This is a genomic window from Pseudomonas sp. S3_G06, from assembly GCF_054667565.1.
Genome location: NZ_CP162738.1, coordinates 2,789,028 through 3,711,773 on the forward strand (window position 1 = coordinate 2,789,028; position 922,746 = coordinate 3,711,773).

At 60.4% G+C, this 922,746-nt stretch carries 820 protein-coding genes, 17 tRNA genes, 1 other RNA gene, 4 pseudogenes and 2 riboswitches (2 of these 844 running past the window's edge); of the genes and pseudogenes, 358 read left to right on the forward strand and 484 right to left on the reverse strand.

What is annotated here, in order from left to right; genetic code table 11:
- The 3 genes from AB4N47_RS12425 to AB4N47_RS12435 form a co-directional block, all read left to right on the forward strand.
- Positions 1-793: the 3' portion of a TAXI family TRAP transporter solute-binding subunit gene (locus tag AB4N47_RS12425; protein ID WP_341637786.1), read on the forward strand. 158 nt of this gene lie to the left of the window's left edge; the window shows 793 of its 951 coding nt (coding positions 159-951); its start codon lies off the left edge, out of view; it ends in the stop codon at positions 791-793.
- Positions 794-864: 71 nt separating this feature from the next.
- A complete protein-coding gene (locus AB4N47_RS12430) occupies positions 865-2,892 on the forward strand; it encodes a TRAP transporter permease (RefSeq protein ID WP_281894701.1) in 2,028 nt (675 codons plus the stop codon).
- On the forward strand, positions 2,889-3,314 hold the full coding sequence (locus AB4N47_RS12435) for a DUF1850 domain-containing protein (protein ID WP_341637787.1): 426 nt from the start codon (positions 2,889-2,891) through the stop codon (positions 3,312-3,314). Before AB4N47_RS12430 ends, AB4N47_RS12435 begins: the two co-directional genes overlap by 4 nt.
- On the opposite strand, the gene AB4N47_RS12440 is transcribed toward AB4N47_RS12435, so the two are convergent.
- The 4 genes from AB4N47_RS12440 to AB4N47_RS12455 all read right to left on the reverse strand — a co-directional run bounded on the left by AB4N47_RS12440 (position 3,315) and on the right by AB4N47_RS12455 (position 7,264).
- Positions 3,315-4,049, reverse strand: a complete 735-nt coding sequence (locus AB4N47_RS12440; RefSeq protein ID WP_024012583.1) for an NADPH-dependent F420 reductase — start codon at positions 4,047-4,049, stop codon at positions 3,315-3,317.
- A gap of 62 nt (positions 4,050-4,111) precedes the next feature.
- On the reverse strand, positions 4,112-4,543 hold the full coding sequence (locus AB4N47_RS12445; protein WP_016774314.1) for a MarR family winged helix-turn-helix transcriptional regulator: 432 nt from the start codon (positions 4,541-4,543) through the stop codon (positions 4,112-4,114).
- A gap of 141 nt (positions 4,544-4,684) precedes the next feature.
- Entirely contained in the window at positions 4,685-5,992 is a 1,308-nt protein-coding gene (dctA, locus tag AB4N47_RS12450) for a C4-dicarboxylate transporter DctA (protein WP_341637788.1), read from the reverse strand.
- Between the two features lie 102 nt (positions 5,993-6,094).
- Positions 6,095-7,264: a mandelate racemase/muconate lactonizing enzyme family protein gene (locus AB4N47_RS12455; RefSeq protein ID WP_024012582.1), complete on the reverse strand. Its 1,170-nt coding sequence runs from the start codon at positions 7,262-7,264 to the stop codon at positions 6,095-6,097.
- A 98-nt stretch (positions 7,265-7,362) separates the two neighbouring features.
- On the opposite strand from AB4N47_RS12455, the gene AB4N47_RS12460 reads away from it, so the two are divergent.
- Positions 7,363-8,238 carry a LysR family transcriptional regulator gene (locus AB4N47_RS12460; protein ID WP_024012581.1) on the forward strand — a complete coding sequence of 292 codons (876 nt, stop codon included), beginning with the start codon at positions 7,363-7,365 and terminating at the stop codon, positions 8,236-8,238.
- Between the two features lie 180 nt (positions 8,239-8,418).
- Here the strand turns inward: AB4N47_RS12460 and AB4N47_RS12465 are convergent, their stop codons facing one another.
- A complete protein-coding gene (locus AB4N47_RS12465; protein WP_341637790.1) occupies positions 8,419-9,387 on the reverse strand; it encodes an oxidoreductase in 969 nt (322 codons plus the stop codon).
- An 88-nt stretch (positions 9,388-9,475) separates the two neighbouring features.
- On the opposite strand from AB4N47_RS12465, the gene AB4N47_RS12470 reads away from it, so the two are divergent.
- Positions 9,476-10,396 (forward strand): AraC family transcriptional regulator, encoded by a 921-nt coding sequence (locus AB4N47_RS12470; RefSeq protein ID WP_460154559.1) that lies wholly within the window; start codon positions 9,476-9,478, stop codon positions 10,394-10,396.
- Positions 10,397-10,447: 51 nt separating this feature from the next.
- Complete coding sequence (locus AB4N47_RS12475) at positions 10,448-10,900, forward strand: thiol-disulfide oxidoreductase DCC family protein (RefSeq protein WP_341637792.1); 453 nt, start codon at positions 10,448-10,450, stop codon at positions 10,898-10,900.
- On the opposite strand, the gene AB4N47_RS12480 is transcribed toward AB4N47_RS12475, so the two are convergent.
- The 3 genes from AB4N47_RS12480 to AB4N47_RS12490 are packed head-to-tail and all read right to left on the reverse strand — an operon-like array spanning position 10,883 to position 16,420.
- Positions 10,883-11,380: a DUF2269 family protein gene (locus AB4N47_RS12480; protein ID WP_341637793.1), complete on the reverse strand. Its 498-nt coding sequence runs from the start codon at positions 11,378-11,380 to the stop codon at positions 10,883-10,885. The two genes, AB4N47_RS12475 and AB4N47_RS12480, sit on opposite strands and share 18 nt — an antisense overlap.
- A 1-nt stretch (position 11,381) precedes the next feature.
- Positions 11,382-12,509, reverse strand: a complete 1,128-nt coding sequence (locus tag AB4N47_RS12485; RefSeq protein ID WP_341637794.1) for a saccharopine dehydrogenase family protein — start codon at positions 12,507-12,509, stop codon at positions 11,382-11,384.
- A 59-nt stretch (positions 12,510-12,568) separates the two neighbouring features.
- Positions 12,569-16,420, reverse strand: a complete 3,852-nt coding sequence (locus AB4N47_RS12490; protein WP_341637795.1) for an autotransporter outer membrane beta-barrel domain-containing protein — start codon at positions 16,418-16,420, stop codon at positions 12,569-12,571.
- A gap of 166 nt (positions 16,421-16,586) precedes the next feature.
- Here AB4N47_RS12490 and AB4N47_RS12495 point away from each other — a divergent pair, with 166 nt between their 5' ends.
- Positions 16,587-16,802, forward strand: coding sequence for a PLD nuclease N-terminal domain-containing protein (locus AB4N47_RS12495; protein ID WP_016774306.1), 216 nt, complete (start codon positions 16,587-16,589; stop codon positions 16,800-16,802).
- 254 nt (positions 16,803-17,056) lie between these two features.
- On the forward strand, positions 17,057-17,533 hold the full coding sequence (locus AB4N47_RS12500) for a hemerythrin domain-containing protein (protein ID WP_024012575.1): 477 nt from the start codon (positions 17,057-17,059) through the stop codon (positions 17,531-17,533).
- A gap of 238 nt (positions 17,534-17,771) precedes the next feature.
- Here AB4N47_RS12500 and AB4N47_RS12505 read toward each other — a convergent pair whose 3' ends face one another.
- From AB4N47_RS12505 to AB4N47_RS12515, 3 genes are all read right to left on the reverse strand, one after another.
- Positions 17,772-18,698, reverse strand: coding sequence for a LysR family transcriptional regulator (locus tag AB4N47_RS12505; protein ID WP_341637796.1), 927 nt, complete (start codon positions 18,696-18,698; stop codon positions 17,772-17,774).
- Complete coding sequence (locus AB4N47_RS12510) at positions 18,695-19,669, reverse strand: quinone oxidoreductase family protein (protein WP_341637797.1); 975 nt, start codon at positions 19,667-19,669, stop codon at positions 18,695-18,697. Before AB4N47_RS12510 ends, AB4N47_RS12505 begins: the two co-directional genes overlap by 4 nt.
- Before the next feature lie 153 nt (positions 19,670-19,822).
- On the reverse strand, positions 19,823-20,320 hold the full coding sequence (locus tag AB4N47_RS12515; protein ID WP_341637798.1) for an anti-virulence regulator CigR family protein: 498 nt from the start codon (positions 20,318-20,320) through the stop codon (positions 19,823-19,825).
- A 127-nt stretch (positions 20,321-20,447) separates the two neighbouring features.
- On the opposite strand from AB4N47_RS12515, the gene AB4N47_RS12520 reads away from it, so the two are divergent.
- Positions 20,448-20,606 carry a DUF2986 domain-containing protein gene (locus AB4N47_RS12520; protein ID WP_080769419.1) on the forward strand — a complete coding sequence of 53 codons (159 nt, stop codon included), beginning with the start codon at positions 20,448-20,450 and terminating at the stop codon, positions 20,604-20,606.
- A gap of 1 nt (position 20,607) precedes the next feature.
- On the opposite strand, the gene AB4N47_RS12525 is transcribed toward AB4N47_RS12520, so the two are convergent.
- On the reverse strand, positions 20,608-21,819 hold the full coding sequence (locus AB4N47_RS12525) for an MFS transporter (RefSeq protein ID WP_445941199.1): 1,212 nt from the start codon (positions 21,817-21,819) through the stop codon (positions 20,608-20,610).
- A 131-nt stretch (positions 21,820-21,950) separates the two neighbouring features.
- Between AB4N47_RS12525 and AB4N47_RS12530 the strand changes: the two genes are divergently transcribed.
- Together AB4N47_RS12530 and AB4N47_RS12535 are read left to right on the forward strand one after the other, a co-directional pair.
- On the forward strand, positions 21,951-22,844 hold the full coding sequence (locus AB4N47_RS12530; protein ID WP_130930056.1) for a LysR family transcriptional regulator: 894 nt from the start codon (positions 21,951-21,953) through the stop codon (positions 22,842-22,844).
- Between the two features lie 633 nt (positions 22,845-23,477).
- Positions 23,478-24,584, forward strand: a complete 1,107-nt coding sequence (locus AB4N47_RS12535) for a M28 family peptidase (protein WP_341637799.1) — start codon at positions 23,478-23,480, stop codon at positions 24,582-24,584.
- 54 nt (positions 24,585-24,638) lie between these two features.
- Here AB4N47_RS12535 and AB4N47_RS12540 read toward each other — a convergent pair whose 3' ends face one another.
- The 3 genes from AB4N47_RS12540 to AB4N47_RS12550 are packed head-to-tail and all read right to left on the reverse strand — an operon-like array spanning position 24,639 to position 26,526.
- Positions 24,639-25,451, reverse strand: a complete 813-nt coding sequence (locus tag AB4N47_RS12540) for a DUF3618 domain-containing protein (RefSeq protein ID WP_341637800.1) — start codon at positions 25,449-25,451, stop codon at positions 24,639-24,641.
- The gene (locus AB4N47_RS12545) at positions 25,448-25,876 is read right to left on the reverse strand and encodes a phage holin family protein (protein WP_024012566.1); all 429 of its coding nucleotides are present in this window, start codon (positions 25,874-25,876) and stop codon (positions 25,448-25,450) included. The genes AB4N47_RS12540 and AB4N47_RS12545 overlap by 4 nt, the downstream gene beginning before the upstream one ends.
- A complete protein-coding gene (locus AB4N47_RS12550) occupies positions 25,876-26,526 on the reverse strand; it encodes a hypothetical protein (RefSeq protein WP_125915985.1) in 651 nt (216 codons plus the stop codon). Before AB4N47_RS12550 ends, AB4N47_RS12545 begins: the two co-directional genes overlap by 1 nt.
- 299 nt (positions 26,527-26,825) lie before the next feature.
- Between AB4N47_RS12550 and AB4N47_RS12555 the strand changes: the two genes are divergently transcribed.
- Positions 26,826-28,682 (forward strand): ABC transporter ATP-binding protein, encoded by a 1,857-nt coding sequence (locus AB4N47_RS12555; RefSeq protein ID WP_341637801.1) that lies wholly within the window; start codon positions 26,826-26,828, stop codon positions 28,680-28,682.
- Between the two features lie 39 nt (positions 28,683-28,721).
- On the opposite strand, the gene AB4N47_RS12560 is transcribed toward AB4N47_RS12555, so the two are convergent.
- From AB4N47_RS12560 to AB4N47_RS12610, 11 genes are all read right to left on the reverse strand, one after another.
- Positions 28,722-29,867, reverse strand: a complete 1,146-nt coding sequence (locus AB4N47_RS12560) for a sensor histidine kinase (protein WP_341637802.1) — start codon at positions 29,865-29,867, stop codon at positions 28,722-28,724.
- A 169-nt stretch (positions 29,868-30,036) separates the two neighbouring features.
- On the reverse strand, positions 30,037-30,471 hold the full coding sequence (locus AB4N47_RS12565; protein WP_460154560.1) for a bleomycin resistance protein: 435 nt from the start codon (positions 30,469-30,471) through the stop codon (positions 30,037-30,039).
- Between the two features lie 42 nt (positions 30,472-30,513).
- Positions 30,514-31,215 (reverse strand): DUF695 domain-containing protein, encoded by a 702-nt coding sequence (locus AB4N47_RS12570; RefSeq protein ID WP_341637803.1) that lies wholly within the window; start codon positions 31,213-31,215, stop codon positions 30,514-30,516.
- Between the two features lie 164 nt (positions 31,216-31,379).
- Positions 31,380-31,721, reverse strand: coding sequence for an antibiotic biosynthesis monooxygenase family protein (locus tag AB4N47_RS12575; RefSeq protein WP_341637804.1), 342 nt, complete (start codon positions 31,719-31,721; stop codon positions 31,380-31,382).
- Between the two features lie 28 nt (positions 31,722-31,749).
- Positions 31,750-32,724, reverse strand: a complete 975-nt coding sequence (locus AB4N47_RS12580; protein ID WP_341637805.1) for a zinc-dependent alcohol dehydrogenase family protein — start codon at positions 32,722-32,724, stop codon at positions 31,750-31,752.
- Positions 32,725-32,787: 63 nt separating this feature from the next.
- The gene (locus tag AB4N47_RS12585; RefSeq protein WP_071171906.1) at positions 32,788-33,090 is read right to left on the reverse strand and encodes an ArsR/SmtB family transcription factor; all 303 of its coding nucleotides are present in this window, start codon (positions 33,088-33,090) and stop codon (positions 32,788-32,790) included.
- 57 nt (positions 33,091-33,147) lie between these two features.
- On the reverse strand, positions 33,148-34,731 hold the full coding sequence (locus AB4N47_RS12590; RefSeq protein ID WP_341637806.1) for an EAL domain-containing protein: 1,584 nt from the start codon (positions 34,729-34,731) through the stop codon (positions 33,148-33,150).
- A 156-nt stretch (positions 34,732-34,887) separates the two neighbouring features.
- On the reverse strand, positions 34,888-36,528 hold the full coding sequence (locus tag AB4N47_RS12595) for a sensor domain-containing diguanylate cyclase (protein ID WP_122506957.1): 1,641 nt from the start codon (positions 36,526-36,528) through the stop codon (positions 34,888-34,890).
- Between the two features lie 123 nt (positions 36,529-36,651).
- Positions 36,652-37,044, reverse strand: coding sequence for a nuclear transport factor 2 family protein (locus AB4N47_RS12600; protein WP_110599097.1), 393 nt, complete (start codon positions 37,042-37,044; stop codon positions 36,652-36,654).
- A 49-nt stretch (positions 37,045-37,093) separates the two neighbouring features.
- Positions 37,094-37,690: an NADPH-dependent F420 reductase gene (locus AB4N47_RS12605; RefSeq protein ID WP_341638020.1), complete on the reverse strand. Its 597-nt coding sequence runs from the start codon at positions 37,688-37,690 to the stop codon at positions 37,094-37,096.
- Between the two features lie 7 nt (positions 37,691-37,697).
- A complete protein-coding gene (locus AB4N47_RS12610) occupies positions 37,698-38,450 on the reverse strand; it encodes a 3-oxoacyl-ACP reductase family protein (protein WP_130910843.1) in 753 nt (250 codons plus the stop codon).
- A gap of 112 nt (positions 38,451-38,562) precedes the next feature.
- On the opposite strand from AB4N47_RS12610, the gene AB4N47_RS12615 reads away from it, so the two are divergent.
- Positions 38,563-39,489 (forward strand): LysR family transcriptional regulator, encoded by a 927-nt coding sequence (locus AB4N47_RS12615; protein WP_258606037.1) that lies wholly within the window; start codon positions 38,563-38,565, stop codon positions 39,487-39,489.
- Between the two features lie 168 nt (positions 39,490-39,657).
- Positions 39,658-40,617: an EamA family transporter gene (locus tag AB4N47_RS12620; RefSeq protein ID WP_016774285.1), complete on the forward strand. Its 960-nt coding sequence runs from the start codon at positions 39,658-39,660 to the stop codon at positions 40,615-40,617.
- Between the two features lie 431 nt (positions 40,618-41,048).
- On the opposite strand, the gene AB4N47_RS12625 is transcribed toward AB4N47_RS12620, so the two are convergent.
- The 6 genes from AB4N47_RS12625 to AB4N47_RS12650 form a co-directional block, all read right to left on the reverse strand.
- Positions 41,049-41,705, reverse strand: a complete 657-nt coding sequence (locus tag AB4N47_RS12625) for a DUF2931 family protein (protein ID WP_041480571.1) — start codon at positions 41,703-41,705, stop codon at positions 41,049-41,051.
- Positions 41,705-43,246 carry a T6SS phospholipase effector Tle1-like catalytic domain-containing protein gene (locus AB4N47_RS12630; protein WP_341637807.1) on the reverse strand — a complete coding sequence of 514 codons (1,542 nt, stop codon included), beginning with the start codon at positions 43,244-43,246 and terminating at the stop codon, positions 41,705-41,707. The genes AB4N47_RS12625 and AB4N47_RS12630 overlap by 1 nt, the downstream gene beginning before the upstream one ends.
- Positions 43,247-43,383: 137 nt before the next feature.
- Positions 43,384-43,743: a DUF6124 family protein gene (locus tag AB4N47_RS12635; RefSeq protein WP_341637808.1), complete on the reverse strand. Its 360-nt coding sequence runs from the start codon at positions 43,741-43,743 to the stop codon at positions 43,384-43,386.
- 441 nt (positions 43,744-44,184) lie between these two features.
- Entirely contained in the window at positions 44,185-44,592 is a 408-nt protein-coding gene (locus AB4N47_RS12640; protein ID WP_341637809.1) for a hypothetical protein, read from the reverse strand.
- Positions 44,593-44,723: 131 nt separating this feature from the next.
- A complete protein-coding gene (locus AB4N47_RS12645) occupies positions 44,724-45,284 on the reverse strand; it encodes a nucleotidyltransferase family protein (protein ID WP_341637810.1) in 561 nt (186 codons plus the stop codon).
- Between the two features lie 124 nt (positions 45,285-45,408).
- Complete coding sequence (locus AB4N47_RS12650) at positions 45,409-46,275, reverse strand: LysR family transcriptional regulator (protein WP_341637811.1); 867 nt, start codon at positions 46,273-46,275, stop codon at positions 45,409-45,411.
- A gap of 143 nt (positions 46,276-46,418) precedes the next feature.
- Here AB4N47_RS12650 and AB4N47_RS12655 point away from each other — a divergent pair, with 143 nt between their 5' ends.
- Complete coding sequence (locus tag AB4N47_RS12655) at positions 46,419-47,393, forward strand: hypothetical protein (protein ID WP_341637812.1); 975 nt, start codon at positions 46,419-46,421, stop codon at positions 47,391-47,393.
- Positions 47,394-47,536: 143 nt separating this feature from the next.
- A complete protein-coding gene (locus AB4N47_RS12660) occupies positions 47,537-48,304 on the forward strand; it encodes a sulfite exporter TauE/SafE family protein (RefSeq protein ID WP_056784810.1) in 768 nt (255 codons plus the stop codon).
- A gap of 12 nt (positions 48,305-48,316) precedes the next feature.
- Here the strand turns inward: AB4N47_RS12660 and AB4N47_RS12665 are convergent, their stop codons facing one another.
- Positions 48,317-49,261 carry a GlxA family transcriptional regulator gene (locus AB4N47_RS12665; protein ID WP_341637813.1) on the reverse strand — a complete coding sequence of 315 codons (945 nt, stop codon included), beginning with the start codon at positions 49,259-49,261 and terminating at the stop codon, positions 48,317-48,319.
- Between the two features lie 116 nt (positions 49,262-49,377).
- On the opposite strand from AB4N47_RS12665, the gene AB4N47_RS12670 reads away from it, so the two are divergent.
- The 3 genes from AB4N47_RS12670 (at position 49,378) to AB4N47_RS12680 (ending at position 50,858) form a co-directional block, all read left to right on the forward strand.
- The gene (locus AB4N47_RS12670) at positions 49,378-50,142 is read left to right on the forward strand and encodes an SDR family oxidoreductase (RefSeq protein ID WP_460154561.1); all 765 of its coding nucleotides are present in this window, start codon (positions 49,378-49,380) and stop codon (positions 50,140-50,142) included.
- Positions 50,143-50,318: 176 nt separating this feature from the next.
- Positions 50,319-50,525: a hypothetical protein gene (locus AB4N47_RS12675; RefSeq protein ID WP_422394761.1), complete on the forward strand. Its 207-nt coding sequence runs from the start codon at positions 50,319-50,321 to the stop codon at positions 50,523-50,525.
- 84 nt (positions 50,526-50,609) lie between these two features.
- Positions 50,610-50,858, forward strand: a complete 249-nt coding sequence (locus tag AB4N47_RS12680; protein WP_016774267.1) for a DUF6555 family protein — start codon at positions 50,610-50,612, stop codon at positions 50,856-50,858.
- On the opposite strand, the gene AB4N47_RS12685 is transcribed toward AB4N47_RS12680, so the two are convergent.
- From AB4N47_RS12685 to AB4N47_RS12695, 3 genes are all read right to left on the reverse strand, one after another.
- Positions 50,855-51,589, reverse strand: a complete 735-nt coding sequence (locus tag AB4N47_RS12685; protein ID WP_341637815.1) for a class I SAM-dependent methyltransferase — start codon at positions 51,587-51,589, stop codon at positions 50,855-50,857. The genes AB4N47_RS12680 and AB4N47_RS12685 overlap by 4 nt on opposite strands.
- A 178-nt stretch (positions 51,590-51,767) precedes the next feature.
- Positions 51,768-52,277, reverse strand: a complete 510-nt coding sequence (locus AB4N47_RS12690; protein ID WP_341637816.1) for a nucleoside deaminase — start codon at positions 52,275-52,277, stop codon at positions 51,768-51,770.
- Between the two features lie 33 nt (positions 52,278-52,310).
- Positions 52,311-53,651, reverse strand: a complete 1,341-nt coding sequence (locus AB4N47_RS12695) for a nucleobase:cation symporter-2 family protein (protein WP_122610153.1) — start codon at positions 53,649-53,651, stop codon at positions 52,311-52,313.
- Positions 53,652-53,853: 202 nt separating this feature from the next.
- On the opposite strand from AB4N47_RS12695, the gene AB4N47_RS12700 reads away from it, so the two are divergent.
- Positions 53,854-54,768 (forward strand): LysR family transcriptional regulator, encoded by a 915-nt coding sequence (locus AB4N47_RS12700; RefSeq protein WP_341637817.1) that lies wholly within the window; start codon positions 53,854-53,856, stop codon positions 54,766-54,768.
- On the opposite strand, the gene AB4N47_RS12705 is transcribed toward AB4N47_RS12700, so the two are convergent.
- Together AB4N47_RS12705 and AB4N47_RS12710 are read right to left on the reverse strand one after the other, a co-directional pair.
- Complete coding sequence (locus AB4N47_RS12705) at positions 54,769-55,194, reverse strand: VOC family protein (protein ID WP_073475213.1); 426 nt, start codon at positions 55,192-55,194, stop codon at positions 54,769-54,771.
- 164 nt (positions 55,195-55,358) lie between these two features.
- A complete protein-coding gene (locus AB4N47_RS12710) occupies positions 55,359-55,814 on the reverse strand; it encodes a winged helix-turn-helix transcriptional regulator (RefSeq protein WP_341637818.1) in 456 nt (151 codons plus the stop codon).
- Between the two features lie 107 nt (positions 55,815-55,921).
- On the opposite strand from AB4N47_RS12710, the gene AB4N47_RS12715 reads away from it, so the two are divergent.
- On the forward strand, positions 55,922-57,145 hold the full coding sequence (locus AB4N47_RS12715) for an MFS transporter (protein ID WP_341637819.1): 1,224 nt from the start codon (positions 55,922-55,924) through the stop codon (positions 57,143-57,145).
- Between the two features lie 112 nt (positions 57,146-57,257).
- Here AB4N47_RS12715 and AB4N47_RS12720 read toward each other — a convergent pair whose 3' ends face one another.
- The 6 genes from AB4N47_RS12720 to AB4N47_RS12745 all read right to left on the reverse strand — a co-directional run bounded on the left by AB4N47_RS12720 (position 57,258) and on the right by AB4N47_RS12745 (position 60,413).
- Positions 57,258-57,404, reverse strand: coding sequence for a hypothetical protein (locus AB4N47_RS12720; RefSeq protein WP_341637820.1), 147 nt, complete (start codon positions 57,402-57,404; stop codon positions 57,258-57,260).
- On the reverse strand, positions 57,401-58,570 hold the full coding sequence (locus AB4N47_RS12725; protein WP_341637821.1) for a zinc-dependent alcohol dehydrogenase: 1,170 nt from the start codon (positions 58,568-58,570) through the stop codon (positions 57,401-57,403). Before AB4N47_RS12725 ends, AB4N47_RS12720 begins: the two co-directional genes overlap by 4 nt.
- A gap of 41 nt (positions 58,571-58,611) precedes the next feature.
- Entirely contained in the window at positions 58,612-58,839 is a 228-nt protein-coding gene (locus AB4N47_RS12730) for a PLD nuclease N-terminal domain-containing protein (protein WP_024012535.1), read from the reverse strand.
- A gap of 86 nt (positions 58,840-58,925) precedes the next feature.
- Positions 58,926-59,381: a DUF421 domain-containing protein gene (locus AB4N47_RS12735; RefSeq protein WP_024012534.1), complete on the reverse strand. Its 456-nt coding sequence runs from the start codon at positions 59,379-59,381 to the stop codon at positions 58,926-58,928.
- A 7-nt stretch (positions 59,382-59,388) separates the two neighbouring features.
- Entirely contained in the window at positions 59,389-59,907 is a 519-nt protein-coding gene (locus AB4N47_RS12740; RefSeq protein ID WP_341637822.1) for a hypothetical protein, read from the reverse strand.
- The gene (locus AB4N47_RS12745) at positions 59,904-60,413 is read right to left on the reverse strand and encodes a CinA family protein (RefSeq protein WP_341637823.1); all 510 of its coding nucleotides are present in this window, start codon (positions 60,411-60,413) and stop codon (positions 59,904-59,906) included. Before AB4N47_RS12745 ends, AB4N47_RS12740 begins: the two co-directional genes overlap by 4 nt.
- Before the next feature lie 165 nt (positions 60,414-60,578).
- On the opposite strand from AB4N47_RS12745, the gene AB4N47_RS12750 reads away from it, so the two are divergent.
- Positions 60,579-62,960 carry a DUF3772 domain-containing protein gene (locus AB4N47_RS12750; RefSeq protein ID WP_341637824.1) on the forward strand — a complete coding sequence of 794 codons (2,382 nt, stop codon included), beginning with the start codon at positions 60,579-60,581 and terminating at the stop codon, positions 62,958-62,960.
- A 5-nt stretch (positions 62,961-62,965) separates the two neighbouring features.
- On the opposite strand, the gene AB4N47_RS12755 is transcribed toward AB4N47_RS12750, so the two are convergent.
- Positions 62,966-63,979, reverse strand: coding sequence for a LacI family DNA-binding transcriptional regulator (locus AB4N47_RS12755; protein ID WP_341637825.1), 1,014 nt, complete (start codon positions 63,977-63,979; stop codon positions 62,966-62,968).
- A 203-nt stretch (positions 63,980-64,182) separates the two neighbouring features.
- Between AB4N47_RS12755 and AB4N47_RS12760 the strand changes: the two genes are divergently transcribed.
- The 3 genes from AB4N47_RS12760 to AB4N47_RS12770 are packed head-to-tail and all read left to right on the forward strand — an operon-like array spanning position 64,183 to position 67,699.
- A complete protein-coding gene (locus AB4N47_RS12760; protein ID WP_341637826.1) occupies positions 64,183-65,346 on the forward strand; it encodes a Gfo/Idh/MocA family protein in 1,164 nt (387 codons plus the stop codon).
- A complete protein-coding gene (locus tag AB4N47_RS12765; protein WP_341637827.1) occupies positions 65,336-66,418 on the forward strand; it encodes a sugar phosphate isomerase/epimerase family protein in 1,083 nt (360 codons plus the stop codon). Before AB4N47_RS12760 ends, AB4N47_RS12765 begins: the two co-directional genes overlap by 11 nt.
- A 42-nt stretch (positions 66,419-66,460) precedes the next feature.
- Positions 66,461-67,699 (forward strand): nucleoside permease, encoded by a 1,239-nt coding sequence (locus tag AB4N47_RS12770; protein WP_341637828.1) that lies wholly within the window; start codon positions 66,461-66,463, stop codon positions 67,697-67,699.
- A 79-nt stretch (positions 67,700-67,778) separates the two neighbouring features.
- On the opposite strand, the gene AB4N47_RS12775 is transcribed toward AB4N47_RS12770, so the two are convergent.
- The gene (locus AB4N47_RS12775; protein ID WP_341637829.1) at positions 67,779-68,078 is read right to left on the reverse strand and encodes a hypothetical protein; all 300 of its coding nucleotides are present in this window, start codon (positions 68,076-68,078) and stop codon (positions 67,779-67,781) included.
- Positions 68,079-69,106: 1,028 nt separating this feature from the next.
- Here AB4N47_RS12775 and AB4N47_RS12780 point away from each other — a divergent pair.
- Both AB4N47_RS12780 and AB4N47_RS12785 read left to right on the forward strand, forming a co-directional pair.
- A complete protein-coding gene (locus tag AB4N47_RS12780; RefSeq protein ID WP_341637830.1) occupies positions 69,107-69,943 on the forward strand; it encodes an AraC family transcriptional regulator in 837 nt (278 codons plus the stop codon).
- A 54-nt stretch (positions 69,944-69,997) separates the two neighbouring features.
- Entirely contained in the window at positions 69,998-70,594 is a 597-nt protein-coding gene (locus AB4N47_RS12785; RefSeq protein ID WP_341637831.1) for a LysE family translocator, read from the forward strand.
- On the opposite strand, the gene AB4N47_RS12790 is transcribed toward AB4N47_RS12785, so the two are convergent.
- Positions 70,591-71,361 (reverse strand): AraC family transcriptional regulator, encoded by a 771-nt coding sequence (locus AB4N47_RS12790; RefSeq protein ID WP_341637832.1) that lies wholly within the window; start codon positions 71,359-71,361, stop codon positions 70,591-70,593. The two genes, AB4N47_RS12785 and AB4N47_RS12790, sit on opposite strands and share 4 nt — an antisense overlap.
- A 221-nt stretch (positions 71,362-71,582) precedes the next feature.
- Here AB4N47_RS12790 and AB4N47_RS12795 point away from each other — a divergent pair, with 221 nt between their 5' ends.
- The 5 genes from AB4N47_RS12795 (at position 71,583) to AB4N47_RS12815 (ending at position 78,058) form a co-directional block, all read left to right on the forward strand.
- The gene (locus AB4N47_RS12795; protein WP_217850050.1) at positions 71,583-73,208 is read left to right on the forward strand and encodes an APC family permease; all 1,626 of its coding nucleotides are present in this window, start codon (positions 71,583-71,585) and stop codon (positions 73,206-73,208) included.
- Positions 73,209-73,230: 22 nt separating this feature from the next.
- Complete coding sequence (locus AB4N47_RS12800) at positions 73,231-74,157, forward strand: 4-hydroxyproline epimerase (RefSeq protein WP_341637833.1); 927 nt, start codon at positions 73,231-73,233, stop codon at positions 74,155-74,157.
- Between the two features lie 54 nt (positions 74,158-74,211).
- The gene (locus AB4N47_RS12805; protein WP_110599051.1) at positions 74,212-75,159 is read left to right on the forward strand and encodes a dihydrodipicolinate synthase family protein; all 948 of its coding nucleotides are present in this window, start codon (positions 74,212-74,214) and stop codon (positions 75,157-75,159) included.
- Positions 75,160-75,222: 63 nt separating this feature from the next.
- Positions 75,223-76,815: an aldehyde dehydrogenase (NADP(+)) gene (locus tag AB4N47_RS12810; RefSeq protein ID WP_341637834.1), complete on the forward strand. Its 1,593-nt coding sequence runs from the start codon at positions 75,223-75,225 to the stop codon at positions 76,813-76,815.
- Entirely contained in the window at positions 76,805-78,058 is a 1,254-nt protein-coding gene (locus AB4N47_RS12815) for an NAD(P)/FAD-dependent oxidoreductase (RefSeq protein ID WP_460154562.1), read from the forward strand. Before AB4N47_RS12810 ends, AB4N47_RS12815 begins: the two co-directional genes overlap by 11 nt.
- On the opposite strand, the gene AB4N47_RS12820 is transcribed toward AB4N47_RS12815, so the two are convergent.
- On the reverse strand, positions 78,055-78,264 hold the full coding sequence (locus AB4N47_RS12820; protein WP_051600414.1) for a hypervirulence associated TUDOR domain-containing protein: 210 nt from the start codon (positions 78,262-78,264) through the stop codon (positions 78,055-78,057). The two genes, AB4N47_RS12815 and AB4N47_RS12820, sit on opposite strands and share 4 nt — an antisense overlap.
- Positions 78,265-78,427: 163 nt before the next feature.
- Between AB4N47_RS12820 and AB4N47_RS12825 the strand changes: the two genes are divergently transcribed.
- From AB4N47_RS12825 to AB4N47_RS12835, 3 genes are all read left to right on the forward strand, one after another.
- A complete protein-coding gene (locus tag AB4N47_RS12825) occupies positions 78,428-78,655 on the forward strand; it encodes a hypothetical protein (protein ID WP_056784730.1) in 228 nt (75 codons plus the stop codon).
- Between the two features lie 142 nt (positions 78,656-78,797).
- Positions 78,798-79,847, forward strand: coding sequence for an NAD(P)-dependent alcohol dehydrogenase (locus tag AB4N47_RS12830; protein ID WP_341637836.1), 1,050 nt, complete (start codon positions 78,798-78,800; stop codon positions 79,845-79,847).
- A 127-nt stretch (positions 79,848-79,974) separates the two neighbouring features.
- Complete coding sequence (locus tag AB4N47_RS12835; protein ID WP_341637837.1) at positions 79,975-80,673, forward strand: tRNA (adenine(22)-N(1))-methyltransferase; 699 nt, start codon at positions 79,975-79,977, stop codon at positions 80,671-80,673.
- Positions 80,674-80,866: 193 nt separating this feature from the next.
- On the opposite strand, the gene ycaC (AB4N47_RS12840) is transcribed toward AB4N47_RS12835, so the two are convergent.
- The gene (gene ycaC / locus AB4N47_RS12840) at positions 80,867-81,496 is read right to left on the reverse strand and encodes an isochorismate family cysteine hydrolase YcaC (protein WP_016774235.1); all 630 of its coding nucleotides are present in this window, start codon (positions 81,494-81,496) and stop codon (positions 80,867-80,869) included.
- Between the two features lie 265 nt (positions 81,497-81,761).
- Between ycaC (AB4N47_RS12840) and AB4N47_RS12845 the strand changes: the two genes are divergently transcribed.
- Both AB4N47_RS12845 and AB4N47_RS12850 read left to right on the forward strand, forming a co-directional pair.
- Entirely contained in the window at positions 81,762-82,472 is a 711-nt protein-coding gene (locus tag AB4N47_RS12845) for an SDR family NAD(P)-dependent oxidoreductase (protein WP_016774234.1), read from the forward strand.
- 94 nt (positions 82,473-82,566) lie between these two features.
- Positions 82,567-83,496 (forward strand): LysR family transcriptional regulator, encoded by a 930-nt coding sequence (locus AB4N47_RS12850; protein ID WP_071171868.1) that lies wholly within the window; start codon positions 82,567-82,569, stop codon positions 83,494-83,496.
- Here AB4N47_RS12850 and AB4N47_RS12855 read toward each other — a convergent pair whose 3' ends face one another.
- Both AB4N47_RS12855 and AB4N47_RS12860 read right to left on the reverse strand, forming a co-directional pair.
- Positions 83,497-84,414 carry an AraC family transcriptional regulator gene (locus tag AB4N47_RS12855; protein ID WP_016774232.1) on the reverse strand — a complete coding sequence of 306 codons (918 nt, stop codon included), beginning with the start codon at positions 84,412-84,414 and terminating at the stop codon, positions 83,497-83,499.
- 174 nt (positions 84,415-84,588) lie between these two features.
- Entirely contained in the window at positions 84,589-85,353 is a 765-nt protein-coding gene (locus AB4N47_RS12860; RefSeq protein WP_341637838.1) for an SDR family NAD(P)-dependent oxidoreductase, read from the reverse strand.
- A 258-nt stretch (positions 85,354-85,611) separates the two neighbouring features.
- Between AB4N47_RS12860 and AB4N47_RS12865 the strand changes: the two genes are divergently transcribed.
- Both AB4N47_RS12865 and AB4N47_RS12870 read left to right on the forward strand, forming a co-directional pair.
- A complete protein-coding gene (locus AB4N47_RS12865) occupies positions 85,612-86,493 on the forward strand; it encodes an AraC family transcriptional regulator (protein WP_341638021.1) in 882 nt (293 codons plus the stop codon).
- A 126-nt stretch (positions 86,494-86,619) separates the two neighbouring features.
- The gene (locus AB4N47_RS12870; RefSeq protein WP_341637839.1) at positions 86,620-87,357 is read left to right on the forward strand and encodes an SDR family oxidoreductase; all 738 of its coding nucleotides are present in this window, start codon (positions 86,620-86,622) and stop codon (positions 87,355-87,357) included.
- A 541-nt stretch (positions 87,358-87,898) separates the two neighbouring features.
- Here AB4N47_RS12870 and AB4N47_RS12875 read toward each other — a convergent pair.
- Entirely contained in the window at positions 87,899-88,594 is a 696-nt protein-coding gene (locus AB4N47_RS12875; RefSeq protein WP_110599038.1) for a B3/B4 domain-containing protein, read from the reverse strand.
- A 46-nt stretch (positions 88,595-88,640) separates the two neighbouring features.
- Between AB4N47_RS12875 and AB4N47_RS12880 the strand changes: the two genes are divergently transcribed.
- Positions 88,641-89,267, forward strand: coding sequence for a helix-turn-helix domain-containing protein (locus AB4N47_RS12880; RefSeq protein ID WP_460154563.1), 627 nt, complete (start codon positions 88,641-88,643; stop codon positions 89,265-89,267).
- Between the two features lie 70 nt (positions 89,268-89,337).
- Here AB4N47_RS12880 and AB4N47_RS12885 read toward each other — a convergent pair whose 3' ends face one another.
- The 3 genes from AB4N47_RS12885 to AB4N47_RS12895 all read right to left on the reverse strand — a co-directional run bounded on the left by AB4N47_RS12885 (position 89,338) and on the right by AB4N47_RS12895 (position 91,368).
- Positions 89,338-89,538, reverse strand: a complete 201-nt coding sequence (locus AB4N47_RS12885) for a hypothetical protein (protein WP_016774226.1) — start codon at positions 89,536-89,538, stop codon at positions 89,338-89,340.
- A 144-nt stretch (positions 89,539-89,682) separates the two neighbouring features.
- A complete protein-coding gene (gene ycaC, locus AB4N47_RS12890; RefSeq protein WP_341637842.1) occupies positions 89,683-90,312 on the reverse strand; it encodes an isochorismate family cysteine hydrolase YcaC in 630 nt (209 codons plus the stop codon).
- 129 nt (positions 90,313-90,441) lie between these two features.
- The gene (locus tag AB4N47_RS12895; protein WP_460154564.1) at positions 90,442-91,368 is read right to left on the reverse strand and encodes a Gfo/Idh/MocA family protein; all 927 of its coding nucleotides are present in this window, start codon (positions 91,366-91,368) and stop codon (positions 90,442-90,444) included.
- A 274-nt stretch (positions 91,369-91,642) separates the two neighbouring features.
- Between AB4N47_RS12895 and AB4N47_RS12900 the strand changes: the two genes are divergently transcribed.
- The 4 genes from AB4N47_RS12900 (at position 91,643) to AB4N47_RS12915 (ending at position 93,479) form a co-directional block, all read left to right on the forward strand.
- Entirely contained in the window at positions 91,643-92,248 is a 606-nt protein-coding gene (locus AB4N47_RS12900; protein ID WP_016774221.1) for an SCO family protein, read from the forward strand.
- Positions 92,248-92,727 (forward strand): copper chaperone PCu(A)C, encoded by a 480-nt coding sequence (locus AB4N47_RS12905; protein WP_341637844.1) that lies wholly within the window; start codon positions 92,248-92,250, stop codon positions 92,725-92,727. The genes AB4N47_RS12900 and AB4N47_RS12905 overlap by 1 nt, the downstream gene beginning before the upstream one ends.
- A gap of 165 nt (positions 92,728-92,892) precedes the next feature.
- Positions 92,893-93,267 carry a hypothetical protein gene (locus AB4N47_RS12910; protein ID WP_073475277.1) on the forward strand — a complete coding sequence of 125 codons (375 nt, stop codon included), beginning with the start codon at positions 92,893-92,895 and terminating at the stop codon, positions 93,265-93,267.
- Positions 93,264-93,479, forward strand: coding sequence for a helix-turn-helix transcriptional regulator (locus AB4N47_RS12915; protein ID WP_073475280.1), 216 nt, complete (start codon positions 93,264-93,266; stop codon positions 93,477-93,479). Before AB4N47_RS12910 ends, AB4N47_RS12915 begins: the two co-directional genes overlap by 4 nt.
- A gap of 59 nt (positions 93,480-93,538) precedes the next feature.
- On the opposite strand, the gene AB4N47_RS12920 is transcribed toward AB4N47_RS12915, so the two are convergent.
- Positions 93,539-94,555, reverse strand: coding sequence for an ABC transporter substrate-binding protein (locus AB4N47_RS12920; RefSeq protein WP_341637845.1), 1,017 nt, complete (start codon positions 94,553-94,555; stop codon positions 93,539-93,541).
- A gap of 327 nt (positions 94,556-94,882) precedes the next feature.
- On the opposite strand from AB4N47_RS12920, the gene AB4N47_RS12925 reads away from it, so the two are divergent.
- Entirely contained in the window at positions 94,883-97,093 is a 2,211-nt protein-coding gene (locus tag AB4N47_RS12925; protein ID WP_341637846.1) for an LTA synthase family protein, read from the forward strand.
- A gap of 219 nt (positions 97,094-97,312) precedes the next feature.
- Positions 97,313-99,589: a catalase/peroxidase HPI gene (katG, locus tag AB4N47_RS12930; RefSeq protein WP_341637847.1), complete on the forward strand. Its 2,277-nt coding sequence runs from the start codon at positions 97,313-97,315 to the stop codon at positions 99,587-99,589.
- Between the two features lie 107 nt (positions 99,590-99,696).
- Here the strand turns inward: katG and pepN are convergent, their stop codons facing one another.
- From pepN to AB4N47_RS12960, 6 genes are read right to left on the reverse strand one after another with little or no spacing between them, the layout of a single operon-like run.
- On the reverse strand, positions 99,697-102,354 hold the full coding sequence (pepN, locus tag AB4N47_RS12935; protein ID WP_341637848.1) for an aminopeptidase N: 2,658 nt from the start codon (positions 102,352-102,354) through the stop codon (positions 99,697-99,699).
- Positions 102,355-102,364: 10 nt separating this feature from the next.
- Positions 102,365-103,195 carry a DUF2797 domain-containing protein gene (locus tag AB4N47_RS12940; RefSeq protein ID WP_016774216.1) on the reverse strand — a complete coding sequence of 277 codons (831 nt, stop codon included), beginning with the start codon at positions 103,193-103,195 and terminating at the stop codon, positions 102,365-102,367.
- The gene (locus AB4N47_RS12945) at positions 103,192-103,452 is read right to left on the reverse strand and encodes a YeaC family protein (protein ID WP_042609561.1); all 261 of its coding nucleotides are present in this window, start codon (positions 103,450-103,452) and stop codon (positions 103,192-103,194) included. The genes AB4N47_RS12940 and AB4N47_RS12945 overlap by 4 nt, the downstream gene beginning before the upstream one ends.
- A 35-nt stretch (positions 103,453-103,487) precedes the next feature.
- Positions 103,488-104,357 carry a rhomboid family intramembrane serine protease gene (locus AB4N47_RS12950; RefSeq protein WP_341637849.1) on the reverse strand — a complete coding sequence of 290 codons (870 nt, stop codon included), beginning with the start codon at positions 104,355-104,357 and terminating at the stop codon, positions 103,488-103,490.
- Positions 104,354-105,325, reverse strand: coding sequence for a metallophosphoesterase (locus AB4N47_RS12955; RefSeq protein WP_024012499.1), 972 nt, complete (start codon positions 105,323-105,325; stop codon positions 104,354-104,356). Before AB4N47_RS12955 ends, AB4N47_RS12950 begins: the two co-directional genes overlap by 4 nt.
- Complete coding sequence (locus tag AB4N47_RS12960) at positions 105,325-106,215, reverse strand: NAD(+) kinase (RefSeq protein WP_016774212.1); 891 nt, start codon at positions 106,213-106,215, stop codon at positions 105,325-105,327. The genes AB4N47_RS12955 and AB4N47_RS12960 overlap by 1 nt, the downstream gene beginning before the upstream one ends.
- A 114-nt stretch (positions 106,216-106,329) precedes the next feature.
- Between AB4N47_RS12960 and AB4N47_RS12965 the strand changes: the two genes are divergently transcribed.
- Positions 106,330-107,280 carry a DUF1853 family protein gene (locus AB4N47_RS12965; RefSeq protein ID WP_341637850.1) on the forward strand — a complete coding sequence of 317 codons (951 nt, stop codon included), beginning with the start codon at positions 106,330-106,332 and terminating at the stop codon, positions 107,278-107,280.
- Between the two features lie 116 nt (positions 107,281-107,396).
- Here AB4N47_RS12965 and AB4N47_RS12970 read toward each other — a convergent pair whose 3' ends face one another.
- On the reverse strand, positions 107,397-108,680 hold the full coding sequence (locus AB4N47_RS12970) for an arsenic transporter (protein ID WP_341637851.1): 1,284 nt from the start codon (positions 108,678-108,680) through the stop codon (positions 107,397-107,399).
- A gap of 149 nt (positions 108,681-108,829) precedes the next feature.
- Positions 108,830-109,387 carry an NADPH-dependent FMN reductase gene (locus AB4N47_RS12975; protein ID WP_024012496.1) on the reverse strand — a complete coding sequence of 186 codons (558 nt, stop codon included), beginning with the start codon at positions 109,385-109,387 and terminating at the stop codon, positions 108,830-108,832.
- 183 nt (positions 109,388-109,570) lie between these two features.
- Here AB4N47_RS12975 and AB4N47_RS12980 point away from each other — a divergent pair, with 183 nt between their 5' ends.
- Positions 109,571-109,801: a hypothetical protein gene (locus tag AB4N47_RS12980; protein WP_016774209.1), complete on the forward strand. Its 231-nt coding sequence runs from the start codon at positions 109,571-109,573 to the stop codon at positions 109,799-109,801.
- An 85-nt stretch (positions 109,802-109,886) separates the two neighbouring features.
- Positions 109,887-110,780: a LysR substrate-binding domain-containing protein gene (locus tag AB4N47_RS12985; RefSeq protein WP_341637852.1), complete on the forward strand. Its 894-nt coding sequence runs from the start codon at positions 109,887-109,889 to the stop codon at positions 110,778-110,780.
- Here AB4N47_RS12985 and AB4N47_RS12990 read toward each other — a convergent pair.
- The 4 genes from AB4N47_RS12990 to AB4N47_RS13005 all read right to left on the reverse strand — a co-directional run bounded on the left by AB4N47_RS12990 (position 110,746) and on the right by AB4N47_RS13005 (position 113,939).
- A complete protein-coding gene (locus AB4N47_RS12990) occupies positions 110,746-111,360 on the reverse strand; it encodes a GNAT family N-acetyltransferase (RefSeq protein WP_016774208.1) in 615 nt (204 codons plus the stop codon). The two genes, AB4N47_RS12985 and AB4N47_RS12990, sit on opposite strands and share 35 nt — an antisense overlap.
- A gap of 292 nt (positions 111,361-111,652) precedes the next feature.
- Entirely contained in the window at positions 111,653-112,411 is a 759-nt protein-coding gene (gene dnaQ / locus AB4N47_RS12995; protein ID WP_024012494.1) for a DNA polymerase III subunit epsilon, read from the reverse strand.
- A 208-nt stretch (positions 112,412-112,619) separates the two neighbouring features.
- Positions 112,620-113,090 carry a ribonuclease HI gene (rnhA, locus tag AB4N47_RS13000; RefSeq protein WP_007910572.1) on the reverse strand — a complete coding sequence of 157 codons (471 nt, stop codon included), beginning with the start codon at positions 113,088-113,090 and terminating at the stop codon, positions 112,620-112,622.
- Positions 113,091-113,180: 90 nt separating this feature from the next.
- Positions 113,181-113,939 (reverse strand): class I SAM-dependent methyltransferase, encoded by a 759-nt coding sequence (locus AB4N47_RS13005; RefSeq protein WP_041480625.1) that lies wholly within the window; start codon positions 113,937-113,939, stop codon positions 113,181-113,183.
- A 66-nt stretch (positions 113,940-114,005) separates the two neighbouring features.
- On the opposite strand from AB4N47_RS13005, the gene gloB reads away from it, so the two are divergent.
- The 9 genes from gloB to AB4N47_RS13050 all read left to right on the forward strand — a co-directional run bounded on the left by gloB (position 114,006) and on the right by AB4N47_RS13050 (position 128,123).
- Positions 114,006-114,773 (forward strand): hydroxyacylglutathione hydrolase, encoded by a 768-nt coding sequence (gene gloB, locus AB4N47_RS13010; RefSeq protein WP_038862030.1) that lies wholly within the window; start codon positions 114,006-114,008, stop codon positions 114,771-114,773.
- 99 nt (positions 114,774-114,872) lie between these two features.
- Positions 114,873-116,336, forward strand: a complete 1,464-nt coding sequence (locus tag AB4N47_RS13015; protein ID WP_041480626.1) for a transglycosylase SLT domain-containing protein — start codon at positions 114,873-114,875, stop codon at positions 116,334-116,336.
- A gap of 311 nt (positions 116,337-116,647) precedes the next feature.
- On the forward strand, positions 116,648-118,480 hold the full coding sequence (locus AB4N47_RS13020) for an extracellular solute-binding protein (protein WP_341637853.1): 1,833 nt from the start codon (positions 116,648-116,650) through the stop codon (positions 118,478-118,480).
- Entirely contained in the window at positions 118,477-120,318 is a 1,842-nt protein-coding gene (locus AB4N47_RS13025; RefSeq protein ID WP_341637854.1) for an extracellular solute-binding protein, read from the forward strand. The genes AB4N47_RS13020 and AB4N47_RS13025 overlap by 4 nt, the downstream gene beginning before the upstream one ends.
- A 4-nt stretch (positions 120,319-120,322) precedes the next feature.
- The gene (locus AB4N47_RS13030) at positions 120,323-121,396 is read left to right on the forward strand and encodes a microcin C ABC transporter permease YejB (protein WP_016774154.1); all 1,074 of its coding nucleotides are present in this window, start codon (positions 120,323-120,325) and stop codon (positions 121,394-121,396) included.
- A 1-nt stretch (position 121,397) separates the two neighbouring features.
- Positions 121,398-122,417 carry an ABC transporter permease gene (locus AB4N47_RS13035; RefSeq protein ID WP_341637855.1) on the forward strand — a complete coding sequence of 340 codons (1,020 nt, stop codon included), beginning with the start codon at positions 121,398-121,400 and terminating at the stop codon, positions 122,415-122,417.
- Position 122,418: 1 nt separating this feature from the next.
- Positions 122,419-124,029: an ABC transporter ATP-binding protein gene (locus AB4N47_RS13040; protein WP_341637856.1), complete on the forward strand. Its 1,611-nt coding sequence runs from the start codon at positions 122,419-122,421 to the stop codon at positions 124,027-124,029.
- 19 nt (positions 124,030-124,048) lie between these two features.
- The gene (gene fabI / locus AB4N47_RS13045) at positions 124,049-124,843 is read left to right on the forward strand and encodes an enoyl-ACP reductase FabI (RefSeq protein ID WP_003202751.1); all 795 of its coding nucleotides are present in this window, start codon (positions 124,049-124,051) and stop codon (positions 124,841-124,843) included.
- Between the two features lie 157 nt (positions 124,844-125,000).
- A complete protein-coding gene (locus AB4N47_RS13050) occupies positions 125,001-128,123 on the forward strand; it encodes a hypothetical protein (RefSeq protein WP_460154565.1) in 3,123 nt (1,040 codons plus the stop codon).
- 108 nt (positions 128,124-128,231) lie between these two features.
- Here AB4N47_RS13050 and AB4N47_RS13055 read toward each other — a convergent pair whose 3' ends face one another.
- The 4 genes from AB4N47_RS13055 to AB4N47_RS13070 are packed head-to-tail and all read right to left on the reverse strand — an operon-like array spanning position 128,232 to position 132,469.
- The gene (locus AB4N47_RS13055) at positions 128,232-129,194 is read right to left on the reverse strand and encodes a sensor domain-containing diguanylate cyclase (RefSeq protein ID WP_341637858.1); all 963 of its coding nucleotides are present in this window, start codon (positions 129,192-129,194) and stop codon (positions 128,232-128,234) included.
- 54 nt (positions 129,195-129,248) lie between these two features.
- On the reverse strand, positions 129,249-129,827 hold the full coding sequence (locus tag AB4N47_RS13060) for a hypothetical protein (RefSeq protein ID WP_122506902.1): 579 nt from the start codon (positions 129,825-129,827) through the stop codon (positions 129,249-129,251).
- A gap of 1 nt (position 129,828) precedes the next feature.
- On the reverse strand, positions 129,829-131,991 hold the full coding sequence (locus AB4N47_RS13065; RefSeq protein ID WP_341637859.1) for a xanthine dehydrogenase family protein molybdopterin-binding subunit: 2,163 nt from the start codon (positions 131,989-131,991) through the stop codon (positions 129,829-129,831).
- A gap of 22 nt (positions 131,992-132,013) precedes the next feature.
- Positions 132,014-132,469, reverse strand: a complete 456-nt coding sequence (locus AB4N47_RS13070) for a (2Fe-2S)-binding protein (RefSeq protein WP_007937751.1) — start codon at positions 132,467-132,469, stop codon at positions 132,014-132,016.
- A 248-nt stretch (positions 132,470-132,717) separates the two neighbouring features.
- On the opposite strand from AB4N47_RS13070, the gene AB4N47_RS13075 reads away from it, so the two are divergent.
- The gene (locus AB4N47_RS13075) at positions 132,718-133,548 is read left to right on the forward strand and encodes an alpha/beta fold hydrolase (RefSeq protein WP_460154566.1); all 831 of its coding nucleotides are present in this window, start codon (positions 132,718-132,720) and stop codon (positions 133,546-133,548) included.
- A gap of 170 nt (positions 133,549-133,718) precedes the next feature.
- Here the strand turns inward: AB4N47_RS13075 and AB4N47_RS13080 are convergent, their stop codons facing one another.
- Positions 133,719-134,111: a GFA family protein gene (locus tag AB4N47_RS13080; RefSeq protein WP_341637861.1), complete on the reverse strand. Its 393-nt coding sequence runs from the start codon at positions 134,109-134,111 to the stop codon at positions 133,719-133,721.
- A gap of 167 nt (positions 134,112-134,278) precedes the next feature.
- Here AB4N47_RS13080 and AB4N47_RS13085 point away from each other — a divergent pair, with 167 nt between their 5' ends.
- Complete coding sequence (locus tag AB4N47_RS13085; protein WP_341637862.1) at positions 134,279-135,112, forward strand: AraC family transcriptional regulator; 834 nt, start codon at positions 134,279-134,281, stop codon at positions 135,110-135,112.
- Positions 135,113-135,256: 144 nt separating this feature from the next.
- Here the strand turns inward: AB4N47_RS13085 and AB4N47_RS13090 are convergent, their stop codons facing one another.
- From AB4N47_RS13090 to AB4N47_RS13105, 4 genes are all read right to left on the reverse strand, one after another.
- A complete protein-coding gene (locus tag AB4N47_RS13090) occupies positions 135,257-135,844 on the reverse strand; it encodes a LysE family translocator (protein WP_122750638.1) in 588 nt (195 codons plus the stop codon).
- A 220-nt stretch (positions 135,845-136,064) separates the two neighbouring features.
- Complete coding sequence (locus AB4N47_RS13095) at positions 136,065-138,302, reverse strand: ATP-binding protein (protein WP_341637863.1); 2,238 nt, start codon at positions 138,300-138,302, stop codon at positions 136,065-136,067.
- Positions 138,299-138,904, reverse strand: coding sequence for a biliverdin-producing heme oxygenase (locus tag AB4N47_RS13100; RefSeq protein WP_016774141.1), 606 nt, complete (start codon positions 138,902-138,904; stop codon positions 138,299-138,301). Before AB4N47_RS13100 ends, AB4N47_RS13095 begins: the two co-directional genes overlap by 4 nt.
- 194 nt (positions 138,905-139,098) lie before the next feature.
- Positions 139,099-139,374: a hypothetical protein gene (locus tag AB4N47_RS13105; protein WP_071171834.1), complete on the reverse strand. Its 276-nt coding sequence runs from the start codon at positions 139,372-139,374 to the stop codon at positions 139,099-139,101.
- Between the two features lie 161 nt (positions 139,375-139,535).
- On the opposite strand from AB4N47_RS13105, the gene AB4N47_RS13110 reads away from it, so the two are divergent.
- Positions 139,536-140,654, forward strand: coding sequence for a carboxylate-amine ligase (locus AB4N47_RS13110; protein WP_341637864.1), 1,119 nt, complete (start codon positions 139,536-139,538; stop codon positions 140,652-140,654).
- On the opposite strand, the gene AB4N47_RS13115 is transcribed toward AB4N47_RS13110, so the two are convergent.
- A complete protein-coding gene (locus AB4N47_RS13115) occupies positions 140,636-141,067 on the reverse strand; it encodes a VOC family protein (protein ID WP_341637865.1) in 432 nt (143 codons plus the stop codon). The two genes, AB4N47_RS13110 and AB4N47_RS13115, sit on opposite strands and share 19 nt — an antisense overlap.
- A 109-nt stretch (positions 141,068-141,176) precedes the next feature.
- Here AB4N47_RS13115 and AB4N47_RS13120 point away from each other — a divergent pair, with 109 nt between their 5' ends.
- Both AB4N47_RS13120 and AB4N47_RS13125 read left to right on the forward strand, forming a co-directional pair.
- Positions 141,177-142,259 (forward strand): bifunctional transcriptional activator/DNA repair enzyme AdaA, encoded by a 1,083-nt coding sequence (locus tag AB4N47_RS13120; RefSeq protein ID WP_341637866.1) that lies wholly within the window; start codon positions 141,177-141,179, stop codon positions 142,257-142,259.
- Positions 142,260-142,317: 58 nt separating this feature from the next.
- The gene (locus AB4N47_RS13125; protein WP_341637867.1) at positions 142,318-142,935 is read left to right on the forward strand and encodes a DNA-3-methyladenine glycosylase family protein; all 618 of its coding nucleotides are present in this window, start codon (positions 142,318-142,320) and stop codon (positions 142,933-142,935) included.
- 44 nt (positions 142,936-142,979) lie between these two features.
- Here the strand turns inward: AB4N47_RS13125 and AB4N47_RS13130 are convergent, their stop codons facing one another.
- Positions 142,980-143,915: a LysR substrate-binding domain-containing protein gene (locus AB4N47_RS13130; protein ID WP_460154567.1), complete on the reverse strand. Its 936-nt coding sequence runs from the start codon at positions 143,913-143,915 to the stop codon at positions 142,980-142,982.
- Positions 143,916-144,211: 296 nt separating this feature from the next.
- Between AB4N47_RS13130 and AB4N47_RS13135 the strand changes: the two genes are divergently transcribed.
- The 3 genes from AB4N47_RS13135 to AB4N47_RS13145 are packed head-to-tail and all read left to right on the forward strand — an operon-like array spanning position 144,212 to position 146,793.
- Entirely contained in the window at positions 144,212-144,910 is a 699-nt protein-coding gene (locus AB4N47_RS13135; protein ID WP_016774135.1) for a CoA transferase subunit A, read from the forward strand.
- Positions 144,911-144,934: 24 nt separating this feature from the next.
- Entirely contained in the window at positions 144,935-145,600 is a 666-nt protein-coding gene (locus AB4N47_RS13140) for a CoA transferase subunit B (RefSeq protein ID WP_016774134.1), read from the forward strand.
- A gap of 11 nt (positions 145,601-145,611) precedes the next feature.
- The gene (locus tag AB4N47_RS13145) at positions 145,612-146,793 is read left to right on the forward strand and encodes an acetyl-CoA C-acetyltransferase (RefSeq protein ID WP_460154568.1); all 1,182 of its coding nucleotides are present in this window, start codon (positions 145,612-145,614) and stop codon (positions 146,791-146,793) included.
- A 219-nt stretch (positions 146,794-147,012) separates the two neighbouring features.
- Here AB4N47_RS13145 and cobF read toward each other — a convergent pair whose 3' ends face one another.
- Entirely contained in the window at positions 147,013-147,768 is a 756-nt protein-coding gene (cobF, locus tag AB4N47_RS13150; RefSeq protein WP_341637870.1) for a precorrin-6A synthase (deacetylating), read from the reverse strand.
- Positions 147,768-148,337 (reverse strand): histidine phosphatase family protein, encoded by a 570-nt coding sequence (locus tag AB4N47_RS13155; protein WP_341637871.1) that lies wholly within the window; start codon positions 148,335-148,337, stop codon positions 147,768-147,770. The genes cobF and AB4N47_RS13155 overlap by 1 nt, the downstream gene beginning before the upstream one ends.
- 318 nt (positions 148,338-148,655) lie before the next feature.
- Here AB4N47_RS13155 and AB4N47_RS13160 point away from each other — a divergent pair, with 318 nt between their 5' ends.
- From AB4N47_RS13160 to AB4N47_RS13195, 8 genes are all read left to right on the forward strand, one after another.
- On the forward strand, positions 148,656-149,510 hold the full coding sequence (locus tag AB4N47_RS13160; protein ID WP_341637872.1) for a MurR/RpiR family transcriptional regulator: 855 nt from the start codon (positions 148,656-148,658) through the stop codon (positions 149,508-149,510).
- Positions 149,511-149,512: 2 nt separating this feature from the next.
- Entirely contained in the window at positions 149,513-150,157 is a 645-nt protein-coding gene (locus AB4N47_RS13165; RefSeq protein ID WP_341637873.1) for a cysteine hydrolase family protein, read from the forward strand.
- Positions 150,154-151,485 (forward strand): type I glutamate--ammonia ligase, encoded by a 1,332-nt coding sequence (locus tag AB4N47_RS13170; RefSeq protein ID WP_341637874.1) that lies wholly within the window; start codon positions 150,154-150,156, stop codon positions 151,483-151,485. Before AB4N47_RS13165 ends, AB4N47_RS13170 begins: the two co-directional genes overlap by 4 nt.
- Positions 151,469-152,221, forward strand: coding sequence for an N-formylglutamate amidohydrolase (locus tag AB4N47_RS13175; protein WP_341637875.1), 753 nt, complete (start codon positions 151,469-151,471; stop codon positions 152,219-152,221). Before AB4N47_RS13170 ends, AB4N47_RS13175 begins: the two co-directional genes overlap by 17 nt.
- A gap of 54 nt (positions 152,222-152,275) precedes the next feature.
- The gene (locus AB4N47_RS13180; protein WP_341637876.1) at positions 152,276-153,625 is read left to right on the forward strand and encodes an APC family permease; all 1,350 of its coding nucleotides are present in this window, start codon (positions 152,276-152,278) and stop codon (positions 153,623-153,625) included.
- Between the two features lie 118 nt (positions 153,626-153,743).
- Entirely contained in the window at positions 153,744-154,760 is a 1,017-nt protein-coding gene (locus AB4N47_RS13185; RefSeq protein WP_341637877.1) for an arginine N-succinyltransferase, read from the forward strand.
- Between the two features lie 49 nt (positions 154,761-154,809).
- Positions 154,810-155,844 carry an arginine N-succinyltransferase gene (gene astA / locus AB4N47_RS13190; protein ID WP_016774124.1) on the forward strand — a complete coding sequence of 345 codons (1,035 nt, stop codon included), beginning with the start codon at positions 154,810-154,812 and terminating at the stop codon, positions 155,842-155,844.
- Between the two features lie 154 nt (positions 155,845-155,998).
- Entirely contained in the window at positions 155,999-156,868 is an 870-nt protein-coding gene (locus tag AB4N47_RS13195) for an isocitrate lyase/PEP mutase family protein (RefSeq protein WP_024012471.1), read from the forward strand.
- 134 nt (positions 156,869-157,002) lie between these two features.
- Here AB4N47_RS13195 and AB4N47_RS13200 read toward each other — a convergent pair whose 3' ends face one another.
- Entirely contained in the window at positions 157,003-158,241 is a 1,239-nt protein-coding gene (locus tag AB4N47_RS13200) for a M20/M25/M40 family metallo-hydrolase (RefSeq protein ID WP_460154569.1), read from the reverse strand.
- Positions 158,242-158,478: 237 nt separating this feature from the next.
- The gene (locus tag AB4N47_RS13205; RefSeq protein ID WP_341637878.1) at positions 158,479-159,552 is read right to left on the reverse strand and encodes a diguanylate cyclase; all 1,074 of its coding nucleotides are present in this window, start codon (positions 159,550-159,552) and stop codon (positions 158,479-158,481) included.
- Between the two features lie 188 nt (positions 159,553-159,740).
- Between AB4N47_RS13205 and AB4N47_RS13210 the strand changes: the two genes are divergently transcribed.
- From AB4N47_RS13210 to AB4N47_RS13240, 7 genes are all read left to right on the forward strand, one after another.
- Positions 159,741-161,195, forward strand: a complete 1,455-nt coding sequence (locus tag AB4N47_RS13210) for a flavin-containing monooxygenase (protein ID WP_460154243.1) — start codon at positions 159,741-159,743, stop codon at positions 161,193-161,195.
- A gap of 21 nt (positions 161,196-161,216) precedes the next feature.
- Positions 161,217-162,143 carry an alpha/beta fold hydrolase gene (locus AB4N47_RS13215; RefSeq protein ID WP_041478617.1) on the forward strand — a complete coding sequence of 309 codons (927 nt, stop codon included), beginning with the start codon at positions 161,217-161,219 and terminating at the stop codon, positions 162,141-162,143.
- Between the two features lie 163 nt (positions 162,144-162,306).
- Positions 162,307-163,806, forward strand: a complete 1,500-nt coding sequence (glcD, locus tag AB4N47_RS13220) for a glycolate oxidase subunit GlcD (RefSeq protein ID WP_341637880.1) — start codon at positions 162,307-162,309, stop codon at positions 163,804-163,806.
- Positions 163,806-164,855 (forward strand): glycolate oxidase subunit GlcE, encoded by a 1,050-nt coding sequence (gene glcE / locus AB4N47_RS13225; RefSeq protein WP_341637881.1) that lies wholly within the window; start codon positions 163,806-163,808, stop codon positions 164,853-164,855. The genes glcD and glcE overlap by 1 nt, the downstream gene beginning before the upstream one ends.
- 2 nt (positions 164,856-164,857) lie before the next feature.
- Complete coding sequence (gene glcF / locus AB4N47_RS13230) at positions 164,858-166,078, forward strand: glycolate oxidase subunit GlcF (protein ID WP_341637882.1); 1,221 nt, start codon at positions 164,858-164,860, stop codon at positions 166,076-166,078.
- An 88-nt stretch (positions 166,079-166,166) separates the two neighbouring features.
- The gene (gene hglS, locus AB4N47_RS13235) at positions 166,167-167,555 is read left to right on the forward strand and encodes a 2-oxoadipate dioxygenase/decarboxylase HglS (protein ID WP_341637883.1); all 1,389 of its coding nucleotides are present in this window, start codon (positions 166,167-166,169) and stop codon (positions 167,553-167,555) included.
- A gap of 307 nt (positions 167,556-167,862) precedes the next feature.
- Positions 167,863-168,690 carry a glycosyltransferase family 2 protein gene (locus AB4N47_RS13240; RefSeq protein ID WP_341638022.1) on the forward strand — a complete coding sequence of 276 codons (828 nt, stop codon included), beginning with the start codon at positions 167,863-167,865 and terminating at the stop codon, positions 168,688-168,690.
- A 323-nt stretch (positions 168,691-169,013) separates the two neighbouring features.
- Here the strand turns inward: AB4N47_RS13240 and AB4N47_RS13245 are convergent, their stop codons facing one another.
- The 6 genes from AB4N47_RS13245 to AB4N47_RS13270 form a co-directional block, all read right to left on the reverse strand.
- Positions 169,014-169,598: a hypothetical protein gene (locus AB4N47_RS13245; protein ID WP_460154244.1), complete on the reverse strand. Its 585-nt coding sequence runs from the start codon at positions 169,596-169,598 to the stop codon at positions 169,014-169,016.
- Between the two features lie 86 nt (positions 169,599-169,684).
- Positions 169,685-169,885 carry a hypothetical protein gene (locus AB4N47_RS13250; RefSeq protein WP_042609509.1) on the reverse strand — a complete coding sequence of 67 codons (201 nt, stop codon included), beginning with the start codon at positions 169,883-169,885 and terminating at the stop codon, positions 169,685-169,687.
- Positions 169,886-169,896: 11 nt separating this feature from the next.
- Positions 169,897-170,139, reverse strand: a complete 243-nt coding sequence (locus AB4N47_RS13255) for a hypothetical protein (protein ID WP_130909480.1) — start codon at positions 170,137-170,139, stop codon at positions 169,897-169,899.
- Positions 170,140-170,773: 634 nt separating this feature from the next.
- Positions 170,774-171,841 carry a lipocalin-like domain-containing protein gene (locus AB4N47_RS13260; RefSeq protein ID WP_341637885.1) on the reverse strand — a complete coding sequence of 356 codons (1,068 nt, stop codon included), beginning with the start codon at positions 171,839-171,841 and terminating at the stop codon, positions 170,774-170,776.
- Complete coding sequence (locus AB4N47_RS13265) at positions 171,831-174,299, reverse strand: ABC transporter permease (RefSeq protein WP_445941202.1); 2,469 nt, start codon at positions 174,297-174,299, stop codon at positions 171,831-171,833. The genes AB4N47_RS13260 and AB4N47_RS13265 overlap by 11 nt, the downstream gene beginning before the upstream one ends.
- Positions 174,299-174,952, reverse strand: coding sequence for an ABC transporter ATP-binding protein (locus AB4N47_RS13270; protein WP_016774109.1), 654 nt, complete (start codon positions 174,950-174,952; stop codon positions 174,299-174,301). Before AB4N47_RS13270 ends, AB4N47_RS13265 begins: the two co-directional genes overlap by 1 nt.
- A gap of 138 nt (positions 174,953-175,090) precedes the next feature.
- Here AB4N47_RS13270 and AB4N47_RS13275 point away from each other — a divergent pair, with 138 nt between their 5' ends.
- Positions 175,091-177,064 (forward strand): alkyl/aryl-sulfatase, encoded by a 1,974-nt coding sequence (locus AB4N47_RS13275; RefSeq protein ID WP_341637886.1) that lies wholly within the window; start codon positions 175,091-175,093, stop codon positions 177,062-177,064.
- A gap of 338 nt (positions 177,065-177,402) precedes the next feature.
- Here AB4N47_RS13275 and AB4N47_RS13280 read toward each other — a convergent pair whose 3' ends face one another.
- Entirely contained in the window at positions 177,403-178,254 is an 852-nt protein-coding gene (locus tag AB4N47_RS13280; protein WP_341637887.1) for a helix-turn-helix domain-containing protein, read from the reverse strand.
- A gap of 97 nt (positions 178,255-178,351) precedes the next feature.
- Here AB4N47_RS13280 and AB4N47_RS13285 point away from each other — a divergent pair, with 97 nt between their 5' ends.
- Together AB4N47_RS13285 and AB4N47_RS13290 are read left to right on the forward strand one after the other, a co-directional pair.
- Positions 178,352-179,296 carry a LysR family transcriptional regulator gene (locus tag AB4N47_RS13285; RefSeq protein ID WP_341637888.1) on the forward strand — a complete coding sequence of 315 codons (945 nt, stop codon included), beginning with the start codon at positions 178,352-178,354 and terminating at the stop codon, positions 179,294-179,296.
- Entirely contained in the window at positions 179,293-180,312 is a 1,020-nt protein-coding gene (locus tag AB4N47_RS13290) for a helix-turn-helix domain-containing protein (RefSeq protein WP_341637889.1), read from the forward strand. Before AB4N47_RS13285 ends, AB4N47_RS13290 begins: the two co-directional genes overlap by 4 nt.
- Before the next feature lie 113 nt (positions 180,313-180,425).
- Here the strand turns inward: AB4N47_RS13290 and AB4N47_RS13295 are convergent, their stop codons facing one another.
- Positions 180,426-182,123 carry a sulfatase-like hydrolase/transferase gene (locus tag AB4N47_RS13295; RefSeq protein ID WP_460154245.1) on the reverse strand — a complete coding sequence of 566 codons (1,698 nt, stop codon included), beginning with the start codon at positions 182,121-182,123 and terminating at the stop codon, positions 180,426-180,428.
- A 389-nt stretch (positions 182,124-182,512) separates the two neighbouring features.
- Between AB4N47_RS13295 and AB4N47_RS13300 the strand changes: the two genes are divergently transcribed.
- The 17 genes from AB4N47_RS13300 (at position 182,513) to AB4N47_RS13380 (ending at position 200,986) form a co-directional block, all read left to right on the forward strand.
- Positions 182,513-183,865: a UDP-glucose dehydrogenase family protein gene (locus AB4N47_RS13300; protein WP_137216092.1), complete on the forward strand. Its 1,353-nt coding sequence runs from the start codon at positions 182,513-182,515 to the stop codon at positions 183,863-183,865.
- Positions 183,862-184,896: an NAD-dependent epimerase gene (locus tag AB4N47_RS13305; protein WP_341637891.1), complete on the forward strand. Its 1,035-nt coding sequence runs from the start codon at positions 183,862-183,864 to the stop codon at positions 184,894-184,896. The genes AB4N47_RS13300 and AB4N47_RS13305 overlap by 4 nt, the downstream gene beginning before the upstream one ends.
- Before the next feature lie 14 nt (positions 184,897-184,910).
- Positions 184,911-185,657 carry a sugar transferase gene (locus tag AB4N47_RS13310; RefSeq protein WP_110646483.1) on the forward strand — a complete coding sequence of 249 codons (747 nt, stop codon included), beginning with the start codon at positions 184,911-184,913 and terminating at the stop codon, positions 185,655-185,657.
- Positions 185,657-186,304, forward strand: a complete 648-nt coding sequence (locus AB4N47_RS13315; RefSeq protein WP_253500771.1) for a CpsD/CapB family tyrosine-protein kinase — start codon at positions 185,657-185,659, stop codon at positions 186,302-186,304. Before AB4N47_RS13310 ends, AB4N47_RS13315 begins: the two co-directional genes overlap by 1 nt.
- Positions 186,305-186,325: 21 nt before the next feature.
- Positions 186,326-187,348 carry a polysaccharide biosynthesis/export family protein gene (locus AB4N47_RS13320; protein WP_016774099.1) on the forward strand — a complete coding sequence of 341 codons (1,023 nt, stop codon included), beginning with the start codon at positions 186,326-186,328 and terminating at the stop codon, positions 187,346-187,348.
- 16 nt (positions 187,349-187,364) lie between these two features.
- Positions 187,365-188,957: a GumC family protein gene (locus AB4N47_RS13325; RefSeq protein WP_341637892.1), complete on the forward strand. Its 1,593-nt coding sequence runs from the start codon at positions 187,365-187,367 to the stop codon at positions 188,955-188,957.
- Positions 188,954-190,045, forward strand: coding sequence for a glycosyltransferase family 4 protein (locus AB4N47_RS13330; RefSeq protein ID WP_341637893.1), 1,092 nt, complete (start codon positions 188,954-188,956; stop codon positions 190,043-190,045). Before AB4N47_RS13325 ends, AB4N47_RS13330 begins: the two co-directional genes overlap by 4 nt.
- Positions 190,042-191,409, forward strand: a complete 1,368-nt coding sequence (locus AB4N47_RS13335; protein ID WP_341637894.1) for an O-antigen ligase family protein — start codon at positions 190,042-190,044, stop codon at positions 191,407-191,409. Before AB4N47_RS13330 ends, AB4N47_RS13335 begins: the two co-directional genes overlap by 4 nt.
- Entirely contained in the window at positions 191,406-192,374 is a 969-nt protein-coding gene (locus AB4N47_RS13340) for a glycosyltransferase (RefSeq protein ID WP_341637895.1), read from the forward strand. The genes AB4N47_RS13335 and AB4N47_RS13340 overlap by 4 nt, the downstream gene beginning before the upstream one ends.
- A complete protein-coding gene (locus tag AB4N47_RS13345) occupies positions 192,367-193,503 on the forward strand; it encodes a glycosyltransferase (RefSeq protein ID WP_341637896.1) in 1,137 nt (378 codons plus the stop codon). The genes AB4N47_RS13340 and AB4N47_RS13345 overlap by 8 nt, the downstream gene beginning before the upstream one ends.
- Positions 193,504-193,516: 13 nt before the next feature.
- On the forward strand, positions 193,517-194,518 hold the full coding sequence (locus AB4N47_RS13350) for a polysaccharide deacetylase family protein (RefSeq protein ID WP_024012445.1): 1,002 nt from the start codon (positions 193,517-193,519) through the stop codon (positions 194,516-194,518).
- Entirely contained in the window at positions 194,515-195,822 is a 1,308-nt protein-coding gene (locus tag AB4N47_RS13355; protein WP_460154246.1) for an oligosaccharide flippase family protein, read from the forward strand. Before AB4N47_RS13350 ends, AB4N47_RS13355 begins: the two co-directional genes overlap by 4 nt.
- Positions 195,819-197,738 (forward strand): hypothetical protein, encoded by a 1,920-nt coding sequence (locus AB4N47_RS13360; protein WP_341637898.1) that lies wholly within the window; start codon positions 195,819-195,821, stop codon positions 197,736-197,738. Before AB4N47_RS13355 ends, AB4N47_RS13360 begins: the two co-directional genes overlap by 4 nt.
- A gap of 61 nt (positions 197,739-197,799) precedes the next feature.
- The gene (locus AB4N47_RS13365; protein WP_073474287.1) at positions 197,800-198,489 is read left to right on the forward strand and encodes a GNAT family N-acetyltransferase; all 690 of its coding nucleotides are present in this window, start codon (positions 197,800-197,802) and stop codon (positions 198,487-198,489) included.
- Between the two features lie 3 nt (positions 198,490-198,492).
- Positions 198,493-199,683, forward strand: a complete 1,191-nt coding sequence (locus AB4N47_RS13370) for a GNAT family N-acetyltransferase (RefSeq protein ID WP_341637899.1) — start codon at positions 198,493-198,495, stop codon at positions 199,681-199,683.
- A complete protein-coding gene (locus AB4N47_RS13375) occupies positions 199,680-200,372 on the forward strand; it encodes an N-acetyltransferase (protein WP_130909502.1) in 693 nt (230 codons plus the stop codon). Before AB4N47_RS13370 ends, AB4N47_RS13375 begins: the two co-directional genes overlap by 4 nt.
- A 305-nt stretch (positions 200,373-200,677) precedes the next feature.
- Entirely contained in the window at positions 200,678-200,986 is a 309-nt protein-coding gene (locus AB4N47_RS13380) for an addiction module antidote protein (RefSeq protein WP_071171759.1), read from the forward strand.
- 126 nt (positions 200,987-201,112) lie between these two features.
- Here AB4N47_RS13380 and AB4N47_RS13385 read toward each other — a convergent pair whose 3' ends face one another.
- The 4 genes from AB4N47_RS13385 to AB4N47_RS13400 form a co-directional block, all read right to left on the reverse strand.
- A complete protein-coding gene (locus AB4N47_RS13385; protein ID WP_341637900.1) occupies positions 201,113-201,910 on the reverse strand; it encodes a class I SAM-dependent methyltransferase in 798 nt (265 codons plus the stop codon).
- Between the two features lie 99 nt (positions 201,911-202,009).
- A complete protein-coding gene (locus AB4N47_RS13390; RefSeq protein WP_122506414.1) occupies positions 202,010-202,285 on the reverse strand; it encodes a type II toxin-antitoxin system RelE/ParE family toxin in 276 nt (91 codons plus the stop codon).
- A gap of 1 nt (position 202,286) precedes the next feature.
- Positions 202,287-202,559, reverse strand: coding sequence for a CopG family ribbon-helix-helix protein (locus AB4N47_RS13395; protein ID WP_041478584.1), 273 nt, complete (start codon positions 202,557-202,559; stop codon positions 202,287-202,289).
- Positions 202,560-202,727: 168 nt separating this feature from the next.
- Entirely contained in the window at positions 202,728-203,627 is a 900-nt protein-coding gene (locus AB4N47_RS13400) for a LysR family transcriptional regulator (protein ID WP_024012435.1), read from the reverse strand.
- A 191-nt stretch (positions 203,628-203,818) separates the two neighbouring features.
- On the opposite strand from AB4N47_RS13400, the gene AB4N47_RS13405 reads away from it, so the two are divergent.
- Both AB4N47_RS13405 and AB4N47_RS13410 read left to right on the forward strand, forming a co-directional pair.
- The gene (locus AB4N47_RS13405; RefSeq protein WP_341637901.1) at positions 203,819-204,838 is read left to right on the forward strand and encodes an alpha/beta hydrolase; all 1,020 of its coding nucleotides are present in this window, start codon (positions 203,819-203,821) and stop codon (positions 204,836-204,838) included.
- Positions 204,839-204,946: 108 nt separating this feature from the next.
- Positions 204,947-206,374, forward strand: coding sequence for a mechanosensitive ion channel domain-containing protein (locus tag AB4N47_RS13410; RefSeq protein WP_460154247.1), 1,428 nt, complete (start codon positions 204,947-204,949; stop codon positions 206,372-206,374).
- 209 nt (positions 206,375-206,583) lie between these two features.
- Here AB4N47_RS13410 and ycaC (AB4N47_RS13415) read toward each other — a convergent pair whose 3' ends face one another.
- From ycaC (AB4N47_RS13415) to AB4N47_RS13440, 6 genes are all read right to left on the reverse strand, one after another.
- On the reverse strand, positions 206,584-207,207 hold the full coding sequence (ycaC, locus tag AB4N47_RS13415; RefSeq protein WP_016774080.1) for an isochorismate family cysteine hydrolase YcaC: 624 nt from the start codon (positions 207,205-207,207) through the stop codon (positions 206,584-206,586).
- A 68-nt stretch (positions 207,208-207,275) separates the two neighbouring features.
- Positions 207,276-209,114 carry an amidohydrolase gene (locus AB4N47_RS13420; RefSeq protein WP_341637903.1) on the reverse strand — a complete coding sequence of 613 codons (1,839 nt, stop codon included), beginning with the start codon at positions 209,112-209,114 and terminating at the stop codon, positions 207,276-207,278.
- A gap of 40 nt (positions 209,115-209,154) precedes the next feature.
- The gene (locus tag AB4N47_RS13425) at positions 209,155-209,781 is read right to left on the reverse strand and encodes an antibiotic biosynthesis monooxygenase (protein ID WP_341637904.1); all 627 of its coding nucleotides are present in this window, start codon (positions 209,779-209,781) and stop codon (positions 209,155-209,157) included.
- Positions 209,774-210,187, reverse strand: a complete 414-nt coding sequence (locus tag AB4N47_RS13430) for a DoxX family protein (protein ID WP_341637905.1) — start codon at positions 210,185-210,187, stop codon at positions 209,774-209,776. The genes AB4N47_RS13425 and AB4N47_RS13430 overlap by 8 nt, the downstream gene beginning before the upstream one ends.
- A gap of 236 nt (positions 210,188-210,423) precedes the next feature.
- Positions 210,424-211,347, reverse strand: coding sequence for a LysR family transcriptional regulator (locus AB4N47_RS13435; protein WP_122506416.1), 924 nt, complete (start codon positions 211,345-211,347; stop codon positions 210,424-210,426).
- Positions 211,348-211,401: 54 nt separating this feature from the next.
- On the reverse strand, positions 211,402-212,385 hold the full coding sequence (locus AB4N47_RS13440; protein ID WP_341637906.1) for an MBL fold metallo-hydrolase: 984 nt from the start codon (positions 212,383-212,385) through the stop codon (positions 211,402-211,404).
- Positions 212,386-212,621: 236 nt separating this feature from the next.
- Here AB4N47_RS13440 and AB4N47_RS13445 point away from each other — a divergent pair, with 236 nt between their 5' ends.
- Both AB4N47_RS13445 and AB4N47_RS13450 read left to right on the forward strand, forming a co-directional pair.
- Positions 212,622-213,053, forward strand: a complete 432-nt coding sequence (locus AB4N47_RS13445; RefSeq protein ID WP_341637907.1) for an AraC family transcriptional regulator — start codon at positions 212,622-212,624, stop codon at positions 213,051-213,053.
- Positions 213,054-213,187: 134 nt separating this feature from the next.
- Positions 213,188-216,037, forward strand: a complete 2,850-nt coding sequence (locus AB4N47_RS13450; protein ID WP_341637908.1) for an ATP-binding protein — start codon at positions 213,188-213,190, stop codon at positions 216,035-216,037.
- Here AB4N47_RS13450 and AB4N47_RS13455 read toward each other — a convergent pair.
- Together AB4N47_RS13455 and AB4N47_RS13460 are read right to left on the reverse strand one after the other, a co-directional pair.
- Positions 216,002-217,474, reverse strand: coding sequence for an ATP-binding protein (locus tag AB4N47_RS13455; protein ID WP_460154248.1), 1,473 nt, complete (start codon positions 217,472-217,474; stop codon positions 216,002-216,004). The genes AB4N47_RS13450 and AB4N47_RS13455 overlap by 36 nt on opposite strands.
- Before the next feature lie 90 nt (positions 217,475-217,564).
- On the reverse strand, positions 217,565-218,515 hold the full coding sequence (locus tag AB4N47_RS13460; RefSeq protein ID WP_341638024.1) for a GlxA family transcriptional regulator: 951 nt from the start codon (positions 218,513-218,515) through the stop codon (positions 217,565-217,567).
- 220 nt (positions 218,516-218,735) lie between these two features.
- Here AB4N47_RS13460 and AB4N47_RS13465 point away from each other — a divergent pair, with 220 nt between their 5' ends.
- Entirely contained in the window at positions 218,736-219,458 is a 723-nt protein-coding gene (locus AB4N47_RS13465) for a pirin family protein (RefSeq protein WP_341637910.1), read from the forward strand.
- Positions 219,459-219,499: 41 nt separating this feature from the next.
- Here the strand turns inward: AB4N47_RS13465 and AB4N47_RS13470 are convergent, their stop codons facing one another.
- On the reverse strand, positions 219,500-219,937 hold the full coding sequence (locus tag AB4N47_RS13470) for a hypothetical protein (protein WP_460154249.1): 438 nt from the start codon (positions 219,935-219,937) through the stop codon (positions 219,500-219,502).
- 249 nt (positions 219,938-220,186) lie between these two features.
- The gene (locus AB4N47_RS13475; protein WP_341637912.1) at positions 220,187-221,062 is read right to left on the reverse strand and encodes a LysR family transcriptional regulator; all 876 of its coding nucleotides are present in this window, start codon (positions 221,060-221,062) and stop codon (positions 220,187-220,189) included.
- 111 nt (positions 221,063-221,173) lie between these two features.
- Between AB4N47_RS13475 and AB4N47_RS13480 the strand changes: the two genes are divergently transcribed.
- From AB4N47_RS13480 to AB4N47_RS13495, 4 genes are all read left to right on the forward strand, one after another.
- Positions 221,174-222,373 (forward strand): YbfB/YjiJ family MFS transporter, encoded by a 1,200-nt coding sequence (locus AB4N47_RS13480; RefSeq protein WP_341637913.1) that lies wholly within the window; start codon positions 221,174-221,176, stop codon positions 222,371-222,373.
- 61 nt (positions 222,374-222,434) lie between these two features.
- Positions 222,435-223,433, forward strand: coding sequence for an NAD(P)H-quinone oxidoreductase (locus AB4N47_RS13485; RefSeq protein WP_341637914.1), 999 nt, complete (start codon positions 222,435-222,437; stop codon positions 223,431-223,433).
- Positions 223,434-223,546: 113 nt separating this feature from the next.
- Positions 223,547-224,491, forward strand: a complete 945-nt coding sequence (locus tag AB4N47_RS13490) for an alpha/beta hydrolase (RefSeq protein WP_341637915.1) — start codon at positions 223,547-223,549, stop codon at positions 224,489-224,491.
- Positions 224,492-224,543: 52 nt separating this feature from the next.
- A complete protein-coding gene (locus tag AB4N47_RS13495; protein ID WP_341637916.1) occupies positions 224,544-225,140 on the forward strand; it encodes a hypothetical protein in 597 nt (198 codons plus the stop codon).
- A gap of 60 nt (positions 225,141-225,200) precedes the next feature.
- On the opposite strand, the gene AB4N47_RS13500 is transcribed toward AB4N47_RS13495, so the two are convergent.
- Entirely contained in the window at positions 225,201-225,530 is a 330-nt protein-coding gene (locus AB4N47_RS13500; RefSeq protein ID WP_341637917.1) for a hypothetical protein, read from the reverse strand.
- 186 nt (positions 225,531-225,716) lie between these two features.
- Between AB4N47_RS13500 and AB4N47_RS13505 the strand changes: the two genes are divergently transcribed.
- Together AB4N47_RS13505 and AB4N47_RS13510 are read left to right on the forward strand one after the other, a co-directional pair.
- Positions 225,717-225,992 (forward strand): hypothetical protein, encoded by a 276-nt coding sequence (locus tag AB4N47_RS13505; protein WP_341637918.1) that lies wholly within the window; start codon positions 225,717-225,719, stop codon positions 225,990-225,992.
- Between the two features lie 127 nt (positions 225,993-226,119).
- Positions 226,120-226,335 (forward strand): hypothetical protein, encoded by a 216-nt coding sequence (locus tag AB4N47_RS13510; RefSeq protein WP_016774063.1) that lies wholly within the window; start codon positions 226,120-226,122, stop codon positions 226,333-226,335.
- Between the two features lie 80 nt (positions 226,336-226,415).
- Here AB4N47_RS13510 and AB4N47_RS13515 read toward each other — a convergent pair whose 3' ends face one another.
- The 3 genes from AB4N47_RS13515 to AB4N47_RS13525 all read right to left on the reverse strand — a co-directional run bounded on the left by AB4N47_RS13515 (position 226,416) and on the right by AB4N47_RS13525 (position 229,290).
- Positions 226,416-226,703 carry a hypothetical protein gene (locus AB4N47_RS13515; protein WP_130902651.1) on the reverse strand — a complete coding sequence of 96 codons (288 nt, stop codon included), beginning with the start codon at positions 226,701-226,703 and terminating at the stop codon, positions 226,416-226,418.
- Between the two features lie 173 nt (positions 226,704-226,876).
- Positions 226,877-227,902: an RNA 3'-terminal phosphate cyclase gene (rtcA, locus tag AB4N47_RS13520; protein ID WP_341637919.1), complete on the reverse strand. Its 1,026-nt coding sequence runs from the start codon at positions 227,900-227,902 to the stop codon at positions 226,877-226,879.
- A 161-nt stretch (positions 227,903-228,063) separates the two neighbouring features.
- Positions 228,064-229,290: an RtcB family protein gene (locus tag AB4N47_RS13525; protein ID WP_341637920.1), complete on the reverse strand. Its 1,227-nt coding sequence runs from the start codon at positions 229,288-229,290 to the stop codon at positions 228,064-228,066.
- 194 nt (positions 229,291-229,484) lie between these two features.
- Between AB4N47_RS13525 and rtcR the strand changes: the two genes are divergently transcribed.
- Positions 229,485-231,089 (forward strand): RNA repair transcriptional activator RtcR, encoded by a 1,605-nt coding sequence (rtcR, locus tag AB4N47_RS13530; protein ID WP_460154250.1) that lies wholly within the window; start codon positions 229,485-229,487, stop codon positions 231,087-231,089.
- An 848-nt stretch (positions 231,090-231,937) separates the two neighbouring features.
- On the opposite strand, the gene AB4N47_RS13535 is transcribed toward rtcR, so the two are convergent.
- The 9 genes from AB4N47_RS13535 to thrS all read right to left on the reverse strand — a co-directional run bounded on the left by AB4N47_RS13535 (position 231,938) and on the right by thrS (position 239,390).
- Positions 231,938-232,014 (reverse strand) — tRNA-Pro (locus AB4N47_RS13535).
- A gap of 89 nt (positions 232,015-232,103) precedes the next feature.
- Positions 232,104-232,460 (reverse strand): MerR family transcriptional regulator, encoded by a 357-nt coding sequence (locus AB4N47_RS13540; protein WP_003179985.1) that lies wholly within the window; start codon positions 232,458-232,460, stop codon positions 232,104-232,106.
- Positions 232,441-232,743 carry an integration host factor subunit alpha gene (gene ihfA / locus AB4N47_RS13545; RefSeq protein ID WP_002553164.1) on the reverse strand — a complete coding sequence of 101 codons (303 nt, stop codon included), beginning with the start codon at positions 232,741-232,743 and terminating at the stop codon, positions 232,441-232,443. The genes AB4N47_RS13540 and ihfA overlap by 20 nt, the downstream gene beginning before the upstream one ends.
- 3 nt (positions 232,744-232,746) lie before the next feature.
- A complete protein-coding gene (gene pheT, locus AB4N47_RS13550) occupies positions 232,747-235,125 on the reverse strand; it encodes a phenylalanine--tRNA ligase subunit beta (protein ID WP_341637922.1) in 2,379 nt (792 codons plus the stop codon).
- Between the two features lie 26 nt (positions 235,126-235,151).
- Complete coding sequence (pheS, locus tag AB4N47_RS13555; protein WP_003226365.1) at positions 235,152-236,168, reverse strand: phenylalanine--tRNA ligase subunit alpha; 1,017 nt, start codon at positions 236,166-236,168, stop codon at positions 235,152-235,154.
- 109 nt (positions 236,169-236,277) lie between these two features.
- On the reverse strand, positions 236,278-236,634 hold the full coding sequence (gene rplT, locus AB4N47_RS13560) for a 50S ribosomal protein L20 (protein ID WP_002553161.1): 357 nt from the start codon (positions 236,632-236,634) through the stop codon (positions 236,278-236,280).
- A 27-nt stretch (positions 236,635-236,661) separates the two neighbouring features.
- A complete protein-coding gene (gene rpmI / locus AB4N47_RS13565) occupies positions 236,662-236,856 on the reverse strand; it encodes a 50S ribosomal protein L35 (protein WP_002553160.1) in 195 nt (64 codons plus the stop codon).
- A 60-nt stretch (positions 236,857-236,916) separates the two neighbouring features.
- Complete coding sequence (gene infC / locus AB4N47_RS13570; protein WP_169432615.1) at positions 236,917-237,468, reverse strand: translation initiation factor IF-3; 552 nt, start codon at positions 237,466-237,468, stop codon at positions 236,917-236,919.
- Positions 237,468-239,390: a threonine--tRNA ligase gene (gene thrS, locus AB4N47_RS13575; protein WP_460154251.1), complete on the reverse strand. Its 1,923-nt coding sequence runs from the start codon at positions 239,388-239,390 to the stop codon at positions 237,468-237,470. Before thrS ends, infC begins: the two co-directional genes overlap by 1 nt.
- A 370-nt stretch (positions 239,391-239,760) precedes the next feature.
- Between thrS and AB4N47_RS13580 the strand changes: the two genes are divergently transcribed.
- Both AB4N47_RS13580 and AB4N47_RS13585 read left to right on the forward strand, forming a co-directional pair.
- On the forward strand, positions 239,761-240,063 hold the full coding sequence (locus AB4N47_RS13580) for a hypothetical protein (protein ID WP_016774048.1): 303 nt from the start codon (positions 239,761-239,763) through the stop codon (positions 240,061-240,063).
- Positions 240,064-240,353: 290 nt separating this feature from the next.
- Positions 240,354-240,566 carry a cold-shock protein gene (locus AB4N47_RS13585; protein ID WP_003179963.1) on the forward strand — a complete coding sequence of 71 codons (213 nt, stop codon included), beginning with the start codon at positions 240,354-240,356 and terminating at the stop codon, positions 240,564-240,566.
- A 65-nt stretch (positions 240,567-240,631) separates the two neighbouring features.
- Here AB4N47_RS13585 and AB4N47_RS13590 read toward each other — a convergent pair whose 3' ends face one another.
- Positions 240,632-240,949, reverse strand: a complete 318-nt coding sequence (locus tag AB4N47_RS13590; protein ID WP_016774047.1) for an I78 family peptidase inhibitor — start codon at positions 240,947-240,949, stop codon at positions 240,632-240,634.
- Between the two features lie 166 nt (positions 240,950-241,115).
- A complete protein-coding gene (locus AB4N47_RS13595; protein WP_016774046.1) occupies positions 241,116-241,418 on the reverse strand; it encodes a hypothetical protein in 303 nt (100 codons plus the stop codon).
- Positions 241,419-241,548: 130 nt separating this feature from the next.
- Here AB4N47_RS13595 and AB4N47_RS13600 point away from each other — a divergent pair, with 130 nt between their 5' ends.
- Positions 241,549-241,749 carry a hypothetical protein gene (locus tag AB4N47_RS13600; protein ID WP_016774045.1) on the forward strand — a complete coding sequence of 67 codons (201 nt, stop codon included), beginning with the start codon at positions 241,549-241,551 and terminating at the stop codon, positions 241,747-241,749.
- A gap of 34 nt (positions 241,750-241,783) precedes the next feature.
- Here the strand turns inward: AB4N47_RS13600 and AB4N47_RS13605 are convergent, their stop codons facing one another.
- From AB4N47_RS13605 to AB4N47_RS13640, 8 genes are all read right to left on the reverse strand, one after another.
- The gene (locus AB4N47_RS13605; RefSeq protein ID WP_341637923.1) at positions 241,784-242,812 is read right to left on the reverse strand and encodes a nucleoside hydrolase; all 1,029 of its coding nucleotides are present in this window, start codon (positions 242,810-242,812) and stop codon (positions 241,784-241,786) included.
- Positions 242,813-242,843: 31 nt separating this feature from the next.
- Positions 242,844-243,248: a D-ribose pyranase gene (gene rbsD / locus AB4N47_RS13610; protein ID WP_341637924.1), complete on the reverse strand. Its 405-nt coding sequence runs from the start codon at positions 243,246-243,248 to the stop codon at positions 242,844-242,846.
- Positions 243,245-244,162, reverse strand: a complete 918-nt coding sequence (gene rbsK, locus AB4N47_RS13615; protein WP_341637925.1) for a ribokinase — start codon at positions 244,160-244,162, stop codon at positions 243,245-243,247. The genes rbsD and rbsK overlap by 4 nt, the downstream gene beginning before the upstream one ends.
- A gap of 24 nt (positions 244,163-244,186) precedes the next feature.
- Positions 244,187-245,206: a LacI family DNA-binding transcriptional regulator gene (locus AB4N47_RS13620; protein ID WP_016774041.1), complete on the reverse strand. Its 1,020-nt coding sequence runs from the start codon at positions 245,204-245,206 to the stop codon at positions 244,187-244,189.
- Between the two features lie 3 nt (positions 245,207-245,209).
- Complete coding sequence (locus AB4N47_RS13625; protein ID WP_016774040.1) at positions 245,210-246,187, reverse strand: ABC transporter permease; 978 nt, start codon at positions 246,185-246,187, stop codon at positions 245,210-245,212.
- Positions 246,184-247,737 (reverse strand): sugar ABC transporter ATP-binding protein, encoded by a 1,554-nt coding sequence (locus AB4N47_RS13630; RefSeq protein ID WP_122610295.1) that lies wholly within the window; start codon positions 247,735-247,737, stop codon positions 246,184-246,186. The genes AB4N47_RS13625 and AB4N47_RS13630 overlap by 4 nt, the downstream gene beginning before the upstream one ends.
- A gap of 55 nt (positions 247,738-247,792) precedes the next feature.
- On the reverse strand, positions 247,793-248,749 hold the full coding sequence (locus AB4N47_RS13635; RefSeq protein ID WP_341637927.1) for a sugar ABC transporter substrate-binding protein: 957 nt from the start codon (positions 248,747-248,749) through the stop codon (positions 247,793-247,795).
- Between the two features lie 198 nt (positions 248,750-248,947).
- Positions 248,948-249,397, reverse strand: a complete 450-nt coding sequence (locus AB4N47_RS13640) for a hypothetical protein (RefSeq protein ID WP_341638025.1) — start codon at positions 249,395-249,397, stop codon at positions 248,948-248,950.
- A 336-nt stretch (positions 249,398-249,733) separates the two neighbouring features.
- Here AB4N47_RS13640 and AB4N47_RS13645 point away from each other — a divergent pair, with 336 nt between their 5' ends.
- The 3 genes from AB4N47_RS13645 (at position 249,734) to AB4N47_RS13655 (ending at position 251,983) form a co-directional block, all read left to right on the forward strand.
- Positions 249,734-250,822, forward strand: a complete 1,089-nt coding sequence (locus tag AB4N47_RS13645) for an asparaginase (protein ID WP_341637928.1) — start codon at positions 249,734-249,736, stop codon at positions 250,820-250,822.
- Positions 250,823-251,019: 197 nt separating this feature from the next.
- Positions 251,020-251,289, forward strand: a complete 270-nt coding sequence (locus AB4N47_RS13650; protein WP_016774035.1) for a DUF1654 domain-containing protein — start codon at positions 251,020-251,022, stop codon at positions 251,287-251,289.
- Positions 251,290-251,293: 4 nt separating this feature from the next.
- Positions 251,294-251,983, forward strand: coding sequence for an endonuclease (locus tag AB4N47_RS13655; protein ID WP_016774034.1), 690 nt, complete (start codon positions 251,294-251,296; stop codon positions 251,981-251,983).
- 83 nt (positions 251,984-252,066) lie between these two features.
- Here the strand turns inward: AB4N47_RS13655 and AB4N47_RS13660 are convergent, their stop codons facing one another.
- Positions 252,067-252,432, reverse strand: a complete 366-nt coding sequence (locus AB4N47_RS13660; protein WP_024012401.1) for an SPOR domain-containing protein — start codon at positions 252,430-252,432, stop codon at positions 252,067-252,069.
- A gap of 250 nt (positions 252,433-252,682) precedes the next feature.
- On the opposite strand from AB4N47_RS13660, the gene csrA reads away from it, so the two are divergent.
- Entirely contained in the window at positions 252,683-252,877 is a 195-nt protein-coding gene (gene csrA / locus AB4N47_RS13665) for a carbon storage regulator CsrA (protein WP_003179932.1), read from the forward strand.
- Positions 252,878-253,097: 220 nt separating this feature from the next.
- Here csrA and AB4N47_RS13670 read toward each other — a convergent pair whose 3' ends face one another.
- The gene (locus AB4N47_RS13670; protein WP_341637929.1) at positions 253,098-253,553 is read right to left on the reverse strand and encodes a DUF2214 family protein; all 456 of its coding nucleotides are present in this window, start codon (positions 253,551-253,553) and stop codon (positions 253,098-253,100) included.
- A 465-nt stretch (positions 253,554-254,018) separates the two neighbouring features.
- Positions 254,019-254,095 (reverse strand) — tRNA-Val (locus tag AB4N47_RS13675).
- Positions 254,096-254,278: 183 nt separating this feature from the next.
- Between AB4N47_RS13675 and AB4N47_RS13680 the strand changes: the two genes are divergently transcribed.
- The gene (locus tag AB4N47_RS13680) at positions 254,279-255,562 is read left to right on the forward strand and encodes an NAD(P)/FAD-dependent oxidoreductase (protein ID WP_341637930.1); all 1,284 of its coding nucleotides are present in this window, start codon (positions 254,279-254,281) and stop codon (positions 255,560-255,562) included.
- 128 nt (positions 255,563-255,690) lie between these two features.
- Here the strand turns inward: AB4N47_RS13680 and AB4N47_RS13685 are convergent, their stop codons facing one another.
- The 23 genes from AB4N47_RS13685 to leuC form a co-directional block, all read right to left on the reverse strand.
- The gene (locus AB4N47_RS13685) at positions 255,691-256,662 is read right to left on the reverse strand and encodes an XdhC family protein (RefSeq protein ID WP_123443188.1); all 972 of its coding nucleotides are present in this window, start codon (positions 256,660-256,662) and stop codon (positions 255,691-255,693) included.
- Position 256,663: 1 nt separating this feature from the next.
- A complete protein-coding gene (locus AB4N47_RS13690) occupies positions 256,664-257,899 on the reverse strand; it encodes a c-type cytochrome (RefSeq protein WP_341637931.1) in 1,236 nt (411 codons plus the stop codon).
- Between the two features lie 2 nt (positions 257,900-257,901).
- On the reverse strand, positions 257,902-258,441 hold the full coding sequence (locus AB4N47_RS13695) for a (2Fe-2S)-binding protein (protein WP_123443186.1): 540 nt from the start codon (positions 258,439-258,441) through the stop codon (positions 257,902-257,904).
- Positions 258,434-261,265 carry a xanthine dehydrogenase family protein molybdopterin-binding subunit gene (locus AB4N47_RS13700; protein ID WP_341637932.1) on the reverse strand — a complete coding sequence of 944 codons (2,832 nt, stop codon included), beginning with the start codon at positions 261,263-261,265 and terminating at the stop codon, positions 258,434-258,436. The genes AB4N47_RS13695 and AB4N47_RS13700 overlap by 8 nt, the downstream gene beginning before the upstream one ends.
- A gap of 477 nt (positions 261,266-261,742) precedes the next feature.
- Positions 261,743-261,819 (reverse strand) — tRNA-Asp (locus AB4N47_RS13705).
- A gap of 93 nt (positions 261,820-261,912) precedes the next feature.
- Positions 261,913-261,989: transfer RNA gene (locus tag AB4N47_RS13710), tRNA-Asp, on the reverse strand.
- A 55-nt stretch (positions 261,990-262,044) separates the two neighbouring features.
- Positions 262,045-262,120: transfer RNA gene (locus AB4N47_RS13715), tRNA-Val, on the reverse strand.
- 210 nt (positions 262,121-262,330) lie between these two features.
- A complete protein-coding gene (locus AB4N47_RS13720; protein WP_071171659.1) occupies positions 262,331-263,107 on the reverse strand; it encodes an SDR family oxidoreductase in 777 nt (258 codons plus the stop codon).
- Positions 263,104-264,315 (reverse strand): O-succinylhomoserine sulfhydrylase, encoded by a 1,212-nt coding sequence (locus AB4N47_RS13725; protein ID WP_016773944.1) that lies wholly within the window; start codon positions 264,313-264,315, stop codon positions 263,104-263,106. The genes AB4N47_RS13720 and AB4N47_RS13725 overlap by 4 nt, the downstream gene beginning before the upstream one ends.
- Before the next feature lie 68 nt (positions 264,316-264,383).
- Positions 264,384-265,889, reverse strand: a complete 1,506-nt coding sequence (gene purF / locus AB4N47_RS13730) for an amidophosphoribosyltransferase (protein ID WP_016773943.1) — start codon at positions 265,887-265,889, stop codon at positions 264,384-264,386.
- Between the two features lie 41 nt (positions 265,890-265,930).
- Positions 265,931-266,491 carry a CvpA family protein gene (locus tag AB4N47_RS13735; RefSeq protein WP_016773942.1) on the reverse strand — a complete coding sequence of 187 codons (561 nt, stop codon included), beginning with the start codon at positions 266,489-266,491 and terminating at the stop codon, positions 265,931-265,933.
- Between the two features lie 98 nt (positions 266,492-266,589).
- The gene (locus AB4N47_RS13740; protein WP_024012393.1) at positions 266,590-267,252 is read right to left on the reverse strand and encodes an SPOR domain-containing protein; all 663 of its coding nucleotides are present in this window, start codon (positions 267,250-267,252) and stop codon (positions 266,590-266,592) included.
- Positions 267,236-268,543 carry a bifunctional tetrahydrofolate synthase/dihydrofolate synthase gene (gene folC / locus AB4N47_RS13745; RefSeq protein ID WP_341637933.1) on the reverse strand — a complete coding sequence of 436 codons (1,308 nt, stop codon included), beginning with the start codon at positions 268,541-268,543 and terminating at the stop codon, positions 267,236-267,238. The genes AB4N47_RS13740 and folC overlap by 17 nt, the downstream gene beginning before the upstream one ends.
- The gene (accD, locus tag AB4N47_RS13750; protein ID WP_016773939.1) at positions 268,540-269,460 is read right to left on the reverse strand and encodes an acetyl-CoA carboxylase, carboxyltransferase subunit beta; all 921 of its coding nucleotides are present in this window, start codon (positions 269,458-269,460) and stop codon (positions 268,540-268,542) included. The genes folC and accD overlap by 4 nt, the downstream gene beginning before the upstream one ends.
- A gap of 199 nt (positions 269,461-269,659) precedes the next feature.
- Complete coding sequence (locus tag AB4N47_RS13755) at positions 269,660-270,292, reverse strand: phosphoribosylanthranilate isomerase (RefSeq protein WP_341637934.1); 633 nt, start codon at positions 270,290-270,292, stop codon at positions 269,660-269,662.
- Positions 270,293-270,356: 64 nt separating this feature from the next.
- Positions 270,357-271,181, reverse strand: coding sequence for a tRNA pseudouridine(38-40) synthase TruA (truA, locus tag AB4N47_RS13760; protein ID WP_016773937.1), 825 nt, complete (start codon positions 271,179-271,181; stop codon positions 270,357-270,359).
- A 268-nt stretch (positions 271,182-271,449) separates the two neighbouring features.
- Positions 271,450-274,116 (reverse strand): FimV/HubP family polar landmark protein, encoded by a 2,667-nt coding sequence (locus AB4N47_RS13765; RefSeq protein WP_341637935.1) that lies wholly within the window; start codon positions 274,114-274,116, stop codon positions 271,450-271,452.
- Positions 274,117-274,325: 209 nt separating this feature from the next.
- Complete coding sequence (locus AB4N47_RS13770) at positions 274,326-275,336, reverse strand: aspartate-semialdehyde dehydrogenase (RefSeq protein ID WP_122506453.1); 1,011 nt, start codon at positions 275,334-275,336, stop codon at positions 274,326-274,328.
- 247 nt (positions 275,337-275,583) lie between these two features.
- Positions 275,584-276,696, reverse strand: a complete 1,113-nt coding sequence (gene asd, locus AB4N47_RS13775) for an aspartate-semialdehyde dehydrogenase (protein WP_186532610.1) — start codon at positions 276,694-276,696, stop codon at positions 275,584-275,586.
- A gap of 66 nt (positions 276,697-276,762) precedes the next feature.
- The gene (gene leuB, locus AB4N47_RS13780; RefSeq protein ID WP_016773933.1) at positions 276,763-277,845 is read right to left on the reverse strand and encodes a 3-isopropylmalate dehydrogenase; all 1,083 of its coding nucleotides are present in this window, start codon (positions 277,843-277,845) and stop codon (positions 276,763-276,765) included.
- Between the two features lie 54 nt (positions 277,846-277,899).
- Positions 277,900-278,667 (reverse strand): class I SAM-dependent methyltransferase, encoded by a 768-nt coding sequence (locus AB4N47_RS13785; RefSeq protein WP_341637936.1) that lies wholly within the window; start codon positions 278,665-278,667, stop codon positions 277,900-277,902.
- A gap of 95 nt (positions 278,668-278,762) precedes the next feature.
- Positions 278,763-279,407 (reverse strand): 3-isopropylmalate dehydratase small subunit, encoded by a 645-nt coding sequence (gene leuD / locus AB4N47_RS13790; RefSeq protein ID WP_024012386.1) that lies wholly within the window; start codon positions 279,405-279,407, stop codon positions 278,763-278,765.
- A gap of 11 nt (positions 279,408-279,418) precedes the next feature.
- Positions 279,419-280,837: a 3-isopropylmalate dehydratase large subunit gene (gene leuC, locus AB4N47_RS13795; protein WP_016773930.1), complete on the reverse strand. Its 1,419-nt coding sequence runs from the start codon at positions 280,835-280,837 to the stop codon at positions 279,419-279,421.
- A 139-nt stretch (positions 280,838-280,976) separates the two neighbouring features.
- Here leuC and AB4N47_RS13800 point away from each other — a divergent pair, with 139 nt between their 5' ends.
- Complete coding sequence (locus tag AB4N47_RS13800; RefSeq protein WP_024012384.1) at positions 280,977-281,867, forward strand: LysR family transcriptional regulator; 891 nt, start codon at positions 280,977-280,979, stop codon at positions 281,865-281,867.
- Positions 281,868-281,930: 63 nt separating this feature from the next.
- Positions 281,931-285,209 (forward strand): PAS domain S-box protein, encoded by a 3,279-nt coding sequence (locus AB4N47_RS13805; RefSeq protein WP_341637937.1) that lies wholly within the window; start codon positions 281,931-281,933, stop codon positions 285,207-285,209.
- A 52-nt stretch (positions 285,210-285,261) separates the two neighbouring features.
- On the opposite strand, the gene AB4N47_RS13810 is transcribed toward AB4N47_RS13805, so the two are convergent.
- From AB4N47_RS13810 to uvrB, 11 genes are all read right to left on the reverse strand, one after another.
- Positions 285,262-285,705 carry an Hsp20 family protein gene (locus AB4N47_RS13810; protein WP_039762036.1) on the reverse strand — a complete coding sequence of 148 codons (444 nt, stop codon included), beginning with the start codon at positions 285,703-285,705 and terminating at the stop codon, positions 285,262-285,264.
- Between the two features lie 118 nt (positions 285,706-285,823).
- A complete protein-coding gene (locus AB4N47_RS13815) occupies positions 285,824-286,783 on the reverse strand; it encodes a tRNA dihydrouridine synthase (RefSeq protein ID WP_341637938.1) in 960 nt (319 codons plus the stop codon).
- A 174-nt stretch (positions 286,784-286,957) separates the two neighbouring features.
- Positions 286,958-287,401 carry an acyl-CoA thioesterase gene (locus AB4N47_RS13820; protein WP_016773923.1) on the reverse strand — a complete coding sequence of 148 codons (444 nt, stop codon included), beginning with the start codon at positions 287,399-287,401 and terminating at the stop codon, positions 286,958-286,960.
- A gap of 46 nt (positions 287,402-287,447) precedes the next feature.
- A complete protein-coding gene (locus AB4N47_RS13825; RefSeq protein WP_016773922.1) occupies positions 287,448-288,281 on the reverse strand; it encodes an alpha/beta fold hydrolase in 834 nt (277 codons plus the stop codon).
- A 30-nt stretch (positions 288,282-288,311) separates the two neighbouring features.
- Complete coding sequence (locus tag AB4N47_RS13830) at positions 288,312-288,851, reverse strand: TetR/AcrR family transcriptional regulator (RefSeq protein ID WP_016773921.1); 540 nt, start codon at positions 288,849-288,851, stop codon at positions 288,312-288,314.
- Between the two features lie 181 nt (positions 288,852-289,032).
- Positions 289,033-289,108 (reverse strand) — tRNA-Glu (locus tag AB4N47_RS13835).
- An 80-nt stretch (positions 289,109-289,188) separates the two neighbouring features.
- Positions 289,189-289,264: transfer RNA gene (locus AB4N47_RS13840), tRNA-Ala, on the reverse strand.
- 53 nt (positions 289,265-289,317) lie between these two features.
- A tRNA-Glu gene (locus AB4N47_RS13845) sits at positions 289,318-289,393 on the reverse strand.
- 79 nt (positions 289,394-289,472) lie between these two features.
- Positions 289,473-289,548 (reverse strand) — tRNA-Ala (locus tag AB4N47_RS13850).
- Positions 289,549-289,793: 245 nt separating this feature from the next.
- Positions 289,794-291,275: a glutamate--tRNA ligase gene (gene gltX / locus AB4N47_RS13855; RefSeq protein WP_071171803.1), complete on the reverse strand. Its 1,482-nt coding sequence runs from the start codon at positions 291,273-291,275 to the stop codon at positions 289,794-289,796.
- A gap of 216 nt (positions 291,276-291,491) precedes the next feature.
- The gene (gene uvrB / locus AB4N47_RS13860; protein WP_024012378.1) at positions 291,492-293,507 is read right to left on the reverse strand and encodes an excinuclease ABC subunit UvrB; all 2,016 of its coding nucleotides are present in this window, start codon (positions 293,505-293,507) and stop codon (positions 291,492-291,494) included.
- A 337-nt stretch (positions 293,508-293,844) separates the two neighbouring features.
- Here uvrB and AB4N47_RS13865 point away from each other — a divergent pair, with 337 nt between their 5' ends.
- Both AB4N47_RS13865 and AB4N47_RS13870 read left to right on the forward strand, forming a co-directional pair.
- Positions 293,845-295,041, forward strand: a complete 1,197-nt coding sequence (locus AB4N47_RS13865) for an amino acid aminotransferase (RefSeq protein WP_341637939.1) — start codon at positions 293,845-293,847, stop codon at positions 295,039-295,041.
- 229 nt (positions 295,042-295,270) lie between these two features.
- On the forward strand, positions 295,271-295,471 hold the full coding sequence (locus tag AB4N47_RS13870; protein WP_016773917.1) for a hypothetical protein: 201 nt from the start codon (positions 295,271-295,273) through the stop codon (positions 295,469-295,471).
- Here AB4N47_RS13870 and AB4N47_RS13875 read toward each other — a convergent pair.
- Entirely contained in the window at positions 295,468-295,698 is a 231-nt protein-coding gene (locus AB4N47_RS13875; protein ID WP_122700510.1) for a hypothetical protein, read from the reverse strand. The genes AB4N47_RS13870 and AB4N47_RS13875 overlap by 4 nt on opposite strands.
- A gap of 219 nt (positions 295,699-295,917) precedes the next feature.
- Between AB4N47_RS13875 and AB4N47_RS13880 the strand changes: the two genes are divergently transcribed.
- Positions 295,918-295,993, forward strand: a tRNA-Asn gene (locus AB4N47_RS13880).
- A gap of 112 nt (positions 295,994-296,105) precedes the next feature.
- Here the strand turns inward: AB4N47_RS13880 and AB4N47_RS13885 are convergent.
- Positions 296,106-297,623: a nucleobase:cation symporter-2 family protein gene (locus AB4N47_RS13885; protein ID WP_460154252.1), complete on the reverse strand. Its 1,518-nt coding sequence runs from the start codon at positions 297,621-297,623 to the stop codon at positions 296,106-296,108.
- Between the two features lie 252 nt (positions 297,624-297,875).
- Between AB4N47_RS13885 and AB4N47_RS13890 the strand changes: the two genes are divergently transcribed.
- Together AB4N47_RS13890 and AB4N47_RS13895 are read left to right on the forward strand one after the other, a co-directional pair.
- Positions 297,876-298,160 carry a BrnT family toxin gene (locus tag AB4N47_RS13890; RefSeq protein ID WP_341637941.1) on the forward strand — a complete coding sequence of 95 codons (285 nt, stop codon included), beginning with the start codon at positions 297,876-297,878 and terminating at the stop codon, positions 298,158-298,160.
- Between the two features lie 3 nt (positions 298,161-298,163).
- Positions 298,164-298,499, forward strand: coding sequence for a BrnA antitoxin family protein (locus AB4N47_RS13895; protein ID WP_016773914.1), 336 nt, complete (start codon positions 298,164-298,166; stop codon positions 298,497-298,499).
- Here the strand turns inward: AB4N47_RS13895 and AB4N47_RS13900 are convergent.
- From AB4N47_RS13900 to mgtA, 8 genes are all read right to left on the reverse strand, one after another.
- Positions 298,496-299,329 (reverse strand): arylamine N-acetyltransferase family protein, encoded by an 834-nt coding sequence (locus tag AB4N47_RS13900; protein ID WP_341637942.1) that lies wholly within the window; start codon positions 299,327-299,329, stop codon positions 298,496-298,498. The two genes, AB4N47_RS13895 and AB4N47_RS13900, sit on opposite strands and share 4 nt — an antisense overlap.
- A 100-nt stretch (positions 299,330-299,429) precedes the next feature.
- A complete protein-coding gene (xth, locus tag AB4N47_RS13905; RefSeq protein ID WP_122700508.1) occupies positions 299,430-300,224 on the reverse strand; it encodes an exodeoxyribonuclease III in 795 nt (264 codons plus the stop codon).
- Between the two features lie 83 nt (positions 300,225-300,307).
- A complete protein-coding gene (locus tag AB4N47_RS13910) occupies positions 300,308-301,750 on the reverse strand; it encodes a mechanosensitive ion channel family protein (protein WP_125918422.1) in 1,443 nt (480 codons plus the stop codon).
- Between the two features lie 226 nt (positions 301,751-301,976).
- Positions 301,977-302,843, reverse strand: coding sequence for a pirin family protein (locus AB4N47_RS13915; RefSeq protein WP_341637943.1), 867 nt, complete (start codon positions 302,841-302,843; stop codon positions 301,977-301,979).
- Between the two features lie 158 nt (positions 302,844-303,001).
- Entirely contained in the window at positions 303,002-306,205 is a 3,204-nt protein-coding gene (locus tag AB4N47_RS13920) for a transporter substrate-binding domain-containing protein (RefSeq protein WP_445941206.1), read from the reverse strand.
- 13 nt (positions 306,206-306,218) lie between these two features.
- Positions 306,219-306,851, reverse strand: coding sequence for a response regulator transcription factor (locus tag AB4N47_RS13925; RefSeq protein ID WP_016773908.1), 633 nt, complete (start codon positions 306,849-306,851; stop codon positions 306,219-306,221).
- Between the two features lie 125 nt (positions 306,852-306,976).
- Positions 306,977-307,411, reverse strand: coding sequence for a chemotaxis protein CheY (locus AB4N47_RS13930; protein ID WP_341637945.1), 435 nt, complete (start codon positions 307,409-307,411; stop codon positions 306,977-306,979).
- Positions 307,412-307,641: 230 nt separating this feature from the next.
- Positions 307,642-310,341, reverse strand: coding sequence for a magnesium-translocating P-type ATPase (mgtA, locus tag AB4N47_RS13935; protein ID WP_341637946.1), 2,700 nt, complete (start codon positions 310,339-310,341; stop codon positions 307,642-307,644).
- On the opposite strand from mgtA, the gene AB4N47_RS13940 reads away from it, so the two are divergent.
- On the forward strand, positions 310,340-310,477 hold the full coding sequence (locus AB4N47_RS13940) for a hypothetical protein (RefSeq protein WP_341637947.1): 138 nt from the start codon (positions 310,340-310,342) through the stop codon (positions 310,475-310,477). The genes mgtA and AB4N47_RS13940 overlap by 2 nt on opposite strands.
- A gap of 422 nt (positions 310,478-310,899) precedes the next feature.
- Here the strand turns inward: AB4N47_RS13940 and AB4N47_RS13945 are convergent, their stop codons facing one another.
- Together AB4N47_RS13945 and AB4N47_RS13950 are read right to left on the reverse strand one after the other, a co-directional pair.
- Positions 310,900-312,237 carry a lysine N(6)-hydroxylase/L-ornithine N(5)-oxygenase family protein gene (locus AB4N47_RS13945; RefSeq protein ID WP_341637948.1) on the reverse strand — a complete coding sequence of 446 codons (1,338 nt, stop codon included), beginning with the start codon at positions 312,235-312,237 and terminating at the stop codon, positions 310,900-310,902.
- A gap of 133 nt (positions 312,238-312,370) precedes the next feature.
- On the reverse strand, positions 312,371-312,853 hold the full coding sequence (locus AB4N47_RS13950; RefSeq protein ID WP_016773904.1) for a sigma-70 family RNA polymerase sigma factor: 483 nt from the start codon (positions 312,851-312,853) through the stop codon (positions 312,371-312,373).
- Between the two features lie 279 nt (positions 312,854-313,132).
- Between AB4N47_RS13950 and AB4N47_RS13955 the strand changes: the two genes are divergently transcribed.
- From AB4N47_RS13955 to AB4N47_RS13965, 3 genes are read left to right on the forward strand one after another with little or no spacing between them, the layout of a single operon-like run.
- Positions 313,133-314,296: an efflux RND transporter periplasmic adaptor subunit gene (locus AB4N47_RS13955; protein ID WP_460154253.1), complete on the forward strand. Its 1,164-nt coding sequence runs from the start codon at positions 313,133-313,135 to the stop codon at positions 314,294-314,296.
- Positions 314,297-316,267, forward strand: coding sequence for a MacB family efflux pump subunit (locus tag AB4N47_RS13960; RefSeq protein WP_341637950.1), 1,971 nt, complete (start codon positions 314,297-314,299; stop codon positions 316,265-316,267).
- 7 nt (positions 316,268-316,274) lie between these two features.
- A complete protein-coding gene (locus AB4N47_RS13965) occupies positions 316,275-317,669 on the forward strand; it encodes an efflux transporter outer membrane subunit (RefSeq protein ID WP_341637951.1) in 1,395 nt (464 codons plus the stop codon).
- 231 nt (positions 317,670-317,900) lie between these two features.
- Here AB4N47_RS13965 and pvdP read toward each other — a convergent pair whose 3' ends face one another.
- Positions 317,901-319,526: a pyoverdine maturation tyrosinase PvdP gene (gene pvdP, locus AB4N47_RS13970; RefSeq protein WP_341637952.1), complete on the reverse strand. Its 1,626-nt coding sequence runs from the start codon at positions 319,524-319,526 to the stop codon at positions 317,901-317,903.
- A gap of 207 nt (positions 319,527-319,733) precedes the next feature.
- On the opposite strand from pvdP, the gene pvdM reads away from it, so the two are divergent.
- The 5 genes from pvdM to AB4N47_RS13995 all read left to right on the forward strand — a co-directional run bounded on the left by pvdM (position 319,734) and on the right by AB4N47_RS13995 (position 327,663).
- Positions 319,734-321,098, forward strand: coding sequence for a pyoverdine-tailoring dipeptidase-like protein PvdM (gene pvdM, locus AB4N47_RS13975; RefSeq protein ID WP_460154254.1), 1,365 nt, complete (start codon positions 319,734-319,736; stop codon positions 321,096-321,098).
- Positions 321,095-322,381: a pyoverdine-tailoring periplasmic protein PvdN gene (gene pvdN / locus AB4N47_RS13980; protein ID WP_460154255.1), complete on the forward strand. Its 1,287-nt coding sequence runs from the start codon at positions 321,095-321,097 to the stop codon at positions 322,379-322,381. The genes pvdM and pvdN overlap by 4 nt, the downstream gene beginning before the upstream one ends.
- A 36-nt stretch (positions 322,382-322,417) precedes the next feature.
- Positions 322,418-323,305, forward strand: a complete 888-nt coding sequence (pvdO, locus tag AB4N47_RS13985) for a dihydropyoverdine dehydrogenase (RefSeq protein WP_016773898.1) — start codon at positions 322,418-322,420, stop codon at positions 323,303-323,305.
- A 109-nt stretch (positions 323,306-323,414) separates the two neighbouring features.
- Positions 323,415-325,064: a cyclic peptide export ABC transporter gene (locus AB4N47_RS13990; RefSeq protein ID WP_024012358.1), complete on the forward strand. Its 1,650-nt coding sequence runs from the start codon at positions 323,415-323,417 to the stop codon at positions 325,062-325,064.
- A 115-nt stretch (positions 325,065-325,179) separates the two neighbouring features.
- Positions 325,180-327,663: a TonB-dependent siderophore receptor gene (locus AB4N47_RS13995; RefSeq protein WP_177421669.1), complete on the forward strand. Its 2,484-nt coding sequence runs from the start codon at positions 325,180-325,182 to the stop codon at positions 327,661-327,663.
- An 843-nt stretch (positions 327,664-328,506) separates the two neighbouring features.
- Here AB4N47_RS13995 and AB4N47_RS14000 read toward each other — a convergent pair.
- From AB4N47_RS14000 to AB4N47_RS14025, 6 genes are all read right to left on the reverse strand, one after another.
- Positions 328,507-329,469: an alpha/beta hydrolase gene (locus AB4N47_RS14000; protein WP_341637955.1), complete on the reverse strand. Its 963-nt coding sequence runs from the start codon at positions 329,467-329,469 to the stop codon at positions 328,507-328,509.
- 69 nt (positions 329,470-329,538) lie between these two features.
- Positions 329,539-341,853: a non-ribosomal peptide synthase/polyketide synthase gene (locus AB4N47_RS14005; protein WP_460154256.1), complete on the reverse strand. Its 12,315-nt coding sequence runs from the start codon at positions 341,851-341,853 to the stop codon at positions 329,539-329,541.
- Positions 341,854-341,866: 13 nt separating this feature from the next.
- Positions 341,867-349,690: an amino acid adenylation domain-containing protein gene (locus AB4N47_RS14010; RefSeq protein WP_341637957.1), complete on the reverse strand. Its 7,824-nt coding sequence runs from the start codon at positions 349,688-349,690 to the stop codon at positions 341,867-341,869.
- Positions 349,687-353,088, reverse strand: coding sequence for an amino acid adenylation domain-containing protein (locus AB4N47_RS14015; RefSeq protein ID WP_341637958.1), 3,402 nt, complete (start codon positions 353,086-353,088; stop codon positions 349,687-349,689). The genes AB4N47_RS14010 and AB4N47_RS14015 overlap by 4 nt, the downstream gene beginning before the upstream one ends.
- Positions 353,089-353,275: 187 nt before the next feature.
- Positions 353,276-354,259 (reverse strand): TauD/TfdA family dioxygenase, encoded by a 984-nt coding sequence (locus AB4N47_RS14020; RefSeq protein ID WP_341637959.1) that lies wholly within the window; start codon positions 354,257-354,259, stop codon positions 353,276-353,278.
- A gap of 35 nt (positions 354,260-354,294) precedes the next feature.
- Positions 354,295-355,035 carry a thioesterase II family protein gene (locus AB4N47_RS14025; protein WP_341637960.1) on the reverse strand — a complete coding sequence of 247 codons (741 nt, stop codon included), beginning with the start codon at positions 355,033-355,035 and terminating at the stop codon, positions 354,295-354,297.
- A gap of 136 nt (positions 355,036-355,171) precedes the next feature.
- Here AB4N47_RS14025 and AB4N47_RS14030 point away from each other — a divergent pair, with 136 nt between their 5' ends.
- A complete protein-coding gene (locus AB4N47_RS14030) occupies positions 355,172-356,305 on the forward strand; it encodes a cupin-like domain-containing protein (RefSeq protein WP_341637961.1) in 1,134 nt (377 codons plus the stop codon).
- Between the two features lie 133 nt (positions 356,306-356,438).
- Here the strand turns inward: AB4N47_RS14030 and AB4N47_RS14035 are convergent, their stop codons facing one another.
- On the reverse strand, positions 356,439-357,614 hold the full coding sequence (locus AB4N47_RS14035; protein WP_341637962.1) for an MFS transporter: 1,176 nt from the start codon (positions 357,612-357,614) through the stop codon (positions 356,439-356,441).
- Positions 357,615-357,805: 191 nt separating this feature from the next.
- Between AB4N47_RS14035 and AB4N47_RS14040 the strand changes: the two genes are divergently transcribed.
- From AB4N47_RS14040 to AB4N47_RS14055, 4 genes are all read left to right on the forward strand, one after another.
- Complete coding sequence (locus AB4N47_RS14040) at positions 357,806-359,473, forward strand: family 2 encapsulin nanocompartment cargo protein terpene cyclase (RefSeq protein ID WP_341637963.1); 1,668 nt, start codon at positions 357,806-357,808, stop codon at positions 359,471-359,473.
- A gap of 89 nt (positions 359,474-359,562) precedes the next feature.
- The gene (locus tag AB4N47_RS14045; protein WP_341637964.1) at positions 359,563-360,363 is read left to right on the forward strand and encodes a glucose 1-dehydrogenase; all 801 of its coding nucleotides are present in this window, start codon (positions 359,563-359,565) and stop codon (positions 360,361-360,363) included.
- Positions 360,356-362,182 (forward strand): glycoside hydrolase family 15 protein, encoded by a 1,827-nt coding sequence (locus AB4N47_RS14050; RefSeq protein WP_341637965.1) that lies wholly within the window; start codon positions 360,356-360,358, stop codon positions 362,180-362,182. Before AB4N47_RS14045 ends, AB4N47_RS14050 begins: the two co-directional genes overlap by 8 nt.
- Before the next feature lie 389 nt (positions 362,183-362,571).
- Positions 362,572-362,961 carry a hypothetical protein gene (locus AB4N47_RS14055; RefSeq protein WP_341637966.1) on the forward strand — a complete coding sequence of 130 codons (390 nt, stop codon included), beginning with the start codon at positions 362,572-362,574 and terminating at the stop codon, positions 362,959-362,961.
- Here the strand turns inward: AB4N47_RS14055 and AB4N47_RS14060 are convergent.
- Positions 362,933-363,565, reverse strand: a complete 633-nt coding sequence (locus AB4N47_RS14060) for a hypothetical protein (protein WP_341637967.1) — start codon at positions 363,563-363,565, stop codon at positions 362,933-362,935. The genes AB4N47_RS14055 and AB4N47_RS14060 overlap by 29 nt on opposite strands.
- Positions 363,566-363,655: 90 nt before the next feature.
- On the opposite strand from AB4N47_RS14060, the gene AB4N47_RS14065 reads away from it, so the two are divergent.
- Positions 363,656-364,543, forward strand: coding sequence for an alpha/beta fold hydrolase (locus tag AB4N47_RS14065; RefSeq protein ID WP_341637968.1), 888 nt, complete (start codon positions 363,656-363,658; stop codon positions 364,541-364,543).
- Here AB4N47_RS14065 and AB4N47_RS14070 read toward each other — a convergent pair.
- Entirely contained in the window at positions 364,512-365,495 is a 984-nt protein-coding gene (locus AB4N47_RS14070) for a GlxA family transcriptional regulator (protein WP_341637969.1), read from the reverse strand. The genes AB4N47_RS14065 and AB4N47_RS14070 overlap by 32 nt on opposite strands.
- Positions 365,496-365,584: 89 nt before the next feature.
- Here AB4N47_RS14070 and inhA point away from each other — a divergent pair, with 89 nt between their 5' ends.
- The 4 genes from inhA to AB4N47_RS14090 all read left to right on the forward strand — a co-directional run bounded on the left by inhA (position 365,585) and on the right by AB4N47_RS14090 (position 369,669).
- Positions 365,585-366,271, forward strand: coding sequence for an isonitrile hydratase (inhA, locus tag AB4N47_RS14075; RefSeq protein WP_341637970.1), 687 nt, complete (start codon positions 365,585-365,587; stop codon positions 366,269-366,271).
- A 209-nt stretch (positions 366,272-366,480) separates the two neighbouring features.
- Positions 366,481-367,272, forward strand: a complete 792-nt coding sequence (locus tag AB4N47_RS14080; RefSeq protein ID WP_341637971.1) for a CPBP family intramembrane glutamic endopeptidase — start codon at positions 366,481-366,483, stop codon at positions 367,270-367,272.
- Between the two features lie 102 nt (positions 367,273-367,374).
- The gene (locus tag AB4N47_RS14085) at positions 367,375-368,940 is read left to right on the forward strand and encodes a methyl-accepting chemotaxis protein (protein WP_341637972.1); all 1,566 of its coding nucleotides are present in this window, start codon (positions 367,375-367,377) and stop codon (positions 368,938-368,940) included.
- 204 nt (positions 368,941-369,144) lie between these two features.
- Complete coding sequence (locus tag AB4N47_RS14090) at positions 369,145-369,669, forward strand: hypothetical protein (RefSeq protein ID WP_341637973.1); 525 nt, start codon at positions 369,145-369,147, stop codon at positions 369,667-369,669.
- A gap of 247 nt (positions 369,670-369,916) precedes the next feature.
- On the opposite strand, the gene AB4N47_RS14095 is transcribed toward AB4N47_RS14090, so the two are convergent.
- Together AB4N47_RS14095 and AB4N47_RS14100 are read right to left on the reverse strand one after the other, a co-directional pair.
- Positions 369,917-370,270, reverse strand: a complete 354-nt coding sequence (locus tag AB4N47_RS14095) for a DUF6124 family protein (protein WP_016773880.1) — start codon at positions 370,268-370,270, stop codon at positions 369,917-369,919.
- A gap of 1,199 nt (positions 370,271-371,469) precedes the next feature.
- Positions 371,470-372,150, reverse strand: coding sequence for an alpha/beta family hydrolase (locus AB4N47_RS14100; RefSeq protein ID WP_341637974.1), 681 nt, complete (start codon positions 372,148-372,150; stop codon positions 371,470-371,472).
- A gap of 90 nt (positions 372,151-372,240) precedes the next feature.
- Here AB4N47_RS14100 and ccoN (AB4N47_RS14105) point away from each other — a divergent pair, with 90 nt between their 5' ends.
- From ccoN (AB4N47_RS14105) to AB4N47_RS14150, 10 genes are all read left to right on the forward strand, one after another.
- Positions 372,241-373,665, forward strand: a complete 1,425-nt coding sequence (ccoN, locus tag AB4N47_RS14105; protein ID WP_217879672.1) for a cytochrome-c oxidase, cbb3-type subunit I — start codon at positions 372,241-372,243, stop codon at positions 373,663-373,665.
- A 10-nt stretch (positions 373,666-373,675) separates the two neighbouring features.
- Positions 373,676-374,284, forward strand: coding sequence for a cytochrome-c oxidase, cbb3-type subunit II (gene ccoO, locus AB4N47_RS14110; protein WP_003223389.1), 609 nt, complete (start codon positions 373,676-373,678; stop codon positions 374,282-374,284).
- Between the two features lie 3 nt (positions 374,285-374,287).
- Entirely contained in the window at positions 374,288-374,485 is a 198-nt protein-coding gene (locus tag AB4N47_RS14115; RefSeq protein ID WP_041479081.1) for a cbb3-type cytochrome oxidase subunit 3, read from the forward strand.
- Positions 374,482-375,435, forward strand: coding sequence for a cytochrome-c oxidase, cbb3-type subunit III (gene ccoP / locus AB4N47_RS14120; RefSeq protein WP_341637975.1), 954 nt, complete (start codon positions 374,482-374,484; stop codon positions 375,433-375,435). The genes AB4N47_RS14115 and ccoP (AB4N47_RS14120) overlap by 4 nt, the downstream gene beginning before the upstream one ends.
- A 481-nt stretch (positions 375,436-375,916) precedes the next feature.
- Positions 375,917-377,359, forward strand: a complete 1,443-nt coding sequence (gene ccoN, locus AB4N47_RS14125; protein WP_024012334.1) for a cytochrome-c oxidase, cbb3-type subunit I — start codon at positions 375,917-375,919, stop codon at positions 377,357-377,359.
- The gene (gene ccoO, locus AB4N47_RS14130; protein WP_007917161.1) at positions 377,359-377,967 is read left to right on the forward strand and encodes a cytochrome-c oxidase, cbb3-type subunit II; all 609 of its coding nucleotides are present in this window, start codon (positions 377,359-377,361) and stop codon (positions 377,965-377,967) included. Before ccoN (AB4N47_RS14125) ends, ccoO (AB4N47_RS14130) begins: the two co-directional genes overlap by 1 nt.
- Before the next feature lie 5 nt (positions 377,968-377,972).
- Positions 377,973-378,158 (forward strand): cbb3-type cytochrome oxidase subunit 3, encoded by a 186-nt coding sequence (locus AB4N47_RS14135; RefSeq protein ID WP_122700475.1) that lies wholly within the window; start codon positions 377,973-377,975, stop codon positions 378,156-378,158.
- Positions 378,155-379,138 carry a cytochrome-c oxidase, cbb3-type subunit III gene (gene ccoP / locus AB4N47_RS14140; protein WP_024012333.1) on the forward strand — a complete coding sequence of 328 codons (984 nt, stop codon included), beginning with the start codon at positions 378,155-378,157 and terminating at the stop codon, positions 379,136-379,138. Before AB4N47_RS14135 ends, ccoP (AB4N47_RS14140) begins: the two co-directional genes overlap by 4 nt.
- 528 nt (positions 379,139-379,666) lie before the next feature.
- Positions 379,667-379,921, forward strand: coding sequence for a type II toxin-antitoxin system Phd/YefM family antitoxin (locus AB4N47_RS14145; RefSeq protein ID WP_038861980.1), 255 nt, complete (start codon positions 379,667-379,669; stop codon positions 379,919-379,921).
- Positions 379,921-380,340, forward strand: coding sequence for a type II toxin-antitoxin system VapC family toxin (locus AB4N47_RS14150; RefSeq protein ID WP_341637976.1), 420 nt, complete (start codon positions 379,921-379,923; stop codon positions 380,338-380,340). Before AB4N47_RS14145 ends, AB4N47_RS14150 begins: the two co-directional genes overlap by 1 nt.
- Positions 380,341-380,378: 38 nt before the next feature.
- Here the strand turns inward: AB4N47_RS14150 and AB4N47_RS14155 are convergent, their stop codons facing one another.
- Positions 380,379-381,383 (reverse strand): metallophosphoesterase family protein, encoded by a 1,005-nt coding sequence (locus tag AB4N47_RS14155; protein ID WP_445941203.1) that lies wholly within the window; start codon positions 381,381-381,383, stop codon positions 380,379-380,381.
- Between the two features lie 474 nt (positions 381,384-381,857).
- Between AB4N47_RS14155 and ccoG the strand changes: the two genes are divergently transcribed.
- The 6 genes from ccoG (at position 381,858) to hemN (ending at position 388,905) form a co-directional block, all read left to right on the forward strand.
- Entirely contained in the window at positions 381,858-383,273 is a 1,416-nt protein-coding gene (ccoG, locus tag AB4N47_RS14160; protein ID WP_041479087.1) for a cytochrome c oxidase accessory protein CcoG, read from the forward strand.
- Between the two features lie 13 nt (positions 383,274-383,286).
- Entirely contained in the window at positions 383,287-383,826 is a 540-nt protein-coding gene (locus AB4N47_RS14165) for a FixH family protein (protein WP_056784237.1), read from the forward strand.
- Between the two features lie 136 nt (positions 383,827-383,962).
- Positions 383,963-386,413, forward strand: coding sequence for a heavy metal translocating P-type ATPase (locus tag AB4N47_RS14170; protein ID WP_341637977.1), 2,451 nt, complete (start codon positions 383,963-383,965; stop codon positions 386,411-386,413).
- A 23-nt stretch (positions 386,414-386,436) separates the two neighbouring features.
- The gene (gene ccoS, locus AB4N47_RS14175) at positions 386,437-386,649 is read left to right on the forward strand and encodes a cbb3-type cytochrome oxidase assembly protein CcoS (protein ID WP_039763029.1); all 213 of its coding nucleotides are present in this window, start codon (positions 386,437-386,439) and stop codon (positions 386,647-386,649) included.
- A complete protein-coding gene (locus AB4N47_RS14180) occupies positions 386,642-387,325 on the forward strand; it encodes a sulfite exporter TauE/SafE family protein (protein ID WP_041479091.1) in 684 nt (227 codons plus the stop codon). Before ccoS ends, AB4N47_RS14180 begins: the two co-directional genes overlap by 8 nt.
- A 197-nt stretch (positions 387,326-387,522) precedes the next feature.
- Positions 387,523-388,905, forward strand: coding sequence for an oxygen-independent coproporphyrinogen III oxidase (hemN, locus tag AB4N47_RS14185; protein WP_341637978.1), 1,383 nt, complete (start codon positions 387,523-387,525; stop codon positions 388,903-388,905).
- Here the strand turns inward: hemN and AB4N47_RS14190 are convergent.
- Positions 388,902-389,384, reverse strand: a complete 483-nt coding sequence (locus tag AB4N47_RS14190) for a hypothetical protein (RefSeq protein ID WP_341637979.1) — start codon at positions 389,382-389,384, stop codon at positions 388,902-388,904. The genes hemN and AB4N47_RS14190 overlap by 4 nt on opposite strands.
- 154 nt (positions 389,385-389,538) lie before the next feature.
- On the opposite strand from AB4N47_RS14190, the gene fnr reads away from it, so the two are divergent.
- Both fnr and AB4N47_RS14200 read left to right on the forward strand, forming a co-directional pair.
- Positions 389,539-390,273, forward strand: a complete 735-nt coding sequence (gene fnr / locus AB4N47_RS14195; protein ID WP_016773865.1) for a fumarate/nitrate reduction transcriptional regulator Fnr — start codon at positions 389,539-389,541, stop codon at positions 390,271-390,273.
- A gap of 75 nt (positions 390,274-390,348) precedes the next feature.
- Positions 390,349-390,897, forward strand: coding sequence for an adenine phosphoribosyltransferase (locus tag AB4N47_RS14200; protein WP_341637980.1), 549 nt, complete (start codon positions 390,349-390,351; stop codon positions 390,895-390,897).
- A gap of 213 nt (positions 390,898-391,110) precedes the next feature.
- Here AB4N47_RS14200 and AB4N47_RS14205 read toward each other — a convergent pair whose 3' ends face one another.
- The 7 genes from AB4N47_RS14205 to dnaX form a co-directional block, all read right to left on the reverse strand.
- A complete protein-coding gene (locus AB4N47_RS14205; protein ID WP_460154257.1) occupies positions 391,111-395,664 on the reverse strand; it encodes an SET domain-containing protein-lysine N-methyltransferase in 4,554 nt (1,517 codons plus the stop codon).
- Positions 395,661-397,160 (reverse strand): hypothetical protein, encoded by a 1,500-nt coding sequence (locus tag AB4N47_RS14210; protein WP_460154258.1) that lies wholly within the window; start codon positions 397,158-397,160, stop codon positions 395,661-395,663. Before AB4N47_RS14210 ends, AB4N47_RS14205 begins: the two co-directional genes overlap by 4 nt.
- A gap of 20 nt (positions 397,161-397,180) precedes the next feature.
- Positions 397,181-398,329: an acyl-CoA dehydrogenase family protein gene (locus tag AB4N47_RS14215; protein ID WP_341637982.1), complete on the reverse strand. Its 1,149-nt coding sequence runs from the start codon at positions 398,327-398,329 to the stop codon at positions 397,181-397,183.
- A gap of 150 nt (positions 398,330-398,479) precedes the next feature.
- On the reverse strand, positions 398,480-399,082 hold the full coding sequence (recR, locus tag AB4N47_RS14220; RefSeq protein WP_016773861.1) for a recombination mediator RecR: 603 nt from the start codon (positions 399,080-399,082) through the stop codon (positions 398,480-398,482).
- A 66-nt stretch (positions 399,083-399,148) separates the two neighbouring features.
- Complete coding sequence (locus AB4N47_RS14225; RefSeq protein WP_016773860.1) at positions 399,149-400,183, reverse strand: NADP-dependent oxidoreductase; 1,035 nt, start codon at positions 400,181-400,183, stop codon at positions 399,149-399,151.
- Positions 400,184-400,445: 262 nt separating this feature from the next.
- Positions 400,446-400,784: a YbaB/EbfC family nucleoid-associated protein gene (locus AB4N47_RS14230; protein ID WP_003223337.1), complete on the reverse strand. Its 339-nt coding sequence runs from the start codon at positions 400,782-400,784 to the stop codon at positions 400,446-400,448.
- Positions 400,785-400,850: 66 nt separating this feature from the next.
- The gene (gene dnaX / locus AB4N47_RS14235) at positions 400,851-402,935 is read right to left on the reverse strand and encodes a DNA polymerase III subunit gamma/tau (RefSeq protein ID WP_341637983.1); all 2,085 of its coding nucleotides are present in this window, start codon (positions 402,933-402,935) and stop codon (positions 400,851-400,853) included.
- Between the two features lie 145 nt (positions 402,936-403,080).
- Here dnaX and AB4N47_RS14240 point away from each other — a divergent pair, with 145 nt between their 5' ends.
- Positions 403,081-403,830 carry a substrate-binding periplasmic protein gene (locus AB4N47_RS14240; RefSeq protein WP_341637984.1) on the forward strand — a complete coding sequence of 250 codons (750 nt, stop codon included), beginning with the start codon at positions 403,081-403,083 and terminating at the stop codon, positions 403,828-403,830.
- A 20-nt stretch (positions 403,831-403,850) separates the two neighbouring features.
- Here the strand turns inward: AB4N47_RS14240 and AB4N47_RS14245 are convergent, their stop codons facing one another.
- The 3 genes from AB4N47_RS14245 to ffs all read right to left on the reverse strand — a co-directional run bounded on the left by AB4N47_RS14245 (position 403,851) and on the right by ffs (position 406,645).
- The gene (locus AB4N47_RS14245; protein ID WP_341637985.1) at positions 403,851-405,818 is read right to left on the reverse strand and encodes a hypothetical protein; all 1,968 of its coding nucleotides are present in this window, start codon (positions 405,816-405,818) and stop codon (positions 403,851-403,853) included.
- A 36-nt stretch (positions 405,819-405,854) separates the two neighbouring features.
- Entirely contained in the window at positions 405,855-406,343 is a 489-nt protein-coding gene (locus tag AB4N47_RS14250) for a hypothetical protein (protein ID WP_460154259.1), read from the reverse strand.
- 205 nt (positions 406,344-406,548) lie between these two features.
- An RNA gene (gene ffs, locus AB4N47_RS14255) (signal recognition particle sRNA small type) lies at positions 406,549-406,645 on the reverse strand.
- 398 nt (positions 406,646-407,043) lie between these two features.
- On the opposite strand from ffs, the gene AB4N47_RS14260 reads away from it, so the two are divergent.
- Positions 407,044-407,877: a hypothetical protein gene (locus tag AB4N47_RS14260; RefSeq protein WP_341637987.1), complete on the forward strand. Its 834-nt coding sequence runs from the start codon at positions 407,044-407,046 to the stop codon at positions 407,875-407,877.
- A gap of 201 nt (positions 407,878-408,078) precedes the next feature.
- Here AB4N47_RS14260 and AB4N47_RS14265 read toward each other — a convergent pair whose 3' ends face one another.
- The 5 genes from AB4N47_RS14265 to AB4N47_RS14285 all read right to left on the reverse strand — a co-directional run bounded on the left by AB4N47_RS14265 (position 408,079) and on the right by AB4N47_RS14285 (position 417,385).
- The gene (locus AB4N47_RS14265) at positions 408,079-409,242 is read right to left on the reverse strand and encodes a zinc-binding metallopeptidase family protein (RefSeq protein ID WP_341637988.1); all 1,164 of its coding nucleotides are present in this window, start codon (positions 409,240-409,242) and stop codon (positions 408,079-408,081) included.
- 349 nt (positions 409,243-409,591) lie between these two features.
- Positions 409,592-411,949 (reverse strand): NAD-dependent DNA ligase LigA, encoded by a 2,358-nt coding sequence (gene ligA / locus AB4N47_RS14270; RefSeq protein WP_341637989.1) that lies wholly within the window; start codon positions 411,947-411,949, stop codon positions 409,592-409,594.
- A gap of 162 nt (positions 411,950-412,111) precedes the next feature.
- Entirely contained in the window at positions 412,112-412,975 is an 864-nt protein-coding gene (gene zipA, locus AB4N47_RS14275; protein WP_016773851.1) for a cell division protein ZipA, read from the reverse strand.
- A 259-nt stretch (positions 412,976-413,234) separates the two neighbouring features.
- Complete coding sequence (gene smc / locus AB4N47_RS14280; RefSeq protein ID WP_460154260.1) at positions 413,235-416,723, reverse strand: chromosome segregation protein SMC; 3,489 nt, start codon at positions 416,721-416,723, stop codon at positions 413,235-413,237.
- Positions 416,724-416,725: 2 nt separating this feature from the next.
- Positions 416,726-417,385: a GntR family transcriptional regulator gene (locus AB4N47_RS14285; RefSeq protein WP_341637991.1), complete on the reverse strand. Its 660-nt coding sequence runs from the start codon at positions 417,383-417,385 to the stop codon at positions 416,726-416,728.
- A 268-nt stretch (positions 417,386-417,653) separates the two neighbouring features.
- Here AB4N47_RS14285 and xdhA point away from each other — a divergent pair, with 268 nt between their 5' ends.
- The 4 genes from xdhA to guaD all read left to right on the forward strand — a co-directional run bounded on the left by xdhA (position 417,654) and on the right by guaD (position 423,794).
- Positions 417,654-419,108: a xanthine dehydrogenase small subunit gene (xdhA, locus tag AB4N47_RS14290; RefSeq protein WP_341637992.1), complete on the forward strand. Its 1,455-nt coding sequence runs from the start codon at positions 417,654-417,656 to the stop codon at positions 419,106-419,108.
- Entirely contained in the window at positions 419,101-421,500 is a 2,400-nt protein-coding gene (gene xdhB, locus AB4N47_RS14295; RefSeq protein WP_341637993.1) for a xanthine dehydrogenase molybdopterin binding subunit, read from the forward strand. The genes xdhA and xdhB overlap by 8 nt, the downstream gene beginning before the upstream one ends.
- Before the next feature lie 118 nt (positions 421,501-421,618).
- Positions 421,619-422,476: a xanthine dehydrogenase accessory protein XdhC gene (xdhC, locus tag AB4N47_RS14300; RefSeq protein ID WP_341637994.1), complete on the forward strand. Its 858-nt coding sequence runs from the start codon at positions 421,619-421,621 to the stop codon at positions 422,474-422,476.
- Positions 422,477-422,489: 13 nt separating this feature from the next.
- A complete protein-coding gene (guaD, locus tag AB4N47_RS14305; protein ID WP_129999188.1) occupies positions 422,490-423,794 on the forward strand; it encodes a guanine deaminase in 1,305 nt (434 codons plus the stop codon).
- Between the two features lie 250 nt (positions 423,795-424,044).
- Here guaD and AB4N47_RS14310 read toward each other — a convergent pair whose 3' ends face one another.
- Complete coding sequence (locus tag AB4N47_RS14310; RefSeq protein WP_007918375.1) at positions 424,045-424,809, reverse strand: GntR family transcriptional regulator; 765 nt, start codon at positions 424,807-424,809, stop codon at positions 424,045-424,047.
- 359 nt (positions 424,810-425,168) lie between these two features.
- Here AB4N47_RS14310 and AB4N47_RS14315 point away from each other — a divergent pair, with 359 nt between their 5' ends.
- A complete protein-coding gene (locus AB4N47_RS14315) occupies positions 425,169-426,359 on the forward strand; it encodes a benzoate/H(+) symporter BenE family transporter (protein ID WP_341637995.1) in 1,191 nt (396 codons plus the stop codon).
- A gap of 163 nt (positions 426,360-426,522) precedes the next feature.
- Here AB4N47_RS14315 and AB4N47_RS14320 read toward each other — a convergent pair whose 3' ends face one another.
- A complete protein-coding gene (locus AB4N47_RS14320) occupies positions 426,523-426,867 on the reverse strand; it encodes a YggL family protein (protein WP_016773843.1) in 345 nt (114 codons plus the stop codon).
- A gap of 234 nt (positions 426,868-427,101) precedes the next feature.
- Between AB4N47_RS14320 and dacB the strand changes: the two genes are divergently transcribed.
- Positions 427,102-428,562 (forward strand): D-alanyl-D-alanine carboxypeptidase/D-alanyl-D-alanine endopeptidase, encoded by a 1,461-nt coding sequence (dacB, locus tag AB4N47_RS14325; protein ID WP_341637996.1) that lies wholly within the window; start codon positions 427,102-427,104, stop codon positions 428,560-428,562.
- A 159-nt stretch (positions 428,563-428,721) separates the two neighbouring features.
- Here the strand turns inward: dacB and AB4N47_RS14330 are convergent, their stop codons facing one another.
- Entirely contained in the window at positions 428,722-431,106 is a 2,385-nt protein-coding gene (locus AB4N47_RS14330) for a sensor domain-containing diguanylate cyclase (RefSeq protein ID WP_341637997.1), read from the reverse strand.
- A 144-nt stretch (positions 431,107-431,250) separates the two neighbouring features.
- Complete coding sequence (gene rlmKL, locus AB4N47_RS14335) at positions 431,251-433,521, reverse strand: bifunctional 23S rRNA (guanine(2069)-N(7))-methyltransferase RlmK/23S rRNA (guanine(2445)-N(2))-methyltransferase RlmL (RefSeq protein ID WP_122750994.1); 2,271 nt, start codon at positions 433,519-433,521, stop codon at positions 431,251-431,253.
- Between the two features lie 530 nt (positions 433,522-434,051).
- On the opposite strand from rlmKL, the gene rmf reads away from it, so the two are divergent.
- Positions 434,052-434,267, forward strand: a complete 216-nt coding sequence (rmf, locus tag AB4N47_RS14340) for a ribosome modulation factor (RefSeq protein ID WP_003223300.1) — start codon at positions 434,052-434,054, stop codon at positions 434,265-434,267.
- Positions 434,268-434,566: 299 nt separating this feature from the next.
- Here the strand turns inward: rmf and AB4N47_RS14345 are convergent, their stop codons facing one another.
- Positions 434,567-435,586, reverse strand: coding sequence for a quinone-dependent dihydroorotate dehydrogenase (locus AB4N47_RS14345; RefSeq protein WP_341637998.1), 1,020 nt, complete (start codon positions 435,584-435,586; stop codon positions 434,567-434,569).
- Positions 435,587-435,804: 218 nt separating this feature from the next.
- Between AB4N47_RS14345 and AB4N47_RS14350 the strand changes: the two genes are divergently transcribed.
- The 8 genes from AB4N47_RS14350 (at position 435,805) to cobA (ending at position 447,499) form a co-directional block, all read left to right on the forward strand.
- Positions 435,805-437,016, forward strand: coding sequence for a CmpA/NrtA family ABC transporter substrate-binding protein (locus AB4N47_RS14350; RefSeq protein WP_341637999.1), 1,212 nt, complete (start codon positions 435,805-435,807; stop codon positions 437,014-437,016).
- Positions 437,017-437,031: 15 nt separating this feature from the next.
- Positions 437,032-437,607 carry an ANTAR domain-containing response regulator gene (locus tag AB4N47_RS14355; RefSeq protein ID WP_460154261.1) on the forward strand — a complete coding sequence of 192 codons (576 nt, stop codon included), beginning with the start codon at positions 437,032-437,034 and terminating at the stop codon, positions 437,605-437,607.
- Positions 437,608-437,936: 329 nt separating this feature from the next.
- Positions 437,937-439,148 (forward strand): nitrate/nitrite transporter, encoded by a 1,212-nt coding sequence (locus AB4N47_RS14360; protein WP_016773839.1) that lies wholly within the window; start codon positions 437,937-437,939, stop codon positions 439,146-439,148.
- Positions 439,149-439,155: 7 nt separating this feature from the next.
- Complete coding sequence (locus AB4N47_RS14365) at positions 439,156-440,826, forward strand: bifunctional protein-serine/threonine kinase/phosphatase (protein WP_341638001.1); 1,671 nt, start codon at positions 439,156-439,158, stop codon at positions 440,824-440,826.
- A 419-nt stretch (positions 440,827-441,245) separates the two neighbouring features.
- Positions 441,246-443,699: a nitrite reductase large subunit NirB gene (nirB, locus tag AB4N47_RS14370; protein WP_016773837.1), complete on the forward strand. Its 2,454-nt coding sequence runs from the start codon at positions 441,246-441,248 to the stop codon at positions 443,697-443,699.
- Positions 443,696-444,013, forward strand: a complete 318-nt coding sequence (gene nirD, locus AB4N47_RS14375) for a nitrite reductase small subunit NirD (RefSeq protein WP_016773836.1) — start codon at positions 443,696-443,698, stop codon at positions 444,011-444,013. Before nirB ends, nirD begins: the two co-directional genes overlap by 4 nt.
- Positions 444,013-446,724 (forward strand): nitrate reductase, encoded by a 2,712-nt coding sequence (locus AB4N47_RS14380; protein WP_341638002.1) that lies wholly within the window; start codon positions 444,013-444,015, stop codon positions 446,722-446,724. Before nirD ends, AB4N47_RS14380 begins: the two co-directional genes overlap by 1 nt.
- Before the next feature lie 13 nt (positions 446,725-446,737).
- Complete coding sequence (cobA, locus tag AB4N47_RS14385) at positions 446,738-447,499, forward strand: uroporphyrinogen-III C-methyltransferase (RefSeq protein ID WP_341638003.1); 762 nt, start codon at positions 446,738-446,740, stop codon at positions 447,497-447,499.
- A gap of 102 nt (positions 447,500-447,601) precedes the next feature.
- Here cobA and AB4N47_RS14390 read toward each other — a convergent pair whose 3' ends face one another.
- The 8 genes from AB4N47_RS14390 to ppsA form a co-directional block, all read right to left on the reverse strand.
- A complete protein-coding gene (locus AB4N47_RS14390; RefSeq protein WP_016773833.1) occupies positions 447,602-448,636 on the reverse strand; it encodes an OmpA family protein in 1,035 nt (344 codons plus the stop codon).
- 107 nt (positions 448,637-448,743) lie between these two features.
- Positions 448,744-449,334, reverse strand: a complete 591-nt coding sequence (gene sigX, locus AB4N47_RS14395) for an RNA polymerase sigma factor SigX (RefSeq protein ID WP_016773832.1) — start codon at positions 449,332-449,334, stop codon at positions 448,744-448,746.
- Positions 449,335-449,424: 90 nt separating this feature from the next.
- On the reverse strand, positions 449,425-450,249 hold the full coding sequence (locus tag AB4N47_RS14400) for a mechanosensitive ion channel family protein (protein WP_016773831.1): 825 nt from the start codon (positions 450,247-450,249) through the stop codon (positions 449,425-449,427).
- A 2-nt stretch (positions 450,250-450,251) separates the two neighbouring features.
- The gene (locus AB4N47_RS14405) at positions 450,252-450,500 is read right to left on the reverse strand and encodes a hypothetical protein (protein WP_003223293.1); all 249 of its coding nucleotides are present in this window, start codon (positions 450,498-450,500) and stop codon (positions 450,252-450,254) included.
- Positions 450,501-450,563: 63 nt separating this feature from the next.
- Positions 450,564-451,559 (reverse strand): zinc transporter ZntB, encoded by a 996-nt coding sequence (locus AB4N47_RS14410; protein ID WP_341638004.1) that lies wholly within the window; start codon positions 451,557-451,559, stop codon positions 450,564-450,566.
- Positions 451,560-451,580: 21 nt separating this feature from the next.
- Positions 451,581-452,072 (reverse strand): ribonuclease E activity regulator RraA, encoded by a 492-nt coding sequence (rraA, locus tag AB4N47_RS14415; protein ID WP_016773829.1) that lies wholly within the window; start codon positions 452,070-452,072, stop codon positions 451,581-451,583.
- A gap of 210 nt (positions 452,073-452,282) precedes the next feature.
- Positions 452,283-453,272 carry an alpha/beta fold hydrolase gene (locus tag AB4N47_RS14420; RefSeq protein ID WP_160769590.1) on the reverse strand — a complete coding sequence of 330 codons (990 nt, stop codon included), beginning with the start codon at positions 453,270-453,272 and terminating at the stop codon, positions 452,283-452,285.
- A 98-nt stretch (positions 453,273-453,370) separates the two neighbouring features.
- On the reverse strand, positions 453,371-455,740 hold the full coding sequence (gene ppsA / locus AB4N47_RS14425; RefSeq protein ID WP_122506517.1) for a phosphoenolpyruvate synthase: 2,370 nt from the start codon (positions 455,738-455,740) through the stop codon (positions 453,371-453,373).
- A 174-nt stretch (positions 455,741-455,914) separates the two neighbouring features.
- Between ppsA and ppsR the strand changes: the two genes are divergently transcribed.
- A complete protein-coding gene (ppsR, locus tag AB4N47_RS14430) occupies positions 455,915-456,733 on the forward strand; it encodes a posphoenolpyruvate synthetase regulatory kinase/phosphorylase PpsR (RefSeq protein WP_016773826.1) in 819 nt (272 codons plus the stop codon).
- Positions 456,734-456,844: 111 nt separating this feature from the next.
- On the opposite strand, the gene prpD is transcribed toward ppsR, so the two are convergent.
- The 6 genes from prpD to AB4N47_RS14460 all read right to left on the reverse strand — a co-directional run bounded on the left by prpD (position 456,845) and on the right by AB4N47_RS14460 (position 465,352).
- Positions 456,845-458,329: a 2-methylcitrate dehydratase gene (prpD, locus tag AB4N47_RS14435; protein ID WP_341638005.1), complete on the reverse strand. Its 1,485-nt coding sequence runs from the start codon at positions 458,327-458,329 to the stop codon at positions 456,845-456,847.
- A gap of 114 nt (positions 458,330-458,443) precedes the next feature.
- Entirely contained in the window at positions 458,444-459,634 is a 1,191-nt protein-coding gene (gene prpF, locus AB4N47_RS14440; protein ID WP_341638006.1) for a 2-methylaconitate cis-trans isomerase PrpF, read from the reverse strand.
- Positions 459,635-459,686: 52 nt separating this feature from the next.
- On the reverse strand, positions 459,687-462,281 hold the full coding sequence (gene acnD / locus AB4N47_RS14445; protein WP_076566884.1) for a Fe/S-dependent 2-methylisocitrate dehydratase AcnD: 2,595 nt from the start codon (positions 462,279-462,281) through the stop codon (positions 459,687-459,689).
- 193 nt (positions 462,282-462,474) lie between these two features.
- On the reverse strand, positions 462,475-463,602 hold the full coding sequence (prpC, locus tag AB4N47_RS14450) for a bifunctional 2-methylcitrate synthase/citrate synthase (RefSeq protein WP_217851015.1): 1,128 nt from the start codon (positions 463,600-463,602) through the stop codon (positions 462,475-462,477).
- 137 nt (positions 463,603-463,739) lie between these two features.
- Positions 463,740-464,633: a methylisocitrate lyase gene (gene prpB / locus AB4N47_RS14455; protein WP_341638007.1), complete on the reverse strand. Its 894-nt coding sequence runs from the start codon at positions 464,631-464,633 to the stop codon at positions 463,740-463,742.
- Complete coding sequence (locus AB4N47_RS14460; RefSeq protein WP_178084508.1) at positions 464,630-465,352, reverse strand: GntR family transcriptional regulator; 723 nt, start codon at positions 465,350-465,352, stop codon at positions 464,630-464,632. The genes prpB and AB4N47_RS14460 overlap by 4 nt, the downstream gene beginning before the upstream one ends.
- 413 nt (positions 465,353-465,765) lie before the next feature.
- On the opposite strand from AB4N47_RS14460, the gene rloA reads away from it, so the two are divergent.
- The 4 genes from rloA (at position 465,766) to pabB (ending at position 470,386) form a co-directional block, all read left to right on the forward strand.
- On the forward strand, positions 465,766-466,302 hold the full coding sequence (rloA, locus tag AB4N47_RS14465) for a retropepsin-like aspartic peptidase RloA (RefSeq protein ID WP_016773819.1): 537 nt from the start codon (positions 465,766-465,768) through the stop codon (positions 466,300-466,302).
- Between the two features lie 5 nt (positions 466,303-466,307).
- The gene (gene rloB, locus AB4N47_RS14470) at positions 466,308-467,843 is read left to right on the forward strand and encodes an osmotic stress tolerance membrane protein RloB (protein ID WP_016773818.1); all 1,536 of its coding nucleotides are present in this window, start codon (positions 466,308-466,310) and stop codon (positions 467,841-467,843) included.
- The gene (locus AB4N47_RS14475; RefSeq protein ID WP_016773817.1) at positions 467,843-468,829 is read left to right on the forward strand and encodes an alpha-L-glutamate ligase-like protein; all 987 of its coding nucleotides are present in this window, start codon (positions 467,843-467,845) and stop codon (positions 468,827-468,829) included. Before rloB ends, AB4N47_RS14475 begins: the two co-directional genes overlap by 1 nt.
- Positions 468,830-469,042: 213 nt before the next feature.
- The gene (gene pabB, locus AB4N47_RS14480) at positions 469,043-470,386 is read left to right on the forward strand and encodes an aminodeoxychorismate synthase component I (protein WP_341638008.1); all 1,344 of its coding nucleotides are present in this window, start codon (positions 469,043-469,045) and stop codon (positions 470,384-470,386) included.
- A gap of 182 nt (positions 470,387-470,568) precedes the next feature.
- On the opposite strand, the gene thrH is transcribed toward pabB, so the two are convergent.
- Positions 470,569-471,186, reverse strand: a complete 618-nt coding sequence (thrH, locus tag AB4N47_RS14485; RefSeq protein ID WP_341638009.1) for a bifunctional phosphoserine phosphatase/homoserine phosphotransferase ThrH — start codon at positions 471,184-471,186, stop codon at positions 470,569-470,571.
- Between the two features lie 164 nt (positions 471,187-471,350).
- Between thrH and AB4N47_RS14490 the strand changes: the two genes are divergently transcribed.
- The 3 genes from AB4N47_RS14490 to AB4N47_RS14500 all read left to right on the forward strand — a co-directional run bounded on the left by AB4N47_RS14490 (position 471,351) and on the right by AB4N47_RS14500 (position 474,989).
- Positions 471,351-472,091: a phosphoadenylyl-sulfate reductase gene (locus tag AB4N47_RS14490; RefSeq protein WP_041479156.1), complete on the forward strand. Its 741-nt coding sequence runs from the start codon at positions 471,351-471,353 to the stop codon at positions 472,089-472,091.
- A 576-nt stretch (positions 472,092-472,667) separates the two neighbouring features.
- Positions 472,668-474,206: an NCS1 family nucleobase:cation symporter-1 gene (locus AB4N47_RS14495; protein WP_341638010.1), complete on the forward strand. Its 1,539-nt coding sequence runs from the start codon at positions 472,668-472,670 to the stop codon at positions 474,204-474,206.
- 54 nt (positions 474,207-474,260) lie between these two features.
- Complete coding sequence (locus AB4N47_RS14500) at positions 474,261-474,989, forward strand: aspartate/glutamate racemase family protein (protein ID WP_285406628.1); 729 nt, start codon at positions 474,261-474,263, stop codon at positions 474,987-474,989.
- A 107-nt stretch (positions 474,990-475,096) separates the two neighbouring features.
- Here AB4N47_RS14500 and AB4N47_RS14505 read toward each other — a convergent pair whose 3' ends face one another.
- Positions 475,097-476,020 (reverse strand): LysR family transcriptional regulator, encoded by a 924-nt coding sequence (locus AB4N47_RS14505; RefSeq protein ID WP_341638011.1) that lies wholly within the window; start codon positions 476,018-476,020, stop codon positions 475,097-475,099.
- 125 nt (positions 476,021-476,145) lie between these two features.
- On the opposite strand from AB4N47_RS14505, the gene AB4N47_RS14510 reads away from it, so the two are divergent.
- Positions 476,146-476,892 (forward strand): 3-oxoacyl-ACP reductase family protein, encoded by a 747-nt coding sequence (locus tag AB4N47_RS14510; RefSeq protein WP_016773811.1) that lies wholly within the window; start codon positions 476,146-476,148, stop codon positions 476,890-476,892.
- A gap of 61 nt (positions 476,893-476,953) precedes the next feature.
- Here AB4N47_RS14510 and AB4N47_RS14515 read toward each other — a convergent pair whose 3' ends face one another.
- The gene (locus AB4N47_RS14515) at positions 476,954-477,649 is read right to left on the reverse strand and encodes an HAD-IA family hydrolase (protein ID WP_038861408.1); all 696 of its coding nucleotides are present in this window, start codon (positions 477,647-477,649) and stop codon (positions 476,954-476,956) included.
- Positions 477,650-477,888: 239 nt separating this feature from the next.
- Between AB4N47_RS14515 and AB4N47_RS14520 the strand changes: the two genes are divergently transcribed.
- Positions 477,889-482,676: an RHS repeat-associated core domain-containing protein gene (locus tag AB4N47_RS14520; RefSeq protein ID WP_460154262.1), complete on the forward strand. Its 4,788-nt coding sequence runs from the start codon at positions 477,889-477,891 to the stop codon at positions 482,674-482,676.
- Entirely contained in the window at positions 482,673-482,981 is a 309-nt protein-coding gene (locus AB4N47_RS14525; RefSeq protein ID WP_341639486.1) for a contact-dependent growth inhibition system immunity protein, read from the forward strand. Before AB4N47_RS14520 ends, AB4N47_RS14525 begins: the two co-directional genes overlap by 4 nt.
- A gap of 80 nt (positions 482,982-483,061) precedes the next feature.
- Here the strand turns inward: AB4N47_RS14525 and AB4N47_RS14530 are convergent, their stop codons facing one another.
- The 7 genes from AB4N47_RS14530 to AB4N47_RS14560 form a co-directional block, all read right to left on the reverse strand.
- Complete coding sequence (locus AB4N47_RS14530; protein WP_016773805.1) at positions 483,062-483,229, reverse strand: hypothetical protein; 168 nt, start codon at positions 483,227-483,229, stop codon at positions 483,062-483,064.
- A gap of 118 nt (positions 483,230-483,347) precedes the next feature.
- On the reverse strand, positions 483,348-483,767 hold the full coding sequence (locus AB4N47_RS14535; protein ID WP_024012287.1) for a YMGG-like glycine zipper-containing protein: 420 nt from the start codon (positions 483,765-483,767) through the stop codon (positions 483,348-483,350).
- 135 nt (positions 483,768-483,902) lie between these two features.
- Entirely contained in the window at positions 483,903-484,274 is a 372-nt protein-coding gene (locus AB4N47_RS14540) for a bacteriocin (RefSeq protein WP_341639485.1), read from the reverse strand.
- 300 nt (positions 484,275-484,574) lie between these two features.
- Positions 484,575-484,763: a hypothetical protein gene (locus AB4N47_RS14545; protein ID WP_341639484.1), complete on the reverse strand. Its 189-nt coding sequence runs from the start codon at positions 484,761-484,763 to the stop codon at positions 484,575-484,577.
- Between the two features lie 164 nt (positions 484,764-484,927).
- Positions 484,928-485,539, reverse strand: a complete 612-nt coding sequence (gene cysC, locus AB4N47_RS14550; RefSeq protein ID WP_341639483.1) for an adenylyl-sulfate kinase — start codon at positions 485,537-485,539, stop codon at positions 484,928-484,930.
- Between the two features lie 103 nt (positions 485,540-485,642).
- Positions 485,643-487,106, reverse strand: coding sequence for a hypothetical protein (locus AB4N47_RS14555; RefSeq protein ID WP_341639482.1), 1,464 nt, complete (start codon positions 487,104-487,106; stop codon positions 485,643-485,645).
- 234 nt (positions 487,107-487,340) lie between these two features.
- A tRNA-Ser gene (locus AB4N47_RS14560) sits at positions 487,341-487,430 on the reverse strand.
- A gap of 297 nt (positions 487,431-487,727) precedes the next feature.
- On the opposite strand from AB4N47_RS14560, the gene AB4N47_RS14565 reads away from it, so the two are divergent.
- From AB4N47_RS14565 to AB4N47_RS14575, 3 genes are all read left to right on the forward strand, one after another.
- Entirely contained in the window at positions 487,728-488,417 is a 690-nt protein-coding gene (locus tag AB4N47_RS14565) for a crotonase/enoyl-CoA hydratase family protein (RefSeq protein ID WP_076566844.1), read from the forward strand.
- 221 nt (positions 488,418-488,638) lie between these two features.
- Positions 488,639-489,361 carry a 1-acylglycerol-3-phosphate O-acyltransferase gene (locus tag AB4N47_RS14570; protein WP_341639481.1) on the forward strand — a complete coding sequence of 241 codons (723 nt, stop codon included), beginning with the start codon at positions 488,639-488,641 and terminating at the stop codon, positions 489,359-489,361.
- Between the two features lie 132 nt (positions 489,362-489,493).
- Positions 489,494-490,465 carry a magnesium and cobalt transport protein CorA gene (locus AB4N47_RS14575; protein ID WP_016773794.1) on the forward strand — a complete coding sequence of 324 codons (972 nt, stop codon included), beginning with the start codon at positions 489,494-489,496 and terminating at the stop codon, positions 490,463-490,465.
- A 69-nt stretch (positions 490,466-490,534) separates the two neighbouring features.
- Here AB4N47_RS14575 and AB4N47_RS14580 read toward each other — a convergent pair whose 3' ends face one another.
- From AB4N47_RS14580 to AB4N47_RS14590, 3 genes are all read right to left on the reverse strand, one after another.
- On the reverse strand, positions 490,535-491,263 hold the full coding sequence (locus tag AB4N47_RS14580; RefSeq protein WP_130887530.1) for an amidotransferase: 729 nt from the start codon (positions 491,261-491,263) through the stop codon (positions 490,535-490,537).
- A 92-nt stretch (positions 491,264-491,355) separates the two neighbouring features.
- The gene (locus tag AB4N47_RS14585) at positions 491,356-493,500 is read right to left on the reverse strand and encodes a 3-hydroxyacyl-CoA dehydrogenase NAD-binding domain-containing protein (RefSeq protein ID WP_341639480.1); all 2,145 of its coding nucleotides are present in this window, start codon (positions 493,498-493,500) and stop codon (positions 491,356-491,358) included.
- A gap of 24 nt (positions 493,501-493,524) precedes the next feature.
- Positions 493,525-494,730, reverse strand: coding sequence for an acetyl-CoA C-acetyltransferase (locus tag AB4N47_RS14590; RefSeq protein WP_341639479.1), 1,206 nt, complete (start codon positions 494,728-494,730; stop codon positions 493,525-493,527).
- A gap of 577 nt (positions 494,731-495,307) precedes the next feature.
- Between AB4N47_RS14590 and AB4N47_RS14595 the strand changes: the two genes are divergently transcribed.
- Entirely contained in the window at positions 495,308-496,129 is an 822-nt protein-coding gene (locus AB4N47_RS14595) for a c-type cytochrome (RefSeq protein WP_341639488.1), read from the forward strand.
- A gap of 121 nt (positions 496,130-496,250) precedes the next feature.
- Here the strand turns inward: AB4N47_RS14595 and AB4N47_RS14600 are convergent, their stop codons facing one another.
- The 10 genes from AB4N47_RS14600 to AB4N47_RS14645 form a co-directional block, all read right to left on the reverse strand.
- Positions 496,251-497,054, reverse strand: coding sequence for a transglutaminase family protein (locus tag AB4N47_RS14600; RefSeq protein ID WP_016773789.1), 804 nt, complete (start codon positions 497,052-497,054; stop codon positions 496,251-496,253).
- Positions 497,051-498,001 (reverse strand): alpha-E domain-containing protein, encoded by a 951-nt coding sequence (locus AB4N47_RS14605; protein WP_016773788.1) that lies wholly within the window; start codon positions 497,999-498,001, stop codon positions 497,051-497,053. The genes AB4N47_RS14600 and AB4N47_RS14605 overlap by 4 nt, the downstream gene beginning before the upstream one ends.
- 12 nt (positions 498,002-498,013) lie before the next feature.
- A complete protein-coding gene (locus tag AB4N47_RS14610; RefSeq protein WP_341639478.1) occupies positions 498,014-499,423 on the reverse strand; it encodes a circularly permuted type 2 ATP-grasp protein in 1,410 nt (469 codons plus the stop codon).
- A 477-nt stretch (positions 499,424-499,900) separates the two neighbouring features.
- Positions 499,901-500,248 (reverse strand): ribonuclease E inhibitor RraB, encoded by a 348-nt coding sequence (locus tag AB4N47_RS14615; RefSeq protein WP_003223226.1) that lies wholly within the window; start codon positions 500,246-500,248, stop codon positions 499,901-499,903.
- 209 nt (positions 500,249-500,457) lie between these two features.
- Positions 500,458-500,691: a hypothetical protein gene (locus tag AB4N47_RS14620; RefSeq protein ID WP_016773786.1), complete on the reverse strand. Its 234-nt coding sequence runs from the start codon at positions 500,689-500,691 to the stop codon at positions 500,458-500,460.
- A 289-nt stretch (positions 500,692-500,980) separates the two neighbouring features.
- Positions 500,981-501,856 (reverse strand): polyamine aminopropyltransferase, encoded by an 876-nt coding sequence (gene speE / locus AB4N47_RS14625; protein WP_016773785.1) that lies wholly within the window; start codon positions 501,854-501,856, stop codon positions 500,981-500,983.
- Positions 501,857-502,097: 241 nt separating this feature from the next.
- The gene (locus tag AB4N47_RS14630) at positions 502,098-502,289 is read right to left on the reverse strand and encodes a PLDc N-terminal domain-containing protein (protein ID WP_016773784.1); all 192 of its coding nucleotides are present in this window, start codon (positions 502,287-502,289) and stop codon (positions 502,098-502,100) included.
- Between the two features lie 71 nt (positions 502,290-502,360).
- Complete coding sequence (locus tag AB4N47_RS14635; RefSeq protein WP_341639477.1) at positions 502,361-502,891, reverse strand: hypothetical protein; 531 nt, start codon at positions 502,889-502,891, stop codon at positions 502,361-502,363.
- Positions 502,892-502,971: 80 nt separating this feature from the next.
- Positions 502,972-503,490: an ankyrin repeat domain-containing protein gene (locus tag AB4N47_RS14640; protein WP_039763836.1), complete on the reverse strand. Its 519-nt coding sequence runs from the start codon at positions 503,488-503,490 to the stop codon at positions 502,972-502,974.
- 95 nt (positions 503,491-503,585) lie between these two features.
- Entirely contained in the window at positions 503,586-505,424 is a 1,839-nt protein-coding gene (locus AB4N47_RS14645; protein WP_341639476.1) for a long-chain-acyl-CoA synthetase, read from the reverse strand.
- Between the two features lie 385 nt (positions 505,425-505,809).
- Here AB4N47_RS14645 and AB4N47_RS14650 point away from each other — a divergent pair, with 385 nt between their 5' ends.
- Positions 505,810-506,088: a DUF3509 domain-containing protein gene (locus AB4N47_RS14650; protein ID WP_016773780.1), complete on the forward strand. Its 279-nt coding sequence runs from the start codon at positions 505,810-505,812 to the stop codon at positions 506,086-506,088.
- 175 nt (positions 506,089-506,263) lie between these two features.
- Here the strand turns inward: AB4N47_RS14650 and mtnC are convergent, their stop codons facing one another.
- The 5 genes from mtnC to aroC form a co-directional block, all read right to left on the reverse strand.
- Positions 506,264-506,947, reverse strand: a complete 684-nt coding sequence (mtnC, locus tag AB4N47_RS14655; RefSeq protein WP_341639475.1) for an acireductone synthase — start codon at positions 506,945-506,947, stop codon at positions 506,264-506,266.
- A 4-nt stretch (positions 506,948-506,951) separates the two neighbouring features.
- A complete protein-coding gene (locus AB4N47_RS14660; RefSeq protein ID WP_038861971.1) occupies positions 506,952-507,497 on the reverse strand; it encodes a 1,2-dihydroxy-3-keto-5-methylthiopentene dioxygenase in 546 nt (181 codons plus the stop codon).
- A 92-nt stretch (positions 507,498-507,589) separates the two neighbouring features.
- Positions 507,590-508,216 (reverse strand): methylthioribulose 1-phosphate dehydratase, encoded by a 627-nt coding sequence (locus AB4N47_RS14665; RefSeq protein WP_341639474.1) that lies wholly within the window; start codon positions 508,214-508,216, stop codon positions 507,590-507,592.
- The gene (locus AB4N47_RS14670) at positions 508,213-509,358 is read right to left on the reverse strand and encodes an MFS transporter (RefSeq protein ID WP_024012224.1); all 1,146 of its coding nucleotides are present in this window, start codon (positions 509,356-509,358) and stop codon (positions 508,213-508,215) included. Before AB4N47_RS14670 ends, AB4N47_RS14665 begins: the two co-directional genes overlap by 4 nt.
- A 34-nt stretch (positions 509,359-509,392) precedes the next feature.
- A complete protein-coding gene (aroC, locus tag AB4N47_RS14675) occupies positions 509,393-510,484 on the reverse strand; it encodes a chorismate synthase (protein WP_341639473.1) in 1,092 nt (363 codons plus the stop codon).
- Between the two features lie 130 nt (positions 510,485-510,614).
- On the opposite strand from aroC, the gene AB4N47_RS14680 reads away from it, so the two are divergent.
- On the forward strand, positions 510,615-511,568 hold the full coding sequence (locus AB4N47_RS14680) for an alpha/beta hydrolase (RefSeq protein WP_341639472.1): 954 nt from the start codon (positions 510,615-510,617) through the stop codon (positions 511,566-511,568).
- A 99-nt stretch (positions 511,569-511,667) separates the two neighbouring features.
- Positions 511,668-512,459, forward strand: coding sequence for a hypothetical protein (locus tag AB4N47_RS14685; RefSeq protein WP_341639471.1), 792 nt, complete (start codon positions 511,668-511,670; stop codon positions 512,457-512,459).
- Positions 512,460-512,517: 58 nt separating this feature from the next.
- Here the strand turns inward: AB4N47_RS14685 and prmB are convergent, their stop codons facing one another.
- A complete protein-coding gene (gene prmB / locus AB4N47_RS14690; RefSeq protein ID WP_016773773.1) occupies positions 512,518-513,426 on the reverse strand; it encodes a 50S ribosomal protein L3 N(5)-glutamine methyltransferase in 909 nt (302 codons plus the stop codon).
- Positions 513,427-513,664: 238 nt separating this feature from the next.
- On the opposite strand from prmB, the gene AB4N47_RS14695 reads away from it, so the two are divergent.
- The 5 genes from AB4N47_RS14695 (at position 513,665) to AB4N47_RS14715 (ending at position 516,436) form a co-directional block, all read left to right on the forward strand.
- Entirely contained in the window at positions 513,665-514,255 is a 591-nt protein-coding gene (locus AB4N47_RS14695) for a cysteine hydrolase family protein (RefSeq protein ID WP_016773772.1), read from the forward strand.
- Between the two features lie 131 nt (positions 514,256-514,386).
- Positions 514,387-514,707 (forward strand): hypothetical protein, encoded by a 321-nt coding sequence (locus tag AB4N47_RS14700; RefSeq protein WP_016773771.1) that lies wholly within the window; start codon positions 514,387-514,389, stop codon positions 514,705-514,707.
- Positions 514,708-514,781: 74 nt separating this feature from the next.
- On the forward strand, positions 514,782-515,339 hold the full coding sequence (locus AB4N47_RS14705; protein ID WP_016773770.1) for a Smr/MutS family protein: 558 nt from the start codon (positions 514,782-514,784) through the stop codon (positions 515,337-515,339).
- Between the two features lie 77 nt (positions 515,340-515,416).
- Entirely contained in the window at positions 515,417-515,962 is a 546-nt protein-coding gene (gene folE / locus AB4N47_RS14710) for a GTP cyclohydrolase I FolE (protein WP_016773769.1), read from the forward strand.
- Between the two features lie 102 nt (positions 515,963-516,064).
- Complete coding sequence (locus tag AB4N47_RS14715; RefSeq protein ID WP_341639470.1) at positions 516,065-516,436, forward strand: glutathione S-transferase N-terminal domain-containing protein; 372 nt, start codon at positions 516,065-516,067, stop codon at positions 516,434-516,436.
- Between the two features lie 78 nt (positions 516,437-516,514).
- On the opposite strand, the gene AB4N47_RS14720 is transcribed toward AB4N47_RS14715, so the two are convergent.
- A complete protein-coding gene (locus tag AB4N47_RS14720) occupies positions 516,515-517,681 on the reverse strand; it encodes an aminotransferase-like domain-containing protein (protein ID WP_341639469.1) in 1,167 nt (388 codons plus the stop codon).
- Positions 517,682-517,762: 81 nt separating this feature from the next.
- Between AB4N47_RS14720 and AB4N47_RS14725 the strand changes: the two genes are divergently transcribed.
- The 5 genes from AB4N47_RS14725 (at position 517,763) to AB4N47_RS14745 (ending at position 526,228) form a co-directional block, all read left to right on the forward strand.
- Positions 517,763-518,209, forward strand: a complete 447-nt coding sequence (locus AB4N47_RS14725; RefSeq protein WP_341639468.1) for a MarR family winged helix-turn-helix transcriptional regulator — start codon at positions 517,763-517,765, stop codon at positions 518,207-518,209.
- 289 nt (positions 518,210-518,498) lie between these two features.
- Positions 518,499-519,848, forward strand: coding sequence for an NCS2 family permease (locus AB4N47_RS14730; RefSeq protein ID WP_024012217.1), 1,350 nt, complete (start codon positions 518,499-518,501; stop codon positions 519,846-519,848).
- A gap of 84 nt (positions 519,849-519,932) precedes the next feature.
- Positions 519,933-520,562, forward strand: coding sequence for a LysE family translocator (locus tag AB4N47_RS14735; RefSeq protein ID WP_122602859.1), 630 nt, complete (start codon positions 519,933-519,935; stop codon positions 520,560-520,562).
- Between the two features lie 192 nt (positions 520,563-520,754).
- Complete coding sequence (locus AB4N47_RS14740) at positions 520,755-524,279, forward strand: calcium-binding protein (protein WP_341639467.1); 3,525 nt, start codon at positions 520,755-520,757, stop codon at positions 524,277-524,279.
- A 95-nt stretch (positions 524,280-524,374) separates the two neighbouring features.
- The gene (locus AB4N47_RS14745; protein WP_341639466.1) at positions 524,375-526,228 is read left to right on the forward strand and encodes a hypothetical protein; all 1,854 of its coding nucleotides are present in this window, start codon (positions 524,375-524,377) and stop codon (positions 526,226-526,228) included.
- 127 nt (positions 526,229-526,355) lie between these two features.
- On the opposite strand, the gene uraH is transcribed toward AB4N47_RS14745, so the two are convergent.
- On the reverse strand, positions 526,356-526,709 hold the full coding sequence (gene uraH / locus AB4N47_RS14750) for a hydroxyisourate hydrolase (protein WP_024012214.1): 354 nt from the start codon (positions 526,707-526,709) through the stop codon (positions 526,356-526,358).
- A 420-nt stretch (positions 526,710-527,129) separates the two neighbouring features.
- Between uraH and puuE the strand changes: the two genes are divergently transcribed.
- The 8 genes from puuE to AB4N47_RS14790 all read left to right on the forward strand — a co-directional run bounded on the left by puuE (position 527,130) and on the right by AB4N47_RS14790 (position 535,259).
- Positions 527,130-528,056, forward strand: a complete 927-nt coding sequence (gene puuE / locus AB4N47_RS14755; RefSeq protein ID WP_024012213.1) for an allantoinase PuuE — start codon at positions 527,130-527,132, stop codon at positions 528,054-528,056.
- On the forward strand, positions 528,053-528,568 hold the full coding sequence (gene uraD / locus AB4N47_RS14760) for a 2-oxo-4-hydroxy-4-carboxy-5-ureidoimidazoline decarboxylase (RefSeq protein ID WP_016773760.1): 516 nt from the start codon (positions 528,053-528,055) through the stop codon (positions 528,566-528,568). The genes puuE and uraD overlap by 4 nt, the downstream gene beginning before the upstream one ends.
- 87 nt (positions 528,569-528,655) lie before the next feature.
- The gene (gene alc, locus AB4N47_RS14765; protein ID WP_016773759.1) at positions 528,656-529,651 is read left to right on the forward strand and encodes an allantoicase; all 996 of its coding nucleotides are present in this window, start codon (positions 528,656-528,658) and stop codon (positions 529,649-529,651) included.
- A 119-nt stretch (positions 529,652-529,770) separates the two neighbouring features.
- The gene (locus AB4N47_RS14770) at positions 529,771-530,274 is read left to right on the forward strand and encodes an ureidoglycolate lyase (protein ID WP_016773758.1); all 504 of its coding nucleotides are present in this window, start codon (positions 529,771-529,773) and stop codon (positions 530,272-530,274) included.
- A 51-nt stretch (positions 530,275-530,325) separates the two neighbouring features.
- On the forward strand, positions 530,326-531,639 hold the full coding sequence (locus AB4N47_RS14775; protein ID WP_341639465.1) for a urate hydroxylase PuuD: 1,314 nt from the start codon (positions 530,326-530,328) through the stop codon (positions 531,637-531,639).
- Positions 531,640-531,801: 162 nt separating this feature from the next.
- The gene (locus AB4N47_RS14780; RefSeq protein ID WP_341639464.1) at positions 531,802-533,154 is read left to right on the forward strand and encodes a nucleobase:cation symporter-2 family protein; all 1,353 of its coding nucleotides are present in this window, start codon (positions 531,802-531,804) and stop codon (positions 533,152-533,154) included.
- A gap of 162 nt (positions 533,155-533,316) precedes the next feature.
- Complete coding sequence (locus AB4N47_RS14785; protein ID WP_125918590.1) at positions 533,317-534,102, forward strand: outer membrane protein OmpK; 786 nt, start codon at positions 533,317-533,319, stop codon at positions 534,100-534,102.
- 371 nt (positions 534,103-534,473) lie between these two features.
- Positions 534,474-535,259, forward strand: a complete 786-nt coding sequence (locus AB4N47_RS14790) for an outer membrane protein OmpK (RefSeq protein WP_341639463.1) — start codon at positions 534,474-534,476, stop codon at positions 535,257-535,259.
- 91 nt (positions 535,260-535,350) lie between these two features.
- Here AB4N47_RS14790 and AB4N47_RS14795 read toward each other — a convergent pair whose 3' ends face one another.
- Positions 535,351-536,520 carry a patatin-like phospholipase family protein gene (locus tag AB4N47_RS14795; RefSeq protein ID WP_460154263.1) on the reverse strand — a complete coding sequence of 390 codons (1,170 nt, stop codon included), beginning with the start codon at positions 536,518-536,520 and terminating at the stop codon, positions 535,351-535,353.
- A gap of 34 nt (positions 536,521-536,554) precedes the next feature.
- Complete coding sequence (locus AB4N47_RS14800) at positions 536,555-537,487, reverse strand: lipid A biosynthesis lauroyl acyltransferase (protein ID WP_122505993.1); 933 nt, start codon at positions 537,485-537,487, stop codon at positions 536,555-536,557.
- Between the two features lie 117 nt (positions 537,488-537,604).
- Between AB4N47_RS14800 and minC the strand changes: the two genes are divergently transcribed.
- From minC to AB4N47_RS14840, 8 genes are all read left to right on the forward strand, one after another.
- Positions 537,605-538,342 carry a septum site-determining protein MinC gene (gene minC / locus AB4N47_RS14805; RefSeq protein WP_041479318.1) on the forward strand — a complete coding sequence of 246 codons (738 nt, stop codon included), beginning with the start codon at positions 537,605-537,607 and terminating at the stop codon, positions 538,340-538,342.
- Between the two features lie 169 nt (positions 538,343-538,511).
- Positions 538,512-539,324, forward strand: coding sequence for a septum site-determining protein MinD (minD, locus tag AB4N47_RS14810; protein WP_007913953.1), 813 nt, complete (start codon positions 538,512-538,514; stop codon positions 539,322-539,324).
- Complete coding sequence (gene minE / locus AB4N47_RS14815) at positions 539,324-539,578, forward strand: cell division topological specificity factor MinE (RefSeq protein WP_003223146.1); 255 nt, start codon at positions 539,324-539,326, stop codon at positions 539,576-539,578. Before minD ends, minE begins: the two co-directional genes overlap by 1 nt.
- A gap of 168 nt (positions 539,579-539,746) precedes the next feature.
- Positions 539,747-540,382 carry an RluA family pseudouridine synthase gene (locus AB4N47_RS14820; RefSeq protein ID WP_217863942.1) on the forward strand — a complete coding sequence of 212 codons (636 nt, stop codon included), beginning with the start codon at positions 539,747-539,749 and terminating at the stop codon, positions 540,380-540,382.
- Positions 540,383-540,497: 115 nt separating this feature from the next.
- Entirely contained in the window at positions 540,498-541,787 is a 1,290-nt protein-coding gene (locus tag AB4N47_RS14825; RefSeq protein ID WP_341639462.1) for a M18 family aminopeptidase, read from the forward strand.
- Positions 541,788-542,019: 232 nt separating this feature from the next.
- Positions 542,020-542,196 (forward strand): hypothetical protein, encoded by a 177-nt coding sequence (locus AB4N47_RS14830; protein ID WP_016773747.1) that lies wholly within the window; start codon positions 542,020-542,022, stop codon positions 542,194-542,196.
- Positions 542,197-542,270: 74 nt separating this feature from the next.
- The gene (locus AB4N47_RS14835) at positions 542,271-544,424 is read left to right on the forward strand and encodes a mechanosensitive ion channel family protein (RefSeq protein WP_110601228.1); all 2,154 of its coding nucleotides are present in this window, start codon (positions 542,271-542,273) and stop codon (positions 544,422-544,424) included.
- 63 nt (positions 544,425-544,487) lie between these two features.
- Positions 544,488-545,822, forward strand: coding sequence for an amidohydrolase (locus AB4N47_RS14840; RefSeq protein ID WP_341639461.1), 1,335 nt, complete (start codon positions 544,488-544,490; stop codon positions 545,820-545,822).
- Between the two features lie 36 nt (positions 545,823-545,858).
- Here the strand turns inward: AB4N47_RS14840 and phnR are convergent, their stop codons facing one another.
- Positions 545,859-546,572 (reverse strand): phosphonate utilization transcriptional regulator PhnR, encoded by a 714-nt coding sequence (gene phnR, locus AB4N47_RS14845; protein WP_016773745.1) that lies wholly within the window; start codon positions 546,570-546,572, stop codon positions 545,859-545,861.
- A 351-nt stretch (positions 546,573-546,923) separates the two neighbouring features.
- Here phnR and AB4N47_RS14850 point away from each other — a divergent pair, with 351 nt between their 5' ends.
- From AB4N47_RS14850 to AB4N47_RS14875, 6 genes are all read left to right on the forward strand, one after another.
- Positions 546,924-547,991 carry an ABC transporter substrate-binding protein gene (locus AB4N47_RS14850; protein WP_341639460.1) on the forward strand — a complete coding sequence of 356 codons (1,068 nt, stop codon included), beginning with the start codon at positions 546,924-546,926 and terminating at the stop codon, positions 547,989-547,991.
- Positions 547,992-548,124: 133 nt separating this feature from the next.
- Positions 548,125-548,931, forward strand: coding sequence for an alkaline phosphatase family protein (locus tag AB4N47_RS14855; RefSeq protein WP_341639459.1), 807 nt, complete (start codon positions 548,125-548,127; stop codon positions 548,929-548,931).
- Positions 548,932-548,936: 5 nt separating this feature from the next.
- On the forward strand, positions 548,937-549,773 hold the full coding sequence (locus tag AB4N47_RS14860; RefSeq protein ID WP_165368419.1) for an ABC transporter permease: 837 nt from the start codon (positions 548,937-548,939) through the stop codon (positions 549,771-549,773).
- The gene (locus AB4N47_RS14865) at positions 549,760-550,560 is read left to right on the forward strand and encodes an ABC transporter permease (protein ID WP_016773742.1); all 801 of its coding nucleotides are present in this window, start codon (positions 549,760-549,762) and stop codon (positions 550,558-550,560) included. Before AB4N47_RS14860 ends, AB4N47_RS14865 begins: the two co-directional genes overlap by 14 nt.
- Complete coding sequence (locus AB4N47_RS14870) at positions 550,557-551,546, forward strand: ABC transporter ATP-binding protein (protein WP_341639458.1); 990 nt, start codon at positions 550,557-550,559, stop codon at positions 551,544-551,546. The genes AB4N47_RS14865 and AB4N47_RS14870 overlap by 4 nt, the downstream gene beginning before the upstream one ends.
- Positions 551,547-551,658: 112 nt before the next feature.
- On the forward strand, positions 551,659-552,312 hold the full coding sequence (locus AB4N47_RS14875; RefSeq protein ID WP_460154264.1) for an HAD family hydrolase: 654 nt from the start codon (positions 551,659-551,661) through the stop codon (positions 552,310-552,312).
- Positions 552,313-552,403: 91 nt separating this feature from the next.
- On the opposite strand, the gene AB4N47_RS14880 is transcribed toward AB4N47_RS14875, so the two are convergent.
- Entirely contained in the window at positions 552,404-553,366 is a 963-nt protein-coding gene (locus AB4N47_RS14880) for a zinc-binding dehydrogenase (RefSeq protein WP_341639456.1), read from the reverse strand.
- Positions 553,367-553,504: 138 nt separating this feature from the next.
- Here AB4N47_RS14880 and AB4N47_RS14885 point away from each other — a divergent pair, with 138 nt between their 5' ends.
- Both AB4N47_RS14885 and AB4N47_RS14890 read left to right on the forward strand, forming a co-directional pair.
- Positions 553,505-555,589: a carboxy terminal-processing peptidase gene (locus AB4N47_RS14885; RefSeq protein ID WP_341639455.1), complete on the forward strand. Its 2,085-nt coding sequence runs from the start codon at positions 553,505-553,507 to the stop codon at positions 555,587-555,589.
- Positions 555,590-555,707: 118 nt separating this feature from the next.
- A complete protein-coding gene (locus tag AB4N47_RS14890) occupies positions 555,708-557,495 on the forward strand; it encodes a bifunctional diguanylate cyclase/phosphodiesterase (protein ID WP_122699033.1) in 1,788 nt (595 codons plus the stop codon).
- Between the two features lie 37 nt (positions 557,496-557,532).
- Here the strand turns inward: AB4N47_RS14890 and AB4N47_RS14895 are convergent, their stop codons facing one another.
- The 7 genes from AB4N47_RS14895 to AB4N47_RS14925 all read right to left on the reverse strand — a co-directional run bounded on the left by AB4N47_RS14895 (position 557,533) and on the right by AB4N47_RS14925 (position 565,656).
- On the reverse strand, positions 557,533-557,943 hold the full coding sequence (locus AB4N47_RS14895; protein WP_309475210.1) for a hypothetical protein: 411 nt from the start codon (positions 557,941-557,943) through the stop codon (positions 557,533-557,535).
- Between the two features lie 14 nt (positions 557,944-557,957).
- Positions 557,958-562,721 (reverse strand): RHS repeat-associated core domain-containing protein, encoded by a 4,764-nt coding sequence (locus tag AB4N47_RS14900; protein WP_460154265.1) that lies wholly within the window; start codon positions 562,719-562,721, stop codon positions 557,958-557,960.
- Between the two features lie 239 nt (positions 562,722-562,960).
- Entirely contained in the window at positions 562,961-563,368 is a 408-nt protein-coding gene (locus AB4N47_RS14905) for an SEL1-like repeat protein (protein ID WP_341638831.1), read from the reverse strand.
- Positions 563,369-563,740, reverse strand: coding sequence for a hypothetical protein (locus AB4N47_RS14910; protein WP_003223109.1), 372 nt, complete (start codon positions 563,738-563,740; stop codon positions 563,369-563,371).
- Entirely contained in the window at positions 563,737-564,078 is a 342-nt protein-coding gene (locus AB4N47_RS14915; RefSeq protein ID WP_016773735.1) for a helix-turn-helix domain-containing protein, read from the reverse strand. Before AB4N47_RS14915 ends, AB4N47_RS14910 begins: the two co-directional genes overlap by 4 nt.
- A 112-nt stretch (positions 564,079-564,190) precedes the next feature.
- The gene (locus AB4N47_RS14920; RefSeq protein WP_016773733.1) at positions 564,191-564,646 is read right to left on the reverse strand and encodes a YkvA family protein; all 456 of its coding nucleotides are present in this window, start codon (positions 564,644-564,646) and stop codon (positions 564,191-564,193) included.
- 293 nt (positions 564,647-564,939) lie between these two features.
- A complete protein-coding gene (locus AB4N47_RS14925) occupies positions 564,940-565,656 on the reverse strand; it encodes an FKBP-type peptidyl-prolyl cis-trans isomerase (protein ID WP_016773732.1) in 717 nt (238 codons plus the stop codon).
- A 269-nt stretch (positions 565,657-565,925) separates the two neighbouring features.
- Between AB4N47_RS14925 and AB4N47_RS14930 the strand changes: the two genes are divergently transcribed.
- A complete protein-coding gene (locus AB4N47_RS14930) occupies positions 565,926-567,737 on the forward strand; it encodes a di-heme-cytochrome C peroxidase (protein WP_341638830.1) in 1,812 nt (603 codons plus the stop codon).
- Positions 567,734-568,903, forward strand: coding sequence for a catalase family protein (locus AB4N47_RS14935; protein ID WP_400558053.1), 1,170 nt, complete (start codon positions 567,734-567,736; stop codon positions 568,901-568,903). Before AB4N47_RS14930 ends, AB4N47_RS14935 begins: the two co-directional genes overlap by 4 nt.
- An 89-nt stretch (positions 568,904-568,992) precedes the next feature.
- Here the strand turns inward: AB4N47_RS14935 and AB4N47_RS14940 are convergent.
- The 4 genes from AB4N47_RS14940 to AB4N47_RS14955 form a co-directional block, all read right to left on the reverse strand.
- Positions 568,993-569,069 (reverse strand) — tRNA-Asp (locus tag AB4N47_RS14940).
- Between the two features lie 19 nt (positions 569,070-569,088).
- Positions 569,089-569,164 (reverse strand) — tRNA-Val (locus AB4N47_RS14945).
- Positions 569,165-569,354: 190 nt separating this feature from the next.
- Positions 569,355-569,431, reverse strand: a tRNA-Asp gene (locus AB4N47_RS14950).
- Positions 569,432-569,450: 19 nt separating this feature from the next.
- Positions 569,451-569,526: transfer RNA gene (locus tag AB4N47_RS14955), tRNA-Val, on the reverse strand.
- Positions 569,527-569,685: 159 nt separating this feature from the next.
- Here AB4N47_RS14955 and rdgC point away from each other — a divergent pair.
- The 3 genes from rdgC (at position 569,686) to sugE (ending at position 572,157) form a co-directional block, all read left to right on the forward strand.
- On the forward strand, positions 569,686-570,606 hold the full coding sequence (gene rdgC, locus AB4N47_RS14960; protein ID WP_024012190.1) for a recombination-associated protein RdgC: 921 nt from the start codon (positions 569,686-569,688) through the stop codon (positions 570,604-570,606).
- Between the two features lie 150 nt (positions 570,607-570,756).
- The gene (locus tag AB4N47_RS14965) at positions 570,757-571,722 is read left to right on the forward strand and encodes a bile acid:sodium symporter family protein (RefSeq protein WP_273528731.1); all 966 of its coding nucleotides are present in this window, start codon (positions 570,757-570,759) and stop codon (positions 571,720-571,722) included.
- Positions 571,723-571,842: 120 nt separating this feature from the next.
- Positions 571,843-572,157: a quaternary ammonium compound efflux SMR transporter SugE gene (gene sugE, locus AB4N47_RS14970; protein ID WP_341638828.1), complete on the forward strand. Its 315-nt coding sequence runs from the start codon at positions 571,843-571,845 to the stop codon at positions 572,155-572,157.
- Positions 572,158-572,271: 114 nt separating this feature from the next.
- Here sugE and AB4N47_RS14975 read toward each other — a convergent pair whose 3' ends face one another.
- The 3 genes from AB4N47_RS14975 to AB4N47_RS14985 form a co-directional block, all read right to left on the reverse strand.
- On the reverse strand, positions 572,272-574,143 hold the full coding sequence (locus AB4N47_RS14975; protein WP_341638827.1) for an MFS transporter: 1,872 nt from the start codon (positions 574,141-574,143) through the stop codon (positions 572,272-572,274).
- A 96-nt stretch (positions 574,144-574,239) separates the two neighbouring features.
- Positions 574,240-575,391 (reverse strand): TDT family transporter, encoded by a 1,152-nt coding sequence (locus AB4N47_RS14980; RefSeq protein ID WP_341638826.1) that lies wholly within the window; start codon positions 575,389-575,391, stop codon positions 574,240-574,242.
- Between the two features lie 114 nt (positions 575,392-575,505).
- On the reverse strand, positions 575,506-576,693 hold the full coding sequence (locus AB4N47_RS14985; protein WP_341638836.1) for an MFS transporter: 1,188 nt from the start codon (positions 576,691-576,693) through the stop codon (positions 575,506-575,508).
- Between the two features lie 103 nt (positions 576,694-576,796).
- On the opposite strand from AB4N47_RS14985, the gene AB4N47_RS14990 reads away from it, so the two are divergent.
- The gene (locus AB4N47_RS14990; RefSeq protein WP_341638825.1) at positions 576,797-577,339 is read left to right on the forward strand and encodes a TetR/AcrR family transcriptional regulator; all 543 of its coding nucleotides are present in this window, start codon (positions 576,797-576,799) and stop codon (positions 577,337-577,339) included.
- Positions 577,340-577,548: 209 nt separating this feature from the next.
- Positions 577,549-581,019, forward strand: a complete 3,471-nt coding sequence (locus AB4N47_RS14995) for a hybrid sensor histidine kinase/response regulator (protein ID WP_341638824.1) — start codon at positions 577,549-577,551, stop codon at positions 581,017-581,019.
- A 438-nt stretch (positions 581,020-581,457) separates the two neighbouring features.
- On the opposite strand, the gene AB4N47_RS15000 is transcribed toward AB4N47_RS14995, so the two are convergent.
- Together AB4N47_RS15000 and AB4N47_RS15005 are read right to left on the reverse strand one after the other, a co-directional pair.
- Positions 581,458-582,822: a DNA recombination protein RmuC gene (locus tag AB4N47_RS15000; RefSeq protein WP_164558317.1), complete on the reverse strand. Its 1,365-nt coding sequence runs from the start codon at positions 582,820-582,822 to the stop codon at positions 581,458-581,460.
- Positions 582,823-582,997: 175 nt separating this feature from the next.
- On the reverse strand, positions 582,998-583,321 hold the full coding sequence (locus AB4N47_RS15005; RefSeq protein WP_024012181.1) for an SEL1-like repeat protein: 324 nt from the start codon (positions 583,319-583,321) through the stop codon (positions 582,998-583,000).
- A gap of 911 nt (positions 583,322-584,232) precedes the next feature.
- On the opposite strand from AB4N47_RS15005, the gene AB4N47_RS15010 reads away from it, so the two are divergent.
- The 3 genes from AB4N47_RS15010 to AB4N47_RS15020 all read left to right on the forward strand — a co-directional run bounded on the left by AB4N47_RS15010 (position 584,233) and on the right by AB4N47_RS15020 (position 586,629).
- The gene (locus tag AB4N47_RS15010; RefSeq protein ID WP_016773719.1) at positions 584,233-584,457 is read left to right on the forward strand and encodes a hypothetical protein; all 225 of its coding nucleotides are present in this window, start codon (positions 584,233-584,235) and stop codon (positions 584,455-584,457) included.
- 271 nt (positions 584,458-584,728) lie between these two features.
- A complete protein-coding gene (locus tag AB4N47_RS15015) occupies positions 584,729-585,211 on the forward strand; it encodes a hypothetical protein (protein ID WP_024012180.1) in 483 nt (160 codons plus the stop codon).
- A gap of 146 nt (positions 585,212-585,357) precedes the next feature.
- Positions 585,358-586,629, forward strand: a complete 1,272-nt coding sequence (locus AB4N47_RS15020; protein ID WP_016773717.1) for an OmpP1/FadL family transporter — start codon at positions 585,358-585,360, stop codon at positions 586,627-586,629.
- Positions 586,630-586,839: 210 nt separating this feature from the next.
- Here AB4N47_RS15020 and AB4N47_RS15025 read toward each other — a convergent pair whose 3' ends face one another.
- The 14 genes from AB4N47_RS15025 to cobO all read right to left on the reverse strand — a co-directional run bounded on the left by AB4N47_RS15025 (position 586,840) and on the right by cobO (position 598,380).
- Positions 586,840-587,400: a glutathione peroxidase gene (locus AB4N47_RS15025; protein ID WP_071171497.1), complete on the reverse strand. Its 561-nt coding sequence runs from the start codon at positions 587,398-587,400 to the stop codon at positions 586,840-586,842.
- A 54-nt stretch (positions 587,401-587,454) separates the two neighbouring features.
- On the reverse strand, positions 587,455-587,577 hold the full coding sequence (locus AB4N47_RS15030) for a hypothetical protein (protein WP_024012178.1): 123 nt from the start codon (positions 587,575-587,577) through the stop codon (positions 587,455-587,457).
- Entirely contained in the window at positions 587,574-588,782 is a 1,209-nt protein-coding gene (locus tag AB4N47_RS15035; protein ID WP_460154266.1) for an MFS transporter, read from the reverse strand. The genes AB4N47_RS15030 and AB4N47_RS15035 overlap by 4 nt, the downstream gene beginning before the upstream one ends.
- 52 nt (positions 588,783-588,834) lie before the next feature.
- Positions 588,835-589,239: a MarR family winged helix-turn-helix transcriptional regulator gene (locus AB4N47_RS15040; protein ID WP_016773714.1), complete on the reverse strand. Its 405-nt coding sequence runs from the start codon at positions 589,237-589,239 to the stop codon at positions 588,835-588,837.
- A gap of 175 nt (positions 589,240-589,414) precedes the next feature.
- A complete protein-coding gene (locus AB4N47_RS15045) occupies positions 589,415-590,137 on the reverse strand; it encodes an adenosylcobinamide-GDP ribazoletransferase (RefSeq protein ID WP_341638822.1) in 723 nt (240 codons plus the stop codon).
- A 1-nt stretch (position 590,138) separates the two neighbouring features.
- Positions 590,139-590,714, reverse strand: a complete 576-nt coding sequence (gene cobC, locus AB4N47_RS15050; RefSeq protein ID WP_110601185.1) for an alpha-ribazole phosphatase family protein — start codon at positions 590,712-590,714, stop codon at positions 590,139-590,141.
- Entirely contained in the window at positions 590,711-591,766 is a 1,056-nt protein-coding gene (gene cobT / locus AB4N47_RS15055) for a nicotinate-nucleotide--dimethylbenzimidazole phosphoribosyltransferase (protein ID WP_341638821.1), read from the reverse strand. The genes cobC and cobT overlap by 4 nt, the downstream gene beginning before the upstream one ends.
- Positions 591,763-592,284: a bifunctional adenosylcobinamide kinase/adenosylcobinamide-phosphate guanylyltransferase gene (cobU, locus tag AB4N47_RS15060; protein ID WP_341638820.1), complete on the reverse strand. Its 522-nt coding sequence runs from the start codon at positions 592,282-592,284 to the stop codon at positions 591,763-591,765. The genes cobT and cobU overlap by 4 nt, the downstream gene beginning before the upstream one ends.
- Positions 592,285-592,404: 120 nt before the next feature.
- On the reverse strand, positions 592,405-593,856 hold the full coding sequence (locus tag AB4N47_RS15065; protein WP_341638819.1) for a cobyric acid synthase: 1,452 nt from the start codon (positions 593,854-593,856) through the stop codon (positions 592,405-592,407).
- Positions 593,853-594,845: a threonine-phosphate decarboxylase CobD gene (gene cobD / locus AB4N47_RS15070; RefSeq protein WP_341638818.1), complete on the reverse strand. Its 993-nt coding sequence runs from the start codon at positions 594,843-594,845 to the stop codon at positions 593,853-593,855. Before cobD ends, AB4N47_RS15065 begins: the two co-directional genes overlap by 4 nt.
- Positions 594,838-595,746, reverse strand: coding sequence for an adenosylcobinamide-phosphate synthase CbiB (cbiB, locus tag AB4N47_RS15075; protein ID WP_341638817.1), 909 nt, complete (start codon positions 595,744-595,746; stop codon positions 594,838-594,840). Before cbiB ends, cobD begins: the two co-directional genes overlap by 8 nt.
- Positions 595,743-596,393, reverse strand: a complete 651-nt coding sequence (gene bluB / locus AB4N47_RS15080) for a 5,6-dimethylbenzimidazole synthase (protein ID WP_460154267.1) — start codon at positions 596,391-596,393, stop codon at positions 595,743-595,745. The genes cbiB and bluB overlap by 4 nt, the downstream gene beginning before the upstream one ends.
- Complete coding sequence (locus AB4N47_RS15085; protein ID WP_341638816.1) at positions 596,390-597,772, reverse strand: cobyrinate a,c-diamide synthase; 1,383 nt, start codon at positions 597,770-597,772, stop codon at positions 596,390-596,392. Before AB4N47_RS15085 ends, bluB begins: the two co-directional genes overlap by 4 nt.
- Positions 597,769-598,380, reverse strand: coding sequence for a cob(I)yrinic acid a,c-diamide adenosyltransferase (gene cobO, locus AB4N47_RS15090; protein WP_016773703.1), 612 nt, complete (start codon positions 598,378-598,380; stop codon positions 597,769-597,771). The genes AB4N47_RS15085 and cobO overlap by 4 nt, the downstream gene beginning before the upstream one ends.
- Positions 598,381-598,463: 83 nt before the next feature.
- Positions 598,464-598,693: riboswitch (cobalamin riboswitch) on the reverse strand.
- A gap of 163 nt (positions 598,694-598,856) precedes the next feature.
- Here cobO and AB4N47_RS15095 point away from each other — a divergent pair.
- Together AB4N47_RS15095 and AB4N47_RS15100 are read left to right on the forward strand one after the other, a co-directional pair.
- Positions 598,857-599,441: a hypothetical protein gene (locus AB4N47_RS15095; RefSeq protein ID WP_122505964.1), complete on the forward strand. Its 585-nt coding sequence runs from the start codon at positions 598,857-598,859 to the stop codon at positions 599,439-599,441.
- Positions 599,442-599,507: 66 nt separating this feature from the next.
- On the forward strand, positions 599,508-600,821 hold the full coding sequence (locus AB4N47_RS15100) for a PQQ-dependent sugar dehydrogenase (RefSeq protein ID WP_341638815.1): 1,314 nt from the start codon (positions 599,508-599,510) through the stop codon (positions 600,819-600,821).
- A gap of 127 nt (positions 600,822-600,948) precedes the next feature.
- On the opposite strand, the gene AB4N47_RS15105 is transcribed toward AB4N47_RS15100, so the two are convergent.
- From AB4N47_RS15105 to AB4N47_RS15125, 5 genes are all read right to left on the reverse strand, one after another.
- Entirely contained in the window at positions 600,949-601,485 is a 537-nt protein-coding gene (locus AB4N47_RS15105) for a C40 family peptidase (protein WP_041479547.1), read from the reverse strand.
- Between the two features lie 215 nt (positions 601,486-601,700).
- Positions 601,701-602,318: a C40 family peptidase gene (locus tag AB4N47_RS15110; RefSeq protein WP_016773699.1), complete on the reverse strand. Its 618-nt coding sequence runs from the start codon at positions 602,316-602,318 to the stop codon at positions 601,701-601,703.
- Positions 602,319-602,509: 191 nt separating this feature from the next.
- Positions 602,510-603,214: a DnaA regulatory inactivator Hda gene (gene hda, locus AB4N47_RS15115; protein ID WP_007919828.1), complete on the reverse strand. Its 705-nt coding sequence runs from the start codon at positions 603,212-603,214 to the stop codon at positions 602,510-602,512.
- A gap of 206 nt (positions 603,215-603,420) precedes the next feature.
- Entirely contained in the window at positions 603,421-604,494 is a 1,074-nt protein-coding gene (locus AB4N47_RS15120) for an AI-2E family transporter (RefSeq protein WP_016773697.1), read from the reverse strand.
- A 34-nt stretch (positions 604,495-604,528) separates the two neighbouring features.
- Positions 604,529-605,587, reverse strand: a complete 1,059-nt coding sequence (locus AB4N47_RS15125; protein WP_341638814.1) for a DUF2066 domain-containing protein — start codon at positions 605,585-605,587, stop codon at positions 604,529-604,531.
- Positions 605,588-605,960: 373 nt separating this feature from the next.
- On the opposite strand from AB4N47_RS15125, the gene purM reads away from it, so the two are divergent.
- The 3 genes from purM to AB4N47_RS15140 are packed head-to-tail and all read left to right on the forward strand — an operon-like array spanning position 605,961 to position 608,391.
- Entirely contained in the window at positions 605,961-607,019 is a 1,059-nt protein-coding gene (gene purM, locus AB4N47_RS15130; RefSeq protein WP_341638813.1) for a phosphoribosylformylglycinamidine cyclo-ligase, read from the forward strand.
- Positions 607,019-607,669, forward strand: a complete 651-nt coding sequence (gene purN / locus AB4N47_RS15135) for a phosphoribosylglycinamide formyltransferase (protein WP_341638812.1) — start codon at positions 607,019-607,021, stop codon at positions 607,667-607,669. Before purM ends, purN begins: the two co-directional genes overlap by 1 nt.
- Before the next feature lie 8 nt (positions 607,670-607,677).
- Positions 607,678-608,391 (forward strand): DUF3108 domain-containing protein, encoded by a 714-nt coding sequence (locus tag AB4N47_RS15140; RefSeq protein ID WP_016773693.1) that lies wholly within the window; start codon positions 607,678-607,680, stop codon positions 608,389-608,391.
- Positions 608,392-608,578: 187 nt separating this feature from the next.
- Here AB4N47_RS15140 and AB4N47_RS15145 read toward each other — a convergent pair whose 3' ends face one another.
- Together AB4N47_RS15145 and AB4N47_RS15150 are read right to left on the reverse strand one after the other, a co-directional pair.
- Positions 608,579-610,204, reverse strand: a complete 1,626-nt coding sequence (locus tag AB4N47_RS15145) for a methyl-accepting chemotaxis protein (protein WP_341638811.1) — start codon at positions 610,202-610,204, stop codon at positions 608,579-608,581.
- A gap of 138 nt (positions 610,205-610,342) precedes the next feature.
- Complete coding sequence (locus AB4N47_RS15150; protein WP_122747449.1) at positions 610,343-611,389, reverse strand: amidohydrolase family protein; 1,047 nt, start codon at positions 611,387-611,389, stop codon at positions 610,343-610,345.
- 129 nt (positions 611,390-611,518) lie between these two features.
- On the opposite strand from AB4N47_RS15150, the gene AB4N47_RS15155 reads away from it, so the two are divergent.
- Positions 611,519-611,935: an OsmC family protein gene (locus tag AB4N47_RS15155; protein WP_341638810.1), complete on the forward strand. Its 417-nt coding sequence runs from the start codon at positions 611,519-611,521 to the stop codon at positions 611,933-611,935.
- Between the two features lie 61 nt (positions 611,936-611,996).
- A complete protein-coding gene (locus AB4N47_RS15160) occupies positions 611,997-612,869 on the forward strand; it encodes a pirin family protein (RefSeq protein ID WP_341638809.1) in 873 nt (290 codons plus the stop codon).
- An 86-nt stretch (positions 612,870-612,955) separates the two neighbouring features.
- On the opposite strand, the gene AB4N47_RS15165 is transcribed toward AB4N47_RS15160, so the two are convergent.
- From AB4N47_RS15165 to AB4N47_RS15180, 4 genes are all read right to left on the reverse strand, one after another.
- Positions 612,956-613,684 (reverse strand): dienelactone hydrolase family protein, encoded by a 729-nt coding sequence (locus AB4N47_RS15165; RefSeq protein WP_341638808.1) that lies wholly within the window; start codon positions 613,682-613,684, stop codon positions 612,956-612,958.
- Positions 613,685-613,753: 69 nt separating this feature from the next.
- Positions 613,754-615,658 carry a molecular chaperone HtpG gene (gene htpG, locus AB4N47_RS15170; protein ID WP_038861952.1) on the reverse strand — a complete coding sequence of 635 codons (1,905 nt, stop codon included), beginning with the start codon at positions 615,656-615,658 and terminating at the stop codon, positions 613,754-613,756.
- Between the two features lie 82 nt (positions 615,659-615,740).
- On the reverse strand, positions 615,741-616,193 hold the full coding sequence (locus tag AB4N47_RS15175) for a PaaI family thioesterase (protein WP_016773686.1): 453 nt from the start codon (positions 616,191-616,193) through the stop codon (positions 615,741-615,743).
- Positions 616,190-616,666 carry a PaaI family thioesterase gene (locus AB4N47_RS15180; RefSeq protein ID WP_071171476.1) on the reverse strand — a complete coding sequence of 159 codons (477 nt, stop codon included), beginning with the start codon at positions 616,664-616,666 and terminating at the stop codon, positions 616,190-616,192. The genes AB4N47_RS15175 and AB4N47_RS15180 overlap by 4 nt, the downstream gene beginning before the upstream one ends.
- 158 nt (positions 616,667-616,824) lie before the next feature.
- On the opposite strand from AB4N47_RS15180, the gene AB4N47_RS15185 reads away from it, so the two are divergent.
- The gene (locus tag AB4N47_RS15185) at positions 616,825-617,061 is read left to right on the forward strand and encodes a hypothetical protein (RefSeq protein WP_007959016.1); all 237 of its coding nucleotides are present in this window, start codon (positions 616,825-616,827) and stop codon (positions 617,059-617,061) included.
- A gap of 61 nt (positions 617,062-617,122) precedes the next feature.
- On the opposite strand, the gene AB4N47_RS15190 is transcribed toward AB4N47_RS15185, so the two are convergent.
- Both AB4N47_RS15190 and AB4N47_RS15195 read right to left on the reverse strand, forming a co-directional pair.
- On the reverse strand, positions 617,123-617,524 hold the full coding sequence (locus AB4N47_RS15190) for an MAPEG family protein (RefSeq protein ID WP_016773683.1): 402 nt from the start codon (positions 617,522-617,524) through the stop codon (positions 617,123-617,125).
- Positions 617,524-618,261, reverse strand: a complete 738-nt coding sequence (locus tag AB4N47_RS15195) for a DUF599 domain-containing protein (RefSeq protein ID WP_341638806.1) — start codon at positions 618,259-618,261, stop codon at positions 617,524-617,526. The genes AB4N47_RS15190 and AB4N47_RS15195 overlap by 1 nt, the downstream gene beginning before the upstream one ends.
- A 232-nt stretch (positions 618,262-618,493) precedes the next feature.
- On the opposite strand from AB4N47_RS15195, the gene AB4N47_RS15200 reads away from it, so the two are divergent.
- A complete protein-coding gene (locus tag AB4N47_RS15200) occupies positions 618,494-619,747 on the forward strand; it encodes an NHL repeat-containing protein (protein ID WP_341638805.1) in 1,254 nt (417 codons plus the stop codon).
- Between the two features lie 96 nt (positions 619,748-619,843).
- Here the strand turns inward: AB4N47_RS15200 and brnQ are convergent, their stop codons facing one another.
- The 10 genes from brnQ to sdhC all read right to left on the reverse strand — a co-directional run bounded on the left by brnQ (position 619,844) and on the right by sdhC (position 633,000).
- Entirely contained in the window at positions 619,844-621,157 is a 1,314-nt protein-coding gene (gene brnQ, locus AB4N47_RS15205; RefSeq protein WP_016773681.1) for a branched-chain amino acid transport system II carrier protein, read from the reverse strand.
- A gap of 482 nt (positions 621,158-621,639) precedes the next feature.
- The gene (gene sucD / locus AB4N47_RS15210; RefSeq protein ID WP_016773680.1) at positions 621,640-622,524 is read right to left on the reverse strand and encodes a succinate--CoA ligase subunit alpha; all 885 of its coding nucleotides are present in this window, start codon (positions 622,522-622,524) and stop codon (positions 621,640-621,642) included.
- The gene (sucC, locus tag AB4N47_RS15215) at positions 622,524-623,690 is read right to left on the reverse strand and encodes an ADP-forming succinate--CoA ligase subunit beta (protein ID WP_016773679.1); all 1,167 of its coding nucleotides are present in this window, start codon (positions 623,688-623,690) and stop codon (positions 622,524-622,526) included. The genes sucD and sucC overlap by 1 nt, the downstream gene beginning before the upstream one ends.
- A gap of 182 nt (positions 623,691-623,872) precedes the next feature.
- Positions 623,873-625,309: a dihydrolipoyl dehydrogenase gene (lpdA, locus tag AB4N47_RS15220; RefSeq protein WP_016773678.1), complete on the reverse strand. Its 1,437-nt coding sequence runs from the start codon at positions 625,307-625,309 to the stop codon at positions 623,873-623,875.
- A 108-nt stretch (positions 625,310-625,417) separates the two neighbouring features.
- Positions 625,418-626,644, reverse strand: a complete 1,227-nt coding sequence (gene odhB / locus AB4N47_RS15225) for a 2-oxoglutarate dehydrogenase complex dihydrolipoyllysine-residue succinyltransferase (RefSeq protein ID WP_024012151.1) — start codon at positions 626,642-626,644, stop codon at positions 625,418-625,420.
- A gap of 44 nt (positions 626,645-626,688) precedes the next feature.
- On the reverse strand, positions 626,689-629,520 hold the full coding sequence (locus AB4N47_RS15230) for a 2-oxoglutarate dehydrogenase E1 component (protein WP_041479560.1): 2,832 nt from the start codon (positions 629,518-629,520) through the stop codon (positions 626,689-626,691).
- Positions 629,521-629,771: 251 nt separating this feature from the next.
- A complete protein-coding gene (locus AB4N47_RS15235) occupies positions 629,772-630,476 on the reverse strand; it encodes a succinate dehydrogenase iron-sulfur subunit (protein WP_016773675.1) in 705 nt (234 codons plus the stop codon).
- Positions 630,477-630,487: 11 nt separating this feature from the next.
- Positions 630,488-632,260 carry a succinate dehydrogenase flavoprotein subunit gene (gene sdhA / locus AB4N47_RS15240; protein WP_024012149.1) on the reverse strand — a complete coding sequence of 591 codons (1,773 nt, stop codon included), beginning with the start codon at positions 632,258-632,260 and terminating at the stop codon, positions 630,488-630,490.
- 3 nt (positions 632,261-632,263) lie between these two features.
- Complete coding sequence (gene sdhD / locus AB4N47_RS15245; RefSeq protein WP_008049683.1) at positions 632,264-632,632, reverse strand: succinate dehydrogenase, hydrophobic membrane anchor protein; 369 nt, start codon at positions 632,630-632,632, stop codon at positions 632,264-632,266.
- A complete protein-coding gene (gene sdhC, locus AB4N47_RS15250) occupies positions 632,626-633,000 on the reverse strand; it encodes a succinate dehydrogenase, cytochrome b556 subunit (RefSeq protein ID WP_016773673.1) in 375 nt (124 codons plus the stop codon). The genes sdhD and sdhC overlap by 7 nt, the downstream gene beginning before the upstream one ends.
- Before the next feature lie 363 nt (positions 633,001-633,363).
- Between sdhC and gltA the strand changes: the two genes are divergently transcribed.
- Complete coding sequence (gltA, locus tag AB4N47_RS15255) at positions 633,364-634,653, forward strand: citrate synthase (protein WP_003222994.1); 1,290 nt, start codon at positions 633,364-633,366, stop codon at positions 634,651-634,653.
- 967 nt (positions 634,654-635,620) lie between these two features.
- Here the strand turns inward: gltA and AB4N47_RS15260 are convergent.
- The 3 genes from AB4N47_RS15260 to AB4N47_RS15270 form a co-directional block, all read right to left on the reverse strand.
- On the reverse strand, positions 635,621-637,279 hold the full coding sequence (locus AB4N47_RS15260; RefSeq protein WP_016771015.1) for a cation acetate symporter: 1,659 nt from the start codon (positions 637,277-637,279) through the stop codon (positions 635,621-635,623).
- Entirely contained in the window at positions 637,276-637,587 is a 312-nt protein-coding gene (locus tag AB4N47_RS15265) for a DUF485 domain-containing protein (protein ID WP_016771016.1), read from the reverse strand. Before AB4N47_RS15265 ends, AB4N47_RS15260 begins: the two co-directional genes overlap by 4 nt.
- A gap of 250 nt (positions 637,588-637,837) precedes the next feature.
- Positions 637,838-638,689 (reverse strand): glycine betaine ABC transporter substrate-binding protein, encoded by an 852-nt coding sequence (locus AB4N47_RS15270; protein WP_460154268.1) that lies wholly within the window; start codon positions 638,687-638,689, stop codon positions 637,838-637,840.
- 297 nt (positions 638,690-638,986) lie between these two features.
- On the opposite strand from AB4N47_RS15270, the gene AB4N47_RS15275 reads away from it, so the two are divergent.
- Complete coding sequence (locus AB4N47_RS15275) at positions 638,987-640,582, forward strand: glycoside hydrolase family 17 protein (protein WP_341638804.1); 1,596 nt, start codon at positions 638,987-638,989, stop codon at positions 640,580-640,582.
- Positions 640,583-640,702: 120 nt separating this feature from the next.
- Here the strand turns inward: AB4N47_RS15275 and AB4N47_RS15280 are convergent, their stop codons facing one another.
- Positions 640,703-641,071 carry a hypothetical protein gene (locus AB4N47_RS15280; protein WP_341638803.1) on the reverse strand — a complete coding sequence of 123 codons (369 nt, stop codon included), beginning with the start codon at positions 641,069-641,071 and terminating at the stop codon, positions 640,703-640,705.
- Positions 641,072-641,295: 224 nt separating this feature from the next.
- Here AB4N47_RS15280 and AB4N47_RS15285 point away from each other — a divergent pair, with 224 nt between their 5' ends.
- On the forward strand, positions 641,296-642,594 hold the full coding sequence (locus AB4N47_RS15285; protein WP_016771020.1) for a serine protein kinase PrkA: 1,299 nt from the start codon (positions 641,296-641,298) through the stop codon (positions 642,592-642,594).
- On the forward strand, positions 642,587-643,375 hold the full coding sequence (locus AB4N47_RS15290; RefSeq protein ID WP_024012144.1) for an MlaA family lipoprotein: 789 nt from the start codon (positions 642,587-642,589) through the stop codon (positions 643,373-643,375). The genes AB4N47_RS15285 and AB4N47_RS15290 overlap by 8 nt, the downstream gene beginning before the upstream one ends.
- 127 nt (positions 643,376-643,502) lie before the next feature.
- Here the strand turns inward: AB4N47_RS15290 and AB4N47_RS15295 are convergent, their stop codons facing one another.
- The gene (locus AB4N47_RS15295; RefSeq protein ID WP_217863983.1) at positions 643,503-644,417 is read right to left on the reverse strand and encodes a DUF808 domain-containing protein; all 915 of its coding nucleotides are present in this window, start codon (positions 644,415-644,417) and stop codon (positions 643,503-643,505) included.
- A 135-nt stretch (positions 644,418-644,552) separates the two neighbouring features.
- On the opposite strand from AB4N47_RS15295, the gene AB4N47_RS15300 reads away from it, so the two are divergent.
- On the forward strand, positions 644,553-645,161 hold the full coding sequence (locus AB4N47_RS15300; RefSeq protein ID WP_051600396.1) for a TetR/AcrR family transcriptional regulator: 609 nt from the start codon (positions 644,553-644,555) through the stop codon (positions 645,159-645,161).
- A 102-nt stretch (positions 645,162-645,263) separates the two neighbouring features.
- Here AB4N47_RS15300 and AB4N47_RS15305 read toward each other — a convergent pair whose 3' ends face one another.
- Positions 645,264-645,722 (reverse strand): REP-associated tyrosine transposase, encoded by a 459-nt coding sequence (locus AB4N47_RS15305; protein ID WP_263469760.1) that lies wholly within the window; start codon positions 645,720-645,722, stop codon positions 645,264-645,266.
- Positions 645,723-645,934: 212 nt separating this feature from the next.
- Positions 645,935-646,375 carry a GlcG/HbpS family heme-binding protein gene (locus tag AB4N47_RS15310; RefSeq protein ID WP_130927505.1) on the reverse strand — a complete coding sequence of 147 codons (441 nt, stop codon included), beginning with the start codon at positions 646,373-646,375 and terminating at the stop codon, positions 645,935-645,937.
- A gap of 268 nt (positions 646,376-646,643) precedes the next feature.
- Between AB4N47_RS15310 and gcl the strand changes: the two genes are divergently transcribed.
- From gcl to AB4N47_RS15355, 9 genes are all read left to right on the forward strand, one after another.
- Positions 646,644-648,419, forward strand: coding sequence for a glyoxylate carboligase (gene gcl / locus AB4N47_RS15315; RefSeq protein WP_336355198.1), 1,776 nt, complete (start codon positions 646,644-646,646; stop codon positions 648,417-648,419).
- A 209-nt stretch (positions 648,420-648,628) separates the two neighbouring features.
- On the forward strand, positions 648,629-649,411 hold the full coding sequence (hyi, locus tag AB4N47_RS15320) for a hydroxypyruvate isomerase (RefSeq protein ID WP_056783872.1): 783 nt from the start codon (positions 648,629-648,631) through the stop codon (positions 649,409-649,411).
- Positions 649,412-649,530: 119 nt separating this feature from the next.
- Positions 649,531-650,424, forward strand: a complete 894-nt coding sequence (locus tag AB4N47_RS15325; protein WP_016771028.1) for a 2-hydroxy-3-oxopropionate reductase — start codon at positions 649,531-649,533, stop codon at positions 650,422-650,424.
- Between the two features lie 154 nt (positions 650,425-650,578).
- Complete coding sequence (locus tag AB4N47_RS15330; RefSeq protein WP_341638801.1) at positions 650,579-651,853, forward strand: glycerate kinase type-2 family protein; 1,275 nt, start codon at positions 650,579-650,581, stop codon at positions 651,851-651,853.
- A complete protein-coding gene (gene pyk, locus AB4N47_RS15335; protein WP_341638800.1) occupies positions 651,850-653,265 on the forward strand; it encodes a pyruvate kinase in 1,416 nt (471 codons plus the stop codon). Before AB4N47_RS15330 ends, pyk begins: the two co-directional genes overlap by 4 nt.
- A gap of 143 nt (positions 653,266-653,408) precedes the next feature.
- On the forward strand, positions 653,409-654,323 hold the full coding sequence (locus tag AB4N47_RS15340) for an urea transporter (RefSeq protein ID WP_341638799.1): 915 nt from the start codon (positions 653,409-653,411) through the stop codon (positions 654,321-654,323).
- A 21-nt stretch (positions 654,324-654,344) separates the two neighbouring features.
- The gene (locus AB4N47_RS15345) at positions 654,345-655,169 is read left to right on the forward strand and encodes an ion transporter (protein WP_341638798.1); all 825 of its coding nucleotides are present in this window, start codon (positions 654,345-654,347) and stop codon (positions 655,167-655,169) included.
- Positions 655,170-655,345: 176 nt separating this feature from the next.
- The gene (locus AB4N47_RS15350; protein ID WP_056783861.1) at positions 655,346-656,344 is read left to right on the forward strand and encodes a sulfate ABC transporter substrate-binding protein; all 999 of its coding nucleotides are present in this window, start codon (positions 655,346-655,348) and stop codon (positions 656,342-656,344) included.
- A 165-nt stretch (positions 656,345-656,509) separates the two neighbouring features.
- Positions 656,510-657,709, forward strand: a complete 1,200-nt coding sequence (locus AB4N47_RS15355) for an MFS transporter (protein WP_341638797.1) — start codon at positions 656,510-656,512, stop codon at positions 657,707-657,709.
- 112 nt (positions 657,710-657,821) lie between these two features.
- Here the strand turns inward: AB4N47_RS15355 and AB4N47_RS15360 are convergent, their stop codons facing one another.
- On the reverse strand, positions 657,822-658,226 hold the full coding sequence (locus AB4N47_RS15360; RefSeq protein ID WP_016771035.1) for a type II toxin-antitoxin system HicB family antitoxin: 405 nt from the start codon (positions 658,224-658,226) through the stop codon (positions 657,822-657,824).
- The gene (locus AB4N47_RS15365) at positions 658,226-658,438 is read right to left on the reverse strand and encodes a type II toxin-antitoxin system HicA family toxin (RefSeq protein WP_341638796.1); all 213 of its coding nucleotides are present in this window, start codon (positions 658,436-658,438) and stop codon (positions 658,226-658,228) included. Before AB4N47_RS15365 ends, AB4N47_RS15360 begins: the two co-directional genes overlap by 1 nt.
- A 183-nt stretch (positions 658,439-658,621) precedes the next feature.
- On the opposite strand from AB4N47_RS15365, the gene AB4N47_RS15370 reads away from it, so the two are divergent.
- Together AB4N47_RS15370 and AB4N47_RS15375 are read left to right on the forward strand one after the other, a co-directional pair.
- On the forward strand, positions 658,622-659,089 hold the full coding sequence (locus tag AB4N47_RS15370; RefSeq protein WP_252883388.1) for a helix-turn-helix domain-containing protein: 468 nt from the start codon (positions 658,622-658,624) through the stop codon (positions 659,087-659,089).
- Positions 659,086-659,289: pseudogene (locus tag AB4N47_RS15375) on the forward strand (PIN domain-containing protein); the annotation flags it as partial. The gene AB4N47_RS15370 and the pseudogene AB4N47_RS15375, both read left to right, overlap by 4 nt.
- A gap of 119 nt (positions 659,290-659,408) precedes the next feature.
- Here AB4N47_RS15375 and AB4N47_RS15380 read toward each other — a convergent pair.
- The 10 genes and pseudogenes from AB4N47_RS15380 to ccmA form a co-directional block, all read right to left on the reverse strand.
- Positions 659,409-659,813 (reverse strand): hypothetical protein, encoded by a 405-nt coding sequence (locus AB4N47_RS15380; RefSeq protein WP_016771039.1) that lies wholly within the window; start codon positions 659,811-659,813, stop codon positions 659,409-659,411.
- Positions 659,814-659,838: 25 nt separating this feature from the next.
- Positions 659,839-661,038 carry a c-type cytochrome biogenesis protein CcmI gene (gene ccmI, locus AB4N47_RS15385; RefSeq protein WP_341638795.1) on the reverse strand — a complete coding sequence of 400 codons (1,200 nt, stop codon included), beginning with the start codon at positions 661,036-661,038 and terminating at the stop codon, positions 659,839-659,841.
- Positions 661,035-661,505, reverse strand: coding sequence for a cytochrome c-type biogenesis protein (locus AB4N47_RS15390; RefSeq protein WP_016771041.1), 471 nt, complete (start codon positions 661,503-661,505; stop codon positions 661,035-661,037). Before AB4N47_RS15390 ends, ccmI begins: the two co-directional genes overlap by 4 nt.
- The gene (locus tag AB4N47_RS15395) at positions 661,502-662,038 is read right to left on the reverse strand and encodes a DsbE family thiol:disulfide interchange protein (RefSeq protein ID WP_341638794.1); all 537 of its coding nucleotides are present in this window, start codon (positions 662,036-662,038) and stop codon (positions 661,502-661,504) included. Before AB4N47_RS15395 ends, AB4N47_RS15390 begins: the two co-directional genes overlap by 4 nt.
- Complete coding sequence (locus AB4N47_RS15400) at positions 662,035-664,023, reverse strand: heme lyase CcmF/NrfE family subunit (RefSeq protein ID WP_016771043.1); 1,989 nt, start codon at positions 664,021-664,023, stop codon at positions 662,035-662,037. The genes AB4N47_RS15395 and AB4N47_RS15400 overlap by 4 nt, the downstream gene beginning before the upstream one ends.
- Positions 664,024-664,026: 3 nt before the next feature.
- The gene (gene ccmE / locus AB4N47_RS15405; RefSeq protein WP_016771044.1) at positions 664,027-664,482 is read right to left on the reverse strand and encodes a cytochrome c maturation protein CcmE; all 456 of its coding nucleotides are present in this window, start codon (positions 664,480-664,482) and stop codon (positions 664,027-664,029) included.
- A complete protein-coding gene (gene ccmD, locus AB4N47_RS15410) occupies positions 664,479-664,655 on the reverse strand; it encodes a heme exporter protein CcmD (RefSeq protein ID WP_016771045.1) in 177 nt (58 codons plus the stop codon). The genes ccmE and ccmD overlap by 4 nt, the downstream gene beginning before the upstream one ends.
- On the reverse strand, positions 664,652-665,407 hold the full coding sequence (locus AB4N47_RS15415) for a heme ABC transporter permease (RefSeq protein ID WP_341638793.1): 756 nt from the start codon (positions 665,405-665,407) through the stop codon (positions 664,652-664,654). Before AB4N47_RS15415 ends, ccmD begins: the two co-directional genes overlap by 4 nt.
- Positions 665,408-665,504: 97 nt before the next feature.
- Positions 665,505-666,173, reverse strand: coding sequence for a heme exporter protein CcmB (gene ccmB, locus AB4N47_RS15420; RefSeq protein ID WP_039763615.1), 669 nt, complete (start codon positions 666,171-666,173; stop codon positions 665,505-665,507).
- A pseudogene (ccmA, locus tag AB4N47_RS15425) lies at positions 666,168-666,806 on the reverse strand (cytochrome c biogenesis heme-transporting ATPase CcmA); the annotation flags it as partial. The pseudogene ccmA and the gene ccmB, both read right to left, overlap by 6 nt.
- A 197-nt stretch (positions 666,807-667,003) precedes the next feature.
- Between ccmA and fliK the strand changes: the two are divergent.
- Together fliK and AB4N47_RS15435 are read left to right on the forward strand one after the other, a co-directional pair.
- Positions 667,004-668,578 (forward strand): flagellar hook-length control protein FliK, encoded by a 1,575-nt coding sequence (gene fliK / locus AB4N47_RS15430; RefSeq protein WP_341638792.1) that lies wholly within the window; start codon positions 667,004-667,006, stop codon positions 668,576-668,578.
- Positions 668,575-668,904: an EscU/YscU/HrcU family type III secretion system export apparatus switch protein gene (locus tag AB4N47_RS15435; RefSeq protein ID WP_341638791.1), complete on the forward strand. Its 330-nt coding sequence runs from the start codon at positions 668,575-668,577 to the stop codon at positions 668,902-668,904. The genes fliK and AB4N47_RS15435 overlap by 4 nt, the downstream gene beginning before the upstream one ends.
- Before the next feature lie 342 nt (positions 668,905-669,246).
- On the opposite strand, the gene AB4N47_RS15440 is transcribed toward AB4N47_RS15435, so the two are convergent.
- The 14 genes from AB4N47_RS15440 to flhA all read right to left on the reverse strand — a co-directional run bounded on the left by AB4N47_RS15440 (position 669,247) and on the right by flhA (position 683,754).
- Positions 669,247-669,642, reverse strand: coding sequence for a DUF2802 domain-containing protein (locus AB4N47_RS15440; protein WP_016771049.1), 396 nt, complete (start codon positions 669,640-669,642; stop codon positions 669,247-669,249).
- 1 nt (position 669,643) lies between these two features.
- Positions 669,644-670,129 carry a chemotaxis protein CheW gene (locus AB4N47_RS15445; RefSeq protein WP_016771050.1) on the reverse strand — a complete coding sequence of 162 codons (486 nt, stop codon included), beginning with the start codon at positions 670,127-670,129 and terminating at the stop codon, positions 669,644-669,646.
- A 90-nt stretch (positions 670,130-670,219) separates the two neighbouring features.
- Entirely contained in the window at positions 670,220-671,158 is a 939-nt protein-coding gene (locus tag AB4N47_RS15450; protein WP_460154269.1) for a CheW domain-containing protein, read from the reverse strand.
- A 90-nt stretch (positions 671,159-671,248) separates the two neighbouring features.
- A complete protein-coding gene (locus AB4N47_RS15455; RefSeq protein ID WP_024012121.1) occupies positions 671,249-672,037 on the reverse strand; it encodes a ParA family protein in 789 nt (262 codons plus the stop codon).
- A gap of 43 nt (positions 672,038-672,080) precedes the next feature.
- A complete protein-coding gene (gene motD / locus AB4N47_RS15460; RefSeq protein ID WP_016771054.1) occupies positions 672,081-672,971 on the reverse strand; it encodes a flagellar motor protein MotD in 891 nt (296 codons plus the stop codon).
- 12 nt (positions 672,972-672,983) lie between these two features.
- Complete coding sequence (locus AB4N47_RS15465) at positions 672,984-673,724, reverse strand: flagellar motor protein (RefSeq protein ID WP_016771055.1); 741 nt, start codon at positions 673,722-673,724, stop codon at positions 672,984-672,986.
- Positions 673,724-674,869, reverse strand: a complete 1,146-nt coding sequence (locus tag AB4N47_RS15470) for a protein-glutamate methylesterase/protein-glutamine glutaminase (protein ID WP_056783833.1) — start codon at positions 674,867-674,869, stop codon at positions 673,724-673,726. Before AB4N47_RS15470 ends, AB4N47_RS15465 begins: the two co-directional genes overlap by 1 nt.
- 49 nt (positions 674,870-674,918) lie before the next feature.
- A complete protein-coding gene (locus AB4N47_RS15475) occupies positions 674,919-677,189 on the reverse strand; it encodes a chemotaxis protein CheA (RefSeq protein ID WP_341638789.1) in 2,271 nt (756 codons plus the stop codon).
- A 53-nt stretch (positions 677,190-677,242) separates the two neighbouring features.
- A complete protein-coding gene (locus AB4N47_RS15480) occupies positions 677,243-678,031 on the reverse strand; it encodes a protein phosphatase CheZ (protein ID WP_016771058.1) in 789 nt (262 codons plus the stop codon).
- 18 nt (positions 678,032-678,049) lie between these two features.
- Complete coding sequence (locus AB4N47_RS15485; RefSeq protein ID WP_024012118.1) at positions 678,050-678,421, reverse strand: chemotaxis response regulator CheY; 372 nt, start codon at positions 678,419-678,421, stop codon at positions 678,050-678,052.
- 167 nt (positions 678,422-678,588) lie between these two features.
- The gene (gene fliA, locus AB4N47_RS15490; RefSeq protein WP_016771059.1) at positions 678,589-679,329 is read right to left on the reverse strand and encodes an RNA polymerase sigma factor FliA; all 741 of its coding nucleotides are present in this window, start codon (positions 679,327-679,329) and stop codon (positions 678,589-678,591) included.
- Positions 679,326-680,156 (reverse strand): flagellar synthesis regulator FleN, encoded by an 831-nt coding sequence (gene fleN, locus AB4N47_RS15495; protein WP_016771060.1) that lies wholly within the window; start codon positions 680,154-680,156, stop codon positions 679,326-679,328. The genes fliA and fleN overlap by 4 nt, the downstream gene beginning before the upstream one ends.
- 116 nt (positions 680,157-680,272) lie before the next feature.
- A complete protein-coding gene (flhF, locus tag AB4N47_RS15500) occupies positions 680,273-681,613 on the reverse strand; it encodes a flagellar biosynthesis protein FlhF (protein WP_024012117.1) in 1,341 nt (446 codons plus the stop codon).
- A gap of 11 nt (positions 681,614-681,624) precedes the next feature.
- Positions 681,625-683,754 (reverse strand): flagellar biosynthesis protein FlhA, encoded by a 2,130-nt coding sequence (flhA, locus tag AB4N47_RS15505; RefSeq protein ID WP_016771062.1) that lies wholly within the window; start codon positions 683,752-683,754, stop codon positions 681,625-681,627.
- A 529-nt stretch (positions 683,755-684,283) separates the two neighbouring features.
- On the opposite strand from flhA, the gene AB4N47_RS15510 reads away from it, so the two are divergent.
- Positions 684,284-684,643 (forward strand): DUF6124 family protein, encoded by a 360-nt coding sequence (locus AB4N47_RS15510; protein WP_024012116.1) that lies wholly within the window; start codon positions 684,284-684,286, stop codon positions 684,641-684,643.
- Positions 684,644-684,809: 166 nt separating this feature from the next.
- Here the strand turns inward: AB4N47_RS15510 and AB4N47_RS15515 are convergent, their stop codons facing one another.
- The 53 genes from AB4N47_RS15515 to AB4N47_RS15775 all read right to left on the reverse strand — a co-directional run bounded on the left by AB4N47_RS15515 (position 684,810) and on the right by AB4N47_RS15775 (position 742,368).
- Positions 684,810-685,046 (reverse strand): hypothetical protein, encoded by a 237-nt coding sequence (locus AB4N47_RS15515; protein WP_095050185.1) that lies wholly within the window; start codon positions 685,044-685,046, stop codon positions 684,810-684,812.
- A gap of 139 nt (positions 685,047-685,185) precedes the next feature.
- Complete coding sequence (gene flhB, locus AB4N47_RS15520) at positions 685,186-686,325, reverse strand: flagellar biosynthesis protein FlhB (RefSeq protein ID WP_016771065.1); 1,140 nt, start codon at positions 686,323-686,325, stop codon at positions 685,186-685,188.
- Between the two features lie 3 nt (positions 686,326-686,328).
- Entirely contained in the window at positions 686,329-687,114 is a 786-nt protein-coding gene (gene fliR / locus AB4N47_RS15525; protein ID WP_039761194.1) for a flagellar biosynthetic protein FliR, read from the reverse strand.
- A gap of 3 nt (positions 687,115-687,117) precedes the next feature.
- Entirely contained in the window at positions 687,118-687,387 is a 270-nt protein-coding gene (fliQ, locus tag AB4N47_RS15530; protein WP_016771067.1) for a flagellar biosynthesis protein FliQ, read from the reverse strand.
- A complete protein-coding gene (gene fliP / locus AB4N47_RS15535; protein WP_071171446.1) occupies positions 687,384-688,142 on the reverse strand; it encodes a flagellar type III secretion system pore protein FliP in 759 nt (252 codons plus the stop codon). Before fliP ends, fliQ begins: the two co-directional genes overlap by 4 nt.
- Positions 688,142-688,594 carry a flagellar biosynthetic protein FliO gene (gene fliO, locus AB4N47_RS15540; RefSeq protein WP_341638788.1) on the reverse strand — a complete coding sequence of 151 codons (453 nt, stop codon included), beginning with the start codon at positions 688,592-688,594 and terminating at the stop codon, positions 688,142-688,144. Before fliO ends, fliP begins: the two co-directional genes overlap by 1 nt.
- Entirely contained in the window at positions 688,595-689,053 is a 459-nt protein-coding gene (gene fliN, locus AB4N47_RS15545) for a flagellar motor switch protein FliN (RefSeq protein ID WP_016771070.1), read from the reverse strand.
- 54 nt (positions 689,054-689,107) lie between these two features.
- Entirely contained in the window at positions 689,108-690,076 is a 969-nt protein-coding gene (fliM, locus tag AB4N47_RS15550) for a flagellar motor switch protein FliM (protein WP_003222890.1), read from the reverse strand.
- Positions 690,077-690,085: 9 nt separating this feature from the next.
- On the reverse strand, positions 690,086-690,589 hold the full coding sequence (fliL, locus tag AB4N47_RS15555; RefSeq protein WP_016771071.1) for a flagellar basal body-associated protein FliL: 504 nt from the start codon (positions 690,587-690,589) through the stop codon (positions 690,086-690,088).
- A 213-nt stretch (positions 690,590-690,802) separates the two neighbouring features.
- Positions 690,803-692,170 (reverse strand): flagellar hook-length control protein FliK, encoded by a 1,368-nt coding sequence (locus AB4N47_RS15560; RefSeq protein ID WP_341638786.1) that lies wholly within the window; start codon positions 692,168-692,170, stop codon positions 690,803-690,805.
- A gap of 105 nt (positions 692,171-692,275) precedes the next feature.
- On the reverse strand, positions 692,276-692,623 hold the full coding sequence (locus AB4N47_RS15565; RefSeq protein ID WP_341638785.1) for an Hpt domain-containing protein: 348 nt from the start codon (positions 692,621-692,623) through the stop codon (positions 692,276-692,278).
- Between the two features lie 30 nt (positions 692,624-692,653).
- Positions 692,654-694,357, reverse strand: coding sequence for an ATP-binding SpoIIE family protein phosphatase (locus AB4N47_RS15570; protein WP_341638784.1), 1,704 nt, complete (start codon positions 694,355-694,357; stop codon positions 692,654-692,656).
- 5 nt (positions 694,358-694,362) lie between these two features.
- A complete protein-coding gene (locus AB4N47_RS15575) occupies positions 694,363-694,668 on the reverse strand; it encodes an STAS domain-containing protein (protein ID WP_341638783.1) in 306 nt (101 codons plus the stop codon).
- A 164-nt stretch (positions 694,669-694,832) separates the two neighbouring features.
- On the reverse strand, positions 694,833-695,282 hold the full coding sequence (gene fliJ, locus AB4N47_RS15580) for a flagellar export protein FliJ (RefSeq protein WP_016771076.1): 450 nt from the start codon (positions 695,280-695,282) through the stop codon (positions 694,833-694,835).
- Between the two features lie 6 nt (positions 695,283-695,288).
- Complete coding sequence (gene fliI, locus AB4N47_RS15585) at positions 695,289-696,647, reverse strand: flagellar protein export ATPase FliI (protein WP_016771077.1); 1,359 nt, start codon at positions 696,645-696,647, stop codon at positions 695,289-695,291.
- Positions 696,637-697,443, reverse strand: a complete 807-nt coding sequence (fliH, locus tag AB4N47_RS15590; RefSeq protein ID WP_130901141.1) for a flagellar assembly protein FliH — start codon at positions 697,441-697,443, stop codon at positions 696,637-696,639. Before fliH ends, fliI begins: the two co-directional genes overlap by 11 nt.
- Before the next feature lie 4 nt (positions 697,444-697,447).
- Positions 697,448-698,467 (reverse strand): flagellar motor switch protein FliG, encoded by a 1,020-nt coding sequence (gene fliG, locus AB4N47_RS15595; protein WP_016771079.1) that lies wholly within the window; start codon positions 698,465-698,467, stop codon positions 697,448-697,450.
- The gene (gene fliF, locus AB4N47_RS15600; RefSeq protein ID WP_016771080.1) at positions 698,460-700,247 is read right to left on the reverse strand and encodes a flagellar basal-body MS-ring/collar protein FliF; all 1,788 of its coding nucleotides are present in this window, start codon (positions 700,245-700,247) and stop codon (positions 698,460-698,462) included. The genes fliG and fliF overlap by 8 nt, the downstream gene beginning before the upstream one ends.
- Before the next feature lie 14 nt (positions 700,248-700,261).
- A complete protein-coding gene (fliE, locus tag AB4N47_RS15605) occupies positions 700,262-700,591 on the reverse strand; it encodes a flagellar hook-basal body complex protein FliE (protein ID WP_016771081.1) in 330 nt (109 codons plus the stop codon).
- A gap of 128 nt (positions 700,592-700,719) precedes the next feature.
- Positions 700,720-702,102 (reverse strand): sigma-54-dependent transcriptional regulator, encoded by a 1,383-nt coding sequence (locus tag AB4N47_RS15610; RefSeq protein ID WP_341638782.1) that lies wholly within the window; start codon positions 702,100-702,102, stop codon positions 700,720-700,722.
- Between the two features lie 5 nt (positions 702,103-702,107).
- Complete coding sequence (locus AB4N47_RS15615; RefSeq protein ID WP_341638781.1) at positions 702,108-703,319, reverse strand: sensor histidine kinase; 1,212 nt, start codon at positions 703,317-703,319, stop codon at positions 702,108-702,110.
- A 110-nt stretch (positions 703,320-703,429) separates the two neighbouring features.
- Positions 703,430-704,905 carry a sigma-54 dependent transcriptional regulator gene (locus AB4N47_RS15620; protein WP_016771084.1) on the reverse strand — a complete coding sequence of 492 codons (1,476 nt, stop codon included), beginning with the start codon at positions 704,903-704,905 and terminating at the stop codon, positions 703,430-703,432.
- A gap of 172 nt (positions 704,906-705,077) precedes the next feature.
- Positions 705,078-705,374, reverse strand: coding sequence for a hypothetical protein (locus tag AB4N47_RS15625; protein WP_016771085.1), 297 nt, complete (start codon positions 705,372-705,374; stop codon positions 705,078-705,080).
- Positions 705,375-705,385: 11 nt separating this feature from the next.
- The gene (gene fliS / locus AB4N47_RS15630; protein WP_024012101.1) at positions 705,386-705,784 is read right to left on the reverse strand and encodes a flagellar export chaperone FliS; all 399 of its coding nucleotides are present in this window, start codon (positions 705,782-705,784) and stop codon (positions 705,386-705,388) included.
- Between the two features lie 129 nt (positions 705,785-705,913).
- The gene (gene fliD / locus AB4N47_RS15635) at positions 705,914-707,362 is read right to left on the reverse strand and encodes a flagellar filament capping protein FliD (RefSeq protein ID WP_122611581.1); all 1,449 of its coding nucleotides are present in this window, start codon (positions 707,360-707,362) and stop codon (positions 705,914-705,916) included.
- An 82-nt stretch (positions 707,363-707,444) separates the two neighbouring features.
- A complete protein-coding gene (locus AB4N47_RS15640) occupies positions 707,445-707,801 on the reverse strand; it encodes a flagellar protein FlaG (protein WP_024012099.1) in 357 nt (118 codons plus the stop codon).
- Between the two features lie 73 nt (positions 707,802-707,874).
- A complete protein-coding gene (locus AB4N47_RS15645; protein ID WP_073472782.1) occupies positions 707,875-708,726 on the reverse strand; it encodes a flagellin domain-containing protein in 852 nt (283 codons plus the stop codon).
- A 242-nt stretch (positions 708,727-708,968) separates the two neighbouring features.
- Entirely contained in the window at positions 708,969-709,235 is a 267-nt protein-coding gene (locus tag AB4N47_RS15650) for a hypothetical protein (protein ID WP_341638780.1), read from the reverse strand.
- Positions 709,232-710,521: a motility associated factor glycosyltransferase family protein gene (locus tag AB4N47_RS15655; RefSeq protein WP_341638779.1), complete on the reverse strand. Its 1,290-nt coding sequence runs from the start codon at positions 710,519-710,521 to the stop codon at positions 709,232-709,234. The genes AB4N47_RS15650 and AB4N47_RS15655 overlap by 4 nt, the downstream gene beginning before the upstream one ends.
- Positions 710,522-710,608: 87 nt before the next feature.
- Entirely contained in the window at positions 710,609-711,535 is a 927-nt protein-coding gene (locus AB4N47_RS15660; protein WP_016771093.1) for a ketoacyl-ACP synthase III, read from the reverse strand.
- A 227-nt stretch (positions 711,536-711,762) separates the two neighbouring features.
- Entirely contained in the window at positions 711,763-712,815 is a 1,053-nt protein-coding gene (gene pseI / locus AB4N47_RS15665) for a pseudaminic acid synthase (protein WP_341638778.1), read from the reverse strand.
- Positions 712,808-714,313, reverse strand: a complete 1,506-nt coding sequence (gene pseG / locus AB4N47_RS15670) for a UDP-2,4-diacetamido-2,4,6-trideoxy-beta-L-altropyranose hydrolase (RefSeq protein ID WP_341638777.1) — start codon at positions 714,311-714,313, stop codon at positions 712,808-712,810. Before pseG ends, pseI begins: the two co-directional genes overlap by 8 nt.
- Positions 714,310-715,005: a pseudaminic acid cytidylyltransferase gene (gene pseF, locus AB4N47_RS15675; protein WP_122611587.1), complete on the reverse strand. Its 696-nt coding sequence runs from the start codon at positions 715,003-715,005 to the stop codon at positions 714,310-714,312. The genes pseG and pseF overlap by 4 nt, the downstream gene beginning before the upstream one ends.
- A complete protein-coding gene (locus tag AB4N47_RS15680) occupies positions 715,002-715,622 on the reverse strand; it encodes a pseudaminic acid biosynthesis-associated methylase (protein WP_122611588.1) in 621 nt (206 codons plus the stop codon). Before AB4N47_RS15680 ends, pseF begins: the two co-directional genes overlap by 4 nt.
- A gap of 27 nt (positions 715,623-715,649) precedes the next feature.
- Complete coding sequence (pseC, locus tag AB4N47_RS15685; protein ID WP_341638776.1) at positions 715,650-716,810, reverse strand: UDP-4-amino-4,6-dideoxy-N-acetyl-beta-L-altrosamine transaminase; 1,161 nt, start codon at positions 716,808-716,810, stop codon at positions 715,650-715,652.
- The gene (gene pseB / locus AB4N47_RS15690) at positions 716,807-717,808 is read right to left on the reverse strand and encodes a UDP-N-acetylglucosamine 4,6-dehydratase (inverting) (RefSeq protein WP_341638775.1); all 1,002 of its coding nucleotides are present in this window, start codon (positions 717,806-717,808) and stop codon (positions 716,807-716,809) included. Before pseB ends, pseC begins: the two co-directional genes overlap by 4 nt.
- Before the next feature lie 23 nt (positions 717,809-717,831).
- A complete protein-coding gene (locus tag AB4N47_RS15695; RefSeq protein ID WP_341638774.1) occupies positions 717,832-720,747 on the reverse strand; it encodes a glycosyltransferase family 2 protein in 2,916 nt (971 codons plus the stop codon).
- A 54-nt stretch (positions 720,748-720,801) separates the two neighbouring features.
- A complete protein-coding gene (locus AB4N47_RS15700) occupies positions 720,802-721,539 on the reverse strand; it encodes a cephalosporin hydroxylase family protein (RefSeq protein ID WP_039761138.1) in 738 nt (245 codons plus the stop codon).
- A gap of 17 nt (positions 721,540-721,556) precedes the next feature.
- Positions 721,557-722,627, reverse strand: coding sequence for a class I SAM-dependent methyltransferase (locus AB4N47_RS15705; RefSeq protein WP_341638773.1), 1,071 nt, complete (start codon positions 722,625-722,627; stop codon positions 721,557-721,559).
- Positions 722,617-723,489 (reverse strand): NAD-dependent epimerase/dehydratase family protein, encoded by an 873-nt coding sequence (locus tag AB4N47_RS15710; protein WP_341638772.1) that lies wholly within the window; start codon positions 723,487-723,489, stop codon positions 722,617-722,619. The genes AB4N47_RS15705 and AB4N47_RS15710 overlap by 11 nt, the downstream gene beginning before the upstream one ends.
- On the reverse strand, positions 723,486-724,046 hold the full coding sequence (gene rfbC / locus AB4N47_RS15715) for a dTDP-4-dehydrorhamnose 3,5-epimerase (protein WP_125917829.1): 561 nt from the start codon (positions 724,044-724,046) through the stop codon (positions 723,486-723,488). The genes AB4N47_RS15710 and rfbC overlap by 4 nt, the downstream gene beginning before the upstream one ends.
- Entirely contained in the window at positions 724,043-725,125 is a 1,083-nt protein-coding gene (rfbG, locus tag AB4N47_RS15720) for a CDP-glucose 4,6-dehydratase (protein ID WP_341638771.1), read from the reverse strand. Before rfbG ends, rfbC begins: the two co-directional genes overlap by 4 nt.
- Entirely contained in the window at positions 725,107-725,880 is a 774-nt protein-coding gene (gene rfbF / locus AB4N47_RS15725) for a glucose-1-phosphate cytidylyltransferase (RefSeq protein ID WP_039761130.1), read from the reverse strand. The genes rfbG and rfbF overlap by 19 nt, the downstream gene beginning before the upstream one ends.
- A gap of 379 nt (positions 725,881-726,259) precedes the next feature.
- Positions 726,260-728,194 carry a calcium-binding protein gene (locus AB4N47_RS15730; protein WP_341638770.1) on the reverse strand — a complete coding sequence of 645 codons (1,935 nt, stop codon included), beginning with the start codon at positions 728,192-728,194 and terminating at the stop codon, positions 726,260-726,262.
- A 154-nt stretch (positions 728,195-728,348) separates the two neighbouring features.
- Positions 728,349-731,936: a glycosyltransferase gene (locus AB4N47_RS15735; protein WP_460154270.1), complete on the reverse strand. Its 3,588-nt coding sequence runs from the start codon at positions 731,934-731,936 to the stop codon at positions 728,349-728,351.
- A 109-nt stretch (positions 731,937-732,045) separates the two neighbouring features.
- The gene (locus AB4N47_RS15740; RefSeq protein ID WP_341638768.1) at positions 732,046-733,614 is read right to left on the reverse strand and encodes a flagellar hook-associated protein 3; all 1,569 of its coding nucleotides are present in this window, start codon (positions 733,612-733,614) and stop codon (positions 732,046-732,048) included.
- Positions 733,615-733,627: 13 nt separating this feature from the next.
- On the reverse strand, positions 733,628-735,673 hold the full coding sequence (flgK, locus tag AB4N47_RS15745; RefSeq protein WP_341638767.1) for a flagellar hook-associated protein FlgK: 2,046 nt from the start codon (positions 735,671-735,673) through the stop codon (positions 733,628-733,630).
- A 25-nt stretch (positions 735,674-735,698) separates the two neighbouring features.
- Positions 735,699-737,015 carry a flagellar assembly peptidoglycan hydrolase FlgJ gene (gene flgJ, locus AB4N47_RS15750; RefSeq protein WP_341638766.1) on the reverse strand — a complete coding sequence of 439 codons (1,317 nt, stop codon included), beginning with the start codon at positions 737,013-737,015 and terminating at the stop codon, positions 735,699-735,701.
- A gap of 11 nt (positions 737,016-737,026) precedes the next feature.
- Positions 737,027-738,115 (reverse strand): flagellar basal body P-ring protein FlgI, encoded by a 1,089-nt coding sequence (locus AB4N47_RS15755; protein ID WP_024012083.1) that lies wholly within the window; start codon positions 738,113-738,115, stop codon positions 737,027-737,029.
- A gap of 27 nt (positions 738,116-738,142) precedes the next feature.
- Positions 738,143-738,838, reverse strand: coding sequence for a flagellar basal body L-ring protein FlgH (gene flgH / locus AB4N47_RS15760; RefSeq protein ID WP_016771110.1), 696 nt, complete (start codon positions 738,836-738,838; stop codon positions 738,143-738,145).
- A 51-nt stretch (positions 738,839-738,889) separates the two neighbouring features.
- Positions 738,890-739,675: a flagellar basal-body rod protein FlgG gene (gene flgG, locus AB4N47_RS15765; protein ID WP_016771111.1), complete on the reverse strand. Its 786-nt coding sequence runs from the start codon at positions 739,673-739,675 to the stop codon at positions 738,890-738,892.
- Positions 739,676-739,720: 45 nt separating this feature from the next.
- A complete protein-coding gene (locus tag AB4N47_RS15770) occupies positions 739,721-740,461 on the reverse strand; it encodes a flagellar basal body rod protein FlgF (RefSeq protein WP_042607504.1) in 741 nt (246 codons plus the stop codon).
- Positions 740,462-740,805: 344 nt separating this feature from the next.
- Positions 740,806-742,368, reverse strand: a complete 1,563-nt coding sequence (locus AB4N47_RS15775) for a sigma-54-dependent phenylalanine hydroxylase transcriptional regulator PhhR (RefSeq protein ID WP_016771113.1) — start codon at positions 742,366-742,368, stop codon at positions 740,806-740,808.
- A 393-nt stretch (positions 742,369-742,761) separates the two neighbouring features.
- Here AB4N47_RS15775 and phhA point away from each other — a divergent pair, with 393 nt between their 5' ends.
- The 6 genes from phhA to AB4N47_RS15805 all read left to right on the forward strand — a co-directional run bounded on the left by phhA (position 742,762) and on the right by AB4N47_RS15805 (position 747,235).
- Positions 742,762-743,610, forward strand: a complete 849-nt coding sequence (gene phhA / locus AB4N47_RS15780; protein WP_460154271.1) for a phenylalanine 4-monooxygenase — start codon at positions 742,762-742,764, stop codon at positions 743,608-743,610.
- Positions 743,611-743,667: 57 nt separating this feature from the next.
- Positions 743,668-744,024 carry a 4a-hydroxytetrahydrobiopterin dehydratase gene (locus AB4N47_RS15785; RefSeq protein WP_016771115.1) on the forward strand — a complete coding sequence of 119 codons (357 nt, stop codon included), beginning with the start codon at positions 743,668-743,670 and terminating at the stop codon, positions 744,022-744,024.
- Positions 744,024-745,217 (forward strand): amino acid aminotransferase, encoded by a 1,194-nt coding sequence (locus AB4N47_RS15790; RefSeq protein ID WP_341638765.1) that lies wholly within the window; start codon positions 744,024-744,026, stop codon positions 745,215-745,217. Before AB4N47_RS15785 ends, AB4N47_RS15790 begins: the two co-directional genes overlap by 1 nt.
- 333 nt (positions 745,218-745,550) lie before the next feature.
- Positions 745,551-745,682, forward strand: a complete 132-nt coding sequence (locus tag AB4N47_RS15795) for a hypothetical protein (RefSeq protein ID WP_016771117.1) — start codon at positions 745,551-745,553, stop codon at positions 745,680-745,682.
- 70 nt (positions 745,683-745,752) lie between these two features.
- Positions 745,753-745,935: a hypothetical protein gene (locus AB4N47_RS15800; protein ID WP_039761215.1), complete on the forward strand. Its 183-nt coding sequence runs from the start codon at positions 745,753-745,755 to the stop codon at positions 745,933-745,935.
- Between the two features lie 112 nt (positions 745,936-746,047).
- Positions 746,048-747,235, forward strand: a complete 1,188-nt coding sequence (locus tag AB4N47_RS15805) for an MFS transporter (RefSeq protein ID WP_236168115.1) — start codon at positions 746,048-746,050, stop codon at positions 747,233-747,235.
- Here AB4N47_RS15805 and arfB read toward each other — a convergent pair.
- Positions 747,232-747,645 (reverse strand): alternative ribosome rescue aminoacyl-tRNA hydrolase ArfB, encoded by a 414-nt coding sequence (arfB, locus tag AB4N47_RS15810; protein ID WP_016771119.1) that lies wholly within the window; start codon positions 747,643-747,645, stop codon positions 747,232-747,234. The genes AB4N47_RS15805 and arfB overlap by 4 nt on opposite strands.
- Positions 747,646-747,919: 274 nt before the next feature.
- Here arfB and AB4N47_RS15815 point away from each other — a divergent pair.
- A pseudogene (locus AB4N47_RS15815) lies at positions 747,920-749,343 on the forward strand (IS1182 family transposase).
- A 130-nt stretch (positions 749,344-749,473) separates the two neighbouring features.
- Here the strand turns inward: AB4N47_RS15815 and AB4N47_RS15820 are convergent.
- A complete protein-coding gene (locus tag AB4N47_RS15820; RefSeq protein WP_252868992.1) occupies positions 749,474-750,886 on the reverse strand; it encodes an amino acid permease in 1,413 nt (470 codons plus the stop codon).
- Positions 750,887-751,778: 892 nt separating this feature from the next.
- Here AB4N47_RS15820 and AB4N47_RS15825 point away from each other — a divergent pair.
- A complete protein-coding gene (locus AB4N47_RS15825; protein WP_003222780.1) occupies positions 751,779-751,916 on the forward strand; it encodes a hypothetical protein in 138 nt (45 codons plus the stop codon).
- 71 nt (positions 751,917-751,987) lie between these two features.
- A complete protein-coding gene (locus AB4N47_RS15830) occupies positions 751,988-752,953 on the forward strand; it encodes a M29 family metallopeptidase (protein ID WP_024012077.1) in 966 nt (321 codons plus the stop codon).
- A 211-nt stretch (positions 752,954-753,164) separates the two neighbouring features.
- On the opposite strand, the gene rluB is transcribed toward AB4N47_RS15830, so the two are convergent.
- From rluB to AB4N47_RS15860, 6 genes are all read right to left on the reverse strand, one after another.
- Positions 753,165-754,385: a 23S rRNA pseudouridine(2605) synthase RluB gene (gene rluB, locus AB4N47_RS15835; protein ID WP_341638764.1), complete on the reverse strand. Its 1,221-nt coding sequence runs from the start codon at positions 754,383-754,385 to the stop codon at positions 753,165-753,167.
- Positions 754,386-754,527: 142 nt separating this feature from the next.
- Entirely contained in the window at positions 754,528-754,719 is a 192-nt protein-coding gene (locus AB4N47_RS15840) for a DUF1289 domain-containing protein (protein ID WP_016771121.1), read from the reverse strand.
- A gap of 144 nt (positions 754,720-754,863) precedes the next feature.
- On the reverse strand, positions 754,864-755,829 hold the full coding sequence (gene scpB / locus AB4N47_RS15845) for an SMC-Scp complex subunit ScpB (RefSeq protein WP_341638763.1): 966 nt from the start codon (positions 755,827-755,829) through the stop codon (positions 754,864-754,866).
- 11 nt (positions 755,830-755,840) lie between these two features.
- On the reverse strand, positions 755,841-756,539 hold the full coding sequence (locus tag AB4N47_RS15850) for a segregation and condensation protein A (RefSeq protein ID WP_172828192.1): 699 nt from the start codon (positions 756,537-756,539) through the stop codon (positions 755,841-755,843).
- Between the two features lie 123 nt (positions 756,540-756,662).
- On the reverse strand, positions 756,663-757,292 hold the full coding sequence (locus tag AB4N47_RS15855; protein ID WP_016771124.1) for an L-threonylcarbamoyladenylate synthase: 630 nt from the start codon (positions 757,290-757,292) through the stop codon (positions 756,663-756,665).
- Between the two features lie 13 nt (positions 757,293-757,305).
- A complete protein-coding gene (locus tag AB4N47_RS15860) occupies positions 757,306-758,169 on the reverse strand; it encodes a PHP domain-containing protein (protein ID WP_016771125.1) in 864 nt (287 codons plus the stop codon).
- Between the two features lie 87 nt (positions 758,170-758,256).
- On the opposite strand from AB4N47_RS15860, the gene AB4N47_RS15865 reads away from it, so the two are divergent.
- From AB4N47_RS15865 to AB4N47_RS15890, 6 genes are all read left to right on the forward strand, one after another.
- Positions 758,257-758,853 (forward strand): septation protein A, encoded by a 597-nt coding sequence (locus AB4N47_RS15865; protein WP_016771126.1) that lies wholly within the window; start codon positions 758,257-758,259, stop codon positions 758,851-758,853.
- Between the two features lies 1 nt (position 758,854).
- On the forward strand, positions 758,855-759,154 hold the full coding sequence (locus AB4N47_RS15870; RefSeq protein WP_341638762.1) for a YciI family protein: 300 nt from the start codon (positions 758,855-758,857) through the stop codon (positions 759,152-759,154).
- 278 nt (positions 759,155-759,432) lie between these two features.
- The gene (locus AB4N47_RS15875; protein ID WP_016771128.1) at positions 759,433-759,843 is read left to right on the forward strand and encodes a translation initiation factor 2; all 411 of its coding nucleotides are present in this window, start codon (positions 759,433-759,435) and stop codon (positions 759,841-759,843) included.
- 7 nt (positions 759,844-759,850) lie between these two features.
- Positions 759,851-760,528 (forward strand): response regulator transcription factor, encoded by a 678-nt coding sequence (locus AB4N47_RS15880; protein WP_016771129.1) that lies wholly within the window; start codon positions 759,851-759,853, stop codon positions 760,526-760,528.
- A gap of 259 nt (positions 760,529-760,787) precedes the next feature.
- Positions 760,788-761,240: a Spy/CpxP family protein refolding chaperone gene (locus AB4N47_RS15885; RefSeq protein ID WP_042607494.1), complete on the forward strand. Its 453-nt coding sequence runs from the start codon at positions 760,788-760,790 to the stop codon at positions 761,238-761,240.
- 176 nt (positions 761,241-761,416) lie between these two features.
- Entirely contained in the window at positions 761,417-762,757 is a 1,341-nt protein-coding gene (locus AB4N47_RS15890) for a sensor histidine kinase (protein WP_341638761.1), read from the forward strand.
- A 214-nt stretch (positions 762,758-762,971) separates the two neighbouring features.
- Here AB4N47_RS15890 and AB4N47_RS15895 read toward each other — a convergent pair whose 3' ends face one another.
- Complete coding sequence (locus tag AB4N47_RS15895; RefSeq protein ID WP_341638760.1) at positions 762,972-763,538, reverse strand: nitroreductase family protein; 567 nt, start codon at positions 763,536-763,538, stop codon at positions 762,972-762,974.
- Between the two features lie 121 nt (positions 763,539-763,659).
- Between AB4N47_RS15895 and AB4N47_RS15900 the strand changes: the two genes are divergently transcribed.
- On the forward strand, positions 763,660-765,114 hold the full coding sequence (locus tag AB4N47_RS15900) for a TrkH family potassium uptake protein (protein WP_038363735.1): 1,455 nt from the start codon (positions 763,660-763,662) through the stop codon (positions 765,112-765,114).
- Here AB4N47_RS15900 and AB4N47_RS15905 read toward each other — a convergent pair.
- The gene (locus AB4N47_RS15905) at positions 765,071-766,132 is read right to left on the reverse strand and encodes an AraC family transcriptional regulator (protein WP_202883387.1); all 1,062 of its coding nucleotides are present in this window, start codon (positions 766,130-766,132) and stop codon (positions 765,071-765,073) included. The two genes, AB4N47_RS15900 and AB4N47_RS15905, sit on opposite strands and share 44 nt — an antisense overlap.
- Before the next feature lie 165 nt (positions 766,133-766,297).
- On the opposite strand from AB4N47_RS15905, the gene AB4N47_RS15910 reads away from it, so the two are divergent.
- Positions 766,298-766,609 carry an Mpo1-like protein gene (locus AB4N47_RS15910; RefSeq protein ID WP_016771135.1) on the forward strand — a complete coding sequence of 104 codons (312 nt, stop codon included), beginning with the start codon at positions 766,298-766,300 and terminating at the stop codon, positions 766,607-766,609.
- 14 nt (positions 766,610-766,623) lie between these two features.
- Positions 766,624-767,214, forward strand: coding sequence for an HD domain-containing protein (locus AB4N47_RS15915; protein WP_341638759.1), 591 nt, complete (start codon positions 766,624-766,626; stop codon positions 767,212-767,214).
- Between the two features lie 115 nt (positions 767,215-767,329).
- Here the strand turns inward: AB4N47_RS15915 and AB4N47_RS15920 are convergent, their stop codons facing one another.
- Positions 767,330-768,145 carry a UDP-2,3-diacylglucosamine diphosphatase gene (locus AB4N47_RS15920; RefSeq protein ID WP_125917813.1) on the reverse strand — a complete coding sequence of 272 codons (816 nt, stop codon included), beginning with the start codon at positions 768,143-768,145 and terminating at the stop codon, positions 767,330-767,332.
- Between the two features lie 135 nt (positions 768,146-768,280).
- Between AB4N47_RS15920 and AB4N47_RS15925 the strand changes: the two genes are divergently transcribed.
- Together AB4N47_RS15925 and AB4N47_RS15930 are read left to right on the forward strand one after the other, a co-directional pair.
- Positions 768,281-769,045, forward strand: coding sequence for an AraC family transcriptional regulator (locus tag AB4N47_RS15925; RefSeq protein ID WP_460154272.1), 765 nt, complete (start codon positions 768,281-768,283; stop codon positions 769,043-769,045).
- Between the two features lie 72 nt (positions 769,046-769,117).
- Positions 769,118-770,011: a DMT family transporter gene (locus tag AB4N47_RS15930; RefSeq protein ID WP_125917812.1), complete on the forward strand. Its 894-nt coding sequence runs from the start codon at positions 769,118-769,120 to the stop codon at positions 770,009-770,011.
- Here the strand turns inward: AB4N47_RS15930 and AB4N47_RS15935 are convergent.
- On the reverse strand, positions 770,005-770,292 hold the full coding sequence (locus AB4N47_RS15935; RefSeq protein ID WP_016771139.1) for an Rdx family protein: 288 nt from the start codon (positions 770,290-770,292) through the stop codon (positions 770,005-770,007). The two genes, AB4N47_RS15930 and AB4N47_RS15935, sit on opposite strands and share 7 nt — an antisense overlap.
- A gap of 71 nt (positions 770,293-770,363) precedes the next feature.
- On the opposite strand from AB4N47_RS15935, the gene AB4N47_RS15940 reads away from it, so the two are divergent.
- Positions 770,364-772,553 (forward strand): patatin-like phospholipase family protein, encoded by a 2,190-nt coding sequence (locus AB4N47_RS15940; protein WP_460154273.1) that lies wholly within the window; start codon positions 770,364-770,366, stop codon positions 772,551-772,553.
- Between the two features lie 104 nt (positions 772,554-772,657).
- On the opposite strand, the gene AB4N47_RS15945 is transcribed toward AB4N47_RS15940, so the two are convergent.
- The 3 genes from AB4N47_RS15945 to recQ form a co-directional block, all read right to left on the reverse strand.
- Complete coding sequence (locus tag AB4N47_RS15945; RefSeq protein ID WP_460154274.1) at positions 772,658-774,466, reverse strand: FimV/HubP family polar landmark protein; 1,809 nt, start codon at positions 774,464-774,466, stop codon at positions 772,658-772,660.
- A 127-nt stretch (positions 774,467-774,593) separates the two neighbouring features.
- Complete coding sequence (locus AB4N47_RS15950; protein ID WP_016771142.1) at positions 774,594-775,028, reverse strand: MarR family transcriptional regulator; 435 nt, start codon at positions 775,026-775,028, stop codon at positions 774,594-774,596.
- Between the two features lie 132 nt (positions 775,029-775,160).
- Entirely contained in the window at positions 775,161-777,290 is a 2,130-nt protein-coding gene (gene recQ / locus AB4N47_RS15955) for a DNA helicase RecQ (RefSeq protein WP_024012058.1), read from the reverse strand.
- A 412-nt stretch (positions 777,291-777,702) separates the two neighbouring features.
- Here recQ and AB4N47_RS15960 point away from each other — a divergent pair, with 412 nt between their 5' ends.
- Both AB4N47_RS15960 and AB4N47_RS15965 read left to right on the forward strand, forming a co-directional pair.
- Complete coding sequence (locus tag AB4N47_RS15960; RefSeq protein ID WP_016771143.1) at positions 777,703-778,290, forward strand: UPF0149 family protein; 588 nt, start codon at positions 777,703-777,705, stop codon at positions 778,288-778,290.
- Between the two features lie 10 nt (positions 778,291-778,300).
- Positions 778,301-778,696, forward strand: coding sequence for a YbaN family protein (locus AB4N47_RS15965; protein ID WP_024012057.1), 396 nt, complete (start codon positions 778,301-778,303; stop codon positions 778,694-778,696).
- Positions 778,697-778,993: 297 nt separating this feature from the next.
- Here AB4N47_RS15965 and AB4N47_RS15970 read toward each other — a convergent pair whose 3' ends face one another.
- Positions 778,994-786,841, reverse strand: a complete 7,848-nt coding sequence (locus AB4N47_RS15970; protein ID WP_460154275.1) for a retention module-containing protein — start codon at positions 786,839-786,841, stop codon at positions 778,994-778,996.
- A gap of 532 nt (positions 786,842-787,373) precedes the next feature.
- Between AB4N47_RS15970 and AB4N47_RS15975 the strand changes: the two genes are divergently transcribed.
- The 3 genes from AB4N47_RS15975 to AB4N47_RS15985 all read left to right on the forward strand — a co-directional run bounded on the left by AB4N47_RS15975 (position 787,374) and on the right by AB4N47_RS15985 (position 792,408).
- Positions 787,374-788,732: a TolC family outer membrane protein gene (locus AB4N47_RS15975; protein ID WP_039761048.1), complete on the forward strand. Its 1,359-nt coding sequence runs from the start codon at positions 787,374-787,376 to the stop codon at positions 788,730-788,732.
- 144 nt (positions 788,733-788,876) lie between these two features.
- Positions 788,877-791,036, forward strand: a complete 2,160-nt coding sequence (locus tag AB4N47_RS15980; RefSeq protein WP_460154276.1) for a type I secretion system permease/ATPase — start codon at positions 788,877-788,879, stop codon at positions 791,034-791,036.
- A gap of 10 nt (positions 791,037-791,046) precedes the next feature.
- Positions 791,047-792,408, forward strand: coding sequence for an HlyD family type I secretion periplasmic adaptor subunit (locus AB4N47_RS15985; RefSeq protein WP_125925330.1), 1,362 nt, complete (start codon positions 791,047-791,049; stop codon positions 792,406-792,408).
- A gap of 114 nt (positions 792,409-792,522) precedes the next feature.
- Here AB4N47_RS15985 and AB4N47_RS15990 read toward each other — a convergent pair whose 3' ends face one another.
- Both AB4N47_RS15990 and AB4N47_RS15995 read right to left on the reverse strand, forming a co-directional pair.
- Entirely contained in the window at positions 792,523-793,119 is a 597-nt protein-coding gene (locus AB4N47_RS15990) for a tRNA-uridine aminocarboxypropyltransferase (protein WP_341638754.1), read from the reverse strand.
- Between the two features lie 6 nt (positions 793,120-793,125).
- Positions 793,126-794,019, reverse strand: a complete 894-nt coding sequence (locus AB4N47_RS15995; protein WP_007956593.1) for a LysR family transcriptional regulator — start codon at positions 794,017-794,019, stop codon at positions 793,126-793,128.
- A 356-nt stretch (positions 794,020-794,375) separates the two neighbouring features.
- Between AB4N47_RS15995 and speB the strand changes: the two genes are divergently transcribed.
- From speB to AB4N47_RS16015, 4 genes are all read left to right on the forward strand, one after another.
- Positions 794,376-795,326: an agmatinase gene (gene speB, locus AB4N47_RS16000; RefSeq protein WP_003222717.1), complete on the forward strand. Its 951-nt coding sequence runs from the start codon at positions 794,376-794,378 to the stop codon at positions 795,324-795,326.
- Positions 795,327-795,336: 10 nt separating this feature from the next.
- Positions 795,337-795,759: a YybH family protein gene (locus tag AB4N47_RS16005; protein WP_341638753.1), complete on the forward strand. Its 423-nt coding sequence runs from the start codon at positions 795,337-795,339 to the stop codon at positions 795,757-795,759.
- 51 nt (positions 795,760-795,810) lie between these two features.
- Positions 795,811-797,322 (forward strand): purine-cytosine permease family protein, encoded by a 1,512-nt coding sequence (locus AB4N47_RS16010; protein WP_122704764.1) that lies wholly within the window; start codon positions 795,811-795,813, stop codon positions 797,320-797,322.
- A 157-nt stretch (positions 797,323-797,479) separates the two neighbouring features.
- Positions 797,480-798,859: a sodium:solute symporter family protein gene (locus tag AB4N47_RS16015; protein ID WP_341638752.1), complete on the forward strand. Its 1,380-nt coding sequence runs from the start codon at positions 797,480-797,482 to the stop codon at positions 798,857-798,859.
- Between the two features lie 162 nt (positions 798,860-799,021).
- On the opposite strand, the gene AB4N47_RS16020 is transcribed toward AB4N47_RS16015, so the two are convergent.
- Together AB4N47_RS16020 and ptrR are read right to left on the reverse strand one after the other, a co-directional pair.
- A complete protein-coding gene (locus AB4N47_RS16020) occupies positions 799,022-799,150 on the reverse strand; it encodes a PA1414 family protein (protein WP_003184145.1) in 129 nt (42 codons plus the stop codon).
- Positions 799,151-799,292: 142 nt separating this feature from the next.
- Complete coding sequence (gene ptrR / locus AB4N47_RS16025; protein WP_076566500.1) at positions 799,293-800,186, reverse strand: putrescine utilization regulator PtrR; 894 nt, start codon at positions 800,184-800,186, stop codon at positions 799,293-799,295.
- A 103-nt stretch (positions 800,187-800,289) separates the two neighbouring features.
- On the opposite strand from ptrR, the pseudogene AB4N47_RS16030 reads away from it, so the two are divergent.
- Positions 800,290-801,454, forward strand: a pseudogene (locus tag AB4N47_RS16030) (MFS transporter).
- Here AB4N47_RS16030 and AB4N47_RS16035 read toward each other — a convergent pair.
- The 3 genes from AB4N47_RS16035 to AB4N47_RS16045 form a co-directional block, all read right to left on the reverse strand.
- Positions 801,402-802,331, reverse strand: a complete 930-nt coding sequence (locus AB4N47_RS16035; protein WP_341638751.1) for a DMT family transporter — start codon at positions 802,329-802,331, stop codon at positions 801,402-801,404. The pseudogene AB4N47_RS16030 and the gene AB4N47_RS16035 overlap by 53 nt on opposite strands.
- A gap of 253 nt (positions 802,332-802,584) precedes the next feature.
- Positions 802,585-802,977, reverse strand: coding sequence for a DUF2177 family protein (locus AB4N47_RS16040; protein WP_341638750.1), 393 nt, complete (start codon positions 802,975-802,977; stop codon positions 802,585-802,587).
- A gap of 44 nt (positions 802,978-803,021) precedes the next feature.
- Positions 803,022-803,858, reverse strand: a complete 837-nt coding sequence (locus tag AB4N47_RS16045; RefSeq protein WP_016771157.1) for a CvfB family protein — start codon at positions 803,856-803,858, stop codon at positions 803,022-803,024.
- 339 nt (positions 803,859-804,197) lie between these two features.
- Here AB4N47_RS16045 and AB4N47_RS16050 point away from each other — a divergent pair, with 339 nt between their 5' ends.
- From AB4N47_RS16050 to AB4N47_RS16060, 3 genes are all read left to right on the forward strand, one after another.
- Positions 804,198-804,386: a hypothetical protein gene (locus AB4N47_RS16050; RefSeq protein WP_016985943.1), complete on the forward strand. Its 189-nt coding sequence runs from the start codon at positions 804,198-804,200 to the stop codon at positions 804,384-804,386.
- Positions 804,387-804,589: 203 nt separating this feature from the next.
- Positions 804,590-805,306, forward strand: a complete 717-nt coding sequence (locus AB4N47_RS16055) for a TorF family putative porin (protein WP_460154277.1) — start codon at positions 804,590-804,592, stop codon at positions 805,304-805,306.
- 77 nt (positions 805,307-805,383) lie between these two features.
- Positions 805,384-806,253, forward strand: a complete 870-nt coding sequence (locus AB4N47_RS16060; RefSeq protein ID WP_341638748.1) for a DUF6279 family lipoprotein — start codon at positions 805,384-805,386, stop codon at positions 806,251-806,253.
- Positions 806,254-806,373: 120 nt separating this feature from the next.
- Here the strand turns inward: AB4N47_RS16060 and AB4N47_RS16065 are convergent, their stop codons facing one another.
- Complete coding sequence (locus AB4N47_RS16065) at positions 806,374-806,766, reverse strand: transcriptional regulator (protein ID WP_217879513.1); 393 nt, start codon at positions 806,764-806,766, stop codon at positions 806,374-806,376.
- A 172-nt stretch (positions 806,767-806,938) separates the two neighbouring features.
- Between AB4N47_RS16065 and AB4N47_RS16070 the strand changes: the two genes are divergently transcribed.
- Complete coding sequence (locus tag AB4N47_RS16070) at positions 806,939-807,673, forward strand: DUF899 domain-containing protein (RefSeq protein WP_341638747.1); 735 nt, start codon at positions 806,939-806,941, stop codon at positions 807,671-807,673.
- A gap of 88 nt (positions 807,674-807,761) precedes the next feature.
- Positions 807,762-808,037: a hypothetical protein gene (locus AB4N47_RS16075; RefSeq protein ID WP_341638746.1), complete on the forward strand. Its 276-nt coding sequence runs from the start codon at positions 807,762-807,764 to the stop codon at positions 808,035-808,037.
- A 51-nt stretch (positions 808,038-808,088) separates the two neighbouring features.
- On the opposite strand, the gene AB4N47_RS16080 is transcribed toward AB4N47_RS16075, so the two are convergent.
- Complete coding sequence (locus tag AB4N47_RS16080) at positions 808,089-809,429, reverse strand: DEAD/DEAH box helicase (RefSeq protein WP_024012040.1); 1,341 nt, start codon at positions 809,427-809,429, stop codon at positions 808,089-808,091.
- A gap of 191 nt (positions 809,430-809,620) precedes the next feature.
- Between AB4N47_RS16080 and AB4N47_RS16085 the strand changes: the two genes are divergently transcribed.
- A complete protein-coding gene (locus tag AB4N47_RS16085) occupies positions 809,621-810,919 on the forward strand; it encodes a mechanosensitive ion channel family protein (RefSeq protein ID WP_341638745.1) in 1,299 nt (432 codons plus the stop codon).
- Between the two features lie 106 nt (positions 810,920-811,025).
- Here the strand turns inward: AB4N47_RS16085 and AB4N47_RS16090 are convergent, their stop codons facing one another.
- From AB4N47_RS16090 to AB4N47_RS16100, 3 genes are all read right to left on the reverse strand, one after another.
- Positions 811,026-811,892: a carboxylate/amino acid/amine transporter gene (locus tag AB4N47_RS16090; protein ID WP_160768214.1), complete on the reverse strand. Its 867-nt coding sequence runs from the start codon at positions 811,890-811,892 to the stop codon at positions 811,026-811,028.
- Between the two features lie 344 nt (positions 811,893-812,236).
- Positions 812,237-812,836 carry an FMN-dependent NADH-azoreductase gene (locus AB4N47_RS16095; protein WP_130929391.1) on the reverse strand — a complete coding sequence of 200 codons (600 nt, stop codon included), beginning with the start codon at positions 812,834-812,836 and terminating at the stop codon, positions 812,237-812,239.
- A 233-nt stretch (positions 812,837-813,069) separates the two neighbouring features.
- Complete coding sequence (locus AB4N47_RS16100) at positions 813,070-813,384, reverse strand: hypothetical protein (RefSeq protein WP_016771198.1); 315 nt, start codon at positions 813,382-813,384, stop codon at positions 813,070-813,072.
- A 49-nt stretch (positions 813,385-813,433) separates the two neighbouring features.
- On the opposite strand from AB4N47_RS16100, the gene AB4N47_RS16105 reads away from it, so the two are divergent.
- From AB4N47_RS16105 to AB4N47_RS16120, 4 genes are all read left to right on the forward strand, one after another.
- Positions 813,434-814,357 carry a LysR family transcriptional regulator gene (locus tag AB4N47_RS16105; protein ID WP_016771199.1) on the forward strand — a complete coding sequence of 308 codons (924 nt, stop codon included), beginning with the start codon at positions 813,434-813,436 and terminating at the stop codon, positions 814,355-814,357.
- 14 nt (positions 814,358-814,371) lie between these two features.
- A complete protein-coding gene (locus tag AB4N47_RS16110) occupies positions 814,372-815,175 on the forward strand; it encodes an alpha/beta fold hydrolase (protein WP_125917798.1) in 804 nt (267 codons plus the stop codon).
- A gap of 3 nt (positions 815,176-815,178) precedes the next feature.
- On the forward strand, positions 815,179-815,736 hold the full coding sequence (locus tag AB4N47_RS16115) for a peptidylprolyl isomerase (RefSeq protein WP_341638744.1): 558 nt from the start codon (positions 815,179-815,181) through the stop codon (positions 815,734-815,736).
- Positions 815,737-815,824: 88 nt separating this feature from the next.
- Positions 815,825-817,657, forward strand: coding sequence for an ABC transporter ATP-binding protein (locus AB4N47_RS16120; RefSeq protein ID WP_341638743.1), 1,833 nt, complete (start codon positions 815,825-815,827; stop codon positions 817,655-817,657).
- Between the two features lie 125 nt (positions 817,658-817,782).
- On the opposite strand, the gene AB4N47_RS16125 is transcribed toward AB4N47_RS16120, so the two are convergent.
- Entirely contained in the window at positions 817,783-818,907 is a 1,125-nt protein-coding gene (locus AB4N47_RS16125) for a GNAT family N-acetyltransferase (RefSeq protein WP_130926732.1), read from the reverse strand.
- A 281-nt stretch (positions 818,908-819,188) separates the two neighbouring features.
- On the opposite strand from AB4N47_RS16125, the gene AB4N47_RS16130 reads away from it, so the two are divergent.
- Positions 819,189-820,511, forward strand: coding sequence for a putative porin (locus tag AB4N47_RS16130; protein WP_016771204.1), 1,323 nt, complete (start codon positions 819,189-819,191; stop codon positions 820,509-820,511).
- Between the two features lie 271 nt (positions 820,512-820,782).
- Here AB4N47_RS16130 and AB4N47_RS16135 read toward each other — a convergent pair whose 3' ends face one another.
- From AB4N47_RS16135 to aceK, 5 genes are all read right to left on the reverse strand, one after another.
- A complete protein-coding gene (locus tag AB4N47_RS16135) occupies positions 820,783-821,022 on the reverse strand; it encodes an anti-sigma factor family protein (protein WP_341638742.1) in 240 nt (79 codons plus the stop codon).
- Positions 821,016-821,627 (reverse strand): RNA polymerase sigma factor, encoded by a 612-nt coding sequence (locus tag AB4N47_RS16140; RefSeq protein ID WP_217864112.1) that lies wholly within the window; start codon positions 821,625-821,627, stop codon positions 821,016-821,018. Before AB4N47_RS16140 ends, AB4N47_RS16135 begins: the two co-directional genes overlap by 7 nt.
- Before the next feature lie 135 nt (positions 821,628-821,762).
- On the reverse strand, positions 821,763-822,884 hold the full coding sequence (locus AB4N47_RS16145) for a beta-ketoacyl-ACP synthase III (protein ID WP_016771207.1): 1,122 nt from the start codon (positions 822,882-822,884) through the stop codon (positions 821,763-821,765).
- Positions 822,885-823,286: 402 nt separating this feature from the next.
- Positions 823,287-827,198 carry an ATP-dependent RNA helicase HrpA gene (gene hrpA, locus AB4N47_RS16150; RefSeq protein WP_460154278.1) on the reverse strand — a complete coding sequence of 1,304 codons (3,912 nt, stop codon included), beginning with the start codon at positions 827,196-827,198 and terminating at the stop codon, positions 823,287-823,289.
- A 139-nt stretch (positions 827,199-827,337) separates the two neighbouring features.
- Positions 827,338-829,059, reverse strand: coding sequence for a bifunctional isocitrate dehydrogenase kinase/phosphatase (gene aceK / locus AB4N47_RS16155; RefSeq protein ID WP_110645018.1), 1,722 nt, complete (start codon positions 829,057-829,059; stop codon positions 827,338-827,340).
- A gap of 214 nt (positions 829,060-829,273) precedes the next feature.
- On the opposite strand from aceK, the gene AB4N47_RS16160 reads away from it, so the two are divergent.
- Positions 829,274-830,182, forward strand: a complete 909-nt coding sequence (locus AB4N47_RS16160) for a DMT family transporter (protein WP_122505875.1) — start codon at positions 829,274-829,276, stop codon at positions 830,180-830,182.
- Between the two features lie 113 nt (positions 830,183-830,295).
- On the opposite strand, the gene AB4N47_RS16165 is transcribed toward AB4N47_RS16160, so the two are convergent.
- The gene (locus tag AB4N47_RS16165) at positions 830,296-831,159 is read right to left on the reverse strand and encodes a DMT family transporter (protein ID WP_341638740.1); all 864 of its coding nucleotides are present in this window, start codon (positions 831,157-831,159) and stop codon (positions 830,296-830,298) included.
- Positions 831,160-831,606: 447 nt separating this feature from the next.
- On the opposite strand from AB4N47_RS16165, the gene AB4N47_RS16170 reads away from it, so the two are divergent.
- A complete protein-coding gene (locus tag AB4N47_RS16170) occupies positions 831,607-832,152 on the forward strand; it encodes a hypothetical protein (protein WP_341638739.1) in 546 nt (181 codons plus the stop codon).
- The gene (locus tag AB4N47_RS16175; RefSeq protein ID WP_076566462.1) at positions 832,149-832,349 is read left to right on the forward strand and encodes a hypothetical protein; all 201 of its coding nucleotides are present in this window, start codon (positions 832,149-832,151) and stop codon (positions 832,347-832,349) included. The genes AB4N47_RS16170 and AB4N47_RS16175 overlap by 4 nt, the downstream gene beginning before the upstream one ends.
- A gap of 43 nt (positions 832,350-832,392) precedes the next feature.
- Here AB4N47_RS16175 and AB4N47_RS16180 read toward each other — a convergent pair whose 3' ends face one another.
- Positions 832,393-833,331, reverse strand: coding sequence for an aspartyl/asparaginyl beta-hydroxylase domain-containing protein (locus tag AB4N47_RS16180; RefSeq protein WP_186568375.1), 939 nt, complete (start codon positions 833,329-833,331; stop codon positions 832,393-832,395).
- Positions 833,332-833,515: 184 nt separating this feature from the next.
- Positions 833,516-834,490 carry a cysteine synthase A gene (gene cysK / locus AB4N47_RS16185; protein WP_341638738.1) on the reverse strand — a complete coding sequence of 325 codons (975 nt, stop codon included), beginning with the start codon at positions 834,488-834,490 and terminating at the stop codon, positions 833,516-833,518.
- Positions 834,491-834,631: 141 nt separating this feature from the next.
- On the opposite strand from cysK, the gene AB4N47_RS16190 reads away from it, so the two are divergent.
- Positions 834,632-835,708 carry a DUF748 domain-containing protein gene (locus tag AB4N47_RS16190; protein ID WP_341638737.1) on the forward strand — a complete coding sequence of 359 codons (1,077 nt, stop codon included), beginning with the start codon at positions 834,632-834,634 and terminating at the stop codon, positions 835,706-835,708.
- Here the strand turns inward: AB4N47_RS16190 and AB4N47_RS16195 are convergent.
- Positions 835,705-836,202, reverse strand: a complete 498-nt coding sequence (locus AB4N47_RS16195) for a helix-turn-helix domain-containing protein (protein WP_460154279.1) — start codon at positions 836,200-836,202, stop codon at positions 835,705-835,707. The two genes, AB4N47_RS16190 and AB4N47_RS16195, sit on opposite strands and share 4 nt — an antisense overlap.
- Before the next feature lie 226 nt (positions 836,203-836,428).
- Here AB4N47_RS16195 and AB4N47_RS16200 point away from each other — a divergent pair, with 226 nt between their 5' ends.
- Positions 836,429-837,274, forward strand: a complete 846-nt coding sequence (locus AB4N47_RS16200) for an AAA family ATPase (RefSeq protein ID WP_007911294.1) — start codon at positions 836,429-836,431, stop codon at positions 837,272-837,274.
- A 12-nt stretch (positions 837,275-837,286) separates the two neighbouring features.
- Complete coding sequence (locus AB4N47_RS16205) at positions 837,287-838,465, forward strand: vWA domain-containing protein (RefSeq protein ID WP_016771218.1); 1,179 nt, start codon at positions 837,287-837,289, stop codon at positions 838,463-838,465.
- 130 nt (positions 838,466-838,595) lie between these two features.
- Here the strand turns inward: AB4N47_RS16205 and AB4N47_RS16210 are convergent, their stop codons facing one another.
- From AB4N47_RS16210 to AB4N47_RS16225, 4 genes are all read right to left on the reverse strand, one after another.
- Positions 838,596-839,519 carry a 5-oxoprolinase subunit C family protein gene (locus AB4N47_RS16210; RefSeq protein ID WP_341638735.1) on the reverse strand — a complete coding sequence of 308 codons (924 nt, stop codon included), beginning with the start codon at positions 839,517-839,519 and terminating at the stop codon, positions 838,596-838,598.
- Positions 839,516-840,220, reverse strand: a complete 705-nt coding sequence (pxpB, locus tag AB4N47_RS16215; RefSeq protein WP_341638734.1) for a 5-oxoprolinase subunit PxpB — start codon at positions 840,218-840,220, stop codon at positions 839,516-839,518. Before pxpB ends, AB4N47_RS16210 begins: the two co-directional genes overlap by 4 nt.
- Positions 840,217-840,969 carry a 5-oxoprolinase subunit PxpA gene (locus tag AB4N47_RS16220; protein WP_341638733.1) on the reverse strand — a complete coding sequence of 251 codons (753 nt, stop codon included), beginning with the start codon at positions 840,967-840,969 and terminating at the stop codon, positions 840,217-840,219. The genes pxpB and AB4N47_RS16220 overlap by 4 nt, the downstream gene beginning before the upstream one ends.
- A 62-nt stretch (positions 840,970-841,031) precedes the next feature.
- Positions 841,032-842,318 (reverse strand): MFS transporter, encoded by a 1,287-nt coding sequence (locus tag AB4N47_RS16225; protein WP_071174695.1) that lies wholly within the window; start codon positions 842,316-842,318, stop codon positions 841,032-841,034.
- 159 nt (positions 842,319-842,477) lie between these two features.
- Between AB4N47_RS16225 and AB4N47_RS16230 the strand changes: the two genes are divergently transcribed.
- Entirely contained in the window at positions 842,478-843,392 is a 915-nt protein-coding gene (locus AB4N47_RS16230; RefSeq protein WP_341638732.1) for a LysR family transcriptional regulator, read from the forward strand.
- A 236-nt stretch (positions 843,393-843,628) separates the two neighbouring features.
- Here the strand turns inward: AB4N47_RS16230 and AB4N47_RS16235 are convergent, their stop codons facing one another.
- From AB4N47_RS16235 to AB4N47_RS16245, 3 genes are read right to left on the reverse strand one after another with little or no spacing between them, the layout of a single operon-like run.
- Positions 843,629-844,171: a DUF2937 family protein gene (locus tag AB4N47_RS16235; protein WP_024012023.1), complete on the reverse strand. Its 543-nt coding sequence runs from the start codon at positions 844,169-844,171 to the stop codon at positions 843,629-843,631.
- A 12-nt stretch (positions 844,172-844,183) separates the two neighbouring features.
- Complete coding sequence (locus AB4N47_RS16240) at positions 844,184-844,960, reverse strand: class II glutamine amidotransferase (protein ID WP_041478844.1); 777 nt, start codon at positions 844,958-844,960, stop codon at positions 844,184-844,186.
- A 15-nt stretch (positions 844,961-844,975) separates the two neighbouring features.
- Entirely contained in the window at positions 844,976-845,473 is a 498-nt protein-coding gene (locus tag AB4N47_RS16245; RefSeq protein WP_016771225.1) for a hypothetical protein, read from the reverse strand.
- Positions 845,474-845,708: 235 nt separating this feature from the next.
- On the opposite strand from AB4N47_RS16245, the gene AB4N47_RS16250 reads away from it, so the two are divergent.
- Together AB4N47_RS16250 and AB4N47_RS16255 are read left to right on the forward strand one after the other, a co-directional pair.
- Positions 845,709-847,763: a S9 family peptidase gene (locus tag AB4N47_RS16250; RefSeq protein ID WP_341638731.1), complete on the forward strand. Its 2,055-nt coding sequence runs from the start codon at positions 845,709-845,711 to the stop codon at positions 847,761-847,763.
- Between the two features lie 195 nt (positions 847,764-847,958).
- Complete coding sequence (locus AB4N47_RS16255; protein WP_016771227.1) at positions 847,959-848,432, forward strand: cyclic nucleotide-binding domain-containing protein; 474 nt, start codon at positions 847,959-847,961, stop codon at positions 848,430-848,432.
- Here AB4N47_RS16255 and AB4N47_RS16260 read toward each other — a convergent pair.
- Entirely contained in the window at positions 848,429-848,713 is a 285-nt protein-coding gene (locus AB4N47_RS16260; protein ID WP_016771228.1) for a hypothetical protein, read from the reverse strand. The genes AB4N47_RS16255 and AB4N47_RS16260 overlap by 4 nt on opposite strands.
- 80 nt (positions 848,714-848,793) lie before the next feature.
- On the opposite strand from AB4N47_RS16260, the gene AB4N47_RS16265 reads away from it, so the two are divergent.
- From AB4N47_RS16265 to AB4N47_RS16280, 4 genes are all read left to right on the forward strand, one after another.
- Positions 848,794-849,480: a spermidine synthase gene (locus AB4N47_RS16265; protein ID WP_016771229.1), complete on the forward strand. Its 687-nt coding sequence runs from the start codon at positions 848,794-848,796 to the stop codon at positions 849,478-849,480.
- A 49-nt stretch (positions 849,481-849,529) separates the two neighbouring features.
- Positions 849,530-849,901, forward strand: coding sequence for a YajD family HNH nuclease (locus tag AB4N47_RS16270; RefSeq protein WP_122699709.1), 372 nt, complete (start codon positions 849,530-849,532; stop codon positions 849,899-849,901).
- A 130-nt stretch (positions 849,902-850,031) separates the two neighbouring features.
- Positions 850,032-850,502: an RNA methyltransferase gene (locus AB4N47_RS16275; RefSeq protein WP_007911337.1), complete on the forward strand. Its 471-nt coding sequence runs from the start codon at positions 850,032-850,034 to the stop codon at positions 850,500-850,502.
- Between the two features lie 81 nt (positions 850,503-850,583).
- Positions 850,584-850,961 carry a YgaP family membrane protein gene (locus AB4N47_RS16280; RefSeq protein WP_341638730.1) on the forward strand — a complete coding sequence of 126 codons (378 nt, stop codon included), beginning with the start codon at positions 850,584-850,586 and terminating at the stop codon, positions 850,959-850,961.
- Positions 850,962-851,082: 121 nt separating this feature from the next.
- Here the strand turns inward: AB4N47_RS16280 and AB4N47_RS16285 are convergent, their stop codons facing one another.
- The 5 genes from AB4N47_RS16285 to AB4N47_RS16305 all read right to left on the reverse strand — a co-directional run bounded on the left by AB4N47_RS16285 (position 851,083) and on the right by AB4N47_RS16305 (position 856,081).
- Positions 851,083-851,532, reverse strand: coding sequence for a YcgN family cysteine cluster protein (locus AB4N47_RS16285; protein WP_016771232.1), 450 nt, complete (start codon positions 851,530-851,532; stop codon positions 851,083-851,085).
- A 274-nt stretch (positions 851,533-851,806) separates the two neighbouring features.
- Positions 851,807-852,739, reverse strand: coding sequence for a D-2-hydroxyacid dehydrogenase (locus tag AB4N47_RS16290; RefSeq protein ID WP_341638729.1), 933 nt, complete (start codon positions 852,737-852,739; stop codon positions 851,807-851,809).
- 105 nt (positions 852,740-852,844) lie between these two features.
- Positions 852,845-853,138, reverse strand: a complete 294-nt coding sequence (locus AB4N47_RS16295; RefSeq protein ID WP_016771234.1) for a YcgL domain-containing protein — start codon at positions 853,136-853,138, stop codon at positions 852,845-852,847.
- Complete coding sequence (gene rnd / locus AB4N47_RS16300) at positions 853,135-854,268, reverse strand: ribonuclease D (RefSeq protein WP_024012017.1); 1,134 nt, start codon at positions 854,266-854,268, stop codon at positions 853,135-853,137. The genes AB4N47_RS16295 and rnd overlap by 4 nt, the downstream gene beginning before the upstream one ends.
- Positions 854,269-854,431: 163 nt before the next feature.
- Positions 854,432-856,081: a phosphoethanolamine transferase gene (locus AB4N47_RS16305; protein ID WP_341638728.1), complete on the reverse strand. Its 1,650-nt coding sequence runs from the start codon at positions 856,079-856,081 to the stop codon at positions 854,432-854,434.
- A gap of 402 nt (positions 856,082-856,483) precedes the next feature.
- Between AB4N47_RS16305 and AB4N47_RS16310 the strand changes: the two genes are divergently transcribed.
- Together AB4N47_RS16310 and AB4N47_RS16315 are read left to right on the forward strand one after the other, a co-directional pair.
- Positions 856,484-857,656 (forward strand): cyanate transporter, encoded by a 1,173-nt coding sequence (locus tag AB4N47_RS16310; protein WP_341638727.1) that lies wholly within the window; start codon positions 856,484-856,486, stop codon positions 857,654-857,656.
- Positions 857,657-857,833: 177 nt separating this feature from the next.
- Positions 857,834-858,769, forward strand: coding sequence for a LysR family transcriptional regulator (locus AB4N47_RS16315; RefSeq protein WP_024012014.1), 936 nt, complete (start codon positions 857,834-857,836; stop codon positions 858,767-858,769).
- A gap of 3 nt (positions 858,770-858,772) precedes the next feature.
- On the opposite strand, the gene AB4N47_RS16320 is transcribed toward AB4N47_RS16315, so the two are convergent.
- Together AB4N47_RS16320 and AB4N47_RS16325 are read right to left on the reverse strand one after the other, a co-directional pair.
- A complete protein-coding gene (locus tag AB4N47_RS16320) occupies positions 858,773-859,138 on the reverse strand; it encodes a 5-carboxymethyl-2-hydroxymuconate Delta-isomerase (RefSeq protein ID WP_016771238.1) in 366 nt (121 codons plus the stop codon).
- A gap of 154 nt (positions 859,139-859,292) precedes the next feature.
- Positions 859,293-860,222 (reverse strand): LysR substrate-binding domain-containing protein, encoded by a 930-nt coding sequence (locus tag AB4N47_RS16325; RefSeq protein WP_341638726.1) that lies wholly within the window; start codon positions 860,220-860,222, stop codon positions 859,293-859,295.
- A gap of 202 nt (positions 860,223-860,424) precedes the next feature.
- On the opposite strand from AB4N47_RS16325, the gene AB4N47_RS16330 reads away from it, so the two are divergent.
- A complete protein-coding gene (locus AB4N47_RS16330) occupies positions 860,425-860,616 on the forward strand; it encodes a YegP family protein (RefSeq protein WP_341638725.1) in 192 nt (63 codons plus the stop codon).
- A gap of 407 nt (positions 860,617-861,023) precedes the next feature.
- Positions 861,024-861,545 carry a DUF4142 domain-containing protein gene (locus tag AB4N47_RS16335; RefSeq protein WP_341638724.1) on the forward strand — a complete coding sequence of 174 codons (522 nt, stop codon included), beginning with the start codon at positions 861,024-861,026 and terminating at the stop codon, positions 861,543-861,545.
- A gap of 16 nt (positions 861,546-861,561) precedes the next feature.
- Here the strand turns inward: AB4N47_RS16335 and AB4N47_RS16340 are convergent, their stop codons facing one another.
- The 3 genes from AB4N47_RS16340 to AB4N47_RS16350 form a co-directional block, all read right to left on the reverse strand.
- Positions 861,562-862,539, reverse strand: coding sequence for an SDR family oxidoreductase (locus AB4N47_RS16340; protein ID WP_341638723.1), 978 nt, complete (start codon positions 862,537-862,539; stop codon positions 861,562-861,564).
- Between the two features lie 19 nt (positions 862,540-862,558).
- Positions 862,559-862,789 carry a hypothetical protein gene (locus tag AB4N47_RS16345; protein ID WP_071174678.1) on the reverse strand — a complete coding sequence of 77 codons (231 nt, stop codon included), beginning with the start codon at positions 862,787-862,789 and terminating at the stop codon, positions 862,559-862,561.
- Positions 862,790-862,879: 90 nt separating this feature from the next.
- Positions 862,880-864,457, reverse strand: coding sequence for a histidine kinase famiy protein (locus AB4N47_RS16350; protein ID WP_341638722.1), 1,578 nt, complete (start codon positions 864,455-864,457; stop codon positions 862,880-862,882).
- Between the two features lie 196 nt (positions 864,458-864,653).
- Here AB4N47_RS16350 and AB4N47_RS16355 point away from each other — a divergent pair, with 196 nt between their 5' ends.
- Positions 864,654-865,643 carry a ribonuclease Z gene (locus tag AB4N47_RS16355; protein ID WP_460154280.1) on the forward strand — a complete coding sequence of 330 codons (990 nt, stop codon included), beginning with the start codon at positions 864,654-864,656 and terminating at the stop codon, positions 865,641-865,643.
- A 48-nt stretch (positions 865,644-865,691) separates the two neighbouring features.
- Here the strand turns inward: AB4N47_RS16355 and AB4N47_RS16360 are convergent, their stop codons facing one another.
- The 8 genes from AB4N47_RS16360 to dapA form a co-directional block, all read right to left on the reverse strand.
- Positions 865,692-866,201: a ferritin-like domain-containing protein gene (locus AB4N47_RS16360; protein ID WP_024012005.1), complete on the reverse strand. Its 510-nt coding sequence runs from the start codon at positions 866,199-866,201 to the stop codon at positions 865,692-865,694.
- A 77-nt stretch (positions 866,202-866,278) separates the two neighbouring features.
- Positions 866,279-867,163 carry a manganese catalase family protein gene (locus AB4N47_RS16365; RefSeq protein ID WP_341638720.1) on the reverse strand — a complete coding sequence of 295 codons (885 nt, stop codon included), beginning with the start codon at positions 867,161-867,163 and terminating at the stop codon, positions 866,279-866,281.
- Positions 867,164-867,401: 238 nt separating this feature from the next.
- Entirely contained in the window at positions 867,402-868,757 is a 1,356-nt protein-coding gene (chrA, locus tag AB4N47_RS16370) for a chromate efflux transporter (RefSeq protein ID WP_341638719.1), read from the reverse strand.
- A gap of 120 nt (positions 868,758-868,877) precedes the next feature.
- Positions 868,878-868,967: transfer RNA gene (locus AB4N47_RS16375), tRNA-Ser, on the reverse strand.
- A gap of 84 nt (positions 868,968-869,051) precedes the next feature.
- Entirely contained in the window at positions 869,052-869,765 is a 714-nt protein-coding gene (gene purC, locus AB4N47_RS16380) for a phosphoribosylaminoimidazolesuccinocarboxamide synthase (protein WP_016771262.1), read from the reverse strand.
- A 28-nt stretch (positions 869,766-869,793) separates the two neighbouring features.
- Entirely contained in the window at positions 869,794-870,555 is a 762-nt protein-coding gene (locus AB4N47_RS16385) for an MBL fold metallo-hydrolase (RefSeq protein ID WP_024012002.1), read from the reverse strand.
- A gap of 6 nt (positions 870,556-870,561) precedes the next feature.
- Positions 870,562-871,677, reverse strand: coding sequence for an outer membrane protein assembly factor BamC (gene bamC, locus AB4N47_RS16390; RefSeq protein ID WP_016771264.1), 1,116 nt, complete (start codon positions 871,675-871,677; stop codon positions 870,562-870,564).
- A 17-nt stretch (positions 871,678-871,694) separates the two neighbouring features.
- Positions 871,695-872,573, reverse strand: coding sequence for a 4-hydroxy-tetrahydrodipicolinate synthase (dapA, locus tag AB4N47_RS16395; protein WP_016771265.1), 879 nt, complete (start codon positions 872,571-872,573; stop codon positions 871,695-871,697).
- A 328-nt stretch (positions 872,574-872,901) separates the two neighbouring features.
- Between dapA and AB4N47_RS16400 the strand changes: the two genes are divergently transcribed.
- Both AB4N47_RS16400 and AB4N47_RS16405 read left to right on the forward strand, forming a co-directional pair.
- Positions 872,902-873,462: a glycine cleavage system transcriptional repressor gene (locus AB4N47_RS16400; protein WP_024012001.1), complete on the forward strand. Its 561-nt coding sequence runs from the start codon at positions 872,902-872,904 to the stop codon at positions 873,460-873,462.
- Between the two features lie 11 nt (positions 873,463-873,473).
- On the forward strand, positions 873,474-873,947 hold the full coding sequence (locus AB4N47_RS16405) for a peroxiredoxin (protein ID WP_041478861.1): 474 nt from the start codon (positions 873,474-873,476) through the stop codon (positions 873,945-873,947).
- 120 nt (positions 873,948-874,067) lie between these two features.
- Here AB4N47_RS16405 and AB4N47_RS16410 read toward each other — a convergent pair whose 3' ends face one another.
- Both AB4N47_RS16410 and AB4N47_RS16415 read right to left on the reverse strand, forming a co-directional pair.
- Positions 874,068-875,138 (reverse strand): AI-2E family transporter, encoded by a 1,071-nt coding sequence (locus tag AB4N47_RS16410; protein ID WP_016771268.1) that lies wholly within the window; start codon positions 875,136-875,138, stop codon positions 874,068-874,070.
- 31 nt (positions 875,139-875,169) lie between these two features.
- Positions 875,170-875,409 carry a sulfurtransferase TusA family protein gene (locus AB4N47_RS16415; protein ID WP_016771269.1) on the reverse strand — a complete coding sequence of 80 codons (240 nt, stop codon included), beginning with the start codon at positions 875,407-875,409 and terminating at the stop codon, positions 875,170-875,172.
- A gap of 98 nt (positions 875,410-875,507) precedes the next feature.
- Between AB4N47_RS16415 and AB4N47_RS16420 the strand changes: the two genes are divergently transcribed.
- Positions 875,508-876,941, forward strand: coding sequence for a M48 family metalloprotease (locus tag AB4N47_RS16420; RefSeq protein ID WP_123442919.1), 1,434 nt, complete (start codon positions 875,508-875,510; stop codon positions 876,939-876,941).
- Between the two features lie 79 nt (positions 876,942-877,020).
- On the opposite strand, the gene AB4N47_RS16425 is transcribed toward AB4N47_RS16420, so the two are convergent.
- The 4 genes from AB4N47_RS16425 to rpoE all read right to left on the reverse strand — a co-directional run bounded on the left by AB4N47_RS16425 (position 877,021) and on the right by rpoE (position 880,836).
- Positions 877,021-878,454: a DegQ family serine endoprotease gene (locus tag AB4N47_RS16425; protein ID WP_122611719.1), complete on the reverse strand. Its 1,434-nt coding sequence runs from the start codon at positions 878,452-878,454 to the stop codon at positions 877,021-877,023.
- 208 nt (positions 878,455-878,662) lie between these two features.
- Entirely contained in the window at positions 878,663-879,628 is a 966-nt protein-coding gene (locus AB4N47_RS16430; protein ID WP_016771272.1) for a MucB/RseB C-terminal domain-containing protein, read from the reverse strand.
- An 8-nt stretch (positions 879,629-879,636) separates the two neighbouring features.
- Positions 879,637-880,224 (reverse strand): sigma-E factor negative regulatory protein, encoded by a 588-nt coding sequence (locus AB4N47_RS16435; protein ID WP_008077804.1) that lies wholly within the window; start codon positions 880,222-880,224, stop codon positions 879,637-879,639.
- 30 nt (positions 880,225-880,254) lie between these two features.
- On the reverse strand, positions 880,255-880,836 hold the full coding sequence (gene rpoE / locus AB4N47_RS16440) for an RNA polymerase sigma factor RpoE (RefSeq protein WP_003172477.1): 582 nt from the start codon (positions 880,834-880,836) through the stop codon (positions 880,255-880,257).
- Between the two features lie 557 nt (positions 880,837-881,393).
- Here rpoE and nadB point away from each other — a divergent pair.
- Complete coding sequence (gene nadB / locus AB4N47_RS16445) at positions 881,394-883,010, forward strand: L-aspartate oxidase (protein ID WP_341638684.1); 1,617 nt, start codon at positions 881,394-881,396, stop codon at positions 883,008-883,010.
- Here nadB and AB4N47_RS16450 read toward each other — a convergent pair.
- Positions 882,979-883,431 carry a protein YgfX gene (locus AB4N47_RS16450; RefSeq protein ID WP_341638683.1) on the reverse strand — a complete coding sequence of 151 codons (453 nt, stop codon included), beginning with the start codon at positions 883,429-883,431 and terminating at the stop codon, positions 882,979-882,981. The two genes, nadB and AB4N47_RS16450, sit on opposite strands and share 32 nt — an antisense overlap.
- Positions 883,415-883,669: an FAD assembly factor SdhE gene (locus AB4N47_RS16455; protein ID WP_007911418.1), complete on the reverse strand. Its 255-nt coding sequence runs from the start codon at positions 883,667-883,669 to the stop codon at positions 883,415-883,417. Before AB4N47_RS16455 ends, AB4N47_RS16450 begins: the two co-directional genes overlap by 17 nt.
- 150 nt (positions 883,670-883,819) lie before the next feature.
- Here AB4N47_RS16455 and ygfZ point away from each other — a divergent pair, with 150 nt between their 5' ends.
- Together ygfZ and AB4N47_RS16465 are read left to right on the forward strand one after the other, a co-directional pair.
- Positions 883,820-884,761: a CAF17-like 4Fe-4S cluster assembly/insertion protein YgfZ gene (gene ygfZ, locus AB4N47_RS16460; protein ID WP_341638682.1), complete on the forward strand. Its 942-nt coding sequence runs from the start codon at positions 883,820-883,822 to the stop codon at positions 884,759-884,761.
- Positions 884,762-884,795: 34 nt separating this feature from the next.
- Complete coding sequence (locus tag AB4N47_RS16465; protein ID WP_016770675.1) at positions 884,796-885,617, forward strand: HDOD domain-containing protein; 822 nt, start codon at positions 884,796-884,798, stop codon at positions 885,615-885,617.
- A 158-nt stretch (positions 885,618-885,775) separates the two neighbouring features.
- Here AB4N47_RS16465 and AB4N47_RS16470 read toward each other — a convergent pair whose 3' ends face one another.
- Together AB4N47_RS16470 and AB4N47_RS16475 are read right to left on the reverse strand one after the other, a co-directional pair.
- Positions 885,776-887,161, reverse strand: coding sequence for a sensor histidine kinase (locus AB4N47_RS16470; protein ID WP_024011993.1), 1,386 nt, complete (start codon positions 887,159-887,161; stop codon positions 885,776-885,778).
- Positions 887,154-887,825 carry a response regulator gene (locus AB4N47_RS16475; protein WP_024011992.1) on the reverse strand — a complete coding sequence of 224 codons (672 nt, stop codon included), beginning with the start codon at positions 887,823-887,825 and terminating at the stop codon, positions 887,154-887,156. The genes AB4N47_RS16470 and AB4N47_RS16475 overlap by 8 nt, the downstream gene beginning before the upstream one ends.
- A 445-nt stretch (positions 887,826-888,270) precedes the next feature.
- Between AB4N47_RS16475 and AB4N47_RS16480 the strand changes: the two genes are divergently transcribed.
- From AB4N47_RS16480 to AB4N47_RS16495, 4 genes are read left to right on the forward strand one after another with little or no spacing between them, the layout of a single operon-like run.
- Complete coding sequence (locus tag AB4N47_RS16480; RefSeq protein ID WP_016771275.1) at positions 888,271-889,248, forward strand: Bug family tripartite tricarboxylate transporter substrate binding protein; 978 nt, start codon at positions 888,271-888,273, stop codon at positions 889,246-889,248.
- A 55-nt stretch (positions 889,249-889,303) separates the two neighbouring features.
- Entirely contained in the window at positions 889,304-889,762 is a 459-nt protein-coding gene (locus AB4N47_RS16485; RefSeq protein WP_016771276.1) for a tripartite tricarboxylate transporter TctB family protein, read from the forward strand.
- A 1-nt stretch (position 889,763) separates the two neighbouring features.
- Positions 889,764-891,278: a tripartite tricarboxylate transporter permease gene (locus tag AB4N47_RS16490; RefSeq protein ID WP_016771277.1), complete on the forward strand. Its 1,515-nt coding sequence runs from the start codon at positions 889,764-889,766 to the stop codon at positions 891,276-891,278.
- Positions 891,271-892,305 carry an AbrB family transcriptional regulator gene (locus AB4N47_RS16495; RefSeq protein ID WP_122602179.1) on the forward strand — a complete coding sequence of 345 codons (1,035 nt, stop codon included), beginning with the start codon at positions 891,271-891,273 and terminating at the stop codon, positions 892,303-892,305. The genes AB4N47_RS16490 and AB4N47_RS16495 overlap by 8 nt, the downstream gene beginning before the upstream one ends.
- Before the next feature lie 119 nt (positions 892,306-892,424).
- On the opposite strand, the gene ung is transcribed toward AB4N47_RS16495, so the two are convergent.
- Positions 892,425-893,117, reverse strand: a complete 693-nt coding sequence (gene ung, locus AB4N47_RS16500) for a uracil-DNA glycosylase (RefSeq protein ID WP_024011989.1) — start codon at positions 893,115-893,117, stop codon at positions 892,425-892,427.
- Between the two features lie 132 nt (positions 893,118-893,249).
- Here ung and AB4N47_RS16505 point away from each other — a divergent pair, with 132 nt between their 5' ends.
- Positions 893,250-894,362, forward strand: coding sequence for an enoyl-CoA hydratase/isomerase family protein (locus AB4N47_RS16505; protein WP_341638681.1), 1,113 nt, complete (start codon positions 893,250-893,252; stop codon positions 894,360-894,362).
- Positions 894,363-894,426: 64 nt separating this feature from the next.
- Here the strand turns inward: AB4N47_RS16505 and AB4N47_RS16510 are convergent, their stop codons facing one another.
- From AB4N47_RS16510 to AB4N47_RS16525, 4 genes are all read right to left on the reverse strand, one after another.
- Positions 894,427-899,958, reverse strand: coding sequence for a calcium-binding protein (locus AB4N47_RS16510; protein WP_460154281.1), 5,532 nt, complete (start codon positions 899,956-899,958; stop codon positions 894,427-894,429).
- Positions 899,959-899,960: 2 nt separating this feature from the next.
- A complete protein-coding gene (locus AB4N47_RS16515; protein WP_341638679.1) occupies positions 899,961-900,815 on the reverse strand; it encodes a hypothetical protein in 855 nt (284 codons plus the stop codon).
- Entirely contained in the window at positions 900,816-902,120 is a 1,305-nt protein-coding gene (locus AB4N47_RS16520) for a glycosyltransferase family 4 protein (protein ID WP_460154282.1), read from the reverse strand.
- Between the two features lie 137 nt (positions 902,121-902,257).
- On the reverse strand, positions 902,258-902,662 hold the full coding sequence (locus AB4N47_RS16525) for a hypothetical protein (protein WP_016771286.1): 405 nt from the start codon (positions 902,660-902,662) through the stop codon (positions 902,258-902,260).
- A gap of 350 nt (positions 902,663-903,012) precedes the next feature.
- Positions 903,013-903,113: riboswitch (guanidine-I (ykkC/yxkD leader) on the forward strand.
- Positions 903,114-903,176: 63 nt separating this feature from the next.
- On the opposite strand from AB4N47_RS16525, the gene AB4N47_RS16530 reads away from it, so the two are divergent.
- The 12 genes from AB4N47_RS16530 (at position 903,177) to AB4N47_RS16585 (ending at position 917,065) form a co-directional block, all read left to right on the forward strand.
- Entirely contained in the window at positions 903,177-904,244 is a 1,068-nt protein-coding gene (locus tag AB4N47_RS16530; RefSeq protein WP_341638677.1) for a putative urea ABC transporter substrate-binding protein, read from the forward strand.
- A gap of 18 nt (positions 904,245-904,262) precedes the next feature.
- Positions 904,263-905,078, forward strand: coding sequence for an ABC transporter permease (locus AB4N47_RS16535; protein WP_336464329.1), 816 nt, complete (start codon positions 904,263-904,265; stop codon positions 905,076-905,078).
- Positions 905,075-905,863, forward strand: coding sequence for an ABC transporter ATP-binding protein (locus AB4N47_RS16540; RefSeq protein WP_341638676.1), 789 nt, complete (start codon positions 905,075-905,077; stop codon positions 905,861-905,863). The genes AB4N47_RS16535 and AB4N47_RS16540 overlap by 4 nt, the downstream gene beginning before the upstream one ends.
- Positions 905,864-905,876: 13 nt before the next feature.
- The gene (locus AB4N47_RS16545) at positions 905,877-906,602 is read left to right on the forward strand and encodes an urea amidolyase associated protein UAAP1 (protein WP_122505800.1); all 726 of its coding nucleotides are present in this window, start codon (positions 905,877-905,879) and stop codon (positions 906,600-906,602) included.
- An 11-nt stretch (positions 906,603-906,613) separates the two neighbouring features.
- The gene (locus AB4N47_RS16550; protein ID WP_341638675.1) at positions 906,614-907,255 is read left to right on the forward strand and encodes an urea amidolyase associated protein UAAP2; all 642 of its coding nucleotides are present in this window, start codon (positions 906,614-906,616) and stop codon (positions 907,253-907,255) included.
- Between the two features lie 283 nt (positions 907,256-907,538).
- Positions 907,539-911,186, forward strand: a complete 3,648-nt coding sequence (gene uca, locus AB4N47_RS16555; protein ID WP_341638674.1) for an urea carboxylase — start codon at positions 907,539-907,541, stop codon at positions 911,184-911,186.
- A 25-nt stretch (positions 911,187-911,211) separates the two neighbouring features.
- The gene (gene atzF / locus AB4N47_RS16560; RefSeq protein ID WP_460154283.1) at positions 911,212-912,984 is read left to right on the forward strand and encodes an allophanate hydrolase; all 1,773 of its coding nucleotides are present in this window, start codon (positions 911,212-911,214) and stop codon (positions 912,982-912,984) included.
- Positions 912,985-913,196: 212 nt separating this feature from the next.
- Positions 913,197-914,684 (forward strand): sensor domain-containing diguanylate cyclase, encoded by a 1,488-nt coding sequence (locus AB4N47_RS16565; RefSeq protein ID WP_460154284.1) that lies wholly within the window; start codon positions 913,197-913,199, stop codon positions 914,682-914,684.
- Entirely contained in the window at positions 914,677-914,907 is a 231-nt protein-coding gene (locus AB4N47_RS16570) for a cysteine-rich CWC family protein (RefSeq protein ID WP_341638671.1), read from the forward strand. The genes AB4N47_RS16565 and AB4N47_RS16570 overlap by 8 nt, the downstream gene beginning before the upstream one ends.
- A 33-nt stretch (positions 914,908-914,940) precedes the next feature.
- Positions 914,941-915,633: a pseudouridine synthase gene (locus AB4N47_RS16575; RefSeq protein WP_341638670.1), complete on the forward strand. Its 693-nt coding sequence runs from the start codon at positions 914,941-914,943 to the stop codon at positions 915,631-915,633.
- 316 nt (positions 915,634-915,949) lie between these two features.
- A complete protein-coding gene (locus AB4N47_RS16580; protein WP_076566363.1) occupies positions 915,950-916,834 on the forward strand; it encodes an alpha/beta fold hydrolase in 885 nt (294 codons plus the stop codon).
- A gap of 157 nt (positions 916,835-916,991) precedes the next feature.
- Positions 916,992-917,065 (forward strand) — tRNA-Gly (locus AB4N47_RS16585).
- Positions 917,066-917,210: 145 nt separating this feature from the next.
- Here the strand turns inward: AB4N47_RS16585 and AB4N47_RS16590 are convergent.
- Entirely contained in the window at positions 917,211-917,381 is a 171-nt protein-coding gene (locus AB4N47_RS16590; RefSeq protein WP_177345030.1) for a hypothetical protein, read from the reverse strand.
- Positions 917,382-917,513: 132 nt separating this feature from the next.
- A complete protein-coding gene (locus tag AB4N47_RS16595; RefSeq protein ID WP_041478886.1) occupies positions 917,514-917,810 on the reverse strand; it encodes a helix-turn-helix domain-containing protein in 297 nt (98 codons plus the stop codon).
- Between the two features lie 209 nt (positions 917,811-918,019).
- Here AB4N47_RS16595 and AB4N47_RS16600 point away from each other — a divergent pair, with 209 nt between their 5' ends.
- Positions 918,020-918,322 carry a type II toxin-antitoxin system HigB family toxin gene (locus AB4N47_RS16600; protein WP_252887441.1) on the forward strand — a complete coding sequence of 101 codons (303 nt, stop codon included), beginning with the start codon at positions 918,020-918,022 and terminating at the stop codon, positions 918,320-918,322.
- Complete coding sequence (locus tag AB4N47_RS16605; RefSeq protein WP_252887440.1) at positions 918,322-918,678, forward strand: helix-turn-helix domain-containing protein; 357 nt, start codon at positions 918,322-918,324, stop codon at positions 918,676-918,678. The genes AB4N47_RS16600 and AB4N47_RS16605 overlap by 1 nt, the downstream gene beginning before the upstream one ends.
- A 66-nt stretch (positions 918,679-918,744) precedes the next feature.
- On the opposite strand, the gene AB4N47_RS16610 is transcribed toward AB4N47_RS16605, so the two are convergent.
- Together AB4N47_RS16610 and tam are read right to left on the reverse strand one after the other, a co-directional pair.
- Positions 918,745-919,104 (reverse strand): DUF6124 family protein, encoded by a 360-nt coding sequence (locus AB4N47_RS16610; RefSeq protein WP_341638669.1) that lies wholly within the window; start codon positions 919,102-919,104, stop codon positions 918,745-918,747.
- A 586-nt stretch (positions 919,105-919,690) separates the two neighbouring features.
- Positions 919,691-920,461 carry a trans-aconitate 2-methyltransferase gene (gene tam, locus AB4N47_RS16615; protein ID WP_341638668.1) on the reverse strand — a complete coding sequence of 257 codons (771 nt, stop codon included), beginning with the start codon at positions 920,459-920,461 and terminating at the stop codon, positions 919,691-919,693.
- Positions 920,462-920,620: 159 nt separating this feature from the next.
- Here tam and AB4N47_RS16620 point away from each other — a divergent pair, with 159 nt between their 5' ends.
- Positions 920,621-921,031 carry a low affinity iron permease family protein gene (locus AB4N47_RS16620; protein WP_016771301.1) on the forward strand — a complete coding sequence of 137 codons (411 nt, stop codon included), beginning with the start codon at positions 920,621-920,623 and terminating at the stop codon, positions 921,029-921,031.
- 64 nt (positions 921,032-921,095) lie between these two features.
- Here the strand turns inward: AB4N47_RS16620 and AB4N47_RS16625 are convergent, their stop codons facing one another.
- Together AB4N47_RS16625 and AB4N47_RS16630 are read right to left on the reverse strand one after the other, a co-directional pair.
- Positions 921,096-921,599, reverse strand: coding sequence for a DUF4142 domain-containing protein (locus AB4N47_RS16625; RefSeq protein WP_341638667.1), 504 nt, complete (start codon positions 921,597-921,599; stop codon positions 921,096-921,098).
- A gap of 153 nt (positions 921,600-921,752) precedes the next feature.
- On the reverse strand, positions 921,753-922,746 hold the 3' portion of the coding sequence (locus AB4N47_RS16630; RefSeq protein WP_341638666.1) for a sensor domain-containing protein. Its footprint extends 356 nt past the window's final position; 994 of the gene's 1,350 nt are visible here — the last part of the coding sequence; the start codon falls outside the window, past its right edge — the gene reads right to left on this strand; its stop codon occupies positions 921,753-921,755.

The following is a 922,746-nucleotide window of genomic DNA, read 5'->3' on the forward strand; positions in this document are numbered from 1 at the left end:
TATTGCCGGCTCGAAGACATCGGTGCAGGCCACCAAAGCGTCGGTAGAAAACCTCAACTTGCTACAGGCCGGTCGCGGCGAGTTGGCCCTGGCTTTGGGCGACTCAGTGGCCGACGCCAAAAACGGCGTGGAAGACGCCGGTTTCAAAGCACCGCTGACCAAATTGCGCGCCTTGGGCGGCGCCTATCCCAATTACATTCAAATCGTCGCCAGCAAAGAGTCGGGGATCAAAAGCCTCGCCGATCTCAAGGGCAAGACCATCTCGGTAGGCGCCCCAAAATCCGGCACCGAATTGAATGCGCGGGCGATATTCAAAGCGGCCGGCCTGACCTACGAGGACATGGGCAAGGTGCAATATCTGCCGTTTGCCGAATCGGTGGAATTGATCAAGAACCGGCAACTGGACGCCACCCTGCAATCGTCGGGACTGGGCATGGCCGCCATTCGTGACCTGTCGTCGGTAATGCCGCTGAACTACGTCGCCATTCCGAGCGAGGTGGTGACAAAAATCGGCAATCCGGCCTACCAGAGCGCAATGATCCCGGCCAACACCTACGACGGCCAGGCCGAAGCCGTGCCCACTGTGGCAATCACCAATATTCTGGTGACCCGCGCCGACCTGCCGGATGACGTCGTCTATGACATGACCCGCCTGCTGTTCGACAACCTGGGGCGCTTGGGTAACTCCCATTCGGCGGCCAAGGACATCAAGCTGGAAGCGGCTGCGAAAAACCTGCCGATCGCGCTGCACCCCGGCGCCGAACGCTACTACAAGGAAAAAGGCGCTTTATAAGCGCTTGTGCGCAGTGGCGTGACGGCCACTGCAGCGTCGATTCCTTTGCGTGGTCATGAGGAAGGCAGCCAATGAGTGACGAGCATCACGGTATTTCCGCGAACCCACGGGACTGGCCGAAAACCCTGTTTTACGTAGCGTTGCTGTTCTCGATTTTCCAGATCGTCACCGCAGCCTTCTCTCCTCTCTCCAGCCAGGTGCTGCGTGCGGTGCACGTCGGTTTCCTGCTGTGGGTGGTGTTTCTCAGTTATCCCGCACACGGCACAGACCGTCCGTGGCAACCGCTGGCCTGGCTGCTGAGCCTGGCCGCCATCGCTACCGCGCTGTATCAATGGGTGTTCGAGGCCGATCTGATCCAGCGCTCCGGTGACCTCACCTCGGCCGATCTGGTTATAGGGATCGTGTTGATCGCTCTGGTTTTCGAAGCCGCACGACGAGTGATGGGCATCGCGCTGCCGGTGATTTGCGGGCTGTTCCTGGCGTACGGCCTGTTCGGGGAATATCTGCCCGGCGAACTGGCCCATCGCGGCTACGGTTTCGACCAGATCATCAATCAACTGTCGTTCGGCACCGAAGGGCTGTACGGCACGCCGACTTATGTGTCGGCGACCTACATTTTCCTGTTCATCCTGTTTGGCGCATTCCTCGAGCAGGCCGGCATGATCAAGCTGTTTACCGACTTCGCCATGGGCTTGTTCGGGCACAAGCTGGGAGGCCCGGCGAAAGTGGCCGTGGCCTCGTCGGCCTTGATGGGGACAATTACCGGCTCCGGGATTGCCAACGTCGTCACCACCGGCCAATTCACCATTCCGCTGATGAAGCGCTTTGGCTATCGCGCCGCGTTCGCCGGCGGCGTGGAAGCCACCTCCAGCATGGGCAGCCAGATCATGCCTCCGGTGATGGGCGCGGTCGCCTTCATCATGGCTGAAACCATCAATGTGCCCTTCGTCGAAATCGCCAAGGCGGCGCTTATTCCGGCCCTGCTGTATTTCGGCTCAGTGTTCTGGATGGTCCATCTGGAAGCCAAGCGCTCCAACCTCAAGGGTCTGCCCAAAGACCAATGCCCCAGCGCATGGGGCGCGGTGAAAGCCCGCTGGTATTTGCTGATTCCTCTGCTGGTCCTGGTTTACCTGCTGTTTTCCGGGCGCACACCGCTGTTCTCGGGCATGGTCGGCCTGGCATTGACTGCCATCGTGATTCTTGGCTCGGCGATCATTTTCCGGGTGCACAGCTTTGGCCTGCGCTGTGCGTTCTGGATTGCCCTGGGCGTGCTCTGCACAGGTTTTTTCCAGCTCGGCATCGCGGTGATTTTCGCGGTCATTGCCGTCCTGGTGCTGGTCTGCGCTTTCATCAAGGGCGGTCGCGACACGCTGCTGATCTGCCTGCACGCGCTGGTCGAGGGCGCCCGCCACGCGGTACCGGTGGGCATCGCGTGCGCACTGGTCGGCGTCATTATCGGTATCGTTTCGCTCACCGGCGTCGCTTCGACGTTTGCCGGCTACATCCTCGCCATCGGCCGCGACAACCTGCTGCTGTCGCTGATCCTGACGATGATCACCTGCCTGGTGCTGGGGATGGGCATTCCGACCATTCCCAACTACATCATCACCAGCTCGATCGCCGCGCCCGCGCTGCTGGAGCTGGGCGTGCCACTGATCGTGTCGCACATGTTCGTGTTCTACTTCGGCATCCTCGCCGACCTGACCCCGCCGGTCGCCCTCGCCTGTTTTGCCGCCGCGCCGATCGCCAAGGAAAGCGGCTTCAAGATCAGCCTGTGGGCCGTGCGCATTGCGCTGGCCGGTTTCGTCATCCCGTTCATGGCGGTCTACAACCCGGCACTGATGCTGCAAGGCGACAACTTGTGGGCGACTGCCTACATGCTGATCAAGACTCTTCTGGCGGTTGGTCTCTGGGGCATGGCGTCGACCGGTTTTCTGCAACAGAAAATGCTGATCTGGGAACGGGTGCTCAGTCTCGGCGCCGGCGCCCTGCTGATCGTGGCACTGCCAGTGACCGATGAAATCGGCTTCGCACTCGGGATTCTGGTAATCGTGCAACACGTCTGGCGCTCGCGGCGCGCCGCCGCGGCCAATGCATGATCGGTTTGTGCCTGGGTCTGGCCGGCAGCATTTGGGCACAGTTGCCGGTAGCGAACGTCACTCTGGCATGGAACCACAGCACCGAAAAGATCCGTTGGGAGGAAGACTACCGCGTCACGGCCCAAGGTCTGGTTCTTGAGCAGGCCAGGGTTCGCGGCAACGGCGCTGGCATGGAGATACCCGACGATGCCCGGCTGGAGAACGGCAGTTGGCATTTCCGACGCCACCTGCCGCCGCTGCAACCACTGCAATTGGGCCGAACCCCGCAGGCCGGCGATTACCAGTTATGCATGGATGGCAAGTGCGAACTGGTCAGCCGATGGGTTGGGCCGGCCACTGTCAGCGAGCCGTTTTTGCAGTTGTGGGGGTGTGAGATGACCACGCTATCGCCATCGCATGAAGGCCAAGCCGCTCATTTCTAATCAAGCGGTCATTTCCCGATTGATCGCAACCATCTGCTCGCGGGTGAACTCAGTGCCGGGCGCCATGAATCGGGCCATCAACCCATCGCGGTTCAGCGGCGCGCGGGCCTTGTCCGCAGCTTCGAGCGCCTGCTTCAGTTCCGGCAAGGTCAGTTCGGTGCAGTAAGCCGGGGTCCCGGGTTGTTGACGCCATGACTCCTGAAGGCTGCCCGCAGCGAGCGCGGTGAATCCGGTTTCTTCGACCAGATCCTGAGCGATCGCCTCGGCACGCACATCATCGCCGGCGACTGGCAAGGCGATGCGAGTTGCGGATTCGGCAGGTTGACCTTGATCGGCCAGCGTAGCGGCGAGTACGGCATTCCACGCTTTGATCAGCGGGCGGCCGATCTGCTCGCTGACCCAGACGCTTTCAGGCTTGCCCTCGTCCACTTCCTTGATCGCCCCATCACGCTGCGGGTAGTAATTGGAAGTATCGATGACCACGACTTGCTCGGGAACCTGGCTCAGCGTCTGCTTCAAATCAGGGTATCGGGCGAAGGGAATCGACAGGATGATCACATCGACATCGGACACAGCCTGCTCTTTGGTGACAGCCTTGGCACCGACTTCTTCAGCGAGTGCCTGAATGCTTTGCGGGTCTTTCGAGTTGGCCAGTTTGATCTTATGACCGCACGCAGCCAGCTTGCGCGCCAGTGTTGCGCCGATGTGGCCGGCGCCGATAATTCCGATGTTCATTTCAAAACCCTCTCTGTTACGTGTGTTATCGCCCGGTTGAGCGCGCTTTTGGACTGGTGGGCTCAGTCAGCCGCCGGATGGGCAAGCGCATCCAGCGTCAGACGAAGCGCCTCAATCCCCTGCTCATCAAGCTGGCAGGCCGTCTTGATCTTGCCGGTGATGGCTCTGATGTCGTCTTCCATGGCCCGGCTTTCGGGCGTCAGGTCGATCAGCACGCGGCGCTCGTCTGCCGGATCGCGCTTGCGCGTGACCAATCCGGCGCCTTCCAGACGTTTGAGTAGCGGCGTGATGGTTCCCGCGTCCATGGCCAAGTAAGTGCCGAGTTCGCCCACAGACAATGGCGCGCCATCCAGAAGCTGCAGGATCACCAGATACTGCGGAAAGGTTAAGCCCAGTGGTTCCAGATACGGCTTGTGCAAACGCACGACACGGTTGGCAGCGGCGTAGAGTGCAAATGACAGCTGCGTTCCCACGTGATTTCGGTTCGAGCTCATTTCATAGTTCGCTATTGTATAGTGCACTATATGTTTCATGAGTACGAAAGGAGTGTCAACCCAGGCAGCCCGTGCGGTGTCGATCAGCACCTCTGTCAGCGATCCGGATCGCCAACAGAGGTGCTAATCGCCACGCTTGGTTTACTTGTGCGCCAGCAGCGCGTTGCGTGCAGCCTTGGCGTGTTTCATGGCGGCGATTTCCCGCTCGCACGCTTCGACATCGAAGGAGTTGTCCCACTTGGCAATGGCAATGGTGCCGATGCCGTTGCCAATCAGGTTGGTCACCGCTCGCGCCTCGTTGAGGAAGCGGTCGATGCCCAACAGCAACACCAGGCCCACCAGAGGTATCGAGTGAATGGTGGTGAGCGTGGCCGCCAGGGTCACGAACCCTGCTCCCGCCACACCGGCCGAGCCCTTGGAGGTCAGCAGGAACACGCCGAGCAGGATCATCTGATCCATGAACGTCAGCGGCGTGTTGGTCGCCTGGGCGATGAAGATCGCCGCCATGGTCAGGTAAATGCAGGTGCCGTCCGCGTTGAAGGTGTAGCCCGTCGGCAGGACCATGCCGACGACGGATTTCTTGCAGCCGAGCTTTTCCAGTTTGACCATCATTCGCGGCAGCACCGCTTCGGTCGAACAGGTGCCCAGGGTGATCAGGATTTCATCCTTGAAATAACGCAGAAACTGCATCAGCGGCATGCCCGACCATCGCGCCACCGCGCCCAGTACCACGACGATGAAGATCAGCGTGGTGATGTACAGCGCGACCAGCAACTGCCCCAGCGACAGCAGCGTGCCGATGCCGTATTTACCGATAGTGAATGCCATGCCAGCCCCCGCGCCCAACGGCGCCAGGCGCATGACCATCGCGACGATTTTGAACAGGCCTTGCAGGAACAGATCGATGGTGTTGATCAGCGGTTTGCTGGTTTCGCCCATTTGCACCAAGGCGACGCCCATCAGCACCGACAACAGAATCACTTGCAGCATGACGCCATTGGAGAAGGCGCCGAGGAAGGTGTGCGGAATGATATTGAGGAAGAATTCGACGAGGCCGCCCTGCTCGCTCGCCGCCTGGCTGTATTTGTTGACAGCGCTGCCATCGAGGGTGCCGGCGTTGATGTTCATGCCGGCGCCGGGCTTGACCACGTTGACTACGATCAGGCCGACCACCAGTGCGATGGTGGAAAGAATCTCGAAGTAGATCAGCGCTTTCACACCGATCCGTCCGACCTCCTTGATGCTGCCCATCTTGGCGATACCGACCACCACCGTGCCGAAAATGATCGGCGCCAGAAGCATCTTGATCAGCTTGATGAAACCGTCGGCAAACGGCTGCAGCTTGGCGCCGATGTCGGGCACGAAGTAACCGATGGCAGCGCCGATGACGATGCCGATCAGCACTTGCACATAGAGCTGGCTGTACCAGCGTGATTTTGAAGTTTCCACGGAAGCACCTCATTTTATTGTTGTGGTGGGCATGTGGCTTTGGCGTCGAGGATGACGCCTGAAAATGCGGCCTCGGAAATCGAGGCCGCAGATGAAACCGAATCAGCCCTCGCCCAGTTCGCGCATGACGGCATACAGCGCAGATTTGGCTTCGAAGCCGACGCCCGGGATATCCGGCAGTCCGACGTAGCCGTTTTCCACGCGGATACCATCGGCAAACCCGCCGAATGGCTGGAACACGTCCGGGTACGATTCGTTGCCGCCCAGGTGCAGACCGGCGGCGATGTTCAGCGACATCTGGTGACCGCCATGTGGCACCACGCGGCGCGAAGACCAACCCAGCTCTTCCATCACTTTCAGGGTGCGCATGTACTCAACGAGCCCGTAGGACAACGCGCAGTCGAATTGCAGGTAGTCGCGGTCCGGGCGCATGCCGCCGTGGCGCAACAGGTTGCGGGCGTCCTGGTGAGAGAAGAGGTTTTCGCCGGTGGCCATCGGCAGTTCGTAGTGATTGGCCAGCTCAGCCTGGAGCGCATAATCCAGCGGGTCGCCGACTTCTTCGTACCAGAACAGGTTGTACTTTTTGATCGCTTCGGCGTAGGCAATACCGGTCTGCAGATCGAAGCGGCCGTTGGCGTCGACCGCCAGGCGCTGGCCGTCGCCCACCACTTCGAGCACCGCTTCGATGCGGCGGATATCTTCGTCCAGCGGCACCGCGCCAATCTTCATCTTGACTACGTCGTAGCCACGATCCAGGTAGCTCTGCATTTCGGCCTTGAGTTTGCTCTGGTCCTTGCCCGGGTAGTAATAACCGCCCGCCGCGTAAACCCAGACTTTGTCATCGGCGACGCCGTTGCGATAACGATCGGCAAGCAGGCGATACAGCGGCTTGCCTTCGATCTTCGCCACCGCATCCCACACCGCCATATCGATGGTGCCGACCGCTACTGAACGCTCGCCATGCCCGCCCGGTTTTTCGTTGGTCATCAGGGTTTTCCAGATGGCGAACGGATCGAGGTTATTGTTCTCGTGATCGATCAGGGTTTCCGGGTCGGCCTCGGTGATCCGCGCCAGAAAGCGATCGCGCATCAACGCGCCCTGGCCGTAGCGACCGTTGGAGTTGAAGCCGTAACCGATGACCGGTTTGCCGTCGCGAATCACGTCGGTAATGACCGCAACGACCGAGCAGGTCATCTTCGAAAAATCGATATAGGCATTGGCGATCGGGGAAGCAATGGAGACGGTTTTTTCACGGATATCGACGATACGCATGACGGGTTCCTCTTGTTGTGGTGACCCAACGTTATGCTTTGCGACGACACCCGCCCAATGCTATTAATGCCGCGCCCTATGCACAGAAGGCATTGCCCTTGGAACTGGTTTGGCTTGAGGATTTTTCAGCACTGGCCGAGTACGGCAGCTTTGTCCGGGCCGCCGAAGCGCGCCATGTGACGCAGCCGGCGTTCAGTCGCCGAGTGCGTTCACTGGAGAACTGGATGGGCGTGGAATTGTTCGTGCGCACTCCGCAGGGCGCGACGCTGACCGAGGCCGGCAGGCAGATTTTGCCCAGCGCTCAGGAAGCGGCCAGACGCCTTTACCGCATGCGTTCCGAGGCCCAGGAAGTGGCTGGCATGGCGGCGAAAACCTTGCAGTTTGCTGCCACTCACTCACTGTCATTCACCTTCTTCCCACGCTGGTTGCGCAGCGCCGAAAGTGGCGCGCCGATCGATGCGGTTCGCCTGCATTCCGACAGCATGGCCGTGTGCGAACAGATGCTGATTCATGGCCAGGTGCAGTTCCTGCTATGCCATCGCCACCCCGACGTTCCGCCATTACTGGCGCCTGATCAGTTCATTGGCAAGAAGGTCGGCGAGGACGTACTTGTGCCGCTGGCGAGCGCTTCAGCCCAGTTCGGCACGTCGCCTGAAACCCTGCCTTATCTGGCCTACACCCACGAATCCGGCCTGGGCCGAATCGTCGCCCACAGGTTGCATGGCAAGGCTGATTATCTGCACCTGAAACCGCTGTTCAGCAGCCACTTGGCCGCAGTGCTGATGTCGATGGCGCTGGAAAGCAAAGGCGTGGCCTGGCTGCCGAAAAGCCTGACCGAACAGGAAATGGCTGACGGGCGTCTAGTCAGGGCACTGGATGAAAGTTGGGATATTCCGCTGGAAATACACCTGACTCGCCCGACGGCACCGATCAGTCCGTCGGCCGAGGAATTCTGGGCGAAGCTGGGGGAGTAACTCTATCGAGCAGCCCCTCCCAGCCCTCTCCCGAGGGAGAGGGAGCCGCTTTGGGAGCTGTTCAAGAACTGAGTTCGCCCCGGTATTTCAGGTCGGCGAATTTCCACTAAACACCTCGGTCAGTCCCCTCTCCCCTCCGGGAGAGGGTTAGGGTGAGGGGCTTTTGGCCTTTGACTCGATTTATGCGACCGTCAGCCCCGTCCATAGCTCCGAAACCGCCCAAAGTCGCTCAGCCAGCTCAGCATCCGCCGCCCATTTCGCAACACCCTTGCGGCCTGCTTCCGGTTCATTGACCGGCGCAACATTGCAGTCTTCGCAATACACGCCGCCCAAATCCGCAAGCAATGCACTGGTCGCGCACCACAACCCCGTCGCCGCGCCCTGCTCCAGCGTTTTCAGCCCATTCTGCGCATCGAGCCGTGGCCGGCCCTGCTCATCCAGCGCATCGAATGCGGCAAGTTCCGCTGTGCTGAGGTGCCGTGCCAGATCCGTCAGAATCTGCCCCGGATGCAATGAAAATGCGCGAACACCTTGGCTACGCCCACGCTGATCGAGTGCGATGGCAAACAAGGCATTGGCCGTTTTCGACTGGCCATAGGCGACCCATTTGTCATACGGCCGTTGCAGGAAATCGATGTCGGCAAAGTCCACCCCGGCAATCTGATGCCCGCGCGATGACACCGACAGCACCCGGGCCCGACGAGCCTTGACCAGCGCCGGCCAGAGGCCGCAGGTCAGGCGGTAATGACCGAGATGGTTGGTCGCGAACTGGCTTTCATGGCCATCGGCATCGCGCAGCAACGGCGCGGCCATGATTCCGGCGCAGTTGATCAGCAATGACACTGGCTGACCCGCGCTGACCACGCTGTGGCTGAACGCCGCCACCGACTCGGCCTGCATGAGGTCCATGGGCATCACGCGGACACCGTCCACTCCAGCCAATGCAGCCTCAGCTCGCGCGGTATCTCTGGCCGGCACGATAATTTGCGCCCCTGCCGCCGCGAGGCTTTTTACCGTCAGCAGACCGAGGCCGGAATAGCCGCCGGTGACCACAGCGAGCTGCCCGCGCAGATCGATGCCGGCCATGACTTCAGCCGCTGTGCTGGCGGCGTTGAACGATGATTGCACAGGTTGTTGGAACGTAGCCATGAGCCTTAATCCTGAGTGAGCTATCGAAGGCCTTCATTCTTGGCTAAGCTCTCGGGACGAACCAGTCTGATAAATCCAGGTTTCTGTCGTGATCATCCAAAATCCTGCTGGCGACCCACTCTCTGCCGTATTGGCACTCTCGGAACTGCGCGCAGCCTGCTCGGTTCGCTTGCAAGCGGGCGGTGTCTGGGCGCTGCGTTTCCAACCCATCGAACTGAAATTCAACGTGGTGCGACGAGGCGAATGCTGGCTGCGCATGCAAGGCGTGCCGGCGCGCCTGTTGCAGGCCGGCGACTGTTTTGTGGTGTCACGCACGCCGTTTATTCTGGCCAGCGGCGCCGATGTCGAAGCGATTAACGCAGCGGATGTTTTCGCCCATGACGGCGCCTCGGCAACGTTCGGTGTCGGCGAGGAAGTCGAGTTGCTGGGCGGCAGCGTGTCGCTGTCGGGACCCGGCGCAACTGAACTGCTCGACGTGCTGCCGACCTCGCTTATCATTCGTGCCGAAACCGCAGGCGCCTCGTCGTTCGGTTGGCTGCTTGATGAACTGGGCCGCGAGTGGCCGTCACATCAGGCCGGCTCGCAGGCGATGTGCAACGACCTGCTGCGGCTGATCTTCATCCATGCGCTGCGCCATCACATCAACAGCGCGGATGCCGAACAACTGGCCTGGCTGGGCGGACTGCGGGAACCGGCGATTGCCGGCGTGTTGCGCGCCATTCACGCTGCTCCGGAAAAGGCCTGGCGACTGAAGCAAATGGCCGAGATGGCCTGCATGTCGCGATCGGGTTTCGCCGCGCTGTTCAAAACTTGCATGGGTGTAGCGCCGGTCGAGTACGCCACGCGCTGGCGGATGCGCGTGGCCGCGTTCCGCTTGCGCAATGGTCGGGACAATGTCGCCACTGTCGCCGCGTCACTGGGCTATCTGTCCGACGCGGCGTTTGGCGCTGCATTCCGCCGCGTGCACGGAATATCGCCGGGGCAATACCGGCGCGATCCACTCTTTTAGTCCGGTGATCAAGGTTATGATCGCGACAACCGCCATCAAGGACATCCGCCGATGCCTGCCATGAAAACCCGCCCCACCCCCGCGCCATTGCTCAAGCCCGGCGAAACCGTGGTGCTGTTCGACGGCGTGTGCAAACTGTGCAACGGCTGGGCGCGTTTTCTGATTCGCCATGACCGTCACCGCCATGTGCGCCTGGCGGCCGTGCAGTCGCCCGAGGGCCAGGCCTTGCTGGCGTGGGCCGGTTTGCCGCTGGACGAGTTCGACACCATGGCGGTGATCCGCGACCGCAATTATTGGGAACGCTCGGATGCATTCCTGGAAGTGGTCGGGCAACTGCCAATGCGCTGGCAGCCGTTGAAACTGCTGCGCATCTTCCCCCGTTCTCTGCGCGACTGGGCTTACGATCGCATCGCGCTGAATCGCTATCGCCTGTTCGGCAAGTACGACACTTGTCTGCTGCCGACTGCGGATCACGAAAGCCGTTTTCTAAAGGCCCACGGCTGACCCGATCAGTTGCAGCGGCGTCATCTTCGTCACCATCATCAGCACGATGACAAACATTCCTGCGAACCCGGCGACGCCCATCCAGAACCACCAGCGGTACGTGCTCGCGTAGCGATCATCCAGAGGCAGGCTACCTTCGCCCGCACTCAGCGCCATGCTCTGCAAACGCTTCTGCAATACCAGCACCGGCAGCCACAACGCGCCAATACAGAAGAAAATGATCAGCGAAGTCAGCAGCCATTCGGTGCTCATCGAAAGCCCCGAGAGCCGCATCAGCAGATAGCCGGTAACAACCTGCACAAACCCGGCCGGCGTGGTGATCCACGTATCAAAGCGCACCACCATTCGTGCGACATGGGCGATCACTTGCGGGTTGCCGCTGCGGCTGGCGGCGATCAGGTAGAGGTAGGAGCCCATGCCGAAACCAAAGAGGAAAATCGCCGCAATGACGTGCAGGTACTTCAGGCAGAGATAGAGCATCTCAACGCTGCCCCTCGGAGAATTGAACCGAAAGGCTCAGATTGGCCGGATCGTTGATCGCCGCCAGATATTCATCGACGCTGATTTCGCCAACACACGGCCGCGCGCCGGCCTGCGGCACATAACCCCGAGCCATTTTGGTTGCGAGAGCGACGGCGGCGCAGCTGGGGATTTCCGGGCCTTTGTCATTCAGCGCGGTGAGTTGCGCGGTCATGCTCAGCGGCTGGTCGTCAACTCCGATGCCTTGAACATCGATGTACATCGCGCTTTTGCCATCACCGAAACGTTCGAACCACGTGCCCAAGCGATGCAGACGCGCCGCCCAGCGCACATGATCGCGCACCAGACCGAAGCGCAAGGCTTGCGCCAGCAAGGCATTGGCGACGCCGCCGAGTTTCAGGCCAGCGCCAGCCTTGAAGCGCAGCGTCTGTGCGCCATAGCGACGCGCGAAAATATCCATGTCCGGCACATCGACATTGGCCAGCACTCGCGTGCCCAGTTGCGGCATGCTGCGCAGGGTCAGGTCGAGCCAGCCCAGTACTTCGTGAGCCTGGCCGTTCTTCAACTGTTTGATCGGTTTGCCTGCGTAGGCGAGCACGCCTTCGACCGTGGACAGCCCCGGCATTTTTGCCGAGGAAGAAATGCCATGCTCGATCGAGTCGATTCGCGCAAAACGCGAGCGCTGCTGGTCAATGATTGCCGAAGACAAGGTCGGCACCGAACTGCAACCGCTGAGCACGGCCACACCAGCCTCCCTGGCTCGGGCGTCGAGTACATCAATGCCGTTGACGAAGGTGCGGCAGTCAGCCAGATCGCAGTAATTGACCCCGGCGCTGATGCAGCTTTCAGCAACTGCGTAGGATTGCCCCTGAAACGGCCCGCCAGTGTGCACCACTAACTGGATATTCAGCTCGCGCAGCGCCGCTTGAAAATCCGCGCCTGTCGCATCACCGCACCACCCTTCGCAAGCTCGGCCCGACTGCGTTTGCAGCTCGTCAACCTTGCGCTGCAACTTGTGCGCATCGCGGCCCGACAGCAGCAGTTCAATCTCTGGCATCTGCGCCAGATGCCGACAAACGATACTGCCGAAATTGCCGTAACCACCGACGACCATCACCCTGAATGCCATTGCCCTGTCCCTGTTCCAGCCCAAACGTGTGGCGCAGAGGATATAGGGCGCAGCGGCACTCAGAAATTTATTTTGAAACCCAGCATTGCGTCATAGCCGTGGCTGTCGCCATCAAAGCCTTGTCGATAACCGGCCGAAGCGGTGAACGTGGTGCGTTGGTTGGCCTGATAATCGACGCCGACATTGACCTCGCCCCACGTGCCCTGAATGTCTGACTCGAACGGGATGTAACCCGACTCTGAGGAAAACTCGGTCTTCGGCTGGCCCTTGAATTCATGCCAGACGCTGGGGCGGATCCACGCGTTGGTGCGCCGGGCAGTCTTGTCGACGCCCTCGGTTTCCCAGTCTTTGGCAATGCGCACACCGGCGCGGCCGACCAGCGAATCGACGTCCTTGAAACGCACATTGGCGCCAGCGTCATCGCTGCTGTCCAGATCGACGTAGCTGTAGATCGCCTGCAACTGCGGCTCGATGTACCAGTCTTTGTCAAACTCGTAGGGATAGCCGTTTTCCAGCGAAGCGGTGTAGCCCCAGCCACGGGTTTTCAGTTTCGCCAGGTCGCTGGGTTTGGCTTCGATGTCGAAGCGGTTGACCTGCACGACCCCGTCCAGATACCAGCCGGACGGACCGAAATGGGTCCAGTAGGCGCCGACACCGTAGGCGCGCAGGGTGTCTTCGCCGGCAGCGCGGCGAGTGTAATGGCTGACGCCGGCATTGATGGTGCCCGCCGACAACGACAGGCCTGCCTGTTCGTGACTGCCATCGGGGCGGACCTTGCGATACAGGTCGGCGCCGACCTGAAATGCGGTCAGGTCGTAGTTGTATTCCGGGGTATTGCCCAAGGCATTCTTGCGATCGCCGTCCTGTTTGCCGCTGCGATAGATCACCCGGCCCCAGCCCATCGAGGGCGCCAGTGTCGATTCGTCTTCCTTGGGCAATGGCTCGCCACGATTCAGGCGTTCTTCGCCGACCCGTTCATGAAGCGTATCGACCATGGTCCGGCCGTAAACCAGCGCCAGCGCGGGCACGGCGCCGTAGAGCGACACCTCCGGGCGGTAATTGGGCACCGGCGCAGGTGCGGGTCCCGGATCCGGGTCTGGATCGGGACCAGGACCGGGCGGAACCGGCGGGCTCGGCGGTGTCAGCGCATCCGAACGCAAGAACCAGGTATCGCGAGCGCTGCCATCCTCGGCGCCTTGTTGCAGGCGATATTCATATGGCCCGGCGACCACGCGTCGAGCGAGGCGAAAGGCATTGGCGTCACTCGCGGCTTCGGTCTTGTTCAGCAACTCGACCACGGCAATGCCGTTGCCCTGAGTCAGGTCGCCCTGCCCGCCGACATTGCGCACGACGACACCGGTGGCGCCGCCGCTGGCGGTTGCCGTCGAGTCGACCACCAGCATGTCGGACAGGCTATTGGGCCCGCCGCTGTTGAGCGTGGTGTTGAGCAGCACCCTCCCGCCGTTCGACACAAACACCCCGCCGCCATCGGTGCCAGCGCTATTGGCGCCGCTGATCAGCAAGACGTTGCCGACCGTGTTGCTGCCCGCCGCCAGATCCAGCGTGCCGCTGTTGCTGAAACGGCTGACGCCGAGTATCTGCCCCTGCACGGCGCCCCCCGGTATCGGCGCGTTGGCGGTTTGTCCCAATGGCAGATAAGCGCCGCTGCTGCTGAAGTTGACGATGCCGCTGGCCGGTTGCGCCGCCAGTTGAATCAGGCCGCTGTTGTCGATGCTGCTGGAGCCCGCCGTGCCGAGGTTGCTCACCGCGACGTTCCAGCTGTCGCGAGTGCCGCTGCCGCTGCTGTCGAAGAAATCTCGCAGAATCCACGTGCCGCTGTTGGTGATGGTGCTGCTGGCGCTGATCGCGCTTACCGAACCGGTGATCAGCCCGGTGTTATTGAGCGCGAAGGTGCTGCCCGGCGTGGTCGCATCGGCGCGCACCGCCGAATCGCTGAGCGCACCAATGGCGCCGGCGTTGGTCAGGGTTTGCGTGGCGCCGCCGAGGGCAACCCCACTGCTGTCGGCCCAGCCACCTTGCAGGGTGGCACTGTTGCTGACGCTGGCGTTGCCGCCTTCGGTCAACGCATCGATGGCCGAGGAGCCAGCGCCGCGTGCGCTGATCGCACCGCTGTTGTTCACCGTCACGTCCGCCGCGCCGCTGGCCTGGGCGACGATGCCCTGACTGTTGCTGGCCCCGAGCGTCTGGATCGCCCCGGTGTTGACGATGTTCTGCGCACCAGTGACCGACAGCGTACGGATGCCGCGCTGCTGATCGCCACGCGCAACCAGCTCACCGCTGTTGCTGATGCTGATCGTGCCGAGGCCGCTGCCGCCATTGAAGGCGTTACCGGCCAACAGCGCTGCGCCCGCGCCGTTGACGTCGATCAGCGGGCCGGTGAAGCGGATGCCGACGTCGCCGCCGAGGGTCAGCGCCTGGATCCCGAAGGCGCCGATGCCGCTGCCATCGCCCGTTCCGGCATCCGAATGGGTGATGATCGTGCCGCCAGCGTCGACGTTCACTGTGCCGGTCGGCGACTGCGTCGAGGCGTAGATGCCGTTGGCATTGCTGTGCAGGGTTTCGATGCGATCGCCGCGATAGTTGACCTGAACGTTACCGCCGGTCGAATCAACACGGATGCCGCCGGCACCGAAGCCGCTGGCGAACAGATCGCCGGAATAATCGATCAGGGCATTGTTGTTCTCGGCACTGACGATGATTGCGTAGGCACGGGTAGTGTTTGGGCTGCCAAATACATTGATGTTGCCGCTGCCGGATACGCTGACGTCGCCAGTCCCCCGCTTGATGACGTAGATCGCCCGCGAACCGGCAGTATTGGCGGTGCTGCCAACGTTGAGTTCGGCGTTGTTTTCGATGCTGATCGAACCGGTTGCGCCAACGTTGTCATTGGCGTAGATGCCATGAGCGGCGCCACCGGTGGTGGTGATCGCGCCGTTATTGACGATGGCGATGTTGCCGACCGTGGAGAACGAGCGGATGCCGAAACCGTTCAAGCCGTTGGTGCTGATCGTCCCGCTGTTGGTCAGGCTGGTGTTGCCGCTGCCGCCCTCGGTAAAGATCCCGAAAGCGTTCATGCCGACGCTCTGCAGGCTGGCAGCGTTGACCACGGTGGTGTCGCCATTGATCGCGCGGGTGTGCACGCCGGCGTGGTTGCCGATGCCAGCGGTCGGCAAGGTTTCATCGCCGATCGGTGGGCCGGCGGACAGTGCGTCATCGTTGTTGACCAGGATGTTCACCCCGGCGCCGACATTGACGTTGGTCTCGCCAGTGCCGGTGGCCTTGGTCCAGATGCCGTTGCCACCAGACACGGTAATCTGGCCGCTGCCCTGATGGCTCAGGTTAATCGCCCCGCCACCGCTGCCATTGATATCGATGCCGTCGTGCTCGTTGCCGACCACGGTGTTGAGGATATTCAGCGTGGTGCCGGAGGTAACCGAGAATGTCGACGAACCTGTACCGGCGTTGGTGATTGCCAGAGCGTCCAGCCCGCTGCCAGCGACACTGACCGTGTTGCTGCCGCCATCGAGCGTCAGGCCGGCGTTGCCGCTGCCGCCGATCACGTTGGCGAACACGGCATTAGCCGCTGTCGGCGGTGTGCTGTTGATCGTGGTACCGCTGAGGCTCAGCGTCGAGTTGGCGTTATTGCCTCTGCTCAACAGTGAAGAGCCGGCGGTGGTGGTGATGGTCGTGCCGGGCTGGGTGGTGATGGACGCATCCACGCCGGCAGCGGGCAAACAGGTTTGCGAAACGCTGTAGGCCCCCGCTGCCAAAGGACCGCATGCAGCTTGTGCGTCATTCAAGATCAAGGCATTGGCGATGGCGATGGCGATGGCGATGAGTAAGGCGCTGCGCATGAAGTGCGGGGCGCCATGTCCCTGTATACCGTCCATTGAAACCTCCCCAACTGTGGGACCGAGCAGGCTCACTCCCACAGTGGTTTGCGTTGTCTGCGCTATCAACTCTAGTCGGTATTTTCAGGTAAGCGCAGCCGGGCAAAAAGAATGAACCCAACGCCCCTCTCGTCGCCTAACGCACAGACCATCAGGAGTTAAGCCTATGCAAATCGAAACCGTGTGGATCGTATTGGCGGTCATTCTCGTGCTGATCGAGCTTTGGGCCATCAACCGGGTGCGTAAAAGCGAGGGGAAATCGAGCAATAAAGGCGTGTGGATCGTGCTGATCGTGTTCGTGCCGCTGTTCGGCCTGATCGCCTGGGCGTTGGCGGGGCCCAAGCATATCGGTCGCGGCTCGCCTTCCCAGGCCAGCCGCTAAGCAAGGACGCGGCCCCGTCTCAAGCATCACTCACAGCCCGGCTTTTGCCGGGCTTGTTATATGCAATGTCTGCTGCGCGGATATCTTGCAGGCTGCACGAAAGCATTGTGCCTGCTTCGATGCCAGCCCTTGATTTAGAAGGGTTGCGCTTGATCGGGGAGTTGGCATGAGTCCTGCGATAGCCTCTTCCTGAATACACAGCAGCGCGAAAAAGAACGCTGTGTTCAATCCGTGAAAAGCAGAGGCCTCAAAAAATGAATGCCATCGACCTTCTCAAAGCCGACCATGAAAAAGTCAAAGCCATCCTCAGCCAACTGAGTGAGTCCACCGACCGCGCGCTGAAAAAACGCGTCGAGTTGCTGGGCAAACTGGAAATGGAAATCACCATCCACACCCGCCTCGAAGAAGAGATTCTCTACCCTGCGTTCAAGGAAGCCGGCAGCAAGGAAGAAGACATCATGTATTACGAAGCCAAGGAAGAGCACCGCACCGTGGACTCACTGGTACTGCCTGATCTGAAAGAAACCGATCCAGGCACCCCGGAATTTGCCGGTCGGGTCAAAGTGGTCAAGGAACTGCTGGAGCATCACATCGAAGAGGAAGAACAGGAAATGTTCCCGAAAGCGCAGAAGCTTCTGGGCAAGGCCAAGCTCGAGGAATTGGGCGCACAGATGGAAGCCATGAAAGCCAGTCACAAAAAGGAAATGGCGGCCAACAAGATCGCCGCGTAAAGCGTTGAAGACACCAAAGCCCGGCAGCAATGCCGGGCTTTTTTGTGCGCCCAAACTGGGCCTCGCTCTCACATTGGATATTTGGGCGTTCGGGAGTTTCTGAGCAAACCACGAAACCTGTGGGAGTGAGCTTGCTCACGAAGGCGTCAGGTCAGCCAGATCATCCATGACTGACACTCCGCTTACGCGAGCAGGCTCGCTCCCACGGGGTCAGTGTTGGTCTTGATGCAGACTTTGCTCAGACAGCCCAAGGTGGCCCGGTCTCGAATTTCGCTTCGATCCACTGCTTGAACGCCACCACCGCCGCCGCTGGAAACCGCGATGACGGCCTGACCAGATAGACGCCGCCCGCCGAATCCAGATGCCAGTCGGGCAGCACGTGAATCAGCTGCCCTGCCGTCAGATCGCGGCTCATCAGCCAGTCGCCGGCACCGAGTATGCCGGCATCGGCGCGGGCGGCGGCGAGCAGGGATTCACTGTCGCTGGCGGTCAGGTTGCCGTGTGGCGTAATGGTCTGCACTTCGTTGCCGCGATGCAGACGCCACAGCGGGAACGACGCCAGCCCGCTGAAGCGCAGGCAATTGTGTTGCAGCAGATCCTGCGGGGTTTGCGGCATGCCGTGGGCCTCGATGTAGGCCGGCGATGCGCAGAGAATCCGTCGATGGTCACTGAGCTTTTTTGCAATCAGGCGATTGTCATCAAGCTCGCCGATGCGAATGGCCGCGTCGAAGCCCTGCTCGATGATGTCGACCAGGCCTTCGCTGTAATCGGCCACCAGCGAAACCTGCGGATGGGCCTTGAGAAATTCCGGCAGCAGCGGCCCCAGCCATAACCGCCCCATCGCCGCCGGCAACGCCAGGCGCAAGGTGCCGCGCACTTCGCTGGCGCCCTGAACCGCTTGCTGCTGCGCTTCGTTCATCAACTCGACGGCTGCGCGCAGGCGCTGTTCGAGTTGCAGGCCGGCCTCGGTGATGCGCACATGTCGTGTCGAGCGCTCCACCAGCCGCACGCCGAGTCGCCTCTCCATCGCCGCGAGGCGCTTGGAAACGATGGTCGGATGACGCTGCAACAAACGCCCCGCCGCGACAAACGAGCCTTGCGCGGCGACGGCGAGGAAAGCAGCGATCTCATCGCTGTGCGGGTTGCTCAGAACATCCAGATTCATGGTTTTAAAATGATCGCCCCTGATGATCGGCCCGATTCAAGATCGGCGTGCGCTTGTGCCGCGTCAGCCAATGAATAACGCGCGCGGATTTGCGGCGTGATGATACCGGCGGCAACAGCGGCCAGCACATCTTGCGCGCGCTCCTGATATTCGGCTGTCGTGGTGGTGTGCGCGGCCAGCGACGAACGGGTCAGGAACAGCGAGCCCTTGGCGTTCAGCGTGGCCATTTCCACCGCCGCCGGCGCGCCGGTCTGCGCGCCGAACGAGACCATCAATCCGCGTGGGCGCAAGCTGTCCAGCGAGGCCTGAAAAGACACCCGACCAATCGGGTCATACACCACATCGACCTTGCGCCCCTCGGTGATACGCAACACGTCGGCGGCGAGAGTCTCGGCATCAAACACCAGCACTTCGTCACAACCGGACGCGCGAGCCTTGTCGACACTGGCCTGCTTCGACACCACACCGATCACCGTTGCGCCAAGGTGTTTGGCCCACGGCACCATGATTTCCCCCAGACCTCCCGCGACGCCGTAAACCAGCATTGTCGTGCCCGGCCCGACCGGATAAGTCGTCTTCAGCAGATACTGCGCGGTGATGCCTTTGAACAGCACCGCCGCCGCATCTTCGAACGATAACTCTTCGGGAATCTTCACCAGACGCTCTGCCGGAAACAGTCGCGCCGAGGCGTAACCGCCCAAGGGGCCAGTGGCGTAAGCGACCCGATCACCGACGCGCACATTGCTCACACCGGCACCGACCGCCGCCACCCGACCCGCGCCTTCCAGCCCCAGCCCCGAGGGCAACGCCACCGGCACCGCACCTTTGCGCTGGCTGACATCCAGGTAATTGACGCCCACCGCCGCTTGCTCCAGCCAGACCTCGCCGGACCCGGGGGCCTGTTCGCTGACAGCGTGCAATTGCAGGACGTCCGGTGCGCCCGTTTCGGTGAAGCGGATTGCGTTGGCCATGATCATCTCCATTCATTTGCTAAGCGTTGAGCTCAGTCTGAAAGCTCAGCACTCAACGAACAACCCAGCCTGAATGCAGTTCATTACTGCAAAGGCTGCAGCAATACACACATAAAAAAGGAGCGGCACATGCTGCCGCTCCTCTTTCAACAATCAATCGAACGCGCCGTTGAGCACCTCGTAGATCAGCCCGGTGGCCAGCGCAACAAGGATCAGGTCGGTGCCCACTTGTTGCCATTCGTAGCCGTCATAGTGAGGCAAATGGCCAAGCATGCGCCCGTCCAGCTTCTTGGCGATCCCCGGGGGCAATGGCTTGCCCCGCGCCAGATTCTTTTGAATGCCGGGCGGCAGCGGCGGTCCCGGATTCCAGTATGTGCCGCGATAACCATCGATAATGCCGAGAATATCGCCGCGATCAAAGCTCGGCCCGCCGCGATTGCCAGAGGATTGCTGGCCTTTCTTGCCATTGCCCTGACCGCCACCACCCTGATTACCGTGATCCTGCATATTCTGCGGTTTGCCCTTGCCGTTGCCCTGGCCGCCCTGACCACCCTGCCCCTTGCCATTGCCGGGGTCAGCCAGTGCCGTCGTGCTGCCGATTACCAGCGCGAGGCAAGACAACGCGGTAATCAATCTGCGAGCTTTTCTCATGTGCGATTCCTTCAGTTGGGGGATGCTCTTGAGTATGGGCGAATGTGCTCAGCTTAGTGGATTTCTTCTTGCTGACCACTCGGCCTTGCGTCAGGATTCCCACCCTCTCCACCCCGATCGAAAAATCATGAATCGCCAAAAGAAGCTGCAGCAGTTGTTCAAGGAAAAGGCCAAAAAGGCCAATGCCAAACTGGCGCCGAAAAAGCCCAAATACATCTGCAAGGCCGACCGCCTGAAGCTGGAAGCCGAAGCGGCGCAGGCCTCGGCCGAAAACACCGAGAGCTGATTCAGGCTGTCTGCCGCGACGTCAGCCAGGTCATCAGCGCCGCCAGCACCAGCAATGCCGCGCTGGCGAAGAAGGTCAGCCGATAGCCACTGCCGTCGAACAGCAGACCACCGATGGTGGAACCCGAGGCAATCGACAACTGCACCACCGCCACCATCAGCCCGCCGCCCGCTTCGGCATCGTCAGGCAGCGTGCGCGCCAGCCAAGACCACCAGCCTACCGGCGCCGCCGTGGCGATCAATCCCCACAAGCCCAGCAACACGAACGCCGCCACCACTGAACTGCCCAACCCAATGAGCGCCACTGCGATCATCGCCATCAATAGCGGTATCGTGATAACCACCCTGTACAGTCCTGACTTCAGCACCGAGCCGATGACCACGGTGCCGATGAACCCGGCTACACCAATGACCAGCAGGATAATGGACAGCATCGAAACATCGACCCGGGTCACGGTTTCCAGAAACGGTCGCAGATAAGTGAACAGCACAAACTGGCCCATGAAGAACAGGCCGGCGCCGAGCATGCCCAACGCCACCCGGCGGCTTTTGAACAACGCAAAAACATTGGCTGCGCTGGACTTGCGCGGCGCGGCCGGGAGCGCGGGCAAGCTGATCCATTGCCAGAGCAGCGCAATCAGCGCCACGGGCATCAGGCAGAAAAACGCCCCGCGCCAGCCAATCACGCTGCCCAGATAACTGCCCAACGGCGCCGCCACGACGGTCGCCAGGGCATTGCCACCGTTAAAAATGGCCAGTGCCTTGGGCACGCTGGCGGAGGGTACCAGACGCATGGCCAACGCCGCTGACATCGACCAGAAGCCGCCAATCACCACACCGATCAATGCGCGGCCAATCATGTACACCGTGTAATTGGGCGCTAGGCCGACCACCAGCCCGGACGCACACATCAGCGCGGTCAACAGCAGCAACAGGCGTTTGCGATCCATCGAGCCGGCGAGCCTGGTGATCGTCAGGCTGGTCAGCACCGCGAACGCGCCGGAGATGGCAATGCCATAGCCGGCCAGGCCTTCACTGATGTGCAAGTCCGTAGCCATTGGCGTGAGCAGACTGACCGGCATGAACTCGGAAGCGATCAGGGCGAAGACACACAAGGTCATCGCGAATACGCCGCTCCAGTACGCCCGTTGTTCGCCGTCAGTGGACGCTTCCATGGGCTGGGCTGTCGGGGTATCGATTACTTGAGCCGTCATGCGAAAACCTGTCTTGAAGAAGAAATCATCGAGGCACTTCTGCCCCGTTACTCAGGCTGCAAAGCTTGACGGATCGGGCTTAACTTGATTAGTAGCGGTAATCTTCATGTGCTTTTGAGAGAAATTCAGCAATGAGCAATGCCAAAGTCAACGACCTGCAGGCCTTTCTGGCGGTGGCCCAGGAGCAAAGCTTCACCAAGGCTGCCGCCCGCCTCGGCGTCACGCCGTCTGCGCTGAGTCATACGGTCCGCGCGCTGGAGCAGCGTCTGGGTATCCGCTTGCTCGCTCGTACGACGCGCAATGTCTCGCCGACCGAGGCTGGCGAACGCTTGATGCATTCGATTGCGCCGCTGTTCGAGCAGATCAGCGCCGAGCTCGAAGCCCTCGGCGAATTGCGCGACAAGCCCAGCGGCACGATCCGCATTTCCTGCACGGACGATCAGATTGAATTGTGCATCCGGCCGATGCTTGCGCAGTTTTTGCAGGACTACCCGGACATCACCCTGGAATTTTACGTCGATTACGGATTTACCAATGTGGTCAAGGAACGCTTCGATGCAGGCATCCGTCTCGGTGAATCGATCAGCAAAGACATGATCGCCGTGCGCATAGGCCCGGACTGGCGCCTGGCCGTGGTGGCCTCGCCCGAGTACTTCGCTCGTCACCCGGCACCCGCCACGCCGCATCAGTTGACGGAGCACACTTGCATCAACATCCGCCATCAACCGGCCGGCGCCATTTACGCCTGGGAGTTTGCGCACAAGGGTCAGGACTTCAGCGTGAAGGTCGACGGGCAACTGGTGTTCAACAGCATCATGCATGTGCTCAACGCCGCCGTGGATGGCATCGGCGTGGCGTACGTGCCCGAACAATTGGTCGCGCCGTATCTGGCCGACGGGCGACTGGTGGAAGTGCTGGAAGAATGGTGCCCGACGTTTCAGGGCTATCACCTGTATTACCCGAACAGACGCCAGAGCTCGGCAGCGTTTGCAGCGTTTGTCGAAGCGCTGAAATACAACCGCTGACAAACGCAACTCTTCAATCCAACTCAAATCCCTGTGGGAGCGAGCCTGCTCGCGAAGGCGTCGGCACGTTCAACCTCATCATCGCCTGACCCACCGCTTTCGCGAGCAGGCTCGCTCCCACAATGGTCCGGGGCAAGGCCACAATCTTCAGCGCAACCCAAATCCCTGTGGGAGCGAGCCTGCTCGCGAAGGTGTCGGCACGTTCAACCTCATCATCGCCTGACCCACCGCTTTCGCGAGCAGGCTCGCTCCCACAATGGTCCGGGGCAAGGCCACAATCTTCAGCGCAACCCAAATCCCTGTGGGAGCGGGCTTGCCCGCGAAGGCGCCAGATCAGATACATCCACGTTGAATGACACACCGCTTTCGCGAGCAGGCTCGCTCCCACAATGGTCCGGGGCAAGGCCACAATCTTCAGCGCAACCCAAATCCCTGTGGGAGCGGGCTTGCCCGCGAAGGCGCCAGATCAGATACATCCACGTTGAATGACACACCGATATCGCGAGCAGGCTCGCTCCCACAGGGAATGCAGGTGAACAGAAGGCTTCAACCCATCTGAATTTTCCCGCCAACCTGCCCCCTAAATCCTGAGCGGTCGATATACGTCCGCCGATGCAAGGAGGGTAAATACGCATGTCGGATAATCAGGCGCCTTCGCCGCGCAACTCAGAGGAATCTACCCAGGCGCTATTGAGCCGCTTGCTCATGGCGCGCGGCCCCGGCGGGCAGGAAGACGAGGTCCGGGCAATCTGCCTGGAAGAACTGCGGCGCCATTGCGACGAGGTCTGGACCGATCGGGCCGGCAATGTCATCGGCCTGCTCAAGGGCCGCGAACCCGATCCGGACGGCGAGCACGCTGTGCGCATCATGGGCCACATGGACGAGATCGCCATGCTGGTCAAACGCGTCGAGCCGGACGGTACGTTGCGGGTGGTTGCCCTCGGCGGTGCGAATCCGGTGAATTTCGGTGTGTGTCCGGTGGATATTCTCGGCGATGCGCAAACCCTGCCCGGCGTGCTCTCATTCGGCTCGATGCACGCCACCACAGGCTCGCCGCAGGGCCAGGATGTGATGAGCGGCGCGGTGGAGTGGAAAGACGTGCACATCATCACCCGCCACGACCCGCAAACCTTGCAAGACATGGGCGTGCGCCCCGGCACCCGTGTCGTGCTCAGCCAGCACTGGCGTACGCCGTTCAGAGTGGGCGATGCCACCGCTGCGCACTTTCTCGATGACCGCGCGCCTGTCGTCGCCATGCTCCAGGCCGCCGAGCAACTCAAGCGCAGCCCGACCGAATTGGCGCACGACACCTACTTTGTCTTCACCACCCTCGAGGAAGAAAGCAACGCCGGCGCAATGTACGCCGCTGCGCACCTGCCCGGCGACACCACAATCGCGGTGGAAGTCGGCCCGGTGATCAGCGAGTACGCAACGCGATTGAGCGTCGACCCGATCATCGATACCGGCGACCAGAAAGGCTATTACTCGCGCGGCGTGGTCATGGCCTTGGCCGACGCAGCCAAGCGTTGCGGCTTCGATCCACAGTTCGCCCTGCTGGTGGATTTCGCCTCCGACGCCAGCGCGGTGATGAGCTCAGGCATCAGCGCCCAGGCCGGATGCATCGCAATCCCGACCGAGAATACCCACGGGTTCGAACTGGTCGTGGATGGCGCGATTGAAGCGTGCGCGCAGACGTTGGTCGAATATTTGAAAGGCCTGCAGAATGAGGTATCGACCTGACCCGCAGTCCAATAAAAAGGGAGGCCCATTACAGGCCTCCCTCGTTTTTCACCCTCAAGAAGTTCCCAACCCCTGTGACAAATCCGAAGACGACGGCCGCGCCGGATCCGGCTTGGTTTCAACCTCGGTCTGTTCAGTGGTCCGAGTCACCGTGTCACGCACTGCTTCATACCCTTCCTGAGCTTTCTGCTTGGCCTTGTCGACCATGCCCGCGCTGGTACGGCCCATGTAGCGCTGTTCAGTGGAAGTAGTCGGCAACGCCGCGCCGAGCAATGCACCGAGCGCAACCCCAGCGGCAGCGACCATCAGCGGTTGCTCCTTGAGCATGTGACTGAACTGCTGGCCAAGCACTTGCGAATTACGCGACAGTCGATCACTGGCGTCATGCATCGCATGGGTCAGATTTTCCTTCGCCGCACCGACGTTTTCCCCGAGGTGGCTGGCCTTGCCTTTCAGCGCCTCATAGCCGCCCTTCAGCGAGTCTGTAGTCGAGTGCAAATGCGCGCGGGCGCTGTCGATGCCGTCGGCCAAACCGTCGGCCCACTCGCCGGCCTTGTCCTGATCCGGCCCGCTGCGATAGGTCGGTTGCGGCACTGGCGGGCGATTCTGGCTCATCATCAGCCAGAGCAGCCCCACCGAAGTCAGCACCGCCGGCACCGGGTTGTTGCGCACGCTGGTGCCGAGGTTGGTGAAGAACGTCGAGCCGTTGCTCTGCATCATTCCCCAGGCCTGATCGATCATCTGTCCGGGGGTGAATTTGCTCTCGAGTTGATCGACGATGTTGCCGATGCTCGCGCGTTGTGCATCGATTTCGCGCTCGATCTGCTCCGGGCTTTTTTCCGCTTCGATATCCAGTTCGCTTTTCATGAGACTTTCCTCCGCAGCGCTTCCTGATCCTTGTTCAAGGCGTCGAGAGTGCGATCAGGTTTGAAGTGAGATGGCTCGAATTGTTTCTTCCCGGATTGCAGCATGGCGAAGCCGATGATCATCACCACCACGCCGACGATCAGCGCGGCCAGCCATGGCGCCATGAACATGCTCAGGCCGTACACCGCTGACATCAGCAGAATGATGAAGCCGGCGAGAAACACGATCGCACCACCGGCAACCGCGCCGATGCCAGCCTTCAGCGTGCTGAGGCTGTTCTGCAGTTCGGCTTTGGCCAATGCCAGTTCCTTGGTGAACAACGCTGGCACCTCTCGGGACAGTTGTCGCAACAGACCGACCACCGAAGCGTCATCCGTTTGGCCGAGGGGCCTTGCCCCGCTCAGATCAGATTCATCTCTGTTCATCACAGTTCTCCTTTGGCGTCGGGTGCGTGCGGTACGGAAGCCGCGGCAAAATCAGCGGGGTGATCGCTGTCACTGGGCGAGGTCGGGGTGATGCCGGTGGCCAGTCCCGGATTGGCGTGGGCCGATGACGGTACTGACGATTCATAGGGTCGCTGCGCACCGTAATCGGCTGGCGGTGGCGTCGATGTCGTGCCCGCCGCCGGATCGTGCTCGGCGCTGACCGTCGCTGCTGCGGCCGTGCCGGCTTTGAGAAACCGCGACAGGCCGAAACCGATGGCGATGCTGCCGGCGATGAATAGCCCCGGATTGCTGCGCGCCAGATCCGCCGCATCGTGCAGCAACTGCTCGGCACTCTTGCCGCGCAGGTTGCCCGCCAGCCCGGTCATGGAATCCGCCATGTCCGTCAGGTAGTCGGACATGCCCAGCGTGTCCTTGTCCTGCAACTCCGAGACGAAGCTCTTTGCGCCTTGGGCCAGTGCTTCTATCTGTTCGGCCGCGGTGTCCCGGTACTGTCCGAATTGCGCGTCGGCCTGTTGCCGCGCGCCGCCAATTGCTTCGTTGACGTCGTCTTTCAAATGTTCAAAACCCTGTCCAGGCTTGCTGTTCGGATCACCTGATTCAAAGCCTGCCCTGCTGTCTTGAGTATTCATGTGGCCCCTCGCGTTCTGACTTGAAAACGGAAAAACGGAGCTACACGGCAACATTGCCAAGAGCCCCCACATAGAAGATGACGGAGCAGCTTGCGCGAGAGTTCAAAGAGGTTGATGAGCGTGCGACATCAGGTCTGGATCAGCGACGAAAGGTTGCGCTTGGCACGATTGCGTTGAGCTTCTGCGCCTGGCTGCGGTCAAGACAAGGCACAAGCATTTATCTGCAACACGACGCTGAAACCCGCAACAACGCCGATAGATGGCAGAATCCCCACACCCTGATCACTTCGGAGACCGCAATGCTTCGCCTGTTTGAAGAAAGGCTCGACCCCTTCCCGCCCGACGAGGCGCCGCCACCGCCAGTCGGTCTGATGCGCTTCTTGTGGGCCTGCACCCGGGGGGCGCGCGGTTACATCCTGGCCTTCGCCCTGCTCAGCGCCAGCGTGTCGATCTACGAGGCGTGGCTGTTTTCTTTCCTCGGGCAAGTGGTGGATCTGCTCTCGACCTGGCAATCCGGCGGCGCCGCGGGTGATGAGGAAAGCCGCGTGTTGTGGGGCATCGGCATTGTGCTAGTGGTCAGCATCGGGCTGGTGGCGCTACGCACGATGGTTCAGCACCAGATCCTTGCGATCAATCTGCCGCTGCGCCTGCGCTGGGACTTTCACCGGTTGATGCTGCGGCAAAGTCTGTCGTTCTTCTCCGACGAGTTCTCCGGCCGGGTCACGACCAAGGTCATGCAGACTGCGCTGTCGGTGCGCGAGGTGCTGTTCACCCTGATCGAAATCCTCCCCGGCATCGGCGTGTACTTCATTGCGATCATCGCGCTGGCCGGTGGCTTTGCGCTGAAGCTGATGCTGCCGTTTCTGGCGTGGATCGTTTTGTTCGGGCTGGCGATGGTGTATTTCGTCCCGCGTCTGGGCAAGGTCGGCCAGGAACAGGCCGATGCACGCTCGTCGATGACCGGGCGGATTGCCGACGCCTACACCAACATCACCACGGTCAAACTGTTCTCGCACTCCAAGCGTGAAGCGCACTTTGCCCGTGCAGCGATGGAAGATTTCAAGCTCACCGGATTTCGCCAGATGCGGCTGGTCAGTCAGTTCGAAATCGTCAATCAGGCGCTGGTGGTGGCGTTGATTCTCGGCGCCGGCGGTTACGCGCTGTGGCTGTGGCATCAGGGCGAAGTCGGCACCGGCGCCGTCGCGGCGATCACCGCCATGGCGCTGCGCATCAATGGCATGTCGCACTGGATCATGTGGCAGATGACTTCGCTGTTCGAAAACATCGGCACCGTCCAGGACGGGATGGCCACCCTGACCAGCGGCCCGAAAGTCCAGGACGCACCGGATGCCAAAGTGCTGGAGCCTGCCGGCGGCGAAGTGGTTTTCGACAATGTCAGCTTCAACTACAACGGCGAACGCCAGGTGCTCGACGGCTTGACCCTGCATATTCGCCCCGGCGAAAAAATCGGCCTGGTCGGCCGCTCCGGTGCGGGCAAGTCGACGCTGATCAACCTGCTGCTGCGCTTCTATGACGTTGATCGCGGCGAGATCCGCATCGATGGGCAGAACATCGCCGAGGTGACTCAGGACAGTCTGCGTAGCATGATCGGCATGGTCACCCAGGACACCTCGCTATTGCACCGTTCGATCCGCGACAACATTGCCTACGGTCGCCCGGACGCCACCGACGAAGACATCCATCGCGCGGCAGTGAACGCTCAGGCCGATGGTTTTATCAGCCAGTTGAGCGACAAGCAGGGCCACAGCGGTTACGACACGCTGGTCGGCGAACGCGGCATCAAGCTTTCGGGCGGCCAGCGCCAACGCATCGCCATCGCCCGGGTGATGCTGAAGAACGCACCGATCCTGTTGCTCGACGAAGCCACCAGCGCACTGGATTCCGAGGTTGAAGTCGCGATCCAGGAAAGCCTCGATGAAATGATGCAGGGCAAAACCGTGATCGCCATCGCCCACCGCTTGTCGACCATTGCGGCCATGGACCGGCTGATCGTCATGGACGAAGGCCGCATCATCGAACAAGGCACCCACGCGCAATTGCTGGAGAAGAACGGCACCTATGCGCGGCTGTGGCAGCACCAGAGTGGCGGGTTCCTGGGTGAGGATCGCGGTTTGGTTGAGGTGATGGAGGAGTGATCAGGCTGGAGGGCCGGGGCCGGCCCTCCAGCGATTGGCCTATATGGTGACGGGGCTTTCGGCATCAATCGGAAGCTTTACGCGAAACACGGTTCCGCCCTTCAGGTCAGAGCTGACTTCGATTGAGCCGGCATGCGAGGCGACGATTTCCGAGGCGATAAACAGGCCCAGCCCGAGGCCAGCGACGGGCCCGTGATCAACTACGGAGCGCTGCGAGAAGCGCCCCATCGGGTTGAAGATGAACGGCAACACGTCTTCCGGAATCGGCTCCCCGCCGTTGTGCACCGTGAACACCGCGCAATCCTCCCGAGCTTCCAGTGCAACCGTAACCGGAAACTGATTATCGCCGTGGGTCACCGCATTGCTGATGATGTTGGAAAAGACCTGTTCCATCCTGGCGCCATCGAACGCTCCCATCACCGCTTCCGTCGCATCGAAACGCACGTTGGCCTGCGGATGAAAGGCGCGGATTTCCTCGATCACCCGCTCGCACACAGGGCTGAGATCGATCAGGGATTTTTTCACCGGAATCCCCGGCCCCATCTGGCAGCGCGTCAGATCCAGCAGGTCGCCCACGATCTGGCTGGCGCGCTGCACGCTGGCGTAGATCTGCCTGGCCACTTTGCTGGTGCGCGGGTCGGTGGCTTCGGTACGACGCAACATATCCGCACCGAGCAGAATCGCCCCCAGCGGCGTGCGCAAGTCATGGCCGAGAATCCCCAGAAACACGTTTCGCGAAGCCTCAACGGCACGGGAGTAGCTGGCAATCGACTCGGCCAGCGCCTGGTCGATGGCTTCGTGAAAACGCGTCATGTCGTCAACATTCACTGATTTGCCATCCTTGACCTGACGCAGCCACTGGCTCAGCACACTGGTGCGCAGCGCGCGGTATTCCGACACCATCTGATCGATGGTGAAGCCGGCCATCAGCCGCGTCACCGCGTGGGTTTCCGCAGCTGTTTCTTCATCGTCGCGCGGCGCTTGGCCCTGGGCTTTGGCGATTTGTTCGCTCATGGTCTGCTTGGTCCGCAGATCGATGACGATGGCGCGCAACATCTGCTCGGCGTGATCGCGCAGCGCGACGTTATCGAGCTCCACCCCCGGCGTCTCGATGGTGCGGGCGAAATCTTCCCAGGCCTGCAGGATCGGCTCTAGGTTTTCGAGAATGAAATCTGGCAGGCGCATGGCTGTAGTCCGCAGGGAAATCCATCAACGCCAGCAGCTGAGCCGGCGCAGATTTCGGAAAGGGCAATTCAGGAGTACAGAAGGTACGGCTGACGTTATGCAGCCTACCACCAAAGCGCTGGGCTAACGTTGGAGGAAAATCGAGGGGCTGAAGTGTCGCGGGGCTTACCTACTCCGCGGCCCGGACCGGCCGCTCACCTAATCGCTCAACCAGCCTGACGAGATAACCGTCCGGGTCCTGCACAATGAATTCCCGCTGCCCTGTTTCGACAGTATCTGCCCGATACCAAGTATCGCGGCAGTTGCGAAAGAGAGGAAAACCGGCTTGTTCGAGTCTTTCGAGGACAGCCGCGACCGCGACTACATCTATTTGCAGGTTGATGCCTCGCCCAAAAGGTGTGCTCAGGGGCGCGGTGAGCCACTGGCCAGCCTGCGGGTCGAACTGCTCCAGCATCACCTGCGCGCCGTTCAGATCCAGGTAAGCGAAACCGTCTTCGAGGCGCTGATAGGCCACTTCAAAGCCCAGACTGTTCACCCAGAATGCCAAGCTCTTCGACAGCTCGGTGACCATCAGTTCAGGAACCAGTTTGTTTCGTTCAAGCATGGCGAGAAATCCGTTTCAGAAGCTTATGCAGCGAGGGTTGTTTCACTCCAGGCATCGCTTGGGTGTCAATCGAGTTTGCTCGGCATTCTGCACCTCAGCACTGACATCTGCCTGTTTACGGCTGCTGAATTCAATCGGATAAGGCCCGGTCTGCGCCAGAGCTGCCTGCACACGGCTGACAAAGGCCGCGTCGTCCAGGGTGTAGAAAACCCACACCTGACGCTTTCCGCCGGTGACCGTGCACCCCCACTTCGCGACCCCATCCGCCGTTACGGCCGCCTTTATCAGGCGGTCCACCTGCATCATCCGCGCGGATTCCTTTGAACTCGGCAGGAAGCGATCCGACACGTATTTCCAGCTGATGCGAGCCTTGTACGGAAACGCCTGGATATCCTTGAGATTGAGGTCGGAAGGCATGCGAAAACTCGCTGGCATCGGGTCGTCAGGAAAATCAGACGGTTGGAAATCGCTGTCGCCTGGCACGGCCACTTGCCGTTGCGGATTGTCAGCAGGATCATCACTGAGCAGTATTCTGAGCGCTTCAGCTTGGCGCTCTTCCCGCTCGCTCATGCATTTGTTGTAGGCCGTTGTATGCGCTGGACCGGCATCCAGACAAGGATCGCGCTCTACCGGTTTTGGAGTATGGGAGCGCGTGCAGCCGGTCGTGATCAGGCTTGCCAGCACCAATAAAACAACGGCTGGCCAGATATCAGGGCGCAGGGAAGCGTGGGGAGTGACTTTCAAGTGGCCTTCCTTGGATGAGCAGCAGTACGAGACATATGGAAAACGGCGCATTTTGCCTGCCACCCCTGCCCCATGAACAGGCCAAAGAGGAATTAAAGTGGCAATTCATCACAAGCAGTGCTAGACCAGTCACAGCCGCGTGTGACGAACAGCCACATACTCCCTCAGATGCCTACGCTGGCACCGTTGTCCGGTACGCCAAAATCGCCACCCGGATAAGCACCACCCTCAATGTGATACACGCTCGGCTCTGCGGAAAAATAATCCTCCAGCCCCAGCATGAACCGCTGGTGGTCTTCACTGTCCTCAAAGCCCGGCGAGTGATCCTCAAGCGATTGCCAGCGCACGATAAGATTGAACTGCTCGGGGGTTTCAATACCTTGCGCAAGCAAGTGGCCGCCGTAACCTTTGGCGCGGGTGAGCAACGGTTCGACTTCGGCAAATGCGCGTCGGAAGGCTTCAGTCTGTTGCGGATGAACGGGCAGCACAGCGATCTCGTAAACCATGATGTTTCTCCAAAATCAGTGAGCGGATTCAGACGATGAGTGAAGGCTCGACGGCGATGGCGATTTTTCCCAGCAGACCGTTGTTGGCGCTCTCCAGTCGGGCATGGGCGAGCGGGATGTCGGCAAGGGAATAGACCGCGCCAACGTGGGGCCGCAACTGGCCGCGCTCGACCAACGCGCTCAATTCATCGAGCTTGCCGCGATTCTGCCGGGTGAAAACGAAGTGGTAGCTGGCGTTCTTGCCCCAGGCCTGAACGAGGTTTTGTGGCTGCGCGATGTCGACGATCGAGACGACGCGGCCAAGCTGGGCGAGCGCGTCGGCACTGCGAGACAGGGTATCGCCGCCGATGGTGTCGAACACCACATCAACGCCATGCCCGGCGGTATCGCGCATGATCGCTTCGACGTAGTCCTCTTGGGTGTAATCGATCACCACATCAGCGCCCAGGCTGCGGACAAACTCGGCGTTGGCCTCGCGCACGGTGGTGAACACTCTGGCGCCCATGGCTTTGGCCACCTGAATCGCCACATGGCCGACCCCGCCCGCGCCGCCGTGGATCAGAATGCTTTCGCCAACGCGGAGCACGGCGCGCACGGTCAGCGCTTCCCAAACCGTACCGCCGACCAGACTCAGACTGGCCGCCTCAAGGTGGCTCAGCGCGGCAGGCTTTCTGGCGATGATGCTGTCGGCTGCGACGTGGTACTCGGCATAACTGCCCTGCCCGTCGAATATCTGCGGGGTGTACCAGACCTCGTCGCCCGGCGCGAAAGCGCTGACGCCCGGCCCGATGGCTTCAACCACGCCCGACACGTCGTGACCGGTAATGGCTGGCAGCGGCACCAGATCGGGATAGTCACCGCGCCGAACCTGATAATCCAGCGGATTGATGGAAGTAGCGTGCACTCGGACCAGCACTTGACCCGCTTGCGGAACCGGTTTTGGAACGTCGCTGAGTTCGAACGAATCAGGACCGCCGAAGGATTTCAAAATCATCGCTTTCATGGCAAAACCTCGTATCGATAAAGAGGGATATCGAGAATTCTCGATATCCTAAAGTAAAAAAATTTACAGTTCTTTCCCTATGACCTCTGCAAGCGCGCTGATAGCAGCCTCATTGCGTTTGTAGTAGGTCCATTGACCGATGCGTCGCACTTCCACCAGCCCCACCCGCTGCAACGTGGCCAGGTAACTCGACACCGTCGACTGCGACAAGCCGATACCTTCCTGGATGCTGCTGACGCAGACACCCTCGACGAGAACGTCACCCTCATCCTGCGGGGGGAAGTTCTTGACGGGATCCTTCAGGCCTTCAAGGATCTTGAGGCGCGTCGGGTTCGAGAGGGCTTTGAAGATTTCGATCAGTTCCATGCGCCGAGGATATCGAGATTTTTCGATATGTCAATGTGGTTTTTTGACTCGTTTCTTTCAGGAAACAATCGGGTCCTGAAGAATGCGCGCGTCGGTGCAAGGCCGACCGTCCAGATAGGGCTGTTGGAACTGTGCGCACTCCATGGCTTTCGCAAACAGCCATCCCTGTGCATAGCGCACCTGGTTGGCGCCCAGGAAGTCCAGCTGTGCCGGGGTCTCGACACCCTCAGCGACAAGTGTCAGCCGTAGCGCGTGGCCCATCTGGATTACGTGAGTGACCAGTAAGGTCTTCCCCTCTGCTTCGCTGATCTGCTCAACAAAGGATCGGTCGATCTTGAGCACGTCCAGCGGTAATTGCTGCAGGTATTGCAGACTCGAATAGCCGGTGCCGAAGTCATCCAGCGCGACAATAAACCCGGCGCTTCGCGCGCGCTCCAGCGTTATTTTCGCTGACGTTAGATCGACGAGGCTGCGCTCTGTCACCTCAAGCCATATCTGCGCGGGTTGCACGTCGAGGCGACGGCTTTCATTCAACAAAGCAGGGATCAGTCGCCCGGAGCTGACGTCGGCTGCGGCCAGATTTAACGCTACGTGCAGTGAACGATCACTGGCGAGCATGGCGCCAAGGTCTGCGAATACGCGGTGAACCACTTGGTCAGTGATCGCTTCGATCAAGCCACTGGATTCGGCCAGCGGGATGAACACGTCCGGGTAGACCAGCGTGCCGTTGGGTTTGCGCCAGCGGATCAAGGCTTCGGCGCCGATGCAGCGCCGGGTCTCAATTTCGATGATCGGCTGATAATGAACCACGAACTCCTGTCGCTGCACCGCGCGCTCCAGTGCCGCCAGCGGGGACAGCTTGCGACGCCACCAGCGCAGGCTCGCAATGACCAGGCCTACGCTGATGACAAGACCGATCGGCAGCAGATAAAGCACGTGCTGCCCGAGGCTGCGCAGCAGTTCCTGTCGCGGGATTGCGGCAATTACGGTGAAGTTGCCCTGGGCCACCAGTGTGTAGAGAAAGCCGTCCTTGAGGCCATGCGTAGGCCCCTCATGCACCAAGGCTAGGAAACTCGCCATGTTCGGGTCCGCCGGGCCGAGCAAGCGGCCCTGACGTGTGCCGACGGCCAGCCTCACGCCTTCATCCAGTACGACTTCGCGAAATTGTTCCGGGTCGACCAGCACGTTGAACGCAGCAAACTGCAACGCCAGCATCGGTTTGATCAGCTCGTTGTCATCCTGCGCATCGATGGACACCTTCACCCCGTCGTCGGTGACGAAATCCTCCGCCCATTGCTTCGACCGCGGCGGCGTGGCGCCCCATGACGTGCAGGCAAATACATCTTCTTCGTAGCCGACCGTCTCGACCGAAAACGTATTGATGGCAATCATGCGCATCTGCTCGATGCCCTGTGGCGAGCAGGGTTCGAGGTCAGTGACAGCAATGCTTTTCAGTGCCTGGGAGGCCTGCGCAAATGTCTGACTGGCGCGATCGTTGGCAATCGCGGCGAGCGTTTGCAGGCGGTCATGAGCCGCGTAGATCGACAGCATCCATCCAGCCGCTAGGGTCATGCCCAACGGGACGATCACCGCAAGGGCCGTCAGCAATATTCCCCGCCGCATGATCTTGGAACGCTTCATTTCACCGCCCGAATGATTTGGCCCGTGACGCGTCTTCGCGAGTGCTGGACGCGCCGTTTGCGCGGCACCTACCGCTGCTTTTAGCGTGGAATCGAGGCAGAATCAACAACTCTGCCGATTAGTTGAAAGCCCCGTGACATGCATCAATTTGTAGCCTCATTCGGAATCGCTCGAGGCCATCGACAAGTACGATTCCACTCGATTGCGTCCACCCTGTTTGGCGCGGTAGAGGCATTCATCGGCTTTCTTGAGGACGATTTCCGCAGTAGTCGGCAAGTGTTCACACGTTGCCACGCCGATCGAAGCGGTAATGCGCCCCACGGTCGGAATATCACTGGTCGCAATGGCCTGACGTATCCGCTCAGCGATGGCACTGGCTGACTCGACACCGGTTTGCGGCAAAATCAGCAAGAACTCCTCTCCCCCGGCTCGGCACGCCAGGTCGCCGACGCGGGAATAAGTTTGCAGCGTATGCGCGACCTGTTTGATAGCCAGGTCGCCCTTGTCGTGGCCAAAGGTGTCGTTAACCCTTTTGAAATGGTCGATGTCCAGCGATAACACCGAATATGTCTGCCCGGTGCGCTCAAGGCGGCGCAACTCCTGATCCATGGCTCTGCGATTGGCCAGTCCGGTCATGGGGTCGGTCAGCACCTGCTGGTTAAGGTGGCCCAGCTTCGCTTGCAACAACTGCACGCCGGCAAGCATCGCCTGGCGAATGGAAAACGCCTCGTGATACCAGGCCTTGACGTGGCGAAGTTGCTCGCTGGCCTGGGGCGCTGACAACTGCCGGGCAATACGCGACAGCTGGTTGAGCGGGCGACAGATCAGCAAGGTGCCGAACCAGATCAGTACGAAGCCGATCAGGGCGGCGGGCAGCATTCCCAGCAGCACATCGCGCATCAAGGTGTTCAGCGGCGCCAGACTCACTTCGCGCGGCTGCTGCGCGACCACCGCCCAGCCAGCGCCCGGCACCTGAGCGTACCCCGCGAGCATGGGTACGCCTTTGTAATTACGCACGCTCATCGAGCCGCTCTCGCCACGCAACGCCGCATCGACGGTTTTGCTCCAGCCCAGGGTGTCGCCAATGCGCGCCGCCTCAGGGTGAAAAAGCAGTTGGCGATCCTGATCCGCTACAAAAGCAAAGGTGCCTTCGTGGTGAAAATGGCGGCTGATCAGGGTGTGCAGCGCGTTGTCTTCGCGCAGATAAACCGAGCCGCCGATGATGCCCACGTAACGCTCAGCAGAGTCGTAAACGGGTTCGGAGATAAATACGACGAGATTGCCGGCGGCAGACGTATACGCGGAGCTGATGAAGGGCCGCTTCGCATCGATGGCTTTGAGAATGGCATCCGAACGCAGCGTTGAGCCGTTGATTTGAAGAGTATCCGGATACGCCTCCAGCACCTTGGCAGTGCTATCGATTATGGCAATCGAGTTGAAATCGGCATCCTGTTTTTGCAGGCGCAGCGCTTCGGCGCGCATGACGCTGGGGTCACCCCAGGCCTTGCCCAATTCACTGGCGCTGTAACGCAGATGGTTCTGTGCTGAATGAATGAATTCAGCGAGGCTCGAGGCGACCTTAGCTGCATAAGCACTGTTCGATTGCAGCGCATGATCAACCAAGGCATCGCGCTGCACGCGGTAGGCTGTGACAAGGCTGTTGCCCAACGTCGCCAGAACAGACAGCAGTACCAGGGAGAGAATCAGCCAACGCAAATTCAGCGCAGTTACGGGCTGCGTGGCACCCAGCGTCTCGTCGCTGGCCGATTCATTTGGGGGGTCCGTTCTGTCGATCATCGTCTGCCCTGACAGGTCTCTTTGGGAGTTCGCAGCGAAAGCGCCTCAGCGAGTATATGCGCTTGTGCGTGACACGCCTGAGGGACTTCCAATACGAGAGCGTCTGCCAGCTGCGTTTGAACTTCAAGCCGGGTCCAGCAATACCCACAACCGCACGATTTTCCCTTCGCTGATTTCCGCCACGTCGACACCGCTGACAACAGTTGACCCAGCGCTCGGGCCCGCATGCCAGCGCAGGTAACCCAGGCCATGATGCCCAACCGCCGGCCCCTCGGGAACAAAAGCGAAGTCCGCCCCGAACTGATCCAGCAACGCACCGGCCACCTCTGAAATCGCCGCCCGCCCGGTGACGATGCCAGTCGGTTCGTACATCGTCGGTGTGCCTGCAAAAAGCTCATGCACCGCCGCAATGCGCTTCTGTGCATCGCGCTCGTTGAACACGCGCTGCAGGTTGGCCCGCAGCAAGGCGTCGTAGTTTTCCACCTCATTGATATTTCGCGAATCTGAGCCAGACATTTTTGAATCCTCGATTGGTATGTGAAGCCCGGTTGCCCGGGCTCAGCGGTCAACCATGTTTGACCAGGTTCAAGGCTGGCAGCGGTCCGCCCGGAAACTGCGCAAGCATTCCCTGCTGCACACCGCCCAGGTCGATGCCGTAAAAACCCAGTTGAGTAATCAGCTCTGCAACTTTGGTTTTGCTCGCGGCATCTTCACCGGAATAAAACAGCACCCGCTTGCCGCCCTCGGCGGAGGGATCGCTCAGCAGAGCCGCGAGCAAATGGTTGAAGGCCTTGACCACGTGCGCACCGGGCAGCATCTGCGCCACCACTTGCGAAGACGGCTGGCCGCCCAGATCGAACGGTTTGAACAGTGGCGCCTCGATCGGGTTGTTGGCGTCGATCACGATACGTCCATCCCAAGGCCCGAGATCGCGTACCGCGTCGGGGATCTTCGACCAGTTCACCGCCAGAAAAACAATGTCCGCCTGACTGGCTTGCCGAGCGGTCACCGCTTGCGCGAGTGGACCCAATTCGTCGACCAAACCGGCAAGGCTCTGCGGCCCACGGCTGTTGGCCAGACTGACCGGCAGGCCTGCGTTGACGAGCAACCGAGCGATGGCGGTGCCGATGGAGCCTGTACCAATGATGCTGATAGTCATGATGCTCTCCTTACGCTGTGAAGCCGCCGTCGACGATTAATTCTGCGCCGGTGACAAACCCGGCGTCCGCACTGGCCAGGTACGCCACCGCGCTGGCAACATCCTTGCCCTCGCCGTACCGCCCCATGGCGATGTTCGGGCGTAGGAAGTCCGCAATAGGCCCGTCGGCCGGGTTCATGTCGCTGTCGGTCGGGCCAGGATGGACGGTGTTCACAGTGATGCCGCGCGGCCCAAGATCGCGCACCAGTCCACGACTGAAACCGGTCAGCGCACCTTTGCTCAGGGTGTAGACGGAGGCGGTAGCGAACGCAGCGTATTGCACCATCGAGCTGCCGATGTGAATGATGCGACCGCCCTGCCCCATGTGTTTGAGCGCTTGCTGAGTGGCGACGAAGACGCCGGTCACGTTCACCGCAAGGATGCGTTGAAAGTCCTCAAAGGCGATGTCCTCGGGGGCACCGAGCAGGCTGATACCAGCGTTGTTCACCAGAATGTCGATCTTGCCAAAACGCTGTGCAACCTCGGCAATCGCTGCACGTACAGCCTCGGGATTGCCCGCATCGGCCGCCAGCGCCACAGCCTGGCCGCCCGCCGCGACGATTTCCTGCACGACCGCTGCGGCGCGATCTGGCGATGCGTTGTAGGTGATAGCGACGTTGGCGCCATCTGCCGCGAGCCGCTTGGCGATTGCTGCGCCGATGCTGCGTGAGCCACCGGTAACGATGGCGATTTTGCCGGTCAGTGGAAGCGTGGAAGTGTTCATGGTCAAGCCTCTGGGTGGTTGGAGTTGATGAGGCTATGAGACGCCTTTTGATCTTCCACCAGTAGTGGAAGCCCACTAGAATCACTTTCAATCATTCGTTGAAGGTGCGCAGATGGAAACCTTAGGCAATTTGCTCTCATTCGTGCGCAGCGCCGAGGCGGGAAGCTTCTCTGCCGCCGCGCGGCGCCTGGGCCTGACTCCCGCGGCGGTCAGTCGCAATGTCGCGCAACTGGAGGCCAACCTCGGCGTACGCTTGTTTCAGCGCAGCACGCGCAAACTCACGCTGACCGAAGCGGGAGAACGCTTTCTGGCCAACGTCGGTTCGGGACTGGAAAGCGTTCAGGCGGCGATCGCCGACGTGGCCGGCAATGCCGGAGAGCCTTCAGGGCTTTTGCGTCTGAGCGCAGCACCCGGTTTCGCCAGGGATTTTCTGCTGCCGCTAATGCCCGAGTTTCTCAAGCAATACCCCGCCGTGACCCCTGAATGGCACGTCGACAATCGCCAGGTCGATCTCATCGCGGATGGATTTGATGCGGCTATCGGCGGCGGCATCGAACTCGCGCAAGGTGTGGTCGCCAGAGCCATCGCCCCGGCGCATCTGATTCTGGTGGCATCGAAGGAATACCTCTCGGCACACAAGCGCATCCGGCACATCGAAGAGCTGGCGACGCTGGATCATCTGGCCATGCGCTCGGTGCAGACCGGCAAGGTGCGCAGCTGGATGCTGCAAGGCCCCGACGGGCAACGGGCACCGCTGGAGTTGGCGCCGCGCCTGTTGGTCAACGATCCGCAAGCGCTGTGTCAGTGCGCCCGACTGGGGTTGGGGGTTGCGCTGTTGGCAGTTCCGGATGTTTTGCCTTATCTGCAGGACGGTACGCTGGAGCGGGTTTTGCCGGACTGGCATGTCGATGCGGGGCAGATTTATTTGTACTTTTCCAGCCAGAAACTGTTACCGGCCAAAACCCGGGCGTTTGTGGATTTTCTGGTCGGTCAGGCTCGGGAGGATGGTTGGGCCGCTCTTCTCGATGCTCGGGCTTAGAAGGCAAGTTATACGACCTCTAAAACTCAACCACCATCACGCCCAAGCGTTTATTCAAGCCTTTCGAGCTTGCCGCGCCTGCTCGATTACGGTACAAATCGGGAAGTTGTACGACAACATAATAAAAAACTGAGCCACCCCGAGTGGCTATCATTTTTGAGATCTGCCATGTCCCGTCCTGAGTTTGCGCCAACCGTCCCCCCGCCCTTCCCTCGTTATCTCGCCGTGATCATTCTGTTGTGCATGGGCTGTGCGTTCGCCGGCAACCACGTCGCGGCACGGGTCGCTTTTGATGATGGCGCGGGCGTGTTGCTGGCAATTCTGATGCGCTCGGGCGGGACCTTGCTGGTGCTGGCCATTCTCGTCCTGTGGCAGCGGCAAAGCCTGCGCCTGCCGACGGGCGCGTGGCGTTGGCAACTGTTGTTGGGCCTGCTGATTACTGCGCAGAGCCTGTGTCTGTACTCCGCTGTCGCGCGGGTCCCGGTCGCTTTGGCGCTGCTGGTGGCCAACGTGTTTCCGATCCTGCTGGCCTTGCTGACCTGGGCGCTGGGCGGCCCACGACCAAGCGCGCGCACCGCGATGTTGATGGGCTTGATCCTCGTGGGATTGGTGTTCGTACTGGACGTCCCCGGACGTCTGTCAGACAGCGCCAGCGTCGGTCCGGAATGGCTACTGGGCGTTGCACTCGCCTTCTGCGCCGCCAGCGTATTCGCCTGCGCGCTGTGGATCACTGATCACAAGCTGTCGCAAGTGCGCGGCTCGGTGCGCAGCCTGCTGACCATCTTCATCGTCTTCAGCAGCGTCAACCTGGCCGGCCTGACCGGCGCCCTCCCCGGCGGACTCAACCTCCCCGCCACCTCAACCGGCTGGCTGGCCCTTGCCACGCTTGTCGTGCTCTATGGGACCGGCTTCATTGTGTTGTTCATTTCCGTGCCCAGGCTGGACATGCCACGCAACGCCCCGGTGATGAACATTGAGCCATTGGCGACGTTGTTGATGGGCTGGATTGTGCTGGATCAGATGCTCAGCAGAGGACAGATCGTGGGCGGAGTGATTGTGGTGAGCGGGATTGTGTTGCTGACGTATCGCAAAGCGCCGGTGAAGGTTGGGGTGAAGGCTGAGGTTTGAGGGGGTGTGGTGGCGGGACTCTTGGTTGGCGAGTCCTGCTTATGGCCCCCGGCTCGATACCGAATCAGCGGAATTGCAGGCTCTGAGGTCTACCTGGGCATAGCTTCCTATTTCACCCTTGTAGAGATAAATCGCAGTTACCTCCAGCTCCGTTCGTAAGAATTCCGCCAGCGTTCTGAGTCTGGTGCTTTTGGCCATGGCAGGGCGTACAACTGTCGCGCTACCGGGTTGGTCATCGTAAGTTCTGACGAGAAACTGATCGACACCATCCAGAATCAGGTAATCGAACCCTCGATACTCATAGCCTGCGTCGTAGTCGACATCATCGAAACGGTCGGCCTTTCCTATTCTCAAGACGCCGCCCCTAATTCAACTCAAAGAAGTGAAACGGTCTAGCAGTTGAAAAGTGGACGGCGCTCCATCCACGTCATTTACCAACTACCGTACGGGATGCCGAACTTATCAATGTAACGCTTGGCTTTCTCACTCACGGGATAGGCATAGCGCCCGCCATGCTTGCCCTGCTCCGGGCCGAGAGGTTCGAGTTCGCCTTGAGCATGGGAGACTTTTATCGGGCGGTGGCAGGAGTCCCTGACCCACGCTTGAAGCACTCCCCCCGGGGCGAGCCCCACAAGCAGCGTTGCGGAGTAACGTGCGGTTCTTTCGGGAGTCTTCGGGCACCGCTGATGTGTGGACTGCACCATCAGTTGCCTCGCTTCTTCTGGAATCTCTATGAAGCCTTTATAGGTTTTCTGCTCCGATATCGACTGCCAACGGACAAAAATCATTCGAGGAAGGTCAGCACCGGTAACCAAAACTCCAGAACCACCGACTGTTCCCCAACCACGGGCAGACTCCGTCCCATCTTCTGGTTCGCCTCCGGGAGCGGATTTTCCACCGACTCTGAAAAACATTCTGTTATTGATATCCAGCACCGAGCTGTCCTCAACCCAGATCTTCATGTAATTCGGCTCAACGAATCCTATTTGCCACCAAGGAGACTTGGGGTCATTTTCTCCACTTTCGAAACCTCCTTTCTGGCAGCCCATTAACAATAAGGCGACAAGCAGAGCGATTACAGACTTCATTACCAGAGCTTCCAATCAGCTACGTGAGGATGTTGTACACGGATCGCGTCGTCCGTCGGGGCGTTGATGTAAACAGCATCAATACCGCTCCCGTCTCTTCTTCCAAGGGGATGATTCCAGTTTGCAGAGGTATGAATGTACTTCAGCTTGAGCAAAGCCTCTTCTTCTGCAGTTGTTCTGTAGTTTCCGGTGAGAAATCGGTCACAAAGAGGCTGCAGCTCTGCCGGCACGGAGTATTCGTCATCGTCCGGTATATCAATGAATTGAACACCCTTTTCTTTTGCCAGCTGATACATGACTCTTAAATAAACTCTCGAAAGTTTTCCACTCACCGGACGTTTCAATTGTAGAGCGGCATATACGCGCTTCTGCCCCGGTGAAAGCCTGTCTTGATGCTCCTGCGGAATTTTGAAGGAAGCCGGGGTGACAATATCCAGCAGATGCGCAGGCCATCCTTTAGCAAGCCACTCGCTTTTTACGCGCGCGGCGTCGTGATAAATCGACGTCGTTGAAACGTCTACGTACCGAGGTACATCGAGAGTTTGCATCGGACTGACAAGCACGCGTTCCTCTACTTCATCAAGATAGCTGCCGCCAATATCCGAATGAACCCCGGGAAGAGTGTACTCAGGGTGCGCGGGCTTCACTCGGCTGAGCGCAAAATTAGCGCGACACTCATCACGCGCTACGAGATGTACGACATCCGTGAAGTATTGACGGTCCAGGTAAAGCCTCACACCGGGAGCTATAGGACTTTTCACCCGGCCAAGATTGGTGAAGCCGGCAATTGAGGGCACCGTGTCAAAGAGCCCGATAAATCCCATTTTGATGCCGTTTCCGTATTTATTATCAAAGGTGCGACTGAAATCTGCGGCGTTCCGGTTTAGGAGATCTCCTAAAGCTCCTTGCTTACCCCGCACCACTTCATTTGCGAAGTGCCGTGCAGCAGCAGCCCCACGACTGAAGCCAAATGTATCGAACGTCAGGGACGCAATTTCACTGTCGGGGTTCTCTTGCAGTGCCTCTTCGATAGCTTGTTTTATCTGCGTGAAGGACGCTTGTACGCGACTCGTAACACCAGTCTCACCTCGCCCCGTTCCAGCACCTACAGCGCTATCCATCTGATTGCTTTCAGTGCCTATACCTTCGACATATATTGGGCTTGAGACGTACTTAAGAAAGCCATCACCTTCGGCTTTCTGGGTCTTTTTATACAGAGAAAACAATTTTTTTATATTCGTAGGCCCGGCGCCATAACTACTATCCGGATCACTCATATAAGGCATGCAGCTAGCTGGTATATCTTCCGGCGCAATCGGATGCTGAGCACCGCACAACAACCCCGCAGCAGAGTTGTTCGCATTGTTGCCAGTGCCATCAAAGAAAACCCCGATCCTCAACGCAATGCCTATTTTCTCAGGCTCGCGCGCGGGCTCTTTCCCGTATTTCTCATACTCGGCCCAATGCTGGGCGTGTATGTCGACGGGTTTGGCTTGTTCGTAGCGGTAGTTTTTCGGCGGGTTTGGAACGTAGCCACTCAATCCTTGATTCCTTGTTCTGATCCTTGAAGAACGGCCCGAAGGGTGACAGTGGACACCGGGTGGTGCAAGCCGTGGCCGCGTGCCAGCCATGGCGCGCCCGGGGATTGCGACGAGGTTTTGCGCTCGTCGCATTGCGGTCATTTGGCTATTTCGACTTTATCCAAAGCCTGATTTACCGCGATTTCGCCGAGCATGACGACCTGGGCGATGCCCAGCAGGGTTTTGCGGCGCGGGTTGTCGAGCAGCGCGGCGAAGTCGTAGAGCATGGTGGTGGCCGAGCCGAGGGATTCGCTGGCGTTGGCCAGCAGGGATTCGGTGTCGTATTTCGGGTTGGCGAGGAACATCTGTTCCGGAGTGTTGGTGCTGGCCAGGATTTCGGCGGAGCCGAGGTAGTGATCGAGGGCGCGTTCGGCGGCTTCGTGAAGCTTTTTCGAGGCGCTGGATTCGTAGGGCGATGCGGGGTCGGTGGTTGGGGGATTGGGTGTGACTTTGAACATGGTGGAACTCCTAGTTAGCTAAAAGGAGCCTTCACATTCGCTACCAAACGAAGGTGGCGGCCATACGCGGGTTGGTAGACCGGTAACTAGGAACCGGCACACCCGAAGGTGTCCTGCGCATGGCCACCATTGAGCAGCGACCTGAAGCAGGTCTGCGAACGGTGCGCGATGCGACTAGTTATGGCGGGCTACCAAACCCGATCACTGTTTTTCAGCGACCGACAGACGATAGGACCCGCGACCTAGACGCACAAGCCGGCGGATTCTGGCGTAGTCGTAGGGAATGACGCAAGGCGTTGTAGCCGTTTGCTTAAGGCTGGAGTTACTGTTTAAACGGGCTGAGGGTTTTCTGTTTATGTGGCTGTGAATGTGCTGCCGTCATCGCGAGCAGGCTCACTCCTACAAGGGGATTGTGCTGAGGTTACCGGCGATCCTTGCCTGTCATGATCCTGAAATTTCCCGTCTGACCTGAAGAGCAATTACAGCGAAACCTTTACCAGTGCCGCGCTGGGAAACTGCATGGTTCTGAATTGAAGTTACATCTTCCCATCGCTCGCCAGCTTTCACACATCGGTGACCACTGTCGGTGTCAATTTCGAAGGCTATGAACCGTTCTGCCTGATTCAGGATCAAGCCATACAGCCGTGGCATGCCGGGGAAATCGACTTCCAGTTCAAGTACCACGCTGCCCGCCCAGTCGATGCCCTGGCTTTCGCCATAACCAACCAAGGCGACGGGAAGACCGGCGTTGCGCCAGAATTTTGCAGCTGTCATCAGGCGATGGGCAGTCACAGCATTCTGTTCCTGCACATTCAACTGTCGCTTCTTAAGCAGCTGGTCAATCTCCATTTTGCTCCTCGGTCGTGTGCCGCTAGTTGTCCCTGGTACTTCAAAGCCTCAATCAAAAACCCGAGCGCTCGACGAAAGGTCGGGATGCATGAAGATTTCCTTATCGGTTTAAACAATCAATCGGGGTGGCATCAACCCAGGGTTACGAGCGTCAACTTCGGCCAGATCTCGAGCCATCTCTTCGACTGCACGCGCTCCAGAAACACCGCGCTTTTATCACTTTCAAATCGGGCGGTTGGCCGCACTTTCAGCGCAAACAAATCCTCCAGCCCCAACGGCGCCGAAACCTCTATCGCACCATGCCGATCAAGCCTGACACCTACTGCCGTAGCAGTTTCCGGCCAGAACGTCATTGCATCCGCAGCCGCCCCATAAGGCGCATCGGCGTTTCGCTGGTGCATGCGTGCCTGGTTTTTCACCGACCAGTTCAAGCCACTGCACAGTGCTGCAAGCTCGACCTCCAAGGCCAGGTCTGTTTGCGCACTGGCACATGCTGTGTCAAACCATACGACATCAATGTCCTCGGGCAACGGCGAAGGTTGGCGCTGATGCAGATGATCCCAAACCAGGCTGCGCACAAAACCTGCGGCAACCCAGCAGTCCGGCAAGTTGAGATCTCTGACTATTCGCAAGATGTGCATGCGGACGGGATCTTCAGCAATCAGATCCCGCAGTTGCGCTTCCAGATTCATTTATTTCAATCCAATGACCGTGGTTGCGAGAGCCTATCAGTGGTCTCTGTAAGCGCTCGGTCCCTTGAGCTGAATGACGAGTGCAGGCGAACTTTGCAGGATAGGGCCAACTGCCGCCCACTTCTCAAACCTTGAACTCTTCCTTGAGCAAATCGGCAAACTTGTCTTTTGCGCGATGAGATTCAACGTGTCTGTTCCAGATAAAATAATTCTGCACAGGCTTTAAGTCGTTGAAGAAGAATCCTTGAATACCGCCAAGCTGGCGAAACTGTTCAAACATGCCTCTCGGCACCAACGATATCCCGGCGCCTGAACTTACGCAGCCAAGGATGGTGCCATAACTGGCTATGCTTGTTATCGGGTTGAAAACTTTGTACCGCTCCAGCCAGGTTAACAAAGCCTTTCTATAGGGACATCCTTCAGGCCACATGAATAAATCCACACCGCGCAGGTCCTCTGGCTGGTTTATCACCCCCGCGGACGGTGAGGCAATCACTACTAGATCCTCTTCATAGATCTCCAGACTCTCGATGTCCGGATGTTCTGGCCTGACGGCAATTATTGCCCCGTCCAACGTGTAGTTGACCACTTCTGCGGATAATTGTGACCAATCGCCAGTGCTGAATTGCATTTGTACAGCCGGATAAAGTTGATGATACCTGGATAGCACCTTGGGTAACCGGCCGGTAGCGGATGACTCAATGGCACCAATCCTGAGTTCTCCCGAAGGAGCTGACAGCGGATCAAGCGCTCGTTGCGATTCTTCGCACAAAGACAGGATTTTGTTGGTGTAGCCGAGAAAAAGCCGACCTGAAGGACTGATGATCAATCCTCTGCCTTTCCTAATAAACAGGTCAACTCCAAGCTCACGTTCCAGAAGCTTGAGGCGGTTGGTGATGTTGGACGGCACGCAGTGCAATCGCTCCGAGGCACGGACGATACTGCCCAGATCGGCTACTGCCTTGAACATGACCAGTTGCGAAAACTCCATGTAAACGCTCATTAAAAATGAATGATTGGGTCAGTATAAGTCACTTGTCGCAGGTCAACAAATCGGGCTAATTTCGCCGCTGCAAGGCAAGAAAGTGCGTTAAAACCAAACATTTCATAGGTCTTTAGGGAGAAGGACACATCATGAGCTCAGCATCGCCACAGAGTCGTTTGGAACCGCTTGAACATAAATCCATGCAAGATTTTGGCGAGACATTTATCCAGGCCCTGCCCAAGCACATACGCAACTTGAAAATTCCCGGACGTACCTTAGAAGAAAACCAACGGCGTCAACCGTTGCTGGCCTGCGTCGGCAACGTTTCTGAGATAAAGGACGCCATGCTTGAGGTACTCAATCATTCCATCACGCAAGACGCGCAACTGGCGGCTGAAAGCGCATTCAGGGCGTTCCTCGAAAAGCCAGTAATAGATTCGTCGGTATTGAGCTTTTTCAATGGGTGGAATGAAACCCATAAAACCACCAGCCTTGTCTCGGCAAAAATCATCATGCGCCTGTCGGCGGATGCGATATCGGTATCTGCCGACAGACGTGAGGGTTACCACAATGTCATGGCGCATATGCATGAAGTGGCGAAAGATGATTTCGGTCTCGGACATCAGGGCCATGACGGAATGTACAACTACATGACTGCAGCTTTTGGTGCGTCAGCCTGGGTTGAAGAACAATTCAGAATTGCAGAATGCAATGACTTCGCGGACTTCCTATACAACACCGGGGTCGCCAAGCATAAAACGGCACTAAACTCGCAGGAACACAAATCTTCAATTATGGATGCGATGATGGTTTCAATCTCATCTGAACTGTGGAACGGTCGTGCATACAATTTCATCGCTCAATATATTGAAGCAAAGCTCCTCGCGGCCAATCCGTTCTTGAGGACAAACACGCAAAACCTGCGTAACGCCAAAGGCTACGTAATGGGGCACTCCGGAGAAGTTGAGAACAAACACGGATTGCATGCCTTGGCGGCCGCGCAAGCTTACGGTCAGACGGTAGGTCTGGAATTCAAGCCTGCGCGACTGAAGGGCATCATGCTCAATTACAATGAAAGAGTCGGCAATGCATTCTCCGCCATGCATCGGATTATGACCTGTTGATCTCTATGGATTAACGAAGCATGCCGATGAACTCTCATAATGTGAGCTTGGAGAATGATCGGCATGTTTTGACGATATTTAAACCAAACCACGAGCGACTCATGAACCTTCCGGCCAAATGACGTTCCGCAGGGATCTATCGCATGGATGTTGAACACGCTGTTCTTGCATTGGGTTTCTTCGCGTTTTGTGGTGGCCTGATAGACGCTGCGGTCGGTGGCGGAGGCCTGGTACAGGTGCCGGCACTTCTACATGCCCTACCCCAGTACAGCCTTGCCACCATTTTCGGCACCAACAAACTGGCCGTTCTGGCAGGCAATATTTCATCAATATCGGGTTACCTGAAGCGCATAAAAATCCGCTGGAATTTAATGCTTCCGACCATGCTCGCCGCTTTTTTATTTTCTTTTCTCGGAGCTCTCTCAGTATCCCTTGTCCCTAAAAGATTGATGGAGATCGTCGTCTTTTTCATATTGATAGTCATGGCTATCTACACGTTTATGGAAAAAAAACTTGGTTTGGCAGGCAAAGACCGCCACTTCGGAACGAAAGACATTTGCCTTGGAGTTTTCTTTGGCAGCCTGATCGGTTTCTACGATGGTGTCTTCGGCCCGGGCAGTGGCAGCCTGCTGCTGTTTATCTTCGTGAAAGTCTTTGGCTTTGATTTCCTCAATGCATCAGCCTCTGCAAAACTGGTCAATCTGGGGACGTTCAGCGCTGCGCTCATATTTTTTATCCCCTCGGGTAATGTCTTGTGGGCGATTGGCGGCATAGTTGCTTTATGCAATATGGCCGGCGCACTGACCGGTGTCTTCTTGGCATTACGGTATGGAAGCAGTTTCATCAGAGTTTTTTTCCTGATCCTGCTCGTATTCCTGATCGGCAGAATGGGGGTCAACATTTTTTCGTAGACCCTGGTCGCGTCATACCATCCGCCGCGAATCCCGCCGTACCGCCTGCGGCGGCACGCCAAAGCCGCGCATGAACACCTCGCGCATGTGCCGGCGGTCACGAAACCCGGTTTCCCTGGCGACTACATCCAGACTGTGACTGCTCTGCTCGATCAGCAACCGCGCCGCTTCCAGCCTTAGGCTCTCTATCGCCTTGGCTGGTGACTGGCCGGTTTCGGCGGTGAACACGCGGGTGAATTGCCGCGGACTCAGGTGCACCACTTCGGCCAGTTCTTCGACGCTCAGCGAACGATTCAGATGTTTGCGCGCGTAATCCAGTGCACTCTGAATGCGATCGGATTTTGGTGACAGCGACAGCAATTCCGAATGCTGCGACTGCCCGCCCGAGCGGCGCTGATGCATCACCAGCCGATGGGCCACCGAGCGCGCAATTTCGCTGCCCAGATCTTTTTCAACCATGCCCAACGCCATGTCAACACCAGCGGTCATGCCCGCCGACGTCCACACCGGGCCGTCGATAATAAAGATCCGGTCGTCCTCGACGTTCACCGAGGGATGCATCCTGCGCAGGGCCGGGGCGAACGCCCAGTGCGTGGTCACGCGGCGGTTGTCCAGCACGCCCGCCTGCGCCAGTACGAACGAGCCGGTGCAGATACCGGCCACTCGGCGCGCGCCGTCGGTGAACCCGCGCACGCTGTGCAGCACCTCAGCATCGGGCGGCGTCAACGGTGTCAGCGTTCCCGCGACCATCCAACTGTCGGCCAGCCCGGCCGTCGTCAATGGCAACGTATCAACGTGCAGGCCCAGCGACGAGCTGACGATGCCGCCGGTCTGGGAAAAGTTCTGCACTTTGTACACGGCTTTGCCCGTGACGATGTTGGCGAATTCGAACACCGACTGGGTCGCCAGCGCCATCACCTGAAAACCTTCCGTGAGCAGATAGCCGACTCGATGCATGGTCGCGCTCCGTTTGTTGAATGTCTTGAAACACTACCACATACGTCATTCAGGTCGGTTCAGGTTTTCTCCATCATGGCTTGCATACCAATCAATCCACTCGCGGGACGCAGCTCATGAAACTTGAAGCCAACACGATCTTCATCACCGGCGGCACTTCCGGCCTCGGCCGCGCCTTGGCCGAGGCCCTGCATCAGCGCGGCAACAAGGTCATCATCGCTGGTCGTCGCCAAGCCCTGCTGGCAGAGATTGCCCAGGCCAACCCGGGCATCGATACCGTACAGCTGGACATCAACGATGCGCAGCAGATCAAGGACGTCGCCGCCGAAGTCATCCGCCGCCATCCGTCGTTGAACGTAGTCATCAACAACGCCGGGATCATGCCCTTCGACAACGCGGGTTCCGGCGACTACGACGATGAGCAGGCAGTAGGTCTGTTGCAGACGAACCTGCTCGGCCCGGTGCGCGTCAGCGCGGCGTTCGTCGAACACCTCAAGCGCCAGCCCGAGGCCTACATCATCAACAACAGCTCGGTGCTGGCCTACCTGCCGCTGGCGACCACGGCGCTGTATTCGGCGACCAAAGCGGCTATCCATTCCTACTCGCTGTCGCAGCGTTTCATGCTGCGCGACACCAGCGTCAAGGTCCTGGAAATCGCGCCACCTTGGGTCGATACCGACCTGATTCACAAGAGCGGCGACGAGCGTGCCATGCCGCTGGACGAGTTCATCGAGGAAACCCTGATCAAGCTGGAAACCGCCACTACCGAAGTGCTGGTTGACCGAGTCTTGCCGCTGCGAGCCAACCAGGGCGCGAACGAGCACGGGTTGATCGAGCAGTTCAACCTGTCGCTGCTGGAAAATCCTATTCCGGTGGCTTGATTAAAGCGCCGAATACTTCCGACCACTTGGGTTTGTGATCCAAGTGGTTTTTGTTGGGACAAGGTTCAAGGCTCATCGGTGACCATCCTTCGGTTGCTGTGTACCCTTTCTGCATCAAGCAAATCTGTGCAGAGGAAAGGGTGTTGGCATATCTGGATTGGGTGCAATGGCCGGCGATGCTGGTCACCGTTCTGGCCGCGTGGCTGATCGGTTCGCAACGACCGCAACGGCGCATGAGCGGTTTCGTTTGTTTCAGCCTGAGCAATTTGCTGTGGGTGATCTGGGGCGTCCATGCCGGGGCTTACGCGCTGATCGTTCTGCAGCTTTGCCTGTTCCTGATGAACTTGCGCGGCTTCTTGAAGAACCGCGTTTTAGAGCGCTGAGTGACGCTGATCATCCGGCCAGAAAATCCTTTGAATTTTTCTTGTCGGACAAAATCATTTACGTATGAGCGTAAGGAGGAACTCATGCGTAGCACCGATATTTTCGTCATCGAATACAAACATCACGACCAGCCAAAATCATTCGTCATCCGCGCCAAGAGTATGCGCAACGCCGACGCTTGGCATTGGGCGAGCTGTGACGCCGGTATTGCGCCGATTCCGAAACCGGGTAAACCACCGTTGAAAGTGGTTTCCAAACCCCAGGCCGAGCGTTATGGGATCACCGACGTGAAATGGCGCGAGACGGCAGCTCTGGACTGGACGGAGGCTTAGGCAAGTCGGGTCGCCTGGCTGAGCTTGCACGTCAGCCAGGCGCTCCAGAACAAACTGCTGAAAAACCGTGTTGCATCGCCGAACCCGGCACCATGTAACAAGGCCTGCACCGCCGCCTCCGAGTGCGGCGGATCAGCGCCCTGCAAAATCTTCCCGAGTTTCGCCTGCACCTCGTCAGCGGTTGCGCCCTGCTGTCGCCAGCGCTGGCTCCAGGCTTGCAGCAGCAACGGCTGACTGGCGTAAGCGTAATGATTGCCGGCCACGATCAATGGCGCGCCGGGTTTGAGGCGGGCCTGAATGGAGCGCAGTATTTGTTGCTTGGCCTCGTCACCGCCCAGGTGGTGGAGTACACCGATCAGGGTGGCGGCGTCGAAAGATGCGTCGGCCGGCAAGTCTTCGACATGACCGAGATGTATCTGGACTTTGTGCAATAGATCATTGGCGCGCAGATGTTCGATCGCAGCATCGAGCATCGGCCCGGAAGGATCGACCGCAGTGAAGCGCCACTCCGGCTCCAGCGCGGCCATGGCGATGATTTCCTGCGCGGTGCCCCCCGCGCCCACCACCAGCACGTTTGCCGGACGCGACTGCCCGAGGCTGGCGGCGAGCATGCAGGCCGACAGGTCGTGACAGGCATCGTAGCCAGCCAGGGCAATGCGGCTTTGCCGGGCATATTCGTTGGCGCGGGAGGTGTCGAATTTGCCGGCGGCGTCAGTGGCGGGTTGGGTCATGGCGATTCTCCTTGTCTTTGCGACACGCTACGCGGTGAGCGTGGAGAAGAAAAATCCAATGATTTCATGGGGGGCATTCCGCTGGGGAATGTGTGGATGTCATCCCGGCGAAGTAAAAGTGATGCAGAGCGTCAGCGGATGCGTCCCCACGCAGGAGCGTGGGAACGATCCATAACAACTAAGACCAGAACCCTTTATGCGGCTCAGCTGCCTCTGCCTCCAGCATTGGCCCGAAAACGCTCACCGTGCGCTGCCCTCTGGCAAACACTTCGCGACACGGCAACGAGAATGTCGGGTTCTCCGGATGATCGCCGGTCAGCCCGAGCAAAGCATGTTCCGACAACGCATACACCACTCGTCCGACACCGGTCCAATACACCGCGCCCGCGCACATGCAGCAAGGTTCGGCGCTGGTGTACAGCGTGCACGCTTCCAGCTCCGTGGGTGACAACCGCTTCGCCGCCGCAGCGACCGCGACCAGTTCGGCATGCTGGGTGGGATCACCCTCCGGCGGCATCGAATTGTTGCACGCTTCGGCAATGACCTTGCCGTCGCGGTCCGCCACCAGCGCCGCAAACGGGTGCCGGCCACGTTGTTTCGACGCCTGCGACAGGGCGATGGTCTGGCGCAGCAATGCCAGGTCCAGAGCGCTGACGCCGGCCGGGACAAGCTGAGTGAATTGATTCATGGGTAACTCCTGGGCAGTGGGAAAAAACAAAAGTCAGTCGGCCAGTTCGGCCGTGGAAGCGCCGACGGCGTCGGTCGATGGTTTTTGTTTGTTGAGCAGCACATTGAGCAGAATGGCGGTGATCGCACCGAGAAAAATGCCGCTATCGAGCACCAGTTTCAGCGTCGGGCCGACATGTTCGAACAGGGCCGGAAACGACATTGGCAAGACGCCGACGCTGACCGACACCGCAACGATGATGGCGTTGCGTGTGCCTTCGAACTGCACCCGTGACAATTCCTGAATGCCCGCCACCGTGGTCATGCCGAACATGACGATCGCGCAGCCGCCCAGCACCGGCGTCGGCACCGCCGCAATCAGCGCGCCGAGCTTGGGGAACAAGCCCATCAACACCATGATTGCGCCAGCGGCCGCGACGACGAAGCGGCTCTTGATGCTCGAAAGCGCAATCAGGCCGGTATTTTGCGTGAAGGCGTTGTAGGGAAAACTGTTGAACAGACCACCGAGCATGGTCGACAAGCCGTCGGCGCGGAACGCGTTGCCGAGGGTCTGCTGGGTGGTGGGTTTGCCGACCAGTTTGCCGATGGCCAGGCAATTGCCAGTGGTCTCGGCCATGATCACCAGCATCGCCAGGGTCATGATCAGAATCGGTACCAGAGAAAATTCCGGCGGACCAAACGCCATTGGCGCGCTCAACTCGAACCACGCCGCCTCGCTGACCCGATTGAAGTGCGTCATGCCGCAGGCGGCAGCGATCAGGCTGCCGACAAACAAACCGATGAGCACGCTGAGGTTACCGATGAAGCCGCTGAATTTCGCATAAATCACCAGCGTCACACTGACCGTGGCCAGGCCCAGCAGCAGATTGGCCGGGCGACCGAAGTCAGGCGAATCGGGATTGCCGCCACCCAGCCAGATTGCCGCCGCCGGCATCAGTGAAATACCGATGATGGTGATCAGGCTGCCAATCACTACGGGCGGAAAGAATCGCAGCAAGCGGCTGAACACCGGCGCCAGTGCGATGGTCAGGAAGCCGGCGGCGATCACCGCCCCAAAGATCTGGCTGAGGCCGAACTCCTTGCCGATCATGATCATCGGCGCCAGCGCAATGAACGAGCAGCCCTGAATCAACGGTAAACGCGCGCCGAACTTCCAGAAACCGAGGGTCTGAATCAGCGTCGCCACACCGGACGTCAGCAGGTTGGCGTTGATCAGTAAAACCACCTGAGCCGACGTCAGCCCCATCGCACTGCCGAGAATCAGCGGCACCGCCACCGCTCCCGCATACATCACCAGAACATGCTGCAGACCGAAGGTGAAAAGCTGCCGCAGGGGCAACACCTCATCGACCGGGTGAACGCGTTGTGTAGTCATGGCACAAGCTCCTGAAGGGGCAGCGTTGGTTGTAATCGCGGGCGCTCAGGGACAGATGCACAGAGAGAATCGGCCCCGGCGTTCGAAGACGCGAGGTCATCCTTGAATGTTTTTAACGATGAAACAAATTGGCAACCATCGCTTTTTTCGATGGCAAAGACGCGGCACAATCGCCGTCTCGCTCAAACCCGGAGTACACCGCGTGCGCTTCTCACTCGATCAGTTGCTGATGTTCGTCCAGGTGGTGAAAAGCGGCTCGTTCTCCGCCGCCGGGCGCAAGCTGGGCAAGACGCAATCGACCATCAGCGCAGCGATCGCCAATCTGGAAACCGACCTTGGCGTCGAGCTGTTCGACCGCCGCAATCGCAGCCCTGCCCTCAGCGCCAGCGGGCATAAATTGCTGGTCCAGGCAGAGGCGGTACTGGAGCGCTGCATGACCTTCGAGGCCCACGCCGATTGCCTTTCCGATAGCGTCGAACCGAGCCTGACCCTGGCGATTGAAACGCCGTACGGCCCGATCATGCCGGTGCTGCAAGCGTTCGAGCGGGCCTTCCCGTTTGTCGATCTGATCATTCGCCACCCGGTCTACGGCGATGTCAGCGAACTGGTCAGCAGTGGCGAGGCGGTGCTGGGCGTGGCGTTTTCGCAGCCGGGCTATCCTCGGGAACTGGCGTTCCAGCAGCTGGGCAAACTGATCATGCTGCACGTCTGTCATCCCGATCATCCGCTGGCGCAACTGGACAACGTCACGTTCGACGATTTGCACGTGCATCGGCGCCTGGCGTTCAGTGCGCACGCCAGCAAACTGCCGAGCAGTGAATACCTGCGCTCGACGCAACTGTGGCAAGCGGAAAGCTATCTGGCCCTGCTGGAAATGGTCCGCGCCGGCCTCGGCTGGGCGACCCTGCCGCGCCAGCTGATCCAGCGTGAACTGGGCAATGGCGAACTGGTCGAGTTGCAGCTGTCGGCGTACCCGCATACCGACTGGCAAATCGGCGTCGACCTGTTATGGGCACGCCAACGGCCGCTGGGCACCGCCGAGCGCTGGCTGAAGGAAAAGCTGCAGGCCACCAAGGTTTATGAACGCGATCGCAACGGCCAGATCACTACGCTGTGATCATTTGGCAAACACCTGACTCATGTCCTTGAACGCCTTGAATTCCAGCGCATTGCCGCAGGGATCGAGCAGAAACATGGTCGCCTGTTCGCCGACCTGACCCTTGAATCGAATGTAGGGCTCGATCACAAATTGCGTGCCGAATGACTTCAGTCGCTCGGCCAGTGCCTCCCATTGCTCCCACTGCAAAATGATGCCGAAGTGCGGGACCGGTACGTCGTGACCGTCTACCGGGTTGCTATTAACGCTTTGCTGGGCAGCCGTTTTCGGCTGTTCGTGGATCACCAATTGGTGGCCGTAGAAGTTGAAATCGACCCATTGCGCGCTGGAGCGCCCCTCCTCCAGGCCGAACACTTCACCGTAAAAACGCCGGCAAGCGGCAAGATCGTAGACCGGGATGGCGAGGTGGAAAGGTGAAAGGCTCATCAGGCACTCCCGTAGTCGCGTTGCTGGAAATATGGCAACGGCGCACCGCTGCTGATCGAGGATCGAAAACAGCCTAGATCAAAAACCCGGCGGTTGCCGACTCGACTTTTCATGCCATGGAGATAGCGCGGCTGTGAATACACGCCACGGCTATCTGCCCGGCTTCATTGCCGGCTCGTCACCACTTTTCGGTGACAGTCCGCCGGGGCCAGCACCGCGCCCGCTCTGGAGCGCACGACGATTGTCTCAACGGGCTCGGCCCGTTCGTTGTCGAGCAGAATCGAGTGCTCCTCGCCTTCCGCAAACAGAAAGCGCTCGCCCCACTGCCGCAGGCTGACGACGATGGGGAATACCGCGCGGCCCATGTCGGTGAGCACGTATTCCTTGTAGGCACTGCCGTCTGACGCGGGCCGAAGCTCCAGCACGCCCAACTCGACGAGCATTTTCAGTTTGACCGTGAGGATGTTCTTGGCCAGGCCCAGACGCTTCTGGAATTCACTGAAACGGCGCACGTCATCGAACGCGTCGCGAATGATCATCAAGGCCCAGCGATCGCCAATGGCTTCGAGGGTTCGGGCCACCGGGCATTCGCTCTGCGCCAATGTTTGTTGTCGGGCCATGTGGTTCCTGATGGATCGGTTATTGAATGTGGTTGCATTTAACAACCCGAATGAATAAAGATCAACGTATCGGTTTCAATTCAAAACCACACTACGAGGAAGCAAGGATGCCCTGCCAGACGCAAACCCTGGTCAATGCGCAAGCCGCAGCTGACAGCGCAACGACCGGGCTGAGTCGTTTGCAGACTTTTCTCTTTGCGATCACCTGCGCCATGGCGGTGGCCAATGTTTACTTCGCGCAGCCATTGCTGGAATCGATGGCCGCCAGCCTCGGGGTTTCACCCGGTGCAATCGGCGTTGTGGTCACGGCCACGCAAGCCGGGTATGCGGTCGGGCTGCTGTTCATTGTGCCGCTGGGTGATCTGCTCGATCGAAAGAAACTCATCGTCAGTCAACTGCTGTTGTCTGCAACGGCGCTGTGTGCCGTGGGCCTGTCCGAGAGCTGGGGAGTGTTGCTCGGCGCCATGATGCTGGTGGGATTGCTGGCGGTGGTGGTGCAAGTGGTGGTCGCCTGCACCGCCAGCCTCGCAAACCCGGAGCAGCGCGGCGCCGCCGTAGGCACCGTCACCAGTGGCGTGGTACTGGGCATTTTGCTGGCGCGTTTCGTTTCCGGCGTAGTGGCTGATCTGGCCGGTTGGCGCGGCGTGTATTTTGTCTCGGCAGTCATGATGATCGGCTTGGCCCTGCTGTTATGGCGCACCCTGCCCGCCTCGGCAAAACCGCCCGCACAGGTCAGTTACTGGCGACTGCTGCGCTCGGTATTGGAATTGTTTTTGACTGAGCGGGTATTGCGCGTCCGCGGCATCTTCGCCCTGCTGATTTTCGCCGCCTTCAGTGTGTTGTGGACGTCAATGGTGTTGCCGCTCAGCGCGCCGCCATTGTCGCTGTCGCATACGCAGATCGGCCTGTTCGGACTGGCCGGAGTGGCGGGCGCGCTCGCCGCCACACGGGCTGGGCGCCTGGCCGATCGCGGCTTGGGCAATCGCACCACCGGCATCGCCCTGGCGCTGCTGACGCTGTCCTGGCTGCCCATCGCATTTGTCGACAGTTCGCTGCTGGCGATGGCCGTCGGGGTGATCTTGCTCGACTTCGCCGTGCAAGCAGTGCACGTGACCAATCAAAGCCTGATCTTCGCCGCACGGCCCGATGCGCAGAGTCGACTGGTCGGTGCGTATATGTGCTTTTACTCGGTGGGCAGTGGTTTGGGCGCTATCGCGGCGACGTATACCTATGCGCAATCTGGCTGGGTGGCGGTGTGTTTTCTCGGAGGCGGGATCAGTGCTGTGGCTTTACTGTATTGGGCATGGCTGGAATACCGCTACTCGAACTGAACCCGTGCGGGAGCGAGCCTGCTCGCGAAGACGGAGCATCAGTCAGCAGCGAATTGTCTGACCTGACGCCTTCGCGAGCAGGCTCGCTCCCACAGGGTTTACTTGCCAGCAGTTACTTGGCCTCCTCGGGCTTGTCGGTCTGCATCTGCACCGACGGCTTGCTTTTGTCGCCGTCCTTGTTGGGTGCATCGTTGGAATCAAAGCAGCCGCTCAACAGAAACATCGAGCAGAACCCCAGACATACGCAGATTTTTTTCATGACGATCTCCTGTCAGCAGTGGTATCGCTACCCGGTTCCAGCTTGACCTTGATCCAGCCGGATTGATGTTGATCAAACGCCTTGAACGCCGAAATCGCGTCAGTCAAAGGCTCGTCCTGCGTCAGCACTTTCGCTGGATCGACGCGCCCGGCGAGGGTCATTTCGATCAGCTTGGGAATGTATTTGCGGTGATGACAGTTGCCCATGTTGATGCGCACGTTCTTGTTCATTGCCTCACCGATCGGGAAGCTGTCGAACCCGGCGGGATAGACACCGATGATGGAAATCGTGCCGGCCTTGGCCACAGTCTTGACCGCCCACTCCAGCGCCTGCGCCGGCGCATCGCCCGGTTGCCACTGCGCAGGATGATGATGGCCGTGATGGGAATGGTTGGCGTCGATGCCCACGGCCTCGATCACCCGATCCACGCCAATTTCCGCAGTCAAGCGCGCAATGGTTTCAACTGGATCTTCTTTCTCGAAGTTGATGCACTCGGCACCCAAAGCCTGCGCGCGAGCGAGGCGATCTTCCAGGCCATCAATGGCGAACACCCGGCCGGCGCCCATCAGCTTCGCGCTGATAATCGCAAACAGTCCGACCGGCCCGCAGCCGAACACCGCCACCGTGTCGCCGTCCTTGATCCGCGCCATGTCGGCGCCGAACCAGGCAGTGGGAAAGATATCCGACATGGCAATCGCCTGATCGTCGGTGATGGCGTCCGGCAGTTTGATCAGACCAATGTTGGCGAAAGGGATGCGCGCTTTCTCGGCTTGCAGGCCATCGAACGGCCCGGTGGTTTTCGGCCCGCCAAAAAATGAAGTGCCAGCGGTTTTACCGTTGGGGTTGGCTACGTCGCACTGGGCGAAATAGCCGGCGCGGCAGTACGAGCAGTTGCCGCAGGCAATGGTCGAAGGAATCAGCACGCGATCGCCAACCTTGAAGTTGCGCACGTCTTCGCCAAGTGCTTCGACGATCCCCACACCTTCATGCCCGAGGATCGTGCCGGGCTGCATGTCCGGCGCACTGCCGCGAATGAAATGCAGATCGGTGCCGCAAATGGCCGACGCGGTCAGCCTGACGATGGCATCGGTCGGCGCTTGAATGGTTGGCTCGGGAACATCGTCCAGGCGGATATCGCCGACGCCATGAAATACAACAGCTTTCATCGTTCACCTCCAATTTTCCGGATGTGCGCAAATCAGGGTTCTTAACCCTTACTGTGCTCCGGCGACGAAGGACCTTCCTTGACGCCGCGCGGGCCGGCGATGCCCCACACGATCAGGCCGAGCACCGGGAATACGATCAGACCGATCGCCCAGGCGGCTTTGACGCCGACGCTTTTGTTGCTGCGAAACACACTGACAATCGCCCACAGATCGACCAGCAGAATGATCACCGCCACGGCGATGGAGAAGTAACTCGCTGCCTCGTTCATTTCGCAATCCTCCGATGACTTGTAAGCATTGGGCTGTGAGGCTTTTTCAGCGTTCAAAAAAATTGCGGCCGTGCGGCGTCAAAGGTTCAGCCGCCTTCCGGATCCTGGCGGATCACGGAAATCTTGCCGTTGCGCTCGATGATTGCGAATTTGATCTGGTCGATGGTTTCTATGCCCTGACTGGAGCGTGCCGCCTCCATGACATCCGCCTCGACCAGCCGCGCATGACGCAGGCGTCGGTGCAACAGCTTGCCATTCTCGACAATGATCGTCGGCTCGCCATCGATCAGCCGCGACACCCAACTGGAACGCTGTTTGAGCAGGGAAAAACCGACATCCACAGCGATCAGCGTAATGATCACCAGAAACGCATTGGTCAGAGAAAAATCATCACCGAGCAGCGCTTGCTGGGTGGCTTCACCGATGATCATCAGCAGGACGAAATCAAACGTCGTCAACTCGGCCAGCGAACGCCGGCCGGCAATTTTGAACAGCACCATCAGTGCCAGATACATCGCGAGTGCGCGCAACACCGAGTCCATGGGTCACCTATGGATAAATGAATTGAGTGAGCTTCACTTCGCTCGAGCCCGGCACGCGGATATGGCTGCGAAACAGGCCCAATCCGTCACCGCGCAGCGTCACATAGAGCGTCGCCTGGCCCTGGGCATCCGCCTGCAACCACAAGCGCATGCCCTGTTTTGAGCTGCGCATACGCACCGGGGCCGGTTGCATGGTTTCGACGCTGAAGCCATCGAGCATCTCGCCACCGATGTCGAGTTCGACAGTGGCTTCAGGCGCCGTGTGCACGCTGAGTTTCAGCGGGTTGGTCGAGCCGTTGCGATGGAACATCTCGTATTCGATCTGGACTTTACCGTCATCGCTGCGAGCGTCCTGCGAACTGAGCACGCCCCGGGAAAACAGCCCCAACAGACCGAGCAGCATGCACAGCACCAGCAGGTACCAACCAATGTGCTCGAAGCGCCAGACCTTCAACTGATAGGCCATGTCCTCCTGCACCGGAAACTGTCGGCTTTGCAGATCGGGATGGTCGGGGTCAGGCTTCATCGGCGCCACCCTCCTTCGCCGCGCAAGGCGCGACGGTGATAGTCCGGCAACTGCCGCAGGGCGAATTCAGAAGCGAGGGTCTGCACTTCACTGCGCGATCCGGCAAACCATTGTTGGGTGCTGAAAAGAAAATGTCGGTCATCGAACTGAAACGCCCAGGCGAAGCACACCGTACCGGCCTTGATGCCATCCATATCGTCGGGTCCGAGAATGCCGGTGGTGGCGACGGCGACGTTGGCGGTGCTGTCGCGCAATGCACCGATGGCCATTTCACTGGCCACTTCCACGCTGGTCAGATTGAAGGTGTCCATGGTCGCCGGGCTGACGTGCAACAGACGCTGCTTGGCTTGCGGCGAATAGACCACATAGCCGCACTCGATCAACTCGCCGCTGCCGGGCACCTCCGACAGCAACATGACGATCTCCCCGGCCGTGCAGGATTCGGCGGTGGTGATGATCAGTGAATGTTGGCGCAGGTATTCAATCGTTTCCTTGGCAATGGACATGGCATGCTCTCGAAGCTGTTATTGCCGGTTGACCGCTCGCTGCGCGGATCATTCCGCCGGATTGGATGAGCGTGTAAGCGCCTCTTGCAGAGAAAGTTTTCCGCCCCGTTCGGCGCGATCACCTACCCTCATAGACTGTGTAATCCACTCGAGCCCGCCGCCCCCATGCGTTGTTCATTCAAGTCGTTGTTTTTCATTCTGTTCCTACTGCTGATGCCGGGCAGCGCTGCACTGTGGGCGGCGGACCTTGGCGCGCCGGCAAACACAGGCGCAGCGCCGCTACCAGTGATTTCGCAAAGCGATCTGCAAGCCCTGCAACAACGCCTGGACGGGCTCAAGCAGCAGATTTCGGCGGCAAACAATTACAACCAGCTCGAAGGCCCGCAGGATCGGGTGCAGGCGTTCATTCTCGATGTCGATCGGTTGTCGGCTGCGCTGTTGCCGCAACAGGCGCAACTGGCGGTGCAACTGGGCGTGCTCGGCACGGCGCCCGACGCCGAGGTAGCCGCCGAGCAAGCCGATATCGTCGCGCAGCGGGCGACGCTGGCGGAGCAGAAAAGCAAGGTCGATGGCACCCTGAAAAGCCTCGCCGCACTGAAACAGAACGCCGCCGACCTGATCACGCAAATCGCCGGCATCCGCCGCACCCTGCTGGAAAGCGAACTGACCCTGAGCACGCGCAGCGTATTGAGCCCGTATTTCTGGACACCGCTGGTCAATCCAAGCGAAGACGACCGCCAGCGCCTGCGACTGTTCGTCGAGCAGGTGGCTGACGTATGGGCCACGGTCTGGGCGCCGGGCGAGCGGTTTTACACCTGCGTACTGGTGCTGTTGGCGCTGCTGATCTGGACCTTCGGCCGACGTCTGGCTGAGCGCGGGCTGACCTGGTTCTGCATTCATCGCGTGGCGGAGGGCCGACTGCGCCGCAGTGCCTTGGCCTTCGCCTCAGCTATCGCGACCTTCATCACCACCGCCATCGCCCTGAAGCTGCTGTTTTACGCCTGCACCCGCCACGACGCGCTGCCGCCGGTGCTGGAAACCTTCTCCGAAGAGTTCGAGAAAGTCGTCTATGCCTGCGTGCTGATCACCGGCCTCAGCCGCGCATTGCTCTCCACCGCGCACCCGTCCTGGCGCCTGCCGGCGATTGCCGATCCGGTGGCGCTGGCCCTCAAGCCTTACCCGCGAATCCTCGCCTGCTCGTTGCTGGTGTTGGTGACGCTGGTGCAAGTCGCCAATGCCACAGGCATGAGCAGCCACATCGTGATGGCCGGGCGCGGCGTGATTTCCATGGTGGTGCTGGCGATCATCGGCACGATGCTGTTGCGCGTCGGCAAAGTGCGCAAGGCCTTGGTCGCAGCCAATGACGCGTCGGCTACGAACAGCGTGTTCGCCGGGCTGATCTACAGCGTCGCCAGTCTCTCTATGTTGGTGACGGCCATCGCCCTGCTTGCCGGCTATGTTTCGCTGGCACGGTTCATCAGTTATGAGCTGGTGTGGGGCTATGTCGTGCTGTCGGGCTTCTACTTGCTGATTCAGCTGGTCAAGGACGCCTGTGAGCACCTGTTTTCGCCGAAACACGCGAGCGGCCAGGCGCTCAAGCAATTGCTCGGCGTCAGCGATCGGCGCCTTGAGCAGACATCGATCCTGTTGTCCGGGGTCAGCCGCGCCGGCCTGATGCTGATGGCGCTGATTTCGTTGTTTGTCGGCGGCATCGGCACCACGCTCGGCCAACTGGTCACCAACATCATGTCGATCCTTGGCGGCGCCGGTTTGCGCAAGCTGAATATCGTCCCGGCGCATCTGCTCAACGCGCTGCTGGCACTGCTGATTGGCATCTGGCTGATCCGTGCATTAAGCCGCTGGCTCGACAACGAATTCCTGCCCAAGACCGACATGGACCCGGGCATGTGTGCGTCACTGAGCACGCTGTTTTCCAATATCGGCTACGCCTTTGTGATTCTGCTGACGCTGTCGTCGCTGGGCGTGCAGTGGACCAACCTGGCGTGGATCGTCAGTGCGTTGTCGGTGGGCATCGGCTTTGGCTTGCAGGAGATCGTCAAGAATTTCGTCTCCGGCCTGATCCTGCTCACCGAGCGCCCGGTGAAAGTCGGCGACTTGATCAGCATCAGCGGCGTCGAGGGCGACATCCGCCGGATCAACGTGCGCGCCACGGAAATCCAGCTCAGCGACCGCTCGATTGTGATCGTGCCCAACTCGCAGCTGATCTCGCAGAACCTGCGCAACGTCACACTCGGCGGCAGTGCTCAGGGCGTGGCGTCGCTGGAGCTGATGTTTCCGCTGGATATCGATCCTGAGCAGGTCAAACAGCTGCTGCTCGACGCCTATCACGAGAACGAAACCATCCTCGATAAACCGGCACCATTCGTGCGCTTCAGCAAATTGTCGCCGGACGGCATAACCCTCACGGTCACCGGCTATGTCGGCAGCCCGAGGATTGTCGGGCTGACCAAGAGCGATTTGTTGTTTGAAGTGTTGAAGCGGTTGGGCGCGGCGGGGATTGCGCTGGCGAAACCGCCAGCGGCGTGATTCGGTTAGCGCTTGGCCGAGTTGTCGATGCGGGCCGTGCTGCTGCGTGGCGTCAGCTCGAACGGCAAGACGACATGCCGCTCTGTCAGCGGCTGTTTTTCGATCAGGGCAATCAACATCTCGACCGCCTTGGCCCCGAAGGCCTCGGCCGGTTGCGAGATGGTGGTCAGCGGCGGATCGCAGTACGCAGCCATGGGAATGTCGTCGAAACCCACCAGGGAAATGTCCTCGGGCACACGCAGCCCGGCCTGCCGGATGCGCTTGAGTGCGCCGATGGCCATCTCATCGTTTTCACAGAACAGTGCGCTCGGCCGCTCGGCCAATGCGAGCATCTTTTGCGCGCCGGCAAAACCTGCCTCAAGGCTGAAATTGCCATGGCAGATCAGTGCTTCATCGAAGGTAATCCCGGCCTCGCGCAACGCCATTTCGTAGCCCGCCAGACGATCCTGGGTCAGCGGGCTGTTTTTCGAGCCTTTGATCAGGCCGATGCGTCGGTGTCCCAAGGCGATCAGGTGTTCGGTCATGGCTTTGGCGGCGGCGACGTTGTCCAGGCTGATGGTGGGATAACGCCCGACCTTGATCACTTCGCAGGCGTTAACGATCGGCGGCACATCGGCGTCGGCCGGGGCGTTTTCAAAAGGATCGTAGGCGCGCAACTGGATCACCCCGTCGGCCTGATAAGCGTAAACCAGCTCGGCGAATTGTCGCTCCAGTTCTTCCCGGCCCTGGGTGTCGCACAGCAGCAGGCGATAACCGGCCGCCTGCGCCGCTTGCTGCGCGCCGCTGATGACCCGGGCGAAAAAGGTGTTGGCGATGGTCGGCACCAGAATCACCAGATTGCCGGTGCGCCGCGAACGAAACTGCACGGCCATCAGGTTCGGCCGATAGCCGGCCTGCTCCACGGCGGCCATGACGCGCTCACGGGTTGGCGCGAGGACACGCTCGGGCGATTTCAAAGTCCTCGAAACCGTCGCCACGGAAACCCCGGCCAGCCGAGCCACTTCGCGAATATTGGACAAAAACACCTCGTTGATTCATGCCGATCAAGCGCGGAGCTTACCGCAGGCAACGAGCGATCGAAACGCTGTCGATCATCCGCTGGCATTTGACACTCGGCTAATTCAAGCCTAGATTTCGCCCACGATGTAACCGGTTACATCGCTCATCAACATTGCATCCAGCTACCGAGACGACTGCCATGTACGCTGCCGCAAAAATAAGAATGGGTTTTGTTGGAGGCGGTGAAGGTTCATTCATTGCCCGTGCCCACCGGCAAGCCGCCGGCCTCGATGGACGCTTCGAACTGGTCTGCGGCGCATTCAGCCGCGACTCGGAGAATAATCAGCGCACCGCTGCGGCCTTGGGTGTCGCGGCCGAGCGTTGTTACGACGACTGGCAAACCCTGCTCGCCCGCGAGGCCGCCCTGCCCGCCGAGCAGCGCATGCAACTGCTGGTCATCGTCACCCCCAATCATCTGCACGCACCGATTGCCCGCGAGGCGTTGAGTGCCGGTTTTCATGTGTTCAGCGAGAAACCCGCGGCGCTGAACCTCGCCGAGGTGCAGGCGCTGCGCTCGGTGGTCATCAACAGCCAGCGAATTTACGGGCTGGCGCACACCTACCTCGGTTACGCGATGGTCTGGCAGGCCCACGAAATGGTCGCCAGCGGCGTGCTCGGGCGCGTGCGCAAAGTCCTCGTCGAGTACCCGCAAGGCTGGCTCAGCACCGATGTCGCCGGGCAAGGCAACAAGCAGGCCGGCTGGCGCGACGACCCGACGCAATCCGGGATCGGCGGCTGCGTCGGCGACATCGGCACCCATGCGTTTTCCCTCGCCGAGTTCGTCACCGGCCAGTCGATTAAGTTCATCAGCGCGATGCTCGGCTCGCATGTCGAGGGTCGGCAACTGGATGACGATGTGGCGATGCTGTTCAAAATGCGCGACGGCGCCAGTGGCGTATTGCTCGCCAGTCAGGTCTGCGCCGGTGAGGAAAACCCGCTGAAGATCCGCGTCTACGGTGACAAGGGTGGGCTGGAGTGGCGCCAAGAGGAACCGGCCAGCCTGATTCATCGACCGTTGAACGAGCCGATGCGCGTTCTGCGCTCCGGAGTCGGTCAGCCGTGGCTGTGTGCCGCCGCAACCCAACGCATGCGCCTGCCTGCGGGGCATCCCGAAGGTTATCTGGAAGCCATGGCCAACCTGTACGGCGATCTCGCCGAAGCGATTGTGCATGGCGCCGAGGGCCATCAGGCACCGGGCGTACCGGGCATCGATACCGGCCTGCGCGGCATGGCCTTCATTGAAACCGCGATCGCCAATCACCTTGGCAATGAAAAGTGGAGCGAGATACCCGGCCCGCTGACAGGAGCCCAGCACAATGAACAGTGATCAGCAAAATTTGACTGGTCTGAAAGGTCCGGGGATTTTCCTCGCGCAATTCATCGCCGACGAAGCGCCTTTCGACTCCCTCGCCAACATTGCCGAGTGGGCGGCCTCGCAAGGCTACAAAGCCATCCAGGTACCGACCCTCGGCACACGGTTCATCGATTTGCAGCGCGCCGCTGAGAGCCAGGATTACTGCGACGAACTCATCGCCGTCTGCGCCCGCGCCGGTGTGGTGATCAGTGAGCTGTCGACGCACCTGCAAGGGCAATTGGTCGCGGTGCATCCGGCGTTCGACAGTCTGTTCGACGACTTCGCCCCGCCCGCGCTGCGCGGCAAGCCGCAGGAGCGCACCAAGTGGGCCATTGAGCAGCTGAAACTGGCCGCTCGTGCCAGCAAGCGTTTGGGACTTACGGCCCATGCGACCTTCTCCGGCGCCCTCCTCTGGCCTTACGTCTATCCGTGGCCACAGCGTCCGGCCGGTTTGGTCGAGCAAGGTTTCGCCGAACTGGGCAAGCGCTGGCTGCCGATCCTCGACTGCTTCGAAGAGGCCGGCGTTGATCTGTGCTACGAAATCCATCCCGGCGAAGACTTGCATGACGGCGCGTCGTTCGAGCAGTTTCTCGAAGCGGTGAATCATCACCCCCGCGCCGCAATTCTTTATGACCCGAGCCACCTGCTGCTGCAGCAAATGGACTACCTCGGCTTCATCGACCGTTACCACCAACGCATCCGCATGTTCCACGTCAAGGATGCCGAGTTCCGCCCCGATGCGCGCTCCGGTGTCTATGGCGGCTATCAGGGCTGGGTCGAGCGTCCCGGGCGCTTTCGCTCGCTGGGCGATGGCCAGATCGATTTCAAATCGATCTTCAGCAAATTGTGCCAATACGACTTCAACGGCTGGGCCGTGCTGGAGTGGGAGTGCTGCCTGAAAGACTCCGCACAGGGCGCGGCGCAAGGCGCGGCGTTCATCGAGCGACACATGATCAGCAAGACCGCCAAGGCCTTCGACGATTTCGCCGGAGTCAGCGCTGACGCTGCTTCCAACCGACGCCTGCTCGGTCTGACTGACGATTGATTCATCCGCGTTACCGACATAAAAACAATACGGTGATCTGAAATGAACGTAATGAATGCGCGACTCAGCGTGATGATGTTTTTGCAGTTCTTTATCTGGGGCGGCTGGTTCGTCACCCTCGGCACTTTTCTGGCGACAACGCTGGCCGCCAGCGGTGGTCAGGTCGGCATGGCCTTCGCCACGCAATCCTGGGGCGCGATTCTGGCACCGTTTGTCATTGGCTTGATTGCCGACCGGTTCTTCAACGCCGAACGCATTCTGGCAGTGCTGCATCTGCTTGGCGCAGTGTTGCTTTATCAGCTCTATCGCGCGGCAGACTTCAGCGCGTTTTATCCCTATGTGCTCGCCTACATGATGGTCTACATGCCGACATTGGCACTGGTGAATGCCGTGGCGTTCCGCCAGATCAAAGACCCGGCGCTGGAATTCTCGCGCATTCGCGTGTGGGGCACGGTGGGCTGGATCGTCGCCGGCGTGGTGATCAGCTTCGTGTTCGCCTGGGACTCGCAGCAAAGCATCGCGGCTGGAGGCTTGCGCAATACGTTCCTGATGTCCGCCGGCGCGTCGCTGTTGCTGGGGCTTTACAGCTTCAGTCTGCCGAACACTGCGCCGCTGAAAAGCGCAGCGGGCTCATCAAGCCTCAAGCAGATGCTCGGCGTCGATGCGTTGGGTTTGCTCAAGGATCGCAGCTATCTGGTGTTCTTCCTCGCCTCGATCCTGATCTGCATTCCGCTGGCCTTCTATTACCAGAATGCCAACCCGTTTCTGGCCGAGATAGGCGTGACCAACCCGACAGCGAAGATGGCCATCGGTCAGGTGTCGGAAGTGCTGTTCATGTTGCTGTTGCCGCTGTTCATCCATCGCTTCGGCATCAAGATCGCTCTGCTGGTCGGCATGGCAGCGTGGGCATTGCGTTACGGGCTGTTCGCCTTCGGCAATAACGACGATCAGGCATTCATGCTGCTGATCGGCATCGCCCTGCACGGCGTGTGCTATGACTTCTTCTTCGTGTCCGGGCAGATCTACACCGATGCCAAGGCACCGGAACGCTTCCGCAGCTCGGCGCAAGGTTTGATCACCTTGGCTACGTACGGATTGGGCATGTTGATTGGTTTCTGGATCGCGGGACGGATTACCGACCACTTCACATCAAGCGCGGGGCATGACTGGAGAAGCATCTGGCTGTTCCCCGCCGGTTTTTCCGTGGCGGTGTTGCTGTGTTTCTGGGCGACATTCAAGAGCCGCGATCGCGACAAGGCCGTGCTGCCGAGTGCGGTTTAGAGCAGAGTTGTAAAGCGTGAATAGAACGAATGCCGCCTGTGGTTGAGGCGGCATTCGTTATCGATGCTCATCGTTGCGCTCAAGCGGTGCGACGTTCGAGCAGACGGTCAGCGCCACCTTCGGCGACCCGATTGCCTTGCAGATGATCGGAGCCATCAGAGGCTACTGCATCGCTGAACAGCGGATCGGTTTCGGTTGCGGCTACTGCATCGCTGAACAGCGGGTCAGTTTCGGTTGCGGCTACTGCATTGCTGAACAAGCGGTCTGTTTGAGTGGCGGCCGCGACCGCATCACTGAACAGCGGGTCGGTTTCGGTGGCGGCGAAGGCATTCAGTGCAAAAACCGAGAAAGCGATACCGAGGATGGTCTGGCGTTTCATGATGATGTGCTCCGAGTTGCAGTGGTTGGGTATGGAGCCGATCTTACGCCGCACCGTGGATATGAGAACTTCATTGACTTAATGGTTGTTATTGACGCAATCAATGATTGAAGAAACGAAGGCCGCTTTTTATCACACCGTTAAGCTGTTGCTTACACATCCAGGCGAAACGCCCTACAACATGGAAAGCACCAAACTGACAAGTCGTACTTCTGACAGTTTACCCAAATAAAAAAGACCCGAATCGATCGAAACCGAAACGGGTCTTCCCCACTCAGACGAGCCTTATTTCAGGTCGTCAAAGCGGTCTCGCAGGAACTCGTCAAAGCGCAAGGCTTTCAACAATCTCCATACAAGGCTCAGCGTACGCAGCAAAAGCTTCATACGTTTTGGCCTCCAGGGCTGGCGGCCAAACCTCCAGCAAACTTACCGGATCATGCGTGCCTTCAGCCGACTGGTTAGGGTGGCTGGTGAGGCGGCCGGTTGAAATCCCTTCGAGACATCATTCCGGCACGGGTGCGAATCCGCGTCGAAGGGCGTAAAACCTTTTTTGCGCCCCCAGCCAAACCTCTCCGCCGCTCTAACAGTTGAGCGCGGGCATATTAACCTGAAAACTCCAGGACAAAAGCGTCACTCACACCGTTATTCATCAAACACCGACACGCCTTTGTTAAATGTTATTTCTGCCAGACAACTTTCAACAAACATAAACATATAAACTCTTCGCAGGGCCGAAGACGCACTTGTTTCGAACGGCTGTTCAACCGTTGCAAGGAACGGTAAAACTCCATACCATGGCAATCCTGGTTAGGGTGGCTGGTGCAGCACCTGGCTTCGATCGCAAATCGAGGCCTACTAAAAAACCGCCCCGCGAAGGCGGTTTTTTTTCGTCTGCGTTTTCTGGTCCCATCCAAGGCACATTGCCTGACGCGATCCCCCTGCGCACCTGCACAAATCTTCTAAACACTCTCCTCCTCCACGCGGTATTTTAGAAACGCCCCTGCTCAACCGCCCTATGGAGTCCTCCCATGGACAAACGCAACTGGATCTCTCTCTCCCAGGATGTCGATACCGGGATCGAGTCGATTCGTGCACATTTCCGTGGGCATGCCTACGATCCGCACTGGCATGAAAGTTTTCTCGTCGGAGTGACCGAGCAAGGCGTGCAGCAGTTCAATTGTCGCCGGGTGCGTCATCGCAGTACGCCGGGGCATGTGTTTCTGCTTGAGCCGGGTGAAATCCACGATGGCCATGCGCCGACCGAGGATGGCTTCACCTATTCGATGCTGTATCTGGATCCGCACTGGCTGGAGCGCGAACTGCACGCGCTGTTCGAAGAGGCGCCCGCCGACAGTCAGCCAGGCTTTGCCGACACCCTGAGCCACGATCCGCGCCTGTCGACGGCGATCGTGCGAGCCTTCCACGTGTTACATGACGGCGATCTGCGCATCGTCCGGCAGACTGCGCTGGATGGCCTGCTGGCGTCCCTCACCCGCCACCTCGACTGGCGCAAGCGTCAGGACTTCGATCCGCGCCTGCCACTGGTTGCGCAGGTTGCGCGCGACTATCTGCATGCCCACACCTACGAAGACATCGGCCTCGACGACCTAGCGCAAGCCTGTGGTGTCGATCGTTTTCGCCTGACCCGCGCGTTCAAGGCCGCTTTCGGTCTGGCACCCCACGCCTACCTGATCCAACTGCGCCTGGCCAAGGCGCGGCAATTGCTCGCACGCGGCGAGACGCCAGCGCAGGTGGCCAGCGTGCTTGGTTTTGCCGATCAGAGTCATCTGGGGCGCTGGTTCCGCCGCGCCTATCAATTGACCCCGGCGGACTACCGCAGACGCTGCTCAAATCTTCCAGACTGAGGCCCGCCCGCTGACGATCATGGTGTCCTGTTTCGACTTTCAGGAATTTGCACCATGGCTTCTTTACTGCCCTTTCTGCTGTTTGCTTTCGTCGCCTCGATCACGCCGGGGCCGACCAATATTCTGGTGCTGAGCCACAGTTCGCGGCGCGGATTGATTGCCACGTTGCCGATCATTTTCGGCGCCTGTGCGGCGGCGGCGCTGATTGTGCTGGTGGTCGGGCTCGGCGCTGGCGAAACCCTGTTGCGCTTCCCGCGCGTGCAGCAAGCCATGGCTTGGGCTGGCGTGCTCTGGTTGAGCTGGCTGGCGTGGCAGATCTTTCGCAGCCCGCCGCCATCGCTGGACCCAAATGCTGCGCAGGAACAAGGCTTGAGCGTATTCGGCGCGGCGCTGCTGCAACTGGTCAATCCGAAGGTGTGGATGATGGCAGTGGCCGTGGTCAGCGTATTCGTTGGCGGCGGCGACAAGACCCTGCGCCTGCTGGTGTTGTCGCTGGCATTTCTGCTGGTGTCACTGCCGTGCATGACGCTCTGGGCGCTGCTCGGCGTCGGCAGCGCGCGGTTGCTCAGCTCACCGCAAGCGTTCAAGCGCATGAACGCGGCACTGGCCCTTCTTCTGCTGCTCTCGGCCTGGCTGGCCGTGTTGATCTAATGCCCGGTGGCTTGCCGGTATTCGCGTGGTGTAAACCCGGTCGAGGCCTTGAACTGACGGGTGAAAGCGCTGTGATCGGTGTAGCCGCATTGCAGCGCAACCTCGGTAATCGGCAAGTCGCTGTGCAGCAATCGATGCGCGTGTTCCAGGCGGACTTTCTGAATCATCTGCCGTGGTGTCAGGTGGAAAACGCGTTTGCAGTAGCGTTCCAGTTGCGCCACGGAAATCCCGGCGATCCGCGTCAGTTCACCCAGCGTCACCCGCCGGTTGAAGTTGCCGCGGATGTATTCATCGACCGCCGCCAGGCGCTCGAACGCCGGGTGGGTTTCGCTGGCTGACTGCAGATCCACCGAGATCCCCACCAGGCCGATGATCAGCCCTTCACGATCGTAGATGGGTCGTTTGTGGGTCAGGCACCAGCCCGGTTCGCGACTGCCATACAGATGCAGTTCGAGCTGATCCTCCAACACGAAACCTTCCTCCAGCACTTTGCGATCCTGCTCGGTGTAACCCGGGCCCAACTGCGCCGGGAACACTTGCGCGCTGGTCTTGCCCAGCAACGGGCGCAGGTCTTTCAAGCCACAACGCTGCACCAGCGTGCGGTTGGCCAGCACATAGCGCGCGTGCAGATCCTTGATGAAGATCGCCGCATTGGGGATCACATCGAGTATCGGCAACAGCTGCGCGGCACCGGCGACCATCGCTTCGAGGGTCTGCGCACGCAAGCCGTCAGTGCCCTGGCACAGGATCGAAAACGCTGACTGCATCAAACACTTCCCCTCGAATTGAACCACCGCAAATGTCACTCGCCAGCAGATTGCAGCAACGTCGCGGCCCTGTCGAGGCCGCGGATTCATCGGCGCCATTGTGCTGAATTCGTCATCGATCCCGGCATAAAACATCAATCGCCGCCACTGCCGAGCGGTGCAAAGTCTGCTCGTCCCCGTGACACAACTGCCTATCCAATAACTCACAAGAAGGCGATGCCATGTCAGGCCAAGGCAAGTTCAAAAAACAGCTTTCATTGATCGACCTCACCTTTATCGGACTCGGCGCGATCTTCGGCTCCGGCTGGTTGTTCGCCGCCAGCCATGTCTCGGCGATTGCCGGTCCGGCGGGGATTTTTTCCTGGTTGCTGGGCGGTTTCGCCGTGTTGCTGCTGGGCATCGTCTACTGCGAACTGGGCGCGGCATTGCCCCGTGCCGGCGGTGTGGTGCGCTACCCGGTTTATTCCCACGGCCCGCTGCTCGGCTACCTGATGGGCTTCATTACGCTGATTGCGTTTTCCAGTCTGGTGGCGATCGAAGTGGTCGCCTCGCGCCAATACGCGGCGGCGTGGTTTCCCGGCCTGACCAAGGCTGGCAGTGGCGATCCGACGATCCTCGGCTGGCTGGTGCAGTTCGGCCTGCTCTGCGTGTTTTTCCTGCTCAACTACCGCAGCGTGAAGACCTTCGCCAAGGCCAACAATCTGGTCAGCGTGTTCAAATTCATCGTGCCGCTGCTGGTGATCGGCGTGCTGTTCACCTTCTTCAAACCGGAAAACTTTCAGGTTCAGGGATTCGCTCCATTCGGCCTGTCCGGCGTGGAGATGGCGGTCTCTGCCGGGGGGATCATCTTTGCCTACCTGGGCCTGACGCCGATCATTTCCGTGGCCAGCGAAGTGAAAAATCCACAGCGCACCATTCCCATTGCGCTGATTCTTTCGGTGCTGCTGTCGACTCTGATCTACGTGCTGCTGCAAATGGCCTTTCTCGGCAGCATCCCGACTGAGATGCTCGCCAACGGCTGGGCCGGTATCAGCAAGGAATTCGCCCTGCCCTATCGCGACATCGCCCTGGCGCTCGGTGTCGGCTGGCTAGCCTATCTGGTGGTCGCCGATGCGGTGATCTCGCCGAGCGGCTGCGGCAACATTTACATGAACGCAACGCCGCGCGTGATCTACGGCTGGGCGCAGACCGGCACTTTCTTCAAGGTCTTCACCCACATCGATGAAAAGTCCGGCATCCCGCGTCCGGCGCTGTGGCTGACTTTCGCCCTGTCGGTGTTCTGGACCCTGCCATTCCCGTCGTGGGAAGCGCTGATCAACGTGGTCTCCGCCGCGCTGGTGTTGAGCTATGCGGTGGCGCCTGTATCGGTTGCGGCGCTGCGGCGCAATGCGCCGGACATGCCGCGCCCGTTCCGGGTCAAGAGCATGGGCCTGCTCGGGCCGGTGTCGTTCATCATCGCCGCGCTGATCGTTTACTGGTCGGGCTGGAACACCGTGTCGTGGCTGCTCGGCCTGCAAATCCTGATGTTTGTCATCTACCTGTTCTGCGGTCGCTTTGTGCCGACCGCACACCTGAGTCTGGCGCGTCAGGTGCGCTCATCGGCGTGGCTGATCGCGTTCTACGCGGTGACTATCGTGCTGTCGAAACTCGGCACCTTCGGTGGCCTGGGCATCCTCGCTCATCCGTTCGACACTCTTGTCGTCGCCGCTTGCGCCACCGGTATTTACTACTGGGGCGCAGCGACCGGCGTGCCTGCCCATCTGCTGCGCCTGGACGACGAGGACGAAGAAAGCGAAAGCCCTGCGCCCTCGCCCACCGTCAACGCCCGCCCTGCCGGCGCCTACTGAAATCATCCAACGGGATCTCTTCATGAAACGAGTACACGTCATTGATTCCCACACCGGCGGCGAGCCGACACGACTGGTGATGAGCGGCTTCCCCGAGTTGTCCGGCACCAACATGGCCGAGAAACGCGACGCCCTGCGCAGCCAGCACGATCAGTGGCGCCGCGCCTGTCTGCTCGAGCCGCACGGCAACGATGTGCTGGTCGGCGCGCTGTATTGCCCGCCGGTGTCGCCTGATGCCACCTGCGGGGTGATCTTCTTCAACAACACCGGCTACCTGGGCATGTGCGGCCACGGCACCATCGGCCTGATCAATTCGTTGCAGCATCTGGGGAAAATCCAGCCGGGCGTACACAAGATCGACACGCCGGTGGGGCAAGTCAGCGCGACGCTGCACGACGATGGCTCGGTCACCCTGGGCAACGTGCCCGCTTACCGTTATCGCAAACAGGTGCCGGTGGACGTACCCGGTTTCGGCCGCGTGGTCGGCGATATCGCCTATGGCGGCAACTGGTTTTACCTCGTCTCCGAGCATGGCCAGACACTGACCATGGACAACGTCGAACACCTGACCGCGTACACCTGGGCCATGCTCAAGGCGCTGGAAGACCAAGGCATTTGTGGCGAAGACGGCGCGGTCATCGACCACATTGAACTGTTCGCCGATGACGATCAGGCCGACAGCCGCAACTTCGTCATGTGCCCCGGCAAAGCCTACGACCGCTCGCCGTGCGGCACCGGCACCAGCGCCAAACTTGCCTGCCTGGCCGCCGACGACAAGTTGGAAGCGGGCGCGCCATGGATCCAGGCGAGCATTACCGGCAGCCAGTTCGAAGGCCGCTTCGAATGGGAAGGCGAACGCATTCGCCCGTTCATCACCGGCCGCGCCTACATGACCGCTGACAGCACCTTGCTGATCGACGAAACCGACCCGTTCGCGTGGGGCATCTGAGCCGCCACGCCGTTTTTTCACTACGAATCAAACGAAATGCCAAGGAGTTGAATCATGAGCGACAACATCTTCACTGGTTGCATGCCGGCCCTGATGACCCCGTGCACCGCCCAGCGCAAACCTGATTTCGATGCGCTGGTGGCCAAGGGACGCGAGCTGATCGATGTCGGCATGAGCGCCGTGGTCTACTGCGGCTCGATGGGCGACTGGCCGTTGCTCACCGAAGCCGAGCGCCAGGAAGGCGTGGCGCGCCTGGTCGCTGCCGGGGTGCCGACCATCGTCGGCACTGGTGCAGTGAATACCCGGGAAGCGGTTTCCCACGCAGCGCATGCGGCGAAAGTCGGCGCGCAAGGCTTGATGGTCATCCCGCGCGTGCTGTCCCGTGGCGCTTCGGCGACGGCGCAAAAGGCCCACTTCGCCGCCATCCTGCAAGCCGCGCCGAACTTGCCGGCGGTGATCTACAACAGCCCTTACTACGGCTTCGCCACCCGCGCCGATCTGTTTTTCGAACTGCGCCGTGAATACCCGAACCTGATCGGCTTCAAGGAATTCGGCGGCGGCGCGGACCTGCGCTACGCGGCCGAGAACATCACCTCCAAGGATGACGACGTGACGCTGATGGTCGGCGTCGACACGCAAGTGGTGCACGGCTTCGTCAACTGCAACGCCACCGGCGCCATTACCGGCATCGGCAACGCCCTGCCCCGCGAAGTGCTGCAACTGGTGGCGCTGAGCAAGCAGGCCGCGCAAGGCGATGCCAAGGCCCGGCGCCAGGCGCGGGAACTGGAGTCGGCGCTGGCGGTGCTGTCATCGTTCGACGAAGGTTGCGATCTGGTGCTGTATTACAAGCACCTGATGGTGCTCAACGGCGACAAGGAATACACCCTGCACTTCAACGAAAGCGACGTGCTGAGCGACTCGCAACGGCGCTATGCCGAGAAGCAGTATTCGCTGTTCCGTCACTGGTACGAAAACTGGTCCGCCGAGCAGAACTTCGCCTGACCGCCACCTGCCGCGAGTCATCACGATTCGCGGCAGGCCTCGCTCATTTCACAGGAAGACACCATGACTCTGACGGGCAACATGCTGATCGGCCAACAATCCGTGGCGGGCAATCGTCCGGCCTCTCGCGGGATTGATCCGGCGACCAACCAGGCACTTGAACCGCAGTACGCCGGGGCGTCAGCCGAACAGGTGGAACATGCCTGCGCCCTGGCCTGGGCGGCGCAAGACGCGTACCGCGAAACCAGCCTGAGCGCCCGTGCGGCATTTCTCGAAAGCATTGCCGAGCACATCGAAAACCTTGGCGATGAACTGATCGAACGCGCCCACGCCGAAACTGGTCTGCCGCCTGCACGCCTTCAGGGCGAACGTGGCCGCACCTGCTCGCAATTGCGCCTGTTCGCCCGTACCGTGCGCGCCGGTGAATGGCTGGACGTGCGCGTCGACAGTGCGCAACCGCAACGCCAACCACTGCCGCGCTCCGACTTGCGCCAGCGGCAGATTGCCCTGGGGCCGGTCGCGGTGTTCGGCGCTAGCAACTTTCCGCTGGCATTTTCCGTGGCCGGTGGCGACACCGCCGCAGCACTGGCGGCCGGTTGCCCGGTAATCGTCAAGGCGCACAGCGCCCATCCGGGCACCAGCGAACTGGTCGGCCGCGCAGTCGCGCAAGCGGTCAAAGCCTGCGCTCTGCCCGAGGGCGTGTTTTCCTTGTTGTTCGATTCTGGCTACGAAGTCGGCATCGCATTGGTCAGCGACTGGCGCATCAAAGCCGCTGGTTTCACCGGCTCGCGCACTGGCGGTCTGGCCTTGATGAAAGCTGCACAAGCGCGGCCCGAGCCGATCCCGGTGTATGCGGAAATGAGCTCGATCAACCCGGTTTTGCTGTTTCCCGCCGCGCTGGAAAATCGCGCGCAGGCGCTGGCCGAAGGGTTTGTCGCGTCGCTGACATTGGGCGCCGGGCAGTTCTGCACCAACCCGGGATTGCTGATTGCCCGCAAAGGCCCGGCGCTCGACGGGTTCCTCAGCGCGGTGGCTGAACTGATCCCGCGCAGCGCGGCGCAAACCATGCTCACGCCCGGCATCTTCGGTGCCTATCAAGCAGGCGTGACGGCACTGCAAGGCAATCCCCGTGCACGCGCGGTAGCGGTTGGCCAAGTCGGCAGAGGCCCGAATCAGTGCCAGGCGTATCTCTTCAGCACCGACGCGGCGGAGTTTCTCGCCGACCCGCGTTTGCAGGCTGAGGTGTTCGGCGCGACATCGCTTGTCGTGCAATGCAGCAGTGACGAAGAAATCCGTCAGGTCTGCGCCCATCTCGAAGGTCAACTGACCGCGACCCTGCACATGGACGACGCCGACCTTGCACTGGCGCGCGCGTTGCTGCCAACCCTCGAGCGCAAGGCCGGGCGCCTGTTGGTCAATGGCTGGCCGACCGGCGTGGAAGTCTGCGATGCAATGGTCCATGGCGGGCCTTACCCGGCAACCTCGGATGCGCGCAGCACCTCGGTCGGCACTGCGGCGATCCTGCGTTTCCTGCGGCCGGTGTGCTATCAGGATTTCCCCGACAGCTTGCTGCCGACGGCGCTGCAACAGACCAATCCGCTCAACCTTCGGCGCTTGCTTGATGGTCAACGGGAAGCGACACGCCATGGCGAATAACCCTTCGCACGACATCGCCGTGGTCGGCGCCGGAATCATCGGCGTGGCTTGCGCACTACGTCTGGCACGTCAGGGTCTGCGCGTGGTGGTCATCGATCAGCAGGAACCGGGGCACGGCGCTTCGTTCGGCAATGCCGGGCATCTGGCCACCGAGCAGGTGTTTCCGATCGCTGATGTTTCTATCCTCAAGCGCTTGCCAGCCATGCTGATGGACCCGATGGGGCCGCTGCGCCTGGACTGGAAATATCTGCCGCGCGCCCTGCCGTGGTTCACCCGCTTGCTGCTGAATCTGCGGCCCGAGCCTTTTCAGAAAACCGTCGCCGGCTTGCGCGCGCTCAATGAAAGCAGCCTGGATGCGTGGCAGCGCTTGCTCAGCGATATCCAGCGCACGGATCTGCTCAAGGTTGACGGCTCGTTACTGGTCTTCGAAAAACCTGAATCCCGTCAGGCCATCGAAGCTTTGCAGGCACGGCTGCATCAGCAGCAGGTGCCGGTGGATTACTGGCAGGCCGGGGCGATCCGCGAAACGGCGCCGCAACTCAGCGAACAGATTCAGGGCGGACTGTTTTTCCCGCGCACCGGGCATTTCCTTGATCCCTATCGGGTGGTCTGCGCACTGGTCGAAGCGGCTCGCAGCAGCGGTGTGAGTTTTCTCCAGCAGCAGGTTCAGGGCGGCTACGTGCAGGAAAAAGGCGTCTTATTGATAACGGGCAACGGCGGTGTGACGGCCAGCCGCGTGTTACTGGCCTGCGGTGCGCATTCGGCGAAACTGACTGCCGCGCTGACCGGCAAGCAAGTACCGTTGGACACCGAACGTGGCTATCACCTGATGCTGCCGCACGAGCATGATCGCCTGCCCTTCCCGGTCACCTCGCTGGAGCGCAAGTTCATCATGACGCCGATGCGCGAAGGCCTGCGCCTGGCCGGCACGGTCGAATTCGCCGGGCTGGAGCGGCCGGCGAACATGGCGCGCGCCTGGCAGTTGCAGCGCCTGAGCCAAGGCCTGTTTCGCAAAGATCTGAACGCTGATGGCGCGACACCGTGGATGGGCTTTCGTCCGTCGCTGCCGGATTCGCTGCCGGTGATCGACCAAGTTTGCGAGGGCAAGGTGTTGCTTGCCTTCGGTCATCAGCATCTGGGCCTGACTCAAGCGGCGGTCACAGCTGAGATGATCGGGAAAATGGTTTCAGGCGCCACCCTCGCATTGCCCAACGCTGAGCCCTACCGACTGGCACGTTTCTAAGCGTGCTTCAGCGCGTCGCCGTGATGCATGGCCAGGTGGCCGGTCTTGTCGCTCTTGACCTCGTACTGCGGCGCATCTTTCGAGGCCGGGCGGTGGCGGCCCATGAACTCGGTATCGCGAGTGTGCACCTTGACCACTTTGCCGTGGATCTCGCCGGCCTCGGAATTCCAGCGCACCGCGTCGCCGACTTTGAATGAACTGCTCATCATTGCGTCCTCGCCTCTGGCTGTTGGTTTATGGAGCCGCGCGCGTCGGAGAAATTCCGCATTTTGGCGAGGCGACCGAAGGCAGGCAAAAAAATCGAACGGCGAAAATCGCCCGCACCTCCAACCTGCACAAGCCGTAGAAACGGCGATGACGAGGTGTGAGATGAATAACGATCAAGGCAAGCAAGGTGACGATCCGCTCCCAACCACGCCCGACCCGCTGAGTCCGGGGCGTACCGAGGTCGATCCGATGAAGGAACGCGGCATCGACGAGCTACCCGACAACGAAGGCGAAATCCCGCTGGATGATGACAGTACCGGCCTGGATCCGGAGCGCGTACGTCAGGAAACCGATAACGCCGAGATGGACGACCAGCCCAATCCGCGTTGAGCCTGAAACGGCAGCCATACGGCTGCCTTTCGGTTGCGCAATCAACAGCAGAATCAGGCAAGCATTTCACAGAAATGCACTACCTCGCGCTCCGACCCAGGGGCAACAATGGGCGTCCGACAACCCCATGGAGGATGCTCACATGCTCGTACAAGCCTACGGCGCCCACGCTGGCGACAAACCTCTTGAACCGATGCAGATCAACCGCCGTGCCCCGGCGGCGCACGACGTGCAGATCGATATCGCCTTCTGCGGCATCTGCCATTCCGACTTGCATCAGGTGCGCGCGGAATGGGCTGGCACGCAATTCCCTTGCGTCCCCGGCCATGAAATCGTCGGCCGCGTCTCGGCGGTTGGCGATCACGTCAAAAACTACAAGGTCGGCGATCTGGTCGGTGTCGGCTGCATCGTCGACAGCTGCCAGCACTGCGATGACTGCGAATCCGGTCTGGAAAATTACTGCGACGGCATGATCGGCACCTACAATTTCCCGACCCCGGACGCACCGGGCTGGACCCTCGGCGGCTATTCGCAAAACATCGTCGTGCACGAGCGCTATGTGTTGCGCATCCGTCATCCCGAGGCGCAATTGGCCGCCGTCGCGCCGCTGCTCTGCGCCGGCATTACCACCTACTCGCCGCTGCGCCACTGGAACGCTGGCCCCGGCAAGAAAGTCGGCGTGGTCGGCATCGGTGGTTTGGGCCACATGGGCATCAAACTGGCCCACGCCATGGGCGCCCACGTGGTCGCGTTCACTACCTCCGAATCCAAGCGTGAAGCGGCCAAGGCGCTGGGTGCGGATGAGGTGGTGGTGTCGCGCAATGCCGAGGAATTGGCAGCACACACCAAGAGTTTCGACTTCATCCTCAATACCGTCGCAGCGCCGCACGATCTCGACGCGTTCCTCGTGCTGCTCAAGCGCGATGGCGCGTTGACCCTGGTCGGAGCGCCCGCATCGCCGCATCCGTCGCCGAACGTATTCAACCTGATCACCAAGCGCCGCACCATTGCCGGCTCAATGATCGGCGGCATTCTCGAGACTCAGGAAATGCTGGATTTCTGCGCCGAGCACGGCATCGTTTCCGACATCGAGTTGATCCGCGCCGACCAGATCAACGAGTCCTACGAGCGCATGCTCAAGGGCGACGTGAAATACCGCTTCGTCATCGACAACGCAACCCTCGCCGGCTAAGCGCAAGCGCCCATCGGCAGCGCAATGCTGCCGATGGTTCGGGGATTTCACCTGCACAATTGACAGCGTCAGCGTTGCTCGCCAGAGTCGCACCCCTTTTTCCACCGCTGGGTGAACGGGGTCGCCATTGAACCAACAGACATTGTCCATGCGCCTGGAGCGCGTCGCTGCCCACGTACCGGTCGGCGCGCGGCTGGCGGATATCGGTTCGGATCACGCCTATTTGCCGGTTGCCCTGATGCGCCGAGGCCTGATTACAGCGGCGGTGGCTGGCGAGGTCGCGTTGACGCCATTCCACGCGGCGCAACGCACCGTCAATGACAACGATCTGCACGGCCAGATCAGCGTGCGTCTGGCCGATGGCCTGGCGGCGATCAGGCCTGACGACGGCATCAGCGCCATCACCCTGTGCGGCATGGGCGGCGAAACAATTCGCGATATTTTCCAGAACGGCAAAGCTCACCTCAATGGCCACGAACGGCTGATCCTGCAACCCAACGGCGGCGAGCAAGCGCTGCGCCAGTGGTTGATGGATAACGGCTACCGCATCGTCTGTGAAGAGATGCTGCATGAGAACCGCTTCGACTATGAAATCATCGTTGCCGAGCGCGGCTCTGATCCGGTGACTTACGATGCCAGGGAACTGTTTTTCGGACCCCTGCATCTGCAGGCGCGCTGCCCGGCATTTCTGCACAAATGGCAACGCAGGCTGAAGCAGCGGCAGAAGACGTTGGGGCAGTTTACGCGAGCGCAACAGGCGTTGCCGGAGGACAAAATTCTTGCGCTGAAGCAAGAGATGCAGTGGATCAGCGAATTGCTCGGGTGACTGTGCCGCCGTCTTCGCGAGCAGGCTCGCTCCCACAGGAAATTGCATTTCTCCTGAGCAAACACAGTCAACTGTGGGAGCGAGCCTGCTCGCGAAAGCGGTGGGTCAAGCTACAGAGCAACCAAGTTGGCCGCAGCCGTCGGAAAAACAAAAAGCCTGCTGTTAAACGCAGGCTTTTTCGTGGGTCGTGAACTTACTTCTGCTGCGTCAGCGCCGAGTAGCTGTTCATCAGGTTGCGGTAGTTAGGAATGCGCTGCGACAACAGATTGCCCAGGCCTTCAATGTCGTTGCGCCAGTCGCGGTGCAGCTCACAGGCCACCGAGAACCAGTTCATCATCTGCGCGCCGGCCTGAGTCATGCGGCTCCATGCGGCTTGTTGCACGGTGGTGTTGAAGGTGCCGGACGCATCGGTGACCACGAACACATCAAACCCTTCCGCCAGCGCCGACAGGGTCGGGAACGCGACACACACATCCGTGACCACACCGGCAATGATGATCTGCTTGCGCCCGGTGGCCTTGATTGCCTTGACGAAATCTTCGTTGTCCCAAGCGTTGATCTGGCCTGGACGAGCGATGTACGGCGCGTCCGGGAACATTTCTTTCAGCTCCGGCACCAGCGGGCCGTTCGGGCCTTGTTCGAAGCTGGTGGTAAGGATGGTTGGCAGGTCGAAGAACTTGGCCAGATCCGCCAGCGCCAGCACGTTGTTCTTGAACTCGTTCGGCGAGAAGTCCTGCACCAGCGAGATCAGACCGGTCTGGTGATCCACCAGCAGTACGATAGCGTCGTCTTTGTTCAGGCGGTTGTAGGTTGGAGTGGTCATGGTGTGCGTCCCTTTTCAAGTTTTGAAGTTTGTTGTTGCGTTCAAGTTGGGTACAGATTACTGACGCACAGCAAAGGGATAAATCGCTTGAAAAGGGTTTCACCGTCCACTCAAACGGGACAATCATTCGAGGCCCGCTCTGATTAGATACACCACAGTACAAATGATGTACCTCAGCCCCCATTTATCAACTCGGCACAACTTCCTAAAGTCTCTTCCAACAGCCACCCGCCACCCTGACGGGCCAGCGACAGAGGAAATCATCATGAGCACATCGAAAAAAGTAGTTGTCATCACCGGCGCCTCGCAAGGCATTGGTGCAGGTCTGGTCGAAGGCTTTCGCGCCCTTGGCCATCAAGTGGTCGCTACCTCGCGCTCGATCAAAGAGTCGAGCGACCCGGATGTCCTGACCGTCGCCGGCGACATTGCCGATCCGCAAACCGCCGAGCGCGTGATTCGCGCCGCTGTTGCCCGCTTCGGTCGCGTCGATACGCTGGTCAACAATGCCGGGATCTTTCTGGCCAAGCCGTTCACCGCTTACAGCCAGGCGGACTACGCCCAGGTCGTGGCGACCAACATGAGCGGCTTCTTCTACATCTCGCAACTGGCCATCGCCGAGATGGAAAAACACGGCAGCGGCCACGTCGTCAGCGTCACCACCAGCCTGGTCGATCATGCAATCGATGGCGTGCCTTCGGTATTGGCGTCGCTGACCAAGGGCGGCATCAACGCCGCGACCAAATCCCTGGCCATCGAGTACGCCAAGCGCGGGATTCGGGTCAACGCCGTGTCGCCGGGCATCATCAAAACGCCGATGCACGCTGAGGAAACCCATCAGGCGCTGGGCAGCCTGCACCCGGTCGGCCACATGGGCGAAATCGACGACATCGTGCAAGCGATCCTCTACCTCGACGGGGCAAATTTCGTCACTGGCGAGATCCTGCATGTCGACGGTGGCCAGAGCGCCGGCCATTGATCGAAACCCTGCAACGCCGCCGGTGGATACCGGCGGCGTCGTTGGTTGTGGTACACAGAGGATGAACGTCCGTCGATCCTCGGTGCGAGCCACAATGAAACGCCATTTTGAAGATTTGCAGTTAGGCAGTATCGAACTGTTCTGCCTGGCCGCCGAAGCCGGCAGCTTCACCGCCGCCGCGCAACTGGCCGGGGTCACGCCGGCCGCAGTGAGCCGGTCGATTCTGCGTCTGGAGCAACGCCTGGGTTCGCGACTGTTCGCGCGCACCACGCGCAGCATTCGCCTCACCGACGCCGGCCGGAGCTTCTTCGAACAATGCAGCCAGGCGCTGACGCAACTGGTTGAAGCGCAGCAGGAAGTCATGGGTGCGCAGACTTCGCCGTCGGGGCGACTGCGCATCAGCCTGCCTACCACCTACGGGCATCACCGCATCCTGCCGCTGCTGCCGAAATTTCGCGCGTTGTACCCCGAGGTCACGGTCGACGTGCACTTGGGCAACCGCAATATCGACTTCGTTGAAGAGGGCTACGACCTGGCGATACGCGTGCGCGCACAACCGGACTCGACCCTGATCGCGCGCCTGCTGGAAGACGCCGCCCTGGTGGTGGTCGCCGCACCTGAATATCTGCATAGAGCCGGCACGCCGCAGACGCTGGACGATCTCATCGCGCATGAGTGCATCCAGTTCGAATTGCCCAGCAGCGGGCGGCGGATTTCCTGGCTGTTTCAGGAAAACGGCCGAGACCTGGAAGTGATCTCCGACGGTGGCTATTCCTGCTCCGATGACGTGCTCGGCGGTGTGACGCTGGCCAAGCACGGCGCCGGGCTGTTTCAGACTTACCGTTTCATCGTCGAGCAGGAACTCGCCGATGGCCGTCTGATGGAAGTGCTGCAACCGTACACCGGACGTTCGCGCCCCTACACCCTGCTCTACCCGCACGGCCGCTATGTGCCGCAACGGGTGCGGGCGTTTGTGGATTTTCTGCTGGGGTTTCGTGAGGAATGGGCAGGACCCGCCCGGTAATCAACCGGTCTGACGCAGGCGGCTAAGTTCCTTGGACGGCGGGCAGCCGAACTGGCGGTTGTATTCGCGGCTGAACTGCGAAGCGCTTTCGTAGCCGACGCGGTAACAGGCGCTGGACACGTCCAGCCCTTCATTGATGATCAGCCGCCGTGCCTCTTGCAGGCGCAGCTGTTTTTGATATTGCAGCGGGCTCATGGCGGTGACGGCTTTGAAGCGGTGATGCAGCGCCGAGTTGCTCAGGTTGGCCACCTGCGCCAGCGCGTCGATACGCAGCGGCTCGGTGAAATTCTTGTTCAGCCAGTCGATAGCGCGCGTGACCCGGTGGGTCTGCGAATCGTTGACGGCGATTTCATACAGCAGATGCCCGTGCTGGCCGCGCAGCAGGCGGTAATACAGCTCGCGCAACGCCATCGGCGCGAGCATGCCGATGTCGCGCGGATTATCCAGCAGGCGCACCAAACGCAGCATGGTGTCGAGCAGGGTCACGTCGATCTTGTCGAGAAACATCCCGCGCCCGGCGTCCTGCGGCATGCCGGTCAGCGGTGATTCGGCAATCAGTTGCGTCAGTTGTGCCGGATCGAAATCCAGCCGTACGCAAAAATACGGCGCCTCGGGCGAGGCTTCGATCACCCGTCCCGACACCGGCAACGTCACTGACACCACCAGATAATTCAGCGGGTCGTAGAGGAAGCGTTCGTCACCCAGCCCGACTTCCTTGCGCCCCTGCACGATCAGGCACAGCGCCGGCCGGTGCACAACGTGAATCAGCTCGGACGGGCCATCGAGACGGATCACGTGCAGCGGCGCAATCGCCGTTTCGTAAGTGCCCGGCGCGTCGAAGCGTTGAGTCAGCAAGCGCACCAGTTCGGCGCGATACACCGCCGTATCGTGGAGGATGGAAGCGTCGTGGTTATCCATGTAAAGGGCCTCGAAAGCAGACGAAGGTGGGTCAACTGCGGAGGAAGATTAGCCAGTTTTATCCAGCGGCGACTAGATCAAAGATGCTGCAGATTTGCCTGATTCTGCGTGCTCATGATCGTGGCAAAGCCATGGGCGCTTTGCCACACGCGCCCGTGGCTTCTCACGCCACTATCAACCCGCCGTTACCGTCATGCCGCCATCGGCCATGACCACCGAGCCGACCATGAAACTGGCGCGGTCGGAGGCGAGGAAGCTGACGATTTCGGCAATTTCCTCCGGCTGCGCCGCCCGACCGATTGGCGCCGCTTCGCCGTGCTGCGCGAGGAAGCCCGGGCCGTCCTCGACCACGTCATTGAGGATGTTAGTCACCACATCGCCGACGCCGATGGCATTGACGCGAATGCCGTGCTCGATGACTTCCAAGGCCAGCGTGCGGGTCAATTGTGCCAGCGCACCTTTGGAAGCGGTGTAGGCGGCAATGGTCGGAAAGGCAAAGTACGACGCATAGGAAGCGATATTGACGATCGCACCGGACTTGTTCGGGATCATCGCCTTGACCGCTTCGCGGCAGTGCAGGAAGGCGGCCGTGGCATTCACTGCCTGGATCTTTTCCCAGTCGTCGCGGCTCATGTCGATCACGGCTTTGTTGATGATGATCCCGGCGTTGTTGACCAGAATATCCAGGCGCCCGAACTGCTCGACGGCAAGGCCGACTGCGCGTTCGGCGGCGCCGTCTTCGGTGATGTCCGCCACCAGCGGCACCAGATCGGGACGAGCCAGTGCTTCGACAGCCGGGTTGAGGTCTTCGGCAATCACCTTGGCGCCGCGAGCGTGCAGCATCAGCGCAATCGCCTTGCCGATGCCACTGGCCGCGCCAGTGACCAGTGCAACTTTACCGGCGACTTCTTGTGGCAGGGTGTGGTTGAAATCAGTCATGGTTTTAACTCCTCGATAGCGAATCGGTGTTGCGCCTGATGGCGCGGTCGTAAACACGGCTTCACTGTCGCGCACTCTCCGCCGCCGGGCTTTCGGGCGATTGCCGGGACTGTCGGAGTTTTGCGCTGGAATTTCCTGCCCGCCCGCCCTAACCTGCAAAATCATTCACAGCCGAAGCTTTTGATGGAGCGTCCTGTGCCCCCTGCCAGCCCCGCTACACCGACAATCAGCCAGCCAGCGCGCATCGCCGCCGAAGCCATGCCGGAGCATCTGCCCGGTATTGCGGAAACGACCAAGCCGCGGCCGCAGATCAAGGATGCAGTGGTGCAACTGTTCCGCCATCAAACCCTGCTTGAGCCGATCCGCGTGCCGTGCGTGGCCGAACCGCTGCTGGTGCTGGTATTGGCCGGCACTGCCCGGGTCGAAGAACGTTCGTTAGGCGGAGAATGGCAGGCGAGCCAGGTCACGGCGGGCGACTTCTTCCTGACCAACACCCGCGAACCCTATGAAATGCGCTGGCAAACCGAAGGCTGTGAGGTCTTCGAAGTCATGCACCTCTACCTCGGTCTGGGCCTGATCGAACAAGCGGCGCGCGAAGCGTTCGGCGAACAGGCCGGTGCAGTGACGTTTGTCGATGTGTCCGGTGCGCGTGACGAGCAGGTCAGCTTCATCCTTGAGCAACTGCGCATCGAACTGACCGAACAGCGCCAACCCAGCGCACTGCTGGTGCACAGCCTGGCTCAGGCGTTGGCGATCCATCTGCTGCGTCATTACCTCGACCCCGGCAGCAACCCGCGCCGCGACAACGCCCTGCCCGCCTATAAACTGCGCCGGGTGCTTGAAGCGATGAATGCGAATCTGGCGGAGGATTTCAGCCTCAGTCATCTGGCCGCCATCGCCGGGCTGAGCGACTACCACTTCAGCCGCACCTTCAAGCGCGCCACCGGTTTATCGCCCTCGCAATACTTCATCCGCCTGCGCATGAGCCGCGCGCGTCATCTGTTGCTGGAGACCGCAGGCAGCGTGATCGACATCGGCCTGGAGGTTGGCTATTCCAGCCCCAGCCATTTTTCCCAGGTGTTCCGCCGTGAAGTCGGCGTCACCCCGAGCGCCTACCGCGATGCGCCACGCGGGGCCTGAAACCTGTCGAAAAGCGACGCAGCAGAATTGGGCAAATCCCGTGGAGGAATCGATTAATAGCCCATGCGCCCCCGCACTTAATCTTCTTCCAAGCCCACTCACGGGCACACAGAAGAGGACGACATCATGCTGAACATTCAAGACAAAGTGATCGTGATTACCGGCGCCAGCAGCGGCATCGGCGAAGCCACCGCACGCCTGCTCGCCGAACGTGGCGCCAAAGTGGTGTTGGGCGCACGGCGCACCGAGCGTCTGGCAGTGATTGCCGAAGAGATCAACGGCGCCGGTGGCCACGCGCAGTTACGCGCACTGGACGTCACCGATCAGCAGGATGTGCAGCGCTTCGTCGATTTTGCCGTGGAGCATTACGGCCGCGTCGATGTGCTGGTCAACAACGCTGGGGTCATGCCGTTGTCCCGACTGGACGCACTGAAGGTCGATGAGTGGAACCGCATGATCGACGTTAACATCCGTGGCGTACTCCACGGCATCGCCGCCAGCCTGCCGTTGATGCAGCGCCAGCGCGCCGGGCAGATCATCAACATCGCCTCGATCGGTGCTTACGCGGTGAGCCCTACTGCGGCGGTGTACTGCGCAACCAAATACGCAGTGCGGGCCATTTCCGAAGGCTTGCGCCAGGAAGTCGGTGGCGATATCCGCGTCACCGTCATCGCACCGGGCGTGACCGAATCGGAACTGGCCGAGAGCATTTCCGATGAAGGCGGCCGTGCCGAGATGAAGTCATTCCGCAAGATCGCCATCCCCGCCGAAGCCATCGCCCGCGCGATTGCGTATGCCGTCGAACAACCGGCGGACGTGGACGTCAGCGAACTAATCGTGCGTCCAACCGCGAGCCCCTACTGAGACCCGGAGTCAATCTGTGGCAGCGAGCCTGCTCGCGAAAGCGGTGGTTCAGCGGGCAAAGAGGTTGAATGTGCCGCCGTCTTCGCGGGCAAGCCCGCTCCCACAGGGTTTTTGTGGCACCACCAAATCATTGGTCAACACGGAATATTGTGGGAGCGAGCCTGCCCGCGAAAGCGCTGGGTCAGCCGGCAAAGATTTTGGATGTACCGCCGTCTTCGCGGGCAAGCCCGCTGCCACAGGGTTTGGTTGCACCACCAAATCAATGGTCAACACGGAACATTGTGGGAGCGAGCCTGCTCGCGAAAGCGCTGGATCAGCCGGCAAAGATGTTGAATGTGCCGCCGTCTTCGCGAGCAGGCCCGCTCCCACAGAGGTTGTAGCACCACCAAATCATTGGTCAACACGGAACACTGTGGGAGCGAGCTTGCTCGCGAAAGCGGTGGAACAGCCGGCAAAGATGTTGAATGTGCCGCCTTCTCGAGCAGGCTCCCACAGGGAATCGCGGTGCCGCTGACGAAACGGGCTGGCACTCATATCTAACCTAACGCGCTCCCGGCCCGATCAACATGCTTTCGATCTCGGCGCCGGGCATCATTTGCTGCAGGCCTTCGATGAGCTTGTCGCCGGCCTCGGTCAGCGCTTCCAGCGGCATCGCCGGCAGGCTTTCGAGGATGAACCACATGTGCTGCGCCTGCGCATCAAGGCGGGTTCGCACGCCTTGGCGCCAGTTCCAGCGCCGGCAGGTCACGCCTTGGTCATCGCGCCAGACCACTTCGCCGGCGTCCGGGAATTCATGCGCGGGCTGGCCTTCTTTCATCGTGTCGAACGGTTCGCTGCCATCGGCGACGACCAGACGCGGTGAGCCTACGTAGGCTTGCGCATTCTCGCCGCCGACCGGAATCGCGTACTCGAGGCTGATGGCGTTGTACAGATCAACCACCGGATCGATGCTCGGCAATTCGCCGTCGCGCAACACCCGTTTGCGCAGAGCCTCGGCCGAGCACGGCGTGCGCTGCGGCTTGGCACCGAACTGGCGAAACACGTCCGCCCAGGCCTGCAAGTGCGCGGGCGCCCATGCCGGGCCACCGTTGGCGACGATCTGACAGGCTTTGGCCAGTGCTTCACCGGCCACGTATGCCTGAGTAATCGGCGCCGCTTGCACGACAATACTCAGCGCTCTGAAGCCCGGCGCGAGTTGCGCAACAGCCGGATCGATTGACGGCACGACAGACAGCATCCCAGAATCCCCCTCATACCCGAATTTCAAACGATGCTAGCGATCAATGACCAAGAAAGTCAATATAACGACCGAGGCCGGCGCCGACGTCGAGACCGTCAGCGCGGCGGTGTCGCGCACGCTCAAACAGGCGCGCAAACAACAGGGCATCACCCTGGATGAACTGTCCAGGCGCTCCGGCGTGAGCAAAGGCATGGTGGTCGAGATCGAGAAGGGCTCGGCCAACCCAAGCATCGCGACATTGTGCAAAATCGCCGCAGCGCTGGGCTTGTCCGTGGCGGACTTCGTCAATGTCGCCGACACTCCGGCGGCGCATTTGATCGACAGTCAGGACATCCCCACGCTGTGGACCGGTGAACTGGGCGGATCGGCGCGCCTGCTGGCCGGCACCGGCGGCCCGAACATGCTCGAGTTGTGGCGCTGGGAATTGTTTCCCGGCGAGTCGTTTTCTTCAGCCGGTCACTCGAATGGCACCACCGAGTTGTTTCATGTCGAAAAAGGCACGTTGCATCTGCAAGTTGGCGATGCCGAGCTGATTGTCGGGCCTGGGTGTTCGGCGGTGGCGAGGACGGATGTGGCGCATGGGTATGCCAACCATGGGCGAGCGAAACTGGTTTTCACGATGTCGGTGACTGAACTGCATCAGGGTGCCAGGGAAAGCCCCTCACCCTAGCCCTCTCCCCGAGGAGAGGGAACTGTCCGGGTTGACCATCACAGCGAGCGTTCCCCTTCAAACTGCACGGTCAGCGTGACGGCGGATGCTCCGTCGAAACCGAATTGGCCGCATCCACATCCGACATGTCTTCTTCTACAGGCGCCTCATCGTCCGGCGGCAAAGGCACCTCGGGGTTCTCGCGCTTGGGATCGTGCCCGGTCTCGTTGTCGGTGGTGCGCGTCACGGCTTGTTGCGACTGGTTGCCCGGTGCGTTTTCATCAATGTCCATGTCGTTCTCCGAGGTGTTCAGCGATAGGTACCTGAACGTGTGAAATGCCCTTGCGTGACAAGTGCCCGGCAATGGACGAACGGCGTTCTGTAGAAAACGCAAAAAGCCTGCTTTCGAGGCAGGCTTTCGCTTTGGATATAACGCTTACTTCTGCTGCGTCAGCGCCGAGTAGCTGTTCATCAGGTTGCGATAGTTTGGGATACGCTGCGACAGCAGGTTACCCAGGCCTTCAATGTCGTTGCGCCAGTCGCGGTGCAGCTCACAGGCCACCGAGAACCAGTTCATCATCTGCGCGCCGGCCTGAGTCATGCGGCTCCATGCGGCTTGTTGCACGGTGGTGTTGAAGGTGCCGGACGCGTCAGTCACCACAAACACATCGAAACCTTCAGCCAATGCTGACAGGGTCGGAAACGCTACGCAGACATCCGTTACAACACCGGCAATGATGATCTGCTTGCGCCCGGTGGCCTTGATCGCCTTGACGAAGTCCTCGTTGTCCCAGGCATTGATCTGGCCTGGACGAGCGATGTATGGCGCGTCCGGGAACATCTCTTTCAGCTCTGGTACCAGCGGGCCGTTCGGGCCTTGTTCGAAGCTGGTGGTGAGGACCGTCGGAAGGTCGAAGAACTTGGCCAGATCCGCCAGCGCCAGCACGTTGTTCTTGAACTCGTTCGGCGAAAAGTCCTGCACCAGCGAGATCAGACCGGTCTGGTGGTCAACCAGCAGCACGATAGCGTCGTCTTTGTTCAGGCGATTGTAGGTTGGAGTGGTCATGGTGTGCGTCCCTTTTCAAGTTTGGAGTTTTGTTGTTGCGTTCAAGTTGGGTACAGATTACTGACGCACAGCAAAGGGATAAATCGCTTGAAAAGGGTTACACCGTCCACTCAAACCGGACAATCCACTTCAATCATAGAACGGCTCAACCAACGCCCGACTACCGACAAAGAAACTGTCCGCCACCAAGCGCAACGGTTGCAGATCCAGGTCGCTGTCCTTGTCGCTGATCAATTGCTGGAAGTGGCGGTAGACCGCTGCGTACTCGCCCTCCTCCGAGACGCTTTGGCGCACGCCGTCGATGCTCAGCACGGCGCCGCCATTGTCCAGGCGCAGGATGCCTTCGACGCAGCGGATTTCGATGCTCCACAGTTCGTCGTGGCCATGGTCGAAGTCGAACTCGGCGCGTACGTCGAGCTGATGTGCATCAGACATTTTGATCGAGGCAGCAATCGGCGACTGGCAGTTGCTCGGCACGCGCAATTCGGCGGCTTCGACAAACAGCGGCAGCGCCAGCAGGTGGGTGACGATCGACAAGGCGTTGATGCCCGGGTCGAACACACCGAGGCCGCCCGGTTGCCAAATCCATGCCTGACCCGGATGCCACTTGCGCACGTCTTCCTTCCAGTCAATCTGTACGCTTTGCAGGGTGCGGCTGGCCAGCCAGTCGCGGGCGGCGGCGATGCCCGGTGCGTAGCGTGAATGCCAGGCGAACAAAGCGCTGACGCCTTGTTCGGCGACTTGATCGACCAGGGCCATGGCCTCGCCCAATGTCGCACAGGGCGGTTTTTCCACGAGCACGTGCTTGCCGGCCGCCAACGCCTGTTGCACCAGCGCGAAGCGCCCTTGTGGCGGCGTGCAGAACGCAATTGCGTCGACAGTCGGGCCGTTTTCGAGCAGTTCGCCCAGCGATTGGAAGTTCTCCACCCCGGCGCAAGGTTTGCCCTGGGTTGCGACCGCCACCAACTGGAACGCCGGGTTGGCGAGGATGGCGGGAACGTGTTGATCCTGGGCGATCTTGCCGTAGCCCACCAGGCCGAGACGAATCGGTTGCATTACAGACTCCTGTTGTTGTTTTGGTCTTTGCAGCGCAGCGGCAAGAGTACGTGTTTCTGCGCTCGTCTCCAATCGTCATACTATTTAAATCAAAGTTTGGTCGCGGCGAACGCATGGCTTATTCGTCATTTCTTCTTACACCTTTTGTCGTCCGATCCCGCACCGCGCGGCGATCGGCAGCCGGCGATCAGCCTCAGTTTGCTATCATGCGGCGCTTTTACGGTTAACCCCTCGCCAGTCCTGCCGACTGGCGGGCTGCAAAAGGCGGTATTAGATGACGGCTTTGTTGACTCGCCGCAAGGTACTTGCGGGAATGGGCGTGCTCGGGCTCGGCCTGCTCGCCGGTTGCGATACCCGTGGCCAACTGTCGTACAAGTACGGCAAGGATCTGAGCGACAAGATCCTCGGACGCACCTTCAAGCTGAAGAATCCCGAAGGCGAAACCATGTCGCTGTCGAGCTTTCGCGGGATGATGCCGATGATCTTCTTCGGCTTCACCCAGTGCCCGGCCGTTTGCCCCACTACCCTGGCCCGCGCCGCACAGATCAAAAAACTGATGGGCCGCGACGGCGACCGTTTGCAAGTGGTGTTCATCACCCTCGACCCTGAGCGCGACACGCCGCAGATCCTCGACGCCTATGTCAAAGCCTTCGACCCGAGCTTCGTCGCGCTGTACGGGACGCTTGAGGAAACCAAGGCCACCGCCAAGGAATTCGACGTGTTCTACGAGAAAGTCCCGGCCGGCGACACCTACACCATCTCCCATACGTCCACCAGCTACGTCTACGACTCGCGTGGTGAGTTGCGCCTGGGCCTGTCCACTTCGCTGACAGCCCAAGAGTGCACGGAAGATTTGCTTACTGTTATGGAGGTCTGCTGATGCATCCCGTTCTGAATCACCTCAAACGCACCGTATGTGCACTGTCCCTGCTCGGCCTGGCCTTTCAGGCGTCGGCGCAGACCAAAGTCGACGACGCCTGGGTCCGTGCAACCGTGCCGACCCAGTCCGCCAGCGGCGCGTTCATGACCGTCACTGCCGACAGCGACAGCAAGCTGCTCAGCGTTGCCTCGCCAGTGGCCAAGGACGTTCAGATTCATGAAATGAGCATGAAGAACGATGTGATGACCATGGGTCCGGTGAAGTCGGTTGAGTTGCCTGCCGGCAAAGCCGTGAGCTTCGACCCGAACGGCTACCACGTCATGCTGATGGGCCTGAGCGGTCAGTTGAAGGAAGGCGACAGCGTGCCGCTGACCCTGACCGTGGAAAACGCCGCGGGCGAGAAAGAAACCATCGAAGTCAAAGCACCGGTTCGCGCGCTGACCAACATGGGCGGCCACGATCACAGCAAGATGCATTGATCGCTGACTGAAAGACTGTTCGCCTGACATAAACCGGGGCGGCCTGATCGATGATCGGGCCGCCCCGTTTTTTATGGAAGCGATGCTCTGACCGAATGGAAAGCTTGCTTTACATAAGCAAAGATTTCGACGAGGATGTAAAGGGTCTTTTACATGGAGTTAAACATGAATCGCTATTACCTCGAAATGGGCGCCGCATTGACGCTGTACACACTCGTGCTGATCGCCTCGGTGGTTGCCAGCCAACATTTGCTGGACGCCCATCTGCTGTTGCGTTCAGCCGTCGCGCTGGCGCCGATGATCCCCGCCGGATTGATGTGCTGGGCTATCGTGCGCAACCTGCGGCGCCTGGATGAGATGCACCTGCGCATCCAGTTTGAAGCGCTGGGCTTTGCGTTCGCCGCTTCCGCGTTGCTGACGTTCAGCTATGGCTTTCTCGAAAATATCGGCGCCCCGCACATCCCGTGGACCTGCGTATGGCCGGTGATGGGCGCAATGTGGATCCTCGGTCTGCAAATCGCCCGACGTCGCTATCAATGAAAAATCACCTCAAGGCGCTGCGCGCCGAGCGCAAGTGGTCACAGGTCGATCTGGCGCAGCGCTTGAAGGTCTCCCGTCAGACCATCAATGCCATCGAAAATGAACGCTATGACCCAAGCCTGCCGCTGGCCTTCCAGATCGCGCGAGCGTTCGGGTTGCCGATTGAAAGCATTTTCGAGGATGGGGAAACGTCCATTTCCGACTCGCTGTGAGCGCTGCCACTGACGAGTATTAGCGGCAGACCACAGGAGCCTGCCGCACTCCCCTCCCCTCAACTCCCCGCACCACCATGCGCTTCTTCAAAGAAGTAATCCTTCCAGCTCCCCGCCTTGTTTTTCAGCACGCCCAATTCCTGCAATTTCTCGGCGTAGATGAACGTGCGTTGCGGTACAACGGTGAAGTCGATTTCCGGGTCTTTGACGATTTGCTCGACCAGGGCCAGCGGCAGTTTCGATTGCTCTACACGAATGTAGGCCTGGGCGGCGGCGGGCTTGTCGGCCTTGATGATCTTCTCGGCTTCGGCCAGTGCGTCGTAGAACGCCTTGTAGGTTTTCGGGTTTTCGTCGTGGAATTTTTCCGTGGTGTAGAGAACGTTGAACGTCGCCGGGCCGCCGAGGATGTCGTAGGAGCTCAGCACTTTATGCACGTTGGGGTTTTGCAGCGCCTGGTACTGGAACGGTGGGCTGGAGAAATGCGAGTTGATTTCCGAGCCGCCAGCGATCAGCGCAGCGGTGGCGTCCGGGTGCGGCAGGCTGACCGAAATGTTGTCAAACTTCTTGAACTGGTCATCACCGAATTCCCTGGCGGTTTCTATCTGCAGGGTACGCGACTGGAAGCCTACGCCTGCGGCCGGCACGGCGATACGGTCCTTGTCGCTGAAGTCCTTGAGGGTTTTGATGTTCGGGTTGTTGGTCAGCAGGTAATTGGGCATCGACCCCAGCGCGGCGATGGCTTTGACGTTCTGCTTGCCCTTGGTGCGATCCCACACGGTGAGCATCGGCGGCACGCCGGCCGAGACGACGTCCAGCGCTCCGGTGAGCAGCGCCTCATTCATGGCCGTGGCGCCGGAAATGCTGTTCCAGTCGACCTTGATCTCCAGGCCCTGGGCTTTGCCGTGTTTCTCGATCAGTTGTTGATCGCGCACGACGTCGAGAATCAGGTAACCAATGCCGAATTGCTGGGCGATGCTGATTTTGCCCTCGGCCCGGGCGCCGCTGCTGAACAGCGCGCCCGCTGCCAGAGTTGCGGCCAACAGAGTCAGCGCAGAACGTTTGAACGGTGTGGCCATGACAACCTCGCAGCATGGGGGTGGGCTGAAAGGCCTGACTTTATAGCTATAAAAAACAGAACTTAAATATCTTTATCGCATATCGATAGCACTCCGCGATTTAGCGTCTGCTGCTGAAATTCAGGAGCAGTGGATGGACCTACAACAGTCTGAAACAAAAAACTGCCCCTCCGAAAAACGGCCATACGTCCCACAACCCACGCCCGCTATGGGCACGCGCCGTTTCAGCGATCGCCAGCCGCAGGTTTTAAAAGCCGATCAGCCTTTCTGCCCTTGGTATCATCACCCACACTTTTTTGACCCTTTGATGACAAGCAGGCCTTTTTTGTGAGTGCTCTTTTCAACTGGCTGCGGCGGCCGAATGCCCGCCTTCTTTCTCTCATCGTTCTGGTATTGGTCGTGCCGGTGTGCCTGCGGGCGGCGCTGGGCTGGTCAAACCCGCTGGGCTTTTTGTCGGATCTGGCCGTCGGCAGTTTGCTGGTGGTAACGCTGCATCGCCGCGCATGGTGGCTGGCCTTGCCGGTGCTAATGTTCTGGGCGCTGCTGGCGATCGCCACGGCAGAATTGGTCAGCGCCGTCGGCCGCCTGCCGACGCCTTCGGATATTCACTATCTGATCGACCCGCAATTCGTCGAAAACTCCACTGGCGGCGGACTTGCGCACCCTGCCCTGGCCATTGCTTTGCTGGGTGCTTTAGTTTTCTGGCTGCTGGCCCAATTTATGGGGCGCGGTCTGGCTCGTCCGGCGTTGCCGCGCGCTGCGTGGGCCGCGCCGATCGCTTTGTTCGCCGCTCACTGGGGCGCGCTAAACCTGTGGCCGAATGACGGCGACGCCTGGCGCCTGTACAACCTGCCGCATCAGTTGCTCGCCAGTGAAGTCGCCGACCTGCAGATCCAGGCCGAGGAATGGCTCGACGGCGACGTTGAAGAACCCACACCGGCGATGGCCGGGCTCACCGACGTCGATCTCAATGGCCAGAAGCTGCTCGCCGCGCCGGGCCAGGCGCGCAATGTATTGATCATCGCGCTCGAAGGCATCCCCGGCGCCTACATCCGTGCCAACCGTGAGGCGATCGGCAGTCATTATCAGGAAGACCTGATGCCCAACCTCAGCCGCTGGGCCGAGCGCGGCATGAACACCCCGGATTACGTGCTGCACACCCATCAGACCATTCGCGGTCTGTATGCCATGCTCTGCGGTGACTACGACAAGCTCAACAATGGCACGCCCAAAGGCGTGGAAATGCTCACCCTCAACGAACGCAATCAGGCCTGCCTGCCGGCACAATTGCGCGAGCACGGCTTCAGCACGCATTACTTGCAGGGCGCGGGCCTGCGCTTCATGGCCAAAGACAAGATCATGCCGCACATCGGTTTCGATGCGACCCACGGTCTGGAATGGTTCAGCAACAGCAACTACCTGGAATTCCCCTGGGGCAAAGATGACAAGGCGTTTTTCGAAGGTGCGCTGGATTACGTCGGCCAGTTGAAAAAGCAAAAGCAGCCCTGGATGTTGACCCTGCTGACGGTCGGCACTCACCAGCCCTACTCCGCACCGGACGATTATCTGCAGCGTTATGAAACGCCGAAGCAGGCCGCTGTGGGTTATCTCGACGATGCGCTGGATGAATTTCTTTCGGGGCTGGAGCGCCAGGGCGTTCTCAAGGACACGCTGGTGGTAATCACCTCGGATGAATCCCACGGCATCGACGGCGTGCGGCTGGCCTCCTCGTGGGGTTTCAACCTGACGCTGGCACCGGAGCAGGCGCAACTGCCGCGCTTGAATGCCGGGGTCTATGGTCACGTCGATCTGAGCACCTCGATCCTTGACTATTTCGACCTGCCGGTGCCGACTGCGCTGAGCGGCCGCTCGCTGTTTCGCGACTACGATTCGGGGCGCGAAATCATGTCGTTCACCAACGGCAAACTGCGCTACCACAACGGCCAGGGCATCTTCTCCGAGTGCGACCTGCCGCGCCGCTGCCGCTATTACCAAAGCGTCGGCTTCATCGCCGAAAGCGCCACTTACAAAGGCACCTACAGCGGTCACCCGGCCCGGCAGATCGCCGCGCGCGCCGATGCGCTGGACCTGTCCCTGCTGCGCACACCACTCAATCATCGCTACCAGTTCGGCAGCAACAACATCATCCCTCTGCAAGCGCAGATCAATGATGACTGGGCCGACAACCTGATCGGCGCGCAATACCTGGAAATGCCCAAAGGCTCGCACACCCGCGTGCGCCTGACCGTGCGCTCGGTCGATCCGCAGCAGGCGGCGTACATTCAGCTCAAGGCCAAGCAATTCGAACAGGACGTGCAACTGGGCCTGCCTACGGAAATGGTCGCCACGGCGGACCAGCCACTGGAGTTGGACTTCAGCTTTGAAAACCCCCAGCCGCGCAAGGCGTTCTCTTTTCATTTGCTGGGGTATGGCAATGGCGCGGTCGAGGTCTCGGACTTCAGCGTGATCACTGAACTGCCCGGCCAGGAAGACATCCTCGACGACGTGCCAGAGGACGACACCGCACAATCGAGCTAACCCCTGTAGGAGCTGCCGAAGGCTGCGATCTTTGCTTTTGATTTTTTGGTGAACAAAGATCAAAAGATCGCAGCCTTCGGCGGCTCCTACATGGGACGGTGAAAGAGTTTGCCTATCGGTATCCAATAGTCGGGCTATTAGCCGACTTGCCAACTCGGGTCTAGCCTTACCAGTCCGAAGTCGGCACGAGCCGGCCGCAGACCTGATAGGGATACGAACATGGCAAACGAATCGAAATGCCCGTTCAACCACGCCGCCGGCGGCGGTACGACGAACCGTGACTGGTGGCCGAATCAACTCAATCTGAAAATCCTCAGCCAGCATTCCCCCAAGTCCGATCCGCTGGGCCAGGACTTCGACTACGCCAAGGCCTTCAAAAGCCTCGACTTTCAGGCGCTGAAACAAGACATCAGAGCGCTGATGACTGATTCTCAGGACTGGTGGCCGGCCGACTTCGGCCATTACGGCCCGCTGTTCGTGCGCATGGCCTGGCACAGCGCCGGGACCTATCGCACCGCCGACGGCCGTGGGGGCGCCGGCTCCGGACAGCAACGCTTCGCCCCGCTCAACAGCTGGCCGGACAACGTCAGCCTCGACAAGGCCCGCCGTCTGCTGTGGCCGATCAAGCAAAAATACGGGCGCAATATTTCCTGGGCTGACTTGATCGTGCTTACCGGCAACGTCGCGCTGGAATCCATGGGCTTCAAGACCTTCGGTTTTTCCGGGGGCCGCGCCGATGTCTGGGAACCGGATGAAGACGTGTACTGGGGTTCGGAAACCGAGTGGCTCGGTGGCGATAACCGTTACGGCAAGAGCAATGGCCCGGTGCAAGAGCCCGGCGACGGCACGCTGGTGGCTGAGCCCGATTTGCATGGCCATGAAGAAAGCCGCACCGATCAGGGCGAACGCAATCTGGAAAATCCCCTCGCCGCCGTGCAGATGGGCCTGATCTACGTCAACCCTGAAGGCCCTGAAGGCAACCCGGACCCGGTGGCCTCGGCCAAGGATATTCGCGAAACCTTCGGCCGCATGGCCATGAACGACGAAGAAACCGTGGCGCTGATCGCCGGCGGCCACGCGTTCGGCAAGACCCATGGCGCCGGCCCGGCCGACAATGTTGGCCCAGAGCCGGAAGCGGCCGGTCTGGAGCAACAGGGTCTGGGCTGGAAAAACGCCTTCGGCACCGGTAAAGGCGCCGACACCATCACCAGTGGTCTGGAAGTGACCTGGACCACCACACCAACGCAGTGGAGCAACAACTATCTGGAAAACCTGTTCGGCTTCGAGTGGGAGCTGACCAAAAGCCCGGCGGGCGCCCATCAGTGGCAGCCGAAAAACGGCGCCGGGGCCGGCACCGTTCCCCACGCTCACGATCCGAACAAGAAGCTCTCGCCGACCATGCTCACCTCCGATCTGGCGTTGCGCTTCGATCCTGCCTACGAACAAATCTCGCGGCGCTTTCTGGCCAATCCCGATCAGCTCGCCGACGCGTTCGCCCGCGCCTGGTACAAGCTGATCCATCGCGACATGGGTCCGCTCTCCCGCTACCTCGGCCCGGAAATGCCACAAGAGGAATTGCTCTGGCAAGACCCGCTGCCCGACGTGACGCACCCGCTGATCGATGACAGCGACGCCACTGCGCTGAAAAACAAGGTGCTGGCTTCAGGGTTGTCAGTGTCGCAACTGGTTTCGACCGCGTGGGCTGCAGCATCGACCTTCCGCGGTTCGGACAAGCGCGGTGGCGCCAACGGCGGACGCTTGCGTCTGGCCCCGCAGAAGTTCTGGCAGGCCAACCAGCCCGAGCAATTGGACAAGGTGCTGAGCACACTGGAAGGCATTCAGAGCGAGTTCAACGGTTCTGCTGCCAATGGCAAGAAGATCTCGTTGGCGGACCTGATCGTCCTGGCCGGTAATGCCGGGGTGGAAAAAGCCGCGCAGAACGCCGGACATTCAGTGTCGGTGCCGTTCTCACCAGGCCGCGTCGATGCTTCGCAGGAGCAGACCGATGTCGAATCGTTCGGCTTCCTCGAACCGATTGCCGATGGCTTCCGCAATTACAGCAAAGGCAAATACACGGTTGCGGCGGAAACCCTGCTGATCGACAAGGCGCAGTTGCTGACGCTCACGGCACCGGAAATGACCGTGCTGCTGGGTGGTTTGCGGGTATTGAACACCAATGTCGGCCAGACGCGGCATGGCGTGTTCACCGACAAAACCGAAACGCTGAGCAATGACTTTTTCACCCACCTGCTGGACATGGGAGTTGAGTGGACCCCAACGTCACGGGATGCCGATGAGTTTGAAGGCCGTGACCGCAAGACCGGGGCGCCAAAGTGGACGGCGACTCGAGTGGATCTGGTGTTCGGCTCGAATGCGCAATTGCGCGCGTTGGCCGAGGTGTACGCCAGTTCCGACGCGAAGGCGCAGTTCGTCAACGATTTCGTCAAGGCATGGACGAAGGTGATGAATCTGGATCGGTTTGATCTGCGTAAATAGCTGTTTGTTGTACCAATAAAAATGCCGCTCGTTGAGCGGCATTTTTTGTTGATCGTCCCCACGCAGAGCATGGGAACGATCAACTCGACGGTTCCTACCGGATAGGGTTACGCCAGGCTCTTGCTCACCACTTCATACACATCGCTGGACAGCGCCCCGGACGCCAGAATGCGTTCCAGCTCGGCCTTCATCAGTGCCTGACGCGCGCTGTCGTATTTGCGCCAGCGAGTCAGCGGGGCCAGTTGGCGCGAGGCGATCTGCGGGTTGAAACCGTTCAGTTCGATCACCAGATCGGCAAGGAAGCGATAACCGGAACCGTCCGCCGCGTGGAAGTTGATCAGGTTCTGCCCGGCGAACGCGCCGATCAATGCCCGCACCTTGTTCGGGTTCTTGATGTTGAACGCCGGGTGCTGCATCAACGCCTTCACCCGCTCCAAACCGCCCGGCAAGGTGCTGCCGGCCTGCACGCTGAACCACTGATCCATGACCAGCGGATTGTCCTTGAAGTGCTCGGCGAAGCTGGCCAAAGCCAAAGCCTTCTGCTCTTCGAACGGCGAGTTGACCAGCACCGCCAGCGCGGTCAGGCGCTCGGTCATGTTGTCGGCGGTCTCGAACTGCTCCAGCGCCGCCGCCAGCACTTCCGGCTTGCCGCTGAGCATCAGGTACGACAGGGCAATGTTCTGCAAGGCGCGACGGGCGAAGTGCTCGGCCTCGGCCACGTACGGAGTCTTTTTCGACAGATCGCGATTGGCCTGATAACGCAGCCACAGCGCTTCGAACAAACCTTCGGCGAGTTGCTTGCGGGCGAACTCGCGAGCGACATGAATCGCCTCGACGTCAGCCACTTCGCTGATCTCGGTGAGATAGGCCTCACCCGGCAGCGAGAGCATTTCGGCAACCATCGCCTGATCCAGCGACTCGTCGGACAGCACCGTGCGCAGCGCCGATACCAAACGCGGATCTAGCTTCAGGCTCTCGCCTTTCTGATGCTGGCCGATCAACTCTTGAAGCACTTGCACCGACAATTGCTGACCGGCATCCCAGCGATTGAAACCGTCGCTGTCGTGCTGCATCAGGAACATCAGTTGATCGCGGTTGTACGGGAAGCTCAATTTCACTGGCGCCGAGAAGCCGCGCAGCAGCGACGGCAACGACTGTGCGTTGATGTCGACGAAAGTGAAGGTCTGCTCGGCTTCGGTCACCGAGATCACCCGAGTGGTGCCTTGTGCCGAGGCTTCGCCAGCCAGACGCAGAGCGATTTCATTGCCCTGGCTGTCGAGCAAGCCGAGCTCGACCGGAATCACGAACGGCAGTTTTTCTACCTTGTCCGGGGTCGGCGGGCAGCTCTGGCGGAAGGTCAGGCTGTAGGTTTTCGCCACAGCGTCGTAGGACTCGCTGACGGCCAGACGCGGTGTGCCGGCCTGGCTGTACCAGCGCTTGAACTGGCTGAGGTCAACGCCATTGGCATCTTCCATGGCCTTGACGAAGTCGTCGCAGGTCACGGCCTGGCCGTCGTGGCGTTGGAAGTACAGATCGCTGCCCTTGCGGAAGCCTTCGGCGCCCAGCAAGGTGTGGATCATGCCGACCACTTCCGAGCCCTTTTCGTACACGGTCAGGGTGTAGAAGTTGGAAATCTCGATGAAGCTGTCCGGGCGCACCGCGTGGGCCATCGGCCCGGCATCTTCGGCGAACTGGTGGGTACGCAGGTACGCCACGTCCTGAATGCGCTTGACTGTCGCCGAGTTCATGTCCGAGGAGAAACCGGCATCGCGGAACACCGTGAAACCTTCCTTGAGCGACAGCTGGAACCAGTCGCGGCAGGTGACGCGGTTGCCCGACCAGTTGTGGAAGTATTCGTGGGCGACAATCGCCTCGACCCGCTGGTGCGCGGCGTCGGTGGCGGTTTCAGCGCGGGCCAGCACGGCGCTGGAGTTGAAGATATTGAGGCCCTTGTTCTCCATCGCGCCCATGTTGAAATCGTTGACGGCGACGATCATGAAGATGTCCAGATCGTACTCGCGACCGTAGACCTCTTCGTCCCAGCGCATGGACTTCTTCAGGCTGTTCATCGCGTGCTGGCACTTGTCGATGTTTTCCGGCTCGACATAAATGCGCAGCGCGACGTTGCGCTGGCTCATGGTGGTGAAGGTGTCTTCGACGCACCACAGATCACCGGCGACCAGCGCAAACAGGTACGCCGGTTTCTTGAACGGATCTTCCCAGGTAGCCCAGTGCCGGCCGTCTTCGCCGGGGCCGGAAGCGATCGGGTTACCGTTGGAGAGCAACACCGGGTAGCTGTGCTGTTCGGCCACGACGGTGGTGGTGAACTTGCTCATCACGTCCGGGCGGTCGAGGTAATAGGTGATCTTGCGAAAGCCTTCGGCTTCGCACTGGGTGCAGAACATCGTGCCGGACTTGTACAGGCCTTCCAGCGCGGTATTGGTTTCCGGGTGGATGCGTACGCTGGTGTCGAGGGTGAACGTTTCACTGGTCGGCTGCAGGGTCAGGTGACTGTCCGAGACTTGATAGTCAGCAGCGCTCAGTTCCTGATCCGCCAGCGTCACCGAGAGCAGCTCAAGTTGCTGGCCGTCGAGCACCAGCGGCGGCAGTCCGGCGCCACGTTCAGGATTACGGCGCATCACCAGTTGCGCGTGAACCAGGCTGTGGTCCTCGAACAACTCGAAGGTCAGGTGCGTTTCGTCAATCAGGTACTCGGGCGCCTGATAGTCCTTGAGGTAAATCATCTTCGGTTGTTCGGTGCGCATGCTGGAATCCTTATTGATGCACGGCGAGCTGATAAGCCGTGTATTTACGAATGTTGATCACGCCGGTGTCGAAGATCAGGTACTGACCCTTGATCCCCAGCAGCGTGCCTTCGGCAATCGGGTTCTTGTCCAGGTTGAAGCTGACGATTTTCGCCGGGTATTGCTCGACGGGATAGCGGATTTCCAGCGGTTCGACATCGGCAATCGTCTGAATCGCCTGTAGGCCGAATCGCTCCTGCAACCCTTGCAGGCCTTCGGCGCAGCTTTCGAACAACTGATCGCGCACCTGCGCCAGATCCACCGCCGCCGCATCGCCCTTGAGCAGTGCGCGCCAGTTGGTCTTGTCCGCCACCTGGCTGCGGAACAGGTCCTCGACAAAGCCCGATTGCTGGCGCGTCGACACACGCATGATCGGCAGCGCCTGACTCGCGCCCTGATCCAGCCAGCGGGTCGGCAACTGCGTGGCACGGGTGATGCCGACCTTGATCCCCGACGAGTTGGCCAGATAAACCACATGATCGGTCATGCAGAACTGCTGGCCCCACACCGGATCACGGCAGGTGCCGGCGTCGAAGTGGCATCGCTCCGGACTCATGATGCACAGGTCGCACTGCGCCAGTTTGGTCATGCACGGGTAGCAATAACCCTGACTGAAACTGGTTTTGGTCTTGCGCCCGCAATGGGTGCAGTGGATCGCCCCTAAAAATTCCAGACGCAACGTGCTGCCGATCAACGGATTGACCGGCACCTCGACATCATCCAGACGAAACGCGTATTGCACGTTCGACCCGTCCAGGCGCGCCGACATTTTGCTGATTGCACCGCGGCCAATCTCGATCAATGGATGGCATCCGACTTGAACAGGATGTTCGGCACTTCGATCGACTTCGACGCACACTCTTGCGGGCCCATGTAACCGGTGCGCTGGTCTTCCGGCAGGTTCTGGATTTCCCAGGCAATCATCGCCTGCAACGACAGCTCGCGCTGTTCGGCAGTGAGTTTGTTGCCGTCGGACCATTTGCCGATTTCCACGGCCAGTTTCAGGCTTTCGTAGATGTCCGGGGTGATGTTGCTGATCATGTCGTTGAAAGAGGACATCAGGGTCTCCGTGCTCTTTGCTGAAACAAAAAATGTTAGACGGCCAGTTTACGGCGGTTATACAAACCGCCCAACAAACCGGTGAAGCATCCGATGAGTAACCCGCTCAGGTGCGCGGCGTTGGCGATCTGGCCGAAACCGATCAGCGAGATCAGCCCGGACATGCACACCACCAGCCACACCAGCATCATCACCAGCACGCCGCGCGGCAGGCGATAGGCCGGGTTCGGCGCCAGCAGCTGGAAAATCCAGCAATGCCCGAGCAAGCCGTAAAGCACGCCGGACAGCCCACCAAACAGGCTCGGGCCGCTCCAGACGAACTGCGCGTAGTTGGACACCAGACTGAACAGCAGCGTCAGACCGATCAGGTTGATGCTGCCCTGGCGCGACTCGATGCGCCGCCCCAGCTCCCAGTACCACATGCCGTTCATGGCCAGATGCAGAATACCGAAGTGGATCAGCATCGGCGTGACCAGCCGCCACCACTGCCCTGCCGCCAGACTGTCGGCCAGTGGCGTGAAGTGGATGTACTCGCCGATCACGCGAAAATCGAGGAAGGTCAGCCAGCGCAGGGTCTCAAGGTTTTCGCCGAGGAAAGTCAGACCGCCAACGATCAGGCTCAACAACAGAATCAACCCGGTCGCCCTGGCGTGTTTCAGCTGTTCGGCGAAACTCGGCCGTTTAAAGGTCTGGCCCACGGGAATGTCCAGTTGCTGACCCGGGTCGCCGGCCGGGAAGCGCTCGTACAACGAACGCACGTCCTCGCTGATTTCCTCCGGCGCCCACAGCACCTGCTCGCCCGCCTCTTCGCTGACCCGATGGGGCACTTGCATGCGTTGCAGCAGTTTGACAAAACCGCTCAAATCCACCGCCAACGGCAGGCGCAATACCGCTACCGCACTCATTGCAGCACCTCCGGCCGCTCGACATCGACCCAGACGAATTTTTGCGGATCCAGGCGCGTTTCCTGGTCCAGACGATAGGCCACCAGTTTGCCGTAGAGCACCGCGCTGTAATCCAGACACGCGAGGTTCGGGCGGATCGGCGCCGGTTTGCCGCTGCGCCAGTAGTGGCCGACGAACAGCAACGGCTCGTCGACGCCGTAGCGCAGCAAGGAATTCTTTTCAGTGGACGTCAGTGGCGTCTGCGCGACAGGTTCCGGCAGTGCATCGGGCTGGAAGACGATGTCGCCGTAGGTTTTCGGGTCGTCTTCCCAGAACTTGGTGCGGAAGAACGAACGCACCAGACCGTCGCCGCTGGTCATGGTCAGGCCACCGGGCAGACGCATGTCGGTGCCGCGCAGCAGGCGATCGAACACGGTGCAGGCGAAGCTGCCGGGCACCGCCGAGGCCTGGAGGAAATGCTCATCGACGCAGCCATTGGGGAACAACGCCCGCAACGGCTCGATCAGACCGGCATCCCAGCACGCATGCACCACGCGGAAGCGACCGGCATCGACGAACAGCGGCAGCTCGTAGAACCACTGCTGGAAGTCATGCCAGTCGCCGGGATGGTCTTCAAATTGAGTCAGGGTTTCCTGCAACAGCCGCGCATGGCGCTTGGTGTGTTCGCGCACGAACTGCTTACCGCTGCCCGGTGGCGCCGGGGTGACCCAGCCGAGCGCGTTGAATTCGTGGTTGCCCATGATGCACAGCGCCTGCCCCGCCTCGACCATGTCGTGGACGATGTGCAATGCCTCGCGAATGCGCGGGCCACGGTCGATGATGTCGCCGACGAACACCGCCATGCGTGACGGATGCCGCCAGACCCCGCCCTGCTTGTGATAACCGAGACGGTCCAGCAAGTGTTCGAGGGTCATGGCGCATCCGTGCACGTCACCGATCAGGTCGTAACTGCGCGCGGGATCGAGCATCAGTCGCCTCCGCCCCCCAGCTTGCTGCCCCAGCCAAGCTTGGTGCGGCACACCTCGTAGTAATTGTGATCGAGCGGATGAATCAGGCGCAGCTTCTGTGCCTTTTTGCTCACGGTGATGGTGTCGCCCGGTGCGCAGGTGAAGTGGTTCTGGCCGTCGCAGGACACCTGCGGGTAGATCTGCATATCTTTGGACACGACGATTTTCAGCTCACTGTTGCCATCGACCACGATCGGCCGTCCCGACAAGGTATGGGGGTACATCGGCACAATCACAATAGCGTCGAGCTTGGGATGCATGATCGGCCCGCCGGCGGACAACGCATAGGCAGTGGAGCCGGTGGGCGTGGCGACGATCAGGCCGTCGGCCTTCTGGCTGCAGACGAACTGGCCGTCGATGTACAGCTCGAATTCGATCATCCGCGTCGATTTGCCCGGGTGCAGCACCACGTCATTGAGCGCATCGCCCTGGCCGATGGCCTCGCCATGGCGACGCACTTCGGCTTGCAGCAGGAAGCGGTTTTCCACCAGATAGTGGCCGTCGAGCACTTCGGCGACCTTGATTTCCAGCTCGTCCGGGCGAATATCGGTGAGGAAGCCGAGGCTGCCACGGTTGATGCCCAGCACCGGAATATTGTGTTTGGCCAGCGCCCGCGCAGCGCCGAGCAGGCTGCCGTCACCGCCGACGACGATGACCATGTCGCAGACTTCGCCGAGCATCTTGCGCGACGAGGTTTGCAGGCCGTGGCCGGGCAGGACTTCAGCGATGGTGTCTTCGAGGATCACATGCAGGTGACGGTCGAGCAGAAAGCGTTTCAGTCGGCGGACGGTATCCAGCACCTGGGAACTGCCCAGGCGACCGATGATGCCGATATTACGAAATTGCTCCATGGGACCTCTGCGGACAATCGAAAACGCGAAAACCCGATTATGGGCGAAAGCGCCAGATAGACAAAATCCTTTCAGCCTCAAGGGTGCGCTCAGGTTTAAGGCTATGCTCGCAAGATGATCCTGTTTCCCGACTTGTTGCAGTTGCCCCATCGATTACGCCATCCCGAAGTGCGGGACCTGGCGTGGGTGATCCTCGCGCCGCCGATGCTCGCCGCCACGCCGTGGCCGCAGCGCCATCCGCTCGCCGGCAGCGACTGGGTGCACGACCCGCAGCGTCTCGAACACTGGCTGCGCCAGCTCGACCACGACAGTTACGGCCTGCTGCAATGGCTGGCGCAGGCGCGCACCCGGCGCCTGGGCCTGTATTACGAGCGTCTTTGGCAGTTCGCCGTCTCGCATGCGCCGGGCATCGAACTGATCGCCGCCAACCTGCCAATCCGCCGCGCCGGGCACACCCTCGGCGAGCTGGACATGCTGCTGCGTGACCGCGACGGCGTGCATCATCTGGAACTGGCGATCAAGCTCTACCTTGGCCCGCAGGATGGTGATGGCCGCGATCCCGCGCAGTGGCTGGGCCCGGGTTGTCATGATCGGCTGGATCGCAAACTGGCGCATCTGGCCGAGCATCAATTGCCGATCTCGGCGCGCCCGGAAAGCCGCGAAGTGCTCGCGGCGCTGGATATCGAAACCTTCAGCGCGCAGCTGTGGCTGGGCGGTTATCTGCTGTATCCGTGGCCCGGGCAGGCCGACTCACCGCACGGCGCGCATCCGCAACATCTGCGTGGCAGTTGGCTGCATCAGAAGGACTGGCCGGCGTTTGTCGCCCAACGCCCGTCGGGCCGCTGGCAACCCCTGCCCCGCCACGCCTGGCTGGCCCCGGCGCATTACCCGGCGGATCAGGTCTGGACAGATGAGCACCTGCGTTTGTGGCTCGAAGACCTGCCAGCACTGGCCCCGGCGCAGTTGCTGGTACGCCTGACCGAGTATGCCCAGGGCGAATGGGAAGAGGCCGAACGTTTGTTTCTGGTGGCGGATCTTTGGCCGAATGTGCCCGGCCAAACCTGAGATTTGTGGTGTCCGACCCAATTCGCGAGCAGGCTCGCTCCCACAGAGAATGCATTTCAAATGTGGAATGCGATCCCCTGTGGGAGCGAGCCTGCTCGCGAAAAGAGCAACTCGATCTATAGGGATAACCGCACCGCCAACGCCGCCAACGTCACCAGCAACACCGGCACCGTCAGCACAATCCCGACGCGGAAGTAATAGCCCCAGCCAATGTGAATGCCCTTGCGCTCCAGCACATGCAACCACAACAGGGTCGCCAGACTGCCGATCGGGGTGATTTTCGGCCCCAGATCGCTGCCGATGACGTTGGCGTAGATCATCGCTTCCTTGATCACGCCGCTGGCCTGACTGGCGTCAATCGACAGCAAGCCGATCAGTACGGTTGGCAAGTTGTTCATGATCGACGACAGCAGCGCCGTCAGCACCCCGGTGCCCATGGCCGCGCCCCACACGCCGTGGCCGGCGAACACATCCAGCCATCCGGCGAGGTAACCGGTGAGCCCGGCGTTGCGCAGGCCGTACACCACCAGGTACATGCCCAGCGAGAAAATCACGATCTGCCACGGCGCTTCTTTCATAACCTTGCGCGTGGAGATTTTGTGACCGCGCGCAGCGATGCCCAGCAGCAGCGCGGCACACACCGCCGAAATTGCGCTGATTGGAATGCCCAGCGGTTCGAGGCCGAAGCAGCCGACCAACAGGATCACCAGCACTGCCCAACCGGCATAGAACGTCGCCTTGTCGTGGATAGCGGTGTGCGGGTTTTCCAGTTGTGCAGGATCGTAAGCCGCCGGGATGTCGCGACGGAAAAACCACAGCAACATGCCCAGCGTCGCCGCCACGCTGACGAAGTTGACCGGCACCATCACCGCTGCATAGCGGTTGAAGCCGATGTGAAAAAAATCCGCCGAAACGATGTTGACCAGGTTCGATACCACCAGCGGCAGGCTCGCCGTGTCGGCAATGAACCCGGCGCCCATGACGAATGCCAGCGTCGCCGCCGGTGAAAAGCGCAACGCCAACAGCATCGAAATCACGATCGGCGTGAGAATCAGCGCCGCGCCGTCATTGGCGAACAACGCAGAGACCAGCGCACCAAGCAGCACCATGAAGGCAAACAGTTTGCGCCCACTGCCCCGCCCCCAACGCGCCACGTGCAGCGCTGCCCAATTGAAAAAGCCAGCCTCGTCGAGCAACAGGCTAATGATGATCAGCGCAACGAAGGTGCCTGTGGCATTCCAGATGATCTGCCAGACCAGCGGAATATCCGTGAGGTGAACGACGCCAAAAATCAACGCCAGCACGGCGCCCAGCGTTGCACTCCAGCCGACGCCGAGACCTTTGGGTTGCCAGATGACGAGGGTGATGGTCAGCAGGAAAATCAGTGACGCAGCGAGCATTCGCAGAAGCCTTCAAATAGCGAAACGGGTGGAAATCGAACAAATGTGGGAGCGAGCCTGCTCGCGAAAGCGGTGTGTCAGACGTGAAATTGTTATCTGACAGTCCGTCTTCGCGAGCAGGCTCGCTCCCACAGTGAGTTTCGGTGAGTTTATTTCTTGTGTTGCTCTACGAACTGGCCGTACGCATCGATGAATTTCTGCAGGAACGGCTTCACCGAGTCGCTCAGCTTGCCCGCTTCATCAAACGCGTTGCCCGCACCGCCCAGATACGCTTCCGGCTGTTGCAGGCAATGGATATCGAGGAAAACAAAAGTCTGACGCAGGTGCTGGTTAGCGCCGAAGCCACCGATGGCGCCTGGCGATACGCTGATCACCGCACCGGGTTTGCCGCTCCAAGCGCTCTGGCCATAAGGGCGCGAACCGACGTCGATGGCGTTCTTCAACGGTGCCGGGATCGAGCGGTTGTACTCAGGGGTGACAAACAGCACCGCGTCGGATGACGCCACTTTCTGACGGAAAGTGCTGTAGGCTGCCGGCGGAGAAGCGCCGTCGATGTCTTCGTTGTACAGCGGCAGCTCACCGATTTCGACAATCTCGAGCTTGAGATTGGCCGGCGCCAGTTCGGCGAGGGCCAGTGCGACTTTGCGATTGATCGATGCTTTGCGCAGGCTACCGACCACTACAGCGACGTTGTAGACATTGCTCATGGATGACTCTCGATGGTCCGTGGGAAGAGTCGCTAGTTATAGATGATCCAGTGACGCTTTCACCAGTGGTCATTGGTTTTTCCTGCGCGGCGAATATTTTTTTCCTGTAGGAAAACTTACCGAGCTTGGTGACGGTCTACAAAGCCGCAAATCAAGCGTTTTATCTCCAGAGGTTCTAAGCAGATGGCAGCAGTACTCGTCGGTCAGTTTCATGCAAGAGATGCGGAAGGCCGCGTTTATTCCGTGCATGAATTCCAGGAATCGAACCCTTCTGCAGACGGATCCACTGGCTCGGAGCCCATTTACAGACTGGCCATTGGCGATCGGGTCAATAAGGTCAGTGACAGCGAGTTTCTCCTGGTTCAATCAGGCATTACCCTGATTCGCGAACCTGAGCCAACCGTCGCTCAATAACCCAGCGTTATGAGCAGAAGTCATGCGAGCGGACTTGGGGTAGGATTCAGCGTCTGACCCCACCTGCTGAACATGGACTTCACGCATGCGTTTACGCCACATCGAAGTGATTCAGGCGCTCTTGCAGACCGGTCACCTGGGCACCGCCGCCGAATGGCTGCAATTGCCGGTGACCGAGGTCGAAGAGCGTTTGCGCGAAGCCGAGAGTCAGCTGGGGTTCATGCTGTTTGCCAGCGTTCGCGGTCGGCTGCAATCGACGCCCGAAGCGCGCGCCCTGCAGGTGGAAATCGCGCACATTTATGAGGCACTTGAGCCGGTGCAGCGTCTGGCCAGCAGCCTCAAGCAATACCTCGCCCCGCCCTTGCGCATCATCGGCACCCCGCCGCTGGCCCAACAATTACTGCCACAAAGCCTTGCGACCCTGCGTCGGCGCTTGCCCGACGCACCGTGCAGCCTGCTCAGCGCGCCGACTCGCGACATCGTCCGCAGCCTGTTACTGCGCGAAAGCGATCTGGGCCTGAGCCTGCACGACCCCGAACATCCCGATATCCACTGCCAATCGTTGGCCCAGGGCAAGCTGCAATTGCTCGCTCCGCACGGCTGGCTGCAACCCAAGCAGAAATACATATCCCTGGCAGATCTGGCCGGTCAGGCCATGGTCGGTCTCGAAGGTCAGGATCCGCTGAGCCCGGCACTGGAAAACAAACTCCAGGCCCTGCGCCCGGCGCCAAGCATTCAGACCCGCGTGCAGACCCATCAGATGATGCGCAGCATGGTCGAGGCCGGCGAAGGCCTGGCGATCGTCGACCCCTTCACCGCGTTGGGCGCCCGCGCCGATGGGCTTGACGTTTGCCCGCTCTCACCGGCTGTGCCGATCAACCTCTACGCCCTGACCTTCAAACATACCACGCCGTCGGCGGCGATTCAGACACTGCTGACCATCGTCACGGAACAAGCCGAGGCGATGTTGTCGAGCTGAGTGGTTTTTCCAGCGGATTATCGAACAGGCGATACCAGAACAATGCGACTTCGGCGGTGTGCGGATCGATGCCGCGATAGCGCAACTGGTCGATGCCGCCGATCACATAACCGCAGCGCTCATACAGCCGACAGGCGCCGAGGTTGTTGTTCTGGGTTTCGAGCATGATGCCCGGCAGCTTCTTCTTGCGACTCCAGAACTGCGCGACATCGAGCAACGCCTTGGCCACGCCGTGGCGACGGGCCGGGGCATGCACCGCCAGTTCATCGATGTGGGCAAAGCCGTTCCAGTTGGTGCTGATCACCAGGTGACCGACCGGCTCGTCGTCCAGGTACGCCATGAAAATCGCACTGTCGGGCGCGTTGTGAAAGGCGCTGAACTCTTCCGGATCGATGCCGTAGCACTTGCGGTACGGCACGATCGGCGTCACCGGCCACTGCTCGACCGGCTTGCCGATCACGGCAGCGCCATAGGCGGCCACCTCGAAACTGAAGTCGCTGCCCCAGATATACGGCGCAAAACCTTCGTCGGCGACCCGCACCGACAACCCTGGGTATTTCGGATTCATGACCGGTTGCATACTGGGAAAAGTCCTCATTCCTTGACGCAGCCGACAGTGTCGACCTTGCTGTCGCGATGGATGATTGCCAGCGCAAATTTCAACTCTTTGTACATGAGGCTCAGTGTCCTGAGGCGGCAGATTTGCACCTGACCAGTGCACTCAGGGTAGAGGGTTGCGACGAATGTGGCGAGAGTGGCAACTTGGCTCCATGTCGCCAAACGCAAAAAATCGCTGCCTTCCTGGTCCCTACTATGGAATGCAATCCCGGTAAGAGCTGCCGAAGGCTGCGATCTTTTGATCTTCGGGTTTTTCAGGCCTGCGCATCAGCCTCGGCAATCTGCGTCCACAACGCCGGCGCTCCCGCCGATTTGGCGATGATTTCCAGCCGCACCAGATGCGCCGCCAGTTCTTCTTCAGTCGCCCGGATGATGCGTGCTGGCTGACGATCGACCGGCAGGCGGCGGATTTCGGTAGCCGAGTTGTCGGCACCCTCGCCCGTGCCATTGCCATCGGAGGCGTTGCCGGCCAGCGACAGGCTGGTCTGGCCGCCGGTCATGGTCAGATAGACGTCGGCGAGAATCTCCGAGTCGAGCAAAGCGCCGTGCAGTTCACGGCCGGAGTTGTCGACGCCGTAACGTTTGCACAATGCATCGAGGCTGTTGCGCTGCCCCGGGTGACGTTCCCGAGCCATCATCAGGGTGTCGAGGATGGTGCAATGCTGGGTGATGTCAGCGCGATCGTGCTGGCCCATCAAGGCGAATTCGTTGTTGATGAAGCCAACGTCGAACGCCGCGTTGTGGATGATCAGCTGCGCGCCCTGGATGAACTCGAAGAACTCGTCGGCGACTTCGGCAAAGCGCGGCTTGCCGACGAGGAATTCGTTGGTGATGCCGTGCACACCAATCGCGCCTTCGTCGCTCTCGCGATCCGGTTGCAGATAAACGTGGAAATGCCGGCCCGTCAGGCGCCGACCGATCAGTTCGACGCAACCGATTTCAATGATCCGGTGACCATCGGTCACCGGCATGCCGGTGGTTTCGGTATCGAGTACAACGGATCTGGTGGCCATCAGTGCTCAGCTCTCAACGGGTCAATCATGCAAAGGCGCGGATGTTAACACGCTGGACTCGAACCCTGTAGGAGCTGCCGAAGGCTGCGATCTTTTGATTTTTCCTAAGATCAAAAGATCGCAGCCTTCGGCAGCTCCTACAGGGGAATGCATTCCAATGTGGGAGCGAGCCTGCTCGCGAATGTCTACGCCACAGTTAGAAGCGAAATCAGCTCTGCTTGTAACCGCGAACTTCATCCACCCCACGGTTAGCCAACTGGTCAGCCCGCTCGTTACCGTGATGGCCAATGTGCCCGCGCACCCATTTCCAGGTGACTTTGTGGCGATTGACCTGCTCGTCCAGCTCTTTCCACAGATCGGCGTTTTTCACCGGTTCTTTCGCAGCGGTTTTCCAGCCGCGCTTCTTCCAGTTGGCCATCCACTCGTTGATGCCTTTCATCACGTATTGCGAGTCGGTAACCAGCAGCACTTCGCAGGGGCGCTTGAGCGCTTCGAGGCCACGAATCGCGCCGAGCAGCTCCATGCGGTTGTTGGTGGTGTTGGCCTCGCCGCCCCACAGTTCCTTTTCGACGCCCTTGCACACCAGCAGCGCGCCCCAGCCGCCGGGGCCGGGGTTGCCCTTGCAGGCACCGTCGGTGAACAGTTCTACGGTGTCGACGCTTTCCACGCTTTCGCTCATGCCAGTCTTTCCAGAAAAATGCCTGTCCTGCCAATCACGGATCGACAATGACCGCGGCCGGGACAAGCCCGGCCACAAATAAAAGAGGGTTTACGGTTCGATGCGGCGGCGGTTGACCTTGGCCATCGGCAGCGGAATCAGCTTGCCCATCGGCTCGCGGCGTTCCTGGCGCAACGGCCGGAGCCCCACCACGATCTTGCGCGCCACCAGCAGATAGAAGCCACCGCCGGACAGCTGCCAGTCACCGGCCTTGCGTTCCCAGCCGGCCAGACGGTTCTGCCACTTGGGCGACGCGAGCGGCGGACGATAGCACCCGAAGCGGCGTTTCTCCAGCGCGAAGCCGAGCAGATTGAGCCAGTCGGCGACCCGCGACGGCGAGATGCAGCGCGCCTTGCGCAGGGCATCATTGGCGAAGAAATGCCGCAGCCCCCAGGTGCTCCAGGGGTTGATGCCGATGATCAGCAGATGCCCGCCGGGGCGCACGCTGCTCGCCGCTTCACGCAGCAAACCGTGGGGCGACAGGCAGAAATCCAGGCCATGCTGCATCACCACCACGTCGGCGGCGTGCTCGCTCAACGGCCAGGCCTGCTCTTCGCAGACGATCTCGACCCCGGGCAACGGCGCGCCAAGACGCACGTTGCGCTGCACTTGCGGCGCGGCCGGCGGGGTTTCGGCGGACGGGCCGTAATGCACCAGATAACCGCCGAAGAACCGGCCGAGCTCGTCGTCGAGCATGCGCCGCTCTTCATCCAGCAGAAATTGCCCGAGCGGCCCCGACAGCCATTCGCGGGCGGCGCTGATCAATGCCAGCCAGTCGGGATCGGCCTGAGCGAACGCTTTATCGGTCATGTCATTCTCCAACGCGCCAGGAACTACTAAGATGCGCCAATGTTTTCCGCTTGGCGAATTCCGACGATGATACAGATCAGTGCCCTGCCCGCGTTCACCGACAACTACATCTGGTTGTTACAGGATCATCAGACCCAGCGCTGTGCGGTGGTGGATCCGGGCGACGCCGCCCCGGTGCAGGCGTGGCTCGATGCGCATCCGGGCTGGGTGCTCAGCGATATTCTGATCACTCACCATCACCATGACCATGTCGGCGGTGTCGAGCGCCTGAAAGCGGCGACCGGCGCCAAGGTCTACGGCCCGGCCAGCGAAAGCATTCCGGCGCGTGACGTAGCGCTCAAGGACAACGACAGCGTCAGCGTGCTCGGCTGGGACTTCGACGTCTATGCGGTGCCCGGTCACACCCTGGGGCACATCGCCTATTACCACCATGGCCTGCTGTTCTGCGGCGACACACTGTTCGCCGCCGGTTGCGGCCGGTTGTTCGAAGGCACACCCGAGCAGATGTACCACTCGCTCAGCCGTCTTGCGGCCTTGCCGGAAGATACGCTGGTCTACTGCACCCATGAATACACCTTGAGCAATCTGAAATTTGCCGCCGCCGTCGAGCCGGGCAACCCGGAAGTCGCCGCCCGTCTGGAAAAGGTCACCCAGCAACGGCAGAACGGCGTGATGACATTGCCGTCGACTTTGGCTCTGGAAAAGCTTACCAATCCGTTTTTACGCACTTCTGAAACATTGGTTACACAAAAAGTGGACGAACGGGAAGGCGCTCAAAACCGGGAGCCGAGCGAGGTATTTGCGGCTCTGCGGGCATGGAAAGACAAGTTCTGACGACCGCGCCGGCCGGGGCAAAAATTCTCAATGGTTGACCGCAGGGGGTGCGCTTTCTAGAATCGCCCGACATTTTTGCCCGGAACTTACTTCCAGCCAATGTCGTCATCCATACGTAAGTCCGTCAATTCAGATGCTTTGACCCGCCTGGCGCAAGCCATCGCGGTGGCTGTGTCCGCCACGCTGGCGGGTTGCTCCAGCCACGCTCCGCAGACTGAAGCGACGCACACGCCGAACATTGCTGCGCGAGCCAAGCAGAAGCCGATCTGGCTGACCGAGAAGCCCACTCCAGTGGCGCCCCAGGACATCTGGGAACGCATGCGCCAGGGCTTCCAGTTGCAGGAAGGCCTTGGCGTCAATCCGCGCATCGAGCAACAGCGCCTGTGGTTCGCCAGTAATCCCTCTTTTCTCGAGAATGCCGGCGAACGCGGCAGTCTCTACATTCATTACATCGTCGAGCGCCTCGAAGAGCGCAACATGCCGCTGGAGCTGGCCCTGCTGCCAGTGATCGAGAGCGCGTACAACCCGATGGCCTACTCCCGCGCCGATGCGGTGGGCCTGTGGCAGTTCATTCCGTCCACCGGGCGTTACTTCAACCTGCGCCAGACGCGTTTCTACGACGGCCGTCGCGACATCACCGCTTCGACCACGGCAGCGATGGATTACCTGACCCGCCTGCACGACATGTTCAACGGCGACTGGCTGCTGGCGCTGGCGGCCTACAACGCCGGTGAAGGTACGGTCAGCCGGGCGATTGAGCGCAACGAAAAGCTCGGCCTGCCCACCGACTACTGGAACCTGCCGCTGCCGGCGGAAACCCAGGCCTATGTACCGAAGTTGCTGGCCCTGTCGCAAGTGGTACTGGCGCCGGAAGCCTACGGCGTCAACCTCAATCCGATCGCCAACGAGCCGTACTTCCAGGTCGTCGAAATCAACCAGCGCATGGACCTGTCCAAGGTCGCTGCGGTGGCGAACATCGATGAAGACGAACTGTTCCAGCTCAATCCGGCGTTCAAACAGCGCACCACCATCGACGGTCCGCAGCACTTGCTGGTGCCGACGTCCAAGGCGCAACTGCTGACCGCCAGTCTGCAGACCATGCGCCCGGACGAACTGATCAGCCCGCGTTCGCTGAAACCGGTGTTCGAAGGCGCCGATCCGTCGGAAGTGGCGCAGCTCAAACGTGCTTATCGGGTCAAGCGTGGCGACAACCTCGGCTCCATCGCCAAGGCCAACAAGGTCGAAGTCAAGGATCTGCAGCGCTGGAACAAGCTGACCGGCAAGAACCTCAAGGTCGGCCAGACCCTGGTCATGCAGGACAACACCAAGCGTGCCCCGGCGCGCAAGTCCGGCCGGGTCAACACCGTGGTCGCGGCGAATACCAAAACCAAAGGCAAGGACGAGAGCAAGCAGCAGACCCAGTACAAGGTCAAGCGTGGCGACACCCTGTATGTAGTGGCCAAGCGCTTCAACGTTGAGATGCAACATCTCAAGCGCTGGAATCCGGGTGCTGGCAAGGCGTTGAAGCCGGGGCAAATGCTCACGGTTTATCAGCCGCACTGATTGAAGAGCCCCTGAATTCAGGGGCTTTTTATTGCCGATTGCTTTGTGCCAGGCGGGAACACTGTGGCGAGGGGATTTATCCCCGCTGGGGCGCGCAGCGGCCGCGTTTTTTCTGCATCTTGAAGAAGGGGGACTGCTGCGCAGTCCAGCGGGGATAAATCCCCTCGCCACAGATAAATCCCCTCACCACAGGGACAAATTGGCGCAACATCGTGTAGCGATTAACTCGCCATTAACCCGCATCTTTTTCCTGTCCAGACAAGCTGTTACTGTACGGCCCACAAAGCCCAAGCCGCTGGATCGGATCTGACTTGAAGCGTGCCCTCTCCCTGCTCCTGATCAGCCTGGCCTTGAGCTCACCCGCAAGCGCGACGATTACCGAAAGTCACGGTTATGCGCAGTTCGGCACGCTCAAGTACCCGGCCAGATTTACCCACTTCGACTGGGTCAACCCGCAAGCGCCCAAGGGCGGTACGTTGCGGGTGATGGCGTTCGGCACCTTCGATACGGTCAATCCGTACACTTTCAAGGGCACCAGCCCGGTCACCACCGCCAATTTCCTTCAGTACGGCATCAACGAGCTCAACGAGCCGCTGATGGTTGGCACCGGGCAGTATTCGCCGTCCGGCGACGAACCCGCGTCGAGTTACGGGTTGATCGCGCAATCGGTGGAGTACAGCGAAGATCGCAGCTGGGTCGTCTTCAATTTGCGCCCCGAAGCGCGCTTTCACGACGGCGCGCCTGTCACCGCCTACGACGTGGCGTTCTCCTATCGAACGCTGCTCAAGGACGGTCATCCGCTGTATCGCACGGCCCTGCAGGAAGTGCTGCGAGTCGACATTCTCAACAAGCAGCGCATTCGTTTTGTGTTCAAGCGCTCGGGCAATCCGCTGCTTATCATGCGCCTGGGCGAATTGCCGGTACTGCCGCAGCATTACTGGAAAGACCGCGACTTCAAAGCCACCACCTTCGAACCGCCGCTGGGTAGCGGGCCGTACCGCATCACCTCGGTCACGCCGGGTCGGCAGCTGATTTTCGAGCGGGTCAAGGATTATTGGGGCAAGGACTTACCGGTCAATCGCGGCAAGTACAATTTCGATCGCATGGACGTCGAGTTCTACCGCGACAGCGATGTCGCCTTCGAAGCGTTCAAGGCCGGTGAGTTCGACATCTACATCGAGCATCAGGCGAAGAACTGGGTCAACGGTTACAACTTCCCTGCTGTACGTCGTGGCGAGGTGATCAAGGCGCAGATCCCGCATCAGATCCCGACCCAGACCCAGGGCCTGTTCATGAACAGCCGCCGCGCGACCTTCGCCGATGTCAGGACGCGCGAAGCGTTGGGTCTGATGTTCGACTTCGAATGGACCAACCGCGCGCTGTTCAGCGATGCCTATAAACGCACCACCAGCTACTATCCCAACAGCGAATTCACCGCGTCCGGCCTGCCGGTCGGCCATGAATGGCTGATGCTCAAGCCTTACAAGGAGCAGTTGCCAGCCCGGCTGTTCACCGAGCCGTTCACCCTGCCGAAAACCGACGGCCGTGGCATCCCGCGCGAGACCATGCGTAAAGCCCTCGCCCTGCTCGCTGAGGCCGGTTGGAAGCTCCACGGCCAGCGCCTGCAAGACAAAGACGGCCAGCCGCTGCGTTTCGAACTGCTGCTGGTCAATCCGAGCCTGGAGCGGCTCTATCAGCCGTACATCGAGAACCTCAACAGCATCGGCATCGACGCGCGCCTGCGTACCGTCGATCGCGCCCAGTACAAACAGCGCCTCGACCAATTCGATTTCGACATGATCTCGATGACCCTCGGCCAGACCCTGAGCCCGGGCCTTGAGCAGTGGCAGTACTTCCACTCTAGCCAGGTAAACGTCAAGGGCAGCAAGAATTACGCGGGCATCGCCAACCCGGTGGTCGATCACCTGCTCGAACAATTGCTCGCCGCGCGCACCCGCGACGAGCAGGTTGCCGCCGGCAAAGCGCTCGACCGCGTGCTGCTCTGGCAGCACTACAGCATTCCCAACTGGTACCTCAATTATCACCGTCTGGCCTACCGCAACCGGTTGGCCTTTGTCACCACGCCGCCCTACACCCTGGGCCTGAGCGCATGGTGGCTGAAGTCTTCGGAGAAAGATCGATGAACGCTGTTCGCACCCTGCTCGTGCAGGCCGGCGGCTTGCTGTTCGCCGGGCTGGCCTGGGCCGCCCCGCAACACGCCGTGACCCTGTACAACGAGCCGCCGAAATACCCGGCCGATTTCAAGCACTTCGACTACGTCAATCCCGATGCGCCAAAGGGCGGCGTGTTCCGCCAGGCCGGGTTCGGCGGCTTCGACAGCCTCAACCCGTTCATCAACAAAGGCGTGCCGGCCGATGACATCGGCCAGATCTACGACACCCTGACCAAACACAGCCTCGACGAGCCGTTCACCGAGTACGGCCTGATTGCCAGCAAGATCGAGAAAGCCGACGACAACAGTTGGGTGCGTTTCTACCTGCGCCCCGAGGCCCGTTTTCACGACGGCCACCCGGTGCGCGCCGAAGACGTGGTGTTCAGCTTCGAGACGCTGACCAAGGAAGGCTCGCCGATGTTTCGCGGCTATTACAACGACGTCGCCGAAGCCATCGTCGAAGACCCGTTGAAAGTCTTGTTCAAGTTCAAGCACAGCAACAACCGCGAACTGCCGCTGATCCTCGGCCAGTTGCCGGTCCTGCCGAAACACTGGTGGGCCAGTCGCGACTTCAACAAAGGCAATCTGGAAATCCCGCTGGGCAGCGGCCCGTACAAGGTCACCCAAGTGAAGGCCGGCCGTTCGGTACGTTACGAGCGGGTCAAGGATTACTGGGGCAAGGACTTGCCGGTCAACCGTGGCTTCTACAACTTCGACACGATGACCACCGACTATTACCGCGACAACACCGTCGCCCTCGAAGCGCTGAAGGCCGGGCAGTTCGATTATTGGCTGGAAATGACCGCGAAGAACTGGGCCAGTGCCTATAACGTTCCGGCGGTCACCGAGGGGCGCTTGATCAAGGAACTGATCCCCAACAGCAACCCGACCGGCATGCAGGGCTTCGTCTTCAACCTGCGCCGCCCGGTGTTCCAGGATGTGCGCGTGCGTCAGGCGCTGGGGCTGCTGTTCGATTTCGAATGGACCAACAAGCAATTATTCAACGGCGCCTACGTGCGCACCCGCAGTTACTTCGAGAACTCGGAAATGGCGGCCACCGGCCTGCCCGACGCCGAGCAACGGAAGATCCTCGAACCGTTCCGCAGCAAACTGCCGGCTCAGGTATTCAGCGAAGCCTTCGAAAATCCCAAGACCGACGCCAGCGGCATGATCCGCACCCAGCAGCGCGAGGCCTATCAACTGCTGCAAGAGGCCGGCTGGAAAATCGTCGATGACAAAATGGTCGACGCCACCGGCAAACCGGTTGTGATCGAATTTCTTCTGGCCCAGACCGAATTCGAACGGGTGCTGCTGCCGTTCAAGCGCAACCTCAGCGACCTCGGCATCGATCTGGTGATCCGCCGCGTCGACGTCTCGCAGTACATCAACCGGGTGCGCTCGCGGGATTTCGACATGATGGTCGGCAGCTTTCCCCAGTCCAACTCGCCGGGCAACGAGCAGCGCGAATACTGGATGAGCGCCGCCGCCGACAAACCGAGCAGCCGCAACAGCATGGGCCTGAAAGACCCGACCGTTGACCAACTGGTGGAAAGCCTGATCAACGCCGACTCGCGCAAAAGTCTGGTGGCCCACGCCCGCGCGCTGGATCGCGTACTGCAATGGGGCTACTACGTGGTGCCCAACTGGCACATCAAGAGCTGGCGCGTGGCTTACTGGAATCATATAGGCCACCCGAAAACCTCGCCCAAGTACGACATCGGCATCAATACCTGGTGGGTCAAGCCTGACGCCAAGCCTGCCGTAGAAGTCGAAACCCAACTGCAAGCCGACCCTGCGGGCACGGAGTAATCAGATGCTGGCGTATATCTTTCGGCGACTGCTGCTGATCATCCCGACCCTGTTCGGCATTCTGCTGATCAACTTCGTGATCATCCAGGCCGCGCCCGGCGGGCCGGTCGAGCAGATGATCGCCAAGCTCGAAGGCTTCGAAGGCGCCACCAGCCGGATTGCCGGCGGCGGTGCCGAAGTGGCGGTGGCCGGCTCGTCGTACCGTGGCGCGCAGGGGCTGGACCCGGCGCTGATCAAGGAAATCGAGCACATGTACGGGTTCGACAAATCGGCCCCGGAACGCCTGTGGATCATGGTCAAGAACTACGCGCAGCTGGATTTCGGCGACAGTTTCTTCCGCGACGCCAAGGTCATCGACCTGATCAAGGAAAAGATGCCGGTGTCGATCTCGCTGGGGCTGTGGAGCACGCTGATCATGTATCTGGTGTCGATCCCGCTGGGCATCGCCAAGGCCACGCGGCACGGCAGCCACTTCGATGTCTGGACCAGTTCGGCGATCATCGTCGGCTATGCGATCCCGGCGTTCCTGTTTGCGATCCTGCTGATCGTGGTGTTTGCCGGCGGCAGTTATCTGGACTGGTTCCCCCTGCGCGGGCTGACTTCGAACAACTTCGATGAGCTGAGCCTGGGCGGCAAGATCCTCGATTACTTCTGGCACTTGGCATTGCCAGTGACGGCGCTGGTGATCGGCAACTTCGCGACCATGACTCTGCTGACAAAAAACAGCTTTCTCGACGAGATCAACAAACAGTACGTGGTCACCGCCAAGGCCAAGGGTCTGACCCGCCATCGCGTGCTCTACGGCCACGTGTTCCGCAACGCCATGCTGCTGGTGATTGCCGGTTTTCCTTCGGCATTCATCGGCATTTTCTTCACCGGCTCGTTGCTGGTGGAAGTGATTTTCTCCCTCGATGGCCTCGGCCTGATGAGTTTCGAGGCGGCGATCAATCGCGATTACCCGGTGGTGTTCGGCACCCTGTTCATCTTCACCCTGCTCGGGCTGGTGGTGAAACTGATCGGCGACCTGACCTACACCTTTGTCGATCCGCGTATCGACTTCGCCAGCCGGGAGCATTGAGATGAACCTGTCCCCTCTCAACCGCCGGCGCTTCGAACTGTTCAAGGCCAACAAGCGTGGCTGGTGGTCGCTGTGGCTATTTCTGATTCTGTTCGGCCTGAGTCTGGGCGCCGAGCTGATTGCCAACGACAAACCGCTGGTCGTGCATTACGACAACAACTGGTATTTCCCGGCGATCAAGCGCTACCCGGAAACCGCGTTCGGCGGCGAATTCCCGCTGGAAGCCAACTACAAGAGTCCGTACATCCGTGAGCTGCTGAAGGCCAAGGACGCGTGGATTCTATGGGCGCCGATTCCCTACGGCTACCAGAGCATCAACTACGACCTGAAAGTCCCGGCCCCGGCGCCACCCTCGGCGGACAACCTGCTGGGCACCGACGATCAGGGCCGCGACGTGTTGGCGCGGGTGATCTACGGTTTCCGCATTTCCGTGTTGTTTGCGCTGACGCTGACCGTGCTGAGCTCGATCATCGGCGTGATTGCCGGGGCGCTACAGGGGTTCTACGGCGGCTGGGTCGATCTCGCCGGGCAACGTTTTCTCGAGATCTGGTCGGGGCTGCCGGTGCTGTATCTGTTGATCATCCTCGCCAGTTTCGTCCAGCCGAATTTCTGGTGGCTGCTGGGCATCATGCTGCTGTTCTCGTGGATGAGCCTGGTCGATGTGGTGCGCGCCGAGTTTCTGCGCGGGCGCAATCTGGAATACGTGCGCGCCGCCCGCGCGCTGGGCATGCAGAACGGCGCGATCATGTTCCGCCATATCCTGCCCAACGCCATGGTCTCGACCATGACCTTCATGCCGTTCATCCTCACCGGCGCCATCGGCACCCTGACCGCGCTGGACTTCCTCGGCTTCGGCTTGCCGGCCGGCAGTCCGTCGCTGGGCGAACTGGTCGCGCAAGGCAAATCCAATTTGCAGGCGCCGTGGCTGGGCATGAGCGCGTTTGCCGTGCTGGCGCTGATGTTGAGTCTGCTGGTGTTTATCGGCGAGTCCGCTCGCGATGCCTTCGACCCGAGGAAGTGAAATGAATCAGGACAATCTGATCGAAGTGCGCGACCTCGCCGTCGAATTCGGTTTCGGCGAGCGCGTCCACCGCGTGGTCGAGGGCGTGAGCTTCGACATCAAGCGCGGCGAAACCCTGGCGCTGGTCGGTGAATCGGGCTCGGGCAAATCGGTCACGGCGCATTCGATCCTGCGCCTGTTGCCCTACCCCATGGCGCGGCATCCGGCCGGCAGCATCAATTACGCCGGGCAGAACCTGCTGGATTTGAGCGAGAAGACCATCCGCCACATTCGTGGCAACCGCATCGCGATGATCTTTCAGGAGCCGATGACCTCGCTCAATCCGCTGCATTCGATCGAGAAGCAGATCAACGAAGTGCTCGGCATCCACAAGGGCCTGAGCGGCAAAGTCGCGACCAAGCGCACTTTGGAGCTGCTGGAGATGGTCGGCATCCCCGAGCCGCACAAGCGTCTCAAGGCCCTGCCCCATGAATTGTCCGGCGGCCAGCGCCAGCGGGTGATGATTGCCATGGCCCTGGCCAACGAACCGGAATTGCTGATTGCCGACGAACCGACCACCGCGTTGGACGTGACCGTTCAGCTGAAAATCCTCGATTTGCTCAAGGATCTTCAGGCTCGATTGGGCATGTCGCTGCTACTGATCAGTCACGATTTGAACCTGGTGCGAAGAATTGCGCATCGCGTATGTGTCATGCAGCGCGGTTGCATCGTCGAACAGGCATCGTGCGCAGAGCTGTTCCGTTCGCCGCAGCATCCGTACACTCGGGAATTGCTCGGCGCGGAGCCCAGCGGCGGCCCGGCGAGCAATGAAATCGGCGCGCCGCTGCTCGAAGTCGAGGACCTGAAAGTCTGGTTCCCGATCAAGAAAGGCCTGCTCAAACGCACGGTGGATTACGTCAAGGCAGTGGACGGCATCAATTTCAGCCTGCCGCAGGGTCAGACCCTGGGGATCGTCGGCGAAAGCGGTTCCGGCAAATCCACCCTCGGTCTGGCGATTTTGCGGCTGATCGGCAGCAAAGGCGCGATCCGCTTTGAAGGCAAGCAGCTAGACTGCCTGACGCAGAATGAGGTTCGCCCGTTGCGCCGGGAGATGCAGGTGGTGTTTCAGGACCCGTTTGGCAGCCTGAGCCCGCGCATGTGCGTCAATGACATCGTTGGCGAAGGCCTGCGGATACACAAGATGGGCACCGCGACCGAACAGGAAGCGGTGATCATTGCGGCGTTGAAGGAGGTAGGTCTGGATCCGGAAACCCGGCACCGCTACCCCCACGAATTTTCCGGAGGGCAACGGCAGCGAATCGCCATTGCCCGGGCCCTGGTGCTGAAACCGGCGCTGATCCTGCTGGACGAGCCGACTTCGGCGCTCGACCGCACGGTGCAGCGGCAAGTAGTGGAGCTGTTGCGTTCACTGCAAGCCAAGTACAACCTGACGTATTTGTTCATCAGCCATGACCTGGCTGTCGTCAAAGCGCTGAGCCACCAGCTGATGGTGGTCAAGCATGGCCAAGTGGTCGAACAGGGAGACGCGCAAGGTATTTTTGCCGCCCCCCAACATCCGTATACACAGCAGTTGCTGGAGGCCGCTTTTCTGGCACCAGCCACTGCGCAATAACCTGAAAGAGGAGCAACACATGGGTTTTCTCGCCGGTAAGCGCGTACTGATCGTCGGTGTCGCCAGCAAGCTGTCCATCGCATCCGGCATCGCTGCCGCCATGCATCGCGAGGGCGCTGAGCTTGCCTTCACTTATCAGAACGACAAACTCAAGGGTCGCGTCGAAGAGTTCGCACAAGGCTGGGGTTCGAGCCCTGAGCTGTGCTTCCCGTGCGACGTGGCCAGCGATGAAGAAATCGCCAAGGTCTTCGAAGAACTGAGCAAGAAGTGGGACGGTCTGGACTGCATCGTGCACTCCGTCGGCTTCGCTCCGGGCGACCAACTGGACGGCGACTTCACCGAAGCCACCACCCGTGAAGGTTTCCGCATCGCTCACGATATCAGCGCCTACAGTTTCGTGGCGCTGGCCAAGGCCGGTCGCGAAATGATGAAAGGCCGCAACGGCAGCCTGCTGACCCTGTCGTACCTGGGCGCCGAGCGCACCATGCCGAACTACAACGTGATGGGCATGGCCAAGGCTTCGCTGGAAGCCGGCGTCCGTTACCTGGCCGGTTCCCTCGGTCCGGACGGGACCCGCGTCAACTGCGTATCGGCTGGCCCGATCCGCACCCTGGCCGCTTCCGGCATCAAGAACTTCCGCAAGATGCTGGCTGCCAACGAAGCGCAGACTCCGCTGCGCCGCAACGTCACCATCGAAGAAGTCGGCAACGCCGGCGCCTTCCTCTGCTCCGACCTGGCGTCGGGCATCAGTGGTGAAATCATGTACGTCGACGGCGGCTTCAACACCACCGCGATGGGCAACATCGAAGAGTGATCTTCCTGTAGCCACTAAGAAACCCGCCGGATCCGGCGGGTTTTTTTATGCCTGCAAAAAAGCACTCCGCACTACATATGTACCGCCAGCCGCCCTGCCCCGGCGTCGATACTCGGTGCTCGATGCTCGATGCTTATCAGCCGCCAGGGAGGCGCAGATGAACGACACACCGGTACATGAACAGACGCTGATCCAGAACCTCATTACAGAACTGACCGCCGTACCGGTGGTCACCGCGGCCACGCCGGCGCGCACGCTGGAGGTTCCTCGTCCATGCCTGCTGCGCGAATGGATGGAGCTTTACTGGACCGCCCTCGAACGCCCTGAGTTTCTCGACTGGGCCAGTCGCTTTCACATCGACCTGGATACCTTGCAAATCAAAGGCGACATTCTGCAAGCGCGCGCACCAGCGAATGGCACCTCCGACGTACGCACCTTCAGCCTGGAGGACAACTCTGGCTGGTGGCAGGTGGCGCCGATGCTGCAATCGATTTCCCAACGCATCGACCCTGCCGGGTTGGGCCTGCCTTATATCGGCGGCAAGTCCGCCAACCCGCTGTATCGCTTTCCACGGCAAGTGGTGCTGGCGTTCTACGGTTACCCGGAACCGCAAAACCAGATTCAGGCCCGCGTCATCCTCACCGAACTGAAGAAAACCGGGCTGGCTGCCATCGATGAGAACGGCCACAGCAGGTCGGCTGTGGTGAAGGAACGCAACGCGCAACTGGAGGACTTTCGGGCGATCGCCGATCGGATCGATGCGGTGTTGCTGGCGAGCGATCCGTTCGAGCAACGAGGCTTTCTCGATACGCCGGTAACGCTTGCTTCGGCCTCTGTTTCCGCTCCTGTGAGAGGCCCGCGCCTGAAATTGGGCGAGCTGCTGCGTCGCTATGAATTTGCGCTGCCGGAAGATGCGGGACAAGCCAAAGCGCTTGCGCAACGCCTGCGACAGCACAGTTGGCCTGAGCTGCCCTACGTCAGTGACTACGTGCAGACCGGCACCCCCATCCGCAGCTATCGCGAAGACTTCGGCGACTTGGAGGACGCCCGGCATATTGTGCGACGCCTGGAAGTTTTGAGCTGGAACAAGGCGCCCAAAGCCCGAATCGATTACGAGGAATTCAGCGAGCCCCATCCGCATTCCACGCTCGCGGTGCAGATGGCGCTGGGCCAGGAGCGCTTGCAGATATTCAGCTCCAATGCGGATTTCCAAGCCATCTTGCAACAGCACGGGTTGCATGCCGACAGTCAATTGCTGGTGACCGAGTCCGGTCATGTCGGCACGGCCAGCGCCAAAGGCTGGGTCAACCTGACGACTGAGGTGGAAAAGCATTCCGATCTGAAACTTCATCGCGACCAGCTTAAAGCTCAGGCAGGCGAAGCAGGCGGCGCCCTGCGCTCGAGCGGTAAAGTCACCCTCGGGCAAATGTTGCGTTTCTACGAGCTACCGTTGCCAAAAACTGTCGAGCAAGCCCTCTCCCTGGCGAAATGGGACAAGATCAATCTGCACATGCGTCCCGGACACATGAATCAGTGGTATCTGCTGGGTCAACCCTGGACGAAGACCGAGCGGTTCACCGCGCAGCAACGTCAGAGCATCATCGACACCACTCAGGCTTTTTTGCCCGAAGACTCGCCGCCACTGATCGACTACCTCAGTGAAGGGGTCGACACCGATCTGCCGCTCAATACCCTCAAGGCAAAAGCCGACTACCTGATCAGTCGTATCCTGATCACGTCGCGCGCACGGACGCTGGGCAACCAGTTGGTGAAGAACCTCGGAGCGCCGTCTCACAAAAAACGCCTTCTGGCCACCAACCGCGAACGTCTGTTGCTCGCTGCATTGATTCTCAGCCTGGAACCGAGCGCCGGTGAGGATATAAACCGAATCGTCGCCCAGCGCCTGGAGGGCAGTGATTTCTGGGGCGACAGTTATGACGAAGTGCGCCGGTTCATCGACCGGCAACCCCAACTCGCACTGGTCAAGAACAAGACATTGGCGACCCACCTGTTATTGTCCGGCATCTCGCCGGAGTTTCTCATCCGGGGCATTCCTCGAACACTGCCTTATATGAGTTGCCTGCGCTGGGTGAGGCTCAAACAGGTCGTGCTGTATATCGAAAGACGCCTGCCGGGCGCGGCGCGCTTGATGACCTACGAGCAATTGCGCGAGCTGACGAAAGGCCCGGCGCCGGCTGATTTCTACAAGTTTCTGCGCGAAGAGCCGTGTGCCTCGGTCGTAGTGGACTGGGCGGTTGCACGAGGGTTGATCCAGCGCGATGCCGATTTTCAAGTCACGGTCTATGACGCCGCCACGCTCAAGCAAGCCGATCTGCTCTTTCGCAACCACAATCGTCTGATTTACGATTTTTACCGCCGGGCCTTCCAGTCGTCACCGCCCACCCCCGCCACTATTGCCCTCGCGGATCTGCGCAAGATCTTCGCTGATTCCCCACACCTGACAGAGAAGGCGCTGTTTGTTCCAGCCTCGGACGCTGATACAACCGGGCCACATTATTCCCTGAGCCAATTACACATCGCCGGCAAGCTAACGGGTGACATGCAGGGATGGCAATCGAGCAATGCACAATTGCAACTGGCATCGATGATTGCCTCGCTGCCCAGACTGAACAACGTGGCAAGCGCTTTTCATGCAGCACTCGCGGCGCGCCTCAAGCATATGAAGGACGCGCATGTCGCGATTCTCAAGGAAGCGTTCTGCCGGTTGCCGTTGGCGCAACGGCTCGACCTCGAAGACAACACGCTGGAATTGCTCGCGCTGCGGCCAGTATCGGCAGCCACGGACAAACTTGCCAAGGCCGGCACGGCGCCGTTTGGCATATTGGCACTGCTGCATGGGCGGCCAACCAGAGTCTTCGAGATTTTCACCAGCAGAGATGAAGTGGTGCTGCGTCGCGATATCGACATTGCATTACTCAAACCCTCGGTGGCGAAAGAAGCGGCGAAAACGCTGCCCCTCGACGCCGAAGCCTATAAAAACGGCTCCCAGCCTCGCTTGAACGCCACCTGCAAGGCGTTCATTACTCGCCTCGATATTGAGGGCGCACCACTGGCGCAACAGGCACGCACCGCCGTGCCCGATACCTTCGCCTCCAACAGAGTCAACGCCATCGCCAGCACCGCCGTCCGGCATCTGTTCGATGCTTATGAGGCCAAAGCCTTGCAAGACGCGTTGCGCATGCCCGAACTCGAGGATGCCGCGGCCAGTCATGAGAAATGGCTGGCGTTTTACCAGAAGCTGAGCCCGCCCAAGCGCTGAGCACTGGCGAATCCGGCGATAGATCGGCTGACGCCATCGCGGGCAAGCCCGCTCCCACGGGATTCAAGGGAGTCTGTGGGAGCTGGCTCGCCAGCGATGGTGCCGGTGCTAGCAGCCTTTCAGAGCTTGCTTGTGCGCATACATCGCGCCATCCGCATCGGCTAGCAGCCGATCAACGGTTTCGTGGCGCGTGGGGTCGTATTCGATCTGGCCGACGCTGAAGCGAATCGCGTAACCGCGGTGCAGCGTGGCGTTGCGCTCTTCGAGGATTTCCTTGAGCCGGGCCATGATCCGCGTGGTTTCAACGTGGCTGGAGCCAGTCAGCAATGCGACGAACTCATCGCCGCCCAAGCGCCCCACCACATCGCTTTCGCGAAAGGCAATGCGCAGCACATCGGCGAAGGTCTTCAGCGCACTGTCGCCTTCGGCATGGCCGTACAGATCGTTGATCTGCTTGAAGTCGTTGAGATCGAAAAACAGCAGCGTCGCCGGCCGGTTCAGGCGCGCGCAGGCATCCAGTGCATGCTGGGCCAGTTGCTTGAAACCACGGCGATTGGACAGCAGCGTCAACTCATCCATGCTCGCCATCTGCACCGCCATCAACTCCTGCTCGGCCATCTCCGCGAGGTCACGCAGCAGCGCGCGCTCTTCGTCATCGAGATGCCGAGGCTTGGTGTCGATCAGGCACAAGGTGCCCAACTTGTTGCCATCGGGGACCGTCAACGGATAACCGGCGTAAAAGCGAATATTCGGCGCGCCGGTAACCAGCGGATTGTCATGGAAGCGCAGATCTTCCAGCGCATCGGGGACCAGCATCAGCTCGTTCTGCAGAATCGCATGACCGCAGAACGAGACATCGCGGGACGTCTCGGTGACATCCAGCCCCACACAGGACTTGAACCATTGGCGATCCTTGTCGACCAGCGTGACCAGAGCGATCGGCACGTTGAACAAACGCTTGGCCAAGCGCGTAAGGCGATCGAAACGTTCCTCCGGCTCCGAATTGAGATTCAGGCCATGCAGCGCGTCGATACGTGCAGCTTCATTGGCAGGCTTTCCGGGCACCAGCATGCGCACACTCCGTAGACAGTCATGCGTTGAGCGTAGCGCTAAATCGCCGAGGCTTCACATTTGCGCCACCGGACACGGCCCGCCGGCATCGGCCCAGAGTTTGAATTGCGCGACGAAAATATCGTGCGGCACTGGCACCGGTGCGCGCCCTGCCCCGGGATTCCAGCCCCAGAGCACCAGTTTGTCTTCGCTGACGTGTTTTAACAGTGCGGCGAAATCACGATCACCATTGCTCGCACGGTCCTTGATCATCGCGCAAAGCTTGTCCGAGGGCAGGCCGATCCAGGCCATTTTGTGCGCCGCCGGCGGCAGGCTCCAGTGCGGCGCACCCGGCGGCGCGTGAGGACCGTAACTGGCCGGCGGGTTGCTTTCGGCGTGGCAGGTCGCGCAAGGCAAACCGGCGGCGCCCTTGCCATCCATGCCGCGCACCACATTCATCGCGTGGGGGATGCCGGCGTCGAACTGCAACGGCGAGTCGCCGGGAATGTGGCAGTTCTGGCAGCGCGGGCTCTGAAAGACTTTCTGCACCGTGGCGAAGGCTTTCAGAGCTTCCTGATCTTCGGCAAACAGGTCCGAGGCATAGCCACCGAGACCGAGCAAAACGACGGTGCCCAACACAAGATGTCGTTTCATCTCACACCCCCGACAGTTGCAGTGGCAGTTCGCGCAGGCGTTGCCCGGTGAGGGCAAACACTGCGTTGGCCACCGCCGGCGCGGTCGGTGGCACGCCGGGCTCACCGATGCCGCCGGGTTTTTCGCTGCTGGGGACGATATGCACTTCCACCACCGGCATTTCGTTGAGCCGCAACACCTGATAATCGTGATAGTTGGACTGCACGACGCCGCCGTCCTTGACGGTGAGTTTGCTGTGCAACGCCATGCCGAGACCGAAGGTGATGCACGATTCCATCTGCGCGGCGATGCTCTGCGGATTCACCGCAATGCCGCAGTCCACCGCGCAGACCACCCGATGCACGCGGATCGCCAGATTGTCCTGCGACACCTCGGCGACCTGCGCCACATAGCTGCCGAACGACTCGTGCACCGCCACGCCCAGAGCATGCCCGTCCGGCAACGGCGCGCCCCAGTTGGCCTTCTCCACCGCCAGATTGAGCACGCCAAGGTGGCGCGGGTGCGCCTTGAGCAACGTTCGCCGGTACTCCACCGGATCCTTGCCCGCCGCCGTCGCCAGTTCATCGATCAGCGATTCCATGACGAAACCCGTGTGGGTATGGCCCACCGAACGCAGCCACAACACATTGATGCCGGTCTGCGGCGAATGCAGGTCGACCTGATGATGAGGCAGATCCTTGATGTACGGACTGTCGGCCACGCCCTCGACCGAGGTGGCATCGATGCCGTTCTTGACCATCGTCGCCTCAAGCATCGTCCCGGCCATGATCGACTGGCCGACCAGCACATGCTGCCAGCTCATCGGCAAACCATCGGTGCCCAGCCCGACCTGCGCCTTGTGCAGGTACATCGAGCGGTAGTAGCCGCCGCGAATGTCATCTTCGCGCGTCCACACGGTTTTCACCGGCAGGCCCGCCGCTTTCGCCACTTGCACGGCTTCGGCGACGAAATCCGAGGTCGGATTGGCGCGGCGACCAAAACCACCGCCGAGAAATTCCGTGTGAATTTCGACCTGCTCGGGCTTGAGCCCGGTGATCTTGCTGGCGACCATTTGGTCCAGCGTCTGAAATTGCGTGCCAGTCCAGATCTCGCATTTGCCGGCGCTGATTTTCACCGTGCAATTGAGCGGTTCCATCGGCGCGTGGGCCAGATACGGCACGCTGTATTCGACCTCGATTTTCTTCGCGGCTTTGCCGAAATGGGACTTGGCGTCCCCCGCCTGAGTGGCGGAAGTGCCCGGCGTCGCTGCCAGTTTGCGGAAACTCTCCAGCAGCTTTTCACTGCTCATGTCGGCCAACGGCCCCAGGTCCCAATCGACCTTCAGCGCATCACGGCCCAGCTTCGCCGCCCAGAAATGCTCGGCCACCACCGCCACGCCGCTGGGCACCTGCACCACCTTGTGCACGCCGGGAATGGCCAGCGCTGCGGCGCCTTCGAAGGATTTCACCGTGGCACCGAACACCGGGGCGCGGGCGACCATCGCGGTCATCAGGCCTTCAAACTGCACGTCCATGCCGAACTTGGCGCGGCCGGTGATTTTTTCCGGGGTGTCGAGGCGCTTGGTCGGTTTGCCGATGACTTTCCAGTCCTTGGCTTCCTTGAAGGTAATGGTTTTCGGATCCGGCACCGGCAGTTGCCCGGCGGCATCGGCCAGTTCGCCGTAGGTCGCGCGTTGGTCCCCGGCGATGACCACGCCGGACTCCGTGCGAATCGTCGACGGGGCGACGTCGAAACGTTTCGCCGCCGCTTCCACCAGCATCTGACGCGCCGTCGCCCCGGCCAGTCGATAGCGGTCGAATTCCATCCAGGTCGAGGTCGAGCCACCGGTGATCTGCATGCCGCCAAACGCCGGCAAACCGTAATCCGCCGCCGAGGCTGGCGAGTGTTGCACGCTGATTTTCGACCAGTCGGCGTCCAGTTCTTCGGCGATCAGCATGGTCAGGCCGGTCCAGATGCCCTGGCCCATTTCCGAATGGCCGAGCAGCACGGTGACGCTGTTGTCCGCCGCGATGCGCAGGAACGCGTTGGGCGCGAAGGTTTTGTTCTGATTTTCTGCCGCCCGGGCAAAGCGATTGGCCCCGGGCACTACAAACGCCACCATCAGGCCGCCGCTTAACAGTGCGCTGCCCTTGAGAAACCCGCGACGCGATACGGGACTGTTCATCGTTCAGCTCCCACAGAATGAATCAGCCGATTTCGGCGGCGCGTTTGACCGCAGCGCGTATGCGCGGATAGGTGCCGCAGCGGCAGATATTGCCGGAGAGCGCCTGATCGATATCGCTGTCGGTGGGCTTGGGAATTTTCGCCAGCAACGCGGCGGCGGACATGATCTGCCCGGACTGGCAGTAACCGCACTGCACCACGTCCAGCTCGGCCCAGGCCTGCTGCACCGGGTGCGAGCCATCACTGGACAAGCCCTCGATGGTGAGGATTTTCTGCCCATGGGCAACGGCAGTCGCCGGGGTGATACAGGAGCGTAAAGGCGCGCCGTCGACGTGCACGGTGCAGGCACCGCACTGGGCCATGCCGCAACCGAACTTGGTCCCGGTCAGGTGCGCAACATCGCGCAGAACCCAAAGCAGCGGCATGTCGGCGGGGACATCGAGCTCCTGATCCTTGCCATTGATATTCAGGGTCAGCATCGGCGGATTTCCTCAGGCTCACGGTGGTGCGAAGGGGCGTCGCTGTGGTCGGAAAAACCTACGGACGCCCGCGCTTATCCCTTTCAGCAAAGCCTAATTTGCGCTTGAAGCCAGACGTTGTGACCAGCGGTCATGCAGACCCCGGCATTGCTCCTACAGTTGATAACGGCTCGCACCGAGTCGTCGTACCTCTGCGCAAACGGTCCGCGTACATCGCGGTTGTCCATCACAGGTCAGGAGTAACGAATATGGGCTTTGTCACCACTCAAGACGGCGTCGATATCTTCTACAAGGACTGGGGCCCGCGCGACGCGCCGGTGATCCACTTCCACCACGGCTGGCCGCTCAGTTCCGATGACTGGGATGCGCAGATGCTGTTCTTTCTCGCGCAGGGCTTTCGGGTGATTGCCCATGATCGACGTGGACACGGGCGCTCCAGCCAGGTCTGGGATGGCCACGACATGGACCATTACGCCGACGACGTGCTGGCGGTGGTCAATCATCTGGGTACGAGCAACGTGGTGCATGTCGGCCATTCCACCGGCGGCGGCGAAGTGATCCATTACATCGCCCGGCATGGCCAGGACAAGGTCAGCAAAGCGGTGTTGATCAGCGCCGTGCCACCGCTGATGGTGCAGACCGAAAGCAACCCGGGCGGTTTGCCGAAATCGGTGTTCGATGGTTTTCAAGCGCAGTTGGCGGCGAATCGCGCGCAGTTTTATCGCGATGTGCCGAGCGCACCTTTCTACGGCTACAACCGCCTGGGCGCCGAGCCGGCTGAAGGAATCATCGCCAACTGGTGGCGCCAGGGCATGATCGGCGGCGCCAAGGCGCATTACGACGGCATCGTCGCGTTCTCGCAGACCGACTTCACCGAAGACCTGAAAAAAGTCACCGTGCCGGTGCTGGTCATGCACGGCGAGGATGACCAGATCGTGCCTTACGCCAACTCCGCACCGTTATCGGCGAAACTGCTGCCCAACGGCACACTGAAGTCGTATCCCGGCTTCCCGCATGGCATGCCGACGACGCAGGCTGAAACCATCAATGCGGATTTGTTGGCGTTTGTTCGCGGGTAACAGAACTGAGGGTGTACCCATAGCAGCGGATACCACAAAAGAAATTGTGGGGAGCGAGCCTGCTCGCGAAAGCGTTCGTTCAGCCACTTGCATGTTGACTGACCCAACGCCTTCGCGAGCAGGCTCGCTCCCACAGAAATCACAGGCGTGCTGAAAGTTGAATCAATCCCCTACCCCTCTGCCCGCCCTTTGCCTTCACGATCACCACGGTAATGCCTGGCCAGCGGAAAATCCGGCAACCACGATTCACGCCGCACAATCCAGCTCTCATAGGTCGGCTTCAACTGATTCGGCGCATCCAGCGCGCCGAGGTTCACCTCGACCTCATCAGCACTGCGATTGAACACCGACGAACCACAGCGCGGGCAAAAGTGCCGCCCTTGATACTCATGGGTTTCACCGCTGATGGTCACCGCGTCCTCAGGAAATATCGCCGAAGCATGAAACAGCGCGCCGTGAACCTTGCGACAGTCCAGGCAATGGCACAATCCAACCCGGTAAGGCTCGCCAGAGGCTTGAAAACGCACATCGCCGCACAGGCATCCGCCGGTAAATGCAGTCATGGTTCAGCTCCATCGCGCTCGTGGTGTCACGCCCCCAGAGCCTATAACAGTCGGCGCTGCAATGCAGACGATGTTTCAGATGAAAGAACTCAATGTTGCCGCACTGCAACGGGCATTCGCCGGCCAGAGCTAATACACTCGGACGCTGACCTGCCGGGACGATCACGATGAAACACGCCGCTGCGAAAAATCCCGAGAAAGCCCCGCGCTTCTGGCGCGACGACGCCCTGCCCTTCATCGAAGCGCGGGCGATCGCGGATGGGCGTGAAGTCTGTTATGCGCGGCATTCCCATGCGCACTTTTCCATCGGCGCAATCACCGCCGGGCGCAGCACCTATGTGCATGAGCAGGCGCAGTATGAGGTGGCGGCCGGCACCGTGGTGCTGATGAATCCCGGCGATGTGCATGCCTGCAATCCGATCGATGATCAGCCGTGGTCGTATGTGATGTTATATGTCGAAACGCCGTGGCTGACGGATTTGCAGCATCAATTGGGGTTTGCCGGGGAGCTGGAATTTCGCCGATTTTCCGACACGCATCTGACTGATGCCGAGCTGTTCGGCAAATTGATTGGGTTGTATGAGGTGTTGGTTGACGATCAGTTGGAGGCGCTGGCGAAACAGAGCGCGGCGGTGGAGTTTTTCGGTGATTTGCAATTGCGTCTGAACCCGGCCGATCAGCCGCTACGTGAGCCGAATTTCAAGCTGGAACGCGCCGCTGATTTCATCCGTGAACATTGCACCGAATTGCTCAGCCTCGAGGCGATTTGCGCGGCGGCGCAGCTGTCGCCGTCGTACCTGATTCGCGCATTCAAGCAGCGTTACGGGATGACGCCCCATGCCTTTGTCGTCAACCAGCGCATCCAGTTCGCCCGCGAGCGTTTGCGTAGTGGCCAGTTGATTGCCGATGTGGCACTGGAAGCCGGGTTTGCCGATCAGGCGCATTTTCAACGGGCGTTCAAGCAACATCTGGCGGCGACGCCGGGGCAGTATCGGGGCTGACTTCATACTCAAAGTTGAACACTGCCCCCCTTTTGGGAGCGAGCCTGCTCGCGAACGCGGTGTGTCATTCAACACTTCACTGACTGATCCACCGCATTCGCGAGCAGGCTCGCTCCCACAGGGGTTTTGTAATTGACCTGTGAATCAAGTGAACAGCAAATAAAGCGCACTCACCGCCAGCAACAACGCCATCAACCGATTGAACCAGCGCATCCCCGCCGCATTGCTCAGATACCCGCGCAAGAACGTCCCGGCATACGCCCAGCAGCCCACCGACAGATAGCAGATCACCAGATACACCGCCGCAAACTGCCAGACCAGCCGCGCCTCGCCGTCGGCGACAAACGCGCCCATCCCGGCCACGCATGCCAGCCAGGCCTTGGGGTTGAGCCATTGCATCACCGCGCCATAGAGCATCGACGGCGCGCGGCCGGACTCGCTGGTGTTCAGTTGGCCGTCATCACTGGCCAGTTTCCAGGCCATGAACAACAGAAACGCCACCCCGGCCCATTGCACCACGCGGGTCATGAATGGCCACAGTTGCAACACCTCATGCAGGCCCAGCCCCATCAGCACCAGCAACAGCACAAACCCCAACGTCGCCCCGGCCACGTGCCGCTGGCTGGCACGAAAACCGTACTGCGCGCCTGAACTCAAGGCGACGATATTGACCGGCCCCGGCGTGATGGATGCGGCGAGGGCAAACGCCGCCATGGAAAGAATCAGACTCATTGCACACCTGCTTCAAACGAGGAACGAGGTGGCTACGGTAGCGAGCGGGGGATTTGCGGTATTGAAGAAAATGACCCTGAGGCTCCAAATCTGATCGTTCCCACGCTCTGCGTGGGAATGCAGCCCGGGACGCTCTGCGTTCCATTCAGAGCCGAACGCAGAGCGTCCGTAGAGGCATTCCCACGCAGAGCGTGGGAACGATCGAAACCTACAGGGCCACTCAGGCCAGGCGCGGCACGGTGAAGCGGAATTCGCTGCCCTGCCCCGGCTCGCTCTCGGCGACGATCTGGCCGCCATGGGCTTCGACGATGCCTTGAGTGATGTACAAACCCAGGCCAGTGCCGGTCGGGTTGCCTTCCTTTATCGTCCAGTAACGATCGAACACATGCGGCAAGTGCTCCTTGGGAATGCCTTCGCCACTGTCACGCACGATAAACACGATCTCGTCGCCCACCGATTTGGCGTGCACGCCCACGGTGCCCATGCGCGGGGTGAACTTGATGGCGTTGCCCACCAGGTTCGACAGCACCTGAAACAGCCGCTCGGGGTCAGCGTGGATGCGCAGGTCAGGATCGGCCTGGAAGGAAATGCTGATGTCCTTGTCATGGGCCAGAGGCGACAGCAACGCTTGGGCCTCTTCAAAGATGTGCCCGACCTCCAGCGCCTGCGGGGTGATCGAGTAACGCCCGGCATCGATTTTCGAGGTATCGAGCAGGTCTTCCAGCAGCGTGTTCATCCGCGCCGTGGCCTGCTGCATGGTGTCGATTGCCGTGGAGATACGCCGCGAAGTGTGCGCGCCTTCCGAGCTGAAGGCTTTCTGCATCATGCCGCAGAGCATGGAAATCACCGTCATCGGGTTGCGCAGGTCGTGGGAAACCACCGCCACCAGATCATCGCGCGCCTGCACAGCCGCCTGCTCGCGACGTACCTGACGGGCCAGATCGTTTTCCAGCGCCGAACGGCGCAGGTCATTGGCGGCGAACCGGTCACCGTGGCTCCACTTGGTGGAGATCCCGGCCATCTCGACCTTCCAGATCTCGAACGAGGTGCGCGGACGCAAGCGCATCCCGGCGTCGGAGTTTTCCAGATCCAGCGGCTTGCGCGGGTCGCCGCTCCAGTTGATGTTTTCCTTCACTTCCGGACGGAACCACAGCACGCCGTTGTCCACCGGTTTCGGCAGGCTCATGGCAAGCACACCACTGGCCACCGACTGATACTGCGCCGCCGGCGGGTAAACGCTGGACAGGTGATGGCTGGCGAACACCGGCTCGCCGCGCGCCTGCAACCACTTGTGCAGCGCGCGAATTTCTTCCGGTTCAGGGCAGTTGCCGTAACGGTGCAACTGCTTGTCTTCGATGATCGCGATGCCGCCGGCATTGACCAGAGCCATCAATGTTGCAGGCTGCTGGGCGAGGCCGTCGAAGACGTTTTGCGGCGAATCGACCATCGCCTGATTGAGCCGCGCCAGCGCTTCGACCTTCTCTTCACGCTGGCGGGTCAGTTCAAGGGTTTCCATGGCACTGATCTGCAACGACAGGACTTGGCCGATGGTCTGGCAAGCCATGCGCAATTCATGCGGCACGTGCAGCGGCTGGCGATTGCCGCAGCTGATCAGACCCCAGAGCTTGTCGCCCTTGAGCAGGGAAATGCTCATCGACGACAGCACGCCCATGTTCTTCATGTACTGACAGTGAATCGGCGAGACGCTGCGCAGCGTGGCGAAACTGAGGTCCAGCGGCGTCTGCGTGTCCGGGCGCAATTTCGGCACCAGTGGCACCGGCTGATAATCGGCGTTGGGGATGATCCGCAGCCAATTGGTGCGGTACAGCTCGCGCGCCTGCTCGGGAATGTCCGAAGCCGGGAAGAACAGGCCGTTGAACACTTCCATCGATGGGTCGGACGCTTCGGCGATGACCTGACCGTGGCCCTCCTCCTCGAAACGATAGATCAGCACCCGGTCGTAACCGGTCATCGCCTGGATTTCCTTGACGCTGATGTCGTACAGGGCCTGCAGCGTGGTCGCCGCTTGCAGGCGCTGGAGCATGCGGCCCAGGTGGGTATTGACCCCGGCGACGTTGCGCGGCTGGAAATTCTTCACGTGAATTTCCAGTTCGAGAATCAGCACGCCCTGATGGCGGTGCAGCAAACCTTCGAATTCAGTGTCGTTAAGCTCGAAACGCAGGGGCGCCGCCTCGGAGAACGTCGCCTGTTGCAAGGCTTGCAGCACTTGCGCGGTGTGTTCAGCGCCGATCAGGCTGTGCAGCGGCTGGCCGATCAAGGATTCGGGCGCGCGGGCCAACAGGGTTGCAACGTTGGCGCTGACCTGAATGATCTGCAGCGCAGGCTCGGTCAGGGTCAGCAGCAGACCATGGGGCTGGATCGCGCCGGGAAAGCGGATCGGCTCGTCGGCACAGTTGGCCAGCAGTTCTTCAAAGGCTTGTTGGTCTTGCGGGTTCATGCCAGTACCTCCTGGCGCTCGAGCCACTGCTCGAAACAGCTGAATGTGATTTGTGCTGCGCTGACCACGGCCGCGCGTTCGCTGGCCGCCATGGGCCGGTTGCTCAGGTATTCGATGAACTCGCGCCAGCGCCGCCCGGTGGCCGCGCCGTAGACATCGAGGAAAGCAGCGCCATTGTCGGCGTCCAGATTCAGCCGCGCGGCGATCTCGCGACGCAGGATCTGCCCGCCGAGGGTCGCGCCTTCGAGCACGTACAAAACACCGAGACTGGCGGCGCTGGAGTCAATGACTGGCAGATCTTCACACAGCGGCAAATCATCAGCGGTTGCCCCCAGTGCGCGCAGGTCGGCGCGCAGGGTGTCAGCCTTCAGACGAGGCAGCAGATTGAAATCGTCCGGGACCGCGCCACTGGCGAGCAAAGCCTGTTCGAGCGGCTGATAGAACCCGTAATAGGCCTGCATCAAGCGCTCGAAAGCGGGGGTATCGAGGGTGTCGGAGAAAAAAGGAAGGCGTTTTTCCAGTGCGATGTGCAGTTCGGCTGTGCCGGCCCGCAGATCTTGCAGCACCGGTGGCACATAAACCTCACGGGCCTTTGCTTGCATGTAGATCGCTCTTGGTGGGACCCGGCAGGGGCCATTCTGGGTGGGCTCGACGTGGGGGGAATTTATCACGCCACGCAACTTTTTCTGCCTGCCGAAGCGTTTTTTCTGTCGAACTGCGACCCTATGACAGGTTCAGAGTGGCGCCGGATCAGAAAAGTTCGACCGACGCCATTATCCTGCCACTGCTGACCACCTCAATCAGCGCCGTCGTTCTGCACCGATGGATCGCCGTTGGCCGGTACGCTGCTGTCGACAACGGGTTTCGAAGGATTGTTTTTTTCGGCCCCGGGATAACCGGGCAGACCGCGAGTATCGTCCGGCGTCATGACATCCTCGTTGTCACGGCTGACGTCCCAGTCGGTGGTGGCGTTGGGGTCTTCATCGCGCCCGGCCGTGCCGATGGCGAAGCCGTCGTCGTTGGGATTGACGGTTTGGTTAAGCGCTTTGTCGTTGCTGGATGGGTTGCTCATGTGTGCCTCCAGAACACGTTGATCGGACTTGTTTGGAAACGCCCTGGCCGCTCAAGTGCAATGGACAAGACCAACGGTGCATTCGCGGGGCACTGGTCGCCCGGCGTGAACCACCGCAACGGCGCACGGTTCTCAAGAGAAACACTTGCTCGAGCACTGTCATGAGCCACCCGCGATTCGGCATTGAGGAAGAGTACTTTCTCACTGACCTGCAGAGCCTGCGCATGATCGGCAGTCCGCCGCCACAGGCCATCGAGGCTTGCCGGGCGGCGCTGGGTGTGTGGTTTGCCACGGAGATGTTTCAAGGCCAGATCGAGGTGGCTTCGCCGGTATTCAGCGATTTCGAACACGCCAGTGATTTTCTGCGTGGCAGCCGTCAGGCCTTGCGCGCGGCCCTGGAGCCATTTGCTCTGGGCATGCTCAGCGCCGGCAGTCATCCGCTGGCCGACTGGCGCGAGCAGGTTCCGACCAACGAGGAACATTTCCAGTATCTGTTCGAACGCTACGGCCATGTCGCCCGCCGCAGCGTGCTGTCGGGCCTGCATGTGCACGTCGAGGTGGCAGAGCCGCTGGATCGCATTGCGGTGATGAACGAAGTGCTGCCCTGGACGCCGCTGCTGTTGGCGCTGAGTTGTTCGTCGCCGATCTGGGATGGCGCAGCCAGCGGTTTCATGAGCTATCGGCAGACCGCGTGTGACGAGTGGCCACGCATGGGCATCCCGCCGCTGTTTGCCGATCAGCGCCATTACGACGAGCACTTGGCGTTTCTCACGCGCATCGGCGCGATCAGCCAGCCCGGCGAGTGCTGGTGGGGCGTGCGCCCGGCGGCGCGTTTTCCGACCCTGGAACTGCGCATGACTGACGCTTGCCCTCGGGTCGACGATGCGCTGACCCTGGCGGCGTTTTTCCGCGTATTGGTGGCCCATGCCAGTGCGCAGCGGCGGCCCGGTTTGCTGTACGACCAGACCGCGCGTTCGATGCTGGAGGAAAATCGCTGGCGGGCCAAACATCAGGGGATTCATGCGCGCTTTTTGGTCGAAGGCATCGACGGCGACTGTTCGCTCGCGCAATGGCTGGAACTGGCCGAGCAGCGTTTTGCCGAAACGGCACAGGTATTGGGCGCGGCGCAGTTGTTCGAGCGTGCCCGGGCGATCATCGACAGCGGCACCAGCGCCGATCGGCAACTGGCGCTGTTCAATCTGGCGTCTGAACAAGCGCAAAACGGCCGTTCGGCCCTCGGGCAAGTGGCCGAGCAGCTGCTTCAGGAAACCGCTGGCTGATCGCTCTCGGACAGGCCTTTGAGTTCGACCTGATTGCCGTCCGGGTCGAAACAGTACAGCGACAAGCCGTAACCCTCGGCGCCGAAACGCCTGGCGGCTTTCTCCACGGTCAGACCGAGCGATTGCAGGTGAGCGATGAGCGCGGCTTCGTCGAACGGTTCGATGCGCAGGCAGAAGTGGTCGACATTGCGTCGCTGCGCCTGCGCCGCGCCACCGCCCTTGCGCCCGAGTTCGCCGTGCAAGTCGACCAGATCGATCATCGACGTGCCAGCGCGCAAATGCACCAGCCCCAGCGGCTGGTTGTGCCTGACCACTTCGGCGCCGAACACCCTGGCGTAGAAATCGATGCTGCGTTGCAGGTCGGCGACGCGCAGGACGATATGATCGATGTGCTGAATGGAAAACGGATGCATGGGTTGGCTTCCTTGAAAGCGGCGGCCCGCTCATTGTGCGGCACCGGCAAAAAAATTCACTGTCGATTTTTCGGTGGAGCCATCGACAAAGCGGATTTACTCTCAGGCCATGAACATACCAGCCGCTGTCCTGCCGCCCCACGCCGAAATGGTTCGCGCCATGCTCGAACGCGACACTGCCTATGAAGGCGTGTTCTTCACCGCCGTAAAAACCACCGGGATCTTTTGCCGTCCCAGTTGCACGGCGCGCAAGCCGAAACCGGAGAACGTCGAATTCTTCGCCCACGCCGACGAGTGCCTGTGCGCCGGTTACCGCGCCTGCCTGCGCTGCAAACCGCTGGACGCAGCGGCCATCGCCCCGGACTGGGTGCAGCGCCTGCTCAATGCGGTGGACGCCGATCCCGAACGGCGCTGGAGTGACGCGCAATTGCTCGCCGAGGGCATCGAACCGCTGAAACTGCGACGCTGGTTCAAGCAGCACTTCGGTATGACTTTCCACGCTTGGCTGCGCACACGGCGCCTCGGCATGGCCCTGGGCGGGATCAGGCAAGGCACTTCTATCGATCACGCCGCGTTCGACTCCGGCTACGAGTCGCTCAGCGGTTTTCGCGATGCGTTTCAGAAGTCCTTCCACATCACCCCGGGCCGCGCGGCCAATAGTGAGCCGTTGCTGTTCACCCGCCTGACCACGCCGCTGGGGCCGATGATCGCCATGGCTGAGCAGCGTGGGCTGGTGTTGTTGGAGTTTCTCGATCGACCGGCGCTGACCCGTGAAGTCGAAGCGCTGCAAAACCGTTACGGCTACGCGATTGCACCGGGGCATAACGCCCACTTGCAGCAGATCGAGGTGCAACTGGCGGATTACTTTGCTGGCAAACTGACTCAGTTCAGCGTGCCGCTGCACCTGCCCGGCAGCACTTTCGCCCGTGAGGTGTGGGCGGCGCTGCTGCAAATTCCCTATGGCCACACCAGCACGTACGGCGCCATCGCGGCAGGCCTGGGCAAACCCGGCGCCAGCCGTGCCGTCGGCCTGGCCAACGGGCACAATCGCCTGTCGATCGTGGTCCCGTGCCACCGAGTGATCGGCGCAGACGGCTCGCTGACCGGTTATGGTGGCGGACAACCGCGCAAGGCGTTCCTGCTCAGGCTGGAAAATGGCGCGCTGCAAATGACTCAACAATTGGCTTTTTGAGCCATGCGATCCAACGCGCAAACAGGGATTTCGATGAGTACGTCCGTATCACCGCAACATGGCTGACACGTATGAGATGGCCAGCGCTTTTCTGGCCGCGATAGACACTGACTGGCAGCGCCATGTCAGCGCCGTCGGCCCGTGCCTGCATCAGCCACATCCGGCGCGCGATCCCTATGAATCGCTGGTCCGGGCGATTGCCTATCAGCAACTGCACGCCAAGGCCGGCGATGCGATCCTTGGGCGTTTGGTGGAGTTGTTTCCGGGGCAGGCGTTTCCGCGTCCGCAGCAGATTCTGGCTACCGAGGTCGAGCAACTGCGCGCTTGCGGATTTTCCGCCAGCAAGATCGCGACGATCCAAGGGATTGCCCAGGCGACGCTGGACGGCGTGGTGCCGGATTACCCGACTGCACGGGCGATGGGCGATGAAACCCTGATCGAACGCCTGACCAGCCTGCGCGGTGTCGGCCGCTGGACCGTGGAGATGCTGCTGATCTACAGCCTCGAACGCATGGATATCCTGCCGGCGGATGATTTTGGCGTGCGCGAGGGTTATCGGCGCCTGAAGGGACTGGAGGTGCAGCCGACGCGCAAACAGATGATCGAGATTGGCCAGGCGTGGACGCCTTATCGGACGGTCGCGGCCTGGTATCTGTGGCGCGTGGCCAAGGTTTAGACCGCGTTAGCGTTCTTCGCGAGCAGGCTCGCTGCCACACTGAATCAGCGTTCGGCGCTCTGTTTCCGCGCTCCTGGGGTGAGGGGGAAATCGAACTTGCGCTGCAAATCTTCAGCCTTGAGAATCTCGAACAACGCCTGCGCCGCCGCCGACAGCTCATTGCCCGGCTCGGTCAACACGCCAATCGCCCGTTCGACAGAATCATTCAAGGTCAGGCAATGCGCACCGAGCTCGCGCATCTGCCCCGCGCACAATGCCGGCACCGCGCTGACCCCAAGCCCGCTGGCAACCATTCGCCCGACGGTCGCCAATTGATGACTTTCGAACTCCACCGGCAACTTCATCCCGCGCGCCTGCAAATGCTCTTCGAGCATGACCCGCACGGTCGATGGCCGCTGCAGGGTGATGAATGGTTGCTCCATCAAGGTCTGCCAATCGATATCGGCGCGACCGGCCAGCGCTGAATCCGCCGGTACTACGGCGACAAAGCGATCGACATACAAAGGTGTGAATGTCATCGACGTGCTCTGCATCGGCGCGAACGCCACACCGAGTTCGACCTGACGATCGCGGACCATTTCCAGCACTTGCTCGTTGATCACGTCGTTGACCGTCACGTTGACGTTCGGATAACGCGCGCGGAAGCTCTTGAGAATCGGCGGCAGCAGATTGCCGGCAAATGACGGCATCGCCGCCAGCGTCACGCGTCCGCGTTGCAGGCTGAAACGCTGGCGCATCTCGTCTTCGGCGTTGTCCCAATCGGCGATCAAGCGGCGCGCCAGCGGCAGCAGGGACTCGCCTTCCGGGGTCAGCGCGACATTACGCGTGTTGCGGCTGAACAGGCGCCCGCCCAGGCCCTCTTCCAGCGCTTTGATGGTCAGGCTGAGCGCCGATTGCGACAGGTGCAGACGCTCGCAGGCAACAGCAAAACTGAGGCTGTGAGCCACGGCGAGAAAGGCCCGGATCTGTTTGATGGTCATGGTCGCTTTGCTCCAGTTGCAAGCTGCAAGCGTCAAGCTGCAAGCCGTGATGCGATGGCCCTGATCGTTCCCACGCTCCTGCGTGGGAATGCAGCCCGAGACGCTCCGCGTCACTGGACGCGGAGCGTCCCTGGAGGCATTCCCACGCGGAGCGTGGGAACGATCATCGCCGAACGCGTATTAGTGAGCTTTATCAATCAATCAACCGTAAAAATCAACTTAACAAATATATTCCGCAGAGAGACACTCCAGTCATTCGGCTAGCCAGCCGCCCGCAAATAATAAAAGAGGTGCCTATGGCAGGTTTTGACAAGCGTGTGTATTCCTACGAGGAAGCGATGGCCGGGCTGGAAGACGGTATGACCGTTATCGCCGGCGGCTTTGGTCTGTGCGGCATTCCGGAAAACCTGATCGCCGAGATCAAGCGCAAGGGCACGCGTGACCTCACCGTCGTTTCCAACAACTGCGGCGTTGATGGTTTCGGCCTTGGCGTGCTGCTCACCGACCGCCAGATCAGCAAAGTCATCGCCTCGTACGTCGGCGAAAACAAGCTGTTCGAAGAACAACTGCTCAAGGGCGAGATCGAAGTCATCCTTACCCCGCAAGGCACCCTCGCCGAAAAAATGCGCGCGGGCGGCGCCGGCATTCCGGCGTTCTTCACCGCCACTGGCGTTGGCACCCCGGTTGCTGAAGGCAAGGAAGTCCGTGAGTTCAAGGGGCGCAAATACCTGATGGAAGAGTCCATCACCGGCGACTTCGCCATCGTCAAAGGCTGGAAGGCCGACCATTTCGGTAACGTCGTTTACCGTCACACCGCGCAGAATTTCAACCCGCTGGCCGCGACCGCCGGCAAGATCACGGTGGTCGAAGTCGAGGAAATCGTCGAGCCCGGCGAACTCGACCCGACGCAGATCCACACCCCGGGCATCTACGTCGACCGGGTCATTTGCGGCACGTTCGAAAAACGCATCGAACAGCGCACCATCCGCAAATAATTCAGGCCTACGGAGAACAACAACATGGCACTTACCCGCGAACAAATGGCTCAACGCGTCGCCCGCGAAATGCAGGACGGCTACTACGTCAACCTCGGCATCGGCATTCCGACCCTGGTCGCCAACTACATCCCCGAAGGCATGGAAGTCATGCTGCAATCGGAAAACGGCCTGCTCGGCATGGGCCCGTTCCCGACCGAAGAAACCATCGATGCCGACATGATCAACGCCGGTAAACAAACGGTGACGGCACGGATCGGCGCGTCGATCTTCAATTCCGCCGAGTCCTTCGCAATGATCCGTGGCGGCCACGTCGACCTGACCGTCCTTGGTGCATTTGAAGTCGACGTTGAAGGCAACATCGCTTCGTGGATGATCCCCGGCAAACTGGTCAAGGGCATGGGCGGCGCGATGGATCTGGTGGCCGGCGCCGACAACATCATTGTCATCATGACCCACGCGTCCAAGGACGGTGAGTCCAAGCTGCTGGCCAAGTGCAGCCTGCCGCTGACCGGTGCCGGCTGCATCAAGCGCGTGCTGACCGACCTCGCCTATCTGGAAATCGAAAATGGCGCTTTTGTCCTCAAGGAACGCGCACCTGGCGTCAGCGTCGAGGAAATCGTCGCCAAAACCGCTGGTAAACTGATCGTCCCGGATCACGTACCGGAAATGCAGTTCGCTGCCCAGTGAGGAATTCGCACATGCAAGACGTCGTCATTGTTGCCGCCACGCGTACCGCGATCGGCAGTTTTCAGGGCTCCCTGGCCAATGTATCCGCTGTAGACCTGGGCGCGGCGGTGATCCGCCAGTTGCTCGAGCAGACCGGTCTGGACGGGGCGCAGGTCGATGAAGTGATCATGGGCCAGGTGCTCACCGCTGGCGCCGGGCAGAACCCGGCACGTCAGGCCGCGATCAAGGCTGGCCTGCCCCATGCCGTACCGGCCATGACCCTGAACAAGGTTTGCGGTTCGGGCCTCAAGGCTCTGCACCTGGGCGCGCAAGCGATCCGTTGCGGCGACGCCGAGGTGATCATCGCTGGCGGTCAGGAGAACATGAGCCTGTCCAACTACATCATGCCGGGCGCGCGCACCGGTCTGCGCATGGGCCACACGCAAATCGTCGACACCATGATCAGCGATGGCCTGTGGGATGCGTTCAACGATTACCACATGGGCATCACTGCCGAGAATCTGGTCGACAAGTACGAGATCAGCCGCGAACAGCAGGACGCCTTTGCTGCCGCGTCTCAGCAGAAAGCCGCCGCCGCGATCGAGGCCGGGCGCTTAGTGGATGAAATCACGCCGATCCTGATCCCGCAGCGCAAAGGCGATCCGGTGGCGTTCAAGATCGACGAGCAGCCACGCGGCGATACCAGCGCAGAATCCCTGGCGAAACTGCGTCCGGCGTTCAAAAAGGACGGCAGCGTCACCGCTGGCAACGCCTCGTCGCTGAACGACGGTGCCGCCGCCGTGATTCTGATGAGTGCCGAGAAAGCCAAAGCGCTGGGCCTGCCGGTTCTGGCCAGGATTGCCGCCTACGCCAACGCTGGCGTCGACCCGGCGATCATGGGTATCGGCCCGGTATCGGCGACCCGCCGCTGCCTGGACAAGGCCGGCTGGAACATCGACCAGCTCGACCTGATTGAAGCCAACGAAGCGTTCGCTGCGCAATCGCTGGCCGTGGCCAAGGACCTGCAATGGGATCTGGACAAGGTCAACGTCAACGGCGGCGCCATTGCCCTCGGCCACCCGATCGGCGCATCAGGTTGCCGCGTGCTGGTGACATTGCTGCACGAAATGCTCAAGCGCGATGCCAAGAAAGGTCTGGCGACCTTGTGCATCGGCGGCGGTCAGGGCGTGGCTTTGGCGCTGGAACGCGGCTGATACGGAGTTCAAGGTTGACGGCGGATCCACGACATCCGCTGTTGGCTGGCAACAAAAAACCCGGTGCGATTTGCGTTGCATCGGGTTTCTTTTTGCCTGTCCCAAATCGGCGGTGAATGTTCTGGCCCCTTCGCGAGCAGGCTCGCTCCCACCGGGAAATGCATTCCAGAATGTGGGAGCGAGCCTGCTCGCGAAAGCGCTTGTTCAGGCGCCAACCACTCAAGGCTTGCGCAATAGATAGGTATCCATAATCCACCCATGCTCCGCCCGCGCCGCTTTGCGCACCCGTTCGATCTCATCGGCGATATCCGCCAGCCGACCGCTGAGCAGAATCTCATCCGACGTGCCCAGGTAAGCGCCCCAGAAAATCTCGGTCTGCCGATCCGCCACCCGCTGGTACGAATCCTCGGCATCGAGCATCACCACCAGACTGTCCGATTCACTCACCTGCCCCGCCGCCAATCGCCGGCCTGTGGTGATTTCTACTGAGCGACCAATCGTGTTCAAAGGTATTTTGTGCTGCGCGGCCAGGGCCTGAACGCTGGTGATCCCGGGGATGACCTCATATTCGAATTCACAGCGGCCTGATGCCTGAATCGCCTGAAGAATCCGCAATGTGCTGTCGTATAACGCCGGATCGCCCCAGATCAGGAATCCGCCGCATTGGCCGTCGGACAATTCTTCATTGATCAGCCGTTCGAAGGTCTGCTGCTTGGCGCGGTTCAGTGCATCGACGCTCGCCGTGTAGTCGACATCGCCGCGCTCGCGCTCCGGACTGCTGGCTTCGACAAAGCGATAAGCGTGGTCGGTGACGTAGCGCTCGCAGATCTCCCGGCGCAGGTCGATCAGTGTCTGCTTGCTCTGGCCTTTATCCAGCAGAAAGAACACATCGACCCGATTCAGCGCTTTCACCGCCTGCATGGTGATGTAGTCCGGATTGCCGGCGCCAATGCCGATGACCAGCAGCTGTTTCATCAGAATTCCTCTTCAAGGGCCATGCCCGGCAAGCGTAGCCGCCAGAGGCCATTGAAGCGCAAGTCGATCATCGCCAGCGGTTCGATGTCGATTGCGTGGAACGCCGCGCCCTGCAGCACCTGCATCAGCGCCGCGCGCATGACGAACGGATGAGTCACCGCCACGACATGCCCAGGCGTTGCAGCGATTGTGTCCAGCCACTTTGCCACCCGCTGCGTCAGTTGCCTGACTGATTCGCCGCCATGGGGTGCCGCTTCAGGATCGGCCAGCCAGGCTTGCAACGCCTGGTTTTCATTGGCTTGCAGATCCTTGATCGATTGGCCGCGCCAGCGTCCCCAATCGCAATCGCGCAGGGCTTGATCAATCTGCGCATCGACGCCAAACCATGCCGCCGTCTGCTGAGTTCTCAACTCCGGGGCACACACCAGCCGCCGTGTTACCGCCAATCGCGCCCTGAACGCGTCGGACGGAACAGCCAGATTTTCAACAGGCTCGTCCGTAGGAAAACGCGCCAGTTTCTGTGCGATGGTTCGCGCATGGCAAATCAGTGTCAAACGGCTACTTGGCACAAGCAGGTTCTCGGTCGAAAGATAAAACAAACGATGGCACACAGCTGATACGCGTCGCATTGTGCCGTAAAACCTCGGCGTTCAGGGTTGTCAGCGGCCAGTCGCTGAGCTTGGGATAGGCAATGTCTGACACAGCAATCGGCAAAGGACTACAACAGCGCGTTACTTCGACGTAGCCCTTATTACACGGGCACCTTGCACACTTTTGGTGCTCGGAAAACCTGTACAAAAATTCGCTAGACATGTAGCACACATTACATAAATACTCTTTTAACGGATTGTGAAACGAATTCGACACCCCATCCAGCAGGAGCCCGGATGCCCCCTCTCAGAGACCTGATCACCGATCCCGGCCTGGACCTGACGCCGTCGGAGCGCAAAGTCGTTCGCGCCCTGCTTGATCAGTATCCGCGCAACGGTCTCGGGCCTATGGCGCGACTGGCCGAACATGCCGGCGTCAGCGATCCGACCATCGTGCGCCTGGTGAAAAAGCTCGGTTTCGGCGGTTATGCCGAATTCCAGGAAGCCCTGCTCAGCGACATGGACCATCGCCTGCGTTCACCGCGCACCTTGTTGCAGCCGCGCTCGCAGCAGAACAAGGACGATGCCTGGGCGCATTACCTGGCGGACAGCCAGCGTTTGCTGATAGACACTCACGCCCTGACCCAGCCTGAGGACGTGCGCATCCTCGTGGAATGGCTGCTCGACAGCCGCCATCAGGTCTACTGTTTCGGTGGCCGCTTCAGCATTCTGCTGGCCAATTACCTGCTCAACCACTTGCGCCTGCTGCGTCCCGGCTGTTTCGCTCTGGAAGACAACGCCCTGCTGCCCGACCGTTTGTACGATCTGCAACGTCAGGACGTGGTGCTGGTGTTCGACTACCGGCGCTATCAGACCCAAGCTTTGCGCGTTGCGCAGGCGGCGAAGAACAACAACGCGCGGGTGGTGCTGTTCACCGATGTCTACGCCTCGCCGCTGCGCGAATTGGCCGACCTGATCATCAGCGCACCGGTGGAATCGGCATCGCCGTTCGACACCATGGTACCGGCGCTGGCGCAGGTCGAGGCGTTGATTGCCTGCCTGACCTTGCGCGTGCCGGACCCGGCCGATCGCCTGGAAGGCATCGATGCCCTGCGCAACGATTTTGCGACTCACCTGCTGGAGGACAAATAAGGATGTTCAGCCTTCCCCACCGCTCGCCTCGGGACCTGCCGTTTGCGACCGACCACACCGCTTTGTTGCTGGTGGACATGCAGCGCGCCTGGCTCGAACCGCAATTCGACCCACACCTGCGCGAGGCGGATGCCGAGTATTTTCTCCAGCGCACGCGCAGCCAAGTGGTGCCCAACCAACAGCGTCTGCTTGGCGCCTTTCGTCAGGCGCAGCAAAACGTGCTGCACACGATCATCGAAAGCCTGACCGCCGACGGTCGCGACCGCTCGCTGGATCACAAACTGTCTGACATGCACTTGCCCAAGGGCAGCGTGCAGGCTCAGGTCATCGCTGAGCTGACCCCGACCGAAAACGAAATCGTGCTGCCGAAGACCTCCTCCGGGGTGTTCAATTCAACCAATATTGATTACGTGTTGCGCAATCTGCAGATCCGCCATCTGATCATCGCCGGTATTGTCACCGACCAATGCGTCGACATGGCTGTGCGCGACGCCGCCGACCGTGGCTATCTGGTCACGCTGGTGGAGGATGCCTGCGCCACTTACACAGTTGAACGCCATCACGCCTGCCTCAACGCGATCAAGGGTTACTGCTGGATCACCGACACCGACACCGTGCTCGGGCGTTTGCAGGAGATGCAGCCATGAGCCCGCGCCTGACGCCTTTACCGATGACCACGCTGGTGACAACTGACCTGATCGGCATCACCCGGGGCCGCTCGTTTCCCAGCGATGAGCTGGAGCACTACCAGGCAGCGGGTTGCGGCTGGGTCCCGGCCAACAGCGCGTTGACGCCGCAAGACATCATCGCTTCGAGCAATCCCTGGGGCGCGTACGGCGACCTGCGGCTGATTCCCGATCTGAGCAGCCGCGTCACTGTCGGCAGCGGCCCGGACGCCAATGCGCCGGTGCTGGATTTCATCCACGCCGATATTCGCGAGACCGACGGCCAGGCATGGGGCGCCTGCCCGCGCACATTGCTGCGCGATGAAATCGAGCGCTATCACGATGAGCTGGGGTTGCAGGTCAACGCCGCCTTCGAACATGAATTCAACCTGCACGCAGGCATTTCCGAACACGCGGCGTTCTCTCTCGAGGCGCAGCGCCAAGGCGCCGAATTCGGCGGCTGGCTGCTCAGCGCCCTGCGCGCCGGCGGCATCGAGCCGGAAATGTTTCTGCCGGAATACGGCAAGCATCAATACGAAATCACCTGCCGCCCGACGCTTGGCGTGGCGGCGGCGGATCGCGCGGTCAACGTGCGCGAAATCACCCGGGAAATCGCCCGGCAAATGGGCCTGGATCTGAGTTTTGCGCCGAAGACCGCCGCCGAGGCGGTGTGCAACGGTGTCCATCTGCACGTCAGCCTGCTCGATCTGGCCGGCCAGCCGATGCTCTACGACGCCGGCACCAGCAACGGCCTGTCGAGCATCGGTCAGCACTGGGCTGCCGGAGTCCTGCATTTTCTGCCGGCGCTGTGCGCGTTCACCGCGCCGACGCCGCTGTCGTACCAGCGTTTGCAGCCGCACCACTGGAGCGCGTCCTATGCGTGTCTGGGGCAGCAGAACCGTGAAGCGGCGCTGCGCATCTGCCCGACCGTGACCTTGGGCGGCAAGTCCGCCGCGCAGCAGTTCAACCTGGAATTCCGCGCCATGGACGCTACCGCCTCGCCGCATCTGGCCATGGCTGCGCTGCTGATTGCCGGGCGGCTGGGCATCGAACAGCGTCTGGCGCTGAACGCGGTTACCGATGAAATTCCCGATTCACTCAACGACGAGCAACGCAAGGCCCGGGGCATCGTCGCCCTGCCCGCCTCGCTGGCCCAGGCGCTGGATTGCCTGCGTGACAGTGCAGCCTTCAACGAATGGCTGCCCAAGCCGTTGCTCGACACTTATTACGCCCTGAAAACCGAGGAACTGGCGCTGACGGAACAGCTCTCGCCCGCTGACTTGTGTGAGCACTATGCACGCCTGTACTGAATCCGCTGAGCTGGGGTTGTATACCCGCCCGGTCTACAACCTGAGCCGCGAGGACTCGACGAATCCGTTGATCCTCGTGTGCGAACACGCCAGTCGCTACATCCCCGACGCCCTGAACAATCTGGGCCTGGACGAGGCGGCCGCGCGCGAACATATCGCCTGGGACATCGGCGCGTTGCAACTGGCCGAACAGTTGTCGGAACAGCTCGGCGCTACGTTGCTCAGCGCCAATTACTCACGGCTGCTGATCGACCTCAACCGCCCGCGCCATGCCCCGGACAGCATCCCGCTGCAGAGTGAGATCTACCCGATACCTGGCAATCGCGAGCTGGATGAGGCGACCCGCGAGTACCGGCGCCAGACGTTGTTCAAACCGTTTCATGCGCGCTTGCAGACCTTGATCGACGAGCGTATTGCCAAAGGTCTGCCGGTGCGTGTGGTCGGTATTCACAGTTTCACCCCGGTGTATTACGGCCAGCCGCGACCACTGGAAGTCGGCGTGTTGTTCGGCCAGGCCCAAGACTATGCTCAGCGCCTGCTCGACGGGTTGCAAGCGCAGCCGCTGAAAGTCGCGGGCAACCAGCCGTACAAAATTGATCCCTTGGGCGACATGACCGTGCCGGTGCACGGTGATGCCAGGGGCCTTGAGGCGGTACTGATCGAGGTGCGCAATGATCTGCTGCGCAGTTCCGAAGCGGTTTCGCGCTGGGCAGGTTACCTCGCACCTTTGCTGTAAATGACGGACCGATAAAACATAATCCGACCGATGGCTGACAAGGAGTTGCGCTTCATGGAAATTGAAGAATTCGGCTACAAGCAAGAGTTGAAACGTAGCCTGACGCTGACCGATCTGGTGGTGTACGGGATGATCTTCATGATCCCCATCGCCCCGTTCGGTGTGTATGGCTACGTCAACGCCGAAGCACCGGGGATGGTGCCGCTGGCGTACATCATCGGCATGGTGGCAATGCTGTTCACCGCGCTGAGTTACGGCAGCATGGCCAAGGCCTTTCCGGTTGCCGGTTCCGTATATTCCTACGCCCAGCGCGGCCTCAATCAACATGTCGGTTTCATCGCTGGCTGGCTGATGCTGCTCGATTACCTGCTGATTCCACCGCTGCTGTACCTGTATTCGGCGATGGCGCTCAACCATTTGTACCCGGATATTCCCAAGGTCGGCTTCATTCTGGCGTTTCTGGTCAGCGCGACGTTCGTCAACCTGCGCGGCATCACCTTCACCGCGCGGATGAACATGCTGTTCCTGCTGGCACAACTGGTGGTGCTGGGCATCTTCCTGTTCTACGCCTGGAACGCGTTGCACAACGGCGGCGGTAATGGCGAGCTGACGCTGGCGCCGCTGTATCACCCGGAAACCTTCAACTTCGCCCTGCTGATGCAAGCGGTGTCGATCGCCGTGCTGTCGTTCCTCGGCTTCGACGCGATCTCCACCCTCGCCGAAGAAATCAAGGAAGATCCGGGCCGCAGTGTCGGCAAGGCAGCGCTGATCACTCTGGCAGTGATGGGCACGATTTTCGTCGTACAAACGTGGATCGCCACCGATCTGGCAGCGGGCATGGGTTTCAAATCCGCCGACACCGCGTTTTATGAAATTGCCGAAATCGCCGCCGGCAGCTGGCTGGCGACCCTGACCGCCGTCGCCACGGCGCTGGCCTGGGGCGTCGCCGTGGCAATCACCTCGCAGGCCGCCGTGTCGCGGCTGCTGTTCGGCATGGCCCGCGACGGCAAGCTGCCGAAGGTGCTGGCCAAGGTCCACCCGAAATACAACACGCCGTACCTGAGCATTTATCTGGTGGCGGTGTTGTCGCTGCTGATCTGCTACCTGTTCATCGACGCGGTCGACATCCTCACCTCGCTGATCAACTTCGGCGCCCTCAGCGGTTTCATGCTCCTGCACCTGACGGTGATCAACCACTACTGGCGTCGGCAGAAGTCGGGACAGGTTGTGCGCCATCTGCTCTGCCCGGTGATCGGCTTCATCATCGTCGCCGCCATCATGTACAACATGGGCGTCGATGCGCAGAAACTCGGCCTGATCTGGATTGCCCTGGGCCTGGTGTACCTGTTCTTCCTCAACAAGCTCGGCGCCAGCACAGCGCTGCCCGATCCGAGCAAAGGCTGACAAGAAAAAGAGCGGCGTCTGACAACAAATCAGGCGACCGCCGATTCAACGCGTGGAAACCGACAGTGATAGTCAGGTTCGGCGAATGGGCCGAACCTTTTGATACAGGAGTACATCCATGCTGGTCTTACGCCCAGTCGAGCAGAATGATCTGCCCCAGCTACAGCGCCTGGCCCGCGAGAGCCTGATCGGCGTGACCTCGCTGCCGGATGACAGCGAGCACCTGCGCGAAAAAATCGCCGCGTCGTGCGCGTCCTTCGATAGCGCCGCCCAGGCGCAGGGGCCGGAGAACTACTTCTTCGTGCTGGAAGATCTCGAACACCGGCAATTGGTCGGCTGCTCGGAAATCCTTGCCACCGCCGGCTTCAAGGAGCCGTTCTACAGCCTGCGCAACCGCCATTTCACCAGTGCTTCGCGGGAATTGAACATCGAGCATGGCGTACCGGCGTTGTCGCTGTGCCATGACCTCAGCGGGCATACCTTGCTGCGCGGTTTCCACATCGATGCAGCATTGGTGCGCACGCCGTTTTCCGAACTGCTGTCGCGGGCGCGTCTGCTGTTCATTGCCGCGCATGCGCAGCGGTTCTCCGAAGCGGTGATCACCGAAATCGTCGGCTATAGCGACGAGCAGGGTCACTCGCCGTTCTGGGATGCGCTGGGCAAGCACTTTTTCGATCTGCCCTACGCGGAAGCCGAGCGTCTCTGCGGTTTGCAGAGCCGCACGTTTCTCGCCGAACTGATGCCGCAATATCCGATCTACGTGCCGATGCTGCCGCCAGCGGCGCAGGACTGCATCGGCCGCGTGCACCCGGACGGCCAGGAAGCGTTCGACATCCTCGCGCGGGAAGGCTTCGAAACCAACAGCTACATCGACCTGTTCGACGCCGGCCCGACCCTGTATGCGCGCACCGCGAACATCCGCTCGATCGCCGACAGCCAGACCGCCATCGTCCGCCAACAGGCATCGACCGACGCCTGTGGCCGTTACCTGCTGAGCAACGACGCCCTGCATGACTACCGCGCGATGGTCACTGAACTGGACTATCACCCCGGTCAACCGCTGCCCCTGACACCCACCATCTGCGCGGCGCTGAAGGTCAGCGATGGCAGCTCGATACGGCTGGTCGCTCTGTGAGCCGCGTTAGCCATCCGCGCCTGAATCGGTACGCCAAAGGAGTTGGAGCATGATTGTCCGTCCGGTAAAAGTCAGTGATCTTCCTGCCTTGATGACCCTCGTTGAACAGGCAGGGCCGGGCTTCACCACGCTTCCGGCGAACGAAGACCGTCTCGCGCATCGAGTGCGTTGGGCGCAGCGTGCATTCGCCGAACAGGTGGAGCGCGCCGATGCCGATTACCTGTTTGTCCTCGAGGATGATGAGCAGCGCGTGGTCGGTGTCAGCGCGATGGCCGGTGCCGTTGGCCTGCGCGAGCCCTGGTACAACTACCGGCTCGGGGTAACCGTCAGTTCGGCACCGGACCTGGGCATTCAGCGGCAGATTCCGACGTTGTTCCTGAATAACGAGCTGACCGGCCAATCAGAGCTGTGCTCGCTGTTTCTGCGCCATGACCAGCGCAACGGCAGCAATGGCCGCCTGTTGTCGCTGGGTCGTCTGTTGTTCGTCGCCGAATTTCCGCACCTGTTTGGTGAGAAGATGATCGCCGAACTGCGCGGCAGTGCCGATGAAAACGGTTGCTCGCCGTTCTGGGACAGCCTGGGCCGACACTTTTTCCAGATGGATTTCACCCACGCCGATCACTTGTCCGGCCTGGGCAACAAAGCCTTTATCGCCGAACTGATGCCGCGCCAGCCGCTGTACACCTGCCTGCTCACCGAACAGGCGCAGGCGGCGATCGGCCAGACGCATCCGAACACCCAGCCGGCGTTGAAGATTCTTCAAGCCGAAGGCTTTGCGCACAAAGGCTACATCGACATTTTCGACGGTGGCCCGGTTATCGAAGCGCCGATCCGCAGCATCCGCACGGTACGCGACAGCCTCGAACTGACCCTGAGCCTCGGCACCCCCGACGAGCAGGCGCCGCTGTGGCTGATTCACAACCGCCGGCTGGAAAACTGCCGCATCACCGCGGCCCACGGTCGACTGGTGGGCAACAGCCTGGTGGTTGATCGTCTCACCGCCAAGCGCCTGCAACTTCAGCCGGGCAATTCGGTGCGCGCGGTGCTCCTGCCCCATCAACAGCAACATGCCGTGGCGGCCTGATATTTCCGGCACGGGAGATTAAACCTTTCAGCCGCCAGTCCTGCCGCGCAAATTCGTCATGATTCTTGACCCATTCGCGTGATAGCCTTTTCATTCTTCGGCGTTGACACCTTTGCTCAAGCCTTTCCATTCCTTATGTATTGGTGGAACTCGTATGACCAGGCTTTCCCATCAAGATTTGCGCCGCAATTTCCGTCAGCTGCTGGCCTCCGACACCTGCTACCACACCGCTTCGGTGTTCGACCCGATGTCGGCCCGCATCGCCGCTGACCTGGGTTTTGAAGTAGGTATCCTCGGCGGCTCCGTGGCCTCGCTGCAGGTGCTTGGCGCACCGGACTTCGCCCTGATCACCCTCAGCGAATTCGCCGAACAGGCCACGCGCATCGGTCGCGTCGCCCAATTGCCAGTGATCGCCGACGCCGATCACGGCTACGGTAACGCTCTTAACGTGATGCGCACCATCGTCGAACTGGAACGCGCCGGCGTCGCTGCACTGACCATCGAAGACACCCTGCTGCCCGCGCAATTCGGGCGCAAATCCACCGACCTGATCACCGTGGCCGAAGGCGTCGGCAAGATCCGCGCGGCGCTGGAAGCCCGGGTCGACACGGAAATGGCGATCATCGCCCGCACCAATGCCGGCATTCTGCCGAACCAGGAAATCATCAGCCGCACCCGCCAATATCAGGCGGCGGGCGCTGACGGCATCTGCATGGTCGGCGTGCAGGACTTTGATCAACTGGAACAAATCGCCGAACATCTGACGGTGCCGCTAATGCTGGTCACTTACGGCAACCCGGCCCTGCGCGACGACAAACGCCTGGCCGAACTGGGCGTGCGCGTGACCATCGACGGCCACGGCGCCTACTTCGCCGCGATCAAGGCCACCTATGACAGCCTGCGCGAACAGCGACAGATCTTCACCCAGGCCGCCGATTTGAGCGCGACCGAGTTGACCCACACTTATACCCAGCCGGAGGAATACATTCTCTGGGCCAAGGAATACATGAGCGTCAAGGAGTGACGCATACGCTGTACCGGCCCCTTCGCGAGCAAGCTCGCTCCCACAGTTGAAATGCGCTCCCCTGTGGGAGCGAGCCTGCTCGCGAAAGCGTCTGCGGCTGCGGCTGCGGGGCTGAACCGGGAATGATCATTGCTTCACCGCGGCTTCGCCAACTCCATGATCATCCGCGACAACAGATAAATTCGCGGCGCCACGCTCGCCACTTCGGCGTATTCCTCCGGCGTATGAATATTGCCGCCGACGATCCCGAAGCCATCCAGCGTCGCCGTCCCTACGCCTGCGGACAGACTGGCATCCGCCGCGCCACCACTGCCCTCCTCGGTCAGCTTGCGGCCAATCTCACCGTAGATCCCTTGAGCCATGGCCATCAGGCGATCCGACTCGGCCGTCTGCGGCATCGGCGGCAATCCGCGCTGCAAGGAGGTTTTCACTTCGGTCTCGGCAATCAACTTGTCCTGCGACACCCGCGCCAGATCCTTCTCGATACGATCGAACTCTTCCGGCACCGCCGCGCGCACGTCAGCCTTGGCCGTGGCCTGATCGGGAATCACGTTGGTCCGATCGCCGGCCTTGAGCACGGTGAAGTTGATGGTGGTTTTCTTCGCTTCATCGCCGAGCTTGCCCAGTTGCAGAATCTGGTGCGCCGCTTCCATCGCCGCGTTCCGTCCCAACTCTGGCGCGACGCCGGCGTGGGCGGCCTTGCCTTTGACTTCGACCAGCGCCGTCGCACTGCCCTTGCGCCACACCACCAGGCCATCGGCCGGGCGGCCCGGTTCGAGGTTGAGGGTGACGTCGTGCTGTTTGGCGGTTTTCTTGATCAGGTCGGTGGCGACATCCGAGCCGGTTTCTTCGCTGGCGTCGAGCAGGAAGGTGATCTGCGCGTAGTCCTTGAAGTAGAGGTTCTTCAGCACTTTCAGCGCGTAGATGCCGGCGACGATGCCGCCCTTGTCGTCCATCACCCCCGGCCCGTAGGCACGCCCGTCCTTGATGTGGAATGGCCGTTCGGCAGCCGAGCCTTCCTTGAACACCGTGTCCATGTGCGCCATCAGGAGGATTTTCGCCTTGCCGGTGCCTTTGAGCGTGGCCAGCACGTGGTTGGATTTTTCCGGGGTGTTCGGCACCAATTCAATGGTTGCGCCGAGTTTTTTCAGCTCATCGATCGCGATGTCGCTGACCTGTTTCAGGCCCGGCTCATAACCTGAACCGGAGTCGATATTGACCAGCCGTTCCAGTAACTTCAGGGCTTCGGGCTGGTACTGCTCGGCATCGGCGAGCACTTGTTTATGCGGTTCGGCGACAGCGGTGGCGGCCGTGAGCGCGAGGGACAGACCGAGACTGGCGGCCAGCAGAGAGCGGGGAAATGAGAACGTCATGAAGCAGTCCTTGTTTCGTGTCGGAGGGATTCAACCGTAACCGACATCGGCGCAAGGCTCTATAGCGGATGCGACACTTGCCCGACTGACACCGAACAAACTGTAGGAGCTGCCGAAGGCTGCGATCTTTTGATTTTGATCGTTTCCACGCGCAGCAAAGGAACGCAGGCCGGGACGCAGAGCGTCCCAAAAGATCGCAGCCTTCGGCAGCTCCTACATGGGATCTCCGATCACTCTTCAAACCGAATCCAGCAGCGCCTGCCTCGGTTTGTTGTCACTGTTGCAGATCACCCGATTACGCCCACTGGCCTTGGCTTCGTACAACGCCTGATCGGCCTCATCCAGCCAACGCGTGGCGTCGGCATGGCTTGGGTCGTAGGCGGCCAGACCAATGCTCAGACTGACCTTCAACGCCGGGTTCTGCTCGTAGCCCATCACCGCGAAACGCTCGCGCAAGGCTTCCATGGCCTGAGCCGCGTTGAAGAGTGGCAGTTCCGGCAGGATCACGCAGAACTCATCGCCGCCATAGCGACCGGCCACGTCCGTGGCGCGCAGATTCTGTTTGAGCAGTTTGCTCAACTGGCGCAGGACGATATCGCCGGCGACGTGGCCGTAGGTGTCATTGATCGCCTTGAAGTGGTCGATGTCGATCAGCGCAATCGCCGCGCCCTGCTGCTGGCGTTTGCAGCGCTGGAACTCGAGGTTCAGTTGATCCTTCCACGCGCCGTGATTGAGCAGGCCGGTCAGGCTGTCGGTGCGACTCAACGCCAGCAGCTCGCGCTTGTGCCGACCGAGGGTCGAGGCCTGGCGAAAGCAGATCCAGCCCAGCGCCAGCGGATACAGCAACAGCAACGGCAAACAGGCGTAAAGCTGCAGCGGCGTTGTTGGCGGGATGAACGCCGGCGCAAACACCACCAGCCCGACGCCGATGCCCAATAGCTGCGCCGCCGACCCGGCGAGCAAAAAACGCCCACCGCCAATGGCGACGTTGTTCATCGCCATCATCGAAATCGTGGTCGCGCTGGGCAAGGGATTGAACTGCATGGCGGCGACCCAGAAGCCGCCCATGAATGCGTCGATCAGCAAATTGCGGTGTTCGGCGCGAAACGGCACGCTCGAGCGGCGCGCCCATAGAAAGGCCAGATGCGGCCAGACCAGGCCGTTGAAGAGCATTAGGCCCCACACCCACAGCGGCGGATCGAGGGCATACATCGCCACGCTGACACACATCAGCCCGAGCAGCAGCCCGAACACCCGCGACCTGTAAAGCCTCCTGGCCAGTGAAAGTCCCTTTCCTCGCGTATTTCCCATAAGGGCCTCGACCGCGCGATGCATGGTTACATCCCGACAAGGATGTGTCCGGAGTCTATCAGGGCGCCGTTAAATAGCCATCACCGGCCAGCGGCCTGAATAGAGCGCTATCAGCGCCGCACGCGCGGCGCAGAGTTGGCTATAAATGAAAGAGGGGAAATGGAAAAACAACTACAAAAAGGGGGCACATGCATACCTACGCTGTGTTGATCATCGGCAGCGGTTTCGGCGGCCAGTGCGCGGCGGTCAACCTGCTCAAGGCCGGAATCGACGACTTTCGCATTCTCGAGCGAGGCGACTTCTTCGGCGGTACCTGGTGCCAGAACACCTACCCCGGCGCAGCGGTAGACGTGCCGTCGCCGCTGTATTCGTTGTCATTCGCACCCTACCGCTGGTCGCAGATGTTCGCCGAACAGGCGGAACTGCGTCACTACACCGAACAGCTGATCGAGCAGTTCGGTTTACGCGAGCGCGTGGAACTGGGGGCCGATGTCGAGCGCGTCGAGTGGGACGAAGCGGAAAAGCGTTGGTGGGTGCACACCCGCGCCAGAGGTACTTTCCGAACCCAATTCCTGATCAATGCTTCCGGCCCGTTGAGTCAGCCGGTCATCCCCAACTTTCCCGGGATGGATCGCTTTCAAGGCAAGACTTTTCACACAAATAATTGGGATCACAGCTACGACTATCGCGGTAAACGCGTGGCGATCGTCGGCAGCGGTGCCAGCGCAGCCCAAGTGATCCCGGCGGTTGCGCCACAAGTCGAACACCTGCATGTGTTCCAACGCACGCCGCATTGGGTGCTGCCGCGTGCCGATCGCAAATTCGGCCGTTTCCAGCGCTGGCTGCTTGGCCTGAAGCCGGCGTACAAGCTGCTGCGCTGGCTGATCTACTGGCAATTCGAAACCCGGGTGATCGCCTTCAAATACTCGAAACCGGCGATTCATCTGGTCCAGCGACATGCGCTGCGGTTCCTCAAACGCCAGGTTCCGGACCCGCTGCTGCGGCAGAAACTCACCCCGGACTTCATCATCGGCTGCAAACGCGTTTTGGTGTCCAGCACGTACTACCCGGCGCTGAGCCGCGCCAACGTCACGTTGCACAGTCGCGAGCACGGCATCGCTTCGATCGATGAAAGCGGGATCAACACCGTGGACGGCGAGCATCTCGATGTTGATCTGATCGTCTGGTCGACCGGTTACGACGCCACCGATGGGGTGATTTCCTACCCGGTCAGCGGCAAAAACGCGGTGCAACTCAGAGATGTCTGGGCCGAATACCCGCGCGCCTACCTCGGCACCAGCCTGCCGGATTTCCCCAATCTGTTTATTGTCACCGGGCCGAACACCGGCATTGGCCACACCTCGGCGCTGTTCATCATCGAATCGCAGATGAACTACATCCTCGACTGCATCTGCACCGTGCAGGCCAAAGGCCTGCGCAGCATCGAAGTACGTCATGACGCGGAACGTACCTACACTGCAATGATCCACCGGGAAATGCAGCGCACGGTGTGGAAGTCCGGCGGCTGTCACAGTTGGTACCAGAGCAAGAGCGGTCATGTGATCGCGATGTTTCCCGGCTTCAGTTTCAGCTATCACCTGCTGACCCGGGCGCTGAAACCGGCCGACCATATTTTGTCCTGAACACGTAAAAGGAAGACGTCGATGCTTTTGCTGTTTGTCGCACTTGCGGTTTTCGTGGCCTGGAGCTGGTTGAGTTACCCGGCGGTCGGCCATTGGCTGTACAACCTGGCCATGGCCAGCGAGGCCAAGTTGTACAAACTGCACAAGATCGAAGTGCCGATCGCCGAAATGACCGTGTCGACCTGGCAAGGCGGGCCATACGAGGCGTCCAGCGCGATCCTCATGCTGCACGGCTTCAGCGCCGACAAAAACCTCTGGCTGCGCTGCGCCCGGCATTTCGTCCGTCAGTATCGGGTGATCATTCCGGATCTGGCCGGCCACGGTGAGACGGGCTTCAAGGCTGGCGGCGGTTACGACATTGCGGTTCAGGCCAAACGCATGATTCAACTGCTCGACGTCTGCGGCGTGGAGAAAGTCCACGTCATCGGCAACTCCATGGGCGGCTACATTGCCGCGTGGCTGGCGGCGACCTATCCGGAGCGAATCGCCTCGCTGGCCTTGATCGACCCGGCCGGCGTCACCGCACCGGAGCCGAGCGACATGGAGCGCCATCTGGCGCGCGGGCACAATCCGTTCCTGATCAACTCCCGCGAAGAGTTTCAGCGCTTTTATGCGATGACCATGGAGTCGCCGCCGTGGGTACCGAAGCTGGTGCTGGACGCCGTCGCCCAGCGCTATGAGCAACAACGTGACGAGCTCGAAGAAATCTTCCGCGACTTCCGCGCCAGCCCGCCGATGGAGCCGAAACTGGCCGAGATCAAATGTCCGGCGCTGCTGCTATGGGGGCGCAAGGATCGCCTGATCGACGTCAGCAGCGTGCCGGTGTGGAGCAAAGGCATCGCCAATCTCGAAGTGGATGTGTGGGATCACGTCGGGCACATGCCGATGGTCGAACAGCCGGGAAATACCGCGCGGCTGTACGGGGAATTTCTGGAACGACAGCGATGAACCTGGATATTCGCAATGCCCAAGGTTGCGCAACTGATCGTTCCCATGCTCTGCGTGGGAATGCCTCAGGGGACGCTCTGCGTCCAGTGACGCAGAGCGTCCCGGGCTACATTCCCACGCAGAGCGTGGGAACGATCAGCGGAGACAGAAGGTTGGCGTTCCCATGAACATCCTTTACGACGAACGCCTCGACGGGCCGTTAGCCGAGGTGAACAAGGGCGAATTGCTCAAGGCGCTGCAACAAGCCCTGCCGGACCTGGACATCCTCTGGCGCGAAGATGAACTCAAACCCTACGAATGCGACGGCCTCTCCGCCTACCGCACCACGCCAATGCTGGTCGCCCTGCCCCGGCGTCTGGAGCAAGTGCAAACCCTGCTGAAACTCTGCCATCAGAACAACGTGCCCGTGGTTGCGCGGGGTGCCGGCACTGGATTGTCCGGCGGCGCCCTGCCACTGGAAAAAGGCCTGTTGCTGGTGATGGCGCGGTTCAACAACATCCTGCACATCGACCCCGCTGCACGTATCGCGCGGGTTCAGCCGGGGGTGCGCAATCTCGCCATCTCCCAAGCGGCGGCCCCGTTCGGCCTGTATTACGCACCGGATCCGTCGTCGCAGATTGCCTGTTCGATCGGCGGCAACGTCGCGGAAAACGCTGGTGGCGTGCATTGCCTCAAGTACGGCCTGACCGTGCACAACGTGCTGAAAATCGAAGTGCTGACCATTGAGGGCGAACGTCTGACGCTAGGCTCCGAGGCGCTCGATTCAGCCGGTTTCGACCTGCTCGCCTTGTTCACCGGCTCCGAAGGCCTGCTGGGAATCATCACCGAAGTCACGGTGAAGTTGTTGCCTAAACCGCAAGTCGCCAAGGTCCTGCTCGGCAGTTTCGACTCAGTGGAAAAGGCCGGCCGCGCGGTTGCCGAAATCATCGCTGCCGGGATCATTCCGGGTGGTCTGGAAATGATGGACAACCTCGCCATTCGCGCCGCCGAAGACTTTATCCACGCCGGTTACCCGGTCGACGCCGAGGCGATTCTGCTGTGCGAACTCGACGGCGTCGAAGCCGACGTGCACGACGATTGCCAGCGCGTACGGGAAGTGATGACAGCGGCCGGCGCCACTGAAGTGCGCCAGGCCCAGGACGAGGCTGAACGCGTGCGTTTCTGGGCCGGACGCAAAAACGCGTTCCCGGCGATTGGTCGATTGTCGCCCGATTATTACTGCATGGACGGCACCATCCCGCGCCGCGAATTGCCCGCTGTGCTGCAAGGCATCTCGCGTCTTGGCGAAGAATATGGCTTGCGCGTGGCCAACGTGTTCCATGCCGGCGACGGCAACATGCATCCGCTGATCCTGTTCGATGCCAACCAGCCGGGGGAGCTGCATCGGGCCGAGGCACTGGGCGGCAAGATCCTCGAATTGTGCGTGAAAGTCGGCGGCAGCATCACCGGCGAGCACGGCGTCGGTCGCGAGAAAATCAATCAGATGTGCGCGCAGTTCAACAGCGACGAGTTACTGCTGTTTCATGCGGTGAAAGCCGCGTTCGATCCGCAGGGCCTGCTCAATCCCGGCAAGAACATTCCGACCCTGCATCGCTGCGCCGAATTCGGCGCGATGCACATTCACGCCGGGCAACTGCCCTTCCCCGAGCTGGAGCGATTCTGATGGCTGATTTCGATGCCGCCAACGCCCTGCTCGATCAGGTCAACGCCGCGCGGGCCAATGCCACGCCGCTGAAGATTCAGGGCGGCAACAGCAAGGCCTTTCTCGGCCGCGAGGTGGCCGGCGAAGTGCTCGACACCCGTGCTCATCGGGGCATCGTCCAGTACGACCCGACCGAACTGGTGGTCACCGCACGTGCCGGCACGCCGTTGTCCGAGCTGCTCGCGGCGCTGGACGCCGCCGGGCAAATGTTGCCCTGCGAACCGCCATCCTTTGCCGACAGCGCCACGGTCGGCGGCATGGTCGCCACGGGACTGTCCGGACCTCGCCGGCCGTGGTCCGGCTCGGTGCGCGACTTCGTTCTTGGCACGCGGGTGATCACCGGCCTCGGTCAACATTTGCGCTTCGGTGGCGAAGTGATGAAAAACGTCGCCGGTTATGACCTTTCGCGACTGATGGCCGGCAGTTACGGTTGCCTCGGCGTGCTCACCGAAGTGTCGCTGAAAGTCCTGCCGAAACCGCGCCAGTGCCTGAGCATTCGCCTCGATATCGACTGCGCTCGGGCCTTGAGCAAACTTGCCGAATGGGGCCAGCAACCGCTGCCGATCAGCGCGGCATGTCACGATGGCCAGAGCCTGTATCTGCGTCTGGAAGGCGGCGAAGGTTCGGTAACGGCGGCGCATCAACGCCTCGGCGGCGAGCCGCTGGACTCGGTTTTCTGGCGCGACCTCAACGAACAGCGCCTGAGTTTTTTCGACGAAGGCTTGCCGCTGTGGCGCCTGTCATTGCCGAACAATCTCGGCCCGCTCGAACTGCCCGGCGAGCAACTGATCGACTGGGCCGGCGCGCAACGCTGGGTGAAATCCGAAAGCCCTGAGATTCACGCACTCGCCCATTCCCTGGGCGGCCATGCAACGTGCTTTACCCACGGCGCCACCGATTCGCCGTTTCAACCCTTGGCGCCGACCCTGCTGCGCTACCACCGGCAACTCAAGGCGCAACTCGACCCGCAAGGGCTGTTCAACCCCGGGCGAATGTACGCGGAGGTCTAGCCATGCAAACCACCCTCAGCGAGCAATCGCGGCAACTGCCCCGCGCCGCCGAAGCGGAAAAGATCCTGCGCACCTGCGTGCATTGCGGCTTTTGCAACGCGACGTGCCCGACCTATCAATTGCTCGGCGATGAACTCGATGGGCCGCGCGGGCGCATTTACCTGATCAAGCAAGTGCTGGAAGGCGCACCGGCCACCGAGCAGACGCAACTGCATCTGGATCGTTGCCTGTCGTGCCGCAACTGCGAAACCACCTGCCCGTCCGGCGTCGATTATCACAACCTGCTCGACATCGGCCGCGCGGTAGTCGACAGCGCGGTGCCGCGCCCGGCCGCTCAGCGCTTGCTGCGCGAAGGCTTGCGCGCGTTGGCGCCGAATCCGGCTGTGTTCAAAGGCTTGCTGCGCATGGGCGCGACCTTTCGGCCGCTGCTGCCGCGCCTGCTGGAAAGCAAACTGCCGCAGCGCTTGGGTGCCATGGGGTCGCGCCCTGCTCCTCGGCATGCGCGCCGGGTTTTATTACTCGAAGGCTGCGTACAACCGGGCCTGTCGCCGAACACCAATGACGCGACGGCACGGGTGCTTGATCGCCTGGGCATCAGCGTCACCCCGGTGAGCGAGGCCGGTTGCTGCGGCGCTCTCGACTATCACCTCGACGCGCAGGGCAAAGGTCTCGACCGCGCTCGGCAGAACATCGACGCCTGGTGGCCGCATCTGCAGAACGGCGCCGAAGCCATCGTGCAGACGGCCAGCGGTTGCGGCGCGTTCATCAAGGATTACGGGCATTTGCTTGCGGATGATCCGGTCTATGCCGAGAAGGCTCGGCAGATCAGCGAAATGACTCGGGACCTGGTGCAAATCCTCGCTGAGGAACCGCTGGAACAGGTCTGCGCCGCCAGCGAACGACGCATCGCCGTGCATTGCCCGTGCACGTTGCAGCACGCGTTGAAACTTGGCGGCGCGGTGGAAGCCGTGCTGACCCGACTCGGCTTCAACCTAACGCCAGTGCCGGATGGCCATTTGTGCTGCGGCTCGGCGGGCACCTACTCGCTGACGCAACCGGTGCTGGCGCGGCAACTGCGTGACCAACGCCTCAACGCGCTGGAAAGCGGCCGGCCTGAATTGATCGTCACCTCGAATGTTGGCTGTCAGAGTCATCTGGCCAGCGCGGGCCGTACGCCAGTCAAGCATTGGATCGAACTGGTGGATCAGTCGTTGGCAGAATGAAGTTCGTAGGATTCTTCGTTTGCCCACGTGGGCGAAGGCTGCGATCTTTTCCGGCATCCATTTCGTCACCGTGGCAGGAATTTTTTTCATGACCGTGCAGCCGTTCGTCAGCCCCGACCTGATCCGCCAACGCTTCTCCCGAGCGATGTCCGACATGTACCGCGAAGAGGTGCCGCTGTACGGCGCGCTGATAGAACTGGTGGAGAAAACCAACCGCGAAGTGCTGGCACGTCAGCCTGACATTGCCGGTCAACTCAAGCGCACCGGCGAAATCGAACGCCTGGACATGGAACGCCACGGCGCCATCCGCGTCGGCACCGCGAGCGAACTGGCCACCCTCGCCCGCTTGTTCGCGGTGATGGGCATGCAACCGGTGGGTTATTACGACCTGACCCCGGCCGGTGTGCCGGTGCATTCAACGGCGTTTCGCGCGGTGCATGAAGAGGCGCTGCAGGTCAGCCCGTTTCGCGTGTTTACCTCGCTGCTGCGCCTGGAGCTGATTGAAGATGCTGAACTTCGTTCGTTTGCCGAGTCAGTCTTGGCCCGTCGTTCGATCTTTACCGACTCCGCGTTGCGGCTGATTGAACAGGCGGAAACGGCAGGCGGACTGAATGACGCCGAAGCCGCAGAATTCGTCCGACAGGCCTTGGAGACTTTTCGCTGGCACCACAGCGCTACCGTCAGCGCTGCGCAATACCAGAAACTCAGCGCTCAGCACCGCTTGGTCGCCGACGTCGTCGCATTCAAAGGCCCGCACATCAACCACCTGACGCCACGTACGCTGGACATCGACACCGTGCAGCAACAGATGCCTGCCCATGGCATCACACCAAAAGCGGTAATCGAAGGCCCACCGCGCCGCAACTGCCCGATCCTGCTGCGCCAGACCAGTTTCAAGGCGCTGGACGAGCCGATCGCATTCACCGATCAACCCGAAACCCGTGGCAGCCACAGCGCGCGTTTCGGCGAAATCGAACAACGCGGCGCAGCTCTGACACCCAAGGGTCGCGCGCTGTATGACCGCTTGTTGAATGCCGCTCGCGATGAACTGGGCGACTTCCCCAATGAAGCCAATGCCGCACGCTACGACGCGCTGATGACTCAGCACTTTGCCGAATTTCCTGACAGCGTCGAGGGCATGCGCGAACAGGGGCTGGCGTACTTTAGTTATTTCGTCACGGAAAAGGGTTTGGTCGCTGGAGGACTTGGTGAGTCGTCCCTGGAGGATTTGCTGCGCGATGGCTACGTGAAAGCGGAGCCGCTGGTGTACGAAGATTTCCTGCCGGTGAGCGCAGCGGGGATTTTTCAGTCGAACCTGGGGGATGCCGCACAGGCGCATTACGCCGAACACTCCAATCGACAGGCTTTCGAACAGGCGCTGGGGCGTTCAACTATTGATGAGTTGGGGTTGTATGCCGAGACGCAACGGCGGTCGCTCGAAGAATGTGCCGAAACTTTGGGTATCAAGCTGACCTGAGCTTTGCGCCGCTCTACTGTAGGAGTGAGCCTGCTCGCGATAGCGGTGTGTCAGTCGCTAGTGTTTTGCCTGAACAGGCGCCTTCGCGAGCAGGCTCGCTCCCTCAGGTTTTGCGGATGACTGGAGTTCTGGGCGCACGACAAAAACAATTGATCGCAGCATGTATCGGAAAACAATGTCGGATCTGAATAATCCCGCTTGCTTTCACAAACCAATCAGATCCGCAAATTAAGCTTCACCTAAGCTTCCCCCGCTAGCATTCCGTCTCATCAACCTGTCGTCTTGAGCCGTGATGAGTCCCTCCGACATGAAAGCCTTCGATTTACCCACCCAGCCGCAAGCCAACTTCAGCCTCGTGCTGGTCAATTACAAAACCCCGGACATCACCCGCATGTGTCTGGAGCTGTTGCGCGAGCATGTTCAGGCGCAGGGCATTGCAGTGTGGGTGGTGGATAACGATTCGGCGGATGCCAGCCTTGATTACCTGCGTTCGCTGGACTGGATCAATCTGATCGAGCGGCCGTCGCCGGGCAAGGAAATGGGGCATATTGCTCATGGCAAGGCACTGGATCTGGCCTTGGCGAAAGTTGAGACCGATTACTTGTTTCTGCTGCACACCGACACCTTTGTCTACGACATGGAAGTGTTTGCGATGATGATGCGCGAATGCACGAAAAATGCGGACATGGCGGCGGTGGGTTGTGTTGAGCAACTTGATCGTGGGTTACTGCGTGATAGCTGGCGTTTAACTTCGCGGTTCTGCAAACATCATGTTCGTCGGCTCAAAGTTCATCTTGGCCTGCGTTCAAAACCGCCACGCCCGTATAAAGAAACCCATCTGAAAAGTTTCTGCACGCTGTGGAATGCGCGGGTGATGAAGTCGCTGGGTTTGCACTTCTGCATGGATGAGGAGGTACCTGGTTACACCCTGCAGGATCGAATGGTCGGGTTGGGCTATGGCGTCAGGTTTCTCTCGCCGCGGAAAATCTTCCGCTATCTGGATCACATCCAGGCCGGCACCGTAGCGGCGGCAGGCACGTACGGCAAGGATCACCGCCGTACGAAGATGTATCAGCAGACTCTGAAGCGCTTGCAAGGGCAGCAGGCCAAAGCCGGGATGCCAGCTGCGACATGATCGAAAACAATAAAAAAGGGCGACTTCAAAGTCGCCCTTTTTTGTATTTTGATTTTGCATACATCTGTCACGGTGGTGGAGTTCGCCCAGTGTTACGGCCTGGCAATCCTTGCACCGGTAAAGAGCCCTGACACTGGGCGAACGCGGAGGATTTTAATTCAATCCAATGCATATGTCGTCAGGTAGAAAGATGAAATTTTTGAACTGAAAAGTTAAAAACTGTGTTTATCGATTTTCCCCGAGAATTGTCCGACAAAAAACATTTATATGATTGTTCTCATACCTAAAGTTGTACAAGAACAATCAACTTGTAGAGCGATTACTCAACTATCGTGCTGACTAGTCACTTTCAGGATATCGGTGTAAGTGACAATAACGCTCTGCCCTACTTTCAGATCTTTCAATTTGGCTTGAATCTCCGGCTTCTTCACATCGAGCGTCTTCGATTGTCCGGACGGGTTTTCGAGGGTTACCTGATTGGTCTTCAAATCAATTTTGGTGATTTTCAGTTGCACCTGAACCTGCCGATAGGCCTCACCGCCCGGGTTGTCGCTACCCGGCGCCTTGCGCAGTTCGCCGGTGCGTTCGGTGGTGCCTGGCAGACCTTTATCCACATCGGTGTCGAGATAAGCGGCGACAGACCGCTGTACCTCAATCTTTACCAAATCGCCCACCTTGAGATTGGCGAGGTTTTTCGCTTTGTCGCTGAGCTGGACATGGACCTGACGCCCCTCAGCCCCTTCCAGTACCACTTGATGATTGGCCGGGTCGACGGCAAGCACTTTGGCGGTTACTAAATCGGCCTCAACGGCGGCGGATAACGGAATATCGGCAGCCAGAGCGCCGAAACTGGCGGCAGAAAGCAGCGTTGCGAGAGTGATGGCCTTGGCCAGAGCGTCGAGCTTCATATGCATTACTTTCCCTGTGATGAAATGGCGACGCCCGCCGCCGAAGCAACTACAGCAGCGGGCGTGCCAGTGAGCATAGACGCTGTTCAGGGCTTGACTTGGGTTTGTGGGCCGCGGGTATGTGGCTTGGCGGTTTCCTGGGCGGTGGATTCGCCGCTTGCGGTGCCTTTGCCGCTGTCCTGCCGCTGCTTGGGATCGGTCGGGCGCAGGGCGTCGTTGTCGCGCTCGGTTTCGCCGGCCGGGCGCGGTTCGTCGGGGTTGTCGTTCTGATTGACGGTTGTATTCACGGCGGTAGTCCTCAGGCTTCGGGATCGTCAAGTTCGCGGGCGACGTTGACCTCAGGCGTTTGCTTGTGCAAATCGTCGGCCTTGGCGCGTAGCAACTGCCATTGCTCAAGGTCAATCGCCCCTTGGCCGAGCAGGTCGTCGGCGATGCGCTGCAGATCGAAATAGTGAGCGTCGGGCGATTGCTGCCAAAGGGTCTGATCGTCGAACAGGCGTTGCCAGGTGTTGAGGTCTGGGAGTTGCACGTCGTCGCTCATGGGTGAGTCCGAAAATGGCGGGTTTCTGGGTAGAGCGTATTGGCGAAGGGAGAGTTCCGAGCGGTTTGATTAGTGGTGGCCTTGCTGACGCCATCGCTGGCAAGCCAGCTCCCACAGGGATCGGGTAAACCTGCTATTCATCGTTTTTTTTGAGATAGCCATCGCGAGCAGGCTCACTCCTACAAGATCAAGATCAAGATCAGAAGATCGCAGCCTTCGGCAGCTCCTACACGATGAGCATTCGCCCTTGGGTCGAGTGTCAGCTCGCCTGCTTTTGATCTTGATCCACTAGCGACGTCGGAAGGCTGAGTGGAGGGATTGAGCCGGGCGTGGGAGCGCAGCGACCGTCTGGCGCAGCCAGACACAGCGGAAGGAGGTGCAGCGAAGCAAACCGGAGCCGCTGCGCCAGGATCGATCCCGCAGCGAAGGAACCCGAGCTTGCGAGGGCCGAACGCAGGAGCAAGCCTTTTGGGTTACCTTTTTGGCGTTTGAAAAAGGTGACCCGCCGTAAGGACGGAACCCTAAGCAGCCGTTACCGCAGCAACGGATATGTACTCGGTCAAACATCCTCACAGCCTGACAAAAAGCCTTCGCGAGCAGGCTCGCTCCCACAGGGAAGAAAGCGGTGCCGCAGTTAATACCCGGTCATTTCCAGATAACCCTGGCCAGGATGGCTGCCATTGATTTTCACCGGCCCTTCCCAGTACGGAATACGCAAATCCATCCAGGCATTGCGGTTGATCGCATCGACGCTGATATCGAGCTTCTTGTCGGGAACGCGGATCGACCATTTCACCGGCATCGGTCGATCAGCCACCTTGATCGTATCCTGCGGCACGAGGCTGATCTGCTCGCTGCGCAACGTCTGAGTCTGCCCGTCAGCGGCGATCCAGGTGCCGGTCAGATAAGGCGCGCCGTCCTTCTGCCGCATGCGATAAAGCATCACGTGTTCGCCGCTGTCCAGATGCAGCGAGAACCAGTCCCAGCCCGTCTGATTGGCCGTGAGTGGCTGACTGCTCCACTCGCGATCGAGCCACGCCGGGCCGCTGACGCTGTAGGTCTGGCCATCGATCTGCAGCGTGCCGCTGGCCTGGAAAAATGGCTGGCTGTAGTAATACGAGGCCTGACCTTCTTCGGATTTCTGGCTGAAACCGTTGTCGCCTTGCAGCACCAGCGGGCGGCTGGAGGTGAGGCGCAGTTGATAAGCGAAATTCTTGTCACGAGCACTGAGTTGCATATCGCGCAACGGATCCTGCGCCTGACTGGCAAACATCCAGTCATCGATCCACGCTTCGAACGGCGCCAGGCGCACGCCGGCCTGGCCTACTCCGCCCCGGGCGTAGCGCTCGGCGGCGTGATGCACCGAGGGCGAAGTGACTGCCGCATGGCCCAGCCAGATCGTTTGGTTGCCCCAACCGGCCTGCTCAGCGACTGGTTTCACGGCGCTACGGAACAGCGTCCATTGCACGCCGAAATCATTGCCCTGTTGATCCTTGAGGTTGGCGGTGACGTACCACCACTCGATGCGAAAACCATCATGCGCGCCGTGATCGGCCGGGAAGCTGAACACCCGACCGGGCACAACCGGGGTGAACGATTGTGCCTGATCGCCCATGCCGGCAAAGCCCTTTTCCTCGGGTGCAGGCTGATCGCAGCCACCGAGCAGCAGCGCAATCATCAGCACGACCCATTTAGTCCTCATGGGCAAACGTCCTCAGCAAGTCCGCCGGTTGTGTGCGGTACAGCGAATACAGCGGCCATGCCGAAGCCAACAGAGTCGCCAGCAAAGCCAGGCCCATCAGCTGCAACAACTGCAACGGGAACACCCGCAACGGCAAGCGCCAACCGAATGCCTGCACATTGATCACCGCATCCAGGCACCACGCCAAAGCAATGCCCAGCGGCAGCGCCAACAGCAACGTCAATACGGCGAGCAGCCAGGTCTGGCCGAGGTTAAGCAGCATCAATTGTTTGCGCGTCACGCCCAGCGCCCACAGCGGTGCGAGTTGACTGAGGCGACTCTGGCTCTGGGTCAGCAGGCTGATGAACAGCGCCACGCCAGCCACGGCCAACGTCAGGCTGTTCAACGCCGCCGTCGCGGCAAAGGTGCGTTCGAACACTTGCACCGACCAGCCCTTGAGCCGCGCCTGATCGACGATGCGGCTGTCGTCCAGCTCAAAGCGCGCCTGCAAGGCGTTGAGCAGCGCCGGAATCTGTGGCGGATCGATGCGCAGATTGAAGCGGTTCGGCGTCAGTTGCGGCCAGCCGCGCAGCAGGTGCTCACTGCTGATCAGCACGTGCCCCTTCGGATTGCCGTAGTCGGCGTAGATGCCGACGATGCGCGGCGACCACGTACCGTTCGGCGTCGGAATGCGCAGATGATCACCCGCCTTCAATTTCAGGCGTCGTGCCAGTTGTTCGCTGAGCATCACCGCATCATCCGTGGCCAGTTTGCCCCACGGATCGCTGCCACTGCTGTCGAGCAATGGCCAGTGCTGGCGATAGTAGGAGTGGTCGATGATGCCGTAGACATCGGCCGGCCAGCCTTGCAGTGTCACCGAAACCTGCCAGTTGGGCAGCACAGCGGTCACGTTGGGCTGCTGCTTGAGCCAACTGTGCATCTCGCGGGCCTGCGCCGGATTGGCCGGGTTGATGTACAACTCGGCGCTCAGGCGTTGTTCGAGCCAGTCGTTGAAGGTCTGGCGAAAACCGGCGGTCATGCTGCCGGCGCCGATATTGGCGGCGAGCGCCAGCAGCAGCGCCATCAGCGCCAGACTCAGGGCTGGCAGTTGCTGGCGGCAGTCGGCGAGAAACCATTGGCCGAGCACCGACCGACTGCGCCCGAGCAACGGGTTCAACAACGCGCTGAGCAACACCGGCAAGGCCAGCGCGGCACCGAGCAACAGCCCGGCCATCAGCACGAAGCCGCTGCTCAGGCTGTCGCCCCAGATCAGCGCCGCCAGCGCAATTGTCAGCAGTGCCGTCGCCAGCCAACCCTGTCGGCGCAACCAGCGTGAATACTGTTGATGCCACGCCTGCGGATCGGCCACCGCCAGCAACGGCAGGCGCGCCGCCCGCAGCAGACTGTTGGCCCCGGCCAGCAACGCGCCGAGCAGACTCAGACCGATGCCGCTGAACCACCACCAGGGGCTCAAACGCAACTGCCCCGCCACTTCCGCGCCATACAGACCGCGCAGGCTGGCGGCGACGTCCGGCAGCAGCACGCTGGCCAGCCAATAGCCGCTGATCACACCGAACAATCCACCGATCAGCGCCAGCACACCCAGTTCAACCACCAGACACGCGATCAGCATTCGCGCACTGACGCCACAGGCACGCAACGTGCGCAGCAAGCCTCGACGCTGTTCCAGAGCGAGGCCGATGGCAGCGTGGACGATGAACAGACCGACCAGAAACGATAAAAATCCAAGGGCATCGAGATTGAGGTGAAAGCTCTCGGTCAGCCGCGCGAGATTGTTTTCTTCGCCGCTGCTCTTGAGCTGCAAGCGATCGGTGAAACTCGCTGGTAATTCTTGATGAAAGTCCTTGGGCAGCAGCAGTCGCGACAATTGCTCGGGTTGGTCGAGCAGTCTTTGCGCTGCGCCGATGTCGACCAGTAACAGGCCCGGCGCCATGTCCTTCTGCGCGAGCAGCGGCGGCAGGGTTTGGCCGTTCACGGTTTGCGGTGTATCGCCTTCGCGCAAGCCGAGCATTTGCATCGTGTCCGGGGAAATCCAGGTGCTGCCCGGCGGGCTGAAAAATTCGACGATGCGCTCGATCGGCATCGCCTGCCCGGCTACCGCGGAATCCGACGGCAGCGACACCGGCTCGATGCCCATCACCTGAATCCGCTGGTCTTCGTGGCCCTTGAGCGTCAGCCGGCCCTGCAACACCGGCGACACCGGCCAGCCCTGACGGCGCAATTCGATAAACCAGCGCTGGGGAAACAGTGCCCCATTTGGCGTGCTCAGGCTGGCCTGTGGTTCGCCGCCGATCATCTGGCTGGCCCGCGCGTAGCTGTCGCGCGCCTGACTGTTCAGCGCCTCGACGCCAGTGAGCAGACTGGTGGCCAGCCACAGCCCGGTCAGCACACTGAAAAACTGCACGGGATGGCGCCGCCAGTGGCTGAGCAGCGCGCGCAAGGTTTGCCGCCAGATCATCAGGCGACCCGTCCGTTCGACAACACCACGCGCTGAGCCAGACGCGCCGCAACGCGCTGACTGTGAGTGACCATCAACAAAGTCGTCGGCGTGTCATCGAGCAATTCCAGCAACAGCCGCAGCACTTCATCGCTGGTCGCTTCATCGAGGCTGCCGGTGGGTTCATCGGCCAAGAGCAATTTCGGCTGCGAGGCCAATGCGCGGCCCAATGCGACTCGTTGCTGCTGGCCGCCAGAGAGTTGCTCGGGATACCGCGACAACAGATCACCCAGACCCAGACGCTGCACCAGATGCGCTTGCCAGCGCGGTTCATGGCGCCCGGCGAGGCGCGCCTGAAAGGCAAGGTTGTCTTCCACGCGCAGGCTGCCGATCAGGTTGAACTGCTGAAACACCAGACCGATTTCCGTGCGCCGCCAGTTCGCCAGTTGCGCTTCGCTCATGGCTTCCAGGCGATGTTCGCCGCTGCGAATGCTGCCGCTGTCGACCTTGTCCAGCCCCGCCACCAGATGCAGCAGCGTGCTTTTGCCACTGCCCGATTCGCCCATCAGCGCGAGGCTGCCACCGGCCTCCAGCGTCAGGTCGACGCCTTGCAGCACCGGCAACAATCCCTGTGGCGTGGCATAGCTTTTGAAAACGTCGCGAACCTCAAGCATGGGCAAACCCGATCAGTGAACCTGGGCCTAGGATAGCGGCCCTGAATGGTTTTTGTCCGCTGATGATCATCGCCAACGCCGGGACGCGCCCTACGCTGCTGGCTGTTCGGCCATAACGATAAAAAACCGGAGACACCCATGCCCCGTTTCATCCTGAGCCCGCGCGGCCTGCTGACCTGCCTGATCACCGCTTGCCTGAGCCAACCTTTGCTCGCTGCTGACGGTGCGGTTGCGCCGAGCATGCAAACCGCCGCAAGCAACGCTGCCGTCCTGCAAACCCTGCCTTTCAGCGACCGCACCGATTTCGAATCCGTCAGCAAAGGCCTGATCGCACCCTTCAAGGGTCAGATCAAGGACGCTGCCGGCAAAGTCATCTGGAACGTCAATGCCTATGATTTCCTCGCCAAAGACAAGGCGCCGGAATCGGTCAATCCGAGCCTGTGGCGGCTGGCACAGCTCAATGCCCACGCCGGTCTGTTCGAGGTCAGCCCCAAGCTGTATCAGGTGCGCGGCCTCGATCTGGCCAACATGACCATCATCGAAGGTGACGACGGGCTGGTCATTATCGATCCGCTGACCATGGCCGAAACCGCCAGGGCTGCGCTGGATCTGTACTACGCCAATCGGCCGCGCAAACCGGTCGTCGCGGTGATCTACAGCCACACCCATGTCGATCATTTCGGCGGCGTGCGCGGGGTGATCGACGAGGCTGACGTCAAGGCTGGCAAGGTCAAGGTCTACGCGCCGGTCGGCTTCATGGAACACGTGATGAGCGAGAACGTCATGGCCGGCAACGCCATGAGCCGCCGCGCGCAGTACCAGTTCGGCAGCCTGTTGCCGCGCAGTGAAAAAGGTCAGGTCGATGCCGGCCTCGGCAAGAGTGCGCCCAGCGGTGGCACGGTCACACTGATCGCGCCTACCGATCTGATTGCCGAGCCGTTGGAAACCCGCACCATCGCTGGCCTGCAAGTCGAATTCCAGCTGACCCCGGGCACCGAAGCGCCAGCGGAAATGAACCTTTATCTACCGGAGCTGAAAGCCTTGTGCATGGCCGAAAACGCCACGCAGATGATGCACAACATCCTCACCCCGCGCGGTGCGCAAGTACGTGATGCCAAAGCCTGGTCGCAATACCTCGACGACAGCCTCATGCGCTACGGTGACAAGGCCGACGTGCTTTTCGCTCAGCACAACTGGCCGACCTGGGGTGGTGAGCGCATTCGTACTCTGCTCGCCGATCAGCGTGACATGTACGCCTTCATCAACGACCGCACCCTGCACTTGCTCAACCAGGGCCTGACGCCATTGGAAATCGCTGACGCGATCAAGAAGCTGCCCGGCTCGCTCGATCAGAAGTGGTACACCCGTGGCTATTACGGCTCGCTGAGTTTCAATACGCGCGCGGTGTATCAGCGCTACATGGGTTTCTACGACGGCAACCCGGCCAACCTCAATCCGCTGCCGCCGGTGGATGCGGCTAAACGCTCGGTCGAGGCCATGGGCGGTGCCGCGTCGGTGCTGGAGAAAATGCGCAGTGCGATGGCCAGCGCTGACTACCGCTGGGCCGCGCAGTTGGGCAACCAGTTGCTGTTCGCCGATCCGGACAACGCGGATGCACGCAAGGCTCAAGCCGAGACGCTGGAGCAGTTGGGTTATCAAAGCGAGAACGCCACCTGGCGCAACATGTACCTGACCGGTGCGATGGAACTGCGCAACGGCGTGCCGCCGCAGTCAGCCAATACCGTATCGGTGGATATGGTCCGGGCGATGAGTCCGGAAATGTTCTTCGATTACCTCGCGGTACGCCTGGACAGCGACAAAGCCGTGGCCCATGACCTGACGCTGAACTGGACGTTCGACGATGTGCAAAGGGATTTCACCCTGACCTTGCGCAATGGCGTACTGACTCACCGCGCCGGCTTGAATCCGGCGGCGGATGCCAGTGTCAGCCTGAGCCGCGATACGCTGGAGAAAATCAGCCTGAAGCAATTGGACTTCCCGACGGCGATGCAAAAAGGACTGGTGAAGTTGCAGGGCAATGGTCAGAAATTCGGATTATTGATGGGCAGCCTGGATACGTTCGGGCCGCAGTTCGATATCGTCACGCCGTAAGTCAAAAGCCCCTCACCCTAGCCCTCTCCCAAAGGGAGAGGGGACTGACCGTGTTGGATGTACGAGATACGCCGACGTGGGATACCGAGTTGAATGCAATTTTGAATAACACGCACATCAGCTCCCATGAGTCATAAGCCCCCTTCCCGGAGGGGAGAGGGGACTGACTGTGTTGGATGTACGAGATACGCCGAGGAGGGATACCGAGTAGAACTCAGATTCCGAACGCCACGAAGATCGGCTCCCTTTCCCCCTCGCCCCCTTGGGGGAGAGGGCTGGGGTGAGGGGGTAAATCTTGCTGGCACCCTCAATAACGATCAATCACCTCAATTCTGCTTTCAACAAACCTGCCCCGGATTCAACCGGAACTGCTTCGGCGTAATCCCGAACTGTTTGCGAAACGCGCGGATAAAGTTGCTCGGCTGGCGATACCCCAGCCGCTCAGCTATCCGTTCGATCGGTTGATCACCCGCCGTCAGCCAGTGCCGCGCCATCGTCAGATTGTCCTCACGCGCAGGCGCGCAAGTTTCAGCGTGCCAGTGGCGCAGCATGCTCCGGTGCAGAAACGGGTTGGCGCCCAGCAAGGTCTGATCGAGCCTCGAGCGCGGCAAGGTCAGGCACAGATGTTCGCCCTGCTCCACCGCGATACCCTTTCCACGCAGCCAGCCACCAGCCATTTGCGCCGGGCGCAGGCTGACACTCACAAACAAATCTCCAGGCGCCCCGCCCAATCGACGGGCAATGTTGCGCACCAGTGTTATCACTGCCGCATCCAGAGCGAAATGATGCAGCTGCCCCTGCGGCGAACGCAGGTGTATATGAGCCAATTCGCCCGCCTCGACCAACTCCACCGCGACGTAGTTGACCACCTGCGGCAAGCAGTCGATGAAGCACTGCAGGCTGGCGCGCAAGGTCGCCGCCGAGTCGAGCAGGATATTCAGCCCTTGCAGGCAATCGGTCGCCATCCCGTCGGCCAGTTCACAGCCAAACGTCGGCGCTACCCCTGACCATTCACACTCACGCCACAACTGTTCAACCGCTTGTGCGGCGATCAATTGATGCTGCCCGGCGAGCACTGACGGGCAGATCCCCACCCGCGCCATCAAGCGTTGCGGGCACAGCCCGGACTGGCGAGCATGCGCGAGAATCGTGCGGGTAAACGCGCTGGAGGCGAACAGAGGCTGAGACATGAAGGCGTGCCATCGAAGAACAGGCGTGTACTTATGCCAGCGGACGTGCTATCGATCCAATGCATTAAAAGTATCCGCAAAATGCAGGAGACGCATGATGGATCTTCGCCAGCTTCGCCATTTGGTCGCCCTCGCTGATTACCGCAACTTCGGTCGCGCCGCCGAGGCGATCAACCTCAGCCAACCGGCGTTCAGCCGCAGCATCCAGACTCTGGAGCGTGATCTTGACTGCGAGCTGGTCGAGCGCAGCAGCCGCGAATTTCGCCTGACCGGGCAAGGCGAGCTGGTGCTGCAACATGCGCGGCGCCTGCTCGCTGGCAGTCAGGCGCTGCACAACGAATTGACGCAATACAACGGCCTCACCGGCGGCGAACTGCAATTCGGTTGCGGTCCGTATCCGGCGCAGGTGCTGGTGCCGGAAGCGCTGGCCGACTTCATTGATGCGCATCCGGCGATCCGCACGCGGTTTCATCAGGGCGACTGGCAGCAATTGACGCTGTGGTTGCGCGAGCAGCAGATCGAGTTTTTCGTCGCGGACGCGCGGCACTTTGTCAGCGATCCGCAGTATCAGGTGCACCTGCTGCGCACGCGGCCGGGACGGTTTTTCTGTCGCGCCGGCCATCCGCTCCTCGCGCAACGAGACCTGCGATTGCGCGCCCTGCTCGATTACCCGATCGTCGGCACGCGCATTCCACCGATGATCCGCAAGGTGCTCGCCGATATCCTCGGTGAGGCGGACTTCACCCCGAGCGTCGAGTGCGCACAATTTGACGCGATCCAGCGCGTAGTGCTGCGCTCCGACGCGGTGGGTCTGGCCACGCTTGAGGCCTTGCGTGAACAACTTGATCGCGGCCTGATCGAGCTGCTCGACTTTGTCGACGTCCCCCATGACGAGCCGGCGCTGCAACTGGGTTATGGCATCGTCAGCCGCGCCGGTTTTACCCTGACGCCAGCAGCGCGGGCGATGATCGAGGCGATCCTCAGCGTCGATCAGCGTTTGCTGGCGGCTAACGGAGCGACGGGAGACGCGCGCACAACATGAGCAAAATCCATCCGCAACCCGCCAACGCTTTTTACGCGCCGACCTTGCTGCCGGCCATTGAAGAATTGCTCGCGCGCGGCATTAGCCAAGGCGCAATCGAAGCACAACTGCGCCGCAGCCTGTTCGATCTGCGCACGCCGTTCACGCGCATGCCGCTGCTGATGTCGCGGCGCTTCTGGGCGTTTGCCGTGGAACAGAGCGGCGATCCACTGATCGGTCTGGCTGCGGGTGAACGCTTCGTTTCGACGGCCACCAATGGACTGACCTATCTGTTCGATGTCGCCGTGTCGCTGGAACGTGCCTGTGAGTTTTTCGCCGAGTACTTTGCGTTTTTCAACGGACACTTCCGTGTGCAAATCCTGCGTGAAGATGGCGGCGTAACACTGAGCCTGGTCGAAGCCGGCAGTCTTCATGCTCCGGCGGCGCTGACCGATTACATCCTCGTCAGCCTGTGCAGTCTGGTGCGGCGCAAGTTGCTCGCCAGCGGTGTGAATCGTGATCCGGTGCTGGGTGTGGCGCTGGTGTCGGCCAGCCGCGAGGAACATGTATCGGCGTTGCGCACCCCGGTGAGCGCAGAGCAGTCATGGGCGGCGATTTATCTGGATCCTCAGCTGTTCGTGATGCCGTTGACACCGGGTAATCCGGGATTGGAAACAACGCTTGTCGATCTGCTGGAGCAGACCCGCCGCCTCAGTGAATCGACCTTGCTCGGACAGCTCAGCGATTATCTGATCGAAGATCTGGCGACAGCGGATTGGCAGCAGTTCTGTGCTACACAGCATGTGCTTGAGCGCACGGCGGCAAGGCGTTTGAAGGCGTTGGGCTGGACTTTCAGCGAACTGCTCGATGAGCATCGGCGCTATCGGGCCGAGGACCTGTTGCAGTCCGGGGCGCTGGAGCTGGTCGAAGTGGCGGATCGGTTGGGTTACAGCGATGTGCAGGGATTCAACCGGGCTTGCGTGCGCTGGCTGGGGTGCGCGCCTGGGGAGTATCGGGCGCGGTTCAACAAGGGTTGAGACTGTCGCAGCCTGTCCCGACTTGTTCGCGAGCAGGCTCGCTCCCACCTGGAATGCAATCCCCTGTGGGAGCGAGCCTGCTCGCGAAGAGGCCCGCCCGAGCAATCAAAAACTCACTGCCCCGAAGCCACACTCGCCGGCGCCCGCTCAGGCGTAACGATGCTGCCCAGATCAATATGCTTCCACTCAGGCTTGGCCCCCAAACGCGCATTGAAGCGGTAGTTGAAGGTGAACTCATCCGCCGTCGGCACGCTTAGCGGTTTGCCATACACCGCTTCGATTGCGCCCAAGTCGTAGCCCATCACCTGCAACAGCGTCGGGAAGATGTTGTAGTGGCTGGAGCGGTCCTTGTTTGCCGGCAGATTCGCTGCCCAGTCCGGCGCCTGCAATCCACGACCCTGGATCACCACCAGCGGCACCAGCCCCTCCTCTTCCACCGGGTCGCCGCCGCAATGAGTATTCAAGCCCGGGTTGCCGCGCTCGTGCAGATCCTGGCCATGATCGGAGGTGTAGATCAGCAGCGCGTTGTTCAGATTGGCCTGGGCAAACACCCGGGCGAAAAACTCGCCGACGTTCCACAACAGCGTGTTCTTGTAGGCGTTGCGATACAGCACCCAGTCATCCGGCTGGCCGTTGAAACCGGTGCGTTCGCCAGTGTCGGCGACTTCAGTGAACTGTCCGCGGGGCAGCGTCGGCCGGTAGGCCATGAACGCATCAGGGTATTTGTCATGCACCGGGAAATGCGCGCCGACCTTGTTGATCACGATCAGCTCGGGGAGATTGTCGTTGAGCAGTTCGATCAGCTTCGCCGCCGCCGCCATGTCGCGGTCGCGCACGCTGGTCTGGTCGAATTGCACGAAACTGTCGATGTCGTTTTTCTCAGCGGCGGTCATCAGGTTCTGCAGGTTGCCGGCGGTGCGCTGGGCGTCGATGTAGACCGTGCCGAGCCCGGCCTTTTTCGCGTACTGCCAGATCGACGGCAACGTGCTGTTGATGCGTCTGTAGTCGGCGCGGGTGCCGCCGTAGCGCAAGGTGACGTTGGTGTCGGCGCTGCAATTGGCAATGGACGCGGCGTAGCCAAAGTTGAAGACATCGACCCCGGCCGGCGCTTGCTTGAGGTTGCTGTGCACGCCGAACGGCGTGTTGATGTCGAGGTAATTGCCGGAAATGCTTTCGTCGATGATCAGCACGATGTCGTGGCCGACGGCAGACGTGGCGCGCGCAAGCGTCACCGATTCACGCGGGCCGACGGTGTCATGCAGCGCTTCGTAGGCAAACAGGTTGAGGTAGGCCAGCGGCGTGTACATGATCGGCAGTCCACGTGCGCCCTCGCCCGCCCGTAAAAACAGCAATCCGCTGAGCATCAATACGCCGACGAGGGGCGCCGCGACCCGCAACGTGTTGGGTATGAACAGCGCATGACGCGGCTTGAGTCCGATGCCGAACAACAGCAGCAAGCCACTGAGCACCGCGCGCAGGATCGCATCGCGATACTGATAGGCCGCTTCCTGAATGAAGCCGCCGGAGTACACCAGCGAAACGAAATCGCTGTACCTCAGGTAATCCGCGGTAACCCGTGTGTAAACATCAAAAAAAACCGCTGCGGCAAACATCGTTAATGCGAATGCATGTCGAACGAGAGCCTGACGTATATAGGCAGTTAGATATAACGCAAAAGTAAGCGCCAAAAACATCGCGCCAAAAACAAGTACATTCAAACCCCACCCGATAGCATTTAACCGATCCAGGTAGTAGTCGGAAAAGAGCAATAGATAGGCAACTAAAAGCAGTTCCTTGGCGTATTTAAACATGGCGATACCGGCCGTCCGAAATGGGAGGTTGTCAAAGCTTTGTCGGTCAGAACCTGACACTAGCACCCGGCAATTAAAGCGCAAGAAATGACTGATAGCCGGGTAAAGCGTCAAAAAAACGGTGACTCAAATCTGACACAGCTGTAGCGATTAAAGCCTTTAATTTCGGGGACTTAGACCGTCTGTCGGTTAAATAAAATCTGAACAAATCTGCAAAGAAACAACAAATTCAATCGCAGCAATGACTTGATGGCCAATCGCCAAAAACGCCTCAAGTGTTATACCCGCGCAACATGTCATTTTGCTGACACGCTTTTCCAACCCTGCGCTATACCCCTTTAACAATCTCATTCCGCAGTTAACTTTTCTGGTTTTATTGAGGTGCGTAGATGGACGTGAGCGTATTTGGCACTGGCTATGTCGGACTTATACAAGCCGCTGCACTTGCCGATGTCGGCCATCGGGTTTTATGCATTGATATTGATCCGAACAAGATCAAACAACTGCAACAAGCGGTGCCGCCAATCAGTGAGCCAGGCCTGTCCGCGACACTTGAAGAAAACATCAAGGCCGGGCGTCTGTCGTTCAGTACCCAGGCCAGTGATGCGGTGACTCACGCCGAGCTGATTTTCATCGCCGTCGGCACCCCGGCGGACGAAGACGGCTCTGCCGACCTCAGCCATGTGCTCAACGTCGCCCGGCAAATTGCCGGCCTGATGGAGGCCGATCGCACGCTGATCATCAAATCCACGGTGCCGGTCGGGACTGCCGATCAAGTCCTGGCCACGGCCACCAGTGAATTGCTGTTGCGCGGCAAAACCGAGCTGCAGGTGCGCGTGGTATCCAACCCGGAATTTCTCAAGGAAGGCAGCGCCCTCGCCGACTGCATGCGCCCGGACCGGATCATCATCGGCACCCGCGACGACGCTGCCCGCGAGCAGATGAGCGAGCTGTACGCGCCGTTCTGCCGCAACCACGAAAAACTGATGTTCATGGACAACCGCAGCGCCGAGCTGACCAAGTACGCGGCCAACGCGATGCTCGCCACCCGCATCAGTTTCATGAACGAACTGGCCAATCTCACCGAGCTGCTCGGCGCCGACATCGAAGCGGTGCGCAAAGGCATCGGCTCCGACCCGCGCATCGGCTACCACTTCATCTATCCGGGCTGCGGCTTCGGTGGCTCGTGCTTTCCCAAGGATCTGCGTGCCTTGCTGCACACCGCAGAACACAACGGCATGCCGTTGAAACTGCTGCGCAGCGTCACCGACGTCAATGACAGCCAACGGCACATCCTGTTCAGCAAATTGCGTGCGCAGTTTCCGCAAGGCCTGGCCGGCAAATCCATCGCCGTCTGGGGCCTGGCGTTCAAACCGAACACCGATGACATGCGCGAAGCCCCCAGCCGTTATCTGATGGATGCATTGTGGGCCGAAGGCGCCAGCGTGCAGGCCTACGATCCGGAAGCCATGTCCGAGTGCCGGCGCATCTACGGCTATCGCAACGACCTGCACCTGTGCGCGACCCGCGACGACACCCTTGAAGACGCCGACGCGCTGGTGATCTGCACCGAGTGGAAAAACTTCCGCGTGGTCGATTTCGAGCTGCTCGCCGAGAAGCTGCGGTCGAAGGTGATCATCGACGGGCGCAACCTGTACAACCCGGAACAGGTTGCCGCCGCCGGCCTGCATTACAGCGGCATCGGTCTGCGCCACATCGCCCCTGAAGGGCTGCGGCCATGAAGATTCTGGTGACCGGTGCCGCCGGTTTCATTGGTGCCCATTGCGTCCTGCGCTTGCTGCGCGACGGGCATTCGGTGGTCGGCATGGACAATTTCAACCACTACTACGACCCGCAGCTCAAGCACGACCGCGTGCAGTGGGTGCGCGAGCAGGTCGGCGATTTTCCGCTGGCCACGGTGGATCTGGCCCACGCTTCGGCGATCGATGCGCTGTTTGCCCGCGAGCAGCCACAAGTGGTGATCCACCTCGCCGCGCAGGCCGGGGTGCGTTATTCGCTGGACAATCCACGGGCGTATCTGGACAGCAACCTCAACGGTTTCCTGAACATCCTCGAGAGCTGCCGGCATCACCCGGTCGAGCACTTGATCTATGCCTCGTCGAGTTCGGTGTACGGCGCCAATCAGCACACGCCTTACTCGGTCAAGGATGGCGTCAACCATCCGCTGTCGCTGTACGCCGCGACCAAGAAAGCCAATGAACTGATGGCGCACAGCTACAGCCATCTGTTCGGCATTCCCTGCACCGGCCTGCGTTTTTTCACCGTGTACGGACCTTGGGGCCGGCCGGACATGTCGCCGATCCAGTTCGCCCGGGCGATCAGCGAAGGCGAGCCGCTGAAGCTGTTCAATTACGGCGAGCACCAGCGCGACTTCACCTACATCGACGACATCATCGAAAGCATCGCTCGCCTCATCGATCAGCCACCGCAAGCCAATCCGCAGTGGGATCGCGAGCAGCCCGACCCGGCCAGCAGCATGGCGCCGTGGCGCCTGTTCAACATCGGCGGGCAGCAGCCGGTCACGCTGAAAACCTACCTCGCGCTGATGGAAAAACATCTCGATCGGCAAGCCATTGTCGAGCTGCTGCCGCTGCAACCGGGCGACGTGCTCAACACCTGCGCCGAGGCCAGCGATCTGGCCCAGGCCACCGGATTCCAGCCCCGGATAGAACTGGATGAAGGACTGGGCCGTTTCATCGCCTGGTTCCGCAACTACTACCCCACTGCCCGTGCGCCGCTTGCGGCTGAATGAATGCGGAGGACGCCATGACTGGACATGAAAGAAGTGTGTCGATTGCACAGATGCGCCCTGACAAGCGCGTCGACCCGGAACATCGCATGCGCCTCGACGCGGCGATCCATCGTCAGGGTCGCGGCTGGCTGAGCGGCCGCGATGGCGGCCGCCCATGGCAGCTGTCGCGGACCAATCGGGTGGTCGCCTGCCTCGGTGCGCTGACGATTCTCGTGCTGATCTCGCCAGTGCTGCTGGGCCTGGCCCTGGCCATCAAGTTCACCAGCCCGGGGCCGGTGCTATTCGTGCAGAAACGCACCGGTTATCGCGGGCGCAAGTTCGGCATGTTCAAGTTCCGCACCATGGTCAGCAACGCCGAAGAACTCAAAGAGTCGCTGCGCCACCTGAACAAGCACGGCGCGGACGCCATCGATTTCAAGATCGACAAGGACCCGCGCGTCACCGGCATCGGCAGTTTTCTGCGGCGCACCAGCCTCGATGAGCTGCCGAATCTGATCAACGTAGTGACCGGCGACATGCGCCTGGTCGGCCCTCGTCCGACCTCGTTCAACGCCTACCGCTACAAGGACAATCACCTCGCGCGTCTGGCGATCTACCCCGGCATGACCGGTCTGTGGCAGATCTCCGGACGCAGCAACATCGACTTCGACCAGCGCGTTGAGTTGGACCTCAGCTACATCGCCGAGCAGAGCCTTCTGCTTGATCTGAAGATTCTGTTGAAAACCCCCTTCAAAGTATTCAGCGGCCACGGAGCAAGCTAATGGACGGTTCAACCAATAAAAGCCTGAGCATCGCCAGCCCCAGCGAATCGAATCTGACTTCGACCGTGCTGGATCTCGATCTGCGCATCCTGTTCCTGACCGCCGCCAACCCCGGCGCCGGCACCACCACCAGCGCGCTGGCACTGGCCAGTCAACTGGCGCAGATGAGCAGCGGCCAGGTACTGCTGGTCGACGCCAGCCAGTCGGCAAACAACCTCACCCAGCAGATGAACCTCGGCAAGGAGCGCGGCCTGCGCGACCTGCTGTTCAACCCGGACAACCCGCCGCTGTTGCAGGACTGCGTGGTGCAGGTCTCGAGCCTGCCCTTTCATGTGCTGCCCAACGGCCGGCCGATCCGCACGCTGGAACACCTGACCGCCGAGCGCCTGAGCCCGTTGCTCGACCAGTTGGGCAGCCAGTACCGCTTTGTGGTGATCGATGGCGACGCGGTGTATTCGGCCGCCGACACCCTGGTCATCAGCACTCAGGTCGACGGCGTGGTGTTTGTCGTGCGCGCCGAAGACACCCGCTGGGAAGTCGCCCAGGCCGCTGTGCAACGCCTGACTCAGGCCGGGGCGAAAGTGGTCGGCAGCGTGTTCAACCGGCGCAAGTACTACATGCCCAAATGGCTTTACAAAAACCTGTAAGCGAACGCAAAGGATGACGCCATGAACGCCAGAATGCTTGTCCTGCTGTTGCTGCCGCTTGCGGGCTGCACCAGCACTTCCGAGACCCGCAACATGCCGGTGAATATTCTCACCGCCACACCGGCCAACGCCCAGGCCACCGACATGCCGCGGGTCGAACAGACCCTGCGCCCGAAAGACGTGCTGGATGTGATCTTTCACATCAGCACCAGCGGTTCGGACGCTTACCGCGTGCAATCAGGTGACCAGATCGGCCTGAATTTCACCGCCGCCAGTCAGCTCAACGGCACGCAACTGGTGCTGCCCGACGGCACCATCGAACTGCCGGGCGCCAACACCTCGGTGAAAATCGCCGGGCTGACCAGCGAAGAAGCCCGTCAGGAAATCCAGCGTGCGTATCAGCGCAAGCAACTGTTCCAGCCCAACCGCAATCAGCTCTCGGTACAGATTCTCAGCCCGCTGAGCAACGAGCAGAACCTTAAAAGTGCGCTGAACCATCCGGCCACCGGCATGAGCCGCGAGATCACCGTCGGCACTGATGGCTACGCGAGTTTTCCGGAAATCGGCGCCGTGCCGCTGCAAGGCATGACCGTCAATCAGCTGGAAACCTTCCTCAATCAGAGATACGCGCAACTGCCGGGGCGAATGACCGTGGACGTGCTGCTCAAGTCCACCGCCGGCAACGAGATCTACGTGCTCGGCGAAGTCGCACAACCGGGCTCCTACCCGATCCGCCGGCCGGTGTCGGTGCTTGAGGCGCTGACTCTGGCGCGTGGCACCAACGTCAAGGCGCGGCTGGATTCGGTAGTGATCATGCGGCGCAACGGCAATCAGGTGCAGGCGATGAACTACGACGTCGAGAAAGCACTGTCCGGTGACGCGCCACAAATCGCCTATCTGCAGCCGGATGACATGCTCTACGTGCCAAAAACCAAACTGGCCAGCGCCGGCGAACTCGCCCGCCAACTGGCTGATGTGGTGCTGTTCCAGGGCGTCGGTTTCAGCTTCGGCTACCGCGTCGACAACAAAGGCAGTGACAACTGACTCTCAGGTGACCGACATGAACCCAAAAGAAAATTACCTGCACGAGTTCTTCAGGATTTTCTTCGCCAACAAGCAAACGGTGAAGCGCATCTTCCTGACCTTTGCAGTGATCGCCCTGCTCCTGCCGTTGCTGCTCAAACAGAGCTTCGATATCACCGCGCAGGTCATCGTGCAGTCGAAAAAGCTGTCTCAGGGCGATGCGACCACCTCGCTGACCCAGGACAGCGCCACCTTCATACCGCCATCGCTGGCGGACATGGAAACCGAAAGCAACATCCTCCGTTCGCCGGCGCTGATCCGTCAGACCATCAGCGAACTGCGCGACATGGGTCAGTACAACCCGCCGCTGGGGATGCTCAGCAAGCTGGCGGGCGAGCCGTTCAAGCGTTACGTCAGCACGCCGCTGCGCGAATACGTGATCAATCCGCTGCGTGATGCGCTGGGCATGCAAACCGATCCGGTGCGCGACACGGCACTGGACGGTTTGACCCAGGACGCCATCGACAACCTGAAGATCGAAACGCTGCCGGGTTCCAATGTGATCTCGATCGTCTACAGCTTCCCCGATCCGGCCCAGGGCACAACGTTTGTTGCCGCGTTGCTGCAGAACTATCTGGTCGATCGTCAGGCGTTGCAATCGATCGAGCTGCCGCATTCGTTCTACGAAACCAAGAAGCATCAGTATCAGGTGCGGCTCGATGGTCTTGAAGGCGCGCGGCTGAGCCTGCTGGAAAGCGTCGGTTCTTCCGACCCGAAAGAGGAAATCACCTTTCGCCTCAACGCGATCAACACCGAAGAGCAGGCACTCAACCTGTATCGCGATCGCTTGCTGCAAAGTCAGCGCTGGCTCGATTATCTGAAAACCAGCCTGGCCGCCGCCAACACCAACAAACTCAACGACTACACCTTCCCGTTCACCTTCACCACGACGGTGGACAACATTGCCTTCGAGGACCGTGAAATCAGGCAGATGGGCGAGGCGCTGACCACTCAGGTCAGCCGCTATATGAATGACCTGGCGGTATTCCAGCCTGGCAGCGAGCCGATGTTGCTGGCCCGCGAGCAAATTGCCCGCACCCGCCAACAGTTCCTCAAAGTCGTCAACAACCGCATCCAGGAACGCACGATCGACCTGTCGGTGGTGAGCCAGGTCATCGAGCAGAAAACCGCGCGCATTGCCGAGTTCAAGAATCGCATCCATCAGTTGCAGCAGACCCAAAGCAAGCTGCGCCAGATGGACACCGAGATCGGCGCCTTGCACGCAGCGTTTTCCACCTATGCGCAACGCTTTGCCGAAAGCAGCACGACACGCGCTTTGGACAACGACTTGTCCAACGCCCGGGTATTGAGTCCACCGTTCGAGCCGACCGAAGCGGCTTTTCCCAAGCCGATGCTGATCATTCCGTTCGGGCTGTTCACCGGGCTGCTGCTGGCAATCGCGTTCGTCTACGTGCGTGAGTTCTTCGACCATCGGTTCAAGCATCCGGCGCAAATCAGCCATGAACTGGGCGTGCCAGTGTTGTTGGTGCTCAACGAAGAAACGTCGCAGCCGGGCAATCCGCACAAGAACTGGACCATGCCGAGCCTGGTTCACTGGGTGCGCAATTGAACGCGGTGTCCACCCCAGTCGTCGCCCTGCCGATCATTCATTTGCTCAGCAGCGGCGGCTTCTACGGGGCCGAGCGGATGTTGCTGGATCATTGCCTGGCCACGCCGGGACAGCACCAGGTGCTGTTCCTCGACGCGCCGCCAGAACTGATCGCGCGCTTTCGTGAAGCCGGGGTGGACGCTCGCGCTTGTGCCGGGCTCGGCGAATTGCTGCGGCACTTGCGTCAGCGCCGTGGCGACCAACCGTTGCTCAACACCCACAACTTCAAAGGTCTGCTGTTCGGCTGGGTGGGCGCCACGCTGTTGCGCCTGCCGCTGGTGATCACCCAGCACGGCTTCACGCCGCGCAGTCGCAAGCAGAAGTTCTACACCTGGCTGAGCCTGCAACTGTGCCGCACGGCGTCGGTGAAACGGGTGGTTTGCGTGGCGCAGAGCATCGCCACGCTGCATCTGAAGGCCAGCGTGAGCGCGGAGAAGTTGCAGGTGATTCCCAACGGTTTGCCAGCGGCGCCAGCGATGCCGCCGCTGGCAGAGCGGCAACGCTGGCTGGCCGGTTACGTCGGGCGGTTGAGCAGTGAAAAAGGCCCGGATCTGTTTCTCGATGCGCTGATTGCGTTGTGTCACCAGCATCCGCAACTGGACGCGGTGATGCTCGGTGACGGACCGGAACGCGAGGCCTTGCAGGCGCGCATCGACGCTGCCGGCTTGCAGCAGCGGATTCGCCTGCCGGGCTACCAGACGGCGATGCAAGGCTGGTGGCAGCAACTCGATGCGCTGGTGATCAGCTCGCGCACCGAGGGCACGCCGATGATTCTGCTCGAAGCGATGCAGGCCGGCGTGCCGGTGGTGGCGTTCGCGGTCGGCGGCATTCCGGATGTCTTGCAGGATCGCCACAACGGCCTGCTCGCGGCGCCGACGGATACCGCCGCCCTCGCCCGCCAGCTCGACACACTGCTGGCCGAACCGAAGCTGGCCGCGCAGTTGCGCGACAACGCCAGACGCACCCAACAGGAACGCTACGACCTCAAGGCTTTGGCCGAACGCTGGTCGCAGCTGTACATCAACACGGCACGGGAGACACGCGCATGATTTTCCCGCTCTCGATCGTCAGTCTGTTCGCTCTGGTCAGCCTCGGTTTGCTGGCCAGCCCCTGGCCGTATCTGGCACCGGGGGCGGTTATTGGTCTGGTCGGTTTCACCGTTCTGTACCGCAAGCCGACCTGGGGCCTGCTCGGCATTGCCGCGCTGGTGCCGTTCGAAGGTTTCTTCAAGGACAGCTCGGTGTCAGGCAGCAAGTTGATCGGTGCCTCGCTGGCGGTGATCGTGATGCTGCAACTGGCGCTGCACCAGATCCCGTCGCAACGCCTGCGCAGCAACCTGTGGCGCTACCTGATCGGTTTCATGGCGCTGTACCTGCTGAGCCTGTTCGCCAGCGACAATCTGGGCATGTCGCAGACTCATCTGCGTGAACTGAGCGTGGGCCTGGTCCTGTTCGTGATCACCCTGTTGATCGGGCGTGAATTGAATCTGGATCTGTTTGCCCGACTGGTCACGCTCAGTGTCAGCGCGACCTGCGCGATGGCGATGTTTTCCAGCCGATTCCAGGACAAGGGCCGCGCCGCCGGCCTGCTCGAAGACCCGAATGCCTTTGCCCTGCTGATCGCTTTCGCCGTGCCGCTGGGCCTGCTGCTGGTGATTCGCAGCCCAAACCTGCTGCACCGTTTATTTTGGGCTGGTTGCTGTCTGTTGCTGCTCGGCGGCATGACCAAAACCGAGTCGCGCTCAGGGCTGGTGGTACTGGCGTTGAGTCTGGCAATCGGGGTCTGGCACTACCGCCAGCAGTTGACCCGCATTCGTCCACGGCATTTCGGCTTCGCCATGCTCGGTGCTGCGATCATCCTGCCCTTGGCGATCTATGCGATGCCGGCCGGTTATCTGGCACGCATTCAGTCGCTGAGCATCCTCAGCGCCGGGGCCAAGGCCCAGGACGAATCCCTCGGCCGTCGCGCCTCGTACATTGTCGTTGGCAGCCAGATCATCCGCGAGCATCCGTTGCTCGGCTCCGGCCCCGGCACCTTCCCGCTGCACTACGCGACCACCGGTTATGCCAAGGCGTTCTCGGCCAACCGCAAGATCGGCGACCTGTATCGTCGGGCGCATAACACTTATCTGGAGATCTTCAGCGAACTGGGGATTCCCGCCGGCCTGCTGTTTGTCGGCATGCTGGTACAGGGTTTCTACAACCTGATCCGCGCACGACGCACGTGGCTGCAACGGCGCGAGTGGCAGCACGCAGGCATGGTTACCCATCTGGGCATGAGCTTTCTGTCGTTAACGTTGTTCCTGATGTTCCTTAGTGCGCCGAACCTGAAATACCTGTGGATCATGCTGGCGCTGACCTGGGTGCTGCGCCTGAAAGCCGAGCAGGCAGCGCTGCCGGAGGCCAAAGCATGAGCCGGATCAGCATCGTCATTCCGATGTTCAACGAAGCCCGGCACATCGGCCGAACGCTGCTGGCCGCCAGCAAGGCCGCGCACGCAGCCGACATCGACTGTGAACTGATCGTCGTCGACAACGGCTCCACCGACGAAGGTCCGCAGATTGCCCGCGCATTCGGCGCGCAGGTTCTGCTACTGCCCGGCCTGCTGATCGGCGCCTTGCGCAATCGTGGCGCAACGGTTGCCCGTGGTGAATGGCTGGCGTTCATTGATGCCGATATCGAGATGCCGGAAGACTGGCTGAAGCAGATGTTGGCTTTGGCTGCGGGCGACCAGGGCGACGTCTTCGGCCTCGACCTGCACACCCCTGCTGCCGCGCCATGGTTCGCCGCCGCGTGGCAGCGCCGCTCTTTGCGCCCGTCGGGTGGCGCCACGCGCACTGTGCAATGGCTGCCCAGTGCCAACCTGCTGATGCGCAAGCAGTGGTTCGACAAGGTCGGCGGATTCAACGAAACCCTGCGCACCGGCGAGGACAAGGAATACACCCTGCGTCTGCACAGACACGGTGCTCGTCTGCTGTCGGTCAATACCAGCGTCGCTCTGCATTGGGGCTACGAAATGACCTGGCGCGAATGGATCGGCAAGGAACTGTGGCGTCAGGGCAGTCACCTGCAACTGCTCCGCGCCCACGGCATGAGCCTGCGTCTGCTGAGGTTTCCGCTGCTCTCGTTACTGGTGTGGCTGCTTGATGCTCTGGCGATTCTTGCGTTGCTGGGCGGCTACGCGCAGCAGGCGTTGCTGCTGCTGATGGCGGGCCTGCTGCCCAGTCTGCTGCTCAGCCTGCGGCAAAGCATTCGCCAGCATAACCTCAGCCTGACCTTGCAGCTCTGGGGCCTGCACTGGGTGCGCCTGCACTTGGCAAGCGCAGCATTGATTCTCGGTCTGTGTCATTGGAATGCAAGGAGGCCTGCCCGTGGCTGAACTCATTTTTTGCCTGTGCCTGTTGTTGCCAGCGTACGCCTACATCGGCTATCCGCTGCTGCTCACCTTGCTCGCGCCACTGTTCCCGGCCTGGCGACATGCCCCCGCACCGCCGCTGAACGTCAGCATCGTGATCGCCGCGCACAACGAGGCACGCCATATCGAGCACAAGCTGCGCACGCTGCTGGCTCAGGACTATCAGCCGGCCGCGTTGCAAATCATTCTGGCCAGCGACGGTTCGACCGATGACACCGTGGCTTGCGCGCACAAAGTGATTGATCCGCGCATCACCGTGCTCGACCTGCCGCGCCAGGGCAAAGCCGCCACCCTGAATGCCGGCGCCGCCCGGAGCAGCGGCGACATTCTGGTGTTCACCGATGCCGACAACCAGTGGTCGCGCGACACCCTCGGCCACTTGCTCGCGCCGCTGAGCGATCCGCAGGTCGGCGCCTGCGCGGGGCACATGGTGATCCCGGTTACCGGTGGCGGCCTGAGCATCGGCGACAGTCTGTATCGGCATTACGAAGGCTGGTTGCGCCGGGTCGAGAATCGCACCGGCTGCATGGTCTCCGCCGACGGCGCCCTGCTCGCCTTGCGTCGCGAGCTGTTCCAGACCGTGCCGGCCGAGGTCAACGATGATTTCTTCATCAGTACCTGCGCACCGGTGGCGCATAAACGCATCGTCTACGTGCCCGAAGCCCAAGTAATCGACCAGGGCGTCGACGAAGCGGACAAGCAATGGCGTCGCCGCCAGCGGGTCACCGTCGGTGGCCTGCAGAGCCTGGCGCAACGCCGTGAACTGCTCAATCCCTTCAAGCACGGCCTGTATTCGATCGCGTTGATCAGCCACAAACTGATTCGTCGACTGGCGCCGGTGCTGTTGCTGCCGCTGCTGCTGAGCAATTTCTGGCTGTGGAACCAGCACGGTTTCTATCGCCTGAGCCTGATCGCGCAATTGATCGGCTACTCGATTGCCATCGCCGGCCTGCTGGATTCGCAACACCGTTTACCGAAACCGTTCCGCCTCGCGGCCTTCCTGCTGGTGACGCTGGCAGGCATGAGCGTCGGCCTGTGGCAGTTCCTGCGCGGGCAACGGTACGCACAGTGGAATCCTGACCAGAATCGTTGAGAGGGCGCATCCCATGGCTATCAAACAACTGATAAAACGCACCAGCGGCTGGCTCTATCTCAACTCGTCCGTGGGGCGCAGCCAGTTGCACGGGGCCGGGGTCATCCTGATGCTCCACCGAGTGCTGGCCAACGACCGTGCCGCCAACCTGCCGCACCGCAATGAACTGTGTGTCGGCCCGCAGGCGTTCGAACACTTGCTGATATGGCTGCGCAAGCATTTCGATTGCGTGCCGCTGATGGAGCTGTTGCAGCCCAACGCCCTGCGCACCGAGCGCCCGCGCGTGGCGCTGACCTTCGATGACGGCTGGCGTGACAACGCGGTCAATGCCTATCCGCTGCTGCAAAAATATCAGGTGCCGGCGAGCATTTTTCTTTCCACCGATTTCATTGGCAGTCGGCAACGGTTCTGGTGGGAAAGCGTCGGTGAAACGCTGTGGGGCAGCCATGGCGAAAAGGCCCGTATGCACCTGATCGAGCACCTGCGCATCACCGGTCATCCGCTGCCGGTGCTGCTCGACGATATCGATGTCGACCGGCGCAGCCTGGCACTGCTGCATTACCTGCAAGGGCTGAAGAGCCTCGATCCGCAGGAACTCGAACGTCTGACCAATGAGTGTCCGCCGGATTCTCTGCCGCAAGCGCTGGACTGGCATCAGGTGCGCGCCATGGAAGCGTCCGGTCTGGTGCGCTTCGGCCCCCACGGCGCCAGTCATGCGATCCTCACTGGCCTGGATGACATGCGTCTGCACGAAGAAATCAGCCGCAGCCGCGATGCCTTGCACAACGGCTGCAATCGGCCTTTACCGGTGTATTGCTACCCCAACGGCGACAACGATGAGCGCGTGCGCGAGCAGGTCGCCAATCACGATTATCCGTTTGCTCTTGGCACGTCCACCGGACTCTATCGCGGCGCCGGCGACCCGCTGAACCTGCCGCGCTTCGGCGTCAGCCAACGTACCGCGCGCAATCCGGAGCTGCTGTCGCTACGGATCTTTCGCGGGGCAAGGCCATGAGTCGCGGCAGCTACATCAAGCACCTCGCCCTGAGCATGGGCACCAAACTGGCGATGATCGCCCTGCGCCTGCTGCGCAATGTGTTGCTGGCGCGGATTCTCGGGCCGAGCGAGCGCGGCTTGTTCGCCCTGCTCAGCACCCTGCCGGATCTGATCAGCGCGGCGACCAGCGGCGGCTTGAATTCGGCAGTCGGTTATCAAGCGGCTAACCAGCGGCCGATGGGGCTGTTGCTCGCCCAGGTGCTGGTGTTCGGTTGTCTGCTCGCCGGGCTGCTGACGTTGCTGGTGGTGGCGCTGGCGCGAGAATTTGGCAGCGAACTCGATGTCACGATGCAGCTCGGTCTGCTGGCCTGGCTGTTGCTGCTGGCGGTACCGCTGACCGTGCTCAAAAGCGGCCTGCTGACCTTGCACAACGCGTCGGGTGGCGTGGTCGCCTTCAATGTTCTGCGCCTGATCGAATCGCTGGCACCGCTGCTGCTTTTTGTTGCGCTGTTCTGGATGTGGAAAGAGGCGGCACTCGAAGCGGCGCTCATCAGTTGGCTGGCCGGTATCAGCCTGGTGGTACTGGTGGGCTGGATGTGGCTCAAACGCGCACAGCCGCTGAAACTGCAATGGGATCGTGCAAGCCAGAAGGAGCTGCTGAAATTCAGTGCACGCAGCCATCCGGACTTGCTGTTCCAACAGGTCATTCTGCGCTCCGATTACTTGTTCATCGGCGCCCTGCTCGGTAGCAGCGCGCTCGGCCATTACGCCATGGCCAGCGCCGCTGCTGAACTGTTGCTGATCGTTCCGGAAGCAGTCACCACACCGCTGATGAAGCGTCTGCTGCAACAGGACAAGGGCATGGACAAGGTCACGCCGCTGGCGCTGCGCCTGACCGCGACGGTAATGCTCTGCGCCTGCGTCACGATGGCGCTGATCGGCGAATGGCTGATCATCATCCTGTTCGGCGTCGCCTACCAACCCGCGTATCCGGCGCTGCTGGCTTTGCTGCCGGGGCTGTTGGGCCTGTGCTACGCAAGCATTCTGCGCCTGGACCTGATCGGCAAGAATCGCCCTGCCACGGTCTCGCTGATGATGGGGGTTGGGGCGTTGCTCAACCTGGGCCTGAACCTGCTGCTGATCCCCAGCTACGGCATCGTCGGCGCTGCGGCGGCGTCCTCGATTGCCTATCTGGCAGTGACCCTGGCGATGCTGGTGCTTTATTGCAGGCTGAGCGGCGTACCGTTCTGGCACACGCTGTTCATTCTGCCCGGCGATCTCAGCCCGATGTGGCTGATGCTGCACCGCAGGAAAGCCGCATGAAGCGCCTGGCCCTGCTGTTCGGACTCGGCATGACGCTGAATGCCTTCGCTGCGCCCATGCAGTGGGGCGACATCCGCGATGGCAGCCTGTATCTGCAAGCCGACCGCCCGGATACAGTCACCGTGCGCTGGGTTCCGGCGTGGCAGGCCGAGGCCAATGAAGAGCATATCTATCTGCTTGACGGCTACGGCCGCTTGCAAGGTGATCGCTTCATCAAGGCCAGTGAGGTTCGCGGTTCGCAAAGCTGGCCGCTGGTGCCGGGAGCTGCCGGTTATCGCCTGGAGATTCCCGGCTACAGCTTCCGTAGTTACCGCGTCGAGCATGACGCAACCACCGTGGCGCTGTTCAGTCCGGCCAAAGTGCATTTCAGCGTCGAAACCCGCAATGGTACTGAGCTGTTTTTCCAGGTCGCCCCTGGCGAACACGCGGTGCTGAACGGCAAATACCATGGCGGCGTCAACGCGCTGCAAGCACAGCGTGTAGACGATGGACAACAGCTGTCGCTGGCCCTCAAGCCCCACCGCGCCTATTGGCAATTCGATCAAGTGGCCTTGCCGGTCAGTGACCGGCCTCAGACCTGGCGCTTGCGCCTGCAGGGCAGCGGCAAAGCGGCGTTCTGGCTCGATGGCACGGCCAACCTGTTTGCGCAGAATCCGCAGCAGCTGCAGCCAGTGCATGAAGAATCGGGTGAGGTCCGCCTGACCCTGCACGCCAAGGTACTCGGGCGCACTCCGGACTTGGGCATCGCGCTGCCCAATCTGATGCCGCCCGCAAGTAGTCATGCCGTACTGGATGCGTTGAAACCGAGCGCGGCGAGCTACTACAGCTACGTTGACATAACGTCGAAAAGTGCCCGCTTCGAAGACCCGGTTCGCCAGCTTTATCAGACGCGCTTCGGCATCCGCCAGGACATCACCCTGCTCGCCGGCACCGGGCGTCAGGCCAATCTGCGCGCCGATGTGCAAAGCAGCAACGGCCTTGAGACGTGGCTCGCCGGCACTCGTGCCTTGGGTGGTCAAGGCACGCATTACATCGGCTTCGCCGACGAGCCGAACCTCAACTATTCGAGCTACGACGAATACCGCTCGATTTTTGTCAGCATGGCCCGCCAGGTGCGCAGCAATCCGGCCAACGCCAGGGCCGGCGTGCGCATCGCCATGCCGGCCAGTTCGCGCCTGGTCAACGGCCCGTTCGCCAATAACGCCGCAGACAAACGCGGGATCGATTGGGCACGGCGTCTGCTCAGTGAAGCGCCCGATCAGATTGACGCGTTGGCCTGGCACGAATGGATGATCCGCGACCTGCTCGCCACTCGCGTCTACCGCGACAGCGTGCGCCGCGCCGCGCAACTGGTCGGCCTCGACGCAAAGGGTCAGCCGCGCAAAGCCTTGCTGCTCGATCAGACCAATCTGTCCAGTGGCTCGAGCCTGAGCCCGTACGACCAGGAAACTCATTACGCCGCCCTGTGGTGGGCATCGGTGGTCATCAATGCTTCTCAGGACGGCTTGCTGAGCATGCTCAACTGGTTTCAGGCGGCCGACGAACCGCCCTACGCCAAGGGCATGGTGCGCGTGTTGGCCGGCGATCGCTTCGAGCTGAAACCGGTGGGCCTGGCCCAGCAATTCATCGCCCGGCATTGGCTGCCGCACGTGCTGCAACTGGATAACGACGCCTTCGAAGTGGACGTACTGGCGATGGCCGGCGACGAGCAGCGCACGTTGCTCGGGGTGAACAAAGGCACGCGCCTGCAACGCGTTGCTCTGAGCGGTGCCAAGTGCCCGCTCAACCAAGGCGCCCTGCATTTCTTCGGCGCTGACAATCGCGCCCGCGACGCACCATTTGCCTGCGAACACGGGCGCGTGCGTTTCGAATTACCCGGGCAAACCCTGTTTGCCCTGAACTGGAACGCTTCATGAACCGCCCTTCTGCCCTGCGAGCGTGATGCTACGCGCGGCACTTTCATCAGGAGAAGAGACCATGGATATCTTTAAAAAACTCAGCGGACATATCCGTCGCAAAGGTCTGCGGGCGACCTTGGCGAAGATCCGCAGAATGTACATTTTTTCCCATCGGCAACTGCTGTGGATGGAACGGGATCTGGTCAGCCCCGTGCCGCCGCACAACCTCAAACCATACCCGCCACTGCGATTAATGCGGATCACCGCAGACAACGCCAGCGCCTTCACCCGTTACTTCGGCGACCGTGTCGGCGTCATGGCCGAACTCGCCAATGAAGGTCACACCGGGCATATGCATGTCGACGAGCATGGCGATGCCGTGGCGTTTATCTGGGGCTCGCCGCGTGATTATTTTGATCGGCATTACTACGGTTGCCGGTTCCCGGTGAAACCTGGCGAGTTTTTCGAGTTCGGTGGCGAACTGACTCGCGCCTACTGGGGCACCGAATTGTCGGTAGATCTGCAACTACGCTTATGGAAAGCCATGGCCGTGAAAGGCTGCCGCAAAGTGGTCGATGTCTGTGAATCGACAAACATCCCGGCGCTCAAGCTGCACCTGCGCATGGGCTATACCGAACAACAGCGGATCATGAATATCTACACGCTGTTCGGTCGCTGGCGCTTTTATCGCGAAACCCGTTACAGCGGGTCGCGCCTGAACGCACTGCGCAAAACTTCCCGTCCACCTGTCCCAGCAACGGCGGCCTGAACCATGGCGATGCGATTCGAATGGCGCACATCGCTGTGCGCTGCCGACTTCCCGGCGACGGCCTACGAGGCATTGCGCCTGCGCGTGACCGACCACACGCCGTTCAACAATCTCGGCTGGTTGTGCGCGGCAGAACAGGCGTTGGAAGAGAATCAGTGCCTGCACGTTCTGCTCGGCTGGGAAGCAGAGGCTTTGCGCCTGTGCCTGCCCCTGGTGTCCAGCCGCGAACGCTTCGCGGGCGTGCCATTTCGCGTCTTGCGCCACTTGGGTTATCCGCTGGCCGATCGGTTGGCCCTGCTGTCGTTGCTCGATGCAGAGGATATGCGCGATGCGCTGGTGCTGATCCGTCAGCGCCTGCCCCATGCGCTGCTGCAACTCAACGAACTGTCGGAACCTGCCGGGGAAGAAAGTGCCCTCACCGATTGGATGGCGCGTAGCTCCACCGCTGAACGGCGCCTGAGTTGCCGGGTGCCGGTGCATCTGATCAGCGACGCCGACCAGCAGGAAGTTTCCGGCGACCCGCGCTACAAACTGCGTCGTGCGCGCAAACGGATTGCCGCGTGCGGCGCTCAAGTACGGCGAATCACCCCCGATGCGCTGTCGATGCCTGCGGTTTTACAGGCGTTGCAAGAAGTCGAGTCGGTCAGTTGGAAAGGTGACGAGGGCGTCGGCATTTTCGCAACTGACCACAGTCGCCAATGGATACAGAACGCCTTCACCGCCCTCGCCGCTCAAGGGCTGGTGCGAGTGGTGACACTGGAGCTGGACGGCCGCTGCATCAGTTATCGGCTGGGCCTGCTCGAGCAGGGCCGCCTCTACGACTACAACCTGGCGTTCCTGCCGCAACATGCCGATCTGGGCAGCGGTCGAGTGCTGCTGGAGGAATGGATTCGCTGGGGCCTGGACGAGCAATGGCACTGGATCGATGCCTCGCGGGTCAGCCTGGAAAACTCCAGTCATCAACTGCACGAGCGCATGACCGGACAACTGGAACACTGGCGCTGGAGCTTCTACTCATGGCGCCCCAGTGGCTTGCTGCTGGGCCTGGGCCTGCGTCTTTGGTACTGCGTCAAACCGGCCCTGCAAAAATGGCGCGCACAGCGTGCCGGCAAACCGAAAGCGGCAAATACCTGCGCAACTCAACTGGCAACATCATCCACCACACCAGGGCTAGCGCCTCGGAGAGCATCATGAACGTCATCGACAAACTGCTTCTGCGCATCAAACAAAAAGGCCTGCGCCGCACCCTTGGCGCTTTCGGCAAACGTTATGTCTTCGCTCACCGTGAATTGCTGTGGATGGAGCGCGATCTGGTCACGCCGATCGCGCCGAACAAACTGCGCCCCTGTGAAGGTTTACATAGAGTCGACATCACCGAGGACAACGCCAAGGCTTTCGGCAAGTACTTTGGTGACCGTGTGCAGACCATGGCCGAATTGGCCGCTGAAGGGCACACGGGGCACATGTACCTGGACCAGGAAGGCCACACCGTCGGGTTCGTCTGGGCCAGTACCCGCGACTATTACGATCGGCACTTCTACCGCTACACGTTCACGATCCAGCCCGGTGAGTACTTCCAGTTCGGTGCCGAAATTGCCCGGCCCTACTTCGGCAGCACCTTGACCGTCGACGCACAGACCGCACTTTGGCAAGTCATGGACGCCGGTGGGTACAAAAAAGTGGTGGATATCTGCGACAACGCCAATATCCAGGCCCTGAAGATGCATGTGCGTCTGGGCTACAAGGAACAAGGGCGTATCACCCATGTTTACGACCTGTTCGGCCACTGGCGCTTCTTCCGCGAAACGCGCTACAGCGAGTCAAGGCTGGAGGCGCTGCGCAAGCCGGAAAGACCGGTAGTCAGTGCGCCGGCGCAGGCTTGATTCAGGCTGAATATTTGCGGCGGTTTTGATACCGCCATCGCGAGCAGGCTCGCTCCCACACTGGAATGCGTTTCCCTGTGGGAGCGAGCCTGCTCGCGAAGAGGCCAGTAGCTGCACCCGCAGCTCTCACAAGCGATTGTCTGGTTGCCTACAAACTGTGACGACACTTCCAACATTCGGAAAAGACTTGGCCGACTGTTTATCTGTATCCACTTGGATAGAGTCAAGCACGACATCGGGCGCGACAAATCCTCACAAAGCGCAGACATCCGACGCGCACAAAAAATGGCAAAGGAGGTTTAACCATGAGCCAGACTTTGACGAATTTCGACATGGTCGCCCTGCTCGACAGTGATGAAGCCATCAGTGAGTACCTGTCACAGGTGCTTGCAGACGGAGACAGCGAAGAATTCCTTCGCGCAATCGGCTACGTGTTAAAGGCGCGAGGAATGACGCAGATCGCCAAGGATTCAGGCATGGGTCGTGAAAGTTTGTACAAAGCTTTTGCTCCCGGAGCGAAGCCGCGCTTTGACACAGTGTTGAAGGTGATTCATGCGTTGGGCATTGATCTTTATGCGCAGCCGGGGCACGTACTCAATCGCGCCGTTACCTGAATTTTGTAGCTGTCGCAAGGCCGCCATCGCGAGCAGGCTCGCTCCTACACTGGATAGTCGCCGTACGCGAAACCAATGTGGGAGCGAGCCTGCTCGCGAAGAGGCCAGCCGTCGCAAAAAAGGTTCTCAGGCCTTGCTCACCACCAGGCTAAAGCACATCGGCAACTGCGCCTGCTGGTTCAGGTAGCAGTCATACACCTCTTCCCGGTTCGAATGCGCATATTCCTGAAAATCCACAATGCGCAGCCCCGCTCCAATGGCGCCGCTGAAGATCGCGCCCAGCGTATGCACGTACCAGTACGACTTCGCCGCCGGCTGCTCGACCTTGCCGACATACACAATCGGTTCTTCCTGCACAAACGGCTCGACACGGAAATACGAGCTGGCGAGGCGGTAGGGATCTTCAGCCTGCGGATCAACCATTTCCAGAAACGGATGGGTTTCGTAGATCACCAGTTTGCCGCCCGGCTTCAGCACCTGCGCGACATGATGGAAGAATTCGTCGATGTCAGGCATCCAGTTGAGTACCCCGATGGTGATCAAGGCTACGTCGAAGCGGTTATGCAGCGATGCGGGCAGATGGTGGATGTCGCTCTCGACGAATTCGGCATTGTGCGGCGAGCGGCTGTTCAGCTCGCGGGCCTGCTCAAGAAACGCTGCGGATTGATCGACGCCGACGACACTGCGCGCACCCAGCGCAAACAGCGACAGGCTCTCCCGACCGTTATTGCAGCCCAGTTGAATCACGTCTTTGCCGTCGACGTCCAGCAAGCCCCGCAAGGTGTCATCAAGGCAGCAAAACTCTGCCTGCGCGACATCGTTGAGCAATGCCTGCCAGTCCGGCGAATCCTGATGATGGCGAGCGGAATCGTTCCACGCTTGGCGATTGCTTTCGATGGCGGTTTTGGGGTTGGGCACTTCCATGGCGCACTCCGGGTGAGGCTCGTGATTGAGCAGCGTGAGTCTAGAACAGACGCGGAGTTGGGGTTGTTGCGATGTTGTAAGCGAGAGCCAGGCGATGAATTATCGTTCTTCGCGAGTGTGCCAAAGGCGCAGCAGGTAGATAGTCGAATCGACAATTTCGTAGCGCATTTCGTAGTGCCCGACCAGAATCCTTCGAACATCTCGCGGTTCAAATTCTTCCAGACGTTCACCCAAACGCGGATTGGCCAACAGCGTTGTCGGAGCGGCGGTCAGCTGTTGCACAGTGCGCGCAGCGGCAGGTTGATTAACTGGTGCCAAAAACTCGTAAAGCCTGGTCAGGTCGGAAAGCCCTTTGCTGGTCCACTTCAACTCCATATCAAAGTGGAGCCTTGAGAGGCGTATCGGAACTCAAGCTGTCCGCCCATGCCTGCACTGATTGATGATCGATAACGCGCCCGGCGTCCACATCAGCCAAGGCTTCACGCGTCAGACGGCTGCGCTCTTCCTCTTGATCAATCCAGGCGCTCAGGGCCTGTTTCACAATCCAGTTACGCGAGCGTTCCAGTCGCTCAGCCATCAGATCGACCTTTTCGGCCAATTGCACGGGTACGTGGGCAGTCACAGATCGGGTTTTCATTGGCGCAGCCATGTCAGTTGACTCCTTGAGATTACGGGCAGCGGGCGTTCACCGTCGATCAGAGTAGTCCTGTCCCACTGTGTTCGCTCAGCTTTGATACAAATCGAATCAAAGTTAATCATAACTGCCCATACACCGCTATTTGGCCCGACAGAACGCGATACTCGACGGTAAATAAAATCAAAGATTCACATGACTCTGGTTAAGCCGCTCACGCAAAAACTCCACCAGCGCCTGCACCGGCCGCGAAGCCTGGCGGTGCTGCGGATAAACCGCCGACAGGGTCAGTGGCTCCGGGCGTAAATCATCCAGCACTGGCACCAGCCGCCCGTCCTTCAGCGCCGCGCCGACGATGAAGGTCGGCAGATAAGTAATTCCCATCCCCTGCACCGCGGCGTCCCGCAGCAGTTCGCCGTTGTTGACGCGCATGCGCCCGGTGACGTTGATCAGCAGCGGTTTGCCCGGCGCTTCGTTGAAGCGCCATTGCACCGAGCGACCGTGGCCGTAAGGCAGACAATCGTGACTGTGCAGGTCTTCGGGTTTGAGTGGTGTGCCGCGTTCGGCGAGGTAGGCCGGGCTGGCGCAATAGACCCGTTCGATGCTGGCGATGCGCCGGGCAATCAGTGTCGAGTCTTCCAGCACGCCGATGCGCAGGGCCAGATCGTAACCTTCGCCGAGCAGGTCGACCGGGCGATCGCTTAAATCGACCTCGACGGTGACTTCGCGATAACGCTGCAGGAACAACGGCAGCAGACAACCCAGATGCGCCACCGCGAACGACAGCGGCGCGCTCAGGCGAATCGTGCCGCGCGGCTCGGCGGTTTCGCCGGCGATGCCCTGCTCGACCTGCTCGACTTCTCCGAGCAAACGCAACGCCGATTCGTAATAGCTCTGCCCCAGGGGGGTGACGTCGAGGCGGCGGGTCGAGCGATTCAACAAGCGCACACCGAGGCGCTCTTCCAGTTGCATCAAACGGCGGCTGACGAACTGCTTCGACAGGCCCAACTGATCGGCCGCAGCGGTGAAGCTGCCGGAGTCCATGACCTGGCAAAAAATACGCATGTCTTCGAACGGGTTCATTGTCACTCTCTGGTGGACAGTTAAACGCTTTATAGCCGCTTTTTCGCTTTTCAGCAGCCCATTAATCTGTGCTCACGGTTTGAAAACAACCCTGAACACGTCCCCGGCTGCATTCCCACGCAGAGCGTGGGAACGATCAGATCGCAGCCTTCGGCAGCTCCTACATCACACATTCAAAAATGGAATTGAACATGAGCATCAAGAAAACCCTCGCCGCGTCCCTCCTCGCCCTCTCCGTCAGCAGCGCTTTCGCCGCTGGCAGCCCTGGCGTCGAACACAATACCCAAGCGTTCCTCGATGCCCTCGCCGCTGGCAGTGGTCGTCCGCTGGAGCAATTGAGCCCGAAAGACGCCCGTGCGGTGCTGACCGGTGCGCAGGCCTCGGTGAAGGTTGATCTGTCCGGTGTGGAAGTCAGCGACAAGGCGATCAAGGTTGATGGCCAGACCCTCAACCTGAAAGTGGTGCGCCCGGCCAAGGTCAAAGGCGAGTTGCCGGTGTTCATGTTCTTCCACGGTGGCGGCTGGGTGCTCGGTGACTTCCCGACGCATCAGCGCCTGATTCGTGATCTGGTGGTCGGCTCGGGCGCTGTTGCGGTGTATGTCGATTACACGCCGTCGCCGGAAGCGCAGTACCCGACCGCGATCAATCAGGCTTACGCTGCGACGAAATGGGTGGCCGAGCACGGCAAGGACATCGGTGTCGATGGCAAGCGTCTGGCGGTGGCCGGCAACAGCGTCGGCGGCAACATGGCAGCGGTCGTGGCGTTGATGGCCAAGGAGCAGAAAACCCCTGCCCTGCGCTTCCAGCTGTTGATGTGGCCGGTAACCAATGCGCAATTCGATGACGGTTCGTACCAGCAATTTGCCGAGGGCCATTTCCTCACCAAGGGCATGATGCAGTGGTTCTGGGACAACTACACCACCAACCCGGCCGAGCGTGCGCAGATCCATGCCTCGCCGCTCAACGCCAGCAGCGAACAGCTCAAGGGCCTGCCCGCTGCGCTGGTGCAGACCGCCGAGTTCGACGTGCTGCGTGATGAAGGTGAAGGTTATGCGCGGCATCTGGATGCGGCCGGCGTGCCGGTGACCTCGGTGCGTTACAACGGGATGATTCATGACTTTGGTCTGCTCAATCCGCTGAGCCAGATTCCGGAGGTGAAAGCGGCGGTGCGTCAGGCGGCGGCTGAACTGAAGACTCATCTGAATCCATAAAAGCAAAAGATCGCAACCTGCGGCAGCGCCTACCCTGGAATACGATTCCCTGTAGGAACTGCCGCAGGCTGCGATCTTTTTTCTCACCAGCGTCGCGGAGTACCGGTCATGACTCTTTTCTACGCCCACCTGCTGTCCTGGAGCGCCGTCCTGCTCCTGCTCGACGCCGCACTCTGGCACTTCTCGCCCTTCAGCCACCGCGCGCCGCGAGTCGGCGTGCGTCTGGCGCTGTTTCTGGCGTTCAGCGCGCTGGTGATCAATGCCGGTGTCAGCCCGTTGCAGGCTCCGCTGTTCGCTGATGATCGCGTGGCACAACTGGGGGCGACGGCGCTGGGGATTCTCTGGTGGTTGTACGCAGCACGGGTGCTGACCGAAGTGATCGGCCTGGCGCTGATGCGCCGCATCGGTCACAGCGGACGCTTGTTGCAGGATGTCATCGGCGCGCTGGTGTTTCTGGTCGCCATTGTTGCGGCAGCCGGTTACGTGCTGGAGTTGCCGGTCAAAGGTCTGCTGGCCACCTCCGGGGTGGTCGCCATCGTCGTCGGTCTGGCGCTGCAAAGCACCCTCGCCGACGTGTTTTCCGGCATCGTCCTTAACACCACCAAGCCGTATCAAGTGGACGATCTGGTGATGATCGACGGCGTAGAAGGCAAGGTCTTCGATATCGACTGGCGCGCCACGCACCTGCTGACCAGCGCCGGCACCATGGCGGTTGTACCGAACTCGGTGGCGGCCAAAGCGAAGATCGTCAACCTCAGCCGACCGAACAACATGCACGGCGTCTCGATCAGTATCAAAGTGCCGAACCACATCCGCCCGCGTCGGGTATTGGATGCCCTTGATCGCAGCTTGCAGGGCAGCAGTTCGCTGCTGCTCAGCCCGGCGCCGAAAGCCGTACTCAAAGAGGCCGGCGAAACCATGTCGGAATACGTTGCCAGCGGTTACATCGCTGAGCTGGGCAAGAAGAGCGAAGTGCGCAATCAACTGTTCGACCTCGCCCACCGCCATCTCGAAGCGGCGGGTATTTCCCGGCATCCCGACGGCGTGGTCGAACCGTCGAGCCGTGCTCGCGCATTGCTGGATGAGGTGAAGATTTTCCGCTCGCTGAGCAGTGAGGAACGTGATCGCCTCGCTGAGTCGATGGTCGCGCAGCAGTACACGGCGGGTCAGGTGGTGCTGGATCTGGACGAGGTGCCGGACAGTCTGTTCGTGATCGCCACGGGCGTGGTCAGCGCGACGGTGCCGGACGGCAATGGCCAGACCGAGGCCGGGCGCATGGGGCCGAGCGAAGTCATGGGTGAGCAGAGCATTCTTGCCGATACACCGTCGCAGGCGACGTTCACAGCACTGACGTCGAGCATCATTTATCGTCTCGACAAACAGTTGACCCGTGAGTGCATGGACAAGCGCAGCGAAGTCGGCCGGGCCTTGAACAAGTTGCAGGCGGTGCGTCAGCAGAACAGTCGCCTCGCGTTGATGGCCAAACCGGTGGCGGTGAAAAAAGGTGGTTTCTTGGGTTGGTTGCAAAAACGCTGATCTGAAACTTTGAAGATCAAAAGCTCACCCCCTCACCCCAGCCCTCTCCCCCTAAGGGGGCGAGGGTGAAAGGGAGCCGATCTCCATGCGTTTCAAGAGCGGAGCTCGGCTCGGTACTGCAGGTCGATGCAACTCTAGCAAACAACGCTGTCAGTCCCCTCTCCCTCCGGGAGAGGGCTAGGGTGAGGGGCTTTTGACTTTCGACCAGATTACTTGGCAGTGAACTTGGTGTAGCTGTTGATCAGGTTGCGATAGTTGGGCAGACGCTCGGACAGCAGATGCGCCAGACCTTCCATGTCGTTGCGCCAGTCGCCCTGCAGCTCGCAGGCCACAGCGAACCAGTTCATCAGATGTGCACCGGCGGCGGACATCCGCGCCCACGCTGCTTGTTGCACGGTGGTGTTGAAGGTACCCGACGAGTCGGTGACGACGAACACTTCGAAGCCTTCAGCGATCGCCGACAGGGTCGGGAAAGCTACGCAAACGTCGGTCACGACACCGGCGATGATCAGTTGCTTGCGGCCGGTGGCCTTGATCGCTTTGACGAAGTCTTCGTTGTCCCAGGCGTTGATCTGGCCTGGACGCTGAATGAACGGCGCGTCGGGGAATTGCTCGAGCAGCTCAGGCACGATCGGGCCGTTTGGACCTGCGTCGAAGCTGGTGGTCAGAATAGTCGGCAGCTTGAAGAACTTGGCGATGTCGCCCAGTGCCAGCACGTTGTTCTTGAACTCGTTCGGCGAGAAATCCTGCACCAGCGAGATCAGACCGGTCTGGTGATCGACCAGCAGGACGACGGCATCATCTTTGTTCAGACGCTTGTAAGGAACGCTCATGGCAAAACTCCTGGATGGATGGTTGTTGCGGTAAGCGCCGGCCCTGATGCCCGGCGCTTTTTTCAAACTCAGAACGCGAAGCAGGAACAGCCGAACGCGCCCCAGAAACCGGCGAAATCGCTGACCGGCGCATTCGACATCCGCGCTTTTTCATGGCTGTGGGTGTGCACGGCGCATGGCCCGCTGCACTGGTGAACCTGCGCTTGCAACGGCGAGTTCGGGCGCCAATGGCCCGGGACTTTGACTACCGGCGACCAGTCCGGCAGCACCGGAATCGAGCGCGGGCCGAGGTCTTCGAAGTCGCCGGCGGCGTAGACAATCTTGCCGCCGACCACCGTCATCACCGACTCGATCCACTTGATCGCTTCTTCTTCAACGCTGAAGAAGTCCGCGCTCAGTGCAGCGAGGTCTGCCAGTTGGCCGACACGGATCTGGCCTTTTTTGCCCTGCTCCGAGGAGAACCAGGCGCTGCCGTGGGTGAACAGTTCCAGCGCGGTGCTGCGTGGCAAGCCTTCTTCGTAGAGGGCCAGACCGCCAACGGTGCGGCCGCTGACCATCCAGTACAGCGAGGTCCACGGGTTGTAGCTGGACACGCGCGTGGCGTCGGTGCCAGCGCCAACCGGCACGCCTTCGGCGAGCATGCGCTTGATCGGTGGCGTGGCTTCGGCAGCTTGTTTGCCGTAGCGATCGACAAAGTATTCACCCTGGAACGCCATGCGATCCTGAATCGCGATACCGCCGCCCAGCGCTTTCACACGCTGGATGTTTTGCGGGGTGATGGTTTCAGCGTGGTCGAAGAACCACGGCAGACCGTTGAACGGAATGTCGCGGTTGACCTTCTCGAACACGTCGAGCATGCGGCTGATCGATTCGTTGTACGTGGCGTGCAGACGGAACGGCCAGCGCTGTTCGACCAAGTGGCGCACCACCGGCTCGAGTTCCTGTTCCATGGTTTGCGGCAGGTCCGGACGCGGTTCGAGGAAGTCTTCGAAGTCGGCGGCGGAGAACACCAGCATTTCGCCGGCGCCGTTGTGGCGCAGGTAATCGTCGCCCTGATGCAGCTTGACGCTGCCGGTCCAGTTCTGGAAATCGGTCAGCTCTTCTTTCGGCTTCTGGGTGAACAGGTTGTAGGCGATGCGCACGGTCAACTGGTCGTCTTTGGCCAGTTGCTCGATCACTTGGTAATCGTCCGGATAGTTCTGGAAACCACCGCCGGCGTCGATCGCACTGGTCAGGCCGAGACGATTGAGTTCGCGCATGAACTGGCGGGTCGAGTTGACCTGGTATTCCAGCGGCAGCTTCGGCCCCTTGGCCAGTGTGGAGTAGAGAATCATCGCGTTCGGCCGCGCGACCAGCATGCCGGTCGGGTTGCCGTTGCTGTCGCGCACGATCTCGCCGCCCGGCGGGTTCGGCGTGTCGCGGGTGTAACCGGCCACACGCAGGGCGGCGCGGTTGAGCAGCGCACGGTCGTAGAGGTGCAGGATGAACACCGGAGTATCCGGCGCGGCCTGGTTGATTTCTTCCAGGGTCGGCATGCGTTTTTCGGCGAACTGGAATTCGTTCCAGCCACCGACCACGCGCACCCATTGCGGGGTTGGCGTGCGGTCGGCCTGGTCCTTGAGCATGCGCAGCGCGTCGGCGAGCGATGGCACACCTTCCCAGCGCAGTTCGAGGTTGTAGTTCAAACCGCCACGAATCAGGTGCAAGTGCGAGTCGTTGAGGCCAGGGATGACGCAGCGGCCCTTCATGTCGACCACTTGTGTGGCGTTGCCTTTGAGGGCCATGGCCTCGGCATCGTTACCGACGGCAACGAAGCGGCCGTCCTTGATCGCCACCGCACTGGCCAGTGGTTTTTCCCGGTCTACGGTATGAAACTGGCCATTGAATAAAATCAGATCGGCGCTCATCGCAGTTCCTCAAGCGAAAGTGAAAAGAAGCAAACCCCGCTCAACGCGGCGAGGTTTCTTGGGAATCGAGGTGTTCATGGGCCTGGCTGGCTTCCAGCCACGGGGTGAACAAACGGGTAACCGGCGGCATCACCACGTAGACCACCGAGAGGACGATGGTCAGGGTGATCAGGAACGTGGCGACCACGTAGTTGGACAGAAACGGATGCAGCGCCAGCAGCGGCCCCCAGATCAGCGGCACCAGCAGGGTGTGCGGCAGAATCACCAGCAGCGTGACGACAGCCTGCTTCCAGCGCGGCGGCGGCGAAGCGGCATCGCCCAGGGGCGAGAACCAGAATTCATTGACCGGCGCGACTTCGGTCTGATCGCCGTCGGCCAGCATCGGTGCGGCTTCAGCCACCAGCGCCTGACGCTCGGAGGATTCCAGCCAGCCCTGCATCGCTTCGGTGGAGCTGAAGCGCAATACGCACGTGTAAAAATCCAGACGCCCGCGCTTGCCGCGCACCACGTCCACACCCAAATGCCCTTCGCGCTGGCCGGCGACGCGCACAATGTTGCGCAGCCATGCTTCATAGGCCGATTCGAAACCGGCCTTGACCGAGTGTTTGATGATCAACGTGACGGTCTCATCGGCCCCCGGTGCTTGTGAATTGAGGACTTCAGGCATAACGCAGCACTCCGGGCAAACGAACAGGAATCGCCAGCCGTCCGGGCCCGGCGATCAATACAGTGGTGAAAAGAATCAACAGCAACCAGCCGAACTGCCCTTCGGTCACACTCCATTGCGGGTGCACGACCAGCAACGCCACCAGCAGCACAAAGAGAATAGGCAGGCAGGCCAATCGCGCCAGCACACCGGCGACGATCAGCAATGGGCAGAGGACTTCGGCGAAGATCGCCAGGATCAGCGTGAGGCGGGCGCCGAGGTGGAACGGGTCTTCGATCAGCTGCAGTTGCGCGGTGAAGTCCAGCAACTTGGGCAAGCCGTGCACCCACAACAGAAACAACCCGCCGCTGACCCGCAGGTACAGCAACCCGATGTCGCGCGCCTGTTCATCCCTCGTAGCAATCATGACCCGACCCTTTGAATGTCATTGACGGGAATCATGCCAAGGCCGGGGCGGAAGAAATTGGATGGGTGTGCTTAGTTGCTTTTCAGGTCTTTGATGTTCTGCCGCCAGCCACAAAACAATGTGGGAGTGAGCCTGCTCGCGAAGGCGTCAGGCCAGTCACATCCACACTAACTGACACACCGTATTCGCGAGCAGGCTCGCTCCCACAGGAGAACTGCTTGTGTAATCGAGATCGGTTAAAGCGCCGGAATATCCAGCGGCGCCGCCATGAACTGGCTGATCCGCGAGCGCAGCCATTTCTCTGCCGGGTCGTTGTCGTGCACCCCGCTCCAGGCCATCGACAATTGCGCGGCATCGATCGGGAATGGCGGGTCTTCGGCACGCAGGGCGCAGCCTTCGACCAAGGCACAGGCGGCGTAATCCGGCACCGTGGCGATCATCTCGGTACCGGCGAGCAAGGCGCGCAAGCCGCTGAACTGCGGCACACCGAGGACGACTCGGCGGCAGCGGCCGATCTTGGCCAGATCCAGATCGATATTGCCGCTCAGGTCACCGGAGAACGACACCATCGCATGCGGACGCGCGCAATATTCGTCCAGCGTCAGTGGCCCCGGACGGTCGTCGCCGCGCAGGACTTTGCAGGGAATGTCGCGCAGTTTTTTACGCTTGGCATTGGCCGGCAGATCGGTGGTGTAGCTGACGCCCACGGAGATTTCCCCCGAAGCCAACAACGCCGGCATCAACAAGTAATTAGCCCGGCGCACCACCACGACTATCCCCGGCGCCTCCTGCTGAAGCTGGCGCAACAGCGGCGGAAACAGACCGAACTCGGCGTCGTCCGACAGTCCGATGCGAAACACATCGCAACTGCTCGCCGGTTCGAATTCCTTGGCGCGGCTGACTGCGCCGGAAATCACGTCCATCGCCGGTTGCAGCTCCTTGAGGATCGCCAGCGCCCGCGCCGTCGGCTCCATACCGCGACCGTTGCGCAGCAGCAACGGATCGTCGAACAGATCACGCAAGCGCCCCAGCGCAGCACTGACCGCTGGCTGGCCCATGAACAGTTTTTCGGCAACGCGGGTCAGGTTCTTTTCGAACATCAACGCTTCGAAAATCACCAGCAGGTTCATGTCGACGCGGCGCAGATCGTTACGGTTCATGGGCGTGGTTTCCTTATCGGTGTCAGACGCTTTTTGCCACTGGCGCTGGGCACTTTACTCGATCAACGGCACTTTCGCCGCGCGTTTGTAAGGGCCGTACTCCACCGGCACCCACTGGAAATGTTTGCCCTCGGCGGCGATGTGGCCGATGCCCGGGAACGGCAGATGCGCTGCCGTTACCCAGCTCTTGCTCGCTGCTGCAGCATTGAACACTGCCTGCCGACTGGCGATCGCTTGCTGACTGTTGACGTCGAAACCGATCGAGACTTCCGGGTGCAAGAACTGCACCGCGAGGTTGTGCACCAGATCGCCCATGAACACGATGCTCTGTTGCTGCGAGGTGAAGCGGTACGTGGTGCTGCCCGGCGTATGCCCGGCTTCGAGGGTTGCTTCGACCAGTCCCGGCAATGGCGACTGCCCGGCGGCGAACGTCTTGAAGCGGCCAGCGGCAACATAGGGCGTCGTAGAGTCCTGGGCTATCTTGAAAAACTCTTTGGCGCCGGCCGGAGCCTTGGCCAGTGCTGCCGGATCAAGCCAGTAATCGGCCTCGGCCTTGGCCGCATAGACGGTGGCATTGGTGAACAGCGGTTTCTTCTCTGCATCGACCAGACCACAGACGTGATCGAGATGCAGGTGCGTCAGCAGAATCGTGTCGACCTGTTCAGGCTTGTAACCGGCGGCCTGCATGTTGGCCGAGAGTTGGCCTGCGGTGGCGCCGATGCACTGTCCTGCGCCCGTGTCGACCAAAATCAGTTGTTTGCCAGTGTTGACCAGAAAGGCATTGAACGCCGTCTGCACGCCCGGGGTTTCAATCGAACGGCGTGCGAGCAGCGCGCGAATCTGACTCTGGCTCATGCCCTGCAACAACTTCGGCGACAAATCGTTGTAACCGTCGAACAACGCGGTGACTTCGTAATCGCCCACCGCCAAGCGGAAATAACCCGGCGCCTGAGTGCCCACCTGCGGTGCCTGCGCCATCGCGCCGGACATTGCCAGCATGACCGCCAGGGTCGTTGCTGCTTTCACCAAGCCTTTCATTGCATTCCCCTTTGAACCTGGCCAACGGCGGCCGTGCTTTGTCGACATCGTCGCGCAAAGCGCCGGGCGCTGACTTGCAAGGATGTGCTGAGTTCCAGCCTGAGCGAGGAAATTAACAACGATTAACTCGTCAGCCTCACGCCCTCGCCCAACAATGAAGCCCTCTGCGCAGCGTTGCTTTTTTGACCTGAGGGAATGCGCCGACCGTGTATTCCCCACCGACACGGACCTTGGCCATGGCTTATCTACAGCAAACCGTCGCCCTCGCCCCTGCCTGCGAACCGCGGAAGAACACGACTGGCGGACTCAGTCCGCAGCGCGAACGCCAGATCAAACAGTTGATCCTCGATCGCTTGGGCGAAAGTCTCGAAGTGGCTGAACTGGCCCGCGCCTGCTCACTGTCACGCAGTCATTTCTCCCGCGCATTCAAGTGCAGCACCGGCCTGTCGCCACAGGACTGGATCCGCGCCCAGCGCCTGGCCCGGGCCAAGTTGCTGATCCAGCACACCGACCTCAGCCTGACGCAAATCAGCCTGGAATGCGGCTTCTGCGATCAGGCGCACTTCTGCCACATGTTCACCCGCAGCGAGGGCATCAATCCCTTCGCCTGGCGCTGTCGAGCCATGGGCAAGCCGAAAAACAACGCAGCGCAGCCTGCGGTGTTTTGACTGCTGCCGTTACGCCACCCGTTGCACTGATGCTCAAACCTGAGGATTATGCCCGGACACCCCGGATCAGAAGGCCTGCGCATGCGCCAGGGACTGATTCGCCCTGTCCGCCGCATCACCGCAGGAGCGCGCTGTTGAGTTTCTCCCCGAATCAGGCCATTGCCTTTGGCCCCTATCGGATTCATCCCGGGCAACGATTGCTACTTGAAGGCCAACAGCCTTTGCGCCTGGGACGGCGGGCGATGGACATCCTCCTGATTTTGCTGGCCCACGCCGGTGAAGTGGTGAGCAAACAGCAATTGATGGCCGGGGTCTGGCCAGACAGCGTCGTCGAAGACATCAACCTGCGCGTGCACATGGCGGCGCTGCGTAAGGCGCTGGGCGACGGACAGAACGGTCAGCGCTACATCGTCACCGTGGCGCAGCGCGGCTACAGTTTTGTCGCACCGATCGTGCTCGACAGCATCGAACAAAAACCGGCGATGCCCGTCGCCAGACACAACCTGCCGCTGCGCCGTACGCGAATGATTGGGCGCCAGCCCGTGATCGATCACCTGATCGCGCAACTGCCGCGCCGACGCTGCATCACTCTGGTCGGTCCCGGCGGCATCGGCAAGACCACCGTCGCCCTGCGCGTCGCCGAACAATTGCTCGACCGGTATCGCGACGGCATTCGCCTGGTGGACTTGGCGCCCATCGCCGATCCCGCGCTGATCGGCTCGCACCTGGCGACATTGCTCGATCTGTCCGCACCGGAAGGTGATGCGCAGGCGTGTCTGGTCGATGGCCTGCGTGACCGGCAAATGTTGTTGGTGATCGACAACTGCGAGCACTTGATCGATGCGGTCGCGTCGCTCAGCGAGCAGATTCTGCGGGGGGCGCCAAAGGTGCATATCCTCGCCACCAGCCGCGAGAGCCTGCGCGCGGAGGGCGAATTCGTGCAGCGTCTGGAATCGCTCGAATGCCCGTCCATGTCGACGCCGATGGAGCCGGCTCAGGCGCTGGGCTTTGCTGCGCTGCAACTGTTTGTCGAGCGCGCGACCGCGGCGCGGGAAAGCTTTCAACTGAGTCGCGCCGAGCTACCGCAGGCGATCGAAATCTGCCAGCGCCTGGACGGCATTCCGCTGGCGCTGGAACTGGCCGCCGCGCAGGTCAGCGAATTGGGCATGGACGGATTGCTCAAGCAATTGCGCGAGGGGTTGCCGCCATTGTCGGCCGGACACCACAGCAGCGCCGAGCGCCACCTGACCCTGCGCGCAACGATGGACTGGAGCTTCAACCTGCTCAACGCCTGCGAACAAACCTGTCTGCGGCGACTGGGGATTTTCCGCGGCAGCTTCACGCTCGCCTCGGCGGCAGCGGTGGTCATCGGCCAACAGATCGATCCCGGCGCGGTGTTCACCGCTGTCACGCAACTGGTGGCCAAATCCCTGCTGAGCGTCGAAGTGGGTGACGAAGATGTTTTCTACCGGTTGCTCGACACCACGCGCCACTACGCACTGGAAAAACTCGAACAGGCCAACGAGCTCAGCGCAACCCGCCAACGCCACGCCGAGCGCTGCCTGACACTGATGCAGCAGGCGCAGGCGGATTGGGACAATACTCCGACTGTATTGTGGATGGAGCGCTATGCCAGGGGGCTGGAGGATTTGCGCGCGGCGCTGGACTGGAGCCTCGACGGGCCGGGACCAGATGAGCTGGGCGTGCAGCTGGCAGCCGCGTCGGCACCGTTGTGGCAGGAGCTGTCGTTGCTGCGCGATTACAGCCGCTACGTGCGCCGGGCACTGAGTCTGCTGGACGCTTCGCCAGCAGGCTCGCTCCTGCCGCCCTGCCCTAGCCTGCAAATCGCCTTGAAACTGGCGCTCGGCAGCGCCAGCTATCACACCTGGGGCGGCACGCCACAAACCATCCAGGCCTTCGTCGACGCCTGCCAATTGGCCGAAAAACATGGCGATCTGGCCGGGCAATTGCGTGCAATATCGGGGCATATGGCGGTCAATCTGAGTTGCGGGCATTACCGCATGGCGCTGGCCCAAAGTGAGCAATTCGATCGCATCGGCGTGCACGGCGAGCCATTGCTGTCTCTGAGCACGCATCGCTTGCGCGTGCTGGCCCTGCATTATGCCGGCGACCAACCGCAGGCCCGCGTACATGCCGAGCAGGTGCTGCAACGCATGGCCCACAGCGGCCATCTCAATCGTTTCACCCATGGTTTTGGCGTGCAGTACGACCAGAGCGTCGCTTCGCTGACGGTACTGGCCCGGGTGCTGTGGTTGCAGGGGCTGCCAGAACAGGCATGGCGCGCGGCACGGCAGGCGCTGGATATTGCCGTGCAGATCGACCATGGCACATCGATCTGCTACACGCTGGCGCTGGCCAGTTGTCTGATCGCCCATTACAACGGTGACGCCGCCAACGCCCGCGCGCTCCTGCAATTGTTGCTGGAGCAGTCGCAGAAGCATTCGGTTCTGCTGTTCAATAACTGGGGGCGGCAGTATGCGCAGGTGATCGATCCGGATAATGCCGTGCCCGTACCAGCACAGAGCAGCGGTCTGATTCGGGAAGTGATGGTTACGCTGGATGAGCGTTTTGTCGATGAGGCACTGGTGGAGCGCGCGCGCAATGGCGATGCGGGATGGAGTGCAGCGGAGATATTGCGGGCGCGGGCGGCGGCATTGTTGAAGGGTTCATCCTGTGGGAGCGAGCCTGCTCGCGAATCGGCCTGCTCAGACACCGCTGAAACTCGAGAAGCCGAACAAATCCTGCAACAAGCGCTGATCATCGCCAGAAGCCAAGGCGCGTTGGCCTGGGAACTGCGCAGCGCCACGGACCTTGCTCAGTTATGGCAACGCCAGTCCCGCCATCGCGAAGCATGGGATTTGCTCAGCCCCCTCTACCGGCGCTTCACCGAAGGCTACGCCACCCCGGACTTGCGCAAGGTCCGCCTGCTACTCGACAGCCTGCGCGAGCAGTGTCCGGCCTGACGCATTGCGCGTGCGGCTGAGATAGCGCGCATGACGCTGTTGCAGTTCGAGCCTGTCGTCGCTGCGCTCAAAGCGATCACGGGCATAGCGGCGCACGGTGTTGAGCATCCAATAGCGTGCCGTTGCCCGGTTGGGTTCTTGAATGAGCAGTGACTTGCGCGCCAACCCTTCGATAATTTCGGTCAGCCTGGATCCCGCCAGATCCACGCTGCTGATCACGCTCAGTGCCGCCTCCAGGGTAAAGCCCGTGCTGAACACCGACAGCCGCAGCAGCACACGCTGTTCCATTTCCGTCAGGTACTGGAAGCTCCAATCGATCGCAGCGGCCATCGACTGATGGCGCGGCTCCGCGGTGCGCCGTCCTTGGCCAAGCAACTGCAGACCGTTTTCAACCTGTGCCTGTAAACCGATCAAGCCCAGCGCGTCGATCTGCGCAGCGGCGAGCTCGATCGCCAGCGGCAGACCGTCCAGTTGGCGGCAGATTTCGCGCACACCCGGCAAATCCTGTTGGCGCAAACTGAAGCCCTGCTGCCGCGCTCGCGCGCGATTGACGAACAACTGCACCGCCGGATGACCCATGGCTTCTTCGACGGTGTTCAATGTCGAGCGCTTGGGAATCGCCAGCAGCGGCACGTAATGAACGGTTTCCTGTGGAATGTGCAAGGCTTCGCGGCCGGTGACCAGAATCGACAGGCGAGGCGCAGCATGCAACAGGGTCTCTACCAGAACCGCGCAACTGTCGCGCTGGTGATCGCAGTTATCCAGCACCAACAAGGCGTGCCGGCCCGTCAGTGTGAAAAAGTCTGTCTTCAGGGCGTGCAACAGGTGGTCGAGCAAGAGCTTGTCATCTTCGAGCCTGGCAAGGTCGACCCACCAGGCGCCATCGCGAAAGTATTGCAGCAGCAATTCCGCCACGCGCAGTGCCACAGTGGTTTTGCCAACACCCGGCGCACCGGTAATGGTCATCAAGCGACATACAGGCATTTGTCGAACCAGACTACCGATCAGGGCGTCGCGCCCACTGACTGGCGTCAGTCGTGCCGGAAGATTGTGCAATGGCATGAGCGCGGCAGCGGGCATGGTCAGCGCATCACTGGTGCCCTGCTCCACCGGGGCGACAAAGCTGTAGCCGCACTGCGCCACGTGAATGATGAAACGCTGACCGTTGGTGCCGTCACCCAGTGCGCGGCGCAACGCTGCGATGTGCACCCGCAGGTTGATCTCTTCGACGATCGATGTCGGCCACACACGAGCAATCAACTGCTCTTTGCTGACTACCTCGCCCGCGTGTTCGAGCAGCACCTGCAGAATGTCCATGGCGCGCCCGCCCATGCGTAGCGGCTGCTCCCCTGCAAGGACCAGACGTTGGCGCACATGAAAGGCGTAGGGGCCAAAACGCAGCACCGAACCTTGGCTTGTGTCGTTGTGATTATTCATGCCAAACATCTTGGCACTGTTGCGTGACGATACAACCGCCGGAGCTGACGCAGCACGGACATCCGGCTGCGTCTGACGGACAGAACCGCTCTAGCTGAACTGTTCGCGGTATTGTAACGGCGTAAGACCGAGCTTTTCGGCGAACAACGAGCGCATGTGCCGGACACTTCCGAAGCCGCTTTTGTAGGCGATGGTCTTGAGCGGCAGATCGCCGGTTTCCAACAGGTTTCGCGCGCAGTCAATGCGGGCATTCTGCAGAAACTCCATGGGAGTCATGTTGACGTCACGGGCGAACAGGCGAGCAAAGTGCCGTGCGCTCATATTGGCCAATCCGGCCATGCGCTCGACGGTGAACGCTTCATCCAGATGTTCAAGGACGTAATTCTGTACGCGGGTGATGGGCGTTTCTTGCGGTGAGACGGCCGCCATCAACGGGCTGAACTGCGCTTGCCCACCCTGACGCTTCATGACCACCAACAACACCTTGGCGACGTCCTGGGCGATTTTCTTGCCGTGATCCCTGGCCACCACCGCCAGCGCCAGATCGATGCCAGCGGTCACGCCCCCCGAAGTGATGAGATTGCGATCCTCAACGTAGATCTGGTCGGTGGTCACCGTGGTTTTCGGGAAAGCCTTGATCAGGCGCTCGGTGTAGTTCCAGTGCGTGGTGACGCGATAACCATCAAGGAGGCAGGCATGGCCGAGGATGAATGCGCCGGTACAAATCGAACCGTAACGCTCCGCGCGCGGCACGGCTTTCTTCAGCCAGCCAAACAGCTCGGGAAATCTCTGGTTATAGGCGCCGGGGCCGCCGGGCACCAATAACAGGTCATAGCGCTCGGCCGCCTCGTCGATGTGCAGATCAGCCTGAACCTGTACACCATTGGAAGCCTTGAGCAAGCCGCGCTCCGTCCCTAGTGTCGTCAGTTGATAGTGCAAATCAGGTTTCAGATAACGGTTGGCGACTGAAAACACTTCCAGCGGCCCGGCCATGTCGAGCATCAGAAAGTCGGGGAACAGCACCATTGCCACGGTTTTCATGGGAGGCATCACACATATTCAAGGGTCAATACGCACGCTACAGCCGGGGCATTATGGCCCACTGTGTCGTCATGAGCGTGTTCGAATGCGTGAACCATAACGCAAAACTGTCAACCTGAGCCGGACAGTCTTTCAATTTCCATCTACTTATTGCCTCCCAAGGTAACCAGTAACCTTCTCCTCACTCGGACGAATTCACGTCCAGCCAGGAGATTTCATCATGCTGACTCTTCGCAAAGCCTCCGATCGCGGCCTCGCCAATCACGGCTGGTTGAAGTCGTTTCACACTTTTTCTTTCGCCAGCTACCGCAACCCGCGTGAACAGGGTTTCTCCGATCTGCTGGTGATCAACGATGACCGGGTCGCCGCCGGCAAAGGCTTCGGCCAGCACCCGCACCGCGACATGGAGATCTTTTCCTATGTGCTCGAAGGCGCGCTGGAACACAAGGACACCCTCGGCACTGGCTCGGTGATCCGCCCCGGGGACGTGCAATTGATGAGTGCCGGCAGCGGCGTGGCGCACAGTGAGTTCAACCACTCGGCCACCAAGCCCGTGCACTTTCTGCAAATCTGGATCGTGCCGGATGTCAGTGGCGCCAAGCCGCGCTATCAACAGGAACACTTCAGCGCGCAGAAAAAACGTGGTCGCCTGCAACTGATCATCTCGCCGGACGGTAGCAACGGTTCTCTGAAAGTCCGTCAGGATGCGCGGGTCTATGCTGGATTATTCGACGGCGACGAGAGTGCCACGCTGAAATTGCCGGCCAATCGTTACGCCTACGTCCACGTTGCGCGTGGCAGCGTCGAACTCAATGGCCAAGCCTTGCAGGAAGGCGACGGCGTGCGGGTTCGTGAAGAACAGCTGCTCAATTTGAGCAACGGTGTCGATGCCGAGGTGCTGGTGTTCGACTTGCGGCCTCAAGAGTTGCCAGAAATGCCATGATCTGGCGCGATGCAGAACGGCCTTCCGATGAAGGCCGTTTTTTATTGCGGCGGCACTGTTGAGGGTTGTACGACCGGTTTGGGTGACGATACCTCTTTGCCAATCTGAATCGCTGCCAGCGTGGTTTGGATCGTGGTCAACACCGCCGCCTGATTGGCGAAATGTGCGCCAACCAGCAAGGAAGCCACGCCGAGAAAATGCACAGTGGTGGCCGCCCAGTAATTGGCCTTTACCGTCGATGCCTGCCTGATCGCTTCCCGCGATTCGTCGGCAATTTTCTGCACGCCCATCCACATAACGTCATAACGCTTGTCCCGCTCCTGCAGGGCCTTGTCCCGGTCAAGATAGACCTTGTCCCGTTCCGCCTGAGCAGCCAGGAACCCGCGAATGTCGGCGCGCATTTCTGCCACGCGGCCATCCATCCTCGTCTCGATGGTTTCTATCCTGGCATCGAATTCTTCGCGACTTATGCTGCTCATGATTTGCCTGTCCCGCCCCGCCTCCGATCTGTCCGTGACTGCATATTGATTCACTTCCCTGATTTTCAATTCGACACCTTTCTGCGGCTACGCGGCCTTCCCTGGCTCTTCGTTTCGATGCGTCACTGAGGTCTGCATCGAGCTGCAGTGACAATAGAACTCATCACGGACTACAACAAGCCGGCCCATTCTGTCTCGGACGTAGGCTGTTTCGTCAGCAGTTGTAGCCTCGGCAAAACCCTGAACCACTTATTCGTTTTCCAGCGCAAAAGCCTCAACGATCTGCTCGATGACCGCCCGTACCCGCGCGGTGTGACGCAGGTCGGCGTGGGTGACCAGCCACACTTCATACGGCAGCGGCCGGGTCCGCTCCGGCCAAAGTCTGACGAGGCCGTCGCGTTCGCCCATGTAAACAGGTATCTCGCCTACCCCGAGGCCAGCGGCAATCGAGCGGCGCACCAGAAGGCTGGAGCTGAGCGTGGTGACGATGCGTCCGCGGGTCAACGGTTCAGAGACCAGCGTGAGGTCTTTTTTGCTCTGTAAGTACGGCTGATAGACCACCAGATCATGGCCCTCGAAAGCGCTGCCGGGCTGTGGTTCTCCATGGCGATCGACATAGGCCTGTGCTGCGAAAAGTCCTACAGGCCAACGGGCGATCCGTCGAGCGATGAGATCGGGGTTATCCGGCCGGGTATTGCGCACCGCGATATCGGCCTCGCGCTTGGCCAGACTGAGGATTTGCGTCGACGCATCCAGCTGGATCTGCACGTCCGGATGCTGATCATGCAGGCGCGCCATCGCCGGAATGATGAAGTCAATGGCCATCGAGTCGGTGGTGCTGACCCGTACGTTACCGGTCAGACGGTCATCCAGCCCATGGATGTGCCGCTCCAGTTCCAGCGCCGAATGCTCCATTTTTTCCACACTTTTACGTGCCGCTTCACCAACGGCAGTCAGCGCATAACCGTCGGAGGTTCGCAGGAACAGCGTCGCGCTCAAGGACTTCTCCAGAGCGGTGATGCGCCGCCCTACGGTGGCCTGATCGACACCCAGCACCCGCGCCGCCCCACGCAGTGTCGACTCGCGACAGACCGCTAGAAACACTCGCGCATCATCCCAATTCATACTGATCCTCTTTGGAGCATTTTTGCATCACCGTGCCGCTTAATCGCTGCGTATGCGCAGCAACGATAGCCGATAAGCTGAGCGCCATACACATCTTGTGAGATCGCTATCATGCGTACTGCAAACTCTTCCGGCATCTGGCTGCCGATCTTCGCCGGACTTTGCGCCAGTCTGGTCAGCATTGGTCTGGCGCGTTTCGCTTACACGCCATTGATCCCTTCGCTGATTCAGGCGCAGTGGTTTTCGGCAAACGATGTCGTCTATCTCGGCGCGGCCAATCTGGTCGGCTATTTGATCGGCGCCCTTCTCGGTCGGCCCATGGCCCATCGACTAGGCAACCGCAACGCCTTGCGCCTGATGATGCTGGCAGTCACGGCGGCATTTTTTGCCTGCGCTTATCCGCTGTCGGTGAGCTGGTTCTTCGGCTGGCGTTTGCTGTCCGGGATTGCTGGTGGCGCGATCATGGTGTTGGTCGCGGCAACCGTGCTGCCTCATGTTCCGGCTTCACGCAGAGGCTTGGCCAGCGGCGCAATCTTCCTGGGCATCGGCCTGGGGATTGCCGGTTCCGGAACCATCGTGCCGCCGCTGCTGACTCTTGGCTTGCAGGCAACATGGCTCGGGCTGGGCGCGCTGGCGTTGTTGCTGACCGCGGTGAGCTGGTTCGGCTGGCCTGCGGATACCACGCATGCCGTGGCTGCGCACGCAACGTCGACTGATGAGCCAACACCGTCGGGCGTTTACCTGTTATTCGCTCAATACGCGTTCATGGCCGCCGGGCTGGTGCCTGCCATGGTGTTTCTGGTGGATTACGTAGCGCGTGGATTGGGTGCCGGGGCGCATATCGGCGCGATGGTCTGGGTCATGTATGGCTTGGGGGCGATTGTCGGGCCGGTGACGTACGGTTTTCTGGCCGACCAGCTTGGCGCCCGTACTGGTATTCGACTGGTGTTGGTAGTGCAAGCCATTGCCCTCGGTTTATTGGCCGTCACACATTCGTTTTTGGCGCTGGCTTTACTGGCGGTGATTCTCGGCTCGTTCCCGCCAGGCATCGTGCCGCTGGCCTTGGCCCGGGTGCATGAACTGGTGCCGTCGCATCACCGTCAGCAGATCGCCTGGAGCCGTGCCACTGTGTCATTCGCAACCTTTCAGGCGCTGGCCGGGTTTGCCTATTCGGCATTGTTCAATGCCTCGGGCGGCCAGCACACGCTGCTTTTTGTGATCGCCGCTGGCGCGATCGTCGTCGCTCTACTGCTGGAGCAAGCCATGCGCTGGCTGCCCTCTACAACTGAAACCCGTTGCGCGGCGAACTGAAGGGAATCATTGCGCGCCGCCAGCGCTCCCATCTACACGACCTTTTTCACAGGAATCGACAATGTCACTGCCCAACGAAATGACCCGTATTGAAATCACCGAACCCGGCGGCCCTGAAGTATTGCAAGCCAAGCGTGTGCCTCTGCCAACCGTTGGCGAAGGCCAAGTGCTTATCCGCGTTCACGCTGCCGGCATCAATCGCCCGGATGCCTTGCAGCGCGCCGGCAAGTACCCGATGAAACCCGGCATGGACCCGATCCCCGGTCTGGAAGTGGCTGGCGAAGTGGTCGCGGTTGGCGCCGGAGTAACGCGTTTCGCGGTCGGCGATCGGGTCTGTGCACTGACCAATGGCGGCGGCTACGCCGAGTATTGCGCGGTTCCGGCCGGCCAGACTTTGCCTGTGCCGGATGGAGTCGATTGGGTCCAGGCCGCCGCAGTTCCAGAAACCTTTTTCACCGTCTGGGCCAACCTGTTCGGCCTCGGCGGTGCCAAGGCCGGCCAGCGCGTGCTGATTCACGGCGGCACCAGCGGTATCGGCAGCACCGCGCTGATGCTCTGCCGTGAATTCGGTATCGAAGCGTTCGCCACCGCCGGCAGTCCTGAAAAATGCGCCGCAATCAGTAAACTTGGCGGGCAGCCGATCAACTATCGGGAAGAAGATTTTGCCAAGGTCATTGCCGAGAAGACCGCAAATCAAGGCGTGAACGTGATTCTCGACATCATGGGTGGCTCGTATCTGAACGGCAACATCAGCGCACTGGCAATGGATGGCCGACTGGTGATGCTCGGCTTTCTCGGTGGCGCCCGCGCTAACGGCGTAGATCTGCTGGCGATCCTCGGCAAACGCGCGGTGGTCACCGGTTCGCTGCTACGCGCGCGTACCGCTGCGGAGAAAGCCGCCATCGCCGATCAACTGCAAGAACACGTTTGGCCTGCCCTCAGCGCCGGGCGCTGCCTGCCGATCATCGACAAGGTTCACCCGCTGGCTGACGCGGCTCAGGCCCATGCCCGCATGGAGGGCGGCGATCATATCGGCAAGATCGTTCTACAAGTGGCGTGAGTGATTGCAGCATCTTGTAATCGTTGCACATGCACGGTGGTCGAAAATAATCACGCGCAGACCGAGGCATCTGGTAAAAAGCGTTCTTTGTCTGCGCCGTGGTGAAACGATTAATGTTCCTGTCCTTGCTGACTCGTCTGCGACGCCGCCGCCTGGCATTCGCCATGATGGCCGCGCTGATCATTGGCGTGCCGACGAGTTGTGCGGTGCTGGAACACACCGAGCGCAAACTGCTTTTTCGCATTGAGCCGGGCACTGCCGGCTGGTATCGCGGACTGCCCGGCAGCGTTCAGGAACTCGATCTGCAACCGAAGAGTTTCAAGGCGGGGCAGAACATCCATGCCTGGTGGTGGCCGGCGGAACGTGCCAATGCCCCGGCAATCCTTTACTTGCATGGCGTGCGCTGGAACCTCACCGGACAGTTGTTCCGCATAGAGCAACTACGCGCGGCGGGCTATTCGGTGCTGGCCATCGATTATCGAGGGTTCGGCCAAAGCAAGGGTGATCTACCATCCGAAAGCAGCGTTTATGAAGATGCCCGCGTGGCCTGGGAGCGCTTCCAACTGCTGCAACCGGACCCGAACAAGCGCCTGATCTATGGCCACTCTCTCGGTGGCGCGGTGGCGGTTGATCTGGCGGCCGAACTGGGACAGAACGCGGCGCGCAACCACACACCTCTGCCGGTACGTGGTCTGGTCATCGAATCAACCTTCACTTCCCTCGCCGACGTAGCTGCCGCCGTGGCCAACACCTCGCTTCCTGTGCGTTGGCTCCTGTCGCAGAAATTCGATTCCATCGACAAGATCGCCGACATTCACATGCCACTGCTGGTGGTGCATGGCCTGGCTGATGCCTTCGTGCCGCCGCGCTTCAGCGAGCAGCTATTCAATGCCGCAGAGCAGCCCAAGCGCCTGTTGCTGGTGCCCGGAGCAACGCACAACAACAGCATGGCGCTTGGCGGTCAGGGGTATCGCAAGGCACTGGATGCGTTGATGCAGAGCAAACCGTTGCCGAAGGTTGCCGGGCCGGCGGTGGTCAAAGGCTCTAGCGACTCCTGACCGACGTACTGGCATACTGGCGCCCCTTCCGACACCACAAAAAGGACTGAGTGTGTTAACCCGCCCCAATGCCCAATGGATTTACTACCCGATTTGCTGGCTTGCTGTTCTCTCACTGCTGCTGCACATCGCTTTCTATGACTGGAATCTCCTCACCCCGATCGACGTTGGCGGTACCTTCATAGGTGGAATGGGCGGCCAGCTGTTCGCCAGTGGCTGGGTCGCGGCCACTGTAGCTTTGTTGTTGGCCATGCTGGTGCGCATACCGGGAGCAATTCATGCCTGCATACTCGCGGGCCTTATGCCTTTGGCCATAGGCATGTGGTGGCAGATCAACTATCCCGACGATGCGGAACAGCGCATCTACAGCATCAGCCCTCACGAAATCGGCACCGCGATGCTGATCGGTGCGTTGTTATTGGGGCTCGGCCTGTTTTTGCGTTCCAGACTGAAGAAGCAACGCGCGCCCTCGCGTTGGGCGATGATCGGGAGATCGGCCACGGCGATTCTCATATCGACAGTATTTATTGGCGTGCCCATTTATGTCGCCAGGCAGATGTCACTGCCGCATTGTGCGTTCAACAAAGATGGCCAGCAGTTGACCATATGTTTGAGTGACGACGACAACGAACGCGTGATTGTCGACTGAATATTTCGCCACCGTTCAAAAAACACAAAAAGCCCAACCAGTCAGGTTGGGCTTCTTGGCTTATCGCCGTGCCAACTCGTGGCGTACGCACTGTTCGTAATAGGTCTGCTTGACCGCTGCCGGTTTGAGCTTCGAACTGCTGTTATAGGTCTGCTCGATAATTCCCATCGCGGTCATACGCATCCAGGGCTGCTGGAACCGGCGAACCTGCAATTGCTTGCGCGCGCCATACAGCGAGACTCCGGACAGCTTTGATTGCTGCGCACCGGCAGCAATGTCCGAGCCCCAGGTGCAGGCAAAGCGATGGCCCTTGCTTAACTCTTTTGCCTGCACTCCCGAGGCGATCAAAGCCAGGGAAAGCGTCGCAACGGTGATGACAATCGTCCGCATATAGCCAACCTAACCTTTTGAAAAAAGGCGATTTTGCCGGGGCGAAATGTCTCTAGGGGCCAGCAATTTGCCTGCTCTCAGGATTTTTCTCATCAGGGTGAAATTCGCCGCTCGTCCAGTACCGCGCACCTTTGCCAGACAGGCCTATCCAACGCTGTACATCCCACCGCGCAGAAGGCCCACGTGATGAACAAGAAAATTTTCGCCCTGTCGTTTTTCAGCTTGTGCCTGATCGGCCCGATTCACGTTTCGGCAGCCGAATCCACGGCGGGCGCCGCCACCCCTGCCACCGCCCTGCCCGGCGTCAATCATGCAGAAAGCTCTCGCGACCATGACGAGAAGGCGAACAAGAAAGGCGAAGAGTCCTCGGGCGCCAACGCGGGATCAGAGCCGCATGAGACAGAGAAGGATGCGGCGACGTCGAGCGATTCCAAAGACCTGAATAAAAAACCCGCTCAGTAAGAGTGGATTCGCTTTTAGTAACGAAAATCCGACGCCGAATCTAGCGCAACACTGGGTGATATCAATATGATGCGCGCACTGGCCGCCATAGAGGGCGGCCAGAGGAAAATACATCCAAGGAATGCAAATGAAAGATTTCGTCATCGGCGTCAACAACATCGTTCTCTACATCGCACTGGCGGTCATCCTGATCGTTTCCCTCTTCATGATGAGCCAGAGCTTTCTCTCGGGTCTCGGTATGTTCGTAGGCGGCACCCTGGGCTGGTGCATCGTCTCCGGCTTCTGGTTCGTGCAATCGGCAACCTATGAAGAACTGCGCAAGTTGAACTCGAAAACCAACTGATCTGCGCCGAGTATTCGTTAAAGAGAAAAGGCCAATGTCATCGACATTGGCCTTTTTTTAGCGGCGAAGAGACTAGTTCTTCATTGCTTGGTGCACTGAGCGCCCAGTCCCATGCCCATGGAACCCAGAGCTACCATCGGGCCGCTCGGCAGCTCGCACGTATACTCACCGCTTTCGGTTTGAGCGGTATAGAAAGTTGTATTGAAGTCACTGCGGATGTTGGAAACCTTGATCACGGGTTTGCCGATGGTGGTCTGTGCGCGATTCTTGAGATCACTCTCCCCCGGCTTTACGGTCTGGCATCCAGTGACCGCGAGGACCAGTGTTGCGATTAAAGCGAGAACCGGAATAGTCCTTGATGAGTTCATTGCAGATCGACCTTTTTGATTTTGTACCGGAAAAATTTGACAGTCAGCTGCCAAGCGACAGGACTTTAAGGTCGAGCCGGAACAGGGGCAATTAGGTCGGATGTGCTAATGGCTGAAGGCTAGTGGCGCTCTCAGTGAAGTTTTGCGACTGCCTTCGGGACCGCAGGTCGCTACTAATGAGTTTGTGAAACTGCTATCCGCAAGCGATCACTGCCCTCCTCCTGGCAATCGATACGGACGGGCAAAAACAGCTGGATGACTTCAATGTTGCTGCGCAAATGATCAGTCATGCGCGGCGTGGTGAACGATCCACCGCCGGCCAGCGCCATCGGCAACAGCAACTGATCGGCCAGATGCTCAGCCACCGCAGCACCACTACGCAGCCAGTCAGCAGCCTGATTGATCGCGACATCCGCTACTTTCTCAGCGCGTAACGACACTTGGCCAAATGCGCTGAACACTTCAGTGACGTGTTCGAAAACGTACTCCAGCAATAACACATTGCCCGGGCCGCGTGCCGGATCAAGCGTCACCGCTTGCAGCGCCTCCGCAAGCCAGTTCAACCGCTTGGCCACTTGGCTCAGTTCCCGCTGAGCGACGATAGGCGCAAGTCCGGCAGTCAGCGCCAGAGCCTGCCGTGAAATCGCCTCGCCGCGCTCACACACATCCAGTCGCGTCAGGCGCGACGGCTGCACCGTCACGGCAATCTCGCCACCGCCAGCCGGTACGAAACCATGACGCAGCAACTCCAGCTCGACATTACCGCCCATGCGTCGCAGCAGCGGTAGCCAACTGCGCGAGAGGAAATCCGTCGGCGGTGCCAGCGGATTGTGGGTGCCACCGGAGATCGTCACTCGGCTGGCCTGCGGCGCCCGCAACAAGGCTGGCAACAACGTCTGTAGCACCAGCGTGCAACTGCCCGCCGTGCCAATAGCGAACTGAAAGTTGCCTCCGCTAATCTCGCCCGGTTCGAAGCTCAGGGCTTGCGCCCCCAGATGCGCACCAGATATCTTTGCACCACAAACCTCGGCCGCCGCCATCACGGCTGTCAGATGCTGACGCAGCAATCCCGGACGGCTGCGTCTGGCGCGGATCTGTTTAATACGAAACGCCCGGCCTGTCACCATCGACAGGCTCAGAGCGCTGCGCAGCACTTGGCCGCCGCCGATGGCGCCGTCCAGCTCGATTATTTCTTTCATTGCAAATCCTTACGCGCATAGCCCGACGGTGTCTCTGAGGTACCGTTTAGCCGTCGTGGGTCTTCCTGAGTTCTGATTAATGTTGGTCATCCGCGCTTCAGCTCAGCCGCGATGAACCAGCGCAGTGACGGGTGAAGTGCTCTCTCCTGCGCCGCAGTTCCTTATCCTTTGACGCACACCACTTGACGCAGGGTATGCAGCACTTCCACCAGCTCACGCTGGGCGTGCATGACTTTGTCGATGTCCTTGTAGGCCATCGGAATTTCGTCAATCACCGCTTCGTCCTTGCGGCATTCCACGTGGGCGGTGGCGCGAATCTGATCGGCGACGGTGAAGGTATTCTTCGCCTTCGTGCGGCTCATGGTGCGCCCGGCGCCATGACTGCAGGAACTGAATGACTCTTCATTGCCCAGACCGCGAACGATGAAGCTCTTGGCGCCCATCGAGCCTGGAATAATCCCCAGCTCGCCTTTCTTCGCTGACACCGCGCCTTTGCGGGTAATCAGCACGTCTTCACCGTAATGCCGTTCCTTCTGCACGTAGTTGTGATGGCAGTTGACCGCTTCGAGCGCGACCTCGAAAGGCTTGTGGATGAACTGCCGCGTGGCCTGAATCACTGCGCGCATCATCAGTTCACGGTTCTGTCTGGCGAAGTCCTGCGCCCAGCCCACTGCTTCCACGTAATCATCAAAGTGCTGGCTGCCTTCTACGAAATAGGCCAGGTCACGGTCCGGCAGGTTGGCAATGTGCTGACGCATATCGGCTTGGGCCATCTGGATGAACAGGTTGCCGATAGCGTTGCCGACGCCGCGCGAACCACTATGCAACATGAACCAGACACGGTTGGCTTCATCCAGGCACACTTCGACGAAGTGGTTACCACTACCGAGCGTCCCCAAATGCGCCCGGTTGTTGGTATTGGCCAGTTTCGGATACTTGTCGGTGATCAGTTTGAAGCGCAGCTGCAACCCCGCCCAGGCCTGATCGGCTTGCTGCGGAACCTCGTCCCAGGCGCCTTTGTCTCGCCGCGAACGATTCGAACTGCGGCCGTGCGGCACCGCTTGTTCGATTGCAGTACGCAATCCATGCAGGTTGTCTGGCAGATCTGCGGCCGTCAGCGACGTACGCGCAGCGATCATGCCGCAACCGATGTCGACGCCCACCGCTGCGGGAATGATCGCGCCGACCGTTGGAATCACGCTGCCAATTGTCGAACCCTTGCCCAAGTGCACATCGGGCATGACCGCCAGATGCTTGAAGATGAACGGCATTTTTGCCGTGTTCATCAACTGTGCGCGGGCTTCGCTTTCAACCGGGACACCTTCGGTCCAGAGTTTGATGGGTTTGCCGTTGGCGACTTCGAGGAGCTGATAGGTTCGGTCTTTCATATCTTGGTGTCTATGTTCGTTTCCATCAGCATTGCAGCCGCTGTGCCAGCTTTGGATGCGGCTATGGTTTTCCCTCTATGTTTCTGATTTTAATAGCTTTTATCTCTGTTGCGTTGAGTCTCGATAATCTATAGAAGACAAATCCGACCAGCAAAATTATCATTGCATATCGTCATTTATCTTATGAGATAAGCATGCCCAACAAACGCACGGTCGCCATCGGATTTATCGGAGCCACCCTGGATCGTGTCGGCAAAGGTGCCAGCCGGTGGAATTATTGGCGACCAAGCGTAGGCCTGTGCCAACAAACAGACCTCCCTATCCATCGGCTTGAATTGATTCACGGCCTCGACGCGCGCGACGTCAGCCTCGCCGAGCGTGTCCGAGCGGACATTCAGCAGATTTCTCCAAGCACCGAAGTGCGCCTGCATCCAATGTCGCTGCGCAACCCTTGGGATTTCGAGGAGGTCTATGGCGCCCTGCACGACTTCACCACCGCTTACAACTTCGACACCGAGCACGAGGATTATCTCGTCCACATCACCACCGGCACCCACGTCGCGCAGATCTGCTGGTTCCTGCTCACCGAGGCGCGCTATCTGCCGGCCCGACTGATCCAGACCTCCCCCGCCAAGCGCAAGAGCGAGAACGAGCCCGCCTGCGGCACTCATGCACTGATCGATCTCGATCTGTCGCGCTATGATCGGATTGCCTCACGCTTCGCCAGCAAACGTCTTGAAGGCCTGGAATTCCTCAAGTCCGGCATCGCCACGCGCAACCCGGCCTTCAACCGCTCCATTGAACAGATCGAGCGCGTTGCGCTGCGCTCCAAAGCCCCCATGCTGCTGATCGGCCCGACCGGCGCCGGCAAATCCTTCCTGGCGCGGCGCATCTACGAACTCAAACGCAATCGCCATCAGATGCAGGGACGCTTTGTCGAAGTCAACTGCGCCACTTTGCGTGGCGACGGCGCGATGTCGGCCTTGTTCGGCCACGTCAAAGGCGCCTTCACCGGCGCGCAGAACTCTCGCGATGGCCTGCTGCGCGCCGCCGATGGTGGCATGTTGTTTCTCGATGAAATCGGTGAGCTCGGCACAGACGAACAAGCGATGCTGTTGAAAGCAATCGAAGAGAAACGCTTCTTCCCGCTGGGCTCGGACAAGGAAGTCGAGAGTGATTTTCTGATCATCGCTGGCACTCACCGCGACCTGCGCACCCGGGTCGCCGAAGGCCGTTTTCGCGAGGACCTGTATGCGCGGATCAACCTCTGGACATTCGATCTGCCCGGCCTCGCCGGCCGCCGCGAGGACATCGAGCCGAACATCGACTTCGAACTGGAACGCCATGCTCGAGAACAGGGTGAACGGGTGCGCTTCAATCTCGAAGCACGCCGACGCTACCTGGCCTTCGCCAGCTCACCTGCAGCAGCCTGGCTGGGCAACTTTCGCGAGCTGTCCGCGTCGATTACACGGATGGCAACTTTGGCCGACAGCGGGCGCATCGATGAAGCACAGGTTGATGATGAGATCGATCGATTGCGGTATGCATGGAGCTTGGCGCAACCCTCTGCGCTATCGACTGAGTTGCCAGGAGATGACGAGAGCATGGACTTGTTCGATCGCTTGCAGTTGAAGGCTGTCATTGAGGTGTGCCAGCAGGCGGACAGCCTGTCGGATGCCGGTCGACAGCTGTTCGCTGTTTCCAGGCAGACCAAGGCGCAACCCAATGATGCCGATCGCTTGAGGAAGTACTTGGCACGATTCGGACTTGAATGGGGCGGATTAGTGGGCATGAAGTGACACGGCATTCACGCTCACGGCGCCAATGACTGCTGTAGAAAAAATGAATTAGCCGCCTGATCCCTCGGTCAAGAATTATGAACGCAGTAAATCTGACGAGGTGACAGCAATGACTATCCAGGCAGAGACACTCGTACAACTGACCGAAGCGCTTCAAGAGCGAGGCATGAAGATGGTTTCAGATGTTCATTTCACTCGCGCGCCGTACCGATACAACCACCGCTGGATCTGCATAGTCGAGTAAACACGCTTGTTGCCGGCGTCTGGATCGATCATTCAGGCGCCGGCGCCGCTCGGCTTCGCCCCTGGAACCCAGATGACCGTCTCCATATACATCCCGGCTACGTTGATAGCGGATTCGGTGGCAATAAAAAACCCGGCGCGATGGCCGGGTCTCTCGTACACGATATGAATTCAATGCGCCTATTTCGCGCCGCCGTTGTCGCGACCGGTCTGGGCGTCTTGATCAGAGCCAGGGTTGCCGGGTGGCGGATTCCAGTCCTCTGGTCGTTTGTCGGTACCTTGCTTTGGCTCAGAGTCAGCTTGCTCCAGGCCGGAATCATGGCCCTCGCCAGTGTCAGGGTTTTGCTCACTTGGTCCCGGATATGGCGCTTCAGGGCCATTGTTGTCGTCGATCATCATTCTCTCCCATCAGTGGCGCAGGGGCTGCGCTTAATAAGTGAGAGGAGATCGGGGCACAGAGAGTGCTATTTGCTCGACGAGCGGACATTCTGACCAACCCAAACACTTGGTGATGCGAGTCGCAGGCGTGATCGAGTAGCCCCGAAAATCTCACACACATGAAAAAGGCCAATGCTGTGAACATTGGCCTAACTCATTGAAAAATATGGTCGGGACGGAGTGATTCGAACACTCGACCCCTAGCACCCCATGCTAGTGCGCTACCGGACTGCGCTACGCCCCGACTGATGTTGCTTTCCGTTCTTGACCTCGAAGAACGCTCAAGAATATATCGCAAGCTTTTGAAAACTGGAAGTATTCAAACGCTGCTTTTTATTTCTTGAGTACCACCAGAACGTCTTCCAATTCGGCAATCATCTGCCGAATCATCTGTTTGTACTGTGTGGTGTCATCTTTGGCTTCGTCGCCGGACAGACGCAGACGTGCGCCGCCGATGGTGAAACCCTGATCGTAAAGGAGCGCGCGGATCTGCCGGATCATCAGCACGTCCTGGCGCTGATAATACCGGCGGTTCCCGCGGCGTTTGACGGGGTTGAGCTGAGGAAACTCCTGCTCCCAATAGCGCAGCACGTGTGGCTTAACGGCACACAGCTCGCTGACTTCACCAATGGTGAAGTAGCGTTTGCCCGGGATGACGGGTAGTTCGTCGTTATGACTTGGTTCCAGCATAAGCCTCAACTCGGGCCTTCAACTTCTGCCCTGGACGAAAGGTGACCACACGGCGAGCCGTGATCGGGATTTCTTCCCCCGTTTTCGGGTTGCGGCCAGGCCGCTGGCGCTTGTCCCGAAGGTCGAAATTGCCGAAACCGGACAATTTGACCTGCTCGTTGTCTTCAAGAGCGTGCCTGATTTCCTCGAAAAACAGTTCTACCAATTCCTTGGCTTCCCGCTTGTTCAGGCCCAGCTCTTCATACAGACGTTCCGCCATCTCAGCTTTCGTCAAAGCCCCCATACGTCACTTCCTTAACGTGGCGTTCAACCTTTGTTCGAGCGAGGTGAGGATATTTTGCGTCGTCGAATTCACCTCATCGTCATTAAGAGTGCGCGATGGATGCTGCCAGGTCAAGCCAACTGCAAGGCTTTTTCTATCAGGATCAATACCTTTACCCTGATATACGTCAAACAGCCTGAGCTCTGTGAGCCATTCGCCTGCATTTTCACGGATTACGTCCAGCACAGCCGAGGCCGCGACGTCTTTGTGCGCGATCAGTGCAAGGTCACGACGCACTTCAGGAAAGCGCGACAACTCGTGGAATTTTGGCATTTTACCGAGCGCCACTTCCGCCAGAACCAGCTCGAAGACAAACACCGGACGATCCAGCCCCAGCGCCTTTGACAGCTCAGGGTGAATTGCACCGATATAGCCTACCTCGCGACCTTCACGCTCGATGCGCGCGGTCTGACCCGGATGCAGCGCCGGGTGCTTGCCCGGAGCAAAGGTGAACGAATCCAGGGCACCAGCAAAACCCAATACCGCTTCCACGTCAGCCTTGACGTCGAAGAAGTCAACGGTGTCGCGCCCCTGCGCCCAGCCTTCCGGCAAGCGGCTACCGCAAACAACCCCGGACAGCATCGGCTCTTGCTTCAAGCCTTCAAGCTGACCAACGAAGCGCAGGCCGCTCTCGAACAGACGCACGCGATCCTGCTGACGGTTGAGGTTGTGCTGCAACGCCTTGACCAGACCTGGCCACAACGACGAGCGCATGGCGGCCATATCGTTGGAGATCGGATTGGCCAGCAACAGCGGCTCGACACCTGGATTGAACAGTTCGAACTGACGCGGATCGATGAAGCTGTAAGTGATCGCTTCCTGATAACCACGAGCAACCAGCAGACGACGCAGCTCAGGCAGATCACTCCGCGCTTCGGCCTTGGCTTGTGGCGCCAGACGCGCTTGCGGGTAGCGAACCGGCAGACGGTTGTAACCGTACAGACGAGCCAGCTCTTCGATCAGGTCGACTTCCAGGCTGATATCGAAGCGGTGGCTTGGCACTTCAACGCGCCATTGACCTTCGCCGTCAGCGGTAATGCTCAGGCCCAAGGCACTGAGCAGACGCTCGACCTGTGCCGAATCCATTTCCATGCCGAGCATCTGCGTGATGCGCTGCGCACGCAGAGTGATCGGTGCAATGGATGGCAGATGTTGTTCGCTGACGGTCTCGATGATCGGGCCAGCTTCGCCACCAGTGATTTCCAGCAGCAGGCCAGTGGCGCGCTCCATGGCTTCACGAGCGAGTTGCCAGTCAACGCCACGCTCGTAGCGATGCGAAGCGTCGGTGTGCAAGCCGTAAGAACGTGCCTTGCCGGCAACCGCAATCTGGTCGAAGAACGCAGATTCGAGGAACACATCGCGGGTGGTCGCGGAAACGCCACTGTGCTCGCCACCCATGACACCGGCAATCGCCAGTGCACGAGTGTGGTCGGCGATGACCAGCGTATCGCTACGCAGGCTGACTTCCTGACCGTCGAGCAAAACCAGCTTCTCGCCCTCTTCAGCCATGCGCACACGAATGCCGCCATTGATTTCGGCGAGATCGAAAGCGTGCAGCGGTTGGCCGAGCTCGAGCATCACGTAGTTGGTGATGTCGACGGCGGCGTCGATGCTGCGCACGTCGGCGCGACGCAGACGCTCAACCATCCACAGCGGAGTTGGCTTGGACAGGTCGACGTTACGGATGACCCGACCCAGGTAACGTGGGCAGGCAGCTGAGGCCAGCACCTCGACCGAACGCACTTCGTCGTGTACCGCTGCAACCGCAGTCACCACAGGACGGGTTACCGGCACGGCGTACAGCGCGCCGACTTCACGGGCCAGGCCGGCCAGAGATAGGCAGTCGCCACGGTTCGGGGTCAGGTCGACCTCGATGCTGGCGTCTTCCAGATCCAGATACACGCGGAAATCTTCGCCCACCGGCGCATCAGCCGGCAGCTCCATCAGACCGTCATTGCCTTCACCGACCTGCAGCTCGGCCTGCGAGCACAGCATGCCGTTCGACTCGACGCCACGCAGCTTGGCCTTCTTGATCTTGAAGTCGCCCGGCAGTTCTGCGCCGATCATGGCGAACGGAATCTTCAGGCCCGGGCGCACGTTTGGCGCTCCGCACACGACCTGGAAGGTTTCCGCGCCATTGCTGACCTGGCACACGCGCAATTTGTCGGCATCCGGGTGTTGCTCGGTACTCAGCACCTCGCCCACAACCACGCCGCTGAATGCACCGGCGGCCGGAGTAACGCTATCGACCTCAAGACCGGCCATCGACAGACGAGCAACCAGCTCATCGCGATCTACCTGCGGGCTAACCCAGCCACGCAGCCATTGTTCACTGAATTTCATCCTGCTCTCCTAAGAATTCGTTACGACTAGCGAAATTGCGCGAGGAACCGCAAGTCGTTGTCGAAGAACAGACGCAAGTCGTTCACGCCGTAACGGAGCATGGCCAGACGCTCGACGCCCATGCCGAAGGCAAAGCCGGAGAACTCTTCCGGGTCGATGCCAGACATGCGCAGCACGTTCGGGTGAACCATGCCGCAGCCCATCACTTCCAGCCAGCCAGTCTGCTTGCAGACGCGGCAGCCTTTGCCACTGCACATCACGCATTCCATGTCGACTTCGGCGGATGGCTCGGTGAACGGGAAGTACGAAGGACGGAAACGCACGGCCAGTTCTTTTTCGAAGAACACCCGCAGGAATTCTTCGATGGTGCCTTTGAGATCGGCAAAATTGATATCGCGATCGACCAGCAGGCCTTCGACCTGGTGGAACATCGGCGAGTGGGTGATATCGGAGTCGCTGCGATACACGCGGCCCGGGCAGACGATGCGGATCGGCGGCTGCTTCGATTCCATGGTGCGGACCTGTACCGGCGAGGTATGGGTGCGCAGCAACATGTTGGCATTGAAATAGAAGGTGTCATGCATCGACCGGGCCGGGTGATGGCCTGGGATGTTGAGCGCTTCAAAGTTGTGGTAGTCGTCTTCGACCTCTGGGCCTTCGGCAATGCCGTAGCCAATGCGGGTGAAGAACTGCTCAACGCGCTCCAGAGTCCGGGTGACCGGATGCAGACCGCCAGAGGTCTGGCCACGGCCCGGCAATGTCACGTCGATGGATTCGGCAGACAGTTTGGCAGCCAGCTCGGCTTCTTCAAACAATGCCATGCGCGCATTGAGAACGCCTGTAACACGTTCCTTGGCAACGTTGATCAGCGCACCGACTTGCGGACGCTCTTCGGCCGGCAGATTACCCAGGGTCTTCATCACCTGAGTCAATTCGCCCTTCTTGCCAAGGTATTGAACCCGGATTTGCTCCAGGGCATTGATATCTTCAGCGCTTTGCACAGCCTCTAGTGCTTGAGAGACCAGCGCATCCAGGTTTTCCATGTACAGACTCCAGATACAAAATAGGGGAAGAGCTTGAAGGCTCTTCCCCTATTTATGACGTTTAACACCTGACCCCACAGAGGTGAGGCCGGGTGACTGTCGGGGGTACTTAAGCCAAGGTGGCTTTAGCTTTCTCGACAATCGCAGCAAACGCCGCTTTTTCGTTCACTGCCAGATCAGCCAGAACCTTGCGGTCGATCTCGATGGACGCTTTTTTCAGGCCAGCGATGAAACGGCTGTAGGACAGACCGTTAACACGAGCACCAGCGTTGATACGAGCGATCCACAGAGCGCGGAACTGACGTTTTTTCTGACGACGGTCACGGTAGGCGTACTGGCCTGCCTTGATTACCGCTTGCTTGGCAACACGGAATACGCGGGAGCGTGCGCCGTAGTAGCCTTTAGCAAGTTTCAGAATTTTTTTGTGACGCTTACGGGCAATGACGCCACGCTTTACACGAGCCATGAGTTACTTCCTCTATTCTTGACTAAATTAACGAAGGCGCAGCATGCGCTCGACTTTTGCCACGTCAGACGGATGCAGCAAGCTGCTACCGCGCAGTTGACGCTTACGCTTGGTCGACATTTTAGTCAGGATGTGGCTCTTGAAAGCGTGCTTGTGCTTGATGCCGTTAGCAGTTTTCAGAAACCGCTTGGCAGCACCACTTTTGGTTTTCATTTTTGGCATGTTCGGATACTCCGCATTCAGTTGATAAACATAATCAGAAGGCCTGCCGTGCCCTGTTGATTACTTCTTCTTTTTCGGGGCGATGACCATGATCAGCTGGCGTCCTTCCATCTTAGGATGCTGTTCGACCGAACCGTACTCGAGCAGGTCTTGTTCAACCCGCTTGAGGAGTTCCATCCCCAGCTCCTGGTGGGCCATCTCACGGCCGCGGAATCGCAAGGATACCTTGGCCCTGTCCCCGTCACTCAGGAAACGTACCAGGTTGCGCAGTTTTACCTGGTAATCCCCTTCCTCCGTCCCTGGACGAAACTTGATTTCTTTAACCTGAATCTGCTTCTGGTTTTTCTTCGCCGCGGCAATCTGCTTCTTCTTCTCGAAGATCGATTTGCCGTAGTCCATCACCCGGCAAACAGGCGGGACTGCATCTGCGGAAATTTCCACCAGATCAAGCTTTGCTTCTTCAGCGATACGAAGCGCTTCATCAATCGAGACGATGCCAATCTGCTCGCCATCAGCGCCAATTAACCGAACCTCGCGTGCCGAGATATTCTCGTTGATCGGGGCTTTCGGTGCAGCTCGTTTATCTTGTCTCATTTCACGCTTAATAATAATTACTCCGAATCTGGGCGACCACGCCGGGAAACCGCTTGCGCGAGAAACTCAGCGAACTGGGCGACGGGCATCGAGCCCAGGTCAGCACCTTCACGAGTACGCACAGCGACAGTCTGCATCTCGACTTCCTTATCTCCGATAACCAAAAGATAGGGAACCTTGAGCAAAGTATGCTCGCGGATTTTAAAGCCGATCTTTTCATTTCTCAAGTCGGACTTGGCACGAAATCCGCTTTCGTTGAGAGTTTTTTCAACCTCTGCAACAAAATCTGCCTGTTTATCAGTGATATTCATGATCACCGCCTGGGTTGGCGCGAGCCACGCAGGGAAAGCACCTTCGTAGTGCTCGATCAGAATCCCGACGAAACGCTCGAACGAACCGAGGATCGCGCGGTGCAACATCACCGGGTGTTTGCGGCTGTTGTCTTCGGAGACGTATTCAGCGCCCAAACGGACAGGCAGGTTAAAATCGAGCTGCAAGGTACCACACTGCCAGACGCGACCGAGACAATCTTTCAGCGAGAACTCGATCTTCGGCCCGTAGAAAGCACCCTCGCCCGGCTGCAGATCGTACGGCAGGCCAGCAGAATCAAGGGCTGCAGCCAATGCTGCTTCAGCGCGATCCCACAGCTCATCGGAGCCGACACGTTTTTCCGGACGAGTGGACAGCTTCATCTCGACTTCGGTAAAGCCGAAATCGCGATAGACGTCCATGGTCAGCTTGATGAACGCAGCGGACTCGGCCTGCATCTGCTCTTCGGTGCAGAAGATGTGCGCGTCGTCCTGAGTGAACGCTCGCACGCGCATGATGCCGTGCAACGCACCCGACGGCTCGTTACGGTGGCAGGCACCGAACTCGGCCAGACGCATCGGCAACTCACGGTAGCTTTTCAGGCCCTGATTGAACACCTGCACGTGGCACGGGCAGTTCATCGGCTTGATGGCGTAGTCGCGGTTTTCCGACTGAGTGGTGAACATGTTGTCGGCATAGTTGGCCCAGTGCCCGGATTTCTCCCACAGGCTGCGGTCGACGACTTGAGGAGTCTTGATCTCAAGGTAGCCGTTGTCGCGCTGGATCTTGCGCATGTACTGCTCGAGGACCTGGTACAGAGTCCAGCCGTTCGGGTGCCAGAACACCATGCCCGGCGACTCTTCCTGAGTGTGGAACAGGCCCAGGCGCTTGCCGATCTTGCGGTGATCGCGCTTTTCAGCTTCTTCGATGCGCTGGATGTACACCGCCAGCTGCTTCTTGTCAGCCCAGGCGGTGCCGTAAACGCGCTGCAACTGCTCGTTCTTGGCGTCGCCGCGCCAGTAGGCGCCCGAAAGCTTGGTCAGCTTGAAGGATTTCAGGAAACGCGTGTTCGGCACGTGCGGACCGCGGCACATGTCGACGTATTCTTCGTGATAATACAGACCCATCGCCTGTTCGTTCGGCATGTCTTCGACCAGACGCAGCTTGTAGTCTTCGCCACGGGCCTTGAACACTTCGATCACTTCGGCGCGCGGAGTGACTTTCTTGATGACGTCGTAATCCTTCTCGATCAGCTGCTGCATGCGCTGTTCGATGGCCGCCATGTCTTCCGGCGTAAAAGGACGCTCGTAGGCGATGTCATAATAGAAGCCTTCGTCGATGACCGGGCCGATTACCATCTTCGCGGTCGGGTACAGCTGTTTGACCGCGTGGCCAACCAGGTGCGCGCAAGAGTGGCGAATGATCTCCAGCCCCTCTTCATCCTTTGGCGTAATGATTTGCAGGGTCGCGTCGCTGCTGATGATGTCGCTGGCGTCGACCAGTTGTCCATTGACCTTGCCGGCGAGCGTGGCCTTGGCCAGACCCGCACCAATGGATGCGGCGACCTCTGCTACGGAAACCGGGTGATCGAATGAACGTTGACTGCCGTCGGGAAGAGTAATAGTTGGCATGGCGCCTCCTCTCCTAGTGGTGACCCCTACCAAAGGTCACGTGGGTTGGGATGAGCCAGTACAAGATCCGATCCAGGCCATTCAATGACGAACGCCTGCCTTACAGCGGCAGGAGCCTTGCGGCCAACCGGAAAACCGAACCAGAGTGACTGGGATTCAAATCGGAAAAATTCGCACGCCGACCGCTTCGGGACTGAAGGTCATCCGAAGCCTGAGAACGCTTGAGCCCGGCATGCTAGCACAGATGAGCGGTCGCTCACGCCCTGATTTGGCAGAAGGCGAAATGTCCGATTTTATGCCAGAGTGCTGAACTTGATCGGCCTTTGCGCCCTCAGATAACAAGACATTGACCCACAAGGAGCATCCTCGCATGCGTCTGAAAAGCTTATTCGCCGTCGTCGCCCCCGTCGTCCTGCTGCTGCCACTGAGCGCCCATGCCGACTGGCCGAAAGGCGAGCGCGAAAAGTACATGGCCCAGTGCACTCAGGCTGCGACCCAGCAAATCGGTGCTGCAGCGGCGAAATCACACTGCGCTTGCGGAGCTGACGCCATCAAGTCCTATCCGGCCAGCGACATTCAGGCGCTGATGGACAACAAGGCGACTCCTGAATTGCAACAGAAAGCCCTTGGCCAGATCGCCAAATGCAAGGCAAATACCGCCCCGAAAAAATAAGAAAACCGGGTATTAATATCGGCTGAAAGGCGGAAAAAAGTGCTGGAAATGAGCCTTTTCAGACGATTTATGCAGGTTTTACAGGTTTTTTTATCGTCTTTACGTTTCGCTGAAAGCCTTTCAAACCGGGGCTTTCAGCAGAAACGGGTGGTAAAGAAAACACGACTGATTGGCAAACAGCACGTCCGGGGGGCTCCCAAAGCGAACATTTCGACTATGATACCCGGGTGTGCCCAGTTGGCCTGAGCAGCACAGTACTACTGAAAATATATGTTTCTTGGAGATACACCATGTCTAATCGCCAAACCGGCACCGTTAAATGGTTCAACGATGAAAAAGGCTTCGGCTTCATCACTCCTCAAGGTGGCGGTGACGACCTGTTCGTACACTTCAAAGCTATCGAATCCGACGGTTTCAAAAGCCTGAAAGAAGGCCAGACCGTCTCTTTCGTGGCTGAGAAAGGCCAAAAGGGTATGCAAGCTGCACAGGTTCGCCCAGAGTAATTTCTCGGCGCACTAAAAAAACCCCGTCCTGGTGACGGGGTTTTTTATGCCTGACACAAAAGGACTCAGCCGCAGTTGACGCGAGTAACTACCAGGTTGTTGTCGGTGTTCAGGTTCAGGCGATCGGAGCGGTATTCCAGGGTGATCATGTCGTTTGGCTTGAGGAAGCGCGCATTTTGCGCCCCAGCCTTGGCACGTGCCTGATCCAGCAATTCAGGGGATGCCTTCTTGCCGATGGCGAATTGCGCTGCCGATGCTTCGCAGCGGCTGTTCCCCGATTCAGCAGCCACGGGTTCCTTTGCCGACTCGCTGGAGGTTGTGCTGCAACCAGCCAACAGCGCAGCGGCCATCAGTGCACCCAGTGTCGCGAACTTCAAAGGCATGAAGCCTCCTTGTTTTCAAATGTTTAAGCAGAGATCGTGCGACCGCCAATGCGGCGTTTGGTTTCAAGGCTCAAGCCATGCCCTGCCCCACGAGCGGAAAAATGCCGAGTTTGCCTGAGCTGCGCGCGGCGACTCAGCAAACAATCGTGACTGAATATTAACGACCTCAATAAACGTCGATGTAGTCATACGGCGGATTCGGCCAGTTGTCCTTGAGCGCGTTGAAAATCTGCATCACCCAGACTTCATCACTGGCTGCGACGTTCCCCACATAGCCGGAGCCCTTTGCCCAGGTTTCCAGGCGAAACAGCAGACCGTCGATATCCTGCCCACCGGTCACGGTGGACAGATAGGCGATGCCGTCTTTGGTCACGCGCAATTGGTTGTGTACGTCGTCACTGGCTGAGGCGAGCAATTGGCGCACTGCATCGAGTGTGAGGCCGTCAGGGCTATTCAGATCGATCTGCACAACAGGGTCCTTGGTAAGCCGGAAAAGACCAAGTGTCGCATAGCGCTCCGCTCATGCCTAAGTCGCAGTGCCAAACGCCGCGCAAAATGGTTAACTCGAAAAACAGACATCCTGACCTTTCGAGCCTCCCATGACCAGTGTAAGCATCGACGCCGCCATCAACGCCAAATGGGCCGAAGGACACAGCTCTTACAGCCCCGGCACGACGGAAGAACTGGCGCTGATCGGCATCGATCTACTGGTCAAGGAGTTGGGGATAGAAGCGGCGCAGCATTTTATCAACCAGGTATTCGAACGCTATCCGATCGGCCAGGCCGAACAGCCGCAGTGAAAACCCGCAGGCAAACTGCCTGCGGGTCGACGACTTATTTCAGGCGTTTCAGGCGCTCGGTCAGCAGATCAAAGAACCCCTGGGCGTCGCCATTTTCGACCCAGAACGCATTCTTCGGTGCTTTCAAACCGTCGTACCAGTCAACGATGGTCTGGCCGAATGTCGGTCCTTCACGGCTATCCACCACGACGTTGACCGCCCGACCGGTAAACAACTCGGGCTTGAGCAGGTATGCCACAACGGTGGCGTCATGCACCGGACCGCCGGGAATGCCGTAGTGCTCCATATCGCCCTTGATGTATTCATTGAGAATGTCACCGACAATCTTGCTCGCATTGTTTTTCAGCGCGGCGATCTGCTTCAGGCGCGCGTCACTGGTCAAGATCTTGTGGGTCACGTCCAGCGGCAGATAGGTGAGTTTCACCCCGCTCTTGAGCACCACCTCGGCAGCCTGCGGATCAGCGAACAGGTTGAATTCAGCCACAGGGGTGATGTTGCCACCGTTGAAATGCGCCCCGCCCATGATCACCACTTCCTTGATGCCCTGAACGATCTCCGGCTCCTGGATCAACGCCAGAGCCAAGTTGGTCTGCGGGCCGAGCATGGCGATGGTGATGCTGTGCGGTTTGGCCGATTTAAGAGTGTCGATCAGATAATTGACCGCATTTCCTTTCGCCAGGCCTTTCTTTGGCTCGTGAACCGTCACGCCCGACAAGCCTTCCTTGCCATGAATATTCTCAGCGTAGATCGGTGTGCGCATCAGTGGCTTCGGTGCGCCAGCGTAAACCGGCACGTCTTCGCGCCCTGCCCATTCGCGAGCGAGTCGCGCGTTACGCGAAGTCTTGTCCAGGCGCACGTTGCCGGCCACGGTAGTCAGAGCGCGAATATTCAATTCATCCGGCGACGCCAGAGCGAACAGTAAGGCGACCACATCGTCAGCGCCCGGATCGGTGTCGATGATCAGGTCGATCTTTTCCGCCGCCTGGGCGCCGGTCGCAGTAATCACGGACAAAAGCAGCAGACCCCGAAGCAGTTGATGGAGTTTTTCAGCATAGCGTTGCATAGCGCATTCCTTGTGCAGGTGAGATCGGAAATCAGAATGTAACCCCGGCGACCAGAACGATGTTGCAGTACGGCTGACATTCTCCTGTACGAATGATCGCCCTGGCTTGTCGGCTCAGTACCTTGAACTGCTCATGGGTGAGCAGATCCCTACGGCCCAGCGCGCCCTCTTCGTTCAACGCGTCCAGATCGGCCAGCGCCGAGGGCTGCTTATCGAAGATCTCTCTGGCCAGCACATGGCTTTCTACCTGCATCTCGCTGAGTACGACTTTCAGCGTGCTGACGAAATCAGGGATGCCATGGGTCAGCGCCAGATCAATCAGCTCGACACCCGGCGGCACGGGCAAACCGGCGTCGCCGATCACGACCATGTCACCGTGGCCAAGCGAAGCGATCAGTCGCGACAGCGCGACGTTGAGTAATGGAGTCTTTTTCATGCGGGTCTGAACGCCTGTACTTCGGACATGGTTGGAATTGACGGTTGTGCACCGGCACGGGTAACCGACAGTGCAGCGGCGATCTGACCGTAGCGGATCGCCTCGGCCTCGGATTTGCCATTGGCCAGCGCTGCGGCGAAACCGCCGACAAAGGTGTCGCCTGCGGCCGTGGTATCGACCGCCTTCACGGTCGGCGCGGGGAAGTGTTCGAAGCCCTGGCCATTGGCGAACAACGAACCCTGCGCGCCCAACGTGACAATGACTTTACCGGCGCCCATGGCAATCAATTGAGTGGCAGCCGTTTCTGCCGACTGCAGCGAGTCGACAGCGAGCCCGCTCAACGCGGCGGCTTCGCTCTCGTTGGGAATCAGATAGTCAATCGCCGCGAACCAGTCTGCCGGCAAAGGACGGCTGGCCGGCGCCGGGTTGAGGATGACGGTTTTGCCCAGTTCACGTGCACGCTTGAGCGCATGCCCGACCGTCGCATCGGGAATCTCGAGCTGACAGATCACCACGTCGGCGGCCTGTAAAACCGCGTCAAAACGGTCGATCACTGCTGGCGTCATCGCGCCATTGGCACCGGCGACAATCACGATGGCGTTCTGGCTGTTGTCATCCACCACAATCAGCGCCACGCCACTGGAATCCTCTACGACACTGACAGCCTCGCAGTCGATGTGCTCGGCGAGCAAGGCATCGCGCAATCGCACACCGTAGTCGTCATTTCCGACGCAACCGACCATCGCCACCTGCGCGCCCAGACGAGCAGCGGCAACTGCTTGATTGGCGCCCTTGCCGCCCGACACAGTGGCAAAGGAATGACCGATCAGCGTTTCACCGCCGCGCGGCAGCCGTGGCGCCCGGGTGACCAGGTCCATGTTCAGGCTGCCTATTACCACTACATTTGCTGGCATACATCACTACTCATCAATTCGGTTTCAGCGATATTCGGTGAACACGCCGGACAGCGGCGCGGTCGATTCGCGCAGGACAATACTCGGGGTCACGATGCGTTGATCGGTGCCCGATTCCGGCGCAGCAATTCTGCGCAACAGCACTTCGGCGGCCATCTCGCCCAGTTGCAGGATCGACTGGCCGACCGTGGTCAACGCCGGATAGACATAACGACTCATCTGAATGTCATCGAAGCCGATCACCGACAGCTCGGCCGGCACCCGAACATTCCGTTCAGCCGCCGCACGCAGCACACCGATGCCAATCATGTCGTTGCCGGCAAAAATCGCGCTGGGTGGATTGCTCTCGAGCAGTCGGGCAGCGGCGTTGTAACCGCCGGTGCTGGTGAAGTCGCTTTCGAGCATGCGCTCTTCGCGCACCTCGATTCCCGCCTCTTGCAGCGCTCGGCAATAACCGGCCTGACGCATTTGCGCCACGCTGGTACTGGCCGGACCGCCGATGGTGGCGATGTCGCGATGCCCCAACTCGAGCAGGTGACGGGTTGCCAGATAAGCGCCGTATTCGTGGTCGATGCGCACCAGATCGGCATTTACACCTTCCAGGCCCCGGTCGACGATGACCATCGGCGTCTTCACGCCCGCCAGCCCTTGCGCCAGACCACTGTCACCGCCGGCGGAGGCGACGATCAAACCGTCGATGCGCTTTTCCAGCAACACACGCAAATAGCTGCGCTGCTTGTCCGGGTTGTCGTCGGAGTTACAGAGGATCACGCAATAGCCGTTGCGCTCGCAGTAATCCTCGATTCCGCGCGCCAGTTCAGCGAAGTACGGGTTGAGGCTGTTAGGCACCAGCAGGCCGATGGTCGCCGTGGTTTTGGCTTTCAGCGAGCGCGCCACGGCACTGGGCACGTAGTCGAGGCTCTTGATCGCCGCCTCGACTTTGCGCCGCACTTCCTGACTGACCGGGCGGGTGTTGTTCACCACGTGCGACACGGTCGTGTAGGAAATGCCCGCGAGCGCCGCTACATCCTTGATCGTTGCCATGGTTCAGCCCCGGCGACTGGCGCGTTGACTGCGATAGGTGTCGAGCACCACAGCGATAACGATTACCGCGCCGGTGATGATGCGCTTGGTCGGCTCCGTCGCACCAATCTGCGCGAGACCGGCCGCGAGCACGGAAATGATCAACACACCAAAGAAAGTGCTGATCACCGAACCGCGCCCGCCCATCAGGCTGGTGCCGCCGATTACCACCGCTGCGATCACTTGCAGTTCCAGGCCCGAACCTGCGTTCGGGTCAGCCGCCTCCAGACGCGAAATCTGAAACAGAGCGGCAATGCCCGCCAGCAGGCCCATAAGGCTGAACACCAGAATTTTGTAGGGCTTGGGATTGATCCCGGCCAGCCGCACGGCTTCTTCGTTGGTGCCGATGCCGATCAGGTAGCGGCCGAAAACCGTGCGGGTCAAAACTGCCTGCGCGATGAAGATCACCAACAAAGCGATGATGAACGACGGGGAAATGCCGAACGCGATCGGATTCGACAGCCAGGCGAACGCATCGCCAATGTAGGCAGTGCGCGACCCGGTCATCTGATACGCCACACCGCGGGCCATTTCCAGCACGCCGAGGGAGACGATGAACGACGGAATCCGCCAGGCCACGGTGATCGAGCCAGTGATGGTCCCGGCCAGAGCCGCCACCGCCATGCCGAGCAGCGCCGCTGGCAAAACGCTCCAGCCCCAGCCGAGAATCGCAACGCTGACCGTCGATGCGGCCAACGCCAGCACCGAGCCGACGGACAAATCGATGCCGCCGATGATCAGCACAAAGGTCATGCCCACCGCCAGCACCATCAAGTCGGGAATCTGGTTGGCCAGGGTGCTGAAAGTGTTGTACGAGAGGAAATGGCTGCTCAGAACCGAGAACAGCGCAATCATCGCCAGCAAGGCACCGGCCAGGCCCAGATAAGTACCCAGGCCAAAGAAATTGCCACTACGTTTACTGGCAGAAGATGCAGTTTTCATGGGAGATCCCTAGGCGCCGCTTCATTGAGCAACGCATCACGTTTCTGGTAGCCGGCGAAAGCGGCGGCAAGCAAATCATCCTGGGTCCAGCTGTCGCGCTCGAAGGTGTCGATCAGACGTCCCGCCGAGAGCACGCCGATCCGGTCGCAGATCAGCATCAACTCACGCAAGTCACTGGACACCACGACCAATGCCTTGCCCTGGCGGGTCAACTCGCCGAGCAAACCGTAAATGTCGAACTTGGCACCGACATCGATTCCGCGAGTGGGCTCGTCGAACAGCAGCACCGAACAGTCGCGCTCCAGCCAGCGGCCGATCACGACCTTCTGCTGATTGCCGCCGGACAGTTCCGAGACCAACTGCGTCGGGCTAGAACTGCGGATACGCATGGCTTCGATCTGACGCTGCGCCAGGGAAATTTCGTCGCCGTTGTTGACGAAACCACCACTGGAGATTTCCGGCATGTTGCCCAAGGCGATGTTGGCGCTGATCGACTGACTGAGCAGCAGCCCTTCGCCCTTGCGATCCTCGGTGATCAACGCGATGCCATTGCGTACGGCATCGACTGGCGAGCGGACACTCACGACTTTGGCCGGCGAGCCGAGCGCGATGGTGCCGCTGTCGGCAGCATCGGCACCGAAGATCAGCCGCAGCAATTCCGTGCGCCCTGCCCCGATCAATCCGGAAATGCCGAAAATCTCCCCGGCACGCACTTCGAAGGAGACGTCGCGGACTTTGTCCGAACGCGTCAGGCCGTTGACCGTCAGCGCCGGAGCACCGATCTTGCGCGGCCCCATGTCGATGTGTTCGCCCAGTTCGCGACCGACCATCAAGGTGACCAGTTGCTCGCTGTTGTAGTTGGCCATCGGCTCGACGCAGACCAGATTGCCGTCACGCAGCACAGCAATACGCTGCGCCACCCGCGCCAGTTCTTCGAGACGATGAGAGATATAGATGATGGAAACGCCGCGAGCCTGCAATCGGGTGATCTGTTCGAAGAGCATTTCGACTTCGCGCGCCGTGAGCATCGCGGTCGGCTCATCGAGGATCAGCACGTGGCAATCGCCGATCAGGTTGCGCGCGATCTCGACCATCTGTTGATGACCGATACCCAACTCCCCAACCAGTGTGTCCGGGTCGATCGCATCGAGGCCGACTTGCGCCATGGCTTCGATCGCCGCCTTGCGCAACTGCTTGCGGCTGATCCAACCCGCGCTGCTCGGCAGATTATCCAGAAACAGGTTTTCCGCCACCGACAGCGTCGGCAACAGATTGAGTTCTTGCATGACCATGCGCACGCCAAGCTCTTCAGCCTGGGTACGGCTGCCCGGACGATAGTCCTTGCCGTGGAATTGCATCTGGCCGGTGGTCGGCGTGACCAGACCACCAATGATCTTCGACAGGGTACTTTTGCCGGCACCGTTTTCGCCGGTCAGCGCCAGTACTTCACCGCGCATCAGCGTCAGATCGATGCCGGTGAGCACCGGTTGCGCATAGGTCTTGCCGATACCGCTGACCGAGAGGACAGCGTTCGGGGCGGAAACTGACATAGAAATCTCCATGCGCTCGCCCGGACGGACGAGCGCCGTTGTGTCGCCAGATGACTTACTGGGTGACCAGTTCGACCGGTGTTTCGATCACGCCGTTGGCACCGCTGTCGACTTTCTCGCCTTTGATGATCTTCAGTGCGGTTTCGATGCCGAACACGGCCTGCTTGGCTGCAAACTGGTCAGCAGTGGCCAGCACGCGGCCGTCCTTGAGCATTGGCTTGATCGCATTGATGTTGTCGTAACCGACGACTTTTACCTGCCCTGCCTTGCCAGCGGCACGGACTGCGGAAACGGCGCCGACCGCCATGCTGTCGTTACCGGCCAGCAGTGCTTTGACATCGGGGTATTCACTGAGGATCGAAGCGGCAACCTTGTTGCCCTTGTCGATTTCCCAGTCACCGGACTGCAGCGAGACCACTTTGATCTGCGCGGCTTCCATCGCGTCCTTGAAACCGGCCGTGCGCGCCTGCGCGTTGGTGGTGGTGGACACGCCTTCGATGATGCCGACCTCGTCGCCCGCCTTCAGTTGCTTGGCCAGATATTCGCCAACCAGACGTGCACCTTTGCGGTTGTCCGGACCTACGAACGGCACGTCGATGTTCTTGCTTTTGACCACGGCGGGATCGAGCTGGTTGTCGATGTTGATCACCGTGATACCGGCGTCTACGGCCTTCTTGATCACCGGCACCATGGCCTTGGAGTCAGAAGGCGCGATCACCAGTGCATTCACCTTGGCCAGGATCATTTGTTCGACGATGCGAGTCTGGCCGGCGGTATCGGTTTCGTCTTTGATACCGTTGGAGATCAGATCGAAATCGGCGGAGTGCTCTTTCTGGTAGGCTTTGGCGCCGTCTTCCATGGTCAGGAAGAATTCGTTGGCCAAGGATTTCATGACCAGCGCGACTTTGGGTTTTTCTGCGGATTCGGCGAAAGCCGAGGAGACAGGTAGTGCGGCGGCTGTGGCAGCCAGCATAGCGACAGCAAGAAGACGTGCGGCGAATGGCAGCTTCATGGGTTCACTCCGATCTTATGATTATTGTGAGCAACGTTTGCGCTGACGTAAGCTACGTCACGGCTCCGGGAGGAAATGTCCTTCCAAGCCGCGCAAACGTTTGCGTAGACCGAACTATGAGAATCCCGCCGACATTTGTCAACAATCAGAAATCGTCTTTTGTTGTAGGCCGAATCGCTGAATTGGCAATTTGTCGCTTCAGGCAGTCGTATTGACCAAGCCGCCGCTGGTAGCGCTTTTCGACATCTCCTTGACCAACGCACCCGCCACTTCTGCCAGTGCGGCGCTGGTTTGCGCGATCTGGCCCTGAATCGACATCACAGCCTGGGATTTCGCTTCGGGAGTCGGATAGCTTGCAGCCTGAGCCGCAGCCAGTTGCTGTTGCTGCTCCTGAAGTTGCTTTTGCAATTCCTTCATCCGCTTGAGCAGTGTCTTGACGGTGATGCTGAGATTGCTGTCAGCCTCGGTTTCACTGTTTTCCTGCACAGGACCACCACCAGTTCTGACCTGATTCTTTTCAGTCTTCTCGGTACCCAGCGCCTGCGCCGAAGCCTCATTGGTCGCGTCGTTCAGGGTGTTGATCGTGGCTGCAGTTTTACCGCCGATGGTGACTGCAGCGGGATTGGCAAAACCGACCGTCAGTGACATGTGAACTCCTAAGATTTGGTTTCCTTGAGGACGCATCGGCCTGGGAGCACATTTCTTTAGCAGGGATTTGTCACCCGCCTGGCTTTTCAGAGATTGCCTATCGGCGAGCCGAACAAGAATCCCGCTGTCGTTCGGAATCCCGGATGGATGGGTCCTCAACGATGCTCCAGCCACCGACAAATGTTGATGTAAATCATTGGGTTAAACATTTTCCGCCAGCACATTACGCATGGTATGAATCCCGCTCCCGTCCTTGCACCTCAAGCATTCAGATCGGCTTGGGGCGCATCTAGATGAACCTGCATCAGCACCGTCTCACGACTAGAGAGAAAAATAATGAAATCTGCTTTCAATACCTTGATTCCGGGCGCATTGGCCCTCCTGCTGCTCCTGCCTACTGCCCTTCAGGCAAAAGAAGTCGAAACCCAGACCAAACTGGCCAACGTCGTTGTTCTCGCCACCGGCGGTACCATCGCCGGCGCTGGCGCCAGTGCCGCCAACAGTGCCACTTACCAAGCAGCGAAAGTCGGTATCGAGCAACTGATTGCCGGCATTCCCGAGCTGAGCAAACTGGCTAACGTGCGTGGCGAACAAGTCATGCAGATCGCTTCGGAAAGCATCACCAACGACAACCTGCTGCAATTGGGTCGTCGCGTTTCCGAACTGGCTGACAGCAAGGACGTCGACGGCATCGTTATCACCCACGGTACCGACACCCTCGAAGAAACCGCTTACTTCCTGAACTTGGTCGAGAAGACCGACAAGCCGATCATCGTCGTCGGTTCGATGCGTCCGGGCACTGCCATGTCGGCAGACGGCATGCTCAACCTGTATAACGCCGTCGCCGTGGCGAGCAGCAAAGAAGCGCGCGGCAAAGGCGTGCTGGTGACCATGAACGACGAGATCCAGTCCGGTCGCGACGTCAGCAAAATGATCAACATCAAGACCGAAGCATTCAAAAGCGCCTGGGGTCCGCTGGGCATGGTGGTCGAAGGCAAATCCTACTGGTTCCGCCTGCCGGCCAAGCGTCATACCATGGATTCGGAATTCGACATCAAAAACATCAAGAGCCTGCCTGACGTAGAAATTGCCTACTCCTACGGCGACGTCAGCGATACCGCCTACAAGGCACTGGCGCAAGCCGGCGCCAAAGCCATCATCCACGCCGGCACTGGCAACGGTTCGGTATCCTCTCGCGTGGTTCCATCCCTGCAAGCGCTGCGCAAGGATGGCGTGCAGATCATTCGTTCATCCCACGTCAACGCCGGCGGCTTTGTCCTGCGTAACGCCGAACAGCCTGACGACAAATACGACTGGGTTGTCGCTCACGACCTGAACCCGCAGAAAGCCCGCATTCTGGCGATGGTCGCACTGACCAAGACCAACGACAGCAAAGAGCTGCAACGGATGTTCTGGGAATACTGATTGTCCTTCGCCTGATCACTCCTCGATCAGGCAATTGCGCACCACCTGCCAGCTTGGCAGGTGGTGCCCCGCTTACACCCTTCGAGCTTTTTTCCCACAAAAAACTCGACAAGCCCTACACCAAAATCGGAAACCCGCTGTCAGAGGATTTTCTTGAATTTTAAGCAGTTGCGAAATCGCTTACAGTTAAATACTGTATGCACGTACAGCTTAATAAGGATAACCTCGTGGCCACCTCTCCTGCTGCTCCTGACGCTTACGAACGCATGGGTATGCGCGTTCAGAAAATCATCAATTCCCCCACCGCACAAAAAGCCAAAGCCGCACTGATTTTTCGTTTGCCGGATGAGCCGATGGACGACTGGGAGCGCTTGCTTGAGGAAATCGACGAGAACGATAACGTCACCCTCGCCTATCGCGATGACGGTGGCGTGCAGATTTTTTGGGTTGTGCCGAAGGAAGATTGATTCAATGAGTGTCCGCTGTGTTGCTTTGCTGTTGTTGTTTTTCGCCGTGGGCGCCCAGGCTGGCGCCCCACGTACATTTTCCGAAGCCAAGAAAGCCGCGTGGAAACTTTATGCACCGCAGTCCACGGAGTTTTACTGCGGCTGCAAGTACACCGGCAACAAGGTCGACCTGAAGGCTTGCGGCTATGTGCCGCGCAAGAACGCCAAGCGTGCATCGAGAATCGAATGGGAGCACATCGTGCCGGCCTGGCAGATCGGCCATCAGCGACAGTGCTGGCAGCAAGGCGGACGCAAGAATTGCACGCGTTACGATCCTGTTTATCAAAAGGCCGAAGCTGACTTGCACAATCTGGTGCCGAGCATTGGCGAGGTCAACGGTGACCGCAGCAACTTCAGCTACGGCTGGTTGCCGGTGCAGTCCGGCCAATATGGCTCCTGCCTGACGCAGGTCGACTTCAAGGCCAAGAAGGTCATGCCCCGCCCTTCGATTCGCGGCATGATCGCCCGCACGTATTTTTATATGAGCAAACAATACGGACTGCGCCTGTCGAAGCAGGATCGGCAGTTGTACGAAGCGTGGGACAAGACCTATCCAGTGCAGGATTGGGAACGTCAGCGCAACCAGAGCGTGGCGTGCGTGATGGGGCGCGGCAACGAGTTTGTCGGCTCGGTAAATCTGAAAGCCTGCGGCTGATTGCAGCGGAAATAAAAAAGGCCTCAAGCGTTATGCTCGAGGCCTTTTTAATGTCTGTTCAGCGTGTTTTGAAGGCGCTTCGCTTATGGCGTTAGCGGATGCTCGATCACCACCGACTCGATATTTTGTTTTTTGGCTTTTACCAACGCCGCATCCACCTGCACCTTGCGCGCCTCGGCGTCAGCCTGGGAATTGAACGGACCGATCAGAATTCGTGTTTTACCGCTGCCGTCCTTGACGACCGTCGGAACGAAAGCGTGCTCAATCAACCAGCCGCTCAGGTCACTGACGGCCTGAGGAGTCTCGCCACGCACTTCCAGATCCCACTGTGGCGCGGCGGCCGCCGGCGCTGCCGCGACCTTCGTCTCAGGCTTCGGCGCATCTACATTCTTGCCTTCACCGCAGCCTGCCAATGCCAGTGCCGCTACCAGCCAAACCAATTTGCGCACAACGCTTCCCTCGGAATTCGTAAAGCGGCGATCTTATCATTCAAAAATACTTCGCGAGCCCCGCAAAATGGGCACAAAACAACGAGAATGATGATTGCAGCCTCTGTATAGTTACGCCCTGGGAATTAATGCCGCTTCTGCGCGTCAGAAAGAGGCACCCAAACCGTGAGACTTCGCACTAATCTATAGATACCACCGACCTCTGCACTGTCTGAATCAGGTGCCCTACCAAGCAATCAAGGAGAAGACCATGCTGATACTCACCCGCAAAGTCGGTGAAAGCATAAACATTGGTGATGACATCACGATCACCATCCTCGGAGTCAGCGGCCAACAAGTCCGCATCGGCATCAACGCTCCGAAAAACGTGGCAGTGCACCGTGAAGAAATTTACCAACGCATCCAGGCCGGCCTGACCGCTCCGGACAAGCCGCAAACGCCCTGAGCCACTTTGCATTACGTAGCCAGTCCTATTGCCGTCGCGCAAGACTGGCTAAAGATTCACGCGCCGTTTAGCCATCCGCATTTCACCCCCGCTGGGCACGGCGCCTGAAGCATGCTGACTCCTTTCAATTGCCCCTCCCTCCTTTCTTGCGCCGATATTACCTTTCACTCCTGGAGCTGGCTGTCGGACGTTTCCGATAGAGCACGGCGAATTTCGCCTTCTAAGCGAATATCACGCCACGCGCCATGCCTGTCGCCGCGACCATCATCAGGATCAGCAGCAGCGCTTCAACATGACTGATTCGCGCGTACAACTTCGCACGTCCGCTATCAAGCGCCACACCGCGCGAGGATGCGACGCGCCATTTGATCAGCGTGATCATCGGTGCAAGCTCCATCAGTAGTATCAGCAAGAACAGCGTCATCTTCAGATGAAACAGCGGCTGATGCAGGTAATAGCCAGAGCCTTTCTCGTAACCACCAAACGCACGCATTGCTCCGGTGATAAGCAGCGTCAAAGCTGAAAGCCCCCAAAGGTTATCCGCGAGCAGAACGCGCTTGACCTCTCCCGTGCCCGCCGAGAGTTTTCGGAAAGCTGTGCCGCGCGTCAGCGCCGCCCAGAAAGCCAAGGCAAACGCGAATAGATGAATAGCGGCAAGGACCCACTGACTCAGCATCGACGCACTCCCATATAAAGAGTTGAAAATCGGCCAGTCAGTAGTAGACGAAAAAACCGCGCCTCGCTTGGAGGTGAGGGAGGGACAAGCGCCCAAACGCCAAATCGCAGGCAAAAAAAATCCCAAGCAGCTGATGGAAGCTTGGGATTTAAAAATGCATAAACCGTGGTGGTGAACGCGGAACGGATGTTACTTAAATTCCCAACATGCAACAAGGCTTTTTCGATAACCGGTTGGAGAAAAAGAGCTGTAAGCCTTTGGATATTCAGGTGTTTTCAACAACGAAATGGAAGAAGAATGCACCAAAATGGCGCTTGATCATTTTGCGCAAACAGTAATGAATGGAGAGCTGATCAGAGCGAAGCGGAAAGGACCGGGAACAAGCGTTGCGCAAATCGAAGACAACAAAAAAGGGCTCACCTTTCGGTGAGCCCTTCCAGACCGCCCAGCAGAGCGGATTTTGTTTGGTAGGCGCGATTGGACTCGAACCAACGACCCCCACCATGTCAAGGTGGTGCTCTAACCAACTGAGCTACGTGCCTGCTGTGAGGCGGCATTCTACGGAATTCCGGAGGGGTGTCAACACCTTTTTTTCACCTAACCCTATGAATATGCAAAATATTTAATTTCGCCTCAGCGACGAAGAGTTTCCGGTGGCTGGCGGAGGTTTTTCAACTCGGGTAGGATCGACGCACTCGTAAAATATATTAAACAGAGGCGGCAGGATGGCGAACACCCAATACCCAGAGTCTTATTACGCTGCGTCGGCCAATGCCGTACCACCACGCCCTGTGCTGCAGGATGATGTGGAGACGGACGTCTGTGTGATCGGCGCCGGGTATACCGGGCTGTCGTCCGCCCTGTTCCTGTTGGAGAACGGTTTTCGCGTAACCGTGCTGGAAGCGGCGAAAGTCGGTTTTGGCGCCTCGGGCCGAAACGGCGGGCAGATCGTCAACAGCTATAGCCGCGACATCGACGTCATTGAACGCACGGTCGGCCCCAAGCAGGCGCAACTGCTCGGCGAAATGGCCTTTGAAGGCGGCCGGATCATTCGCGAGCGCGTGGCCAGATACAACATCCAGTGCGACCTGAAGGACGGCGGTGTATTCGCCGCCCTTTCCGCCAAACAAATGGGGCACCTGGAATCGCAAAAGCGCCTGTGGGAACGCTTCGGCCACACCCAGCTGGAATTGATGGATCAACGCCGCATTCGTGAAGTGGTGGGTTGCGATCAGTACGTCGGTGGCATGCTCGATATGAGCGGCGGCCACATCCATCCGCTGAATCTGGCGCTCGGAGAAGCGGCGGCAGTCGAGTCTCTCGGCGGCACCATCTATGAGCAATCACCTGCCGTGCGCATCGAGCGCGGCGCCAATCCGGTTGTGCATACGCCGCAGGGCAAGGTCAGGGCCAGGTTCATCATCGTCGCCGGCAACGCCTACCTCGGTAATCTGGTACCGGAACTGGCGGCCAAATCGATGCCGTGCGGCACTCAAGTGATCACTACCGAGCCACTGGGCGATGAGCTGGCGAAGGCGCTATTGCCGCAGGATTACTGCGTAGAGGACTGCAACTATCTGCTCGACTACTATCGCCTGACCGCCGACAAGCGCTTGATCTTCGGTGGCGGCGTGGTTTACGGCGCTCGCGATCCGGCGAACATCGAAGCGATCATCCGCCCGAAGATGCTCAAGGCTTTCCCGCAACTCAAGGACGTGAAGATCGACTACGCCTGGACCGGCAACTTCCTGCTGACCCTTTCGCGCTTGCCGCAGGTCGGGCGCCTGGGCGACAACATCTATTACTCGCAGGGCTGCAGCGGTCACGGCGTCACCTACACGCACCTGGCGGGCAAGATCCTCGCCGAAGCGTTGCGTGGTCAGGCCGAGCGCTTCGATGCCTTTGCCGACCTGCCGCACTATCCCTTCCCCGGAGGGCAATTGCTGCGCACACCGTTTGCCGCGCTGGGCGCCTGGTATTACGGGCTGCGCGATAAGTACGGCCTATAAACACCATTGTGGCGAGGGGATTTATCCCCGTTGGGGGTGCGAAACGCCCCCTCTTGAGCAGGAGGGGACTGCTGCGCAGTCCAACGGGGATAAATCCCCTCGCCACAGTAGATCAGCAAGGCTTAGGATCAGAGCTGATCCCGAGCGATCCCGCTGCGAATGCGCAGGATATCCGCCAGCACCGCCAGCGCAATTTCCGCCGGTGTCTTGCTGCCGAGGTTGAGGCCGATCGGCGCATGAACCCGCGCCAGCTCTGCCTCACTCAAGCCACCAATGCGGCGTAAGCGCTCGAAGCGTTTCTGCGACGTCTGCTGCGATCCCATCACACCGATGTAAAACGCCTCGGTGCGCACCGCTTCCATCATCGCCAGATCGTCGATGCGCGGATCATGGGTCAACGCCACTACCGCCGTATCGCGATGACAACCACCGTCGGCAATGAACACCGAAGGCAACTGTCGACGGATTTCCACGCTATTGAGCACCACGCCTTCAAGCACTTCATCACGCGGATCGCAGAGAATCACTTCGAAGCCAAGCCCTACCGCGAACTCGGCACAGGCCTGCGCCACACTTGAGTAGCCAGCGAGCAACAAGCGCTGTGCTGCACCGACACGAATGCGCACCCGATCAATCTCACGCTCGATCCGTGCACCCTGCTCGCGATCAGCAAACAGAGTGCGCGCACCGCTGGCCAGATCAACTTCGCGAAGCAGACGACGCTGACCCAGCAGCGCCGATTCCAGTTCACGCAGGTGCGCCTGCACCGCGCAGTCGGCGTCAAGTTTCTCAACCAGCACATCAAGAATGCCGCCGCAAGGCAGACTGACCCGCGAGCGCGGATCATCGCCTTCGCCGTAACGCACGACGCTTACCGCTTCGAGAAACGCACCTTCGGCGACGCGCTCAAGGAAATCCTCCTCGACGCAACCGCCCGATAGCGAACCGATCCACTGCCCGCCTTCGTTCACCGCGAGCAGCGAACCCGGCGCGCGCGGTGCCGAGCCGTAAGTGGTCAGCACCGTGCACAGCCAGATTCGCTGCCCGGCCACCGACCATTCCAGCGCCCGACGCACCACTTGCAGATCGAGATGCTGCATATCAGTGCGCCTTGTGCTCGACGCTCGGTGCGTCGGATTGCAGCTTCTGCACTTCGCTCACCGCCAGTTCAGCGCCCTGCCCGCCCCAACCCTGACGCAGGTAGTTGAGCAGATCAGTCAATTGCTCAGGACTGAGCTTTTCAGCAAAACCCGGCATCGGCTGCATGTGCTCGAACCCGGAGAACTTCTGTTCGCCGATGCCGTCCTCGATCACTCGCAACAGATTGCGCGGATCTTCCAGACGCAACGTCGTGTTGCCACGCATGGCCACTGCAATGTGCGGTTTGCCTTCACCGCCAGCCCCGTGACAACCGGCGCAGACGTTCAGATATTCCTGACGGCCGCGCTGGGCACTCGCGCTGAGCTTGTCCAGCGGTACTTCGACGAGCTCTTGGGCTGGTGGCGGTTGCTCGCCAAGGAGGAACGTCGCCATTGCCGCCAGGTCAGCATCGCTCAGACCTTGAGTGCTGTTGTGAAACACCGGGAACATTTCGTTGAACATCGTTCCTTGCGCGCTCATGCCATGCTTGAGAAACGTGCTCAGATCCTGCTGATTCCAGCCGCGCGCGGCCAGGTCGGTGGCCAGCAGGCTCGGCGCCAGATAACCATTGAGAATGCCGCCGGTCATGCGCTTGTCCATTTGCATCGCGCCGGGCAGGCCGCGTGGCGTATGGCATTCGCCGCAGTGACCGAGAACGTCGACCATGTACTGGCCGCGCTTCCACGCCTCACTTTTGCCCTCGGCCGACTCCAGCTTGACGTCTTTGCCGTAGAGCATGTTCCAGCCGGTCAGGCCCAGACGCACATTGAACGGAAAGCTCAGGCTGGTCACTGGCGCGGCGCGTTCGATCGGCTCGATGGTTTTCAGATACGCGTGAATTGCATCGGAGTCGGCGCGCGGCATCAGGTGATACGAGGTGTACGGCATCGCTGGATACAGATTCGCACCGTCGCGCCGTTTGCCTTCGGTCAGCGCAGCGAAGAACTCGTCATCGTTGTACAGACCGATGCCGTGCTCTTTGCTCGGGGTGATGTTGGTGCCGTAGATCGTGCCGAATGGCGAGACGATCGGCAGGCCGCCGGCATAAGGCGCGCCACCCGGTGCGGTGTGGCAGGCCATGCAGTCGGCAGCGCGGGCGAGGTATTCGCCGCGCTTGATCTGATCGTCGGCGTGGGCCGCCAAAAGCGGCGCAGCCAGTCCGACCGCGAAAGCCAGGCGGGTCAGTAAACGCTTCATGCTCAACCCTCCTTGACCAGACCAAGATCGGTCAGCACGTTGCGCGTGGCGTTGTAATAACGCACGTACCCGGTGCAGCGGCAGACGTGATGGCCGAGGCTGTCCTCGATCACCTGCTCCAGCTTGCTGTGTACGGTTGGCTGACGCTGCAGCTTCTCCACCAGCACGGTGGCAGCGTTGACGAAGCCTGGCGCGCAGTAGCTGCACTGGAAGGCGAACTCGTCGACAAAGCGCTGCTGGATCGGATTGAGCTCGGTGACCTGGCCCTGCTCGTCGCGAGTGGCATGGCCTTCGATGGTGCGAACTTTCTTGCCCTCGAAGTAATGCGCACCGGTGATGCAGGTGCGCACTTCCTCGCTGGTGCCGTCGGGGTTATCGACGATCACCACACAGGCGTGGCAGATCCCCTGACCGCAGCCCAGCCGCGAGCCGGTGAGGTTTTTGTATTCGTGCAGGTAGTCGATCATCGGCAGGTCATCAGGGATGTCCACCGGGCCGACGGATTGACCATTGAGGGTCAGTTGAAGCGGACGGTTAGCCATTGAGGGCCTCCTTGATGCGCGCAGCGGTGATAGGCAAGTCACGAACACGTTTACCGATGGCGTGCGCCACGGCGTTACCGATGGCACCGACAATCGGGATCATCACCACTTCGGCGATGCCCTTGGACGGATCGCTCGGCGACAGCGGCGGCAGGATCTCCGCGGTCTGCTTCCACACCGCAACGTGACGCGCCATCGGCAGGCGGTAACGGTTGAAGTTCCAGTCACCCTCCCCCGGCCCGCCTTCGTACAACGGCATCTCTTCCATCAGCGCATGACCAATACCCATGGCGATACCGCCTTCGAGCTGGCCCTTGACCAACTCTTCAACCAGCACCCGACCACACTCGATCCACGAATGGTGGTTGAGCACCTCGACTTCCGCCGAGCCTTTATTGACCTTCAACTCGACCAGCGTCGCGACCGGGCTGTAATAGGTCACGGCAGCATTGTTCAACTGCACTACCGGGTAGTTGACGTTCTGCCGATCAAGCAAGTGGAAGCCGGCGCTGTTCATCTGCGCTTTCTTCGCTTGCGGCGCGCCATCGCCATATTTCACCGCCAGACCGTCGAGCGGCAGACGCTCGCGCACGCCGTCGATGCTGTATTCAGCCTCGGCCCAGCTCCAGCGGTTGAAACCGTGCACCGTGGCGCCTGTCACCAGACCGCGTTCATGGGCGCGCTTGGCCAGCTCTTCGAAGCTCAGCGGTTGCATGCCGTTGGCGGTCAGCTTGCCGTCGACCCAATGCGCATCTTCGCGGCGCACTACGTAAGGGTTGGCCTGGCCGCCGTACGGACCCTGGCGCCAGATCTCCAGCGCCGCCGGCCACAAACCGTGGTTGAACAGCACGCGCGCCGCTTCACGGGTTGCATGGCTGAAGTAATAAGCGGAATTGGTCGCCGAAGACGCCGAGGCCAGCTTGCCGACCCAGCGCGGGTTGCGCAGCAGATTGTCCTGCTCGGCCTGACTCATGATGTAAGGGTTGCCGCTGGTGATCAGCTGCATTTCCTGCCATTCGGTTTCGCCGGTCTTCACCTCGTGCGCCGGGCTGCCGAGGAAATCGGCAACGACCAAGGCTTGCGAAGTGGACATGCCGGTACCGATTTCGATACCGATGTGGCGCAGGGTAATGCGCCCGTCTGCGGTGAATTCGATGCTGGCCATCGGCGCTTCGGAGCCGGTGCCGAAGTCTTTCTGGCAGATGGCGAAACCGACGCCGTACCAGTTATCCGGGTCTGCCGCTTCACGTTGCTGCTTGATCGTGTCGCGATTTTTCCAGACTTCGTGCACCGAGGCCTTGTCGAGAATTTCGTGCAGGCGCAGTGCACCGGCCGGGATTGCGCCCTGGGTGTTTTTCATGCCGGAACGCAGGGCATTCCTGCGGCGCAAATCGATGGCGTCGACACCCAGGCGATTGGCGATCTCGTCGACCATCATTTCGGTCGCCGCCATGCTTTGCAGAGTGCCGTAACCGCGCATCGAACCCGCCTCGACCGCGCGCGAGTGATAGGCGGTGACCTGCAGATCGTTCTGCGGCATGTAGTAGATCGACTGCGCAGCCGTGGCGCCAACCGCCGCCACCGATGGGCTGTAGTTGACCCGACCGCCGCCGTCGACGCTCATTTCCGCGCGGAAAATCTTGAAGGTGTAGTCGTTCTTGTCCACGGCCAACTGGTAGCGGATGTCGAACGGGTGACGCTTGATGCCGCTCTGGAACTGCTCGTAGCGGTCGTTGGCCAGACGCACCGGCACACCGGCGCCGTACAGCGCGGCCAAGGCTGCGTAGTAGACGAAAATGTTGTGGTCTTTGGAGCCATAGCCGACGGTATAGCCCGGGTGCATGTTCAGATTGGACAAGCCGAAACGCGACGGCCCGATCATCTTCGCGGTCTCGGTCGCGACTTCCAGCGGGCACTGCGTCGCCACGACGAAATGCAGGGTTTTGGTTTTCGGGTCGTACCAGCCGTTGCCGTTGTCCGGCTCGAGGGCGGCCGGTTCGATCGACGGCGTCTTGTAGCGCTCATCGAACACCAGCCAGTTGTCTGGCGGCGTGTCGATTTCCTGCTTCATGCGGTCGGCGTAGAACAGGCCGCGCTCGGTGAGGTTGCCATGCAGGTTCGGCGATGCATTCCAGACTGGACGGCGGTTCTTCAGCATCGGGAACAGGATCGAATCCTTGAGGCTGGCGAACTCGTCTTCGTCCGCCGAAGTCGCGCCGCCGACGCGCACGTAGCGGAAGCTGCCGTAGGGGTCGCCTTCGTAGAACGGCACCTTGGCGCCGTAACGAATCGCTTTGTCATTGAATTTGAGTTGATTCTTGGCCTGACGGAAACGCTCGAAGTCGTTCCAGATCAGAATCGCTACCGGGTGACCGATGAACATCGGCACTTTGCCTTCCGGCAGCAATGGATCAGGCGCGTGCTCTTCGGGGAAGACGATACCGTCCTTGTCCAGATCGGCAGCGGTAACGATGCGGTCCGGCTGCAGATCAGCGCCGAGCCACGACAGGTCGTAGCCTGCGTAGATGCGGTCGGCCTTGATGGTTTTCAGCAGCATGGCGTGGCCTTGTTGCTCAGGCCAGCCAGGCATGTCCTTGGCGCGGATGTCGCGGGCAAACACCTTGCTGCCGCAGACCTTGGACAAGGCATCGTTACGTTGCCGCGCCTTGCCGTTATTGCCGAGCCATTTCTCGGACGGCACGGTGACGCTGTTTTCCATCAAGGCAGCCAGCGCCTGACTGCTGAGCGGCGTAAGCGTAACGCTCACACCCGCCACCAGCCCGCCCTGGAGGAACGAGCGCCGGGATATTTCACGGTTGGACATGGATCATCCTCTGGGCGGTTATAGGTCCGCCCTTGTGGTTATCTACTGGGGATCTCGAGTCGTGCAGAAGCTCTTTCTGGCGAAGCAAAGAGCTGTGTTGACAGTGCAAAGCTGACCGAAAGGTTAACTTTAAAGGTTTCTGCGCCCACAGCAAACAACCAGTTACAAAAACCTGACTAAATAATCAAAAAAATCAATGCGACGTGGCACCGCAGTAGGCTTGCAGAGATTCTTGCAGGAGCTGTCGAGTGAGACGAGGCTGCGATCTTTTGATCTGGATTTTTTAAGAGCAAGATCAAAAGATCGCAGCGTGCCGCAGCTCCTACAGGACGATTTGCGCAGGAGTTCGAGAGGGGAATAACCAAATTTCAGACACAAAAAACCCCGGTCTTTCGACCAGGGTCTTTGCTATCGATCCGATTCAGCCGATGGCTGGTTTCGGCGCTTCAAGGCGTTCAGTGGTCCTTGAAACAGATATGGCGCAGCGGACGGGACTCGAACCCGCGACCCCCGGCGTGACAGGCCGGTATTCTAACCGACTGAACTACCGCTGCGTATCGCTTTGAGCTTGCGCTCAAGTAACTCGTTTTGATTACCGGCTTCGGTGCCTGGTAATCGCGAACCAGATCAATCTGACTCGTAAAATATGGCGCAGCGGACGGGACTCGAACCCGCGACCCCCGGCGTGACAGGCCGGTATTCTAACCGACTGAACTACCGCTGCGCGTCGGTGCAGGCACTTTCAGCCTACTCTCTTGCTTGCGCAAGCTTCTCGGGAGTGGTGGGTGATGACGGGATCGAACCGCCGACATTCTGCTTGTAAGGCAGACGCTCTCCCAGCTGAGCTAATCACCCGTTTGCATCTCCGAGGCCGCGAAATTTACGCAGGTGGCGAAGCTAAGTCAATAGCAGGATTGGAGTTTTTTTCAAAAACGGCTTCAAGCTTCAAGCTTCAAGCTTCAAGCTTCAAGCTTCAAGCTTCAAGCTTCAAGAAAAGGATGATCACCTAAAGCAGGCACACCAGCGTCTTGCTTTAACTTGAAGCTTGAAGCTCGAAGCTGCCTTTCACTGCTCGTAGATCATCTTCTTGGTCATGCCGCCGTCGACGACGAATTCCTGGCCGGTGACAAACCCGGCATTCCTCGACAGCAACCACGCCACCATCGCCGCCACGTCCTCGACAGTCCCTACCCTGCCCGCCGGATGCTGAGCATGATCGGCATCGGCCAAAGGTTCGGCGCGACGCACCGAGGGATCACGGGCATCAATCCAGCCCGGACTGACTGCGTTCACGCGGATTTCCGGCCCGAGGCTGATCGCCAGTGCGTGAGTGAGCGCCAACAGCCCGCCCTTGCTCGCAGCGTAGGCCTCGGAGTCCGCCTCCGACTGTCGCGCGCGGGTCGAGGCCAGATTGACGATCGAACCGTTGTGCGCGCGCAGATACGGCGCACAGTGCTTGGCCAGCAACATCGGCCCGCTCAGATTCACCGCCAGCACCCGATTCCAATACGCCAGATCGAGGCTTTCCAAGGTGATGTTGTGCGGATCGGCGACCGCCGCGTTGCAGACCAATGCATCAAGGCGACCAAACTGCCCCAATACCTCGGCCACGCCCAGCGCGACCTGATTTTCGTCGGCGACGTCCATGGCGATGAACCAGGCGTTCTCGCCCAGCACCTTCGCCACTTTCGAACCACGCACCCGATCAAGATCGGTCAGCACCACCTGCCAGCCTTCGCTGATCAGCCAAGCGGCGATTCCGAGGCCAATACCGCGCGCAGCCCCGGTGACCAGCGCCACGCGGCCATGGGTGTTGGCCGCGGGTGTGGACAACTCGATCACAATGCCGCCAGACCGCGCGCCAGGTCAGCTTGCAGGTCAGCCACATCTTCCAGACCGACCGCAACGCGGATCAGACTGTCACGAATGCCTGCCGCTTCACGCTCCTGTGGCGCCAGACGGCCGTGGGAGGTGGTGCTTGGATGGGTGATCGTGGTTTTGCTGTCGCCAAGGTTGGCGGTGATCGAAATCAACCGCGTGGCATCGATAAAGCGCCAGGCGCCTTCTTTGCCGCCCTTGACCTCGAAGCTGACCACCGCACCAAAACCCTTCTGCTGGCGCTGGGCCAACTCGTGCTGCGGATGGCTCTTGAGGCCGGCGTAATGGACTTTCTCGATGCCGTCCTGCTGCTCCAGCCATTCGGCCAGCGCCTGAGCGTTGGCGCAATGCGCCTTCATGCGCAGGTTGAGGGTCTCGAGGCCTTTAAGGAAGATCCACGCGTTGAACGGGCTGAGGGTCGGCCCGGCGGTCCGCAGGAAACCCACCACTTCTTTCATCTGCTCACCGCGACCGGCGACAACGCCGCCCATGCAGCGGCCCTGACCGTCGATGAACTTGGTCGCCGAGTGCACGACAATATCCGCGCCAAGCTTCAGCGGCTGCTGCAACGCCGGGGTGCAGAAGCAGTTGTCGACCACCAGCTGCGCGCCCTTGGCATGAGCGATTTCAGCCAGCGCGGCGATATCCACCAGCTCGGCCAACGGGTTGGACGGCGACTCGACAAAGAGCAGTTTGGTGTTGGACTTGATCGCCGCATCCCAGGCCGACAGATCGGCCAGCGGTACGTAATCGACTTCGACACCGAAGCGCTTGAAATACTTCTCGAAGAGGCTGATGGTCGAGCCGAACACGCTGCGCGATACCAGCACATGATCGCCAGCACTGCACAGGCTCATCACCACCGCCATGATCGCGGCCATGCCGGTGGCCGTGGCGACGGCCTGCTCGGCGCCTTCCAGCGCGGCGATGCGCTCTTCAAACGCACGCACGGTCGGGTTGGTGTAACGCGAATAGACGTTGCCCGGCACTTCGCCGGCAAACCGCGCCGCCGCATCGGCAGCGGTGCGGAACACGTAGCTGGAGGTGAAGAACATCGGGTCACCGTGTTCGCCTTCCGGCGTGCGGTGCTGACCGGCACGGACGGCCAGGGTATCGAACGCTACGCCTTCGAGGTCGCTGTCCAGCCGACCGGCATCCCATTCCTGACTCATGCTGCTCTCCTTTGTTCACGAACAATAAATATCAGATACAAAACCGGCCCCTCAGGGCCGGTGGAAACTCAGTTGTTGTACAGATCGATGATCGCACTGACTGCCTGGGTCTTGACCTTCGAGGCATCGTTGCGCGCCTGTTCGATCTTGTTCAGGTAAGCCTCGTCGACGTCACCGGTCACGTACTTGCCGTCGAACACCGCACAATCGAAGTGCTCGATCTTGATCTTGCCGCCACCGACCGCTTCGATCAAGTCAGGCAAGTCCTGATAGATCAGCCAGTCAGCGCCGATCAGATCGGCCACGTCCTGAGTCGAACGGTTGTGCGCGATCAGTTCGTGAGCGCTCGGCATGTCGATACCGTAGACGTTCGGGAAGCGCACCGCAGGTGCCGCCGAGCAGAAGTAGACGTTTTTCGCGCCGGCTTCGCGGGCCATCTGGATGATCTGCTTGCAAGTGGTGCCGCGCACGATCGAGTCATCGACCAGCATCACGTTCTTGCCACGGAATTCCAGCTCGATGGCGTTGAGCTTCTGGCGTACCGACTTCTTGCGTGCAGCCTGGCCCGGCATGATGAAGGTGCGGCCGATGTAACGGTTCTTGACGAAGCCTTCGCGGAATTTCACGCCAAGGTGATTGGCCAGTTCCAGCGCTGCGGTACGGCTGGTGTCCGGAATCGGGATGACCACGTCGATGTCGTGCTCAGGGCGCTCGCGCAGGATCTTCTCGGCAAGCTTCTCGCCCATGCGCAGACGTGCTTTGTACACCGACACGCCGTCGATGATCGAGTCCGGACGCGCCAGGTAGACGTGTTCGAAAATGCACGGGGTCAGCGACGGGTTGGTTGCGCACTGACGGGTGTGCAGCTTGCCATCTTCGGTGATGTATACCGCTTCGCCCGGCGCGAGGTCGCGAATCAGGGTGAAACCGAGCACGTCCAGGGAAACGCTTTCCGAGGCGATCATGTACTCGACGCCTTCGTCAGTGTGACGCTGGCCGAACACGATCGGGCGAATGCCGTGCGGGTCGCGGAAACCAACGATGCCGTAACCGGTGACCATCGCCACAACGGCGTAACCACCCACGCAGCGGTTGTGCACGTCGGTCACGGCGGCGAACACGTCTTCTTCGGTCGGCTGCAGCTTGCCGCGCTGGGCCAGCTCGTGGGCGAACACGTTGAGCAGCACTTCCGAGTCGGAACTGGTGTTGACGTGACGCAGGTCGGATTCGTAGATCTCTTTGGCCAACTGTTCAACGTTGGTCAGGTTACCGTTGTGCGCCAGGGTGATGCCGTACGGCGAGTTGACGTAGAACGGCTGGGCTTCGGCCGACGTCGAGCTGCCGGCAGTCGGGTAACGGACGTGGCCGATACCCATGTGGCCGACCAGACGCTGCATGTGACGCTGCTGGAACACGTCACGCACCAGGCCATTATCCTTGCGCAGGAACAACCGGCCATCATGGCTGGTCACGATACCGGCAGCGTCCTGGCCGCGGTGCTGGAGCACGGTTAGCGCGTCATACAGCGCCTGATTGACGTTCGACTTACCGACGATACCGACGATGCCACACATGCGACGCAACCCCTACTTAATGGATCTGAACTGAACAGCACTCACTGAGGCGTTTTCGCCGTCGGCAAGAGCTGCTCCTTGAACGGAATCTCAGCGGGTACGCTGATTCCGCTGGCAAGCCACTGACTGCTCCACCCGAGTATCAGGTTTTTGGACCAGTCGGCGACCAATAGAAACTTGGGCACGAGCTGTGATTCTTTCCACCACCCGTCCTGCTGTACCGGCCCCAGGCTCAACAGCCCGACCGCCACGACCACCAGCAACACGCCACGCGCTGCGCCGAAGGCCATGCCGAGGAATCGATCGGTCCCGGACAACCCGGTGACGCGAACCAACTCGCCGATAAGATAATTGATCATTGCGCCCACGATCAGTGTGGCGACAAACATGATGGCACAGCCCGCAATCACGCGAGCCGATGGGGTTTCGATGTATCCGGCGAGGTACTCGGACAGTGAGCCACCAAACATCCAGGCAACCGCTCCTGCGATGATCCAGGTCAGCAGCGATAAAGCTTCCTTTACGAAGCCGCGGCTCAGACTGATCAAAGCGGAGATGGCGATGATTGCAACGATCGCCCAGTCAACCCAGGTAAATGGCACAGTGCAGCCTACAGACGGATAAGGCGGCGCATTTTAGCAGAGCGCATGGCTGTCGGTAAGCTGCGATTGTCAGTGCTTTTCAATCGAGGTGATAGATTTCAGCCACGTTCAGGCTGAAAACGGACAACGAAGCCCTTGAGGTTCTGCTGACGACTCAGCAGATCACGCAGACGGTCGGCTTCGGCACGCTCGATCAGCGGACCGACGAACACCCGATTCTTGCCATCGGCCGAACGAATGTAGGCGTTATAACCCTGGCTGCGCAGGTTCTTCTGCAGGCTCTCGGCGCTGGCACGGCTCGACAGGCTGGCAAGTTGCACTGACCAGCTCACCGACAGACCGTTGGCATCGACGCGGCTCTGCGTGGTGTCAGGCTTGCTGGTTGCGGAGGTGATTGGCTGAGCCGGCGCCGGAATCGGCTTGGCCACCGGTGGCGGCGTTGCCGGGCGGGCAATCTGCGCCGGGATGGTCGGTGCCGGGGCGGCCGGAGCAGCAGCCGGAGCAGCAGGCACCACTTCTTCAGCGACCTCTTCGTCCGTTGGCACCGGCTCTTGTGGCAAAGCCTGGGGCTCAGGCACGGCGACCGGGTCCATTTGCACCTGCGGCATGGCCGAAGGCTGAGGCGCAGCCGGGGCCTCGACGGTCACCTGACGCTGCTCATCCTGACGGGAAAACAGCATCGGCAGGAAGATCACCGCCAGCGCCACCAGCACCAGCGCGCCAACCATGCGCTGCTTGTACGCTTTATCCAGCAAAGCCATTTGCCGCTTCCTCCGTGGAGCGCCGGGCCAGCCATTCAAGGGCCTCGGCGACACAATAAAATGATCCGAACAACAGAATCTCGTCGTCGCTGGTTGCCTCAGCGCACTGCCCTTCCAGAGCGGCCGCAACGCTGGCATAGGACGTAACCGAAGCACCAAGGTTCTGCAGCGCTGCCTCAAGCTCAGCTACGGGACGCGCACGCCGCGAATCCAGCGGCGCGACAGCCCAATGCGCGACACTAGCATTCAATTCGCCAGCAACACCATCGAGATCCTTGTCCGCCAGCAACCCGAACACCGCCAGACGCTTGCCAACCGGCGGCCGCGCAGCCAGACGTCGCGCGAGATATTCAGCGGCATGCGGATTGTGACCGACATCCAGCAACAGGTTCAGGCGCTTGCCGTTCCATTCGAACGCACGACGATCGAGGCGCCCGACCACGCGCGTCGCCTGCAACGCCGCGACAATCTGTTCGGCATTCCACGGCAAACCTGTCAGCAGATAGGCTTGCAGCGCCAGCGCGGCGTTTTCCATTGGCAGATCGAGCAGCGGCAAGTCGCGCAACTCGACCACTTGGCGTAGGGCATCGGTGCCGCGCCACTGCCAATGCTGCTCGGTGATGCCAAGATCGAAATCGCGTCCACGCAGGAAGAACGGGCAAGCCAGTTCGTGCGCCTTGTCGAGCAGTGGTTGCGGAGGATTCAGGTCGCCACACAGAGCAGGCTTGCCCTGGCGGAAAATTCCAGCCTTCTCGTAGGCTACGGATTCGCGGGTATCGCCCAGATAATCGGCGTGATCGACACCGATGCTGGTGACCAGCGCGATGTCGGCATCCACCACATTGACGGTATCCAGACGCCCGCCCAATCCCACTTCTAGCACCACAGCATCAAGCGCGGACTGTTGGAACAGCCAGAACGCCGCCAGGGTGCCCATTTCGAAGTAAGTCAGGGAAGTCTCGCCGCGGCCCGCCTCAACCGCAGCAAAGGCTTCGCACAGCTGGGCGTCAGTGGCTTCGACGCCATTGAGTTGCACCCGCTCGTTATAACGCAGCAGGTGCGGAGAATTGTAGACGCCAACGTTCAGGCCCTGCGCACGCAGCAAAGAAGCCACGAACGCGCAGGTCGAACCCTTGCCGTTTGTGCCGGTGACCGTGATCACCCGAGGCGCCGGCTGGCCCAGCCCCATGCGGGACGCTACCTGTTGCGAACGCTCCAGGCCCATGTCGATGGCCGACGGATGCAACTGCTCGAGGTAGGCGAGCCATTCACCAAGGGTGCGCTGGGTCATACGTTGGCAGGCACCGGCGGCACCACGATCGGCTCGATCGGCGCGGCGACGAATTTCGGCGTCGGCTTGCCGGTCATCTGTGCCAGCAGGTTACCCAGACGCGGGCGCAGTTCCTGACGGTGAATGATCATGTCGATTGCACCGTGCTCCAGCAGGAATTCGCTGCGCTGGAAGCCTTCCGGCAGTTTTTCGCGCACGGTCTGCTCGATTACCCGCGGACCGGCGAAGCCGATCAGGGCTTTCGGTTCGCCAACGATGACGTCACCGAGCATCGCCAGACTGGCGGAAACGCCGCCGTAGACCGGGTCGGTCAGTACGGAGATGAACGGAATGCCTTCTTCACGCAGGCGCGCCAGCACGGCCGAGGTCTTGGCCATCTGCATCAGCGAGATCAGCGCTTCCTGCATGCGCGCGCCACCGGAAGCGGCGAAGCAGATCATCGGGCAGCGGTTTTCCAGTGCGTAGTTGGCAGCGCGAACGAAGCGCTCACCGACGATGGCGCCCATGGAACCGCCCATGAAGTTGAATTCGAATGCCGAAACCACTACCGGCATGCCCAGCAGGGTACCGCTGACCGAGATCAGCGCATCTTTCTCGCCGGTCTGCTTCTGCGCAGCGACCAGGCGGTCCTTGTACTTCTTGCCGTCGCGGAATTTCAGACGGTCAACCGGCTCCAGGTCAGCACCCAGTTCATTGCGGCCTTCCGGGTCGAGGAAGATGTCGATGCGCGCACGTGCGCCGATGCGCATGTGGTGGTTGCACTTGGGGCAAACGTCCAGGGTCTTTTCCAGCTCCGGACGGTACAACACCGCCTCGCAGGATGGGCATTTGTGCCACAGACCTTCAGGCACCGAGCTCTTCTTGACCTCCGAGCGCATGATCGAAGGGATCAGTTTGTCTACTAACCAGTTGCTCATGCTTTCTTTCTCCAGTACCGGCGGCCCGAACGCTCTGGTTCGCAGCCCCGCGTATGCCCTTGAGCTAAATTCATGTGTGTGGCGATGGTTGATGAACAGTCGCGGTCAGCGCGAAACATGACCTGCGTACGATTCAGCAACCCTCAGCCGCGCCTGCTTTGTGCAAGTGCATTGATGGACGGCGGCAGACTGCCAGCCGTCACATCGACGATGTATTGCCGCGCACCGCGTTGATGAATGCGCGAATCTTGTGGTGATCCTTGATGCCTTTGCTCGCTTCTACCCCGCCGCTGACATCCACCGCGTAGGGCTTGACCCGCGCTACCGCATCAGCAACGTTCTCCGGCGTCAGGCCACCGGCCAGAATCAGCGGCTTGCTCAGCTGTTGCGGAATCAGTGACCAGTCAAACGCCTCGCCGGTTCCACCAGGCACCCCTTCGACATAGGTGTCGAGCAGTACGCCACTGGCGCCGGGGAAGGCATCGCAGGCAGCGGCAATGTCATCGCCAGCCTTGACCCGCAGCGCTTTGATGTACGGACGATGCCAGCCTTCGCACTCCTGCGCGCTTTCGTCGCCATGAAATTGCAGCAGATCAAGCGGCACCGCATCGAGGATTTCTCCCAGCTCGCAACGACTGGCATTGACGAACAGCCCCACGGTGGTGACGAACGGCGGCAACGCCTTGATGATCGCCCTTGCCTGCTGCACATTCACTGCACGCGGGCTCTTGGCGTAAAACACCAGACCAATCGCATCGGCGCCGGCTTCGACGGCGGCCAGCGCATCTTCGATGCGGGTAATGCCGCAGATCTTGCTGCGAACAGCTGACATGTCAGGAAAACCTCAAGGCAAAATCCGAAAACGTCCCGGATGGTAACAAAAGCGTCCGAGGGCGTCAGCCGTCAAGTTCGGAGAAACCCGTAAGGAAATGTGGCCCGATAAAGCGCTCGGGCAACGGGAATTCGTCGTGGTACTCGACCTGCACCAGATACAGCCCGTACGGATGCGCCGTCACCCCGCCGGAGCGACGCTCGCGACTCTCCAGCACTTCTTTCATCCACTCCACCGGGCGCTCACCGGCACCGATGGTCATCAGCACACCGGCAATATTGCGCACCATGTGATGCAGGAAGGCATTGGCACGAATGTCGAGCACGATCATCTTGCCGTGTCGGGTCACGCGCAGGTGATGCATCTTCTTGATCGGCGACTTGGCCTGGCACTGACCGGCGCGGAACGCGCTGAAATCGTGGGTACCGATCAGGTACTGCGCGGCCTCGGCCATGCGCTCGGCGTCGAGCGGGCGGTGATTCCAGGTGATTTCTTCGTTGAGGTGCGCCGGGCGAATCTGATCGTTGTAGATCACATAGCGATAACGCCGGGCGATGGCCTTGAAGCGCGCATGAAAATGCGCCGGCATGACCCTGGCCCAACTGACGCTGATGTCGTGAGGCAGATTGATGTTGGCGCCCATGACCCAGGCTTTCAGCGAGCGATCAACCTGGGTGTCAAAGTGCACCACTTGGCCGCAGGCATGCACGCCGGCATCGGTACGCCCGGCGCATTGCAGGGAAACCGGCGAATTGGCGACTTTCGACAGAGCTTTTTCAAGCTCTTCCTGCACCGTCGCCACACCGGTCAACTGACGCTGCCAGCCGCTGTAGCGCGAGCCTTTGTACTCAACGCCCAGCGCGACGCGGTAAAAGCCGTCGGGCGCCATTTCGGCGACCGGGTTATCTATGTTTGCCAAGGTGGGACAGCCTGCTGATTTTGCAAAGGCGGGCATTATAAGGCGGTGGGCCGGGGATGCCAGAGTTCTCTATCGGCAATACCGCCCTCTTCGCGAGCAGGCTCGCTGCCACATTTGCAATGCGTCCCCCCTGTGGGAGCGAGCCTGCTCGCGAAAGCAATCGATCAGACACCGCCGAATCCGGCACAAACAAAAACGGCAGCCCCACCGGGCTGCCGCTTGTTGTTTACCGCTGAACTTACACCAGGTTGGAAAGCATTTCCTTGGCCTCGCCACGCTGCTTCTCGTCACCCTCGGTCAACACTTCGTTGAGGATGTCGCGCGCACCATCGGCGTCGCCCATGTCGATGTAGGCCTGGGCCAGATCGAGTTTGGTCGCCGCTTCGTCGGTGCCGGCGAGGAAGTCGAAATCGTCTTCGCCCAGATCGTCACCCATCGCCGCGTCCGCTTCGGTGAAGCTCGGCTCGGCCATGCTTTGCGACAGGCGATCCAGCTCGGCATTGACGTCGTCCAGCTCGGCCGCGAAGGCATCCGGCTCAGCAGCCGGGTTGCTGTCCATTTCGTCCGCCAGCGACAGGTCGAAATCGGCTGGCAGCTCCAGATCGTCCTGCGGCACGTCAGCGACAACCGGCGTCTCGACCGGCGGCAAGTCCTTCACGCCGTCGTCCAGATCCAGCAGGAAGTCATCTTCAGCCAACGTGGCCGGCGATGGTTCGGCGCCGAGATCCATATCCAGATCGAAGTCCGACAGATCGTCGAGATTGTCTTTCATCTCGGTCTGCTCTTGCAGCACCGAAGCGAAGCTCAGATCGTCTTCGGCCGGAAACGCGTCGAGCTCGACAGGCGCTTCTGGCTCGACCGCTGGCGCAGGATCGACCGGGGTGATGTTGTCGAGGTCGTCCAGACTCAAATCGAATGCGGTGTCGAGGTCGTCAGCGGCGGTCTCGGGCGCTTGCGGCTCGTCTTGCAGCAGTTCCTTGACGTACTGTGCGTCCAGCTCGGCAGCGACGGCGGCAGCCGCCAGCCCACCGGCAGCAACCACGGCCATGGCCGGGAAGCGGCTTTTCAGTGCTTCGACCTTGGCGAAGTTATCGCCATTAGCCACCAGTTGACGCTCTTGCGCAACGAACGCATCGCGATCGCCCTGCTGGCCGTAGACTTCCATCAGCTTCAGGCGCAGATCGCTGCGTTCCGGCTCAAGGCTGACGCCCTCTTCCAGCAGCGCGGCGGCTTGATTGAGGCGACCGGCATTGATGTGCGATTGCGCTTTGTCGAGCACATCATCCGATCGCTCGCCGGCCGGAGCCACCAGAGGTGCGGCAATCGGCGCAGCCATCACCACCGGAGTGACGACCGGTGCAGGGGCTGGCGCAGGTGCCGGAGCTGGCGTATTGAGTTTGACGCTGGCTGCCGGGGTTTCCAGGCCAGAGAAGCTGCTTTCCGGCAGTTCCTGCTCAGCGGAGAACTCTTGCTCTTCAGCCAGAGCGCGGGCCATGCGCAGGTGCTTTTCGGCCTCCTGCTGGGCTTTGCGACGGCGCGCCAGCAGCAACAATAGAAGCAGGAGAACCACCGCACCGCCGCCGATCAGGCCGAGCAGGATCGGATTGGTCAGCAGTTCATTGAAGGCTTTGTCGTCATCGGCGGCAGCAGGCGGCGTGGTTTCAACCACTGGCTCGACGACCGGCTCAACCGGGGATTCCGCTGGCGGCGCGATGGCCGACTCTGGAGTCGGTGAAGCCGCTGCGGCGTCGGCCGGGGTGGCTGGCGGGGTCGCCGCCAGTTCGGCAGTGATCGCCGGCACCGGCGGTACAGCAGCAGTGGCGCCAGGCGCAGCGCCGGCACCAGCGCCGTCGGCTTGCATCTTCGCCAGTTGATTGTTCTTCAGCTCGATCAGCTTTTGCAGCTTGTCCAACTGGCTCTGCAGATCCGCCATGCGGCTTTTCAGTTCCTCATTGTCACGACGGGTCGTGTCGAGGTTTTCCTGAGTGATTGCCAGTTTGTTGCTCAGCGCCTTGGCGTCGCCGGCCGGGCCTTTTGCGCCGGGCTTGGCGCTTTCCGCCGAGACGAGGCTCAGATTGTCCTGAGCGTTGGCCGCTGTACCGGTATTGCCACGACCGCGATTGGTTGCATCCAACTGCTGCTGACCGGTGCCAGGCTTGGCCACGTAACGACGGCCCTGACGCCACGCTTCGTTCTGCGCCGCCACTTCAGCGATGGCTGCCGACTGCGGCAGCGCCGTGCTTTGTACCGGATCGGGCAGACGCAGCACCTGGCCGGTTTTCAGACGGTTGATGTTGCCGTCGATAAAGGCATTCGGATTGAGCGCCTGAATCGCCAGCATGGTCTGCTGCACCGAGCCACCGTTGCGCGCCTTCGCGGCGATTTCCCACAGGGTGTCGCGCGGCGTGGTGGTGTATTGATTGCGATGGGTGGCGCCAGTGGTTGGCGCAGTGATGGTCTGCGACGGCGCCGGCTGCGCGGCGGCGTCTGCGGTCTGCGGCGAGAACTTCGACGGATCGAGCAGCACGCTGTAATCACGCAGCAGGCGGCCATTGGGCCACATCACCTGCACGAGGAACTTCACCATCGGTTCCGACAGCGGTTGGCTCGAGGTCACGCGCAACACGCTTTTGCCGCTGGCGTTGAGTACCGGGGTGAACGTCAGATCATTGAGAAAGGCCTGCCGATCGACGCCAGCCTTGGCGAAGTCTTCAGGGGAAGCCAGGCTCGGCACCACCTCGGCGGCGGTGAGATCCTTGACGTCGAGCAGCTCGATTTCAGCCACCAACGGCTGGTTCAGGGTCGACTTCAGGGTCAGCTCCCCGAGCCCGAGGGCATGCGCCATACCGGAGGACAGCGCCGAGGCGGCCGCTATTGCTAACACCAGTTTGCGAACTTGAACCATAGCCTCATCCTTTGTTTGAACGTTCCTCGGCCAGCGAGAAGCTTTTGAATACCGCTGCCGTAAGGCATTGCGCGCGACGACGGGGGTCGCCGCGCGCGATCATTTCTGTGCTGCCCCGGGAAGTCCCGGAGGGTGACTCGTCATCGACGCGCTTCGGGCAAGCATAGCGCTCACCTAGAATCAGTCGACAAATTGTTGCCAAGTATCTTTTACAGCAGGTCTTTTATCAACAACTCAGCCAGTTGCACGGCATTGAGCGCCGCGCCTTTGCGTACGTTATCTGACGTCAGCCAAAGATTTAGTTCCGCCGGGTCGTCGACACCACTGCGCACGCGGCCGACATAGACCACGTCCTGCCCCACCGCATCGCCGACCGCGGTCGGATAATCGCCGGCCTCGACCAGCTCGATGCCCGGTGCAGCCTCGAGCGCGGCGTTGACTTTTTCCAGGTCAACAGCGCTGCCTGACTGCAAGGTCACGCTAAAGCTATCGCCAAAAAACACCGGGGCTTGAACGCAAGTGGCAGAAATCTTCAATAAAGGTTTTGCCAGCACCTGCCGCAGCTCTCGAACCAATCGTTTTTCCAGCAGCGTGTGGCCCTGCGCATCAGGCGTACCGACTTGTGCCAGCAGGTTGAAGGCCATCTGCCGATCGAAGAACGTAGGCTCCAGCGGGCGCATGTTCAGCAGCTCGGCGGTCTGCCGCGCGAGCTCGGTGACCGCTTCGCGACCTTGCGCAGAAACGGCCAGGTTGGCGGTGACGTTGACGTATTGCAGATCGAGCAGATCGAGCAACGGCGCCAGCACCACGGCAAGCGTAGTGGCCGACGGGCTTGGGCTGCTGACCTGGAACGGGCTTTTCAGACTGGCGAGAATATCGGCATTGGCCTCGGGCACCACTTGTGGCGCCTGATCCGCAGGCAGCGCGCCGGACAGGTCGATCAACGAGCAACCGGCAGCATGGGCGCGAGCGGCGTAGCTCAGCGACACCGCAGCGCCAGCGGCGAAGAACACCAGTCTGACTTTGCTGAAATCGAACTCGTCGACCTCGCGCACACGGACGTTTTTGTTGCGGAACAGCACCGAGCTGCCGGCCGATTCACTGCTGGCCAGCAGGTGCAGGTTGCCGACCGGAAAGTCGCGCTCTTCGAGAATCTGTACGAGGGTTTCGCCGACAGTACCGGTGGCGCCGATAACGGCGATATCGAAAGTCTGGGTCATGGAGCTACCTCTGGCAAAACGGGGGGAGCGGCACTTTACCGGGTGGGTGGCGCACAGGCAATTTCTGCCCGTACCGATCGTTCCCACGCTCTGCGTGGGAATGTCTCAACGGACGCTCCGCGTTCTGCTTTGGAAGGGACGCAGAGCGTCCCGGGATGCATTCCCACGCGGAGCATGGGAACGATCATTGCGCATAAAAAAACCCGCACCTCTCACAAGGCACGGGCTTCTTCATTGCTTCAAGCGATCAACGCTCCAGCAGGATCCGCAGCATGCGGCGCAGCGGTTCGGCCGCACCCCACAGCAGCTGGTCGCCGACGGTGAAGGCGCCGACGAATTGCGAACCCATGTTCAGCTTGCGCAGACGACCGACCGGTACATTCAGGGTGCCGGTGACCTTGGTCGGGCTCAGCTCCTGCATGCTGATGTCGCGGTTGTTCGGCACCAGTTTGACCCAAGGGTTGTGCTGGCTGATCAGCCCTTCGATATCGGCGATCGGTACGTCTTTGTTCAGCTTGATGGTCAGCGCCTGGCTGTGGCAGCGCATGGCGCCGATGCGCACGCAGATGCCGTCGACCGGGATCGGGCTCTTGAAGCGACCGAGGATCTTGTTGGTCTCGGCCTGGGCCTTCCACTCTTCGCGGCTCTGGCCGTTCGGCAGTTCCTTGTCGATCCACGGGATCAGACTGCCGGCCAGTGGTACACCGAAGTTCTCGGTCGGGTACGCTTCGCTGCGCATGGCCTCGGCCACGCGACGGTCGATGTCGAGGATCGCGCTCGCCGGGTCGGCCAGTTGATCGGCGACAGCGGCGTGGGTCGCGCCCATCTGCTTGATCAGTTCACGCATGTTCTGCGCGCCGGCACCGGAAGCCGCCTGATAGGTCATGGCGCTCATCCACTCGACCAGACCGGCCTCGAACAGACCGCCCAGACCCATCAGCATCAGGCTGACGGTGCAGTTGCCGCCGATGTAATTCTTGGTGCCCGCGTCCAGTTGCTGGTCAATGACCTTGCGGTTGACCGGGTCAAGAATGATCACCGCGTCATCGTTCATGCGCAGGCTCGACGCCGCGTCGATCCAGTAACCCTGCCAGCCGGCTTCACGCAGCTTCGGGAATACTTCGCTGGTGTAGTCGCCGCCCTGGCAGGTCAGGATCACGTCGAGGGTCTTCAGCTCGTCAATGCTGTAAGCGTCCTTGAGCGGAGCAATGTCCTTGCCCACGGACGGGCCTTGGCCACCGACATTGGACGTGGTGAAAAACACCGGCTCGATAAGATCGAAATCCTGCTCTTCCAGCATCCGCTGCATGAGCACGGAACCGACCATCCCGCGCCAACCGATCAGACCTACACGTTTCATCGCAACTACACCTTCTTGAAAAGTGGGCCGCTGCTTTGTATTGAATTTCGCAGCGGGCCCGAGAGATTACAGATTCCGCAGCGCGGCGACTACTGCGTCGCCCATTTCCTGCGTACCGACTTTGGTACAACCGGCCGAGTGGATGTCGCCGGTGCGCAAGCCCTGATCGAGCACGACGCTGACGGCTTTTTCGATGGCATCAGCGGCGTCGTGCAGATTGAAGCTGTAACGCAGCATCATCGATACCGACAGGATCGTTGCCAACGGGTTGGCGATACCTTTACCGGCAATGTCCGGCGCCGAACCGTGGCAAGGCTCGTACATGCCCTTGTTGTTGGAGTCCAGCGAGGCCGACGGCAGCATGCCGATCGAGCCGGTGAGCATCGACGCTTCGTCGGAGAGGATGTCGCCGAACATGTTGTCGGTGACGATCACGTCGAACTGCTTGGGTGCGCGCACCAACTGCATGGCGGCGTTGTCGACGTACATGTGGCTCAGTTCGACTTCCGGGTAATCCTTGGCCACCTGCTCGACCACTTCACGCCACAACTGGCTGGATGCCAGGACGTTGGCCTTGTCCACCGAGCAGAGCTTCTTGCCACGAACCATGGCCATGTCGAAACCGACACGGGCGATGCGGCGGATTTCGCTTTCGCTGTACGGCAGGGTGTCGTAGGACTGACGCTCGCCATTGTCCAGCGTACGGGTACCACGCGGCGCGCCGAAGTAAATGCCGCCGGTCAGCTCACGGACGATGAGGATGTCCAGACCGGCAACGATTTCCGGTTTCAGGCTCGACGCGTCGGCCAGTTGCGGATAGAGGATCGCCGGGCGCAGGTTGCCGAACAGGCCCAGTTGCGCACGGATTTTCAGCAGACCGCGTTCAGGGCGGATATCACGCTCGATGGTGTCCCATTTCGGCCCACCGACAGCGCCCAGCAGCACGGCGTCGGCAGCGCGGGCGCGATCAAGGGTTTCGTCGGCCAGCGGCACGCCATGCTTGTCGATGGCCGCGCCACCGATCACGTCGTGGCTCAGCTCGAAGCCCAGGCTGTACTTGTCATTGGCCAATTCCAGCACCTTGACCGCTTCGGCCATGATTTCCGGACCAATACCGTCACCCGGGAGAATCAGAATCTGCTTGCTCATGCTTTCCTCGTGTCTTCAAGCGGTGCGCCAGTGAACGGCGCGCCGGGAAAATTCTTATCGCTCGGCCATCAGTACGATCACATCGGTACTGAACGAGCCGTCGGCATCAATTTCGAAATATTCACCCACTTCGTTGCCCATCGACTGCTGCAACTGGCGGATCGCCGCGCGCATCACTTCAGGTGTGCGCATGCGCTCGACCCAACTGCTGTACTCCAGACGCAGGCGCTGGCGGGTGGCACTGCGCACATGCAGTCCGGCCTCGCTGACCTGGCGCAGCCACTCGGCGGCGGAGTAGTCGCGCACGTGGCTGGTGTCGCGCAACACCTCAACGCTTTGCAGGTAAGTGTCGAACAACGGACTGCCCGGTGACAACACATCAACAAACGCTGCCACCCCGCCCGGCTTCAGCACCCGACGCACTTCGCGCAAGGCCAGACCGAGGTCGCTCCAGTGATGTGCCGAGTACCGGCTGAACACAAAATCGAACTCGCCATCGGCGAACGGCAAGCGCTCGGCAGCGCCGTTGACGGTAATGATGTTGCTCAAGCCGCGATCGACGGCAGCGCCGGCAACCACATCAAGCATTTGCTGCGACAGGTCGTAAGCCACCACCTCCCTGACCAGCGGCGCCACATGAAAGCTGACATGACCGGCGCCACACCCCAGATCCAGCACCCGCGCACCACCCTGCCCGGCCAGTTCAGCCTGTAGCAGCGCGAATTCGCTGCCTTGGGCGTGAACCGCGCTGCTCAGGTAAGCGGCGGCCTGTTCGCCGAATTGCTTCTGGACGACCTGGGTGTGCTGGGCGGTGCTGGTCATGGATCACATCCTGTAAGCAGTGTTATTTGAAATACATTCCCTGTGGGAGCGAGCCTGCTCGCGAAAAGGCCCGCCCTGACTACATCAATCCCGAATCAAGCGTCGCGAAACAACCACGGCTGGCTAACTCGATGCTTGGCCTCGAACGTCGCAATCGCATCGCCGTCCTGCAAGGTCAGACCGATATCGTCCAGACCATTGAGCAGGCAGTGCTTGCGAAACGCGTCGATCTCGAAGCTATACACCTTGCCATCCGGGCGGGTCACGGTCTGCGCTTGCAAGTCGATCTGCAATTGATAACCCGGCTCGGCTTCAACTTGCTTAAACAGTTCATCAACTTCTGCATCGCTGAGGATGATCGGCAGCAGGCCGTTCTTGAAACTGTTGTTGAAGAAGATGTCGGCGTAACTCGGCGCGATGATGCTGCGGAAACCGTACTCTTCCAGCGCCCACGGCGCGTGTTCACGGCTCGAGCCGCAGCCGAAGTTCTCGCGGGCGAGCAAAACGCTGGCGCCTTGATAACGCTCGGCGTTAAGCACGAAGTCCTTGTTCAGCGGGCGCTTGGAATTGTCCTGATACGGCTGGCCGACATCGAGGTAGCGCCACTCGTCGAACAGGTTCGGACCGAAACCGGTGCGCTTGATCGACTTCAAGAACTGCTTGGGAATGATCTGATCGGTGTCGACGTTGGCACGATCCAAAGGCGCGACAAGACCAGTGTGCTGGGTAAAAGCTTTCATGCTGCGCTCCTTTAAATCAATTCACGAACGTCGATGAAACGGCCGTTCACCGCTGCCGCCGCTGCCATGGCCGGGCTGACCAGGTGGGTACGGCCACCGGCACCCTGACGACCCTCGAAGTTACGGTTGGAAGTCGACGCACAATGCTCGCCGGACTCCAAACGGTCCGGGTTCATCGCCAGGCACATCGAGCAACCCGGCTCACGCCATTCGAAACCGGCTTCAAGGAAAATCTTGTCCAGGCCTTCGGCCTCAGCCTGAGCCTTCACCAGACCCGAGCCCGGCACGACGATCGCCTGCTTGATGGTCGAGGCGACCTTGCGGCCCTTGGCGATCACCGCAGCGGCGCGCAAGTCTTCGATGCGCGAGTTGGTGCAGGACCCGATGAACACGCGATCCAGCTGAATGTCAGTGATCGCCTGATTGGCGGTCAAACCCATGTATTTCAAGGCGCGGACGATCGAGTCGCGCTTGACCAGATCCATTTCCTTGGCCGGGTCCGGGACGTTCTGATCCACGGCCAAGACCATTTCAGGCGAAGTGCCCCAGCTGACTTGCGGCTTGATCTGCGCGGCGTCCAGCTCGACCACGGTATCGAATTTGGCATCGGCATCGGAAACCAGGTCTTTCCAGGCTTCGACGGCCATGTCCCACTGCTCGCCTTTCGGCGCGAATGGACGACCTTTGACGTAGTCGATGGTCTTCTGATCCGCCGCCACCAGGCCGACGCGGGCGCCGGCTTCGATGGACATGTTGCAGATGGTCATGCGGCCTTCAACGGACAGATCGCGGATCGCGCTGCCGGCAAATTCGATGGCGTGGCCGTTACCGCCGGCGGTGCCGATCTTGCCGATCACCGCAAGGACGATGTCCTTGGCGGTCACGCCGAACGGCAATTGGCCTTCGACGCGCACCAGCATGTTTTTCATTTTCTTGGCCACCAGGCACTGCGTGGCGAGGACGTGCTCGACCTCGGAGGTGCCGATGCCGTGGGCCAACGCACCGAATGCGCCGTGGGTCGAGGTGTGCGAGTCACCGCAGACCACGGTCATGCCCGGCAAGGTCGCGCCCTGCTCCGGACTGATCACGTGAACGATGCCCTGACGCACGTCGTTCATCTTGAATTCGACGATGCCGTATTCATCGCAGTTGTCGTCGAGGGTCTGCACCTGCAAACGCGAAACCTGATCGGCAATGGCTTCAATGCCGCCCTTGCGCTCCGGGGTGGTCGGTACGTTGTGGTCCGGGGTCGCAATGTTGGCATCGATGCGCCAAGGCTTGCGCCCGGCCAGACGCAAGCCTTCGAAAGCTTGCGGCGAAGTCACTTCGTGGATGATGTGACGATCGATGTAGATCAGCGCCGAGCCATCGTCGCGCTGCTTGACCAAATGCGAATCCCAGAGCTTGTCGTAGAGCGTTTTGCCGGCCATCAGACGGTTCCTCATCAGCTTGTTTCTATGCCCTGGGCTTATCAATAACCCTTTGGCTTGTGAGGCCGATCCTATGGGGTTAGATTAAATAACTCAAATTCATATTTTTTATGCTTTGGATAACCAACTGGAATGCGACATGGACTTGGCTAACCTCAACGCTTTTATTGCCATCGCCGAGACCGGCAGCTTCTCCGGCGCCGGCGAACGCCTTCATCTGACCCAACCGGCGATCAGCAAGCGCATCGCCGGTCTTGAGCAGCAATTGAAGGTGCGCCTGTTCGACCGCTTGGGCCGCGAAGTCGGCCTGACCGAGGCCGGGCGCGCCCTGTTGCCACGGGCTTATCAGATTCTCAATGTGCTCGACGACACCCGCCGTGCCCTGACCAACCTGACCGGCGAGGTCAGCGGTCGCCTGACGCTGGCCACCAGTCACCACATCGGCCTGCACCGCTTGCCGCCTCTATTAAGGGAGTTCACCCGCCGCTACCCACAGGTTGCGCTGGATATTCAGTTCCTTGATTCGGAAGTGGCCTACGAGGAAATTCTCCACGGCCGCGCAGAACTGGCGGTCATCACCCTCGCGCCAGAGCCGCATACCCTGGTCAAAGCCACGCCGGTGTGGGACGACCCGCTGGATTTCGTCGTCGCCCCGGAGCATTCGCTGATCAACAACGGTGCCGTCAGTCTGGCGGACATCGCCGGCCATCCGGCGGTTTTCCCCGGCGGCAACACCTTTACCCACCACATCGTCCAGCGTTTGTTCGAAGCCCAGGGCCTGACGCCGAACATCGCCATGAGCACCAACTACCTGGAAACCATCAAGATGATGGTCTCCATCGGCCTGGCCTGGAGTGTGCTGCCGCGCACCATGCTCGACGAACAAGTGGCAAGCATCGCATTGCCGGGCATACAGCTCACTCGCCAGCTAGGCTATATCTTGCACACCGAACGGACGCTATCGAATGCAGCACGCGCCTTCATGGCCCTGCTGGATGCACAAATCGATCGGCCAGGGATCCCGGCCTGACTTGTGCTACTCCTATAGAGCCGCTCCTGTGCCTAACGCCACTCAGCTCAAGGCCCGCTGACAATGCCGAAATCTGTTGACCGAACTCCGCCGATGCCCCGAATCCAGGCCGTCGATCCGCGCCATTCCGAGCAGAGCTGGGAAAGCGCGCCGCAATTGCTCGCCGCGCTCAACGGCGCGCGGCTCGGTGCCTGGTATTGGGACATCGAGCGTGGGCAGATCAGCTGGTCGCGGGGCACCCAGGCGTTGTTCGGTTTCGATCCACGGCAGCCGTTGCCCGCCGATTTGGAATACCTCGACCTGTTGCCGCCGGAAGACCGTGCGAAAACCGTGCGTGCTTTCCACGCGGTGATCGCCGGCGCGCCGCTGGAGCAGGCGATGCATCACCGCATCCGCTGGCCCGACGGCAGCCTGCACTGGCTGGAGATCAGCGGTAGCCTGCTGCCAGACAAGAACGGCCGGCCCCGAATGATCGGGGTGATTCGCGAAATCACCCACCAACGCCAGCGCGAGCAGGCCTTGAGCAGCTCGGAGAAACGTTTCGCTACACTTTTCCACCTATGCCCGAACATGGTTCTGCTGACCCGTCAGGATGATGGCCTGATCAGCGAGGCCAACCAGTATTTCGAAAGCCTGTTCGGCTGGCCGGTGCAAAGCGCAATCGGCCGCACCACCCTGGAACTGGGCTTGTGGGTGCATCCCGAGCAACGCGCCGAACTGGTGAAGAAAACCAAAGCCAAGGGCGAGCTGATCAGCATGGAAGTGCAGTTCCGCGCCAGCAATGGCCAGGTGCACGACGGCATCCTCAGCGCGCAGAAGGTCGAGCTCGAAGGCCAGCCCTATCTGCTCAGCACCTTCCTCGACACCACCGAACGCAAAGCCGCCGAACTGGCCTTGAAGGACAGCCAGGAACGCCTCGACCTGGCGCTGGATTCAGCGCAACTCGGCACCTGGGACTGGCACATCCCCAGCGGCATGCTTTACGGCTCGGCGCGCGCTGCGCAATTGCACGGGCTGGAGCCGATTCCATTCCATGAATCATTCGAGGAGTTTTTCGAAGGCGTGCCGGGCGAGGAACGCGACAGCATGCGCGACGCGTACCGCAGCCTGCGCGAAGGCCCCGCCGGCAATTATCAACTGACCTATCGCGTGCAATTGCCCGACGGCAGCTCGCGCTATCTGGAAAGCCGCGCGCGTCTCTATCGCGACGACAACGGCGCGCCGCTGCGCATGGCCGGTACGCTGCTGGACATCACCGATCAGGTCGAGCGCGAACAGCGGCTGGTGGCTTCAGAAGAGAAATTCGCCACGCTGTTTCAGGTCAGCCCCGATCCGATCTGCGTCACGCGCCAGGAAACCGGGGAATTCATCGAGATCAATTCCAGCTTCAGCCAGACCTTTGGCTGGAGCGCCGCCGATGTGATTGGCCACACCGCCGAGGAAATCGGCCTGTGGGACGCCTCGGCGAAAAGCCTGCAACGCATCGAACGGGTGATTCGCGAACAAGGCCTGAGCAACGTGGCCATTCTCGTCCAGCACAAGGACGGCCAGTCGCTGACCTGCGTGATTTCCAGCCGGCAGATCAGCGTCGGCGACCAGCCGTGCATCGTCACCACCCTGCGCGACATCACCCAGCAACAGCGCTCGGAAGCGGCGCTGAAGGCCAGCGAAGAAAAATTCGCCAAGGCGTTCCACTCCAGCCCCGACGCCATCACCATCACCGAGCGCGACACCGGGCGTTATCTGGAGGTCAACGACGGCTTCTGTCGCCTCACCGGCTACCGCGCCGACGAAGTGGTGGGCAAAACCGTTTATCAGGTGGGGATCTGGGCCGAAGAGAAACAGCGCTCGACCTTACTCGCCGAGTTGCAGATCAAGGGCCGCGTGCATCATCAGGAAATGCTCGGGCGCAACAAGCGCGGCGAATTGCTCACGGTGGAAGTCTCGGTCGAGCCGATCACCCTCAATGAAACCGCCTGCCTGCTGCTGACCGCGCGCGATGTCAGCCTGTTGAAGAACGCCGAAGCGCAGATTCGTCACCTGGCCTATCACGACCCGCTGACCAACCTGCCCAACCGCGCGCTGCTGATGGATCGCCTGAGCCAGCAGATCGCCCTGCTCAAGCGCCACAATCTGCGCGGCGCCTTGCTGTTTCTCGACCTTGATCACTTCAAGCACATCAACGATTCCCTCGGCCACCCGGTCGGCGACACCGTGCTGAAAATCATCACCGCGCGGCTCGAAGCCAGCGTGCGCATGGAAGACACGGTGGCGCGCCTCGGTGGCGACGAGTTTGTGGTGTTGCTCAGCGGCCTCGAAGGTTCGCGCAGTGACGTCAGCGAACAAGTGCGCGCGCTGGCCGACACCATTCGCGAATTGCTTTCGGAGCCGATGTTCCTCGATGGCCAGCGCCTGCAAGTGACGCCGAGCATTGGCGTCGCGCTGATCCCCGATCACGGTTCGACCCCGACCGACCTGCTCAAACGCGCCGACATCGCCCTGTACCGGGCCAAGGATTCCGGGCGCAACACCACGCAGATGTATCACAACACCATGCAGAAAGCGGCCAGCGAACGCCTGCGCATGGAGACCGACCTGCGTCTGGCGCTGTCACGCGGCGAGTTCAACGTGCACTTTCAGCCGCAAGTCGATGCCCGCGACAACCGCATCATTGGCGCCGAAGCCTTGGTGCGCTGGAACCATCCCGAACTCGGCGCGCAATCGCCCACCGAGTTCATCAAGGTACTGGAAGACAGCGGCCTGATTCTCGAAGTCGGCACGTGGATCCTCGATGAAGCCTGCAACGCCTTCAAACAGCTGATCGCGCTGAAACTGGTCGACCCGCTGAACTTCAGCCTGTGCGTGAACATCAGCCCCCGGCAGTTCCGCCAGAACGATTTCGTCGAACGCATCGAACACAGCATGACCAGCCACGGCCTGCCCTGCTCGCTGCTGAAACTGGAAATCACCGAAGGCATCGTCATCCAGAATCTGGAAGACACCATCAGCAAAATGCGCCGGCTGAAAAAGCTCGGCGTGAGCTTCGCCATGGATGATTTTGGCACCGGTTATTCGTCGCTGACTTATTTGAAGCGTCTGCCGGTAGACACCCTGAAGATCGACCAGTCGTTCATCCGCGATGCGACCACCGATTCCAATGTCGCGGAGATCATTCGCGCAATTGTCGCGATGGCCCGCAGCCTGGAATTGGAAGTGATTGCCGAAGGCGTGGAGACGCCAGCCCAACTGGCGTTTTTACAGGGCCTGGAATGCCATTTGTATCAGGGCTATCTGCACAGCCGGCCGGTGGGGTTGGAGGATCTGAAAATCCTGCTCGAATAGCGGACGCAAAAAAAGGGCGCCATCGCTGGCGCCCTTTTTTGTTGCCCTGGGGTTATTGCAGGACAGGCTGCTGCGCTCCATTGATCGGGATGCGCTTGGCTTTCGCTTCTTCCGGGATCACACGGAGCAGGTCGATGCTCAGCAGGCCGTTGCGCAGCGCAGCGTCCTTGATCTCGATGTGATCGGCCAGACGGAACGACAGCTTGAAGGCTCGCTGAGCGATGCCTTGATGCAAGAACGTGACGCTTTCGTCAGTGTCACGCTTGCCGCCACTGATGGTCAGCACACCCTTCTCGACTTGCAGGTCCAGGTCTTCTTCCTGGAAACCGGCGGCCGCAACGACGATACGGTATTGGTCATCACCGTGCTTTTCGACGTTGTAGGGTGGATAGCTGCTGCCTGGCTCGTTGCGCAGGGCGGTTTCGAACAGGTCGTTGAAACGGTCGAAACCTACCGAGGAACGGAACAGTGGCGCGAGAGAAAATGCAGTACTCATGATTCAAATCTCCTGAAAACAATCAGCAAGGTTTTGTGTCTCCGCGACCCGAATTCGGCATCGCGTGACCCTTAGATAGGGACCGCTGTTTTGATTTCAAGAGATTATTTTGAGATTTTTATGCGGCCTCGACGAGCGGCAATCCGAGCAAGCGCGAGACTTGATCCGGCTCGGTTTCACGGCGCAGAACGGTGAAAAGCTCGGCGGCTTCCGGGTAGTTGCGTGTCAGCATGGCCAACCATTGCTTGAGGCGACCGGGCGATTGCCGGGCGGTCATTTGCGCTTTGGCCTGCAGCCAGAAGTCCTGAATCAGCGGCATCAGCTCGGCCCAGGTCATCTCGACGACCTCTTCGCCAGCGCGAGCGGCGGCGATCTGCCGGGCAAGATCGGGGCGGGAGACCAGACCCCGACCGAGCATGATGTCTTCGACACCACTGATTTCGCGACAACGGCGCCAGTCTTCGACGCTCCAGATGTCGCCGTTGGCGAACACCGGCACCTTGACCACGTCCTGCACGCGCGGGATCCACTCCCAATGAGCCGGCGGTTTGTAGCCGTCCATTTTCGTCCGCGCATGTACGACGATGTGCTCTGCCCCGCCTTCGGCCAGCGCCGTGGCGCAGACCAGCGAACCGTCCGGGCTGTCGAAACCCAGGCGCATTTTCGCGGTGACCGAGATGTGCGCCGGTACGGCGCGACGGACATGCTCGACGATCTGGTTGAGCAGCTCCGGCTCCTTGAGCAGCACGGCGCCGCCGCGGGATTTGTTGACGGTCTTGGCCGGGCAGCCGAAGTTCAGATCGATCACTTCCGAGCCGAGCTCGCAGGCCAGCGCAGCGTTTTCCGCCAGGCACACCGGATCGGAACCGAGCAACTGCACGCGCAGCGGCACGCCGGACGCGGTGCGAGCGCCGTTGAGCAGCTCGGGGCCGAACTTGTGGAAGTACGCCGGGGTGAGCAACTGGTCGTTGACCCGAATGAATTCGGTCACGCACCAGTCGATGCCGCCAACGCGGGTCAGCACGTCGCGCAGGATGTCGTCGACCAACCCCTCCATGGGCGCCAGAGCAATTTGCATGGGGAAACACTACTTGAAGAAAAACGTGCGGCAGTTTACTGGATATCGCATAAATCCGCAGAACTACACATATCTCTGTGGGAGCGAGCCTGCTCGCGAAGACGGTCTGTCAGCTCATGCATGCGTGACTGACCTGACGCTTTCGCGAGCAGGCTTGCTCCCACAGGGTGAGATTTACATCGCCTCTGCAATCTGGATCGCCGGGCCATAGCCTTCGATAAATTCTGCCGGCATGCGCTTGGGCTTGCCGGTCGACAGTTCGATGCAGACAAACGTGGTCTGCGCGCGCAGCAGGGTGGCGTTGTCACTGGGGCGTTTGAGCTGAAAATGCCGGGTCATTTTCAGGCGCTGATCCCAGTCGACGATCCAGGTCGCCAGTTGCAGTTCATCGCCTTCATAGGCGGCGGCCAGGTAATCGATTTCGTGGCGAACAACGGCCATCGCCCGATCCAGCCGCCGGTATTCGACCAGGTCCAGTCCGAGGCGCTGCGAATGGCGCCAGGCGCAGCGCTCGAGCCAGGTCACGTACACCGCGTTATTGGCGTGCCCGAGCCCGTCGATGTCTTCGGCGCCTACTTGCAGATCAATGGTAAACGGCGTTGCCCGATCCCAGCCCATGCCCCACTCCCGGTCAAAGTATTCAACCGGGGCAGTGTAACGGAGCTCAGGCCGATTGGCGCGCCTGAAGGCTGCGACCGGCGAGCAGTGATAACACACCATCAATCACTCGAGGGTCGGCCAGCACCCGCTGATGGCCGCCGCTTTCCAGGCGCAGCAGGCGGCTGTCGAACCAGGCTTCGTGAATCAATTGCGATTCTTTGACCGATACAAAATTGTCGTCCTCGGCATGCACGATCAAACCGGGCATATCCAGTTGATAGTGAGCCACGTCGAGCGTCGCGGCGCGCATGCCGACGTCCTGCTCGACCTGGCGGATAAATGCCGAACGCGCGCGCGGCGGCATGCCGACCATGCGCGCAAAACCGCGCAGCACGCCGAGAATCCGCGACGGTGCGGCGATGCTGACCAGAGTTTCGGTGCGCAGGCCCAATTGCACGGCGAGCATCGCGCTGGCGCCGCCCATGGAATGGCCGATAACCGCTTGCAGCGGCGGCAATTCGGCAGCGGCTTCCAGCATGGCGCGGGCGAACAGCACTACATTGGCTTCTCGCCCAGGGGAGCGACCGTGGGCCGGACCGTCGAGCGCGACGACGGTATAGCCGGCATCGACCAGCGCATTGATCAGCGAGGCGAATTGCGTTGGCCGCCCTTCCCAACCATGCATCAGCAGCACCGTAGGGCCTTGGCCCCAGCGCAGCGCCGACAGGCCGAAGCGCAACGTGATGCGTTCGGAGCTGGCCAACAGCGGCAGCTCCCAATCCCGCAGCGGTAGCGCGCGGGGCGTCATGAATGCCAGACGCATTTTGCTCGCCACCAGCTTCGGTGCAAACCAGCCCAAGGTACCGTTAACGCCACGAACCCACTTCAACGCGTTCATCGCACTCTCCTCAGGCTTGTTGCCTTCAGGTCAACGCACCGCCGACTTGGCGGCGCGCAGCAATCGATCGGATAACTCTCCCGGACCCAGCGCCCTGGCCAAGGCCAGACCACCGACCATCAACGCGACATCGGCCAAAGCCTTGTCGGTGTCTTCAGGGCTGGCGGCCAGTTGCGCGACCATCAGCTCAAGATGCTCGTTCAGCGCGATGCGGAACGACTCCGGCAAACGCCCCAATTCGCCAATCGAGGCCGGAATCGGGCATGCGGCTTCGCTGGAATCCCGGTGTTTGCGTGACAGGTAGAACGCAGCCACCAAAGCGCGACGCTCTTCGCCGGTCAGATCGGCGTCCATGTCGGCAATCAGGTCGCGACGGCGGCCCAGCAGTTGCTTGAACGCTTCGAGCATCATCGCGTCCTTGCTTTCGAAGTGGGCGTAGAAGCCGCCGACGGTCAGGCCGGCGGCGCCCATCACTTCGCCCACGCTCGGGTCTGCCGGGCCGCGCTGAATCAATGCGGCGCTGGCAGCCTTGAGGATGCGTTCGCGGGTTTGAGCTTTTTTATCGTTCATCGTTGCCTCCGAATATTACGACTAGAATATTATTCGCATAATAATATTCCGCAAGTCATGGATATGACCGCTGGTCTGAAGCACAGTGTAGGAAAAAGGAGAGTTGGCCAAACGCCAGACAAACAAAAGGGCCATTCAATAATTGAATGACCCTTATAAAATCCCGCAGAGCGGGTAATCGTGGCGTCCCCTAGGGGACTCGAACCCCTGTTACCGCCGTGAAAGGGCGGTGTCCTAGGCCACTAGACGAAGGGGACACAAACCCTTCTATACAACTGATCAGTGCTGAGAGCTGATCGATTCAAGGCCGGTGTGGCCAGACCTTGAACTGTAAAATTGGTGGAGCTAAGCGGGATCGAACCGCTGACCTCCTGCATGCCATGCAGGCGCTCTCCCAGCTGAGCTATAGCCCCGGATTTTTCGCCTCGCGGCGGAGTGATCTCTTGCAACATCACTTCTGTAAAACTGGCGTCCCCTAGGGGACTCGAACCCCTGTTACCGCCGTGAAAGGGCGGTGTCCTAGGCCACTAGACGAAGGGGACGCAAACCCTTCTATACAACTGATCAACGCTGAGTGTTGATCGCTTCAAGGCCGGTGTGGCCAGACCTCGAAGTGTAAATTGGTGGAGCTAGACGGGATCGAACCGTCGACCTCTTGCATGCCATGCAAGCGCTCTCCCAGCTGAGCTATAGCCCCTCATCGCTGAGGACGGGGCGAATCTTAAGGGCGTATCGAAAGCCTGTCAAACTTATTTTTGAAAAATTTCAAAATTTTTTGCCGGGATAACAATCACTTACCGCCCTCCCCCGTAAAACTGGGCGGTTTGCAACGCGGGCAGACCTGTAGGAGCTGGCGCAGCCTGCGATCTTTTGACTTTGCCTTTTGGAAACAAGATCAAAAGATCGCAGCCTGCGGCAGCTCCTACAAAGAAGCAGAAGCAATCAGGCGATGGCGCCCAAGAGCTTTTCCCACTCTTTGTTTTCTTTCTTCGACACGCCGCCCAGCAGGTCAATCGCCTGTCGCAGGCGGAAACGGGTGAGATCCGGGCCAAGGATTTCCATCGCATCGAGCACCGACACCGAACTGGCCTGCCCAGTGATCGCAGCAAACATCAGCGGCATCGCGTCGCGCAGTTTCAGCTCGAGGGATTCGACCACCGCCTGGATCGTCGCAGTGATGCTGTCCTTCTCCCACTGACGCAGACTTTCCAGTTTCCACAGGATCAACTGCATCAACTGGCGAACTTGATCGCCGGAGAGCTTTTTCGACTCGAACAGCTTGGCGTCCGGATTAACGCCGCCGGCAAAGAAGAACCCCGCCAGCGGTGCAACCTGGCTGAACGTTTCAACCCGGCCCTGCACGTGCGGCGCGATCTTCATCATGTAGTCGGAATTGAACGCCCACTTCTGCACGCGGGCGGCAAACTCTTCGACCGGCAGATCGCGCAGCCACTGGCCGTTGAGCCACGACAGCTTCTCGATGTCGAAAATCGGCCCGCCGAGGGAGACACGCTTGAGGTCGAAGTTGTCGACCATTTCCTGCAGGGAGAACTTCTCGCGCTCGTCCGGCATCGACCAACCCATGCGGCCGAGGTAGTTGAGCATCGCTTCCGGCATGAAGCCCATGCGCTCGTAGAACGTCACCGAGGTCGGGTTCTTGCGCTTGGACAGCTTGCTCTTGTCCGGGTTACGCAGCAGCGGCATGTAGCACAGCTCTGGTTGTTCCCAGCCGAAGTATTCGTACAGCAAAATCAGTTTCGGTGCCGATGGCAGCCATTCTTCGCCACGCAGCACGTGGGTGATGCCCATCAGGTGATCGTCGACGACGTTGGCGAGGAAGTACGTCGGCAGGCCATCGGTCTTCATCAACACCTGCATGTCCATACGATCCCACGGGATCTCGACGTCGCCACGGAGCATGTCCGGCACCACGCAGACGCCTTCGCTCGGCACCTTCATGCGAATCACGTGCGGTTCGCCAGCAGCCAGGCGCGCCGCGACTTCTTCCTTCGACAGCAGCAGTGCGCGGCCGTCGTAACGTGGGGTTTCGCCGCGAGCCATTTGCTCGGCGCGCATCTGATCGAGTTCTTCAGCAGTGCAGAAGCACGGGAACGCATGGCCCATGTCGACCAGTTGCTGGCAGTACTTCTGGTAGATATCGCCGCGCTCGCTCTGCCGATATGGGCCGTGCGGGCCGCCGACGTCCGGGCCTTCGCTCCAGTCGATACCGAGCCAGCGCAGGGCGTCGAAGATCTGCTGTTCGGACTCGCGGGTCGAACGCAACTGATCGGTGTCTTCGATGCGCAGGATGAACTCACCGCCATGCTGCTTGGCAAAGCAGTAGTTGAACAATGCGATGTAAGCGGTACCTACGTGGGGGTCCCCGGTAGGCGATGGCGCGATGCGAGTGCGGACGGTGGTCATGGCTTGTCTCGAAAAAATGAAGAGCAGAACAATCAAGCGGCGAATGGTAACAGGCGACACCCGCCCCGCTCCAGCGGGCAGGGTATTTAAGCCAGATGCCCTAAGCCCTTCAGATGGTGTGAAGGCCATTCGCGAGCAGGCTCGCTCCCACAGGGGTTTGCAATTGCTTTGTGGGAGCGTGGCTGCTCGCGAAGAGGCCCGGCAAGGCGATGAAGATCAAACGGTGAGAAGCCGTTCGCGCAGTTTGGCAATCTCGTCACGCATCTGCGCCGCCGCTTCAAACTCCAGATCCCGCGCCAATTGGTACATCTTCTCTTCCAGCGCGCGGATGCGTTTGGTGATTTCGCTTGGCGAGCGCAACTCGGCTTCGTACTTGGCGTTCTCTTCGGCGGCCTTGGCCATGCCTTTGCGCTTCTTGCTGCGCGAACCGGGCACGGTGGCGCCTTCCATGATGTCGGCGACGTCCTTGATCACACCTTTCGGGGTAATGCCGTTCTCAAGGTTGAAGGCGATCTGCTTCTCGCGACGGCGCTCGGTCTCGCCAATCGCCCGCTCCATCGATCCGGTCATGCGATCGGCGTAGAGAATCGCCCGGCCATTGAGGTTACGTGCTGCGCGGCCGATGGTCTGGATCAGCGAGCGCTCGGAACGCAGGAAGCCTTCCTTGTCAGCATCGAGAATCGCCACCAGCGACACTTCCGGCATGTCGAGGCCTTCACGCAGCAGGTTGATCCCGACCAGCACATCGAACACGCCGAGGCGCAAATCGCGGATGATCTCGACGCGCTCGACGGTGTCGATGTCCGAGTGCAGATAGCGCACGCGCACGCCGTGGTCGGCGAGGTAATCGGTCAGGTCTTCGGCCATGCGCTTGGTCAGCGTGGTGACCAGCACACGTTCTTCGATCGCCACACGCTTGGTGATTTCCGAGAGCAAGTCATCGACCTGGGTCAGCGCCGGCCGCACTTCAACCTGCGGGTCGACCAGGCCGGTCGGCCGCACCACCTGCTCAACCACCCGCCCGGCGTGCTCGGCTTCGTAGTTTCCGGGCGTTGCCGAGACGAAAATGGTCTGCGGGCTGACCCCTTCCCACTCGTCGAAACGCATGGGCCGGTTGTCCAGCGCCGAAGGCAGGCGGAAGCCGTACTCGACCAGCGTCTCTTTACGCGAACGGTCGCCCTTATACATCGCGCCGACCTGCGGCACGCTGACGTGGGATTCGTCGATCACCAGCAAGGCGTCGGCAGGCAGATAGTCGTAAAGGGTGGGCGGCGCCGCGCCGGCCGGACGCCCGGAAAGGTAGCGCGAGTAGTTTTCGATGCCGTTGCAATAGCCCAGTTCGAGGATCATTTCCAGGTCGAAACGGGTGCGCTGTTCCAGACGCTGGGCTTCCACCAGTTTGTTGTTGCTGCGCAGGTATTCGAGGCGCTCCTGCAATTCGACCTTGATGCCTTCGATAGCATCGAGCAGGGTTTCCCGAGGCGTCACGTAGTGGCTCTTCGGATAGAAAGTGAAGCGCGGCATCTTGCGGATGACTTCGCCGGTCAGCGGATCAAACGCGGAAATGCTCTCGACCTCGTCATCGAACAGCTCGATGCGGATCGCTTCGAGGTCGGATTCCGCCGGGAAGATATCGATGACGTCGCCGCGCACGCGGAACGTCGCCCGGGCGAAATCCATGTCGTTGCGGGTGTATTGCAGGTCGGCCAGGCGCCGCAGCAGCGCACGCTGATCAAGCTTGTCGCCGCGATCAACGTGCAAGACCATTTTCAGATAGGTTTCCGGACTGCCCAGACCATAGATGCACGACACCGTGGTGACGATGATCGCGTCCTTGCGCTCGAGCAACGCCTTGGTCGCAGATAGCCGCATCTGCTCGATGTGGTCGTTGATCGAGGCATCCTTCTCGATGAAGGTGTCGGACGACGGCACATAGGCTTCGGGCTGGTAGTAGTCGTAATAGGAAACGAAGTATTCAACGGCGTTGTTGGGGAAGAACGCCTTGAACTCCCCGTACAACTGCGCGGCCAGGGTCTTGTTCGGCGCCAGTACGAGCGTCGGCCGCTGGACCTGGGAGATGACGTTGGCGATGCTGAAGGTCTTGCCCGAACCGGTCACACCGAGCAATGTCTGGTGCGCCAGCCCGGCGTCAATGCCCTCAACCAACTGGCGAATGGCTTCCGGCTGATCGCCGGCAGGCTCGAAGCGGGTGACTAGCTGGAATTCCGACATACACACCTCTGGAATCGCGGCGTTCCGCGTCAGACGGAGCACCACGAGGACGACCGCAAACGACCGATGTCGCGCAAGAAAAAACCTGGATTGTGCTGAATGTGGTGGCGATTGCCTGACCTTTCAAGGCAAACGTCCTACATCCGGTAAAGAGTCTGACAAAGTCAATCGACTAACGGTCAAGAAATAATCGGAAAAACTTACCCTAAAAGCCGATTCGCCTGTCGCCATTGCGCGGTGATGGCCTCTATACTAGCTCCCCGTTTGTGCACCGCTCTAGTGCATTCGGCTGGAGCGCGACACGTCCCTCCACTCTCCATTCAGAGCCGCCGTAATAATGAGCCTGTTCTCCGCTGTCGAAATGGCACCCCGCGATCCAATCCTGGGCCTCAACGAAGCATTCAACGCCGATACCCGGACCACCAAGGTCAACCTGGGCGTGGGCGTGTACTGCAACGAAGAGGGGCGAATTCCACTGCTGCGTGCGGTGATCGAAGCCGAGACGATTCGCGTCGCGCAACACGCTTCGCGCGGTTACCTGCCGATCGATGGCATCGCTGCCTACGATCAGGCCGTGCAGAAACTGCTGTTCGGCAACGACTCGGCGCTGATCAGCGCCGGTCGCGTCATCACCACTCAGGCGGTCGGCGGGACTGGCGCACTGAAAATCGGTGCCGACTTCCTCAAGCAACTGCTGCCGAACGCTGTCGTGGCGATCAGCGATCCGAGCTGGGAAAACCACCGCGCACTGTTCGAAACCGCTGGTTTCCCGGTGCAGAACTACCGTTACTACGACGCTGCCACCCACGACGTGAACCGTGCCGGCATGCTCGACGACCTCAACGCCCTGCCGAACGGCTCGATCGTTGTCCTGCATGCTTGCTGCCACAACCCGACCGGCGTCGACCTGACCCCGGCGGACTGGAACAAGGTGCTGGAAGTGGTCAAGGCCAAAGGTCACGTGCCGTTCCTCGACATGGCTTACCAGGGTTTTGGCGACGGCATCGACGAAGACGCCGCCGCTGTGCGCCTGTTCGCCGAATCCGGCCTGACCTTTTTCGTCTCGAGCTCGTTCTCCAAATCGTTCTCGCTATACGGCGAACGCGTTGGCGCACTGTCGATCATCAGCGAATCGAAAGAAGAAAGCGCGCGCGTGCTGTCGCAGGTCAAGCGCGTGATCCGCACCAACTACTCCAACCCGCCGACCCACGGCGCCAGCATCGTAGCTGCGGTGCTGAACAGCCCGGAACTGCGCGCGCAGTGGGAAGCCGAGCTGGCCGAGATGCGTCTGCGTATTCGCGGCATGCGCGAGCAGATGGTTGCCCTGCTGGCGGAAAAAGCCCCGGGCCGCGATTTCAGCTTCGTTGGTCGTCAGCGCGGCATGTTCTCCTACTCCGGCCTGACCACTGAACAAGTGCACCGCCTGCGTAACGAGTTCGGCATCTACGCCCTGGACACCGGCCGCATCTGCGTGGCTGCGCTGAACCAGAGCAACATCAAGGCTGTGACGGACGCGATCGTTCAGGTCATCTGATTTCGGCGAGTGATGAAAAACGGGAAGCCTTTTGGGCTTCCCGTTTTTATTTGTCTCTGGAAACGCCTTGCAACCTCTAGACTGCACACAATTCAAAGTGTAGGAGCTGACGAGTGCAACGAGGCTGCGATCTTTTGATCTTGTTTCTAAGATCAAGATCAAAAGATCGCAGCGTTCCGCAGCTCCTACCGGTTTTGTGTACACCCGAGATTTTTTAAAGAGAACCCACATGAAAAACGACAACCTGCGCGCCGACCGTGACGACCTGGATGATTTCATCCCGCGCGCTCCGGCCAAGCGTGAAAAGAGCCTGGTGCTGCAAGTCGCCACCGGGGTATTCCTCGGTGGCCTGGCCCTGTGGCTGGTGCAACTGGCGGCGACGGCGGCCTATGCCAAGCTGATGCTCGGCACGATTACCTTCGGCAGTTAAGCCAGCTCGGCCGAGCGTTGAGTGGCAGCATCGTCGTAAATCACATACAGCGATTCGGCGACCTGGCTCTTGATGGCCTTGCTGCTTTCTAGACCAAGGACGAAACCTTCAGCCTTGCCGCCAGCGCGGTTCAATTCTTCGGCGGTACTGGCGCCGGCGATTGCATCGAAGAGTTTTTCGGCGTGCGGGCCGATCCCTTTGGGCAGGCTGATCTGTGCGGTGCTCATGCGAGCACCTCGGTGTTGCGGGAGATTTGAGTCATGGCGCGTACCTTTGCGGCGAATGGCCGGTAGCGCGTGTGACCACTTCCGGGCTGCCATGGTAGACCTCTGAGGCCTTCCTGGTAACCGCCAATCGCTGACAAAATGCCGTCCGTCCCCATGAATCGCAAAAATTGCCAGGCTATGCTTGACTTCTCTTTTTGAATCAGTAACATACGCACCAATTCCGCAATAGCTCAGTTGGTAGAGCAAGTGACTGTTAATCACTGGGTCCCTGGTTCGAGTCCAGGTTGTGGAGCCAAATAGCAAAGCCCCTGAATCGCAAGGTTCAGGGGCTTTTTTGTGGGCACACGAAAAATACAAAAAGGCCGATCTGTTGGGCAGATCGGCCTTTTCCGTTTCAGACGCAGCGGTCAGACATGTTCGCTGCTTTTCACCTGCACCTTCGGCGCGCCATGGCCATGGTCATCTGGCTCGATCACCGGCACTTCCTTGCCATCGCAATCATGCAGCTTGCCGTCGCTGAAGTAATCGCCTTCACGCAGCGCGGCGAGATCGCGATAACGCAGAGTGCGCTCTTCGGCTGCGGCGAACACCGACTGTTGATCCGAATTGCCGGTCGTGAAGTGGTTGAACGCCAGGTTGAGCAGGATCGCCATGATTGCCGACGAACTGATGCCCGAATGGAAAATCGTCGCGAACCAGCTTGGGAAGTGATCGTAAAAGTTCGGCGCGGCGATCGGAATCATGCCGAAACCGATCGAGGTGGCAACGATGATCAGGTTGACGTTGTTGCGGTAGTCCACCTTTGACAACGTGCGGATGCCACTCGCGGCCACCGTGCCGAACAGCACGATACCGGCGCCGCCAAGTACCGAAGTCGGCACGGCGGCAATCACCCGCCCCATGAACGGCAGCAGGCCAAGCACGACAAGGAACAGACCACCGGTGGCCACCACAAAACGGCTCTTGATCCCGGTCACCGCCACCAGGCCGACGTTTTGCGCGAAAGCACTTTGCGTAAACGATCCGAAGATCGGCGCGAACATGCTCGACAGCATGTCGGCACGCAGGCCGTTACCCAAGCGTTTGGAATCCACCTTGGTGTCAATGATCTCGCCCACGGCGAGGATGTCCGCCGAGGTTTCCACCAGCGTCACCATGACCACAATGCACATCGACAGGATCGCAGCGAAGTGGAAGATCGGCATACCGAAGTGGAACGGTGTCGGGAAGCCGAACATGGGACCGGTGGTGACACTGGAGAAATCCGCCATGCCGAGGAACACCGCCAGCACCGTGCCGATGACCATGGCCAGCAAAATCGACAGCCGAGAAATGGTCGCGCTGCCAACCTTGCTCAGCAGCAACACCAGCACCAGCGTGACCGCCGCCAGACCGATGTTCTGCATGCTGCCGAAGTCCGGCGCGTGGCTGTTGCCGCCCATCGCCCAGCGTGCGGCCACCGGCATCAGCGTCAGGCCGATGGTGGTGATCACAATGCCGGTGACCAGCGGCGGAAAGAACTTGGTGATGCGAGAGAAAACCGGCGTGATCAGCAAGCCGATCAACGAGGCGGCAATCACCGCACCCAGCACCGATTGGAAACCGCCCTCCCCGCCGCTGCTGACGATCGCAACCATGGTCGCCACGCCGGAGAACGATACGCCCTGGACCAGCGGCAGCTGACAGCCAAAAAACGGTAGACCCAGGGTTTGCAGCAACGTCGCCAGCCCCCCCGCAAACAATGAAGCAGCAATCAACAGACCAATGTCCGCCGGCGACAGTCCGGCCGCTTGGCCAATGATCAGTGGCACCGCAACGATACCGCCGTACATGGTCAGAACATGTTGCAGGCCGTAAGCCATATTCGCGCCGACCCCGAGGTTTTCGTCCTCGGGCCGTTGGTGTGAAACATGGGGCGTTTTCATGGTGGGGGGTTCCCTGGTTTTTGTTATGCGCACACTGTATTCAATACTCAGGACAAATGTCCATAGAGTTGTATACAACTTGTCAGTCACATAATGGTTAGGTAGCCATCCAACCTTCTAGCCTGCGCTTCTTCCTCCAACAAATCCGGCAACACATCCCCGCTGCGTCTGCGCTCGTGCCCACTAGGCTGAAGTGTTCATGGCGACCGACGGTGTGGTCGCGCTCTTTTTTATACATATAAAGTATGCATAATGAAGTCATTCAAGATTCAGTACGACAAAAGCAAAAACGCAGCCAACAAACTCAAGCACAAAGGCATCAGCCTCGCCGAAGCCGAACCGGTTTTCCATGACGAACGCGCACTGACACTTGAGGACAACGACCATGACGAACAACGCTGGATCACCCTCGGCCTCGATGCCAAAGGTCGAGTGCTTGCCGTTGCTTACAGCTACCGCGAAGCCAATGTTGTTCGAATCATTTCCGCACGTCTCGCCACACCCAGCGAACGGCGCGCGTATTTTCAGGAGCCTTGAACGATGAAAGACGAATATGACTTTTCCGCAGGTAAACGCGGCGCAGTAGCGCCGAGCAAGGGCAAGACCCGCATCACTATCATGCTTGATGACGCGGTGATCGAAGCGGCGCGTACCGCCGCGGAAACCGAGGGCTTTGGCTACCAGACTGTGATCAACAACACCCTGCGCCATGCTCTGCTTGATGGCCCACGCCAGCAGGGAAGCGCTGACGATTCAGGTCTGACGGGGCAATTCAAGAAAGGCATCACCGCCACCGATCTCAAGAGTCTCGAGCGAAAGCTGTCAGCGGCCATCGGCGAAATCCGTCGCGTATTGGAGCCTGATGTAAAGCCTTAGATGGAGGCTGGTGCGATTACCCGAGCCAGCGCTTGCCGCACTCGCGGTGACTCAGGCACCTGAAGGTCGAACTCTCGCTGCATCAAGCCAATCAGCTCACCGACATCCACCACGTCGCGCCGTTCACTGTCCGATCCAATGTGATGCACCGCAAAGCTGCCGTTGTTCAGCGTCTTCCGCCAGCCATCGCCGGTGCGTGCGACCATCAGGCGCTGGGCGAAAGGTGATTCTGGGTGAGTAGAGACGTACCAGTTGCCGACGGTGTAATCGATGTCTTCCTGGCGTTGCAGATCAAACAGGTACATCGGCCGCCACTCGGCTGCGACCTTGGCGCGCAGCAGGTAGCCATCTGCTTGCTTGTCGATGCGGTAAGGTTCGTGCGGGGTGGGTTGCTCATCTTCGCTGTCGAGCAACAGCGGCGCGGTGGGCACCATGCCGCCGAAGCCGACATCGGTGATGTAACGCACTCCGTCGATGGTCACCAGACTCAAACGATGGGTTCGCGCCGTCCAGCTGCCTTCCGGTTGATTCATCACCACGCGCCCGCTGATCGCCCGTGCGTCGAAGCCCAATTCAAGCAGCAGCGCATAGAACAAATGATTGAGCTCATAGCAGTAGCCGCCCCGCCCCTGCTGCAACACCTTGTCTTCGATGGAGACCAAGTCGATCAACACCGGCTCTGCACTGATCGTCGCCAGATTTTCGAAAACAAACTGAGCGGTGTGGCGCAGTTGCAACTGATGCAACGTATCCAGTGTCGGTGGCGGCGGCGCATCGAAACCCAGACGTTGCAGGTACAGATTGGTATTGGTCAGCCGTGGTGCACTCATTGCTCGATCCTTATGCATGGGCCGCAGAACACTGCGTGGTTATTGCCCTGTATACGGGATCAAGCACGGCTTCCGACAATTGATTTCGCCAATCGCCCGCTCAGCGCTTTTTCCGCGAAGCGATGCGAATCCATGTCGGTGCATGGTCGCTGGCGTGCGGTTCGTTGCGCACCCAGGCGTCGACGCCGGCGTCATGCAGATACGGGCTCAATGCCGGGTTGAGCAGCAGGTGGTCGATGCGCAGGCCGGAGTTGGTTTGCCAATGATTGCGGAAGTAATCCCAGAAGGTGTAGAGGCGCTCTTCGGGATACACGTGGCGCAGGGAATCGGTCCAGCCCTGATCCAGCAACCGCTGGTAGCACTCGCGGCTTTCAGGTTGCAACAAGGCGTCCTTGAGCCAGGAACGGGTGTTGTAGATGTCCATGTCGGTGGGCACGACATTGAAGTCACCGGCCAGGACCACCGGGTGATCGCTGCTTTGCAGGTCTTTGGCGTAATTGATCAGACGCTCGAACCAGGCCAGTTTGTAATCGAATTTCGGCCCCGGCTGCGGGTTGCCGTTGGGCAGATACAGGCAACCGACCAGCACACCGTGCACCGCCGCTTCGATATAACGGCTGTGGGTGTCATCGGGATCGCCGGGCAAACCGCGTCGACTCTCCAACGGCTGCGCATCACGCGCCAGAATCGCCACGCCATTCCATGACGCCTGGCCCTGCCAGATTGCGCCGTAACCGGCGGCCTCCAGCTCGGCGGCGGGAAATGCGCTGTCCACTGACTTGAGCTCTTGCAGGCAGACGATGTCCGGTTGCTCGCGCTTGAGCCATTCCAGCAGATTCGGCAGCCGCGCGCGCATGCCGTTGACGTTGAAGGTGGCGATCCGCAGGTTTTTCATCGTCTGCAACTCCTGCCCGGTGGGATTGCAAATTGTGACCCTGAGAACGCCGCGCAGGTTGCATCGAATCACAAAGCGACAGCTCAGACGCGATTACGCAGCCATTGCAGAAAGCCTCTTTTCGGCGCGACCACGGGCGCGTCCTCGGTCAGCGACTGCGCCTTGTGCAGACGGAAATCGAGCAACGCCTGCATCGCATCATGAATGTCATGGCGCGCGTCCAGGCACGGTTTCAGGTAGGACTTCTCGATGCGATACAGGGCGCAGAAAGTCTTCGCGGAAAAATCCGCCGGCAGCGCGGTGTCGGAAAGAATCCCGGCCTCGCCGATCACCTCGCCCGGCCCCATGCGCCCGGATTCCAGGGGTGCGCCATGGCGCTTGAGCGTCACCGATACCACGCCGGATTCAATGATGAACAAATGATCGCTGACCTCCCCGCCCGCGAGAATCGTTTCGCCGACGCGGAAAGTTTGCAGAGTCATGTTCTGGCTGAAGGTGTCTTTTTCTTCTTCACGCAGAGTCGAGAAGATCGGTGAGCTTTCCAGCAGCGCCCGTGGCCGCGACAACTGCGGTGCGGCGCTGGTCTCGTTGCTGGACAGCAGGTTGACCCCGGACGCCTGCAAATGCCGGTAAGCGAGGTCGAACAACTGATTGCGCACCACGCGCTTCTCGCCCATCGAGGCGACAAATCCACTGATTTCGTACTCCGCGCCGCCGCTGGCAGAACTCTTCAACGACACGCTGGGCGCCGGTGTGTCGAGCAATTGCCGGCAGCCTTGCATCGCCCGCTCCAACGCCTCGATCACTGAGCTGGGTCGGGCATGGGGGCTGACGGGCACGCTGACGGAAACGCCGAACATATTGCTCGGTCGGCTGAAGTTGATGATTTTGGCTTTCGCCGCCAGCGAGTTGGGAATCACGGCCATGCTGCCCTGACTGGTTTGCAGACGCGTGGCGCGCCAGTCGATGTCGGTGACGCGGCCCTCGGTGCCGTCGATGGAGATCCAGTCATCAAGTTGATAGGGCTTGGTGGTGTTGAGGACGATGCCGGAGAACACGTCGCTCAAGGTGCTCTGCAAGGCCAGACCGACAATGATCGCCAACGCGCCGGACGTCGCCAGCACACCTTTGACTGGCAGATCGAGCACGTACGCCAGCGCCGCAATGATCGCGATGAGGAAAATCACCGCGCCGAGCAAGTCCTGCAACAGCCGGCCGGTATGGCCGACCCGCTGCATCATCACCGCGCCGATCAGCACCGTCAGGGTCCGCGCACCAAACAGCCACCAGCCGATCTGCAACCCGGTCGCCGCCAGATGCAGCGGCACGTTGTCGGCCCACGGCGCCGGCTCCATCGGGTTGAGACCTTCGTTGAACAGCACAATGCTGAACAAGGCGAAAATCAGCACCCGCACCAACAGCTTCCATTCGCTGCCGCGAGAGCTGATCAGCCGCCACAGGCCAAGATCGAGCAGGATCAGGATCAACGCGCTAAACAACGGGTGTTCGGTCAGCAGAGACAGCATCAAACAACTCCGACAAAGGCCAATCGCGAGAAGATCGCACAGATTGGCACAGTGTAGGAGCAATTGATTTCGGTGGATGAACAGCGTCTCGAAAACGCTGAAAAACCTGTGGGAGCGAGCCTGCTCGCGAAGGCGTCCTGTCAGTCATTACCTCTTGGACTGAAACAGAGCATTCGCGAGCAGGCTCGCTCCCACAGGTGGTTTCGGTTAGCCGTAAAGCCCGGTGTCAGGCGTGCATCTGGCCAAAGCGCCCGGACTGGAAGTCGGCGAAGGCCAGGTGGATTTCCTGCTCGGTGTTCATCACGAACGGGCCGTGGCCAACGATCGGTTCGTCGATCGGCTCGCCGCTGAGCAGCAATACCACCGCGTCTTCGCTGGCCTGGAGGGTGAGTCGATCACCGTCGCGTTCGAACAGCGCCAACTGCCCTACCCCAACCGATTCCGCGCCGTTGACCAGCACCGAACCCTTCAACACCACCAGTGCGGTGTTGCGTCCTTCGTGCAGATCAAGCGTCAGCAACTTGCCGGCATTGAGGCGCAGATCCCACACGTCGATTGGCGTAAAAGTCCGCGAAGGTCCGGTGTGCCCATCGAATTCGCCGGCGATCAGACGCAGGCTGCCGGCGTTGTCCTTGAGCGCGATGCTGGGAATGTCGCGGTCGAGAATGGTCTGGTAACCCGGCGCGGCCATTTTGTCCTTGGCCGGCAGGTTGACCCACAGCTGGACCATTTCCAGCTTGCCGCCGGTTCGGGCGAAGTTTTCCGAGTGGAATTCCTCATGGAGGATGCCGGAAGCTGCGGTCATCCACTGCACATCACCCGGGCCGATGGTGCCGCCGCTGCCGGTGGAGTCGCGGTGTTGCACTTCGCCGTCGTAAACGATGGTCACGGTTTCGAAACCACGGTGCGGGTGCTGGCCGACGCCACGCTGTTCAGTGGTCGGGGTGAATTCGGCAGGACCGGCGTGATCGAGCAGCAGAAACGGGCTGATGTGCTTGCCCAGGTGGTCGTAGGAAAACAGCGTGCGCACCGGGAAACCATCGCCGACCCAATGGCCGCGCGGGCTGGTGTAAATGCCGATGATGTTTTTCATGGGGTCTCCAATGGGTAAATGCATTGGATTAAGCGTAAGGGCATATCGAATATTCGACTAGAGGGTGGAAATCGGCTTGAGTGTTCCATATGCAGAACAATTGAGTCAGCGGCGCGCATTTCGCGAGCAGGCTCGCTTCCACAGGAGTCTGCAATGGTTCAGAGGCACCGTGCGAGGCCGTGCATGGCTTCGCGCAACCTGTCGATGGCACGCTCGATAAACGCGTTTTCACCGTCTCGGCATGCCGTGTCCAGATCTGCGCACGCCGCAACAACCCGCGCAGCCCCAACCATTTGCGCACCGCCCCTGATGCGATGGGCCAGCTCACGCAGGCCGTTGCGGTCGCCGACGTGGATCTGATCCAGAGCCTGGAGATCATCGCGCAGGCTGTTGCCAACTTCCTCGCGCAAGCGCTCTATCAATGACTGATCGGGACCGGCCATCTGTTCCAGAGCACTCAAATCAATCTCGACGGGCTCGGCACCTGGCGGTTCATCTTCGTGGCGCTCGCAACGATGAGCACCTTTCAGGGCTTCAGCCAGATCATGCAAGCGAATCGGTTTGAACAGGCAACCGTCCATGCCAGCGTCCAGACAACGCAGACGCTCTTCGACCTGCGCATTGGCCGTAAAACCGAGGATAAGACAGGGCCTGCGGCTGCTTACGGCCTCTTCATCGCGAATGGTGCGCGCCAGTTCATAGCCGTTGCGGCGCGGCATGTTGCAGTCGGTGATCACCACATCGAAAGCCTGGGTTCGCCAGCGGTCCAGCCCCTGTTCTCCGTCGCCCACGTCTACCGTGCGATGCCCCAATTCACTCAGTTGCCAGCACATCAGCAAGCGATTGACCGGGTGATCGTCGACCACCAACACGCTTAATACACAGGTCGCGGCTGCCGCCTCGGGCGTTGCCAGTGTGGTCGTCACCAACGTCAACAGCGGCAACTGGATATTGATTTTTACTCGCGTGCCTTGCCCGAGATCACTATCGAGACCCAGCGTGCCGCCCATCATTTCGCAGAGGTTACGGCTGATCACCAGCCCCAGGCCGGAACCGCTGCGCACCGCTTGAAGGCTATTGCTCGCTTGAACGAACGGGCTGAACAGGCGCTTTTGATCTTCAGCACTTATACCGATGCCGCTGTCTTCGATCAGCACTTGCACACTCACTTGCTCGTGCGATATCGCAACGATCTGCAGTCGCAGGCAGACGTCACCTGACTGGGTGAATTTGATCGCATTGCTCAACAGGTTCGACAGCACCTGTTTGAAGCGCGTCGGATCAATCAGCACATCCACGTCGGCGCGCGGATCAAGTTCGATGCGCCACAAGAGCCGTTTCTGCCGCGCCAGCCCTTCGAAAACCCGACACACCGATAACACTGTCTCGCGCAGGTTGGCCCGCTCGGGCGAGAGGGACAAATGCCCCGACTCGATACGGGCGATGTCGAGAATGTCGCCAATCAACGCCAATAATTGCTGGCCGGCATTCGACGCCACCTGAATTGCCAGTCGATCAGTCACGCCCTCCTCTGCGCGCTTGAGCGCCAGTTCGAGCATGCCGATCAAGGCGTTCATCGGTGTGCGGATCTCGTGGCTCATGGTCGCCAGGAAAGTGCTTTTGGCCCGATTGGCCTCATCCGCTGCGTCCTTGGCCTGTTGCAGTTGCAACAACCATTGCTGGCGCTGATGGATCTGCCGACGCTGCCAGCCGATCCAGATCAGGGCCAGCAGCAGCAAGCCTGCGGCGCCGGCAAAACCAAGCAGAATCTCGCGGCGATGGCGCGACCAATAGCTGTCCTCCACCACCACATCGTGGCTCCAGCGCTCGACCAGTTCATCCATTTGCTGCGGCGCGATGCTCAGCAACGCCTTGTTCAGGATCGAGTGCAGCAGCGCCGACTGCGGCGCCGTGGCCAAAGCGATGCGCGCCGGCTGATCGCCTACGGTGCCGGTAATACGCAGGCGGTCGCGGTATTGGCGGGCGATCAGAAAACGCGCCACCAGCAACGAGCTCACCGTTACGTCGACCTGTCCTCGGGCAATCAGCGCCATGCCTTCGGCGGGGCTTTTCACTTCGACCAGACGTAGTCCGGGCACGCGTTGCAGCAGGTATTCGCGCAACGGGTGGCCGCGATAGATGGCCAGGCGTTTGCCCGCCAGGTCGTCGAGCGGCAATGGATGTGGCCCGTTCGCCGCACTGACCAGCACGAACGGATTGTTCAGATAGGCGCGGGTGAATTGCAGCTGCGCTTCCCGCTCGGTGCTCGGCGTCACCACCGGCAGGACATCAAGTTCACCCGCCTGGAGCTGCTCGAACTGATCGTTCAACGAGGTGCCACGCACGATCTCGAAATTCAGCCCGCTGCGCTGAGCGATGAGGCTCAACAACTGCGCTGCCAGGCCGTTGAAGCGTCCCTCGGCATCGAAGAACGCCAACGGCGCGAAGTCTTCGACCGCGCCCACCCGCACCACCGGGTGCTGATCCAGCCACTGCTGCTCGGCGGCGCTGAGCTGTACCCGCGACTGTTCGGCCATCTCGGCGAGGCCGACGCTCCAGCGCTGTTCGATCAGATGGCGACGCTCCATGGGCACGGCCAGCAAGGCCTTGTCGACGATGCGTTTGAGCACCACATCGCTGCGCAACAACGCAAAGGCGAACGGATTGGCATCAAGGCCCGACGGCCCGGCCAATTGCAGGTCGTTGCGATAATTGGTGTTGATCAGATAGTTGGCGCTGATGAAGTCGCCCAGGTACACATCGTCGGCACCGAAGGCAACCGCGCCGAGTGCATCCATGGCCGAAGCATAAAGCTGTACGTGGGCGCCGGGGTAGAACGCCTGAACATGGGTCAGCGGCAGATAATCCTCGACCATGGCGATGCGCTTGCCTGCAAGGTCTGCAGGCAGTTTCTCGTCGTGACGCGTGACCAGCATCGGCTGATCTTCAGCATACGGCCGCGACAGAACAAAGGCCGGATCCGCCGCTTCGAAACTGTTCGAGGTGCCGAGGAGTTCGACGTCAGCGCGCTTGAGTGCGGCCATCAGTGCAGGACGATCGACGAAACGCCGCACTTCGATCCTGATACCGAGCAGTTGCGCCAGCAGGTCGGCGTAATCCGCCGTCAGCCCTTCCAGCTCATGCTGATTGCGGGTGATTTCGAAGGGCGGGTAATCCGGGCCGGAGATGCCCATGCGCAATACTGGATGCTCACGCAGCCACTGGCGCTCCCGATCATCGAGGCGGACCTGGATACTTCCCGGTTCGAGGCGCGCCAGCACCTCCAGCGTCTGCGGCTGGTCATTCGCCCCGACCGAGGCAACAAGCCCCAGCCACAGCAATAAAACCCGCAGTCCCTGCATCATGTCGGGGTACTCAGATCAAGTGATTGCGCTTGGCGAACTCACGCAGAAGCACCAGCGAACCCAGGCCAAGTTTCGCCATCATGCGGGTCTTGTAGGTGCTGACGGTTTTGTGACTCAGGTGCATTTCCAAAGCGATGGCCTTGTTCGGTTTGCCCAGCGCCAGATTCACGAAAATGCATAACTCTCGATCAGACAGCTGCGCGATCAGCTCCTTTTCCGTGCGTTGCACGGCGTTGTACAGACCGCTGGTATTGGGCAATGCGGAGAAATAAGTGTGGCCGGACATCAATGCCTTGATGGCTTCGTGCAGCAGAGTCAGTTGATTGCTCTTGGTCACGTAGCCCCGTGCGCCGGCGCGCAAACAGCGCTCCTGGTAATGCGTGGGCTCATGCATGCTGAACACCAGCACCCGGCAACGCGCCGTTGGCGCCTTGATCTGGATTCGCGTCAGCACTTCCAGACCGTCCATCGATCCCAGCCCCAGATCGAGCACAACCAGGTGCGGATCATGCGCGCAGATCAACGGCACGACTTCATTGCCATTGGACGCTTCATGAATCTGCGTGAAGCCTTGAGCCTGCAGAACGATCCGAATGGCCGCGCGCACGACTGGATGATCATCGACGATCAGCGCTGACTTCATTGGGACTCCTGCAAAATCGAAGACACCGCAACAGTCTGTCCCGGAGTCGGTGGCTGCGCCGGCACTGTTACATGGATGGGCAAGAGAATCACCTGTCAGGTCTGACAGTTGTGCAGAGTGTTTTTTTATGCATTGGCATGGCGCAACGATGCGTGGGCGTCAAGCGCTGCCTGGGGTTCGTCGCAAGTTTCGACTCTTGCCATTACCTGCCCGATGAGCTGTGAATTGGGCAATGGCGTCGGGCTGATCTGCGCGTTTTCCTGAGCAAATCCGGCAGCCGCCTGCAACGGTGCCGACGGTTCGTTGTAGATCAGAGCATGGCGAACCTGTGGGTTATCGAGCAGAAAGCCCAGCAGATCGAGAGAGCCTGCCGCCAGTTCGGCATTGATCACCAGCACATCGAACGGCTCGCAGCCATAGTCGACCAAGGTCAACAATTCGCCGAGAGTCTGCACCGGGGCGACGCGGTAGTAGCCGAGCGCGTTGAACAGGCGCTCGATTTTCATGCGATGAAAATGCTGCGGGTCGGCGATCAGGATGCGCAACGCTTTGTTGCTCATGGTCATTCTCCCGGTGAGGTTTGGGGAGGGCAAGACTACGCAAGCGTCGGCGATAGCTCTGTAGGACTTTTCCTAAAAATTTGGTCATTCATCCGGCGGCCCTGATGCACCAATATCCCCTGTGGGAGCGAGCCTGCTCGCGAAGGCGGTATACCTGTCAGAAATTTATTGACTGACACGGCGCCTTCGCGAGCAGGCTCGCTCCCACAGGGGAGAGCATTCCATGGCGGTTATTGCCAGCCAAACCGGCGGATGTAGAAGCCTTTAACGGCTTGGGTCAGCGCCATGTACGCCAGCAGAATCACCGGCAGAAACACGAAATACAGCGACGGCAGCGCCTGCAATTTGAAGTAATGCGCCAGCGGCCCCATCGGCAGGAAGATGCCGACCGCCATGATGAACCCGGTCATCACCAGCAGCGGCATGGCGGCGCGGCTTTGCAGGAACGGGATCTTCGGCGTGCGGATCATGTGCACGATCAGCGTCTGGGTCAGCAACCCGACCACGAACCAGCCGGACTGGAACAACGTCTGGTGATCCGGGGTGTTGGCGTCGAACACGTACCACATCAAGGCGAACGTCGTGACGTCGAAGATCGAACTGATCGGGCCGAAGAACAGCATGAAGCGCCCGACGTCAGCCGGCTGCCAGCGCTGCGGCTGTTTCAGCATCTCGTCGTCGACGTTATCGAACGGAATGGCGATCTGCGAAATATCGTAGAGCAGGTTCTGCACCAGCAGGTGCATCGGCAGCATCGGCAGGAACGGGATGAACGCGCTGGCAACCAGCACCGAGAACACATTGCCGAAGTTGGAGCTGGCAGTCATCTTGATGTACTTGAGCATGTTGGCGAAGGTGCGCCGCCCTTCGAGCACGCCCTCCTCCAGCACCATCAGGCTTTTTTCCAAGAGAATGATGTCCGCCGCTTCCTTGGCGATGTCCACCGCGCTGTCCACGGAAATACCGATGTCGGCGCTGCGCAGCGCCGGCGCGTCGTTGATACCGTCGCCCATGAATCCGACCACATGGCCGTTGCCCTTGAGAATGCCGACGATGCGCTCTTTGTGCGATGGCGTGAGTCTGGCGAAGACGTTGGTCGTCTCGACCGCCATAGCCAGCTCAGCATCGCTCATGCGCTCAATGTCATTGCCCAGCAGCAAACCCTGTTGGGCGAGGCCGACCTCGCGGCAGATTTTCGCCGTCACCAGTTCGTTGTCACCGGTCAGCACCTTGACCGCCACACCATGCTCGGCCAAGGCCTTGAGCGCTGGCGCGGTGCTTTCCTTCGGTGGATCGAGGAATGCCACGTAACCGATCAGCGTCAGCTCCTGTTCATCGGCCAGACTGTAAATTTCACGACCTGCTGGCATTGAGCGAGCCGCGACCGCCACCACGCGCAGACCTTCGGCGTTGAAAGCACCGGTGACGTGGCGAATCCGCGCCAGCAATTCATCGCTCAAGACTTCATCGACCTCGCCGTGACGCACCCGGCTGCACACCGCCAGCACTTCTTCCACCGCGCCTTTGCAGATCAGTTGATGGGGCTGACCGCGGCTCTCCACCACCACCGACATGCGCCGGCGATTGAAGTCGAACGGGATCTCATCGACCTTGCGAAACACGCTGCCGACCTTGAGTTCGCGATGGACTTCCACGTGTTCGAGCACGGCGACATCCAGCAGGTTTTTCAGGCCGGTCTGGTAGTAGCTGTTGAGGTAGGCCAGTTCCAGCACAGCGTCAGAATCCTCACCCCAGACATCGACATTACGCGCGAGAAAGATCTTGTCCTGAGTCAGGGTGCCGGTCTTGTCGGTGCACAGCACGTCCATGGCGCCGAAGTTCTGGATGGCGTCGAGGCGTTTGACGATGACCTTTTTGCGCGACAGAAACACGGCGCCTTTGGCCAGGGTCGAGGTGACGATCATCGGCAGCATTTCCGGGGTCAGGCCGACCGCAATCGACAGCGCGAAGAGCAGCGCTTCGCTCCAGTCGCCCTTGGTGAAACCGTTGATGAACAGCACCAGTGGCGCCATGACGAACATGAAGCGGATCAGCAGCCAGCTGACCTTGTTGACACCCTGCTGAAACGAGGTCACCGCCCGGTCCGTCGCGCCGACCCGTTGCGCCAACGCACCGAAGTAGGTGCTGTTGCCGGTGGTGAGAATCAGTGCAATGGCGCTACCGGAAACGACGTTGGTGCCCATGAACAGAATGTTGTCCAGCTCGAGCGGGTTAGGCGTGTCGCGATCGGTCTGCCGGGTGAATTTCTCCACCGGCATCGACTCACCGGTCATTGCTGCCTGGCTGACGAACAGGTCCTTGGCGCTGAGCACGCGGCAATCGGCGGGAATCATGTCGCCGGCCGAGAGCACGATGAGATCGCCGGGTACCAGTTGCTTGATCGGCAGCTCCCGGCGTGGGCCATCGCGGCGCAGCACCGTGGCGGTGTTGCTGACCATGGCTTTGAGCGCATCGGCGGCCTGATTGGATTTGCTCTCTTGCCAGAAGCGCAGCAGCGTCGACAGCACCACCATGGAGAAAATCACCACGGCCGCCTTGAGGTCTTCGGTCAGCCAGGAGATCACCGCGAGCAAGGTCAGCAGCAGGTTGAACGGATTTTTGTAGCAGTGCCACAGATGGGTCCACCATGGCAGCGGCTGCTCGTGTTCGACTTCGTTGAGGCCGTGTTGCGCACGCAGTGCATCGGCCTCGACCTCGGTGAGCCCCTCGCCGTGCGTGCCCAACGACGACAGCAACGCGGCGCTGTCGGCATGGGCGGCAGCCACCAGCGTACTGGCCAGCGTCGGCGGCACTTCACGGTTGACCTTGGTGTCGTTGATCGAATCCAGCAACGCGAGGCGACGGAAGTGCCGGGCGATGTGACGGCTGCGCAGAAAGCCTGCGAAAAATTCCTTGAGCGTGAGTTTCATGGCTGTGTCCCCTGTGGTCAGCCGGGAAACCGTCGAGCAGGTACCGCCGCGCCCTGCACCGGGACAACCGACACGGCAAGGCGTGGCGCGCCCGTCGGGAATGACAGGCGTGTCGATAGGCTGCGATGACGATTGAGGTCGTCAGCACGCTTGGTTCAGCGTCGATGAGAAGGACGTCGAGACACGATCCGGAACGGGTCGTGCACGGGATGCCGCTGCTCGCTGTTACGGCGAGACAACGGCAGGGAAAGGCTGCGCGTTATCTTGCCGAGAATCTGCCGGTGATCGAGACCGGCCGACAACTGTCACTCGAACAAGTACCCACTGTGGGTCTCCGCAATTGATGAAAACGCGCGCAGCTTACGCCCGCAGCGAAACGGCGGGAAGAGGTGTTTTCGGCGAATGTGGGGGGTGTTCAGGAAGGGTTCAGATTCAGGATCTGTGGGGCTTTCCATGGCCCCTTCGCGAGCAGGCTCGCTCCCACATTCTGGCCTGCGTTCACAGAACCATTGTGGGAGCGAGCCTGCTCGCGAAGGCGATATGTCAGGCAATGCAGATTCAGCTGGCAGTGGCCAACAACAACTCCGCCACCGAGCGACTGTGCCCGCGCTGTTTGCCATGCTCGTACAACGAGCCAGCGATTTCATCGGCGCGAATCGGCAGCACCGACAGCAGCGTATCGCTCAGGCCATGGCTGGCCTGGCAGAAGCCCTGCATATAAATGCCGGCCTTGCAGCGCTCGTCGGTGATCAGTTTGTAGTTGCGATCGACCTCGAACTCACCGAGGTATTCCTCCAGCGGCGCGAGCAACTTGCGGTGCATCTGCCGCTCGTAACCGGTGGCCAGCAACACGGCGTCATAGATTCGCACCGTGACTTCGTCGGTGGCATTGTTGCGCACTGCCAGTTCTATACCGTTTGCCGTGGCAGTGGCGCTCTCGACGGTGGTCAGGGTGCGGAACGCATGGCGGGCAATCCCGGAAACCTTCTGCCGGTAGAAGATGCCGTAGATGCGTTCGATCAGGTCGATGTCAACCACCGAATAGTTGGTGTTGTGGTACTCGTTGACCAGACGCTCGCGCTCGATGCTGTTCTGCTGAAACACCAGATCGGTGAACTCCGGCGAGAACACCTCGTTGACGAACGGGCTGTCATCCGCAGGCTTCAACGCCGAACCACGCAGGATCATGTCGACCTGCACCGACGGGAATGAATCATTCAGGTCGATAAAGGCTTCCGCCGCGCTCTGCCCGCCACCGATGATGGCGATGCTCATCGGTTGGTTGTTCACGCACGGCTGCCTGGCCATTTGCGACAGATATTGCGAATGGTGGAATACCCGGTGATCGCCCTTCAGTGCTTTGAACGCCTCCGGAATGCGCGGTGTGCCGCCAGCGCTGACCACCACCGAACGCGTGGTACGCACGAATTGCTGGCCGTCGCTGCCCCGGGAAATCACCCGCAAGGCCTCAACCTGCTGGTTGTGCAACACCGGTTCGATGAACTGCACTTCTTCGCCATAACGGCTCTGCGCGGTGAACTGCCCGGCCACCCAGCGCAGGTAGTCGTTGTACTCCATGCGGCAAGGATAAAAGGTGCCGAGGTTGATGAAATCGACCAGACGCCCGTGGTGCTTGAGGTAGTTGACGAACGAGTAAGGGCTGGTCGGATTGCGCAGGGTCACCAGGTCCTTGAGGAAGGAAATCTGCAACTCGCTCTGCGTCGACAAGGTGTTGCCGTGCCAGCTGTAAGTGGCCTGCTTGTCGAGGAACAGCACATCCAGTTCGCCCTGGGTCGCGCCGCGTTCCTGCAGAGCGATGGCCAGTGCCAGGTTCGAAGGGCCGAAACCGACGCCGATCAGGTCGTGAACGATGGGCGATGCAATTGCCTGTGTCATTTCCAGTGTCCTCTGGATGAACCCCTCAACGCGGGGAAATAAAGCCTGGGTGGCCTGACCGGCCTGAATCAGGTCAGCAGGTCGTCTGTTGAGTAGGAACGAGGACGATGAAAGGAAATTTAACCGGCGCGGCTCACTGGCCATCCCATTGCTGGATGCGCAAGCGGCAATGTTTCATGGCGTTGACGATGTGTTTTTCCACCAGCGCCCGGGAGATGCCGAGAGTCTGGGCGATTTCCGGATGGGACATTCCTTCGATCTTGCGCAGCAGAAAACTGTCACGGCACAGCGGCGGCAGCTCGGCCAATGCGCGCTGGAGCATTTCCAGGCGCTGGCCGTGATCGAGGGTGCCGTGGGGGGACGGGGTGAAATAGCGCTCTTCATTGTCGAGCACGTCCAGCGATTCGACCTGGCGCAGCGCGTTGCGGCGGTGATCGTCGATAACCAGGTTCAACGCGGTGCGATAAAGGAAGGCCCGGGGTTGTTCGATTGGCACCTCGCTGGAGCGCTCCAGCACCCGTACATAGGCGTCATGCACCACATCCTCGGCGACCTGACGGTTGCCCAGTCTGGCGTTGAGGAAACACACCAGCTCACGATAGTAGTTTTCCAACATGACTCCCGACCGCATCGATGCCGTTTCTGTCCTTGAGCGCACTGATCAGACCTGCAAATCACGCAGTAGCAAGATAGTGGCAACTTGAGGTGCGTAATTTATAGTAATTCTCATATAGATTTAAAGAGTTGATTCCATATCCCGGACAAATAGTCGTGGCCCGGCTGCGGTAACTCGATGTGTCTGCGGCTAAATTCCGTCGCCCATGCCTCGTTTACAGGACAGCCCCTGTGTCTGTCGTGCCTTGCGACGGGCCGCAACCACTGGCCGGAACCCTGCATGAATCGTCCCCGCCCCGCCCGTCGCGCGCTGTTCGCCGCCCTCTGTCTGATTCCCGTGATCGCCGTTGCCGCCTGGCAAGTCTTGCCACCCGGTCGCGACGCCGTTGCCACTGTGCAGGTCAGCCGCGGCGATATCGAAAACAGCGTGACAGCGCTCGGCACCTTGCAGCCGCGCCGCTATGTGGATGTCGGCGCACAGGCTTCGGGGCAGATTCAGAAGATTTACGTCGAGGCCGGCGATACCGTCAAGGAAGGCCAGTTGCTGGTGGAAATCGACCCGTCGACACAGAAAGCCAAGCTCGATGCCGGGCGTTTTTCCATCGAAAACCTCAAGGCGCAGCTGCAGGAGCAACGCGCCCAGCACGATCTGGCGCAGCAGAAATACCAGCGCCAGCAGAAACTCGCCGCTGGTGGCGCCACCCGCGAAGAAGACGTACAGACCGCGCGCGCCGAGGTCCGCGCGACTCAGGCGCGCATCGACATGTTCCGGGCGCAGATCCGTCAGGCCCAGGCCAGTCTGCGCAGCGACGAGGCCGAACTCGGTTACACGCGCATTTACGCGCCGATGAGCGGCACCGTGGTCGCCGTCGGTGCGCGGGAAGGCCAGACGCTCAACGCGCAACAACAGACCCCGCTGATCCTGCGCATCGCCCGACTGTCGCCGATGACGGTGTGGGCCGAAGTTTCGGAGGCCGACATCGGCCACGTCAAACCCGGCATGACCGCCTACTTCACCACCCTCAGCGGTGGCACTCGACGCTGGAGCAGCACGGTGCGGCAGATTCTGCCGGTGCCGCCGCGTCCGCTTGAACAGAACCAGGGCGGCAGCCCCACCAGTGGTCGCAGTGGCAGCGAACGGGTGGTGCTGTACACCGTGCTGCTCGACGTCGACAACGCCGATCACAGCCTGATGACCGACATGACCGCCCAGGTGTTCTTTGTCGCGCAACAGGCGCAAGACACTTTGACCGTGCCGACTGCTGCCCTCCAACCGGGTTCGCGTCCGCAGTGGCAGCGAGCGCAGATCGTCGCTGCCAACGGTGATATTCAGGCGCGCGAAGTACGCACCGGCATCAGCGATCGCCTGCGCACCCAGGTGCTCGAAGGTCTGGCCGAGGGCGAGCATGTTCTCAGCGCGCCGGCCACTGCTCATGGAGGCTGAATGCACACGCCCCTGATCGACCTGCGGCAGATCCGCAAAGCCTATGGCGGTGATGACAGCCCGCTGGTGGAAGTGCTGCGCGGGATCGATCTGTCGATCCACGCCGGCGAATTCGTCGCCATCGTCGGCGCCTCCGGTTCGGGCAAATCGACGCTGATGAACATTCTCGGTTGCCTCGACCGCCCCACCAGCGGCGAGTATCTGTTCGCCGGGGAAAATGTCGCGCAGCTGGACAGCGATGAACTGGCCTGGCTGCGCCGCGAAGCCTTCGGTTTTGTCTTTCAGGGCTACCACCTGATCCCGTCCGGTTCGGCCCAGGAAAACGTCGAGATGCCAGCGATCTATGCCGGCACCCCGGCCGCCGAGCGGCATGCCCGAGCTCACGCACTGCTGGAACGTCTCGGCCTCGGCACTCGCACTGGCAATCGTCCGCATCAGCTTTCCGGCGGCCAGCAACAGCGGGTGTCGATTGCCCGTGCGCTGATGAACGGCGGCCATATCATCCTCGCCGACGAGCCGACTGGCGCCCTCGACAGCCACAGCGGCGCCGAGGTCATGAGCCTGCTCGACGAACTCGCCGATCAAGGCCATGTGGTGATCCTCATCACCCACGACCGCGAAGTGGCGCAACGGGCCAAACGCATCATCGAAATCCGTGACGGCCTGATCATCAGCGACAGCGCCGAGCACGCGTGCGCGCCGCCTGCGCCCAATCCCGGGGCGTTGCAAGCGGTCGACCTGCGCCAGCGCCTGAGCAACGGCAGCAGCCAGACCGGCGCCTGGAAAGGTGAACTGCTCGGCGCTGTACAAGCGGCGTGGCGGGTGATGTGGATCAACCGCTTTCGCACCGCGCTGACCCTGCTGGGCATCGTCATTGGCGTGGCCTCGGTGGTGGTCATGCTCGCCGTCGGCGAAGGCAGCAAGCGTCAGGTCATGGCGCAAATGGGTGCGTTCGGCTCCAACATCATTTACCTCAGCGGTTCGGCGCCGAACCCGCGTACACCGGAGGGCATCATCACCCTCGACGACGTCGCCGAACTGTCCGCCCTGCCCCAGGTGGAACGGATCATGCCGGTCAACGGCTCGACCGCCGGGGTGCGCTTTGGCAACGCCGACCACAGCAGTTACGTCGGCGGCAATGACACCAACTTTCCGCAGATTTTCAACTGGCCGGTGATTCAGGGCAGCTACTTCACCCAGGCCGACGAGGACAGCGCCGCCGCCGTCGCGGTGATCGGCACCAAGGTCCGCGACAAATTGCTCAAGGATGTCGCCGACCCCATCGGTCAATACATCCTCATCGAAAACGTGCCGTTCCAGATCCTTGGCGTGCTTGCAGAAAAAGGCGCCAGCTCCGGCGACTCCGATAGCGACAACCGCATCGCCGTGCCCTATTCGGCGGCGAGCACGCGCCTGTTCGGCAGCCGCAATCCGCAATACGTGGTGATTGCCGCCAAGGACGCGCGCAAGGTCAAGGACGCCGAACAGGCCATCGAACAGGCGATGTTGCGTCGGCACCACGGCAAGAAGGATTTCGAGCTGACCAACAATGCCGCGATGATCCAGGCCGAAGCGCGCACGCAAGGCACGCTGTCGCTGATGCTGGGGGCGATTGCGGCGATTTCCCTGCTGGTCGGCGGTATCGGCGTGATGAACATCATGCTCATGACCGTGCGCGAACGTACCCGCGAGATCGGTATTCGCATGGCCACCGGCGCCCGTCAGCGCGACATCCTCCGTCAGTTTCTCACCGAAGCCTTGATGCTCTCGGTGGTCGGCGGAATCGCCGGGATCGGCCTGGCGCTGCTGGTCGGCGGCGTGTTGTTGCTCAGCGGCGTGGCGATCGCCTTTCAAGGGCTGGCGGTGATCGGCGCGTTCGCCTGTGCGCTGGTCACCGGTGTCATTTTCGGCTTCATGCCGGCCCGCAAAGCTGCCCGGCTCGACCCGGTCACGGCCCTTACCAGTGAATGATCGACCTATGAAAGTGCGACTGACCTTCCTCGCCGCCAGCCTGTTGCTGGCGGCCTGCAGCAGCCCGGCGCCGCGCCTGGACAGCGGCGTGCAGCCACCGAGCGCGTGGCAGTCCGCCGACACCCCCGGCGCGCTGCAGAGCAATCGGCAATGGTGGACGCAATTCGGCAGCCCTGAACTGGAGCGGCTGGTGGAACAGGCGCGGCTGGGAAGCTATGACCTCGCCGCCGCCGTGGCGCGGGTCAGACAGGCCGAGGCCAGCGCAACCATCGCCGGCGCCCCGTTGCTGCCGGAACTCAAGGCCGGGCTGAATGCCAACCGGCAGAAACTGATCCACGGCAAGGGCTACAGCCAATTGGATGTCAGCCCGGAGAATCGCTCGCTGGACTATTACGATGCCGAGCTCAGCGCCAGTTACGAAATCGATTTCTGGGGCGGTAAGCGAGCCGCCCGCGACAGTGCGGTGTTCGGCGTGCAGGCCAGCGAGTTCGACCGCGCTACTGTTGAACTGACCTTGCTCAGCGGCGTCGCCAACAGTTACACCCAGGCCCTGGCCTTGCGTGAGCAGGCGCGCATCGCCGAACTCAATCTGAAAAATGCGCAGAATGTGCTGCATCTGGTGCAGACCCGTTTCGACGCCGGCAGCGCCACCGCGCTGGAACTGGCCCAGCAGAAAAGCCTGGTGGCCGAACAACAGCGTCGTCTGCCGCTGGTGCAACAACAGGCGCGCGAAGCACTGATCAGCCTCGCCGCCCTGCTCGGCCAACCAGTGCAAACGTTACCGTTGCCCTCGCAATCCTTCGGCCAATTGCACTGGCCCGACATCGCCAGCGGCGTGCCGAGCGACTTGCTCAGTCGGCGTCCGGACATTGCCAGCGCCGAGGCCAAGCTTGCGGCAGCCCAGGCTGATGTCACCGTCGCCCGCGCCGCAATGCTGCCGAAAATCACCCTGACCGCCAGCCTCGGCAGCGGCGCCGATCTGGCCGCCGATTTGCTGCGCACGACGTTCTACAACCTGTCCTCGGGGCTGACCGCGCCGATCTTCAACAACGGCCGCCTCAGCGCCGAACGCGACAAGGCCAAGGCGCGGCAGGATGAGCTGCTGGAGACCTATCGCGGGGCAATCATCAACAGCTTCGCCGACGTCGAAAAAGCCCTCAGCAGCATTCGCGGCCTCGACGAACAACGGCAATGGCAAAGCGAAGAACTGAACCAGGCACAAACCGCCTTCGACATCGCCCAGAGCCGCTACCAGGCCGGCGCCGAAGACCTGCTCACCGTCCTGCAAACCCAGCGCACGCTGTATGCGGCGCAAGACCTCAACGTGCAGCTGCGCCTGTCGCGCTTGCAGGCGAGCATTGCCTTGTACAAAGCGTTGGGAGGTGGCTGGGAGGTGATCTGAGGGCAAAGCGTCGACTGAACTGACGTCTTCGCCAGCAGGCTCGCTCCCACAAATGGAATTCGGTTTGGACGGAAATCTCCGCCACGACCAAGGCCCATGTGGGAGCGAGCCTGCTCGCGAAGGGGTCCTGTCAGGCACTGATGCATCTGAATGACACACCGCATTCGCGAGCAGGCTCACTCCCACAAGGGGATTGCGAACTATTCAGAGAGTGTGTGTGTTTGAACCAATCTAGAGCTGTCGGCCCTTGACCTTCAGGTGCCGCGCATACCACGGGCGCTGTGGCACTTTGCGGAACAGTTCGGTCATGTTGTCTTCGTCGCCAAAAGTGATACGCAGCGCCAGTTTCATGGTTTCCGGGTCCATCTCCACGGATCGCCCAGCTTGCAGGCCGGGCACGGTGCTGCAGCCGTGGGTGTCGGGGCCGAGCCAGGGGTCGGCGACTTCCACCCAGCGCCCCGGTGCAAACCATGGCACGCCGTTGACTTCCAGACGGCTCACTTCGCCCGGGTGAAAACGCTCGTGGGCGCGGAACCAGTCTTCCAGACGATCATCGATCCAGCCGTGGAAACGCCAGAACACCGGGTTCACATGGGAGGAAAACGGATCACCGAGAAAGTCGTTTTCCGGCGCATACCAGCGCGCGGCGAAGTCCGCCTGATCGCGCGCCATCGGCACCGGAATGTCGTTGGACGGATCACGAGCCACCGAAGCCCAGCGCATGTGCAGCCAGTCGTGCAGGCCCAGTTCGACTTCCGAACCGAACTGGCCGAGGGTCAATTTCGCCAGGTAACGCGGGTCGCGGTACTGCGATTCCCAGACCAGAAAATTGCTCTGGAAAGTCTCCGCCGCTTTGATGTCGCTGACCCATTTGGTGTACTCGTCATCGCCCTCGGCCAGCCAGGTCGGCGGCAGTGAATTGCCGTCATGATTGTCGAAATAACGCGCGAAGCCCTGGCGGTCACGCTCCAGCTCAGGCTGCGGCTGCGGGAACGCCGGCCAGGAAGGCAAATCCTGCATCGAGCGGGCGATGCCTAGCATGTGCCGATGCATAAAGAAAAAATCCACGCCCGAACCATTGCGATCCTTGCTTGGCCCACGGGCGTCGCGTTCCTTGCCACGTGGCCCGGGCTGCCAGCCGATACCGCGCAGCGCTTCGCGTTTTTTCTCCGAGAGCTTGTGCCACTTGTCGCGGGTAGCGTGCCAGAGCTGATGGAACAACCGATGCTCGGGCGCCACCAGCCAGGCCAACAGTTGCGGATTGAGCCCGGTGCGTTCACGGGCCTCGGGAAAACGCCGCTTGATAGCGATGAACTGATTGTCCAGCTCGGGCAACGCCAACGGCCGATCCAGACGCAGCACTTGTCCGGTGAACGTGGCGCTGCCGGCATTGCCGAACGCAGCCCAGACTTCATCCAGTTTGACTTTGAACTCATACACCGGCGGCGCAAGTGGCGCATCGGTGCGCAGCAGGCGCCAATACATCTCGGCGCCGTTGCCCGGTGCCAGATCGCCAACCACTTGATAGCGCACAGGCCCTTCGGCACGCAAATTGGTGCCGGTGTCGAGATAACCACGCAGGCCGCGCCCACGATGAGCGATGTCGAGAAACAGTTCCAGACCTTGCACAGGCAGACCATCAAGCCCCGCCGCCGCACCGGTAAAGCGAATGTCCCAGACCCCACGCAAATTGTCCGCCAGCTGTTGCCCGGCGGTGTCCGCCAGATCGACCGTGGCCTCGCCCGGGGTGATCGGAAACTCCTCGCGAGTCAGTTCACGATGTGCATAAAAAGCGGCAGGCAGCGCGGCGCCCGTGAGTGCCATGCCCGCCATGAACCAGCGTCGAGAGATCGTCATTGCCCTACCTGTGTCAGCCATGAAGCAGGCTTTATCCAAGCTAGAACGTTTGCTCGGCGGGGAAATTTACGCCGCCGGCAAACATCACCCGCGCCGCTGCCGGGCATTTGTAACGCACACCTAAATTAGCCGTGCAGCCACTCGTTCTTCCCAGATAGAAAAGGCCCCTGCGCCTGTACCTCGACGGCGAACCTGAATGAGATGGCAATGACAAAACCTCGTTGGAAAAAGGCTCTATTCATCGGCCTGCCGCTGGCCCTGGCGATCAGTGCCGGCGCAGGATTTCTGGCCTGGGATTACCTGAACAACCCCGGCTACCCGGTGAAGGTGATGAAACAGGCGACGGAGTTGCAGGATCGCCTGCTGTCGTTCGACAGCCACATCACCGTGCCGCTGAGTTTCGGCAGCCACGACCACGAAGCCGACAAGGATGGCTCGGGCCAGTTCGACCTCATCAAGGCCAATCGCGGACGCTTGTCCGGTGCGGCGCTGACGGTATTCGGCTGGCCGGAAATGTGGAACGGCCCGAACGCCCCGCACCGTCCCACCGAGGGTTTTGTCGAAGAAGCGCGCAATCAGCAGGAGGTGCGCTACAAGATCATTTCCGGGATCGTCCGCGACTTCCCCAATCAGGCCGGCATCGCCTACACACCGGATGATTTCCGCCGCCTGCACGGCGAAGGCAAGTTTGCGATTTTCATCAGCATGCTCAACGCCTACCCGCTGGGCAATGACCTGAGCAAACTCGACCTGTGGGCCGGGCGCGGTATGCGCATGTTCGGTTTCAGTTACATCGGCAACAACAGCTGGGCCGACTCGTCGCGGCCGCTACCGTTTTTCAATGATTCGCCCGATGCCCTCAATGGTCTGTCGGATATCGGCAAACAAGCGGTGCAGCGCTTGAACGATCTGGGCGTGATCATCGACGTGTCGCAAATGTCGACCAAGGCCCTCGAGCAAGTCGCCGAACTGAGCCGCACACCGCTGGTGGCCTCGCACTCGGCGCCCCGGGCGGCGGTGGATATCCCGCGCAACCTCAGCGACAAAGAGCTGCAACTGATCAAGAACAGTGGCGGCGTGGTGCAGGTCGTCGCCTTCTCGCAATACCTGAAACCGCTGACCCAGGGTACGCAGGACAAACTCAATGCGCTGCGTGCGCGCTTCGATCTGCTGCCACTGCCCAACCTCGCCATGGCGCTGATGCCGGGCGATCCGATCATCACCGCCTGGTCGGAACAGAAGCTCGGCCAGTACGCCAGCGGCCTCTACGCGATCCTTGAAGAGGAACCGAAAGCCACTCTCAAGGACTTCGGCGACGCCATCGATTACACGGTGCGCAAGATCGGTATCGACCACGTCGGCATTGCTTCGGATTTCAACGATGGTGGCGGCATCAAGGGCTGGGAAAACGTCGGCGAGATCCGCAACGTCACCGCCGAACTGCTGCAGCGCGGCTACTCCGAAGCGGACATCGCCAAGCTCTGGGGCGGCAACTTCATGCGCGTCTGGGATCAGGTGCAAAAAGCCGCGAAACCAGCGCTGGCGTCGCGCCAGGAGGTGGCCCGGCCATGACCGATCGTCGCACTTTCCTGAAGCAGGCCGGCCTGCTCGCCGCCGCCCTGCCCCTGGGCGCCAGCCTGACTGCACCGGCGGCCATCGCTGCCGCGCCGACTGCGTCGCGAGACAAATGGGCGCAATTACGTCAGTTGTTCGAGCAGGATCCTCAGGCGATTCACTTCGCCAACTTCCTCATCACCTCGCACCCCAAACCGGTGCGCGAAGCGATCGAACGCCATCGCGCGGCGCTGGATCTGAATCCGGGTCTGGCGATGGATTGGGATCTGGGCGTCACCGAGAAGCGCGAAGAAAACGTGCGCCATTGGGCCGGCCAATACCTGCAAGCCAAACCGGCGCAAATCGCCCTGACCGGCAGCACCACCGAAGGCCTGGCGATGATCTACGGCAGCGTGCAGGTGCGCGCGGATCAGGAAATTCTCACCACGGTTCACGAGCACTACTCGACGCGCAACATTCTCGATTTCCGCAGCCGGCGTGACGGCACGCGCGTGCGCAAACTCACCCTGTTCGAAAACCCGCAGAGCATTTCTCTGGATCAGGTGCTCGACACGATCAATCGCAATATCCGCCCCGAGACCCGCGTGCTGGGCATGACCTGGGTGCATTCGGGCAGCGGCGTGAAGCTGCCGATCAGCGAGATTTCGCGGCTGGTCGATGAGCATAACCGTCAGCGCGACGACCAGGATCGGCTGATCTACGTGGTTGATGGTGTGCACGGTTTTGGCGTCGACGACCTGAGTTTCCCGCAGATGAACTGCGACTTTTTCATCGCCGGCACGCACAAGTGGATGTTCGGCCCGCGCGGCACCGGCATCGTCTGCAGCCGCACCGAAGAACTGACATACGTCAGCCCCAGCGTGCCGACCTTCTCCGAGGCCACCGCTTTCTCGACCATCATGACCCCGGGCGGCTACCACGCTTTCGAGCATCGCTGGGCGCTGGACGAAGCCTTCAAATTGCACCTGCAACTGGGCAAGGCCGAAGTGCAGACGCGCATTCATCAGCTCAACAGTTACCTCAAGCAACGCCTGCAAGAGCACCGCAATATCGAGTTGGTGACCCCGCTCGACTCGCAGTTCTCCGCCGGCTTCACCTTCTTCCGGATCAAGGGCCAGGACAGCGACGCAGTGGCCGCCTGGCTGATGCAGAACCGGGTGATCTGCGACGCGGTCAGCCGCGACGTCGGGCCGGTGATTCGCACCGCGCCGGGCTTGCTCAACAACGAAGCCGAAGTGGATCGCTTCATGGACATCCTCGGCAAAAAGCTGCGTGCCTGACCCTCGACTGCCGTTTTCCTTTCAAAGAGACGACCCATGAAAAAGCCTCACGCGTCACTCCTCTCCAAAGCCCTGCCCGCACTGGCGCTAAGCGCCCTCTGCGCTGCGCTGTTGCCCGGCAGCGCGCTGGCAGCGACCGCGCCTGCTGCGGGCAAAGTGTTCAAGGATTGCAAGGACTGCCCGGAAATGGTCGTGCTGCCGACCGGCAGCTACACCATGGGCACACCGGACGATGAAGTCGGCCGGCAGCCCGACGAAGGCCCGCTGCACACTGTGACGTTCAGCAAACCGTTCGCTATCAGCCGCTCGCAGGTGCTGGTGGGCGAATGGGACGCCTACGTGCGCGAGACCGGCAACAAACCTTACGACTTCGATGACCGCCCCGGCCGCCGCTGCACCGCCGGCAAACCGGAATTCAAACAGACGCCCCGCGACCCGGCGGTGTGCATGAACGTCGCCGAAGCCCAGGGCTACATCGACTGGCTGTCGAAAAAGACCGGGCACGCCTATCGCCTGCAAAGCGAATCGATCCGCGAATACGCCGCGCGTGGCGGCAGCACCGGGCCTTTCCCCTTCCCGTTCGATGAGGGCAAGGATTACCAGATCTCCAAACACGCCAACACCTACGGCGCGGCCGATGGCTACAACTTCACCTCGCCGGCCGGCACCTTCCCGGCCAACGCGTTTGGTGTGTTCGACGCCCACGGCAACGTCTACGAATGGACCGCCGACTGCTATCACCCGGACTACTCCGGCGTGCCCGCCGACGGTCGCCCATGGACCCAGGAAAACTGCGAGCGCCAGGTCATGCGCGGCAACGACTGGGGCGAAGCGCCGATCTTCTCGCGCTCGGGCAACCGCAACAGCAGCTGGCCGACCAGCAAGGGCGACTGGCTGGGCTTTCGCGTAGTACGCGACCTCTGATCCCGCCCTCGACGAGCGCAGCCACGCCTGCGCTCGGTTAAAGAAACTCCGCGACCATTCGTTTTCCTTAAGTACCGGCACTCCCTCCGCATCGAAGCAGGAATCCTCCATGACCAAGCCTACGCGTGGGGCGATCAACGAATTGTTCGCCCTGCTCAAGCCCTTCCGCCTGATCGTCTCGGCGTCCATCGTGCTCGGCATGCTCGGCGGCCTGAGCGTCACCGTGCTGCTGGCGACCATCAACAACGCCCTGCATTCCGATGACGGCCTGACCCGCACGGTGGTGATGATCTTCGCCGGCCTGTGTGCCCTGGCCTTGCTGACCACGATCCTGTCGGACATCGGCACCAACTATGTCGGCCAGCACATCATCGCCAAACTGCGCAAAGAGCTGGGGGAGAAAGTCCTGTCGGCGCCGATCGACCAGATCGAACGCTATCGCAGCCATCGCCTGATTCCGGTGCTGACCCACGACGTCGACACCATCAGCGACTTCGCCTTCGCCTTCGCGCCGCTGGCGATCTCCATGACCGTGACCCTTGGTTGTCTCGGCTATCTGGCCATGCTGTCGTGGCCGATGTTCCTGATGATGCTGGTGGCCATCGCCATCGGCACCACCATCCAGGCGATTGCGCGGGCAAAAGGCATGCGCGGTTTCTACGCCGCCCGCGATTCCGAAGACGAACTGCAGAAGCACTACAACGCAATTGCCGAAGGCGCCAAGGAACTGCGTATCCACCGGCCGCGTCGCCAGCGCATGTTCGTCGCCGGCATTCAGAAAACCGCCGAGAAAATCTGCGACACGCAGATCAGATCGATCAACACCTTTGTCATCGCCAAGTCGTTTGGCTCGATGCTGTTCTTCGTGGTCATCGGCATGGCCCTGGCCCTGCAATCGCTGTGGCCGAGTGCCGACAAAGCGGTGATGAGCGGTTTCGTTCTGGTGCTGCTGTACATGAAGGGGCCGCTGGAACACCTGATCAGCACCCTGCCGATCATCAGCCGCGCGCAGATTGCCTTCCGTCGCATTGCCGAACTGAGCGAACAGTTCTCTTCACCGGAACCGCACCTGTTGCTGCAGGATCAGGGCAGCAAGCCGGCCGCCGTCAACAGCCTGGAACTGCGCAACGTGCGCTACGCCTTTCCACCCGTTGAAGGCAGCGAACCGTTCCGCCTCGGGCCGGTGAACCTGCGTATCGAACAGGGCGACATCGTGTTCATCGTCGGTGAGAACGGCTGCGGCAAAACCACGCTGATCAAACTGTTGCTGGGGCTGTATGCGCCGACCGAGGGCGAAATTCGCGTTAACGACAAGCCGATCACTGCGGTCAACCGCGACGATTACCGGCAGAACTTCACGACGATCTTCGCCGACTACTACCTGTTCGATGATCTGATTCAGGGCGATCGTGAAGTGCCGCAGGATGCCACCCGCTACCTCGAACGTCTGGAGATCGCGCACAAGGTCAGCGTGCGCGACGGCGCGTTCAGCACCACCGACCTGTCCACCGGTCAGCGCAAACGCCTGGCACTGGTCAACGCCTGGCTCGAAGAGCGCCCGGTGCTGGTGTTCGATGAATGGGCGGCGGATCAGGACCCGACCTTCCGGCGGATTTTCTATACCGAGCTGCTGCCCGACCTCAAGCGTCTGGGCAAAACCATCATCGTGATTTCCCACGACGACCGTTACTTCGACGTCGCCGATCAACTGGTGCGCATGGAGGCCGGCAAGGTCAGAAGCGAACTGCAAACCGCTTGATCGAGGCAGCCGCGACCGGGCCGGAGAAAAAACTTTTCCGGTTTGCCGCGGCTTCCTCGTCTTAATGAGATGAATAAGAACCATTAACAACTATACCTGCCAAGGTCTTAACCTCATGTCCGCATCCCGTTTCATGCTTCGCCCTCTGACTCGAGCCCTGCTGATGCACGGCGCGACCCGCACACGCCTGGCCGGTAGCGGCCTGGGTCTGGCACTGACCCTCGCGGCAGCGCCGTATGTCCAGGCCCAGGAATGGACCCTGAACATCCCGGCCCAACCGCTGGCCCAGGCCCTGCAAACCCTCGGTCAGCAGACCAGCCTGCAAATCGTCTACAGCCCGGAAAGCCTGCAAGGCCTGCGCTCCAGCGCCCTCAACGGCCGCTACCAGGATGACGAGTCGCTGAAAGCCATGCTCAGCGGCACCGGCATTCGCTATCAGCGTGACGGCAACACCGTCACCGTGCTCGGCCCGGCCACCGGCGGCAGTGCGATGGAACTGGCGCCGACCAACGTCAACGCCAACCGCCTCGGCGCCACCACCGAAGGCAGCAACTCCTACACCACCGGCGGCGTGACCATCGGCAAAGGCGTGCACTCGCTGAAGGAAACGCCGCAGTCGGTCACGGTGATGACCCGCAAGATGCTCGACGACCAGAACCTCAACACCATCGAACAGGTGATGGAGAAGACCCCGGGCATCACCGTCTACGACTCGCCAATGGGCGGCAAATATTTCTACTCGCGCGGTTTCCGCATGACCGGCCAGTACCAGTACGACGGCGTGCCGCTGGACATCGGCAGCAGCTACGTGCAGGCGGACAGCTTCAACAGCGACATGGCCATCTATGACCGCGTGGAAATCCTTCGCGGCGCGGCCGGCATGATGAAGGGCGCGGGCGGCACCGCCGGCGGCGTCAACTTCGTGCGCAAGCGCGGCCAGGACACCCCGCACACACAGCTGTCGCTGTCGGCCGGCACCTGGGACAACTATCGCGGCCAGGTCGACACCGGCGGCCCGCTGAACGACGCCGGCACCGTGCGTGGCCGCGCCGTGGTGACCCAGCAGACCCGTCAGTATTTCTACGATGTGGCTGAACGCCGCGACCAGATCTACTACGGCGCCCTGGACTTCGACCTCAGCCCCGACACCACCCTCGGTCTGGGCATGGCCTATGAAGACGTCGACGCCACCCCGTGCTGGGGCGGCCTGCCGCGCTACGCCGACGGCTCCGACCTGCACCTGAAACGCTCCACCTGCCTGAACACCTCGTGGAACAACCAGCGCAGCAAACGCGCCACCTACTTCGCCGACGTCAAACACCAGTTCAACGATGACTGGTCGCTGAAAGTCGCCGGTGTCTACTCGCGCAACACTCAGGACATGGAATATTCCTTCCCGAGCGGCACAGTGCCATTGGGCGCCACCGCCACCAATACGCTGATGCTCGGCAGTACCTATGACTACGACCAGCGCGACTACGGTTTCGATGCTTACGTTGACGGCAAATTCGACGCCTTCGGCCAGCAGCACGAACTGATCGTCGGCGCCAACGCCAGCCGTTCACACAAGGACGACTTCTATGCGGTGGCCGCGTTGCCACAGCGCCAGAACGTGTTCAACCCGAACCACAACATCCCGCAGCCGGATGAAAGCTACTACCTGGCCAACGCCTCCCGTGGCGGCCCGGTGGACATGCACATCAAGCAATACGGCGCTTACTCGATCGCCCGCCTGAAACTCGCCGACCCGATGACCCTGGTACTCGGCAGCCGGGTCAGCTGGTACAAATCCGACACCGACTCGGTGCAGTACTTCCGTGGCGAAGGCACCGAGGTCAACACCCAGTCCACCGAAACCGGCCAGGTCACGCCATTCGCCGGCCTGCTCTACGACCTCAACGACAACCTGACCGCCTATGCCAGCTACACCGACATCTTCACCCCGCAAGGCTCGTACAAAACCATCGACGGCAGCACGCTCAAGCCGCTGATTGGCCAGAGCTACGAATTGGGGATCAAGGGTGAGTGGTACGACGGTCGCTTGAACACCACGTTCAACCTGTTCCGCACCATCCAGAAAGACGCGGCCCAGGATGACCTGCGGTGCGAAGACAGCTCCTGCCAGATCAACTCGGGCAAGGTCCGCGCCCAGGGCTTTGAAGCTGAAGTCAGCGGTGAAGTGATCGACCGCCTGCAATTGCTGGCCGGTTATACCTACACCCAGACCAAAGTGCTGGAAGACGCCGATGCTACTCAGGATGGCGCGGTCTACAACTCCTACGTGCCGCGTCACCTGTTGCGCGTCTGGGGTGATTACGCCCTGAGCGGGCCGCTGGATCGTGTGACGATTGGTGCGGGTGTCAATGCACAGACGGGCACCTACCGCGTTTCGCCTCTGGGCGGGGACAATGTCGATGGCGCGGGTTATGCCGTCTGGAACGGTCGCATTGGTTATCGGATCGATGACACCTGGTCGGTGGCGTTGAACGGCAACAACCTGTTCGACAAGCGTTATTACGCGACCATTGGTACCGAGGGGTTCGGTAACTTCTACGGGGATCCGCGCAATTTTGTGATGTCGGTGAAGGCTGATTTCTGATTTTTTGATTTCAGCTGTGAGAGAGCCCCGCATTGTGAGATGTGGGGCTTTTTTGTTTTTTGGGATTGGGGGCATATCCGTTGCTGCGGGTGTTGCCGCTGGCGGTTTCGCTCTTACAGCGACTCACTTTTCCAAACGCCGAAAAGTAAGCAAAAGGCTTTGCCCCGGCGTACGGCCCGCTCGCTGGGGCTCGGGGTACCTTCGTTACGGAACCGATCCTGGCGCAGCGTCTACGGTTGGCTTCGCTGCACCTACAATCGCTGTGTACGACTGCGTCGTACGGTCGCTGCGCTCCCACGTCCGGATCGATCCCGTAACGAAGCCTGCCGAAGGGGCAAAAGATCAAGAGCCGGATCAAAAGCCAAAGCCAAAGCCAGATCAAAAGATCGCAGCCTTCGGCGGCTCCTACAGTTGGATCAGGTGCGGGCATAGAGAAATCGGTCGGCTGTCAGGGACGCCTTCGCGAGCAGGCTCGCTCCCACAAAATCAAAAGCAAAAGCAAGGCAGCGCAGCTGCCTGCGGCAAAGCCGCCCCACTCAACAATGAGCGCAAGCTCGAGTGCTTTTGATCTTGATCCACCGGCGGCGTCGGAAGGCTGAGCGGAGGGATTGATCCGGGTGTGGGAGCGCAGCGACCGTCTGGCGCAGCCAGACACAGCGGAAGGAGGTGCAGCGAAGCAAACCGGAGCCGCTGCGCCCGGATCAGTCCCGGAGCGAAGGAACCCGAGCCTGCGAGGGCCGAACGTAGGAGCTAGCGTTTTTTGCTTACTTTTTTTGGCGCTTGTAAAAAAGTAAGTCGCCGTCAGGCGAAACCGCCAGCAGCCGCTACCGAAGCAACGGATATTCACCCAATCTCAAGAGCCCGCGCAAGCGCCCCACCAAGCCTCGAATAAACCTCCAGAACCCCAGGCACCACCGTCCCCAACCGCAACAAATCATGAGTCAACCCGGCACAAACCTCGACCTCGACCTCAACTCCCTGCCCACGCAGCCTGTCGACATAAGCCTGCCCTTCATCCAGCAACGGATCAAACCCGGCAAGCAGCACAATAGCCGGCGCAACCCCGCGCAGATCCTCCGCCAGCAACGGCGAAAAACGCCAATCCAGATAATCCTCCGGCCCTCGCGCATAGTGCTGATAAAACCACTCCAGCGTGTCGTTCTCAAGCAAATACCCCTCGCCAAACAACAGCCGCGAATCATGCACCCGCGAAGCATTGGTCACCGGATAACACAACAACTGCGCCTTCGGCGCGATAGCCACCGTGTGCGGCTGCCGCACAGCCTGAATCGCCAGCACCGTCGCCAACGTGGCACCCGCGCTATCACCGCCAAACGCGACCCGCGAACCATCCAAGCCGAGGCTCGCAGCCTGTTCCGCCAGCCAGGCCAAAGCGTCCTCGCCATCCTCCAGCGCCGTCGGAAAGCGATGCTCCGGCGCCAGTCGATAACCGACCGAGAGCACCGCACACGGCGTGCGCTGGCAAAACTCGCGGCAGACGCCGTCGTGGGAATCCAGACTGCCAACGACAAATCCGCCACCGTGGAAATACACCAGCACCGGCAGCGGCGATTCAATACCGTTGGGCCGATACAAACGTAACGCCAGCGCCGCACCATCGCGGGCCAGTGTCTCAATCTCGCTGACTTCAAGATCTTGCGGCGCCGGCCAGCGCAGTTGCGCGGTGGTCTGTTCGAAGGTGGCGCGGGCCTCGCTCGGGGTCAGTTGGTGCATGGCCGGCAGGCCGGCGTCCTGGCTGTCTTGCGCCAGGTCGAGGAAAGCTTCCAGATCAGGGTGTAACGACATCGTTGAAAATCCTTGTATCCGCAATAAGACGGGCGCGCCTGGGCAGCGCCCGCGCAAAAGACCGGGCGATCAACCCACCCGCGCCATGCAATGTTCGATCAACGCTTCAAGCTCGCGCTGGTAATCGCTCATCAGCGCATCCATGGTGCCGGCGCGGTAACGCTGGCTGCTGTAGATGCAGCGCAAGGCCAGTTGCCCGTCATAGACCTGGCCGACAATTTCCAGCCAGTTGCCCAGGTTCGCCTTGAGGCTGTAGTTGTCGCCGGTCTCTTCCAGTGCCGGCACCAGCAACGCCTGTTCATCGAAGCTCTGGTCGAACTGCCCGAGGTAGTTGAAGGTCACCCGTGCCTGCGGCAATGCAGCCAGTTGCGCGGAGATTTCCGGCCCGGCCAGATGACGCAACACGCCGTAGCCGATGCCCTTCTGCGGTACGCCCGCCAGTTGCGCCTGCACATCGATGATCGACTGGCCGATGTCGTCGCCGTCCGGACGCAAACGCACCGGGAACATGCTGGTGAACCAGCCTAGGCTGCGGCTCAGATCGATCGATTCGAAGAGGTCTTCACGACCGTGCCCTTCAAGCAGAATCAGCGCCGACGGTTGCTGACTCCAGCGGCACAGCGCGCGGCTGAGCGCTGACAGCAGCAAGTCGTTGATCTGCGTGCCGTACACCGCCGGGGCCTGTTTGAGCAGTTGTTCGGTGTGCTCGCGGGACAGTTTGAGCCGTGCCTGCGCCTGTTGCCGCACGAGGTTCTTGCCGCGCGGGTTGTCGCACGGCAGATCAACGCCGGGCTGATCCAGTTGCTCCAGCCAATAGCTCAATTCCTGCTCGGCAATCACCGGCGCCTGCGCCTGCAATGCCTCGGCAAACGAACGATAACTGCTGGTGCGAATCGGCAGTTGCGGCGCCAGCCCCTGCACGCACGCCTCATAAGCGACTTTCAGATCGTCGAGCAGAATCCGCCACGACACGGTGTCGACCACCAGGTGATGAATCACCATCAGCAACCGCGCCTGACCATCCGGCAAGGCTACATGCATGACCCGCCAGACCGGCCCGTCGTCGAGTTTGAGGCTGCGCTGCGCGAGGTTGGCCAAGGCTTCGACCTCTTCGCTGCTTTGCGCTTCGCGGCGCCACAGCACAGCCTCGTCGGACGCGCTGCTGCTATAGCGCTGCAACCAGCGCCCGCCGTCGTTGGAAAAACGCAGACGCAACGAATCGTGATGCTGTTCGATCAAGCCCAGCGCCTGTTCCAGGGCATCGAGATCCAGCGGCTGACGTGCGCTGAGCAGCAACGACTGATTGTAGTGATGCGCCTCGGCCATGCCTTCGGCGAAGAACCACTCCTGGATCGGCAGCAAATTGAACGCGCCCTCTGCGGCAACCTGAGTCAGGTCCGGCAGCGCTTGCCCGGCGCCCTCCTTCGCCACCGGCTGCTCGAGAATGCCGGCGATGGTTTGGTAGCGCATCAGATCACGCAGTTTCAGCTCCATCTGCAGGGTCGGATGGTTTCTCACCCGCGAGATCACTTGCAGGCTGAGGATCGAATCGCCGCCCAGTTCAAAGAAGTTATCGCTGATACCGACCTGCTCGACCTGCAACACTTGCGCCCAGATTTCCGCCAACAGGCGTTCCTGCTCGGTGCGCGGGGCAACATATTCGTCGCTTTTGAACTCCGGCTCCGGCAGGGCCTTGCGATCGAGTTTGCCGTTGGGCGTAACCGGGAACGCGCTGAGGCAGACGATCTGCGCCGGCACCATGTATTCCGGCAGCGAAGCACGCAGCCCGGCCTTGAGTTCATCGCCGATATCATCACCCGTGGCGGTGACCACATAACCGATCAGTTGCTTGCCGGAGGCATTGTCGCGGGCAATCACCAGCGCATCGCTGACCGCCGGCAACTGACGCAGGCTGGCCTCGACTTCGCCCAGCTCGATGCGGAAGCCACGCACCTTGACCTGATGGTCGATGCGCCCGACGTAATCGACCACGCCGTCCGCGCGGCGGCGCACCAGATCGCCGCTGCGGTACAGGCGCTCGCCCGGGGCAAACGGGTTGGGCACGAAGCGCTCGCCGGTCAGATCGGGGCGGCCGTAGTAACCGCGAGCGACGCCGTAACCGCCGATGTACAACTCACCGGCAAAACCCGGCGGCAGCGGATTCAGATCGTCGTCGAGCACGTACAACGAACGCGCACCGACCGCGCGGCCGATCGGCGCGTATGCCGCTTCGCACTGCTGGCTGATGGCGACTTTCCAGAGCATCGGCGTGACCACGGTTTCGGTCGGGCCGTAGCCGTTGGTGAAGTATTGCGGACGCAACGCCGCTTTCACCTGTTCGAAAGTCTGCTCCGGCACCGCATCGCCACCGAAGCAGTAGATGCGCACCGGCGGCGGTGCAATGCCGCTGGCGGCGGCGTACTCGGCCAGTTGCTTGAGATAGGCCGGTGGGAAGCAGGCGATGGTCACGCCGTAATCGTGCAGGGCCTGATAGGTCTGCTCCGGGGTCCACAGGCATCCGTCGCGAATCACCAGACGACCGCCGCTGTACAAGGTACTCAGCCAGCGTTCGTGAGCGCCGTCGAAAGCGAACGACATAAAGTGCAATTCGCAACTGCTGGCGTCCATTTCGTACAACTCGGCGATCGCCTGGCAGTGCATGCTCAGCGGGCCTTGAGTAACGGCCACGCCTTTCGGCCGTCCGGTGGAACCGGAGGTGTAAACCAGATAGGCCAGGCTCTGCTCGTGAACATCGCAGACCGGGGCAGCATCGCTGTAGAGACTGCGATCGAGTTGATCGATTTCCAGACGCCGCACGCCGTTAGGCGCCGGCAACGTCGCGCGCAGGCTGGTTTGCGTCAGCAGCAGGGCCATGCGCGAATCTTCGATCATGTACGCCAAGCGCTCGGGCGGATAATCGATGTCCAACGGCACGTACGCCGCACCGCTCTTGAGCACGGCGAGGAAGCTCACCAGCATTTCCAGCGAACGCGGCAATGCCACGCCGATCACCACTTCCGGACCGGCGCCGTGGGCGATCAGGCACTGCGCGAGTCGATTGGCCTGCCGCTCCAGCTCTGCGTAGGTCAGGCTTTCGCCGGCGCATTGCACTGCGATCGCGTCGGGCTGCTGTTGCGCATGACGGCTGATCAGCTCCGGCAACAGGCGAGGCTCATGGCGGTGCGCCGGCTCGGCACTCCAGGTCTGCGCCGCTTGCCATTGTTCGGCGGACAGACGCTGCAAGTTGCCCAGCCGCTCATACGGCGCGGCCATCATCGCCGCGAGGGTGTTTTCCAGGGTCAGGCGAATGCCTTCTACCGCCTCGGCGCTGAAGTGGCTTCGCAGGTACAGGTACTCGATCGACAACTCATCGCCGAGCATCACCGCAAGGTCCATCGGCACGTTGGTCACGCCGTGGCCGATTGATTTGCCGAAGGTCAGCTCGGTGTCGGTTTCTTCCTGCAAGCGTTCGTCGATCGGGAAGTTTTCGAACACCACGATGCTGTCGAACAGCGCCTGACCACCGAGGTTCGACCAGCGCTGCACATCGGCCAGCGGTGCCTGGGAGTAATCGCGAATGTCGAGGTTGTACGCCTGCACTTCACCCAGCCAGTCGGCCAGACGCTGATCGGCCTGTGGGGTCTGAATGATCGGCAAGGTGTTGATGAACAGGCCGAGCATGTTGCCGACGTTCGGCAGACTTTCCGGACGCCCCGATACGGTGGCGCCGAAGGTCACCGTTTGCTGGCCGGTGTAGCGTTGCAACAGCAGCAGCCACGCGCCCTGGATCAGCGTGTTGGGGGTGATGCGCAGGTCGCGGCAGAACTCCAGCAGGCGTGAGGTTTGCGCTTTGTCCCAGTTCGAATAGATAGCATCGTGACCGGTAACGTCGGCGCTGTGACGCGGGTGCATCGCCTGACTCAGCGCGGTCGGTTCGTTGACCACCGCCAGACGCGCCTTCCAGAACAGCTCCTGGGCATCCTGATCCTGCGCCTGCAACCAGGCAATGAAGTCGCGATAGCGGCCGTTTTCGCCAGTCACCTCGCCCGTGGAGTAGTACTGCAAGACCTCGCCGAACAGCCGCGAGCTGCTCCAGCCGTCCATCAGGATGTGGTGGCTGGTCCAGATCATCTGGTACTGCTCGTCGCCCAGCTGCAGCAGGGTCACCCGCTGCAATCGCGCTTCAGCCAAGTCGAAGCCCAGCGCACGATCAGCGCTGGCGAACTCGGCAATCGCCGCCTCGCTGCAGTCCTGCCCACGCCAATCGAGCACCTGCATCTGCAGCGGCGCATGGCGATGGACGACCTGCAGCGGTTTGGCCAGGCCGTCCTGCCAATGGAAACTGGTGCGCAGGATCGCCTGACGCACAATGATGAATTCCCAGGCCCGGCGGAAACGCTCAACGTCGAGGCCCTTGATCGGCAGGCTGACCTGTTGCACGTAAAGGCTGCTGCCGTTATCCGACAGGGTGTGGAAGAGCATGCCTTCCTGCATCGGCGACAGCGGATAGACGTCTTCGATCAGCTCCGCCGGCACCGGCAAGGCATCAAGCTGCGCCTGATCCAGTTGCGCCAACGGGTAGTCGGCAGCGCTGGCGGATTGCGCGTCTGCCAGCGAAACCACTGCGGCCAGTTTCTGCACCGTCTGCTGCTGGAACAGGTCTTTGGGCGTGAAGCAAATGCCCTGCTGCCGCGCGCGGCTGACCAGTTGAATCGAGATGATCGAATCACCGCCGAGGGCGAAGAAATTGTCGGTCACGCCGACCTGCTCGATCTTCAGAATGTCCTGCCAGACCTCGGCCAGCTGCTGCTCCAGCGGCGTCGACGGCGCGACGTAATCGCGTTGTGCCTGGCTGGCATCCGGTGCCGGCAAAGCCTTGCGATCAAGTTTGCCGTTGGGTGTCAGGGGCAATTGTTCGAGGAACAGCCACTGCGCCGGCACCATGTAGTCCGGCAGATGCGCCTTGAGCGCGGCTTGCAACTCAGCACTCAGCGCGTCCAGTTGCGCGGGGCTTTGATCGGCCTCGGCCGGTACCACATAAGCCACCAGTTGCTGGCCGCCAACGCCGTCCACCGCCAGCACCACGCCTTCGCGCACGCTGGCCTGGGCCAGCAGACGCGCTTCGATTTCGCCCAGTTCAATACGGAAGCCGCGCACTTTGACCTGATGGTCGATGCGCCCGACGTATTCTATACGGCCGTCATCCAGCCAGCGCGTGAGGTCGCCGGTGCGGTACATACGCTCGCCGTTGCTCGCCAACGGGTTGGGCACGAAACGTTCGGCAGTCAGGCCCGGGCGCAACAGATAGCCACGGGTGATGCCCTCACCGGCCAGATACAGCTCCGCTGCGATGCCGACCGGCGCTTGCTGCAATTGCTCGTCGAGCAGGTACGCAGTGGTATTGCGCAAAGGCCGGCCGATATTGGCCTGGCCACCGAGTTCACGGCGGGTCCAGGTCGAATACGTGGTGTCTTCGGAAGGCCCGTACAGATCGTAGACGTGGGCGACCGAAGTTTCGCGGTACAAGGTGTCGACCAGCGCCTGCTTGAGCGGCTCGCCGGCCAGATTGATGATGCGCACGCACGACGGGATCTGGCCGATGCGTTGCAACGCGGCAATCGCCGACGGCACAGTGTTGATCAGGCGCACCTGATCACGCTCGGGCAAGTCCGCCAGCTCCAGGGCATTGCGCGCCATGACCACGGACCCGCCGCGCGCCAGGGTGACGAAAATCTCCCACACCGACAGGTCGAAGCACACCGACGTCGAGGCCAGCACGCCTTGCAGATCGTCCTCGCTGTAGACCTCGGCGGACCAGTCAATCAGCGCCTGTACGTTGCGATGGGCGATGGCCACGCCTTTCGGTTTACCGGTGGAACCGGAGGTGTAGATCACGTAGGCCAGATTGGCCGAGTCGGCGCGCGCCGGCAGGTTGTCCGGTGCCTGCGCGGCGAACGCCTCGCCACCGGCCGCGACCAGCACCACGTGTGCTTCGCTGGACGGCAGTTGCGCCAGCAAGGCTTGCTGGGTCAGCAGGACTTTCGCCTGACTGTCGTCGAGCATGTAGGCCACGCGGTCGGCCGGGTAGTCCGGGTCCAGCGGCACGTAGGTGCCGCCGGCCTTGAGCACCGCCATCAGGGCGATCACCAGTTCCGCCGAACGCGGCAGCGCCACGCCGACGCGCACTTCGGCGGAGACACCCAGCGTCACCAGATGCCGGGCCAACTGGTTTGCGCGGCGGTTCAGTTCGCCGTAGCTCAGGGCCACGCCGGCATGACTCAACGCCAGCGCCTGCGGATGCGCCGCCACCCGTGCTTCAAAGCTCTGCGAGATCAACCGCTCGGCCGGATAAGCCGCGTGATTGTCGTTCCACTGCGCCAGCGTCTGACGCTCGGCCAGCGGCAGCAGACCGATCTCGCCGAGTGCCCGTTGCGGCGCCTCGATAAATTGCTCCAGCACCTCACGCAGATGCGCGGCCAGAGCGAGCACGCTGCGCTCGGCAAAGTGCTCGGTAAGGTAATTGAAATCGAGGTTGAGCACTTCGCTGGCGCCGGCGATCAGGGTCAGACCGTAGTTGGTCTGCTCGCGATGCTCCAGACCGGAAAAACGCAGCCCGCCCGGATTGGCCTCCAACGCATCGGACACCGGGTAGTTCTCGAACACCAGCAAGGTGTCGAACAACGCTTCGCCACTCAACGCCGCCAGGCGCTGAATGTCCTGCAACGGCGTCTGCTCATAGTCACGCAACAGCAGGTTCTTGTCCTGCACGCTGCGCACCCAATCGCCGACGCTGAGGCTGGCCTGCGGGCTGGCGATCACTGGCAAGGTGTTGATGAACAGGCCCAGTTGCTCCTCGATGCCCGGCAAATCCACCGGCCGCCCGGATACCGTAGCGCCAAACGCCACCGTGGCCTGCCCGGTGTAGCGCTGCAACACCAGCAGCCACGCGGCCTGCACCAGGCTGTTGAGGGTCACCTGTTGCTGACGGGAGAAGCTGTTCAGACGCTGGGTCAACGCTTCATCGAAATGCAGCCGATGCATCTGTTTGCCCGGCCCGGGCACGGTGCGTCCGTGGCAGGCCGAGGCCAGTCGGGTCGGCTCGTCGAGTTCGGCCAGTTGCCCGCGCCAGAATTCCTGCGCCCCAGCCTTGTCCTGGCCCTGCAGCCAGACCAGAAAATCGCGATAGCGACCCTGCGCGCTCGGCACCGGCTGGCCGGCGTAATCCTGCAGCACTTCGCCGAACATCCGCGAGTTGCTCCAGCCATCCATGAGGATGTGGTGGCAGGTGAAAATCAGCCGATGGCGGTCGTCGGCAGTGCGCAGCAGGCACAGGCGCAACAGCGGCGGATTCTGCAGATCGAAGCCGCGCTCGCGGTCGGCCTGCGCCCGCGCCTCAAGCAGCGCCGGCAGATCAGCGGCATCGCGCACATCGATTTCCGGCATTTCCAGGGTCAGTTGGCGGTTGATCACCTGCAATGGCGCGTCGAGGCCCTCGCGGCCCCAGATGAAACCGGCGCGCAGCACTTCATGGCGATCAACCACCCGCTGCCAGGCTTGCTGGAACCGCGCAACGTCGAGGCCGTCGATGTCCAGCAGCATCTGATAGACGTAGGCGCTGGCGTCCGCATCGTACAGGCTGTGGAACAGAATGCCCTGCTGCATCGGCGCCAGCGGATAGATGTCCTCGATGCGCTGGGCGGCAATCGGCAGGCTGTCCAGATGCGCCTGAGACAAACCGGCCAGCGGCACGTCGGACGGCGTGAGGCCGCCCGCATGACTAAGGCAGTGGTCGATCAATTCGCTCAGTGCCACTTCGTAGGCGCGGGCCAGAGCGGCGATGGTCGCTTCTTCGAAGACGTCGCTGCTGTAGGTCCAGGTCAGGCTCAACTGGCCCTGATAAACCCGGCCATCGATGGTCAGCCAGTTGGCCATCGGCGCGTTTGCGTCCTGACCGGCGCCCTTGTCCTCGGTGGCCGGCCGCCACAGGGCGTCTTCATCGAAGTTGTTATCGAACTGGCCGAGGTAGTTGAACGTCACCTGCGGTTGCGCAAGTTCACGCAGCGCCGCTTGTGCGTCGGCGGTGCCGAGATAACGCAGCAAGCCATAGCCGATGCCCTTGTTGGGGATCGCGCGCAGTTGCTCCTTGATGCCTTTGATCGAGCTTTCCAGGCTGGCGTTTGGCGTCAGGCGCACCGGGAACATGCTGGTGAACCAGCCCACGGTGCGGCTCAGGTCGATGTCATCGAAGAGGTCTTCGCGGCCATGGCCTTCGAGCTGCACCAGCGCACTGTCGCTAGCGGTCCACTCGCAGAGCACCCGCGTCAGTGCGGTCAGCAGCAGGTCGTTGACCTGAGTGCGGTAGGCCGCCGGGGCCTGTTGTAGCAGCTGGCGAGTGCGTTCGGCATCCAGCCGCGTGTCGACGCTGCGTTCGAAGCGGTTGTTCAATTGGCCCTGCGGATTATCCAGCGGCAAACCGAGCGGCGCGTCGCGCAACTGCTCGCGCCAGTACACCAGTTCGCTTGCCAGCGCCGTGCTGCGCGCATGTTCTTGCAGGCGCACGCCCCAGTCCTTGAACGCGCTGGTCTTGGCCGGCAGGTGCACGCGCTGTCCGCTGCTGATCTGCTGATAGGCGTTCTGCAGGTCTTCGAGCAGGATCCGCCACGACACGCCATCGACCACCAAGTGATGAATCACCAGCAGCAGACGCTGACTGGCGTCCGGCAAATCGATCAGCGCCGCGCGGATCAGCGGGCCGTTGTGCAGGTCGAGGCTGCGTTGCAGGTCCAGGCACAGCGCCGGCAATGCCGCGCTGTCGTCCAGCGTGAAAGTGCGTAACAAAACTTGTGGCTGATCCGCCGCGCCGTGGCTTTGCTGCCAGCCCTGCTCGGTTTGGCGATAACGCAGACGCAAGGCGTCATGCTGTTTTTGCACCTGCGCCAGGGCCTGTTGCAGCGCAGTGGCTTGCAGGGTTTTCGCCGGGGTCAGGAGGATCGACTGGTTCCAGTGATGCCGCGCCGGGATGTCGCTGTGGAAGAAATACTGCTGGATCGGCGTCAGCGGCGCGTCGCCAAGCACGTCGCCCTGCTCCGTCTGCACGGCGTCGCTCTGCTGCGCGACGGTGGCCAGACGCTGCACGGTCTGATGCTGAAAAATGTCCTTGGGCGTAAAGCGAATGCCGGCCTGCCGCGCGCGGCTGACCACTTGAATCGAGATGATCGAATCGCCGCCCAGCTCGAAGAAATTATCGTGAAGCCCGACCCGTTCGACCTTGAGCACATCCTGCCAGATCTCGGCGAGACGCTGTTCCAGTTCACTGCGCGGCGCCGCGTAGGCCTCTTGCACTTGCGCAACGTCCGGCTGCGGCAGTTGTTTGCGATCGAGCTTGCCGTTGGCGGTCAGCGGCAGTCGGTCGAGGAATGCCCAACTCACCGGGACCATGTAATCCGGCAGGGTTTCGCGCAGATGCGCCTTGATCGAATCGCGCAACGCGCCCTGCTCGTCCGCGTTCAATGTCTCGACCGGCACGACCCAGGTCGCCAGTTGCTGGCCGCTGAGGCCGTCCACCGCCAGCACCACCGCTTCGCGTACCTGTGGATGCTTGAGCAGTTGCGCTTCGATTTCGCCGAGCTCGATACGGAAACCACGGATCTTCACTTGGTGGTCGATACGGCCGATGTACTCGATCACCCCGTCGCCGCGCAGCCGAGCGAGGTCGCCGGTACGGTACAGACGCTGGCCGGCCTTGCGGTTGAACGGGTCGGGCACGAAGCGGGTAGCGCTCATGCCAGCCTGATTCAGATAACCACGAGCGAGACCGGCGCCAGCGATGTACAACTCACCGATGCAGCCTTGCGGCACCAGGTTCAGCGAGCTGTCGAGCAAGTACCACGACAGGTCGACAATCGGTGCGCCGATCGGGCTGCTGTGATTGCTCTGCAGATCCGCCAGCGACAATGGCCGGTAAGTCACGTGCACGGTGGTTTCGGTGATGCCGTACATGTTGATCAGCGTCGGCGTGCGGTCGCCAAAACGCTCGAACCACGGGCGCAGATTCTGGACTTCCAAAGCCTCGCCGCCGAACACCACGTAACGCAAGGCGTTGCTGCGGCTCGACTCGCAGGCGACCTGCATCAGCGGTTTGAATGCCGACGGCGTCTGGTTCAACACCGTGACGTTTTCATCGCACAGCAGGGTGTAGAAATCTTCCGGCGAACGGCTGACATCGTGCGGCACCACCACCAGTTTGCCGCCGTACAACAGCGCGCCGAAGATCTCCCACACCGAAAAATCGAACGCGTAGGAATGGAACAGCGTCCAGCTGTCCTGCGGGCCAAAATCGAACCAGTGCTCGGTGGCGCTGAACAGGCGCATCACGTTGCCGTGCGGCAGCAAGGCGCCCTTGGGTTTGCCGGTGGAACCGGAGGTGTAGATGACGTAGGCCAGATTGTCCGGCGTGGTCAGGCATGGCGGGTTGCTTGCGATGCCGTGCTCCGGCGCCTGATCCAGATCGAGGCAGATCAGCCCCGGCGGCAGCGGCAATTGCCCGAGCAAATGGCCCTGGGTCAACAGCAGGTGAATGCCGCTGTCGTCGATCATGTAGCTCAAGCGGTCATCCGGGTAGCTCGGGTCCAGCGGGACATAGGCGCCGCCGGCCTTCAGCACCGCGAGAATGGCGACGATCATGTCCAGCGAACGCTCCACCGCAACGCCGACGCGCACGTCCGGGCCGACACCCTGCTCGATCAGCGTATGCGCCCACAGGTTGGCGCGGTGATTGAGCTCGGCGTAGGTCAGGCGTTGTCCTGCGAAGGTCACGGCCACCGCGTCGGCATGCCGCTCGGCCTGAGACTCGATGGCTTGCTGGATGCACTGGGTCAGCGGTTGTTCAATCAGCGGCGGATTCCATTGCGCCAACAGCTGTTGCTGCTGGCCTGCATCGAGCATTGGCAACTGGCCGATACGCTGGCTCGGCTCGGCGACGATCGCTTGCAACAGCGCGGTCCAGTGCTGCGCCAGGCGCTCGATGGTCGCTGCGTCGAACAGGTCAGTGGCGTACTTGAGCACCGCTTCGATGCCGTGGGCCTGTTCGGTGGTGTTGAGGGTCAGGTCGAATTGCGCGGTCTGGCTCTGCCATTCCAGCGGTTCGATGTTCAGGCCGTTCAGGCGCGTGGCGACGCTCGCACGGCGCTCGGCCTGGTGGTTGAACATCACCTGGAACAGCGGACTGTGGCTGAGGCTGCGGCCCGGTTCCAGCGCTTCGACCAGTTGCTCGAAGGGCAAGTCCTGATGCGCCTGCGCCTCCTGCGCCGTCTGTTTGACCTGACGCAGCAGTTCGATAAACGGCAGCTCTGCGTCGATGTCCGCCTTGAGCACCTGGGTGTTGACGAAGAAGCCGATCAGGCGCTCGATTTCCACCCGGCCACGGTTGGCCACCGGCACGCCGACACGGATGTCGCTTTGCCCGCTGTAGCGATGCAGCAAGGCCTGAAACGAAGCCAGCAGCAACACGAACAGGGTGACGTTTTCCTGCCGGGCAAAGGCCTTGAGGGCATGGCTCAGCGCCGGATCAAGAATCAGGTTATGGCTGGCGCCGGCAAAGCTTTGATCGACCGCGCGCGGGCGATCCAGCGGCAGTTCCAGCACCGGTTGTTCGCCGCCGAGCTTTTCCTGCCAGTAGGCCAGTTGGCGCTCCTGCTCACCGGCCTCCATCCACTGGCGCTGCCACAAGGCGTAATCGGCGTATTGAATCGGCAGGGCCGGCAGACCGGCGTCGTGACCGAGGTTGAACCCGGCATAGAGCTGCACCAGTTCCTCGATCATCACTTGCAGCGACCAGCCATCGGAAACGATGTGATGCAGGGTCAGCACCAGCACATGCTCATCCGGGTTGACCTGTAGCAGCGCGGCACGCAGCAACGGCCCGTGCTGCAGGTCGAAAGTCTTCTGGCTCTGGGTCTGCACGAAAGCCTCGATCGAGTGCTCCGGGTCATGCGCCAGATCAGTGCTCAGGTGATGAATATCGAGGGTAAAAGGTCCTGCGGGCAGGACCACTTGCAAGGGTTGCGCGCTGTCTTGAGAGAACACCGTGCGCAAGGTTTCGTGGCGTTCGATCAGCGCCGCAATGCTGCGTTCCAGTGCCGGCACATCCAGCGGCCCTTGCAAGCGCAGGGCCGTCGGAATGTTGTAGGCCGCGCTGTGCGGTGCCCACTGCCAGAGGAACCACTGGCGCTGCTGAGCGTAGGACAGCAACAACGGCTCTTCAGCCGTGCGCTTGAAAACCGGGGCAATGTCAAAGAGGTTGACGCCTTTCTGCTTGAGCAGAACCGCCAGAGCCTTTCTTTGCTTAGCCGAAAGTTGTCCTACCGACTCGATTAACTCTTGCACGCGTTTTTCCCTCTCAAGAAATCAGTTTTTCCAGATCATCGAGGGATAGACGTTTGAGGGCCTCCAGTGATTTAGCCAATTCATCCTGAACGGGCGACATTTCGACGCGCAGCGCTTCAATCCCCGCGCAGAAATCCTTGAGCGTGTCGGTTTCGAACAACGCCTTGAGCGGCACCTTGTCGCCCAGACGTTCCTGCACCCGGGTCACCACCTGCGTGGCCAGTAACGAATGGCCGCCGAGCTGGAAGAAATTGTCCGCCAGCCCTACCCGCTCGACCTCCAGCACTTCCTGCCAGATCGTCGCGACCTCCCATTGCAGATCGCTTTGCGGCGCTAGGTATTGCTCCTGCGTCGGGCTCTCGCCCAACGCCATCAGCGCCTTGCGATCGAGCTTGCCGTTGGGCGTCAGCGGGATCGCGTCGATCAGGTGCAGATGCCCCGGCACCATGTGCGCCGGCAAGCGACTGGCCAAGGCATTGCGCACCCGCTCGGCCAGCGTCGACCGCTCACTGGCCGGCGCAGCAACGAGGTAGGCATGCAGGTGTTTGCCTGCGGCGCCGTCCTGCGCCAGTACCACCGCCTCAAGGATATCGTCGAGTTCCAGCAGGCGCGCTTCGATCTCGCTGAGTTCGATGCGGAAACCGCGAATCTTCACCTGATGGTCGGCGCGACCGATGTACTCGATGTTGCCATCGTCGCCCTGGCGCACCAGATCGCCGGTGCGGTACAGGCGCTCGCCATTGGCTGCGTAAGGATTCGGCACAAAGCGTTCGGCGGTCAGCGCGGCGCGGCGTAGATAGCCGCGCGTCACCCCGGCACCCGCCAGATACAGCTCGGCCGCCACGCCCTCGGGCAGCGCCTGCAACTGACTGTCGAGCAGGTACGCCACGGTGTTATCCAGTGGCCGGCCAATGTTCGCCCGGCCCTGCGGCGTGCGCAGGGTGAAGGTCGAATAAGTGGTGTCCTCCGACGGCCCGTAGAGGTCGTAGACCTGTCGCACCTCAGTGCTGGCGTAGAGGCTGTCGACCAGACCCTGCTTGAGCGGTTCGCCGGCCAGATTGACGGTGCCGACCGAAGCCGGAATCTGCCCGGCGCGCTGCAACGCGGCAATCGCCGACGGCACGGTATTGATCAGCGTAACCTGATTGCGCGCCGGCAAATCCGCCAGCGCCAGGGCGTTGTCGGCCAATACCAGACAGCCTCCGCAGGCCAGCGTGACGAAAATTTCCCACACCGACAGGTCGAAGCAGATCGAAGTCGAAGCCAGCACACCGCGTAATTGTTCTTCGCGATAGACCCCAGCCGACCATTGAATCAGCGCCGACAGATTGCCGTGGCTGATCGCTACGCCTTTCGGTTTGCCGGTGGAGCCGGAGGTATAGATCACGTACGCCAGATTTTCGGCCGCGAGGTTAACCAGTGGCGCAGTGGCCGGGCATTCGCTGGCGACGTTCTCGTCCACCAGCAGCACCTGCGCACTCAAGGTTTCGGGCAGCATCGCCAATGCCGCTGGCTCAGTGAGCAGCACCGCCGCGCGGCTGTCGTCGAGCATGTGCAGCAAACGTTCCTGCGGGTAATCCGGGTCGAGCGGTACGTAGGCGCCACCGGCCTTGAGGATCGCCAGCAAGCCGACCAGCATCTGCGGCGTGCGGCGCATGCACACGCCTACGCGCACTTCCGGCCCGACGCCCATGCCTTGCAGCTTGTGCGCCAGACGATTGGCCCGGGTATCGAGGTCTTGGTAAGCGATGGACTGCTCAGCGAACAGCACCGCGTTCGCCTGTGGCTGTCGCTGCACTTGCGCGGCGATGTGCGCCAGCACTGTGCGTTGATCCGGCGTGGTAACCGGCGCCTTGCCCCACTCGATCGCTTGTTGCTGTTGTGGCTCGGCGAGCAGTTGCAGCGCGCCCAGCGGCTGTGTGGCGTCGGCGAGGAACTGCTCGAGCAGACCTTGCAGTTGCCCGCTCAACGCGCGGATCGCTTGAGCGTCGAAACTCGCCTGATCGTAACTCACACCCAGACTCAGCTCGCGGCCGGTGACCGCCACCAGCGTCAGCGGATAGTTGGTCTGCTCCTGCCGGCGGATTGCCGAGAACTTCAGACCCGTCTGTGGACCCTGCGCCAGCGCTTGCGCCATCGGGTAGTTTTCGAACACCAGAATGCTGTCGAACAACGCCCCGGCGCCCGTACCGGCCCAGCGCTGAATGTCATACAGCGGCGTGTGTTCGTGCTCGCGCAAGGCCAGGTTGAGCGCCTGCACCTGTTGCAGCCATTGATTCACAGCGATCTCGGCCGACGGCGCTGCCACCACCGGCAAGGTGTTGATGAACAGGCCGATCTGCTGCTCGACACCCGGCAAATCCGTCGGCCGCCCGGCGACAGTCGCGCCGAACGTCACATGATCCTGGCCCGTATAACGCTGCAACAGCAGCAGCCACGCCGCTTGCACCAGCGTGTTGAGCGTGACTTTCTGCTCGCGGGCAAAGCGGTTCAGTTCGGCGGTCAGCGGTTCGCTGAACACATGCTCGTGATCGGCATAGCCGCTGGCCGCGTGCCTGACGGGTATGGCGCTGGCCAGTCGCGTCGGCTCTTCGAGATCCGCCAGCGCCGTGCTCCAGAACTGTCGACTGGCCTGCTGATCACGCTGGCCGAGCCATTCGATGTAATCGCGATAACGCCCCTGCCCTGCGCTCGGCGCGATGCCGGCGTAACGTTGCAGCACTTCGCCGAACAACTGCGAAGTGCTCCAGCCGTCCATCAGGATGTGATGGCAGGTGTAGATCAGGTGATGAGTGTGCTCATCGATGTGCACCAACGTCACGCGCAACAGCGGTGCGTCGAGCAGATCGAAACCGTTGTGCAGGTCTTCAGTGGCCAGATGATCAAGTGCTGAATCAAGGCCAGCGCGACCGCGCCAGTCCTGCACCTGCCACGGCATCTGCACACGGCTGCGCACCACTTGCACCGGCGCGGCGGCATCCTGCGGCCAGACGAACGCCGTGCGCAAAATATCGTGGGCATCGACGGTCTGCTGCCAGGCCTGGCGGAAGCGCTCGGCGTCGAGCTGCTCGACGTCGACGCGCAGCTGATTGGTGTAGGCCGGGCTGTCCGGCTCGTTGCGGCTGTGGAACAGAATGCCTTGCTGCATCGGCGACAGCGGGTACAGATCGACGATGTCACGCGGCGCCATCGGCAGCGCCGACAGCTGCGCCTGGGTCAGGTTGGCGAGTTTGAAGTCCGACGGTGTCACGCCACCGGCCGCGCTGTCGCAGCAATGTTCGATCAAGCGTTGCAGTTCGCGGCGATAAGCCTCGGCCAGCGCCTCGATGGTCTCGGCGCGGTACATGCCGGTGCCGAAGGTCCAGGTCAGTTCCAGCTCTCCGCCGAGAACCTGTCCGTCGACGCTCAGCCAATTGCCCAGCGGCGCTTGCCCATCCTGATTGGCGCCGGTGCTGTCAGCGCTTGGCAGGAACAACGCGCCTTGCTCGGCGCTGAACGCGCCGTCGAACTGACCGAGGTAATTGAAGGTCACCCGTGGTTGCGCCAGCGTCTGCAACTCGGCTGCACGCGTGAGGTAACGCAGCACGCCATAACCGATGCCTTTGCCCGGCACGGCGCGCAGTTGCTCCTTGATCGCGCACAGCGACGCAGCGGGATTGGCCTGCGGAGTCAGGCGCACCGGGTACAGGCTGCTGAACCAGCCGACCGTGCGGCTCAGGTCGATGTCGTCGAACAGGTCTTCACGACCATGGCCTTCGAGCTGGATCAACACCGACGGTTGCTCGCTCCAGTCACACAACACCCGCGCCAATGCGGTCAGCAACAGGTCGTTGATTTGCGTGCGGTAGGCCGCCGGGGCGACTTTCAGCAGCTTGTCGGTCAATGTCTGGCTCAGGCGCGTACTGGCGCGAGCGGCCTGGGCGCGGGTCTGGCTGTCTACGGCGAAATCTTGTGGCAGTGCCGCGTCTTCAGCCGCCAGGGTCTGGCGCCAATAATCGCGTTCGCCGGCAAGCGCTTTACTCTGCGCATAACGATGCAACTGCTCGGCCCAGTTGTGCAGCGAACTGCTCTGGCTTGGCAACATCGGCGCCGTCCCCGCCGCCAATGCCTGGTAAGCCTGCTGCAAGTCTTCGAGCAGAATGCGCCACGACACGCCATCGACCACCAGGTGATGAATGACCAGCAACAAGCGCTGCTCGGCATTCGGCAGAGTGACCAGCACCGCGCGCAGCAACTGCCCGCGTTGCAGATCAAGGCTGCGCTGCGCCGCGTCGGCCACGGCCGGCAAGGCATCGAGACTGTCCAGTTCGCGCAGCCAAAGCAGTTCGGCATCGCGCTGAGCCTGCGGCCACGCCTGCCAGCTATCGCCCGACTGCACAAAGCTCAAGGCCAGCGCTTCGTGCTGCTCGACCAGCGCCGCCAGCGCCTTGCGCAAATGCACGGCGTCCAGCGCCAGGGTCGGTTGCAGCATCACCGCCTGGTTCCAGTGCTGGCGCTGGGCAATCGGCGTATCGAAGAAGCGCACCTGGATTGGCAGCAACGGCAACGGCCCGCGAGCCACTGGTGCGGCGACGGCAGCCGGTTTGGCTTCGATCAGTTTGGCCACAGCAGCCAGTTGGCCGATGGTCTGTTTTTCGAACAACTGCTTGGGGCTGAGCTTGATGCCCTGGCGCTTGGCCCGGGCGATGATCTGCAAGCTGAGGATCGAGTCGCCGCCCAGTTCAAAGAAGTTATCGCTGCTGCCGACTCTTTCGAGCTTGAGCACCTCGGCCCAGATGGCCGCCAGTTTTTCCTCGATCTCACCGACCGGCGCGACGAACTGCTGGCTGACCACGCCGGGCACTGGCAAGGCACGCTTGTCGAGCTTGCCGTTGGCAGTCAGGGGCAGCTTTTCCAGCAACAGCAACTGCGCCGGCACCATGTAATCCGGCAGCCGCGCCTGCAACTGCTCGCGCAGTTCCTGCGCCTGCACCTTCGCGCCCACTGCCGGCACGCACCATGCCAGGAGTTGCAGGCGCGCCGGGTCGTCATCCAGTGGCAGCGCGAGCACGGCGGCTTCGCTGACGCCATCGAGGCTGAGCAACACCCGCGCGACTTCCGCAGGCTCCACACGGTAGCCGCGCACTTTGACCTGATCGTCGGCACGACCGATGAATTCCAGCGCCTGCTCGCGATTGCGCCGGACCCGGTCGCCACTGCGGTACACCCGCGCGCCGGGGTTCCCAAACGGATCAGGCAGGAAACGCTCAGCGGTGAGCCCCGGCTGATTCAGGTAGCCAAGGGCAACGCTGTCGCCACCGATGTACAACTCACCGGCAACCTGATCGGCTACCGGGTTGAGCACATCGTCGAGCACATGGACATGAGCACCGACCAGCGCGGTGCCGATCGGAACACTGCGCGCCTGGGCGGCGAGTTCTTCGACCTCGTGGGTCAGCACGCCCACGGTGGTTTCGCTCGGGCCATAGTGGTTGATCAGACGACAGCCCGGTTTCAGTTGCTGCACACGCTCGACCAGCGCTGGCGAACAGGCCTCGCCGCCGACGATCAGCGCGTGTTCCGGCAGCACATCGACAGGCTTGGCCGCCTGCAACAGCGCGGCGAGATGCCCGGGGACGATTTTCAGCACGCCGACGCGATGGCGGGCCATGTAGTCGGCAAAGCGATCCGGGTCGAAGCCGAGTTCTTCCGGCAGCACATGCAGCAGTCGACCCGAGCACAACGCACCGAACAGCACGGTGAAGCCAAGGTCGGCGGCGATAGTCGAGACCAGCGCCATGCTCGCCTCGGGCGCCGGCGCCAGACGTTCGAGTACGCCGTGCACGTAACTGCCCAGCGCGCCGTGGCTGACCAGCACGCCCTTGGGTTGCCCGGTGGAACCTGAGGTGTGAATGACGTAGGCCGGCGACTGCGCATACAGCGTCAGCTCAGGCGCGGATGCCGGCAGCGAGTGCCATTGCCCCGGTGCAAATTCCACACCCTGACAGCCCTCACCCGCCACTTCGCTGAGTCGTGCGTCGCCTTCAGCACCGATCAGCGCCCGCGCCTGGGCAGCGCCGAGCATCTGCTTCAGGCGCGCGCTCGGCGCCTTGACGTCGAGGGGCATGTACACCGCGCCAGCCTTGAAAATCGCCAGCAGGCAAGTCAGCCAGTCCAGCGAACGCTCCAGCAGCACCGCCACCGGTTCGCCGACACTGACGCCCTGCGCACGCAAATAATGGGCGAGACGATTGGCCTCCTCATCCAGCGCCTGGAACGTCATTGTCTTCTGCAAATCACGAGCCGCCAGCGCCTGCGGCTGCCGAGCCACTTCACGCGCCCAGTGTTGCAACACCGTCAACGCCGGTTCGCGTTGGCTGGCAAGCGCAGCAGGCCGTGGTGTGGCAACTGTGTGCAATGGCGCCTGCGGCGAGTCGAGCAACTGGGTAAACAGATCCAGCAACATCGGCACAAAACCGGCGACCGTTTCCGCCCGATAGAGATCGCTGGCGTAGGTCATCTGGCCGTGGATCAGCGCGCCGTCGTCGGTGATATCCAAGGCCAGATCGAAATGCGTGCCGTCCTTGGCCAGCGGGTATTCACTGACGGTCAGGCCGGGCAAGGCCATCGAGCGTTGTTTCTGCATGCCGACGTTCTGGTTGAACTTGGCTTGAAACAGCGGGTTGTGGCCCAGGGTGCGTTCGGCGACCAATTCGTCGACGAGTTGCTCGAACGGCAATTCCTGATGCGCCTGCGCACCGAACGCCGCTTCACGCACCTGCGCGAGCAAATCGGCGAAACTGCCGCGCTCATCGACCTGGCAACGCAGCACCTGGGTGTTGACGAAGAAACCGATCAGTCCCTCGACTTCGGCGCGGCCACGGTTGGCATTCGGCACGCCGACACGAATGTCGCGCTCGCCGGCCAGACGCGAAAGGAACAGCGAGAACCCGGCCAGCACCAGCATGAACAGGCTGATGCCCTGGCTGCGCGCAAAAACGTTGAGCTGTTGCGACAGGTCGGTGCCGAAATCAAAGCTCAGGGTCTGTCCTGCAAAGCTTTGCGTCAGCGGTCGGGCAAAGTCCGGCGCCACTTCCAGCAGCGGATGTTCGTCGCCCAATTGCTGACGCCAGTAGTCGAGCTGGCGTTCACCCTCGCCGGCCTCCAGCCAGCGCCGCTGCCAGATCGCATAGTCGGCGTATTGCAACGGCAGCGCCGGCAATTGCGGCTCGCGCTGCAGGCTGAACGCCTGATAGCACTGCACGAATTCCTTGACCATGACGTCCATCGACCAGCCATCGGAGACGATGTGATGCATGCTCACCACCAGCACGAACTCATCGTCGGCCAAAGCAAACAGGCTGGCGCGCAACAGCGGGCCGTGGCGCAGATCGAACGGTTGCGCGGTGACGTCTTGCACGTGTTGCGCGAGCAGTTCTTCGCGCTCTTGCGCGGCGGTGCCGGTCAGATCGAAGCGTTGCAGCGCAATACTTTGCTGCTCGAGAATCAGCTGATGCGCTTGATCGCCGTCGGTGTGAAACACCGTGCGCAACACTTCATGGCGCGCCAGCAGATGATCGAACGAGCGGCTCAGGGCCGACTCATCCAGCCGGCCTTTCAGACGCAAGCCAGCGGCCATATTGTATGCGGCGCTGTGCGGTTCCAGTTGCCAGAGAAACAGCAGGCGCTGCTGGGCGAACGACAGGGGAATCTGCGCGCAGTCGTGGCGGCTGACCGGCAGCGGCAACAGGCTGAAATCCTTGCCCTCCTCGCGCAGCTTGGCGAGAAACAGCCGACGCTGTTCCAGCGGCAGGCCGACGAACCTTTTTGCAATACGTTCCGCCATCGTGCCGCTCATACTTCTTCTCCTTGCAAAGCATTCATGAACTGATCCAGGTCGGACCAGTCGTCGTCGCCGCTCGTCTCGGCCAGTTGCCCGAGCATCTCGGCGAGATCCGCCAGCAGCGGTTTTTCGAACAGGCTGCGCAGCGGCAGCACCACGCCCATCTGCTCCTTGACCCGGGCAATCACCTGCGCGGCCAGCAACGAATGGCCGCCCAGTTCAAAAAAGTGATCGTCCAGGCCCACACGCGGCACGTGCAGCACCTCGGCCCAGACCTGCGCCAGACACTGTTCGGCCGGCGATTGCGGGGCGCGGTAATCGCCCTGCAACTGCGCCGGATCCGGCGTCGGCAATGCCTTGCGGTCGAGCTTGCCACTCGGTGTCAGCGGCAGGTTCGCCAGCAACAACAGTTGCCCCGGCACCATGTAATCCGGCAGGCTGGCTTGCAGCGCGGCGCGGGTCTGCTGACGGAACGCCGTTTGCGTCGCCGCACTGGCGAGCACTGCCGGCTGCGTCACTACATAAGCGACCAGTTGCGCACCGCCGGCGAACGGCACCGCCAGCACCACTGCTTCGCGAACGCCCGGAGATTGCTGCAGGCGCGATTCGATCTCGCCCAGTTCGATGCGGAAGCCGCGAATCTTCACTTGATGATCGACCCGGCCGACATATTCCAGCGCGCCATCGCCGCGCAGCCGCGCACGGTCGCCGGTGCGGTACAGGCGCTGGCCATCGGCGAAAGGGTCGGCGATGAACCGCTCGGCGCTGAGGCTCGGCTGACGGTGATAACCGCGCGCCAGCCCCGGCCCACCGATGTACAACTCGCCCACCGCACCTTGCGGCAGCAGGTTCAGATCATCGTCGAGCACGTACAGACGCCGCGCTGCCAGTGCGTGGCCGATCGGCATGCCGCGCCACGACACGTCCTGCGCGGTCAGCGCGGTGCAGTCATGAATCGTCGAGACCACCGTGGCCTCGGTCGGGCCGTAGGTGTTGAGCAGGCGCACATGGCCGAGCCCGGCCTGTTGCCACAAGCGCAAACCGTCCACCGCCATGGCTTCACCGCCGACGTGAACCTGCCGCAGCGCGCCGAAACTTGCCGGCGGTTTCGCCGCGTATTCCTGCACCAGCCAATACCAATAAGCCGCCGGCAGGTCGGCCAGAGTGATGCCCTGATCGACGATGACCTGATGCAAAGTCGCGCTGTCCCACAACGGCGCGTCGCGCATGACGACGCTGGCGCCGTGGCACAGCGGTGGGAAAAACTGCTCGACGAAGCCATCAAAACTGCTGGTGGCGAATTGCAGAACCCGGTCGCCTTCGCGCAGATCGCTGTAGTCGATGGCGCGGGCGATGAACTCGCTGAGCGCGCCATGACTGACCGCCACGCCTTTCGGCCGCCCGGTGGAGCCAGAGGTGTAGATCACGTAAGCGAGGTTGTCAGCCTCGACCGTGACCGGCAGGTTGTCGCTCTGCTCGCTGTCGGGCAATTGCTCCAGACACAGGCACTCGATGCCATCCAGTGGCGGCAGCTTGGCGAGGCTTTGCTGATCACTGAGCAACAGTTGCAAACCACTGTCAGCGAGCACATGGCGCAAGCGTTCGGCCGGGGTTTGCGGATCCAGCGGCACATAGGCACCGCCAGCCTTGAGCACCGCCAGCAGCGCCACAGCCAGTTCCAGTGAACGTCCCAGCGCGACGCCGACCAGCACGTCCGGGCCGACACCCTGTGCGCGTAATTGATGGGCCAAGCGATTGCTGCGGCTGTTGAGTTCGGCGTAGCTGAATGCTGGTGCAGGGGCAGTGGCCAACAGCACCGCCGGCGCTTGCGCAGTCCGTGCGACCTGCGCTTCGAACAGGCTTTGCACGCTGATAAAGCGAGGCGCTGACGCGGTGGCCTGGATCAACCCGTGGCGTTCGCTGTCGGCGAGCATCGTCACTTCGCCGATCAACTGCTGCGGGTCGCGGCACACCGACTGGAGGACGTTGCGCCAATGCCCGGCCAGCGCGGCGATGGTGGCGGCGTCGAAAATATCCGTGGCGTAAGTGAAGGCGGCAAACAGTTGCTCGCCCTCCTCGCGGGTGTCGAGCATCAGATCACTGGTGGCCGCGTGTTGCCGAGCGCTGCCGGTTAGTTGCTCTTCGCTCAGATAACCCACGCGCAAGCCTGAAGCGAGTTGCGCCTGATGCAAATCGGTAACCAGCGGCTGGTGGTTGAACATCACTTGAAACAGCGGATTGTGGCTCTGACTGCGCGCCGGTTGCAGGGCTTCGATCAGGGCGTCGAACGGCAGGTCCTGATGGGCCTGGGCGCCGAGGGCGGCCTGGCGCAGGTTCTGCAGCAACTCGGTGAACGGCGTTTGTGCGGTGACCGCGCTGCGCAGGATCTGCGTGTTGACGAAGAAGCCGATCAACCCTTCGGTTTCACTGCGGGTGCGGTTGGCGATCAGCCCGCCGACACGAATATCGGTCTGGCCGCTGTAGCGATGCAACAGGGTTTTGAACGCTGCCAGCAACACCACGAACAAGGTCACGCCCTGACGCTGGGCAAGGTTTTTCAGTTCTTCGCGCAGGGCTGCGTCGATCACCGTTTCCAGGCGTGCGCCTTGATGGCTGGACTGCGCCGGATAGGCCCGATCGGTGGGCAACTCCAGCACTGGATGTTCGTCGCCCAGTTGCGTGCGCCAGTAGTCCAGTTGCCGCTCGCGCTCACCGGCCTCCAGCCAGCTGCGTTGCCACAGTGCGTAGTCGCGGTAATGCACGGTCAAGGGCGCCAGCGTCGGTTCACGCCCGGCCACCAACGCGTCGTAAGTGCGCATGAATTCGTCGATCAGAATATTCATCGACCAGCCGTCGGCGATGATGTGATGCAGGGTCAGCAGCAGCACGTGTTCCTCTTCGGCAAGGCGCAACAGCCGCAGACTCAGCAGCGGGCCGTTCTGCAGGTCGAAGGCCTGGGTCGCCTCGGCCATCATGTGCTGCTGCGCCAGCGGCCAGCGCTGCGCTTCGGGCAATTCGCTCAGGTCAGTCACGGGTAACTTCAGTGGCTTTGGTTCGGCCACACGCTGGAAGGCCCGCTCGCCGTCCTGGCCGAAGGTGGTGCGCAAACATTCGTGGCGCGCCGCCAAACGGCTGAAGGCTTGCTCCAATGCTTCGACTTGCAGATCGCCATCCAGACGCACCGCCATCGGCAGGTTGTAGGCTGCGCTGGTCGGCTCCAGTTGCCAGAGAAACCACATGCGCTGCTGCGCGTAAGACAGGCCGTCACGCTCGGCGATGCCGTCGCAGGCGGTCATGGGCAGCTGCGCAAAATCGATGCCCTCGCGGGCCATGCCAGCGAGGAACAGACGGCGTTTGTCCTGGGGCAATTCGATAAAGCGGCGGGCTAGTTTCTGTGCGTCTGCGGCATTCATGCGTGGAGTCCTTGCTGATCGGCGGCGTGACCTGGAGACCCGGTCGTATCAACAAGAACGAATGGCCCGCGCGATGATTTAGCGCGCCAGCGGCAATCACGGCCCGACGGTACAAAGGCCAGACAGACAAATGCCGAAGCCGGTACAGGCCCGGATTCGGCATTTGAGTTGAAGGGTTGCGAACAGGTCAGCGCACGTCCTGCGAATGCCCCTCGGCCATCGCCACGATGACTTTGCGCGGCCCTTCGAACGGTGAGCGCGCGTGAGCCGAGAGCATGTTGTCGAGCATCATCACATCGCCCTCCTGCCAGGGGAAACTGATCGCACAGTCGTCGAGCACCGCCCGAATCTGCGCCAGCACCTCGTCTTCGATCGGCGAGCCGTCGCCGTAGTAGACGTTACGCGGCAGATCTTCTTCGTCAACGATATCGAGCAGGCTTTCGCGCACGTCCGCTGGCAGGTTGGAGATGTGAAACAGGTGCGCCTGATTGAACCAGACGTGGTCGCCGGTCACCGGGTGCACCGCCACCGCCTGACAGGTCTGGCGCGTGCGCAGCTCACCGTCGTCCTTCCATTCGCAGACAATGCCGTGGGCCTTGCAGTAGGCCTCGACGACTTCACGGTCTTCGGTGTTGAACACGTCTTCCCAGGCCACGTCGAGGCCATTGCCGAAGTTGCGCACGTACATCAGGCCTTTACTGACGAAACGCTCGCGGATCGCCACGGGGATGCGCCGGTAGACTTCGCGGCTGTCGGCAATCGGCGTCTCGCCGCCGGATTTAGCTGCGATCATGCTGTAGAACCAGATCTTCATCGGCCAGTCGCGGGAATAGGCCTGCTCGTTGTGCAGCGGAATGCTCTGGTGCGCCGGGTATTCGGTGGAGGTGTACACGCCTTGAGTGACGTTGGTGCGCGGCGTCGAGCCGAACTCGTAGTTCAGCAGCGGATGGCCGAAACTCGCGGCAAACTGGCGAAACTGCTCGGCGCCGTCGAGGCGGAAACCGCGAAACAGCACGCCACCGTCGCGTAGCAGGTGCTCGTCGACCAAGGCCTTCAATTCATCGAATACCGCCAACAGATCGGTGTCGGCATCGCCCGCCTCGACCAACAGCGGCAAACGTCCGCGCTGCGGCAGCAACGGCCGCACGGAAAACCCCAGAGCAACAGCCATGACTGGCCTCCTGAAAATGATAGATGAGTCGCGTCTCAGAACGCCGGTTGCACGGCCTGCGCAAGGCGTCGGTGATGCACTTCCAGATGCATCTTGATCGTGCGAATGACCCGCGCTTCGTGCTCATGAATGAAGAAATGCCCGCCGGTCATCATGTCCACCGAGAAACTGCCCAGGGTCTCTTTGCTCCAGCCGATCAGTTGTTCGGTGGTGGCGCGGTCTTCCTTGCCACCGAGCACGTGCACCGGGCAATTGAGCAGGGGCCGCTCGGCAGGCGTAAAGCGCCCGCACATCATGAAATCGGCGCGCAGCACCGGCAGGGTCAGGCTCATCAATTCCTCATTGGCGAGGATTTCTTCGCTGGTGCCCTGAAAGGTGCGCAACTGTTCGATGAGCTCTGCATCGCTGCGCGGTTCGGCAAAGCCGCGGTCGTAGTCGCTGCGCATGGTCGGTGCGGCGGTGCCGGAGGCGAACAGCGCCAGCGGCTCCGGCACACCCAGTTCGCGAAAGGCATGGGCCAGTTCGCAGGCGAGCAACGCACCGAGGCTATGCCCGAACAACGCATAAGGGCCTTGCAGCCCCGGCTTGTGCTCGCGCGCCAGTTGCCGCGCCAGTGCGCGCATGTCGGTTTGCAGCGGTTCATCGAACCGCGCGCCACGTCCCGGCAGTTCCACCGGTTGCAATTGCAGCCACGTCGGCAGTTGGCGCCGCCAGCGGCTGTAAACCATGGCGCTGGCGCCCGAATAGGGCAGGCACAGCAATGTCAGCTTGGTCACCGCGCTTTCCTTGAAAAATGTGTCTGCAAGAAAGACGGATCACTGGCCGGACAAATTAGTCGCCCGGTCGCTAAATTCCCTCGCCAGCCGCTCGTTGCCTGTTCAGGAAAAAAACAACAATCGCGAGGGAATCACCGTGGACCTGCAGAGCATTCTGGGCAAGTTGTTCGCCAACGCCGGCGCGGTCGGCATCGAGGGGGTTTTCCAGTTCATTTTCAGTGGGCAGCAGGCGTACTGGTACGACATCAAGACCAGCCAGCGCACGGCAGTCGGGCGCCACCCGCGTCCGGACGTGACCATCGAAGTCGCTGAAAAGGATTTTCTCGGGATCATGGCCGGCGTGGTCAACGTCGAGGAACTGTTCGCCAGCGGGCGCCTGAAGATCGGCGGCAACATGGGCCTGGCGACGATGTTGCCGCAGATCATCGACCACGCTCGCCAGGGTGGCGGCACGGTGGAAAAGGTCGACATGAACAAGCGCTACCCGACGCCGCCACGCTTCAGCGAAAAGCTCACTGCCGCGCTGCCTCGCCAGACCAGCGTCGAACGCCGTGCGCGCGCCGAGTTGAGCCGGCTCGAATTCGAAACCCGTTATCTGCCCAACGGCATTCCGTTGGTGATCAGCAATGCCCTGCACGACTGGCCATTGTTCAGCCTGAGCCGCGAGGAATCGCTGGTGCATTTCGCTGAACTGCAGGGCATTACCCGCCATGGCGATTATGTGAAGAAGACCTTTTCCACCGAGCGTGATTTTCGCTCCACTTCGATGGCCGAGTTCATCGCCTCGCTGGACAGCCCGGCGGTCAAAGGCGCGGATGGCGAGCCGCCGGCGTACATGGGCAACAACATCCTGCCGGCGCAATTGCTGCAGCAGATCCAGTACCCGCCCTACTTCGACACGTCGCTGTTCATCCCGCCGCGCATCTGGATCGGCCCCAAGGGCACGTTGACGCCGTTGCACCGCGATGACACCGACAACCTCTTCGCCCAGGTCTGGGGGCAGAAGAAATTCACCCTCGCCGCGCCGCATCACCGCGAAGCGCTGGGCACTTGGTCGACCGCGCCCAAGGGAGGCCTGGATGGCTGCGATTTCAACCCGGACGCGCCGGACTATGAACGTTTCCCGGCAGCGCGGGAGGTGACGTTTTTGCGGGTGACGCTGGAGGCTGGCGATCTGCTGTTTTTGCCAGAGGGCTGGTTCCATCAGGTGGAGTCGGTGTCGACGTCGCTGTCAGTCAACTTCTGGGTCGACTCAGGACGCGGCTGGTAACCCCATTTCCTGTAGGAGCGTAGGAGCTGACGAGTGCAACGAGGCTGCGATCTTTTGATCTTGATCTTGATCTTCAAAATCCAAAGCCAAAGTCAAAGTCAAAAGATCGCAGCCTCGTTGCACTCGTCAGCTCCTACCATTTCAAGTGACGGAAACTTTGAAACGCTGAAATCAGCACCACTGCCCCCGCCGCAATCGCCAGCCAGAATCCGCTACGCGCGCCAAACGCATCCACCAGCGCGCCGGAGCCAGCAGCGCCGATCGCCACGCCGATGCTCAGCCCGGTCACCAGCCAGGTCAGGCCCTCGGTCAGTTTGGCCGGTGGCACGATGCGTTCGATCAACGCCATCGCCACAATCAACGTCGGTGAAAAGAACAACCCGGCGATGAATACCGCGATCGACAAGCCGAGAATATTGCTCGCCAATAACAGCGGCAGCGTGGTCACCGCCGTCGCCACGCCGCCGTAGAGAAACAGGCGCGGCAACGGCAGCTTCGAACGCATCGCACCGAAGGCGATGCCGGCCAGGCATGAGCCGATCGCGTACACCGACAAAACAATACTCGCCGCTGCGGGCTGGCCCTGATGTTGAGCGAAAGCGACGCTGACCACATCGATGACCCCGACGATCACGCCCATCGCCAGCATCAACGCCAGCAGCCATTGCACGTCAGTCGAGCGAATGATCGAGCCCTGATGCTGCGACTCCTGCGCGTGCACGGGCGGCTCGGTGCTGCGCTGGGCGACAAACACCGTCACGCCGATGGCCAGGGCCAACAGCGCCGCCAGCGGCCCGGCCTCGGGAAACACCGCAACGGATAGCCCCACCGACAGCGGCGGCCCGACGATAAAACACACTTCGTCGAGCACCGACTCCAGGGCATACGCCGTCTGCAATTGCGGCTGGCCACGATAGATCTCGGTCCAGCGCGCCCGCACCATCGCCGACATGCTCGGCATGCACCCGGCCAGCGCGGCGAAGACGAACAACGTCCAGTCCGGCGCCTGCACACGCGTGCACAGCAGCAACATCAATAACCCGCCGCCACCGGTCAGCGCTGCAATTGGCAGCACCCGCCCCTGCCCATAACGGTCCACCAACCGCGATACCTGCGGCGCGCAAAACGCCGTGGCCAAGGCAAACATCGCCGCCACCGCACCCGCCAGCGCATAACCACCGTTCAACTGCGCGAGCATGGTGATCAGGCCGATGCCGGTCATGGAAATCGGCATGCGCGCCAGCATCCCGGCCAGCACAAACGCACGGGCACCGGGGGCGGTGAACAATTCGCGGTAGGGATTTGCCATTGATTGCAGCCTCATCAGGGGCGGCCAAGTTGCCATAGCGACGGGTGACGTGGAAGCGACGAATTGTTGGTGGAATGTGAAGGTGTACAACTCTGCACTCTGCGCTTCAATCCTCCAATTGAGCATCCCGCCAACCCCTGAAATCACATAACCATCTGTCGGAAATCGCGCTGACCTGTCAGATCTGACAGGTGCCTTTTCTTGTCCCTGGAGTTCTCATAACGCCTTCGCTCAACTGCGGGGTTCTCCCGGACGAACAGGCAACTGCTCTTGGGCACCATCCGCTAGCGCACACGCTCGGGAGCCCCGCCATGGAAGAACAGCTGATTCTCGTCTCACCAACGGATCGCCAGATCGGCGTAGCCCCCAAGATGCAGGTGCATCACCAAGGGCTGCGTCATCGTGCGTTTTCGATTCTGCTGTTTGATCCACAAGGACGGCTGCTGATGCAGCAACGCGCGTTCGGCAAATATCATTCCGGCGGATTATGGACCAACACCTGCTGCGGGCATCCACGCAAAGGCGAACGAACGGCGGTGGCTGCCAACCGCCGATTGCAGGAAGAAATGGGCATGACCTGCAAACTGCAGAAAGTTGCCTCGATGCTCTACCACGAACAGGTCTCCGATCAACTTATCGAGCATGAATTCGACCATGTGTTTGCCGGCATCAGTCAGACCGATCCGGTAGCCAATCCCGAGGAAGCCGAAAGTTGGCAGTGGCTGTCGCTGGAGGAGGTCGCCGAGCAGATCGAACACACACCCGACATGTTCACGATCTGGTTTCGCCGGATGGTCGAGCAGTTCGGGATAGAAGGTGTCCGGCAGTGGTTCGAGTCCGTCCGCAAAGCTTCAGCGGCACGATCAATGCCAAGCCTTTCTGGTGCGAAGACAGGATCATCCTGGGCCGTCCCGCCGCTGAATTGTCCGGCGCCGTTTCGGGTCGACGGGGCGCTGGCCAGGGGGGTGGATGATCTGCTCATGCCATGGATCGAGAAGGTCGGGATATTTCCGGGCCAACTCGACAAAGTCCGCGCCATGGGTTTCGGTCGCTTCGCCATGCTCTGTCATACCGACACCGATGAGCCCGATCGGCTGTTGCTCGCGGCGCAATGTTTCGCCGCGTTGTTCGCCGTGGACGACTACTACTGCGACGATGAGCGAACCGGGTCCGAACCCAGAATGGTCGGGCCGCGCCTTTCCCTGGCGCTGGCGGCGCTGGAACCGGTTTACCTGAGCGCACGGTTCCGCCCGGGGCTCGAGCAGGCCTTGAGCGTCGATCCGGTGCTGGTCGCGCTGCGTGCCTATCTGAGGCGGGTCGAGACTTTCGCGACCGCGGCGCAGGTTGCTCGCGTACGCCATGAAATCATCGCCATGTTCGTCACCATGACCGCCGAAGCGGCCTGGCGGATCGAAGGGCTCACGCCCGCGCTCTGGGAATATCTGGCTCAGCGTCAGGTCAACAGTTTCCTGCCGTGTCTGTCGCTGATCGACATCATCGGTGGGTATGAATTGCCCGCCAATGTCTACAGCGCACCCGAGGTGCGCAAGGTCACGACGCTGGCCGCCAGCGCCACGATCATTGCCAATGATCTTTTTTCCGCGCTGAAGGAACAGCAGGCCGGTATCGGCGATTTCAATCTGCCTATGTTGCTGATCCAAGAACAGGGCTGCTCCCCCGCGCAGGCCATGGCGCAAAGTGCTGCCGTTCACGATGACATCATGCATCTGTACGAGGCGGCGGAACGGGCGGTATTGCCGCACGCCTCGCCGCTGCTCAAACGCTATCTGCGCGGAATCAAGAGCTGGCTGGCCGGCAACGTCGAATGGCATCGCAGCAGCGGCCGCTATCAGGTCTGAAGCTGCCAACTTTTCATGGTTGCAGATGAACTCTCGCCGCAGGCCATCAGTCAGCTACTTAAGTCTCTGGAACCAAGGCGCGAATCGTCATGCAGATTTCCCTCGCTCATCAGGTGGCGCTGGTCACGGGTGCCAGCTCCGGCATAGGCCATGCCGCCGCCAAAGCACTGGCCGCCGCCGGCGCTGCGGTCGTAATCAACTACAACAGCAGCGCTGAACCTGCGGAAGAACTGGCCGCGCAAATTAACGCCGAAGGCGGTAAGGCGATCGCCATCGGCGCGGATGTTTCGAAAGAAGAAGATGTCGAGCGGCTGTTCAAAGAGACCGTCGAAGCCTTCGGCTCGCTGGACATTCTGGTGGCCAATTCCGGCCTGCAAAAAGACGCTGCCGCCGTGGACATGACGCTCGACGATTGGAACACGGTGATCGGCGTCAACCTCACCGGGCAGTTTCTCTGCGCGCGGGCGGCGTTGCGGATTTTCCAGCGTCAGGGCGTGCGCGAAGGCGTGTCGCGCGCGGCGGGCAAGATCATTCACATGAGCTCGGTGCACCAGCGCATTCCATGGGCCGGGCATGTCAATTACGCGGCGTCCAAGGGCGGCGTCGATCAGTTGATGCAGAGCCTCGCTCAGGAAGTCAGCCACCAGCGCATCCGTATCAACAGCATCGCGCCCGGTGCGATCAGCACGGCCATCAACACAGAAGCCACTGAAGGCGCGGCCGGCGAAAAACTTCTTGAGCTGATTCCCTATGGACGCATTGGCGATGTCGAGGATGTTGCCAACGCAGTGGTTTTCCTCGCTTCCGATGTGTCTGACTACATCGTCGGCACCACCCTGTTCATCGATGGCGGGATGAGCCTCTATCCGGAGTTTCGCGGCAATGGCTGAGCCTGAAATGGAACAACAAAGTCCCATCGGTGCCCACGGCATCATCGGCGACATGCGCAGCGCCGCACTGGTCAACGACAAGGGCAGCGTGGATTTTTTCTGCTGGCCGGAGTTCGACAGCCCGACGATCTTCTGCTCGCTGCTCGATACCCCTGAAGCAGGGATTTTCCAGCTCGCGCCGGACTTGCCGGATGCGCGCCGGGAACAGATTTATCTGCCCGACACCAACGTCTTGCAGACCCGTTGGCTGAGCGAACACGCGGTGGTGGAAATCACCGATCTGTTGCCCATCGGTGACGATGTCGACGCCCTGCCCCTGCTGATGCGCCGGGTGCGCGTAGTCAGCGGCTCGGCGACGTTCAACCTGCGTTGCGCGGTGCGCCACGACTATGGTCGCGCCGACACCCGGGCAGAGATGGACGCAAAGGACGTGACGTTCCACGCCGCTGGCCAGCCGTCGATACGCCTGGCTTCAGATCAGGCAATGCACGTCGACGCGCAAGCGGCCGTCGCGCAATTCACCCTCGAGCACAATGAAACCGCCGCATTCATGCTCGGTGGCAGCGACGACCCACGCTTTGCCGAAGGCGCCGCCGAATTGTGCATGCAGCGCACCCTTAAATACTGGCGTGGTTGGATCGGCCAATCCAACTATCGCGGGCGCTGGCGAGAAATCGTCAATCGCTCCGCCCTCGCCCTGAAACTGCTGACCTCACGCCGCCACGGTGCAATCCTCGCCGCCGCCACCTTCGGCCTGCCGGAAACCCCCGGCGGCGAACGCAACTGGGATTACCGCTACACGTGGATCCGCGACGCTTCGTTCACGGTTTACGCGTTCATGCGCCTGGGCTTTGTCGATGAAGCCAACCACTACATGCAATGGCTACGCGGGCGAGTCAGCGATTGCTGTGGCAAACCGATGAAACTCAACATCCTTTATGCCATCGACGGCCAGCAGGAATTGCCGGAAACCGAACTCACGCACCTGTCCGGTCACGGCGGCGCGCAACCGGTGCGCATCGGTAACGGCGCTTATGACCAAATCCAGCTCGACATCTTCGGTGAGCTGATGGACGCCGTGTATTTGGTCAACAAGTACGGCGACGCGATTTCCCACGAAGGCTGGCGGCACGTTGGCGAGGTGGTCGATCAGGTATGCGAAAACTGGCAGAGCGAAGATGTCGGCATCTGGGAGATGCGCGGCGAGACTCATCATTTCCTGCACTCGCGGCTGATGTGCTGGGTGGCGCTGGACCGGGCGATCCGCCTGGCTTCCAAGCGTTCGCTGCCGGCACCGTTCTCCCGTTGGGACCAGACCCGGCAAGCGATCTACACCGACATCTGGGATAACTTCTGGGATGAAGAACGCGGGCACTTCGTTCAGTACAAGGGCGGCACCGCGCTGGATGGCTCGATGCTGCTGATGCCGCTGGTGCGTTTCGTCAGCGCCAAGGATCCGCGCTGGCTCTCGACTCTGGAAGCGATCGAAAAAACCCTGGTGCGCGACGGCATGGTCTATCGCTATCGCAACGAAGACGCCAACATCGATGGCCTCAGCGGCACCGAAGGCGCGTTCGCCGCGTGCTCGTTCTGGTATGTCGAATGCCTGGCCCGCGCCGGCCAGGTGGAAAAGGCTCATCTGGAGTTTGAGCAGTTGCTGCGTTATGCCAATCCACTGGGGCTGTACGCAGAAGAGTTCGACAGCCATGGCCGGCACCTGGGCAACACGCCGCAAGCGCTGACGCATCTGGCGTTGATCAGTGCGGCGAGTTTTCTTGATCGCAAGTTGAGTGGCGAGAAGAGTTCCTGGCAGCCGTAGGGCTGTTTTTTCGTCAGCGCATGTCAGACCGATCCCTGACTGGACGGGATTTTTCCACAACGGGCCTGCCCGCCAGCCAACGGCAACAGGCCCATACCCAACGTGAAACCTGCACGGCGGTTATGTCTGGCGACAGGCTGTGTAAAAACTGCGCCTACAAAAGCCACACACGTTACGTTGAAACGCGTCCCGCAACGTACGCTTACACGCCGAAATACCTTGTTGCCAGCCGTTACATCCACACCTACCATCCAACGCAATGGTCGAGATAAGAAGCCAATACCTCAGTCAGTTCCCTCTCCCTCTGGGAGAGGGCTAGGGTGAGGGGCTTTTGATCTTTTACGGGCACAGCGGAGCTGTCCAACCACACCCGAATTCAAGGAAGCGGAATGCCTCATCACGTCCAGCGCACCATCGACTCCCCTCTTCGCACCGGGCTGAGCCGCACCCAGCTCTGGGAAGCCGCCGACCAAGGCCTGATCAAATGCTGGGAAGTCGGCCGCCAGCGCGCCGAACGCTTTCCCGAACTGGCCCGGCGCTGCCTGGCCGGCGAATTGCCGGTGCTGGGCTGGAAGGGTGGCGTCAGTCGCAGCCTGAAGAAAAACGAGAAGTACGGCTCACTGAAATATCTGGCGCAGTGGCAGGGTCTGCGCGGTGAGGATCTGGATATTGATCTGGCGCAGGAGCGCTCGCTGATGTGTTCGCGGACGAAGATGAAGGTGACGTTTACGCCGGATCGGACGAAGTATTTCAATCAGATCGCGGAGCTTGAGGCTTAGCCGTGCGGAAGTCCGGGCGGTAACAATCCGGGTACAGGGCACAGACGCCATACTGTGCGTCCAGATCGGCCATGTGCTGGTAGAACTGCTCGATTTCCCAAAACGTTTCGTTCGCAACAGTCATCAGGTAGAAGTAACTGAGCTGATGATCATTGGGCAGCACCAATGGAAACTCTGCCAGCGCGTCCATCCTCGGCGCATTGGCCAGCGCCGCGAGCATTGGCGTCGGTGCCAGGGACAACTGCTCGAAGTACTTTTGCTTGTATGCCGCCAGACCTATGGCTTCACCTTTTGCTCTGGCATCGATAAGTTGCGCAAGGTTTGCCCGGCGCTGCTCCCAGTACGCCGCCGGCAGGTCTACATTCATTTGTTGCTTATGGCTGGCCAATGCCTCATCGGCGCTGAGCTGGCGTTGCGGTTCGCCCGGCACGGCGGCGGACCGTGCGTCCAACTCCTTGAAGGACAGCATGATCGTCGACTTGGCAAACATGCGCTCCATCAGTTCACGGCGCTGCGGGGTGTCCGGCAATGCCGGTGGCGGCGATGCGCAACCGGTCAGCATCACGACAAGTCCCAACATAACAAGCAGCGTTTTGAGTGACATGTATCGTCCTTGAAGCCAGTCGACAGAATGAGCTGCGCAGTCTATCCGATGGTCTAGGGTTTGGAAGACGTTTGCACGGAGTTGACAGTCATGATTCAGTCAGTCCTTACGCCTTTTCTGACCATTGCCTACGAACAGCATGGCCCGAACAACGGCGCCCCGGTAATTCTGCTCCACGGCTTCCCCTATTCCCCGCGCACCTTCGACGAAGTCGCCCCGGCGCTGGCCGCGCGAGGCTACCGCGTCATCGTGCCGTACTTGCGCGGTTACGGGGCGACCCGGTTCAACAGTGCGCAAACCCTGCGCTCCGGCCAGCAAGCTGCGATGGCGCAGGACTTGCTCGATCTGATGGATGCGCTGGGTATCGAACAGGCCATGCTTTGCGGGTATGACTGGGGCGGTCGGGCGGCGTGTATTGTCGCGGCGTTGTTTCCGGCGCGGGTGCGCGGACTGGTCAGCGGCGACGGCTACCTCGTGCAGGACATCGCCCATGCGAACCAGCCGTTGGACCCCGAAGACGAGCATCGGCTCTGGTATCAGTACTACTTCCACACGCCGCGTGGCGTCGAGGGCCTTAAGCAGAATCGCCGGGAGTTGTGTCAGTTGCTCTGGCGGCTGTGGTCGCCGACATGGGCGCGAAAGGATCAACGCTACCCGCTGACCGCTGGCGCTTTTGATAATCCTGATTTTGTCGACGTAGTGATTCATTCCTATCGGCATCGCTTCGGCTACGCCCCGGGCGATCCAGCCCTGGAGTGGATGGAAGAAGCGCTGGCCACACAGCCGGTGATCAGCGTGCCGAGCATTTCGCTGTGCGGTGGCGATGATGGCGTCGGCCCGCCTGCGGCGGTTGATGAAGATGCCGAACATTTCAGCGGCTTTTATGAGCGGCGCGTGGTGGCGGGTGTCGGCCACAACATCCCGGAAGAAGCGCCGCAGGAGACCCTCAAGGCGATACTGGATCTGTTGCAACGCTGACCGAAAACCGCTCGCGATAAGCCTGTGGCGTCACGCCAATGGCACGGAGAAAACTGCGCCGCAACGTCTCTTCGCTGCCAAAGCCGCAATTGGCGGCGATACGTTTCACCGGCAGGCCGGTATCGCTGAGCAGTCGTCGAGCGGTTTCCACGCGGATCAATTCGATCGCCCGCGCCGGAGTCTGGCCGCTGTCGGCGCGGTAGTGGCGGATAAAACTGCGTTCGCTCATGCCGGCCTGTTCGGCGAGGGTCGGGACGCCGAGGTCGCAGGTCAGGTTCTCGGCGATCCAGGCATGCAGTTCATCGAAGCGGTTGCCCTGTTGTTGCAGCGACAGCGTCACGCTGAATTGCGACTGCCCGCCCGGGCGTTTCAGGAAGACGACCAAGTGCCGGGCGACGTCGAGGGCGATGTCGCGGCCGAGATCTTCCTCGACCATGGCCAACGCCAGATCGATACCGGCCGTGACCCCGGCGGAAGTCCACACCGGGCCGTCGTTGATGAAAATCGGATTGGCTTCCACGTGCAGATTGGGATGTTGCGCGGCCAGTTGCTCGCAGCGCGTCCAATGGGTGACCACGCGGCGGCCATCGAGCCAGCCGCTGGCCGCGAGCAGAAAGGCCCCGGTGCATACCGAAGCCACGCGCCGGCAATGAGTGCCGTGCTCGCGCACCCAGTCGACCAGTTGCTGGTCTTCGGCGGCGGGATAAATGCCCCAGCCGCCGGCGATGATCAAGGTGTCGCTGGGCGTTTGTGGCAACGGTTCGGCGAGCACCGCCAGGCCCGCCGATGACATCACCACCCCGCCACCGCTGGCAATCACGCTCGGCGCATAGGGCGTCGGCAAGCCGCGCTGGCGGGCAAGATCGTTGGCCGAGGCAAACACCTGCAACGGCCCGGTAACATCGAGAATCTGCATGTTGGCGAACGCGAGAACGTGAATGGCTTTAGGCATTTGGCGTAATTCGTGGGGTGATTGGCGTATGCGCCAGAACCTACGCGCCTACAGTGCAGTCGTCCACTTCTTTCAACGGAGCAAGAACGATGACGCTGCAGATCGGTTTTCTGTTATTCCCGCAGGTCCAGCAACTCGACCTGACCGGCCCCTACGATGTGCTCGCCTCGTTGCCCGGCGTGCAGGTGCATCTGGTCTGGAAGGACCTGATGCCGGTGACGTCCAGCACCGGCCTGCTGCTGAAACCGACGACAACTTTCGAGGATTGCCCGGATCTGGACGTTATCTGCGTGCCCGGCGGCAGTGGCGTCGGGCCGCTGATGGAAGATCAGCAGACGCTGGATTTCATCAAACGCCAGGCCGCGCAGGCACGTTACGTGACCTCGGTGTGCACCGGCTCGCTGGTGCTCGGCGCGGCGGGTCTGTTGCAGGGCAAGCGCGCGACCACGCATTGGGCGTATCACCAGTTGCTGCCGACCCTGGGCGCGGTTGCGGTGAAGGATCGGGTGGTACGCGACGGCAATCTGTTTACCGGTGGCGGAATCACTGCCGGGATCGATTTTGCCTTGGTCTTGGCAGCGGAACTGGTCGATGCCGATACGGCGCAACTGGTGCAGTTGCAACTGGAATATGCCCCGGCACCGCCGTTCAACGCTGGGAGCCCGGACGTGGCGCCGAGCGCGGTGATCGATGAGGCGCGGTTGCGCGCGGCGCCTTCGTTGAAGTTGCGTACCGAGATTACCGAGCGCGCGGCGGCCAAACTGGGCCTGCGCTGATATCCAGCCGAATGCAAAACCTGTGGGAGCGAGCCTGCTCGCGAAAGCGGATTGTCAGTCGCCAGTGACGTCATCTGGAAGACCGCTTTCGCGAGCAGGCTCGCTCCCACATTTGATTTGTGTCTGGCATCACTGCCACACCTTCACTTGTCCCACCTCCCTCGCCCGTGTAGAAAGCCCCTTCCAGAAATCTCGCACAAGGACTTTCGATGAAGGCGTTGCCCTGGCTTTATCTCGCGCTGCTCAGCCTCGGTTACGGATTGGCCCTGAGCTACGGCCAGCTCGGTTGGCTGGCATTGATCTCCGTGGGGCTTTTGCTGTTCGCCGCATTCGCCGTGCGTCAGCAACAAGTACCGTTTGCGCGCTGGCTTGGCCATGGCCTGTTCATCGTTTTGGCGGTGGCACTGGCGCTGCACTGGCTGCCGGGCTTCGCCAACGGCCGGGTGATCAATCCGCAACGTTTGACTGACAACGCCGTGCCGTTCGCGATGTACCTCAATCTCGACAAACCGCTGGTGGGCTTCTGGTTGCTGCTGGTTTGTCCGTGGATTGTCGCGCGGCGTTCGTTGCGCCTGACGGTCTATGCCACCGCCCTCGCCCTGACGCTGTGCGCGATTCTCGCCCTCGGCGGCGCATTGTTGCTCGGCGTGATCGCCTGGGCGCCGAAATGGCCGGATCAGGCCTGGCTGTGGGTGCTGAACAATCTGCTGCTGGTGACGCTGGTCGAGGAAGCCCTGTTTCGCGGCTATATACAGGGCGGACTCAGCCGTCGCTTCAAGCACCTGCCCTACGGCGACAACCTCGCGCTGCTGTTGGCCTCGCTGCTATTTGGTCTGGTGCATGCCGGTGCTGGCTGGACCTGGGTGTTGCTGGCGGGACTGGCCGGGGTCGGCTATGGTCTGGCCTACCGTTTCGGCGGACTGGGCGCGGCGATCGCCACCCATTTCGGCCTGAACCTGTTGCACTTCGGCCTGTTCACCTATCCGATGCTGGCCAGTTGACGCAAGCGCGGTTCTGCGACGCCGTACTTAAATCTGAAAAAAAACTTCAATAAAAACCTGTCGGCGCCGACAACCATTCAAAGCCTTGCGGATTGAAAAACCATGCGTAACAACCAGCCCATTACACAACGCGAGCGGACCTTTCCAGCTCAGCAACGGTTGATTTCCACCACCGATGCCAAGGGCGTGATCACCTACTGCAACGACGCGTTCGTTGAAATCAGCGGATTTTCGCGGGAGGAACTGATCCGGGCGCCGCACAATCTGGTCCGTCACCCTGACGTGCCGTCGGCGGTGTTCTCGCACATGTGGGGCACACTGAAACAAGGCTTGCCATGGATGGGCATCGTCAAGAATCGCTGCAAATCCGGTGACCACTATTGGGTTAACGCCTATGTAACACCGGTGTTCGAAGGCAATCAGGTGATCGGTTACGAGTCGGTGCGCGTCAAGCCCACCGCTGAACAGATCCGCCGCGCCGAAGCGCTCTACCAACGCATCAACCAGGGCAAGTCGGCGATTCCTTCGACGGACAAATGGCTGCCGCTCCTGCAGGACTGGCTGCCGTTCATTCTGGTCAGCCAGCTGAGCTTCATGATCGGCGCGACGCTGAACTCGCAGTGGGGCTTCGCCCTCGCCGCCGGTCTCTCGGTGCCGCTGGGCCTGATGGGCCTGCAATGGCAGCAACGCGGGCTCAAGCGTCTGCTGCGCCTGGCCGAACAGACCACCTCCGACCCGCTGATCGCGCAGATGTACACCGACAGCCGTGGCGCGCAGGCGCGTCTGGAAATGTCGATCCTCAGCCAGGAAGCACGCCTGAAAACCTGCCTGACCCGCTTGCAGGACACTGCCGAGCACCTGACCGATCAGGCCAAGCAGTCCGACGCCCTGGCGCACAACAGCTCGACCGGTCTGGAACGCCAGCGCGTGGAAACCGAACAGGTCGCCACCGCCGTTAACCAGATGGCCGCCACTACCCAGGAAGTCGCCAGCCACGTACAGCGCACCGCTGACGCCACCCAGGAAGCCAACCGCCTGACCGGGCGTGGCCGCGACATCGCCGGGGAAACCCGCGAAGCGATCCAGCGCCTGTCGGTGGTCGTCGGCGAAACCGGCGTGACCGTGACGCAACTGGCCAAGGACAGCGACGAAATCGGCGGTGTGGTCGACGTGATCAAAGGCATCGCCGACCAGACCAACCTGCTCGCCCTCAACGCTGCAATTGAAGCAGCGCGTGCCGGTGAAATGGGCCGTGGTTTTGCGGTCGTGGCTGACGAAGTCCGCCAACTGGCGCAACGCACCAGCGAATCCACCGGCCAGATTCATGCCCTGATCGCCAAGTTGCAGCAGACCGCCTCCAGCGCCGTGCAAACCATGGAAGCCGGGCATCGCCAGGCCGAAGAAGGCGTTGCACGGGTCTTGGAAGCGGATCAGGCACTGGTCGGCATCAGCGAAGCAGTGGCCAACATCACCGACATGACCACCCAGATCGCCGCCGCGACCGAAGAGCAAAGTGCCGTGGCTGAAGAGATCAGCCGTAACATCAGCAATATCTCGGAACTGGCGGATCAGACGTCCGAGCAAGCGCATAACTCGGCGTTGTTGAGTGAAGAGCTGACGAAGACGGCCAACACGCAGTATTCGTTGGTGGCGCGGTTTAACCGCTGATTGCTCTAGCAGGATAAAAAAACCGGACAGCTAAAGCTTCCGGTTTTTTTATTACCTGAAACAAAAAAATAAGCAAAAAGCACATTCTGCGAACTATGTCTAGCTGACAACTCTGACAGTAGACAACATTTTAGAAACTGAATATCTATGAATTACCGTCCGATCAATCGACGGGATCCCCCTACGAGACAGAAGGATTTCATCGTGAACTTCAGAGATTTTTATAACAAAAATAACATCCCGCAGATAAATAACTTCGAAACAGAGGACAACGAATTTCAGTGGCAGATCGATTCTTTATCAACCGAAGCCCAAAGAACATTATTCTATAACTCAAGCACGACAACTGATAACTCATGGATATTTTACGGCTCCGTAGGCACCGTTGATTCAGAGGATCTTTTTGGTTTTATGCTCGCAGTGCCGTATATCAACGAGGACATCCTGGAAGGCACTTATACGCTTGCAGCGGGCTTGTACTGTGACCACAGACATTCAATAAAGAAGGGCGAACTTAAAGGCTGGCGAGTTATCGCGGCGGGTGATGCGACACTGAGCATTAAGCTGGATCCTGTAAAAGGGACTGTTGAAGGCGAATTCGAAGCGACATTTGCAAAAACAAAACCCGACGAAACCCCCGAACAAATAAGACCCAAAGGTACTTTCAATTTAAAAAGAGATGATCTGAAAGCCAAACAATATTTTGAGGCATTGCCGGATACTGTTTGATATACCGCAAAGAAATAGCGGGAAGTTGGCCTGTGATTTTGGTGTTGTCTGGGATGCCGCTTTCGCGAGCAAGCTCGCCCCCCCCCATTTGGACCGGGTGCATCAGTAAGAGGCCGGTTGGTCGTCAGGCCAACATCGCGAGCAGGCTCACCCTACATCCGATATGCGGTGACCACAGATATGTGCCCGACGACGATCCCCTGTGGGAGCGAGCCTGCTCGCGAAGAGGCCATAAAAGCCAGCGAACTTATTGAGGCAGCTTCAGTTTGTCCAGTAACCGATTGACCAACAGTTCGTTCAGCATGATCACCTGTTGCAGCGCCAGCAGCGGTTTGCGCTCCGGGCCGCCTATCGAGTTGGCGATGTTACCGGCCATGGCATGGGCGTATGAAAGCGACTCGCAGGCCTCGACCAACAGGGTTTCGTCATCCAGCGTGGGGTCGACAACGTAGATCGGGCGATATTTCGGTGAACTTGGCGGGGCTGCCAGGTCTTCAGGTTTGAGGTAGTAATCGAGGGCGCGGTCGGTGGCTTCCTGGATTTTTTGCGGGTCTAGTGCGCGGTCGTGGGAGGGTGGCGGGTTGGGGGTTACTTTGAACATAGATGAAGCTCCTACTTAGAAAAATAAGGAGTCATCACTCTCGCTACCAAACGAGGGTGGCGACCATACGCAGGTTGGTAGACCGGTCTAAGCAGGAAACCCGGCGCTCCCGAAGGAGCCCCACGCATGGCCACCATAAATCGAGTCTCTACAGAGACTGCATATGGCGTCATGACGCTTAGAGACGGGCTACCAAACCCGATCACTGCCTTTTGTCAGTGACCGAGAAACGATATAGCCAACCTCATAGCCGCGTAAGCCGGCGGATTCTGGCGTAGGCGTAGGCAATAGCGCAAGAAGTTGTAGCCGGGATGGCGTAACGGATCGTGTAGTTTAAACGTGGCTATTTGATGATGTTTAAGTGCAGGGATTGCCTCTGACAGGCAGGTGGTTTGAGGTCGTCTGGAAGGGAGCTTTCGCGAGCAGGCTCGCTCCCACATTTGGATCGGGTACATCAGTGGGGGATTGGTCGACTTGGAGGCTGCCATCGCTGGCAAGCCAGCTCCCACAGGGATTGAGTCCGGCCGGTAGATAGTGGTCGGCTGTCAGGCCGCCTTCGCGAGCAAGCTCGCTCCCACAGAAAAGCAAAACAGCGCAGCTGCCCGCGGCAAAGCCGCACCACTCAACAATGAGCGTTAGCTCGAGTGCTCTCCCACAGGGATTGAGCCCGGCCGGTGGATAATGGTCGGCTGTCAGGCCGCCTTCGCGAGCAGGCTCGCTCCCACAAAAAGCAGAAAAGCAAAGCAGCGCAGCTGCCCGCGGCGAAGCCGCCCCACTCAACAATGAGCGCAAGCTCGAGTGCTCTTGATCTTGATCCACCGGCGACGTCGGAAGGCTGAGTGGAGGGATTGATCCGGGGGTGGGAGCGTAGCGACCGTCTGGCGCAGCCAGACACAGCGGAAGGAGGTGCAGCGAAGCAAACCGGAGCCGCTGCGCCCGGATCGATCCCGGAGCGAAGGAACCCGAGCTTGCGAGGGCCGAACGTAGGAGCTAGCGTTTTTTGCTTACTTTTTTCGGCGCTTGTAAAAAAGTAAGTCGCCGTCAGGCGAAACCGCCAGCCGCAGCTCCCGAAGCAACGGATATGCCCCCAAGAGCAAGATCAAAAGCTACCCCCCCCCAGATCAAACCCTCTTCCCCAAGGGGGCGAGGGGGAAAGGGAGCTGATCTTCATGCAACGCAAAATCCGGCCCGACTCAAAATCAGTCACGGAGAAATTCAGCCACCCTCTGCGCAGCACCCGCCAAATGATCGGAGTGCGTAAACCCAGAAACCTTCAGCGGCTTCAAATCATGATCCCCCGCCACCAACCAAAACACCTCAATCCCCGGCGCTAACGAATACCCCTCAACCGCCTCGCGATTCCCCAGAGCATCCCGCTCCCCCTGCACAATCAACGCTCGCGTGCGCAACGAAGCCAAATGCTCAACCCGAGGCTTCTCCGGCTTCCCCACCGCATAAAACGGATACCCCAGACACACCAACGCATCCACCCCCAACTCATCCGCCACCAGACTCGCCATCCGCCCGCCCATCGACTTGCCGCCAACCGCCAAAACCCCAGCGACATGACGCCGCACAAGCGCAAACACCTCCCGCCAACATTCCTGCAACCTGCCAGCAGGATTCGGCGGCCGCTTCACCCCATCCACCCGCCGCTGCGCCATATACGGAAACTCAAACCGCAACACGTTGACCCCAAGCCCGGCAAGGCGCCCAGCCATGTCGTTCATCCACTCGCTATCCATCGGCGCCCCCGCCCCGTGCGCCAGAATCAAGGTTGCCGAAGCCTCACCGACAGCGGCATCCCAAAGCCACCCATGATCGCGCACACACTGCGCCCATTGATCCCCGTCAATACTGGCCTTGTGCTGTTTGTCCATGCTTGCCTCGCTTTTAGTCTGCCTATAACTCCAGACGAAGGATTCGCGCCGTTTGCGCGCTCACTTCGGCTGAACCGTGGATGGGGAACCATGAACACTTCTATCAGTACCGCCTACAACTACAAGGTGGTCCGCCAATTCGCCATTATGACGGTGGTGTGGGGCATCGTCGGCATGGGCCTCGGGGTTTTTCTCGCGGCGCAATTGGTCTGGCCGGAACTCAACTTCAATCTGCCCTGGACCAGTTTCGGCCGTCTGCGCCCGCTGCACACCAACGCGGTGATCTTCGCCTTCGGTGGCTGCGCGCTGTTCGCCAGCTCTTTTTATTCGGTGCAACGCACCTGCCAGACGCAACTGTTCGCGCCGCAAATCGCCGCGTTCTGCTTCTGGGGCTGGCAGCTGGTGATCCTGTTGGCGGCGATCAGCCTGCCGCTGGGTTACACCAGCTCCAAGGAATACGCCGAACTGGAATGGCCGATCGACATCATGATCACCATCGTCTGGGTTGCCTACGCGATCGTGTTCTTCGGCACGATCATGCAGCGCAAGACCAAGCACATCTATGTGGGCAACTGGTTCTTCGGCGCGTTCATCATCACCGTGGCGATCCTGCACATCGTCAACAACCTTGAATTGCCGGTGAGTTTCACCAAGTCCTACTCGGTGTACGCAGGTGCAACCGACGCCATGGTGCAGTGGTGGTACGGCCACAACGCTGTGGGCTTTTTCCTCACCGCCGGCTTCCTCGGCATGATGTATTACTTCGTGCCGAAACAGGCCGAGCGTCCGGTGTATTCATATCGCCTGTCGATCGTGCACTTCTGGGCCTTGATCACCCTGTACATCTGGGCCGGCCCGCACCACTTGCACTACACCGCGCTGCCGGACTGGGCACAGTCGCTGGGGATGGTGATGTCGCTGATCCTGCTGGCACCGAGCTGGGGCGGCATGATCAACGGCATGATGACCCTCTCGGGCGCGTGGCATAAGTTGCGCAGCGACCCGATCCTGCGCTTCCTCGTGGTGTCGCTGGCGTTCTACGGCATGTCGACCTTCGAAGGGCCGATGATGGCCATCAAGACGGTAAACGCCCTCTCCCACTACACCGACTGGACCATCGGCCACGTTCACGCTGGCGCCCTCGGCTGGGTGGCGATGATTTCGATCGGCGCGCTGTACCACATGATCCCGAAAATCTTCGGCAAGGCGCAGATGCACAGCGTCGGCCTGATCAATGCGCATTTCTGGCTGGCGACCATCGGCACCGTGCTCTACATCGCCTCGATGTGGGTCAACGGTATCGCCCAGGGCCTGATGTGGCGCGCAGTCAACGAGGACGGCACGCTGACCTATTCCTTCGTCGAAACCCTGGTGGCCAGTCATCCGGGCTTTGTCGTGCGACTGATCGGCGGGGCGATTTTCTTAAGCGGCATGTTGCTGATGGCCTACAACACCTGGCGCACCGTGCGGGCCTCGCAGCCTGCCGACGTCGTCGCTGCCGCGCAGATGGCCTGAGGAGTCCGCCATGAAACACGAAACGATTGAAAAGAACGTCGGCCTGCTGATGCTGCTGATGGTGTTCGCCGTGAGCATCGGCGGCCTGACCCAGATCGTCCCGCTGTTCTTCCAGGACGTCACCAACAAACCGGTGGAAGGCATGAAGCCCTACACCGCGCTGCAACTGGAAGGCCGCGACATCTACATCCGCGAAGGCTGCGTCGGTTGCCACTCGCAGATGATCCGCCCGTTCCGCGCTGAAACCGAACGCTACGGCCACTACTCGGTTGCCGGCGAAAGCGTCTGGGATCACCCGTTCCTGTGGGGTTCGAAACGTACCGGTCCGGACCTCGCCCGGGTCGGCGCGCGTTACTCGGATGACTGGCACCGCGCGCACTTGTACAACCCGCGCAACGTTGTGCCGGAATCAAAGATGCCGGCCTATCCGTGGCTGGTCACCCAAGCGGTCGACAGCAGCCACACCGAAACCAAGCTGAAAACCATGCGCACCCTCGGCGTGCCGTACACCGACGACGACATCAGCGGCGCGGTCGCCAGCCTCAAGGGCAAGACCGAAATGGACGCCCTCGTTTCCTATCTGCAAGTGCTCGGCACTGCGATCAAGAGCAAGAGGTGAGCCATGGTCATTGAGATGAGCACTGGCCTGATCCGCGGTTTGGGCACGGTTGTCGTGTTTGTAGCGTTCGTCGGCCTGACCTTGTGGGTGTTCAACCGCAAGCGCACCCCGGAATTCGCCGAAGCACGCCTGCTGCCGTTCGCCGACGAGCCACTACCCGAAACAATTTCAGCCCCTGAAACAAGGAGTACCCGGCCATGACCACCTTCTGGAGTACGTGGATCTGCGTACTGACCATTGGCAGCCTGATCGGCCTGACCTGGCTGCTGATCGGCACCCGTCGGGGCGAGACCAAGGGCAGCGTCGACCAGACCATGGGCCACAGCTTCGACGGCATCGAGGAGTACGACAACCCGCTGCCGCAGTGGTGGTTCATGCTGTTCGCCGGCACGTTGGTGTTCTCGGTGGGTTATCTGATTCTCTATCCGGGCCTGGGCAACTGGAAAGGCATCCTGCCCGGCTATGAGGATGGCTGGACCGGCGTGCACGAATGGGAAAAGGAAATGAACAAGGCGGACGCCCGGTTCGGGCCGATCTTCGCCAAATTCGCCGCCATGCCCCTGGAAGAAGTGGCCAAGGATCCGCAGGCGCTGAAAATGGGCGGTCGTCTGTTCGCCTCCAATTGCTCGGTGTGCCACGGCTCGGATGCCAAGGGTGCGTTCGGCTTCCCTAACCTCGCCGACAGCGACTGGCGCTGGGGCGGCGATGCCGAGACGATCAAGACCACCATCATGGGCGGCCGCATGGCGGCCATGCCGGCCTGGGGCGAAGTGCTCGGTGAGGCCGGGGTGAAAAACGTTGCCGCCTACGTGCGCCACGAACTCGCCGGCCTGCCGCTACCTGCCGACAGCAAGGCAGACCTGCAAGCCGGGCAGCAGGCGTTCAGCACCACGTGCGTGGCTTGCCACGGCGCAACTGGCCAAGGCACCCCTGCCATGGGCGCACCGAATCTTACCCACCCGGCCGGCTTCATTTATGGCACCAGCCTGACCCAACTGGAGCAGACCATTCGCCATGGTCGTCAGGGGCATATGCCGGCGCAGAATGAATTGCTGGGCAACGATAAAGTGCAATTGCTAGCCGCTTATGTGTACAGCCTTAGCCACGGATTGAACACAGCAAAACTGATAACTGAAGACAACAAAAAATAGCAATTGCGTACACCACTGCCGCAGCTTTCTCGCTGCGGCAGTTTCCCGCCCCTTTGCGACGCATTGTCGCACCCCTTGGATCCTCTCCTTTCGGAACCCCGGATTCGGGTCTACGCTTCATCGAAGCGGACCGGCTGAAGTCGGTTTCCAGATCAATCCCGAACGATGCACGCCGTGAACCGGCTGATGGATTCGCCGCAAACGCAGGTAGATAACGGCTGTTGCGCCGATTGCCCTCAATCCCCCGATCACGACCTGTGAACGGGCACCGTTGACGGCGATCCGGATTGCGGGCTTTTTACGCCCACTGCGACATTTTGTCAGAGGCCATTTTTGACCCTACGCGGCGCATGGAAAGGCCGCAGAATCAGCGTTGGGAAGCATTGACCCAGGTCATGGCGCGTTGCAATGACCCCCTGCTTTATACATACTTGCGGCCGATTTTATCCCTATAAAAATACCCAAACCGTGGAACCTTAGAATGAGCACAGCAATCAGTCCGACTGCTTATAACTATAAGGTAGTCCGCCAGTTCGCCATCATGACGGTGGTCTGGGGGATCCTTGGCATGGGGCTCGGTGTCTTCATCGCCTCGCAACTGGTCTGGCCGGAACTGAACTTCGGTCTGCCGTGGACGAGCTTTGGACGCTTGCGCCCGTTGCACACAAACCTGGTGATTTTCGCCTTCGGCGGTTGTGCACTGTTTGCCACTTCCTACTATGTCGTGCAGCGAACCTGCCAGACGCGACTGATTTCCGACAGCCTCGCGGCCTTCACCTTCTGGGGCTGGCAAGCGGTCATCGTCGGCGCAATCATTACCTTGCCGCTGGGTTACACCACCACCAAGGAATACGCCGAACTGGAATGGCCGATCGCGATTCTGCTGGCGATTGTCTGGGTCACTTACGGTCTGGTGTTCTTCGGCACCATCACCAAGCGCAAAACCAAGCACATCTACGTTGGCAACTGGTTCTACGGCGCGTTCATCGTCGTCACCGCGATGCTGCACATCGTCAACCACATGTCGCTGCCGGTCAGCCTGTTCAAGTCGTATTCGGCTTACTCCGGTGCCACTGACGCGATGATCCAGTGGTGGTACGGCCACAACGCGGTGGGTTTCTTCCTGACCACCGGTTTCCTCGGGATGATGTACTACTTCGTGCCGAAACAGGCCGAACGTCCGATCTACTCCTATCGTCTGTCGATCGTTCACTTCTGGGCGCTGATCACCCTGTACATCTGGGCCGGCCCGCACCACCTGCACTACACCGCCCTGCCGGACTGGGCACAATCGCTGGGCATGGCGATGTCGATCATCCTCTTGGCGCCAAGCTGGGGCGGCATGATCAACGGCATGATGACCTTGTCGGGCGCCTGGCATAAGTTGCGCACCGACCCGATCCTGCGCTTCCTCGTGGTGTCGCTGGCGTTCTACGGCATGTCGACCTTCGAAGGGCCGATGATGGCGATCAAGACCGTCAACTCGCTCTCGCACTACACCGACTGGACCATCGGCCACGTACACGCCGGCGCCCTCGGTTGGGTAGCGATGATCTCGATCGGCGCGATCTACCACATGATTCCGAAACTGTTCGGCCGGGCGCAAATGCACAGCACCGGGCTGATCAATGCGCACTTCTGGCTTGCGACCATCGGTACCGTGCTCTACATCGCGTCGATGTGGGTCAACGGCATCACCCAGGGCCTGATGTGGCGTGCAATCAACGATGACGGCACCCTCACCTACTCGTTCGTCGAAGCGCTGCAGGCCAGCCACCCGGGCTTCATCGTCCGTGCGCTGGGCGGTGCTTTCTTTGCCAGCGGCATGCTGCTGATGGCTTACAACGTGTACCGCACCGTTCGTGCGTCGGATCCGGTTGAAGCCGAAGCCGCCGCCAAGATTGCCGTCGTTGGAGCTCACTGATGAAGCATGAAGCTGTCGAGAAGAATATTGGCCTGCTGGCCTTCTTCATGGTCATCGCCGTCAGCGTCGGTGGCCTGACCCAAATCGTTCCGCTGTTCTTCCAGGACGTCACCAACAAGCCGGTAGAGGGCATGAAGCCGCGCTCGGCGCTGGAACTGGAAGGCCGCGACGTGTACATCGCCAACGGTTGTGTCGGCTGCCACTCGCAGATGATCCGCCCGTTCCGCGCTGAAACCGAACGCTATGGCCACTATTCGGTTGCCGGTGAAAGCGTCTGGGATCACCCGTTCCTGTGGGGTTCCAAACGTACCGGTCCGGACCTGGCCCGTGTGGGCGGTCGTTACTCCGATGACTGGCAACGTGCGCACTTGTACAACCCGCGCAACGTGGTCCCCGAGTCGAAAATGCCGGCTTACCCGTTCCTCGTGGAAAACAAGCTCGACGGCAAGGAAACCGCGAAAAAAATGGAAGTCTTGCGCACCCTCGGCGTGCCTTACACCGACGAAGACATCGCCGGTGCACAGGATGCCGTGAAGGGCAAAACCGAAATGGACGCGCTGGTGGCCTATCTGCAAGGCCTGGGCACCATCATCAAAAGCAAACGGTGAATCTGATGGATATCGGGATGATTCGAGGCCTGGGCACCGTGGTCGTGATGGTGGCTTTCATCGGTCTGGCTTTGTGGGTGTTCAGCCCCAAGCGCAAGTCGGAATTTGAAGACGCGACCATGCTGCCTTTCGCCGATGATCCCGAAGCCGTCAAGCACGTCGAGCAAGCTTCTAGGAGTAACAAAGAATGACTACATTCTGGAGTCTGTACGTCACAGTCCTCAGTCTCGGTACGATCTTCGCCCTGACCTGGCTGCTGCTGTCGACCCGCAAGGGCCAGCGCAGCGAACAGACGGACGAGACGGTCGGCCACTCCTTCGACGGGATCGAGGAGTACGACAACCCGCTGCCGAAATGGTGGTTCATGCTGTTCGTAGGCACCATCATTTTTGCGCTGGGTTATCTGGTGCTGTACCCGGGTCTGGGCAACTGGAAAGGTCTGCTGCCGGGCTACAACTATCTGGATACCGAGAAGCAGACCGCGTTCGCCAACGGCCAGACCGGCTGGACCGGCGTCCACGAGTGGGAAAAGGAAATGGCCCGTTCGGACGCTCGCTTCGGTCCGATTTTCGCCAAGTTCGCGGCGATGCCGATCGAAGAAGTTGCCAAGGATCCGCAAGCACTGAAAATGGGCGGCCGTCTGTTCGCGTCCAACTGCTCGGTGTGCCACGGTTCCGACGCCAAGGGCGCCTATGGCTTCCCCAACCTGACCGACGCCGACTGGCGCTGGGGCGGTGAGCCGGAAACCATCAAGACCACCATCATGGGCGGCCGCCACGCGGTGATGCCGGCATGGGCTGAAGTGATCGGTGAGCAAGGCGTGGCTGACGTAGCGGCCTTCGTGGTGACCAACCTCGACGGGCGCAAACTGCCGGAAGGCACCAAAGCCGACCCGGCCAACGGCCAGAAACTCTTCGCCGCCAACTGCGTGGCTTGCCACGGCCCTGCCGGTAAAGGCACCCCGGCCATGGGTGCGCCTGACCTGACCCATCCGGGCGCATTCATCTACGGCTCGAGCTTCGCGCAACTGCAGCAGACCATCCGCTACGGCCGTCAGGGCCAGATGCCGGCGCAGGAACAACTGCAGGGCAATGACAAGGTGCACCTGCTGGCGGCGTATGTTTACAGCCTGTCTCACGGTGAAAAAGCACCGGAGGCGAAGGCTGAGTAAGGCCAACGCTTGAAGCAAAAAAGGCCCCGCCAATGGGAATTGGCGGGGCCTTTTTTCATGCTGGCATTCACGATTCGAAACGCTTGCTCGATGGACCTGAGCTGAAATGCACGGTAGGTTTTTTTTCGCCCCGACAAGCCATATCGGCTCCACTTCAAGGATGAAGCCCCAATGTCGAAAGATGACCGAAGCACACTGCAAAATCAGCCTCAACCCGGCTCTACCCATAGGGCAGGGTTCGAACGAACATCTGTGAAACCGTTACTCGAGGTATCACAGCAAACCATGAACAGCCCCGGTGACGGTGGCGGACTCGACGGCCTCGGCGGCGGTAGATTGCTCTGACAAGGGCAGCAAAAACACCGAGTTTACGCCCCATATCCAGTGCCTCACGCCTTGGCGGGAGGCGCTTTCGCCGGTGCCCTTATGAAAGTGACAGACCGATCGTCCTCTACCCGCCTTTCCGATTGCGGGGGAAATCTCAAGGTAGTAACGTTCCTACATCAGAATTTCTGGAGGCCAAACATGATGGCCATCACCACTATTTCCAGCCGCGAGTTCAACCAGGACACCAGTGCAGCCAAAAAAGCCACGCATCAAGGTCCAGTGATCATTACTGACCGAGGCAGGCCTGCCCACGTGTTGCTCAGCATCGAGGAGTACCAGAAACTGACGGGTTGCCAGACCAGCATCGTTGAGCTACTGGCAATGCCGGATGCGCTTGAAATCGAATTCGAACCCGAGCGCGCCGTCATCACTCCTCGCAGCGTGGACCTTTCCTGATGTTTCTGCTGGATACCAATGTAGTTTCCGAGCTGCGGAAAAACCAAGCCGACAGGCATGTGGTGAAATGGGCAAACAGCATTTCCCCAGCCAGCCTGTATCTATCCGCAATCACTGTGCTGGAACTGGAAACGGGCGTCCTGCGTATCGAACGTCGTGACCCTTCACAAGGCCAGCTGCTGCGCAACTGGCTGGAACATCATGTCAAACCGGCGTTCTCTGGCAGAATCCTGCCGGTCGATAGCAGCGTCGCCATCCGGTGCGCACGATTGCATGTTCCCGACCGCAGCAATGAACGCGACGCCTTGATCGCCGCCACCGCGCTTGTACACGGGCTTACGCTGGTAACTCGCAACATTGCGGACTTCCAACACAGCGGCGTCAATCTGATCAACCCATGGATCGCTGCCAACAACTGACTGATGAAGACCCCGCCCTATCAGCGGCGGGGCTTTTGTCAGGGGCGTTGGGCAAAGATTGAATGCACCACAGTGGTGTCGATCAACGTTCGATTGCGCCATTGGTTGTTCTTCACCAGGTACACCTGGAGTTGCTTGCGATCCTCAGTGAAACTGGCAATCAGATAGGTTTGCTGAGAGGTGCTGCCACTCAGGTACATGGGCACGTTACCTTCCTGATAGGCATCACCTCCGTCCTCGTGCAAATGGCCGGCAAAAATCGCCGTCACTCGATATTTGTTGACCATGTCGTGGAAGCGTTTCTGTTGCGCCTGGGTTCCCATGTGGTTCAACGGTTTATGCATGTTGATGATGATGGCGTAGCCCGACGCTCGCGCCAGCCTGAGATCCGTCTCGAGCCAGTCCAGTGCATCGTTGATTTCGAACGTCGTCGGGTTCAATGGATGAGCAATGCGGGCGGTATAGGTCGGTTCGTTGTTGAGCTGAACCATATGCACTTCGCCGATATTTTTCGAATAGGCGAGACTGCCGGAATAGGTCTTGCTCAGAAAGCCACTGGTAATCTTCAGATCGAAGTTATCGACCTTACCTTCATGATGCTCTTTGAACTCGACGATACTTCCTGCCGCACAGCTATTGCTAAAGCAATCATCGACATTGTTTTCATAGTCGTGATTACCAAGCCCGTAAAGATATTCGCCCTTGAAATGTTTATCCAGCAGATCCTTCATGAACGAGCGCTGCCAGCCATGCCCAAATGCGGTTATATCACCATTGATCATCAAGGGAACCTGCGCTTGAGAGCCGTGTTGATTTCTGAATTCGGCAATGCTCGCAAGTTGGGTTTCCACCAGCCATTTCGAGCGCTCTTTGAATTCGGAATCGGATTCGGGTATGCGGCGATCGGTCTTGTCCGTCCACGGATATTGAGTATCCGAAGCAAACACCATGTGTTTCGGCATGTCAGTGGTGGCCTGAGCGGTAATAGCCGAAGCTAACATCCAGGCACCCACAAAGATGCTCTTGAGATTATTAAAATTCATGCTTTTAAATTCCATTTAAGTTAACTATCAATACGCAAAAGAATTTCGCGAGAGCAAAACTTATGCGAACACAGCTAAAACTTCAAAGCATTCATAAACAACAATCAAGTTTATATGTTTCAGACCCAACAACTTGCAACAGGCAGCCAATTCAATCTATGGCTCTTGTAGCCGAAGTGGCAACGACGGACGATTTGTCGTTCAACTTGCGACATCGACGGTTGTTGCTTGGACAAGCGATTGAAAAGATGAACTAGCCGCTTCGGCAAAACCGTCCATACTCAACAAGTCAATTGATCTGCGTCAGGCTTTTGCGCAATCGCTACACCATCCGCATTTTTTACCCAACGCGACCAAAGGTCGCACCCTTGAGCCAGAGCGGCAGGCGTATCATCACGCTACTGCAACAGCCCTTTTTGACTTCGGTTGGCACGTATCGACCGAGGCATTTTTCCACTGCCGTGGGATGCAATGATGAGCAATCAGATTCCGGTACACGACGTCACGCCGCCGAGCAAGAACGCGAACAACAGCGTCGATCTTTATGCCTCACGAGAAAAAATCTACACCCGTGCCTTCACCGGCCTGTTCCGCAATCTGCGGATGCTCGGCGGTGCGGCGTTGTTTCTGCTGTATTTCGGCACGGTGTGGCTGAACTGGGGCGGTCACCAGGCGGTGTGGTGGAACCTGCCGGAGCGCAAGTTCTTCATCTTCGGCGCGACATTCTGGCCACAGGATTTCATCCTGCTCTCGGGGCTGTTGATCATTGCCGCGTTCGGCCTGTTCTTCATCACTGTCTATGCCGGGCGCGTCTGGTGTGGTTATACCTGCCCGCAGAGTGTGTGGACGTGGATTTTCATGTGGTGCGAAAAGGTCACCGAAGGCGACCGCAACCAGCGGATCAAGCTCGACAAGGCGCCGATGAGCGCCAACAAATTCCTGCGCAAGCTGGCCAAGCACTCGCTGTGGCTGCTGATCGGTTTTGTCACCGGCATGACCTTTGTCGGTTACTTCTCGCCGATCCGCGAACTGGTCATCGAATTCTTCACCGGTCAGGCCGATGGCTGGTCGTATTTCTGGGTCGGTTTTTTCACCCTCGCCACGTACGGCAATGCCGGCTGGTTGCGTGAGCAGGTGTGCATCTACATGTGCCCGTATGCGCGCTTCCAGAGCGTGATGTTCGACAAGGACACGCTGATCGTTTCCTACGACCCGCGCCGTGGTGAAAGCCGTGGGCCGCGCAAGAAAGGCATCGATTACAAGGCGCTGGGGCTGGGCGATTGCATTGACTGCACGATGTGCGTGCAGGTCTGCCCGACCGGCATCGACATCCGCGATGGCCTGCAGATCGAGTGCATCGGCTGCGCTGCGTGCATCGATGCCTGCGACAGCATCATGGACAAGATGGATTACCCGCGCGGGCTGATCAGCTACACCACCGAACACAACCTCTCCGGGCAGAAAACCCATAAACTGCGACCGCGCCTGATCGGCTATGCCGTGGTGCTGCTGGCGATGATCAGCCTGTTGGTCGCTGCGTTCTTCATGCGTTCGCTGGTCGGTTTCGACGTCAGCAAAGACCGCGTGCTGTACCGCGAAAACGCTGAAGGCCGGATCGAAAACGTCTACAGCCTGAAGATCATGAACAAGGATCAGCGCGACCACACTTACCTGCTGCAAGCCGAGGGCCTGCCGGACCTGCGCCTGCAAGGCAAGCGCGAGATCAAGGTGGCCGCCGGCGATATCGTCAGCATGCCGGTCGAGTTGTCCAGCGCACCGGAACAACTGCCATCGAGCACCAACGAGGTGAAATTCATCCTCAAGGACGCCGATGACAACAGCGTCCACGTTGAAGCCAAGAGCCGATTCATCGGCCCACAAATCCGTTGAGAGAATTTTGAACATGCCCGCTGCAAACGCCGCAAGTCCCTGGTACAAGCACCTCTGGCCGTGGATCATCATCGCGATTCTGGCCTGCTCGGTGGCCTTGACCCTGTCGATGGTGACCATCGCGGTGAACAACCCGGACAACCTGGTCAACGACAACTATTACGAAGCGGGCAAAGGCATCAACCGTTCACTGGATCGCGAGCTGCTGGCGCAAACCCTGAAGCTGCGTGCAGCGGTGCATCTGGATGACGTGACCGGGGAAGTCGATCTGCGCTTGAACGGTGACAGCCAGCCGCAAACCCTGGAACTGAACCTGATCTCGCCGACCCAGCCGGAGAAGGATCGCAAGATTGTTTTGACCCGCAGTGGCAGCGAGAGCGGGCGCTACATCGGCCAGTTGAGCGACAAGGTTGAAGGTCGGCGGTTTGTCGAATTGCTCGGAAGTCAGGATGAGCACGTGTGGCGCATGTTCGAAGAAGAGCTGGTCAGCCATGACAAGGAACTGCTGCTGGGTGACGAGCCATTGCAGGGCGCGGAAGACCTGAAAAAATAAGCCTTTTACTCTGATCGTTCCCACGCTCTGCGTGGGAACGCAGCCAGGACGCTCCGCGTCCCAGCCGAAGCGGACGCGGAGCGTCCGGGGAGGCATTCCCACGCGGAGCGTGGGAACGATCATCGGAACGCGCACCATGACCAGCCCAACCCCCTGCTACCACTGCGCCCTGCCCGTCCCGTCCGGCAGCCGCTTCACCGCCGTCGTCCTCGGGCAGGCCCGCGAGTTCTGCTGCCCGGGCTGTCAGGCGGTGGCCGAAGCCATCGTCGCCGGTGGTCTGCAAAGCTATTACCAGCACCGCAGCGAAGCCTCGGCCAATCCCGAAGCGCTGCCGGTGCAACTGAGCGATGAACTGGCGCTGTACGACCGCGCCGACGTGCAGCAACCGTTCGTGCGCCACGAAGGCGATCTGGCCGAAACCACCCTGTTGATGGAAGGCATCAGTTGCGCCGCTTGCGGCTGGCTGATCGAGAAACACCTGCGGACCCTGCCCGCCGTCGCCGAAGCGCGGTTGAACCTGTCCAACCATCGCTTGCACGTACGTTGGGCCGACTCACAATTGCCGCTGAGCCAGATCCTCGCCGAGCTGCGCCACATTGGTTACGCTGCACACCCGTACCAGGCCGACCGCGCCAGCGAACAACTGGTCAGCGAGAATCGTCTGGCCCTGCGCCAACTCGGCGTCGCCGGTCTGCTGTGGTTTCAGGCGATGATGGCGACCATGGCCACTTGGCCGGAATTCAACATCGATCTGAGCCCGGAGCTGCACACAATCCTGCGCTGGGTCGCGCTGTTTCTCACCACACCCATCGTGTTCTACAGCTGCGCGCCGTTCTTCAAAGGCGCGATGCGCGATTTGCGCACCCGACACCTGACCATGGACGTTTCAGTTTCACTGGCGATCGGCAGTGCTTACATCGCCGGAATCTGGACGTCGATCACCGGGGTCGGCGAGCTGTACTTCGATGCGGTCGGCATGTTCGCGCTGTTTTTGCTCGCCGGGCGTTATCTGGAACGCCGCGCCCGCGAACGCACCGCTGCCGCCACTGCGCAACTGGTCAACCTGTTGCCGGCCTCGTGCCTGCGCCTGGATAGCGATGGCCAGAGCGAACGCATCCTGCTCAGCGAGTTGCGCGTGGGCGAGCGGATTCTGGTGCAGCCGGGCTCGATTCTGCCGGCTGACGGCAAGATCATCGACGGCCAGTCGAGCATCGACGAATCGCTGCTGACCGGCGAATACCTGCCACAGCCACGCACGCTCGGTGATGCGGTCACTGCGGGCACGCTCAACGTCGAAGGCGCATTGACCGTCGAAGTGCAGGCGCTGGGACAGGACACGCGTCTCTCCGCGATCGTGCGCCTTCTCGATCGCGCTCAGGCGGAGAAACCGCGTCTGGCGGAAATCGCCGACCGCGCCGCGCAATGGTTTTTGCTGCTGTCGCTGATTGCTGCGGCAGTGATCGGCCTGCTGTGGTGGCAGCTGGACCCAGCGCGGGCGTTCTGGATCGTCCTCGCCATGTTGGTGGCGACCTGCCCCTGCGCGCTGTCGCTGGCGACGCCGACCGCCCTCACCGCCGCCACCGGCACCCTGCACAAACTCGGCCTGCTGCTGACCCGCGGTCATGTGCTGGAAGGCTTGAACCAGATCGACACGGTGATCTTCGACAAGACCGGCACGCTCACTGAAGGTCGCTTGGTGCTGCGCTCGATTCGCCCGCTCGGCAGGCTCGACAGCGAGCAATGCCTGAGCCTCGCCGCTGCGCTGGAAAACCGTTCGGAACACCCGATCGCTCGCGCTTTCGGCCGTGCGCCGCTGGCCGCCGAGGACGTACACAGCACACCGGGGCTGGGCCTGGAAGGCGTGGTCGGTGAGCAACGCTTGCGCATCGGTCAGGCCGAATTTGCCTGCGCCCTGAGCGGCGCGGCACTGCCGTCAATGCCTGATGAAGCCGGACAATGGTTGCTGCTCGCTGACACCCACGGGCCGCTGGCGTGGCTGGTGCTCGATGATCGTCTGCGTGACGACGCTCCCGCTCTGCTCGCGGCCTGCAAGGCGCGGGGCTGGCGCACCTTGTTGTTGTCCGGCGACAGTTCGCCGATGGTCGCCAGTGTCGCCGCCGAACTGGGCATCGACGAGGCCCGTGGCGGCTTGCGCCCCGATGACAAACTGCAAGTGCTGCAACAACTGCACAAGGAAGGACGCAAAGTGTTGATGCTTGGTGACGGCGTCAACGACGTGCCGGTACTGGCTGCGGCCGATATCAGCGTGGCCATGGGCTCGGCCACCGATCTGGCGAAAACCAGCGCCGATGCGGTGTTGCTGTCCAACCGCCTCGACGCCCTGGTGCAAGCATTTACACTGGCGCGACGCACGCGCCGGGTAATCATCGAAAACCTGCTGTGGGCAGCGCTGTACAATGGCCTCATGTTGCCGTTCGCCGCCCTCGGCTGGATCACTCCGGTGTGGGCGGCGGTCGGCATGTCGATCAGTTCGCTGACCGTGGTGCTCAACGCCCTGCGCCTGACTCGCCTGCCGAGCGCGCCGGCCGCCGGCAGCACGCCCCAAACCCGTCCGCTGCCGGCCTGAGCCGCGCGGGCCTGGAGTTACCGATGCCAGCTCTCTATGTGATGATTCCCGCTGCCTTGCTGATCGTCGCCATCGCCGTGTACATCTTCTTCTGGGCGGTGGACAGCGGTCAGTACGATGACCTCGACGGCCCGGCGCACAGCATCCTTTTTGACGATCAGGATCCGAACCACACCGCTGCGGTGGACGAAGCCAACGCCGGCAAACCGGACGACAAGGCGCCGCCCCATGCTTGAACTGGCGCCCCTGCTGGTCTCGGCGCTGATTCTCGGCCTGCTTGGTGGCGGCCATTGTCTGGGCATGTGCGGCGGCCTGATGGGCGCGCTGACCCTGGCGATTCCCAAAGAGCAGCGCAGCCGGCGCTTTCGTCTGTTGCTGGCGTATAACCTCGGGCGGATTCTCAGTTATGCCACGGCGGGATTGCTCATCGGCCTCGCCGGCTGGGCCGTCGCCAACAGCCCGGCGGCGCTGTTCATGCGCGTACTGGCCGGGTTGCTGCTGATTGCCATGGGCTTGTACCTGGCCGGTTGGTGGAGCGGGTTGACGCGTATCGAAGCGCTCGGGCGTGGTTTGTGGCGCTTTATTCAACCGGTGGCGAATCGCTTGCTGCCGGTTTCCAGCCTGCCACGTGCCTTGCTGCTCGGTGCGCTGTGGGGATGGCTGCCGTGCGGGCTGGTTTACAGCACCTTGCTGTGGAGCGCGAGTCAGGGCAATGCGCTGGACAGTGCGTTGCTGATGCTCGCTTTCGGCCTCGGCACCTGGCCGGTGCTGCTCGCCACCGGGCTGGCGGCTGAACGGGTGACCGCGATCTTGCGCAAACGCAGCGTGCGCATGGCGGGCGGGTTGTTGGTGATTCTGTTCGGCTTATGGACCCTTCCCGGCCCGCATCAGCATTGGCTTATGGGCCATTAAGTGTGTGGCGCGGCCTTCGCGAGCAGGCTCGCTCCCACAGGTCTTGAGTACGCTGCAAATCCAATGTGGGAGCGAGCCTGCTCGCGAAGACGCCCGCACGAACAACACAAATCCTCGCCGTTGATGCAAATCAAGATGCCCTGTAACGCCCTCCCCTAGACTCGCCACACTGCCAGCCTATCCGGGGGAATGCCCGCATGCTCGACGCCATTCGTTGGGACTCTGATCTGATCCGCCGCTACGATCTGGCGGGGCCACGCTACACCTCGTACCCGACCGCCGTGCAATTTCACGGTCAGGTCGGCACTTTCGACCTGTTCCACGCCCTGCGCGACAGCCGCAAGGCGCAGCGGCCGCTGTCGCTGTACGTGCATGTGCCGTTCTGCGCGAACATTTGCTACTACTGCGCCTGCAACAAGGTCATCACCAAGGATCGCGGCCGTGCGCAGCCGTATCTGCAACGGCTCGAGCAGGAAATCCAGTTGATTGCCTGTCACCTCGACTCGGCGCAAACCGTCGAGCAACTGCATTTCGGTGGCGGCACACCGACCTTTCTCAGCCACGACGAGTTGCGTCAGTTGATGGCGCACCTGCGCAAGCATTTCAATCTGCTCAACGATGACTCGGGCGATTACGGCATTGAAATCGACCCGCGCGAAGCCGACTGGTCGACCATGGGCCTGCTGCGCGAACTGGGTTTCAACCGGGTCAGCATTGGCCTGCAGGATCTTGACCCGGCGGTGCAGCGTGCGGTCAATCGCCTGCAAAGTCTGGAAGAAACCCGCGCGGTGATCGATGCGGCGCGAACCCTGCAATTTCGCTCGATCAACATTGATCTGATCTACGGCCTGCCAAAGCAGACACCGGACAATTTCGCCCGCACCGTCGAGGAAGTGATCAGTCTGCAACCGGATCGCCTCTCGGTATTCAACTACGCGCACCTGCCGGAACGCTTCATGCCGCAACGGCGGATCAACAGCAGCGACTTGCCGAGCCCGGCGCACAAGCTGGAAATGCTCCAGCGCACCATTGAGCAACTGACCGCTGCCGGCTACCGCTACATCGGCATGGACCACTTCGCCTTGCCTGATGACGAACTGGCCATCGCTCAGGAAGAGCAGACCCTGCAACGCAATTTCCAGGGTTACACCACCCACGGCCATTGCGACCTGATTGGTCTGGGCGTGTCGGCGATCAGCCAGATTGGTGATTTGTACTGCCAGAACAGCAGCGACCTCAACGCGTATCAGAACAGCCTGGCCAGCGCGCAGCTGGCGACCAGTCGCGGCCTGGTGTGCAACGCCGACGACCGCTTGCGCCGTGCAGTCATTCAGCAGCTGATCTGCAATTTCAAACTTGAGTTCGCCGAGATCGAGCAGCAGTTCAACATCGATTTTCAAGGCTACTTCGGCGCGCTGTGGCCGCAGTTGCAAGGTATGGCCGAGGATGGCCTGATCAGGCTCGAGCGCGAGCGCATCGAGGTGCTGCCGGCTGGCCGATTGCTGGTGCGCTCGGTGTGCATGGTTTTCGATGCGTACCTGGAGCAGCAGAACCGCCAGCGTTTCTCGCGAGTGATTTAAGGCTTGGTCAGCAACGAGCCGACCTTGAGGTTCTGATCAGGGTTGAGCGCCGACTGGTTCATGACTTTCGACAAGGAAAGGTTGGCGGTGATCAGGCCGCTGTTGAGGGCGGCGATGGCGCCACGTAATGCGGCGAGCTTGTTGATCTTTTCCTCGTTGGAGAGGGTTCTGTCTGACATGACCGCCGCCATGCGGGCTTTTTTCTCGATGATTTCTTTTTGGATCTTGCGAATCATCTTCAGCAACTGCTGGATGTTCTCCGGCAAGCCACTGTTGTCGATGTCACTGTTTTCGCCGCCGACAGCGGCGGATTTGGCGATGGCCGCGCCGGACAGCGACACTTTGACGCCCTCGACCAAGGTCGGGGTTGCCGTATGCGACAAGGCGTCGTCGCGGTCGATTGCAGCGTCGGGACCGGTTACCTCCGGCGAAGCAGCAATGCCGCTGCTACCGGGGCTTAGCGTGCCAATGGCGGTCATCGGGGCCTTCCTTGGATGAGTACTGATAGTGGGTTATCGGCCGCCGGTGCTGCGGCTTTATGTCTGTAGGACAACGCCGCCGCGTGCTGGCCTGAATGTCCTTCCGTGGGTTACCCTTACGGCTTATGTGTGTTTTCCCACAAGGATTGAAGAAATGTCCGAGCCAGTCAAACTGCGCGCTCACAACCAGGCCCACTGCAAGGATTGCAGCCTGGCCCCGCTCTGCCTGCCACTTTCTCTGAATCTGGAAGACATGGATGCGCTCGACGAAATCGTTAAACGCGGCCGCCCGCTGAAGAAAGGCGAGTTCCTGTTCCGCCAGGGCGACACCTTCGATTCCGTTTATGCAGTCCGCTCCGGCGCGCTGAAAACCTTCAGCCTGAGCGATGCCGGCGAAGAGCAACTGACCGGCTTCCACCTGCCGAGCGAACTGGTTGGCCTGTCGGGCATGGACACCGAAAAACACCCGGTCTCGGCCCAGGCGCTGGAAACCACTTCGGTCTGCGAAATTCCCTTCGAACGCCTCGACGAACTCGCGCTGCAATTGCCACAACTGCGCCGCCAGTTGATGCGGGTGATGAGCCGCGAGATTCGCGACGATCAGCAAATGATGCTGCTGCTGTCGAAGAAGACCGCCGACGAGCGCATCGCCACTTTCCTGGTCAACCTGTCGGCCCGCTTCCGCGCTCGAGGCTTCTCGGCCAATCAGTTCCGCCTGAGCATGTCGCGCAATGAAATCGGCAATTACCTGGGCCTGGCGGTGGAAACCGTGTCGCGGGTGTTCACCCGCTTCCAGCAGAACGAGCTGATTGCCGCCGAGGGCAAGGAGATTCACATTCTCGACCCGATCCAGTTGTGCGCGCTGGCCGGCGGCTCGATCGAAGGCTGATCACGACCCGCGGTTGAGCGAATCGTTTCAGCCGCGGGTATACTGCGCCGTTTGCAGCCCTGCCAGGACACCCCGATGGTCTTCGACTCCTTCGACATCAAATCCCTGATCCGCCCCGTGATCGACTTTCCGAAACCGGGCGTGATCTTTCGCGACATCACCCCATTGTTCCAGTCGCCGACGGCCCTGCGCCTGGTGATGGACAGCTTCGTCCACCGCTACGTCGAAGCCGACTTCACCCACATTGGCGCCATGGATGCCCGTGGCTTCCTGATCGGTTCGGTACTGGCCTATCAGTTGAACAAGCCGCTAGTGCTGTTCCGCAAGCAAGGCAAACTGCCGGCGGACGTGCTCGCCGAAGGTTATGCGACCGAGTACGGCGAAGCGTTTCTGGAAGTGCACGCCGACAGCCTGTGTGAAGGCGATTCGGTGGTGATGTTCGATGACCTGATCGCTACCGGCGGCACGCTGATCGCAGCAGCCAACCTGATTCGCCGCATGGGCGCGCGGGTGCATGAAGCAGCGGCGATCATTGACCTGCCAGAGCTGCAAGGTTCGCAGCGCTTGCAGGACATGGGCATCCCGACGTTTTGCCTGACGCAGTTTGCTTTGACCGATAAATAAGCAGCGTCTGACAGGCCGCTTTCGCGAGCAGGCTCGCTCCCACAGGGGAATGCATTTCAACTGTGGGAGCGAGCCTGCTCGCGAAGAGGCCTTCAACTCCACTGCAAAATCGAAAGCCCTATCTGCGTTCTGATGATCTCGTCCACCACTTCCCTGTCCCGCCGCGTCTTCTTTGATTGCCGGTGCTGACGATCAAACCTGCGAAACTTCAACTCAGCGACCCGGATCCGGCTTGATCGCGATATCAGGCACCGGCTGATAGAACGGCCCATAGTCCAACAACAATTCATCTCCCTTCTTGATATCCGAAAGCGCCACATAGAACGTCAGGTTTTTCCCGACCGAGATGGAGGTGACATTGTTCGACTTCCACACAGGTCCGTTTTTCAGTTGCGAAGTGTTGATCAGGCTCAAGGTATTGCCAGTGTGCAGCCCGCTCACCGTACGCCTCCCCGAACGTGTGCCGAAAATATACGTCAGCACGGCCTCTGAACCTTGCTTGCGTTGCTCTTGAAACAATGACGCCTCTGATGGATGGTATTTGCCCGCATAAGGTCCGAGCACTTCAAATTGGGGAATATCGCGCCGCGCGCAAACGCAAGCGCCGCGGGCCGGCCCATCATCATCCATTGCAGCGACCACTTTCAGGCATTCATCAAATCGGGACTGGTGTTGCCCCTCGGTACGCAGCCAGTCTTTGATCGACGCCTTGATCTGGGTCGACACCCGCTCTTTCGTTGCACTATCGAGGCCGTCAAGCAGACCATTCCAGTAGGCGATACGGATCTCATCAATGGGCCCTTCAAGTGACCGGGTCAAGCTGAGTCTCGGGTTCGCCGGATCCTGCAGAATCGGCAGCGTATTGTCGATCTGGTGGCGACGTAACGGTCGAGAACCTCCGGGCACGATTTCGACCACGTCGGGCTCGACTGCCGAGGACGGGCCGGGGATTTCTGCGTCCTGTGGCGGATCTTCGAATCTGCTCCGCCTGGCAGATTTCAGCGGAGGGTCGAGAGGGTCGGACGCCGGTCGTTTTCGTGTCGTATCCGCCTGCTCAGCGGCAGCGTGCTGTGCACGATCGAGGCGGCTCACAGCCGCCTCTTTCAGGGAACCGTCACCGTCGACAAACCGCCCCCAACTGACCGGATTGAACTGGTGTTGACGCATGAACTGCGCGGAAGTTACCGAGTTATCGGCCTTCCCGAGCTGCGTGCGCCATTGGCGTAAATGGTCATCGGTGATCAAGTTATAGGTGCGACCAGCCAGCCGGTTCAGCAGCGCCTCGCCGTCGGGTCCCAAGCTGCCATTTCGCCGCACATACGATCGGAATGTTCCGGGATTGAGATGGTGAAGACCGGCGTAACCTTGCAGGGTCATTGCATCACGAGCCTGCTGCGTCATGCCTTGCCAGCGACGAATGTTGACTTCGCTCACCTCATTGAAAGGCAAAGCAGCGAGACGATCACGCACAATCACGCCAGCAGCGCTCAACTGACCTTCGGGCTGCACGTAATACTCAAAGGTTTTGGGCGCGAGATTATGCCTGTGGGCAAATCCCTTGCGGGTAATTTCCAACTGTTCCTCGGGCGGTAACGCCTCCCAGGCCCGCAGGTGCTCAGCCGTGATGGTCTGTTTTTTCGCTCCCGCATCCGTTTCTGTTCCAACTGAAGGTGACGTGGTGTTTGCACCTGCCCGATCCAGACGTCGCCGCGTTTTATCTTTTAATGAACCATTGGCCTTGACGTAATTTGTCCAGTTTAGCGGGTTGAGTCTGTTGCGACTGACGAACTGCTCTGCTGTAACGGAGTTGTCCGCACTGGCAAACAGCGTGCTCCATTGACGTAGATGCTCATCAGTAATCGGGTTGTAGGTGCCTCCTCCTGCCTTGAACAGCAGAGCTTCACCCATTGATGTCACGCGCCCATCCGTCTGCAGGTAATTTTTAAGTGTGCTCGGATGGAGATGGTACTGACCGGCGAATCCCTCCAGGGTCGTTACGTCTCGCATTTGCGCCGTCATGCCTCGCCAGGTCTGGATGTGCATGGCGGTGACCTTATTGAAAGGCGTGCTCGCTGGGCGGTCACGCACAAGAACACCAGTGGTGCTTAGCTGGCCGTCAGGTTGTACGTAGTAGTCAAAGGTTTTCAGGCTGAGGTGGTGCTGTTGGGCAAAGCCCTGCGGGCCGAGTTTGCGCTGTTCCTCGGGCGCCAAGGCCTCCCAGGCGCGCAAATGCTCGCCAGTGATCACGTTCCTGCGTACACCGGGCGCCTGAACGGGAGGCAGCTGGTGGGAGGGCTGCGCACGTTGCAGACGTTGCGCGGTCGCCTCCCTCAAGGAACCATCGGGTTTGACCTGAAATTTCCACAGATTGGGATTCAGCCCGTGCTGACGCAGGAACGCCTCTTGAGTGACCGAGCCATCCGCTTGCGCCAGGAGCCTGCTCCACTGGCGTATATGCTCATCGGTAATCGTGTTGTAGGAACCTCCAGCGAATCTGAATAATAGGGATTCGCCGCTGGGCGTCAAAACACCGTTGGGCCGTATGTAAGTTCTGAACGTATTGAGATTGACATGGTGATGCGCGGCAAATCCGTCTGTGGTCATTGCATCCCGCGCCTGCTGAGTCATGTTTTGCCAGCTGCGGATGTGCACTTCGTTGATCTCATTGAAGGGGGCGTCAGCCGGACGATCACGCACCAGCACACCTGTAGCGCTCAACTGGCCGTCAGGCTGCACACAGTGCTCGAAGGTTTTTACGGACAAATGATGCTCCCGGGCAAATCCCTTTCGGGTCAGCCGCAGCTGTTCCTCGGATGACAAGGCCTGCCAGGTTTGCAGATCGGCAGCGGAAATTCTCTGTATGTTGCCTTGTCCCGTGCGGGCAGCTGCCGGGCTGGCCCGTGCGAGACGTCGCACGGCCGCCTCCTTCAACGAGCCATTGTGGTTGACGTATTTTGCCCAATGTCGTGGATCGAGCCTGTGCTGCATCTGGAACTGATTTGCCGTGAGTGAGTTGGCCGGTTGCTCGAGCATCACTTTCCACTGAACCAGATGAGCATCGGTAATTTTGTCATACGTGCCACCACCCGCCCGGAACATCAGCGATTCGCCCATAGGCCCGAGGCTGCCATCCAAACGGACATAACTTCTGAACGAACGCGGATTAAGGTGGTGATAAGCGGCAAACCCGTCCATGGTCATGGCATCACGCGCCAGCTGTGTCATGTTCTGCCAACTCTGGATCCGCGTTGCAGTGATCTCATTGAAAGGTGTTCCGGCGGCGCGGTCACGCAGGAGCACGCCGGTTTCACTCAGTTGGCCATCAGCGTTCACGTAATGTTCAAAGGTTTTTACGGAGAGGCGATTCTGCCGTGCGAAGCCCTGCCGGGTAAGTCTCGACTGCTCCTCGACTGGTAATGCCTCCCAGGTGCGCAAATGTTCGGCGGTTATTTCCCCCCCACCGGGCACACCCAGGCGTTGCCATTGGTCGCCCTGAAGATGCTGCACGAGCAGCTCGGTTTGCCGGTTTTCGTGATAGACCCGCGCCTGAAGAAAACCGTCTTCCGTACGCGCGATCTGCCGCACCTCGTAAACAGCGGCTCTCCCGCGGTGATCTGTATGACGAATGTGGGACAGGTGCCCGTCGGCTGCAACATACACACCTTGAGTGTTACGCGTGAGTCCGGCGATGCGTGACTCGGGAACGGCGAAACGACCGTAGCGCTTATGGCTCAGCGCCTGCGCCTGGCCGATGTGCGCAGTCGACACATGACCTGCAACAGCCTGAGTCGCGACGTTGAATTGGTCCAGCGCACTGCCGAAAGGCCTCATGGAATCGGCGTCAAAGGCATACCAATGTCCGCCCCTTAGGACCGCAGCGACCTCCAACTTCTGTCCCGCTACATTCAACCCCCCGATCGCCGCAGCGTCGTACTGTTTGCTCACCGCTTTCAAGACATCGTAACTGGCGGCCGCCCCCCTGAGTCTGTTGATCGCTCTGGCGCCTTTGGACACTACGTACAAGCCGCCAACGCCGACAAGTCTGGCCAAATCTCCCAATCCACTGACGGGATTGAGCATTTCTATGGCCGACACACCGATGACGTTGACCGACCTCAGTACCCTGGCTCCGGCAGAAACGGCAGTACGTCCGATCTTGAGAAGTTTTCCGGCAGTTGCAGCGCCAGCAGTGAGAAATCCGAATACGTCCACCAGCAGATCAAATGCTGCCTCGCCATAACTGCCGGCCTTAAGATTGACTATCGCAGAACGGAAAGGAATCAGGTTCAGCAGAAAATCGTTCAAGGGCCTGGGAGCGAAATACGCATCTAACGGGGTTTGCCCGCGTGCCAATTGTTTTATTGCAGGATCATCGAGATCAAGGTGCTGGAGAAATACATCGGCAATGCAACGGGCCCGAGCGCTGTGGAAGCTGTTCAACAGCGAGTCGTTCGAAGATCGCTCGTGATCGAGATCATTTCCGGTGTCTCTTGGTTTAAGCTCTTTGGTCGCAAAGTATTTGTTGGCATCTCTTGATTGCCTGCTCTTCGCTCTGTACAGGTTCGCCTGTGCAATCGTACCTTTCTCGAAATTGATCTCGTACGCTTGAAAGTTTCCGCGCAACTCGGTTCTGAGGAGCAGCCAAGGCTCTTTTTGTTCCGGACTATTATTGAAAAAACCGTCGGATGTATACGAAGTTTCCTGGAAGAAGGTGAGTTTTGCGAATTGCAGAGTCTTCCTGTCTGCCAATGGAAGCTGCGCGATCATGTGCCTGATCGTTGTAGCGACGGCAGATTTTTTTCTCTGATTGCAGTGGCGAACTGCTCTTCGAAAACCGCCAGTACGCCAAATGTCGGATTATCGTTTACAGCGTCTAGCGGGAGGCGAGCGTCGCTTGACGTGAGGGGCCGCAGATTGGGCAGGTCCATCATCGCGTAATCTAGAAGCGAATGAGTCCCGGCGAATCCTCTTTGGCCGCTCTCCCCTCGATAGATATCTGTACTGAGCGCCTTCACTTCAAACAGCGCGCCTAGATCACCGAATCGGTTCTTCAGGATTGTCAGTGCGATTTCTCTGCGCGTTGGTAGCTCCCGGGTCAGTATGCTGGAGGCAGTAAGCCGCTCATCAAGTTGTGCGTTGAATGCGTTTCTCGCCGCTTCAAGCGTCGCGACCGTGTACGTATCATCGTTGGTTTTTTTTATCACTCCGTTGGCTATTGCCCAATCCAGTACCGAAACTGTCTGGGTGCGTTGAGTGGCGGCGGTATCGATCTCGCGAAATTGATCAGCATCACTCATGACCTGAGCGAACGTCATGTCGAGAACCTTGCCCGGGTGCAAAGCCTCTATCGTCATTGCCGCGATCGTCACGTTGGCCCAGGCCTGACTGCCGATGGTTACATTAGGAGGAATCTTCTGAATCAACAGAGACGGGGCAATTCTGGCAATCAGGATGCGGGCACCGACTTGTGCCATTGCGGCGCTGGTGCGACCTGTCGATCTCAAGTGCTCAGCAAGACCATCCACGACCGCGCGAGGAGCCTCTCCCCAATACTGTTCACTGGCCAGATCAAAACCAGCGATTTTATTGCGATCGGGGGCGAAGATTGATTCAGGATCCATCTGCAGAGCAATTCCGGCCAGCAGGTAATCCGTGACGCTGCTATCGCTTTCCATGCCCTGCATTTTATGTTGCAGCGCTTTGCCCATCAGCTGCCCTTGTGGAGAACCGACCAACGCTTCCAGCATCTTCGCCGGCTCATGCTGCGCCATTATGGGGATGGGGTCGAAATAGTTCAGGAACTCCAGTACACCGCCTTTGGTTTGCATGACCAGCGGCTGATCGCCCAAATGGTGTTGATGGCTCATTGTGACAAGACGCAAGCGGCGCTGCTCGTCCGTGCTCAAGGGAATCGACCATGACAACGCTCCTCCGAGATTGCCCAAGGGGCGCAACTCGGCGCTGGCGGTTTTGGCGAGGTCGGGAGGTAACGCAATATCCCCACTTGATCCCTCAAGGGTGGTCAATGACTCGACTTTGTCGGCTGGTGGGTGCGCGTGGTTATCAGATGTACTGGCCACAAACGGAAGATGTGTGGGCGCTGGGGTAATGCCGGTCATGAAAAATACCTGTCCTTGGTAAAAAGTCATCCTGCTGTACTGCTCTTGGGGAATGTAACTGCCGGTCCGTGATGCAGTCACCCCGCCTTCGCGGCGAATTTGATTCAAATTATCTTCGCAGTCCCTCCGGGCGAGCTTGCTCACAAGCAGCCCTCACGCTTTGATCAAAGCCCCATCTGCTTGCTGATGATTTCATTCATCACTTCCCGCGTTCCGCCGCCAATCGACAGAATGCGGTTATCCCGATACAGCCGCTCCACCAGGCTTTCACGCATGTAACCGAGCCCGCCAAGAATCTGCACCGCTTCGGTGGTGATCCGGTCCGAGGTGTCGGTGGCGAAGTTCTTCGCCATGGAAATCTCCTTGATCACGCTCTGCCCCGCCGCCATTTTCGCCGCTTGCCGGTAAGTGAACTCGCGCGACACTTCCAGCGCCGTGGCCATTTCGGCGAGGCGATGTTTGATCACCTGAAACTTGCCGATGGGCTTGCCGAACGCCTCACGCTCGCGCGCCCACTTCAGGCTCTCCTCCAGCGCCAATTGCGCAGTCATGTTGGCCATCAATGCCAGCGCCAGGCGTTCGCTCTGGAAATTGCCCATGATGCAGGCGAAGCCCATGTTCTCTCCGCCAATGAGGTTTCCTACAGGCACGCGGCAATCGTCAAAGAACAATTCAGCGGTGTCCGACGCCCACCAGCCCATTTTCTTCAGTTGCCGACCGACACTGAAACCCGGCGTGCCCTTCTCGATCAGCAACAGACTGATACCGCCGAACCCCGGCGCACCGGTACGCACCGCGACGGTGTAGAAATCCGCGCGCACACCGCTGGTGATAAAGGTCTTGCTGCCGCTGACCCGGAAGCAGTCGCCTTCACGCACGGCGCGGGTTTGCAGGTTGGCCACGTCGGAACCGCCACCGGGCTCGGTCACCGCCAGGGCGCTGATCTTTTCGCCGCTGAGCACTTGGGGGACGACCCGCTCTCGCACTTCAGGCCGCGCCCATTTGACGATCGGCGGCAAACCGATATCCAGCGAACCCAGCCCTGCCACCAGGCCACCAGAGCCACAGCGCATCAGCTCTTCACTGGCGGCGACCTTGGCGAACAGATCGCCCTCATGGCTGCCGCCAAGCGCTTCGGGATAACCGATACCGAGAATGCCCGCCGCACCGGCCTTGAGGTACAGCTCTCGGGGAAAGCTTTCGGCTTCTTCCCACTGATTGATGTCCGGCAGGATCTCGCGTTCGACGAAACGTCTGACGCTGTCGCGGACCAATTGATGACTGGGGTCGAAGTATTCCTGAAAGGCAGGCATGGGCGAGCTCCACGGAAGGGTTCGCCGAACTTAACCGAGCGCTTGCTTGGTATTCAAGATGCAGAAGATCAAAAGATCGCAGCCTTCGGCAGCTCCTACATTGAAATGCGTTCCCTGTAGGAGCTGCCGAAGGCTGCGATCTTTTGATTTTTAGAGGGAAATCGGTTTACGCCCGGCAAACGAATGCGCCAGCGTGCCGCCGTCGACCAGCTCCAGCTCACCGCCCAGCGGCACGCCGTGGGCAATCCGCGAGGCGACCAGGCCTTTGTTGTTGAGCAACTGCGCGATGTAGTGCGCCGTCGCCTCGCCTTCCACGGTCGGGTTGGTGGCGAGGATGACTTCGGTAAAGGTCCCCGCCTCTTCTATCCGCGCCATCAGTTGCGGAATACCGATCGCTTCCGGCCCCAGGCCATCCAGCGGCGACAAGTGCCCCTTGAGCACGAAATAGCGGCCACGGAAGCCGGTCTGCTCCACCGCATAAACGTCCATCGGCCCTTCGACCACGCAAAGCAGCGTGTCATCGCGGCGCGGGTCGGCGCATTGCGGGCACAGATCGTCTTCGGTCAGCGTGCGGCACTGGCGGCAATGGCCGACGCCTTCCATGGCCTGGCTCAAGGCCTGGGCCAGACGGGTACCGCCGCTGCGATCACGTTCGAGCAACTGCAACGCCATGCGCTGAGCGGTTTTCTGACCCACGCCTGGCAAGGTGCGCAGAGCGTCGATCAGTTGGCGAATCAAGGGGCTGAAGCTCATGGGTAAACAGTCCGACTAAACAACGAGACGCGGTTTATACCCGCGCCTCTGGCCAGCGTCAAATCCTCAGTCCTGGGCGACCCGGACCACCAGTTTGCCGAAGTTGCGCCCTTCCAGCAGACCGATGAACGCCTCGGGCGCCTGCTCCAGGCCTTCGACCACGTCCTCGCGGAATTTCACCTTGCCGTCGCGTACCCACGGCACCATGTGGCTGATGAATTCCGGCTGACGATCACCGTAATCGTCGAAGACGATGAAGCCCTGAATACGCACACGCTTGGTGAGCAAAGTGCGTTGCAGCATCGGCAGGCGATCCGGGCCGGTCGGCGCCTCGGCGGCGTTGTAGCCGGCGATCAGTCCGCACAACGGGATGCGCGCCTTGGGGTTGAGCAACGGCACGACCGCGTCGAAGACATGGCCGCCGACGTTCTCGTAATAGATGTCGATGCCGTTGGGACAGGCCTTGGCCAGTTGCTCGGCAAAGTCATCGGCCTTGTGGTCGATGCACGCATCAAAACCCAGCTCCTCAACGACGTATTTGCACTTCTCGGCCCCACCGGCCACGCCGACCGCGCGCAGGCCTTTGATCTTCGCCACTTGCCCGACCACCGAGCCGACGGCGCCGGACGCCGCAGCCACCACCAGGGTTTCGCCTTCTTTCGGCTGGCCGATGTCCATCAGGCCCATGTACGCGGTCATGCCCGGCATGCCCAGTACGCCGAGGGCCATCGACGGGCTCGGCAGGCCGGCCGGGATCGGCATGATGTTGCGACCGTCGCTGATGCTGTGGCTCTGCCAACCGGTGGCGCCAACCACTAGATCACCGGTGTGGAATTTCGGGTGATTGGACTGCTCGACCCGGCTGACCGCGCCGCCAGTCATGACTTCGCCGATTTGCACTGGCGCAGCGTAGGACGGTGCGTCGCTCATACGTCCGCGCATGTACGGGTCGAGCGACAGGTACAGGGTTTTCAGCAGCACCTGACCGTCCTGCAGATCCGGCAGCGCCTCGCGCTCGAGACGAAAGTTCTCCGGAGTCGGCGCGCCGGTCGGGCGCGAGGCGAGGACGAAGCGTTGATTGAGGGTGAGAGGGTCGGACATGTCAGCGTCTCCTGTGAATGGGGAATTCGGTGTATAGGGAGCAGACCTTGGTAGCGGTGGTGTGTTCGATGTTTCTTCAGTTTTGCCGAGGTGACTTCATTCGCGAGCAGGCTCGCTCCCACAGGGGAATGCATTCCAAATGTGGGAGCGAGCCTGCTCGCGAAGGCTTCAGTCCAGCCGGCATATGTCCATCAGGCAGAAACAAAAATGCCAGGCGCAATGCCTGGCATTTTGTGTAGCTCATCTGCCGCCCAAAGGCGAATCAGAATGGCAGTTTCATACCCGCTGGCAGGTTCATGCCAGCGGTCATGCTGCCCATTTTTTCCTGGCTGTTGGCTTCGATCTTGCGCACGGCGTCGTTGACGGCGGCGGCGACCACGGCTTCCAGCATCTCTTTGTCGTCTTCGCTCAGGCCTTCGACCAGGCTTGGGTCGATGCTCACGCTCTTGACGTCGTGACGACCGGTCATCACCACGGTGACCATGTCGCCGCCGGCCTTGCCGGTGACTTCGGCGTTGGCCAGTTCTTCCTGCATCTTGGCCATTTTTTCCTGCATCTGCTGCGCCTGCTTCATCAGGCCGGCCATGCCACCTTTCATCATGGGAATCACCTCAAACGTACTTGGATAAAACAGCGCCCGGCCATCTTGGCCGAGCACTTTCAGTTATTAGCCTTGGGTGACCAAGGCGTCGACAGGTTCAATAGTATCGCTTCGCACCACCGCGCCGAACTGCTGAACCATCTGCTGGATGAACGGATCACCGTGGATCGATTCCTCCGCCTCACGCTGGCGATTGGCGCGGCGGCGCGAGGCGGCCTGGGCCGGGGTTTCCTGCTCGGGCTTGATCAGCTCGATGGTCAGCGTCAGCGTGCGCCCGTGGAACTGGTTCAACGCGTCGTTGAGACGACGCTGTTGCGTGGCGTTGAACAGGGCGCTGTGGGCCGGGTCAAGGTGCATCAGCCAGTGGTCGCCGTCGACCGCAATCAACGTGCAGTTGGCGGCGATGCTGCCGGTCATGCCGGAAATCGGCAGCTTCGGGAACAGCTCCAGCCATTGCAGGGCCAGGCCGGTGGCCGGTGCGGCGGCAGGTTCCGGCTCGGGCTCAGGCTCGGGATCGGCGGCGTGTTCGCTGGCCAGTTCGTCAAGGTAGCTGTAGGCCGAATCCATGTCCGGCTCGATGTAGTCTTCATCCAGCGGCGGCTCGTCGTCCAGGTCCATGCCCGGCGTAGCGGCATCGACGTCGGCGACGGACGGCTCGGGAATTGGCGCAGCGGCCCACTCCGGCGCATCCGGCACCACGCTGTCCGGGGTCGGCAGCGGCATCGGCGGCAGCTCGGGCTGCTCGCCAGCGGTTTCCAGCACTGGTTCGACGGCGGGTTGCTGAACGGGCGCAGGCTCGGCCTCGGCTTCCACCGGGTCGTTCCACGGCAGATCGACCACGGCTTCGACGGCGACTGGCTCAGGCTGCGGTTGTGCTTCGACAACCGGCGCCACAGGTTCTGGCTCGGCAACCGGCGCCGCTACCGGTGCGGGCGCAGGTGTGGGCGCAACAGCCGCAGCGACCACCGGCGCAGGCTTCGGCGCGGCAGCCACTGAGTTTGCGGAATCAACTGTGGCCTGGCTGATCCCCACTGGCTTTAGCGGTTGCCTCGGCGCGTCCGCCGTATCCGCCGGGCGGAACGCGAGCATCCGCAGCAAGACCATTTCGAAACCGCCGCGCGGATCCGGCGCCAGCGGCAAATCGCGGCGACCGATCAGGCCCATCTGGTAATAGAACTGCACATCTTCGGCCGGCAGTGCCTGGGCCAGGGCCAATACGCGATCACGGTCGCCGTGGCCATTGTCGACCCCTTCCGGCAGCGCCTGAGCGATGGCCACGCGGTGCAGCACGTTGAGAATTTCCGAGAGCACGCCGTTCCAGTCCGGGCCTTGCTCGGCCAGATGCCGCACGGCTTCGAGCAGCGCCTTGGCATCGCCTTCGATCAGCGCATGCAGCACGTCATAGACCTGACCGTGATCCAGCGTGCCGAGCATCGCGCGCACGTCGGTGGCGAGCACTTTGCCTTCACCGAACGCGATGGCCTGATCGGTCAGACTCATGGCGTCACGCATCGAGCCGTCAGCAGCGCGACCAAGCAGCCACAGTGCATCGTCTTCGAACGGTACGTTTTCTGCGGTCAGCACGTGGGTCAAATGCTCGACCACACGCTCGGGCGTCATGTTTTTCAGGGAGAACTGCAGGCAACGCGAAAGAATCGTTGCCGGAAGTTTCTGCGGATCGGTGGTCGCCAGGATGAACTTGACGTACGGCGGCGGCTCTTCGAGGGTTTTCAACAGCGCATTGAAGGAATGGCTGGAAAGCATGTGCACTTCGTCGATCAGGTAGACCTTGAAGCGCCCACGACTTGGCGCGTACTGCACGTTATCGAGCAGTTCGCGGGTGTCTTCGACCTTGGTGCGGCTGGCGGCGTCGATCTCGATCAGGTCGACAAAACGCCCCTCATCAATCTCGCGGCACACGGAGCACTCGCCGCAGGGACTGGAGGTGATACCTGTCTCGCAGTTCAGGCACTTGGCAATGATCCGCGCGATGGTGGTCTTGCCGACCCCGCGCGTCCCGGTGAACAGGTAGGCGTGGTGCAGCCGTTGGCTGTCCAAGGCATTGATCAGAGCCTTGAGCACATGGGTCTGGCCGACCATTTCGCGGAACGAGCGTGGACGCCATTTACGTGCAAGAACCTGATAACTCATCGAAAACCGTCGCAGCGAAGGAAGCAGAAGCGGCTAATGCTAGCGGAGCAAGGGCAAAATTGCATCCGGTGTCCTCGTCTAATATGGCTAAGCTGCATCAGCAGAGGCTTTTATCAGCTCGGGATGGGGAATTACCGGAGCGTCTATGCGGTGGGCCGTGGCGGCATTGCTGGGTATCAGCCTCAACGCGATGGCAGCGCAAGCGCCGTTGCGCTTCGCCGTGCCGGACAGTTGGGCGATGCCGATGGTGCAACTGCAAGGCGGCAGACCGACCCAGGGGATCCTGCATGACGTCCTGCTCAGCCTGGCGACCCAGGTCGGCGCGCCAGCGCAATTCGTCGTCCTGCCGCGCGCGCGGGTACAGAGCGCCATGGAGCACGGCGACATCGACGTGCGCTGCTATGCCGCACAGTCGTGGCTGCCGAATCAGTCCGGCGATTACATCTGGAGCGTGCCGCTGTGGTTTCAGCGCGACCTGCTGATCAGCCGCAAGGAACAACCGGCGCAGATCAATCCCGCCCGGCTGCCGCGCCAGGCCATCGGCACCGTCCTCGGTTACAGCTACCCTACCCTGCAATCGCTGTTCGACGCCGACCAGTTGCAACGCGAAGATGCGCGCAATCAGGAACAGGTACTGGAAAAGCTCCTCGCCGGACGCTATCGCTATGCGGTGAGCAATCAGTGGACGCTGGACTGGATCAATCAGCGCCTCTTGCCGGAGCAGCAGCTGCAAGGGGTCGCGGTGCTGCAGGAACAGAATATCGGCTGCTATGTGAGGAACGACCCGAAGGTGCCGGTGCAGCGGATCCTGCGCACGTTGCTGCGGATGAAAATGTCCGGCGAGATCGACGACATTATCCGGTTGTACACCGGCGCCTCTTCAACCACACCCTAGCTCCCACAGGGTTGGCCGGGTCAATAACCGTGCGATTCGCGGAATTTCGGCTCGCGGCTGTGGTGATAATCGATCCACTCGACCACGTCGTAAGGCAGATAGAGCTGCTGCCGGGCACGGGACACGGCGATGTACACCGCGCAGATGCGCTGATCGAACTCGTAGGCATCCTTGAATTTCTCGTTACTGAGCAACGTCCGGGTCAACAGCACGCGCCTGAACTCCATGCCGCCAGCCCGCTCGGCCATCATCAACAGACAGGCCTTGCCCGGCTCGATGATCTTTTGGCTCAGTCGCGTCAGGTCGGCAATCATGAAGCCGTTCTGCAGTTGCGCTTCGATCCACAAAAACGCCTCGTCGAAACGGTTGGCCTCTCGCACCTGCTGCCAATCAGCCAAGTCGCTGAAATACGGGTGCGGTCCTTTCTCGCTGGACCCGGCATTGTAGAAATCGCGCCGGAACAGCTCAATGGCGGTGGTCATGAAATGCTTGATGTCGTCCTGCGCTTCCCGGTCGGGGAAACTGAAGGCGCAATTGCAATCGTGCAGGTGGATAGCCCACATCATCGTGTCCCACGGTGAAGCGGTCAGCACCACGCAACCTTCGGGCGGCACGAAGGCTTGCGGGTAGTACTCGATATCGACATCGGCGTGACGAGCGCCTTCGAACGGCACTTTGCTCTTGTGCGTGTGGCGCGAGATCAGCGGATTGACCAGGCGCTCGACATTGCGCCCCGAGCGCACCGAATAGCAGATATCGCTCTGACGAACTTCACGCTTGCGCTTGGGCGCCTCGCCCGTGGCCTGCTGATACTCATCGCCGAGGGTGATCAGCACCTGCTGCCCGCGCTCGATGATTTGCAGCAGCGACGCCGGCACGTCCTGGCTTTCGTCGATGATCACATGGGTGTAGCGCGGCGGGACGCGGCAACCGGCGAGACTGGCGCGCTTGATCATGAGCAACGTCGGAAAACCGCTCTGGCTGGCCCAGGCCGGGGTGGCCTCCAGATACACCCACAGGCGACTGGAGTATTCCAGCAGCGCTTGCGAGTCTGCGCCGGTCAAGGGCTGCTGGAAGTGCGGCAAGTGTCTGGCGGACAGCGTGTGATCTCTTGAGGCGCAGTACAGCTTGAGCACGCGCAGACAAACTTCGAGGGTGCTCGGCCCGTCGTGGTGGCGAAAGCCGAAGATATTCAGTTCCTGCGCCAGCGCCTGTTTGCTCGGGAGACGCGCGGGCGTCCTGGCCATAGGCAACCGGGGACCAAGCAGCTGAGCCTGGGCGAAATCGAAAAAGGTCTGGCCAATTTCCGTGTCGTGGACCTGCACGATGTGCTTGCGCAGCGTCGCCAGTTTCGCCGGGGTGCGCGCCAGCACCAGAGTGCGTTTCGAGCGCAGGCATTCGATCAGCGCGCTGAGCATGTAGCTCTTGCCGATGCCCGCATAACCCTGCACGTGCAGGTCTTCGTCGAAGTTGGCACGGAAGGTTCGCAGCAGTTTGTCCTGCGCTGCGCTTAACCAGTGCTCGCGCTCACGTGGCGTGACCATTTGCTGGCGAAACGGGTTGTTCTGTTGCTGATGGCGGATCTTGTAGTCCACATCCCATTGCCCGCCGGGCAACAGAAATGCCTGCGCGGCGACTTCATCGGCCATGAGAAAGCGCAAGTTCAGGCCTTTGAGCGCATTGAGGCCGAAATACAATTTGCGCGAATCGAACAGACGCCGCGCCTCTGCAAGCAGTCCCGCCGATCCGGTGCGCCGAGAGGTGACAGACCAGTCAATGAGTCTGGCGAGAATCTTCTCCGCTGCGCTGGCGCTCAAATCCTGTTCCGTAGCCTGGGCGAGGTTCTGAATGACCAGCACTGCCGCCAGTTCCGGGTCGCTCAGGCGGGCCAGTGTCGCGTCACCCTCGGGCTGCAACAGCGCCGTACACGCATCATGGGTGATGGGCAGAAATACCGGGGTGGCCAAATCAAAATGTTCCGGGTGCATACAACCTCGCCGCCTGGGCTTTAATACAACACCAGATCAGTCCTGGTCATTCTCGCCGTGCATTTCCTGGGATTGCGGCAAGTTTCTCTCACTGCCGGACTCGGGGCTGATCCGCAGTTCGAAGGAGTAGCCGCCGAGCGTGCCGGACATGCCGCGTCGTTCAGTGCCGCTGGCCACCGCCCCCGCATCGATCTGCGCCTGCACTTCGTAGAGCGCCATTTCCAGCAGTTTGCGCAGGTGTTCAGGGTTTTGCGCGCTGGCGTGCAGTTGCAGGTCGTACTGGCCGGCCACCGATTCAGTGATGACGGGCTGGTCCTGCACCGCGAGCGGCTGCGCAGTTTCTTCAGCCGCGTTGAACACGGTCGAAGCCGCCAGAATCGCGGCGTGCTCCTCATCCATCAGGTCGAGCACTCGCGACAGTTCCAGCGTGCGCTCGGGCTGATCCTGCATCTGCGTTTTGACTTCCAGACGCCGCATCTGCCATTCGCGCAGTTTTTCACGAGTCAGATCGTCGATTTCACCCACTTGCCTTACCTCTCAATGCCAGGCGAGGGAGTATGCCACTGTTCGCGGTCGACAGCCGCACGGGCACCGGGACGCTGCGCTGCTGATCCGCGCGTTTCTGATGGCGGATCAACGCCACTGGCCAAATCGCAGGCATAAAAAAACCGCAGTGGGCGAAACCCATGCAGTTCTCTTTGAATTCTCGGTAGGTTCGTTAAGGTGGTGCCCCCACCAGCCACACCCCGGCACACAATGTTCCCGCTGTGGCTGCTTCCTTCCGGATCTGACCAGGTTCACGGGTAATCGTTGCGGGGGGACCGATGGGGTCACCATAACGACGCTTGCCTGTCGGCGAGCCGCGCCATTGTACCTGTCTGAGATGAACTTACAACCGTTGGTTGCAGATAAATCATGAACAGGTTCAATGACATGCAAAACGAAAGGGCTTGGTAGTCGTGGGGCATCAGGCTCGACTCAATAAAACGGTCGCAACATGCAAACAGTCTGCAAGACCGACAGGACGTGCTCAAAACTGAGACTCTCTGATAAACCTCCGTCGGATGTCGACATCTGTCAACCGCTAATCGAACTAATACCTACCGCTCATCGGGACTGTCAGATATGACAGTAGATTCTCGATTTCGAGCGGTCTAGCTTGGATTTGCAAACAGCGACGCGCTTGTGCGAATCAGCAAACCATATCTTCTTTCAGGAAAATCCAATGAGCAACCAAGTGACCGCATCAAATAAACTTCCCTTCGCTTTACTAAGCATGGAGACCCTCGCTTTAGAGCCCGAACTATGGACGCGCACCAGCATTACAGATCCCACATGGAAAGAGGTCAGCTCATGGCAAGGTGGAAGCATGGGAACTCCCACCACGACAGAACTCAAAACAAACAATTACAACATGGAAAGCCCGTACATTTCAGATTCTACCAGCCTGATGTTGACAGGTGCCGACACGAACATAGTCGAAATCAAAAAAGATGCCGGCGCAGTGACCTACTCCTCAACAAGCCCGAAGATATTGATTGAGGAAAATTGGGGTTGGGACATTATGGCGTACGTCTCCCTTAGATTCGACGGGCAAAAGAACAAGGGCGAACCGAGAAAGAATGGAGAACACGGCGTCATTTATCTGACCGGCGCAGGAGAGGCATCTAGATCGAAGTCTGCTTTCGGCACAGACTTCTTCGAGATGCCAAACGACCGCTATTTCACGTTCGCAACCAACACCAGTATGTATTTCTCGTTTGAAGACAATCCAACCGCCGCAATTTATATGCTGCAAAACGACATACCCTTCAAAGTAGAAAACCGTATTTTAACGGGTTTCGCTTCACAGGGTGGCCGCTATGCACTTACCAACAACCAGAACACTCTTTACCCAGTAGGAATCACTACATTACTAATCCATGACGGATTCAAAGAGAACTTCGCCAGAATTCAGTTTGATCATGATATTTTAACAAAAAAAGTTAGGATCTCCATCACCAAACACACCGCCAAACTATGTGAATTGAGAGGACCAGAAATTGCATTTGCGATATAACTCAATCGGCCACAAACCTATCTACACCAATGCTTTAATAATAAGAAAAATTAACTAATTCAAACGTACTACAGGTAGTAAAGTTATTTCCAGGAAAATTTTGGCCCGGCCGTAGGGAAAACACGCTTCGTGAACGATGAAGTCTTCCTTCGGGCCTGATCAACCACCAAGAACGCAACCCGTGCCGCGATCTTCCCGCACTTATAGGGCCAGCACCTCATCCGCCCTGCCGCCGGCCTGCTGGATCACCAGATGAATGAAGTGCAACTTGGCGATCGCCGCCGCCGGCAGTACGAACGGGTAGAAATCCGGCTGGCCCATGCTGCGCGACAGTTCGTTGAGCATGCCGGCCAGTTCGATCCACGCATTGACGAACGACAGGAATGCCGTGCCGCCGGGGTGCTCCGGGTCGTACAGGGTGCTGGTGGGAAACGGCTGATAATCGAAGTCCATTTCCCGCGCGCTCATGCCGAAGCCCAGCGCCGTGTCGACCGCATCCATCATGTGCAGGTAATGCGCCCAGGTTTCCGCCCAGTCTTCCCACGGGTGCATGGTCGCGTAGGCACTGACGTAGTGCTGCGGCCAGTCCAGCGGTGCGCCTTGCTGGTAATGCCGGTCCAGCGCCTCGGCGTAACTGGCGCGTTCGTCGCCGAACAGGTTACGGAACGCGCCCAGCCAAGGGCCGTTGGCGATAAGGCGATCCCAGTAGTAGTGGCCGACCTCATGGCGAAAATGCCCGAGCAGCGTGCGGTAAGGTTCGTGCATCGCCGCCCTGACCTGCTCACGGTGAGCGTCGTCGGCCTCTTTGATGTCGAGGGTGATCAGGCCATTGGCGTGGCCGGTCATCGGCGCGTTGCCTTCCAGGTCGACACCGATGAAGTCGAACGCCAGCCCGATTTCTTCATCCGTGGTTTTCGGGATGACCGGCAAGCCGAGGGTGATCAGTTGCGCGACCAGTCGACGCTTGGCGATTTCGACCTTGCGCCAGCGTTCGGGATTTTCCGCGACGGAAAGGTCGGGAATGGTGCGGTTGAGGCTGCAAGCGATGCACAAAGTGTCGTGATCGTTGGCCGGCAGCAGCCAGTTGCACGCGGCGGGCATGTCGAGGTTGGCGCAGCGGCGGAACAGTCCGGCGTCGGGATCGGCGTCGAGCGTCCAGGTGCCCTCTTCCGGCCCCGGCTGCAGCGAGGTCAGGCGACTTTCTTCAGGTTGATAGCCAAGCAAGGCGTTACAGGCCAGGCACTGACTGTTGCGAAAGAACAGCGACTGGCCGCAACGGCACGGCCAGACTTTGCTGTTGCGCGAGGATCCGGCCACGAACGGCGCGATGATGCGGGAACTGAGCTGCTCGAAAAAGCGGTGCATGGCGATCTCTCCCTGGGACTGGCCAAGACTAGATCATCCTGACGGTAACATCGTTCCCGAATATAGCGCCGCTCCTGAGTGACACCGCCGTTGTGGCGAGGGGATTTATCCCCGCTCGACTGCGCAGCAGTCGCAAAAAACCGTACACGCGATACAGATGAAATGATCGGTCGCAGGGTTTTGGGGTCGCTGCGCAAAACAGCGGGGATAAATCCCCTCGCCACAGGGGTTCATCCGGAGAGGGGTAAATCCCCTCGCCAAAGGTGTCCATCCGGAGAGGGATAAATCCCCTCGCCACAGGTGTCCATCCGGAGAGGGGTAAATCCCCTCACCACAGGGGTTCATCCGGTCAGACAGGGATGCCGTGGGTTTTGAGGAAGGCGATAAACGCTTCCTCGTCCATGACCTTCACGCCCAGTTCGTTGGCCTTGGTCAGTTTCGAGCCGGCACCCGGGCCTGCGACCACGCAATGGGTTTTCGCCGACACCGAACCGGCGACCTTGGCACCCAGGCTTTCCAGATGATCCTTGGCCACATCCCGGCTCATCAACTCGACCTTGCCGGTCAGCACCCAGGTTTCGCCGGACAGCGGCAGACCTTCGACAACTTTCTTCTCGCTCTGCCAATGCATGCCGAAATCGCGCAGCTGCTGCTCGGCCCGCTCGGCCAGTTGCCGATGCTCAGGCGAGGCGAAGAACTCGCGCACCGAGTTGGCCTGCTTCTCCGGCAATGCCTGGCGCATGTCCAGCCAGTCAGCGTTCATCACCGCTTCCAGCGAACCGAAGCGATCGGCCAGTTTCTGCGCACCACCGGGGCCGACGAAGGGAATGTGCAGTTTGTCGAGCAAGCCGCCCAGGGTGGTACTGGCGGCGAATTCGGCGCCCAACTCGCCTTGATCCTGAATCTGCAAACCATGGCCGAGCAATTCGCTGATGACCTGCTGGTTGTGCGCATCCTCAAAGAAACTGTGGATCTCGTGCGCCACTTCCAGGCCGACATCCGGCAAGTAGGTCAGCACGTGCGGCAAGGCCTGTTGCACGCGCTCCAGCGAACCCAGCGAACGCGCCAGCACCTTGGCCGTTTCTTCGCCGACATCGGGAATGCCGAGGGCGTAGATGAAACGTGCCAGGCTCGGTTGCTTGCTGTCTTCAATGGCTTTGAGAAGCTTGTTGCTCGATACCTCGGCAAAGCCTTCCAGATCGACGATGTCGTCGAACTTCAGCGCATACAGATCGGCCGGCGAGCTGACCAGACCTTCGTCGACCAACTGCTCGACGCTCTTGTCGCCCAAGCCTTCGATGTCCATGGCCCGGCGCGAGACGAAGTGAATGATCGCCTGCTTCAATTGCGCGCCACAGGCCAGTCGGCCGACGCAGCGATACACCGCACCTTCGCTGAAGGTTTCCTTGCCCTTGCTGCGCTTGACCAGTTGCGTGCGTTCAACGTGCGAGTCGCACACCGGGCAGCTTTCAGGAATGGCCACCGGGCGCGCGTCATCGGGGCGACGCTCGGTGACTACCTGCACCACTTGCGGAATCACATCACCGGCGCGGCGGATGATCACCGTGTCGCCGATCATCAGGCCCAGCCGCGCGACTTCGTCCATGTTGTGCAACGTGGCGTTGGCCACGGTGACGCCGGCGACCTTCACCGGTTTCAGACGCGCCACCGGAGTCACCGCACCGGTGCGGCCGACCTGGAATTCCACGTCGAGCAGCTCGGTGAGTTCTTCCATCGCCGGGAATTTGTGCGCGATCGCCCAGCGCGGCTCGCGGGCGCGGAAGCCCAGTTCACGCTGGTCGGCGATGCTGTTGACCTTGAACACCACACCATCGATTTCATAGGCCAGCGAGTTACGGCGCTCGCCGATGTCGCGGTAATACTCCAGGCACTCGTCGATACCCTTGGCCAGCTTCAGTTCGTGACTGATCGGCATGCCCCACTTCTGCAACTGCTTGAGGTTACCGATGTGGGTGTCGGCGATATCATGAGATACCTGACCGATGCCATAGCAGCAGAATTCCAGCGGACGATTGGCGGTGATCTTCGAATCGAGCTGGCGCAGGCTGCCTGCTGCCGCGTTGCGCGGGTTGGCGAAGGTCTTGCCGCCGATTTCCAGTTGCGAAGCATTGAGGCGCTCGAAACCGGCCTTGGACATGAACACTTCACCGCGCACTTCCAGCGTCGCCGGCCAGCCTTCGCCGTGCAACTTCAGCGGAATATTGCGCACGGTGCGCACGTTGACGCTGATGTCCTCGCCGGTGGTGCCATCGCCACGCGTGGCGCCGCGCACCAGCAGACCATCCTGATACAGCAGGCTGACCGCCAGGCCATCGAGCTTCGGCTCGCAGCTGTATTCCACCGCCGCGCCGCCACCGAACAGATCGCCGGCCGGCACGTCGAGGCCTTCGTTGACGCGGCGATCGAACTCGCGCATGTCGGATTCTTCAAAGGCGTTGCCGAGGCTGAGCATCGGGATTTCGTGGCGCACCTGAGTGAACGCAGTCAACGCCATGCTGCCGACGCGCTGGGTCGGCGAATCGCTGGTGATCAGTTCCGGGTTGGCCGCTTCCAGCGCCTTGAGCTCGTGGAACAAGCGGTCGTACTCGGCATCGGGAATGCTCGGCTCGTCGAGAACGTGATAGCGATAGTTGTGCTGATCCAGCTCAGCGCGCAGCTCTAGAATGCGGGTTTTGGCGGCGGTCATGGGTGTTCTCTCATAAAGCAAAAGAGCAGCCGAGGCTGCTCCAGTTTTATTCCATTATCGGCGGCGGTGCCAGAAGATCGCCGCCTCGTTGCAATCGTCAGCTCCTACAGTATCGCGATCCTCTGTAGGAGCTGCCGAAGGCTGCGATCTTTTGATTTGGCCTTAGCGCTTCTGGGTCAGGGCGCGGCGTTCGAATTCGACGATGCGCTGACGGTAGTGCTCAATCGTCTGCGCGGTCAGTACGCTGCGCTGATCGTCTTTCAGCTCGCCGTTCAGTTCCTGGGACAGCTTGCGGGCTGCCGCGACCATTACGTCGAAGGCCTGCTTCGGATGACGCGGGCCTGGCAGACCGAGGAAGAAGCTCACCGCCGGAGTGCTGAAGTGGTCGATGTCGTCCAGATCAAAGATGCCCGGCTTGACCGCATTGGCCATGGAAAACAGCACTTCGCCGTTGCCGGCCATGCTTTCGTGGCGGTGGAAAATGTCCATCTCGCCGAAACGCAGGCCGCTTTCGAGAATGTTCTGCAGCAGCGCCGGGCCTTTGAAGCCGGCCGGGTCGCGGCAGATCACGCTGATCACCAGGACTTCTTCGGCTTGCGGCTGATCTTTTTCCGCCACGGCCGCTGCAGGCTTGCTGTCTTCGGCGAAATCGTCATCGCGGCTGCTGAAGCTCGGGCCGCCGTCCAGATCGAGGTCGAGGTTCAAGTCGCCCTGCGCCGGGCCGTTGCTGCCGCGCTTGCCACGTTTCGAACCGGATTCACGCGGCTCGCGGGCTTCGCGGTTGGGCATGCTCACCGACGGCAGATCGTGCTCGTCCAGTTGCGGCTCTTTGTGCGTATCCAGGACGCGGGCCGGGCCCAACAGCTCGGCGCTGGTGTCCTCGTCCGGCAGATTGGACAGGCTCCGGTCGAGACGGAATTTCAGCTTTCCCTTGCCGCCGCGCATACGGCGCCAGCCATCGAAAAGAATACCGGCTATCACAATGATGCCGATGACGATCAGCCACTCGCGCAGACCGATTTCCATGTAATCCCGTGCCTCTATAAAAAATGCTGAAAAATAAGGGGTTTACACTGCGTAAACCGCTTTAAAACGTGGCGCCAACTCTATGTTCTGACAGGCGTTTTGCCCACGTATACGAAAAATTGACATTAAACTAGCACGACCAAAGACAACTTTACACCGTCTGTCTCATTTGGCTTGCGCGAATATGTCGATTGGCCATCCAGCCGGTGTCAGTAAAAAGTCCTACAGACCTCCAAAACTATTCCGACGTCACACCGACTCAGGCGTCCACCATCGCCATCGCCTCCTCGACATCCACCGCCACCAGTCGCGAACAGCCCGGTTCATGCATCGTCACACCCATCAACTGCTCGGCCATTTCCATGGCGATCTTGTTGTGGGTGATGTAGATGAACTGCACGGTCTGCGACATCTCTTTGACCAAGCGTGCGTAGCGTCCAACGTTAGCGTCATCCAGCGGCGCGTCAACCTCATCGAGCATGCAGAACGGCGCCGGATTCAACTTGAAGATGGCAAAAACCAGGGCCAGTGCAGTCAGGGCTTTTTCGCCGCCGGAGAGCAAATGGATGGTGCTGTTCTTCTTCCCGGGCGGCTGCGCCATGATCGTCACCCCTGTATCGAGTAGATCTTCGCCCGTCAGTTCCAAATACGCGCGCCCGCCACCGAAAACTTTCGGGAAAAGTGCCTGCAAACCACCGTTGATCTGATCAAAGGTATCTTTGAAACGGTTGCGGGTTTCCTTATCGATTTTGCGGATGACGTTTTCCAGGGTCTCCAGCGCCTCGACCAGATCGGCGTCCTGCGCATCCAGATAACGTTTACGCTCCGATTGTTGCGTGTATTCATCGATGGCCGCGAGGTTGATCGCACCCAGGCGCTGAATTCGCGCGTTGATGCGTTCGAGTTCTTCTTCGGCCTCGCGTTCACTGGCTTGTGCGGTCAATGTGGTGAGCACGCCGTTGAGATCGTAGCCGTCCTCAAGCAATTGATCCTGCAACGCCTTGCGCCGTACGGTCAGCGCCTGCCATTCCATGCGTTGCTGTTCGAGCTGGCCGCGAATCAACTGCGATTGCTGCTCGGCCTGGGTGCGGCGTTTTTCCGCGTCGCGCAATTCACGATCGGCGTCTTCCAGGGCGATCTGCGCGGTCTTGAGTTCTTCATCGACGGTCATGCGCTTGTCGAGCAGTTCTTCGAGTTTCAGACGCAGCTCTTCCAGCGGCGCCTCACCCTCCTCCAGATTCAGACTCAACTGTTCGCGCTTTTCAGTCAGGCGCTCGGCCTGCATCTCCAGACGCTCCAGCGCCTGGCGCGTGGAGTCATGCTGGGCGCGCAACGAGCCGAGACGCACGGCCAGTTGATGGGCGTGATCCTTGTGCTGCCGGGCTTCCTGACGCACGCGATCAAGGCGCTCGCGCAGGCTGTCGCGCTGGGCCAGCAGCAACTCGCGCTGCTCGGTGTCGAGCGCCATGGCATCCAGCGCTTCCTGCAAATTCATGCGCGCTTCGCCGACCTGCTCGTGCTCAAGCTCGCGCTGTTCGGCGAGCTCGACCAGTTCTTCATCGAGACGGGTGCGGCGCAATGTCAGCTGTTCGGCTTTGGCCTTGCCGGCGGACAACTGCGCTTTCAGTTCGCCTTGCTGGCGCGCTTCGTCCTGCAGCAAGCGGCGCAAGTGTTCACGGCCGTTTTCCTGCTGGCGCTGTTGCGCGCGCAGGGTTTGCAGACGAGTTTCCATGGCCTCGACCGTGGCTTCGCGCTCTTCGCGCTCCAGTTGCAGGGCTTCGATTTCCTGGCCACGGGCGAGCATGCCGCTTTCCGCCTCGCTGGCGCGACGTACGCGTAAAAAGTGTCGACCGACCCAATAGCCGTCGCGGCTGATGAGGCTTTGCCCGGCGCTCAACTGGCCGCGCAACGCCAGCGCCTGCTCAAGGCTGTCGACCGGTTTGACCTGGCCGAGCCACGGCGACAGATCGATCTGCGCCTCGACTTTGTCCAGCAGACTGCCCGCCACCCGCACGCCATCGCTGGCCGGGCTGAGCAGGCGCAAATCGCCTTGAGTGAAACCGGATAAATCAAAACCGCTGAAATCGTCGACCAGCACCGCTTGCAGATCGGCACCGAGCACGGTTTCCACCGCCAGTTCCCAACCTGCCTCGACCTTCAGGCCTTCGGCCAGACGCGGACGCTCGGCGAGGTTGTGTTCCTTTAACCATTCGGCGGTGCCGGTGCCCGGATCGAGCGCGGCTTGCTGCAAGGCTTCCAGCGACGCCAGACGACCGTTGAGCCGCTGCAGATCGCCCTGCGCCTGCTGCTGTGCGGTCAACGCTTGCTGTAATTCCTGACGCAGTTGTTCAAGCTTTTCGACTTGCGCTTCTTCGCTGGTCTGTAGATCTTCGAGGGTCGCTTCGGACTCGGCGAGCTGCTCGTTGAGCGCCATGATCGCCGCGTCTTCCGGGTCGGCGGACAGCAACGCACGCTCTTCAGCGAGGCGCTTCTGTCGGTCAGCCAGACGCTCCATGCTGCTTTCCAGCTGCTGGATCCGCGACTGCTGGACTTCAGCCTGACGGCGTGGTTCGGCAGCGGTCAGGTTGAAAGCATCCCACTGCTCCTGCCAGCCGTGCATGGTGGTTTCGGCTTCTTCGAGGGCCGCTGCGGCTTCCTCGGCGGCGGCGCTGGTGACTTCCTGCTCGGGGGTGAGCATGTCCAGTTCTTCGCCGAGGGTCAGCAGCAACGTGCGGTCGTGGCCCAGGTGCGATTCGGTTTCCAGACGCGCGCGCTCGGCTTCTTTTAGATCGTCCTGCAACTGGCGTAACCGCTGCTGGCCATGCTGAATGCTCTGCTCGACCCGGGCGATGTCGCCGCCGACCGAATAGAAGCGTCCCTGCACCAGATTGAAGCGCTCGGACAGGTCGTGGTGACCGTCGCGCAGGCGTTCGATGGCCGCATCAGCGTTACGCTGTTCAGCGACCAGCGCTTCGAAGCTGACTTCCTGATTGCCGATGATCGACTCGCGCTGGCCGACCTGCTCGTTAAGATCCTGCCAGCGCAGGGCCGACAGTTGCGCCTTGAGCTGACGCTCTTCGGCCTTGAGTTCCTGATACTTTTTCGCCGCCTCGGCTTGACGGTGCAGACGTTCGAGCTGGCGCTCCAGCTCTTCGCGCAGGTCGGTGAGGCGGGCGAGGTTCTCGTGAGTGCGGCGGATACGGTTTTCAGTCTCGCGGCGACGCTCCTTGTACTTGGAGATGCCCGCCGCTTCTTCGATGAAGTTACGCAAGTCTTCGGGCTTGGATTCGATCAGCTTGGAGATCATCCCCTGTTCGATGATCGAGTAGCTGCGCGGGCCGAGGCCGGTGCCGAGGAAGATATCGGTGATGTCGCGTCGACGGCATTTGGTGCCGTTGAGGTAATAAGTGGTCTGGCTGTCGCGGGTGACTTTGCGGCGAATGGAAATTTCCGCGTAGGCAGCGTATTCGCCGAGCAGCGTGCCGTCGGAGTTGTCGAACACCAGTTCGATACTGGCCTGGCTCACCGGTTTACGGCTGGTCGAACCGTTGAAGATGACGTCGGTCATCGACTCGCCACGGAGGTTCTTCGCCGAACTTTCGCCCATCACCCAGCGCACGGCGTCGATGATGTTCGACTTGCCGCAACCGTTCGGCCCGACGACCGCCGCCATGTTACTGGGGAAGTTCACCGTGGTCGGGTCGACGAAGGATTTGAACCCCGCCAGTTTGATGCACTTCAGCCGCACGCTCAGGCAACCGTCAGCGCAGACACCACCAGATCGCAGCTGCGCTGGGCATACGCCGTGAGCACGATGCGGATCTGCGGCAAATCACGGGCAAGTACGGCGGCGAGCAAGCGTTCGAACAGTTCGAGGAATTCGCTCATTTCCGCCTTGCGCTGTTCGAGGGCGAGGAAATACGCGCGGCTCATCGCCGGCTGGAGGTTCTCGACGGTTTCTTGCAGGTACGGATTGTTGGCAAACGGATAGGCGGCGCGCATCACCGCAAAGCTGTCATCGACGAAGCTGCGGATATCGCCGCGTTCGTAATTGGCGGTCAGGCGCTGCTGGATCTGCACGAACGGCGCCATGTCCGACTGCACTTGCCAGCCATTGGCCACCGAATTGCCAAGCAGGATGTACAGCTCGCTCATCAGCGCGCACAGGCTCTGCACCTTGTGCGGCGTCAGCTCGGTAACGTGGGCGCCACGACGCGGCAGGATCGCGATCAGGTGACGGCGCTCGAGGATCAGCAAGGCTTCGCGGACCGAACCGCGGCTGACGTTGAGCGCCAGCGTGACCTTCTGTTCCTGGATGCGCTCTCCTGGCTTCATTTCGCCACGAATGATGCGTTCGGCGAGGTGGTGAGCGATTTGCTCGGCGAGGCTGTCCGGCGCCTTGAACGTCATGGTTGTCCTTCAAACTCTATCGATCTGCACAAGCGGCGCAGTGTAGCGCAAATGCACGGTCATGGCGGAGTGCCCACTCAGCGGTTTTTGGCACGAATCCCGCAAAAAAGCGCAGTGACCGATGAAGGTCAATACTGAATAGACACGCTGTTGATCGACGAAACGGATTTTCCTGACCTTTAAGTCAGAAAACCATTGACCGAAAAGTCAGACCTGCTAAATTCGGTTCACGTCGGTTAACAACAATAATGAGTCTGCGAGGCCTTCCGTGATCCAGTTTTTACTTAACCAGGAACTCCGTAGCGAGCACGCCCTGGACCCGAATCTGACTGTGCTCAATTACCTGCGTGAACACGTAGGCAAGCCCGGCACCAAAGAAGGTTGCGCCAGTGGCGACTGCGGCGCCTGCACCGTGGTGGTTGGGGAGTTGCAGACCGATGACAGCGGGCGTGAGCATATTCGCTATCGCAGCCTCAACTCGTGCCTGACTTTCGTTTCGTCATTGCACGGCAAGCAACTGATCAGCGTTGAAGACCTCAAGCACAAGGGCGAACTGCACAGCGTGCAGAAAGCCATGGTCGAGTGCCACGGTTCTCAGTGCGGCTTCTGCACCCCCGGTTTCGTCATGTCGTTGTTCGCCCTGCAAAAGAACAGCGACGCGCCGGATCAGGCCAAGGCTCACGAAGCGCTGGCCGGCAACCTCTGCCGCTGCACTGGCTACCGGCCGATTCTCGCCGCTGCCGAACAATCCTGCTGCGCCAAGCCAGCGGATCAGTTCGACGCCCGCGAAGCCGAAACCATTGCCCGCCTCAAGGCCATCGCGCCGACCGATATCGGCGAACTCAACAGCGGCGACAAGCGCTGCCTGGTGCCGCTGACCGTAGCCGATCTGGCCGACCTCTACGACGCTTATCCCCAAGCCCGCCTGCTCGCCGGCGGCACCGATCTGGCGCTGGAAGTCACCCAGTTCCACCGCACCCTGCCGGTGATGATCTACGTCGGCAACGTCGCCGAAATGAAGCGCATCGAAACCTTCGCCGACCGCATCGAGATCGGCGCCGCCACCGCCCTCTCCGACTGCTACGAAGCGTTGAATGCCGAGTACCCGGACTTCGGCGAACTGCTGCACCGCTTCGCCTCGTTGCAGATCCGCAATCAGGGCACCCTCGGCGGCAACATCGGCAACGCCTCGCCGATCGGTGACTCGCCACCGCTGCTGATCGCCCTCGGCGCGCAGATCGTGCTGTGCAAAGGCGAGACCCGCCGCACGCTGAACCTGGAAGATTACTTCATCGACTATCGCGTGACCGCGCGCCAGGAAAGCGAATTCATCGAGAAAATTATCGTTCCGCGTGCCAGCGCCGAGCAGTTGTTCCGCGCCTATAAAGTGTCGAAGCGTCTGGACGATGACATCTCCGCCGTCTGCGCTGCGTTCAATCTGCGCGTGGAAAACGGCGTGATCAGCGACGCTCGGGTGGCCTTCGGCGGCATGGCGGCGATTCCGAAACGCGCCGCGCACTGCGAAGCCGTGCTGCTTGGTCAGCCGTTCAATAACGCCGTGATCGAACGTGCGTGCGCCGCGCTGGCTGAAGACTTCACGCCACTCTCGGACTTCCGCGCCAGCAAGGAATATCGCCTGCTCAGCGCGCAGAACCTGCTGCGCAAATACTTCATCGAACTGCAAACACCGCACATCGAGACTCGGGTGACCGCTTATGTCTAACCATCACGCCGTAGAGAAGACCCAGGCTGAATTGGCCGAACTGTTCGCCAAGGATCTGACCACCGGTGTCGGCCGCAGCGTCAAGCACGACAGCGCCGCCAAGCATGTCTCCGGTGAAGCGCAGTACATCGATGATCGCCTGGAATTCCCCAACCAATTGCACCTGTATGCGCGCCTGTCGGACCGCGCCCACGCGAAAATCCTCAGCATCGACACGCAGCCGTGCTACGCCTTCGAAGGCGTGCGCATCGTCATCACCCACGAAGACGTGCCGGGCCTGAAAGACATCGGCCCGCTGATGCCGGGCGACCCGCTGCTGGCCATCGATGACGTGCAGTTCGTCGGCCAGCCAGTGCTGGCGGTAGCGGCGAAAGATCTGGAAACCGCGCGCAAAGCGGCGATGGCGGCGATCATCGAATACGAGGATCTGGAACCGGTGCTCGACGTCGTCGAAGCCCTGCGCAAGCGCCATTTCGTGCTCGACAGCCACACTCACCAGCGCGGCGATTCGGCTTCGGCACTGGCCACGGCGGAACACCGTATTCAGGGCACGCTGCACATCGGCGGTCAGGAGCACTTCTATCTGGAGACACAAATCTCCTCGGTGATGCCTACCGAAGATGGCGGAATGATCGTCTACTGCTCGACGCAGAACCCGACCGAAGTGCAGAAACTGGTCGCCGAAGTGCTCGACGTGTCGATGAACAAGATCGTCGTCGACATGCGCCGCATGGGCGGTGGTTTCGGTGGCAAGGAAACCCAGGCCGCGAGCCCGGCGTGCCTGTGCGCGGTGGTCGCGCACCTCACCGGCCAACCGACCAAGATGCGCCTGCCGCGTGTCGAAGACATGCTGATGACCGGCAAGCGCCACCCGTTCTACGTTGAATACGACGTCGGCTTCGACAGCAGCGGCCGTCTGCACGGGATCAACATGGAGCTGGCCGGCAACTGCGGCTGCTCGCCGGACCTGTCCGCCTCGATCGTTGACCGGGCGATGTTCCACTCGGACAACTCCTACTATCTCGGCGATGCCACCATCAACGGTCACCGTTGCAAGACCAACACCGCCTCGAACACTGCTTATCGCGGCTTCGGCGGCCCGCAAGGCATGGTCGCCATCGAGGAAGTGATGGACGCGATTGCCCGGCACCTGAAGCTCGACCCGCTGGCGGTGCGCAAGGCCAACTACTACGGCAAGACCGAGCGCAACGTCACCCACTACTACCAGACCGTCGAGCACAACATGCTCGAAGAGATGACCGCCGAACTGGAAGAAAGCAGCCAGTACGCCGAGCGCCGCGAAGCGATCCGTCGCTACAACGCCAACAGCCCGATCCTCAAAAAAGGCCTGGCGCTGACCCCGGTGAAATTCGGCATTTCCTTCACCGCGAGCTTCTTGAATCAGGCTGGTGCGCTGATCCACATCTACACCGACGGCAGCATCCACCTGAACCACGGCGGTACGGAAATGGGCCAGGGGCTGAATACCAAAGTCGCTCAGGTCGTGGCGGAAGTGTTCCAGGTCGAAATCGATCGTGTGCAGATCACCGCGACCAACACCGACAAAGTGCCGAATACATCGCCGACCGCTGCTTCCAGCGGCGCCGACCTGAACGGCAAAGCCGCGCAGAATGCAGCACAGACCATCAAGCAACGCTTGGTCGAATTCGCCGCGCGGCACTACAAAGTCAGCGAAGAAGACGTCGAATTCCGCAACGGCCACGTGCGGGTGCGCGAGCAGATTCTGACCTTCGAAGCGCTGATCCAACAGGCGTATTTCAATCAGGTCTCGCTGTCGAGCACTGGCTTCTACAAGACCCCGAAAATCTATTACGACCGCAGTCAGGCCCGTGGGCGTCCGTTCTATTACTTCGCTTTCGGTGCAGCCTGCTGCGAAGTGATCGTCGACACCCTGACCGGCGAGTACAAGATGCTGCGCACCGACATCCTGCACGACGTCGGCGCCTCGCTGAACCCGTCGATCGACATCGGTCAGGTCGAGGGCGGTTTCGTCCAGGGCATGGGCTGGCTGACCATGGAAGAGCTGGTCTGGAACAACAAGGGCAAGCTGATGACCAACGGCCCGGCCAGCTACAAGATCCCGGCGGTGGCGGACATGCCGCTGGATCTGCGGGTGAAACTGGTGGAAAACCGCAAGAACCCGGAAGACACGGTGTTCCATTCCAAAGCCGTCGGTGAACCGCCGTTCATGCTCGGCATCGCCGCGTGGTGCGCAATCAAGGACGCGGTGGCGAGCCTCGGCGATTATCAGCATCAGCCGAAGATCGATGCGCCGGCCACGCCGGAGCGGGTGTTGTGGGGCTGCGAGCAGATGCGCCAGCTCAAAGCGGTGAAGGCTGTCGAAGCTGAAACCGAGCTGGCTCCGCTCTAGGACCGAGGCGCGGCCATTCGCGAGCAGGCTCGCTCCCACATTTGGAATGCATTGCCAATGTGGGAGCGAGCCTGCTCGCGAAGAGGCCGGCACAGACAACGAAGATGTCGAGGTGAACATGTACAACTGGATCGACGCCCTCGCCGACCTGCAGAATCAGGGCGAACCCTGTGTGCTGGTGACGATCATCGAAGAACTTGGCTCGACGCCACGCAACGCCGGCTCGAAAATGGTCGTCAGTGCCGACCGCCTGTTCGACACCATTGGTGGCGGGCATCTGGAATTCAAAGCCATGCAGATCGCCCGCGAGATGCTCGCCAGCGGTAAGCAGGACACCCATTTGGAGCGTTTCAGCCTCGGCGCCAGTCTCGGCCAGTGCTGCGGTGGCGCTACGGTGTTGCTGTTCGAACCGATGGGTCAGGTGCAGGCGCAGATTGCCGTATTCGGTGCAGGCCACGTCGGTCGCGCCCTCGTGCCGCTGCTGGCCAGCCTGCCCTGCCGGGTGCGCTGGATCGATTCGCGCGAGGCCGAGTTTCCTGAACACATCCCCCACGGCGTGCGTAAAATCGTCAGCGAAGAGCCGGTGGACGAAGTCGATGATCTGCCCGCCGGCAGCTACTGCATCGTCATGACCCACAACCATCAGCTCGATCTGGAGCTGACCGCGGCGATTCTCAAGCGTAACGATTTCACTTGGTTCGGCCTGATCGGCTCGAAAACCAAACGCGCCAAATTCGAACACCGTCTGCGTGATCGTGGTTTCGACCCGAGCGTGGTGCAGCGCATGCGCTGCCCGATGGGCATCGGCGAAGTCAAAGGCAAATTGCCTGTGGAAATCGCCATCTCCATCGCCGGCGAAATCATCGCCACTTACAACGCCAACTTCGGCCAGCACAGCGCCCGCGCCGAACCGATTGCCCGACTGCTGCCCGCCTCGCGCCGCAGTCAGGCCGCCAAACTCAAAGTCTCAAACTGATTAGAGAACCCTCATGCCTCTGACTCGCAAAGCCTACCGCGCCGCCATCCTGCACAGCATCGCCGACCCTGCCGAAGTCGGCATCGAAGCCTCCTATGAATATTTCGAGGATGGCCTGCTGGTGATCGACGATAGCAAGATCAGTGCCCTCGGCCACGCCAGCGAACTGCTGCCAACCCTGCCGGCAGATATCGAGATCAACCATTATCAGGATGCGCTGATCACACCGGGCTTTATCGACACACACATTCACCTGCCGCAGACCGGCATGGTCGGCTCCTACGGCGAGCAACTGCTCGACTGGCTGAACACCTACACCTTTCCCTGCGAAAGCCAGTTTGGCGACAAGGCCCACGCCGACGAAGTGGCGGACATCTTTATCAAGGAACTGCTGCGCAACGGCACCACCACGGCGCTGGTGTTCGGCAGCGTGCACCCGCAATCGGTGAATTCGTTTTTCGAAGCGGCGGAAAAGCTAGATCTGCGCATGATCGCCGGCAAGGTGATGATGGACCGCAATGCCCCGGATTATCTGGTCGATACCGCCGAATCCAGCTACGTCGACAGCAAGGCGCTGATCGAGCGCTGGCACGGCAAGGGTCGCTTGCACTACGCGGTGACGCCGCGCTTCGCCCCCACCAGCACCCCGGAACAACTGACCCTGGCCGGGCAATTGCTGACGGAATACCCGGATCTGTACATGCAGACCCACATCAGCGAGAACCTCAAGGAAATCGAGTGGGTCAAGGAACTGTTCCCGGAGCGCAAGGGCTACCTCGACGTCTACGATCATTACCAGTTGCTCGGCGAACGCTCGGTATTCGCCCACGGCGTGCACCTTTGTGACGAAGAATGCGCGCGACTGGCGGAAACCGGCTCGGCGATCTCGTTCTGCCCGACCTCGAACCTGTTCCTCGGCAGCGGCCTGTTCAACCTGCCGATGGCCGAGAAGCACAAGCTCAATGTCGGCCTCGGCACCGACGTCGGCGGCGGTACCAGTTTCTCGCTGCTGCAAACCCTCAATGAAGCCTACAAGGTCATGCAACTGCAGGGCGCGCGGTTGAGCCCGTTCAAGTCGCTGTACCTGGCGACCCTCGGGGGTGCGCGGGCGCTGCGCCTGGAAGACAAGATCGGTAACCTGCAACCGGGCTCCGATGCCGACTTCCTGGTGCTGGATTACAACGCCACGCCGCTGCTGAGCTACCGCTTGAAGCAGTCCAATAACATTGCCGAGACGTTGTTTGTGCTGATGACGCTGGGCGATGACCGCACCGTGGCGCAGACGTATGCAGCGGGGGCGCTGGTGCATCAGCGCTAGGTTTTCCTGCACTGATCGTTCCCACGCTCTGCGTGGGAATGCAGCCCGTGACGCTCGGCGTCACTGGACGCGGAGCGTCCCTAGAGGCATTCCCACGCAGAGCGTGGGAACGATCATCCCCGGTGGTGTTTACCCCGGGGGATTTTTGTTGCCGGTCAGGTTGTCTTCGCGAGCAGGCTCGCTCCCACCTTTGAAATGCATTCCCCTGTGGGAGCGAGCCTGCTCGCGAAAGCCGCGACTCGGTTTCAGCTTAGAGCTTGGCCGCTGGACGCCCCGGCTTCTTGGTCTGCAACAAATGCGAGAACACCGCATGCAGATCATCCGACGCGCCTTCCTCGTCGAGGTTGAGCTTGCTGTCGATGTGATCCATGTGATGCATCATCAGGTTCACCGCCAGTTCGCCGTCGCGCTTTTCGATGGCGTCGATCAACTGGGTGTGTTCGTCGTACGAACAATGCGAGCGGTTGCCGCTTTCGTACTGGGCGATGATCAAAGAAGTCTGCGACACCAGGCTGCGCTGGAAGCTGATCAACGGTGCGTTCATCGCCGCTTCCGCCAGCTTCAGGTGGAATTCGCCCGACAGACGAATACCGGCACCACGATCGCCACGGGAGAAGCTGTCACGCTCGTCGTTGACCATCTGCCGCAGTTCGGCGATCTGCTCGGCAGTGGCGTGCTGAACCGCCAGTTCAGTGATCGCCCGCTCGACCAGACGCCGGGCGAGAAACACCTGACGCGCCTCTTCAACGCTCGGGCTGGCGACCACGGCGCCACGGTTCGGCCGCAACAGCACCACGCCTTCATGGGCCAGACGCGACAGCGCGCGGCGAATGATGGTGCGGCTGACCCCGAAGATTTCCCCCAGCGCTTCTTCGCTCAACTTGGTACCGGGCGCCAGACGCTGTTCGAGGATGGCCTCGAAGATATGCGCGTAGACAATATCGTCCTGGGTTCCGCTGCGGCCGGCTTTGCCTGCTCGCGGTTGTTTCTTGAGGGGTTGCAACTGTTCGTTCATGGGCACTCGAGTCGGGAAAACTGCGGCGAATAGACCGTGACTGTAATACGGCACAGTAGGTCGCTGGCAAGTATCGCGTAAAAAACAGCGCGATTGTACACAATGAATGGTGGCAACACGACTGTACGGCTGTTTGCGCCTGCGGCTGTATTGCAACGGTTTGTCAGGTTTGAGTTTAGGCTTGATCGCAGAATCCGCTGCATGACCGCAATCCTCCCGTGGGAGCGAGCCTGCTCGCGAAAGCCATTCCACATTCATTATGAATGTTGACTGACCTACCGCTTTCGCGAGCAGGCTCGCTCCCACAGAGGTGATGTGTTGTGGCGGACATCTCCATTGCTATAAGGAACACCGCCGTCATGACCGACGCTACCCACGCCCGCCTGCGCCCTCTTGCCGACACCTCGCCTTCCGCCATCGTCGCCGGTTTCATCGCGATGATGACCGGCTACACCAGTTCGCTGGTGCTGATGTTCCAGGCCGGGCAAGCCGCCGGCCTGAGCAGCGGGCAGATTTCCTCGTGGATCTGGGCGATTTCGATCGGCATGGCTGTGTGTTCGATCGGCCTGTCGCTGCGCTATCGCACACCGATCACCATCGCCTGGTCGACCCCCGGCGCGGCGTTGCTGATCACCAGCCTGGGCGGCGTCAGTTACGGCGAGGCGATCGGGGCCTACATCACGTGCGCGGTACTGGTAACGATCTGCGGCCTGACCGGCAGCTTCGAACGGCTGGTGAAAAAGATCCCGGCCTCTTTGGCGGCGGCCTTGCTGGCAGGGATCCTGTTCAAGATCGGCAGCGAAATCTTCGTCGCCGCGCAACACCGTACGGGGCTGGTGCTGGGGATGTTCTTCACTTATCTGCTGGTCAAGCGCCTGTCACCACGCTATGCGGTGCTCGCGGCGCTGCTGATCGGCACCGCGCTGTCGGGCTTCATGGGGCTGCTGGATTTCAGCGGCTTTCACCTGGAAGTGGCCACTCCGGTCTGGACCACGCCGCACTTCTCCCTGGCCGCTACCATCAGCATCGGCATTCCGCTGTTCGTGGTGGCGATGACCTCGCAGAACATGCCCGGCATCGCCGTGCTGCGTGCCGATGGCTATAACGTCCCGGCCTCGCCACTGATCACCACCACCGGCATTGCCTCACTGCTGCTGGCGCCGTTCGGCTCCCACGGCATCAACCTCGCAGCAATCAGCGCGGCAATCTGCACCGGGCCACACGCCCATGAAGATCGCAACAAGCGTTACACCGCAGCGGTCTGGTGCGGGGTGTTCTACGGGATTGCCGGGGTGTTCGGCGCGACGTTGGCGGCATTGTTTGCGGCGTTGCCGAAAGAACTGGTGCTGTCGATTGCCGCGCTGGCGCTGTTCGGCTCGATCATCAATGGCTTGAGCATCGCCATGAACGAGGTGAAGGAACGGGAAGCGGCGTTGATCACGTTTATGGTCACGGCGTCGGGGCTGACGTTGTTTTCCATTGGTTCGGCGTTCTGGGGGATTGTCGCGGGGGTTTTGACGCTGGTGATTTTGAACTGGAACAAGCGTTGACGGTATAAAAGCTTCGCGAGCAGGCTCGCTCCCACAGGTAAGTCGAGTCGCTCAGGTGAATCGTGTGGGAGCGAGCCTGCTCGCGAATGCGTCCTGCAGGACGACAACCCTGGCAGGCAGGCATAAAAAAACGGCGACCCTCAGGTCGCCGTTTTTTTCAGTATCACTTAGCCGCGTTGATCGGCTTTTCCGGATACCACACGTCCAGCAGCGGGCTGACTTCGTACTTGGTCAGCTCGGAGCGGTTTTTCAGCCAGGCTTCAACGGCAGCGCGCTGCTCTTCGTTGACCGAGCCACGCTTCTGCAGGCACACCAGACCGAAGTCGTCGCCGCCAACATAACCCAGACCGTTGGCTTCCATGGCTTCTTTGATGAATGCTTCGAGGAAAGCGTCAATGGCTTCTTCGGACAAGTCTTCTTTGAAGTCCAGGTTCAGTTCGAAACCCAGCTCTTGAAATTCATCAACGCACAGTTTTTTGCGCAGACGCTGGGAACGGTTAGTCGCCATTGGAACAATCCTCTTAAGTAATAACGGCCGGCACTTTACCAGTTTAAGCCGGCGATTGCCCGACTCTCTGGTCGCTGCGGCCGACCGCCTGTAAAAAAATAAGCGATTGGCCGGGCCTGACACGGCACAAGCTGTTACAGCTTGGGGCATAATGCCGACACTTTCATGACCACTGAGGGCCTTTTCATCCATGTCCTCGTCTTTTTTCCCCTCTTTTGCAGGGTTTTATTGCATATGATCAAATCGTTGCGTCCACTGTTTCTCGCCGGCCTTCTTCTGCCCCTGGCCCTGCCTGTCTCCGCTGCCACCATCAACACTTCCCTCACCCCGAACGTCGAAAAAGCCCTCAAGGCCAGCAAGTTGCAGCCCACTGCGCTGTCGCTGGTGATGGTGCCGCTCGACGGTCCGGGCACGCCGACCGTGTTCAACGCCGACGTCTCGGTCAATCCGGCCTCGACAATGAAACTGGTCACCACTTACGCGGCGCTGGAAATGCTCGGCCCCAACCATCAGTGGAAAACCGAGTTCTACACCGACGGCGACCTGAACGGCGGCATTCTCAACGGCAACCTCTACCTCAAGGGTGGCGGTGACCCGAAGCTGAACATGGAAAAACTCTGGTTGCTGATGCGTGACCTGCGCGCCAACGGCGTGACCCAGATCACCGGCGACCTGATCCTCGACCGCAACTTCTTCGTGCAGCCGCAATTGCCGGAATTCAACGATGACGGCAACGACGACAACAAGCCGTTCCTGGTCAAACCCGACTCATTGCTGGTCAACCTCAAGGCCCTGCGCTTTGTTGCGCGCAATGACGGTGGCCGCGTACTGATTTCGGTTGAGCCGCCGATTGCCAGCATCCGCATCGAAAACACCGTCAAGGCGCTGCCGTCCAAGCAATGCACCGGCGGCGTGCGCTACAACCCGGTGCCGCAAGCCGATGGCAGCGTGACCGTAACCGTCGGCGGCCAGTTGGGCGAAGGCTGCAGCTCGCAGACTTACCTGTCGCTGCTCGACCACGCGACCTACACCGCCGGCGCCGTCCGCGCGATCTGGAAGGAACTGGGTGGCAGCATCCAGGGCAAGGATCGTCTGGCACCGACGCCGAGCAGCGCCAAACTGCTCGCCCGCGCGTACTCGCCAGATCTGGCCGAGATCATCCGCGACATCAACAAATACAGTAACAACACCATGGCCCAGCAGCTGTTCCTCAGCCTTGGCCAGCGTTTCCGCAACGATGCCGACGGTGATGACGCCCGGGCTGCGCAGCGCGTGGTGCGGCAGTGGCTGGCGAAGAAAGGCATCACCGCGCCGCATCTGGTGATGGAAAACGGCTCTGGTCTGTCGCGGGCCGAGCGGGTCAGCGCGCGTGAGATGGCCAACATGCTGCAGGCCGCCTGGCATAGCCCGTACGCCGCCGAGTACATCAGCTCGCTGCCGATTGCCGGCACCGACGGCACCATGCGCAAACGTCTGAAAACCACGGCGATGCGCGGCGAAGCCCACGTCAAGACCGGTACCCTGAACACCGTGCGCGCGATTGCCGGTTTCAGCCGTGATGTGAATGGCAATACCTGGGCGGTGGTAGCGATCCTCAACGACAAGGCCCCGTTCGGCGCCTCGTCGGTGCTCGATCAGGTGCTGCTGGATCTGTACAAACAGCCGAAACTGCCGCAGACCGCTTCGGTGCTGTAGGCGCAGCAGATGCAATTGTGGGAGCGAGCCTGCTCGCGAAGGCGTCGGTTCAGTCAGCATGTTCAGTGACTGTCACACCGCTTTCGCGAGCAAGCTCGCTCCCACAGAAAATCAGCGCCAGGTCCCCTCTGCCCCACAGGGTCAGGTGTCAGGTTCGAATCAGCTCATCTCCCGCTCAACCCGATCCCGGCCATTCTGCTTCGCCGCGTAAACCCCTGAGTCAGCGCGCAGCAACAGCGCATCTGCGCCCTCCCCCGGGCGCCAGCTGGCGATGCCGAAACTCGCGGTGACCAAGCCGACCACGTCTACCGGCGCGCTGCGCAAACCTTCCCACAACTCCATCGCCAGCATATAGGCGTGTTCGCCGTCGATGTCCGGGCACAGCACCATGAACTCTTCACCGCCCAAACGGCAGAACACGTCGGTGCGGCGCAGGCGATGGCCGATCCGCTCGCAGACTGCCTGCAGCACGCGGTCGCCGACGGCGTGGCCGAACTGATCGTTGATGCGTTTGAAGTGGTCGATGTCGAGCATGATCACCGACAGCTCACCGCCGCCACGCTCGACCCGGGCCATTTCGGTAGTCAGGCGTTCCTGAAAATAGCGGCGGTTGTGAATGCCGGTCAGCGAGTCGGTGATCGACAACGCGCGCAATTCTTCTTCCACGCGCTTGAGATCGGAGATATCCGAGATATAACCGTGCCACAGCACCCCGCCGCCCGGCAGCTCTTCCGGTGTCGCCTCGCCGCGCACCCAGCGCAGACCGCGCTCGGGCAATTGCACGCGGTACTCTTCGCGCCAGGGGCTGAGATTTTCCGCCGATTCGCGGATCGAGCTGCGCACGCGAATCGCATCCTGCGAGTGGATACGACTGAAGATCGCCTCGGAGTCGAGCAGCAGCACATCCGGCTCCAGCTCGTAGATTTCGCGGATGCCATCGCTGGCGTAGATCACGCTGAAGCGTCCGTCGAATTCCATCTTGAATTGGTAGATGCCACCGGGAACATGGGCGCTGAGCTTCTTCAGCAATGTGTCGCGTGCTGCCAGCACTTCGTGCACGCGTTTGCGCTCGGTGATGTCGATGCAGATCGCCAGATGACCGACCCACAGGCCTTGCTCGTCAAGCACCGGGGTGGCGAGCATGTTCACCGGCAGATGACTGCCGTCGCTGCGCACCAGCGTCCACTCGCGTGCCTCGTGGCCGCCGACTTCGCCGCCCTCGACCAGCATCGCGTGGCAAGTCGGAATGCTTTTGCCGTAGCGCGCACTCAACTCGGCCGAACGCGCCGCCAGTTCCCGTGGCAAATGCAGGTTCTCCAGGGTCATGCGCCCAACGACTTCGGCGCTGCTGTAGCCGAGCATTTGCTCGGCGCCGGGGTTGAAGGTGTTGATCACCCCGCGCAGGTCGGTGGCAATGATCGCGACCTGAGTGGCGGCATTCAGAACGCCGCGCAGTTGACCGTGGGTGCCGCGCAATTCCTGCTCGCGCTCGTGCAACTCCTGGGTGCGCACCTCGACCAGGCGCACCGCGCGCTGGCGCTGGCTGACCAGCACATAAAGCAAGGCGCTGAGCAATGCGCTGAGCAAGCCGCCCAGAATGATCACGCTGCCCACCGACGAATGGTTGGCCTGCATGAACGCTTCGCTCGGCAGGATATCGACCTGATAGTCGTGATCGGCCATGCGCAGCAAGCGCGTCGCTGCCAGATCGCCGGGCACCGCCTCGTTGCTCGATTCGAACAGCGCTTCGTGCTGATCCTGGGTCGACAGGTCGAGAATGCGCACCGACAGGTAATCGTGCAGGGCATCGGGCAGTCCGTCGGCGAGCAACTGGCGCATGCTGATCACCGCCATCACATAGCCGAACGGCTGCGACTCTCCAGCGCGACTGACCGGCGCCAGCAGCAGCACACCACGCGCGTACGACGGCTCGATCCCGACCAGATGCATAGGTTGCGACACCGCCATGCTGCCGAGCTGGTCGGCGCGTTGCAGGGTTTCGCGGCGCAAGGGTTGGGCGAGCAAGTCGTAGCCCAGCGGTGGCGCCAGTCGGCTTTGGGTTTGCGTGTAGAGCACCGGCACGTATTCGTCGCGCGGCGCCGCCAGTTGCAATTCGCCTTTGGCGTCCAGTTCGCGAATGGTGAACTCGCTCAGGCCCTCATCACGCACCTGCTGTTCGAACGCGGTCCGTTCGGCACCGCTGACTCGCGGCGCGTAGGTATAGGCTTGGGTGCGCAGCAATAAGGGTCGAGAGTAACCATCGAACTCAGCGCGGGACACCGATTCGGAGTTGGCGAAGAACCGCCGCAGGCCATCGAGACGTTGCTCCTGGTCCTGAAAACGTTCGGCGATGCGGCTGTAGCGTTCATTGGCCAGCAGTTGGAAACGCTGACGCGATTGTTGCTGAAACTGATTGAAGGTGCCCCACGCGAGCAGCCCGGTGAGAATTCCGCCGGCAAGCAACACCAGCAAAGCGACCAGCCAGGCTGAAACGTCTTCGCTGATGAAACCGAGGATTTTCGGGCGCACGGGGTGCAACGGCATAAGCACGACTCACTCCGCCAGATTCACGGGAAAACCCCATTGGCGGTGTGTGAGTTATAGCTATTAGCCACTAATTTAGCCAGCACCGCTGGGTCCACCGAGCCGTTAAAAATCAAGGCTCTGTGGATCCAACCAGTGAAAGCGTCAACGAGCCGTGATTTTCCAGGCGCGGTGGATCTTGGTATTGCGGGCGAAATCCGGATCAATGGTCTGCGCGCTGATTTCCTCGACCGCATAACGCTCGGCGAGGTTTTCCTCCAACTGGAACTTGCGGAAGTTGTTGGAGAAATACAGCACGCCACCCGGTGCCAGCCGCGCCATCGCCAAGTCGATCAACTGCACCTGATCGCGCTGCACATCGAAGATGCCTTCCATGCGCTTGGAGTTGGAGAACGTCGGCGGGTCGATGAAGATCAGGTCGTACTCGTCGCGGCTGCTTTCCAGCCACGCCATCACATCGCCCTGCTCCAGACGGTTCTTGTCCGAGAAGCCGTTCAGCGACAGGTTGCGCCGCGCCCAGTCCAGATAGGTTTTCGACAGATCGACGCTGGTGGTGCTGCGCGCGCCGCCCTTGGCCGCGTGCACGCTGGCGGTCGCGGTGTAGCAGAACAGATTGAGGAAGCGTTTGCCGGCCGCTTCTTTCTGGATACGCATGCGCATCGGCCGGTGATCGAGGAACAGGCCGGTGTCGAGGTAGTCGGTGAGGTTGACCAGCAACTTCACCCCGCCTTCATTGACCTCGACAAACTTGCCCTGCGCCGCCTGACGCTCGTACTGCTTGGTGCCGCTCTGCCGCTCGCGGCGCTTGACCACCACGCGGTTCTTGTCGACGTTCAACGCCTGCGGAATGGCCGCCAGCGCATCGAACATGCGCGCCGAGGCTTTTTCCGGGTCGATGGATTTCGGCGCGGCGTATTCCTGAACGTGTACCCAGTCGTGGTACAGGTCGATGGCCATCGCGTATTCCGGCATGTCGGCATCATAGACGCGGTAGCAATCGATGCCTTCGCGCTTGACCCACTTGCCCATCGCCTTGAGATTTTTCTGCAAGCGATTGGCAAACATCTGCCCGCCTTCACTCAGGCGCGGCTGCTCGACCACTGGCGCCGGGGCTGGCGTCGGCTTGATCGGGTTGCCGTTCTTGTTGAACTTGCGCTCTTGCGGCTCGTCCGGGGTCTGATCGTAAGCCGCTTGCTCGCGCTCGGCCTGACGCTGTTCCGGAGTGCGACGTTCGCCAGTGACGAACTGATCGGGCAGAACCTTGATCAGCAGCAGTTTGCACGGCAGCGCGCCGTTCCAGAACGAATACTGCTTATGGCTGCGGATACCCATGCGCTTGCCCAGATCCGGGGCGCCGGTGAACACCGCCGCTTCCCAGTTCAGGCAGGCCTGACGCAGACGCTCGCCCAGATTCTGGTAGAGATACAGCAGGCTGGCTTCGTCACCGAGACGCTCGCCGTACGGCGGGTTGCAGATGACCAGACCTTTCTGGTTCTGATCCGGGCGCGGCTCGAAGGTCGCCACTTCGCCCTGGTAGATCTTGATCCACTCGCTGAGGCCGGCACGTTCAACGTTGTTGCGGCCTGGCTGAATCAATCGTGGATCGGCTTCGTAACCGCGAATCCACAGCGGCGGTTTGGCCAGACCGGCGGCGGCACGCTCGACGGCTTCTTCATGGAGTTTTTTCCACAGTGCCGGCACGTGACCGAGCCACGCGGTAAAGCCCCACTGCTCGCGACGCAGGTTCGGCGCCATGTCGGCGGCAATCATCCCGGCTTCGACGAGGAACGTACCGACACCGCACATCGGGTCAGCCAGTGCGCCACCTTCGGCGGCAATGCGCGGCCAGCCGGAACGGATGAGGATGGCGGCGGCGAGGTTTTCCTTCAGCGGCGCCGCGCCCTGCTGCAAGCGATAGCCGCGCTGGTGCAGGCTGTGGCCGGACAGGTCGAGGGACAGAATCGCTTCGCCGCGATCCAGACGCAGGTGAATGCGCAGGTCCGGGTTGAGTTTGTCGATGGATGGACGATCGCCCTGCGGCGTGCGCAGTTTGTCGACGATGGCGTCTTTGACTTTCAGCGCGCCGAAGTGGGTGTTGTCGATGCCCGAACCGTGGCCGCTGAATTCGACGGCCAGGGTGCCGTCGCTGAGCATGTGATCCTGCCAGTCAATGTCGAGCACGCCGTGATAGAGGTCTTCGGCGTCCTTCATCGGGAAACGCTTGAGCACCAGCAACACGCGGTTGGCCAGACGCGACCAGAGGCACAGGCGATAGGCGGTTTCCATGGTCGCCATGCCACGCACGGCGGAGGTGTGCTCGCGCGCTTCTTCAAGGCCAAGCCCGACGGCTTCCTCGATGAGCAGGCCTTCAAGGCCTTTGGGGCAAGTGAGGAAGAGTTCGAAACGATCGGACATGGTAATTCCAGAGCCTTTGGCTAGTGGGCCGGCAACGCATTGCCGACCCGGTTTTCAATCAGGCGCTTTTCTGAAAGAGCGCCCGCGTGGCACGAAGGTGTGCCGTTCCATCCCCGCTGCTCGGGTTAAAAGAGCTTAGATGCCGGGACAGATAAAAAAGTTGGTGCAACAAAAAGACTGAAAGCGACCCTTCGTCGAATATTACCCAAGCGCAAACGTGGGTCATTCTCACTAAAGGATTAACCCCCTGAGTCAGCGGGGCGCCGATCATACCGGGGTTTGCGCATTGAACGTTGAATAAATACGCGGTTACTTATCGCCATAGCATCCTTTACGTTACGTGCTTATGACAAAACGATCATTCCCTCGGTGTGACTCATTGGTTAGAACTGAGCACAGGTTGACGTCGCAACGGCGTCAACACCTTGGCTCGCCACGCCGGCAGCGAGCCGCACGATGGCAGGTTTTTTCTGCCAGACCTCAATTGAGGTCAACGCGACACTACAGTCAACAAGTGAGGGAAACACCCTATGAGAAGACTTAAGCGTGATCCGTTGGAAAGAGCATTTTTGCGCGGATATCAATATGGCGTTGGTGGCAAATCCCGTGAGCTTTGCCCATTTACTCTACCGTCGGTACGTCAAGCCTGGATCAACGGCTGGCGAGAAGGACGCGGCGACAACTGGGACGGTATGACCGGCACTGCGGGAATCCACAGACTCAACGAACTTCACGCCGTCGGCTGACACAGGGCATTTATTCCGACACGACAATCTGAATTTGCAATGAATTAACCACGCACGTCCTTCCCGGACGGCGGGCTACGGCCCAGGGGCTCCTTCGAGGAGCCCTTTTTAATGCCTGCAAAAAGGGTTAACCGGGTTCCACGTGGCGAGGGGATTTATCCCCGCTCGGCTGCGCAGCAGTCGCGAAATCGGGATTTCAATTTAACTGGCATATCAATGTGCAAGGTTTGGGGCTGCTGGGCAGCCCAGCGGGGATAAATCCCCTCGCCACAAAGGCTCCCACAAGGCCTCCGCAATTCTCAGCGCAACGCGGCGATCGCATCCACCGATTCACGAATCAGCGCCGGGCCTTTGTAGATGAAGCCCGAATAGATCTGCACCAGGCTTGCACCGGCCGTGATCTTCTCCGCCGCGTGCTTGCCTTCGGTAATGCCGCCAGCGGCAATGATCGGCAAACGCCCAGCCAACTCGCCCGCCAGTACTTTCACGGTATGGGTGCTCTTCTCACGCACTGGCGCGCCGGACAGACCGCCCGCCTCGTCGCCATGTTCCATGCCTTCGACGCCGACACGGCTCAAAGTCGTATTGGTGGCGATGACCGCGTCCATGCCGGTTTCGATCAATGCCTGGGCAACCTGCGCAGTCTCTTCGTCGGTCATGTCCGGCGCGATCTTGATCGCCAGCGGCACATGCTTGCCGTGACGCAGGGCCAGTTCGGCGCGACGCGTGGCCAGATCCGCGAGTAATTGCTTGAGCGAGTCACCGAACTGCAGGCTGCGCAGGCCCGGGGTGTTTGGCGAGCTGACGTTGACGGTGACGTAACTGGCGTGGGCGTAAACCTTGTCCAGGCAGATCAGGTAATCGTCGACCGCACGCTCGACCGGGGTATCGAAGTTCTTGCCGATGTTGATGCCCAGCACGCCTTTGTATTTCGCCGCAGCGACCCGCGCCAGCAGGTTATCGACACCGAGGTTGTTGAAGCCCATGCGGTTGATGATCGCCTCGGCTTCCGGCAGGCGGAAGATCCGTGGTTTCGGGTTACCCGGTTGTGGGCGCGGGGTCACGGTGCCGATTTCGACAAAACCGAAACCCAGTTGCGCAAAGCCGTCGATGGCCGCGCCGTTCTTGTCCAGACCTGCCGCCAGCCCCACCGGGTTCGGGAATTCCAGCCCCATGACGGTCACCGGCATTTTCGCCGGCGCCTTGCACAGCAAGCCGTTGAGGCCCAAACGTCCACCCGCGCCGATCAGATCCAGCGACAGATCGTGGGAGGTTTCCGGGGAAAGTTTGAACAACAGCTGACGGGCCAGGGTGTACATGGGCGGCAATGACTCGGGCGGCGAAAAGAGGCGGCGATTATAGCCGGGCATCGTCCCCCGGCGCGAGGCGCCTGCGCGAATCAGGCGACTGGCATATGCCTTGCACCACCCCGCTCATCAGTCTGCCGACCAATGACGGCGCGCAGGCCAGGACAATGGCGTCGTCCCCGGGTTTTGCCTGCGCAGAATCCGGGACGACGTTTTTTTTGAGGTAGCGTATGAACGAAACGTCCTTGGGGCCTCTGGCCTGGGTCAATGGCAGCGATGCGCCGGAAAAGAGCGCGATCAATCTCGGCTTCATGGCGCTGAGCGACTGCGCCTCGGTGGTGGTCGCCGCCACCCAGGGCTTCGCCCAGCCCTACGGCCTGACCCTGAACCTCAAGCGTCAGGCGTCATGGGCCAACTTGCGCGACAAACTGGTCAGCGGCGAACTGGATGCCGCGCACAGTCTGTACGGACTGATTTATGCGGTGCACCTGGGCATCGGCGGCGTCGCCCCCACCGACATGGCGGTGCTGATGGGCCTGAACCAGAATGGCCAGAGCCTGAACCTGTCCCATGGTTTGCAACAGGCTGGCGTGAACAGTCCTGAAGCGCTCGATCGGCACGTGCACCAAAGCCGCGCAAAACTGACCTTCGCCCAGACCTTCCCCACCGGCACCCATGCGATGTGGCTTTATTACTGGCTGGCGAGCCAGGGCATTCATCCGTTGCAGGACGTCGACAGCGTGGTCGTGCCGCCGCCGCAAATGGTTGCGCACCTGCAAGCCGGGCGCATCGACGGCTTTTGCGTCGGCGAACCGTGGGCGGCCAGCGCCGTGCAGCAGGATCTCGGTTTCACCCTGGCGACCAGCCAAAGCATCTGGCCCGACCACCCGGAAAAAGTCCTCGGCTGCACCCGCGAATTCGTCGAGCAATACCCCAACACCGCGCGGGCGCTGGTCATGGCCATCCTTGAGGCCAGCCGCTTCATCGAAGAAAGCACGGAAAACCGCCGCAGCACCGCGCAATTGCTCAGCGCCGCCGAATACCTCGACACCCCCGCCGCGTGCATCGAGCCGCGTTTTATGGGTGACTACGCCGATGGCCTCGGTAATCGCTGGCAGGATCCGCATGCGCTGCGTTTTCATGGCGATGGCGAGGTCAATCTGCCATACCTTTCCGACGGCATGTGGTTCATGACCCAGTTCCGTCGCTGGGGTCTGTTGCGCGAGGACCCGGATTATCTGGCAGTCGCCCGCCAGGTTCAGCGCCTGGATCTGTACCGCGAGGCAGCGAGCGCTGTTGGCGTCGCGACTTCCTGCGCAGACCTGCGCAGCAGCCAGTTGCTCGACGGCAAGGTCTGGGACGGCAGCGATCCGGCGGGCTATGCGCGCAGTTTCAAACTGCACGCGCTGAACGACGATGCCCCCCTTCTCGCCCGCCGCTGACAGGAGACCGCGAACATGTTGCGCATTCTGCTGATCAACGACACCGCGAAAAAAGTCGGACGCCTGAAAGCGGCGCTGACCGAGGCCGGCTTCGAGGTAATCGACGAGTCCGGCCTGACCATCGACCTGCCGGCGCGCGTCGAAACGGTGCGCCCGGACGTAATCCTGATCGATACCGAGTCACCGAGCCGCGATGTCATGGAGCAAGTGGTACTGGTCAGCCGCGACCAGCCCCGGCCGATCGTAATGTTTACCGACGAACATGACCCGGGGGTGATGCGTCAGGCGATCAAGTCCGGGGTCAGTGCCTATATCGTCGAAGGCATTCACGCAAAACGGTTGCAGCCGATTCTCGACGTGGCGATGGCGCGCTTCGAGAGTGACCAGGCCCTGCGCGCGCAATTGCAGGCCCGTGACCAGCAACTGGCCGAGCGCAAGCGCATCGAACTGGCCAAGGGTTTGCTGATGAAGATGAAGGACTGCAACGAGGAAGAGGCCTATACGCTGATGCGCCGCCAGGCCATGAGCCGCCAGCAGAAGCTGATTCAAGTGGCGGAGCAGATCATTGCCATGAGCGAGTTGCTGGGCTGAGATTTTGTGTTGTCAGTGCGGGCCTTTTCGCGAGCAGGCTCGCTCCCACAGGTGGCATACATTCCAATGTGGGAGCGAGCCTGCTCGCGAATGGCCGCACCTCGGTCACGAACTGTTGGCACAAATCTCGCTAAGTAAACCGCACAGGTAACCAACGGCGGTTGCCCCACCTACGACAAAGACGTCGCTCACCCCGTTCGCCCCTCGGCGAATCAGGTAGCGGCGTTTTTGCGTTTTGGCCCCATAGAGCGGGGCCGGTGGTGCGGCCGTGAGGCGCTCCACCTGCTGTGCATGACTCCTTTCGAGACTCTTTTCAGCCGAGGTGCGCGATGAATTCAAGCTTCTGGAAATCCGGCCATACCCCGACCCTGTTCGCGGCTTTCCTGTATTTCGACCTGAGCTTCATGGTCTGGTACCTGCTCGGCCCGCTGGCGGTGCAGATTGCCGCCGACCTACACCTGACCACCCAGCAGCGCGGCCTCGTCGTCGCCACGCCGATTCTCGCCGGCGCGGTGTTGCGCTTCGCCATGGGCATGCTCGCCGATCGCTTGTCGCCCAAGACCGCCGGACTGATCGGCCAGGTCATCGTCATCTGCGCGCTGTTCGGCGCCTGGAAACTCGGCATCCACAGTTATGAACAGGCGCTGATCCTCGGCCTGTTCCTCGGCATGGCCGGCGCCTCGTTCGCCGTAGCCCTGCCGCTGGCCTCGCAGTGGTACCCGCCAGAGCATCAGGGCAAAGCCATGGGCATCGCCGGCGCGGGCAACTCCGGCACCGTGTTCGCCGCGCTGCTGGCGCCAGTGATTGCCGCCGCGTTCGGCTGGAGCAATGTCTTCGGTTTCGCCCTGATCCCGCTGGTTTTGACTTTAGTGCTGTTCGCCCTGCTGGCAAAAAACGCGCCGCAGCGGCCAAAACCGAAAGCCATGGCCGACTACTTCAAGGCCCTCGGTGATCGCGACAGTTGGTGGTTCATGTTTTTCTACAGCGTCACCTTCGGCGGCTTCATCGGCCTGGCCAGCGCCCTGCCCGGTTACTTCAACGATCAATACGGTCTGAGCCCGGTAACCGCCGGTTACTACACCGCTGCCTGCGTGTTCGGCGGCAGCCTGATGCGGCCATTGGGTGGCGCGCTGGCCGATCGCTTCGGCGGCATCCGCACCTTGCTGGCGATGTACACCGTCGCTGCGATCTGCATCGCAGCGGTGGGCTTCAATCTGCCAAGTTCCTACGCGGCGCTGGCGCTTTTCGTCTGCACCATGCTCGGCTTGGGTGCGGGCAACGGCGCGGTTTTCCAATTGGTGCCGCAGCGTTTTCGTCTGGAAATCGGCGTGATGACCGGGCTTATCGGCATGGCCGGCGGTATCGGCGGCTTCGCCCTCGCGGCCGGCATGGGCGCGATCAAGCAAAGCACCGGCAGTTATCAACTGGCGCTGTGGTTGTTCGCCAGCCTCGGTGTGCTGGCGTGGTTTGGCCTGCACGGCGTCAAGCGTCGCTGGAGAACCACCTGGGGTTCGGCGGCGGTGACGGCGGCGCGGGTCTGAGGCCTCAATGGCTCTGCAACTGAGCTTCGCCGAAGCCAGCGCCACCGGCCCGCGCGCGGAGAATCAGGACGCCCTGCGCTCGGTGACACCGGCGCCGGCACTGGCGGTGAGCAAGGGTTATCTGTTCGCCATCGCCGACGGCGTCAGCCAATGCGCCGATGGCGGCCTCGCCGCGCGTTCGACCTTGCAGGCGCTGGCGCTGGACTACTACGCGACGCCGGAAACCTGGAGCGTGGCCCAGGCGCTGGATCGCCTGCTGCTCGCGCAAAATCGCTGGCTGCAGGCCAACGGCGGCGGGCAACCGTTGCTGACCACAGTCAGCGCGCTGGTGATGCGCGGTCGACGCTTCACCCTCGCCCACGTCGGCGATTGCCGGGTCTATCGCTGGCACGCCGAGCGCTTGCAGCGCATCAGCGAGGATCACGTCTGGGAGCAACCGGGCATGCAACACGTGCTCAAGCGTGCGCTCGGGCTCGATCAGCATCTGGTCCTGGATTTCCTCGACGGCGAACTGCGTGAGGGCGAAAGCTTCGTGCTGCTCAGCGACGGCGTCTGGTCGACCTTGGGCGATACCGCGATCGCGGCAATTCTGCGCGATCAAGCGGATCTGCCCAGCGCGGCGCAAACCTTGGTCAACGCCGCGCATCTGGCCGGCAGTCAGGACAACGCCAGTGCCCTGCTGGTGCGCGTCGATGCGCTGGGCGAAGCGAGCATTGGCGATGCGCTGGTGCAATTGCAGCAATGGCCACTGCCGCCAACGCTGAAACCCGGGCAAGCGTTTGAAGGCTGGCAGGTGCAAGGCATCATCGGCCAGAGCCAGCAATCATTGCTGTATCGCGTGCTCGATAGCCAGGGCCAGCCTTGGCTGCTGAAGACCTTGCCGACGCGGCTGGCCGACCATCCGCAAGCCGGTCAGGCGCTGCTGTCGGAAGAATGGTTCCTCAAGCGCGTGGCCGGCCGGCATTTTCCGCAAATCCATGCCTGCACTCAGCGTCAGCATTTGTATTACGTCATGCGCGAATACGCCGGGACGACGCTGGCCGACGTGTTTCAACACAGCGGCCCGTTGCCTTTGGCGCAGTGGCAGGACATCGCCGAGCGGCTGTTGCGCGCGGTCGGGTTGCTGCATCGACGGCAGATTCTGCACCGCGACATCAAACCGGAAAACCTGCTGCTGGGGGATGACGGCGAACTGCGCCTGCTGGATTTCGGCCTGGCTTATTGCCCGGGACTGTCCGAGGACGCGCCGTCGACCCTGCCAGGAACGCCTAGTTTCATCGCCCCAGAAGCGTTTCGCGGCGAACCACCGAGTGCACAACAGGATTTGTATTCTGTCGGTGTCACTCTCTATTACCTGCTCACCGGGCATTTTCCCTATGGCGAAATCGAAGCGTTCCAGCGGCCCCGATTCGGCGTGCCGGTGAATGCCAGTCGCTATCGCCCGGACCTGCCGGACTGGCTGGCGCAAAGTCTGGAACGCGGCGTCGCCGCCGATCCGCAGCAACGCTTCGAAACCGCTGAAGAGTGGCTGCTGGTGCTGGAACAGGGTGAGCGGCAAAGTTTGAGTGTGCGGCCCCGGCCTTTGTTGGAACGGGAGCCGTTGAAGGTCTGGCGGACGATGGCGTTGGTGGCGTTGCTGGGGAATGTAGTGCTGCTGGTTTTGTTGTTTCATGGCTGATATTGAGTTGCGCCATTCGCGAGCAGGCTCGCTCCCACAGGGGATTGGTGTCGTTCGCGGAAACCTTGTGGGAGCGAGCCTGCTCGCGAAGGCATTCGGCGTCACACCGCATAACCCCAAGAATTAACGCGCCACGAACGAGCAACACGCCTCGATTCGGTGCAAAAAAACCTTTTCTCACAACCCGAATCCCCAATAAATCCGCGTCCATCCAAGTTGGCACAACCACTGCATTACCCTTCTCACCATACATAAAGCCCATCCTTCAACGACGAAGGCTGCGCTTCCCGAGAGAACGGGACCAGGACAAAGGCGTCCTCGCTAGGCAACTAGCGGGACGCCTTTTTTTGTTTGCGCAAAATTTGTCGAGCAAGGCCCGACGGCCCACCAGAGGCCAGCCGCAGCTCCCGGAGAACCTGATGAAAAAACTCAAACTGGTGATGATCGGCAATGGCATGGCCGGGGTGCGTACCCTGGAAGAACTGCTCAAGCTGAGCGACGAGCTCTACGACATCACCGTCTTCGGCGCCGAACCGCACACCAACTACAACCGCATCCTGCTGTCGCCGGTGCTGGCCGGCGAGCAGACGTTCGAAGAGATCGTCCTCAACGACCTCGACTGGTACCTGGAAAACAACATCAAGTTGCTGCTCAACCGCAAAGTGGTGGAGATCGACCGGGTCAAACGCCGAGTGATTGCCGAGGACGGCACCGAAGCCGAGTACGATCGCCTGCTGATCGCCACCGGCTCGACCCCGTTCATCCTGCCAATCCCCGGCAACACTTTGCAGGGCGTGATCGGTTACCGCGACATCGCCGACACCCAGGCCATGATCGACACGGCCAGGACCCACAAGCACGCCGTGGTCATCGGCGGCGGTCTGCTCGGCCTCGAAGCGGCCAACGGCCTGATGCTGCGCGGCATGCACGTGACCGTGGTGCACCTCGGCGAATGGCTGCTGGAGCGGCAACTGGACAAGACCAGCGGCCAGCTTCTGCAATCGGCGCTGGAATCCCGTGGCCTGCATTTTCGCCTGTGCGAACAGACCCAAGCCTTGCACGATGCCGGCAATGGCCGGGTCGGTTCGGTGCAGTTCAAGAACGGCGACATCATTCCTGCCGATCTGGTGGTGATGGCCGCCGGCATCCGCCCCAACACCGAACTGGCAGAAAAGGCAGGAATTCCGTGCAATCGCGGGATTCTGGTCAACGACACCCTGCAAACCTACGACCCGCGCATCTACGCAATCGGCGAATGCGCCAGTCATCGCGGCATCGCCTACGGCCTCGTTGCGCCGCTGTTCGAACAAGCCAAGGTCTGCGCCAATCACCTCGCGCAACTGGGTTTCGCTCGCTATCAGGGTTCAGTGACTTCGACCAAATTGAAAGTCACCGGCATCGACCTGTTCTCCGCCGGCGACTTCATGGGCGGCGAAGGCACCGAGACCATCACCCTCTCCGACCCGATCGGCGGCGTGTACAAAAAACTGGTGATCAAGGATGACGTGCTGGTCGGCGCCTGTCTGTACGGCGATACGGCAGATGGCGGTTGGTATTTCCGGCAGATTCGTGAGAATCACGCCATAGGCGAGATCCGCGATCACCTCATGTTCGGCGAAAACGCTTTAGGCGACGTAGGACATCAGGGCCAGGACAAAGCCATGGTCATGGCCGACAGCGCCGAAGTCTGCGGCTGCAACGGTGTGTGCAAGGGCACCATCGTCAAGGCGATTCAGGAACACGGCCTGTTCAGCGTCGATGAAGTGAAGAAACACACCAAGGCTGCCAGCTCCTGCGGTTCCTGCGCCGGCCTTGTTGAACAGATCCTGATCAATACGGTGGGTGGCGCGGCCGACGTCAAACCGAAAAGCGAAAAAGCCATCTGCGGTTGCAGCGATCTCAACCACGGGCAGATTCGTCAGGCGATCCGCCAGGAACACCTGCTGACCATCGCCGAGACCATGAGTTACCTGAACTGGCGCACGCCCAATGGCTGCGCGACCTGTCGCCCGGCGCTCAACTACTACCTGATTTCCACTTGGCCGGGCGAGGCCAAGGACGACCCGCAATCGCGTCTGATCAACGAACGCGCCCACGCCAACATCCAGAAGGACGGCACCTATTCGGTGGTGCCGCGCATGTGGGGCGGCGTGACCAACCCATCGGAACTGCGGCGGATCGCCGATGTGGCCGACAAGTACAACGTGCCGATGGTCAAGGTCACCGGCGGTCAGCGCATCGACTTGCTGGGGATCAAGAAACAGGATCTGCCCGGCGTCTGGAAAGACCTCGACATGCCGTCCGGCCACGCCTACGGCAAATCCATCCGCACCGTGAAAACCTGCGTCGGCAGCGAGTTCTGCCGCTTCGGCACGCAGAACTCGACGCAACTGGGCATCGAACTCGAGCACGACCTGTTCAACATGTGGTCGCCGCACAAAGTGAAGCTGGCGGTGTCCGGTTGCCCACGCAACTGCTCGGAAGCGGGCATCAAGGACGTAGGAATTATCGGCGTCGACTCCGGCTGGGAGATGTACATCGGTGGCAACGGCGGGATCAAGACCGAAGTCGCCGAGTTCTTCGTCAAACTGAAAACTGCCGAGGAAGTCCGCGAATACAACGGCGCATTCCTGCAGCTCTACCGCGAGGAAGCCTTCTACCTCGAACGCACCGTGCATTACCTGCAACGGGTCGGCATGGAGCACATCAAGAAGAACGTGCTCGAAGACGCCGAGCGGCGCAAGGCCCTGAATGAGCGCCTGCAATTCTCCCTGTCGTTCGAACAGGACCCATGGAAAGAACGCCTGGCGCAGCCGCAACTGAAGAAAGAATTCGACGTGATCCCCGTGAAAAACCTGGAGGTGCCGGCATGAACTGGCTCGACATCTGTGCGCTGGAAGAGATCAACGCCCTCGGTTCGCGGATCATTGCCGGACCGAAAGGTGACATCGCGATTTTTCGTACAAGCGACGACGAGGTGTTCGCCCTCGATGACCGCTGCCCGCACAAGGGCGGGCCGCTGTCGCAAGGCCTGATCTATGGCAAGCGCGTGGCCTGCCCGCTGCACAACTGGCAGATCGACCTCGAAACCGGCGAAGCCCAGGCGCCGGACATCGGCTGTGCCCATCACCATCCGGCCCGGGTCGAGAACGGCCGGGTGCAACTGGCCCTGCGGGACGCCATCTGATGAACCGCCAGACGACCGCCTCGACCTGCTGTTACTGCGGGGTCGGCTGCGGCGTACTGATCGAGCATGACGGCGAGCGCATCCTCGGCGTCAGCGGCGATCCGGCGCACCCGGCCAACTTCGGCAAACTGTGCAGCAAAGGCTCGACGCTGCACCTGACCGGCGACCTCGCCGCCCGCGCCTTGTACCCGGAACTGCGCCTGGGCAAAGGCCTGGCGCGCAGCCGTACTGACTGGGATACCGCCCTCGACCACGCGGCCAACGTGTTTGCCGAAACCATCGCCGAACACGGCCCGGACAGCGTGGCGTTCTACATCTCCGGGCAGTTGCTCACCGAGGACTACTACGCCTTCAACAAACTGGCGCGGGCGCTGGTGGGCACCAACAACATCGACAGCAATTCGCGGCTGTGCATGTCCTCGGCGGTGGTCGGCTACAAACGCAGCCTCGGCGCCGACGCGCCGCCGTGCAGTTACGAAGACCTGGAGCTCAGCGACTGCGTGATGATCGTCGGCAGTAACATGGCCTACGCCCATCCGGTACTTTTCCGTCGGCTGGAGGAAGCCAAATCCCGTCGCCCGCAGATGAAAGTCATCGTTATCGACCCACGTCGCACCGACACCTGCGATTTGGCTGACCTGCATCTGGCGATTCTTCCGGGTACCGATGTCGCCTTGTTCCATGGGATTTTGCATCTGCTGCTGTGGGAAGACTGGGTCGATCGCGATTTCATCAAGGCGCACACCGAAGGCCTCGCCGAACTCAAAACCCTGGTGCGCGATTACACCCCGCAGATGGTTTCGCAACTGTGCGGCATCAGCATCGAGCAACTGCAGCAATGCGCAGAATGGGTCGGCACTGCGCCGAGCTTCCTGTCGCTGTGGTGCATGGGCCTGAATCAGTCCACCGCCGGCAGCGCAAAGAACAGCGCGCTGATCAATCTGCACCTGGCCACCGGACAAATTGGCCGCCCCGGTGCAGGACCTTTCTCACTTACCGGTCAGCCGAACGCCATGGGCGGGCGGGAAACCGGCAGTCTGTCCAATCTGCTACCGGGCCATCGCGATGCCGCCAACCCAGAGCATCGCGCCGAGGTGGCGGCGTATTGGGGCGTGGAGAGCTTGCCCGAGGCGCCGGGCCTGAGCGCCATCGAACTGTTCGAAAACCTGCGCAGCGGCAAAATCAAAGCACTGTGGATTGCCTGTACCAATCCGGCGCAATCGATGCCTGATCAGAGCGCAGTCCGCGCAGCGCTTGAGGCCTGCCCTTTTGTGGTATTGCAGGAAGCCTTTCGCACCACCGAAACCGCTGCATTTGCCGACCTGCTGTTGCCGGCCGCCAGTTGGGGCGAGAAGGAAGGCTCGGTGACCAACTCCGAGCGGCGCATATCCCACGTGCGCAAAGCGGTTGTCGCACCAGGCGAAGCGCGGCCGGACTGGGCCATCACGGTGGATTTCGCACAGCGTCTGGAGAAACGTCTGCGCCCCAGGCAGCCAAGCCTGTTCGCTTTCGATCAACCTTCGCAGTTGTTTGATGAATTCAAAGCGCTGACCCGTGGCCGGGACCTGGATCTGTCCGGGATCAGTCATGCCTTGATCGACGAGATCGGTCCGCAGCAATGGCCCTTCCCTGCCGGCGCCCGCCAAGGCACGCCACGCTTGTACGGCGACGGCATTTTTCCTACAGCCAATGGTCGCGCGCAGTTCATTGCTGATCCGTACCGCGCCGCCAAGGAACAACGCGACGCGCGCTTCCCGCTGACTTTGATCACCGGTCGCCTGCGTGACCAGTGGCACGGCATGAGCCGCACCGGCACCGCCGCGCAATTGTTCGGCCACGTCAGCGAAGCCGTGCTGAACCTGCATCCTGACGAAATGCGTCGGCACCGCTTGCAGCCCGGCGATCTGGTCAGTTTGAAAAGCCGCCGTGGCGCGGTGATTGTTGCGGTCGGCAGCGACGACAGCGTGCGTCCGGGCCAAGCGTTCCTGCCGATGCATTGGGGCGATCGCTATCTCAAGGGCGGCGTCAACACGCTGACCTTGCCAGCATTTGACCCACTGTCCAAGCAACCGGAACTCAAGCACAGCGGCGTGCGTCTGGAGGCAGTCAATCTGCCTTGGCAACTGTTCGCCTTGATCGAGGGTGATGTTCAACGGCATTTCGAGACACTACGACCGCTGTGCGAGGCGTTTTCCTACGTCAGCCTCAGCCTTGTCGGGCGTGAGCGGCCAGCGTTGCTGATACGCGCTGCACACGGCCAGGCGCCGGATCCACAGCTGCTGGGTGAGATCGACCAGTGCCTGTCACTGCTGGATGGCCCGGTTCTGGCCTACGACGACCCGCGCCGCGCCATCGGCAAGCGGGTGCGCATCGAAAACGGCCGAATCACCGCAATTCGCCTGGCCGGCGAAACCCTGGCGCAACATTGGCTGCAAAGCCTGTGGCTGGAGGGCCGCGCCGACCAACAACTGCGGCGCTGGCTGCTCGCGCCGATGAGCGCGCCGCCGGGCGCTGTCGGCGCCATTGCGAGCGACAAGACCTTGTGCAACTGCGAAAACGTCAGCCTCAACGCAGTCTGCGCCGGCATTCGCCAGGGCCTGGATCTGCAAGGCCTGAAAAACAATCTCCGATGCGGTACGCAATGCGGTTCCTGCGTGCCGGAAATCAAGCGTCTGCTGGCTGCCGAAGCGCGGCCGGTCGCGGTCATTTAACGAGGACAACACCATGAATGCGAAAGTCTGGCTGGTGGGCGCAGGCCCTGGAGATCCGGAGTTGCTGACGCTCAAAGCGGTGCGCGCATTGCGCGAGGCCGATGTGGTGATGATCGATGATCTGGTCAACGACGCGGTGCTGGAGCACTGCCCGGCTGCGCGGGTGATCCCGGTGGGCAAACGCGGCGGCTGCCGTTCGACCCCGCAGGCATTTATCCATCGGCTGATGCTGCGTTATGCCCGCCAGGGCAAATGCGTGGTGCGCCTGAAAGGCGGCGATCCGTGCATTTTCGGCCGCGGTGGCGAAGAAGCGCAGTGGTTGCGCGAGCGTGGCGTTGAAGTGGAACTGGTCAATGGCATCACCGCTGGGCTGGCCGGGGCGACCCAGTGCGATATTCCGCTGACGTTGCGGGGCGTGGCGCGCGGAGTAACGTTGGTGACTGCGCACACCCAGGATGACAGCCAGTTGAACTGGCAGGCGCTGGCGAAAGGCGGGACGACGCTGGTGGTTTACATGGGCGTGGCCAAGCTGGGCGAGATTCGTGATCAGCTGCTGGCCGGAGGGATGGCGGCGGATACGCCGGTGGCGATGATCGAAAACGCCTCTTTGGCGCATCAGCGTGAGTGTCGCAGTGATCTGAGTGCGATGGCTGAGGATGCCTCGGCGTTTGAATTGAAGAGCCCGGCGATTCTGGTGATTGGTGCGGTGGCTGCTGTCGTGGAAGAGCAAAAGATCGCAGCCTTCGGCAGCTCCTACAGGACACATATGATCTGAATGTAGGAGCTGCCGCAGGCTGCGATCTTTCAAGATCCAAAGCCAAATCGCAGACAAAGAAAAGCCCGGCCTGAGCCGGGCTTTTCCATCAGCGGCAGCTAATTACTTAGCTTGAGCTTCAACCTGCGCTTCTACGCGACGGTTTACAGCGCGGCCAGCGTCAGTTTTGTTGTCAGCAACTGGGCGGGATTCGCCGTAGCCAACAGACTGAACGCGGGACGATTCAACACCGTACTGGTTGGTCAGAACTTGCTTAACGGCGTTTGCACGACGCTCGGACAGTTTCTGGTTGTAAGCGTCAGGACCGACGGAGTCAGTGTGACCTTCAACAGTAGTGGTGGTGGATGGGTACTGCTTCATGAAGTCAGCCAGGTTCTTGATGTCGCCGTAGCTGTTTGGCTTGACTACCGACTTGTCGAAGTCGAATTTCACGTCCAGCTCAACACGAACAACTTCAGCAACTGCTGGGCAGCCATCAGCGTCAACGGTTACGTTGGCTGGGGTGTCCGGGCACTTGTCAACGTTGTCGCAAACGCCATCGTTGTCGCTGTCGGAGCAGACTTCAGCAGGTGCTGGAACTGGAGCAGCAGCTGGCTTGGAGCCGCCACCGAAGTTCACACCGATACCGACGCTAGGAGCCCACTCGGTGTCGCCCTGGTCGATGTTGTACTGAGCTTCAACGCCGGCACGGGCGTAGAAGTTCTCGGTGAAGTACAGCTTGGCACCGCCGCCAACGTTGGCGAAGGTGGAACGGTTACGACCGTTCGAACCGTTCTGGTCGATGCTCTGGTCAGAGAAACCGGCCGAAACGTATGGACGAATCATGTCGCCTGGGTTGTTGAAGTGGTACAGAGCGTCCAGAGCGGTGTTAGCGCCTTTGACGTTCTTGCCATCGTCGGCACGTACGTTGTGCACTTCGTCGTAGCCCAGACGCAGTTCAACGTCGTCGGTCAGGAAGTAACCGATCGAACCGCCGAACAGGTTGCCGTTGTTCTTGAAGTTACGAGCGCTGTCGAATTGTTCTTTCTTAGCGAAGCCTTCGATTTCAACTGCGCCTTGGCCTTGTGCCAGAGCGCCGAACGAAGTGGCGGCAATCAGAGAACCAATGGCCAAGCCCAAGGTGTTTTTCAGTTTCATCCGTTAAATCCCCATCTGGTGATTGTGAAGCAGTCCCGCAAACCGGGGGACAACTCGGCGGCAAGTCTATCAGAACTTGCCTACACGTAAGAGATATTTGCGCTGAACTAAGTTTCAGCAATGCCTGCAAATTTCTCACGCAATTTATCTAGAGCGCGTTTGTAACGCATTTTTGTCGCACTCAAACCCATGTGCATGATGTCTGCGATCTCCTGAAACTCCAGCTCTGCGACAAATCGTAGCACCAGAATTTCGCGGTCAATCGGATTCACATACACCAGCCAGCGATCAAGCCCACCCTTCTCCTCCGGCTTCGGCGCCTTTTCTTCAGACGCTTCTTCAAGAGGGTCCAGACTGAGAGCGTCCATCAAGCGACGCTTACGCCGTTCCTTCCGATACTGCGTGATGCATTCGTTGTAAGTGATGCTGTAAAGCCAGGTTTTGAACTTCGATTTCCCCTCGAAGTTCTTCAGGCCGTACAGCACCTTCAGCATCACTTCCTGACAGACATCGTCTGCGTCGCGATCGTTCCCAAGATATCTCGCGCAGACGTTAAATAATGTTCGCTGGTAACGCCGCATCAACTCTTCGTAGGCGCGCGTTACGTGAAACAGCTCGGTATGCGAGCGCGCGACCAACTCCTCATCAGAGAGCTCGCGGGGGTCGTAGCGCGTGGATAGCGGTTGGGCTTTATTCAAAACAAGTCGTGCCGACAGTCAGGTCAATGTCCGCCACAACCAGCCTCGGCTGGCATTTTGCGGCGGCATACATTAGCAGGGTTTGCCGGTTTAGCGGCTACTCACATGCTGTTCCAGCAGGATCCGATTGGAGAGAGAGACTAGCTCACCCTCATCGGTCAGCAATGTGGTTTTAACCGTGCCGATCTCTTCGATCTGGCCTTCGACCTCGCCAACACGCACTTGTTGCCCAACCTCGTACAGCTCACGCACATAGATTCCCGCAAGAATCTGACCGGCAATTTCCCGGCTTCCCAAACCCATGGCCAGCGCAACTGCCAGACCAACGGTAATCAATACGATAACAATCACATGGTTCAGCAGGTCGGTCTTGACCTCGAGCTGGCTGATCGCCACGGAGATGCTGATGATGATCACCAGCCCCTGCGCGATCCGCCCCAACCCCGAAGCGTAGTCCAGCCCTACGCCTTCTGCTGCGCCGCGCACCAGCCCGTTGGCCAGTTGCGCCAGCAGGACACCGACCAGCAGCACCAGCGCGGCGCCAAATACTTTCGGCAGATACAACGCCAGCATGTCCAGCGTAGCTGAAACTCGCTCGAGGCCAAGGGATTCTGCCGCAGAAACCAGAAAAATCAGCAGAACGAACCAGTAGACGATTTTACCGATCAGCGTCGAGATCGGCACCTGCAGCCCGGCACGCGACATCAGCTTGGTCAGCCCGGTGCCGCCCATCAGGCGATCGAGGCCCAGTTTGGCGAGCAATTTGGAAAGCAAGGTGTCGAGCAGCTTGGCCACGACGAAACCCAGCAGCAGCACAACCAGTGCGCCGAACAGGTTCGGAATGAAGTTAGCGACTTTGGTCCACAACGCAGTCATTGCAGTGACGAGGCTCTGAGTCCAGAGATCAAGTTCCATATTCAATCAGCCTTATCAGCAGTGCGAGCAGTGGTTTTACGAAGACGGGAAACCGGCGAGACATGCGCCGAGCCATTGTTCAGGGCGATCATCAGCGCGGGCAGCCAGCGGCCCAGCAGGCTGAACAGATCACCGGCGCCGACCTGGCGGTTGGCGGTTTTGAGTACGCGGCCCAGGCACGCATCGTCGTCGCGGCTGGACGGCGAAGCGTTGAGCATGTCGCGCAAAGACTGTTCAAACGGATCGTGCATACGCACCTCTCGTGATGTCTGTGAAAGACGCGGGCAGATTTACTCGGGTCACATGCGCCATGTTCACACCCAGCGCAATCGACGGAACAACCACCACTGGCCGAACGCCAGGGCGAGCACCGTCAGGCAGGCGATCAGGAAGCCATACGGGCTTTCGGCGAACGGAATACCGCCGACATTGATGCCGAGCAGACCGGTGATGAAACTCATCGGCAAAAAGATGCAGGTAATGATGCCGAAGCGATACATGGTGCGGTTCATGTGCACGCTCAAACGCCGGTCTTCGGCCTCCAGCACAAGCCCTACGCGCTCTCGGGTCAATTCGAGCTCTTCCAGATAACGGGTCAGGCTGTTGTTCAATTCGTTCCAGTAGTCGGCGTCGTCTTCGACGAACCACGGCAGTTTGATCCGCGTCAGCTGTCCGAAAATATCCCGCTGTGGGGCGAGAAAACGCTTCAGCCCAGCGGCTCTGCGGCGGATGTGCAAAATGGCCCCATGCTCCGGGGTATACCGTTCGTCGGCGTCGAGTTTTTCTTCCTCTTCATCCACCACTTCCGACAGGCACGTGACCAGATCCTGCACTTTATTGGTGAGGAACTGCGCCAGATACAGCATCAATTCCGAGGAAGTTTTCGGCCCTTTGCCCTCGCCAAGCAGCGTCATCAGCTCATCCGTGGCGCGCAACGGACGCAAGCGCAGGGAAATCACTCGCTGCGCAGAGGCGAAAATCCGCACCGAGACCATGTCTTCCGGCTCGGCGCCCGGGTTGAGATTGACCCCGCGCAGAAACAGCAACAGCTCGGAGTCGGGCAATGGCAACAGACGCGGGCGGGTATTTTCTTCCAGCAACAGATCGCAGGTGAATTCATTGAGCCCGCTGGATTTGCGCAGCCAGGTACGGGTCTGCGGATGGCTGCGATCCCAGTGCAGCCAGAGGCTTTCATGGGCCTGCAGCTGCAAATCGTCGAGCTCAGTCCGGGCTATCGAACGCGCACCGCCCTTGCCGTCCAGCACCAGGGCATGCACCAGCCCCCATTGCGCGTTTTCTTCCTCGAACATCCGCATCCCTTGTCGAAAAGCTTATTCAGGCATTTTCAGCGGGCTCGGCGATACGATCACGCCGTTGTTGTCCGCATAAATGTACTGGCCTGGGTGGAACGTCACGCCGGCGAAAGTCACCGGGACGTTGAGGTCGCCAATGCCGCGCTTGTCGGTTTTCATCGGATGGCTGGCCAGCGCCTGCACGCCGAGATCGGTCTGGGCGATGACGTCGACGTCACGGATGCAACCGTAGATCACCAGCCCTTCCCAACCGTTCTGCGCGGCCTTGGCGGCGATCATGTCGCCCAGCAGAGCGCGGCGCAGCGAACCGCCGCCATCAACCACCAGCACTTTGCCTTTGCCGTTGAGTTCGGCCTGCTCCTTGACCAGCGAATTGTCTTCGAAGCACTTGATGGTCACGATTTCGCCGCCGAAGGAATCCCGGCCGCCGAAATTGCTGAACATCGGTTCCAGCACCTGCACCAGCTCCGGGTAGGCGTCGCACAGGTCAGGCGTAAGGTAATGTTCCATCGAAAAACTCCTGTAACAAGGAAGACGATCAAGGATGCCGCATTATGATGAGACGAGTTCCGGCGGTCGCTGTTTACCTTAGTCCATGCCATGGTCGCTGAGCGAACCTGAACCGCGGCTGAAACGTTATCGCTAAACAGTCACGAAATATGACTGGAACCGCACAATGCGTCATATCTTAGCCGCAAGCCAGGCTGAACGGAACGCCCCTCACACCGCAGCGGCCAGATCCGTCGCCTGCGCCAGCAATGGCGTCTGCTGATCGTTCAACCAGCGCGCCACCAGCGGCCATACCTCCGCCTGCGCTGCTTTGCTCACCAACATTTCGACATGACCGAAATTATCCGAGAAGCCCTGCTCGCGGCCCAGGTTGATGAACTGCTTGTGCTCGGAGCCGATCTGCTCGAACAGCTTGCGGCAGGCCCACGCCGGATCCTGATGATCGCCCGCTGCCGTCACCGCCAGCACCGGCACCTGCACCTCGGCAAGTCCGGCCCACCAGTCCTTGTCCTTGTCGCCGAAGCGGCCGAACAAGCCGTACCAGCGCATGCTTTCGATGGCAAGGCCGATCGGTTCGTCTTCCGGACCGCGTTTGAGGCGTGAGCCGGACAACTGCGCGAACCGCTTGAGAATAAAGCGCCCGCCCCACTCCACCGGTGGAATCTTCAGCGGCCAATAGGTACGGCTGACCTGGGTGCCGAAAAACGCCGCCGAGGCCACGGCCGGTTCGCCGAGATATTCGCCACCGAGCGCCGCCGCCAGGGTGATGCCGCCGAGCGAATGGCCGATCCAGTGCGGGATCTGTCCGCTCTGCTCACGCACGAACGCGGCAATCGCCGGCAGATCGTAACGGGCATAATCGGCCACGCGGTTGCGCCGATAGTCTTCGTTGCGCTGGGACAGGCCGTGACCGCGCATTTCCGGAATCCACACGTCGAAGCCCAGCCGCGTCAGATACGCGCCGAGCCCGAGGCCTTTGGGGGAAAACCAGAAGCGCCGATTGGAAAAGCTGCCGTGCAACAGAATCACCGGCACGCCGCGTGGCGCCGTGTCATCGGCCATGCCCAGGCGGGTGACGGCGATCTCCACGGACCAGTCCGGGCTGTTGCCGGGTTTCAATCGATAGACGTCTTCGCTCAGATCGCCGCGCCGCTCGGCGCTGATCAGCGCGACAGGAAACAGGTTGCTGCTGCTTTGCATAATGCTCTTGCACAAAAAAGGGCGGCATCCGCTGGAGCCCGCCCTACTTCAATCTCAAGGCCCGCTCCCACATGGGGCGCGGGCCAATTACATACTGATCAAGCCTGACCTTCGGCGAGGAAGAACCAGGTTTCCAGCACGGTGTCCGGGTTCAGCGACACGCTTTCGATGCCCTGTTCCATCAGCCACTTGGCCAGATCCGGGTGGTCCGAAGGACCCTGACCGCAGATGCCGATGTACTTGCCGGCCTTGTTGCAGGCCTGAATGGCGTTGGCCAACAGCTTCTTGACCGCTGGATTCCGCTCGTCGAACAGGTGCGCGATGATCCCCGAGTCACGGTCCAGACCCAAAGTCAGTTGGGTCAGGTCGTTGGAGCCGATCGAGAAGCCGTCGAAGAATTCGAGGAATTCCTCGGCCAGAATCGCGTTGGATGGCAGCTCGCACATCATGATCACGCGCAGACCGTTCTCGCCGCGCTTCAAGCCGTTCTCGGCGAGCAGATCGACCACCTGGCTGGCTTCGCCCAAAGTACGGACGAACGGCACCATGATTTCCACGTTGGTCAGGCCCATCTCGTTGCGCACGCGTTTCAGCGCGCGGCATTCGAGCTCGAAGCAATCGCGGAACGATTCGCTGATGTAACGCGAAGCACCACGGAAACCCAGCATCGGGTTCTCTTCTTCCGGCTCGTAGAGCTTGCCGCCGATCAGGTTGGCGTATTCGTTGGACTTGAAGTCCGACAGACGCACGATGACTTTTTTCGGCGTGAACGCTGCAGCCAGGGTGCTGATGCCTTCAACCAGTTTGTCGACGTAGAAGTCGACCGGGTCGCTGTAACCGGCAATACGCTTGTCGACGCTGTCCTTGATTTCCTGCGGCAGACCGTCGTAGTTCAACAGCGCTTTCGGGTGCACGCCGATCATGCGGTTGATGATGAATTCCAGACGTGCCAGACCGACGCCGGCGTTCGGCAATTGGGCGAAGTCGAAGGCGCGATCCGGATTGCCGACGTTCATCATGATCTTGAACGGCAGCTCCGGCATGGCGTCGACGGAGTTCTTCTTGATGTCGAAGCCCAGTTCGCCTTCGAAGATGTAGCCGGTGTCGCCTTCGGCGCAGGATACGGTCACGCCCTGGCCATCCTTCAGCAGCTGGGTGGCGTTGCCGCAACCTACCACTGCCGGGATGCCCAGCTCACGGGCGATGATCGCCGCGTGGCAGGTACGCCCGCCACGGTTGGTGACGATGGCGCTGGCGCGCTTCATCACTGGTTCCCAGTCCGGGTCGGTCATGTCGGAAACCAGCACGTCGCCCGGCTGGACTTTGTCCATCTCCGAGACGTCTTTGATGATGCGTACTTTGCCGGCGCCGATGCGCTGGCCGATCGCCCGACCTTCCACCAGCACGGTGCCGGTTTCCTTGAGCAGGTAACGTTCCATGACGTTGGCCTGGGTGCGGCTTTTCACGGTTTCCGGACGCGCCTGCACGATGTACAGCTTGCCGTCGTCACCGTCCTTGGCCCACTCGATGTCCATCGGGCAGCCGTAGTGCTTCTCGATGATCATCGCCTGCTTGGCCAGCTCACTGACTTCGGCGTCGGTCAGGCAGAAACGCGCGCGTTCGGCCTTGTCGACATCGACAGTCTTGACCGAACGACCGGCCTTGGCCTCGTCGCCGTAGATCATCTTGATGGCTTTGCTGCCCAGGTTGCGACGCAGGATGGCCGGACGACCGGCCTCCAGCGTGCCTTTGTGGACGTAGAACTCATCCGGATTGACCGCGCCTTGTACGACGGTTTCGCCCAGGCCGTAAGCGCCGGTGATGAACACCACGTCACGGAAACCCGATTCGGTGTCGAGGGTGAACATCACGCCGGCGGTGCCGGTTTCCGAACGCACCATGCGCTGCACGCCAGCCGACAGGGCGACCAGTTTGTGGTCGAAGCCCTGGTGCACGCGGTAGGAAATCGCGCGGTCGTTGAACAGCGAAGCGAACACCTCTTTGGCGGCGCGGATAACGTTTTCCACACCACGGATGTTCAGGAAGGTTTCCTGCTGACCGGCGAAGGACGCGTCCGGCAGGTCTTCGGCGGTGGCGGAAGAACGCACGGCCACGGCCACATCAGGATTGCCCGCCGACAGCGCGGCGAACGCGGTGCGGATCTCGGCATTCAGTTTTTCGGGAAATTCGGCTTCCATGATCCATTGACGGATCTGCGCACCGGTCTTGGCCAGGGCATTGACGTCGTCGACGTCGAGCGCGTCGAGGGCCTTGTGGATCTGCTCGTTCAGGCCGCTCAGTTCGAGGAAGTCACGATAGGCCTGAGCCGTCGTGGCGAAGCCGCCGGGGACCGAAACACCGGCGCCTGCCAGGTTACTGATCATCTCGCCCAGGGATGCGTTCTTGCCCCCCACATGCTCAACATCGTGTTTGCCGAGCTTATCGAGGGAAACTACGTACTCTACCAAGGTGATCTCTCCACTAACTGTGTTGGAAAAGCTCAGAAACCGGCGGCCCGGGGGAGCCTTGGCCGGTTGTATGGCCTGGACCTGGAAAATAAGTGAGAATGCGGGCCAATGGCGGCCGGCAAATCGCGCCTATCATATCCAAGATTCGTTACTAGCTTAAGGCCCAAGGTGCAAATGAAACGATCTGCTTTCTTCATCTCCGATGGCACCGGCATTACCGCCGAAACCCTGGGTCAAAGCCTGTTGGCGCAGTTCGAAAACATTACCTTCAGCAAATTCACGCGGCCCTACATCGACAGCGTGGAAAAAGCGCGGGCCATGGTACAACAAATCAACAAAGCCGCTGAAACCGACGGCTTTCGCCCGATCATCTTCGACACCATCGTCAATCAGGACATTCGTGAGATTCTCGCAACGTCCAATGGTTTCATGATCGACATTTTCTCGACCTTCCTCGCGCCGCTCGAACAGGAGCTCACCGAGCATTCTTCCTACACCGTCGGCAAATCCCATTCGATCGGACACAACTCCAATTACATGGAGCGCATCGAGGCGGTGAACTTCGCCCTCGACAACGATGACGGCGCGCGCACCCACTATTACGACAAAGCCGATCTGATACTAGTGGGCGTGTCGCGATGCGGCAAAACGCCGACGTGTCTGTACATGGCCATGCAGTTCGGCATCCGCGCGGCCAACTATCCGCTGACCGAAGACGACATGGAACGCCTGACCCTGCCCACCGCCCTGCGCGCCCATCAGCACAAGCTGTTCGGCCTGACCATCGACCCCGACCGCCTGACCGCGATCCGCAACGAGCGCAAGCCCAACAGCCGTTATTCGAGCTACGCCCAGTGCGAATTCGAAGTGCGCGAAGTGGAAAACCTGTTCCGCCGCGAGAACATTCCGCACATCAATTCCACGCATTTCTCGGTGGAAGAGATTTCGGCGAAGATTCTCGTGGAGAAAGGCGTTGAGCGGCGGTTCAAGTAGTCCGGCGTTGCCTGATCTGGCGCCTTCGCGAGCAAGCTCGCTCCCACAGTGGACCTGCATCGTAACGACTGTGGGAGCGAGCCTGCCCGCGAAGAACGATAACGCGGTCTGTCAGATCACAAACAGGTCGATGAATCGATTCACCGCTGTGGCTTCCAGCCGCGCCTGATCCTCACAGAGCGCAAATATCTCAGCGCAACGCTGCCCGGCAAACCGCGTGGCCAGATTGGCCTTGAACTTGTCCTCCAGCAACGGAATGCCCTCGGCGCGGCGGCGGCGATGGCCGATCGGGTACTCCACCACGACGTTGTCGGTGCTGCTGCCATCCTTGAAAAACACCTGCACGGCGTTGGCAATCGAGCGTTTGTCGGGCTCAAGGTATTCGCGGGTAAAGCGCGGTTCTTCAACGATGAGCATTTTTTCGCGCAGCACATCGATGATCGGATGCGCCTTGTGGAAGTCGTCTTCGTAGTGCTCAGCCACCAGATTGCCGAATGCCAGCGGCACGGCGGTCATGTATTGCAGGCAATGATCGCGGTCGGCAGCGTTGGCCAGCGGGCCGACCTTGGAAATGATGCGGATCGCCGATTCATGGGTGGTGATGACGATGCGGTCGATCTCATGCAGGCGATTGCGAACCAGCGGATGCAAGGTCACCGCCGCCTCGCATGCCGTCTGCGCGTGGAATTCGGCGGGGAAACTGATCTTGAACAGCACGTTTTCCATCACGTAACTGCCGAACGGCCGGGAGAAGCTGAACGCGCGTTTTTCCTCGGGTTTCAGCGCCAGATCGTTGTTGGTGTGGCTGAACGAAACGTCATAGAAGCCCCACTGCTTTGCCGTCAGAACCCCGGGAATGCCCATCTCACCACGCATAGCGATGTCGGCCAGTCTTACGCCGCGACTCGCCGCATCCCCCGCCGCCCAGGATTTGCGCGAGCCGGCGTTGGGAGCGTGGCGATAGGTGCGCAGCGCCTGACCGTCGGCGAAGGCGTGGGACAGTGCCGACAACAGCTGCTCGCGATTGGCGCCCATGAGTCGGGCGCTGACGGCAGTTGATGCGACTTTCACCAGAATGACGTGATCGAGTCCTACCCGGTTGAAGGAGTTTTCCAGAGCGATTACGCCTTGAATCTCGTGGGCCATGATCATCGCTTCCAGCACATCGCGGACCGTCAGCGGCGCCTCACCGTTGGCGATGCGTTTTTGCGACAGGTGATCGGCCACGGCGAGGATGGCGCCGAGGTTGTCCGAGGGATGGCCCCACTCGGCGGCGAGCCAGGTGTCGTTGTAGTCGAGCCAGCGGACAACGCAGCCGATATCCCAGGCGGCTTTGACCGGATCAAGGCGATAAGGGGTGCCTGGCACTCGTGCACCGAACGGTACAACCGTGCCTTCAACGATCGGGCCGAGGTGTTTCGTGCATTCGGGGAAACGCAGGGCCAGCAGACCGCAGCCAAGCGTGTCGATCAGGCAATTGCGCGCGGTGTTCAGCGCTTCGGCGGATTCGGGCTTGAAGGTGAGGACGTAGTCGGCGATGTCCTGCAGGACTGCATCGTAATCGGGGCGGTTGTTCAGGTCGACGTTGGCGCTCATGTTCGCTTCACTCCTGTAGGAGCTGCCGAAGGCTGCGATCTTTTGATTTTGTTATTCGCGATCAAGATCAAAAGATCGCAGCCTTCGGCAGCTCCTACCTGGTTTTGTGTTAAGTCAGAAAGAATCTCCGGGCACGCGGACGTAACCTTCCATGAGCACCCGCGCACTGCGGCTCATGATGGCTTTCTTCACCACCCATTCGCCATTCTCCAGCGTCGCCTCAGCGCCCACGCGCAACGTCCCGGACGGATGGCCGAAACGCACCGCATTGCGCTCGATCCCACCAGCAGCAAGATTTACCAACGTTCCGGAAATCGCTGCCGCCGTGCCGATCGCCACCGCTGCCGTGCCCATCATGGCGTGGTGCAGCTTGCCCATCGACAACGCGCGCACCAGCAGATCGACATCACCAGCAGCGATCGCTTTACCACTCGACGCTACGTAATCCGCAGGCTTGGCGACGAACGCAACTTTCGGCGTGTGTTGCCGCTTGGCGGCTTCTTCCAGATTGGCGATCAGGCCCATGCGCAACGCACCGTAGGCACGAATCGTCTCGAACATCAGCAGCGCTTGCGGATCGCCGTTGATCGCACCTTGCAGTTCGGTGCCGGTGTAGCCGATGTCTTCGGCGTTGACGAAAATCGTCGGGATCCCGGCATTGATCATGGTCGCCTTGAACGTGCCGACACCTGGCACTTCCAGCTCATCGACCAGATTGCCGGTGGGGAACATCGAGCCACCACCGCCCTCTTCTTCCGCCGCCGGATCCATGAACTCAACCTGCACTTCGGCCGCTGGAAAGGTCACGCCGTCGAGTTCGAAATCACCGGTTTCCTGCACTTCGCCGTTGGTGATCGGCACGTGGGCGATGATGGTCTTGCCGATGTTGGCCTGCCACACGCGCACCACTGCCACGCCGTTGTGCGGAATGCGGCTGGCGTCGACCAGACCGTTGCTGATGGCGAACGAACCGACCGCCGCCGAGAGGTTGCCGCAGTTGCCGCTCCAGTCGACGAACGGCTTGTCGATCGACACTTGGCCGAACAGGTAATCGACGTCGTGATCGGCGCGGGTGCTTTTCGACAGGATCACGGTTTTGCTGGTGCTCGACGTCGCGCCGCCCATGCCGTCGATCTGCTTGTCGTAGGGATCGGGGCTGCCGATCACTCGCAGCAACAAAGCGTCGCGCGCCGGGCCTGGAACCTGCGCTGCTTCGGGCAGATCCTTGAGGCTGAAGAACACGCCTTTGCTGGTGCCGCCGCGCATGTAGGTGGCAGCGATTCTGATTTGTGGTGCGTGAGCCATGGTGCTCCTTACCGAAGGCATGGGACTTGAAATCCCATGCCCACACGTTGATTTAAACGGCTACCGCCGATCCTTCGAGGAAGTCCTGTGCGAAGCGCTGCAACACGCCGCCGGCCTCGTAGATCGACACTTCTTCAGCGGTATCGAGACGGCAGGTCACCGGCACTTCGACGCGCTCGCCATTCTTGCGATGAATCACCAGCGTCAGATCCGCGCGGGGTTTGCGTTCGCCGATCACGTCGTAGGTTTCGCTGCCATCGATGGCCAGGGTGTGGCGGTTGGTGCCGGGTTTGAATTCCAGCGGCAACACACCCATGCCCACCAGGTTGGTGCGGTGAATGCGCTCGAACCCTTCAGCGGCAATCGCCTCGACACCGGCAAGGCGCACGCCTTTCGCCGCCCAGTCGCGGGACGAACCCTGGCCGTAGTCAGCGCCAGCGATGATGATCAGCGGCTGCTTGCGCTGCATGTAGGTTTCGATCGCTTCCCACATGCGCATGACCTGGCCTTCCGGCTCGACACGCGCCAGCGAACCCTGTTTGACCTTGCCGTTTTCCACGACCATTTCGTTGAACAGTTTCGGGTTGGCGAACGTCGCGCGCTGTGCCGTCAGGTGGTCGCCACGGTGGGTGGCGTAGGAGTTGAAGTCCTCTTCCGGCAGGCCCATTTTTGCCAGGTATTCGCCGGCGGCGCTGTCGAGCATGATCGCGTTCGATGGCGACAGGTGATCAGTGGTGATGTTGTCCGGCAGCACCGCCAGCGGGCGCATGCCCTTCAACGGACGAGCGCCGGCCAGTGCGCCTTCCCAGTACGGCGGACGGCGGATGTAGGTGCTCATCTCGCGCCAGTCGTACAGCGGCGCGACTTTCGGCCCGGTGTCTTCATGCACGGCGAACATCGGAATGTAGACCTGACGGAACTGCTCAGGCTTGACCGACGACTTCACCACCGCATCGATTTCTTCATCGCTCGGCCAGATGTCCTTGAGGCGGATTTCCCGGCCATCGACCACGCCCAGCACATCCTTCTCGATATCGAAACGGATGGTCCCGGCGATCGCGTAGGCAACCACCAGCGGCGGCGAGGCGAGGAATGCCTGTTTGGCGTACGGGTGAATGCGGCCGTCGAAGTTGCGGTTGCCGGAAAGCACCGCGGTCGCGTACAGATCGCGGTCGATGATCTCTTGCTGGATCAGCGGATCGAGGGCGCCGGACATGCCATTGCAGGTGGTGCAGGCAAACGCCACAACGCCGAAACCGAGCTGTTCCAGCTCAGTGGTCAGCCCCGCTTCGTCGAGGTACAGCGCCACGGTTTTCGAGCCCGGCGCCAGCGAGGATTTGACCCATGGCTTGCGCGTCAGGCCGAGCTTGTTGGCATTGCGCGCCAACAGGCCGGCGGCGATGACGTTGCGCGGGTTGCTGGTGTTGGTGCAACTGGTGATGGCGGCGATGATCACCGCGCCGTCGGGCATTTGCCCCGGCACGTCATCCCACTGGCCGGAGATGCCTTTGGCCGCCAGATCGGATACCGCAACGCGGGCGTGCGGGTTGCTCGGGCCGGCCATGTTGCGCACCACCGAGGACAGATCAAAAGTCAGGCCGCGCTCGTATTGCGCACCTTTGAGGCTGTCAGCCCACAGGCCGGTGAGTTTGGCGTACTGCTCGACCAATTGAACCTGCTGGTCTTCACGACCGGTCAGTTTCAGGTAATCGATGGTCTGCTGGTCGATGTAGAACATCGCTGCCGTGGCGCCGTATTCCGGGGCCATGTTGGAAATGGTCGCGCGGTCGCCGAGGGTCAGCGCCGCCGCGCCTTCGCCGAAAAACTCCAACCAGGCGCCAACGACTTTCTGTTTGCGCAGGTATTCGGTCAGGGCCAGGACCATGTCGGTGGCGGTGATGCCCGGTTGCAGCTTGCCGGTCAGTTCGACGCCAACGCTTTCCGGCAGACGCATCCACGACGCACGGCCGAGCATCACGCTCTCGGCTTCGAGGCCGCCGACACCGATGGCGATCACACCGAGCGCATCGACGTGCGGCGTGTGGCTGTCAGTGCCGACGCAGGTGTCGGGGAACGCCACGCCTTCGCGCACCTGAATCACCGGGGACATTTTCTCCAGGTTGATCTGGTGCATGATGCCGTTGCCCGGCGGGATCACATCGACGTTCTTGAAGGCCTTTTTGGTCCAGTTGATGAAGTGGAAACGGTCTTCGTTGCGGCGATCTTCGATGGCGCGGTTCTTCTCGAAGGCCTGGGCATCGAAACCGCCCGCCTCGACGGCCAGCGAGTGGTCGACGATCAATTGCGTCGGCACCACCGGGTTGACCTGCGCCGGGTCGCCGCCCTGCAAAGCGATGGCATCGCGCAGGCCAGCGAGGTCGACCAGCGCGGTCTGGCCGAGGATGTCATGGCAGACCACCCGCGCCGGGAACCACGGGAAATCGAGATCGCGCTTGCGTTCGATCAGTTGCTTGAGCGAGTCGGTGAGCGTGGCCGGGGCGCAGCGACGCACGAGGTTTTCCGCCAGCACGCGGGAGGTGTACGGCAGGGTGTCGTAGCTGCCAGGCGCAATCGCCTCGACCGCCGCGCGGGTGTCGAAGTAATCCAGCGGCGTGCCGGGCAGGTTCTTGCGGAATTCTGTGTTCATCGGGTCAGGACTCGGGTCACGGTAATTTCAAGTGATGGGCGATACACCGACCTCAAGGGTCACACCGCCCCCTGTAGGAGCTGCCGAAGGCTGCGATCTTTTGACTTTGATTTTCCAGAAGCAAGATCAAAAGATCGCAGCCTTCGGCAGCTCCTACAGGGGGTCTGCGGTGTACTCGGGTCAGCCCACCATTTCAGCGACGTTCGATTGGCACGAACTTGCGCTGTTCGACGCCGGTGTACTCGGCGCTCGGGCGGATGATGCGGTTGTTGGCGCGTTGTTCGAACACGTGCGCGGCCCAGCCGGTCAGGCGCGAGCAAACGAAGATCGGCGTGAACAGCTTGGTCGGGATGCCCATGAAGTGGTACGCCGATGCATGGTAGAAGTCGGCATTCGGGAACAATTTCTTCTGCTCCCACATGGTCTTGTCGATGGCTTCGGAGACGGGGAACAACACCTTGTCGCCGACCTCGTCCGCGAGTTTTTTCGCCCAGCCCTTGATCACCTCGTTGCGCGGGTCGCTGTCCTTATAGATCGCGTGGCCGAAGCCCATGATCTTGTCCTTGCGCTCGAGCATGCCGAGGGTGCCTTTGATCGCCTCTTCCGGCGACGAGAAGCGCTCGATCATTTCCATCGCCGCTTCGTTGGCGCCGCCGTGCAATGGACCACGCAGCGAACCGATCGCCGCCGTCACGCACGAGTACAGATCCGACAAGGTCGAAGCGCATACGCGCGCGGTAAAGGTCGAGGCATTGAATTCGTGCTCGGCGTAAAGGATCAGCGACACGTTCATGACTTTGACGTGGAGTTCGCTCGGTTTCTTGCCGTGCAGCAAGTGCAGGAAGTGGCCACCGATGGTCGGCTCGTCGCTGACGCAGTCGATGCGCTTGCCGTCGTGGCTGAAGCGATACCAGTAGCACATGATCGCCGGGAACGCGGCGAGCAGACGGTCGGTCTTGTCGCGCTGTTCGGAGAAGTCTTTCTCCGGTTCGATGTTGCCGAGGAATGAGCAACCGGTGCGCATGACGTCCATCGGATGTGCATCAGCCGGGATGCGTTCGAGCACTTCTTTCAGCGCTTGCGGCAGATCGCGCAGCTTGCTCAGTTTGCTTTGATAGTCGGCCAGTTGCGCTTTGGTCGGCAGTTCGCCGTACAGCAGCAGATAGGCGACTTCTTCAAATTGCGCATCGGCGGCCAGTTCACGCACGTCGTAGCCGCGATAGGTCAGCCCGGCACCGGCCTGGCCCACGGTGGACAATGCGGTTTGCCCGGCAACCTGGCCACGGAGCCCGGCGCCACTGAGTACTTTTGCTTCGGCCATTGTGTTCTCCAATCTTCTTGAATTTGTATGGGGAAACTTGTGGGAGCGAGCCTGCTCGCGAAAGCGCTGGATCAGTCGACATCAATGTTGGATGTCAGTCCGTCTTCGCGAGCAGGCTCGCTCCCACAGGGTTTTGTTCAGCCTTTCTTCTGTGCAAACAACGCATCGAGCTTCTGCTCGAACGTGTGGTAATCGATACGATCGTAGAGCTCCATGCGAGTCTGCATGGTGTCGATGACATTCTGTTGCGTGCCATCGCGGCGGATCGCCGTGTAGACGTTTTCCGCTGCCTTGTTCATCGCACGGAACGCCGACAGCGGATACAGCACCAGCGAGACGTCGGCGCCGGCCAGTTGTTCGGTGGTGTACAGCGGCGTTGCGCCGAACTCGGTGATGTTGGCCAGGATCGGCGCCTTCACACGGCCGGCGAACAGCTTGTACATGTCCAGCTCTGTGATCGCCTCAGGGAAAATCATGTCGGCGCCGGCCTCGATGCACGCTGCCGCGCGATCAAGTGCCGATTCCAGGCCTTCCACCGCCAGTGCGTCGGTACGCGCCATGATCACGAAGCTGTCATCGGTACGGGCATCGACGGCGGCTTTGATGCGATCGACCATTTCCTGCTGGCTGACGATTTCTTTATTGGGGCGATGGCCGCAGCGCTTGGCGCCGACTTGGTCCTCGATGTGAATCGCCGCCGCGCCGAACTTGATCATCGACTTGACCGTGCGCGCCACGTTGAAGGCCGACGAGCCAAAACCGGTGTCGACATCCACCAGCAGCGGCAGGTCGCAAACGTCGGTGATACGGCGCACGTCGGTCAGCACATCATCCAGCCCGGTGATGCCCAGATCCGGCACGCCAAGCGAGCCTGCGGCCACGCCGCCGCCGGACAGGTAGATCGCCTTGAAACCGGCGCGCTTGGCCAGCAGCGCGTGGTTGGCGTTGATCGCGCCGACCACTTGCAAAGGATGCTCGCTGGCGACCGCATCGCGGAAGCGCTGGCCCGGCGTGTTCAGGTTAGAAGTCATGCATCACCTCGTTCAGTGGCTGTCTGGTTGTGGGCGCCGTCCTCGTAGTGACGGGCGATGTTGCGTTTCGAGGCGCCGATGTGGCGGCGCATCAACAATTCCGCGAGCTCGCCGTCACGGTCGGCGATGGCATCGAGAATGCGGTGGTGTTCGGCGAAGGCCTGGTGCGGGCGGTTCGGCGTGGTGGAAAACTGGATGCGGTACATGCGCACCAGTTGATACAGCTCGCCGCAGAGCATCTGCGTCAGCGTGCGATTGCCGCTGCCCTGGATGATCCGGTAATGAAAGTCGAAATCGCCTTCCTGCTGGTAGTAACCGACGCCGGCCTGAAACGCCGCATCGCGCTCGTGGGTTTCCAGGACCCGGCGCAGTTCGTCGATTTCCGCGACGCTCATGCGCTCGGCGGCGAGGCGGCAGGCCATGCCTTCGAGGGATTCACGGATTTCGTAGAGTTCGATCAATTCGGCATGGCTGAGCGAGACCACCCGCGCACCGACATGCGGCACGCGCACCAGCAAGCGCTGGCCTTCCAGACGATGGATCGCCTCACGCAGCGGACCCCGACTGATGCCATAAGTACGCGCCAGTTCCGGCTCGGAGATCTTGCTGCCCGGGGCGATCTCGCCTTTGACGATAGCCGCCTGAATGCGCCGGAAGACGTTTTCCGACAGCGTCTCGGAATCGTCGCCATTGATGACCGGGGGATCGAGTTGATCCAGCATGATTGTCGACACCTTCAAATCCAATGCGGCAAAAACTAGCCAATAAGACCGGATCAGTCAAAGGATAAATAGGTATTGTCGACAATCGTCTAATAACCGCAATCTACCGGGCACTCAACCAGTGTGGGAGCGAGCTTGCTCGCGAAAGCGGAATGTCAGTCAACGTGGCTTCGAATGGCACGCCGCCTTCGCGAGCAAGCTCGCTCCCACAGGGGCTGCCACAAGGATAATTGCTCAACGCCCATGGAGCGGCGCAAGCGCTGGCGCCATAAAACCACCGTGCTAGAATGCCGCCCGCATTTGCGGGTCTTTGTACGGCTTGCCATAAAAAGCTGCCAGGCACACGCGGGGGCTTGCGCACGGTTGCGCGGGCACCTGAACCGATAACGGAACGCTGCGCACCAGGATTTATGAGACTCAAGCCTTTCCCCACCTTTTTTGCTCTGTTTTGCCTGCCCGGCCTCGCCGCCGCGGGGGAAAAAACCGTGTATGGCCTCAACGAATACGCTTCGCTTGACGGCATCAATCTCGAAGTCGCGGCCAAACTCGACACCGGGGCGAAAACCGCCTCGCTGAGCGCCCGCGACATCAAACGTTTCAAACGCAACGGTGAATCCTGGGTACGTTTCTACCTTGCCATCGACACCGCGCATTCGCACCCCATCGAACGACCGCTGGCGCGGGTCAGCAAGATCAAGCGCCGCGCCGGCGACTACGATCCGGAAGAAGGCAAGCAGTACACCGCCCGTCCGGTGATCGAGCTGGATATCTGCATGGGTTCGGCAATGCGCAGCATCGAAGTGAACCTCACCGACCGAAGTGCGTTCCAATACCCGCTTTTGATCGGCTCCGAGGCGCTGAAACGCTTCGACGCGCTGGTCGACCCCAGTCTTAAATACGCTGCCGGCAAACCTGCCTGCACCATCGCCGCTCATACCGCCGAGTAATTTCCATGCGTTCTCTAACCTTCCACCTGAAAATCCTGATCGCCGTGCTGGTGCTGCTGGGCGTTTCGGTTACGGCCTATCAGATTTTCGTGCTCGGCATCCCGGTGACCGAAGACGCCACCGACGACCTGTGGAACATCGACGCCAAGGTCGAGTTCGTCGCCAGCACCAAAGATCCGGTGAAGATCCAGATGTTCGTGCCGCCGCTGAGCCGCGATTACGTGAGCCTCAACGAAAGCTTCATCTCCAATAACTACGGCGTAGCGGTCAACCGCATCGACGGCAACCGCAAGGTGACCTGGTCGGCCCGTCGCGCCAAGGGCAACCAGACGCTGTATTACCGTCTGGTGCTGACCAAGCGCTACACCGCGGAAAAATCCAAGGTCAAAGGCCCGACCTTCCGTGACAGCATGGTCATCGAAGGCCCGGAAAAGATCGCCGCCGAAGCCCTGCTCGCGCCGATTCGCCAACACTCGGCCGACGTCGAAACCTTTATTGGCGAGGCGATCAAGCGCGTCAACAACGTCAACGACGACAACGTCAAGTTGCTGCTGGCCGGCGATCCGTCGACTTCGCACAAAGCCAAGATCGTCGAACTGCTGCTGTCGATCGCCCACGTTCCGGTAGAAAAAGTCCACACCATCCGCCTCGTCGCCGATCAGCCTCAGACTCCCGAACTGTGGCTGCGCAGCTTCAACGGCAACGACTGGCTGTACTTCAACCCGGAAACCGGTGAGCAAGGTCTGCCAACCGACCGCCTGCTGTGGTGGACCGGTGACGAAAACCTGATCACCGTCGACGGCGGCAAGAAAGCCAACGTGACCTTCAGCCTGAACAACAGCGAGATGAACGCGATTCGTCTGGCCAAGCTGACCGACGAAAACACTGACGCCAATTTCCTCGATTACTCGCTGTACGGCTTGCCGCTACAGACCCAGCAGACCTTCATGATCATGGTGATGATCCCGATCGGGGTGCTGGTAATCCTGATCCTGCGCAACCTGATCGGCCTGCAGACCCTGGGCACATTCACCCCGGTGCTGATCGCCCTCGCCTTCCGCGAAACGCAGCTGGGCTTCGGCATTCTGCTGTTCACTGTCATCACCGCGCTGGGCCTGTCGCTGCGCTCGTATCTCGAACATTTGAAACTGCAAATGCTGCCGCGCCTGTCGGTGGTGCTGACCTTCGTCGTGGTGTTGATTGCGGCGATCAGTCTGTTCAGCCACAAGCTTGGCCTTGAGCGTGGCTTGTCGGTGGCGCTGTTCCCGATGGTGATTCTGACCATGACCATCGAACGTCTGTCGATCACCTGGGAAGAACGCGGCGCCAACCACGCGCTGAAAGTCGCGATCGGCACGCTGTTCGCCGCCTCCCTGGCGCACCTGATCATGACCGTGCCGGAGCTGGTGTACTTCGTGTTTACCTTCCCGGCGATCCTGCTGATTCTGGTCGGTTTCATGCTGGCGATGGGGCGCTATCGCGGCTACCGCCTGACCGAACTGGTGCGTTTCAAGGCCTTCCTGAAGAAGGCTGACGCCTGATGTTCGGTTTCTGGAAGACCTGGAAGGCCCTCGAGGCGCGCGGCATCATGGGCATCAACCGCCGCAACGCGGACTACGTGCTCAAGTACAACAAGCGCAGCCTGTACCCGATCGTCGATGACAAGATCCTCACCAAGGAACGCGCCATCGCCGCCGGCATTCACGTGCCGGAGCTGTACGGGGTGATCTCCACGGAGAAGGAAATCGACAAGCTCGACGAGATCATCGGCGGGCGCAGCGACTTCGTGATCAAACCGGCGCAGGGCGCGGGTGGCGATGGCATCATCGTCATCGCCGACCGCTTCGAAGGCCGTTATCGCACGGTGTCGGGCAAGATCCTCGCCCACGAAGAGCTGGAGCATCACATCTCCAGCATCCTCACCGGCCTGTACTCGCTGGGCGGCCACCGCGACCGCGCACTGATCGAATACCGCGTGACCCCGGACCAGATCTTCAAAAGCATCAGCTACGAAGGCGTGCCGGACATCCGCATCATCGTGCTGATGGGTTACCCGGTGATGGCGATGTTGCGTCTGCCGACCCGTCAATCCGGCGGCAAGGCCAACCTGCACCAGGGCGCCATCGGCGTTGGCGTCGATCTGGCGACCGGTTTGACTCTGCGCGGCACCTGGCTGAACAACATCATCACCAAACACCCCGACACCACCAACGCGGTGGACGGCGTGCAACTGCCCTACTGGGACGGTTTCATGAAACTCGCCGCCGGCTGCTATGAGCTGTGCGGGCTGGGTTATATCGGCGTGGACATGGTGCTCGATCAGGAAAAGGGTCCGTTGATTCTCGAACTGAATGCGCGGCCGGGGCTGAACATCCAGATCGCCAACGATTGCGGCCTGACCTTGCGTACCCACGCGGTGGAAGCGCGGCTGGAAGAGCTGAAGGCGCGGGGCGTAAAGGAATCGGTTGAAGAACGGGTGGCGTTTACCCAGGAAATGTTTGGGCATATTCCTGCGGTCGAGGGCTGATCCAGAATCGAGTCGCGGCCTTCGCGAGCAGGCTCGCTCCCACATTGGAATGCAATCCCCTGTGGGAGCGAGCATGCTCGCGAAAGCGGACTTGCTACCAACACGAGCCTCAAGCCTGCCGCCCATCTGCCAATCGCCGACATCCCCTCTAGGAGCAATTCCCGCAGAGGACTACAATCCCCACCCCGCCTCAACGGCCGATCTGCCCCGCCCATGCTGACCTGCTCCGTACACCCACTGCCCTACCGCGCCAATCCCGCCGACTACTTCGCGGCCATTCGCAATGCCCCCGGCGCCGTGCTGCTCGACAGCGGCCGGCCGAGCGCCGAACGCGGCCGTTATGACTTGCTCAGCGCCTGGCCGCTGGAACAACTGGCGGTGTTGCCGGAGGAAAGCGGTGCGCACTTTCTGCAGCGCCTGCGTGACCACCTCAGCCGCTTGGGCGAAGCGCAGTTGCCCGCCGGGTACGAATTGCCGTTCGCCGGCGGACTGATCGGTTATCTGAGCTACGACTTCGGCCGGCATCTGGAAAACCTGCCAAGTCAGGCGCTGGATGACCTGCAATTGCCCGATGCGCGTTTTGGCCTGTACGACTGGGCGCTGATCAGCGATCACCAAGGGCAAACCAGCCAATTGGTCTTTCATCCATCGCTTGTCGACAGTGAACGGCAGCGATTGGTCGCGCTGTTCACTCAGCCTCAAGTTGACGCGCTGGCGCCCTTCAAACTGAACGCCCCGATGGCCGCTGATCTCTCGGCTGACGATTACCGTCAGGCCTTCGAACGCATTCAGGACTACATCCAGGCCGGCGACTGCTATCAGGTCAACTTCGCGCAACGCTTCCGCGCGCAATGCCAGGGCGATCCGTGGCTGGCTTACTGCGCATTGCGCCAGGCCTGCCCGACGCCGTTCTCCGGGTTCCAGAGCCTGCCCGAGGGCGGCGCAGTGCTGAGCCTGTCACCGGAACGTTTCGTCAGAGTCAGCCAGCGCCAAGTCGAAACCCGTCCGATCAAGGGCACCCGCCCCCGTGGCGTCACCCCAGCCGAGGACGCCGCCAACGCCGCCGAACTGCTGGCCAGCCCCAAGGATCGCGCGGAAAACCTGATGATCGTCGACCTGCTGCGCAACGATCTCGGGCGCACCTGCCGCATCGGCTCGGTGCGGGTGCCGGAGTTGTTCAGTCTGGAAAGCTATCCGAATGTGCATCACCTGGTCAGCAGCGTGACCGGTGAACTGGCGGCTGATCGTGATGCGCTCGACCTGATCGCTGGCAGTTTCCCCGGCGGTTCGATCACCGGCGCACCGAAGATTCGGGCGATGCAGATCATCGACGAGCTGGAGCCGACCCGGCGCGGTCTGTATTGCGGCTCGTTGCTGTATCTGGACGTGCGCGGCGAGATGGACAGCTCCATCGCCATTCGCAGTCTGCTGGTCAAGGATGGTCAGGTGTGCTGCTGGGGCGGCGGCGGGATCGTCGCCGATTCGGACTGGCAGGCGGAGTATCAGGAGTCGATGACCAAAGTGCGGATCCTGCTCGATACCCTGCAGAACCTCTGAAGCATCTCGAGCAGCCTCCCACACCGATCGTTCCCACGCTCCTGCGTGGGAATGCAGCCCGGGACGCTCCGCGTCCCATCCAAAGCCGAACGCGGAGCGTCCGTTGAGGCATTCCCACGCAGAGCGTGGGAACGATCATCGTGTGGGAGCGAGCCTGCTCGCGAAGACGTCCTTCCAGACGACTACAAACTCAACTCTCTATTAGAGGCTCTGAGGAACTCCTGCTTGAGCTCTTCAAACGTATGCACCGCCGGAAACTGCGGAAACTCGCGAATCACGTTGTCCGGCGCATGGAACAGAATCCCCGCATCCGCCTCGCCGAGCATGGTCGTGTCGTTGTACGAATCGCCCGCCGCGATCACCCGGTAATACAGGCTCTTGAACGCCAGCACCGACTGGCGCTTGGGATCTTTCTGGCGCAGCTGATAGCCCGTCACCCGACCGCTTTCGTCAGTGATCAAGCGATGGCAGAGCAAGGTCGGGAAGCCCAGCTGGCGCATCAGCGGCTGCGAGAATTCATAAAAAGTGTCCGAGAGAATCACCACCTGAAAGCGCTCGCGCAGCCAGTTGACGAACTCCACCGCGCCATCCAGCGGTTTCAGCGTGGCGATCACTTCCTGAATGTCCGAGAGCTTGAGGCCGTGCTCATCGAGGATGCGCAGACGCTGCTTCATCAGTACGTCGTAATCGGGAATGTCCCGAGTGGTGGCCTTGAGGGAGTCGATTCCGGTTTTTTCGGCGAAGGCGATCCAGATTTCCGGTACCAGTACCCCTTCAAGATCCAGGCAAGCAATTTCCACAAGACACTCCCGTTTGTAGTGATTATTGAGTCGAGCGAGGCCGAACTCTAGCGTTTGCACCCGAGGCGCGCAACGCAGAGGACGCCCCGGCCGCGGCAGCTTTTTGTTACCATCGGCCCCCTATAGAGCGCCCGAGCGCCATTGACCTGTAGGAAGCCGCCCTGATGAGCCCAACGTTCGACGTCGTGGAACTCGCCACGACCTATGCCAACAAATCCGCTCAGGACATCCTCAAGCTCGCCTTCGCCGAGTTCGGCGATGACTTGTGGATATCTTTCAGCGGCGCCGAGGACGTGGTGTTGGTGGACATGGCGTGGAAGCTGAACAAGAACGTCAAAGTCTTCAGCCTCGACACCGGCCGCCTGCATCCGGAGACCTACCGCTTCATCGAGCAGGTGCGCGAGCATTACAAGATCGATATTGAAATCGTCTCGCCGGACTACACGAAACTCGAACCGTTCGTGAAGGAAAAAGGCCTGTTCAGTTTCTACAAGGACGGCCACGGCGAATGCTGCGGCATCCGCAAGATCGAGCCGCTGCGGCGCAAGCTGTCCGACGTCAAAGCCTGGGCCACCGGCCAGCGCCGCGATCAGAGCCCGGGCACCCGCAGCGCTGTGGCGGTGCTGGAAATCGACACGGCGTTCTCGACACCGGAACGCACCCTGTACAAGTTCAACCCGTTGGCGCAGATGACCAGCGAGGAGATCTGGGGTTACATCCGCATGCTCGAACTGCCGTACAACAGCCTGCACGAGCGCGGCTTCATCAGCATCGGCTGCGAACCCTGCACCCGCCCGGTGCTGCCGAACCAGCACGAGCGTGAAGGCCGCTGGTGGTGGGAAGAAGCCACGCAGAAAGAATGCGGCTTGCACGCGGGGAATATCATCAGCAAGAGTAAGGTTTGATCATTTGCTGAAATGAGTTCCCCTGTGGGAGCGAGCCTGCTCGCGAAAGCGCAGTTCCAGTCAACGTTTCAGTTGCCTGATCCACCGCATTCGCGAGCAGGCTCGCTCCCACATTGATATGTGCCAGGCACACAAAAGGTGTACACAAGGTTGTCACCATCGGTGCCATTTATGTGTGCACTTTCAGTTCTGACGCCCTGAAAAGTTACACACTCCAGCAGAATCCCCATCTGCTTGCCCCTCTGCAAACTCCCTCCCCTGAAAAAAATTCCTGTCCAATCGATCAATTTATATCGCCTGTTTTTCAGCCACTTATGCGGCATTGATAACTATTCGAAATGAGCCCCGCCGCTTATAGATTGGCAACTGGCACAAATCTGGCTTTATCGCATACATGTTTTGTATACAAAACTGCAAAACATGCACACTTTCGATCCGCAAGCCTGAAGCGCCCTATCCCGTACAGGCTGCAGATGCCCCGTAACCAGTGATGTTTTCACCGCCGCGACGAAGATTTGTCGAGCCTGAGCGCTCATGCACAGTCATCGCGGTGGCGAACGTCAGGAGCCTGCCGGAATGCGTACAAGTCTTTCGAATAACATCGCGCTGAATCTGCCCTCTGCCACGCTCGATCAACCGTTGCCCGATGACGGACTGAGCGAGCCGCTGCAACTGAGCCCGCGTCTGCACAACAGCGATCTGGCGCCGACCAAAGCCGAAGGCCGGCGCTGGGGCCAGTACAGCATCTTCGCCCTGTGGACGAATGATGTGCACAACATCGCCAACTACTCGTTCGCCATCGGCCTGTATGCGTTGGGCCTGGGCGGCTGGCAGATTCTGTTGTCGCTGGGGATCGGCGCGGCGCTGGTGTACTTCTTCATGAACCTGTCCGGGTACATGGGGCAGAAAACCGGGGTGCCGTTTCCGGTGATCAGCCGGATCAGTTTCGGCATTCACGGTGCGCAAATTCCTGCATTGATCAGGGCGGTTATCGCCATCGCCTGGTTCGGTATTCAGACGTATCTCGCCTCAGTGGTATTCCGCGTCTTGCTGACTGCCGTGCATCCGGGCTTCGCTGAATACGATCACAACTCGATTCTCGGCCTGTCGACTCTGGGCTGGGTGTGCTTCGTTGCCATCTGGCTGGTGCAACTGGCGATCCTTGCCTACGGCATGGAGATGGTGCGCCGTTACGAGGCATTTGCCGGGCCGGTGATTCTGCTGACCGTAGCCGCGCTCGCCGGGTGGATGTACTTCCAGGCTAACGCGACCATTGCCTGGTCGATCCGCGAGCCGCTGACCGGTGGCGAGATGTGGCGCAACATCTTCGCCGGCGGCGCGTTGTGGCTGGCGATCTACGGCACGCTGATCCTCAACTTCTGCGATTTCGCCCGTTCTTCGCCGTGCCGCAAAACCATCAAGGTGGGAAATTTCTGGGGTTTGCCGGTGAACATTCTGGTATTCGCCGCGATTACCGTGTTGCTGTGTGGCGCGCAGTTCCAGATCAACGGGCGAATCATCGAAAGCCCGACCGAAATCATCGCCTCGATCCCCAACACGTTCTTCCTGGTACTCGGCTGCCTGGCTTTTCTGATCGTCACCGTCGCGGTGAACATCATGGCCAACTTCGTCGCCCCGGCGTTCGTCCTCAGCAACCTGGCGCCAAAGTACCTGACCTTCCGCCGCGCCGGGTTGATCAGCGCGACCATTGCCGTGCTGATCCTGCCGTGGAATCTCTACAACAGCCCGCTGGTGATCGTGTATTTCCTGTCGGGCCTCGGCGCCCTGCTCGGCCCGCTGTACGGGGTGATCATGGTCGACTACTGGCTGATCCGCAAAAGCCGGATCAATGTGCCGCAGCTCTACAGCGAAGACCCCAACGGCGCTTATTACTACAGCCGTGGCATCAATTTCCGCGCGGTGGCGGCGTTTATTCCTGCAGCGCTGATCGCCATCGTCCTGGCCCTGGTACCTGGTTTCCACAGCGTCTCGCCGTTCTCCTGGCTGATCGGTGCCGGTATCGCCGGCATGCTTTACCTGATCATCGCCAAACGCCAGACGCATTACGCCGAAGTCAGCGGCGAATGCATCGCTGTGGATAACGTCAGCCACTGATCCCTTCGCGGCCCGGTTTTCGGGCCGCACCACTGCCCGCAATAAGGATTTTCCATGCGTATTCTCGTGGTCAACGTCAACACCACCGAATCCATCACCGAGGCCATCGCCCGCTCGGCGCAGGCCGTCGCTTCGCCCGGTACCGAAATCGTCGGCCTGACCCCGTACTTCGGCGCCGAATCGATTGAAGGCAATTTCGAAAGTTACCTGGCCGCCATCGCCGTCATGGACCGGGTGATGGCCTACGACCAACCATTCGATGCGGTGATTCAGGCCGGCTACGGTGAGCACGGCCGCGAAGGCTTGCAGGAATTGCTCAACGTGCCAGTGGTAGATATCACTGATGCGGCGGCCAGCACCGCGATGTTTCTCGGCCATGCCTACTCGGTGGTGACCACGCTGGATCGCACCGTGCCGCTGATCGAGGATCGGCTGAAACTATCCGGTCTGTGGGATCGCTGTGCCTCGGTGCGCGCCAGTGGTCTGGCGGTTCTGGAGCTGGAACACGAACCGCAGCGCGCACTGGAAGCGATCGTGCAGCAGGCCGAACTGGCGGTGACCCAGGACAAGGCCGAGGTGATTTGCCTGGGCTGCGGCGGTATGGCCGGGTTGGACGAGCAGATTCGCCGGCGCACCGGCGTGCCGGTGGTGGATGGCGTGACGGCGGCGGTGACGATTGCCGAATCGCTGGTGCGCTTGAAGTTGTCGACGTCGAAGGTGCGGACTTATGCGACGCCACGGCCGAAGAACATTATTGGCTGGGCGCAGCGCTTTGCTCGATAGACCGAGTTATCGTGCATCGCGAGCAGGCTCACTCCGACATTTGGAATGCGTACCCCTGTGGGAGCGAGCCTGCTCGCGAATGCAAACGACTCGGTCCCAAGCCTTACTTAGATGGCACTAAACCGCCGCCCCAGTCCCTGCTCAGCAAACTGTTCAATCACGAAATCCACAAACGCCCGGGTCTTGCCCGGCAACAATTTGTGCTCGGCGTAATAGATCGAAATGTTGCCGTCATCGACAAACCAGTCCGGCAGCACTCGCTGTAACGTCCCTGTTTGAAGATACGGGACCGCAAACGGCATGCTCACCAGCGCAATGCCCAAACCTTGCATCGCCGTCGCGCACGCCGCCTCGGAATCACTCATGGTCATCCTCGCCCGCAACGTTAGCGGACTGTGTTGCTGATCGCGGTGAGTCAGTTGCCAGGAACGCACGCGCCCGGTCTGCGGTGAGCGAATCAGAATGCCGTCGTGTTGCCTGAGGTCATCGGGATGGCTGATCGGCGCATGTTTTTGCAGATAGTCCTCAGATGCCACCAACACCCGATGCGCCGGTGTCAGCCTGCGCGCAACCACGCCTTGTGGCAGTTCAAAGCCGCCACCAATCGCCGCGTCGAAGCCCTGCCCGATCAGGTCGACCTGGCGGTTATCGAAATGCCAGTCCGGGTTGATCGCTGGATAGCGCCGCAGGAACTCACCGAGCAGCGGCACGATATACAGACGGCCGAACACCGTGCCCATGCTGACTTTCAGCGTGCCGGCCGGTTGCCCACCGGCACTGGCCAGATTGGCCACGGCATTCTGGATGGTGGTCAGGCTGGCGCTGACTTCACTCAAAAACAGCTGCCCCGCTTCGGTCAGGGTCAGGCTGCGTGTACTACGCTGGAACAGCCGCACGCCAAGCCGCGCCTCCAGTTTCGCCACGCTCTTGCCGACCGCCGCCGGGGTCAGGCTCAAGCGTCGCGCCGCTTCGGCAAAGCTGCCGACTTCGGCACTGCGCACAAAGCATTCGATACTGCTGAACGTTTCCATGATCGGCACTATAAACTTCTGGTTTACACAGACTATAGCAATCATGGTCTACCCGGTTGTCGATGCCACGCCGATACTCGGCACCAACACCAAGGCATTCCGCCTTGCACACTTGGAGATCGAACATGACCACTCAACACCTCAGCGGCAAGGTCGCTCTGATTCAAGGCGGTTCGCGCGGCATCGGCGCAGCCATCGTCAAACGCCTGGCCGCTGAAGGCGCCGCCGTCGCTTTCACCTACGTCAGCTCCGCCGCCAAAGCCGAAGAACTGCAGAACAGCATCACTGGCAACGGCGGCAAAGCCCTGGCGATCAAAGCTGACAGCGCCGATGCCGGCGCGATTCGCCACGCCGTCAGCGCCACCGTTGAAGCGTTTGGCCGGCTGGACATTCTGGTCAACAACGCCGGCGTGCTGGCCATCGCGCCGCTGGAAGATTTCAAACTCGAAGATTTCGATCAGACTTTGGCCATCAACGTGCGCAGCGTGTTCATTGCTTCGCAGGAAGCGGCGAAACACATGGGCGAAGGCTCGCGGATCATCAACATCGGCAGCACCAACGCCGACCGCATGCCCTTCGGCGGTGGCGGCGTGTACGCGATGAGCAAATCGGCACTGGTCGGCCTGACCAAAGGCCTTGCCCGCGATCTCGGCCCTCGCGGCATCACCATCAACAACGTGCAACCTGGCCCGGTCGACACCGACATGAACCCGGCCCACGGCGAATTCGCCGACAGCCTGATCCCGCTGATGGCCGTCGGTCGTTACGGCACCGCCGATGAAATCGCCAGCTTCGTCGCCTACCTGGCCGGGCCGGAAGCCGGCTACATCACCGGTGCCAGCCTGACCATCGACGGTGGTTTCGGCGCCTGACAGACCGGCAAGAAAAAACGCCGCTCTTCTTTATAGAAGGACGGCGTTTGTGTTTAAGCGGTCAAGCCAGTTCCAGCATCGGCAGGCCAAATACGCTGGGCGTGAAATCTTTCAGCGAGCGGATAATGCCGTCAGCGTGGGCATATTTCTCGTCTGCCATTGCTGCGTCGGGGATGGCGATTGCGGTCATGCCTGCCGCTTTCGCTGCGGTGACGCCAAACGGCGAATCCTCGAACACCAGACAATCCTTGGGCGCAACGCCCAAACGCCGGGCGGCGGTGAGGAAAATATCCGGCGCCGGTTTGGCCGCGCCGACTTCCGGATCGTCCGCCGTGACGATGAAATCGAACAGCGCAAACCACTCACGGTGCAAGGTGGTTTTCTGCCCGAACGACTGGCGCGACGAACTGGTGCCGACTGCGATCGGGATGTTGTGCGCCTTGAGGTGACGCACCAGCGCTTCGGCCCCCGGCATTGCCTGCGCCTTGGGAAAACGCTCGCGCATCAGCGGCTCGCGAATCTGCAGGAATTCTTCCGGAGTGATCGGTAGTTCCAGCGCCTGCACCACGTAATTGGCCAGGTCATTGGCACCGCGACCAATGATGTTTTGTTTGACGCTCCAGTCGAAGGTTTTCCCGTAGCGCCCGGCAATCAGCGAGGTGACCTCGGTGTAAATGCCCTCGGTATCGAGCAGCAAACCGTCCATATCGAAAATCACGGCCTTGATCGGGCCGAACGTCTTCAGCGGTGCATTCATCATCGGATCCGTTAACAAAGACATCCCGGGCGACAGGCAGCGTGCCGCAACGCGGATCTGATTAATGGGTTCAGCAGCATAGCGAGGCCGATGGACATTGAGCAACGGGCAATGCCATCGACGCCTTTTCGCATTTAGCGAAAACTCCTACAGACACTGCCTACTTCCCCGACTTCTTTCCTTTTTGATCCCCCGCAAAGTCCGCGCTCCCGTTTCTTCACATGCGCGAGCGACTGCGAATGTTTCAACCCGATCAGCTCCTGGCCCTGAACAACAGCATCGGACTGCTGGTGGTGGTCGCCCTGAATCCGAAGCAGCCAGATTTTGAAGCGCTGATCGATGAGTTCCGCCTGTGCCTGAACAACTACGACGCCTGGGCCGAGCAGTTCTGGACCGGGACCGCGCTGGACATCGAGCAAGTGTTCAAGGTTGGCAATGACGTTCAGCTGAGCGCGCCGATCACCTCGCGCGCACCTGTCAGCTCATCGGTGGTCATGTGTCCGGCCAGCGGGCCGCTGACCCTGGTGCATTTGTTCGAAACCGCGCGCTTCGTGCCGATCGGCGACACCCCGGTGACCCTGGAGCCACTGCTGAGCGACGTCGACGGTGTGCTGACCTTCGGCGAACCACTGCGCCACACCATCGGCCCGAGCGGGATCCTCGAGGTCACCGATTGCGCGCGGAGCCAGCGCTACCGCGTCACCTTCTTTCCCGATGTTTCTACCGACCATGTCCGCGCCCTGTATGCCTCATATGAAGGCGTGATTGCCGGTCTTGAAGGCTGGCTGCGCAGCGAATGGACAGGCTTCCAACCGCAATGGACGGAGTTTTCCAGCGCCGGCTTTCTTGATCGTTACGGACAGTTGCAACGGGCCGATTGGCGCGGCCTGGAAAAAGCTTTGAATGGCGTCTGGGATGACATTCAACAACTGTTCGCCCTACTTGCCGATCTGCAGGAGCACAGCGCGAAGCTCCTGGAATACCTGAGCGAAGTCGAACTTGAGGCGCTGCTGGCGGCTTCCAGCGAGGCGATTGCCAACGCTTTGTTGATGCTCAGCGACGAGCCGTTGCTGTTCATTCATCTGGCCGCGTTCACCAGTTGGCTGAAGATGCTGCCGCCGCAATACCTCGCCGAGGTGGTGGCCGAAGTTCGCACCGAGTTGCTCATCAGTTTCCTGTTGATGCGCGTCGCCGGGGGTGCCGGCGTATCGCTGCGCTTGAGCAGCAAAGTCCTGGCCAAGATCAAGTCGCCTCGGGCGCGAGAATGGCTGGCCGCCTCAGCCTTGCGTCTGGCTGAGCTGACTTCGACGCCGGAGCTCAAGCAGCACGCGAGCACGCTGAAGCCGCTGATGTTTCATGCGCGCGAGGTGGAGCTGAAGCCGACACCGTCGATTCCACTGAACATTCGCCAGGCGGACGCGGTGGTACTGAGCGTGCCGAATCCGGCGCCACTCGCGCGGGACAAATCTCAAAACATGGCGCGCCTTGAGCGCCATGAGCCCCACGACGACGCCCCTGACCAGGCGAAGAACCCCAACGGCGATGCCGCCGATTGCGTGCCCAAAACCTGTACCAACGGCTGTCCGGTGTCGATGGTCACCGGCGAAGAACTGCTGACCCTGACCGACGCGGTGCTCGATGGCGTGCTGCCGTTCGAGTTCACCCGCTTGTACCGCAGCAGCGCAGTCGAGATCGACATCGGTTTGGGTTTTGGCTGGAGCCATTCCCTGGCCCATCGGCTGTCCTTCGACGGCGATGGAGTGATCTGGATCGACCACGAGAACCGCCGCACCCGCTTTCCCCTGCCCAGCGTCGCGCGCCCGGCGATTCACAACAGCCTGTCGCGGGCGGCGATCTTTCTCGGTGATGAGCCGGAAGAACTGATTCTGGCGTTGGCCGGCGACAGTGCGCGGTTTTACCACTTTCGCGCCGGCCGGCTGACCGCAATCAGCGATGTCTACGGTAATCGTCTGACCCTGCAACGCGATCGCTCCGACCGCATTCAGCGTCTGGACAACGGCGCCGGGCGCGCGCTGCTGTTGCGGTATGACCGCGCGCAACTGGTGGCGGTCGATTATCAGGTGTTCGTTCAGGGCGAGTGGACCACCGAGCAGAACCTCGCCACCTACAGCTTCGATGTCCGGCAACGGCTGCTGGTCGCGACCAACGCGGTCGGCGACAGCGAGCGCTACGACTACGACGACCATCACGTCATCCTCCAGCGCCAGTTGACCGGCGGCGCGAGCTTCTTCTGGGAGTGGCAGCGCGAGGGCAAAGCGGCGCGCTGCGTGCGCCACTGGGCGTCGTTCTCGCAGATGAACACCCGTTACGTCTGGAACGATGACGACGCCAGCGTGACCGTGCATTACGTCGACGGCACCGAAGAGGTCTACGTCCACGACGAGCGCGCGCGGCTGGTGCGCCAGGTTGCGGCCGATGGTGGTGAACAGCTCAAGGCCTATGACCAGCAGGGGCGCTTGATCGCCGAGCAGGATGCGTTGGGCGCGGTCACCGAATACCGCTACGACGAAGTCGGACGGCTGATCGCGCTGATTCCGCCGGACGATGCACCAACGTCCTACGAGTACCGCAACGGTTTTCTCTACAAGCGTTGCCGTGGTGATGCGGTGTGGATCTACCGGCGCAACGCTGAAGGCGCCGTCACCGAAGCGGTCGATCCCGACGGCCAGGTCACTCATTACTACTACAACCTGCGCGGGCAATTGCTGTCGCTGCGTTATCCGGACAGCAGCCGCCATCGCTGGGTGTGGAACGAGCTGGGCCAGCTCATCGAAGAAACCCTGCCCGATGGCGGCGTGCGCCGCTTTTCCTACGACGCGCTGGGACGGCGGATTACCACTCAGGACGAATTTGGTGTTGTCAGTCGTCAGCAGTGGGACGCGGCCGGCCGACTGATCCTGACGACTTCTCCTACGGGCAGCACGCGCGCCTACAGCTACGGCGCCTACGGGCAGATCACCGCTGAGCGCGACGAGCTCGGTCGTATCACCCGCTATGAATATGACGATGACCTGCACCTGGTCTCGCGGCGGATCAACCCCGATGGCACCCGCGTGCAGTATCGCTATGACCATGCGCGGTTGCTGCTGACCGAGATTGAAAACGAATCGGGCGAAAAGTACCGACTGGATTACACGCCGACCGGATTGATCCGACAAGAAACCGGGTTTGATGGGCGGCGCACGGCTTATGCCTACGACCTTAATGGGCATCTGCTGGAAAAGACCGAGTTTGGTGATTTCGGTCCAAGTCTGGTCACCCGCTACGAGCGCGACAAGGCCGGGCGTTTGCTGGTCAAAACCCTGCCCGATGGGATCAAGGTACGTTATGACTATGATCGCCTTGGCCGGTTAGTTGCCGTTGACGACGGCCAGAACCATCCGCTGGCCTTCGAGTATGACCGTCAGGACCGGCTGATCAACGAGCATCAGGGCTGGGGCACCTTGCGCTACGCCTATGACGCCTGCGGCCAGCTCAAGCGGATGCGCCTGCCGGACAACAGCAAGCTCGACTATCACTACGCCAAGGGCGGTGCGCTGTCAGCCATCGACCTCAACGGCACGCCGCTGACCCGGCATGTGTATCAGTCCGGTCGCGAACAGCAACGCCAGCAGGGTCTGCTGCTCAGCGAATACTCCTACGACGATCAGGGCCGCTTGCTCGCCCACGCTGTAGGCCATCGCCACGCCTCGCTGTACCGCCGCGATTATGCCTACAGCGCCAACGGCAATCTCGAGCACATTGCCGACAGCCGCCACGGCCAGCGCACCTACGGCTACGACGCCCTCGACCGGTTGATCCGCGTACGTCATTCGCGCGACGAACTGCCCGAATCCTTCGCCCATGACCCGGCCGGCAACCTGCTGATGCAGGACCGCCCCGGTCCCGCGCAGATCAAAGGCAATCGCCTGTTGATGCAGGGCGACCGCCATTACGACTACGACGCCTTCGGCAACCTGATCCGCGAACGTCGTGGCCACGGCCAGACCCTGGTCACCGAATACCGCTACGACTGCCAGCACCGCCTCATCGGTCTGACCCGCCCGGACGGCCAGACCGCCACTTATCACTACGACGCCTTCGGCCGGCGCATCCGCAAAACCGTCGACGGCGCCGTCACCGAATTCTTCTGGCAAGGCGAGCACCTCGTCGCCGAAAGCAGCGCCACGCAATACCGCAGCTTCCTCTACGAACCCGGCACCTTCCGCCCACTCGCGATGCTCGACGGCAAAGGCCCGAAAAAGGCCTGCCCGTTCTACTACCAACTCGACCACCTCGGCACCCCACAGGAACTCACCGACTACAGCGGCGAAATCGTCTGGTCCGCGCAATACGACGCCTACGGCAAAGTCGCCGCCGTCACCTTGGCCGGCGAAGACTACCTCGACCAACCGCTGCGTTTTCAGGGGCAGTATTTCGATGTTGAAAGTGGGCTGCATTACAACCGCCATCGGTATTACGACCCTAGGTTAGGGCGGTATCTGACGCCGGATCCGGTGAAACTCGCGGGTGGGTTGAACCAGTACCAGTACGTGCCGAATCCGACGGGGTGGGTGGATCCGTTGGGGTTGAGTTGCACTCCGTGTCCTGGGGAAATACGGGCCGATGGACCGTTTAGCGAAATTGTCCCTGGTGGAGGACTAGCAACGCATGAGGCTCAGGGTGGACATCTGATCGCCAGACATGTTGGGCGTACAGACGCTCAACTGGCGCAACGATTAGCAGCAGAGCCCAACATTCCGGCTGCGTCTACATTTTTGAATCGTGCAGAGGCTGAGGCCGCCGCGTCGGAAGCTTTAGCTGCCAATACGCAAGTAGTGCAAGAGTTTTTAGAAAGTAACAAAGTAAAAACGAGCTTTACTCACACTTTTAGCCGGCCAGTGGGCGTGAGTATGATCAATGGGCAGACACAATCCCAGCCAGCATCAAGCCTACTTTTAGTCTTGAAAAAAAATGCCTCTTCCTCATTGGGCTACTTCTTGTTAACGGGATTTCCAGAGCTATGAATAAAGACTTTCCTGAAATCCGAGATTTTTTTGGTGCTTACTTCCACCAGGATTGGCCGGTTGAACACGATACGGCAGACCAGGTTATAGATGAGTTTTTGGACGCATCGAATAACGAAATACTGATCCAAACCTCTCACGAACTAAAGACCTTGCTTAGCAAGGACCTCAGCGAAACGGAGTTGCGAGCTTATTTGCTGAAAGAGCTCAACTGTTACTACTGCTACTGGAACGAATGGATATCTGGAAAGGCATGGCTATGTGAAATCGAAGGAAAACTAAACAGAAAGCTAGCTGGTCGGTAACAGGCGTTATCAAGGGCCTGAAGCACAGGCCCCTTTGGCTAACAGTGGGGCGAAGACTGGTTGAAACAAATTCATATTGATCACTGCTCATCCCCGTCCTCCTCATACTCCATATCCGCCTCATCCGCATCATTCAACGGCACCGTCGCATCATCCATCAGCGACCCGGGATCTTCATTCCCCGGATCATTGATAAAGGGTAATCCACTCGGGCCCTTCTCTTCTTTGCCTTCGGTTTCGGGAGTCATGGCGCACCTCTTGAGCGTGTGGGATGTATCACTTTCGAAAAGCCCTATCGCCAATCGTTCCTCTGCCGGACGGCCAGACACGAAAAACCCGGCGCCAGACCGGGTTTTCGTTGATCAATCAGCGATGTTTATTTTTGTGTTTGTTCTTGTGCTTGTGGCCACCGGAATGAGATCCGCCGTCGTCGTCGCCAAGATTGTTACCTACCGCGCCGCCTGCTGCGCCGCCCAGGCCCGCGCCGATGGCAGAGCCGGTGGAGCCGCCGAGGCTGTTGCCGACGACCGAGCCGCCTGCCGCGCCAAGGCCGCCGCCAATCGCGGCTTCGGTGCGGTTGCGTTTGTTCGCGCCTACGGCGCTGCCGGCGGCGCCGCCGACACCTGCGCCGACCGCTGCGCCCGTGCTGCCGCCGAGTTGTCCGCCAACCACATTACCCAGCGCACCGCCGAGACCACCGCCTACGGCAGCGGTGCCGTCTCCGGCCGCCATCGCGCCCTGCGCCACGACCAAGCCAAAAAACAGTGCAGATAATGACAATCGCATATGAACCTCGCAGTTCCCGAATCGGGACAGTCCGCCCAAGCGGGGCGTATGCAGATTGGAGATGATTTCGCACGAAACGTTCAGCCATGAAAAAGCCCGACATCGAGTCGGGCTTCTTCTCACAGGCCATCAGTCTCAGTGGCGCTTGTGACCTTTGCCCAGGTTGCTGCCGACGGCACCGCCGGCCGCGCCGCCCAGACCTGCACCGATGGTGGCGCCGTTGCGGCCGCCCAGGCTGTTGCCGATCACCGAACCACCGGCTGCACCGACACCGCCGCCAATGGCCGCTTTGGTACGGCTGCCCTTGCGTGCGGCGACGGCACTGCCCGCTGCACCCGCAACGCCAGCGCCAATGGCGGCACCGGTGCTGCCGCCCATTTTCTGACCGACCACGTTACCCAGCGCGCCACCCAGGCCACCGCCCAGCGCTGCGGTGCCGTCACCGGCAGCCATTGCACCTTGAGCAACCAGAACGCCAAGAACCAGAGCAGGCAGTGTTAAACGCATGACGAAAACCTCAAATAAACGGGATGACGAGAAGGAGCGGGATTTAATGCGCTCGGCGCAGGAAAGTCCAGACGCCGGCGACAGCGTCGATTGGACCGCGATCAGGGAAAAGGTTTTATGCCGGGCAAAAAAAAGCCCGCTGGGGAGACGGGCTGGAGACTTGCTTTCTAACGGATGGCTTCACACTACGTTGGCCAACGTGAAAAGTTTGTGAAAAAAAACCGACATTAATGTCAATGCCCGCCCCCTCATTCTTGCGCCCATAAAAAACCCCGTTCAGTGACGGGGTACTGGATGAAATCACTTTCTGGTCCTTGCCGTGACCTTGGGCAGGAATTTCGATTTCGGCCCTTTCGGGGCTGTAGATTTGATTTTGCCGATGCTGACCGGATCCTCGCCAAACCCCGACTGATACTCCGACTGACCGCAGCGCACACAGTTGTTGAATGAAAACTCAGCGCCATCATCTTCGATAAATGGACCTGCCATAGCCTCTCCCCTGCGGAACCGGGCCGATACCGGCAAAACTGTTTTGCCTGGAAAATATCGACCTCCGAGGATTTTGAGACTAGCCGGTCATTCCGGGACTAGCCGCACACAAAGCTTGGTCTCCGACGAGCGGAGGATCCGCCCCGAGTAGCACAATTGGAGCCCTATCGCCCAAGACCGATGGCCTTGGAGACGATGTCCTCTACGCAGGCCGAGACTGACATTTGGCTTGCATCGAAAACCAATGCGGGAGACTCAGGCACCTCGTAAGGTGCGCTGACCCCCGTAAACTCCGGGATCAGACCAGCGCGGGCCTTGCGATAAAGTCCCTTCGGATCCAGCCGCTCACATACATCGAGTGGCGTGTTCAGATAGACCTCGAGAAAACGCTCGTCGCCAATGATGGATCGGGCTTTTTCACGGCTCAGTCTGGTCGGAGAAATACATGCCACCATCACGGAGATACCCGCGTCATTCATCAAACGCGCTACTTCAGCGATACGGCGAATATTTTCGGAGCGATCCTCAGCACTGAAACCCAAGTCGCTGCAAAGTCCGTGACGAACATTATCGCCATCCAGCACGAAGGCAGGCTTGCCACTTTCGATCAGCATTTTTTCAATCGCGAACGCCAGCGTCGATTTGCCTGAACCGCTCAATCCGGTAAACCAAATGGTAAAAGGCTTCTGCGCCACGACACGCTCTCGATCACTGGGAGCAACTTGCGTAGGGTGCAAAACGACATTCTCAGGCACGCTGTTTTTTTCGCTTGTCATACGCATCCTCATCTCGCGTAGAGTCTGAGTTCAAAAACGTTAGTCTTGAGCGGCAACTCGCCGCTCAAAAGCCGTAGATCGGGCCAGATATAATGATCGACCGCTATTCGATAAACCGGCTGATAGTCGAACCGATCCAGCGAATACCCAATGAGCCCTCGAGAAAAGGCAGCCTGGCTGCGTCTACTGTAAGACGCCATTCGTCATTCAGATAAAATTCCAGGCCTGCCTCACTCGCTACCACGCGAACGTCACCTCTATGAGGAAGTCCCGTAACCTGCACATCGGGCTCGGGATTCCAGTGCGCGCCATCATTTGTCCAAAGTACCAGTCCGGCCTCGACATCATTGATAGGCTGTATCAGCAGTGCGTTCATATCCGTGTCACCGCCACTGCCCTGATAAGTCACCACCGCAACGTGAGAATCGGTAGATGGCGTGTCCAACGAATAACTGAACGCTAGGCTGCGTTGTGCTTGCGAAACGTCTTCGGTCTTCTTGATCAGACACAGGTTACCGAGGATAGCCTCTTTGCCGCCGTCTTCGAGTGTCTTAGGCACGCCGTAGACGAGTTCCACGCCAGCCCACTCCTGCTGAATGTTTTTCGAACGCTGGCAAGCAGCCAGACGCTCTTCAGACTTACGGTTGAACAGACTTCGCTCGAACAACTCCGATACAAACGGAAAAGTATGGCCGTGGTGTGCATAGTCTTTTACGTTCAACAAGCGAACTTCGTTGACGGCGCCGTAAGGACCAAGGCAGATGTAGTCCAGTGCTCTATAGGTGCCCCGTTCCAGAACCCACAAACCGCTCATGGAACTGCGGCGCAAATCACGTCCGGTCATCTGGCTTTCTCCCACCAGCATAATGTCGGACGAAACCGCCAGGCCTCGCGTATAGATTGGACTCCCCGACTCCCAGAGAACTTCGTTGCTTTCCAGATCGATCAGCGCACCGATATTGCTGTGGCAGGCAATTTTCTGCCCTTCGTCCGATACCCACACATTGTGCAGGCCCGTACGTCGCTCAATGGGCTTGACACTGACCATCTCCAATGCCGGATAAGTCAGTACTGCCATTAACGAACCGTTATGGTGGCCGTGAGCGATGACATAAAGATGACCATCTTTTTCGAATACGGAATTGAGATGATCGCCGGTGATTTCTTCCAGTGAAAGACGATCCCAGCGAACGTTGCTCAGCCGCTTTTCCTGAAAATGCCCGGGCTTTTCCAGGTCGAACACAGTGATCGCGTTACGTCCGGTGTTGGTACACACCACGCGACCGTCAGATGCGCAGAGCAACTGGTGTGGTTCCGAGAGAAAGGTTTCGGAATGGAAATTGCCGTGCGAAAGAAATCCCACTTCTGAGGTAGCGTAGGTCTGAATGTCCTTCAGCTTTACGTTATCCAGCCCAGAGTGGCTGAGCACAAAATCCTTGCCGCCCGGAAACCATGAAATGCCGTAATATTCAGTGCGATCGTTCTCGAGCGGAATAACTTTTCTGGAATGCACCTCGACGAGGAGCAAATATCCTGTGGTCGCAACGACTGCAAATAGCGGTTCCACTACTCTCTACCTCAGAAATGTAAATCTCGACCCTTTTTGATGCAGCGAGTGACGCAGAGCCATGAATTCGGCCATTCTAACTGGTCAGTACAATAGTTCAATGCCAACAAAACCGGATTTCGGCCCCCGCGCGCAGCTGATCGATGCGCAGCAAATGATGCCCGAGCAATTTTCGAACACGCAGAAAGCAAAAAACCCGACTTCTTTCGAAGTCGGGTTTTTTGATATTCAATTTGGCGGTGAAGGAGAGATTCGAACTCTCGATACAGTTTCCTGTATACACACTTTCCAGGCGTGCTCCTTAAGCCACTCGGACACTTCACCGTATCTCTGCAGACATGTTCTGTCTGTCGAGGCGCGCTAATGTAGTCGAAAGCTTTTCCGATGGCAAACTTTTTTTGAGAATTTTCATGCGCTTAAGAGAGGCCGCCGCGCTCAGCCAGAGCGGACGATGGCTAACCCGCCAATCTCGGGTAAGCCGTGCGCTTCCTTTTATAGCAGGCAACAAGCGCGCGACGCTGGCCGAAGCGCAAAACGGTGACTGGCAGGTCAGTCACGGCGCTTTACCTGGCCTGCGGCGGTGGGTAACGTCTGCCCATCTTTCTAATAAGGAATAGCGTCATGAGCGAGTTGATTGCCTACCACCTCGAAGACGGTATCGCGACCCTGACCCTGAACAATGGCAAGGTCAACGCGATTTCTCCGGATGTGATTGCGGCGTTTAACGCGGCGCTGGATCAGGCGGTGGCGGATCGCGCGGTGGTGATCATTACCGGGCAGCCGGGGATTCTCTCCGGTGGTTATGACCTCAAGGTGATGACCGCCGGCCCGAAAGAAGCCGTTGCGCTGGTGACAGCCGGTTCGACGCTGGCCCGCCGCCTGCTCTCTCACCCGTTCCCGGTGATCGTTGCTTGCCCGGGACACGCTGTGGCCAAGGGTGCTTTCCTGCTGTTGTCCGCCGATTACCGCATCGGTGTCGATGGCCCGTTCAGCATCGGTCTGAACGAAGTGCAAATCGGCATGACCATGCACCACGCCGGTATCGAGCTGGCGCGTGATCGCTTGCGGCGTTCGGCTTTCCATCGCTCGGTGATCAATGGCGAGATGTTCGATCCGCAAAGTGCCGTTGATGCAGGCTTCCTCGACAAAGTCGTCACAGCCGAAGAATTGCAGGGCGCCGCGCTGGCTGCCGCGCGGCAGTTGAAGAAGATCAACATGCTCGCGCACAAGAACACCAAGCTGAAAGTGCGCAAGCAACTGCTGGAAACTCTTGACGACGCCATCCTGCAGGATCAGCAACATCTGGGGTGACTCGTCCAGGATCTGCCTGTAAGTGAATAGCCCGACCCTCGTGTCGGGCTTTTTCTTACGTCACACGTCGAAGATTCGCGGAAAGCTCTAGGACGCGCCTGACAGGCAAGACTGAAATATGCGCTTAAACATCGGCCATCTCCGGACTCTATAGCGGCAATTGCCGAAAACAGTGCACATCCGTACACTGCGCCACCTTTTGTCCCGGTGGGCCTGCAAAAATGCTGTTTGTGTTTCGTATGTTGTTGATGGGCCTGCACTTTATTCTGGCCGGCGTGCTCGGCGTGATCCTTGGACTGTGCCGCCCGTTCAACCCGGACAACAGCCGACTGTGCGCCCGCCTCTACGCTTTGCCGGCGATGTGTATCTTGCGTTTGCGGGTCAGGTCCGAGGTCAACGGCTTGATGAACAAGCCCGACAGTTGCGTGATCATTGCCAACCATCAGTCCAACTACGATCTGTTCGTCTTCGGCAATGTCGTCCCCCGCCGCACCGTGTGTATCGGCAAGAAAAGCCTGAAGTGGGTGCCGTTGTTCGGCCAGTTGTTCTGGCTGGCCGGCAATGTGTTGATCGACCGTGGCAATGCGCACAAGGCGCGGCAGTCGATGCTGACGACCACCCACACCTTGCAGAATGAAGACACCTCGATCTGGGTGTTTCCGGAAGGCACCCGCAACCTCGGTAAAGATTTGTTGCCGTTCAAGAAAGGCGCGTTCCAGATGGCAATTGCCGCCGGCGTGCCGATCGTTCCGGTGTGCGTGAGCAGCTATATAAAACACATGCGCCTGAATCGCTGGCGCAGCGGCAACGTTCTCATACGTTCCTTGCCGGCGATTCCTACAGTCGGATTGACCATGGATGACATGCCTATGCTGATCGAGCGATGCCGCGAGCAGATGCGCGAGTGCATCGAATCGATGGATCGGCAACTGCAAGCCACGTGAAACCAAACCCGCCCTGTGCGGGTTTTCTTTTGCCGGCTGAACTGTAGAAGTTTCACTGACTCTCAAGCAGCGACACGGCTAAGCTGAAGCTTTGCTCCCCTGCCATCTGCCAAGAAGAAGTGAATCACCACCATGGGTCGAGTTGTTGCTGCTGCGGTGTACAGCGAGGGTAAGAAAGTCACCAATATTGCGCTGGACGAAGGTGCTGCCTGGGCGGCCAAACCCGGCCACTTCGTCTGGATCGGCCTGGAAGAACCGGACGCACAGGAATTATCCAACCTGCAACGTCAGTTCAACTTGCATGAACTGGCCATCGAAGACGCGCTGGAAAAACACAGCCGACCGAAACTGGAAACCTTTGGTGACGCTCTGTTTATCGTCACCTACTCGCCGGTCCGCGAAAACGGCGTTTTGCAATTCATCGAAACGCATATTTTCGCTGGCAGGGGTTACATCATCACTGCTCGCAACGGCCACTCCGCGTCGTATGCCTATGTGCGCCAACGCTGTGAAGCGCGCCCGCTGTTGCTTGAGCACGGGGAGGATTTCGTCCTGTATGCGCTGCTCGATTTCGTCATCGAAAATTATCAGCCGGTGGGCGAAGCGATCCACGCCGAGATCGATGAGCTGGAGCGCAACGTCTTGTGTAGCGCCCTCAACGAGCGAGACATTCAGAAGCTGCACGGTCTGCGCCGTGACGTGGTGCGCTTGCGCCGGTATGCGGCGCCAATGGTGGAAATCGGCGAAGAGCTGCAAAAGCTCAGTTTCCCGTTCATCGACAAGAACATGCGTCCGTACTTTCGCGATGTGCAGATTCACGTGACCCGGCAGATGGAAGACCTGAGCACGCTGGCGGACATTGCCAGCCAGACCATCGAGATTGGCGTGTTGCTCGAGGCATCACGGCAGAGCGTGGTGCAGCGCAAGTTTGCGGCGTGGGCGGCGATTCTGGCGTTCCCGACTGCGGTAGCGGGGATCTACGGGATGAATTTCCAGAACATGCCGGAATTGACCTGGCACTACGGTTATTTTGCGGTGCTGGGGTTTATTGCGGTGGGGTGTGTGAGTTTGTGGGCGAGCTTCAAGCGGTCGGGGTGGCTGTAGCCGGGACCGCGTTGCCCCGGCAATTCGCGAGCAGCCTCGCTCCCACAGGGATTGTGGGGGCAGGCCCTTTCAGCGTTGAGCCGTTTCTGGCTTGTGCGCCACGAACCGCATCATCCACTCCGCAACCGTAGCGCCATGATGCTCCTGCTCAAGGCTCGCGACACCCTTGCTGTAGATCTGCGAACCCAGCGCTTCCTGGCGCAGATCGAGCAGCGCGCGCGAATAATCGTGAATGAATTCCGGGTGGCCCTGGAAGCACAGCACTTGATCGTTGATGTGATACGCCGCGAACGGGCAGAAATCGCTGGAGGCGATCACAGTCGCGTTTTCCGGTAGTTCGGTGACCTGATCCTGGTGGCTGATCAACAGTGTCAGCTCTTCGCGCACCGGGCTCATCCACGGCGCCTTGGCTGCCAGCTGGTAGCTGTGAGTGCCGACACCCCAGCCTTGGGATGCACGCTCGCTCTTGCCACCAAGCAGCAGTGCCAGCAATTGATGACCGAAACACACGCCGAGCAATTTGTCGCCGCGTTCGTAGCGATTCAAAAGGTAGGTCTTGAGGGTCTGGATCCACGGATCCGTGCCGAACGAATCGGCCTTGCTGCCAGTGACCAGGTACGCATCGAAAGTCTCATCGTCACTTGGATACTCACCCTTCACCACGTTATAGACAGTGAACTCAGCGGCAATCGGTTGCTGCGAGAACAGGCGCTGGAACATCTGCCCATAGCCCTGATATTGGTCAATCAGTTCGGGCCGCAGGATGTCGGTTTCGAGAATGCAGATGCGCAGCGACATAAAAAATACCTGACACGTGATGGGAATAATGAACACCCCAGAGCCTGCCTTGAAACACGTGGCCAAAGCAAGCCCCGAAATGCTCGCTGGCCTTAGAACATTTCACCTTTCGCCGCTTTGTCCAGCAGCAGCGCTGGCGGGGTATAGCGCTCGCCGTACTGCTCGGCCAGATACTGCGCGCGGGCGATGAAGTCCTTCAGGCCATACTGGTTGATGAACTGCAGCGCCCCGCCGGTCCACGCGGCGAAACCGATGCCGAAGATCGAGCCGACGTTGGCATCCGCCGTCGAGGTCAGCACGCCCTCCGCCACACAGCGCACGGTTTCGATGGCCTGCACAAACAACAGCCGATCACGCACATCCTTCGCAGAGATCTGTCCGTCTGCCTTCTCGAAGCGAGTTTTCAGCTCCGGCCATAAATGCTTCTGGGCACCGGCTGGATACTCATAAAAACCGCCTCCGGCAGCTTTACCCGCTCGCTTGAATTCATTGAGCATCAAGTCAATCACGGCAAAGGCCGGGTGCTCAATCAGCGGTTTCCCTTCAGCCTGTAGGTCCTTGGCCGTCTGTTGACGGATATGGCTCATCAGGCTGAGGGAAACTTCGTCGGAGATTGCCAGAGGCCCGACCGGCATCCCGGCCTTGCGCGCTTCGGTCTCGATCATCGGCGCACTGACGCCCTCGCCGAGCATGGCAATGCCTTCGTTGGTGAACGTGCCGAACACCCGCGAGGTAAAGAAGCCGCGACTGTCGTTGACCACGATCGGAGTTTTCTTGATTTGCAGAACGAAATCGAAACCGCGAGCGAGAGTTTCGGCGCTGGTCTGCGCGCCCTTGATGATTTCCACCAGCGGCATTTTTTCTACCGGACTGAAGAAATGCAGGCCGATGAATTTGCTTTGATCGGGCACCGCCGTCGCCAGACCGGTGATCGGCAGCGTCGACGTATTGGAAGCAATGACCGCTTCGCCGCCCACGACCTGTTGCGCGGCGGCGGACACCCTGGCTTTGAGTTGGCGATCCTCGAACACCGCTTCGATGATCAGATCGCAACCGGCCAGATCGGCATCACTTTCGCTCGCAACGATTCGCGCCAGCACCGCTTCGCGCCGTTCGGCAGTCATTTGGCCACGGGTAACTTTCTTGTCCAGCAGCGCTGCGGAATGCGCTTTGCCCTTCTCGGCAGCGGCAAGGTTGATGTCCTTGAGGACGACGTCGATACCGGCCGAGGCGCTGACGAACGCGATGCCTGCGCCCATCATTCCGGCGCCGAGCACACCGACTTTGCGGGTTTTATAGGGCGCAAAACCTTGCGGCCTGGAACCGCCGGCGTTGATCTCGTTCAACTGGAACCAGAACGTACCGATCAGGTTTTTTGAGATTTGCCCGGTCGTCAGCTCGGTGAAGTAGCGGGTTTCGATCAGGTGCGCGGTGTCGAAATCGACCTGAGCGCCCTCCACCGCCGCGCACAGAATCTTCTCCGGCGCCGGCAGAGTGCCTTGGGTTTTCGCGCGCAGGATCGACGGCGCAATCGCCAGCATCTGCGCTACTTTCGGGTTCGATGGCGTGCCGCCAGGAATCTGGTAACCCTTGACGTCCCAGCGCTGCACTGCCGCCGGATTGGCGAGAATCCAGGCGCGCGCCTTGGCCAGCAGCTCATCGCGATCCGCTGCCAAGTCATCAATCAGCCCGGCCTGCAACGCCTGTTGCGGGCGCACCTTCTTGCCTTCAAGCAAGTACGGCAGCGCTTTTTCGATGCCGAGCATGCGCACCATGCGCACCACCCCGCCGCCGCCCGGCAACAGGCCAAGGGTCACTTCCGGTAGACCGAGTTGCACCGAGGCGTCATCAACAGCAATGCGGTGGTGACAGGCCAGACAGATCTCCCAGCCGCCGCCCAGCGCAGCACCGTTGATCGCCGCGACCACCGGTTTGCCGAGGGTTTCCAGGCTGCGCAATTGCGCCTTGAGGGTCAGCACCATGTCGTAGAAAGCTTTGGCTTCGGGCTTGCCGACCTTGATCAGTTCATTGAGGTCGCCGCCGGCAAAAAAGGTTTTCTTCGCCGAGGTGATGATCACTCCGGCAATGCTGTCTTTCTCGACCAGCAAGCGGGCGACGCAAGCGGCCATGGCCTCGCGGTACACGGCGTTCATGGTGTTGGCGCTCTGGCCCGGCATATCCATGGTCAGCACGACGATACCGTCCTGGCCTTTTTCGTAACGAATGGCTTCGCTCATAACAGGTTTCCTTGAAGTCGGGGCTCAGAGGCGTTCGATGATGGTGGCAATGCCCATGCCGCCGCCGACACACAGCGTCGCCAGGCCGTAGCGCAGATGCCGCGCTTCCAGTTCATCAAGCAGGGTGCCGAGGATCGCGCAACCGGTGGCGCCCAGCGGGTGGCCCATGGCGATCGAGCCGCCGTTGACGTTGACCTTGCCTGGATCGACGGCCATGTCCTTGATGAACTTCAATACCACCGAGGCAAACGCTTCGTTGACCTCGAACAGATCGATGTCCTCCACCCGCAGTCCGGCCTTGGCCAGCGCTTTGCGGGTCGCCGGCGCCGGGCCGGTGAGCATGATGGTCGGGTCGGTACTGGTGACGGCCGTGGCAACGATGCGCGCACGAGGCTGCAGCCCCAACGCGCGGCCCTTGGCTTCGGAGCCGATGAGCATCAGCGCCGCACCGTCGACAATCCCGGAACTGTTGCCCGGCGTGTGCACATGGTTGATCCGCTCGACATGGCTGTAGACCCGCAACGCCGTGGCGTCAAAGCCCATTTGCCCGATCATTTCGAAACTCGGCTTGAGCTTGCCCAGGCCTTCGAGGGTCGATTCGGCGCGGATAAATTCATCGTGATCAAGCAGGATGATGCCGTTCTGATCCTGTACTGGCACCAGCGACTTGTTGAAGGAGCCGTCGGCCCGCGCTCTTGCGCCTTTTTGCTGCGAGTGCAGCGCGTAGGCATCGACGTCCTGCCGGCTGAAGCCTTCGAGGGTGGCGATCAGATCGGCGCCGACCCCTTGCGGGGTGAAATGGCTGTGCAGGTTGGTCTGAGGGTCCAGCGCCCAGGCGCCACCATCGCTGCCCATTGGCACCCGCGACATCGACTCGACGCCGCCAACCACCACCAGATCCTCGAAGCCCGAGCGCACTTTCATCGCGCCAAGATTCACCGCTTCCAGACCCGAAGCACAGAAACGGTTGATCTGCACACCGGCGACGCTGACGTCCCAGTCTGCCACTTGCACCGCCGTCTTGGCGATGTCCGAGCCTTGATCGCCGATCGGCGTGACGCAGCCGAGGACGACATCATCGACCTGACTGGTGTCCAGCGCGGTGCGCGCCTGCAACGCGCTCAGCAAACCGGCCACCAGGTTGACCGGCTTCACGCTGTGCAGCGCACCGTCTGCCTTGCCTTTGCCACGCGGGGTGCGCAACGCATCGAAAATCAAAGCTTCAGTCATGACGTCCTCGAACCTGATTTATTGTCACTTCACTTTCGCCCTGTGCCGGCTGGCAAGCAATGACCACATTGCTCAAAGCGCTTGACGCGCACGCTCAGACGGACGGTCATCCGTCATCAGGTGAACCGGTTCAGGTAACCGAGTTGTCTAGCCAGCGGGCGGCAAAGAAGCTGGCAATACGCCTCATGCCGTTTTAAGAGCTTTTGCAAAGAACTCCATATGAAATGGATCTAAGCGAAGGGAGACGCGGGCTCTAAGGTGAAGATGTACGCCATCGTCGTCGGGTTTTGCCGAGACGGGCGTCCTTCAACAGGAAGTGCAACGCGTGCCGTCAGGGATATGCAGTCAGGCATGCATCAGGAAATAACAATAAAGGCGGTCAAGCCATGTTCAAACAACCGAAAGTACGTCAAGCAGGACTCATTCTTTTCGCCACGACGCTGTTGTTGATCTTGCCGAATCTGACCAAGGTCATCGGCTGATTCAAACGTCGCGTGCTGTATATCGCCACTGAAAATGTGACTGGCCCGCTACCCGGGCCAGCGTGGTTGTGCCAACCTTTGCGCACTCCCACGACATGGATGGCGATCATTTGAAAACGCTCATTGCGCTCGGTGCCTTGCTGCTGAGCTTGCCCTTGTCTGCCGCACAACTGGATCTGCAGTTGGGCGCAAACAGCCGCACCTGGCAGACCCAAGAGCTGCTCGAACATCCTCAGGTGCAAACCCTCACGATCAACAATGATGTTTCCTACAAGAAGGACATGACCTATCAGGCCGTGCCGCTGGCCGCATTGCTGACGGGGGTCAAGCCGGAGGATCACTTGCAGGCGGTGGCGCTGGATGGCTTTGCCGCAGAGTTGGCCGCTGCGCCCTTGCTGAACAAGGACGGCGCACGCGCATGGCTGGCAATCGAGGACCCGGCGCGGCCGTGGCCACCGCTGTCTGCCGGCAAGCACAGCGCCGGGCCGTTCTATCTGGTCTGGACCGATCCGCAGGCCGGTAATATCAGCCCCGAACAGTGGCCGTTCGAAGTCGCCAGCATCAAGCTGATGGCGCCAGTGGCCCAACGCTTTCCTGCCCTGCTGCCCGATCCTGCCTTGAAGGCCGATGATCCGGTGAACAAGGGTTTTGCCCTGTTTCAGAAAAACTGCCTGGCCTGCCACCGGCTGAATGGTGCCGGAGACGCGCAGTTCGGGCCGGATCTGAATATTCCGTATAGCCCGACCGAGTATTTCGGGGCGGATTTCTTGAAGCGCTACATCCGCGATCCGCAGAGTTTGCGTCAGTGGCCACAAGCGAAGATGCCGGGGTTTTCCGCGCAGGTGTTGCCGGATGGAGACCTGGAAATGCTGGTGGGCTATCTCAAACACATGGCCGGCCGCAAAGTTAAGCCGTAAGCCTTAGGGTGTTATTACTGGCCTCTTCGCTCGCAAGCCAGCTCCCACAGGGTATGCGCAGAGTTCGAATCAGCGGTCATCCTGTGGGAGCTGGCTTGCCAGCGATAGCGGTATCCCGAAGCTATTGTTGCTGCACGGAAATAACCGGCGTCGGCGAGACGAACACCTTCGCATGCATCTGCTCGCAACCGCCGCCCCGGCGCATACCGCGGACCGGGCAGGCATCGAGATAATCCAGGCCCACCGCCAGCTTCAAGTGTCGCTCCGGGCGCGCCAGTTGGTTGGTCACGTCGAAGCTGTACCAGGCGTCATCCAGCCACGCTTCTGCCCAGGCATGACTGGCCAGATGCTCGCAATCTTCGCTGTACAGATAACCCGACACGTAACGCGACGGCACGCCGAGGCTGCGCGCGCAGGCCAGAAACGCATGGGTATGATCCTGACAAACCCCGGCGCGACCGGCGAAAGCTTCGGCGGCGCTGGTGTCGACTTCAGTCGAGCCCGGCGTGTAGGTCATGTGCTGATTCAGACCGTGCATCAAGTCGATCAGCGCGGTGCGATCACGCCGTTGCTTGCAGTTCTTCGCGGCAAATTCGCGCAAGGCTTCGTCGGCTTCGGTCAGGCGCGTGAAGCGCAGGAACGGCAGCGCCGACTGGCTCTCATGTTCGGCCTCGCGCAATTCGTCAATATCGACCTGACCACGGGCGCCGATGATGATCGCTTCGTGGGGCTCGTCCATGGTCAGCACATGCAGAATGTTGCCGAACGGATCGAGCTGCGCACGCACCGGACGCGGCAGGTCGAGTTGCCAACTGAGGACATGCTGGCGCTCGCTGTCGTGGGGCGTCAGGCGCAGGTACTGGATGCTCGCGCGCACCTGATCTTCGTAGTGATAGGTGGTCTCGTGGCTTATGGAAAGTCTCATGCAGCCTCCAGATAGGAACTGTGAATGGCGTTGCCCAACTGGCGCACCAGCGGGATGAATTCGGTCAGCCAGGCGTGCAGGCCTTCTTCGAGGATTTCGTTGATGCCGGTGTAGCGCAGGCGCGCGTCCATTTCCGCCGCCAGGCGTTGTGCCGGTCGGCCGTTGGCGCCTGGCAGTTGCGCGAGGATCTGGTCGATTTCTTCGGTACAGGCACGCAGCGAACGCGGCACGTCGGCGCGCAACAGCAGCAGTTCGGCGACATGCCGGGCGCCGGGCGCGTCGCGGTAGATTTCGGTGTATGCCTCGAATGAGGACAAGGCGCGCAGCAGCGCACTCCATTGGTAATAGGCGTGCGCCGTGCCGTCGCTGACTGCTTCGGCCTGATCGCCGGCCATTTCGTAACGGGCATCGAGCAGGCGCAGCGTGTTGTCCGCGCGCTCGATAAACGTGCCCAGACGAATAAAGCGAAACGCGTCGTTGCGCATGATCGTGCCGTATGAGGCGCCACGAAACAGGTGCGAACGTTCCTTGATCCATTCACAGAAACGACTCATGCCATAGCGGCTCAAGCCCTGTTCGGCAATGCCGCGAATTTCCAGCCAGGTCGCGTTGATGTTTTCCCACATGTCCGCGGTGATTCGCCCGCGTACCGCATGAGCACTGGCCCGCGCTGCACCAAGGCAGCTGTAGATACTGGCCGGGTTGGCCGCATCCAGTGCGAAGAAATGCAGCAGGCGCTCTGCGTGGAGGTCGCCGTGGCGTTCAAGGTAATCGTCCAGGGTGCCGGTGATCAGCAACGGCATGGCGAGTTCGTGCAGACCGTCGCCGCGCCCGTCCTGCGGCATCAGCGACAGCGAATAACTGATGTCGAGCATGCGCGCGAGATTCTCCGCACGCTCCAGGTAACGCGACATCCAGTACAGATCCGAGGCAGTTCTACTTAACATGGCAAGCTTCCTTCAATCCTCGACTACCCAGGTGTCCTTGGTGCCGCCGCCCTGGGAGGAATTCACCACCAGGGAGCCTTCACGCAACGCGACACGGGTCAAACCGCCAGGCACCACACGGGTTTCGCGACCGGACAACACAAACGGACGCAAATCGATATGGCGCGGTGCAATGCCGTTTTCGACAAAGGTCGGACAGGTCGATAGCGACAGCGTCGGCTGCGCGATGTAGGCATGGGGTTTGGCTTTGATGCGCTCACGAAAGGCATCGATTTCCGCCGTCGTCGCGGCCGGCCCGACCAGCATCCCGTAACCGCCGGAACCTTGGGTTTCCTTGACCACCAGTTCCGGAAGATTGGCCAGCACATGGGACAGCTCGGACGGGTTGCGGCACTGCCAGGTCGGCACGTTTTTCAGAATCGGTTCTTCGTCGAGGTAGAAGCGGATCATGTCGGTGACAAACGGGTACACCGATTTATCGTCCGCCACTCCGGTGCCGATTGCGTTGGCCAGCACCACATTGCCGGAACGATAGGACGACAGCAGCCCCGGCACGCCGAGCATCGAGTCCGGGTTGAATGCCAGCGGATCGAGGAAGGCGTCGTCGAGCCGGCGGTAGATCACGTCGACCGCTTTCGGGCCGTCAGTGGTGCGCATGAAGACTTTGTCGTCACGCACGAACAGATCTGCACCTTCGACCAGTTCCACGCCCATTTCCCGCGCCAGAAAGGCATGTTCGAAGAACGCGCTGTTGAAGCGTCCCGGCGTCAGCACCACCACGCTGGGATTGTCGATCGGGCTTGAGCTCTTGAGAGTGTCGAGCAGCAGATTGGGGTAGTGATCGATCGGGGCGATGCGCTGGGCGGCGAACAGTTCGGGAAACAGGCGCATCATCATTTTGCGGTCTTCGAGCATGTAGCTGACGCCGCTGGGTGTGCGCAGGTTGTCTTCGAGAACGTAATAAGTGCCATCGCCATCGCGCACCAGATCGACGCCGGAGATGTGCGAATAGATATCGCGGTGCAGATCCAGACCTTGCATCGCCAACTGGTATTGCTCGTTGGCCAGCACCTGTTCGGCGGGAATGATCCCGGCCTTGATGATGCGCTGCTCGTGGTAGAGGTCGGCGAGAAACATGTTCAACGCCTTGACCCGCTGAATGCAGCCGCGCTCGACAATCCGCCATTCACTGGCCGGAATGCTGCGAGGAATGGTGTCGAACGGAATCAGGCGCTCGGTGCCCTGCTCGTCGCCATAGAGCGTGAAGGTGATCCCGGCACGGTGGAACAGCAGATCGGCCTCGCGGCGGCGCTGCGCGAGCAGCTCGTCGGGCGTATCGGCCAGCCAGCGGGCAAATTCCCGGTAATGCGGGCGGACCAGGCCGCCGGCATCGTACATCTCGTCAAAATAGGTGCGGATCATGCCGTACTCCTTGTCACTCCGGACATACAGGCCTTCGCAAGGCCCGTGCCATCGGCATAAACGCTTTGATTTCAATCGGTTGTAGATCCACGCCGAAGGCTGCGCACCATTCCTGTGCGGCAAATGCCCCGGCCCGATTGCCCCCGCTTCATTGCGACGCACTGCATCGCCTATCACCAGCATAGTCAGAGTTGATTTCACTGCCCGGCCGCGACTGCGGATAATCCGCGCATTCGCTGCAAAACTTCCCCGGCACGCCGCCGCAAAGTAGACAGCTCAACTGATCTGAACTGCCTTGGCAGCCCCGTCCCGACAGGACTTTATTGCATACCCGTCTTCCCTTTTAGCCACCCTCTCCGGTGGCTTTTTTTTGCCCTGGATTCTTGTTTCAGGGTTTTGCCACTGCGATGTGCAGAAGCCAGAAACGACAACGGCCGACCCGAAGGTCAGCCGTTGCCCGACAGACAATGCGCAATATCAATTCAACCGGTAACGATTGCGCACCTCCTGCTTCACGCCCCAACCCTCGATAATGCCGCCCAGCGGTTCGACCACGGCAGAAAAGCCTTGCTCGAAATCGCCGATATCGTCATAGGTTGCGTACATCACTTTGCTCAATTCCAGCGACCAGGCGCCGTCGTCGCGCGCACTGACTTGGGCATTGATGGATTCACCGCGAAATTTGCCTGCTGCCCTGCGCGCCCGCTCCTCGTCCGGGAAAATCGCGTAGAACTCGATGGGATGGAACCGGGAAAAATCGAAACCGCCTTCTTTCATGCGGCGCAGAACGTTGCTGCTGATGTCTTCTTGATAGGCTGTGCTCATGAATCGTCCCCCTCGATTGATGGATAGACTTTCCGTATTCCCGCCCCGGGCCTTTTGGCCTAAGTACTACGGCAACGTGGTTGCGCGCGGGAAACAAGCATGTAGCTGACAAGACCAGACCTTAGCGATCCATTCGCTGATCTCGCTTGCAGAGTAGCCCCAAGAGAGCGCCGCTGCCAAGGCCTGGTTTACGAGATGACAGGAAGTGTTCAGACAGGAGTGATGCTGCGGATTTCGATGCCGTTCTGGGTCTTGAGGTTTTTCACCCCGGCATCGGCGGTGCGCCCTTCCAGATCGTTGAGATCCAGCTGGGCGGCGACCGGAAGAAGCCGCTCTTTGACGAGCCGCGCGGCTTCATCATCGGACGGGCATTCCTCACGTTCGAAGACTTCATCGACAATTTCACCGTGATCATCCACGAAAGTGACTTTCCACTTTTGCATCAGTGCCTCCTCGATCAACCCGTAAATGGGCTTACCTCTATCTCGACTTTTTTCCGCGACAGTTGGTTCAAAAGGATTACAGCCGACAACGGTGAAAATAACCATCCGATCGATAGGGCGGACTCTGTGGCGTGGGGATTTCTCCCCGTCCGGCTGCGCAGCAGTCGTAATCCCCGCCCATTGCGGTTTAACGGAGACACCGCGCAGGCCGGTTCAGGGATGCTGCGCATCCCAACGGCGATAAATCCCCTCGCCGCAAGAGCTCCCTTGTAGAGTGACGTCAAGGTGATCAGTCGTTGCTCGGCTTGTTGACCGCTTGCAGCACGTATTGCGGCAAGGCGAACGCGCCGATGTGGATTTCCGGGTTGTAGTAACGGGTGACGATGCCGCTGCCGATGAAGCGCTGTTGCAGGGTTTCACGGCTGAGCTTGCGGTAGGCCGGGTTGGTCGAGCCCCAGGCGAAGGTCATCGAACCGCCGATGTAGGTCGGCACGGCGGCCTGATAGAAATGCCAGTCCGGGAACAGGCTGCGCAGGCGACCGGCGGTGGTTTTGACTTCGTCGATCTGCATGAACGGCGTGCCGTTCTGAGTGACGAGAATGCCGCCTTCGTTCAGGCAGCGGTGGCATGCCTGGTAGAAGTTCTCCGAGAACAGCACTTCGCCCGGGCCGATCGGGTCGGTGGAGTCGGAGATGATCACGTCGAATTTTTCAGTGGTGGTGGCGACGAAACGCATGCCGTCATCGATCACCAGGTTCAGGCGCGGATCGTCGTAGGCACCGGCGGAATGGTTCGGCAGGAATTCCTTGCACATGTCGACCACGGTGCCGTCGATCTCGACCATGGTGATGTGCTCGACGCCGGCGTGCTTGGTCACTTCGCGCAACATGCCGCCGTCACCACCGCCGATGATCAGCACGCGCTTGGCAGTGCCATGGGCGAGGATCGGCACGTGGGTGAGCATTTCGTGGTAGATGAATTCGTCGGCTTCGGTGGTCTGGATCACGCCGTCCAGCGCCATGACGCGGCCCATGCGCGGGTTCTGGAAGATCACCAGATGCTGGTGTTCGGTGCGCACTTCGTGCAGCAGTTTTTCCATGCGAAAACGCTGGCCGTAGCCTTCGTAGAGGGTTTCCAGGTACTCGCTGGTCTTGGTGACGGTCATGGTCAAGTGCTCCGATAAATGCGCGGGCGCCATCGTGGGGACGATTGCCCGGGAAAGGCGCGCATTCTACGTTGCCGAAGATGACAGGTCGAACCTCAGGTTGTTTTTTACCAGCGCAAATTACTGTGGGAGCGAGCCTGCTTGCGAAAGCGCAGCATCAGTTGCCGGTGATGGCGACTGACCCAACGTCTTCGCGAGCAGGCTCGCTCCCACAGGGATGACCGTGTGATCGAAAATCAGCTCAGATCCGGACGTTGCCCCGTGGCCCGGCAATCGCCCAGATGATCAGGCCCAGCACCGGCAGGAGGATGATCAGCAACACCCAGACGATTTTCATTCCGGTGGAGGCGCCGCTTTTCAGCACGTTGATGATGGCCCAGATGTCGAGGGCAAGGATGATCAGGCCAATCAGACCGTTGAACGTGGAACCCATGGTGTCGCTCCAGAATAGTGGCATGCACTTTTAGGATAGACGGTCGCGCGCAGGGTTCCCTTTTATTGCGTTCAGACGTGAACAGCAACCTTCAAGGCTTCCAGCGCTGGCGCGGCGGCGATGCCAACCTCGGCGCATAACTCCAGCACGCGGGGCACGTCGTTGCCGTAGACCAGGACCATTTGTTGCTCATCGTCGAGCAACTGGCTGAAGTTCATCAACGTGTAACCGCCGTTCTCCTTGTTCAGGCTGCTCATCTGCACCTGAATACGGTTGAGTGCGGTCAGTGCTTCGGTCTTGACCAGTTGTTTGGGCTTGAGATTGAAATCGACGCCCGGGCCAAACGAGGCAACGATTTGTGCGAACAGATCGACGTAGGTATCGGCCTGAAACAGCACGGTTTCCGGCAGGCTGCCGACCACTACCCACTCACCCAGCGGGATCGGGAAAGTGTCGTCGTAGTTGATGTCCGGATTGGCGGCCAGAAAAGCCTCGGCATCGGCGTAGGCCTGAGCGGCTTCGTCGGCCACCTTCAGGATCTCGTCCTCGCCCATGCAGCCGGAGCTGATTTTGCTGATGAGTTCGACGAGTGCGGCTTTCATGAGGGCGGATCCTGTGGCGGAGGTGAATTTTCAGGGCGCGAAGGATAGCGCATTCTGCCCTTCGCCACAGTCCGTGGACTTTACGCCAGCAACTTTTCCAGCTGCGCGGTGGTATCGACTGCGCCCATGGTCCGCGCCGCATCCAGCGCGGTCACGCCGTTGGCGTCCTTGGCTTTCGGGTCAGCGCCCTGGCCGATCAGGTAGTCGACGATTTCAACGCGGTTGAACATTGCCGCCATCATCAGCGCGGTACGGCCGTCGAAGGAAGAACCTTCGATTTCGGCGCCCGCCTCGACCAGCGCCTTGACCACCGCCAGATCGCCCTTGAACGCAGCGCCGGCAATCGGGCTCTGGCCGTTGCCATTGCGCATTTCCGGATCGGCCTTGTGTTTAAGCAGGACCTTCACCGCATCGACATGGCCGTAGTAGCTGGCGAGCATCAACAAGGTGTCGCCCTTGCTGTTTTTCAGGTTCACCGGCAGCCCGGCGGTGACCAGGCGATCAAGCATCTCGGCATCACCGTCGCGCGCCTTGTTGAAAACCTGCTCGGTGAATTCGGCAGCTTCTTCAGGGGTCATCTGGCGGCTTTGGTCGGACATGGGGCACTCCATTTCGGTCTATCGGAAAGCCGACAGTTTCCCGAGCGCGACGGTGGCTGTCACTCGGTTTTTTCCGAGCGTCCCGATAGCCACACTCAATATCGATGTTTGCCCTGTTGAATTTCAGCGAGGATTTGCTCACTGACATGCACATAGGTTTCGCTGCCCGGCAGCCAGGCGAAGATCGGGTCATCGCCGGTGAGCCCGGGGTCAAAGCCTTCTGTTTTCAAGCGTGTCTTCTGATATTTGAAGGTCCCGGTGGTTTCCATTTTCACTTTCACCCGCAAGAACAACGGCACGGCATAAGCCGGCATGCGTTGCCGGACGAAACTCAGCAGTTCAGCGAAATCCAGCGTGGCCAAGGATTCGGCGGGAGTAATTGCAGCCATCCCCGCACGCCCGTTGGTGTTGGGGATTTCCACACCGTAGGCCACGGCTTCAGCGATCAGCGGATGTTGCAGCAACAAATTCTCGACTTCGGTGGTCGACACGTTTTCACCCTTCCAGCGATAGGTATCGCCGAGGCGATCAACAAATTGCGCATGGCCGAAACCGATATTGCGCAGCAGGTCGCCGGTGTTGAAAAAGCGATCGCCCTTGTTGAACACATCGTGGAGGACGACGCGGGCGGTTTTCTGCGGGTCGGTGTAACCGTCCAGCGGTGCCTTGTCGTCGATCCGCGCCAGCAGCAGGCCCTGCTCGCCCTTGCCGACCTTGCGCATGAAACCATCATCGCCGCGCAATGGCTCGCCACTGTCATGGTCGTAAGCGACCAGTTCCCACGCCATCAGCGAAAAACCGACGGTGTTGTCGAAATTGAGGATGTTGGTGAAACCGATGTTGCCGTCGCTCGCCGCGTACAGCTCACAAATGTGCTCGACGGCAAAACGCGTCTTGAACTCGGCCCAGGCACCAGGACGCAAACCATTGCCGATCATCTTGCGCACGTCGTGGCGGCTGTCATCGGCGCTGACCGGTTGCTCGACCAGGTAGCGACACAGCTCACCGACATAGCCGATGGTGGTTGCGCGATAGCGGCGCACGTCACCCCAGAACTGGCTGGCGCTGAACTTGCGGCGGATGGCGAAACCCGAGGCGCCGTTGATCGCCGATCCCCAGCACACGCACAGACCCGTGGCGTGATACAGCGGCAAGGTGCAGTAAACGACATCATCCGGGCGCATATCGAGGGCGATCATGCCGAAGCTCGCTGAACTGCGCATCCAGCGTCCATGCTTGAAAACACCGGCCTTGGGCAGGCCGGTGGTGCCGGAGGTGTAGATGTAGAAACACGGATCGTCGAAGAAAATTTGCGCGCTGCTCGGCGGGTTATCGCTACTGGCGTCAGCACTGGCGCTGATCAGATTGACGTAGCCCTCAGGCGCGATGCCCGGATGGCTGTGGGTGTCCTGATCGGCGACGAACCAGGTGCGCGGCGCTGCGATCGCAACCTGATCACGCACGGCGGCATAGGCAGCGGTCAGTTCTTCGCCAACCACAATAGCCACCGGCGCAACCAGATTGATGCTGTGAACAAGCGTGTCGCGCATCAACGAGGTATTGAGCAGCGCACTCACCGCGCCGAGCTTGGCCAGCGCCAGGATTGTCACCAGTAATTCCGCACGGTTCTCGATAAACACCGCGACCACATCGCCCTTGCCGATGCCTTGCTCGCTCAGGTAATGCGCAATGCGATTGGCCCACTGATTGACCTGTGTATAGGTCAACGCCACGTCGCCCTGCAACAACGCCACACCATCGGGATTGCGCAGCGTCGCCTGCTCGAACGTCCAGCCCAGGCCGCACGTTTGGGTCGGATCCGTGACGTTGGCCACCTTCATGCCTTTGACCACCCGGGGGATGGCCTTGGCGATCATCGGCAGTTTGCGGAGCATCATGCCCCAGGTAATCGTGTCGCTTGGTGCGTGACGCATGAAAGCTCCCCGTTCGATCTTGACGTGCAGACCGCTGTTCTTGTTATCGGGTAATGACTGCGACCGACGCGTTTACGCCGTGGGTCGAGAAGGAAAGTACGTCAGTGCTCGCGGGGCTGTACACGCGGTTTTTGCAATGATTTGTATCCCGTCGCGCCTTCGGGGAAGAGCGGATTCTGGTACGGACGTTTGGTTCCGTTGTACGGAGAAAAATCACGCAAAATGCAGGATGCACGATGGCCATTCATGCAGATTGCACGACGCCTGCAAAATGCAATGCCTTCAACTTATTGATTTTAAAGGGATTTTATTCGCATCAATACTGGCACAAACGCTGCAACTACCTCCGCATGCTTGCCATTCAAGTACATACGGAGCTGATGACATGAGCCTGATTCAAGAAAAATTTACATCGCTGTTCTCCAACTACGAAGTCAGCACTGCCCCACGTCCTGACGGTGGCATCCTGCTCACTCTGCGTAGCAGCGACGGCAAAGTCTTCAAACGCGCCCTCTCGTATCAGCAACTGCATGCCGGTGACCAACTGTCGTGGGCGATCAGCGCGATCCGCCGCGACCTGGCCGAACAAGCCAGCGAGCTGCCGCAAATTGCAATGCTGCAGAGCCAGCAGCGTTTTGCTCTGCCGACCTATCACTCGCTGTAATTTGCTTTAAACAAAAACAGGTCGTGAAGCATGTGCTTCACGGCCTGTTTTTATGTGCTCAGGATTTTTGTAGGAGCTGCGGCACGCTGCGATCTTTTGATCTTGATTTCATGCCTAAATCGAAAGATCGCAGCCTCGTTTCACTCGACAGCTCCTACAGGGATGTGTGCAATGGTCAGAACGCTTCCGGTTCGATTCCAGTAAAGCTGTCCACCGTCACGTGCCCTGCCAACTCCCCGCCTTCACGCGCCAGACCGCAGGTTTTCATGCCGGCCGACTGGGCAGCGTCGAGCTCTTCGACGATGTCCGAGAGGAACAGGATTTCATCTGCTTCAACACCCACCGCCTGCTGAATGTTGCGGTAGGACTGCGCCTCACGCTTCGGCCCTGAGGTGGTGTCGAAATAGCCGCTGAACAGCGGTGTCAGATCCCCCGCCTCCGAGCAACCGAAGATCAGTTTCTGCGCCTGGATCGAGCCGGATGAGTAAACAAACAGTTGATAACCGGCCGCATGCCAACGTTGCAGCGCTTCAACGGCATCCGGATAAACATGCCCTTTCAGCTGCCCTGCCTGATAGCCCTGCGCCCAGACCATGCCCTGCAATGCCTTGAGCGGCGTGGCTTTGCGGTCTTCGGCGATCCAGCTCAAGAGGATTTCAACAACCCGTTCAACATCGGCCTGCGCCTCGTTGCTCTCGCGACGCACGGCGTCGAGCTGTTCGGCGACATCAGCACGCGATGCGGTCTGGCGCACAAAGTCGGGCAAATGTTTGGCGGCGTAGGGAAACAGCACGTCGAAGACGAAACTCACCGCGCTGGTGGTGCCTTCAATGTCGGTGAGGATGGCTTTGATCGACACGGTTTCAGTCCTCCAGACGCGGGAAGCGACCGGCGATGTCTTCGCCGGTGAAATTGGCAACCCAGCCTTCCGGGTTGTTGAACAGACGGATCGCCACAAAGTGCGGATGTTCGCCCATGTCGAACCAGTGCTTGGTGCCGGCCGGAACCGAGATCAGGTCGTTCTTTTCACAGAGCACGGCATAGACGTAATCGTCGATGTGCAGGGTAAACAAGCCACGACCGGCAACGAAAAATCGCACTTCGTCTTCGCCATGGCGGTGCTCTTCGAGGAACTTGGCGCGCAGTTCGGCTTTTTGCGGATGGTCGCTGTTGAGGCTGATCACGTCGACGGTGATGTAGCCGCGCTCGGTCATCAGCTTGTCGATCTGCTCTTTATAAGCACTGATGACCTCTTCCTGACTGGCGCCGGGCTGGATCTTCGCGGCGGCCTGCCAGCGGTCGAAACGCACGCCCTGCTCGGCCAGCGTCGAGGCGATGTCTTCGAAATGGGTCAGCACCTTGTTGGGAATCTCAGGGCTGGAAACGTGATAAACGGACAGGCTGCTCATGGGCAATTCCTCGGTAGCGGCGGCGCCGTCCGGCTCTTGCAGACCGGTCGGGCGCCGCGTGGCATCAGGCAAACGGGCTGTTTCTGGTGAGCTCAGCCTTTGCGGTTCATGACGCTGCGGGTTTTCAACTCGCATTCAAACAGGAATTCAAAGGCCTCGATCTGCCGCAGCGCGTCGCTCATCTGCGCGCCCCAGGTGTAGAGGCCATGGCCGCGAATCAGATAACCGACGCAATCGGGATGGGCGTCGAGCCAAGGCTGCACCTTGGCGGCGAGGCGCGCAATGTCCTGATCGTTGTCGAAAATCGGCACGCGCACGCGCGATTCGTGGGTGGAAATACCGCTGAAGGCCTTTTGCAGTTCGTAGTCTTCGAATTCGATGAATTCTTCCTGCGTCAGGCGCGAAAGCACCGTGGCATTCACCGAATGGGTATGCAGCACCGCACCGATCTCCGCGCGCCAGCTGTAGAGCTGGGTATGCAATAAGGTTTCGGCGGAGGGTTTCTTGCCCGGTTCCAGGCTATTGCCGGACAAATCGGTGGCGAGCACATCATCCACACTCAACTGGCCCTTGTGCTTGCCCGATACGGTCAACAGCGCTTCGCTCGGTGACAGGCGTGTCGAATAGTTGCTGCTGGTGGCTGGCGACCAGCCACGGCCATATAGAAAACGCCCGGCGTCAACGATCTGCTGGGCGAGCTGTTCACGACTAAGGCTCATGGCCTGTCCTCTTGCATACATGTGGCAATGATAACGGCAGCGGCAAGCGCTGCGAGACTGGCAATACTAAAGGTCAATGTCGCGCCGAGGGCATTCCAGCTGTAGCCGGAATACAGCGCACCGAGCGCCCCGCCGGTGCCGGCCAGTGCCGCATACAGCGCCTGGCCCTGGCCTTGTTGGCGGGCGCCGAAACTACGTTGCACGAAAGCGATGGCAGCCGCATGAAAGCTGCCGAAAGTCGCTGCGTGCAGCACTTGGGCGAACAACAGCACCCAGAGAAATTCAGCGAACGACCCAAGCAGCACCCAGCGCAACGCCGCCAGCAGGAAACTCGCCAGCAGCACCCGACGCAGGGAAAAGCGCGCCAGAATGCGGCTCATGGCCATGAACATCAGCACTTCCGCCACCACGCCCACGGCCCAGAGCATACCGATGACGCCACGGCTGTAACCGAGGCGTTCAAGGTGCAGAGTCAGAAAGGTGTAATACGGCCCGTGGCTGACCTGCATCAGCGCGACGCAAGCATAAAACGCCAGCACGCCGGGATGGCGCAATTGCTTGAGAAAGCCCTCGCCCGTCGGCCGATTGCCTTGCGCCGGCTGCGCATTCGGCACCCACAGGCTGCTGAGAACGATACCGGCCATGATCAGCACCAGTGCCGCCGGGTAGATGTCCAGACTCAGCCATTCGAACAGCCGCCCCAGCACCACCACGGTGATGATGAAACCGATCGAGCCCCACAGGCGAATCTGGCTGTAGCGCGACGTTTGCCCCTGCAGATGCGCGAGGGTGATGACTTCGAACTGCGGCAGCACCGCGTGCCAGAAGAATGCATGCAGGGCCATGACCATCGCCAACCAGGCGTAGGTCTGACTGACGAAGATCAGCGAAAAGGTCAGCAACGTGCACACCGCGCCAAAGCGCACGATGGCCAGACGCCTGCCGGTGTAATCGCCGAGCCAGCCCCAGATGTTCGGCGCCACGCAGCGCATCAGCATCGGAATCGCCACCAGCTCGCCGATGCGCGCGGCACTGAAGCCGAGGTGATCGAAGTACAGCGCCAGAAACGGCGCTGTCGAACCGAGCAAGGCGAAATAGAACAGATAGAAACTGGACAGCCGCCAGTAAGGAAGCGCCGCCACGCCGGTTATGCCGCGACGGCTTTGAGCGCAGCCATCAGAGCTGGCCCAGCACCGGCGTGCTCACGCGCACATCGGCGTTCTGCCCACGGTGCCGCAGCAGATGATCCATCAGCACGATGGCCATCATCGCTTCGGCGATCGGCGTCGCGCGGATGCCGACACAGGGATCGTGACGACCCTTGGTGATCACGTCGACCGGGTTGCCATTCACATCGATCGAGCGGCCCGGCGTAGTAATGCTTGAGGTCGGTTTCAACGCCAGATGCGCAACGATTGGCTGACCGGACGAGATGCCGCCGAGGATGCCGCCGGCGTTGTTGCTGAGGAATCCTTCCGGCGTCAGTTCATCGCGGTGTTCGGTGCCGCGCTGGGCGACACAGGCGAAACCGGCGCCGATCTCGACGCCCTTGACCGCGTTGATGCTCATCAGCGCGTGGGCGAGTTCGGCGTCGAGGCGATCAAAAATCGGCTCGCCAAGACCCGGCATCACGCCTTCGGCGACCACGGTGATCTTCGCCCCGACCGAGTCCTGATCGCGGCGCAACTGATCCATGTAGGCTTCCAGCTCCGGCACCTTGTCCGGGTCAGGACTGAAGAAAGCGTTTTCTTCGACACAATCCCAGGTCTTGAACGGAATTTCGATCGGGCCGAGCTGGCTCATGTAACCGCGAATGACGATGCCCTGACTGGCCAGATACTTCTTGGCGATCGCACCGGCCGCTACGCGCATGGCGGTTTCCCGCGCCGAACTGCGGCCACCGCCGCGATAATCGCGCTCGCCGTATTTGTGGTGATAGGTGTAGTCGGCGTGGGCCGGGCGGAACAGGTCCTTGATCGCCGAGTAGTCCTTGGACTTCTGATCGGTGTTGCGGATCAGCAGGCCGATCGCGCAACCGGTGGTGCGGCCCTCGAACACGCCGGAAAGGATTTCGACTTCATCGGCTTCCTGGCGCTGGGTGGTGTGGCGGCTGGTGCCAGGCTTGCGGCGATCGAGGTCGCGCTGCAGATCTTCCAGGGAAATCTCCAGACCCGGCGGGCAGCCGTCGACAATGGCGACCAACGCCGGACCATGGCTTTCGCCAGCGGTGGTGACAGTGAACAACTTGCCGTAGGTATTGCCGGACATGCAGGACGCTCCGTGAAATCAAACCCGAATTCTTGATGCGCGCCAGTATACGCAGGCTAACCGAGTAGTTCATCCTCGAACCTTAGTGGTGCCGGCGAGTCCAACCGGCACCTTGACCAATGATGGCGTGATGATGCTGCGAGTTCTGATCTTGAGTCTTACCCTCTTTACCGGCTTTGCCCAAGCGACAGTCCTACAGCGCCCGGTCACTCTGGACACCGGCAGCGGCGAACTTTTCGGTTCGCTGTTGCTGCCCAAGTCCGACAGCCCGGTGCCGATTGTTCTGATGATTTCTGGCTCGGGTCCTACAGATCGCGACGGAAACAACCCCGACGGCGGGCGCAATGACAGCCTCAAGCGCTTGGCCTGGGTACTGGCCAAACACAACATCGCCAGCGTGCGCTACGACAAGCGTGGCGTTGCGGCGAGCCTGGCGGCCGCTCCCGATGAACGTGATCTGTCAGTAGAAGGCTATGCGGCGGACGCGGTGGCGTGGGGGCAGAAGCTCAAGGCCGATCCGCGTTTCGGCAAACTGATTCTGCTCGGCCACAGCGAAGGCGCGCTGATTGCCAGCCTCGCTGCGCCGAAGCTGGACGCAGCGGCGGTGATCTCGCTGTCTGGCAGCGCGCGGCCGGTCGATGAAGTGATCCGCGAACAGTTGGCGCGCAGCCTGCCGCCGCCACTGATGCTGCGCAGCAACGAACTGCTCGACAGCCTCAAGGCCGGCCACGCCGATGACAACGTGCCGCAACCGTTGCAGGTGATCTTCCGCCCGAGCGTGCAGCCGTACCTGATTTCGCTGTTCCGTCAGGACCCGGCGCAAGCCTTTGCCCAGCTGAAAATGCCGGCACTGATCGTTCAGGGCAGCAACGACATTCAGGTCGGCACCGAAGACGCGAAGCTGCTCAAGGCGGCGAAACCGGACGCGCAACTGACGGTGATCGAAGGCATGAATCATGTGCTGCGCATCGTCCATAACGATATGAAGCGGCAATTGGCCTCCTACAAGGACCCGAATTTGCCCCTGGCCGCCGAACTCGGCGCTGCCGTCATCGAATTTATTGACGGAATTCGTGCAAGTTAACTGCGTTTTACCCTCCAGCCTCACAGAAAACGGCCGATAAGCCTTTGTCGCCAGCGCAACGTCTGGCGGCAAGCAGGGCTTGGACAGGATCTCGCCGTTATGACTGAAACCCAGACTTCACCCGACACCAGCGCTGAAAAAGACGCACCGCCAGCGGTCGAACTGCCGTGGGCGGATGTCCAGGCCGAGCACCACAAGATGCTCCGCCTGGCGCCGCTGCAGACCGACCGCAACACCGGCGGCCGGCCGTTGCGCTTTGTCGAATTCGGTTACGCCGAGCGCAACAGCAGAGAGCGCAGCCTGATGCGCATGGCGATCAAGCTGCCCAACCAGCGCGTGCGCAAAGAGCAGAATCATCTCGATGTGTGGGTCGACCACGCGAGCAAACGAGTGAGTTTCGGTCCCGACAGTGGCTTGCAGATCGAACCGCTGAATCGCGGTATCGGCCGCTTCATGGCTGCGCAAGGCATCAATTGGGCGAAAAAGCGCTGGCCCGGCTACACCGTCGAAGGCATGGACCTGAACAACAAGGACGCGCTAAACGAAGACACTCGCTTGCGTCGCGACCATTTCCTGCGCGTGCACGGTTTCGATGTGGTTTACGCCGACGCCCAGCATTTGAAAGGCAGCATCAAGGCGGTTCAGGTCGGTGATCTACTGGGTGACTGGAACAGCGAAAAACTGCAGATCGTCGAGATTCTTGAAGCCGCGCAGATGCTGCAGCAGGCCGAACAGAATCTCGCTGAGCAGGAAGTGAAACTGAAGAAGCAGGAAGAGAAAGTCAGCAAGTTCAAGCGTGAAGACGCCGGCCTGCGTTTCACCATTACATGTCTGGTGGCGTTTGCGGTGTTTCAGGCGGGGTTGTTGATCTGGATTGCTACGCACCGCTGAGGGCTTGAGCGCGTACTGATCGTTCCCATGCTCTGCGTGGGAACGATCTGTCACAACCTTAGACGCGGGACGCGAACAGGGCCTGATGCGCGCGGCACTGCTCGGCGGTCAGCATGAACACGCCATGCCCGCCGCGCTGGAACTCCAGCCAGGCGAAATCGACTTCCGGGTACAACGCCTCGACGTGCACCTGGCTGTTGCCCACCTCGACAATCAACAAACCTTTCTCGGTCAGGTGATCCGCCGCTTCGGCGAGCATGCGCCGGACCAGATTCAGACCATCATCACCGCAGGCAAGGCCGAGTTCCGGCTCGTGCTGATATTCGTCCGGCATGTCGGCGAAATCTTCGGCGTCGACGTAGGGAGGGTTCGACACGATCAGATCGAAACGCTGACCCGGCAAACCATCGAAGCCATCACCCTGCACGGTGTAGACGCGCTCATCGACGCCATGGCGCTCGATGTTCTGGTTGGCCACTTCCAGCGCTTCGAACGACAGGTCCGCGAGCACCACTTCGGCATTCTGGAATTCGTAAGCGCAGGCAATGCCGATGCAGCCGGAACCCGTGCACAGGTCGAGAATCCGCGCCGGTTCGTTGCCGATCCACGGCGCAAAGCGGTTTTCGATCAGTTCACCGATCGGCGAACGCGGGATCAGCACGCGCGGGTCGACGATGAACGACATGCCGCAGAACCACGCCTCGCCGAGCAGATAGGCGGTGGGAACGCGATCTTCGATGCGCCGCTTGAGCAGTCGCTGCAGATTGACCAGTTCGTCATCTTCCAGCGCGCAATCAAGATAGCTGTCGGCGATTTCCCAAGGCAGGTGCAAAGCGCCCAGTACCAACTGGCGCGCCTCATCCCAGGCGTTGTCGGTGCCATGACCGAAAAACAGATCCTCCCCATGGAAGCGGCTGACGGCCCAACGGATATGGTCGCGCAGGGTACGAAGTCGGGAAGTGATCACGGCGTAGAACTCCAGAAAAAACGACTGGCGATTCTAGCAGCCAAAACGCGCGACGACGACGCAGGAAAAACCGTGTGGCAACGGTAGGAGATTTCTTTTTTTGCATCAGGCATTGAACGGAACGTGTAACTTGACAAGGCTGCAGGCCAAGAACGACGGCGCCTACGATGGTAGCGATTCACAGAACCGCTCAGCCAGAGGACAATGTCGCAAAAGCCCCACCCCGAGGAGCCCCAGAATGTCCGTTCCAAAAACGATGTTTCAACTCAGCGGTCGCGGTTACGCAGCGGCCACCCTGAGCCATGCCACCGTGGTCATCATCGATGCCCAGAAGGAATACCTCAGTGGCCCGCTGGCCCTGAGCGGCATGGACGCGGCCGTCGCGAACATCAAACAAGTGGTTGCCGCAGCCCGTGCCGCCGGTCGGCCGATCGTGCACGTGCGTCATCTCGGCACCGTTGGTGGCCTGTTCGACCCGCAGGGCGAACGTGGCGAATTCATCCCCGGTCTCGAACCGCAAGGCGATGAAACCATTATCGGCAAACTGCTGCCGAGCGCGTTCCATGGCACCGAACTGCTCGAGCGCCTGCAGAACCTCGGCTCGCTGGATCTGATCGTTTGCGGCTTCATGAGTCACTCCAGCGTCAGCACCACCGTGCGCGCGGCAAAGAACCTCGGTTTCCGCTGCACCCTGGTCGAAGACGCCTGCGCGACCCGCGATCTGCCGTTCAAGGGCGGCGTGCTCAGCGCCGAACGCGTGCAGGAAGCGGAAATGGCGATCATGGCTGACAACTTCGCCACGCTGGCCAAGACTCAGGACCTGATCTGATCCTGCCCTTGTGAGCGGTGCATTGGCGCCGCTCATCCGCTATATCCGCTGTTTTGCCGCAAATGCCATAGCCTCAGGAACAACCCGGTCAACTCCCGGTCGAAGGGCCGATACCATTGAGGAAGGTCGGAATGAAGTTATCCGATGGATTTGACGCACGCCGTTTGCGGCCCAAAGGCCAAAGCAACTGGCGTTTTCGATTTGGCGCGGCGATCTCGGCCATTCTGGCGACGTTCGGCGTGCTGCTGGCGATGGCCGGTGCCGCCAGCCTGCTCGGCCGTCCGCCGGCGCTGGGTGACCTGAACGCGTCGCCGCTGGGTTCGGCAATCATGCTTGCCGTCGGCTTGCTGTTTCTGTATTTCGGCGTTGCCCTGTGGCGCCGCTGCCGCCGTCGCGCACGGCAATCGCGGGAACTGAACATGTCCCCGCATCTGATGAAAAAACACGACTGACCCAACGGCCTGGCTTTTTGCCGGGCCGTTTTCTGTCGACTTGGGTAAACTGGCCGCCCTTCGCGGAGGCTGACATGCAAGACGACGATTTTTCTCTGTTCAAAAGTGCGATCCAGGGCGTCAAGCCGATCAAGCACGACCGCGCCGACACCGGCAAACCCAAGGCTGACCGCGCGCAGATTGCCAAGCTGCGTCAGTCCGCCACCGTGCGCAGCGACACCACCATCATTGACGGCTTGTCCGACCAGTTCGTGATCGACGTCGGCCCGGAAGACGAGTTGATGTGGTCCCGCGATGGCGTGCAGGAAAGCCAGATGCGCAAGCTCAAGGTCGGGCAGATCCCGTTCGAAGGCAGCCTCGACCTGCATGGCATGAGCGTAGAAAAAGCCCGGGAAACACTTTGGGCCTTTCTCGCCGAAGCGACCAAATTCGAAATCCGCTGCGTGCGCGTGACGCACGGCAAGGCTGTGCGCCTGGATGGCAAGCGGCCGATGATCAAAAGCCACGTCAACACCTGGCTGCGCCAGCATGCGCAAGTGCTCGGTTTCTGCTCCTGCCAGGCCCGCCACGGCGGCGCCGGCGCGGTTTATGTGATGCTGAAACGGACGATGATGGAAGGCCGCGACGAATAAAGCCGTCACACCGAACTTGCAGGGTTGTGTCCGCCACCGTACCCTTGCCCTTTGCGAAAATCCCCACAGGTAGTTTCATGTCCCTGGAACAGAATTACACCGCGATTCTCGGCCAATTGGGCGAGGACGTGTCCCGCGAGGGCCTGCTCGACACGCCAAAGCGTGCCGCCAAAGCCATGCAGTACCTCTGCCGCGGTTATGCACAGACGCTCGAAGAGGTCACCAACGGTGCCCTGTTCAGCTCCGACAACAGCGAAATGGTGCTGGTCAAGGACATCGAGCTGTATTCGTTGTGCGAACACCATCTGCTGCCGTTCATCGGCAAGGCGCATGTCGCCTATATCCCGAGCGGCAAAGTGCTGGGCCTGTCGAAGGTTGCGCGGATCGTCGATATGTACGCCCGCCGCCTGCAGATTCAGGAAAACCTCAGCCGCCAGATCGCCGACGCGGTAATGCAAGTCACCGGCGCCCTGGGCGTGGCCGTGGTGATCGAAGCCAAGCACATGTGCATGATGATGCGCGGCGTCGAAAAGCAGAATTCGTCGATGATCACTTCGGTGATGCTCGGTGAATTCCGTGAAAACGCGGCAACCCGTAGCGAATTCCTCAGCCTCATCAAGTAATTCGCAACAGAAAAGAACCGGCGTTGATCGCCGGTTTTTTTTCGCCCGTTAAAAATCGGGTAAGCTGCGCGCCTTCTTCATTTGCACCGTGAGGCTTTCAACGTGTTCGTCAAAGCGCTTCGTGTCGGCCTCGGCCAACTGGTTATCTTCATCGACTTCATCACCCGCCCGGGCAAGAAAAAGCGCCCCGCTGCTGCTCAGGCGCAAGTCGACGCTGCCGCGAAAGATCTGACGCTGTATCAGTTTCACGCCTGCCCGTTCTGCGTGAAAACCCGCCGCGCTCTGCATCGCCTGAATGTACCGGTGGCGCTGAAAGACGCGAAGAACAACGAGCAGGATCGCCAGACTCTGCTGGAACAGGGTGGCCGAATCAAAGTGCCTTGCCTGCGTATCGACGAGAATGGGCAAACCACTTGGATGTATGAATCCAAGGTGATTATCGATTATCTGGATAAGCGGTTTGCGGCGATCTGATGTTAACGGGTTGGAGCGCTAGCCGCCTTCGCGAGCAGGCTCGCACTGACAACGCCGGCCCTTGAGCCGGCGTTTTTGCTAGGCCGCCCTCTCCATCTGCGCCCGCCGCACCACCGCCGCCAACCGCTTCAACCCCTCATCCAGCCGCGCCGGATCAATGTGGCTGAAGTTCAAGCGCAAATGCCCATGATGCTTGTCCGGCTCAGGAAAGAACGGCTCACCGGGCATGAACGCCACATCATTGGCCAACGCCTCGTTAAGCAAAGTGCGCGTATCCAGCGGTTGCTTCAGCGTCAGCCAGAAGAACAGCCCGCCCTGGGGCATGTTCCACTCAGCCAGATCGGCAAAATGCTCTTCCAGCGCCAACTCAAACGCATCGCGCCGCTGCCGATAGAAATCCCGCAACTCGCTCAAATGCTGTTGATACTTCTGCGAGCCGATCCATTGCAGCGCCTGCCACTGGCCGATGCGATTGGTGTGCAGGTCCGCCGATTGCTTGAGTTTGAGCAGGTGCGGGAACAGATCCGGACTGGCGATCAAGTAGCCGACACGCAGACCCGGGAGCAAGGTTTTCGACACGGTGCCGGTGTAGATCCAGCTGGCTTTTCTCAGACGCGCCGCAATCGGCTTCGCGCTGCCACCATCGAAAGTCAGTTCGCGGTATGGCTCATCTTCAATCAGCGTGACGCCAAATTCATCGAGCAATGCCGCGACTGCGGCGCGCTTGGCCTCGCTGTAGCGCACGGCGGAAGGATTCTGGAAAGTCGGGATCAGGTAGATAAACGCCGGGTGGTGCTGTTGCAGACGGTTGCGCAGTTGCGCCAGGTTGGGGCCGTCCGCTTCCTGCGGCACGGTCAGGCAGTCGGCGCCAAACAGCTGGAAGATTTGCAGCGCGGCCAGATAAGTCGGCGCCTCCAACAGAATTTCCGTGCCCTTGTCGATGTACAGCTTGGCCGCCAGATCCAGGGTTTGCTGCGAGCCGCTGACCACCAGCACCTGACTCGCCTCGCACGCAAGGCCCAGCGCCCTCGCCTCTGCCGCCAGCGCCTCGCGCAAGGCCGGCTCGCCTTCGCTCATGCCGTACTGACCAAGGGACAGCGGCATCTCGTCCCACTTCACCTTCGGCAACATTGTCTCAGCGGGCAAACCGCCGGCAAACGACATCACCTCTGGACGCTGGGCGGCGGCGAGGATTTCTCGGATCAAAGAACTTTTCAGGCGCGAGACACGTTCGGAAAAAGCCATAGAGGTCACCGTAGCGAGGCAGGTAAAAAATGAGTCAAACTGATTGACTGAAACTACGACAGCTTGAGCGAGTACGTCAACATGCTTGACCTTAAAAATCCCTTCAGTCAGCAACAGGCCATGGAAGCGTTCTTCTTCGGCTATCAGGCGTTCACGGCCAAGGCGGATGAAATGCTCGAGCGCCGCGGACTCTCGCGGGTACATCAGCGCATCGTGTTTTTCATCGCGCGCTATCCGAACCTGAGTGTGAAAGAGTTGCTGGCCCTGCTGGGCGTGAGCAAACAAGCGTTGAACATGCCCCTGCGTCAGTTGCAGGAGATGCATCTGGTCGACAGCGTCGCTTCACAGACGGACAAGCGTAAGCGTCTGCTTGAGCTGACGGCGGAAGGCGCGAAGTTCGAGCAGGCGTTGCGCCGTGAGCAGGTGAAATTGCTTGAGCGGGTATTTGCAGAAGCAGGGGAAGCGGCGGTGAATGGGTGGTTGGCGGTGAATCTGGCGCTTGGGGGCAGTCAGACGCATCTCGATTGACAGGACCGCCCTCTTCGCGATCAGTCTCGCTCCCACATTGGAACGCATTCTCCTCTGGGAGCGAGCCTGCTTGCGAAGCCATCCTGATAGCCATATATCCCTATCAGCAAAAAAATCGCCGACAAAACAAAAAACAATATTTGCTTTATTTGTACACAAAAGCATAATCCACTGCGTGCGAGTTCCTGACTACACGGTCAACAAATTCGCGTATGCCTCAAAGGGCCGCTGCCACCCCTCATGGGTCCGGCCCTGGAAATAACAATAAAACTCTTGAGGAGTACTCGCTGTGGAAAGCCGCAAATCCGAAGCACCGCCGCTCGAGCTCACGCCGCCATTACGCAATGGCCTGCTGGAGCGTCTGTTCAAACTCAGCTTGCATGGCACCACGGTGAAGACCGAGCTGATTGCCGGTCTGACAACCTTCATCACCATGGCTTACATCATCTTCGTCAACCCGAACATCATGGCCGATGCCGGCATCGATCACGGTGCGGCCTTCGTCGCCACCTGCATCGCCGCCGCGCTCGGCTGCCTGTTGATGGGGCTCTATGCCAATTGGCCGGTCGGCCTGGCGCCGGGCATGGGCCTCAATGCTTTCTTCACCTACACCGTGGTCGGCACCATGGGCTACAACTGGGAAACCGCCCTCGGCGCGGTGTTCGTCTCCGGCGTGCTGTTCATGTTCCTGACCTTTTCGCGGATTCGCGAGTGGCTGCTCAACAGCATTCCGGTCAGCCTGCGGTTTGCCATGGGCGCCGGTGTCGGTCTGTTCCTCGGCCTGATCGGGCTGAAGACTGCCGGCATCGTCGTCGACAGCCCGGCCACCCTGATCAAACTTGGCTCGCTGCGCGAACCCGGTCCGTTGCTCGCCGCGATCTGTTTCCTGATGATCGCGATCCTCAGTTACCACCGCGTGTTCGGTGCGATCCTGATCAGCATCATCACCGTCACCCTCGCCGGTTGGGGCCTGGGTCTGGTCCACTACGAGGGCATCATGTCCGCGCCGCCGAGCCTGGCGCCGACCTGGATGGCAATGAACGTCGCCGGCGTGTTCAACGTCAGCATGATCAGCGTGGTGCTCGCCTTCCTCTTCGTGCACATGTTCGACACCGCCGGCACCTTGATGGGCGTGGCCCAGCGCGCCAACCTTGTCGCCGCTGACGGTCGCATCGAGAACCTTTCCCGAGCCATGAAGGCCGACAGCGCATCCAGCGTATTCGGCGCCGTGGTTGGCGTGCCCCCGGTCACAAGTTACGTGGAAAGTGCCGCCGGCGTAGCCGCTGGTGGTCGGACTGGTCTTACCGCCGTCACCGTGGGTGTGCTATTTATAGCGGCGATGTTTTTCGCACCGCTGGCTGGCATGATTCCCGCTTATGCCACAGCAGGTGCCCTGATTTACGTGGCGATGCTGATGATGGGCGGTATGGCCCACATCGAATGGGACGAAGCGACCGATGCGATTCCGGCGATCGTCACGGCGATCATGATGCCGCTGACCTTCTCCGTCGCCGACGGCATCGCGCTGGGCTTCATCACTTACGTCGCGTTGAAGGCCGGCACCGGCAAGTACAAGGAAATTTCCGTCAGCCTGTGGGTGCTCTGCGCGATCTTCATCGCCAAGTTCATCTTCCTGTAAGCGCTGCGCGGTTCAGGCTTCAAACAGCCTCACCCTCACCGGTGGGGCTTTTGCACATCTCGATAACAACAAAGGAGCAAAACGATGAGTCTGGAAACCTGGCTGCTGTTCAGTGGCGCTGCACTGGTGGTGATCCTGATCCCGGGACCGCTGTCCTTGCTGATGATCAGCAACAGTCTCAATTACGGTTTACGCAGGTCGTACCCCGCATTCCTCGGCGGGGTGATTGCCTCGATCTGCCTGCTCAGCGCTTCGGCACTAGGGCTTGGCGCGTTGCTGCTGGCTTCGGAGCAGTTGTTCAGCGCACTGAAAATCGTCGGCGCGCTGTACCTGTTCTACCTCGCCTGGCAGAGCTGGCAGCAATCGCGACAGCCATCCACGGGCGCCGAAGTACCCGAGGCTGCACCGGTGCCGCGTTTTCGCACATTGTTCGGACGCGCTTTTGTACTGGGTGCGAGCAATCCGAAGGACATTCTGTTTTTTGCCGCGTTTCTGCCGCAATTTCTCCGCGCAGACCAACCTTTTATGCCGCAATTGCTGATCATGATCGCGACCTGGGTGGTGCTCGATCTGTGCTGCAAACTTGCCTACGGCCTGGGCGCCCACGGCGCCGCACGTTATCTGCGCAGCGGCAAAGGCCAGAGTTGGTTCAATCGGGTCAGTGCCGGACTGTTTGGTGGTGCTGGCGCTGCCTCGTTGCTTGGCAGCCACTGACTGAAAAGCGCCACTATTGATTATCCTGCCGGAATGGATCTCGGGCAGGATCATGTTGTTCATGAATCAATTAAGTGCAACATCCAATCCCTGATATGCAATAGATAGCAACAACCCATCGATATACAGGTCTCGAAAGGCCAACGTAATATCCTTGGCCTTAACAACAATTGCCGGAACAAGGAAGTTCTAATGGCCACACTTATACGCGAAGCAACAGCACAAACCGACCCTGCAATACATACGGACACGCAACCTGTGTCCGATATGGTCGTAGTCATGGATCTCGGCTACGAATCCAACGAATACAAGTCCTCTACCATCGATCAGCGTCAGACCAATGAAAAATCGAGTCAATTGCAAATGGCGGACGATATATTCGGCCCCTTGGAAATTGGCGATATTTCGATCACTCGTACAGCGCTCGACGAACTGGGCGCGACCATTGATGGTCAGCGGTTGAATGGCAAAAACAGCTTCTTTCGCCGACCCAAATCCTCTTTTATCAATGGCCTGCAGTTCGATGCCAATAAAGTTGAACACTTTCTGAAGACCTCAACGGGCAGCGATAGCTACTTGTTACCCACGCTCTTGTTTGAAATGGCCAGCCAGCGCCCGCTTACCGCCCCTCAGCTATTGCGGGCGAACAATGCTAATGAAAAGGTATCCGGCAATTATCGCGACAAACTGGCAAGACTTCTAAGTGCAGCACAGACGCTCGATCTGCAACATGTGCATGTTCCCACGCATCATCCCCGATGGGCGCAATTGACCAAAAGCTACGCGACGCTGGGCTCCAGCCTGGGGATTCAGGGTTTCGGCATTTTCATGGGGATTCGCGGCGTGATCGATGCGATCAAAGCCGATAACCGGGCTGAAGTAGCGATAAACAGCGCGGGCATTGCATCGGAGCTGGCCTCCATCGCGGCCGATGTCACGGTCAGTAAAATAGCCACGCAAATGCTCACGGCCGGGCAGATTGCTTACCGGGACTTCGCCAGAACACGCTTCGCCCTCAGACTGGGTCGATCGGGAGGTTTGGTCGGCGGCATGCTGACGCTACCCTTCGACATCTATACCGCCGTCAGGTCCATAAATGCCGCTGAGAATGCCACCGGCAAGGAGGCTATGGATCATTACGTCAGCGCTGGCCTCAGCATTACCAGTGCAGCCATGACTGTCGTCCTCGGCACTGCCGCGATGGCCGGGTTCTCGCTTGCCGGCCCCGTCGGACTTGCAGCCGGTGCGATTCTCGCCATTGGCTCGCAGGTCTACGGTGCGGTACGTATCGTTGACGATATAGATGACTACATCGAATTGACCGTCGATGAACGGTGGCGTAGCGGATGGTTTTCGTTCTGCATGATGGACGTCGATGAAAGCGTCCAAAACCGCTATATCAAAGCCAAAACGCTACTTCAACACTCATTGCAGTTAAAAAAGACCGCGAGAACGTTACTCGATGGCCCCTTGAAAGAGAGCACCGAAGCCATCGTCAATGGCAAGTTTGATGTACGCCTGAAACCAACGCGGGTGTGGAAGCGAAACTGGTGGACGAAACAGGATGCGTGGGAGTCGGTCAATGTTCCTGAAGTGGTCGGCACCGATGACAACATTGATGCAAGCGCAGGGGTTACAAAAGATACACCCGGCGCGGAATTGGGAGTTGCAGCAGAGGGCAAGCACATTCTCTGGTTTCTCAGCGAGGGCAACGACTCGATCAAAGGTGTAGAAAAAAAGCCCAACACTTTCCATTACAAATCAGGAAAAAAACAACTGTCGGGCGGGGAGGGAAATGATCAGTTCCTGTTTGAGAACGCAGCCGACTTCCTCGAAAAGGATAGTCATGTCACAGAGCATTCCACGCTGAGCGGAGGCGCAGGAAATGACACACTGGTACTCGGCGGCAATTACTCCTCTCGTGATACGAACAGAACTGGCTATGACATAGATTTGCTGGCCGGAACATTGCAGATCATCACTAGCGATGTCGATACCGACAATAACAAGATATCCATCCTGCACAGTTTGCTGGACAGTATCGAAAATATCGAAACAGTTCATCGCGCAGCAAGCGTAGTAACCGGCACTGCGCAAAACAACGTCATCAAATCACGGGGCAGTGACATCATTGAAGCTGGCGCCGGAGACGATCAGATATTCCTCTCCCACGAAAAAGCCAAAGCGTCGGGAGGCGCCGGTGCGGATCAATATTACATTGCGCATGTCGCTGGCAGTTTTTCAATCGTCGACGATGGCGAACAGATCAGCTATATCGTCATGAATTGGCGCAAGGATCTGATTGAGTCCTGGGATATCGAGGGCAATGACTTGGTCATCCGCTCAGGCTTCGAAATTCATGACAATCCCAAAAACGTATTGACCATTCATGATGTTTACAAGAAAAACGAAGACGCAAGAAAGCTGAGCAACAAAAACCTGATTTTCATAACCAGTGATGATTGCTATTTCAGACTTGACCTGCCTGAAACAATCCCGGATGGCCACACCGCTGATATACCTGAAATTTTCATCAAACGTGGGAAACCGGTAACACCGATCATTATTTATGCGCCGGAATGCTGGATCCGACACCGCAAGGATGCGAGCTATTACGTACCGAGAACCGGAAAGAGCACCACTTTTTACGCAGTTTTACGTTCAGATGTCATAACCAGGATCTATCTGGATTTCAACAGTGATGAGCTGACAAAAGCCGAGGCGCATTTTTTCTCAGACAAACCCAAATCCTATCGATTGACTGTCGGCTGCCATCTCGTCTATCACTTCGGCGCAAAGACCATCAAGCTGAATTATTATTCGGCTGCGCGTAGCGAAGACGATCACGACAATATTACGAAAATCCTGCGAACCATGGCCGTTCGACCGTTCGGCCGTTATGTGCTGATTTTCAAGGACGGTGTCGTTGCAAACGCTGGCCTTACAGCGGAAACCGACATCCCGCCTGCCTTCACTGACTTCTCGGTATCGAGGGATTGGGTGACCCAGATCAAAGTGCCTCTCAAGGCTCGCTCTCGGCGCGACTTTTATGCCCTGCCTGAGAAAAAGGGTTACCCGCTTGACGGTACAACGGGTTGCTTAGGGCCTATACCAATGGCCGTGCAAACCAGCATGGACCCCTATGAAGGCGCGGGTGGAACTTATCTCATCCACGTCCTCCCTGACATGACAATCAAACTCTCGACGCCTGGCGCGCTCGCCAATGCCAAAGAGCGGCTTCCCTGCTCGTCCACGTGGGAACTTGATGCAACGCAGCTCGGCGAGGTCGAAATAAAACTGGAAGAAAACCGGCTCTCCATCGGCACTACCACTTTTTATCTGCCTGTCTATGGAAGCGAGGATTTGATAGACCAGATCCGCGTTATCACCACCGGTGGAGTTGTGCATACAGTCGACCTGGTCTTTGACCGTGTTTACCTGGATGGTCTCGATGCACGTTTTTTCGAAGAGCCTGACGCTTCCAAAGCACTGCCGCAAGCTCTTGCGGCATTGGCCAACGACGAAGTCAAAGTCCGGAACATCATTTGCCTCAACGACCAGACCGCGCGCGTGGGCTACAACTTTGCCGCGCATGGCTGGGTATTGCGTGCCGACAAATCCCGCATCGAAAAGTCTGCTTTAAGGGTGGTGAATCGCTGCAACCACCAAACCAACATTTTCGGCCCCGTTTCTGTGATGAAAGTGCCTCCCGCGTAATTCGCCGGTCGTTCGTCAATAAACCCATTTTTTCGAGCGTTGCTGTCTACGCGGCACTTGTACGCGTCTGCGCGCTCTTTTACCGAGCATTCCCCATGGCCAAGTCACCCAAAAAAGTCCCTGCAGTAAAACCACCCGATGCCCCCGATGCTGGACATTCCGGCTCACCGCCTCTCGTCAGCCGTATGGGCCTGGACATGCCTGACGCCCTGCTTCTGGGCATCGATTTACCGGCCGTCAGTCAAGCGGCAAGCACATCTGCCGCAGCCAGCACACTGCCCACGGTTACTGTTCACGCCTTGCCGGATGCAACGGAGAACTTCAGCGCCACTCGTAACGCAATCGCCTGGCCGCAGGAGCGTTTTCACGAACTGGTGCCAGTGGCGCAGAACGATGGCTTGTTCACCGGGACGGATCAGCGCACGTACGCTCAGATCGCTGATGAAGGCCAGTTCGTCGTCGAGCAGGACGGGCATGGCAATTATCATGTGCCTCTGACCTTTGCACCCGGAGTGCCCGGCCTGCCCCTGTCACGACTCGAGGGTCAGACGACCTGGCAGATACGGCGGCCCGAGAGGCTATCCAACCGGCCTGCATCCGCCACCCCCAACCTGCCCTCATACATCTCGCCGGCCGACGCCATCACGCTGACCAAGCCCGAACTGGCAACGGAGGGCCTTCGATACAACAGGCTCAGGCAGACCTTCGTAACGACGGTGGACGGCACGGTCATGGTGCGCAAAAACAAGGATGGCGAATACCAACAAGCGTTTGCCTCGACGAGCAATGCACCCGACGTTTTCTTCGAGCAAATCCCCGGCACTGTTTTCTGGCGACAAAAACCGCCCGGGGCGAAGCCATCCGAAACGCAGGCCCAATCCAGCCAGCCAGGCGAACAGACCGACCAGGCAACACCTGGCCCGAGCAAGCGTCCCCGACTTGCCGAAGCCGCAGAGACGCTAACCGCGTCGACAGCCAAGCCGTCCTCCGACAACTACCAGACGCCGTATTTCTGGCTTCCCTGGGGGCATCTGAACATACCTGCGCACACCGAATCGGTACAGCTTGGCTGGCTGCATTATCCAATCGTTCCGGTTGGCTCGAATACGGCGCCCACAGTCTATTTCGTATGTCATCCAGAGTTTTTCCCGAGCGGTTTCGACGCTTTCGAGAACATGCTGATAAACACGCCCGAGCGACAGCCGGTAGCGACTTTTCGCATCGGCAGTGATCCGGGTGAAGTCCATCCGGGCAAACGCTTTTTCGAAGAACCGATAACAACGTCCGTCGCTCGCGCGTTCCCTGATTTTTCGCAAGCGACAACGACAGCCGTTGCCCGCAGGTTATTCGAACTCGCCGATCATTCCCCGACGATTACCGGCACCGGCCTGATCAACGTTCAGGCCGTCTTGCATCAATGGAAGCAACTGCCGTTTTCCACAGCGCCTGATTTTGCCGACCCGCTGAATATGCTCGCCATAGCGCCAGACATCGACCTGGGGGGCAAGCGGCTTATCCCGATGCCTTCCCAGACCGACAGCGAATTGCAACGCCTGACCTTTGATCCACAGCACTTCTCCTCCGCCTGGAATCATTACAAGACCTATCCATCAGATCTGAATCTGCGGCGATTGCTCGGCGCGTTGCTGGTCGGCTGTGGTTACGAGCTGTTTCCACTGACCTATGAACACAGAATGCCGACGCTGGTATTCAAACGAGCCGGTCACGATCAAATCTTCTTTTTGAAACTGGGGGCAATCAGTCAAGCCGGCCTGACTCACGTTCCTGGCAACGAACTGACAGAACCGAGCTTGCCCGCCAGAATCGGTCAGGACGCCTTCACCGCACTGACCGATGCAGCGACGCGGAACAAGGTGGTATGGCTGATAGGAGGCGTATTGAAGGTCGCGTCCACGCCAGACTCGGTGTTCATTATTCGCGAGCGTTGACCCGAGACTCGACTGCGCCGGCAGTTGCGCCGTAAAAACGCATAAAAAAAGCCCGCAGTGTGAGCGGGCGAAAGACCAAAGAAGCTATATGCGCAGTCGCTTCCCGGTGGGGGCAGCTGCTTGGGGGTCAGCTGCCCCGATACGTGGAATAGCTGTAAGGCGAAATCAGCAGGGGCACGTGGTAGTGCTCCTGCTCGGCGGAAATGCCGAAACGCAGTACGACGACATCGAGAAACGCCGGCTCGGGCAGTTGTACGCCACGGGCGCGGTAGTAATCGCCGGCATGGAACTGCACCTGATAAACCCCGGTGCGATAATCGTCGCCTTGCAGCAACGGCGCATCGACCCGGCCATCACTGTTGGTTGTCGCACTGGCGACCAATTCCAGCTGCGATCCTTCAACGCGGTACAGCTCGACCTTGATCGAGCTGCCCGGGCAACCGTGTGCAGCGTCCAAAACGTGTGTTGTCAAACGTCCCATTGATTCTGCGCGCCCGGCCGCAACAAGCGGTCAGACTTCGCGCCTCCCGAAGTCAGTTGAAAAGGAGACCGCACCGTTTCAGAGCACGAAACGCTGCGGCGAGTGACTGATTAAGACACTTTTCAAAAAAATTGTACACAATAAAAACGACATTTTTCGCTTCACCCCCGCCATGCGGGTCTTTATCACCAATTCGCAGGCAAAGCGCCTGATCATTGAACCTTCTATTCATTAGCTGACTGGTCAGGCAGGTTTCTTGCAGGCTGGAACCATTAACAGCAAAAGATGACAGCCGGTGAAAAATGGGAAAATTCAGGCTTACAAAATGTAAATAAAGTTGTATACAATCAGCCCATCGCTGTGACGCCAGCCTGCCAGGCCGCCACACCAATCTGTCAACGTACAAGAAGGAAGACTGCAGTGAGCGCTGACTACCCACGCGACCTGATCGGTTACGGCAGTAACCCTCCTCACCCACACTGGCCGGGTAATGCCCGGATCGCCCTGTCCTTCGTACTCAATTACGAGGAAGGTGGCGAGCGCAACATTCTGCACGGCGACAAGGAATCCGAAGCCTTCCTCTCCGAAATGGTCGCCGCTCAGCCGCTGCAAGGCGCGCGCAACATGAGCATGGAATCGCTTTACGAGTATGGCAGCCGCGCCGGCGTCTGGCGGATTCTGAAGCTGTTCAAGGAATTCGACATTCCGCTGACCATCTTCGCCGTGGCCATGGCCGCCCAGCGTCACCCGGATGTGATCCGTGCGATGGTCGAAGCCGGTCACGAGATCTGCAGCCACGGCTATCGCTGGATCGATTACCAGTACATGGACGAAGCGCAGGAACGCGAGCACATGCTCGAAGCGATCCGCATCCTCACCGAACTGACCGGCGAACGTCCGCTGGGCTGGTACACCGGCCGCACCGGGCCGAACACCCGTCGCCTGGTCATGGAAGAAGGCGGTTTCCTCTACGACTGCGACACCTACGACGACGACCTGCCCTACTGGGAACCGAACAACCCGACCGGCAAGCCGCATCTGGTGATCCCCTACACCCTCGACACCAACGACATGCGCTTCACGCAAGTGCAGGGTTTCAACAAGGGTGACGATTTCTTCGAATACCTCAAAGACGCCTTCGACGTGCTTTACGCCGAAGGTGCCGAAGCGCCGAAAATGCTTTCGATCGGTCTGCACTGTCGCCTGATCGGCCGTCCTGGTCGCCTCGCTTCGCTCAAGCGCTTTATCGAATACGCCAAAAGTCATGAACAGGTGTGGTTCAGCCGTCGCGTCGACATCGCGCGTCACTGGCAAGAAACCCACCCGTACCAAGGGACTGCAAAATGAGCCGCTTTCAAACCCTGCAACCGTCGACCCTGAGCCGCGACGCTTTCGTCAAAGCCTTCGCCGACATCTACGAACATTCGCCATGGGTGGCCGAAAAGGCCTACGACCTCGGTGCGGACGCTTCGATCGACGAGATCGAAACCCTGCATCAGCGCATGAGCGATATCCTGTTGAGCGCCGATCATGCCAGCCAGCTGGCCCTGATCAACGCTCACCCGGACCTGGCCGGCAAAGCTGCCGTCCAGGGCCAACTGACCGAAGCCAGCACCAATGAACAGGCTGGCGCCGGTATTCACCAATGCACGGCCGAAGAGTTCCAGCGCTTCACCGAGCTGAACGACGCCTACAAAGCCAAGTTCAAGTTTCCCTTCATCATGGCAGTAAAAGGCAGCAACCGGCATCAGATCCTCGCGGCGTTCGAAACGCGCATCAACAACTCGGTGGAAGCCGAGTTCAAATGCGCGCTGGCGGAGATCAACAAGATTGCCCTGTTCCGTTTACTGACTCTTTAGCAAGCCTGGCCCGAGCGTGAATGAACGCGCAAACGCCCAGGGCCCTGCGAGCATCCCCAGCCAACTTATCAAAGGCAGACAAGAAGAATGAAAGCTTACGCCGTACCTTTCGAAAAATACGTCAACCTGGCCGACGCCCGTCTGGGCACCAAGATCATTTCGGTCACCGATGACTGGTTCGCAGACGCCAATCGTCTGTTCCAACCGACCCCGGCCGTATGGAAGGAGGGCGTGTTCGATGACAACGGCAAGTGGATGGACGGCTGGGAGTCGCGCCGCAAGCGCTTCGAAGGTTTCGACAGCGCGGTGATCCGTCTGGGCGTACCGGGTTCGATCAAAGGCGTGGACATCGACACTTCATTCTTCACCGGCAACTACCCGCCATCGGCCTCGCTGGAAGCGTGCTTCCTGGCCTCGGGCGAGCCGGATGAAAACACCCAGTGGACCGAAGTGCTGTCGGCCGTCGAGCTGCAGGGCAACAGCCATCACTACCATGAAATCAGCAACGACAAAGCGTTCAGCCACCTGCGCTTCAACATCTACCCGGACGGCGGTGTTGCCCGTCTGCGTGTGTACGGCATTCCGTTCCGCGACTGGTCCGCTGTGGGCGACAACGAGCAAGTGGACTTGGCAGCAGCCCTCAACGGTGGCCGCGCCCTCGCCTGCTCCGACGAACACTTCGGCCGCATGAGCAACATCCTCAACCCGGGCCGTGGCATCAACATGGGCGACGGTTGGGAAACCGCACGTCGTCGTACGCCGGGCAATGACTGGGTGATCGTCGCGCTGGGTCATCCGGGCGAGATCGAAAAAATCGTCGTCGACACCCTGCACTTCAAAGGCAACTACCCGGACACCTGCTCGATCCAGGGCGCGTTCGTGAAAGGCGGCACCGACAGCCAGATCGAAACCCAGTCGCTGTTCTGGCGCGAACTGCTGCCAAGCCAGAAGCTGGAAATGCACGCCGAACACACCTTCGTCGAGCAGATCAAGGCACTCGGCCCGATCACCCACATCCGCCTGAACGTGTTCCCGGATGGTGGCGTGAGTCGCCTGCGTGTACTCGGCAAGGTGGCTAAATAGGGTTGAACCCATTCGCGAGCAGGCTCGCTCCCACAGGGGATTGCATTCCAAAGGTGGGAGCGAGCCTGCTCGCGAAAGCGTCAGAACCAACAAAACAGAATTCGGAAAAGAAGAACAGCATGCGCACATTGACGATTGAACCGCTGACCAAAGAAGCCTTCGCCCCTTTCGGTGACGTGATCGAAACCGACGGCAGCGATCACTTCATGATCAACAACGGTTCGACCATGCGCTTCCACAAACTGGCGACGGTCGAAACCGCGACGCCTGAGGACAACGCGATCATCAGCATTTTCCGCGCCGACGCGCAGGACATGCCGCTGACCGTTTGCATGCTGGAACGCCATCCGCTGGGCAGCCAGGCTTTCATTCCGCTGCTCGGCAACCCCTTTCTGATCGTGGTCGCGCCAGTTGGCGATGAACCTGTATCAGGCTTGGTCCGCGCCTTCGTCACCAACGGCAGGCAGGGCATCAATTACCATCGCGGCGTCTGGCACCACCCGGTGCTGACGATCGAAAAGCGGGATGACTTCCTGGTGGTTGATCGCAGTGGCACAGGCAATAACTGCGATGAGCATTTTTTCAAAGAGGATGAGCGGTTGATCCTCGCCCCCCACCAATAAGAGAAGGTCCGATCACTCGACAACAAGAGTGACGGGCGAGAGGTAAAGACTGTGGAAGCACATCTGTTGGAATGGCTGAACCTGAGCGTGCGCTGGGTTCACATGATCACTGGCGTGGCCTGGATCGGCGCGTCGTTCTACTTCGTCTGGCTGGAGAACAACCTCAACCGCGTCAACCCGAAAACCGGTCTGGCCGGTGATCTGTGGGCGATCCACGGCGGCGGCATCTACCACCTGGAAAAATACAAACTGGCCCCACCGTCCATGCCGGACAACCTGCACTGGTTCAAGTGGGAAGCCTACTTCACCTGGATGTCGGGGATCGCGCTGCTGTGCGTGGTGTTCTACTCCAATCCGGTGCTCTACCTCGTCGCACCCGGCAGCGGCCTCAGCGGTCCTGAAGGCGTGGCCATCGGTATCGGCTCGCTGATCGTCGGCTGGTTCGTCTACGACTTCCTCTGCGATTCGGCCCTGGGCAAGAAACCTGCCCTGCTCGGTTTCATCCTGTTCGTGCTGATCATTGCCGCCGCCTATGGCTTCAGCAAAGTGTTCAGCGGTCGTGGTGCGTACCTGCACGTCGGCGCGATCATCGGCACCATCATGGTCGGCAACGTGTTCCGCATCATCATGCCGGCGCAACGGGCACTGGTTGCTGCGATTGCCGAGAACCGTACGCCGGATCCGGCCCTGCCGGCCAAAGGCTTGCTGCGTTCGCGTCACAACAACTACTTCACCCTGCCAGTGCTGTTCATCATGATCAGCAACCACTTCCCGAGCACTTACGGCAGCCAGTACAACTGGTTGATCCTCGCCGGGATCGCGGTGTTGGCGGTATTGGTGCGTCACTACTTCAACACCCGTCACGACAGCCACAAGTTTGCCTGGACCCTGCCGGTGGCAGCGGTGGGCATGATCTGCCTGGCCTACGTCACCGGCCCGACGCCGATGTCGACTGCACCTGAAGTGGCCAAGACACCGGCGAAAATCGAGTACCAACCGCTGCCGGAAACGGCACTGGGCGGTGGCGCGAAACCGGCCGAAGCGGCGCAACCTGCGGCACCCGCAGCCCCTGCGGCGGCACCCGCGCAAGCCTCGAATGCCGGCCCCGGTTTTGACAAAGTGCACAACGTGATTCAAGAGCGTTGCACGGTGTGCCACTCGTCCAAGCCGACCAGCCCGTTGTTCAGCGCAGCCCCGGCCGGTGTGATGTTCGACACCCCCGAGCAGATCCGCCAGAACGCCGCGCGCATTCAGGCGCAAGCCATCACTACGCAGATCATGCCACTGGGCAACATCACCCAGATGACCCAGCAGGAACGTGACCTGATCGGTGCCTGGATTGCCCAGGGAGCGCAGACCAATTAATCGTTGAAAGCATCGCGAGCAGGCTCACGCCTACAGAGATCCTGTGGGAGCGAGCCTGCTCGCGAATGGCCGCCGCAACGCGGTCTCCCCTGATGCAAAGAAACAGCTGCAAGCAACCCGGCAGCTGTTAATCACAAGAATAAAAAAGATCCGAGGTGTTGCATGTCCGAGCTGTCCAAAGCGCGCATCCCCGACGCACCCGCCATTCAGCGTTTGCCCCTTTTGCAACTGATCCTGGTCGGTCTGCAACATGTTCTGCTGATGTACGGCGGTGCCATCGCGGTGCCGCTGATCATCGGACAGGCCGCTGGCCTGAGTCGTGAAGAAATCGCCTTCCTGATCAACGCCGACCTGCTCGTCGCCGGCATCGCCACTATCGTGCAGTCGCTCGGCATCGGCCCGATGGGCATTCGCATGCCGGTGATGATGGGCGCCAGTTTCGCTGCGGTCGGCAGCATGGTGGCCATGGCTGGCATGCCCGGCATCGGTCTGCAAGGGATCTTCGGTGCAACGATCGCTGCCGGTTTCTTCGGCATGCTGATCGCACCGTTCATGTCCAAGGTCGTGCGTTTCTTCCCGCCGCTGGTGACCGGCACGGTCATCAACTCGATCGGTTTATCGCTGTTCCCCGTGGCCGTGAACTGGGCCGGTGGCGGGGTCGACGCCGCGCAATTCGGATCGCCGATTTATCTGGCCGTCGCCGCGCTGGTGCTGGCCACCATCCTGCTGGTTCACCGCTTCATGCGCGGATTCTGGGTCAACATTTCCGTGCTGATCGGCATGTGCCTGGGCTATGTATTGTGCGGCGTGATCGGCATGGTCGACCTCAGCGGCATGGCCAGCGCACCGTGGATTCAGTTCGTCACCCCGTTGCATTTCGGCATGCCGAAATTCGAGCTGGCGCCGATTCTGTCGATGTGTCTGGTGGTGGTGATCATCTTCGTCGAGTCCACCGGGATGTTCCTCGCGCTGGGCAAAATCACCGGCCAGGAAGTCTGCCCGCGCATGCTCCGTCGCGGCTTGCTGTGCGATGCCGGCGCGTCGTTCTTCGCCGGTTTCTTCAACACCTTCACTCACTCCTCGTTCGCGCAGAACATCGGCCTGGTGCAGATGACCGGTGTGCGCTGCCGATCGGTGACCATCGTTGCCGGCGGTCTGCTGATCGTCCTCAGCCTGTTGCCGAAAGCGGCGTTTCTGGTGGCATCGATTCCACCGGCGGTGCTGGGCGGCGCGGCGATTGCGATGTTCGGCATGGTCGCCGCGACTGGCATCAAGATCCTCCAGGAGGCGGACATCGGTGACCGCCGCAATCAGCTGCTGGTCGCGGTGAGCATCGGCATGGGCCTGATCCCGGTGGTACGTCCGGAATTCTTCGCCCACCTGCCGCTGTGGATGAGCCCGATCACCCACAGCGGCATCGCCATGGCCACCCTCAGCGCGCTGACCCTGAACCTGCTGTTCAACATCCTCGGCGGCAAGGAGCGTGCGGCGATCAATGATTGCCATGCGCACTGATTGAAACCACCACACCACCTGTGGGAGCGAGCCTGCTCGCGAAAGCGCTGTGTCATTCAACATTGATGGCGACTGACACAACCGCTTCGCGAGCAGGCTCGCTCCCACAGGGACTACGCAACTGCTTGTGCCTCAAACAATAAAAACAACAGGGAGCAACAGATGATCCGCACGCAAAGCAACGTTCTGTTGAGTGGCGGCCTGCTGGCCGCGAGTCAGGCCATGGCCGGCGATCTGCTGCTGTGGCAGAGCAACAGCCTCAGCTATCTGTACGGCAAGAACTTCGCGATCAACCCGTCCTATCAGCAGACGGTCACCTTCGAGCACGCCGACAAGTGGAAGTACGGTGACAACTTTCTGTTCGTCGACAAGATCTTCTACAACGGCAAGGAGGACCCGAACAAAGGTCCGCACACCTTCTACGGCGAGTTCACCCCGCGCCTGTCGTTCGGCAAGATCCTTGATCGCAAGATCGAGTTCGGTCCGATCAAGGATGTGCTGCTGGCAATGACCTACGAGTACGGCGAAGGTGAAAGCGAGGCCTACCTGATCGGTCCCGGCTTCGATCTGAAAGTGCCCGGCTTCAACTACGTCACCCTGAACATTTTCCGTCGCCAGACCGAAGGCCCGCGGCCCGGCGACGGTGTCTGGCAGATCACCCCCGCGTGGTCCTACAGCTTTCCGTTGGGCAATTCCGATGTGCTGATCGACGGCTACCTCGACTGGGTCGTCGACAACGACGAAAACTCACGCGGCACCTACCACGCTAACCTGCACATCAATCCGCAGATCAAATACGACCTCGGCAAAGCCCTGGGCTGGAGTCAGAAGCAAGTGTACGTCGGCACCGAGTACAGCTACTGGAAGAACAAATACGGCATTGAAAACAGCCACTCGTTCGATACCAACCAGAACACTGCCAGCCTGCTGCTGAAGGTGCACTTCTGAAATGGTCCGCAACCGTGCGCCATGCCTGTCGTCGGTGCTCTGTTGCGGGGCACTTGAGCCTTGGCCGAGGAGTCAGTATTCTCCGCGGCCTTCCGAATTCGCTCTAAAAAAAAGCCCGAATTCAATTTCTGACCGAAAAGCCAACTTATCCCGGCTGCGGTCAGTCCTGAGGCATCCCGAAAACACGCTCGTCGACTGTTTTTCAGCAGCCGAACGGGCGTTTTTTGGTTTTTCGAAAGCCTTGGCGCAGCTTTTGCTACCAGCATTCAAAGCTGACCGATCGGATGAAATTTGCGGTACGAAAAAAGGCGCCACATCAGAGCGCCGAACTTAAAAAAATAACGTGGAACACCTACTTTGGGAGCAACCGAATGAAACGTATGTGCACCAGCCTGATGCTGGCCGGATCGATGTTCGCCGGCGGCCAGGCGATGGCCGAAGGCCTGCTGCAGTGGCAGAACAACAGCCTGACCTACCTGTATGGCAAGGACTTCCAAGTCAACCCGCGCATTCAGCAGACCGTGACCTTCGAGCACGCCGATGCCTGGAAGTATGGGGACAACTTCCTGTTCATCGACAAGATCTTCTACAACGGCAAGGATGATGGCGGCGTCGGCTCCAACACCTACTACGGCGAGATCAGCCCGCGCCTGTCGTTCGGCAAGATCTTCGATCAGAAACTGGCCTTCGGCCCGGTGACTGACGTGTTGCTGGCCATGACCTACGAGTTCGGTGAAGGCGATACCGAGTCGTACCTGATCGGTCCGGGCTTCGACCTGGCGATCCCGGGCTTCGACTACTTCCAGCTGAACTTCTATCAGCGTCACACCCAGGGCGCACGCGCCGGTGACAATGTCTGGCAGATCACCCCGGTCTGGTCCTACACCATCCCGGTGGGCAAATCGAACATCCTCATCGACGGCTTCATGGACTGGGTGGTCGACAACGACTCCAATTCCAAGGGCGATTACCACGCCAACCTGCACTTCAACCCACAGGTCAAATACGACCTGGGCAAGGCGCTGAATTTCGGCGAGAAGCAGTTGTATGTCGGTGTTGAGTACGACTACTGGTCGGACAAGTACGGGATCAAGGACAGCCAGTACTTCAAGACCGATCAGAGCACCACGAGCTTCCTGGTCAAGTTCCACTTCTGACCCTAAAAGCTTCGCGAGCAGGCTCGCTCCCACATTCAGACCGAGTTCCAATGTGGGAGCGAGCCTGCTCGCGAAGGCCGCGCCGCAAATGTCAGGCTGAAACCGCCTCGGATATCCGCAAAAACCGGCACAGCTCCTCGCGCTTGGCCAACGCATCCCGCCGCCCCAACTCGATCAACTCGCTGCAATACCCCGCCTCGAACAGCAGGTAACTGAGCACCCCCGCCCCGCTCGTCTTCGTCGCCCCCGGCCCGCGCAGAAACAGGCGCAACGCCGCTGGCAGCTCCTGACGATGCCGTGCGGCGATTTCGTCGATCGGCTGACTCGGCGCAATCACCAGCACCTCCACCGGCGCCACACCCAGCGCGCGGGTCGGCGTGCCGGCCGGGAGCAAATGACTGAACTGATTCAGACGCTGCAGCAACTCGATGTCGCTTTCCAGGCTGTCGATAAACGTGCTGTTGAGCATGTGCCCGCCGATCTGCGCCAGCGTCGGTTGCTGGCCGCTGTAGGCGCGTTCCAGCGGCTGCTGCGGATCGACGCCGCGCGGGTTGCCGCTGACGCCCACCACCAGCACGCGGCTGGCACCCAGATGCAGCGCCGGGCTGATCGGCGCCGACTGGCGTACTGCGCCGTCACCGAAATATTCCTCGCCGATTTTCACCGGCGCGAACAACAGCGGAATCGCTGAACTGGCCAACAGGTGATCGACCGACAATTGCGTCGGCACGCCAATGCGGCGGTGCCGCAGCCAGGCGTCGATGGTGCCGCCGCCCTGATAGAACGTCACCGCTTGCCCCGATTCGTAGCCGAACGCAGTCACCGCCACCGCATGCAATTGCTTGCGCGCGATGGATTCGGCGATGCCGGGCAGCTGCAGTTTTTCCTCGAGCAGTTCGCGCAGCGGCGAACTGTTGAGCAGCGCCACCGGCATCTGCCGACCGAGGCCGAGCAGGCTGTGGCTGACGAAGCGGCTGGCTTGATGGATCACGCCCGGCCAGTCGCTGCGCAGCACGCGGTGGCTGCGAAAGCCCTGCCAGAACTGGGTCAGGCGTTCGATGGCGGCGCGAAAATCCGTGGCGCCACTGGCCAGGCTGACCGCATTGATCGCCCCGGCGGAGGTGCCGACGATCACCGGAAACGGATTGTCCGCGCCGACCGGCAGCAACTCGGCAATCGCCGCCAGCACCCCGACCTGATAAGCCGCCCGAGCCCCGCCGCCGGAAAGAATCAAACCTGTGACCGGTTCAGCAGGACTCATCGCAACACTCCACGGTGCTTGTCAGACCGGCTAATCAACGACGCTTGGGATAAAGTTTCGGCTCGCCCGGCGGGCGGCTCTTGAAGCGCCGATGCGCCCACAGGTATTGCTCGGGGCAGGCACGCAAAGCGCTCTCGACCCACTGATTGATGCGGATGCAATCGGCCTCCTCGCTCTCGCCGGGGAAGTCATCCAGCGGCGGATGGATCACCAGGCGATAACCACTGCCGTCGGCCAGACGTTCCTGAGTGAACGGCACCACCAACGCTTTGCCCAGGCGCGCGAACTTGGTCGTCGCAGTGACAGTGGCGGCCTGAATGCCGAACAGCGGCACGAAGATGCTCTGCTTGGCGCCGTAATCCTGATCCGGCGCATACCAGATCGCCCGTCCCGAGCGCAGCAGTTTGAGCATGCCGCGTACGTCATCGCGCTCCACGGCCAGCGAATCGAGATTGTGCCGCTCGCGGCCACGGCGCTGGACGAAGTCGAACAAGGGGTTTTTGTGTTCGCGGTACATGCCGTCGATGGTGTGCTGCTGGCCGAGCAGCGCCGCGCCGATTTCCAGCGTGGTGAAATGCGCGGCCATGAGGATCACGCCTTTGCCTTCGCGCTGAGCCTTCTGCAGATGTTCAAGGCCTTCGACGTGGGCCAGTTTCGCCAGACGCTCGCGCGACCACCACCAGCTCATCGCCATTTCAAAAAAGGCGATCCCGGTGGAGGCGAAGTTTTCCTTGAGCAGGCGTTTGCGCTCGGCGGCGGATTTTTCCGGGAAGCACAATTCCAGATTGCGCCGGGCGATGGTTCGCCGGTCGCTGGCGACGCGATACATCAACGCGCCCAAAACTCGACCGATGGTCAGCAGCGCCGGATACGGCAGCTGCACGATCAGCCACAAAAGCCCCAGGCCGCACCAGAGCGGCCAGAAGCGCGGAGCAAGATATGCTTTTCGAAAACGCGGGCGATCCATTAAAGCTTCCGTAAATACAGTGGCCGCGCATTCTACATCGTTCGACCCGGCTTGCGGCTCGCGGGCGTTCTCGTTATAAGTCTCGGCACTTTTAGTGACAAGCCGTTGTATGCCGACATGAGCCAAACCGACCCGTTAGACCAAGATCCCGTATTCCAGCTCAAGGGCAGCATGCTGGCCATCACTGTGCTGGAACTGGCCCGTAACGACCTCGAAAGCCTCGATCGGCAATTGGCCGCCAAAGTCGCCCAGGCGCCGAACTTTTTCAGCAATGCACCGCTGGTCCTGGCGCTGGACAAACTGCCGCCGAATCAGGGCGCGGTTGACCTGCCGGGGCTGATGCGCGTCTGCCGTCAACACGGCCTGCGTACCTTGGCCATTCGTGCCAGCCGCATCGAAGACATCGCCGCTGCCATCGCCATCGACATCCCCGTGCTGCCGCCCTCCGGTGCCCGCGAGCGTCCACTGGAAACACCGGAAGCCGAAGTCAAAAAGAAGCCGGAAAAGCCACCTGAGCCGACGGTCAAACCGACCCGCGTGATCACCACGCCAGTACGTGGTGGCCAACAGATATATGCCCAGGGTGGCGATCTGGTCGTGGTCTCCTCGGTCAGTCCGGGGGCGGAACTTCTTGCCGATGGCAACATCCATGTATACGGCCCGATGCGCGGCCGTGCGCTGGCCGGCGTCAAAGGTGACACCAAGGCACGGATTTTCTGTCAGCAATTGAGCGCTGAACTGATCTCCATCGCCGGTCATTACAAGGTCTCCGAGGATTTGCGTCGCGATCCGATGTGGGGCTCGGGCGTCCAGGTCAGCCTGTCAGGCGACGTGTTGAACATCATTCGGCTTTAACGGATACTGCCGCATTTTCCAAGCATCTCTAAAACGTAGCGAAAACGGCTCAAACGAAGTAGGAAAAAGGCCCAAAGCCAAATTCCAGCCAAGGCTGTCCGACTGCAGTAGTTTTCAAGAGATGTTTTTCAGGGGCTGAACAGTCCTTCTTCCTTAGGGGTGAAACACCTTGGCCAAGATTCTCGTGGTTACATCCGGCAAGGGTGGTGTGGGTAAGACCACCACCAGCGCCGCTATCGGTACCGGTCTCGCTCTGCGCGGCCACAAAACAGTGATCGTCGACTTCGACGTGGGCTTGCGTAACCTCGACCTGATCATGGGTTGCGAGCGCCGCGTAGTGTATGACTTCGTCAACGTGGTAAACGGCGAAGCCAACCTGCAACAGGCACTGATCAAAGACAAGCGCCTGGAAAACCTCTACGTACTGGCGGCCAGCCAGACCCGCGACAAAGACGCGCTGACCGTCGAAGGCGTGGAAAAAGTCCTGATGGAGCTCAAGGAACAATTCGAGTTCGTCGTCTGCGACTCCCCGGCGGGCATCGAGAAAGGTGCGCACCTGGCCATGTACTTCGCCGATGAAGCGATCGTCGTGACCAACCCGGAAGTGTCCTCGGTACGTGACTCGGACCGCATGCTCGGCCTGCTGGCGAGCAAATCGCGCCGCGCCGAACGTGGCGAAGACCCGATCAAGGAACACCTGCTGATCACCCGCTACCACCCGGAGCGTGTTGAAAAGGGCGAGATGCTCGGCGTTGAAGACGTCAAGGAAATCCTCTCGGTGACCCTGCTCGGCGTCATCCCGGAATCCCAGGCGGTGCTCAAGGCTTCCAACCAGGGCGTGCCGGTGATTCTCGACGACCAGAGCGATGCCGGTCAGGCTTACAGCGATACCGTCGACCGCCTGCTGGGCAAAGAAAAAGCCCACCGATTCCTCGATGTCGAGAAGAAGGGATTCTTCGAGCGCCTGTTTGGAGGTAGGTAATGAACCTTTTTGACTTCTTTCGTGCCAACAAAAAGCCAAGTACCGCCTCGGTAGCGAAAGAGCGTCTACAGATCATCGTGGCGCATGAGCGCGGCCAGCGCAGCACGCCGGATTACCTGCCAGCCTTGCAGAAGGAACTGGTCGACGTGATCCGCAAGTACGTCAACATCGGCAACGACGACGTACATGTTGCACTGGAAAGCCAGGGCAGTTGCTCGATTCTGGAACTCAACATCACCCTGCCCGATCGCTGAGTCGATCCGGCAGTCGCTACGGCGGCTCGGACTGTTGATGCTCGTGTAGGAGCTGCCGAAGGCTGCGATCTTTTGATCTTCAAAGTCAAAAGATCGCAGCCTTCGGCAGCTCCTACAGGGTTATCAGCAGCTCCGAGCCGCCGTTGGCATTTGTTACGAGGCTGTTTAATGCCGCTGTCCAACATCCGCATCATCCATCAGGACGCCGCCGTACTGGTGGTCGACAAACCGACCCTGCTGCTCTCGGTGCCCGGTCGCGCTGACGACAACAAGGACTGCCTGATTACCCGCTTGCAGGAAAACGGCTACCCGGAAGCGCGCATCGTCCATCGTCTGGACTGGGAAACCTCCGGTATCATCCTGCTGGCCCGGGATGCCGACACCCATCGCGAGCTGTCGCGGCAGTTTCATGACCGCGAAACCGAAAAGGCCTACACCGCTTTGGCCTGGGGTCAGCCGGAGCTGGACAGCGGCAGCATCGATCTGCCCCTGCGCTACGATCCGCCGACCAAACCACGGCATGTGGTCGATCACGAATTCGGCAAGCATGCAATGACGTTCTGGAAGGTGCTGGAACGTTGCGGCGACTGGTGCCGGGTCGAATTGACACCGATCACCGGGCGCTCGCATCAATTGCGCGTGCACATGTTGTCGATCGGCCATCCGCTGCTCGGTGACGGACTCTACGCCCACGAGCAAGCGCTGGCGGCCTGGCCACGTCTGTGTCTGCACGCGAGCATGCTTAGCTTCACTCATCCGCAAACCGGCGAACGCCTGCGCTTCGAGTGCCCGGCCCCGTTCTGACAGCAGCACCGGCCCCATGGGGGAGCGAGCCTGCTCGCTCCCCCATGGGGCCGGTCCGGATTCAATTCCCCGGCCAATACGTTAAACTCCCGCCCATTGCTGTCTGGAGTTTCTTATGCGCGAAGAGCTGAACCAAGGCCTGATCGACTTTCTCAAGGCCTCCCCTACCCCGTTCCACGCCACCGCCAGTCTGGTCCAACGTCTGGAGGCTGCCGGTTATGTGCGCCTCGACGAGCGTGAGCCATGGACCACCGAGCCTAACGGCCGCTATTACGTCACCCGAAACGACTCTTCCATCGTCGCCGTCAAAATGGGCCGTACCTCACCGCTGCATGGCGGCATTCGCCTGGTCGGCGCGCACACCGACAGCCCGTGCCTGCGGGTCAAGCCGCAACCGGAACTGCAGCGTCAGGGTTTCTGGCAGCTGGGCGTCGAAGTCTACGGCGGCGCGCTGCTGGCGCCGTGGTTTGACCGTGATCTGTCGCTGGCCGGCCGCGTGACCTTCCGCCGTGACGGCAAGGTCGAGAGCCAGTTGATCGACTTCAAGGCACCGATCGCGATCATTCCCAACCTGGCCATTCACCTCAACCGTGAAGCCAACCAGGGCTGGGCGATCAACGCGCAGACCGAACTACCGCCGATCCTGGCGCAATTCGCCGGTGACGAGCGCGTCGATTTCCGCGCCGTGCTCACTGATCAATTGGCCCGCGAACACGGCCTGAACGCCGACGTGGTGCTGGATTACGAGCTGAGTTTCTACGACACGCAAAGCGCGGCGGTGATCGGCCTGAACGGCGATTTCATTGCCGGTGCGCGTCTGGACAACCTGCTGTCGTGCTACGCCGGCCTGCAAGCGTTGCTCACCGCCGAGACCGACGAAACCTGCGTGCTGGTCTGTAATGACCACGAAGAAGTCGGCTCCTGCTCGGCATGCGGTGCCGACGGCCCGATGCTCGAACAGACCCTGCGCCGCCTGTTGCCGGAAGGTGACGAGTTCGTCCGCACCATCCAGAAATCCCTGCTGGTGTCGGCCGACAACGCCCACGGCGTGCATCCCAACTACGCGGACAAGCACGATGCCAACCATGGCCCGAAACTCAACGCCGGCCCGGTGATCAAGGTCAACAGCAACCAGCGCTACGCCACCAACAGCGAAACCGCCGGCTTCTTCCGCCATCTGTGCATGGCCGAAGAAGTCCCGGTGCAAAGCTTCGTGGTGCGCAGCGACATGGGCTGCGGTTCGACCATTGGCCCGATCACCGCCAGCCATCTGGGTGTGCGCACCGTCGACATTGGCCTGCCGACCTTTGCCATGCACTCGATTCGCGAACTGTGCGGCAGCCATGACCTGGCGCATCTGGTCAAAGTGCTCAGCGCGTTTTATGCCAGCCGTGAATTGCCGTAACGGCTGACAAGCTTCGCGAGCAGGCTCGCTCCCACAATTGAACTGCATTTCATTGTGGGAGCCAGTCATCTCCCCTTGGAATGCCAATCAACCTGTGGGAGCGAGCCTGCTCGCGAAAGCGCCTGTGCAGACAGCAGAATCCTCTCGGCCTGATGCATTCCTGAGCCAAATCACACCCTGCCTCGAAAACCCGCCTAGACTGCAAGAATCCTCTACAGACAAGGCAGTCTCCATGATCTCGATGTCCTCCTTCCACGCCATGCTCATTCCCATCCTAAGCGGAATGATCCTGCTGGCCATCGGCTTCAACTTCCGCGACAAGAACGCCGGGGTGTTCGCCATGTGGATCGGCATGCTGATGATCCTCGCCACGGTGGTCTACAAGATCCTCGCCAAACTCAACGAATGACCGCGCCCGGCTCGCATTGCGCCAAGGGGCCTCGTACACTCCAGCGCATCCGCCTATCGCGAGGTTGTCTTCTGGTGTTTGCTCGTCTTTTTGCTTTGCCCGGTCTGCTGCTTGTCTGCCTGATGACGCTGCTGCCGCTGGCGCCCGCCCAGGCAGTCGGTCTGCCCGGCCTGCTCAACACTTCCAAACCGCAGCCTGAAGCCGTGGAACCCCTCGGCCAGTCGCTGGACGAAGTGATCAAGGCGCTGGAAAACGACAAGCAACGCGCGCAGTTGCTCAGCGATCTGAAGAAGCTGCGCGACGCCACGAAGAAAGCTCAGACCACTCCCGAAGAAGGCGTGCTGGGCCTGATCGGCGGCACCCTCGCCAACTTCGAAAAACAGTTTTCCGGCGCCGACAGCCCGATTACCCGCTGGTCCAACGAATTCGATCTGGCCAAGGACGAACTGACCAGCAAGCTGCTGCCGGCCAATGAATGGCTGCCGATCATCTTCGGCTTCGCGGTGATCCTGATGGTCTGGAGCCTGCTCGCCGCCGCGCTGATCTGGCTGGGCCACCGCGTGCGTCTGCGCTTCGGCCTCACCGAAGAACTGCCGCAACACCCCAAGGCCCTCGACATGCTGCGTTTTGCCCTGCGCAAGCTCGGGCCGTGGCTGATCGCGTTGGTGATCACGGTGTACATGAGCTACGTGCTGCCGTCTTCGCTGGGCAAAAGCCTGGCGATGGTGCTGGCGTATGCCTTGGTGGTCGGCACCTGTTTCTCGGCGATCTGCGTGATCGCCTTCTCCCTGCTCGATGGCCCGCACCGCCATCGCGCGCTGTACATTCTGCGTCATCAGGCGTTTCGGCCGCTGTGGCTGATCGGCAGCTTCGCCGCGTTTGGTGAAGCGCTGAGTGATCCGCGTCTGGTCGAGAGCCTGGGCGTGCATCTGGCGCACACCGCCGCGACCACTGCCAATGTCCTCGCGGCACTGTCGACCGGTCTGTTTATCCTGCGTTTCCGTCGGCCGATTGCGCACCTGATCCGCAACCAACCACTGTCACGCCGCCTGACACGCCGCGCCCTCAGCGACACCATCGAAATCCTCGGCACCTTCTGGTACGTGCCGGCACTGGTGCTGGTCGGCATCTCGCTGTTCGCCACCTTCGTCTCCGCCGGCGACACCAGCACCGCCCTGCGCCAGTCGCTGATCTGCACGGTTCTGCTGGTGTTGTGCATGGTCATCAACGGCCTCGTGCGCCGCCATTCACTGAAACCGCAACGCGGGCCGAAACGCCATGCGCTGTATTCGGAGCGCCTGAAAAACTTCTTCTATACCCTGACGCATTTGCTGGTGTGGCTGATCTTCATCGAATTGGGCCTGCGCGTCTGGGGCCATTCGCTGATCGCGTTCGCCGAAGGCGATGGCCATGACATCAGCGTCAAACTGTTCAGCCTGATCGGCACGCTGATTTTCTCCTGGCTGATCTGGATCCTCGCCGACACCGCCGTGCACCACGCCCTCACCCGCTCGCGCAAAGGCCTGGCGAATGCGCGGGCGCAGACGATGATGCCGCTGATCCGCAACGTGCTGTTCGTGGCGATTTTCATCATCGCGCTGATCGTCGCCCTAGCGAACATGGGCATGAACGTCACGCCGCTGCTGGCCGGTGCCGGCGTGATCGGTCTGGCCATCGGTTTTGGTGCGCAGTCGCTGGTCGCTGACCTGATCACCGGCCTGTTCATCATCATCGAAGACTCCCTGGCCATCGATGATTACGTCGACGTCGGCGGCCACCTCGGCACCGTCGAAGGCCTGACCATCCGCACCGTACGCCTGCGCGACATCGACGGCATCGTCCACACCATCCCGTTCAGCGAGATCAAAAGCATCAAGAACTACTCGCGGGAATTCGGCTACGCCATCTTCCGCGTCGCCGTGCCGTACAACATGGAAATCGACGACGCGATCAAACTGATGCGCGACGTCGGCCAAAAGATGCGCAGCGATCCGCTGCAACGCCGCAACATCTGGTCGCCGCTGGAGATTCAGGGCGTGGAAAGTTTCGAGTCCGGCAGCGCGATTTTGCGCGCACGGTTCAAGACTGCGCCGATCAAGCAGTGGGAGGTTTCCCGGGCGTTCAATTTGTCGCTGAAGCGGCAACTGGATGAGGCGGGGCTGGATCTGGCGACGCCAAGGATGAGTGTGCAGGTGATTACTGCCGGCGGCGGTCAACCGAAGGAATAGCACTCAAGCGCGCGGATGCAGTCACAGGCAAGGAAGCCAACAACAATAATCAAGGAGAAGCCCATGCAACTGACGCGCATTGCCCAGACCCTTTTGCTCACCCTGGTCGCCAGCCACGCCAGCGCCGCGACGATGGACAGCGCCCGCACGCGCATCGCCGAGCAGGCGCAGAAGCTCGAACCGGAGCTGCTGGAAACCCGCCGCGACCTTCACGCTCATCCAGAACTTGGCAACACTGAAAAACGCACCGCTGAACTGGTCGCCAAACAGCTGCAAGCCATGGGCCTGGAAGTGAAAACCGGCGTCGCCCGCACCGGCGTTGTCGCCATTCTCAAAGGCGCCCTGCCCGGCCCGACCGTGGCCCTGCGCGCCGACATGGACGCGCTGCCGGTCAAGGAAGTCTCCGACTTGCCGTTCGCTTCGAAAGCCAAAGGCACGTATCTCGACAAGGAAGTCGACGTCATGCACGCCTGCGGCCACGACGCCCACACCGCAATCCTGCTCAGCGCAGCGAAAATTCTGACCGGCATGCGCGACACCCTGCCCGGCACCGTGGTGTTCTACTTCCAGCCCGCCGAGGAAGGTCCGAGCGATTTTATTCCCGACGGCAAAAATATCTGGGGCGCGAAGATGATGGTCGAGGAAGGCGTGATGAAATCGCCGAAACCCGACGCGGTGTTCGGCCTGCACGTCTGGGCGGGCGTCCCCGCCGGCCAGATCGCCTACCGCCCCGGCCCGACCCTGGCCAGCTCCGACGACCTGCGCATCAAGATCCACGGCAAACAAACCCACGCCGGCCGCCCCTGGGACGGCATCGACCCGATCACCGTGGGCGCGCAAACCATCGTCGGCCTGCAAACCGTGGTCAGCCGCCGCACCGACATTTCCTCTTACCCGTCAGTGGTCAGCATCGGCACCATCAACGGCGGCACCCGCTACAACATCATCCCCGAATCGCTCGACATGACCGGCACGATCCGCTCCTACGACTACGGCATCCGCCAGAAACTGCACAGCGACGTGCGCCAGACAGTCGAGAAAATCGCCGAAAGCGGCGGCGCGAAAGCCGACGTCACCATCATCGAAAAATACGACCCGACCATCAACAACCCGGCACTGACCGAGAAAATGCTGCCGACATTGAAGTGGGCCGCCAAGGATGACGTGGTGCAGGGACCGCTGGTGGGCGGCGCGGAAGATTTCTCGTTCTTCGCCAAAGAAGCGCCGGGGTTGTTTGTATTTCTTGGCGTGACACCGCGGGATCAGGACATGAGCAAGGCCGCGCCGAATCACAATCCGGGATTCTTTGTAGATGAGTCGGCGCTGGTGGTTGGGGTGAGAACATTAGCGTCCTTGGCGACGGATTATTTGTATGGGAATGCGGCGGTGGGCAATTAGAGAGGGGGTGACTGTGGGAGCGCAGCGACCAGAGGATCAAACCACATCAACCCCTACATGAATCGCATCATGCCGCCAAAACTCCAGATCACAATCGATCAACCGCCCATGCTGATCATAATTGACCCGAGCAATCCTCAGTCCTGGACTCCCCACCGACACCCGTAAAGCCGCCGCCGCATCGACAGATAAAGACGTAGGCACGATCTCAAACCGCACCCGCCCATAGTGCAAATCGAAATGCCGCGCATACAACTCCGTGATCGACTGATTCAAATCAAACTCGAGGATCCCCGGAAAAAACTGCGGATTCAGATAGTGCTCCACATACAACACCAGTCGCCCATCAATGCGCCGCGAGCGGCAAATCTGAATCACGCTCGACAACGCCGGCAGCTGCAACCACGCACACACCGCCGCCGAAGCCGGCTGCAACCGCGCCGAAATCACCTCGGTCGAAGGTTCGCGCCCCTGCGCACTTACCATGGCGTGGAAATGACTGCGCTGCATCAGGTTATAAGCCAGACGCGGCGGCGACACGAACCAGCCGCGCCGCTCCTCGCGATAAATCTGCCCTTGCGCCTCCAATTGCAACAGCGCTTCACGCACAGTGATCCGCGTCGTCCCGAATAACTCGCTGAGCTTGCGTTCAGCGGGCAACTTGCTCCCGGCCGCCAGCAAACCATGATCGATCTGCTCTTGCAGCACTTGGCCAATCGCTGTCACCGCTTTCGTTGCCTCATCGCGCATCAACGTTACCTATCTGGACTAGACCAGCACTGTTTCGGGGCAAATCCGAACGCCGATCAAAGCGCCTTCGTATGGTGCAAGCCTAGGCAGTGCAGATGACCGACAGATGACAAAACTACCGAACGGTCGCTTTCACGACTTGCAATACATCGGCCAAGTCCCCTGCCTTACGGGGCTTTGGGCATGGTCTACGCTGATCTGGCACCTTCCTGACAATGGTTGATAAAAGATCAACCACGAGGCCATCGACATCAAAATGTCATCCAGCCGACCTAAATTGGCTCAGGTATTGCTGACCTAGACCAACACCAACCGCAATCGCAGCGTTGAACACGACCAAGGAGCTTCGGAATGAAACAGCTTTTCCTGGCAACACTGTTAGGCTCGACCATCGCTATGTGCACCGCCGCCATGGCGGCCGACACCGATCTGAAAACCCTCGAAGCCGCTGCGAAGGCGGAAGGCGCCGTGAACAGCGTCGGCATGCCCGATGACTGGGCCAACTGGAAAGGCACCTGGGAAGATCTGGCCAAGAAATACGGCCTGAAACACATCGACACCGACATGAGCTCGGCCCAGGAAATCGCCAAGTTCGCTGCTGAAAAAGACAACGCCACCGCTGATATCGGCGACGTCGGTGCCGCCTTCGGCCCGATCGCGGTCAAGCAAGGCGTGGTGCAACCCTACAAGCCAAGCACCTGGGATCAGATTCCGGACTGGGCCAAGGACAAGGACGGCAACTGGGCGCTTGCCTACACCGGCACCATCGCCTTCATCGTCAACAAAAAGCTGCTGAACGGCTCCGACGTGCCGACCAAATGGGCGGACCTGAAAACCGGTAAATACAAAGTCTCCATCGGCGACGTGAGCACTGCTGCCCAGGCCGCCAACGGTGTCCTCGCTGCCGCACTGGCCAATGGCGGTGACGAGAAAAACATCAAGCCTGCCCTGCTGCTGTTCGCCGACCTTGCCAAACAGGGTCGTCTGTCGATGGCCAACCCGACCATCGCCACCATGGAAAAAGGCGAGATCGAAGTCGGCGTGGTCTGGGACTTCAATGGCCTGAGCTACAAAGCCAAGATGGCCAACCCGGATGATTACGTAGTGCTGATTCCATCCGACGGCTCGGTGATTTCCGGCTACACCACGATCATCAACAAGTACGCAAAAAACCCCAACGCCGCCAAGCTGACCCGCGAATACATCTTCAGCGACGCCGGCCAGACCAACCTCGCCCGCGGCAACGCCCGGCCGATCCGCGCCGAACACCTGCAACTGCCGGAAGACGTGAAAGCCAAACTGCTGCCAAACGAGCAGTACAAGAAGGTCACGCCGGTCAAGGACGCCGAGGCGTGGGAAAAGACCTCCAAAGCCCTGCCACAGCAGTGGAACGAGGAAGTCATCGTCGAGATGAAGTAATCCTTCATCTGTAGGAGCTGCCGAAGGCTGCGATCTTTTGATCTTGCCCTTTAAAAGCAACATCAAAAGATCGCAGCCTCCGGCAGCTCCTACACAGATTGGTTCCAGATTTGTTTTCGGAGTTCTTGCCCCTATGAAGCACAACGTCATCCTTGTCGTGCTCGACGGCCTCAACTACGAGGTTGCGTGTCACGCCATGGGGCATCTGCAGGCTTATGTTGGCGCAGGACGCGCGGCGCTCTATAAGCTGGAGTGCGAATTGCCGGCCCTGTCCCGACCGCTTTACGAATGCATTCTCACCGGTGTGCCGCCGATCGACAGCGGCATCGTCCACAACAATGTCTCGCGCCTGTCCAACCAGCGCAGCATCTATCACTACGCCCGTGATGCCAGGTTGAAAACCGCCGCTGCGGCCTATCACTGGGTCAGCGAGCTGTACAACCGCTCACCGTTCGTGGCTGCGCGCGACCGCCACACCGACGATCCGACGTTGCCGATCCAGTACGGTCACTTCTACTGGAACGATCATTATCCGGATTCGCACCTGTTCGCCGACGCCGAAAGCCTGCGCCTGCGCCACGCGCCGGACTTTCTCCTGATCCACCCGATGAACATCGACGATGCCGGGCACAAGCACGGCCTCGACAGCTCGCAATACCGCAACAGCGCGCGCTCGGCTGACGTTGTCCTTGCAGACTATCTGCAGCGCTGGCTCGACGCGGGATATCAGATCCTGGTGACCGCCGACCACGGCATGAACAACGATCGCTCGCACAATGGCCTGCTGGCGGAAGAACGTCAGGTGCCGCTGTTCGTCCTCGGCGATGCGTTCAGCCTCAACCCTGACGCAACGCCGAAACAGACCGAGCTCTGCGGCACGGTCTGCGAGCTGCTCGGCGTGCCCCACGACAAACCTGTGTGCCGGGAGCTGCTCAAGTGAATTCCATGACTCGCGGCAAATGGCTCGCGGCGCTGTGTCTGGTGCCGTTCACGCTGTTCTTTATCGTTTTCGAGATCGCCCCGCTGGTGTGGGTGATGATCAACAGCCTGCAATCGGAAGAGTCCGGCTGGGGCCTGGCCAACTTCAGCAAGATCTTCGGTTCGAAGTTCTATCGGCAGGCGATCCAGTACAGCCTGGAGATCAGTTTCTGGTCGAGCGTATTCGGCATCATCATCGCCGTGCTGGGTGCGTATTCACTACGCCGCGTCGATTCGAAGCTGCGCAACTTCGTGAATGCCTTCGCCAACATGACCAGCAATTTCGCCGGCGTGCCGCTGGCGTTCGCCTTCATCATCCTGCTCGGTTTCAACGGCAGCATCACCATCATGCTCAAGCAGTCGGGGATCATTCAGGACTTCAACCTGTATTCAAAAACCGGCCTGATCATCCTCTACACCTACTTCCAGATCCCGCTCGGCGTGTTGCTGCTCTACCCGGCTTTCGACGCTCTGCGTGAAGACTGGCGCGAGTCCGCCGCACTGCTCGGCGCCAACGGCTGGCAGTTCTGGCGGCACATTGGCCTGCCGGTATTGACACCGGCGTTGCTCGGCACGTTCGTGATCCTGCTGGCCAACGCCCTCGGCGCCTACGCCACGGTTTATGCGCTGACCACCGGCAACTTCAACGTTCTGCCGATCCGTATTGCGGCGATGGTCTCCGGCGACATTTCCCTTGACCCGAACCTGGCCAGCGCCCTGGCTGTGGTGCTCGTGGCGCTGATGACCATCGTCACCGTCGTGCATCAACTGCTGTTGAAGAGGAGCTACCATGTCTCGCGCTGAATCCGGCCCGGCCGGCCTCTACCACCGCGTCGTGGTTTATCTGCTGTTCGCCATTCTGCTGTTGCCGCTGCTGGGCACGCTGGTCTATTCGATCGCCAGCAGTTGGTCGGCAACGATTCTGCCCAGCGGTTTCACCTTCAAGTGGTACATCCAGCTGTGGAGCGATCCGCGCTTTCTGCATGCATTCGGTCAGTCGCTGATCGTCTGCGTCGGCGCGCTGGTGTTATCGGTGGTGCTGATCCTGCCGTTGCTGTTCGTCGTGCATTACTACTTTCCGAAACTCGATGCGCTGATGAACATCCTCATCCTGCTGCCCTTCGCGGTACCGCCGGTGGTGTCCTCGGTGGGGCTGTTGCAGCTCTACGGTTCCGGGCCGATGGCGATGGTCGGCACACCCTGGATTCTGATCGGCTGCTACTTCACCGTGGCGCTGCCATTCATGTACCGCGCGATCACCAACAACCTGCAAGCGATCAACCTGCGCGACCTGATGGACGCCGCGCAACTGCTCGGCGCCAGCACCTTTCAGGCGGCGTTTCTGGTGGTGCTGCCGAATCTGCGCAAAGGCCTGATGGTGGCGCTGCTACTGTCGTTCTCGTTCCTCTTCGGTGAATTCGTGTTCGCCAACATCCTCGTCGGCACGCGCTACGAAACCCTGCAGGTGTACCTGAACAACATGCGTAACAGCAGCGGCCACTTCACCAGTGCGCTGGTCATTTCGTATTTCTTTTTCGTGCTGGTCCTGACCTGGATCGCCAACATCTTGAACAAGGACAAAAGCGAATGAGCTACGTCAGCGTCCAACACCTGCAGAAAAGTTACGCCGGCACCACGGTGTTCAGCGACATCGATTGCGAAATCAACAAAGGCGAGTTCGTCACCCTGCTCGGCCCGTCCGGCTGCGGCAAGTCGACTTTGCTGCGTTGCATCGCCGGGTTGACCCCGGTGGATGGCGGCAAGATTTTCCTCGATGGCGTCGACATCGTGCCGTTGAGCCCACAGAAACGTGGCATCGGTATGGTCTTTCAAAGCTATGCGCTATTTCCAAATATGACCGTTGAACAGAACGTCGCCTTCGGCCTGCGCATGCAAAAGGTCAACGCCGATGACAGCCACAAGCGCGTGGCAGAAGTGTTGAAACTGGTTGAACTGCACGACTTCGCCAGCCGCTATCCGCATCAACTGTCCGGTGGTCAGTGCCAGCGCGTCGCCCTCGCCCGTTCGCTGGTGACCCGCCCGCGCTTGTTGCTGTTGGATGAGCCGCTGTCGGCGCTCGACGCACGGATTCGCAAACACCTGCGCGAACAGATCCGTCAGATCCAGCGCGAACTCGGCCTGACCACGATCTTCGTCACCCACGATCAGGAAGAAGCGCTGACCATGTCGGACCGGATTTTCCTGATGAATCAGGGAAAGATCGTCCAGAGCGGCGACGCCGAAACCCTCTACACCGCGCCGGTCGATGTATTTGCCGCCGGCTTCATCGGCAACTACAACCTGCTCGACGCAGATGCCGCCTCGAAGCTGTTGCAACGGCCGGTCAACCACCGCATCGCCATCCGCCCGGAAGCCATCGAACTGAGCCTCGACGGCGAACTCGATGCGCAGATCCGCAGTCACAGCCTGCTCGGCAACGTCATTCGCTATCGCGTCGAAGCGCGCGGGGTGGAACTGGTGGTCGACGTACTCAACCGCTCCGCCGCCGATCTGCATCCCGACGGACAGCGCCTGGCACTTTCCATCGATCCGACGGCCCTGTGCGAAGTAGCTTAAAAGCAGCTGCAAGCTTCGAGCTACAAGCTTCAAGTTGTAGACTGCGGTGCACCTGATTTTAATTCTTGCAGCTATTAGCTCGTAGCTTGCAGCTGTTCTCGGAGAGAACCCGATGGCTTTGGCAATTTTTGATCTGGACGAAACGTTGATCCACGGCGACTGCTCCTCGCTATGGAGTGAGCAGATGGTCCGCCTCGGCTGGGTCGATGGCGAGTCGTTCATGCAGCGCGACAAGGAACTGATGGATGCCTACGGCCGCGGACATCTGGCGATGGAAGACTATATGGCTTTCAGTCTCGAACCATTGATCGGGCGTACGCCGGAAGAAATCGAACACCTGGTCGGGCCGTGGGTTGAAGACTTCATCGAGCCGATCATCTTCAGCGACGCGACCAAAACCATCGCCGCCCACCGCAAGGCCGGTGACCGGATTCTGGTGATCTCGGCATCCGGTGCGCACTTGGTTCGCCCGATCGCCGATCGTCTGGGCATCGACGAGATATTGGCCATCGAACTGGAAGTCGCCCATGGCGTGTACAGCGGCAACACCGTCGGCACCCTGACTTACCGCGAAGGCAAGATCACCCGCTTGCTGGAATGGCTGGATGCCGAAGAAGAAAACCTCGAAGGCGCGAGTTTTTATTCCGATTCGCGTAACGATCTGCCGTTGTTGCTTAAGGTGGACTTCCCGCACGTGGTCAATCCGGATCCGGTGCTGCTTGAGCACGCAGAAAAGGCCCGCTGGCCGATCCACCTCTGGAAATAAAAGCAAAAGATCGCAGCCTTCGGCAGCTCCTACTTTTGGAATGCGTGCCTCTGTAGGAGCTGCCGAAGGCTGCGATCTTTTGACCTTGCTGTCAGCTCAAGCCCTCATCGATCACCAACACCAACTTGCCCGCCACCGTATTGCTCGCCAGTTCGGCAAACGCTGCTTCGGCATCCTTCACCGCAAACGCTTTGGCCAATTGCGGACGCAAGCGGCCCTCGGCAAACAGCGGCCAGACATGCTGGCCCAGATCACTGAGCAGATCGGCCTTGAACTGATCGTCACGGCTGCGCAACGTCGAACCGAGCAGTTGCACACGCTTGGCCAACACCTGCGCCAGATCCAGTTTCGCCTCGCGCCCACCCATCAAACCGATCAGCACCCAACGCCCGTCCAGCGCCATCAGCTTGAGGTTCAATGCTGAATAATTGCCGCCCACCGGATCGAGAATCACATCGAACGGCCCGAAGTCGCGCAGGCTCTCCAGATCATCGGTGCGCACCACGCCGCCCTGCGCACCCAGCGCTTCGCAGTAAGCCAGGCGCTCGGCGGAACCGACGCTGACCCAGCACGGGTTACCGAAGGCTTTGCACAGCTGAATGGCGGCTGAACCGATTCCACTTGCGCCGGCGTGCAGGAGAATTTTCTCACCGGGCTTCAACGCTGCAAGTTGAAACACATTCAGCCAAACGGTGGCGTACACCTCGGGCAATGCCGCCGCCTCGATCAGCGAAACACCTTCGGGCACCGGCAGCACGTGCCGTCCGTCGACGACTACCTCTTCGGCCATGCCGCCCCCGGCCAGCAAGGCGCAGACCCGGTCGCCGACCTGCCAGGACGAGCCCGCACCGACTTCGCTGATTACCCCGGAGCACTCAAGACCGAGCACGTGGCTGGCACCGGGGGGCGGCGGATAAAGTCCTGCTTTCTGTAATAAATCGGCGCGATTGAGGCCGGCTGCCGCCACCCGGATGCGGACTTGTCCTACATCGCAGGTAGGACTCGGCTCTTCAACCCATGCCACTTGACCTTCAACGCCTTGCAATGCCTTCACACTGCCTCCATAGTGAGTCTGGACTGAGCCCGAAGCTGTAGCGCCGGGCTTTTTGCATTATGCGACCGGCTCTCAAAGAACCGGCGACTTCAAAGACGGCCTAATATGCGTTATCAATTGTCCCCGCGTCGAATCAGCATGAAGCATCTGCTCCCCAGCACCGCCCTCGCTCTTTTCATCGGTATCGGTCTGTTGCCGGTGTCGGGCACCACATTCGCAGCCAACAGCTGGGACAAGTTGCAGCCTGATCGCGATGAAGTCATCGCCAGCCTGAACGTCGTCGAGTTGCTCAAGCGTCACCACTACAGCAAGCCGCCGCTCGACGATGCGCGCTCGGTGATCATCTACGACAGCTACATCAAGCTGCTCGACCCGTCGCGCAGCTATTTCATGGCCAGCGATATCGCCGAATTCGACAAGTGGAAGACGCAGTTCGACGACTTCCTCAAAAGCGGCGACCTCAACGCCGGGTTCACCATCTACAAGTGCTACCTGGACCGCGTCAAGGCGCGTCTGGACTTCGCCCTTGCCGAGCTGAACAAAGGCGTCGACAAGATGGACTTCAACACCAAGGAGACCTTGCTGATCGATCGCAAGGACGCGCCTTGGCTCAAGTCCACCGCAGAACTCGACGACCTGTGGCGCAAACGCGTCAAGGACGAAGTGCTGCGCCAGAAGATCGCCGGCAAAGACCCGAAGCAGATCCAGGAAACCCTGACCAAGCGCTACAAGAATCAGTTGGCGCGTCTGGACCAGACCCGTGCCGAGGACATCTTCCAGGCGTACATCAACACCTTCGCCATGTCCTACGACCCGCACACCAACTATCTGTCGCCGGATAACGCGGAAAACTTCGACATCAACATGAGCCTGTCCCTCGAGGGCATCGGTGCCGTGTTGCAGAGCGACAACGATCAAGTGAAAGTCGTGCGTCTGGTGCCGGCAGGCCCGGCTGACAAGACCAAGCAAGTCGCCCCGGCCGACAAGATCATCGGCGTCGCCCAGGGCAACAAGGAAATGGTCGACGTGGTCGGCTGGCGTCTGGACGAAGTGGTCAAACTGATTCGCGGTCCGAAAGGAACCGTGGTGCGTCTGGAAGTGATCCCGGCGAGCAATGCGCCGAACGACCAGACCACCAAGATCGTGCCGATCACCCGTGAAGCGGTGAAGCTCGAAGACCAGGCCGTGAAGAAGTCGATTCTCAGCCTGAAACAGGACGGCAAGGACTACAAACTTGGCGTGATCGAGATCCCGGCCTTCTACCTCGACTTCAAGGCATTCCGTGCCGGTGACCCGGATTACAAGAGCACCACCCGCGACGTCAAGAAGCTGCTGACCGAGCTGCAAAAGGACAAAGTCGACGGCGTGGTCATCGACCTGCGCAACAACGGCGGCGGCTCCCTCCAGGAAGCCACCGAACTGACCAGCCTGTTCATCGACAAAGGTCCGACCGTGCTGGTGCGTAATGCCGATGGCCGTGTCGACGTCCTCGAGGACGAAAACCCGGGCGCGTTCTACAAAGGCCCGATGGCGCTGCTGGTCAACCGCCTGTCCGCCTCGGCCTCGGAAATCTTCGCCGGCGCCATGCAGGACTATCACCGCGCGCTGATCATCGGTGGTCAGACCTTCGGCAAAGGCACCGTGCAGACCATTCAGCCGCTGAACCATGGCGAACTGAAACTGACCCTGGCCAAGTTTTATCGTGTCTCCGGGCAGAGCACCCAGCATCAGGGCGTGCTGCCGGACATCGACTACCCGTCGCTGATCGACACCAAGGAAATCGGCGAAAGCGCCCTGCCGGAAGCCATGCCGTGGGACACCATCCGCGCGGCGATCAAACCAGCGGCCGATCCGTTCAAGCCGTTCCTCGCCCAGCTGAAGTCCGAACATGACGCGCGCACCAACAAGGATGCCGAGTTCGTGTTCATCCGCGACAAGCTGGCCCTGGCGCAGAAACTGATGGAAGAAAAAACCGTCAGCCTCAACGAAGCCGATCGTCGTGCCCAGCACGCCGACATCGACGCCAAGCAACTGGCGATGGAGAACATCCGTCGCAAGGCCAAAGGCGAAGAACCGCTCAAAGAGCTGAAGAAAGAAGACGAAGACGCACTGGCCGCTGCCGAGCCGGACAAGGTCAAACCGGAAGACGATGCCTACCTGAGCGAAACCGGGCGCGTGCTGCTGGATTACCTGAAACTGAGCAATCAGGTGGCCAAGAAGTAAGTGATGGCAATTTAGTGCTGACGATCCCCGGATCGTCATCAAACAGTCATCATTCTGTCGTGCAATAAAGGACCGGGAGCAAGCGCTCCCGGTCCTTTTTTTATCGTCAGAGACTGCCATGACCACGACCGAACAGCTGAGCGCCTTGAGCTCGATCCTGACTCAAAGCGGTTTACACAGCTTGTTCCAGCCGATCATCTGTCTTTCCGAACGCCGCATTCTCGGTTACGAAGCCCTGACCCGTGGCCCGTCCAACAGCCCTCTTCACTCGCCGATTGCCCTGTTCGCCGTCGCGCGGCAGGCTGGACGATTGAGTGAACTGGAAATCGCCTGCCGACAAAGCGCCTGCCGCCGGTTCAATGAGCAGCAACTGCCGGGCAAGCTGTTCCTTAACGTGTCTCCAGAATCCTTGCTCGAAGCCGCGCACCAACCCGGACGAACGTTGCAACTGCTGCAGGACTTGGGCATTGCGCCGAGCCAGGTGGTCATCGAGCTCACCGAGCAGACCCCGATCGATGACTTTCAGTTGCTGCAAACCGCTCTGCATCACTATCGGGCGATGGGTTTTTCCATTGCGCTGGACGACTTGGGTGCAGGGTATTCGAGCCTGCGCCTGTGGTCGGAATTGCGTCCGGATTACGTGAAGATCGACCGGCACTTCATTGATGGCATTCATCAGGATGCGTTGAAAAGAGAGTTTGTCGGCTCGATTCTGCAAATCGCCAAAGCGTCCCGCGCGCAAGTGATTGCCGAGGGGATCGAGTTGCCGGAAGAACTCGCGGTGCTGACTGAAATGGGCGTCGACCTGGTGCAGGGCTACCTGCTCGGCCGCCCTCAGGAACATCCGTCCCGCGACGCTCGCGCCTTGATGCCCAAGCACGACAGCAGCGCCGTCGCGCTGAACGACGAAGGCAGCGACCTCAGCGCCCTGCTCAACGACCAGCCCGCCGTGCAACGCGATACGCCCACCGCGACGGTACTGGAAGCCTTCCGCCGCCAGGCCAATCTCAATTCACTCGCTGTGCTCGACGAACAAGGCCAGCCCTGCGGCATCGTTCACCGCCATTCCCTGTCCGACGCATTGCTCAAACCGTTCGCCACCGATCTGTTCGCGCGCAAACCGATCAGCCGCCTGATGAACGATGATTTCCTCGCCGTGGAAATCAGCCAGTCGCTGCAACAAGTCAGCCGCCTGATCACCAGCCGCGCCCGCCAGCGCATCGAAGAAGATTTCATCATCACCCTCAACGGCAGTTACCTCGGCCTCGGCCGGGTGATCGACGTGCTGAAACTGATCACCGAACTGAAAATTCAACAGGCGCGCTACGCCAATCCCCTCACCCTGCTACCGGGCAACGTACCGATCCAGCAATGTCTCACCCGCCTGCTGCAACAGGCCCGCGAGTCGATCATCTGCTACGTCGACATCGACAGCTTCAAACCCTTCAACGACATCTACGGCTACGGCCGTGGCGACGAAGTCCTGCTCTGCCTGGCCCAATGCCTCAACGAACGCATCGACCCCACCCGCGACTTCGTCGGCCACATCGGCGGCGACGACTTCCTCCTCGTCCTCGGCCCCGAAGACTGGCGCAAACGCCTCAACCAATTGCTCGACGACTTCCAAAGCCAATGCCGCCGCTTCTATCGGCCTGAACACCTTGAGGCAGGATGTTTTATTGCGCCGAATCGCCAGGGTGTGCGGCAGGAATTTGCGTTGTTGTCGTTATCGATCGGGGTGGTGCATTTGCGACCTGAGGCTTGTGCAGCGCTTGATGCCAGCCAGCTTGCGGAGATGGCTTCGCAGGCTAAGCATCATGCGAAGGGGGTTGTGGGGTTTAGTGTGCACCTGATTGATAGTTTCGCCTTGGGCGATCAACAACTGCAGTTAGTGGAGCAATGTTAATCTGTTCAAATTTACGAAACGACGAGACAACTCAACGTCACCATTGACTCTGATCCTCAAGGCTCGCCCGAACCAGATCATCCTTCCACGACTCACTCGCGATCTCGAATACATGTTCAAAAAAACCACGAGCATCCATTATTTCCGTCTCATCCCATGCCAGTGTTCTGGGATCTTCATAGTCGCTCTCAAATTCTTTAGAAAAATCAAAATCAGCATCATGCAAATGGCTTTCAAGAAGTTTGAAAATCACAAACCTATGGCGATAGGTTAAATAATCAAAATCGGGAATAATGAAGTCATTAATTATTTTTTTTTGGTCTTCATAACTATTAGGATTGTAAATCCACAACGCCTCACCAAGCGTTTCTTCTCGATCGTAGATCGATATTCCACCCAAAACATGAGAGAGTTTTGGCTCATATGGAAAGTTTGTGAATGGCTGCATCAACATAATTCCACCTATCTCGGAAAGCCAGTAAACGGCCGCTTAACATCTCGTTTATCAAATTTTACTTCCGCCCCATCCAAGCTTTCTACGTAACGAGGATTACTTGGATTTCTTTCATTGGGCTTGTACCCACGACCCGCTCCTGGCAGTTTCATCCTAACAATAGGGTTTCCGTCTGCATCATATCCTGTCGGCTCAGGTATTTTTTTATGCATTCTGGATAAAGCGAAATGCAACGCTCTAAATTGCATCATCCAACTACTGAATTGCGAACTCGGGCCCACTGGGCCTCTAACGCCTTTTTTTGTTGGATGTGAGCCGTCTATTGATCTTTGCTTTAAAGCTGAATCATCGATCTCTGGGCCATGTTTTTCTACTGAGTGCATTCTGTATTGTCTGTTCCAAGCTAATACCCGGCGCTTAGCTTCAGCTTCATTTTGCGGTCCATCTTTGCCAACATCCGGAACGGTCGGTAACCCTTGATTTACATTCGGCCTGTTAGCTAGAGTCGGTGCTTGGCACCTCTCGGGCCTATTAGTTTTCGGCGGCGGGCAGTTCGACGTCAACCCCAACGGATCCACCCACCCCGTCGGATTCGGCACGTACTGGTACTGATTCAACCCGCCCGCGAGCTTCACCGGGTCCGGCGTGAGATACCTTCCCAATCTCGGGTCGTAATACCGATGGCGGTTGTAATGCAGGCCACTCTCAACGTCGAAATACTGCCCCTGAAAGCGCAGCGGTTGATCCAGGTAGTCTTCGCCGGCCAAGGTGACGGCGGCGACTTTGCCGTAGGCGTCGTATTGCGCGGACCAGACGATTTCGCCGCTGTAGTCGGTGAGTTCCTGTGGGGTGCCGAGGTGGTCGAGTTGGTAGTAGAACGGGCAGGCCTTTTTCGGGCCTTTGCCGTCGAGCATCGCGAGTGGGCGGAAGGTGCCGGGTTCGTAAAGGAAGCTGCGGTATTGCGTGGCGCTGCTTTCGGCGACGAGGTGTTCGCCTTGCCAGAAGAATTCGGTGACGCCGCCGTCGACGGTTTTGCGGATACGGCGGCCGAAGGCGTCGTATTGATAAGTGGCGGTCTGGCCGTCGGGGCGGGTCAGGCCGATCAGGCGGTGCTGGCAGTCGTAGCGGTATTCGGTGACCAGGGTCTGGCCGTGGCCTCGGCGTTCGCGGATCAGGTTGCCGAAGGCGTCGTAGTCGTAATGGCGGTCGCCCTGCATCAGCAGGCGATTGCCTTTGATCTGCGCAGGGCCCGGCCGGTCCTGCATCAGCAGGTTGCCGGCCGGGTCGTGGGCGAAGGATTCGGGCAGTTCGTCGCGCGAGTGGCGTACGCGGATCAACCGGTCGAGGGCGTCGTAGCCGTAAGTGCGCTGGCCGTGGCGGCTGTCGGCGATGTGCTCCAGATTGCCGTTGGCGCTGTAGGCATAATCGCGGCGGTACAGCGAGGCGTGGCGATGGCCTACAGCGTGGGCAAGCAAACGGCCCTGATCGTCGTAGGAATATTCGCTGAGCAGCAGACCTTGCTGGCGTTGCTGTTCGCGACCGCAGTGGTAGACGTGGCGCGTGAGCGGCGTGCCGTTGAGGTCGATGGCGCTCAGCGCACCGCCCTTGGCATAGTGATAGTCCAGCTTGCTGTTGTCCGGCAGGCGCAGGCGTTTGAGCTGACCACAGGCGTCATAGGCGTAGCGCAAGGTGCCCCAGCCCTGATGCTCGGTGATCAGCCGATCCTGACGGTCGTACTCGAAGGCCAGCGGATGGTTCTGGCCGTCATCAACGGCAACCAAGCGGCCGAGGCGGTCGTAGTCGTAGCGGATCTTGGCGCCATCGGGCAGGGTCTTGACCAGCAAACGCCCGGCCTTGTCGCGCTCATAGTGGGTGACCAGACTGGGGCCGAAATCCCCAAACTCGGTCTTCTCCAGCAGGTGCCCGTTGAGGTCGTAGACGTAAGCCGTACGCCGCCCATCAAACCCGGTTTCCTGTCGGATCAATCCGGTCGGCGTGTAATCCAGTCGGTACTTTTCTCCGGACTCGTTTTCGATCTCGGTGAGCAACAGCCGCGCATGGTCATAGCGATACTGCACGCGGGTGCCGTCAGGATTGATCCGCCGCGAGACCAGGTGCAGATCATCGTCATATTCATAGCGGGTGATGCGCCCGAGTTCATCGCGTTCGGCGGTGATCTGGCCGTAGGCGCCATAGCTGTAGGCGCGCGTGCTGCCCGTAGGAGAAGTCGTCAGGATCAGTCGGCCGGCCGCGTCCCACTGCTGACGACTGACAACACCAAATTCGTCCTGAGTGGTAATCCGCCGTCCCAGCGCGTCGTAGGAAAAGCGCCGCACGCCGCCATCGGGCAGAGTTTCTTCGATGAGCTGGCCGAGCTCGTTCCACACCCAGCGGTGGCGGCTGCTGTCCGGATAACGCAGCGACAGCAACTGCCCGCGCAGGTTGTAGTAGTAATGGGTGACCTGGCCGTCGGGATCGACCGCTTCGGTGACGGCGCCTTCAGCGTTGCGCCGGTAGATCCACACCGCATCACCACGGCAACGCTTGTAGAGAAAACCGTTGCGGTACTCGTAGGACGTTGGTGCATCGTCCGGCGGAATCAGCGCGATCAGCCGTCCGACTTCGTCGTAGCGATATTCGGTGACCGCGCCCAACGCATCCTGCTCGGCGATCAAGCGCCCCTGCTGGTCATAGGCCTTGAGCTGCTCGCCACCATCGGCCGCAACCTGGCGCACCAGCCGCGCGCGCTCGTCGTGGACGTAGACCTCTTCGGTGCCGTCGACGTAATGCACGGTCACGCTGGCGTCGTCATCGTTCCAGACGTAACGGGTGTTCATCTGCGAGAACGACGCCCAGTGCCGCACGCAGCGGGCGGCTTTGCCCTCGCGCTGCCACTCCCAGAAGAAGCTCGCGCCGCCGGTCAACTGGCGCTGGAGGATGACGTGGTGGTCGTCGTAGTCGTAGCGCTCGCTGTCGCCGACCGCGTTGGTCGCGACCAGCAGGCGTTGCCGGGCATCGAAACTGTAGGTGGCGAGGTTTTGCTCGGTGGTCCACTCGCCTTGGACGAACACCTGATAATCGACCGCCACCAGTTGCGCGCGGTCATAGCGCAACAGCAGCGCGCGCCCGGCGCCGTTGTCCAGACGCTGAATGCGGTCGGAGCGATCGCGTTGCAGGGTTAGACGATTGCCGTAGACATCGCTGATTGCGGTCAGCCGGCCGGCGCGAAAGTGGTAAAACCGCGCACTGTCGCCGGCCAACGCCAGAATCAGTTCTTCCGGCTCCTCGCCGAGAAAGATCGCCGCCCGCGACAGGCTGTTGTGGATCGCCGGGCGCGCGACGTTGGGCAGGGGAAAACGAGTGCGGCGGTTTTCGTGGTCGATCCAGATCACGCCATCGCCGTCGAAGGCCAGCCGATGCGCGAGCGTATGGCTCCAGCCGAACCCCAGGCCGATGTCGATCTCGACCGCGCTGCTGCGGTACAAGCGGGTGAACTCGAACGGCAGCACGCCATCGAGCACCGCGTCGGTCAGGGTCAGCAGTTCTTCGCCGGTGACCATCGACACCGGACAGCCATTGGTACAGGTTTTGGGCACGCAATCGGCGGCATCGCCGTTGGGGTTTTTTGATTGGTCGGGCGCGTCGTCGTGTGGCTCGTCCTTCTTCAACATGGCGTTGCGCTTGGCATCCCAGCGCAATTGCATCCGGCCCTTTTTCACCCCGGCGGCGATGCCCCGCGCGGCAACGGCTTTGTAGCGGTCGACGTATTCAATAAAGGCGTTGACGATGCTGAACAGCGCCTTGACCAGACGCTTGGCGACGTTGAACAGCTGCGTTGCGCGGTCAGCCAGACGCAGCGTCAGATAAGCGATCCCCGCCCCCGCTCCGACAAACGTCAGCACCACGCTGATCAAGACATCGATGATCAGTTGCACGATCATCATCGACGCCACTTCAGCAGACTTGCCGGCAACCTCGCTGGGCGGCAGCATGTCCAGCCACAGACTCGCCGACCGTAGCAGCAAGCACATCGCCGCTTCGTCACTGACCAGCAACTGCAGCTTTTCCATGAGATCCGGAGCGGTCTGTGCCAGCTCGATCAGCTCAGCCGCGCCGCTGCCTAGACGCTCGGCAAACTTGCCGGGGTCCTGGAGGATTTCCGAGAGCAGACCGAGGCTGTCCCATACCCCTTCGATGGCCGCCCAACTGCCGGCGAGCATGCCGTTGCTGGCTGCGATCGCCACCGACTGTGACCACTGCGGCTTGAAACCTTGCCACTCGCTACGCAGCCAGCGCTCAAGTTCGCCGGTCAAACCGTCGTAGGATTTGAACAGCTCGTCGACTTGACTGGAGGTGACAGCGCTGTGGACCAGAACGCGGTAGAACTTGCCCTCGTCGCCTCTGAACTCGCCCTTGCCCTGCTGATCAAGGGTGACCGGCGCGGTTTTGCCGCTATCCACGTCGACCACATCGACGGAAATGTTGCCCAGCGGGATGTCGTAGACCGATTCGAACTTGCTCTCGATTTGCATCAGCCCGCCGTGCGGGCACTGGACGACGCTGGAGGAAAATTCGTCGTCGCTGCTGCTGACCGACGTACTGCTATCGCCGAAGCGGATGATCCGCTCCATACCCACCAGCGATGGCAGGTCTGCTGCCTCGCTGATCTGGTCCACTCTGCGACTGAGCCAGTGATCGAGCTGTTTGCGGTAGAGGCTGAGCGTTTGCGGAAAGCTGTCGAGTTCCTGCTCGATGCGCGCGATGGCTTCCATCAACACACGCGAGCAAACAAGGTGGACTGAAAAACGGGCTGAAGCATGAGCGGTCCCTCGCGCAAGAAATTAGTCGCGGGAACTGTGCGGGGGATCAAAGAGGAAAGAAGTCAGGCGAGTAGGCAAAGGATGTAGGACTAATCTGCAATCCAGCATCAAGCGAAAAACGTGCAGGCAGAAACGTAAACGCGGCGTGAGGAAAACCTCACGCCGCGTTTACTTAGAAGATATACATGGAATTACTGCGTTGAATCACCAGCCTCCAGCTGTTGCAGCTTCAGCTCGGCCAACGGATGCCCGGCCTTGGCGGCCATGCTCCACCAACGAGCGGCCTCAACGGGATCCGGCGCCTTGCTCGGGGTACCGGCGAGGCTGATCACGCCAACTTGATAAGCGGCTTTACCGTCGCCGGCCAACGCCGCCAGACGCAGCAGACGCACGCCTTCTTCACGCGCGCCCAACCCGACGCCGCGAAAAGTCAGAATGTGCCCATAAAAGCTTTGAGCATCGACATCGCCGAGGTTGGCCATGCGCGCGAACTGGCCTTCAAGCCAGCGCCAGCCACGCGGCTGGCGAACGAACCACGACCAATGAAACAGCCGGCGGGCCAGCCAGTAACCGGCCCGCGCCTTGAGCCGCAGAAACACTCAGGCCTCCGCCGATTCCGGGTATTCGTATTCGAAGACCCGCACCACTTCCGACGCATGCCAGGACGCCGCCGCGACGCCATCCGACGGCCCGGAAAAACGCCCCAGACGCTCGACACATTCAAAGAACCCGGTACGTGGCAAACGACTCGCGCCCTGACTGATGACCAGCGAACTGCGCAACGGCTGCTCGGCTTTGGCGTCCAGTGCGGCCAGATGCTCCAGCGCAGCCGTCAGCGTCTGCATCGCCGGCGTCGGCAGCTGCAAACGCTCAAGCAAGGCTCGATAGGTCAGAAGATGGCGCTGACGGCGCGCCTGGTCCAGTTCCCCCAGCAATCCGTCCCAATGTTGACGGCTGATGCGTACGCTCACGATTCGTCCCTCCAACCCGGCACCGTCAGTTCCCAGGCCAGGCTGCGGCGAATCGCGGCGTCGGGCTGACGCTCACCACTTTCGATCATGGCCAGGTAAGACGGGCTGATGCCTACCGTGCGGGCCAGCGCCTCGATGGCGATGCCCTTCCCTTCGCGCAAACTGCGTAATTGATCCAGACCCGGAAGAATCGGCTCCGGCGAGGTGGCGAGCGGCGCTGCTGGCTGCGGCGCCGGTGTTGCGTTGATCCCTGCTGCTTTCAGTAAAGCCTGATATTGAGCCCACGGCAGAACCGCGTATTCGGGTTCGCCATCGCGTGCAATTATCTGAATATCCATGACTACCCCGTAGGACAACACCACTTAGCGAGTCGGCACTTTTCCCTAGAAGTGTAATCCTAACAGCGGCTAAGGTCGCGAGTGGTATCTATCTGTAGGCAGACTTGGTCAGTCAGGGTTTTTTCGGGCCTTGCAGCTGCAATTGTTCAGGGGTATCAGGGAGGCGTTCAACCACCGCCAGCTTTTCGGGCTGCTGGCGTTTGCGCCACAGGCGAAAGGCGTTGAGCTCGTCATCGAGGGTTTTCATCAGCCAGGCGAGGACAGCGATGTCATCGAGCATGCCGAACATGGGAATGAAATCCGGAATGGCATCGACCGGGCTGAGGAAATACATCAGGCCCGCCACCACCGAAATCAGCGACTTGGCACTGATCGCGCGATACTCGCCACGCCAGTAGGCCAGGCATAACGACTGCAGCAAGCGCAGATCATCCTTGAGTTTGCCCAAGCGATTGCCTTGCGCGGCGCCTTTGCTGGCCACGGCAAACAACAGGGTCGGCAGGCGTCCACGGGCCAGCAGGCGACCGGCCAACGGCAGGAATCGAGCGAAATTCCACGGAGCTTTCATCTATTCTTCCCGTTGAAATGTTATCCACACAAATTGTGGATAACCTTGTGAACAGAGCTGCATTTCAGCGCTGAGAGCCCCGTTTCATAAGGGCTGCGCTCAGATCGGGCGTTTTTTACTCACATAAAAAAGCCCAATATTTCATTGACTTGGCAGCTCAGGGCGTCTAGCGCGGGCAGCCTCAAAGCTATGACTGTGTTGAACGGCGTCAGTTCGCTCTGTTTACCTTTCCTGACCTGCAGATGCAACAACGCCCCGCATAAGCGAGGCGTTGTTGGCGATGCCGTTGCGTGTTACTTGGCAGCGGCGTCTTCTTTGGCTGGATCCTTGATGGCCAGCAGTTCCAGGTCGAAAACCAGAACCGAGTTGGCCGGGATTGCCGGGCTTGGCGACTGAGCGCCGTAAGCCAGATCGCTAGGGATGTACAGTTTGTACTTCTCGCCAACGTGCATCAGTTGCAGACCTTCAACCCAACCCGGGATCACGCCACTGACTGGCAGATCGATCGGGCTGCCGCGCTCGACGGAGCTGTCGAACACGGTGCCGTTGGTCAGCTTGCCGGTGTAGTGAACAGTGACGACGTCGGTCGGCTTAGGCTGTGGGCCATCGGCTTTCTTCACTACTTCGTACTGCAGGCCCGAAGCGGTGGTGGTGACACCGGCCTTCTTGCCGTTTTCTTCGAGGAATTTCTTGCCGGCGGCTGCCGACTCTTCACTCATCTTGGCCATACGCTCTTCAGCACGCTTTTGCAGCGAGGCGAAGGCTTCGACCAGTTCTTCATCTTTCAGCTTCTGTTCTTTCTTGCCAACGGCATCTTCGATGCCCTGAGCTACCGCTTTGGAGTCCAGATCATCCATGCCTTCCTGGGCAAGGCTTTTGCCCATGTTCAGGCCGATGCCGTAGGAAGCTTTTTGCGCCGGGGTTTTCAGCTCTACGCTGGTCTGCGAGTCACAACCCGCGAGTACCAGGCTAACCAGGGCTACCGCCGCCGCCAACCGATGCTGTTTCATGCTATTTCCTTGTTCATGCGCCGAATGGGCAATCGAGTAAAGCCGCGAGCTTATCAGGCCGCCACGACCAATGGCTACCGGCATGAGAGCAGGAATCTTCCGATAAGTTCAGGGATTAAAACGCATTTGGGCAACGGCTGGATGAAGCTTCTGTCATTCACGGACGACAAGGCTCGTCGGCTCCTGACTCAGTATCTGGCGTAATGGCCACTTGCCCAGCCAGCGGCGCTCAGGCATAACAGCGCAACAATTCGACAAGGATGTTCAACTTGCGCCTCTTATCCCGCATTCTCGCTCTGCTGATCATGCTGGCGGTAATCGCCCTCGCGGTGATCGTCTATTACGTCGCCAACCCGAAATTGCCCTTCTACACCCCGCCCCAGCAGGTGCGTTACCTGGATCAATGGAGCGAAGAGCAACGCCAGACCTACTACTTCACGCCGCAGGGCACGCAAGTCAAAGGCCTGCGTTACGAGTGGTTCCAGGCATTGGAATTGCCCTTCTCCAAGCAGCGCTTCGCCTCCCCCGAATATCTCGCCCGTTTCGGCTTCCTGGTCGACCCGCAGCAGAAAGCTAGCGCGAACAACCCCGGCAACCTCCCCGTCGGTTTTGCCCGGCACCAGAATCCCGGCGACGCCTCCGAGCACTATCTGGACATCACCTGCGCCGCTTGCCACACCGGCGAGTTGCGCTTCAAAGGCCAGGCCGTGCGTATCGATGGCGGCAGCGCACAACACGTGTTGCCTTCCAGCGTTCCTACACTGCGCGGCGGCAGTTTCGGACAGGCCCTGGCCGCCAGTCTCGCCTCGACTTACTACGACCCATGGAAGTTTGAGCGCTTCGCCCGCCAGGTGCTCGGAGATGATTACGAAGCGCGCCGCGAACAATTGCGCAGCGAGTTCAAGACCTCGCTGAACACCTTCGTCAAAGTGGCCTGGAACGACACTCATCGCGGCCTGTACCCGACCGAGGAAGGCCCGGGGCGCACCGATGCGTTCGGCCGGATTGCCAACGCTACGTTTGGCGATGCGATTTCCCCTGCCAACTACCGCGTGGCCGATGCCCCGGTGGATTACCCGCAGCTGTGGGACATGTGGACGTTTGACTGGGTGCAGTGGAACGGCTCGGCTCAACAGCCAATGGCGCGCAATATCGGCGAAGCGCTCGGCGTCGGTGCCACGCTGAATTTCTTCGACGCCAATGGCCAGCCGCTGCAAGGCGCTGAGCGCTACCCCTCCAGCGTGCGCGTGCGCGATCTGCACGCTATCGAAGAAACCTTGCAGCAGCTGAAGCCGCCGACCTGGCCGGAAGATCTGTTCGGTGCGATCGACAAGCCGCTGGCCGCCAGAGGCCGCGCGCTGTTCGCGGAAAACTGCGCCGGCTGCCATGTCCCGCGCCAATCGCAGGAAGGCGAACGCTGGGTGCAGCACTTGCACATGCTTCCCGTGGAGGTGATCGGCACCGATCCGAACGCCGCCAACAACATTGCCAGTCACCGTTTCGACCTGAGCGCGCTGCAATGGGATGTCAAAGAGCTGGAAAAGATGGACGTCAAACTGCATCCCGAACCCAAGGAGCCGCTTGATCTGAGCCAATTGTCGGTGGCCAAGGGCCTGGCTTACGTCACCGCATTCGTGGAAGACCGTGCCTATCGCGACGCGCAGATCACGCCGGAAGAAAAACCGCGCATGGATGGTTTCGGCCTGCCGATCGGCGTGCGCGAGAAAGTCGCTTACAAGGCCCGACCGCTGGCTGGCGTGTGGGCGACTGCGCCGTTTCTGCACAACGGTTCGGTGCCGAGCATCTATCAGTTGCTGTCACCGCAGGACGAGCGTGCGACGACCTTCTACAAAGGCACGCTCGAATACGATCCGCGCCACCTCGGCTATCGCACCGAGCCTTTCACCAACGGTTTTCTGTTCGACACGCGCATCAGCGGCAACCGCAACAGCGGCCACGAATTCCGCGCCGGCGCTCGCGGTAACGGGGTGATCGGCCGCCTCCTGCAACCCGAGGAGCGCTGGGCGTTGCTCGAATACCTGAAAGTACTGGGCGGACCACTGGAGGCGCAGTTGCCATGATCATGCCGACATTCAAAAAAGAACTGCCGCCACTCGCGCGTTTCTGGCTCTGGCTGGGGCGTTTGCTCGGCAAGACGCTGCTGGTGCTGCTGATCATCGGCCTGCTCGGCTGGGCCATCGCCACCGCGTGGTTTGCCTGGCAGCATCGCGGGCCGGTATCTGCACAGGAACAGATTCCAGCGGGCGAAGCGGCGATGACCCAGGACATCATTCAAACCGCAGTGCGCATCGTCGACCAGCACCGCGAACCCACGCGTTATCTGCGCGATGCCCACGCCAAGGCGCATGGCTGCGTGAAGGCGCAAGTGCAGGTGTTACCGGAACTGGCGCAATCGCTGCGACGGGGTGTGTTCAGCGAGCCGGGCAAGACCTGGCAGGCGCTGATCCGGTTGTCCAACGGCAATGCCTATCCACAGTTCGACAGCATTCGCGACGCGCGCGGAATGGCGATCAAGTTGCTTGAGGTTCCTGGCGCACAACTGCTCGGCAATCGCCAGGACCAGCATGAACAGGATTTCGTGATGTTCAGCCATCCGAATTTCTTTGTCAGCAATGTCGCAGAGTATCGTCAGAATGTGGCGGCGCAGGCTGACGGCAAGAAGGTCATGGCGTTTTTTCCGACATGGGATCCGCGCACCTGGCAGGTCCGTCATCTATTCATCGCGCTGGCTACGCTGTCAGCGCCGCCGGACAGTCCGACCGAGACCACATATTTCTCGGTATCGCCCTACAAGTTCGGTGAGGCCAATGCGAAATTCCGCGTCGTGCCGGATCCGGAGCGTTGCCCCGCGTATACGCTGCCCAAACAGAATCACGACCTGCCGAATTTTCTGCGCAGCGCACTGAATCAGCAGTTGTCGACGGATCGGGTGCCGGCGTGCTTCGCCTTGCAGATCCAGCGCCAGGACGCGAACAAGTACATGCCGATCGAGGACACCAGCATTGAGTGGCGTGAGCAGGATGCACCGTTTGAAACGGTGGCGCGGATCACTCTGCCTGCGCAGGACTTCGATACGCCGGCGCTGAATCTGCAATGCGACAACCTGTCGTTCAATCCGTGGTTCGGCATCGAGGCGCATCGGCCGATTGGTGGGATCAATCGCTTGCGCAGGGCGGTGTATGAGGCAGTGAGCGATTATCGGCATGCCCGCAATGCGGCGCAGTAGCGCGGCGATTTCATAAATCGCAGACAGCAAAAAGCCCGCACAAGGCGGGCTTTTTGTGGTGTCTGGCGTTCAGTTCCAGATACCGAATATGGCGCAGCGGACGGGACTCGAACCCGCGACCCCCGGCGTGACAGGCCGGTATTCTAACCGACTGAACTACCGCTGCGCGAAACGCTTGAAACGAATGGTGGGTGATGACGGGATCGAACCGCCGACATTCTGCTTGTAAGGCAGACGCTCTCCCAGCTGAGCTAATCACCCTTCGCTTCGTTACGGGGCGCATTATGCCACAAGTTTTCGTAATGTGTTGATTTAATTGAATATTTTTCAAAAAAATCTGAAAACCAGTGAAACGATACATCCCGCGAGTAGAACCTTGAGACAGAAAAAAACCCGCTTCAGCGGGTTTTTCCATGGCGACCTGGCGTTCAGTGGTCCAAGTTACCGAATATGGCGCAGCGGACGGGACTCGAACCCGCGACCCCCGGCGTGACAGGCCGGTATTCTAACCGACTGAACTACCGCTGCGCTAAACACTTGAAACGAATGGTGGGTGATGACGGGATCGAACCGCCGACATTCTGCTTGTAAGGCAGACGCTCTCCCAGCTGAGCTAATCACCCTTCGCTTCGGTGTGGCGCGCATTCTACGGAGCACCCCAACCTCTGGCAAGCACTTTTTTAAATAATTTTCCGAGGCCTTCCAAAGGCTTAGAGAAGGGTTGGCCTATGCCCCGGCGAAGACAATAATGCCCCCCTTTGTATAAAGGAGTGACTCGCCCCATGTGGTTCAAGAACCTGCTGATCTATCGCCTGACCCAAGACCTGCCTGTCGACGCCGAGGCGCTGGAAACTGCACTGGCGACCAAACTGGCGCGGCCGTGTGCAAGCCAGGAGCTGACCACTTACGGTTTCGTTGCGCCGTTCGGCAAGGGCGAAGATGCGCCGCTGGTACACGTCAGCGGCGATTTCCTGCTGATCTCTGCGCGCAAGGAAGAACGTATCCTGCCGGGCAGCGTCGTGCGTGACGCGGTCAAGGAAAAGGTAGAAGAGATCGAAGCCGAGCAGATGCGCAAGGTCTATAAGAAGGAACGCGACCAGATCAAGGATGAGATCATCCAGGCGTTTCTGCCGCGCGCGTTCATTCGTCGTTCGTCGACCTTCGCCGCGATCGCGCCGAAACAGGGCCTGATCCTGGTCAACTCGGCCAGCCCGAAACGCGCCGAAGACCTGCTGTCGACCCTGCGCGAAGTGATCGGCACCCTGCCCGTGCGTCCGCTGACAGTGAAAATGGCACCGACTGCGGTGATGACCGAGTGGGTCACCACGCAGAAAGCCGCCGACGATTTCTATGTGCTGGACGAGTGCGAACTGCGCGACACCCACGAAGACGGCGGCATCGTCCGTTGCAAGCGTCAGGACCTGACCAGCGAGGAAATCCAGCTGCACCTGAGCACCGGCAAAGTCGTTACTCAGCTGTCGCTGGCCTGGCAGGACAAACTGTCGTTCATGCTCGACGACAAGATGACCGTCAAACGCCTGAAATTCGAGGATCTGTTGCAGGATCAGGCGGAACAGGACGGTGGCGACGAAGCCCTGGGCCAACTGGATGCCAGTTTCACCCTGATGATGCTGACCTTCGGCGACTTCCTGCCGGCACTGGTTGAAGCGTTGGGTGGGGAAGAGATGCCGCAGGGGATCTGACCCGTTATTCGTGTGAAAGCTTAAAGATCGCAGCCTTCGGCAGCTCCTACATGAGACGAATTTTCCTGTAGGAGCTGCCGAAGGCTGCGATCTTTTTGTTGGCGACGTATGCTTAGCTTCCTAACGCTTTCACATAACAAGGATCAAGCCATGCGCGCACTGGCTGCACTCAGCCGCTTTGTCGGCAATACCTTCGCTTACTGGGTTCTGATATTCGCCGTCGTGGCCTTTCTGCAACCGGCGTGGTTCATCGGCCTGAAAAGCGCGATCGTACCGCTGCTGGGTCTGGTGATGTTCGGCATGGGCCTGACCCTCAAACTCGACGACTTCGCTGCCGTCGCTCGCCATCCGTGGCGGGTGGCGCTGGGCGTGGTTGCGCATTTCGTGATCATGCCCGGTGTGGCGTGGTTGCTCTGCCAGGTGTTTCACCTGCCTCCGGAAATCGCCGTCGGGGTGATTCTGGTCGGTTGCTGCCCGAGCGGCACCTCTTCGAACGTGATGACCTGGCTGGCACGCGGTGATCTGGCGCTTTCCGTGGCCATTGCTGCCGTCACCACGCTCCTCGCCCCGCTGCTGACCCCGGCACTGATCTGGCTGCTGGCCTCGGCGTGGTTGCCGGTATCGTTCATGGAGCTGTTCTGGTCGATCCTGCAAGTGGTGCTGCTGCCGATCGTTCTCGGCGTGGTCGCGCAGCGTCTGCTCGGCGACAAGGTGCGGCATGCGGTGGATGTGTTGCCGCTGGTGTCGGTGGTCAGCATCGTGATTATCGTCACCGCCGTGGTGGCGGCGAGTCAGGCGAAAATCGCCGAGTCCGGCCTGCTGATCATGGCCGTGGTCATGCTGCACAACAGCTTCGGTTATCTGCTCGGCTACTTCACCGGGCGCCTGTTCGGCCTGCCGCTGGCTCAGCGCAAGTCGCTGGCACTGGAAGTCGGCATGCAGAATTCGGGCTTGGGCGCGGCATTGGCCAGTGCGCACTTCTCGCCACTGGCGGCTGTGCCGAGCGCGCTGTTCAGCGTTTGGCACAATATTTCCGGAGCACTGCTGTCGACGTACTTCCGGCGCATGAGCGAGAAGGAAGACCGCGACAGCCTCGCACAACGGGCTGCCGATTGAGGCTGAAAACTTGATCCCCGAGTTAATGCTCGTCAGTATATTGCGCAACGCGGGGACGACCCTGCGGCTCGCTCGAGTCATTAATCTGGGGACGACCCCGTCAATCGATGGAGGTCCTGCATGTCCTGGATCATTCTGTTTTGCGCCGGCCTGTTCGAAGTAGGCTGGGCCGTCGGCCTGAAATACACCGACGGCTTCACCCGCCCGCTTCCCACCGCCCTCACCGTCGCCGCCATGGCCATCAGCCTTGGTTTGCTCGGTCTGGCGATGAAGGAATTGCCGCTGGGTACGGCTTATGCGATCTGGACCGGTGTCGGTGCCGTGGGCACAGTGATCGCCGGGATCATTCTGTTTGGCGAATCAATGGCGCTGATTCGACTCTTCAGTGTGGCGTTGATCGTTACCGGGTTGATTGGCCTTAAAGTCAGCGCTTAAGCCACTACCGTCTTCGCGAGCAGGCTCGCTCCCACATTCAACCGCGTTCCGTCATTGGAACAGGGTCAACTGTGGGAGCGAGCCTGCTCGCGAAGGGGCCTTTTGATACACCGACTATCTAACAGCCCCGCGCAACTCCCCCACCAACACCTGCAACTTCGCCGGCTCCGTCCCTTCGGTAATCGCCGGCCCCGCCACCAGCGTCACCCGCGACCACAAGCGATGGAACAAGCCCTTGTTCGGATCGCGACTGAAGAAACTCCCCCACAATCCTTGCAGCGCCAGCGGAATCACCGGTACTGGGGTCTCTTCGAGAATCCGCGTCACGCCGCCACGAAACTCGTTGATCTCGCCATCGGCGGTCAATTTGCCTTCCGGGAAAATGCACACCAGTTCGCCGTCCTTCAGATACCGGGCAATGCGCGTGAAGGCTTTTTCGTAGATCTGGATATCTTCCTGGCGTCCGGCGATAGGAATCGCGCCCGCCGTGCGAAAGATGAAGTTCAGCACCGGCAGGTTGTAGATCTTGTAGTACATGACAAAGCGAATCGGCCTACGCACGGCACCGCCGATGAGCAAGGCGTCAACGAACGACACGTGGTTGCACACCAGCAGCGCCGCGCCCTCGTCCGGGATCGCTTCAAGGTTGCGGTGCTCGACGCGGTACATGGAATGGCTGAGCAGCCAGATCATGAAGCGCATGCTGAATTCCGGAACGATCTTGAAGATGTAGGCGTTGACGCCGATGTTCAGCAGCGACACCACCAGGAACAGTTGCGGGATCGACAGCTTGGCGACGCTTAACAACACGATCGAAACAATCGCCGACACCACCATAAACAGCGCGTTGAGAATGTTGTTGGCGGCAATCACCCGCGCCCGTTCGTTTTCAGCCGTGCGCGACTGGATCAGCGCGTACAGCGGCACAATATAGAATCCACCGAAAATGCCGAGGCCTAGGATGTCGATCAACACCGCCCAGGTGTGCACGAAGCCCAGCACGGCAATCCAGCTATGGCCGGTGACGCTGTCCGGGATCCCACCGGAATGCCACCACAGCAACAGGCCGAACACGGTCAGGCCCAACGAGCCGAACGGCACCAGACCGATCTCGACTTTGCGCCCTGAGAGCTTTTCGCAGAGCATCGAACCCAGGGCGATACCTACCGAGAACACGGTCAGAATCAGGGTGACCACGGTTTCGTCGCCGTGCATCCATTCCTTGGCGTAGGCCGGGATCTGCGTCAGGTAGATCGCCCCGACAAACCAGAACCACGAGTTACCGACAATCGAGCGCGACACCGCAGGTGTCTGGCCCAGACCGAGTTTCAGCGTCGCCCAGGACTGGCTGAAGATGTTCCAGTTCAGGCGCATTTCCGGCGACGAGGCCGCCGCGCGCGGAATGCTGCGGCTGGCCAGATAACCCAGCATGGCAATGCCGACGATCGCTGCGGAGACTACCGGCGCGTAGTGCTCGGACGACATCATGATCCCGGCGCCGATGGTGCCGGCGAGAATCGCCAGAAACGTGCCCATTTCCACCAGACCGTTGCCGCCGACCAGTTCATCGTCGCGCAAGGCCTGCGGCAGGATCGAATACTTCACTGGGCCGAACAACGCCGAGTGCGTGCCCATGGCGAACAGTGCCACCAGCATCAGCGACAGATGATCGAAGAGAAAGCCGATCGATCCTACGGCCATGATGGCGATTTCCGCGAGCTTGATCAGACGGATCAGCGCGTCCTTGGCGAATTTTTCCCCGAACTGCCCGGCCAGCGCCGAGAACAGGAAAAACGGCAGGATAAACAGCAGCGCGCAGAGGTTGACCCAGATCGAGCGATCGCCCTCGATGGTCAACCGATAGAGGATGGCGAGGATCAACGACTGCTTGAACACGTTGTCGTTAAACGCGCCGAGCGACTGGGTAATAAAGAAGGGCAAAAAGCGCCGGGTGCGCAACAGGTTGAACTGTGAGGGGTGACTCATCTTCCGTGTTTCCTGATGTTAGGTAGTGAGGCCTGGGTGCTTGTTATTGGATTCCCGCACCACGATCCAGGCCACACCTTACCTAAACTTTTCGGATTATTTCTTCAAACCTGCAATACACGGCGAGACAAACAGCTCGCCACGCCACGCGCCCTGCACGGTGCGCTTGCCGACGATCAGCCACATTGCCGCCAACAAAATCACCAGCGCGGTACCGAATACACTGAAAAACGTCAGGTTGAGGATGCTTGCCAGTTTCAGCGTCGCCAGCGAATACACGCCCAACGGGAAGGTGAAGCCCCACCAGCCGAGGTTGAACGGAATGCCGTCGCGTAGATAACGTACGGTGATCAACAGTGCCATCAACATCCACCACAGACCAAAACCCCACAGCGTGATCCCGGCGACCAGACCCAGGCCCGCAGCGATCTCACCGACGCCGGGCAGACCATTAGCGGCAAAAATCGCTGGCGCCTCACCGCCCAACAGCAACATGCCCAGCGCACCGGTGCCGATCGGACCGAGGGCCAGCCAGCTCGACGCGGCCATGTTTTCGTGGGGCAGTTTGTGCAAGGCCATGCGCAGCAACAGAATGGTGAGAATGCTGAACGCCACTGGCAGGGAGAAAGCCCAGAGCACATAACTGGTGGTCAGTACGACGAGTTGCCCATGGGCGTCGGTCAGATGCGGCGCGAGCAAGCCGCCGCTGGCCGCTGCCACTTCCGCCGCCACCACCGGCAGCAACCAGACCGCGGTCATCTGATCGATGCTGTGTTCCTGGCGGGTAAACATCATGTACGGAATCAGCACACCGCAGGCCAGCGACATCGCCACATCGGTCCACCACAACACTTCAACGATATGAATGACACCGTCCCCCCAGCGCGGCAGGCCGAACAACAGAAAGCCGTTGATGATCGTCGCTAGGCCCATGGGAATGGTGCCGAAAAACATCGATACAGTCGAATGGCCGAAAATCCGCCGCGCCTCGTCAAAGAACAAAATCCAGCGCGCGGCGTAGGCAGCGGTAAACAGTGTGAACAAGAGAATATTGAACAACCACAGCCCCTCGGCCACGGCGCGCAATCCGGGAATGGCCAGCGGCAACTGGGCAAGCGCCAATGCCAGCACACCGGTACCCATGGTCGCAGCGAACCAGTTCGGCGTGAACTGGCGGATCACTTCACGAGGATGTTGAGGGTGGCTGAAAGGTTTGTAGCCGGGGGTGACACTGTTGCGGCAAGTCATCATGAACTCCTGTCCCCTGGTGAGGTTGAGTCCATGGTAGATCCGAATCGAATATCGATATAACGGGTAATATCTCTAACTGTTATCTGTTTTGCAGATAAGCGTCCACACGCGCTAAGGAGCGCTGCAAACTCTGCCCGTCTGCGGACACAGACTGAGCAGCAGCGCAGCAACGGCCAGCACGATCAACACAACGCCGTAACCGTCGGTGGTCGCCAGCAGTCCAAAGTTGCGCGCCAGATACCCGGCCAGCAGCGCCGGCAGACAGAACGCCAGATAGCTGAGCACGTAATACGCTGACATCAAGCCGGCTCGTTCATGCGGCAAAGCCAGCGGCACCAGGCTGCGCACCGCTCCGAGAAAGCCCGAACCAAAGCCGCAACCGGCGACCAGTGTGCCGAAGAAAAACAGCGGCAGACTGGCGCCATGCACGCCGAGCAAAATCAGAATCAGCCCGACCGGCAGCAGGCTCGCGCCCAGACGCAGCGCCTGAGCGGCCGGGCGATTGCGCATCGTAAAAATCATCAACGCACCGGTCACGGTGAGCGCCGCGACCGTCGCACCGCCGATCAGATTGGAGGTAGAGCCAGTGGCCGTGCGCACCAACGACGGTGCCAGCGAAGCGTAAAAACCTCCGAGCGCCCAGGTCGCGGTGTTCAGTGGCAGCACTCGCCATAACGTTGAACGCGCTTGCACCGGTACGTGCAAGGTGGGCCGCAACGACACCAACGCCCCGCCTTGCCGCGAGACACTTTCCGGCAGGCGCCAGACATACATGCCTTGCAACACGAACAACGCCAACAGTAACCAATAGGTCAGTTGCAACGGCGCCGGTGCAAGTTCTGCCAGCAAGCCACAGCCCAAACCGCCCAGAGCCATCCCGAGTAACGGCGCGACACTGTTGATCAGCGGCCCCTGCTGCCGGTCGGTGTCGAGCAGCGTTGCGCTCAAAACGGCAGTGGCCATGCCAGTGGCAAAACCCTGCAACACCCGTGCGCTGATCAACCAAGCCACGCTATCGGCATAGATGAACAGCAACATGGCCAGTGCATTGAGCAACACGGCGGTAAAGATCACCGGTTTGCGGCCCAAATGGTCGGAAAGCGAACCGACCGTCAGCAACGCTGCCAACAGACTGAAAGCGTAAACGGCGAAGATCAGCGTCAACATCGCTGCCGAGAAATGCAACTGATCCTGATACAAGTGATACAACGGCGTCGGCGCGGTGGAAGCGGCGAGAAAACTGAGTAAGGTGATCGCCAGAAACCACAAGCTGGACCGGTGGGAAGCGAAATTATTCAAGGGGCTGGTCATGGGCACACTCCGCAAAAGCTAATTTTTTGCTTTTGCGCAGTGTGCTACCGCCCAGCGCTTAAAGCAAATTCTTTGTGTTAAGGTCTGCCGCATGGCTATTAAAGAAGGTTTACGCCCCGGTGGCCGCAGTGCCCGGGTGCAGGAGTCGATTCATTCGGCGGTCAATGCGCTGCTGCAAGAGCAGGAACGTTCCACCGTGACCGTCCCGCAGATTGCCGCCCGCGCGGGGGTTACGCCGTCGACGATCTACCGCCGCTGGGGTGATCTGGCGGCATTGCTGGCGGACGTCGCCCTCGCCCGCATGCGCCCGGACAGCGAGCCGGCGAACACTGGCAGCCTGCGCGGCGATATCCGTGCGTGGGCCGAGCAGTATCTTGACGAGATGAGTTCAGAGGTCGGGCGCAACATGATGCGCGACGTGCAGGCCAGCGCTACGCCGGGCTATTGCGTGGCGATCATCGGTGCGCAGTTGCAGACCATTGTTGATCGCTACCCGGATGAAAAGACACCGAGTGTCGACCGCTTGATCAATCTGGTGGTGGCGCCGGTGGTGTTCCGGATTCTGTTTTCGGCCACGGCGCTGGAGATTGAAGAGCTCCATCGCCTGATCGATATTGCGCTGCGTCTGGACTGACGCGCTCGCTCCCACAAGGAAATGCATTCCAATTGTGGGAGCGAGCCTGCTCGCGAAGAGGCCCGCCCGGGCACCACAAAAACCACCCGGTACCCCGCCTGCGACACCCCGCCACGCCACGACCTTGGTCGACACTGACTAACCGCCGCGCCCGTGCGAGACTGTCCGCCCGGGCAGGAGTGCCGGGAGTCATTTGTCGGGAGTGCTGCATGTCGTTGTCCACCGGGCTGATCGCCGTCGTTGCCCTGGCCTACATGGCCATCATGTTCGCTATCGCCTTCTACGGCGACCGTCGCAGCACACCGTTGCCGCCGCGGGTGCGTGCCTGGGTGTACAGCCTGTCGCTGGCGGTCTACTGCACCAGCTGGACGTTCTTCGGCGCGGTCGGTCAGGCGGCGGAACAACTGTGGTCATTCCTGCCGATCTACCTCGGGCCGATCCTGCTGCTGGTCGGCGCGCCGTGGGTCCTGCAGAAAATGGTGATGATCAGCAAACAGGAGAACATCACCTCCATCGCCGACTTCATCGCCGCGCGCTACGGCAAGTCACAATCGCTGGCGGTGGTGGTCGCGCTGATCTGTCTGGTCGGCGTGTTGCCCTATATTGCCCTGCAACTCAAAGGCATTGTCCTTGGCGTGAACCTGTTGATCGGCGCCGGCGCCGATGCCATGGGCACCCGCGCTCAAGACACGGCACTGATCGTGTCGCTGGTGCTGGCGTTGTTCACCATCGTCTTCGGTACGCGCAACCTCGACGCCACCGAACACCACCGTGGCATGGTGCTGGCGATTGCCTTTGAATCGCTGGTCAAGCTGTTCGCCTTTCTCGCCGTCGGCGCCTTCGTCACGTACGGCCTGTATGACGGTTTCGACGACCTGTTCAATCAGGCGATGCTCGCCCCGCGCCTTGAGGCGTATTGGAAGGAAACCATCAACTGGCCATCGATGGTGGTGCAGACCGGCGTGGCGATGATGGCGATCATCTGCCTGCCGCGGCAATTTCACGTGACCGTGGTGGAGAACATCGACCCTCAGGATCTGCGTCTGGCGAAATGGGTCTTCCCCGCCTATCTGGCATTGGCCGCACTGTTTGTAGTCCCGATCGCCCTTGCCGGTCAGATGATGCTGCCCAACCACGTGCTGCCCGACTCGTTCGTGATCAGCCTGCCGCTGGCCCAGGCCCATCCGGCGCTGGCAATGCTGGCGTTTATCGGCGGCGCATCGGCAGCGACCGGCATGGTGATTGTCGCCAGCGTTGCGCTGTCGACCATGGTTTCCAACGACATGCTGTTGCCGTGGCTGTTGCGCCGCAACAACGCCGAGCGCCCGTTCGAAGTGTTCCGCCAGTGGATGCTCTCGGTGCGCCGCGTGAGTATTGTGGTGATTCTGCTGCTGGCCTACGTCAGTTATCGCTTGCTCGGCTCGACCGCAAGCCTGGCGACCATCGGCCAGATCGCCTTCGCCGCGGTGACGCAACTGGCGCCTGCCATGCTCGGCGCGCTGTACTGGAAACAGGCCAACCGCCGGGGCGTGTTCGCCGGCCTCGCCACCGGCACCTTCCTCTGGTTCTACACGCTGGTGCTGCCGATTGCCGCGCACAGTCTCGGCTGGTCACTGGCGAGTTTCCCCGGGCTGGCGTGGCTGCACAGCAATCCACTGAACCTGCCGATCACCCCGCTGACTCAAGGCGTGGTGCTGTCGCTGGCGGGTAACTTCACCCTGTTCGCCTGGGTCTCGGTGCTCTCGCGCACGCGGGTTTCCGAGCACTGGCAGGCCGGGCGTTTCATCGGCCAGGAAATCAGCGCGCGACCTAATGCCCGTTCGATGCTGGCTGTGCAGATCGACGATCTGCTGCAACTGGCGGCGCGTTTTGTCGGCGAAGAACGCGCGCGGCAGAGTTTCATTCGCTTTGCCTACCGTCAGGGCAAGGGCTTCAACCCCAACCAGAACGCCGACAGCGAATGGATTGCCCACACCGAACGCTTGCTCGCCGGTGTCCTCGGCGCTTCTTCGACACGGGCCGTAGTAAAGGCCGCCATCGAAGGTCGGGAAATGCAGTTGGAGGACGTAGTCCGAATCGCTGACGAAGCCTCGGAAGTGCTGCAGTTCAACCGCGCCCTGCTGCAAGGCGCGATCGAGAACATCACCCAGGGCATCAGCGTAGTCGACCAGTCGCTGAAACTGGTGGCGTGGAACCGGCGTTATCTGGAGCTGTTCAACTACCCCGACGGCCTGATCAGCGTCGGCCGGCCGATTGCCGACATCATTCGCTACAACGCCGAACGCGGCTTGTGCGGCCCCGGCGAAGCGGAAGTGCACGTCGCGCGACGCTTGCACTGGATGCGTCAGGGCCGCGCGCACACTTCCGAACGGCTGTTCCCCAATGGCCGGGTGATCGAGCTGATCGGCAACCCGATGCCCGGCGGCGGATTTGTCATGAGCTTCACCGACATCACCGCGTTCCGCGAAGCCGAACAGGCGCTGACCGAGGCTAACGAAGGGCTGGAGCAACGGGTCAGCGAACGCACCCAGGAACTGTCGCAACTCAATGTCGCGCTCACCGAAGCCAAGGGCAATGCCGAGGCGGCCAACCAGTCGAAAACCCGCTTCCTCGCCGCCGTCAGCCACGACTTGATGCAACCGCTTAACGCCGCGCGACTTTTCTCCGCCGCCCTCTCCCACCAGAACGAAGGCTTGAGCGCAGAGGCGCAACAACTGGTGCAACACCTCGACAGCTCGCTGCGTTCGGCGGAAGACCTGATCAGCGATCTGCTGGACATCTCGCGCCTGGAAAACGGCAAGATCAACCCGGATCGCAAAGCCTTCGCCGTCAACGAACTGTTCGACACCCTCGGCGCAGAATTCAAGGCGCTGGCCCAAGAGCAAAAGCTCACGTTCCGGGTGCGTGGCAGTCAATTGCGCATCGACAGCGACATCAAACTGCTGCGGCGGATTCTGCAGAATTTCCTCACCAACGCGTTCCGCTACGCCAAAGGCCCGGTGCTGCTGGGCGTGCGTCGGCGCGGTGGCGAGCTGTGTCTGGAAGTCTGGGATCGCGGCCCGGGCATTCCGGAAGACAAGCAGCAAGTGATTTTCGAAGAGTTCAAACGCCTCGACAGCCACCAGACCCGCGCCGAAAAAGGCCTGGGCCTGGGACTGGCGATCGCCGATGGCTTGTGCCGCGTGCTCGGGCACACCCTGCGCGTTCGCTCCTGGCCGGGGCGCGGCAGTGTGTTCAGCGTGACGGTGCCGATCGCCCGCACGCAAACGCCTCCAGTCAGCGCCACGGTGGAACTGAACGGAAAACTGCTCAGCGGCGCGCAGGTACTGTGCATCGATAACGAAGACAGCATCCTGATCGGCATGAACAGCCTGTTGAGCCGCTGGGGCTGCCAAGTGTGGACGGCGCGCAATCGCGAAGAATGCGCAGCGATATTGGATGAAGGTGTGCGGCCACAACTGGCGCTGGTCGACTATCACCTCGACCACGGCGATACCGGCACAGAGCTGATGGCGTGGTTGCGCACGCGCCTGGGCGAGCCGGTACCCGGCGTGGTCATCAGCGCGGATGGACGCCCGGAGACCGTGGCGCAAGTGCATGCGGCGGGCCTGGATTATCTGGCCAAACCGGTGAAGCCGGCGGCGTTGCGGGCACTGCTGAGTCGGTATTTGCCGTTGTAGAAGGTGACCTTGCAGAAGCCTTCGCGAGCAGGCTCGCTCCCACAGAAAAGCAAAAGCAAAAGATCGCAGCCTTCGTCAGCTCCTACACAATGAGCGTTAGCTCGAGTGCTTTTGATTTTGATCCACCGGCGACGTCGGAAGGCTGAGCGGAGGGATTGGTCCGGGCGTGGGAGCGCAGCGACCGTCTGGCGCAGCCAGACACAGCGCAAGGAGGTGCAGCGAAGCAAACCGGAGCCGCTGCGCCCGGATCGATCCCGGAGCGAAGGGACCCGAGCTTGCGAGGGCCGAACGTAGGAGCAAGCGTTTTTTTGCTTATTTTTTTACTGGGCCGGCATTCCGGGCGTTTGTAAAAAAAGTGAGTCGCCGTAAGGGCGAAACCGCCAGCCGCCATCACCGCAGCAACGGATATGCCCCCAAAATCAGCCCAAAAAACGACGCCTACTCAGGCAACTCAACCAACCCATCAACATCCGTCATCGCCCGCTCGAGCAAATCCGCCGGCAAGCTCTTGCTTGCCCGCGCACCGAGCAACTTCAACTGCTCACTGCGGCTGACCAGATTACCGCGCCCCTCTGTCAGCTTGTTACGCGCGGAGCTGTAAGCCTTGTCCAGTTGCTGCAGACGATTGCCGACTTCGTCCAGATCCTGAATAAACAACACGAACTTGTCGTACAGCCAGCCCGCGCGCTCGGCGATTTCCCGGGCATTCTGGCTCTGCCGCTCCTGCTTCCACAGACTGTCGATCACCCGCAACGTGGCCAGCAGCGTAGTCGGGCTGACGATGACGATGTTACGGTCGAAGGCTTCCTGAAACAGCGAAGGCTCAGCCTGCAATGCCGCAGAAAATGCCGCTTCGATCGGTACGAACAGCAAAACGAAATCGAGGCTGTGCAAGCCTTCCAGACGCTTGTAATCCTTGCCGGCCAGACCTTTGACATGATTGCGCAGCGACAACACGTGCTGCTTGATCGCGATCTGCCCCAATGTGTCGTCATCAGCCGCAACATATTGTTGATAGGCCGTGAGACTGACTTTCGAGTCGACCACCACCTGCTTGTCGCCGGGCAGATAAATGATCACATCGGGCTGGAAGCGCTCACCGTCCGGGCCTTTGAGATTGACCTGAGTCTGATACTCGCGGCCCTTCTCCAGACCCGCGTGCTCAAGAACGCGCTCGAGGATCAATTCGCCCCAATTGCCCTGGGTTTTCTGGCCCTTGAGCGCGCGAGTCAGGTTGGTGGCTTCGTCGCTCAGACGCAGGTTCAACGCCTGCAAACGCTCCAGCTCCTTGGCCAGCGAAAAACGCTCGCGGGCTTCGGCCTGATAGCTTTCTTCAACGCGTTTTTCAAAGGACTGGATGCGCTCTTTCAACGGATCAAGCAACTGCCCGAGCCGCTGCTGGCTGGTTTCGGCAAAGCGCTGCTCACGCTCATCGAAGATCTTGCCGGCCAGCTCGGCGAATTGCGCGCGCAGTTCATCGCGTGAGCCTTGCAGGTCGTTGAGACGTTGTTGATGGCTTTCCTGTTGCTCTCGCAGTTCGGCGCTCAGCGAGGCAGCGTGGGCGTCGAGGCGGCGTAACTCAGCGTCCTTGTTGGCGCGTTCGAGGTTCCAGGCGTGGGAGGCGTCGCGGGCGTCGTCGCGCTCGATCTGCAGCAATTCAACTTCGCGGCGCAGCGCGGCGAGGTCTGCCTGTTTGGCGGCATTGGCCTGGCCGAGATCGGCGATTTCATCGCGACTCGCTTCAAGCTGCGCGGTGAGGCCGTCCTGGGCCAGTTGCGCCATGGCCAGGCGCTCTTCGAGCAAGGCCAGATCGGCCTGGGCATTGCTGGCCCGGCGTTGCAGTTGCCAGGCCAGCGCCAACAGCGGCAACCCTGCCGCCGCAAGACCGAGCAATACGCTGGTCAAGTCCATAGCCATAGCGACTCCTGCCAATCGGATAAAGCCTGAAGGTTAACCAAGGTGTCAGGGCTTGGACAGCTCAGTCTTCGATCAGACCGAGTTCCTGCTGTGCGCGACGGTCACCGGCGCGGGCGGCCTGACGCAGCAGCTCTTGGCCGATACGCCGGTCACGGGCATTGCCGCACTCCCGGCAAATCAATTGGCCGAGGCGGCTTTGTGCCGCGACCACGCCTTCTCGGGCCGGTTGCTTGAGCAGACGGCCGGCCAGGTGCTTGGCGCTGGGACTGTCGCTCAGGCGCGGCGCATCGAGCAGCCATTCGGCCACACGCACGGAAAAACGCTTGGGAGCGGTAACAGAGGTCGGGTTGGAGGTAACAGAGTCTGATACTGAGCGAAACTTCATAAAGCACTGCGGGACAGATCGGAAGGCGCGCCACTTTACTCTCTTTTTCTTACAGGTAAAGTCGAAAAAAACCCGGCACGCCCGTGCTAGAGCAAGCGCTAGGGACAATCCACAGAAGCTGTGGATAAGTCAGTGGACAACCGGTCTACGATCCCCGCAAAGCCTTATGGAATGGGGCTCGCAGTCAAACTGACGATTTTTTCACCAACAAAAAAAGACGATATTTTTCATTGACTTAAACTTTTGATACAGGCAGCGACTGGAGTCAGGATCGATGTGACAGTTGCGTTACGCTCTGCGCAACTAATGTGCACAAGTACCTGTGAGCCGGTTATATGCGTGCGCTTTTTCGGGTCATTTTGCGCAGCTGCGAGCGACCGAAAGGCTCTGCGAAAAGCATGCAGGCCGACGGACGGTGCGACATGACCTTTCCCTGTGATCCTTTTTTTTGGTCATGGGGTTTGCTTCGCCCGAACGGATCCGTTACTATCCGCGGCGTTAGTACCAAGCTGAAAGTCAATTCCGGTCGAACATCTCCCACGGTCAACTTCCAACAGGAAGACATTGCCGAAAAAAGCGGGAACGACCCCTCGATGGTTTCCAGGTAACTCTTGCGACGACGCTGCCTTTGAACGAAAGCAAAGGGCGTTGCGAAGAACACTTACTCTGACCGAACCAACCTGCAAATTGATCAGGATCTTCACCCCGGGCCCAGAACCTTTGCCCTCGCTGTGATGCCTGTCCTCCTAAGTACCTACCTGCCAGCCCAAGCGCGCTCACTTATCAGCGCTTCGAACTGGCTGCTTTGTTCCAGTCGGGTTCTTCGTTCGATCAATGGTGATCAACGTTACTGGAACGTTTTAACGTTGCACGGTTCTTATCCGTGTCATTTGTAGGAACACCTAATAACTATGTCTACTCAAATCCAGACTCAGGATGCCATTCGCACCCTAACCAACGCTTTTGCTCCAATGAACTGCCTGATCATGGCCGCTCGCAAAGGCTGCTTCAGCTTCACCGTGGTCAATGAACACGGCATCGCTCGTCACAGCGAGCGTTTGTACCCCGATCAATACTCCAGCGCCGAACCGCTGCAGGCCGTGATCGAGCGTACCCGCCAGGCACTGGTTGCCTGAAAGCCGGACAGGCTGCAAAAGCAAAGCCCTGCTGAAAAGCGGGGCTTTTTATTGCCTGATATTTCACTTTTAGCGCTGCGCTTCTAAGCATGTTCCGATCTAACGCCCGGGATGCGATGACGGAAATATTTTAAAAACAGGCCTTTACACGCTGAATATGACACTACACTTCAACTCAAGCGGCTTGACCCGCTTGCGGCGAGCCTGAGTCGATCCACAGCTGCCAAAGCCCCTTCAGGACTCGCCCTCAACAACAAGAACCGAGGGTGTTATGGGTATCGCTGCCAGCGAACTGTGCCGCTATGTGATCCGTCCCACACTGATTTATCTGGGACGCCACTGCGCAACTGCCGAATCCCTGCTGCTGGGTATCGCCGCCAGCCAGTCCGCCCTCGGGTCTGCCCTGCATGACCGCCGTGGCCACGGCCTCTACCGGATTGCCGAGCATCGCCATCAGGCCCTCTGGGACGATTATCTGGCGCTCGATCCGGAGCGCGCCAGCCTGGTGCGCGGCCTGGCCAGTCAGCATGCGTTCCTCAGCGGCCCGCATCTGGAACTGACCGTCAACCTGCGTTACGCCACGGCCATCGCCTGGCTGCTGGTAGAAGAACAAAACCCCACCCTCCCCGCTCCGACCGACCTGCTCGGCATGGCGCGCATCTGGCGCCAGACCTTTCAACCGCAAGGTCGTCTGCGCGACTTCACCTATGCCTGGCAAACCTGTGTTTCACCGCTGAATCAGGTCGCTTGCTGACCGGGCGGTTTCACAAGTTCTCGCATCAGGTCGCCATTTTGGTCGGATTGTCCTACAAAACCGCTCTAACTCAAGGCATACAGGCTATAGCGCTGGGACGAAAATGTTGGTAATTTTCGCCCCGGTGATCACCAGGAGTTCTAATAATGAAAAAAGTCATGCTCAAAACCACCCTTAGCCTCGCCGTTACCCTTGCCTCCACTCAAATCTTCGCGGCAGGTTTTGCCCTCAACGAACAAAGCATCAGTGGGATGGGGACTGGTTTTGCCGGGCGATCTTCTTCTGCCGACGACGCAAGCACTGTTTATGGCAACCCGGCCGGCATGGCGCGCATCAAGCGCGAACAAGTCACCGGCGGTGTCGCCGTTGTCGATGCACACACCGATATCAGCAACGCCAGCTCCAGCCCTAACGGCGGTAGCAACAAAGGCGACATGGTGCCCTTCACCGCTGTACCTATGGGCTTCTATGTAAAACCGATCGATGACCACTGGGCATTCGGTCTCGGTGTGTACGTACCGTTCGGTCTGATCACGGATTACGAAAACGGCTTCGCCGGTCGTTACTTCGGCAGCAAGTCCGAAGTACAAGTCATCACTTTCCAGCCAACCGTCAGCTACGCCTTCAACGACAAGGTGTCGATCGGTTTCGGCCCGACCATCAACCGCATCGACGGCTCGCTGGAATCCAACCTGTCGATCACCCAGGCACTGCCGGACGGCAAGGTCAAGATCAAGGGTGACGACACCGCGCTGGGCTACAACGTCGGCTTGCTGGTCCAGGCCACCGACACCACCCGTGTCGGCCTGACCTACCACTCCAAGGTCGACTACAAGCTCGAAGGCGACACCAAGGTCAACTACAACGCTCTGGCGCTGGTGGGCGTTGGCGCCAACCAGAAGTACGACGCTTCGCTGAAGATCACCACGCCGGAATCCGTGGACCTGTCGGTCACCCAGGCAATCAACGATCGCTGGAACGTCTACGCCGGTACCACTTGGACCCGCTGGAGCCAACTGGACAAGATCACCGTAAAGAACTCCGGCGTGCAGCCTCTGCTGGCCGGTCAGTTCGGTTCGATCAACGAAGACCAGAACTGGCATGACTCCTGGGCGTACGCCGTGGGTACCTCGTACCAGTTGAACAAGGAATGGGTCCTGCGTACCGGTCTGACCTTCGACCAGTCGCCAACCAATAACGAAGACCGCTCGCCGCGTATCCCGACTGGCGACCGCACCATCTTCAGTATCGGTGCCGGCTGGAGCCCGACGGACGACCTGACCATCGACGTCGCGTACTCGTACCTGAAAGAAGAGTCGGTCAACATCCGCAACGAAAACGCGCGTGGCCAGACTTACGATGCCAAGTATGAAAACTCGGCAAACGGCTTCGGTGTCGGCGCGACTTACCGCTTCTGATGCACCGTGGCGAGGCTAACCCCTCGCCCACGAAAAAGCCCCGCACTCTTTACAGAGGCGGGGCTTTTTCATGTCTGCAACTTTTCACTGGAACGACTAAATCACCCCTGTGGGAGCGAGCCTGCTCGCGAAGGCGGTATGTTAGATGTTGATGTGCTAACTGACACATCGCTTCGCGAGCAGGCCCGCTCCCACAGAGAACAGCATTAATCAGGGCTTCAGCGGTTTGGAGGCAATGGCCTTTTCGATCGCCGCAATAAATTCCGGATCATCCGGTTTGGTCAAACTGGAAAAACTCGCCACCACCTTGCCCTGCCGGTCGACCACATACTTGTAGAAATTCCACTTCGGCGCATTGCTCTGCGCGGCCAGCACCTGGAACAGATGCGTGGCGTCGTCGCCGCGAACCTTCTGCGGCTCGGTCATGTTGAAGGTCACGCCATAGTTGGCGTAGCAGACCTTGGCGGTTTCGGCGCTGTCCTTGGACTCCTGCTTGAAGTCATTGGACGGCACGCCGAGCATCTCCAGCCCTTGCGCCTTGTAGCGCTTGTTCAGCGCCTCGAGGCCTTCGAACTGCGGGGCGAAACCGCAGAAGCTGGCGGTATTGACTACCACCAGCGGCTTGTCGGCGTACTGCTTGCACAGATCGATGGATTCCTTGGCGCGCAGCTTGGGCAGCGAGCCTTGCAGCAGCTCAGGACAGTCGGCGGCCTGGGCCAGGCCAGTCAACGCCATCAGCAACGCGGGAACAGCACACCAGCGCATCAACATGTCGAATTTCCTTGGGCAGTCATCAGGCTTCGACGTTACTCGCCACGCTGCCATCTAGCAAATACTCATGCCCAACTGCATCAGCGCCAGACCGCCGCGTTGCCAGCCCCACCACACCAGCGCCAACAGCGCAGCAGCCAGTGCGGTCACGGCGAATCGCGCGCAGATCCGGCTCATGCTGCACTCGCCGCAGCTTGCAGGCGCGCCACCGGACGCTCGCGCACCGGCCAGTTCAGCGCCGCCGCGAGCAGGCTCAAGAGAACCGCCACTTGCCAGATCAAGTCATAACTCCCGGTACGGTCGTACACCACCCCGCCCAGCCAGCCACCAAGGAACGAGCCGAGCTGATGGAACAGAAAGACAATGCCACCGAGCATGGACAAATTGCGCACGCCGAACAAGGTCGCCACCGTACCGTTGGTCAACGGCACCGTCGACAGCCACAGGAAGCCCATGGCTATGCCGAACAGATATGCCGACGTGGTCGTCACCGGCAACCACAGGAACAGCACGATCACCACTGCGCGCAACAGATACAGCGCAGTCAACAGACGCGGTTTGGACATGCGGCCACCAAGCCAGCCGGCGGTGTAAGTGCCGAAAATATTGAACAGTCCGATCAACGCCAGCACCGTAGTGCCGACACTGGCGGGCAGATGCTGATCGACCAGATACGCTGGCGAGTGCACACCGATGAACACCACCTGAAAACCGCAGACAAAAAAGCCGAACGCCAGCAGCCAGAAACCGGGGTGCGAGCAGGCCTCACGCAGCGCTTCGGAAAGAGTCTGTTCATGGCCAAGCACAGGCAGCGGTTTGTCCTTGAGCATGCTCACCAGCGGCACAATCATCGCCACCAACAGGCCCAGCACCAACAGCGCGGCCGACCAGCCGAGCCAGCCGATCAAACCGAGCGTGCCCGGCAACATGGCGAACTGGCCGAACGAACCGGCGGCGCTGGCGATACCCATGCCCATGCTGCGTTTCTCTGGCGGCACAGCGCGACCCACAACACCAAGAATGACCGAAAACGAAGTGCCCGAAAGACCGATACCGATCAGCAGGCCGGCACTCAGTGACAGAGTCACTGCCGAATCAGACAGGCCCATGCACACCAGGCCCGCTGCGTAGAGGATCCCACCGACCAGCACCACTTTCGCCGCGCCGAAGCGGTCGGCCAGGGCGCCGGTGAATGGCTGCGCCAGGCCCCAGATCAGGTTTTGCAGGGCGATGGCGAAGGCAAACACTTCGCGACCCCAGCCGAACTGCGCGCTCATCGGCGACAGGAACAGACCGAACCCGTGGCGCACGCCCAATGACAACGCCAGGATCAGCGCACTCCCCAGCAACACCCAACCGCACGTACGCCACATCGATGTCATTGTTATTCTCCAGTCGCGGGTATATACCCGCTTGAGCGCGAAAAAACCGGCGTCAGGCCAGTTCGTCGAGCAGTTTGAGCAAGGTTTCGCGCTTCTCGGCACCGAGCCGGTCGATCAGCCGCTGTTGCGCCGCTTCCCACGCCGGCAATGCCGCTGCCAGGCGCTGCACACCGGTTTCGGTGAGGCGCACGATACGGTTGCGCATGTCCTCGCCTTCGGCCAGCGCCACCAGACCTTCGCCCTCGAGCACGCGCAAGTTGCGCCCCAAGGTGCTGCGATCCAGCCCCATGGCCTCTGCCAGTTCGGAAATGCTCGGTTGCTCCAGTCGCTGCAGATTGCACAGCAGAGAATACTGGGCAACGTTGATCCCGAAGCCATCGAGAGCGCCGTCGTAATGCCTGCTGACGCCACGCGCGGCGCGACGCAGGTTGGTGCACAAACACTGAGAAGGAAGCATGATGCGTGTATATACCCGCGAGTGTGTTAAATCAAGTTACACATGAGTTTACTATGAACATCATTGTTGCCGGTGAGGCCGCCTTCGCGAGCAGGCTCTCTCCCACAGGCGATTGCATTCCGAAGGTGGGAGCGAGCCTGCTCGCGAAGGGGCCGGCATCATCTACGCAAATCCTTCAGACCAAAGCGAGCCCCACCAACACCCCCATCTCCAGCAATTCCAGCAACGCCCCCGCTGTGTCCCCGGTAGCCCCGCCCAACCGCCGCATCATCAAACGCCGCAGCCAGACAAACCCGACCAGCGAAATCAGCACCGCGCCAATACCCGCGATGAACACGCAGCCCAGCGCACTCAACCCCAGCACCCACCACCCCGCTCTACGCGGCAGATGATCGGCCAGTGCCTGACCCAAGCCGCCCGCACGCACATACGGCGTAGTCAGAAACAACCCCAACAGCGCCGCTCGCCCGAGTACCGGAACGATGATCAGCGCCAGGGTATGCCCTTGCTCGATCAGCGCCAGCAGCGCGGCAAATTTGAGCAACAGGACCAGCACCAGCGTGACCACCGCAATCGGCCCGCTGCGCGGATCTTTCATGATCGTCAGCGTGCGCTCGCGATCACCAAAACCGCCGAGCCAGGCATCGGCGCTGTCGGCCAGGCCATCGAGATGCAGCGCGCCGCTGAGCAATACCCACACGGTCAGCAACAGCGCCGCATGCAGCAACAACGGCGCGCCGGCCAACAACAGATTCAACGCGAAGAGGATCAGCCCGAACAGCAATCCCACCAGCGGATAAAACAGCAGCGAACGGCCGAGCTGGTGCGGCTCGGGCATGCCCGGCAGGCGAATCGGCAGGCTGCTGAGAAACTGCAAGGCGATCCACAGCGGCAACATCTCAGTGACCTTCCTTGAGCGCGCCGTCCGCAGCGACCGTCAGCGCAAACAGCGCACCGTGGCCGACTTCGACATTGAGCAGTTGCTCGCGGGGCAAACTTCGGGCCTGCGCCAACAACAAACGCATCACGCCGCCGTGGCTGACCAGCAGAATCCGTTCGCCGGCGTAAGCCGCGTGCAATCGCGCAACCGCCGCCAACACCCGCGCGGAAAACGCGCTGACCGGCTCCCCCTGCGGTGGCGTGAAGCCATAGGGATCAGCCCAGAACAGCCCCAGCGCTTCAGCATCCGTTTCCATCAACGCCGCCGCGCTCTGCCCTTCCCACGCGCCGAAATGCAGCTCTTGCAGATCCTTGTCCAGATGCACGGACAGGTTCAGTTGCTCGCCGAGTTCAGCAGCGAAGCGCGCGCAGCGCTGCAATGGCGAACTGACGATACGATCCCACGGCCCGCCGTCGACCACCGCTGCACGCATCTGCGTCCAGCCGTTTGCGGTCAGCGCATCGTCGAGGCTGCCGCGCAAGCCGCCGCCGAGTTCCGTTTCGCCGTGGCGCAGCAGATCCAGGCGCAGGCTCATGCCGGGCGATCCGCCACGGCTGCTTCGGCGAACGTCGCCATTTGCCCGTGCAGGTCACAGGCCAGACGCAACAACGGCACTGCCAACGCCGCGCCACTGCCCTCGCCCAGGCGCAGGCCGAGCTCGAGCAGCGGCTCGGCGCTCAAGGTTTCCAGCACATGGCGATGGCCCGGCTCGGCACCGCGATGGCCGAACAACAGCCACTGGCGACAGGCGGGATTCAAGCGCACCGCGACCAGTGCCGCGACCGTGCAGATGAAGCCGTCGACCAGCACCGCGATGCCTTCCTGCGCGCAGGCCAGATAGGCACCAACCAACGCGGCAATCTCGAACCCGCCGAGATTGAACAGCGTCTGCAAGGCATCGCCACGCTGTGCGGCATGCAGCGCCAGCGCGCGTTCAATCACCTGTGCCTTGTGGCTGACGCCAGCGGCATTCAGCCCGGTACCGGGGCCGGTCAGGTGCGCCACCGGGCAATCGAGCAAGGCACAGGCCAGCGCACTGGCCGCCGTGGTGTTGCCGATGCCCATTTCGCCACCGATGAACAACTGGGTGCCGGCGGCTTTCGCGCGCAAGACACTGTCGCGACCGGCCTGCAAGGCCGATTCGCCCTGCGCCTGAGTCATCGCTGCGCCCTGAGCGAAGTTCGCCGTTCCCGCGCCGATGTTCAGATGGCGCACGCCGGGCAGATTCAGCGTCGGATTCACCGTGCCCAGATCGACCACTTCCAGCTGCGCGCCGAGCTGACGCGCCAGCACGCTGATCGCCGCGCCGCCGCTGACAAAGTTGAGCAGCATCTGCCCGGTGACTTCCTGCGGATAAGCCGATACACCTTCGGCTACCACGCCATGGTCGCCAGCGAAAATCGCGATCCAGACTTGCTCCAGCGTTGGCTTGAGCTGACCTTGCAGACCGGCCAGTTGCACGGCCACCGATTCAAGGCGCCCCAGCGAACCGGCCGGTTTGGTCAATTGCTGCTGGCGCTCCGTCGCTTGCGCGATGATGTCCGAGTTCACGGTTTTGCACGGGTTCAGCCACCAGGTCGGGCTCATAACGCAGGTCCTTTCAAAGTCAGGGGCAGGCCGGCGACGGTCAGGACAACTCGCTGACAATGCTCGGCCAGAGCTTGATGCAGCCAACCGGCTTCATCGACATAGCGGCGAGTCAATTCGCCCAGCGGCACGACACCCATTCCGGTCTCGTTGCTGACAAAAATGATTTCACCCGGCAACGACGCCAGGCAGTCGAGCAAGGCTTCACGCTCGGCGGTGAGACGTTTGCTGTCGTCGAGCATCAGCAGATTGGTCAACCACAGGGTCAGGCAATCGACCAGCAGGCAGCGCTCGGCGCCGGCGGATTCGCGCAGTACGCGGGCCAGTTCCAGCGGCTCTTCGATCAACGCCCATTCGGCCGGACGGCGCGCGCGGTGATGGGCGACGCGCTGGTTCATTTCGTCGTCGAGCGGTTGGCTGGTGGCAATATAGGTCACCGCCAGATGGCTGTCGCTGGCGAGTTTTTCCGCCAGACGACTCTTGCCGGAGCGGGCGCCGCCGAGGATCAGTTGGAGCATGGGTTCATCCAAAAATGTGTGGTGAGACAACCGGCCCTTTCGCGGGCAAGCCCGCTCCCACCGTTGATCGCGTCTCCCTGTGGGAGCGAGCCTGCTCGCGAAGAGGCCAGCCCGGACAACTCAAATCCCACAGAGCTGACGCAACAGCCCGGTATCCAGATGCTTCTCCACCAGATCCGCCAGCCGCTCGATGTCGCGTTCGCGCAAGCCGTGGTAATCAACCTCTTGCGCATCATTCAACCCGGCCCAGCGCAGCAACGCCGCGCTCGCCTCGGGGGATTCGAACAAGCCATGCAGATAGGTGCCGAACACCTGGCCATCGACACTTTGCGCACCATCGCAACGACCGTCGTCCAGATGCACCGCCGGGTTTTCCAGTGCCGGCCCGGTGGTCACGCCAGCATGGATTTCATAACCGCTGACTGCGGCGTTTTCCAACGCCAGCCGCCCGCGCACGTTGCGCAGTTGCTTGTCGGCTTCGAGCTGCGTTTCGAACGCCAGCAGCCCCAGACCGGCGCTGGAGCCGGCAGCGCCTTCGAGCCCAAGCGGATCGTGCACCTGCTCACCGAGCATCTGCAGACCGCCGCAAATTCCCAGCACCTTGCCGCCGTAGCGCAGATGCCGATTGATCGCCGCGTCCCAACCGTTGGAGCGCAGATAAGCCAGATCACTGCGCACGCTTTTCGAGCCCGGCAGGATGATCAGATCGGCGGCGGGAATCGCCTGGCCCGGGCCGACAAATTGCAGATCCACCTGCGGATGCAGACGCAGCGGGTCGAAGTCGGTGTGATTGCTGATGCGCGGCAGCACCGGCACCACCACTTTCAAGACCTGCTCGGCCTTGTCGGTCTGGCGTTGGTCGATGCCGTCCTCGGCTTCAAGGTGCAGGTCCATCACGTAGGGCAACACGCCGACCACCGGTTTGCCGGTGCGCTGCTCCAGCCAGTCGAGGCCCGGTTGCAACAAGGCGATATCGCCGCGAAAGCGGTTGATGATGAAGCCTTTGACCCGCGCCTGTTCGCTCGGCGAGAGCAATTCCAGCGTGCCAACCAAATGCGCAAACACGCCGCCGCGATTGATGTCGGCGATCAGCAAAACCGGGCAATCCACCGCTTCGGCAAAGCCCATGTTGGCAATGTCGCCGGCGCGCAGATTGATCTCCGCCGGCGAACCGGCGCCTTCGACCATTACCAGCGGATACGCAGCGCTGAGTCGCTCGTGCGAGGCGAGCACCGCTTGCATCGCGATGGCCTTGTAATCGTGATAGGCGACGGCGTTCATCGTCGTCACCGCGCGGCCATGAATGATCACTTGCGCGCCAGTGTCGCTGTTGGGTTTGAGCAGCACCGGGTTCATGTCGGTGTGCGGCTCGAGACCGGCCGCTTGCGCCTGCACTGCCTGCGCGCGGCCGATCTCGCCGCCGTCAGCGGTGACTGCGCTGTTGAGCGCCATGTTCTGCGGCTTGAACGGCACCACCGCCACGCCCTGGCGGGTGGCCCAGCGGCACAACGCCGTCACCAAAGTGCTTTTGCCGGCATCGGACGTAGTGCCTTGCACCATCAGAGTGGTCATGGGTGGTCCTTGATGAAAGCTTGCAAAGCCTGTTCGAGACGCAGCTCTTGCGCGGCATCGGCCGGCAGGCCGAAACGTACACTGCTGTTGTGGCTGAACAGGCGCAGGAGGATGCCGCGCCGGGCGAGGAATTCGTGCAGCGCTTCGGCGTGCTCGGTGATCAGCCACTGAAACAGCGCGCAGCCACCCTGCGGTGCAAAACCGCAACGGGTCAGCAGCGCCGCCAGCCGTTCGCTCGCTTCGTCGCTGCGAATCCGCTGACGGGTATGGCCCTCGGTGTCTTGCAGGCACGCCGTACCGAGCACTCGCGTCGGCCCGCTCACCGCCCACGGCCCGACCTGTTCGGCGAGCAGTTTGAGCAACTTGCGTTCGGCCAGAACGAAACCGAGGCGCACCCCGGCCAGACCGAAAAACTTACCGAACGAACGCAACACCACCAGCCCGACCTGATGCGCATAGGGCGCCAGGCTCAGTTGCGGCGTGTTGTCCATGAACGCTTCGTCGACCACCAGCCAGCCGCCGCGTTGCGCCAGCCGCGCATGCCAGTCGAGCAGGCGTGCCGGGGTCAGGCTGAGTCCGGTCGGATTGTTCGGATTGACCACCACCAGCACATCAAGACTGTCGAGAAAGAATTCGACTTCCTGCTCGAGCACTTCACGGACGATGTAACCGCTGCGCCGCCAGGCTTCGGCATGCTCGGCATAGCACGGCGACAACACGCCGACCTTGCCGGCCCGGCGCAGACGCGGCAGCAACTGGATGGCCATTTGAGAGCCGGCCACCGGCAACACCTGCGCGGCGCCGTAGTAATCGCAGGCGGCCTGTTCCAGACCGTCGTCGCTTTCCGGCAAGCGCGCCCAGGCGCGTAGCGGGATCTCCGGGATCGGGAACGGCCACGGCGCGAGGCCGCTGGACAGGTCAAGCCAGTCGGCCTCGGCGATCCCGTAATCGAGTGCAGCCTTGCGCAGCCGGCCACCGTGCTCAAGCATAAAATTCCGCCCCCAGGCAAAGCATCAGCAGCCACAACCATACGCCGCGCTGGACCAATTGCCAGCCACGCTCGATGGAATCGGCATCGGCCGGCGCACCTTCGCCCAGTTGCGGGCGCTCATGCAGTTCGCCGTGATAGATCGCCGGGCCACCCAACTCGACGCCCAGCGCACCGGCACCGGCCGCCATCACCGGGCCGGCGTTGGGGCTGTCCCACTGCGGCGCCTGGGTGCGCCAGCATTTGAGCGCGAGGCGGGTTTTGCCCAGTAGCGCGTAGGTCAATGCCACCAGACGCGCAGGAATGTAGTTCAACACGTCGTCGATTTTCGCCGCCGCCCAGCCGAAACGCTCGAAGCGTTCGTTGCGATAACCCCACATCGCATCGAGGGTATTGCTCAAGCGATACAGGACCACGCCCGGCGCGCCGGCGACGACAAACCAGAACAGCGCAGCGAACACCGCATCGCTGCCGTTCTCCAGCACCGATTCGGTGGCGGCACGGGCCACGGCGTTGCTGTCCAGTTCATTGGTCTGGCGGCTGACCAGATAACCGACGCGCTTGCGTGCCTCGTCCAGATCATCGGCGCGCAACGCCGCCGCGACAGGCGCGACATGTTCGCCGAGGCTGCGCATGCCGAGTGCACAATACAACGCGAGAATCTCGACGATCCAGCCGACATAGGGCGCCCAGGAAAATGCTGTGGCGAGCAAGGTCAGCGGCAGTACCGCGATAACCCACGCGGTGACGCCATGACTGCGCCAGCCACGACCGCCGGCGTTGAAGCGTTGCTCGATGCGTCCGGCAAAATTGCCGAACGCCACCAGCGGATGCCAGCGTTTCGGTTCACCGAACAGCGCATCCAGCGCTACTGCGGCGACACTCAGCAACGCCACACTCATTGACTCACTCCCCAATAATTTTCGCACAGCAACTCGTTCAGCGGCCGCGCCTGCGCCCAACCTTCGAGCACCAGCATCGGCGCCGGATAGAACTCCTTTACCGGGCCCAGACACAACACCGCCAGCGGCTTGGCACCGGCCGGCAACTTGAGCAAATCCGCCAAGGCTTGCGGTTCGAACAGCGAGACCCAGCCCATGCCCAGGCCCTCGGCACGGGAGGCCAGCCACAGGTTCTGGATCGCGCAGGACAACGAGGCCATGTCCATTTCCGGCAACGTGCGCCGACCGAAGATGTGCTTTTCGCGATCATCCATCAGCGCCGCGACCAGCACTTCTGCGCAATCGTTGATGCCTTCGACCTTGAGCTGCATGAACTCATCGCTGCGCTCGCCGAGGGCCTCGGCGGTGCGGATGCGTTCCTCTTCCACCAGATCGCGGATCTGCCCGCGCAGAGCACGATCGCTGATGCGGATGAAGCGCCAAGGCTGCATCAGGCCGACGCTCGGCGCTTGATGAGCGGCCTCGAGCAGACGACGCAGCAACTGCGGCTCGACGCTGCCACCGGTGAAGTGGCGCATGTCGCGGCGTTCGGCGATGGCCTTGTAGACCGCTGCGCGTTCGGCTTCGGAGAATGTGTTGTCGGTCATGGCCCTTTCGCGAGCAGGCTCGCTCCCACAGGGTTCAGGTCATCCATTGTGGGAGCGAGCTTGCTCGCGAAGCCGGCCTCACTGTCTGGCGCAAACAATGACGCAATCGCAGTCGGATTCGACGGGAAATAAAAGTGCACGTACGACGCCGTCATCCGCCCCTCGCGATAAACCGCCTCAGCGCCGCGCCCGCCATTGGGACTCAGCCCACGGGCAATCGGCGTCAGCTCGGTTGTAGTCAGCGAATGGTGATACGTATGCCCCCGCAAGGAACCTTCCGGCAGCTCAACCGCCTGCAACGCCAGCGCCGCCAGACGCTTCTGCATCACCGCCTCGCCCTTGAGCAAACCGACCAGCTCAGCACGGGTGCCTTCCACGTCGGTCAGCGAATCCAGCAGATAAAGCATGCCGCCACACTCGGCGAGCAACGGCTTGCCCGCCGCGTGGTGCGCGCGGATTGCTGCAAGCATCGTGGTGTTTTGCGCCAGCGCGACGTGGTGCAGTTCCGGATAACCGCCCGGCAGATACAGGCTGTCCGCCTCGGGCAATCGGGTGTCGCGGATCGGCGAGAAAAATTGCAGTTCGGCGCCCATCGCCCGCAGCAGATCGAGACTGGCGCCATAGGTGAAGGCAAAGGCTTCATCACGGGCGACGGCGATGCGCACACCTTTCAATAAGGGCTCGGCGGCGATGACGTCAGGCGCGGCGAATTCAACGGCGGGGGGCAGCGCGACTTGGCAACTGCTGGCCAGCGCATCGGCGGCCGCGTCGAGACGCAGATCCAGATCATTCAATTCGCTGGCCTGGACCAGACCGAGGTGGCGGCTCGGCAATTCGATGCCGGTCTCGCGGGACAGCGCGCCGTACCAGCGCAGACCTTCGGTGAGGCTGCCTTCGAGCAATTGCGCATGGCGCAAGGTGCCGACGCGGTTGGCCAGCACGCCAGCGAACGGCAAGTCCGGCTGATACTTCGCCAGGCCCAGCGCCAAGGCGCCAAAGGTCTGCGCCATGGCGGTGCCATCGATCACGCCGAGCACCGGCACACCGAAGTGGCGCGCCAGATCAGCGCTGGATGGCGTGCCGTCGAACAGGCCCATCACGCCCTCGATCAGAATCAGATCAGCCTCGGCGGCGGCTTCCCACAACAGCCGACGACTTTCCTGCTCGCCGACCATCCACATGTCCAATTGATAGACCGGCGCACCGCTGGCGCGCTCGAGGATCATCGGATCGAGAAAGTCCGGCCCGCATTTGAACACGCGGACCTTGCGCCCCTGATTGCGATGCAAACGGGCGAGTGCGGCGGTGACGGTGGTCTTGCCCTGACCGGAGGCCGGCGCGGCGATCAACACCGCCGGGCAGTGGCGTGGTTGCTTCAAAGTTCGACGCCTTTCTGCGCTTTGATCCCGGCCTGGAAGGCGTGCTTGAGCATGCCCATCTCGGTGACCGTGTCGCCCATCTCGATCATTTCCGGCTTGGCGCCGCGACCGGTGACCACCACGTGTTGCATCGGCGGACGCGCCTGCAAATCGCTGAGCACCTGATCGAGATCGAGGTAGCCGTGCTTGAGGGCGATGTTCAATTCGTCGAGCACCACCAGACCGATCGAAGGGTCGCGCAACAATTCGCGCGAGACTTCCCAAGCGGCGGTCGCCGCGGCGATGTCGCGCTGACGATCCTGGGTTTCCCAGGTAAAGCCTTCACCCATGACGTGGAAACGCACTTGCTCGGGGAAGCGGCGGAAAAACAATTCTTCGCCGGTGCTGTTGCGGCCCTTGATGAACTGCACCACGCCGCACTGCATGCCGTGGCCCATCGCGCGGGCGAGCATGCCGAACGCCGAGCTGCTCTTGCCTTTGCCGTTGCCGGTCAGCACCAGCACCAAGCCACATTCGTCGGGCGAGTTGGCAATGCGTTCGTCGATCACGGCTTTCTTGCGCTGCATGCGCGCCAGATGGCGCTCGTCACGCTCGGGGGAATCAGTCATGGGGGGAGCTCTCCGTTGAGGCTGGATAACGGCGGGCAGGCACAAGAATAGACGGCAAAAAGCCTGGCATCGCCCACCGTGATGCCGCTGAGATGGATCAGGCCGGTCTCCGGGCTCATGAGCGGCGTTTCGCCGGACTGCGCGCCTTCCCGCTTCTTTCGAGGCAGTGGCTCAAGGCGCAGTTTTCACTCATTCACCGTTGCGGGGGCAGCGCCGGGATCGTCGTGGCTTCGCTTGAAGACCACCCTCACCGGCTTCCCTGTTTCACTCTGTCGACGCGGGGCCACAGAGCACCTGAAACAAGCGGCGAAGGTTAGAGGGTTGGGGGTGGAGCGTCAATTGAAGAGGCGCTTTGCGCGCGAATAACTGCCGCTGCTCAATTGTGCAGCGGCAATCTTGTGCCAGACTGTGACAAGTGATATCAAAGAGCCATGCTTTTTTCCAAAAAGCCCACTACAACAATAAGGATGACGACGATGCAAGGCATGATCATCAGCAACCCGCGCCTGGAATTCCTGCGCCCGTTGCTGGAACGCTGGTTTGACTGTATCGATCGCTACAACACCGTTCGCGGCGACAACGACACGCCATATTGGCACGACGAGAAAGCCAATCTCGGCCTGCTCGCGGCAGCGGCGTGGATGGCTGAAATGGTCACGCTGAACGACACGGCCACGCGCAAACAGAACGAAGAAGGCGAACGCAATGCCCGCGCCGACCTGCTGATTGCCGGCGCCGAAGACCGCGCGTTCATTCAGGCCACGCAACGCTGGCCACGGGTCAACAACCTCAACCTGACCCAGGCCCTGCTCGACATCACCGTTGATGCCAAGCGCATCAGCTACGCCAGCGATCTCAAGCTCGGCTGCCTCTTTGTTGCTCCGCAAAAACCTCAGCACAGCGCCAGCCCCGAAGAATTGCAGGACATGGTCGACGACCTGCAAAAGGAACACACCTGCGCCGTGGCCTGGTATTTCCCCTACGCCTATCGCAAATTGCACAGCGACGCGGGCAACTATCATCCGGGCATCGCCGTGCTGTTCAAGGAAGCCCGCGGTTGAGCAGTTGAACCATCGGGCCTGCGCCCTCCTCTATGTTTAGGAATGCATTCATAGGGAAGATCAGCAATGCGCAAGGCCCAACTCGCTCTTATCATCGCCGTCGCAGGCGGGCTCGCCGCCTGCGGTGAAACCTCCAGCCTGCAAGTCTCCGACGGCACCGGTCCGTCACCGAAACTGCCCGAACCGAACAAGACGCTGATCCCGACAGTGAACATCGCCCCGGCGGTGGGCTGGCCGGACGGCGCGAAACCGACCGCAGCGGCCGGCACCCAGGTCGCGGCGTTTGCCGAAGGCCTCGATCACCCGCGCTGGCTCTATGTGCTGCCCAACGGCGATGTGCTGGTGGCGGAAACCAACGCGCCGCCCAAGCCCGATGACAGCAAAGGCATTCGTGGCTGGGTGATGAAGAAAGTCATGGGCAAGGCCGGCGCCGGCGTGCCCAGCCCGAACCGCATCACCCTGTTGCGTGATGCCGACCACGATGGCGTCGCAGAAACCCGTACGGTGTTCCTGCAGAACCTCAACTCGCCGTTTGGCATGACGCTCGTCGGCAACGATTTGTACGTAGCCGACACCGACCGCCTGCTGCGCTTCAACTACGAGCCGGGCGCCACCGAGATCAAGACCCAACCGATCAAAGTCGTCGACTTGCCTGGCGGCACGCTGAATCACCACTGGACCAAAAACGTCATCGCCAGCAAGGACGGCAACAAGCTCTACGTCACCGTCGGCTCGAACAGTAACGTTGGCGAAAACGGTCTGGATCAGGAAGAAGGCCGCGCGGCGATCTGGGAAGTGGATCGGGCGACCGGCAATCACCGGATCTTCGCCTCGGGCATTCGCAACCCCAACGGCCTCGCCTGGGAACCCACCAGCGGCGCCTTGTGGACAGCGGTCAACGAGCGTGACGAAATCGGCAGCGATCTGGTGCCGGACTACATAACCTCGGTCAAGGACGGCGGCTTCTATGGCTGGCCGTACAGCTACTATGGCCAGCACGTCGATGTGCGGGTCAAACCGCAGAATCCGGATCTGGTAGCCAAGGCCATCGCTCCGGATTACGCGGTCGGTCCGCACACCGCTTCGCTGGGCCTGACCTTCGCCGATGGCAACCGCTTGCCGGCGCAATTCAAGGAAGGCGCATTCATTGGCCAGCACGGCTCGTGGAACCGCAAACCGCACAGCGGCTACAAGGTGATTTTCGTGCCGTTTACTGGCGGCAAGCCGACCGGGCAGCCGGTGGATGTGCTGACCGGTTTCCTCGACAAGGACGAAAACGCGCTGGGCCGCCCAGTGGGCGTGGTGATCGATCAGCAAGGTGGCTTGCTGGTGGCGGATGATGTCGGGAACAAGGTGTGGCGCGTGTCGGCCAGCAAGTAAGTTAAGCGCGAAGCAAAAAATGTGGGAGCGAGCCTGCTCGCGAAAGCGGTGTATTAGTCAAATCATTGTCGACTGACACTCCGCCTTCGCGAGCAGGCTCGCTCCCACAATTAGTTATGCATACGCGCTAGGGGTTATGCGCCAGCTGCCCCGGCTGCAACACCCGCTTGGCGCTCAGATACGCCTTCTGCCAATAGGCCTTCGACAGGCTATCGAGCTTGACCGTGCCACCCGTGGCCGGTGCGTGCACGAAGCGTCCCTCACCGACGTAAATCCCCGCGTGACTGACCTGCGAGCCGCCATTGGTGGCGAAGAAAATCAGGTCGCCGGTCTGCAAGCCTTCCTTGCCGACATTCGGCGCCTGCATGACGATCATTTCGCGGGTCGAGCGTGGCAGCGAAATTCCCGCCGCGTCGCGGTAGACGAAACCGATCAGACCACTGCAATCGAAACCGGAATCTGGCGTGTTGCCGCCCCAGCGGTACGGTGTGCCGACCAGGCCGAGGGCACGGAACAGCACGTCTTCAGCAACGGGGGAAAAAGCCTGGGAAGGAGCGAACACGATCGGCGCGCGAACCACGGGGGCTGGCGGCGGTGTACGGCTGGCGCAGGCGCTGAGCAGCGCGGCGCAAAGGATCAAGGTGAGGCGGGCCGACATCGTCATAAGCAGAACATCCTGATCTGGCTGCGGCTTTCTCTGCCGAATGGACAGAAACAAAACCGCCTGCGTCATCACGCAGGCGGTTTGCCATCAATATAGATTCAGGATTCTAGCGGCTACGCGGCAAACTTCAAGTAAGACTTTAACTTCACCTTGTAAAGTTTAGGTCTACTCCATTGCCGTGCCGTTTTGTCGCCGCGAACGCAGCGACATGCAGTTTACTTGCGAGCGGTGACCACGGTCGGCGCCATGGCGAGTGCGCGCTTGGCTTCGATGAAAGTCTTGCTCCAGTAGCTGTCACCCAGGCTGTCGATGCGAACACCGCCGCTGCGACGACTGCTGGAGTGAATGAACTGGTTGTCACCCAGGTAGATGCCGGCGTGACTGACACGACCGCGACGACCATTGGTGGCGAAGAACAGCAGATCACCCGGCTCAAGGTTGCTGCGCGAAACCAGCGGCGCATCAACGTTGATCATTTCGCGAGTCGAGCGCGGCAGGTTCATGCCCGCCTCTTCGCGGAACAGGTAACCGATGAAACCGCTGCAATCGAAGCCGGCTTCAGAGGTACCGCCGAAACGGTAACGGGTACCGATCAGGGACATGCCGCGTTCGAGGATGCTGTCAGCCAGTACAGGAAGCTGATATGGCTTGCTGCCGTTGAACTGGTTGAGTTCTTTTTCGGTGTCCAGCTCTTCCTGATAAATAACGGAAGACTGGGCGGTAGCAGAATTCTTGACCTGTTGCGGCGGCTCTTGAACCGGAGAATGAGCAGCACAACCGAATAACAGGGTAACGAGTGCGAGAGGCACGAGGGGTGCGAAGCGCTTTAGCATGGGCACGACCGTGGCTGATAGTTGTAAAGAAGCCGAGACTATGCCCGCTATCGTCCTCATTTGCAAATTCAATCGAACTTTATGTGACTTCCCGGTTTCGCGTTTACATCTAAGCGCGTAACTCGTCTGGCCGGGGGATCGGGGCAGGGACGCGGGTTTTCTGGCGCCTGAAAGCTGGCAAAAGCCCACTACTACCAGCCAAGAGTTTCCTTGAGGAAGGGAATGGTCAGCTTGCGTTGCGCTTGCAGGGACGCCTGATCAAGCTGCTCGAGGAGATCGAACAGCGCGCTCATGCTCCGCGTGCCGCGAGTGAGAATAAAGTGCCCAACCTCATCGGTCAGGTGCAGACCGCGACGGGATGCGCGCAATTGCAACGCACGCAGTTTGTCTTCATCGGAGAGCGGGCGCATCTGGAAGATCAGCGCCAGGGTCAGACGGGATTTCAGGTCAGCCAGCTTCACAGGCAATTCGCGCGGTGAAGTGGACGCGGCAATCAGCAGGCGCCGGCCGCTGTCACGCAGACGGTTGAACAGATGAAACATCGCCTCTTCCCAGTCGGCCTTGCCGGCAATCACCTGCAAGTCATCCAGGCAGACCAGTTCGTACTGTTCAAGGTTGTCGAGGATTTCCACGCCGCGGTCCATCAACTCGGCCAGCGGCAGATACACCGCCGGTTCGCCCATCTGCTCGAAGCGCAGGCACGCGGCCTGCAACAGATGCGTGCGCCCGACGCCGTGCTTGCCCCACAGGTAGATCAGGCTCTCCGTCCACCCGGCGTCGGCTTCGCAGAGACGCTCGACATAGCCGAGTGCAGCGGCATTGGCGCCTGGGTAGTAGTTGATGAAGGTGGCGTCGTCACGCAGACGCACACCTAGGGGCAGCTGAATCGGTTTCATGCTGACTGAACAGTTCTCAAAGGAACCGTTAGTGGCCTCTGTGTAAAGTTGGCGAAGTTTATACCCGTGAGGCTGAGCGCACAATGCGACAGACCCCAAGCAAAATCAAAGGTTTGCGTTGACGCAGCGGTTTGATGACAGATTCTCTGGCGCCCTCGCTCGCACGAAACGGGCCAGCCCGGCCAAGCGCCGGGCGGCCCGCGCCATCACAGCTCAGGTTCGTCAACGCCGCTGTAGATCCCGGAATCCTTATACAAGTCGTGGACATGACGCACCAGCACCATGATCACCGCCGCCACCGGCAACGCCAGCAGAACGCCGGTGAAACCGAACAGCTCGCCGCCAGCGAGGATCGCGAAGATCACCGCCACCGGGTGCAGGCCGATGCGGTCCCCGACCAGCAGCGGCGTCAGCACCATGCCTTCCAGCGCCTGACCGACCATGAACACCGCGACGATCCCGACCATCGGGTACAGATCGCCACCGAACTGGAACAATCCGGCGATCAGCGCCGCACCAATGCCGATGACAAAACCCATGTACGGCACGATCGCCGCGAGCCCGGCAATCAGGCCGATCAACAGCCCCAGTTCCAGACCGACGATCATCAGGCCGGCGGCATAAATCACCCCCAGCGCAACCATCACCAGCAACTGCCCGCGCACGAACGCGCCGAGCACTTCGTGGCACTCGCCCGCCAGCGCAACCACGCGCTCTTCGCGATCACGTGGGAGCAGGCTGCGGATCTTGCCCATCATCACGTCCCAGTCGCGCAACAGATAGAAGCTCACCACCGGGATCAGCACCAGATTTGCCAACCAGCCGATCAGCGCCAGGCTCGAGGCCGTCGCCTGACTCAGCACCACGCCGACGATGTCGGTGGTCTGGCCCATGTGCTCGCTGATCGCAGCTTTGACCTTATCGAATTTCCAGAAGCCGTCCGACAGCCCCAGTTTCGCTTGCGCCCACGGCACAGCGGTGTGCTGCAACCAGTCGAGCATCTGCGGCGCCAGTTCGTACAGACGCAGCAACTGCTTGGCGAGCATCGGCACCAGCACCAGCAGCAACGCGGTGACGATCAGCGTGAACAAGGCAAACACGGCGATCACGCCCCAGGTTCGCGACAGCCCGAGCCGCTCCAGACGATCCACCAGCGGATCGAACAGATAAGCCAGCAACAACGCGACCAGAAACGGCGTGAGGATCGGGTGCAGCAACCATACAAACGCGCAAAGCAGGACTACCCCACCGAGCCAGAACCAACGCCGCGTATCGGCCATTTACCACTCCTGATGCTTCTATATAAGGAAAGACTTACCAGCGAAACCGCAACGACGGTGCCGCCGCTGCCGGGGTCGGCGCTGCGACCGCAGGCGTACCATCCGCCGCTGGCTGGGCAGGCGCCACCGGGGCCGGCGCTTCGGCCGGCAGCTCCTGCAACTTCGCCAGCGACAATTGCGCGCGCAATTGATCGACGCTGCCATTGACCTGGTAGACGATGCGATCACCCTGCACGCTTTGCAGACGCACGCCGAACGGTTCGAGTAACCGCAGCAGCGCCGCATAGTGCTCCAGATTCATGCCCTGCACTTCCAGCGTCTGCTGACCCGACGCGCCGGGCTTGGCGACAAATCGCGGCGCCAGACGCTCGGCTACCGCCAGCATCACCGCATCGGCAACAGCTGCCTGATCAGCGCCCTGCACACTGCCGGCCTCTTTCTGATCACCGAGCCACAAGCGCCACTTCGCCTGCCACTGCCCGCCTTCTTCGCGGGCATGCACCGCCAGCAAGGCGTCGGCGTTGTAGCGTTCCGAAGCACTGCGCAGAGGCGCGGGATCAGCGCTTTCCAGCGCCGGTGCGGTGGCGACCAGTTGCTCACTGAGATCAGCCAGTGGCAAACGCAGTGGCAAACCGCGATGTTGTGCGGCCGTGCGCAACGTTGCGGCTGCGGCCTGACCGTCACCGACCAGGCTCGCACCTTCAGTTGAATCGTTCAGCCACCAGCCGAGGATCGACGGTCGACTGGCGCCCCACACCGGCAACCCGGCCCGGCGCAAGGCCTGCTCGGTGGTTGCCGGATCGAAGTCGACTTTCAGCACTTCCGGTGGCCCGGCGTCGAAGCCGAACTGGCTGATGATCTGCTGCGGGTCCTTGCGGATCGGCGCCAGCCCCGGGTTCTGCGCGGCTTTCGGGTCGCCGGTCAGGCGCAGCACCAGGGTATCGAGCGCTGCCTGCGTGGCGCGATCGCGCTCTTCCGGCGCCTGGCCGTTGACCGGCTGACGCACCTGATACAGGCCTTTGAGGTTTTCGGCATGGCTCGCCAGGCTGACCAGCGTCAGGCAGCCTACAAATAACAATTTACAAAAACGCATGGAAAATTCCCGTCGACAGGAGCGGCTGGAACACGCCGCGTGAACCGTTTGAGCAAGGCTGTGACCCCCACCCCTGGCAAAACATTCACACGGTGGCGGTAAGTTTTTGCACAGTCCTAACGATAGACGGTTAATCGCCACACCTTATACAGGCAGTCATACCCTGCGATTGCAAAAAATTTCCGCCGATATGGCCCTGCCCGTCGGTGCGAGGATGGCCGCTGCCCCTCAAGCCTGATAAAATCGCGCGCCTTCGCAGACCGGCAACGGCCGGGCCCCTCGAAACTCGCGTGAGGCGATCGCCCATCGAGTTCGATGTTCCCGCTGAACTCGGTCGTTACCCCCTGAATCCCCTCCCCTAAAGGCCTGGATCATGAGCAAGCAACCCTCCCTGAGCTACAAGGACGCCGGTGTAGACATCGACGCCGGTGAAGCATTGGTCGAACGCATCAAGAGCGTCGCCAAGCGCACTGCGCGCCCGGAAGTCATGGGCGGCCTGGGCGGTTTCGGCGCCCTCTGCGAAATCCCGGCCGGCTACAAGCAGCCAGTGCTGGTCTCCGGCACCGACGGCGTCGGCACCAAGCTGCGTCTGGCGCTGAACCTGAACAAGCACGACAGCATCGGCATCGACCTGGTCGCCATGTGCGTCAACGATCTGGTGGTGTGCGGCGCCGAGCCGCTGTTCTTCCTCGACTACTACGCCACCGGCAAACTGAACGTCGACACCGCTGCCCAGGTTGTCACCGGCATCGGCGCTGGCTGCGAACTGTCGGGTTGCTCGCTGGTCGGCGGCGAAACCGCTGAAATGCCAGGCATGTACGAAGGCGAAGACTACGACCTGGCCGGCTTCTGCGTCGGCGTGGTGGAAAAGGCGGAAATCATCGACGGCTCGAAAGTTGCCACCGGTGACGCGCTGATCGCCCTGCCATCGTCCGGCCCGCACTCCAACGGCTACTCGCTAATCCGCAAGATCATCGAAGTCTCCGGCGCCGACATCGAAAACACCCAGCTCGACGGCAAACCGCTGACCGACCTGCTGATGGCCCCGACCCGCATCTACGTCAAGCCACTGCTCAAGCTGATCAAAGACACCGGCGCCGTTAAAGCCATGGCCCACATCACCGGTGGCGGCCTGCTCGACAACATCCCGCGCGTACTGCCAAAAGGCGCTCAGGCTGTGGTCGACGTCGCCAGCTGGACTCGCCCGGCCGTTTTCGACTGGCTGCAAGAGCAAGGCAACGTTGATGAAACCGAAATGCACCGCGTATTGAACTGCGGCGTCGGCATGGTCATCTGCGTAGCTCAGGAGCACGTCGAAGTGGCCCTGAACACTCTGCGTGACGCTGGCGAGCAGCCTTGGGTCATCGGTCAGATCGCCGTGGCCGCCGAGGGCGCTGCGCAGGTCGAGCTGAAGAACCTCAAGGCTCACTGATGCCAAAGTCCTGTGATGTCGTGGTGCTGTTGTCCGGCACCGGCAGTAACTTGCAGGCTCTGATCGACAGCACGCGGACCGGCGACAGCCCGGTCCGCATCGCTGCGGTGATTTCCAACCGCGCCGACGCCTACGGCCTGCAACGCGCCCGCGACGCGGGTATCGCCACCCGCTCGCTGGATCACAAGGCATTCGAGGGCCGCGAGGCCTTCGATGCCGCGATGATCGAACTGATCGACCAATTCAACCCCAAACTCGTGGTACTGGCCGGCTTCATGCGCATTCTCAGCGCTGATTTCGTGCGCCACTACCAGGGTCGCCTGCTCAACATCCACCCGTCGCTGCTGCCCAAATACAAAGGGTTACACACTCATCAGCGCGCGCTGGAGGCCGGCGACACGGAACATGGCTGCTCCGTGCACTTCGTCACCGAGGAACTCGATGGCGGACCACTGGTCGTACAAGCAGTATTACCGGTAGAGTTGCACGACACGCCGCAGAGTCTGGCGCAACGAGTCCACGTTCAGGAACACCTGATCTACCCGATGGCAGTACGCTGGTTTGCCGAAGGCAGGCTGACACTCGGTGACCAGGGTGCTTTACTCGACGGCCAGTTACTCGCCGCCAGCGGCCACTTGATTCGACACTAGGAGATATTATGCGTCGCGCCCTGCTCTTCGCTTGCGCTCTGCTCGCCCTGCCCTTCGCGCAGGCAGCGGACCTTCAACCGTTCTCCGCCAGCTACACCGCCGACTGGAAGCAGCTGCCCATGAGCGGCACTGCCGAACGCAGCCTGACCAAGGAAGCCAACGGCGTCTGGAAGCTCAGCTTCAAGGCCTCGATGATGATCGCCAGCCTGACTGAAGAAAGCACCCTGAAGCTGGACAAGGACACCCTCCTGCCGCAGTCCTACCACTTTGAACGTGGTGGCCTGGGCAAAGCGAAAAAGGCTGATCTGGACTTCGACTGGGCCAACAAACTGGTGACCGGCACCGACCGTGGCGACGCGGTGAAAATCCCGCTGAACCGTGGCATGGTCGACAAGTCGACCTACCAACTGGCGCTGCAGCACGACGTCGCCGCCGGCAAGAAAAGCATGAGCTATCAGGTGGTTGATGATGGCGAAGTCGATACCTACGACTTCCGCGTGCTGGGTTCGGAGAAGGTCGATACCAAGGCCGGCCAGATCGACGCGATCAAGGTCGAACGCGTGCGCGATCCGACACAAAGCAAGCGCATCACCGTGCTGTGGTTCGCCAAAGACTGGGATTACCTGCTGGTGCGTCTGCAACAGGTCGAGACTGACGGCAAGGAGTACAACATCATGCTCCAGGACGGTACGGTCAACGGCAAGACTGTCAAAGGCAGCTGATCGACTGCAACAACAAAGAGCCCCGCGAATGCGGGGCTTTTTAATGTCCGCAGTTTTCGCAAACACATCATTTCCTGTAGGAGCTGACGAGTGAAACGAGGCTGCGATCTTTTGACCTTGATCTTGAGTCAACATCAAAAGATCGCAGCGTGCCGCAGCTCCTACAGGAATTTCGTCGCCTGCTGATTCAGACAGAAAACCGCGCCACCATCCCGTTCAGATCCACCGCCAACTTCGACAACTCCTGACTCGCCGCACTGGTCTGATTGGCCCCTGCCGATGTCTGCATTGCCAGATCACGAATATTCATCAGGTTGCGATCCACCTCGCGCGCCACCGCTGCCTGCTGTTCCGAGGCGCTGGCGATGACCAGATTGCGCTCGTTGATCAAGGTAAACGCCGAGGCAATTTCCTCCAGGGCCGAGCCTGCGCTCTTCGCCAGCTCGAGGGTCGAGCGCGCCCGAGAATTGCTCTGCTGCATCGAACTGACCGCTGAATCGGTGCCCTGCTGAATCCCGCCGATCATCTGCTCGATTTCCTGGGTCGACTGCTGGGTGCGATGCGCCAGCGCGCGCACTTCATCCGCCACTACTGCAAAACCACGCCCGGCATCGCCGGCGCGCGCCGCTTCGATCGCGGCGTTGAGGGCGAGCAGATTGGTCTGTTCGGCGATCGAGCGAATCACGTCCAGCACTTTGCTGATGCCATGAACCTTTTGCGCCAGCGCCTCGACCTGCGCGGCATTATTGGTGACATCGCCAGCGAGAAACTCGATCGACGTCACCGTCTGCTGCACTTGCTCGCGCCCTTGCCGGGCGATGCGGTCGGATTCGCGAGAAGCTTCAGACGTGGCCACGGCGTTGTTCGCCACTTCCTCCACCGCTGCTGTCATCTGGTTGACCGCAGTGGCGGCCTGTTCGATTTCCTGACTTTGCTGATACAAGCCGCGAGTGGCGTCTTCGGTGACACTGCTCAACTCTTCCGCCGCCGAGGCCAGTTGCGTGGACGACTCGGAAATGCGCCGGATCGTGTCGCGCAGATTGTGCTGCATGCTTTTCAGCGCTTGCAGCAGACGCGCCGGCTCGTCTCTGCCAACGATGTGAATGTCGCCGGTCAAATCCCCACCGGCCACCACTTCGGCCACGCTGAGCGATTGCGACAATGGCACGACAATGCTGCGCGTCAGCAGCAACGCCAGGCCGACGGTAATCAGCGCGGCAATGGCGATCATTACTGCGACCCACAGCCGCGATTGCTTGAAGACCAAGCGCGCTGCCTCAGTGGCGAGACCGGCATTTTGCTTGTTCAACTCGACCAGCTGACGCAGGGTGGCAGCGATTTCATCGGCCAGCGGACTCATCTGATCGTTGAGAATCGCCGAAGCGTCTGCCACCCGATTCTGCGCTGACAGCTGTAGGACTTGTGCCTGAAGCTCAAGGTATTTGTGCTCGGTTCCCTTGAAGCGTTCGAACAATACGCGCTCTTCCGGCAAAACGATCAATGCGTCATAACGCTGCTGCGCTTCGCTCAAGCCACTGCGCAGCTCGTCGAGCTTGGCGACATTCTGCTCCAGTGCCTTGGGGTCACGGTTGAGCAACAGGCGCATGGTCAGTGCGCGCAGGCGCAGCATGTCCTGACTCATCTCACCGACCGCCATCACGCTTGGCAGCCAGTTGTTGTCGACTTCATCGGACTGCGCACGCATGTTCGACATTTGCAGCAAGGCGAACGCGCCAAGGGCGAACACCATCAGGGCCAGCAGGCCAAAACCGAGACCGGCACGCGGGGCAATATTGAGACTACGGATATTCATCACTCTGGCTCCTTCCAAAAGCGCTGCATCAGCCTGCAGCGGGTTGCTTTAGAAGGTATCGGCATTGCCTAGAAATTGCGTAAGACGAAAAGGCGATAGGCAGACGAGCGGCTAGTTCGAACCCGTGGCTTTGACGTTTCAGCGCGGACCGGCGGGTTTACCTGTGTTGCGCGGCAAGATTGCCAGGAAGTTATCCCGCGCGACTTTGCGCGCCACCGCTTCCGGCAGCGCATCGAGAAACGGCTTGTAGCTGTGCATTTCCTGACCGAGTTTGTTGAACCGTCCTACTACGTCTGAGCCGAGCATGAAGCGCTCGGGATACTTCTCCACCAGCGCCAGCCATTCGGCGCGCGGCTTGCCCTGCTCGTCGAGCAGATACGGCGTGAGCATGCTCCACGACAGGTCGATAAACAGATTCGGATAAGCCTCAAGCATGCGCGTCAGGGTCGGCAGGAGAAACGGCAACTGGGTCTGATGCCGATGGATCTCGGCGCTGGTGCCGGCGTGCGCCCAGATGAATCGCGTGTGCGGATGATTGCGCAGCGGCTCTTCGACCTCCTTCAGGTACAGCGGATTTTTCTCACGCTTGGAAGTGATGTTGGAATGCAGCATCACCGGCAGATCATTTTCCGCGGCGAGGTGATAGATCTTGGTCATCGCCTCGTTGTTGGCCCGGGGTGTGTCGCCGGAGGTCAGCGCGGTCAGGTCATCGTGCCGGGTGAACACCTCGCCGATGCCCTGCCACAAACCCGGATACAGGTCGAGCATGCGCTGAATGTGCGCGGCGGAATTCTTGTCATTGGGATTGAAGCCGGACAGGAACGGATGAAAGTACTGGCGCTGCTCCGGCGCCAGTTTTTCCACCGCGTCGGCAATGATCACATCGGTGGCGCTGTACCAATAGGCATCGGCGTCATCACCGGCGTAATAGCGCGGGCGCTTGGGTTCGTCTTCATGCCATTTCTTCGCCACGGGAATGCCCGAAATCATCACGTGCTCGATGGAATTTTCTTTCATGGCCGTGAGCAATTTCTGCATGCCGGCGCTTTCCTGGAAAAAATCCACGTAATGCAGGTGCGCATCGCTGTAAGTGTATTCGCGGGCACTGGCGCTGCCAGCGAACAGCAGCAGACAGGCAAGACTCAGACGAGACAAGGACACAAGTAATCTCCGGCAGATGGGCATAGCCTAGACCGCGCCCGAACGACAAGGGTTCAGCCCTGCCGAAAAGCGGAACGCCCACTGCCGCGAATGCTCTATAGCTGCAAGGTCTGTTTTGATCGAACGATTTTTCCTGCCGCCTGTGAGGTTTCCATGACTGTTACCGTCAATACCGTCTCTGCCGAAGGTTTTCGTCACACCGTCCAGATCGACGACCACGAATTGTTTGCCGATGTACCGAAAGCCGCCGGGGGTGAAGGCACCGCGCCAGAGCCACACGACTACTTCGACGCCGCCCTTGGCGCCTGTAAAGCGCTGACCCTGAAGATGTACGCGAAGAAAAAAGACATCCCGCTGACCGGCGTGGGAGTCGAGGTAAAGCGCGACAACAGCCAGGAACAGAAAGGCAAATACGCCCTGCATGTCACCCTTACGCTCAAAGGCGTACTCACCGACGCCCAGCGTGAGGAACTGCTGCGCGTGGCCGATCGCTGCCCGATTCACAAATTGATGACTAACAGCGAAGTCAGCATCGAAACCCACGCCCCACAAGGCTTCGACAGCCAATAATCCTCCTGATGCCAGCGGCGGGTTATGCTTCTGGCATCACCCGCTCAGCCTGGAATGCACCATGGACACGTCACTCCTGATCATCCGCCCGCGCGCCGAAGACGTCGAAGGCCAGCCGATTCTGCGCCCGCTGCCGTCAGCCAAATGCCGCAACGTCGGGCCTTTCGTGTTTTTCGACCACATGCTCGAAACGATTTATCCGACGGGCAAAGGTATGGACATCCGACAGCATCCGCACATTGGTCTGTCGACGCTTACCTATCTGTTCGAAGGGCAATTGCAGCACAAGGACAGTCTGGGCTCCGATCAGGTGGTCGGTGCCGGCGATGTCAGCTGGATGACCGCTGGCAGCGCCATCGCCCACGTCGAGCGTACGCCAGCCCCACTGCTCGCCGAGACCTTCACCTTGCACGGCCTGCAAGTCTGGCTGGCCTCGCCCAAGGACCACGAACAGGGCCCGGGGCATTACAGTCATCACCCGGCAGCGACGTTGCCGGTCAGCGATAACCTTGGCGTGCAGATTCGCATGATTGCCGGGTCAGGCTTTTGCCTGGAATCGCCAGTACCGGTGCTTTCTCCTACGTTGTATGCGGAAGTGAAGATGCAGACCGCGACCACACTGCTGATTCCGACCGAGCATGAAGAACGCGCGGTGTACGTGTTGAGCGGTGATGCGCAATTGAATGGCGAGGCGATCGAGCCGCATGCGCTGGTGGTGTTGCCAGCCGGCGAAGAGATGAGCCTGTTTGCCGAAAGCGATGTGCACGCGGTGGTGTTCGGCGGCGCGGCGCTGGACGGTCCGAGGCGGATCAACTGGAATTTTGTTGCAAGCGATCCGGCGGCGATTGATGAGGCACGGCGCAAGTGGGCGGCCAAGGATTGGCCGACGGTGCCGGGGGAAATCGAGCGGATAGAACTACCGGCAAGCCGTTGAAAGCAAAAGATCGCAGCCTTCGGCAGCTCCTACACCGGATTCATGTAGGAGCTGCCGAAGGCTGCGATCTTTTGATCTGAGGGCAATCAGCCCTTGAACACTTCATCCAGCAAATCATGCATCGACTTGAACGCGCGCTTGGCGGTCTTTTCGTCGTACATCATCTTGCCCGGCACATTGGCGTGCGGATCGGTAAACGAGTGCACCGCGCCGCCGTAGCTGAGCAGTTGCCAGTCGACCTTCGCCGCGTTCATCTCATCTTCGAATGCCGGCAGTTGCTCTTTCGGCACCAATGGATCGGACGCGCCATGCAGCACCAGCACCGAGCCCTTGATGTTCTGCGCATCCGCCGGGTTCGGCGAATCCAGCGTGCCGTGGAACGACACCGCCGCTTTTACCGGCGCGCCGGTGCGGGCCAGGTCCAGCGCACAGCAACCACCGAAGCAGAAACCGAACACCGCCAGTTTCGAAGTATCCACCGTGGCTTCGCCCTGGCTCTGCAATTGCTCGAAAGCCACTTGCAGACGTTTGCGCAGCAGCGCGCGGTCGTCCTTGAGCGGCATCATTGCTGCCAGCGCCTCATCAGCGTTCTGCGGACGTACGCTCTGGCCGTAGACATCCGCGATCAGCACCACGTAACCCTTGGCCGCGACCGACTTGGCGATGTCTTCGGCACCGGCGCTGACGCCCATCCAGTTCGGCGCCATCAGCAAACCCGGGCGCGCAGCCTTGTGCTCGGCGTCGAACGCCAGGCGACCTTCATAGGCCTGGCCGTCAATCTGATAGACCACGGAACGTACAGTGACTTGGCTCATTTCTGACTCCTGATTGAGTAAACACCAGAACGAAAAAACCCGCCGAAGCGGGTTTTTCCTACAACGTGATCAAACCGACAGTTCAACCAGCAGCTTGTTCAGCCGGCGCACGTAAGCGGCCGGATCCTTCAAGCTGTCGCCCGCCGCCAGGGCGGCCTGATCGAAGAGGATGTGCGACAGGTCGCCAAAACGCTCTTCGCTCTGCTCGCCATCGAGTTTCTCGATCAGCGGGTGGCTTGGGTTGAATTCGAAAATCGGCTTCGAATCCGGGACTTTCTGCCCGCTGGCTTCGAGGATCTGGCGCATTTGCAGGCCCAGGTCCTGTTCGCCGATGGCCAGAATGGCCGGCGAATCGGTCAGACGATGGGATACGCGGACTTCAGCCACGGAATCACCCAGAGCAGTTTTCAGACGCTCGACCAGGCCTTCTTTGGACTTGGCGACTTCTTCTGCGGCTTTCTTGTCCTCTTCCGAATCCAGGTTGCCCAGATCGAGGTCACCGCGCGCCACGTCGACAAACGTCTTGCCGTCGAATTCGCTGAGGTAGCTCATCAGCCACTCGTCGATGCGATCGGTCAGCAGCAGTACTTCGATGCCTTTCTTGCGGAAGACTTCCAGGTGCGGGCTGTTCTTGACCTGCGCGTAAGTTTCGCCGGTGAGGTAGTAGATCTTGTCCTGACCTTCCTTGGCGCGGGCCAGGTAGTCAGCCAGACCGACAACCTGCTCGCCGTCGTCGCCCTGGGTCGATGCGAAACGCAGCAGACCGGCAATTTTTTCTTTGTTGGCGAAATCTTCTGCCGGGCCTTCTTTCATGACCTGACCGAAGTTTTTCCAGAAGCCTTTGTATTGCTCAGGCTCGTTCTTCGCCAGTTTTTCCAGCATGTCGAGCACACGCTTGGTCAGCGCGGTTTTCATCGAATCGATGATCGGGTCTTTCTGCAGGATCTCACGCGACACGTTCAGCGACAGGTCGTTGGAATCGACCACGCCTTTGATGAAGCGCAGGTACAGCGGCAGGAACGACTCGGCCTGATCCATCACAAACACACGCTGCACGTACAGCTTCAGGCCTTTCGGCGCTTCACGCTGGTACAGGTCGAACGGTGCGCGGGCCGGCACGTACAGCAGCGAGCTGTACTCGAGCTTGCCCTCAACCTTGTTGTGGCTCCACGACAGCGGATTTTCGAAGTCGTGAGCGATGTGTTTGTAGAACTCCTGGTATTCCTCGTCTTTGACTTCAGTGCGCGGACGGGTCCACAGGGCGCTGGCACGGTTGACGGTTTCCCATTCAACGGCTGGAGCCTCTTCGCCTTCGGCCGCAGTGACTTCCTTCGGCAGTTCGATCGGCAAAGCGATGTGGTCGGAGTACTTCTTGATGATGTTGCGCAGACGCCAGCCATCAGCGAATTCGTCTTCGCCGGATTTCAGGTGCAGGACGATGCGGGTGCCGCGCTCTGGCTTGTCGATGGTGGCGACTTCGAACTCGCCCTCGCCTTTCGACGACCAGTGCACGCCTTCGCTGGCGGCAGTGCCGGCGCGACGGCTGTAAACATCAACCTTGTCGGCAACGATGAAGGCCGAGTAGAAGCCGACACCGAACTGGCCGATGAGGTGCGAATCTTTCTTCTGATCGCCGGACAGGTTTTTCATGAAGTCGGCGGTGCCGGATTTGGCGATGGTCCCCAGGTGGGTGATCACATCGTCACGGTTCATGCCGATACCGTTGTCTTCGAGGGTGACGGTCTTGGCGTCCTTGTCGAAGCTCACACGGATTTTCAGGTCAGCGCCACCTTCGAGCAACTCAGGCTTGGCCAGGGCTTCGAAGCGCAGCTTGTCGACAGCGTCAGAGGCGTTCGAGATCAATTCGCGAAGGAAAATCTCCTTATTCGAATACAGCGAATGGATCATGAGGTGCAGCAGCTGCTTTACCTCGGTCTGGAAGCCCAGGGTTTCCTTTTGAGTTTCCACACTCATGGTCATCAAACTCCAATCAGATGGCAGTGGCCGCGACCCGAAATGGTCTGCGGCGGGTTGTCATCTGAGTTGGGGGCGCTGTTCAGGATTTCAAGGGCTCATCAATTTTGAAGTGCGCGCGGGCGGTGGCGATCGGTTCGGCCTCGGTACTCTGCCAGGCAGTGACCGCTACGTTAGCGACGCGACGGCCCTGACGGCAGACCTGACACCTGGCCCAAGTGTCGCGAAACTGCCCGGCGCGCAGGTAATCGAGGGAAAAATCGATGATCTTCGGCACACCCGGTGTGCCGGTGAAAATCAGCAAATGCAGGGCTGCGGCCAGCTCCATGAAGCCGGCAATCACTCCGCCATGGATCGCCGGCAATAAAGGGTTACCAATGTTGTCCTTGTTCGCCGGCAGCTTGAACAAGAGCTCATCGCCGACCCGCGAACATTCGATACCGATCAGCCCGGCATAGGGAATCAACGCCAGCAGCGGAGCGTAATCGCCCTGCGCGTGAGCCTGTTGCAGCTGCTCTCTGAGATCGTTGCTCATTGGCTCGCTCCCTTGATCGCGCCCGCGAAACCCTTGCTGCCCTTCAGACCGGTGCCCATGCGCATGAATGTGCCGACGACGTGGGCAATCGGTTGCTCGGGATCGTCCTGGTAGGCAAAACCACGGGCAAAGATCACGTCGGTGGTGACGCGATAGCACTGGGCAAAGCCGTACACCGCTTTGTTCGGTTCAGCGGCGTGCATGTAGTCGATGCGCAGATCGAGGGTCGGACAGACTTCGAACTCCGGCAGCACGCAAAGGGTCGACATGCCGCAGGCGGTGTCCATCAGCGAAGTGATGGCGCCGCCATGGATGACTCCGGTTTCGGGATTGCCGACGATTTTTTCGCTGTACGGCAGGATCACCGTCAGCCCTTCGCTGGAAGCACTGTGCACTTGCAGACCCAAGACCTGACAGTGGCGCAATGCCGATAAAAAGCGCGTCGCGCGCTCAAAAACGGGGTTTTCGGCCATGTGATAATTACTCGCGTTTGGGCCTTGTGCCAGTATTGAGAAAAGCGGCAAAAGTTCCGTGATAAAACAAACTTATATATCTGAAACAATTGAGGAACTTAACCCGTAGCGCCGAGTTCTTAAGGCCAGTAGTTATTTTCCATAAGGAGATACACCCCATGCGTAAGACTTTAGCTATTGCCTTGATGTTGACCGCTTCCCTCGGTCTCGCTGCCTGCGATAAAAAATCCGAGGACAAAGCTCAAGATGCCAACCAACATGCTGAGCAAGCTCAGCAAGACATGAACAAAGCTCAGGATAAAGTGAACGACGCAGCAAAAGAAAACGCCGAAGCTGCCAAAGCTCAGGCTGAATCGAACGCCGCCGCTCAAGAAGAAGCCGCCAAAAAGCAATAAGCTTTCTGGTGTGAAAGAAAACCCGCCAAGTGCGGGTTTTCTTTTGCCTGTGATTTACCGGTTAGAGCAACACGGTTCTAAAAGTCGGACTAATCATCAGCAACAACGAACAGATGAAGCCAACTAGCCACATCAGGCTGCGCAACTTCGCCAGGTCGGCCAGATAGAACCACAGATAGAACACTCGCGAGATCACGAAGATGATCGCCAGCGCATCGATCAGCCAACCCGCGGTTTGCGTGGTATGCGCCATCAGCACGCCGACGGCGAAGAGGATGAAGGCTTCGATGCTGTTCTGATGGGCCGCCAGCGCCCTCGCACCGAAGCCAGTCAACTGCGCCTGCTGCTGCCGCGGCAAGTGATTGTCATACCCGCCCTGCTCTTTCATGGCCTTGGCCACCGGCATACGCGCCACGTAGATCAATAAAGCACTGATAAACACACACCAGAACGGAATACTCATCAAACAGCCTCTTTGTTTGCCTCAGGGACGGGCGCCTCTGTAGGGGTATAGACCATGACATCGAGAACGTCGGAATGAAACTCGCGGCGATACAAAACCACCACGACTCCCGCGCTCATGATCATGAACAGCCACGGGCTGACGAACCACGCCAGCATGCTCATGCCGAAGTAATAAGAGCGCAGGCCGAAGTTGAACTGGTTGGCTGCCATCGAAATCACCCGCGCCGCCCGTGAAGCGAAGGCCTTGCGTTCCTGCTCGGTCACTTGGCGCTCGCCGATCATCGGCGCTGAACCGACCAGAATCGCCGAGAAGTTGTACTGCCGCATGCACCAGCTGAAAGTAAAGAACGCATAGACGAACACCAGTGCCAGGCACAGCAACTTGATCTCCGACATGCCCTGCGACGCCTGCTGCACCATCGGAATATCCGCCAACAACGATACAGCTCGGTCGGACGCGCCGAGCACGGTGAGAATACCGGCGAGGATGATCAGCGTGCTGGAGGCGAAGAACGAGGCGTTGCGCTCCAGATTGCCGATCACGCTGGCATCGGCGATGCGGTTGTCACGCAGCAGCATGCGGCGCATCCAGTCTTCGCGGTAAAGGTGCAACACGCTGGCCAGACACGCCGTATCGCGAGCCTTCCAGGTGGCATAACGGGTGTAACCGCCCCAGCAGACGACAAACCAGACGGCGGCGAGCAAGTGGATCAGATTGGCTTGGATGAACGACATTCGCTGTCCTGAGCAAGAGGAATGATGGAGGGGGCCCTTCGTTTCGACGTGTTGGCTCGTAAAAAGACACGCTCATTGAAGAGTCAAATTAATTCAAAATAGACCGCAGCTATCAGTTATCAAAGGCTTATACCTGTCAACTCTGACAGTAGCGGAGAGGGTATGGCGAGGCATAAGGTCGTTTTCTCAAACGGGAACACTGACCGCCCCCCTATCAGACAAGGATTTGAGCATGACACCTTTGAACGCTGCGCTGCCCATTGACACAACGTTTGGCAACCGGGGGTACGCCGAGTCATTTGCTGCGGGAAGCCAGGCTTTGAACATCGCAGGCTTGCGCCCGGATGGAAAGATCCTTCTCGTGGGACAAACTTTTGTAGAGGGCAAGGTCAGTTTTCATTTGGCGCAATTACTGGCAGACGGTACTAACGATACTGGCTTCAACGAAAACGGTTTGATCGTAGGTACGTTTACAGGTTCGGGACAAGCCAGCGGCACTGGCGCCTGTCTTTATAAAGACGGTAAAGCGCTGCTTTTTGGGTATCAATATGATGAGGACCAAGGAACTCGATTTGCGCTTGCCAGATTCTTCGCTGATGGTGAAAGAGATCGCGATTTCGGTCTCGATGGGACGGTTTACGTCCCTTTCCTGCCAAAGTCCGAATCGCAATTGCCAAAACCGGAAGCTTCCATCAAGTCGCAATCCAGAACTAGGTTAGTACTGACTGCTGATGAAAAAATCCTCGTCGGTCAAAGCAACCGACTGTTCAGACTTGATCAGAAAGGAGATTTCGATACCGCTTTCAACAACAAAGGCTGGCTGGATCTTGCAATGGGCATTGCTTCGATTTCAGTGGCAGAGGATGGAGTAATCACAGTCGCAGGTTCGAGGGCTGGAGAAGGAAAGATTGTGCGCCTGAACGTCGATGGAACGCCCCATAAAGGCTTCGGCGATGATGGCACCGGGACCGTCTACATACCATCGGATTACCCGGCCAGCGTACGAAGCCTGATGTTACGTGCTGACGGCAGCTTCTTTGTTGCTGGCCAGGTCGACACATCGCCTGACGACGTTTGGGGTAAAGGACGCAAAGCAATGATGGCCGCGTACAACCCGAACGGTAGACCAAATCTCGCATTCAATCAGGGTAAGCCTGTAGTCACTGATCTTGGATTAACCGACGGTTGCACTTTGTTCGATCTAAGTGGGGAGCCTGAGGATGGCTTGGTTGTGGTGGGGAGTACAGGGCAAATAACCAGGGAGCAAATGCTTGCCTGCCGCTATCTGGCAACGGGTGAACTGGACACAACCTTTGGAGATGGCAAGGGATACGTAACTCACTCTATGGGGCCCGGTATGCAATGGATCTCGGTGGCAGTGCAGCCCGACAAGCGAATACTCCTGAGCCGTGACAGCGACAACGTCAATGTCAATGTCAATGTCAATGTCAATGTGGGAGCTCTGGTGGTACGTTATCTGGGCTGAGGATTATCAGCTCTGATAAAAAATGCCCCGTATCGATTGATACGGGGCATTTCTGTTTAACCGTGCTCGACCCACTTATGGCGGGTCCAAACCACGTCAGGCAGTGACTTCGCTGCGCTTGCCCAGCAGGCGATCACAGACCACGGCGACCACCAGAGTCATCACGCACGGCACCAGCCACGCCAGACCCTGCTCGCTCAGCGGCAGATGGGTCAGCTGAGTTGGCATCCAGTCGGCCAGACCAGCGCCTTTCAGGGCGTCGATGGTGCCGAAAACGAAGGAAACCAGCATCACCGGGCCAAGAATGCGCCCGTGCTCATGCCAGAAATCCTTGCAGAAGCTCAGCGCGACCAGAACGATGCACGGCGGGTAGATCGCGGTGAGTACCGGAATCGAGAAGGCGATCAGTTTGGTCAGACCGAGGTTGGAGACCAGCAGCGAAAACGCTGCGAGGATAATCACCAGCGTCTTGTAGGACAGCGGCAGCACACGGCTGAAGTATTCAGCACAGGCACAGGTCAGGCCGACCGCCGTGACCAGACACGCCAGCGAGATCAGCACCGCAAGGAAACCACTGCCCAGCGAACCGAAGGTGTGCTGCACGTAAGCATGCAACACCGCCGCGCCGTTGGTGGCGCCGACCGCGACTTCATGGCTGCCGGACCCGAGGCGGAACAGGCTGACGTAGACCAGTGCCAGACCCACGCCGGCAATCAGCCCGGCGATGATCGCGTAACGGGTGATCAGCGCCGGCGACTCGACGCCACGGGAGCGGATCGCGTTGACGATAACGATGCCGAATACCAGTGCGCCGAGGGTATCCATGGTCAAGTAACCATTGATGAAGCCTTGGGAAAACGGTGCCGCCACATACTCTGGAGTGCCGTGACCGATGTCACCCGCCGGCAAGGCGAACGCGGCGATGCCCAGTACTGCCAGCGCAATGATTTTCAGCGGCGCGAGGAAGCGGCCAACGGTATCCAACAACCGCCCAGGGTAGAGCGAAATGAAGAACACCAGCAGGAAGTACACCGAGCTGTAGAGGAACAGCGCTAGCGGGCTTTCACCGGTCAATGGCGCCAGACCCACTTCAAAGGATACGGTCGCGGTACGCGGAGTGGCGAACAGCGGCCCCACAGCCAGATAGCATGCCGCCGCGAGGATACCACCGGCGATCTTGCCGATCGGGCTGCTCAGCGCATCCATCGCGCCGCCGACCTTGGCCAGCGCCACCACAGTGACTACCGGCAAACCAACGGCGGTAATCAGAAAGCCCAGCGCAGCCATCCAGACGTGAGGTCCGGCCTGCAAGCCGACGATCGGCGGGAAAATGATGTTACCGGCCCCGACAAACAGGGCAAACGTCATAAAACCAAGTGCCAGGATGTCCTGACCTTTCAAAACTTTCATTAAGGTAATACCACACTACTGAAATCGGAATTTAGAGGGGGATTGCCCTGTTGGATTAGGGAAATGCTGTCGATCCGTATGGGACTGACCCTTAAAGCGCGTGGCTGCCTTGTGGGCGGCGGACGCAAAAATGGCGGCCAGCCTAACGAATTTGGCTGACAAACGCACTGTTGGAGGGCGAACTATCCGATACGCGACGTTTCCGTGTCGCGTTTACATATCTATTTTTCATACAGAGAACCTGTATTCATCACAGCAAACCTGTGGCGAGGGGATTTATCCCCGTTGGACTGCGCAGCAGTCCCAAAGAATCCGAGCTCAAACTGCCTGACTGATCATGGTCGCTGGCATGGGGGCCGCTTCGCAGCCCAGCGGGGATAAATCCCCTCGCCACAACAGCGCTCAAAATTCTCATACGCCAGAAACGACAAAGGCCACCCGAAGGTGGCCTTTGCTGCTGGAGCTAAAAAGTCAGCCGAAGCTTACTTCTTCACTTCCCAGCCAGTCAGCTCGGCCAAGGCCTTGCCGATGTCTGCCAGCGAACGCACGGTTTTAACGCCTGCGTCTTGCAGCGCAGCGAATTTCTCGTCTGCAGTGCCTTTGCCGCCAGAGATGATTGCGCCAGCATGGCCCATGCGCTTGCCCGGAGGAGCAGTCACACCAGCGATGTAGGAAACAACCGGCTTGGTCACGTTAGCCTTGATGTAGGCAGCCGCTTCTTCTTCAGCCGAACCGCCGATCTCGCCGATCATCACGATCGCCTCGGTCTTCGGGTCTTCCTGGAACAGCTTCAGGATGTCGATGAAGTTCGAACCCGGGATCGGGTCACCGCCGATGCCGACGCAAGTCGACTGACCGAAACCGGCGTCAGTGGTCTGCTTCACAGCTTCGTAGGTCAGGGTGCCGGAACGCGAAACGATACCGACCTTGCCTGGCAAGTGAATGTGACCTGGCATGATGCCGATCTTGCATTCGCCTGGGGTGATCACGCCTGGGCAGTTAGGGCCGATCAGGACTACGCCCAGCTCGTCGCACTTAACTTTGGCGTCCAGCATGTCCAGGGTAGGAATGCCTTCGGTGATGCAGACGATCAGCTTGATGCCGCCGAATGCCGCTTCCAGGATCGAGTCCTTGCAGAACGGAGCCGGAACGTAGATCACGCTGGCGGTAGCGCCAGTGGCTGCTACTGCATCTTTGACGGTGTTGAACACTGGCAGACCCAGGTGCTCGGTGCCGCCTTTGCCCGGAGTTACGCCGCCAACCATCTTGGTGCCGTATTCGATGGCTTGCTGGGTGTGGAAACTACCTTGCGAACCGGTAATACCCTGGCAGATAACTTTGGTGTCTTTATTGATCAGGACGCTCATTATTTGCCCTCCGCAGCTTTGACAACTTGTTGAGCAGCGTCGGTCAGGCTGGTAGCAGCGATGATGTTCAAACCGCTTTCTGCCAGTACTTTAGCGCCCAGCTCAGCGTTGTTGCCTTCAAGGCGAACAACAACCGGGATTTTCACGCCGACTTCTTTCACGGCGCCGATGATGCCTTCGGCAATCATGTCGCAGCGAACGATGCCGCCGAAGATGTTGACCAGTACTGCCGCGACGTTCTGGTCGGACAGGATGATCTTGAACGCTTCAGTAACGCGTTCCTTGGTAGCGCCACCACCTACGTCGAGGAAGTTGGCTGGCTTGCCGCCATGCAGGTTGACGATGTCCATGGTGCCCATGGCCAGACCGGCACCGTTGACCATGCAGCCGATGTTGCCTTCCAGCGCTACGTAGTTCAGTTCGAACTTGGCAGCGTGCGCTTCGCGCGGATCGTCCTGCGACGGATCGTGGAAAGCCTTCAGCTTGGGCTGACGGTACATGGCGTTGGCGTCGATGTTGATCTTCGCGTCGAGGCAGTGCAGATCGCCGTCAGCCTTGATCACCAGCGGGTTCACTTCCAGCAGAGCCAGGTCGTGGTCTTTGAACAGCTTGGCCAGACCTACGAAGATCTTGGCGAACTGAGTGACCTGCTTGCCTTCCAGACCCAGCTGGAATGCCAGCTCGCGACCCTGGGATGGCTGAGCGCCAACCAGTGGATCGATAGTGGCCTTGAGAATTTTTTCTGGAGTGTCGTGAGCGATTTTCTCGATGTCCACGCCACCTTCGGTGGAAGCCATGAACACGATGCGACGGCTCGAACGGTCAACGACAGCGCCCAGGTACAGCTCTTTAGCGATATCAGTGCACGATTCAACCAGGATCTTGGTGACTGGCTGGCCATTGGCGTCAGTCTGGTAAGTCACCAGACGCTTGCCCAGCCACTGCTGTGCGAAGGCTTTGGCGTCTTCTTTGCTGCGAACCAGCTTTACGCCGCCCGCTTTACCGCGACCACCGGCGTGAACCTGGGCTTTGACGACCCACTCGTTGCCGCCGATTTTGTCGCAAGCTTCTGCTGCTGCTTCCGGGGTGTCTACTGCGTAACCAGTGGAAACTGGCAGGCCGTATTCAGCGAACAGCTGCTTACCCTGATACTCGTGAAGATTCATGCTTTTTACCGTCTTCGTTAGGTACTGCGCATTCGGCGCTGCGCTCGTTTGAGTGCCGCGCCACCTGTGACTGCTGCTTGCGTAGCTGGGCTACGCAAGACTGCGTCCGGCGGACATTCCGCGGTGAGTCTTGCTCGCAAGGCTCACGACGGGCCGCTACCGCCGTGGTTTCTTATTATGTCTTAACGCTTCTTGCGGTTGGCAATGTGAATGGCGCCGCCATTCACTGCCAGAGCAGCTTCGTGCAAGGCTTCGGACAGGGTCGGATGGGAGAAAACCATCATGCCCAGGTCTTCAGCGCTGGTGCCGAATTCCATACCGATCGCGCCCTGCTGAACCAGTTCTGCAGCGCTCGGGCCAATCACGTGCACGCCCAATACGCGGTCGGTCTTGGCATCGGCGATGACCTTGACGAAACCACCGGTATCGTTGGCAGCCATGGCACGGCCGGAAGCGGCGAACGGGAAGGTGCCGACGTTGACTTCAACGCCTTCGGCCTTCAGCGCCTGCTCGGTTTTGCCAACCCACGCGATTTCCGGGTGAGTATAAATAACCGAAGGGATCAAATCATAGTTCATCTGAGCCTTGTGGCCCTTGATGCGCTCGACAACCATGATGCCTTCTTCCGAAGCCTTGTGGGCCAGCATCATGCCGCGAACCACGTCACCGATGGCGAAGACGCCCGGTACAGCTGTGACGCAATGGTCATCGACCGCGATGAAACCGCGCTCGTCGATTTCCACGCCGCAGTCGGCAGACAGCAGATCAGTGGTCACCGGACGGCGACCAACGGCAACGATCAGCTTGTCGAAAGTGATGGTCTGTTCGCCGTTGGCATCGGTGTAGTTGACGACGACTTCTTCGCCGTTGACTTTCGAACCGGTAACGCGAGCGCCCAGCTTGATGTCCAGACCCTGTTTGGTCAGGGTTTTCAGCGCTTCCTTGGAAACAGCGGTGTCCGCTGCCATCAGGAAAGTGTCCAGTGCTTCGAGAACAGTCACTTCTGCACCCAGACGCGACCATACCGAACCCAGCTCCAGACCGATCACGCCAGCGCCGATCACGCCCAGACGTTTAGGTACGGACTGGAACTCCAGAGCGCCAGTCGAATCGACGATGACTTTCTGGTCAACCGGAGCCGGTGGAATGTCGATCGGACGCGAACCTGGCGCGAGGATGACGTTTTCCGCTTCGATGACTTCAACCGAACCGTCCGGCTTGGTGACTTCGACTTTCTTGCCGGCCAGCAGCTTGCCGTGGCCCTGGATCGAAGTAACGCCGTTGGCCTTGAACAGGGTCGCAACGCCGCCAGTCAGGTTCTTGACGATGCCAGCCTTGCGGCCAACCATCGCAGCGACGTCCATTTTGACTTCGCCGGTCGAGATACCGTGAACGTTGAAGCTCTCTTTGGCTTCCTTGTATTTCCACGAGCTGTCGAGCAGCGCCTTGGAAGGAATGCAACCCACGTTCAGGCAGGTACCGCCCAGGGCTTGCTTGCCCTCTGCGTCGGTGTACTTCTCGATGCAGGCAGTGGTCAGGCCCAACTGAGCAGCCTTGATGGCCGCTACATAGCCACCAGGGCCGGCACCGATCACTACTACGTCAAATTTCTGCGACATTCAAAAAATCCTCTTTAGCAATAAAGCTACAAGCCGCAAGCTTCAAGCTGCAAGCCCACCCGCTCGCCTTGAGCTTGAGGCTTGTAGCTGAAAGCTTGCAGCTGCTTTTTAGATATCCAGCAACAGACGAGCCGGATCTTCCAGCAGGTTCTTGATGGTCACCAGGAAGGTCACAGCTTCTTTGCCATCGATCAGACGGTGATCGTAGGACAGAGCCAGGTACATCATCGGACGGATCACGACCTGACCGTTGATGGCCATCGGACGCTGGATGATGTTGTGCATGCCCAGGATCGCTGCCTGCGGCGGGTTGACGATCGGCGTCGACATCATCGAACCGAAGGTACCACCGTTGGTGATGGTGAAGGTACCACCGGTCATCTCGTCCATCGACAGTTTGCCGTCACGGGCTTTCTTGCCAAATGTTGCGATGCCGCCTTCGATTTCAGCCAGGCTCATCAGCTCGGCGTTACGCAGAACCGGTACCACCAGGCCACGGTCGCTGGAAACGGCAACGCCGATGTCCGCATAGCCGTGGTAAACGATGTCGCCGCCGTCGATCGACGCGTTGACAGCCGGGAAGCGTTTCAGCGCTTCGGTGGCCGCTTTCACGAAGAACGACATGAAGCCCAGGCGTACGCCGTTGTGGGACTTCTCGAACAGGTCCTTGTACTTCGAACGCAGAGCCATGACTTCGGTCATGTCGACTTCGTTGAACGTGGTCAGCATCGCCATGTTCGACTGGGCTTCAACCAGACGCTTGGCCACGGTGGCACGTACGCGAGTCATCGGTACGCGCTTCTCGATGCGGTCGCCGGCAGCGAACACAGGCGCAGCAGCCGAAGGAGCAGCAGCCTTGGCAGGTGCGGCAGCCGGAGCGGCTTTCTTGGCAGCAACTGCTGCTACCACGTCTTCCTTGGTCACACGACCGCCCTTGCCGGTGCCGGCAACGGAAGCGATGTTGATGCCGTTTTCTTCAGCCAGCTTGCGCGCGGCAGGAGCGGCGATCGGGTCATCTTCGCCATCGGCAGCAGCCGGTGCGGCAGCGGCAGTAGCAGCCGGAGCAGCAGCGGCGGCAGGAGCGGCAGCAGCAGCGCCGCCCTCTTCGATCGAGCCCAGGACCTGGTTCGACAGAACGGTAGCGCCCTCTTCGGCAACGATTGCGCCCAGCACGCCGTCCGCTTCAGCCAACACTTCGAGCACGACTTTGTCGGTTTCGATGTCGACGATCAGGTCGTCACGCTTGACGGCCTCACCTGGTTTCTTGTGCCAGGTGGCAACGGTGCCATCGGCAACCGATTCCGGGAATGACGGGGCTTTGATTTCGATAGCCATTATCTGTGGGTCCTTAAAATTCGGTTTCAGTCAGCGCGAAGGCGTTAAACAGTGAAAGCATCTTGCAGCAGTTTTTCCTGCTGCTCGGCGTGCATCGATGCGTAACCACAAGCTGGCGCAGCCGAAGCCTCACGGCCCGCGTACTCAAGTACGAGAGTCTTGTCGAGGTTGGCGATGCTGCGACGCAAGTGATGCTGGCTGCAGTACCAGGCACCCTGGTTCATCGGCTCTTCCTGACACCAAACGGCGTGTTTGACGTTGGTGTATGGAGCCAGGACTTCTTTCAAGTCGTCCTCAGGGAACGGATACAGCTGCTCGATACGCACGATGGCGATATCTTCGCGGCCTTCGGCACGGCGTTTTTCCAGCAGGTCGTAGTAGACCTTGCCGCTGCACAGAACCACGCGCTCGACCTTTTTCGGGTCCAGTGCATCGATTTCCGGGATCACGGTCTGGAACGAACCTTCGGCCAGATCTTCCAGCGTCGAGATGGCCAGCTTGTGGCGCAGCAGCGACTTCGGCGTCAGCACGACCAGCGGCTTGCGCAGCGGACGGATCACCTGACGACGCAGCAAGTGGTAGATCTGTGCTGGCGTGGTCGGCATGCACACCTGAATGTTGTGCTCGGCGCACAGCTGCAGGTAACGCTCAAGACGAGCCGAGCTGTGCTCAGGGCCCTGACCTTCGTAACCGTGCGGCAACAGCATGGTCAGACCGCAGAGACGGCCCCACTTGTGCTCGCCGCTGGTGATGAACTGGTCGATCACGACCTGAGCACCGTTGGCGAAGTCGCCGAACTGGGCTTCCCAGATCACCAGCGCGTTTGGCGTGGTGGTCGAGTAACCGTATTCGAATGCCAGTACCGCTTCTTCCGAGAGGAACGAGTCGTACAGGTCGAAACGTGGCTGACCGTCGTACAGGTTCTGCAGCGGAATGTAGGTGCCCGCGTCTTTCTGGTTGTGCAACACAGCGTGACGGTGCGAGAACGTACCGCGGCCGATGTCCTGACCGGTCATGCGAATCGGGTGACCTTCGAACGCCAGGGTCGCGTACGCCATGGTTTCGGCGTAACCCCAGTTGATCGGCAGGCCGCCGGCTTGCATCTTCTGACGGTCTTCGTAGATCTTCGCGACCTGACGCTGAACGACGAAGCCTTCCGGAATTTCCAGCAGCTTGGCGGACAGCTCTTGCAGCGTCTTCAGATCAAAACGCGTGTCGTGACGCGCAGTCCAGGCGTGGCCCAGGTATGGACGCCAATCGACGAACAGCTCTTTGTTCGGCTCTTTGACCAACGATTTCACTACGTGCAGACCGTTGTCCAGCGCGTTGCGGTATTCGTCGACCTTGGCCTGAACGCGTTCAGCGTCAAGCACACCGGCTTGAGTCAGGCGATCAGCGTACAGCTCACGGGTGGTGCGCTGCTTGGTGATCTGCTGATACATCAGGGGCTGGGTGCCGCTTGGTTCGTCAGCCTCGTTGTGGCCGCGACGACGGTAGCAGACCAGATCGATCACCACGTCACGCTTGAACTGCATGCGGTAGTCGATGGCCAGTTGGGTCACGAACAGCACGGCTTCCGGATCATCGCCATTCACATGGAGGATCGGCGCCTGGATCATCTTGGCAACGTCGGTGGCGTACTCGGTAGAACGCGAGTCCAGCGGGTTGCTGATGGTGAAACCAACCTGGTTGTTGATCACGATGTGCACGGTACCGCCGGTCTTGAAACCGCGGGTCTGCGACATCTGGAAGGTTTCCATGACCACGCCCTGACCGGCGAATGCCGCGTCACCGTGGATGGAGATCGGCAGTACCTTCTCACCGGTCAGGTCGTTGCGACGGTCCTGACGGGCGCGCACCGAGCCTTCGACCACCGGGGAAACGATTTCCAGGTGGGACGGGTTGAACGCCATGGCCAGGTGAACTTCACCGCCGGTGGTCATCACGTTGGACGAGAAGCCCTGGTGGTATTTCACGTCACCGGAACCGAGCTCGACCTTCTTCTTGCCTTCGAACTCGTCGAACAGCTCGCGCGGGTTCTTGCCGAAGGTATTGACCAGAACGTTCAGACGGCCACGGTGGGCCATGCCGATGACAACTTCCTTGGTGCCGTACGAGCCGGAACGCTGGATCAGTTCGTCGAGCATCGGAATCAGGCTTTCGCCGCCTTCCAGACCGAAACGCTTGGTGCCCGGGTATTTGGTGCCCAGGTATTTTTCCAGGCCTTCACCGGCAGTCACGCGCTCAAGCAGGTGGCTCTTGATGTCGGCGGAGTACGTCGGACGGCCACGCACGCTTTCCAGACGCTGCTGGAACCACTGGCGCTGCTCGGAATCGGTGATGTGCGTGAATTCAGCGCCGATGGTGCGGCAATATGTCTGCTGCAACGCTTCGTGAATTTCGCGTAGGCTCGCTTCCTCTTTGCCGATGAACAGGTCGCCGGCACGGAAGGTCGTATCAAGATCGGCATTGGTCAAGCCGTAATGATTGATCGACAGGTCTGCAGGTGCAGGACGCTGCCACAGCCCCAGCGGGTCAAGCTGGGCTGCCTGGTGGCCACGCATACGGTAGGCCTGGATCAATCGCAGCACTTCAACTTGCTTCTTCTCGTGCTCACTGCTCACGCTGCCGGCGGAAACCGGTTGGGCGCGGCGCTGGTTCTTTGCCAGCAGCACGAAATGATCGCGAATCGTCGAGTGCGAAACATCAGTGGCAGAGTTGCCGTCGGCTGGCAACTTCTGAAAGTAGGTGCGCCACTCTTCTGGCACAGCGTTAGGGTCGTGCAGGTAGAGCTCATAAAGCTCTTCCACATAGGCAGCGTTTCCACCTGAAAGGTAGGCGCTGTTCCACATGCGCTGCATCACGCTTTCTTGCATGCTTGGTCACCCTCGGTTAGGGGAACACCATCGGTGTCGACACCGAGCAAACTTGCAGAAGTCCGAATGCAGCGACTAAAACAAGCCACCTAGGATCACACTGATAGTCCGGGTACCAGCCCGGATGCCCCTGCTTGTCTCATTTCTTCAAAAGAAGAGCTGCAGCTTATGGCTACGGCTCTGGTTATAGCCATGACGCGGGTTGAAGCCCGCGCCATAGCCTCTACGGTGCAACGGTTACAGCAGCTGAATCACACGCCGCTCGAAAGCAGCATGTTACGGATGTGACCGATGGCCTTAGTCGGGTTCAGGCCTTTCGGACATACGTTGACGCAGTTCATGATGCCCCGGCAGCGGAAAACGCTGAACGGGTCGTCAAGTGAAGCCAGACGCTCGCTGGTCTTGGTATCGCGGCTGTCTGCCAGGAAGCGGTAGGCTTGCAGCAGCGCAGCTGGACCCAGGAACTTGTCCGGGTTCCACCAGAAGGACGGGCAAGAGGTCGAGCAGCAGGCGCACAGGATGCACTCGTACAGACCGTCGAGCTTTTCGCGCTCTTCTGGCGACTGCAGACGCTCGATGGCCGGAGCCGGCGTGTCGTTCTGCAGGTAAGGCTTCACCTTCTCGTATTGCTTGTAGAAGATGCTCATATCGACGACCAGGTCACGGATAACCGGCAAACCTGGCAGCGGACGAACGATCAGCTTGTTGCCTTTTACAACGGCAGACAGCGGCGTGATGCAGGCCAGACCGTTCTTGCCGTTGATGTTCATGCCGTCGGAGCCGCAGACGCCTTCACGGCAGGAGCGACGATAGGAGAAACCTTCGTCCTGCTCTTTGATCAGGGCCAGCACGTCCAGCACCATCAGGTCTTTACCACCGGTATCGACCTGGAAATCCTGCATGAACGGCGCAGCGTCCTGATCAGGGTTGTAGCGATAAACACTGACTTGCAACATGGCGGTCACCCTTAATAAGTCCGGACTTTAGGTTCGAAAGTCGGAACAGTCTTCGGCGAGAAGTTCACGGCACGCTTGGTGACGCGCTTGTCACCCGGGAAGTACAGGGTGTGGCACAGCCAGTTTTCGTCATCACGGTCTTCGAAGTCTTCACGGGCGTGAGCGCCGCGGGACTCTTTACGTACTTCGGCCGCGATGGCGGTAGCTTCAGCCACTTCCAGCAGGTTCTGCAGTTCCAGCGCTTCGATACGTGCAGTGTTGAACGCTTGCGACTTGTCGTTGATCTTCACGTTGGCGATACGCTTGCGCAGATCGGCCAGCTGAGCGATGCCCTTCTGCATGTATTCGCCGGTACGGAATACACCGAAGTAGTTCTGCATGCAGCTTTGCAGCTCGCGACGCAGGGTGGCAACGTCTTCACCGTCGGTACGGTTGTTCAGCGCGTTCAGACGCGACAGTGCAGCTTCGATGTCGGACTCGGTAGCGTCGTCGTATTCGATGCCATCGGTCAACGCCTTTTCCAGGTGCAGGCCGGCAGCGCGACCGAATACCACCAGGTCGAGCAGCGAGTTGCCGCCCAGACGGTTCGCACCGTGAACCGATACGCAAGCCACTTCGCCTACCGCGAACAGGCCAGGAATGATCTGGTCCTGACCTTCGGCGTTCTGGGTGATCGCCTGGCCATGAATGTTGGTAGCAACGCCGCCCATCATGTAGTGGCAGGTCGGCACAACCGGAACCGGAGCAACGACCGGGTCAACGTGGGCGAAAGTCTTCGACAGTTCGCAGATGCCTGGCAGACGGCTGTGCAGCACTTCCTCGCCCAGGTGGTCGAGTTTGAGCATCACGTGGTCGCCATTCGGACCGCAACCGTTGCCGGCGATGATTTCCTTGACCATCGAACGGGCTACCACGTCACGACCTGCAAGGTCTTTCGCGTTCGGAGCATAACGCTCCATGAAACGCTCGCCGTGCTTGTTGATCAGGTAACCACCTTCACCACGGCAACCCTCGGTAACCAGTACACCGGCGCCGGCAATGCCGGTCGGGTGGAACTGCCACATTTCGATGTCTTGTACCGGCACGCCAGCACGCAGAGCCATGCCGACGCCGTCACCGGTGTTGATCAGGGCGTTGGTGGTGGACGCGTAGATACGGCCCGCACCGCCAGTCGCCAGAACGGTGGCCTTGGCACGGATGTAGGAGGTTTCGCCGGTTTCGATGCAGATCGCGATCACACCAACGAATTCGCCTTCCTGGTTTTTCACCAGATCAACAGCGTAGTACTCGTTGAGGAACGTGGTACCGGCTTTCAGGTTGCCCTGATAAAGGGTGTGCAGCAGCGCGTGACCGGTACGGTCGGACGCAGCGCAAGTACGTGCAGCCTGACCGCCCTTGCCGTAGTCCTTGGACTGGCCACCGAACGGACGCTGGTAGATGCGGCCTTGCTCGGTACGCGAGAACGGCAGACCCATGTGGTCCAGTTCGAAAACAGCGGCCGGGCCTTCCTGACACATGTATTCGATAGCGTCCTGGTCACCGATGTAGTCGGAACCCTTGACGGTATCGTACATGTGCCAGCGCCAGTCATCGTTCGGGTCGGCGGAAGCGATGGCGCACGTGATGCCGCCCTGTGCGGACACAGTGTGCGAACGGGTCGGGAAAACCTTGGTGATCACCGCAGTCTTGTGGCCGCCCTGTGCCAGCTGCAGCGCAGCGCGCATGCCGGCACCGCCACCACCAATAATGATGGCGTCGAAAGAAATCGTTGGAATGTTAGCCATGAATCAGATACCCCAGAGAATCTGCACACCCCAGACGAAGTAAGCGAACATCGCAACGCCGCATACTGCCTGGAAAAGGAAACGTATCGCCGTTGCGGACTTGCCGAACGCCATTGGCGTCAGGTAGTCGGTCGCGATGGTCCACATGCCGACCCAGGCGTGAGCGCCCAGAGCAACAAGGGCCAGCAGGCTGAAAATACGCATTCCGTTGTGAGCGAACAGTTCATGCCACTGGGCATACTCGAGGCCAGGGTTGGCGACGATGTATCCGATCAGAAAGATGAAGTAAGCCGCGAGAACGACCGCAGACACACGCTGTGCCATCCAGTCATAGAGGCCCGAACGCGACAGGTTAGTGACGTTAGTTACCATATCCAGACTCCTGCCAGAACGATTACCACCACGGAAACGGCGATAACGATTTTCGAGCCCAGTTTGCCGCCTTCCAGCGTCTCACCGATGCCCATGTCCATGATCAAGTGGCGCACACCGGCTACCAGGTGATACAGCAGAGCGGACAGGATGCCCCAAATCACTAGCTTGGCTAGCGGACTGGTCAGACACGCTTTCACCTGACCGAAGCCTTCCTCGGAGCTCAGCGACTTGTCCAATGCGTAAAGCATGATGGCAAGGCACACGAAGAGGATGACACCGGAGATACGGTGAAGAATGGACGTGTAAGCAGTGACTGGGAGTTTGATGGTCCTTAGGTCTAGGTTTACAGGTCGTTGGCTTTTCACGGCTTTTTTTTCACACTGAAGAGCCCCTAACAATCAGGGCAAAGTTGTTGGGGAGTGCACTGGTCAGGTAACCACCACCCAGGGATGCGACCCCCAATGAAAGCAAGCCCAAAAGCCCTTGGCGGTCGGTGGCCGAGTATAGACAGTTAGGCTACTAATGACAACGCGTTCACCTACCCCCAATAGCGGATTGCACAAGTTGCATAAAAGGCGTAAATGGCAGGCAATTTCGAGGAAAAAGTCGGCTTAAAGCCTTCTGGAGCAAGACTTTAGGCAAATTGACATTCGAATTTATCTCACTATAGTGGTGCGGGCCCTGCGTGGGGGGTCTGTCTGATGGTTCAAGCATAAATAGGAGGCCACATGGCTGACAAAAAAGCGCAGTTGATCATCGAGGGCGCAGCCCCCGTCGAGCTGCCCATTTTAACCGGCACCGTTGGTCCCGATGTAATCGATGTTCGGGGCCTGACGGCCACGGGCCGCTTCACTTTCGACCCGGGTTTCATGTCGACCGCTTCGTGCGAATCGAAAATTACCTATATCGACGGCGACAACGGCATTTTGTTGCACCGCGGCTACCCGATCGAACAGCTGGCTGAAAAGTCGGACTACCTGGAAACCTGCTACCTGCTGCTCAACGGCGAATTGCCGACCGCAGAACAGAAGGCCCAGTTCGTCAGCACCGTGAAAAACCACACCATGGTTCACGAGCAGCTGAAAACCTTCTTTAACGGTTTCCGTCGCGACGCCCACCCGATGGCCGTCATGTGCGGTGTAGTCGGCGCCCTCTCGGCCTTCTACCACGACTCCCTGGACATCAATAACCCGCAGCATCGCGAAATCTCCGCGATCCGCCTGGTTGCGAAGATGCCGACCCTGGCAGCGATGGTCTACAAGTACTCCATGGGCCAACCCATGATGTACCCGCGCAACGACCTGACGTACGCGGAAAACTTCCTGCACATGATGTTCAACACCCCGTGCGAGATCAAACCTATCAGCCCGGTACTCGCCAAGGCCATGGACCGGATCTTCATCCTCCACGCCGACCACGAGCAGAACGCTTCGACCTCCACCGTGCGTCTGGCCGGCTCTTCGGGTGCCAACCCGTTCGCCTGTATCGCCGCCGGTATCGCCGCACTGTGGGGCCCTGCCCACGGCGGTGCGAACGAAGCCGTGCTGACCATGCTCGACGAGATTGGCGATGTGTCGAACATCGACAAGTTCATCGCCAAGGCCAAGGACAAGAACGATCCGTTCAAGTTGATGGGCTTCGGTCACCGCGTCTACAAGAACCGCGACCCTCGCGCGACCGTCATGAAGCAGACCTGCGACGAAGTGTTGAAGGAACTGGGCATCAACAACGATCCGCAACTCGAACTGGCCATGCGCCTGGAAGAGATCGCGTTGACCGACCCGTACTTCATCGAGCGCTCGCTGTACCCGAACGTCGACTTCTACTCGGGGATCATCCTCAAGGCGATCGGCATTCCAACCAGCATGTTCACGGTGATTTTCGCCCTGGCACGTACTGTCGGCTGGATTTCGCACTGGAAGGAAATGCTCTCGAGCCCGTACAAGATTGGCCGTCCGCGCCAGCTGTATACCGGTTACGAGTCGCGTGACATCACCAAGCTGGAAGATCGCAAATAAGGTTTTTCTTTTTTTGTGATGGTTTAGTGGTGTGTCAGGAACGGCCTCTTATATAGAGGCCGTTTTTGTTTCTGTTGGTGTTCATTGGATTGGGGGCATATCCGTTGCTGCGGTAACGGCTTCTTATGGTTTCGCTCTTACAGCGAGTCCCTTTTTCAAACGCCAAAAAGGAACCAAAAGGCTTTGCCCCGGCGTACGGCCCGCTCGCTAAAGCTCGGGGTTCCTTCGTTACGGGACCCATCCGGGCGCAGCGGCTACGGTTTGCTTCGCTGCACCTCCTTCCGCTGTGTGCGACTGCGTCGTACGGTCGCTGCGCTCCCACACCCGGATCGATCCCTTCACTCAGCCTGCCGAAGGGGCAAAAGATCAAAAGCCGGATCAAAAGCCAAAGCAAAAGCAGAAGCCAGATCAAAAGATCGCAGCCTTCGGCAGCTCCTACAGTTGGATCGCGTACCACTTCAAGAACAGGTCGGCTGTCAGGCCGCCTTCGCGAGCAGGCTCGCTCCCACAAAAAGCAAAAAAGCAAAGCAGCGCAGCTGCCCGCGGCGAAGCCGCACCACTCAACAATGAGCGCAAGCTCGAGTGCTTTTGATCTACGGGCGACGTCGGAAGGCTGAGTGGAGGGATTGATCCGGGCGTGGGAGCGTAGCGACCGTCTGGCGCAGCCAGACACAGCGGAAGGAGGTGCAGCGAAGCAAACCGGAGCCGCTGCGCCAGGATCAGTCCCGGAGCGAAGGAACCCCGAGCCCCAGCGAGCGGGCCGAACGTAGGAGCTAGCGTTTTTTGCTTACTTTTTTAGGCGCTTGTAAAAAAGTAAGTCGCCGTAAGGGCGAAACCGCCAGCCGCAGCGCTGCAAAAAACGGATATACACACCAAACCAACCGATAACCGCCCACAAAAAAACGCCCCAATCTCTCAATCAGGGCGTTTTCTTGAAGCTTGCAGCTTGCAGCTTACATCTGATCTCTTAGTGCGAAACCGCCCCACTCGCCCCCAACCCGGTCTGCGAACGCACAAACTGCGGGAAGAACAGCGCCCGCTCGTTATCCGCAGCCGCCGACTTGTCGGTAATCGAGAAGAACCAGATCCCGATGAACGCAATCATCATCGAGAACAGCGCCGGATATTCGTAAGGGAAGATCGCCTTCTCGTGATGCAGAATCTGCACCCAGATGGTCGGGCCGAGGATCATCAGACCAACAGCACTCACCAGACCCAGCCAGCCACCAATCATCGCGCCGCGAGTGGTCAGCTTCTTCCAGTACATCGAAAGCAGCAGTACCGGGAAGTTGCAGCTCGCCGCGATGGAGAACGCCAGGCCGACCATGAACGCGATGTTCTGGCTTTCGAACAGAATGCCCAGACCAATCGCCAGCACCGCCAGGGCGATGGTGGTGATCTTCGACACGCGAATCTCATCCTTCTCGTTGGCTTTGCCCTTCTTGATCACACTGGCGTACAGGTCGTGCGACACCGCTGAAGCACCCGCCAGCGTCAGACCGGCTACCACAGCCAGAATGGTTGCAAACGCCACTGCCGAGATGAAGCCAAGGAAGATGCTGCCGCCCACCGCGTTGGCCAGGTGCACCGCCGCCATGTTGTTGCCGCCGAGCAAGGCGCCCGCTGCATCTTTGAAGGCCGGGTTGGTGCTGACCAGCAGGATCGCGCCGAAGCCGATGATGAAGGTCAGGATGTAGAAGTAGCCAATGAAACCGGTAGCGTACAGCACGCTCTTGCGCGCTTCCTTGGCGTCACTCACGGTGAAGAAGCGCATCAGAATATGCGGCAGGCCAGCGGTGCCGAACATCAGCGCCAGACCCAGCGAGAACGCCGAGATCGGATCCTTGACCAGACCGCCAGGGCTCATGATCGCTTCGCCCTTGGCGTGCACCTTGATCGCTTCGGAGAACAGCGTGTTGAAGTCGAAGCCCACGTGCTTCATTACCATCAGTGCCATGAACGAGGCACCGGACAGCAGCAACACTGCCTTGATGATCTGCACCCAAGTGGTCGCGAGCATGCCGCCGAACAGCACGTACATGCACATCAGCACGCCGACCAGAATCACCGCAACGTGGTAATCGAGGCCGAACAGCAGCTGGATCAGCTTGCCGGCACCGACCATCTGCGCGATCAGGTAGAACGCCACCACCACCAGCGAACCGCAGGCGGACAGGGTGCGAATCTGGGTTTGCCCGAGGCGGTAGGACGCCACGTCGGCAAAGGTGTATTTACCCAGGTTGCGCAGGCGTTCGGCGATCAGGAACAGAATGATCGGCCAGCCCACGAGGAAGCCGATCGAGTAGATCAGGCCGTCGTAGCCGGAGGTGAACACCAGCGCGGAAATACCCAGGAAGGACGCCGCCGACATGTAGTCGCCAGCGATCGCCAGGCCGTTCTGGAAACCGGTGATCTTGCCGCCCGCCGCGTAGTAGTCGGCGGCCGAATTGTTTTTCTTCGAAGCCCAGTAGGTGATGTACAACGTCGCGCCGACGAAGGCCACGAACATCAGGATCGCCGGGATGTTCAGCGGCTGTTTGGCCACCTCCCCCGTCAACGCGTCAGCCGCCCAGACACTCGGCGCGAAAGCCGCAACACTCAATAGAGCCAGTAGACGCCGGATCATTGCTGAGCCTCCTTGAGAATCGCATTGTTCAGGTCGTCGAACTCGCCATTGGCGCGGCGCACGTAGATGCCGGTCAGGACGAAGGCTGAAATGATCAGGCCGACACCGATCGGGATGCCCCAGGTGATCGAGGATTCAGGACTGAGTTTCGCCCCGAGCACGTGCGGCCCGTATGCGATCAGCAGGATGAATGCGGAGTAAAGCCCGAGCATGATTGCCGAGAGAATCCAGGCGAATCGTTCCCTTTTCTGAACCAGCTCCTTGAATCGGGGACTGTTTTGAATCGAGAGGTAAATGCTGTCGTTCATTGTTTTTATCCTCGCAGCACAAATTATTGTTGGAACGTAGCTAATGTATGCGGCTGCGAGAGAGGTTCCAGACGACCTTAGTAGTAGATGGCCATGATGTATTCGCCATTTTCAAGCAAACACAAAAACCTGTGGGAGCTGGCTTGCCAGCGATGGCGTCGTTTCAGTCAACTGATCAGTCAACTGACAGACCGCTATCGCGGGCAAGCCCGCTCCCACAGGGTTTGCGGTGATCCGAAGCTATTTGCGGTTATTTGGTCCAGTCAGCTACACGTTCCGGGTGTTTGGCCACCCAGTCCTTGGCCGCTGCATCAGGCTTGGCGCCGTCCTGAATCGCCAGCATGACCTCGCCGATTTCGTCTTTCGAGGCCCACTGGAAGTTTTTCAGGAACTTGGCCACTTCCGGCGCCTTGGCGTCCAGGCCTTTGCTGCCGATGCTGTTCACGGTTTCAGCCTGGCCATACACGCCTTTCGGGTCGTCGAGGAAGCGCAGCTTCCACTGGGCGAACATCCAGTGCGGCACCCAACCGGTGACAGCGATGGATTCGTTTTTCTTCTCGGCGCGGGTCAGCTCGGCAATCATGCCGGCGCCGGAACTGGCCTTGAGGCTGTACTTGTCCAGACCGTAATCCTTGATCGCCTGATCGGTCTTGAGCATTACGCCTGAACCGGCGTCAATGCCGACGATACGGTTTTTGAAGGTATCGTCGGTTTTCAGGTCTTCGATCGATTTGGCTTTGACGTACTCCGGCACGATCAGGCCGATCTTCGCGTCCTTGAAGTTCGGGCCGTAGTCGACGACCTGATCCTTGTTTTTCGTCCAGTAGTCACCGTGGGTCACGGGCAGCCAGGCCGAGAGCATCGCGTCGAGTTTGCCGGTGGCCACGCCCTGCCACATGATCCCGGTGGCGACGGCTTGCAGCTTCACGTCATAACCGAGTTTCTGTTTGATCACTTCGGCCGCCACGTGAGTGGTCGCGACGCTGTCGGACCAGCCGTCAACGTAACCGATGTTCAGGGTCTGTTTTTCAGCGTTGGCGAAAGTGGAACTCATCGCAAGCGCCAGAACGGCACCTGCGCCTAAAAGTCGTCGCATCTTCATCGTTTACTTCCCCGAAATGCTGCGCCCGACGGATGCCGGGCATCGTCAACGTATTGTTATGGTGCACAGCGCCCCCATCACGCCGGACCTCACACACCGAACATCAGCCGATTTTTCAAAAAGGGTACTGATGGTTTGATCATCAACCTCAAGCGACCGGCGACCTGCTCTGTCAGCGACCTCAAGGCAGCGAGAAACGACATCAGAAAGCCATTAATCAAGCGCGATTAATTGACGCCAGACAATCCGCCCGAACTTTGCATGTACAACGCCTGCGAGCCACCTGCCCTTCTATAAATGCAGGTAACATGCGTCGCTTTGCAGCCACTCGGCCTGACCATGTCCGCGACGTACCGATTTCCTTTTCTGCCTTATCTGTTCGCCTGCCTGCTCGGGCTCCTGGCCCTTGGCGGTTTCTGGTATGGCCTCGGCCAACCGGTGATCCTGCCGGACGCCGCGACGCCGACGCACAAGTTGCAATGCGCCTCCTACACACCGTTCGACAAGGACCAATCGCCGTTCGACGTGCCGTTCAAATTGCGCCCCGAGCGCATGGACGCCGACCTCACACTGCTGGCGACGCGCTTTGAATGCATCCGCACCTACTCGATGACCGGCCTCGACGCCCTGCCCGATCTGGCGCGCAAGCACGGTCTGAAGTTGGTGATCGGCGCCTGGGTCAACAGCAACCCGGTCGACACCGAGCAGGAAGTCGAGCTGCTGATCAAATCGGCCAATGCCAACCCCGACGTGGTCACAGCCGTAATCGTCGGCAACGAGGCACTGCTGCGCAAAGAGGTCACCGGCGCGCAACTGGCGCGGCTGATTAACAAGGTCAAAAGCCAGGTCAAGCAACCGGTGACCTACGCCGACGTCTGGGAATTCTGGCTCAAGCATCCGGAAATCGCCCCGGCCGTGGACTTTCTGACCATTCACCTGCTGCCGTACTGGGAAGACGATCCGTCGAACATCGACGTGGCGCTGCAGCATGTGGCGGATGTGCGTCAGGTGTTCGGCAACAAGTTCGCGCCCAAAGACGTGATGATTGGCGAAACCGGCTGGCCGAGCGAAGGACGTCAGCGTGAAACAGCCCTACCGAGCCGGGTCAACGAGGCAAAATTCATTCGTGGCTTTGTGGCGATGGCCGAGCAGGAAGGCTGGCGTTACAACCTGATCGAAGCCTTCGATCAACCGTGGAAGCGCGGCAGTGAAGGCGCGGTCGGCGGCTACTGGGGCCTGTTCGATGCCGATCGGCAGGACAAAGGCGTACTCGCTGGGCCGGTGAGCAACGTGCCGTACTGGAAAGAATGGCTGGCAGTCGGTGCCTTGATTTTCCTCGGCACGCTGATGCTTGGTGGACGCGTGCGCAGCACACGTTCGGCGCTTTTGCTGCCACTGCTGGGCGCGGTCGCAGCGTGCTCGATTGGCGCCTGGGGCGATCTGGCGCGGCTGACCACACGATTTGCCGGTGAATGGCTGTGGGTCGGCTTGCTGACCGGGTTGAATTTACTGGTCCTCGCGCATGCCGCGCTAACGTTAAGCGCACGTATGGGTTGGCGCGCGCGAGCCTTCGATTTCCTCGAACGGCGCGCCGGCTGGCTGGTCGTGGCGGCCGGTTTTGCCGCGGCGGTGATGATGCTGGAGATGGTCTTCGATCCGCGCTATCGCAGTTTCGCCAGCATGGCGTTCGTGCTGCCGGCGCTGGCCTACCTGTGCCGCCCGGTGAGCGTGCCGCGTCGGGAGATTGCTCTGCTGACCTTTATCGTCGGAGCCGGGATTGCACCGCAGTTGTATCAGGAAGGGATGCTGAATCAGCAGGCGTGGGGTTGGGCGCTGGTCAGTGGACTGATGGTGGTGGCGTTGTGGCGATGCCTGCGGGTTCGCAAGGCCTGATTTCAGCGCCTTCGAAATCGCCATCGCTGGCAAGCCAGCTCCCACAGGATTTCTGCTGCACACAAATGTTGTGTTCACCTCAATCCCTGTGGGAGCGGGCTTGCCCGCGATGACTGACTGTCAGGCGCTGCGGTACTCGCGGACCAGGCGCAACCCGGCAATCACCACCGCAAACACCGCCAACGTCGTGTTGTACAACGCTAGCGCCGGCAGGCCGAACACCAGCGCCAGCACCGCCAGCCACCACCCTGCCCGTCCAGGCACGACAAATGCCAATACCGCCGTGCCCATCGCCGCCCAGCCCAACACCTTGAAATGAATCATCAGCCCCAGATTCGCACGCACCAGGCATTGCCAACGACTGGCTTCGTCGACACAGATGCCCACCCACTGCCCGTCTTCCATGAAGCCATAGCGCGCGGCATAGCTGGCGGCCAGCCACAGCGGCAACAAAACAAGCAGCACAATCACGGGCAAGCGGCGGGACATGGAGCACTCCAATCTGCGGAAATCGGCGGCCAGCTTAATCTGCCGACCGGCATTCGCAAGCACTAACAACTGTTAACTGTTCAGCGAGCCCTCGCAACGTGTATCGTCCAGCTACTATTACCCCGAATTCCGCCTGTTTGGTGCCGCAGCATGGCACTTTGGCGCACGGCCGGTGGTCATAGCCTGCGAACTTCAATCGGCACCTTCCTCTAAGGGATCTAGTCATGCTCCGTTCCTTGCGCTTCGCCGCGCTGTTCAGCGGCCTTATCTTGAGTGCGTCCGCGCTGGCGGTGGATATCGACGCCGCCAGCTATGGCTACCCGCTGACCAACCCGTTCGAGGCGACGATCGCCACGACACCGCCGGATCTGCGTCCGGAGTTGCCGCTGGACGACGACATCAATCAAACGGACCGCAGCCTCACCCTGCGCCCGGAGCGCGAGTTCCAGCTGCCGGACAATTTCTGGGCAGTCAAGAAGCTCACCTACCGCATCGCCACGCAGGACAAGCCGGCGCCGCTGATCTTCCTGATCGCCGGCACCGGCGCGCGCTTTGACAGCACGCTCAACGAATACCTGAAAAAGCTGTATTACAAGGCCGGCTACCACGTCGTGCAGTTGTCGTCGCCGACCAGCTTCGACTTCATCAGCGCCGCCTCGCGTTTCGCCACCCCGGGCGTGACCAAGGAAGATGCCGAAGACATGTATCGGGTGATGCAGGCCGTGCGGGCGCAGAACCCGAAACTGCCGGTCACCGAGTACTATCTGACCGGTTACAGCCTCGGCGCCCTTGATGCTGCATTCGTCGCGCATCTGGACGAGACGCGCCGCAGCTTCAATTTCAAGAAAGTCCTGTTGCTGAACCCGCCGGTCAACCTCTATACCTCGGTGACCAACCTCGACAAGCTGGTACAGACCGAGGTGAAAGGCATCAACAACAGCACCACGTTCTACGAACTGGTACTGAGCAAGCTGACCCGCTACTTCCAACAGAAAGGCTACATCGACCTCAACGATGCGCTGCTGTATGACTTCCAGCAGTCCAAGCAGCACCTGACCAATGAGCAGATGGCCATGCTGATTGGCACGTCGTTCCGCTTCTCGGCAGCCGACATTGCCTACACCTCGGACCTGGTCAACCGTCGCGGCCTGATTACCCCGCCGAAATTCCCGATCACCGAAGGCACCAGCCTCACGCCGTTCCTCAAGCGTGCGCTGCAATGCGACTTCGACTGCTACATCACCGAGCAGGTCATTCCGATGTGGCGCGCGCGCACTGACGGCGGCAGCCTGCTGCAACTGATCGATCAGGTCAGCCTGTATGCGCTCAAGGATTACCTGCACGACAGCCCGAAAATCGCCGTCATGCACAACGCCGACGACGTCATCCTCGGCCCTGGCGACCTGGGCTTCCTGCGTAAAACCTTCGGTGATCGCCTGACCGTTTATCCACTGGGCGGCCACTGCGGCAACCTTAACTATCGCGTCAACAGCGACGCCATGCTGGAGTTCTTCCGTGGCTAAATATCTCCTGCTGATTGCAGCGTTCCTCTGTGCAGGCGTGGCCCAGGCCGACAACAGTAAAGCCGACGCACCGGTGGTGGTCGACAGCGACGGCTTCAAGGAACCGCTGACCAAACTCAAGTTCAACCCGGGCCTGGACCAGCGCGAGTTCGAACGTTCGACGCTCAACGCGCTGAACGTCTATGACCCGCTGGAATCGTGGAACCGCCGGGTCTACCACTTCAACTATCGCTTCGACCAGTGGGTGTTCCTGCCGGTAGTCGATGGCTATCGCTACATCACCCCAAGCTTTGTGCGTACCGGGGTGAGCAACTTCTTCAACAACATTGGTGACGTGCCGAACCTGGTCAACAGCCTGTTGCAGTTCAAGGGCCAGCGCTCGATGGAAACCACCGCGCGCCTGCTGCTCAACACCACGATCGGCATCGCCGGCCTGTGGGACCCGGCCACCGCCATGGGCCTGCCACGTCAGAACGAAGACTTCGGTCAGACCCTGGGCTTCTACGGCGTACCGGGCGGCGCCTACTTCGTACTGCCGATCTTCGGCCCGTCGAACATCCGCGACACCGCAGGTCTGGCCGTGGATTACACCGCCGACACTGCGATCAACTTCCTCAACGTCGCCGAAGTCAGCTCCAACCACCCGGAAGTCTGGGCCTTGCGTGCGATCGACAAGCGCTACCAGACCAGCTTCCGCTATGGTCAGATGAACTCGCCGTTCGAGTACGAGAAAGTGCGGTACGTCTACACCGAGGCGCGCAAGTTGCAGATTGCCGAGTAAATCGGCTGCCGCAAAACACTGCGGGAGCGAGCCTGCTCGCGAACGCGGAGTTTCAGTCAACATCGATATTGACTGAACTACCGCATTCGCGAGCAGGCTCGCTCCCACATTTGTTATGTGTTGCTGATTAACCCTTCAGCGCTTTCCAGAGCCTGCCTACGACCGAAACCACCGCCAACACCGCTGCGCCAGCAATAATCCCCGCAACACCATTGAGCAGCATCGGCACGGCGAACCCGGCGCTCCCTGCCGCTGCGCCGACGCCTTCAATCCAGTGATGCAGCACCGGCACGCCATGGGTGAGGATGCCGCCGCCGACCAGGAACATCGCCGCCGTGCCGACCACCGACAGGGTTTTCATCATGTACGGCGCGGCGCTGAGGATGCCGCCGCCGATCTTTTTCGCCATCTGCCCGGGCTTCTGTGTCAGCCACAGCCCCAGATCGTCGAGCTTGACGATGCCCGCCACCAAACCGTAGACGCCCACGGTCATGACAATGGCGATGCCGGACATGACCACCACTTGCTGCGTCAGCGAGGCATCTGCCACGGTGCCGAGGGTGATCGCAATGATTTCTGCCGAGAGAATGAAGTCAGTGCGGATCGCGCCTTTGATCTTGTCCTTTTCGTACGCCACCAGATCGGTGGCGGGATCGGCCACTGCTTCGGTCAACTGCGTGTGCTCTGCCTCGTCTTCCTCTTTGCTGTGCAGAAACTTGTGCGCGAGCTTCTCGAAACCCTCGAAGCACAGGTACGCGCCGCCGACCATCAACAGCGGCGTCACCAGCCACGGTACGAAAGCGCTGATCGCCAATGCCGACGGCACGAGGATCAGCTTGTTGACGAACGAGCCCTTGGCCACCGCCCAGACCACGGGAATTTCCCGCTCGGCGCGCACGCCCGAAACCTGCTGGGCATTGAGCGCCAGATCATCACCGAGCACCCCGGCGGTCTTCTTCGCGGCCATCTTGGTCATCAATGCAACGTCATCCAGAACGGTGGCGATGTCATCGATCAGCACCAGCAAACTGCTTCCTGCCATGAATCCTGTTTCCTTCTGTGTATGAATGTTGCCAAGCATAACGCGACCGCCGGCCACAGGCTGCATTGTTGAGCGCCGCTCAAGGCCGGTGCTACCATGCGCCACCGCCAGAACAGGCAAGGAACCACCGGGTTTATGAGCACAATCCGCGAGCGTAACAAAGAACTGATCCTGCGCGCCGCCAGCGAAGAGTTTGCCGACAAGGGCTTCGCGGCGACCAAAACCAGCGACATCGCCGCCAAGGCGGGATTGCCCAAGCCCAACGTCTACTACTACTTCAAATCCAAGGAAAACCTCTACCGCGAGGTGCTGGAAAGCATCATCGAGCCGATTCTGCAGGCCTCGACCCCGTTCAACCCGGACGGCGTGCCGAGCGAGGTGCTGAGCGGCTACATCCGCTCGAAGATCCGCATCTCCCGCGACCTGCCCTACGCCTCCAAGGTGTTCGCCAGCGAAATCATGCACGGCGCCCCGCACCTGAGCGCCGACCTGGTCGAGCAGCTCAACGCCCAGGCCAAGCACAACATCGCCTGCATCCAGAGCTGGATCGACCGCGGCCAGATCGCCCCGATCGACCCCAACCACCTGATGTTCAGCATCTGGGCTGCGACCCAGACCTACGCCGACTTCGACTGGCAGATTTCCGCAGTGACCGGGAAGGACAAGCTGGATGAGGCCGATTATGAAGCGGCGGCGCAGACGATTATCCGGTTGGTGTTGAAGGGGTGTGAGCCGGATCAGTGAGATCGGGGGAACCGCTTCGCGAGCAGGCTCGCTCCCACATTTGGAATGCATTCTCCTGTGGGAGCGAGCCTGCTCGCGAATAGCCGCACCGCACACCTCAACTCATAACCAGATCGAATCCCACAACGGATAGTCGCCAAGGCTTTTGACCAGCCCTGCCCGCAATGGGTTGGCAATGACATACCGCGCCATCTTCACCAGATTCTCCTCTTTACGCAGTGCACGGTCATGGAAGCCAGGTTGCCAAAGGCTGGTCTTTCGGCCGGTCGAAAGCTTTACCGCTTTGGTGCTGAGGGATTTGGTTCGCTGCATCAATTCGCCGAGCGAGCCACTCTTCAATTCAATCAGCCAGTGAAAATGATCTGGCATTACGACCCAAGCCAGAGAATTGGCCAATCCCGTTTCCTCAGCTGCCCGGAATTGGCTTACAAGCATTCTGCCAAGGAAGAAATCGCTGAATACGGGTTCTCTCCCGGCGGTATTGGCGGTCAGAAGGTAAATGCGGTTGTGTTCTGAATAGCGTCCGATGCGCAAGCGATGTGAAGCAGATAAATCCGGCATTCCGTTGCCTTCTCACAGGTTGATCATGAGAAGGCTAGCCGTGGCGATGGCAAGGGGAGCGTCAGACTTTTAGCAAGATGTGTAGCGCAGATCCTATTCGCGAGCAGGCTCGCTCCCACAGGGGCTTTCGAACACTCGAACATTTTGTGTCCAACCCAAACTCAATGTGGGAGCGAGCCTGCTCGCGAAAGCGGTTATTCAGACACTGACATTCAAACAGCCACCCCGCCATCCGCCCGCAAATCCAGCGCCTCCACCGCTCTGATCGCCACCTGCTCATCCACATCCGACAAATCCCCACTGATCCCGATCGCGCCCAGCACTTCACCCGCCTGGTTGCGAATCAGCACGCCACCCGGTGCCGGCACAACGCTGCCCTGCCCCATGCTGTTCAGCGAAGAAAAAAACGCCGGGCGTTGTTGGGCGTCCTGGGCGAGCAGGCGCGAACCCTTACCCAGGGCGATGGCGCCCCAGGCTTTGCCGATGGCGATGTCGGGGCGCAGCAGGCTGGCGCCGTCTTCGCGTTGCAGGGCGATCAGGTGGCCACCGGTATCGAGTACCGCGATGGTCAGCGGTGCGGCGTTGATGCCGCGTCCTGCGTTGATGGCTTCGCTGACCAGGTTGACTGCGACTTTCAAGGTTAAAGCGCTCATGGTGCCGTCCTCATTTTGTTATAGGGAAAGTCGTGGGACTGCGCGTTTTCGCCGCAGTCCGGTGACACAAATAGAACACAATGAGTTATGTTTTTGTATACAATAATTCTCGAAAAGCGCCACATGCGACGAAAAGCCACAGCACAGCGGGCTTCCGACGAATGAAACAGGCGCTTGAGAAAATGGATTGACCTGCGCCGTCCGTCGTGAATACACTCTGCGCAAAGCCACTTGTATACAATTACAAAACGTAAAGAGGCACAAAACCATGAGCAAAATGAGAGCAATCGAAGCCGCCGTTCTGGTGATGCGCCGTGAAGGGGTTGATACCGCTTTTGGCATCCCGGGCGCAGCGATCAACCCGCTGTACTCCGCCTTGCAGAAGGTCGGTGGCATCGATCACGTCCTTGCTCGCCACGTTGAAGGCGCCTCGCACATGGCCGAGGGCTACACCCGCACCAAGGCCGGCAACATCGGCGTGTGCATCGGCACGTCCGGCCCGGCCGGTACCGACATGGTCACCGGGCTCTATAGCGCCTCGGCCGACTCGATTCCAATCCTCTGCATCACCGGGCAAGCACCCCGCGCCCGTATGCATAAAGAAGACTTCCAGGCAGTCGACATCACCAGCATCGTCAAGCCAGTGACCAAGTGGGCGACCACCGTTCTGGAGCCGGGCCAGGTGCCTTACGCGTTCCAGAAAGCTTTCTATGAAATGCGCTCCGGCCGTCCAGGCCCTGTACTGATCGACCTGCCGTTCGACGTGCAGATGGCCGAAATCGAATTCGACATCGACGCTTACCAGCCGCTGCCATTGGCCAAGCCGACTGCGACCCGCGTTCAGGTTGAAAAAGCTTTGGCTTTGCTGGATCAGGCTGAGCGCCCACTGTTGGTGGCCGGCGGCGGCATCATCAACGCCGACGCCAGCGACCTGCTGGTCGAGTTCGCCGAGCTGACTGGTATTCCGGTCATCCCGACCCTGATGGGCTGGGGCACCATTCCTGATGATCACCCGCTGATGGTCGGCATGGTCGGTCTGCAGACTTCGCACCGTTACGGCAACGCGACGATGCTCAAATCCGATGTGGTGCTGGGCATTGGTAACCGCTGGGCCAACCGCCACACCGGTTCGGTTGACGTGTACACCGAAGGTCGCAAGTTCATTCACGTCGACATCGAAGGCACGCAGATCGGCCGTGTGTTCACGCCGGATCTGGGCATCGTTTCCGACGCCGCGGCAGCGCTGACGGTGTTCATCGAAGTCGCCCGTGAATGGCAAGCCGCCGGCAAGCTGAAAAACCGCAGCGCTTGGCTGCAGGATTGCCAGCAGCGCAAGGCCAGCCTGCATCGCAAGACTCACTTCGACAACGTGCCGGTCAAGCCGCAGCGCGTTTACGAAGAAATGAACCAGGTGTTCGGCAAGGACACCTGCTACGTCAGCACCATCGGTCTGTCGCAGATTGCCGGCGCGCAGTTCCTGCACGTCTACAAGCCGCGTCACTGGATCAACTGTGGCCAGGCAGGCCCGTTGGGCTGGACCATTCCGGCGGCGCTGGGCGTGGTGAAGGCCGATCCGAGCCGGAAAGTCGTGGCCCTGTCGGGGGACTATGATTTCCAGTTCATGATCGAAGAACTGGCGGTCGGCGCTCAGTTCAAACTGCCGTACATCCACGTCGTGGTGAACAACTCGTACCTGGGCCTGATCCGTCAGGCCCAGCGCGGGTTCGAAATGGACTACTGCGTGCAGCTGTCCTTCGATAACCTGAATGCGCCGGAACTCAACGGTTACGGGGTTGACCACATCGCAGTCGCCGAGGGCCTTGGCTGCAAGGCGCTGCGTGTGTTCGAACCGTCGGAAATCGCCCCTGCCCTGCGCAAGGCCGAACAGATGATCGAAGAGTTCAAGGTGCCGGTGATCGTCGAGATCATTCTGGAGCGTGTGACCAACATCTCCATGGGTACCGAGATCAACGCGGTCAACGAGTTCGAAGACCTGGCACTGGTCGGCAATGACGCGCCGACGGCGATTTCGATGTTGGATTAACTGCTGACTGCTCTCCCTGTGGGAGCGAGCCTGTGTGGTGAGGGGATTTATCCCCGTTAGGGCGCGAAGCGGCCTCAAAACCTGAAACCGCGGCGTATCAGGTACACCGCATACAATGGTTTACGACTGCTTCGCAGCCGAACGGGGATAAATCCCCTCGCCACAGCTCGCTCCCACAGGGGACCTCACAAGATTTACGGGAGACCACCATGCCGCGTTTCGCAGCCAACCTGTCCATGCTGTTCACCGAACAGGATTTCCTCGCCCGTTTCGACGCCGCCGCCAAGGCCGGTTTCAGTGGCGTTGAATACCTGTTCCCGTACGACTTCAGCTCGGCTGAAATCAAGGCAAAACTCGAGGCCAACGGTCTGACCCAAGTGCTGTTCAACCTGCCGGCCGGTGACTGGGCCAAGGGCGAGCGCGGTATTGCCTGCCTGCCGGATCGGGTCGAAGAGTTCCGCGCCGGGGTCGATCTGGCGATTGCCTACGCGCAAGTGCTGGGCAACACCCAGGTCAACTGCCTGGCCGGCATCCGCCCGCAAGGCGTTGACGATGCCACCGTGGAAAAGACCTTCGTCGCCAACCTCAAATACGCCGCCGACAAGCTGCAAGCGGTGGGCATCAAACTGGTGATGGAAGCGATCAACACCCGTGACATTCCCGGTTTCTACCTGAACAACACGGCGCAAGCCCTGTCGATTCGCGAGCAGGTCGGCAGCGCCAATCTGTTCCTGCAATACGACATCTACCACATGCAAATCATGGAAGGCGATCTGGCCCGCACCCTGCAATCGCACCTGGGCGAGATCAACCATGTGCAGCTCGCGGACAACCCGGGGCGCAACGAGCCGGGCACCGGTGAGATCAACTACCGCTTCCTGTTCGAACACCTTGATCGCATCGGTTATCAGGGTTGGGTCGGTTGCGAGTACAAACCGTTGACCACCACCGAAGCGGGCCTGGGCTGGTTGAAATCACACAACGCAATCTGATTGACCACGCATTGCAAAAAATCTGGCGCAGCTGCGCTGCCCAACGGGGATAAATCCCCTCGCCACAAAAGCTCACCAGCCATGGGTTGGGGGCACGACAAAAACAAGAGGATTTTCTCATGGCTAAAATCGGATTCATCGGCACCGGCATCATGGGCCACCCAATGGCGGCGAACCTGCAGAAAGCCGGTCACAGCCTGTTCCTGTCGCAACACCACGACGCGGCCCCGGCCGATCTGGTCGCCGCTGGCGCCGTTGCCCTGGCCAACCCGCGTGAAGTGGCGCAGGAAGCCGAATTCATCATCGTCATGGTTCCGGATACCCCGCAGGTCGATGACGTACTGTTCCGCGCCGACGGTGTTGCCGCCGGTATCGGCAAAGGCAAAGTGGTCATCGACATGAGCTCGATTTCGCCGACCGCGACCAAAGCCTTCGCGGCGAAGATCAACGAGAAAGGCGCGCAATACCTCGACGCGCCAGTGTCCGGCGGTGAAGTCGGCGCCAAGGCCGCCACCCTGAGCATCATGGTCGGTGGCGACGCCGATGCCTTCGAACGCGCCCTGCCGCTGTTCCAGGCCATGGGCAAGAACATCACCCTGGTCGGCGGCAATGGCGACGGCCAGACCGCCAAAGTGGCGAACCAGATCATCGTCGCGCTGAACATTCAGGCTGTCGCTGAAGCCCTGCTGTTCGCTTCGAAAAACGGTGCCGACCCGGCCAAGGTGCGTGAAGCGCTGATGGGCGGTTTCGCCTCTTCGAAGATCCTCGAAGTGCACGGCGAGCGCATGATCAAAGGCACCTTCGACCCGGGCTTCCGCATCAGCCTGCACCAGAAGGACCTGAACCTGGCCCTGCAAGGCGCCAAGGAACTGAACATCAACCTGCCGAACACCGCCAATGCCCAGCAGGTATTCAGCACCTGCGCGGCCATCGGTGGCAGCAACTGGGACCACTCGGCGCTGATCAAGGGCCTGGAACACATGGCCAATTTCTCGATTCGCGACAACAAATAAAGCCTGCACAAAACCCTGTGGGAGCGAGCCTGCTCGCGAAAGCGGCTTCACATTCAACATCCATGTTGGCTGACATACCGCGTTCGCGAGCAGGCTCGCTCCCACAAGGGTTCCGAGTTGCCCTTTCGAATAACAAGAATTCCGGGAGCCCGCCATGTCGGTCGATCCGCAACAACTGCTGCGCGAGCTGTTTGCCACAGCCATCGACGCGGCTCATCCGAACCAAGTCCTCGAAGCCCATTTGCCTGCCGATCGCAGCGGTCGGGTGATCGTCATCGGCGCCGGCAAAGCCGCTGCCGCCATGGCGCAAGTGGTCGAGCGCTGCTGGGAGGGTGAAGTCACCGGCCTGGTGGTGACCCGCTACGGCCACGGCGCTCCATGCGAAAAAATCGAAGTGGTCGAAGCCGCGCACCCGGTGCCGGACGCCGCCGGTCTGGCCGTGGCCAAACGTGTGCTGGAGCTGGTCAGCAACCTGACTGAAGACGACCGCGTGATCTTCCTGCTCTCCGGCGGCGGCTCTGCCCTGCTCGCCTTGCCGGCCGAAGGCATCACCCTCGCTGACAAGCAGTCGATCAACAAAGCCCTGCTCAAATCCGGCGCAACCATCGGGGAGATGAACTGCGTGCGCAAGCACCTCTCGGCGATCAAGGGCGGACGTCTCGGCAAGGCCTGCTGGCCGGCGACGGTTTACACCTATGCGATTTCCGATGTACCGGGCGACCTCGCCACCGTCATTGCATCCGGCCCGACCGTGGCCGACCCGAGCACTTCGGCCGAAGCACTGGCGATCATCAAGCGCTACGGCATCGACATTCCCGCCTCCGTGCGCACCTGGCTGCAACGTCCGGAATCGGAGACGGTCAAACCCGGCGACCCAAGCCTGGCGCGCAGTCATTTCCAGTTGATCGCCCGCCCGCAGCAGTCGCTGGACGCGGCGGCGGTGAAGTGCCGTCAGGCCGGTTTCAGCACCTTGATTCTCGGCGACCTCGAAGGCGAATCCCGTGAAGTGGCGAAAGTCCACGCCGGCATCGCCCGACAGATCATCCACCACGGCCAGCCACTGGCGGCGCCCTGCGTGATTCTTTCCGGCGGTGAAACCACGGTAACCGTGCGCGGCAATGGCCGTGGCGGACGTAACGCCGAATTCCTCCTCAGCCTGACCGACAGCCTCAAGGGCCAGCCCGGCGTCTACGCGCTGGCGGGCGACACTGATGGCATCGACGGCTCGGAAGACAACGCCGGCGCAATCATGACCCCGGACAGCTACGCCCGCGCCGCCGCACTGGGTCTGAGCACCAGCGACGAGCTGGACAACAACAACGGCTACGGCTACTTCCAGGCGCTCGATGCGCTGATCGTTACCGAGCCGACCCGCACCAATGTCAACGACTTCCGCGCCATTCTGATCCTTGAGAACTGCAAATCATGACGCCTGATAAAAAGGTCAAAATACTCGCCACCCTCGGCCCGGCGGTCGATGGTATCGACGACATCCGCGAGCTGGTCGAGGCCGGGGTCAACATCTTCCGCCTGAACTTCAGCCACGGCGATCACGCCGACCACGCCAAGCGCTATCAGTGGATCCGCGAAGTCGAGCGTCAGCTCAACTACCCGCTGGGCATTCTGATGGATCTGCAGGGGCCGAAACTGCGGGTCGGCAAGTTCGCTGACGGCAAAGTGCAGCTGCATCGCGGTCAGGCCTTCCGTCTCGATCTCGATGGGACAGCGGGCGATGAGCGCCGGGTCAACCTGCCGCATCCGGAGATCATTGCCGCGCTGGAAGCGGGCATGGACCTGCTGCTCGACGACGGCAAGCTGCGTCTGCGTGTGGTCACCAAGTACGCCGATGCGATCGACACCACCGTGCTCAACGGCGGTGAACTGTCCGATCGCAAGGGCGTCAATGTGCCGCAAGCGGTGCTCGACCTGAGCCCGCTGACCGCCAAGGATCGCCGCGATCTGAGCTTCGGCCTGGAATTGGGTGTGGACTGGGTCGCGCTGTCGTTCGTACAGCGCCCGCAGGACATTGTCGAAGCCCGCGCGTTGATCGGCGACAAGGCATTCCTGATGGCGAAAATCGAGAAGCCTTCGGCGGTCGAGCAACTGCGTGAGATTGCTGAGTTGAGCGACGCGATCATGGTCGCTCGCGGTGATCTTGGTGTGGAAGTGCCGGCGGAAAGCGTGCCGCAGATTCAGAAAAACATCATCACCACCTGCCGCGCGCTGGGCAAACCGGTGGTGGTGGCGACGCAGATGCTCGAGTCGATGCGTTTCTCCCCTGCACCAACCCGTGCCGAGGTGACTGACGTCGCCAACGCCGTGGCCGAAGGCGCCGATGCGGTGATGCTCTCGGCGGAAACCGCATCCGGCGAATACCCGCTGGAAGCCGTGCAGATGATGAGCAAGATCATCCGTCAGGTTGAGAACGGCCCGGATTATCAGACCCAGCTCGACGTCAGTCGACCGAAAGCCGAGGCGACGGTTTCCGATGCGATCAGCTGTGCGATCCGCCGGATCAGCAACGTGCTGCCGGTGGCGGTGCTGGTCAATTACAGCGAGTCCGGCGCCTCGACGTTGCGCGCATCGCGGGAACGGCCGAAAGCACCGATCCTCAATCTGACGCCGAACCTGCAAACGGCGCGGCGCTTGAGCGTGGCGTGGGGCATTCATTCGGTGGTCAACGATCGCCTGCGTCAGGTCGACGAAGTCTGCTCGACCGCACTGGAGATTGCTCAGGCGCAAGGCATGGCCGAGCGTGGCGACACGCTGCTGATCACCGCCGGCGTGCCGTTCGGGCAGCCGGGGTCGACCAATTCACTGCGGATCGAGACGTTGATTTAGCGCTTGTACCGGCCTCTTCGCGAGCAGGCTCGCTCCCACATTGGTTCTGTGTCGATCACAGAACCGAGACTGGACGCAGATCCATGTGGGAGCGAGCTTGCTCGCGAAGCAGGCACCTCGGTTTTCCTGACTTCAGAACTGCCATGCCTGCCAATCACTTCAACACCCACTGCCCCGACTGGGCCGAGGCTTTGCTCAACGGTTTCAGTCAGATTTTCTTCCAGCGCCATCCGCTGTGCGGCCTGCTGTGTCTGTTGGCGATTCTGCTGACGGCGCCGGTGCTGTTCGCCGGGGCTCTGCTCGGTGGCGTTGCCGGTCTGCTCACCGCGCAGCGACGCAACTACGCCAAGGCTGATCGCCAGGCCGGACTGTTCAGCTACAACGGCGTGCTGCTCGGCCTGCTGCTGAGCCTGTATTTCCCTTGGTCGCCACTGCTGCCGCCGTTGATTCTTGCAGCGGGCGGCTTGAGTGCGATACTCACTCAGCAATGGCTCAAACACGTGTACCGCAGTCGCGCCATACCGGCGTATACCTCGCCGTTCGTGGCGATCAGCTGGGTGCTGCTGATGTTCGCCGAACCGTCCGCGCCGATGGCATCGCCCGACCTGAACACGACAAATCTGCTGGCCGCTGAACTGCGCGGATTTGGCCAGGTGATGTTTCTCGACCATCCATTGGCCGGGGCGTTGATCGCCAGCGGTTTGCTGCTCGCCGATCGCCGTGCGTTCTGCTGGGCGCTGCTGGCGTCGGCGATCGGCCTGGGCTCGAGTCTGCTGCACCACGAAACGTCCGCCACGCTGCTTGGGCTCGGTGGCTACAACGCCGTACTCGCCGCCCTCGCCTTCAGCGCTCAGCGACAAAATCCGTGGCTGCCGCTGCTCGCCATTGTCCTGGCGCTGCTGGTGACGCCGCTGTTTGCTGCCCTTGGATTGGCGACGCTGACCGCGCCGTTCATCCTCGCCTGCTGGTTGATTCGTACCGGCATTCAAATGCTTGGCAAAGCGTCGCTTGCGCATGAGTCTTGCGCTCACGAGGAGAATCACCCTAGGCTGCGCTGATCTTCGATTCAGGCGTTATTCATGGACAACAGCAACAATTGGCGCGAGCGGCTCTACGTCATGATTTTCCAGAGCGACACCCCGGCCGGGCGTCGCTTCGACGGCATCCTGCTGGTGATCATCCTCGCCAGCCTGGTGATCGTGATGCTCGACAGTATCGACAGCATCCACCGTAATTACGCCGACGTTCTGGCCTATATCGAGTGGGGCTTCACGGCGATTTTCCTCGGCGAGTACATCCTGCGTCTGTACTGCTCGCCCAAGCCACTGCGCTATGCCTTCAGCTTTTATGGCCTGGTAGATCTGCTGGCGATCGTGCCGGGCATCCTTGCGCTGTACTACAGCGATGCGCAGTATCTGCTGATCATCCGCATCATTCGGATGCTGCGGATTTTCCGCGTGCTCAAGCTCAGCCCGTATCTCAAGCAAGCCAACTATCTGATGTCGGCGCTGCGTGGCAGCAAGCAGAAAATCGTCGTGTTTCTGGTCAGCGTGTGCACGCTGGTGACGGTGTTCGGCACGCTGATGTACGTGATCGAAGGCCCGGAACATGGTTTCACCAGTATTCCCAAGGGCATCTATTGGGCGATCGTGACCTTGACCACTGTGGGCTTCGGCGACATCGTGCCGAAGACGCCGCTGGGCCAGGTGATTTCCTCGCTGGTGATGATCACCGGTTATTCGATCATCGCCGTGCCCACAGGGATTTTCACCGCTGAGCTGGCCAACGCCATGCGCGGCGAACAGCTGCAACATGACTGCCCGGGCTGCCAGAAAAAGTCCCACGAGCAGAGCGCAGCGTTCTGTTCGCGCTGCGGCAGTCAGCTGTTCAAGAAAGTGGAATAAGCACAGAGCTTTTTAATCTTTAAGCGACTATGCGAGGCCCGCTATAGTCGCTGGCAATTGAACATCACCCCCTTGTAGGAGCTGCCAAAGGCTGCGATCTTTTTGACTATGTTTTCAAGATCAAAAGATCGCAGCCTTCGGCAGCTCCAACATCGATAACCAACAAGGAATGCGCAGTGAAAAAACTCTTTGGCGCCTCACTTCTCGCCGCCGGCCTGGCCTTGGCCAACATCGCCCAGGCAGCACCGACGCTGCTCAACGTTTCCTACGACGTGATGCGCGATTTCTACAAGGACTACAACACTGCGTTCCAGAAGCACTGGCAAGCCGAGCACAACGAAAACATCACCGTGCAGATGTCCTTCGGCGGCTCGAGCAAGCAGGCGCGTTCGGTGATCGACGGGCTGCCGGCTGACGTCATCACCATGAACATGGCCACCGACATCAATGCCCTCGCCGACAACGGCAAACTGGTCCCGGACAACTGGGTCACGCGCCTGCCGAACAACAGCGCGCCGTTTACCTCGGCCACGGTGTTCATCGTCCGCAAGGGCAACCCGAAAGCTTTGAAAGACTGGCCCGATCTGCTCAAGGACGGCGTACAGGTGATCGTGCCGAACCCGAAAACTTCGGGTAATGGCCGCTACACCTACTTGTCGGCCTGGGGCTATGTACTGAAAAACGGTGGTGACGAGAACAAGGCCAAGGACTTCGTCGGCAAGCTGTTCAAGCAGGCGCCGGTGCTCGACACCGGTGGCCGCGCGGCCACCACCACGTTCATGACCAACCAGATCGGCGACGTACTGGTGACCTTTGAAAACGAAGCGGAAATGATCGCCCGCGAGTTCGGTCGCGATCAGTTCGAAGTGATCTACCCGACCGTCTCCGCAGAAGCCGAGCCACCGGTTTCGGTGGTCGATAAAGTCGTCGACAAGAAAGGCTCGCGCGCTGCGGCTGATGAGTATCTGAAGTACCTGTGGTCGCCGGAAGGTCAGGAAATAGCGGCGGCCAACTACCTGCGCCCGCGTGACCCGGCGGTGCTGGCGAAGTACACCGACCGTTTCCCGAAAGTCGATTTCCTTTCCGTGGAGAAGACCTTTGGTGACTGGCGCACGGTGCAGAAAACCCACTTCAATGATGGTGGCGTGTTTGATCAGATTTACAGCGGGCAGTAAGGCTTGATCTGAAAAATCAAAAGGCGACCCACCGGGTCGCCTTTTTGTTGCGCGGCAATACCGGTCATTACACGGCGTAATAACAGTTATCATCGAAAACGTCTTCTGCCAGTCCACGTTGTCCATTAGCCTCAGCGCTTTCATGTGCCCGACCCGAGATCCCCTATGACCACCACTCCTCACGCAATGACCCGAGGCATGGTCCTGCTGTTCGCGTTCTGCTGCGGCGCCATTGTTGCCAACATCTACTATGCACAACCGATTATTGGCCTGATCGCGCCGGACATCGGCCTCTCCGACACCACGGCCAGTTTCATCGTCTCGCTGACGCAGATCGGTTACGCGTTGGGCCTGTTCTTTCTGGTGCCGCTGGGGGATCTGCTGGAAAACCGGCGGCTGATGATCATCACCACGGTCGTGGCAATTGCCAGCCTGCTTGGCGCAGCGTTTACCGAGCAGCCGAACGTATTTCTGCTGATCTCGCTGCTGGTCGGCTTCAGCTCGGTGTCGGTGCAGATCCTGATTCCGCTGGCCGCGCATCTGGCGCCGGAAGAATCCCGTGGCCGCGTGGTGGGGGGGATCATGGGCGGTTTGCTGCTGGGTATTCTGTTGGCGAGACCGGTGTCGAGTGTGGTCGCCGATCACCTCGGCTGGCGCGCCATGTTCATGATCGCCGCAGCGTTGATGGCGGCGATCAGCATAGTGCTGGCGCTGACCGTACCCAAGCGCCAGCCGGATCACAGCGCCACCTATGGCCAGTTGATCGGTTCGCTATGGACACTTCTGCGCCAGCAACCGGTGCTGCGTCAGCGGGCGTTTTATCAGGGCTGCATGTTCGCCACGTTCAGCCTGTTCTGGACCGCCGTGCCACTGGAACTTGCACGCAACCATGGCCTGTCGCAAAGCGAAATCGCGATCTTCGCACTGGTCGGTGCCATCGGTGCCATCGCCGCGCCAATCAGCGGCCGCCTCGCTGATGCCGGCCACACACGCATCGCCTCGCTGCTGGCCATGCTGTTCGCCAGCCTGAGTTTCCTCCCCGCCTTCATCCACCCGGCCTACAGCGTCATCGGCCTGGCCGTGACCGGCGTGGTGCTGGACTTCTGCGTGCAGATGAACATGGTCCTCGGCCAACGCGCGGTGTACTCGCTGGACGCGAAAAGTCGTGGCCGTTTGAACGCGCTGTACATGACCAGCATCTTCATCGGCGGCGCCTTCGGCTCGTCGGTCGCCAGCGCGGTGTACGAGCATGGCGGCTGGTTGTGGATCGTGATTGTCGGCAGCGTGTTTCCGCTGTTGGCGTTGGTGCGGTTTCTGAGTGTTTCGCAAAACGCTGCGTTGGCGCAGCGAAAAGTCGCGTCCTGACGCGATGTCATAGTGGGAGCGAGCCTGCTCGCGAAGGCGGTGTGTCAGCCACAGATGAGTGCCTGACCTGACGCCTTCGCGAGCAGCCTCGCTCCCACAATTGGACGTACCTTCAATACCGAACCAGTTTCTCCATCGCCGCATCCGCCAGAAACGAGGAGCGGCTTTTGACGTTGTGCTCGCGTACATAGCGATCAATACGCTGAATCACATAGCCGGGCAGCGTAACGTTGACCTTTTCGGTCTTGCCCAGGTACGGCGAGATATCCAGCTCCAGCATGCCCCAGCCCATCTCGGCAAAATCCGGATGATTGCGATGCGCCGCTGCCGAGGTCGGCATCGGAATCGCCTGACCCGCCGCCGCGATCTCCTGCAGCATGAGGTGAGCCACTTCCACGGCCGCGTTGTAGGCCTCCTCAAAGCTGTCCCCGGCCGTAACTGCGCCGGGAATATCGGGGATCTGAATGCCGATGGCAGTGTTCTCGTCACCCCACTCGATGCAGATGGGATATTGCATTACGGATCTCCTTCATGACGGGTTGGCGGGCTGAATAACCCCGCGCGCCGCCGAATGCTTTTGACTGTCCCCAGCGGTAAATCCTTTTTCGGAAGCGGGACGGCAATCGTGTTCGGGTTGTAACGATGAGTGAAGATGTGATGACTGCCCGCAACCCGATCCAGCGTCCAGCCCGCCTCCTCCAGCTCCTTCATCAATAGCCTGCTCTGCACCAACCGCCTCCTTGGCCTGGCCCATTAAAAGTAACTCTAGAGTTATCTTTACTCAAGCACAGAATGGGGCGGAGTGATGGTTGGTTGTTTTACAAAGTATTCCTGCAACAGTTTCGTTTATTGCGAATTTCGTTTGATTCGAATAACGTCCACAGATCTTCCTTACAATGCTGGAACAGTCTTATGACCACCGCTACTCCATCTGCCATCAATCTGCCCGTCGAACGTGAGGTCAAAGCCGCGATTGAAGGCCAGCGCGCCCTGACCGCATTTCTCGCAAGCGGTTTTGAAACTCAGCGAATCCAGATTTTTGATGAACAGAACGAAGCCCACAGCGTCGAGCTGCCAACATCGGCGTTGCGCTTGCTGAGCGATATCCTCGCGGCGCTGGCGCAGGGCAACGCTGTGAAGGTGGTACCGATCCACGCGGAGCTGACCACGCAGGAAGCTGCCGATCTGCTCAACGTCTCACGTCCGCACATGATCAAACTGCTGGAGAGCGGTGAGATTTCCTACCACAAAACAGGCAAGCACCGACGTGTGCGTTTTGCCGATCTGATGGAATATAAAACCCGGCGAGACACCGCCAGCGAGCAGGCAATGACGCTTCTCGCGGAGCAGGCACAGGCGCTAAGGACAGGATACGAGTGAGGCATTCCTCTTTCACTGCTGTATACGATGCATGCGTTTTATATCCGGCCCCTTTAAGAGATTTTCTGATGTGGCTCGCTTTGTCCGGGCTGTATCGGGCTCGCTGGACTCAGGAAATACACCACGAATGGAAGCGTAACTTATTGAAGAACAGGTCCGACCTGAGCCTCGAACTACTCGATCGCACATCGCAATTGATGGCTCTTGGCTTTCTCCAACGGCAAGGACTAGTCGAGTCGGTAAAGGCGTTGGGTAAGTATCGTGCGATTCTCTGAGAATCAGACGCAAAAAAACGGCGATCCCAGGATCGCCGTTTCTCTTACTGCCCGAACTTCTTGCCCAACCCCGGCGGGACGCCGTGGATGTTGGTGTCTTCCCACGGGCCGTTGGGGCTGACCGAGCGGCTCCAGCCGTTGTTCCAGCGGTAATAGGTGCGCTGGCGGTAGAAAGTGTTGGTCTGGTCGTCGAGCACGTAGACGCCGAGTTTCTGGTCCCAGTGGCTGTTGCCGCCCGGTGGCGGGGCGAAGCTGGCCGAGGTGCGGGGCACGGGCTTGGCGGGTTTGGCCGGGATGCTCTTGCCGGGGCTTGGCGAGGTCGACGGGGTTGGGCTTGGCTGCGACGGCGGGATCGGCGGCAGGCTGGTGGTCGGTTCCGGGCGTTGTACCGCACATGCACTCAAGCCCAGGGCCAGTGTGAGGACTGTGATGCGGGCGATGGTGTGCATGGCGGTGCTTTCCTGTTGGATCCGGTTATTTGTCCGGGCTGTCGATAGTCAGTTTTTGTGGCGCGGTGGTGCTGCTGGCCAATGGGCCGCTGCGACCGATCCACTCACCGGCAGTCGGTCGACCGGCTCGCGAGATGCGCGCAACCAGTTGGACTTCAGGGAAGTTGGACAGTTTCAACTGCGGCATCATTGCGTCGGCATCGCCCAGTTCGACGGTCACCGGCAGGTCAGCTACGGTCAGGCGCTTGGCCGCCAGCGGCGCCGGTGGGCCTGAAGTGGCGCGGGCGAAAATAAACACGCTGTCGCCCGGTTGCACCTTGCCTTTGAGTTCGCTGGCCAGATCCACGCTTACTTTCAGTAACGCAGCTTTCGGCGCCGGCGCCTGAGCAATCTGGCCACCGCTTGCCTTCAGCCGTTCGGCGGCACGCTCGATGCCGCCTTGCAGCGCAGCGCGAGAGTTGTCATCCGGCGGCAGTTGCGCGAGCAGGCGATTCCAGTAGTCGATGGCCTCCTGATAACGCTCACCTTCGAACGCGGCGATGCCGAGCAGACCGAGGCTGGTGACTTCTTTCGGATCAGCCTTCAGCGCTTCGTCGGTCAGTTTCTGAATCTGCTCCGACCACTTTTTACCGTCAGCAAAATACTGCGCCTGCGCCCACTGGCCGAGCAGCTCCGGCTGGCGACCGGAGAGGTTGGCGGCGCGTTCGAACATCTTCGCCGCGTCTGCCGGGCGGTCCTGAGCCATGTAGGTACGGCCGAGGAAATACAGACCTTCAGCGGAATCCGGTTGTGCGGCGACCGCACGTTCCAGACGCTGGGTCATCTCTTCCATCGACTGCGGTGCCTGAGCGAATTCGCGGGTCAGTTCGACCTTGTCGGCGGCGCCGAAATGCAGGTACAGACCGAGGCCCAGCACCGGTACCAGCACGGCGGCCAGCAGCGGCAACGGTTTACCCAGACGCGAGACACGCGGCGCGGCGGCGCCTTCGGTGTCGGCGAGCAGTTCACGCGCAGCTTCCGCGCGGCCGCTGTCCAGTTGCGCGGCGTCGAGCACGCCCTCGGCCTGCTGCGCTTGCAGCTCGGCCACCCGTTCCTGGTACAGCGCGACGTTCAACGCGGTGCGATCTTCTTCCCGCTGGGCGCGGCGTTCGCGCAGCACCGGGATCAGCAGAAAACTCAGGGCGACCAGAAGCAACAGCCCTGCGGCGAGCCAGAAATCAATCATTCTTGGTTTTTATCCAACAGTTGGTCGAGGCGCTGACGTTCTTCGGCAGACAGCGATGACGGCGTTTCGGCGCGTTGCCCGCGACGCCTGCGCACGATCAGCGCGATCACCACGAAACCACCGAGCAGCAGCCCGGCCGGGCCGAACCACAGCAGCGCGGTCTTGGCATTGAGCGCCGGTTTGTAGCGGACGAAATCACCGTAGCGATCGACCATGAAGTCGATGATCTGCTGATTGTCCTTGCCCTCGCCGAGCATGCGGAAAATCTCCTTGCGCAGGTCGGCGGCGATGGGTGCGTTGGAGTCGGCAATGTCCTGGTTCTGGCATTTGGGGCAGCGCAGTTCCTTGGTCAGTTCGCGGAAACGCTCGCGGTCGCCCTCTTTGGCAAATTCGTAGGTGTCGATGGCCGCATGGGCGACACCGGCCAGGCTCAAGCCCAACACCACTGCTGCGAGAAAACGCTTCATGGCTTGGCCTCATCGACCAGCGCCTGATACTTGGCCGCGAGTTTTTCGCGCCAGACCTGCTCGTCGATCACCCCGACGAACTTGTCGCGGATGATGCCTTTGGCGTCGATGAAGAAGGTTTCCGGCGCGCCGTAGACACCAAGATTCAAGCCCAGCGAACCCTCGTCGTCACGAATATCCAGCGCATACGGATTGTGAAACTCGGCCAGCCACTTCAAGGCGTCGGCATTGGTGTCCTTGTAGTTGATGCCGTAGATCACCACGCCGCGCTCGGCGAGTTTGTTCAGCACCGGGTGCTCGACGCGGCAGGAGATGCACCAGGTGCCCCAGACATTGACCAGCGCCGGTTTGCCGAGGATGTCGGCCTTGGTCAGCGTCTTGTCACCCTGCACACTCGGCAGGGAAAACTCCGGGAACGGCTTGTTGATCATCGCCGACGGAAGCTCCGCCGGGTCCAGATACAGCCCACGATAAAGAAACACAGCCACCAGCAGAAAAATCGCCAGCGGCAACAACATCAACCAACGCTTCATGCCGCCGCTCCCGTCATGCCCAGTGCCTCGCGCACTTTGCTTTTCACCTTGACCCGATAACGCCGATCCAGCGCCGCCAGCAAACCACCCAATCCGGTGAGCAAGCCGCCGAACCAGATCCAGCGCACGAACGGTTTGACGTGAACGCGCACGGCCCAGGCGCCGTTATCCAGCGGCTCGCCGAGGGCGACGTAGAGATCGCGGGTGAAACCGGCATCGATGCCGGCTTCGGTCATCACCGAGTTCTGCACGGTGTACAGACGTTTTTCCGGGTGCAGCACGCTGATTTCCTGGCCGTCACGAATGACGCGGATGGTGCCTTTGTCCGAGGTGAAATTCGGCCCTTCGAAATGCTTGGCGCCTTCGAAGACGAATTGATAACCGGCCAGATCCATCGACTCGCCCGGTGCCAGACGCAGGTCGCGCTCGGCACTGTTCTGGCTCGACAACACCACGCCCAGCGCGCACACGGCGATGCCGAGGTGGGCGATCTGCATGCCCCAATAGCTGCGGGTCAGCGTCGGCAGACCTTTGATCAGGCCTTTGTGCCGGGTCTTGTCGAACAGATCGCGCACGCCGGCGAGCAATACCCACGCCGCCAGCAGGAACGTCGCGATCACTGCCCAATTGAAATCGCCGTACGCCACGCCGGCCACCACGGCCAGTGCAACGCTGCCGAGCAAGACCGGAGTGAGCATGCTCACCAGCCATTTCACCGGCGTGTCCTTCCAGCGCACGATCACGCCGATCGCCATGACCAGCATCAGCAACGCCATCAACGGAATGAACAACGCATTGAAGTATGGCGGGCCGACCGAGAGCTTGGCGCCGCTGATGGCATCTAGAATCAGCGGATACAAAGTGCCAAGGAGGATCATCGATGCAGCGACGACCAGCACCAGGTTATTGCCCAGTAGCAAAGTCTCGCGTGACCACAGGTTGAAACCGACCTGGCTTTTCACCACCGGCGCACGCAGCGCAAACAGCGTCAGCGAACCGCCCACGACGAACAGCAGGAAAATCAGGATAAACACGCCGCGCTCCGGATCGGAGGCAAACGCATGCACCGAAGTCAGCACGCCCGAACGTACGAGGAAGGTGCCGAGCAGGCTCAACGAGAAAGCGGCGATCGCCAGCAACACCGTCCAGCTCTTGAACACGCCGCGTTTCTCGGTGACCGCCAGCGAGTGAATCAGCGCGGTGCCGACCAGCCACGGCATGAACGAGGCGTTTTCCACCGGGTCCCAGAACCACCAGCCGCCCCAGCCGAGTTCGTAATACGCCCACCACGAACCGAGGGTGATGCCGATACCGAGGAAGGCCCAGGCGACGATGGTCCATGGCCGCGACCAGCGCGCCCACGCCGCATCGAGACGCCCGCCGAGCAGCGCGGCGATAGCGAACGCGAACGCTACCGAGAAACCGACGTAACCCATGTACAGCATTGGCGGATGCACGATCAGGCCAATGTCCTGCAGCAACGGGTTTAGGTCGCGACCGTCGGCGGGAATCTGTGGCAGGATCCGCGAAAACGGGTTCGAGGTAAGAATCAGGAACAGCAGGAAACCGGTGCTGATCATGCCCATCACCGCCAGTACCCGGGCGAGCATGACTTGTGGCAACTGCCGGGAGAACACCGACACAGCGAAGGTCCAGCCGCCGAGGATCAATGCCCACAACAGCAGCGAACCTTCGTGGGCGCCCCACACTGCGCTGAATTTGTAGTACCACGGCAGCGCGCTGTTGGAGTTCATCGCCACGTAGCCGACGGAGAAATCGTCGGTCATGAACGCGTAGGTCAGGCAGCCAAAGGCAAACAGCAGAAAGGCAAACTGGCCCCACGCCGCCGGTTGCGCCAGGCTCATCCACAAGCGGTCGCCGCGCCACGCGCCGAGCATCGGCACCAGCGCTTGGACCAGTGCAAAACACAGCGCGAGGATCATTGCCAGATGGCCCAGCTCAGGAATAAACAGTGCGGCGGCCATCGATCAACCCTCCTTCACAGGCGTCGGCGCGGATTGACCGCTGTCCTTGAGCGCTTTGGTCACTTCCGGCGGCATGTACTTCTCGTCGTGCTTGGCCAGCACTTCATCGGCGACCACCACGCCATCAGCGTTGAGCTTGCCGAGGGCGACAATGCCCTGCCCTTCACGGAACAGATCCGGGAGGATGCCGCGATAGGCGATGGTCACGGATTTGTTGAAGTCGGTGACGACGAATTTGACGTCCAGCGAATCCTTGGAGCGTTGCAGCGAACCGGCCTCGACCATGCCGCCGGCGCGGATGCGCGTGTCTTGCGGCGCTTCGCCGTTGGCGATCTGCGTCGGTGTGTAAAACAGATTGATGTTTTCCTGCAACGCGCTCAGGGCCAGGCCGACAGCAGCGCCCACTCCGACCAGAATCGCCAGAATGATGATCAGACGTTTTTTGCGCAGCGCATTCACTTGCCGTTCTCCCGGCGCAGACGACGCGCCTCTTGTTGCAGATAACGCTTGCGCGCCGCAATCGGCGCCACCACGTTGAGGGCCAGCACCGCCAGACAGATGCCGTAGGCCGACCAGACATACAGGCCGTGATGGCCCATGGCGAGAAAATCGCCGAATGAAGCAAAACTCATCGCACCGCCTCCAGACTCTGCTGCACTTCGGTCTTCACCCAACTGGCGCGGGCCTCGCGCTTGAGCACTTCAAGACGCACGCGCAGCAACAGCACAGCGCCGAAGAAGCAGTAGAAACCCAGCACCGTCAGCAGCAGCGGCAGCCACATTTCCGCGGGCATCGCCGGCTTTTCCGTGAGGGTGAACGTCGCGCCCTGGTGCAGGGTGTTCCACCACTCCACCGAGTATTTGATGATCGGAATGTTGATCACGCCAACAATCGCCAGCACCGCGCAGGCCTTGGCGGCGCTGTCGCGGTTGCTGATGGCATTGCCCAGCGCGATCACACCGAAATACAGAAACAGCAGAATCAGCATCGAGGTCAGGCGCGCATCCCACACCCACCACGAGCCCCAGGTCGGCTTGCCCCAGATGGCCCCGGTAACCAGCGCCACAGCGGTCATCCACGCACCGATCGGTGCGGCGCATTGCAGGGCAACGTCGGCCAGCTTCATTTTCCACACCAGCCCGACCACGCCGCACACCGCGAGCATCACGTAGATCGACTGGGCGAGCATCGCCGCTGGCACGTGGATATAGATGATGCGGAAGCTGTTGCCTTGCTGGTAATCCGGCGGCGCGAAGGCCAGGCCCCAGACCACGCCAACGCCGATCAGCAGCAACGCTGCGATGCTCAACCACGGCAGAAATTTGCCGCTGATGCCGTAGAACCACTTGGGCGAGCCGAGCTTGTGAAACCAGGTCCAGTTCATACTGTTTCCATCACGGTTGCCGCTCATCATCGCGAGCTGGCAGAGGGTCATGCCTTTCTTCTGGAAGAAGTGGTCAATTTTTGACCAGGCCTCATTATTATTCGCCGACGCTGATCTTCAGGCCAGCGGCTATTGCAAAGGGTGTCAGGGTGATCGCCAGCGCTGTGAGGCTGGCCATCCACAACAGGTATCCGGTCGCCGGCATGCCTTGCAGCGCCGCTTGCAACGCGCCGCTGCCAAGGATCAACACCGGGATGTACAACGGCAGAATCAGCAGCGCCAGCAACAGGCCGCCGCGCTTCAGACCGACCGTCAGCGCCGCGCCGACTGCACCGAGCAGGCTCAACACTGGCGTGCCCAGCAGCAACGACAGCAGCAGCACCGGCAGGCACGCGGCGGGCAACCCGAGCATCAACGCCAGCAACGGCGACAGCAGCACCAGTGCCAGACCGGAGAACAGCCAGTGTGCCAGCACCTTGGCCAGGACCAGAAGCGGCAACGGGTGCGACGAAAGGACCCACTGCTCCAGCGAGCCATCTTCAAAATCACTGCGAAACAATCCGTCCAGCGAAAGCAGGACCGACAACAACGCCGCCACCCAGACTAACCCCGGGGACAGGTTTTGCAAGACTTGAGTTTCCGGGCCGACGGCCAGCGGGAAAAGGGCAATGACGATGGCAAAGAAAATCAGCGGATTGGCCAGCTCCGCCGGGCGGCGGAACAGCAGTCGCGATTCGCGGGCAAGGAGCAGGCCGAAGACGCTCATACCGCCCATTTCCCCCAGATCGATGTCGCGATAACCGGCCGGCATGCGGCTCAGGGTGTGGTGGGTGGTCAGCACCACCAGGCCGCCGCGTTCGCAGTGGCCGGCCAGATGCTCTTCCAGTTGCGCAACGCCCTGCTTGTCCAGCGCGGTGAAAGGTTCGTCGAGAATCCACAACGGCGGGCTGTCCAGATACAACCGCGCCAGTGCCACGCGGCGCTGTTGGCCGGCGGAAAGGCTGTGGCAGGGAACGTCTTCGAAACCGCGCAATCCTACCGCTGCCAGCGCCTGCCAGATCGCCTCGCGTTCGGCGGGATGATGCAGGGCGCACAGCCACGAGAGGTTTTCTTCGGGAGTGAGCAGATCCTTGATCCCGGCGGCGTGGCCGATCCACAACAGGTTTCGCGCCAGTTCGCTGCGTTGCTCGGCCAGCGGCTGACCGTTGAGCAGCACCTGGCCGTCGGTGGGTTGCATCAAACCGGCGAGCAGACGTAAAAGACTGGTCTTGCCGCTGCCGTTGGGGCCGCTGATCTGCACCATGTCGCCACTGGCCAGGCGCAATTCGAGGTTTTCGAAAAGCAGCCGCAGATCGCGTTCACACGCCAGGGCAACGGTTTGCAGGACAGGACTGGTCAAGGGATCACGGGCCTTATACGGTTCAAGTCGGCTCTGGAGCGGCCGTTAAAGAGATGCAGCATAGATGCTTTGATCGCTCGAACTGGCGAGCTGGATCAAACAATTGCCAGGTTTTTTGAACGAAGCGCACGACGCGCGGCATTATACATGCCGTGCCTTACTCTCAAGAGCGCAATTTCCTCAGGTTGTGTCCGCGTATGACAGGCGAAATGAACATCCTCCCGCTGCCACCCACCGTGCCGGCGAGCGCTCGCCCGCAGATGGGTGAGCTGCTCAAGCTGCTGACGCCGGTGGAGGGCTTGATCGGCGCGGGGCAAAGCGCCAAGGCCGAGGTGTTGTCGCTCAAGCAGGCCGATCAGACCTTTGAATTGTTGCTCAAAGTGACCCTCGACAGCGGCCGTCAGACCACCGTGCAGGCCAGCAGCAACCTGCCGTTGCCACAGGGTACCAACCTGGCGATCACTCAGCCGTCGGCCGGCAATCTGGCAATCACCGTGCAGCAAGCGATCGCCAGCAGCGTCGCCACCCTCACCCGCATCGATACCGCGCAATTGCCCGCCGGCACCTTGCTGCAAGGCAAAGTCGTGACCTCGCAAGCCCTGCCGCAGACGCCGGGGCAAGCGGCGGTATTTCGCTCGATGGTCACCCTGCTCAACACCGCGTTGAGCGGCAGCACCTTGACCGTCGACAGCCCGCAACCGCTGCGCATCGGCACCTTGTTGTCGGCGCAAGTGCAGGACGCGCAAACCCTCAAATTCGTGCCGCTCAGCAGCCGTCAGGAACAACTGGCGGTCAGTCAGCAATTGCTCGGCCAGCAAAGTCGCCAAGGCTCGCTCGATGGCCTGCTGAAGATGTTGCAAAATCTGCCGCCGGCCACTGACCAGACCTCGGCCGATCTGCGCGCGGTGGTCGACAAGTTGCTCGCCAGCCTGCCGAACGTGCAACAAATGAGCACCGCCAAAGGCGTGGCGCTGGCCTTGGCCAACAGCGGCGCGTTCCTCGAAGCGAAATTGCTCGGCGGACAAAATCCCACGCTCGCCCCGGACATGAAGGCCGACCTGCTCAAACTGATCGCGCAACTGACCCCGGGCCTGCCAAGCAACACCAATTTCAATGCAATCATCGCCGCCAACACCCTGGCGCAGGCGCTGCCGAGTTTCGTCCGGAACGCCCTCGGCACCCTCGGCCAGGTCAGCGCCAAACCGGTACCGAGCAGTTTCCCATTGCCCGAACGACTGCTGGCAAAACTCGAAGGCGAAGGTGATCTCGAGCAACTGCTGCGCCTCGCCGCCGCAGCGGTGTCGCGCCTGCAAAGCCATCAGTTGTCGAGCCTGGAACAGACCGGCGTCACCGACGATGGCCGCCTGCTCAGCACCTGGCAGCTGGAAATCCCCATGCGCAACCTGCAGGACATCGTGCCGTTGCAGGTCAAATTCCAGCGTGAAGAAGCGCCGGAGCGCGAACCGCAGCCGCACGAACGCCGCGATGAGCGCGAAGCCAAACAGCAACTGTGGCGCGTCGATCTGGCCTTCGATCTGGAACCGCTCGGGCCGATGCAGATTCAGGCGCAACTGATCGCCGGCAGCTTGTCCAGTCAGCTGTGGGCTGAGCGTCCGTACACCGCCGACCTGATTGAGAACAACCTGTTCGCCCTGCGCCAGCGCTTGCTCGACTCCGGGCTCAACGTCGGCGACCTCGACTGCCACCACGGCACTCCGCCGCAAGGCAACCAAACCCGCCTCGAACACCGCTGGGTTGACGAAACCGCATGAACGATTCCACTGCCCCCCGCCAGGCCATCGCCCTCAAATACGACGGCAACCACGCCCCGACCCTCACTGCCAAGGGCGACGAGGAACTGGCCGAAGAGATCCTGCGCATCGCCCGCGATTACGAAGTGCCGATCTACGAGAACCCTGAACTGGTGCGCCTGCTGGCGCGGATGGAACTGGGCGACAGCATCCCCGAAGAGCTCTATCGCACCATCGCCGAGATCATCGCGTTTGCCTGGAACCTGAAGGGCAAATTCCCCGAAGGACAAGACCCGAACGCGCCGATGGTCGAGAAGGACATCACTGATCGCGGGGATGATTACTGAGAGTTCGAAGACGCCTTCGCGAGCAAGCTCGCGAATAGGCCATCAGCTTGAGCGCAAAAATCAGTTCTTCTTGATCGTTCCCACGCTCCGCGTGGGAATGCCGCCCGTGACGCTCCGCGTCACATTTCACAGGCGGAACGCGGAGCGTCCCAGGATGCGTTCCCACGCAGAGCGTGGGAACGATCTCAATCACTGCACGCGGGGATGATTATTGAGGTTTCAAAGACGCCTTCGCGAGCAGGCTCGCTCCCACATTCCACCGTGATCAAATGTGGGAGCGAGCCTGCTCGCGAATAGCGCTTTTGATCTTGCTTGCCGCTTGAAGCTTGAAGCCTGAAGCTCCTAGCTGCCCTTGTGCAACTTGCGCATCAACTCCGCCTCAGCCTGGGTCAACCCGCACGACTGAGTCAGTTCATCGACGCTGGCGCCCATGCCCACCAATTTCGCCGCCTGGGCGAATGACAGGCTAGACGGGTCGCGTTGTTCCAGAGCAACGATCTTGTCCGGCAACGGGCTCACCACTGCGCGCAACTCGTGCAGGGCTTCGCCCATGCGCACGTTGCCGTTCTGGTAGTCGTCGACGCGTTTGGCCAGTTCCTTGATGCGCTGATCACGCAGCGCATCGCCCTGGGCCTGCTGCGCAGCGATTACTCGCTGCGCCTTGATGTACGAGACGAACATCGCCAGCGTGCCGGCCCAGAACAGGAACAGAACAATTACCGCAACCTCGAGAATCAAATCAGATGCTCTCCAGTTCCGACCATTCTTCTTCGCTCATCATCTTGTCCAGCTCGACCAGAATCAGCAGTTCGTTGTTCTTGTTGCACACGCCCTGGATGAACTTGGCCGACTCTTCGTTACCGACGTTCGGTGCGGTTTCGATTTCCGACTGACGCAGGTAAACCACTTCGGCGACGCTGTCGACCATGATGCCGACGACTTGCTTGTCGGCTTCGATGATGACGATACGGGTGTTGTCGCTGATCTCGCCGCTGTGCAGGCCGAAGCGCTGACGGGTGTCGATCACGGTGACCACGTTGCCGCGCAGGTTGATGATGCCCAGCACGTAGCTCGGTGCACCCGGCACCGGCGCGATCTCGGTGTAGCGCAGCACTTCCTGCACGCGCATCACGTTGATGCCGTAGGTTTCGTTATCCAGTTTGAAGGTCACCCATTGCAGGATCGGATCTTCAGAACCTTTTGCATTCGACGCCTGACTACTCATACCCTGACCCCTCGAAAAAACCGCCCCGGGCGGTGTGTGTTCTGTGTGGTGGCACTGGAAAATGCCATCGCCTGATTGTTATGTCGGCTGCTATGTCGGTTTATGTAGCGGCTTGTTGCCACTCAAGTGCTTTGCCCCGCCGCTGGCGATCAACTCGGCCAGTGCGGATACGTCAAGCAATGCACACATGTGCTCGATCACGGTGCCGGCGAGCCATGGCCGCTGACCCCGGTGACTTCTCCATTTGATTTCATTCGGGTCCAGGCGCAACGAGCGGCTGACCTGATGCACCGCCAGCCCCCACTCGTAACCTTGTACCGAAATCACGTATTGCAGGCCCTGCCGGAAGTCATCGCGGTAACGATCCGGCATGACCCAACGCGCGGTGTCCAAGACTTTCAGATTACCGGCCTGGCTCGGCAGAATGCCGAGGAACCACTCCGGCTGGCCAAACAGCGGCGTCAGCTCATGGCCGGCCAGCGAATAGATCGAGCCAAGGCACACCAGCGGCACCGCCAGGGTCAGCCCGGCAACATCGAACAGCAAGCATTCGAAGGCTTCGGCAGCCCAGGCCGGACGGCCATCGGGCTCGACCGGTGGCGGCGGGTTGTTCGGCGGCAGGTGCACTTCGACCAGCGGCGGAATCAGCACCTGCGGCTCGGCCACCTGCGGCTCGGGTTCGGGTTCCGGCACGGTCAATAATTGTGTTTGCAGCAGCGGCGCCAGTGTCGACAGTGGCGCGCGCGGTTCATCGATCAGCGCCACCGGTGCTTTGGCCACCGGGGCAGCAGCGGGCGCGGCGACCGGGCCGGCAGATTTCTGCGCGTCACGGGCCTGCTCTTCCAGCACCGCGGCCTGGAACTCGTCCATGGCCTCGGAGCTTTCCACCACTTCAGGCTGCGCCGGTTCGACGACTGGCGGCTGCGCTTCGATGGGCGGCAACTCTTCGGGCAGGTCCAGCAGCAGATCTTCCAGATAGGACTGCAAGGCCTGTTGCGGACGTGAAGTGAGTTTCACTGGGCGGTTCATCGGTGATCAGCGCCTGACAGGGAAACCGCATCGCCTGCTTCGCGAGCAGGCTCGCTCCCACAGGGTTCGGGCAAGCAGATCGAAATCATCTCAGGCCACCTGCGGAACAAGTTGCTGCGCGAGCAGGTGCTTGAGCAGCGCGCGGTAGGCCAGCACGCCACGGCTCTTGCCGTCGAATTGCGAAGGCGTGACGCCCGCCCGGCTGGCGTCGCGCAGACGGGTATCGACCGGGATGTAGCCGTGCCAGATGTCGTCGGGGAATTTGTCACGCAGCACGCGCAAGGTGCCCATCGACGCCTGCGTGCGGCGGTCGAACAGGGTCGGCACGATGCTGAACGGCAGCGGCTGTTTGCGCGAGCGGTTGATCATCGCCAACGTGTTGACCATGCGCTCCAGACCTTTCACGGCCAAGTGTTCGGTCTGCACCGGAATCACCAGTTGCTGGCTCGCCGCGAGAGCGTTGACCATCAGCACACCGAGTAGCGGCGGGCTGTCGATGATTGCGTAATCGAAGTCCTGCCACAATTGCGCCAGACTCTTGGCGATCACCAGACCCAGGCCACTCTGCCCCGGCGACTGGCGCTCAAGGGTCGCCAGTGCGGTGCTCGACGGCAACAGGGAAATACGCTCGTCGCTGGTCGACAACAGCAACTGCCCCGGCAGGCCTTGCGGCACGCTGCCCTTGTGCAGAAACAGGTCGTAGTTGCTGTGTTCCAGGCTGTCGGGGTCGTAGCCGAAATAGCTGGTCATCGAGCCGTGCGGGTCGAGATCGACCACAACCACGCGCTTGCCCGCCTCGGCCAGCAATCCGGCTAAAGCGATGGAGGATGTGGTTTTACCGACACCACCCTTTTGATTGGCGACTGCCCAGACTCTCATTCAGTTCGTTCCTCCCGGCCAGATCGGCTGGCCGAGACATGCTTCAGCGTGTTAATGCGGGCGACGGAGAATTGACGGCACTCTCGCGTCCCGGCGTCTTGACCGGGGTCGGTGCAGTTTGTGTGCCAGCGCGCTTCAACGCCGCATCCGGTTGCGCATTGGCGGTTCCGGTGCCCGTCAGGCTGCGGCGCACATCGAGATTGCGCGACACCACCAGCACCACGCGACGGTTCTTCGCCCGGCCTTCGACCGTGGCGTTGTTGGCCACTGGCTGGAATTCGCCGTAGCCTACCGATGCCAGTCGCCCAGGGTTCACACCCTGCATGGCGAGCATGCGCACGATGCTCGCCGAACGCGCCGAGGACAGTTCCCAGTTGGTCGGGTACTGCGCGGTGCGGATCGGTTGATCGTCGGTGAAGCCTTCGACGTGGATCGGGTTGTCGAACGGCTTCAGGATCGCCGCGACCTTGTCGATGATGTTGAACGCGATGTCGCTCGGCATGGCGTCGCCGCTGCCAAACAGCAGGCTGGAATTGAGCTCGATCTCGACCCACAACTCGTTGCCGCGCACGGTCATCTGGTTGGAGCTGATCAAGTCACCGAAGGCGGCACTGATGTCATCGGCGATGCTTTTCAGCGGATCGCTGGCCCCGGATATACCGGCGTCGACCTGCTCGGCATCCTTGACCAGCGGCTTGGCCGGGGTCACGGTTTTCGGTCGTTCGTCGCCGATCGGAATCGGTTTGAGCGAGCGATCGGAGTCGGTAAACACGCCGATCAGCGCTTCGGAAATGACTTTGTACTTGCCTTCGTTGATCGACGAGATCGAGTACATCACCACGAAAAACGCGAACAGCAAAGTGATGAAATCCGCGTAGGACACGAGCCAGCGCTCGTGATTGACGTGTTCTTCCTGGTGGCGACGACGAGCCATGAGGTTATTCCCTTAGTCCATGAAGCCTTGCAGCTTCAACTCAATGGAACGAGGGTTTTCACCTTCGGCGATCGACAGAATTCCTTCCAGCAACATTTCGCGATAACGCGACTGCCGCAACGCGATGGACTTGAGCTTGGCCGCGACCGGCAAGAGGATCAGGTTGGCACTGGCCACGCCATAGATGGTCGCGACGAACGCCACGGCAATGCCGTTACCCAGTTGCGACGGATCGGCGAGGTTGCCCATCACGTGAATCAGGCCCATCACCGCACCGATGATGCCGATGGTCGGCGCGTAGCCGCCCATGCTTTCGAACACTTTGGCCGCTTCGATATCGCGGGATTCCTGAGTGTAGAAATCCACTTCGAGAATGCTGCGAATCGCCTCCGGCTCGGCGCCATCGACCAGCAGTTGCAGACCTTTGCGCGAGTAGCTGTCAGGTTCGGCGTCGGCCACGCCTTCGAGGCCAAGCAAGCCTTCCTTGCGCGCCGTCAGGCTCCAATTGACCACCCGGTCGATGCCGCCGGCCAGGTCGACACGCGGCGGAAAGAAGATCCAGCCGAGAATCTGCATAGCGCGCTTGAACGCGCTCATCGGCGATTGCAGCAGCGCAGCACCGACCGTTCCGCCCAGTACGATCAGCGCCGCCGGGCCGTTGGCCAGCGCGCCGAGGTGGCCGCCTTCAAGGTAGTTGCCGCCGATGATGGCGACGAACGCCATGATGAGGCCGATAAGGCTGAGAACATCCATCAGATACACGCCTCGACGATGTGCTTGCCGATGTCGTCCAGACCATACACCGCGTCAGCCAGATCGGCTTTGACGATGGCCATCGGCATGCCGTAGATCACGCAGCTTGCTTCGTCCTGCGCCCACACCGAACTGCCGCCCTGCTTGAGCAGACGCGCGCCTTCGCGGCCGTCGGCGCCCATGCCGGTCAGCACCACTGCCAGAACTTTGTCGCCGTAGGATTTCGCCGCCGAACCGAAGGTAATGTCCACGCACGGCTTGTAATTCAGACGTTCGTCGCCCGGCAGAATCTTCACCGCGCCACGGCCGTCGATCATCATCTGCTTGCCACCCGGCGCCAGCAGCGCCAGGCCCGGACGCAGGATGTCGCCATCCTCGGCCTCTTTGACGCTGATACGGCAGAGCTTGTCGAGACGTTCGGCAAACGCTTTGGTGAACGCCGCCGGCATGTGCTGGATCAGCACGATCGGCGCCGGGAAGTTCGCCGGCAACTGCGTCAGCACACGTTGCAGCGCGACCGGGCCGCCGGTCGAGGTACCGATGGCAACCAGTTTGTAGGCTTTGCGTTTCGGAGCCGGCGACGAAGCGCTGGCAGCGGATGCACGGGCAGGCGCTGGCGCAGGCGCCGGACGTGCCGGGACAGGGCTGCTGTGGCTCGTGTGGCTGCCGTAGCTCGACGCTGCCGGAGCAGGCGTCGGCGCTGGCGCAGCGGCGGGAGCCGGCGCGCTGTAGGCACTGAAACGACGATTGCTGCGCGAGATGCTGTGGACTTTCTCGCACAGCAGTTGCTTGACCTTCTCGGGATTGCGCGAAATGTCTTCGAAATTCTTCGGCAGGAAATCCACCGCGCCGGCGTCCAGCGCATCGAGGGTTACCCGCGCGCCTTCGTGGGTCAGCGAGGAGAACATCAACACCGGGGTCGGGCAGCGCTGCATGATGTGCCGCACTGCCGTGATGCCGTCCATCATCGGCATCTCGTAGTCCATGGTGATCACGTCAGGCTTGAGGGCCATGGCCTGATCGATCGCCTCTTTACCGTTGGTGGCCGTGCCGACCACCTGGATGCTCGGATCCGCCGAAAGAATTTCCGAGACGCGGCGGCGGAAAAAACCCGAATCGTCCACCACCAGGACTTTGACTGCCATAAACACTCCATTAGGTGCAGCGGCGCGTCATCGCGCCGCCGCCCCGGATTCAAATACGCTTTGTGGCGTAACGCTTGAGCATGCTTGGAACATCGAGAATCAGCGCAATGCGGCCGTCACCGGTGATGGTGGCGCCGGACATGCCCGGAGTTCCCTGGAGCATTTTGCCCAATGGCTTGATGACCACTTCTTCCTGGCCGACCAGTTGATCGACGACGAAGCCGATCCGCTGTGTGCCCACCGAAAGAATCACCACATGGCCTTCGCGCTGCTCTTCGTGAGCGGCGGAGCTGACCAGCCAGCGCTTGAGGTAGAACAATGGCAGCGCCTTGTCGCGCACGATCACCACTTCCTGACCGTCGACGACATTGGTGGTCGACAGGTCGAGGTGGAAGATTTCGTTGACGTTGACCAGCGGGAACGCAAAGGCCTGATTGCCGAGCATGACCATCAGCGTCGGCATGATCGCCAGGGTCAAAGGCACCTTGATGACGATCTTCGAGCCCTGGCCCTTGGTCGAGTAGATGTTGATCGAACCGTTGAGCTGGGAAATCTTGGTCTTCACCACGTCCATGCCGACACCACGGCCGGACACGTCGGAGATCTCGGTCTTGGTCGAGAAACCCGGGGCGAAGATCAGGTTGTAGCACTCGGTATCGCTCAGGCGATCGGCCGCGTCCTTGTCCATCACACCGCGTTTTACCGCGATCGAACGCAGGACGTTCGGGTCCATGCCTTTGCCGTCGTCGGAGATCGACAGCAGGATATGGTCGCCTTCCTGCTCGGCCGCCAGCACCACGCGACCGCCACGGGCCTTGCCCGATGCTTCGCGTTCTTCCGGCGACTCGATGCCGTGGTCGACGGCGTTGCGCACCAAGTGGACCAGCGGGTCGGCCAGGGCCTCGACAAGGTTTTTGTCGAGGTCGGTTTCTTCACCCACCAGTTCCAGGTTGATCTCTTTCTTCAGCTGCCGCGCGAGGTCACGAACCAGACGCGGGAAGCGCCCGAAGACCTTCTTGATCGGCTGCATCCGCGTCTTCATCACGGCGGTCTGCAGGTCAGCGGTGACCACGTCGAGGTTAGATACGGCCTTGGACATGGCTTCGTCGCCGCTGTTGAGGCCCAGACGCACCAGACGGTTACGCACCAGCACCAGCTCGCCGACCATGTTCATGATCTCGTCGAGCCGCGCGGTGTCGACGCGTACGGTGGTTTCAGCTTCGCTGGCCGGCTTTTCTGCCGGTGCAGCGGCTGGCGCGCGGGCCGGAGCCGGAGCAGCAGCGGCGGCCGGTTTCGGCGCCTCGGCTTTCGGTTCAGGCTTGGCGGCAGGCTTCGGTGCAACAGCGGCAGCCGGAGCTTTCGCCGCTGGCGTGGCGACGCTCGACGCGGAACCCGCAGTCGCAGCGCTGGCGTCAAACTTGCCTTTGCCGTGCAATTCGTCGAGCAGCGATTCGAATTCGTGATCGCTGATCAGGTCACTGCCGGCCGCAGCGGCTGCCGGTGCAGCAGGTGCTGCCGGCGCCGAAGCGATGGCCGATTCCAGCGCGTCAACGGCGAAGTTGCCCTTGCCGTGCAACTGATCGAGCAAGGCTTCGAATTCGTCGTCGGTGATGTCCGAGCTGTCGCCCGCAGCAGGTGCGGCCGGCGCTGCTGGTGCCGCCGGAGCGACCGCATCGACAGCAAACTGGCCTTTGCCATGCAGTTGATCGAGCAGCGATTCAAACTCGGCGTCGGTGATTTCATCGCTGGCCGCCGTGTCGGCAACCTGCGCGGGAGCAGCGACAGCGGCCGGAGCCTCGGCCTGGGCCTTGACGGCGTTCAGCGAGTCCAGCAGTTGTTCGAATTCGTTATCGGTGATGTCTTCCGATGCGCTTTCGGCGACCGGTTCTGCCACCGCTTCTACTGGTGCGGCAACGGCTTCATCCGCCGATTGCGGCTCGGCCAGACGCGCCAGCGCGGCCAGCAGTTCCGGCGTGGCGGCGGTAATCGGTGCACGCTCACGGACTTCGCTGAACATGCTGTTCACCGCGTCCAGTGCTTCGAGCACAACGTCCATCAGTTCTGCATCAACGCGACGCTCACCCTTACGGAGGATGTCGAACACGTTTTCGGCGATGTGACAGCACTCCACCAGCTCATTGAGCTGAAGGAAGCCGGCGCCCCCTTTTACAGTGTGGAAACCGCGAAAAATTGCATTGAGCAGATCTGCATCATCCGGGCGGCTTTCCAGCTCGACCAGTTGTTCGGACAGTTGCTCAAGAATCTCGCCGGCCTCAACCAGGAAATCCTGAAGGATCTCTTCATCGGCGCCGAAGCTCATTAATGGGGTGCTCCTACAGGTCTAAAAACCCAAAAAACCCGAATTCCGAAACTCTAGAATCCAAGGCTGGATAACAAATCGTCCACATCGTCCTGACCGGACACAACGTCTTCTCGTTTATCGGCATGAATCTGCGGACCTTCACCCTGCGAGAGATGTTTTTGTGGATCTTTTTCAGCAAGCATTGCGGCGCGGTCATGTTCGATGCCCGCAAAGCGGTCGACCTGACTGGCCATGAGCACGAGTTTGAGCAGATTGCTTTCGACTTCGGTGACCAGTTGGGTCACACGCTTGATCACTTGACCTGTGAGGTCCTGGTAATCCTGAGCCAGCAGGATGTCGTTGAGGTTGCTCGACACCGCACGGTTGTCCGTGCTGCTGCGTGACAGAAAACCGTCGACCCGGCGCGCCAGTTCGCGGAACTCTTCAGCCCCGACCTCGCGACGCATGAAGCGGCCCCAATCGGCGCTCAACGTCTGCGCTTCATCAGCGAGACTGTTGACCACCGGCGTGGCGCTTTCCACCAGATCCATGGTGCGGTTGGCCGCGGCTTCCGTCAGCTTGACCACATAGCCCAGGCGTTCGGTGGCGTCGGTGATTTGCGACACTTCCTCGGCCTGCGGCATGTGCGGATCAATCTGGAAATTGACGATCGCACTGTGCAGTTCACGTGTGAGTTTGCCCACTTCCTGATACAGGCCGCGGTCACGGGTCTGATTGAGCTCATGGATCAGTTGCACCGCGTCGCCGAACTTGCCTTTTTCAAGGCTCTCGACCAGTTCGACCGCGTGTTTTTTCAGGGTCGATTCGAAATCGCCCTGTGATGATTCGTTATGCTCCATAGCTCCCCCGCGCATTCATCAGCCGATGCGTTCGAAAATCTTCTCGATTTTGTCTTTCAACGCTTGAGCCGTGAAAGGTTTGACCACGTAACCGTTCACACCGGCCTGGGCGGCCTCGATGATCTGCTCGCGCTTGGCTTCAGCAGTCACCATCAACACCGGGAGGTGCTTGAGTTTTTCATCGGCGCGCACGTGACGCAGCAGGTCGATACCGGTCATGCCCGGCATGTTCCAGTCCGTTACCAGAAAGTCGATGCTGCCGCTGTTGAGCACCGGAATGGCAGTGGTGCCATCGTCGGCCTCGACGGTGTTGGTGAACCCAAGATCGCGCAGCAGGTTCTTGATGATCCGCCGCATCGTTGAGAAGTCATCAACGATGAGGATTTTCATGTCTTTGTTCAATTCGACCTCCAAGCAGTCTTAAACGCGCCCAGCACCTGGACGCGCCACTTCAATCAATCGGCGCAGCACTTAAAGTTTGTCTGGAGCACAACGGATCGAGACCGGCGCCGTTCATCACCGCACCAGCCTCGTTTCGCAGTGTCCCCACACTGCCTTCAGCGCGCTCGCCACTCCCCCAAACGCCCCCGCAGACGGGCCGCGCACTGGCTGTGTAACTGGCTGACCCGCGATTCACTGACGCCAAGGACTTCACCGATTTCCTTGAGGTTCAGCTCTTCGTCGTAGTACAGCGCCAACACCAGTCGCTCACGCTCCGGCAAATTGGCAATCGCGTCCGCCAGCGCCGCCTGGAAGCGTTCATCTTCCAGATCGCGTGACGGCTCCATATGAGCACTGGCGCCATCCTCGTGCAGCCCTTCGTGTTCGCCGTCCTGCAAGAGGTCGTCGAAACTGAACAGGCGACTGCCCAAGGTGTCATTCAGAATCCCGTAGTAATCGTCGAGACTCAATTGGAGTTCGGCCGCAACCTCGTGATCTTTAGCGTCACGGCCGGTTTTAGCTTCAATCGAGCGAATCGCGTCGCTGACCATCCTGGTATTACGGTGAACCGAGCGTGGCGCCCAATCCCCTTTGCGCACTTCATCGAGCATCGCGCCGCGGATTCGAATGCCCGCGTACGTTTCGAAACTGGCGCCTTTGCTGGCGTCGTATTTGGTCGAGACTTCGAGCAAACCGATCATCCCGGCCTGGATCAGGTCTTCGACCTGCACGCTGGCCGGCAGGCGCGCCAGCAAGTGATAGGCAATGCGCTTGACCAGTGGCGCGTAACGCTCGATCAATTCGTATTGCGCGTCACGCGCCGACTTTTTGTAAAGATTCATGCCACTGGCGGTCATATCACAGGCCCTGCGGTTTGCTGCACGAGACGCTCGACGAAAAATTCCAGATGCCCGCGCGGGTTGGCCGGCAGCGGCCAGGTGTCGACCTTCTGGGCGATGGCCTTGAAGGCCAGCGCGCACTTGGAACGGGGAAAGGCTTCGTAGACGGCGCGCTGCTTCTGCACCGCTTTGCGCACGCTTTCGTCGTACGGCACGGCGCCGACGTATTGTAGGGCGACGTCGAGGAAGCGATCCGTGACCTTGGTCAACTTGGCGAACAGGTTGCGCCCTTCCTGCGGGCTCTGCGCCATGTTGGCCAGGACGCGGAAGCGGTTCATGCCGTAGTCGCGGTTGAGCAACTTGATCAGCGCGTAAGCGTCGGTGATCGAAGTCGGCTCGTCGCAGACCACCAGCAACACTTCCTGGGCGGCGCGTACGAAACTGACTACCGAGTCACCAATACCCGCAGCGGTGTCGATCACCAGCACGTCGAGATTGTCGCCGATGTCGCTGAACGCCTGGATCAGGCCGGCGTGCTGCGCCGGGCTCAGGTGCACCATGCTCTGCGTGCCGGAGGCCGCCGGCACGATGCGAATCCCGCCCGGCCCCTGCAACAGCACGTCGCGCAGTTCGCAACGGCCTTCGATGACGTCGGCCAGTGTGCGCTTGGGTGTCAGCCCCAGCAGAACGTCGACGTTCGCCAGGCCCAGGTCGGCGTCCAGCAGCATGACCCGACGGCCAAGCTCTGCCAGCGCCAGCGACAAGTTCACTGACACGTTAGTCTTGCCGACGCCACCTTTGCCGCCGGTCACCGCGATCACCTGTACGGGATGCATGCTGCCCATGTTATTTCTTTACCTTGTCTTGCATAGACGGAGGCCACATTACTGGCTGCGCGTTCCTGATCGGAACAATGCGTGGCAGACCATCGATGTAGGTACAAAAACTGTTCATGATTACCTCAGCCAACCTGCTTGGTCGGGCTGTGATAGATATCAGCGAACATGTCAGCCATGGCTTCTTCGCTGGGTTCTTCCTGCATTTGCACGCTGACGGCGCGGCTGACCAGTTGATGACGGCGCGGCAGATGCAAATCATCCGGAATCCGTGGGCCATCGGTCAGATACGCGACCGGCAATTCATGACTGATCGCCAGGCTCAACACTTCGCCGAGACTGGCCGTTTCATCCAGTTTAGTCAGGATGCAGCCGGCCAGCCCGCAACGCTTGTAACTGTGATAAGCGGCGGTTAGAACCTGTTTCTGGCTGGTGGTTGCCAGGACCAGATAATTTTTTGAGCGAATGCCACGCCCGGCCAAGCTCTCGAGCTGCATGCGCAACGCCGGATCACTGGCTTGCAGGCCGGCAGTATCGATCAAAACCACGCGTTTGCGTAGCAGTGGATCCAATGCCTGCACCAGCGACTGACCCGGATCGACGTGCGTTACCGGCACGTTGAGGATGCGCCCGAGGGTTTTCAGTTGTTCCTGCGCGCCGATGCGGAAGCTGTCCATGCTCACCAGTGCAACGTTCTGCGCGCCGTACTTGAGCACGTAACGCGCGGCGAGCTTGGCCAGCGTGGTGGTCTTGCCCATGCCGGCGGGGCCGACCATGGCAATCACACCGCCCTCTTCCAGCGGCTCGACTTCCGGTACGGCAATCATCCGCGCCAGGTGCGCCAGCAGCATGCGCCAGGCCTGACGCGGTTCTTCGATATCGGTGATCATCGCCAGCAGATCGCGCGACAGCGGGCCGGACAGGCCGATGCGCTGCAGACGGCGGTACAGATTGGCTTGGGCCGGACGGCTGCCTTGCAGCTGATTCCAGGCCAGGGTGCCGAGCTGAACTTCCATCAGCTCGCGCAGGCTGTTCAATTCAAAACGCATCGAATCCAGCGCACGCGGATCGACGCCCGCCGAGGCCTGCGCAGGCGCTGCGGCCGGGCGCGTCGGTGCGGCGTAGGTCGGCTCGCTCAACGGTTCGGCAGCGGTCAGCGGCAGGCCTGCGGTCAACGGCAGCCCGGCGAACAACTGCTGATTGGTGTTGCCGTCGGCTTCGCCACGCAGGCTCAGCTCGGCCTGGGCGGTGACGATGCGCGACTGGGTCTTGCGCAGCTCGTCTTCGAGTTCCATGTTCGGAACCCGTGGCGCCAGCGCCGACAATTTGTAATCCAGAGCCGCCGTCAACTCGACGCCGCCGGCAATGCGGCGGTTGCCGATGATGGCGGCATCAGCGCCCAGCTCATCGCGAACCAGCTTCATGGCCTGACGCATATCGGCGGCGAAAAAACGCTTAACTTGCATAAACCACTACCTCAGCCGTTGGGCCCTACTGTCGCAACGATGGTCACTTGCTTGTTGTCCGGTACTTCCTGGTAGGCCAGTACATGCAGGCCTGGCACTGCGAGGCGACCGAAGCGCGAGAGCATCGCGCGAATCGGGCCTGCTACCAGCAGGATCACCGGTTGGCCTTGCATTTCCTGACGCTGGGCCGCTTCGATCAACGAACGCTGCAGCTTCTCGGCCATGCTCGGCTCCAGCAGAACGCCCTCTTCCGAGCCTTGTCCTGCCTTCTGCAGACTATTGAGCAATATCTGTTCCAACCTTGGTTCCAATGTGATTACAGGCAGCTCGGACTCAGTGCCTACAATGCTTTGGACGATTGCACGGGATACGCCGACCCGCACAGCGGCGACCAGCGCGGCGGTATCTTGACTCTTGGCAGCGTTGTTCGCGATCGCTTCGGCGATGCTGCGAATGTCGCGCACCGGCACGTGCTCGGCGAGCAGCGCTTGCAGGACCTTGAGCAACTGCGACAGCGAAACCACGCCCGGCACCAGCTCTTCCGCCAGTTTCGGCGAGCTCTTGGCCAGCAATTGCATGAGCTGCTGCACTTCCTCGTGGCCGATCAGCTCACTGGAGTGCTTGTACAGAATCTGGTTCAAGTGGGTGGCGACCACGGTGCTGGCGTCGACCACGGTGTAGCCGAGCGATTGCGCCTGGGCGCGCTGGCTGATTTCGATCCACACTGCCTCGAGTCCGAAAGCCGGATCTTTGGCGTTGATCCCGTTGAGCGAGCCGTAGACCTGGCCCGGGTTGATCGCCAGTTCGCGATCCGGGTAGATCTCGGCCTCGGCGAGAATCACGCCCATCAGCGTCAAGCGATACGCGCTCGGCGCCAGATCGAGGTTGTCGCGGATGTGCACGGTCGGCATCAGGAAGCCCAGATCCTGCGAGAGCTTCTTGCGCACGCCCTTGATCCGCGCAAGCAATTGCCCACCCTGATTGCGGTCCACCAACGGGATCAGGCGATAGCCGACTTCCAGGCCGATCATGTCGATCGGCGTCACGTCGTCCCAGCCCAGCTCCTTGGTTTCCATGGCGCGGGCCGGCGACGGCAGCAGTTCCTGCTGACGCTTGACCTCTTCCAGCGCCACGACCTTGGCCACATTCTGCTTTTTCCAGAACAGGTACGCGCCGCCCGCAGCCAGCGCCGCCATGCTCAGGAAGGAGAAGTGCGGCATGCCCGGCACCAGGCCCATCACCGCCATCAAACCAGCGGCCACGGCCAGCGCTTTCGGCGAGGCGAACATCTGGCGGTTGATCTGCTTGCCCATGTCTTCCGAGCCGGAAGCACGGGTCACCATGATCGCCGCTGCTGTAGATAACAACAGTGATGGCAATTGCGCCACTAAACCGTCACCGATGGTCAGCAAGGCGTAAACCTTGCCCGCATCGCCGAAGCTCATGCCGTGCTGGAAGATACCAACCGCCATGCCGCCAATGAGGTTGATGAACAGAATCAACAGGCCGGCGATCGCGTCACCACGGACGAACTTGCTCGCACCGTCCATCGAACCGTAGAACTCCGCCTCTTGGGCGACTTCCTGACGGCGCGACTTGGCTTGATTCTGGTCGATCAGGCCGGCGTTGAGGTCGGCGTCGATCGCCATTTGTTTGCCGGGCATCGCATCGAGGGTGAAACGCGCGCTCACCTCGGAAATCCGCCCGGCACCCTTGGTCACCACGACGAAGTTGATGATCATGAGGATCGCGAAAACCACGATACCGACCACGTAGTTACCGCCGATCACCACCTCACCGAAGGCCTGAATTACCTTACCGGCTGCGGCGTGGCCGTCCTGACCGTGGAGCATCACCACCCGCGTCGAGGCCACGTTCAACGCCAGTCGCAGCAACGTCGCCACCAGCAGAATGGTCGGAAACACGGCGAAATCCAGCGGCCGCAGCGCATACACGCAGACCAGCAGGACGACGATCGACAGGGCAATGTTGAAGGTAAAGAAGACGTCGAGCAGGAACGGCGGCACCGGCAACATCATCATCGCCAGCATGACCAGCAGCAACAACGGCACGCCCAGATTGCCTCGACTGAGGTCGGCAACGTTGGTGCGTGCTGTATTGAATAACTGAGTGCGATCCACCGGTTTTCCCCGTTCCTTTAAAGCAAACTTTTGACGCCCCGAACGGACGCAGGGCGGCTATTGCAAGAAGCTTTCCAACTTTTGCCCAAGCAGAAAAGATCGCAGCCTTCGGCAGCTCCTACATGGATTTACATCTCCTGTAGGAGCTGCCGAAGGCTGCGATCTTTGTTTTTAAACGACGAGTTTAAAAGACACCTGCCGACACGGTCTCAAGGCTACAAATCCTTGCGCCATTGCCTACAGCCAAGCCAGAATCCGCCGGCTTGTGCACCTGGGGGTCGGGTTCTATCGTGGTCCGGTCGCTGACGAATCAGCGATCGGGTTTAGCGACCCGGATCAACTCAGTGCATCAGCGATCGTGGCTTCGTTGCGGGATTTTTCGCCCGCAATAACGTTATGGCGGCTGTATGCGGGAGACCTTCGGGTCTACCGGGGTGCCTGAGACCGGTTCGCTAACCTGCGTACAGCTGCCACCTTCACTTGTTTAGCGACAGGGGGAAAGTGGCTCCATAACCTCAGGAGCTTCACCATGATCAAACCCACACCCAACCCGCCCGAGTCCGACCCCACCTCCCCCTACGAATCCCTCGACTCAAAAAAACTCCACCAAGCCGCCGACCGCGCCCTCGACCACTACCTCTGCCCACCCGGCTCGACCCCACCGCCGTTCAGCCCCCGCGCCATGTACGCCGTCACCGCCGACACCAAAAACGAAGACCTGCTGGCCAACGCCTGCGAAACCCTCGCCTCGGCCAAAACCATCGCCCAGGAATTCGCCGGACTGGTGAAACCATCCCAGCGCCGTACCCTGATGGGCATCGCGCAACTGATCATGCTCGGGGAACTGGCGGTGAATCGGGTGCTGGATAATCTGGAGTTGCCGCAGTAGCGACACGCGATGATCGTTCCCACGCTCCTGCGTGGGAATGCCTCAACGGACGCTCTGCGTTCGGCTTTGGAAGGGACGCGGAGCGTCCGGGCTGCATTCCCACGCAGAGCGTGGGAACGATCATAAAAAACCGCCGCCCCGTTTTCAGCGGCTTTGCGAACAGTGGTCAATACCGGAGGATTTTTACTTTTCCATTCTTGCTCTTGGGCAATTCGAACTCGACCTCGCCGCCGACTTTGACGCTCGCCCGCAGGGCATCGGGCAATGGAATGCTGAATCGGTATTCTTTGGCCGTCAGAAAAAAACCCGTGGCTTCGGCAAAGGAAATACATCGTCCCGAGGGCTTCGGCGTGATGGTGCCCCTTCCGGTTTTTTCGTCATAACTGCTGAAAATACCTTTCATTGTCGTGCTCCCTTGCACTCGCCTGCCTGACCGCGTCAGTGCGTGCCTGCACCTTGCATCAAACTGCAAAATCACGACGAGCGCACCTGTCAGAGTTGACAGTAAAGGGAGATCTCAGACCAATGGCTGCACAACGACGTCAGGAGTCGCGACGCAAGTCCGGCGGAATCGGCAAATCATCCTTCAACGGATCCGGCCGCTTGCCCTTGCCTGCCTGGTGCTGGCGGATCTGGTAGACGTAGGCCAGCACCTGCGCCACTGCCAGATACAGCCCGCCAGGAATTTCCTGCTCAAGCTCAGTTGAGTAATAGATCGAGCGCGCCAGCGCCGGCGATTCAAGCAGCATGACGTTGTTGGCCACTGCGATTTCGCGGATTTTCAGGGCGATGAAGTCGCTGCCCTTGGCCAGCAGCACCGGCGCGCCGCCCTTCTCCGAGTCGTATTTGAGCGCGACCGCGTAGTGGGTCGGGTTGGTGATGACCACGTCGGCTTCGGGAATCGCTGCCATCATGCGCCGCTGGGACATTTCGCGCTGGGTCTGGCGAATGCGTTGCTTGACCTCGGGGCGGCCTTCCTGGTCCTTGTGTTCGTCGCGCACTTCCTGCTTGGTCATCTTGAGCTTCTTCATGCTCTCCCATATCTGCACCGGCACGTCGACGGCGGCGATGATGATCAGACCGCAGGCCAGCCACAGCGTGCTCCAGCCCACCAGCAAGACGCTGTGGATGATCGCCATGTCCAGTGGTTCGTGGGCGATGCGCAGCAAGTCGTCGACGTCGGCGGATAACACCAACAGCGCCACGCCCAAGGTAATCAGAAACTTGGCCAGTGCCTTGAGCAGTTCGACCACAGCCTTGAACGAGAACATCCGTTTGAGGCCGGCGGCCGGGTTCATCCGACTGAATTTGGGTGCCAGCGAACTTGCCGCGAACAGCCAGCCACCGAGGGAGATCGGCCCGATGATGGCGGCGAGCAACAGGGTGATCATCACCGGCTGAATCGCCAGCAAGGCGATCAGGCCCGACTCCAGCAAGAACCGGCCCATCGCGCCTTGGTCCATGACCACTTCGCGGGACAGGGTGAAGTTCAGGCGCATCACGTCCATCATTTCTTGCGCGAGCATGCCGCCGAAGATCAGCAGCGCAGAGGCTCCGGCCATCATCACGGCCAGAGTGTTGAGCTCTTTGGAACGGGCGATTTCACCCTTCTCACGGGAGTCCTTTTTGCGCTTCTCCGTGGGGTCTTCCGTTTTGTCCTGACCGCTTTCGCTCTCTGCCATGACTCAGCGCGCCCGTGCCAGTTCGCGTAGCAACTGCAAGGCCTCGCTGGCCAGCGGTTGATACTGGTTGAGAATATCCGCAAGGCCGACCCAGACGATGAACAGGCCGAGCACCAGGGTCAGCGGAAAACCGATCGAGAAGATGTTCAGTTGCGGCGCGGCGCGGGTCATCACGCCGAAGGCGATGTTGACCACCAACAGTGCGGTGACGGCCGGCAACACCAGCAGCAATGCAGCGCCGAGGACCCAGCCGAGTTTGCCGGCCAATTCCCAGTAATGCTCGACCATCAAACCGCCGCCGACCGGCAGCGTGGTGAAGCTTTCAGTGAGGACTTCGAACACCACCAGATGGCCGTTCATCGACAGGAACAGCAACGTCACCAGCATGGTGAAGAACTGCCCGATCACCGCCACCGAAACACCGTTGGTAGGGTCGATCATCGAGGCGAAGCCCATACCCATCTGCACCGCGACAATCTGCCCGGCGACGGCAAAGGCCTGGAAGAACAGTTGCAGGGAAAAGCCCAGTACGGCGCCAACCAGAATCTGCTCACCGATCAGCAGCAGGCCGCTGAGATCGAGTGGGCTGACGGCGGGCATCGGCGGCAGCGCCGGGGTGATGACCACGGTGATCGCCACGGCGAAATACAAGCGCACGCGCCGCGGAATCAGGGTGGTGCCGAACACCGGCATGACCATCAGCATCGACGCCACGCGAAACAGCGGCAACATGAACGACGCCACCCAGGTGCTGATCTGGGTGTCGGTCAGCTGAAGCAGCGATTGCATGGCTTAGCCGATGACCATCGGAATGTTTTTGTACAGCTGGATGATGTATTCCATGAACGTCTGCACGATCCACGGACCGCCGATGATCAGGGTCACCAGCATCACCAGCAGACGCGGCAGGAAGCTCAGGGTCTGTTCGTTGATCTGCGTGGCGGCCTGGAACATCGACACCAGCAGGCCGACCAATAGGCTCGGCACCACCAGAATGGCGACCATCATGGTGGTCAGCCACAGGGCTTCACGAAAGATATCGACCGCGACTTCCGGCGTCATGGCGAAACACCTCCAAAACTGCTGGCCAGAGTACCGATGATCAGCGCCCAGCCATCGACGAGCACGAACAGCATGATCTTGAACGGCAGCGAGATGATCAGCGGCGAGAGCATCATCATACCCATGGCCATCAGCACGCTCGCGACAACGAGGTCGATGATCAGGAACGGAATGAAGATCATGAAGCCGATCTGGAAGGCGGTTTTAAGCTCGGAGGTCACGAACGCCGGCACCAGAATGGTCAGCGGCGCCTGATCCGGGCTGGCGATGTCGGTGCGCTTGGACAGGCGCATGAACAGCTCCAGATCGCTGGTGCGGGTCTGGGCGAGCATGAAGTCCTTGATCGGCACCTGAGCCTTCTCCACCGCTTGCTGCGCGGTGAGGGTTTCCGCCAGATACGGTTGCAGCGCGTCGTTGTTCACCCGGTCGAACACCGGCGCCATGATGAACAGCGTCAGGAACAGCGCCATGCCGGTGAGGATCTGGTTCGACGGCGTCTGTTGCAGGCCGAGGGCCTGACGCAGGATCGAGAAGACGATGATGATCCGCGTGAAGCTGGTCATCAGGATGACCGCCGCCGGAATAAAACTCAGCGCGGTCATGATCAGCAGGATCTGCAGACTGACCGAATATTCCTGCGCGCCATCGGCATTGGTGCCCAGCGTGATCGCCGGGATCGACAACGGATCGGCGGCGAACGCCAGCGGCGCGGCCAGCAACAGGAGCAGCGTCAAGACGATGCGGAGCGCACCCATTACTTCGTATCCTTTTGGTCCTTGCCGAGAATTTTCAGCAGATGCTGAGCAAATTCCGGCGTCGCTTTTTCACTGGCGCTGGGGACTTCGACCGGTTCCTTCAGCACATGCAGCGCGGTGATGGTGCCGGGGCTGAGGCCGAGCAGAATCTGCTCGTTGCCGACCTGCACCAGCATCAAGCGGTCACGCGGGCCGAGCGCGCGTGAACCGATCAACTCGATCACCTGGCCCTTGCCGGCCGGCCCCGCCTGCTGCACGCGGCGCAGCAGCCAGGCGAGGAAGAAGATCAAGCCCAGCACCAGCAGCAAACCGAACACCAGTTGCGCCAACTGACCGGCCACGCCGCTGTTGACCATCGGCGCGGTGGCGGCAGGCGCGGCAGTGGTTGCGCTCGGCTCGGCAGCCAGCACGCTCAACGGCCATGCCAGCAGCACCCAGAGAAACCTTTTCACTCAGCGCAGCTTCTTGATGCGTTCGCTTGGGCTGATCACGTCAGTCAGGCGGATGCCGAACTTCTCGTTGACCACCACTACTTCGCCGTGGGCGATCAAGGTGCCGTTGACCAGCACGTCGAGCGGCTCACCGGCCAGACGATCAAGCTCGATCACCGAACCCTGGTTGAGTTGCAGCAGGTTGCGGATGTTGATGTCGGTGCTGCCGACTTCCATCGAGATCGACACCGGAATGTCGAGGATCACGTCCAGGTTCGGACCGTCGAGGGTCACCGGATCGTTGTTCTTCGGCACGCTGCCGAACTCTTCCATCGGCAGACGGTTGGAGCTGGAAGTGCCGGCGTCGGCAGCCAGCAGTGCATCGATGTCAGCCTGGCCGGCATCACCGGTTTCTTCCAGGGCCGCGGCCCATTCATCGGCGAGTGCCTGGTCGTCTTGGGCGTTCATATCGTCGTTCATCATGTGTCCTCGGCGGGCAACAATTCGGTTAAATACGGGGTGAAAAGCGCCGCCTCAGCGACGCTCGATCGGCTCGATCACCTGCAACGCGAGGTTACCTTTGTGCGAGCCCATCTTGACCTTGAAGGCCGGCACGCCGTTGGCGCGCATGATCATGTCTTCCGGCATCTCGACCGGGATCACATCCCCCGGTTGCATGTGCAGGATGTCGCGCAGCTTCAACTGGCGGCGGGCCACGGTGGCACCGATCGGCACGTCGACATCGAGCACGTCCTGGCGCAGGGCGTTGACCCAGCGCTCGTCCTGATCGTCGAGGTCGGACTGGAAACCGGCGTCGAGCATCTCGCGCACCGGCTCGATCATCGAGTACGGCATGGTCACGTGCAGATCGCCGCCACCGCCATCGAGTTCGATGTGGAAGGTGGAGACCACAATCGCTTCGCTCGGGCCGACGATGTTGGCCATGGCCGGGTTCACTTCCGAGTTGATGTACTCGAAATTGACTTCCATGATCGCCTGCCACGCTTCCTTCAGATCGACGAAAGCCTGCTCGAGCACCATGCGCACCACGCGCAATTCAGTCGGGGTGAATTCCCGCCCTTCGATCTTGGCGTGACGGCCGTCGCCGCCGAAGAAGTTGTCCACCAGCTTGAACACCAGTTTGGCGTCGAGGATGAACAGCGCGGTGCCGCGCAGCGGTTTGATCTTGACCAGGTTGAGGCTGGTCGGCACGTACAGCGAGTGCACGTATTCGCCGAACTTCATCACCTGCACGCCACCGACGGCCACGTCCGCCGAGCGGCGCAGCATGTTGAACATGCTGATGCGGGTGTAGCGGGCGAAACGCTCGTTGATCATTTCCAGCGTCGGCATGCGTCCACGGACGATGCGATCCTGGCTGGTCAGGTCGTAGCTTTTGACACTGCCGGGTTCGGCAGCATTATCGGTCTGTACCAGACCATCATCGACGCCATGCAGCAGCGCATCGATTTCATCCTGGGACAGCAGATCCTGCACGGCCATGTCGTGTTCCTACTGCAGTACGAAATTAGTGAAAAGCAACTGTTCGATGACCACTTTGCCCAGCTCTTTCTGCGCCACTTCCTGGACGCTGGCGGTGGCCTTCTGGCGCAACATCTCTTGCCCGACCGGTGTCGCCAGTGTGGCGAAATCCTGACCGGAGAAGAGCATCACCAGGTTGTTGCGGATAACCGGCATGTGCACTTTGAGCGCGTCCAGATCGGCCTGATTACGCGCCAGCATGGTGATGCTCACCTGCATGTAGCGCTGACGGCCGTTCTGGTTGTAGTTGGCAACGAAGGCCGGCGCCATCGGCTCGAAAATCGCCGCCTGCTTGCCGACCGGCGCTGCTTCAGCGGCCTCGGCAGGCTTGCTCTGCGCGCCGTGCATGAAGAACCAGGTCGCCCCGACGGATGCACCAATGGCCACCAGCAACGCCAGCACGATCACGATGATCAGCTTGAGTTTGCCTTTGGTTGCGGGGTCTTTTACTGCTGCAGCTTCGCTCTTCGCCATGCCAATAATCCGTCACTAATCGGGGGTTTCACAGTCGCACGGCAAGGCAAGAGCAAGTGTTATGCCAGAAGTGTCAACGCGTCATCTGAACGGCGCCATAAACAAATGTGGGAGCGAGCCTGCTCGCGAAAGCAATGTGTCAGTCAACATATAGGTTGAATGTCACATCGTATTCGCGAGCAGGCTCGCTCCCACATTGGGTATTGCGTTGCGTCAGGCGTAATAGTCGACCGCGCTGCTGCCAATCACGCTGGTAGTCTGCGCCGCCACTTCAGCGACAGTAGCTGGTGCCAATTCCTCATCCGCCGAATCCAGGCGTCCGCCGGCAGCGCTGGTCCGGCCACTCTGGCCCTGCTGCGCCTGCTCCTGGCCTTGCTGCCCCTGCCAGCCACGATTCTGGTCGGCGACGTTGACGTCGACCTGGCCCATGCCCTGCTGGTTGAACATGTCGCGCAGGCGGTGCATCTGGCTGTCGAGCGCTTCACGCACGCTCGGGTGCGCGCTCATGAAGGTGACCTGGGTCTGCTGATCGGGAACCATGTTCACGCGGATATCCAGACGCCCAAGCTCTGCCGGCTGCAACTGAATGTCGGCGGCCTTCAGGTTGACGCTGGACAGGTACATGACGCGGTTGACCACTTCTTCGGTCCAGCCGCTCTGGTGCATGGCGATCGGCTGATTCACCGGCAGCGCATTGGCGGTTTTCGGCGTAGCGGCCTGGGTCAGTGCCGCCAGACGGTTGGCGAAGTCGTCGACGCGGGTGTCGCTGGTGGCGGACTTCAGATCCTTCAGACCATCGTCGATCAACCCGCTGAAAGCTTGTTCGCCGCCCTGGCTGGTGCTGTCCTTGTCGGCCTGCACGTCGAGCATGCTGGCCATGCCGGCGGCAAAGTTCTGCGCGGCGGTCAATTCGCCGTCAGCCTGAGCTTGAGCAGGCGTGGCTTTCGGTTGCGCCTGGCTGGCGGCAGAAATATGCCCGCCCTGCTCCATCGCCATGCGCACGGCCGGCATCGAGTCGAGCGGGTCGGCTGTCGGATCAAATTCGCTGTCGGTGGCCGCCGGATCTTTGACCATGCCCGACACGACCGCCAATGCAGGCGTTTCGGTTTCCGGCTGGGCTGGCGTGGTGACTGTTGGTGCTTGCACCACAGGCGCTGCCACCAACGGCTGAACGACTTGCGCCAGGGCCGGATCAAGCGCCGGGTCTACAGGCGCGGCATCGGCCACAGGGGTTTGTACGGTTTCAGTGGTGTCATCGGCAGTGGCAGTCGCGTCGTCGCTCGCCGCCGCTTTTTCGGCAGGCAACGCTTTGCCGCTATCGGCAACTGCTGGCTCGGGCGCGGCAGACTGATCTTTGCCGATATCCTTTTTGCCACTGCTGTCCGCGACCTTGTCGCGTGCCGGCTTGACTGAATTATCGGCGCTTGCGGCAGGCTTGGCCGGCGCCTGATCGGCAAACACTCTGGCGAAGCTGGAAGCCTTGTCCCCGGCGTCTGCGGCCATTGCCGACGATTTGGCAGAGGCGGCTTGCGCCTTGGCCTGAGCGGCGGTCTGAAGAAGAATGTTGGGGGTCGCAGGCATGACACGGTCTCCGCTGCACTGGGATCGTAGGTACAGTTGAGCAAGATGACTGCAAGTGCCGGGCCAGTTTGGCCAGACACTTGCGAAAAGCGCCGGACGGCGAGATCAATGAGTCAACGCGTGCTGCCGCTCGTCTTCGTATACCGGGCGGACATCTGCGAACTCGCCAGTGATGTCAGCCACCAGCCTGGCGATTTCCGAGGGGCTTTTATCCTTGGCTTCCGATTCCAGCTCTTGGCAGAGCGCAGCCAAGCGGACAGCTCCCATGTTGCTGGCGCTGCCCTTGAAACTATGGGCAACCGCCGATAACACCTTGGCATCAGAGGTTTTTTGCAACTCGCCCAAGCGACTTTCGGAATCCGCCAGAAAGGTATCCAGAAGCTCCGGATAACCCTCCTCCATGACTTCGCGCAATACGCTCAGCGCCTCGCGATCAATATGTGTTTCTGTCACTTGCTCACTCCTTGATCAAGAATGGGCGGATTATGCCTCAATCTCCCAGAAAAACTCCACGCTGGCACTACGACCCTGGTCCGACCAACTGGCGTTGCGCCCCAGTTGCCGGACCAGACCGATGCCGCGTCCCGACAAGCGGACGTTATCCACGGGGCGCTCCATGACCCGCGCCACATCAAAGCCCTTGCCGCTGTCCTCGACGCGGATGACCAGCCGCCCGCCCTCGCCTTGCGGCTGGACCTGCAGATGCACGCGCACGAAACCGTCTTGCAGCGCCTCCAGCCGCGCCGCGCGCACTTCATAGTAGCGGGCGAAACCTGCCGCATCGCGTTTGAGGCTGGAGTCCAGCCCGAGCACGCCATGCTCCAGGCCATTGGAATACAACTCGGCGAGCACGCTGTACAGCGCCCCGCTTTGCGCGCGCAAGCCATGCACCTCAAGCAGCAACTGCAAGAGGAACGGCAACGGATTGAAACGCCTGAGCGTGGCGCCGCGAAACTCGAAACTGGCCGACCAGTTCAGCGGGCACGACTGGCCGCTGTCGGAATACACCGGTGCCGCGCCGTGGGTCTGCGCCGACTCAAGCAGACTGACCTCGACCATGCTCACATCATCACGGGCCTGTCCGCGAAAATCGCGCAGTGCCTGTTCGATATCCTCGAACAGCCGATCCGGCTCGCGGTTCGCCGCAAACACCTGCTGCAAGCGTTCGACGCCGAACAACTGGTCATTGGCATCGCAGGTATCGATCACCCCGTCCGATAACAGAAACACCCGATCATCAACGGCCATCGGATACACATCCGTACGGTCATCGAAGGCTTGCGCGCTGAGAATCCCCAGGGGCAAATGCCGCGCCGGCAACGGCACGCGTTCGCCACTGGCCATGCGGTGCAAGTAACCGTCGGGCATGCCGCCGTTCCACACCTCCACCGAACGGCTCTGGAAACTCAGACTGAGCAACGTAGCGCAGCAGAACATGTCCACCGGCAGGATGCGTTTGAGCTTGGCGTTCATCTCGCGCAGGGTTTCGGCCAGGCCATAGCCCTTGGCGGACATTCCATAAAACACTTCGGCCAGCGGCATCGCCCCCACCGCTGCCGGCAAGCCATGCCCGGTGAAATCGCCGAGCATGACGTGCATGTCACCGGCCGGCGTGTACGCCGCGAGCAACAGATCACCATTGAACAGCGCGTAAGGCGATTGCAGGTATCGGATGTTCGGCGCGCTCAGGCAACCGGAATGCGCGACCTTGTCGAACACCGCTTTGGCCACGCGTTGTTCGTTGAGCAGATAGTCATGATGTCTGGCGATCAGATCGCGCTGCTGCAGGACCGTGGCCTGAAGGCGACGCAAGCGATCCATCGCCTTGATTTTGGCGGCGAGTATCACCTGGTTGTACGGCTTCGCCAGAAAATCGTCGCCGCCAGCCTCCAGACACCGAGCCAGCGCTTCACTCTCGGTCAGCGAGGTGAGGAAGATGATCGGCACCAGCGCTTCACCCGCCAGCGCCTTGATCTGCCGCGCCGCTTCGAAGCCGTCCATCACCGGCATCAGCGCGTCCATCAACACCAGATCGGGCTGCTGCTCTTTGAACGTTTCCACCGCCTCGGCACCATTGGCCGCTGTGAGCACCTGATGGCCCTGACGGCGGACAATGGTCGACAGCAGCAGCCGGTCGGCGGCGCTGTCTTCGGCGATGAGAATGGTCAGCGGCTCTTGCGCCTGCATGGGCGTCAACTGATGTCGAAGAGTTTGTCGAAGTTGGAAATCGCGAGGATTTTCTTCACATCGGAGCTGCTGTTGACGACACGGATATCCGACTCGTCGCCACCGGCGTGATCACGCAGCAGAAGCAGCATGCCCAGCGCTGAGCTGTCGAGATAAGTGGCCTCTTTGAGGTCGACCACGATGGATTCGGGCTTTTTGTCGAGCCGCTCATACGACTCGCGAAATTCCTGATGGCGACCGAAATCGAATCGGCCTTTGATCGCGATGGTCAGTTTGTGGCCATCCGGTGAAACTTCTGTAACGACTGACATTGACTGGCTTCCTTGTCATTGACGAACCTGTACAAGGTGTAGCACCTGGATAGGCTTGGGGCAAGGCTGGAAAAGCAGATCAAAAGATCGCGGCCTTCGGCAGCTCCTACATTTGAAAATGCAGTCCCCTGTAGGAGCTGCCGAAGGCTGCGATCTTTTGATCTTTAAAAGGCATCACGCCGTGGCAAGCGCTGCGACAGTTCATCCAGCAGCTTCTGCTCGCGCTTATCTTCCAGGCGTTGCGCCTCGTCGCGATAGCGCTGCACCAGTTTGCGCAAACCCTCGACGCGGGCAAACGCCTGCTGCCATTCCTCACGCGCCTTGTCGAGTTTGTTCTGGTGCCAGACCAGGCTCTGCCGTTGCTGGTCGACGGCGGTGTCGAGTTGCGCCAGAAACCCCTGAAAACCCAGCAGCCATTGCCCGGTCACGCCGGTGCTGCCGCGCACGATCCACTGCTGCGAGTAATCCAGACGAAAGGCATTGAGGTCGGCCAGCTTGCTTTCGGCGACCTTGACCTGACCCTGGAAGTAGGCGAGGCGCTGCACGGCGGCTTTCTCGGCCTTTTCGGCCATATCCACCACCGGTGCCAGGCGCGCGGCGCGGCTGACGGCCATGGCCGGTTACCCGCCCGCCGCAGGGGCGAACAGGGTTTCCAGATAGGCCTGGCTTTCACCCAGATTGATTTTGTCGTTGAGGCCCTGGCGCTGATACCTGACCAACTGCGGTTGCAGGGAAATCGCCAGATCGGTCTCGCGATCGCCACCGGCCACATAGGCACCGACGCTGATCAGATCGCGGCTCTGCTGATAGCGTGACCAGAGCTGTTTGAAATACTGCGCGCGCTGCATGTGATCCGGCGAAACCACCGCCGGCATCACCCGGCTGATCGAGGCTTCGATGTCGATCGCCGGATAGTGACCTTCCTCGGCCAGGCGTCGTGACAGCACGATATGGCCGTCGAGCACACCCCGCGCCGAGTCGGCAATCGGGTCCTGCTGGTCGTCGCCTTCGGACAGTACGGTGTAGAACGCCGTGATCGAACCGCCGCCCTTCTCCGCGTTACCGGCACGCTCCACCAGTTTCGGCAGTTTGGCGAACACCGAGGGCGGATAGCCCTTGGTTGCTGGCGGTTCGCCGATGGCCAGAGCGATTTCCCGCTGGGCCTGGGCGAAACGGGTCAGCGAGTCCATCAGCAGCAGAACGTTCTTGCCCTTGTCGCGGAAATACTCGGCGATGCGCGTGCAATACATTGCCGCGCGCATACGCATCAGCGGTGCGTCGTCCGCTGGCGAGGCGACCACTACCGAACGTTTGAGGCCTTCTTCACCGAGAATGTGTTCGATGAATTCTTTAACTTCGCGACCACGCTCACCGATCAGGCCGACGACGATGATGTCGGCCTCGGTGAAGCGGGTCATCATGCCCAACAGCACCGATTTACCGACACCGGTACCGGCGAACAGACCCAGACGCTGGCCACGGCCGACCGTCAGCAAACCGTTGATGCAACGGATGCCGACGTCCAGCGGTACGCTGATCGGATCACGGTTGAGCGGGTTGATTGTTGGGCCATCCATCGGCACCCAGTCTTCGGCCTTCATGCCGCCCTTGCCGTCCAACGCGCGACCGGCGCCGTCGAGGACACGGCCGAGCATGCTCATGCCCATCGGCAAACGACCGGTATCGGCCAGGGGCACCACGCGGGCGCCCGGGGCAATGCCGGCGACGCTGCCGACCGGCATCAGAAAGACTTTGCTGCCGGAAAAACCCATGACTTCCGCTTCCACCTGGGACGGGTGATAGCTGTCGTCGTTGATCACCATGCAGCGGGTGCCCATGGCGGCGCGCAGGCCTTCGGCTTCGAGGGTCAGGCCGACCATGCGCAGCAGCCGACCTTCAAGGATCGGCGCGCCGGCAATCTCGGTGGCCTCGGCGTAGGTGCTCAGGCGCTTGGCGAAGCTGGTGCGTTCAAGGCGCATCGCTGGCGTCCGCGCGCGGCTCGTCAGAGTCGACAGCCGCTGGGGTGTCTTCAGGAATATCGAGCGTCAGGTCTGCCGCTGCCGGATGCAGAGCCTGCTCATGCAATTGGTCGAACAGCTTGGCCATGACCTGGGTCACCCGCGATTCGACGCTGGCGTCGATGCGGCTGTGCTCGGTTTCAACCCGGCAACCGCCCGGCAACAGCGACTCGTCCTCGACGATGCGCCAGCTTTCTTCGTGGCGTTCGCGCAGGGCTTTGACCTGGGCGAAATCCTGCGGATTGACGTACAGGCGCACGTTTTCCACGCCCAGCGGCAACAGCTTGAGAGCATCGCGCATGACGTGTTCGATCTGTGTCGAGTCGATGGCCAGTTCGCGCTTTATCACCTGTTTGGTGATGTGCTGCACGAGGTCGACCAGCGACTTTTCAATCTGGGTGTCTTGCTCGGCGATCGGTTCGAACAGGTTGGCCATCAGCAGCTCAAGGCTGGCGATTTTCGCCGCCAGCGCCGTTTCTGCTTCCTGACGCACCTTCAGCGTGGTGCTGTGAAAACCTTCTTTTTCGCCGATGGCGAAGCCCTCGTTGTAAGCCTCCTGGCGGATGCTTTCGAGTTCCTCCAGGGTCAGTGGCTGGACTTCTTCCAGCGGCACTTCCTCCATTTCCGGCGGCTCGGGCTCGGGTTCCGGCTCGGGTTCCGGTTTCGGCGGGTCGAAGCTGGGCAGCGCCCAGGATTCGAAACCACGAACATCGCGGGCGCGGATCAGATCCGTCACAGACTCGTCAGGCTTATCCATGGGCTTAGATCATTTCCTCGCCGCCCTTGCCACCGAGCACGATCTCGCCGGCTTCGGCCATACGACGGGCAATGGTGAGGATTTCCTTCTGTGCGGTTTCGACGTCGCTGACGCGCACCGGGCCTTTCGCCTCGAGGTCGTCGCGCAACAGTTCGGCAGCACGCTTGGACATGTTCTTGAAGATCTTTTCCTTGACGCCTTCGTCCGAACCCTTGAGGGCCAGTACCAGCACATCGGAAGACACTTCGCGCAACAGCGCCTGGATGCCACGGTCGTCGACGTCGGCAAGGTTGTTGAACACGAACATGAGGTCTTCGATCTGACCGGACAGGTCTTCGTCGACTTCGCGGATCGAGTCCATGAGCTGGCCTTCGATCGAGCTGTCGAGGAAGTTCATGATGTCGGCCGCACGCTTGATGCCACCCAGGGTGGTGCGCGAGGCGTTCGAGTTGCCGGAGAACTGCTTCTCGAGAATCTGGTTGAGTTCTTTCAAGGCGGCCGGTTGCACGGTGTTCAACGACGAAACGCGCAGGATGATGTCCAGACGCACCTTGTGGTCGAAGTTGCCGAGCACTTCACCGGCCTGATCCGGATCGAGGTACGCAACCACGATTGCCTGGATCTGCGGGTGTTCGTAACGGATCACGTCAGCGACCGCGCGCGGCTCCATCCATTTCAGGCTGTCGAGGCCGCTGGTGTTGCCACCGAGCAGGATGCGGTCGATCAGGCCGTTGGCCTTGTCTTCGCCCAGTGCCTGGGTGAGCATCTTGCGCACGTAGTCGTCGGAACCGACGCCGAGGCTGGTCTGATCGCCGACGATGTCGACGAACTCGCTCATCACCTGCTCGACCTGTTCGCGATGGACGTTGCCCATCTGCGCCATGGCCACGCCGACGCGCTGAACCTCTTTGGGGCCCATGTGGCGCAGCACTTGCGCAGCATCGGTCGAACCCAGGGACAGCAGCAGAATCGCGGCTTTGTCGACCTTGGTCAGTTTGACGGTGGCGGCTCGGTTATCACTCATCTGCGTTAATCCACTCTTTCACGACCTGAGCCACGCGACCCGGGTCTTCAGCTACCAGACTCTTGATTGCATTCAGTTGCGCGTCATAACCCTCGCTCGGGCTCGGCAACAGAATGCTCTGCGGACCACCGAGGCTCACGCGGTCGTTGGCCAGTTCGCCGTCCAGGCCGCCCATGCCACCGAGTTCCACGTCGCTGCCCAGACCGGCCAGCTCCTTGCCTTTGCCACCGCCGGTGATGTTGTTGAGCACCGGACGCAGCACACCAAACACCAGTACGAGGATGAACAGCACACCCAGCACTTGTTTGACGATGTCCCAGAACCATGGCTGGGAGTAGAACGGAATATCGGCAATCACTTCGCCACGCTCGGCGGAGAACGGCATGTTGATCACGCTGACGCTGTCGCCACGGCTGGCGTCGAAACCGACGGCGTCCTGCACCAGACGAGTGAAGCGCGCCAATTCGTCGGCGCTCCACGGCGCACGGCTGGTTTCACCGTTGGCCGGGTTGACCTTGACCTGATCGTCGACCACCACCGACACCGACAGGCGATTGAGACGGCCCTGCTGCTGCTTGGTGTGGCTGATCGAACGGTCGAGCTCGAAATTCTTGGTCGATTGTTGACGCTTGTCCGCCGGGTACGGTGCGAGCATCGGCTGGCCGGTGGCCGGGTCCATGATCTGCTGACCGTTGGCGTCAACCAGTGGCTGACCCGGCTGGATCATCCCGGCCGGTGCGGCGGTGCCACCGGTGGTCTGCGGCGCCGAGGCAGGCGCCGGTGGCTGGTTGCTCAGGGCACCCGGCACACCTTGCGGACCATTGCTGGCGGTGCGTTGTTCGTTGACCGACTGCTCGCTGCGCAACGCCGGTTGGTCCGGGTTGAATTGCTCGGCAGTCGATTCGACGGCACTGAAATCGACGTCGGCCGAAACTTCAGCCTTGTAGCGATCGTTGCCCAGTACCGGTTGCAGAATGTTGTGCACGCGCTGGGTGAGCATGCTTTCCATGCGGCGGCTGTAATCGAACTGCTTGCCGGCCATGGTCATTTCCGAGTTCTCCGCCTGATCGGAGAGCAGGTTGCCCTTCTGATCGACGACGGTGATCTGCGATTTGCTCAACTCGGGCACGGAAGTCGCCACCAGGTTGATGATCGCCACCACCTGACCCGGCTCCAGCGAACGCCCGCTGTACAGCTCGACCAGTACCGAAGCGCTTGGCTTGCGCTCGTCACGGACGAACACCGAACTCTTCGGAATGGCCAGGTGCACGCGGGCACCCTTGACGTTGTTCAGGCTGGAGATGGTCCGCGCCAGTTCGCCTTCGAGGCCGCGACGATAACGGGTCGCTTCCATGAACTGGCTGGTGCCCAGCCCCTGTTCCTTGTCGAGGATTTCGAAACCGATGTTGCCGTCGCTGGGAGTGACACCAGCAGCAGCGAGTTTCATCCGCGCACGTGAAAGGTCGTCGGCCTTGACCAGCAAGGCGCCGGAATTGGGTTCTACGTTGTAAGGGATGTCAGCGGCGGCCAGGGTTTCCATGACCTGCTTGGCATCCATGCCGGCAAGGCTGCCGTACAGTGGACGGTAATCCGGCTGCTGCGACCACAGCACCACGGCAAAGCCAATCGCCACGCTCGCAGCCAGACCGACCAACAGGCCAACCTGACGCAGCACGGTCATCTGGGAAAGGTTTTCCAGAAAGGACAGGCCGAACAGCGGCGGTTTGCCGTCGATCGGGGTGGCCTTGGCCGGAACGTTATCAGCGACTGCTTCTGCCATGACTTATTTCGCCCTTAAACCGGCATCTGCATGATGTCTTGGTAAGCCTGGACCAGCTTGTTGCGCACCTGGGTCAGAGCCTGGAACGACACGCTGGCTTTTTGCGACGCAATCATGACGTCGGTCAGGTCGACACCGCTCTTGCCGATCTCGAACGCGTTGGCCAGTTGAGTCGACGCCTGCTGGGTATCGCTGACTTTATTGATCGCCTGACCGAGCATGTCGGAAAAGCTGCTGCCCGCGATTTCAGGGACAGCGGCAGTCGATTTACGCGCAGACATGGCATCCACTTTCATGGCCTGCATGTCCATCATCAACCGATTAAATTCAATACCTTGGCTCATGGTCTACTCTCTTGGGCGGCCCGCAATTTTTTGACACTCACTCGGCGGGTACACAGGTATTAGCAACAAGGGTGCCAGCTAGTGGGCACCCTTCTGAGAAAAGCATCTGGAATGTTTTGCAGCATCGATCAGGTGGCGAACAGATAGCCTTCGACGTCCATCCCGGCGTCGCGCATTTGCGCCAGTTTGTAGCGCAAAGTGCGCGGGCTGATGCCGAGCTTTTCGGCAGCTTCCTTGCGGCGGCCACGCTCGGCGCGCAGGGTGTCGATGATCATCTGAAACTCCCGGCGGCGCAGGTCATCGCCCAGGGCGCCGGAGGAGTCCGCCTCGATTTCCACCTCGCGAATCACCGGTGCCGGAACCGCCAACGGCGCAAATGTCACCGCACCGCTCAGGCAAAAATCCTGCGGCTGAATCAAACCGCCCTGCTGCAGGATCAGCGCGCGCTGAATGGCGTTGTCCAGTTCACGCACATTGCCCGGCCACGGGTACGCGGTCAGACATGCTTGAGCTTCGGGGGACAGCTTCGCTGCTGCGTGCTTCATTTTATTGACGTGTTTGGCCAACAACTTTTCCGCCAGCGGCAGGATATCGGCAGTGCGTTCGCGAAGTGGACGCCAGGCCAGAGGGAAAACCGACAAGCGGTAAAACAGGTCTTCGCGAAAACGTCCCGCCGCCACTTCGCCGGCCAGATCACGGTTGGTCGTGGCGACCACGCGAATATCCAGACTGATCGGCTTGCGCGCGCCCACTCGCTCCACTTCACGCTCTTGCAGAACGCGCAGCAGCTTGGCTTGCAGGCCCAGGGGCATTTCGGAAATTTCGTCGAGCAGAATGGTGCCGCCGTCCGCCTGCTCGAACTTGCCGGCCTGCGAAGCGATGGCGCCGGTGAACGAACCTTTCTCATGACCGAACAATGTCGCTTCGAGCATGTTGTCGGGGATCGCCGCGCAGTTGATCGCGATGAACGGCTGACTGGCCCGCGGCGATTGTTGGTGAATGTAACGCGCCAGCACTTCTTTACCGGTGCCGGACTCGCCGGAGATCAACACAGTCGAATCACTGCGCGCAACCCGCGCCGCCAACTCAAGCAACTGCGCACTGGCCGGTTCAACGGCGACCGGACCGTCCGCTTCGCCCGCGTCAATGCTGCCCAAGGCATGGCGCGCCACCAGATCGAGCAGCGCTTTGGGCTCGAACGGCTTGACCAGATAATCCGCCGCGCCTTGGCGCATCGCATCGACCGCACGCTCGACCGCGCCATGGGCGGTCATCAATAGCACCGGCAATTGCGGTTGGCGCGCGCGCAGCAACGCGAGCAATTGGTGGCCATCCATGCCCGGCATGTTGACGTCGCTGACCACCAGGCTGAAAGCTTGCTGCGCGACGGCCGTCAGCGCTTCTTCGGCGCTGCCGACGGCTTGATAGTCGTGGCCGGCGAGCAGCAGCGTATCGGCCAGCGCTTCGCGCAACGAACGGTCATCCTCGACCAGCAACACCTTGATGCCCATGACGTTTATTCAACTCCCTGTGCAGCGGAAAACAGTGGCAGGCTGACCTGCGCGCAGGTGCCGCGCCCGACTCGCGAGCGCAGGGTCAATTCTCCCTGATGCGCACGCGCCACCGCCTTGACCACGGTCAGGCCGAGGCCTGTGCCGGTGACTTTGGTAGTAAAAAAAGGCTCGCCGAGGCGCGCCAAAACTGTCGGCTCAATGCCGCTGCCGCTGTCGCTGACACACAGACGCAGGGTGTTGCCTCTGGTGTAGCAATGCACTTTCAGGCGCGCTTCGCCAGCGCTGGCCTGAATGGCGTTTTCAATCAGATTCAGCAGCGCGCCGACCAGCGTGTCGCGGTTGCACAGCAACTCACCGGCATGGCTGTCGCACTGCCAGCGAATTGGCAGATCCTGCACATGGGTCAACGCCGCTGCCTGCAGCGATTGCATCAAGGCATTGGGCGTAATGCGGTCGGTCAGCGGCAATTCACCGCGAGCGAACACCAGCATGTCGCGCACCTGATGTTCGAGTTCGTGCAGACGCTCTTTCAGGCGCCCGGCAAAGCGTTGCTGGGTTTCCACCGGCAATTGCTGTTCAGTCAAATGACTGGCGTAGAGCAAAGCGGCGGACAGCGGCGTGCGAATCTGATGGGCCAGCGAGGCAACCATGCGCCCCAGCGACGACAAACGCTCATGCCGTGCCAGTTGATCCTGCAGATGCCGGGTTTCCGTCAAGTCGTTGAGCAGCACCAACTGCCCCGGCTCGGCATCCAGCGAGCGGGTGGAAATCGACAGGCGTCGACCGTTTTTCAAGGAGATTTCGTGACCGTCGTCTTCACGGGGAGCGAAGCAGCGTGCGATCACATGGCGCCAGAGTTCGCCTTCGAGTGGCGAGCCGAGCAGATCGATGGCGGCCGGGTTGGCTTCGCGTACCAGACCGTGGCCGTCAATGACGATGACGCCGCCGGGCAACAGGGCGAGAAGGTTTTGCAGGCGATTGGCCAGGCGTTCTTTTTCCGCCAGTTCCTGCATGCGCTGGGCGCTGACCACGGCCAGCTCACCCTTGAGTTCGGTGACCCGCGCTTCGAGCAGGCTGTAGGAGTCGGTCAGCTGGCTCGACATCTGGTTGAACAGCTGGAAGGCCTGCTCAAGCCCCTGACGACTTGCCTGCTCTACGGACGAGGGTTGCCCCACGATATTGGAGGCAGAAGAGATCTGGGCGGCTTGGGGCATTGGGCTCTCTCGCTTGGCTGACCGTCAGTGAAACGGAACGTTGCGAGGGCTATAGCAATACCCGTGCCTAAAAAAAACCGCTTATAAATGAAGCGCTTGAAAAACAGGCGTCAATCATCCGCCTGTTCGTCTCCTCCAGCCCGGCTCATGCCGTACTTGCGCATCTTCTCGACCAGGGTGGTGCGACGGATGCGCAGACGCTCAGCGGCGCGGGCAACAATGCCATTGGCATCGTCCAGCGCTTGCTGAATCAGGCCCTGCTCCAGACCACCGAGGTAGTCCTTGAGGTCGAGGCCTTCCGGCGGCAGCAGTGCACTGGCGCTGAAGTCAGGCGTATGGCCGTTGATCGCCACGCGCTCTTCCAGATCGCTGCGCAGGCTGTCGACCATCTGCTCGTCTTCGTCGTCGACGTAGCGGAATTTCTTCGGCAACTCGACCACGCCGATCACCCCGTACGGGTGCATGATCGCCATGCGCTCGACCAGGTTGGCCAGCTCGCGGACGTTGCCCGGCCAGCCGTGACGGCACAGCGACATGATCGCCGCCGAGTTGAAACGGATCGAACCGCGCTTCTCGTGCTCCATGCGCGAGATCAGTTCGTTCATCAGCAGCGGAATGTCTTCGACGCGCTCACGCAGCGGCGCCATCTCGATCGGGAACACGTTCAGGCGATAGTAGAGGTCTTCGCGGAACGAGCCGATCTCGATCATGCTTTCGAGATTCTTGTGCGTTGCGGCAATGATGCGCACGTCGACGCTTTGGGTCTTGTTGCTGCCCACGCGCTCAAAGGTGCGCTCTTGCAATACGCGCAGCAGCTTGACCTGCATCGGCAGCGGCATGTCGCCGATTTCGTCAAGGAACAACGTGCCGCCGTTGGCCAGCTCAAAGCGCCCGGCACGGCTGGTGATCGCGCCAGTGAAAGCGCCCTTCTCGTGGCCGAACAGTTCGCTTTCCAGCAACTCTGCAGGGATCGCCCCGCAGTTGACCGGCACGAACGGCGCGTCGCGGCGTTTGGAGTGGTAGTGCAGGTTGCGCGCGACCACTTCCTTGCCGGTGCCGGACTCGCCGAGGATCAGCACGCTGGCGTCGGTGTCGGCCACTTGCTGCATCATCTGCCGGACGTGCTGAATCGCACGGCTGGTGCCGACAAGACTGCGGAACAGATTGGGTTCGCGATGACGGCCGCGTTCGCGGGCCTGGTCGTACATTTCACGATAGACCTGGGCGCGATGCAGCGAATCGAGCAATTTGCTGTAGCTGGGCGGCATTTCCAGGGTCGACAGGACGCGGCGACGCTGGTCTTCAGGCAGGTCAACGGAAGAATTATCGCCCATTAACAAAACCGGAAGGAACTCATCCCAGGTTGCGAGTGTCTTTAGCAAGCCCAAAAGCGCGCCAGGAGCATTGACGGTCCCGATCAGTACGCAAATGACTTCACGACTAGACGACAAAGAGCCGACAGCCTGCTGCCAGTCATGGCTGCCGCAGGGTAAATTTTCTTCGCCAAGAAAATTCAGAATCACCGCCAGGTCGCGGCGGCGGACGCTATCGTCATCGATCAGCAGAATTTTGGTTTCACGCCACATGCAATAGCAACTTCCCTAGTCAACTCAATGCCCGAAAAATAAGGCAAGCGAGACGCTTGCAGGACACCATGTGCCTGTAGACGCCCTAAACCTGATAATAGCCACTAGTTAAGTCAAAAAACCGTGCACAGTCAAATTTATGGCGCACATCTCTGGTTCAACTGACGGTTAATCAACCAAACAGATGGTAAACCTTTGCAGCCTTTTGCGCTTGGGTGATCTGCGACATCTCGTTGGCTATCGCCTGCCGCTCGCCCATTGCCACCTCGAGAAGCTCTTTGTAGACGAATAGCAACTCTTCAAGGTTATCGCGCAGCGCAACTTCGTCCAGCGAAGCTTCCGCCATGACGTCTTCCATGCAGGAACGGCAAGCCAGATCCAACTCGCCAATGGCTTCCCAGTTTCGCTCGGCCAATGCTCCGACCAACGCTTCACGGGTATCGGCTATTCGCTGCAATACAAGACTCATGGTGACCTCCTTCAGAACTGCGGAGCCGGCACAGGCGCGATGGCGTCCCAGCCTTCTTTTACCGTTGTCAGCAGACCGGCCACTTCATCGAGGACACGCGGATCACTGCTGATGTTGGCCTCGGCGAGGCGCTTCATCATGTAGATGTACAGGCCATCCAGATCGGCCAGCGCCTCGGCGTTGTTCTCAAGATCGAGGCCTTCACGCAGGCCACTGACAATGCCGATGGCCTTGCTGATCGCCGTGCATTTGGCGGGGATGTCCTTGCGCTCAATGGCGCCTTTGGCCTGCGCAATCCGGGCCAGTCCACCTTCCATCAACATTTGCACCAAACGGTGCGGGCTCGCTTCGGACGTCTGCGCATGGGCGCCGACTTTCTGGTACTGCCGAAGGGCTAACATCGGGTTCATGTTCTACCTCATTGCCACGTTGACTCGTATAACCAGTGTATCGCCAACCGGTCCGAAAACTTTAGATCAAAAGACAAAAACCCGGCGCACGCCGATAAAGCGTAGCCGGGTTTTTGTCGTTACTGACTGTTACTTCGCGGACTGCTGAGCGTTCAGCGAGCTGAAGAACGACGTGATGTTGCTCGCCGTTGCCTTCATCTGCCCTACCAGCAAGTCCATGGCGTTGTACTTGGCGGTCAACGTCGTCGTCAGGTTGGCCACGCGCAGATCCAGCGCCGCCTGCTGCTTTTGCAGGCTCGATGTCAGATTAGTCAGGTTGGAACTGCGCTGATCGAGCAGCCCACCAGTCTTGACGTATGGATCAACCGCCGCAGTCATACGCGCCAACAGACCATTCTTGGAATCGGTGCCGCTGAAGAGCTGCTGAACCTGGCCAGCCATGCCGGGAGTTTCCATACGCTTGTTGAACACTGCAGTGTCGAGCGTCAGCAAACCGGTTTTGCTATCGGTCAATACGCCCATCTGCGAGAGCACGGACAATTGCCCCGCTCCGCCCGCCCCTGGATCTGTCAACTGAGCGCGCACATCCGCCATCAACGAACGCGGCAGAGCGTCACCAGTGAAGGCTGCGGAAACGGTCAGATTGCCGTCGGCATCCGGCGTTGCCTTGGACAAGGTGTCGATGGTTTTCTTCAGGGTGTTATAGGAATCGATGAACGATTGCAGCGATGTCTGGATGCCGGCGGTATTGGTCGCAACCGAAACGGTCGCTGGCGTTGCGACGCCATTGACCAAGGGACTGGCGGCAGTCAGGTTAAGCGTCATGCCGCTGATCGCACCGGTCACAGTGTTGGTCTTGCTGGTAACGGCCAGGCCGTCGATGGTCAGACTGGCATCCATCGCCAGCTTACCGACGGCTCCGGACGCACCGGCCGCCGGGCTGCTGCCCATTTCCTGGGTGCCATCGATCTCCAGACCAGCGATCCCGCTGACCTTCAGGTCCATGCCGGCACCCGTCTTGTTCGAGCTGAGCACCAGTCGCGACGAACCGGTGCTGTCGGTCACGATGTTGGCCGAAATACCGTTGCTGGCCTGCGCGGTGTTGATCGCATCGCGCGTGGACTGCAAGGTGGCATTGGCCGGAATCGCGACATTGTAATCAATGCCATTCTGACTGATTTTCAGAGTACCACTCGGAATGGCACTGGCGGCCCCGCCGGCGAAGGCGGCACTGGCGACTTTCGAGCCGGTGGCCAGATTTTTCACAACGACGCTATAGGTACCCGGTACGGCGGTTTTATCCGATGTGGCACCGACAACAGTCGGCGTGTCCGAAGTCGCAGTAAAACCGGCAAACGCCGGGCTCGTTGCCTTGTTCAGATCACCCATGGCTTTCTGATACGCAGCCAGTGCACTTTTCAGCGAACCGACACCGGAGATCTTCAGGCTGTTGGTTTTGGTCGCAGTATCGATCTGCGTCTGCTTGGCAGACTTGTCGGCGTTGACCAGCGCGGTCACGATCGCGCCGATGTCCAGGCCGGAACCCAGTCCGGAACCCGGTAGAATTGGACTTGCCATGTGCATCTCCCTTCAGATTGTTGCCATTCTTTTGACCGTTACACGCGTCCTGAGAACGAACAAACACTATTCATGCCATTTATCAGACTTTGGCGTCGAACAATACATGACTTGCATTGGCGAGGCTGTCGGCCAGTTTGAGGGCTTCGGCGGAAGGAATCTGTCGAACGACTTCACCCGTCTCGCTCGCGATCACCTTGACGATGACCTTGCCGGAATGCTCGTCGATCGAGAACTCCAGATTACGCTTGATCGACTGGACGAACTTTTCTATCTCTTGCACCGCCAGTTTCAACTTGGCGCCGTCCGCATCCTGATCCTTGGCAGCGACCGGCGCTTCAGTCTTTTGGACTTTAGGCAGCTCTGACGGTTTGTCAGCAACCGGTGGCACTGGCTTGGGAGCCGGATAAGACACGTTAAGCTTTACGCTCATGTCCATGCCCATCACCTCTTAACGTAAAAAAGCGAGAGAGCACGACAAGCGCACTCCCCCGCTTAAACTCATTCCGAAATTACTGAAGCAGCTTCAGTACAGCGGAAGGCAGTTGGTTGGCTTGAGCCAGTACGGAGGTCGAAGCTTGCTGCAGAGTCTGCTGCTTGGTCAGGTTAGCAGTTTCAGCGGCGAAGTCGGTGTCCTGTACACGACCCTGAGCAGCGGTGGTGTTTTCAGTGATGTTCTGCAGGTTCTGGATGGTGCTGGTCAAACGGTTTTGCGAAGCACCCAGGCTGGCGCGGGTTGCACCGATGTTAGCGATAGCTGCGTCGATTGCAGTGATCGCGCTGTCGATGGCGACGGCAGCGTCAGAAGGGCTGGCGCCAGTCAGTACAACAGTGCCGCTGCCAACCGACAGGCTGACGGCGTCGAACTTGGAGCTCAGTACCAGGTCGATGTGGTTAGCAGAACCGGTGTTTGCGCCCACTTGCAGGGTCACAGTACCAGCCGAACCGTCCAGCAGGTTTTTGCCGTTCAGGTTGGTCGAAGCCGAGATACGGGTGATCTCGTCGGACATCTGAGCGAATTCAGCGTTGGTAGCGGTCTGGTCAGCAGTGCCGTTGGTACCGTTACGGGCTTTAACAGCCAGTTCACGCATACGCTGCAGGATGTCGGTAGTAGCTTGCAGAGCGCCTTCAGCGGTCTGGGCAACGGAGATACCGTCGTTGGCGTTCTGGATGGCCTGGGTGTTACCGCGGATCTGCGAAGACATACGGTTGGAGATCTGCAGGCCAGCGGCGTCGTCTTTGGCGCTGTTGATTTTCAGGCCGGAAGACAGGCGTTGCATCGAAGTGGACAGAGCGTCGGAAGCGCGGTTCAGGTTTTTCTGAACGTTCAACGATGTGGTGTTGGTGTTTACTGTTAAAGCCATGACGAATTCCTCGTTGGTTGGGTACTGCGGCTTCCGGCCCTGGCAACCGCCGGGTATGGCCTAGAGAACCTTCGTAATAGTTATCGTCGGGATTGCAGGTTGCTTGAGGGCTTTTTGAAAAAATTTTGCCATCACCACGCCACCCCCGAGAAAACAAAGACTTAGCAGCACATCCAGCGCGAAAAAATGACGTCATAAAACCGCCTGTAACCCAAAGCCGCGGGCCAGCGCTGCGCAGCGGTTCAGCGCCTGGCACTTTCCAGCAATTCGACCAGTTCGTATTCCATATAGTCAGCCAGGCCCAACCAGTCCTGGCGCTCCTGACAGTCGAGCATTTGCGTGAGCACCTGTGCCCACGCCTGCTGGATATCCACTGAGGCAGACGCCAGACATTGCTGGGCCTGTTCGAATATATCGACCATCGTCAGTGCCGCCTCAACGTCACGCCCAAGGCGAAACAACGCGGCACACTGACGACACTGATCCTGACACTGACTCAGCGCACTCATTGCACGAGCTCCGGATTGAAAGCGGTCCCGGCAATCAATGCACCGGCGCGGCTGCTGTTGAGAAATTCGACCTGCGGATGCGCGGCGATATAACGCTCAAGCACACACAGATAACCGCGAAAATTCAGCTGAGTGCTGACGCGCTGACCGTGGCCATCGCGCACCCAGTGCCGCGCCTGGGCCAGCGGCGGGCCCAGATCGCCGTCGCCCCAACCGGCGTGGGTCTTGTTCATCGGGAAAGCGAAGTCAGCGCCAAACAGAGTGATTCGCTCGGATCCCATCTTCACCGCGAGATCCACCGCCGGATGGATCACGCTGCCGCCGACGTGCAGCTCACCGCGTGGATACTGTTCTCGCAGGTCGCTGTAGATCGGGCTGGCCGAATAGCCGCCATAGCGCTTGCCCTTCCATGCCTTCAATACCTGCGGGTCGCTCATCGGCAGGTACACCAGGGTAATGCCGTCAGACGTCTCGAAGGGCAGATGCCGAAAGCCGATGCGCTGATCGATGCTCACCACCAGATCAGGCACGATGCCATGTTCGCGCAACGGTCGATAAGCGGTATCAACACAGATGAACAATGGCCGCTCAGCAAGCTGACGAATCGCCGCCAGACGTTCGAAATGCTGCTCCAGTGTCGGCCCGGTGGCGATCACGTAGATTTCACGTCCAGCGCAACTGCCGAACAGCTGCGCGACATCGTCATCGCCAAGCAACACCGGCAGACATTCCTGCAAGCGCTGCCGGATTTCCGGTGACTGCGGATCGAAATCGCGATTGTTGAATGTCAGGTGCACTTCATTGATCAGCCGGTCGCGGATCTTCGCGTTGAAGTCATCGGCCAGCAGCATCTCGGCTGGCAAGGCAAAGAATGGCGTGAAGAAGTCAGGATGATCACCGGCGTATAACAGCTCGACCCGAGGATCCTCCAACCATTGGCGCTGATCAAGCAGTTGCAGTACCAGCGCGAACAGCGCGCCGTTGAGGATGTGCACGTACAGTTTTTCCAGGTCTGCGCGATCGAGCAGCACGCCGGGCAAATCGCCCAGGCCGGTGCCATAGACATGCAGATGCGGTTTTGCCGGCAGGCTTGCCGCCTGAACCTGCGCCTCATGCAGACGATCATGGCGACTGGTCAACTGAATGCCGTCAACGCTCAGCGTCGAGCCCAGCCCTTGCACGAGTTCGGCCTGTACGGACGCGCTGTCTTCAGCCATCAATCGCTCGAACAGCGCCGGCCAGCGCCGTTGCAATACCTCGGCATTGGCTTGGAAAAACTCGCTCATGGCGCCTCGCGCTCCTTCTCGGGCAAAAAAATAGCGTTCAAGGTTAACCTTGAACGCTATTTTTGTATCAGTGCTTTTTGCTCGGGCTTACGGGCGATAAATGATCGCCGAGCCCCATGACAGGCCCACGCCAAAACCGCTCAGTGCAACGCGCTGCCAGTCGGAATCAAGCACGTGTTTTTCCAGCAGCAGCGGAATGCTCGACGACACGGTGTTACCGGTCTCGACCATGTCCTTGATGAACTTCTCCGGCTCGCCTTCGAAGCGTCGCGCCACGGCGTCGACAATCGCCGCGCTGCCCTGGTGAATGCAGAATGCGTCGATGTCATCGGCCTTGAGATTGGAATCGTCGAGCAACTCGTGCAAGTGCGCCGGGACTTTCAGCAGAGCGAAGTTGAAGACCTGACGACCGTTCATGAAGAACACGCCGTTGCTGACTTTCAAGTGCGGTGCGCCGGAACCGTCGGTGCCGAACTTGGCCTTGCCCAGCGCCCAGGTCGGGTTTTCGCCCATCCACGTAGCGGTGGCGGCATCGCCAAACAGCATGGTGGTGTTGCGGTCTTCCGGGTCAACGATTTTCGAATACGGGTCAGCGGTGATCAGCAGGCCGTTCTTCAGGCCGGCGGCTTCCATGAAGCCCTTGATCGCGTAGATGCCGTAGACGTAACCGGAGCAGCCCAAAGAGATATCGAACGCTGCGACATTGGTCGGCAGGCCGAGTTTGTCCTGGACGATTGCTGCTGTGTGCGGCAGGCCTTCTTCGTCACCGTTCTGAGTGACGACAATCAAGGCGTCGATCGATTCACGCTTCAGTTCAGGATTGCTGGCAAACAGCGCATTGGCCGCTTCCACGCACAGGTCGGAAGTTTCCTGCTCAGCGTCTTTGCGCGGCAGGAACGCCGAACCGATCTTGCCAAGGATGAACTCTTCATCCTTTTCGAATTTTGCACCTTGTGCGTAATTGTCCACGCCGGCTACAGGAACGTAGCTCGCAATGCTTTTTATGCCAATCATTACGGCTTCCCAATAAAAAACAGCCCAAAACCACCGCTCGCAAGGATTCGAGGGGCGCCGACAAACAGAAAACGGCCGCCACAATGGGCAGCCACGGGAAGCGCAAAGGGCTATCACTGGAACCGCAAAACGGGCCAGGCGCCATCTCCCCGGTCAATACAATACAGTGAAGATGCGCGTTATGACTCGCAGGTCACGCTATTTTGCCGAATCGATGGCAGATTGGCCTATTCGACCAGCGACCAGTCCAGCGGCGTACCGCGCTTGATCGCGGTGCGCGCACGGCGTCCGAGGACGGCTTCGGTGTGCTTGGGCGGCAGACCGAGACCGGGGCGAATGGCGCGCAGATTGTCGCCAGTAAAGGCTTCACCGGCGGCCATGTCAGCGGTGACATACAGCGAGCGGCGATAGACCAGCGACTTGCGCTCGGCCGCGGTCGGACCGTACTGAACATGCCCCATGGCCTGCCAGGCACGCTCGGTTTCGACGACCAGACTGGCCAGCTCCGCAGGCTGCAGGGAGAAACTCGCGTCCACGCCACCGGCGGAACGGTCGAGGGTGAAGTGTTTCTCCACCACCGTCGCTCCCAGCGCCACTGCGGCCACCGACACGCCAACGCCCATCGAATGATCTGACAGCCCCACCTCGCAACCAAACAGCTCGCGCAGATGCGGGATCGTGCGCACATTGCTGTTGAGGGGCGTGGCCGGATAGGTGCTGGTGCACTTGAGCAACACCAGATTCTTGCACCCGGCCTCGCGGGCGGCACGCACGGTTTCATCCAGCTCAGCAATACTCGCCATGCCGGTGGAGATGATCAGTGGTTTGCCGGTCGCTGCCACTCGACGGATCAACGGCAGATCGGTGTTTTCAAAACTGGCGATCTTGTACGCCGGCACCTCGAGGCCTTCGAGAAAATCCACCGCGCTGTCATCGAACGGTGTCGAGAACGCGAGCATCCCCAACTCCTTGGCCCGAGCAAAAATCGGCGCGTGCCACTCCCACGGTGTGTGGGCTTTTTCGTAGAGATCGTAGAGCGACGTGCCGGCCCACAGACTGCCCGGATCCTTGATGAAGAATTCGCCTTCAGCCAAATCCAGGGTCATGGTTTCGGCGGTGTAGGTTTGCAGCTTCAAGGCATGCGCCCCGGCCTTCGCCGCCGCCTCGACGATTTGCAGAGCGACGTCGAGAGACTGGTTATGGTTGCCGCTCATTTCGGCAATGATGAACGGCGGCGCATCGGCACCGATGGTGTGCTGGCCAATCTTGAAACTAGACATGCGGGTGATCCTTCAAAACACGGCTGAACGCGCAGGTCTCTTGAGTGAACCCGGCGTCGCGAAAGACTTTCAATGAAGACTGATTGGCGGGCATGACCCGGGCAGTGATGCGTGTCAATTGCGGCCAGTGCGCAGCGACAAACGCTTCGCCACGGCTGAGCACTGCCCTGCCCCAACCGAGGCCGAAACGCCCTTCCAGCAGATAGATCGACACTTCGGCTTCGAACCCGCGCAAGTCGTAACGCAGCACCCCGACCGGGCCGTCGTCCGCCTCGGCGATCAACAGCAACCGTTGCGGATTGCGCAGGGTCGCTGTCAGCCAGTTCAGATGCTGAGTCCAATCGATCACACCGGTTTCCAGCGACCAGCGCCGTACCGCTTCAGCATTGCGCCCATCGAACAGCAACTGCGCATCGTCCAGCGTCGCCGGGCGCAGTTTCAGCACCGCACCGGCCAGCGCCGCCGCGACGCGTGCGGCACCGCGCCCGTCGACCAGTTGCCGCGAGCGCTCGGCGAGGCTGCGGCGCAAAAAATGATTGTTCACGACGAAGCCGACCGCATCACGCAACTGCTCGACGCTGACCTGCTCGCGAGCGCCCATGAACACATGCGCACCGGCAGCGGCCATGACTTCGCCGTTGGCCTGCTGATTATTCGCCACGGCGATGCAGATCGTCGGCAAACCCAGCGCCGCGCGCTCCCAACTGGTGCCACCGCCAGCGCCGATAAACAGGTCGGCCTCAGTCATGCGCTGATGGAAATCGCTGACGAAACTGTGCAGGCGCCAGTTCGGTCGCTTCTCGGCCAACGCTTGCATCTGCGTCCACGCCGGGTTGTCGGCACCGGCGACGAAATCCACCTGCAACTCAGTGAAATCAGCCAGCGCCAGCATCGCGTGGTGAGTCTGCCTCGCCGCGTCGAAACCGCCGAAATTCACCAGCACCCGGCGCGCCTGCGGTTTGATCTCGATGGCATCGCAGTTGAATTCTTCGCGCAGCATGGCGTAGCGCGGGCCGAGCAAGGTGCGACAGCCTGGCGGCAGCAGCGGCGCGTAGTTTTCGCTAAGACCGGACAGGTTCTGATTGAGCAGCAGATCGACGCTGTAGCGCCGCGTGGCCAGATCATCCACGGCGGCGATTCGGTGCGACCAGCGCCGGGCAGCGGTTTGCCAGTGATGATCGAGTCCGTAATGGTCGACGATGATCCAGTCGAACGGTGCCTTCCCGTCCAGCAGCAGGCCCAGTGCATCAATGTCGAACTGCCACGGCAACAGCGATTCGATGGCCTGCAGCGGGTCTTCATCACGATAGCGCTCGGGCAGCGCGAAGGTCTCGAAGCCGTCGGCATTCAGGGCATCCAGTCGATGCCCGGGCAAACGCCGACAGGCAAATGCGACATGACTGCCCTGCCCGCGCAGCATCCGCGCCAGGGTCAGGCAGCGGGCAATGTGGCCGCTGCCAATGGTCGGCGAAGCGTCGGCGCGGATCAGCACCCTCATCGCAGCTCTCCGCCGGCCTTGAGCGCCGCGTAAAGGTATTCGGCGCGCTGCCAGTCTTCGGGGGTGTCGATATCCTGGACCAGATATCGCGGCAGAATCACCGGCAGGCTGGCTGGCGAATACAGCACATCACCGCGCAACCACGCCGCGCTGCGGCCCCAGTAAAACTGCCCGGCATCCTGAAACGCCTCGGGCAAGTCCTGCGAACGAGTATTGCGAAACTCGGGATACAACGCCGTCAAGGCGCCGTCCCCGTCGACTGTCAGTGCACGCTGTACCGGAAACGCGAAATCGCAAACCGAGAATGCAAATGATCGATGCGGATGCTGCTCCAGCAACTCCAAACCCTGACGCAGATAACGTGCCTGCAACAGCGGCGCAGTGGCGTAAATGCAGCAAGCGAAATCGAAGGACGGCAACTGCTGCAGTGCGTGCACGATGACCGCCGCAGTGCCGGTGAAATCATCGGCAAGTTCCGCCGGGCGCATGAACGGTACCTGCGCACCGTGCGCCCTCGCGATGTCGGCAATTTCGGCATCGTCGGTGCTGACCACGACCTGCTCGAACAAACCTGATTCCAGCGCTGTGCGGATCGAGCGGACAATCATCGGCACGCCCACGAACGGCAAGAGATTCTTGCGCGGGATACGCTTGCTGCCGCCACGGGCAGGGATGATTGCGACGTTGCTCAAGGGCGTTTTTCCAACAGGAACCAGGTGATGTCATCGGCCGGAAATTGCCGATCACGGTGATAGACGAAGCCATAGTCGAGCAGTTGCAAATCGGCATAGCGATCAAGCATTTCCCCGGCAAAATCGCGCTTGAACAGCTTGCCGCTGTTACCGCGGTAAGCGATTTCCATCGGTGCCGGATTGTAGTACTCGGCGATCAGGATGTAGCGCTGGCTCAGCTCGTACATCTGCGCATAGGCGCGCGGCAACAGCTCGGGAGCCAGATGGATCAGCACGCCTTTGCTCAGTGTCAGATCGTAGCGGCGCTCGACAGGAAAATCGAACAACGAGCCGTGCCAGATTTGCGCGATGTCCAGCGCCTGCGCCTGCGCGCACGCGCTTTCGTTGATCTCGACACCGAACAGTTCGCAACGCGGCAATAACTGACGCAATGCCTGCAAATTGTTGCCGGCGTTGGTACCCAGCTCCAGCAGACTGTCGACGCGACCCGCGCGGCTCAGCGCTTTGGCGAAAAAACCTAGATTGCCCGCCACCAGCGCTTGGCCGACATTGCGCTCAACGTAATGGTTGCCGAACTCACCCTGCCAGAATCTTTCCTGCTCGCTCAGATCGCGCATACACAGTCTCGTCTACCGCCGCAGCGGTCATCGTTCGGTCAGTCGGCGCAGTTGCTCGACTACATGATCCTGCTGCTCATCAGTCAGCAAGGGGAACAGCGGCAGGCTGATCGCCTCGGCGTAATAGCGCTCGGCCTCGGGGAAATCACCCTCGGCAAACCCCAGATCCCGATAGTAAGGCTGCAAATGCACGGGAATGTAGTGCAGATTCACGCCGATACCGGCTGCGCGCAAACCTTCAAACACCTGACGATGACTGAGGCTGATGCGCTCGGTCTGCAAGCGAATCACATACAAGTGCCAGGCCGACTCCGCCTCTTCCTGCGGGCTCGGCAACGTCACCGGCAAATACGCCAGCAAGCGATCATAGCGCGCCGCCAATTCCCGGCGACGCGCGACAAACTCATCCAGCTTGCGCAATTGCGACAGACCCAGCGCTGCCTGCAGATCGGTGATCCGGTAGTTGAAACCCAGCTCGATCTGCTGGTAATACCACGGTCCGTGGCTGGGCTCGGTCATGTGCTCGGCTTCGCGGGTCATGCCATGGCTGCGCAGGCGTCGCAGACGTTCGGCCAGCACCGGGCGATTGGTCAGGACCATGCCGCCTTCGGCGCTGGTGATGATTTTCACCGGGTGAAAACTGAACACCGTCATTGCCGCAAATTCGCCGCAACCGACCGGGCGGCCGGCGTAGCTCGCGCCCACTGCGTGGGAGGCGTCTTCGATCACGGTGAAATGGTAGCGCTCCGCCAGTTCGGCGATGCGCCGCATATCGCAGCTCTGCCCGGAGAACGCGACGGCGACGAGGACTTTGGGCAACGTGCCGTCGCGCTCGGCCTGTTCCAGCTTCGCAGCGAGAACCACCGCGTCGAGGTTCCAGGTCAGCGGATCGATGTCGACGAAATCAACCTCGGCGCCGCAATAGCGCCCGCAATTGGCCGAAGCCAGAAACGTATTCGGCGAGGTCCACAAGCGATCGCCCGGCCCCAGGTCAGCGGCCAGACAAGCAATGTGCAGCGCCGCCGTGGCATTGCACACCGCCACGCCGAAATCGGCCTGACAGCGCTCGGCCATGGCCTGCTCGAAGTGTTCAATGGTCGGCCCCTGGGTTAGCCAGTCCGATTGCAGGACTTCGACCACCGCGTCGATGTCCGCCTGATCAAGGCTCTGCCGACCGTAAGGGATCATACCGACAGCTTCGCGTGCAGATCGGCGATCTGCCCCACCGAAAGGAAATGCGGGTTGGTGTCCGAGCGATACTCGAAATCCTCGCCCACGACACGGCCACGTTCACCGAGTTTATCGACGGCGAAATCGACGTCGACGCTGGTAAAACGAATCGACGGCTGAATCGTGTAATGGTCTTCAAACTCAAGGGTCATGCGCGCATCGTCCAGCGGCACCATCAGCTCATGCAGCTTCTCGCCGGGACGAATGCCGACGTTCTTGTGCGGCAGATGTTCAGCCATGCCGCGCGCCAGATCGACGATGCGGATCGACGGGATCTTCGGCACGAACACTTCACCGCCGTGCATGCGCGCGAAGCTGTCGAGGACGAACTGCACGCCGTGGTCGAGGGTGATCCAGAACCGCGTCATGCGCTCGTCGGTGATCGGCAATTCTTGCGCGCCGTCAGCAATCAGCTTGCTGAAAAACGGCACTACAGAGCCGCGCGAACCGGCGACGTTGCCGTAGCGCACCACGGCGAAACGGGTCTGCTGCTCGCCGGCAATGTTGTTGGCGGCGACGAACAATTTGTCCGAGAGCAACTTGGTCGCGCCGTACAGATTGATCGGGCTGGCCGCCTTGTCGGTGGACAGCGCGACGACTTTTTTCACGCCGTTATCGATCGCAGCGGCGATGATGTTTTCCGCGCCGTTGACGTTGGTGCGGATGCATTCGGTCGGGTTGTATTCCGCCGCCGGTACCTGTTTGAGCGCGGCGGCATGCACGACGTAATCGATGCCGCGCATCGCCTGACGCAAGCGCTCGGCGTCACGCACGTCGCCGATGAAATAACGCATGCACGGTGCATTGAACGTCTGCTGCATTTCGTATTGCTTGAGCTCGTCGCGGGAGAACACCACCACGCGCTTGGGCTGGTATTGCTCCAGCAAGCGGCGAATGAAGTTGCGACCGAACGAGCCGGTGCCGCCAGAGATGAAAATCGATTGTCCGTTGAACATGTTGTGGTTCCTGTCCGGCCTGCTCAGGCGAGCAATTGCGCCCAATTGATCGAGGCGTTTTCGCCCAGAGTGAAACCTTTACCACTCAAGGCCAGGTTGGCGTTGTACGCCGGATCCTGGGCAAAGGCGTCGGGCCATTTTTCACGCAATGCCGCCAATGCCGCTGGCGCCTGTGGCAGCTCGCCGGTGTGCAGCACCTGCACCAGTGGCGTCCAGACGGTGAGGTAACCGGCCTGACCGGCCTTCAGGCACAGATCGACATCGGCATAGCCGTCAGCGAAGGTCGCTTCGTCGAGGCCGCCAAGGGCATTGAACAGCTCTTTGCCAACCATCAGGCATACCCTGGAGACGGCCGAATAATTCTGCTCGACAACCAGCCGCTGCATGTAGCCCTCGGCCTTGTGTTTCTCGCCGATGAAAGGCGAACCCACGCCTTCGTTCAGACCAAGAATCAGACCGGCATTGGCGACTTTGCCATCGCGATCGACGAGTTTGACGCCGACAATGCCGACTTCAGGACGCTGGGCATGGTTGAGCAGCGAATCGATCCAGTTCGGGTTGACCACTTCGCTGTCCGCGGCCAGCAGCACCAGGTATTCGCCCTGCGCCTGTTCGCTGGCGGCGTTGAACAAGGCGACTTCGCTCAGCGGCTGGTCGGCACGCAACACGTTGACCTTGGCGTGGCGCAGCGTTCCCAGCCAATCGTTGACCGCTGCCGACTGCTTGCCGTTGGCTGCCAGCAGCACTTCGTAGCGGCTGTAACGGGTTTTGAGCAGCACGCCCTCCAGGCAGCGGCGCAGTGCCGGCAAATCATCGATGACCGGCACAATGATCGAAACCAGTGGCTGCTCAGTGTGGCGATAATCGATCTGCCAGGTGCCTGGCGCCGCCGAAGTGATTTTGGCCTTGTAGCCGCGATTGCCCAAGTGACGCAGCAACGCCTGACGCTCGTGGGCGTTTTCTTCCAGAGGCGCCTGCTCGGTGATCAGCAGCGGCTCGTCGAGATGCGCGAGACCGTCGAGTCCGCCCTGTTCGATGATGCGCAGCAACAGATCGAATTCCAGCGCCTTGCTGAAGTCGGCCTGATAACCGCCGGCGTCAAGCAGCACCTGGCGACGGATCAACCAATGCCGCGCCATCAGCGACGGCACGCTTTGCAGCAGATCCAGGTTGAAACCGGGGCGGAATACGTCGACCAGTGCGCCGTTTTCCTTGCGCTGGATCTCATCGGTGGCGACCGCACGCACACTCTCGGCACCCATCAGTTCAAGGCTGGCGCGCAACAGGCCGCTAGCGGTGAACTCATCACCGGCCTGAGCCAACATCAACCAGTCGCTTGGCGACTGCTGAGCGCTCTGGTTGAGTTTGTCGACGAGATTGCCGGGCGTGACACGGACAAAGTGCAGGGTGTTCTGCGCAGTGGTCGCTGCCGGCGCTTCACCAGTGGTGAACACGACAATCCTGAACGCTTTGCAGTGCCCCTCGACCAGGCTGTCGAGCGACACCTGCAACTTGTCGATGTCGTTGTCCAGATCAAGCAGGAAGATACCGAACTGCTGACCACCACCTTCGGCAGCCACGTGTTGGCTGATCGACTCGAGCTGCTCGATGGCAGGCGCACGTGCAGCCAGCCAATTCAACAAACGTCCCGATTGCATCTTGTCGAACGTGACCTGATGATCGTCGACCGTCAGCGCCTCGAGGCGGGCGACCCATTCATGCATGGCTTGCGCCGCCGTCTCGTCACCGAGCACTTGCAGCTGCGCGGCCAGACGCTTGGTAACCACCTGGTTGAACGCATTCAGATCATGCGCCTGCCACAACCGGTCGACCACGCTCTCCGGCGTATCGTTATTGCGCGCCTGGAGCAGATGCGCCTGACGCGTCCATGTGCCTTCCAGCCCCTCCAACTGGAGGCGACCCGCCGGCAGGGTGTGCATCATGAATTCAAACTGTTCCAGAAGATCGAAAAACGCCTGGTTGTAGAACGGCATCTCAACGTACTGCAGTGGGCCGAAGCGCCGATCAGGCCGCCGCAATTGCTGATTCCAGGTCGACTCGAAAATCAACTCGGCAGTCAGCGCCCGGCGGACCGCCAGGCTCTCGGCCATCGCCGCAAAGCTCTCCAGAACAAATGCCTTGGCCTGCCCTGCATCGAGGTTCTGGATACCGGTCGGCAGCGAGACGAGGAATTCGGCAAACGCCTCTCGTTCGGCGACCGACTTGCCATCAACATAGGTCAGCGAGTGATACACGTCGGTATTGTGTTCGGAAACGCCGTAGTTGATCTCGCGTACCACATAGGGAATCGGCAGGATCCGTGCCTTGGCGCTCGCCAGCAGGAAATACACGTGCCCGATTTCCTGCCATTGGAAATTGGTCCCCGGCGGCAATGACGAGTGCCAGATTTTCATCAGGTCGGTACGGGTCACCGCGTAGAACGGCGGGATGTACTGACTCATGTAGTCAATGACGCGATCCTGCGCCCGCTCGGACGAATAGTCTTCCTGAACCTTCTTGTCGCGGCGGTAGTAGTTCACGCCATCGGCCTTCGCCAAGTACATCAGGCAATAGCCGTGGCACATGCCATAGTCACGATTGGCCTGAAGAAAGCCGACAGACTCGCAGAGCGAATCGAACACGATGAAATCGTCATCCGCCGCCAGCACCATGTATGGCGTGCTCAGTTGCTCGACGCCATAGGCCAGTTTGGCCTGCATCCCCCAGTAGGCAAATTGCGGTACATGATGATAATCGACGGCGGAGAAATCGCCTTCCGGACGTTCCGGCGTGGAATCCAGCACCATGATTCGGCAGGGCAAGCTGCTGTAATACTTCACCGCACGGCGCAGGAACGCCGGCCGATTGTGAGTAATCAGCACCACCGTCAACAACTCGTTGAGCGGTAGCGTCAGTTCAGAACTGTACTTGCCTTGCATAACTTCTCTCCACAACCGGCGACTCGCCGAAACAACGCTGGGTAATGTTGCGAATTAACGAACGCGGCGCAGATAACCGTCCGGCGCCACGGTGATCAGCAGTTTGTTCTGCATCTGCCGATCGATCTCGAAATCCTTGTTCTCTTCCAGGTATTTCCACACGGCGGTTTTCGGGTTATCGCCATGACCCCACGGGCGATCCGGAAAAAAGTCCGCCGGCATGTCTTCAACCACGGTGTCCATCACCACGCAGTAGCTGCCCACCGAAACCAGCGGCGCGTACAAGCGCAGCTCCTCGAGTACGTGATCGTGGGTATGGTTGGAATCGAGGACCAGAATCACTTTCTTGCCCTCGGCAATCGCGCGGACTTTCTGCGCGGTCGCCTCATCGATACTCGAACCTTCGATCATCTGGATGCGCTTGGCCATCGGGTGGCTTTCGATGGCCTCACGGTTGTGCGGGCGAATGTCGAGGTCGATGCCCAGCACTTCGCCGTGGCCCTGCAGCTCCAACAGCGAGGCGTAATAGATGATCGAACCGCCGTGAGCGATGCCGCATTCGATCACCAGGTCCGGTTTGACCTGCCAGATGATCTCTTGCATGGCCATCATGTCTTGCGGCAACTGGATGATCGGACGGCCCATCCACGAGAAGTGGTAGCTGTATTTATGGCGGGCCGATTCGTTGAAGAAATCCCGGGCCAGTGCTACCACTTTCTGGTCATCACCCTGGCGCGCGATCTCTTGTTGGCATTCGGCTTCGAAGGCTTTGTGGATGTTGTTTTCGGTCATCTTAATAATCTCAAGGGTCACTGAAACGAAGCGCTGTCGACGGCGTGATAGACATAGCGTGCGCCAGTCATCCGCTTGATTTCTTCGAGGTAGTTGGAATTCATCACAAACAGGTGGGCGCCTGCAGGCAGCGCATCCATGGCCTCTTGCGGCGAGGACACCCGCACGCCACTGAGGGGCAGGTAACGGCCCTGCTTGGCCGGGTTGATGTCGACGACGCGATCTACCGCCACACCGGCGCGCTGCAAGGCCAATGAATAAATCACGCCCTTGGACGAAGCGCCCCAAATGGCCGAGCCCTGTGCGGGCGCGGATTGAATGATCTGCACCGCGCGATCAAGACTGGCGGTGAAGGTGGTCGACAGCGTCAGCAACGACGGCGTCTCGACCGGCGCCCGTTGCAGCGTCGAGAGATCGGCAACGATGTACAGATATTGGCCACCGAACAGATGCCCGGCCTCGAGCACGGTGCCGAACATTGCGCCCAAGTCGGCGAGACGGAAGTAATTGACGTGCTCATAGAACACGTCGAACCAGGCATTGTGCTCGACGATCCAGTCAAAGCACGGCACTTCGATATAAATCTGCCCGCCCTGATTGGCTGCAGCCATTTGCGCGAGAAATGCCAACGGATCGCTGATGTGTTCCAGCACATGACGCAACACAATCGCATCCGCCGCCAACCCCAGCTCGCGGGTGAACGGTGCCTTGATCACGTCAGGATTGCCACCTTCATACGAAGGGTCGATCCCGGTAATGGCGTAACCTTTGCCCCGCAGCATCTCAAGGAAATAACCCTTGCCGCAGCCGACCTCAATCAGGGTCTGGCCCTTGAAGTGCCGGGCGAGGATCGCTTCGACGGCATTGAGGTGCGCCTGAAACTGCACCGAGTGCGCCTGTTCGTTCTGATAGTCGGCGTCATAGCTCAGCTTGTCGGCATCGAAGGCCTGGTTGAAGATCAATCCGCTGTGGCTGTCCTGTACCAGAACAATGTCTGCCGCCCCTGAGGCCCGCGCCTCTTCGGCGCTGGCAAACGTGCGGTTCTGCAATACAGGCAGTCCGGTCGCGCGATAAAGCTCATGCAGCATGTTCTTGCCCCTTCAGTTGCGAGATTCGCTGAGCATCACCCCAGAACGCCATGGGCTCATGGGCGGAATAACCGTAATGGCCCAGATTCAACTTGATCGTCGACTGGCGTTCGCGGACACGCTGTTCAACCAGCGCGCGTACGGAAATCGGCTGGCCGCTGCAGCAGTTGGTGACGCCGTCGACATCAGGCCGGCCGATCAGCGAAGCCAATTGCGTGGCCGCCTCGGTAATCTGCAGATAATCACGCAGCTGGTCGCCCATCGACATATTGAACTGCGCCTCACCACCATCGATGGCGCGGTCGAGGCTGGCCAGCAGGCTGTTGCTGTTCTGCCCTTCGCCATAAAGGTAAAACAACCGCGCCCATTGCAGGGTGAACGACTGCTCGCGCTGCAATGCTTCAAGGAACAGGCGCAAGGTGTGCTTGGCCAGACCGTAAGGCGTGCAAGGCTGGGGCAAGACCGACTCGGCCAACCGGCCGCTTTGCAAGCCGTATTCAAAGCAAGTCCCGGTGATCAGCACATGGCTCACCCCTGCCACGACCGCACGCTTGAGAAACGCGTAATCCGCCGGCAGGTTGCGTTCAAAATGAAACAGCGCCTGATAGTTAGGCAAGCCGCTCCAGGCCAGATGCGCGACGACATCCATGCCATCAACCAAGCGCTCGACATCAAGGTCTGGCGCATGCAGATCGGCGGCGACAAATTCCACCTGCGCGAACCACGGCAAACTGCGAGCCGAGTCGAGGGTGCGCGCAACCGCACGCACTTTGAAGCCTTTGGAAAGCAAAGCGCTGACCAAGTGGCGACCGACGAAGCCGGTGGCGCCAGTGACCAGCACAGTGGAGGTGGTCGCCGTCAAAGCTCGACTCCCTGAAACTGTTTGTCGAGCAGCGGATGCCTGGAATCCTTGGCTGACAAATTCTTGACGGGCAGCGGCCATGAGATCGCCAGTGCCGGATCAAGGGCCGACAAACCCGCTTCATGCTCCGGTGCGTAATCGGCATCGGTGAGGTACAGCACTTCCGATTCATCGGTCAGTGACTGGAAGCCGTGGGCAAAACCGGCAGGAATCAAAAAACTGAGGCCATCATCGGCGCGCAGTTCTTGCGCATGCCACTGCAAATACGTTGGCGATTGCGGCCGCAGGTCGACCGCCACATCCCAGACCGCGCCGCGCACACAAGTGATCAGCTTGGATTCGGCATAGCCGGCTTTCTGAAAATGCAGACCGCGTACGCTACCTTGGCCGACCGTGCGCGAATGATTGATCTGGCGGATCGCAAAAGGACGCCCCTGGACGGTCAGACGACTCTGGCAGAACAGCCGGGCGAACCGCCCGCGCTCATCGCAGAAGACTTTCTGCTGAATGAGGTACAGGCCCTCCAATGGCGTTTTCTGCAGGGTGTAATCGCTCATGAACGCTCTCTGTACAAATTCAATTGGTTCAAGGTAACCGCGCGCATGTCATCGCCGTGTTGCCACGCCAGATGCCAGCCAAGGGTGTGCTTCAGGCATTGTTCCAGCGTCCAGCGCGGCTTCCATCCAAGCACCTGCCGCGCGCGGCTGCTGTCCAGACGCAGCAGACCGGCTTCGTGCAGCTCACTCGGTTCGATGCGCAGACCGCGGGCCCGCGGCCAACGGTTGGCGAGCAGTTCGACCACTTCACCGACGCTGCACATGTCGGCCTCCCCGGGACCGAAGTTCCACGCACCGGCGTATTCCGGGCCGTACTCGTAGAGCGCAGCAGCCAATTGCAGATAACCGGCCAGCGGCTCCAGCGCGTGCTGCCACGGGCGCACCGCTTGCGGGTAACGCAGGGTCACTGGCTCGTCGGCGGTCCAGGCTTTCAGTACGTCGGGGATCAGTCGCTCCGGCGCAAAATCACCACCGCCCAGTACATTGCCAGCGCGTGCGGTCGCCAGGGCCAGACCGTGTTCGGCATGTTTGTCCGCCGGGAAGAACGACGCTGCATAGGACTGCGCGAGCAATTCGCAGCAGGCCTTGCTGCTGCTGTAAGGATCGTGTCCACCAAGGGCTTCGTCTTCGCGGTACGGCCACAGCCATTCCTTGTTGGCGTAGACCTTGTCGGTGGTGACCAGCACACAGGCGCGCACGCCGCCGACCTGACGAATTGCTTCAAGCAGGTTCAGCGTACCCATGACATTGCTGGAATAGGTGCCGAGCGGATCGCGATAGCCCTCGCGCACCAATGGCTGGGCGGCCAGATGCAGGACGATTTCAGGCTCGGTCTCGGCAATGATTTCCAGCAAAGCGCCGAGGTCACGCAGATCGCCGCGCTGGTCGTTGATGCCTTCGTGCACGCGCGCCAGTTCGAACAGGCTCGGTTCGGTCGATGGGTCCAGGGAAAAACCGCTGACTTGCGCACCAAGGCTTTGCAGCCACAGGGTCAGCCAACTGCCTTTGAAACCGGTATGTCCGGTGACGAGAACGCGCTTGCCACGCCAGAACTCCGCACTCAGGCCCATTGCTTCCATGGGGCCTCCCCGCTCTGCCACAGGGCTTCGAGATGGTTCTTGTCACGCAGGGTGTCCATCGGCTGCCAAAAGCCGGAATGTTCGTAGGCATGCAGCTGTTCCAACTCAGCCAGTTGCATCAACGGCTCGGCTTCCCAGCTGGTCGCATCGCCGGCGATGTAAGGCAGCACCTGCGGTGACAGGACGAAAAAACCGCCATTGATCCAGCCGCCGTCACCTCGCGGCTTCTCGGTGAAGCCCATGACTTGGTGGCCTGTGCGTTGTAACGCACCGTAACGGCCTGGAGGCTGCACGGCCGTAACGGTCGCGAGCTTGCCGTGCGCTTCATGAAAACGGATCAGAGCGCCGATATCGATATCCGAGACGCCGTCGCCGTAGGTAAAACAAAAGGCTTTCTCGTCCTTGAGATAAGGCGCAGTGCGCAAGAGCCGGCCACCGGTCATGGTTTCTTCGCCGGTGTCGACCAGCGTGACGCTCCACGGCTCGCTGTAATTCTGGTGCACCTCCATGCGGTTCTCGCGCATGTTGAAGGTGACGTCGGAGGTGTGCAGGAAATAGTTGGCGAAGAAGTCCTTGATCGCATAGCCCTTGTAGCCCAGGCAGATGACGAAGTCGTGGATTCCATGGGCGGAATACTGCTTCATGATGTGCCAGAGAATTGGCTTGCCGCCGATCTCGATCATCGGCTTGGGCTTGAGGTGCGACTCTTCACTGATCCGCGTGCCGAGGCCACCCGCCAAAATTACTGCCTTCATCGTCTCCCCTCTTGTTCTTCACCGGGCTGCGCATGGCTTTGTTGAGCGTTGCGGGCCTTGCGGCGACACCTTTTGCCGTTCCGGGCGCAAGTGCAATGACCGCAAGCGCTCGTTTTATGGCGATTTGAGGGGGACTTGCAGGAAACGCGCCAGCTCAGAGTCGAGGCGGTGGGGAACGGGCTGAGGATTTTGATTGGGGGCCTATCCGTTATTGCGGGTGCTGCCGCTGGCGGTTTCACTCTTACAGCAACAGCAACACCCGCAGAAACGGATATTCACCCAACCCCCGAGAGCCTGGTCAGCCCAAGGGCCGCCAAGGCCAAAAACAAAAAAGGGATGAATCCAAAGACCCATCCCTTACTTCAACGATGCGCAAAAACTACCCTAACAGCGCAAACCCGTCAGCACCCACCGGCAGCTCATACATCTGACCATCGGCCGTCTGAACATGCTCGATGGTCGCAAACCCCGCATACCAGTCCACCAGCCGCACACCGTTGTCCGGCACGCCACTGCTACCATCATTGGCACTGTGCAGATAAACGTCATCGCCAACACGGGTCACGCTCAACTGACTGGCGTCAGCGATCGTGTTCAGAATCAGCGTGTCGTTGGCATCCAGCCCTTCATCCTTGATGGTCACCAAGGCCGACGTGTCCACCACATAGGTATCATCGCCCTGCTCGCCAAACCCGCTGCCGCCCAGGCCCGACGGGCCGGCGCCGCTGAAGATCAACACGTCGTTGCCCTGCCCACCATGGGCCACGCCTCGCCCGAGGGTAATGTTGTCATTGCCTTCATCGCCACTGACCCAGGTAAACAGACCATCGCGCGCAGCTATGATGACGTCATCGCCCGAGCCACCGAACAAGGTGTCGGACTGCCCGGCTGCATCGAGACCGGACGCCAGACCGCCGTAGATGTGATCGTTGCCATCGCCACCCTGAATCTGGTCGTCACCACCACCGCCTTCAAGGACGTTGTCGCCCCACTCACCTTCCAGAACATCATTGAACTGGCTGCCGCGCAGGCCTTCGATATCGATGTAGACGTCATGAAAGGCGATACCGCTCTGCGCGCCCCATTTCAGCGAGGCGCTCAAGCCTTCAGCGCTGTCGTCATAGCTGACGATGTCGAGGCCCGCACCACCTTCAAAGTTATCGGCCCCCGCCCCGCCCAGCAGCACATCGTTCCCGGCACCGGAAACGATCGTGTTGTCCCCGTCATTGCCGTAACCGGTGAAATCGCTGCTGCCGGTATAGGTCAACCGCTCAACGAACGCACTCAGCCTCAACTCGGACAGGCTGGTGTACACATGATCGGTACCACCCATGAAGCTGTCGTCTTCTTCGACAGTCACGCCGGTGCTGTTGATCGTATAAACGTCATCACCAATACCACCAGCCACCTTCACACCACTGGCGTTGACTACAAAACGATCGGCGCCGGAGGAACCGATAACCTCTTCCACATTGAGCAGCGTGTCACCTGCAAGGTTGCTGCCATTGCCGATCACGACATTGGCCACGTCGAAGGCGTAGCGGTAACTCACAGTGTCGTAGCCGTGCGCACCATCGATGCTCATCGAGTCATTATGACGATAAATCACATCATCGAAGCCCGAGCCCTGAAGCGCTTCGATACCGGTAAAAATATCGCCATAAGCGATGGTCAGGCCGTCGTGGTTGGTGAAGTCTTCGACTCGTACCCCTTCGAGGCTGTCGCTGTAGCTGACGGTGTCGTAACCGTCTCCTCCGACGAAATGATCTGCACCATCACCACCCCACAGCCAGTCATTACCGGCACCAGCGATGATCTCGTTGTCGGTGTCACTGCCGTAAGCCTTGAAATCACCGGTACCCGTGAAGGTCAGTTTCTCGACGAAGCCGGCCAACTTGATGCTGTTGAGGCTGGTGCGCAGTTCGTCGTAGCCGCCCCAGTCTTCCTCGATGATGGTCACGTCTTCAGCGCTGACGATGTAGACATCGTCACCGCTGCTGCCTTCCAGCGTCACGCCGGCTACCGAACTGGTGAACGTATCGTTGGAAAACGTCCCGACGATCTTCTCAACGGACACCAGCGTATCGAGCTTGCCGTCGGGGCCGGCGACGGTACTTGTACCGTCGGCCAGTTCGACGTTGATTCCAGAGGTTATTGCGTAGTAATTCGCGGTGTCGAAGCCGTCCCCGCCATCAAGCTCATCCGATCCTGTACTTGCCAGCAGGACATCATCCGCCTCCAGTCCATAGAGTTGGTCATTGCTGTCGGTGCCCAGCAGGACATCCGCTTCACTCGTTCCATTCACAATTGTCATTACATCTTCCTTGCGTGGTTGTTGAAACCGGATCTGTCAGTGCGGGCGTTGCCTGTCCGGAGCGCATTCCCTCGCTGATCGACTCAAACAAATCAATGAACCTGTGAAAAAGGCGACCCGAGAGATCGCCTTTCAATGAAGCCTTGCGGGCAATTCAATCCGCCAGCCAGCCATACTCCCAATGGCGCAAGTTATCGCCGCGCAGAACATAGTCTCGCAGCACCACCTCACGCAGTTCATCGCCCATGCGATAACTGGCATCCGGGTCAGCCAGATGCATGCGGATCGCTTGCAGCCACTCATCGGTCGTGTTGGTCTTGACCCGCGTGCACGGCAAGTAGCCGCGATAGGCCTCGGTATCGGTACAGACCACCGGAAAACCGCAGGCGCCATACTCGAGCAGCCGCAGATTGCTCTTGCAGTCGTTGAAGATGTGGAACTCCAGCGGTGCCAGCGCCAGATCGAGGTTCAGGCTGGCCAGTTTTGCCGGATAGACATCCAGCGGGATCACTCCGTGAAACTCATGCATGTACGGCAGCAAATCATCCGGGCACATGCCGAAGAAAACCCAGTCGACTTCGTTGGCCAGTTCGCGCACCACGTCGGCGATCACTGCCAGATCGCCATGGTGACTGGTGCCGCCCCCCCAGCCGACCCGGGGCTTTTTCGAGGTGCGACGCTGGCTGCGCAGGTGTCCCCACAAATCCTGAGCCAACATGTTCGGCACCACGCGTATGTCGTGGTGCATGTCCGACAGCGCGTTGGCCAGTGGCGCGGTTGAAACGACCACGCGATCGCACAGGCCGATCGCTCGGCGCACCATACGCTCCATGTCCGACTTGCCCGGCATGTTACGGATATGTGCATTGCGATGGGGAACGTCGATGACATAGTCGTCGAGTTCGAAAATCCGTCGGGCATTGAAGAACTTCTTCAGCGGCGGAATTTCATCAATGGCATGCTCCGAATAGCGCCCTTGCAGGACGATCACATCGGGGGACTGACGCTCGATATCGATGATCGACGGTAAGCCGTAGCAGACCCGTCCCTCCACCCGGTTGGCCGCTTCCAGCTCGATCATTGGCTGACTCATGCGGTAGTGACCGATGGCAGAAGCATTGATCGGAACCGCGAGCACGTTCGGCAGTTGCGCCTTGGAGAACGCGCTCCAGCCAGTACGCAGGCCCGGTTCAAGGCTGAAGTTGCTGGCGCCAACGCCCTGCAACGTCAGGTTGACGTTATAGGCCGGGTCGCGCGCAACCAGTGGCAGCCAGCGTTGATAGAAGGTGTCCTTCTCCTCGGCGTGCTGCGCTTGCTCTTGCTCCGTCGCCGCGATAACTGGCTGCGTACCCACCGCCAGCACGGCGTGCGGGTTCATCACCACCAGGTAACCGTCGCGGCCAATGCGCAGGCACAGATCCACGACACTGAGCGTTTGCTTGAAATCCTGCTCATCAAGACCGCCGGCCGCTTCGAATACCGATTTGCGAATCATCAGGCAGTCGCCACCGACCGCGCTCAGATCATGCACAGCTTGCAGTCGGTGCATATACCCGTCCGACTGCATCGGCTGGCCGTAGAACGGCAGTCCCGCCGGCCCATTCAGCCCCAGGATGAGACCGGCGTGCAGCACGCCACCGTCCGGGTTGAACAGCTTGGCGCCAACCACCCCGACTTCAGGACGTTGCGCGTGATTGAGCAGTTCGTCGAGCCAGTCGGCCTGAGTAATCACCGCAAAGGCATTGAGCATCAGCATGTACTCACCGCGCGCCTGGCGCGCGGCGAAGTTGTGCACAGCAGCGGCATTGTCCTTTTGCGCATACCGCAGCACGCGAATCCGGTCGCTGCCCAGCTGCGCCATGCCGTCCAGCCACGCCCGCGCTTCGGCGCTTTCGCTGCCGTTATCGACCAGGAGCAATTCGTACTCGGTGTAGGCGGTTTTCTCCAGCAGCGTTTCGACACAGCGCTGCAAGGCGGCAGTCTGGTCCTGAGTGACGATGATTACCGACACCAGAGGGCGCTGCGCGTGACGGTAGTCGACACGATTGAGCAGTCCGTTCTGGCGGATTTCATGAGCAATGCCGAGGCGCTGCAGATGCGCCTCGAGAATTCGCCGACTTTGCTCTACCACGCCAGGCTCGGTGAGCCATTGCGACAGGTCGAATTTCGACTCCAGCAATACCTCGGCGATATGTCCGACAACCTGCAGGCCATCGCTTTCGACCATCCGCCAGAGCATGTCGTGTGGCGCCAGTTCGGCGAACGTTGGCGCAAATCCACCGAGCGCAAGGAAGCGTTCGCGCTGGAATGCCAGCGCTCGGCCGACGTACGGATAACTGCGCATGAGGTCGAGGTTGAAGTCCGGTTTGAACGCCGGTTCCGCCGATTCGCCGGCGCGCACGCTGCCTTCATCACTGTACAGACACGTAAGCGACCGCGAATGCGCGATGCGATCGGCCATCACCAGCAATGCCGGTGCCACCGGGCGATCTCCCGGTTGCAGCAGATAGAACCAGTCGGCGCCTTCGAGTTGCGGCAACAGCGTATTGATCTGCTCCAGACCGTCATCCTGCAACGGCATGTGGAACACGCGATCCTGCAACACTGCTTCGGTACAGGCTACGGACAGTACCAGCACCAGCTCCGGTGGATAGTCCTGTGCAGCGAGCGCTTGCAGGGTGCGCTCGAGACCGTCGCGGCTACCCTGCGCATCGATGACGATCGGCACGATCCTCGGCTGCTGCGGCCAGCCAGCAAGCGTTTCCGGCAACCATTGGCGCTGCGCCTCGGTCAGCACCCGACACGCCAGCCACTGCGCATAGAGCTCGCCGAAACTGAAGCTATCGACACCCACACCCAGTTCCTGGCGGCTTTGCTTGGTACCAAGGGTACGGCTCAGCGGCAGTTCTTCCCAAACGCGAGGCGACTCGTCGGCGCTCGTCAGTCGCACGTAGCGAACCCAGCCCTTTGCGGGCGCCGACTCGCCGCTGCGCACTTTGAGCATTTGCGAAAGCCACTCGCGCTCAACCTCGGCAGCATCCTTCATCGGTTGCTGCGCGCTCAGGCGCTCAGGGTAAAGTCGCTCGGCGCTCAGGACATTGTTCGACGTCACCATGTTGCCGCGCCGCAACAAACACACGTACAAGGCAAAATCCAGGGTCGCGACGAAGCATGCACCTGCTTCAGTCAGAGCGGGCAACAGTTCGGCGACATCGGCACGCCGGAACAACGCACTGCTGAAGCCGCCGAGGACGTTGACCGGGAATTTTTCGAAAATGCTCAGCACATCGTCGCCTTTGAGCAAGGCGCTCACGGGTGATAGCGAGCTGTTTTCCAAACGGGCCGGCAGAATGATGTCGTTGGCGTCCCACAGCAGCCGCTGAGCGATCACCAGACTGACTTCTTCGCGCTGTAACTCATGGGCTTGCTGTTCGATACAGGCCGAATACAGCAGGTCATCGTCACACAGGAACTTGATGAACTCGCCGCGCGCCTGTTCGAGGCAGGCTTTCAGGTTGCCCACCAGCCCCAGCGTCTGTGGATTGCGAACGTAGCGCACCTGGGCCCCGGTTTGCTCCATGACCAGGCTGACGATGTCCTTGATCTCGTCCCCACGACTGTCATCGCACACGACGATGTCGAGATTGCTGTAAGTCTGGCTGACGGCACTGTTCAGCGTGCGCTCGAAAAAGCGCGGATTGAACGCAGGGATGGCAATGCTGACGAGAGGAAGTGAATTCACGGCGGGCTCACAGGCGGTACGAGCCCGCTCGCAAAAACGAGCCCTTGATACCGCAAAAAATCATTAACAGAGGCACAACGTTGGCGGGCGCGCACGCGCCCGCCAATCATCAGATCTTGTTGAACAGACCCAACTGACTGATCTTGCTGAACGCCAGTTGCGCGGCTTGCAGCATGGTCTGTTGCAGGGTCAGACGGGTCATGACTTCAGCCGGATCGGAATCACGGATCGAACCCTGGGTCGTGCTGTTGGCCGTGGTCAGGCTGTCGTTGGTGATGGCCTGCATGTCCAAGGCCTGGCCGCGCGCACCAATGGTGGTGACTGCGGTGCCGATCTGATTGGCGGCAGCGTCGATGTTGCCGAGGCCCGCCTCCATCGCGCCCTGCAATTTCTGCTTGGCAACCGGATCGCCATCGACCGGCGTGTTCAGTGCAGTGATCATCTGGCCCAGGGTGTCGAGCACGTTCTGGGTCTGGTGATTGTTCGGCTGGATCGAGAACTGATCACCCGCAGCCGGCGTGTTGCCCAGAGCGAAAGTCACCCCGGCAGCAGTCGCGTTACCGCCGGCCACCGTGCCCGACGAAACCGGCTTGCTGTCGGCCGTCACTGGCGCGGCATAAAGATCGAACGCAGTAGCGCTGGTGAACTTGAGCACTGCGCCGCCCTGCGGAAACGCTGCGGTGTAGGCCGCCTGATCGGTGATGGTCGAACCGGTGATAACGCTGGTCGACGGGTTACCCGGATTACGCGTGGTGGTGAACGAGTCCGGCGAAGCCGACAGCTGGAAGCTGTGCCCTGCGATAACGGCGTCGGGATTGGTATCGCCGGCCTTCAGGTTGACGTTCAGCTTGAGGTCGACGCCACGGAAGCTGACGGTCTGGTTGGCGCCGCTGCTGTTGCTGATCAAGCCATTCTGGCTCGCTTCGGCGGTCACATCGTTGCCCAGCGCATCGGTGATCTTCAGCTGGGTGCTGCTGACGAAATCGATGGTGTACGGCTGCCCGGCAGTGAACTTGGCGTCGTAGGTAGCGGCAGTGCCGACGGTGCCGTTGGACAGCACGACACGGCCGTCATCCACGGCTGGAGCAGTCATCTTGGTGTTGGTGCGGCCGGTGTTGATGGTCTGCTGGAACGCGTCCCAACCGGTGGTGTTGGTACCCACGGTCATGCCGTCGCCGATGCCCAGATCGATGGTGGTCTGGTCGCCGTTGTAGCTGAATGTGCCGTCAGAATTCTTCGAGTACGGCGCGGTATCGGTTTTCGAACCGGAGAACAGGTAGTTGCCGTTGGCATCCTTGGCGTTCATCAGGCCCAGCACTTGTTGCTGGATCTCGCCCATCTCCGAGGCGTACGCCTGGCGGTCCTTGTCGGTGATCGTGCCGTTGTTCGCGGCCAGCGCAAGTTCCTTGGCACGGGCCAACGCCGTGGTGATCGAATCCAGCGTGGACTCCTGCACGTTCAACGCACTTTTGGTGGTGTTGACGTTGGTCTTGTACTGATCGAGCATCGCTGCCTGCTGGCCCAATTGCAGCAAGCGCCCGGCACCGATCGGATCATCGGCGGCGGTGTTGATGCGTTGCAGGCTGCTCGCCTCGCTCGCGGTGGCGACAGCCTTGTTGAAGTTACGCTGATAATCCGAAGCTTGCGTTCCGTAATACTGGGCGGTGGAAATGCGCATGAATTACGACTCCTTAAAGGCTGTTGATCAGCGTGGCGAAAGTTTCCTGCGCAGCTTTGATGATCTGCGAAGACGCTGTGTAGTACTGCTGGTACTTGACCAGGTTGCCGGTTTCTTCGTCCAGGTTGACCCCGGAAAGCGAATCGCGGGCACCCTTGGCGTTGTCCAGAATCGCCGTGGTCGCGGCGCTGTCGGACTTGCCTTGGGCGGTCTTGGTACCGACGTTGGTCACCAGGGTGTTATAGGCGTCAGTCAGGCTGATGCCCTTGCTCGCCGAACCGGTGTCCACGGTCTGTTTGGTTTGCAATGCGACCAGTGCCTGGGCGTTGCGGTTGTCCGAAGACGCCGCGCCGGTCAGGTTCATGGTGAAGGTCTCGCCGGATTTCGGCGTGCCGCCCACGGTGGTCTGCACGGTGAAAGTCTTCTGCACGTTCGGCGTGACGGTAGTGTCCATCACCGGGTTGCCGCTGGCGTCAACGATGCCGACTTTCAGGTTCAGCGTGTTCGACTGGCCGGGCACGATGGTGCCGGTGCCGATGGTCGCGCCCTTGGCGTCGACCAGATTGTACGACTGGCTGCCGCCGCTGGCTGCGCCGAACACCAGTTTGACCGGCGTCGAATTCTTCAACGCTGCCTGCATGTCAGCCTGGGCGGTCGGGTTGTAGATGTCGATCTTGTCGCTGAGCGTCGGCTGGGTGTAAGTGCCCAGACCGTTGGCACTGGCGACGCCGGTCAGCGGACCTGCCGCAGCGATTTTCTTCGGATCGGTCAGGACCGTCTGAATGCTCGCCGCCGCGTTGCGGGTCGGCGTGATTTTGAACGAGTCACCCGCGCTCAGCGCGCCGCCATTCAAGGCCAGGGTGAAACCGTCGATCACTGGCGGCGGATTGGTCGTGGTGCTGAATGCGCCCAGATCGGTGCCGTCGGAACGCTTGACGGTGTAATCGGTGGCGCTGGTGAAGGTCACCTGATAGTCGCTGGTGGTCAGCTTGCCGGTGTCCTTGATGGTCACATCGAGGTTGCCCGAACCGGCGCTGTTGCCGTCCTTCGCAATGCTGCGCTGACTGATCAGCGCGGCACTGTTGATGTTGTTGAAAATCGCCGCGCCGAAGTCACCGTTCTTGTCGATGCCCTGGGCTTGCTGGCTGTTGATCTGATCGGCAATCACCAGAGCGACGCGACCGAGCTCGTTGAGCGACGGGTCGAGGACTTCCTTGCGATAGGTCAGCAGACCGCCGATTTCGCCGCCACTGATCACCGAAGTGATGTCGATGGTGCTCGAACCGCGATCCATCTGGATCGACATGCGCGACGGGTCGGTCTTGCTCGCGACCATGCTCAGGCTGTTGGTGGTGTTGCCGATGACCAGCGGCTGACCGCTGCCGACATAAATGTCGAAGCTGGTGCCGCGCTCGACGACCTGGGCACCGGTCAGTTCGGAGAGCTGACGCACGGCTTCGTTACGGCTGTCGAGCAGGTCATTCGGCGCCCCGCCACTGGTGGAGATTTCGCCGATCTTCTGGTTGAGATTGGCGATCGCCGTGGCGAGCTTGTTCACCTGGGCGGTCATGTCGCCGAGGCTGCCGTTGATCGTGGTGTTCTGATCGTTGAGCTGCTTGGCCAGGGTATTGAAACGGCTGGTCAGCGCCTGCGCACCGGTCAGCACCGACTGACGCGAAGTGTCATCGGTGGCCGACGTCGATACGCCCTGCATCGAGGTGAAGAATTTCTGCAGCACACCGGTCAGGCCGGTGTTGGTGTCCGACAGCATGGCGTCCAGCGGCGTCGCCTGCTTGAGGAACGCGGCCGATTCGCTGTCCAGCGAAGTCGCGGTGTGCAGCTGCGATTCCAGGTACGAGTTGTACACCCGGCGCACGTCGGCCAGGGTCGTGCCCGTGCCGATGAAAACGCTGCCGTACTGCTGCGAGGACTTGGTGCCCTGCACGGTTTGCTGACGTGAATAACCGGCGGTGTCGACGTTGGCAATGTTGTTGCCTGTCGTAGCCAGAGAGGACTGGCTGGCCGACAGTCCCGACATCCCGATATTGAGCAAACTCATGGTTCAGACCTTATTACCTGGTGCCTTATAAAGGCGTGGTGGAGACACCCGCCGCAGCGTAGTTTTCAAAACTGTTCATCTGCTTGGCAATTTGCGAAATCTTCGTCGCGTAGTTCGGGTCGGTGGCGTAACCGGCCTTCTGCAACTCGCGTACAAACTGTTCTGGGTTATCGGCCGACTTCAGCACTTCTTGATAGCGATTGTTGCTCTGCAGCAACGTCACCAGATCGTGGAAGCTGTCCTTGTACGAGGCGTAGGAACGGAACTCGGCCGTCTCCTTGACCATCGCGCCATTGCGGAACTCGCTGGTGATCGCGCGGGCCGAATCGCCCTTCCAGTTGCTGCTCGCCTTGATGCCGAACAGGTTGTGGCTGCTGCTGCCATCCTGAGCGCGCATGACCGATTTGCCCCAACCGGTTTCCAGTGCCGCTTGCGCCACCAGATAACGCGGATCGACGCCGATGCGGTCGGCGGCTTCCTTGGCCATCGGCAGCATGGTGTTGACGAATTCGTCGGCGGAACTGAAGGCCTTCTTCGCCGGTGCCAGCGGAATCTGCGCCATGGCGCGGCCATAGACCTGCATCTGCCCGCCAGCAGCTTTCTGCTCTTCGGCACGGGCCAGCCAGTCGCCGTTGTACAACGCGCCGGAGCCTGTGACGGCGGTGGTCGTGGCCCGTTGCGGCAAGGCGTTGGTCGCTGCCGCCGCAGTGCTGGCAGTGGCCACGCTCGGCGCCGACGGCACCAGACCAGCGAGCAAGCGATCGGCCAGTTTCGGCGGCAATGCCAGACGCCGCTGGTTGATCAGCGCCATGTCGTTGCGATGGGAAATATCGGTGTTGTTCGGCGCATGCACCGAGCGCGATGCCCACAACGGACGCTCGCCGTTGACGCGGGACAGCGGACCGGTGGCGACGGTGCCGGCGGCAATCGGCGTCGGCACGGCGGCGGCCTTGGCCAGCGCTTCCTGCTGCTTGGCGGCGGACGCGGCCGCAGCCTCGCCCGGCGCCATCGGTTTGTTCTTCGACATCTGGCGGATCAGCACGTCGGCCAGGCCGATACCACCGCCCTCCCGCGACATGGAAACCGCCAGCTGCTGGTCGTACATTTCCTGATACTGCTTGGCCGCCGGCGTGTTCAGCGGGTTGTCCTGACCAAGCGCTTCGGTGGCCGAGCGCATCGACTTGAGCATTTCGCCGAGGAACAGCGACTCGAATTCCTGCGCCACCTTGCGCATGTTCTCGTCGCTGTTCTTGTCGCCGACCTTGAGCTGATTCAGACGATTGAGGTCGGAGTAGGAACCCGAATCGCTGCTGCTGACCAGACCGCTTTTGCGCATATCCATGGTGGCCGGCCTCAGATCACGATCAGGTCGGCTTGCAATGCGCCGGCCTGCTTCAGAGCTTCGAGAATCGCCATCAGGTCACCCGGTGCTGCGCCGACCTGGTTTACCGCACGGACGATCTCGTCGAGGGTGGTGCCCGGGCCGAACTTGAACATCGGTTTGGCTTCCTGTTCGGCATTCACTCGCGAGCGCGGCACGACGGCGGTCTGGCCGTTGGACAGCGGGCCCGGCTGGCTGACGATCGGGTCTTCGGTGATGGTCACGGTCAGGCTGCCGTGGGTCACGGCGGCTGGCGACACTTTCACGTTCTGGCCGATGACGATGGTGCCGGTGCGCGAGTTGATGATGACTTTCGCCACCGCCTGCCCCGGATCGATTTCGAGGTTTTCCAGGATCGACAGGTAGTCGACGCGCTGGCTCGGATCCAGTGGCGCAGTGACCCGCACCGATCCGCCGTCGATGGCTTGGGCGACGCCAGGGCCGAGCATGTCGTTGACCTTGTCGACGATACGCTTGGCGGTGGTGAAGTCGGAGCGGTTGAGGTTCAGCGTCAGGCTGTTGCCCTGGTTGAAACCGCTCGGCACCGCACGTTCCACCGACGCACCGCCCGGAATGCGACCGGCCGACGGAACGTTGACGGTAATCTTCGAACCATCGCGGCCTTCAGCGTCGAAACCGCCAACCACGAGGTTGCCCTGAGCGATCGCATAGACGTTGCCGTCGATACCCTTGAGCGGCGTCAGCAGCAAGGTGCCGCCACGCAGGCTCTTGGAGTTACCGATCGAGGACACGGTGATGTCGACCTGCTGACCCGGTTTGGCAAACGCTGGCAGATCGGCGCTCACCGACACCGCCGCGACGTTCTTCAACTGCACGTTGCCCGATCCCGGCGGCACCTTGATGCCGAACTGCGAGAGCATGTTGTTGAAGGTCTGCAGGGTGAACGGGGTCTGCGTCGTCTGGTCACCGGTGCCGTTAAGCCCGACCACCAGGCCGTAACCGATCAACTGGTTGGAGCGCACGCCGGAAATGCTGGCGATGTCTTTCAGCCGCTCGGCGTGTGCGGTGAACGCCGCAGACATCAACAACGCGGCCACCATAAGGCTTTTCAGATTCAACGTAGCCACCTAGAAAGGGAACAGCGGGCTGAGGAAGAAACGGTCGAACCAGCCTGGCTGACTCGTATCGGCAAACGCGCCGGTACCCGAGTAGGTGATGCGCGCATCGGCGACACGGGTCGACGACACGGTGTTGTCGGTCGCGATGTCGTCGGCGCGGACCATGCCGGCGATGCGCACCAGTTCGTCACCGGTGTTGAGCGTCAGCCACTTCTCGCCACGCACGGCGATGATGCCGTTGGGCAGCACGTCGGCGACGGTCACGGTGATGGAGCCGGTCAGGCTGTTGCTCTGCCCGGACTTGGCGTCGCCCTTGGTCGAACGGTCGGCGCTGTAGCCGGCGTTGAGGCTCAGGTCACCGCCACCAATCGGGTTGTTGGTGGTCAGGCTGGAGCCGAACAACGAGGTCAGGCCGATCGAGTTATCGCTGTTCTTGTCCATCTGCGAGTTGGCGTTCTTGCTTGCCTGGGTGCGCTCGTTCAGGGTGATGGTGATGATGTCACCGACCCGGAACGCCTTGCGGTCGCTGTACAGGTTCTGCTCGAAGCCGGCCTGATAGATCGAGCCGTTGTTGGCCGCCGCCGGCAACGGTGTGCGCGGCAACACCGGGGCGTAGTAAGGGTCATTGGGCTTGGGCGTCGGGGCGACGCAGCCCGCGAGCGAGACGACCCCACTCAATGCCAGAACAGATACAAAGCGCTTCATGACCCTACCTCACGGTGTTGCTGGCGACCTCAGGCCGCCCCAAAGACTGGATTACAGATTCTGCGTTACGAACGAGAGCATCTGGTCGGCGGTGGAGATCACCTTGGAGTTCATCTCGTAGGCGCGTTGAGTGGTGATCATGTTGACCATCTCTTCAACGGTGCTGACGTTCGAGGTTTCCAGGGTGTTCTGCAGCGTGGTACCGAAACCGTTCAGGCCCGGGGTGCCGATCTGTGGCGCGCCGGAAGCCGCGGTTTCCAGGAACAGGTTGTTGCCCACGGCTTGCAGGCCGGCCGGGTTGATGAAGTCGGCGGTCTGCAGGTTGCCGATCACTTGCGAGGCCGGGTTGCCGGCGATGGTGATCGACACGGTGCCGTCACGGCCGACGGTGAAGGTCTGCGCATCGTTCGGGATGATGATCGCCGGCTCCAGCGCGAAACCGCTGGCGTTGACGATCTGGCCATTGGAGTCGAGGTGGAAAGTACCGTCACGGGTGTAGGACGTGGTGCCGTCCGGCTGCAGGATCTGGAAGAAACCGCGACCGTCGATGGCCATGTCCAGCGGCTGCTCAGTGGTTTGCAGGCTGCCGGCGGTGAAGTTTTTCTGGGTGCCGACAATGCGCACACCGGTACCCACTTGCAGACCCGACGGCAGTTCGCTGTCCTGGGTCGACTGGGCGCCTGGCTGACGCTTGATCTGATAGAGCAGATCCTGGAACTCGGCACGGTCACGTTTGAAACCCGTGGTCGAAACGTTCGCCAGGTTGTTGGAAATGGTGGTCAGGTTGGTGTCCTGGGCGGACAGACCGGTTTTGGCAACCCATAGAGCCGGAAGCATTCGATTCTCCTCGTGCGCCTGTTTTACGGCGCGACGTTCTGATAATTAGCTGATCTGCAAGACCCGAGCCATGGCCTGGTCGTCGTCTTTGGCGGTGTTCATCATCTTGACGTGCAACTCGAACTGCTTGGCCAGGGCCAGCACCGAAGTCATTTCTTCCACGGCATTGACGTTGCTCGACTCGAGGAAACCCGAGACCAGTTTGACGTTGGCGTCGGCTTGCGCCGGCTGGCCGTCCTTGGTGTAAATCGAACCGTCGAGGCCTTTGTTCATGTTCTTGATGTCCGGGTTGACCAGTTTGATCCGGTCGACTTCGGCCATGACGCGGGGGCCTTCGCCCATTGCGCGAATGCTGATGGTGCCGTCTTCGCCGACTTCGACCTGCTGCTCGGGCGGCACGGCGATCGGGCCGCCGTTACCGATCACCGGCATGCCGTTGCCGGCGCGCAATACGCCGAGGGCGTCGATGTTGAGGCTGCCGGTGCGCACGTAGCTTTCGCCGCCGCCGGGGTTTTGCACGGCGATGAAACCGTTGCCGGATACCGCGACGTCGAGTTCACGCCCGGTCTGCACCAGCGAGCCCGGCGTGAAGTCGGTGGCGGGACGTTCGCTCATGGCAAACGCGCGCGCCGGAAAGCTGTCACCGAACACCGGCATCGAACGCGCCTGCTCGAGGTCGCGCTGGAAGCCGTTGGTGGAGATGTTCGCCAGGTTGTTGGCATGCGCCCGCTGCGCCAGTGCGTTCTGGCTGGCGCCGGTCATTGCCACATAAAGGTACTTGTCCACTGTGTTTCCTCTGCATGCCGGACGTTTGCCGCCCACCGCTGTACTGCTCAGCCATAAGCAATTTGCAGACCAACTTTTTATTGGCGGGCGAAGGCCCGGCAAACAGGGGACTTGAGGGGATCGGAGGGGGAATCTGAAATGGGTCGAAGACGAAAAACCGGCGGTATCATGCCGGTTAGTGGCAATCCTGAGTTCGGCGGGGGATGGAGATCCTGTGGCGAGGGGATTTATCCCCGTTCGGCTGCGCAGCAGTCGCCAAGCCTGCAAATGAGGTCGCAGTGAAGGAAAAGCGGGGCCGCTGCGCAGCCCAACGGGGATAAATCCCCTCGCCACAAAGGCTCTACTTAGCTTTCGGAGGTTTTGCCAACCTCATACTCACGCAACTTGTTGGCAATCGTCGTGTGCGAAACACCGAGCCGCTTGCCCAACTGCCGACTGCTGGGATGCTCGGAATACAACCGCTCCAGCACCGCTTTCTCGAAACGCCCGACGATCTCGTCCAGACTTCCGTCGAGGGAGAAATCGCCAAGCGGCTGACGCACGCCGTAATCCGGCAGGCGAATATGTTCGGCCTTGACCGTGCCGCCGTCGCACAGGGAAACCGCCTGGAACAGCACGTTTTCCAACTGCCGCACGTTGCCCGGCCAGTGGTAATGGCTGAGGCGATCCATTGCCGCCGGGGCCAGTTTCGGCAGCGGACAACCGATCTGCCGGCTGGCCTGGTCGAGAAAGTGTTCAACCAGCGGCGTCAGACCGTCGAGGCATTCGCGCAGCGGCGGAATATGCAGCGACAGCACGTTCAAGCGGTGATAGAGATCCTGGCGAAACTCGCCGCGCGCGCACAATTCGGACAAGTCCACCTGCGTCGCGCAGATCACCCGCACGTCCAGATACACCTCTTCATCACTGCCGACGCGACGGAAGCAACCGTCCTGAAGAAAGCGCAGCAGCTTGACCTGCAAACGCGGGCTCATCTCGCCGACGCCATCGAGAAACAGCGTGCCGCCAGCGGTCAACTCCAACAGGCCAAGCTTGCCCTCAGCGCGAGCGCCTTCGAAAGCGCCGGGGCCGTAGCCGAACAGTTCGGTCTCGGCCATCGACTCCGGCAGTCCGGCGCAGTTGAGCGCCATCAACGGTGACTGTCCGCGCGGGCTGGCGAGGTGACAGGCGCGCGCCAGCAGTTCCTTGCCAGTGCCGGTTTCGCCTTCTATTAATAGCGGCGCATCCAGCGGCGCCATGCGCCGCGCTTCGCGGACCACAGCGGCCATGACTTTCGAGCTTTGAAAGATGCTGTCGAACCCGCGCAGCTCTTGCTTGCGCACATTGTAGATTCGCTCGCCGACCCGATCGGCGCGGTGCAGCGTCAGTACGGCGCCGGCCATGGCCTCGCTGTCGTCGTGTTCCGATTGCAGCGGCGCGATGTCGGCGAGAAAGATGTCGCCCTTGACCTTGACCCGCATGCCGTTGATCCGCGATTTGTTGGCGCGCACCAGTTCCGGCAGGTCGAAATCCTCGGCGTAGCGCGACAGCGGAATCCCCGGCACTTCATCGACGCGCACCCCGAGCAACTGCGCCGCCGCGCGGTTGGCCGCAACGATCGAGCCGCCCATGTCGATCGACAGCACCGGAAACTCCAGTGCGCCGAGCAGTGCGTTCAATTCCATGTGCCGGCGTTCACTGGGCATCAGCCCGACGCGCTTGACCCCGAACACCCCGCCGATCGCCTCGAACTTGGGGCGCAACGCCTGGAACTGGATGTTGATCAGGTTCGGGCAGTGCAGGTAGATCGCGTTGCCATGCTCACCGCCAACTTCACCGCGGGCAACGTTGATACCGTACGCCACCAGCAGATTGAGAATGTCGCGCAGGATGCCGATGCGGTTCTGGCAGTGGACTTTGATGCGCATAGAAAAAGGCCCGACAGGTTTGAGAAGTAAACACATGTCCTTGTGGGAGCGAGCCTGCTCGCGAAGGCGCCAGCACATCCAGAATCGATGTGTCATACAGACCGCTTTCGCGAGCAGGCTCGCTCCCACAGGGTTTTGTGGCGCGCCCGAGGCAGAGTTTTCTGTCGAGGCACGCAGATAGTTGTCAAGATTATGTGACAGCCCCTGCCCTTTTCAAACCCGCCAATCACCGTAAATGCGCATTACCCGACAAAGCGTAACGATAACTTTACGAAATACGCAGAATTTTCCTACGCACACACCGGTCAACATGCTGCACGCCCTGTCACTCTGGGGTATTCCTTTAGCCATCGCTGGACATAACAAAAACGAATTTCCTAGCAGGAGAGCAGCATGAAGCAGACGCAATACGTGGCTCGCGAGCCCGATGCGCAAGGTTTTATCGACTACCCCGCCGAAGAACATGCGGTGTGGAACACGCTGATCACTCGCCAGTTGAAGGTGATTGAAGGTCGCGCGTGCCAGGAGTACCTGGACGGTATCGAAAAACTCGGTCTGCCCCACGACCGCATCCCGCAACTGGCCGAGATCAATAAAGTCCTCGGCGAGACCACTGGCTGGCAAGTTGCCCGGGTGCCAGCGCTGATTCCTTTCCAGACCTTTTTCGAGTTGCTTGCCAGCAAGCAATTCCCCGTCGCCACCTTCATTCGTACCCGCGAAGAACTCGACTACCTGCAAGAGCCGGACATCTTTCACGAGATCTTCGGCCACTGCCCGCTGCTGACCAACCCGTACTTCGCTGAATTCACCCACACCTACGGCAAGCTCGGCCTGCAAGCGACCAAGGAAGAGCGCGTGTATCTGGCGCGGCTGTACTGGATGACCATCGAATTCGGTCTGGTCGACACCCCGCAGGGCAAGCGCATCTACGGTGGCGGGATTCTGTCCTCGCCGAAAGAAACCGTTTATTGCCTGTCGGACGAGCCCGAGCATCAGATTTTCGATCCGCTGGAAGCCATGCGCACGCCGTATCGCATCGACATTCTGCAACCGCTGTACTTCGTCCTGCCCAATCTCAAGCGCCTGTTCGATGTGGCCCATGAAGACATCATGGCCATGGTCCGTCAGGGCATGCAGTTGGGCTTGCACGCGCCGAAATTTCCGCCGAAACCAAAGCCGCCTGAACCGCGACTTTTGCTGACAATTGCGTCTGTCCGTGGCCGCCACTTTGCTTTAGCGTGACGGCATTGGCGGCACACGCGCTTTAATAAAAAACACACTCGTTTTCAGGAATACACCATGTCGACTTTGAACCAAGCCCACTGCGAAGCCTGCCGCGCCGATGCGCCACAAGTCAGCGACGAGGAACTGCCGATCCTGATCAAGCAGATCCCTGACTGGAACATCGAAGTACGCGACGGCATCATGCAGCTGGAAAAAGTTTTCCTGTTCAAGAACTTCAAGCATGCGCTGGCCTTCACCAACGCCGTGGGCGAGATCTCCGAGGCCGAAGGTCACCACCCGGGCCTGCTGACCGAGTGGGGCAAAGTCACCGTGACCTGGTGGAGCCATTCGATCAAAGGCCTGCACCGCAACGACTTCATCATGGCTGCGCGCACTGACGAAGTGGCGAAGACCGCAGAAGGACGCAAGTAATGCACTTCAACGCCATCGGCCGGGTCCCCGGCGACCCCATCCTTGGCTTGATGGAGGCCTATGCGCAGGATGCCAATCCGCGCAAGTTCGACCTCGGCGTTGGCGTCTACAAGGACGCCCAGGGCCTGACGCCAATCCCGGAAGCGGTGAAAATCGCCGAAGCGCGGCTGGTCGAAAGCCAGGACACCAAGACCTACATCGGTGGCCACGGCAATCCGCTGTTCGGCAAGGTCATCAATGAGCTGGTACTCGGTGCCGACTCGCAACTGATCACCGAACAACGCGCCGGCGCCACCCAGACCCCGGGCGGCACCGGCGCCCTGCGCCTGGCCGCCGACTTCATCGCCCAATGCCTGCCGGGCAAAGGCGTGTGGTTGAGCAACCCGACCTGGCCGATCCACGAAACCATTTTCGCCGCCGCCAAGGTCAAGGTCAGCCACTACCCTTATGTGGGCAGTGACAATCGCCTCGACGTTGAAGCAATGCTCGCCGTGCTCAAGGAAGTGCCGAAGGGCGACGTGGTGCTGCTGCATGCGTGCTGCCACAACCCGACCGGTTTCGACCTGAGCCATGACGACTGGAAGCGCGTGCTTGAAGTGGTGCGCAGCCGCGATCTGCTGCCGCTGATCGACTTCGCTTACCAGGGTTTTGGTGATGGTCTGGAGCAGGACGCCTGGTCGACCCGGTTGTTCGCGGCGCAACTGCCAGAGCTGCTGATCACCAGTTCCTGCTCGAAGAACTTCGGTCTGTATCGAGACCGTACCGGTGCGCTGATCGTCTGCGCGACCAGCGCCGACAAGCTCATCGACATCCGCAGCCAACTGGCCAACATCGCCCGCAATCTGTGGTCGACGCCGCCGGATCACGGCGCGGCGGTGGTCGCGACCATCCTCGCCGATCCAGAGCTGAAAGCGCGCTGGGCCGATGAAGTGGAAGCGATGCGTCTGCGGATCGCCCAGCTGCGCAGCGGTCTGGTCGAGGCGCTGGAACCGCATGGTCTACGCGAGCGTTTCGCGCACATCGGCGTGCAACGCGGGATGTTCTCCTACACCGGCCTGTCGCCGGAACAGGTGAAGAACCTGCGCGAGCAGCACAGCGTGTACATGGTCAGCTCGGGCCGGGCGAACGTTGCCGGGATCGACGCCACCCGCCTCGCATTGCTCGCGGACGCCATCGCTGACGCCTGCAAATAGTTTTTGCAGTACACAACCCGGTCGGAGCGGGCCCTTGTGGCGAGGGGATTTATCCCCGCCCGGCTGCGCAGCAGTCGTACACCGTTGCTCGCGGAGTGTCAGACATTCCGCGAATGCAGGGTCTGGGGCCGCTTCGCAGCCCAGCGGGGATAAATCCCCTCACCACAGGGCCCGTTCCCACATTTAGTTTTCGGTTGATCTCGCGCCCTGCGGCCATCTGTCGCATTAATTTGAATTAAAAGTCTGATTGTCATTTTTCCTGCTGTATCCTGCGCAGGCTTTGTAAAGCGCGGAGCACCTGATCTATCAACAGACTTAGCGAGGAGCGCACCCATGCACGAGATTCCCAATCTCCCCTTCCCAAGCCTGCACGTACCTGAGCAGACGACCCCGCAACACGCCGGTGCTGAAAAGCCCGAGCCGCAAGAAGCCGCTGACAGCCGCAAAGCCGACAGCGAAGAGTAAGACCCGCCGTACAGACCGTGTGGAAAGCGCTAACATGCGCTTTCCACACTGCCTGAAACCCGAGCCCGCCATGACCGATGAATTCTCCGAAAGCCAAGCTGCCGTGCTGATCGGCGCCACCGAGAAAATGATCGAGATCTGGAATCGCCTCTCGCCCGAGAAACAGGCTGCCCTGCTCGAGCGTTTCGGCAGCGAAGAAAACGCCCTCGCCGCCCTCGTCACCACGCAACTGGTCGCTCCGGCAAAATCCTGAAAGCGCCACCCGGCAAATAGTTTTACTTTTCCCCGCCCTTGAGCGGTTCACGCCGGTATCATGAGCAGCCTATCTAATCTGCTGCTCCCGTGGATCGTTACCCATGTCGTCTATACCCGAGCCCCAGCGTCCGCTGACGGTTACGCTGCAAGTAGTCTCCATCGTCCTTTTCACCTTCATCGGTTACCTGAACATCGGCATCCCGCTGGCCGTGCTGCCGGGCTACGTCCACAGTGACCTGGGTTTCGGTGCGGTGATCGCCGGGCTGGTGATCAGCGTGCAATATCTCGCCACCCTGCTCAGCCGCCCGTACGCGGGCAAGATCATCGACAACCAGGGCAGCAAACGCGCGGTGATGATCGGCCTCGCCGGCTGTGGCTTGAGCGGTGTGTTCATGCTGATTTCCGCGTGGACGCCGAACCTGCCGCTGCTGAGCCTGATCAGCCTGCTGATCGGCCGCCTGGTGTTGGGCAGTGCGGAAAGCCTGGTCGGCTCGGGCTCGATTGGCTGGGGCATTGGTCGGGTTGGCGCGGCGAATACGGCGAAAGTGATTTCCTGGAACGGCATCGCCAGTTACGGCGCCCTGGCGATCGGCGCGCCGTTCGGTGTCTGGCTGGTGAGCCGGCTGGGGCTGTGGAGCATGGGCGTGAGCATCATCCTCCTCGCTTTGCTCGGTCTGGCGCTGGCATGGCCGAAGACCGCCGCGCCGATCGTCGCCGGTGAACGCCTGCCGTTCATGCATGTGCTGGGCAAAGTCTTCCCTCACGGCTGCGGACTGGCGCTGGGTTCGATCGGCTTCGGCACCATCGCCACGTTCATTACCCTGTATTACGCGACCCAGCACTGGGACAACGCCGTGCTGTGCCTGAGCCTGTTCGGCGCCAGCTTCATCGGCGCGCGGCTGCTGTTCGGCAATCTGATCAACCGCCTCGGCGGCTTCCGCGTGGCGATTGCCTGCCTGTCGGTGGAAACGTTGGGTTTGTTGTTGCTGTGGATCGCACCGGATGCACATTGGGCATTGGCCGGTGCGGCGCTGAGCGGTTTCGGCTTCTCGCTGGTGTTCCCGGCGCTGGGCGTGGAGGCGGTGAATCTGGTGCCGGCCTCGAGCCGTGGCGCCGCGGTCGGTGCCTATTCACTGTTCATTGATTTGTCGCTGGGGATCACCGGGCCGCTGGCCGGGGCGATCGCAGCAGGATTCGGTTTTGCTTCGATCTTTCTGTTCGCAGCCTTCGCGGCGTTGAGCGGACTTGGCTTGAGTGTCTATCTGTATAGGCACACGGCAAAATACCGCGAGGCTTAAAAATCCACTTTGCCGCGCCCGGCCTTGATGCTGCCGCGCTTGGTTTTCGACTCCAGCCGACGCTTCTTCGAACCGAGGGTCGGCTTGGTCGGGCGGCGTTTCTTTTCCACTTTGGTGGCGCTGAGAATCAGCTCGACCAGCCGCTCCAGCGCATCGGCGCGGTTGGCTTCCTGGGTGCGATATTGCTGCGCCTTGATGATCAGCACACCGTCGCTGGTGATACGGCTGTCACGCAGCGCCAGCAGGCGTTCCTTGTAGAACTCCGGCAATGACGAGTTGGGAATGTCGAAGCGCAAGTGCATGGCGCTGGAGACCTTGTTGACGTTCTGCCCACCGGCGCCTTGCGCGCGGATGGCGGTCAATTCGATCTCGGCATCCGGCAGATGCACGTTGTTGGAAATCACCAGCATGGAAAAGCGTCCGTAATCAGAGCGTGCAGGATAACCTGATTCACTCAACCTCTGTGGGAGCGAGCCTGCTCGCGAAGGCGGTGTGTCAGTCGATGCAGATGTTTCTGATGGACCGCTTTCGCGAGCAGGCTCGCTCCCACAGGGTTCGGTGTGATGCCAGATTTTTCCATTTCAAAACAGCAAACCCGGCACTTCAGACTGTGTGAAAACCTAGCAATCTGCGCAGCGCTCAAAGAATATGCTCCGTATCGAAAGATACGGAGCATTTTTCGTTATGGCCTACATCCAGGGACAGTCCCGCAGCCAGACCAGCCTGTTTCCGGTCTCGCTGGAAGAGTTGATCCCCGAGGATCACCTCGTTCGCGTTATCGATCTTTACGTCGCCAAGCTGGATCTGGTTCGACTGGGCTTTGATAAAGCACTTCCCAAAAGCACCGGCCGTCCCTCTTACGATCCAGCGGATCAGCTCAAACTCTACCTCTACGGCTATTTCCAGCGGATTCGCTCATCACGACGGCTCGAAGCCGAGTGCCAGCGCAACGTCGAAGTGATGTGGCTGATCAATCGACTCAAGCCTGATTTCAAGACCATCGCCGATTTCCGTAAAGACAACAAAGCCGCTTTTATCGCGACGTGCCGGGCCTTCGTGCAGTTTTGCCGCACAGCGGGGCTGATAACCGGCGAGCTGGTGGCCATTGATGGCAGCAAATTTCAGGCGGTCGCCTCTTCACGGCGTCATATGAATTTGAAGCGGCTCCAACATCAAGAGCAGAAGCTGGAGAAGCGCATCGCCCACTATTTGGCAGAGCTGGACGAGGCAGATAAAACCGAAGCCGGCGAGAAGATTGACCGCAATGCAATCAAGGCGACTTGGCGCAACTTGAAGTCAGGCATTCCAATAACTTGACGTGCCAGGCGCTGATGAAATCCATGGAGCTTGAGCAATTCAATACCCACGAAAGCGACGCGCGAATGCTGCGAACGCACAAAGGGCCTCGGGTCGGGTACAACGTGCAGACAGCCGTGGACGCTGAAAACTGCATGATCGTGCATCATGAAGTGACTCAGGACAGCGATGATCGCAAGCAACTTGAACCGATGGCCAAGGCCGCCAAGGAACAACTTTCGCAGGATGAACTGACGGTCACCGCGGATGCGGGCTATTCCAATGGCAAGCAGTTCCAGGCATGTGAGGATGAGAACATCACGGCTTATGTGCCTGTGGCGCGATCACTCAACTCCTGCGGCAAGGAACAGATATTTTTCGATCGAACAGCATTTGCCTACGATGCGTCGCAAGATCGATATCAATGCCCTGCCGGAAAATGGCTGATCTTTAAGCAGATCAGCAATAAAGGCCGGATCTACCAAGCGAAGGTCAGCGACTGCGCAAGCTGCACGATTAAAGCGAAGTGCACCGACGCCAAACGCCGATACATCTCGCGCCATCTGCACGAACAGGCTTTCGAGCGAATGGAGCAGCGAATGCAGGCGCATCCCGAAATGATGGTCAGCCGACGATCCATCGTCGAACATCCCTTCGGCAACCTTAAACAGTGGTTATTTGGTAACGCTCGCTTCTTGCTGCGACAGCTTGAAGGCGCGAGAGCTGAAATGGCCTTGGCGGTGAACGCCTACAACCTGAAAAGAGCAATTAACGTGTTGGGCGTGCGCCAGATGATGGCGCTGATGGGCTGAAACGCCTTTTTTCGTCTGCTGTGAGCACAAAAGCAAACGCCCCGAACAAGTCGGGGCGTTTGCTGGAACCACCATCAGTGCGTTTTCACACAGTCTGACTTGGCCGGGTTTGCTGTTTCTGCTTGAGCGGTTACTTGGCGATCACTGGCAGCGCCTGCTGGGCACTGCGCTTGTTCTTGATCAGGTAGCAGACCCACATGAACACCACCCACACCGGAATCGCGTACACCGAGATCTGAATCCCCGGGATCAGCAGCATCACGCCGAGGATGAACACCACGAACGCCAGGCAGACGAAGTTGCCGTACGGATACCACAGCGCTTTGAACAATGGCGTCTGTCTGGTCTGGTTCATGTGCTGGCGGAACTTGAAGTGCGAGTAGCTGATCATCGCCCAGTTGATTACCAGCGTCGCAACCACCAGCGACATCAGCAGTTCCAGCGCGTGCTGCGGGATCAGGTAGTTGAGCAGCACGGCAACCAGCGTCACTGCCGCCGAAGCCAGAATCGAACGCACCGGCACGCCGCGCTTGTCGATCTTCGCCAGAGCTTTTGGCGCATCGCCCTGCTCGGCCATGCCCAGCAGCATGCGGCTGTTGCAGTAGGTGCCGCTGTTGTATACCGACAGCGCAGCGGTCAGCACGACGAAGTTGAGGATGTGCGCGGCGGTATTGCTGCCGAGCATCGAGAACACTTGTACGAACGGGCTGCCGCTGTAGGAATCGCCGGACGCGTTGAGGGTTTCCAGCAGGCTGTCCCACGGGGTCAGCGACAGCAGGATCACCAGTGCGCCAATGTAGAAAATCAGGATGCGGTAGATCACCTGGTTGATCGCTTTCGGGATCACGGTTTTCGGCTTGTCGGCTTCAGCGGCGGTGAAACCGAGCATTTCCAGACCGCCGAAGGAGAACATGATGATCGCCATGGCCATCACCAGACCGCTCACCCCGTTGGGAAAGAAACCGCCGTGGGACCACAGGTTGCTCACCGAGGCTTGCGGGCCGCCATGGCCGCTGACCAGCAGGTAGCTGCCCAGCGCGATCATGCCAACGATGGCCACAACCTTGATGATCGCAAACCAGAATTCGGCTTCACCAAAGACTTTGACGTTGGCCAGGTTGATCGCGTTGATCAGCACAAAGAATGCGGCAGCGGAGACCCAGGTCGGGATATCCGGCGCCCAGTAATGGATGTACTTGCCGACCGCTGTCAGCTCGGACATGCCCACCAGAATGTACAGAATCCAGCAGTTCCAGCCCGAGAGGAAACCGGCGAAACCGCCCCAGTATTTGTGCGCGAAATGACTGAAGGAACCGGCCACCGGCTCTTCGACGATCATTTCGCCGAGCTGGCGCATGATCATGAAGGCGATGAAGCCGCAGATGGCGTAGCCGAGGATCATCGACGGGCCGGCGGATTTCAGGACCCCGGCAGAACCGAGGAACAATCCGGTACCGATCGCGCCACCGAGGGCGATCAGTTGAATATGGCGATTTTTCAGGCCGCGCTTTAGCTCGCCTGATTGCGAGGGTTGTCCACTCATGAAAAAGGTCTCACGCAAGGTTTGATGATGTTCAGTAGACGTTGCTGCAAGGTTGCGATTTCAGGCAGCCCCGATCAAACCCCAGCGCAGGCACCAGGAGTTCAGCTCATTTACAACGGTCATGCGTCACCTGTTTGTTTTTATCTGTGACGAAATCGAACCCGGCACGCTTGTGGCGCGGCGGAGTGAACAAGGCGGATAGCCTCGAGATTTTTGCGATTACGCAGAGGGTCACAGTTAAAACGCGGCGCATTGTACACCGCTAACCCCCTGCTGCCAGACCCGCCTGATCAGCGTGTCGGTTGCCGGGATTGCATGTGTCCGCCTCGACAGTCTCGAGCGGCTGCAAAATGTGAGTCAGGCCTTTGCAGGCCATCGACGGGGACGAGGAGAAAACCGTCCCACGGGGAGAAGTGGAAATCAGTCGCGGCGTACATTGCGCCTCCTTCTTGTTATTCGCCTGCACGACAGGCATGGGGCGCATCACACCCTGCCTGAAGGCTGGAAACAAGCGCGCCAGAGCCCTGCGTGGCGCACGCTGCGTCGGGTTACGGAAGCTTTTCCTTACAACGGATGGCGAGACGGGAAATCACAGCGTTGGCGGGCCAATATCGTCAGGTTTTCTTTACAAGGCGTAACGAATATTTTCCGAATCAGAAATTTCCGAAGGACGTCTGCATATTGACGGTAGCTAGCTTGCTATCAATTTCACCGACCTAGTTTTTTGTTTTCAAATAAGAAAATTCATCCCGAAAAACAGAACAAAAAGTCTATTTAAAAATTAAATGGATAAATTTTTGCATTCACAAAAACGCTCAACTAGGTTCTTCACGTCTCACCGGCCACCTCGACCGGTCAGTCATAAACCGTGAAATTCTCTAGGAGATCGACCATGCAAGCACTGGAAAAAGACTTGGATACCGAACTGCAACTGGACGAATGGTTTGAAGCGCCAACCCATGAGGCCGCTGTGGAAATGATGCAAGCCGACGCGGTGGTTCCGTTCGGCACGGCGATGTGGCCTTTGTAAGACATCCCGGGCAGGCACGGTCCGGCCGGTCGTGCCTGCCGCTTCATTCCCCGGTCAGTCAGGGAGGATTCATGGACAAGCCCCGCGCCATCTCGCATTTCCTTTACTACCTCGAACATCACCCAGCCCTCGCCGGCCTCGACTCGGCGAAGGTCATGCTCGGCCATACCGCCGACTACGAAGCCCTGACCGGCGCCATTGCCGAACAGGCCGGCGAGCATCCGCGCTTTCAGTTCAGCGCCCGGCGCCTGGACCTGGAAAGCACCGCAGCGCTGTCCGAGGCAATTGCCGACAGCGATCTGTACATTTTCTTCTACGACTCTTCCACCCTGCCCAACCCACGCCCCGATGGCCCGGAGTTCGTCCGCGCGCTGCAAGCGGTCATGGCGGAAAACTGGAAGAAGTCGCTGCTGTTCAAGGATTACGGCGATTACTTCTACGACACCTTCAGCATCACCCCGCAACGCATCGCCGGGCTCAACAGTCACCTGATCCAGCGCATGTCCCAGGCGACCACGCTGAGTTTCAAGGACGATCACGGCTCATGGTTCGAAACACCGATGAGCAGCATCAAGAAGTGGACCGACATCAATGGCGTCGGCAACTTCGACCTCGCCCCCGGCGAAATCGCCACCCATAGCGAAGCCATCAATGGCCATGTGAAATTCAAGGGCACCTTCCTCAGCACCATCCCGTTCGCGCGTAAGTACGGCGTGCTGGAATCGCCGCTGGAGCTGTGGATCGAGAATTCGACCATCAGCCGCATTGCCACCGACGTGCCGGGGCTGGAACATGATTTCAACAAGTACCTGGATGCCAACCCGTCGAACCGGCGAATTGAGGAGTTGGGGATTGGCACCAATGAAGGCGTCAAGGATCTGTATGCGCGTAATGCCGGGTTTGAGGAGCGGCATTGTGGGCTGCATCTCGGACTGGGCGGTGGCGCCAAGGGCAGTCATCACCTGGATCTGATCTTTTCTGGCGGGGTGTTGGCGCTGGATGACAAACCAGTCTTCGACGGACGATTCGTGTTTTAAGCGACTGGCCCCTTCGCGAGCAGGCTCGCTCCCACAGGGAAATTATGTAAGCCGCAGATGATCGTTCCCACGCAGAGCGTGGGAACGATCGGTGTCAGCACAGATTTTCGTCCAGACAAAAAAAACGCCAACCCTGAGGTTGGCGTTTTTGCTTCAGCTTGTAGCTTGTAGCTTGTAGCTTGTAGCTTGCAGCTAGTAACTCACAGCTGCCTTATTCCGGTTTCTTGCGTCCAAAACCCGGGCGCTGACCGGAACCGGCCGGTGCGCCGCGACGCTTGCCCGAGGGCTTGTCGCCGTCGACCAGTTTGATCCCCGGACGCTTCGGCGCCGGTTTGGCCGGGCGCTTGTTGCTGGTGTCGGCTGGACGATCCGCCACTGGCGTACCGCGACCGGCCGGTGCACGACCTTCGCCACGCTCGGTACGGCCATTAGCCGGACGCGGTGCGCGCTCGCCGTCACGGGCAACCGGCTTGCGACCTGGGCGCTCGCCTTCGATCTGCGGCTCGCGGCCCGGGCGTGGCCCGGTGGGTGCGCCAGCGGCTGGACGCAGGGTACGCACGCGCTCGGTCTTGGCCATCGGCCGCGACGATTTGCGCTGCATGCGTTCGAGCTTGTCCTTGCTCTTGGCGTTCAGCTGCGGCATTGCCACCGGGGTCAGGCCGACTTCGGCGCTGAGCACGTCGACTTCGTACTGGCTCATTTCGCGCCAGCGGCCCATCGGCAGGTCGGAGTTGAGGAACACCGGACCGAAACGCACGCGCTTCAGACGGCTGACCACCAGGCCCTGCGATTCCCACAGACGACGCACTTCACGGTTGCGCCCTTCCATGACCACGCAGTGGTACCAGTGGTTGAAGCCTTCACCGCCCGGCGCCTGTTGAATGTCGGTGAAACGCGCCGGACCGTCTTCCAGCACCACGCCAGCCTTGAGCCGTTCGATCATCTCGTCGTCGACTTCACCGCGTACACGCACGGCGTACTCGCGGTCCATCTCGTAGGACGGGTGCATCAAGCGGTTGGCCAGCTCACCGTCAGTGGTGAACATCAGCAGACCGGTGGTGTTGATGTCGAGACGGCCGATGTTGATCCAGCGGCCCTCTTTCGGACGCGGCAGCTTGTCGAACACGGTCGGACGGCCTTCCGGGTCGTCACGGGTGCAGATTTCGCCGTCAGGCTTGTTGTACATGATCACGCGGCGCACCGATTCGGCGGCCTCTTCGCGTTTGATCACCTTGCCATCGATGGTAATGGCGTCATGCATGTCGACGCGCAGGCCGAGGGTGGCGTCTTTGCCATTGACCTTGATCCGGCCCTGGCTGATCCAGGATTCCACGTCACGGCGCGAGCCGACGCCGATACGGGCGAGGACCTTCTGCAGTTTTTCGCCTGCTGGGCCGATTTCCTGGTCGTCTTTCTGATTGATGTCACTCATCTGGGCACCTCCCGGTGTGGTCTGTTCAGGCGGCGCCTGAAGCATTGAAAACTGGGTCCAGGCCGAAGGGATCGGCGAAGGGTCGCGAATCATACGCGGATGTGCGCCATCGCGCATCAGAGACTAGCTGATCGATTGCCGGTTATTTCTTTTTCCGCCGACCGGCACCACCGAGTTTGATCAGACGCAGCGCGGCTTCCGCCAGCACGGTGCGTTTGTCGTCCTTGTCGAGTTTCTTCCAGGCCTTGATCTCGCGCTTGCTGCGACCGCAACCCAGGCAGATGTCGTCGGAGAATTTGCACAGGCTGATGCAGGGGTCTTTGGTTGAGCTCATCGCAATCTCCAGAACGACATTTCACCCTGTGGGAGCGAGCCTGCTCGCGAAGGCGCAGTGTCATTCAGTATCGATGTATCTGACACACCGCCTTCGCGAGCAGGCTCGCTCCCACAAGGGTCTACATTGGTTTCTCAATAGGCGTCATTCTTCGAACTCGCGCCGTTCGGCTTCGATTGCCTCAGCCAGCGCGCGGGCTTCGGCTTCTTCTTCGCTGAGTTCCGGTTCCGGCTGTTCGAGGGCGGCGACAGCGGCCAGGAGCTTCTCGCGGGCCTCGGCGACGCCGAGAATATCTTCTTCCGGTTCGGCGTCGGGCGCGGCTTCAAGTTCGACTTCAACTTCAACAACCGGCGCGGTGATCTCAGGCTCGGGCACCGGTGCTTCGCCATCCGCCGCATCGCGCAGCAAGTCGTCGAAGTCGGTCTTGATGCCCTCTTCCATGCTGTCCAGCTCCAGCAACAGGGAATGGAAACTGGTTTCTTCCTTTTCCTCCTCCGGCTCGGCGCTGGCGTCGGCCAGTTCTTGCAGACTCTGCGGCACCGGCACGTCGTCGAAGTCGAGCACCGGTTCGGCTTCCATTTCGCGCAGTTCGGCCAGCGGCGGCAGGTCTTCGAGGTTTTTCAGGTTGAAGTGGTCGAGAAACGCCTTGGTCGTGGCGAACATCGCCGGTTTGCCCGGCACGTCGCGATAGCCGACGACGCGAATCCACTCACGCTCAAGCAAGGTCTTGACGATGTTGCTGTTCACCGCCACACCACGCACATCTTCGATTTCGCCACGAGTGATCGGCTGGCGATAGGCGATCAATGCGATGGTCTCCAGCAAGGCACGGGAATAGCGCTGCGGGCGCTCTTCCCAGAGTCGGCCGACCCACGGCGAGAACTTCTCGCGGATCTGCAAGCGATAGCCCGACGAGACTTCTTTTAGCTCAAAGGCACGGCCCTCGCAGGACTTGCCAAGCAGGGTCAGGGCTTTCTTGAAGACCGCCGGCTCCGGCCGCTCGCCTTCTTCGAACAGTTCAAACAGGCGCTCAAGGGATTGCGGCTTTCCCGAGGCCAACAGAAAGGCTTCAAGCAGGGGCGCCAGCTCGCGGGGTTCAGTCAGGTTCATACAGGGACTCGTTATTCGGCTCGGGCTCGCACGTGGATCGCGGCGAACGGCTCATTCTGCACCAGCTCGACCAAGGATTCCTTGACCAGTTCAAGGATCGCCATAAAAGTCACCACCACACCCAGGCGGCCTTCTTCAGCGGTGAACAGCTCGACAAACGGCACAAAACCGCCGCCCTTGAGCCGCTCCAGCACATCACTCATGCGCTCGCGGGTGGACAGCGCTTCACGGCTGACCTGGTGGCTTTCAAACATGTCGCCACGGCGCAGGACTTCGGCCATACACATCAGAATCTCTTCCAGCGCGACGTCGGGCAACAGCTTGCGCGCCCGCGCTTCCGGGGCGTCGAGCTTGGGCACGATCACATCGCGACCGACCCGGCTCAGACCATCAATACCTTCGGCAGCTGCCTTGAAGCGCTCGTATTCCTGCAAGCGGCGGATCAGTTCAGCGCGCGGGTCGTCTTCTTCATCTTCAACGGTTTCGGCGCGCGGCAGAAGCATGCGCGATTTGATCTCGGCAAGCATCGCCGCCATCACCAGATATTCGGCGGCCAGCTCCAGACGCACCGATTGCATCAACTCGACGTAGCCCATGTACTGGCGGGTGATTTCCGCCACCGGGATGTCGAGGATATTGATGTTCTGTTTGCGAATCAGGTACAGCAGCAGGTCGAGCGGGCCTTCGAAGGCTTCAAGAAAGACTTCCAGCGCATCCGGCGGGATGTACAGGTCCAGCGGCATTTCCATGACCGCCTGACCATAGACCATGGCGAACGGCAGTTCCTGCTGGGCGCCGGCTTGGGGATCGACCACGGTTTCCACTGCGGACATTCAGGCCTCGACCATGAACGGCGTCGGATCGCCGCAACCAACGCGGACCACTTCCGGGTCGTCGCCGGTCAGGTCAATCACCGTTGAGGCCTTGATACCGCCAAAACCGCCGTCGATGATCAGATCGACCTGATGCTCAAGCAACTGGCGCATTTCGTAGGGATCGCTGAGGGGGTCTTCGTCGCCGGGCATGATCAGCGTCACGCTCATCAGCGGCTCGCCGAGTTCGGCCAGCAGCGCCAACGCGATCGGATGGCTTGGCACGCGCAGGCCGATGGTGCGTTTCTTCGGATGCAGCAACAGGCGCGGCACTTCGCGGGTGGCGTTGAGAATAAAAGTGTAAGGGCCGGGTAGATGCGCCTTGAGAATGCGGAAGGTGCCGGTGTCGATCTTGGCGTAATTGCCCAGTTGCGACAGGTCGCTGCAGATCAGCGCGAAGTTGTGCTTCTCATCAAGCTGACGCAGCCGTCGCACACGCTCGATGGCGGTCTTGTCGCCGATCTGGCAACCGATGGCGTAGGACGAGTCCGTGGGATAAATCACTACCCCGCCCTTGCGGATGATCTCGACCGCCTGTTTGATCAGGCGCGCTTGCGGGTTTTCCGGATGTATCTGGAAAAATTGACTCACATTCTCTACCTGTTCAGACGGCGGCAATATCTGTGTCATGTTTGAACCGACACCACAGGGGTGGAAGGTCCTCGGGAACCGGCCGGTACTGGCCGATCTCGGACCAGCCGCCAGGGCCATGGAAGTCACTGCCGGCGCTGACCAGCAGACCGAACTCACGGGCAAGGATCGCCAGGCTGCCCACCTGTTCTGCGGGCTGATGGCCATTGACCACCTCGATAGCATGCCCGCCTGCTTGAATATAGTCGGCAATCAGCTTTCGGCGCTTGCTACGGGTGAAATCATAGTGCCATGGATGCGCCAGGCTGACCCAGGCACCGGCGGCGCGCAGGGTGGCGACGGTGTCTTCCAGGGTCGGCCAGTGCAGCTTGACGTCGCCGAGCTTGCCGGCGCCGAGCCATTTGCGAAATGCCTCGGCGCGATCCTTTACATAACCTTCACGCACCATCCAGTCGGCGAAATGCGGCCGGGCCGGCGCGTTGCCGCTGTCGCCCAGCTCCTGCTGGATCTGCCGGGCGCCGTCGAGGGCACCGGGCATGCCCTTGAGGGCGAGCTTGCGGCTTATTTCTTCCGACCGCAGCCAGCGGCCATCGTGCAGTTTGGCGATCGCTTCGACCAACGGCGCGGCGTTGACGTCGAAACCGTAGCCCAATACATGAATGGTCGCCCCACCCCAGGTGCAGGACAATTCGACGCCGTTGACCAGTTGCATGCCCAACTCGGTGGCGGCAGTTCGCGCCTCGGCGAGCCCCTCAAGAGTGTCGTGGTCGGTCAACGCCAGGACTCGCACGCCGTTTTCGAACGCACGCGCAACCAGAACCGCAGGCGCCAGGGCGCCGTCGGAGGCCGTGCTGTGGCAGTGCAAATCAACATTCACGGGGAGTTGTAACCTCAAATCAGCTGGCGCTATCGCGCGCCCATATGTTTGTTATTATGCCGCCACATCCAGCTTCTGGCTCTCACTGTGAAACAATTCATCGATTTCATCCCGCTTCTGCTGTTCTTCATCGTTTACAAACTTGATCCACGGGTCGTCGACATTGCCGGTCAGCAAGTGACCGTAGGCGGTATCTACAGCGCCACGGCGATGCTGATCATCAGCTCCCTGGTGGTGTACGGCGCGCTGTTCATCAAGCAGCGCAAGCTGGAAAAGAGCCAGTGGCTGACGCTGATCGCCTGCCTGGTATTCGGCAGCCTGACGCTGGCCTTCCACAGCGAAACCTTCCTGAAATGGAAAGCGCCGGTGGTCAACTGGCTGTTCGCTGCGGCGTTCATCGGTAGCCACTTCATCGGTGACCGCCTGCTGATCAAACGCATCATGGGCCACGCGCTGACCCTGCCAGACCCGGTCTGGACGCGCCTGAACATCGCCTGGATCGGCTTCTTCCTGTTTTGCGGCGCGGCCAACCTGTTCGTCGCCTTCACCTTCCAGAGCATCTGGGTCGACTTCAAGGTGTTCGGCAGCCTGGGCATGACCGTGCTGTTCCTGGTCGCACAGGGCGTTTACCTGTCGCGCCACCTGCATGACACCGATACCACAACGCCAAAAACCGAGGACTGACATGCTCTACGCCATCATTGCCACCGACGTTGCCAACTCGCTGGAAGCTCGCCTGGCCGCACGCCCGGCGCATCTGGAACGCCTGCAAGCGCTCAAGAGCGAAGGCCGCATCGTGCTGGCCGGCCCGCACCCGGCCGTCGACAGCAATGATCCGGGCGCAGCGGGTTTCACCGGCAGCCTGATCGTCGCCGAGTTCGACTCCCTCAGCGCCGCACAGGCCTGGGCCGATGCCGATCCGTACATCGCCGCCGGCGTCTACGCCAATGTGATCGTCAAGCCGTTCAAGCAAGTCCTCCCTTAAAAGACAAAAGTCCCAGTGGCGAGGGGATTTATCCCCGTTGGGTGGCGAAGCCGCCCCAAAGCCATTCAATGCGGTGTGCCTGTCACACCGCCTGCTTACATCTCAGGACTGCTGCGCAGCCCAACGGGGATAAATCCCCTCGCCACAAAAAACGCATCAGCCACCAACATCACCTCTCTGACACTGAACCTTCTCGGCTTCCGCTGCTCTCAATCGCTCATTATTCTCGTTTGCCTGCCGACAACCTGCCCAATATCCATTTGGAAACAGGTGTCGCGATGCGCAAGGGTCCGTTGTGTCTGATGTTGCTCACGTTGTCGATCATGGCGCCCGCCCATGGTGAGGAAACCACCGAAAGCGGCAGCTCCACACCATTGTCATTGAGCGCCGGCAGCCAGATCACCGAGTTGCAACAGCGGCTCAAGGCCAGTGAGCAGCAGCGCGAAGAACTGAACAAACAACTGCAAAATGCCGACAACACTCGCGAAAGCGCCCAGCTCGCCCGGCTGCGCCAGGAGAACCAGCGTCTGAAGCTGCAACTCAAGGAAGCCCAGGCCAGCCCGCTGCCGCGTTTGCTGACCGATCAACAGCAGTGGTTCGTCACTGGCGCCGGGGTAGCGCTATTGGCGCTGCTCTGCGGTATCTTTGCCAGTGGTGCAAGCCGAAAACGTCGGCAATGGCTAAATTGAGTGAGTCATGAGCGAGCTGTTACTGATTGATGATGACCAGGAGTTGTGCGAACTCCTGAGTAGCTGGTTGAGCCAGGAAGGCTTCCAGGTGCGCGCCTGCCACGACGGCCAGAGCGCCCGCAAGGCGTTGGCCGAAACCGCCCCGGCGGCGGTGGTGCTGGACGTGATGTTGCCCGACGGCAGCGGTCTGGAACTGCTCAAGCAATTGCGCAACGACCACGCCGACCTGCCGGTGCTGATGCTGTCAGCGCGTGGCGAACCGCTGGACCGCATCCTCGGCCTCGAACTGGGCGCCGACGATTACCTGGCCAAACCCTGCGACCCCCGCGAACTGACCGCGCGCCTGCGCGCCGTGTTGCGCCGCAGCCACCCGGCAGCCGTTTCGACGCAGCTCGAGCTGGGTGACCTGAGTTTCAGCCCGGTGCGCGGCGTGGTCAGCATCGACGAAAAAGAACTGACCCTGACCGTCTCCGAAAGCCGCCTGCTCGAAGCCCTGCTCAAGCAGCCCGGCGAGCCGCTGGACAAACAGGAACTGGCGCAACTGGCCCTCGGCCGCAAGCTGACCCTGTACGACCGCAGCCTCGACATGCACGTCAGCAACCTGCGCAAAAAAATCGGCCCCCACCCCGACGGCCGCCCGCGCATCGTTGCGCTGCGTAGCCGTGGTTACTACTACAGCCTGTAAAACCATCCAGTTTCGTGTACGAGCTGCCCAAGGCGGCGATCTTCAGGCTGCAGGACGCAGAGCGTCCTCGGCTGCATTCCCACGCAGAGCATGGGAACGATCAGATCGCAGCCTTCAGCACCTCCTGCACAGCATATGTGTAAGGCCGGGCACGAAACGTCTTTACCGAAGCTTTACGCTGCGCTGACCGCCGCTGACCTTGATCTGCGTAATCTGCACTCATCCGGAACGTACCGGGAACGAGACAAGGAGATACACCATGCGCAAGACTCTTATCGCTCTGATGTTCGCTGCCGCTCTGCCAACCGTGGCCATGGCCATGCCGCAGGATGGCGGTCCGCTCGGTGGTCCGCTGGATGGCCCGCGCCACGGCGGTCAGATGCACGGCGGCATGCACGGCAAAGGCCCGTACAGCCAGCTCGATCTGACCCGCGAACAGCGCGAGCAGATTCGCAAGATCATGGGCGAGCAGATGCACGAGCGTAAGCAGGTGGTCGACAAGTACCTGGAGAAACTCTCGCCGGCCGACCAGAAAGCCATGAAGGACGAGATCGCGGCCAACCACAAGAAAGCCGAGTCCGATGTCCGTGCATTGCTGAAACCTGAGCAACAGAAGCAATTCGACGAGATCCAGAAGAAACGCGCCGAACGCCGCGCCGAATGGGCCGAGTTCAAGGCCTGGAAAGCGCAGCAGGCACAAAAGGCGCAATAATGGCTTGACCATGGGCCCGACGACTCACCTCGTCGGGCCTGTTCCATTCAAATCGAATGTGGGAGCGAGCCTGCTCGCGAAAGCGCTGCCTCAGCCAGAGATGGATTGACTGACACTACGCCTTCGCGAGCAGGCTCGCTCCCACATTTGAACGGTGTGATTTTCGAGGAGTTTCTGTGCGTTCACTGTTCTGGCGGATTCTTGCGAGCTTCTGGCTGGCCATCGCTCTGGTAGCCGGGCTGTCGATTCTGCTCGGGCACATGCTCAATCAGGACGCGTGGATTCTCAGCCGCCATCCCGGCCTCAACACGCTGGCGGCGGAATGGACGCAGACTTACGAAACCCAAGGCGAAGAAGCCGCGCAGGATATCCTCGAACAACGCAAACGCCAGTATCACATCGACGTTCAGGTGCTCAACGAAACCGGCGATCCGGTGGTGCGTGGCACCTTCCCGCGCCGCGCCGCAGCATTCGAGGCGCGGCAGAACAACGACGATCGCCGTCTGCCATGGCGGCGTCTGACCGACGAGATCACCAGTGAAAAAACCGGTGATACCTACCTGTTCATCTACCGCATCCCGCACCCCGAGCTCGACGCCTGGCACCGCGAAAGCCTGCTCTGGCCGCTGAGTGCGCTGGGCATCGCGCTGGTGGTGTTGACGCTGTTCAGTTTGCTCGTGACTTTCTCCATCACCCGCCCACTGAGTCGCTTGCGCGGCGCGGTGCATGATCTGGGGCAGACGACTTATCAGCAGAACAGTCTGGCGAAACTGGCCAACCGCCGGGACGAATTCGGCGTGCTGGCCACCGATTTCAACCGCATGGGCGCGCGCCTGCAAAGCCTGATCGGCAGTCAGCGCCAATTGCTGCGCGATGTCTCCCATGAACTGCGCTCACCACTGGCGCGTCTGCGCATCGCGCTGGCTTTGGCCGAGCGCGCCAACCCTGAAGAGCGTGAGAAACTGTGGCCACGGCTGACCCGCGAATGCGACCGGTTGGAGGCGTTGATCAGTGAAATTCTGGTGCTGGCGCGAGTCGATGCCGACAATGCCAGCGCTGAAGAAGTGGACCTGAATGCGTTGCTCGCCACGCTGCAAAAGGATGCGCAGCTCAGCTCACCCGAGCAGACCGTGCGCCTGCAAGCCGAGCCGCAGCTGAATCTCAAAGGCTGGCCGACGATGATCGAGCGCGCCGTGGACAATCTGCTGCGCAACGCCCAGCGCTTCAACCCGAGCGATCGGCCGATCGAATTGCACGCTGCGCGGCAGGCTGAGCGGATTGTCATCAGCGTGCGCGACCACGGGCCGGGGGTGCAGACCGAACATCTGAGTCAGTTGGGCGAGCCGTTCTACCGGGCGCCGGGGCAGACCGCTGCCGGGCATGGCCTTGGGCTGGCGATTGCCAAACGGGCGGCAGAACGGCATGGCGGCACGCTGACGCTGGCCAATCATCCGCAGGGCGGCTTTGTGGCGAGTCTGGAATTGCCGTTGGTACCGGGAGTCGTGGTCCAGCCCTGAAAAAGCCCCTCACCCCAACCGTCTCCCGGAGGGAGAGGGGGCCGACCGAGTTGTCTGCCGTTGTGCATCGACCTTATGGATTCGCAGAAACTAGACGTCCGGTATCCCGACTCTGGATTCAGCGAAGGTCGCTCAGGTCGGTGTAACTCCAAAGCATCCCCCAATCAGTCCCCTCTCCCTCTGGGAGAGGGTTAGGGTGAGGGGCTTTTGATCTTCAGGCTTTACCGGGCCAGGCGCTGACGAACTCAGCCAGATCAACCTTCTCCGCCACGCGCGGCTCTTTCTGCGGCGTGCCGAGATAGAGAAACGCGATCACCTCCTCGCCTTCCACCAGCCCCAAGCCTTCGGCCACATGCTTCGAGTACGCCAGATCCCCGGTGCGCCACACCGCGCCAATCCCCTGCGCATACGCCGCGAGCAAAATCCCGTGGGCCGCACAGCCGGCCGTGAGCAGTTGCTCGGCCTTCGGGTATTTCACGTGCTCCTGCAATTTCGCGATGACCACAACCACCAGCGGTGCCCGCAACGGGCCGTTGCGCGCCTTGTCGATCATCGCGTCGGTGACTTCGCCGCTCTGCTGGCGGGCCGCCTCGGCCAGCAACGCGCCCATTTGCTCACGCGCTGCGCCTTCGACGGTCAAAAAGCGGTACGGCTGCAAGTGCCCGTGATCCGGGGCACGCAGGGCCGCGCCGAACAGGGCTTCGCGCTGCTCGGCACTGGGGGCCGGTTCGACCAGTCGGGGAACGGAAACACGGTTGAGCAACGCGTCGAGAGCCTGCATCGGCCACCTCCTTTGAAAAATGTGCGGCTATTCTAGCTTCATCTGCGCAGCGCCTGCCGGTTTACATGCCTCGCCCCACAGGTAGAATGGCGCCCTTCTCCCACCAGCCCGAGCGGATTTCATGGCGTTGCCGACCTTACGGATCATTGGTTTTATCATCGGCATCTTCCTGATCACCCTGGCTGTGGCCATGGTCGTGCCGATGGCCACGCTGGTGATTTTCGAGCGCACCAGCGACCTGCCATCGTTCCTCTGGGCGAGCATGATCACCTTTGTCGCCGGCCTCGCTCTGGTGATACCCGGCAGACCGGAACACATTCACCTGCGCCCGCGCGACATGTACCTGCTGACGGTCAGCAGCTGGCTGGTGGTGTGCATTTTCGCCGCGCTGCCGTTTCTGCTGACCCAGCACATCAGCTACACCGACTCGTTCTTCGAAAGCATGTCCGGCATCACCGCCACCGGCTCCACCGTGCTCAACGGCCTGGACAACATGTCACCGGGGATTCTGATGTGGCGGTCGCTGCTGCACTGGATCGGCGGCATCGGCTTTATCGGCATGGCGGTGGCGATTCTGCCGCTGCTGCGCATCGGTGGCATGCGTCTGTTCCAGACCGAATCCTCCGACCGCTCGGAGAAGGTCATGCCGCGTTCGCACATGGTGGCGCGGTTGATTGTGGCGGCCTACGTCGGCATCACCATTCTCGGCAGCCTGGCGTTCTGGTGGGCGGGAATGAGCCCGTTCGATGCGATCAACCACGCGATGTCGGCGATTTCCACCGGTGGTTTCTCGACCTCTGACCAGTCGCTGGCCAAGTGGACGCAACCGGCGGTGCACTGGGTGGCGATCGTCATCATGATTCTCGGCAGCCTGCCGTTCACCCTGTACGTGGCGACGCTACGCGGCAACCGCCGAGCATTGATCAAGGATCAACAGGTGCAGGGTTTGCTGGCGATGCTGCTGGTGACCTGGCTGGTGCTCGGCACCTGGTACTGGTGGACCACCAAGCTGCATTGGCTGGAAGCGCTGCGGCATGTGGCGCTGAACGTGACCTCGGTGGTCACTACCACCGGCTTCGCCCTCGGGGACTACAGCCTGTGGGGCAACTTCTCGCTGATGCTGTTTTTCTATCTGGGCTTTGTCGGCGGTTGCTCAGGTTCGACGGCGGGCGGCATCAAGATTTTCCGTTTCCAGGTCGCCTACATCCTGCTCAAGGCGAACCTCAATCAGCTGATCCACCCGCGCGCGGTGATCAAGCAGAAGTACAACGGTCACCGCCTCGACGAAGAAATTGTCCGTTCGATCCTGACCTTCTCGTTCTTCTTCGCCATCACCATCTGCGTGATCGCCCTGCTGCTGTCGCTGCTCGGAGTCGACTGGATGACCGCACTGACCGGTGCCGCCAGCACCGTGTCCGGCGTCGGCCCGGGTCTGGGCGAAACCATCGGCCCGGCCGGCAACTTCGCCACCCTGCCGGATGCGGCGAAGTGGATTCTGTCGTTCGGCATGCTGCTCGGCCGACTGGAGATCATTACGGTGTTTGTGCTGTGTATTCCGGCGTTCTGGCGTCATTGACCGCGTCCGGCACCTGCGTCAGGCGCAAGCGGTACTCGCCGGGCGTGGTGTCGAACCAGCGGCGGAAGGCGCGGAAGAAGTTGCTCGGGTCGGCAAAGCCCAGCAGGTAGGCGATTTCCAGCAAGGTCATGCTCGGTTGCGCCAGATATTGTTCGGCCAGTTCACGCCGGGTGTCGTCGAGCAATTGCTGGAAACTGGTGCCCTCCTCCTGCAAGCGCCGCTGCAAAGTGCGCTGCGACAGGTGCAACGTCTGCGCCACGGTGTCGCGCTTGGGCTCGCCCTGGGGCAACAAACGACACAACACCTGACGTGCCCGGTGCGTCACGCGACTTTCGGAAAACCGCGCCAGATATTCCCCGGCAAAGCGATCATGCAACAGCGCCATGGCTTCGTTGGCGGTCGGCAGCGGCGCCTCCATATCGGCACGTTCGAAGATCAACGCATCGTAAGGCGCGTTGAACACCAGCGGCGCGTGAAAGGCTTCTTTATAGGGTTGCAGGTTTGTCGGCTGATCGCCCTGAACCAACACTTTGACCGGGTGCAGCGGGCGCCCGGTCAGCCAGCCGCACAGCGCCAACGCGCAGGCCAGTGACGCTTCGGCGCTCTGCCGGGTCGGCGGCAGGTGATCGCCGTGCACGGTGAGAATCAGCGCGTAACCTTCATCGAGCAAGCGAAAGCTCAAGTCGGCGCTTTCGGCAATGATGCGTTGATAGCGCACCAGACGCTGGAAGCCTTCAGCCAGGGTATTGCTCGACATCAGCGCGTAGCCGGCGACATGAAACGAGGCCGGGCGCACCACTTTGCCCATGTTCAGGCCGATCGCCGGGTTGCCGGACACCTCGACCGCGCGCTGCCAGAGCCGGGTCATGGAATCCTGCGGGAAACGCGCATCCGGATCTTCCAGGGCACTGAAATCCAGCCCCAGTTGCTTGAACAGAACCCGGCAATCCAGGCCGTCCATCTCCAGTGCTTTGACAATCCCCATCGCCCAGCTTGCAGAAGTCGTTCGTTCGCTCATGGTTGTTATTCTTTTACATGACGGGCTGCAGATAACCGCCCTATTTGCGAAGGATACTAAAGTGGCGCCGATTGTCACTGGCCCACGCCAATGATCACTCTAGACTCAAATAAGCTCCCCGCCGAACAACTTGTCGCCAGAACAATCACCACAGAGAGCGCGGTCGTGGAAAACATCAAGCAGTTCAACAGCTTCGCCGAGTTCTATCCGTATTACCTCGCCGAACACAGCAACAGCACCTGCCGTCGTTTGCATTTCATCGGCACTTCTCTGGTCATCTTCATTCTCGCTCTGAGCATCGCCAAAGGCGCCTGGCTGCTGTTACTCGCGCTGCCTCTGGCCGGTTACAGCTTTGCCTGGATCGGCCATTTCTTTTTCGAGAAAAACCGCCCGGCGACGTTTCAGCATCCGCTGTACAGCCTGCTCGGCGATTTCGTCATGTACCGCGACATGATTCTCGGTCGCGTGGCGTTCTGAATGAGGGTCTGCCAATGAATGCCCATGCTCGCTTCACCCATATGAAGGACGGCACCGAGGAAGACTGGGCGATCATCGCCGCTGATTTCAGTGCCTATGCCAGACAGCTGCCATCGCGGATCCTCGCGCATTTGAAGCTGCTTGAGGGCGACTTCGGCGGTTTCCCCGTGGATCGCCTGACCCACTCGTTGCAAACCGCGACCCGCGCCTTTCGCGACGGGCGTGACGAGGAATACGTGGTCTGCGCGCTGTTGCACGACATTGGCGACACCCTCGGCTCCTACAACCATCCGGACATCGCCGCAGCGATTCTCAAGCCGTTCGTGAGTGCGGAAAATCTGTGGATGGTGGAGAAGCACGGGATCTTTCAGGGCTATTACTTCTTTCATCACCTGGGCATGGATCGGCATTTGCGCGAGCAATTCAAGGACCATCCGCAGTTCCAGGCCACTGCCGAATTTTGCGCCAAGTACGACGCGGCGGCGTTTGATCCGGCGTACGACACGCTGCCGCTGAGTTTCTTCGAGCCGATGATGGAAAGGCTGTTTGCGCAGCCGAAGTACTCGATTTACAAGGCTGCGATGCAAGAACACAGCCCCGCTTGATGTTGTTTGTTCTGCCCTCATCGCTGGCAAGCCAGCCCCCACAGGGTTCTGTGCCGTTAACAAAACCTGTGGAAGCTGGCTTGCCAGCGATGAGGACCTTTCAAACATCCGAGAACTAAGCGAGCTCGGCAACTTTGGCAGCTTTCAATTCCGCCTCCCGCGCCTGGGCATCCGCCAATCGATACAACTCGATCGTGCCGTCCCAATGCTCGATCAGCGCCGTGCACGATTCGACCCAGTCGCCGCAATTGAGGTAGTCCACCCCGCCGACCTTGCGAATCTCGGCATGGTGAATATGCCCGCAAACCACGCCATGCAGTTCGCGCTTCACACACTCGTGGGCGATGGCTTCTTCAAAGTCGCTGATGAAACTGACGGCGGTCTTGACCTTGTGTTTCAGGTAGGCCGACAGCGACCAGTAGCCGTAGCCATAGCGGGCACGCCAGTGATTGAGCCAGCGGTTGAGGGTCAGGGTGAATTCATAAGCCGAGTCGCCGAGAAACGCCAGCCAGCGGTGATAACGGGTGATCACATCGAACTGATCGCCGTGGATCACCAGCAAATGCCGGCCGTCCGCCGTAACGTGCACCGCCTCATCGACCAACTGGATATTGCCCAGAATCAGCTTCGAATAGCGCCGCAGGAATTCGTCATGGTTGCCGGTGACGTAGATCACCTCAGTGCCGCGCTTGCTCATGGTCAGCAGGCGGCGGATGACGTTGGTGTGGGCTTGCGGCCAGTACATGCCGCTGCGCAGTTTCCAGCCATCAATGATGTCACCGACCAGATAAACCTTGTCGGCATGGTAGCCCTTGAGAAATTGCGACAAGTGCTCGGCCTGGCAATCCCGCGTGCCCAGGTGCACATCGGAGATCCACAGGGTTCGCACCCGTTGTTTGCGGCTGGGTCGGGCGAGCTCGGCGCTGGTCATGGGCAACCCTCTGCGATGTTTTCGCCAGCTTGCGCGCGCCGGGTTAATCGACCGTGACAGACTTGAGTCAGTCGTGTGACAACGCATCCGGCGTACGGCGGTGTAGACTGACGGCCACTTCGGAGACAACCTGCCATGCGACCGATCCTCACCCTGCGCCAGTACACCCACGACCTGATTGTGCACAGCCACGAGCACGCGCAGTTGGTGTTCGGGCTGTCCGGTGCGCTGGATTTCGAGGTCGAGGGCTGTGGCAGCCAAGTGCGTCAGCAGAGTGTTGTGGTGGTTCCGTCCGGCGCTCATCATGCCTGCGACAGTCCCCAAGGCAGCAGCTGCCTGGTGCTCGACATCCCTGAAGGGCAATGGGTGCAGGACTCGCTGGGCGCGCATGCCGAGGCCAGTCGCCGCTTGCTCGATCATCCGGGGCGGCTGTCGCTGGACTCGGGGCAGAGCCAATTGGTCAACTGGCTGGCGAACAGTCCGGTCAGCGATCCGTTGATCGCGCAGCAAGGCGCAGTGTTGCTGCTGGCCAGTCTCAATCACGCGCAACCTCCCGAACTCCGCGCGCGTCGCCTGCCCTACGCCGCGCTGGATGCGCACATCGAGCAATACGCCGGCTATCCGCTGCAAGTCGCTGACCTGGCGCGCGTGGCCGGGTTGTCCAGCGCGCGCCTGCACGCACGGTTCATGGCCGAATGCGGACAGACGCCGATGGATTACATCCGCAGTCGACGCCTGCATCTCGCGGTGCAACTGCTGCGCGACACTGCATTGCCGATTGGTGAAGTAGCCAGTCGCGTCGGTTACAGCTCGCAAAGTGCGTTCTCGGCCGCAGTCCTACGTGAATTCGGCTCGTCGCCCGGACATCTTCGGCGCGATTCCTGCGACAAAAGACGATAGCCTGCCGACAGACTTGCAGGCCGAGACGCGGTTCAATGGCCCCATGAAGTTGAACCTGAAAAAAGGAATGCAATGACTCCGCGTACCGCCCTCGGCGCTCTGCATATTGGCGCTTTGATGTTCGGCCTGACCGGTGTGTTCGGCAAACTCGCTGCCGCATCCCCTGCTGTGATCGTCTTTGGACGTGCGGCTTTTGCCGTGCTCGCCCTGGCATTTTTCGCCCGTTTCTTCAGCCAGCATGGTTGGCAGACACTTCAGGCCGTGGACTGGCGGCGCCTCGCCCTCAGCGGCGTGTTGCTGGCTGGGCACTGGGTGAGTTTTTTCGTATCGGTGAAGGTCGCCGGGGTGGCCATCGCCACCTTGGGCTTTGCCAGTTTCCCGGCGTTCACGGTGATTCTCGAAGGACTGATTTTCCGCGAACGCATCCGCCCCAATGAAATCGTCCTGGTGGTATTGGTCAGCATCGGTCTGGTGCTGGTGACGCCGGCATTTGATCTGGGCAGCGGCGCCACCGTCGGCTTGCTTTGGGCCGTACTGTCCGGCCTGCTGTTTTCCCTGCTGTCGCTGACCAACCGCGCCAGTTCCGGGCGCATCCCGGCGGTGCAGGCGGCGTTGTGCCAGAACGTCGTCGTGGCGTTGTGTCTGTTGCCGGTCGCGGCGCCGCAGTTGAGTCAGGTCCGAGCGCTGGACTGGTTGTGGATCGCCCTGCTCGGAGTGTTCTGCACGGGCGTGGCGCACAGCCTGTTCGTCGCCAGTCTGGCGGTGATCAAGGCACGCACGGCGGCAGTGGTGTTCGCCATGGAACCGGTCTACGGCATCACCATCGCCTGGCTGCTGTTCAGTGAAACCCCGACCCTGCGCATGCTCATCGGTGGCGCGCTGATCATCGTCGCGATTGTGGTGTCGGCGCGGATGTCAGGCTCGGCCGACAAGAAAACCGTCGCCGCCGAAGCCGCCTCTCACTGAGTGCGGTCGTTGTGGCCGAGGTCGCGGTCAGGATCGATCTGATCGCGCACTCGCTGTTTCAATACCTTGGCCTCGGGAAAACCACCGTCGGCCTTGCGCTCCCAGATCTGCACACCCGCACAAGTGATGTGAAACACCCCGCCGGTGCCCGGCACCAATGACACTTTGCCCAGGTCGTCAGCGAAGGTGCTGAGCAGCTCCTGGGCCAGCCACGCCGCGCGCAGCAGCCACTGGCATTGGGTGCAATAAGTGATGACAACTTCGGCTTTGGCGACGGTCATGATCGCTGAAACTCCTGAGACAGAGGGCGCCGCTATAATAGCCGGCTTTACCGTTTGCCCCGAGACTCACAATGCGCCGTTTGCTGCTCTGCCTGCTGCTTGGTTTCCTTCCCCTGCTGGTTCTCGCCAGTGAGGCGCCACGACCGAAAGTCGGCCTGGTGCTGTCCGGCGGTGCTGCGCGCGGGCTGGCGCACATCGGCGTGCTCAAGGCGCTGGAGGAACAAGGCATCAGGATCGATGCGATTGCCGGCACCAGCATGGGCGCGGTGGTCGGTGGGCTGTACGCCTCGGGCTACAAGATCGATGAACTGGAAAAACTCGCCCTGAGCATCGACTGGCAAGCGGCGCTGTCCGACGCGCCGCCGCGTGAGGACGTGCCATTTCGACGCAAGCAGGACGACCGCGACTTTCTGGTGAAGCAGAAACTGAGCTTTCGCGACGACGGCAGCCTCGGCCTGCCATTGGGGGTAATTCAGGGCCAGAACCTCGCACTGTTGCTGGAAAGCCTGTTGGCGCACACCAGCGACACCCGCGACTTCGACAAACTGCCGATCCCGTTTCGCGCCGTGACCACCGACATCGCCAATGGCGAGAAAGTGGTGTTTCGCAAAGGCCACCTGCCGCAAGTGATCCGCGCGAGCATGTCCATCCCCGCAGTGTTCGCCCCGGTCGAGCTTGATGGCCGGTTGTTGGTGGACGGCGGCATGACCGACAACATCCCGCTGGATGTCGCGCGGGAAATGGGCGTCGACATTGCCATCGTCGTCGATATCGGCACACCGCTGCGCAATCGCAAGCAACTGACCACGGTGGTGGATGTGCTCAATCAGTCGATCACCCTGATGACCCGGCGCAACTCCGAAGAACAACTGGCGACTCTGCATGCCAATGACGTATTGATCCAGCCTGCGCTGGCCGCGTTCGGCGTGACCGATTTCGGCAAGGCTCAGGAGATGATCGACGCCGGTTACCGCGCCACGCGAATCCTCGATGCGCGGCTGGCGCAGCTGAAGCCGACTCAAACCCAGGACGCGGAATTGAACGCCGCCCGCCAGCCTGGTCAGCGCACGCCGATCATCACGGCCATTCGCGTCGAGAATGATTCGAAAGTCGACGATGACGTGATTCGCTATTACATCCGCCAACCGATCGGCGCGCCGCTGGACCTGGGCCGCCTGCATTCGGACATGGGCACGCTGTACGGCCTCGATTACTTCGATCAAGTGCGTTACCGCGTCGTGCACAAAGGCCAGGATCACACCCTGGTCATCAGCGCCAGCGGCAAACGCAGCGGCACCGATTATCTGCGGGTCGGCCTCAATCTGTCGGACGACATGCGCGGCGACAGTGCTTTCAACCTTGGTGCGAGCTATCGCGTCAACGGCATCAACCGCCTCGGCGCGGAATGGCTGACCCGCGCGCAGATCGGCGACAAGCAAGAGCTGTACAGCGAGTTCTATCAACCGCTGGATGTCGGCTCACGTTACTTCGTCGCGCCCTACGGGTCGTTCGAGGCGCAGAACGTTGACTCGGTGCTGGATAACGATCCGATCGCCCAGTATCGCGTCGAGCGCTACGGCCTCGGTCTCAACCTCGGCCGGCAGATCGGCAACAACGGTGAAGTGCGACTCGGCGTCGGCCAGGCCTGGGGCAAAGCTGATGTGCGCATCGGTGATCAGGATCTGCCGAGCGAGAGTTTCAACGAAGGCTTCTATACCGTGAAGTATTCCTACGACTCGCTGGACAACGTGTACTTTCCGCACGCGGGCAAGGACGTCAGCCTGACCTTCACCCAGTTCGAACCCGGGCTGAGTTCGGACACGCGCTATCGCCAGTGGGAGTTGAATTTCGACAAGGCCATGAGCCACGGGCCGGATACGCTGATTCTCGGCGGGCGCTACGGTCGCACGCTGGACGATGCCAATGTGGTGACCTCAAGCTTCCTGCTCGGCGGCGCGCGGCAGTTGTCGGGGTTCCGTGAGGATGCGCTGTCCGGGCAGAACGTCAGCCTGATGCGCGCGGTGTACTACCGCCGCCTGACGCCGCGCTCGTACCTGCCGCTGGACTTCCCGCTGTACGCCGGGGCCTCGCTGGAACGCGGTCGGGCGTGGAACAACGACAATGAATTCGACAGCGGCTACATCAATGCCGCGAGTGTGTTTATCGGCTTCGACACGCCGCTGGGGCCGTTGAACTTCACGTATGGGTTGAATGATGCGGATGAGCAGGCGGTTTATCTGAATCTGGGGCAGACGTTCTGACGCCTTCGCGAGCAGGCTCGCTCCCCACAGGGAAAGCACATTCCATTGTGGGAGCGAGCCTGCTCGCGAAAGCGGTCTCGGATGAACCCGAAATCCATTGGCGCTCAGCGAATCCCCGCCAACAACGTCCTCGCGGTTTGCTTCAACGGCTCATCCCCTTCCCTGAGCAATTCATTGAGCAAGGCGATCGCACTGTCGATGTCGCCGTCGTCGATGCAGGTTTGTGCCTGTTCGAGCTTGCCGGCGGCCTCGGTGTCGGTGTCGGTGAACTCGGGTGGTTGCAGATCCAAAGGTTCCAGCACCAGTGACGACTCGGGATCGCCGAACTCATTTAGGAAGTCATCGTCGAGCGGCTGAGCGTCGGGTTCGGGGATCCATTCAAGTTCGGCTTCTTCGGCAGATGCAGCCTGTGGCAGTTCAAAATCGACGGGGAGCACTGACAGGCTGGTGCCCAGTGCCGGATCATCGACCGGCGGTGACGCGGCATCAGTGCGGCTATCGTTCAGATCCCAATTTGAATCCATCGACAGCTCGCCCAGATTCAATTCGAAATCATCCTCGAGAGCGCCGGGCGACGCTGCAAGCGGCGCGGCTGCGGTCGCTGCCAAGGCCACGGGCAATTCGGGCACGATTGGCGTTGCCGCAAATGCCGCCGGTGCGGCGCCTGCCAGTTTGGGATGGCGAGTGCGGGTTTCAATCAGTTCGCGCTCATCGACGCCAAGCGCACGCAGGCGGTTTTCCTGCTGTTCGTAAGCGGCGCTGTCACCCTGGCGCCCAAGAACCTCCAGCAACTGCAGACCGAGATCGGTGCGTTCAGGTTCCTTGTGCAAGGCATCCCGCAGTAGCCCGGCCGCTTCGCTGAGTCGGCCGTAGGCCAGATAGATGCCCACCGCCTCCAGCACATCGCCAGCACCGGGTTCGTCGCGGTGATCGGCGCCCGCGTGCGCACCGACAGATTGTTCAAGCTCGGGCTCGTCGACATCTTCTTCGGCGCTCACAGGCAACAGCGGCGTCGGCGTGCCATCTGCTGTGGAACGCTGCTGACGGCGGCGTATGAGCAACGCTGCCAGCACGCCCAGCAGCAATATCAGTCCGCCGAGCAGCGGCCAGTTCACGCCATCGTCTGCCGCCTCGACCGGGACTGAAACAGCGGCCGGAGCCGGCGCGACCACAGGTGGTGGCGGCGCTTTCTGCACTTCGGCCAGACGGGTTTGCAACTCCTCGATCTGCTTCTTGCCGTCGGCTATTTGCACTTGCTGCTCTTGCAATCTGAGGTTCTGTTCGTCGAGGGTCTTTTGCAGTTGCTGGGTGAGCAGCACGCTGGCGGCCAGTTGCTCGGCCTGCGCGTCGTTGGCAGGTGCCGCCGGCGTTGGCGGCACAGGCGCCGCAGTGCGTTTGCCCTGGGCAGCCTGGGGCGGTGCGGTAACCGGTTCGACGGTTGGAAATTCGGAGGATTGCGGGCGCGGATCCGGCTCGTCGGTGGCGGGCACAATGCCCGGCGAACCCGGCGGGTCGATCAGCACCGTGTACTCGCGCAGCAGACGGCCGTTGGGCTGATCGAGCTGCACGAGGAAATTCAGGAAAGGTTCGTTGACCGGTTTGCCGGACGTCACCCGGATCATCTGGCGGCTGCCGCGCAGGATCGGAGTGAATTTGAGGTCATTGAGAAAGAACACCCGCTCGACGCCGGCCCGACCGAATTCATCCGCCGAAGCCAGGCTGGCCGAGAGATCGTTTTGCGTCAACGTGCCGACATCGACCAGCGCGATGTCGGCCTTGAACGGCTGATTGAGGGCTGAGTAAACAGTGATTTCGCCCAACCCCAACGCCATCGACCAGGTCGAATAGCTGAATACGCCAGCGAGCAGCAGCCATTTGGCGCCCCCGCGCAGCACGTGCCGACTTGCGAGCATGAGCATCCCTTAAATAAGCAAAACCGGTTTCTATGCGTTCGCACATCCGGTACGAACACGATATTGCCCAGTAGTTCTTATAGTCGGCTCAGCGCGATCTCTCAAAAAATCGCCACCGGGATGTGCCTCAAGATTTTTCCAGGTTGGCCAGAATGTGCCCGTGTACGCGCATGCACACCTTCAAATCCGCCTCATCGACGCCCTCGAACAATTCGTGGCGCAGTTGCGTGGCAATGGTTTCGATTTGTTCGATCAGAGGCAAGGCAGGTGCGCAGAGCACGATTTTTTTCGCCCGACGGTCTTCCATCACTGACTGGCGTTGCACCAGTCCCTGGTTTTCCAGACTATCAAGCAAGCGCGCCAGGGTCGGGCCTTCGACGCCGACACTCTGCGCCAGTTCGCGTTGGGTCGGTGCCTCTTCAAAACGCGCCAGATGCAGCAGCACCAGCCAGCGCGCCTGCGACAGGCCCAGCCCGGCGAGACGACGATCCAGTTCGGCACGCCAGCCACGGGACATCTGGGCCAGTTGCATACCAAAGCGATGTTGATCGGTTAACGGCATAAAACACTCACGGTTAGACTGAAAATACGGAAAATCTAATTATTAGTCAGCTAAGCATGGGCGGCAGTTATAGGCAAGAGTCGCTCTGTACTGAATCGTTACAACTGCACGGGGCTTGGCGCATACGTCGTTTCACATCTCGAATTCAGACTGCAAAGCCGCCCGCACGCAATACAGCACGCCTTCCGGCACACGCCCGGCAAACAGCTCAGCCACTTCAGCGACGGACGGCAACTCGCCCTCCCCGTCGAGAAACGCGTCCTGCACTTCGCCCATCAATTCCTCAGGCAAATCCAGCGCCTGCTCCAGCGACAATTGTTGCTTGCCGATGGCTTCGGCGAGCATGGCGTAGACGTTCTTCTCCGAGCATTGCAACTGCCCGGCGATCTGCAGCGGGGTCATGCCGGCGCGGGCCAGGGTGATCAGCTCGTGACGGACATCGGCGACCACCTTCGGCGCCTCCGCCTCGCCGCCGAGCACTTCGAGGAAGGCTTCGCCATAGCGTTCCAGCTTGCGCGCGCCGACGCCGCTGACCCGGGCCATTTCCGCCAGAGACGTCGGCTGGCTGCGGAGCATTTCCAATAGCGTCGAGTCGGGGAAGATGACATATGGCGGCACGCCGTGTTCTTCGGCGAGTTTGCGCCGTAGTGCGCGCAAGGCTTCCCACTGTTCGCGTTCCTCGCCGCGCACCAGTTGGCTGGCCTGGCTCTTGCTGCCCGTTTTGGCAGTGACTTGCGGTTTCAGGTCGCGGCGCAGTTCCAGCTTCACTTCGCCTTTGAGCAGCGGCCGGCAACTGTCATTCAAGCGCAGACCGCCATAACCCTCGTGATCGACATCGGCCAACCCACGCGCCACCAACTGGCGAAACAGCGAGCGCCACTCGCTCTCGCTCAACGCCTTGCCAACGCCGAACACCGACAAATGCTGATGGCCGAAGCTGCGCACCTTTTCGTTGTCCTTGCCCAGCAACACGTCGACCAGATGACCGACGCCATAACGCTGGCCGGTGCGGAAAATCGCCGACAATGCCTGACGTGCAGGCTCGGTGGCGTCCCAGGTCTGCACGCCGTCGACACAGTTGTCGCAATGCCCGCACGGTTCGGGCATGTCTTCGTCGAAATAGGCCAGTAACGCCTGCCGGCGGCAGCGGGTTTCTTCGCACAGCGAGAGCATGGCGTCGAGCTTGTGCTGCTCCAGACGCTTGTGCCGCTCGTCGCCTTCGGAGTTCTGCAGCATCTGCTTGAGCATCACCACATCTTGCAGACCGTAAGCCATCCAGGCATCCGCCGGCAGCCCGTCACGGCCGCCGCGCCCGGTTTCCTGGTAATACGCTTCGAGGGATTTAGGCAGATCAAGGTGCGCGACAAAGCGTACGTTGGGCTTGTCGATGCCCATGCCGAACGCCACGGTCGCAACCATGATCAGGCCTTCCTCATTGAGGAAGCGCTTCTGGTGATAGGCGCGCAGATCGTTGGGCAGACCGGCGTGATACGGCAGCGCCGGAAAACCCTGTTCGCTGAGGAACGCCGCAACTTCTTCAACCTTCTTGCGCGACAGGCAATAAACGATGCCGGCATCGCTGCGCCGCTCGGCGAGGAACGCCAGCAACTGTTTGCGCGGCTGTTCCTTGGGCACGATGCGATAGAAGATGTTCGGGCGGTCGAAACTCGACAGGAAGCGCTCGGCGTTCTGCAGGTGCAGGCGATCGACAATTTCTTCGCGGGTGCGCTTGTCGGCGGTCGCGGTGAGGGCAATGCGCGGAACGTTGGGGAACAGCTCTGCCAATTGACCCAGTTGCAGGTATTCGCGGCGGAAATCGTGGCCCCATTGCGATACGCAATGCGCTTCGTCGATGGCGAACAAGGCGATTTCCAGGCTTTGCAGGAACGCCAGCATGCGCGGCTGCACCAAGCGCTCGGGCGCCAAATAGAGCATTTTCACTTCGCCGCGTTTGATCCGCAGAGCGAGATCGCGCTGCTGCTCGGCACTCAGCGTGGAGTTCAGCGCAGCGGCGGCGACGCCCAGTTCTTCAAGGGTGGCGACCTGATCGTCCATCAGTGCGATCAGCGGTGATACCACTACCGCCAGACCTTCACGCAACAGCGCTGGCACCTGGAAGCACAACGACTTGCCGCCACCAGTAGGCATCAGCACCAGCGCATCACCGCCGCTGGCCACGCGCTCAATGATCGCACCCTGACGGCCACGGAAACTGTCGTAGCCGAAGATGTCCTTGAGGACGCGTTGAGCCTGTTCGAGCATAAAAACTCCAAAAATCTACCGATACATCCCTGCTCAGGCTGGTTCAGAGCAGCCTCGGCTGCTTAAACAAAACGTAAGAACACATTGCATGACCAGCGCAGCGCCGGCAGGGATCGCAAAACGCGGCAGTATACCCGAGGCCTTCGCCGCACAGGGTGCCGCTGAGAAGACTCACTCTGCAATTGACATCACACCGAACCCTGTGGGAGCGGGCTTGCCCGCGAAGAGGCCGGCACTGACAACTTCTTCATCGACTGACACACCGCCATCGCGGGCAAGCCCGCTCCCACAGGTTTTGCGTCCGACCCGGCATTTGCGTGCGTCCGTGCGGGCAAATCTGCCAAGCGGCTGGCTAGAGCGCGCAAGAAGGCCTAGAATTCCCGCATTGTTTATTCCCCAAGGTAGCCCCGTAATGTCCTTCGCTGAGCAACTGACCCGCCTGCAAGTCTTCCTCGACGCCGACGAGCTGCACGACGAGGCGCTGGATTACGTCGCCGCCCACGGTTACCTGACCGCGCTGTCGATCTGCTCCGAAGACGTTCCGGAGCGCGAGTGGATCGACGCGCTGTTCGCCGAAGAGCCGCATTACACCGACGAAGCCCAGCGTGCCGAAATCGAAGCCACGCTGATCGGCCTCAAGGCGCACATCGCTCGCCAACTGGCCTCGGATGAAGAATTCGAATTGCCGTGCGAACTGGATCTGGGCGAAGAGCCGGACGACTCCGAACTGCGTGGCTGGTGCATCGGTTTCATGGAAGGCGTGTTCCTGCGCGAAGCGGCCTGGTTCGAAACCGCCGAAGAAGAAGTCAGCGAAATGCTCCTGCCGATCATGGTCGGTTCCGGCCTGTTCGACGAGCAGCCTGAGTTCGAAGACATCGCCAAGGACGCCAACCTGATGGACGACATGATCGTTCAGATCCCGGAAGCCCTGACCGCGCTGTATCTGCTGTGCCAGGCCCCCGACGAAAAACCGGCGATCCTCAAGCCACGCCACCACTAAGATCCGGCCTATGGACAACCCCATAGGCAACCGCCCCCTGATGTTGCGCTACGTCCTGCTGGCCATCGGCTGGCTGAGCGTCGCATTGGGGGTGATCGGCATTTTCCTGCCGGTCCTGCCCACCACCCCTTTCCTTTTGCTCGCCGCGGCCTGCTTCGCACGCAGCTCTCCGCGCTTCTATCGTTGGCTGGTCGAACATCCACGGCTGGGGCCATGGATCCGCGACTACCTCGAAGGCAACGGCATTCCGCTCAAAGGCAAGGTCTACGCGATCGGGCTGATGTGGGTGAGCATTCTGTTCTCGTGCTATCTGGTGCCGCTGGTTTGGGCGCGGGGGTTCATGTTGACCAGTGCGGTGCTGGTGACGGTTTATATTTTGCGGCAGAAGACGTTGCGTAAAACTTGATACCTCCCAGTTGATCATGCTTGGCGAACTGGCAGTGAGTCGGGCGCTGGATAATCTGGAGTTGCCGGGGTGATGTTGGTCTGCTGAGTTACTTGGTGATCAACCCGGCCTCTTCGCGAGCAAGCTCGCTCCCACAATTGATCCTGGTCGGACACATATTCTGCATCCACTGAAGAACCCTGTGGGAGCGGGCTTGCCCGCGAAGGCGGACTCACAGCCAACACATCTGTACAGACACAAAAACCCGCCGCCCCCGAAACAACCGGGGCGGCGGGTTTTGTCGTTTCAGACCTCAGGTCAGACCGTATCCACCTTCAACGAATGATCATTAAGCATGCCGCTGATGATCGTCGCCGTGTCATGCCCCCCAGCCACCATGCCGCCCGCCCCGGGTGTCACGCCGTAGTGGCTGGCGAGGTTGACGCCGGCCAGGTCGATGGTCTGGTTCGGCGTGCCGCCGGCCATGGCGCTGACGTCGATGCTGGTCATCACCGAGGCGCCGCTGCCGCTGACGGTGAAGTGCAGATAGTCGTCCAGCGACGCGGTGCTGGCGTTTTCGCCTTGCAGCAGTTGCGACAGGTCGAGTTTGTCGGTGCCGGGGGTGAAGTCGGTGATCAGGTCGTGGCCGCTGTTGCCCTTGAGCCACTGGAAGGTGTCGGCCCCTGCTCCGCCCGTCAGGGTATTGTTGCCCATGCCACCGATCAGCAAGTCATCGCCAGCGCCGCCATTGAGGAAGTCGTTGCCGAGGCCGCCGTTGATCACGTTGTTGTTGCCGTCGCCGGTGAGGCTGTCGTTGAAGTTCGAGCCGATCAGGTTTTCGATATCGGTCAAGGTGTCAGTACCGGCGCCGAGGGTGTTCTGCGCACCGAGCAGGCCGAGATTGACGGTGACGGCGGCTGTCGCGTGGGCGTAGCTGGCGGTGTCGCTGCCAGTGCCGCCGTCGAGCAGGTCATTGCCGGCACCGCTGTAGAGCAAGTCGTTGCCGCCGTCGCCGTACATTTCGTTGTTGCCGGAGCCTGCGCTGAGCACGTCGTTGCCTTCGCCGGCGTTGATCACATTGTTGCCGCTGCCCGCTACCAACACATCGTCGCCAGCAGTGCCGGTCAGGGTGTGGCCGTCCTGATAGCTGATGCTGACGTTGGCCGTGTCGCTGCCGCCGTGGTTATCGTTGGCGGTGTAGGTGCCGTGGTAGTCCGGCGTGATGTCGTGGGCCCCCGCATAGTTGAGGGTCATGGTCAGTTGGTAGTTTTCCGCCGCGTTCGGGTTGCCGCCACCATTACCAATGTTGGTGATGTGGATCTGGTAGACGCCGTCCGCCGAGGCGCTGAGGGTCTGGCCGTCCGCCAGCGCCATCCAGGCACCGCCATTGAGCGAATATTCCATGCTGATCTTACCGGCACCCAGATTGTGATCCAGATTGAGGGTTTCGCCCTGACGCAGATTGACGGTGATGCGGTCTTCATCGTTGGCATTGCTGTTGCTCACCATGCCCAGATAACCGCTGACCACCAGCGCGGCGGTCATGGTCGCGGCATTGGCGCTGAAGGCGCTGCGCACGTTGGCCAGGTTCTGGTTGGCCGCATTATTGTTCTGCCCAGTGAAACCGATCAGGCCGGTACCGGTGAAGTCCGCCGCTTTGGAAACCCAACCGGTGTTGAAGCTGGTTGGCGTGGCGTTGAGGGTGTCGCCGTTCGGATCGCTGTCATTGGCCAGCAGCAGTTCACCCGGCACCACGATGTTGCCCGACAGCACGTTGGTGACGACGTGATCGTCCATCGCCACCGGTGGCGCGTTGGGAATCACTTTTACCGTCAGGGTGGAGCTGGCCAGATCGCCGTCGTTGTCGCTGACGGTGAAGCCGATGTTTTCGGTGATCACCACGGCGGTGGTTTTCTGCGAGGTGTAGCTGTATTCGCCGGTATCAAGATTGACCACCAGCGTGCCGCTATTGTTGGTGGCGATGCTGACACTGTTGTTCGCCGTGTTGAAGGTGCCGTGATTGGCGCCGCCGCTCGCGGTCAACGAACCCTGGCCGCTGAGGGCTTTCGGATCGTAGGTGTAGGTGGTGCCGTCGACCACGATGGACTTGATGAAGCCGCCATCGGCGCCGAACGAACCGCCCTCGCCCAGCAGCGAACCGGTAACCGGCGCGCCCTGCACGGTGCCGGACAATACCGAGTTGAGCTGATTGAGATCGGTGACCACCACCGCATTGGTATTGGTGTGGTTGATGCCGTCGTAGGCCAGCGGATCGAGGTTGGCGTTGCTCACGCCACTGCCCAGACCGATTGCATAGTTCTTGATGTTGTTGGCGTCGAGGAAGTTTTTCAGCGCGGCCTCGTCAGCCGTGCCGATGTCGCCCTCGTTGGGCTTGCCGTCGGAGAAGAAGTAGCCGACGTTCTGCGCCCCGGTGAGTTTGCCGGAGGTGTTGAACGCGGTCTGCATTACCGATACGGCAGCATCGTAGTTGGTGCCGCCGCCGGCGTTGAGGCCGGCGAGCAATGTCTTGGCAGTAGCGACATCGACCCACACCGTGGTGCGGTCGGCGGCATTGCTGCTGAACGTCACCAACTGCACTTTCACATCGCCCAGATCATCGTACTTGTCGAGCAAGGCGCCAATGGCCTGCTTGGCCAGTGCCAGCCGCGACAGGCCCGGCACGCCAGAGGGATCGGCCATGCTGCCGGAAATGTCGAGGACGATGAGGATGTTCGAATCAATCTCCACTGCGGTAACCGAGCGATCCGAGGCAACGGCTTTCGGCACATCGTCGACGATGTTCACCACAAGCGTGCTGGTGGTGCTGTTGCCCAGCGCATCGGTGGCTTTGTAGGTGAACGTTTCGCTAAGGGTGTTCGGCCCGTCGTTGGCGTTCGGCGCGGTTTTTGGTGCCGAGGTCAGCGTGTAGGTGTAGGTGCCGTCAGCGTTGAGCTGCAGTTGCCCGTAGCTGCCGGTGGCGTTGCCGACCAGGGTGTACGTGATCGCGCCGCTGCCGCCACTGACCGAACCGACCAGCGTGCCGCTGGCGGTTTCGCCGGTGTTGCCCGGTTCGCTGCCGGTGACTGTGCCGGGGGCGAGATCCTGGCCATCCTTGCTCAGGTCGAGGGCTTTTTCATAGACCGTGACATCCTGATCCACCGAGGCGACCAGCTTGCTGTCGGCGACGTTGATGGTCAGCGTCGTGGTGCTTTCATCGCCATCGCTGTCACGGATGGTGTAGGTGAACGTGTCGGTCGCGCCCGGCGGGCTCACCGAGTTCGGGTTGCTGTGGTAAACCGCGTTGCCCGCCGCGTCGAGGGTCAGGTAGCCGTAGTTGCCGTTGATGTTGCTGTTGAGCCCGCCGCTGGCCGACGTCGCGGTGTTGCTGCCGGCGCGCACGCCGACCACCGTTGCGGCCCCATCGGCGCCGCTGAGGTCATTGCCGAGCACACTGACATTGACCGTGCCGCCCTCCGCTACCGAGCCGGTATCGGCGTTGGCAGTCGGCAGATCGTCGACGATGTTGACGTTGATCTGACCGCTGGCGGTACTGCCATCGGTATCAGTGGCGACCACGTCGAAGCTCTCGCTGAGGCTGTTGGCACCGTTGGCGTTCGGATGGGCTTCGTTGTCGACCAGGGTGTAGCTGTAACTGACCACGCCGGAGGCCGGATCGTAACCGGTGATGGTGAAGGTGCTGCCCAGTGGCGAGACCACCGATTGCGGCAAACCGGCGGCGACGCCATTGCTGATCACCGCAATGCCGCCGACCGTGAGGGTTTGCAGGCCATCAAGCGCAGTCACGGTGAAGCTGCCGCTCTGGGTCAGCGCCGAAGTGTTGGGGCTGCTGCCGTCGCTGAGGTTTTTCTCGTAGACGGTGATTTCGCCGCCCTTCACATCGAGGCCGTCGAGGCACACCGGATCGTCGTTGTTATGGATGTTCAGCACCAGGTTGGCGGTGCTGGTGTCGCCGTCCGCGTCGGTGATGGTGTAGGCGAAGGTTTCCGTGCCGTTGCCGCCGCCGTGGAGGTTTTTGAAGTCGGCGTCATTGGCGTCCAGCGTGTAGGTGTAAGTGCCGTTGGCGTTGAGCACCAGCGTGCCGTAAGTGCCAGTGAAAGTACCGGCGGTTACCGGGCCGCTGGCGACGCGGTCGGCGCCCTGCACATCGTTATCGAGGACGTTGCCGGTCAGGGTCAACTGGTCTTCGGTCGCGTTGGTCGCGTTGCTGTCATTCAGCGCTTTCGGCACGTCATCGACGATGCTCACGACGATTGTGCTGGTGACGACGTTGCCGAGAGAGTCGGTCGCCTGATAGGTGAAGGTCTCGCTCAGGCTGTTGGCGCCGTCTTCAGCGTGCGGCGTAGTGGTAGCCGGCGAAGTCAGGGTGTAGGTGTAAGTGCCATTGGCGTTGAGGACGATCTGCCCGTAATTGCCGGTGGCGCTGCCGACCAGTGCATAACTGATCGCGCCGACCGCACCGGTGACCGAGCCGACCAGGGTGCCGGAAGCGGTTTCGCCAGTGCTGTTCGGATCGCTGCCAACCACACTGCCCGCTTCCAGATCCTGGCCGTCCTGGATCAGGTCGAGGGCTTTTTCGTAGACGGTGACATCGGTGTCGCTGACCGCTTTCAGGCAGCTGTTGTAGACGTCGATGGTGATCGTCGTGGTGCTTTCGTCACCGTCGGCATCGCGCACGGTGTAGGTGAACACATCCACCGCGCCCGGGCCGTTCACCGTGTTCGGATTGCTGTGATAAACGGCGTTGCCGTTGGCATCAAGCGTGAGGTAGCCGTAGGTGCCGTTGATCTGCGAATTGAGCCCGCCGATGGCCGAAGTCGAGGTGTCAGCACCGGCGCGCACGCCAACCACTGCACCGGTGACCGCCGGGCCGTCAGCGCCACCGATATCGTTGTTGAGTACGTTACCGCTGACAGTACCGCCCTCCGCCACCGAAGCCGCGTCCGCATGCGCGGTCGGCAAATCGTCGACGATGTTGACGTTGATCTGGCCGCTGGCGGTGCTGCCATCGGTGTCCGTCGCCACCACGTCGAAGTTCTCGGTGAGGCTGTTGGCGCCGTTGGCGGTTGGATGGGCTTCGTTGTCGGCCAGGGTGTAGCTGTAGCTGACCACGCCGGTCGTCGGGTCATAACCGCTGATGGTCAAGGTGCTGCCCAGCGGGGTGACGATTGATTGCGGGAAGCCTGCGGCCACGCCATTGGTGATCACCGCGATGCCGCCGACTGTGAGGGTCTGCAGACCATCGAGAGCGCTGACGGTGAAAGTGCCGTTCTGGGTCAGCGCCGGGGTGTTGGGGCTGGTGCCGTCGCTGAGGTTTTTTTCGTAGACGGTAAGTTCGCCGCCGTTGACGTCGAGGCCATTGAGCAGCACCGGATCGTCGTTGTTGTGGATGTTCAATACGAGATTGGCAGTGCTGGTATCGCCGTCGGCATCGGTGATGGTGTAGGCGAAGGTTTCGGTGCCGTTACCGCCGCCGGTCAAGGCTTTGAAATCGGCATCGCTGGTATTCAGCGTGTAGGTGTAAGTGCCGTCGGCGTTCAGAACCAAAGTGCCGAACGTGCCGGTGAAAGTGCCCGGCGTGACTGGGCCGGTCGGTACGCGGTCGGCGCCTTGCACGTCGTTGGCCAGGACGTTGCCGGTCAGGGTCAGTTGGCTTTCCGAGGCGGTAGCGTTGCTGTCGTCGTTGGCTTTCGGCAGGTCATCGACGATGTTCACGTCGAGGGTACCGGTGGCGGTGGTGCCGTTGTCATCAACAACCGTGACCGCGAACTGCTCAGGCAGATTGTTCGCGCCGTTGGCGTTCGGATGCGCTTCGTTGTCGGCCAGGGAATAGCTGTAACTGACCACGCCGGTTGCAGCGTTGAAACCGGTAATCGTCAGCGTGCTGCCCAGTGGCGTGGTGATCGATTGCGGGAAGCCTGCGGCAACGCCATTGGTCACCACGGCAATTCCACCAACAGTCAGCGTGGTGACGCCGTCCAGTGCGGTGATGGTGAACGTGCCGTTTTGCGTCAGTGCGCCAGTGTCCGGGGCGCTGCCGTCGCTGAGGTTTTTTTCGTAAACCGTGAGCTCGCCACCGGCGACGTTCAGGCCGTCGATGATTACTGGATCGTCGTTGTTGTGGATCTGCAGAACCAGATTGGCAGTGCTGGAATCGCCGTCGGAATCAGTGATGGTGTAGGCGAAGGTCTCTGTGCCGTTTCCACCGCCGGTCAAGGCTTTGAAATCGGCATCGCTGGTATTGAGCGTGTAGGTGTAAGTGCCGTCGGCGTTCAGAACCAACGTCCCGAAAGTACCAGTGAAAGTGCCCGGCGTGACTGGACCGGTGGGTACGCGGTCGGCACCTTGCACGTCGTTTGTCAGGACGTTGCCGGTCAGGGTCAGTTGGCTTTCCGAGGCAGTGCCGTTGCTGTCATCGTTGGCCTTTGGCACATCGTCGACGATGTTGACGTCGAGGGTCCCGGTGGCGGTAGTGCCGTTGTCATCAACGACCGTGACCGCGAACTGCTCAGGCAGATTGTTCGCGCCATTGGCGTTCGGATGCGCTTCGTTATCAGCCAGGGTGTAGCTGTAACTGACCACGCCGGTTGCAGCGTTGAAACCAGTAATCGTCAGCGTGCTGCCCAGTGGCGTGGTGATCGATTGCGGGAAGCCTGCGGCAACGCCATTGGTCACCACGGCAATTCCACCAACAGTCAGCGTGGTGACGCCGTCCAGTGCGGTGATGGTGAACGTGCCGTTTTGCGTCAGTGCGCCAGCGTCAGGGGCGCTGCCGTCGCTGAGGTTTTTTTCGTAGATCGTCAGCTCGCCACCGGCGACGTTCAGGCCATCGATGGTGACTGGATCGTCGTTGTTGTGGATCTGCAGAACCAGATTGGCGCTGCTGCTATCGCCGTCGGCATCGGTGATCGTGTAGGCGAAGGTTTCGGTGCCGTTACCGCCGCCGGTCAAGGCTTTGAAGTCGGCATCGCTGGTATTCAGGGTATAGGTGTAGGTGCCGTCGGCGTTTAGAACCAAAGTGCCGTAAGTACCGGTGAAAGTACCCGGCGTGACTGGACCTGTTGGTACGCGGTCGGCACCTTGTATGTCGTTGGTGAGGACGTTGCCAGTCAGCGTCAGCAAGGTTTCCGAGGCTATACCGTTGGCGTCGTCAAACGCTTTAGGCACGTCGTCGGTGATATTCACGTCCAGCGTGCCAGTGGCGCTGTCGCCATTGCTGTCGGTGGCGATCACGGTGAATTGTTCGCTGAGATTGTTCACGCCGTCGCCGGCCGCGTGGGTTTCGTTGCCGTTGAGGGTGTAGCTGTAGCTGACCGTGCCAGTGGCCGCGTTGTAACCGGTGATGGTCAGGGTGTTGCCCAGTTGCGTGGTGATCGACTGGGGAAAGCCGATCGGCACGCCGCCAACAATCACGTTGATGCCGCCGATGCTCAGGCTGTTCAAACCATCCGCTGCCGAGACCGTGAAGCTGCCACTTTGCGTCAGCGCGCCTGGATTGGCCGCTGTACCGTCAGGCAGATTGGCTTCATTGAGGTTGAGTTCGCCATCCGCCCCATTGAGGCCGTTGAGGATGACCGGGTTGTTCACTGGTGGCGCTGGCACCACGACCGGCGCTGGCGTGTCGTCGCCATTGTCGATGTCCGCGTCGCGACGATACTCGGGAAATTCGGGAATGCCATTGAAGCCAGCGGTGGGGAAACCGATGATCGGATCGACTCGGCCGCCGACTTCGGTGAGCAGAACGAAGCTGTGCCCGCCGCCCAGTTCACCGGTATTGCCGGTGGGCGCGTTGGGGCCGGCGGCAGTGGCTTCGGCAGTTTTGCTTGGGTCTTCACCGGCGGCGATGGCTTGCTGGATTTGCTCGACATCGGTCAGTTGCGCCTGGCTCGGGGTCTGCGCTTCGTCGACGTTCACCGGGACAGCCTGGTCGGCCAGCAATTGCCCGGTCATGGTGATGCTGCTGCCGCGGCCGAGGGTCAACTCCTCGCCGTTTTGCAGTTTCACTGCCACCGCGCCTTCCGCGCCGGTGATCAGTTGATCGCCAGCGTACAAACGATCGCCTTCGAACAACGGACGCTTGATGCCGTCGCTCGCCTGAGCGAACACCTGACCAATGACTTTTGTGACCGTACCGATGAGCGTTGCCATGTGAAATCCTCCGCTGCCGACCACCGTCGGCACTGGTTCGCGAAGCAGCCCATGGCTCAATCGGGTTGCCGGGGGCGACGCTCGCACCCTCGACAGTTCGTTTCGCAGGCCCGGTTTGAGGTGAATTGTCAGCGCTATCAAGCACTTGCCAACCCTGTTCAATCCATCGACCCACTAGCGCTACGTAACGGTGGTGAATCACCCGAGTGACAAAAATCTGTCGCTCATTCGCCGTTACGCGTCCCTCCCCTTCAGCAGTACTTCGCAGTGTCTCGCAAAGTGAATGGAACTTTCCTCAAGCCTTTTCGAGCTCCCTAAAGCGCATAAAACAAAGGCTTTCGAGCTGAACAATGTGCTGCTTTTGAAAAACCGCATAAGTTTTTTTTGGAATAAACCTTATGAAAATTTTTTCTTAGCTACGCTCTAGGATGTTCTTAGCTCTGTTGTTACAAGAGTGAAACGCTTACACCCTAAATTTACGTCAAATATTTGGCGACGGTAACACAACATTGAGATCCAGGGAGATGCACCCATGCGCGTTTTAACCCCCCTCTGCAGCGCGGTTTTGCTGGCCATGGCTTGCACTTCCCAAGCCCAGGCGATGAACCTCACCGAGGCGATTCAAAGCACCATCGCCACCCACCCGGAGCTGGCTTCGCGCGTGGACGCCCGCCTGTCTGCGGATGAGCAGGTGAAAGTGGCCAAGGGCGGGTTTTATCCGTCGGTCGATCTGAACGCTGCCTACGGGCGCGGCTACAGCGACAACACCAACACCCGTGCCTTCGGTAATCACAACACCGAAATTCTCAATTACACCCAGTCCGAGCTGCGCTTGCGGCAGATGATCTTCGACGGCTTCAACACCGCCAACGAGGTCGAGCGCACCAAGGGCGTGTCCAATTCGCGCGCCTACTACGCGCAAGGCACCGCACAGGATCTGGCCCTGCGCACCATTGAGGTCTACCTCGAAGTGCTCAAGCGGCGTGAACTGGTGACGCTGGCCAAGAACAATTTGCAGGCGCACTTGCGCGTCAACGATCAGATCGGCCTGCGCACCGAGCGCGGCATCGGCAGTACCGCCGACTCCGATCAATCGGTTGCTCGTCGTGCACTGGCGCAGAACAACCTCGACACCGCCGAAGTCGATCTGGCCGACGCCGAATCGAATTTCTACAGCGTGGTCGGACGCATGCCCGATGAGCTGGAAACCCCGGCCTCGACTCGTGGTGAGCTGCCGCCGGACCTGCGTGAAGCGCAGCAGAGCATGGTCGACAACAACCCGTACCTGAAATCGGCCCAGGCTGACGTGCAGTCCGCCGAGAGCCAGTACGAAGTGGCCAAGTCGCCGTTCTACCCGCGCTTCGACGCGGAAGCGGCAGTGGGTGCGAACAACAACGTGCAGGGCGACGAAGGTCACGACAACGAATGGCGTGTCGGTGTGGTGATGAACTACAACCTGTTCCGTGGCGGCAGCGACAAGGCACGCCTGGCGGCGAATGCCCACGACATCAACCAGGCCATGGACATCCGCAACAACGCTCTGCGTCAGCTCAACGAGAACATTCGCCTGGCCTGGAACGCCATGGAAAACGCCAAGAAGCAGACACCGACCGCCCGCGAATACGCAGAAACCACCAAACGCGTGCGCGCCGCTTATCAGGATCAGTTCGGCCTCGGCCAACGCACCCTGCTCGACCTGCTCGACAGCGAAAACGAGCTGTACAACGCCAACCGTCGCTACACCGAAATCCGCTACACCGAGGAATACTCGATGTACCGCGTGCTGGCGAACATGGGCCAGTTGCTGAGCAAGCAACGCGTGGTGCTGCCGGCTGATGCGATTGCCACGACCGAAGTGAAAAACCAGGCGCGCCTGCCCGAGTTGAAATAGATCCTGCAGGACCTGCCGAAGGCTGCGATCTTTTAATCCTGATCGTTCTCACGCTCCGCGTGGGAACGATCAGGATCGCAGCCTTCGGCAGCTCCTACAGGGATTGTGTTCACCTCGCACCACCGTTCAACAGAGGCAATCACTATGACCAGCATGGAACCCGGCGACACCGGGGTCGATCCGCGCCTGAGCTTCGACGACCCGTTACTGGACGGCCTGCTGATCCTCTGCAAACTGCATGGCGCCACGGTCAGTCGTGCCAGCCTGAGCGCCGGGCTGCCTCTGAACAAACAACGCCTGAGCCTCGATCTGCTGCCCCGTGCAGCCGCGCGGGCCGGATTACAGGCGCGGTTGTTGCGCCGTGACCTGAAAGACATTTCGCCGCTGAACCTGCCGATCCTGCTGCTGCTCAACGACGGCCGCACCGCCGTACTGCGACGGTTTGGCGAAGATGGCAAAGCCCTGCTGCTGCCCAGCGAAGCCGACGGCGGCGAGCAATGGGTCAGTCGCGAAGAGCTCAGCGAACACTACAGCGGCCAGGCCTTGTTCGCCCGTCCGCGCCACGAACTCGAAGACCTGCGCGCGCCGCTGGTGCCACGGGTAAACGCGTGGTTTCGCGACACTCTCAAACTGTCGAAATGGCTGTACAGCGATGCGATCCTCGCCAGTTTCCTGATCAACCTGCTCGGCCTTATGGTGCCGCTGTTCGTCATGCAGACCTACGATCGCGTGGTGCCCAATCAGGCGACCTCGACGCTGTGGGTGCTGTCGATCGGTTTGCTGATCGGCACCGGTTTTGAACTGGTGCTGCGCGTGGTGCGTGCGCATCTGCTCGACACCGCCGGCAAGAAAACCGATGTGATCCTCTCGGCAACGTTGTTCGAGCGCATCACCGGCATGTCGATGAAGGCGCGGCCAGCAACCATTGGCGGCTTTGCCCAGAGCATTCACGACTTTCAGGGCCTGCGTGAATTTCTCACCGCCGTGACCCTGACCAGCCTGATCGACTTGCCCTTCGTGGTGTTGATGCTGGTAGTGATCGGCCTGCTTGGCGGCTGGCTGGTGGTGATTCCACTGTTGGCGTTTCCGATCACCATCATCTTCGCCATGGCGATTCAGGTGCGCCTGCGTGACACCGTGCAGAAAAGCCTGAGCCTCGGCGCCGAGCGTCAGGCAGTGCTGATCGAAACCCTCGGCGGTCTGGAAACCCTCAAGGCCTGCGGCGCCGAAAGCGAGCGCCAGCACAAATGGGAAAGCACCCACGGCGCCCTCACCCGCCTCGACAGCCACGCGCGCAACCTGTCGGCGCTGGCCACCAACGGCACGCTGTTCATCCAGCAGTTTTCCGGGATGGCGACGATTGTTGCCGGGGTCTACAGCATCATTGCCGGCAACCTCAGCGTCGGCGCGCTGGTTGCCACTTACATGCTCGGCAGCCGCGTACTCGCCCCGCTCGGCCAGATCGCCGGGCTGATCACCCGCTACCAGCAAGCGCAACTGACCATGAAAAGCACCGACGCCCTGATGGCCCTGCCGCAGGAACGCGACGGCAAACAACGGCCACTGGAACGCACGCAGCTGCAAGGCTCACTGGACGTCAGCGGCGTGACGTTCCACTACAACGGCCAGAACGCACCGGCGCTGAGCGAGGTCAGCTTCAGCCTGAAAGCCGGCGAGCGGGTCGGCATCATCGGCCGCAGCGGTTCGGGCAAAAGTACGTTGGCGCGATTGGTGATGGGTTTCTACGAAGCGGAACAAGGCCAGTTACTGCTCGACGGCCTCGACCTGCGCCAACTGGACGTGGCTGACCTGCGCCAGCAGATCGGATATGTCGCCCACGACCTGCCGCTGCTGGCCGGCAGCCTGCGCGACAACCTGACCCTGGGCGCGCGTTACATCAGCGATTCACGCATGCTCGAAGTCGCCGAACTGACTGGCGTCACCGAGCTGGCTCGACAACACCCGCAAGGCTTCGACCGACCGGTGGGCGAACGCGGGCAATTGCTTTCCGGCGGCCAGCGCCAGGCGGTGTTGCTGGCGCGCGCGTTACTGCTCGATCCACCGATCATGCTGCTCGACGAACCCACCAGCGCCATGGACAACAGCAGCGAAGACGCGCTGCGACAGAAACTGCATGGCTGGGTGCAAGGCAAAACCCTGCTGCTGGTCACCCACCGCACCTCGATGCTGAGCCTGGTGGACCGGTTGCTGGTGCTGGACAACGGCCGGGTCGTCGCTGACGGCCCGAAAGAAGCGGTCATCGATGCACTGCGCAAGGGCCGTGTCGGCTCGGCGGCGGTCTAGGAGTTACGCCATGCCAGCTACTTCCGATAGCAACAAGCGCGGTTACTTCGACAGTTTCGGCAAAAGCGCCGAAGCCGAGTTCATGCCGGAAACCGCCGGCGCAGCATTGCAGGATTCGCCGCGCAAATCGCGGATCACCGTGTGGCTGGCGGCAGCGCTGCTGATCGCCGCCCTGGTCTGGGCCAAATTCGCCGTGCTCGAAGAAGTGACCATGGGCGAAGGCAAGGCGATTCCATCAAGCAAGGTTCAGGTGATCCAGAACCTTGAGGGCGGCATCGTCACCGAGATTTACGTTCGCGAAGGCCAGATGGTCGGCAAGGGTGACACCCTGTTGCGTCTGGATGACACGCGCTTTCGCTCGAACAAGGGCGAAAGCGAGGCCGACCGGTATGCGCTGACCGCGCAAGTCGAACGGCTGTCAGCGGAGGCCGAGGGACGCCCCTTCAAACTCTCTGCTGAAGTCATCGCCAAGGCGCCGCAAGTCGCCGAGGATGAGCGCTCACTCTACGAGCAACGCCAACGCCGCTTGGCCAGCGAACAGCGCACCCTCAGCGAACAGCTGCGGCAGAAGACCCAGGAACTGGCGGAGTTTCGCTCCAAGCAAGGCCAGTTCAGCTCGAGCCTGGCGCTGCTGCAACAAGAGATGAACATGTCGGAACCGCTGGTGAAAACCGGCGCTGTGTCACCGGTGGAAATTCTCCGCCTCAGACGCAGTGCCGTGGAAATTCGCGGTTCGCTGAACGCTACCACGCTGGCGATTCCCCGGGCCGAATCGGCCATCGCCGAGATCCGCAGCAAGATCGACGAATCCGAGCAGACCTTCCGCTCCGAGGCCGCCAAAGAGCTGAATGAGAAACGCACCGACCTGTCGAAAATCACCGCGTCGAGCATCGCCATCGACGACCGCGTCAGCCGTACCACGGTGACTTCGCCGGTGCGTGGCGTGATCAAGCAGATGAAGGTCAACACCATCGGCGGCGTGGTCCAGCCGGGCAGCGACATGGTCGAAATCGTGCCGCTGGAAGACAACCTGCTGATCGAAGCCAAGGTCCGCCCGCAAGACGTCGCGTTCCTGCATCCGGGCCAGAAAGCCATGGTCAAATTCAGTGCCTACGACTACACGATTTACGGCGGGCTGAGCGCCAAGCTCGAGCTGATCGGCGCCGATACGATCACCGATGACAAGGGCAACAGCTTCTATCTGATTCAGGTGCGCACCGACAAGAATCACCTGGGCGGCGATGTGAAACCGCTGCTGATCATCCCGGGGATGGTGGCGACGGTGGACATCATTACCGGCGAGAAAAGCGTTTTGGATTACCTGCTCAAACCGGTGTTGAAAGCGCGGACCGAGGCGATGCGCGAACGTTAGCCAATGATCGTTCCCACGCTCCGCGTGGGAATGCCGCCCGGGACGCTCCGCGTCCTTTCTCGACGGTGACGCAGAGCGTCACTGGATGCATTCCCACGCAGAGCGTGGGAACGATCATCTGTCGCCATGGTTACGCTGGAAGACCTCCTCCCCCATCGCCGCAATCTGCCCTTCGATCAGCGCTTCAAACGGCTTGAGCAACGGCGCAAACGTCGTCGGCGCTTCGAGGGTTTCCAGCGCCTGCACGATCGCCTCGATCGTCGATAGCGCCCCCGGCCCCGGTGCCTTGCGCAAGCGATAGCGCGACACCCCGCCCTCGGTCAGGGTCACCCGTGGCAGCGCCGCCAGCAGCGGATTGAGGTGCAGCATCTTGCGCGCTTTGCGCCATGTTCCATCCGGGACGACCAGCAACATTGGCTGATCATTTGGCACGTAAACCTGCAGCGGCTGCGCATCCTCAGCCGGAAACAACAGCCGCGCCTGATAGCCCGGCCGGTTCAACAGTTTCGGCAAATCCTCGAATACCTCACCAACAATCAGTTCGGCATTGCTCAGCCCCAGCGCCGCCAGCCGCGCGGTATTCAGGGCGTGACTGACCTCGCTCGGATGCTGCAGCAGCAAGACTCGGGTGCGGCTATCGAGGTGCGGAATCAACGGGCACAGGCAGTGGGTCTGGGGGCGCAGGCAGCGCGGGCATTGTGGTCGGGACATTTTTTCTCAAGCCTGATTGAGCTGCGCTTTGAGCAAATCGCGGAAGGTCTGGATCAGCGGCTCGCGGCTGCGGCCCCTGCGCATGATCATCGAAAACGGCGCCTGATAACCGAAGGTCGCCGGCAGTAATACACGCAGATCGCCCTTGTCGGCCCAGGCCTGCGCGTAGTGCTCCGGCAGATAACCGATGTAGGCGCCGGAGAGCACTAGAATCAGCTGCGCTTCCATACTTTCCACGGTCGCGGCGCTGTGTTTGAAACCGTGCCGGGCCAGTTCCGCCTGACTCCAGTAACCGCGCCCGACCATCCGTTGCTGGGTGATGACCTGCTCGGGAATGCGCCGCTCGTTGAACAGTGGATGGCGACTGCTGCAATACAGCCAGTGCTGCTCGCGGTACAGCGGCATGTAGACCAGACCGCTCATGCGCGTGGAAAACGCACCGATGGCCAGATCGAGGCGATTGTCCTGCACGCCGAGCTGCAATTCATAAGGACTCATCACCGACAGGTGCAAATGCACCGCCGGGTGTTCCTGACTGTAGGCACCAATAGCTTCGGCAAACGGTAAGGCCTTGTCGCTGACCGTGGAATCGATCACCCCGAGATTGAGCGTGCCGCGCAGTTCGCCCTTGAGCGCGGCGGCGTATTGCTCGAAGCCTTCAAGCTCGGCGAGCAGGCGCAGGGTTTCCTGATGGAACAGCTCGCCCTTGCTGGTCAGGCTGAAGCCACCGCGCCCGCGATGGCACAGCACCAGTCCGAGCGCGGCTTCGAGCTGGCTCATGTAGGTGCTGATCGCCGAGGTCGACAGGTTGAGTTCCTGCTGCGCATTGGCAAAACCCTGATGGCGCACGACGCTGACGAAGATGCGCAGGAGTTTCAGGTCGGGTAAAGCGTTGGCCATGCGGCTCTCCAAACATCTGTCGAACACTGATGACTTTGTGGTGAGGGGATTCATCCCCGACCGGCTGCGAAGCAGTCGTAATTCGATGCACGCGGGGTGCCTGATGAACCGAGCCGCAGGAATTGGGGCGGCTTCGCCACCCTTCGGGGATAAATCCCCTCGCCACATGGGGTCAACACCTGAGGCGGAGTCTATCCCGGGCCTTGGCATTAGTTTAGAAAAATCTGAACTAAGTTTTTGCCCGTAGCGATTCTTCCCCGTCACTACATTTCGCATGATCGGCCCCACAGCGGCGTCCGAACCTGTGCTCAACGGCGCGCCGGCATAACTAAAACAAAGACGATGAGGCCCTACCCGTGGACAAGATTCTTCACCAACCACTGGGCGGCAATGAAATGCCGCGCTTCGGCGGCATCGCCACCATGCTCCGACTTCCCCATGTACCGACCGCTGCCGGCCTCGACGCTGCCTTTGTGGGCGTGCCGCTGGACATCGGCACTTCGCTGCGCCCCGGCACCCGCTTCGGGCCGCGCGACATCCGCACCGAATCGGTGATGATCCGCCCGTACAACATGGCTACCGGCGCCGCACCGTTCGACTCGCTGTCGGTGGCCGACATCGGTGACGTGGCGATCAACACCTTCAACCTGCTCGACGCCGTGCGCATCATCGAAGAAGCCTACGACAACATCCTCGAGCACAACGTCATCCCGATGACGCTGGGTGGCGACCACACCATCACCCTGCCGATCCTGCGCGCAATCCATAAAAAGCACGGCAAGGTAGGCCTGGTGCACATCGATGCCCACGCTGACGTCAACGACCACATGTTCGGCGAGAAGATCGCCCACGGCACCACGTTCCGTCGTGCCGTCGAAGAAGGTCTGCTCGATTGCGACCGCGTGGTGCAGATCGGTTTGCGAGCGCAGGGCTACACCGCCGACGACTTCAACTGGAGCCGCGATCAGGGCTTCCGCGTCGTTCAAGCCGAAGAGTGCTGGCACAAGTCGCTGGCGCCGCTGATGGCGGAAGTACGCGAGAAAGTCGGTGGCGGTCCGGTGTACCTGAGTTTCGACATCGACGGTATCGACCCGGCCTGGGCGCCCGGCACCGGCACCCCGGAAATCGGCGGCCTGACCACCATTCAGGCGATTGAAATCGTCCGTGGCTGCCAAGGCCTCGACCTGATCGGCTGCGATCTGGTAGAAGTCTCGCCCGCTTACGACACCACCGGCAACACCTCGCTGCTGGCCGCCAACCTGCTGTACGAAATGCTCTGCGTACTGCCTGGCGTGGTTCATCGCTGAGGATCGGGTCATGCACGCACGTGATCAGGTTTTGCACGCGGCCGCCGAGTTGGTCGCCGCGTTTGCGCGTAACGATCGCGAAGCTTACTTCGGCGCATTCAGCGCCGATGCCAGCTTCGTTTTCTACACCCTCGACCAGCCATTGCTGTCGCGCGATGCCTATCAGGCGTTGTGGGACCGCTGGCGTGCCGAGGAGGGTTTCGAGGTGCTGTCGTGCACCTCGAGCAACGCCTTCGTCAGCCTGCAGGGTGACGTGGCGATTTTCATCCATGACGTGGCCACCGAGCTGCGCATGCAAGGGGAGCAACACTTCAGCCAGGAGCGCGAGACGATTGTTTTCAGAAAACAAGCGTCGAGCCTAGAACAACAAGGCCTATGGCTGGCCTGTCACGAACATTTGTCCGCAATGCCGGAAGGGCTGCCACCCCCTTAGCCACTGGTGACGCTCACGCACGATGAGCGCGCCTGATGATCGGAGCAGATCATGAATAACAACAACAACGAAAAAAGCCTTAGCAGCATCGAAACAAACGGGGTCGAACAGATCCCGGATCATGAGCGCGACGCCCGACCCAGCGACTTGTTTCGCTTGATCTTCGGCGGCGCCAATACGTTTGCCACCGCTGTGCTCGGCAGTTTCCCGGTGCTGTTCGGCCTGTCGTTTCAGGCCGGTGTCTGGGCGATTGTGCTGGGTGTGGTGGTCGGTGCGCTGATCCTCGCGCCGATGGGCCTGTTCGGCCCGCTCAACGGCACCAACAACGCCGTGTCTTCCGGTGCGCACTTCGGCGTGCACGGGCGGATTGTCGGTTCGTTCCTGTCGTTGCTGACGGCAATCGCGTTCTTCTCGCTGTCAGTGTGGAGCTCGGGTGATGCGCTGGTCGGCGGCGCCAAACGCCTCGTTGATCTGCCGGAAACCGACCTGACCCTGGGCCTGGCCTACGGTCTGTTCGCGCTGCTGGTGCTGACCGTGTGCATCTATGGTTTCCGCATCATGCTGTGGGTCAACCGCATCGCGGTGTGGGCCGCGAGCCTGTTGTTCCTGCTCGGCATCTTCGCCTTCGCCCCTGCTTTCGACAGCCAGTACGCCGGCAGCGTGGCGCTGGGTCAGGCCGGGTTCTGGGCGGCATTCATCGGCGCGGCGCTGGTGGCGATGAGCAACCCGATTTCCTTCGGTGCGTTCCTCGGCGACTGGTCGCGCTACATCCCGCGTGAGACGCCGAAGGGCCGGATCATGCTGGCGGTGATCGCCGCGCAACTGGCGACGTTGATTCCTTTCCTGTTCGGCCTCGCCACCGCCACCATCGTCGCGATCAAGGCGCCGGACTACATCGCCGCGAACAACTATGTCGGCGGCTTGCTGGCCGTCTCGCCGAGCTGGTTCTTCCTGCCGGTGTGCCTGATTGCGGTGATCGGCGGCATGTCCACCGGCACCACCTCGCTGTATGGCACCGGGCTGGACATGTCCAGCGTGTTCCCGCGCGTGCTGTCCCGGGTCAAGGCGACCTTGCTGATCGGCGTGCTGTCGATCGCCTTCATCTTCATCGGCCGTTTTGCGGCGAACCTGGTGCAGAGCGTGTCGACCTTCGCCGTGCTGATCATCACCTGCACCACCCCGTGGATGGTGATCATGATCATCGGCCTGCTGGTACGGCGCGGCTTCTACTGCCCGGATGACCTGCAAGTGTTCACTCGCGGCGAACAGGGCGGACGCTACTGGTTCAACCACGGCTGGAACTGGCGCGGTCTGGGGGCGTGGATTCCGAGTGCGCTGGTCGGCCTGTGCTTCGTCAACCTGCCGGGGCAGTTCGTCGGCCCGCTGGGCGAACTGGCCGGTGGCATCGACATCAGTCTGCCGGTGACATTGGGCCTGGCGTCGGTGGTGTATCTGACGCTGCTGCGCTTGTTCCCCGAACCTCGGGAGGTGTTTGGGCCAACGGATGTGCGCAGTCAAGGCGTGAACGCCACGACTAAACCGACGTTACGCCAAGCCGCCTGACCAAACACAAAACCCTGTGGGAGCGAGCTTGCTCGCGAAAGCGATCTGTCAATCACATCACGTTTGAATGTGCTGACGCCTTCGCGAGCAAGCTCGCTCCCACAGGGAGATTTGAATTCAGCCTCACCATAAAAAAGACAATCGGAGACACGCCATCATGGCTTTGGATTTATTCGTCGTACTCATTTATGCCGCTGCGATGCTGATTCTCGGCTACTACGGCATGCGCAAGGCCAAGACCCACGAAGACTATCTGGTTGCCGGGCGTAATCTGGGGCCGTCGCTGTACATGGGCACCATGGCAGCGACCGTTCTCGGCGGCGCGTCCACCGTCGGCACCGTGCGCCTGGGTTACGTGCATGGCATCTCCGGATTCTGGCTGTGCGCGGCACTGGGCTGCGGCATCGTCGCGCTGAACCTGTTCCTCGCCAAGCCCTTGCTGAAACTCAAGGTATTCACCGTCACCCAGGTCCTGGAGAAGCGCTACAACCCGATGGCGCGCACCGCCAGTGCGACCATCATGCTCGCTTACGCGCTGATGATCGGCGTGACCTCGATTCTGGCGATCGGCACCGTGCTGCAAGTGTTGTTCGGTCTGCCCTTCTGGATCTCCGTACTGCTGGGCGGCGGTATCGTGGTGACTTATTCAACGATCGGCGGCATGTGGTCGCTGACCCTGACGGACATCGTCCAGTTCGGCATCCAGACGGTGGGCCTGATGTTCGTGTTGTTGCCGATCTGCCTGTACCGCGTAGGCGGCTGGGATCAACTGGTCGCGCAACTGCCGGCGGCCAGCTTCAACTTCACCAGCATCGGCTGGGACACGATCATTACCTACTTCATGATTTACTTCTTCGGCATCCTGATCGGCCAGGACATCTGGCAGCGGGTGTTCACGGCAAAAAGCGAAAAAGTCGCCAAGTACGCCGGCACCTCGGCCGGGATCTACTGCATCATTTACGGCCTGGTCTGCGCCTTGATCGGCATGGCTGCGCATGTGCTGATTCCGGATCTGGATAACGTCAACAACGCTTTTGCCGCCATCGTCAAAGTCTCGCTGCCTGACGGCATCCGTGGCCTGGTGATCGCTGCTGCACTGGCGGCGATGATGTCCACCGCCAGCGCCGGCCTGCTCGCCGCGTCCACCACCCTGACCGAAGACCTGCTGCCGAAACTGCGCGGCGGCAAACAGTCCAACGTCGCGGTCAGCCGTCTGTTTACGCTGCTGACCGGGATCGCGGTGTTGGGCATTGCTCTGGTCGTCAACGACGTGATCAGCGCCCTGACTCTGGCTTACAACCTCTTGGTCGGCGGCATGCTGATTCCGCTGATGGGGGCGATTTTCTGGAAGCGTGCGACTACTGCCGGGGCGATCAGCGCGATGACGCTGGGCTTTGTCACGGCGCTGGTATTCATGGTCAAGGACGGCATGGACGCGAACTCGCCGATCTATTACAGCCTGGGTGTCAGCCTGGTGAGCTTTGTACTGGTCAGCCTGTTCTCGCCGCGCCCGGCGACCGTGGCAACGGCGGTGTGAATCGACTGTAACGACTTGATGTTTTCTTCAGCGGGTGTGGCGTCGGTAGCCGCACCCGTTTTTTTTTGCCTGATAAAAAACAAAAGATCGCAGCCTTCGGCAGCTCCTACACTTTGTAGAAACTGCCGACGGCTGCGATCTTGAAATCTCTGATCGCAGGTACTAACGGCGACGTGGCTGGCGTCGGCGCTGTTCGTCGTCCGTGCGAATCGGTACCGGTTGCAGAGGCGGTTCGATCAAACCGAGGGCAACTCCCAAATCGTGCAGCCAGTTCTGGATTTTCTCTTTCATCGTCATGCCCCCTTCAGGGTGGTGCTGAGCAGCCGGAATTCTGAGGCTGCTTCGCACTGATAATAGTCCGAAGTCCTACGCAATGCTCAGGCAAATCCGCAATGATCTGTTACTGAATTGAACAGAATCTGTTGCGATTGGTTCACGCTGTTTCACGCACTTCATGCAAAGCCACGGGATAGACCGCTTGCTGCACGTCGATCCAGGCATTCAGGTTGGCCCCGGCCATACCCTTGCGCCACATGAGCCACGTTGTCGCACCCGCGAACGGCTCGGCCAACGGATGCACGGCGACGCTTTCGCGACCCGGCAGGCTGGCGAGCATCGACTCGGCCATCAACGCCACACCACTGCCGGCAATCACACAGGCGAGCATGCCCTGATACGACTCGATCTCCATCGGCCGGCCCATCGCCGCGTGGTAGTGAGAGAACCACGCTTCCAGACGCATGCGATATGAACAGCCCTGACGGAAGGTGAATACCGAGCGCCCTTCCACGTCCCGCGCACTGTGCACCGGTGGATGGTCGATTTCGGTGATCAGCACCAGGCGTTCTTCGCACAGCGGCACGCCATCGAGCCCGGCCAATTCCAGCGGTCCGTCGACCAATGCCGCGTCGAGGCGACCGGTGAGCAACCCTTCAAGCAGTTCGCCGGTCGGCGCCGATTGCACCTGCAAATTCACCATCGGGTATTGCTTGTGATAACGCGCCAGCAACGCCGGCAGATGGATCGCCGCCGTGCTGTACATGGTGCCCAGCACGAAATCCCCGGCCGGTTGCCCGCCCATCACCGCCGCACTGGCCTGATCGCGCAGAGCGAAAAGTTTGCCGGTGTAGTCGAGCAAAACCTTGCCCGCCGGCGACAACTGCAAACGCTGCCGCTCGCGCACGAACAGCTCAACGCCGAGCTGCTCTTCGAGCTGTTTCAGGCGCGTCGACAGATTTGATGGCACCCGATGCAGGCGCTCGGCGGCGCGGGTGATCGAGCCTTCCTCGGCGACCGCCTGAAATATCCGCAGTTGGCTGAATTCCACTGCTTTCTCCTTAACAGAACAAGTTGCTCACTATTATTCAATTTTAAAGAAAGTCAATCGATCCTAGCCTGACGGTCATTGCTGCCTTGAAGGAGGCCCGACCATGTCGCCGCTGATACGTTTATCCGCCTGTTTCGTTGCCCTGATGATGGCCATGGGCATTGGCCGTTTCGCCCTGACACCTCAGATGCCGCACCTGCTCAGCGAAGGGCAGATCGACCTCACCGCCGCCGGGCTGATCGCGGCGGCCAACTACTTTGGCTATCTGCTGGGTGCCGTAGCGGCCGCAGCAGGTGCAGCGTCGCCTGCATGGCGGGCTATGGCTGTGCGTGCTGCTGACCCTGGCGTCGTTCTGGGCCAACGGTTTCTGGTCGCACTTGCTGTTGCGCTTTGGTACCGGAGTGGCGAGTGCCTGGGTGCTGGTGATGATTACTTCGCTCAGTCAGCCGCTGGCGGCGGCAGCGGGTCGCCCGCGCTGGGGTGCTCTGGTTTTTGCCGGGCCGGGTCTGGGGATTTTTCTCACAGGCTTGCTGGCGCTGGTCTCACACCGATTGCAGCAGACATCGGCAACCCTGTGGCTGATTTACGCGGCCGCCGCGCTGCTGATGATGCTCGGCGTCTGGCGGTTGTTACCGCAGCCCACGGCGGTTGCGAGGCCAGCGCCAACCCATGTGAACCCAGCGAATCGCGGCATTGCCCGGCTGGCGCTGGTGTATGCGTTGTACGGCATCGGCTACATCATTCCGGCAACGTTCCTGGCGCAGATGGCCAACGCGCAGTTTCACGGCCAGTGGCAGGCGGATCTGTTCTGGCCGTGCTTTGGCCTCGGCGCGGCAATCGGTGTGTGGTTGGTGAGTCTGCGCCGACATGATCCCGAGACCACGCGGCACTGGCTGATGGCGACGTTGTGGCTGCAAGCGGCCGGAGTGTTCGCCTGTCTGCTGGGCAGCGGCGTCGGCCTGGCGTTGGGGGTGATCCTCTGCGGCACGCCGTTTCTGGCCTGCATGCAACTGGTCATGCAGCGTTCGCGAGAGCTGGCGCCCCACGCCACTCAGCGCAACGCCGGGATGCTCACGGCGTGCTTCGCTGTCGGCCAGCTGAGCGGCCCGCTGCTGGCGGCGCTGAGCAGCCATTTCAGCGGCGGCTTGCAGCCGGCGCTGCTGATCGCCGGTGCCGGCCTGTTGCTGGCCGGCGCGCTGGCGATGCAGGCCAGGGCTACTGACCCAGCGCCTTGCGCAAACGCCGACGCAGCCACTGTTCGGCGCTGACGAAAGTGATGCCGAGCAGCACCAGCACGGCGCCGATGACGAAGTTCAGGCTCAACTGTTCGCCGAGCAGCAGCACGCCGAAGGTCACGCCGAACAACGGCGTCATGAACGAGAACACCGCAAGGTTGGCCGCCAGATAACGGCGCAGCAGCCAGAACCACACCAGGTAGCTGAAGAACGACACCACCAGCCCTTGGAACAGCACACTGGCCACCGCCACGGTAGTCAGGCTGACGTGGGTGATCTGGCCGCTGAACAACGCGATCAACAGCAGACCGAGGAAACCGACCAGCAACTGATAGAACAGGGTCAATGTCACCGGCGCTTCCGACAGTCGCGAGGCGCGCACCACCACGGTGGTCGCGCCCCAACAGGCGCCGGCCAATACGCCGAAGGCATCGCCCAGCAGCATGCGCCGATCAAGGTTGTCCCACGACACACCGCCGGCGAAGGCAATTGCGATGCCGATGAACGCCAGCAGAATCCCCAGCCATTGCAACGGGCGCAAACGCTCGCTGGCCAGCAGGAAATGCACGCCGAGTGCGGTGAAGATCGGCGCGGTATACAAGAACACCGACATATGCGCGGCGGTGGTCAGTTGCAGACCTTCGGCGATGAACAGGAACTCCAGACCAAACAGCGCACCGGCCAGCAAGCCGCCGCGCCAGGTGCTGCCGACCTGATCCCAACCGCCCTTCCAGCAGATCAGCAAACCGACCAGCAACGCAGAAATCCCCGAGCGCCCCGCCGCTTGCATTACCGGCGCGATGTCCGTTGCCGCCCACTTGATCAGAACTTGCTGCACACCCCAGATCAGGCACAGGCCGATCATCACTTGCAGGGCAAAACCGTCGGCATTGCGCCGCTCGCCGCTCACCGCAACACCTCGAACACACACAACATGGCAGGCCATCCAATGGTCAGAAAACAGTGTCGGGGATTATCGATCAGTCGCGCGGAAAAAGCCGTCTGGAAAAGACATTAAGTTGGTCAGTGGCGTCAGCGCTGAATGGTTGACGGCTGCGCCGTCATTCGTGAGCAGGCTCGCTCCCACAGAGGGTTCGGTGAACACGTGGGAGCGAGCCTGCTCGCGAAGAGACCAGCACTGCCAACACAACTGCCGGATCAGCTCAGGCAAACCGCTTCGCCACCAGATAGCCCACCGTGCAAGCAACTGCAGTCGCCACTGTCCCCCACGCCCAGTCCATCAAACTCACCTGCACCGACCAGTCGCGCAAGGTCGCCCAATTGGTCAGGTCATAAGTGCCGTAGGCCACCAGCCCCAACAGCGCACCCAGCTTCGCCGCCCTCTGCCAGCTCAGCGCCGGCAACACCACGAACACCACGCAGCCGATAACGTACAGGCAATAAAAAACCGCTGCGGGCAACAGCAGCGGTTTTTCCAGCATCAGCGAACCGAGCCGTTCGCGATAGGTCGGCGCCATCAGCAGCCCGAGCCAGATGCCGTCGAGCAGCAGAAACGTCAGCAACGTAGCGACGTAAGCGATCAACGCCTTTTTCATCGATCCAACCTCTTGTGTGGCCTGCAACATGGGCCACTCAAGGCTCAGGTTAGTTCAATGCGATCGGCGTGAATGACGATCTTGCCTTCCTTGTACAGCGAACCGATGGCTTTCTTGAAGTTGCCCTTGCTGACGCCGAACAGGCTGCTGATCAGTGCCGGATCACTCTTGTCACTGACCGCCAGGGTGCCGTCGTTTTCGCGCAACTTGCCGAGGATCTTCGAACTCAGACTGCTCGCCGCTTCCTGACCAACCGGTTGCAGGCTCAGGCTGATCTTGCCGTCGGCGCGCACTTCCTTGATGAAGCCTTTCTCGCGCATGCCCGAACGCATGAACTTGAAGATTTCATTCTTGTGAATCAGGCCCCAGTGCTTGTTGTTGATGATCGCCTTGAAGCCCATGTCGGTGGCTTCGGCTACCAGCAGATCAACTTCCTGGCCCGGGCTGTAAGTAGCCGGGGTCTTGTCCAGGTAACGATCGAGGCGCGCGGTGGCGGTGATGCGGCGCGTGTGTTTGTCGAGGTAGACGTGCACTACGCAGTACTCGCCAGCGGTCATCTGGCGCTTTTCTTCCGAGTACGGCAGCAACAGATCTTTCGGCAGGCCCCAGTCGAGGAACACGCCGATGCTGTTGACTTCAACCACTTTCAGGCTGGCAAACTCGCCGACCTGAACTTTGGGCTTTTCCGTGGTGGCGAGAAGTTTGTCTTCGCTGTCCAGATAGATGAATACGTTGAGCCAGTCTTCATCTTCGCTGGGAATATCTTTGGGGATATAACGGTTGGGCAAAAGAATTTCGCCGTCGGCACCGCCGTCCAGATATAAACCGAAGTTAGTGTGTTTAACCACTTGCAAACTGTTGTAACGCCCGACTAAAGCCATTTCCGAAACCCTCAATACGTGGGCGGCATTCTACCCGTTTTTGCCGCAGACGTCGGGCGACAGATCCTCGCAGCGGAAAATCTGCGTCAACCTGTTGATTTTGCTTGATCACTACACTGCGGGGTGCCGCTCGTCAGTCCGGCCCGACGCTTCACTGCTGGGCTGATTGGCCTCATTTCAATTAAATGTTCTTATTTAAAACAGCAGGTTAGCGGCTTATTACGAGTGGGCGGCCGGTAATAATGCAGCGTTACGGTTGGTTAATCCGGGGGATATTTACCAAGCTATTGTCAAGTTATTCCTGTACGATGCCTGGCCGAGTTACTTTTCTAAAGGTTAATGGCCGCCATGCGTGTAAAAGCATCCACCAGCAAAGCAAAGCCAGCTCCAGCCGTTGAAACCAGCGAATCGATCAACGATCAGATCGCAGCATTCCTCAAGTCAGGCGGCGAGATCCAGCAAATTGCCAAAGGCGTCAGTGGCCAGACATTCGGCCCGTCCAAGCAGATCAGCCTGGGCAAGAAGTAACACCGGTTTCACCCCGTCCAGAGGCGCTTTGAGCTTCGAAGCGCCTGGACTGGCACCGCGCAACACCCCTTCGCTTTAAACAAAAATTCCCGAAAATCGACGAACGGCCATCAATGCAGGGTATTCGCCGGTATCCTTGCACGCGTCTAGATCAAGCGTTTCAGCAGGCCTTCGCCCTGCGCTCGCGGTTCATGGAGTGACGCATGCGCTCATTTTCCTGTTTATTGTTCGTCAGCCTGCTGTCAGGCGCGACCGCGCACGCGCAGGTTTTTCAGGGTGAACTGGGTGACTTCGATCTCAAGCTCGGCACTACGCCCAGCCGCAGCATGGCCCAGGGTCTGGTCAAACCGGCGGCGGTCGGCTCGTTCCACGGTGGCCTCGATCTGAGCCACGACAGCGGCTTGTATTTCGGCCAGTACGCGCCGAGCATGGGCATCAGCCCGGGCAAGAACCTCGAGATCGATTCCTACGTCGGCTTCAAGCAGCCGTTCGATCAGGTGCTCGGCTATGAAGTCGGGATGATCCATTACAGCTATCCCCGCGTGGACACCCTCGACAGCCAAGAGCTGTTCGGTGGCCTGACCCTGCTCGGCAGTCGCTTTGGCATTGCCCTGAGCAACGACCCGGATAAACAGAACAACACCTTGTTTGCCGACCTGACTGGCAATCAGCCGTTCGGCATTGGCGTGAGCATGAAATACACCACGCACCAGTTGAATACACCGGCGGCGGTGGACGGTGGCTATATCAGCAGTTTCACTGATTGGTCGGTGAAACTGTCGCGGCCGTTCATGGGCGTCGATCTTGACCTGATCTACAGCGACTCCAGCCTCAGCGGCAGTGATTGCTCGGCCTATTCCGGGCACAACAGCGAGTGCGACGGCCTCGTCACCCTCAAGGCCGTACGCACGTTCTATTGATCGGCTGAACTGCCGCGCGCATCCTGCATCACATAAGAATCAGATTTCCGACGCCAGGCTCTCGCAAGGATTTGCCCATGTCTCGCTGGTTCAAACAGATTGCCGCCCTGCTGATCTTCACCCTCGCCCTCGGCGCTTGCAGCCGCGTTGGCCTGGCCTACCGCAACCTCGACGTGATTATCCCGTGGTCACTCAGCGACTACGTGGACATGAACGGCGAGCAGAAAGATTGGTTCAACGAACGGCTCAAGGAACATCTGAGCTGGCACTGCACCACGCAGTTACCCGGTTACCTCGACTGGCTGGACCGTTTGCAGGCCATGGTCGAGAGCAATCAGGTCAGCAACGCCGCGCTACAGGAGCGCACCGCCGAAGCCAAGCAGGCCATTGCCGAAACCGCCCGGGAAATAACCCCTTCGGCCATCGAGTTGCTGCAGGGTCTGGACGATAAACAGGTCGCAGAAATGAACGACGCGTTTGCCAAGGATTTGCGCAAACGCCAGCAGGAATACGTGAAACCGCCGCTGGCCCAGCAGATCAAGGAACGCGGCGAGCGCATGGAAAAACGCTTGAACGATTGGCTAGGCCCGCTCAGTGACACGCAGAAACAACGCGTCGCGGCCTGGACCAACGCCTTGGGCGACCAGAACACCCAATGGATCGCCAACCGCGCGCACTGGCAGCAACAGTTCAGCGCCGCCGTTGCGCAACGCCAAAGCGCGGAATTCCCACAACGCATCGAGACGCTTCTGGTCAACCGCGAGCGCTTATGGACAGCGGATTACCGCAAGGCCTACGCCAACACCGAAGCCCAGGCGCGCTCGCTGTTTGTCGACTTGATGGCCGAGAGCACGCCGCAACAGCGTCAGCGTTTGTTGAAGAAAATCGAGGGAGTGCGTAAGGACTTCAATGACCTCAAGTGCCTGAAGGCCGCGCAGAAACCTTGAAATCACTGGAATCCAATGTGGGAGCGAGCCTGCTCGCGAAAGCGGAATATCAGACAGATCAAATGTCACTGACAGACCGTATTCGCGAGCAGGCTCGCTCCCACAGGGGATTTCGCTGGCTCAGGCGATTTGAGCCTTCGAGGCGACTTCATCGAACGTCACCTCATTCAGCGCATCCTCCTGCTCATCCAGCACCTGACGCGGATGGTCGTTGCCGGGGATGCTGCTGTCGATCAGGCTCAGCAGGCTGGAGCCGCGCGGGGTCAGAATGAAGTTGTTGCCAGTACTGCCCTCGTGATCCGGCCGCGGCTCGATGAATCCGCGCTCCAGCAACATCTTTTCATAATCACAGGCCAGGGTTTTCAAGTGATCGAGATTGTCGATCGGCTCGCCGGCGCTGGCTTTCTCGGCCGCATGGTCTTCGGCATAAGCGCGGGGAGCGAAGCTGTGGCCAGCGCTGTTCTGCACTTCATGCAGCAAACGTTCAATCAAATCCCAGTTATAAGTCGTCATCCTGATCCAACCTCCGGTGCGGGTGATTTTGTGCCGCTTTCAAGGTTGTGACCGAAGCGCTGCGCAGCCGTTCAGCAGTATTTCCGGACCCGACCGACCGGCGGCTGTCGATTCCCTCGCACGATGAACGACTAGGCTGAAACAGCCGGTTCAACTCGCAGGAGACATGGTCATGAACGTTACAAACCATCCGGTGGTATCGCGCAAAGAATGGCTCGCCGCCCGTCAGCAGCATCTGGCCCGCGAAAAAGCCTTCACCCGGGAACGCGATCGCCTCAGCGCCGAGCGCCGCGCCCTGCCGTGGGTGAAAGTCGACAAGGACTATCATTTTCAAGGGCCGAACGGCGAGCTCAAGCTCAACGACCTGTTTGGCAACAACAGCCAGTTGATCATCTACCATTTCATGTTCGCCAAAGGCTGGGAGCAAGGCTGCCAGGGCTGCTCGTTCCTCAGCGACCACATCGACGGCGCCAACCAGCACCTGGCCCATCACGACGTCGCGGTGGTTGCAGTTTCCCATGCGCCGTTCAACGAGTTTCAGGATTTCAAAAAGCGGATGGGCTGGAAATTCGCCTGGGTCTCGTCAGAAGGTTGCGATTTCAATTACGACTTCGGCGTCTGCGCCCGGGCTGAAGACGTCGCCGAGGGCAAGGCTACCTACAACTACGAAAAAACCGACAGCGCCGAGGAAGAAATGCCGGGGTTGAGCGTGTTTTATCGCAACGACAAAGGCGAGATTTTCCACACCTATTCCACATACGCGCGCGGCCTGGACATGCTGGTTGGTGCTTACCACTATCTGGATCTGACGCCCAAGGGCAGGAATGAAGACGAGATCATGGAATGGGTTCGGCATCATGATCGGTATGACGGTGCGCCGAAGTCGGGTTGCTGTCATGCCGATTGAGCGCAACCCTGGCCCCACAGTTTCTGAACTTTTGCCAGGCTTCAGCCCTCAACCGCTTGTCTGCCTTAACCGGAACTGAGGCCTGCCCATGAAAATCCTGATCAAGCTCTCCCTCACCGCCACTCTCGCCTGCGCCCTGCCCGTCTGGGCCTGTACGCCAGAAGAGGCGACGATCAAACGCGAGCAACTGGCCAAGGAAGTCTCGAAGCTCACCGAGCAGAATCCGGCCAAGGCCAAGGAGATCAACGCCGAGTTGCAGAAAATGGATCTGGAGACGGCCAGCGCTGATGTGCCCGACAAGTGCCAGTTGATCGATCAGCGTTTGAAGGAATTGGGTTCGGCAGAGAAAAAGGCCGACAGTTGAGGACGAAAAAAAACCGGACAATGTCCGGTTTTTTTGTGCGTTTAGAACGCGTTATTCAGCCGCTGGCTCGGCCGGCTTGCGACGCTTGAGCGGGGCCATGCCGTCGCTGCTCACCAGAGAATCCGGCTTTGGACGGTTGACGCTCTTGCGCTTGGTCGGCGTCTTGGCGGCGGTTTTCTTCTTGTCGCCCTTGGCGTCGGTCTTTTTCTTCTTCACGCCGACGGCTTTGCCCGAGGCCTTGACCTTTTTCGGCCCGCCGTAGGTGCCTTTGACTTCCTTGATCGTGCGGCGCTCGAAGCTCTGTTTCAGGTAGCGCTCGATGCTCGACATCAGGTTCCAGTCGCCGTGGCAGATCAGCGAGATCGCCAGACCATCGTTGCCGGCGCGGCCGGTACGACCGATGCGGTGCACGTATTCGTCGCCGCTGCGTGGCATGTCGAAGTTGATCACCAGATCCAGACCGTCGACGTCCAGACCACGGGCTGCAACGTCGGTAGCGACGAGGATCTTCACACCGCCCTGCTTCAGACGATCGATCGCCAGTTTGCGATCCTTCTGGTCTTTCTCGCCGTGCAGCACGAACGCTTTGTATTCCTGAGCCACGAGGCGGCCGTAGATGCGGTCGGCCATGGCGCGGGTGTTGGTGAAGACGATGGCCTTCTGGTAGGTCTCGTTGGCCAGCAGCCAGTTCACAATCTGCTCTTTGTGCTGATTGTGGTCGGCGGTGATGATTTGCTGACGAGTCGTCGAGTTGAGCTGGCTGACGGCGTTGAGCTGCAAGTGCTCAGGGTTGTTCAGGACCTTGGCGATCATCTCGCGCAGACCGGAACCGCCGGTGGTCGCGGAGAACAGCATGGTCTGCTGACGGTTCGGGCACTCGTCGACCAGACGCTGCACGTCTTCGGCGAAACCCATGTCGAGCATGCGGTCGGCTTCGTCGAGCACCAGCACTTCGACTTCTTTCAGGTCGAGGTTGCCGGCGTTGAGTTGCTCGATCATCCGCCCCGGGGTGCCAATGAGGATGTCCGGCACTTTGCGCAGCATGGCCGCCTGCACCTTGAAGTCTTCGCCGCCAGTGATCAGGCCGGACTTGATGAAAGTGAACTGCGAGAAGCGTTCGACTTCCTTCAAGGTCTGTTGGGCCAGTTCACGGGTTGGCAGCAGGATCAGCGTCTTGATGCTGACGCGGATCTTCGCCGGGCCGATCAGGCGATTGAGGATCGGCAAGACAAAAGCGGCGGTTTTGCCGCTGCCGGTTTGCGCCGTCACCCGCAGATCACGCCCCTGGAGCGCCAGCGGAATGGCCGCGGCTTGCACAGGCGTTGGCTCGACAAATTTCAGCTCGGCCACAGCTTTAAGCAGGCGTTCGTGCAGGGCGAATTGGGAAAACACGGGTGCTACCTCGAAGATATGCAAAAAAACAGCTGCATAGGTTACCGGTTTCGAGCGCTCAGGCCGAGTTTCTTTGTGCAAACGCCGACAATCAGTGGTTTTTTTGTTGCCCGATTTGTCACTCGCAGCAATACACAGCGTCTTAAATGCTCTAATCGGCCCTCGCGTCTTACAGAAGAAACGTTTCGCTTATGGATATCAAACAGCTCTGGCTCAAAGCCCAAGGCCTCTGGGGCACGCTCGAAGAGCACCCACTTCTGCAATCGGGACTGGCGCTGCTGGTGCTGCTGGTCATTGCGCTGGTGCTCGGACGAGTGGCGCGATACCTGATCCTGCACGCCAGCCGCATGCTCGGCCGCCAGCCGGCGCTGCACTGGATCAACGATTTTCGCCACAACAAGGTGTTTCAACGACTGGCGCAGATGACGCCGTCGCTGGTGATCCAGTTCGGCCTGCACCTGGTGCCGGAGCTGAGCAAAAACGCGATGAATTTCCTCGGCAACGTCGCGCTGGCCTTCACCATTCTGTTCCTGCTGCTGGCGGTCAGCGCCCTGCTCAACGCCCTGCTCGACATCTACGCGCGCACCGAGCATGCGCGTACACGCTCGATCAAAGGCTACGTGCAACTGGCGAAGATGGTCTTGTACGTGTTCGGCGCGATCATCATCGTCGCCACCCTGATCGACCGCTCGCCGCTGCTGCTGCTGTCGGGTCTGGGTGCGATGTCGGCGGTGATCCTGTTGGTTTACAAGGACACGCTGCTGTCGTTCGTCGCCAGCGTGCAGCTGACCAGCAACGACATGCTGCGCGTCGGCGACTGGATCGAAATGCCACAAGTCGGCGCCGATGGCGACGTGGTCGACATCACGTTGCACACGGTCAAAGTGCAGAACTTCGACAAGACGATCGTCTCGATCCCGACCTGGCGGCTGATGTCCGAGTCGTTCAAGAACTGGCGCGGCATGCAGCAGTCCGGCGGTCGGCGGATCAAACGCAGCCTGTTCATCGATGCCAGCGGCGTGCGCTTCATCCGCGACGACGAGGAAGAAAAGCTCTCTCAGGTGCACCTGCTGACCGACTACATGGGCCGCAAGAAAGCCGAGCTCAAAGCCTGGAACGAAGCGCAGGGCAATGTCGCAGCCATGTCGGCCAACCGCCGCCGCATGACCAACATCGGCACCTTCCGCGCCTACGCACTGGCGTATCTGAAGAGCCATCCGGAGATTCAGCCGAACATGACCTGCATGGTCCGGCAGATGCAAACCACCGCGCAGGGCATTCCGCTGGAAATCTACTGCTTCACCCGCACCACGGTGTGGGCCGATTACGAGCGGATTCAGGGGGATATTTTCGATTACCTGCTGGCGGTGCTGCCGGAGTTCGGGCTGAGCCTGTATCAGCAGCCGAGTGGTGGTGATTTGCGCGCCGGGTTGCTGCCAGCGGTGTTGGGCTCGGCGAGTATTCCGGAGCCGGAAAAACACCTGATGTAACCCAAAAATCCAATGTGGGAGCGAGCCTGCTCGCGAATGCAATGTGTCAGTCGACCCATACTTATCTGACCCAGCGCCTTCGCGAGCAGGCTCGCTCCCACAGGGGTTATGCGGCGGCGGGGGATCTGCGGATGCCCAACCGGCTGATCCACACAGCGGCCAGAATCACACCCCCGCCAAGGAACAACCGCCCCAGTTCCTCATGCTGATTCCAGATCAGCAGATTCAACAGCAGCCCCACCGGCACATGCAGGTTGTTCATCACCGCCAGGGTACCGCCGTTGACCATGCACGCGCCCTTGTTCCACCAGTACAGGCCCAGCGCCGTCGACACCAGACCGAGGAATAGCAACACCGCCCATTGCAGCGGCGCTTCCGGCAGGAAGTTCGACTTGCCGAACAACAGGAACGCTGGCAGCACAACCGCCAATGCACCGAGGTAGAAATAACCGAAGCGGCGGTAATGCGGCAGATCGCTCGGATGCTTCGCCACCAGATGCTTGTACAGCACTTGCCCGGCGGCGTAGGTGAAGTTGGCCAGTTGCAGCAGCAGAAAGCCCATGAAAAAGTCGGGACTGATGCTGTCGAAGCGAATCACCGCCGCACCGCCGACTGCCACCAGCGCAGCAACCAATGCCCACGGATTAAAGCGACGGTTCAGCGCGTCTTCGATCAACGTCACGTGCAGCGGCGTGAGAATGGTGAACAGCAACACCTCCGGCACCGTCAGCACACGGAAGCTCAGGTACAGGCAGACGTAAGTGACCCCGAACTGCAACGCGCCGATCAGCAACATGCCACGCATGAACGCCGGCTCCACCGAACGCCAGCGCGTCAGCGGAATAAACACCAGCCCGGCCAGCACCACACGCACCAGCACCGCGAAGTAACTGTCGACATGCCCTGCCAGGTACTCGCCGATCAGACTGAAGGAAAACGCCTGGATCAGCGTGACAAAAAGTAGATAGCCCATGCTCGCCTCGAAATCGAATGGCGGCGACGATAGCGGGTTTTGCCGCTCACTGCGAATAGCCGGAAACACAAATAACCGGTGGGAGCGAGCCTGCTCGCGAAGGCAGCGTGTCAGACGGCTGATACTTTTCTGATACACCGCTTTCGCGAGCAGGCTCGCTCCCACAAGGAGTCATGTGTTGTTCGTCAAATCACAGGCAAAAAAAAGCCCGATCTCGCTAAAGCGTTCAATCGGGCTACAGCACTCAGGAGCAAAAGTGCAAAGGGAGGTTCGATGCGCGTGGAACCTTGAAGGGGTTGCGCCAGGTCACTTAAACAATCGGCGATTATCTGGCGATTAACCGATCAAGCGACCTGAGACAATTTGGCGTTGGCCTGATTCAGGCCCTTCTCCTGGAAGTCACCGCCCAGGTTCATGCCCTCAGCATGGATAAAAGTCACGTCGTTGATTCCGATGAAACCCATCACCTGACGCAAGTACGGTTCCTGATGATCCGCCGGGCCACCGGCATACACACCACCGCGAGCGGTCAGGACAAAGGCGCGCTTGCCGCCGAGCAGACCTTGCGGACCGGTTTCGGTGTACTTGAAGGTCACCCCGGCACGCAGCACATGATCCAGCCAGGCCTTGAGCGTGCTGGGGATGGCAAAGTTGTACATCGGTGCCGCCATCACCAGCACGTCGGCGGCGAGCAGCTCATCAGTCAATTGGTTGGAGCGGTCCAGCGACGCCTGTTCGCTGTCGTTGCGCTGCTCGGCGGGTTTCATCCAGCCACCCAGCAAATTGGCGTCCAGATGCGGCACCGGGTTCGCGGCGAGGTCACGCACGGTGATCTGATCGGCAGGGTGCGCGGCTTTCCACTGAGCGATGAAGGTCTGGGTCAGTTGACGGGAAACCGAGTCTTGCTGGCGGGCACTGCTTTCGATGATCAGAACGCGGGACATGGTGTGTAGCCTCCATCCGAATATGTTGTAAGTCGATGGAGTGAAGGTTAAACAGAGCTGAATCGATGAAAAAGCGCAAATATCCGCTGTAACCCATCGATAAATTCGTTTATAAGCTAGACCCATATCCCCTGTGGGAGCGAGCCTGCTCGCGAAAGCGGAATGTCAGTCACATCATCTCTGGATGACACTCCGTCTTAGCGAGCAAGCTCGCTCCCACAGGGGAATACCGCTCACTTGGGGGTGCAGGTCAGTTTGATGCGCAGCTTGATGATCTCGCGGGTGAACTTGGCCGTGGCGTTTTTATGCTTGCCGGCCGGGACATCGATGCTGCGCGTGCGTGGTGCTTCCGGGCCGTTGCTGAACACCGCACGGCAGGTCGCGTCGACATCACCGTAGTTGGCCACGCGGATCGAGCCGATGTCGTTGTCCGTGTCGTAAGTCTCGTAGTCGATCTTCATGCCGTTGAGATCCTTTTGCACGTCGATCGGATAGGCAAACGCGGTCAACGGCAGTAGCGCCAGCACCACACAACAGAATTTTTTCATTCGGCAGTCTCCATGAGGGACGGCCAGCTTAGGACAAGAGGAGCTATTGATGAAAGCGCCCCGCGTGACCCTTGATCAATGGCGCACGTTGCAGGCCGTGGTCGACCACGGCGGATTCGCCCAGGCCGCCGAGGCCCTGCACCGTTCGCAATCGTCGGTGAGCTACACCGTCGCCCGCATGCAGGATCAGCTCGGTGTGCCGTTGCTGCGCATCGACGGGCGCAAAGCCGTGCTCACCGAGGCCGGCGGCGTATTGCTGCGCCGTTCGCGGCAATTGGTCAAACAGGCCAGCCAACTCGAAGACCTCGCCCATCACATGGAGCAAGGCTGGGAAGCGGAAGTGCGGCTGGTGGTCGATGCGGCCTACCCGAGCGCGCGGATCGTCCGCGCCCTGACCGCGTTCATGCCGCAGAGTCGCGGCTGCCGCGTGCGTCTGCGCGAGGAAGTGTTGTCGGGCGTCGAGGAAGTGCTGCTCGAAGGCGTGGCGGACCTGGCAATCACCGGCCTGAGCATTCCCGGCTACCTGGGCGCGGAATTGAGTGATGTCGAGTTCGTTGCCGTCGCCCACCCTGATCATCCGCTGCATCGGCTCAACCGCGAGCTGAGCTTTCAGGATCTGGAAACTCAGATGCAAGTGGTGATCCGCGACTCCGGCCGCCAGCAGCCGCGCGATGTCGGCTGGCTCGGCGCCGAACAGCGCTGGACCGTCGGCAGCCTCGCCACCGCCGCGACCTTTGTCAGCAGCGGCCTGGGCTTTGCCTGGCTACCGCGGCACATGATCGACCGCGAACTCAAGGATGGTTCGCTCAAGCTGCTACCGTTGGACCGAGGCGGCAGCCGCAATTCGAGTTTCTATCTGTATTCGAACAAGGACAAACCCCTGGGCCCGGCCACGCAAATCCTTATTGAATTGTTGCGCACCTTCGACACCTTGCCGCTGGACGCACCGTTTGCCGCACCTGAACAAGCCTGACACGGAGTTCACCGATGGCGTATTTCGAGCACGAAGGTTGCAACCTGCACTACGAGGAATATGGCCACGGTGCGCCGTTGCTGCTGGTTCACGGGCTCGGCTCGAGCACCCTGGACTGGGAAATGCAGATCCCGGCCCTGGCCGCGCACTACCGGGTGATCGTCCCGGACATACGCGGCCACGGGCGCTCGGACAAACCCCGCGAGCGCTACAGCATCGCCGGGTTCAGCGCGGATCTGCTGGCCTTGATCGAACACCTGCGCCTCGGCCCGGTGCACTATGTCGGGCTGTCGATGGGCGGAATGATCGGCTTTCAACTGGCTGTCGATCAGCCGCAAGCGCTCAAGAGCCTGACCATCGTCAACAGCGCGCCACAGGTCAAATTGCGCAGCCGCGATGATTATTGGCAGTGGTTCAAACGCTGGAGCCTGATGCGCCTGCTCAGCCTGGAAACCATCGGCAAAGCCCTCGGCAGCAAACTTTTCCCCAAGCCGGAACAGGCCGATCTGCGACGGAAAATGGCCGAACGCTGGGCAAAAAACGACAAACGTGCTTATCTCGCCAGCTTCGATGCGATCGTGGGCTGGGGCGTTCAGGAACGACTTTCCCGGGTGTCCTGTCCAACGCTCGTCATCAGCGCCGACCGTGACTACACACCGGTGGCGTTAAAGGAAACCTATGTAAAACTGCTGCCGGATGCGCGGTTGGTGGTCATTGACGACTCGCGCCATGCCACCCCGCTCGATCAACCCGAACGCTTCAATCACACGCTGCTGGATTTTCTCGCCACAGCCGACCTTCACTCTCAGGATCACTGACCCATGCTGAAAAAACTCGCCCTCGCCGCTGGTACCGTGCTGTTTGCTGCCAACCTGATGGCTGCCACGCCGGCCAAGGCACCGCACGTTCTGCTGGACACCACCAACGGCCAGATCGAAATCGAACTGGATCCGGTCAAGGCGCCGATCAGCACCAAGAACTTTCTGGATTACGTGAACAGCGGCTTCTACAACAACACGATTTTCCACCGTGTGATCCCGGGCTTTATGGTCCAGGGCGGCGGTTTCACTCAACAGATGCAGCAAAAGGAAACCAAGGCCCCGATCAAGAACGAGTCCAAAAACGGCCTGCATAACGTCCGTGGCACACTGTCCATGGCCCGCACCTCTGTACCTGATTCGGCGACCAGCCAGTTCTTCATCAACGTCAAGGACAACGACTTTCTCGACCAGGGCGACGGCTACGCAGTATTCGGCAAAGTGGTCAAAGGCATGGACGTTGTCGACATCATCGTCAACTCGCCGACCACCATCAAAAGCGGCATGAAAGACGTACCTGCCGACCCTGTATTCATCAAGTCGGCCAAAGTCATCGACTAAGCTGTACAGGGCGTATCGAGCGGCGCTGGCCTGATCCCGCGCCGCTCACACCGATAAAAGGAGAGCCCGTGCTCCGGGCGGTTATCTGATGCTCTATCGCCGTTTCGAACAACTGATCGATATCTTCCGCGACGCCCCGACGGCGTCCCCGCCGGACCGCGTCTGGCCCTTCTATACCTATTACCTGAAGCAGGTCTGGCCGAGCTTCGCCGCCCTGCTCGTGGTTGGCCTGTTCGCCGCGTTGATCGAAGTGGCGCTGTTCAGTTACCTGAGCCGCATCATCGATCTGGCCCAAGGCACGCCCAACCCGAATTTCTTCAGCGACCACGCCCTCGAATTGACCTGGATGCTGGTGGTCGCCCTGGTGTTGCGACCGATTTTCTTCGGCCTGCACGACTTGCTGGTGCACCAGACCCTGAGCCCCGGCATGACCAGCATGATCCGCTGGCAGAACCACAGCTACGTGCTCAAGCAGAGCCTGAATTTCTTCCAGAACGACTTCGCCGGGCGCATCGCCCAGCGCATCATGCAGACCGGCAACTCGCTGCGCGATTCTGCCGTGCAAGCGGTGGACGCGCTGTGGCACGTGGTGATCTATGCGATCAGCTCGCTGGTGCTGTTCGCCGAGGCCGACTGGCGCCTGATGATCCCTTTGCTGACCTGGATCGTCGCCTACATCGGCGCGCTGTATTACTTCGTGCCGCGCGTGAAAGAGCGTTCGGTGGAAGCCTCTGACGCGCGCTCGAAATTGATGGGGCGCATCGTCGATGGCTACACCAACATCGCCACGCTGAAATTGTTTGCCCACACCAACTTCGAACAGCACTACGCCAAGGAAGCCATCGAAGAACAGACCGTCAAAGCGCAAATGGCCGGTCGCGTGGTGACCAGCATGGACGTGGCGATTACTACCATGAACGGCCTGCTGATTGTCGGCACCACCGCGCTGGCATTGTGGCTGTGGACGCAGTCGCTGATCACCGTCGGCGCGATTGCCCTGGCCACCGGCCTGGTGATTCGTATCGTCAACATGTCCGGCTGGATCATGTGGGTGGTCACCGGCATTTTCGAAAACATCGGCATGGTCCAGGACGGTCTGCGCACCATCTCGCAACCGGTCAGCGTCACCGACCGCGAGCAGGCCAAACCGCTGGCCGTGGCCTCGGGCGAAGTGCGTTTCGAGCACGTGGATTTTCACTACGGCAAGAAGAGAGGCATCATCGGCGACCTCAATCTGACGATAAAACCAGGGGAGAAAATCGGCTTGATCGGCCCGTCCGGCGCCGGCAAATCGACCCTGGTCAACCTGTTGCTGCGCCTGTACGACGTCGAGGGCGGGCGCATCCTGATCGATGGGCAGAACATTGCCGAAGTCGGCCAGGAAAGCCTGCGCGCGCGGATCGGCATGATCACGCAGGACACCTCGCTGCTGCACCGTTCGATCCGTGACAACTTGCTCTACGGCAAACCCGACGCCACCGACGCCGAACTGTGGGAGGCGGTGCACAAGGCTCGCGCCGATGAGTTCATTCCACTGCTGTCCGACGCTGAAGGCCGCAGCGGTTTCGATGCGCATGTCGGCGAGCGCGGGGTGAAATTGTCGGGCGGTCAGCGCCAGCGCATCGCGATTGCGCGGGTGCTGCTCAAGGACGCGCCGATCCTGATCATGGACGAAGCCACCTCGGCACTGGATTCGGAAGTCGAAGCGGCGATTCAGGAAAGCCTCGAGACCTTGATGCAGGGCAAAACCGTGATCGCCATCGCCCACCGTCTCTCGACCATCGCGCGCATGGATCGCCTCGTGGTGCTGGAAAACGGCAAGATCGCCGAGAGCGGCACCCACGCCGAACTGCTCGCCCATCGTAGTTTGTATGCACGGTTGTGGGCGCACCAGACCGGAGGCTTTGTCGGTATCGATTGATGCCTGGCGGTGCGGTGAAAAAACTGTGGGAGCGAGCCTGCTCGCGAATGCGATGGATCAGCGACAAATTCGTCAACTGACCCGACGCTTTCGCGAGCAGGCTCGCTCCCACAGGGGATCTGGAACTAGGTTTGGCGATAGGGCAACGCTGTCCGGGCCTCTTCGGCATAGGCCAGAACCCCGGCGCGCTCCTGCTGGAGGAAATCCTTCACCGCCGCTTTCAGCCCCGGATGGCGCAGGTAATGCCAGGAATGGGTGATCACCGGTTCGAAGCCGCGAATCAACTTATGCTCGCCCTGTGCCCCGGCATCGAAACGCTGGATGCCTTGGGCAATCGCGTAATCCATGCCCTGGTAGAAACACGTCTCGAAATGCAGCCGATCAAACTCGGCCAGGCAGCCCCAATAACGCCCGTAGAAACTGTCGCCACCGACCAGGCTGAACGCCATCGCCACCGGCCGTGAGCCCTGTTTGGCCAGGACCACGCGAATCGCTTCGGGCATGCGTTCAGCCAGCAGACTGAAGAACTCGCGCGTCAGATATGGCGCCTGACGCCGCACCGCGTAGGTGTTGGCATAGCAGGCGTACACGAAATCCCACTGCGCCTCGCCCAGCTCACGCCCCTCCAACCACTCGAACTCAAAGCCCTGCCCCGCCACCTGCTCGCGTTCCTTGCGCATCTGCTTGCGCTTGCGAGAGCTGAGGGCGTCGAGGAAGTCCTGAAAGTCGCGGTACTCACGGTTCTGCCAGTGATATTGACAGCCGATGCGCTGCAGCCAGCCCGGTTGCTCGGCCATCGCCGCATCGGTAAACGGATCAGTGAAATTGATGTGCGCGCTGGACAGCTCTTCGATCTGCAAATAGTCGGGCAGGCTTTTCAGCAGTTCGAAACCGTCCTCCACTTTCGCCGCCAGCAAGCGCGGGCCGCTGACCGGGCTGAAGGGCACGGCGGTCAACAGTTTGGGGTAGTAATCGATGCCGGCACGCGCGCAGGCGTCGGCCCAGCCGTGATCGAAGACGTACTCGCCGTAGGAATGCCACTTGCGATAACAGGGCAGCGCGGCGATCAGTCGATCATCTTCGATGTGCAGCAAATGCTCCGGCTGCCAGCCTGTATGCGGGCCGACACTGCCGCTGTCTTCCAGCGCGCTGAGGAAGGCGTGACGCAGGAACGGCTGGTTGTCCGGCACCAGCGCATCCCAGCTTGCCGGGGCGATTTCTGACAGGTCTTGCAGGCGTTGCAACGGCATTCACTGGCACTCCACAGCTTGGCGACAAAGCCCGGCGAGTATCGCTGATCGCGACCCCGTTGCACACGCTCAATCGGCCGACAGCGCTCTAACTCGATAGTTCACGCCTGATCCGCATCGTCATCAACCTGCCATCACTGTGCCACCGCTCTGTCATAAACCATCGCGATACTGGCGCCTGTTTTTAGAGCGCCGGGTTCTAACCCGGACACAGTTTTCCGGCCTTCAGGCCGGTTGTGCCCAGGATGGTTCAGCCATCCCCTTCATCTTCGGAGATTGCTATGCGTCTTGCTTCCACGAAAACTGCAGCGGCCCTGTGCGGCGGCTTGTTGCTGGCCATGAGCGTTCCGGCCAGTGCTGCAGTCGACGCCAAACTGCTCGACATGCTCAAGGCCAACGGGTCGATTTCCCAGGCGCAGTACATCGAGCTGCAAACAGAACTGGCCAAGGATCAGAAGGCTCAGCAAATCGCCCAACAGGCGCAGCAGGAAACCAACGAACAAGTGGCGGCGGTCGCGAAGAAGACCAACGAACAGAGCCTGTTCGATCAGAAACTGGCCTGGGCGGCCAAGACCCAGTTCAAGGGCGACGTCCGTATCCGTCAGGAAACCATCAAGATCGACGGCGAGCCGAACAACGGCGGCCGCGACAAGGACCGCCAGCGCATCCGTGCGCGTCTGGGCGCCTATACCGAGATCAACCCGCAAGTCGACACCGGTATCCGTATCGCCACCGGCGGCGGTGACGACGCGCGCTCGACCAACCAGGATCAGGACAACTACTTCGACAAGAAGCAGATCTGGCTCGACCTCGGCTACATCGACTATCACCCGGATCAGATCAAGAACCTGCACGTGATCGGCGGCAAGATGCTGCAACCATGGGTAAGCATGGGCGACGTGATCTGGGACAGCGACATCAACCCGGAAGGTCTGGCCGTTACCTACAAATACCCACTGGGCGGCAGCGCCGAACTGTTCGGCAGCCTGGGTAACTACAACCTCAAGGACAACGTTGACGGCGACGGCGTGCAATTCCGCCACGACCTGCGCCTGACCGCTGGCCAGTTGGGCAGCCGCTTCAACATCACTGATAACCTGAAGATGACCGTCGGCGGCAGCGTTTACGCTTACCAGAATGACGATGACAGCCGCTGCACCGGCACCTCGACGCCGTGCGCGCTGGCAGTCAACGGCAACTCGGCCGACAACGAATTCCGTCTGTATGAAGGGTTCAGCCAGATCGACATCGGCGGCCTGCCAATGCCACTGTCGTTCTACGGCCAGTACGTGAAGAACAACGATGCCGTGACCGATCAGGACACCGCATGGTTGCTCGGCGCCAAGTCGAAAGTCTTCGGCTTCAACCTCGACTACAACTATCGCGACGTGCAGCGCAACGCCGTGGTCGGCGCCTTCACCGACTCCGACTTTGCCAACGGCACCACCGGTTCGCGCGGGCACAAGTTCAAAGTCGGTTACGACATCGACAAGAACTTCGCCGTCGGCGCCACGTACTTCCTGACCAAGGCCGACTTCGCCAGCCGCAGCCAGCGCGATGCAGATGCCAACACCCTGCAGCTGGATGCTGAAGCGAAGTTCTAAGAAAACAGCTACAAGCTGCAAGCTGCAAGCTGCAAGCTACAAGCTACAAGCCAAGAGCTGCGTGTGAATACCTTTGCTTGCAGCTTGAAGCTTGAAGCTGCCCCACTCCGGTGCGGGCGGGGCGATCCCCATCATCCGTTCGTTTCACCCGCACCGAGTTATCTCTGCAGGATGCAAAAAACCCTGTAGGAGCTGCTGAAGGCTGCGATCTTTTGATCTTGATCCTGAAAACAAGATCAAAAGATCGCAGCCTCGTTTCACTCGACAGCTCCTACAGGGGGTTGTCTTTTCGTCGTTGCTCGGCCAGGCGTTCAGCCAAGGCATCGACGTTCTCGTCCGGTTTTTCCGGCAGCGCCTTCAGGGTTGCCTGCATCACGCGCATCTGCCGCATGAAGCGCCGGCAATTGGGGCAGAACAACAGGTGATGACGCACCATCAGCGTCTCGCGAAAGCTCAGTTGGCCATCGAGATAATCGCTGGATCGTGCCACTTGCTCCTTGCAGGTCAACATTCTCCTGTCTCCTCAAAATGTTCCACGGTCGCGAAGACCTTCAAGCGTGCCCGGTGCAGCAGCACGCGGACATTGGAGAGCGAGATCTCCAGAAGATTACAGATCTCTTCCAGCTCCAGGCCCTGGCGTTCGCGCAACAACAGGACACTGCTCTGCAACTCGGACAGACTCAGCAACGTGTGTTCGAGGCATTCGCGCAGTTCGTTTTCGGTGAGCAGCGCTTCTGGGGTGTCCTGATGCCAGGCAAACGGCGCGACCAGCCAATGGCCGTCGCTTGAGGAAAATCGATCGTCACCGATGGTGCCGTGGGGCGATGGCAGGTCATCGAGCAGGACTTCCCGGCGATTGAGCTTGTAGCGATTCTTCGCCGAATTGGCGGTGATGGTCAGCAACCAGGTCTTGAGGCTGGAACGGCCTTCGAAGCTGGCCAGATGACGCACCACCGACAGCCAGGCATCCTGCACCACTTCCTCGACATGACGCTGGCCGACAATCGCGTAAGCCACAGCGCGCATGGCGCTCTGATACGTGGTGACCAGTTCCTTGAAAGCCTTTTGCTCCCCCGCCAGCAGGCGCGTGAGCAGTTGGGTGTCGTCAGCCGCCATCCATCAATCCCCTTGTCCGGACTTCGAAAATGAACGCGGCAGGTGTGCACCTGCCGCGACGTCCGAAAAATTACAGCGTTTCAGCCGCTTCGAATGTAGGAAAGATCGACGCGATTAAGGGGAAATTAACCTGTTTCAGCGCTTGCGCAGCAACACGCTACCGATCGAATAACCGGCACCAAACGAACTGAGCACCGCCAGCGAACCCGAGGCCAGATCATCCTGGTATTTGTGGAAGGCAATGACCGAACCGGCCGAGCTGGTGTTGGCGTAGCTGTCGAGAATCACCGGGGCTTCTTCTTCGGTAGCTTCGCGGCCGAGCAGCTTGCGCACGATCAGGTGGTTCATGCTCAGGTTGGCCTGGTGCAGCCAGAAACGCTTCACGTCGCCGACGTTGAGCTGGTTCTCTTCCAGGTGCTCGCCAATCAGCTCGGCGACCATCGGGCAGACATCCTTGAACACCTTGCGGCCTTCCTGCACGAACAGCTTGTCGCGGGCACCGATGCCCTCTTCCGCCGCACGGTTGAGGAAGCCGAAGTTATTGCGGATGTTGTTGGAGAACTTGGTCAGCAGTTTGGTGCTGACCACGTCGAACTGGTACGGGGAGGTCGCCAGATCCGCGCGCTCGATGATCACCGCAGTCGCGGCATCGCCGAAGATGAAGTGGCTGTCGCGATCACGGAAGTTCAGGTGCCCGGTGCAGACCTCCGGGTTGACCATCAGGATCGCCCGCGCCTGGCCCAGTTGCACGCTGTTGGCGGCGGCCTGGATGCCGAATGTGGCGGAAGAACACGCCACGTTCATGTCGAAACCGAAACCTTCAATGCCCAGCGCTTCCTGGACTTCGATGGCGATGGCCGGGTAAGCGCGTTGCAGGTTGGAGCAGGCGACGATCACGCCGTCGATGTCGGCGGCGGTTTTGCCGGCTCGTTGCAGGGCTTGTTCGGCAGCGCCAACGGCCATCTGGCAGAGCACCGACCATTCATCGTTGGAACGCTCGGGCAGGCGCGGGGCCATGCGTTGCGGATCGAGGATGCCGTCCTTGTCCATGACAAAGCGGCTCTTGATGCCCGAGGCCTTTTCGATGAACGCGGCGCTGGATTCGGTCAGGGCCTGGACTTCACCGCTGGCAATCGCCTCGGCGTTATCGGCGTTGAACTGGGCGACGTAGGTATTGAAAGACTGCACCAGCTCTTCGTTGGAGATGCTGTTGGCCGGTGTGTACAGGCCGGTGCCGCTGATGACGACGTTATGCATGGTCGTTTCTCTAATCTGTTCAGGCAGAAAGTGCTGGAACCGTCGTCCCAACACGCAAAGGGTCTATTCCCATCCGGGGGACGCAAACCTGGCATCGTTTTATTCCGCAGCGCGACACGGCGAAGGCTCTGGGTCGCGAAACGGCGGGTTATGGTGGCGAAGTTTGCCATAAACCCAGAATTTTGGCGCCGTTCTCATGCACAACTGCCATCCACCATATGAACTCAACTCTGTGGCGAGGGGATTTATCCCCGTTCGACTGCGAAGCAGTCGCCAACCCACCACGCTCGGTATAGCTGATGAACCGAGGTCGTAGGTTTTGGGGCGGCTTCGCCACCCAACGGGGATAAATCCCCTCGCCACAAAGACCGCTTCCTCAGGGGGATTGTGTATGGCTGCAGGTCAGGGCTCGACCTGGCTCCACTGTTTGTTCAGGCGCTTGTCGGAGATCGGCACTTTGGTGCCCAATTGTTGCGCGAACAGCGACACGCGGTATTCCTCCAGCCACCAGCGGTACAACTCCAGCTGCGGATCACGCTTGCCTTCCTGCGCATGCTTGGCCGCGCGGGCCTGGTATTGCGCCCACAGGCCAGCGAGTTCGCCGCTCCAGACCCGATCCTTCTGCACCTGTGCGCCGAGTTTCTCGAAACGCTGCTCGACCGCTTTCAGGTAACGCGGCAACTCTTTGAGCCACTGCATCGGCGTCTCGCGGGCGAAACCCGGATAGACCAGATTGCCGATCTGCTGCTTGATGTCGTTCAACGCTACTGCTTGGGCCAAATCGATCTTGCCCTTGAAGCGTTTTTGCAGACCGTGCCAGATCTTGAGGATTTCCAGCGTCAGCCGCGCAACCCGCTCGGCGTGCTCGGTCCAGTCGCCGCGTTTGCGCTCGGCCAATGCCGCCAACCCGGCGCCATCACGGGGCAACGGGTCTTCGCCTTCGAGAATGCAGCTGTCGAGGCTGGCCAGCAGAATGTCTTCGACCAGCGCATCGACCCGGCCCAGTTCGCGATACAGCAGACCCAGTTCAGTCTGCCCGGGCAACTTGCCCCGGAGGAATTTCGCCGGCTCGGCCAGTTGCTGCATGAGCAAGCGCTGCAAGGCGCGACGGTGCTGGAACTCGGCCTCGGCGGGGGTGGAGAAGCGTCCCTCCTTGACCGTGCCGCCCTCTTCCACCAGCGCCGGGTACACGGTCATCGACAGCCCGGCGATCTTCTGCTGGGTCTTTTCCGCCACCGGGGCAAAGACTTTTGCCTCGACCGGTTGCTGACTTTTCGCACTCTGCGGCACCGCCAGCGCGGCCTGGCTGGCTTCGGCGAAACGTGCAGTCAACTCAGCCAGATCGCGGCCTTCACCGAGGAACTTGCCCTCGCCGTCGACGATTTCCAGGTTCATGCGCAGATGGCTCTCAACCTGCTGCGCGGCTTCTGCCCATGCCTCATCGCTGACCCGCGCGCCAGTCATGCGCAGCAGCTCGCGACCGAGCGCTTGCGGCAGCGAACCTTTGGCGAAATTCATGCGCTGCAACGCGGCCTTGATGAAGTCCGGCACTGGCACGAAGTTCTTTCGCAGGGCTTTCGGCAGGTTGCGCACCAGAGCAATGCATTTGGCCTCGATCAGGCCCGGCACCAGCCATTCCAGACGCTCCGGCGGCAACATCGGCAGCAACGGCGCCGGCACGCGCAAGGTCACGCCGTCGCGCGGGTGATTGGGTTCGAAGTGGTAAGTCAGCGCCAGTTCCAGATCGCCGATGTGCAGGGTGTCCGGGTAATCGCGGGCAGTGACTTCGCTGGCCTCGCGGGCCAACACGTCTTCTTCGCGCATGATCAGCAGTTGCGGATCTTTCTGGCTGTTGACCTTGTACCAACTGTCGAAGGTCGCGGTCTGGTGGATCTCCGCCGGCAGACGTGCATCGTAGAAGGCGTAGAGGGTTTCTTCGTCGGCGAGAATGTCGCGACGGCGAGCCTTGGCCTCGAGTTCGTCGAGCTGCTCGAGCAGTTTCTGATTGGCGCTCAGGCATTTGGCCCGCGACTGAATCTCGCCGCGCACCAGACCTTCGCGGATAAACAGCTCACGGGATACCACCGGATCGACCGGGCCGTAATGCACCGGACGACGACCGACGACGATCAGGCCGAACAGGGTGATCTGCTCGTAGGCGACGACCTGGCCGCGCTTCTTTTCCCAGTGCGGCTCGAAATGGTTTTTCTTGATCAGGTGCCCGGCCAGCGGTTCGATCCAGTCGGCGTCGATCTTGGCGACCATCCGCGCGTAAAGCTTGGTGGTTTCCACCAGCTCAGCGGTCATCAGCCACTGCGGGCGCTTCTTGCCGATGCCCGACGACGGATGAATCCAGAAGCGCCGCTGCCGCGCGCCGAGGTAATCGCCGTCTTCGGTTTTCTGGCCAATCTGGCTGAGCAAGCCGACCAGCACCGCTTTGTGCAGCTTCGGATAATCCGCCGGCTCTTTGTTCAGGCTCAACTGCATGTCGCGACAGATCAGGCTCAACTGGCGATGAGAATCACGCCATTCGCGCAAGCGCAGGTAATTGAGGAAGTTCTTCCGGCACCAATTGCGCAGCGGATTGGCGGTCAGCGCCTGGCGCTGTTCTTCAAAACCACGCCACAGATTGACCAGGCCGGCGAAATCCGAATCCGGATCCTTCCATTGCGCATGGGCCTGATCCGCCGCTTGCTGACGCTCCGGTGGACGCTCGCGCGGGTCCTGAATTGACATGGCGCTGGCGACGATCAGCACTTCCTGCAGACTGCCAAGTTTGGCCGCTTCCAAGAGCATGCGGCCCATGCGCGGGTCGACCGGCAAGCGCGCCAACTGGCGACCGAGCGGCGTCAGCTGACTGTTGCGATCCACCGCCGACAGTTCTTGCAGCAAGTTGAAACCGTCGCTGATTGCCTTGCCGTCCGGCGGCTCGATAAACGGGAACGCGGTGATTTCGCCGAGGCGCAGATGCAGCATCTGCAGGATCACGGCGGCGAGGTTGGTGCGCAGAATTTCCGGATCGGTAAATTCCGGGCGCCCAAGGAAGTCCTCTTCGCTGTACAAACGCACGCAGATACCCGGCTCGACCCGGCCGCAACGACCTTTACGCTGATTGGCGCTGGCCTGGGAAATCGCTTCGATCGGCAAGCGCTGGACCTTGGCGCGGTAGCTGTAACGACTGATGCGCGCGGTGCCGCTGTCAATCACATAGCGAATGCCCGGCACGGTCAGCGAGGTCTCGGCGACGTTGGTCGCCAGCACCACGCGGCGGCCCGGATGCGACTGGAAAATCCGCTGCTGTTCAGCCGGCGACAGGCGCGCGTACAGCGGCAAGATTTCGGTGTGTTTGAGCTGGGCCTTGCGCAACATGTCGGCGGCGTCGCGAATCTCGCGCTCGCCGGGCAGGAACACCAGCACATCGCCGGGGCTGCGTCGTTCGCTGCGCTCGTAGGCGGCGATTTCGTCGAGGGTGGCGAGAATCGCCTGATCGACGGTCAGGTCGTCCTCGACCCGGTTGCCCTCTTCGTCCTGCTCCAGGGTCAGCGGCCGGTACCAGGTTTCCACAGGAAAAGTACGACCCGACACTTCGACGATCGGCGCGTCATCGAAGTGCTTGGAGAAGCGCTCCAGATCGATGGTCGCCGACGTGATGATGACCTTGAGGTCGGGACGGCGTGGCAGCAGGGTTTTCAGGTAGCCGAGGAGGAAATCGATGTTGAGGCTGCGTTCGTGGGCTTCGTCGACGATGATCGTGTCGTAGCGCTCGAGGTAGCGATCGTTCTGGGTTTCCGCCAGCAGAATGCCGTCGGTCATCAGTTTGATCAGGGTGTTGGAATCGCTTTGATCTTCAAACCGCACCTGATAGCCGACCAGCGCTCCAAGCGGCGTGCCGAGTTCTTCGGCGACACGGCTGGCGACACTACGCGCGGCGATCCGACGCGGCTGGGTATGGCCGATCAGACCGTGCTGGCCGCGCCCGATTTCCAGGCAGATCTTCGGCAACTGGGTGGTTTTGCCCGAACCGGTTTCGCCGGCGATGATCAGCACCTGATGTTGCTCCAGGGCCTTTTTGATCTCGTCGCGCTTGGCCGCGATCGGCAAACTGTCGTCGTAACGAATCACCGGCAGGCTCGCGCGACGCGCCAGTACCTGATCACAGGACGCCTGCATCCGCGCCACCCACTGGGCCAGTTTGGCCTCGTCGGGTTTCTTGCGCAGCTCAAGCAACTGCCGCCGCAGCCGGTGACGGTCGGCGAGCATGGCGTGATCGAGGTTTTTCAGCAATTTGTCGATGGAGGGCGATTCGTCGGTCATCGGGTAGGCAATTCGGTCGTCTATTTATGCAGGGGGCGGATTGTCGCAGAAAAGCAGCTGCAAGCGCCAAGCTACCAGCCGCAAGTCACTGCGGCTTTCAACTTGCAGCTTGAAGCTTGCCGCTTGCAGCTGCGTCTTGTTATTCGTTGTCGAGGCCCTTGCGCCGGTATGGGAAGACGTCGATGACCTTCCCCGCCCGAATCGCCTCCTGCAAGCCCTTCCAGTAATCGGCGTTGTACAACTCGCCGTGCAATTGATCGAACAATTTCCGCTGGCCCGAATCGGCAAACAGGAACGGCGGAAACTCTTCGGGAAACACGTCAAGCGGGCCGATCGAGTACCACGGCTCAGAGGCCATTTCATCCTCCGGCGTGCGCGGTTGCGGGATGTGGCGGAAGTTGGCTTCGGTCAGGAAGCAGATTTCGTCGTAGTCGTAAAACACCACGCGCCCGTGACGGGTGACGCCGAAGTTTTTCAGCAGCATGTCGCCGGGAAAGATATTCGCCGCCGCCAGTTGCTTGATCGCCAGACCGTAATCTTCCAGCGCTTCACGTACTTGCGCGTCGTTGGCATTTTCCAGATACAGATTGAGCGGGGTCATCCGGCGCTCGGTCCAGCAGTGGCGGATCAGCACGGTTTCGCCTTCGACCGAAACCGTCGACGGCGCCACCTCAAGCAGTTCTTCGAGGCACGCCGGATCGAACTTGCTCAGCGGAAAGCGAAAATCAGCAAACTCCTGAGTATCGGCCATACGCCCGACCCGATCGACGCTTTTCACCAGACGATACTTTTCGATCACCGTGGCCCGGTCGACGTTTTTCGACGGCGAAAAGCGGTCCTTGATGATTTTGAACACAGTATTGAATCCCGGCAGGGTGAACACGCTCATGACCATGCCGCGTACGCCCGGGGCCATGATGAACTGATCGTCAGTGTTGGCCAGGTGATTGATCAGCGCGCGGTAGAACTCCGACTTGCCGTGCTTGTAGAAGCCGATCGAGGTGTACAACTCGGCGATGTGCTTGCCCGGCAGAATGCGTCGCAGAAAACCGATGAACTCCGCCGGCACCGGTACATCGACCATGAAATACGAGCGGGTAAACGAGAAGATGATCGACACATCGGCTTCGTCGGTGATCAACGCATCGATCTGAATGCCCCGACCTTCGCGGTGCAACAGCGGAATCACCAACGGCCATTGCTCGTCGCGGGTGTAGATGCGTCCGACCAGATACGCGCCCTTGTTGCGGTAGAGCACCGAGGAAAATAGCTCGACGCTCAGCTCCGGGTCCTTGCACACCCAGTCCGGCAGGTTCTCGCGCAGTTGTGCTTCGAGCCGCAGCAGATCGCCAGGCAGATCGGCGTAATCTTCGCTGAAGCGGTAGTCGGCGAAGATGCTGGCGAGCATCCCGGACAGCTGGCCCTGCGGCTTGTACGTACGGGTTTGCGCAGCGCGGGCCCGGCGCAGGCTCGGGCGCGTGGTGTGGATGAACATGCAGCCGTCGCTGATCAGGTCGTGGCTGAACAGCCCGCAAAAAATCGAGTTGTACCAGGTTTCGGACAGCTCATCGTCGAAGCGCAGGTCAATCACACTGATGTAGGCGCTTTTCACCAGCGGCCAGCAGCTGACGTTCATCAGGGTTTCTTCGTCGAAATACTCGCGCAGGCGAGCGACGGTTTCGCCGACCTTTTCCTCATAAAGACTGATCCGCGCCGCCGAGGCGGCCTGTGCTTCTTGCCAGCGCGCCTGTTCGAAGCGCTCGCGCGCACCGTCGGTGATGCGGCGGAAATGCTCGCGGTAATCGTCGAAGCCGGCGAGGATCATCCGGGCGATCTCGGTGGCTGGCCATTGCTGCGACATAAATGAAACCTCGGCGGGAATTCGGTTGGTCTGAGCTTAGTCACGGAAACGTTCGCAGGAAAAGCGCAATTTCTGCCAAAACCGATACGGGGTTGACCGTAGACGGGGTTTCTCGCGCAGGTAAATCCCAAGGCAGAATTAAAAGCCCGAATAGCGGTTGCCATGCTCCGGACGCTCGGCAACACTCTCGTCCCGATCAAGCAAGGAGCCCGCCGTGAGCCCTGTCGATATTTTCCGTATGTTGTCGCTGGCCGCTATCTGGGGCGCGAGTTTTCTGTTCATGCGCATCATTGCCCCGGTGATCGGCACGATCCCGACCGGGTTCTTTCGCGTGTCGATCGCGGCCGCCGGGCTGCTGGTGATCCTTGGGCTGATGCGCATCAGCTGGGACTTCAAGGGCAAGCTGAAAACCGTGATGCTGCTGGGCGTAATCAACTCGGGGATTCCGGCGACGCTGTATTCGGTGGCGGCGCAAGTATTGCCGGCCGGCTATTCGGCGATCTTCAACGCCACGACACCGCTGATGGGCGTGTTGATTGGCGGTTTGTTCTTCAGCGAAAAGCTCACGGCGGCCAAGCTCAGCGGCGTGTTCCTCGGTCTGTTCGGCGTCGGTGTGCTGACGCGTGCCGGTCCCGTAGCCTTCGATCTGCAACTGCTGATGGGCGCGGTCGCGTGCCTGCTGGCGACCACTTGTTATGGCTTTGCCGGTTTCCTCGCGCGGCGCTGGCTGGATCAGGCCGGTGGGCTGGACAGCCGTTTGTCGGCACTGGGCAGCATGCTCGGGGCGACGTTGTTTTTGCTGCCGCTGTTCGCCTACAGCACCATCACCGCGCCGCCGGTCAGCTGGGGCGGCTGGCAGGTCTGGCTGTCGCTGCTCGGCCTGGGCCTGGGTTGCACGGCGTTTGCCTACATCATCTATTTCCGCCTGCTCAGCTCGATCGGCCCGGTAAAATCGATGACCGTGACCTTCATGATCCCGCCGTTCGGCGTGTTGTGGGGGGCGTTGTTGCTGGATGAGCCGTTGTCGATGGCGCACATTTATGGCGGGGTGCTGATTGCGGCGGCGTTGTGGCTGGTGTTGAAGCCGGCGGTGGTGAAGCCTGCAAACGCGTCAGTCCGTTAGATTTTCTGCCGCAGATATTCGCGAGCAGGCTCGCTCCCACTAGAGTACCCATTTCAATGTGAGAGCGAGCCTGCTCGCGAAAGGCGGCGCAACAAGCGCCACCTGCCTATCGGCTATCCGGTTTTACGGAACACAAATACCAATCCAACAATGATCAGCAGCATCCCCAGCACACTCAACGCCGCCAGACGATTACCGAAAATCAGGTAATCCATCACTGCCGTCACCGCCGGCACCAGATAGAACAGGCTGGTGACATTCACCAGATTGCCCCGCGCGATCAGTCGATACAGCAACAGCGTCGCCAGCACCGACACCACCAGGCCCATCCATAACACCGGGACAATAAAGCCTGCGCTGTGCTCGAAGTGAAACGGCTGGAACGGTACGAACACCGCGCACAGCAACAGGCCGGCCAGGTACTGCACTGGCAGCGTACCGAGCGGATTATCGGTGATGCGTTTTTGCATGATCGAGCCGAGCGTCATGCTCGCCAGCGCCAGCAAACCAAACAGCATGCCGGCCCAGGACATTCCAGCCAGACCGATCCCTTGATAAACCACCATGATCAGCCCGGCCAGGCCCAGCGTCAGGCCGAACAGGCGGCTCGCCGAACGCTGCCGTTCCATCAGCACCACGGTGAGGATCGGCTGAACGCCCATGATCGTCGCCATTACCCCCGGCGTGACTTTGCAGTCCAGCGCCAGCAGATAAAAGATCTGATAGGCCCCGAGCAACACCAGTCCCGTGGCGATCGCAAACAGCATCGGCTTGCCACCCTTGGGCACCTTGAGTTTGAGCAGCGGCGCCAGCAAGACCAGCCCGCACAGGGCGATGGCGAAGCGAATCAGCAGAAAGGCAAAGGGCGAAGCATGGGCGAGGCCCCACTTGGAGAAAATCGCCCCGCTGCTCCACAGCAGAACGAACAGGCTCGTGGACGTCGCCGCGAGCGCGGATTGTTTCGAAAGGACAAACATGAATACCACCTGTAGTCAGGCAAGAAGCCAACTCAGCCGAAGCTGAAATTCAGTAGGTTTTTCCGGCGGGCGCGGGGGCAGCAGAAACTGCCGATCAGCCCCGAACGCCAACGCCCGGCGGCGATACGACTGCGCACACCGGCGTGCTACTGACAGGTGGAGGGTAATGACTGATCTGCACAGGCTGCTGATTCCCGCACGGCACGACGCCAGCGTTGACCGCTGAATCGACTACCGCGTTGATGAGGGATGCAGGCATGGATGCTGATCTTTATTGGAGAAATGAAAGCGCGAGCACAGCGGCTCGGGCGGGCTGACTATAACCAGCTCGGGACACAGATTGCAATGACTTGGGCAAAGGGCCGGTAGCGACAGCTTGGGGCGGGATGATTAGGGTGATTGGCGGCGGCAATGGATTGTCAGGAGACATGGAATGCAAGAGATCATATGCCAAGGGAACGGACGTATTTGCGGTATCAGGTTTATCGGTCAGAGGCGAGGAAGCGGGCCGCTTCGCAGATTGCCGGCTTACAGGGCCAACTTAAGGCGGCCGACGCTTCGATTATGGATTTATCTCTGATTCGGTTCGAACCGATAAACAGGCATGCGCTGAATGCTTTTGAAACATGGGAAGAACCCTGCTTTTTCTGGCATGAAGTCATCGCCTGGAAATCACGTGAACCACGCGCATTGGACATCTCTATCTGGTTCGACGGGCAGCTCTGCGGCCTGTGTTTTGCAAACCCGAACAATAGTCGACGCAGATTACGAGTTGTGAGATTGGAAGGGCGCCCTGGCGGAACACATCCTTTGAAAAATCGGATAGGACTACTAGCGATCATGGTAATTGAGCAATACGCGCACTTCGTTGGCTGCGATGTTATCGAAATACAAGAGCCGCTGGACGGTGCGATACCCGTTTATCAGAAGCTGGGTTTCAGCTACGACATCGAAGGCCGCCTTGTCAAAACCTTGGAGAATCCAGTACTGTGAAAGCCAATCAATTACTGATCAAACCGGGAGGCAACATGAAAAAAGCGAAGCATAGACCTCCCGAAGCATTGGTCAGATCGCTGAAAACCAAAAGACTGGCTGATCATGAATTGACCGCTAATCAACGGCGTCTGTTGCAACTGCTGATCACCGGTATCGAAGATGAGCCCTCGGTGCTGGCCGCTGGCCGATTGTGAAAAAACCGCTCCTGAGGAGCGGTTTTTTATTTCTGAGCCAGCCTCAACCAAACAACCAATACCCCAGCAAGGTCAGCACCAGCACCGCCAGCACCGGGCGCATTACGCGGTAGGCCTTGGGATGCCGGCGCTTCCACTGCTTGACCACGCCGCTGAAACGGTCGCTGAAGTTCTTGCTCCAGGCATAAGCCTGGTTGATGCCGCCAACGCGTTCGTCGTCGAGATTCTGCGGCGCGGTGGCGCGGCCGAGCCAGCCACTAATGAAGCGATTGATGCGGGTCATCACGCGGTTGCTCAGCGGACGCTCGACATCGCAGAACAGAATGACGCGAGTCTGATCAGTTTCATTCTTGACCCAGTGCACATAGGTCTCGTCGAACATCACATCATCGCCGTCGCGCCAGGCGTAAATCTGGCCGTCGACGAAGATCCGGCAATCGTCGGAGTTGGGTGTCGACAGGCCGAGGTGATAACGCAGGGAGCCGGCGAACGGGTCACGGTGCGGATTGAGGTGACTGCCGCCCGGCAGCAGCGCGAACATCGCGCCCTTGACGTTGGGTATGGCACTGACCAGCGCCACGGTTTTCGGGCAAAGAGCTTCGGCCGATGGCAGCGGTTTGTCGTACCACTTCAGATAAAAACGCTTCCAGCCCTTCTTGAAGAACGAACCGAAACCGGCATCGTTGTTCTTCTCGGCGGCGCGAATGTAGCCTTCGTCGAACAAGTGCATGGCTTCGTCGCGAATGGTTTCCCAGTTGTCGCGCAGTACATCCAGCTCCGGAAACTTGCTGCGATCCAGATACGGTCTGGATGGCACTGCGGAAAACAGGTACATCAACGCGTTGTACGGAGCGAACAGTGCGGAGTGGTTGACGAACTGGCGCAATACCGGCAAACGCGCCTTGCCGCGCAAATGCACATAGAGCGTGCTGCCCAGAAACAGCAACAGCACAAACGCCTTGGCGGCAAACGAAACGGTCATCAACGACTCCTTGAATAAAGACAACGCTGCGCAATGCCCTTTTCCCGGCATGGCAGCCGGCCATGATAAACACTACCGGCTCCGGGAAAAACCCGCCTGACACAAGATTCAGTGTTAAGCATTACGCAACAAAGCCTTTATTAACATGCAGCGCCTGAACCCTGGCTGACCTGAATCAACAGGCTTACTGCTGGTTCTCCTGCTCGGTGAACAGGTCACTGAACAGCATGCTCGACAGATAACGCTCGCCCGAATCCGGCAGCACCACGACGATGGTTTTACCCTGCATCTCTGGTTTCTCCGCCAGACGCACCGCCACCGCCATGGCAGCACCGCAGGAAATCCCGCACAAAATCCCCTCTTCCTGCATCAGGCGCAAAGCCATGGTCTTGGATTCTTCATCGGTCACCTGCTCGACGCGATCGACCATCGACAGATCAAGATTCTTCGGCACAAAACCGGCACCGATGCCTTGAATCTTGTGCGGGCTCGGCTTGATCTCGGCACCGGCCAGAGCCTGGGTGATGACGGGCGAAGACGCTGGCTCGACGGCCACCGACAGAATCGGTTTCCCGGCGGTGTTCTTGATATACCGCGAGACACCAGTAATGGTTCCGCCGGTACCTACGCCAGCCACCAGCACATCCACGGCACCGTCGGTGTCGTTCCAGATTTCCGGGCCGGTGGTCTTCTCATGAATCGCCGGGTTGGCCGGGTTATCGAACTGCGCCGGCATGAAGTATTTGTCGGCATCGCTGGCGACGATTTCCGCGGCCTTCTCGATGGCGCCCTTCATGCCCTTGGCCGGCTCGGTCAACACCAGTTCCGCGCCCAAGGCTTTCAGAACCTTGCGGCGCTCGATGCTCATCGACGCCGGCATGGTCAGCATCAATTTATAGCCACGCGCAGCGGCAACGAAGGCCAGACCGATACCGGTGTTACCGGAAGTCGGCTCGACAATGGTCATGCCTGGCTTGAGTTTGCCGCTGCTTTCGGCGTCCCAGATCATGTTGGCGCCGATCCGGCATTTGACCGAGTAACCGGGATTGCGCCCCTCGATCTTGGCCAGAATGGTGACCCCACGCGGCGCGATGCGGTTGATCTGGACCAGCGGCGTATTACCGATGGAATGGGCATTGTCAGCGTAAATACGGCTCATGGCTGGGTCCTTATGCAGCATTGAATTCAGCCTTCCAAGGTAAGCCCGTTGCCGATCACAGTCCAGTCGGGTCGAACGTCTGCAAACGCGCGGAGTCAATCGCATTGAATCGTCAAGCCACACTCTTGAAGGAACAATGGCATGAAACGTCGTTACAGCTGGCCGCTCTGGACCCTGGTGGGTGTCGTGGTGCTGCTGGTCGCCCTGCATTTCGCCCTGCCCTATCTGGTACGCGACTACCTCAATGACAAGCTCGCGGACATGGGCGATTACCGTGGCCAGATCACCGATGTCGACCTCGCGCTGTGGCGCGGCGCCTACAAAATCAACGGCCTGAAGATCGTCAAAGTCGATGGCAAGGTACCGGTGCCGTTCGTCGATGCGCCGTTGATCGATCTGTCGGTGAGCTGGCATTCGTTGTGGTACGACCATGCAGTGGTCGCGCAGGTGCAATTCCTCAATCCCGAAATCAACTTTGTCGACGGCGGCCCCAACAAACAGAACTCGCAGACCGGTCAGGGCACCGACTGGCGTGAGCAGTTGGGCAAGCTGCTGCCGATCACCCTCGATGAAGTGCAGATCAACGACGGCCGTATCACCTTCCGCAACTTCAATTCCAAGCCGCCGGTGAACATGAACGCCAGCAACGTCAACGCCAGCATCTATAACCTGACCAATGTGGTCGACAAGGAAGGCAAACGCGACGCGCGCTTTGAAGGCAAGGCGTTGCTGCTGGGCCACGCGCCATTGGAAACCACCGCCACCTTCGATCCACTGAGCAACTTCGAAGACTTCGAATTCCGCCTGCGCGCCCGTGACATCGAGCTCAAACGCATGAACGACTTCGCCGCCGCCTACGGCAAATTCGACTTCAACGCCGGCCACGGCGATGTGGTTATCGAAGCCAAGGCAGAGAAAGCCCGACTCACCGGCTACATCAAACCCCTGCTGCGCGACGTCGACGTATTCAACTGGCAGCAAGACGTCGAAAACAAGAACAAAGGCCTGTTCCGCTCAATCTGGGAAGCGCTGGTCGGCGGCACCGAGACCGTGCTGAAGAACCAGAACAAAAACCAGTTCGCCACCCGCGTCGAACTCAGCGGCAATGTTCACCAGCAGAACGTCAACGCCTTCGAAGCGTTTTTGCAGATTTTGCGCAATGGCTTCATCCAGGCATTCAATGCGCGGTACGAACGGCCGAAGCCGGATGAGGGTTAAGTTTTGCGGTTGACGACATATCGACCTGTGTCTTCGGCCGCTATCGATGAACGCTGTTGCAGCGAATCCCAGCCCAGACAGGCCAAGGCCAAAGAACGTGGCACTGCTTCACGCCCATTGCTGTAACGGCTGATGCTGCGAGCGCTCACACCGAGCGCTTCGGCCGCATCATTGAGAGAAAGTCCGGTACGGGCGCGCCAATCGATAAAAATGCGCGTGTTCTCATCTTGGGCATTCTGCGCTAGCGCATCCATATACAAGGTGTCTGCACCGATCTGTACGTCGGGTTCAATCCATTCAACGATCCAACCCTTGTCCCCGACTGCGGCAGTCGCAAAGACTTCGCGATCAAGCAGTGGCCGCAGACCTGGATAAGTATGAATATCCATCCCCAAATCAACTGTCAGTTCCTGACCATTGATAAATGTCAGCGCCAACCTGAAATCCGACAGGACGTGCGCAGATCGCAGACGCGGCCGTTTCATGGGTAACATCGATTTTCTGCCTTTTTACTAACCGAGTAGGAAAGGCTATCGCCAAATCGGCGATACCGGAATACTGGCCATCCGCCGAGACTGAGTCAACATGTGACGCTCCATTCAGAGACTGAATAAGCCGTCTGCGTTCACAGTCGACCGGCGTGCGCGTTATAGTCGGGCATCCGATTATTTCGCCCCCGCCCTGCCCGTCAGGTCGGCGTTACCGTTCGAGGATTAGCAGATGAAGTTCGAAGGCACCCAGGCCTACGTCGCCACCGATGACCTGAAGCTGGCGGTCAACGCCGCTATCACCCTGGAGCGGCCTCTGCTGGTCAAGGGCGAACCGGGCACCGGCAAGACCATGCTCGCCGAGCAACTGGCCGAATCGTTCGGCGCCAAATTGATCACCTGGCACATCAAGTCCACCACCAAGGCCCATCAGGGTCTGTATGAATACGATGCCGTCAGCCGCCTGCGTGATTCGCAACTGGGCAATGAAAAAGTCCACGATGTGCGCAATTACCTGAAGAAAGGCAAGCTTTGGGAAGCCTTCGAGTCCGAGGAGCGGGTGATTCTGCTGATCGACGAAATCGACAAGGCCGACATCGAGTTCCCCAACGATCTGTTGCAAGAACTCGACAAGATGGAGTTCTACGTTTACGAGATCGACGAGACCATCAAGGCCAAGAAACGCCCGATCATCATCATTACTTCCAACAACGAGAAAGAGCTGCCGGACGCCTTCCTGCGCCGCTGCTTCTTCCACTACATCGCTTTCCCCGACCGCACTACCCTGCAGAAAATCGTCGATGTGCATTACCCGGACATCAAGAAGGACTTGGTCAGCGAAGCGCTCGACGTGTTCTTCGACGTGCGCAAGGTACCGGGCCTGAAGAAAAAGCCTTCGACCTCGGAACTGGTCGACTGGCTGAAACTGCTGATGGCCGACAACATCGGCGAAGCGGTGCTGCGCGAGCGCGATCCGACCAAAGCCATTCCGCCACTGGCTGGCGCACTGGTGAAAAACGAACAGGACGTGCAACTGCTTGAGCGCCTGGCGTTCATGAGCCGGCGCGGCACCCGCTAAGAGGCTGCTGCCATGTTGCTCAACCTGTTCAACGAAATGCGCGCAGCCAAAGTACCGGTGTCGGTGCGCGAGCTGCTCGACCTGATCAACGCGCTGAAACAGCGCGTGACCTTCGCCGACATGGACGAGTTCTATTACTTGTCGCGGGCGATTCTGGTGAAGGACGAGCGCCATTTCGACAAGTTCGACCGCGCGTTCGGTGCCTACTTCAATGGCCTGGAGAAACTCGACGACCACTTGCAGGCGCTGATTCCCGAAGACTGGCTGCGCAAGGAATTCGAGCGCTCGCTGAGCGACGAAGAACGCGCGCAGATCCAGTCCCTTGGCGGGCTGGACAAACTCATCGAAGAGTTCAAGAAGCGTCTGGAAGAACAGAAGGAACGCCACGCCGGCGGCAACAAATGGATCGGCACCGGCGGCACCAGCCCGTTCGGCTCCGGCGGTTTCAACCCGGAAGGCATCCGGGTTGGCGACGCCGGCAAGCGTCAGGGCAAAGCGGTCAAGGTCTGGGATCAGCGCGAGTACAAGAACCTCGACGATTCGGTGGAACTGGGCACACGCAATATCAAGGTCGCCTTGCGTCGTCTGCGCAAGTTCGCTCGTCAGGGTGCGGCGGAAGAACTCGACATCGACGGCACCATCGACCACACCGCCAAGGACGCCGGCCTGCTGAATATCCAGATGCGCCCGGAACGGCGCAACACGGTGAAGCTGTTGCTGTTGTTCGACATCGGCGGCTCGATGGACGCGCACGTGAAGATCTGTGAGGAATTGTTTTCGGCCTGCAAGACCGAGTTCAAGCACCTCGAGTACTTCTACTTCCACAACTTCATTTATGAATCAGTGTGGAAGAACAACATGCGCCGCACTTCCGAGCGCACTTCGACCCAGGATCTGCTGCACAAATACGGCGCCGACTACAAAGTGATCTTTATCGGTGACGCCGCGATGGCGCCCTACGAAATCACCCAGGCTGGCGGCAGCGTCGAGCACTGGAACGAAGAGCCGGGTTACGTGTGGATGCAGCGCTTCATGGAGAAATACAAGAAGCTCATCTGGATCAACCCGTATCCAAAGGACACGTGGGGCTATACCTCGTCGACCAACATCGTCCGCGATCTGATCGAGGATCAGATGTATCCGCTGACGCTGCGCGGGCTTGAAGAAGGGATGCGGTTTCTTTCCAAATGACGACCTGACCGTTCCCATGCTCCGCGTGGGAACGCATCAAGTCACGCTCTGCGTCACAGGGACGCGGAGCGTCCCGGGCGGCATTCCCACGCGGAGCGTGGGAACGATCAACATCTTCGCCAGCAGGCTTTTAGCGATCTTTGAAGCGCTGCAAATACTCGACATGCTCGCGGTGCGCGACGTCCTGCACCACCGGCCTTAACCTCACCTTCGCTCCCGGCAGGCACTGCGCCAATCGCGCCAGCGCCAGCGGTGTCAACGCACCCAGGCGCGGATAGCCACCGATGGTCTGTCGATCATTGAGCAACACAATCGGCTGCCCGTCCGGCGGTACCTGCACAGCGCCCAAGGGAATGCCCTCGGAAATCATCGGCGCGCCCTGATACTGCAACGCCGCGCCGAGGAGGCGGATGCCCATGCGGTCGGCGCGACTGTCGATGGTCCAAGCGCTGTTGAAGATATCGAACAGGCTCTGCCCGCTGAACTGGCCGATCTGTGCGCCGAGCACCAAGTCCAAAGGCGCATGCGTTTTGAAATCCGGCCGCAGCGCCGAAGGCATTTCGCGCACCGCTGACGCTTCGCCGCTGTAACCGAGCGCCGCCCCTTTGGCGAGCGGAAGGCCCATGCCATCAAGTCCGCCCAATTCTTCGCGCAGCACCGTGGCACTGCTGCCCAATACCTTCGGCGCAGTGAAACCACCGGGTGCGGCCAAATAAGCCCGGGCGCCGAGCAACGGCTGGGTGAAGCGCAATGTCTGCCCTTTCGCCAACCGGAAACTGCGCCACGGCGCCAGCGGCTGGCCGTCGATCTGCGCGCCGAGATCCGCTCCTGCCAGCGCCAGCAGGCAATCCTCCTCAGCCACCACGGCAAACCCGCCGAGGGTGATTTCAACCACCGCCGCATCCAGTTCATTACCCAACAGCCAATTGGCCCAGCTCATCGAGCACCAATCCGTCGCGCCGCCCTGGGTCACGCCCAGATGTCGCACGCCAAACCGCCCGGCGTCCTGCAACAGGCACAGCGGCGTGCTGGCTTCGATCATCAATCGACTCATGCCAGCGCCTCCAGTGGGGTGTCATCGCCGCCCAGACGAATGAATTCGGCGTGGTCGACCACTTCGAAGCGCACCGTGTCGCCGGGTTGCATCAGGCTGTAGCCGTCGCGATGGCGATCGAAGAGTTTCGCCGGGGTGCGACCGATCAGGTTCCAGCCACCGGGTGAGACCACCGGATAAGCTGCGGTCTGCCGCTCGGCGATACCGACGCTGCCGGCGGCGACTTTCTTGCGCGGTGTGCTCAAGCGTGGCGCGGCGAGCATTTCTTCGACCAGGCCCATGAAGGCAAAACCCGGCGCAAAGCCAAGAGCGAACACCTGATATTCCCGTGCGCTGTGGCGACGAATCACCTCCTTCACCGCCAGCCCGCTGCGTTCGGCCAACAGGCTCAGTTCCGGGCCGACACTCAAGTCGTACCAGACCGGCAAGACGTGACACTGCCCAGCGCTTCGCGCATTCGGCGCCAGATCGACCAGCGCTGCGGCGATCAGTTCGCGCGCCTGCGCCGGACTCAACAGCGTCAGGTCGTAATGCACCATCAACGTCGTGTAGGACGGCACCAGATCGATCAGTTGTGCACCAAACGCCGTGCGCAAGCGCTCGCAGGCGGCGAGCATCCACGGCATGTTGGCTTCGGCGATGTCATCGAACAGACGCAGCATCAGGCAATCCAGCGCCACCACTTCAACCCGTGGATTCATGACGCACTCGACTGCTGCAAGGCCTGACGAATATGCCGCACGGCGGCCACGGAACTGGCGTTGTCGCCGTGGACGCACAAGGTATTGGCGCGCAGGATCAAGGCGCTACCATCGCTGGCGCTGAGTTCGCCGCCACGGGCGATGGTCAACGCTTGCTCGATGATTTTTTCGGCATCGTGATGCACGGCGCCCGGCAGTTGCCGTGAGACCAGCCGGCCGGCGCTGTCGTAGGCACGGTCGGCAAAAGCTTCGAACCACAGGGTTACGCCGTATTCATCGCCGATCTGCTGCGCGCCAGCGTTGTCTCGGGTCGCCATCAACATCAGCGGCAGGCTGCGGTCATACGCGGCCACGGCCTGCACTACCGCGCGCAATTGCGCCGGGTTGGCCATCATGTCGTTGTACATCGCGCCGTGGGGTTTGACGTAACTCACACGCCCGCCCTGCGCCTTGCAGATGCCGTCAAGGGCGCCGATCTGGTAATGCAGGATGTCTTGCAGCTCTTGCGCGGAATACGCCATGGAGCGCCGGCCGAATCCGACCAGATCCTGATAGGCCGGGTGCGCGCCAATCTGCACGCCGTGTTCGAGGGCCAGCGCCACGGTCTTGCGCATGATGCTCGGGTCGCCGGCATGGAAACCGCAAGCGATGTTGGCGCAATCGATGAAGGGCATGACCTCGGCGTCCAGACCCATGGTCCAGCTGCCAAAGCTCTCGCCAATGTCGCAATTCAATAGCAGGCGGCTCACGGTGAACACTCCTGTAGCTGCTGGTCTTTTTATCTGTAGGAGACTTCTGCGCAGGGTATCAGTTACTGCGCGTCGAGTTGTTTGCCACGGGTTTCCGGCAGGCTCAGCGCCGCCAGAATCACCACGCCGTAAGACACCGCCGCGAAGGCGCCGATGCCCATGCTCAGCGGGACTTTCTGGCTGAGCAGGCCGATCAACAGCGGGAACAACGCCGCCAGTGCGCGGCCGATGTTGTAGCAGAAACCCTGGCCCGAGCCGCGAATCCGCGTAGGAAACAATTCAGTCAGAAACGCGCCCATGCCGCTGAAAATCCCCGAGGCGAAGAAGCCCAGCGGAAAGCCCAGCCACAGCATCACGCCGTTGCTGACCGGCATCTGCGTGTAGAGCAGAACGATGGTGAACGAGCCGACCGCGAACAAGATGAAATTCTTCTTCCGCCCTAGCAGGTCGGTCAGATACGCGCTGATCACATAGCCGACATAGGAACCGACGATTACCATCGCCAGATAACCGCCGGTGCCGAGCACGCTCAAACCGCGCTCATTCTTGAGGAAAGTCGGCAGCCAGGAGGTGATCGCGTAGTAACCGCCCAGCGCACCGGTGGTCAGCAAGGAAGCGCGAAACGTGGTGAAGAGCATGCCAGGGGCAAAGATCTCGTAGAACTTCGCCGGGTTTTCCGGGGTTTGCGCGGCTTTGGCTTCGCGATAAATCTCAGGATCTTTCACCAGGCGACGGACGAAAATCACGAATATCGCCGGCACGATGCCGAGGATGAACAGCGCGCGCCAGGCATCTTCCGCTGGCAACACCGAGAACAGCAACGCGTACAGAATCGCCGTCAGGCCCCAGCCCAACGCCCAACCGGATTGCACCATGCCCACCGCTTTGCCGCGATCCTTGGCGCGGATCACTTCACCGATCAACACCGCGCCGGCGGTCCATTCACCGCCGAAACCGAAGCCCATCAGGGTGCGCGCGATCAGTAATTGTTCGTAGTTTTGCGCGAAGCCGCAGAGGAAGGTGAAGAAGGCGAACCACAGCACCGTCAGTTGCAGGGTGCGCACGCGGCCGATGCGGTCGGAGAGGATCCCGGCGACCCAACCGCCGATCGCCGAAGCGATCAGGGTACTGGTGTGAATCAGCCCCGCTTCGCCCGTGGTGATGCCCCACATCGCGATCAGCGTCGGCACGACGAAGCTGAGCATCTGCGTGTCCATGCCGTCCAGACCGTAGCCGATCTTGCAGCTCCAGAACGTGCGGCGCTCCTGCTGGTTGATGTTGCGGTACCAGTCGAACGGCCCGGGGCGCGTCACAGGCTTGGATAACGGGAGGGTGTCGGGAGCACTCATGGCAAATCTCCGCAGGGCTTTTATTGGTCTTGTTCGAAGCTCCGACGACGCCTATCGTGGGAACCGGATGCGCCGATTTTTCGTCGCCCTGCCCTGCGCCGTCCAACGAATAAAAACCCGCCTTAGGCATAAGAAAAATTTGTCAGCCGAGCCTTGTCCATGAATCTGAAGTTTCTCGAGACCTTTGTCTGGGTCGCGCGCCTGAAGAGTTTTCGCCTGACCGCCGACAAGCTGTTCACTACCCAGGCATCGATTTCCAGCCGCATTGCAGTGCTCGAAGGCGAACTGGGCGTGAAGCTGTTTCTGCGCGATTCACGCGGCGTCAGCCTGACGCCGGAAGGCTTGAAGGTGCTCGACTATGCCGAGCAGATGCTCGACACCATGGCGGCGCTGAAACAATCGATCGAAACCCGTTCGAGCAAGGTCGGCCGGGTGCGTATCGGCGTGATGGACACAGTGATTCATACCTGGCTGAGCCCACTGGTGGCGCAGATGACCGATCTGTACCCACGGGTGGAAATCGAACTGGTCGCGGATACTGCGCTGAACCTCTGCGATCAGCTGCAAAAAGGCTTTCTCGATCTGGTGTTGCAAACCGATCTGATCCGCCACGAAAGCGTGCGCAGCCTGGAGTTGGCCAGCCATCCGCTGGGCTGGATCGTCGCGAGCAATTCGATCTACAACCGCGACTACGCCGACCTCGCCGAACTGGCGCAGGAGCGGATCATCACCTACTCGAAAAACTCACGACCGCATCAGGATACCGTCGCCCTGATGCAAGCCAACGGCGTCATGGCGCCACGTTTGAATTGCGTGAATTCGGTGTCAGCGATCACCCGGTTATTGCGCGATGGCTTCGGTATCGGCGCGCTGCCGCCGGTGCTGGTGGCCGAGGAACTGGCGCGTGGCGAATTGATCTTGCTCGACATCGAGCAGCGACCAGCGAATCTGCCGGTGGTGGTGTCGTGGCGGGTCGGGGTTGAGTGGGTCGAGGAGATTGTGACGTTGTGTCAGCAGGTCCTGGCAGGATATGCGCACAAGGTCGGCAAGGACTGCATCACCCTCACTGGATGATTAGTGGCGAGGGGATTTATCCCCGCTCGGCTGCGCAGCAGTCGTGATTGCGGCCAACGCGGTCTTTCAGTGCAGGTTTTGGGGCTGCTGCGCAGCCCAACGGGGATAAATCCCCTCGCCACAGAACTCATTCGCCACAGAACCCACTCCCCCCATAGCCCATTCACCACAGAGCCCACTCACCAAAGAATCCCCATGCCATAGAGCCTCTGTTGCCAGAGGGGATTGAGCAGGTCTTACAAACCGCGGACGTCGCGATCTTCGATCGGTCGGCTCTGGCGCAGGCGGCGGCCGCCGAGCACTACCCAGTCGATCAGGCGGAACAGGCATTCGACACCGAACGACAGCAGCAACGCGCCGCTCATGCCCCAGATCATTGCCTCTGGTGTCAGCAGGATCTGATAGCTGTAGCCGTTCCAGGTTTCCTTGCGAATGTCCGGATCGGCGGCCAGGACCACTTGCAGGAAGCGCACATACCACGGCCCTTGCATCGCCTGGAATTGTTTATCCAGCGCCACCTGTCGAGTGAGCAAAGTGTTCAGGCTGTCGGCATCGCTGCGGAAAATCGGGTCTTCGCTGGCCCGGTAATGCGCGACCAGCGCCTGCATGTCGCCTTTGAAAAACTGATCAGCCGTGCCCTGAAAGCCACGCAGGCCGGTCTGCGCTTCGATCAGATGCGCTTCGACACGCTGGGCGTAATCGTTGATGAACCCCGGGACCTGGACACCGATCAACAGACCCGCCGCAAACAACACCAGCCGTAGATAACTGAGCAACATGGATGCAAATCCTTATTCGGTCTTGCCCTGGCTGACGCATTCGCCGCGTCGCCACAGGCTCCATTGGCCCGGTTCGTAGCGGGTCCAGGTTTCGTTTTCGGTCAGAGGCTCGGTGGCAATCACCGTGACCACGTCGTTGGGCGTGGTTTCGGCCTGGAAATCGACGATCACATCGACATCCTTGAGCCGCGCCGGGCCGAACGGTGCGCGGCGGGTGATCTGGGCGAGTTTGGTCGAGCAGTAACAGAACAGCCAGTCGCCGTCGCTGAGCAGGCAATTGAACACGCCCTTACTGCGATATTCAGCGCACGCGGCGACCAGATCCGGCAGCAGCACTTCGATATCGACCGGTTCGGGGAAGGCTGCGCGTACCCGGTTGAGCAGGTCGCAGAATGCCGCTTCGCTGTCGGTATCGCCGACCGGGCGGTAGAAACTCTTGATCGCAGTGAAATCGGCGAGCTGGCCGTTGTGCGCGAAACACCAGTTGCGCCCCCACAGTTCGCGGACGAACGGGTGGGTGTTGGACAGGCAGACCTTGCCGACGTTGGCCTGGCGGATGTGGCCGATGACCACTTCGCTCTTGATCGGATAACGCTGCACCAGGTTGGCCACTTCCGACTCGCTGCTCGCTGCCGGGTCCTGAAACAGACGCAAACCACGCCCTTCGTAGAAGGCAATGCCCCAGCCGTCGCGGTGCGGGCCGGTACGACCGCCGCGCTGCATCAGGCCGGTGAAGCTGAACACGATGTCAGTCGGCACGTTGGCACTCATGCCCAGTAATTCACACATGTGCGGACTCTCGGGTTACAGACGCGGCTCGACCCGCATGCGCTGCGGATTGTTCGGCACTGGCGGGCGACCGTAGCGGTCATCACCGGCGCCGCCGAACGGTTGATCATCGTCGCGCTCCTCGGCACGGGCGGCGGCCTTGGCGGCCTCGGCGCGTTCACGCCGCGCTGTCGAGGCGCGCTCGATCGGCAAGCGGATCAAGACGAAAACCAGATACACCCCGAAGGCGATCATGCCGTACATGAACAGATCGGAAACCGCGCGCCAGGCGTTGTTGCCGACCTTGAACAGCATGTCCAGGGCGGTGATGGCGATGGCCGGTGCTACTTTGGCCTTCACCGGATCGACGATGGTCGGGCTGAACAGCAACACCGCCATCAGCACACGCAGCGGCTCGCGCAGCCAGCGCCACATCCAGGTGGTCAGGCGCATCCATACCAGCAGGCAGCCCACGGCGGCAAAGGCGTAAAGGCCCCAGGCGATCAGATAGTCGTTCTCGGTCATGGTGTCCATGGCAAGGCAGGCAAATAGGCGCTTATAGTAACGACTTTTCGCCCATGCGGCTTGTCCCAATACCAGACGGCCAGCAGCCGCCCCTGTGGGAGCGAGCCTGCTCGCGAATACGGACTGTCAGTTGCAACAGCGTTGCCTGACACACCGCTATCGCGAGCAGGCTCACTCCTACAGGGATTGCGGCAGTCTCAAGTGCTGCGAAACCCCTATTTGTATATTTGTCCGAGAGCCTTCCATGCCCGAATCCGCCAATGTCATGACTGCCCCGATTGCCCACCGGGCGCCCGGCGCCGACCCGTATGCCTGGCTGCAGGAGCGCGACACCGAAGCGGTGCTCGACTACCTCAAGGCTGAAAACGCTTATCAGGAAGCGCAAACCGCCGATCAGGCCGAATTGCGCGAAAGCCTGTTCAATGAGATCAAGGGCCGGATTCTCGAGACTGATCTGTCCCTGCCCTCGCCTTGGGGCCCGTATCTGTATTACACGCGCACCACCGCCGGTGACGAATACGCCCGGCACTACCGCTGCCCGCGTCCTGCCGACGACAGCCTGGCCCTCGATGAAAGCCGCGAACAATTGCTGCTCGACCCGAATGCGCTGGCCAATGGCGGCTTCTTCTCGCTCGGTGCTTTCAGCATCAGCCCCGATCACCAGCGCCTGGCCTACAGCGTCGATGCTTCGGGCGACGAGGTCTACACGCTGTTCGTCAAGGAGCTGTCCAACGACAGGGTCAGCGAACTGGAATTCGAGGACTGCGACGGCAGCATGACCTGGGCCAACGACAGCCTGACCCTGTTTTTCGGTGTGCTCGACGACACCCATCGCCCGCATAAACTGTTCCGCTATCGCCTCGACGGCACTGCCGCCGAAGAGGTTTTTCACGAGCCGGACGGGCGGTTCTTCCTGCATTGCTACCGCGCCAGCTCCGAACAGCAATTGCTGCTGTCGCTGGGCAGCAAGACCACCAGTGAAGTCTGGGCGCTGGACGCCAATCAGCCACATCTGCCATTCAGCTGCCTGGCGCCACGGGTCGAAGATCACGAATACGACGTTGACCACGGCCTGCTCGATGGCGTCTGGACCTGGTTTATCCGCACCAACCGCGACGGCATCAACTTCGCCCTGTATCAGGCTCCGGACACTGGCGTGCCGCCGAGCGAGGCCGACTGGCAGAACCTGATCCCGCACAACGAAGAAGTGATGCTCGACGGCGTCAGCCTCAACGCAGAGGCAATGACCTTGAGCCTGCGCGAAGGTGGTCTGCCGATCATCGAGGTTCACCCGCAGGGCTTGGCGTCTTATCGCGTGCAGTTGCCCGATGCGGCCTACAGCCTGCATGTGCAAAACAGCCTGGAGTTCGAGAGCGACCGCATTCGCTTGCGCTACGAAGCATTGAATCGCCCGGCCCAGGTGCGCCAGTTGATCCTCGCCAGCGGCGAGCAAACGGTGCTCAAGGAAACCCCGGTACTCGGCCAATTTGATGCCGATGCCTATGTCAGCCAACGTCTATGGGCCACCGCGCCGGACGGCACGCAAGTGCCGATCAGTCTGGTGATGAAGCGCGAGATGGTCGGTAAACCGGTGCCGCTATATCTGTACGGTTACGGTGCTTACGGCTCCAGCCTCGACCCGTGGTTTTCCCACGCACGCCTGAGCCTGCTCGATCGCGGCATGGCCTTCGCCATCGCTCACGTACGCGGTGGTGGTGAATTGGGCGAAGCCTGGTATCGCGCCGGCAAGCAGGAACACAAACACAACACCTTCAGCGACTTTATCGCCTGCGCCGAGTTTCTGATCCTCAACGGCATCACCTCGGCGGAGAAACTGGCGATCAGCGGCGGCAGCGCCGGTGGTTTGCTGATCGGCGCGGTGCTCAACCAGCGCCCGGATCTGTTCGGCGTAGCGATTGCCGAAGTGCCGTTCGTCGACGTGCTCAACACCATGCTCGACCCCGAGCTGCCCCTGACCGTCACCGAATACGACGAATGGGGCAACCCGGAAGAACCGGACGTCTATGATCGGATCAAGGCTTACGCGCCGTACGAAAACGTCACCGCGCAGGCTTATCCGCCACTGCTGGTGATCGCCGGCTACAACGACAGCCGTGTGCAGTATTGGGAGGCGGCCAAGTGGGTGGCGAAATTGCGCGCAACCAAGACCGATGACAACGTGCTGCTGCTCAAGACCGAACTGGGCGCCGGGCATGGCGGCATGAGCGGGCGCTATCAGGGATTACGTGACGTAGCGCTCGAATATGCATTTGTGTTCAAGGTTTTGCAGATTGCCTGAGGAACTCTGAGGGTGGCTTGGGTCTTAACAGCAGACCCAAAGCCTCCACCGATTCTCTGTGTAGGAGCTGCCGAAGGCTGCGATCTTTTGGTCCTGGTTTTGAACAACAAGATCAAAAGATCGCAGCCTTCGGCAGCTCCTACATGGGGACCGTGTGCTCCTTGGAAACAGTGATAACAAAAAGACCGCATCGACATGTCCGAACCGACCTTTCTGAACAACGAAATCCGCGACTGGCTGATGGACTGTGGCCTGTTCGATCAATTGCAGCTGGCCGACTTTGCGGCCGCTTCCGGTTACTTCAGCATCAGCACCGTGGCTGAGGGCGAGGCGATTTTTCGCGAGGGTGATGCCGGCAGTTTCATGTGCATCATCCACACCGGCCAGGTCGCCGTGCAGAAAACCGGCGCTGACGGCCAGGTGATCACCATGGCCACCCTGCGCAGCGGCCGGGCCTTCGGTGAAATGGCCGTGCTCGATGGCGAGCGCCGCTCGGCCACGTGTATCGCGGCGAGCAACTGTCAGTTGCTCAATCTGGGCAAGGACTCGCTGGAAAAAATGCTCAACGACGCACCAAAAATCGCCGCAAAGATCATCCGCGCCCTCGCCGTCTCGCTGTCCAAACGCCTGCGCATGGCCGACGGCCAACTCGCCGCGCAACAGGTTTAACCGCCGGGGGACTTGACCTTGTTGCCGTTCGGCTCGATGCCCGGCACCGGTTGATCCTTGCTCGGCGGGCTGGGCATTTCGATCGGTACCAGCGGTGGGCTGCCGCTGCCGGCGCCCGACTTGGGCAGGGTGATCGGGGTGATCTGCGGATACGGCGTCGGCGTCGCGGTGCCGGGCGAACCGGGTTGCGGCGTCGGGCTGACCGGAACGCTCTGCTGGGCCTGCACCGCAGTAATCGCGAGCGCGGCCAGGGTAATGACCGTTAGAATGGTGCGCTTCATCAAGGGCTCCGTTTGGCCTCTAGTCTGTGCTCAGGCTACTCCCAACGCGCCTGCTTGCCTTCCCCCTTGTAGAGATTTCCATGAAACGTTTCGTTCTGCTCGACACCACCCCGATCCCTGAAAACGGCGGTGCCCTGTGCCTGTTCGAGTATGGCGAGGATTTCGTCATCAAGATCCAGGGCGGCGACGGCGGGCAGTTGATGAACACGCGCATGCACGGTTCTGAAGATGCGCTGGCCGAGATTCCCTGCCGCAAGGTCGCCGGCCGGCCGAACTCGCGGGTGTTGATCGGCGGCCTGGGCATGGGTTTCACCCTCGCCTCGGCACTCAAGCACTTGGGCAAATCCGCCGAAGTGGTGGTCGCTGAGCTGGTGCCCGGCGTAGTCGAGTGGAATCGCGGCCCGCTCGGGGAGAAATCCGGTCGGCCATTGCTCGATCCGCGAACGGTGATCCGCATGGAAGATGTGGCCAACGTCCTGCAAAGCGAGCCGAACGGTTTCGACGCGATCATGCTCGACGTCGACAACGGCCCTGAAGGCCTGACCCAGAAGGCCAACAGCTGGCTGTACTCCGCCGCTGGTCTGAATGCCTGCGCCAAGGCCCTGCGCCCCAAAGGGGTGCTCGCGGTATGGTCGGCCAGCGCCGACCGACAGTTTTCCGACAAATTGAAGAAGGCCGGCTTCAAGGCCGAAGAAGTCCAGGTCTTCGCCCACGGCAACAAGGGCACCCGCCACACGATCTGGATTGCCGAGAAGCTCAAGGGCTGAGCTAAACTCTGCGCATAACCGTCATCAGTCTTTCTGCAAAGGTGAACCCATGAGTTCGTCCACCCCCACCAACACGTCGAAGCTGGACCGCATCCTCGCCGACAACCAGCGCGACAAGGAAATGGGCTACCGCGACAAGGCCCTGAAGATGTACCCGCACGTCTGCGGCCGCTGCGCCCGTGAGTTTTCCGGCAAGCGCCTGAGCGAACTGACCGTGCACCACCGCGACCACAACCACGACAACAACCCGCAGGACGGCTCGAACTGGGAGCTGTTGTGCCTGTATTGCCACGACAACGAACACTCGCGTTACACCGATCAGCAGTATTTCGGCGACGGCTCGCTGAGCACACCAAAGATCGCCAAGGCCACGCATAATCCGTTTGCGGCCCTGGCTGGCCTGATGAAAAAAGAAGAGTAAAAGCAAAGATCGCAGCCTTCGGCAGCTCCTACACGGTGTACGCCATTAGACTGTAGGAGCTGCCGAAGGCTGCGATCTTTTGATCTTATCCCCGTATAATCGCGCTCTTTTTCTCGAAGGCACCCCGCTCGTGGCAGACAAACGGTACAGCTGCATTGGTTTGTATAACCCCAAATCACCGGAGAACGTCGGTTCGGTGATGCGCGCCGCAGGCTGTTACGGCGTAGCGTCGGTGTTCTACACCGGCAAGCGTTATGAACGCGCCGCCGACTTCGTCACCGACACCAAACGCGTGCACTACGACATCCCGCTGATCGGCATCGATGATCTGAAAAAAATCCTTCCGCTCAACTGCGTGCCGGTCGCCGTGGAACTGGTCGAAGGCGCCCGGCCGCTGCCGGAATACACCCATCCCGACCGCGCCCTGTACATCTTCGGCCCCGAGGACGGTTCGCTGGATAAAGAGATTCGCGACTGGTGCGAAGACGTCGTGTACATCCCGACCACCGGCTGCATGAACCTCGCCGCCACGGTCAACGTCGTGCTCTACGACCGCATGGCCAAAGGCCTGAATACCCGCTCCGGGCCGAAATTCCGCTGAAGCGTTGCACATTCGATGGAACAAGCTGACCGCCCTGGCAGTCAGCTTATCTATCAATCGCACCCTGCCTGGAGATAGACCATGAGCGAGCTCAAACGCGTAGAACGCATCGAATCCACCCCGTTCCAGTCGCCTTCGCACAAGAATGTGCATGGCTGGGAGCGCGTCGGCTCGTTGACCGGCGGCGTGCTGATGGTCGGCAAGGGCCTGCGCCGTGGCGGCGTGTTCGGCCTGATTCAAGTGGCGCTCGGCGGCATGGCCGTGGCCCGTGGCATTACCGGGCACTGCTCGGCGAAAAGCCTGCTGGAAAAAGGCCGTCAGGACATGAGCAACGTGCGGGCGAAGATCGAACGCGCCGGGGAAGAGCTGAGCAAGCTGAAGACCAATGCCGAAGTGGCCACCGAAACGGCAACCGTTACCGGCAACGATTCGCTGACCTCGCCGAAAGCCAGCGTCTGAGGCTTTAAAGCAAAAGATCGCAGCCTTCGGCAGCTCCTACACGGAATCACGTTTTCCATTGCAGGAGCTGCCGAAGGCCGCGATCTTTTGATCTTTACGGGTTCAACAACCCACCACCCCATCAGCCCGCGCGAAAGATCAGATGATCTTCCCAGTCATCCTCCGGCACGCTGCCTTCGGCGAGCATGCGCCCGGACTGGGAAATCCGCTCATGGTGCACCGCATCGCGGTCGCCACACACCAGGTGATGCCATAACGGCAGATCCTTGCCCTCGCTGACCAGACGATAACCGCAGGTCGGCGGCAGCCATTTGAATTCTTCCGCCTGACCCGGCGTGAGCTGGATGCAGTCCGGGACAAACTTGATCCGGTTCGGATAATCGCTGCACTGACAGGTTTTCAGATCCAGCAGTTTGCAGGCGATGCGCGTGTAATAGACGCTGTTGTCTTCTTCATCCTCGAGCTTTTGCAGGCAGCACAGACCGCAGCCGTCGCACAGCGATTCCCATTCCTCGTGATCGAGTTGATCGAGGGTTTTGCGTTTCCAGAACGGTTCGACTATGGCGGCCATGGCTCAAGCATCAACATCAAGGTGGTGAAAAGGCCGCCAGTCTAGTGCCAGCGGACGCAAGGGCCAAGCGCTGGCGACTGCCGGTAAATCCGCTTGTCGGCCTCAGCGCCGCCCAATGGTTCTACTGCCTCGCGCCGCCCTTGAGCGATCTGGCGGCTGAAGGCGATTTCACCCTCTCTCTGAAAAGCGAAAGATCGCAGCCTTCGGCAGCTCCTACATCTGGAATGCATTCCCCTGTAGGAGCTGCCGAAGGCTGCGATCTTTTTATGACACCTCAATATCCGCGGGTGAAATCCACTTCCCCACGCAACGCCTCACCCGCCTCATACGCTTTCAGATTCTGCACAAACAAATCCACCATCAGCGCCGGCGAGGTCGGTGCCGAACTGTGCCCGGTCAGCAACAAGCCCCACGCGGTCCAGAACGGATGGCGTTGCGGCAATGGTTCCTGACGGCAGACGTCGATCACCGCGCCGGCCAGATGCCCTTCCTTCAAAGCTTCAACCAGATCAGCATCGACCACTGCCACACCGCGTCCAGCGTTGATGAACAGTCCGGTCGGTTTGAATTGCTTGAACAGCGCCGCGTCGTAGATATCGTGGGTGTGTTCGGTGTTCGGCAGCAGATTGACCACGTAATCCACCTCCCCCACCAATCGCGGAAGATCGGCCAGCGCGGCGACTTCGACAAACGGCGCCTGTTCGCGGGCGCTGCTGGCGATGCCATAAAGCTCGACGCCGAACGGCAGGAGAAACTGCGCAACGCTCTGGCCGATGTCACCGGTGCCGACGATCAGCACCTTGCGCCCGACCAGACTCTGGCCGCTGCGGTTGTCCCACTTGCGCTCGACCTGGCTGACCAGCCGCGCCAGCACTTCGCGTTCGTGGCCGAGGATGTAGGTCAGCACGTATTCGGCCATGACCTGACCGAAAATCCCCACGGCGCGGGTCAGGCGATAGTCGCGGCGCAGGCCGTCCGCGAGCAGCGGCGTGATGCCGGCCCAGGTCGATTGCAGCCATTGGGGTTGATGGCCCTGGCGCAGCAGGGTCGCGAGCAGATCCGGCTGGCCCAGCCACACCGGGCAATCGGCGGCCTGCCGCGCCAGTTCGGCGGAGTCGCCGCTGGTCAGGACTTCAAGCTCGGGCAGTGCCTGACGCAGCAGGCGGGCGTATATCGCGTGGTCGTGTTCAGCAATCAGAACGCGCATCTTCAAACCTTTCGCAAACCGTGCAGACAGCCGCCGGGTTGGGGCCGGCCATCGCGGTAAAAACAGTTCCAGGGTTAACCGAGGCCCAGGACAGGGCCTCGCGGGTCAGACCGGGTCGTTGCGTCGCAGCAACTCTTCGGGCAAGTGCTCGATGTACTCGTCCTCAGCCGGTGGCATCTGCAGGTGATAGCCCTGCTTGTCGAGGTTTTCCAGAACCACGGTGATGTCTTCGCTGGCCAGCTTGCGCTCGGGCGACAGCACCAGATCGAAGGAATGCTTCGCTTTGCCGAAAGCCGTCATCAGCGCATCCGGCACGCGCTCGAGCGCATCGCTCTTGAGCACGTAGAGATACATGCCGCTGCGCTTGGAGCTTTGGTAGATGGAGCAAATACGTTTCAAGGCTGTTCTCCGGCGGTGGCCAGGCTGTCGAGCAGCTTCTGGCCGAGCAATTCGCGGCGCCAGCCACGCAGCGAATCGGGCAATTGGTAAGGACCCTCGGGGAAGCCGCTTTTGACCAGGGCTTCGAGGGTTTTCTTGCGCAGCATCAGTTCCGGGGCAATACCCAGGCGTTCGGCCTCGGCCTGACCCAGCGCGCGCAGTTGTTTGATCAACGCAGCGGCTTCGATCGGCAACGGCTCGGGCACTGCCGGCGGCCATTGATCCGGCCCCACACTGCCAGAGCGCTTGATCAGATCAAGCAGAAACTGCCCGTCCTGACGTACGGTACGCGGGTGCATGTCTTCGATCTTGCCCAGCGCCGCGAGGTTATCCGGCTGCGTGCGGGCCAGGGGCCACAGCGAGTGTTCCCGGACGATGCGGTTGCGCGGCAGGTCGCGCGCGCGGGCTTCTTTTTCGCGCCAGGCGCACAGTTCACGCAGCACGGCCAGTTGCGCTCGGGACAGCTTCCACGCCAGTTTCGCCTCGCGATAGACCTCGTACGGATCGGTCTCGCGGCGCAGGTTGGCAACCAGTTCAGCGCCATCCTCCAGCACCCAGGCGAACTTGTCGTCGGACAGCTTGGGCCGCAACTCGACGAACACCTCGGCCAGATGCACGGCATCTTCGGCGGCATAGCTGATCTGGGTTTCGGACAGCGGACGCTGCAACCAGTCGGAGCGGGTCTCGCCCTTGGGCAGGTCGATGCCGAGCACTTCTTGCACCAGACGCGAATAGCCCATCGAAAAGCCGAGGTTCAGGTAAGCGGCGGCCAGTTGCGTGTCGAACAGCGGCGCCGGCAGGCTGCCGGTCAGGCGCAACAGCACTTCGAGGTCTTCGCTGCAGGCGTGCAGGACTTTCAGCACCGCCGGGTTTTCCAGCAACGCGGCCAGCGGTTGCCAGGCGTTGATGGTCAGCGGATCGATCAGGTAGGCGCGTTTGCCGTCGCCGATCTGCAACAGGCCGGCAATCGGGTAGAAGGTGTCGACCCGCATGAATTCGGTGTCGAGGGCAACGAACGGCAGCTGCTGCCACTCGGCGCAAAACTGCGCGAGGCTTTCGTTGTCGCGAATCCAGTGAATATCGATAGCCACACGGCTCTCCCTTGAAGAATGGCGCGCAGTATATATCGCCACCGACGATTTACGCGCCTTTGAAGGGCAAGAGCTGTAAGGAAATGTCTTGCCTGTCAGCAAGAATAGTCTGACAGCAGAAACAGAAAGGCCCGTCGCATTGGCGCGACGGGCAGGAAACGCTTCACTGCTTGGCCAACACGCCGTCGATCACCGCGCCGCGACAACCGGCAAACATGTCCAGCGCCGGCTGATACACGCTGCTGCGCACTTCCAGCAGACCGAGCATCGAGTGGAACAGGTTGTCCTGACTCAGCGGCTTGTCCCGGCTCATTTGCAGGCAATGGGTATCGACCGCATAGGCTTTCTGATAGCTGTCGGAGAACCACGCCAGCATCGCTACATGCTTCTGCTGCTCGGGCGCCAGCATGTACGGGGTGCCGTGCAAAAACAGGTTGTACTCGCCCAGCGATTCACCGTGATCCGACAGATAAAGCATGGCGGTGTCGACTTTGTCCTGATTGCTGCGCAGCACATCGATCAGGCTCGCCAGCACATGGTCGGTGTAGACCAAAGTGTTGTCGTAACCGTTGACGATACTTTCGCGGCTGCAATTGTTCAGCGCGTTACTTTCACAGACCGGAGTGAAGTGTTCGTACTCCTTGGGATAACGCTTGAAGTAGTCCGGGCCATGACTGCCCATCTGGTGCAGAACCAGCACGGTGTCCTTGTCCAGATGATCGATGAAACTTTGCAGGCCTTGCAGGAGAATTTCATCGCGACATTCGCTGTTGGCGCATAACGCAGGATCCTGCAACTTGCTGACATCCTGCACCGTGACGCGGTCGCAAGTGCCTTTGCAGCCGGACTGGTTATCGCGCCAGATCACATCGATGCCGGCACGCTTGAGTACGTCGAGCAAGCCTTCTTCATTCTTGGCCTTGCTGGCGTTGTAATCCTTGCGGCCCATGTTGGAGAACATGCACGGTACCGAGACTGCGGTTTCCGTGCCGCAGGAATGCACGTCAGTGAAAGCGATCAGCCCCGCTTCCTTGTCCAGTTGCGGGGTGGTGTCGCGGTCATAACCGAGAATGCCGAAGTTCTGCGCCCGCGCACTCTCCCCCACCACCAGCACCGTGAGGGATTTGCGTGGCTGTAGCTGCAGGTCGGGATTGCGCTGGGCATCTTCGCCGATCTTGATGAACGGCTGCTGCGCCGAGACCACTTGCTCTTGCAGATAACCAATGGATGCGCCGATGTAATTGCTCGGCACCAGCATCAGGCGAATTTCGTGGTGATTGCGAAACAGCGACGACAAGCCTTGATAGTTGGCCAATGCGACAACACCGATCACCGCTGCCGAGGCAACACTGACAATAACTTTGCTGAACAACTCGCGATGCCAGCGCCGATAACTGACCGGAACTTTCCACAACAACAAACACGGCAAAATACCCAGCAAGATAATATAAGCAAACAACTTCAACGAGAGCAGATCACGCACTTCCGTGACGTTGGTCTCGGCAAAGTTGCGCAACATGCCGGCGTCGATCATCACACCATATTGGCTCATGAAATAAGCCACGCCGGCGCTGACTAAAAACAACAGGGTCAACAGTGGTTTAAGCAGTGGCCGAAAAGCGAATAACGTCAGCACGATATTGAACGCGGCAAAGATCATCACAGCGAAGGCCACGCGCATGGCGATGCCCTTGCCATCGGCGGCGGTGATCTCGAACAAATGTTGCCAAAGCACCAGATTGAAACCGAGCAATAAAAAGGCGCTGGCAAACAACGTCACCCATTCCGGGCGCACGGCTTTTAACTTCAACATGATGAGTGACTGTTCCTGAAAGAAGAGCCTCGTCGATTGTGAAAATTTCATTCACCGAGGCATGCCAAACTTTAGGCAGCCATGGATCAATTTTTCGTGAAAAAGATGCTAATGATTAGTTGCCTCGGAGTACGAACGTGAAAGTTTGCGAGTATTTGAGAATGGTTCAGGTTTTATTCAGTTTCAGGCACTTCGCAATGTCCTCTGTGGGAGCGAGCCTGCTCGCGAAAGCGCAGTGTCAGCGAATAGTTATTTGTCTGGAGAAACGCATTCGCGAGCAGGCTCGCTCCCACAGGGCACATGGGTGTTATCGAGTTTTTAGGTCTGGCCCGGGGTTTTCTGATTTGCCGATGCGCGCATCGCGACGCCTAATCATCAGCCCCTGCATTCGAAGGCCCGCTGATGAATCACACCCGCCCCGCCGCTTGGCTGATGCTCGCGATCATCCTTGTCGCACTTAATCTGCGCCCATCAATGGCAGCCATCGGGCCGCTGCTGTCGGCGATCCGTGGCGATATACCGTTGAGCTTCACGCTTGCCTCTCTGCTGACGATGCTGCCGGTGATGGCCATGGGGCTGGCGATGTTCTTCGGCCTGGGCATCAGCCGGCGCCTGGGCGAACAACGCACGGTGCTGCTGTCGCTGTTGGTCATCGGACTGGCGAGCCTGTCACGGCTGTTTATCGATTCGGCGGCCGAGCTGATCGTCAGCGCGATACTGGCCGGCGTTGGCATAGCCCTGATTCAGGCATTGATGCCGGCGCTGATCAAGACGCGCTTTGCTGACAACGTGGCGTTGTGCATGGGCGTCTACGTCACGTCGATCATGGGCGGCGCGGCGATTGCCGCATCGTTCGCGCCGCTGGTGATGGCGCAGGCTGGCAGTTGGCGCGTGGGGCTGGCCATCTGGGCCGCGTTGGCATTGGTCGCCTTGCTGGTCTGGTGCTTGCAGCCCGCGCAAGCCATATCTAGGGTGACTCGGCGGGAGTCTTTCATCACCCGCCCGCGCGCCTGGTTGCTGGCGATGTTCTTTGGCCTCGGTACGGCGTCCTACACCTGCGTCCTCGCCTGGCTTGCCCCGTATTACGTGGAAAAAGGCTGGAGTGAACAGAACGCCGGGCTGCTGTTGGGTTTTCTTACAGCGATGGAGGTCATTTCCGGCCTGGCAGTGCCGGCGATCGCCAATCGCAGCCGTGACCGGCGTGGGATATTGGCGGTTCTGCTGTTGCTGATCATCGGCGGTTTCTGCGGGCTGATACTCGTCCCGCAATATTTGGCCCTGCTGTGGCCTTGTCTGTTGGGCCTGGGGATTGGCGGTCTGTTTCCGATGAGCCTGATCGTCGCGCTGGATCATTGCGACGAGCCGCAGCGCGCCGGTGGCCTGACCGCGTTTGTACAGGGGATCGGTTATCTGATCGCAGGACTGTCGCCGCTGTTGGCAGGGATGATTCGCGATCGGCTGGGCAGTTTCGAAGGCGCGTGGTGGGCGTTGACGGCGGTGATGGTGATCATGCTGCTGATGGTGACGCGCTTCGACCCTCGCCACTACGCGCGCTACTTCCCTCGCCCGGGCTAGAGGCCTCTGGCCATCTTTTGCGCACGAGATTGGCAACGTCGTGTTGCTAGAAGTTTCTGTCCCACATGTGTCCGTGAAATGTCCTACAAGGGTTTCTCCTGGCACCATCGTTCCGTTAGGATCGTACGCACACGTTTGCGCGAATTCTGCGCAAGGGGGCACAGCGAGACGGAACTCATGCTGAACAGTAATTTGCTTCGCAAGCTCGACATGCAGGACTTGATGGTATTCGTCGCCGTGTACGAGCAAAGCAGTGTCACCGATGTCTCGGAAACCCTGTTCGTCAGCCAGTCCACCGTCAGTTATTGCCTGAAGAAACTGCGCACCAGTTTCGAAGACGAACTGTTCATCAACACCCGCACCGGCATGCGCCCGACCTACAAGGCCTGCAGCATGTACGGCCATGTGCAGAAAATCCTCGAAAGCATCAACCTCTGCCACGCCGGTGCCCCGGCCTTCGACCCGAGCCGGCAGGCGGTGACTTTCAACATTTGCGCACCGGAATACTTCGAACAACTGATTCTGCCGCGACTGTTGAAGCGCTTCGACTTCGATGACTTGCCGGTGATGGTCAACATGCACAAGTTTGAAACCGATGTGCCGGCCGAAGAGTTGCGCGACGGCAGCCTCGATCTGGTGATCAGTTTCGGCCCGCACTTTCACCGCCAGCATGCGGATCTGAAATCACGGATGTTGCTTGAAGATGACCTGGTCTGCGTCTTCGACAAACGCGCCACGCCACTGGAGCCGCGCCTGAGCCTGCAAGCATTCACCGAACGTCGGCATGTGTTCCCGACGCCGTGGACCTCGAGCACCAACATGGTCGACGGCTGGCTGGCGCGGCAAGCGCAAAAACGTCAGATTGTCGCGCGATCGAACAGCTACAGCGCCGCGTTGAAGATGATCACCGGCACCGACTTCATCCTCACCCTGCCCCGGCGTATCCAGCGTTTGCTGACCAACGACGCGGTGTTCAACCACTGCGAGGCGCCCAATGGCTTGCCGGGTTTCACCCTCGACATGCAGTGGAGCCAGAACGCCGATCAGGACAGCGCCAACGTCTGGCTGCGCGAGCAGGTGATTCAAGTGTGCAGCGAGCTGGAAAACGCCTGAGGGTCAGACGCCGATAGCGGCTTTGCTGTAGGACTCGCGATCGATGTCGAGCAATTCGACGCACAGTTGCACTTCGAGCCCGGCTGGCCATTCGCAGAGTTCCTGCAACACCGCCAACAGGCTTTGCGAGAGCTGCTTCTTGATCTCCGCCGAGCGCCCGCTGAGCAAGGCCAGTTTCACATGGACGAAGGCGCGCTCACCCTGCGCCGTGCCGACCTTGAAGTTGTCGATCTTGATCGCGCGGCTCTTGATGTCGAACTCCGCGCCGAACTGACCGGAGCCGACCAGCGTGTTGTTGAGCCGGATCAGGGCGATGTCAGCGTTCAACTGCGTCAGGTTGGCGGTGTATTCCATGTGCAGGTGTGGCATTGCGGATCTCCAGTCGGCGGATGCGGGGGGCGTACATATAACACAGTCGGCTCAACGCATTCCCTGTAGGAGCTGTCGAGTGAAACGAGGCTGCGAGCTTTTGATTTTGTGTTTTTCACAATCAAGATCAAAAGATCGCAGCCTTCGGCAGCTCCTACAAGGGACCGTAGTGCTCATCTGGCCGTTCACTCATGAATGCTTCGAGCCGCGAGCGCAGCCAGCGTTCGGCAGGGTCGCTGTCGACGTGGCTGAGCCAGACCATCGACAGGTCCAGTGTCGGCGTCTTGAACGGAAACGGTTCCTGGAACAGCGCCCCGGACGCCGCCATCGCCGCTGCGGTGTAATCCGGCAGGCTGGCGATCAGGTCGGTGCCGGCCAGCAACGCCGGCAGTGCGCTGTACTGCGGCACCGACAACACCACCTGCCGCGTGCGGCCCAGTTCCGCCAGCCACTCATCGGCGTAGCCACTGACATTGGCCGTGTGCGACACCAGCACATGCGGGCGAGCGCAATATTCGTCGAGGGTCAGCGGTGTAGCAGAGGCATCGGCACGCAGGATGCTCGGCTGGATGTGCCGCAGCAGTTTGCGTTTGGCGTTGGCCGGCAGGCCGCGGGTCTGGCTGATGCCGACGGTGATATCACCGGCGGCCAACAGGTCGGGAATGCGCCAGTAATCGACATGCTGCACCACGAACACCACGCTCGGTGCTTCCTGGCGCAGCGCGCGCAACAGCGGCGGCAGCAGGCCGAATTCGACGTCGTCGGACAGGCCGATGCGAAAGGTCATGGTGCTGGTGGCGGGATCGAAATCGCGGGTCAGGCTCAGCGCCGCCGACAGTGAATCCAGTGCCGGTTTGAGATGGCGGTAAATGTCTTCGGCGCGGGCCGTCGGTTCCATGCGATGGCCGACGCGGATGAACAGCGGATCATTGAGCATCGTGCGCAAACGGTTGAGTGCCGAACTGATGGTCGGCTGGCCGAGGAACAGCTTCTCCGCCGCACGGGTCACGTTGCGTTCCAGCATCAGGGTCTCGAACACCACCATCAGGTTGATGTCGGCCTTGCGTAGTTCATTGCGGTTCATCCATTGCCCCTGCTCCCGGAATAGCGGCAGTGTAGAAAGGCGTTGGGGATGCCGTCCATAAACGTTTATGCAGCGGCTTTTGCAGAAACATTCGCGAACGATTGGAAACAAATCCCCGATAGCCAAAAAAACCGGCTGCGCTAGGCTTGCGTCGATGCGCCACACAGGTTGGCGCGCACATCCATCGCAGGGAGCGAACCCCATGTATTTCGAAATCTACCGACAAACCCGAGGCACCTCGAGCACTGGCAAAGGCCAATGGCGCTGGCGTCTACGCGCGCGCAACCACGAGACCGTGGCCAGTGGCGAATCGTATGTGAACAAGGCTGATTGCCTGCATGTGATCAATCTGATCAAAGCCGTACAGGGCGAGACGCCGATCAAGGAAATTTGAGCGACGCCCTTTTCATCTGCAAAGCGGCACCGTCTGTCGCCCTTCAAAGGGTTTATTTGAATGCTTGTCAGCGGTGTTCATCAAAGGTGCATGTACTGCAATTTTTGCTGCCATGCACCCAAGGATTTCAGCCATGTCCCATGAGCACCGCTACCTCGTCAGTTTCATCGTCGACAACCAGCCGCAAAGCCGCACGCTGATCCACGATGGCGAGACCCTTGATCCGGGTCTCGCTGAAACCCTGGTCAAGACCGCTTTCGCCGAATTGAAGACCGCTTCACTGAGCGACGTCCAGGTGCAGAAACGCACCAGGCCCGACGAAGGCGACAACGTCCCCGGCCACTATCAGCAGCCATCAGCCGATCCCGGGCCGCCACCATCCATCGATGCTGCGGAGGTTACGCGCCATGAAATCACTCGCCGCGATCTGCCTTGCGGTTTTGGCTATGAGCGTCCAGCCAGGCCATGCAGACACCATCGACGCCTTCATCGAAGAGGCGGCACAGCAAAGCCTGTTCCAGCACAACAGTTCGCGCATCGCCTTGGAAAAGGCAGCCTTGCCCGAAGTCAAAGCGTTCGCCAGACAAATGATCGCCGACCATGAGCGTTTCGATAAACAAATCAGGCAGCTGGGGCAAAGCCAGCAGATGGCGGTTCCCGCCGAACCCTCCGTGGCATCCAAAGCCAAGCAGCTACGCCTTGAATCAAGGGATGACTCCTTCGACCGCATTTACATCGACAGCCAAGCCGAAACCCTTGAGCAAAAGCTGATGCTGTTCAAGAAAGAAGCGCTGTCATCACAAAATCCGCAGCTCAAGGCTTTCGCCCAATCCGCGTTGCCGGACATCGAGAAACAGGCAAAAGCTGCCCGCGACCTGCAGGAAAAACTCAAGCCCTCCGCTGGCGCACTGAAATCCGTCAACCCCTGACCAACCGGGGGAACAATCAAAGCTGTAATAGAACCACGGCCACCAGTACGGCAATTACTGCCGATACCGCCAGCACTTGGGTCGAAGTCAAGGCCAGCGCCGCGTCCTTTGAGCGGCCGATAAAGCGGCCACGGGTCTGATGCCGATCCGGCTGCGCTTCGAACAGGTTGTCCGGGTGCTCGTTGTCTTCAGGCTCATTGGTCTGCTGACCGGACCATGCACTTCGCGCCATCAAACGGTCGAGCAGGCCGGGCATAACCGACTGGCCGACAATCGCTTTGATCGTCGACCACCCCAGCCACAACTCTCGCGGCGGATGCTTTGCCACACTGAAAATTGCCCGTGCTGCCACATCGGGGTCGTGAATCGGTGGCACCGGTTGTGGACGCTTGGGCAATTTGTTGCGTGCCCAATCGAACTGCGGGGTATTGATCGCCGGTAATTGCACCATGCACACGCGAATATGGCTGCGTTCATGCAGCAACTCACAGCGCAATGAATCAGTAAAACCGCGCACAGCGAACTTCGCCCCGCAATAGGCGGCCTGCAACGGAATGGCGCGATAGGCCAGTGCCGAGCCGACCTGGATGATCAGGCCCTTGTTGCGCGGACGCATCAACGACAGCGCCGCCAAGGTGCCATGAACCGTACCGAGATAGGTCACCTGAGTGACGCGCTCGATCTCGGCGGCGGACAATTGTTCTATCGGCGAGAGCACCGTGACCATCGCCGCGTTGACCCACACCGCCAGCGGCCCAAGCGTGGCTTCCAGTTGCTGCGCGGCCTCTTGCACGGCGAGCGCATCGGCGACATCGACGCTAACCGTTTCGACCTGAACGCCATACGCTTGCAGCTCTGCTTGCGTGGTGGCCAGTCCCGCCGGATCACGCGCCAACAGGCCGATGCGGTAGCCCCCAGCGGCAAATCGATGAGCCACCGCGCGACCCACGCCAGCACTGGCGCCGCTTATCACCACCAAAGGTTGCTCCTGCATGAACCGTTCTCCCTGATGCTCAGTCGATCGGCCCGATGTTGATCATCAGGTCATCGCCCAGTCCTTGCACCTTGGCCAGTACGTCCACCGGCGTTTCGCTGGAAAAATGCACAACATAGCCCATGCCGCTGCCGTCCTCTTCGATTGCACTGACCCACGACTCCACCTCGTCAGCGTCCAGTCCCAGCGCCTGGCCGAACTGGCGGTTGCGGTGATCGGAATCGGTTTCGTCCATCGGATAATCACTCATAGCAAACATCTCCTCGGGGATCGTCCCCTCACTGGTTGCTCAATGTGGTCTTAAGGATGGACGCCGAACGTTCACTGACAGTTCGTTTTTTCAGCCGAGCATCGAGCGCAGCTTGCGCAACAGATCCACCGGCGCGTAGGGCTTGGCGATCAATTCGAACTCATTGTCAGCCAGCTCATTGGGCGTCGACTCGTCCGCGCAGTAGCCGGTCGTCAGCAGGATCTGCATGGCCGGATAGCGCTGGCTGATTTCCCGCGCCAGTGCCAGCCCGTTCATCTCACCGGGCATGACCAGATCGGTGAAGACCAGCTCATAATCGCTAGTCTGCAACATCGCCAGTGCCTCGTTCGCGTCTGCAGCGATGGTGGTCCGGTAACCCTGTTCGGACAGTACGAAGCGCGCCAGTTCAGCGACTTCGGCGCGATCCTCGACGATCAGGATGCGCTCCGTGCCCTTGAGGTTTTCTGCGGTTTCAGCGGAGCCAGGTGTCGATAGCTGACTGTCATCCGCCGGGAAGAACAGGCGCACCGTGGTACCGAGCCCCGGCGTCGATTCGATTTTGACCACGCCGCCGGATTGCTTGACGAAGCCATAGACCATCGATAGCCCGAGGCCAGCGCCGCTACCTTCCTCTTTCGTGGTGTAGAACGGCTCCATGACCTTGTCGAGATCGTCGGCGGCAATGCCCACGCCGTTATCGGCGATCGCGATGCAGACGTAACGCCCCGCCGCCAGTCCGCCCTGATGTGGATCGGTCGCGTCCGGGGCAACGACGTTGCGGGTCTGCACGGTGATCACCGGCTGTTGCTGCTGCCCCAACGCATCGCGGGCATTGGACAGCAGATGATTCAGCGCCATCTCGGCCTGCGCCGGGTCGAGCCGGCAGTTCCACAAGTCCTCGGCCAGTTCGAATCGCGGTTCCAGATCGGCGGATTCATGCGTCGGCAGCGTAGAGCGCTCAAGCAAGGCATTGAGATTGATCACCCGGCCTTCGAGCCGTTGTCGGCGGGAGAATGCCAGCAGATGCTGGGTCAGCAAACGTGCTTTTTCCGCCGCCGCGCGAGCGTGGCCGGCGCCGACCACGATGCGTTGCGGATCAATGCTCGGCCGCTTGGCGGTGTGCTGGATCAGCTCGATGTAGCCGATCATCACTTGCAACAGATTGTTGAAATCGTGAGCGATGCCACCGGTCAACTGGCCCAGCGCTTCCATGTTCTCGCTGTAGCGCAAACCGTCCTCGGCGTCGCGTCGGCGGCTGACGTCCATTTGCGAGGCGAAGAAATACACCAGTTGCCCGCGCTCGTTGAATAGTGGCGCGATAAACAGCTCGTTCCAGAACGACGAGCCATCCTTGCGATAGTTGAGTACCTCCACGCAGGTTTCGTGTTGATGTTTGAGCGCTTGCTTGACCTGTTGCAAGACGGAACGATCAGTCTGCTCGCCTTGCAGAAACCTGCAGTTGCGCCCGAGCACTTCTTCCAGCTCGTAGCCGCTGAGTTCAAGAAACGCATTGTTGGCAAAAATGATGGGATCGTCGGGCTGCGCTGGATCGGTGACAATCATGGCCATACGGCTGACCTGCACCGCCGCGAAAAACACATCTTTGCGTTCTTGCGAAAGGGTCGCCGCATCGGCGCGGTCGACGATCGGCCTGGATTTTCTGGGCAAGTTGGCCTCCGCTAAGTGACTCCGTTTCGCTGTGACCATCATCAGCGAGCGAAGTGCCAAGGCCGCACACCGCAACGGCGGGTGTCCGATGAATTGTCCCGGTACTTCGATGGATCCGAATCGCCTCGCTGATTGTCGAAAGCTCACCGAGAACTGCACGCAATATCTGAAATCCGATCCGCCAGGGAGAACCACCGTGGATTTGTTGTTTCTGGGCACGTCTGCCGGCGTGCCGACCCGCCAGCGCAACGTCAGCGCAACAGCATTGATCGCCTCTGCCGGCAAGGGCTGGTACCTGATCGATTGCGGTGAAGGCACTCAGCATCAGGTGCTGCGCACGCCGCTGTCACTGAGTGAATTGCGGGCGATTTTCATCACTCATGTGCACGCCGATCACTGCCTGGGCTTGCCGGGTCTGCTGGCGAGCACCGGCATGTCCGGACGCACGCGGCCGCTGGACATAATTCTGCCGGCGGCGCTGCAGCCGTGGCTGAGAATGAGCCTGGAGGTGACGCAATCGCATCTGCCTTTCGAGATCAACCTGCACGCTGTGGAAACGCTTACCGAATGGCGCAACCTCAACGTTCAGGTGCAGACCGTCGAGTTGTCCCACCGTGTGCCGTGTCATGGTTATGTCTTCACCGAGTCCGACCCGGAACCACGTCTCGACGTGCAGCGACTCGACGCTGAAGGCATCGAACGCGGCCCGCTCTGGGGTCAGTTGGCCCATGGTCAGGACGTGGAGGTTGACGGGCGGATGCTGCACGCTCGCGATTATCTGCTGAGCGCGCGACCTGATCGGCGCATCATCGTCTGCGGCGACAACGATCGGCCGGCACTGCTGGCAGAAGTGGCGCAATCGGCGGACGTGCTGGTGCATGAAGCGACATTCGTGCAGGCAGCAATCGACCGCGCTCGAGCCAGTTACGGCCACAGTAGCGCCGCCGCTGTCGCCGGTTTCGCCGAATCCGCTGGGGTGCGCAACCTGGTGCTGACGCACTTCAGCGCACGCTATCAGGCCAACCCGGCGGTGAGTCCGTCGATCGAAGATGTGCGCAGTGAAGCGGCGGCGCTGTATAACGGCCAACTGATTCTGGCGCGGGATCTGCAGCGCTATCACTTGGACCGGCTGGGTCATTTGCAACCGGTGGAGATCGAGCGCAAGCCGCTGCAGGTCGCACCGTAATTTGATAGCGCGTCCGCCCGTCTGGCAGGCGGACGCCGGAGGGCATGGTTACTTCTTGGCTTCTTTGTCCGGATCCGCCGAGCGTTCGAGAAACGCGTCGGTCAGTTGCGGCAAATGCTTGAGCAGCCATTCAGCCATGGCCACTTCCTGCGGCAGAATCTGTTCGCAGGCCTTCTGCGTCTGCGTGTCCCCCGCCGCTTTCGCCGCTGCGATCAGCACGGTATAGCTGGCGACCTCCATGTTTTCGAAAACGTAGCCGGCCATGGCGCCCTTGATCACTTCATCGCTCATCAAGGAGCCGCCAACAGCCTGACCGAACGCCATCAATTTGCCGCCCAGGTCTTTCATCGTCGAGGATTCACCGCCCAGACGTTGCAGGCATTCGTCGATGAGTTTCTGCTGGCCAAGGGTTTCTTCGATGTGCTGATCGATGCGCGCCTTGAGCTGCGGGTAATGTTCCAGACGCTTGGATTGTGCCTTGAGCATTTGCTCGGCCTGTTGCTCCATGGCATGGGCGTCACGCAGCCAGTCGAGCAGGTTTTCCTGTGGAGTAGCCATTGTCGAGTCCTCTTCTGGATGATTTCACAGTGATCAACCGGGGCGCGCCGCCTGATGTCCGGCGCGCCCCGCGTGCCTTACAAACCAGGCTTGGCCTGCACGCCGGAGCCCAGATCCGCACCGGTGACCGGCTCGCTGTTGGGGTCGGACATGGTGCGCATTTTCATGTTTTCCAGCAGCGTTTCGTCGGCGCTGTCCAGTTGCACGGTGGCCAGGCCATCGCCGCCGTCGACCGCCGGCGTTGGGCTTTCGACGAACTCCCAATCGTCGCCCTGATTCCACGGGCCGCGCATGCTTTCAGTGCCTTGTGACATGTTGAAGTAGACGTTGGTGAACTCAGGCATGCCGGGCAGCTTGCCTTGCGGGAAGTTTGGCTGAATCGAATGCAGGGCTTTTTCGAACGACAACTGGTGGGCGATCTCACGGGTCATCAGAAAGCCCAGTGCCTCTTTCACGCCGGGGTCATCGGTCACGTTCATCAAGCGCTCATAAACAATCTTCGCCCGTGCCTCAGCAGCGATGTTGGAACGCATGTCGGCGGTCGGCTCACCGATGGTATCGACGTACGCCGCCGTCCATGGCACACCGGCAGAGTTGGTCAGCGGCGAACCGGCACCGTAGAGCAGGCTGGTGATGTGCGAGTCATTGCCGTTGCCATTGAGCGAACGATACAACTCGCCCTCCTGCTCGACGCCTTCGGCCATCCGGCCTTTCGCGCCCTTGTTGAGCATGACGATGATCGAGCCAATGATTTCCAGGTGGCTGAGTTCTTCAGTGGCGATATCCATCAGCAGGTCTTTGCGTCCCGGATCGTCCTCGGCCAAGGCTTGAGTGAAATAGCGCGAAGCCGCCGCCAGTTCACCTTGTGCGCCGCCAAACTGCTCGAGCAACAGATTGGCCAGCCCCGGATTGGGCTCGGCGACACGAACGGTGTATTGAAGTCGCTTGTTATGTAGAAACATGACAAATCTCCTCAGTCGGGTAAGCGTGGCAAGTTCTGGGTAAAAGTTTGCCTACCCTTTTGTGAAGCATTGTCGTTGCGGAAATTTCAAAAAATTTGCGGTGACAGGACAAATGGTTTGAACCGCGCGAACAAGCGAAACGGGGCTATACCGCTGGGGATATTCGCACTGGAATGACCGGAACTTATGGCCGGAATCGAGTCTCCAGCGCGCGATTCGATTTCCAGCGCCGCGATCACTAACGCAGCAAATGCACCACCAACCCAACCAACGCACAGCCCAGCAACACCTGAATCACTCCGCGTTTGAAGCGAAACAGCGCAATGGCCGCCGCAATGGCGATCAACGCCGAGGGCCAGTCCAGGCTGCCGCTGAAGCCTTGCGGCCAGAGCACGTGGTAGCCGAAGAAACACGCCAGATTGAGAATCACCCCGACCACCGCAGCGGTAATCGCGGTCAGTGGGGCGGTGAATTTGAGTTCGTCGTGCGTTGACTCCACCAGCGGGCCGCCGGCGAGGATGAACAGGAAGGAAGGCAGAAAGGTGAACCACGTCACCAGTGCGGCAGCGACCGCTCCGGCGAGAAACACCTGATCGGCGCCGAACACCTGCGTCACATAAGCGCCGACAAAACCGACAAACGCCACCACCATGATCAGCGGCCCGGGCGTGGTTTCGCCCAGCGCCAAGCCGTCGATCATCTGCGTCGGGGTCAGCCAGCCGTAGTGACCGACCGCACCTTGATAGACATAGGGCAGCACCGCATAAGCTCCACCGAAGGTGAGCAGCGCTGCCTTGGTGAAGAACCAGCTCATTTGCGTCAACGTGCCCTGCCAGCCGAATAGCGCGGTCAATACCCCCATCGGCAACGCCCACAGCGCGGCGCCAATCACGGCGAGCGTGGCCAGTTTCGTCCAGCTGAAACGGGCATGGGCTGGGGTTGGCGTGTCGTCGTCGATCAACGCCGTGCCGAAAGACTTCTTCGCTGCGCTATGCCCGCCGGCCCTGAATTTCTCCGGCGCCAGGCGACCGCCGAAATAGCCAATCACCGCCGCGCCCAGCACGATCAACGGGAACGGCACATTGAACGCAAAAATTGCGGTAAACGACGCCGCCGCAATCGCCCACAGCCAATTGTTCTTCAGCGCCCGCGAACCGATGCGATGCGCCGCCTGCACGACAATGGCCGTCACCGCAGGCTTGATCCCGTAAAACAGCCCGGCGACCACCGGCACTTCACCGAAGGCGATATAGAGCCACGACAGGAAAATCAGGATGAACAGCGAAGGCAACACGAACAACGCCCCGGCCACAATCCCGCCCCAGCTCCGATGCATCAGCCAGCCAATGTAAGTCGCCAACTGCTGCGCCTCAGGCCCGGGCAGCAACATGCAATAGTTCAAGGCATGCAGAAAACGCCGCTCGGAAATCCAGCGTCGCCGCTCGACCAACTCCTGGTGCATGATCGAAATCTGCCCGGCCGGCCCGCCGAAACTGATAAAGCCCAGCTTCAACCAGAACCAGAACGCCACGCGCAGACTCACGGCCTGCGGCTTCACATCGTCATCCCCCGCCAACGGCTGAACTTCACTCATCGAGCTGTTCCTTTTATGCAGTCGGCAGGTTGTACCCGAAAAGCGTAACGAACAAAACGCCAGAAACGAAAAAGCCCCCGTAATCATCAATGATTACGGGGGCTTCGTCTTGTTCAATAATGGCGGAGAGATAGGGATTCGAACCCTAGGTACCGGTGAAGGTACAACGGATTTCGAATCCGTCCCATTCGGCCACTCTGGCATCTCTCCAACGGCGCGCATCATAACAACACTTTCGTTGGTTGCGAACCCCCCAAACGAAATTTTTTCCGTGCTATCAGATGCTTGCGTCGATTAAAGCGGTACGCCCAGACGAGCGGCGACTTCTTCGTAGGCTTCGATGACGTCACCGAGGCCTTGCCGGAAGCGGTCCTTGTCCATCTTCTTCTTGGTGTCCTTGTCCCACAGACGGCAGCCGTCCGGGCTGAACTCGTCGCCGAGGACGATCGAGCCGTCGCTGAACACGCCGAATTCAAGCTTGAAGTCGACCAGCAGCAGGCCGGCGTCGTCGAACAGTTTGCTCAGGACTTCGTTGACCTTGAGCGACAGTTCCTTCATGCGCGCCAGTTGCTCAGCGGTGCCCCAACCGAACGCCACAACGTGGGATTCGTTGATGAACGGGTCGCCCTTGGCGTCGTCCTTCAAGAACAGTTCGAAGGTGTACGGGTTGAGCTTCATGCCCTCCTCGACGCCCAGACGCTTGACCAGGCTGCCGGCGGCATAGTTACGCACGACGCATTCGACCGGGATCATGTCGAGCTTCTTCACCAGGCATTCGTTGTCGCCCAGCAGTTTGTCGAACTGGGTCGGCACGCCGGCCGCTTCGAGCTTCTGCATGATGAAAGCGTTGAACTTGTTGTTCACCATACCTTTGCGATCGAGCTGTTCGATGCGCTTGCCGTCGAACGCCGAAGTGTCGTTGCGAAACAGCAGGATCAAGCGGTCAGCGTCGTCGGTCTTGTAAACCGATTTGGCTTTGCCGCGGTAGAGTTCTTCACGTTTTTCCATGATGGGCTCCGCTTGCTAAGTAGGTGGGCTAGGCGATGTGGCGCCAGTCGAGCCCTGAATCTTGATCGGCCAGTTGCAGCCAGTCCGGGTCGCACCCGAGGGTGTCGACAAAACATTGCCGGGCCAGCTGCGGCAGGTTGTTCTTGCTGCTCAGATGGGCCAGCACCAGGTGTTGCAAACCCTGCCAGCCCAACTCGGCCACCAGGAATGCCGCCTGATGGTTGTTCAGATGTCCGCGTTCGCCGCCTACCCGCTGCTTGAGAAAGTACGGGTAGTGACCACGGGCCAGCATGTCGCGACAATGGTTCGACTCGATCATCAATGCATCGAGGTCCCGATAGCCATCCAGCACCCGCTCGCAGAACGATCCCAGGTCGGTCAACAGGCCGAAGCGCCGCTGTTCCTGATCGCTGAAAACGTACTGGGTCGGCTCCTGCGCGTCGTGGGCCACGGCAATGACCCCGACGTTCAGTGCGCCGATCTGCAGCTGCTCGCCGCCGGCCAGAAAGCCTGCCGGTTCAAGCGGTTTGCGCATCCCGCGCAACGTGCCGCGACTGAGGTAGACCGGCAGATTGTAGCGCCGAGACAGCAAACCCACGCCATGCACGTGGTCGGCATGTTCGTGGGTCACGAGTATCGCGCTCAGTTGCGCCGGGTGCACACCCAGGCGCAACAGACGTCTTTCGGTTTCCCGCAGGGAAAAACCACAATCCACCAGCACGTACGTATCAGCACTGGCGATCAGCGTGCCGTTCCCTTGGCTACCGCTGCCGAGAACGGCAAAACGCATATCGGATCAGCCCAGGTTGTCCTGAATCACGCTCAACACTTTACGCGCGACATCGGCCGGCGCGACGGTGTTGATGTTCTTTTCGACGGTAACCTGGATGTTCTCGCCCACCTTGCTCAGGCGAACCTGATAACGCTCGGCGCGGGCTTCGACTTCTTCCTTGCTCGGCGCACTGCCGAACAGGCTGCTGAAGAAGCCGGGCTTGTCGTCTTTCTTCTCGGCTTTTTCGGCCAGGTTGATGTAGTACAGGCCCAGACTGCGGTTGATGTCTTCAACGCGCCATTCGCCCTGTTCCAGCGCACGGCCGACGCTCGACCAGGCGCGGTCCAGATCGGTACCGACGTTCAACACCGGGTTGCCGCTGCCGTCTTCGTTCAGGCTGACACGGCTCGGCGCATCGAAATCACGCGAGGCCAGCATCGACACCGAACCGCCCTTCTCGGAGGTGCGGCTCATGCTCGCGAGCATGTCGTCGACCAGCGCAGCGTCGAGGCCAGTGTTGACCGAACGGTTGGTGAAAGCCACGTCGGCCGTGCTGCCGGCAGGACGCTCGGCGCTGACCACGTAGATCTCACTGGTGTTGCGCTGCACGCCCGGCTCGATGCGCACACGCACGCGGGTTTCGCTGTCGCTGGCGATACCGGCCGCACTCAGGCGCTTGGCCATCGACGCGGACAGCTCGTCGGAGTGCTGCCAGGTGGTGGTGAACTCACCGGTCTGCGGACGCTGTTCATCCAGACGGAAACCGTTGTCCTGGAAGAACTGCAGCGCCACTGGCCAGACTTCGGCCGGCGGGTGCTGAGCCACGACCCAACGCGAATCACCGCTCTTCTGCAGCGAGTAATCAGTTGCGTCGGCAACCGCCGAAAGCGGCTGAGGACGCGGCACAACGTACTCGCCCGTCGCGGTGTCATCGGCCACGTTGCGCGGGATCGGCAACAGCGGATCGAGACGTTTGGCAGTGCTCACATCCGGTGGCAATTGCATCGGTGCAGTCTGTTGCGCTTGCAGGTAATCGCTTCCACGGTCGCGGAAATAACCTTCCGGCCCCCAGACCCATCCGCAGCCACTGGTGCTGGAGATAATCAAGGCAAGTGCGGAAAGTCCGGCCATTCGCTTCATGCGTTGTACTTCCTCAATTAAACCAGGACGTTGCACTGGCGCAGGGCCGAGCGCAGCGTTTCATGACAAGGGGTGCTCAGCCAGGTCAGTGGCAGGCGGATGCCTTCGTGCATCAGGCCCATTTCGACCAAAGCCCACTTCACCGGAATCGGGTTGGCTTCGATGAACAGGTCCTTGTGCAGCGGCATCAGTTTTTCGTTGATTGCGCGTGCGGTATCGGCGTCGCCCTTCAGCGCGGCCTCGCACAGGTCAGCCATTTCGCGCGGGGCGACGTTGGCGGTGACCGAGATGTTGCCTTTGCCGCCCAGCAGGATCAGCTCGACAGCGGTCGGATCATCGCCGGACAGCACGATGAAATCCTTGCTCACGCCATCGATGATCGCTTTGGCGCGCTTGAGGTCGCCGGTGGCTTCCTTGATGCCGATGATGTTCGGCACGGTGGACAGGCGAATCACCGTCTCGGCCTGCATGTCGCAGGAGGTGCGGCCGGGAACGTTGTAGAGAATCTGCGGAATGTCGACCGCTTCAGCGATGTGCTTGAAGTGCTGGTACAGGCCTTCCTGGGTCGGCTTGTTGTAATAAGGAACCACCAGCAGGCAGGCATCGGCGCCGGCGGCCTTGGCGTTGCGGGTCAGCTCGACGGCTTCGCGGGTCGAATTGGCGCCGGTGCCGGCGATGACCGGAATGCGCCCGGCAACCTGTTTGACCACGGCTTTGATGACGGCGATGTGCTCTTCTACATCAAGGGTGGCCGACTCGCCGGTAGTACCGACGGCGACGATGGCATGGGTGCCGTTCTTGAGGTGGAAGTCCACGAGTTTGCTGAGGCTGTCCCAGTCAAGACGCCCTTGTGCATCCATGGGAGTGACCAGTGCCACCATACTGCCCGCAATCATGAAACCGCTCCTGCCGGAAAAAGAGAGCGGTAATGGTACTGGCGCCAAGATGCTTGCACAAGCGAAGTACTGCGCCGCCGCCATTCCCCTTGGCGCCGCTTTTCGCTACCCTTCAGACTTTGATCGGTACAGATCAGCTTGTACGCCGGGTTTCAGCCTCCCCTTTCGGCCTCCCAGGCCCCGTTCCTGCGTCGCATCGACGCGCTCCCGCACAGTGGAGCGAGCCGCGAACGCTGGACGGAGCTCTTTATACGGACCGCCAGAACAGGCACTCCCGGCCACCAACGCCCGTCAACCTACCGACCGCTCATCGCTTTAGGAATGCTGCATGTCCACCCCCACAGTTCGCGAACAATTCCTTGTCATCAGTGCCCTCGGCGCCAACCCCATGGAGCTGACCAACGTCCTGTGCCGCGCCAGCCATGAAAACCGCTGCGCCGTCGTCACCTCTCGCCTGACCCGCCACGGCGAGTGCAGCGCTCTGGTGCTGGAAGTTTCCGGTAGCTGGGACGCCCTCGCGCGCCTCGAAGGCAGCCTGCCATTGCTGGCCAAGCGTCACGCTTTCACCGTCAATGTGGTGCGCAGTGCCGCTCTGGAAAATCGCCCACAGGCGCTGCCTTACGTGGCTTACGTCAGCTCGGCGTATCGCCCGGACATCATCAATGAGCTGTGCCAGTTCTTCATGGATCATAACGTCGAGCTGGAAAACCTCACCTGCGATACCTATCAGGCGCCACAGACCGGCGGCACCATGCTCAACGCCACGTTCACCGTGACCCTGCCGGCCAACACGCAGATCAGCTGGCTGCGCGATCAGTTCCTCGATTTCGCCGATGCGATGAACCTGGATGCCCTGATCGAGCCTTGGCGCCCACAAAACCCAATGTAAGGAAGCTTTTCATGGCCGTAGTCATCGACCAACCGGTTGCGGATTTCACCGCACCTGCGACCAGCGGGCAGACCGTCAGCCTGTCCGAACTCAAGGGCAAGCAAGTGGTGATCTACTTCTACCCGAAGGACAGCACTCCGGGCTGCACCACTCAAGGCCAGGGCTTTCGCGATCAATATGCGGCTTTCAAGGCTGCCAACACCGAAGTCTTCGGCATTTCCCGCGACAGTTTGAAGTCGCACGAAAATTTCAAAGGCAAGCAGGAGTTCCCCTTCGAACTGATCAGTGACAAGGACGAAGCGGTTTGCCAGCTGTTCGACGTGATCAAGCTGAAAAAACTGTATGGCAAGGAATACCTGGGCGTCGATCGCAGCACTTTCCTGATTGATAAGGACGGTGTCCTGCGCCAGGAGTGGCGTGGTGTGAAGGTGCCGGGGCATGTTGATGCCGTGCTGGCGGCGGCTGAGGCTCTGAACAAAGCCTGATGGTTTTGCTGCGCCTGTAAAGACGCCTTCGCGAGCAGGCTCGCTCCCACAATTGAAATCTAATCACTGTGGGAGCGAGCCTGCTCGCGAATAGCCTCTCTGCAAAATCCGGATCAACCGCTAAAGCAACGGCGCCACCACCGGTTCCTTTCGCGGCCACGCATCCAGCACTGCCTTGAACAGCGTCGCCAGCGGGATCGCAAAGAACACCCCCCAGAATCCCCACAATCCGCCAAACAACAGCACCGCGCAGATGATTGCCACCGGATGCAGATTCACTGCTTCCGAAAACAGCAACGGCACCAGCACGTTGCCGTCCAGCGTCTGAATGATTCCGTAAACCGCCATCAGGTAGATGAACTGATCGCTCCAGCCCCACTGGAACAGCGCAATCAGCAGCACCGGCACGGTCACCACTACCGCACCGACATACGGCACCACCACCGACAAGCCGACCAGCAACGCCAGCAGCGCCGCGTAGTTCAGGCCCAGCGCGATGAAGGCGATGTAGGTCACGCCGCCGCAAATCACGATCTCGATGCCTTTGCCACGTATGTAATTGGCGATCTGCCGGTTCATTTCCTGGGCGACGCGGGTGATCAGCGCGCGCTCGCGAGGCAGATAGCCGCGCACCCACTCGCCGATCATCGCCCGATCCTTGAGGAAGAAGAACACCAGAATCGGCACCAGCACCAGGTAGATCATGATGTTCACCAGCAGTGGCAAACTCGACAACGAGAAAGTCAGTGCCCACTGACCGAACTTGCCAATCTCGCCCCGCGCCGCTTCGATCGCCTGCAGGACTTGCTCGTCAGACACCAGATGCGGATAGCGCTCGGGCAATAGAAGCAGCAGCGATTGCCACTTGGCGAGCATGCCCGGCAACTCGTTGAACAGCGTGATCAACTGATGCCACAACAATGGCAGCACTACGACGATAAACAGCATCAGCGCGCCCATGAACAGCGCAAACACCAGCCCCACCGCCACCCCGCCCGGCACGCGCAGCCGCTCGAGCGTCACCACCAGGCCCTGCATCAGATACGCCAGCACCATCCCGGCCAACACCGGCGCAAGCATGCCGCCGAGGGTGAGCACGGCGGTGAAGGCGAGAAACAGCAGCACTGCCAGCACCACGGCTTCTTCATCGGAGAAGTAGCGCTGAATCCAGTCGCGTAACACTTTGAACATCAATAATCCCTTCGATTTTAGGCGCGGCGCTTCAGGCTTTTTTCAACCAGTAACGGTAGACGCCAGCCTCGTCTTCTTCGCGCAACAGCGCATGACCGGCGAGTTTGGCAAAGGTACGGAAGTCGCGTTGCGAGCCGGCATCGGTAGCGATCACCTTGAGCACAGCGCCACTTTGCAGTTTGTTGAGTTCCATTTTTGCCTTGAGCAACGGCAACGGACAGTTCAGGCCACTGGCGTCCAGTTCCACGTCATGGGCTACAGCGTCAGTCATTGCGTCACTCCGGTTCGGGTTGTCGAGCTGCCTAGAATATCTGGTCGCGGCTTCGGTGTCCGGCTACAGTAAGGTCTTTGTCCTCCAAGGCTTTGTGCATGACTTTTCTGCGCCCTACCCTGCTGACGCTCGCTTGCCTGCTCGCCTCACCAGGCTTTGCCGACGATCTGCCGTCACTCGGCGACGCCAGCTCTGCCATTGTCTCGCCGCAACAGGAATACCAGCTCGGCCGCGCCTGGCTGGCCATGCTGCGCAGTCAGGTTTCCCAGCTCAACGATCCGCAGCTCAAGGATTACGTCGAATCCAGCGTGTACAAGCTGGTCGAGACCAGCCAGGTCTCCGACAGGCGCCTGGAATTCATCCTGATCAACAGCCCACAACTCAACGCCTTCGCAGCGCCGGGCGGCGTGGTCGGGGTCAATGGCGGCCTGTTCCTCAACGCCCAGACCGAAGGTGAATACGCCTCGGTGCTCGCTCACGAACTGGCGCACTTGTCGCAACGTCACTTCGCTCGAGGCGTCGAAGCCTCACAAAGAATGCAGGTGCCGATGATGGCCGCGTTGCTGGCGGGTATCGTCATCGCGGCGGCAGGCGGCGGTGATGCCGGCATCGCCACCATCGCCGGCAGCCAGGCTGCGGCTCTGCAGGAACAACGGCGCTTCTCGCGGCAGAACGAACAGGAAGCGGACCGCATTGGCATTCTCAACCTGGAAAAGGCCGGTTACGATCCGCGCTCGATGCCGACCATGTTCGAACGCCTGATGCGCCAGTACCGCTTTGACGCCAAGCCGCCGGAATTCCTCCTGACTCACCCGGTTACCGAATCGCGTATCGCCGACACCCGCAACCGCGCCGAGCAGGCGAAACCGGGCGGCATCGAAGACAGCATGCGCTACCAGTTGATTCGCGCGCGGGTCCAGTTGATCTACGAGGAAACCCCGGGGCTGGGCGCCAAGCGTTTCCGCGCCCTGCTCGATGAGAACCCGAAAAACGATGTCGCGCGTTACGGCCTCGCCATCGCGCAGATCAAGGGCGGCCAGCTCAACGAAGCGCGAGAGAACCTCAAGCAATTGTTGGCCAAGTCGCCGAACGAGATCATCTACAACCTCGCGCAGGTCGATCTGGACATCACCAACAATCGTCTGCCTGATGCGCAGTCACGGGTCGACCGCATGCTCACGCAGTTCCCGGGCAACTACCCGCTGAATCAGGTGCGTGTCGATCTGCTGTTGAAACAGAATCGCGCCGCCGATGCCGAGAAGGCACTCGACAGTCTGCTCAAGTCGCGCCCGGATGATCCGGACGTCTGGTATCAGGTTGCTGAAACCCGCGGCTTGTCGGGCAACATCATCGGCCTGCATCAGGCGCGCGCCGAGTATTTTGCACTGGTCGGCGATTACCGCCAGGCCATTCAGCAGTTGGACTTCGCCAAGCGCAAGGCGGGCAACAACTTCCCGCTGTCCTCGCGCATCGATGCCCGCCAGCGCGAGTTGATGGAGCAGGAGCGTATGGTCAAGGACATGATGGGCTGAGTCTTTCGAGACAAGACAAAAACCAGACACAAAAAAACCGCCTCTTTCGAGGCGGTTTCTTTTTTACCTTGTTGCTGGCTTATTCAGCCAGTTTGAAGGTGATGAAGCTGGCACGGCCCTGACGCAGCACGCGCATCGACACCGAACGGTTCTTCGGCAATGCCTTGGCGATGTCGGTGAACTCCTTGGCCGAGCCGATGGCCTGATTGTTCAGGTGGGTGATCACGTCACCCGGTTGCAGACCGATCAGGGCCGCAGGACCGTCCTGCACTTCCTTGATCACCACACCACCTTTGAGGTCGTAGGTTTTCTTCTGCTCGGCGGTCAATTCACCGACCGCAACACCGAGGCGGTTGCTGCTGCTTTCAGCGCCGGATTTCGGTAGACCTGCCAGCTCCTTGTCCTCGTCCGGGATTGCGCCGACGGTCAGCTCGACGTTCTTGCGCTTGCCTTCACGAATCACTTCCAGATTGGCTTTGGCGCCAGCCTTCAGCGCGCCGACCAGATGCGGCAGATCGGCGGACATGACGATCGGCTGACCGTTCATGCTCAGGATCACGTCGCCAACCTGCAGGCCGCCCTTGGCCGCAGGGCCGTCATCCTGGATCTGTGCAACGAGAGCGCCGGCCGGCTTGTCCAGACCGAATGACTCGGCCAGATCCTTGTTCACTTCCTGGATGACTACGCCCAGCCAGCCGCGGCTGACTTTGCCACCGCTCTTGAGCTGGTTGGAAACATCCATCGCCACGTCGATCGGAATCGCGAACGACACGCCCATGAAGCCACCGGAGCGGGTGTAGATCTGCGAGTTGATGCCGACCACTTCACCGTTCAGGTTGAACAGCGGGCCACCGGAGTTGCCCGGGTTGATCGGCACGTCGGTCTGAATGAACGGCACATAGTTTTCGTTCGGCAGGCTGCGGCCGACAGCGCTGACGATGCCTTGGGTCACGGTGTGGTCAAAACCGAATGGCGAACCGATCGCCACGACCCACTGGCCGGCCTTCAGGTCCTGGGATTTGCCGAGCTTGAGCACCGGCAGATCCTTGCCTTCGATTTTCAGCAACGCCACGTCAGAACGTGGATCGGTGCCGACCAGCTTGGCTTTCATCTCACTGCGGTCAGCCAGACGGACGAGGATTTCGTCAGCATCGGCGATCACGTGGTTGTTGGTGAGGATGTAGCCATCCGGCGAAATGATGAAACCCGAACCCAGCGATTGCGCTTCACGCTGGCGGCCATCGCCACGTGGCGAGCGCTGCTGAGGCGGCATGCCGCGCTCGAAGAATTCGCGCAGCATCGGTGGCAGGCCTTCCAGATCCGGCATCTGCTGGTTGACCCGACGGTCCGGCAGTTTCTGCGTGGTACTGATGTTCACCACCGCAGGCGACGCTTGTTCGACCAATTGGGTGAAATCAGGCAGATCGGCCGCTTGCGCAGCAGGCACCGCCTGACCGAGCAACAGCACGGTGGCGAGGATGGAAAGATAAGACTTCAAACTTGGTATCGACATACAGCTCCCGTTACGACGAGCAGGGTTAAGCGATATGGAGCAAAGGAACACCGGAAACCACAGACCGGCATTTTTGTTCCGGGAACAACAAACAAGGCCAGAGCCGTGAGGCTCTGACCTATAAAAAATTTTCAGGGGTTTTGCAAATGAAAATGCTCAGCAAACATTTCGACGTCTCGACGACGAAGTGGAAATGACTGAAATCAGCTCACTGCTTGCTGGTCGCAGCGCCATCGTTGTTACGCATCGATAGAGCGATTCGTTCGGCGGTGCCAATCGGGATTTCGCCGACCACCGTGACCATCATTTCGCCTTGCGGCGTGGTCAGGCGACGGGATACCGCGACGGTCGGGCCCAACTGAGTGCGGGTGTCAGTGACCGTTGCGCCATTCAACGGTTCAAGGAACACCGAGAAACGCGCCAGACCATCGTCATACATCAAGCTGCTGACTTGGGTCTTGGTTTGCGCATCCTTGTGCGAACTGCTGCTGGTCAGCTCAAAGCCTGGCGGGAGCCAGTCCGAACGCCAGTTTTGCACGGTTTTAGCTGCAGAAGCCTTGTCGCTTGCGATATTGATCGGCTTACAATCCGGGTCCGCCAACAAGTCCTTGTCCGACGGGATTTCATCCGTGTCGAGGCTGGTGAACTGGAAACGCTCGAGCAACTGCCCTTTGTCGTTCAACAGTAACGACTTGAGCGGCAGCCCGGTTTTCTTGTCCAGATGCAGCTCGAAACCGTAACGGTGCTGATCACGAGGGGTCAGCGACACGATCACTGCATCACGACCGGCCACGCGCGACTTGCCAATGACGGCAAGGTCATACCAATTCTTCAGCTTTTTGGGATCCAGCGCACGGGCGGCAGCGTTGGGTGAATCACCCAATCCCGCAATCAGGGTGCCGCTGACGCATTGAGTACGTCCATCAATGCGCACGACTTCCTGAGCCGAACCGTCGAGCTGCAATAACCGCTCGCGGACCTGGCCATTCTGGACGCGATGCCAGATGTTGTGCGTGGAAAAACTGCCGTTGCGCTCGTAAACGAAAGTGCCGTGGAAGCTCTGCTGCTGCTCGGCCTGGCCCAGACGGGTCAACCAGTCCTGGGCCTCGTCAGCGTGGGCTGGAACTATGAACCAGCCACTGAGCAGAAGCGAAAGTAGAGGGATGGCGCGCATGATCCTCCTTAACGGTTTTCCAGGCTTGCGGCACGTGCGTATGGCAGCGCGCTTTCAGTTCCTTTGAGTGCAGCCTGCTGAGCGTGCTGACGCAGGTAGCCTGGCAGACGCTGATCATGCCAGCCTGGCTGACCTTGCAGAACGCCGTTGGCCATCGGACCAGTCGCTTCCGAGCTTTCGCTGTAACCAGCCAGAACTGCCGGACCTTTGACCTGTGGAGTGGCCAGAGTAGGCTGATTCGACTGCTGCGCCAGTTCAACACCAGCGATTTCGTCCTGGTTGTACAGGCGAACACCGGCCAGAACGGCCACGGTTACCGAAGCGGCAACAGCGAGGCGACCCAGGTTACGCCATGGGCTGCGGGATACTTTGGCCGGAGCCGTTTCGTCTTCCAGCGCAGCAGACACTGCCGCAGCGATATCCAGACGCGGAAGCAGCAGATCCTTGTGCATGGCTGCCCGAGCGATCTGGTAACGAGCCCAGGTCTCACGGGTATCAACATCATCCAGTGCGCTGAGCACTCGACGCAATTCCAGTTCGTCCGCTTCGTTATCCATCACTGCGGACAGCGATTCCTGCAGGGCTTCACGACTCATGGCGTTCCTCTCTTGGCTGTCGCCGCTGTCTCAGTTTTCCTGCAACAACGGTTGCAGGGCTTTGTCGATGGCCTCCCGAGCGCGGAAAATCCGGGAGCGCACGGTACCCACCGGACACTGCATGACGCTCGCAATGTCCTCGTAACTCAGACCATCGAATTCACGTAAAGTTAAAGCCGTACGCAAATCCTCTGGCAGTTGCTGGATGGTCCGATGGACAGTGCCTTCGATCTCATCCCGCAGCAATGCACGTTCTGGTGATTCGAGATCCTTGAGGCCGTGATCGCCATCGTAGAACTCTGCATCCTCTGAACTTACATCGCTATCCGGCGGCCGACGGCCGCGGGAAACCAGGTAGTTCTTTGCCGTGTTAATGGCAATACGGTACAGCCACGTATAAAACGCACTGTCACCGCGGAAATTTCCAAGTGCCCGATACGCCTTGATAAAGGCTTCCTGAGCAACGTCCTGGGCTTCATGGGTGTCGTGCACAAAACGCACGATCAACCCGAGAATTTTGTGCTGATATTTCAGCACCAGCAGATCGAAAGCTCGCTTGTCGCCACGCTGTACGCGTTCGACCAGCTGCTGATCCTCTTCCTGGGTTAGCATGAACACTCCTCGATAAGCCCGGAGGAGACTTGCATTACTAAACGACCAGACTTGCAAACATAGACTCGGGCTTTTCGCAAAAGTTCTCCCCCTCCAAGCAAGTTTCCTGCGGGCTCTGATTTGGCACGCACGAAAAACGCAGCGCGGGATAAACCGGCTGCGCGAATAATCTTGTTATCGGTTTCGCCGGCAGGAATCCAAACGCAGATTCCGCACTGAAGCCGACACTGTCCCTGGTTTCTGGCACCGTCTATTGATCTTGGGCCTTTGGCAAAAGTTCCAATTATTTATAGCCGTACCCACCTGAGATTGCGCAACCGTGGGCGGAAAAGTCTGTTTCAGCGCCGATACAGGTGTCTTTTCCCACACCTGCGAAAAAAATCTTCCGACGAAGCACAGCGCTTTTCACCGCGCAGTAGTCTCACAATGCCATCTGGGCCCGGCTATTGTGCCGCCCAACCCCTCTATATACTAGTGGGCTGTGTGGCTGTCTTGACTCGCCGATCCAGCTGTCTTGCGCCAACCCCGACCCGGGTCGCTTTGAGCGGAATCCTGAAATGAGCCAACAGTTCCAACACGATGTCCTGGTGATTGGCAGCGGTGCTGCCGGTTTGACTCTCGCTTTGACCTTGCCCGGTCATCTGCGCATTGCCGTATTGAGCAAAGGCGATCTCGCCAACGGTTCGACCTTCTGGGCCCAGGGCGGCGTCGCTGCGGTGCTCGACGATACCGACACTGTCGAATCCCACGTCGACGACACCCTCAATGCGGGCGGCGGCTTGTGCCATGAAGACGCCGTACGCTTTACCGTCGAGCACAGCCGGGAAGCCATCCAATGGCTGATTGACCAAGGCGTGCCCTTCACCCGCGACGAACAGTCCGGCACTGAAGACGGTGGTTTCGAATTTCACCTGACCCGCGAAGGTGGCCACAGCCATCGACGGATCATCCATGCTGCCGACGCCACCGGCGCTGCGATCTTCAAGACCTTGCTGGCCCAGGCCAAAGAGCGTGAGAACATCGAATTGCTGGAACAGCGCGTCGCCGTCGATCTGATCACCGAACGCCGCTTGGGCCTGGAAGGCGACCGCTGCCTCGGCGCCTACGTGCTGAATCGCGCCACGGGCGAAGTGGACACCTACGGCGCACGTTTCGTGATTCTGGCTTCGGGCGGCGCGGCCAAGGTCTACCTTTATACCAGCAACCCCGACGGCGCCTGCGGTGACGGCATCGCCATGGCTTGGCGCTCCGGTTGCCGGGTGGCGAACCTGGAATTCAACCAGTTCCATCCGACCTGTCTGTATCACCCGCAAGCCAAAAGCTTCCTCATCACCGAGGCCCTGCGTGGCGAGGGCGCGCATTTGAAGCTGCCCAACGGCGAGCGCTTCATGTATCGCTTCGATAAACGCGCCGAGCTGGCGCCTCGTGACATTGTCGCGCGGGCCATCGACCATGAAATGAAGCGTCTGGGTGTCGACTGCGTATATCTCGACATCAGCCACAAGCCTGAATCGTTCGTCAAAAGCCACTTCCCGACTGTTTATGAGCGCTGCCTGGGCTTCGGCATCGACATCACCAAACAACCGATACCGGTGGTCCCCGCCGCGCATTACACCTGTGGCGGCGTGATGGTCAATCAGCACGGTCGCACCGACGTGCCCGGCCTCTACGCCATCGGCGAAACCAGTTTCACCGGTCTGCACGGCGCCAACCGCATGGCCAGCAACTCTCTTCTGGAATGCTTCGTTTATGCCCGTTCGGCGGCGGCGGACATTCTTGCGCAACTCGATGACGTTGCGGCGCCAAGCGCCCTGCCCGTCTGGGACGCCAGTCAGGTCACCGACTCGGATGAAGACGTAATCATTGCGCACAACTGGGACGAATTGCGCCGATTCATGTGGGACTACGTCGGCATCGTGCGCACCAACAAGCGTCTGCAACGGGCGCAGCACCGGGTGCGTCTGCTGCTGGATGAGATCGATGAGTTTTACAGCAACTATAAAGTCAGCCGTGACCTGATCGAGCTGCGCAACCTGGCACAAGTTGCCGAATTGATGATCAGCTCAGCCATGGAACGCAAGGAAAGCCGCGGGCTGCATTACACCCTTGATTATCCGGATATGCTGCCCGAAGCGCTCGACACTATTCTGGTGCCGCCCACCTACGTCGGCTGAACTTGAGCCGCACTCGCAGGCGTCGGTGCAGATCCGCCGCCTGCGAGTCACGTGGCACGCAGATCGACCTGACCCGCCACTCTCCGCGCAGGCGAAAGCGCAGCACCACGATCAATGGCAGCGCCAGACTGTCCGGGCGCAGTTGCACCGCTTGCCAGCCATCAGCCTGATTCCACACCTGCCAGCCATCGCCGTCGCGCCGCAAGCCGCAAAATGCTTTCGGATGATTCAACAGAATCTGCCGTGGCAGCACCCAAAAACCGTGCAGCGCACAGACGCAAGCGCCGAGCAGGCTGGCCCAGAATGGAATCGACAGCAGAAACAACGAACCCATGGCGAACGCCTGGGCCGACAGATACGCCGCCAGCAACTGCCGTGAGGCATGCCAGCGGCATTCGAACGTATTACTTGGGCTGGACACGATCCAGAATCATCCGGACCATGCGTTGCAGCTCGGGGTCTTCCGACTCGCTGCGCTCCATGAACCAGCCGAACATGTCCTGATCCTCACAGGTCAGCAAACGCACGTACAGATCGCGATCCACTTGATTCAACGTCGCGTAAACCTCCTGCACGAACGGCACCAGCAGCACGTCAAGCTCAAGCATGCCGCGACGGCTGTGCCAAAAGAGGCGATTCAGTTCAACTTGTTCGACCATGGAGCCCTCCTCGAATTTGCCGGGCAGTATACAGCCCCGGCGCGGGCCGCACAGTCGGCTTTGGTCGGGGACCCCTGATCCTTTATCAACTACCCATTTCAACCCTGCCCCCTTATGATGTGCCCCAGTCTATTTACCCTGCGATGACCCATGGCCGATTCTGCTTTTTTCTGCACCCTGTCTCATGAAGGCGTACTCGCGGTTCGCGGTGCGGACGCCGGAAAATTCCTGCAAGGCCAGTTGACCTGCAATATCAATTACCTGAGCGACACCCGCGCCAGCCTCGGCGCCCGCTGCACGCAGAAAGGCCGGATGCAGTCGAGCTTCCGCATCCTGCTTGAAGGCGACGGCGTGGTGATGGCGATGGCCAGCGAGCTGCTCGAGCCGCAACTGGCCGACCTGAAAAAGTACGCGGTGTTCTCCAAATCGAAACTGACCGATGAAAGCGCCGCCTGGGTGCGCTTCGGTCTGGCGCATGGCGATGCAGCCCTGACCAGCCTCGGTCTGGCACTGCCGGCCGAAACCGACAGCGTTGTGCGCCATGAAGGCCTGATCGCAATTCGCGTTTCGCCCGAGCGCGCCGAACTTTGGGTGCCTGCCGCTCAGGCGCAAAGCGTGCAAAGCCAACTGTCGACCGCGCTGCCTGAGGCCGAACTGAATCAATGGCTGCTGGGCCAGATCCGCGCCGGTATCGGCCAGGTCATGCCTTCCACTCGCGAACTGTTCATCCCGCAGATGCTCAATCTGCAGGCGGTCGGCGGGGTGAGCTTCAAGAAAGGCTGCTACACCGGCCAGGAAATCGTTGCGCGCATGCAGTACCTGGGCAAGCTCAAGCGGCGCCTGTACCGCCTGCGCCTCGACGCGGCCGAGTTGCCGGAGCCCGGCACTCAACTGTTTGCCCCCAGCCACAACAGCTCGATTGGCGAAGTGGTCCTGGCAGCGAACGCCGAGGGAAACATTGAACTCCTGGCCGTGTTGCAGGCCGAAGCTGCCGAAGCCGGTGATTTGCGTCTGGGCGCCCTCGAAGGCCCAGCGTTGCACGTGCTCGACCTGCCTTACGAACTGGATCGCGACCGCGAAATCCAGCGTTGATCGCAGCATTGTTGCAACACCCTAGAGAGTCCAAATGAGCGAACTGGCGGAAAAGGTCCAACAGGATTTGGTTGCGGCCATCGATAACGATGACCTGGTTCTGCCAACGTTGCCAGAAGTGGCCCTGCAGATTCGCAAGGCCGCCGAGGATCCGGAAATCAGCGTCAGCGACCTGAGCAAAGTTATCGGCCGCGACACCGCGCTGTCGGCGCGCCTGATCAAAGTGGTCAACAGTCCGCTGCTGCGCGCCGCGCAGGAAGTCACCGACCTGCACACCGCCATCACCCGTTTGGGCATCAACTACAGCAGCAACCTGGCGATCGGTCTGGTGATGGAGCAGATCTTCAATGCCCGCTCCGAAGTGGTCGAACAGAAAATGCGCGAAGTCTGGCGCAGCAGTCTGGAAATCGCTGGCGTCAGCTATGCGCTGTGTCGTCGTCACACTCAGCTCAAACCCGATCAGGCGGCACTCGGCGGACTGGTGCATCAGATTGGCGTGCTGCCGATTCTGACTTACGCCGAAGACCACAATGAACTGCTCTCGGATGCGGTCAGCCTGACCCATGTGATCGAGCAGATTCACCCATTGCTCGGCGAGAAATTGCTGAGGGTGTGGGAGTTTCCCGAGCGCCTGGTGCATTTGCCGTTGCTGTATCAAGACTTCAGCCGCGACTCGACGCGCATCGATTACGTCGATGTCGTGCAGGTAGCCAATCTGTATTGCCGCAAGGACACCGACCATCCGTTTGCGCGGATTGACCCGTTTAGCGTGCCGGCGTTCAGAAAGCTCGGGATTGATCCGGAGAACAAGCAGTTCTGCGCGGATCTGGAAGAATCGCGGTCGATGTTCTACTGACCTGTGGTGAGGGGATTTATCCCCGTTGGGTTGCGAAGCGACCCTGAACTCTGCGACCCGGTTTTTTTCCAGACAGATTGTGATCGCTGAACTGCGACTGCTGCGCAGCCGAGCGGGGATAAATCCCCTCGCCACAAAAAACCCTTGCCACAAAAGTATTACCCGGCAATAAAACTGACCCGCACCTTCAACCCTGCCTGCTCGCCATCATGCAAGGTGATCTGCGCCAGATGCGCGCGACAGATCTCGCCGACAATCGCCAAGCCCAGACCTGAACCGGCAACCTGCTGATTGCGCCGATAAAACCGTTCGAACACTCGATCACGCTCGTGCAGCGGGATGCCCGGCCCGTCGTCCTCAACCTCAAGCACTGCCGGGGCCGTGACCCGCAGAATCACATTGCCGCCCGATGGCGTATGCGCCAGCGCGTTGTCGACCAGATTGCTCAGCAGCTCATTGAGCAGCGTCGGCTCACCGCGCAGCCACACCGGCTCATCCGCTTCAAGCGCCAGCGCCACGCCGCGCTTGTGCGCCAACGGCGCCATGGCCATGCCCAGCTCTCGGGCCAATTGACTCAGATCGAGCAACTGCGCACCGCCCTCGGCAATCGCCCGCGCACCGTTTTCGACCCGGGCCAGCGACAGCAACTGATTGGCCAGATGGGTCAGGCGATCGGTGCTTTGCGCGGACGATTCAAGGGTGGTGCGCCAGGTCTCCGGCTCGTTCGAGCGCAGGCCCAGTTCCAGGCGTGCCTTGAGTGCGGCCAGCGGCGTACGCAACTCGTGAGCGGCATCGGCGATGAACTGCGCCTGCCGCTCGAACTGGCCGCGCAGGCGCTCGGTGAAATGATTGAGCGCGCGGACCAAGGGTCCCAATTCATGCTGCACTTCCACCAGCGGCAGCGGCCGCAAATCGTCGGGCTGGCGTTCCTCAACAGCGGTTCTTAACCGCTCCAGCGGGCGCAACGCCGCACTCACCGCGAACCACACCAGCAGCAATGCACCCACGGCCAGCATGCCCAAGCGCAACAGGGTGTCAGCCGCCAGACTGCGCGCCATGCTGACCCGCGCTTCGTCGGTTTCAGCCACGCGGATTTCCGCCATGCCGTTCATGTTCGGCTCGCTTACCGCTTTGAGCAGGCTGACCACACGCACGTTCTGGCCGTTGTACTTCGCGTTGTAAAAGCGCGCGAGCGCCGGATAGCTGTCGGTACGCGGCGTGCCGGGCGGTGGCCCGGGAAGATTTTCGTAGCCGGAAATCAGCTTCTGGTGAATGTCGTTGACCTGGTAATAGATTCGCCCGGCGCTGTCGTAGGCGAAGGTGTCCAGCGCCACGTAAGGCACGTCGGCGCTGAGACTGCCATCGCGCTGCGACAACCCGGCAGCGATGGTCCGTGCCGAGGCCAGCAGCGTGCGGTCATACGCGGTGTCGGCGGCTTCGCGACCGTTCCAGTAAGCGCTCAAACCACTGGCGAGCATCAGCACCACCAGCAACCATCCAAGGTTCCACAGCAACCGCCAGCGCAGGCTGCTGGGCTTATGCATCGCGGCTTTCCAGCAGATAGCCGAGGCCGCGGAAGGTGACGATGGCCACGGGCTGGCCATCGAGTTTCTTGCGCAAGCGGTGCACGTAGATTTCGATGGCGTCGGGGCTGGCTTCTTCATCGAGGCCGAACACCTGCGCGGCCAGTTGTTCCTTGCTCATCACTCGCCCCGGCCGCGCGATCAACGCTTCGAGGACAGCTTGCTCGCGTGAGGTGAGGGTCAGCAGTTCGTCGCCGAGGGTGAAGCGCCGTGTGTCGAGGTCGTAAGCCAGCACGCCACAGCGCTGCTGACGCTCGCCGCCCAGGACACTACGGCGCAGCAAGGCTTTGACCCGCGCTTCCAGTTCCGTCAGTTCGAACGGCTTGGCCAGGTAGTCGTCAGCACCGAGATTGAGGCCATGCACGCGATCCTTGACGTCACTGCGCGCGGTCAGCATTAACACCGGCAGGTTCTTGCCCCGTGCACGCAGCCGCGCCAGCACCTCGAAACCGTCCATGCGCGGCAGGCCGACGTCGAGGATCGCCACGGCGTATTCCTCACTGCCCAGCGCCAGGTCGGCGGCCACGCCATCGTGCAACACATCCACGGTCAGACCGGTGCTCTTGAGCGCCTGAGCCACGCTTTCGGCCAGTTGCAGATGGTCTTCGACGAGCAGGACACGCATGGATTTTTACCTCGTTCAGGGTTGGCCGACGCCACGCTTTGCCGCGGAGTTTACAGCCGCAACCGCCGCTGTGAAGCCCGAAAAACCGTGAAAGACAATTGAAAGGTTGTTGAAAGGTTAGCCGGTTAGAGTCGGCCCACGGACAGTTTCGACTGTCGCCGCTGCCGCCACACAGCGCAACGCAAAACGCCATGAAGCGTTTTCGACTCATAAGAACAATAACGGAGTACCCCAGCATGCCCTCCATGCGCACCGAGGCTGTAATGCCTGCTCGCCTTGCTCGATTCCACCGTTACACCGTCGGCTTCTCGCCGCAGTCCTGTATCCCCTCCGTTGGTTCAGTCGTTGCGCGCCCGCCGCGAGAAAACTGCGCCTGCCGCTAGGTTTTCGCGTTGCCCTTTGGTCATTCGGTCCATCCATAACAACAACTCCTCTGGAGACTCAAATGAACGTATCACTGCGTAAAGTCGCTCTCGCCGCTGGCGCGATGCTGTTTGCCGGCCAACTCATGGCCGAGCCGAAACGTCCGGAATGCATTGCCCCCGCCTCCCCCGGCGGTGGTTTCGACCTGACCTGCAAACTGGTGCAGAGCGCGCTGGTCAACCAGAAGCTGCTGAGCAAACCGATGCGCGTGACCTACATGCCCGGCGGTGTCGGCGCGGTGGCATACAACGCAGTAGTGGCGCAACGCCCGGCGGATGCCGGCACGCTGGTGGCGTGGTCGAGCGGTTCGCTGTTGAACCTGGCGCAGGGCAAGTTCGGCCGCTTCGATGAAACCAACGTGCGCTGGCTCGCGGCCGTCGGCACCAGCTACGGCGCCATCGCAGTGAAAAGCGATTCGCCCTACAAGACCCTCGACGATCTCGTTCAGGCGTTGAAGAAAGATCCAGGCTCGGTGGTCATCGGCTCCGGCGGCACCGTCGGCAGCCAGGACTGGATGCAGACCGCACTGATCGCCAAGGCTGCCGGGATCAACCCGCGCGAGCTGCGTTACGTGGCACTCGAAGGCGGTGGTGAAATCGCCACGGCCCTGCTCGGCGGCCACATCCAGGTCGGCAGTACCGACATCTCCGACTCCATGCCGCACATCCAGAGCGGTGACATGCGTCTGCTCGCGGTGTTCTCGGACAAGCGTCTCGACGAACCGGAAATGAAGGACATCCCGACCGCTCGCGAGCAAGGCTACGACATCGTCTGGCCAGTGGTGCGCGGCTTCTACCTCGGGCCAAAAGTCAGCGACGAAGACTACGCCTGGTGGAAAGACGCGTTCGACAAACTGCTGGCTTCCGACGAGTTCGCCAAGCTGCGCGATCAGCGTGAGCTGTTCCCGTTCGCCATGACCGGCCCGGAACTGGACACCTACGTGAAGAAGCAGGTCGCCGACTACAAAGTGCTGGCCAAAGAGTTCGGCCTGATCCAGTGATCGTCTCTGTCTAGTGGCTGCGTCTCCTACGCGGGGACGCAGCACAGGAGCTCCCATGCTTATTCAACGCATTTTCGCCTCGGTGTTGCTGCTGGTGTGTGCCGGCCTGGCACTGATGGCGTGGCCGTACCAAGCGGCTTTTTCCTATGAACCGGTCGGCCCACGCGCCTTTCCGCTGCTGATGCTCGGCCTGATGGGCCTGGCGCTGCTGTACATGGTGTTTCGCCCGGCGCCGATCAAACACAACCCGGATGAGCCGCCGCTGGATCGCGAAACCCTGACCAAGATCGGTCTGTGCGTGGTGTTGTTGCTGGTGTTTGCCGGCACCTTCGAACCCCTTGGCTTCATCGTGGCCAGCATCATTACCGGCGTACCGATGGCCCGTCTCTATGGCGGCCGCTGGCTGCCGAGCGTGGTGATCATCAGCCTGATGGCGGTTGGTCTCTATCTGCTGTTCGATCGCTTGATGGATGTTCCGCTGCCCCTCGGCCTGCTCAGCGTCCTGGAGAACTGATATGGATACCCTTGGCTATTTGGGTCAGGGCTTCGGCGTCGCGCTGAGCCCGTACAACCTGGTGACCGCCCTGTGCGGCACCCTGATCGGCACCGTCGTCGGCCTGTTGCCGGGCCTTGGTCCGATCAACGGCGTGGCGTTGCTGATTCCGATCGCGTTCGCACTCGGCCTGCCGCCGGAGTCGGCGCTGATCCTGCTCGCGGCGGTCTATCTGGGCTGCGAATACGGCGGCCGGATCAGCTCGATCCTGCTGAACATTCCGGGTGAAGCTTCCACCGTCATGACCACCCTCGACGGCTACCCGATGGCTCGTAAAGGTATGGCCGGTGTCGCGCTGTCACTGTCGGCGTGGAGTTCGTTCATCGGCGCGTTCATCGCCACCTGCGGCATGGTCCTGTTTGCGCCGCTGCTGGCGAAATGGGCGATTGCCTTCGGACCGGCGGAATACTTCGTGCTGATGGTGTTCGCAATTGTCTGTCTCGGCGGCATGGCCGGTGATCGACCGTTGAAGACCTTTATTGCGGCGCTGATCGGTCTGTTCCTTTCCACCGTCGGCATCGACGCCAACAGTGGCGTGTACCGTTTCACCGGCGACAACATTCACCTGACCGACGGCATCCAGTTCGTTGTGCTGGTGCTGGGTCTGTTCTCAATCAGCGAAATCCTTCTGCTGCTGGAAAAAACCCACCACGGCCAGGAAGCGGTGAAAGCCACCGGCCGGATGATGTTCAACTTCAAGGAAGCGGCGTCGGTATTCGTCGTCAACGTCCGCTGCGGCGTGCTCGGTTTCATCATGGGCGTGCTGCCCGGTGCTGGCGCAACGCTAGCCAGTGCCGTGGCCTACATGACCGAGAAGCGCATCGCCGGCACCAGCGGCAAATTCGGTGAAGGCGATCCCCGTGGTCTGGCCGCGCCGGAAACCGCTATCGGCGGCGCGGCGTGCGGCGCTCTCGTTCCGATGCTGACCCTCGGCGTTCCGGGTTCGGGTACCACGGCGGTGATGATCGGCGCGCTGTCGCTGTACAACATCACCCCGGGTCCACTGCTGTTCCAACAGCAACCGGACATCGTCTGGGGCCTGATCGCGTCGTTGTTCATCGCCAACGTGATGCTGGTGATCCTCAACATCCCGATGATCCGCGTATTCACCCGCATCCTCGCCGTGCCGAACTGGGCGCTGGTGCCGATCATCGCGATCATCACCGGGATCGGCGTTTACGCGGTGCACGCGACCACCTTCGATCTGTTCCTGATGATCGGTATCGGCATCTTCGGTTACATCCTGCGCAAGCTGGATTTCCCGCTGTCGCCGCTGCTGCTGGGCTTCATCCTCGGTGGCCTGATGGAGCAGAACCTGCGTCGCGCCCTGTCGATCTCCAATGGCGCGCTGGAGATTCTCTGGTCGAGTCCGATCACTTTCGGTTGCTGGATCCTCACCGCGATCATGCTGCTGATGCCGCTGATCCGCATCTGGCGCAAGCGTTCGGCGGCACGGCGCGTCATTGCCGATGTTTGATCGCTTGTCCCTGAAAGCCTGGTGGGGCACCCCGCTGGTCGGTCTGCTTGGCGGTTTCATCGCCAGCCAGATCGGCTGGCCGCTACCGTGGATGGTCGGCTCGTTGCTGGCGATCATCCTGGTGCGCTGCCTGACGCCGTGGCAACTGGCGGAAATCCCTGGCGGGCGCAAGTGCGGCCAGTGGATCGTCGGCATCGGCATCGGCCTGCACTTCACCCCGCTGGTGATGGAACAGGTGCTCAGTCATTTCGGTTTGATCTTCTTCGGTGCATTGGTCACCAGCCTTTCGGCGGTGGTCGGCGTGTGGCTGATGCGCCGCACCGGCGAGGATCGCGCCACGGCGTTTTTCTCAAGCATGCCCGGTGGTTCCGGGGAGATGGTCAACCTCGGCGCTCGTAATGGTGCACTGCTCAGCCATGTCGCGGCCGGGCAGAGTCTGCGGGTGTTGGTGGTGGTGTTGTGCGTGCCGGCGGCGTTCAAGTATCTGCTCGGTGACGGTACGCCGATTTCTCATGCAGGCAGCGTCGATTGGCGCTGGCTGGCGATTCTGTTTCCGGCGGGCGCCCTGCTCGCCTGGCTCTGGCAGCGGCTGCGGCAACCCAATCCATGGTTGTTCGGGCCGTTGCTGGTCAGTGCGGCGGTGAGCATTACGTGGGATCTGCACATCGGCTTACCCAACGGCGGCAGTCAGATCGGCCAATGGCTGATTGGCAGCGGTCTGGGCTGCCATTTCAATCGGCAGTTCTTCCGCCGCGCGCCGTCGTTCATGGGCCGGACGTTGATCGGCACGGCGCTGACCATGTTGATCGCGTCGCTGGCGGCGTTGGGCTTGAGTGCGTTGACCCATCTGGATCTGCGTTCACTGACCCTGGGCATGATGCCGGGGGGTATCGCCGAGATGAGCCTGACGGCGGAGACCCTGCAACTGTCGGTGCCGCTGGTGACGGCGATGCAGGTGATGCGGCTGTTGTTTGTGCTGTTTCTGGCGGAGCCGTTGTTCAGGTATTGGAATCGTCATCCCGCCTAAGTCTGCGAGATCGAGTTGCTCTTTTCGCGAGCAGGCTCGCTCCCACAGGGGGTTTGTGGCTTGCACACAATTCCTGTGGGAGCGAGCCTGCTCGCGAAGGGGCCAACCCGGTCGACACATCAAATCGGTGGCAAGCGCCAGTCGATCGGCGTTTCGCCATTCTGTTCGAGAAACTTGTTGGTCCGGCTGAAATGCCCACAGCCCAAAAACCCGCGATACGCCGACAACGGCGACGGATGCACCGAGGTCAGCACCAGGTGCTTGGTCGCGTCGATCAGCTTCTGCTTGCTCTGCGCATGGGCGCCCCAAAGCATGAACACCAGATGCGGCTGCCGTTCGCTGACCACCTCAATGATGCGGTCGGTGAAATGTTGCCAGCCCTTGTCCTTGTGCGCGTTGGCGTTGGCGCGCTCAACCGTCATGGTGGTGTTGAGCAGCAGCACGCCCTGTTCGGCCCAGCTCTGCAGGTAGCCGTGGTTGGGAATGTCGATATTGAGGTCGCGCTTCAGCTCTTTATAGATGTTGACCAGCGACGGCGGCGCCGGCACGCCCGGTTGCACCGAGAAGCACAGACCGTGGGCCTGGCCCGGGCCGTGGTACGGGTCCTGGCCGAGAATTACCACTTTCACCTTGTCCAGGGGCGTTGAGTTCAGTGCGTTGAAAATCATCGGTCCCGGCGGATAGATCTCCTTGCCGGCTGCCCGCTCCTGCTGCAGAAAGCTGCGCAACTCTGCCATGTAAGGCTGGTCGAACTCAGCACGCAGTGCCTCCTTCCAGCTCGGTTCGAGTTTGATACGGTCGTCAGCAGTCATGGTCATTTCCGGCAAAAACAATGGGGCGAACCCTAGGAAAGCCGACCACGCTTGTCAATTGATCTGACGCAGATCCGGCACTTTCCCCCATAGCGATCATACTGTTCGCTCAAATTCCCGATCGAGGTCACGATGAATCTGCACTTCGAAGAACTTACCGGCACCGACGGCGCCCGCATCGGCATCGCCAGCCTGGATGCCGAAAAATCGTTGAACGCGCTGTCCCTGCCGATGATCAACGCGCTCAGCGACAAATTGAACGCCTGGGCCAATGACCCGCAAATCGTCTGCGTACTGCTGCGCGGTAACGGCGCCAAAGCCTTCTGCGCCGGTGGCGAAGTGCGCAGCCTGGTCGAAGCCTGCCGCGCTCACCCCGGCGAAGTCCCTCCGTTGGCCGCGCAGTTTTTCAGCGCGGAATATCGCCTCGATTACAGCCTGCATACGTATCCGAAGCCGCTGATCTGCTGGGGTCACGGTTATGTGCTCGGTGGCGGCATGGGTCTGCTGCAGGGCGCGAGCACGCGGATCGTCACGCCGAGCAGCCGTCTGGCGATGCCGGAAATCACCATTGGTCTATATCCGGACGTTGGCGCCAGTTGGTTTCTCGCACGATTGCCGGGCAAGCTCGGCTTGTTTCTCGGTCTGACCGGCGCGCACATCAACGGCCGTGATGCGCTGGATCTGGATCTGGCCGACCGCTTCCTGCTCGACGAACAGCAACCGCAATTGATCGAAGGCTTGCTGCAATTGAACTGGCAGGAACAGACCGCCATGCAGCTCAACAGCCTGCTCAAGGCTCTGCAGCAGGAGGCACTTGAGCAAATGCCCGAAGCGCAGTGGCTGCCGCGTCGTCCGCAGATCGACGAACTGCTCGATGTCAGCGACGTTGCCTGTGCGTGGAAAGCCATCAGCCTGCACCGCGACAGCAGCGATCCGTTGATTGCCCGCGCGGCGAAAACCATGACCGAGGGTTCACCGCTGACCGCGCATCTGGTCTGGGAACAGATCAACCGTGCGCGGCACATGTCGCTGGCCGAAGTATTCCAGATGGAATACACCCTGAGCCTCAATTGCTGCCGTCATCCGGAGTTCAGCGAAGGCGTGCGCGCGCGTTTGATCGACAAGGATCAGAAGCCGCACTGGCACTGGCCGGACATCAATAACGTGCCGGATGCGGTGGTCGAGGCGCACTTTCATAAAGTCTGGGAGGGGCGGCATCCGTTAGCGGATCTGACCCAGTATTGAGGTGACGCGAGGCCCGCGGCGGCGACTGGATTGCCATCGCGGGCCGGCTCAATCGGTCGTCTTGTCAGACATTCAGTTCGTAGAACTCAATGATTTCCTTCATGGCCCGCTGCGCTTCATCGTCGCCCTTTATCAAAATATCCTCGACATCCCTTAATGGCGGAAAAGGATGCAGACGCTCGGCAATCTGCGTCGCGCTGTAGTCTTGAATCGCTGTTCCTTCGCTCACTCTTATGAAGCCAATAGCGCTTTCACCTGCGGCAAAGTGCCTGGAAACCCGGATTTTCGGCGCCATGCCGTAATCGACCACGATCACCAGATCATCGCGCTCACGGTGAAATTTCAGGTTGTCGATCGTCAGCCTGCGCTCGGAAAAATCGATCCCGTCCAGGCCGCCTCCGTTGTTGATGATCACGTCTCTGCCGAGGCCATCGTATCGGTAGAGATCATTGCCAGCGCCGCCCGCCAGCGTGTCATTTCCCGGCCCACCCAGCAGCAGATCATCCCCGGGGCTGCCCGTGAGCACGTCATCCCCGTGCATGCCTCGGATCTCCCCCGCGCCGCTTATGGTGTCGTTGCCGCGACCGCCCACGAGTGGCAGCGCTCGTCCGTCTCGCAAGGAAGTTGAACGGGTGGGGTGGTTGACGATGACACCCGTATGAAAAGTCTCGGGCGCAGGGCCGAGCTGACTTGATTCCAGGAGCTGCTTCAAACTTGCGACCGAGCCATCGGCGAACTTGACGAGCTCAATACCGGCGCCCTCAAGTTCACCGTTGTGGGGCAAGACGATGCGGACTTTTTGCGTCCCGCCCCATTGGATATCGAGCGTCGGATGGAGCATTTTTGCTCGCGGCGGGTTGCGGTAAGCCGCGCGAGCCGGGTTGGGCTCGAGCTCGACATGGGTGGTCTCTATCAGCGCAGCACCCCAGCTCAATTGCAGTGCATCGCGCTGCGCGCCTGCTGGAAGAACGACCGTGTCCTGATCGATCAATCCGTACTCGTCTTTCCACCCCGCTACGCCAACTTCTGCTCGGTGGAAAACAGGGTTGAGCACGTCCGCAATCGTGGTTGTCGCCCCGGCATGCGCTTGCACGATGTAGGTGTCGGCGCCGTCTTCGCCGTAGAGCCAGTCATCACCCGAGCCGCTGAGCAGATAGTCGGCGCCCTCGGAGCCGAGCAAGGTATCGTCACCTGCACCTGCGGATAAAAACGCGCCCGGTGTTCTGTCGCCGACAGTGCCGTAGTCAAGTGGGGAGCCTGCATAAGCGACGATCAGATCGTCTCCCGCGCCGCCGTGGAAAACGTTTTCCACTTCAACGTTGACTCGCCCGCCGGCATCGTTGCCATGGACGATTTTGCGTTTGATCGTTTCAGTTGTGACATCCCAGCGAAACGCCTTGGGCACTGTTACGCCCGAACTGAAGCTTGCCGCCGGGTAGACGTACCAGCCTTCAAGCGCGCCGGATTGCTTTCGGTCTTCAACCAATACGTCGCCCGTATTGAATGAAAACCCGTTGGCCGAGCCGGATCGATAATAGCGAGGCGCCTGATTTGAGGAGGCGATTGCTCCCTCGGCTTTCACCGGTTTATGTTCGACACGGGTTGTGGTTGTCGACTGCCTTTCACTGACTACGGCTTGCCCTGCATCCGCCTTCATCCATGGCGGCGTTTCAGACAGTGTCCCCGCTTCGACGCTGCCATCGATCAGCTCGGTGTGAGTGGTGTAACCGGTGTCGCTGGTGGTGACATGACTGCGCACCCAGACGCCTTGCTCATTCAAGGTAAAACCTGTGGCGTGTCTGCGGGCGGAGCGTTTTGACTTGATTTGCGCGAGGAACTCATCGGTCCAGTTGACCGTTTGAACAGATGCCACTGAGCCTCGCGCCGCAGCGGTGACATCGTCTGGCTTAACCGGATCCTCAACTTTGCTTTCAGGGGTTGCCGAGGCGGTGACAGGTTCCGGTACGGGTGGCTCGGACATCTCTATCGGTGGCAATGTTTTGCGCAGGACATCTGCGTAATCCAGTACCCCGCCGTCGCTGAAACTGAATGTGGAATCCTTCCACTTCTCGTGATTCTTGATGAGTATCGCGTCGCCTGTGCCATTGGCCAGTCGCAACACCGTACCGACGGAAACTTCGATAACGTCGGCCTTCAGACTTTGCGCGCAAAACCCTGCACCGAACCTGATGATGTTGCGGCCGCCGGCATCGGTGACGATATCCAGGCCGTCGCCAGCGCCGAAATAGTAGATGTCGGCGCCATCCATGCCATCCAGCACGTCAGCACCGGGACCGCCATCAAACACGTTGTCGCCAGAATCGCCGCGAAGGTAGTCCGTCCCTTCCCCGCCCAGCAAGGTGTCGTTGCCAGCGCCTCCGAGCAGCGTGTCGTTACCTGGGCCACCGTGCAGATAATCGGCATTCTGCTCGGCCTCAGCGCTGTTCTCGTAATCGCCGGCAAGAATGTCGTCACCCGCGCCGCCGTACAGGGTGTCGGCACCGAAACCACCCTGTAACGTATCGTTTCCTTCACCGCCCTGAAGCACGTCATTGTTGCTTCCGCCCGGTTCCAGGTCAGACACATCGCCATCGAGAAAATCAGCCCCTGCGCCACCCGTCAGCGTGTCCGCGCCGCCCATGCCGCGCAGGGTGTCATTCCCCGCGCCGCCATCGAGAAAGTCGTTGCCGTGATAGCGAACCGGATGCTCAGGGCTATCGCCAATCAGATCATCATGGCCTTCGCCGCCGAAGAGCAAATCATCGCCACCGCCGCCCCAGAGCGTGTCATCGCCGGAGCCACCGTCCAACAGATCATCGCCAAAAAAATGCGCGGCATCGCCTTCGACCCCGTCCAGTACGCCGTCATCACCCTGCAAAATGTCGTTGCCAGGGCCACCATACAAAGCGTCGCTGCCACCGTTACCGCCGAGTGAATCATCACCACTGCCGCCGTCCAGCACATCGTTGCCATGGTGTCTGCTGGGCAGGCCACCGCCCCAATCGAGGTTGTCACCAAGCATCACGTCGTTGCCGCTGCCACCGGCCAGGGTGTCGTTACCTTGATCGCCTTTGAGAAAATCGTCGTCAGCTCCGCCGTCAAGCAGGTCCTCCCCCCAGCCGCCGTTGATAATGTCCTTGCCGCCCTGCCCGTACAGCACGTCGTCAGCGCCCTCGGGCGCGCTGTTTATCGAGGCCTTTGAATAGACCGCTCGGTGACTGGTCACACCGCTAGCTATAGAGACGTCAGCGCGTTTGACCGCCCAACCTTGTTCCAGTGCACCGGTGGTTTCGTCTCCGGATAACACATCGGCGCCAGCACCGCCGATCAAAGTATCCCGGTCATTACCACCGAGCAGAACATCTCGGGATGCCGTACCGATAAGCAAATCGTCACCTTGCCCGCCGTCGAGCCAGTCTCCGCGACTTGCCTTGCCCTTGGCGTCACCGTCGGCCATAGCTTTTTCGAGCGTCGTCTGCTTGTCGCCGAATAACCGATCGTCTCCAGCCTTGCCGAACAATCGATCAGAACCACCCAAGCCGAGAATGACGTCGTCTGCGGCGGAACCGTAAAGTACGTCGGCCTTGTTGCGCTGTTTTACCTGGGGCAGCAGCACCACGTTGCCCAGTTCATCAAAGGAGGGCTGATCGCCGGGGACACTCGGATCTGTGTCTTTGGCTTTCCAGTCGCCCTGAAGCGTCAAAGCCGCAGCGGTGACCGGTTGCCCTTCGTATTCAGGGAGACGGAGGCCAAGCATCCCGGGCTGGAAGTTCTTGATGACCACCAGATCGCTCTGGCCATATTTGATGTTGAGGGTGTGTTCAACAAGCGTCAGGGTGATGGACCGATCCTCGGTAGACCAGATATTGCTCAGAGGCGCGCAGCGTTTGAGTTGGGAAATCGGCGCGCCGTTGACCCACAGTTGCCCATCGGCGTTGGCATCAAGAATCTCGTCGATGCCATCGCCGCTGGCGAATTCATAACGGTCGTTGCCTTCGCCCCCGATCAAAGAATCGTTCCCCTTTCCTCCGAGCAGAACATCGTCACCGGCCATCCCGTACAACTCATCATTGCCGTCACCTCCGGTTAGCGAGTCGTTACCGCGACCACCTTCAATGACATCGTGACCGGCCATCCCATGGATCGAGTCATTGCCCACGCCGCCATACAGATGATCGGCATTTGCGCCGCCGGCGAAAGATCGCCCACCGTCATCACCGAACATGGCCAGCGGGTTCAGCACTCCGGTGGTCATCGGCGCCTGTTTGCCTGAGGCGAGATCGGAGTAGGAAAACTGCTGCAGCGAGTGTTCGCCAAACGAGCCTTGGGTTCGGGCAATCAACCGCGCCAGCATTTGCGCTCGATCCGCCAGCCACTGCGCGGTGATAAAGCCTTCGCCAGTGTGCGGATCGTAAAGCTCGAGGTTGCGATCGGGATAACCGTCGGCTCGTTCTATGACGACTTCACTGAGTTGCTGCAAAGAGTTGCGCAACGCCAGACCGAGCGGCGTCGCCTCGCCTGCCAGTTTTGCCCATGCATTGGTATTACCGAACTCGCTTATTGTCCGGGTGACGATGCTTTGCGACTGCTCTGGGGAAAATGCCGAGAAGAATGCGTAAGCGTTGCTGGCGAAGGTTTCGTTGGTGGTGGGTGTGGCAGCAGAATCGCCAGCGTAAGTGCGCGTGAACATGTCGAGAAATTCGTTCTGGCCGTAGCGCAAGATCAAGTCGACCACGGCGGCAGCAGGCGTGCCTTTGACTACATGCTGAATCAGCGGATTCACACTGCCACTGGCCAGCGCGATATTGATTTGCTCCGGCACCACTGAAAGCAGACTTTGCAGTGGATTGACGCCGAAATTATTGATCGCCGTTCGCAGGCCTACGCTGTAGGAATCGATGGCGAAGAGAATGTTTTTATAGTCGTCGAGCCGATTGGCTTTTGCCTGAGTGGGTGGGCCGTCATCTTCCGCATCCGGATCGCCCGCAGAGATCAGTCTCCACGTTTCATAGGGAGGTTTACCGCCCAACAGGCTGAATCCGACTGTTCCAGACCAACCAGAGTTACGTTTCACGGCGGTGTCGTCCTCCCCGCAAACCTCCTTGAACAGGGCCTCGCCAATCGCGCTGGCGTCGATTTCTGCGATCTGGCTGATTGACGGAACAGTCCAGGGTGCCAGTTGACCGGCAAGGGATCCGTTGATCAGGGTATTGATGAAGTTGACGGCAACCTGGTTGGATGAAAGCTGCATCAGGTCTTCACTGAAAATTGTATTCAGTCTGAGTTCACCCTGGCGTGAGGTGTAACCACGAATCAGGGCAGAGTAGGCACCGTTTCCACCGTTGGCATCAATGGCCACGGCGAGCCAGAGTCTGGCGCTTTTCAGTACGTCTCGAGCCTCTTTATCGGCGGCTGCAACGTCAGAAACTTTTTCACCAATAATGTCGAACAGCTTTTGGTACAGGGGGGCGCAGCTTGCCCCTGCTAATTCCAATGCAATGTACTCCACACCCTCAGAATTTAATGTCATGCCTTTGCAATTATTTGCCGCATTGAAAATTTCCGATTTTTCCATATCGTTAAAAACATAACTCATTGTTACTTCCTTGTAATAACAGAGCGTGAAAGATAATCACTGAGATACTTGAGCATCTCAGGTGCTTCGCGTAATGACGACAGACCAAGACCTACACTACCGTGCCCTCCAGCGAAGTCGAAGTTATCCAGATTGACCGTGCAGAAGAAATTCAGCTTGCCGAAATCCAGATCCTCCAATTCAGCCCTACCAAAACCTGCCAGCTTTTTGTCAGTCAGTTGCTCTTCGGAAGCCGGGCGAATCAAGCCGTCACACTTGATCAGCCGAGGGGTTCCGTCTCGCCGCGGCCAACCTGCAATGACAAAATTTCGTACGGATGACACATTCTTGAAATGCGGTGGCGGAGCATTCAGCCAAACTTCCAGCCCCGGATAATTCTTTAGTTTCACAATCAACTCATCCGGCCAGTTGACGTGCCGATAACCCCGTTCATGGGGCTCGGTAGTTTCCTTCCTGGTAAAAAGCCCGGCATTCAATTTATAGAGCCGCCAGCTTTCGGGGATCGGTTCCAGGCGCTGATTCTGGTGCCGATGCAGCCCCGTCCCGGTCCACCAGAAAAGCCCCTTCAGAGCAATCGCCAGACACGCTTTCTTGTTCACCATCTCAGGCATGCCAACGTAAAACTCAGGAACCAGCGTCTTATCTATATAGGCGCCGCCTAATATCGGCACTTGCTGCATGCTCGCCAGCTTGTTCTGGCAAGCTTTCTCGTTTGCCTGGTGAATAGCCGCCGACTCGGCAGATTGTTCTTTGCGAATATAAAATTCCGCTACGCAATAACAGACATAAAAGAACAATCCATACTTCAATAACCTTTTAAACCACTTGATCGCCTGCTTACGCGACTTCCTGGACATTCAAACCTCCCGATCGAACGACGGAACGGTTGGTATGTCGTTATGCCCGGATATCGCGCTTGCAAAAACCTCAAAGTATTGGCTCACGCCCGATTCCACACTGAACCGACCTGCCGTCAACTTCGCGGCGCTGGCAAGACCCTCGTACTCACCTGCCGACTTCAAAACCTTGCTTACACTTCTGGCAATTCCTTGATGGTCGAAGAAATCCACCAACACGCCATTAGCCCCATCGACAATGACTTCCCTTACCGGAGCCGTATCCGACGCAACAACCACACAACCAGACGCCATCGCCTCCAGTAACGACCACGACAAGACAAACGGATACGTCAAATAAACATGGACTTTGGAACATGTCAGAACCGCGCGGTAAGTCTGGTAAGGAAGTTTCCCTGTGAAATGCACTCTGGAGTGATCGAAACTGACCTCCGCCTCCATCCTGCTGCGCCAATCCGGGTACCCGACCGGCTTACTCCCATAACTGACACCGTCACCGCCAACCACGATGATCTGCGCATCGGGGCACTCGGCCTGAATAAGCGGGATCGCTCGCATGAAACTGTGAAAGCCGCGATAAGGCTCAAGGTTTCTGGCGACATAGGTAACGATCGGCTGTCCGGCTTTGAGCTCGATTCCATTGGGCAATCTGACTGCCCCGACTTTCGCCAGGTCAGAACTTTGAATCACACCTTCGTGAATGACCCGAATCGCCGACAGGTAAGCGGCCGGAAACAGGCTGCGCTGCCACTGGGTAGGCGCGATTGCGATATCACATTGTTGAAGATTCAACAGATGCAGCGAGTTGAGCACGCGCAGCCGTGACGACTCCCTTGCGGCTCGGCGGAATTCAGGGTCGAACCCGCAGTCGGCGCCCTGCGCTCGATAGTAATACTCGCAATAGTGAATCAGCGGCGTATCGGCATAGACATCCTTGGCAAACAGCGTTTCCCCCCATCCGGGATGAGCAAGGATGACGTCTGGCTGATAACCCGAACGTTTCAGCCTGCCCAGAATTTCAAAAACTTTCTGCCCGTCGATCACCGCTTGTTCGTAGCGGATCAGATACGGGTGAATATTGCCGGGCGCTCGGCTGGTCGCTCGATATCGATGAATTTGCACACCGGCGACGCCCGGTGCCGTGTCCCGGCCTATCGCCACAATCTCATCACCGCGCTCCAGCGCTGCCAGCACCACATGACGGAACTGACCGGGAAAATTTTGATGAATAACCAGTAGCTTCATAGCGCTGAACGTCCATTTTTCGCCGCTATCGAGCTGAGGATTGCTCGCCTCGTTCGGCATCCACGAACGCTAACAAACACCACAAAATGAAACTGTAGGACGCTTCCGGGATTGCCTTGGGAGATGGCCCACGGAAGGACTTTTCGACGGGCAAAAAAAAGCGGCGCATCATGCGCCGCTTTTTTATTTACGGTCAGTTACCAGCGGTTACCACGGCCGTTGTAGTCACGGCGACCGCTGTGACGATCATAGTTGCCGCGACCCCGGTGGTCATTGTCCCAACCGCCGCGACGGTGGCCGTCCCAGCGTCCGCGATCATTGCCGTGCCAGCGACGGCTTTCGTAATGACGCGGGGCCGGTTGATAGTGCCGCGGCGCCTGGTAATACCGCGGTTGCTGGTAGTAACGCGGCGCTGGCTGGTAGTAGCGCGGCTGAGTGTAATAAGTGCCGCCGCTGCGGTAATAGGAGCCGCCACCGCTGTAATAGGCCGGTGCGGGTGATGTGTAGACCTCTGACCTGTAGTAGCTGTCTCCATAGGAATAAGGAACGCATCCGCCAAGGGAAAAAAGCATCACGGCAAGCAGTACGATTCGGCGATACATGGCGGCCTCCTGGACCGCGGGTTGGCCACACCAGCGACGCTGGCAGGCGACCGTCAGCAATTGAGTGACTGTCGAAGAATCAGACAGCGGTTTCGGAATCTGGTGCGTTCCCGCAACAAGTTGAAACAAGTGATTATGAAATCTTGTTTATCCGCAAAATCAGCGACCCGTGAAGCGTAAACGCGCTGCATGACGGTGCAACCGCGCACCACCACGATGCGCTATCGATCGCCCCGCTCACCTCGAAAATCCAGCAGATCCCCGCCCCAGAGGCCTCGGCGCGAATTGGCACGCCTCTCGCTTTAGCAAACCCGTGCAGGAGTCATCACAGGTTCGCGGCACCACAATTTGCAATGGCTGACTAGGGTTCCGGCTCGCAATCGCGAGTGGCTGGTCCGAGAGTTGGCGACCTCCAGTTGAGGTTACACGGCGGGACAAAAGCCCGGGAGACAAGCCACCGTTCGCGGTGCCGCGTTGCCTTCCTGTCCGCCCTCGATCAACTGGAGAATCCGCAATGATCCGACTACGTTTCCCCGCCCTGCTCGCCGCCGCCTTCGCCGCGCTTATCAGCACGCAATCTTCCGCCGCCCAGAAAGACCACTTCAGCGTGTGCTGGACGATCTACGCCGGCTGGATGCCATGGGAATACGCCGGCAGCCAGGGCATCGTCGAAAAATGGGCGAAGAAATACGGGATCAAGATCGACGTCGTGCAGCTCAACGACTACGTCGAATCAATCAACCAGTACACCGCCGGCCAGTTCGACGGCTGCACCATGACCAACATGGATGCGCTGACCATTCCCGCTGCCGGTGGCGTCGACAGCACCGCGTTGATCGTCAGCGACTTCTCGAATGGCAACGACGGCATCGTGCTCAAAGGCGAAGGTAAAAAAGTCGCTGATCTGAAAGGCATGGACGTCAATCTGGTCGAGCTGTCGGTCTCGCATTACCTGCTGGCCCGCGCGCTGGACTCGGTGGACCTCACCGAGAAAGACCTGAAAGTGGTCAACACCTCCGACGCCGACATTGCCGCCGCGTTCAACACCGACGACGTCAACGCCGTGACCACCTGGAACCCGATGCTCTCGGATATCAAGGCCAAACCCGGCGTCACCGAAGTGTTCAATTCCAGCCAGATCCCCGGCGAGATCATGGACATGATGGTGGTCAACAGCGCCACCCTCAAAGACAACCCGGCACTGGGCAAAGCGCTGACCGGGGCGTGGTTCGAAGTGGTCGCTTTGATGAACGCGAAAACCGCCGCGAGCAAAGCTGCGCTGGAACACATGGCCAAGGCCTCTGGCACCGATCTGGCAGGGTTCCAGGCGCAACTGGACACCACAAAACTGTTCGCCACGCCGAGCGAAGCGCTGAATTTCGCCACCAGCAAACAACTGCCGGACACCATGCGCAAGGTCGCGGAATTCTCCTTCGAGCACGGCCTGCTCGGCGAAGGCGCGAAGGACCCGAGCGCGGTCGGCATGTCTTTCGCCAACGGCGTGACCAGCGGCGACACCGCCAATCTCAAGCTGCGTTTCGATCCGACCTACGTGCAGATGGCCGCCGACGCCAAGCTGTAAGCCACGGAGGATTTGGCCATGCGCCTGATCAATCGCCACCCTGATCGCCCGAGTCGCCTGTTGCTGGTGATCCTGCCGTTCGCGCTGGTGCTGTTCGCCTACTTCACAGGCTCAGCCGAGCGCCTGGCGGACAACCCCAACGACAAACTGCTGCCCAGCGCCGTGCAGATGAGCGACGCGGTAAAACGCCTGGCCTTCAACGCCGACAGCCGCACCGGTGAATACCTGCTGTGGCAAGACACTGCGTCCAGTCTGCGCCGTTTGGCCATCGGCCTCGGCATCGCGGCGCTGGCGGGTCTTTGCCTCGGTATAGCGGCGGGCACGCTGCCGCTGTTCGGCGCGCCGTTGTCGCCGTTGCTGACCGTGCTGTCGATGGTGCCGCCGCTGGCGATCCTGCCGATTCTGTTCATCGTTTTCGGCCTGGGCGAGTTGTCGAAAGTCATGCTGATCGTGATTGGCATCACCCCGGCGCTGGCCCGGGATCTGGAACAGCGGGCCCGTGACATTCCGGTCGAACTGCTGATCAAGGCGCAGACCCTCGGCGCCTCGACCTGGACGCTGATGCTGCGCGTGGTCTTGCCGCAGCTGTTGCCGCGCTTGCTGATCTCGCTGCGCTTGATGCTCGGTTCGGCGTGGCTGTTCCTGATTGCCGCCGAAGCGATCGCCTCCACCGATGGCCTCGGCTACCGGATCTTTCTGGTGCGGCGCTACCTGGCGATGGATGTGATCCTGCCCTACGTGGTGTGGATCACCCTGCTCGCCTGGCTGATGGACTGGGGCTTGAAACAGCTGACCCAGCGCGCTTTCCCTTGGTACGAGGGAGCACCGAAATGAGCTTCATCACGGTAAAAAACGTCTGGCAGCAGTACGCCGATCAAGTGGTTCTGGAAGGCTTGAACCTGAACGTCAACGAAGGCGAGTTCTGCACCTTGGTCGGCGCCTCCGGTTGCGGCAAATCGACCTTCCTGCGCCTGCTGCTCGGCCAGGAAAGCGCCAGTCGCGGGGAGATTCTGCTCGACGGCCAGCCCTTGGCCAGCGAGCCGGATGCCAGCCGTGGCGTGGTCTTTCAGCGCTACTCGGTGTTCCCGCACCTGAGCGTGCTCGACAACGTCGCCCTCGGTCTCGAATTGCCGCGCGCGCCCTTGCTTGGCCGGCTGTTCGGCAGCGCCAAACGCGAGGCGCGCGAGCAGGCTGCAGCCCTGCTGACAAAAGTCGGCCTCGGCCATGCGCTGGACAAGTACCCGGCACAGCTGTCCGGCGGCATGCAGCAACGCTTGGCCATCGCTCAGGCGCTGATCATGAAGCCGCGCGTGTTGCTGCTCGACGAGCCCTTCGGCGCACTCGACCCGGGCATTCGCAAAGACATGCACGCGCTGCTGCTGGAGCTGTGGCGCGAGACGCAACTGACGGTGTTCATGGTCACCCACGACCTGTCGGAAGGCTTCAGCCTCGGCACGCGCCTGCTGGTGTTCGACAAGGTGCGCCTCGACCCGCACGCCCCCGGCGCCTATGGCGCCCGCATCACCTACGACATCCCGTTGAACAGCGACCGCCGCGCCCAGCGCGCCGCCTTCGAGGCCCTGCCGCTGCCGCTGGCGGGCACCCTTCGCACTGCTTGAGAGGACTGCTCCAATGACTGATTCAATCCAACTCTTCCCACCCTTCGCTGAAGAACTGCTGCCGGGCGGCGGCCACCGTTCGTTCGTGCTCAAGCGCGGCCAATTGCTGCGCCTGACCGACCTGCGCGGTGGCGCTAACGTCAGCCTGACCTTGCTCAATGCCAATGAAAAAACCGAGCGATTGAACCTGCCCGACAGCCTCAAATGCCAACACACCGCCAAGCTCACTGCCGGCCACTGCCTGTACTCGGACATGGGCCGCGTACTCGCCGCGATCACCGCCGACACCTGCGGCTGGAGCGACAGCCTCGGCGGTGTGCTTTGCGCACAGGAAGTCGCCGAAAAATACGGCCAGGGCCGCTACCAGGAACTGCGCAACGGCTTCTTTCGCAACGGCACCGACAACCTGCTGGTGGAGCTCGGCAAGTGGGGCCTGGGCCTGTCCGACCTGCTGATGACCCTCAATCTGTTCAGCCGCGTGAACGTCGATGAGGCCGGGCGCTTCCACTTCGTCGAGGGCAATTCGAAGGCCGGCGACTACATCGAGCTATACGCGCCGATGGACACCCTGGTGGTGCTCACCGCCCTGCAACATCCGATGGACCCGTCCCCCGAATACGCCCCGAAACCCTTGAAGCTGAGCTGGATGAACGCCGACGCCAGCGTCGCCGAACACTGCCGCACTTCGCGCCCGGAAAACGAGCGCGGCTTTATCAACACCGACCGTTTGTTCGCCTGAGGATCGCTGCCATGTCACTCGCAATCGCCACTTCGCACAAGCAAGCCGACAGCGCGATCTACCGCGCGACCATTCCCGCCGGCGAGCCCTGGCTGATGGAAGTCAAGGCCGGGCAGACCCTGCGCATCCTCGATTTGGAAGGCAATCAGGCCGTCGACACTTTGTTCTACAGCCTCGCCAACCCCAAGGAACGCTACGACGTGCAACGCACCTTGCGCCGGCAGAACAGCGTCTACCTGAGCACCGGCAGCGTGCTGTATTCCAACCTCGGCCAGCCGATGCTGACCATCGTTGCCGACACCTGCGGGCGCCACGACACCCTCGGCGGCGCCTGCGCGCAAGAGAGCAACACCGTGCGCTACACCCTGGAAAAACGCTACATGCACAGCTGCCGCGACAACTACCTGCGCGCCTGCGCCCACGACGGCCGATTGAGCAAAGGTGACATCGGGCCGAACATCAATTTCTTCATGAACGTGCCAGTGACGGCGGACGGCGGGCTGACGTTCGAGGACGGTATTTCCGCGCCGGGCAAGTACGTTGATTTGCGCGCGGAGATGGACGTCATCGTGCTGATTTCCAACTGCCCGCAGTTGAACAACCCGTGCAATGCCTACAACCCGACCCCGGCGGAGTTGCTGGTATGGAACTGACCATCAGCCGTTTACGCCGTTGGCTCTTTGCCCTGTGCCAGGCGCGTTCCGCGCAGTGCCTGAAATCCACCAGACAACCCTGAACCCTGTGGGAGCGAGCCTGCTCGCGAATGCGCCGTGTCATTCAGCATTGATGTGGCTGATCCAACGTCTTCGCGAGCAGGCTCGCTCCCACAGGGGGTTTGTGGTGGGTTTGAGTGAAGTGTGTTTTTTCCATCCGGGACGGCCCGGATGTCTGTCGAAAAACAGCGGGACGGCCCGCTCCCCCTTCAGGGGTTATGCCATGTTCGAAAAAATCCTGATCGCCAACCGTGGCGCGATTGCCTGTCGCATCCTGCGCACGATCAACGTGCTGAAGGCCCAAGGCGTCGCCGTGTATTCAGAAGCCGATGCTGCCAGCCTGCACATCTCCCAGGCCGCTGAAGCGCACAGCCTCGGCGAAGGCGCGGCGTCCGCAACCTATCTGGCGGTCGACAAAATCCTCACGATCGCCAAACAAAGCGGCGCCACGGCGATTCATCCCGGCTACGGATTTCTCTCCGAGAACGCAGCATTCGCCGAAGCCTGCGAAGCGCAGGGCATCGCCTTCATCGGGCCGACGCCGGAGCAATTGCGGGTGTTCGGCCTCAAGCACACTGCTCGCGCGTTGGCCAAACAGCACGGCGTACCCATGCTCGAAGGCACCGACCTGCTCGACAGCCTCGATTGCGCGCTGAGTGCCGCCGAACAGGTCGGCTACCCGGTGATGCTGAAAAGCACCGCTGGCGGCGGTGGCATCGGCATGCGCGTGTGCCGCAGCGCCAGTGAATTGAGCGAATCATTCGAAGCGGTGAAACGCCTCGGTCAGAACAACTTCAGCGACGCCGGGGTGTTCATCGAGAAGTACATCGAACGCGCGCGGCATCTGGAAGTGCAGGTGTTCGGCGACGGCTGCGGTGAAGTCATCGCTCTCGGCGTGCGCGACTGTTCGGTGCAGCGGCGCAACCAGAAAGTCCTCGAAGAAACCCCGGCGCCGAACCTGCCAGAAGGCATGGCCGATGAGCTGTGCGCAGCGGCGATCAAACTGGCGCAAGCGGTGAATTACCGCAGCGCCGGCACCGTCGAATTCGTCTTCGACAGCGAGGCCCAGCGCTTCTATTTTCTCGAAGTGAACACTCGCTTGCAGGTCGAGCACGGCGTCACCGAACAGGTGTGGGACGTGGATCTGGTGCGCTGGATGATCGAACTGGCCGCCGGTGATCTGCCGCCGCTGAACGAGTTGTATCAGGGCCTGGAACCGCAGGGCCATGCAATTCAGGCACGTCTGTACGCGGAAGATCCGGGGCGTGATTTCCAGCCGAGCCCGGGCCTGCTGACCGCTGTGCAGTTTCCGCCAGCCAACGGCGTTGAGTTGCGCATCGACACCTGGGTCGAAGCCGGTGTGGAAATCCCGCCGTATTTCGACCCGATGATTGCCAAGCTCATCGCCTGGGCGCCGAGCCGCGAACAGGCTCGCGCCGAACTCCATCAGGCACTGGGCGATAGCCTGCTGTATGGCGTGGAAACCAACCGCGATTACCTGCGGCAGATTCTGCTCGATGCTCCATTCGCCAGCGGTCAGCCGTGGACCCGTTGCCTGGAAAATCTGCTCTATCACGCCAACACCTTCGAAGTGCTCAGCGCCGGCACGCAGACCAGTGTGCAGGACTACCCCGGACGCCTCGGCTATTGGGCCGTCGGCGTGCCGCCCTCGGGGCCGATGGACAGCCGAGCGCTGCGCCTGGGCAATCGTCTGCTCGGCAATGAACAAGGCGCCGCCGCACTGGAAATCACCATGAGCGGGCCGATCCTGCGCTTCAATTGTGACGCGGTGGTCGCGGTGACCGGCGCGCCGATTGCCCTGACCCTTAACGCTGAACCGGTGCCGATGAACACTGCGCTGCTGATTCCGGCCGGCGCGACGTTGCAGCTGGGCAGCATCAGCGGCGCCGGCGCGCGCAGTTATCTGTGCCTGCGCGGCGGCGTGCAGGTGCCGGATTATCTGGGCAGCAAAAGTACCTTCACTCTCGGCCAGTTCGGCGGGCATGGCGGACGGGCGTTAAGGGCCGGTGACGTGTTGCATGTGCCGGCATTGGCCGACCACAGCGCCGGCCAGCAACTGGCCGAACAGCACATCACTGCGCTGCCGAGCGTGCGCCAGATCCGGGTGATCTACGGCCCGCACGGCGCGCCGGAATACTTCAGCGAAAACTACATCGCCACGTTTTTCGCGACCCAGTGGGAAGTGCACTTCAATTCCAGCCGCACCGGCGTGCGCCTGATCGGGCCGAAGCCTGAGTGGGTGCGTGAGGATGGCGGTGAAGCGGGTCTGCACCCGTCGAACATCCATGACAATCCGTATGCGATTGGTGCGGTGGATTTCACCGGGGACATGCCGGTGATCCTCGGCCCGGATGGCCCGAGTCTGGGTGGGTTTGTCTGCCCGGTGACGGTGATTGAGGCGGACCTGTGGCAGCTGGGGCAGCTCAAGGCGGGCGATAAAATTCAGTTCATCCCCGTCGACCTCAAAACCGCCCGCGATCTCGCCCTGAAATGGGATGCCCCCTGTGGGAGCGAGCCTGCTCGCGAAAGCGTCGGCAAAGACAAATCGATATTGACTGACACGGCCTCTTCGCGAGCAGGCTCGCTCCCACAGGGTTTGATGTCGCCTGTGGTGTTGGAGTTGGGTCAAGGCGATCAGCGACTGGTTGCACGGGTTTCTGGCGACACTCATCTACTGCTGGAAATCGGCGCGCCGGAGCTAGATCTGGTCCTGCGCTTTCGCGCCCACGCGCTGATGCAGGCGCTGCAAAGCCAAGCCCTGCATGGGGTGATCGACCTCACGCCGGGCATTCGCTCGCTGCAAGTGCACTACCAGCCGGAGCAACTGCCGCTGGCCGATCTGCTCGGCATCATCGCCGGCGAATGGGACGCGGTGTGCGCCGCCAAGGACTTGCAAGTGCCATCGCGCATCGTGCATCTGCCGCTGTCGTGGGACGACCCGGCCTGCCAGTTGGCGATCGACAAATACATGACCACGGTGCGCAAGGACGCGCCGTGGTGCCCGAGCAATCTGGAGTTCATCCGGCGCATCAACGACCTGCCGAATCTCGAAGAAGTACAGCGCACGGTGTTCGATGCGAGTTATCTGGTGATGGGCCTTGGCGATGTTTACCTCGGCGCGCCGGTGGCCACCCCGCTCGACCCGCGTCATCGTCTGGTGACCACCAAGTACAACCCTGCACGCACCTGGACCGCCGAAAATTCGGTCGGCATCGGCGGCGCCTACATGTGCGTGTACGGCATGGAAGGCCCGGGCGGTTATCAGTTTGTCGGGCGCACTCTGCAGATGTGGAATCGCTATCGCGAAGTCGCCGCGTTCGATGGCAAACCGTGGCTGCTGCGCTTCTTCGATCAGATCCGCTTCTACCCGGTCAGCGCTGAAGAACTGCTGCGCATCCGCCGCGATTTTCCCCTGGGGCGCTTCGATCTGAACATCGAACACAGCCAGCTCAACCTCGCCGACTATCAGGCATTTCTCAGTCAGGAAGCCGAGGGCATCAGCGCTTTCCGCGCGCAGCAACAGGGCGCGTTCAAGGCTGAACGCGAGCGCTGGATCGCCAGTGGCCAGGCGCATTTCGACAGCGAAGAAGCCGTGCCTGACGCCAGCGAAGAAGCTCCACTGCAAAGCGGTGAACACAGCGTCGACAGCCACATCGCCGGCAATCTCTGGCAGGTGCAGGTCGCGGCCGGCCAGCGTGTCGCGGCGGGCGATGTGCTGGTGATTCTCGAGTCGATGAAGATGGAAATCCCTGTGCTCGCGCCGCTGGCCGGTGTGGTGCGAGAGATCCGCGTGCAACCCGGTTCGGCGGTGCGTGCCGGACAACGGGTGGTGGTGCTGGAACTCGACTGAAGCCATTTTTTATAAGGATCAACCGATGAATCTGCAACTCGATGCACTGCGCCAAGCCTATCGCAATGGCGACATCACACCGCGCCAACTGCTGCTGCAATTGCGCGAAAAAGCCGCTGCCCTGAACCCCGACTATCACCTGTTCATCCACCTGCTCAGCGTCGATGAACTGGAGCCGTATCTGGCCGCCCTCGACGGTCGTGACCTCGACAGTCTGCCGCTGTATGGCGTGCCGTTCGCGATCAAGGACAACATCGATCTGGCCGGCATTCCCACCACCGCCGCGTGCCCGGCGTTCGCCTATGTGCCGCAGCAGTCGGCGACCATCGTCGAGCAACTGTTGGCGCTGGGGGCGATCCCGCTGGGCAAGACCAATCTCGATCAGTTCGCCACCGGCCTCAATGGCAGCCGCTCGCCATACGGCGCGTGCCCGAACAGTGTGCTGGCGGAGTATCCGTCCGGCGGCTCCAGTGCGGGTTCATCGCTGGCGGTAGCGCTGGGTGTGGCGAGTTTTGCCTTGGGCACTGACACCGCCGGTTCCGGGCGGGTGCCGGCGGCGCTGAATAATCTGGTGGGATTGAAGGCGAGCAAAGGCCTGATTTCCACCGCTGGCGTGCTGCCGGCGTGCCGCACGCTGGACTGCGTAACCACTTTCACCGCCACTGCTCGCGAGGCCAGTCAGTTGCTGGCGTTGACGGCCAGACACGATCCTCGCGATGAGTACAGCCGACGCAATCCGGCCTGGAATGACGGCTCGGCATTTGGCGCGCCACGGCCGTTTCGCTTCGGCGTGCCACGGGCACAGGACCTTGAATTTTTCGGCTGCAACGAGGGGCCACAGTTGTTCGCAGCGGCCATCGAACGGCTCAAGGCTTTGGGAGGCGAGGCAGTCGAATTCGATCTTTCGCCGTTTCTCGAAGCAGCGCGTCTGCTCTACGACGGGCCTTGGGTCGCCGAGCGTTACAGCGTCGCCGGTGAGCTGATGGAGCAGAATCCCGAAGCGGTGCTGCCAGTGATCCGAGCGGTGCTGGCCAAGGCTCCGGCAGTGACCGGCGTGCAGACCTTCCGCGCGCAATATCGATTACAGGCGCTGAAGGCCTTCTGCGATGAGGCCCTGGAAAATCTCGACTGCGTGCTGACACCGACCATCGGCCGTCCAGTGACCCTGGCCGAGCTTGCGGCCGAGCCGGTGCTGCGCAATTCTGAACTGGGCTATTACACCAACTTCATGAACCTGCTCGACTACGCCGCCGTCGCCGTGCCGACCGCGTTCATGGGCAACGGTTTGCCGTGGGGCGTGACGTTGTTCGGGCGGGTATTTACCGACCAGTATCTGTTGAGCGTGGCCGATGCCTTGCAGCGCCAGCAGGACAGTGCCCTGCCAACTGCGGCGAACGCTGCGCGCAATGACCGCGCTCGATTGGTGGTGTGTGGCGCGCATCTGCAAGGGCTGGCGTTGAACTGGCAACTGACCCAGCGTGGCGGGCGTTTGCTGGAAACCACGTTCAGTTCGCCGGACTATCGACTGCACGCCCTCGCCGGCGGCCCGCCATTGCGACCGGGCATGGTGCGGGTCAAGGATGGCGGCGTGGCGATTGCCGTGGAGGTTTGGGAGTTGCCGAGCAGTGAGCTGGGCTCGTTTCTCACCGGGATTCCGGCGCCGCTCGGGTTGGGCAAGGTGCAACTGGCGGATGGCCGCTGGGAGAGCGGGTTTATCTGTGAGCCGTATGGGTTGGAGGGTGCGGTGGATATCAGTCATTTGGGGGGATGGCGGGCATACCTCAAAACCCTGGCCTGAATCTGTCGCCCTGTGGGAGCGAGCCTGCTCGCGAATGCGGTATGTCATTCAACATTGATGTGGCTGACCCACCGCCTTCGCGAGCAGGCTCGCTCCCACAGGTTCTGGCCCCCCCGAATAAAGGAACGACCATTCACGCCGCACAGGGAGCAGTTATTTGCGCGCAGTGCCACTAGAATGCATCCCATCGGGCCACTGCCAACGGATCTGCCATGCCGCTTCGTTCTCCCTTGTACTCGCAACGTTCACTGGTGCTCACCCTGGTCGCCCTGCTCGGCACCGGCTTTCTCGCCACGTCACTGTTGAGCTACTTCGCCTCCCGCGAGTCGATCCGCGACAACATCGTCAACACTGAACTGCCACTGACCTCCGACACGGTCTATTCGGAAATCCAGAAAGACCTGGTCCGGCCGATCCTGATTTCCTCGATGATGTCCCGTGACACGTTCATGCGCGACTGGGTGGTCAACGGCGAGCAGAATCCGGAGCAGATGACCCGCTATCTCGACGAGGTCATGACCCATTACGGCGCCTACACGGCGTTCTTCGTTTCCAATGCCACGCTCACCTACTACCACGCCAAAGGCGTGCTCAAGCAGGTCAAAGTCGACGAGCCGCGCGACACCTGGTACTTCCGCGTGCGCGACATGCAGGACCCGTACGAGATCAACGTCGACCCGGACCTCGCCAACAAGGACAACCTGACGTTCTTCATCAACTACAAGGTCTACGACTACCACAACCGCTTCATCGGTGCCGCGGGCGTGGGCCTGACCGTGGACGCGGTGATCAAGCTGATCGACAAATATCAACAGCGCTATCAACGCAGCGTGTACTTCGTCGACACCTTCGGCCGCCTCGTATTGACCGGTGCCGAGGGTGGCCCGGAAGGTGCGCACATCGGCCAGAGTCTTGGCGAACTGGAAAGCATGAAAAGTCTGGTCAGCCAGTTGCCCAAGCCACACAGCGGCAGCTACGAATATTCCACTCAGGGCCAGGGGCATTTTCTCAACGTGCGGTTTATCCCCGAGTTGAACTGGTACCTGTTCGTCGATAAACGCGAGGACGGCGCGCTGAGCGAGATCCGCCAGTCGCTGTATCTCAATCTGCTGATCTGCCTGCTGGTGACGTTGATCGTGCTGGCGCTGCTCAATCGGGTCATCAAGCGCTTTCAGGCGAAGATTCAGGCGCACGCCACCCTCGACAGTCTCACTGAACTGCCGAACCGACGCGGCTTCGACATCCTCGCCGCGCAAGCGCTGCACGAGGCCCAACGGGAAACCAAGCCGCTGACCGCGTTGTTGCTCGACCTCGACCACTTCAAAGCCTTGAACGACACCTACGGCCACATGGCTGGCGATCAGGTGTTGATCGGTTTCGCCCGCGACCTGCAAAGTTGCCTGCGTCACGCCGATATCGTCTGCCGCTGGGGCGGTGAAGAGTTCATCGTTTTGTTGAAAGACACCGACGGTGAGACCGGGCAGAAAATTGCCGAGAAGATCCGCCAGCACGTCGAACAACACGAATATGCCTACGATGGCCACAGCCTGCATCTGACCGTGAGCATCGGCGCTACCACCGTGCAACGCGATGACAACTTGCACACTCTGCTGTCGCGGGCCGATCATGCGATGTACCGCGCCAAGCAAACCGGGCGCAACCGCACCTGCATGGAAATGCCGCACTCGACCTATGCCTGATAACGACGTCAAACCCGACCACTGCCCGGCCTGCGGTGCGCGCAACGATTGCAGCCTCGCCGACCCGCGCACCGCCGACCGCGAATGCTGGTGCTATGGCGTGACCATCGACCCGGCGGTGCTCGAAGCGCTGCCGGCCGCGCTGCGCAATCAAGCCTGCCTGTGCCCGCGCTGCGCACAGGTCGAAGCGCAACTGCAAGCAGGCCGGCGGCCGATGCCGTAAGATGCGCGGCCCTTCGTCCGTTGAATCCTGACCATGCGCGTCGACCGCTTCCTCAGCAATCTGCCCCGCTACAACCGTCAGCAGGTTCGCCTGTTGCTGGTGGAAAAGCGCGTGCGGATTGACGGAAAAGTCGTCAGCGACCCGCACAGTGAGGTGCTGGAATTCAGTCGGGTCGAAGTCGATGATGAGGTGCTGCAAAGCGGTAAACCGGCGCGCTATTTCATGCTGCACAAACCGCCGGGTTGCGTCAGCGCCACCCGCGATCCGCAGCATGCGACCGTGCTCGACCTGCTCGATGAACCGCACAAGGACGATCTGCACATCGCCGGGCGTCTGGATTTCAATACCACCGGGCTGATGCTGATCACCAATGACGGCGCCTGGTCGCGGCGCCTGACGCAGCCGCAAACCAAACTGGCGAAGGTTTATTACGTCGAAACCGAACAGGACATCGAACCGAGCTACGCGCTGAAATTTGCCGAGGGCATCTACTTCGCCTTCGAAGATCTGACCACGCAACCGGCGCAGCTTGAGCTGCTCGGCCCACGCTCGGCGCGGCTGAGCATCGTTGAGGGCCGCTACCATCAGGTCAAGCGCATGTTTGGTTTCTTCAACAACAAAGTCCTGCGCCTGCACCGCGAATCCATCGGCGAACTGACCCTCGATCACGCGCTAAAACCGGGCGAATACCGCGCTTTGCGCACCGAAGAGATTCATTTGTTCTAAGCCGGCGACCGCTCAGCCGAAGTTGTCGAACAATTCGCCGACGGCACTTGCGTGATCCTGAGTCCCCTGCTTGAATCAGGACGTCGGCCGAAATGTGACCGATGAGTCACCACATACTTCCAAGAAACTTTTTGTCGGTCGTCTGCCCTCAAGGGCTGCGCCTCAGCCGGCAATCTGCCCGCCAATAACAACACCCGTCGACCTGCCGTACCGGATCGACATGGGCCAGCAAATTTCAGGCGTATGCCTACCTGTCACAAAGCTCGTGCAATCTCGATTGCGCGCATACCCGCTTGCTTGCCAGGAGTCTTATGACATGAGGCCAGAAATCGCTGTGCTGGATATACAGGGTCAGTATCGGGTTTACACGGAGTTCTATCGCGCAGACGCCGCAGAAAAGACCATCATTCTGGTCAACGGCTCGATGGCCACGACTGCGTCGTTTGCACAGACCGTGAAAAACCTGCACCCGCAATTCAACGTGGTCTGCTATGACCAGCCCTACGCGGGACGGTCAAAAGCCCACAACCGGCATGAGAAACATCTGACAAAGGAAGTCGAAGGGCAGATTCTGCTGGAGCTGATCGATCACTTCGCCGCCGAACACGTGCTGTCGTTCTCCTGGGGCGGCGCCGCCACTCTGGTCGCCCTCGCCCAGCAGCCCCGGCGCATCGAAAAAGCCGTGATCAGCTCGTTCTCACCGGTGATCAATGCGCACATGCTCGATTATCTCGAGCGTGGTGTCGATTACCTCGGCAGCCGCGACGGCGACCGGGTCGGCCATCTGGTCAACAACACCATCGGCAAACACCTGCCGTCGCTGTTCAAGCGCTTCAACTATCGCCATGTCAGCAGCCTCGCCGAGCATGAGTACGGGCAGATGCACTTTCACATCAACGACGTGCTGCACAGCGATCGCCAGTGCTATCTGAATGCGGCGAAAAAGATCAACGTGCCGGTACTGTTCCTGAATGGCGAATGGGATGAATACACCGCCGCTGAAGACGCACGCCTGTTTGGCAATCACGTAGCACACAGCAGCTTCACCACCCTGCAAGCCACCGGGCACTTCCTCGACATGGAGCACAAAGCCGCCTGCCGCGACAGCCAGAACGCTCTGCTCGGCTTTCTGAAACCTGCGCCGCAAGCCAGCCGAACGCGCTACTCGTTTGTGCAGGATCACCATGCCCTGGCCATTTGAAACAGCGTCATCGCGGGCAAGGCTGCAAGCTTGAAGTGCCTGTTGCACCGGCGCAGACCTTGCTCGCGATCGACCGATTTCTGCGCGGCAAAGCCCTCGCAGAGAAAAGAAAACTTCAAATCCGTGGCCGAGTCTGGTACAAAGTCAGCCGCTCTGAGCGGGTATAGTTTAGTGGTAGAACGAAAGCTTCCCAAGCTTTAGATGAGGGTTCGATTCCCTCTACCCGCTCCACCGAATATTGATCTCGCGTTGTGTTGTCTGACGGGGGATGCAGAAATGAAAAACCGGCCTTGATGGCCGGTTTTTTTGTGTCTGGAAGTTGAATAGTGCTGGCGGTGAAGACTTGCAGAAGATCGCTGAGCCCTTTCTCCCCGGATTACTTCTCGAAATCCAGATGCAGCCTCGCCAGTACATTGAAGATCGGCTCCCCGGCTTTGTGCGGGACATTCAATCGAGTGAATACTTTCCTCCAGTTGGCGAGCGCAGCGAGAGTCTGCTCGATATATTCCTCGGCCTTGAGGTATTTGTATTCCTTGCAGATCTCCATGATTCGCTTGCGCGTAGGCGTGCCGGGAGTGCGGCCACCGAAGTCAGCGGCCCGCGACTTTGATCAGCTCACCAACCTTGGCGCCCTCTTTCAAAACATTCAGCGCTTCTGTGTGTTTGAAAGGCTTGATCATCAGCGCATCCCTCTCTTGCGCCTGGCATTCTTCAGCTCATCCAGCGAGCTCGGTTGCTCTGGTTTGAACAGCTTGGTCACAGCGTTGACTTCATCAAGCGCAGTGGCTATCAGGATCAAAGCCTCCAACGTCACGAGCCCGGTCGCTTCGAATCGCTTGATGGTGGATTCGGAAACCCCCGCCTTTTCTGCGAGCGTCTTGCGGGAAAGGTTTTTGGAGAGCCGCAGGATTTTGGCGTTTTCTCCGACATTTCTAGCGATCTCAGCCGGCGAGTGAAGCAAATGCATGAATGACATGGCAAACCCTTCAAGGCTTAATTGGTCTTTATGGAGCCATTGTGGATCGTTATGCTGAATTACGGATCTTTTATGAACCATTGCAAGAAAATTCATATGACCCATACATGCTTTGCAATTCAATGTTGAACGCCCGTTCACAAAGCACATTCAAGATTGCCCCTCCACTGAGTAACGACTAGTATCTCCCATATCGGGAGGAGGCATGGATGCGGATAATTGCAAGAGCGACGCTAAGACAATTTTGGGAAAGCACACCAGCTCATGCTGATGCCCAGACACCTCTCGTTGAATGGTACCGCCATATGGAGAAGGCGATTTATCGAACTCCGCAAGAGGTTAAAGCTGAGCTGCGAACGGCTAGTGTCCTCAAGGGAGCCAGGGTGGTATTCAATATCGGCGGGAATAAATATCGAGTGATTCTGGCGATCGACTACCAACGGCAACTTGGTTTTATCCGCTTCGTTGGGACCCACGCTCAATACGACCAGATCAACGCGGAGACCGTTTAATGAACATCAAACCCATTCGTAGCCCGGAAGACCTGAGCGCAGCATTGCTGCGCATGGAACAGCTGTGGGGTGCAGAAATCGACTCGCCAGAGGGCGATGAGTTGGAAATTCTCGCTCTGCTGATTGAAAAGTATGAGGAGCAGCATTTTCCGATGCCGCCCTCTGATCCCATTGAAGCCATCAAATTCCGTATGGATCAGCAAGGCTTGACGCCGCGGGATCTCGAGCCCTTTATTGGCACCAGTGGGCGTGTTTCGGAAGTATTGAACCGCAAGCGCAAGCTGAGTCTGGCAATGATCAAACGTCTGCACGATGGCTTGCGTATTCCTTATGAATGCCTGCTCGCCAGTGTCTGAAGAAAACTATCGCATGCAAAACCGGTCGCAACGACCGGTTTTTTTTTGCCCGGAAATCAGCGCCGGCTAACCCACCGGCACCACATGATCCAGCACCTGATTCACCGCCAGCTCGCCCAGCATGACGACCTGGGCTATACCGAGCAGGGTTTTGCGCTGGCTGCCGTCGAGCAAGGCGGCGAAGTCGCCGAGCATGACGCTGGCCGAGCCGAGGGACTCGCTGGCGTTGACCAATAGCGACTCGGTGTCGGTGCTCGGGTTGACCTGGAACATGCTGCTGGTCTGGTACGGCGGTGAGCTGGTTTTTGGTGGGATGAGATAGTGGTCGAGGGCGCGTTCGGCGGCTTCGTGGAGTTTTTTCGAATCGAGGGACTCGTACGGAGAGGCCGGATCGGTTTCCGGTGGGTTTGGCGTTACCTTGAACATGGAATCTTCCTGTAGTGGTAACTGCAACCATCCCGCTGCTATACGAAAGGGTGGCAGCTGTACGCAAGTTAGCAGACCGGTAGGAAGTCCAAAACCCGGCGCACCCGAGGGTGCCATGCGCACAGCCACCATCAAGTGCAGGCGAAGCCTGACTGGAAGGTACATGTGCAACCGTTGGTCAATCCTGGCCGGGCTGCTAAACCCGATCACTGGAAATCAGTGACGCGAGCCAAGTTACCGACCGCCCTCCAGGCGCACAAGCCGGCGGATTCTGGCGTACCGGTAGGCAGCGGCGCAAGGTTTTGTAGGCAGCTGGACGTAACGCAATTCAACTTTAAACAGCCATGGCGCACCACGTGTAAAAGCCTGGAAAACAGAAGGAAATTTCCGACGAGTTCAGCGTGAACGAGTTGAAAGGATGCCAGAGGACGATGATGGTGGCGGTGCAGCGGTGATCGGATTTGCATGCGCCAAGAGGCCCCTCACCCTAGCCCTCTCCCGAGGGAGAGGGAACCGACCGGATTGCTTTCAAGGGATGCGCCGACCTGAGATAACGTGGCGAACTCAAGAAAGTTAGAGGCGTGATTCAGCGAGTCGCAACAATAAACAAACGTGGAAACGGCAGCAGCACAGAGCCGTCAGCCAAGGCCGGATAAGCCTCGGCAACTTCCGTCAGATACCGCTGCAGATACTGCGCCCGTTCCTCCTCGGTCAACGGGTTCAGAAACGGAATCAAACCACTGCCCTTGAACCACTCCACCACCCCCGCCGCCCCGTCCCGAAGCTGATGGTGATAGGTGGTGCGCCACACATCGACCCGCGCGCAGTGCGGCCGCAGCATTGAAAAATACTCACTGGCACTGGCCATGTCGGTACGCTGCCCGGCAGCGTCTGCGAGCTTGCTCGCCCACGGCCCATTGGCGGCGACTTCACGCATCAAGCGGTGGGACGGTTCGTTGAGGTTGTCCGGCATCTGGATCGCCAGGCTGCCACCATCTGAAAGCTTGCTCGCCAGGGCTGGCAGCAACGAAGCGTGATCAGGCACCCATTGCAACACCGCGTTGGCGAAGATCACATCGAACGGGCCTTCGTCGGCCCATTTGTCGACCTCGGCCACCTGAAACCGCACCTCAGGCAAGCGCTTGCGCGCGGCGGCAATCATGTCCGCCGAACTGTCGAGGCCACTGACGCTCGCATCGGGAAAACGCTGCACCAGCAACTCGGTGGAATTGCCCGGTCCGCAACCAATGTCCACCACCGCCCGGGCGTGCGCCGTGGGTATCGCCGCCAACAGATCACGGGCCGGACGGGTGCGTTCATCTTCGAAAGCGACGTACTGCTTGGCAGACCAACTCATTGCGTTCTCCTGTCGGGGTTTCCTGTCGACTGCCGACACGATACAGCGACTTGCGCGGTACGCCTTCACTACCAAAGTCCTGCACCGAAACTTGTAAACAGAATTTTCAGCGCAACGCCGATGTCTGAATTTCAAGCTCCCAAAACAAGGACTCCCATCATGAAATTCGCAAAAATTGCCCAAAAACTTGCCCTGTGGGCCGGTAGCCCGAAGACATTCATGGGGGCGTTGATTCTGATCGGGTTGTGGGGTTTGAGCGGGCCGATTTTTGGTTACAACGACACTTGGCAACTGATCATCAATACTTCGACGACGATCATCACGTTTCTGATGGTGTTCCTGATTCAGAACACGCAAAACCGCGACACCGACATTCTGCACTTGAAACTCGATGAGCTGCTGCGGGTGAACAAGGAAGCGCAGAACGCGATGCTCGGGCTGGAGGCGCTGGATCTGAAGCAGCTTGAAGCGCTGCGCCGGCATTACCGCGCGCTGGGTGAGAATCAGGTGTTTGATCTTGAGGGGCTTGGCGACAAGAGCAAGCCAAAACAGGATTTGAATGAGTGCTGAAAAGACTTCGGCCGCACCTGCATCACTTCATGCAGGGCGGCCGATTTCTGATGACTGCTGAATTTTAGCGACTGGCCTGCAACGCTCGAGCTTTCTCCAGATGGCTTTGCAGTTTCGGCAAGGTCTCATCGGCAAACGCTTTGATTTCCGGCACATCGGTGGTCTGTGCCTGTTGCTCGATCTGGGTAATGGCCTCTTCGGTCGCCTTGACCTGACTGGCAGCGTAGGCCTGATCGAATGTGGTGCCGTCCTTCACTTCCGGCATCAGCTCTTTTGCCTTGTCAGCGAGTTCTTCGCGGGGGGCAACCGGCAGGTCGAGCTTCTTGGCGATTTTCGCCAAATGCTGGTTGGCCGTGGTGCGGTCGTTGATGACAACAATGGTGTAATCCTTGACCTCTTTGGATTCGGTTTTGCCGTGGGCCTGACGGCTGGCTTCGATGTCAGCCATGCCTTTGGCGGAGGCATCGTTGATGAATTCGGCAGGCGACTGGGCGAACGCAGTGCTGGCGCACAGGCCCAGCAGAGTCGCAAAACTGGCATTACGTAAACGGGTGGCCATCCGGCTCATGGTCGCGCCCTCCTTCGTTGAAAATTCAAGCGGGCCGTGATTCGCCCGCTGCTCAAATAGTCGCGGCGGACAATGGTCCGCCTCAGTTAAGAAGGCTTTGGCGTTCAAAGGTTTAGAAAATCCGCCGAGGCCGCGACGAACGGTGCGCTCGCTTTAGATGCCCAAGGCCCGATGATTCAGGCGTTTGGCCGCATACATGGCTTGATCGGCATGCCGGAACAGTTGCTGTTCTTCTTCACCGTGTTCAGGAAAGCGCGCCACGCCGATGCTCGGTTCGATACGCAGGTCATGGCCGTCGAGGCGCATGGGCTGCGCCAGCACCTGACGGATTTTTCCGGCGACACTGTCGGCATCTTCGGCGGCATGCACGCTATGCAACAGCACGACAAACTCATCGCCACCGATACGCGCCACAGTGTCGGTTTCACGCACGCAGCCTTTCAGCCGATTGGCCACGGTTTGCAGGAGCATGTCACCGACGGCATGGCCATGGGTGTCGTTGACCTGTTTGAAGCGATCCAGATCGACATACAGCAGCGCCATGTGTCCGTGCACGGTTCGCGCATGGGCCAGCGCAGCCCTGAGCCGATCACGCAGCAGTTCGCGGTTGGGCAGTTGCGTCAGTTGATCGTATTGCGCCATGCGCTTGAGCCGCGCATGCAGTTGCTGGCGTTCGATGGCCGTGGCGACTTGTGCGCAGACGTATTGCAGCAGTTCCTTGTCCTGCTCGGTGTAGCGTTCGCCGCCAGCGAGGCTTTTGACAATCAAGGCGCCGATGGTGCCGTTTTTTGAGCTCAGCGGTACGCCGAGCCAGCAAGGCGCGTTTTGTTCCGCGACCAGCGCAGCGAAGTCGGGCGTGGCATCGGCGCTGTCCGGGGTCAGCAACATTGGCTGGCCGCTGCGGATCACTTGCGCGCAAAGCCGTCCGATGACCGTGCCGGGCTGCTCGGGCTGCAATTCGTGATCGTCGACGTGATAGGGAAAATTCAGCTGCGCGCAGTGTTCGTCGTACAGCGCCACAGAAAAATTCAGCGCCGGCAGCCACTCGCCAATGAGCAAATGGACGCGTTTGAACAGCGCCAGCAAATCTTCCGCCGCATGCGCCGCCTCGGAAATTGCGTACAACGCCGCTTGCCGCGATTCGGCC

Coding starts and splice junctions, on each gene's coding strand:
- AB4N47_RS12430 (WP_281894701.1), top strand. CDS start 865: ATGAGTGACGAGCATCACGGTATTTCCGCGAACCCACGGGACTGGCCG.
- AB4N47_RS12435 (WP_341637787.1), top strand. CDS start 2,889: ATGATCGGTTTGTGCCTGGGTCTGGCCGGCAGCATTTGGGCACAGTTG.
- AB4N47_RS12440 (WP_024012583.1), bottom strand. CDS start 4,049: ATGAACATCGGAATTATCGGCGCCGGCCACATCGGCGCAACACTGGCG.
- AB4N47_RS12445 (WP_016774314.1), bottom strand. CDS start 4,543: ATGAGCTCGAACCGAAATCACGTGGGAACGCAGCTGTCATTTGCACTC.
- AB4N47_RS12455 (WP_024012582.1), bottom strand. CDS start 7,264: ATGCGTATCGTCGATATCCGTGAAAAAACCGTCTCCATTGCTTCCCCG.
- AB4N47_RS12465 (WP_341637790.1), bottom strand. CDS start 9,387: ATGGCTACGTTCCAACAACCTGTGCAATCATCGTTCAACGCCGCCAGC.
- AB4N47_RS12475 (WP_341637792.1), top strand. CDS start 10,448: ATGCCTGCCATGAAAACCCGCCCCACCCCCGCGCCATTGCTCAAGCCC.
- AB4N47_RS12480 (WP_341637793.1), bottom strand. CDS start 11,380: ATGCTCTATCTCTGCCTGAAGTACCTGCACGTCATTGCGGCGATTTTC.
- AB4N47_RS12485 (WP_341637794.1), bottom strand. CDS start 12,509: ATGGCATTCAGGGTGATGGTCGTCGGTGGTTACGGCAATTTCGGCAGT.
- AB4N47_RS12490 (WP_341637795.1), bottom strand. CDS start 16,420: ATGGACGGTATACAGGGACATGGCGCCCCGCACTTCATGCGCAGCGCC.
- AB4N47_RS12495 (WP_016774306.1), top strand. CDS start 16,587: ATGCAAATCGAAACCGTGTGGATCGTATTGGCGGTCATTCTCGTGCTG.
- AB4N47_RS12500 (WP_024012575.1), top strand. CDS start 17,057: ATGAATGCCATCGACCTTCTCAAAGCCGACCATGAAAAAGTCAAAGCC.
- AB4N47_RS12505 (WP_341637796.1), bottom strand. CDS start 18,698: ATGAATCTGGATGTTCTGAGCAACCCGCACAGCGATGAGATCGCTGCT.
- AB4N47_RS12510 (WP_341637797.1), bottom strand. CDS start 19,669: ATGGCCAACGCAATCCGCTTCACCGAAACGGGCGCACCGGACGTCCTG.
- AB4N47_RS12515 (WP_341637798.1), bottom strand. CDS start 20,320: ATGAGAAAAGCTCGCAGATTGATTACCGCGTTGTCTTGCCTCGCGCTG.
- AB4N47_RS12520 (WP_080769419.1), top strand. CDS start 20,448: ATGAATCGCCAAAAGAAGCTGCAGCAGTTGTTCAAGGAAAAGGCCAAA.
- AB4N47_RS12525 (WP_445941199.1), bottom strand. CDS start 21,819: ATGACGGCTCAAGTAATCGATACCCCGACAGCCCAGCCCATGGAAGCG.
- AB4N47_RS12530 (WP_130930056.1), top strand. CDS start 21,951: ATGAGCAATGCCAAAGTCAACGACCTGCAGGCCTTTCTGGCGGTGGCC.
- AB4N47_RS12535 (WP_341637799.1), top strand. CDS start 23,478: ATGTCGGATAATCAGGCGCCTTCGCCGCGCAACTCAGAGGAATCTACC.
- AB4N47_RS12540 (WP_341637800.1), bottom strand. CDS start 25,451: ATGAAAAGCGAACTGGATATCGAAGCGGAAAAAAGCCCGGAGCAGATC.
- AB4N47_RS12545 (WP_024012566.1), bottom strand. CDS start 25,876: ATGAACAGAGATGAATCTGATCTGAGCGGGGCAAGGCCCCTCGGCCAA.
- AB4N47_RS12550 (WP_125915985.1), bottom strand. CDS start 26,526: ATGAATACTCAAGACAGCAGGGCAGGCTTTGAATCAGGTGATCCGAAC.
- AB4N47_RS12555 (WP_341637801.1), top strand. CDS start 26,826: ATGCTTCGCCTGTTTGAAGAAAGGCTCGACCCCTTCCCGCCCGACGAG.
- AB4N47_RS12560 (WP_341637802.1), bottom strand. CDS start 29,867: ATGCGCCTGCCAGATTTCATTCTCGAAAACCTAGAGCCGATCCTGCAG.
- AB4N47_RS12565 (WP_460154560.1), bottom strand. CDS start 30,471: ATGCTTGAACGAAACAAACTGGTTCCTGAACTGATGGTCACCGAGCTG.
- AB4N47_RS12575 (WP_341637804.1), bottom strand. CDS start 31,721: ATGGTTTACGAGATCGCTGTGCTGCCCGTTCATCCGCAACAGACTGAA.
- AB4N47_RS12580 (WP_341637805.1), bottom strand. CDS start 32,724: ATGAAAGCGATGATTTTGAAATCCTTCGGCGGTCCTGATTCGTTCGAA.
- AB4N47_RS12585 (WP_071171906.1), bottom strand. CDS start 33,090: ATGGAACTGATCGAAATCTTCAAAGCCCTCTCGAACCCGACGCGCCTC.
- AB4N47_RS12590 (WP_341637806.1), bottom strand. CDS start 34,731: ATGAAGCGTTCCAAGATCATGCGGCGGGGAATATTGCTGACGGCCCTT.
- AB4N47_RS12595 (WP_122506957.1), bottom strand. CDS start 36,528: ATGATCGACAGAACGGACCCCCCAAATGAATCGGCCAGCGACGAGACG.
- AB4N47_RS12600 (WP_110599097.1), bottom strand. CDS start 37,044: ATGTCTGGCTCAGATTCGCGAAATATCAATGAGGTGGAAAACTACGAC.
- AB4N47_RS12610 (WP_130910843.1), bottom strand. CDS start 38,450: ATGAACACTTCCACGCTTCCACTGACCGGCAAAATCGCCATCGTTACC.
- AB4N47_RS12615 (WP_258606037.1), top strand. CDS start 38,563: ATGGAAACCTTAGGCAATTTGCTCTCATTCGTGCGCAGCGCCGAGGCG.
- AB4N47_RS12620 (WP_016774285.1), top strand. CDS start 39,658: ATGTCCCGTCCTGAGTTTGCGCCAACCGTCCCCCCGCCCTTCCCTCGT.
- AB4N47_RS12625 (WP_041480571.1), bottom strand. CDS start 41,705: ATGAAGTCTGTAATCGCTCTGCTTGTCGCCTTATTGTTAATGGGCTGC.
- AB4N47_RS12635 (WP_341637808.1), bottom strand. CDS start 43,743: ATGTTCAAAGTCACACCCAATCCCCCAACCACCGACCCCGCATCGCCC.
- AB4N47_RS12640 (WP_341637809.1), bottom strand. CDS start 44,592: ATGGAGATTGACCAGCTGCTTAAGAAGCGACAGTTGAATGTGCAGGAA.
- AB4N47_RS12645 (WP_341637810.1), bottom strand. CDS start 45,284: ATGAATCTGGAAGCGCAACTGCGGGATCTGATTGCTGAAGATCCCGTC.
- AB4N47_RS12650 (WP_341637811.1), bottom strand. CDS start 46,275: ATGGAGTTTTCGCAACTGGTCATGTTCAAGGCAGTAGCCGATCTGGGC.
- AB4N47_RS12655 (WP_341637812.1), top strand. CDS start 46,419: ATGAGCTCAGCATCGCCACAGAGTCGTTTGGAACCGCTTGAACATAAA.
- AB4N47_RS12660 (WP_056784810.1), top strand. CDS start 47,537: ATGGATGTTGAACACGCTGTTCTTGCATTGGGTTTCTTCGCGTTTTGT.
- AB4N47_RS12665 (WP_341637813.1), bottom strand. CDS start 49,261: ATGCATCGAGTCGGCTATCTGCTCACGGAAGGTTTTCAGGTGATGGCG.
- AB4N47_RS12670 (WP_460154561.1), top strand. CDS start 49,378: ATGAAACTTGAAGCCAACACGATCTTCATCACCGGCGGCACTTCCGGC.
- AB4N47_RS12675 (WP_422394761.1), top strand. CDS start 50,319: ATGCTGGTCACCGTTCTGGCCGCGTGGCTGATCGGTTCGCAACGACCG.
- AB4N47_RS12680 (WP_016774267.1), top strand. CDS start 50,610: ATGCGTAGCACCGATATTTTCGTCATCGAATACAAACATCACGACCAG.
- AB4N47_RS12685 (WP_341637815.1), bottom strand. CDS start 51,589: ATGACCCAACCCGCCACTGACGCCGCCGGCAAATTCGACACCTCCCGC.
- AB4N47_RS12690 (WP_341637816.1), bottom strand. CDS start 52,277: ATGAATCAATTCACTCAGCTTGTCCCGGCCGGCGTCAGCGCTCTGGAC.
- AB4N47_RS12695 (WP_122610153.1), bottom strand. CDS start 53,651: ATGACTACACAACGCGTTCACCCGGTCGATGAGGTGTTGCCCCTGCGG.
- AB4N47_RS12705 (WP_073475213.1), bottom strand. CDS start 55,194: ATGAGCCTTTCACCTTTCCACCTCGCCATCCCGGTCTACGATCTTGCC.
- AB4N47_RS12710 (WP_341637818.1), bottom strand. CDS start 55,814: ATGGCCCGACAACAAACATTGGCGCAGAGCGAATGCCCGGTGGCCCGA.
- AB4N47_RS12715 (WP_341637819.1), top strand. CDS start 55,922: ATGCCCTGCCAGACGCAAACCCTGGTCAATGCGCAAGCCGCAGCTGAC.
- AB4N47_RS12720 (WP_341637820.1), bottom strand. CDS start 57,404: ATGAAAAAAATCTGCGTATGTCTGGGGTTCTGCTCGATGTTTCTGTTG.
- AB4N47_RS12725 (WP_341637821.1), bottom strand. CDS start 58,570: ATGAAAGCTGTTGTATTTCATGGCGTCGGCGATATCCGCCTGGACGAT.
- AB4N47_RS12730 (WP_024012535.1), bottom strand. CDS start 58,839: ATGAACGAGGCAGCGAGTTACTTCTCCATCGCCGTGGCGGTGATCATT.
- AB4N47_RS12735 (WP_024012534.1), bottom strand. CDS start 59,381: ATGGACTCGGTGTTGCGCGCACTCGCGATGTATCTGGCACTGATGGTG.
- AB4N47_RS12740 (WP_341637822.1), bottom strand. CDS start 59,907: ATGAAGCCTGACCCCGACCATCCCGATCTGCAAAGCCGACAGTTTCCG.
- AB4N47_RS12745 (WP_341637823.1), bottom strand. CDS start 60,413: ATGTCCATTGCCAAGGAAACGATTGAATACCTGCGCCAACATTCACTG.
- AB4N47_RS12750 (WP_341637824.1), top strand. CDS start 60,579: ATGCGTTGTTCATTCAAGTCGTTGTTTTTCATTCTGTTCCTACTGCTG.
- AB4N47_RS12760 (WP_341637826.1), top strand. CDS start 64,183: ATGGGTTTTGTTGGAGGCGGTGAAGGTTCATTCATTGCCCGTGCCCAC.
- AB4N47_RS12765 (WP_341637827.1), top strand. CDS start 65,336: ATGAACAGTGATCAGCAAAATTTGACTGGTCTGAAAGGTCCGGGGATT.
- AB4N47_RS12770 (WP_341637828.1), top strand. CDS start 66,461: ATGAACGTAATGAATGCGCGACTCAGCGTGATGATGTTTTTGCAGTTC.
- AB4N47_RS12775 (WP_341637829.1), bottom strand. CDS start 68,078: ATGAAACGCCAGACCATCCTCGGTATCGCTTTCTCGGTTTTTGCACTG.
- AB4N47_RS12780 (WP_341637830.1), top strand. CDS start 69,107: ATGGACAAACGCAACTGGATCTCTCTCTCCCAGGATGTCGATACCGGG.
- AB4N47_RS12785 (WP_341637831.1), top strand. CDS start 69,998: ATGGCTTCTTTACTGCCCTTTCTGCTGTTTGCTTTCGTCGCCTCGATC.
- AB4N47_RS12790 (WP_341637832.1), bottom strand. CDS start 71,361: ATGCAGTCAGCGTTTTCGATCCTGTGCCAGGGCACTGACGGCTTGCGT.
- AB4N47_RS12795 (WP_217850050.1), top strand. CDS start 71,583: ATGTCAGGCCAAGGCAAGTTCAAAAAACAGCTTTCATTGATCGACCTC.
- AB4N47_RS12800 (WP_341637833.1), top strand. CDS start 73,231: ATGAAACGAGTACACGTCATTGATTCCCACACCGGCGGCGAGCCGACA.
- AB4N47_RS12805 (WP_110599051.1), top strand. CDS start 74,212: ATGAGCGACAACATCTTCACTGGTTGCATGCCGGCCCTGATGACCCCG.
- AB4N47_RS12810 (WP_341637834.1), top strand. CDS start 75,223: ATGACTCTGACGGGCAACATGCTGATCGGCCAACAATCCGTGGCGGGC.
- AB4N47_RS12815 (WP_460154562.1), top strand. CDS start 76,805: ATGGCGAATAACCCTTCGCACGACATCGCCGTGGTCGGCGCCGGAATC.
- AB4N47_RS12820 (WP_051600414.1), bottom strand. CDS start 78,264: ATGAGCAGTTCATTCAAAGTCGGCGACGCGGTGCGCTGGAATTCCGAG.
- AB4N47_RS12825 (WP_056784730.1), top strand. CDS start 78,428: ATGAATAACGATCAAGGCAAGCAAGGTGACGATCCGCTCCCAACCACG.
- AB4N47_RS12830 (WP_341637836.1), top strand. CDS start 78,798: ATGCTCGTACAAGCCTACGGCGCCCACGCTGGCGACAAACCTCTTGAA.
- ycaC (WP_016774235.1), bottom strand. CDS start 81,496: ATGACCACTCCAACCTACAACCGCCTGAACAAAGACGACGCTATCGTA.
- AB4N47_RS12845 (WP_016774234.1), top strand. CDS start 81,762: ATGAGCACATCGAAAAAAGTAGTTGTCATCACCGGCGCCTCGCAAGGC.
- AB4N47_RS12850 (WP_071171868.1), top strand. CDS start 82,567: ATGAAACGCCATTTTGAAGATTTGCAGTTAGGCAGTATCGAACTGTTC.
- AB4N47_RS12855 (WP_016774232.1), bottom strand. CDS start 84,414: ATGGATAACCACGACGCTTCCATCCTCCACGATACGGCGGTGTATCGC.
- AB4N47_RS12860 (WP_341637838.1), bottom strand. CDS start 85,353: ATGACTGATTTCAACCACACCCTGCCACAAGAAGTCGCCGGTAAAGTT.
- AB4N47_RS12865 (WP_341638021.1), top strand. CDS start 85,612: ATGCCGGAGCATCTGCCCGGTATTGCGGAAACGACCAAGCCGCGGCCG.
- AB4N47_RS12870 (WP_341637839.1), top strand. CDS start 86,620: ATGCTGAACATTCAAGACAAAGTGATCGTGATTACCGGCGCCAGCAGC.
- AB4N47_RS12875 (WP_110599038.1), bottom strand. CDS start 88,594: ATGCTGTCTGTCGTGCCGTCAATCGATCCGGCTGTTGCGCAACTCGCG.
- AB4N47_RS12880 (WP_460154563.1), top strand. CDS start 88,641: ATGACCAAGAAAGTCAATATAACGACCGAGGCCGGCGCCGACGTCGAG.
- AB4N47_RS12885 (WP_016774226.1), bottom strand. CDS start 89,538: ATGGACATTGATGAAAACGCACCGGGCAACCAGTCGCAACAAGCCGTG.
- ycaC (WP_341637842.1), bottom strand. CDS start 90,312: ATGACCACTCCAACCTACAATCGCCTGAACAAAGACGACGCTATCGTG.
- AB4N47_RS12895 (WP_460154564.1), bottom strand. CDS start 91,368: ATGCAACCGATTCGTCTCGGCCTGGTGGGCTACGGCAAGATCGCCCAG.
- AB4N47_RS12900 (WP_016774221.1), top strand. CDS start 91,643: ATGACGGCTTTGTTGACTCGCCGCAAGGTACTTGCGGGAATGGGCGTG.
- AB4N47_RS12905 (WP_341637844.1), top strand. CDS start 92,248: ATGCATCCCGTTCTGAATCACCTCAAACGCACCGTATGTGCACTGTCC.
- AB4N47_RS12910 (WP_073475277.1), top strand. CDS start 92,893: ATGAATCGCTATTACCTCGAAATGGGCGCCGCATTGACGCTGTACACA.
- AB4N47_RS12915 (WP_073475280.1), top strand. CDS start 93,264: ATGAAAAATCACCTCAAGGCGCTGCGCGCCGAGCGCAAGTGGTCACAG.
- AB4N47_RS12920 (WP_341637845.1), bottom strand. CDS start 94,555: ATGGCCACACCGTTCAAACGTTCTGCGCTGACTCTGTTGGCCGCAACT.
- katG (WP_341637847.1), top strand. CDS start 97,313: ATGGCAAACGAATCGAAATGCCCGTTCAACCACGCCGCCGGCGGCGGT.
- pepN (WP_341637848.1), bottom strand. CDS start 102,354: ATGCGCACCGAACAACCGAAGATGATTTACCTCAAGGACTATCAGGCG.
- AB4N47_RS12945 (WP_042609561.1), bottom strand. CDS start 103,452: ATGTCCTCTTTCAACGACATGATCAGCAACATCACCCCGGACATCTAC.
- AB4N47_RS12950 (WP_341637849.1), bottom strand. CDS start 104,357: ATGAGTGCGGTAGCGGTATTGCGCCTGCCGTTGGCGGTGGATTTGAGC.
- AB4N47_RS12955 (WP_024012499.1), bottom strand. CDS start 105,325: ATGCTCGATCCCGCGCGCAGTTACGACCTGATCGGTGACGTGCACGGA.
- AB4N47_RS12960 (WP_016774212.1), bottom strand. CDS start 106,215: ATGGAGCAATTTCGTAATATCGGCATCATCGGTCGCCTGGGCAGTTCC.
- AB4N47_RS12965 (WP_341637850.1), top strand. CDS start 106,330: ATGATCCTGTTTCCCGACTTGTTGCAGTTGCCCCATCGATTACGCCAT.
- AB4N47_RS12970 (WP_341637851.1), bottom strand. CDS start 108,680: ATGCTCGCTGCGTCACTGATTTTCCTGCTGACCATCACCCTCGTCATC.
- AB4N47_RS12975 (WP_024012496.1), bottom strand. CDS start 109,387: ATGAGCAATGTCTACAACGTCGCTGTAGTGGTCGGTAGCCTGCGCAAA.
- AB4N47_RS12980 (WP_016774209.1), top strand. CDS start 109,571: ATGGCAGCAGTACTCGTCGGTCAGTTTCATGCAAGAGATGCGGAAGGC.
- AB4N47_RS12985 (WP_341637852.1), top strand. CDS start 109,887: ATGCGTTTACGCCACATCGAAGTGATTCAGGCGCTCTTGCAGACCGGT.
- AB4N47_RS12990 (WP_016774208.1), bottom strand. CDS start 111,360: ATGCAACCGGTCATGAATCCGAAATACCCAGGGTTGTCGGTGCGGGTC.
- dnaQ (WP_024012494.1), bottom strand. CDS start 112,411: ATGGCCACCAGATCCGTTGTACTCGATACCGAAACCACCGGCATGCCG.
- rnhA (WP_007910572.1), bottom strand. CDS start 113,090: ATGAGCGAAAGCGTGGAAAGCGTCGACACCGTAGAACTGTTCACCGAC.
- AB4N47_RS13005 (WP_041480625.1), bottom strand. CDS start 113,939: ATGACCGATAAAGCGTTCGCTCAGGCCGATCCCGACTGGCTGGCATTG.
- gloB (WP_038862030.1), top strand. CDS start 114,006: ATGATACAGATCAGTGCCCTGCCCGCGTTCACCGACAACTACATCTGG.
- AB4N47_RS13015 (WP_041480626.1), top strand. CDS start 114,873: ATGTCGTCATCCATACGTAAGTCCGTCAATTCAGATGCTTTGACCCGC.
- AB4N47_RS13025 (WP_341637854.1), top strand. CDS start 118,477: ATGAACGCTGTTCGCACCCTGCTCGTGCAGGCCGGCGGCTTGCTGTTC.
- AB4N47_RS13030 (WP_016774154.1), top strand. CDS start 120,323: ATGCTGGCGTATATCTTTCGGCGACTGCTGCTGATCATCCCGACCCTG.
- AB4N47_RS13035 (WP_341637855.1), top strand. CDS start 121,398: ATGAACCTGTCCCCTCTCAACCGCCGGCGCTTCGAACTGTTCAAGGCC.
- AB4N47_RS13040 (WP_341637856.1), top strand. CDS start 122,419: ATGAATCAGGACAATCTGATCGAAGTGCGCGACCTCGCCGTCGAATTC.
- fabI (WP_003202751.1), top strand. CDS start 124,049: ATGGGTTTTCTCGCCGGTAAGCGCGTACTGATCGTCGGTGTCGCCAGC.
- AB4N47_RS13050 (WP_460154565.1), top strand. CDS start 125,001: ATGAACGACACACCGGTACATGAACAGACGCTGATCCAGAACCTCATT.
- AB4N47_RS13055 (WP_341637858.1), bottom strand. CDS start 129,194: ATGCTGGTGCCCGGAAAGCCTGCCAATGAAGCTGCACGTATCGACGCG.
- AB4N47_RS13060 (WP_122506902.1), bottom strand. CDS start 129,827: ATGAAACGACATCTTGTGTTGGGCACCGTCGTTTTGCTCGGTCTCGGT.
- AB4N47_RS13065 (WP_341637859.1), bottom strand. CDS start 131,991: ATGAACAGTCCCGTATCGCGTCGCGGGTTTCTCAAGGGCAGCGCACTG.
- AB4N47_RS13070 (WP_007937751.1), bottom strand. CDS start 132,469: ATGCTGACCCTGAATATCAATGGCAAGGATCAGGAGCTCGATGTCCCC.
- AB4N47_RS13075 (WP_460154566.1), top strand. CDS start 132,718: ATGGGCTTTGTCACCACTCAAGACGGCGTCGATATCTTCTACAAGGAC.
- AB4N47_RS13080 (WP_341637861.1), bottom strand. CDS start 134,111: ATGACTGCATTTACCGGCGGATGCCTGTGCGGCGATGTGCGTTTTCAA.
- AB4N47_RS13085 (WP_341637862.1), top strand. CDS start 134,279: ATGAAACACGCCGCTGCGAAAAATCCCGAGAAAGCCCCGCGCTTCTGG.
- AB4N47_RS13090 (WP_122750638.1), bottom strand. CDS start 135,844: ATGAGTCTGATTCTTTCCATGGCGGCGTTTGCCCTCGCCGCATCCATC.
- AB4N47_RS13095 (WP_341637863.1), bottom strand. CDS start 138,302: ATGAACCCGCAAGACCAACAAGCCTTTGAAGAACTGCTGGCCAACTGT.
- AB4N47_RS13100 (WP_016774141.1), bottom strand. CDS start 138,904: ATGCAAGCAAAGGCCCGTGAGGTTTATGTGCCACCGGTGCTGCAAGAT.
- AB4N47_RS13105 (WP_071171834.1), bottom strand. CDS start 139,374: ATGAGCAACCCATCCAGCAACGACAAAGCGCTTAACCAAACCGTCAAT.
- AB4N47_RS13110 (WP_341637864.1), top strand. CDS start 139,536: ATGAGCCACCCGCGATTCGGCATTGAGGAAGAGTACTTTCTCACTGAC.
- AB4N47_RS13115 (WP_341637865.1), bottom strand. CDS start 141,067: ATGCATCCGTTTTCCATTCAGCACATCGATCATATCGTCCTGCGCGTC.
- AB4N47_RS13120 (WP_341637866.1), top strand. CDS start 141,177: ATGAACATACCAGCCGCTGTCCTGCCGCCCCACGCCGAAATGGTTCGC.
- AB4N47_RS13125 (WP_341637867.1), top strand. CDS start 142,318: ATGGCTGACACGTATGAGATGGCCAGCGCTTTTCTGGCCGCGATAGAC.
- AB4N47_RS13130 (WP_460154567.1), bottom strand. CDS start 143,915: ATGACCATCAAACAGATCCGGGCCTTTCTCGCCGTGGCTCACAGCCTC.
- AB4N47_RS13135 (WP_016774135.1), top strand. CDS start 144,212: ATGGCAGGTTTTGACAAGCGTGTGTATTCCTACGAGGAAGCGATGGCC.
- AB4N47_RS13140 (WP_016774134.1), top strand. CDS start 144,935: ATGGCACTTACCCGCGAACAAATGGCTCAACGCGTCGCCCGCGAAATG.
- AB4N47_RS13145 (WP_460154568.1), top strand. CDS start 145,612: ATGCAAGACGTCGTCATTGTTGCCGCCACGCGTACCGCGATCGGCAGT.
- cobF (WP_341637870.1), bottom strand. CDS start 147,768: ATGAAACAGCTGCTGGTCATCGGCATTGGCGCCGGCAATCCGGACTAC.
- AB4N47_RS13160 (WP_341637872.1), top strand. CDS start 148,656: ATGCCCCCTCTCAGAGACCTGATCACCGATCCCGGCCTGGACCTGACG.
- AB4N47_RS13165 (WP_341637873.1), top strand. CDS start 149,513: ATGTTCAGCCTTCCCCACCGCTCGCCTCGGGACCTGCCGTTTGCGACC.
- AB4N47_RS13170 (WP_341637874.1), top strand. CDS start 150,154: ATGAGCCCGCGCCTGACGCCTTTACCGATGACCACGCTGGTGACAACT.
- AB4N47_RS13175 (WP_341637875.1), top strand. CDS start 151,469: ATGCACGCCTGTACTGAATCCGCTGAGCTGGGGTTGTATACCCGCCCG.
- AB4N47_RS13180 (WP_341637876.1), top strand. CDS start 152,276: ATGGAAATTGAAGAATTCGGCTACAAGCAAGAGTTGAAACGTAGCCTG.
- AB4N47_RS13185 (WP_341637877.1), top strand. CDS start 153,744: ATGCTGGTCTTACGCCCAGTCGAGCAGAATGATCTGCCCCAGCTACAG.
- astA (WP_016774124.1), top strand. CDS start 154,810: ATGATTGTCCGTCCGGTAAAAGTCAGTGATCTTCCTGCCTTGATGACC.
- AB4N47_RS13195 (WP_024012471.1), top strand. CDS start 155,999: ATGACCAGGCTTTCCCATCAAGATTTGCGCCGCAATTTCCGTCAGCTG.
- AB4N47_RS13200 (WP_460154569.1), bottom strand. CDS start 158,241: ATGACGTTCTCATTTCCCCGCTCTCTGCTGGCCGCCAGTCTCGGTCTG.
- AB4N47_RS13205 (WP_341637878.1), bottom strand. CDS start 159,552: ATGGGAAATACGCGAGGAAAGGGACTTTCACTGGCCAGGAGGCTTTAC.
- AB4N47_RS13210 (WP_460154243.1), top strand. CDS start 159,741: ATGCATACCTACGCTGTGTTGATCATCGGCAGCGGTTTCGGCGGCCAG.
- AB4N47_RS13215 (WP_041478617.1), top strand. CDS start 161,217: ATGCTTTTGCTGTTTGTCGCACTTGCGGTTTTCGTGGCCTGGAGCTGG.
- glcD (WP_341637880.1), top strand. CDS start 162,307: ATGAACATCCTTTACGACGAACGCCTCGACGGGCCGTTAGCCGAGGTG.
- glcE (WP_341637881.1), top strand. CDS start 163,806: ATGGCTGATTTCGATGCCGCCAACGCCCTGCTCGATCAGGTCAACGCC.
- glcF (WP_341637882.1), top strand. CDS start 164,858: ATGCAAACCACCCTCAGCGAGCAATCGCGGCAACTGCCCCGCGCCGCC.
- hglS (WP_341637883.1), top strand. CDS start 166,167: ATGACCGTGCAGCCGTTCGTCAGCCCCGACCTGATCCGCCAACGCTTC.
- AB4N47_RS13240 (WP_341638022.1), top strand. CDS start 167,863: ATGAAAGCCTTCGATTTACCCACCCAGCCGCAAGCCAACTTCAGCCTC.
- AB4N47_RS13245 (WP_460154244.1), bottom strand. CDS start 169,598: ATGAAGCTCGACGCTCTGGCCAAGGCCATCACTCTCGCAACGCTGCTT.
- AB4N47_RS13255 (WP_130909480.1), bottom strand. CDS start 170,139: ATGAGCGACGACGTGCAACTCCCAGACCTCAACACCTGGCAACGCCTG.
- AB4N47_RS13260 (WP_341637885.1), bottom strand. CDS start 171,841: ATGAGGACTAAATGGGTCGTGCTGATGATTGCGCTGCTGCTCGGTGGC.
- AB4N47_RS13265 (WP_445941202.1), bottom strand. CDS start 174,299: ATGATCTGGCGGCAAACCTTGCGCGCGCTGCTCAGCCACTGGCGGCGC.
- AB4N47_RS13270 (WP_016774109.1), bottom strand. CDS start 174,952: ATGCTTGAGGTTCGCGACGTTTTCAAAAGCTATGCCACGCCACAGGGA.
- AB4N47_RS13275 (WP_341637886.1), top strand. CDS start 175,091: ATGCCCCGTTTCATCCTGAGCCCGCGCGGCCTGCTGACCTGCCTGATC.
- AB4N47_RS13280 (WP_341637887.1), bottom strand. CDS start 178,254: ATGTCTCAGCCTCTGTTCGCCTCCAGCGCGTTTACCCGCACGATTCTC.
- AB4N47_RS13285 (WP_341637888.1), top strand. CDS start 178,352: ATGGATCTTCGCCAGCTTCGCCATTTGGTCGCCCTCGCTGATTACCGC.
- AB4N47_RS13290 (WP_341637889.1), top strand. CDS start 179,293: ATGAGCAAAATCCATCCGCAACCCGCCAACGCTTTTTACGCGCCGACC.
- AB4N47_RS13295 (WP_460154245.1), bottom strand. CDS start 182,123: ATGTTTAAATACGCCAAGGAACTGCTTTTAGTTGCCTATCTATTGCTC.
- AB4N47_RS13300 (WP_137216092.1), top strand. CDS start 182,513: ATGGACGTGAGCGTATTTGGCACTGGCTATGTCGGACTTATACAAGCC.
- AB4N47_RS13305 (WP_341637891.1), top strand. CDS start 183,862: ATGAAGATTCTGGTGACCGGTGCCGCCGGTTTCATTGGTGCCCATTGC.
- AB4N47_RS13310 (WP_110646483.1), top strand. CDS start 184,911: ATGACTGGACATGAAAGAAGTGTGTCGATTGCACAGATGCGCCCTGAC.
- AB4N47_RS13315 (WP_253500771.1), top strand. CDS start 185,657: ATGGACGGTTCAACCAATAAAAGCCTGAGCATCGCCAGCCCCAGCGAA.
- AB4N47_RS13320 (WP_016774099.1), top strand. CDS start 186,326: ATGAACGCCAGAATGCTTGTCCTGCTGTTGCTGCCGCTTGCGGGCTGC.
- AB4N47_RS13325 (WP_341637892.1), top strand. CDS start 187,365: ATGAACCCAAAAGAAAATTACCTGCACGAGTTCTTCAGGATTTTCTTC.
- AB4N47_RS13335 (WP_341637894.1), top strand. CDS start 190,042: ATGATTTTCCCGCTCTCGATCGTCAGTCTGTTCGCTCTGGTCAGCCTC.
- AB4N47_RS13340 (WP_341637895.1), top strand. CDS start 191,406: ATGAGCCGGATCAGCATCGTCATTCCGATGTTCAACGAAGCCCGGCAC.
- AB4N47_RS13350 (WP_024012445.1), top strand. CDS start 193,517: ATGGCTATCAAACAACTGATAAAACGCACCAGCGGCTGGCTCTATCTC.
- AB4N47_RS13355 (WP_460154246.1), top strand. CDS start 194,515: ATGAGTCGCGGCAGCTACATCAAGCACCTCGCCCTGAGCATGGGCACC.
- AB4N47_RS13360 (WP_341637898.1), top strand. CDS start 195,819: ATGAAGCGCCTGGCCCTGCTGTTCGGACTCGGCATGACGCTGAATGCC.
- AB4N47_RS13365 (WP_073474287.1), top strand. CDS start 197,800: ATGGATATCTTTAAAAAACTCAGCGGACATATCCGTCGCAAAGGTCTG.
- AB4N47_RS13370 (WP_341637899.1), top strand. CDS start 198,493: ATGGCGATGCGATTCGAATGGCGCACATCGCTGTGCGCTGCCGACTTC.
- AB4N47_RS13375 (WP_130909502.1), top strand. CDS start 199,680: ATGAACGTCATCGACAAACTGCTTCTGCGCATCAAACAAAAAGGCCTG.
- AB4N47_RS13380 (WP_071171759.1), top strand. CDS start 200,678: ATGAGCCAGACTTTGACGAATTTCGACATGGTCGCCCTGCTCGACAGT.
- AB4N47_RS13385 (WP_341637900.1), bottom strand. CDS start 201,910: ATGGAAGTGCCCAACCCCAAAACCGCCATCGAAAGCAATCGCCAAGCG.
- AB4N47_RS13390 (WP_122506414.1), bottom strand. CDS start 202,285: ATGGAGTTGAAGTGGACCAGCAAAGGGCTTTCCGACCTGACCAGGCTT.
- AB4N47_RS13395 (WP_041478584.1), bottom strand. CDS start 202,559: ATGGCTGCGCCAATGAAAACCCGATCTGTGACTGCCCACGTACCCGTG.
- AB4N47_RS13400 (WP_024012435.1), bottom strand. CDS start 203,627: ATGAACCCGTTCGAAGACATGCGTATTTTTTGCCAGGTCATGGACTCC.
- AB4N47_RS13405 (WP_341637901.1), top strand. CDS start 203,819: ATGAGCATCAAGAAAACCCTCGCCGCGTCCCTCCTCGCCCTCTCCGTC.
- AB4N47_RS13410 (WP_460154247.1), top strand. CDS start 204,947: ATGACTCTTTTCTACGCCCACCTGCTGTCCTGGAGCGCCGTCCTGCTC.
- ycaC (WP_016774080.1), bottom strand. CDS start 207,207: ATGAGCGTTCCTTACAAGCGTCTGAACAAAGATGATGCCGTCGTCCTG.
- AB4N47_RS13420 (WP_341637903.1), bottom strand. CDS start 209,114: ATGAGCGCCGATCTGATTTTATTCAATGGCCAGTTTCATACCGTAGAC.
- AB4N47_RS13425 (WP_341637904.1), bottom strand. CDS start 209,781: ATGCCTGAAGTCCTCAATTCACAAGCACCGGGGGCCGATGAGACCGTC.
- AB4N47_RS13430 (WP_341637905.1), bottom strand. CDS start 210,187: ATGATTGCTACGAGGGATGAACAGGCGCGCGACATCGGGTTGCTGTAC.
- AB4N47_RS13435 (WP_122506416.1), bottom strand. CDS start 211,347: ATGAACCGTAACGATCTGCGCCGCGTCGACATGAACCTGCTGGTGATT.
- AB4N47_RS13440 (WP_341637906.1), bottom strand. CDS start 212,385: ATGAAAGGCTTGGTGAAAGCAGCAACGACCCTGGCGGTCATGCTGGCA.
- AB4N47_RS13445 (WP_341637907.1), top strand. CDS start 212,622: ATGGCTTATCTACAGCAAACCGTCGCCCTCGCCCCTGCCTGCGAACCG.
- AB4N47_RS13455 (WP_460154248.1), bottom strand. CDS start 217,474: ATGAATAATCACAACGACACAAGCCAAGGTTCGGTGCTGCGTTTTGGC.
- AB4N47_RS13460 (WP_341638024.1), bottom strand. CDS start 218,515: ATGAAAACCGTGGCAATGGTGCTGTTCCCCGACTTTCTGATGCTCGAC.
- AB4N47_RS13465 (WP_341637910.1), top strand. CDS start 218,736: ATGCTGACTCTTCGCAAAGCCTCCGATCGCGGCCTCGCCAATCACGGC.
- AB4N47_RS13470 (WP_460154249.1), bottom strand. CDS start 219,937: ATGAGCAGCATAAGTCGCGAAGAATTCGATGCCAGGATAGAAACCATC.
- AB4N47_RS13475 (WP_341637912.1), bottom strand. CDS start 221,062: ATGAATTGGGATGATGCGCGAGTGTTTCTAGCGGTCTGTCGCGAGTCG.
- AB4N47_RS13480 (WP_341637913.1), top strand. CDS start 221,174: ATGCGTACTGCAAACTCTTCCGGCATCTGGCTGCCGATCTTCGCCGGA.
- AB4N47_RS13485 (WP_341637914.1), top strand. CDS start 222,435: ATGTCACTGCCCAACGAAATGACCCGTATTGAAATCACCGAACCCGGC.
- AB4N47_RS13490 (WP_341637915.1), top strand. CDS start 223,547: ATGTTCCTGTCCTTGCTGACTCGTCTGCGACGCCGCCGCCTGGCATTC.
- AB4N47_RS13500 (WP_341637917.1), bottom strand. CDS start 225,530: ATGCGGACGATTGTCATCACCGTTGCGACGCTTTCCCTGGCTTTGATC.
- AB4N47_RS13505 (WP_341637918.1), top strand. CDS start 225,717: ATGAACAAGAAAATTTTCGCCCTGTCGTTTTTCAGCTTGTGCCTGATC.
- AB4N47_RS13510 (WP_016774063.1), top strand. CDS start 226,120: ATGAAAGATTTCGTCATCGGCGTCAACAACATCGTTCTCTACATCGCA.
- AB4N47_RS13515 (WP_130902651.1), bottom strand. CDS start 226,703: ATGAACTCATCAAGGACTATTCCGGTTCTCGCTTTAATCGCAACACTG.
- rtcA (WP_341637919.1), bottom strand. CDS start 227,902: ATGAAAGAAATAATCGAGCTGGACGGCGCCATCGGCGGCGGCCAAGTG.
- AB4N47_RS13525 (WP_341637920.1), bottom strand. CDS start 229,290: ATGAAAGACCGAACCTATCAGCTCCTCGAAGTCGCCAACGGCAAACCC.
- rtcR (WP_460154250.1), top strand. CDS start 229,485: ATGCCCAACAAACGCACGGTCGCCATCGGATTTATCGGAGCCACCCTG.
- AB4N47_RS13540 (WP_003179985.1), bottom strand. CDS start 232,460: ATGCTGGAACCAAGTCATAACGACGAACTACCCGTCATCCCGGGCAAA.
- ihfA (WP_002553164.1), bottom strand. CDS start 232,743: ATGGGGGCTTTGACGAAAGCTGAGATGGCGGAACGTCTGTATGAAGAG.
- pheT (WP_341637922.1), bottom strand. CDS start 235,125: ATGAAATTCAGTGAACAATGGCTGCGTGGCTGGGTTAGCCCGCAGGTA.
- pheS (WP_003226365.1), bottom strand. CDS start 236,168: ATGGAAAACCTGGATGCGCTGGTCTCTCAAGCACTAGAGGCTGTGCAA.
- rplT (WP_002553161.1), bottom strand. CDS start 236,634: ATGGCTCGTGTAAAGCGTGGCGTCATTGCCCGTAAGCGTCACAAAAAA.
- rpmI (WP_002553160.1), bottom strand. CDS start 236,856: ATGCCAAAAATGAAAACCAAAAGTGGTGCTGCCAAGCGGTTTCTGAAA.
- thrS (WP_460154251.1), bottom strand. CDS start 239,390: ATGCCAACTATTACTCTTCCCGACGGCAGTCAACGTTCATTCGATCAC.
- AB4N47_RS13580 (WP_016774048.1), top strand. CDS start 239,761: ATGCGTCTGAAAAGCTTATTCGCCGTCGTCGCCCCCGTCGTCCTGCTG.
- AB4N47_RS13585 (WP_003179963.1), top strand. CDS start 240,354: ATGTCTAATCGCCAAACCGGCACCGTTAAATGGTTCAACGATGAAAAA.
- AB4N47_RS13590 (WP_016774047.1), bottom strand. CDS start 240,949: ATGCCTTTGAAGTTCGCGACACTGGGTGCACTGATGGCCGCTGCGCTG.
- AB4N47_RS13600 (WP_016774045.1), top strand. CDS start 241,549: ATGACCAGTGTAAGCATCGACGCCGCCATCAACGCCAAATGGGCCGAA.
- AB4N47_RS13605 (WP_341637923.1), bottom strand. CDS start 242,812: ATGCAACGCTATGCTGAAAAACTCCATCAACTGCTTCGGGGTCTGCTG.
- rbsD (WP_341637924.1), bottom strand. CDS start 243,248: ATGAAAAAGACTCCATTACTCAACGTCGCGCTGTCGCGACTGATCGCT.
- rbsK (WP_341637925.1), bottom strand. CDS start 244,162: ATGCCAGCAAATGTAGTGGTAATAGGCAGCCTGAACATGGACCTGGTC.
- AB4N47_RS13620 (WP_016774041.1), bottom strand. CDS start 245,206: ATGGCAACGATCAAGGATGTAGCGGCGCTCGCGGGCATTTCCTACACG.
- AB4N47_RS13625 (WP_016774040.1), bottom strand. CDS start 246,187: ATGAAAACTGCATCTTCTGCCAGTAAACGTAGTGGCAATTTCTTTGGC.
- AB4N47_RS13630 (WP_122610295.1), bottom strand. CDS start 247,737: ATGTCAGTTTCCGCCCCGAACGCTGTCCTCTCGGTCAGCGGTATCGGC.
- AB4N47_RS13635 (WP_341637927.1), bottom strand. CDS start 248,749: ATGAAGCTGCCATTCGCCGCACGTCTTCTTGCTGTCGCTATGCTGGCT.
- AB4N47_RS13640 (WP_341638025.1), bottom strand. CDS start 249,397: ATGTCACTGACGGTCGGTTTTGCCAATCCCGCTGCAGTCACCATCGGC.
- AB4N47_RS13645 (WP_341637928.1), top strand. CDS start 249,734: ATGAAATCTGCTTTCAATACCTTGATTCCGGGCGCATTGGCCCTCCTG.
- AB4N47_RS13650 (WP_016774035.1), top strand. CDS start 251,020: ATGCACGTACAGCTTAATAAGGATAACCTCGTGGCCACCTCTCCTGCT.
- AB4N47_RS13655 (WP_016774034.1), top strand. CDS start 251,294: ATGAGTGTCCGCTGTGTTGCTTTGCTGTTGTTGTTTTTCGCCGTGGGC.
- csrA (WP_003179932.1), top strand. CDS start 252,683: ATGCTGATACTCACCCGCAAAGTCGGTGAAAGCATAAACATTGGTGAT.
- AB4N47_RS13670 (WP_341637929.1), bottom strand. CDS start 253,553: ATGCTGAGTCAGTGGGTCCTTGCCGCTATTCATCTATTCGCGTTTGCC.
- AB4N47_RS13680 (WP_341637930.1), top strand. CDS start 254,279: ATGGCGAACACCCAATACCCAGAGTCTTATTACGCTGCGTCGGCCAAT.
- AB4N47_RS13685 (WP_123443188.1), bottom strand. CDS start 256,662: ATGCAGCATCTCGATCTGCAAGTGGTGCGTCGGGCGCTGGAATGGTCG.
- AB4N47_RS13690 (WP_341637931.1), bottom strand. CDS start 257,899: ATGAAGCGTTTACTGACCCGCCTGGCTTTCGCGGTCGGACTGGCTGCG.
- AB4N47_RS13695 (WP_123443186.1), bottom strand. CDS start 258,441: ATGGCTAACCGTCCGCTTCAACTGACCCTCAATGGTCAATCCGTCGGC.
- AB4N47_RS13700 (WP_341637932.1), bottom strand. CDS start 261,265: ATGTCCAACCGTGAAATATCCCGGCGCTCGTTCCTCCAGGGCGGGCTG.
- AB4N47_RS13725 (WP_016773944.1), bottom strand. CDS start 264,315: ATGAGTCAGGAATGGGATGCCGGTCGGCTGGACAGCGACCTCGAAGGC.
- purF (WP_016773943.1), bottom strand. CDS start 265,889: ATGTGTGGCATCGTCGGTATCGTCGGTAAGTCGAACGTCAATCAGGCG.
- AB4N47_RS13740 (WP_024012393.1), bottom strand. CDS start 267,252: ATGGCTTTGCTGGATAAAGCGTACAAGCAGCGCATGGTTGGCGCGCTG.
- folC (WP_341637933.1), bottom strand. CDS start 268,543: ATGACCCAGCGCACCCTTGGTGAATGGCTCGCCTACCTCGAGCAGTTG.
- accD (WP_016773939.1), bottom strand. CDS start 269,460: ATGAGCAACTGGTTAGTAGACAAACTGATCCCTTCGATCATGCGCTCG.
- AB4N47_RS13755 (WP_341637934.1), bottom strand. CDS start 270,292: ATGTCAGCTGTTCGCAGCAAGATCTGCGGCATTACCCGCATCGAAGAT.
- truA (WP_016773937.1), bottom strand. CDS start 271,181: ATGGCGCCCGACGGCTTTTACCGCGTCGCGCTGGGCGTTGAGTACAAA.
- AB4N47_RS13765 (WP_341637935.1), bottom strand. CDS start 274,116: ATGGTTCAAGTTCGCAAACTGGTGTTAGCAATAGCGGCCGCCTCGGCG.
- AB4N47_RS13770 (WP_122506453.1), bottom strand. CDS start 275,336: ATGACCCAGACTTTCGATATCGCCGTTATCGGCGCCACCGGTACTGTC.
- asd (WP_186532610.1), bottom strand. CDS start 276,696: ATGAAACGTGTAGGTCTGATCGGTTGGCGCGGGATGGTCGGTTCCGTG.
- leuB (WP_016773933.1), bottom strand. CDS start 277,845: ATGAGCAAGCAGATTCTGATTCTCCCGGGTGACGGTATTGGTCCGGAA.
- AB4N47_RS13785 (WP_341637936.1), bottom strand. CDS start 278,667: ATGACCAGCACCGCCCAGCACACCCAGGTCGTCCAGAAGCAATTCGGC.
- leuD (WP_024012386.1), bottom strand. CDS start 279,407: ATGAAAGCTTTTACCCAGCACACTGGTCTTGTCGCGCCTTTGGATCGT.
- leuC (WP_016773930.1), bottom strand. CDS start 280,837: ATGGCCGGCAAAACGCTCTACGACAAGCTCTGGGATTCGCATTTGGTC.
- AB4N47_RS13800 (WP_024012384.1), top strand. CDS start 280,977: ATGGACTTGGCTAACCTCAACGCTTTTATTGCCATCGCCGAGACCGGC.
- AB4N47_RS13805 (WP_341637937.1), top strand. CDS start 281,931: ATGCCGAAATCTGTTGACCGAACTCCGCCGATGCCCCGAATCCAGGCC.
- AB4N47_RS13810 (WP_039762036.1), bottom strand. CDS start 285,705: ATGAGTACTGCATTTTCTCTCGCGCCACTGTTCCGTTCCTCGGTAGGT.
- AB4N47_RS13815 (WP_341637938.1), bottom strand. CDS start 286,783: ATGCAAATTGCTCTGGCGCCCATGGAGGGGTTGGTCGACGACATCCTG.
- AB4N47_RS13820 (WP_016773923.1), bottom strand. CDS start 287,401: ATGGGCTGGGATCGGGCAACGCCGTTTACCATTGATCTGCAAGTAGGC.
- AB4N47_RS13825 (WP_016773922.1), bottom strand. CDS start 288,281: ATGAACGCGTTGAAGTGGGTTCGTGGCGTTAACGGTACCTTGGGCTGG.
- AB4N47_RS13830 (WP_016773921.1), bottom strand. CDS start 288,851: ATGAACGATAAAAAAGCTCAAACCCGCGAACGCATCCTCAAGGCTGCC.
- gltX (WP_071171803.1), bottom strand. CDS start 291,275: ATGACCACCGTCCGCACTCGCATCGCGCCATCGCCTACCGGGGACCCC.
- uvrB (WP_024012378.1), bottom strand. CDS start 293,507: ATGTCGGAATTCCAGCTAGTCACCCGCTTCGAGCCTGCCGGCGATCAG.
- AB4N47_RS13865 (WP_341637939.1), top strand. CDS start 293,845: ATGAGCCTGTTCTCCGCTGTCGAAATGGCACCCCGCGATCCAATCCTG.
- AB4N47_RS13870 (WP_016773917.1), top strand. CDS start 295,271: ATGAAAAACGACAACCTGCGCGCCGACCGTGACGACCTGGATGATTTC.
- AB4N47_RS13875 (WP_122700510.1), bottom strand. CDS start 295,698: ATGAGCACCGCACAGATCAGCCTGCCCAAAGGGATCGGCCCGCACGCC.
- AB4N47_RS13885 (WP_460154252.1), bottom strand. CDS start 297,623: ATGAAAACGCCCCATGTTTCACACCAACGGCCCGAGGACGAAAACCTC.
- AB4N47_RS13890 (WP_341637941.1), top strand. CDS start 297,876: ATGAAGTCATTCAAGATTCAGTACGACAAAAGCAAAAACGCAGCCAAC.
- AB4N47_RS13895 (WP_016773914.1), top strand. CDS start 298,164: ATGAAAGACGAATATGACTTTTCCGCAGGTAAACGCGGCGCAGTAGCG.
- AB4N47_RS13900 (WP_341637942.1), bottom strand. CDS start 299,329: ATGAGTGCACCACGGCTGACCAATACCAATCTGTACCTGCAACGTCTG.
- xth (WP_122700508.1), bottom strand. CDS start 300,224: ATGAAAAACCTGCGGATCGCCACCTTCAACGTCAACGGCATGCGCGCG.
- AB4N47_RS13910 (WP_125918422.1), bottom strand. CDS start 301,750: ATGCTGTCTCTGCTGACCGAACACCCGTTGTTTAGCGCGTTGATCCTG.
- AB4N47_RS13915 (WP_341637943.1), bottom strand. CDS start 302,843: ATGAAAAACATCATCGGCATTTACACCAGCCCGCGCGGCCATTGGGTC.
- AB4N47_RS13920 (WP_445941206.1), bottom strand. CDS start 306,205: ATGCAGGGACTGCGGGTTTTATTGCTGTGGCTGGGGCTTGTTGCCTCG.
- AB4N47_RS13925 (WP_016773908.1), bottom strand. CDS start 306,851: ATGAAGTCAGCGCTGATCGTCGATGATCATCCAGTCGTGCGCGCGGCC.
- AB4N47_RS13930 (WP_341637945.1), bottom strand. CDS start 307,411: ATGAGCAACAAAGCGTTGCGCATCCTGATCGCCGACCCGCAGCATTTT.
- AB4N47_RS13940 (WP_341637947.1), top strand. CDS start 310,340: ATGGCTGTGTCCCCTGTGGTCAGCCGGGAAACCGTCGAGCAGGTACCG.
- mgtA (WP_341637946.1), bottom strand. CDS start 310,341: ATGAAACTCACGCTCAAGGAATTTTTCGCAGGCTTTCTGCGCAGCCGT.
- AB4N47_RS13945 (WP_341637948.1), bottom strand. CDS start 312,237: ATGACACAGGCAATTGCATCGCCCATCGTTCACGACCTGATCGGCGTC.
- AB4N47_RS13950 (WP_016773904.1), bottom strand. CDS start 312,853: ATGTTGGAAAACTACTATCGTGAGCTGGTGTGTTTCCTCAACGCCAGA.
- AB4N47_RS13955 (WP_460154253.1), top strand. CDS start 313,133: ATGAATCGTCCCCGCCCCGCCCGTCGCGCGCTGTTCGCCGCCCTCTGT.
- AB4N47_RS13960 (WP_341637950.1), top strand. CDS start 314,297: ATGCACACGCCCCTGATCGACCTGCGGCAGATCCGCAAAGCCTATGGC.
- AB4N47_RS13965 (WP_341637951.1), top strand. CDS start 316,275: ATGAAAGTGCGACTGACCTTCCTCGCCGCCAGCCTGTTGCTGGCGGCC.
- pvdP (WP_341637952.1), bottom strand. CDS start 319,526: ATGACGATCTCTCGACGCTGGTTCATGGCGGGCATGGCACTCACGGGC.
- pvdM (WP_460154254.1), top strand. CDS start 319,734: ATGACAAAACCTCGTTGGAAAAAGGCTCTATTCATCGGCCTGCCGCTG.
- pvdN (WP_460154255.1), top strand. CDS start 321,095: ATGACCGATCGTCGCACTTTCCTGAAGCAGGCCGGCCTGCTCGCCGCC.
- pvdO (WP_016773898.1), top strand. CDS start 322,418: ATGAAAAAGCCTCACGCGTCACTCCTCTCCAAAGCCCTGCCCGCACTG.
- AB4N47_RS13990 (WP_024012358.1), top strand. CDS start 323,415: ATGACCAAGCCTACGCGTGGGGCGATCAACGAATTGTTCGCCCTGCTC.
- AB4N47_RS13995 (WP_177421669.1), top strand. CDS start 325,180: ATGTCCGCATCCCGTTTCATGCTTCGCCCTCTGACTCGAGCCCTGCTG.
- AB4N47_RS14000 (WP_341637955.1), bottom strand. CDS start 329,469: ATGTCGTTACACCCTGATCTGGAAGCTTTCCTCGACCTGGCGCAAGAC.
- AB4N47_RS14010 (WP_341637957.1), bottom strand. CDS start 349,690: ATGAGCGGCACGATGGCGGAACGTATTGCAAAAAGGTTCGTCGGCCTG.
- AB4N47_RS14015 (WP_341637958.1), bottom strand. CDS start 353,088: ATGAATGCCGCAGACGCACAGAAACTAGCCCGCCGCTTTATCGAATTG.
- AB4N47_RS14020 (WP_341637959.1), bottom strand. CDS start 354,259: ATGGCTGTTGCTCTGGGGTTTTCCGTGCGGCCGTTGCTGCCGCAGCGC.
- AB4N47_RS14035 (WP_341637962.1), bottom strand. CDS start 357,614: ATGGCAAATCCCTACCGCGAATTGTTCACCGCCCCCGGTGCCCGTGCG.
- AB4N47_RS14045 (WP_341637964.1), top strand. CDS start 359,563: ATGCAGATTTCCCTCGCTCATCAGGTGGCGCTGGTCACGGGTGCCAGC.
- AB4N47_RS14050 (WP_341637965.1), top strand. CDS start 360,356: ATGGCTGAGCCTGAAATGGAACAACAAAGTCCCATCGGTGCCCACGGC.
- AB4N47_RS14055 (WP_341637966.1), top strand. CDS start 362,572: ATGCCTCATCACGTCCAGCGCACCATCGACTCCCCTCTTCGCACCGGG.
- AB4N47_RS14060 (WP_341637967.1), bottom strand. CDS start 363,565: ATGTCACTCAAAACGCTGCTTGTTATGTTGGGACTTGTCGTGATGCTG.
- AB4N47_RS14065 (WP_341637968.1), top strand. CDS start 363,656: ATGATTCAGTCAGTCCTTACGCCTTTTCTGACCATTGCCTACGAACAG.
- AB4N47_RS14070 (WP_341637969.1), bottom strand. CDS start 365,495: ATGCCTAAAGCCATTCACGTTCTCGCGTTCGCCAACATGCAGATTCTC.
- inhA (WP_341637970.1), top strand. CDS start 365,585: ATGACGCTGCAGATCGGTTTTCTGTTATTCCCGCAGGTCCAGCAACTC.
- AB4N47_RS14080 (WP_341637971.1), top strand. CDS start 366,481: ATGAAGGCGTTGCCCTGGCTTTATCTCGCGCTGCTCAGCCTCGGTTAC.
- AB4N47_RS14085 (WP_341637972.1), top strand. CDS start 367,375: ATGCGTAACAACCAGCCCATTACACAACGCGAGCGGACCTTTCCAGCT.
- AB4N47_RS14095 (WP_016773880.1), bottom strand. CDS start 370,270: ATGTTCAAAGTAACCCCCAACCCGCCACCCTCCCACGACCGCGCACTA.
- AB4N47_RS14100 (WP_341637974.1), bottom strand. CDS start 372,150: ATGGACAAACAGCACAAGGCCAGTATTGACGGGGATCAATGGGCGCAG.
- ccoN (WP_217879672.1), top strand. CDS start 372,241: ATGAACACTTCTATCAGTACCGCCTACAACTACAAGGTGGTCCGCCAA.
- ccoO (WP_003223389.1), top strand. CDS start 373,676: ATGAAACACGAAACGATTGAAAAGAACGTCGGCCTGCTGATGCTGCTG.
- AB4N47_RS14115 (WP_041479081.1), top strand. CDS start 374,288: ATGGTCATTGAGATGAGCACTGGCCTGATCCGCGGTTTGGGCACGGTT.
- ccoP (WP_341637975.1), top strand. CDS start 374,482: ATGACCACCTTCTGGAGTACGTGGATCTGCGTACTGACCATTGGCAGC.
- ccoN (WP_024012334.1), top strand. CDS start 375,917: ATGAGCACAGCAATCAGTCCGACTGCTTATAACTATAAGGTAGTCCGC.
- ccoO (WP_007917161.1), top strand. CDS start 377,359: ATGAAGCATGAAGCTGTCGAGAAGAATATTGGCCTGCTGGCCTTCTTC.
- AB4N47_RS14135 (WP_122700475.1), top strand. CDS start 377,973: ATGGATATCGGGATGATTCGAGGCCTGGGCACCGTGGTCGTGATGGTG.
- ccoP (WP_024012333.1), top strand. CDS start 378,155: ATGACTACATTCTGGAGTCTGTACGTCACAGTCCTCAGTCTCGGTACG.
- AB4N47_RS14145 (WP_038861980.1), top strand. CDS start 379,667: ATGGCCATCACCACTATTTCCAGCCGCGAGTTCAACCAGGACACCAGT.
- AB4N47_RS14150 (WP_341637976.1), top strand. CDS start 379,921: ATGTTTCTGCTGGATACCAATGTAGTTTCCGAGCTGCGGAAAAACCAA.
- AB4N47_RS14155 (WP_445941203.1), bottom strand. CDS start 381,383: ATGAATTTTAATAATCTCAAGAGCATCTTTGTGGGTGCCTGGATGTTA.
- ccoG (WP_041479087.1), top strand. CDS start 381,858: ATGAGCAATCAGATTCCGGTACACGACGTCACGCCGCCGAGCAAGAAC.
- AB4N47_RS14165 (WP_056784237.1), top strand. CDS start 383,287: ATGCCCGCTGCAAACGCCGCAAGTCCCTGGTACAAGCACCTCTGGCCG.
- AB4N47_RS14170 (WP_341637977.1), top strand. CDS start 383,963: ATGACCAGCCCAACCCCCTGCTACCACTGCGCCCTGCCCGTCCCGTCC.
- ccoS (WP_039763029.1), top strand. CDS start 386,437: ATGCCAGCTCTCTATGTGATGATTCCCGCTGCCTTGCTGATCGTCGCC.
- AB4N47_RS14180 (WP_041479091.1), top strand. CDS start 386,642: ATGCTTGAACTGGCGCCCCTGCTGGTCTCGGCGCTGATTCTCGGCCTG.
- hemN (WP_341637978.1), top strand. CDS start 387,523: ATGCTCGACGCCATTCGTTGGGACTCTGATCTGATCCGCCGCTACGAT.
- AB4N47_RS14190 (WP_341637979.1), bottom strand. CDS start 389,384: ATGACCGCCATTGGCACGCTAAGCCCCGGTAGCAGCGGCATTGCTGCT.
- fnr (WP_016773865.1), top strand. CDS start 389,539: ATGTCCGAGCCAGTCAAACTGCGCGCTCACAACCAGGCCCACTGCAAG.
- AB4N47_RS14200 (WP_341637980.1), top strand. CDS start 390,349: ATGGTCTTCGACTCCTTCGACATCAAATCCCTGATCCGCCCCGTGATC.
- AB4N47_RS14205 (WP_460154257.1), bottom strand. CDS start 395,664: ATGATCGCGCAGCTTCCATTGGCAGACAGGAAGACTCTGCAATTCGCA.
- AB4N47_RS14215 (WP_341637982.1), bottom strand. CDS start 398,329: ATGCCTGCCTTTCAGGAATACTTCGACCCCAGTCATCAATTGGTCCGC.
- recR (WP_016773861.1), bottom strand. CDS start 399,082: ATGAGCTTCAGCCCCTTGATTCGCCAACTGATCGACGCTCTGCGCACC.
- AB4N47_RS14225 (WP_016773860.1), bottom strand. CDS start 400,183: ATGTCCGACCCTCTCACCCTCAATCAACGCTTCGTCCTCGCCTCGCGC.
- AB4N47_RS14230 (WP_003223337.1), bottom strand. CDS start 400,784: ATGATGAAAGGTGGCATGGCCGGCCTGATGAAGCAGGCGCAGCAGATG.
- dnaX (WP_341637983.1), bottom strand. CDS start 402,935: ATGAGTTATCAGGTTCTTGCACGTAAATGGCGTCCACGCTCGTTCCGC.
- AB4N47_RS14240 (WP_341637984.1), top strand. CDS start 403,081: ATGCGGTGGGCCGTGGCGGCATTGCTGGGTATCAGCCTCAACGCGATG.
- AB4N47_RS14245 (WP_341637985.1), bottom strand. CDS start 405,818: ATGCACCCGGAACATTTTGATTTGGCCACCCCGGTATTTCTGCCCATC.
- AB4N47_RS14260 (WP_341637987.1), top strand. CDS start 407,044: ATGAGCAACCAAGTGACCGCATCAAATAAACTTCCCTTCGCTTTACTA.
- AB4N47_RS14265 (WP_341637988.1), bottom strand. CDS start 409,242: ATGCACCGCTTTTTCGAGCAGCTCAGTTCCCGCATCATCGCGCCGTTC.
- ligA (WP_341637989.1), bottom strand. CDS start 411,949: ATGACCGCCGCCAAAACCCGCATTCTAGAGCTGCGCGCTGAGCTGGAT.
- zipA (WP_016773851.1), bottom strand. CDS start 412,975: ATGGAAATCGGTCTGCGCGAGTGGCTGATCGTCATCGGCATCATTGTG.
- AB4N47_RS14285 (WP_341637991.1), bottom strand. CDS start 417,385: ATGACGTTCAAGGCGCCGGACAGCCTCGCCGAGCAAATCGCTCACCAC.
- xdhB (WP_341637993.1), top strand. CDS start 419,101: ATGTCTAACCATCACGCCGTAGAGAAGACCCAGGCTGAATTGGCCGAA.
- xdhC (WP_341637994.1), top strand. CDS start 421,619: ATGTACAACTGGATCGACGCCCTCGCCGACCTGCAGAATCAGGGCGAA.
- guaD (WP_129999188.1), top strand. CDS start 422,490: ATGCCTCTGACTCGCAAAGCCTACCGCGCCGCCATCCTGCACAGCATC.
- AB4N47_RS14310 (WP_007918375.1), bottom strand. CDS start 424,809: ATGAACGAACAGTTGCAACCCCTCAAGAAACAACCGCGAGCAGGCAAA.
- AB4N47_RS14315 (WP_341637995.1), top strand. CDS start 425,169: ATGACCGACGCTACCCACGCCCGCCTGCGCCCTCTTGCCGACACCTCG.
- AB4N47_RS14320 (WP_016773843.1), bottom strand. CDS start 426,867: ATGGCGACTAACCGTTCCCAGCGTCTGCGCAAAAAACTGTGCGTTGAT.
- dacB (WP_341637996.1), top strand. CDS start 427,102: ATGATCAAATCGTTGCGTCCACTGTTTCTCGCCGGCCTTCTTCTGCCC.
- AB4N47_RS14330 (WP_341637997.1), bottom strand. CDS start 431,106: ATGCCGTTGCACCCCGTGCGCCCGAAAATCCTCGGTTTCATCAGCGAA.
- rlmKL (WP_122750994.1), bottom strand. CDS start 433,521: ATGTCCGATCGTTTCGAACTCTTCCTCACTTGCCCCAAAGGCCTTGAA.
- rmf (WP_003223300.1), top strand. CDS start 434,052: ATGAGAAGACTTAAGCGTGATCCGTTGGAAAGAGCATTTTTGCGCGGA.
- AB4N47_RS14345 (WP_341637998.1), bottom strand. CDS start 435,586: ATGTACACCCTGGCCCGTCAGCTGTTGTTCAAACTTTCCCCGGAAACC.
- AB4N47_RS14350 (WP_341637999.1), top strand. CDS start 435,805: ATGAACGAAACGTCCTTGGGGCCTCTGGCCTGGGTCAATGGCAGCGAT.
- AB4N47_RS14355 (WP_460154261.1), top strand. CDS start 437,032: ATGTTGCGCATTCTGCTGATCAACGACACCGCGAAAAAAGTCGGACGC.
- AB4N47_RS14360 (WP_016773839.1), top strand. CDS start 437,937: ATGAATTCAAGCTTCTGGAAATCCGGCCATACCCCGACCCTGTTCGCG.
- AB4N47_RS14365 (WP_341638001.1), top strand. CDS start 439,156: ATGGCTCTGCAACTGAGCTTCGCCGAAGCCAGCGCCACCGGCCCGCGC.
- nirB (WP_016773837.1), top strand. CDS start 441,246: ATGAAAAAACTCAAACTGGTGATGATCGGCAATGGCATGGCCGGGGTG.
- nirD (WP_016773836.1), top strand. CDS start 443,696: ATGAACTGGCTCGACATCTGTGCGCTGGAAGAGATCAACGCCCTCGGT.
- AB4N47_RS14380 (WP_341638002.1), top strand. CDS start 444,013: ATGAACCGCCAGACGACCGCCTCGACCTGCTGTTACTGCGGGGTCGGC.
- cobA (WP_341638003.1), top strand. CDS start 446,738: ATGAATGCGAAAGTCTGGCTGGTGGGCGCAGGCCCTGGAGATCCGGAG.
- AB4N47_RS14390 (WP_016773833.1), bottom strand. CDS start 448,636: ATGAAACTGAAAAACACCTTGGGCTTGGCCATTGGTTCTCTGATTGCC.
- AB4N47_RS14400 (WP_016773831.1), bottom strand. CDS start 450,249: ATGGAACTTGATCTCTGGACTCAGAGCCTCGTCACTGCAATGACTGCG.
- AB4N47_RS14405 (WP_003223293.1), bottom strand. CDS start 450,500: ATGCACGATCCGTTTGAACAGTCTTTGCGCGACATGCTCAACGCTTCG.
- AB4N47_RS14410 (WP_341638004.1), bottom strand. CDS start 451,559: ATGTTCGAGGAAGAAAACGCGCAATGGGGGCTGGTGCATGCCCTGGTG.
- rraA (WP_016773829.1), bottom strand. CDS start 452,072: ATGGAACATTACCTTACGCCTGACCTGTGCGACGCCTACCCGGAGCTG.
- AB4N47_RS14420 (WP_160769590.1), bottom strand. CDS start 453,272: ATGCAAAGCAGCAGCAACCTGTTTCCTGTCGCGCTGATCAGCGCCGAG.
- ppsR (WP_016773826.1), top strand. CDS start 455,915: ATGAAACGATCTGCTTTCTTCATCTCCGATGGCACCGGCATTACCGCC.
- prpD (WP_341638005.1), bottom strand. CDS start 458,329: ATGAGCGCCAACGTCGACCTGAACAACCGCCCCGATTACGATGCAGTC.
- prpF (WP_341638006.1), bottom strand. CDS start 459,634: ATGGCTCACGCACCACAAATCAGAATCGCTGCCACCTACATGCGCGGC.
- acnD (WP_076566884.1), bottom strand. CDS start 462,281: ATGAACACAGAATTCCGCAAGAACCTGCCCGGCACGCCGCTGGATTAC.
- prpC (WP_217851015.1), bottom strand. CDS start 463,602: ATGGCCGAAGCAAAAGTACTCAGTGGCGCCGGGCTCCGTGGCCAGGTT.
- prpB (WP_341638007.1), bottom strand. CDS start 464,633: ATGACTTCTAACCTGAACACGCCGGGCCAGCGCTTCCGCGATGCGGTC.
- rloA (WP_016773819.1), top strand. CDS start 465,766: ATGAGACTCAAGCCTTTCCCCACCTTTTTTGCTCTGTTTTGCCTGCCC.
- rloB (WP_016773818.1), top strand. CDS start 466,308: ATGCGTTCTCTAACCTTCCACCTGAAAATCCTGATCGCCGTGCTGGTG.
- AB4N47_RS14475 (WP_016773817.1), top strand. CDS start 467,843: ATGTTCGGTTTCTGGAAGACCTGGAAGGCCCTCGAGGCGCGCGGCATC.
- pabB (WP_341638008.1), top strand. CDS start 469,043: ATGCTGACCTGCTCCGTACACCCACTGCCCTACCGCGCCAATCCCGCC.
- AB4N47_RS14490 (WP_041479156.1), top strand. CDS start 471,351: ATGAGCCCAACGTTCGACGTCGTGGAACTCGCCACGACCTATGCCAAC.
- AB4N47_RS14495 (WP_341638010.1), top strand. CDS start 472,668: ATGCGTACAAGTCTTTCGAATAACATCGCGCTGAATCTGCCCTCTGCC.
- AB4N47_RS14500 (WP_285406628.1), top strand. CDS start 474,261: ATGCGTATTCTCGTGGTCAACGTCAACACCACCGAATCCATCACCGAG.
- AB4N47_RS14505 (WP_341638011.1), bottom strand. CDS start 476,020: ATGGAAACGTTCAGCAGTATCGAATGCTTTGTGCGCAGTGCCGAAGTC.
- AB4N47_RS14510 (WP_016773811.1), top strand. CDS start 476,146: ATGACCACTCAACACCTCAGCGGCAAGGTCGCTCTGATTCAAGGCGGT.
- AB4N47_RS14515 (WP_038861408.1), bottom strand. CDS start 477,649: ATGAATGCACCGCTGAAGACGTTCGGCCCGATCAAGGCCGTGATTTTC.
- AB4N47_RS14520 (WP_460154262.1), top strand. CDS start 477,889: ATGTTTCAACCCGATCAGCTCCTGGCCCTGAACAACAGCATCGGACTG.
- AB4N47_RS14525 (WP_341639486.1), top strand. CDS start 482,673: ATGAATAAAGACTTTCCTGAAATCCGAGATTTTTTTGGTGCTTACTTC.
- AB4N47_RS14530 (WP_016773805.1), bottom strand. CDS start 483,229: ATGACTCCCGAAACCGAAGGCAAAGAAGAGAAGGGCCCGAGTGGATTA.
- AB4N47_RS14535 (WP_024012287.1), bottom strand. CDS start 483,767: ATGCGATTGTCATTATCTGCACTGTTTTTTGGCTTGGTCGTGGCGCAG.
- AB4N47_RS14540 (WP_341639485.1), bottom strand. CDS start 484,274: ATGCGTTTAACACTGCCTGCTCTGGTTCTTGGCGTTCTGGTTGCTCAA.
- AB4N47_RS14545 (WP_341639484.1), bottom strand. CDS start 484,763: ATGGCAGGTCCATTTATCGAAGATGATGGCGCTGAGTTTTCATTCAAC.
- cysC (WP_341639483.1), bottom strand. CDS start 485,539: ATGACAAGCGAAAAAAACAGCGTGCCTGAGAATGTCGTTTTGCACCCT.
- AB4N47_RS14565 (WP_076566844.1), top strand. CDS start 487,728: ATGAGCGAGTTGATTGCCTACCACCTCGAAGACGGTATCGCGACCCTG.
- AB4N47_RS14570 (WP_341639481.1), top strand. CDS start 488,639: ATGCTGTTTGTGTTTCGTATGTTGTTGATGGGCCTGCACTTTATTCTG.
- AB4N47_RS14575 (WP_016773794.1), top strand. CDS start 489,494: ATGGGTCGAGTTGTTGCTGCTGCGGTGTACAGCGAGGGTAAGAAAGTC.
- AB4N47_RS14580 (WP_130887530.1), bottom strand. CDS start 491,263: ATGTCGCTGCGCATCTGCATTCTCGAAACCGACATCCTGCGGCCCGAA.
- AB4N47_RS14585 (WP_341639480.1), bottom strand. CDS start 493,500: ATGAGCGAAGCCATTCGTTACGAAAAAGGCCAGGACGGTATCGTCGTG.
- AB4N47_RS14590 (WP_341639479.1), bottom strand. CDS start 494,730: ATGACTGAAGCTTTGATTTTCGATGCGTTGCGCACCCCGCGTGGCAAA.
- AB4N47_RS14595 (WP_341639488.1), top strand. CDS start 495,308: ATGGATGGCGATCATTTGAAAACGCTCATTGCGCTCGGTGCCTTGCTG.
- AB4N47_RS14600 (WP_016773789.1), bottom strand. CDS start 497,054: ATGAGACTTTCCATAAGCCACGAGACCACCTATCACTACGAAGATCAG.
- AB4N47_RS14605 (WP_016773788.1), bottom strand. CDS start 498,001: ATGTTAAGTAGAACTGCCTCGGATCTGTACTGGATGTCGCGTTACCTG.
- AB4N47_RS14610 (WP_341639478.1), bottom strand. CDS start 499,423: ATGATCCGCACCTATTTTGACGAGATGTACGATGCCGGCGGCCTGGTC.
- AB4N47_RS14615 (WP_003223226.1), bottom strand. CDS start 500,248: ATGAGCACAGCCTATCAAGAAGACATCAGCAGCAACGTTCTGCGCCGC.
- AB4N47_RS14620 (WP_016773786.1), bottom strand. CDS start 500,691: ATGCAAAAGTGGAAAGTCACTTTCGTGGATGATCACGGTGAAATTGTC.
- speE (WP_016773785.1), bottom strand. CDS start 501,856: ATGACCGTCACCAAGACCAGCGAGTACCTGGAAACCCTCTACGAAGGC.
- AB4N47_RS14630 (WP_016773784.1), bottom strand. CDS start 502,289: ATGGGTTCCACGTTCAACGGTCTGATTGGCCTGATCATCCTTGCCCTC.
- AB4N47_RS14635 (WP_341639477.1), bottom strand. CDS start 502,891: ATGAAAGCCGCACTCGTCGAACTCATCAGCAAAATCAGCTCCGGCTGC.
- AB4N47_RS14640 (WP_039763836.1), bottom strand. CDS start 503,490: ATGTCCGACCAAAGCCGCCAGATGACCCCTGAAGAAGCTGCCGAATTC.
- AB4N47_RS14645 (WP_341639476.1), bottom strand. CDS start 505,424: ATGCGTCACGCACCAAGCGACACGATTACCTGGGGCATGATGCTCCGC.
- AB4N47_RS14650 (WP_016773780.1), top strand. CDS start 505,810: ATGAGCCTGATTCAAGAAAAATTTACATCGCTGTTCTCCAACTACGAA.
- AB4N47_RS14660 (WP_038861971.1), bottom strand. CDS start 507,497: ATGAGCAGCCTGTCCGTTTATCACGTTTCCAGCCCTGAGATTCCCAAC.
- AB4N47_RS14665 (WP_341639474.1), bottom strand. CDS start 508,216: ATGAGCCTTAGTCGTGAACAGCTCGCCCAGCAGATCGTTGACGCCGGG.
- aroC (WP_341639473.1), bottom strand. CDS start 510,484: ATGTCCGGCAATACCTACGGCAAGTTGTTCACTGTCACCACCGCTGGC.
- AB4N47_RS14680 (WP_341639472.1), top strand. CDS start 510,615: ATGATGCTGCGAGTTCTGATCTTGAGTCTTACCCTCTTTACCGGCTTT.
- AB4N47_RS14685 (WP_341639471.1), top strand. CDS start 511,668: ATGACTGAAACCCAGACTTCACCCGACACCAGCGCTGAAAAAGACGCA.
- AB4N47_RS14695 (WP_016773772.1), top strand. CDS start 513,665: ATGTCCGTTCCAAAAACGATGTTTCAACTCAGCGGTCGCGGTTACGCA.
- AB4N47_RS14700 (WP_016773771.1), top strand. CDS start 514,387: ATGAAGTTATCCGATGGATTTGACGCACGCCGTTTGCGGCCCAAAGGC.
- AB4N47_RS14705 (WP_016773770.1), top strand. CDS start 514,782: ATGCAAGACGACGATTTTTCTCTGTTCAAAAGTGCGATCCAGGGCGTC.
- folE (WP_016773769.1), top strand. CDS start 515,417: ATGTCCCTGGAACAGAATTACACCGCGATTCTCGGCCAATTGGGCGAG.
- AB4N47_RS14720 (WP_341639469.1), bottom strand. CDS start 517,681: ATGGCTTTTTCCGAACGTGTCTCGCGCCTGAAAAGTTCTTTGATCCGA.
- AB4N47_RS14725 (WP_341639468.1), top strand. CDS start 517,763: ATGCTTGACCTTAAAAATCCCTTCAGTCAGCAACAGGCCATGGAAGCG.
- AB4N47_RS14735 (WP_122602859.1), top strand. CDS start 519,933: ATGAGTCTGGAAACCTGGCTGCTGTTCAGTGGCGCTGCACTGGTGGTG.
- AB4N47_RS14740 (WP_341639467.1), top strand. CDS start 520,755: ATGGCCACACTTATACGCGAAGCAACAGCACAAACCGACCCTGCAATA.
- AB4N47_RS14745 (WP_341639466.1), top strand. CDS start 524,375: ATGGCCAAGTCACCCAAAAAAGTCCCTGCAGTAAAACCACCCGATGCC.
- uraH (WP_024012214.1), bottom strand. CDS start 526,709: ATGGGACGTTTGACAACACACGTTTTGGACGCTGCACACGGTTGCCCG.
- uraD (WP_016773760.1), top strand. CDS start 528,053: ATGAGCCGCTTTCAAACCCTGCAACCGTCGACCCTGAGCCGCGACGCT.
- alc (WP_016773759.1), top strand. CDS start 528,656: ATGAAAGCTTACGCCGTACCTTTCGAAAAATACGTCAACCTGGCCGAC.
- AB4N47_RS14770 (WP_016773758.1), top strand. CDS start 529,771: ATGCGCACATTGACGATTGAACCGCTGACCAAAGAAGCCTTCGCCCCT.
- AB4N47_RS14780 (WP_341639464.1), top strand. CDS start 531,802: ATGTCCGAGCTGTCCAAAGCGCGCATCCCCGACGCACCCGCCATTCAG.
- AB4N47_RS14785 (WP_125918590.1), top strand. CDS start 533,317: ATGATCCGCACGCAAAGCAACGTTCTGTTGAGTGGCGGCCTGCTGGCC.
- AB4N47_RS14790 (WP_341639463.1), top strand. CDS start 534,474: ATGAAACGTATGTGCACCAGCCTGATGCTGGCCGGATCGATGTTCGCC.
- AB4N47_RS14795 (WP_460154263.1), bottom strand. CDS start 536,520: ATGAGTCCTGCTGAACCGGTCACAGGTTTGATTCTTTCCGGCGGCGGG.
- AB4N47_RS14800 (WP_122505993.1), bottom strand. CDS start 537,487: ATGGATCGCCCGCGTTTTCGAAAAGCATATCTTGCTCCGCGCTTCTGG.
- minC (WP_041479318.1), top strand. CDS start 537,605: ATGAGCCAAACCGACCCGTTAGACCAAGATCCCGTATTCCAGCTCAAG.
- minE (WP_003223146.1), top strand. CDS start 539,324: ATGAACCTTTTTGACTTCTTTCGTGCCAACAAAAAGCCAAGTACCGCC.
- AB4N47_RS14820 (WP_217863942.1), top strand. CDS start 539,747: ATGCCGCTGTCCAACATCCGCATCATCCATCAGGACGCCGCCGTACTG.
- AB4N47_RS14825 (WP_341639462.1), top strand. CDS start 540,498: ATGCGCGAAGAGCTGAACCAAGGCCTGATCGACTTTCTCAAGGCCTCC.
- AB4N47_RS14830 (WP_016773747.1), top strand. CDS start 542,020: ATGATCTCGATGTCCTCCTTCCACGCCATGCTCATTCCCATCCTAAGC.
- AB4N47_RS14840 (WP_341639461.1), top strand. CDS start 544,488: ATGCAACTGACGCGCATTGCCCAGACCCTTTTGCTCACCCTGGTCGCC.
- phnR (WP_016773745.1), bottom strand. CDS start 546,572: ATGCGCGATGAGGCAACGAAAGCGGTGACAGCGATTGGCCAAGTGCTG.
- AB4N47_RS14850 (WP_341639460.1), top strand. CDS start 546,924: ATGAAACAGCTTTTCCTGGCAACACTGTTAGGCTCGACCATCGCTATG.
- AB4N47_RS14855 (WP_341639459.1), top strand. CDS start 548,125: ATGAAGCACAACGTCATCCTTGTCGTGCTCGACGGCCTCAACTACGAG.
- AB4N47_RS14860 (WP_165368419.1), top strand. CDS start 548,937: ATGACTCGCGGCAAATGGCTCGCGGCGCTGTGTCTGGTGCCGTTCACG.
- AB4N47_RS14865 (WP_016773742.1), top strand. CDS start 549,760: ATGTCTCGCGCTGAATCCGGCCCGGCCGGCCTCTACCACCGCGTCGTG.
- AB4N47_RS14870 (WP_341639458.1), top strand. CDS start 550,557: ATGAGCTACGTCAGCGTCCAACACCTGCAGAAAAGTTACGCCGGCACC.
- AB4N47_RS14875 (WP_460154264.1), top strand. CDS start 551,659: ATGGCTTTGGCAATTTTTGATCTGGACGAAACGTTGATCCACGGCGAC.
- AB4N47_RS14885 (WP_341639455.1), top strand. CDS start 553,505: ATGAAGCATCTGCTCCCCAGCACCGCCCTCGCTCTTTTCATCGGTATC.
- AB4N47_RS14890 (WP_122699033.1), top strand. CDS start 555,708: ATGACCACGACCGAACAGCTGAGCGCCTTGAGCTCGATCCTGACTCAA.
- AB4N47_RS14895 (WP_309475210.1), bottom strand. CDS start 557,943: ATGCAGCCATTCACAAACTTTCCATATGAGCCAAAACTCTCTCATGTT.
- AB4N47_RS14900 (WP_460154265.1), bottom strand. CDS start 562,721: ATGGAAGCCATCGCGCGCATCGAGCAGGAACTCGACAGCTTTCCGCAA.
- AB4N47_RS14915 (WP_016773735.1), bottom strand. CDS start 564,078: ATGGATATTCAGATAATTGCACGCGATGGCGAACCCGAATACGCGGTT.
- AB4N47_RS14920 (WP_016773733.1), bottom strand. CDS start 564,646: ATGAAAGCTCCGTGGAATTTCGCTCGATTCCTGCCGTTGGCCGGTCGC.
- AB4N47_RS14925 (WP_016773732.1), bottom strand. CDS start 565,656: ATGAAACAGCATCGGTTGGCGGCGGCGGTAGCCCTGGTTAGCCTGGTA.
- AB4N47_RS14935 (WP_400558053.1), top strand. CDS start 567,734: ATGATCATGCCGACATTCAAAAAAGAACTGCCGCCACTCGCGCGTTTC.
- rdgC (WP_024012190.1), top strand. CDS start 569,686: ATGTGGTTCAAGAACCTGCTGATCTATCGCCTGACCCAAGACCTGCCT.
- AB4N47_RS14965 (WP_273528731.1), top strand. CDS start 570,757: ATGCGCGCACTGGCTGCACTCAGCCGCTTTGTCGGCAATACCTTCGCT.
- sugE (WP_341638828.1), top strand. CDS start 571,843: ATGTCCTGGATCATTCTGTTTTGCGCCGGCCTGTTCGAAGTAGGCTGG.
- AB4N47_RS14975 (WP_341638827.1), bottom strand. CDS start 574,143: ATGAGTCACCCCTCACAGTTCAACCTGTTGCGCACCCGGCGCTTTTTG.
- AB4N47_RS14980 (WP_341638826.1), bottom strand. CDS start 575,391: ATGACTTGCCGCAACAGTGTCACCCCCGGCTACAAACCTTTCAGCCAC.
- AB4N47_RS14990 (WP_341638825.1), top strand. CDS start 576,797: ATGGCTATTAAAGAAGGTTTACGCCCCGGTGGCCGCAGTGCCCGGGTG.
- AB4N47_RS14995 (WP_341638824.1), top strand. CDS start 577,549: ATGTCGTTGTCCACCGGGCTGATCGCCGTCGTTGCCCTGGCCTACATG.
- AB4N47_RS15005 (WP_024012181.1), bottom strand. CDS start 583,321: ATGAAGTTTCGCTCAGTATCAGACTCTGTTACCTCCAACCCGACCTCT.
- AB4N47_RS15010 (WP_016773719.1), top strand. CDS start 584,233: ATGTCTACTCAAATCCAGACTCAGGATGCCATTCGCACCCTAACCAAC.
- AB4N47_RS15015 (WP_024012180.1), top strand. CDS start 584,729: ATGGGTATCGCTGCCAGCGAACTGTGCCGCTATGTGATCCGTCCCACA.
- AB4N47_RS15020 (WP_016773717.1), top strand. CDS start 585,358: ATGAAAAAAGTCATGCTCAAAACCACCCTTAGCCTCGCCGTTACCCTT.
- AB4N47_RS15025 (WP_071171497.1), bottom strand. CDS start 587,400: ATGTTGATGCGCTGGTGTGCTGTTCCCGCGTTGCTGATGGCGTTGACT.
- AB4N47_RS15030 (WP_024012178.1), bottom strand. CDS start 587,577: ATGAGCCGGATCTGCGCGCGATTCGCCGTGACCGCACTGGCTGCTGCG.
- AB4N47_RS15035 (WP_460154266.1), bottom strand. CDS start 588,782: ATGACATCGATGTGGCGTACGTGCGGTTGGGTGTTGCTGGGGAGTGCG.
- AB4N47_RS15040 (WP_016773714.1), bottom strand. CDS start 589,239: ATGCTTCCTTCTCAGTGTTTGTGCACCAACCTGCGTCGCGCCGCGCGT.
- AB4N47_RS15045 (WP_341638822.1), bottom strand. CDS start 590,137: ATGTTGCCGCTGTGGATCGCCTTGCAGTTTCTCAGCAGCCTGCCGATT.
- cobC (WP_110601185.1), bottom strand. CDS start 590,714: ATGAGCCTGCGCCTGGATCTGCTGCGCCACGGCGAAACGGAACTCGGC.
- cobT (WP_341638821.1), bottom strand. CDS start 591,766: ATGAGCCCGACCTGGTGGCTGAACCCGTGCAAAACCGTGAACTCGGAC.
- cobU (WP_341638820.1), bottom strand. CDS start 592,284: ATGCTCCAACTGATCCTCGGCGGCGCCCGCTCCGGCAAGAGTCGTCTG.
- AB4N47_RS15065 (WP_341638819.1), bottom strand. CDS start 593,856: ATGACCACTCTGATGGTGCAAGGCACTACGTCCGATGCCGGCAAAAGC.
- cobD (WP_341638818.1), bottom strand. CDS start 594,845: ATGCTTGAGCACGGTGGCCGGCTGCGCAAGGCTGCACTCGATTACGGG.
- cbiB (WP_341638817.1), bottom strand. CDS start 595,746: ATGAGTGTGGCGTTGCTGAGTGTCGCCGCAGTAGCGCTGGATGCGCTG.
- bluB (WP_460154267.1), bottom strand. CDS start 596,393: ATGACCGACAACACATTCTCCGAAGCCGAACGCGCAGCGGTCTACAAG.
- cobO (WP_016773703.1), bottom strand. CDS start 598,380: ATGACTGATTCCCCCGAGCGTGACGAGCGCCATCTGGCGCGCATGCAG.
- AB4N47_RS15095 (WP_122505964.1), top strand. CDS start 598,857: ATGCAAGGCATGATCATCAGCAACCCGCGCCTGGAATTCCTGCGCCCG.
- AB4N47_RS15100 (WP_341638815.1), top strand. CDS start 599,508: ATGCGCAAGGCCCAACTCGCTCTTATCATCGCCGTCGCAGGCGGGCTC.
- AB4N47_RS15105 (WP_041479547.1), bottom strand. CDS start 601,485: ATGACGATGTCGGCCCGCCTCACCTTGATCCTTTGCGCCGCGCTGCTC.
- AB4N47_RS15110 (WP_016773699.1), bottom strand. CDS start 602,318: ATGCTAAAGCGCTTCGCACCCCTCGTGCCTCTCGCACTCGTTACCCTG.
- hda (WP_007919828.1), bottom strand. CDS start 603,214: ATGAAACCGATTCAGCTGCCCCTAGGTGTGCGTCTGCGTGACGACGCC.
- AB4N47_RS15120 (WP_016773697.1), bottom strand. CDS start 604,494: ATGGCCGATACGCGGCGTTGGTTCTGGCTCGGTGGGGTAGTCCTGCTT.
- AB4N47_RS15125 (WP_341638814.1), bottom strand. CDS start 605,587: ATGCGTTTTTGTAAATTGTTATTTGTAGGCTGCCTGACGCTGGTCAGC.
- purM (WP_341638813.1), top strand. CDS start 605,961: ATGAGCAAGCAACCCTCCCTGAGCTACAAGGACGCCGGTGTAGACATC.
- purN (WP_341638812.1), top strand. CDS start 607,019: ATGCCAAAGTCCTGTGATGTCGTGGTGCTGTTGTCCGGCACCGGCAGT.
- AB4N47_RS15140 (WP_016773693.1), top strand. CDS start 607,678: ATGCGTCGCGCCCTGCTCTTCGCTTGCGCTCTGCTCGCCCTGCCCTTC.
- AB4N47_RS15145 (WP_341638811.1), bottom strand. CDS start 610,204: ATGAATATCCGTAGTCTCAATATTGCCCCGCGTGCCGGTCTCGGTTTT.
- AB4N47_RS15150 (WP_122747449.1), bottom strand. CDS start 611,389: ATGCCCATCTGCCGGAGATTACTTGTGTCCTTGTCTCGTCTGAGTCTT.
- AB4N47_RS15155 (WP_341638810.1), top strand. CDS start 611,519: ATGACTGTTACCGTCAATACCGTCTCTGCCGAAGGTTTTCGTCACACC.
- AB4N47_RS15160 (WP_341638809.1), top strand. CDS start 611,997: ATGGACACGTCACTCCTGATCATCCGCCCGCGCGCCGAAGACGTCGAA.
- AB4N47_RS15165 (WP_341638808.1), bottom strand. CDS start 613,684: ATGAGCCAAGTCACTGTACGTTCCGTGGTCTATCAGATTGACGGCCAG.
- htpG (WP_038861952.1), bottom strand. CDS start 615,658: ATGAGTGTGGAAACTCAAAAGGAAACCCTGGGCTTCCAGACCGAGGTA.
- AB4N47_RS15175 (WP_016773686.1), bottom strand. CDS start 616,193: ATGAGCAACGATCTCAGAGAGCAGCTGCAACAGGCTCACGCGCAGGGC.
- AB4N47_RS15180 (WP_071171476.1), bottom strand. CDS start 616,666: ATGGCCGAAAACCCCGTTTTTGAGCGCGCGACGCGCTTTTTATCGGCA.
- AB4N47_RS15185 (WP_007959016.1), top strand. CDS start 616,825: ATGCGTAAGACTTTAGCTATTGCCTTGATGTTGACCGCTTCCCTCGGT.
- AB4N47_RS15190 (WP_016773683.1), bottom strand. CDS start 617,524: ATGAGTATTCCGTTCTGGTGTGTGTTTATCAGTGCTTTATTGATCTAC.
- AB4N47_RS15195 (WP_341638806.1), bottom strand. CDS start 618,261: ATGTCGTTCATCCAAGCCAATCTGATCCACTTGCTCGCCGCCGTCTGG.
- AB4N47_RS15200 (WP_341638805.1), top strand. CDS start 618,494: ATGACACCTTTGAACGCTGCGCTGCCCATTGACACAACGTTTGGCAAC.
- brnQ (WP_016773681.1), bottom strand. CDS start 621,157: ATGAAAGTTTTGAAAGGTCAGGACATCCTGGCACTTGGTTTTATGACG.
- sucD (WP_016773680.1), bottom strand. CDS start 622,524: ATGAGCGTCCTGATCAATAAAGACACCAAAGTTATCTGCCAGGGTATT.
- sucC (WP_016773679.1), bottom strand. CDS start 623,690: ATGAATCTTCACGAGTATCAGGGTAAGCAGCTGTTCGCTGAATACGGC.
- lpdA (WP_016773678.1), bottom strand. CDS start 625,309: ATGTCGCAGAAATTTGACGTAGTAGTGATCGGTGCCGGCCCTGGTGGC.
- odhB (WP_024012151.1), bottom strand. CDS start 626,644: ATGGCTATCGAAATCAAAGCCCCGTCATTCCCGGAATCGGTTGCCGAT.
- AB4N47_RS15230 (WP_041479560.1), bottom strand. CDS start 629,520: ATGCAAGAAAGCGTGATGCAGCGCATGTGGAACAGCGCCTACCTTTCA.
- AB4N47_RS15235 (WP_016773675.1), bottom strand. CDS start 630,476: ATGTTGCAAGTCAGTGTTTATCGCTACAACCCTGATCAGGACGCTGCG.
- sdhA (WP_024012149.1), bottom strand. CDS start 632,260: ATGGCTAACATTCCAACGATTTCTTTCGACGCCATCATTATTGGTGGT.
- sdhD (WP_008049683.1), bottom strand. CDS start 632,632: ATGGTAACTAACGTCACTAACCTGTCGCGTTCGGGCCTCTATGACTGG.
- gltA (WP_003222994.1), top strand. CDS start 633,364: ATGGCTGACAAAAAAGCGCAGTTGATCATCGAGGGCGCAGCCCCCGTC.
- AB4N47_RS15260 (WP_016771015.1), bottom strand. CDS start 637,279: ATGATCCGGCGTCTACTGGCTCTATTGAGTGTTGCGGCTTTCGCGCCG.
- AB4N47_RS15265 (WP_016771016.1), bottom strand. CDS start 637,587: ATGAACGACAGCATTTACCTCTCGATTCAAAACAGTCCCCGATTCAAG.
- AB4N47_RS15270 (WP_460154268.1), bottom strand. CDS start 638,689: ATGAAGATGCGACGACTTTTAGGCGCAGGTGCCGTTCTGGCGCTTGCG.
- AB4N47_RS15275 (WP_341638804.1), top strand. CDS start 638,987: ATGCAGGTAACATGCGTCGCTTTGCAGCCACTCGGCCTGACCATGTCC.
- AB4N47_RS15280 (WP_341638803.1), bottom strand. CDS start 641,071: ATGTCCCGCCGCTTGCCCGTGATTGTGCTGCTTGTTTTGTTGCCGCTG.
- AB4N47_RS15285 (WP_016771020.1), top strand. CDS start 641,296: ATGCTCCGTTCCTTGCGCTTCGCCGCGCTGTTCAGCGGCCTTATCTTG.
- AB4N47_RS15295 (WP_217863983.1), bottom strand. CDS start 644,417: ATGGCAGGAAGCAGTTTGCTGGTGCTGATCGATGACATCGCCACCGTT.
- AB4N47_RS15300 (WP_051600396.1), top strand. CDS start 644,553: ATGAGCACAATCCGCGAGCGTAACAAAGAACTGATCCTGCGCGCCGCC.
- AB4N47_RS15305 (WP_263469760.1), bottom strand. CDS start 645,722: ATGCCGGATTTATCTGCTTCACATCGCTTGCGCATCGGACGCTATTCA.
- AB4N47_RS15310 (WP_130927505.1), bottom strand. CDS start 646,375: ATGAGCGCTTTAACCTTGAAAGTCGCAGTCAACCTGGTCAGCGAAGCC.
- gcl (WP_336355198.1), top strand. CDS start 646,644: ATGAGCAAAATGAGAGCAATCGAAGCCGCCGTTCTGGTGATGCGCCGT.
- hyi (WP_056783872.1), top strand. CDS start 648,629: ATGCCGCGTTTCGCAGCCAACCTGTCCATGCTGTTCACCGAACAGGAT.
- AB4N47_RS15325 (WP_016771028.1), top strand. CDS start 649,531: ATGGCTAAAATCGGATTCATCGGCACCGGCATCATGGGCCACCCAATG.
- AB4N47_RS15330 (WP_341638801.1), top strand. CDS start 650,579: ATGTCGGTCGATCCGCAACAACTGCTGCGCGAGCTGTTTGCCACAGCC.
- pyk (WP_341638800.1), top strand. CDS start 651,850: ATGACGCCTGATAAAAAGGTCAAAATACTCGCCACCCTCGGCCCGGCG.
- AB4N47_RS15340 (WP_341638799.1), top strand. CDS start 653,409: ATGCCTGCCAATCACTTCAACACCCACTGCCCCGACTGGGCCGAGGCT.
- AB4N47_RS15345 (WP_341638798.1), top strand. CDS start 654,345: ATGGACAACAGCAACAATTGGCGCGAGCGGCTCTACGTCATGATTTTC.
- AB4N47_RS15355 (WP_341638797.1), top strand. CDS start 656,510: ATGACCACCACTCCTCACGCAATGACCCGAGGCATGGTCCTGCTGTTC.
- AB4N47_RS15360 (WP_016771035.1), bottom strand. CDS start 658,226: ATGCAATATCCCATCTGCATCGAGTGGGGTGACGAGAACACTGCCATC.
- AB4N47_RS15370 (WP_252883388.1), top strand. CDS start 658,622: ATGACCACCGCTACTCCATCTGCCATCAATCTGCCCGTCGAACGTGAG.
- AB4N47_RS15380 (WP_016771039.1), bottom strand. CDS start 659,813: ATGCACACCATCGCCCGCATCACAGTCCTCACACTGGCCCTGGGCTTG.
- ccmI (WP_341638795.1), bottom strand. CDS start 661,038: ATGATTGATTTCTGGCTCGCCGCAGGGCTGTTGCTTCTGGTCGCCCTG.
- AB4N47_RS15390 (WP_016771041.1), bottom strand. CDS start 661,505: ATGAAGCGTTTTCTCGCAGCAGTGGTGTTGGGCTTGAGCCTGGCCGGT.
- AB4N47_RS15395 (WP_341638794.1), bottom strand. CDS start 662,038: ATGAAGCGTTGGTTGATGTTGTTGCCGCTGGCGATTTTTCTGCTGGTG.
- AB4N47_RS15400 (WP_016771043.1), bottom strand. CDS start 664,023: ATGGCCGCCGCACTGTTTATTCCTGAGCTGGGCCATCTGGCAATGATC.
- ccmD (WP_016771045.1), bottom strand. CDS start 664,655: ATGAGTTTTGCTTCATTCGGCGATTTTCTCGCCATGGGCCATCACGGC.
- AB4N47_RS15415 (WP_341638793.1), bottom strand. CDS start 665,407: ATGAACTGGACCTGGTTTCACAAGCTCGGCTCGCCCAAGTGGTTCTAC.
- ccmB (WP_039763615.1), bottom strand. CDS start 666,173: ATGAGCGTCTTCGGCCTGCTCCTTGCCCGCGAATCGCGACTGCTGTTC.
- fliK (WP_341638792.1), top strand. CDS start 667,004: ATGACAGGCGAAATGAACATCCTCCCGCTGCCACCCACCGTGCCGGCG.
- AB4N47_RS15435 (WP_341638791.1), top strand. CDS start 668,575: ATGAACGATTCCACTGCCCCCCGCCAGGCCATCGCCCTCAAATACGAC.
- AB4N47_RS15445 (WP_016771050.1), bottom strand. CDS start 670,129: ATGAGTAGTCAGGCGTCGAATGCAAAAGGTTCTGAAGATCCGATCCTG.
- AB4N47_RS15450 (WP_460154269.1), bottom strand. CDS start 671,158: ATGAACCGCCCAGTGAAACTCACTTCACGTCCGCAACAGGCCTTGCAG.
- AB4N47_RS15455 (WP_024012121.1), bottom strand. CDS start 672,037: ATGAGAGTCTGGGCAGTCGCCAATCAAAAGGGTGGTGTCGGTAAAACC.
- motD (WP_016771054.1), bottom strand. CDS start 672,971: ATGGCTCGTCGTCGCCACCAGGAAGAACACGTCAATCACGAGCGCTGG.
- AB4N47_RS15465 (WP_016771055.1), bottom strand. CDS start 673,724: ATGGATGTTCTCAGCCTTATCGGCCTCATCATGGCGTTCGTCGCCATC.
- AB4N47_RS15470 (WP_056783833.1), bottom strand. CDS start 674,869: ATGGCAGTCAAAGTCCTGGTGGTGGACGATTCGGGTTTTTTCCGCCGC.
- AB4N47_RS15475 (WP_341638789.1), bottom strand. CDS start 677,189: ATGAGCTTCGGCGCCGATGAAGAGATCCTTCAGGATTTCCTGGTTGAG.
- AB4N47_RS15480 (WP_016771058.1), bottom strand. CDS start 678,031: ATGGAGCATAACGAATCATCACAGGGCGATTTCGAATCGACCCTGAAA.
- AB4N47_RS15485 (WP_024012118.1), bottom strand. CDS start 678,421: ATGAAAATCCTCATCGTTGATGACTTCTCAACGATGCGGCGGATCATC.
- fliA (WP_016771059.1), bottom strand. CDS start 679,329: ATGACCGCCAGTGGCATGAATCTTTACAAAAAGTCGGCGCGTGACGCG.
- fleN (WP_016771060.1), bottom strand. CDS start 680,156: ATGGGCAGCATGCATCCCGTACAGGTGATCGCGGTGACCGGCGGCAAA.
- flhF (WP_024012117.1), bottom strand. CDS start 681,613: ATGCAAGTTAAGCGTTTTTTCGCCGCCGATATGCGTCAGGCCATGAAG.
- AB4N47_RS15510 (WP_024012116.1), top strand. CDS start 684,284: ATGATCAAACCCACACCCAACCCGCCCGAGTCCGACCCCACCTCCCCC.
- AB4N47_RS15515 (WP_095050185.1), bottom strand. CDS start 685,046: ATGAAAGGTATTTTCAGCAGTTATGACGAAAAAACCGGAAGGGGCACC.
- flhB (WP_016771065.1), bottom strand. CDS start 686,325: ATGGCAGAGAGCGAAAGCGGTCAGGACAAAACGGAAGACCCCACGGAG.
- fliR (WP_039761194.1), bottom strand. CDS start 687,114: ATGCAATCGCTGCTTCAGCTGACCGACACCCAGATCAGCACCTGGGTG.
- fliQ (WP_016771067.1), bottom strand. CDS start 687,387: ATGACGCCGGAAGTCGCGGTCGATATCTTTCGTGAAGCCCTGTGGCTG.
- fliP (WP_071171446.1), bottom strand. CDS start 688,142: ATGGGTGCGCTCCGCATCGTCTTGACGCTGCTCCTGTTGCTGGCCGCG.
- fliN (WP_016771070.1), bottom strand. CDS start 689,053: ATGAACGACGATATGAACGCCCAAGACGACCAGGCACTCGCCGATGAA.
- fliM (WP_003222890.1), bottom strand. CDS start 690,076: ATGGCCGTGCAGGATCTGCTGTCCCAGGATGAAATCGATGCGCTGCTG.
- fliL (WP_016771071.1), bottom strand. CDS start 690,589: ATGGCGAAGAGCGAAGCTGCAGCAGTAAAAGACCCCGCAACCAAAGGC.
- AB4N47_RS15560 (WP_341638786.1), bottom strand. CDS start 692,170: ATGCCTGCGACCCCCAACATTCTTCTTCAGACCGCCGCTCAGGCCAAG.
- AB4N47_RS15570 (WP_341638784.1), bottom strand. CDS start 694,357: ATGCAGGCGCAAGAGCCGCTGACCATTCTCATCGCCGAAGACAGCGCC.
- AB4N47_RS15575 (WP_341638783.1), bottom strand. CDS start 694,668: ATGTCAGTCGTTACAGAAGTTTCACCGGATGGCCACAAACTGACCATC.
- fliJ (WP_016771076.1), bottom strand. CDS start 695,282: ATGGCCGTCAGCCGCGCCGCGCGCCTGGCACCGGTGGTGGATATGGCC.
- fliI (WP_016771077.1), bottom strand. CDS start 696,647: ATGCGCCTTGAACGCACCAGCTTCGCCAAGCGCCTGAGCACCTACGCC.
- fliH (WP_130901141.1), bottom strand. CDS start 697,443: ATGGATAAGCCTGACGAGTCTGTGACGGATCTGATCCGCGCCCGCGAT.
- fliG (WP_016771079.1), bottom strand. CDS start 698,467: ATGAGTGATAACCGAGCCGCCACCGTCAAACTGACCAAGGTCGACAAA.
- fliF (WP_016771080.1), bottom strand. CDS start 700,247: ATGGCAGAAGCAGTCGCTGATAACGTTCCGGCCAAGGCCACCCCGATC.
- fliE (WP_016771081.1), bottom strand. CDS start 700,591: ATGAGCCAAGGTATTGAATTTAATCGGTTGATGATGGACATGCAGGCC.
- AB4N47_RS15610 (WP_341638782.1), bottom strand. CDS start 702,102: ATGGGCATCAAGGTGTTGCTGGTCGAGGATGACCGTTCGTTGCGCGAA.
- AB4N47_RS15615 (WP_341638781.1), bottom strand. CDS start 703,319: ATGCCCCAAGCCGCCCAGATCTCTTCTGCCTCCAATATCGTGGGGCAA.
- AB4N47_RS15620 (WP_016771084.1), bottom strand. CDS start 704,905: ATGTGGCGTGAAACCAAAATTCTGCTGATCGATGACGATAGCGTCCGC.
- AB4N47_RS15625 (WP_016771085.1), bottom strand. CDS start 705,374: ATGAGTCTTGTATTGCAGCGAATAGCCGATACCCGTGAAGCGTTGGTC.
- fliS (WP_024012101.1), bottom strand. CDS start 705,784: ATGAACCCGATGTTAGCCCTTCGGCAGTACCAGAAAGTCGGCGCCCAT.
- fliD (WP_122611581.1), bottom strand. CDS start 707,362: ATGGCAAGTCCAATTCTACCGGGTTCCGGACTGGGTTCCGGCCTGGAC.
- AB4N47_RS15640 (WP_024012099.1), bottom strand. CDS start 707,801: ATGGACATGAGCGTAAAGCTTAACGTGTCTTATCCGGCTCCCAAGCCA.
- AB4N47_RS15645 (WP_073472782.1), bottom strand. CDS start 708,726: ATGGCTTTAACAGTAAACACCAACACCACATCGTTGAACGTTCAGAAA.
- AB4N47_RS15650 (WP_341638780.1), bottom strand. CDS start 709,235: ATGAGTGCGCTGAGTCAGTGTCAGGATCAGTGTCGTCAGTGTGCCGCG.
- AB4N47_RS15655 (WP_341638779.1), bottom strand. CDS start 710,521: ATGAGCGAGTTTTTCCAAGCCAATGCCGAGGTATTGCAACGGCGCTGG.
- AB4N47_RS15660 (WP_016771093.1), bottom strand. CDS start 711,535: ATGATTGGCATAAAAAGCATTGCGAGCTACGTTCCTGTAGCCGGCGTG.
- pseI (WP_341638778.1), bottom strand. CDS start 712,815: ATGTCTAGTTTCAAGATTGGCCAGCACACCATCGGTGCCGATGCGCCG.
- pseG (WP_341638777.1), bottom strand. CDS start 714,313: ATGAGGGTGCTGATCCGCGCCGACGCTTCGCCGACCATTGGCAGCGGC.
- AB4N47_RS15680 (WP_122611588.1), bottom strand. CDS start 715,622: ATGCGCGATCTGAGCGAGCAGGAAAGATTCTGGCAGGGTGAGTTCGGC.
- pseC (WP_341638776.1), bottom strand. CDS start 716,810: ATGATCCCTTACGGTCGGCAGAGCCTTGATCAGGCGGACATCGACGCG.
- pseB (WP_341638775.1), bottom strand. CDS start 717,808: ATGTTCAACGGACAATCGATTTTCATCTCTGGCGGCACCGGCTCGTTC.
- AB4N47_RS15695 (WP_341638774.1), bottom strand. CDS start 720,747: ATGCAAGGCAAGTACAGTTCTGAACTGACGCTACCGCTCAACGAGTTG.
- AB4N47_RS15700 (WP_039761138.1), bottom strand. CDS start 721,539: ATGACCGAAAACAACATCCACAAAGCCTTCGAAGCCGAATGCCAACAA.
- AB4N47_RS15705 (WP_341638773.1), bottom strand. CDS start 722,627: ATGCTGCATGAGCTTTATCGCGCGACCGGACTGCCTGTATTGCAGAAC.
- rfbC (WP_125917829.1), bottom strand. CDS start 724,046: ATGAGCGATTACACCCTGCAGAAAACGCCATTGGAGGGCCTGTACCTC.
- rfbG (WP_341638771.1), bottom strand. CDS start 725,125: ATGGAAGCAATGGGCCTGAGTGCGGAGTTCTGGCGTGGCAAGCGCGTT.
- rfbF (WP_039761130.1), bottom strand. CDS start 725,880: ATGAAGGCAGTAATTTTGGCGGGTGGCCTCGGCACGCGGATCAGTGAA.
- AB4N47_RS15730 (WP_341638770.1), bottom strand. CDS start 728,194: ATGACAATTGTGAATGGAACGAGTGAAGCGGATGTCCTGCTGGGCACC.
- AB4N47_RS15740 (WP_341638768.1), bottom strand. CDS start 733,614: ATGCGCATTTCCACCGCCCAGTATTACGGAACGCAAGCTTCGGATTAT.
- flgK (WP_341638767.1), bottom strand. CDS start 735,673: ATGAGTTTGCTCAATATCGGGATGTCGGGACTGTCGGCCAGCCAGTCC.
- flgJ (WP_341638766.1), bottom strand. CDS start 737,015: ATGGATATGCGCAAAAGCGGTCTGGTCAGCAGCAGCGATTCGGGTTCC.
- AB4N47_RS15755 (WP_024012083.1), bottom strand. CDS start 738,115: ATGGTGGCCGCGTTGTTGATGTCTGCGGCGTTCACCGCACACGCCGAG.
- flgH (WP_016771110.1), bottom strand. CDS start 738,838: ATGAAGCGCTTTGTATCTGTTCTGGCATTGAGTGGGGTCGTCTCGCTC.
- flgG (WP_016771111.1), bottom strand. CDS start 739,675: ATGCTTCCGGCTCTATGGGTTGCCAAAACCGGTCTGTCCGCCCAGGAC.
- AB4N47_RS15775 (WP_016771113.1), bottom strand. CDS start 742,368: ATGCGCATCAAAGTCCACTGCCAGAACCGCATCGGCATCCTGCGCGAC.
- phhA (WP_460154271.1), top strand. CDS start 742,762: ATGAAGCAGACGCAATACGTGGCTCGCGAGCCCGATGCGCAAGGTTTT.
- AB4N47_RS15785 (WP_016771115.1), top strand. CDS start 743,668: ATGTCGACTTTGAACCAAGCCCACTGCGAAGCCTGCCGCGCCGATGCG.
- AB4N47_RS15790 (WP_341638765.1), top strand. CDS start 744,024: ATGCACTTCAACGCCATCGGCCGGGTCCCCGGCGACCCCATCCTTGGC.
- AB4N47_RS15795 (WP_016771117.1), top strand. CDS start 745,551: ATGCACGAGATTCCCAATCTCCCCTTCCCAAGCCTGCACGTACCTGAG.
- AB4N47_RS15800 (WP_039761215.1), top strand. CDS start 745,753: ATGACCGATGAATTCTCCGAAAGCCAAGCTGCCGTGCTGATCGGCGCC.
- arfB (WP_016771119.1), bottom strand. CDS start 747,645: ATGCTGGTGATTTCCAACAACGTGCATCTGCCGGATGCCGAGATCGAA.
- AB4N47_RS15820 (WP_252868992.1), bottom strand. CDS start 750,886: ATGAGTGGACAACCCTCGCAATCAGGCGAGCTAAAGCGCGGCCTGAAA.
- AB4N47_RS15825 (WP_003222780.1), top strand. CDS start 751,779: ATGCAAGCACTGGAAAAAGACTTGGATACCGAACTGCAACTGGACGAA.
- AB4N47_RS15830 (WP_024012077.1), top strand. CDS start 751,988: ATGGACAAGCCCCGCGCCATCTCGCATTTCCTTTACTACCTCGAACAT.
- rluB (WP_341638764.1), bottom strand. CDS start 754,385: ATGAGTGACATCAATCAGAAAGACGACCAGGAAATCGGCCCAGCAGGC.
- AB4N47_RS15840 (WP_016771121.1), bottom strand. CDS start 754,719: ATGAGCTCAACCAAAGACCCCTGCATCAGCCTGTGCAAATTCTCCGAC.
- scpB (WP_341638763.1), bottom strand. CDS start 755,829: ATGAACCTGACTGAACCCCGCGAGCTGGCGCCCCTGCTTGAAGCCTTT.
- AB4N47_RS15870 (WP_341638762.1), top strand. CDS start 758,855: ATGCTCTACGCCATCATTGCCACCGACGTTGCCAACTCGCTGGAAGCT.
- AB4N47_RS15875 (WP_016771128.1), top strand. CDS start 759,433: ATGCGCAAGGGTCCGTTGTGTCTGATGTTGCTCACGTTGTCGATCATG.
- AB4N47_RS15880 (WP_016771129.1), top strand. CDS start 759,851: ATGAGCGAGCTGTTACTGATTGATGATGACCAGGAGTTGTGCGAACTC.
- AB4N47_RS15885 (WP_042607494.1), top strand. CDS start 760,788: ATGCGCAAGACTCTTATCGCTCTGATGTTCGCTGCCGCTCTGCCAACC.
- AB4N47_RS15895 (WP_341638760.1), bottom strand. CDS start 763,538: ATGCAGGCTCTCGACGCGTTGCTCAACCGTGTTTCCGTTCCCCGACTG.
- AB4N47_RS15900 (WP_038363735.1), top strand. CDS start 763,660: ATGGCGTTGCCGACCTTACGGATCATTGGTTTTATCATCGGCATCTTC.
- AB4N47_RS15905 (WP_202883387.1), bottom strand. CDS start 766,132: ATGAGCGAACGAACGACTTCTGCAAGCTGGGCGATGGGGATTGTCAAA.
- AB4N47_RS15915 (WP_341638759.1), top strand. CDS start 766,624: ATGAATGCCCATGCTCGCTTCACCCATATGAAGGACGGCACCGAGGAA.
- AB4N47_RS15920 (WP_125917813.1), bottom strand. CDS start 768,145: ATGACCAGCGCCGAGCTCGCCCGACCCAGCCGCAAACAACGGGTGCGA.
- AB4N47_RS15925 (WP_460154272.1), top strand. CDS start 768,281: ATGCGACCGATCCTCACCCTGCGCCAGTACACCCACGACCTGATTGTG.
- AB4N47_RS15930 (WP_125917812.1), top strand. CDS start 769,118: ATGACTCCGCGTACCGCCCTCGGCGCTCTGCATATTGGCGCTTTGATG.
- AB4N47_RS15935 (WP_016771139.1), bottom strand. CDS start 770,292: ATGACCGTCGCCAAAGCCGAAGTTGTCATCACTTATTGCACCCAATGC.
- AB4N47_RS15940 (WP_460154273.1), top strand. CDS start 770,364: ATGCGCCGTTTGCTGCTCTGCCTGCTGCTTGGTTTCCTTCCCCTGCTG.
- AB4N47_RS15945 (WP_460154274.1), bottom strand. CDS start 774,466: ATGCTCGCAAGTCGGCACGTGCTGCGCGGGGGCGCCAAATGGCTGCTG.
- AB4N47_RS15950 (WP_016771142.1), bottom strand. CDS start 775,028: ATGCCGTTAACCGATCAACATCGCTTTGGTATGCAACTGGCCCAGATG.
- recQ (WP_024012058.1), bottom strand. CDS start 777,290: ATGCTCGAACAGGCTCAACGCGTCCTCAAGGACATCTTCGGCTACGAC.
- AB4N47_RS15960 (WP_016771143.1), top strand. CDS start 777,703: ATGTCCTTCGCTGAGCAACTGACCCGCCTGCAAGTCTTCCTCGACGCC.
- AB4N47_RS15965 (WP_024012057.1), top strand. CDS start 778,301: ATGGACAACCCCATAGGCAACCGCCCCCTGATGTTGCGCTACGTCCTG.
- AB4N47_RS15970 (WP_460154275.1), bottom strand. CDS start 786,841: ATGGCAACGCTCATCGGTACGGTCACAAAAGTCATTGGTCAGGTGTTC.
- AB4N47_RS15975 (WP_039761048.1), top strand. CDS start 787,374: ATGCGCGTTTTAACCCCCCTCTGCAGCGCGGTTTTGCTGGCCATGGCT.
- AB4N47_RS15980 (WP_460154276.1), top strand. CDS start 788,877: ATGACCAGCATGGAACCCGGCGACACCGGGGTCGATCCGCGCCTGAGC.
- AB4N47_RS15985 (WP_125925330.1), top strand. CDS start 791,047: ATGCCAGCTACTTCCGATAGCAACAAGCGCGGTTACTTCGACAGTTTC.
- AB4N47_RS15990 (WP_341638754.1), bottom strand. CDS start 793,119: ATGTCCCGACCACAATGCCCGCGCTGCCTGCGCCCCCAGACCCACTGC.
- AB4N47_RS15995 (WP_007956593.1), bottom strand. CDS start 794,019: ATGGCCAACGCTTTACCCGACCTGAAACTCCTGCGCATCTTCGTCAGC.
- AB4N47_RS16005 (WP_341638753.1), top strand. CDS start 795,337: ATGCACGCACGTGATCAGGTTTTGCACGCGGCCGCCGAGTTGGTCGCC.
- AB4N47_RS16010 (WP_122704764.1), top strand. CDS start 795,811: ATGAATAACAACAACAACGAAAAAAGCCTTAGCAGCATCGAAACAAAC.
- AB4N47_RS16015 (WP_341638752.1), top strand. CDS start 797,480: ATGGCTTTGGATTTATTCGTCGTACTCATTTATGCCGCTGCGATGCTG.
- AB4N47_RS16020 (WP_003184145.1), bottom strand. CDS start 799,150: ATGAAAGAGAAAATCCAGAACTGGCTGCACGATTTGGGAGTTGCCCTC.
- AB4N47_RS16040 (WP_341638750.1), bottom strand. CDS start 802,977: ATGAAAAAGGCGTTGATCGCTTACGTCGCTACGTTGCTGACGTTTCTG.
- AB4N47_RS16045 (WP_016771157.1), bottom strand. CDS start 803,858: ATGGCTTTAGTCGGGCGTTACAACAGTTTGCAAGTGGTTAAACACACT.
- AB4N47_RS16050 (WP_016985943.1), top strand. CDS start 804,198: ATGGCCGCCATGCGTGTAAAAGCATCCACCAGCAAAGCAAAGCCAGCT.
- AB4N47_RS16055 (WP_460154277.1), top strand. CDS start 804,590: ATGCGCTCATTTTCCTGTTTATTGTTCGTCAGCCTGCTGTCAGGCGCG.
- AB4N47_RS16060 (WP_341638748.1), top strand. CDS start 805,384: ATGTCTCGCTGGTTCAAACAGATTGCCGCCCTGCTGATCTTCACCCTC.
- AB4N47_RS16065 (WP_217879513.1), bottom strand. CDS start 806,766: ATGACGACTTATAACTGGGATTTGATTGAACGTTTGCTGCATGAAGTG.
- AB4N47_RS16070 (WP_341638747.1), top strand. CDS start 806,939: ATGAACGTTACAAACCATCCGGTGGTATCGCGCAAAGAATGGCTCGCC.
- AB4N47_RS16075 (WP_341638746.1), top strand. CDS start 807,762: ATGAAAATCCTGATCAAGCTCTCCCTCACCGCCACTCTCGCCTGCGCC.
- AB4N47_RS16085 (WP_341638745.1), top strand. CDS start 809,621: ATGGATATCAAACAGCTCTGGCTCAAAGCCCAAGGCCTCTGGGGCACG.
- AB4N47_RS16090 (WP_160768214.1), bottom strand. CDS start 811,892: ATGGGCTATCTACTTTTTGTCACGCTGATCCAGGCGTTTTCCTTCAGT.
- AB4N47_RS16095 (WP_130929391.1), bottom strand. CDS start 812,836: ATGTCCCGCGTTCTGATCATCGAAAGCAGTGCCCGCCAGCAAGACTCG.
- AB4N47_RS16100 (WP_016771198.1), bottom strand. CDS start 813,384: ATGAAAAAATTCTGTTGTGTGGTGCTGGCGCTACTGCCGTTGACCGCG.
- AB4N47_RS16105 (WP_016771199.1), top strand. CDS start 813,434: ATGAAAGCGCCCCGCGTGACCCTTGATCAATGGCGCACGTTGCAGGCC.
- AB4N47_RS16110 (WP_125917798.1), top strand. CDS start 814,372: ATGGCGTATTTCGAGCACGAAGGTTGCAACCTGCACTACGAGGAATAT.
- AB4N47_RS16115 (WP_341638744.1), top strand. CDS start 815,179: ATGCTGAAAAAACTCGCCCTCGCCGCTGGTACCGTGCTGTTTGCTGCC.
- AB4N47_RS16120 (WP_341638743.1), top strand. CDS start 815,825: ATGCTCTATCGCCGTTTCGAACAACTGATCGATATCTTCCGCGACGCC.
- AB4N47_RS16125 (WP_130926732.1), bottom strand. CDS start 818,907: ATGCCGTTGCAACGCCTGCAAGACCTGTCAGAAATCGCCCCGGCAAGC.
- AB4N47_RS16130 (WP_016771204.1), top strand. CDS start 819,189: ATGCGTCTTGCTTCCACGAAAACTGCAGCGGCCCTGTGCGGCGGCTTG.
- AB4N47_RS16135 (WP_341638742.1), bottom strand. CDS start 821,022: ATGTTGACCTGCAAGGAGCAAGTGGCACGATCCAGCGATTATCTCGAT.
- AB4N47_RS16140 (WP_217864112.1), bottom strand. CDS start 821,627: ATGGCGGCTGACGACACCCAACTGCTCACGCGCCTGCTGGCGGGGGAG.
- AB4N47_RS16145 (WP_016771207.1), bottom strand. CDS start 822,884: ATGCATAACGTCGTCATCAGCGGCACCGGCCTGTACACACCGGCCAAC.
- hrpA (WP_460154278.1), bottom strand. CDS start 827,198: ATGACCGACGAATCGCCCTCCATCGACAAATTGCTGAAAAACCTCGAT.
- aceK (WP_110645018.1), bottom strand. CDS start 829,059: ATGTCGCAGCAATGGCCAGCCACCGAGATCGCCCGGATGATCCTCGCC.
- AB4N47_RS16165 (WP_341638740.1), bottom strand. CDS start 831,159: ATGTTTGTCCTTTCGAAACAATCCGCGCTCGCGGCGACGTCCACGAGC.
- AB4N47_RS16170 (WP_341638739.1), top strand. CDS start 831,607: ATGCCAAGGGAACGGACGTATTTGCGGTATCAGGTTTATCGGTCAGAG.
- AB4N47_RS16180 (WP_186568375.1), bottom strand. CDS start 833,331: ATGACCGTTTCGTTTGCCGCCAAGGCGTTTGTGCTGTTGCTGTTTCTG.
- cysK (WP_341638738.1), bottom strand. CDS start 834,490: ATGAGCCGTATTTACGCTGACAATGCCCATTCCATCGGTAATACGCCG.
- AB4N47_RS16190 (WP_341638737.1), top strand. CDS start 834,632: ATGAAACGTCGTTACAGCTGGCCGCTCTGGACCCTGGTGGGTGTCGTG.
- AB4N47_RS16195 (WP_460154279.1), bottom strand. CDS start 836,202: ATGTTACCCATGAAACGGCCGCGTCTGCGATCTGCGCACGTCCTGTCG.
- AB4N47_RS16200 (WP_007911294.1), top strand. CDS start 836,429: ATGAAGTTCGAAGGCACCCAGGCCTACGTCGCCACCGATGACCTGAAG.
- AB4N47_RS16205 (WP_016771218.1), top strand. CDS start 837,287: ATGTTGCTCAACCTGTTCAACGAAATGCGCGCAGCCAAAGTACCGGTG.
- AB4N47_RS16210 (WP_341638735.1), bottom strand. CDS start 839,519: ATGAGTCGATTGATGATCGAAGCCAGCACGCCGCTGTGCCTGTTGCAG.
- pxpB (WP_341638734.1), bottom strand. CDS start 840,220: ATGAATCCACGGGTTGAAGTGGTGGCGCTGGATTGCCTGATGCTGCGT.
- AB4N47_RS16225 (WP_071174695.1), bottom strand. CDS start 842,318: ATGAGTGCTCCCGACACCCTCCCGTTATCCAAGCCTGTGACGCGCCCC.
- AB4N47_RS16230 (WP_341638732.1), top strand. CDS start 842,478: ATGAATCTGAAGTTTCTCGAGACCTTTGTCTGGGTCGCGCGCCTGAAG.
- AB4N47_RS16235 (WP_024012023.1), bottom strand. CDS start 844,171: ATGTTGCTCAGTTATCTACGGCTGGTGTTGTTTGCGGCGGGTCTGTTG.
- AB4N47_RS16240 (WP_041478844.1), bottom strand. CDS start 844,960: ATGTGTGAATTACTGGGCATGAGTGCCAACGTGCCGACTGACATCGTG.
- AB4N47_RS16245 (WP_016771225.1), bottom strand. CDS start 845,473: ATGGACACCATGACCGAGAACGACTATCTGATCGCCTGGGGCCTTTAC.
- AB4N47_RS16250 (WP_341638731.1), top strand. CDS start 845,709: ATGCCCGAATCCGCCAATGTCATGACTGCCCCGATTGCCCACCGGGCG.
- AB4N47_RS16255 (WP_016771227.1), top strand. CDS start 847,959: ATGTCCGAACCGACCTTTCTGAACAACGAAATCCGCGACTGGCTGATG.
- AB4N47_RS16260 (WP_016771228.1), bottom strand. CDS start 848,713: ATGAAGCGCACCATTCTAACGGTCATTACCCTGGCCGCGCTCGCGATT.
- AB4N47_RS16265 (WP_016771229.1), top strand. CDS start 848,794: ATGAAACGTTTCGTTCTGCTCGACACCACCCCGATCCCTGAAAACGGC.
- AB4N47_RS16270 (WP_122699709.1), top strand. CDS start 849,530: ATGAGTTCGTCCACCCCCACCAACACGTCGAAGCTGGACCGCATCCTC.
- AB4N47_RS16280 (WP_341638730.1), top strand. CDS start 850,584: ATGAGCGAGCTCAAACGCGTAGAACGCATCGAATCCACCCCGTTCCAG.
- AB4N47_RS16285 (WP_016771232.1), bottom strand. CDS start 851,532: ATGGCCGCCATAGTCGAACCGTTCTGGAAACGCAAAACCCTCGATCAA.
- AB4N47_RS16290 (WP_341638729.1), bottom strand. CDS start 852,739: ATGCGCGTTCTGATTGCTGAACACGACCACGCGATATACGCCCGCCTG.
- AB4N47_RS16305 (WP_341638728.1), bottom strand. CDS start 856,081: ATGTTGAAGTTAAAAGCCGTGCGCCCGGAATGGGTGACGTTGTTTGCC.
- AB4N47_RS16310 (WP_341638727.1), top strand. CDS start 856,484: ATGAATCACACCCGCCCCGCCGCTTGGCTGATGCTCGCGATCATCCTT.
- AB4N47_RS16315 (WP_024012014.1), top strand. CDS start 857,834: ATGCTGAACAGTAATTTGCTTCGCAAGCTCGACATGCAGGACTTGATG.
- AB4N47_RS16320 (WP_016771238.1), bottom strand. CDS start 859,138: ATGCCACACCTGCACATGGAATACACCGCCAACCTGACGCAGTTGAAC.
- AB4N47_RS16325 (WP_341638726.1), bottom strand. CDS start 860,222: ATGAACCGCAATGAACTACGCAAGGCCGACATCAACCTGATGGTGGTG.
- AB4N47_RS16330 (WP_341638725.1), top strand. CDS start 860,425: ATGTATTTCGAAATCTACCGACAAACCCGAGGCACCTCGAGCACTGGC.
- AB4N47_RS16335 (WP_341638724.1), top strand. CDS start 861,024: ATGAAATCACTCGCCGCGATCTGCCTTGCGGTTTTGGCTATGAGCGTC.
- AB4N47_RS16340 (WP_341638723.1), bottom strand. CDS start 862,539: ATGCAGGAGCAACCTTTGGTGGTGATAAGCGGCGCCAGTGCTGGCGTG.
- AB4N47_RS16345 (WP_071174678.1), bottom strand. CDS start 862,789: ATGAGTGATTATCCGATGGACGAAACCGATTCCGATCACCGCAACCGC.
- AB4N47_RS16360 (WP_024012005.1), bottom strand. CDS start 866,201: ATGGCTACTCCACAGGAAAACCTGCTCGACTGGCTGCGTGACGCCCAT.
- AB4N47_RS16365 (WP_341638720.1), bottom strand. CDS start 867,163: ATGTTTCTACATAACAAGCGACTTCAATACACCGTTCGTGTCGCCGAG.
- chrA (WP_341638719.1), bottom strand. CDS start 868,757: ATGAGTGAAGTTCAGCCGTTGGCGGGGGATGACGATGTGAAGCCGCAG.
- purC (WP_016771262.1), bottom strand. CDS start 869,765: ATGGAAAAACGTGAAGAACTCTACCGCGGCAAAGCCAAATCGGTTTAC.
- AB4N47_RS16385 (WP_024012002.1), bottom strand. CDS start 870,555: ATGCGTTTTGCCGTTCTCGGCAGCGGTAGCCAAGGGAACGGCACGCTG.
- bamC (WP_016771264.1), bottom strand. CDS start 871,677: ATGAAGCGAATGGCCGGACTTTCCGCACTTGCCTTGATTATCTCCAGC.
- dapA (WP_016771265.1), bottom strand. CDS start 872,573: ATGATTGCGGGCAGTATGGTGGCACTGGTCACTCCCATGGATGCACAA.
- AB4N47_RS16400 (WP_024012001.1), top strand. CDS start 872,902: ATGTCCACCCCCACAGTTCGCGAACAATTCCTTGTCATCAGTGCCCTC.
- AB4N47_RS16405 (WP_041478861.1), top strand. CDS start 873,474: ATGGCCGTAGTCATCGACCAACCGGTTGCGGATTTCACCGCACCTGCG.
- AB4N47_RS16410 (WP_016771268.1), bottom strand. CDS start 875,138: ATGTTCAAAGTGTTACGCGACTGGATTCAGCGCTACTTCTCCGATGAA.
- AB4N47_RS16415 (WP_016771269.1), bottom strand. CDS start 875,409: ATGACTGACGCTGTAGCCCATGACGTGGAACTGGACGCCAGTGGCCTG.
- AB4N47_RS16420 (WP_123442919.1), top strand. CDS start 875,508: ATGACTTTTCTGCGCCCTACCCTGCTGACGCTCGCTTGCCTGCTCGCC.
- AB4N47_RS16425 (WP_122611719.1), bottom strand. CDS start 878,454: ATGTCGATACCAAGTTTGAAGTCTTATCTTTCCATCCTCGCCACCGTG.
- AB4N47_RS16430 (WP_016771272.1), bottom strand. CDS start 879,628: ATGCGCGCCATCCCTCTACTTTCGCTTCTGCTCAGTGGCTGGTTCATA.
- AB4N47_RS16435 (WP_008077804.1), bottom strand. CDS start 880,224: ATGAGTCGTGAAGCCCTGCAGGAATCGCTGTCCGCAGTGATGGATAAC.
- rpoE (WP_003172477.1), bottom strand. CDS start 880,836: ATGCTAACCCAGGAAGAGGATCAGCAGCTGGTCGAACGCGTACAGCGT.
- nadB (WP_341638684.1), top strand. CDS start 881,394: ATGAGCCAACAGTTCCAACACGATGTCCTGGTGATTGGCAGCGGTGCT.
- AB4N47_RS16455 (WP_007911418.1), bottom strand. CDS start 883,669: ATGGTCGAACAAGTTGAACTGAATCGCCTCTTTTGGCACAGCCGTCGC.
- ygfZ (WP_341638682.1), top strand. CDS start 883,820: ATGGCCGATTCTGCTTTTTTCTGCACCCTGTCTCATGAAGGCGTACTC.
- AB4N47_RS16465 (WP_016770675.1), top strand. CDS start 884,796: ATGAGCGAACTGGCGGAAAAGGTCCAACAGGATTTGGTTGCGGCCATC.
- AB4N47_RS16470 (WP_024011993.1), bottom strand. CDS start 887,161: ATGCATAAGCCCAGCAGCCTGCGCTGGCGGTTGCTGTGGAACCTTGGA.
- AB4N47_RS16475 (WP_024011992.1), bottom strand. CDS start 887,825: ATGCGTGTCCTGCTCGTCGAAGACCATCTGCAACTGGCCGAAAGCGTG.
- AB4N47_RS16480 (WP_016771275.1), top strand. CDS start 888,271: ATGAACGTATCACTGCGTAAAGTCGCTCTCGCCGCTGGCGCGATGCTG.
- AB4N47_RS16485 (WP_016771276.1), top strand. CDS start 889,304: ATGCTTATTCAACGCATTTTCGCCTCGGTGTTGCTGCTGGTGTGTGCC.
- AB4N47_RS16490 (WP_016771277.1), top strand. CDS start 889,764: ATGGATACCCTTGGCTATTTGGGTCAGGGCTTCGGCGTCGCGCTGAGC.
- AB4N47_RS16495 (WP_122602179.1), top strand. CDS start 891,271: ATGTTTGATCGCTTGTCCCTGAAAGCCTGGTGGGGCACCCCGCTGGTC.
- ung (WP_024011989.1), bottom strand. CDS start 893,117: ATGACTGCTGACGACCGTATCAAACTCGAACCGAGCTGGAAGGAGGCA.
- AB4N47_RS16505 (WP_341638681.1), top strand. CDS start 893,250: ATGAATCTGCACTTCGAAGAACTTACCGGCACCGACGGCGCCCGCATC.
- AB4N47_RS16510 (WP_460154281.1), bottom strand. CDS start 899,958: ATGAGTTATGTTTTTAACGATATGGAAAAATCGGAAATTTTCAATGCG.
- AB4N47_RS16515 (WP_341638679.1), bottom strand. CDS start 900,815: ATGTCCAGGAAGTCGCGTAAGCAGGCGATCAAGTGGTTTAAAAGGTTA.
- AB4N47_RS16520 (WP_460154282.1), bottom strand. CDS start 902,120: ATGCCGAACGAGGCGAGCAATCCTCAGCTCGATAGCGGCGAAAAATGG.
- AB4N47_RS16525 (WP_016771286.1), bottom strand. CDS start 902,662: ATGTATCGCCGAATCGTACTGCTTGCCGTGATGCTTTTTTCCCTTGGC.
- AB4N47_RS16530 (WP_341638677.1), top strand. CDS start 903,177: ATGATCCGACTACGTTTCCCCGCCCTGCTCGCCGCCGCCTTCGCCGCG.
- AB4N47_RS16535 (WP_336464329.1), top strand. CDS start 904,263: ATGCGCCTGATCAATCGCCACCCTGATCGCCCGAGTCGCCTGTTGCTG.
- AB4N47_RS16540 (WP_341638676.1), top strand. CDS start 905,075: ATGAGCTTCATCACGGTAAAAAACGTCTGGCAGCAGTACGCCGATCAA.
- AB4N47_RS16545 (WP_122505800.1), top strand. CDS start 905,877: ATGACTGATTCAATCCAACTCTTCCCACCCTTCGCTGAAGAACTGCTG.
- AB4N47_RS16550 (WP_341638675.1), top strand. CDS start 906,614: ATGTCACTCGCAATCGCCACTTCGCACAAGCAAGCCGACAGCGCGATC.
- uca (WP_341638674.1), top strand. CDS start 907,539: ATGTTCGAAAAAATCCTGATCGCCAACCGTGGCGCGATTGCCTGTCGC.
- atzF (WP_460154283.1), top strand. CDS start 911,212: ATGAATCTGCAACTCGATGCACTGCGCCAAGCCTATCGCAATGGCGAC.
- AB4N47_RS16565 (WP_460154284.1), top strand. CDS start 913,197: ATGCCGCTTCGTTCTCCCTTGTACTCGCAACGTTCACTGGTGCTCACC.
- AB4N47_RS16570 (WP_341638671.1), top strand. CDS start 914,677: ATGCCTGATAACGACGTCAAACCCGACCACTGCCCGGCCTGCGGTGCG.
- AB4N47_RS16575 (WP_341638670.1), top strand. CDS start 914,941: ATGCGCGTCGACCGCTTCCTCAGCAATCTGCCCCGCTACAACCGTCAG.
- AB4N47_RS16580 (WP_076566363.1), top strand. CDS start 915,950: ATGAGGCCAGAAATCGCTGTGCTGGATATACAGGGTCAGTATCGGGTT.
- AB4N47_RS16590 (WP_177345030.1), bottom strand. CDS start 917,381: ATGGAGATCTGCAAGGAATACAAATACCTCAAGGCCGAGGAATATATC.
- AB4N47_RS16595 (WP_041478886.1), bottom strand. CDS start 917,810: ATGTCATTCATGCATTTGCTTCACTCGCCGGCTGAGATCGCTAGAAAT.
- AB4N47_RS16600 (WP_252887441.1), top strand. CDS start 918,020: ATGCGGATAATTGCAAGAGCGACGCTAAGACAATTTTGGGAAAGCACA.
- AB4N47_RS16605 (WP_252887440.1), top strand. CDS start 918,322: ATGAACATCAAACCCATTCGTAGCCCGGAAGACCTGAGCGCAGCATTG.
- AB4N47_RS16610 (WP_341638669.1), bottom strand. CDS start 919,104: ATGTTCAAGGTAACGCCAAACCCACCGGAAACCGATCCGGCCTCTCCG.
- tam (WP_341638668.1), bottom strand. CDS start 920,461: ATGAGTTGGTCTGCCAAGCAGTACGTCGCTTTCGAAGATGAACGCACC.
- AB4N47_RS16620 (WP_016771301.1), top strand. CDS start 920,621: ATGAAATTCGCAAAAATTGCCCAAAAACTTGCCCTGTGGGCCGGTAGC.
- AB4N47_RS16625 (WP_341638667.1), bottom strand. CDS start 921,599: ATGAGCCGGATGGCCACCCGTTTACGTAATGCCAGTTTTGCGACTCTG.